Annotated in this window: 777 protein-coding genes, 11 tRNA genes and 8 pseudogenes (2 of these 796 cut by a window edge); 464 read left to right on the plus strand and 332 right to left on the minus strand. The window is 65.0% G+C overall.

Annotated elements, in window-relative coordinates; all coding sequences use genetic code 11:
* The 4 genes from S58_RS15055 to S58_RS15070 form a co-directional block, all read left to right on the plus strand.
* On the plus strand, window positions 1-4 hold the final stretch of the coding sequence (locus S58_RS15055; RefSeq protein WP_042340761.1) for a hypothetical protein. Its footprint begins 713 nt before the window's first position; only the last 4 of its 717 coding nucleotides appear in the window; the start codon falls outside the window, past its left edge; it ends in the stop codon at window positions 2-4.
* Between the two features lie 116 nt (window positions 5-120).
* Window positions 121-609, plus strand: coding sequence for a hypothetical protein (locus S58_RS15060; protein WP_015666194.1), 489 nt, complete (start codon window positions 121-123; stop codon window positions 607-609).
* 196 nt (window positions 610-805) lie between these two features.
* Complete coding sequence (locus tag S58_RS15065; RefSeq protein WP_015666195.1) at window positions 806-1,216, plus strand: DUF3775 domain-containing protein; 411 nt, start codon at window positions 806-808, stop codon at window positions 1,214-1,216.
* 143 nt (window positions 1,217-1,359) lie between these two features.
* Window positions 1,360-1,806, plus strand: a complete 447-nt coding sequence (locus tag S58_RS15070; protein ID WP_015666196.1) for a host attachment protein — start codon at window positions 1,360-1,362, stop codon at window positions 1,804-1,806.
* Between the two features lie 76 nt (window positions 1,807-1,882).
* Here the strand turns inward: S58_RS15070 and S58_RS15075 are convergent, their stop codons facing one another.
* Both S58_RS15075 and S58_RS15080 read right to left on the minus strand, forming a co-directional pair.
* Window positions 1,883-2,077, minus strand: coding sequence for a hypothetical protein (locus S58_RS15075; protein WP_015666197.1), 195 nt, complete (start codon window positions 2,075-2,077; stop codon window positions 1,883-1,885).
* Between the two features lie 162 nt (window positions 2,078-2,239).
* The gene (locus S58_RS15080) at window positions 2,240-2,425 is read right to left on the minus strand and encodes a hypothetical protein (RefSeq protein WP_015666198.1); all 186 of its coding nucleotides are present in this window, start codon (window positions 2,423-2,425) and stop codon (window positions 2,240-2,242) included.
* Between the two features lie 525 nt (window positions 2,426-2,950).
* On the opposite strand from S58_RS15080, the gene S58_RS15085 reads away from it, so the two are divergent.
* Window positions 2,951-3,190: a hypothetical protein gene (locus S58_RS15085; protein ID WP_042340762.1), complete on the plus strand. Its 240-nt coding sequence runs from the start codon at window positions 2,951-2,953 to the stop codon at window positions 3,188-3,190.
* 70 nt (window positions 3,191-3,260) lie between these two features.
* On the opposite strand, the gene S58_RS15090 is transcribed toward S58_RS15085, so the two are convergent.
* The 11 genes and pseudogenes from S58_RS15090 to S58_RS15135 form a co-directional block, all read right to left on the minus strand.
* Window positions 3,261-3,473, minus strand: a complete 213-nt coding sequence (locus S58_RS15090) for a hypothetical protein (protein ID WP_015666200.1) — start codon at window positions 3,471-3,473, stop codon at window positions 3,261-3,263.
* 123 nt (window positions 3,474-3,596) lie between these two features.
* Window positions 3,597-4,784, minus strand: a complete 1,188-nt coding sequence (locus S58_RS15095; protein ID WP_042339523.1) for an acyltransferase family protein — start codon at window positions 4,782-4,784, stop codon at window positions 3,597-3,599.
* Window positions 4,785-5,077: 293 nt separating this feature from the next.
* Complete coding sequence (locus S58_RS15100) at window positions 5,078-6,430, minus strand: ATP-binding protein (RefSeq protein WP_244440771.1); 1,353 nt, start codon at window positions 6,428-6,430, stop codon at window positions 5,078-5,080.
* Window positions 6,431-6,461: 31 nt separating this feature from the next.
* On the minus strand, window positions 6,462-7,115 hold the full coding sequence (locus S58_RS15105; protein ID WP_015666203.1) for a response regulator transcription factor: 654 nt from the start codon (window positions 7,113-7,115) through the stop codon (window positions 6,462-6,464).
* A 66-nt stretch (window positions 7,116-7,181) separates the two neighbouring features.
* The gene (ccmI, locus tag S58_RS15110) at window positions 7,182-8,498 is read right to left on the minus strand and encodes a c-type cytochrome biogenesis protein CcmI (protein WP_015666204.1); all 1,317 of its coding nucleotides are present in this window, start codon (window positions 8,496-8,498) and stop codon (window positions 7,182-7,184) included.
* Complete coding sequence (locus S58_RS15115) at window positions 8,498-9,010, minus strand: cytochrome c-type biogenesis protein (protein WP_015666205.1); 513 nt, start codon at window positions 9,008-9,010, stop codon at window positions 8,498-8,500. The genes ccmI and S58_RS15115 overlap by 1 nt, the downstream gene beginning before the upstream one ends.
* Window positions 9,007-9,543, minus strand: a complete 537-nt coding sequence (locus S58_RS15120; RefSeq protein WP_015666206.1) for a DsbE family thiol:disulfide interchange protein — start codon at window positions 9,541-9,543, stop codon at window positions 9,007-9,009. The genes S58_RS15115 and S58_RS15120 overlap by 4 nt, the downstream gene beginning before the upstream one ends.
* An 8-nt stretch (window positions 9,544-9,551) precedes the next feature.
* The gene (locus S58_RS15125; protein ID WP_015666207.1) at window positions 9,552-11,540 is read right to left on the minus strand and encodes a heme lyase CcmF/NrfE family subunit; all 1,989 of its coding nucleotides are present in this window, start codon (window positions 11,538-11,540) and stop codon (window positions 9,552-9,554) included.
* 302 nt (window positions 11,541-11,842) lie between these two features.
* A complete protein-coding gene (locus S58_RS15130; RefSeq protein ID WP_244440808.1) occupies window positions 11,843-12,910 on the minus strand; it encodes an ankyrin repeat domain-containing protein in 1,068 nt (355 codons plus the stop codon).
* A gap of 27 nt (window positions 12,911-12,937) precedes the next feature.
* A pseudogene (locus S58_RS39005) lies at window positions 12,938-13,348 on the minus strand (tetratricopeptide repeat protein); the annotation flags it as partial.
* On the minus strand, window positions 13,335-14,636 hold the full coding sequence (locus S58_RS15135) for an NAD(P)-binding domain-containing protein (protein WP_015666209.1): 1,302 nt from the start codon (window positions 14,634-14,636) through the stop codon (window positions 13,335-13,337). The gene S58_RS15135 and the pseudogene S58_RS39005, both read right to left, overlap by 14 nt.
* A 619-nt stretch (window positions 14,637-15,255) precedes the next feature.
* Here S58_RS15135 and S58_RS15140 point away from each other — a divergent pair.
* From S58_RS15140 to hemA (S58_RS15160), 5 genes are all read left to right on the plus strand, one after another.
* Window positions 15,256-15,870 carry a pyridine nucleotide-disulfide oxidoreductase gene (locus tag S58_RS15140; RefSeq protein ID WP_244440772.1) on the plus strand — a complete coding sequence of 205 codons (615 nt, stop codon included), beginning with the start codon at window positions 15,256-15,258 and terminating at the stop codon, window positions 15,868-15,870.
* A gap of 12 nt (window positions 15,871-15,882) precedes the next feature.
* Entirely contained in the window at window positions 15,883-17,241 is a 1,359-nt protein-coding gene (locus S58_RS15145) for a cytochrome c3 family protein (protein ID WP_015666211.1), read from the plus strand.
* Window positions 17,242-17,725: 484 nt separating this feature from the next.
* A complete protein-coding gene (locus S58_RS15150; RefSeq protein ID WP_015666212.1) occupies window positions 17,726-25,456 on the plus strand; it encodes a hypothetical protein in 7,731 nt (2,576 codons plus the stop codon).
* Window positions 25,456-28,716, plus strand: coding sequence for a hypothetical protein (locus S58_RS15155; protein ID WP_015666213.1), 3,261 nt, complete (start codon window positions 25,456-25,458; stop codon window positions 28,714-28,716). The genes S58_RS15150 and S58_RS15155 overlap by 1 nt, the downstream gene beginning before the upstream one ends.
* A 19-nt stretch (window positions 28,717-28,735) precedes the next feature.
* On the plus strand, window positions 28,736-30,013 hold the full coding sequence (hemA, locus tag S58_RS15160) for a 5-aminolevulinate synthase (protein ID WP_015666214.1): 1,278 nt from the start codon (window positions 28,736-28,738) through the stop codon (window positions 30,011-30,013).
* Window positions 30,014-30,324: 311 nt separating this feature from the next.
* Here hemA (S58_RS15160) and S58_RS15165 read toward each other — a convergent pair.
* Together S58_RS15165 and S58_RS15170 are read right to left on the minus strand one after the other, a co-directional pair.
* Window positions 30,325-30,401 (minus strand) — tRNA-Arg (locus S58_RS15165).
* Between the two features lie 130 nt (window positions 30,402-30,531).
* Window positions 30,532-30,795, minus strand: a complete 264-nt coding sequence (locus S58_RS15170; protein ID WP_015666215.1) for a hypothetical protein — start codon at window positions 30,793-30,795, stop codon at window positions 30,532-30,534.
* A 218-nt stretch (window positions 30,796-31,013) separates the two neighbouring features.
* Here S58_RS15170 and S58_RS15175 point away from each other — a divergent pair, with 218 nt between their 5' ends.
* A complete protein-coding gene (locus S58_RS15175) occupies window positions 31,014-31,457 on the plus strand; it encodes a hypothetical protein (RefSeq protein WP_015666216.1) in 444 nt (147 codons plus the stop codon).
* 228 nt (window positions 31,458-31,685) lie between these two features.
* On the opposite strand, the gene S58_RS15180 is transcribed toward S58_RS15175, so the two are convergent.
* Together S58_RS15180 and S58_RS15185 are read right to left on the minus strand one after the other, a co-directional pair.
* Entirely contained in the window at window positions 31,686-31,979 is a 294-nt protein-coding gene (locus tag S58_RS15180) for a hypothetical protein (RefSeq protein WP_015666217.1), read from the minus strand.
* Window positions 31,980-32,051: 72 nt separating this feature from the next.
* A complete protein-coding gene (locus S58_RS15185; RefSeq protein WP_083938594.1) occupies window positions 32,052-33,497 on the minus strand; it encodes a cryptochrome/photolyase family protein in 1,446 nt (481 codons plus the stop codon).
* Between the two features lie 125 nt (window positions 33,498-33,622).
* Here S58_RS15185 and S58_RS15190 point away from each other — a divergent pair, with 125 nt between their 5' ends.
* On the plus strand, window positions 33,623-35,326 hold the full coding sequence (locus S58_RS15190) for a methyl-accepting chemotaxis protein (protein ID WP_042340764.1): 1,704 nt from the start codon (window positions 33,623-33,625) through the stop codon (window positions 35,324-35,326).
* Between the two features lie 9 nt (window positions 35,327-35,335).
* On the opposite strand, the gene S58_RS15195 is transcribed toward S58_RS15190, so the two are convergent.
* From S58_RS15195 to S58_RS15215, 5 genes are all read right to left on the minus strand, one after another.
* Window positions 35,336-36,640, minus strand: coding sequence for a TRAP transporter large permease (locus S58_RS15195; RefSeq protein WP_015666220.1), 1,305 nt, complete (start codon window positions 36,638-36,640; stop codon window positions 35,336-35,338).
* 364 nt (window positions 36,641-37,004) lie between these two features.
* A complete protein-coding gene (locus S58_RS15200; RefSeq protein WP_042340765.1) occupies window positions 37,005-37,598 on the minus strand; it encodes a TRAP transporter small permease subunit in 594 nt (197 codons plus the stop codon).
* Between the two features lie 10 nt (window positions 37,599-37,608).
* Window positions 37,609-38,610 carry a TRAP transporter substrate-binding protein gene (locus S58_RS15205; RefSeq protein WP_015666222.1) on the minus strand — a complete coding sequence of 334 codons (1,002 nt, stop codon included), beginning with the start codon at window positions 38,608-38,610 and terminating at the stop codon, window positions 37,609-37,611.
* A 319-nt stretch (window positions 38,611-38,929) separates the two neighbouring features.
* Complete coding sequence (locus S58_RS15210; RefSeq protein ID WP_015666223.1) at window positions 38,930-40,585, minus strand: hydantoinase B/oxoprolinase family protein; 1,656 nt, start codon at window positions 40,583-40,585, stop codon at window positions 38,930-38,932.
* 2 nt (window positions 40,586-40,587) lie between these two features.
* Window positions 40,588-42,672 (minus strand): hydantoinase/oxoprolinase family protein, encoded by a 2,085-nt coding sequence (locus tag S58_RS15215; RefSeq protein WP_015666224.1) that lies wholly within the window; start codon window positions 42,670-42,672, stop codon window positions 40,588-40,590.
* 450 nt (window positions 42,673-43,122) lie between these two features.
* Between S58_RS15215 and S58_RS38145 the strand changes: the two genes are divergently transcribed.
* From S58_RS38145 to S58_RS15230, 4 genes are all read left to right on the plus strand, one after another.
* The gene (locus S58_RS38145; protein WP_160167598.1) at window positions 43,123-43,503 is read left to right on the plus strand and encodes a hypothetical protein; all 381 of its coding nucleotides are present in this window, start codon (window positions 43,123-43,125) and stop codon (window positions 43,501-43,503) included.
* A gap of 130 nt (window positions 43,504-43,633) precedes the next feature.
* Entirely contained in the window at window positions 43,634-44,140 is a 507-nt protein-coding gene (locus S58_RS15220) for a Spy/CpxP family protein refolding chaperone (protein ID WP_015666225.1), read from the plus strand.
* Between the two features lie 107 nt (window positions 44,141-44,247).
* Entirely contained in the window at window positions 44,248-46,215 is a 1,968-nt protein-coding gene (locus tag S58_RS15225; protein WP_015666226.1) for a DEAD/DEAH box helicase, read from the plus strand.
* Window positions 46,216-46,291: 76 nt separating this feature from the next.
* Window positions 46,292-46,693: a DUF2177 family protein gene (locus tag S58_RS15230; protein WP_015666227.1), complete on the plus strand. Its 402-nt coding sequence runs from the start codon at window positions 46,292-46,294 to the stop codon at window positions 46,691-46,693.
* Between the two features lie 108 nt (window positions 46,694-46,801).
* Here the strand turns inward: S58_RS15230 and S58_RS15235 are convergent, their stop codons facing one another.
* A complete protein-coding gene (locus S58_RS15235; RefSeq protein ID WP_015666228.1) occupies window positions 46,802-47,461 on the minus strand; it encodes a peroxiredoxin in 660 nt (219 codons plus the stop codon).
* A 362-nt stretch (window positions 47,462-47,823) separates the two neighbouring features.
* Here S58_RS15235 and S58_RS15240 point away from each other — a divergent pair, with 362 nt between their 5' ends.
* The gene (locus S58_RS15240; protein ID WP_015666229.1) at window positions 47,824-48,387 is read left to right on the plus strand and encodes a hypothetical protein; all 564 of its coding nucleotides are present in this window, start codon (window positions 47,824-47,826) and stop codon (window positions 48,385-48,387) included.
* Between the two features lie 71 nt (window positions 48,388-48,458).
* On the opposite strand, the gene S58_RS15245 is transcribed toward S58_RS15240, so the two are convergent.
* Entirely contained in the window at window positions 48,459-50,315 is a 1,857-nt protein-coding gene (locus S58_RS15245; protein WP_015666230.1) for an alkaline phosphatase family protein, read from the minus strand.
* A 200-nt stretch (window positions 50,316-50,515) separates the two neighbouring features.
* Between S58_RS15245 and S58_RS15250 the strand changes: the two genes are divergently transcribed.
* Window positions 50,516-51,010, plus strand: coding sequence for a YciE/YciF ferroxidase family protein (locus S58_RS15250; RefSeq protein WP_015666231.1), 495 nt, complete (start codon window positions 50,516-50,518; stop codon window positions 51,008-51,010).
* A 184-nt stretch (window positions 51,011-51,194) separates the two neighbouring features.
* Here S58_RS15250 and S58_RS15255 read toward each other — a convergent pair whose 3' ends face one another.
* The 9 genes from S58_RS15255 to S58_RS15295 all read right to left on the minus strand — a co-directional run bounded on the left by S58_RS15255 (window position 51,195) and on the right by S58_RS15295 (window position 63,193).
* Window positions 51,195-52,175 carry an alpha/beta hydrolase gene (locus tag S58_RS15255; RefSeq protein WP_015666232.1) on the minus strand — a complete coding sequence of 327 codons (981 nt, stop codon included), beginning with the start codon at window positions 52,173-52,175 and terminating at the stop codon, window positions 51,195-51,197.
* 210 nt (window positions 52,176-52,385) lie between these two features.
* A complete protein-coding gene (locus S58_RS15260) occupies window positions 52,386-53,291 on the minus strand; it encodes an AraC family transcriptional regulator (protein WP_042339533.1) in 906 nt (301 codons plus the stop codon).
* A 417-nt stretch (window positions 53,292-53,708) separates the two neighbouring features.
* Window positions 53,709-54,962 (minus strand): arsenic transporter, encoded by a 1,254-nt coding sequence (locus S58_RS15265; protein ID WP_015666234.1) that lies wholly within the window; start codon window positions 54,960-54,962, stop codon window positions 53,709-53,711.
* Between the two features lie 22 nt (window positions 54,963-54,984).
* Complete coding sequence (locus S58_RS15270) at window positions 54,985-56,259, minus strand: MFS transporter (RefSeq protein WP_015666235.1); 1,275 nt, start codon at window positions 56,257-56,259, stop codon at window positions 54,985-54,987.
* Between the two features lie 42 nt (window positions 56,260-56,301).
* A complete protein-coding gene (locus S58_RS15275) occupies window positions 56,302-56,949 on the minus strand; it encodes a hypothetical protein (RefSeq protein ID WP_015666236.1) in 648 nt (215 codons plus the stop codon).
* 48 nt (window positions 56,950-56,997) lie between these two features.
* Window positions 56,998-57,699, minus strand: a complete 702-nt coding sequence (locus S58_RS15280; RefSeq protein ID WP_015666237.1) for an OB-fold nucleic acid binding domain-containing protein — start codon at window positions 57,697-57,699, stop codon at window positions 56,998-57,000.
* 114 nt (window positions 57,700-57,813) lie between these two features.
* Window positions 57,814-59,172 (minus strand): sigma-54-dependent transcriptional regulator, encoded by a 1,359-nt coding sequence (locus S58_RS15285; RefSeq protein ID WP_015666238.1) that lies wholly within the window; start codon window positions 59,170-59,172, stop codon window positions 57,814-57,816.
* On the minus strand, window positions 59,157-60,605 hold the full coding sequence (locus S58_RS15290; protein WP_042339537.1) for a sensor histidine kinase: 1,449 nt from the start codon (window positions 60,603-60,605) through the stop codon (window positions 59,157-59,159). The genes S58_RS15285 and S58_RS15290 overlap by 16 nt, the downstream gene beginning before the upstream one ends.
* Before the next feature lie 122 nt (window positions 60,606-60,727).
* Window positions 60,728-63,193, minus strand: coding sequence for a PAS domain-containing hybrid sensor histidine kinase/response regulator (locus S58_RS15295; protein WP_015666240.1), 2,466 nt, complete (start codon window positions 63,191-63,193; stop codon window positions 60,728-60,730).
* Between the two features lie 245 nt (window positions 63,194-63,438).
* Between S58_RS15295 and S58_RS15300 the strand changes: the two genes are divergently transcribed.
* The 5 genes from S58_RS15300 (at window position 63,439) to S58_RS15320 (ending at window position 68,320) form a co-directional block, all read left to right on the plus strand.
* Window positions 63,439-64,566 carry a zinc-binding metallopeptidase family protein gene (locus S58_RS15300; RefSeq protein WP_015666241.1) on the plus strand — a complete coding sequence of 376 codons (1,128 nt, stop codon included), beginning with the start codon at window positions 63,439-63,441 and terminating at the stop codon, window positions 64,564-64,566.
* Between the two features lie 70 nt (window positions 64,567-64,636).
* Window positions 64,637-64,867 carry a hypothetical protein gene (locus S58_RS15305; protein WP_042339543.1) on the plus strand — a complete coding sequence of 77 codons (231 nt, stop codon included), beginning with the start codon at window positions 64,637-64,639 and terminating at the stop codon, window positions 64,865-64,867.
* A gap of 160 nt (window positions 64,868-65,027) precedes the next feature.
* On the plus strand, window positions 65,028-67,043 hold the full coding sequence (locus S58_RS15310) for an acetyl-CoA carboxylase biotin carboxylase subunit (RefSeq protein WP_015666243.1): 2,016 nt from the start codon (window positions 65,028-65,030) through the stop codon (window positions 67,041-67,043).
* Window positions 67,044-67,154: 111 nt separating this feature from the next.
* Entirely contained in the window at window positions 67,155-68,021 is an 867-nt protein-coding gene (locus S58_RS15315) for an isocitrate lyase/PEP mutase family protein (protein ID WP_042339548.1), read from the plus strand.
* Entirely contained in the window at window positions 68,018-68,320 is a 303-nt protein-coding gene (locus tag S58_RS15320; RefSeq protein WP_015666245.1) for an acylphosphatase, read from the plus strand. Before S58_RS15315 ends, S58_RS15320 begins: the two co-directional genes overlap by 4 nt.
* A gap of 22 nt (window positions 68,321-68,342) precedes the next feature.
* Here the strand turns inward: S58_RS15320 and S58_RS15325 are convergent, their stop codons facing one another.
* Window positions 68,343-69,152: a class I SAM-dependent methyltransferase gene (locus S58_RS15325; protein ID WP_015666246.1), complete on the minus strand. Its 810-nt coding sequence runs from the start codon at window positions 69,150-69,152 to the stop codon at window positions 68,343-68,345.
* 150 nt (window positions 69,153-69,302) lie between these two features.
* On the opposite strand from S58_RS15325, the gene S58_RS15330 reads away from it, so the two are divergent.
* The 3 genes from S58_RS15330 to S58_RS15340 are packed head-to-tail and all read left to right on the plus strand — an operon-like array spanning window position 69,303 to window position 71,981.
* A complete protein-coding gene (locus S58_RS15330; RefSeq protein WP_015666247.1) occupies window positions 69,303-69,872 on the plus strand; it encodes a GbsR/MarR family transcriptional regulator in 570 nt (189 codons plus the stop codon).
* Window positions 69,873-69,888: 16 nt separating this feature from the next.
* On the plus strand, window positions 69,889-70,548 hold the full coding sequence (locus S58_RS15335; protein ID WP_015666248.1) for a DUF4166 domain-containing protein: 660 nt from the start codon (window positions 69,889-69,891) through the stop codon (window positions 70,546-70,548).
* Window positions 70,545-71,981, plus strand: a complete 1,437-nt coding sequence (locus tag S58_RS15340) for a TIGR01777 family oxidoreductase (RefSeq protein ID WP_015666249.1) — start codon at window positions 70,545-70,547, stop codon at window positions 71,979-71,981. Before S58_RS15335 ends, S58_RS15340 begins: the two co-directional genes overlap by 4 nt.
* Before the next feature lie 18 nt (window positions 71,982-71,999).
* On the opposite strand, the gene S58_RS15345 is transcribed toward S58_RS15340, so the two are convergent.
* Both S58_RS15345 and S58_RS15350 read right to left on the minus strand, forming a co-directional pair.
* On the minus strand, window positions 72,000-73,043 hold the full coding sequence (locus S58_RS15345) for an AraC-like ligand-binding domain-containing protein (RefSeq protein WP_015666250.1): 1,044 nt from the start codon (window positions 73,041-73,043) through the stop codon (window positions 72,000-72,002).
* A gap of 59 nt (window positions 73,044-73,102) precedes the next feature.
* On the minus strand, window positions 73,103-73,960 hold the full coding sequence (locus tag S58_RS15350; RefSeq protein WP_015666251.1) for a LysR family transcriptional regulator: 858 nt from the start codon (window positions 73,958-73,960) through the stop codon (window positions 73,103-73,105).
* Between the two features lie 111 nt (window positions 73,961-74,071).
* Between S58_RS15350 and S58_RS15355 the strand changes: the two genes are divergently transcribed.
* Window positions 74,072-74,491 (plus strand): tautomerase family protein, encoded by a 420-nt coding sequence (locus S58_RS15355; protein ID WP_015666252.1) that lies wholly within the window; start codon window positions 74,072-74,074, stop codon window positions 74,489-74,491.
* Window positions 74,492-74,493: 2 nt separating this feature from the next.
* Here S58_RS15355 and lipB read toward each other — a convergent pair whose 3' ends face one another.
* A complete protein-coding gene (gene lipB, locus S58_RS15360; RefSeq protein ID WP_015666253.1) occupies window positions 74,494-75,216 on the minus strand; it encodes a lipoyl(octanoyl) transferase LipB in 723 nt (240 codons plus the stop codon).
* A gap of 20 nt (window positions 75,217-75,236) precedes the next feature.
* Here lipB and S58_RS15365 point away from each other — a divergent pair, with 20 nt between their 5' ends.
* Window positions 75,237-75,527: a FliM/FliN family flagellar motor switch protein gene (locus S58_RS15365; protein ID WP_377812007.1), complete on the plus strand. Its 291-nt coding sequence runs from the start codon at window positions 75,237-75,239 to the stop codon at window positions 75,525-75,527.
* A gap of 135 nt (window positions 75,528-75,662) precedes the next feature.
* Window positions 75,663-75,747: transfer RNA gene (locus S58_RS15370), tRNA-Leu, on the plus strand.
* A gap of 26 nt (window positions 75,748-75,773) precedes the next feature.
* On the opposite strand, the gene S58_RS15375 is transcribed toward S58_RS15370, so the two are convergent.
* Complete coding sequence (locus S58_RS15375; protein WP_015666255.1) at window positions 75,774-76,049, minus strand: phage integrase/recombinase; 276 nt, start codon at window positions 76,047-76,049, stop codon at window positions 75,774-75,776.
* Window positions 76,050-76,586: 537 nt separating this feature from the next.
* Between S58_RS15375 and S58_RS15380 the strand changes: the two genes are divergently transcribed.
* The 4 genes from S58_RS15380 to S58_RS15395 all read left to right on the plus strand — a co-directional run bounded on the left by S58_RS15380 (window position 76,587) and on the right by S58_RS15395 (window position 81,346).
* Entirely contained in the window at window positions 76,587-78,278 is a 1,692-nt protein-coding gene (locus S58_RS15380) for a PQQ-dependent methanol/ethanol family dehydrogenase (protein WP_015666256.1), read from the plus strand.
* A 149-nt stretch (window positions 78,279-78,427) separates the two neighbouring features.
* On the plus strand, window positions 78,428-79,636 hold the full coding sequence (locus S58_RS15385) for a c-type cytochrome (RefSeq protein WP_042339553.1): 1,209 nt from the start codon (window positions 78,428-78,430) through the stop codon (window positions 79,634-79,636).
* A gap of 71 nt (window positions 79,637-79,707) precedes the next feature.
* Window positions 79,708-80,397 carry a response regulator gene (locus S58_RS15390; RefSeq protein WP_015666258.1) on the plus strand — a complete coding sequence of 230 codons (690 nt, stop codon included), beginning with the start codon at window positions 79,708-79,710 and terminating at the stop codon, window positions 80,395-80,397.
* Window positions 80,398-80,605: 208 nt separating this feature from the next.
* Complete coding sequence (locus S58_RS15395; RefSeq protein ID WP_015666259.1) at window positions 80,606-81,346, plus strand: response regulator; 741 nt, start codon at window positions 80,606-80,608, stop codon at window positions 81,344-81,346.
* On the opposite strand, the gene S58_RS15400 is transcribed toward S58_RS15395, so the two are convergent.
* Both S58_RS15400 and S58_RS15405 read right to left on the minus strand, forming a co-directional pair.
* On the minus strand, window positions 81,300-82,652 hold the full coding sequence (locus tag S58_RS15400; protein ID WP_015666260.1) for an ATP-binding response regulator: 1,353 nt from the start codon (window positions 82,650-82,652) through the stop codon (window positions 81,300-81,302). The two genes, S58_RS15395 and S58_RS15400, sit on opposite strands and share 47 nt — an antisense overlap.
* Window positions 82,649-83,821: an FIST N-terminal domain-containing protein gene (locus S58_RS15405; RefSeq protein WP_015666261.1), complete on the minus strand. Its 1,173-nt coding sequence runs from the start codon at window positions 83,819-83,821 to the stop codon at window positions 82,649-82,651. Before S58_RS15405 ends, S58_RS15400 begins: the two co-directional genes overlap by 4 nt.
* A 217-nt stretch (window positions 83,822-84,038) precedes the next feature.
* Between S58_RS15405 and S58_RS15410 the strand changes: the two genes are divergently transcribed.
* Window positions 84,039-84,410: a c-type cytochrome gene (locus S58_RS15410; protein WP_015666262.1), complete on the plus strand. Its 372-nt coding sequence runs from the start codon at window positions 84,039-84,041 to the stop codon at window positions 84,408-84,410.
* A gap of 829 nt (window positions 84,411-85,239) precedes the next feature.
* On the opposite strand, the gene S58_RS15415 is transcribed toward S58_RS15410, so the two are convergent.
* The gene (locus tag S58_RS15415; RefSeq protein WP_042339556.1) at window positions 85,240-86,415 is read right to left on the minus strand and encodes a phosphatase PAP2 family protein; all 1,176 of its coding nucleotides are present in this window, start codon (window positions 86,413-86,415) and stop codon (window positions 85,240-85,242) included.
* A gap of 698 nt (window positions 86,416-87,113) precedes the next feature.
* Here S58_RS15415 and S58_RS15420 point away from each other — a divergent pair.
* The 4 genes from S58_RS15420 (at window position 87,114) to S58_RS15435 (ending at window position 92,382) form a co-directional block, all read left to right on the plus strand.
* Window positions 87,114-89,240, plus strand: a complete 2,127-nt coding sequence (locus S58_RS15420; RefSeq protein ID WP_015666266.1) for a type I secretion system permease/ATPase — start codon at window positions 87,114-87,116, stop codon at window positions 89,238-89,240.
* Complete coding sequence (locus S58_RS15425) at window positions 89,227-90,681, plus strand: HlyD family type I secretion periplasmic adaptor subunit (RefSeq protein ID WP_015666267.1); 1,455 nt, start codon at window positions 89,227-89,229, stop codon at window positions 90,679-90,681. Before S58_RS15420 ends, S58_RS15425 begins: the two co-directional genes overlap by 14 nt.
* 388 nt (window positions 90,682-91,069) lie before the next feature.
* Window positions 91,070-91,663, plus strand: coding sequence for a toxin-activating lysine-acyltransferase (locus S58_RS15430; protein ID WP_198409260.1), 594 nt, complete (start codon window positions 91,070-91,072; stop codon window positions 91,661-91,663).
* A gap of 203 nt (window positions 91,664-91,866) precedes the next feature.
* Window positions 91,867-92,382: a hypothetical protein gene (locus S58_RS15435; RefSeq protein WP_015666269.1), complete on the plus strand. Its 516-nt coding sequence runs from the start codon at window positions 91,867-91,869 to the stop codon at window positions 92,380-92,382.
* 1,304 nt (window positions 92,383-93,686) lie between these two features.
* Here the strand turns inward: S58_RS15435 and S58_RS37550 are convergent.
* Together S58_RS37550 and S58_RS37555 are read right to left on the minus strand one after the other, a co-directional pair.
* Window positions 93,687-94,139, minus strand: a complete 453-nt coding sequence (locus S58_RS37550) for a hypothetical protein (protein WP_144058320.1) — start codon at window positions 94,137-94,139, stop codon at window positions 93,687-93,689.
* 153 nt (window positions 94,140-94,292) lie between these two features.
* Window positions 94,293-94,811, minus strand: coding sequence for a hypothetical protein (locus S58_RS37555; RefSeq protein WP_144058321.1), 519 nt, complete (start codon window positions 94,809-94,811; stop codon window positions 94,293-94,295).
* A gap of 54 nt (window positions 94,812-94,865) precedes the next feature.
* Between S58_RS37555 and S58_RS38785 the strand changes: the two genes are divergently transcribed.
* Together S58_RS38785 and S58_RS36590 are read left to right on the plus strand one after the other, a co-directional pair.
* Window positions 94,866-124,319 (plus strand): tandem-95 repeat protein, encoded by a 29,454-nt coding sequence (locus tag S58_RS38785; RefSeq protein ID WP_144058322.1) that lies wholly within the window; start codon window positions 94,866-94,868, stop codon window positions 124,317-124,319.
* 201 nt (window positions 124,320-124,520) lie between these two features.
* Window positions 124,521-124,739, plus strand: a pseudogene (locus tag S58_RS36590) (transposase); the annotation flags it as partial.
* Between the two features lie 410 nt (window positions 124,740-125,149).
* Here the strand turns inward: S58_RS36590 and S58_RS15445 are convergent.
* Complete coding sequence (locus S58_RS15445; RefSeq protein ID WP_015666271.1) at window positions 125,150-130,285, minus strand: beta strand repeat-containing protein; 5,136 nt, start codon at window positions 130,283-130,285, stop codon at window positions 125,150-125,152.
* Window positions 130,286-130,873: 588 nt separating this feature from the next.
* On the opposite strand from S58_RS15445, the gene S58_RS15455 reads away from it, so the two are divergent.
* The 4 genes from S58_RS15455 (at window position 130,874) to S58_RS15470 (ending at window position 136,812) form a co-directional block, all read left to right on the plus strand.
* Window positions 130,874-133,447: a hybrid sensor histidine kinase/response regulator gene (locus S58_RS15455; protein ID WP_042339565.1), complete on the plus strand. Its 2,574-nt coding sequence runs from the start codon at window positions 130,874-130,876 to the stop codon at window positions 133,445-133,447.
* A gap of 1,329 nt (window positions 133,448-134,776) precedes the next feature.
* A complete protein-coding gene (locus tag S58_RS15460; protein WP_244440773.1) occupies window positions 134,777-135,103 on the plus strand; it encodes a helix-turn-helix domain-containing protein in 327 nt (108 codons plus the stop codon).
* A 165-nt stretch (window positions 135,104-135,268) separates the two neighbouring features.
* On the plus strand, window positions 135,269-136,240 hold the full coding sequence (locus tag S58_RS15465; protein WP_015666275.1) for a hypothetical protein: 972 nt from the start codon (window positions 135,269-135,271) through the stop codon (window positions 136,238-136,240).
* A gap of 215 nt (window positions 136,241-136,455) precedes the next feature.
* Window positions 136,456-136,812 (plus strand): hypothetical protein, encoded by a 357-nt coding sequence (locus S58_RS15470; protein ID WP_160167599.1) that lies wholly within the window; start codon window positions 136,456-136,458, stop codon window positions 136,810-136,812.
* A 460-nt stretch (window positions 136,813-137,272) separates the two neighbouring features.
* Here S58_RS15470 and S58_RS15475 read toward each other — a convergent pair whose 3' ends face one another.
* Window positions 137,273-138,178 carry a LysR family transcriptional regulator gene (locus S58_RS15475; RefSeq protein WP_042339569.1) on the minus strand — a complete coding sequence of 302 codons (906 nt, stop codon included), beginning with the start codon at window positions 138,176-138,178 and terminating at the stop codon, window positions 137,273-137,275.
* 89 nt (window positions 138,179-138,267) lie between these two features.
* Between S58_RS15475 and S58_RS15480 the strand changes: the two genes are divergently transcribed.
* Window positions 138,268-139,233 (plus strand): NAD-dependent epimerase/dehydratase family protein, encoded by a 966-nt coding sequence (locus S58_RS15480; RefSeq protein WP_015666278.1) that lies wholly within the window; start codon window positions 138,268-138,270, stop codon window positions 139,231-139,233.
* Between the two features lie 122 nt (window positions 139,234-139,355).
* Window positions 139,356-140,750, plus strand: a complete 1,395-nt coding sequence (locus S58_RS15485) for an alpha-amylase family protein (RefSeq protein ID WP_244440774.1) — start codon at window positions 139,356-139,358, stop codon at window positions 140,748-140,750.
* A 33-nt stretch (window positions 140,751-140,783) separates the two neighbouring features.
* On the opposite strand, the gene S58_RS15490 is transcribed toward S58_RS15485, so the two are convergent.
* A complete protein-coding gene (locus tag S58_RS15490; protein ID WP_015666280.1) occupies window positions 140,784-141,452 on the minus strand; it encodes a helix-turn-helix domain-containing protein in 669 nt (222 codons plus the stop codon).
* Window positions 141,453-141,660: 208 nt separating this feature from the next.
* Between S58_RS15490 and S58_RS15495 the strand changes: the two genes are divergently transcribed.
* The 4 genes from S58_RS15495 (at window position 141,661) to S58_RS15510 (ending at window position 145,437) form a co-directional block, all read left to right on the plus strand.
* Entirely contained in the window at window positions 141,661-143,157 is a 1,497-nt protein-coding gene (locus S58_RS15495) for an amidase (protein WP_015666281.1), read from the plus strand.
* A 37-nt stretch (window positions 143,158-143,194) separates the two neighbouring features.
* Window positions 143,195-143,545: a RidA family protein gene (locus S58_RS15500; protein WP_015666282.1), complete on the plus strand. Its 351-nt coding sequence runs from the start codon at window positions 143,195-143,197 to the stop codon at window positions 143,543-143,545.
* Window positions 143,546-143,561: 16 nt separating this feature from the next.
* Window positions 143,562-144,800: an NAD(P)/FAD-dependent oxidoreductase gene (locus S58_RS15505; protein ID WP_015666283.1), complete on the plus strand. Its 1,239-nt coding sequence runs from the start codon at window positions 143,562-143,564 to the stop codon at window positions 144,798-144,800.
* A 262-nt stretch (window positions 144,801-145,062) separates the two neighbouring features.
* Entirely contained in the window at window positions 145,063-145,437 is a 375-nt protein-coding gene (locus S58_RS15510) for a hypothetical protein (protein ID WP_015666284.1), read from the plus strand.
* Between the two features lie 58 nt (window positions 145,438-145,495).
* Here the strand turns inward: S58_RS15510 and S58_RS15515 are convergent, their stop codons facing one another.
* Both S58_RS15515 and S58_RS15520 read right to left on the minus strand, forming a co-directional pair.
* On the minus strand, window positions 145,496-146,734 hold the full coding sequence (locus tag S58_RS15515; RefSeq protein ID WP_042339573.1) for a polysaccharide deacetylase family protein: 1,239 nt from the start codon (window positions 146,732-146,734) through the stop codon (window positions 145,496-145,498).
* Between the two features lie 235 nt (window positions 146,735-146,969).
* Complete coding sequence (locus S58_RS15520; protein ID WP_015666286.1) at window positions 146,970-147,809, minus strand: polysaccharide deacetylase family protein; 840 nt, start codon at window positions 147,807-147,809, stop codon at window positions 146,970-146,972.
* 111 nt (window positions 147,810-147,920) lie between these two features.
* Here S58_RS15520 and mgtE point away from each other — a divergent pair, with 111 nt between their 5' ends.
* The 9 genes from mgtE to S58_RS15565 all read left to right on the plus strand — a co-directional run bounded on the left by mgtE (window position 147,921) and on the right by S58_RS15565 (window position 155,049).
* Window positions 147,921-149,339: a magnesium transporter gene (gene mgtE, locus S58_RS15525; protein WP_015666287.1), complete on the plus strand. Its 1,419-nt coding sequence runs from the start codon at window positions 147,921-147,923 to the stop codon at window positions 149,337-149,339.
* A gap of 84 nt (window positions 149,340-149,423) precedes the next feature.
* The gene (locus S58_RS15530) at window positions 149,424-149,714 is read left to right on the plus strand and encodes a helix-turn-helix domain-containing protein (protein ID WP_015666288.1); all 291 of its coding nucleotides are present in this window, start codon (window positions 149,424-149,426) and stop codon (window positions 149,712-149,714) included.
* Between the two features lie 76 nt (window positions 149,715-149,790).
* Window positions 149,791-150,609 carry an aldo/keto reductase gene (locus tag S58_RS15535; protein WP_015666289.1) on the plus strand — a complete coding sequence of 273 codons (819 nt, stop codon included), beginning with the start codon at window positions 149,791-149,793 and terminating at the stop codon, window positions 150,607-150,609.
* Between the two features lie 129 nt (window positions 150,610-150,738).
* On the plus strand, window positions 150,739-151,620 hold the full coding sequence (locus S58_RS15540; RefSeq protein ID WP_015666290.1) for a hypothetical protein: 882 nt from the start codon (window positions 150,739-150,741) through the stop codon (window positions 151,618-151,620).
* 122 nt (window positions 151,621-151,742) lie between these two features.
* Window positions 151,743-152,402 (plus strand): glutathione S-transferase family protein, encoded by a 660-nt coding sequence (locus tag S58_RS15545; RefSeq protein ID WP_015666291.1) that lies wholly within the window; start codon window positions 151,743-151,745, stop codon window positions 152,400-152,402.
* A 106-nt stretch (window positions 152,403-152,508) separates the two neighbouring features.
* Entirely contained in the window at window positions 152,509-152,877 is a 369-nt protein-coding gene (locus S58_RS15550) for a YidB family protein (RefSeq protein WP_015666292.1), read from the plus strand.
* A gap of 203 nt (window positions 152,878-153,080) precedes the next feature.
* Entirely contained in the window at window positions 153,081-153,272 is a 192-nt protein-coding gene (locus tag S58_RS15555; protein WP_015666293.1) for a hypothetical protein, read from the plus strand.
* Between the two features lie 325 nt (window positions 153,273-153,597).
* Window positions 153,598-154,584 (plus strand): hypothetical protein, encoded by a 987-nt coding sequence (locus tag S58_RS15560; RefSeq protein ID WP_042339576.1) that lies wholly within the window; start codon window positions 153,598-153,600, stop codon window positions 154,582-154,584.
* 24 nt (window positions 154,585-154,608) lie between these two features.
* Window positions 154,609-155,049: a DUF1489 family protein gene (locus S58_RS15565; protein WP_015666295.1), complete on the plus strand. Its 441-nt coding sequence runs from the start codon at window positions 154,609-154,611 to the stop codon at window positions 155,047-155,049.
* A gap of 285 nt (window positions 155,050-155,334) precedes the next feature.
* Here S58_RS15565 and panC read toward each other — a convergent pair whose 3' ends face one another.
* A complete protein-coding gene (panC, locus tag S58_RS15570; protein ID WP_015666296.1) occupies window positions 155,335-156,186 on the minus strand; it encodes a pantoate--beta-alanine ligase in 852 nt (283 codons plus the stop codon).
* 262 nt (window positions 156,187-156,448) lie between these two features.
* Here panC and S58_RS15575 point away from each other — a divergent pair, with 262 nt between their 5' ends.
* From S58_RS15575 to S58_RS15590, 4 genes are all read left to right on the plus strand, one after another.
* On the plus strand, window positions 156,449-157,372 hold the full coding sequence (locus S58_RS15575; RefSeq protein ID WP_015666297.1) for a division plane positioning ATPase MipZ: 924 nt from the start codon (window positions 156,449-156,451) through the stop codon (window positions 157,370-157,372).
* Window positions 157,373-157,893: 521 nt separating this feature from the next.
* Window positions 157,894-158,781 carry an alpha/beta fold hydrolase gene (locus S58_RS15580; RefSeq protein ID WP_015666298.1) on the plus strand — a complete coding sequence of 296 codons (888 nt, stop codon included), beginning with the start codon at window positions 157,894-157,896 and terminating at the stop codon, window positions 158,779-158,781.
* 149 nt (window positions 158,782-158,930) lie between these two features.
* A complete protein-coding gene (locus tag S58_RS15585; protein ID WP_015666299.1) occupies window positions 158,931-159,689 on the plus strand; it encodes a hypothetical protein in 759 nt (252 codons plus the stop codon).
* A gap of 111 nt (window positions 159,690-159,800) precedes the next feature.
* On the plus strand, window positions 159,801-160,517 hold the full coding sequence (locus S58_RS15590; RefSeq protein ID WP_015666300.1) for a DnaJ domain-containing protein: 717 nt from the start codon (window positions 159,801-159,803) through the stop codon (window positions 160,515-160,517).
* A 236-nt stretch (window positions 160,518-160,753) separates the two neighbouring features.
* Here the strand turns inward: S58_RS15590 and S58_RS15595 are convergent, their stop codons facing one another.
* Window positions 160,754-162,562 (minus strand): D-alanyl-D-alanine carboxypeptidase, encoded by a 1,809-nt coding sequence (locus S58_RS15595; protein ID WP_015666301.1) that lies wholly within the window; start codon window positions 162,560-162,562, stop codon window positions 160,754-160,756.
* 427 nt (window positions 162,563-162,989) lie between these two features.
* On the opposite strand from S58_RS15595, the gene S58_RS15600 reads away from it, so the two are divergent.
* The gene (locus S58_RS15600; protein ID WP_015666302.1) at window positions 162,990-163,331 is read left to right on the plus strand and encodes a phasin family protein; all 342 of its coding nucleotides are present in this window, start codon (window positions 162,990-162,992) and stop codon (window positions 163,329-163,331) included.
* Between the two features lie 105 nt (window positions 163,332-163,436).
* On the opposite strand, the gene S58_RS15605 is transcribed toward S58_RS15600, so the two are convergent.
* On the minus strand, window positions 163,437-165,209 hold the full coding sequence (locus S58_RS15605) for a TadE/TadG family type IV pilus assembly protein (protein WP_015666304.1): 1,773 nt from the start codon (window positions 165,207-165,209) through the stop codon (window positions 163,437-163,439).
* A gap of 454 nt (window positions 165,210-165,663) precedes the next feature.
* On the opposite strand from S58_RS15605, the gene clpS reads away from it, so the two are divergent.
* Window positions 165,664-165,996 carry an ATP-dependent Clp protease adapter ClpS gene (gene clpS, locus S58_RS15610; protein ID WP_008960690.1) on the plus strand — a complete coding sequence of 111 codons (333 nt, stop codon included), beginning with the start codon at window positions 165,664-165,666 and terminating at the stop codon, window positions 165,994-165,996.
* Between the two features lie 328 nt (window positions 165,997-166,324).
* A complete protein-coding gene (clpA, locus tag S58_RS15615) occupies window positions 166,325-168,715 on the plus strand; it encodes an ATP-dependent Clp protease ATP-binding subunit ClpA (RefSeq protein WP_015666305.1) in 2,391 nt (796 codons plus the stop codon).
* Between the two features lie 98 nt (window positions 168,716-168,813).
* Here clpA and S58_RS15620 read toward each other — a convergent pair whose 3' ends face one another.
* The 5 genes from S58_RS15620 to S58_RS15635 form a co-directional block, all read right to left on the minus strand.
* Window positions 168,814-169,575: a sulfite exporter TauE/SafE family protein gene (locus tag S58_RS15620; protein ID WP_015666306.1), complete on the minus strand. Its 762-nt coding sequence runs from the start codon at window positions 169,573-169,575 to the stop codon at window positions 168,814-168,816.
* A 10-nt stretch (window positions 169,576-169,585) separates the two neighbouring features.
* Window positions 169,586-171,010 (minus strand): MFS transporter, encoded by a 1,425-nt coding sequence (locus S58_RS15625; RefSeq protein ID WP_015666307.1) that lies wholly within the window; start codon window positions 171,008-171,010, stop codon window positions 169,586-169,588.
* A gap of 99 nt (window positions 171,011-171,109) precedes the next feature.
* Window positions 171,110-171,448: a c-type cytochrome gene (locus S58_RS15630; protein WP_015666308.1), complete on the minus strand. Its 339-nt coding sequence runs from the start codon at window positions 171,446-171,448 to the stop codon at window positions 171,110-171,112.
* Between the two features lie 25 nt (window positions 171,449-171,473).
* Window positions 171,474-171,635, minus strand: coding sequence for a hypothetical protein (locus S58_RS38600; RefSeq protein WP_015666309.1), 162 nt, complete (start codon window positions 171,633-171,635; stop codon window positions 171,474-171,476).
* A 54-nt stretch (window positions 171,636-171,689) separates the two neighbouring features.
* Window positions 171,690-172,646 carry an AraC-like ligand-binding domain-containing protein gene (locus S58_RS15635; RefSeq protein ID WP_015666310.1) on the minus strand — a complete coding sequence of 319 codons (957 nt, stop codon included), beginning with the start codon at window positions 172,644-172,646 and terminating at the stop codon, window positions 171,690-171,692.
* 186 nt (window positions 172,647-172,832) lie between these two features.
* Between S58_RS15635 and S58_RS15640 the strand changes: the two genes are divergently transcribed.
* Complete coding sequence (locus tag S58_RS15640; RefSeq protein ID WP_042339583.1) at window positions 172,833-173,846, plus strand: carbon-nitrogen hydrolase family protein; 1,014 nt, start codon at window positions 172,833-172,835, stop codon at window positions 173,844-173,846.
* A 15-nt stretch (window positions 173,847-173,861) separates the two neighbouring features.
* On the opposite strand, the gene S58_RS15645 is transcribed toward S58_RS15640, so the two are convergent.
* Together S58_RS15645 and S58_RS15650 are read right to left on the minus strand one after the other, a co-directional pair.
* On the minus strand, window positions 173,862-174,323 hold the full coding sequence (locus S58_RS15645; protein ID WP_015666312.1) for a PEGA domain-containing protein: 462 nt from the start codon (window positions 174,321-174,323) through the stop codon (window positions 173,862-173,864).
* A gap of 115 nt (window positions 174,324-174,438) precedes the next feature.
* Window positions 174,439-175,377 carry a glycine/sarcosine/betaine reductase selenoprotein B family protein gene (locus S58_RS15650; protein WP_015666313.1) on the minus strand — a complete coding sequence of 313 codons (939 nt, stop codon included), beginning with the start codon at window positions 175,375-175,377 and terminating at the stop codon, window positions 174,439-174,441.
* A 150-nt stretch (window positions 175,378-175,527) separates the two neighbouring features.
* Here S58_RS15650 and S58_RS15655 point away from each other — a divergent pair, with 150 nt between their 5' ends.
* From S58_RS15655 to nadC, 8 genes are all read left to right on the plus strand, one after another.
* Window positions 175,528-176,544 carry a lytic transglycosylase domain-containing protein gene (locus tag S58_RS15655; protein WP_015666314.1) on the plus strand — a complete coding sequence of 339 codons (1,017 nt, stop codon included), beginning with the start codon at window positions 175,528-175,530 and terminating at the stop codon, window positions 176,542-176,544.
* Between the two features lie 102 nt (window positions 176,545-176,646).
* Complete coding sequence (locus S58_RS15660; protein WP_015666315.1) at window positions 176,647-177,393, plus strand: AzlC family ABC transporter permease; 747 nt, start codon at window positions 176,647-176,649, stop codon at window positions 177,391-177,393.
* Window positions 177,390-177,734 carry an AzlD domain-containing protein gene (locus S58_RS15665; protein ID WP_015666316.1) on the plus strand — a complete coding sequence of 115 codons (345 nt, stop codon included), beginning with the start codon at window positions 177,390-177,392 and terminating at the stop codon, window positions 177,732-177,734. The genes S58_RS15660 and S58_RS15665 overlap by 4 nt, the downstream gene beginning before the upstream one ends.
* 68 nt (window positions 177,735-177,802) lie before the next feature.
* On the plus strand, window positions 177,803-178,288 hold the full coding sequence (gene tsaA, locus S58_RS15670; protein ID WP_015666317.1) for a tRNA (N6-threonylcarbamoyladenosine(37)-N6)-methyltransferase TrmO: 486 nt from the start codon (window positions 177,803-177,805) through the stop codon (window positions 178,286-178,288).
* Window positions 178,289-178,298: 10 nt separating this feature from the next.
* Window positions 178,299-179,255, plus strand: a complete 957-nt coding sequence (locus tag S58_RS15675; protein ID WP_015666318.1) for an NUDIX hydrolase — start codon at window positions 178,299-178,301, stop codon at window positions 179,253-179,255.
* A gap of 68 nt (window positions 179,256-179,323) precedes the next feature.
* On the plus strand, window positions 179,324-180,310 hold the full coding sequence (gene nadA, locus S58_RS15680) for a quinolinate synthase NadA (RefSeq protein ID WP_015666319.1): 987 nt from the start codon (window positions 179,324-179,326) through the stop codon (window positions 180,308-180,310).
* Window positions 180,307-181,860 carry an L-aspartate oxidase gene (locus S58_RS15685; RefSeq protein WP_015666320.1) on the plus strand — a complete coding sequence of 518 codons (1,554 nt, stop codon included), beginning with the start codon at window positions 180,307-180,309 and terminating at the stop codon, window positions 181,858-181,860. The genes nadA and S58_RS15685 overlap by 4 nt, the downstream gene beginning before the upstream one ends.
* Window positions 181,857-182,705: a carboxylating nicotinate-nucleotide diphosphorylase gene (nadC, locus tag S58_RS15690; protein WP_015666321.1), complete on the plus strand. Its 849-nt coding sequence runs from the start codon at window positions 181,857-181,859 to the stop codon at window positions 182,703-182,705. The genes S58_RS15685 and nadC overlap by 4 nt, the downstream gene beginning before the upstream one ends.
* On the opposite strand, the gene S58_RS15695 is transcribed toward nadC, so the two are convergent.
* From S58_RS15695 to S58_RS15710, 5 genes are read right to left on the minus strand one after another with little or no spacing between them, the layout of a single operon-like run.
* Window positions 182,706-183,131: an HIT family protein gene (locus S58_RS15695; protein ID WP_015666322.1), complete on the minus strand. Its 426-nt coding sequence runs from the start codon at window positions 183,129-183,131 to the stop codon at window positions 182,706-182,708.
* Between the two features lie 59 nt (window positions 183,132-183,190).
* Window positions 183,191-184,399 carry a GNAT family N-acetyltransferase gene (locus S58_RS15700; RefSeq protein WP_042340768.1) on the minus strand — a complete coding sequence of 403 codons (1,209 nt, stop codon included), beginning with the start codon at window positions 184,397-184,399 and terminating at the stop codon, window positions 183,191-183,193.
* On the minus strand, window positions 184,386-184,529 hold the full coding sequence (locus S58_RS38150) for a hypothetical protein (protein ID WP_160167600.1): 144 nt from the start codon (window positions 184,527-184,529) through the stop codon (window positions 184,386-184,388). Before S58_RS38150 ends, S58_RS15700 begins: the two co-directional genes overlap by 14 nt.
* Window positions 184,529-185,281: a glycerophosphodiester phosphodiesterase gene (locus S58_RS15705; RefSeq protein WP_015666324.1), complete on the minus strand. Its 753-nt coding sequence runs from the start codon at window positions 185,279-185,281 to the stop codon at window positions 184,529-184,531. The genes S58_RS38150 and S58_RS15705 overlap by 1 nt, the downstream gene beginning before the upstream one ends.
* A 30-nt stretch (window positions 185,282-185,311) precedes the next feature.
* On the minus strand, window positions 185,312-185,779 hold the full coding sequence (locus S58_RS15710; protein WP_015666325.1) for a RidA family protein: 468 nt from the start codon (window positions 185,777-185,779) through the stop codon (window positions 185,312-185,314).
* 220 nt (window positions 185,780-185,999) lie between these two features.
* On the opposite strand from S58_RS15710, the gene S58_RS15715 reads away from it, so the two are divergent.
* Entirely contained in the window at window positions 186,000-186,857 is an 858-nt protein-coding gene (locus S58_RS15715; RefSeq protein ID WP_015666326.1) for a cell envelope integrity EipB family protein, read from the plus strand.
* Window positions 186,858-186,865: 8 nt separating this feature from the next.
* Here the strand turns inward: S58_RS15715 and S58_RS15720 are convergent, their stop codons facing one another.
* Both S58_RS15720 and S58_RS15725 read right to left on the minus strand, forming a co-directional pair.
* The gene (locus tag S58_RS15720) at window positions 186,866-188,173 is read right to left on the minus strand and encodes a DNA polymerase IV (RefSeq protein ID WP_015666327.1); all 1,308 of its coding nucleotides are present in this window, start codon (window positions 188,171-188,173) and stop codon (window positions 186,866-186,868) included.
* Entirely contained in the window at window positions 188,170-188,469 is a 300-nt protein-coding gene (locus S58_RS15725) for a DUF3572 domain-containing protein (protein WP_015666328.1), read from the minus strand. The genes S58_RS15720 and S58_RS15725 overlap by 4 nt, the downstream gene beginning before the upstream one ends.
* Before the next feature lie 218 nt (window positions 188,470-188,687).
* Between S58_RS15725 and S58_RS15730 the strand changes: the two genes are divergently transcribed.
* The 4 genes from S58_RS15730 (at window position 188,688) to S58_RS15740 (ending at window position 191,974) form a co-directional block, all read left to right on the plus strand.
* A complete protein-coding gene (locus S58_RS15730; RefSeq protein ID WP_015666329.1) occupies window positions 188,688-189,053 on the plus strand; it encodes a response regulator in 366 nt (121 codons plus the stop codon).
* A gap of 12 nt (window positions 189,054-189,065) precedes the next feature.
* On the plus strand, window positions 189,066-190,487 hold the full coding sequence (locus S58_RS15735; protein ID WP_015666330.1) for a PleD family two-component system response regulator: 1,422 nt from the start codon (window positions 189,066-189,068) through the stop codon (window positions 190,485-190,487).
* Window positions 190,488-190,966: 479 nt separating this feature from the next.
* Entirely contained in the window at window positions 190,967-191,218 is a 252-nt protein-coding gene (locus S58_RS38155) for a hypothetical protein (protein WP_160167601.1), read from the plus strand.
* Between the two features lie 258 nt (window positions 191,219-191,476).
* Window positions 191,477-191,974: an RICIN domain-containing protein gene (locus S58_RS15740; protein ID WP_015666331.1), complete on the plus strand. Its 498-nt coding sequence runs from the start codon at window positions 191,477-191,479 to the stop codon at window positions 191,972-191,974.
* 183 nt (window positions 191,975-192,157) lie between these two features.
* Here S58_RS15740 and S58_RS15745 read toward each other — a convergent pair whose 3' ends face one another.
* Together S58_RS15745 and S58_RS15750 are read right to left on the minus strand one after the other, a co-directional pair.
* Window positions 192,158-192,721 (minus strand): cysteine hydrolase family protein, encoded by a 564-nt coding sequence (locus S58_RS15745; RefSeq protein ID WP_015666332.1) that lies wholly within the window; start codon window positions 192,719-192,721, stop codon window positions 192,158-192,160.
* A 273-nt stretch (window positions 192,722-192,994) separates the two neighbouring features.
* Window positions 192,995-193,579 carry a cytochrome P460 family protein gene (locus tag S58_RS15750; protein ID WP_015666333.1) on the minus strand — a complete coding sequence of 195 codons (585 nt, stop codon included), beginning with the start codon at window positions 193,577-193,579 and terminating at the stop codon, window positions 192,995-192,997.
* Between the two features lie 589 nt (window positions 193,580-194,168).
* Here S58_RS15750 and S58_RS15755 point away from each other — a divergent pair.
* The 4 genes from S58_RS15755 (at window position 194,169) to S58_RS15765 (ending at window position 195,989) form a co-directional block, all read left to right on the plus strand.
* On the plus strand, window positions 194,169-194,582 hold the full coding sequence (locus S58_RS15755) for a DUF1127 domain-containing protein (RefSeq protein WP_015666334.1): 414 nt from the start codon (window positions 194,169-194,171) through the stop codon (window positions 194,580-194,582).
* 75 nt (window positions 194,583-194,657) lie between these two features.
* Complete coding sequence (locus S58_RS37570; protein WP_144058326.1) at window positions 194,658-194,936, plus strand: hypothetical protein; 279 nt, start codon at window positions 194,658-194,660, stop codon at window positions 194,934-194,936.
* 174 nt (window positions 194,937-195,110) lie between these two features.
* Complete coding sequence (locus tag S58_RS15760; RefSeq protein ID WP_015666335.1) at window positions 195,111-195,518, plus strand: DUF1127 domain-containing protein; 408 nt, start codon at window positions 195,111-195,113, stop codon at window positions 195,516-195,518.
* Window positions 195,519-195,758: 240 nt separating this feature from the next.
* A complete protein-coding gene (locus S58_RS15765) occupies window positions 195,759-195,989 on the plus strand; it encodes a hypothetical protein (RefSeq protein ID WP_015666336.1) in 231 nt (76 codons plus the stop codon).
* Window positions 195,990-196,111: 122 nt separating this feature from the next.
* Here S58_RS15765 and S58_RS15770 read toward each other — a convergent pair whose 3' ends face one another.
* Window positions 196,112-197,485 carry a sensor histidine kinase gene (locus S58_RS15770; protein WP_015666337.1) on the minus strand — a complete coding sequence of 458 codons (1,374 nt, stop codon included), beginning with the start codon at window positions 197,483-197,485 and terminating at the stop codon, window positions 196,112-196,114.
* Entirely contained in the window at window positions 197,482-198,162 is a 681-nt protein-coding gene (locus S58_RS15775) for a response regulator transcription factor (RefSeq protein ID WP_015666338.1), read from the minus strand. The genes S58_RS15770 and S58_RS15775 overlap by 4 nt, the downstream gene beginning before the upstream one ends.
* A 342-nt stretch (window positions 198,163-198,504) precedes the next feature.
* Between S58_RS15775 and S58_RS15780 the strand changes: the two genes are divergently transcribed.
* Together S58_RS15780 and S58_RS15785 are read left to right on the plus strand one after the other, a co-directional pair.
* On the plus strand, window positions 198,505-199,401 hold the full coding sequence (locus tag S58_RS15780; protein WP_015666339.1) for a MipA/OmpV family protein: 897 nt from the start codon (window positions 198,505-198,507) through the stop codon (window positions 199,399-199,401).
* A gap of 8 nt (window positions 199,402-199,409) precedes the next feature.
* Complete coding sequence (locus tag S58_RS15785) at window positions 199,410-200,177, plus strand: hypothetical protein (RefSeq protein WP_015666340.1); 768 nt, start codon at window positions 199,410-199,412, stop codon at window positions 200,175-200,177.
* A gap of 140 nt (window positions 200,178-200,317) precedes the next feature.
* Here the strand turns inward: S58_RS15785 and S58_RS15790 are convergent, their stop codons facing one another.
* The 4 genes from S58_RS15790 to S58_RS15805 form a co-directional block, all read right to left on the minus strand.
* Complete coding sequence (locus S58_RS15790; protein ID WP_015666341.1) at window positions 200,318-201,670, minus strand: globin-coupled sensor protein; 1,353 nt, start codon at window positions 201,668-201,670, stop codon at window positions 200,318-200,320.
* Between the two features lie 255 nt (window positions 201,671-201,925).
* Window positions 201,926-202,093, minus strand: a complete 168-nt coding sequence (gene rpmG, locus S58_RS15795; protein WP_015666342.1) for a 50S ribosomal protein L33 — start codon at window positions 202,091-202,093, stop codon at window positions 201,926-201,928.
* A 119-nt stretch (window positions 202,094-202,212) separates the two neighbouring features.
* The gene (locus S58_RS15800; RefSeq protein WP_015666343.1) at window positions 202,213-203,538 is read right to left on the minus strand and encodes an LLM class flavin-dependent oxidoreductase; all 1,326 of its coding nucleotides are present in this window, start codon (window positions 203,536-203,538) and stop codon (window positions 202,213-202,215) included.
* Between the two features lie 365 nt (window positions 203,539-203,903).
* Entirely contained in the window at window positions 203,904-205,238 is a 1,335-nt protein-coding gene (locus S58_RS15805) for an amidohydrolase (protein WP_015666344.1), read from the minus strand.
* 185 nt (window positions 205,239-205,423) lie between these two features.
* Between S58_RS15805 and S58_RS15810 the strand changes: the two genes are divergently transcribed.
* Entirely contained in the window at window positions 205,424-205,807 is a 384-nt protein-coding gene (locus S58_RS15810; protein WP_015666345.1) for a RidA family protein, read from the plus strand.
* A 28-nt stretch (window positions 205,808-205,835) separates the two neighbouring features.
* Here S58_RS15810 and S58_RS15815 read toward each other — a convergent pair whose 3' ends face one another.
* Genes S58_RS15815 through topA form a run of 4 tightly spaced genes read right to left on the minus strand, consistent with a single transcriptional unit; the run spans window position 205,836 to window position 212,253 of the window.
* Entirely contained in the window at window positions 205,836-206,594 is a 759-nt protein-coding gene (locus S58_RS15815) for an NUDIX hydrolase (protein WP_015666346.1), read from the minus strand.
* 37 nt (window positions 206,595-206,631) lie between these two features.
* On the minus strand, window positions 206,632-207,087 hold the full coding sequence (locus S58_RS15820; RefSeq protein WP_042340770.1) for a DUF983 domain-containing protein: 456 nt from the start codon (window positions 207,085-207,087) through the stop codon (window positions 206,632-206,634).
* Window positions 207,084-209,471: a ribonuclease R gene (rnr, locus tag S58_RS15825; protein WP_015666348.1), complete on the minus strand. Its 2,388-nt coding sequence runs from the start codon at window positions 209,469-209,471 to the stop codon at window positions 207,084-207,086. The genes S58_RS15820 and rnr overlap by 4 nt, the downstream gene beginning before the upstream one ends.
* Before the next feature lie 4 nt (window positions 209,472-209,475).
* Entirely contained in the window at window positions 209,476-212,253 is a 2,778-nt protein-coding gene (topA, locus tag S58_RS15830; RefSeq protein ID WP_015666349.1) for a type I DNA topoisomerase, read from the minus strand.
* 214 nt (window positions 212,254-212,467) lie between these two features.
* On the opposite strand from topA, the gene S58_RS15835 reads away from it, so the two are divergent.
* Window positions 212,468-212,686: a hypothetical protein gene (locus tag S58_RS15835; protein ID WP_070099540.1), complete on the plus strand. Its 219-nt coding sequence runs from the start codon at window positions 212,468-212,470 to the stop codon at window positions 212,684-212,686.
* Window positions 212,687-212,701: 15 nt separating this feature from the next.
* On the opposite strand, the gene S58_RS15840 is transcribed toward S58_RS15835, so the two are convergent.
* A complete protein-coding gene (locus S58_RS15840; RefSeq protein WP_015666351.1) occupies window positions 212,702-213,145 on the minus strand; it encodes a winged helix-turn-helix transcriptional regulator in 444 nt (147 codons plus the stop codon).
* Window positions 213,146-213,287: 142 nt separating this feature from the next.
* On the opposite strand from S58_RS15840, the gene S58_RS15845 reads away from it, so the two are divergent.
* Window positions 213,288-214,061: a glucose 1-dehydrogenase gene (locus S58_RS15845; RefSeq protein ID WP_042339598.1), complete on the plus strand. Its 774-nt coding sequence runs from the start codon at window positions 213,288-213,290 to the stop codon at window positions 214,059-214,061.
* A gap of 80 nt (window positions 214,062-214,141) precedes the next feature.
* Here the strand turns inward: S58_RS15845 and S58_RS15850 are convergent, their stop codons facing one another.
* On the minus strand, window positions 214,142-214,753 hold the full coding sequence (locus S58_RS15850) for an FMN-dependent NADH-azoreductase (RefSeq protein ID WP_015666353.1): 612 nt from the start codon (window positions 214,751-214,753) through the stop codon (window positions 214,142-214,144).
* A 133-nt stretch (window positions 214,754-214,886) separates the two neighbouring features.
* On the opposite strand from S58_RS15850, the gene S58_RS15855 reads away from it, so the two are divergent.
* Window positions 214,887-215,249 carry a winged helix-turn-helix transcriptional regulator gene (locus S58_RS15855; protein ID WP_015666354.1) on the plus strand — a complete coding sequence of 121 codons (363 nt, stop codon included), beginning with the start codon at window positions 214,887-214,889 and terminating at the stop codon, window positions 215,247-215,249.
* 19 nt (window positions 215,250-215,268) lie between these two features.
* Here the strand turns inward: S58_RS15855 and dprA are convergent, their stop codons facing one another.
* The 5 genes from dprA to S58_RS15880 all read right to left on the minus strand — a co-directional run bounded on the left by dprA (window position 215,269) and on the right by S58_RS15880 (window position 220,912).
* On the minus strand, window positions 215,269-216,387 hold the full coding sequence (gene dprA, locus S58_RS15860; protein ID WP_015666355.1) for a DNA-processing protein DprA: 1,119 nt from the start codon (window positions 216,385-216,387) through the stop codon (window positions 215,269-215,271).
* Window positions 216,388-216,450: 63 nt separating this feature from the next.
* Complete coding sequence (locus S58_RS15865; RefSeq protein ID WP_015666356.1) at window positions 216,451-217,782, minus strand: patatin-like phospholipase family protein; 1,332 nt, start codon at window positions 217,780-217,782, stop codon at window positions 216,451-216,453.
* A 225-nt stretch (window positions 217,783-218,007) separates the two neighbouring features.
* On the minus strand, window positions 218,008-218,604 hold the full coding sequence (plsY, locus tag S58_RS15870; RefSeq protein ID WP_042340771.1) for a glycerol-3-phosphate 1-O-acyltransferase PlsY: 597 nt from the start codon (window positions 218,602-218,604) through the stop codon (window positions 218,008-218,010).
* A gap of 30 nt (window positions 218,605-218,634) precedes the next feature.
* A complete protein-coding gene (locus tag S58_RS15875) occupies window positions 218,635-219,936 on the minus strand; it encodes a dihydroorotase (protein WP_015666358.1) in 1,302 nt (433 codons plus the stop codon).
* 22 nt (window positions 219,937-219,958) lie between these two features.
* On the minus strand, window positions 219,959-220,912 hold the full coding sequence (locus S58_RS15880) for an aspartate carbamoyltransferase catalytic subunit (protein ID WP_042339600.1): 954 nt from the start codon (window positions 220,910-220,912) through the stop codon (window positions 219,959-219,961).
* Between S58_RS15880 and S58_RS15885 the strand changes: the two genes are divergently transcribed.
* From S58_RS15885 to S58_RS15895, 3 genes are read left to right on the plus strand one after another with little or no spacing between them, the layout of a single operon-like run.
* Window positions 220,833-221,777, plus strand: coding sequence for a M15 family metallopeptidase (locus S58_RS15885; RefSeq protein ID WP_015666360.1), 945 nt, complete (start codon window positions 220,833-220,835; stop codon window positions 221,775-221,777). The two genes, S58_RS15880 and S58_RS15885, sit on opposite strands and share 80 nt — an antisense overlap.
* A 22-nt stretch (window positions 221,778-221,799) precedes the next feature.
* Window positions 221,800-223,443: an acyl-CoA dehydrogenase family protein gene (locus S58_RS15890; protein WP_015666361.1), complete on the plus strand. Its 1,644-nt coding sequence runs from the start codon at window positions 221,800-221,802 to the stop codon at window positions 223,441-223,443.
* Entirely contained in the window at window positions 223,440-224,264 is an 825-nt protein-coding gene (locus tag S58_RS15895) for a CPBP family intramembrane glutamic endopeptidase (RefSeq protein WP_015666362.1), read from the plus strand. The genes S58_RS15890 and S58_RS15895 overlap by 4 nt, the downstream gene beginning before the upstream one ends.
* A gap of 8 nt (window positions 224,265-224,272) precedes the next feature.
* Here S58_RS15895 and S58_RS15900 read toward each other — a convergent pair whose 3' ends face one another.
* Window positions 224,273-225,196 (minus strand): AEC family transporter, encoded by a 924-nt coding sequence (locus tag S58_RS15900; RefSeq protein ID WP_015666363.1) that lies wholly within the window; start codon window positions 225,194-225,196, stop codon window positions 224,273-224,275.
* A gap of 4 nt (window positions 225,197-225,200) precedes the next feature.
* Window positions 225,201-225,686, minus strand: a complete 486-nt coding sequence (gene ruvX / locus S58_RS15905; protein ID WP_015666364.1) for a Holliday junction resolvase RuvX — start codon at window positions 225,684-225,686, stop codon at window positions 225,201-225,203.
* Window positions 225,687-225,856: 170 nt separating this feature from the next.
* Here ruvX and S58_RS15910 point away from each other — a divergent pair, with 170 nt between their 5' ends.
* Window positions 225,857-227,434 (plus strand): ATP-binding cassette domain-containing protein, encoded by a 1,578-nt coding sequence (locus S58_RS15910; RefSeq protein ID WP_015666365.1) that lies wholly within the window; start codon window positions 225,857-225,859, stop codon window positions 227,432-227,434.
* A gap of 36 nt (window positions 227,435-227,470) precedes the next feature.
* Here the strand turns inward: S58_RS15910 and S58_RS15915 are convergent, their stop codons facing one another.
* A complete protein-coding gene (locus S58_RS15915; protein ID WP_015666366.1) occupies window positions 227,471-228,406 on the minus strand; it encodes a cyclase family protein in 936 nt (311 codons plus the stop codon).
* 231 nt (window positions 228,407-228,637) lie between these two features.
* The gene (locus S58_RS15920; RefSeq protein ID WP_015666367.1) at window positions 228,638-229,528 is read right to left on the minus strand and encodes a LysR family transcriptional regulator; all 891 of its coding nucleotides are present in this window, start codon (window positions 229,526-229,528) and stop codon (window positions 228,638-228,640) included.
* A 105-nt stretch (window positions 229,529-229,633) separates the two neighbouring features.
* On the opposite strand from S58_RS15920, the gene S58_RS15925 reads away from it, so the two are divergent.
* The 9 genes from S58_RS15925 to S58_RS39010 all read left to right on the plus strand — a co-directional run bounded on the left by S58_RS15925 (window position 229,634) and on the right by S58_RS39010 (window position 238,769).
* On the plus strand, window positions 229,634-230,638 hold the full coding sequence (locus S58_RS15925) for an NAD(P)H-dependent flavin oxidoreductase (RefSeq protein WP_015666368.1): 1,005 nt from the start codon (window positions 229,634-229,636) through the stop codon (window positions 230,636-230,638).
* Between the two features lie 3 nt (window positions 230,639-230,641).
* Window positions 230,642-231,718 carry an NAD(P)H-dependent flavin oxidoreductase gene (locus tag S58_RS15930; RefSeq protein ID WP_015666369.1) on the plus strand — a complete coding sequence of 359 codons (1,077 nt, stop codon included), beginning with the start codon at window positions 230,642-230,644 and terminating at the stop codon, window positions 231,716-231,718.
* A 108-nt stretch (window positions 231,719-231,826) separates the two neighbouring features.
* Window positions 231,827-232,114 carry an Asp-tRNA(Asn)/Glu-tRNA(Gln) amidotransferase subunit GatC gene (gene gatC / locus S58_RS15935; RefSeq protein WP_015666370.1) on the plus strand — a complete coding sequence of 96 codons (288 nt, stop codon included), beginning with the start codon at window positions 231,827-231,829 and terminating at the stop codon, window positions 232,112-232,114.
* Window positions 232,115-232,173: 59 nt separating this feature from the next.
* On the plus strand, window positions 232,174-232,407 hold the full coding sequence (locus S58_RS15940) for a hypothetical protein (RefSeq protein WP_015666371.1): 234 nt from the start codon (window positions 232,174-232,176) through the stop codon (window positions 232,405-232,407).
* Window positions 232,404-233,879, plus strand: a complete 1,476-nt coding sequence (gene gatA, locus S58_RS15945; protein WP_015666372.1) for an Asp-tRNA(Asn)/Glu-tRNA(Gln) amidotransferase subunit GatA — start codon at window positions 232,404-232,406, stop codon at window positions 233,877-233,879. Before S58_RS15940 ends, gatA begins: the two co-directional genes overlap by 4 nt.
* Window positions 233,870-234,172, plus strand: coding sequence for a hypothetical protein (locus S58_RS15950; RefSeq protein WP_015666373.1), 303 nt, complete (start codon window positions 233,870-233,872; stop codon window positions 234,170-234,172). The genes gatA and S58_RS15950 overlap by 10 nt, the downstream gene beginning before the upstream one ends.
* Before the next feature lie 697 nt (window positions 234,173-234,869).
* Window positions 234,870-236,525, plus strand: coding sequence for an Asp-tRNA(Asn)/Glu-tRNA(Gln) amidotransferase subunit GatB (gene gatB, locus S58_RS15960; RefSeq protein ID WP_015666374.1), 1,656 nt, complete (start codon window positions 234,870-234,872; stop codon window positions 236,523-236,525).
* Between the two features lie 1,426 nt (window positions 236,526-237,951).
* Window positions 237,952-238,218 carry a hypothetical protein gene (locus S58_RS15965; RefSeq protein WP_015666376.1) on the plus strand — a complete coding sequence of 89 codons (267 nt, stop codon included), beginning with the start codon at window positions 237,952-237,954 and terminating at the stop codon, window positions 238,216-238,218.
* A 194-nt stretch (window positions 238,219-238,412) separates the two neighbouring features.
* Complete coding sequence (locus S58_RS39010) at window positions 238,413-238,769, plus strand: hypothetical protein (RefSeq protein WP_244440775.1); 357 nt, start codon at window positions 238,413-238,415, stop codon at window positions 238,767-238,769.
* Window positions 238,770-238,931: 162 nt separating this feature from the next.
* Here the strand turns inward: S58_RS39010 and S58_RS15975 are convergent.
* A tRNA-Ser gene (locus tag S58_RS15975) sits at window positions 238,932-239,025 on the minus strand.
* A 727-nt stretch (window positions 239,026-239,752) separates the two neighbouring features.
* Here S58_RS15975 and S58_RS15980 point away from each other — a divergent pair.
* Together S58_RS15980 and S58_RS15985 are read left to right on the plus strand one after the other, a co-directional pair.
* Window positions 239,753-241,318, plus strand: coding sequence for a porin (locus S58_RS15980; protein ID WP_015666378.1), 1,566 nt, complete (start codon window positions 239,753-239,755; stop codon window positions 241,316-241,318).
* An 867-nt stretch (window positions 241,319-242,185) separates the two neighbouring features.
* Window positions 242,186-243,217 carry an alpha/beta hydrolase family protein gene (locus S58_RS15985; RefSeq protein WP_244440776.1) on the plus strand — a complete coding sequence of 344 codons (1,032 nt, stop codon included), beginning with the start codon at window positions 242,186-242,188 and terminating at the stop codon, window positions 243,215-243,217.
* 135 nt (window positions 243,218-243,352) lie between these two features.
* Here the strand turns inward: S58_RS15985 and S58_RS15990 are convergent, their stop codons facing one another.
* Window positions 243,353-243,892 carry a MarR family winged helix-turn-helix transcriptional regulator gene (locus S58_RS15990; RefSeq protein ID WP_015666380.1) on the minus strand — a complete coding sequence of 180 codons (540 nt, stop codon included), beginning with the start codon at window positions 243,890-243,892 and terminating at the stop codon, window positions 243,353-243,355.
* Between the two features lie 382 nt (window positions 243,893-244,274).
* On the opposite strand from S58_RS15990, the gene S58_RS15995 reads away from it, so the two are divergent.
* Both S58_RS15995 and S58_RS16000 read left to right on the plus strand, forming a co-directional pair.
* The gene (locus tag S58_RS15995) at window positions 244,275-245,834 is read left to right on the plus strand and encodes a porin (RefSeq protein WP_015666381.1); all 1,560 of its coding nucleotides are present in this window, start codon (window positions 244,275-244,277) and stop codon (window positions 245,832-245,834) included.
* Window positions 245,835-246,541: 707 nt separating this feature from the next.
* Entirely contained in the window at window positions 246,542-248,107 is a 1,566-nt protein-coding gene (locus tag S58_RS16000; RefSeq protein ID WP_015666382.1) for a porin, read from the plus strand.
* 143 nt (window positions 248,108-248,250) lie between these two features.
* On the opposite strand, the gene S58_RS16005 is transcribed toward S58_RS16000, so the two are convergent.
* Window positions 248,251-250,503, minus strand: coding sequence for a lytic transglycosylase domain-containing protein (locus S58_RS16005; RefSeq protein ID WP_015666383.1), 2,253 nt, complete (start codon window positions 250,501-250,503; stop codon window positions 248,251-248,253).
* A 412-nt stretch (window positions 250,504-250,915) separates the two neighbouring features.
* Between S58_RS16005 and dapA the strand changes: the two genes are divergently transcribed.
* Genes dapA through S58_RS16025 form a run of 4 tightly spaced genes read left to right on the plus strand, consistent with a single transcriptional unit; the run spans window position 250,916 to window position 253,392 of the window.
* Window positions 250,916-251,806 carry a 4-hydroxy-tetrahydrodipicolinate synthase gene (gene dapA / locus S58_RS16010; protein WP_015666384.1) on the plus strand — a complete coding sequence of 297 codons (891 nt, stop codon included), beginning with the start codon at window positions 250,916-250,918 and terminating at the stop codon, window positions 251,804-251,806.
* A 52-nt stretch (window positions 251,807-251,858) separates the two neighbouring features.
* Window positions 251,859-252,275, plus strand: coding sequence for a large conductance mechanosensitive channel protein MscL (mscL, locus tag S58_RS16015; RefSeq protein ID WP_015666385.1), 417 nt, complete (start codon window positions 251,859-251,861; stop codon window positions 252,273-252,275).
* Window position 252,276: 1 nt separating this feature from the next.
* Window positions 252,277-252,750, plus strand: coding sequence for an SsrA-binding protein SmpB (gene smpB, locus S58_RS16020; RefSeq protein ID WP_015666386.1), 474 nt, complete (start codon window positions 252,277-252,279; stop codon window positions 252,748-252,750).
* Between the two features lie 60 nt (window positions 252,751-252,810).
* Entirely contained in the window at window positions 252,811-253,392 is a 582-nt protein-coding gene (locus S58_RS16025) for a peroxiredoxin (protein ID WP_015666387.1), read from the plus strand.
* 268 nt (window positions 253,393-253,660) lie between these two features.
* Here S58_RS16025 and S58_RS16030 read toward each other — a convergent pair whose 3' ends face one another.
* The gene (locus S58_RS16030; RefSeq protein ID WP_015666388.1) at window positions 253,661-254,365 is read right to left on the minus strand and encodes a uracil-DNA glycosylase; all 705 of its coding nucleotides are present in this window, start codon (window positions 254,363-254,365) and stop codon (window positions 253,661-253,663) included.
* Window positions 254,346-254,993 (minus strand): LabA-like NYN domain-containing protein, encoded by a 648-nt coding sequence (locus S58_RS16035; RefSeq protein WP_015666389.1) that lies wholly within the window; start codon window positions 254,991-254,993, stop codon window positions 254,346-254,348. The genes S58_RS16030 and S58_RS16035 overlap by 20 nt, the downstream gene beginning before the upstream one ends.
* Before the next feature lie 347 nt (window positions 254,994-255,340).
* Between S58_RS16035 and rpoZ the strand changes: the two genes are divergently transcribed.
* The 11 genes from rpoZ to S58_RS16090 all read left to right on the plus strand — a co-directional run bounded on the left by rpoZ (window position 255,341) and on the right by S58_RS16090 (window position 265,263).
* A complete protein-coding gene (gene rpoZ, locus S58_RS16040; protein ID WP_006612728.1) occupies window positions 255,341-255,733 on the plus strand; it encodes a DNA-directed RNA polymerase subunit omega in 393 nt (130 codons plus the stop codon).
* 168 nt (window positions 255,734-255,901) lie between these two features.
* Window positions 255,902-258,205, plus strand: coding sequence for a RelA/SpoT family protein (locus S58_RS16045; RefSeq protein WP_015666390.1), 2,304 nt, complete (start codon window positions 255,902-255,904; stop codon window positions 258,203-258,205).
* A gap of 81 nt (window positions 258,206-258,286) precedes the next feature.
* Window positions 258,287-259,063 carry a pyridoxine 5'-phosphate synthase gene (locus tag S58_RS16050; RefSeq protein WP_015666391.1) on the plus strand — a complete coding sequence of 259 codons (777 nt, stop codon included), beginning with the start codon at window positions 258,287-258,289 and terminating at the stop codon, window positions 259,061-259,063.
* 12 nt (window positions 259,064-259,075) lie between these two features.
* Window positions 259,076-259,495: a holo-ACP synthase gene (acpS, locus tag S58_RS16055; protein WP_015666392.1), complete on the plus strand. Its 420-nt coding sequence runs from the start codon at window positions 259,076-259,078 to the stop codon at window positions 259,493-259,495.
* 300 nt (window positions 259,496-259,795) lie between these two features.
* A complete protein-coding gene (lepB, locus tag S58_RS16060; protein WP_015666393.1) occupies window positions 259,796-260,557 on the plus strand; it encodes a signal peptidase I in 762 nt (253 codons plus the stop codon).
* Window positions 260,554-261,630, plus strand: coding sequence for a ribonuclease III (rnc, locus tag S58_RS16065; RefSeq protein ID WP_015666394.1), 1,077 nt, complete (start codon window positions 260,554-260,556; stop codon window positions 261,628-261,630). The genes lepB and rnc overlap by 4 nt, the downstream gene beginning before the upstream one ends.
* Window positions 261,620-262,546: a GTPase Era gene (gene era / locus S58_RS16070; RefSeq protein WP_015666395.1), complete on the plus strand. Its 927-nt coding sequence runs from the start codon at window positions 261,620-261,622 to the stop codon at window positions 262,544-262,546. Before rnc ends, era begins: the two co-directional genes overlap by 11 nt.
* A gap of 2 nt (window positions 262,547-262,548) precedes the next feature.
* Entirely contained in the window at window positions 262,549-262,929 is a 381-nt protein-coding gene (locus S58_RS16075; protein WP_015666396.1) for a hypothetical protein, read from the plus strand.
* Window positions 262,930-263,104: 175 nt separating this feature from the next.
* Window positions 263,105-263,851, plus strand: a complete 747-nt coding sequence (gene recO / locus S58_RS16080) for a DNA repair protein RecO (RefSeq protein WP_015666397.1) — start codon at window positions 263,105-263,107, stop codon at window positions 263,849-263,851.
* Window positions 263,852-263,872: 21 nt separating this feature from the next.
* Complete coding sequence (locus tag S58_RS16085) at window positions 263,873-264,856, plus strand: glutathione S-transferase family protein (RefSeq protein WP_015666398.1); 984 nt, start codon at window positions 263,873-263,875, stop codon at window positions 264,854-264,856.
* On the plus strand, window positions 264,853-265,263 hold the full coding sequence (locus S58_RS16090; RefSeq protein ID WP_015666399.1) for an ACT domain-containing protein: 411 nt from the start codon (window positions 264,853-264,855) through the stop codon (window positions 265,261-265,263). Before S58_RS16085 ends, S58_RS16090 begins: the two co-directional genes overlap by 4 nt.
* A gap of 29 nt (window positions 265,264-265,292) precedes the next feature.
* Here the strand turns inward: S58_RS16090 and S58_RS16095 are convergent, their stop codons facing one another.
* Complete coding sequence (locus S58_RS16095) at window positions 265,293-266,342, minus strand: LysR family transcriptional regulator (RefSeq protein ID WP_015666400.1); 1,050 nt, start codon at window positions 266,340-266,342, stop codon at window positions 265,293-265,295.
* A 154-nt stretch (window positions 266,343-266,496) separates the two neighbouring features.
* Between S58_RS16095 and S58_RS16100 the strand changes: the two genes are divergently transcribed.
* The 3 genes from S58_RS16100 (at window position 266,497) to S58_RS16110 (ending at window position 270,505) form a co-directional block, all read left to right on the plus strand.
* Window positions 266,497-268,158, plus strand: coding sequence for an acetolactate synthase large subunit (locus tag S58_RS16100; RefSeq protein WP_015666401.1), 1,662 nt, complete (start codon window positions 266,497-266,499; stop codon window positions 268,156-268,158).
* A gap of 1 nt (window position 268,159) precedes the next feature.
* On the plus strand, window positions 268,160-269,761 hold the full coding sequence (locus S58_RS16105) for an FAD-binding protein (RefSeq protein ID WP_015666402.1): 1,602 nt from the start codon (window positions 268,160-268,162) through the stop codon (window positions 269,759-269,761).
* A gap of 120 nt (window positions 269,762-269,881) precedes the next feature.
* Window positions 269,882-270,505: a glutathione S-transferase family protein gene (locus S58_RS16110; RefSeq protein WP_015666403.1), complete on the plus strand. Its 624-nt coding sequence runs from the start codon at window positions 269,882-269,884 to the stop codon at window positions 270,503-270,505.
* Between the two features lie 3 nt (window positions 270,506-270,508).
* Here S58_RS16110 and S58_RS16115 read toward each other — a convergent pair whose 3' ends face one another.
* From S58_RS16115 to S58_RS16150, 6 genes are all read right to left on the minus strand, one after another.
* Window positions 270,509-271,297 (minus strand): IclR family transcriptional regulator, encoded by a 789-nt coding sequence (locus S58_RS16115; RefSeq protein WP_015666404.1) that lies wholly within the window; start codon window positions 271,295-271,297, stop codon window positions 270,509-270,511.
* Between the two features lie 34 nt (window positions 271,298-271,331).
* Window positions 271,332-272,093: an SDR family NAD(P)-dependent oxidoreductase gene (locus tag S58_RS16120; protein WP_015666405.1), complete on the minus strand. Its 762-nt coding sequence runs from the start codon at window positions 272,091-272,093 to the stop codon at window positions 271,332-271,334.
* Complete coding sequence (locus tag S58_RS16125; RefSeq protein WP_015666406.1) at window positions 272,090-273,823, minus strand: FAD-dependent oxidoreductase; 1,734 nt, start codon at window positions 273,821-273,823, stop codon at window positions 272,090-272,092. The genes S58_RS16120 and S58_RS16125 overlap by 4 nt, the downstream gene beginning before the upstream one ends.
* A gap of 10 nt (window positions 273,824-273,833) precedes the next feature.
* Window positions 273,834-275,045 carry an ABC transporter substrate-binding protein gene (locus tag S58_RS16130; protein WP_015666407.1) on the minus strand — a complete coding sequence of 404 codons (1,212 nt, stop codon included), beginning with the start codon at window positions 275,043-275,045 and terminating at the stop codon, window positions 273,834-273,836.
* A gap of 228 nt (window positions 275,046-275,273) precedes the next feature.
* A complete protein-coding gene (locus tag S58_RS16135; RefSeq protein ID WP_015666408.1) occupies window positions 275,274-275,492 on the minus strand; it encodes a hypothetical protein in 219 nt (72 codons plus the stop codon).
* Window positions 275,493-276,271: 779 nt separating this feature from the next.
* Complete coding sequence (locus S58_RS16150; protein ID WP_015666410.1) at window positions 276,272-277,102, minus strand: alpha/beta fold hydrolase; 831 nt, start codon at window positions 277,100-277,102, stop codon at window positions 276,272-276,274.
* Window positions 277,103-277,497: 395 nt separating this feature from the next.
* On the opposite strand from S58_RS16150, the gene parC reads away from it, so the two are divergent.
* Window positions 277,498-279,750 carry a DNA topoisomerase IV subunit A gene (gene parC, locus S58_RS16155; RefSeq protein ID WP_015666412.1) on the plus strand — a complete coding sequence of 751 codons (2,253 nt, stop codon included), beginning with the start codon at window positions 277,498-277,500 and terminating at the stop codon, window positions 279,748-279,750.
* 269 nt (window positions 279,751-280,019) lie between these two features.
* On the plus strand, window positions 280,020-280,994 hold the full coding sequence (locus tag S58_RS16160; protein WP_042339619.1) for a cation diffusion facilitator family transporter: 975 nt from the start codon (window positions 280,020-280,022) through the stop codon (window positions 280,992-280,994).
* Window positions 280,995-281,005: 11 nt separating this feature from the next.
* Here the strand turns inward: S58_RS16160 and chrA are convergent, their stop codons facing one another.
* Window positions 281,006-282,397 (minus strand): chromate efflux transporter, encoded by a 1,392-nt coding sequence (gene chrA / locus S58_RS16165; protein WP_015666415.1) that lies wholly within the window; start codon window positions 282,395-282,397, stop codon window positions 281,006-281,008.
* The gene (locus S58_RS16170) at window positions 282,394-283,212 is read right to left on the minus strand and encodes a chromate resistance protein ChrB domain-containing protein (RefSeq protein WP_015666416.1); all 819 of its coding nucleotides are present in this window, start codon (window positions 283,210-283,212) and stop codon (window positions 282,394-282,396) included. Before S58_RS16170 ends, chrA begins: the two co-directional genes overlap by 4 nt.
* A 208-nt stretch (window positions 283,213-283,420) precedes the next feature.
* Here S58_RS16170 and dmeF point away from each other — a divergent pair, with 208 nt between their 5' ends.
* From dmeF to S58_RS16190, 4 genes are all read left to right on the plus strand, one after another.
* Window positions 283,421-284,416, plus strand: a complete 996-nt coding sequence (dmeF, locus tag S58_RS16175) for a CDF family Co(II)/Ni(II) efflux transporter DmeF (RefSeq protein ID WP_015666417.1) — start codon at window positions 283,421-283,423, stop codon at window positions 284,414-284,416.
* A gap of 36 nt (window positions 284,417-284,452) precedes the next feature.
* The gene (arsC, locus tag S58_RS16180; protein WP_015666418.1) at window positions 284,453-284,857 is read left to right on the plus strand and encodes an arsenate reductase (glutaredoxin); all 405 of its coding nucleotides are present in this window, start codon (window positions 284,453-284,455) and stop codon (window positions 284,855-284,857) included.
* Window positions 284,858-284,900: 43 nt separating this feature from the next.
* Window positions 284,901-286,175 (plus strand): adenylate/guanylate cyclase domain-containing protein, encoded by a 1,275-nt coding sequence (locus tag S58_RS16185; protein ID WP_015666419.1) that lies wholly within the window; start codon window positions 284,901-284,903, stop codon window positions 286,173-286,175.
* A 63-nt stretch (window positions 286,176-286,238) separates the two neighbouring features.
* Complete coding sequence (locus S58_RS16190) at window positions 286,239-286,673, plus strand: universal stress protein (protein ID WP_015666420.1); 435 nt, start codon at window positions 286,239-286,241, stop codon at window positions 286,671-286,673.
* On the opposite strand, the gene S58_RS16195 is transcribed toward S58_RS16190, so the two are convergent.
* Window positions 286,670-287,896 (minus strand): MFS transporter, encoded by a 1,227-nt coding sequence (locus S58_RS16195; protein WP_015666421.1) that lies wholly within the window; start codon window positions 287,894-287,896, stop codon window positions 286,670-286,672. The two genes, S58_RS16190 and S58_RS16195, sit on opposite strands and share 4 nt — an antisense overlap.
* 105 nt (window positions 287,897-288,001) lie before the next feature.
* The gene (locus S58_RS16200; protein WP_015666422.1) at window positions 288,002-288,793 is read right to left on the minus strand and encodes a class I SAM-dependent methyltransferase; all 792 of its coding nucleotides are present in this window, start codon (window positions 288,791-288,793) and stop codon (window positions 288,002-288,004) included.
* Between the two features lie 195 nt (window positions 288,794-288,988).
* On the opposite strand from S58_RS16200, the gene S58_RS16205 reads away from it, so the two are divergent.
* Window positions 288,989-290,371: an Nramp family divalent metal transporter gene (locus S58_RS16205; RefSeq protein WP_042339623.1), complete on the plus strand. Its 1,383-nt coding sequence runs from the start codon at window positions 288,989-288,991 to the stop codon at window positions 290,369-290,371.
* 77 nt (window positions 290,372-290,448) lie between these two features.
* Here S58_RS16205 and S58_RS16210 read toward each other — a convergent pair whose 3' ends face one another.
* From S58_RS16210 to hemB, 3 genes are all read right to left on the minus strand, one after another.
* Entirely contained in the window at window positions 290,449-291,225 is a 777-nt protein-coding gene (locus S58_RS16210) for an arginyltransferase (protein WP_015666424.1), read from the minus strand.
* 88 nt (window positions 291,226-291,313) lie between these two features.
* Window positions 291,314-291,859, minus strand: a complete 546-nt coding sequence (locus S58_RS16215) for an RDD family protein (RefSeq protein WP_377812441.1) — start codon at window positions 291,857-291,859, stop codon at window positions 291,314-291,316.
* Between the two features lie 209 nt (window positions 291,860-292,068).
* A complete protein-coding gene (gene hemB / locus S58_RS16220; protein ID WP_015666427.1) occupies window positions 292,069-293,130 on the minus strand; it encodes a porphobilinogen synthase in 1,062 nt (353 codons plus the stop codon).
* A gap of 219 nt (window positions 293,131-293,349) precedes the next feature.
* Between hemB and S58_RS16225 the strand changes: the two genes are divergently transcribed.
* From S58_RS16225 to S58_RS16285, 13 genes are all read left to right on the plus strand, one after another.
* Entirely contained in the window at window positions 293,350-293,817 is a 468-nt protein-coding gene (locus S58_RS16225) for a DUF6163 family protein (RefSeq protein WP_042339628.1), read from the plus strand.
* A 359-nt stretch (window positions 293,818-294,176) separates the two neighbouring features.
* A complete protein-coding gene (ldtR, locus tag S58_RS16230; protein WP_015666429.1) occupies window positions 294,177-294,689 on the plus strand; it encodes a transcriptional regulator LdtR in 513 nt (170 codons plus the stop codon).
* A 194-nt stretch (window positions 294,690-294,883) separates the two neighbouring features.
* Window positions 294,884-295,099, plus strand: coding sequence for a hypothetical protein (locus tag S58_RS16235; RefSeq protein ID WP_015666430.1), 216 nt, complete (start codon window positions 294,884-294,886; stop codon window positions 295,097-295,099).
* 26 nt (window positions 295,100-295,125) lie between these two features.
* Window positions 295,126-295,347 (plus strand): hypothetical protein, encoded by a 222-nt coding sequence (locus tag S58_RS16240; RefSeq protein WP_015666431.1) that lies wholly within the window; start codon window positions 295,126-295,128, stop codon window positions 295,345-295,347.
* Between the two features lie 107 nt (window positions 295,348-295,454).
* The gene (locus S58_RS16245; RefSeq protein WP_244440777.1) at window positions 295,455-295,901 is read left to right on the plus strand and encodes a hypothetical protein; all 447 of its coding nucleotides are present in this window, start codon (window positions 295,455-295,457) and stop codon (window positions 295,899-295,901) included.
* 194 nt (window positions 295,902-296,095) lie between these two features.
* Window positions 296,096-297,400, plus strand: a complete 1,305-nt coding sequence (gene glyA / locus S58_RS16250) for a serine hydroxymethyltransferase (protein WP_015666433.1) — start codon at window positions 296,096-296,098, stop codon at window positions 297,398-297,400.
* A gap of 14 nt (window positions 297,401-297,414) precedes the next feature.
* Complete coding sequence (gene nrdR, locus S58_RS16255) at window positions 297,415-297,900, plus strand: transcriptional regulator NrdR (RefSeq protein ID WP_006612773.1); 486 nt, start codon at window positions 297,415-297,417, stop codon at window positions 297,898-297,900.
* Window positions 297,897-299,048: a bifunctional diaminohydroxyphosphoribosylaminopyrimidine deaminase/5-amino-6-(5-phosphoribosylamino)uracil reductase RibD gene (ribD, locus tag S58_RS16260; RefSeq protein WP_015666434.1), complete on the plus strand. Its 1,152-nt coding sequence runs from the start codon at window positions 297,897-297,899 to the stop codon at window positions 299,046-299,048. Before nrdR ends, ribD begins: the two co-directional genes overlap by 4 nt.
* A complete protein-coding gene (locus tag S58_RS16265; protein WP_015666435.1) occupies window positions 299,048-299,656 on the plus strand; it encodes a riboflavin synthase in 609 nt (202 codons plus the stop codon). The genes ribD and S58_RS16265 overlap by 1 nt, the downstream gene beginning before the upstream one ends.
* Before the next feature lie 179 nt (window positions 299,657-299,835).
* The gene (gene ribH, locus S58_RS16270; protein WP_042339631.1) at window positions 299,836-300,327 is read left to right on the plus strand and encodes a 6,7-dimethyl-8-ribityllumazine synthase; all 492 of its coding nucleotides are present in this window, start codon (window positions 299,836-299,838) and stop codon (window positions 300,325-300,327) included.
* Window position 300,328: 1 nt separating this feature from the next.
* Window positions 300,329-300,838, plus strand: coding sequence for a transcription antitermination factor NusB (nusB, locus tag S58_RS16275; RefSeq protein ID WP_015666437.1), 510 nt, complete (start codon window positions 300,329-300,331; stop codon window positions 300,836-300,838).
* Between the two features lie 187 nt (window positions 300,839-301,025).
* The gene (thiL, locus tag S58_RS16280; RefSeq protein WP_015666438.1) at window positions 301,026-302,018 is read left to right on the plus strand and encodes a thiamine-phosphate kinase; all 993 of its coding nucleotides are present in this window, start codon (window positions 301,026-301,028) and stop codon (window positions 302,016-302,018) included.
* A 204-nt stretch (window positions 302,019-302,222) separates the two neighbouring features.
* On the plus strand, window positions 302,223-304,343 hold the full coding sequence (locus tag S58_RS16285; RefSeq protein ID WP_015666439.1) for a sodium-translocating pyrophosphatase: 2,121 nt from the start codon (window positions 302,223-302,225) through the stop codon (window positions 304,341-304,343).
* Between the two features lie 116 nt (window positions 304,344-304,459).
* On the opposite strand, the gene S58_RS16290 is transcribed toward S58_RS16285, so the two are convergent.
* From S58_RS16290 to S58_RS16305, 4 genes are all read right to left on the minus strand, one after another.
* On the minus strand, window positions 304,460-305,098 hold the full coding sequence (locus S58_RS16290) for a hypothetical protein (RefSeq protein ID WP_015666440.1): 639 nt from the start codon (window positions 305,096-305,098) through the stop codon (window positions 304,460-304,462).
* 140 nt (window positions 305,099-305,238) lie between these two features.
* Window positions 305,239-306,321 carry a DUF2336 domain-containing protein gene (locus S58_RS16295; protein WP_015666441.1) on the minus strand — a complete coding sequence of 361 codons (1,083 nt, stop codon included), beginning with the start codon at window positions 306,319-306,321 and terminating at the stop codon, window positions 305,239-305,241.
* A gap of 224 nt (window positions 306,322-306,545) precedes the next feature.
* Window positions 306,546-307,553, minus strand: a complete 1,008-nt coding sequence (locus S58_RS16300; protein WP_015666442.1) for a Bug family tripartite tricarboxylate transporter substrate binding protein — start codon at window positions 307,551-307,553, stop codon at window positions 306,546-306,548.
* Between the two features lie 157 nt (window positions 307,554-307,710).
* Complete coding sequence (locus S58_RS16305; RefSeq protein ID WP_042339636.1) at window positions 307,711-308,172, minus strand: outer membrane protein assembly factor BamE; 462 nt, start codon at window positions 308,170-308,172, stop codon at window positions 307,711-307,713.
* Between the two features lie 127 nt (window positions 308,173-308,299).
* Between S58_RS16305 and S58_RS16310 the strand changes: the two genes are divergently transcribed.
* The 9 genes from S58_RS16310 to S58_RS16345 all read left to right on the plus strand — a co-directional run bounded on the left by S58_RS16310 (window position 308,300) and on the right by S58_RS16345 (window position 314,818).
* On the plus strand, window positions 308,300-308,836 hold the full coding sequence (locus S58_RS16310) for a ubiquinol-cytochrome C chaperone family protein (protein ID WP_015666444.1): 537 nt from the start codon (window positions 308,300-308,302) through the stop codon (window positions 308,834-308,836).
* A 76-nt stretch (window positions 308,837-308,912) separates the two neighbouring features.
* Window positions 308,913-309,464, plus strand: a complete 552-nt coding sequence (locus tag S58_RS16315) for a YceD family protein (protein ID WP_015666445.1) — start codon at window positions 308,913-308,915, stop codon at window positions 309,462-309,464.
* A 318-nt stretch (window positions 309,465-309,782) separates the two neighbouring features.
* Entirely contained in the window at window positions 309,783-310,844 is a 1,062-nt protein-coding gene (gene plsX / locus S58_RS16320) for a phosphate acyltransferase PlsX (RefSeq protein WP_042339641.1), read from the plus strand.
* A complete protein-coding gene (locus S58_RS16325; RefSeq protein WP_015666447.1) occupies window positions 310,841-311,815 on the plus strand; it encodes a beta-ketoacyl-ACP synthase III in 975 nt (324 codons plus the stop codon). The genes plsX and S58_RS16325 overlap by 4 nt, the downstream gene beginning before the upstream one ends.
* Window positions 311,816-311,949: 134 nt before the next feature.
* Entirely contained in the window at window positions 311,950-312,303 is a 354-nt protein-coding gene (locus S58_RS16330; protein WP_015666448.1) for an integration host factor subunit alpha, read from the plus strand.
* 115 nt (window positions 312,304-312,418) lie between these two features.
* On the plus strand, window positions 312,419-312,979 hold the full coding sequence (locus S58_RS16335; protein WP_015666449.1) for a MerR family transcriptional regulator: 561 nt from the start codon (window positions 312,419-312,421) through the stop codon (window positions 312,977-312,979).
* A 224-nt stretch (window positions 312,980-313,203) separates the two neighbouring features.
* Window positions 313,204-313,281 (plus strand) — tRNA-Pro (locus tag S58_RS16340).
* Between the two features lie 258 nt (window positions 313,282-313,539).
* A complete protein-coding gene (locus S58_RS38605) occupies window positions 313,540-313,704 on the plus strand; it encodes a hypothetical protein (protein ID WP_015666450.1) in 165 nt (54 codons plus the stop codon).
* Window positions 313,705-313,942: 238 nt separating this feature from the next.
* Window positions 313,943-314,818, plus strand: coding sequence for a class I SAM-dependent methyltransferase (locus S58_RS16345; protein WP_015666451.1), 876 nt, complete (start codon window positions 313,943-313,945; stop codon window positions 314,816-314,818).
* 466 nt (window positions 314,819-315,284) lie between these two features.
* Here S58_RS16345 and S58_RS16350 read toward each other — a convergent pair whose 3' ends face one another.
* The 8 genes from S58_RS16350 to S58_RS38610 all read right to left on the minus strand — a co-directional run bounded on the left by S58_RS16350 (window position 315,285) and on the right by S58_RS38610 (window position 324,815).
* Window positions 315,285-316,844 (minus strand): oleate hydratase, encoded by a 1,560-nt coding sequence (locus tag S58_RS16350; RefSeq protein WP_015666452.1) that lies wholly within the window; start codon window positions 316,842-316,844, stop codon window positions 315,285-315,287.
* Between the two features lie 114 nt (window positions 316,845-316,958).
* Window positions 316,959-318,518 carry an oleate hydratase gene (locus S58_RS16355; protein WP_015666453.1) on the minus strand — a complete coding sequence of 520 codons (1,560 nt, stop codon included), beginning with the start codon at window positions 318,516-318,518 and terminating at the stop codon, window positions 316,959-316,961.
* 345 nt (window positions 318,519-318,863) lie between these two features.
* A complete protein-coding gene (locus S58_RS16360; protein ID WP_144058514.1) occupies window positions 318,864-320,339 on the minus strand; it encodes an ABC transporter ATP-binding protein in 1,476 nt (491 codons plus the stop codon).
* Window positions 320,340-320,389: 50 nt separating this feature from the next.
* Window positions 320,390-321,073, minus strand: coding sequence for a biuret amidohydrolase (gene biuH / locus S58_RS16365; RefSeq protein ID WP_015666455.1), 684 nt, complete (start codon window positions 321,071-321,073; stop codon window positions 320,390-320,392).
* Between the two features lie 14 nt (window positions 321,074-321,087).
* A complete protein-coding gene (locus S58_RS16370) occupies window positions 321,088-322,014 on the minus strand; it encodes an ABC transporter permease (RefSeq protein WP_015666456.1) in 927 nt (308 codons plus the stop codon).
* 3 nt (window positions 322,015-322,017) lie between these two features.
* Window positions 322,018-323,127: an ABC transporter permease gene (locus S58_RS16375; protein WP_015666457.1), complete on the minus strand. Its 1,110-nt coding sequence runs from the start codon at window positions 323,125-323,127 to the stop codon at window positions 322,018-322,020.
* Entirely contained in the window at window positions 323,124-324,233 is a 1,110-nt protein-coding gene (locus S58_RS16380; protein WP_015666458.1) for a BMP family ABC transporter substrate-binding protein, read from the minus strand. The genes S58_RS16375 and S58_RS16380 overlap by 4 nt, the downstream gene beginning before the upstream one ends.
* A 426-nt stretch (window positions 324,234-324,659) precedes the next feature.
* Window positions 324,660-324,815: a hypothetical protein gene (locus S58_RS38610; protein ID WP_015666459.1), complete on the minus strand. Its 156-nt coding sequence runs from the start codon at window positions 324,813-324,815 to the stop codon at window positions 324,660-324,662.
* Between the two features lie 224 nt (window positions 324,816-325,039).
* On the opposite strand from S58_RS38610, the gene S58_RS16385 reads away from it, so the two are divergent.
* Window positions 325,040-326,008 (plus strand): SDR family NAD(P)-dependent oxidoreductase, encoded by a 969-nt coding sequence (locus S58_RS16385; RefSeq protein ID WP_015666460.1) that lies wholly within the window; start codon window positions 325,040-325,042, stop codon window positions 326,006-326,008.
* 159 nt (window positions 326,009-326,167) lie between these two features.
* Entirely contained in the window at window positions 326,168-326,557 is a 390-nt protein-coding gene (locus S58_RS36600; RefSeq protein ID WP_244440809.1) for an endonuclease domain-containing protein, read from the plus strand.
* A 45-nt stretch (window positions 326,558-326,602) separates the two neighbouring features.
* Here the strand turns inward: S58_RS36600 and S58_RS16395 are convergent, their stop codons facing one another.
* The 3 genes from S58_RS16395 to S58_RS16405 form a co-directional block, all read right to left on the minus strand.
* Window positions 326,603-327,079, minus strand: a complete 477-nt coding sequence (locus S58_RS16395) for a GcrA family cell cycle regulator (RefSeq protein WP_015666462.1) — start codon at window positions 327,077-327,079, stop codon at window positions 326,603-326,605.
* Between the two features lie 83 nt (window positions 327,080-327,162).
* A complete protein-coding gene (locus S58_RS16400) occupies window positions 327,163-327,360 on the minus strand; it encodes a hypothetical protein (protein ID WP_006614936.1) in 198 nt (65 codons plus the stop codon).
* Between the two features lie 1,050 nt (window positions 327,361-328,410).
* Window positions 328,411-329,352, minus strand: a complete 942-nt coding sequence (locus tag S58_RS16405; RefSeq protein WP_015666463.1) for an acetamidase/formamidase family protein — start codon at window positions 329,350-329,352, stop codon at window positions 328,411-328,413.
* A 130-nt stretch (window positions 329,353-329,482) separates the two neighbouring features.
* On the opposite strand from S58_RS16405, the gene S58_RS16410 reads away from it, so the two are divergent.
* Window positions 329,483-330,271 carry a YdcF family protein gene (locus S58_RS16410; RefSeq protein ID WP_015666464.1) on the plus strand — a complete coding sequence of 263 codons (789 nt, stop codon included), beginning with the start codon at window positions 329,483-329,485 and terminating at the stop codon, window positions 330,269-330,271.
* Here the strand turns inward: S58_RS16410 and S58_RS16415 are convergent.
* On the minus strand, window positions 330,268-332,115 hold the full coding sequence (locus tag S58_RS16415; RefSeq protein WP_015666465.1) for a tetratricopeptide repeat protein: 1,848 nt from the start codon (window positions 332,113-332,115) through the stop codon (window positions 330,268-330,270). The two genes, S58_RS16410 and S58_RS16415, sit on opposite strands and share 4 nt — an antisense overlap.
* 201 nt (window positions 332,116-332,316) lie before the next feature.
* On the opposite strand from S58_RS16415, the gene S58_RS16420 reads away from it, so the two are divergent.
* The 3 genes from S58_RS16420 to S58_RS16430 all read left to right on the plus strand — a co-directional run bounded on the left by S58_RS16420 (window position 332,317) and on the right by S58_RS16430 (window position 335,625).
* Window positions 332,317-333,102, plus strand: a complete 786-nt coding sequence (locus S58_RS16420) for a DUF169 domain-containing protein (protein WP_015666466.1) — start codon at window positions 332,317-332,319, stop codon at window positions 333,100-333,102.
* 126 nt (window positions 333,103-333,228) lie between these two features.
* Window positions 333,229-334,407, plus strand: a complete 1,179-nt coding sequence (locus tag S58_RS16425; protein WP_015666467.1) for a saccharopine dehydrogenase family protein — start codon at window positions 333,229-333,231, stop codon at window positions 334,405-334,407.
* A 39-nt stretch (window positions 334,408-334,446) separates the two neighbouring features.
* A complete protein-coding gene (locus tag S58_RS16430) occupies window positions 334,447-335,625 on the plus strand; it encodes a saccharopine dehydrogenase family protein (RefSeq protein ID WP_015666468.1) in 1,179 nt (392 codons plus the stop codon).
* Here S58_RS16430 and S58_RS16435 read toward each other — a convergent pair.
* The 3 genes from S58_RS16435 to S58_RS16445 form a co-directional block, all read right to left on the minus strand.
* Window positions 335,609-336,895: an O-antigen ligase family protein gene (locus S58_RS16435; RefSeq protein WP_015666469.1), complete on the minus strand. Its 1,287-nt coding sequence runs from the start codon at window positions 336,893-336,895 to the stop codon at window positions 335,609-335,611. The two genes, S58_RS16430 and S58_RS16435, sit on opposite strands and share 17 nt — an antisense overlap.
* Before the next feature lie 87 nt (window positions 336,896-336,982).
* The gene (locus S58_RS16440) at window positions 336,983-338,512 is read right to left on the minus strand and encodes an undecaprenyl-phosphate glucose phosphotransferase (RefSeq protein WP_015666470.1); all 1,530 of its coding nucleotides are present in this window, start codon (window positions 338,510-338,512) and stop codon (window positions 336,983-336,985) included.
* A 153-nt stretch (window positions 338,513-338,665) separates the two neighbouring features.
* Entirely contained in the window at window positions 338,666-339,799 is a 1,134-nt protein-coding gene (locus S58_RS16445) for a glycosyltransferase family 4 protein (RefSeq protein ID WP_015666471.1), read from the minus strand.
* Window positions 339,800-340,149: 350 nt separating this feature from the next.
* Here S58_RS16445 and S58_RS16450 point away from each other — a divergent pair, with 350 nt between their 5' ends.
* A complete protein-coding gene (locus S58_RS16450; protein WP_042340775.1) occupies window positions 340,150-342,447 on the plus strand; it encodes a GumC family protein in 2,298 nt (765 codons plus the stop codon).
* Here the strand turns inward: S58_RS16450 and S58_RS16455 are convergent.
* On the minus strand, window positions 342,444-343,664 hold the full coding sequence (locus tag S58_RS16455; protein WP_015666473.1) for a GNAT family N-acetyltransferase: 1,221 nt from the start codon (window positions 343,662-343,664) through the stop codon (window positions 342,444-342,446). The genes S58_RS16450 and S58_RS16455 overlap by 4 nt on opposite strands.
* Before the next feature lie 278 nt (window positions 343,665-343,942).
* Here S58_RS16455 and S58_RS16460 point away from each other — a divergent pair, with 278 nt between their 5' ends.
* Window positions 343,943-345,004: a polysaccharide deacetylase family protein gene (locus S58_RS16460; RefSeq protein ID WP_015666474.1), complete on the plus strand. Its 1,062-nt coding sequence runs from the start codon at window positions 343,943-343,945 to the stop codon at window positions 345,002-345,004.
* Here the strand turns inward: S58_RS16460 and S58_RS16465 are convergent, their stop codons facing one another.
* Window positions 345,005-345,226, minus strand: coding sequence for a DUF2842 domain-containing protein (locus S58_RS16465; RefSeq protein ID WP_015666475.1), 222 nt, complete (start codon window positions 345,224-345,226; stop codon window positions 345,005-345,007).
* Window positions 345,227-345,328: 102 nt separating this feature from the next.
* Between S58_RS16465 and S58_RS16470 the strand changes: the two genes are divergently transcribed.
* The 3 genes and pseudogenes from S58_RS16470 to S58_RS16480 all read left to right on the plus strand — a co-directional run bounded on the left by S58_RS16470 (window position 345,329) and on the right by S58_RS16480 (window position 347,903).
* Window positions 345,329-346,408, plus strand: coding sequence for a COX15/CtaA family protein (locus S58_RS16470; RefSeq protein ID WP_015666476.1), 1,080 nt, complete (start codon window positions 345,329-345,331; stop codon window positions 346,406-346,408).
* Window positions 346,409-347,294: 886 nt separating this feature from the next.
* Window positions 347,295-347,567: pseudogene (locus S58_RS16475) on the plus strand (type II toxin-antitoxin system RelE/ParE family toxin); the annotation flags it as partial.
* Between the two features lie 12 nt (window positions 347,568-347,579).
* Window positions 347,580-347,903, plus strand: a complete 324-nt coding sequence (locus S58_RS16480) for a transcriptional regulator (RefSeq protein WP_015666479.1) — start codon at window positions 347,580-347,582, stop codon at window positions 347,901-347,903.
* An 838-nt stretch (window positions 347,904-348,741) separates the two neighbouring features.
* Here the strand turns inward: S58_RS16480 and S58_RS16490 are convergent.
* On the minus strand, window positions 348,742-349,077 hold the full coding sequence (locus S58_RS16490; protein WP_015666480.1) for a hypothetical protein: 336 nt from the start codon (window positions 349,075-349,077) through the stop codon (window positions 348,742-348,744).
* A 319-nt stretch (window positions 349,078-349,396) separates the two neighbouring features.
* On the opposite strand from S58_RS16490, the gene S58_RS16495 reads away from it, so the two are divergent.
* Window positions 349,397-349,591: a hypothetical protein gene (locus S58_RS16495; protein WP_015666481.1), complete on the plus strand. Its 195-nt coding sequence runs from the start codon at window positions 349,397-349,399 to the stop codon at window positions 349,589-349,591.
* Window positions 349,592-349,854: 263 nt separating this feature from the next.
* Here S58_RS16495 and S58_RS16500 read toward each other — a convergent pair whose 3' ends face one another.
* From S58_RS16500 to S58_RS16510, 3 genes are all read right to left on the minus strand, one after another.
* Window positions 349,855-351,138 carry an O-acetylhomoserine aminocarboxypropyltransferase gene (locus tag S58_RS16500; RefSeq protein WP_015666482.1) on the minus strand — a complete coding sequence of 428 codons (1,284 nt, stop codon included), beginning with the start codon at window positions 351,136-351,138 and terminating at the stop codon, window positions 349,855-349,857.
* A 223-nt stretch (window positions 351,139-351,361) separates the two neighbouring features.
* Entirely contained in the window at window positions 351,362-351,946 is a 585-nt protein-coding gene (locus tag S58_RS16505; RefSeq protein WP_015666483.1) for a CoA-binding protein, read from the minus strand.
* A gap of 254 nt (window positions 351,947-352,200) precedes the next feature.
* Window positions 352,201-353,022 carry an enoyl-CoA hydratase gene (locus S58_RS16510; protein ID WP_015666484.1) on the minus strand — a complete coding sequence of 274 codons (822 nt, stop codon included), beginning with the start codon at window positions 353,020-353,022 and terminating at the stop codon, window positions 352,201-352,203.
* An 84-nt stretch (window positions 353,023-353,106) separates the two neighbouring features.
* Here S58_RS16510 and S58_RS16515 point away from each other — a divergent pair, with 84 nt between their 5' ends.
* The 3 genes from S58_RS16515 (at window position 353,107) to rpsI (ending at window position 354,641) form a co-directional block, all read left to right on the plus strand.
* On the plus strand, window positions 353,107-353,535 hold the full coding sequence (locus S58_RS16515) for a PaaI family thioesterase (RefSeq protein ID WP_015666485.1): 429 nt from the start codon (window positions 353,107-353,109) through the stop codon (window positions 353,533-353,535).
* A 157-nt stretch (window positions 353,536-353,692) separates the two neighbouring features.
* Window positions 353,693-354,157 (plus strand): 50S ribosomal protein L13, encoded by a 465-nt coding sequence (gene rplM, locus S58_RS16520; protein WP_015666486.1) that lies wholly within the window; start codon window positions 353,693-353,695, stop codon window positions 354,155-354,157.
* A gap of 1 nt (window position 354,158) precedes the next feature.
* Window positions 354,159-354,641, plus strand: a complete 483-nt coding sequence (rpsI, locus tag S58_RS16525; RefSeq protein ID WP_006611043.1) for a 30S ribosomal protein S9 — start codon at window positions 354,159-354,161, stop codon at window positions 354,639-354,641.
* A gap of 91 nt (window positions 354,642-354,732) precedes the next feature.
* Here the strand turns inward: rpsI and S58_RS16530 are convergent, their stop codons facing one another.
* Window positions 354,733-356,817 carry a LamG-like jellyroll fold domain-containing protein gene (locus S58_RS16530; protein ID WP_015666487.1) on the minus strand — a complete coding sequence of 695 codons (2,085 nt, stop codon included), beginning with the start codon at window positions 356,815-356,817 and terminating at the stop codon, window positions 354,733-354,735.
* 388 nt (window positions 356,818-357,205) lie between these two features.
* Here S58_RS16530 and S58_RS16535 point away from each other — a divergent pair, with 388 nt between their 5' ends.
* From S58_RS16535 to S58_RS16545, 3 genes are all read left to right on the plus strand, one after another.
* Complete coding sequence (locus tag S58_RS16535) at window positions 357,206-358,429, plus strand: GGDEF domain-containing protein (RefSeq protein ID WP_015666488.1); 1,224 nt, start codon at window positions 357,206-357,208, stop codon at window positions 358,427-358,429.
* 85 nt (window positions 358,430-358,514) lie between these two features.
* Window positions 358,515-358,817 carry an antibiotic biosynthesis monooxygenase family protein gene (locus tag S58_RS16540; RefSeq protein ID WP_015666489.1) on the plus strand — a complete coding sequence of 101 codons (303 nt, stop codon included), beginning with the start codon at window positions 358,515-358,517 and terminating at the stop codon, window positions 358,815-358,817.
* A 37-nt stretch (window positions 358,818-358,854) separates the two neighbouring features.
* The gene (locus S58_RS16545; protein ID WP_015666490.1) at window positions 358,855-359,409 is read left to right on the plus strand and encodes an HD domain-containing protein; all 555 of its coding nucleotides are present in this window, start codon (window positions 358,855-358,857) and stop codon (window positions 359,407-359,409) included.
* On the opposite strand, the gene S58_RS16550 is transcribed toward S58_RS16545, so the two are convergent.
* Window positions 359,391-360,671, minus strand: a complete 1,281-nt coding sequence (locus tag S58_RS16550) for an MFS transporter (protein ID WP_015666491.1) — start codon at window positions 360,669-360,671, stop codon at window positions 359,391-359,393. The genes S58_RS16545 and S58_RS16550 overlap by 19 nt on opposite strands.
* 441 nt (window positions 360,672-361,112) lie before the next feature.
* Here S58_RS16550 and S58_RS16555 point away from each other — a divergent pair, with 441 nt between their 5' ends.
* Window positions 361,113-362,282: a M20 aminoacylase family protein gene (locus tag S58_RS16555; protein ID WP_015666492.1), complete on the plus strand. Its 1,170-nt coding sequence runs from the start codon at window positions 361,113-361,115 to the stop codon at window positions 362,280-362,282.
* Window positions 362,283-362,300: 18 nt separating this feature from the next.
* Here S58_RS16555 and S58_RS16560 read toward each other — a convergent pair whose 3' ends face one another.
* Window positions 362,301-363,449, minus strand: coding sequence for an AI-2E family transporter (locus S58_RS16560; RefSeq protein ID WP_015666493.1), 1,149 nt, complete (start codon window positions 363,447-363,449; stop codon window positions 362,301-362,303).
* A gap of 217 nt (window positions 363,450-363,666) precedes the next feature.
* Here S58_RS16560 and S58_RS16565 point away from each other — a divergent pair, with 217 nt between their 5' ends.
* The 4 genes from S58_RS16565 (at window position 363,667) to S58_RS16580 (ending at window position 367,051) form a co-directional block, all read left to right on the plus strand.
* The gene (locus S58_RS16565) at window positions 363,667-364,437 is read left to right on the plus strand and encodes a gamma-glutamyl-gamma-aminobutyrate hydrolase family protein (RefSeq protein WP_015666494.1); all 771 of its coding nucleotides are present in this window, start codon (window positions 363,667-363,669) and stop codon (window positions 364,435-364,437) included.
* An 82-nt stretch (window positions 364,438-364,519) separates the two neighbouring features.
* Window positions 364,520-365,128 carry a hypothetical protein gene (locus S58_RS16570; RefSeq protein ID WP_042339652.1) on the plus strand — a complete coding sequence of 203 codons (609 nt, stop codon included), beginning with the start codon at window positions 364,520-364,522 and terminating at the stop codon, window positions 365,126-365,128.
* 58 nt (window positions 365,129-365,186) lie between these two features.
* The gene (locus tag S58_RS16575) at window positions 365,187-366,344 is read left to right on the plus strand and encodes a lipase-like domain-containing protein (RefSeq protein WP_015666496.1); all 1,158 of its coding nucleotides are present in this window, start codon (window positions 365,187-365,189) and stop codon (window positions 366,342-366,344) included.
* A gap of 107 nt (window positions 366,345-366,451) precedes the next feature.
* A complete protein-coding gene (locus S58_RS16580) occupies window positions 366,452-367,051 on the plus strand; it encodes a hypothetical protein (protein ID WP_015666497.1) in 600 nt (199 codons plus the stop codon).
* 75 nt (window positions 367,052-367,126) lie between these two features.
* Here S58_RS16580 and glnA read toward each other — a convergent pair whose 3' ends face one another.
* Both glnA and S58_RS16590 read right to left on the minus strand, forming a co-directional pair.
* Window positions 367,127-368,536, minus strand: a complete 1,410-nt coding sequence (gene glnA / locus S58_RS16585; protein ID WP_015666498.1) for a type I glutamate--ammonia ligase — start codon at window positions 368,534-368,536, stop codon at window positions 367,127-367,129.
* A gap of 227 nt (window positions 368,537-368,763) precedes the next feature.
* Window positions 368,764-369,102, minus strand: coding sequence for a P-II family nitrogen regulator (locus tag S58_RS16590; RefSeq protein WP_009027873.1), 339 nt, complete (start codon window positions 369,100-369,102; stop codon window positions 368,764-368,766).
* A 532-nt stretch (window positions 369,103-369,634) separates the two neighbouring features.
* Between S58_RS16590 and S58_RS16595 the strand changes: the two genes are divergently transcribed.
* On the plus strand, window positions 369,635-371,134 hold the full coding sequence (locus S58_RS16595) for a bifunctional ADP-dependent NAD(P)H-hydrate dehydratase/NAD(P)H-hydrate epimerase (RefSeq protein ID WP_015666499.1): 1,500 nt from the start codon (window positions 369,635-369,637) through the stop codon (window positions 371,132-371,134).
* A gap of 157 nt (window positions 371,135-371,291) precedes the next feature.
* On the opposite strand, the gene S58_RS16600 is transcribed toward S58_RS16595, so the two are convergent.
* A complete protein-coding gene (locus S58_RS16600; RefSeq protein WP_015666500.1) occupies window positions 371,292-372,374 on the minus strand; it encodes an enolase C-terminal domain-like protein in 1,083 nt (360 codons plus the stop codon).
* Between the two features lie 27 nt (window positions 372,375-372,401).
* The gene (locus S58_RS16605) at window positions 372,402-373,712 is read right to left on the minus strand and encodes a multicopper oxidase domain-containing protein (RefSeq protein WP_042339659.1); all 1,311 of its coding nucleotides are present in this window, start codon (window positions 373,710-373,712) and stop codon (window positions 372,402-372,404) included.
* A gap of 173 nt (window positions 373,713-373,885) precedes the next feature.
* On the opposite strand from S58_RS16605, the gene S58_RS16610 reads away from it, so the two are divergent.
* The 7 genes from S58_RS16610 (at window position 373,886) to S58_RS16640 (ending at window position 381,470) form a co-directional block, all read left to right on the plus strand.
* Window positions 373,886-373,970 (plus strand) — tRNA-Leu (locus S58_RS16610).
* A 173-nt stretch (window positions 373,971-374,143) separates the two neighbouring features.
* Window positions 374,144-375,502, plus strand: coding sequence for a trigger factor (gene tig / locus S58_RS16615; protein WP_015666502.1), 1,359 nt, complete (start codon window positions 374,144-374,146; stop codon window positions 375,500-375,502).
* Window positions 375,503-375,793: 291 nt separating this feature from the next.
* Window positions 375,794-376,426 carry an ATP-dependent Clp protease proteolytic subunit gene (locus S58_RS16620; protein WP_015666503.1) on the plus strand — a complete coding sequence of 211 codons (633 nt, stop codon included), beginning with the start codon at window positions 375,794-375,796 and terminating at the stop codon, window positions 376,424-376,426.
* Window positions 376,427-376,862: 436 nt separating this feature from the next.
* A complete protein-coding gene (gene clpX, locus S58_RS16625; RefSeq protein WP_015666504.1) occupies window positions 376,863-378,137 on the plus strand; it encodes an ATP-dependent Clp protease ATP-binding subunit ClpX in 1,275 nt (424 codons plus the stop codon).
* A 328-nt stretch (window positions 378,138-378,465) separates the two neighbouring features.
* Complete coding sequence (lon, locus tag S58_RS16630; RefSeq protein ID WP_015666505.1) at window positions 378,466-380,889, plus strand: endopeptidase La; 2,424 nt, start codon at window positions 378,466-378,468, stop codon at window positions 380,887-380,889.
* A gap of 63 nt (window positions 380,890-380,952) precedes the next feature.
* Window positions 380,953-381,351: a GFA family protein gene (locus S58_RS16635; protein ID WP_015666506.1), complete on the plus strand. Its 399-nt coding sequence runs from the start codon at window positions 380,953-380,955 to the stop codon at window positions 381,349-381,351.
* A 42-nt stretch (window positions 381,352-381,393) separates the two neighbouring features.
* Window positions 381,394-381,470 (plus strand) — tRNA-Val (locus S58_RS16640).
* Between the two features lie 48 nt (window positions 381,471-381,518).
* Here S58_RS16640 and S58_RS16645 read toward each other — a convergent pair.
* Window positions 381,519-381,704, minus strand: a complete 186-nt coding sequence (locus tag S58_RS16645) for a hypothetical protein (protein ID WP_015666507.1) — start codon at window positions 381,702-381,704, stop codon at window positions 381,519-381,521.
* A 213-nt stretch (window positions 381,705-381,917) separates the two neighbouring features.
* On the opposite strand from S58_RS16645, the gene S58_RS16650 reads away from it, so the two are divergent.
* On the plus strand, window positions 381,918-382,403 hold the full coding sequence (locus S58_RS16650) for a Crp/Fnr family transcriptional regulator (RefSeq protein WP_015666508.1): 486 nt from the start codon (window positions 381,918-381,920) through the stop codon (window positions 382,401-382,403).
* Here S58_RS16650 and S58_RS16655 read toward each other — a convergent pair.
* A pseudogene (locus S58_RS16655) lies at window positions 382,342-383,167 on the minus strand (metallophosphoesterase family protein). The gene S58_RS16650 and the pseudogene S58_RS16655 sit on opposite strands and share 62 nt — an antisense overlap.
* A 209-nt stretch (window positions 383,168-383,376) precedes the next feature.
* Between S58_RS16655 and S58_RS16660 the strand changes: the two are divergent.
* Window positions 383,377-384,234, plus strand: a complete 858-nt coding sequence (locus tag S58_RS16660; protein ID WP_015666511.1) for a class I SAM-dependent methyltransferase — start codon at window positions 383,377-383,379, stop codon at window positions 384,232-384,234.
* Window positions 384,235-384,256: 22 nt separating this feature from the next.
* Here the strand turns inward: S58_RS16660 and pepT are convergent, their stop codons facing one another.
* Window positions 384,257-385,513: a peptidase T gene (pepT, locus tag S58_RS16665; RefSeq protein ID WP_015666512.1), complete on the minus strand. Its 1,257-nt coding sequence runs from the start codon at window positions 385,511-385,513 to the stop codon at window positions 384,257-384,259.
* A gap of 186 nt (window positions 385,514-385,699) precedes the next feature.
* Window positions 385,700-385,951 (minus strand): hypothetical protein, encoded by a 252-nt coding sequence (locus tag S58_RS16670; RefSeq protein ID WP_015666513.1) that lies wholly within the window; start codon window positions 385,949-385,951, stop codon window positions 385,700-385,702.
* A gap of 215 nt (window positions 385,952-386,166) precedes the next feature.
* On the opposite strand from S58_RS16670, the gene S58_RS16680 reads away from it, so the two are divergent.
* Window positions 386,167-386,243 (plus strand) — tRNA-Asp (locus S58_RS16680).
* 198 nt (window positions 386,244-386,441) lie between these two features.
* On the opposite strand, the gene S58_RS16685 is transcribed toward S58_RS16680, so the two are convergent.
* Window positions 386,442-386,639, minus strand: a complete 198-nt coding sequence (locus S58_RS16685; RefSeq protein ID WP_015666515.1) for a hypothetical protein — start codon at window positions 386,637-386,639, stop codon at window positions 386,442-386,444.
* 615 nt (window positions 386,640-387,254) lie between these two features.
* Between S58_RS16685 and S58_RS16690 the strand changes: the two genes are divergently transcribed.
* From S58_RS16690 to mtnK, 21 genes are all read left to right on the plus strand, one after another.
* Complete coding sequence (locus S58_RS16690) at window positions 387,255-387,620, plus strand: NADH-quinone oxidoreductase subunit A (protein WP_006611013.1); 366 nt, start codon at window positions 387,255-387,257, stop codon at window positions 387,618-387,620.
* Window positions 387,617-388,201: a NuoB/complex I 20 kDa subunit family protein gene (locus S58_RS16695; protein ID WP_173424458.1), complete on the plus strand. Its 585-nt coding sequence runs from the start codon at window positions 387,617-387,619 to the stop codon at window positions 388,199-388,201. Before S58_RS16690 ends, S58_RS16695 begins: the two co-directional genes overlap by 4 nt.
* Before the next feature lie 12 nt (window positions 388,202-388,213).
* Window positions 388,214-388,819, plus strand: a complete 606-nt coding sequence (locus tag S58_RS16700) for an NADH-quinone oxidoreductase subunit C (protein WP_015666517.1) — start codon at window positions 388,214-388,216, stop codon at window positions 388,817-388,819.
* Between the two features lie 14 nt (window positions 388,820-388,833).
* The gene (locus S58_RS16705) at window positions 388,834-390,030 is read left to right on the plus strand and encodes an NADH-quinone oxidoreductase subunit D (protein WP_015666518.1); all 1,197 of its coding nucleotides are present in this window, start codon (window positions 388,834-388,836) and stop codon (window positions 390,028-390,030) included.
* Window positions 390,030-390,989 (plus strand): FkbM family methyltransferase, encoded by a 960-nt coding sequence (locus S58_RS16710; protein WP_015666519.1) that lies wholly within the window; start codon window positions 390,030-390,032, stop codon window positions 390,987-390,989. The genes S58_RS16705 and S58_RS16710 overlap by 1 nt, the downstream gene beginning before the upstream one ends.
* A gap of 14 nt (window positions 390,990-391,003) precedes the next feature.
* Window positions 391,004-391,615: an NADH-quinone oxidoreductase subunit NuoE gene (gene nuoE, locus S58_RS16715; protein WP_015666520.1), complete on the plus strand. Its 612-nt coding sequence runs from the start codon at window positions 391,004-391,006 to the stop codon at window positions 391,613-391,615.
* Window positions 391,612-391,827, plus strand: a complete 216-nt coding sequence (locus S58_RS16720; RefSeq protein ID WP_015666521.1) for a hypothetical protein — start codon at window positions 391,612-391,614, stop codon at window positions 391,825-391,827. Before nuoE ends, S58_RS16720 begins: the two co-directional genes overlap by 4 nt.
* 18 nt (window positions 391,828-391,845) lie before the next feature.
* Window positions 391,846-393,171, plus strand: a complete 1,326-nt coding sequence (gene nuoF / locus S58_RS16725; RefSeq protein WP_015666522.1) for an NADH-quinone oxidoreductase subunit NuoF — start codon at window positions 391,846-391,848, stop codon at window positions 393,169-393,171.
* Window positions 393,172-393,274: 103 nt separating this feature from the next.
* The gene (nuoG, locus tag S58_RS16730; RefSeq protein ID WP_015666523.1) at window positions 393,275-395,344 is read left to right on the plus strand and encodes an NADH-quinone oxidoreductase subunit NuoG; all 2,070 of its coding nucleotides are present in this window, start codon (window positions 393,275-393,277) and stop codon (window positions 395,342-395,344) included.
* Between the two features lie 10 nt (window positions 395,345-395,354).
* Entirely contained in the window at window positions 395,355-396,425 is a 1,071-nt protein-coding gene (gene nuoH, locus S58_RS16735; RefSeq protein WP_015666524.1) for an NADH-quinone oxidoreductase subunit NuoH, read from the plus strand.
* A 7-nt stretch (window positions 396,426-396,432) separates the two neighbouring features.
* Window positions 396,433-396,921 (plus strand): NADH-quinone oxidoreductase subunit NuoI, encoded by a 489-nt coding sequence (gene nuoI, locus S58_RS16740; protein WP_006611003.1) that lies wholly within the window; start codon window positions 396,433-396,435, stop codon window positions 396,919-396,921.
* A gap of 9 nt (window positions 396,922-396,930) precedes the next feature.
* A complete protein-coding gene (locus tag S58_RS16745; protein ID WP_015666525.1) occupies window positions 396,931-397,569 on the plus strand; it encodes an NADH-quinone oxidoreductase subunit J in 639 nt (212 codons plus the stop codon).
* Entirely contained in the window at window positions 397,566-397,874 is a 309-nt protein-coding gene (nuoK, locus tag S58_RS16750) for an NADH-quinone oxidoreductase subunit NuoK (protein WP_006611001.1), read from the plus strand. Before S58_RS16745 ends, nuoK begins: the two co-directional genes overlap by 4 nt.
* 65 nt (window positions 397,875-397,939) lie before the next feature.
* The gene (gene nuoL / locus S58_RS16755) at window positions 397,940-400,015 is read left to right on the plus strand and encodes an NADH-quinone oxidoreductase subunit L (RefSeq protein ID WP_015666526.1); all 2,076 of its coding nucleotides are present in this window, start codon (window positions 397,940-397,942) and stop codon (window positions 400,013-400,015) included.
* On the plus strand, window positions 400,012-401,520 hold the full coding sequence (locus S58_RS16760) for an NADH-quinone oxidoreductase subunit M (RefSeq protein ID WP_015666527.1): 1,509 nt from the start codon (window positions 400,012-400,014) through the stop codon (window positions 401,518-401,520). The genes nuoL and S58_RS16760 overlap by 4 nt, the downstream gene beginning before the upstream one ends.
* A 25-nt stretch (window positions 401,521-401,545) precedes the next feature.
* On the plus strand, window positions 401,546-402,973 hold the full coding sequence (nuoN, locus tag S58_RS16765) for an NADH-quinone oxidoreductase subunit NuoN (protein WP_015666528.1): 1,428 nt from the start codon (window positions 401,546-401,548) through the stop codon (window positions 402,971-402,973).
* A complete protein-coding gene (locus tag S58_RS16770) occupies window positions 402,974-403,777 on the plus strand; it encodes a biotin--[acetyl-CoA-carboxylase] ligase (RefSeq protein ID WP_015666529.1) in 804 nt (267 codons plus the stop codon).
* The gene (locus tag S58_RS16775; protein WP_015666530.1) at window positions 403,778-405,448 is read left to right on the plus strand and encodes a ribonuclease J; all 1,671 of its coding nucleotides are present in this window, start codon (window positions 403,778-403,780) and stop codon (window positions 405,446-405,448) included.
* A 44-nt stretch (window positions 405,449-405,492) separates the two neighbouring features.
* A complete protein-coding gene (gene mce, locus S58_RS16780; RefSeq protein ID WP_015666531.1) occupies window positions 405,493-405,897 on the plus strand; it encodes a methylmalonyl-CoA epimerase in 405 nt (134 codons plus the stop codon).
* 12 nt (window positions 405,898-405,909) lie between these two features.
* On the plus strand, window positions 405,910-406,185 hold the full coding sequence (locus S58_RS16785; RefSeq protein WP_015666532.1) for a DUF1467 family protein: 276 nt from the start codon (window positions 405,910-405,912) through the stop codon (window positions 406,183-406,185).
* Window positions 406,186-406,283: 98 nt separating this feature from the next.
* Complete coding sequence (gene mtnK / locus S58_RS16790) at window positions 406,284-407,585, plus strand: S-methyl-5-thioribose kinase (RefSeq protein ID WP_015666533.1); 1,302 nt, start codon at window positions 406,284-406,286, stop codon at window positions 407,583-407,585.
* A 255-nt stretch (window positions 407,586-407,840) separates the two neighbouring features.
* Here mtnK and S58_RS16795 read toward each other — a convergent pair whose 3' ends face one another.
* The 3 genes from S58_RS16795 to S58_RS16805 are packed head-to-tail and all read right to left on the minus strand — an operon-like array spanning window position 407,841 to window position 411,449.
* Window positions 407,841-408,875: an ABC transporter permease gene (locus S58_RS16795; RefSeq protein ID WP_015666534.1), complete on the minus strand. Its 1,035-nt coding sequence runs from the start codon at window positions 408,873-408,875 to the stop codon at window positions 407,841-407,843.
* A 10-nt stretch (window positions 408,876-408,885) separates the two neighbouring features.
* A complete protein-coding gene (locus tag S58_RS16800) occupies window positions 408,886-410,391 on the minus strand; it encodes a sugar ABC transporter ATP-binding protein (RefSeq protein ID WP_015666535.1) in 1,506 nt (501 codons plus the stop codon).
* A gap of 11 nt (window positions 410,392-410,402) precedes the next feature.
* Window positions 410,403-411,449, minus strand: a complete 1,047-nt coding sequence (locus S58_RS16805; protein ID WP_015666536.1) for a sugar ABC transporter substrate-binding protein — start codon at window positions 411,447-411,449, stop codon at window positions 410,403-410,405.
* 219 nt (window positions 411,450-411,668) lie between these two features.
* On the opposite strand from S58_RS16805, the gene S58_RS16810 reads away from it, so the two are divergent.
* From S58_RS16810 to S58_RS16855, 10 genes are all read left to right on the plus strand, one after another.
* Window positions 411,669-412,514: a metallophosphoesterase family protein gene (locus S58_RS16810; protein ID WP_042339670.1), complete on the plus strand. Its 846-nt coding sequence runs from the start codon at window positions 411,669-411,671 to the stop codon at window positions 412,512-412,514.
* A 542-nt stretch (window positions 412,515-413,056) separates the two neighbouring features.
* A complete protein-coding gene (locus S58_RS16815; RefSeq protein WP_015666538.1) occupies window positions 413,057-413,419 on the plus strand; it encodes a DUF2946 family protein in 363 nt (120 codons plus the stop codon).
* 140 nt (window positions 413,420-413,559) lie between these two features.
* A complete protein-coding gene (locus tag S58_RS16820; RefSeq protein ID WP_015666539.1) occupies window positions 413,560-414,075 on the plus strand; it encodes a copper chaperone PCu(A)C in 516 nt (171 codons plus the stop codon).
* A gap of 31 nt (window positions 414,076-414,106) precedes the next feature.
* The gene (locus S58_RS16825) at window positions 414,107-414,577 is read left to right on the plus strand and encodes a DUF2946 family protein (RefSeq protein ID WP_244440778.1); all 471 of its coding nucleotides are present in this window, start codon (window positions 414,107-414,109) and stop codon (window positions 414,575-414,577) included.
* 95 nt (window positions 414,578-414,672) lie between these two features.
* A complete protein-coding gene (locus S58_RS16830) occupies window positions 414,673-417,060 on the plus strand; it encodes a TonB-dependent receptor family protein (protein WP_015666541.1) in 2,388 nt (795 codons plus the stop codon).
* 8 nt (window positions 417,061-417,068) lie between these two features.
* Window positions 417,069-418,295 carry a sialidase family protein gene (locus S58_RS16835; RefSeq protein ID WP_015666542.1) on the plus strand — a complete coding sequence of 409 codons (1,227 nt, stop codon included), beginning with the start codon at window positions 417,069-417,071 and terminating at the stop codon, window positions 418,293-418,295.
* On the plus strand, window positions 418,292-418,789 hold the full coding sequence (locus S58_RS16840; protein WP_015666543.1) for a TlpA family protein disulfide reductase: 498 nt from the start codon (window positions 418,292-418,294) through the stop codon (window positions 418,787-418,789). The genes S58_RS16835 and S58_RS16840 overlap by 4 nt, the downstream gene beginning before the upstream one ends.
* A 208-nt stretch (window positions 418,790-418,997) precedes the next feature.
* Complete coding sequence (proS, locus tag S58_RS16845; RefSeq protein ID WP_015666544.1) at window positions 418,998-420,332, plus strand: proline--tRNA ligase; 1,335 nt, start codon at window positions 418,998-419,000, stop codon at window positions 420,330-420,332.
* A 94-nt stretch (window positions 420,333-420,426) separates the two neighbouring features.
* Complete coding sequence (locus tag S58_RS16850) at window positions 420,427-421,707, plus strand: lipoprotein-releasing ABC transporter permease subunit (RefSeq protein ID WP_015666545.1); 1,281 nt, start codon at window positions 420,427-420,429, stop codon at window positions 421,705-421,707.
* Between the two features lie 7 nt (window positions 421,708-421,714).
* Complete coding sequence (locus S58_RS16855) at window positions 421,715-422,416, plus strand: ABC transporter ATP-binding protein (protein WP_015666546.1); 702 nt, start codon at window positions 421,715-421,717, stop codon at window positions 422,414-422,416.
* Between the two features lie 12 nt (window positions 422,417-422,428).
* Here the strand turns inward: S58_RS16855 and S58_RS16860 are convergent, their stop codons facing one another.
* Complete coding sequence (locus S58_RS16860) at window positions 422,429-423,508, minus strand: alcohol dehydrogenase catalytic domain-containing protein (RefSeq protein WP_015666547.1); 1,080 nt, start codon at window positions 423,506-423,508, stop codon at window positions 422,429-422,431.
* A 126-nt stretch (window positions 423,509-423,634) separates the two neighbouring features.
* Between S58_RS16860 and S58_RS16865 the strand changes: the two genes are divergently transcribed.
* Together S58_RS16865 and S58_RS16870 are read left to right on the plus strand one after the other, a co-directional pair.
* Window positions 423,635-424,405, plus strand: coding sequence for a helix-turn-helix transcriptional regulator (locus tag S58_RS16865; RefSeq protein ID WP_015666548.1), 771 nt, complete (start codon window positions 423,635-423,637; stop codon window positions 424,403-424,405).
* Between the two features lie 475 nt (window positions 424,406-424,880).
* Complete coding sequence (locus tag S58_RS16870) at window positions 424,881-425,666, plus strand: outer membrane protein (RefSeq protein ID WP_042339676.1); 786 nt, start codon at window positions 424,881-424,883, stop codon at window positions 425,664-425,666.
* Window positions 425,667-425,746: 80 nt separating this feature from the next.
* Here S58_RS16870 and S58_RS16875 read toward each other — a convergent pair whose 3' ends face one another.
* Window positions 425,747-426,082 carry a DUF3551 domain-containing protein gene (locus S58_RS16875; protein ID WP_015666550.1) on the minus strand — a complete coding sequence of 112 codons (336 nt, stop codon included), beginning with the start codon at window positions 426,080-426,082 and terminating at the stop codon, window positions 425,747-425,749.
* Between the two features lie 269 nt (window positions 426,083-426,351).
* Here S58_RS16875 and S58_RS16880 point away from each other — a divergent pair, with 269 nt between their 5' ends.
* The 20 genes from S58_RS16880 (at window position 426,352) to lpxB (ending at window position 451,765) form a co-directional block, all read left to right on the plus strand.
* Complete coding sequence (locus S58_RS16880) at window positions 426,352-427,065, plus strand: outer membrane protein (RefSeq protein WP_015666551.1); 714 nt, start codon at window positions 426,352-426,354, stop codon at window positions 427,063-427,065.
* 478 nt (window positions 427,066-427,543) lie between these two features.
* Window positions 427,544-431,071 carry a DNA polymerase III subunit alpha gene (gene dnaE, locus S58_RS16885; RefSeq protein ID WP_015666552.1) on the plus strand — a complete coding sequence of 1,176 codons (3,528 nt, stop codon included), beginning with the start codon at window positions 427,544-427,546 and terminating at the stop codon, window positions 431,069-431,071.
* Window positions 431,072-431,260: 189 nt separating this feature from the next.
* On the plus strand, window positions 431,261-433,600 hold the full coding sequence (locus S58_RS16890; RefSeq protein WP_015666553.1) for a caspase family protein: 2,340 nt from the start codon (window positions 431,261-431,263) through the stop codon (window positions 433,598-433,600).
* 129 nt (window positions 433,601-433,729) lie between these two features.
* Complete coding sequence (locus tag S58_RS16895; RefSeq protein ID WP_042339679.1) at window positions 433,730-435,076, plus strand: S1 family peptidase; 1,347 nt, start codon at window positions 433,730-433,732, stop codon at window positions 435,074-435,076.
* Window positions 435,073-436,035: an FHA domain-containing protein gene (locus S58_RS16900; protein ID WP_015666555.1), complete on the plus strand. Its 963-nt coding sequence runs from the start codon at window positions 435,073-435,075 to the stop codon at window positions 436,033-436,035. The genes S58_RS16895 and S58_RS16900 overlap by 4 nt, the downstream gene beginning before the upstream one ends.
* A gap of 291 nt (window positions 436,036-436,326) precedes the next feature.
* Window positions 436,327-436,599, plus strand: a complete 273-nt coding sequence (locus S58_RS16905) for a DUF2846 domain-containing protein (RefSeq protein ID WP_244440779.1) — start codon at window positions 436,327-436,329, stop codon at window positions 436,597-436,599.
* A 203-nt stretch (window positions 436,600-436,802) separates the two neighbouring features.
* Window positions 436,803-437,792: a 30S ribosomal protein S2 gene (locus S58_RS16910; protein ID WP_015666557.1), complete on the plus strand. Its 990-nt coding sequence runs from the start codon at window positions 436,803-436,805 to the stop codon at window positions 437,790-437,792.
* A 128-nt stretch (window positions 437,793-437,920) separates the two neighbouring features.
* Window positions 437,921-438,844 carry a translation elongation factor Ts gene (tsf, locus tag S58_RS16915; protein ID WP_015666558.1) on the plus strand — a complete coding sequence of 308 codons (924 nt, stop codon included), beginning with the start codon at window positions 437,921-437,923 and terminating at the stop codon, window positions 438,842-438,844.
* 75 nt (window positions 438,845-438,919) lie between these two features.
* Window positions 438,920-439,636 carry a UMP kinase gene (gene pyrH / locus S58_RS16920; protein ID WP_015666559.1) on the plus strand — a complete coding sequence of 239 codons (717 nt, stop codon included), beginning with the start codon at window positions 438,920-438,922 and terminating at the stop codon, window positions 439,634-439,636.
* 162 nt (window positions 439,637-439,798) lie between these two features.
* On the plus strand, window positions 439,799-440,362 hold the full coding sequence (gene frr / locus S58_RS16925) for a ribosome recycling factor (protein ID WP_015666560.1): 564 nt from the start codon (window positions 439,799-439,801) through the stop codon (window positions 440,360-440,362).
* 12 nt (window positions 440,363-440,374) lie between these two features.
* Entirely contained in the window at window positions 440,375-441,133 is a 759-nt protein-coding gene (locus tag S58_RS16930; RefSeq protein ID WP_015666561.1) for an isoprenyl transferase, read from the plus strand.
* Complete coding sequence (locus S58_RS16935) at window positions 441,130-442,017, plus strand: phosphatidate cytidylyltransferase (RefSeq protein WP_042339682.1); 888 nt, start codon at window positions 441,130-441,132, stop codon at window positions 442,015-442,017. Before S58_RS16930 ends, S58_RS16935 begins: the two co-directional genes overlap by 4 nt.
* 36 nt (window positions 442,018-442,053) lie before the next feature.
* Entirely contained in the window at window positions 442,054-443,277 is a 1,224-nt protein-coding gene (gene dxr, locus S58_RS16940; protein WP_015666563.1) for a 1-deoxy-D-xylulose-5-phosphate reductoisomerase, read from the plus strand.
* Window positions 443,278-443,316: 39 nt separating this feature from the next.
* Window positions 443,317-444,468 (plus strand): RIP metalloprotease RseP, encoded by a 1,152-nt coding sequence (rseP, locus tag S58_RS16945; protein WP_015666564.1) that lies wholly within the window; start codon window positions 443,317-443,319, stop codon window positions 444,466-444,468.
* 172 nt (window positions 444,469-444,640) lie between these two features.
* Window positions 444,641-447,199 (plus strand): outer membrane protein assembly factor BamA, encoded by a 2,559-nt coding sequence (gene bamA, locus S58_RS16950; protein WP_015666565.1) that lies wholly within the window; start codon window positions 444,641-444,643, stop codon window positions 447,197-447,199.
* A 151-nt stretch (window positions 447,200-447,350) separates the two neighbouring features.
* Entirely contained in the window at window positions 447,351-448,418 is a 1,068-nt protein-coding gene (gene lpxD / locus S58_RS16955) for a UDP-3-O-(3-hydroxymyristoyl)glucosamine N-acyltransferase (protein ID WP_015666566.1), read from the plus strand.
* Entirely contained in the window at window positions 448,418-448,876 is a 459-nt protein-coding gene (gene fabZ, locus S58_RS16960) for a 3-hydroxyacyl-ACP dehydratase FabZ (protein ID WP_015666567.1), read from the plus strand. The genes lpxD and fabZ overlap by 1 nt, the downstream gene beginning before the upstream one ends.
* A 26-nt stretch (window positions 448,877-448,902) precedes the next feature.
* Window positions 448,903-449,712: an acyl-ACP--UDP-N-acetylglucosamine O-acyltransferase gene (gene lpxA, locus S58_RS16965; RefSeq protein ID WP_015666568.1), complete on the plus strand. Its 810-nt coding sequence runs from the start codon at window positions 448,903-448,905 to the stop codon at window positions 449,710-449,712.
* 5 nt (window positions 449,713-449,717) lie between these two features.
* Entirely contained in the window at window positions 449,718-450,575 is an 858-nt protein-coding gene (locus S58_RS16970) for an LpxI family protein (RefSeq protein ID WP_015666569.1), read from the plus strand.
* Complete coding sequence (gene lpxB, locus S58_RS16975) at window positions 450,572-451,765, plus strand: lipid-A-disaccharide synthase (protein WP_015666570.1); 1,194 nt, start codon at window positions 450,572-450,574, stop codon at window positions 451,763-451,765. Before S58_RS16970 ends, lpxB begins: the two co-directional genes overlap by 4 nt.
* A 201-nt stretch (window positions 451,766-451,966) precedes the next feature.
* Here lpxB and S58_RS16980 read toward each other — a convergent pair whose 3' ends face one another.
* The 3 genes from S58_RS16980 to gltX form a co-directional block, all read right to left on the minus strand.
* Window positions 451,967-452,833, minus strand: a complete 867-nt coding sequence (locus S58_RS16980) for a dienelactone hydrolase family protein (RefSeq protein WP_244440780.1) — start codon at window positions 452,831-452,833, stop codon at window positions 451,967-451,969.
* Between the two features lie 249 nt (window positions 452,834-453,082).
* Window positions 453,083-454,387 (minus strand): citrate synthase, encoded by a 1,305-nt coding sequence (gene gltA / locus S58_RS16985; RefSeq protein WP_015666572.1) that lies wholly within the window; start codon window positions 454,385-454,387, stop codon window positions 453,083-453,085.
* A gap of 317 nt (window positions 454,388-454,704) precedes the next feature.
* Window positions 454,705-456,129 (minus strand): glutamate--tRNA ligase, encoded by a 1,425-nt coding sequence (gltX, locus tag S58_RS16990; RefSeq protein ID WP_042339686.1) that lies wholly within the window; start codon window positions 456,127-456,129, stop codon window positions 454,705-454,707.
* 136 nt (window positions 456,130-456,265) lie between these two features.
* Between gltX and S58_RS16995 the strand changes: the two genes are divergently transcribed.
* Complete coding sequence (locus S58_RS16995) at window positions 456,266-457,951, plus strand: glutamine--tRNA ligase/YqeY domain fusion protein (RefSeq protein ID WP_015666574.1); 1,686 nt, start codon at window positions 456,266-456,268, stop codon at window positions 457,949-457,951.
* Window positions 457,952-457,966: 15 nt separating this feature from the next.
* On the opposite strand, the gene S58_RS17000 is transcribed toward S58_RS16995, so the two are convergent.
* Window positions 457,967-458,179, minus strand: a complete 213-nt coding sequence (locus S58_RS17000; protein ID WP_015666575.1) for a hypothetical protein — start codon at window positions 458,177-458,179, stop codon at window positions 457,967-457,969.
* 141 nt (window positions 458,180-458,320) lie between these two features.
* On the opposite strand from S58_RS17000, the pseudogene S58_RS17005 reads away from it, so the two are divergent.
* The 3 genes and pseudogenes from S58_RS17005 to S58_RS35815 form a co-directional block, all read left to right on the plus strand.
* Window positions 458,321-459,550 (plus strand): annotated as a pseudogene (locus tag S58_RS17005) (ComEC/Rec2 family competence protein); the annotation flags it as partial.
* Between the two features lie 358 nt (window positions 459,551-459,908).
* Window positions 459,909-460,190: a hypothetical protein gene (locus tag S58_RS35810; RefSeq protein WP_160167602.1), complete on the plus strand. Its 282-nt coding sequence runs from the start codon at window positions 459,909-459,911 to the stop codon at window positions 460,188-460,190.
* On the plus strand, window positions 460,187-460,369 hold the full coding sequence (locus S58_RS35815; RefSeq protein WP_015666579.1) for a D-cysteine desulfhydrase: 183 nt from the start codon (window positions 460,187-460,189) through the stop codon (window positions 460,367-460,369). The genes S58_RS35810 and S58_RS35815 overlap by 4 nt, the downstream gene beginning before the upstream one ends.
* Window positions 460,370-460,442: 73 nt before the next feature.
* Here the strand turns inward: S58_RS35815 and S58_RS17015 are convergent, their stop codons facing one another.
* The 4 genes from S58_RS17015 to S58_RS17030 are packed head-to-tail and all read right to left on the minus strand — an operon-like array spanning window position 460,443 to window position 482,183.
* Window positions 460,443-461,120, minus strand: a complete 678-nt coding sequence (locus tag S58_RS17015; protein WP_160167603.1) for a hypothetical protein — start codon at window positions 461,118-461,120, stop codon at window positions 460,443-460,445.
* A complete protein-coding gene (locus S58_RS17020) occupies window positions 461,050-461,700 on the minus strand; it encodes a hypothetical protein (RefSeq protein ID WP_015666581.1) in 651 nt (216 codons plus the stop codon). The genes S58_RS17015 and S58_RS17020 overlap by 71 nt, the downstream gene beginning before the upstream one ends.
* Window positions 461,701-461,718: 18 nt before the next feature.
* Complete coding sequence (locus S58_RS17025; RefSeq protein WP_015666582.1) at window positions 461,719-469,824, minus strand: hypothetical protein; 8,106 nt, start codon at window positions 469,822-469,824, stop codon at window positions 461,719-461,721.
* Window positions 469,825-469,826: 2 nt separating this feature from the next.
* Window positions 469,827-482,183: a hypothetical protein gene (locus tag S58_RS17030; protein WP_015666583.1), complete on the minus strand. Its 12,357-nt coding sequence runs from the start codon at window positions 482,181-482,183 to the stop codon at window positions 469,827-469,829.
* A gap of 140 nt (window positions 482,184-482,323) precedes the next feature.
* Between S58_RS17030 and S58_RS17035 the strand changes: the two genes are divergently transcribed.
* Complete coding sequence (locus tag S58_RS17035) at window positions 482,324-484,156, plus strand: hypothetical protein (RefSeq protein WP_015666584.1); 1,833 nt, start codon at window positions 482,324-482,326, stop codon at window positions 484,154-484,156.
* Between the two features lie 226 nt (window positions 484,157-484,382).
* Here the strand turns inward: S58_RS17035 and S58_RS37585 are convergent, their stop codons facing one another.
* Window positions 484,383-486,068 carry an SIR2 family protein gene (locus tag S58_RS37585; RefSeq protein WP_144058333.1) on the minus strand — a complete coding sequence of 562 codons (1,686 nt, stop codon included), beginning with the start codon at window positions 486,066-486,068 and terminating at the stop codon, window positions 484,383-484,385.
* Window positions 486,069-487,483: 1,415 nt separating this feature from the next.
* On the opposite strand from S58_RS37585, the gene S58_RS17050 reads away from it, so the two are divergent.
* The 5 genes from S58_RS17050 to S58_RS37595 all read left to right on the plus strand — a co-directional run bounded on the left by S58_RS17050 (window position 487,484) and on the right by S58_RS37595 (window position 498,302).
* Window positions 487,484-488,446, plus strand: coding sequence for a lysozyme inhibitor LprI family protein (locus tag S58_RS17050; protein ID WP_015666587.1), 963 nt, complete (start codon window positions 487,484-487,486; stop codon window positions 488,444-488,446).
* 328 nt (window positions 488,447-488,774) lie between these two features.
* A complete protein-coding gene (locus tag S58_RS17055) occupies window positions 488,775-495,407 on the plus strand; it encodes an NACHT domain-containing protein (protein ID WP_015666588.1) in 6,633 nt (2,210 codons plus the stop codon).
* Window positions 495,408-496,175: 768 nt separating this feature from the next.
* Entirely contained in the window at window positions 496,176-496,355 is a 180-nt protein-coding gene (locus S58_RS37590) for a recombinase family protein (protein ID WP_144058335.1), read from the plus strand.
* A gap of 233 nt (window positions 496,356-496,588) precedes the next feature.
* The gene (locus tag S58_RS17060; RefSeq protein WP_144058336.1) at window positions 496,589-497,179 is read left to right on the plus strand and encodes a hypothetical protein; all 591 of its coding nucleotides are present in this window, start codon (window positions 496,589-496,591) and stop codon (window positions 497,177-497,179) included.
* Window positions 497,180-497,291: 112 nt separating this feature from the next.
* Window positions 497,292-498,302 carry a hypothetical protein gene (locus S58_RS37595; RefSeq protein WP_015666591.1) on the plus strand — a complete coding sequence of 337 codons (1,011 nt, stop codon included), beginning with the start codon at window positions 497,292-497,294 and terminating at the stop codon, window positions 498,300-498,302.
* 382 nt (window positions 498,303-498,684) lie between these two features.
* On the opposite strand, the gene S58_RS17070 is transcribed toward S58_RS37595, so the two are convergent.
* Window positions 498,685-499,746, minus strand: a complete 1,062-nt coding sequence (locus S58_RS17070) for a hypothetical protein (RefSeq protein ID WP_015666592.1) — start codon at window positions 499,744-499,746, stop codon at window positions 498,685-498,687.
* A gap of 1,235 nt (window positions 499,747-500,981) precedes the next feature.
* Between S58_RS17070 and S58_RS17075 the strand changes: the two genes are divergently transcribed.
* The 3 genes from S58_RS17075 (at window position 500,982) to S58_RS17085 (ending at window position 505,577) form a co-directional block, all read left to right on the plus strand.
* Window positions 500,982-502,997, plus strand: coding sequence for a ParB/RepB/Spo0J family partition protein (locus tag S58_RS17075; protein WP_015666593.1), 2,016 nt, complete (start codon window positions 500,982-500,984; stop codon window positions 502,995-502,997).
* Window positions 502,998-503,702: 705 nt separating this feature from the next.
* Complete coding sequence (locus S58_RS17080) at window positions 503,703-504,014, plus strand: DUF736 domain-containing protein (RefSeq protein WP_015666594.1); 312 nt, start codon at window positions 503,703-503,705, stop codon at window positions 504,012-504,014.
* Window positions 504,015-504,380: 366 nt separating this feature from the next.
* Window positions 504,381-505,577, plus strand: a complete 1,197-nt coding sequence (locus S58_RS17085) for a hypothetical protein (protein ID WP_015666595.1) — start codon at window positions 504,381-504,383, stop codon at window positions 505,575-505,577.
* 966 nt (window positions 505,578-506,543) lie between these two features.
* Here S58_RS17085 and mobF read toward each other — a convergent pair.
* The 5 genes from mobF to S58_RS17110 form a co-directional block, all read right to left on the minus strand.
* Entirely contained in the window at window positions 506,544-507,668 is a 1,125-nt protein-coding gene (mobF, locus tag S58_RS17090) for a MobF family relaxase (RefSeq protein WP_015666596.1), read from the minus strand.
* Between the two features lie 3 nt (window positions 507,669-507,671).
* On the minus strand, window positions 507,672-509,483 hold the full coding sequence (locus tag S58_RS17095) for a type IV secretion system DNA-binding domain-containing protein (protein ID WP_015666597.1): 1,812 nt from the start codon (window positions 509,481-509,483) through the stop codon (window positions 507,672-507,674).
* Window positions 509,480-509,635 (minus strand): hypothetical protein, encoded by a 156-nt coding sequence (locus tag S58_RS39015; protein WP_244440781.1) that lies wholly within the window; start codon window positions 509,633-509,635, stop codon window positions 509,480-509,482. The genes S58_RS17095 and S58_RS39015 overlap by 4 nt, the downstream gene beginning before the upstream one ends.
* Before the next feature lie 616 nt (window positions 509,636-510,251).
* Window positions 510,252-510,431, minus strand: coding sequence for a hypothetical protein (locus tag S58_RS17105; protein ID WP_015666599.1), 180 nt, complete (start codon window positions 510,429-510,431; stop codon window positions 510,252-510,254).
* A 51-nt stretch (window positions 510,432-510,482) separates the two neighbouring features.
* Window positions 510,483-510,962 (minus strand): hypothetical protein, encoded by a 480-nt coding sequence (locus S58_RS17110; protein WP_015666600.1) that lies wholly within the window; start codon window positions 510,960-510,962, stop codon window positions 510,483-510,485.
* 204 nt (window positions 510,963-511,166) lie between these two features.
* On the opposite strand from S58_RS17110, the gene S58_RS36625 reads away from it, so the two are divergent.
* Entirely contained in the window at window positions 511,167-511,424 is a 258-nt protein-coding gene (locus S58_RS36625; protein ID WP_083938615.1) for a helix-turn-helix domain-containing protein, read from the plus strand.
* 262 nt (window positions 511,425-511,686) lie between these two features.
* Here the strand turns inward: S58_RS36625 and S58_RS36630 are convergent.
* A pseudogene (locus tag S58_RS36630) lies at window positions 511,687-511,896 on the minus strand (integrase core domain-containing protein); the annotation flags it as partial.
* Window positions 511,897-512,098: 202 nt separating this feature from the next.
* On the opposite strand from S58_RS36630, the gene S58_RS17115 reads away from it, so the two are divergent.
* Window positions 512,099-512,692: a hypothetical protein gene (locus S58_RS17115; RefSeq protein ID WP_015666602.1), complete on the plus strand. Its 594-nt coding sequence runs from the start codon at window positions 512,099-512,101 to the stop codon at window positions 512,690-512,692.
* Window positions 512,693-512,761: 69 nt separating this feature from the next.
* Window positions 512,762-513,064, plus strand: a complete 303-nt coding sequence (locus tag S58_RS17120; protein WP_015666603.1) for a hypothetical protein — start codon at window positions 512,762-512,764, stop codon at window positions 513,062-513,064.
* 483 nt (window positions 513,065-513,547) lie between these two features.
* On the opposite strand, the gene S58_RS17125 is transcribed toward S58_RS17120, so the two are convergent.
* The 4 genes from S58_RS17125 to S58_RS17140 form a co-directional block, all read right to left on the minus strand.
* Window positions 513,548-515,647 carry an ATP-dependent helicase gene (locus S58_RS17125; protein WP_015666604.1) on the minus strand — a complete coding sequence of 700 codons (2,100 nt, stop codon included), beginning with the start codon at window positions 515,645-515,647 and terminating at the stop codon, window positions 513,548-513,550.
* A 572-nt stretch (window positions 515,648-516,219) separates the two neighbouring features.
* The gene (locus S58_RS17130; protein WP_015666605.1) at window positions 516,220-518,217 is read right to left on the minus strand and encodes a pentapeptide repeat-containing protein; all 1,998 of its coding nucleotides are present in this window, start codon (window positions 518,215-518,217) and stop codon (window positions 516,220-516,222) included.
* The gene (locus tag S58_RS17135; RefSeq protein ID WP_015666606.1) at window positions 518,217-520,241 is read right to left on the minus strand and encodes a trypsin-like serine peptidase; all 2,025 of its coding nucleotides are present in this window, start codon (window positions 520,239-520,241) and stop codon (window positions 518,217-518,219) included. The genes S58_RS17130 and S58_RS17135 overlap by 1 nt, the downstream gene beginning before the upstream one ends.
* Before the next feature lie 54 nt (window positions 520,242-520,295).
* Entirely contained in the window at window positions 520,296-521,858 is a 1,563-nt protein-coding gene (locus S58_RS17140; RefSeq protein ID WP_015666607.1) for a metallophosphoesterase family protein, read from the minus strand.
* A gap of 493 nt (window positions 521,859-522,351) precedes the next feature.
* Here S58_RS17140 and S58_RS17145 point away from each other — a divergent pair, with 493 nt between their 5' ends.
* The 3 genes from S58_RS17145 to S58_RS35820 all read left to right on the plus strand — a co-directional run bounded on the left by S58_RS17145 (window position 522,352) and on the right by S58_RS35820 (window position 527,130).
* Window positions 522,352-524,925: a DUF2235 domain-containing protein gene (locus S58_RS17145; protein WP_015666608.1), complete on the plus strand. Its 2,574-nt coding sequence runs from the start codon at window positions 522,352-522,354 to the stop codon at window positions 524,923-524,925.
* Window positions 524,926-525,211: 286 nt separating this feature from the next.
* On the plus strand, window positions 525,212-525,535 hold the full coding sequence (locus tag S58_RS17150) for a toxin-antitoxin system TumE family protein (protein WP_015666609.1): 324 nt from the start codon (window positions 525,212-525,214) through the stop codon (window positions 525,533-525,535).
* Window positions 525,532-527,130 carry an HVO_A0114 family putative DNA-binding protein gene (locus S58_RS35820; protein WP_015666610.1) on the plus strand — a complete coding sequence of 533 codons (1,599 nt, stop codon included), beginning with the start codon at window positions 525,532-525,534 and terminating at the stop codon, window positions 527,128-527,130. Before S58_RS17150 ends, S58_RS35820 begins: the two co-directional genes overlap by 4 nt.
* A 155-nt stretch (window positions 527,131-527,285) precedes the next feature.
* Here S58_RS35820 and S58_RS38300 read toward each other — a convergent pair whose 3' ends face one another.
* Window positions 527,286-527,555 carry a hypothetical protein gene (locus tag S58_RS38300; RefSeq protein ID WP_162472344.1) on the minus strand — a complete coding sequence of 90 codons (270 nt, stop codon included), beginning with the start codon at window positions 527,553-527,555 and terminating at the stop codon, window positions 527,286-527,288.
* Here S58_RS38300 and S58_RS39470 point away from each other — a divergent pair, their 5' ends adjacent.
* The 3 genes and pseudogenes from S58_RS39470 to S58_RS17165 form a co-directional block, all read left to right on the plus strand.
* Window positions 527,556-527,813 (plus strand): hypothetical protein, encoded by a 258-nt coding sequence (locus tag S58_RS39470; RefSeq protein WP_407637883.1) that lies wholly within the window; start codon window positions 527,556-527,558, stop codon window positions 527,811-527,813.
* On the plus strand, window positions 527,738-528,799 hold the full coding sequence (locus S58_RS17160; protein WP_377812438.1) for a tyrosine-type recombinase/integrase: 1,062 nt from the start codon (window positions 527,738-527,740) through the stop codon (window positions 528,797-528,799). Before S58_RS39470 ends, S58_RS17160 begins: the two co-directional genes overlap by 76 nt.
* A 38-nt stretch (window positions 528,800-528,837) precedes the next feature.
* A pseudogene (locus S58_RS17165) lies at window positions 528,838-529,908 on the plus strand (ComEC/Rec2 family competence protein); the annotation flags it as partial.
* Here the strand turns inward: S58_RS17165 and S58_RS17170 are convergent.
* From S58_RS17170 to S58_RS17190, 5 genes are all read right to left on the minus strand, one after another.
* Window positions 529,863-530,120 carry a hypothetical protein gene (locus S58_RS17170; RefSeq protein ID WP_042340783.1) on the minus strand — a complete coding sequence of 86 codons (258 nt, stop codon included), beginning with the start codon at window positions 530,118-530,120 and terminating at the stop codon, window positions 529,863-529,865. The pseudogene S58_RS17165 and the gene S58_RS17170 overlap by 46 nt on opposite strands.
* 266 nt (window positions 530,121-530,386) lie before the next feature.
* Complete coding sequence (locus S58_RS17175; RefSeq protein ID WP_015666614.1) at window positions 530,387-530,827, minus strand: hypothetical protein; 441 nt, start codon at window positions 530,825-530,827, stop codon at window positions 530,387-530,389.
* A gap of 337 nt (window positions 530,828-531,164) precedes the next feature.
* Entirely contained in the window at window positions 531,165-531,863 is a 699-nt protein-coding gene (gene lexA, locus S58_RS17180; protein ID WP_015666615.1) for a transcriptional repressor LexA, read from the minus strand.
* Window positions 531,864-532,084: 221 nt separating this feature from the next.
* Window positions 532,085-533,296, minus strand: a complete 1,212-nt coding sequence (locus S58_RS17185; protein ID WP_015666616.1) for a molybdopterin molybdotransferase MoeA — start codon at window positions 533,294-533,296, stop codon at window positions 532,085-532,087.
* A gap of 102 nt (window positions 533,297-533,398) precedes the next feature.
* Window positions 533,399-534,352, minus strand: a complete 954-nt coding sequence (locus S58_RS17190) for a LysR family transcriptional regulator (RefSeq protein ID WP_015666617.1) — start codon at window positions 534,350-534,352, stop codon at window positions 533,399-533,401.
* A gap of 82 nt (window positions 534,353-534,434) precedes the next feature.
* Between S58_RS17190 and S58_RS17195 the strand changes: the two genes are divergently transcribed.
* On the plus strand, window positions 534,435-535,367 hold the full coding sequence (locus tag S58_RS17195) for an MBL fold metallo-hydrolase (RefSeq protein WP_015666618.1): 933 nt from the start codon (window positions 534,435-534,437) through the stop codon (window positions 535,365-535,367).
* 6 nt (window positions 535,368-535,373) lie between these two features.
* Window positions 535,374-536,369: an alpha/beta hydrolase gene (locus tag S58_RS17200; RefSeq protein ID WP_015666619.1), complete on the plus strand. Its 996-nt coding sequence runs from the start codon at window positions 535,374-535,376 to the stop codon at window positions 536,367-536,369.
* A gap of 162 nt (window positions 536,370-536,531) precedes the next feature.
* Here the strand turns inward: S58_RS17200 and S58_RS17205 are convergent, their stop codons facing one another.
* On the minus strand, window positions 536,532-536,933 hold the full coding sequence (locus tag S58_RS17205) for a TfoX/Sxy family protein (RefSeq protein ID WP_015666620.1): 402 nt from the start codon (window positions 536,931-536,933) through the stop codon (window positions 536,532-536,534).
* 35 nt (window positions 536,934-536,968) lie between these two features.
* Here S58_RS17205 and S58_RS17210 point away from each other — a divergent pair, with 35 nt between their 5' ends.
* Together S58_RS17210 and S58_RS38160 are read left to right on the plus strand one after the other, a co-directional pair.
* The gene (locus tag S58_RS17210; protein WP_015666621.1) at window positions 536,969-537,598 is read left to right on the plus strand and encodes a 2-hydroxychromene-2-carboxylate isomerase; all 630 of its coding nucleotides are present in this window, start codon (window positions 536,969-536,971) and stop codon (window positions 537,596-537,598) included.
* A 172-nt stretch (window positions 537,599-537,770) separates the two neighbouring features.
* A complete protein-coding gene (locus tag S58_RS38160) occupies window positions 537,771-538,124 on the plus strand; it encodes a hypothetical protein (protein ID WP_015666622.1) in 354 nt (117 codons plus the stop codon).
* 389 nt (window positions 538,125-538,513) lie between these two features.
* Here S58_RS38160 and S58_RS17220 read toward each other — a convergent pair whose 3' ends face one another.
* Window positions 538,514-539,143 (minus strand): HAD family hydrolase, encoded by a 630-nt coding sequence (locus S58_RS17220; protein WP_015666623.1) that lies wholly within the window; start codon window positions 539,141-539,143, stop codon window positions 538,514-538,516.
* Window positions 539,144-539,188: 45 nt separating this feature from the next.
* Window positions 539,189-540,325, minus strand: a complete 1,137-nt coding sequence (locus S58_RS17225) for an alpha-hydroxy acid oxidase (protein ID WP_015666624.1) — start codon at window positions 540,323-540,325, stop codon at window positions 539,189-539,191.
* A gap of 505 nt (window positions 540,326-540,830) precedes the next feature.
* Here S58_RS17225 and S58_RS17230 point away from each other — a divergent pair.
* The gene (locus S58_RS17230) at window positions 540,831-542,165 is read left to right on the plus strand and encodes a S41 family peptidase (protein WP_042339710.1); all 1,335 of its coding nucleotides are present in this window, start codon (window positions 540,831-540,833) and stop codon (window positions 542,163-542,165) included.
* A gap of 254 nt (window positions 542,166-542,419) precedes the next feature.
* Here S58_RS17230 and S58_RS17235 read toward each other — a convergent pair whose 3' ends face one another.
* The 5 genes from S58_RS17235 to S58_RS17255 form a co-directional block, all read right to left on the minus strand.
* On the minus strand, window positions 542,420-545,143 hold the full coding sequence (locus tag S58_RS17235) for a bifunctional diguanylate cyclase/phosphodiesterase (protein WP_015666627.1): 2,724 nt from the start codon (window positions 545,141-545,143) through the stop codon (window positions 542,420-542,422).
* 148 nt (window positions 545,144-545,291) lie between these two features.
* Window positions 545,292-545,786 (minus strand): cyclic pyranopterin monophosphate synthase MoaC, encoded by a 495-nt coding sequence (moaC, locus tag S58_RS17240; RefSeq protein WP_015666628.1) that lies wholly within the window; start codon window positions 545,784-545,786, stop codon window positions 545,292-545,294.
* A 6-nt stretch (window positions 545,787-545,792) separates the two neighbouring features.
* Window positions 545,793-546,614: an indole-3-glycerol phosphate synthase TrpC gene (gene trpC, locus S58_RS17245; RefSeq protein WP_015666629.1), complete on the minus strand. Its 822-nt coding sequence runs from the start codon at window positions 546,612-546,614 to the stop codon at window positions 545,793-545,795.
* Between the two features lie 16 nt (window positions 546,615-546,630).
* On the minus strand, window positions 546,631-547,644 hold the full coding sequence (gene trpD / locus S58_RS17250; protein WP_015666630.1) for an anthranilate phosphoribosyltransferase: 1,014 nt from the start codon (window positions 547,642-547,644) through the stop codon (window positions 546,631-546,633).
* An 18-nt stretch (window positions 547,645-547,662) separates the two neighbouring features.
* On the minus strand, window positions 547,663-549,570 hold the full coding sequence (locus S58_RS17255; protein WP_015666631.1) for a peptidylprolyl isomerase: 1,908 nt from the start codon (window positions 549,568-549,570) through the stop codon (window positions 547,663-547,665).
* Window positions 549,571-549,792: 222 nt separating this feature from the next.
* Here S58_RS17255 and tpiA point away from each other — a divergent pair, with 222 nt between their 5' ends.
* The gene (tpiA, locus tag S58_RS17260) at window positions 549,793-550,548 is read left to right on the plus strand and encodes a triose-phosphate isomerase (RefSeq protein WP_015666632.1); all 756 of its coding nucleotides are present in this window, start codon (window positions 549,793-549,795) and stop codon (window positions 550,546-550,548) included.
* A 47-nt stretch (window positions 550,549-550,595) separates the two neighbouring features.
* Here the strand turns inward: tpiA and S58_RS17265 are convergent, their stop codons facing one another.
* Together S58_RS17265 and S58_RS17270 are read right to left on the minus strand one after the other, a co-directional pair.
* Window positions 550,596-551,123 (minus strand): GNAT family N-acetyltransferase, encoded by a 528-nt coding sequence (locus S58_RS17265; RefSeq protein ID WP_015666633.1) that lies wholly within the window; start codon window positions 551,121-551,123, stop codon window positions 550,596-550,598.
* Between the two features lie 2 nt (window positions 551,124-551,125).
* The gene (locus S58_RS17270; protein ID WP_015666634.1) at window positions 551,126-551,692 is read right to left on the minus strand and encodes a helix-turn-helix domain-containing protein; all 567 of its coding nucleotides are present in this window, start codon (window positions 551,690-551,692) and stop codon (window positions 551,126-551,128) included.
* 212 nt (window positions 551,693-551,904) lie between these two features.
* On the opposite strand from S58_RS17270, the gene secG reads away from it, so the two are divergent.
* Window positions 551,905-552,288, plus strand: a complete 384-nt coding sequence (secG, locus tag S58_RS17275; RefSeq protein WP_015666635.1) for a preprotein translocase subunit SecG — start codon at window positions 551,905-551,907, stop codon at window positions 552,286-552,288.
* 167 nt (window positions 552,289-552,455) lie between these two features.
* A complete protein-coding gene (locus S58_RS17280) occupies window positions 552,456-554,087 on the plus strand; it encodes a CTP synthase (protein WP_015666636.1) in 1,632 nt (543 codons plus the stop codon).
* A gap of 36 nt (window positions 554,088-554,123) precedes the next feature.
* Here the strand turns inward: S58_RS17280 and S58_RS17285 are convergent, their stop codons facing one another.
* The 3 genes from S58_RS17285 to S58_RS17295 all read right to left on the minus strand — a co-directional run bounded on the left by S58_RS17285 (window position 554,124) and on the right by S58_RS17295 (window position 556,943).
* Entirely contained in the window at window positions 554,124-554,792 is a 669-nt protein-coding gene (locus S58_RS17285) for a class I SAM-dependent methyltransferase (RefSeq protein ID WP_015666637.1), read from the minus strand.
* A 100-nt stretch (window positions 554,793-554,892) separates the two neighbouring features.
* Entirely contained in the window at window positions 554,893-556,272 is a 1,380-nt protein-coding gene (locus S58_RS17290) for a sensor histidine kinase (RefSeq protein WP_015666638.1), read from the minus strand.
* The gene (locus tag S58_RS17295) at window positions 556,269-556,943 is read right to left on the minus strand and encodes a response regulator (RefSeq protein WP_042339720.1); all 675 of its coding nucleotides are present in this window, start codon (window positions 556,941-556,943) and stop codon (window positions 556,269-556,271) included. Before S58_RS17295 ends, S58_RS17290 begins: the two co-directional genes overlap by 4 nt.
* Window positions 556,944-557,174: 231 nt before the next feature.
* On the opposite strand from S58_RS17295, the gene S58_RS17300 reads away from it, so the two are divergent.
* The 6 genes from S58_RS17300 to hsdR all read left to right on the plus strand — a co-directional run bounded on the left by S58_RS17300 (window position 557,175) and on the right by hsdR (window position 565,594).
* Complete coding sequence (locus tag S58_RS17300) at window positions 557,175-557,501, plus strand: NIPSNAP family protein (RefSeq protein ID WP_015666640.1); 327 nt, start codon at window positions 557,175-557,177, stop codon at window positions 557,499-557,501.
* A 117-nt stretch (window positions 557,502-557,618) separates the two neighbouring features.
* Window positions 557,619-558,482: a 3-deoxy-8-phosphooctulonate synthase gene (gene kdsA / locus S58_RS17305; protein WP_015666641.1), complete on the plus strand. Its 864-nt coding sequence runs from the start codon at window positions 557,619-557,621 to the stop codon at window positions 558,480-558,482.
* Window positions 558,482-559,696, plus strand: coding sequence for an MFS transporter (locus S58_RS17310; RefSeq protein WP_015666642.1), 1,215 nt, complete (start codon window positions 558,482-558,484; stop codon window positions 559,694-559,696). The genes kdsA and S58_RS17310 overlap by 1 nt, the downstream gene beginning before the upstream one ends.
* Before the next feature lie 890 nt (window positions 559,697-560,586).
* Window positions 560,587-562,038 carry a class I SAM-dependent DNA methyltransferase gene (locus S58_RS17315; RefSeq protein WP_015666643.1) on the plus strand — a complete coding sequence of 484 codons (1,452 nt, stop codon included), beginning with the start codon at window positions 560,587-560,589 and terminating at the stop codon, window positions 562,036-562,038.
* Window positions 562,035-563,276, plus strand: coding sequence for a restriction endonuclease subunit S (locus S58_RS17320; RefSeq protein WP_015666644.1), 1,242 nt, complete (start codon window positions 562,035-562,037; stop codon window positions 563,274-563,276). The genes S58_RS17315 and S58_RS17320 overlap by 4 nt, the downstream gene beginning before the upstream one ends.
* A complete protein-coding gene (hsdR, locus tag S58_RS17325; RefSeq protein ID WP_015666645.1) occupies window positions 563,273-565,594 on the plus strand; it encodes an EcoAI/FtnUII family type I restriction enzme subunit R in 2,322 nt (773 codons plus the stop codon). Before S58_RS17320 ends, hsdR begins: the two co-directional genes overlap by 4 nt.
* A 14-nt stretch (window positions 565,595-565,608) precedes the next feature.
* On the opposite strand, the gene queF is transcribed toward hsdR, so the two are convergent.
* Window positions 565,609-566,085, minus strand: coding sequence for a preQ(1) synthase (queF, locus tag S58_RS17330; RefSeq protein ID WP_015666646.1), 477 nt, complete (start codon window positions 566,083-566,085; stop codon window positions 565,609-565,611).
* Window positions 566,086-566,299: 214 nt separating this feature from the next.
* Here queF and eno point away from each other — a divergent pair, with 214 nt between their 5' ends.
* From eno to S58_RS17490, 32 genes are all read left to right on the plus strand, one after another.
* On the plus strand, window positions 566,300-567,583 hold the full coding sequence (gene eno / locus S58_RS17335) for a phosphopyruvate hydratase (protein WP_015666647.1): 1,284 nt from the start codon (window positions 566,300-566,302) through the stop codon (window positions 567,581-567,583).
* A gap of 34 nt (window positions 567,584-567,617) precedes the next feature.
* A complete protein-coding gene (locus S58_RS17340; protein ID WP_015666648.1) occupies window positions 567,618-568,757 on the plus strand; it encodes a zinc-binding dehydrogenase in 1,140 nt (379 codons plus the stop codon).
* Between the two features lie 120 nt (window positions 568,758-568,877).
* A complete protein-coding gene (locus S58_RS17345) occupies window positions 568,878-569,876 on the plus strand; it encodes an MBL fold metallo-hydrolase (protein ID WP_015666649.1) in 999 nt (332 codons plus the stop codon).
* 218 nt (window positions 569,877-570,094) lie between these two features.
* The gene (locus S58_RS17350) at window positions 570,095-571,264 is read left to right on the plus strand and encodes a serine hydrolase domain-containing protein (protein WP_015666650.1); all 1,170 of its coding nucleotides are present in this window, start codon (window positions 570,095-570,097) and stop codon (window positions 571,262-571,264) included.
* 132 nt (window positions 571,265-571,396) lie between these two features.
* Complete coding sequence (locus tag S58_RS17355; RefSeq protein ID WP_015666651.1) at window positions 571,397-571,954, plus strand: NADPH-dependent FMN reductase; 558 nt, start codon at window positions 571,397-571,399, stop codon at window positions 571,952-571,954.
* A gap of 140 nt (window positions 571,955-572,094) precedes the next feature.
* Window positions 572,095-572,886, plus strand: coding sequence for an aldolase (locus tag S58_RS17360; RefSeq protein ID WP_015666652.1), 792 nt, complete (start codon window positions 572,095-572,097; stop codon window positions 572,884-572,886).
* 26 nt (window positions 572,887-572,912) lie between these two features.
* Window positions 572,913-573,620 (plus strand): GNAT family N-acetyltransferase, encoded by a 708-nt coding sequence (locus S58_RS17365; RefSeq protein ID WP_015666653.1) that lies wholly within the window; start codon window positions 572,913-572,915, stop codon window positions 573,618-573,620.
* A gap of 83 nt (window positions 573,621-573,703) precedes the next feature.
* Entirely contained in the window at window positions 573,704-574,021 is a 318-nt protein-coding gene (locus S58_RS17370; protein ID WP_015666654.1) for an FtsB family cell division protein, read from the plus strand.
* A 218-nt stretch (window positions 574,022-574,239) separates the two neighbouring features.
* The gene (pdhA, locus tag S58_RS17375) at window positions 574,240-575,262 is read left to right on the plus strand and encodes a pyruvate dehydrogenase (acetyl-transferring) E1 component subunit alpha (protein ID WP_015666655.1); all 1,023 of its coding nucleotides are present in this window, start codon (window positions 574,240-574,242) and stop codon (window positions 575,260-575,262) included.
* A 32-nt stretch (window positions 575,263-575,294) separates the two neighbouring features.
* Window positions 575,295-576,692 carry a pyruvate dehydrogenase complex E1 component subunit beta gene (locus tag S58_RS17380; RefSeq protein WP_015666656.1) on the plus strand — a complete coding sequence of 466 codons (1,398 nt, stop codon included), beginning with the start codon at window positions 575,295-575,297 and terminating at the stop codon, window positions 576,690-576,692.
* Between the two features lie 18 nt (window positions 576,693-576,710).
* On the plus strand, window positions 576,711-577,016 hold the full coding sequence (locus S58_RS17385; protein ID WP_015666657.1) for a DUF5076 domain-containing protein: 306 nt from the start codon (window positions 576,711-576,713) through the stop codon (window positions 577,014-577,016).
* Between the two features lie 2 nt (window positions 577,017-577,018).
* Entirely contained in the window at window positions 577,019-578,371 is a 1,353-nt protein-coding gene (locus S58_RS17390) for a pyruvate dehydrogenase complex dihydrolipoamide acetyltransferase (RefSeq protein ID WP_015666658.1), read from the plus strand.
* Window positions 578,372-578,522: 151 nt separating this feature from the next.
* Window positions 578,523-579,944 carry a dihydrolipoyl dehydrogenase gene (gene lpdA, locus S58_RS17395; protein WP_015666659.1) on the plus strand — a complete coding sequence of 474 codons (1,422 nt, stop codon included), beginning with the start codon at window positions 578,523-578,525 and terminating at the stop codon, window positions 579,942-579,944.
* 136 nt (window positions 579,945-580,080) lie between these two features.
* Window positions 580,081-581,322: a threonine synthase gene (locus tag S58_RS17400; RefSeq protein ID WP_015666660.1), complete on the plus strand. Its 1,242-nt coding sequence runs from the start codon at window positions 580,081-580,083 to the stop codon at window positions 581,320-581,322.
* A 90-nt stretch (window positions 581,323-581,412) separates the two neighbouring features.
* Window positions 581,413-582,384, plus strand: coding sequence for a tripartite tricarboxylate transporter substrate binding protein BugD (locus tag S58_RS17405; protein ID WP_042339734.1), 972 nt, complete (start codon window positions 581,413-581,415; stop codon window positions 582,382-582,384).
* 234 nt (window positions 582,385-582,618) lie between these two features.
* On the plus strand, window positions 582,619-584,343 hold the full coding sequence (ilvD, locus tag S58_RS17410) for a dihydroxy-acid dehydratase (protein ID WP_015666662.1): 1,725 nt from the start codon (window positions 582,619-582,621) through the stop codon (window positions 584,341-584,343).
* Window positions 584,330-585,163 carry a tetratricopeptide repeat protein gene (locus S58_RS17415; protein ID WP_015666663.1) on the plus strand — a complete coding sequence of 278 codons (834 nt, stop codon included), beginning with the start codon at window positions 584,330-584,332 and terminating at the stop codon, window positions 585,161-585,163. The genes ilvD and S58_RS17415 overlap by 14 nt, the downstream gene beginning before the upstream one ends.
* A 48-nt stretch (window positions 585,164-585,211) precedes the next feature.
* The gene (locus S58_RS17420) at window positions 585,212-585,688 is read left to right on the plus strand and encodes a GNAT family N-acetyltransferase (RefSeq protein ID WP_015666664.1); all 477 of its coding nucleotides are present in this window, start codon (window positions 585,212-585,214) and stop codon (window positions 585,686-585,688) included.
* 197 nt (window positions 585,689-585,885) lie between these two features.
* Window positions 585,886-586,935 carry a substrate-binding domain-containing protein gene (locus S58_RS17425; protein ID WP_015666665.1) on the plus strand — a complete coding sequence of 350 codons (1,050 nt, stop codon included), beginning with the start codon at window positions 585,886-585,888 and terminating at the stop codon, window positions 586,933-586,935.
* A 100-nt stretch (window positions 586,936-587,035) separates the two neighbouring features.
* Window positions 587,036-588,274 carry an urea ABC transporter substrate-binding protein gene (locus S58_RS17430; RefSeq protein WP_042339740.1) on the plus strand — a complete coding sequence of 413 codons (1,239 nt, stop codon included), beginning with the start codon at window positions 587,036-587,038 and terminating at the stop codon, window positions 588,272-588,274.
* 64 nt (window positions 588,275-588,338) lie between these two features.
* Window positions 588,339-589,205 carry a branched-chain amino acid ABC transporter permease gene (locus S58_RS17435; RefSeq protein WP_015666668.1) on the plus strand — a complete coding sequence of 289 codons (867 nt, stop codon included), beginning with the start codon at window positions 588,339-588,341 and terminating at the stop codon, window positions 589,203-589,205.
* Window positions 589,205-590,260: a branched-chain amino acid ABC transporter permease gene (locus tag S58_RS17440; RefSeq protein WP_015666669.1), complete on the plus strand. Its 1,056-nt coding sequence runs from the start codon at window positions 589,205-589,207 to the stop codon at window positions 590,258-590,260. The genes S58_RS17435 and S58_RS17440 overlap by 1 nt, the downstream gene beginning before the upstream one ends.
* A 1-nt stretch (window position 590,261) precedes the next feature.
* Window positions 590,262-590,990 carry an ATP-binding cassette domain-containing protein gene (locus S58_RS17445; protein WP_015666670.1) on the plus strand — a complete coding sequence of 243 codons (729 nt, stop codon included), beginning with the start codon at window positions 590,262-590,264 and terminating at the stop codon, window positions 590,988-590,990.
* Window positions 590,987-591,688, plus strand: a complete 702-nt coding sequence (locus S58_RS17450) for an ABC transporter ATP-binding protein (protein WP_015666671.1) — start codon at window positions 590,987-590,989, stop codon at window positions 591,686-591,688. Before S58_RS17445 ends, S58_RS17450 begins: the two co-directional genes overlap by 4 nt.
* Window positions 591,689-591,774: 86 nt before the next feature.
* The gene (locus S58_RS17455) at window positions 591,775-593,289 is read left to right on the plus strand and encodes an amidase (RefSeq protein ID WP_015666672.1); all 1,515 of its coding nucleotides are present in this window, start codon (window positions 591,775-591,777) and stop codon (window positions 593,287-593,289) included.
* Window positions 593,289-593,591 (plus strand): putative quinol monooxygenase, encoded by a 303-nt coding sequence (locus S58_RS17460; RefSeq protein ID WP_015666673.1) that lies wholly within the window; start codon window positions 593,289-593,291, stop codon window positions 593,589-593,591. The genes S58_RS17455 and S58_RS17460 overlap by 1 nt, the downstream gene beginning before the upstream one ends.
* A 120-nt stretch (window positions 593,592-593,711) precedes the next feature.
* Window positions 593,712-594,161 (plus strand): urease accessory protein UreE, encoded by a 450-nt coding sequence (gene ureE, locus S58_RS17465; protein WP_015666674.1) that lies wholly within the window; start codon window positions 593,712-593,714, stop codon window positions 594,159-594,161.
* Window positions 594,154-594,831 carry an urease accessory protein UreF gene (locus tag S58_RS17470; protein ID WP_015666675.1) on the plus strand — a complete coding sequence of 226 codons (678 nt, stop codon included), beginning with the start codon at window positions 594,154-594,156 and terminating at the stop codon, window positions 594,829-594,831. The genes ureE and S58_RS17470 overlap by 8 nt, the downstream gene beginning before the upstream one ends.
* An 11-nt stretch (window positions 594,832-594,842) precedes the next feature.
* Window positions 594,843-595,541 (plus strand): urease subunit beta, encoded by a 699-nt coding sequence (ureB, locus tag S58_RS17475; protein WP_015666676.1) that lies wholly within the window; start codon window positions 594,843-594,845, stop codon window positions 595,539-595,541.
* A 3-nt stretch (window positions 595,542-595,544) separates the two neighbouring features.
* On the plus strand, window positions 595,545-597,251 hold the full coding sequence (ureC, locus tag S58_RS17480; protein ID WP_015666677.1) for an urease subunit alpha: 1,707 nt from the start codon (window positions 595,545-595,547) through the stop codon (window positions 597,249-597,251).
* Window positions 597,248-597,892, plus strand: a complete 645-nt coding sequence (gene ureG / locus S58_RS17485) for an urease accessory protein UreG (RefSeq protein ID WP_015666678.1) — start codon at window positions 597,248-597,250, stop codon at window positions 597,890-597,892. Before ureC ends, ureG begins: the two co-directional genes overlap by 4 nt.
* The gene (locus tag S58_RS17490; protein WP_015666679.1) at window positions 597,889-598,749 is read left to right on the plus strand and encodes an urease accessory protein UreD; all 861 of its coding nucleotides are present in this window, start codon (window positions 597,889-597,891) and stop codon (window positions 598,747-598,749) included. The genes ureG and S58_RS17490 overlap by 4 nt, the downstream gene beginning before the upstream one ends.
* Here S58_RS17490 and bla read toward each other — a convergent pair.
* Together bla and xth are read right to left on the minus strand one after the other, a co-directional pair.
* Entirely contained in the window at window positions 598,704-599,573 is an 870-nt protein-coding gene (gene bla / locus S58_RS17495; protein WP_015666680.1) for a class A beta-lactamase, read from the minus strand. The genes S58_RS17490 and bla overlap by 46 nt on opposite strands.
* Before the next feature lie 16 nt (window positions 599,574-599,589).
* Window positions 599,590-600,381, minus strand: a complete 792-nt coding sequence (gene xth, locus S58_RS17500; protein WP_015666681.1) for an exodeoxyribonuclease III — start codon at window positions 600,379-600,381, stop codon at window positions 599,590-599,592.
* 236 nt (window positions 600,382-600,617) lie between these two features.
* Here xth and S58_RS17505 point away from each other — a divergent pair, with 236 nt between their 5' ends.
* Complete coding sequence (locus tag S58_RS17505) at window positions 600,618-601,640, plus strand: aldo/keto reductase (protein WP_015666682.1); 1,023 nt, start codon at window positions 600,618-600,620, stop codon at window positions 601,638-601,640.
* Window positions 601,641-601,968: 328 nt separating this feature from the next.
* Here the strand turns inward: S58_RS17505 and S58_RS17510 are convergent, their stop codons facing one another.
* Together S58_RS17510 and styA are read right to left on the minus strand one after the other, a co-directional pair.
* Window positions 601,969-602,496, minus strand: coding sequence for a flavin reductase family protein (locus S58_RS17510; protein ID WP_015666683.1), 528 nt, complete (start codon window positions 602,494-602,496; stop codon window positions 601,969-601,971).
* 22 nt (window positions 602,497-602,518) lie between these two features.
* Entirely contained in the window at window positions 602,519-603,769 is a 1,251-nt protein-coding gene (gene styA / locus S58_RS17515; RefSeq protein WP_015666684.1) for a styrene monooxygenase subunit StyA, read from the minus strand.
* Between the two features lie 96 nt (window positions 603,770-603,865).
* Between styA and S58_RS17520 the strand changes: the two genes are divergently transcribed.
* The 3 genes from S58_RS17520 to S58_RS17530 all read left to right on the plus strand — a co-directional run bounded on the left by S58_RS17520 (window position 603,866) and on the right by S58_RS17530 (window position 606,550).
* Window positions 603,866-604,771: a LysR family transcriptional regulator gene (locus S58_RS17520; protein ID WP_015666685.1), complete on the plus strand. Its 906-nt coding sequence runs from the start codon at window positions 603,866-603,868 to the stop codon at window positions 604,769-604,771.
* 270 nt (window positions 604,772-605,041) lie between these two features.
* The gene (locus S58_RS17525; protein ID WP_015666686.1) at window positions 605,042-605,701 is read left to right on the plus strand and encodes a hypothetical protein; all 660 of its coding nucleotides are present in this window, start codon (window positions 605,042-605,044) and stop codon (window positions 605,699-605,701) included.
* A gap of 108 nt (window positions 605,702-605,809) precedes the next feature.
* On the plus strand, window positions 605,810-606,550 hold the full coding sequence (locus S58_RS17530; RefSeq protein ID WP_015666687.1) for a metallophosphoesterase family protein: 741 nt from the start codon (window positions 605,810-605,812) through the stop codon (window positions 606,548-606,550).
* 3 nt (window positions 606,551-606,553) lie between these two features.
* Here the strand turns inward: S58_RS17530 and S58_RS17535 are convergent, their stop codons facing one another.
* Window positions 606,554-607,150 carry a TetR/AcrR family transcriptional regulator gene (locus S58_RS17535; protein ID WP_015666688.1) on the minus strand — a complete coding sequence of 199 codons (597 nt, stop codon included), beginning with the start codon at window positions 607,148-607,150 and terminating at the stop codon, window positions 606,554-606,556.
* 114 nt (window positions 607,151-607,264) lie between these two features.
* Between S58_RS17535 and S58_RS17540 the strand changes: the two genes are divergently transcribed.
* Entirely contained in the window at window positions 607,265-608,080 is an 816-nt protein-coding gene (locus S58_RS17540) for an amidohydrolase family protein (protein WP_015666689.1), read from the plus strand.
* A 79-nt stretch (window positions 608,081-608,159) separates the two neighbouring features.
* Here the strand turns inward: S58_RS17540 and S58_RS39020 are convergent.
* A pseudogene (locus S58_RS39020) lies at window positions 608,160-608,447 on the minus strand (penicillin-binding protein); the annotation flags it as partial.
* 854 nt (window positions 608,448-609,301) lie between these two features.
* On the opposite strand from S58_RS39020, the gene S58_RS17550 reads away from it, so the two are divergent.
* Entirely contained in the window at window positions 609,302-611,617 is a 2,316-nt protein-coding gene (locus tag S58_RS17550; RefSeq protein WP_015666691.1) for a PAS domain-containing sensor histidine kinase, read from the plus strand.
* Between the two features lie 15 nt (window positions 611,618-611,632).
* Here the strand turns inward: S58_RS17550 and erpA are convergent, their stop codons facing one another.
* Window positions 611,633-611,974, minus strand: a complete 342-nt coding sequence (gene erpA / locus S58_RS17555) for an iron-sulfur cluster insertion protein ErpA (RefSeq protein ID WP_015666692.1) — start codon at window positions 611,972-611,974, stop codon at window positions 611,633-611,635.
* A gap of 125 nt (window positions 611,975-612,099) precedes the next feature.
* Between erpA and S58_RS17560 the strand changes: the two genes are divergently transcribed.
* The 12 genes from S58_RS17560 to surE all read left to right on the plus strand — a co-directional run bounded on the left by S58_RS17560 (window position 612,100) and on the right by surE (window position 624,508).
* Window positions 612,100-613,266, plus strand: coding sequence for a deoxyguanosinetriphosphate triphosphohydrolase (locus S58_RS17560; RefSeq protein ID WP_144058340.1), 1,167 nt, complete (start codon window positions 612,100-612,102; stop codon window positions 613,264-613,266).
* 8 nt (window positions 613,267-613,274) lie between these two features.
* Window positions 613,275-615,071, plus strand: coding sequence for an arginine--tRNA ligase (gene argS / locus S58_RS17565; RefSeq protein WP_015666694.1), 1,797 nt, complete (start codon window positions 613,275-613,277; stop codon window positions 615,069-615,071).
* A gap of 95 nt (window positions 615,072-615,166) precedes the next feature.
* Window positions 615,167-616,747, plus strand: coding sequence for an SPOR domain-containing protein (locus S58_RS17570; protein WP_042339749.1), 1,581 nt, complete (start codon window positions 615,167-615,169; stop codon window positions 616,745-616,747).
* A 42-nt stretch (window positions 616,748-616,789) separates the two neighbouring features.
* The gene (gene nagZ, locus S58_RS17575; RefSeq protein ID WP_015666696.1) at window positions 616,790-617,818 is read left to right on the plus strand and encodes a beta-N-acetylhexosaminidase; all 1,029 of its coding nucleotides are present in this window, start codon (window positions 616,790-616,792) and stop codon (window positions 617,816-617,818) included.
* The gene (locus tag S58_RS17580) at window positions 617,815-618,654 is read left to right on the plus strand and encodes a segregation and condensation protein A (protein WP_015666697.1); all 840 of its coding nucleotides are present in this window, start codon (window positions 617,815-617,817) and stop codon (window positions 618,652-618,654) included. Before nagZ ends, S58_RS17580 begins: the two co-directional genes overlap by 4 nt.
* Window positions 618,655-618,673: 19 nt before the next feature.
* Window positions 618,674-619,750 carry an SMC-Scp complex subunit ScpB gene (gene scpB / locus S58_RS17585; RefSeq protein WP_015666698.1) on the plus strand — a complete coding sequence of 359 codons (1,077 nt, stop codon included), beginning with the start codon at window positions 618,674-618,676 and terminating at the stop codon, window positions 619,748-619,750.
* 279 nt (window positions 619,751-620,029) lie between these two features.
* On the plus strand, window positions 620,030-620,263 hold the full coding sequence (locus S58_RS17590) for a twin-arginine translocase TatA/TatE family subunit (protein WP_006614346.1): 234 nt from the start codon (window positions 620,030-620,032) through the stop codon (window positions 620,261-620,263).
* 109 nt (window positions 620,264-620,372) lie between these two features.
* Window positions 620,373-620,900 carry a Sec-independent protein translocase protein TatB gene (gene tatB / locus S58_RS17595; protein ID WP_015666699.1) on the plus strand — a complete coding sequence of 176 codons (528 nt, stop codon included), beginning with the start codon at window positions 620,373-620,375 and terminating at the stop codon, window positions 620,898-620,900.
* Window positions 620,897-621,721, plus strand: a complete 825-nt coding sequence (gene tatC / locus S58_RS17600) for a twin-arginine translocase subunit TatC (RefSeq protein WP_015666700.1) — start codon at window positions 620,897-620,899, stop codon at window positions 621,719-621,721. The genes tatB and tatC overlap by 4 nt, the downstream gene beginning before the upstream one ends.
* A 129-nt stretch (window positions 621,722-621,850) precedes the next feature.
* The gene (serS, locus tag S58_RS17605; protein ID WP_015666701.1) at window positions 621,851-623,182 is read left to right on the plus strand and encodes a serine--tRNA ligase; all 1,332 of its coding nucleotides are present in this window, start codon (window positions 621,851-621,853) and stop codon (window positions 623,180-623,182) included.
* A 103-nt stretch (window positions 623,183-623,285) separates the two neighbouring features.
* A complete protein-coding gene (locus S58_RS17610) occupies window positions 623,286-623,642 on the plus strand; it encodes a hypothetical protein (protein WP_015666702.1) in 357 nt (118 codons plus the stop codon).
* A gap of 98 nt (window positions 623,643-623,740) precedes the next feature.
* Window positions 623,741-624,508 carry a 5'/3'-nucleotidase SurE gene (gene surE, locus S58_RS17615; protein WP_015666703.1) on the plus strand — a complete coding sequence of 256 codons (768 nt, stop codon included), beginning with the start codon at window positions 623,741-623,743 and terminating at the stop codon, window positions 624,506-624,508.
* A gap of 13 nt (window positions 624,509-624,521) precedes the next feature.
* Here the strand turns inward: surE and S58_RS17620 are convergent, their stop codons facing one another.
* A complete protein-coding gene (locus tag S58_RS17620; RefSeq protein ID WP_042339753.1) occupies window positions 624,522-624,905 on the minus strand; it encodes a response regulator in 384 nt (127 codons plus the stop codon).
* A 276-nt stretch (window positions 624,906-625,181) separates the two neighbouring features.
* On the opposite strand from S58_RS17620, the gene S58_RS17625 reads away from it, so the two are divergent.
* Together S58_RS17625 and S58_RS17630 are read left to right on the plus strand one after the other, a co-directional pair.
* Window positions 625,182-625,829, plus strand: a complete 648-nt coding sequence (locus S58_RS17625; protein ID WP_173424428.1) for a protein-L-isoaspartate(D-aspartate) O-methyltransferase — start codon at window positions 625,182-625,184, stop codon at window positions 625,827-625,829.
* A 107-nt stretch (window positions 625,830-625,936) separates the two neighbouring features.
* Window positions 625,937-627,397: a LysM peptidoglycan-binding domain-containing M23 family metallopeptidase gene (locus tag S58_RS17630; protein ID WP_015666706.1), complete on the plus strand. Its 1,461-nt coding sequence runs from the start codon at window positions 625,937-625,939 to the stop codon at window positions 627,395-627,397.
* 313 nt (window positions 627,398-627,710) lie between these two features.
* On the opposite strand, the gene S58_RS17635 is transcribed toward S58_RS17630, so the two are convergent.
* Window positions 627,711-628,631, minus strand: coding sequence for an ATP-binding protein (locus S58_RS17635; RefSeq protein ID WP_015666707.1), 921 nt, complete (start codon window positions 628,629-628,631; stop codon window positions 627,711-627,713).
* A gap of 289 nt (window positions 628,632-628,920) precedes the next feature.
* On the opposite strand from S58_RS17635, the gene yajC reads away from it, so the two are divergent.
* The 5 genes from yajC (at window position 628,921) to S58_RS17660 (ending at window position 633,306) form a co-directional block, all read left to right on the plus strand.
* Window positions 628,921-629,289 carry a preprotein translocase subunit YajC gene (gene yajC / locus S58_RS17640; RefSeq protein ID WP_015666708.1) on the plus strand — a complete coding sequence of 123 codons (369 nt, stop codon included), beginning with the start codon at window positions 628,921-628,923 and terminating at the stop codon, window positions 629,287-629,289.
* A gap of 88 nt (window positions 629,290-629,377) precedes the next feature.
* Window positions 629,378-630,979, plus strand: coding sequence for a protein translocase subunit SecD (gene secD, locus S58_RS17645; RefSeq protein WP_015666709.1), 1,602 nt, complete (start codon window positions 629,378-629,380; stop codon window positions 630,977-630,979).
* An 8-nt stretch (window positions 630,980-630,987) separates the two neighbouring features.
* On the plus strand, window positions 630,988-632,007 hold the full coding sequence (gene secF / locus S58_RS17650) for a protein translocase subunit SecF (RefSeq protein ID WP_015666710.1): 1,020 nt from the start codon (window positions 630,988-630,990) through the stop codon (window positions 632,005-632,007).
* Window positions 632,008-632,062: 55 nt separating this feature from the next.
* Entirely contained in the window at window positions 632,063-632,446 is a 384-nt protein-coding gene (locus S58_RS17655) for an Mth938-like domain-containing protein (protein WP_042339763.1), read from the plus strand.
* Window positions 632,443-633,306, plus strand: coding sequence for a phytoene/squalene synthase family protein (locus S58_RS17660; protein ID WP_015666712.1), 864 nt, complete (start codon window positions 632,443-632,445; stop codon window positions 633,304-633,306). The genes S58_RS17655 and S58_RS17660 overlap by 4 nt, the downstream gene beginning before the upstream one ends.
* Before the next feature lie 9 nt (window positions 633,307-633,315).
* Here the strand turns inward: S58_RS17660 and S58_RS17665 are convergent, their stop codons facing one another.
* The 5 genes from S58_RS17665 to S58_RS36665 all read right to left on the minus strand — a co-directional run bounded on the left by S58_RS17665 (window position 633,316) and on the right by S58_RS36665 (window position 638,062).
* Window positions 633,316-634,008, minus strand: coding sequence for a TauD/TfdA dioxygenase family protein (locus S58_RS17665; RefSeq protein ID WP_042340786.1), 693 nt, complete (start codon window positions 634,006-634,008; stop codon window positions 633,316-633,318).
* 244 nt (window positions 634,009-634,252) lie between these two features.
* Window positions 634,253-635,143 (minus strand): TauD/TfdA dioxygenase family protein, encoded by an 891-nt coding sequence (locus S58_RS17670; RefSeq protein ID WP_015666715.1) that lies wholly within the window; start codon window positions 635,141-635,143, stop codon window positions 634,253-634,255.
* A 68-nt stretch (window positions 635,144-635,211) separates the two neighbouring features.
* Window positions 635,212-636,312: a hypothetical protein gene (locus tag S58_RS17675; protein ID WP_015666716.1), complete on the minus strand. Its 1,101-nt coding sequence runs from the start codon at window positions 636,310-636,312 to the stop codon at window positions 635,212-635,214.
* A 7-nt stretch (window positions 636,313-636,319) separates the two neighbouring features.
* On the minus strand, window positions 636,320-637,753 hold the full coding sequence (gene trmFO, locus S58_RS17680; protein ID WP_015666717.1) for a methylenetetrahydrofolate--tRNA-(uracil(54)-C(5))-methyltransferase (FADH(2)-oxidizing) TrmFO: 1,434 nt from the start codon (window positions 637,751-637,753) through the stop codon (window positions 636,320-636,322).
* Between the two features lie 156 nt (window positions 637,754-637,909).
* Window positions 637,910-638,062: a DUF1127 domain-containing protein gene (locus tag S58_RS36665; protein ID WP_006614327.1), complete on the minus strand. Its 153-nt coding sequence runs from the start codon at window positions 638,060-638,062 to the stop codon at window positions 637,910-637,912.
* A gap of 474 nt (window positions 638,063-638,536) precedes the next feature.
* On the opposite strand from S58_RS36665, the gene S58_RS17685 reads away from it, so the two are divergent.
* The gene (locus tag S58_RS17685; protein ID WP_015666718.1) at window positions 638,537-638,803 is read left to right on the plus strand and encodes a hypothetical protein; all 267 of its coding nucleotides are present in this window, start codon (window positions 638,537-638,539) and stop codon (window positions 638,801-638,803) included.
* Between the two features lie 61 nt (window positions 638,804-638,864).
* Here S58_RS17685 and S58_RS17690 read toward each other — a convergent pair whose 3' ends face one another.
* Together S58_RS17690 and S58_RS17695 are read right to left on the minus strand one after the other, a co-directional pair.
* A complete protein-coding gene (locus S58_RS17690; protein ID WP_015666719.1) occupies window positions 638,865-639,686 on the minus strand; it encodes a lytic murein transglycosylase in 822 nt (273 codons plus the stop codon).
* Between the two features lie 207 nt (window positions 639,687-639,893).
* The gene (locus tag S58_RS17695; protein WP_015666720.1) at window positions 639,894-640,805 is read right to left on the minus strand and encodes a DUF2189 domain-containing protein; all 912 of its coding nucleotides are present in this window, start codon (window positions 640,803-640,805) and stop codon (window positions 639,894-639,896) included.
* Window positions 640,806-641,206: 401 nt separating this feature from the next.
* Here S58_RS17695 and S58_RS17700 point away from each other — a divergent pair, with 401 nt between their 5' ends.
* Window positions 641,207-641,614: a DUF3597 domain-containing protein gene (locus S58_RS17700; RefSeq protein WP_015666721.1), complete on the plus strand. Its 408-nt coding sequence runs from the start codon at window positions 641,207-641,209 to the stop codon at window positions 641,612-641,614.
* Between the two features lie 94 nt (window positions 641,615-641,708).
* On the opposite strand, the gene S58_RS36670 is transcribed toward S58_RS17700, so the two are convergent.
* The 3 genes from S58_RS36670 to S58_RS17710 all read right to left on the minus strand — a co-directional run bounded on the left by S58_RS36670 (window position 641,709) and on the right by S58_RS17710 (window position 642,825).
* The gene (locus tag S58_RS36670; RefSeq protein WP_015666722.1) at window positions 641,709-641,873 is read right to left on the minus strand and encodes a DUF1127 domain-containing protein; all 165 of its coding nucleotides are present in this window, start codon (window positions 641,871-641,873) and stop codon (window positions 641,709-641,711) included.
* A 116-nt stretch (window positions 641,874-641,989) separates the two neighbouring features.
* Window positions 641,990-642,262, minus strand: a complete 273-nt coding sequence (locus tag S58_RS17705) for a GNAT family N-acetyltransferase (RefSeq protein WP_015666723.1) — start codon at window positions 642,260-642,262, stop codon at window positions 641,990-641,992.
* A gap of 20 nt (window positions 642,263-642,282) precedes the next feature.
* Entirely contained in the window at window positions 642,283-642,825 is a 543-nt protein-coding gene (locus tag S58_RS17710; RefSeq protein WP_015666724.1) for a DUF3828 domain-containing protein, read from the minus strand.
* Window positions 642,826-643,117: 292 nt separating this feature from the next.
* Here S58_RS17710 and S58_RS17715 point away from each other — a divergent pair, with 292 nt between their 5' ends.
* The 4 genes from S58_RS17715 to S58_RS17730 all read left to right on the plus strand — a co-directional run bounded on the left by S58_RS17715 (window position 643,118) and on the right by S58_RS17730 (window position 647,452).
* Window positions 643,118-644,719, plus strand: a complete 1,602-nt coding sequence (locus S58_RS17715; protein ID WP_015666725.1) for an acyl-CoA synthetase — start codon at window positions 643,118-643,120, stop codon at window positions 644,717-644,719.
* Window positions 644,720-644,725: 6 nt separating this feature from the next.
* On the plus strand, window positions 644,726-645,583 hold the full coding sequence (locus S58_RS17720; protein ID WP_015666726.1) for a PCC domain-containing protein: 858 nt from the start codon (window positions 644,726-644,728) through the stop codon (window positions 645,581-645,583).
* 75 nt (window positions 645,584-645,658) lie between these two features.
* A complete protein-coding gene (locus tag S58_RS17725; protein WP_015666727.1) occupies window positions 645,659-646,423 on the plus strand; it encodes an AAA family ATPase in 765 nt (254 codons plus the stop codon).
* Between the two features lie 795 nt (window positions 646,424-647,218).
* Window positions 647,219-647,452, plus strand: coding sequence for a DUF2171 domain-containing protein (locus S58_RS17730; RefSeq protein ID WP_015666728.1), 234 nt, complete (start codon window positions 647,219-647,221; stop codon window positions 647,450-647,452).
* Between the two features lie 246 nt (window positions 647,453-647,698).
* Here the strand turns inward: S58_RS17730 and S58_RS17735 are convergent, their stop codons facing one another.
* Window positions 647,699-648,010: an ArsR/SmtB family transcription factor gene (locus S58_RS17735; RefSeq protein WP_015666729.1), complete on the minus strand. Its 312-nt coding sequence runs from the start codon at window positions 648,008-648,010 to the stop codon at window positions 647,699-647,701.
* 88 nt (window positions 648,011-648,098) lie between these two features.
* Here S58_RS17735 and S58_RS17740 point away from each other — a divergent pair, with 88 nt between their 5' ends.
* The 4 genes from S58_RS17740 to S58_RS17750 all read left to right on the plus strand — a co-directional run bounded on the left by S58_RS17740 (window position 648,099) and on the right by S58_RS17750 (window position 651,647).
* Window positions 648,099-648,851: an SDR family NAD(P)-dependent oxidoreductase gene (locus S58_RS17740; RefSeq protein WP_015666730.1), complete on the plus strand. Its 753-nt coding sequence runs from the start codon at window positions 648,099-648,101 to the stop codon at window positions 648,849-648,851.
* A gap of 443 nt (window positions 648,852-649,294) precedes the next feature.
* On the plus strand, window positions 649,295-650,836 hold the full coding sequence (locus S58_RS17745; RefSeq protein ID WP_015666731.1) for a hypothetical protein: 1,542 nt from the start codon (window positions 649,295-649,297) through the stop codon (window positions 650,834-650,836).
* Between the two features lie 187 nt (window positions 650,837-651,023).
* Window positions 651,024-651,152 (plus strand): hypothetical protein, encoded by a 129-nt coding sequence (locus tag S58_RS39330; protein ID WP_015666732.1) that lies wholly within the window; start codon window positions 651,024-651,026, stop codon window positions 651,150-651,152.
* Between the two features lie 180 nt (window positions 651,153-651,332).
* The gene (locus tag S58_RS17750; RefSeq protein ID WP_015666733.1) at window positions 651,333-651,647 is read left to right on the plus strand and encodes a hypothetical protein; all 315 of its coding nucleotides are present in this window, start codon (window positions 651,333-651,335) and stop codon (window positions 651,645-651,647) included.
* Between the two features lie 143 nt (window positions 651,648-651,790).
* On the opposite strand, the gene S58_RS39025 is transcribed toward S58_RS17750, so the two are convergent.
* The 4 genes from S58_RS39025 to S58_RS17760 form a co-directional block, all read right to left on the minus strand.
* The gene (locus S58_RS39025; RefSeq protein WP_015666734.1) at window positions 651,791-652,198 is read right to left on the minus strand and encodes a metallophosphoesterase family protein; all 408 of its coding nucleotides are present in this window, start codon (window positions 652,196-652,198) and stop codon (window positions 651,791-651,793) included.
* 42 nt (window positions 652,199-652,240) lie between these two features.
* Window positions 652,241-652,558 (minus strand): metallophosphoesterase, encoded by a 318-nt coding sequence (locus S58_RS39030; RefSeq protein ID WP_015666735.1) that lies wholly within the window; start codon window positions 652,556-652,558, stop codon window positions 652,241-652,243.
* Window positions 652,559-652,694: 136 nt separating this feature from the next.
* On the minus strand, window positions 652,695-653,438 hold the full coding sequence (locus S58_RS37605; protein ID WP_015666736.1) for a hypothetical protein: 744 nt from the start codon (window positions 653,436-653,438) through the stop codon (window positions 652,695-652,697).
* Window positions 653,439-653,556: 118 nt separating this feature from the next.
* Window positions 653,557-657,321, minus strand: a complete 3,765-nt coding sequence (locus S58_RS17760) for a vitamin B12-dependent ribonucleotide reductase (protein ID WP_015666737.1) — start codon at window positions 657,319-657,321, stop codon at window positions 653,557-653,559.
* Between the two features lie 814 nt (window positions 657,322-658,135).
* Here S58_RS17760 and S58_RS17765 point away from each other — a divergent pair.
* Window positions 658,136-659,029: a DMT family transporter gene (locus tag S58_RS17765; protein ID WP_015666738.1), complete on the plus strand. Its 894-nt coding sequence runs from the start codon at window positions 658,136-658,138 to the stop codon at window positions 659,027-659,029.
* Here the strand turns inward: S58_RS17765 and S58_RS17770 are convergent.
* The 4 genes from S58_RS17770 to S58_RS17780 all read right to left on the minus strand — a co-directional run bounded on the left by S58_RS17770 (window position 659,026) and on the right by S58_RS17780 (window position 664,958).
* Window positions 659,026-661,281: a CHASE3 domain-containing protein gene (locus tag S58_RS17770; RefSeq protein WP_015666739.1), complete on the minus strand. Its 2,256-nt coding sequence runs from the start codon at window positions 661,279-661,281 to the stop codon at window positions 659,026-659,028. The genes S58_RS17765 and S58_RS17770 overlap by 4 nt on opposite strands.
* Window positions 661,282-661,508: 227 nt before the next feature.
* The gene (locus S58_RS17775; RefSeq protein ID WP_015666740.1) at window positions 661,509-663,809 is read right to left on the minus strand and encodes a CHASE3 domain-containing protein; all 2,301 of its coding nucleotides are present in this window, start codon (window positions 663,807-663,809) and stop codon (window positions 661,509-661,511) included.
* A complete protein-coding gene (locus S58_RS37610) occupies window positions 663,806-664,027 on the minus strand; it encodes a hypothetical protein (protein ID WP_144058343.1) in 222 nt (73 codons plus the stop codon). Before S58_RS37610 ends, S58_RS17775 begins: the two co-directional genes overlap by 4 nt.
* Before the next feature lie 244 nt (window positions 664,028-664,271).
* Complete coding sequence (locus tag S58_RS17780) at window positions 664,272-664,958, minus strand: BA14K family protein (RefSeq protein WP_015666741.1); 687 nt, start codon at window positions 664,956-664,958, stop codon at window positions 664,272-664,274.
* 160 nt (window positions 664,959-665,118) lie between these two features.
* On the opposite strand from S58_RS17780, the gene S58_RS17785 reads away from it, so the two are divergent.
* A complete protein-coding gene (locus S58_RS17785; RefSeq protein ID WP_015666742.1) occupies window positions 665,119-665,529 on the plus strand; it encodes an NADH:ubiquinone oxidoreductase subunit NDUFA12 in 411 nt (136 codons plus the stop codon).
* 90 nt (window positions 665,530-665,619) lie between these two features.
* On the opposite strand, the gene S58_RS17790 is transcribed toward S58_RS17785, so the two are convergent.
* On the minus strand, window positions 665,620-666,318 hold the full coding sequence (locus S58_RS17790) for a DJ-1/PfpI family protein (RefSeq protein WP_042339778.1): 699 nt from the start codon (window positions 666,316-666,318) through the stop codon (window positions 665,620-665,622).
* Between the two features lie 114 nt (window positions 666,319-666,432).
* On the opposite strand from S58_RS17790, the gene S58_RS17795 reads away from it, so the two are divergent.
* The 5 genes from S58_RS17795 to S58_RS17815 all read left to right on the plus strand — a co-directional run bounded on the left by S58_RS17795 (window position 666,433) and on the right by S58_RS17815 (window position 670,568).
* The gene (locus S58_RS17795) at window positions 666,433-667,371 is read left to right on the plus strand and encodes a GlxA family transcriptional regulator (protein WP_042340788.1); all 939 of its coding nucleotides are present in this window, start codon (window positions 666,433-666,435) and stop codon (window positions 667,369-667,371) included.
* 38 nt (window positions 667,372-667,409) lie between these two features.
* Window positions 667,410-667,682 carry a hypothetical protein gene (locus tag S58_RS17800; RefSeq protein WP_015666745.1) on the plus strand — a complete coding sequence of 91 codons (273 nt, stop codon included), beginning with the start codon at window positions 667,410-667,412 and terminating at the stop codon, window positions 667,680-667,682.
* 161 nt (window positions 667,683-667,843) lie between these two features.
* Window positions 667,844-668,602 carry an SDR family NAD(P)-dependent oxidoreductase gene (locus tag S58_RS17805; RefSeq protein ID WP_042339781.1) on the plus strand — a complete coding sequence of 253 codons (759 nt, stop codon included), beginning with the start codon at window positions 667,844-667,846 and terminating at the stop codon, window positions 668,600-668,602.
* Window positions 668,603-668,617: 15 nt separating this feature from the next.
* A complete protein-coding gene (locus tag S58_RS17810) occupies window positions 668,618-669,868 on the plus strand; it encodes an NAD(P)/FAD-dependent oxidoreductase (protein ID WP_015666748.1) in 1,251 nt (416 codons plus the stop codon).
* Window positions 669,869-669,899: 31 nt separating this feature from the next.
* Window positions 669,900-670,568, plus strand: coding sequence for an amino acid ABC transporter permease (locus S58_RS17815; RefSeq protein ID WP_015666749.1), 669 nt, complete (start codon window positions 669,900-669,902; stop codon window positions 670,566-670,568).
* A gap of 124 nt (window positions 670,569-670,692) precedes the next feature.
* Here S58_RS17815 and S58_RS17820 read toward each other — a convergent pair whose 3' ends face one another.
* The 7 genes from S58_RS17820 to S58_RS17850 form a co-directional block, all read right to left on the minus strand.
* Entirely contained in the window at window positions 670,693-671,574 is an 882-nt protein-coding gene (locus S58_RS17820) for a transporter substrate-binding domain-containing protein (protein ID WP_015666750.1), read from the minus strand.
* A gap of 134 nt (window positions 671,575-671,708) precedes the next feature.
* Window positions 671,709-672,719: a hypothetical protein gene (locus tag S58_RS17825; protein WP_015666751.1), complete on the minus strand. Its 1,011-nt coding sequence runs from the start codon at window positions 672,717-672,719 to the stop codon at window positions 671,709-671,711.
* 129 nt (window positions 672,720-672,848) lie between these two features.
* Complete coding sequence (locus S58_RS17830) at window positions 672,849-673,913, minus strand: ketopantoate reductase family protein (RefSeq protein WP_015666752.1); 1,065 nt, start codon at window positions 673,911-673,913, stop codon at window positions 672,849-672,851.
* A 257-nt stretch (window positions 673,914-674,170) separates the two neighbouring features.
* Complete coding sequence (locus tag S58_RS17835; RefSeq protein ID WP_015666753.1) at window positions 674,171-674,782, minus strand: YitT family protein; 612 nt, start codon at window positions 674,780-674,782, stop codon at window positions 674,171-674,173.
* 22 nt (window positions 674,783-674,804) lie between these two features.
* On the minus strand, window positions 674,805-675,971 hold the full coding sequence (locus S58_RS17840) for an amino acid aminotransferase (RefSeq protein ID WP_015666754.1): 1,167 nt from the start codon (window positions 675,969-675,971) through the stop codon (window positions 674,805-674,807).
* 419 nt (window positions 675,972-676,390) lie between these two features.
* Entirely contained in the window at window positions 676,391-677,353 is a 963-nt protein-coding gene (locus S58_RS17845; RefSeq protein WP_015666755.1) for an alpha/beta hydrolase, read from the minus strand.
* Window positions 677,354-677,384: 31 nt separating this feature from the next.
* On the minus strand, window positions 677,385-678,158 hold the full coding sequence (locus S58_RS17850) for an SDR family NAD(P)-dependent oxidoreductase (protein WP_015666756.1): 774 nt from the start codon (window positions 678,156-678,158) through the stop codon (window positions 677,385-677,387).
* Window positions 678,159-678,406: 248 nt separating this feature from the next.
* Between S58_RS17850 and S58_RS17855 the strand changes: the two genes are divergently transcribed.
* Window positions 678,407-679,396 carry a DUF2155 domain-containing protein gene (locus tag S58_RS17855; protein WP_015666757.1) on the plus strand — a complete coding sequence of 330 codons (990 nt, stop codon included), beginning with the start codon at window positions 678,407-678,409 and terminating at the stop codon, window positions 679,394-679,396.
* Window positions 679,397-679,402: 6 nt separating this feature from the next.
* Here S58_RS17855 and aat read toward each other — a convergent pair whose 3' ends face one another.
* The 10 genes from aat to tcuA form a co-directional block, all read right to left on the minus strand.
* A complete protein-coding gene (aat, locus tag S58_RS17860) occupies window positions 679,403-680,083 on the minus strand; it encodes a leucyl/phenylalanyl-tRNA--protein transferase (RefSeq protein ID WP_015666758.1) in 681 nt (226 codons plus the stop codon).
* A 90-nt stretch (window positions 680,084-680,173) separates the two neighbouring features.
* Complete coding sequence (locus S58_RS17865) at window positions 680,174-681,262, minus strand: sensor histidine kinase (RefSeq protein ID WP_015666759.1); 1,089 nt, start codon at window positions 681,260-681,262, stop codon at window positions 680,174-680,176.
* Window positions 681,259-681,696 (minus strand): response regulator, encoded by a 438-nt coding sequence (locus tag S58_RS17870; protein ID WP_015666760.1) that lies wholly within the window; start codon window positions 681,694-681,696, stop codon window positions 681,259-681,261. Before S58_RS17870 ends, S58_RS17865 begins: the two co-directional genes overlap by 4 nt.
* On the minus strand, window positions 681,693-683,213 hold the full coding sequence (locus S58_RS17875; RefSeq protein ID WP_042339784.1) for a sensor histidine kinase: 1,521 nt from the start codon (window positions 683,211-683,213) through the stop codon (window positions 681,693-681,695). The genes S58_RS17870 and S58_RS17875 overlap by 4 nt, the downstream gene beginning before the upstream one ends.
* A gap of 117 nt (window positions 683,214-683,330) precedes the next feature.
* Window positions 683,331-684,680 carry an acetyl-CoA carboxylase biotin carboxylase subunit gene (accC, locus tag S58_RS17880; RefSeq protein WP_015666762.1) on the minus strand — a complete coding sequence of 450 codons (1,350 nt, stop codon included), beginning with the start codon at window positions 684,678-684,680 and terminating at the stop codon, window positions 683,331-683,333.
* An 83-nt stretch (window positions 684,681-684,763) separates the two neighbouring features.
* Window positions 684,764-685,240 carry an acetyl-CoA carboxylase biotin carboxyl carrier protein gene (gene accB, locus S58_RS17885; RefSeq protein ID WP_015666763.1) on the minus strand — a complete coding sequence of 159 codons (477 nt, stop codon included), beginning with the start codon at window positions 685,238-685,240 and terminating at the stop codon, window positions 684,764-684,766.
* Between the two features lie 42 nt (window positions 685,241-685,282).
* Window positions 685,283-685,774 carry a type II 3-dehydroquinate dehydratase gene (gene aroQ / locus S58_RS17890; RefSeq protein ID WP_042339789.1) on the minus strand — a complete coding sequence of 164 codons (492 nt, stop codon included), beginning with the start codon at window positions 685,772-685,774 and terminating at the stop codon, window positions 685,283-685,285.
* Window positions 685,775-686,029: 255 nt separating this feature from the next.
* Complete coding sequence (locus S58_RS17895) at window positions 686,030-686,689, minus strand: DUF1236 domain-containing protein (protein WP_015666765.1); 660 nt, start codon at window positions 686,687-686,689, stop codon at window positions 686,030-686,032.
* A gap of 192 nt (window positions 686,690-686,881) precedes the next feature.
* A complete protein-coding gene (gene tcuB, locus S58_RS17900) occupies window positions 686,882-688,000 on the minus strand; it encodes a tricarballylate utilization 4Fe-4S protein TcuB (protein ID WP_015666766.1) in 1,119 nt (372 codons plus the stop codon).
* Window positions 687,987-689,402 carry an FAD-dependent tricarballylate dehydrogenase TcuA gene (gene tcuA / locus S58_RS17905; RefSeq protein ID WP_015666767.1) on the minus strand — a complete coding sequence of 472 codons (1,416 nt, stop codon included), beginning with the start codon at window positions 689,400-689,402 and terminating at the stop codon, window positions 687,987-687,989. Before tcuA ends, tcuB begins: the two co-directional genes overlap by 14 nt.
* A gap of 213 nt (window positions 689,403-689,615) precedes the next feature.
* Here tcuA and S58_RS17910 point away from each other — a divergent pair, with 213 nt between their 5' ends.
* Window positions 689,616-690,287 carry a GntR family transcriptional regulator gene (locus S58_RS17910; RefSeq protein ID WP_015666768.1) on the plus strand — a complete coding sequence of 224 codons (672 nt, stop codon included), beginning with the start codon at window positions 689,616-689,618 and terminating at the stop codon, window positions 690,285-690,287.
* A gap of 120 nt (window positions 690,288-690,407) precedes the next feature.
* On the opposite strand, the gene S58_RS17915 is transcribed toward S58_RS17910, so the two are convergent.
* Both S58_RS17915 and S58_RS17920 read right to left on the minus strand, forming a co-directional pair.
* Entirely contained in the window at window positions 690,408-691,172 is a 765-nt protein-coding gene (locus tag S58_RS17915) for a DsbA family protein (protein WP_015666769.1), read from the minus strand.
* Window positions 691,173-691,271: 99 nt separating this feature from the next.
* Window positions 691,272-692,669 carry a M48 family metalloprotease gene (locus tag S58_RS17920; protein WP_015666770.1) on the minus strand — a complete coding sequence of 466 codons (1,398 nt, stop codon included), beginning with the start codon at window positions 692,667-692,669 and terminating at the stop codon, window positions 691,272-691,274.
* A 153-nt stretch (window positions 692,670-692,822) separates the two neighbouring features.
* On the opposite strand from S58_RS17920, the gene S58_RS17925 reads away from it, so the two are divergent.
* On the plus strand, window positions 692,823-694,022 hold the full coding sequence (locus tag S58_RS17925) for a pyridoxal phosphate-dependent aminotransferase (RefSeq protein ID WP_015666771.1): 1,200 nt from the start codon (window positions 692,823-692,825) through the stop codon (window positions 694,020-694,022).
* Window positions 694,023-694,145: 123 nt separating this feature from the next.
* Window positions 694,146-695,483 carry a C4-dicarboxylate transporter DctA gene (gene dctA / locus S58_RS17930; protein WP_015666772.1) on the plus strand — a complete coding sequence of 446 codons (1,338 nt, stop codon included), beginning with the start codon at window positions 694,146-694,148 and terminating at the stop codon, window positions 695,481-695,483.
* A gap of 122 nt (window positions 695,484-695,605) precedes the next feature.
* Here the strand turns inward: dctA and S58_RS17935 are convergent, their stop codons facing one another.
* On the minus strand, window positions 695,606-698,815 hold the full coding sequence (locus S58_RS17935) for an Rne/Rng family ribonuclease (protein WP_015666773.1): 3,210 nt from the start codon (window positions 698,813-698,815) through the stop codon (window positions 695,606-695,608).
* 804 nt (window positions 698,816-699,619) lie between these two features.
* On the opposite strand from S58_RS17935, the gene S58_RS17940 reads away from it, so the two are divergent.
* Entirely contained in the window at window positions 699,620-700,927 is a 1,308-nt protein-coding gene (locus S58_RS17940; RefSeq protein WP_042339798.1) for an N-acetylmuramoyl-L-alanine amidase, read from the plus strand.
* A 229-nt stretch (window positions 700,928-701,156) separates the two neighbouring features.
* Complete coding sequence (locus tag S58_RS17945) at window positions 701,157-703,664, plus strand: penicillin-binding protein 1A (protein ID WP_015666775.1); 2,508 nt, start codon at window positions 701,157-701,159, stop codon at window positions 703,662-703,664.
* A gap of 2 nt (window positions 703,665-703,666) precedes the next feature.
* On the opposite strand, the gene S58_RS38305 is transcribed toward S58_RS17945, so the two are convergent.
* Window positions 703,667-703,897, minus strand: a complete 231-nt coding sequence (locus S58_RS38305) for a hypothetical protein (protein WP_162472345.1) — start codon at window positions 703,895-703,897, stop codon at window positions 703,667-703,669.
* Here S58_RS38305 and prfB point away from each other — a divergent pair.
* The 3 genes from prfB (at window position 703,787) to S58_RS17965 (ending at window position 706,805) form a co-directional block, all read left to right on the plus strand.
* Window positions 703,787-704,921 (plus strand): peptide chain release factor 2 gene (gene prfB, locus S58_RS17955; protein WP_144058344.1). Its coding sequence is split into 2 segments (ribosomal slippage): window positions 703,787-703,855 and window positions 703,857-704,921, totalling 1,134 coding nucleotides; the frame shifts between segments, so codons are not numbered across the junction. The genes S58_RS38305 and prfB overlap by 111 nt on opposite strands.
* A 2-nt stretch (window positions 704,922-704,923) precedes the next feature.
* Window positions 704,924-705,805: an NAD(P)-dependent oxidoreductase gene (locus tag S58_RS17960; protein WP_015666777.1), complete on the plus strand. Its 882-nt coding sequence runs from the start codon at window positions 704,924-704,926 to the stop codon at window positions 705,803-705,805.
* Between the two features lie 112 nt (window positions 705,806-705,917).
* Window positions 705,918-706,805, plus strand: coding sequence for a DMT family transporter (locus S58_RS17965; protein WP_015666778.1), 888 nt, complete (start codon window positions 705,918-705,920; stop codon window positions 706,803-706,805).
* A gap of 20 nt (window positions 706,806-706,825) precedes the next feature.
* On the opposite strand, the gene upp is transcribed toward S58_RS17965, so the two are convergent.
* Together upp and S58_RS17975 are read right to left on the minus strand one after the other, a co-directional pair.
* Entirely contained in the window at window positions 706,826-707,461 is a 636-nt protein-coding gene (gene upp, locus S58_RS17970; protein ID WP_015666779.1) for a uracil phosphoribosyltransferase, read from the minus strand.
* 59 nt (window positions 707,462-707,520) lie between these two features.
* A complete protein-coding gene (locus S58_RS17975; RefSeq protein WP_015666780.1) occupies window positions 707,521-709,248 on the minus strand; it encodes a cation:proton antiporter in 1,728 nt (575 codons plus the stop codon).
* A 25-nt stretch (window positions 709,249-709,273) separates the two neighbouring features.
* Between S58_RS17975 and S58_RS17980 the strand changes: the two genes are divergently transcribed.
* A complete protein-coding gene (locus S58_RS17980; protein ID WP_244440597.1) occupies window positions 709,274-709,828 on the plus strand; it encodes a DUF3124 domain-containing protein in 555 nt (184 codons plus the stop codon).
* 12 nt (window positions 709,829-709,840) lie between these two features.
* On the opposite strand, the gene S58_RS17985 is transcribed toward S58_RS17980, so the two are convergent.
* The gene (locus S58_RS17985; RefSeq protein WP_015666782.1) at window positions 709,841-711,991 is read right to left on the minus strand and encodes a methyl-accepting chemotaxis protein; all 2,151 of its coding nucleotides are present in this window, start codon (window positions 711,989-711,991) and stop codon (window positions 709,841-709,843) included.
* Window positions 711,992-712,965: 974 nt separating this feature from the next.
* Between S58_RS17985 and S58_RS17995 the strand changes: the two genes are divergently transcribed.
* Window positions 712,966-714,168: a LysM peptidoglycan-binding domain-containing protein gene (locus S58_RS17995; RefSeq protein WP_015666784.1), complete on the plus strand. Its 1,203-nt coding sequence runs from the start codon at window positions 712,966-712,968 to the stop codon at window positions 714,166-714,168.
* A 559-nt stretch (window positions 714,169-714,727) separates the two neighbouring features.
* Here the strand turns inward: S58_RS17995 and S58_RS18000 are convergent.
* On the minus strand, window positions 714,728-715,774 hold the full coding sequence (locus S58_RS18000) for a DUF6602 domain-containing protein (RefSeq protein WP_015666785.1): 1,047 nt from the start codon (window positions 715,772-715,774) through the stop codon (window positions 714,728-714,730).
* A gap of 776 nt (window positions 715,775-716,550) precedes the next feature.
* On the opposite strand from S58_RS18000, the gene S58_RS18005 reads away from it, so the two are divergent.
* Window positions 716,551-717,213 carry a hypothetical protein gene (locus S58_RS18005; RefSeq protein WP_015666786.1) on the plus strand — a complete coding sequence of 221 codons (663 nt, stop codon included), beginning with the start codon at window positions 716,551-716,553 and terminating at the stop codon, window positions 717,211-717,213.
* Between the two features lie 671 nt (window positions 717,214-717,884).
* On the opposite strand, the gene S58_RS18010 is transcribed toward S58_RS18005, so the two are convergent.
* Window positions 717,885-719,321: an aminotransferase-like domain-containing protein gene (locus tag S58_RS18010; RefSeq protein ID WP_015666787.1), complete on the minus strand. Its 1,437-nt coding sequence runs from the start codon at window positions 719,319-719,321 to the stop codon at window positions 717,885-717,887.
* A gap of 114 nt (window positions 719,322-719,435) precedes the next feature.
* On the opposite strand from S58_RS18010, the gene S58_RS18015 reads away from it, so the two are divergent.
* Together S58_RS18015 and metC are read left to right on the plus strand one after the other, a co-directional pair.
* The gene (locus S58_RS18015; protein ID WP_042340790.1) at window positions 719,436-720,575 is read left to right on the plus strand and encodes a pyridoxal phosphate-dependent aminotransferase; all 1,140 of its coding nucleotides are present in this window, start codon (window positions 719,436-719,438) and stop codon (window positions 720,573-720,575) included.
* 81 nt (window positions 720,576-720,656) lie between these two features.
* Window positions 720,657-721,823: a cystathionine beta-lyase gene (metC, locus tag S58_RS18020; RefSeq protein ID WP_015666789.1), complete on the plus strand. Its 1,167-nt coding sequence runs from the start codon at window positions 720,657-720,659 to the stop codon at window positions 721,821-721,823.
* Window positions 721,824-721,893: 70 nt separating this feature from the next.
* Here the strand turns inward: metC and S58_RS18025 are convergent, their stop codons facing one another.
* From S58_RS18025 to S58_RS18040, 4 genes are all read right to left on the minus strand, one after another.
* Window positions 721,894-724,191, minus strand: a complete 2,298-nt coding sequence (locus S58_RS18025; protein ID WP_015666790.1) for a TonB-dependent receptor domain-containing protein — start codon at window positions 724,189-724,191, stop codon at window positions 721,894-721,896.
* A 179-nt stretch (window positions 724,192-724,370) separates the two neighbouring features.
* On the minus strand, window positions 724,371-724,772 hold the full coding sequence (locus tag S58_RS18030) for a hypothetical protein (protein WP_015666791.1): 402 nt from the start codon (window positions 724,770-724,772) through the stop codon (window positions 724,371-724,373).
* Window positions 724,773-724,875: 103 nt separating this feature from the next.
* Window positions 724,876-726,237 (minus strand): M23 family metallopeptidase, encoded by a 1,362-nt coding sequence (locus S58_RS18035; RefSeq protein WP_015666792.1) that lies wholly within the window; start codon window positions 726,235-726,237, stop codon window positions 724,876-724,878.
* Window positions 726,238-726,344: 107 nt separating this feature from the next.
* On the minus strand, window positions 726,345-727,025 hold the full coding sequence (locus S58_RS18040) for a peroxiredoxin (RefSeq protein ID WP_015666793.1): 681 nt from the start codon (window positions 727,023-727,025) through the stop codon (window positions 726,345-726,347).
* A gap of 492 nt (window positions 727,026-727,517) precedes the next feature.
* Between S58_RS18040 and S58_RS18050 the strand changes: the two genes are divergently transcribed.
* The gene (locus S58_RS18050) at window positions 727,518-731,195 is read left to right on the plus strand and encodes a YhdP family protein (RefSeq protein ID WP_015666794.1); all 3,678 of its coding nucleotides are present in this window, start codon (window positions 727,518-727,520) and stop codon (window positions 731,193-731,195) included.
* A gap of 47 nt (window positions 731,196-731,242) precedes the next feature.
* Here the strand turns inward: S58_RS18050 and S58_RS18055 are convergent, their stop codons facing one another.
* The 3 genes from S58_RS18055 to tyrS form a co-directional block, all read right to left on the minus strand.
* Window positions 731,243-732,940: a methyl-accepting chemotaxis protein gene (locus S58_RS18055; RefSeq protein WP_015666795.1), complete on the minus strand. Its 1,698-nt coding sequence runs from the start codon at window positions 732,938-732,940 to the stop codon at window positions 731,243-731,245.
* Window positions 732,941-733,086: 146 nt separating this feature from the next.
* Window positions 733,087-734,343: an MFS transporter gene (locus S58_RS18060; RefSeq protein ID WP_042340794.1), complete on the minus strand. Its 1,257-nt coding sequence runs from the start codon at window positions 734,341-734,343 to the stop codon at window positions 733,087-733,089.
* 56 nt (window positions 734,344-734,399) lie between these two features.
* Window positions 734,400-735,653 carry a tyrosine--tRNA ligase gene (gene tyrS / locus S58_RS18065; RefSeq protein ID WP_015666797.1) on the minus strand — a complete coding sequence of 418 codons (1,254 nt, stop codon included), beginning with the start codon at window positions 735,651-735,653 and terminating at the stop codon, window positions 734,400-734,402.
* 195 nt (window positions 735,654-735,848) lie between these two features.
* Between tyrS and S58_RS18070 the strand changes: the two genes are divergently transcribed.
* Both S58_RS18070 and S58_RS18075 read left to right on the plus strand, forming a co-directional pair.
* Window positions 735,849-736,952, plus strand: coding sequence for an anhydro-N-acetylmuramic acid kinase (locus tag S58_RS18070; protein WP_015666798.1), 1,104 nt, complete (start codon window positions 735,849-735,851; stop codon window positions 736,950-736,952).
* Between the two features lie 81 nt (window positions 736,953-737,033).
* On the plus strand, window positions 737,034-737,714 hold the full coding sequence (locus S58_RS18075) for a glutathione S-transferase family protein (protein ID WP_015666799.1): 681 nt from the start codon (window positions 737,034-737,036) through the stop codon (window positions 737,712-737,714).
* 341 nt (window positions 737,715-738,055) lie between these two features.
* Here the strand turns inward: S58_RS18075 and S58_RS18080 are convergent, their stop codons facing one another.
* Together S58_RS18080 and S58_RS18085 are read right to left on the minus strand one after the other, a co-directional pair.
* A complete protein-coding gene (locus S58_RS18080) occupies window positions 738,056-738,703 on the minus strand; it encodes an alpha/beta hydrolase (protein ID WP_015666800.1) in 648 nt (215 codons plus the stop codon).
* 320 nt (window positions 738,704-739,023) lie between these two features.
* The gene (locus tag S58_RS18085; protein ID WP_015666801.1) at window positions 739,024-739,872 is read right to left on the minus strand and encodes a LytTR family DNA-binding domain-containing protein; all 849 of its coding nucleotides are present in this window, start codon (window positions 739,870-739,872) and stop codon (window positions 739,024-739,026) included.
* A gap of 116 nt (window positions 739,873-739,988) precedes the next feature.
* Between S58_RS18085 and S58_RS18090 the strand changes: the two genes are divergently transcribed.
* From S58_RS18090 to S58_RS18125, 8 genes are all read left to right on the plus strand, one after another.
* Window positions 739,989-741,152 (plus strand): cysteine desulfurase family protein, encoded by a 1,164-nt coding sequence (locus S58_RS18090; protein ID WP_015666802.1) that lies wholly within the window; start codon window positions 739,989-739,991, stop codon window positions 741,150-741,152.
* An 84-nt stretch (window positions 741,153-741,236) separates the two neighbouring features.
* A complete protein-coding gene (gene sufB / locus S58_RS18095; RefSeq protein WP_015666803.1) occupies window positions 741,237-742,733 on the plus strand; it encodes a Fe-S cluster assembly protein SufB in 1,497 nt (498 codons plus the stop codon).
* Window positions 742,734-742,857: 124 nt separating this feature from the next.
* Window positions 742,858-743,610 carry a Fe-S cluster assembly ATPase SufC gene (gene sufC / locus S58_RS18100; protein WP_015666804.1) on the plus strand — a complete coding sequence of 251 codons (753 nt, stop codon included), beginning with the start codon at window positions 742,858-742,860 and terminating at the stop codon, window positions 743,608-743,610.
* Between the two features lie 22 nt (window positions 743,611-743,632).
* Window positions 743,633-744,955 (plus strand): Fe-S cluster assembly protein SufD, encoded by a 1,323-nt coding sequence (sufD, locus tag S58_RS18105; protein ID WP_015666805.1) that lies wholly within the window; start codon window positions 743,633-743,635, stop codon window positions 744,953-744,955.
* The gene (locus S58_RS18110) at window positions 744,952-746,199 is read left to right on the plus strand and encodes a cysteine desulfurase (RefSeq protein WP_015666806.1); all 1,248 of its coding nucleotides are present in this window, start codon (window positions 744,952-744,954) and stop codon (window positions 746,197-746,199) included. The genes sufD and S58_RS18110 overlap by 4 nt, the downstream gene beginning before the upstream one ends.
* Window positions 746,196-746,567 carry an SUF system Fe-S cluster assembly protein gene (locus S58_RS18115; protein ID WP_015666807.1) on the plus strand — a complete coding sequence of 124 codons (372 nt, stop codon included), beginning with the start codon at window positions 746,196-746,198 and terminating at the stop codon, window positions 746,565-746,567. The genes S58_RS18110 and S58_RS18115 overlap by 4 nt, the downstream gene beginning before the upstream one ends.
* A gap of 58 nt (window positions 746,568-746,625) precedes the next feature.
* Window positions 746,626-747,027: a HesB/IscA family protein gene (locus S58_RS18120; protein WP_015666808.1), complete on the plus strand. Its 402-nt coding sequence runs from the start codon at window positions 746,626-746,628 to the stop codon at window positions 747,025-747,027.
* 118 nt (window positions 747,028-747,145) lie between these two features.
* Entirely contained in the window at window positions 747,146-747,700 is a 555-nt protein-coding gene (locus S58_RS18125) for a TfoX/Sxy family protein (RefSeq protein ID WP_015666809.1), read from the plus strand.
* A 31-nt stretch (window positions 747,701-747,731) separates the two neighbouring features.
* Here S58_RS18125 and S58_RS18130 read toward each other — a convergent pair whose 3' ends face one another.
* Both S58_RS18130 and S58_RS18135 read right to left on the minus strand, forming a co-directional pair.
* The gene (locus tag S58_RS18130) at window positions 747,732-748,799 is read right to left on the minus strand and encodes a GGDEF domain-containing protein (protein WP_015666810.1); all 1,068 of its coding nucleotides are present in this window, start codon (window positions 748,797-748,799) and stop codon (window positions 747,732-747,734) included.
* A gap of 345 nt (window positions 748,800-749,144) precedes the next feature.
* Window positions 749,145-750,632 carry a DEAD/DEAH box helicase gene (locus S58_RS18135; protein WP_015666811.1) on the minus strand — a complete coding sequence of 496 codons (1,488 nt, stop codon included), beginning with the start codon at window positions 750,630-750,632 and terminating at the stop codon, window positions 749,145-749,147.
* A 499-nt stretch (window positions 750,633-751,131) separates the two neighbouring features.
* Between S58_RS18135 and S58_RS18140 the strand changes: the two genes are divergently transcribed.
* Window positions 751,132-752,616, plus strand: a complete 1,485-nt coding sequence (locus S58_RS18140; RefSeq protein ID WP_244440598.1) for a caspase family protein — start codon at window positions 751,132-751,134, stop codon at window positions 752,614-752,616.
* A 9-nt stretch (window positions 752,617-752,625) separates the two neighbouring features.
* Here S58_RS18140 and S58_RS18145 read toward each other — a convergent pair whose 3' ends face one another.
* From S58_RS18145 to parE, 4 genes are all read right to left on the minus strand, one after another.
* A complete protein-coding gene (locus tag S58_RS18145) occupies window positions 752,626-753,393 on the minus strand; it encodes an SDR family NAD(P)-dependent oxidoreductase (protein WP_015666813.1) in 768 nt (255 codons plus the stop codon).
* Window positions 753,394-753,420: 27 nt separating this feature from the next.
* Window positions 753,421-753,606 (minus strand): hypothetical protein, encoded by a 186-nt coding sequence (locus tag S58_RS18150; RefSeq protein WP_042340795.1) that lies wholly within the window; start codon window positions 753,604-753,606, stop codon window positions 753,421-753,423.
* Between the two features lie 192 nt (window positions 753,607-753,798).
* Window positions 753,799-754,578 carry an outer membrane protein gene (locus S58_RS18155; RefSeq protein WP_015666815.1) on the minus strand — a complete coding sequence of 260 codons (780 nt, stop codon included), beginning with the start codon at window positions 754,576-754,578 and terminating at the stop codon, window positions 753,799-753,801.
* Between the two features lie 239 nt (window positions 754,579-754,817).
* Window positions 754,818-756,881, minus strand: coding sequence for a DNA topoisomerase IV subunit B (gene parE / locus S58_RS18160; protein WP_015666816.1), 2,064 nt, complete (start codon window positions 756,879-756,881; stop codon window positions 754,818-754,820).
* Between the two features lie 270 nt (window positions 756,882-757,151).
* Here parE and S58_RS18165 point away from each other — a divergent pair, with 270 nt between their 5' ends.
* The 4 genes from S58_RS18165 to S58_RS18180 all read left to right on the plus strand — a co-directional run bounded on the left by S58_RS18165 (window position 757,152) and on the right by S58_RS18180 (window position 760,914).
* The gene (locus tag S58_RS18165; protein WP_015666817.1) at window positions 757,152-757,682 is read left to right on the plus strand and encodes a DedA family protein; all 531 of its coding nucleotides are present in this window, start codon (window positions 757,152-757,154) and stop codon (window positions 757,680-757,682) included.
* 232 nt (window positions 757,683-757,914) lie between these two features.
* Window positions 757,915-758,565, plus strand: coding sequence for an FMN-binding negative transcriptional regulator (locus tag S58_RS18170; protein WP_015666818.1), 651 nt, complete (start codon window positions 757,915-757,917; stop codon window positions 758,563-758,565).
* Between the two features lie 12 nt (window positions 758,566-758,577).
* Window positions 758,578-759,570, plus strand: coding sequence for an N-acetyl-gamma-glutamyl-phosphate reductase (gene argC, locus S58_RS18175; RefSeq protein ID WP_015666819.1), 993 nt, complete (start codon window positions 758,578-758,580; stop codon window positions 759,568-759,570).
* Window positions 759,571-759,687: 117 nt separating this feature from the next.
* Window positions 759,688-760,914, plus strand: coding sequence for a threonine ammonia-lyase (locus S58_RS18180; protein WP_015666820.1), 1,227 nt, complete (start codon window positions 759,688-759,690; stop codon window positions 760,912-760,914).
* 56 nt (window positions 760,915-760,970) lie between these two features.
* On the opposite strand, the gene S58_RS18185 is transcribed toward S58_RS18180, so the two are convergent.
* A complete protein-coding gene (locus tag S58_RS18185; protein ID WP_015666821.1) occupies window positions 760,971-761,729 on the minus strand; it encodes an SDR family NAD(P)-dependent oxidoreductase in 759 nt (252 codons plus the stop codon).
* Between the two features lie 166 nt (window positions 761,730-761,895).
* On the opposite strand from S58_RS18185, the gene S58_RS18190 reads away from it, so the two are divergent.
* Genes S58_RS18190 through S58_RS18215 form a run of 6 tightly spaced genes read left to right on the plus strand, consistent with a single transcriptional unit; the run spans window position 761,896 to window position 767,760 of the window.
* Window positions 761,896-763,155, plus strand: coding sequence for an extracellular solute-binding protein (locus S58_RS18190; protein WP_015666822.1), 1,260 nt, complete (start codon window positions 761,896-761,898; stop codon window positions 763,153-763,155).
* Between the two features lies 1 nt (window position 763,156).
* Entirely contained in the window at window positions 763,157-764,098 is a 942-nt protein-coding gene (locus tag S58_RS18195; protein WP_042339830.1) for a carbohydrate ABC transporter permease, read from the plus strand.
* Window positions 764,091-764,939, plus strand: coding sequence for a carbohydrate ABC transporter permease (locus S58_RS18200; protein WP_015666824.1), 849 nt, complete (start codon window positions 764,091-764,093; stop codon window positions 764,937-764,939). The genes S58_RS18195 and S58_RS18200 overlap by 8 nt, the downstream gene beginning before the upstream one ends.
* Before the next feature lie 22 nt (window positions 764,940-764,961).
* Entirely contained in the window at window positions 764,962-766,059 is a 1,098-nt protein-coding gene (locus tag S58_RS18205; protein WP_015666825.1) for a Gfo/Idh/MocA family protein, read from the plus strand.
* Window positions 766,060-766,069: 10 nt separating this feature from the next.
* Window positions 766,070-766,714 (plus strand): ThuA domain-containing protein, encoded by a 645-nt coding sequence (locus S58_RS18210; protein ID WP_015666826.1) that lies wholly within the window; start codon window positions 766,070-766,072, stop codon window positions 766,712-766,714.
* Window positions 766,711-767,760 (plus strand): LacI family DNA-binding transcriptional regulator, encoded by a 1,050-nt coding sequence (locus S58_RS18215; protein ID WP_015666827.1) that lies wholly within the window; start codon window positions 766,711-766,713, stop codon window positions 767,758-767,760. The genes S58_RS18210 and S58_RS18215 overlap by 4 nt, the downstream gene beginning before the upstream one ends.
* 9 nt (window positions 767,761-767,769) lie before the next feature.
* Here the strand turns inward: S58_RS18215 and S58_RS18220 are convergent, their stop codons facing one another.
* Both S58_RS18220 and S58_RS18225 read right to left on the minus strand, forming a co-directional pair.
* Complete coding sequence (locus tag S58_RS18220) at window positions 767,770-768,168, minus strand: MAPEG family protein (RefSeq protein WP_015666828.1); 399 nt, start codon at window positions 768,166-768,168, stop codon at window positions 767,770-767,772.
* Window positions 768,169-768,241: 73 nt separating this feature from the next.
* A complete protein-coding gene (locus S58_RS18225; protein WP_042340796.1) occupies window positions 768,242-770,047 on the minus strand; it encodes a PHA/PHB synthase family protein in 1,806 nt (601 codons plus the stop codon).
* A gap of 322 nt (window positions 770,048-770,369) precedes the next feature.
* On the opposite strand from S58_RS18225, the gene S58_RS18230 reads away from it, so the two are divergent.
* From S58_RS18230 to S58_RS18250, 5 genes are all read left to right on the plus strand, one after another.
* A complete protein-coding gene (locus S58_RS18230) occupies window positions 770,370-770,609 on the plus strand; it encodes a hypothetical protein (RefSeq protein ID WP_244440599.1) in 240 nt (79 codons plus the stop codon).
* A 204-nt stretch (window positions 770,610-770,813) separates the two neighbouring features.
* Window positions 770,814-772,034 carry an LL-diaminopimelate aminotransferase gene (locus S58_RS18235; protein WP_015666831.1) on the plus strand — a complete coding sequence of 407 codons (1,221 nt, stop codon included), beginning with the start codon at window positions 770,814-770,816 and terminating at the stop codon, window positions 772,032-772,034.
* A gap of 39 nt (window positions 772,035-772,073) precedes the next feature.
* Window positions 772,074-773,393 (plus strand): homoserine dehydrogenase, encoded by a 1,320-nt coding sequence (locus tag S58_RS18240; RefSeq protein ID WP_015666832.1) that lies wholly within the window; start codon window positions 772,074-772,076, stop codon window positions 773,391-773,393.
* Window positions 773,394-773,597: 204 nt separating this feature from the next.
* Window positions 773,598-774,599 (plus strand): class II fructose-bisphosphatase, encoded by a 1,002-nt coding sequence (gene glpX / locus S58_RS18245; protein WP_015666833.1) that lies wholly within the window; start codon window positions 773,598-773,600, stop codon window positions 774,597-774,599.
* Between the two features lie 15 nt (window positions 774,600-774,614).
* Window positions 774,615-775,334, plus strand: a complete 720-nt coding sequence (locus tag S58_RS18250) for a haloacid dehalogenase type II (RefSeq protein WP_015666834.1) — start codon at window positions 774,615-774,617, stop codon at window positions 775,332-775,334.
* Window positions 775,335-775,344: 10 nt separating this feature from the next.
* Here S58_RS18250 and S58_RS18255 read toward each other — a convergent pair whose 3' ends face one another.
* Window positions 775,345-776,430, minus strand: coding sequence for a methyl-accepting chemotaxis protein (locus S58_RS18255; protein WP_015666835.1), 1,086 nt, complete (start codon window positions 776,428-776,430; stop codon window positions 775,345-775,347).
* 310 nt (window positions 776,431-776,740) lie between these two features.
* On the opposite strand from S58_RS18255, the gene recJ reads away from it, so the two are divergent.
* The 4 genes from recJ (at window position 776,741) to S58_RS18275 (ending at window position 781,581) form a co-directional block, all read left to right on the plus strand.
* On the plus strand, window positions 776,741-778,582 hold the full coding sequence (gene recJ / locus S58_RS18260; RefSeq protein WP_015666836.1) for a single-stranded-DNA-specific exonuclease RecJ: 1,842 nt from the start codon (window positions 776,741-776,743) through the stop codon (window positions 778,580-778,582).
* 886 nt (window positions 778,583-779,468) lie between these two features.
* Window positions 779,469-780,458: a serine hydrolase domain-containing protein gene (locus S58_RS18265; RefSeq protein WP_244440600.1), complete on the plus strand. Its 990-nt coding sequence runs from the start codon at window positions 779,469-779,471 to the stop codon at window positions 780,456-780,458.
* Between the two features lie 107 nt (window positions 780,459-780,565).
* Window positions 780,566-781,006 (plus strand): 2'-5' RNA ligase family protein, encoded by a 441-nt coding sequence (locus S58_RS18270; RefSeq protein WP_244440601.1) that lies wholly within the window; start codon window positions 780,566-780,568, stop codon window positions 781,004-781,006.
* Window positions 781,007-781,191: 185 nt separating this feature from the next.
* Window positions 781,192-781,581, plus strand: coding sequence for a hypothetical protein (locus tag S58_RS18275; RefSeq protein ID WP_042339833.1), 390 nt, complete (start codon window positions 781,192-781,194; stop codon window positions 781,579-781,581).
* A gap of 55 nt (window positions 781,582-781,636) precedes the next feature.
* Here the strand turns inward: S58_RS18275 and S58_RS18280 are convergent, their stop codons facing one another.
* Window positions 781,637-782,038 carry a hypothetical protein gene (locus tag S58_RS18280; RefSeq protein ID WP_015666840.1) on the minus strand — a complete coding sequence of 134 codons (402 nt, stop codon included), beginning with the start codon at window positions 782,036-782,038 and terminating at the stop codon, window positions 781,637-781,639.
* Window positions 782,039-782,206: 168 nt separating this feature from the next.
* On the minus strand, window positions 782,207-783,541 hold the full coding sequence (locus tag S58_RS18285; RefSeq protein ID WP_015666841.1) for a hypothetical protein: 1,335 nt from the start codon (window positions 783,539-783,541) through the stop codon (window positions 782,207-782,209).
* 190 nt (window positions 783,542-783,731) lie between these two features.
* Between S58_RS18285 and S58_RS18290 the strand changes: the two genes are divergently transcribed.
* Window positions 783,732-784,547, plus strand: a complete 816-nt coding sequence (locus S58_RS18290; RefSeq protein ID WP_015666842.1) for an NYN domain-containing protein — start codon at window positions 783,732-783,734, stop codon at window positions 784,545-784,547.
* 225 nt (window positions 784,548-784,772) lie between these two features.
* On the opposite strand, the gene S58_RS18295 is transcribed toward S58_RS18290, so the two are convergent.
* A complete protein-coding gene (locus S58_RS18295) occupies window positions 784,773-786,005 on the minus strand; it encodes a lytic murein transglycosylase (protein ID WP_015666843.1) in 1,233 nt (410 codons plus the stop codon).
* A 48-nt stretch (window positions 786,006-786,053) separates the two neighbouring features.
* Window positions 786,054-786,593: a MarR family winged helix-turn-helix transcriptional regulator gene (locus S58_RS18300; protein ID WP_015666844.1), complete on the minus strand. Its 540-nt coding sequence runs from the start codon at window positions 786,591-786,593 to the stop codon at window positions 786,054-786,056.
* Between the two features lie 53 nt (window positions 786,594-786,646).
* On the opposite strand from S58_RS18300, the gene S58_RS18305 reads away from it, so the two are divergent.
* The gene (locus S58_RS18305) at window positions 786,647-787,117 is read left to right on the plus strand and encodes a carboxymuconolactone decarboxylase family protein (RefSeq protein WP_015666845.1); all 471 of its coding nucleotides are present in this window, start codon (window positions 786,647-786,649) and stop codon (window positions 787,115-787,117) included.
* A gap of 59 nt (window positions 787,118-787,176) precedes the next feature.
* Window positions 787,177-787,359, plus strand: coding sequence for a hypothetical protein (locus S58_RS18310; RefSeq protein WP_015666846.1), 183 nt, complete (start codon window positions 787,177-787,179; stop codon window positions 787,357-787,359).
* 294 nt (window positions 787,360-787,653) lie between these two features.
* On the opposite strand, the gene S58_RS18315 is transcribed toward S58_RS18310, so the two are convergent.
* From S58_RS18315 to efp, 3 genes are all read right to left on the minus strand, one after another.
* Window positions 787,654-787,917: a hypothetical protein gene (locus tag S58_RS18315; RefSeq protein ID WP_015666847.1), complete on the minus strand. Its 264-nt coding sequence runs from the start codon at window positions 787,915-787,917 to the stop codon at window positions 787,654-787,656.
* Window positions 787,918-787,991: 74 nt separating this feature from the next.
* A complete protein-coding gene (locus tag S58_RS18320; RefSeq protein ID WP_015666848.1) occupies window positions 787,992-789,623 on the minus strand; it encodes a M23 family metallopeptidase in 1,632 nt (543 codons plus the stop codon).
* A 51-nt stretch (window positions 789,624-789,674) separates the two neighbouring features.
* A complete protein-coding gene (efp, locus tag S58_RS18325; RefSeq protein ID WP_015666849.1) occupies window positions 789,675-790,241 on the minus strand; it encodes an elongation factor P in 567 nt (188 codons plus the stop codon).
* A gap of 138 nt (window positions 790,242-790,379) precedes the next feature.
* On the opposite strand from efp, the gene epmA reads away from it, so the two are divergent.
* The 4 genes from epmA (at window position 790,380) to S58_RS18345 (ending at window position 794,760) form a co-directional block, all read left to right on the plus strand.
* Entirely contained in the window at window positions 790,380-791,432 is a 1,053-nt protein-coding gene (epmA, locus tag S58_RS18330; protein ID WP_015666850.1) for an EF-P lysine aminoacylase EpmA, read from the plus strand.
* Window positions 791,429-792,523 (plus strand): lysine-2,3-aminomutase-like protein, encoded by a 1,095-nt coding sequence (locus S58_RS18335; RefSeq protein ID WP_015666851.1) that lies wholly within the window; start codon window positions 791,429-791,431, stop codon window positions 792,521-792,523. The genes epmA and S58_RS18335 overlap by 4 nt, the downstream gene beginning before the upstream one ends.
* A gap of 36 nt (window positions 792,524-792,559) precedes the next feature.
* A complete protein-coding gene (locus S58_RS18340) occupies window positions 792,560-792,817 on the plus strand; it encodes a hypothetical protein (protein WP_015666852.1) in 258 nt (85 codons plus the stop codon).
* Window positions 792,818-793,368: 551 nt separating this feature from the next.
* On the plus strand, window positions 793,369-794,760 hold the full coding sequence (locus tag S58_RS18345; RefSeq protein WP_015666853.1) for an NAD-dependent succinate-semialdehyde dehydrogenase: 1,392 nt from the start codon (window positions 793,369-793,371) through the stop codon (window positions 794,758-794,760).
* Between the two features lie 62 nt (window positions 794,761-794,822).
* Here the strand turns inward: S58_RS18345 and S58_RS18350 are convergent, their stop codons facing one another.
* From S58_RS18350 to S58_RS18360, 3 genes are all read right to left on the minus strand, one after another.
* Window positions 794,823-795,908 (minus strand): 3-deoxy-7-phosphoheptulonate synthase, encoded by a 1,086-nt coding sequence (locus S58_RS18350; RefSeq protein ID WP_015666854.1) that lies wholly within the window; start codon window positions 795,906-795,908, stop codon window positions 794,823-794,825.
* A 231-nt stretch (window positions 795,909-796,139) separates the two neighbouring features.
* Window positions 796,140-796,727, minus strand: a complete 588-nt coding sequence (locus tag S58_RS18355; protein ID WP_015666855.1) for an HdeD family acid-resistance protein — start codon at window positions 796,725-796,727, stop codon at window positions 796,140-796,142.
* Window positions 796,728-796,918: 191 nt separating this feature from the next.
* Entirely contained in the window at window positions 796,919-798,409 is a 1,491-nt protein-coding gene (locus S58_RS18360) for a M6 family metalloprotease domain-containing protein (protein ID WP_015666856.1), read from the minus strand.
* A gap of 76 nt (window positions 798,410-798,485) precedes the next feature.
* Between S58_RS18360 and S58_RS18365 the strand changes: the two genes are divergently transcribed.
* Complete coding sequence (locus S58_RS18365) at window positions 798,486-799,868, plus strand: hypothetical protein (protein ID WP_144058348.1); 1,383 nt, start codon at window positions 798,486-798,488, stop codon at window positions 799,866-799,868.
* A gap of 55 nt (window positions 799,869-799,923) precedes the next feature.
* Here the strand turns inward: S58_RS18365 and S58_RS18370 are convergent, their stop codons facing one another.
* On the minus strand, window positions 799,924-800,952 hold the full coding sequence (locus S58_RS18370) for a PrsW family glutamic-type intramembrane protease (protein ID WP_015666858.1): 1,029 nt from the start codon (window positions 800,950-800,952) through the stop codon (window positions 799,924-799,926).
* Window positions 800,953-801,768: 816 nt separating this feature from the next.
* On the opposite strand from S58_RS18370, the gene hemA (S58_RS18375) reads away from it, so the two are divergent.
* The 3 genes from hemA (S58_RS18375) to S58_RS18385 all read left to right on the plus strand — a co-directional run bounded on the left by hemA (S58_RS18375) (window position 801,769) and on the right by S58_RS18385 (window position 804,016).
* The gene (hemA, locus tag S58_RS18375) at window positions 801,769-802,998 is read left to right on the plus strand and encodes a 5-aminolevulinate synthase (protein ID WP_015666859.1); all 1,230 of its coding nucleotides are present in this window, start codon (window positions 801,769-801,771) and stop codon (window positions 802,996-802,998) included.
* Between the two features lie 147 nt (window positions 802,999-803,145).
* The gene (locus S58_RS18380; protein WP_015666860.1) at window positions 803,146-803,718 is read left to right on the plus strand and encodes a hemerythrin domain-containing protein; all 573 of its coding nucleotides are present in this window, start codon (window positions 803,146-803,148) and stop codon (window positions 803,716-803,718) included.
* Window positions 803,719-803,800: 82 nt separating this feature from the next.
* Entirely contained in the window at window positions 803,801-804,016 is a 216-nt protein-coding gene (locus S58_RS18385; protein WP_015666861.1) for a hypothetical protein, read from the plus strand.
* A gap of 290 nt (window positions 804,017-804,306) precedes the next feature.
* On the opposite strand, the gene S58_RS18390 is transcribed toward S58_RS18385, so the two are convergent.
* Complete coding sequence (locus tag S58_RS18390) at window positions 804,307-805,059, minus strand: hypothetical protein (protein WP_015666862.1); 753 nt, start codon at window positions 805,057-805,059, stop codon at window positions 804,307-804,309.
* A 202-nt stretch (window positions 805,060-805,261) separates the two neighbouring features.
* Between S58_RS18390 and S58_RS18395 the strand changes: the two genes are divergently transcribed.
* The 4 genes from S58_RS18395 to S58_RS18410 all read left to right on the plus strand — a co-directional run bounded on the left by S58_RS18395 (window position 805,262) and on the right by S58_RS18410 (window position 806,589).
* Window positions 805,262-805,594: a Rieske 2Fe-2S domain-containing protein gene (locus tag S58_RS18395; protein ID WP_015666863.1), complete on the plus strand. Its 333-nt coding sequence runs from the start codon at window positions 805,262-805,264 to the stop codon at window positions 805,592-805,594.
* A 215-nt stretch (window positions 805,595-805,809) separates the two neighbouring features.
* Window positions 805,810-805,884: transfer RNA gene (locus S58_RS18400), tRNA-Glu, on the plus strand.
* Between the two features lie 148 nt (window positions 805,885-806,032).
* Entirely contained in the window at window positions 806,033-806,290 is a 258-nt protein-coding gene (locus tag S58_RS18405) for a PilZ domain-containing protein (protein WP_015666864.1), read from the plus strand.
* A gap of 44 nt (window positions 806,291-806,334) precedes the next feature.
* On the plus strand, window positions 806,335-806,589 hold the full coding sequence (locus tag S58_RS18410) for a porin (RefSeq protein ID WP_015666865.1): 255 nt from the start codon (window positions 806,335-806,337) through the stop codon (window positions 806,587-806,589).
* A 9-nt stretch (window positions 806,590-806,598) separates the two neighbouring features.
* Here S58_RS18410 and S58_RS18415 read toward each other — a convergent pair whose 3' ends face one another.
* Window positions 806,599-807,240, minus strand: a complete 642-nt coding sequence (locus S58_RS18415) for a glutathione S-transferase family protein (protein ID WP_015666866.1) — start codon at window positions 807,238-807,240, stop codon at window positions 806,599-806,601.
* A 275-nt stretch (window positions 807,241-807,515) separates the two neighbouring features.
* Window positions 807,516-807,968: a VOC family protein gene (locus tag S58_RS18420; protein ID WP_015666867.1), complete on the minus strand. Its 453-nt coding sequence runs from the start codon at window positions 807,966-807,968 to the stop codon at window positions 807,516-807,518.
* 589 nt (window positions 807,969-808,557) lie between these two features.
* On the opposite strand from S58_RS18420, the gene S58_RS18425 reads away from it, so the two are divergent.
* Window positions 808,558-808,860: an HU family DNA-binding protein gene (locus tag S58_RS18425; RefSeq protein WP_015666868.1), complete on the plus strand. Its 303-nt coding sequence runs from the start codon at window positions 808,558-808,560 to the stop codon at window positions 808,858-808,860.
* Window positions 808,861-809,393: 533 nt separating this feature from the next.
* Here the strand turns inward: S58_RS18425 and S58_RS38620 are convergent.
* On the minus strand, window positions 809,394-809,531 hold the full coding sequence (locus S58_RS38620; RefSeq protein WP_173424430.1) for a hypothetical protein: 138 nt from the start codon (window positions 809,529-809,531) through the stop codon (window positions 809,394-809,396).
* A 130-nt stretch (window positions 809,532-809,661) separates the two neighbouring features.
* Here S58_RS38620 and S58_RS18430 point away from each other — a divergent pair, with 130 nt between their 5' ends.
* Complete coding sequence (locus S58_RS18430; protein WP_015666869.1) at window positions 809,662-809,946, plus strand: hypothetical protein; 285 nt, start codon at window positions 809,662-809,664, stop codon at window positions 809,944-809,946.
* Window positions 809,947-810,017: 71 nt separating this feature from the next.
* On the opposite strand, the gene S58_RS38625 is transcribed toward S58_RS18430, so the two are convergent.
* Window positions 810,018-810,182: a hypothetical protein gene (locus S58_RS38625; protein ID WP_015666870.1), complete on the minus strand. Its 165-nt coding sequence runs from the start codon at window positions 810,180-810,182 to the stop codon at window positions 810,018-810,020.
* A gap of 360 nt (window positions 810,183-810,542) precedes the next feature.
* Here S58_RS38625 and S58_RS18435 point away from each other — a divergent pair, with 360 nt between their 5' ends.
* From S58_RS18435 to S58_RS18445, 3 genes are all read left to right on the plus strand, one after another.
* Window positions 810,543-811,304, plus strand: coding sequence for an SIR2 family NAD-dependent protein deacylase (locus S58_RS18435; protein WP_015666871.1), 762 nt, complete (start codon window positions 810,543-810,545; stop codon window positions 811,302-811,304).
* Between the two features lie 200 nt (window positions 811,305-811,504).
* Window positions 811,505-812,158 carry a cold-shock protein gene (locus tag S58_RS18440; protein ID WP_015666872.1) on the plus strand — a complete coding sequence of 218 codons (654 nt, stop codon included), beginning with the start codon at window positions 811,505-811,507 and terminating at the stop codon, window positions 812,156-812,158.
* A 165-nt stretch (window positions 812,159-812,323) separates the two neighbouring features.
* Window positions 812,324-812,400 (plus strand) — tRNA-Pro (locus tag S58_RS18445).
* A gap of 344 nt (window positions 812,401-812,744) precedes the next feature.
* Here the strand turns inward: S58_RS18445 and S58_RS18450 are convergent.
* The 5 genes from S58_RS18450 to S58_RS18470 all read right to left on the minus strand — a co-directional run bounded on the left by S58_RS18450 (window position 812,745) and on the right by S58_RS18470 (window position 817,511).
* Window positions 812,745-813,437 (minus strand): ABC transporter ATP-binding protein, encoded by a 693-nt coding sequence (locus tag S58_RS18450; protein WP_015666874.1) that lies wholly within the window; start codon window positions 813,435-813,437, stop codon window positions 812,745-812,747.
* Window positions 813,434-814,669, minus strand: a complete 1,236-nt coding sequence (locus S58_RS18455; RefSeq protein WP_015666875.1) for an ABC transporter permease — start codon at window positions 814,667-814,669, stop codon at window positions 813,434-813,436. The genes S58_RS18450 and S58_RS18455 overlap by 4 nt, the downstream gene beginning before the upstream one ends.
* Window positions 814,666-815,751, minus strand: a complete 1,086-nt coding sequence (locus tag S58_RS18460; protein ID WP_015666876.1) for an efflux RND transporter periplasmic adaptor subunit — start codon at window positions 815,749-815,751, stop codon at window positions 814,666-814,668. The genes S58_RS18455 and S58_RS18460 overlap by 4 nt, the downstream gene beginning before the upstream one ends.
* A gap of 36 nt (window positions 815,752-815,787) precedes the next feature.
* Window positions 815,788-816,192: a hypothetical protein gene (locus S58_RS18465; protein ID WP_015666877.1), complete on the minus strand. Its 405-nt coding sequence runs from the start codon at window positions 816,190-816,192 to the stop codon at window positions 815,788-815,790.
* A gap of 149 nt (window positions 816,193-816,341) precedes the next feature.
* On the minus strand, window positions 816,342-817,511 hold the full coding sequence (locus tag S58_RS18470; RefSeq protein WP_015666878.1) for an OpgC domain-containing protein: 1,170 nt from the start codon (window positions 817,509-817,511) through the stop codon (window positions 816,342-816,344).
* Window positions 817,512-817,735: 224 nt separating this feature from the next.
* Between S58_RS18470 and S58_RS18475 the strand changes: the two genes are divergently transcribed.
* Window positions 817,736-818,041, plus strand: a complete 306-nt coding sequence (locus tag S58_RS18475) for an ETC complex I subunit (protein ID WP_015666879.1) — start codon at window positions 817,736-817,738, stop codon at window positions 818,039-818,041.
* A 64-nt stretch (window positions 818,042-818,105) separates the two neighbouring features.
* Here S58_RS18475 and S58_RS18480 read toward each other — a convergent pair whose 3' ends face one another.
* Both S58_RS18480 and S58_RS18485 read right to left on the minus strand, forming a co-directional pair.
* On the minus strand, window positions 818,106-818,594 hold the full coding sequence (locus tag S58_RS18480) for an Lrp/AsnC family transcriptional regulator (protein WP_015666880.1): 489 nt from the start codon (window positions 818,592-818,594) through the stop codon (window positions 818,106-818,108).
* Window positions 818,595-818,608: 14 nt separating this feature from the next.
* Window positions 818,609-819,253 (minus strand): TetR/AcrR family transcriptional regulator, encoded by a 645-nt coding sequence (locus S58_RS18485; RefSeq protein ID WP_015666881.1) that lies wholly within the window; start codon window positions 819,251-819,253, stop codon window positions 818,609-818,611.
* A gap of 326 nt (window positions 819,254-819,579) precedes the next feature.
* Here S58_RS18485 and S58_RS18490 point away from each other — a divergent pair, with 326 nt between their 5' ends.
* Genes S58_RS18490 through S58_RS18500 form a run of 3 tightly spaced genes read left to right on the plus strand, consistent with a single transcriptional unit; the run spans window position 819,580 to window position 824,133 of the window.
* Window positions 819,580-821,187 carry a carboxyl transferase domain-containing protein gene (locus S58_RS18490; RefSeq protein ID WP_015666882.1) on the plus strand — a complete coding sequence of 536 codons (1,608 nt, stop codon included), beginning with the start codon at window positions 819,580-819,582 and terminating at the stop codon, window positions 821,185-821,187.
* Window positions 821,188-821,189: 2 nt separating this feature from the next.
* Entirely contained in the window at window positions 821,190-823,196 is a 2,007-nt protein-coding gene (locus S58_RS18495; RefSeq protein WP_015666883.1) for an acetyl/propionyl/methylcrotonyl-CoA carboxylase subunit alpha, read from the plus strand.
* Between the two features lie 22 nt (window positions 823,197-823,218).
* Window positions 823,219-824,133, plus strand: a complete 915-nt coding sequence (locus tag S58_RS18500) for a hydroxymethylglutaryl-CoA lyase (RefSeq protein WP_015666884.1) — start codon at window positions 823,219-823,221, stop codon at window positions 824,131-824,133.
* A 55-nt stretch (window positions 824,134-824,188) separates the two neighbouring features.
* Here S58_RS18500 and S58_RS18505 read toward each other — a convergent pair whose 3' ends face one another.
* The 3 genes from S58_RS18505 to S58_RS18515 are packed head-to-tail and all read right to left on the minus strand — an operon-like array spanning window position 824,189 to window position 827,115.
* Window positions 824,189-825,547 (minus strand): TRAP transporter large permease, encoded by a 1,359-nt coding sequence (locus S58_RS18505; RefSeq protein WP_015666885.1) that lies wholly within the window; start codon window positions 825,545-825,547, stop codon window positions 824,189-824,191.
* Window positions 825,544-826,089, minus strand: coding sequence for a TRAP transporter small permease (locus tag S58_RS18510; protein ID WP_015666886.1), 546 nt, complete (start codon window positions 826,087-826,089; stop codon window positions 825,544-825,546). The genes S58_RS18505 and S58_RS18510 overlap by 4 nt, the downstream gene beginning before the upstream one ends.
* A 3-nt stretch (window positions 826,090-826,092) precedes the next feature.
* Window positions 826,093-827,115: a TRAP transporter substrate-binding protein gene (locus S58_RS18515; protein WP_015666887.1), complete on the minus strand. Its 1,023-nt coding sequence runs from the start codon at window positions 827,113-827,115 to the stop codon at window positions 826,093-826,095.
* A 361-nt stretch (window positions 827,116-827,476) separates the two neighbouring features.
* Here S58_RS18515 and S58_RS18520 point away from each other — a divergent pair, with 361 nt between their 5' ends.
* Window positions 827,477-827,716, plus strand: coding sequence for a pentapeptide MXKDX repeat protein (locus S58_RS18520; RefSeq protein ID WP_015666888.1), 240 nt, complete (start codon window positions 827,477-827,479; stop codon window positions 827,714-827,716).
* A 144-nt stretch (window positions 827,717-827,860) separates the two neighbouring features.
* On the opposite strand, the gene S58_RS18525 is transcribed toward S58_RS18520, so the two are convergent.
* A complete protein-coding gene (locus S58_RS18525) occupies window positions 827,861-828,214 on the minus strand; it encodes a DUF6481 family protein (RefSeq protein ID WP_015666889.1) in 354 nt (117 codons plus the stop codon).
* 326 nt (window positions 828,215-828,540) lie between these two features.
* Here S58_RS18525 and S58_RS18530 point away from each other — a divergent pair, with 326 nt between their 5' ends.
* The 5 genes from S58_RS18530 to S58_RS18545 all read left to right on the plus strand — a co-directional run bounded on the left by S58_RS18530 (window position 828,541) and on the right by S58_RS18545 (window position 830,976).
* Complete coding sequence (locus S58_RS18530) at window positions 828,541-828,792, plus strand: hypothetical protein (RefSeq protein WP_015666890.1); 252 nt, start codon at window positions 828,541-828,543, stop codon at window positions 828,790-828,792.
* A 12-nt stretch (window positions 828,793-828,804) separates the two neighbouring features.
* The gene (locus tag S58_RS38630) at window positions 828,805-828,981 is read left to right on the plus strand and encodes a hypothetical protein (protein ID WP_015666891.1); all 177 of its coding nucleotides are present in this window, start codon (window positions 828,805-828,807) and stop codon (window positions 828,979-828,981) included.
* A gap of 266 nt (window positions 828,982-829,247) precedes the next feature.
* Window positions 829,248-830,144: a hypothetical protein gene (locus S58_RS18535; protein ID WP_244440602.1), complete on the plus strand. Its 897-nt coding sequence runs from the start codon at window positions 829,248-829,250 to the stop codon at window positions 830,142-830,144.
* A gap of 201 nt (window positions 830,145-830,345) precedes the next feature.
* Window positions 830,346-830,732 (plus strand): NUDIX hydrolase, encoded by a 387-nt coding sequence (locus S58_RS18540; protein ID WP_015666893.1) that lies wholly within the window; start codon window positions 830,346-830,348, stop codon window positions 830,730-830,732.
* A 49-nt stretch (window positions 830,733-830,781) separates the two neighbouring features.
* Complete coding sequence (locus tag S58_RS18545) at window positions 830,782-830,976, plus strand: hypothetical protein (RefSeq protein WP_015666894.1); 195 nt, start codon at window positions 830,782-830,784, stop codon at window positions 830,974-830,976.
* 22 nt (window positions 830,977-830,998) lie between these two features.
* Here S58_RS18545 and S58_RS18550 read toward each other — a convergent pair whose 3' ends face one another.
* The 4 genes from S58_RS18550 to S58_RS18565 form a co-directional block, all read right to left on the minus strand.
* Entirely contained in the window at window positions 830,999-831,421 is a 423-nt protein-coding gene (locus S58_RS18550; RefSeq protein ID WP_015666895.1) for a group II truncated hemoglobin, read from the minus strand.
* A 139-nt stretch (window positions 831,422-831,560) separates the two neighbouring features.
* On the minus strand, window positions 831,561-831,974 hold the full coding sequence (locus tag S58_RS18555; RefSeq protein ID WP_015666896.1) for a response regulator: 414 nt from the start codon (window positions 831,972-831,974) through the stop codon (window positions 831,561-831,563).
* Between the two features lie 111 nt (window positions 831,975-832,085).
* Window positions 832,086-832,493: a hypothetical protein gene (locus S58_RS18560; protein WP_015666897.1), complete on the minus strand. Its 408-nt coding sequence runs from the start codon at window positions 832,491-832,493 to the stop codon at window positions 832,086-832,088.
* Window positions 832,494-832,653: 160 nt separating this feature from the next.
* A complete protein-coding gene (locus tag S58_RS18565; RefSeq protein WP_015666898.1) occupies window positions 832,654-834,129 on the minus strand; it encodes a helix-turn-helix domain-containing protein in 1,476 nt (491 codons plus the stop codon).
* 144 nt (window positions 834,130-834,273) lie between these two features.
* Here S58_RS18565 and S58_RS18570 point away from each other — a divergent pair, with 144 nt between their 5' ends.
* Complete coding sequence (locus S58_RS18570; protein ID WP_015666899.1) at window positions 834,274-835,911, plus strand: isocitrate lyase; 1,638 nt, start codon at window positions 834,274-834,276, stop codon at window positions 835,909-835,911.
* A 212-nt stretch (window positions 835,912-836,123) separates the two neighbouring features.
* Here the strand turns inward: S58_RS18570 and S58_RS18575 are convergent, their stop codons facing one another.
* Both S58_RS18575 and S58_RS38165 read right to left on the minus strand, forming a co-directional pair.
* Window positions 836,124-836,747, minus strand: a complete 624-nt coding sequence (locus tag S58_RS18575; RefSeq protein WP_015666900.1) for a LysE family translocator — start codon at window positions 836,745-836,747, stop codon at window positions 836,124-836,126.
* Between the two features lie 618 nt (window positions 836,748-837,365).
* The gene (locus S58_RS38165) at window positions 837,366-837,668 is read right to left on the minus strand and encodes a hypothetical protein (protein ID WP_042339851.1); all 303 of its coding nucleotides are present in this window, start codon (window positions 837,666-837,668) and stop codon (window positions 837,366-837,368) included.
* A gap of 261 nt (window positions 837,669-837,929) precedes the next feature.
* Between S58_RS38165 and S58_RS18585 the strand changes: the two genes are divergently transcribed.
* Entirely contained in the window at window positions 837,930-838,397 is a 468-nt protein-coding gene (locus S58_RS18585; protein WP_042340802.1) for a hypothetical protein, read from the plus strand.
* A 182-nt stretch (window positions 838,398-838,579) separates the two neighbouring features.
* Here the strand turns inward: S58_RS18585 and S58_RS18590 are convergent, their stop codons facing one another.
* Window positions 838,580-839,287: a hypothetical protein gene (locus S58_RS18590; protein WP_015666902.1), complete on the minus strand. Its 708-nt coding sequence runs from the start codon at window positions 839,285-839,287 to the stop codon at window positions 838,580-838,582.
* A 1,329-nt stretch (window positions 839,288-840,616) separates the two neighbouring features.
* Here S58_RS18590 and S58_RS18600 point away from each other — a divergent pair.
* On the plus strand, window positions 840,617-841,012 hold the full coding sequence (locus S58_RS18600; protein ID WP_015666903.1) for a hypothetical protein: 396 nt from the start codon (window positions 840,617-840,619) through the stop codon (window positions 841,010-841,012).
* A 161-nt stretch (window positions 841,013-841,173) separates the two neighbouring features.
* On the opposite strand, the gene S58_RS18605 is transcribed toward S58_RS18600, so the two are convergent.
* The 3 genes from S58_RS18605 to S58_RS18615 all read right to left on the minus strand — a co-directional run bounded on the left by S58_RS18605 (window position 841,174) and on the right by S58_RS18615 (window position 845,349).
* Window positions 841,174-841,249 (minus strand) — tRNA-Lys (locus S58_RS18605).
* Between the two features lie 479 nt (window positions 841,250-841,728).
* Complete coding sequence (locus S58_RS18610; RefSeq protein WP_015666904.1) at window positions 841,729-844,434, minus strand: glycosyltransferase; 2,706 nt, start codon at window positions 844,432-844,434, stop codon at window positions 841,729-841,731.
* A gap of 336 nt (window positions 844,435-844,770) precedes the next feature.
* The gene (locus S58_RS18615; RefSeq protein WP_042339857.1) at window positions 844,771-845,349 is read right to left on the minus strand and encodes a hypothetical protein; all 579 of its coding nucleotides are present in this window, start codon (window positions 845,347-845,349) and stop codon (window positions 844,771-844,773) included.
* A gap of 412 nt (window positions 845,350-845,761) precedes the next feature.
* Here S58_RS18615 and S58_RS18620 point away from each other — a divergent pair, with 412 nt between their 5' ends.
* On the plus strand, window positions 845,762-847,318 hold the full coding sequence (locus S58_RS18620) for a glycoside hydrolase family 17 protein (RefSeq protein ID WP_015666906.1): 1,557 nt from the start codon (window positions 845,762-845,764) through the stop codon (window positions 847,316-847,318).
* Here S58_RS18620 and S58_RS18625 read toward each other — a convergent pair.
* Both S58_RS18625 and S58_RS18630 read right to left on the minus strand, forming a co-directional pair.
* Complete coding sequence (locus S58_RS18625) at window positions 847,278-847,658, minus strand: hypothetical protein (protein ID WP_015666907.1); 381 nt, start codon at window positions 847,656-847,658, stop codon at window positions 847,278-847,280. The genes S58_RS18620 and S58_RS18625 overlap by 41 nt on opposite strands.
* A gap of 106 nt (window positions 847,659-847,764) precedes the next feature.
* Entirely contained in the window at window positions 847,765-849,165 is a 1,401-nt protein-coding gene (locus S58_RS18630; RefSeq protein ID WP_015666908.1) for a hypothetical protein, read from the minus strand.
* Between the two features lie 137 nt (window positions 849,166-849,302).
* On the opposite strand from S58_RS18630, the gene glmU reads away from it, so the two are divergent.
* Window positions 849,303-850,649, plus strand: a complete 1,347-nt coding sequence (gene glmU, locus S58_RS18635; RefSeq protein WP_015666909.1) for a bifunctional UDP-N-acetylglucosamine diphosphorylase/glucosamine-1-phosphate N-acetyltransferase GlmU — start codon at window positions 849,303-849,305, stop codon at window positions 850,647-850,649.
* A 22-nt stretch (window positions 850,650-850,671) separates the two neighbouring features.
* Complete coding sequence (locus S58_RS18640) at window positions 850,672-850,860, plus strand: hypothetical protein (protein WP_015666910.1); 189 nt, start codon at window positions 850,672-850,674, stop codon at window positions 850,858-850,860.
* A 10-nt stretch (window positions 850,861-850,870) separates the two neighbouring features.
* Here S58_RS18640 and S58_RS18645 read toward each other — a convergent pair whose 3' ends face one another.
* Window positions 850,871-851,098, minus strand: a complete 228-nt coding sequence (locus tag S58_RS18645) for a hypothetical protein (protein WP_015666911.1) — start codon at window positions 851,096-851,098, stop codon at window positions 850,871-850,873.
* Window positions 851,099-851,327: 229 nt separating this feature from the next.
* Between S58_RS18645 and glmS the strand changes: the two genes are divergently transcribed.
* From glmS to S58_RS18660, 3 genes are all read left to right on the plus strand, one after another.
* Entirely contained in the window at window positions 851,328-853,154 is a 1,827-nt protein-coding gene (glmS, locus tag S58_RS18650; RefSeq protein WP_015666912.1) for a glutamine--fructose-6-phosphate transaminase (isomerizing), read from the plus strand.
* Between the two features lie 245 nt (window positions 853,155-853,399).
* On the plus strand, window positions 853,400-854,014 hold the full coding sequence (locus S58_RS18655; protein ID WP_015666913.1) for a LysE family translocator: 615 nt from the start codon (window positions 853,400-853,402) through the stop codon (window positions 854,012-854,014).
* Window positions 854,015-854,183: 169 nt separating this feature from the next.
* Entirely contained in the window at window positions 854,184-854,981 is a 798-nt protein-coding gene (locus S58_RS18660) for a DUF502 domain-containing protein (RefSeq protein ID WP_015666914.1), read from the plus strand.
* Between the two features lie 95 nt (window positions 854,982-855,076).
* On the opposite strand, the gene S58_RS18665 is transcribed toward S58_RS18660, so the two are convergent.
* Window positions 855,077-855,451, minus strand: a complete 375-nt coding sequence (locus tag S58_RS18665; RefSeq protein WP_015666915.1) for a VOC family protein — start codon at window positions 855,449-855,451, stop codon at window positions 855,077-855,079.
* 275 nt (window positions 855,452-855,726) lie between these two features.
* Here S58_RS18665 and S58_RS18670 point away from each other — a divergent pair, with 275 nt between their 5' ends.
* On the plus strand, window positions 855,727-857,607 hold the full coding sequence (locus tag S58_RS18670; protein WP_015666916.1) for an autotransporter domain-containing protein: 1,881 nt from the start codon (window positions 855,727-855,729) through the stop codon (window positions 857,605-857,607).
* Between the two features lie 153 nt (window positions 857,608-857,760).
* Entirely contained in the window at window positions 857,761-858,615 is an 855-nt protein-coding gene (locus tag S58_RS18675; protein WP_015666917.1) for an NAD(P)-dependent oxidoreductase, read from the plus strand.
* Between the two features lie 100 nt (window positions 858,616-858,715).
* On the opposite strand, the gene S58_RS18680 is transcribed toward S58_RS18675, so the two are convergent.
* A complete protein-coding gene (locus S58_RS18680; protein WP_015666918.1) occupies window positions 858,716-859,090 on the minus strand; it encodes a bleomycin resistance protein in 375 nt (124 codons plus the stop codon).
* Between the two features lie 302 nt (window positions 859,091-859,392).
* A complete protein-coding gene (recG, locus tag S58_RS18685; protein ID WP_015666919.1) occupies window positions 859,393-861,495 on the minus strand; it encodes an ATP-dependent DNA helicase RecG in 2,103 nt (700 codons plus the stop codon).
* A 195-nt stretch (window positions 861,496-861,690) separates the two neighbouring features.
* Between recG and S58_RS18690 the strand changes: the two genes are divergently transcribed.
* Window positions 861,691-861,978, plus strand: coding sequence for a succinate dehydrogenase assembly factor 2 (locus S58_RS18690; protein WP_015666920.1), 288 nt, complete (start codon window positions 861,691-861,693; stop codon window positions 861,976-861,978).
* On the plus strand, window positions 861,978-865,493 hold the full coding sequence (mfd, locus tag S58_RS18695) for a transcription-repair coupling factor (RefSeq protein ID WP_015666921.1): 3,516 nt from the start codon (window positions 861,978-861,980) through the stop codon (window positions 865,491-865,493). Before S58_RS18690 ends, mfd begins: the two co-directional genes overlap by 1 nt.
* A gap of 344 nt (window positions 865,494-865,837) precedes the next feature.
* Here the strand turns inward: mfd and S58_RS18700 are convergent, their stop codons facing one another.
* The 3 genes from S58_RS18700 to S58_RS18710 form a co-directional block, all read right to left on the minus strand.
* Window positions 865,838-867,070, minus strand: a complete 1,233-nt coding sequence (locus S58_RS18700) for a PleD family two-component system response regulator (RefSeq protein ID WP_015666922.1) — start codon at window positions 867,068-867,070, stop codon at window positions 865,838-865,840.
* A 131-nt stretch (window positions 867,071-867,201) separates the two neighbouring features.
* Window positions 867,202-868,710 carry an AMP-binding protein gene (locus S58_RS18705; protein ID WP_042339862.1) on the minus strand — a complete coding sequence of 503 codons (1,509 nt, stop codon included), beginning with the start codon at window positions 868,708-868,710 and terminating at the stop codon, window positions 867,202-867,204.
* Between the two features lie 65 nt (window positions 868,711-868,775).
* Window positions 868,776-870,602 (minus strand): extracellular solute-binding protein, encoded by a 1,827-nt coding sequence (locus S58_RS18710; RefSeq protein ID WP_042339864.1) that lies wholly within the window; start codon window positions 870,600-870,602, stop codon window positions 868,776-868,778.
* Window positions 870,603-870,863: 261 nt separating this feature from the next.
* Here S58_RS18710 and S58_RS18715 point away from each other — a divergent pair, with 261 nt between their 5' ends.
* Complete coding sequence (locus tag S58_RS18715; RefSeq protein ID WP_015666925.1) at window positions 870,864-871,652, plus strand: invasion associated locus B family protein; 789 nt, start codon at window positions 870,864-870,866, stop codon at window positions 871,650-871,652.
* A 109-nt stretch (window positions 871,653-871,761) separates the two neighbouring features.
* Here the strand turns inward: S58_RS18715 and hspQ are convergent, their stop codons facing one another.
* Window positions 871,762-872,094: a heat shock protein HspQ gene (gene hspQ, locus S58_RS18720; protein ID WP_015666926.1), complete on the minus strand. Its 333-nt coding sequence runs from the start codon at window positions 872,092-872,094 to the stop codon at window positions 871,762-871,764.
* 131 nt (window positions 872,095-872,225) lie between these two features.
* Here hspQ and S58_RS18725 point away from each other — a divergent pair, with 131 nt between their 5' ends.
* Window positions 872,226-873,179 carry an AEC family transporter gene (locus S58_RS18725; RefSeq protein WP_015666927.1) on the plus strand — a complete coding sequence of 318 codons (954 nt, stop codon included), beginning with the start codon at window positions 872,226-872,228 and terminating at the stop codon, window positions 873,177-873,179.
* 7 nt (window positions 873,180-873,186) lie between these two features.
* On the opposite strand, the gene S58_RS18730 is transcribed toward S58_RS18725, so the two are convergent.
* On the minus strand, window positions 873,187-874,386 hold the full coding sequence (locus S58_RS18730; protein WP_015666928.1) for a UbiH/UbiF family hydroxylase: 1,200 nt from the start codon (window positions 874,384-874,386) through the stop codon (window positions 873,187-873,189).
* A 118-nt stretch (window positions 874,387-874,504) separates the two neighbouring features.
* On the opposite strand from S58_RS18730, the gene pcsA reads away from it, so the two are divergent.
* The 3 genes from pcsA (at window position 874,505) to S58_RS18745 (ending at window position 877,102) form a co-directional block, all read left to right on the plus strand.
* Window positions 874,505-875,239 carry a phosphatidylcholine synthase gene (gene pcsA, locus S58_RS18735; RefSeq protein WP_042339869.1) on the plus strand — a complete coding sequence of 245 codons (735 nt, stop codon included), beginning with the start codon at window positions 874,505-874,507 and terminating at the stop codon, window positions 875,237-875,239.
* Window positions 875,236-875,961 (plus strand): TerC family protein, encoded by a 726-nt coding sequence (locus S58_RS18740; RefSeq protein WP_015666930.1) that lies wholly within the window; start codon window positions 875,236-875,238, stop codon window positions 875,959-875,961. The genes pcsA and S58_RS18740 overlap by 4 nt, the downstream gene beginning before the upstream one ends.
* A gap of 166 nt (window positions 875,962-876,127) precedes the next feature.
* Window positions 876,128-877,102, plus strand: coding sequence for a quinone oxidoreductase family protein (locus tag S58_RS18745; RefSeq protein WP_015666931.1), 975 nt, complete (start codon window positions 876,128-876,130; stop codon window positions 877,100-877,102).
* 14 nt (window positions 877,103-877,116) lie between these two features.
* Here S58_RS18745 and S58_RS18750 read toward each other — a convergent pair whose 3' ends face one another.
* From S58_RS18750 to S58_RS18760, 3 genes are all read right to left on the minus strand, one after another.
* A complete protein-coding gene (locus tag S58_RS18750; protein WP_015666932.1) occupies window positions 877,117-877,869 on the minus strand; it encodes a YkgJ family cysteine cluster protein in 753 nt (250 codons plus the stop codon).
* A 121-nt stretch (window positions 877,870-877,990) separates the two neighbouring features.
* Entirely contained in the window at window positions 877,991-878,266 is a 276-nt protein-coding gene (locus S58_RS18755; protein ID WP_015666933.1) for a PWWP domain-containing protein, read from the minus strand.
* Between the two features lie 301 nt (window positions 878,267-878,567).
* Window positions 878,568-879,764, minus strand: coding sequence for an acetylornithine transaminase (locus tag S58_RS18760; protein WP_015666934.1), 1,197 nt, complete (start codon window positions 879,762-879,764; stop codon window positions 878,568-878,570).
* 407 nt (window positions 879,765-880,171) lie between these two features.
* On the opposite strand from S58_RS18760, the gene S58_RS18765 reads away from it, so the two are divergent.
* Window positions 880,172-881,299, plus strand: coding sequence for a DUF2336 domain-containing protein (locus tag S58_RS18765; protein WP_015666935.1), 1,128 nt, complete (start codon window positions 880,172-880,174; stop codon window positions 881,297-881,299).
* Window positions 881,300-881,311: 12 nt separating this feature from the next.
* Here S58_RS18765 and rimO read toward each other — a convergent pair whose 3' ends face one another.
* The gene (rimO, locus tag S58_RS18770) at window positions 881,312-882,637 is read right to left on the minus strand and encodes a 30S ribosomal protein S12 methylthiotransferase RimO (RefSeq protein WP_015666936.1); all 1,326 of its coding nucleotides are present in this window, start codon (window positions 882,635-882,637) and stop codon (window positions 881,312-881,314) included.
* 113 nt (window positions 882,638-882,750) lie between these two features.
* On the opposite strand from rimO, the gene S58_RS18775 reads away from it, so the two are divergent.
* The 5 genes from S58_RS18775 to S58_RS38635 all read left to right on the plus strand — a co-directional run bounded on the left by S58_RS18775 (window position 882,751) and on the right by S58_RS38635 (window position 888,549).
* On the plus strand, window positions 882,751-883,341 hold the full coding sequence (locus S58_RS18775; RefSeq protein ID WP_015666937.1) for an ANTAR domain-containing response regulator: 591 nt from the start codon (window positions 882,751-882,753) through the stop codon (window positions 883,339-883,341).
* Window positions 883,338-884,492 carry a CmpA/NrtA family ABC transporter substrate-binding protein gene (locus tag S58_RS18780; protein ID WP_015666938.1) on the plus strand — a complete coding sequence of 385 codons (1,155 nt, stop codon included), beginning with the start codon at window positions 883,338-883,340 and terminating at the stop codon, window positions 884,490-884,492. The genes S58_RS18775 and S58_RS18780 overlap by 4 nt, the downstream gene beginning before the upstream one ends.
* Window positions 884,493-884,835: 343 nt before the next feature.
* The gene (locus S58_RS18785) at window positions 884,836-886,626 is read left to right on the plus strand and encodes a NirA family protein (protein ID WP_015666939.1); all 1,791 of its coding nucleotides are present in this window, start codon (window positions 884,836-884,838) and stop codon (window positions 886,624-886,626) included.
* Window positions 886,623-888,236, plus strand: coding sequence for a sulfite reductase subunit alpha (locus S58_RS18790; protein ID WP_015666940.1), 1,614 nt, complete (start codon window positions 886,623-886,625; stop codon window positions 888,234-888,236). Before S58_RS18785 ends, S58_RS18790 begins: the two co-directional genes overlap by 4 nt.
* A gap of 160 nt (window positions 888,237-888,396) precedes the next feature.
* Window positions 888,397-888,549: a hypothetical protein gene (locus S58_RS38635; RefSeq protein ID WP_015666941.1), complete on the plus strand. Its 153-nt coding sequence runs from the start codon at window positions 888,397-888,399 to the stop codon at window positions 888,547-888,549.
* Here S58_RS38635 and S58_RS18795 read toward each other — a convergent pair.
* Genes S58_RS18795 through pxpB form a run of 3 tightly spaced genes read right to left on the minus strand, consistent with a single transcriptional unit; the run spans window position 888,515 to window position 891,136 of the window.
* Window positions 888,515-889,324 carry a LamB/YcsF family protein gene (locus S58_RS18795; RefSeq protein WP_015666942.1) on the minus strand — a complete coding sequence of 270 codons (810 nt, stop codon included), beginning with the start codon at window positions 889,322-889,324 and terminating at the stop codon, window positions 888,515-888,517. The genes S58_RS38635 and S58_RS18795 overlap by 35 nt on opposite strands.
* Before the next feature lie 49 nt (window positions 889,325-889,373).
* On the minus strand, window positions 889,374-890,408 hold the full coding sequence (locus S58_RS18800) for a 5-oxoprolinase subunit C family protein (protein ID WP_015666943.1): 1,035 nt from the start codon (window positions 890,406-890,408) through the stop codon (window positions 889,374-889,376).
* The gene (pxpB, locus tag S58_RS18805) at window positions 890,405-891,136 is read right to left on the minus strand and encodes a 5-oxoprolinase subunit PxpB (protein WP_015666944.1); all 732 of its coding nucleotides are present in this window, start codon (window positions 891,134-891,136) and stop codon (window positions 890,405-890,407) included. Before pxpB ends, S58_RS18800 begins: the two co-directional genes overlap by 4 nt.
* Before the next feature lie 246 nt (window positions 891,137-891,382).
* Here pxpB and S58_RS18810 point away from each other — a divergent pair, with 246 nt between their 5' ends.
* Together S58_RS18810 and S58_RS18815 are read left to right on the plus strand one after the other, a co-directional pair.
* Complete coding sequence (locus tag S58_RS18810) at window positions 891,383-892,081, plus strand: ribonuclease activity regulator RraA (protein ID WP_015666945.1); 699 nt, start codon at window positions 891,383-891,385, stop codon at window positions 892,079-892,081.
* A 51-nt stretch (window positions 892,082-892,132) separates the two neighbouring features.
* Window positions 892,133-892,540: a (R)-mandelonitrile lyase gene (locus S58_RS18815; protein ID WP_015666946.1), complete on the plus strand. Its 408-nt coding sequence runs from the start codon at window positions 892,133-892,135 to the stop codon at window positions 892,538-892,540.
* A 68-nt stretch (window positions 892,541-892,608) separates the two neighbouring features.
* Here the strand turns inward: S58_RS18815 and S58_RS18820 are convergent, their stop codons facing one another.
* Both S58_RS18820 and S58_RS18825 read right to left on the minus strand, forming a co-directional pair.
* On the minus strand, window positions 892,609-893,520 hold the full coding sequence (locus tag S58_RS18820; protein ID WP_015666947.1) for a DUF2147 domain-containing protein: 912 nt from the start codon (window positions 893,518-893,520) through the stop codon (window positions 892,609-892,611).
* Window positions 893,521-893,611: 91 nt separating this feature from the next.
* A complete protein-coding gene (locus S58_RS18825; protein ID WP_015666948.1) occupies window positions 893,612-894,088 on the minus strand; it encodes an Lrp/AsnC family transcriptional regulator in 477 nt (158 codons plus the stop codon).
* A gap of 148 nt (window positions 894,089-894,236) precedes the next feature.
* On the opposite strand from S58_RS18825, the gene S58_RS18830 reads away from it, so the two are divergent.
* Entirely contained in the window at window positions 894,237-895,256 is a 1,020-nt protein-coding gene (locus S58_RS18830) for a 1-aminocyclopropane-1-carboxylate deaminase (protein WP_015666949.1), read from the plus strand.
* 1,033 nt (window positions 895,257-896,289) lie between these two features.
* On the opposite strand, the gene S58_RS18835 is transcribed toward S58_RS18830, so the two are convergent.
* The 3 genes from S58_RS18835 to S58_RS18845 form a co-directional block, all read right to left on the minus strand.
* Window positions 896,290-896,937 carry a VOC family protein gene (locus S58_RS18835; protein WP_015666951.1) on the minus strand — a complete coding sequence of 216 codons (648 nt, stop codon included), beginning with the start codon at window positions 896,935-896,937 and terminating at the stop codon, window positions 896,290-896,292.
* Window positions 896,938-897,155: 218 nt separating this feature from the next.
* Window positions 897,156-897,836 carry an Ada metal-binding domain-containing protein gene (locus S58_RS39035; protein ID WP_015666952.1) on the minus strand — a complete coding sequence of 227 codons (681 nt, stop codon included), beginning with the start codon at window positions 897,834-897,836 and terminating at the stop codon, window positions 897,156-897,158.
* Between the two features lie 80 nt (window positions 897,837-897,916).
* Entirely contained in the window at window positions 897,917-898,708 is a 792-nt protein-coding gene (locus S58_RS18845) for a transporter substrate-binding domain-containing protein (protein ID WP_015666953.1), read from the minus strand.
* A gap of 98 nt (window positions 898,709-898,806) precedes the next feature.
* Between S58_RS18845 and S58_RS18850 the strand changes: the two genes are divergently transcribed.
* A complete protein-coding gene (locus S58_RS18850) occupies window positions 898,807-899,307 on the plus strand; it encodes a DUF1993 domain-containing protein (RefSeq protein ID WP_015666954.1) in 501 nt (166 codons plus the stop codon).
* Window positions 899,308-899,345: 38 nt separating this feature from the next.
* On the opposite strand, the gene S58_RS18855 is transcribed toward S58_RS18850, so the two are convergent.
* From S58_RS18855 to S58_RS18880, 6 genes are all read right to left on the minus strand, one after another.
* Window positions 899,346-899,726, minus strand: coding sequence for a hypothetical protein (locus S58_RS18855; protein WP_015666955.1), 381 nt, complete (start codon window positions 899,724-899,726; stop codon window positions 899,346-899,348).
* Between the two features lie 178 nt (window positions 899,727-899,904).
* Complete coding sequence (locus S58_RS18860) at window positions 899,905-900,903, minus strand: hydroxyacid dehydrogenase (RefSeq protein WP_015666956.1); 999 nt, start codon at window positions 900,901-900,903, stop codon at window positions 899,905-899,907.
* 29 nt (window positions 900,904-900,932) lie between these two features.
* A complete protein-coding gene (locus S58_RS18865) occupies window positions 900,933-902,033 on the minus strand; it encodes an ABC transporter ATP-binding protein (protein ID WP_015666957.1) in 1,101 nt (366 codons plus the stop codon).
* Between the two features lie 16 nt (window positions 902,034-902,049).
* Window positions 902,050-902,961: a carbohydrate ABC transporter permease gene (locus S58_RS18870; protein WP_015666958.1), complete on the minus strand. Its 912-nt coding sequence runs from the start codon at window positions 902,959-902,961 to the stop codon at window positions 902,050-902,052.
* The gene (locus S58_RS18875) at window positions 902,961-903,899 is read right to left on the minus strand and encodes a carbohydrate ABC transporter permease (protein ID WP_015666959.1); all 939 of its coding nucleotides are present in this window, start codon (window positions 903,897-903,899) and stop codon (window positions 902,961-902,963) included. The genes S58_RS18870 and S58_RS18875 overlap by 1 nt, the downstream gene beginning before the upstream one ends.
* A 124-nt stretch (window positions 903,900-904,023) precedes the next feature.
* Entirely contained in the window at window positions 904,024-905,364 is a 1,341-nt protein-coding gene (locus tag S58_RS18880) for an ABC transporter substrate-binding protein (protein ID WP_042339876.1), read from the minus strand.
* A gap of 409 nt (window positions 905,365-905,773) precedes the next feature.
* On the opposite strand from S58_RS18880, the gene S58_RS18885 reads away from it, so the two are divergent.
* Both S58_RS18885 and S58_RS18890 read left to right on the plus strand, forming a co-directional pair.
* Window positions 905,774-906,502: a Spy/CpxP family protein refolding chaperone gene (locus tag S58_RS18885; RefSeq protein ID WP_042339878.1), complete on the plus strand. Its 729-nt coding sequence runs from the start codon at window positions 905,774-905,776 to the stop codon at window positions 906,500-906,502.
* A 403-nt stretch (window positions 906,503-906,905) separates the two neighbouring features.
* Window positions 906,906-908,141 (plus strand): hypothetical protein, encoded by a 1,236-nt coding sequence (locus tag S58_RS18890; RefSeq protein ID WP_193788556.1) that lies wholly within the window; start codon window positions 906,906-906,908, stop codon window positions 908,139-908,141.
* Window positions 908,142-908,484: 343 nt separating this feature from the next.
* Here S58_RS18890 and S58_RS18895 read toward each other — a convergent pair.
* Window positions 908,485-908,574: transfer RNA gene (locus S58_RS18895), tRNA-Ser, on the minus strand.
* A 939-nt stretch (window positions 908,575-909,513) separates the two neighbouring features.
* Here S58_RS18895 and S58_RS18900 point away from each other — a divergent pair.
* Window positions 909,514-910,443, plus strand: coding sequence for a septal ring lytic transglycosylase RlpA family protein (locus S58_RS18900; RefSeq protein WP_083938627.1), 930 nt, complete (start codon window positions 909,514-909,516; stop codon window positions 910,441-910,443).
* Between the two features lie 109 nt (window positions 910,444-910,552).
* Here S58_RS18900 and S58_RS18905 read toward each other — a convergent pair whose 3' ends face one another.
* Window positions 910,553-916,051: an IPT/TIG domain-containing protein gene (locus tag S58_RS18905; RefSeq protein ID WP_015666964.1), complete on the minus strand. Its 5,499-nt coding sequence runs from the start codon at window positions 916,049-916,051 to the stop codon at window positions 910,553-910,555.
* Between the two features lie 816 nt (window positions 916,052-916,867).
* On the opposite strand from S58_RS18905, the gene S58_RS18910 reads away from it, so the two are divergent.
* From S58_RS18910 to S58_RS18925, 4 genes are all read left to right on the plus strand, one after another.
* Window positions 916,868-917,410, plus strand: a complete 543-nt coding sequence (locus tag S58_RS18910) for a phage tail protein (protein ID WP_015666965.1) — start codon at window positions 916,868-916,870, stop codon at window positions 917,408-917,410.
* Between the two features lie 117 nt (window positions 917,411-917,527).
* Window positions 917,528-918,055, plus strand: a complete 528-nt coding sequence (locus tag S58_RS18915; RefSeq protein ID WP_015666966.1) for a phage tail protein — start codon at window positions 917,528-917,530, stop codon at window positions 918,053-918,055.
* 47 nt (window positions 918,056-918,102) lie between these two features.
* Window positions 918,103-918,654, plus strand: coding sequence for a phage tail protein (locus S58_RS18920; RefSeq protein WP_015666967.1), 552 nt, complete (start codon window positions 918,103-918,105; stop codon window positions 918,652-918,654).
* A gap of 21 nt (window positions 918,655-918,675) precedes the next feature.
* Window positions 918,676-919,188 carry a GNAT family N-acetyltransferase gene (locus S58_RS18925; RefSeq protein ID WP_244440812.1) on the plus strand — a complete coding sequence of 171 codons (513 nt, stop codon included), beginning with the start codon at window positions 918,676-918,678 and terminating at the stop codon, window positions 919,186-919,188.
* Between the two features lie 21 nt (window positions 919,189-919,209).
* Here S58_RS18925 and S58_RS18930 read toward each other — a convergent pair whose 3' ends face one another.
* Window positions 919,210-920,166 (minus strand): alpha/beta fold hydrolase, encoded by a 957-nt coding sequence (locus S58_RS18930; protein WP_042340806.1) that lies wholly within the window; start codon window positions 920,164-920,166, stop codon window positions 919,210-919,212.
* A gap of 271 nt (window positions 920,167-920,437) precedes the next feature.
* Between S58_RS18930 and S58_RS18935 the strand changes: the two genes are divergently transcribed.
* The 3 genes in view from S58_RS18935 to S58_RS18945 are tightly spaced (at most 4 nt apart) and all read left to right on the plus strand, a layout consistent with a single transcriptional unit that may run on beyond the window.
* Window positions 920,438-921,592 (plus strand): D-alanyl-D-alanine carboxypeptidase family protein, encoded by a 1,155-nt coding sequence (locus S58_RS18935; protein WP_377812431.1) that lies wholly within the window; start codon window positions 920,438-920,440, stop codon window positions 921,590-921,592.
* A gap of 4 nt (window positions 921,593-921,596) precedes the next feature.
* Window positions 921,597-922,277 carry a dTMP kinase gene (gene tmk, locus S58_RS18940; protein WP_015666971.1) on the plus strand — a complete coding sequence of 227 codons (681 nt, stop codon included), beginning with the start codon at window positions 921,597-921,599 and terminating at the stop codon, window positions 922,275-922,277.
* A protein-coding gene (locus S58_RS18945) for a DNA polymerase III subunit delta' (RefSeq protein ID WP_015666972.1) crosses the window boundary here: on the plus strand, window positions 922,274-922,746 show its start. Its footprint extends 568 nt past the window's final position; the window shows 473 of its 1,041 coding nt (coding positions 1-473); it begins with the start codon at window positions 922,274-922,276; its stop codon lies beyond the right edge, outside the window. The genes tmk and S58_RS18945 overlap by 4 nt, the downstream gene beginning before the upstream one ends.

Consider the following 922,746-nt stretch of genomic DNA (forward strand, 5'->3'; position numbering starts at 1 on the left):
CTAATTATGTCGCGCTAGTTTCCGACGGTCTTTGAACCTGAGCGGTTTGACCGGGAACATACTGTCATGATCCTCCGTTAGGTGGATGGTCGGCGCAGGTGCCGACGGAGCGGTAAACTTATGCCCATTTTGCGTTACTTTCTTTTCGTCGGGGGAACCCTGCTCGCCCTGCTGGTCCTGGCTGACTCCGTGCTTCCCAGCGTACCGCTGCCTGCGAGCCTGACGTCTGCGTCGGACCTGCCTCCGGTGCGCATCCAGTCCACGCGCAAATGGCCCGAGCGGATCGTGATGGACACGTCGATCGCAACGCCGGCTCCAGTCAAGCTTGCGAAGGTGGAGCAGCCGGTGCGACCCGCGCCTGTGGCGGCCGCAGAGCCGGCCAAGAACAGTGCCCGCGATGCCTATGCGCAGATGACTGCCGCCGTCGACGCCAGCCAGAGCAGTGCAGTCGCCAAAGCCGGCGAGAAGCCTCACGTCACCAAACTTTCCGACACGGCCAAGCCTGTCGACGCCAAGAAGCGGAAGACCGCGAAAGTGCATCCTCCCGGAAAACCGATGCTTCTGGTCGCGCAGCAGCCGCATTTCGGCCTGTTCGATTCGACTTGGTAGCATCACGTCGTCGGCTGTTCCCTGCCGAGTGTGCTCCGCCTGAGGGTACCGCCCGTGGATGCGACGAACTGGGCGTGCCCGAGGTTTTGCGCCGCCAGACTGCCTTGATCTTGCGCAAAGTGCGCTCCCTCCGGAGCGCCTAGCGTCACCTCAATGGGGCCTGGACGCGTTGTCCGGGTACCCACGGAGACGCTGCATGACCACCACGCCCAACCTCTCGATCTCGCCGGAGAAGGTCGCCTTCGTGGTAACCAAGGCGCATCAGTATGAAATGGAAGCGGCCGAACCCGAGCTGCTGGCAGATCTGGCGGATGACGACTCGGCCCCGGGGACGGGTGGGCGCGGCGCGAATACCGATCGGTCCGAACTCGTCAGCTTCATCAGGGGCCTCAATGTCGACGAGCAGATTGACCTGGTCGCGCTGACCTGGCTCGGCCGGGGAGACGGCTCGCTTGAGAATTGGGACGAGCTTCGCGCGCAAGCCGCGCAGGCGCACAACAATCGCACGGCAACCTATCTGATCGAAACGCCGATGCTCGGCGATTATCTGGAGGAGGCGCTGTCGGAGTTCGGGCTCTCCCTGGAAGATTTCGAAGGCAACATCTAATGCGAACGCGCGGCTGGCATTGCATCTCGTGCAAAGGTCCATGCTTCCGCGCTGGATGGACGAATTGAAGTCTTCGCCAATCGATGGCGGGGCTCAAATCCGACCCTGGATCGGGGTCGCGAAGCGAAGATGGAGTAGGGCTCATGGACAAGATGAAGGTCGGGACCGGCGACTGGGTCGTCGTTTGCGATGGTCGCAAAGCGCTGATCCTCGAGAACATCGGCGACAGCATGTTTCCCAACCTGCATACGAAGGAGGTTCACGAGCATGAGAACGAGCGCACCAGCGCTCAAGGCGCCGACGCACCCGGGTCTGTACAGCAGTCGTTCGGTCAGGCGCGGAGTTCGGTAGAGCAGACCGATTGGCACGATCAGGCCGAAAGAGCCTTTCTCAAGCAGATCGCCGACCGCCTGCATCACGCCGTCCTGTCAGGCGAAACCAAAGCCGTGACGATGGTAGCGTCGCCGCGGGCGCTGGGAATGATCCGCGCCGACTATTCCGACGCGGTGCGCAAGGTGCTGCATGGCGAGGTTCACAAGGACCTGGTCAAGCTGCCGGTCTACGAAATCGAGAAGCAGCTGCTCGCCTGAGCAGTCTGCTCGACGCGCGCTGACACAGTCAGAAGATGCCGGGTCTCGCCGGCATTCGCTATAGGCGACAGCGTAATCAATGCGTGCTGTCGAGCGAGGGTACGGACTCCGGAGCGGCCGGTACCAGGCTTGCATCCGGATGCGTGGCGCCTTTTTCCACGATCTCGTATCCGCAATCTTCCAGCCAGGCGATGACACGGTCGGCCATGGCGTAATCCCAGGTGGGATAGGAGCGGGCGATGACTTGGCGCGGCGTGAGCTTGCGAGACATTCGTGATCCCTTATGACCTGATCTCGTGACGTTTAATGACGTTCGACGTCTGATGCTGCTGTTTGAACCCCAGAACGAGCGTCCGGTTCCTGGGACAACCGTGCGCCCGCGACTTTGCGGCTTCGAAATCTAACGCGTGCCTCGCGAGGCGAACGCTGTATTTCAGCAGGCGCTGATCATGGGCTCCAGCTGGTCCGCTGGTGACGCTGCGGCATCATGCTCCTGCTTCTTCTCCACGATCTCATATCCGCAATGATCGAGCCATGCGATCAGGCGGTCGGCCATGGCGTAGTCCCAGCTGGGATACGATCTGGCGATGACTTCGCGTGCCGTAAATTTTCGAGCCATGATGTTGACCTGTCGCTCCCTGAGTTCTCCATGAGCCGCTCGCGATCGGGCTGTTCATGGGGGCGCCGGCAGTCTGTGCTGCGGCGGTTGTCTTCTTTGCGTCGCCGATATTCCTCTGACCGCTTCGCCTCAATGTCTCCGAAGCTGTCGCTCGTTTGCGGTGGAAATCGGTTCTTTTCGTTACGTTTGATGTGAAGAGATGACTTTTGCCTTTCGGCGGTCCCCCGGCGTTCGCAGTCGTTCCCGAATATGGTGAAAATCTTCAGGCCGCGGTCGGCTTCATCATTTCGATGGCCGCCTGTGGCGTAGTCGTGCACACAGCAAGGCCGGCTTGTGGCTGGCGGCGCGATGTTTCGTCACAGGCAGACGACGATTGCTGAAAATGCGATCTTCACTTGGCCTCAGTCGGAGCGGCGTATTGCGCCTGAGGCTGGAACGGAGCGAGCCGTTCAAGGTTTTCAGCCGAGGGTGCAGCACCGTGTGCCGACGTTCGACGGCTGGCTCGGGCACGAATGGAGCGAAGCCATGAAGCTGGTGTTCTTGACCATTCTGCTGACGGGCCTCGTGGCGGAAGCCGAGGTTTCGGTTGCCAACGAGTCCTGCGGACCAGGATGCCACGTTGCCCCCAACGGCGGCTGCGTGGTCGACGGCTGGGAGGCGGGCGCACCGGTCTGGAACGAATGCCCCGCGGGCGCGCGGCCACGGCCGCCATGCGGCGCGGCATTCAAATGGAGCAGGCAGGCAAAGGCCTGCATCATCAGGTGAACGTCCGACACCTCGCCACACCCGTCCGTGACGCAGCGCTTCGAGGCCGCGAATTCACACGCACTCGAAGTCAGGTGAGCGACGGAGGGGCGGTTGTGGGAGAAACGGTTTCGATGTCCAGCGTGAACAGCCGTTGATCGTCGACGTTTTCCGAATGAGCCAGCACCTGCTCGAGCAACGCGATCACGGCCGTTGCCCGCGCCTGCTGGTTGGTATCATCGTAGCTCGTAGCGGCCAGGATCGAGCCGTTGGTTTCGCACTTCGCCTTGATCTGAACAATCATCGTCGCATCCCATGACGTGGTCGGATGCACGAGACTCGCGGCAATCTTGTTAAATTGGCGCAAAATGCTCTGGATAAATGCGCGGTATTAATGCACCGGATATCCTGAGTGGCGGGCGGTGCCTCAGCTCGCCCGGGCATGGATCACCTCGCGTGGTGCGCTGGAGCCGAAGGCACGCCGTATCCAGCTTCGCGCAGGGGCCTCGATGAGCATGTAGGTGACCCAGGCCGCGGCGGTTGCAATTGCGACGAACAGGCCGAGCCGAAGCCCGAATTCGAGGACACCGGGCTCGTCGGGCTTGCCGATCATCGCGAGCCGGATGAGGAAGGGATGCAGCAGGTAGATCGAATAGCTGCATTCGCCGCCGACGATGACGGCGCGCGACGACAGCCAGCGGGCATGGCCATAACGGCTCGCGGCCACGAAGACGATCGAAAACCCGGTGATCTCGATGAGACGCACGGCGACCTCGATCGAGAACGACCAGCCGGGCAGGCGGGGCTGCAGGAAGAGCAGCATGGGGGCGCAGGCCAGCGCAGCCAGCGACAGCCAGAACAGGACCGTCACGCATCTGCGCTCCGCCCGGTCGGGCTGCGCTTGCGCGCGATTCTGGTAGATCATGGCGGCAAAGCATCCGGCCAGGAACTGGGCCACATGCAGGTAGGGCGCGTAGTAGGTGAGCCATTGCATGCCGTTGTGCTGGAGGCTCGGCGCGAGCTCCCGCAGCACGGCGTCGCCGAAGGTGAAGAAAGCTGCGATCGTGAGCGCGAATGCCAGGATGTTCGCGACTGCGAGCCAGATCATCGTCGACAGCCGGACGACGCCGGCCAGCAGGAAGCAGACGAATGGAAACAGCAGGTAGAAGAACAGCTCGACGCTGATCGACCAGAGGTGCTGGAGCGACGGCACGACAGCCACCAGCATCGTGCCGTTCTGCACCGGAACCCAAGCCTGCGTCATGGTGAGAATGAAGCCGAGCGAGGGTGCGGGAAGCCCTCGCGCAATCATGAGGTAGGTGACGATCGCAAGGACCACCACGGCGTACATGGGATACAGCCGCGCGAAGCGCGCGATCGCGAATTCACGAAGCGCGGGGCCGACCTGCTGCGCCTGGAAGCGACCGGCATAATTGAGCCAGAGGACGAACCCGCTCAACACGAAAAACATCGTCATGCCGATGCTGCTGACCTGCGCGATCAGCTCCGCCGGCCAGCCGTGTGCCAATGATGGTGCGCCGTGTCCAATTGCAACCGTTGCGGCCGCAACGAAACGCAACCCGGTCAGCGAGCCGATGAAACGTTGATCATTCACGTCGAGATATTGTCCCCGCTTCGAAGCCGGATCAGGCTGCTTTCGTCGCGTCCGTTGTAGAAACGGTGGCAGCCGCAGGCAATCCCGCAATCATGCGACGTCTTGCGGAGGGGGCATTTCGGGCCGTTCTCCGCAGTCTATCGAGGTGGCTCGTTGACAAAGCAAGACCGTTCGAATGGCTGACTGGCGCGTTCGAATGGATCAGCGCTTCGCAGGTAACATATTGATTAATCTCCTAATTTATCTCTGCAGATTTTCCAGGGGAAGAAGCGAGGGCCGTCGAAGCCATGCTGCTACGATTCACTCGGAGCGATCTTCTTTCGGAGCGTGAGCTTCAGGGCGGCGCCTCCGATTCGGGAGTCATCGATCCACAATCGGCCATCGTAGAGGCTGGTCAGGTCGCGGGCGATGGCCAGGCCGAGCCCGGTGCCCGGCTTTGTTTCGTCGAGTCTGGTGCCCACGTCGAACACGCGCGCGCGCTGCTCGATTGGAATGCCGGGCCCGTCGTCCTCCACCGTGATCGACACCGTATTCTCGTCGAAATCCTCGATCGAGATCACGACGCGGTCGCGCGCCCATTTTGCCGCATTGTCGAGAAGATTCCCGATCAGCTCGGTGAGATCGTTGGTATCGCAGGCGACGACGACGTCGGTTGCCCCTTCGACTTCGAACCGCCGGTCATGCCCTGGGCCAAATCGCGAATAGGTATTGATGACGCTCCTCAATACGTCCGCCACGACCGAACACGCGCCCGCATTCGCGATTGCGGACGCCTTCGCGCGAGCTGTCTGGTAGTCGATCAGCAGCGCCATTCGAGCGCATTGCTCGGAGAGAATCCGAGCGTGGCTCTCCTGGCCGGATGCTCCCAGCCGCGTTGCTTCCTCGTCGAGGATGGCCAGGGGCGTCTTCAGCGCATGCGCAAAATTTCCGGCGAGCACGCGCGCGCGATCGACCATTGTGAGATTGGCCGTGATCATTCCGTTCAACTCGGTCACAAGCGGCATGATCTCCTCCGGCAGATCCTCCGGCAGGCGCATGGTCTTGCCGCTGCGCACGTCGACGATGGCGCGGCTCATGCGCTGGAGCGGCCGCAGACCGTAGACGACCTGAGCGTAGGCGGTGCCGACCATGGCGAGAGCCAAGATACCGAGCATCGCCATCAGCGTCAGATTGAGGTGCTGCATCTCGTCGCTGATCAGTCGCTCATCGGCGCCGATGCGGACCTCGACGGTTTGTCCGAGACGGGACGGCTCGCTGATGTTTCGGATCATGCGCATTGGCCCGGTCGGTCCCTCCACATTCGTAAGCACCGTGGAGGGGCTCGGGGAACCGTCGCGAATCTGGTCAGGCGTGAGTGAAAGAAAAAGATCATCGTCCAGCGAAGGCGAACGCGCGCTTTCGCCGTTCTGAAGAACGACCTGCCAATACATTCCGGAGCGGGCGGGAGAAAATCGCGGGTCGCTCAGATTGCGGGCGATGAATGGCCGCTGCGTTTGGTCGAGCTCCACGAGATCGACGAGCTCGCGGGCGTGATCCAGCAGGTCATGATCGAAGTGGGCTTCGACGACACGGCGAATGATGATCGAAAGCCCGAGCCCGCTGGCGAACAAGACGATCGAGATCCAGATCGCGGCGACCGCGATCATGCGGGCTCGGAAGTTGCGGCTGAGCATTTTTCTATCCGAATCGATACCCCATGCCTCTGATGGTGCGAATGCAATCGCGCCCGAGCTTTCTCCTGAGCCGGGCAATGTAGACTTCGACGGTATTGGAGTCGCGATGGTCGCTGCCCGGATAGATGTGGTCCAGCAGCTCGGTCTGCGACACGATATGATCGGCGCGGCGCATGAGAAGCTCGAGGACACGCAACTCGCTTGCGGTCAGATCGACGATCTCGCCATCCTTCTTGACCAAGCCAGCCGCCGCGTTGAACTCGATCTGCCGGAGTCGGAGCACGGCGTCCGGTCTGTTGGCAACCCGCCGGAGCAGCGATCTGACCCGCGCGACCAGCTCCTGCGCCTTGAAGGGCTTTTCGAGATAGTCGTCCGCACCTGCATTGAGTCCGTTGACGCGCTCGGCCCAGCCGCTGCGCGCGGACAGGATGAGCACCGGCAGCGTGTGTCCCGTATGACGCCAGCGTTGCAGGACGTCGAGACCCGAAAGGCACGGCAGGCCAAGATCGAGGACCGCAGCATCGTAGGGCTGGCTGTTTCCCAGCATCCAACCCTGCTTGCCATCGGTGGCGAGATCCGCCTCGAAGCCGGCGTCGGCCAGACTTTCCCGGATGCGCGCCGCGTAAACGGGCTCGTCCTCTATGAGCAGAATGCGCATGGCCGTTACTCCGGTTGCCGAACGGAACGGTTCCGACGATGCGGAGCCGCTGATCGGCCTCGAACGCTATGGATTGATCCCGAGCTGCTTGGCGGCGTCAGCTATCCGCGTGCGCTCCGGCACGTCCTCCGCGAAGACTGACAATGCGCGTTGCAGCGACTGCTTCGCCGCGTCCACCTCGCCCAGCACGACCCGCGAGCGGATCAGCTTGATCCAGCCTTCCGCGTCGCGCGGTGATTGTTCAAGCCGGCTCGCAAGGCTATCCACCATGCCCCGGATCATCAGGTTGCGGTCCTGTGCGGGCATGCTTTCGGCCTTCCGGATGTCCTCGGCGCGGGGGCCGCGCGGCTCCGCCGGCTCGGTCGCGGCCGTCTTGCCGGAGCGCAGGAGCTCCTGCATGCGCTCGGCGGACAGGTCGGGCTTGGCAGGCGAGGGCGAGCGGTCATCCTCTCCAAGCTCGCGACGAAGCGCACCAAGCCGCTGCTTGAGATCGGGCAGCCATGGCTCATTCGGATCGGCCTCCGAGACGATGGCCGTCCAGTCGGCCAGCGCACCGCGTTTGTCTCCCTCCTGTTCTTTCACCCCGCCGATGAAGAAGCGGGCCCGCGCATCCTTGGGGTCCAGCCTGAGGGCTTCGTCGAAATCCGCGCGGGCGTCAGGCGTGACGGTGCCATCTGCGGCCCGCACCAGCGCTTCGCCTCGCGCGCTGCGATATTCGGCCGAGCCCGGCCGCAGCTCCACGGCACGCGCATACGCTTGCGCCGCCTCGGAAAAGCGCTCGATGTTGAACAAGGACCAGCCCAGCAGCCGCCAGCCGTCGGGATCCCGAGGATTCCGCTCCAGTCGCGTCTGCACACGCTGGATCATCTCTTCGACCGGCGGCAGTCCGCTGCCCTGCTGCGGTCGGTCGCGACCGTCCTGGCTGGTCATCTGTTCCAACGACGCGATGGCCTGGTTGCCGGCGTCGGATCGCGCCTCGCCAACTGATTTGGCCGTCGTGCTGCTTACGGTCTGGCCCGGCCCGCCCGCAGGGACATCCGGGTTACCGATGAGCGCGTACAAAGCGACGGAGCCGAACACGACCATTCCCGTGACGACGGTGAGCGCAAATTTTCGCTCGGAGCTGGTGAGGGGGGGCGCCGGCGGTTGTTCTGCGGCGGCTGCGGCGAGGATGCGCCGTTTGATCTCGCTGGCCGCGTTCTCGCCATCCGATCTGTCGATCAGGCCACGTGCGGTGTCGTTCTCGATCTCACGGAGCTGGTCGTGGTGAACGGCAATTCCCTGAGCCGACGCCAACTGCCTCCGCTCGTAATTGCGGATGAACGGCGTCGATATGAGCACGGCGGCCACGGAAATCATCGCCGTCAGGATCAGCCACAGCATTATGAAAGGCTCCGTCGATCGAGGATGGCCTCGATGGCTTTGAGTTCGTCGTCATTGAGCGGAGCAACGTGTTCCGCCTCGGGCGCTGCTGCATTGGCCGCCGCCCGGCGCACATAGCGGCCGAAGGCGAGGATGGCGGTGAGCAGCGCGAGCAGTGGCCCGATCCACAGCGGGATCGTATTCCACTGCAACGGCGGCTTGAGCAGAACGAAATTGCCGTAGCGTGCGACCAGGAAGTCCACCGCCTGCCGGTCGCTGTCGCCAGCCTGCAGGCGGTCACGCAGCAGCACCCTCAGATCATGCGCCAATGGAGCGTTGGAGTCGTCGATGCTTTGATTTTGGCAGACGACGCAGCGGAGCTCCCGGCCCAGCGCGCGAGCGCGAGCCTCAAGTCCCTCATCCCGCAACATTTCGTCCGGAAGCACCGCACGGGACGGTGACAAACTCGCTGTCAGCGCCAGCGAGGCGACGAGCAGCGCTCCGGCCAGGCGCTTGATCCGCCGGTCGTTCATGACTCGCTCCTGAGTGCCTTCAGGAGCGGCTCGAAATCATCACGCCACACTTCCTCGGTCAGCGGGCCCGGATAGCGGAAGCGGATCCGCCCGGCCCGGTCGATCACGAAGGTCTCGGGAACACCGGTCACGCCGAGATCGATGCCGGTCCGGCCGGACTCGTCTGAGCCGACACGGGCATAGGGACTGCCATGCTTGGCAAGCCAGCGCTTGCCGTCGTTCCGTTCGTCCTTCCAGTTCAGCCCGTAGATCGGAATCGCGGAGCTCTCCGCGAGCTTGAGCAGCATCGGATGCTCGACGCGGCATCCGGGACACCAGGATGCGAACACGTTGAGCAGCAGGACGTCGCCCTGCAGGTCGGTATTGGCGAGACCGGCACCCTTGCCGTCGAGCGATGCGAGCTGGAAGCGCGGCGTCGGCTTGTCGATCAGGGTCGACGGCATTCGCCGTGGGTCGTTGGTCAGACTGAAGGCCAATCCAGCGGCCAGTGCGGCGAAGGCAACGACGGGTATGAGATAAGGAAGGCGCGGCATGTCTCGTCCTATTCAGCTGGAACGGCAATCGGCACAGCCTGCATTGCCCGTCGCGGTGCACCGATGCGAAATCTCCGATCGGCGAGCGAGATGAAGCCACCGCAAGCCATCATCAGCGCGCCGATCCAGACCAGCGGCACCAGGGGATGATAGTAGCAGCGCACCGCCCAGCCGCCCTTGTCGTCGGGATCGCCGAGCGTCACGTAGACGTTCCAGATCAGGTTGGTGCGAATACCCGCCGCGGTGGTCAGCTGCTGTCTGACGGGATAGAAGCGGCGCTCGCTGGAGAGTTGCGTAAACGGCTTGCCGTTCCGCGTGATGTCGAACGTACCTCGTTCGGCTTCGTAGTTGGGGCCCGGAAACTTTCCGATCGCGCGCAGCTTTATGTCGTAGCCCGCAAGCTGCAGGCTCTGCCCCGGCCGCAGCATCTCGACCTTTTCGCTGGCCCACGCAGTCATTCCGGTTATGCCGGCCACGGTGACACCCATACCCGCATGAGCCAGCACCAAGCCGTAGACCGCGAACGGAGTGGTGCGCGCGAGGTTGAGCGAGGTTGCCAGCGGCGTTGTGGTGCCGAGGCGCACGCGATGAGCAAGTATCATCAGCGAGCCGACGACGAGCCAGACGGCGATGCCGAAGAAGAACGCGACCAGGACATGGTGCCCGAACGTCGCGATCAGGATGGCGACGACGGCGAATACCGCCAGCCCGCCGGCGAGCCGAACTCGTTGCAGCGCCGCTGCGAGCAGATCGCGCTTCCATTTCAGGACCGGGCCAATCACCATGGCGAGCAGCAGCGGAACCATGATGGGAATGAACGTCATGTTGTAGTAGGGCGGCCCGACGGAGATTTTGTCGTTCCCCATCATGTCGACGAGCAGCGGATAGAACGTGCCGAGAAAGACCGTGGCCACCGCTGTCGTCAGCAGCACGTTGTTGAGCACGAGGCCGCTCTCGCGGCTGACGACTCCGAACAACGCACCGTGCTTCAGGCCTGGGGCCCGGACCGCATACAGCGTCAGCGCCCCGCCGGTTGCCACCAGGATCAGCGCCAGGATGAATGCGCCGCGCGATGGATCCTGTGCGAAGGCGTGAACGCTGGTGAGCACCCCGGACCTCACCAGGAAGGTCCCGATCAGGCTCAACGAGAACGTCACGATCCCGAGCAGAATCGTCCAGCTTTGGAGGGCGCTGCGACGCTCGACCACCAGGGCGGAATGCAGCAGCGCAGTCCCCGCGAGCCACGGCATGAAGGACGCGTTCTCGACGGGGTCCCAGAACCACCAGCCACCCCAACCGAGCGTGTAGTAGGCCCACGCGCTGCCGAGCGTGATTCCAATGGTGAGAAAGCACCATGCCGCCAGCACCCACGGTCGAACCCACCGGGCCCAGGCTGCATCGACCTTTCCCTCGATCAGCGCGGCAACCGAGAACGAGAACGCCATCGAGAAGCCGACGTAGCCCAGGTACAGAAACGGCGGATGAAAGGCGAGGCCGGGATCCTGCAGAATGGGATTGAGCCCATTGCCTTCAAGAGGCGCTTCGGTCAGTCGCGCGAACGGATTCGACGTCGAGACGATGAAGGCCAGAAAGCCGAGGCCGATCATGCCGTGCACGCCGAGCACGTTGCTCTGCAGCCGGTCGGGAAGGTTCGTTCCGAACAGCGCGACGGCCGCGCCGAACACCGAGAGAATCAGGACCCACAACAGCATGGATCCCTCATGGTTCCCCCAGACGCCGGAGACCTTGTAGAGCAGCGGCTTCAGCGTGTGCGAATTCGCTGCGACGACCTGGACTGAGAAGTCGGAGTGGACGAAGAGCGACGTCAAGCAGGCGAATGCGGTTGCGACGAAGAGAAACTGAGCCAGGGCAGCGTGACGAACGAAGCCGGCGATCACCGCGGATTGACGACGCAGCGCAGCGAATGGAACGATCGACTGCATCAGGGATACGAGAAGCGCGAGAATTAGTGCAAAGGATCCGGCCTCCGCTGTCATTTTGGCTCTCCGACCCGCAGCGAATATTCCTGCAGCTAACTATCAAGTGTCTGTGATGCGCCGACACTCAATGCGCCGAATGAGGCATCATTCGTACGGAATGATGATGATCCATCGACGCGCATCGAAGTGTAAATGCAACTCAATCGCATCGACTATTAAGATCGCGAAGATGATCGAGGGCGGCGATGGAGAGCGTTGTGTTGGTGGAGAATCGACGCGCTCGATCGTCCGCCGCGCAGTCGAACAGCCGATGCAGCATCATAGGTGCGATAGACAAGGAGCTGCGAGGAGGTCGTCTGCTATTCCAGAAGCTTGGCGAGGTCGTTGTGACCGCTGGCGATGGCGATGTCCGTGGCACGTTCATGCCGCTTGTTCTTCAATTGCTTCTCGGCGCCGGCGGCAAGCAGGTTCTGCGCGATGTCGATGTGCCCTTCATGGGCCGCCATCATCAACGCGCTCATGCCCTGACCGTTGCGCAGGTTCGGATCAGCCTTGCGCCGGAGTAGCTCAGCGACGACATCGGCAAGCCCGGCGCGTGCGGCAAGGATCAGGGCGGTATTTCCGCTTCCGGTCGCGCGTTTCGGATCGGCGCCGTGGTCCAGCAGAAGCAGCGCGGCCGCGGCGCTGCGGCCTTCGATGGCATTCAGCAATGGCGTCCTTCCGTCGAGGTCGGCGCGGTTGACGTCGGCGCCTGCGCGGATCAGTTGCTCGAGCGCGCGCGTATTGCCAGTGCTGGCCGCGTGCCAGAGGGCGGTGTGGCCTTGCCCATCGGCGGCGTTGAGATCCGACCTTTGAACGAGTTGCCGATCGAGCCCGCCATCGGTGCATGATGCGACTGCGATCATGAGCGGGGTCCGGCCGTCGGCCGGCGTTGGAAGGTTGCCCGAGGCGCCATCGAGCAGCGCGGCAATGGCGGCGCCATTGCAGCGGCCGAGGGCGATCAGCAGCGCGGTCGAGCCATCCGCTCGCGCCGCGGATGGGTCGGCGGACTTCGTCAGCAGCAATTTGACGACGTCCCCGTGGTCCTTGTCCGCTGCCAGCATCAACGGCGTGTCGCCGCGCCGGTTGCCGATGTTCGGGTTGGCTCCCGAGGCAAGCAGCAGCTCCACCAGCCGAAGATGCCCGGCGGCGGCGGCGATCGCCAGCGGCGTATCGCCGTCCTCGTTGACTGCGTTGACGTCGGCCTTTGCTGTGATCAACTGCCGCATCGGATCGAGCTGACCGCGCAGGGCCGCATCGATGATGGCCGGATGGCCATTTCGTATCGCGGCCTGCGCATCGAGCGTCGGGACAGGCTTGCGCATAGTCTCGCGCTCCACCTCTCGGGCGCGCGGGTGCGAGGCTCGGTTGGCGATGTCGGCCAGCAACTGCTCGGCGGGCTGATAGCCGGCCGCGGCCGATTTGCGCAGCCAATCCCGTGCCCGCTCGGGATCGGCCGACGTTCCTCGTCCTGCGAGCCACATCGCAGCGACATTGTATTGCGCTTTGGCGTGCCCCTTCTTCGCACTTGCCTCCATCCATTTGAACGCCAGCGTGTCGTCGGATCGGGTGCCGAGACCTGAGCGATAGAGCGATGCAAGCCGGTACTGCGCCTCTGGATCGCCGGCGATTGCGGCGCGCTCGAGCAGCTTCAGTGCCTCCTCGGGACGTCCGGCCCGGATTGCCGCATCCGCAGCCTGGCGCGCGCCGGATATTTCGGAGCTCGCGCCCGCCGGCGCATCGCCGGCCGGGGCGACCGACGGTAGGGCCGAGCCGAGGAGACAGATCAGCGGGATGATGACGTGAGAGGACTTATGCCGTGCCATACTTCGTCTCGACCTCGATACCCATGCTCTTCAGGAATCCGGTGGGCAGAATGCCGCCGACGCAGACAATGACGGCATCGTTTCGGATGGTGCTCGTGTCACCATCAGCATCGATGTCGACGTCGTCCTGGCCGATTCGTTTCACCGACGAATTGTAGATGACGCGGAGCCGTCCCGATCGAGTGGTGTCCTCCACCCGTTGGCGGTTCTTCAGTTTGGCGCGACTGAACGACTCGCTGCGATGAGACAGGGTCACCGTCGTTCCGGGTTCGTCCGCGATGGAGCACGCGGCTTCCAATGCGGCGTCGCCGCCGCCGACCACGAGCACATGCTGGCCGCGATATTGTTCGGGGTCGATCAGTCGATAGACGACCTTGGTCTGCTCTTCGCCCGGAACCTCCAGCTTGCGCGGCGTTCCGCGCCGCCCGATCGCCAAGAGGACTGAATGCGTTCTGTGGCTGCCGCGGTTCGTCCTGACATCAAATCGATCTCCGACACGCGTGACCGCTTCGACGCGCTCGCCGACGTTCACCCTGAGACGGGCTTTGCGCACGATGCTCATGAAGAAGGCGATCAGCTGTTCCTTGCTGAGCTCCCTGAAGTTGAACTTTCCCGCGAGCGGAAGCGTGAAGGGAGCGGTCATCACCAGTTTGCCGCGCGGGAAGTGCGCGACCGTGCCGCCGAGCGAGTCCTGTTCGAGGGTGACGAAACGCAGCCGATGCTGAAGACACGCGAGACTCGCCGAGAGACCGGCCGGACCGCAGCCGACGATCACGACGTCGAGCATGTCCGACTTGCCGACATTCTTGATCCTGCGGACGGAGTCGATCGCCTGGCGCCCTTGCTCGATAGCGTTGCGGACGAGGCCCATTCCTCCGAGCTCTCCCGCGATGAAGATGCCGGGCACGTTGGTCTGGAACGCCTCGTCCACGTTCGGAATGTCGATGCCGCGCGTCTCGGTGCCGAAAACCAGCGTGATGGCGTTCACAGGGCAGACCGCTTTGCAGGCGCCGTGCCCGATGCAGTGCGAGGGCTCGACGAGCGAAGCCTTGCCGCCGATCAGGCCGAGAATGTCGCCCTCCGGGCAAGCCCTGACACATGAGCCGCAGCCGATGCACAGGGCATGATCGATGATGGGATGGAGCGATGCCGGTTCGAGAAGACCGGCGTCCTTGGCGGCCGAGAGCTTCGCGACGCTCTTTATCTCTTTGCGTTTGCGTACGGCCATGTAGGTCGCCCAGACGCCGAGCATTGGGGCGGCGTAGACCATCAGGAGATTGAGCGCCATGTCCTCTCTCTCATCTTCTCTTACGAACTGGCGGCGGAGGAGAGCAGCCGCTGCAAGCCACGCAAGAAGTCCGGTCGCGTAGCTAGATGCAAACTCCTCTCAACAGATGACGACATAGAAATTCCTGATTGATCTGTAGACCTGCGGACAAAGATGAGATCGATCGTTGAACAGATGCCGTCGGCGGAAATATGGCTCGTACTGATCGCGGACTAATAACGTCGTTGTCGAATGACGCATGGAGCTATTGCAAGTGGTTATCAGGAAGCACTCTCTCGACTGAGATCCGGAGATCCGCGGGCGAGCCGGACATCCTCCGACCCGGTATCCGGGATTTGCAGGAAGCGTCGACGATATGAGCAGGGCAGCGGTCGCGCGCGCGAGTGGCAATCCTCTTCGAGGAACCCTTCCGGTCGTCATCACGGTCGTCGTCATCGGAGCGATCGGCACCGGGTGGCTGCAGAAGGAGGAAGAATATATTACGCCAGGATCGGGAACCGGGTACTGGCTCGGAATATACGGCAGCGTCGCGATGTTATCGTTGCTGGCCTATTCGATGCGCAAGCGCTTCAAGTCGCTGCGCGGGATGGGCTCGGTGCCGTTCTGGTTCAGGACGCACATGCTGCTGGGTGTCGTCGGTCCGGTGCTCATCCTGTTCCATGCAAATTTCAAGCTGGGAGCGCTCAACAGCAACGTCGCGTTCTTCGCCATGCTGATCGTTGCGATCAGCGGCGTGATCGGCCGGTACATCTACGGCAAGATCCACATGGGTCTCCATGGCGGAAGGGCGCGCGTCAAAGAGCTGCTCGTGGAGGCCGAGACGATGCGGACGGAGCTCGGTCAGGAGATGCAGGCCGCGTCGTTCGTGTCGCGCGAGTTGGCCACCTTCAGCAAGGGTCTCGACAAAAGGGTGCCGCGAACCGCGTTGGGCAGCCTGCGGACCGGGGCGATCATCGCCGCGCGCACGCGGCGGCTGCGTGTCAACGTGACTGCGGAAGCGCGCCGGCTCATTCGCGCCGAGGCGAAGCGGGCGCGATGGTCATGGTCCGAGCGGCGTCGCCGCGAGAAGCGGGTCGAAGAAGTCGTACGGCGGTATGCCGCTGCAGTGCGGAAGGCCGCCGAGCTGACATTCTTCGAGCGGCTGTTCTCGCTGTGGCACGTTCTCCATCTGCCGCTGTTTTTTCTCATGTTGCTGGCGGGTCTCGTTCATGTCTGGGCCGTCCACCATTATTGACGGAGCTTCGTGATGAGGTGGCGCCTTGCGGCAGTTATTGCCGTCATCATCGGTGTTGTGGCGCTGCCGGCCGGGCTTCGCGCGCAGACGTTGCTGGAAAAGCTGGTGATGCCGGGGCCGCTGGTCGAGAACCATGCCAAGCTCGAGAGCGAATGCGGAAAGTGCCATGAAGCCTTCACGCGGAAGGCGCAGTCGGGTCTCTGCCTCGATTGCCACAAGGAGATCGCAGTCGATCGCAGGCAGCATGAACGGCTGCATGGACGTGAGCAGGCGGCGCTGACCCAGGAGTGCAGGCAGTGTCACACCGATCACAAGGGACGTGGAACCGACATCGTTCAACTCGACAAGGAAACCTTCAATCACGACATGACGAACTACAGGCTGGTCGATTCGCACAAGAGTGTCCCTTGTGCTGGATGCCATGTCGCGAAGGTGAAGTTCCGCAACGCGCCATCGACCTGCTTCGAGTGTCACAAGGCGCTCGATCCGCATCGCGGCCGGCTCGGCGAGCGCTGCGACAACTGCCACACGGCGGTGAAATGGCGCGCGACCAAGGAATTCGACCATACGAAGACCCGGTTTCCCCTCGTTGGCGCGCACAAGTCGGTCGCTTGTGCAACGTGCCATTCCGGCCAGCAATACAAGGATCTGCAGACCTCGTGCGGTTCATGCCACCGTCTTCAGGACGTCCATGCCGGCCGCTTCGGCGACAAATGCGAGACGTGTCACGATCAGGAGAAGTGGAAGACGGTCCGCTTCAACCATGACAAGACCCGTTTCCCGTTGCGAAATGGGCATGCCAAGGTGAAGTGCGAGAGCTGCCATACCGGCGACCTCTACCGGGACAAGCTCGCGACGTCATGCGTCGCCTGTCACCGCAAGCAGGATCCTCATCAGGGCAAGCTCGGCGAACGCTGCGAGACGTGCCATAGCGATGCGGGCTGGCGGAAGAAGCTCTCCTTCGATCATGAGATTACGCGCTTTCCGTTGATAGGTCTGCACAGGTCGGTGCCCTGTGAGGAGTGCCACCGCACGCCGACCTACAAGAACACGCCGATGGCCTGTGAGAGCTGCCACAAGGATTTCCACCAGGGACGGCTCGGGGGACGGTGCGCGACTTGTCACAATCCGAACGGCTGGCGGCTGTGGCGCTTCGATCACGGGCGGCAGACACGGTTCCCGCTGGTTGGGGTCCACCAGACAATCACATGCGAAGCCTGTCATAAGGCCAAGTCGCCGACGGATCTGAAATTGCCGATGGATTGCTTCAGCTGCCATCGCAGCTCGGACGTGCACAACGGCACGTTTGGCCAGACGTGCGAGCGCTGCCATGTCGCAACGGGATGGCGCAACGTTCAGATCAGGAACTGATTCGACGGGCCGCTTTGATCGCACCCGATGTCCGATATCCTGGGGTCGAGCTGAGATGAGCTCGCATCAGCTGTGAACGTGCACGCAGAACAATGACTTGAGCGCTGCTCTGCGAGAACCTCGCGCGCGAAGGACGCCGTAATCCTTACGAGCCATTCAGCTTGAGTTCAGCTTGGCCCAGTTTTGGGCCAGCTTTGCGCGTCTCTGGAAGCCCTGTCGTAGGCGTACCATACGCTGCCTGATCGAGCTGATGACGTAGTCGCCGCTCGATCAACGTAGCGCTGGATGAAGGAGCAGGGGCGTTCGGAGTATTCGGTGGCTGGGGAGATATGCCGCCGAGCCGTACAGAAAATCTGCAAGAACTGACTGGGTTTGTCACGGCGATCGTCGATCAGCGAGGCCCTGGAGGTCTCTGATCGATGAGTCCGATCGCCGTTGCATGTCCGGATGGCGATCGAGTCGAGAGTGAAGATCGGAGTTTGAGTTGGGCAGCTGCTACAGCAAGCGGGGGCTGTTGGCGCGAGCATCGCACCGTCTGGTGCGGTGGCTGCTCGCTGGTGTGCTGCTCGCCTTCGCGTTTGCAGGGCAGGCTGCTGCGCAGAGCTCGTTCGACCATCTCTCGACCGGGTTTCCGCTGACTGGAAGTCATGTCGGCGTGGAGTGCTCGTCCTGCCACGTCGGCGGGCGGTTCAAGGGCACGCAGACGCAGTGCGCCAGTTGCCACAACGGCGCACAGACGGCGGGCATGTCGGTCAACCACCCGATGACCACGCGGCGATGTGAGAGCTGCCATCAGACCTCGACATGGAAGGACGTTCGCGCGATCGACCATACCCAGGCAAAGGCTTCGTGTACGACCTGCCACAACGGCGTCATGGCCCTGGGGAAGCCGAAGAACCACATCACGACGGCGGCGCAGTGCGATGTCTGTCACAGGTCGACCGCCAGCTTTCGCGTCAGGATGAAGATGGATCACGCCGGCATCGTCGCCGGGTGTGCGAATTGCCACGACGGCGCGACGGCGCGCGGCAAGTCGGGCAACCATCTTCAGACCAATCTGCCGTGCGAGTCCTGTCACACCAGCACCGCCAGCTTCGCTGGCGCGGGCTTCAAGCATGCGGCCACCGATACCAGCTGCGCGACCTGTCACAACGGCAAGACGGCGCTCGGGATGACCACGCCGCCGCACATTCCGACCGGCACCCTGCAGTGCTCGAACTGCCATACCAACACCGCGGCAAGCTTCACGTCCTACACGATGAACCACACGGCTGTGGCGACGGCGCGGTGCGACAGCTGCCACAACGGCTCGTTCACCGGCCAGGGCAGCAAGGGCGCGCTGGGCACGGCGTCGTACCCGAACCACGTCGCGACCGGCGGCGCCGACTGCGTCAGCTGTCATGCCAAGGCGGCGAGCGGCTTCACCAGCTGGGGCGGCGCGGCCTTCAAGCATGCGGCGACCGACACCAATTGTTCCTCGTGCCACAACGGCAAGACGGCGCTCGGCATGACCACGCCGCCGCACATCCCCGTGACAGGGATCCAGTGCTCGAATTGCCATAGCAACACGGCGGCGGCGTTCGACGTCTACACGATGAGCCATGCGGCAGTGAGCGCGAGCCGCTGCGACAGCTGCCACAACGGCGGCTACACCGACCAGGGCAACACCGGCGCACTCGGCACCAAGTCTTACCCGAACCACGTCGCCACCAACGGCCAGGACTGCATCACCTGCCACGCGACCGCGGCCAGCGGCGGCTTCAAGAGCTGGGGCGGCGCCGGCTACAAGCACGCCGCGACCGACACCAATTGCGCGACCTGCCACAACGGCAAGACCGCGCTGGGCATGACCACGCCGCCGCATATCCCGACCGGGACGCTGCAATGCTCGAACTGCCATACCAACACCGCGGCGAGCTTCACCACCTACACCATGAACCATGCCGCGGTAGCGACGGCACGCTGCGACAGTTGCCACAACGGCTCGTTCACCGGCCAAGGCACCAAGGGCGCGCTGGGCACGGCGTCGTATCCGAACCACGTCGCCACCGGCGGCGCCGACTGCGTCAGCTGCCATGCCAAGGCCGCGAGCGGCTTCACCAGCTGGGGCGGGGCTGCCTTCAAGCATGCCGCCACCGACACCAATTGCGCGACCTGCCACAACGGCAAGACGGCGCAGGGCATGACCACGCCGCCGCATATCCCGACCGGGACGCTGCAATGCTCGAACTGCCATAGCAACACCGCGGCGAGTTTCACCACCTACACCATGAACCATGCCGCGGTATCGACGGCGCGCTGTGACAGCTGCCACAACGGCTCCTTCACCGGCCAGGGCACCAAGGGCGCGATGGGCACCGCGTCCTACCCGAACCACGTTGCGACCGGCGGGGCGGACTGCGTCAGCTGCCACGCCAAGGCCGCGAGCGGCTTCACCAGCTGGGGCGGGGCTGCGTTCAAGCATGCCGCCACCGACACCAATTGCGCGACCTGCCACAACGGCAAGACGGCGCTGGGCATGACCACGCCGCCGCACATTCCGACCGGGGCGCTGCAATGCTCGAACTGCCATACCAACACCGCGGCAAGCTTCACGTCCTACACGATGAACCACGCTGCGGTAGCGACGGCGCGCTGTGACAGCTGCCACAATGGCTCGTTCACCGGCCAGGGCACCAAGGGCGCGATGGGCACCGCGTCCTACCCGAACCACGTCGCCACCGGCGGGGCGGACTGCGTCAGCTGCCACGCCAAGGCGGCCTCGGGCGGCTTCACCAGCTGGGGCGGGGCTGCCTTCAAGCATGCCGCCACCGACACCAATTGCGCGACCTGCCACAACGGCAAGACGGCGCAGGGCATGACCACGCCGCCGCACATTCCGACCGGGGCGCTGCAATGCTCGAACTGCCATACCAACACCGCGGCAAGCTTCACGTCCTACACGATGAACCACGCTGCGGTAGCGACGGCGCGCTGTGACAGCTGCCACAACGGCTCCTTCACCGGCCAGGGCACCAAGGGCGCGTTGGGCACCGCGTCCTACCCGAACCACGTCGCCACCGGTGGAGCCGACTGCGTCAGCTGCCACGCCAAGGCCGCGAGCGGCTTCACCAGCTGGGGCGGTGCGGCGTTCAAACATGCCGCAACCGACACCAACTGCGCGACCTGTCACAACGGCAAGTCGGCGCTGGGCATGACCACGCCGCCGCACATCCCGACCGGGACGCTGCAGTGCTCGAACTGCCATACCAACACCGCGGCGAGCTTCACCACCTACACCATGAACCACGCCGCGGTATCGACGGCGCGCTGCGACAGTTGCCACAACGGCTCGTTCACCGGCCAGGGCACCAAGGGTGCGCTGGGCACCGCGTCCTACCCGAACCACGTCGCCACCGGTGGAGCCGACTGCGTCAGCTGCCACGCCAAGGCCGCGAGCGGCGGCTTCATCAGCTGGGGCGGGGCTGCGTTCAAGCATGCCGCCACCGACACCAACTGCGCGACCTGTCACAACGGCAGGACCGCGCTGGGCATGACGACGCCGCCGCACATCCCGACCGGGACGCTGCAATGCTCGAACTGCCATACCAACACGGCAGCGAGCTTCACCACCTACACGATGAACCACGCGGCGGTAGCGACGGCGCGCTGTGACAGCTGCCACAATGGCTCGTTCACCGGCCAAGGCACTAAGGGTGCGATGGGTACGGCGTCGTACCCGAACCATGTTGCGACCGGCGGGGCGGACTGCGTCAGCTGCCACGCCAAGGCGGCCTCAGGCGGCTTCACCAGCTGGGGCGGGGCTGCCTTCAAGCATGCCGCCACCGACACCAATTGCGCGACCTGCCACAACGGCAAGACGGCGCAGGGCATGACCACGCCGCCGCATATCCCGACCGGGACGCTGCAGTGCTCGAACTGCCATACCAATACGGCGGCGAGCTTCACGACCTACACGATGAACCACGCGGCGGTAGCGACGGCGCGCTGTGACAGCTGCCACAATGGCTCGTTCACCGGCCAAGGCAGCAAGGGCGCGTTGGGTACGGCGTCGTACCCGAACCATGTTGCGACCGGCGGGGCGGACTGCGTCAGCTGCCACGCCAAGGCGGCCTCAGGCGGCTTCACCAGCTGGGGCGGGGCTGCCTTCAAGCATGCCGCCACCGACACCAATTGCGCGACCTGCCACAACGGCAAGACGGCGCAGGGCATGACCACGCCGCCGCATATCCCGACCGGCACGCTGCAGTGCTCGAACTGCCATGCCAACACCGCAGCGAGCTTCACCACCTACACCATGAACCACGCCGCGGTATCGACGGCACGCTGCGATAGCTGCCACAACGGCTCGTTCACCGGCCAAGGCACCAAGGGTGCGATGGGCACCGCGTCCTACCCGAATCACGTCGCCACCGGCGGAGCGGACTGCGTCAGCTGCCACGCCAAGGCCGCGAGCGGTGGTTTTACCAGCTGGGGCGGCGCTGCCTTCAAGCATGCCGCCACCGACACCAACTGCGCGACCTGCCATAACGGCAAGTCGGCGCAGGGCATGACCACGCCGCCGCACATCCCGACCGGCACGCTGCAGTGCTCGAACTGCCACAGCAACACCGCGGCGAGTTTCACCACCTACACCATGAACCATGCCGCGGTATCGACGGCGCGCTGTGACAGCTGCCACAACGGCTCCTTCACCGGCCAGGGCACCAAGGGCGCGATGGGCACCGCGTCCTACCCGAACCACGTTGCGACCGGCGGAGCGGACTGCGTCAGCTGCCACGCCAAGGCCGCGAGCGGCTTCACCAGCTGGGGCGGGGCTGCGTTCAAGCATGCCGCCACCGACACCAATTGCGCGACCTGCCACAACGGCAAGACGGCGCTGGGCATGACCACGCCGCCGCACATCCCGACTGGCGCGCTGCAATGCTCGAACTGCCACAGCAACACCGCGGCGAGTTTCACCACCTACACCATGAACCATGCCGCGGTATCGACGGCGCGCTGTGACAGCTGCCACAACGGCTCCTTCACCGGCCAGGGCACCAAGGGCGCGATGGGCACCGCGTCCTACCCGAACCACGTTGCGACCGGCGGAGCGGACTGCGTCAGCTGCCACGCCAAGGCCGCGAGCGGCTTCACCAGCTGGGGCGGGGCTGCGTTCAAGCATGCCGCCACCGACACCAATTGCGCGACCTGCCACAACGGCAAGACGGCGCTGGGCATGACCACGCCGCCGCACATTCCGACCGGGGCGCTGCAATGCTCGAACTGCCATACCAACACCGCGGCAAGCTTCACGTCCTACACGATGAACCACGCTGCGGTAGCGACGGCGCGCTGTGACAGCTGCCACAATGGCTCGTTCACCGGCCAGGGCACCAAGGGCGCGATGGGCACCGCGTCCTACCCGAACCACGTCGCCACCGGTGGAGCCGACTGCGTCAGCTGCCACGCCAAGGCCGCGAGCGGCTTCACCAGCTGGGGCGGTGCGGCGTTCAAACATGCCGCAACCGACACCAACTGCGCGACCTGTCACAACGGCAAGTCGGCGCAGGGCATGACCACGCCGCCGCATATCCCGACCGGCACGCTGCAGTGCTCGAACTGCCATACCAATACGGCGGCGAGCTTCACCACCTACACCATGAACCACGCTGCGGTAGCGACGGCGCGCTGTGACAGCTGCCACAACGGCTCGTTCACCGGCCAGGGCACCAAGGGTGCGCTGGGTACGGCGTCGTACCCGAACCATGTTGCGACCGGCGGGGCGGACTGTGTCAGTTGCCACGCCAAGGCCGCGAGCGGCGGCTTCACCAGCTGGGGCGGCGCGGCGTTCAAGCATGCCGCAACGGACACCAACTGCGCGACCTGCCATAACGGCAAGACGGCGCTGGGCATGACCACGCCGCCGCACATCCCGACCGGCACGCTGCAGTGCTCGAACTGCCATACCAATACGGCGGCGAGCTTCACCACCTACACCATGAACCACGCGGCGGTAGCGACGGCGCGCTGTGACAGCTGCCACAACGGCTCCTTCACCGGCCAGGGCACCAAGGGCGCGATGGGTACGGCGTCATTCCCGAATCACGTCGCCACCGGCGGGGCCGATTGCGTCAGCTGTCATAGCAAGGCCGCCAGTGGTGGCTATGTCAGCTGGGGCGGCGCCGCGTTCACCCACTCCGCGGCCAATACCAATTGCTCCACCTGCCACAACGGCTCGAGCGCCAAGGGCTTGACGACGCCGCCGCACATTCCGGTGACGGGCGTCCAGTGCTCGAATTGCCACAGCAACACGGCGGCGAGCTTTGCGACCTACACGATGAGCCATGCCGCCGTGCACGCCACGCGCTGCGACAGCTGTCACAACGGCTCGTATCGCGGCCAGGGCCGTAAGGGTGCGCAGGGGCCGGATCATAGCGCCAAGGCGCAGGATTGCGGCTGCTGCCACGTGCGCGCCGCCGCCAACTTCTCGACCTGGGACGACGACCCGCAGAAGCCGGCAGCCGGTTGCGCCACCACGGCCAGGTCGGTGGTTCCCGCTCAGGCTCCGGTCGTCAAGGCTGTGACGCCGGCCTCGACCGCCAACCGGACCATGACCGCGGCAACGGCAGCTGGTGCTGCAGCGGGTACGAGCGCTGCGCCGGCCACATCTCAGGCGCCAGCTGCGGCGGGTGCTGCGGCCAAGCCTGCGGCGACGAGCAGTTCGACTTTGTTGTTCAGCAGTAAGCCGCTGGCAAATACAGCTGGGACGTCGATGACCACCACAGCGGGGTCCGAAGCAGGGACGGCCACCGTTGCGCCGGGGTCCGCCAAACCCGACAGCTCAGCGACAGCTGCTGGCGCGGCGGCATCCGTGCAGCTGTCGCCGGGCACGTCGCCTCGAATGAGCTTGACGGCACCGCTTGCGCCGAACGATCCGCGCAGCAAGCTCTTGCCTCCGATCGATACGACCAGCACTGACACAGCTGAGGCTCAGAACGCAGGCCGGCTTCCGTCGCTGTTGCCGACTATCAATCCAAGGGCAGGGCTTGCAGGGTCGAGCGCCGGGGAAGCCGGCTCCAGATTCAGCCACTCGATGGCGCAGGGGCCGTGTGCATCGTGCCACAACGGAACGAGCGCGCCTGGCAAGCCGCCGAAGCACATTGCGACGGCTGCGCCGTGCGAGACCTGCCATAAGAGCACGACGACGTTCAGCGGAGCCCGCTTCAGCCACACCGGAGCGGCGGCAGCCTGCGCGAGCTGTCACAACGGCATGACTGCGACCGGCAAGCCGCAGAAGCACGTTGCGACGAACGCGCCGTGCGAGACCTGCCACAAGAGCACGACGACGTTCAGCGGAGCGCGCTTCAGTCACACCGCGACGACGGCGGCTTGTGCGAGCTGCCATAACGGCATGGCCGCGAGCGGCAAGCCGCAGAAGCACGTCGCGACCAATGCGCCGTGCGAGACCTGCCACAAGAGCACGACGACGTTCAGCGGAGCGCGCTTCAGTCACACCGCGACGACGGCGGCCTGTGCGAGCTGCCATAACGGCATGGCAGCGAGCGGCAAGCCGCAGAAGCACGTCGCGACCAACGCGCCATGCGAGACCTGCCACAAGAGCACGACGACGTTCAGCGGCGCCCGCTTCAGCCACTCCGGCACGATGGCGGCCTGCTCCAGCTGCCACAACGGATCATCGGCCGGCGGCAAGCCGCCGCGTCACGTGGTCACCAGCGCGCCATGCGAAAGCTGCCACAAGAACACCGTGTCGTTCTCGGGCGCGCGGATGGATCACACCAGCCTGACCGCGCCATGCGTCAGCTGTCACAATGGCTCGAATGCGACCGGCAAGTCGCCGAAGCACTTCGTGACCAACGTCCCCTGCGAGAGCTGCCACCGGACGGTCAGCTGGAGCTCGATCAACTACCGGCATATGTCGACGAGCTATCCGAATCACAGTGCCGCCATCGGCTGCACGGCCTGTCACAGCGGCAACTCGCAAGCCGTCTTGTTCAAGTTCGCGGCCTACAAGCCCGACTGCGCCGCCTGTCACGCCAGTGATTTCCGGCCGCAGCAGCACGCCAAGCTCGTGAAGCCGGCGCCGATGGACTACACCGTCGCCGAGCTCAAGGACTGCACCGGCGCGTGCCATATCTATGCTGACAAGTCGCAGACCACCATCGTCACCCGCCGCCAGCGGCAGCATCGGGTCAATGGAGGTGGCTGGTGATGCGCGGCCGCTCCGGACAAGTCGCGGCTGCGAGGTCGGCGGGATGGCGGATCAGTCTGCTGTCCGTCTTTCTTGCACTCCTGCTCGATGGCGGCTTCGGCGTCGCACCGGCCCAGCCGGTCATCGATCAGTTCGTCGCCGGCGCGAACGCCACCACGGTCGGAAACTGCAGCCTCCTGCGCGTCAATTTTCACGTCCGTGTCCGCTACACCGGGCATTTTCCGCTTGATCAGGGCAGCCAGCTCAGCGTCTCGCTGCAACTGGTGGATCGGGACGCCATCATGGCGCGGCGCCTGGTCAGGCGCGAAGGCGTGCGTGTCGACAATGCCCAGGGCTCCGGCATCCAGGACGTCTATCTGACGCTCGATCAGAACAGGGGACCGATCCTCGTCGTCCAGCTTGCCGGCGAGTTCGCCTACCAGATCGTGCAGTCCGGCAGCTTCGAGCAGGTGGCGATCGTGATTGCCCGAAAGGGCCCGGTGTCGGCTTGCAAGGTGAAAGCCCTGGTGCCGAACGTGGCCGCTCCGGATGCGCCGAAACCGGCTGCGGTCCCCGGCGCGGCGGCGTCGGTCCGCAACGACAACCGCACGATGCAGCAGCCGTCCGCAGCGGACATCCGGTTTGCGGAGGCCTCGATGGACGAGGCGCGCGCATCGATCAAGAAAGGCAATTTCAGCGCCGCGATCGATCTCTTGAGGAAGGTGCTGAAACTCCCTGAAAACGGCTCGAGCGCCGAGGCGCAGGAGCTGCTCGGCGTTGCGCGCCAGAAGGCCGGCCAGACCGCTGCCGCCCAGGCCGAATATGAGGACTATCTGCGCCGCTATCCGAGCGGCGAGGGTGCCGAGCGGGTGCGGCAGCGGCTCGCCGCACTCCTCACCGCAACCAGCAGCGCACCGGCGCGACCGCGCGACATGTCTCCTGCCACGTCCGACGGCGGAGACATGGGGATGGCGACGAAGGCGATAGGGCCGAACGGTGATACCCGCTGGACGATGTCGGGCAGCCTCTCGACGACCTTCATCACCAACGACACGACGAGCGCCGTCAAGGACAGGGCGCTTGCGCCGAACCCGAATGCCGATCCCGATGCCCACCGGGTTCACCAGAACACGCTGCTGACCAATTTCGACTACCTCGGAACGTCGGACAACGATCGCATCAGGACCAAGTTCAGGCTGGCCTTCACCCATGAGCGCCAGTTCGATACCGGAAACGACAAGTACGGCGTGTCGACCGCGCAGGTCGATTATACCCTGAAGGAAGCCGACGTGACGTTGCGGGTCGGACGGCAGTCCCGCAACACCGGCGGCGTCATCGGTCGTTTCGACGGCGCGGTGCTGAGCTGGCAGAAGAGCCCCGGGCTGCGCTTGAACGTGCTCGCGGGCTCGCCGAACTGGAGCCGCTTCGACGCGCCGTTCAAGGACGGCAAGACGCTCTACGGCGCAAGCATCGACTTCGGCAAGATCCTGGGTGGGCTCGAAACCACCGTCTACCTGATCTCGCAATACGACCGCAACATCGTCGACCGCCAGGCCATCGGCGCCGAATTCCGCTACTTCGACACCAACAAATCGCTGCTCGGCCTGATCGACTACGACACGCATTTCCGCGCGCTCAATGCCGCCGTGTTCTCCGGAACCTATACGTTCGAGGACAAGTCGGTCATCAACGCCTCCTTTGACTACCGAAGAGTTCCATTTCTCTCGACCTGGAATGCGTTGCAGGGGCAGCCGTTTCTCACGATCTACGACATGATGAAGTTCAATACCGCGGGCGAGATCAGGCAACTCGCGATCGACCGGACACCGACGTTCCAGTCGGCGATGGTGAGCTACTCGCGGCCTTTGAACGAGACCTGGCAGGTCGCCGCCGATGCCACGGTGACCAATCTGACCGGCACGCTGCCGTCCGGGGGCGTCGACGGCACGCCGGCGAGCGGTCTCGAATATTACCTGTCGGCTCAGCTGACCGGGAACGGCATCATCAAGCCAGGCGATCTGTTCATGGGCGCGCTGCGCTACGCGAGCCTGGCGGATTCGAAGTTCTACGTGCTCGATCTCGCCACGCGCTATCCGATCACGCCCGATCTCGCCATCAGCCCGCGGCTGCGCATGGGCTACAGGTCCGGGACGAAGACCGACCTGAAGGAGTACACGATCCTGCCGTCGCTGCTGGTCAGCTATCTCTGGTCGAAGGAGATCAGCATGGAAACGGAGATCGGCTATAGGTTCGTCGACAGCACGCTGGCCAACGTCAAGACGACGACCAAGGATCTGTTCGCGACCGTCACGTTGCGGCGCGACTTCAACGCCGACGGTGTCACCAAGTGCAGCGCCTCGATCGTCAGCTGCGCCTGGGCCAGGCCCGCAGCGTTGCAGGGCGGGCAGGGGGTGGGCTCGGGCGACATGCCGCTGCAGTCGCGCGCGTCGATTCCGCCGTCCTACATGCTGGAGACCGGTGTGCGCTACTGGTTCAGCTCGGGCCAGAATCGCTATCGTTATTTCGCCGACCAGGCCGCCACGCAACAAGTCTCCCGGCTCGCCTATGGCGGCATGACCGGGCACAGTGGCGAGATGTTCTTCAGGGTCGATGCGCTCGACGGACCCTTCACCAACATGTTCCTGAAGGGCTACATCGGAGCGGGCAAGATCAGCTCGGGCACGCTGGTCGACGAGGACTTCGCTCCGTTCGTCAATCCCTCGTCCAAGACCGTCAGCAGGATCGGCGGAGGGCTGCAATACGCGAACCTCGATGTGGGCTTCAATCTGCTGGAGACGGAGCGCTTCCGGCTTGGCGCCTTCGTCGGCTATCAGTATTGGGCGGAAACCGTCGACGCGCGAGGCTGCACCCAGGTGGGCGGCAATCCGGTGATCTGCAGTCCGGCGCTGGGCGCTGGCGTCAAGGTGGTGACCGAGCAGGACCGGTGGCACAGCGGACGGGCCGGAGTCTCACTCGACACGCGGCTGTCGGATCGGCTCAACTGGCAGGTGGAGGCCGCCTATGTCTGGACCTCGCAGAACGCGATCGACACGCACTATTTCACGTTCGGTCGCGATCCTGCTTCTGGACAAGGAAGCGGCTTCCAGACCGAGACCGTCCTGAACTATCAGCTGACCGACAATTTCCGCATCGGAATCGGTGGGCGCTGGTGGCATCTCAGCACCAATGCTGTCGACTCGTTCAATCAAGTCCTGAGATATACGACGGAGCGCTACGGCGTCTTCCTGCAGGGCTCCTACCAGTTCAATCGGGCAAAATAGTCGACCGGAGTGGTCCATCATGAACTACCAGATACGGCCATCCGGCCTTCTTCCCGAGTACGAGGCGATGTTCCGCGAGGCATTGGATCGGCTGCATCAGGAACGACGCTATCGTGTCTTTGCGGATCTCGAACGGCTGGCGGGCCGCTATCCCTACGCGATCTGGCATTCGGAGGAGGGCGAGCGCGAGGTCGTGATCTGGTGCTCGAACGACTATCTGGGCATGAGCCAACACCCGAAGGTCATCAGCGCCATGATCGATACCGCGTGGCGCATGGGCGCAGGTGCCGGCGGCACCCGCAACATCGCGGGGACGAACCACCCGCTCGTCGCCCTCGAGAGGGAGCTGGCGGATCTCCACGGCAAGGAGGCTGCGCTGGTGTTTACCTCGGGCTATGTTTCCAACGAGGCGGGGATATCGACCATCGCCAAGCTGCTGCCGCGGTGTCTGCTGCTGTCCGACGCCTTGAACCACAACTCCATGATCGAGGGGGTTCGCAAGGCCGGCGCCGAGAAGCAGATCTGGCAGCACAATGATACGGATCATCTCGAGCGTCTGCTGCGCGCAGCCGATCCCGAACGGCCGAAGCTGATCGTGTGCGAGAGCCTCTACTCCATGGACGGCGATATCGCGCCTCTGCATCGAATTTGCGATCTGGCCGAGCGCTACGGCGCGCTGACCTATGTCGACGAGGTGCACGCGGTCGGGATGTACGGCGCGCGCGGCGGCGGCATCGCGGAGCGCGATGGTGTGATGGAAAGGATCGACATTATCGAGGGCACGCTGGCAAAGGCCTATGGCTGCCTCGGCGGCTATCTTGCTGCCGGGGTGAACCTGGTCGATGCGGTGCGCTCCTACGCCCCCGGGTTCATCTTCACGACGGCATTGCCGCCGCCGGTCTGCGCAGCCGCGACCGCCGCGATCCGGCATCTGAAAGTCTCGACGGCAGAGCGCAGCCGGCATCAGGAACGTGCCGCGCGCCTGAAGTCCACCCTGATCGCCGCAGATATTCCGGTGATGCCGAGCGAGAGCCATATCGTGCCGGTGCATGTCGGCGATCCCGAGAAGTGCAGGGCGGCGTCGGACCTGCTGATGTCGGAGCACGGCATCTACATCCAGCCGATCAACTACCCCACGGTTCGGCGAGGAATGGAACGCCTACGCCTCACACCAACGCCGTATCACGACGACGCACTGATGGACCGGCTGGTCGATGCGATGGTCGAGGTGTGGGACAGACTCCACCTCCGCTTCCGCCGGGACAGTGACCTGTCGCGCGGGAACGAGACGCGATAGCGCTTCCAGCCAACGATTGGATCAGAAATCGGAGGTTCGGCCGGCGTGGGGGAAGGCGGTCGTGCTCCTGCTGACACGCCCCCGACTGATCGGATGTGGGCCCGCAAATTCCACGCGCAGGCGGACTTCGCCTGAAAAGCGTCGTGGCTGATGGCCGGAATTCGTGTCCTATGTAACGGCGGTCGGGCGAAGGTTGGCCAGCGGCGACGTGTGGTGACAAACGACGCTCCGCGAATCAATAAAGCTTTGAGATGAATAGGCTTTTCAGTGAAGTGAAAATCGATGATGGGTATGCTTGGTGGAGGTGGCCCTGGCGCGCTCGGAGAGATTCGAACTCCCGACCCTCGGAATCGAAATCCGATGCTCTATCCAGCTGAGCTACGAGCGCGTGCCGACGGACCAAATCTCCGTGCGACTCCGGATATCAGACTTGAACCGGCAAGGCCAGCCTTCGCAACGCATCAACCGCCAGCATGATTGCGAGCAGGAGAGGCGCGGGCAGGGGCCGTTCGGCGCCGTCAGAAGCACGGATGCCGGCGCCTGTCCTGGCCGATATAGGCGGACGAGCTCTGGTAGCAGTGATTGGTCGAGGGGCCGTCATAGAACGCAAAGGTGCCCGGCATCGGACCGGGGCCGTAATTGTGCAGAAAGCTGATCGCGTAGGGCAGCCCATGGTGATGGCGGTGATGGTGGCGATGGTGGATGCGTGCCTCCGACGCCGCCGGAGCCAAGGCCGCTGCGGCGACGATGAAAGCGGCGGCGAAGGATACGAGCTTGCTCATGTCTTTTCTCCGGAAATGACGCTAAGGCCAGCCATCTGGCCGGTGTTCTAACCCGACAGGGGCGGAAAGGGTGCGCGAAAGCGGCCGTCCTGTCAAAATTCTGGCCTTTTCGGCGTGCTTAACCAGTTTGTGGCAAGGTCCGTCCAATGCGCCGCGCATCGGGCTGCAGAGCCTTGCCGCGCCCTTGCCGAGATGAGACCCGGTTTCCCGTCCGATCCATGAACCGCCTGATCCCCTGCGTCGTGCTTTCCCTGGTCGCCGCGACACCGGCGCGTGCGGATCTGCACATCACGCGCGATCATGGCGGCTACATCGAAGAGTACAAGGCCAAGTACAAGCACATCCGGGAAACGCGTCAGCGCGTGATCATCGACGGCATCTGCAATTCCGCCTGCACGCTGGTGTTCGGCATCGTTCCGATCAACAAGATCTGCGTCACGCCGAAGGCAAGTCTCGGCTTCCATCAGGCCTATTACGACAAGGCGTTCACCTTCGGCATCAAGGTCACCAGCATCGAGGGGACGTCCGAGCTGATGTCCTATTATCCCGACACCGTGAAGGATTGGATCCGCCGCAATGGCGGGCTGACCACCGAGATGAAGCGGATCAAGAACGGCGCCGAGCTCTGGAAGATCGTCGATCCCTGTCCTGACTCCTGGTGACACGAATTGATCTCGAAGCAGGTGGTCACGGTTCGCTTCGCATCGCACCAATCCGGCTTGGCCTCCTCAGGATCTCGGCTTGTTCCCTCATGGCGTCACGTGGCGGGCAGATCGAACAACGCACGAAACAATCCAGCGCCAGATTGTCCCCACGACCGGGCACTGGATTGTTTCGCCGAGACCGTCAGTGAAGGCGATGGTCGGTCTTCAGTCCCGAACCAAGCGGGTTCAGCGCTTGGCCTTCTTCGTCTTCTTGGCGGCTTTCTTGGTGGCCTTCTTGGCCGTCTTCTTCGCAGCCTTCTTGGCAGCTTTCTTCACCGTCTTCTTGGCCGACTTCTTGGTCGCAACCTTCTTGGCCTTGGCAGCGGCCCGCCTGGGTGCAGCCTTCTTGGACGTCTTCTTCGCGGACTTCTTGGCGGCGCGCCTGGTCTTGGGCGCCGTCGTGGTCACCGGATCCTTCGGTGCTTCGGCCGGCATGGTCGTCGCGGTCACGGTAGGGTCAGAGAGAGGAGTGTCGTCCATATCGGGTCCCCCGATTTGTTGGAAACCCCATAACGATAGCTGGATTCTCTCTGCTGTCAAAGCGGACCCCAACTAATCACTTGTGCGCAAGCTCGCATAAGCGGCCAAAGCCCGCTCGCGCCCGTGCCTGTGCTCCACGATCGGCGCCGGATAGGAGCGCCCGAGCGCAACGCCGGCCTCGGCGAGTTCGAGCGGCTTGGCGGCCCAGGGCTGGTGGATCAGGCTCGCAGGAAGCCGCGCCAGCTCTGGAACCCAGCGCCGCACATAGGTGCCGTTGGAATCGAACTTCTCGCCCTGCAGCACGGGATTGAAGACGCGGAAATAGGGCGCAGCGTCGGCGCCGGAGCCGGCCACCCACTGCCAGCTCGCCGGATTGCTGCCGGGGTCGGCATCGACCAGCGTGTCCCAGAACCACTGTTCGCCAAGCCGCCAGTCGATCAGGAGATGCTTGACCAGCAGGGAGGCGGCGACCATGCGCACCCGGTTGTGCATGCTCCCGGTATGCCAGAGCTCGCGCATGCCGGCGTCGACGATCGGATAGCCGGTGCGCCCGCGCTGCCAGGCCTGCAGCGCTGCATCATTCTGCGCCCAGGGGAAAGCGTCGAAGGACGCCTGCAGGTTGCGGGTGGCGAGATCGGGATTGTTGTAAAGCAGATGGCGGCTGAACTCGCGCCAGCCCAGCTCGCTCAGAAATTTCTCGATCCCCCGTGCGAAGGCGGGGTGCTCCTCCGCCGCGAAACGTGCGGCGTGCCAGATCTGGCGCGGGCTGATTTCGCCGAACCGCAGATGCGGCGACATGCGCGAGGTTGCGTCGATGTCCGGCCGGTCGCGATCGGCGGCATAGCTGCGCACCGCGGTTTCAAGGAATTTGCCAAGGCGCTCCTGCGCCGCGCGCTCTCCGGCCTGCCACGTCGCGCGCAGGCCGCCCGCCCAATCGGGGCGGGTCGGCTCCAGCCCGAGCTCATCGATGGCAAGGCTCGCCACACCTGGGGGCGACGACAGCCTGGCTGGAATCGGCAGCGGCTTCGGCGGATCGCCCAAGGCGAGCACGCGCTTCCAGAACGGCGTGAACACACGCGGGCCGCGTCCCTCCTTGCCGCGCAACTCGGCCGGATCGACCAGCAGATCATCGGCAAACACACGTGACTTCACGTCGATCGCGTCGAGCGCAACCTCGACGTCCGCGGCAACGGCACGCGGTTCGGCCTGCGCGACATCGTTCCAGTAAACCGCGCCGGCGTTGGTCTCACGCGCCAGCGCACCGATCACCTTTGCCGCGGGGCCGCGGCGGATCACGAGCTCGACGCCGAGCGTGTGTAGTTCGCCTTGAAGTGCACGCAGCGATTGCGCGAGCCACCAGCGCGTGGCGCCGCCGAGCGAACGCAACGCAGGGCTTTCCTGATCGTACACGTAACTACAAACGATGGGAGTGCCCGACATCGCTGCGGTATACAACGCGGGGTGGTCAGATAGCCGCAGGCTCTCGCGAAACCATACGATGATGGGGGAAGACGACATATTCAGGTATCTTATTGCCGTTTTTGGTGGGGGTTCCGGTATTCTACGCTCCGGAAAATAACTGCTTCGAAACCAACTACGGGCACTTTGAGATTCAGTTGCAGTTCCCCTGGAAGGTTTATCTCGTGTCCGTCAAATTGAAGCTCGGCACCAAGGCGCTGATCGGCGCCGTTGTCGTGATCGCACTGAACACAGCTCTCGTGGTCGGCGCAGCGTACTGGTCGCTGTCCTCCGATTTCACCGACCGCGCCAAACGCGACATCGAAGGTAATCTGCGCACGTTTGCGCTGACGTTCAGCGAGACGTTCAAGGACGCCAAGGTCAGCGTGCAGAACGGCGTCGTCACGCGTATCGAGATTCCGGCAATCCCCGAGATCAAGGATCACGCGATCGTCGACCGCGCGGTGTCCTATGTCGGCGGCAGCGCCACGCTGTTCGTCGTCGACGGCAACGGCCAGTTCGTGCGCCGCTCCACCAACGTGAAGAAGGAGAATGGCGACCGCGCGGTGGGCACGCAGCTCGCCGCTGATCACCCGGCGCAGGCGCTGCTGCGTCGCGGCGAGGCCTATAAGGGACCGGCGACGCTGTTCGGCAAGCCGTTCATGACGGCGTATTTCCCCGTCACCGATGCCGCGAGCAAGGTGATCGGCATTCTCTATGTCGGCGTTCCCATGGCCGAGCTCGACGCCATGCTGTCGCAGGCGATGCAGACCATGATCGTCGCAGCCGCCATCGCCGCGATGCTCGTGCTCGGCCTCACTTTGCTGGTCGTGCGGCGCGTGACCAAGCCCTTGACCTCCGTGACGCAGGCGCTGACCGCCATCGCCGAGGGCCGCGAGGACGTCCAGATCAAGTCCGACGACCGTGGCGACGAGATCGGCGAGATCGCCCGCAGCCTGGTCGTGTTCCGCAGTGCCGCCAGCGAGCGGCGCCGGATGCGCGAGGAGCAGACGGCGTCCTTGGCCGCGGGGATCGAGCAGCGCAAGGCCGAGCTGCAGCGCTTCGTCGATTCCTTCCAGGCCAGCATCGGCGGCATCATCGAGAACGTCTTGACCTCGTCGGGTGAGTTCGAGCGCGAGGCGCGCCAGCTGACCCAGACGGCGCGCACGACCGCCGACCTGTCGGGACAGTCGGCCGGCGCTTCGGAAACCGCGTCCGAGCACGTCCGCACCGCGGCCGTTGCATCGGACGAGCTGTCCGGCTCGATCGCCGAGATCATCCGCCGCGTGCAGGAGTCCAACGCCATCGCCGCCGAGGCGGTCAACCAGGCGACCGCGACCGACCAGCGCATCAAGGAGCTGTCCGACGCCGGCAACCGCATCGGCGACGTCGTCAAGCTGATCACCTCGATCGCCGAGCAGACCAACCTGCTGGCGCTCAACGCCACCATCGAGGCCGCCCGCGCCGGCGATGCCGGCCGCGGCTTCGCGGTGGTCGCCCAGGAGGTCAAGACCTTGGCCGGCCAGACCGCCAAGGCGACCGAGGAGATCTCCAGCCAGATCGCCAACATGCAGACCGTGACGCAGGAATCGGTCGACGCCATCAAGGCGATCGGCTCGACCATCGAGCGCATCAACGGCATCGCCGCGTCGATCTCGGCTGCCGTCGAACAGCAGCGCGCCGCCACGCAGAACATCACCCAGAGCGTCCGCTCGGCGGCGACCGGCACCGCCGAGGTCGTCAACAACATCCGCAGCGCGGCGCGCGGGGCCGGCGAGACCGGCGAAAGCTCCAACCGGATGTTCGCCTCGGCCCAGGCGCTGTCCAGCGAGAGCCTGCGGCTGAAGGCCGAGGTGCAGAAGTTCCTCGACGGCATGCGCGCCGCCTGACATGGCGGCTCACCCGTAGAGCAATCGTGGCAGGATGGTCACGATGCCCGGGAACAGGGTGAGCAGCAGCACGAAGGCGATCATGATGGCGAGATAGGGGGCGGTCACGCGGGCGATGTAGCCCAGGCCGTCCTCCGTCAGGCCCTGGATCACGAACAGGTTGAAGCCGACCGGCGGCGTGATCTGGGCCATCTCGACGGCGAGCACCAGGAAGATTCCGAACCAGACCTTGTCAAAGCCGGCGCCCTTCACGATCGGGAGCACGATCGGTAGGGTCATCACGATCATCGAGAAGCCGTCGAGGAAGCAGCCGAGGATCAGGTAGAACACGATCAGCACGGCGATCAGCATCAACGGCGACAGGCCGAGGCCCTTCACGAAGGCGGCCACGGCTTGCGGAATGCCGAGGAACGCCGCGGCGTTGCCGAGGATAGACGCGCCGAGCACGATCAGCGCGATCATCGAGCAGGTGATGACCGAGCCGATCATCACGTCGCGCACGACCTGTCGCGACATTGCGCCCTGAAAATAGGCCACCAGCGCCGCGCCCAGCACGCCGACAGCTGCGGCTTCCGAGGGGGTGGCGAGGCCGCCATACATCGAGCCGAGCACGCAGGCGATCAGGAACAGGGCAGGCGCCAGGTCCTTCAGCGCGGCAAAGCGCTCGGCCCACGGCACCTGCGACAGCAGCGCTTCGGCCTTCGGCACCATTGCCGGTTTCAGCGTCGTGTGCAGCATCACCCAGCCCATGAAGGTGCCGGCCAGCAGCAGGCCCGGCAGCACGCCGGCGGTGAACAGCTTCAGGATCGAGACGTCGCCGAGCACGCCATAGATGATCATGATGTTCGACGGCGGAATCAGGAAGCCGAGCGTGCCGGCGCCGGCGAGCGAGCCGATCGCGATGTCGCGCGAATAGCCGCGGCGCAGCAGCTCGTTCAGCGACATCCGGCCGATGACCTGCGTGGTTGCCGCCGACGAGCCTGAGATGGCCGCGAAGATGGTGCAGCCGATGACGTTGACGTGCAGCAGGCGGCCGGGCAGCAGGCCGGCCCATGGCGCCAGGCCCTGGAACAGCGAGCGCGACAGCCGGGTGCGGAACAGCAACTCGCCCATCAGGATGAACAGCGGCAGCGCCAGCAGCTCCTGGGTGGTCAAGATGTTCCAGGCATATTGCGGAAGCAGCTTGTCCAGCGGGATCGAACGGAACATCGCCAGCAGCAGGGTCGCGGTGAAGGCAAGCGTGAGCCCGATCCACAGGCCACCGGCCAGCAGTGCGAACAGGATGACGAACAGGCTGATGACTTCGATGGTCATGGGGCGAGGGTGTCCGCGGTGAGGGGGGCGGGCGGGATGGGGCGGGCCGAGGAGGGGCCGGCCGAGCGGTCACCCGCTGAATGCTCGAGGTGGGTACACCTCGCGCGGCGAGCACGTCTCCACCTCGCCCCGCTTGCGGGGAGAGGTCGGATTGCATCGTTAGATGCAATCCGGTTGAGGGGGTACAGGTCTCTCCACGCACACTTCCCGTGCGTCTGCCCCTCACCCCACCCCTCTCCCCGCAAGAGCGGGGCGAGGGAGCGCACCGCATGCGAGGCGAGAACTCTCCTATTAGTTAGCAGACAACTACGAAGGTCGGCTGCCACCAGCGGCGAGATGATCGACTCGATGTACAATCGTCCCCTCATTCGACCGGCGACGCCTTCATCCGGTGATCCTCCAGCGGCAGGCCCAGCGCGGCCTGGATGGCGCGGGCGAGGAATTGCAGGGTCAGGAGCAGCATCCCGAAGGTGACGACGGCCTGCGGAAACCATAGCGGCGTGTCGCTCGAGGTCGAGACCTGGCCGCGGACGAACGATCCCCACGCGAACTTCGTCATCGCCCATGTGAGGAACGTCATGAAAGCGAAGCCGGCGGCCGCGGCCAGCACCTCCAGTGCGCGCTGCAGCGGGGCCGGCACGTTCTTCAGCAGTAGCACGACGCGGATGTGACCGCCGACCCGGAGCGTCATGGCGGCGCCGAAGGTGAACGAGGCCGCCATCAGGTAGGACGAGTATTCCCAGGCGATCGAGATCGTCGGCGGGAAGAACGGCAGCACGTTGGACAGCGCCCGTGTCGTGACCTCGGCGAGCATCAGGCCCGTCAAGGTCAGCAGGCAGCCGCCGCCGATCCAGCCGTCGAGCCGGCCGAGGCGATCGATGCCGTCGAGCAGGATGCGCAGCGGCGCTGGCGCTGCGGCGTTGAGACTCTGCTGTGCGGGGGGCGATACGCTCGCCACGGCGATACCCTCAGCCACGCTTCATCTCGGCGAGATAGGCTTTCACCGGCTGCTCGGCCGCCGGCACGCGCTTGATAAACGTCTCCAGAAGCGGGGCGGTCTTGCCGCGAATCTCCGTCATCATGGCGTCCGAGACCGGCACCACCTCCATGCCGCCTTCCTTCAGCCGGCTGAGGCTGTCGGCGTCGGCCTTGAGCGAGTTGGTCCAGAAGCCGGGCTCCATCTTCGCCGCGACCTCAGTGATCGTCTTCTGCTGCTCGGCGCTGAGTGCCTTCCAGGAATCGAGGTTGACGGTCAGCATCTGCGACGACCAGACGTGGTTGGTCGGATAGATGTATTTAAGGAACTCCCAGAACTTGCCGTCGACGCCCGACACCGCCGAGGTGGAGACGCCCGCGACCGCGCCCGAGGCCAACGCCGGGATCGTCTCGCCCCAGGGGATCATCACCGGCGCCATGCCGATCACGTTGAGCATGTCGACCGCGTTCTTGTCGGGCACCCGGATCTTGATGTTCTTCAGGCCCGCGACGTCGGCGACCTTGGCCTTGAGGTGCAGGTACTGCGTCGGCCACGGCACGATGTAGAGGATCTTCTGGTTGTTGCGCGCGGCGACCTTTTCGTATTCGGGCCGCACATATTTGTGCAGCACCTTGAGCTCGTCCATCGAGCTGCACAGGAACGGGATGCTCTCGACGCCCATGAATGGCTCGTCACCGACCTGCTGGATGTTGAGCACGTCGGCGAGCGGCACCAGGCCGTCGCGCACCGCGCGCAGATGCTCCGGGCCCTTGAAGCCGAGCTGGCCGCCGGCTTTCACCGTGATGACGACGGCACCATTGGTCTGCGTCTTGACCGCCTCGGCGAACGCCATCGCGTTCTGGGTGTGGAAATTGCCGTCGGGCCAGACAGTCGACATGTCCCAGTTGGTCGTCGCGGCGCGTGCCTTTGTCGGGACCTGGGTGCTGGCGAGCAGGGTGGCTGCACCTGCCGTGAACGTCCGTCGCGTGATCATGGGTGTCTCCGGTATTGTTGAAATGCGAGGGTCGGGATGTCGGTGTGTTGAATTGTTTCGTTGTGAGCTGGGCCTTGTTGTTAGTTGGATCCTTAGCGGGCGCCGCGACCGCGCTGCGCTCCCTCTCCCCGTTCTTCACGGGGAGAGGGTTGGGGTGAGGGGCAGACGCACGGGGAGTGTTCGTGGTGAGACCTGTACCCCCTCACCCGGATTGCATCTTCGATGCAATCCGACCTCTCCCCGCAAGCGGGGCGGGGTGGAGATCGCCGCGACAGCGCGGCTCAAATCAACATTGAGAGTGCAGGAGAGGATGATCATCTCACCGAGCCTGCCCATAGACCGCCGTAGCATTCTCCGCCGACACCAGACCGCTCTCGACATCGCTCCGCACCAGCTCTGCGGCGCGCTCCCTGGGATCGCCGATGCCCGCGCCGCCCGGTGTCAGCACCACCAGCCGGTCGTCCGGCGGTACGGTCTGGAAACCCTTTCCGCGCAGCTTCTGGCCGGACTTGAGCCCGACGTAGCCGGCCTGGCCATTGTGGCCGCCGTCGCGGCCGCGGGGTGGGTGGTCGATGCGGTCGAAGGCGGCGAGGATGTCGAACGGGGCGTCGACGCCGCTGCCGACCTCGATGATCTGGCCGAGGCCGCCGCGGGTGCGGCCGGGGCCGCCGGAATCCGGGCGCAGCTCCTTGCGCCAGAAGATCAGCGGCGTCTGCGTCTCGGCGATCTCCACCGGCGTGCCACGCACGCCTGAGGGATAGGCGGTCGCCGACAGTCCATCCTTGTCGTAGCGCGCGCCGGTGCCGCCGTTCGACGTCACCGCCATCGAGAACCCGTAATTGCCGCCAGCGCCCGAGCGGGTCTGGCCGCGGACGTTGAGATTCCACAGGCAGGAGGTGCCTTCCGCCGGCACGCGCTCGGGGATGATCTGGCGGAGGCAGCCGAATACGACGTCGGGCAGCATCTGCCCGATGACATGGCGCGAGGCGACCGGCGCCGGCTTCGGCGCATTCAGGATCGCGCCCGAGGGCGCCGAGACCGTGAGCGGCGACAGCGAACCGGCGTTGTTGGGGATGTCAGAGGCCACCACGCAGCCAAGCCCGAAAACCGTGTAGGCCGTGGTGTAGGACAGCGGCACGTTGATGCCGAACTTCGAGGCTTGCGAGGTGCCGTCGAAGTCGACGTGGATGCCGCTCTCCGAGATCGTCAGCGCAGCCTTGAGCGTCACCGGCGCATCATAGCCGTCGACGACCATCTCGTTGCGCCAGGTGCCCTTCGGCAGCTTGGCGATCTCGGCGAGAACGGCCTCGCGCGATCGGTCGCAGACATAGTCGCCGAGCTCATCCAGCGAGGCGATGCCGAACTCGGTCATCATCTCGACCAGGCGCTGGCAGCCGACATCGTTGCAGGCGGCGAGCGAATAGGTGTCGCCTTCGGTATCGACCGGCAGCCGGGTGTTGGCGCGGATCATCGCCATCAGCGTGTCGTTGACGACGCCCTGGTCGATCAGCTTCAGCATCGGGATGTACAGCCCCTCCATGAACACGTCGGTGCCATCAGGGCCGAAGCCAATGCCGCCGATGTCCATCAGATGGCTGGTGCACGAGAACAGGGCGACCGGCTGGCCGTCCTTGAAGCAGGGCGTGGTGACGACGAAGTCGTTGAGATGGCCGGTGCCCATCCAGGGATCGTTGGTGATGTAGGCATCGCCCGGCTTCATCGTATGAAGCGGGAAGTGCGTGATGAAGTGCTTCACCGACTCCGCCATCGAGTTGACATGGCCCGGCGTGCCGGTGACGGCCTGCGCCAGCATGCGTCCCTTCAAGTCGAACACGCCGGCGGAGAGGTCGCCGCATTCGCGCACGATCGGGCTGAAGGCTGTGCGCAATAGCACCTGCGCCTGCTCCTCGACCACGGCGATCAGCCGGTGCCACATGATCTGCAGGTCGATCAGGCTGGTTTGCGATGAGCTCATCGTTAGGCCGCCTTCCGTTCCATGACGATGCTGCCGGCACCGTCGATATGCGCATCGAAGCTGTTGGAGATGAAGGTCGAGGTCTCGTCCTCCGCGATGACAGCGGGTCCGGCAATCACAGCACCGGGCGCCATCTGCTCGCGGCGATACAGCGGGATGTCGATGAAGTGCCCGGCGCGGCCGTCGAAGAATTTGCGGTGGCCGGCGGCCTTGCCCTCGGGCTTGCGCGTTACTGCGGGGACGGCGGGCGGCTGGTGCGCGTCAGTCGTCGCCAGCACCGACCAGCTCAGCACCTCGATCGCGGCACCCGGGATCGGGCGCTCGAACAAAGCGGCGTAGCCGGCCTCGAAGGTTGTACGCAGGGCGGGCAGGTCGTCGGCGGTCAGAGGACGGTTGGGTAGTTCGACGCTGATCTCGTGGCCTTGGCCGACATAGCGCATGAAAGCGGCGCGGCGCTCGCGCACCGGTGCGCCGGCCGCACCTGGCTCGACCAGTGCGCGGGCCTCGTCCGCCATCTCCTGCAGCAAGCCGGAGACGAGCGCCGTGTCGAAATCATCCAGTCGCGCATGGCGGCTGCGCACCAGCTCATAGGCGATCGGCGCGGCGAGGAAGCCGACCGCCGAGCCGACGCCGGCATTGGACGGCACGATCACCCTGGACACGCCGATCTTCTCGGCGACCCGGGCGGCGTGCAGCGGCGCAGCGCCGCCGAACGCGATCAGCGTGTGCTGGCCGATCACGGCGCCGCGCTCGACGGCGTGGACGCGTGCTGCGCTCGCCATGTTCTCGCACACCACTTCATGCACGGCGTAGGCAGCTGTCTCCGCGTTCAAGCCGAGCGGCGCGCCGACGTCGCGGAGCAGAGCCTGCTTCGACAGTTCGGGATCGAGCTTGATGGTGCCCCCGGCAAAGGCATCCGGGTCGATCATGCCGAGCGCGACGTCGGAATCCGTCACCGCGGGACGCAGGCCGCCGCGGCCGTAGCAGGCAGGTCCCGGCTCGGAGGAGGCGCTTTCCGGTCCCACTGTGACGCGCTTCATCGCATCGATGCGCGCGATCGAGCCGCCGCCGGCGCCGATCTCGACCATCTCGATGACGGGGATGCGCACCGGCAGGCCTGAGCCTTTCAGGAAGCGCGCGGCGCGGTCGACCTCGAACACGCGCGAGCTCTCCGGCTCGAAGTTTTCGATCAGACAGATTTTTGCGGTGGTGCCGCCCATGTCGAACGACAGCACCTTGCGCTCGCCGAGCGTAGCTGCGATCTGGCCCGCGAAGATGGCGCCGCCGGCCGGGCCGGACTCGACGAGGCGCACCGGAAAGCGCCGCGCCGTCGCGATCGAGGTCACGCCGCCGCCTGAGGTGACCAGATAAATTGCGCCGCGGAACTGCTCGATCCTCAGCGCCTGCTCCATGCGCGCGAGATAGCTGTCCATCAGCGGCTGCACATAGGCGTTGGCGACCGCGGTCGAGGTGCGCTCATATTCCCGGATTTCGGGACAGACGGCCGAGGAGAGTGTGATCGAGACGCCTGGCATCTCCTCGGCCAGGATCTCGCCCGCCCGCCGCTCATGGGCGGGATTGGCGTAGGCGTGCAGGAATGCGATGGCGATGCTGGCGACATTCTGCGCGCGCAGCTGCGGCGCCAGCGCACGCACTGCCGCTTCGTCGAGCGGCAGTCTGGCGTCACCATGAGCATCGACGCGCTCGGGCGCGGTGAAGCGAAGGCTGCGCGGCACCAGCGGTTTCGGCTTGTCGATCGAGAGATCGTATTGGTCGTAGCGGCTCTCAGTTCCAATATCCAGAACATCGCGGAAGCCTTCCGTCGCGATCAGCGCCGTCCTGGCGCCGCGGCGCTCGATGATGGCGTTGGTCGCAAGCGTGGTGCCGTGGATGAAGACGTCGATGTCTGAGATGTGGGCCTTGGCGTCGGCAAGGATGAGGCGGGTGCCGTCCAGCACGGCCTGCTCCGGCTGCGTCGGCGTGGTCAGCAGCTTGCGCGTCCGGCGCTTACGGCCGATGTCGAGAACGATGTCGGTGAACGTGCCGCCGATATCGACGGCCAGCCGGACTTCGGCTCCTTCAAGCATTCCATGTCTCCGCAAGCGACGAATTGATGTGCGAGTTGAGCAAGTCCCATGCCATTGCGCCAGTGGAGAAGCAGTTTGCTGCTCTGCGTTTGGTGCGGCGCGGACTTGAAGTCGCGGTGGGGTGAGCGCTCAACCTTGCTGATCGTGGGCGATTGTTTGCTCCAGACATCGTCATGTTCATGCGCGTGAAGATGAGTATGAGACGGATGATCTTCTCCAAGCCGTCATTCCGGGGCGGCGCGAAGCGACGAGCCCGGAATCCATAAACACGATCGGGAGTATGGATTCCGGGCTCGCGCTCCGCGCGCCCCGGAATGACAGCGCGCATGTTGAGCGAGCGCTCCAAACATGACCTCGCGTTCCCGCGGCATGATTAGCCCGAGTTCTGCGGCCTCATTCACCCTCTCTCAAACGAGAGGGTGCAGGGAATGCCGGGTGAAGGCCTCACCCATGGCCCGCCTGCGAAAAAAATGCAGGCGGCAGGAACCACAGGTAAAGCCGATCACCGGCATTCCCTGCGCGATGGTCTTCACGCTTATACGCAGTCTCCCTGGTGCGCCGGGCTGTTTGGCCACCATGATCCGCGCGATGCGTCAGCATCGGCACGAACGTGACACCAGCTTCGGGGTGTCAGGACGCTGCGACTTCACGTCCGCAATCATGCCGGTCGTCTGCGCTGAAAAGCGCGTCCGGCATGGCTCGCGGCCACCGCATCCCGCACCGACGTTCGTGACGACGCGTACGTCCCTCTGCATGGGGCAGGACGACGCGGATCATACATTGTTTTCGAAAAAGCGAAATAGAAAACTTCGGCGAAATCGAAAAATCTGACCGTCACCGAACCGTCGCGTCAGGCTTCGTCTCCGGCAACCGGGAGCTCCATTGATCTTGCTCAAGCCGTGATGTCGCCGGCCGCTTAGGTTGCACGCATACAGCGATACCACAGCAAGGGAGTTTCGCCATGCGAGTCCAGATCCGTGCGCTCATGCTGGCCGCCGCCGTCGTGATGGCGGCCGCTTCGCCTTCGGCTGCCCAACCAGGCTCTGGTGGACCGGGCTGGGGCCCGGGCATGATGATGGGGCCGGGAATGATGGGCGGCCGAGGGTTCGGCTTTCTCTGCAATCCCCGCATGGCGGGCTTCGCCGAATGGCGCATGTCGCAGATCGAGGCGGCCATCAAGCCCACCGAGGCGCAGCGGGCGCGTCTCGACGAGCTGAAGGCGGCGTCGGCCAAGGCGGCCGAACTGATCACCAAGGACTGTCCGGCCACGCCGCCGGTCAAGGCCACCGACCGCCTTGCCCTGGTCGAGCAACGCCTCGATGCCATGCAGCAGGCGATCAAGACCGTACGGCCGGCGTTTCAGGCGCTCTACGATTCGCTCGATGACAAGCAGAAGGCGGCGATGGATGCCAGCGGGCCGCGCAATTGGGGCTGGCGCCACTGGCACTGGCCGTGGAGCGACGAATAGCGCGCAGCCGGGGGTGGGGAGCGCCGCGTTGATCGGGTGCGGGCGGGCATGGTGATTTCGCTCGGCATGGCGTAAAGCCATCCGAATCAAACGAGGTTTTCCGTCAATTGCCCTTTCCCGCGACACATCCGCCGCTCGCCCGCGCCCTGGCCGAGCGCAATTACGACAATCCAACGCCCGTTCAGCTTGCGGTGCTGGCGGACGACGCCGTTGATCGCGACCTCCTGGTTTCGGCCCAGACCGGCTCGGGCAAGACCGTGGCCTACGGGCTGGCGATGGCGAAAGACCTGCTGGGCGAGGCCGAGCGGTTCGAGCGGGCGGCTGCGCCGCTGGCGCTGATCGTGGCGCCGACGCGCGAGCTTGCCTTGCAGGTCCATCGCGAGCTCGCCTGGCTGTATCAACACGCGGGCGCGCGGGTCGTCTCCTGCGTCGGCGGCATGGATCCGCGCCGCGAGCAGCGCGAACTGGAGGCGGGCGCCCACATCGTGGTCGGCACCCCCGGGCGTCTCTGCGATCATCTGCGGCGCGGCCGCCTCGACATCTCGGAATTGAAGGCCGTGGTGCTCGACGAGGCCGACGAGATGCTCAATCTCGGCTTTCGCGAGGACATGGAGTTCATCCTCGAGACCACGCCGGAGACGCGCCGCACCCTGCTGTTCTCGGCGACCTTCCCGCGCGGCATCGTGGCGCTGGCCAAGGAATATCAGGACGACGCGTTCCGGATCGAGGTCGAGGGCGACGAAGGCGGGCATGCCGACATCGAGTACCGCGCCATCCGCATCGCGTCCGGAGATGTCGAGCACGCGGTCGTCAACGTGCTGCGCTTCTACGAATCTCCCAGCGCGATCGTGTTCTGCAACACGCGCGAGGCCGTGCGGCATCTGCAGGCGGCGCTGCTGGAGCGCGGCTTCTCGGTGGTCGCGCTGTCCGGTGAATTGACGCAGAACGAGCGAACGCTGGCGCTGCAGTCGCTGCGCGACGGGCGCTCGCGGGTCTGCGTGGCCACCGACGTGGCGGCGCGCGGCATCGACCTCGCCAAGCTCGATCTCGTCATTCATGCCGAACTGCCGAATGATCCGGAGGTGATGCAGCATCGCTCGGGCCGCACCGGCCGTGCGGGGCGCAAGGGCGTCAGCGTCCTGCTGGTGCCGCCGGCCCGGCGGCGGCGCGCGGAAGTGCTGTTGAACATGGCCGGCATCGATGCCGTCTGGGGCGCAACGCCGCAGGCCGAGGACATCCGCAAGCTCGATCAGGAGCGCATGCTGCAGGATCAGGTCTTCACCGAGGAGACGACACCGGAAGATCTGGCGCTCGCGCAGGCCCTGCTCGCGGAGCGCTCTCCCGAGGACATCGCCGCGGCCCTGGCGCGGCTCTATCGCGCCCGGCTGCCGTCGCCAGAGGACATTCTCGATCCAGGCCAGGACAACGGCCGCTCGCGCCCCGATCGCGGTCGCGACATCGTGAGGCCGGCGCGTGGCGACGATCGCCCGCCGGCTCCGCGAACGAAGACGGGCAAGCCGTCGGCACGCCACGGCATGGGCGAGCCCAGCGTCTGGTTCCGCGCGGCGATCGGACGCAAGAAGAATGCGGAGGCGCGCTGGCTGCTGCCGATGATCTGCCGCCGCGGCGGCATCGACAAGCACGACATCGGCGCCATCAAGATTTCCGAGACGACGACCGAGTTCGAAATCGCCGCGCGCGTTGCGGACGCCTTCGCCGCCAACATCCGCCGTCCCGACAAGGAGGATAACATCCGCATCGAGACGCTGTCGGGACCGCCATCGGGGCAGGGCGCACCGGAACGGCCGCGGCAGGACAAGCGGCCGCCGCGGCGCGAGGACAACGAGACCGCGTACCATCCGCTGCGACGTGATGAGCCGCGGGCCGGTAAGGACGCCAAGCCGCGCAGCAAGCCGCACCGCGACGGCCCGTCGAAATCCAGCCATGAGCCGGCCTTCGCGAAGAAAAACAAGCATCGCGACAAGTCCAGCCACACTGGACAGGCGTTCTCAGACAGATCCTCGCGGACGAAGGCGCCGGGCGGCAAGAAGGCCAAGACCAAGCGTCGCGGCTGATCTGCGCCTGGTTGATGCGAGGCAACCCGGGCCGGCCTGAAGCGTCGACCCGCGAACCAGGTCAGCGGAGCCGTGCATGAGCCGAACCGTCGTTCTTTATCTGGCGACCCTCGCCGTGCTGCTCGGGTTCGACATTCCTTTTCTCGCCATCGTCGCCAGAGGCTTCTTCCAGTCGCAGGTCGGCGACATGCTGGGCGAGGTCCGGCCGTTGCCGGCGATGCTGTTCTATCTGGTCTATGTCGCGGGCGTGCTGGTCTTCGTCAGCGGCCAGAGCGAGGCGACGTGGCGCTCCACTTTGCTGTATGGCGCGCTGTTCGGGCTGTTCTGCTACGCGACCTTCGAGCTGACCTCGCTCGCGATGCTCAAACAGTGGACCTGGGCGGTGGTCGCGCTGGACATCAGCTGGGGCGTGTTCGTCACCGCAGTCTCGGCCACGGTCGGACTGCTGATCGCAGACTGGGCGACGCCGCGGGGCTAGCCGATCATCATTACGGGAGGCGCAGAGCGCGAGGGCGGTATCTCAGGATCCCGGGTCCGCCTCGACGAGGCGTCCCGGGATGATGTCGGCAAACCTCGTTCGCTGGCGTTACTTCGGCTGCGGCACCACGCGCAGATAGGGCTTCGGCGCCTTCCAGCCGTTCGGATAGATCGTCTTGGCCTCGTCGTCGGACACCGAGCCGGCGATGATGACGTCCTCGCCCTGCGTCCAGTCGGCCGGCGTGGCGACGCGATGCTTGGCGGTGAGCTGCAGCGAGTCGATGACGCGGAGAATTTCCTGGAAGTTGCGGCCCGTGGTCATCGGGTAGACCAGGATCAGCTTGATCTTCTTGTCGGGCCCGATGATGAACACGTTGCGGACGGTCAGGTTGTCGGCCGCGCTGCGCTTGGCGGGATCGCCGGAGACGGCAGCCGGCAGCATGTCGTAGAGCTTGGAGACATTGTAGTCGGTGTCGCCGATCATCGGGTAGTTCGGCGCCGCGCCCTGCGTCTCACGAATGTCCTCCGCCCATTGCGCATGCTTGTCGACCGGGTCGACGGAGAGGCCCATCAGCTTGACGCCGCGCTTGTCGAATTCCGGCTTCAGCCGGGCGAGCGCACCGAGCTCGGTGGTGCAGACCGGGGTGAAATCCTTCGGGTGCGAGAACAGCAGCGCCCAGCTGTCGCCGATCCAGTCGTGGAATTTGATCTTGCCTTCGGTGGTCTGTGCCTCGAAGTCCGGGGCGGTGGAGCCGATTTGGAGAGCCATGCTAGTCCTCGTGTCATTGCAAACAGCGGATAAATTCTTCTAAGCACTATAGGAAATACCGCTCTCTATGGGAACGGGTTGACGGAAAAGAGAAAATAATTCCGCCAAAACTCACGCGCGCAACAACTTCTTTTGAGTTCCCGCGGTGCGACGAAACATCCGTGAGACTACCGGTTGCCCAGATTTCGCCATGTCTCGGTCGCAACACGCCGCCCCCTGACGCCCCGGCTTTGAACCGTGATCGAGGTCACTGCGGCAAATGGGCAACCGATACAAAAACCCACAAGGCCGTTTCGAACCGTTAACCACTCGTTCAGACGCGCGCCGACAAGGTGGGTCAACACAGCAACTGAGAAGAGAACATGGCTACCTCTGCACCAAAAACCATCGATGGTCTCGAGCCGTCCTGTTGTGAGACCGCTGCATCCGCGCTCGGCATCGTGCGCGACGGCGTGATCACGGGTGAAGGCCCGACCACTGCGGGACGCGTGCACTTTTCCCGCGTGCTCGATGCCGATGACGTCGCATGGTGCGCGCGCATCCTGACTGCCGCCGCGATCAACGACGCGCCGGTCAGCCGCGACGAGGCCGAGGCGCTGTTCGAGATCGACGCCGCCGCGACCGAGCGCAAGGACGACGGCCGCTTCGAGGATCTGCTCGCCAAGGCGGTCGCGCATCACACCGCCGCGGCGTCCGGCCTGCCGGTGCCGCCGCGCAGCGTCGCGCTGGCGCCGGAGACAGCGATCGAGAGCTGGGCGCCGGCCAATGCGCGCGGCGTTCGCACCGATGCGCTGGAATGGGTCGCCAAGCGCATGCGCGGCAAGCGCCAGAGCAACCGCGTCCTGCGGGCCATGGTCGCGACGATCGTCGGCGTCTCCGTGCTGCCGCTGGCGCAGCTGCCGTCGATGATCGACATCGGGATGTGAGCGCCTTGCGCCCATCCATCGGAGCGAATTCGAAGAGCGCGATGATGTCATCGCGCTCTTTTTGTTTCCGCCTACTTCGCGGCAGCCTTCTGTTTCGGCGCCTCGTCGTCCAGGCCGACGGTGCGGCCGGGGAAGCCGGCAGCGTCGAAATAGCGCTGCTGGCCTACGCGCTGCTGCTTCAGCACGGTGCGCAGGCCGCCGGCGGCCGGGTCTGATTTGACGACGTCGGACGAGGCCTTTGGCGTCGCGCCGTTCGGCATCGCCTCGGTCATGACGCGGCCGATCAACTTGCCTTTGGGAGCTACCTTGAGGTCGAGCAGCCTGGCCGCGGTGATGCCGACATCGGCATTGCTGACGGGCAGGGGATCGACGAAGCCCGCTTTGAAGTCCGGACCGATGGCCGCCATGAAGTTGTAGGTGTCGCCGCGGCCGAACGAGCCGTGCATGCCCTGACCCTGGCGCAGCACGGTGTCGGCGACCTCGACCTGGCAGTTGCTCGGCGCGTCGCAGCCGGGCGCGACATAGGAGCGGAAGTTGACCACGATCGCCGGGTGCGGCGTCACCGCCTTGCCGTCGAGGTTGACGACCGACAGCGGCAAGGTGCCGGGGATGTCGCCGAGCTTGTCGTCGACGAAGATGCCGGAAACGTAGTCCTGCGCCAGCAGCGCCTTGACGGTGCGGCGGGCGAGCTTCTTGTCGTTGTTGGGCAGATAGATCAGGTCGGAGCCGCCATTGGTGGCGACGACGAGATCGGGCTTGGTCGGGTCCTTGCCGAGCACGCCATTGCCGGCCTTCGGGTGCTTGCCGGCGGGCACGGCGGCGTTCTTGTCGTTGGGATCGAACAGCGGCAGGTCGAGCGCCTTGGCCAGATCGAGCGCCAGGAAGCCCATGGGCAGGAAGTCCTTCGGCGTGTCGTCATAGCTGACCTGGGCCGAGGAGCTGGTCTTGCTCTCCTTGGAGATGGTCGAGAAGCCGTGGTCGGCCTGGACCATGATGTTGGTCGATGCGGCCAGCCCGAGGTCGTCGAGCGCCTTTCGCAACGCCGCCAGGTTGTCGTCGGCGTTCTTGATGCCGGCCATCGAGGTCGGGCCGTTGATGCCCGGCGTGATGGTGTTGAGGCTGTCGCCGTGATTGTGCTGGCTGCCGTCGGGATCGCGCGACCAGAACACCAGCACGAACGGCTTGTTGCGCGCCTTGAACATCGGCAGCACCACCTTGGTGGCGACGTCGGCCATGTAGGCCTGCTGGGCGACGTTGGCGGAGGTCGTGCCCGGCGTCTTGGCGTCGCCGGCCTTGCCGTTGTCGCCGCGCGACGGTGTCGCGGTCGGCAGCCCGGCCTTGGTCAGGGCGTCCTTGATCTCGTCGGTGAGGGGCACGCCGGCTTTGCCGCCGGTGGAATCGTCGATCACGATCGAGGAGGTCGCGCCCGGCTTGCAGGGGCAGCCGGTGTGGTCGAACAGATAGGTCGGGCCGAGCTTGCCGATCGCCGCGGTCGAATAGCCGGCCTTGCGGGCGAGCTTCAGGATAGTGTCCTCGTTGAGGTAGTCGCCGTTGAAATGCTCGTCGATGTCGCCGAGCACGGCGTCGTTCTCGATGAAAGGCACGACGGTGTCGCCCGCGGGCACCGAAGTGTAGCCGGTGAAGATCGTGTTCGAGAACGTGCCGGTGTCGCCGAGATAATGGCCGGTCGCCATCGCCGAGCCGTTGGCCATGGTGAAGGTCGGGAACAGCGAGTGCGAATTCTTGAAGTTGACGCCCTTGTCGCGAACGCCGGCCATGGCTGGCGCCGTCTCCGGCGTCACCTTCAGCGACCGCAGGCCGTCGGGAATGAACAGGATCAGATTATGGGGGGTGGCGTTCTGCGCGAATGCAGCACCGGACGACAAGAGGGTCAGTCCAGCGCACAGCAGCACGAGCGGGCGGCGCATCGAAAACTCCTGAAAGCCATAAACGGAATCGCGGCGTGTTGCCGCAGGGACAGGTTTAGTTTTGCCGCGTGACGGTTTTGTTACAAGGGGCTCGAGCGAGAATGGCGGCCGTCCCGAATGAATTTGTGCCGTGGTAACCGAGGGCAGGAACCAGGGTGTGGCTTTCTGGTTGTCGGCTCACAACACTCAAGGAGCACACCATGCCTGCCGACAAGGACCTCAACGAACTCTTCCTCGATACCCTCAAGGACATCTACTACGCCGAGAAGCAGATCCTGAAGACCCTGCCGAAGATGGCCAAGGCCGCGCAGTCCGACAAGCTGCAGGCCGCCTTCCTCAAGCACCAGGACGAGACCGAAGGCCAGATCGAGCGCCTCGAGCAGATCTTCGAGATGCTCGGCAAGCCCGCGCGCGGCAAGAAGTGCGATGCGATCGAGGGCATCATCGACGAGGGCAAGGAGATCATGGACGAGTACAAGGGGACGCAGGCGCTCGACGCCGGTCTCTTGGCCGCTGCCCAAGCGGTGGAGCACTACGAGATGTCACGCTATGGCACGCTGAAGGCCTGGGCGCTCAAGCTCAACCTGCCCAAGGTCGCCAAGCTGCTCGACCAGACGCTGAATGAAGAGCGAAAGACCGACGAGACGCTGACCAAGATCGCTGAGACCGCGGTCAACTACGAGGCCGCGGCGTAAGTCCGGCTGCGCAGGCAGCTTGGGCAAAAGCTTCGGGTCCCGGCTCTGCGGTGCGTCACTTTGTGACGCACCGCGTGCTCGCAGAGTTCGGCACCGGTCGTTGCGCTCGGATCGAATTCACTTGGACGATCCCGCGCAACGCCGCCAGCACCGGAGCAAGCGCTGGCCGCGTGCCATGGGCTCGTCAGCGGGCGAGATGCCTGCGGATTCCATCGGCCGTCTGCCGGATCGCAGCTTCGGTTGAGGAGACGGTGCGCAGCGCGTTGAGCAGCACGAAATCGTGAATGGTGCCGTTGTAGCGCACGGCGTCGACGCTCACGCCGGCTTCCTTGAGCTTGCGGGCATAGGCCTCGCCCTCGTCGCGGAGCGGATCGTTCTCGGCCGTGATGACCAGCGCCGGCGGCAGGCCCTTGAGCTGATCGACGCTGGCGCGCAGGGGCGAGACATAGGGGTTGTCGCGGGCCTTGGCATCCGGCGCGTAGCGGTCCCAGCCATATTTCATGAACGCGCGCGGCAGGAAACGGTCCTCGCCGTACGCCCGATAGGAGGGGCTGTCTACGCTCGCATCAGTCGCGGGAATGAGAAGCACCTGATAGCTGATCTTCGGCCCGTTGCGGTCCTTTGCCATCAGGGTGAGAGCAGCGGTCATGTCGCCACCCACCGAATTGCCGGCCACGGCGATCCGGCTGCCATCGGCGCCGAGTTCGCCGGCATTGGCGGCGACCCATTCCAGCGCGGCATAGATCTCCTCGAGCTGCGTCGGATAGACGCCGGACGGCAACGGCGTGTATTCGACGAACACCCCGACCTGGGCGGAGCCGACGACCAGGTCGCGCAGCAGTCGCTTGTGATTGTCGAAGTTGCCGGCGATCCACACACCGCCATGGATGAAGAGCAGCACGCCCGGTCTGGCAGTCGCGTGCTCCGGCCTCATGATGTAGAGCTTGACCTCCCGGCCGTCCTTGCTGACGGTCCGCTTCGTTGTGGTCACGCCGGACATGTCGACCGGCGTCTGGTTCTGCAGCCCGCTCAGGATGTCCTGCGGCTTTGGCTGAGGCAGTTCCCAGAACGGGCTCGCATCTTTGTTGAGTTGCACCAAGAAGGCTCTGACCTGCGGATCGAGATCGGGATCGGTAGCGACGTTGGGCGCTGCGCTCACGGTCATGGTTGTGGCTCCAAGGATCAGAGATGATAGCAGAGTTGTCACACGCATCGGTTTTGCTCGGGCTTGCATTGAGCATGTGAGCGGTGTGTTCAGCGGTCCGCTCCCGCCAGAGCCTAGGCGAGTTGCTGCGGTGCAGGCTTTTGTGTTTTGCCTGCCGTGTTGAAAAAGGAGCAGCTTCTTGGCGTGCGGTCGCAGGACGTCTGAAACGTCTCAGATCGCATTGCTGAGACGCCAGGTCCCGGGCGGGACGCCGACGATCCTGCGGAAGGTGGCGGTGAAATGGCTCTGATCAGCGAAGCCGCAGGCCAGCGCGATGTCAGTGAGGCCTGCCTTGCCGCCGAGCAGATGGCGCTTCGCTGCTTCGATCCGTTGCAGGATCAGATATTGATGCGGCGGCAAGCCCGTCGATTGCTTGAATGCGCGAGCAAAATGCTTGGCGGTCAATCCCGTCAATGCAGCCAGATCGTCCAGACCAATGTCTTCCGACAAATGTTCGACGATGAACTCGTACGCCTGGCGCAAATGTCGCGGCGAGAGGCCGCCGGCGACCTGGGGCGCGGCAGCGGCGCGCGGCACCTGGTGCAATCGCAGCAGCCAATCGACCAGCAGAAGCGCACGGCCTTCCATCTCCAGCGACGTGGGGGGAATGATGGTGTCGAATGCGCGCCGGAGATAATCGAACGTCAGCCGATGCAAGGTCTTGTCCGGGATGAATGACAGATCGTCGCGCAGGCGGTCGCCGAGCGGGGGAGCGTTTTCCGCCGCTGCCGCCCTGTCGAGCAACCCGTCGGGCAGGAAGACCTGTCCGAACTTGATGCCACCGCGCGCCAGATACCGGGTCGGCGCGCCCCTGGGCTGAAGCGTGAATTCACGGCCGGGACCGCTGGTGCGGATCATCCGGCGGTTGTGATCCTCGACCGTCGCGCCGCGGAGACGCAGACCGATCACAGTCTCGGGAGCGATCGTCCAGGTGGATTCCTCGATGCCCATCGAGCAATCGTGCAGAAGCGCAGGCGCTATCCAGCGTTCGCGCGCCCCTTTGATCTGCACGATACCAACGCTGTTGCTCGCGAAAGCGAGAATATGCGGGTTCGCCGCTCTTGAGTCGTCAGCCATCGATGCACCCAGTCTCAGGCCTGCGCAGCGTTCGACCTCGGCCCGATATCATCGTGCCTTCTCCCTTGCGCAAGATCCGCCGTCACCGGCGGATCCGGTTTTGTCGGCGGACATATCATTCTGCATCTTATCAGAGCCGGATGTCAGGTCCGCACAACGTTGCGGAGCCTTGATCAAACCAGCAGTGTGCACGGGGTATTGGGAGATGCAGGAGGGGAGGTCGGACACGCCCTCACATTCGTTGCTGCCGATCTCGGCGCGGTCAGGTGTTCGAGCAGCGCAAAGGCCCGCCAAATGCTCGGCTGGTCGCCGCGACCTGATGACGAGGCGATTTTGGCGACGGCTCAGAGCATGCTCGAACGCAACTTGCTCTCCAGCAGCGTTGTCGGCCACTGACCCGTTCCGGCCAGCAATGCTTCACACCATCGTCGCCGCCAGCGCAGCCAGCAGCGCTGGCGGCGTGACGATGAGGCCCAGTTTCAGGAATTGCCAGGCGCTGACCTCGACCTTTTCGCGCCGCAATGCGGTCAGCCACAGGATGGTGGCGAGCGAGCCCGTCACCGAGATGTTGGGGCCGAGATCGACCCCGATCAAGATCGCCCTGATGACCTCGTGCGGCAGGTGATCGCTGGCGGCGACGGAGCCCGCGACGAGGCCGACCGGCAGATTGTTGGCGATGTTATCGGCGACCGCCGTGATCAGGCCCGCGGCCCAGGCGGTGCCGGCCGGTGAGCTGGTGACGCCCTGGTGCAGCCAGGCGCTGAGCTGGCCGATCGCGCCGGCGCGGCTCAAACCTTCCACCATCACGAACAGGCCGCCGACCAGCGGCAGCACGCCCCAGGACACGCCCTTGACCACCGGCCAAGGCGATTGTCGGCCGAGCAGCAGGATCGCCGCCGCCGTGACCACGCCGCAGACGAAGGTGGGCAGGCCGAGCTGGACGTCCAGCGCAGAGGCGGTCAGCAGCACGGCGGCGATGGCAATGATCCCGACCGCGGCGAGCCGGCCCTCGCGGCTGAGATGCGGCTTCTCGACGTCGGTGCGCAGCGTTTCCGCGCGCAAGGCGCGGCGCTGCGTGAGCCATAGCGCCACAAAGGTGAGGGCGATCGCGGCGATCGAGGGCAGGGTGAACTGGCGCAGCCACTCGGTCAGATGCGGCATGCGCGCGCCGAACACGACGAGATTGGCCGGGTTGGAGATCGGCAGCACGAAGCTCGCCGCATTGGCGATGAAGGCGCAGACGTAGAGATAGGGCAGCGGCGAAGCACCGGCCGCGCGGGTTGCGGCATAGACCGCCGGCGTCAGCACGATCGCGGTGGCGTCGTTGGAGAGCAGCACGGTGACCAGCGTGCCGACCGCATAGACCAGTAGGAATAAGAGCTGCGGAGAGCCGCGGGCATGCTCGACCGCGTAGGCCGCGAGATAGTCGAACAGGCCTTCACGGCGGGCGAGCTCGGCGATCAGCATCATGCCGATCAGGAACAGATAGACGTCGATGCCCTTGCGGATGCCGGCCAGCGCATCGGCCGTCGGCAGCAGGCCGAGCGCGACCAGCAGCACTGCGCCGGCGACGGCCCAGATCGCTTCGGGCAGGCGGAAGGGCCGGATGATGACGCCAGCGGTGGCGAGGATGATGATGGCGTAGGCGAGCCAGGTGGTGTGTGCGAGCATGATCAGGGATCGATAGAGGAAATCATTCGGCGGGGATAGCGGGCGAGGGCGCTGCGTTCGGATGCGCGGCCTCCGTCCCGCTGGTCTCGGGCAGCAGCAGCCAGCATACGATCACGGCAAGGGCGGCCGCCGCGCCCAGCGCGAGGAACGCGGCGCTGTAGCCGCCATGGACGACGACCAGGCCGGCCAGCGCGGTCGACAGCGCAGCACCGATGCTCTGCGCCGTGATGACCGCGCCCTGGGCAACGTTGAAGCGGCCGGTGCCCCGCATCAGGTCGGCGACGATGACGGGCATGATCGCGCCGAAGATGCCGGCGCCGACGCCGTCGAGCAGCTGCACGCCGACCAGCCAGGCCTTGTCGTCCGACAGCGTATAGAGCACCGCCCGCAACGGCAGGATCAGCAGCGCGGCCAGGAAGAAGCGCTTGTGGCCCCAGCGGTCGGCACGGGCCCCGACCAGCAGCGCCATCGGCACCATCACGAGCTGGGCTGCGGCGATGCAGGCCGACATCAGGCTGGTGCCGAGATTCTTGTCCTGTAGCGCCAGCTTCTGGCCGACCAGCGGCAACATGGCTGCGTTGGCCAGATGAAACAGCGCGACGCAGATCGCGAAGATCAGCAATGGGCGGCACGTCAGGAGAATGCCGAGGCCGGATGGGTGCTCGCTCCGCTGCGATGCGCCGCTTTCTGCCTGCTGCGGCAGGCCCCGCGCGGCGTCATGGTCGATGGCGCGCTCGGGGATGGCGAACACGCTGACGAGGCTGCCGACCGAGGTCACCGCCATCAGGTAGAACACCGCCGATGGGCCGAGCGCATAGGCGGCTGCGCCTGCGATCACGGCGCCGACCGCGTTGCCGGCATGGTTGAAGGTCTCGTTGCGGCCGACCCGCGCGGCGAACGCCCTGGCTCCGACGATGCCGAGCGACACCGCCGCGATCGCCGGCGCAAAGATCACGCCGGCCGCATTGGCGATGCTCTGCGAGATTGCGACCGGCCAGAAGCTCGTCATCAATGGTAGCAGCAGAGACGCCGCGGTGACGACGATCGCAGCTGTTATCATGACCAGGCGCTTTGCCCTGGTCGCGTCGACCAGGGCGCCGGCCGGGGTCTGCGCGACGATGCCTGCGATCGTCGCCAGCGACATCACCACGCCGATCGAGGCTTCGTCCCATTTCTGCTCGGTCAGCAGATAGATCGCGAGGTAGGGGCCGAGGCCGTCGCGCACGTCGGCCAGGAAGAAATTGGCGGCGTCGAGCGCGTGGCCCGCGCGGCGGCCGGTGATCTCGTCCTGTGACATGCGGTCGACCTCGGTCCCTCGTTGCGTCCTGGGCGCGTGCGATCACGCGTCGGCGTGATCGTGATCGTGCTTGGGCTTCGGCTTATGGCCGTGCTTGTGCTTCGGACCGTGCTCGTGTTTCGGGCCCGGCTTGCCACGCTTGAGCGGCGCGAGGGTTTTCAGGCTCTGACCTGCCTCGCGCGCATGGATGACCCGGCCGAAGCGCGTCTCGATGCCGTCGCCGCGCACGGCCAGCTTTGCGTCCGGCGCGAGCAGGTCGGCGACATCGGTGGCTTCCTTCGGACCGATCCGCACGACGGTGCCGTCGGCCAGCAGCGCGCCGCGTAGTTCACCCTTTGGGCCGAACAACGACAGCCGCACCGTGCCCTCGGCCTCCATCTTGTGGCGGTCGTGCTTGGGATGCTCGCGATCGTGATCCGGTCCGTGGTCGAGGATCTGCCGGCCGTTCGCCGTCACCGCGACGGCGGCGATCAACTCGGCGCCGCGCGGCTTGACGCCGTGCACGCCGACCGCATCGCCGGGCTTGATGTGACGCGTCAGGTCGGTCTCCATATGCGGCGGCGTATGGACGAGTACGTCCTTGTCGGCCGCGCGCATCACGAAGCCATCGACCTCGCCGTGGGGATTGAGCACGAAGCGTTCGAGCGTGCCTTTCACGACAGGCAGGCTCTCGGGATCGATCCAATGCATGTTCGTTTCCTGTGTCTCGTTAGTTCGGAATAATAAGAGTGATGACCGTCAGCCGCGCGGCGGCGGCGGCGGAGGCCCAAGCCGGTCGGGGCCGCCCTTTGGGCCACGCGGCGGCCGCGGACCGTCGATCTCGGTCATCTGGTCCGGCGAGGCACCGATCGCCCGGACGTCGACCAGCTTGCCGAGTGCAGTCTCGAGCAGGTCGCCGCGCACCGAGATCGTCTGTCCCGGGCGTAGTGCGTCGGCGAGGCGCTCGGCTTCGGGCGGCGGCAGGCGAAGCGAGGTGCCGTCGTCGAGCACCGCGCCATTGACCTCGCCGCGCTTGCCGTGCAGCAGCGTCGCAATGCGGCCGCTGACCGTCTGATCGGCGCCGCGCCGGCCGGGCCCGTCGGGCGGGCCGTTGTCGACCACGCTCTTGCCGGTTGCGATGTTGGTGATCTGGGTGGCGTCGACCAGCGGAAGCGCTCGGGCGCGCAAGCCACGGACCGAGACGCCATCACCTGGGCGTATCGCAAACACGACCTGCGCGGTCAGATGCGGCGGCAGCTTCACCTCGGTGCCGTCATTGAGGATCAGTCCGTCGACGTCGCCGCGCGGCGTCAGCGTGTATTGCTTGACGATCCCGCGCGTCTCCGGAAGCTGCGTGGAATCCCACGTCGCATCGGGCGGAGACAGTGGCGCCTGGGCGTGGGCGGCGTAGGCGCCCAATCCTGTTGTTGCGAGCACGAGCGCGGTCATGATCGGCTTCATCTTTCGCGTCATCCTGGAACTCCCTTCGGCAGGTGGTGACGCGATCTGTTTCGCAATGGCCGTGCCAGTTGCCTGATGATGATAGATCAATGGGTTGCATGAAGCAGGGGCGCGCTAGGCGTCGTCTTTGCCGACGGCGCGTGTCAGGTTTCCTGACGCGGGGTCCTCACCAAGCCCGTAGCGCTGCATCTTGGTGTAGAGCAGCTGCCGGTTGATGTTGAGCCGGCGCGCGGCTTCGGAGCGGTTGCCGGCGCAGGCGTCGAGTGCGCGTCGGATCATCCGTTCCTCCAGCCTTGCCACTGCCGTTGGCAGGTCGGTCGAGGGCTCCGCCGTGTTGTCGGGTCCCGTCGCGGTGATATCGATGTCGTCAGCATCGATCAGCGAGCCGCGGGTCAGCACGCAGGCGCGTTCGATCACGTTGCGCAGCTCGCGGACGTTGCCCGGCCACGGGGCACGAACCAGCTTGTCGGCGGCCGCCTCGCTCAGCCGTGGCCGCGGCCGGCCCTCCGAGGCCAGCGCGAGAAAATGGCTGGCCAGCGGCAGGATGTCCTGGGATCGCTCGCGCAGCGACGGCAGCTCGATCGGGATCACGTTCAGGCGGTAGTAGAGATCCTCGCGGAACGCGCCGCTGGCAACCAGCCTGGCGAGATCGCGATGCGTCGCGGCGACGACGCGGGCCGCAACCTTCACAGGCTTGCCGCCCACCGGCGTGATCACGCGCTCCTGCAGCGCGCGCAGGATCTTGGCCTGCATCGCGAGCGGCATGTCGCCGATCTCGTCGAGAAAGAGGGTGCCGCTGCCGGCGTCGCGAAACGCGCCTGACCGGTCCGAGGTCGCGCCGGTGAACGATCCCTTCACATGGCCGAACAGCTCGCTTTCGAGCAGATCCTGCGGAATTGCGGCGCAGTTCACGGCAACGAAGGGACTAGTGTTGCGCAGGCTATGGACATGGAGCGCGCGTGCCACCAGCTCCTTGCCGGTGCCGGTCTCGCCGCGGATCAGCACGGTCGCGTCGGCGTCGGCGGCAAGTCCGATGGTCTTCTGCACGCGGCGCATCGCCTCGCTGGTGCCGATCAGCCCGCTTTCATCAGGGCTGTGATGGTCCTGCTGCGGGTGCCGGCGCGGCGGCAACCGCGCGATCAGCTCGCGCAGCGCGTCGCGTCCGATCGGCTTGACCAGATGGTCGAAGGCGCCGAGGCGCATGGCCTGGATCGTGTTCTCCGGGCTCGCATACGCCGTCAGCACGATCACGGGCGGCGCATCGCCGTCGGCGCGCAGGCGGCGCAAGGTCTCGATGCCGTCGATCCCGGGCATGCGCAGATCGAGGAGGATGGCGTCGATAGCGCCCGACACCATGCCGATCGCCTCGCGGCCCGAGGCAGCCGTGAGCGCGTCGTGACCGAGATCGGTTATCGTTTCTGCGAGGCCGTCGCGCAGCGCGGCGTCGTCGTCGACGATCAGGATGGTTGCCATGGCAGGGAAATCTCGAAGCTGGAGCCGGTATGCGTGTGTCCGAGTTGCGCCTCGCCGTCATGGGCGCGCGCGATCTCGCGCACGATGGCAAGGCCGAGGCCGGTGCCGTCGGCGCGGGTGGTGACGAACGGCTCGAACAGGCAATGCTTGATGGTCTCGTCGATGCCGGGGCCGCTGTCCGTGACGCGAAACAACAGGCGTCCGGCGTCGATCTGGGCGGCGACGACGATCTCGCCGCCGTCGGGCGTATTCTGGATCGCGTTGAGGATCAGATTGTCGAGGGCGCGCTGCAACTGGGCCGGATCGAAGCAGGAGGCGTGCGGGGAGGCGGGGACGATGGTGCGAAGCTGGAGGCCGCGACGCGCGGCTAGCTCGCGATGCGGGTCGATCGTGGACTGCAGGAAGCTCGCGAGGTCGACGCCACGAGCCTTCGGTTGGCTGGCCTGCGTCATCGCGAGCAGGTCACGCAGCAGCGCATCGAGCCGTGCCACCTGCTGCAGGATCGCTTCGAGCGCGCTGTCCTTGCGCGCAGGGTCTGAGGAGGCGAGCGCGTTTTCGGCCTTCAGCCGCATCGCCGCGATCGGGTTGCGGATCTCGTGCGCCAGGTTGGCCGACAGCCGCCCGACCGCCGCCAGCCGTTCAGCGGCCGTGGCCCGGCTACGCTCCGCCGACAGGCGCTGGCCGGCGTCGTTGACGGCATCGACGAGGCGGTCGAGCTCGCGCGCGCCGGTGTGCGGCAGTTGCGGCAGATCGGCCTTGTCTGTCGGCTTGCTCAGCGCCGTCTCGATCATGGCGATGCGGCGTGACCACGACAGCAGGATCCAGGCGAGCCAGATCGCCGAGCCGAGCAGCGTCAGCGCCAGCACGACCAGGCCGATGAGCAGATGCGTGTAGGCCGGTCCCTCGGCGATGGCGGCACGCGTCATCGTCCACGCCGTGACGTTCTGGAGCGGTCCGCGCAACGGGCAGGCGTGAACGATCAGGCTCTGCGACCGGCCGGCATTGGCCGCCGTGGATGGCCGCCCGCTGCGTTGCGCGTCACCATTGACCTGCTGGATCACGCTGAGCTCAGCCGCCGGGAGGTCGGTCTTGGGACCGGTGCCTTCGTAGGTCGGGTACGCATAGGCCAGCGATCCGCTCTCGGCCTGCCAGATGCCGCCCTCGACGCCGGGCGCGCCGGACAGCGCCGAGCGGACCACGGGCAGCAGGTCCTGCTTGAGCTTGTCGTCGACCGGCGCGCCGCTCCAGCCGGAGACGAAGAACTGATAGCGGTCGGCGATGTCGCGACAAGCACGCACGACCAGATCCTGCGCACGGGCCACGCGGGCATCGGCCGACTGCTGAAACGACTCGACGAGAAGATAACCGGTCGCCGCGCCGGAAACTGCCAGCATGAGCCAGAGCGCCGACAGCCGCGAGCGAAGGGAGCGCATCGAATGTTCCGCAATGTCGTCAGAGGTCAGCGAGGATGCAGCGCAATGCGCGGGGCGGATCACCGCTCCTCATTCGCGGAACAGAACGCCTGATCAGCAATGTTGGTTCCGCCGCCGGGGGATCACCGCGGCAGCGGCGCCTTCTCGGCCATCGCCTTGCGCAGGATGCGCGACAGCGACTCCACCGAATAGGGCTTCTTGATCAGCTCGAAGCCGTGATGGGCGTTCTCCGCCAGCACGTGGCTGTAGCCGGACGTCAGCACCACCGGCAGGCCGGGATAGCGCTCGCGGATAATGCCGGCGAGCTCCAGGCCGTTGATGCCGGGCATGATGACGTCGGAGAAGACGAGGTCGACGGCGAACTCGTCGTTCGCCAGGATCGCCAGCGCATCGGCGCCGTTGGCGACGCGGCGCGTGACGTAGCCGAGGTCTTCGAGCAGCTCGGTCGAGAACTGACCGACCTCGTCATTGTCCTCGACCACCAGCACGCGATAGCCGCGGCCGATCGTGGCGGGCTCGATCCGCGTCAGGCCTGCGTCCGCGCTGGATTGCGGCGCCGGCACCTGCGGCAGATAGATCGTGAAGCTCGCGCCATGGCCGAGCCGGCTGTCGACGGCGATGTCGCCTTCGGATTGCTTGGCGAAGCCGAACGCCTGGCTCAGGCCGAGACCGGTGCCTTTGCCGACCTCCTTGGTCGTGAAGAACGGCTCGAAGATCGCGTTGAGATTCTGAGGGGCGATGCCGCCGCCGGTATCGGCGACTGAGATCGCGATGAAGGCGCCGGGCCGCACGCTCTGGCCGCGCAACGGCGGGATCGCCTCGGTGCTGCGGACGCTGATCGTCAGCCGTCCTTCGCCGTTCATCGCGTCGCGCGCATTGACGGCAAGGTTGATCAGCGCGGTCTGGAATTGCGCGACGTCGGCAAGCGTGAACAGTCTGGCATCGGTGACCGCGAGCTCGATCTGGATGCGGCTGCCGACCAGCGGACGGATCAGCTGCACGACGCTATCGACCTGCTCGCAGACGTTGAACACCTGCGGCGTCAGCGGTTGCCGCCGCGCGAACGCCAATAGTTGTGCCGTCAGCTTCGAGGCCCGCTCGACTGTCTCGGAGATCGCATCGACGTAGCGCCGGCGCCGCTCTTCGGGCAGGTCGCGGCGGCGCAGGAAGTCGGTGGCGGAGCGGATGATCGTGAGCAGATTGTTGAAGTCGTGGGCGACGCCGCCGGTGAGCTGGCCCACCGCTTCCATTTTCTGCGACTGCCGCAACAGCTCCTCGCCCTGGATCCGCTCGGTGACGTCGACGGCCTCGGCGACCGCCCCCGTGACCACATCGTGCTGGTCGAACAGAGGCCGCATCGAGAGTTCGAAATGGCGCTCGCCGCTGGCGAAATCGAGCCGCATCTCGTTGCGAAAGCTGTCGCCTTCGAGCACGTGGGCGAACGCCTTGCGCAGCATCTCGGTGATGCCCGGCGTATGGGTGAACCACGGCGCATCCCAGAGCGGCTGGCCGATGACGTCGATCTCGCCGGCGCGCATGCCGGCGACCGCGATGCGATTGGCATGCGTCACGCGGCCCTCGATGTCGAGAATGGCCTGATACTGATTGCTGGTGTCGAAGATCGCGCGCATGCGCGCTTCGTTGGCCTCGAGCTGGGCGGTGCGCTCCCTGATCCGCTCTTCCAGCGTCTCATTGATCCGGCGCAGCTCGATCTCGGCCTGCTTGGCCGCCGTGACGTCGTGGGCCACGCCGATGAACCCGCTGTGTCGGCCGTTCGCATCCCAGCGTGGCTGCGATTCCGAGCGCAGCCAGCGCCATTGCCCGTCGGCGCGGCGATAGCGCGCTTCGAGGAAGAACGGCTTCAGCGAACATTCTCCCGATTGCTGCTGCTCGAGGATGCGCGGCAGGTCCTCGGGATGCAGCGCCTTGCGCCAGTCGAAGGCGAGCGCCTCGTCATGAGGCACGCCGAGGAAATCGACATAGGCACGATTGATGAAGGAGCGGGTGCGGTCGAGTTTGGTGACCCAGATCGGCACCGGCGCGCTGTCGGCGATCAGGCGGAAGCGCTCCTCGCTTTCGCGCAGCTTCGCCTGCGCGAGCATCTGGTCGGTGACGTCGATATGCGCGCCGACCAGGCGGATCGCGCGGCCGTTCCAGTCGCGCTCGATGCGGGCGATGACGCGGATCCAGCGGATCTCGCCGTCGCTGGGCCTGATGATGCGGTATTCTGTCGTGTAGTCCTCTTGCTGGCTCTTGACCGCGGCGATGAAATCCTGCTCGGCCTTGGCGCGATCGTCGGGATGAACGCGATTGACCCAGTCTTCGTGCGTCTCGTGGACCGCCTCGGGCGGCAAGCCGTGAATGATCAGGTATTCGGGCGAACGGCGGTTGCGATAACCTTCGCGCAGGTCGACCTCGACGCCGCCGACGCGGGCAATACGCTGGATGCGCGCCAGTTCTGCTTCGCGCTCCTGCAGCGCCCGGTAGGCCTGATCGCGATCGCGCGCGATCTCCTCGATGTGCTGGCGCAATTCGGCCGCGGCGGCCTCCGGGACGACTTCATCTCTGGGCGCATCCGCGCTGTTCATGCTGACCTGCATTGGGTGGACGAGCGGTCACCCGAGAATTCCACCGCGGGTGTTCGGAAGCGTGGCGACATTGGGCTCAAGGGAAAGCAAAAGGTTCAAGGAAAGCAAACTGGCCAGAGATTGAGGCGGGCAGACGCCAGCATGACGAGAACGTCGGGGCAGATAAAAAGTTCCGCGCGCTCGGAACGGACTGTTACTGTCGTGCGTCGTCTGGCCCTGAACACCGCAACGCGTAGGTCAATACCGTGAAGCTCTTTGTCTGCCAGGCTTGCAAGAACATCCTGTATTTCGAGAATCGCAGCTGTGGACGCTGCGGCCATCAGCTTGCCTTCATGCCGGAGCGCCACACCCTTTCGGCAATCGAGCCGGCGGACGATGGCTTTCGGACGCTCGCGGACGGCAGGGCCGGGCGCTTCTTCTGCGCCAATGCCGAGTACGATGCCTGCAACTGGCTGCTCGAAATCGGCGAGACCGCAGGCTTCTGTCGTGCCTGCCATCACAACGGCACCATTCCCAATCTGTCGGACCCTGCGCAGCTCGCCGGCTGGCGCGAGTTGGAGGTGGCCAAGCACCGGCTGTTCTACTCGCTGATTCGGTGGAAGCTCCCCGTGAAAACACGGCTCGAGGATCCCGAGCATGGGCTGATCTTCAATTTCCTGGCCGACGATCCCGCCGGCCAGCAGAAGGTCCTCACCGGTCACGACAACGGCCTGATCACGATCGCGCTGGCCGAGGCCGACGATTTCGAGCGCGAGCGGCGCCGGCTACAGATGGACGAGCCGTACAGGACGCTGCTCGGCCATTTCCGTCACGAGGTCGGGCATTATTTCTGGGACGTGCTGGTCCGCGATGCCGGCAAGCTCGATCAATGCCGCGCCGTGTTCGGCGACGACTCGCAGGATTACGGCGAGGCGCTGAAGCGACATTACGATCAGGGTGCCCCTGCGAACTGGCAGGACAACTACGTCTCGGCCTACGCGACCACACATCCGTGGGAGGATTTTGCCGAGACCTGGGCGCACTATCTCCACATCGTGGACACGCTGGAGATGGCGTCCGAGTTCGGCATCGAGATTGACCCGCCGGCCGATCAGATCGGGGGACTCACGGCGCGCGTCACCTTCGATCCCTATGTGGCGGAGGATTTCGACGCCATCGTCAACGCCTGGCTGCCGTTCACCTTCGCGATGAACAGCGTGGCCCGGGCGATGGGCGCCCGCGCGCTATATCCGTTCATCCTGACCCCGCCGGTTATCGGCAAGCTCGGCTTCATCCACCAGCTGGTCCGGCAGGGCGGGCAGCAAAAATCCGCAACTCTGGCGCCCGAAAAGCCGCAGGCCGAGCCCCAGCAGGAAGAGGTCGGGGCGGCGTGATCCGCCTTGACTCGAGAGAACATAAAGTGAACATGGCGGTGTGACCGGAGCGAAGGACTGCCATCACGCCATGCCGTCTGAGCCGCAAGCCAAATCCGGTGCGAAGTCCGGTGCTCAAGCCGCGGACTGCGCGTTGGACGCCGCCATGGACGAAGCCATTGCCGCCTGCGGCGGCGATCTGCGTGCGACCATTCGCGCCCTTATTGTTGCAAACGATTATCTCGAAACCGAGGTCACCGAGCTGATGAAGGCGGTCTCGCGCGCCTATGCCCGCGGACGTTTCCACAGCTATTCCGGCTGACGGGAGAGCTGGTCTTTGGCATGCCTGCGAGATGCGCAGGGATCGCGCCGACAGTTCGGGTTGCGCGCGGCCGATTTTGCTATAGACGAACCGGTCAAGCTTGCGGCCTTTGCGCCTGCGCCGCCAGCGGGGAGCCCGCCCAAAGGTATCAAGAAAAAACATGTTCAAGACCATTCTGATCGCGAACCGCGGCGAGATCGCCTGCCGGGTCATCAAGACCGCCCGCCGCATGGGAATCAGGACCGTTGCGGTCTATTCGGAAGCCGATCGTGATGCGCTGCATGTCGAGATGGCCGACGATGCCGTGCTGATCGGGCCGCCTGCCGCCGCCGAGAGCTACCTCCTGATCGACCGTATCGTCGAGGCCTGCCGCAAGACCGGCGCCGAGGCGGTGCATCCGGGCTACGGCTTCCTGTCCGAGCGCGAGGCGTTTCCGCGGGCGCTGGCCGAGGCGGGCGTGGTCTTCATCGGTCCCAATCCCGGCGCGATCGCCGCGATGGGCGACAAGATCGAATCGAAGAAGGCGGCCGCCAAGGCCAATGTCTCCACCGTGCCCGGCTTCCTCGGCGTCATCGAGGACGCCAAGCACGCGGTGCGCATCGCCGACGAGATCGGCTATCCCGTGATGATCAAGGCCTCCGCCGGCGGCGGCGGCAAGGGCATGCGCATCGCGCATTCGACCGCCGAAGTGGCCGAGGGCTTCAATCTGGCCAAGGCCGAAGCCAAGGCCTCGTTCGGCGACGACCGCGTCTTCATCGAGAAGTTCATCGTCGATCCCCGCCACATCGAGATCCAGGTGCTCGGCGACAAGCATGGCAACGTGATCTATCTCGGCGAGCGCGAGTGCTCGATCCAGCGCCGCAACCAGAAGGTCATCGAGGAGGCGCCGTCGCCGCTGCTCGACGAGGAGACGCGGCGCAAGATGGGCGAGCAGGCGGTCGCGCTCGCCAAGGCCGTGAACTACGACTCCGCCGGCACGGTCGAGTTCGTCGCCGGCCAGGACAAGAGCTTCTATTTCCTGGAGATGAACACGCGCCTGCAGGTCGAGCATCCCGTGACCGAGCTCGTCACCGGCATCGATCTCGTCGAGCAGATGATCCGCGTCGCCGCCGGCGAGAAGCTCGCGCTGGCGCAGAAGGACGTCAGCCTGACCGGCTGGGCGGTCGAGTCGCGCGTCTATGCCGAGGATCCGTTCCGCAGCTTCCTGCCGTCGATCGGACGCCTCGTGAAGTATCGCCCGCCGGCCGAGAGCAAGACTGACGGCATCACGGTTCGCAACGACACCGGCGTGCAGGAGGGCGGCGAGATCTCGATCTACTACGATCCGATGATCGCCAAGCTCGTCACCCATGCGCCGTCGCGGGCGGCTGCGATCGAGGCGCAGTCGACCGCACTCGACGCGTTCTATGTCGACGGCATCCGCCACAACATCCCGTTCCTGTCGGCGCTGATGAACCATCCGCGCTGGCGCGAGGGTAGGCTGTCGACCGGCTTCATCGCCGAGGAATTTCCCAAGGGCTTTGCCGCGCGTGCGCCTGAAGGCGAGATCGCGCGCCGGCTCGCGGCGGTGGGCGCCGCGATCGATCACGTGCTCGGTGAGCGCAAGCGGCAGATCTCGCAGCAGATGATCGGCCGGCCCGTGACGCGGCAGGGCCGCCGTGCGGTGTGGCTTGGCCGCGACGAGATCCTGCTCGACATCATCAGGGAGAACGGCGCGATCACGGTCCGCTTCGTCGGCGCCGACGGCAAGGTCGGTGCGGCGCATCAGCTGGTGTCGGAGTGGAAGCCGGGCGATGCGGTCTGGCACGGCACCATCGACGGCGCTGCCCTTGCGGTACAGACGCGCCTCATTCCGAATGGTGTGCGGCTCGCGCATCAGGGCGTCGAGGCGCCGGTCTATGTCTACACAGAAGCCGAGGCGACCGCGGCGCGGCTGATGCCGGTGGTCACCGCCGGCGACAGCGGCAAGAAGCTGTTGTGCCCGATGCCCGGCCTCGTGGTCTCGATCGCCGTGACCGAAGGGCAGGAGGTCAAGGCCGGCGAGACGCTTGCCGTGGTCGAAGCCATGAAGATGCAGAACGTGCTCCGCGCCGAGCAGGACGGCACCGTGAAGAAGGTCCACGCGGCTGCTGGGGCGACGCTCGCGGTGGACGCGCTGATTCTGGAGTTCGCGTAGTAAGTCTAACCGCCGTCATTGCGAGCGCAGCGAAGCAATCCAGGGCTCGGCAGGAGACTCTGGATTGTTCGTCGCTTCGCTCCTCGCAATGACGGAGAGAGGTAGCGCGTGATGACGTTCCGTACTCGCCGAGAAGCGCTCCGCACTATCCTCGCCGGAGATCGCTGCATCCACCCGGGCTCGGTGTACGACGCGATCTCGATCCGGATCGCCGAGGATCTTGGCTTTCCGCTCGGCATGTTCGGCGGCTCGGCTGCCTCGCTTGCCGTGCTCGGCGATCCCGACATCGCGCTGATCACCTTGACCGAGTTGGCCGAGCAGATGCGGCGGATGTCGCGTGCGGCAGCGTTGCCGGTGCTGGTCGATGCAGATCACGGCTACGGCAACGCGATGAACGTGCGCCGCACGGTGCAGGAGTTGGAAGCGGCCGGCGCCGCCGGTCTCACCATCGAGGATACGCTGCTGCCGCAGGCCTTCGGCGAATCGAAGCCGCAGCTGATCTCGCTTGCTGAAGGTGTCGGCAAGGTGAAGGCCGCGCTCGACGGCCGGGGCGATCCCGCGCTGGTCATCCTGGGACGGACGGGTGCCCTCTCGATCACCTCGCTCGATGATGCGATTGCGCGGGCGAGGGCGTATGAGGCCTGCGGCGTCGACGGGCTGTTCTTCACCGGCATCACATCGCGCGATCAACTCGATTCGATTGCTGCCGCGACGACATTGCCGATCGTGCTTGGTGGCGCGCCCGAGGAGATGTCGGATCTCGTTTATCTCGCGTCGCGCCGCGTCCGCGTCGCGCTGCAGGGCCACGCACCGATCGCCGCAGCGACGCAGGCCGTCTATGAGACGCTGAAGGCGCTGCGCGACGGCGCCTCGCCGAAGCAGCTCAAGGGTCTGCCGTCGGCCGAGCTGACCGCGCGCGTGATGCGTGATAGCGATGTGAAGACACGCCTGCGCGCGTTTCTGGGGCTCGGATCATGACCGATCGCGCCATCGTCCACGTCACGGTCCGCGGCCGCGTCCAGGGCGTCGGCTATCGCGCCTGGGTCGAGGACCAGGCCATCCTCAACGGCCTCGACGGCTGGGTGCGCAACCGCAGCGACGGCAGCGTCGAAGCGCTGTTCGAAGGTCCTTCGGACGATGTCGCCGCCATGGTGGCGGCCTGCCGCATGGGACCGCCGTCGGCGCGCGTCGATGCCGTGACGGCAAACCCCGCGACATCAGATCAGCTCAAGCCGCGCCAGCCGGGCGGGACGTTCTCCGTGTTGCCGACGCTGTAGCGATACGACGCGAGACCGCCGGTCACCTCGCCGAGATCACCAGCGCCTGGATCCGGCCCTCGATCGGTCCACCGCCGAACCGGCGCGCCAGCGCGTCCGCAGCCGCCTGGGTCACGGCCGCGAGGCCGGGCGTGCCGCGCGCTTCGATCTCGCCGCGCATCGGCGTGCCCTGGCAGAATGCCGTGGCCGGGTCCTGCGGCGACGCCGCGCGGCTGCGATGCGTGACCGTCTCGATCGCGATATCCGTGAAGCCCGCTGCGATCAGATCGGCCTCGATCCGTCCGGAATCGTAATAGCCGTGCGGAGTCCGGGTGAAGAACTGCGGCGGGCTTTCGGGGAAGACCTGCTGCAGCGTCTCGTGCACCACGTGAGGGAAGTCGTTCTCCTCGATCCGGTCCCAGACGTTGAAGACGAAACGTCCTCCAGGCCTCAGCACACGGCGGGCCTCCGCATAACCCTTGACGCGATCGGGAAAGAACATCGCGCCGAACTGACATGCGACGGCATCGAAGCTCGCATCGGCAAAGGGCAGGGCCAGTGCATCGGCCTGCTGAAATGCGATGCGGCTCTCAGCAGCCAGATGCCTCTTCGCCTGTGCGAGCATCGGCTCGTTGAGGTCGGTGGCGGTGATCCGGACCTCCGGCGGCAGCTGCGCATGCAGGGCTCGCGTGACCACGCCGGTGCCCGCCGCCGTCTCCAGCACGTCGCGTGGCTGGTGAGCCGTGATGCGCCGCGCAAGGTCCTGCGCATACGGCACGAAGATCAAGGGGACCAACAGCTGATCGTAGATCTGCGGGATCGATCCGGTGAAGGCCTTGTCGGATGCCGTCATGGCTTGCTCCTGTTGCAGGTGGGGCAGGCGGGGATCAGGCGGTCTCGCCGCGCGCAAGATGTGCGCCGTCAACATCCGTCTTGCGGGCCGCCCGCCCGGTTCAAATACGGGGCTCTTGACATTCGCTCTCGGCGGTCTGATATTTCTGTCATGACAGAAATAAAAGGCACCAGGAAGCTTCCTCCCGCCGTCGAGCGCTTCATCCTCAATTGGGGCGACATGGGCGATCAGTGGGGTGTCAACCGCTCGGTGAGCCAGATCCACGGGCTGCTGTATCTCGCGGAGAAGCCGATGACGGCGGAGGACATCGCCGACACGCTCGGCATGGCGCGCTCCAACGTCTCGAACTCGCTGAAGGAGCTGCTCGCCTGGGACCTGATCCGGCGCGTGCCGATCCTCGGCGACCGCCGCGATCATTTCGAGGCCGAGACCGACATCTGGGAGGTGGCGCAGCGGATCGCGGCCGGCCGCAAGGAACGCGAGATCGATCCGGCGATCGCGGCGCTGCGCGCCTGCGTTGCGGAGGCGACCGGCGATCCCGCAATCAGCGTGGTCGCAGCCAAGCGTCTGAAAGACATGCTGGCCTTCACCGAGCTGGTCGACCGCTGGTACGTGCAGATGCTGAAGGTGCCGCGGCCACGTCTCGTCGCGCTGATCAAGCTCGGCGAGAAGATCGCAAATCTGCTGCCGTCGGGAAAGTCCAGATCCGGCAGCGCGTAGATGAGTGGAGGGCGTCATGGTGACCATGCGACATCTCGGACTTTCGACGCCCTCCAACGCCCGGCTTCATGATGATCACAGGTTTCGTGCGCTGCTGTCCGCCGAGGACTGGGGGCGACTGCCGGTGTCGATCTGGCGCCGCTTCTCCAAGCGCCTCGCCGATGGCGCCACCGTCGTCTATGTCGGCGAGGTCGATCAGGCCGAGACCAGCCGCGCCGGCTTCTGGTTCTCGCATCTGGCGCGGTTGATCGGCGGCCCGCTGCCGACGCGCGCCGACATCGGCGTGCCGATGATCGTCGCAGTGACGGAGGACGCAGCGAGCGGCGGCCAGATCTGGACGCGCATCTGCGGACGACCGCATGGCTTCCCGCAGGTGATCCATTCCGCCAAGCGCTTCGCCGGTCCCACGGGGCTCGAGGAATATCTCGGCTGGGGCCTCAGCATGAGCCTGCGCGTCGGCGTCGCCGATGGCGCGCTTCATTTCCATAGCGCCGGCTACACGTTCGACTTCGCCGGACGACGCTGGGCGCTGCCGGAATGGCTCACGCCCGGCGATCTCACCGTCACCCATTCCGATCTCGGCAGCGGCGCTTTTCGCTTCTCGCTCGAGATCGTCCATCCGCGCTTCGGGCGCATCATCCGTCAGAGCGCAATATTCCGGGAGTCCACACCATGACGCCGTTGCTCTGGTCCCTGATTGCGCTTCAGATCGTGATGGGCGTGTTCGACACCTTCTATCACCATGAGTTCACCGAGCGCCTGGCCTGGCGTCCGTCACAGCGGGGCGAGCTCAAGCTGCACGGTGTCCGCAACGTGCTCTATGCGCTGCTGTTCGTCGTGCTCGGCTGGTGCGAGGTGCATGGACTGTTCGCGATCCTTGTGCTCGCCGTGCTCGTAGCCGAGATCGGCATCACCTTGACCGATTTCGTCGAGGAGGATCTGACGCGCAAGCTGCCGCCGAGCGAACGCATCAATCACACGCTGCTCGCCATCAATTACGGCGCCATCCTGATGCTGCTGGTGCCGCTGCTGATCGACTGGGCGACGCGGCCTTCCGCGATCGTGCCGGCCTATGCCGGCGTGCTGAGCTGGATTGCTGCTGCCGCCGCGGTCGGGGCTGCGCTGTGCGGCCTGCGCGACTTCGCCGCGGCACGGCGCCTTGCGCGGATGTCGCAGCCGGATGCTGCCGCACTGGTCGGGGCGCTGCCGCCGGCGCAGACCATTCTCATCACCGGTGCGACCGGCTTCATTGGCGCGCGGCTGGCGGCTGGTCTCACCGCGGCCGGCCATCACGTCGTTGCCCTGGTGCGCGACCCGGCCAAGGCGGCCATGTTGCCGGCGCCGCTGACCATGATCACGAGTCTGGATCAGCTCGCCTCCGACACCCGCATCGACGCGATCGTCAATCTCGCGGGCGAGCCGATCGGCAACGCGCCGTGGACTGCGGCCAAGCGCGCGACGATCCTGCAATCCCGGCTGGCCACGACAGAGGCCGTCCTATCGCTGATTGCGCGGCTCGACCGCAAGCCGAAGGTGTTGGTCAACGGCTCGGCGATCGGCTGGTACGGCCTGTGGCAGGACCAGCCGCTGACCGAATCGGCTAAGTCGCATGCCTGCTTCAGCCATGACCTCTGCGAGGCGTGGGAGCAGGCGGCGCGTCGTGCCGAGGCCCATGGTGTGCGCGTCGCGCTGCTGCGCATCGGCCTCGTGGTCGGCCGCGACGGCGGCTTCCTGTCGCGCATGCTGACGCCGTTCGAGTTCGGCCTGGGTGGCCCGTTCGGCTCCGGCCTGCAATGGATGTCGTGGATCGAGTGCGACGATCTCGTCCGGCTGATCGCGCATGTGATCGCGACCGACGCCATCACCGGGCCGGTCAATGCGACGGCGCCGCTGCCGGTGCGCAATCTCGCCTTCGCCGCCGAGCTCGCGCGCTGCCTGCGCCGTCCGGCGCTGCTGCGCGTTCCCGCGGGCCTGCTGCGCCGGATCGGCGGCGACTTCGCCGAGGAGCTTCTACTCGGCGGCCAGCGCGTGGTGCCGAACAAGGCGCTGTCGAGCGGCTTCGTGTTCCGGCATCAGAGCCTGCGCAGCGCGCTGGAAGAGATCCTCTGAGCAGTCGTTCAATGCGCCCTACGATCTCTCGGCCCGCGCCATCGTCACCGACGGCAGCTCACCGAACGTGGCGCGGTAGTAGCGGGCGAAGTGTCCGGCATTGGCGAAGTTGCAGGCGGCGGCCGCCGCCGCCACGGTGACGGCCGGATCGCCGGAGCGCAGCATCTCGTGGGCGCGGCGCAGGCGCACGGATTTGGCAAACGCCATCGGCGAATAGCCGCGCACGCGCTCGAAGACGCGGAAGATCGAGCGCACGCTGACGCCGGCCTCGCGTGCGAGGCGCTCGATCGTGATCGGCTCGCGCCAATTGGCCTCGATATAGTCCTCGAGCCGCTTGACCAGGCCGAAATCCGGCATCGGCGCGGGATCGAGGAGCATGTCGCGCAAGCGATGCCGGCTGGCGCAGAGGAAGGCGACGTGGACCGCATCCTCGAGCTCGCGGTAGACCGCAGCCGGAAAGGCGGCATCCTGCTCGTTGAGTTGGGTCGTCAGGAAATCGAGCAGCCGCAGCAGGCTGCGGGCCTGGGGATCGGCGGCCGGAACGGCGGGATCGATCGCGTAATCGGCGCGTGGCTGCACGCCGACCAGCGCCGTCAGCCGCTGCCGCAGCACCTGCGGATCGAGCCGCAGCGTGAGCCGCCGATGACCACCCTGGCAGGCCATCTGCCAGGGGACTCCAGCCGGCGCCACGGCGAACTGCTGCTCGCTGACATCGGTCGCCTCGCCACGGGCGCAACTGACCGCGCGTCCCTTCATGGCGATCTGCACCCTCATGTAATCCGCCGCCCGGTGGTCGGAGACCATGTCGCAGGTCGTGGTGCCGAAAGCGAGGCCGATCGTCTCCAGCTCGATCAGGTTGACGATCGCCTCGAAGCGTTCGGCATGGCGAAAGTCGATGCGCTCGGCGCCGAGCCGGCGGCTCGCGAGGTCGCGCAGGACTTCGGCGTTGGAGGTTCGGATCAGAGCATAGCGGTGCAACGGCTCGAGGCCGATCGAGCCCGTCGTGGGGCCCGGCTTGGGTGAAGCGCCGACGATGTCGGCTGCGGTCAAGAGACGGTTCAAGCCGATGCTCCTGAGCTCTGGTCGTTAACATATGCTACATGAGGTTCCGTCGCCGTCAATTACTTCGGCGCCAATGCGCCTCGGAATGCTGCGGCCAATGTGCGCAACGCTGCGCGCTTGGCAGCGTCACCGACCTTGGCATGAAGGATGACCTTCGATCGTCCGAGCTTCGGCAGGCCGAGGCTCGGCCCGACATCGACGAGCCCGCTTGGCGCGATTCGCCGGGCTAGCGGCGCGATCGCGAGGCCGGCCTGCGCGGCGGCAACGACTGCCGCGACGCCGCCGCCGACGAAGGCCTCGAGGAAGGGCGACTTGGCCTTGTCGAGGGCGCGGACCGCGATCGCGCGCACGCCGCAAGGCGCCGCCAATGTCGCGAGCGGCAGCGGCCCGCCTGCAGGCGCGCGAAAGCGCGGGCTCGCGAACCAGCCGAATGCGTCCTCAGTCAAGGTCTCGCCGCCGCGACGGGAAGCCTCCTGCCGCACGATGACGGCATCGAGCTGGCCCGCATCATAGAGGTCGAGCAGGTCGCGCGAGAACCCGATGCCGACCGACAGCACGAGATCCGACGTGATGGCCTGGAGCTGTTGCAGCATCGGCACCAGCTCGGGGCCGGCGGCATGGTCGCTGATCCCCAGCGACAGCCGCGCGCGGATGCGGGTCGTTCCGGCGAGCGCGTGATCATGCGCGGCTACGAGCGCACGGGCATTCTCCAGGAAAGCCGCGCCATCCGCCGTCAGGCGGACCGCCCGCGGCGAGCGCTCCAGGAGGCGCTTTCCGAACGCGGCTTCCAGCCGCTGCAGCTTCAGGCTGACGGCGGCCTGCGTCGTGCCCAGCACCGCGGCTGACCGCGTGAAGCTCTGCAGCTCGGAGACCAGAAGGAAGGCACGGACCGCGGAAATGTCGAGGGTCTGCTTCATTACAGAATCTTATCACTGATATCTGTGGCGATAGCATACAGAAATGATGGGGAAAGCGCTAGGTTCTGGATCACCGGCGGCGCCGCCGCCATTCAACCGGAAGACTCCATCATGCCGCTCATCGCCATCACCTACGCCAGCCAGCGCCGCTCGCCGTCGCTGAAGAAGGAAATCGCCGACACCATCACCGATCTCACCGCGCGCATTCTGCGCAAGGATCCGAAGGTCACCGCCGTCATCGTCTCGGAAGCCGATGCGGCGAACTGGTTCGCCGGCGGCGCCTCGCTCGCCGAGCAGGGGCTCGCCAGCTATTGGATCGACGTCCATGTCAGCGACGGCACCAACACCAAGGACGAGAAGGCCGCCTATCTCGCGGCGGTGTTCGCGCGCATGGCCGAGCTGATCGGCCCGCTGCACAACGAGACCTATCTGCATGTCGACGAGGTCAAGGCGGATGCCTACGGATTGAGCCAGGAGCGCCGCTACGTCGCCGCGCAGCTCGGGGCATCACCGCAGCGGAGCGCCGCCTGAGCTCATGCGCGCTCCGGCAGCGCCGCCACGGTGGCGCCGAACACCCTTTCGAACGCCTGCCGGAGCGCGACGTCGACATCGGCCATGGTCACGGGCAGGCCGAGATCGACGAGGCTGGTGACGCCGTAGCGCGGGTCGGTGACGCCGCAGGGCACGATCGCCTCGAAGTGCGACAGGTCTGGCTCGACATTGATGGCGATGCCGTGGAAGGTCACCCAGCGCTTCAGCCGGACGCCGATCGCGGCGATCTTGTCCTCGAAGCCGGCGCCCTTGTCGGGCCGCCTGACCCAGACGCCGACGCGATCCTCGCGCCGCTCGCCACGCACGTTGAAGGCGTCGAGCGTGCGGATGATCGTCTCCTCCAGCGCCGCGACATAGGCGCGCACATCCGGCCGGCGCCGTTTCAGGTCGAGCATGACATAGGCCACGCGCTGGCCGGGGCCGTGATAGGTCACCTGGCCGCCGCGGCCGGTCGACAAGAACGGAAAGCGCGGGTCGCGCAGATCCTCAGGCCTGCCGGAGGTGCCGGAGGTGTAGACGGGCGGGTGCTCGAGCAGCCAGACCATCTCGGCGGCTTCGCCCGCGGCGATCGCGGCCGCGCGGGCCTCCATGAAGGCAGTCGCCGCTTCATAGTCGACCAGCGAATCGGAAATGCGCCACGCGACCGCGTTGCCGGGCGGGCCGGCGAAGGTGGTCAGGTCGAGGGTTTCGCGGCTGTTAACCATTGGCTAACCACAACATGGTGATGTCTCGGGTAACGGAATCCAGTGACTTTGGTGGTCCTGCAGTGTCAACCCTCGATAAAGTGACAGTCGACCTGATGGTCGTGCTCGGCACCTGTTCTATGCCCATCCATCAGGTTCTGCGCCTGTCCCGCGGGGCCATCATCGAGCTGGACGCCACCGAGGCCGACGACGTCAAGGTGCTGGCCAACAATCTGCCGATCGCCGACGGGGTGGTGCTGGTCGACCGCAACCGCATCGCGGTCGAGGTCAAGCACATGCTGCCGCGCTCGCCGACGCCGACATCCCGATAGCGCCCTCCGGCGACGCGAAAACCATCCACAATCCGGTATTTTAGGGCAGGGCGGGCCTTGTCCCTCCGAGATCGATTTGATACACGGGCGCCACTGATCCGGTCCCGCTTTTTTCCTGGTTCCGGTTTCTCCTTCGCGCTCGTGGCGGAATTGGTAGACGCGCTGCCTTGAGGTGGCAGTGAGTAAAATCGTGGGGGTTCGAGTCCCTCCGAGCGCACCATAAACCCACATTTTCCCTTGAAATCGTTACAGTTTTTTCCGGATGTTACCCGGGAATGACACCACTTCGTTCCCGGTCGCCGTTCCCGTCCTGTTTTCCGCGGCAGGCCGTAGAAAATCATCCAATGACTGGCCCAGGTCGAACGTGACCGTCTTGTCCATTCCACTGATGCCAAGCTTCTCGCGGTTGGCCTGGGCGATGTAGTGCGCCGGCATCTTCGGGTTGGTCCAGCCGAACATCGCCATCATCTGGCTCTCGGTGCACTCGGCATAGGCGGCCACTTCGGCGCGTGCCTTGCGCACGCCATGGCAGCTCTTCTTAGCCTCGCTTCAGGCGCTTTCCGGTGAGCACGCCAGGGCCGATGATTCCGGCGGCTCTTGCGGCTTCCGCCCTTATCCCTCGTTCTCCTTACCTGCTGCGTCGGTGCACCCTGTCTCTCCTGAGAGCTGATCGGGGCAGCGAAGCACCTTGGCTGGTCATGGCTTGATCTGACTCAAGGTCGGCTGCGCTCGACCACCTCAGCGCAACGTGGCCGGCCAATTTTCGTCCCTTAGGTTTGATGCCCATTCCTCGCGAGACCAGGAAAGACGGCGGGCAGCGTCCCCGCTCGCAGGTCGCGGAATTCCGATAAGCCGCTGAAAGGGCGATATAATCGGCTTTTAACCCCGATCCCCTCCGCCTACTACCTTCCGCCTATGAGAGCCGGGCAGGGCTGATGCTGTAATCGCTCCGGTGCTTGCACCGCGACTGCCCATCTGGGGGCCTCGCGTGCACGCGCCATACGAACACAACAAAGACATAGGCGGAGGGAACTGATGAATTTCACGAGCAGGAGATTCTTGGCTGGCATCTCGACGGTTGCCTTCCTCGTCGCCGGCACGCTAGGCGTCCGCGCCAACGAATCGGCGCGGAAGGCCGCCAGCGAGCCCGGCGCCTGGGCGATGGCCGGACACGACTACGGCAACACCCGGTTTAGCCCGCTCAAGGAGATTAGCACCGAGAACGCCGGCAAGCTGTCGCTGGTCTACTCGTTCTCGCTGGCCTCGCTGCGCTCGAACGAGGCCTCGCCGATCGTGATCGGCAACACGCTCTACGTCTCGACCTCGTGGGGCCCGAAATACGTCTATGCGCTGGACGCCGCGACCGGCGCACGCAAATGGACCTATGAGCCGGATATTCCGGACGACGTGCTGCAATACGCCTGCTGCGACGTCAACAACCGCGGCGTCACCTATGCCGACGGCAAGCTGTTCGTCGGCCGGCTCGACGGCAAGCTGACCGCGCTCGACGCCGTCACCGGCAAGGAGCTGTGGACGTCGAAGGTGGTCGACTACAAGCAGGGCTCGGTGATCACCTCGCCGCCGCTGGTCGTGCGCGACAAGGTCATCACCGGCTTCGGCGGCGGCGAGTATGGCGTGCGCGGCTCGCTGCAGGCCTTCGACATCAACTCCGGCAAGGCGCTGTGGCAGACCTACACAGTGCCCGCGCCGGGCGAGCCCGGTAGCGAGACCTGGAAGGGCGACACCGGCCTGCATGGCGGCGGCGCGGCCTGGCTGGTCGGCTCCTACGATCCGAAGACCGACACGGTCTATTGGGGCACCAGCAATCCCGGCCCCTGGAACACCGCCGTGCGCTCGACCGGCAACGGCGATTTCGGCAAGCTGACCAATCTCTACACCGCCTCCACGCTGGCGATCGATCCGAACAACGGCGCCATCAAATGGCACATCCAGGGCACGCCGGCGGATGCCTGGGACTACGACGGCGTCAACGAAGCTCTGCTGGCTGACCTGAAGATCGGCGGCGCAAGCGTTCCGACGCTGATGAAGGCCGACCGCAACGGCTTCTTCTTCGTCGCCAACCGCGAGACCGGCAAGGTGATCTCGGCCGAGAAATACGTCTTCGCCAATTGGGCGCAGAAGTGGGACATCGCGACGTCACGCGCGGTCGAGGACCCGGACAAGCGGCCGGGCCCGGGACATCCGGCCAAGGACATCTGCCCGAACCTGATCGGCGGCAAGAACTGGCAGCCGATGTCGTACAGCCCGGACACCGGCCTGGTCTACATCCCGGCCAACAATGTCTGCATGGACTGGTCGGTCGGCGACGTCTCGTACAAGCGCGGCGTGTTCTATCTCGGTGCGGAGTTCCCGACCAAGGAAGGCCCGGGCGGCTTCCTCGGTGAACTCGTTGCCTGGGATCCGGTCGCCAACAAGAAGGTCTGGTCGATCAAGGAAGACCTTCCGTTCAACGGCGGCACGCTCAGCACCGCAGGCGGCCTGGTGTTCTCCGGCAACCTGCACGGCGACTTCCGCGCGATCGACGCCAAGACCGGCAATATCCTGTGGAAGAAGAATCTCGGCTCCGGCATCGGCGCCGGTCCGGTGACCTACTCGGTCGACGGCAAGCAGTACGTTGCCGTCGTCGTCGGCCGCACCGCCTCGATCCCGGCGTTCCTGGGCGAGATCGGCAAGAAGATGACCAACGCGGCTCCCGAAGGCGGCGCCCTGTTCGTGTTCGCGGTCCAATAGCCGCAACGCTCACGACGGCTGCGCGTGTCTCCGCAAGCGGGACACGCGCACCGCCCAGCCAATCCGCATCAAGCGGAGGAAGACGGCCGGCCGCGAGGACCGAGCGGCGCCGTACAAACGTACAAACAAGACAAGACGAGGGATCGAGGATGCGCCCAAATCGCCGTCAGACTGGCTCGAATTGGCGGGCCGCCGCCGAACCATCAGCACGCGCGACGGCTCTCGTCGCCTTGATGGCCTCCACTCTGCTGGCCTCGTCGGCGGCGGGCCTCGCCAACGAGGCGGAGCCGCTGCGACTCTGCGCGGATCCGACCAACCTTCCGTTCTCGAGCGACAACCCGACGCAGCCGGGATTCTACCTCGAGGTCGGCCAGGCGCTGTCACGTGAGCTCGGCCGCCCGGTGACGTATGACTGGTACAAATCCTATTTCGGCAAGCGAACCGTGCGGGTGACGCTGCTCGGCAAGCAGTGCGACGCGATGATCGGCCTGCCGCTGTCGTCGGACTTCATGGGACCGGCAGTGATCTTCTCGAAGAAGATCGCGACCGAGACTTACGCGCTCGTCAGCCGCGGAACGCTGGTCGTCCACGGCATCGACGACCTGCGAGGCAAGCGCGTCGCGGTGCAGTACCAGACCACGCCGCAAAATCTGCTGGCCGGGCGCGACGACATCGAGAAGGTGACGGTGCTGACGCCGGACGAGGGCTTGGCGGCGCTGGCCCACGGCAAGGCCGACGCTGCCTTCGTCTGGGGACCGGTCGCCGGCTGGCTGAACAAGACGACCTACGAGAGCAGCTTCCGGATCCAGCCGGTCGAAGGCGACGGTCTGTCCTGGGATGCCGCGATCGGCTTCGCCAAGAACTCCACGCAGTTGCGCGATCAGGTCGACGCCGCGTTGCCGCAGCTCGCACCGCGAATCGCCGAGCTGGCCGCCAAATACGGGCTGCCGGGCGCGCCGCCGATCAGACTCGGCGCCGTGCGGTATCCGATCAAGCTGGCCTCGCTCACCGGCCCTGCCCAGCTTCTCCGTCAGCCGGACGCCGATGCCGTGATCACGGTTTCGGACTCGACTGCGAGCGCGCCAAAGACCGAGGCGGTGGCGCTGGGCAAAGAGATCTTCAACGGTACCTGCGCACATTGCCACGGCCCCGACGCCGTGCAGGCGGAACGGCGGATCGACCTGCGGCGGCTGCAGACGCGCTACGGCGAGGACATGCGCGACAAATTCTGGACTACCGTGCATGAAGGCCGTCCCTCGAAGGGCATGCCCGCCTGGAAGGAGGTCTTTACCGACGACCAGTTCGAGGGCATCTATTCATTCCTGCTGACCGTGCAGTCGTCCGAAACGGCCAATTGAAGGAGGCGGACACCGGCCGAAACGAACTGCCGGATCACCTGGTACGTGCTTGCGGCAAGTGAGAGTCGGACATGACGCGCTTTCTGATCATCGACGATCATCCGCTGTTTCGTGAAGCGCTCGGCAATGCGGTGCGTCTGGCGCATCCCGGCGCCGAGATCTTCGAGGCGCTGTCGATTGCCGATGCGCTCACCACCCTCGCGCTGGAGCCCGACATCGACCTGGCGTTGCTCGACCTGACGCTGCCCGATGCCGTGGGCTTCTCGGGATTCCAGCGACTTCGCGCCGCGCATCCGCGGCTTCCGGTCGCGATCGTCTCGAGTGACGAGGACCAGAACGTCGTGCGCGAGGCGCTTTCGCTCGGCGCGGCCGGCTATCTGCCGAAGTCGACCTCGAAGCGTGAGCTGACGTCCGCGATCGAGCGCGTGCTCAGCGGCTCGGTCTCGGTCCCCAAGGACTTCGTGCCCGTGGCGGAGCGCCACGGCAACGGCTCCTCCCGCGCGCTGCAGGCGCGCCTCGAGGAGCTCACCCCTCAACAGCTTCGCGTCCTCGACCTGATCAGGCGTGGCTATCAGAACCGGGAAATCGCCGGCGAGCTTCAGCTTGCGGAGTCGACCGTCAAAGCGCACATCACCGAGATCCTGAGAAAACTCCGCCTGTTCAGCCGCAACAAGGCCGTCATCGAGATCGGCAAGATCGCGCTGCCCGTTCCGGCGGACCGTCAAGGATCGCGCACCGCCTCGGGCAGAAAGCACTCGTAGCGGATTGTTGCGCCGCAAGACGCCGCGGCCACCGCAGGCGTCGCGACGTCGATGGCGTCTTGGTCGTTGATTGATGCCAACCAACGCGGTATCGCTGATGCTCCGGTCCTGACATTCATTCGAAGACGCAGCGTGCACGCTGGTTGAACGTCAGATCCGCGACGCTGAATAAACCCGACCTTCGATCCGGCCGAGAGGGGACAGGCACGTGGCTCGATTGCTCATCGTCGAGGACCATCCGCTGTTTCGCGAGGCGCTGGAGAGCGCGATCCGTGCCGCACTGGTTGATGCCGAGATCCGCGAGGCGATATCGATCGACATGGCCGTCGATCTTCTGTCATCGCCGGCGAGATTCGACCTGATCCTGCTCGATCTCTCGACACCCGGAACGACAGGACTCTCCGGCGTCATCCGTATCCGCAAGACCGCGCCGCGCATACCGATCCTGGTTGTTTCAGCGCATCGGGACCCGGGCCTCGTCGCCCATGTTATCGCGCTGGGCGTCTCCGGCTACATCTCGAAATCGACCTCGAAGCAGCAACTGGCCGACGCGATCAAGGCGGTGCTGCGCGGCGAGGTCCACGTCGAAGGCGGCGCTCCGTGTGCCAGCGCGCGCCGTGGCCGACTACCTGCTCACGATCTCCTGAAGCGTCTTCACGAGCTGACGCCGCAGCAGCTGCGCGTGCTCGACCTGATCCGCTGCGGGTTGCAGAACAAGCAGATCGCCTATGAGCTCGGGATCTGCGAGACGACGGTGAAGGTCCACGTCTCGGAGATCCTGCGAAAGCTCCGCGTCATGAGCCGGACCAAGGCCATCATCGAGATGGAAAAGATCGACTTCGTGAACCTGATGAGCGGGCCGCGCGCGCCGGCTCAGGCGCGAGCGAGCGGCGCCGACGCGCTCATGACAGCAGGAACGACAACAACGCGCGAAGCTCCGCGGGCCTGACCGGCTTGGTCAGGATCTCGAGCCCGTATTGGCTCGCTTCCCTGGCTGCGTCTTCGGAATAGTCGGCGGTCACGATCATGGCGGCAACATCTCGGCCGAAGAACTGCCTGATGTCCCGGATCGCGGCAAGCCCGCTCTCGTCGCCATCCAAGTGGAGATCTGCAATGATCGTCTCGGGGACCGCGCCGAGCGCGCTCAGGCGCTGCAGCGCGTCCTTCGATGACGCCGTGGCGACGACGTCGCAGCCCCATTTTTCCAGCAGGCTGACCATCGCGTCGGCGGTGGCCAGATCGTTTTCGATCAGCAGGATCTTGGCGCCTTCGAGCCCGCCATAATCGTGGTCGACGTGCTCGGCTGGATGCGGATCCGGCAGTACGGCGGCGGGGTCAGCCCGGTCGAGCGCGAGCTTGAAGGTAGATCCATGGCCGACGCGCGACGTCAGCCGGACCTCATGGTCCAATGCATTGGCGAAGCGACGGACGATCGACAGGCCGAGCCCGAAGCCGGCCTGGTCCTCGGCGCTCGGCTGGCCGCGCTGGAATTCGAGAAAGATCGCCTCCTGTTGCGGCCCGGGAATGCCCGGGCCGGTGTCGTAGACTTGGATGCGAACCCGGTCTGCCCCCGGTCCTCGCCGACATCCCATGACGACTCCGCCTCGCCGCGTGTAGCGCAGCGCGTTCGCGAGGAGATTCTGCAAGATCCGCCGCAGCATCATGGCATCCGAGATGACCGCGATCGAGCACGGACAAATGCGCAGGGACAAGCCGCGTTTGGCTGCGATCGGAGCGAATTCGCGTTCGAGCGGCTCGAACAGGCTCGAGAGCAGAAGGGGCCTCACGTCGGGGCGCAGGGCTCCGGCATCGAGCTTGGCGATCTCCAGCAGGGACCGCAGCAGATCCTCGAGCATCGCCAGCGAATGGTCGACCTGGCCGACCATGGCCGTTCCGCGATCGGACGAGACCTCGTCCGCCAACGTCGACAGCGTCAGCCGCGCCGCGTTGAGTGGCTGCAGCAGATCGTGGGTGACGGAGACTAGAACCGAGGATTTCAGGGAGCTAGCCGCTTCTGCCTGCTGCTTGGCGCGAAACAGGTCCTTGTTGGCGGTTTCGATCGAACGCAGCGCATCGCGCAACTGCCGCGTTCGCTCGCGCACCTGCTGATCGAGCGCGATCGCCGTTTCGAACAGCGAGAAAGCATTGAACTGCTGGTCCATCGAGCGTTCGACCCGGGACATCAGCGCGGCGTTGATCTTCCTGAGCTTGGCCGCCTCGCGCTGCAGGTCTTCCGGAGACCCGGCACCGGTCATTGCTGCGCCCCTGGACGCTTGCCGATCGCGACGCCCGTCAGCGTCTGATTGAAGTGCATCGAGCCGTACTGCTCGCCATAGGTATGGAAGCCGACGATCCGGCTGTCGCGATAGAGCTCGGACATTTCCCGCGCAAACTGATGCTGCTCGGCGTCGAGACGCCTGAGGATGCACTCGAAGCCGATGAAGATCGAGACCTCGCCGATGTCGTCGCGAACCTCGGCTAGCATCTCGCGGGCGGCCGCCACGGAGTTGCGCGACCTCGCCGCCGTCAGCACCATGCCTTCGTCGATCGCGCAGAAGAACCGGAGCGAGCCGTCCGGGTTAACGCGCTGAATCGAGCGCGCGAAATACGAGCCGCCGACGCGCACCAGGACCGGATGGGCTGCGAACAGGAACGGGTCGAGCTCGGAATCCGCGATGCCGACCGCGCGGCAATATTCCTCCGCCGCCGGCTCGGCATTGAGCTGCTTGACGATGCGCTGCTCGAGATCGGCCTCCGTCACCACCATCTTGGTCGAAGTCGGCTCGAAATTGTCGCACTTGAACAGTCGGAACGGCAATGACGTTCTGATCAGAATCAGCACCGCCATGTCCGTGTGCGCCTTGCCGTCGTGAAACACCCAGGTGCGCTCGAAGCGCAGGCCGTCGCCGGCCGAGCCGCCAACCAGGGGAATATTGTCGAGCGACGCATAGATCGCCGACATGATCGCCTCCTCGCGCTGGCACATGCCGTCGATCAGGACGAGCCCGAACACGCCGTCATCGTCGCGGGCGCCGTGCCGGGCCAGCTCCTGCTTCAACTGAACGCCGAGGCGCCGGCCTTCGTCGACGCGGAAGCCCGACAATCCGAAGATGGGCTGTGCGAACACGGTGAAATCATCGGCGGCAAAGCCGAGAGCGACGACGCTGTTGTCGTCCCAGCCATCGGGTGACAGCTCTCCAGCCGTCGTACAGCCATGCACGGGAACGTCTGCCAGACGGGTCGTCACCTCCGCCATGAACGTGTGTGGATCGTAGTGCGGCGACAGGAAGATCAGCACCATCGCCAGGCAATCGGCCGGCAGCTGGCTGCAGATGTCGGCCGCTGCGGCAGCCTCCGTCGCAGCCTTCGACTTTGCCGCAATCACGCCAGACGGACGCGCGGGCCGAGCATCGGCGTCTGCCATTGGGCACCTCCCTGAACGACACTTTGGACTTCGTGTCGGTGATCGTTCGTTTTTTTAGAAGATTAGGCCAGTTGAGCAGCAACGGCAACTATGCGGCTTGATCCAGGACAAGGACGGGGCCGGGCTGATCGTCCGATCATCTGTGCGGATCTGCTCACCGGCTTGGCCCAGGGGGCTGGCCCGCGCCCGCTCGGGATCGAAAAGGGAAAGATTTCGCATGTTCCGCCGCATCGCTCTTGTCGCCGTTCTAGCCAGCCTGTCACCGAGCGCCCTCGCGCTCGACGGAAATCCGGTCGCCGGGAAAAGCATCTTCCAGCGTATCTGCCAAAACTGCCACTCTGCCGAGATCGGCGTCAACAAGGTCGGTCCGAGCCTCTGGAACATCGTTGGACGGCAGCCAGCGGCTGTGCCGGACTACGCCTATTCGGAGAGCATGAAAAAGAACAATGCGCCTTGGACCGCAACGGCTCTGGATGCCTATATCGCCGATCCGCGCGGGGACGTTCACGGGGTCAAGATGTACTTCAAAGGATTAGCGGACGCGAAGGAGCGGGCCGACGTCGTCGCCTATCTGTCGACTCTGAGATAGCGCAGCCGGAGCTGCGGGCGATTTTGCCGACGCTGCTGGCCGCGCTTTTGGAAAAGGAGCCTCTCAGCGATTACGGTTGGCATCGTTGGCGCGCTGGCCCAGGGCATCATCGCTATGGTGATTTCGTGCTCGACTGGCCTCGTGCCGTATGCCGCTGAGGTCGCCTTTCCCTTCGTGATGCTGTTCACCCAAGCGTAGACCCAAAGCCGCCCATCTTGGTTCGTATGCGGCCGGGATCGAACACAGGGATTGGCGTGTTCATCAGCAAAGAGGTGGCTGGAGAACACGTTCTTCTTGCGCCCTTGATGCTGAAATGCACTTGAAGGCCGGACCATGCGCCTCAACACGCATTCCAACCGATCAAGCGGCTGCAGATGCGCACCTTTTCTCCGCCCTCCGAACGCACCACGAAACCTCATATCCAGAATCTTCAAGGATTTGAAATTAATACCATTTCTGAGCTGTTTGATGGTAGCCGAAGCGGTTGAACACCTTGGCGAGCGGGCTCCGCTGAGCCGACAATTCCCTCAAGACTGACGACATTGCTGTTGCGCGGTCGCAGCGCGACTTGCTCGAGGCCGCCAATCGCGAAAGGTGGGCGTCGCTGCTGGGCGGCGAAGGCTCGGCAGATAGCGCTCTCGCGGGCTATCAGGCGGCGCGCAAATCGGACGGCGGCGTTGGACCAAATCCTGCGCCGAATCGGCGCCATCAGCGACGTTCGCGCGCCGTCGAGACTGCCGTGCCCGGCGGCATCGAACAGCCCAAGGTCAAGATGACATCGGAAAATGCATACTCAACAGATCTGCAGAGTCAGGCCGCAGGGACGACATTAGTCGCCGGATTGCGTGCCAATGGCGGCCTGACCCATGCTGAACGCGAGTTGATCGCGCGACGCATCGCTTCGCCTTCCGGGTGACGCTGCCGACCATCGCGGAGATATCATTGCAACGGCAATCAGGGTCGCGACCAGCCACAAGACCACACCGCATGGAAGGTCGATTGCATAATGTCCGCCGATGGGCAATGTCGACGTGATAGCGAGGGCGTTCCAGCTCAATGAAATGGGGAGTAGCCATTTGAGGTGCCAGGTCGCGAATATGATCATCAGGGCAAGGCAGCAATGAAAGGAAGGAAAAGTCACAACGCCCTGCAGATTGGCGAATGACAGCAACGGGGAGACGTTGTTGCGGAAGTACTCCAACTTCAACAGGTGATACGTTCCCGCACCCGTCGGGAGATGCTCGAGCAAGCTGGCCGGATACTCGAAGAACGCGAAAGCGCCTTTCGCCGGCCAGATCACGGAGACGCTCGCACATACGATGATCGTCGTGGTGAACACGAACGTCAGTATCCATAACTGATCGAAACGGCGCATCACCGCCAGCAGCAAGGCCGCGCCGAACAGCAGAAGGAACGAACTCTCATAGGCGATCGACAGGAGATGAGACCACGAGGGGTGATCAGCCGCCCAAGCGATGACAGCCGGCAGGTCGACGCCCGCCGCTCGATCCCATTTTGCAAGCTCTGCGTCGATGAACGGCGCGTTGTTGCGCAGTCCGACAAGGCTGACGATGCCGGCTATTGCTCCCGACCACAACATTGCGGCAAGCGCCCCGCACAAGTTGCTCAAGATCGGCGACCGGCGCCATCGGCCGTAGACGATGTGAACGGCGAGGAGGAACCCCAGTATCGCGGATGCAGCCAAGAGGCTCGCAAGGTCAATGATGACCGCGGACCGCTGGATCAAAAAGATCGCAAAAGCGGTTGCGGCTACGCAGAGGACCCATACGCTTGCTTCCACAAGTCCGGTGGCGTGCCTTGCTTGGGACGGCCAGGCGCAAACCATCCGGGGCGAAGGTTGTAGACGACGAGACATGGAGCTTTCCGTCCGCGCTCCCGCGGTGGTCGGTCGATGCTTCTCCTCGATCCGCGCCATGGCGGATGACAAGAAGTGGCGGCGGCGAAAGAATTCCGGCAATAGGGCGCCTATGGCGGGCTCCATCATGGATGTCCGCTCCTGTGTCAGTCTGTTTCGAATTGTTTCCGTCGATCCGTACATACGTAAAAGGGACGGACAGAGGCAATCTCAACGTGTATTTTATTATGATACCGTGCCGGGATGCTTAATGATCTTCTACCGCGCTTTGCGAGATGCGCGTTGGGCCTCGTTCGGGCAACCCCGTTCGGAAAAGCCGCCATCACGTGGCGAGGAATTCGAGCAGTGTCGTAGCTTGGATGGAGAGACGGAGTCTTGATATGGACTGTCTCTGCGGCGCCGATGTTTGATCCAGGCTTTCAGAGATTGTCGAATATGCCAGTTGTTCCGGCGAGACCGGATGTGCATGCCGTAACGACTCGCAATGATCTGGTTCGCGATGATCGCCGGAAGCCTTGCGTGATAGGGGGCTGTGATGCCGTGCTTAACGGTGGGCAAGGTCAGGTGGGTGTCAAACAGCGGCAGTTGAATGAACTGGCCGAGCCGCGGGCCGATCTCTTCGTCGATCTTGCGCGCTGCCGGCCATGACGTGTCGCGGGGGGTCTCCAACGGACGGTCGTGATCCCCTGCGGATGAATGCACTCATGACGCGAACTGCTTGGGTATTTCGCGCGTTCAAAAATATCCTGGATGAAAACGTGGCAGATCTTGTCTAATCGTTTCCCGTGGTACATGAATCCTGTGCGACTTGAGGTAGTGCTGGGGCGATGGACGCGGGGCAGAGGGATACGGGGCTTGACTGCCTGACATTGCTGCTGCGGTTCCATCAGGTTGCCGTCGATCCGGCGCAGATTGCACATCAGCTTGCGGGAGAGCCGGTCGGCGTGACCGAGATGCTTCGCTGCGCCAAGCAGCTGAAGCTCAAGGCGCGTGCGGTCCGCCAGAGTTGGGACGGGCTTGCCAAGCTGCCGCTGCCGGCGATTGTGGCGCGGTCGGATGGCACGTTCGCCATATTGGGACAGGTCACCGCCGAGGCGGCGTTGATCCAGGACCCGCTGGTCCACCGGCCGCAGAGCCTCAAGCGCGCCGAGTTCGAATCCAATTGGACCGGCATGGTGGTGCTGATGGCGCGCCGCGCCTCGCTCACCGACCTCGCGCGGCGATTCGACATCACCTGGTTCCTGCAGGCGATGCACAAATATCGCCGGCTGCTCGGCGAGGTGCTGCTGGCCTCGTTCTTCCTGCAGCTGTTCGGCCTGGTTACGCCGCTGTTCTTCCAGGTCGTCACCGACAAGGTGCTGACGCATCGCGGCTACACCACGCTCGACGTGCTGGTGTTCGGACTCGTCACCGTCACCATCTTCGAGACCGTACTCGGGGGTCTTCGAACCTACGTCTTCTCCCACACCACCAACCGCATCGACGTCGAGCTCGGCGCGCGGCTGTTCCGGCATCTGGTGGCGCTGCCGATCGCCTATTTCGAGGCGCGGCGGGCGGGCGATTCGGTGGCGCGGGTGCGCGAGCTGGAGAACATCAGGAACTTCATCACCAGCTCGGCGCTGACCCTGGTGATCGACCTCGCCTTCACCTTCGTCTTCCTCGGGGTGATGTTCTACTATTCGCCGTTCCTCTCCTGGATCGTGGTCGGCTCGTTTCCGTTCTACATCGCGCTGTCGGCGGGCGTCACCCCGATCTTCAAGAAGCGGCTCGATGTCAAGTTCGATCGCGGCGCCGAGAACCAGGCCTTCCTGGTCGAGACCGTGACCGCGATCCAGACCTTGAAGGCGATGGCGATCGAGCCGCAGATGCAGCGGCGCTGGGAGGAGCAGCTCGCCGGCTATGTCGGCGCCAGCTTCGATGTGCTGTCGCTCGGCAACTGGGCGAGCCAGTCGGTGCAGTTCATCAGCAAGATCGTCACCGCGCTGACGCTGTATTTCGGCGCGCATCTGGTGATCGCGGGAGACTTGAGCGTCGGCGAACTGATCGCCTTCAACATGCTGGCCGGGCGGGTGGCGCAGCCGGTGCTGCGGCTGGCGCAGCTGTGGCAGGATTTTCATCAGGCGCGGCTGTCGGTGGCCCGGCTCGGCGACATTCTCAACACCACGCCGGAGCCGGCCTTCAATCCCGGCCGCGCGGCGCTGCCGCCGGTGCGCGGCGAGGTGGTGTTCGACCACGTGCATTTCCGCTATCGCGTCGACGGGCCCCTGGCGCTGCACGATGTCAGCCTGAAGGTGCCGGTAGGCCAAGTGGTCGGCATCGTCGGCCCCTCCGGCTCGGGCAAGTCGACGCTGACCAAGCTGATCCAGCGGCTCTACGTGCCGGAGAGTGGCCGCATCCTGATCGACGGCGTCGATCTCACGGTCGCCGACGTCACCTGGCTGCGGCGGCAGATCGGCGCGGTGCTGCAGGAGAACGTGCTGTTCAACCGCTCGATCCGCGACAACATCGCGCTCGCCGATCCCGGCATGGCGATGGAGCAGGTGATCCAGGCGGCCGAGCTCGCCGGCGCCCACGAGTTCATCCTCGGCCTGCCGGACGGCTACGACACCATGGTCGGCGAGCGCGGCGCCAGCCTCTCCGGCGGCCAGCGCCAGCGCATCGCGATTGCGCGGGCGCTGATCACCAATCCGCGCATTCTCATCTTCGACGAGGCGACCTCGGCGCTCGACTATGAGAGCGAGAACATCGTCCAGCGCAACATGCGCAAGATCTGCGCCGGGCGCACCGTGTTCATCATCGCGCACCGGCTGTCGGCCGTGCGCAATGCCGACCGCATCCTCACCATCGAGAACGGCCGCTTGGTCGAGGACGGCACCCATGACGAGCTGATCAAGCGGGCCGGGCGCTATGCCAGCTTGCACCAGATCCAGGCGGGGCTCCATGTCGTCGGCTGAGGCACAGAAGCAGGACAACGCGCCGATCTCGCTCGACGCGCGGCGGGGCCGCCGCAACGATGCGCGCGAGTTCCTGCCGGCGGCGCTGGAGATCGTGGAGACGCCAGCCTCGCCCGCGGGCCGGGCTGTCGCCGCCACCATCATGCTGTTCTTCGTCATCGCTATCGGCTGGTCGATCGCCGGCCATGTCGACATCATCGCCTCGGCGCAAGGCAAGATCGTGCCGACCGGGCGCACCAAGACGATCCAGCCGCTGGAGGCTGGCATCGTCGCCGCCATCCACGTCCAGGATGGCGACAAGGTCCGTGCCGGCGCCGTGCTGGTCGAGCTCGACCGCACCGTGACGGAGGCCGAGCGCCGCCGTGTGGCGCAGGGCCTGATGCAGGCGCGGCTGGATGTCGCAAGGCTCGGCGTGCTCCGCGGCAGTTTTGCCGATTTGAACGAGCTCCGGCCGTTGGCAGTGCCCGAGGGGGCCGCGCCCACCGACGTCGCGCGCACCCGGGCCGCCTTGCAGGCCCAGGCCGCCGAGCAGCTGTCGAAGCTCGCCTCCAACCTGCAGCAGATCGCGCAGAAGCGCGCCGAGGCGCAGTCGGTCGAGGCCGCGATCGCGAAGATCGATGCCACCCTGCCGTTCCTGCAGGAGACCGCCGACATCCGCCGCAACGCCAAGGAGATCCAGTACGGCAACCAGATCGCCTTCATCGATGCGCAGTCGCGGCTGATCGACCAGCAGAGCGAACGCATCGTGCAGACGCGGCGCCTCGTCGAGGTCGAAGCCGCGCGGCTGGCGCTGGAGCAGCAGCTGGCACAGACCCGCTCCGGTTTCGAGCGCCAGGTGCTGTCGGACCTCACCGATGCCGAGAAGAAGGCCGAGGAGCTGACGCAGGACCTCGTCAAGGCCGAGCGCAAGATCGCCGAGCAGGTGCTGCGCGCCCCGATCGACGGCACCGTGCAGCAGCTCGCGATGCACACCGTCGGCGGCGTCGTCACGCCGGCGCAACAACTGATGCTCATCGTGCCCGCCGACAGCCAGCTCGAAGCCGAGGCTATGATCTCCAACCGCGACATCGGCTTCGTCAATGTCGGTCAGCCGGCCGAGATCAAGATCGACACCTTCAACTTCACCCGCTACGGCCTCGTCCACGGCAAGGTGCAGAGCGTCTCCCAGGATTCCATCGTTCGCGAAAGGCCGGCGGACAAGCAGAATGGCGGCAAGGCCGGTGGTGCGCTGGCAGAAACCAGCGAGCCGGCCGGGCAGGAGTTCATCTACTCAGCTCGCGTCTCGCTGGAGGAGAAGCAGATGCAGGTCGAGGACAAGATGGTCGGGCTGGCGCCAGGGATGGCAGTGACAGTCGAAATCAAGACCGGCACGCGGCGGATCATCGAATACGTGATGTCGCCCTTGCTGCGCTACAAGCAGGAGAGTTTGCGCGAGAGGTGAGCGCGGGAGCGTTCGTGATGCGCGCGCGGCTAGATGTCGCACGCCGAGGCGTTCGTGCTCTGGGAAACAGTCGGTGCGCGCACGACCTCGTAGTAAAAATTTCAGCTGCGTCCGCGGTTTCGTCTTGAGGTTGTCAGCGAGTTAACGTTGTATGAATGCGGGGAAGGGAGCAGTGGGGCTGTTTCCGATCGGCGTCGACAGAGTGTCGAGCGGCTGCGCATTGCTTCTCGCGAGTGAGAAGCGCGACGCTTGCTCCTATAGGCGACCGGATCGTGTCACGACGGCGGATCGGCGAGCATGGTAGCTCGCAGTCAGTCCGACGGGCTCCTCCTCATGAAGGCGACACGCCCGTTGGGCGAATCGAAACGTGCGGGAGAACAGGTCTGTGGTGAACAACAATCAGAAGGTCGAACCGGCGTTGAAAGCGATCAATGGCGAGGCTGCCGCCCAGCCGTCGGCTGTGAAGGAGCGCGCGCTCGATCCGCATGTGCTGGCACAGATCGCTGCGTTCAAGATGAAGATCCAGGCCGGGGTCGGCGAGGTCGTGCTGGCGATGCTCAATCTGCCGCGCTATCGCAACCAGGCCCTCGCCGACATCATGCATCTCGTGGTCGAGCCGATGACGCGAGACCGCATCGCCATCGCCAAGGCCGGCGGCGAGGGCAAGGTCGAGGAGACTGCGGGAATCGCGATCTGGGCCAGCGTGTCCGACGAGGTCGACGCCAAGATCCGCGAGCAGATCCAGGCCCGCGTCTTCCCGATCCGCCTCAAGCCCGACGACTGGGCCAGCGGCGACACCCACTGGCTGCTCGACGTCATCGCCCCCTCGCAGAAGGTCGCCACCGCCGTGCTCGCGAACTTCAAGCAGGTCGTGAAAGACAAGCCGGTGCGGATTCATCCGATCGTGAGCCAGCTGGTCGATCCGGCGGTGCTGGAGAAGATGAAGGTGCGGCCGGTGGAGCGAAGCGCAAAAGGTCTTTGATTTCAGCTGCACAGCAATCTCGTGCACGATACCCTCTGCAACTCTCCGAAAGAGCTGCTAGCCAGCTCATAACATCAGTCAATTCGTGCAAGTGATCTCGCCCCAGAAATCGACAGATATAGACCAACGTAAAGCGACATTGGTGCCCGTAGTAAAATTCGACGTATCGATGCGTTATGAATCGGATCTTTTGGAGAGCCACGATGCGTCTTGCATTTCCTCGTATCAACAGTCTTGAGGCAGACGATGGCTCGGCTTCGATCAGTTATCTAACTGTCGACATGAATCGCGATACTGGTGGCTTGAAATACAATTTCACCTCCATGAAACCATTCGGAAAAATCGACATTCCCACGACGGTCGCTCTACTGACAAGTTCTAAAGCACGAGATCTGCTCCTTGCCGAGACCGGTTTCGATATATTTGACCAGGATTTGTCAGAGATAGAACGGCGCGTTCGGGAATATGCCGGCCAACACGGGCACACGTTTGAAGTCCGGACATTTCAGGTGCCTGCCACTGCGAACGAGCAAATGATCCGCGTCTTGAGAGATTCGTTCTGCGATCTGTTTTTGGAGTACTGGTCGGCATACCGAAATAGCAGCGGTGATCATACGGACGATTCGGCAGGTCGGTATCCCGACACGCTGCATTTTCGGCCGCAGAATCTGAATAGAAAATTTCACGTAACCCTTCATGCTAAGGGGGGGGCGGGCTGATGGCTGACATTCGGGACTACCCCAATCCGCTTCTGAAAGCATTCTCGGACGCGTTCGATTTAGGTATCGCCTTTGATGAAAAAACGGGCGCTCCGCTTCTCAATGAAGTTGGTCAGTTGATCTCGAACGGAAAGAAGATATCGTACGACGCGTTCAAGACATTCCTGGAAAATGCGCTTCTGGATGACAAGAATTTCTACCGTCTGATGGCGGACGGGAGCTTGGTCAAGCCGACTCTCAAAGTTTTCTATGACGGACAGACGAGCGGCGTCTACAACAGCGTGTTGGCAAACGATTTTGTTGAGCGTGCTGGCGCCTCCGCGGTTTCCATTGACCGAACAATAGTCGGTCAGTTTGTCTTCCGGTCGCAGATCGCGAATTTTATCGATGGGCCATATGACGGCTTGGCTCTCAATCAGAAAGTATCGAAGGCTTATGCTTCAATTCTTCCGGTCGAGAGTAACGTACTTTTCGTCCCAGAGCGGCTTGATCTTGTCCCGGATGGAGGATCTATCCTTAGGGATTTTGAGCTGCCTGAAGCTCTAAAGGTTTCGTCAGATTCCGCAACGTTCGACGGATTGACTAAGAAGCAGATTCTAGAGGCATCTCTCGGCGCGCCGGACGGTCTCGCAAAAAAGCTAGCCAACTTCAGTTCAGTTGCCGATGCGTATTACGATCTTTTCCGGCAGTTTGAGCCGCGGATCTATACATCTGGCGTTGTTGATCCAATTAACGGGAGGCGGATACTCGGGGGTCTTCTTGCGGAGCCGCTTTATTACGACAAGCTAGCTGGAACTAGCCTAAAGCTTGCTGCGCTTGATTCGGGCATGATTTCAGTAGGTAAAGTGCTGAAAGAATTTGCGGCGGGACAGCAAAGCTTCTGGAAGACGATGAGGTTGCTAGCTACTACCTCTTTCGACAAGATCGGTAGCAACCTGATCTCATTGTATGACGGATCCAATGCGGCTTTCGAAAAATCGCTGCAGACGCTTGCTCGGACGATATTGTTTGCCGCAGAAGCATCGGCGACGGTGATCGATCTTGCGGCGACGAGTGTGTCAGACACTTGGCGCAAAGCGCTTGAGATTGCATCCCAAGCAGTAGACGGTGCGCAGGCAGCTGGCGAGGCCCTCACCCGAGACCTTGCGCGCTGGCAGAATGCGTTCTTTGATGCGTTCTCGAATTATTTCGATGGGCTTCCTGAGCCGCTCGTTAAGGCGGGAAAGTCGATCCTTGGGTATTACAAGGCTGCATGGAATGATGTCGTCGGGCTAATCCATTATGATGGGAATCCTGCAAGGTACTCAATGAAATTGACCGGCTTCGCTGCCGGTACGCTGCTCGCGGTTCTTGATGGCGTTGCCGAGTACAAGAAGGCGGGTGGGTTCACGCGAGAGTTTTTTGCTTGGGCTGGGAAAACGGCTCTCATCACGGCGGCGGCGATTCCGGTCGTAGGCGGTCTTTCGACCCTCGCTATTTCGACTTCTCCTGTTTGGGGGACGGTCGGTGTCGTAGCCTTCATCGGCGCAGGCTTTTATTTGGGCGTTCGAGGTGTCGCTGCCAATCTCGTGGAGGCGTTTGCGGATCAGCCGGATTCGCTCATTTATAAGCGAGCCTCGGACGTTCTCGGCTACATGAAGAGCTTTGAAGGCGCCGCGGTATCGTACCTGAAGGAGGCTGTAAGCTTCTTTCCGACGACGACACAGGCCAAGGAGCTCCTGGCTGGCATTGGCAACATCGCGATCGATACATTTCAAGTTATTGGTGCCGGTGGTGTCGGCTATACCTATGATGAGAAGAAGGCTGCGCTATGGGGTTCTGACGACGCGGTCTTGCTCGGCGGCAAACAGGACGACTGGCTATTTCATTCCGGCTTTGGCTCGGCCTTCGGAGAAGGGGGAGACGATGTCCTAGTTGGGCTTTTTCCAAAAGTGCTTCGCGCCGGCGAAAAAGTGGGACCACTTCCTGCCCAAGGGCAGCCGGACACACGACAGGTCGCCAATGGGGAACTCACACTTAAACTTGACGGTGGTTCCGGAAATGATTGGGTTATCGTCGCCGGAGGTGAGAAGGCGACAACGGCTGGCGGCGTGGGCCGGGATTGGATCTACAACACGTCCAACGGCGGGATTATCTACGGCGATACGGTCGATGGGATCGATCCTGCAACCGGCCGGAAAGTTGAAGATACTGCTGCAAACTCGGACAACATCTGGTACTCGCCGAATACGGTCGTCATGGATGCGCAGCATCATGACGTTCTCAAATTCTATGGTCTGACGCTCACCGGGGGCAATGCCGAGGGCGGCATTGCTGGGCTCAACGCGTTCGGCGGCGTTGGTGCAGCCGTTGGCATGGCGAATTTCTACGCTTCGGTCGCTCAGGGCGGCGGAAAGTACGATCCGGCTAAGTCGATCTACTATGACCATCTATTCCCGTGGATGACATATGTATTACGGCCCAACGCGAACGGCGGGCTGGACATGTACATTACGAACCAGTTCGACCAGCTGTTCACGTCCGTTTTCGGCGGCACTGCGAGTGACGCCTACAAGGCGCAGCAAGCCTTGGATGCGCAGGGGATCCTCAAAGGTTGGATGAAGGTCAAGAACTTCGATCTCGTCGGCAGCTATATCGGTTTCCAGCAGGCGGAGCTCACGGGCCAAGGCACCTTCGGCATGGTGTTCAAGGCAGCGAATCCCATTGCCGATCTGATGACTCTCCTGGAGCCGCTACTCGGGATCTACGGCATTGCGATCGCCGCGCAGTATGGCGGCAATACGCTGATCGATCAGGCGGCCACCCTGGGTGCCGCCGTTGCCCGTTTCGCCGAGGGAATGAAGTGGGCCAAGGGCACCGATCCGCTCGTCATCGATCTCGACGGTGACGGCATCGAGACCACCGACATCGCCACCAGCCAGGTCTACTTCGACATCGATCGCGACCTGTTTGCCGAGCGCACGGGGTGGCTGAGCGGCGATGACGGCTTCCTGGTTCGCGACGTCAACGGCAATGGCCGGATCGACGACATTTCGGAGATGTTCGGCGGCGTCGGACAGTCGGGCTATGCCCAGCTCGCGCAGCTCGATTCCAATGGCGACGGCAAGATCACTGCGGCTGACATGCTGTGGTCGGATCTGCGGGTCTGGCAGGACCTCGACGGCGACGGCGTCACCGATGCGGGCGAACTGGAGAGCCTCGATGCGCTCGGCATCGTCAGCCTCGATCTCGGTGCCACCGCGGTCGATATCACGACGCCGCAGGGCGCGCACCTGACCGGCGTCGGCGACGTCACCTTCGCGACCGGAGCTGTCAGGCACATGTTCGATGCCATCCTGGCGTCGAACGACACCGATACCCGCTATGCCGGCGAGGCCGGCCGGGCGGCGTGGCAGCCGGCGGCGCTGCTCGACGTCAAGGGTTTTGGGCGGGTCACCAATCTCGCGGTCGCGACCGCGAACGACATTGCGCTCGGCGAGGTTGTCACCTCCACGGCGGCCGCCATGACGACGCCGAAGCTGCGCACGCTGGTCGCGCAGGTCGGCAGCGTGCTCGGCGCGTGGGGCGAAGCGTTGGAGCAGACGCGCGAGCTGACGCCGGTGCTCGTCGGCACCGATGCGAGTGGCAAGGCCGTGCTGCTCGATCGTGGCGTCTATGTCGAGGATGCGCAAGGAGGCTACTGGACGCTCGCCTCCGGTGCACCGGTGCGCGACGGGCAGGGCCAGCCGGTCCCGCGCGCCACCATGGAGGATGTGCTGGCGCAGGCCGCGGCCACTGGCGCGGCCTGGCGGCTGGAGCAGGCCTGGTCGCCGTCCGATCGCGACGCGGCGCCGGCCGACCGCGATCCCGCGCCCTATCTCACGCGCGTCGTCGACGGCCGCGCGGTTGTCCTCGACTACGGCATCAAGCAGGCCGACGGCAGCTGGCGGCTCGCCTCCGATCCTGCCACGCGCTACGCCAGCAAAGACGCCATCCTCGCGCTCGCTCACCCCGGCGGCACCGAGTGGCGGACCGAGGCCCTCGGCTTCAATCCCTACGCCCATTTGCCGGTCGATCGGATCGGCGTCCGCTTCACCGATGGCATCGCCGTGGACTACACGGTGAAGGTCACGGACCAGGACGGCACGTTCTATGTCTGGGCGCGCAATCTCGATCGCGCGCTGCAGCTCGAATGGAAGACCGGCGACAGCCGCGAGTTCAATCTGCGTAACTACGCGATCGATTTCGATACGCTCGACGAGGTGAACTCGACCGACGATTCCACCTACCGCGTCGAGATGCTGACGCCGGCGCAGTTCCACTTCGCGACCTCGCTCGGCGGCATCGATTTCCGTCCGGAAATGCTGACGGCGCAGTTCGACAATGCAACCGGGCACATCGCCTACGCGGTCGGCCCGGGCGGCAGCGCCAACCTGTCGACCGATCCGGCGCAATATGTCTCCGGCATTGCCTCCATGATCGGCATGCTGCAGCCGGTCATGAGCGAGTACATCGCGACCTCGCGCCGCTATGCGGTGCGGATCGCAATGCAGGGCGGGCTGAAGGACTTCTTCCGCGGCGTCACCTACGACCTCGCCTCGGACAGCTACAAGCCGACGACCAACCGCGAGCTCGCCCCGATGTTCGAGGCGATCTTCGCCGGGGCGCCGGCGAGCAATGCCAATGATGCTGTGTTCGACTATCTCGCCGAATGGCACGGCATCCTGGCGCAGGTCTATCCGGACTATCATCCGTCCGGAGAAGGCAACCTCGCCGGCAGCACGCTCGCCGTCGACCAGGCCTTCATCATGCAGATGATGCTGCCGGCGTTCGAGACCGTTGGCGTCGATCTCGACATCCGCGGCGTCGCACATGCGCTGGGGATCAGCGACCAGCGCATCATCACCCACGCGGCCGGCGACACCATCGTCAATGGCACCGATGCGGCCGACTATTTCTACATGACCGGGGGAAATCAGACCCTGCGCGGCGGCCAGGGCGCCGACTTCTATTTCGTCGGCCGCAACTCCGGCGACGATGTCATCGACGACAAGGACACCGGTGACGCCGACGAGCTGCGCTTCACGGACGTGCTGTCGACCGACGTCAGGGCGATCCGCGACGGCGAGGATCTCATCCTCGAGATCCGCGGCCGCACCAACACGATCCGGATCACCGACCAGTTCCTCGGCGAGAACAACGCCCTCCTGACCAACGGCAAGCGCGCGGATTCCGGCGTCAGCGCCATCGTCTTCGCCGACGGCGTCGCCTGGGACCGTTTCCGGATGTCGATGGAGGTGCTCGACCGCGACCGGGCGGCGGGCCAGTTCAACGACAGCCTGATGGGCTCGGGCTCGGCCGACATCCTCTGGGGCGGCAAGGGCAACGACTATATGAGCGGCGGCGCCGGCGGAGACATCTACGTCTTCCAGGCCGGCGATGGCCAGGACGTCATCGACGATCTCGGCAATTTCTCGTTCGGTCCGGTCAAGGCCGGCATCGACGTGCTCAGCTTCAAGGGCGGCATCACCGCCGACAAGCTGAGGCTGATCCGCGACGGCGAGAGCGCCAATCTGAAGATCGTCGTGCTCGATGACCAGGGCAATCCGACGGGCGACACGCTCGAGATCATCGGCCAGTTCGGCGGTGTCAGGACCGGGGTCGGCCTGTTCTCCGACGCGCTCGGCAGCAGCGACGGCCTCGACTACGTCGCGCCCAACCTGATCGAACGCTTCGTCTTCGACGACGGCTCCAGCCTCGACTTCACGCAGATCGTCGAGAAGGTGCTCGCCAACGCCAAGACCGCGAATGACGACGCGATCTACGGCATGCTGAATGCCAACACCCTCGATGGCGGCGCCGGCAACGACTTCCTGTCGGGCAGGGAGGGCGACGACACCTACGTCTTCGGCCGCGGCTATGGCCGCGACGTCATCATCGACAACGCAATTCCCGGACTGTTCGATCCGCCGCAGCACGACAAGCTGCAGTTCAGCGACCAGATCCGATGGACCGACCTCGACTTCCTGCGCGACGGCGACAGCGATACGCTGCGCATGCGCATCAAGGGCACGAGCGACGAGGTCGTGCTGCAGGACGTCCTGGCCACCATCCCGATCCTCGGCTTCACCAATTTCATCGAGGATATCCAGTTCGGCGACGGCACGACCTGGAGCGGCTTCAAGCTCGCCCAGCATTATATCGACGTCGCCAAGACCGCCGGCAACGACACGATCTACGGCTACGACGAGCTGTCGGATGCGATCGACGGGGGGGCAGGCGACGACCGGCTCGTCGGCTTCGGCGGCAACGACGTCTATACGGTCGCGCTCGGCGAAGGCAACGACACCATCCTCGACAGCTCTGGCAACGATCAGCTCGTTCTCGCCGGCATTGCCTCGACGGACGTCGACTTCTCCCGCACGGCGCTCGACCTGATCATCACGGTCCGCGTCACCGGCCAGCGCATCGTGCTGGAGAATCAGTACGTGCGCGACGGAGGACAGACCTATGCGGTCGAGAACCTGGTCTTCACCGATCGCACGGTCTCGTTCCTCGACGTCAATCCCGAGGATGTCGACCTCGTCGGGACCAATGGCGATGACACGATCACCGGCTCGGACTTCGCGGAAGTCCTCGACGGCCGCGCCGGCAACGATACGCTGACCGGCGGCGATGGCGGCGACACCTACAAATTCGACGCCGGCTACGGCCAGGACGTCATCGTCGACCGGCGTGTCCGCGCAAGCTGGCCCGACCGGCGCGGCGTGCGCGTGCCGGTCGACGATGTCGTGCAGTTCGGGGGCGGCATCACGCGGGACAACGTCGTCTTCACCAAGGACGGCAACGACCTCCTGATCTCGATCACCGGCCGCAGCGATACGCTGCGCATCCGCAACCAGTTCCGCGACGCCGAAGATGGCGTCGAGCTGTTCCGCTTCTACGACGGCTCGACCATCAGGATCTCGGATGTCGAGCAATTGCTGCAGATCGCGGGCGGCAACCGCGGCGACAACGTCATCACCGGCCTGCTCGAGCAGGAGAACGTGCTGGACGGACGCCAGGGCGACGACACCCTCTATGGCGGCAATCGCGCCGATACTTACGCCTTCTCGGCCGGCTACGGCTTCGACCGGATCGTCGAGCGCCCGGATTCGGCTGGCATCGTCGATCGCGTGGTGTTCGGTGCCTCCGTGCGCTTCGAGGACATCGTGGTCAGCCGCAACGGCAACGATCTCGTCATCGATCTCGGCAGCGGCCTCGACGTCCTGACGATCGTCAACGGCCTCTCGACCAATCGCGTCGAGCGGTTCGAGTTCGCCGACGGGCGGATTCTGTCCATCGAGTCGATCATCGACCGCATGCTGACCGGCAACGCCGGCGATGATCGTCTGGTCGGCTTCGACAATCGCGACGATACGCTGTCCGGCGGCGCCGGCCAGGATGCCCTCGAGGGTGGATTCGGCAACGACACCTACAAGTTCGGCATCGGTGACGGCAGCGACAGCATCTATGACGCCGGCGGCATCGACAAGGTGGTGTTCGGCGCAGGCATTTCCGCCGACCTGGTCAAGTTCCGCAATATCGATGGCGATCTGCTGATCACCATCGGCAATGGCACCGATCGCCTGGCCATTCTGTCGGGCTACAGCGCAAGGCCCGTGGAGAGCTTCGTCTTCGGCGATGGCACCACGCTGTCGATCGAGGACGTGCGCGGCCTCATTCGCGATGGTCTGTCGAACGCCGGCCAGGATCTCGTCGATCTGCGCGATCTGCCGGCGGGCAGCAATTTCGACGCCGGAGCCGGTCATGACCGCCTGATCCTGGCGCAGGATTCGCGCGTCAGCATCGGCGCAGGCGAAGGGATCGATAGCGTCGAGATGCCTTCCGGCGTGACCAGGGCGACGGTTGCGTTCACCGCCTACGCATCGAGCGATGCCGTCGTCAGGCTGGCTGCGATCGGCTCCAACGACCTCATCGTGTCGTTCTCGTCAGGCAGCCAGCTGATCGTTAGGGGGGCGCTCGGCAGTGGATCGCTTCCCAGCCTCGAATTCGCTGACGGCGTGGTCTGGGATGCGGCCGCGATCGTGCAGGCGGCGATCACCGCCCAGGCCAGCGTGGGCAACGACGTGATCGTCGGAAGCAGCCGCGCGGACGTGATCTCCGGCGGGACGGGCGACGACGCGCTGAGTGGCGGCGTGGGCAACGACACCTACAATTTCAGGCGCGGCGACGGCCGCGACGTGATCGACGACGGCGCCGGCAGCGACACGCTGCTGATCTCCGGCTACCGGCCGGACGAACTGCGCGTTTCTCAAATCGATCCGGCCCGCAACCAGCTGGTGCTGTCCTTCGCCGATTCGACCGACCAGATCGTGCTCCGCTACGATGGCGGCTGGAGTGGCGTCGATACCGTTCGCTTCAGCGACGGCACCTCGTTCACGCTCGACCAGCTCCGTGACATGGCGGCCGATACGGGCACTTGGCAGGACGACCTGATCGTCGGCTCGGCGCGCAGCGAGACGTTCAACGGCGGCACCGGCGATGACGTCATCATCGGCGGTGGCGGCGACGACGTCTACCAGTTCGGACGCGGCGACGGCCAGGATCGCATCGAGAGCAACGGATCGGCCGACGGCAAGGGCACGCTCGTCTTCGGCGCCGGCATTGCGCTCGAGGACGTCGTGGCGACGCGCGATGCCGACGGCAATCTCGTGCTGTCGATCACCGGCACCGACGACCGTGTCACCCTGGTCGATCCCGCCGGCGACATCGATCCAGTCATCGCCAGGATCGTCTTTGCCGACGGTCGCAACCTTAGCTATCGGGCGCTTGCTGCCGCGATCGAACCGACCGACCGTGACGATCATCTGATCGTGCCCGCCGATCTCGCCAACACCGGCATTGGCTCCGCCATCTCCGGAGGCCTCGGCAACGATCATCTCGAGGGCGGCCGCGGCGCCGACGTCATCACGGGCGGCAAAGGCGACGATCTGCTCGAAGGCGGCAGTGGCGCCGATACCTATTATTTCGAGCGTGGCGACGGGCAGGACACGATCTCTGATGTCGAGATCTCGGATGGCGCCAAGCTCGACAAGATCCGGTTTGGCGCCGGCATCCTGCCGGCCGACATCCGCTTCCTGTCGGTCGGTCCGACCGACCTCGTCATCGGCATTGCCGGCGGCGATGATCGTCTCACGCTGAGAGACATGTTCCGCGTGGGGAGCGGCTCGACCGATTACGGCATCGAGCAGTTCGAATTCGCCGACGGCACAGTCTGGCAATTGGCCGATGTCGTCGCGCATGCCGCGGCGTCGACGGCCACCGGGGCCGATGTGATCGACCTGGGGGCGCAGCTCGATATCGCCGTCACCCTGGACGGCGGGGCGGGCGATGATGTGCTCGCCGGCGGCGTCGGTGACACGACCTATGTGTTCGGCCGGGGCTACGGTCGAGACATCATCCGGGAGCCGGCCAATGCGCCCGGCTCCAACGACACCTTGCGGATCAACGCCGGCGTCGCCCCGAGCGACGTGGTGGTCGTTCGCAGCGGCAACGACATCGTGTTGCGGATCATCGCCAGCGATGACCGGCTGACGATCGTCGGCCAAGTCGATGCGAGCGCGCCGCCGATCGACCTCGTGCGCTTCAACGATGGAACGCAGTGGAATGCAGCGGCGCTGTTGGCTCGCGCGCTCGCGCCCGACGCGGCCGAGCGGATTCTGCATCCGAGCAATCCGTCGTCCGATCCGTTCGCCGCCCCAATCTTCGTGGGCGCGGGCTCGGGCACCGGCGTGACGCCAGCCTCTTCGACGATCGGCCTTGCGCGAATCGAGACAGTGTCATCGCCGGTCACCGGTCTTGCCGTCGTTGGCTCCGCCAGCAACCTCGGCAGCGGCACCTATCAATTGACCCCCGACGCCGGCAATAGGGTCGGTGCCGTCTGGGGTACCGTGGATCTCTCCAGCAACGTGGTCTGGACGACGAAGATGCTCTTCGGCGCCAACGAAGGCGGCGCCGACGGTCTCTCTTTTGCACTTCAGAACAAGAGCGCCGGCGAGATCACCGGATCGGGCGGCGGCGGCATGGGCGCGCTGGTCTCCGGCTCCTTTGGCCTCATTTTCGACACCTGGGGGCAGGCCACCGATTTCAGTCAGTTCGTCGTCAACGGCCAGACCGGCGACAACACTTTCGATGCGCGGCACGATTTCGCTCAGCTCGAGGACGCCCTCTGGCACGACGTCGTGATTACCTGGGACGCCGCGAGCAAGACCTTCAGCTACAGCGTCGACGGCACGGTGATCGGCAGCAAGACCTACGATGTCGTGAGCAGCCTGTTCGGCGGCGATGCCGAGGTCTGGTACGGCTTCGGCGCAGCGACCGGCGGCGCCAGCAATGATCAGCGCGTCCAGATCATTTCGGTGGCCAGCCGTGCCACTCTGGGCGCCGATCTGTCGACGGTCGGAACCGTCGACCAGATCGGATCAGGTCTGTTCGCGCGCGAGCTCGCGGGCGCGGCAGAGCGCAACACCTACAACGTCTTCGTCCCGCTTTCGCGCTGGGGCGACCGCGTCGATGTCGTTACCAATTTCAAGAGCGGCGACGTCGGCGATACGCTCAATATTGCCGTTGCGAATGGCTTGTCCGGCGCGCTGCTGGCACGGGCCGACGGGGCCGATACTCTGATCTACTTCGCGGAGCAGGGCGCGCAGAGCCTCGCCAATGCGCGGCTGCTGTTGCGTCTCAGCCATGTCCCGGTCACGAGCCTGACATCGGTGAATTTTGCAGGCGCGCCATTCACGGTGATCGCCAGCCAGACCTTGAGCGCCACTGGCGCAGCTCCGGTCCTGGGAGGCTGGGGCGACGACACGCTTCGCGGTGACGCGGCCGCCAACGTGCTGTCGGGCGGAGCCGGCAACGACACCGTGGCCGACGCGGGTGACGGCAACGATACGCTGACCGGAGGGACCGGCAACGATTGGCTGCGCGGCGGCGGCGGCAACGACACCTACGTGTTCAACCGCGGCGACGGCCAGGACACCATCAGCGACTGGAACTACGGCACCGATACGATCCAGTTCGGTGCCGGCATCGGCGTTGCAGATGTAGTGGTGACACAGGGCAATAGCGGCCAGGACCTCGTCATCACGATTGCGGGGACTGACGACAGGATCACGATCGATCGTGGTCTCAGCACCGAATACAATCGCATCGAGCAATTGCGCTTCGCGGACGGCAGCACGCTCAGCTACGCGCAAACGGTCGAGCGGTCGCTGACGCCCACCATCGGCAATGACACGTTCGCGGGTGACCAGTTCGCCAACACGATCTCGGGGGGCGTGGGCGACGATACGGTGACCGACGCCGGTGGCGGCGACGACATCCTGACCGGCGGGCCGGGCAATGACTGGCTGCGCGGCGGTGCCGGCAACGATACCTACGTGTTCAACCGCGGTGACGGCCAGGACATCATCAACGATCTCGGTTACGGCACCGATACGATCCAGCTCGGCGCCGGAATTACGCCTGCTGACGTGCTGGTGAGCCAGGGCAACAACGGCGAAGACCTCGTCATCGCGATCGCGGGAACCGACGACAGGATCACCGTCCAGCGCGGCGTCAGCACCGATTTCAACCGTATCGAGCAGCTGCGTTTCGCGGATGGCAGCACGCTCAGCTACGCGGAACTGCTCGCGCGCTCGTTGACGCCGACCGCGGGCAACGACGTGTTCGCAGGCGATCAGTTCGCCAACACCATCTCCGGCGGCGCCGGCAACGACACGATTCTGGATGGCCTGGATGGCGACGACACGCTGATCGGCGGCACCGGCAACGACTGGCTGCGCGGTGGCGGAGGCAACGACACCTATGTGTTCAACCGCGGCGACGGCCAGGATATCATCAGCGATTGGAGCTACGGCAACGATACGATCCAGTTCGGCGCCGGCATCGTCGCCGCTGATCTGTCCCTGACCCAGAGCAGCAACGGTGAGGATCTGATCATCGTGATTGCCGGGACGGAAGACCGCATCACGATTCAGGGGGAAATCACCAGGGATAATACCCGCATCGAGCAATTGCGCTTCGATGACGGCAGCACACTCAATTTCGCGGCCATGCAGGCGCTGGTCGCGGCCAACGACCGGAGCGGGGTGACCCTGCAGGGCGCGCAACTCGTCGGGACGGCGGGCAGCGACACTCTGACCGGCACGGCCGGCTCGGACACCATCGACGGCGGCGGATCCACGCAGTGGCGGCCGGTCGGTGACAATCTGCTCGTCAACGGCAGCTTCGAACAGCTTGCCGCAGATGCCAGCCCGCAGGCCTGGGGCTATTCGGCGACCACGTTACCCGGCTGGACCAGGATCAATAATACCCAGCCGGCGACGACGCTGGGCATCGAGCAGGTTGTCTCCGGCACCAACGGTGTTGCGGCCAGCAACGGCAATTACTGGCTCGATCTCGATGGGACGGGCGCCGGAGGCGGCGACAGCAACGTGCAGATTGCGCAGGACATCGCGGGTCTTACCCCAGGTGAAACGCTCCTGCTGCAATTCGACCACGCCAACCGCACATCGGGCAGCAGCGGCTCGTTCGACGTGCTGTGGAATGGAACCGTTGTCGCAAGCTTCAACAACACGGGGACCGCAATGGTGCGGTCCGGCGTGCTGGTGACCGCGGCAGCGGGCACCAACCAGCTCAGCTTCCGGGGCACCGGCTCCCAGGACGCCGCCGGCGCGTCGCTCGACAACGTCACTCTGCAACGGACGCAAGCCGTTGCGAGCTCGGCGATCGGCAACGACGTTCTGTCGGGCCTCGACGGCAACGACGTCATCGGGGGCGGCTCCGGCGACGATGCGATCTCAGGCGGCAACGGCAACGATACGCTGTCCGGCAATGGCGGCGACGACACCATCAACGGCGACGCCGGCAGTGACATCCTGATCGGCGGCAAGGGCGACGACACCCTCGTCGACAGCCAGGGCAACGATGTCTATCGTTTTGCAGCCGGTGACGGTCAGGACACGATCACCGATGCGTCCGGGACGGATCGGATCGAGTTCGGCGCCGGCATCGACCCGGCGAACGTAAGGGTAGCCCTGATCGGCAACACGTCGACGCTCGTCGTCACGTTCCGCAACAGCGATGACCGGATCACCATCACCAACGGCTCCGCGAGCGACGGCAGGGCGATCGAGACATTCACCTTCGCCGATGGCACCGTCTGGACGTTCGCCGACATCGCGGCGCGGTGGAAGACGCCCTCCGCGGGCGCCGACATCGTCCTTGGCACGACGAATGGAGAAACGCTCTCCGGCGGCGCCGGCAATGACAGCCTGGTCGCCGTTGGCGCGGCGACGCTGCTCGGCGAGTCCGGCGACGACGTCCTGACCGGAGCGAATGGCAACGATATCCTCGTCGGCGGCACCGGCAGCGATACGCTGCTCGGTGGGCTCGGTGACGACGTCTATCGCTGGGGCCGCGGCGACGGCAACGATACGCTCACCGACACTGGCGGCGTGGATCGCCTCGAGATCGGAGCCGGCGTTGCGCCCGGCGACATCAAGGTCACCGCGGTCGACGCGCGCAGCCTCGTCTTGCGGATTCGCGACACCGGCGAGGAGCTCAAGCTCACGGATGTGCTCGCGGCGTCCAGCAACGTCATCGAAACCATCGCGTTCGCTGACGGGACCGTCTGGACGATGAAGGAGCTGAGGGATCAGTCTTTCATCGGAGGGGACGGGGGCGACGTCATCACCGGCACGGACGAGGCCAACCGCCTCGACGGCGGGAGCGGCAACGATAATTTGTCGGGCCTGGGCGGCAACGATATCCTGCTGGGCGGCGAAGGCAACGACGTCCTGAGTGGCGGTATGGGAGACGACCGTCTCGTTGGCGGCCACGGCGACGATATGTTGTCGGGCGGCTTCGGTGCCGACACCTATACGTTCACGGCTGGTGACGGCTTTGACACGATTGCGGAGGGCGGCGATCAGGCCATCGATGCCTTGCAGATCGAAGGCTATGGTCTGTCGCAGATCCGCTTCGGCGCGGTCGGGCAGGACCTCGTGATCCGCTTCGCTGGCAGCGCGGACCGCATCATCGTGCACAATGGTCTGAGCAGCAACGTCAACGACCTGGTCGAAACCTTCGCGATCGTCGCCGACGGCATCACGCTGTCGCTCACTGACGTGCGCAGCCGCCTCGTCGAGGACGTTGCCGTCACCGGGAATTACCTGGTTGGCGGCGCCGCGGATGATGTGCTCACCGGCGGCGGCGGCGACGACTATCTCGCGGGCGGTGACGGAGCGGACATCCTTTCGGGCGGCGCCGGCAATGACCAGTTTGGCGACCTCTCAGCCGATGGTGCCGTCGACACGCTGACCGGTGGGGCCGGTCGCGACACCTATTACTATCTGCCGGTCCGCCAGGGTGCCGGGTCGATCGTTGCCGACGTCATCACCGACTTCGAGGCGGGCTCCAGCGGCGATGTGATCCGCCTGATGGCCAGCAATCCAAATCCGTTCGAAGGCGGCAGCATCTGGCTGGCGCAGGCGGGAAGCGACACGGTCGTGATGATGCGGGCCACGTCGGGGGCCGACCAGGTGCTGTTGCGCCTGCTGGGTGTCGACGCGACGAAGCTGACCTCCGCCAATTTCGACGGCGTTCCGATCGCCATCGACAACTCCATCCGCATCAATGACGACGGTGCAGGGAATGTTCTTCAGGGCAGCGCGCTGGACGATCGCATCTACGGCAATGGTGGTAACGACGTCATCCGCGGTTTCGGCGGCAACGACCGCCTGGCAGGCGGCGCCGACGATGACCTGATCGACGGTGGTCTCGGCAACGACCTCCTCGCCGGCCAGGAGGGCAACGACCAGATCATCGGCGGTGGCGGCAGCGATATCATGTCGGGCGGATCCGGCGACGATGTCATCACCGGCTACGGCGACGGCAGCTTCGCGACCGATCTCGACGTGTTCGAAGGCGGCGAGGGTGACGATCGCCTGTTGGGCGGCACCGGCGCTGATATCTACCGGTTCGCCCGCGGCGACGGCCGCGACAGCATCACCGACCTCGGCGGCAACGACCGGCTGGAATTCACGACCGGGATCGCGGTTGGCGACGTCAGCGTCATGCAGGTCGGGCGCGACGTCGAATTGCGCATCGGCAATGATGGTGGCCGCATCAAACTGACCGGCGCGCTCGACGGCGGCAGCGTCATCGAGACCATCGCCTTTGCCGATGGCACGACATGGACCTGGAGCGACGTCCTGACGCGATCCCTGCAGGGATCGAGCGCGGACGACACGCTCGCGGTGCCCGCGGACTTCCAGGCCCAGAACGTCACGCTGGAGGGCAAGGCCGGCAACGACGTCCTGCAGGGCAGTGCAGGGGCCGACACCCTGATCGGCGGCACGGGCGACGACACTCTTCAGGGAGCCGGTGGCGACGACGTCTATGTGTTCGCCCGTGGCGACGGCCAGGACGTGATCCTGGACACGGCCGGCACCAACACGCTGAGCTTTGCGGCCGGGATCCTGTCGACCGACGTGCGGCTCGTGCGCGGGGCCGTGAATATCGTGCTCGAGATCGCCGCGACCGGCGATCGTGTCGATCTCGGCTCGCCCGCGATGCCGGGCATGGGCGTGTCGCGTGTCACTTTCGCGGACGGAACGGTCTGGACCGAGGCGACCCTGATCGCGCTTGCGCGCACGGCGACCGATGGCGACGATGTCATCCGGGGCGACGATCTCGACAATGCGCTCGCCGGCGGCGCCGGCGACGATCTCCTCATCGGCAATGGCGGGGCGGACACGCTCGACGGCGGCGCAGGAAACGATCGCCTCGAGGGCGGAAGCGGCGATGACACGTACGTGTTCGCGGCCCATGGCGGTCACGACCGCATCGCCGATGGGGCCGGAAGCGACACGCTGCTGCTGGCCGCCGATATCGTGCCTGACGACATCAAGGTTGCCCAGAGCGAGGACGGGGCCGACTTCACGCTTATCGTCAAGTCGACCGGCGCCCGGATCACGATCGAGAACGCGCTGGGCGTTGGCGCGATCGAGACGATCCGCTTTGCCGACGGCACGGTCTGGGCAGTAGGCGACCTGATCGCGCGCGCACCGAGCTTCGCCGACGACGTGCTGACCGGCGATGCCGGCGCCAACGTCATGATCGGCGGTCTCGGGGATGACCATCTCTCGGGTGGTGCCGGCAACGACATCTACCGCTTTACCCGCGGCGATGGCAGCGACGTGATCAACGACAAGGCGTCGTCGACGGCTGATCGCCTGGAGATCAGCGGCTACACGGCCGCCGAGATCAGCTTCCACCGCGTGGCTGCCGACAGCAACGATGTGGCCATCCGCTTCGCCGGGACGACCGACCAGATCGTCATCGTCGATGCGCTCGGCGCCAATTTCGCCGGGATCGAAACGATTGCGCTTGCCGACGGAACGCAGTTCTCGGTCGCCGACATGCAGCTTGCGATCCTCGCAAGCCTGTCGACCGATGGGAACGACATCATCATCGGCACTTCGGGTAACGACACGCTGCTGGCCGGCAAGGGCAATGATCTCGTCCGCGGCGGCGATGGGAACGACACCTATCTGTACCGTCGCGGCGACGGCGACGACCGCATCGATGCGGTGGGCCAGGGCACCGACGTCCTCAAATTGACCGACTACAACGTTGGCGACGTCGTTTCCGCCGTCCGGGCCGGTCCCGACAGCAACGATCTCGTGCTCAGCTTCGCTGGTGCCGGCGATCGCGTGGTGCTGATCGACGCGCTCGGTGCGGCCAACAATCCCGCGTTCGGTCTGTCGGTGCGGTTCGCCGACGGCACGGTGTGGACCCGCGATGCGATGCGAGCCCGCGCGCTGTCCGACGTCGACGGCACCGGCAATGACAATGTCTATGGCTTCGACGGCGCCGACACGTTCGCGGCCCGGGCCGGCAACGACCTGCTCTCCGGCGCCGAAGCCGGAGACCTTTATCTGTTCGGACGCGGCGCCGGCAACGACACTGTCGTCGATTCCGGCAACGGCGGCACTGACCAGGTGCGGATTGCGGATTTCGCGTCCACGGAGGCGAGCGTCGAGCAGCTCTATCGCGGGTCGGACGCCATCGTCATCCGTTTCACCGGCAACACGGTCGACAGCCTGACTGTCTTCGGTGCGTTGTCTACCGACGCCAAGGGCATCGAGAGCTATGTCTTCGCCGACGGCGTGACCTGGACCAAGGAAACGCTGCGGCAGTTGCTGGGCAATCGGGCTCCGACCGCGGTCGGCGACGGGTTCTTCTCCGTCACCACCGGTGCCGAGCTCGTCATCAAGGCATCCGACCTGTTGCGCAACGATTTCGATGCCGACGGTGATGCGCTGACGATCGTCGGCGTCGATGCCGGCGGCAGCGGTGTGGCGACGATCGACGCCCAGGGTAACGTCCATTACACGGCGACGAACGGCTATTACGGCTCGGCGTCGATCAGCTACACGGTGTCCGACGGTCATAACGGGTTTGCCACGGCGTCGATCGATCTGAAGGTGCGCCCGGTCGCGACCGCCTATCCGGATTCCGGCTTCACCGTCGCGGAGGACGGCTCGCTGGTGGTCCGGGTCGAGCGCCTGCTCGCCAACGACCTCGATGGCGACCGCATGATCGTGGGTCAGGTGATCGGCGCGTTGAACGGGACCGTCGCGCTGGCGAGCGACGGCAACATCACCTTCACGCCGAACGCCAATTTCAACGGCAGCGCGGAGTTCACCTACGTCGCGAACACGCCGGAAGGCGGCCGCGCCGAGGCAAAGGTCACGATCCAGGTCACAACGGTCAACGATGCGCCGGTCGCGCATGACGACAACGTGGAGCCTACAGCCGAGGGCACGGCCTTCACGCTCGATCCGAGCACGCTGCTCGCCAACGACACGGATGTCGACGGCGATGGACTGACGATCCAGTCGGTGGTGTCCAATTCGGACGTCACTGTCACGCTCGGCAGCGACGGCCTGATCCATGTCACGCCGCGGGCCTATTTCTGGGGGCAGGCGTCGTTCGACTATGTGGTCGCCGACCCCAGCGGCGCGACCTCGACAGGCCGTGTAAATCTGACCGTCACGCCGGTCAACGATCCGCCGGAGCTCCACGACGACCGGTTCGAGGCGACGGATTCGGGCGAGCCGATCCGCGAGGACAATCCGATCGTCATCGGGGCCGATCGCCTGCTCGCGAACGACATCGAGCACGACGGCGAGACGATGACGATCACCGCCGTGCGCAACAGCCATGGCGGCAACGCGACCTTGCTGCAGAACGCCACCGTGCTGTTCACCCCGGAGGCCGATTTCAACGGCGATGCGTGGTTCGAGTATCAGGTGGACGACGGCCATGGCGGCACGTCGTGGGCGCGCGCCACGCTGGTCTATCAGCCGGTCAACGACCTGCCCAGCGCACGCGACGATCGCTATTCCGATCCCGCCCTGCCGATCCTGCGCGGCCTGGAAGACCACGCGATCGAAATTCCGATCATCGAGCTGCTCAAGAACGATTCCGATACCGAGGGGTTTGCGGTCCGTTTCGAGAGTGCCGGCAACGCCGTTCATGGCGATATTCAAGTCACGGATCACGGCACGATCATCTTTACGCCGGATGCCAATTTCTGGGGTGAGGCGACCTTCAGCTATCTCGTTTCCGACAATGAAGGTGCCGTCGACGGTGCCACCGTCCATCTGTGGTTCGACAACGTCGGCGACGCGCCGCCTGTCGCGCACCGCGACGTCATCTATGTGAACGAGGATGTCCCGATCGTCATCCCGATCGCGTCGTTGTTGGCCAATGATACGGATATCGACCGGGATCCACTACGTTTCCTCGGCTGGCGCCTGTCGACGCCACTCGACTCGCTGGTGTTCGGCGGCGATGCCGGTCAGAAGCTGAACGGCAAGCTGGAATACGATGCCGACGGCAATCTGGTGTTCACGCCGAACCGCGACGCGAGCCAGAGCTCCGGCTTCGTCTACGGAATCACGGACGACGCCGACGGCTCGGCAGAAGGCTATGTCGACATCGTCATCATTCCGGCCAATGACGATCCGACCGTCGGCCAGGACGAAGGCTTCGTGACCCCGCTCGACGCGCCGCTGGTGCTGCGCGTCAGCGACCTGCTCAAGAATGACTATGACATCGAGCAGGCCGATCACGACGGCGACGGCGTGATCGATGACGATCTCGACAATCCGAACCGGGCGCGTCCGAGATTTGTCGGCATCGACGGCGTCTACGACGCCGATGCGCTGGCCTCGGGCCAGCGTGTGTCGCGCGGCAGTGCGGAGGTGGTCGAGTGGAACGGCGAGACGTTCATCGTCGTGCACGTCCCGACCGGCTTTAGCGGCAATGTCGCGGTCGAATATCGGATCGCCGATGCCGATGGTGCCACCGACAGCGGCTTCGCGATGGCCTCGGTCGCCGACAGCTACAACGGCCTGCTGCGCGGTACGGCGAAGGCGGATTACCTCGTCGGGACCGATGGCGCGGATCTGATCCAGGCGCTCGGCGGCAACGACTTCGTCCTCGGCGGCGCGGGCAGCGATCGGATCGAGGCCGGCAGCGGTGATGATCAGATCGACGCCGGCAGCGGTGATGATTGGATCGACGGCGGCGATGGTGCCGACCGCATCACCGGCGGAGATGGTTATGACACCGTCAGCCTGGAGAACTCGGATTTCGGCGTGCGCGCCGATCTCGAGTCGCGCGTCGGCCAGGGCGGCTATGCGCAGGGCGATGTCTATATCGGCGTCGAGGCGCTGATTGGTTCGCAATTCGCCGATCAACTCGGCGGCGATGCCGGCGACAACCGCCTCGAAGGGCGCGATGGCAACGACCTGCTCGACGGACGTGACGGCAATGACGTCCTGCTGGGCGGAGGCGGTGACGACGTCCTGACCGGCGGGGCCGGCGCCGATGTGCTGGACGGCGGCACCGGCAACAACACGGCCGACTACAGCTTTGGCGCGACGGGCGTCTCGATCTCGCTCGCGGCCGGTGCCGCCCATGGCGGCGATGCCGAAGGCGACGTTCTGACCAACATCCAGAACCTGACCGGCACCGACGCCACCGACGTGCTCGAAGGCGATCGTCTCGCGAACGTCCTGTCGGGTGGACGTGGTGACGACATCCTGATCGGCAATGCCGGCGACGACATCCTGATCGGCGGTCGCGGCGCGGACCAACTGATCGGCGGCGAGGGCGTCGATACCGCCGACTACACGTTGTCGGCGGACGGGGTCATCGTCGACATGGCGAATGGCGCCGCCGGAGGCGGTGATGCGCTGGGTGATACATTCTCGGGCATCGAGATCGTTCAGGGCTCCTATCAGGACGATACGATCCGCGGCGATGGCGGCGACAACCGCATCCGCGGCGGTCGCGGCGCCGATCTGATCGATGGACGCGGCGGCTTCGACATCGCCGACTACAGCCGCGCCGACGAGGGCGTGGCGGTCAATCTGGCCACCGGGCTCGGCACGGCCGGCGAAGCGGACGGCGACCAGCTTATCTCCATCGAGATGCTGGTTGGTTCGGTGTGGGCCGACCGGTTCATCGGCAGCAGTGGTGATGACTGGTTCCAGGGGCTCCGTGGCGACGATCTCATCGCCGGCGGCGCCGGGTCCGACAGCTACGTGTTCGGCTTCGACGACGGCCAGGATGTCATCACCGAGCAGGGCCTCGAGTCCGATACGGACCGGCTGCTGCTGTCATCGCCGGTTGCGCCGAAGGACGTCTCGGTGATCCGCGAGGGCAACGACCTGCTGCTCGAGCTCGAGCGGCAGGACGGCTTCCTGATCGACACCGTGCGCGTCACCGATCACTTCCTCGGACGCCAGACCGGCCTCGAGGAGGTCGTCTTCACCGACGGCACGATCTGGACTCGCGAGCGGCTCGACGAGCTGCAGCGGCTCGGGCGGTTCAATGCTGCCGACGACATCGTTCGTCTCGGCGTCGAGGACGAGCCTGTCGTCATCGATCCGGCGACCCTGTTCGCCAACGATGCCGACCTCAGCCTGGCGAATCTCACGCTTGCCGGTGTCGGCGGTGCGATGAACGGCACCGTTCATGTCCGTGACGACGGCAAGATCGAATTCCAGGGAGCGCCGAACTTCAACGGCGATGCGTTCTTCTCCTACACGGTGCGCGACCAGTATGGTCGCGAATCCACCGCTCGGGTGGAGGTCGATCTCGCTCCCGTCAACGACGCGCCGACCGCCGTCGACGACGCGCTCGTCTATGGGGTCGAAGACCAGGTCCTGCGGATCCGGATCGATACTCTGCTCGCCAACGATTTCGATGTCGACGGCGAGACGGATCTCGAAGGACTGCACATCGTTGCGATCGCGCCGCTGGCCAATGCCGCAGGGGAGGCGATCGACAGCTACAAGGACGAGAATTATCAGTTCGCCGCGAGCAATGTGAGCGCGCGCCTGGACGGCGACTACATCGAGTTCAAGCTGCGTCCGGATTATTTCGGTGCGGCTGGATTCATCTACACGCTGGCGGACGCCAGCGGCGCGACCTCGACCGCCAAGGTCGAGATCTCGATCTCGCCCGTCAACGACGCGCCGCGCGGTCGGGACGTCTCTCGCTGGATCCGTCTTGGTCAGGACACGACCGTCACGGTGGCCGACCTCCTGGCGAATACCTACGACATCGAGGGTGACAGCTTCACCTTCTTCGGCCTCCATGGCGGTCCCGACAACAACCCCGCCAACAATGGCAGCGTCGTGTTCGATGCGGCCACCGGGACCATCACCTTCACCCCGGCGTCGCTCGGGGCCGCGAGCATCGAATACGACGTGATCGATGCGCGCGGAGCGGCCGCAACCCTGACCTACGACTTCAGGGTCCGGCCACTGAACGATCCGCCAAAGGCGTACAACGATTACGGGTTCAGGACGCTGGAGGATCAGACCCTCGTCATCAACCCCGCGGCGATGCTCGCCAACGACACCGACGAGAATGGCGACACGCTCGTGCTCGACGGCATCGCCCGGTTCGCCGATGGCGGCAAGGTGCGTCTGCGCGATGATGGCATGATCGAGTTCCGGCCGACCGCCGACTACAACGGCGCGGCCGGCTTCCAGTACACGATCAGTGACGGTCATGGCGGAACCTCGTCCGCCTACGTCGCGATCACCGTCCTACCGCGCAACGAATCTCCCGTCCTGACGAACGACAACGTCAGCGGTCTGGAAGACGGGCCATTGTTCGTCATTCCGGCCGAGGCGTTCGGCAACGACATCGATCCGGACGGCGACGTGCTGTTCTTCGAGCGATCGGGCGTGCTCGGCGTCATCGACCACCGCTACCTCTCGGCCGGCTTCCAGGTCAGCGCCGCGCTGGCGGATGGCTCCGCGCTGCCGTCCTGGCTGCAGTTCGATCCCGCCACGATGCGATTCACCGGATTCCCGCCAGCGGGCATGGATCCACTCGCAGTCGACGTGTGGCTGAGCGATCCGTCGAACGGACGGATCTACAACACGCGGTTCGCGCTGACGGCAGCCGAGGTGGCCGGCGGCTTCGACGCCACGCGCGACGTCCTGAATGGCTACGAGATCCGCTCCAACTTCAACGTCAGCTATGAATTCGATGCTGCCGATATCGATGCCGCAACGTCGGTCTCGGCGCATCTCGCCGACGGCTCGGCGCTCCCGGCCTGGCTCACCTTCAACGCCGCGACGTTGCAGTTCGCGGGAACGCCGCCTGCGGGCCAGATCGGCCCGATCGAGGTCCAACTGACGTTCTCGCGGCCGGCTCCGGGCGGCGGCAGTCCGCTTCTGTTTGCCGACCATATGACGCTCGATCCGGCGGCGTTGCCGGCCGGCGTCACCTATCACGGCCAGGTCGCGCTGTTCGACACCAAGGCTGGAACGGTCGCGTCATCGCTCATCGGCGGGCGTCCGTTGCCGGATTGGCTCGTGTTCGATGCGGCCACTCGCACGGTCAGCCTGAGCGGCTTTGCGCCGGATTCGGATGCGCAGCTTGCCCGTCTGCAGGTCGTGTTTACGCCCGCCGCGCGCGTGCTCCCGGACGGCACCTATGCGTCCAGCGATCGCGGCTTCACGCTGGAGTTCGTCGTCGATCCTCATGGCGATCTGGCGAGCCAGATCGCGTCGATCAACCACGCGCTCGAAGGCAATGACTATTTCGCCGCCCGAGGTCAGTTCGCGCTCGACCTGAGCGGATCGGGGACAGTCACGGCGACGCGCGAGAGCGGTGCGCCGCTGCCGAGCTGGCTGACATTCGATCCGGAAACGATGAGCTTCTCGGGCATGCCGCCGGCCAATTGGGTCGGCGCGGTGCCGGTGCGCCTCAACATCGCTGCCGGCAACGGTCATCCGGCGATGTCGATCCTCACCGACGTCGTCGTCGACGACACTTTCAAGGTCGTTCCGATCGCGGCGTCCACCATCCTTACGCCCGAGCAGATCAACCTCGTGGTGCCCCAGGACTTCAACGGCACGCTCGTGCTGACCTACGATGCCACCGACGAGAAGGGGGGGATCTCGGCCAAGCCGGCGCTGATCTTCTACGACGTCAAGCCGACGCGCGAGCGGCCCGATGCGGCTGCGGATGCCTTGACTGGACGCGAGGGACAGGCCACGCGTTTCGCGATCACAGATCTGCTGCGCAACGATTTCGACCGCGACCGCGATCCGCTGCGCATCCTTGCGCTGGGTCAGCCGGCCAGCGGCTCGCTGGTCATCGAGCTTGCCCATGTCGCCATCGTGCCGCCGGCCGATCTCGGCCAGCGCGACGGCGCGGTCTGGAGCGCCTCGCTTGCGGACGGCTCCGCGCTGCCGGCCTGGCTCACGCTCGATAGTGCCACGGGCGCATTGTCCGGCGACGTTCCGCTGGCTTTCGCCGCCAGCCTCGACATCCGCTTCACGCGGACGCTCCTAGGCGTCAGCGAGAGCGCCCTCCTGACCCGGCATTTCGACGGCAACGCCGGCGCCTATGCGCGCTATACGCCGGCAGATGCCTTCTCCGGCGACGACGGCTTCACCTATGTCGTGACCGACGATCGCGAGGGCAGCTCGACGGGATCCGTCGTCGTCCACGTCGCAGCGGTGAACGATCCGCCGACGGCAGTTGCCGATGCGGTCAGCGCCATCGAGGATACGCCGCTTCTGATCGATCCGCAGACGCTGCTTTCCAACGACTACGACGTCGATGGCAACCCGATCCGCTTCGTCGATGTCGCCGGTGCAACGCACAGCACGGTCAGCTTCGACGGTACTCATATCGTGTTCACGCCCGACCACAATTTCGAGGGCGTCGCATCGTTCGAGTACATCGTCACCGACGATACCGACGGATCGAGCGCGGGCAAGGTCCGCGTCAACGTGGCTTCGACCAACCGTGCGCCGATCGCGTTGGCCGATGTCTTTACGACCGACGAGGATACGCCGTTCACCTTCACGACGGCGGCCCTGCTCGGCAACGACAGCGACCCCGACGCCGACACGATCACGTTCCAGGCGCTGTCCCGCAGCGCCGATGGTGGGCGTGTCGTCGAGCTGCCGGACGGACGCTGGCAGTTCGTGCCGAACGAGAACATCAGCGGCGCGGTCAGCTTCAGCTACACGATCAGCGACGGCCGCAAGACGTCGACCGGCACCGTGACGTTCGACGTCGCCGCGGTGAATGACGCGCCGATCGCAAATCCGGACGGGGCAGGGACGGCCAACGACCCGCAGGGCGTGTTCAGGACGACGCAGGACCAGGCGTTGGTGATCGATCTAGCGGCGCTGATCGCCAACGACCGCGACGTCGAAGGCGACAGCTTCGAGGTCGTCGAGGTGTTCGATGGCGACCAGGGTTCGGTGGTCCGCGTCGGGTCGACCGCGGTCTTCACGCCGAACGCCGGCTATGTCGGCAATGCGGGGTTCCAGTACCGCGTGACCGACAGCCATGGGGCATCCAGCGTCGGCTTGGTGACGCTGCTGGTCGCGCCGAACGTGCCACTGCCGATCCCGGTGTCGGACACCGGTTTCGAGGTGCTCGAGGACGGCTTCATCGACATCGATCCCGCGGCCCTGATGGCAAACGATGTCGTGCCGGCTGGATCGTCTCTCACCTTCGTCGGGCTCGAGGGCGCCGAGCTGCTTGCGAACGGCAAGTATCGCGTTACGCCGGCCGCTGACTTCAACGGCGAACTCGTGCTGCGCTACACGATCAAGACCGAGCAGGATTTCGTCCTGTCGAGCACCGTCACGATCAACGTGCTGCCGGTTGCGGATGCGCCCGTCGCGCGGCCTGATACGCTCGACATGCGTGAGGATACGCCGCTGACGCTGTTTGCAAGCCAGCTGCTTGCCAATGACAGCGACGCCGACCATCAGGCCTTCGTGCTGACCCGGATCGGGGCGACCTCCGGCGTGACGGTAACCGATGTCGGTTTCGGCCAGCTCCAGATCACGCCAGATGCCGACTTCAACGGCGCGGCGTGGTTCGAGTACGAGATCCAGGACTCGACCGGCCTGTCGGCGACGACGCGGGTCAGCATCGAGGTCGCGGCGGTCAACGATGCGCCCGTGATCTCTGCCATCCCCGTGCTCAAAGGGGTGGAGGATCAACCCTTCAGCGCCATCCTGCCGGCCGGCTTCGTCACCGATGTCGATGGCGATGCGCTGCTGGTCGAAATCCGCAGCAAGGGCGGCGCGGCGTTGCCGTCATGGCTGCAATATGATCCGCAGACGCGGCTGCTCAGCGGCAATCCGCCAGCCAATTTCAACGGCACGGTCCAGCTCGAGATCGCCGCGTCAGACGGAACGGCGCAGACGATCCGGGAGCTGCTGCTGTCGGTCGCGCCGGTCAACGATGCGCCGGCGATCGTGGGCGCGATCGGCGATGTCGATATCGACGAGGACCAGTCGTTCTCGATTGCGCTGCCGACGGCCGCGTTCGCCGACGTCGATGGTGACGTTCTGACCTTCAGTGTCATCCGCGCCGATGGCTCGCCGCTGCCGTCGTGGATGTCTGTGTCCAACGGCCGTCTGGTCGGCACGCCGCCGGCCGACTTCAATGGCAGCATCGCGCTGTCGATCACCGCGAGCGATGGCTCGCTGTCGACCGCGAGCGGCTTCCGGCTGAACGTCCGGCCGGTCAACGATGCGCCGGTGCTGCTCCGGCCGCTCGCTGATCAGGCGGTTCGCGGAGGCGAGGCGCTCGTCATTGCGTTCGACCCGGCGGCGTTCGCCGACGCGGATGGCGACACGCTGACGTTTACGGCACGCCTGTCCGGCGGCGATCCGCTGCCATCCTGGCTCAGCTTCGATGGCACGCGCTTCACCGGCACGCCGCCGCAGGACCAGGCCGCGAGCTTCGACGTTGAGGTCACAGCCAGCGACGGGGCGCTGAGCGCGACCGACGTATTCCGGCTGACCATCACGTCGATGGATGACACGCCGGTGCTGGCGGTGCCACTGCCCGACGTATCCTCGTCCGAGGAGGCGCCGCTCTCGATCGCGATCCCGCCCGGCAGCTTCACCGATCCGAACGGCGACGCGCTGAGCTATTCGGCCACCCTGGCCGACGGCAGCGCGCTGCCGTCCTGGCTCGGCTTCGATGGGACCACTTTCACCGGCACGCCGCCGACGAATTTCAATGGCAGCCTGGATGTTCTCGTCACGGCGAGCGATGGCACGCGCATGGTGAGCGACGGCTTCCGTATCACCATCGCGCCGGTGAACGATGCGCCGGCGCTGGCGATGCCGCTGCCTGATGTCAGCGTGTCGGAGGATACTCCGGTCTCGATCACCATCTCTGCCGGCAGCTTTAAGGATGTCGATGGTGATGCGCTGGCCTGCACGGCGGCACTGGCGGATGGTGGTGCGCTGCCATCCTGGTTGAGCTTCGACGGTGTGACCTTCACCGGCACGCCGCCGGCGAACTACAATGGTGCGCTGGACATCAAGGTCACGGCCAGCGACGGGGCGCTGACGGCAAGCGACGTGTTCCGGCTGACCATCACGCCGGTCAACGATGCGCCCGTGCTGTCGGTGTCGCTGCCTGATGTCAGCTCGCCGGAGGATGCGGCGGTCTCCTTCTCGATCCCGGCGGGCAGCTTCACGGATGTCGATGGCGATCCGCTGGTCTACACGGCCTCGCTGGCGAACGGCGGTGCGCTGCCGTCCTGGCTCAGCTTCAACGGCACGACCTTTACCGGAACGCCACCGGCGAATTACAATGGTGCGATCAGCATCACGGTCACGGCCAGCGACGGCACCCTGTCGGTGAACGACACGTTCGAGTTGACGATTACCCCCGTCAATGACGCGCCGGTGCTGTCGGTTCCGTTGCCTGATGTCAGCTCGCCAGAGGATGCGGCGGTCTTCTTCACGATCCCGGCCGGCAGCTTCATTGATGTCGATGGCGATGCGCTGGTCTACACGGCGACACTGGCCAACGGCGGCGCGCTGCCGTCCTGGCTGGACTTCGATGGGACCCGGTTCACCGGTACGCCGCCGGCGAACTACAACGGCACGATCAGCATCAGGGTCACGGCCAGCGACGGCGTCTCGTCGGCGAACGATACGTTTGATCTCACCATCATTCCGGTGAACGATGCGCCGGTGCTATCTTTGCCGCTGCCCGACGTGAGCGTGCCGGAAGATACGCCGGTCTCGATCGCCGTGCCCGCCGGCAGCTTCATCGACGTCGACGGCAACGCCCTGGCGTATACGGCGACCTTGGCCAATGGCAGTGCGCTGCCGTCCTGGCTTAGCTTCAACGGGACGACCTTCACCGGCACGCCGCCGACAAATTTCAACGGTTCGCTGGACATCAAGGTCACGGCCAGCGACGGAGTGCTGTCGGTCAGCGACAGCTTTGTGTTGACCATCACGCCGGTGAACGATGCGCCGGTGCTGGCGGTGCTGCTGCCCGACGTCAGCTCGCCGGAGGATACGGCATTCAGCTTTACCATCCCCGCCGGCAGCTTCACCGACGTCGACGGCAACCTGCTCATCTATACCGCCACGCTGCCCGACGGCACGGCGCTGCCGTCCTGGCTGTCGCTGACCGGCAACCGGTTCGCAGGCACGCCGCCGCTCAACTTCAATGGCGCGATCGATGTCCGGGTGACGGCGAACGACGGGACATTGTCGGCCAGCGACGTGTTCCGGTTGACCGTCGTTCCGGTCAACGATGCCCCGGTCCTGGTCCGGCCACTCGAGGATCAGGTCCGGCGCGAGGGACGGCCCCTCGTCGTTGTTCTCGACAAGTCGGCTTTTGCCGATGTCGATGGCGACACGCTGACGTTCACTGCGAAACTGTCGAACGGCAGCGCGCTGCCGTCCTGGCTCAACTTCGACGGCACGCGCTTTACCGGGCAGCCGCCGCAGAATTTGGTCGGGTTCTTCGACATCGCGGTGACGACGACCGACGGGTCGCTGGCGGTCACCGATGTATTCCGGCTGACCCTCGCTCCGCGATCGTTGCAGGTGGCGCCGGTCGGAAACCTCTACCTTCTCGCCGACGAGAGCTTGAGCGGACCGCTGCTTCGCTACCAGGGCGTGGCCGTCACCTCGGGCCAGTTCGGCGCCGTTGCGCCGGTCAGCGTCAGCAAGGTCACGGGTGGCTACGATGTGCTGTGGAAGCACACGGACACCGGAACGTATGATGTGTGGTATGTCGACGGCAGCGGCAACTATCTGTCCTCGCTCACCCCGAGCGGAGGCCTGGCCGCCAGCAACCCGCTGATCCAGGACTTCGAGAAGCTCTTCAATCAGGACATCGATGGTAATGGCGGCATCGGAGCGAACGCCTCGACAATCGAGACAATAGGGGCGACGACCCTGGTGCGGGTCGGCGACAACTTCATCCTCGAGTCGAGTACAGGCGGATCGCCGAGCATCCTGAAGCTCTCCGGCACTGCGGCAAGTGCGAGCTATTACGCCGGCCAGGGCTGGAGCCTGATCGGCGCGGAAGCGGTCGCAGGCGGGTACGACGTGGCGTGGCGCAATCCCGGCACGGGCCAGATGACCATCTGGAACCTGGACAGCACCGGCAACTATGTCAGCACGCTGGCGACAGCGGCCCCAGCCAACGCCGTCATCCAGCAGTATGAGCCGGTGTTCCATCAGGACTTCAATGGCGACGGAACGATCGGCCCGGTCGGCACGACGATCGAGGCTTCCGGCACGACGAAGCTGGTGCAGGTCGGCGACAACTACGTCATGGCGTCTGTATCAGGTGATGAGGCGCACGAACTCATGTTCTCTGGTTCCGCGGCGAGCGCGAATTATTTCGCCGGCCAGGGCTGGAGCCTGATCGGTGCGGAAGCAGTGGCCGGGGGCTACCAGGTCGCGTGGCGCAATGCCGGCGCCGGCATCATGTCGATCTGGAGCGTCGATGCCAACGGCAACTATCTCAGCACTATCGCGGCACCTCCGCCCAACAACGCCGCAACCGAGCAGTACGAGCCTGTGTTCCGTCAGGACATCAACGGCGACGGAACGATCGGCCCGGTCGGCACGACGATCGAAGCTCTTGGAGCAACGAAGCTCGTGCAGGTCGGCGACAATTATGTGATCGCCTCTATCTCAGGTGACGTCGCTTGCGAGCTGATGTTCTCAAGTTCTGCGGCGAGCGTGAGCTATTTCGCCGGCCAGGGCTGGAGCATCGTCGGCGCAGAAGCAGTATCAGGGGGATATGATGTGGCGTGGCGAAATGCCGGCGCCGGCATCATGGCCATCTGGAGCGTCGACAGCAACGGCAATTATGTCAGCACCCTCGCGGCCGAAGCTCCCGGCAATGCCGCGATCCAGCAATATGAGCCGGTGTTCCATCAGGACTTCAATGGCAACGGGACCATCGGTCCGGTCGGCACAACCGTCGAAGCAGTGGGGACGGCGAAGCTCCTGCAGGTTGGCGACAACTTCGTCATGGTCTCCAACTCGGGCAGCGTCGCGCGGGAGCTCACGTTCTCGGGTTCTGCTGTCAGCGCAAGCTCGCTGGCCAGTGGGGGATGGGTCATTGTAGGTGCTGAAGCCGTCTCGGGTGGATACGGGGTGACGTGGCGAAATGCCGGTGCCGGCCAGATGGTCATCTGGAACGTTGATAGCAACGGCAACTACGTCGGCAATCTTGCGGTGGCGGCTCCGAGCAACGCCGCCATCGAGCAGTACGAGCCCTTGTTCCATCAAGATCTCAACGGCGATGGAACCGTCGGTCCCGTGGGCACCATCATCGAGGCTCTTGGAGCGACGAAGCTGGTGCAGGTGGGTGACAATTTCGTCGTCACCTCCAGTGCGGGCGATGTCGCGAGGGAACTCACATCCTCCGGGTCCGCGGTAAGCGCAAGCTCGTTCGGCAGCGGCGGGTGGGCCGCGATCGGCGCCGAAGCCGTGGCGGGCGGATACGCGGTCGCGTGGAGAAATGCCGGCGCCGGCACCGTGAACGTCTGGAACGTCGACAGCAACGGCAATTTCGCCGGCTCATTGGTATCCATGACGCCGGACAGCATCGCTCTGAAGTCCTACGAGACCATCTTCCGGCAGGATTTCAATGGCGACGGGGCGATCGGTGCGGCGGGGACGACGATCGAGGCGCAAGGGGCGACGAGCCTCGTCCAAGCAGGGGACAACGTCCTGATCAAGTCCGCCGCGACCGGCGTGACACAGGTGCTGCAGTTCTCTGGGGCTGCCGCAAGCCTCAGCTACTTCGCGGGGCAGGGCTGGGCGCTCGTTGGAGCCGAAGCCGTCGCCGGCGGCTACGACGTCGTGTGGAGGAATGCGAACGCCGGAGTCTATAATATCTGGAGCGTCGATGCGTCCGGGAACTACCAGGGAAACCTGTTGTCGCTGGCCACCCCGGCAGATCCGGTGCTGGAGACTTTCGAGAGCACGTTCCAGCAGGACGTGAACGGCGACGGACGGGTCGGACTGGACCCGGGCAAAGCTCTCTGGAGCGGTGATGCGATCCTGGCACAGTTTGGAAACGCGTATAGTCTCTATAGTATCACGCCCGGCGTCGTGAACCCGACGGCCATACCATTGCTCTACCAGGGCGCGGCAGTGACGGTCGGCAAGTTCGGCAGCAACATCGCTCCGATTGCCGTGGCTGCGGTGTCCGGAGGATACGACGTCGTCTGGAAGGACAGCAGCGCGAACACCTACGGCATCTGGTACGTCGATGGCGCTGGAAACTACGTCTCCGCGCTCAACGGCAACAGCTTCCTGCCGGCATCCAGTGCGGTGCTCAAATCGTTCGAGTTGCTGCTGCGGCTCGACTTCACGCAGGACGGACTTCTGGGAGAGCCGGGTTCGGTCGTTGAAGCGGCCAGCTATGCATATATCGCGCTCCCGCAGTTGGCTCAGCCGGCTGTCATCGATCCCGGAGCAGTCTTGGAGCTGGGTGGCGGCGGCTCGGGGGCCGTGACGTTCAAGGCCGCGTCGGGCACGTTGATCATCGATCATTCGGCCCAATTCACGGGCCAGATCTTCGGTTTCAGCGGCGATGGGACGTTGGCGCATTCCAACGCCATCGACCTGCGCGACGTGGACTTCGGGTCGGCGACCGAGGCGTTCAGCGGAAGCGCGACCAGTGGAATGCTGACCGTGAGCGACAGTATGGGTCACGTCGCGCGACTGTCGTTGATCGGGGATTACACGCATTCGGCGTTCAATCTGATGAGCGATGGCGGCGGCGGGACGTTGGTGGTCGACCCGCCGATCGACCGAGTGACCGGCCCCTCCGGCTCGACTGGAGGATCATTCGATGGAATGGCGCCTCAAGATGTCAGACTTGAAGGAACGCTTGCGCAGTTGATCCAGGCCATGGCGACCATGCCGACCGCGTCCGCGACGTTCGAAGATCCACTAGCCATCCAAAATTCCAACATTGCCACGGTCCAGCCGGGGCTGTCGGCAGTCTGGCATGGTCAGGCCTAGGAGGCGTGGGGACTTCGGACCTTCATTGACCCACGAGCCAATGAACGGTCGTGTCCCCGGGGCGTGGTGTAACCCGGCAGAGCAAAGCTGGCCGCCGCGCACATCAAATTGCGATGTAGCGGGGGACCGCTTTGCGGTGGTTACGGCGATTGCCCCGTGAGGGCCGGGTTGCGGATACCAACCCGAGTCGAGGAACTTTCGATGACCGACGAGATGACGAAGCTTCGTGCGCTCGTAGAGAAGGCCCCGAAGATCTGCTGCGCGAGATGATCGGCTTTGCCGCTGAGCGGCCGATGAAGATGGAGGTCGCAGGGGCTGACCGGAGCGGCCTGTGGAGAGAAGAGTGTCGAGCGTCTGGCCCAGCGCAATGGCCATCGTAAGTGGGCTTGGAAGACCATGGTCTCCGACGTCAGCTTCAAATTCGGCAACCGACCGGGTGAAGCGCTCCGCGCTCGACGACATCGAGCGGACGCATGGGTATCCGCCTGTTCGATCCCGGACACAGTCAGCCGAACGTGATGCCCAATGGTCGCTTGATCCCGGCTGATTGACGGTTGGAATGGGCATCTCGGCGGGCGCACCGCGACCGCTTGCATGCTGCTTGGCTCACTTTTGATGGATAGGCCCTGCTGGGTGCCTGCCGCCTCCCACGCTGATTTTTGGAACAGCGCCAGCCCGCCACTAGGGACACGTGTCACCATGTCTCATCTATAAGTGAGCGGCCGATGGTGCGAGAGGCGCAGGGCGCTCTGGCCGTGGCGAGCGCGATGGGAATCAGCGTGGGCCCCTCTGTGTCGTCGCTCGACCGGCAGACGCTGTGCCTGGCTTTGCTAGGCCACCGTCAACTGATGCTGGGCATGTTCGAAAATCGCCTGGATGACATTGCCTGCCATATTGTAATTCGAGAGCACCGCGACATCCGTCCAGGTCGCACCCGCGGCCGCGCCGTCAGTATCGACCTGGACCGTGACGTCGCTCGAGCCGGGCGCGCCGCGCACCACGCGCACGACATCCGCGACGTTGGAGCCGTTGCCGATGGCGGCATCGAGCAGGCCGGACAGGTCGATTGTATCGTCCGGCGAAAAGTCGAGGATCCGATCGAGATTGGAGGTGCCGCTTTCGGCGAATACGAACCGATCGTGGCCGTTGCCTCCGGTCAGCGTGTCGTTGCCGAGGCCGCCGATCAGGACATCATTGCCACCGGCGCCGTCCAGGCTGTCTGCGCCGCTGGTTCCGAACAGGATGTCGTCTCCGATCGTGCCGGTGCTGCTCTGGCCGCTCTTCTGGATCACCGAGACGGTCGCGGTGGACTGCGTGATGCCGTCGCTGACCGTGTAGGAAAACGACGTCACGTTCGGCTGCACCAGGATGTGGTCGCCGTTCAGCGATACGCCGGTGCCGGTGAGGCCGGTGATGCTGAGGACGTGGCCATCATCGGCATCGGTATCGTTGGCCAGCAGGATTGCAGTGGCGATCGACGCCGGGGCCCCGCTCAGGCCCTTGTAGCTGTCGACGCTGAGCTGCAGGTCGTAGGCTCCCTTCGAGGCCGAGTTGAAGGATCCGACCTGAACGTAATATGTGCCGTCCTGGGTGACGGAGTAGCTCAGATAGGAATCACGGGTGGTCGAGGAGCCGCCGCCACCGATGCTCGTCGAGCTCGAGTCGTCGTTGACTGCGATCTGGGTTCCGCCGCCGTTGTAGAGCCGGATGTAGCTGTCGAGCCCTCCCGTGCTGTTGTCGATATCCAGCGTCACGGTCTCGCCAGCCTTCAGGTCGATCTTGTAGTAGTCCTTGTCGCTGTTGCTGCTCAGCGCGCCGTGAATGGTGATCGACGGATCGGTCGCATCAGTGAGGTTGGCATTGGGCGCGATCACCAGCGCGGTGCGGTCGATCGCATTGGCGGTCGAGATAGCGCCGTTGCTCTCGGTCTCATTGAAGACCGGTGTGGCGGCAGCCGTGCCCGGTGCGGCGCCGCTGTAGCCGTTGATGATGATGGTGTCGTTGACCCCGACCGGCGCATCATTGGTGCCGTGCAGCGTCACGGTCACGTCCTGCGTGGCGTGGCCGCCATGGCCATCGTCGATGCTGACCGTGTAGGTCTGGGTCAGCGTCTGGTTGGCGGCGAGGAAGTGGATGGTGCTGTCGTCGACGCTGAAGCTCCAGTCCACGGTACCGCCAGTGCCGGTGCCGGTAGTGTCATGGGTCAGCGTCGGCGTGAAGGTGCCGTAATAGTGACTGCCGGCCGGCGTCGTGTACGACACCGCGTGAGTGTCGCTATGATCGGCGTCGCTGAAAGTGATGATGCCTCTGGTCGTCTCGGTGCCGGGTGTCACTTGCGCCGTCACCGAGACATCGTCCAGCACCCACCAGCCCTGGGTATCCCACATCGTCAGGCTCAGTGCCGAACTGGCGCCGGTCGCCATCACGTCGAAGCCGTAATGCGTGAAATTCCGATAGCCGCCGGACGGCGGGATATCGCCGAGCGCAAACACCGTCGCGCCGTTCCAGTTGACGGTCATGCCTTCGGACTGCACGCCGTTGTCGAAAGGATTCGAGGCCCAGAAACTGACGTGGTAGGTGATGCCCGCGACCGTCGCGAGCGTCTGGCTCAAGCTGTAGGTGCCGAGATAGGACCCCACCGAGGTCGTTCCGGTGTGCGGCTCGCTGATCGCGACGAACCCCGTGTTGGTCCAGCCGGAGAAGGGGGCGGTCGCCTCGAAGCCTCCATTGGTGATCCGCTCGGTGGCTGGCACCGTGGCGGCGAAATCCTCGATGATATCAGCCGTCTGGATCCCCGAAGTAATGACCGGACTGTTCTCGACGTTGATGATGACGGTCTTGCTGTCGCTGAGGGAGCCGCCGGCACCGCTATGTCCGTTGTCGCTGACGGAGATTGTTATCTTTGCCTGGCCGGTGAAGCCGGGGTCAGGCGTGAACACGGCATTCCCGAATAGTTGGTCGGGGCTGAGTGGGCCCGTGATGAGACCTCCTCCGACGATCGTAAGATTGCTCGACGGAAGATAGAGGGTGCCGTGGGTTACGCTGACGAATTGACCAACGATCTGGTCGCCGGAATCCACATCGGTGACCGAGATCGCATTGCTGCCCGAGAAAGTAAAACGGCCGCCCGCGGCGACAGTGACAACAGCCGGGGCATGGACCACCGGAGCGTCGTTGACAGCATTCACGGCGATGCTGAGGGTGCCGCTCCTGGGGCCCGACGGGCCGTCCACCGTGAAATCGACCGTATCGATCCCGTTGAAATCCTGCGCCGGCGTGTAGCTGTAACTGCCATCGGAATTGAAATGCACGGAGCCGCCATGCGTGGTGCTGAAGTCGCCGTTTGCCACATTCAAGCTTGCCGTCGGATCGGTGTTGGCGAGCACGCCATGGGTGGCATCCACCGTCAGTGCGGTATCTTCGTCAGTGGTCGCGTGGTCGCCAGCGGAGGGCGCGACGTCGATGACGATAAGCTGGCTGTCGAGCAGTGCGCCGCCGGCACCGGTGTGGCCGTTGTCGCTGCAAGCGATCGATATGAATGCCTGGCCGATGAAGCCGCTATCGGGCGTGAACACGGCATCCTTCAACAGGTCGAGGACGTCCATCAATGAGCCGGTGAAGGTCGCGCCTTGGGTCGGAATGGTAAGGTTCCCCGACGGAAGATAGAGGCTGCCGTGGGTGACGCTGAGGCCCAAACTGACGGCCCCCGCGCCGGCATCGACATCGGTCACCGTGATGGCAAAACTGTTGGCCAGCGTCAGCGACGTTCCGCTCGCGATTGTGATCGCGGTCGGAGCGTGGATCACCGGAGCGTCGTTGATCGCCTCGACGGTGATGGTCGCTGTGTCGGACTGTGCGGAGAAGGCGCTGGAGCCGTCGCGCGTGGAGGCATCGATCGTCAGCCCATGCTGGCCCGAGGTCTGGTCCCAGGCAACGAAGGAAAACGAGTCGAGGCCGCCATCATTGCCGTCCGGCACCATGCGGACCAGATCGGTCGGCGCCAGCAACAGCGCCGAGCCGGCCGAATAGGTGGCGAAATCACTCCATGTGCTGCCGCCATCGATCGAGAACTGCCAATGCCCATGGCTGGCAACCGCGCCGGTGATGGCGATGCCCGGAGCCGCACCCGCATCCGCATCGGTCACGTGGTTGGCCAGCAGGCTGGCGACGGTCGTGCCGGAGGGAGTGGTCTGGTCCTCGGTGATCCCCGGCAAGGCCGGAGCGGACGGCTGCAGCGCCGGCGCGTCGTTGGTTCCGGTGACGGTGATGCTGATGGTGCTGTCGGCCGTGCCGCCGTGGTGATCGTCGAGCGCGACCTTGTAGGTGAGGGTGAGGGTCTCGCCCGCGCCAAGATAGTCGAAAGTTGAGTCGGGAGCCGAGAACGTCCAGCCGACGCTGCCGCTGCTCGAGCCTGCCATCTTGGTCACGCTGTCGATGTGCAGGAATGATTGCAGATCGGCGGCGGTGACGCCGAGGCCGGACAGCGTGCCGCTGCTCGCCACGCCCGTCACGGCAGCCGTATGGCCGTCGCTGATGTCGACATCGGTGAAGGCCAGCTTGCCGGTGACCTGGTCCGGAATTGACGATCCCGTTGTGGCCCGCTGTTCGGTGACGTCGGACGACGAAGCGGCGGTGATCACCGGCGCGTCATTGCTGCCGGTGATGGTCATGGTCACCGTCTGCATGGCGCTGGCGGACTGGCTGTCTGTCACCGTCACCTGATAGGTCAGCACCAGGGTCTCGCCGGCGCCGAGGAAATCGAGGTCGGCATCCCCAAGGCCGAAGCTCCAGCCGATGCTGCCGGCTGCGCCAGGGCTGTCGGCGGTGATCACGGCGCTCAGCGCAGTTGCGGCATCGCTGAGCGTTGCTGCCGGAATTGCCTTGCCGCCCGACCATTGCGCGGCCCCCAGCGCGACATCCACCGTATGGCTGTCGGACAGATCGACATCGCTGAAGCCGAGCGTGCCGGCCGCCACATGACGCGCGCTCGACTGCGTTTGCCCGCTGTCTTCATGCAGCGCCAGCGCGGCACCGGTCGACATCACCGGCGCGTCGTTGCTGCCGAGCACGTCCAAGGTCAGTGTGGTGGTCGAGGTCTCACCCTGCGCGTCGCGCATCGTATAGGTGAAAACGTCGCTGCCATGGACACCTTGCGCCAGTGCTTGCGTCGCCGCATTGGCATTGTCGAGCGTGTAGGTCCAAGATCCCTGGGCATCGAGCACCAGGCTTCCATAGATGCCGGTCAGCGTCGTGCCGACTTGGCCTGTCACCGCTGCGGCCGTGCCGACGGCAACGCCAACCACCAGCTTGATATCACCAGGATCGAGGTCGACATCGTTGGCCAGCACATTGCCGCGAGCGATGCTGACGCCCGCAAACGGAGTGTTGCCGGGATGGACGCCGGCCTCGATCACCGCGCCCTGGTCGGCGACCGCAGTGGGGACGCGATTGACGCTGTGAGTTTCGCCCGAAGTGGTCGATCCCCGAGCCGCCTGCGCATCCGCTTCCAGCAGCGGCAGTGCCTGGCCGGTGGCCAGCGCATCGACCTGCGGCGGGGACGGCGCGAAGCCGCCGCCGACAGCGGGCGAGCCGTTGCCGGTCGCCGGCAGCACCGACTGGTCGGTGGTGACGGGGAACAATGCAGCGAAATCTATTCCTGAGACATCGCGATCCGGGCCGAGATGGATCGAAATAGCGGGGAGGGGTTGACCGTCCGGGCCGTAGAACGGGTCCAGCGTCACGGCCGCGCGGTTGTCGAACAGGATCACCAGGCGGTCGCCGGCATGCACGAGCGTGATGTTCTCGCCGGCGATGGCCGAGAAATCCAGCTGCACGCGTCCATCGAGATGGATCGTCAGCGCCTGGTCCCCCTGCGGCTTGTTCAGCCGGATCAGGCGGGGCGAGTGGCCGTCGAGACCTCGATGGATCGAGGGCTCGTTCTGGGCGACGACGACGCGAGCGTTCATTCCCTGCTCCTGCAGCCAACCAGATACCGTTGGTTAACGTATTATTAAACCTGACTGCACGACGCAACCTCAGGGTACCGCCACGACCGGCGCATGGTTAAGCTCTCGACCGCAGCGCCGCTTGCGGCGCGATATCGTGGCCTCTCGCCCGGGAGTGCCTGGCCGAAAATGATTCTCCGACGCGGAGGCCGGGGCGGGACCGGGGCCGTCGATCAATTCTTGAAATACGAATTGCCAGCCGATCTGCGCAGTCGGTTTTCGGAGCGGCGGAGCACGGTCGTCCGGAGCCTGAGCAGGTTCGGCAGGAGCGTCCGCGGGGAAAAATCAAGGGAGACCTTCAGCAAGCTCGCCGACTTCGATAGCTGCAAAGCCAAAGGCGTCGCGAGCGAGTGGCGGCACGCCCGGTCGCGGGCAGCACTGCCGTAGATGACACCTCTCGGCATGACGTGTTATCAATATACCGCGAATGCATCGCGAGGCTGCAGCCCCGGGGGATGCCGAGTTGGCAGCGCGTCGTGCGATGGCCGACGCTCCCGCGCCGATCAATTCACAATCAACCTGCTCGACCAAGTTCCAGAAAATCCGGCCATGTTGGATCAACTCAAAGCGACAGTCGACCGTCGGCGCGATCCGCGGCAGGGAGGCCTTGGCGGCCGGCTCGATCTCCGATCCGGCATGAACCGGCGCTGGACTCCCCGGATCATCGTCCTGAGTGGTCTTGTGCTGGCGCTGCTGTGCGATGCCTTCGTCGCGCACATGCTGTCCGTGAACTATCGCGAGACCTATCGGACGACCGAAGCCGCCAACGGCGATCTCGCGCGCGCGCTCGAAGAATACATGCTGCGCAACATCCAGGGCGTCGAGGTTCTGCTGAGCACGACCATCGATAGTCTCGCCCGGAATCCATCGCTGCTGACCCCTGGCAATCCGGCGCTGATCAATGAATTGCAGCAGCGGGTGGCGCCGTACCCTGTCGCAAACGCGATCGTCGTTCTCGATGCCGCGGGAAATCTGCTGGGTGACAGCCTGGGCAACGGGGGACCCGGCCGGGAAAGAAGCTTCGCCGATCGGGCTTACTACCAGGTGCAGCGCGATGACCCGGGTCGCGGTCTCTTCATCGACGTGCCGGTGGCCTCGCGCGTTCGTAGTAAGCTCGTCATCGCGGTGAGCCGCGCCTATCTGACGCCCGACGGACGTTTTGGCGGCGTCGTCTTCGTGCCTCTCGACTACGAGAATCTGCGGCAGTTCTTTCTGTCCCTGAACGTCGGGCAGCGTGGCACCGTGACGCTCTACCGCGACGACGGCACGATTCTGCTGCGAACGCCGAATGCCGACGAGTTTGCAGGGCGCGACGTCCGATCGAATCGCCTGTTCACGCGCCATCTTCCGCAAGCGCCGAGCGGAAGCTTCGAAGGCAGCGGAATGACGGACGGCACGTCGCGCAGCATCAGCTATCGCCGGGTCGCCGGCATGCCGCTGGTGGTGACCGTGGCGCGCGACCCGGTCGAATACCTGGCGGGCTGGAAGAACAATGCGCTGTACTACAGCGTGATCGCCGCCGGGCTCAACCTGCTGATCGTCGGATTCGGCCTCGGCCTGGCGCGGCAATGGCGGCTGCGCGAGGACTCCGAGCAGGCGCTGCGGGACAATTTCGAGCAGCATCAGCTGGTCACCGAGAACGTGCCCGCGCTGATCGTCCATGTCGGCGCCGATGGTTACATCCGTTATGCCAACCGGGTCGCGCGAGAATGGTATGCCCAGCCGTCCGCCGAAGCCAGCCGCAGGATCGACGATTACATCGATCCCTCGCGAGCTGCCGAGGTGAGGCGGAAGGTTGACGCCGCGCTGGCGGGCCGGACCGCCGCCGGCGAGGAGAAGGTGGCGTTTCCCGACGGCAGCGAACGCTGGTGCCAGACCATTCGGGTGCCGGATCGCGGCCAGGACGGCACGGTGCGCGGCTATTTCGTGCTGTCGGTCGACATCACCGAGCGCAAGCGCATCGAGGACGAACTGCGTCAGGCGCAGAAGATGGAAGCCATCGGACAGTTGGCCGGCGGCATTGCGCACGACTCCAACAACATGCTGGCAGCGACGCTCGGCAATCTCGATCTGCTGCTCGATGCCTTGCCCGCGACCGAGAGTTCGTCCCGCAGCCTGGTCGAACGGGCGATCGAGGCCGCGGAGCGGGTCGCCGATCTCAACCGCCGCCTGCTCGCCTTCGCCCGCAAGCAGACGCTGCGGCCGCAGATCACCGATGTGAATCAGCTCGTCAGTGGAATGACGACGATCCTGCAGCGGACGCTCGGTGAAACCATCGAGATCGAAGTCGCGCAGGACCCGATGCTGTGGCGCTGCCTGATCGATCCGACGGAATTGCAGAATGCGCTGCTCAATCTCGCCCTCAACGCGCGTGACGCGATGGCGGGCAGCGGGCGCCTGACGATCACGACCGCCAATGCCGTGCTCGACCAGCCGCTCGATGACGGCGACGAGCGCGTCACCCCCGGTGACTACGTGACGATCACGGTCTCCGACATGGGCGCAGGGATGCCGCCCGAAGTCGCGCGCCGCGCCTTCGAACCCTTCTTCACCACCAAGGAGTTCGGCAAGGGCAGCGGGCTTGGCCTCAGCATGGTCTATGGCTTCGCCCGGCAATCCGGAGGCACCGTGGTGATCGCGAGCCGCGTGGCGGAGGGGACGCGCGTCACGCTGTATCTGCCGAGCGCGGGACCGGGAGCGAGCGACCGGCCGCCTGCCGGCGCCGCGAGATTGTCGCGGCCGGAGACCGGCGAACGGATTCTGGTGGTGGAGGATAATCCGCTCGTTGGCGCCATGGCGTCCACCATGCTGTCCTCGATGGGGTACCGGCCGGTCGTCGTCACCAATCCGACCTCGGCGATCGCCGAATTGGAGCGGCCGGAGCCGATCGCGCTGCTGCTCACCGATATTCTCCTGCCCGGCGGCGTGACGGGCGTCGATCTCGCACGACAGGCGCGCCGCAGATGGCCGGAGCTGCCCATTCTCTTCATGTCCGGCTTCGCCGATCCCTCGCTGGTGCCCGACGAATTCCGCGCCACGACGACGCTGCTCGCCAAGCCGTTCCGTCTCGGGCAATTGTCCGAGGCCATCGTGTCGACCCTGGCCGGCACCAAGGTGAATTGAGTTCGCAGCCCGTGAGCCGGGGATGCGTCGCGGTTGCGTCGATGAGTGTCGGTCACGGGGACCCCCGGAAAATCAGTTGGCGCATCGCCGATCGTTGCGAGCTGCTGCGGCAGGCAGCGCACGTGCTTTCTCGATCTCGCGGCGCGCATGGCGTCCGAGGTTTGCCGGTCGGTCCGCCCTCGAAAGGCGAGGGCGCAGGGAATGCCGGGCGCTGGCCGCACCCATGGCCCGCCAGCTAACAAGAATGCTGGCGGCAGGAACCACAGGTTCAGCCGAGACATCCCGGCATTCCCCGCGCGATGGTTTTCACGGCTTATACGTCCTCTCCCCGGGGACCGGCTGTCTTGCCCCCGTCACCCGCGCAACGCGAAAGCGTTGTCGCGCGCTTGGCCTCAGCGTCGGGAGGCCAGGACCCTACGATTTCGCCGGCGCAACGGATTCGTTCGTCCGCATGATCAGGTCACGCTGCGAACCGCTACGCCCACCGCATCCCACCCCGCGTGTCGTGACGATCGCGAAACGCCCCTCGTGCCGAGGCGGGATGGCGACACTCAATCATATTTTCTGAAAAAAAGAAAGTAGAATCTTTGTCGCGCAACGACTGGACCGGGCGATGTCGTTGAGGCGACGGCCAAACTAAACTTGTCGGCGCAGGCGGCTTCGGTCCGGGATCGCTCGGAAAAGCCTGCGTTGCTTCGCCTCATGACGGAAGCCGAACGATGAGACCTGCCCGCGCTGGCAGACATCGAAGTCGCTGATGGGCCGTAGGACATTCGATCGTCTTCACCCTGCAGTACATAGCAGTTCGGGTCGTCCGCTTCGCGTCGTCTCCTTTGCTGACGGCTATACGCAGTTGCGCGAACAGATCGAATCGACATCGTTGATGCAGGCGCAAATTGGTGAGAGAGCCACCAGTTCGTTTTTTTTGCAGAGTTGAATGTCCTCGGAAGGAACTACACGGCGCGACTATCGCGTAAACGAAAGGCCGTTTGCAAATTGATGTTGCGCGCTTTCGAATGGCAAGCATGGTTTGAAATGCCGTATCTCGAATGTTGTCGGCGCTTGCTATTTGTCGAATTGATTCCGTCATTTTTCATATTTTTCTGAGATGCTACGCGCCGCGCTCCACCGATTGTTGCATGGTAGTCGTGTAGCAGGATACGAATTAGCTTTGGCCGCGTGGCCAGATGCACGACATCCGCATCGATGCCAATCCGGCAGGCGTCTTCCGAAAAGGGGCGAATCCGTTGCTCGGTTTCAAGAAAGGTGAATGACCTCAGTTGATCCGACGGAGATACGTCAAAAATGTCGACGCGAGGGGAGAGAATGATGGAGGCGATGCAGATTCGTGGAATCACAAAACAACACGCGCTGGCGCACGCTCTGGGAGTCAATGAAAGTACTATCACGCGCTGGAAGATCGACGGCCCGACCTCTGTCGAGAGTGCAATATTGCTATGCAAAGAGCTCGACATATCTCTGGATTGGTTCCTGAATGGAACAGGCGAAATCAATGCTCACAGGTCGCGCGTCGAGCACGTCATCGTAACGAGGGATAAGCTTCTGCTCTATTTTCAGAGAATTGAGGCGATGATGACAGATCATTCAAAATCGCTTCTGCTCGCATTTATCGATTCTATCCTCCCGGAAAATTGAAAGCTTGAACGGCTTGCGATCGGCGCAAGAACTATAGTCGCGGCTTGCGGGCGATGCAACCAAAAGAGGTATTAAAGACGTGGGAGTCTCTTAGGGTGTAGTTGCCTCCGAGGTTATCTCGGCTGGAGGCGAACTTGGGAAACCATTGGCCCAGAGGAGATCAATATGGCCACCTTGATTACGATCAACGTCATCAACAAGAGCCTCAATGCCCAGAACTTCTTCTTCTTCCAGCAGCCGGCAGTGTATTCGGGCGGACCGCAGGTCTACACGAATAGTCTCTATAGCCAGACGCTGCTGCCGAATGCCACGTCGGGCGCTGTGCTCACCTTTTCGATGATCCTGCAATACTACGCCGGCGCAGCGCAGCAGGTTCAGCCTCCGCAGGTCGGTCAACCCTCCGGGCAGTTGGCCGCCATCCAGCCCATCAATCTCACGCCGGCCAGTGGTGGTGCGCCCACCAACAACACGACGCAGATGACCGTGTCGCCCTCGCTCGGACTGTCGGTGCCTGTTTCGACGGCCGGTCCGCAGCCCGGGTCATTCCGTATCGTCACGCCGACTTTCAATCCTGTTCTTGCGCAATACAACGCCGGATCCGCGGTTCAGTCGGTCTCTGGAGCGATCACTCTTTCCAACTTCGTCACGGTTCAGCCGACCTCAAACCTCGACTGCCAGCCCGTCATCATTTTCTACGTCCAGACCGGGAACTATACGGCCGGCACCGTCATGAACTTCACGAGTTCATCGATCAATGCCGCAGTATGTGACGCGACACCCGGCTATACGACGTTCAACGTGACGTACAATGCCGATGGAACCTGGACTGTGAAGAACATGGCCTTGGCCAGGTTGGCCGACGGTCAGGTAGGTCTGGTCGAGAGATCCAGTGGGGGGACCTCGCTGATCGGGGCGGCCGGGCCCAACGCTGATGTCAAAAACGAGGCTGGCACTGCCGTCATTTCCACGGGTACGGCAGCGAATTTCAATTTGCCGGTGACGATCACGAACCTCAGCAACCCCGGCGCAATCCATCGCCTCAGTGAGTACCAGGTCGGTCCGACCGGCGGCCCGTATCGGGGCTCCATGTGCACCGCAATCGATGCGACCACGGCCACCGGCACCTTCTCGTCGTAAGCAAGGTTGGTGAGGGGCGAGGTGCCCGGGGAACCCGGGCATGGGTCCTTCACCGCATGAGCGGATTGCTGGGAGCGCCCGATGCGGAGCTTCCGGCAATCGGCAGCTCGCACCAATGAGCAGCATTCCACTACGTCCTTTGATGATCACATCGTTCACGAACAAGGAGAAATGTTATGTGTCGTACCGCCTCGATCCACATCGTTCGCCGCCAAGTGATCGCGACTTTGACCGGGCTTGGCCTGCTCGCAACGGGCGCCGACGCGGCCTTCGCCGTCGACCTGGCGTTCAGCCCCGATTGCAGGACGTTCTCGCAGATCAATGTTACACCGCCGAACACGGGGATAACGTTCCGGAAGAATCCGAACAGCACCACGACGCGCGCCGCCACAGCGACGGTGTTTCGAATTGGCGACGCGAGCAACATCATTATCCCTGCGGGCGGTGCGTCGTGCTTCTATGCCGTCGCGGGTAATGACAGCTATTGCTTTCTCGCTCGTAGCTCGTCCGACATCATCAACGTCAATGCGGTCGCCGGGACGAACACCGCGGCTGCGCCCGCGTGTCAGTGATGACTGCTGGCCGGGACGCCAGGCCCGCGTGCTTTACTGAATCGCGATGCAGCGTGAAGTACGAGGGATGCTCGTGCTTGATGGGCGATGCGGTCGGGCACCAAGACTGGATCGTAGTAGGGAACGACCCGCACGGCGGAGGCTGACGAGCGCGGGACCAACTCAACATGCGGTCGGTTTTGTCTTTCAAGAGACCAGACCGTCCGCGGTCCCATAGCTGTTCCATCCGATCCTCGGGTGCAGAGAACTTAGCGGATGTCGGGTTCGCAGTGAGCGGCAGAGGCTTGTGGCACGATATCGCTCGCACTCTGGCTGATTCCGCCAGTCGAACAAATTTCGAAAGGGGGTCGCGAACTGTCAGAAGGGGGCAGCAAGAAGATCCTGTCCAACGCGGCCCTTGACACTTGTTCTGAAGTTTCCGGCGGAGGACGCGGCGCAACTGGCAGCACGCGTGAATACCTTACGACTTGCCCTCGCTGACCCACCGCGTCAGCCCCTCCGCCAGCCCGTCGAACATGGCGCGGATCGGCGCCGAGTCCTTCTGGTCTTCGTGCACGGCCAGCCAGCAGTCGAGCTCGAAGGCGACGTGGTCGGCGAGAACGGGCAGGAGTGCCGGATTGCGGTTAGCCATGGCCTTCTGCATCCCGCCGATGCCAAGACCTGCTTCGATGGCCGTGACCTGCGCGACGTCGGAATCGACCCGATAGGAGAAGATCTCGCGCGAGATCGGCAGCTGTGCGCTCGCCACCGAGCGCGCGGAATGATCGTCGCGGTCGAAGCCGATGACGTGATGCGTGGCGAGCGCCTCGATCGTGTCCGGCAGGCCGAAGCGATCGATGTAGTCGCGATGCGCGTACAGCCCGAGCGGAATGCTGCCGAGGCGGCGCGCGACGAGGCCGTGCTGCTTCGGCCTCACCATCCGCACGGCGATATCGGCGTCACGCCGCAAGAGATCGTCGGTCCGGTTGTTGAGAACCAGCTCGATCACGATGTTCGGAAACCGCTTCCGGATATCGGAGAGGATCGGCGGCAGCACAAAGGTGCCGACGATCTCGCTCGCCGAGATCCTGACGACGCCGCGCGGCTGCGTCGCGTCGCCGCCGGTCTTGGCCGCGCGCACCAGCGCCGCGAACGCCGCCTCCATCGCCTCGGCATGCGGCACCAGCGCCAGCGCAGCCGCGGTCGGCAGCAGGCCGGTCTGGGAGCGGGTGAACAGCGCGACGCCGAGGCCTGCCTCCAGCTCGTCGATGTGGCGGCCGACGGTCGGCTGCGTCAGCCCGGTGGCCCGCGCCGCCGCGGACAGGCTGCCCCGCCTGATCACGGCCAGCAACGAGCGCAGCAGGCTCCAATCTGAAGGTTCCGTCATACGAAAACGTATAGCATCTCAAGAATGATCGGCAATTTTTGTTTTGAAGGAGAGGAGCCAGATTGCTGGAGACAGCAGGGAGATCGACCATGTCCAATGACCCGAAAGCTCCGACCGCCTTGATCCTCGGCCTCACCGGGGCGATCGGCGGCGCCATCGCCACGGCGCTGACGCGGCGCGGCTTCATCATCCGCACCCTGACCCGCCGGCCGCCAGCCGGGCGGCCGCCATTTGCCTTCCCGGTCGACTGGCGTGACGGCGACGCGCGCGATGCGGCGTCGGTGCTGGCCGCAGCCGAGGGCGCCAGCCTGATCGTTCACGGCGTCAATCCGCCGGGCTACGCGCGCTGGCGCGAGGACGCGCTGCCGATGCTCGCCAACACCATTGCTGCCGCTAGGGCGGTCGGCGCAACGATCGTGTTTCCGGGGAATGTCTACGTCTACTCATCAGCGTCGCCATCCGTAGTCAGCGAGACCACGCCGCGGCAGCCGACGACACGGAAGGGCCAGGTGCGGCTGGAGATGGAGGAGATGCTGGAGCAGGCCGCGCGCGAGCACGGCGTCCGGGTCATCGCGATCAGGGCGGGGGACTTCTTCGGTCCCGGCGTCGGCAATTCCTGGTTCGCACAGGCGCTGGCGAAGGGCGGCCGAGCAGCCAAGTCCGTGCAGAGCCTGACGCGGCCCGGCATCGGCCATGCCTGGGCGTTCGTGCCCGATCTCGCCGAAACCTTCGCGCGCCTGGTCGACATCAGCGCCGATCTGCCCGCCTGCACGATGCTGAATTTTGCGGGGCATTACGATGCGACCGGACACGACATGACGGACGCAGTCCGCCGCGTCATGGGCCGGCCCGACCTGCCGGTGAAGCCGTTCCCGTGGATTATCCTCTGGCTCGCCGCGCCGTTCGTCGGCTTCATGCGCGAGGCAATCGAGATGCGGTGGCTGTGGAAGCAGAGCCTTGCGCTGGATAAGGGCAGGCTCGTCGGCCTGCTCGGCGAGGAGCCGCATACGCCGCTCGAAGATGCGGTGAGGGCGGCGCTGGAGACGGCTCGTTGAACTAACCACTCTCGAGGAGATGGCCGCATCGCGCGAGTCTGAAGAGACTTTAATGCTGAGCTCCGGTCCTCCAATGCTACGACTCGATGACGGGGCTAGTCGCATCCGCACGAATATCGGGCGTGAGACGGACGTCGGACAAGGCACGGGCGATGATGGGCAGCTGGATCGAGCACGCAATTCTCTGGCACGTCTACCCGCTCGGATTTGTCGGCGCCGAGCGCGAGGCGCGGGCCCGTGATGGCGTCGTCCATCGCCTTGGCCATCTGACGTCCTGGCTCGACTACGCCGTCGATCTCGGCGTGTCGGGTCTCCTGCTCGGGCCGATTTTTGCGTCGTCGACGCACGGATACGACACGATCGATTATTTCCGGGTCGACCCGCGGCTGGGCGACGACGCAGATTTCGACGCATTCGTCAGTGCGGCACGGACGCGCGGCCTGCGCATCATTCTCGACGGCGTCTTCAACCATGTCGGCTCCGACTATCCGGCATTCCAGCGCGCGCTTGCCGGCGGTCCGGGATCACCGGAGGCGCACTGGTTCAAGTTGACCTGGCCGGCGGCCCGCTCCGCCGGAGAGTTGCCGGATTACGCGACGTTCGAAGGGCATCGTCATCTGGTGGCGTTGAACCATGATGATCCCGGCGTCGCCGATCACGTCGTCGCGGTGATGCGGCACTGGCTGAGCCGCGGCGTTTCCGGCTGGCGGCTCGACGCGGCCTATGCAGTCCCCAGGGCCTTCTGGTCGAAGGTCCTGCCGCGCGTCCGCGCCGACTTTCCCGAGGCGTATTTTGTTGGTGAGGTCATCCATGGCGATTATGCCGGCTTCGTCCGCGAAACCGGCATCGATGCCGTCACGCAATACGAGCTGTGGAAGGCGATCTGGAGCTCATTGAACGACGGCAATCTGTTCGAGCTGGCATGGGCCTTGAAGCGCCACGACGCCATGCTGGAGACGTTCGTTCCGCAGACCTTCATCGGCAATCACGACGTCACCCGCATCGCGAGCCAATTGCACGACGAGCGCCATCTTGCCCATGCACTCGTCGTCCTGATGACATCGGGCGGGACGCCCTCGATCTATGCCGGTGACGAGCAGCGCTTCCACGGCATCAAGGAGCATCGCGTCGGCGGCGACGATGCCATCCGCCCGGCGTTTCCCAAAAAGCCGGCGGATCTCGCCTTGTTCGGCTGGCCGACATATCGTCTCCACCAGCAACTCATCGGGCTGCGCCGACGGCACCCCTGGCTGCATCGCGCCCGCAGCCGCGTGATCACGATCAACCGCTCGGATCTGCTGCTCGAAACATCCTACGGAGCCGACCGGCTGTGGGTCGTCCTGAACCTCGCCGACGCGGGTATTGTCCGCACCATCGAGACGGAGGCGGACCGTCTTGCTGGCGATATCGAGCTCTCTCACAAGGGCGGCGCGACGGACGTCTCCGTTCCTCCGCACGGCTGGGGCATCCTCGGACGGCGCAATGAAGCAAGGGCGGCCGACGCCGACATGAGCTGAACTGACCGGCCACTCCGGTGGCGGCCCGTCAGCTCACTCCACCGCATCCTTCTTCGCGATCCGGTGCAGCTGCTCGAACAGATCCGCCTGCTCGCTCGTACACAGGCACACGCCCTGCGCCGACTCCGCGCTGCCGGCGTTGAGGTAGGCGTGGCCCATGGTGCTGTCGATGTAGATGCCGTCGCCTTCGTTGAGGATCTCGGGGGCGTAGAACTCGGTGTGGACGGCGATGGTGCCGCGGGTGACCAGGAAGTACTCCTCGCCGCTGTGGCGGAGCAGGGGGCCGAACTCGTCCAGGGTGCGCGCGCGCACCTCGGCGATCATCGGCACCATGCGCTTTCCGATCAGGTCCGTGCACTGATAGGTGTAGGTGTAGAACTTGGTGTTGACGATCTGGCCCTGGCCGGCGCGGCTGACGCTGCGGCGTGCGGTCACGGGACGTCCCGGCTCGGGTTGCGGCGTCGTCGGGCTGAACAGCTCGGCGATGTCCATCTGCAGGCCCGAGGTCAGCTGCAGCAGCTTGTCATAGGTCAGCGACATCAAGCCGTTTTCGACCTTGGACAGGGTCGACAGCGCCATGCCCGTCTTTTCCGCAACCTGTTTCAGCGTCAGTCCGCGCACCTGCCGCGCCGCCTTGAGACACTGGCCGAGCTGAGAGTGGGGGCCTTCGGAGGCGGGGGCGCTGACGGTGGTGTCGGTCACGAGGGTCTCCGGAAAATCCGTTAGCGGATCAGGTCGTCTGTCGGCGCCGCTAGTCCTCGGCAATCTCGCGCGAAATGCCTGTGTTTTCAATCAGGACGCCGGACACCTGAGCCTCATGCATGAAGCGCGGCGGAACAATGCGTTTTCAGATCGTGCATTGCTTTTCTTATATGCTAAATAGTTTTCTGAAACGGAAAGAGAAGTGCCCGTGGATTCGATTTGCGACAAGACGGCCGGCGAGCTGGTCAAGCTCCTGAAAACCAAGGCGATCTCGCCGGTCGGCCTGCTCGATTCGTGCCTTGCGCGGATCGCTGCGGTCAACCCGGCGGTCAATGCGGTCGTGACCCTGGACGAGGTGGGGGCGCGCGCGGCCGCCAAGGCCGCCGAGGCCGAGCTCGTCAGGGGCGAGGACAAGGGACCGCTGCACGGCCTGCCGGTCCTGATCAAGGACACGCAGGATACCGCCGGGATGCGCTCCACCTATGGCAGCCCGATCCTGGCCAACAATGTCCCCGCCGCCGATCAGGCTTCGGTGGCGCGGCTGCGCGCAGCCGGCGCGATCATTTTCGGCAAGACCAACACCCCGGAATGGGCGGCGGGCGGCAACACCCGCAATCCGGTGTTCGGCGCCACCGGCAATCCGTTCGATCCGATGCGCTCGGCGGCCGGCTCCTCCGGCGGCTCGGCGGTGGCGCTCGCCTGCGGCATGGCGCCGATGGCGTCGGGCTCCGACACCGGCGGCAGCTTGCGCAACCCGGCTGGCTTCTCCGGCATCGTCGGCATGCGGCCGTCCTATGGGCTGGTCGCCAGCGAGAAGCGGGCTCATGGCTGGTCGTGCCTGTCGACCGATGGGCCGATGGCGCGCAATGTCGGCGACACCGCGCTGATGTTGTCGGTGATGGCGAGCGACGATCCGCGCGATCCGCTCGCCTATACCTTGCCCGGCGAGGCGGTGCGCGGCGCGCCGGCGCGCTGGGCGACACCGCCTGATGTCGAGCTCGGCAAGCTCAAGCTGGCCTTCACGGAGGATTTCGGCTTCGCTCCGACCGAGGCGTTGATCCGCCGCGCCTTCCGCGCCCGCGTGGCGCGCATCGCGCCGCTGTTTGCCGATGCCAGCGAGGGCGCGCCGGATTGCGGCGGCGCCGACGAGACCTTCGCGGTGCTGCGCGCCTCGTTGTTCCTCACCCAGCACGGCAAGAATTTTCGCGAACGCCCTGAGATGCTCGGGCCGAACGTGCGCGCCAATGTCGAGGAGGGGTTGAGCTACAGCCTCGACGATTTTTCGCGCGCCTCCGCCAACCAGACCCGCATCTACCGCGCCTATCAGAGCTTCTTTGCGCAGCACGACGTGCTGATCAGCCCGACCATCACGCTCAGTCCGCGGCCATGGTCGGAGCTGTATCCGGCCGAGATCGACGGCGTGCCGACGCGATCCTACTTCCATTGGCTGGCGCTGGCCTATGCGGTGACGCTCGCCGGCCATCCCGCGCTCAGCCTGCCGCTCGGTCTCGACGAGAACGGTTTGCCGTTCGGGCTGCAGATCGTAGGTCCCCGTGGCGGCGATGCGCTGGTGCTCGGCGTCGCCGCAGCGCTGGAGGCGGCGTTCGCCGGTGATGCCGAGCTGCGCCGGCCGCAGCCTGATCTGGCGAAGCTCGCCACCCTGCCGCCGCTGTCGCAGACCCCTGGTTTCATGGCGTGGGATTGAAGCGTGCCGTCATGACCAACATATCCTGGAGATCCTGATGTCCGATTCCTCGTCATGGCCGTTCTCGCTGGTGCGCCGCGCCGGTGGTCTGGTGTTCTTGTCGGGCGAGATCCCGGTGGCCGATGACGGCACGATTCCGGAAGGGATCGCGGCGCAGACCGATCTGACGTTCAAGCTGATCGGCGAGACGCTGGCGGAGGAGGGCCTGTCGCTCGCCGACGTCGTGTCCTGCATGGTGCATCTCGCCGACAAGGCCGATTTCGCTGAATACAACGCGGCCTATCGCAAGCACTTCAAGGATCCGCTGCCGGTGCGCACCACGGTGCAGGCGCAGATGATTGCGGATGTGAAGATCGAGATCACGGTCGTCGCCGCGGCGCGGACCTGAAGCAGGAGTGATGACGATGCGAAGCGCAATCGTTCTCGGAGGCGGCATGGTCGGCGTCGGCACGGCTCTGCATCTGCAGAGCCGCGGCTGGTCGGTGGCGCTGGTCGACCGCAGGGAGCCGGGTCGCGAGACCAGCTACGGCAATGCCGGCATCATCCAGAGCGAGGCCGTCAGGCCGTATGCCATGCCCCACGACCTCGGTGGCATCCTCGACATTGCGCTGGCGCGTACCAACGACGTGCACTACAGCCTCGCGGCGCTGCCGTATCATATGCGGCCGCTGCTGCAATATTGGTGGAATTCGTTCCCCGAACGGCACGAGGTCCTGACCAAGACCTACGCCCAGCTGATCTCGCGCGCCGCGCCCGAGCACGAGCCTTTGATCACCGCCGCCGGCGCCGGCAATCTCGTCCGCCGCGACGGCTTTCGCGTGTTGCACCGGAATCAGGCGCAGTTCGACAAGGAGGCCAAGGATGCGGAAGCGGTCGGCAAGGCGTTCGGCGTCAAGTTCAAGCTGCTGAGTGCAGCCGAGCTCGCCAAGGCCGAGCCGGGCCTCAACGAGAGCGGCATCGGCGGCCTGCACTGGCAGGAGCCGTGGACGGTGTCGGACCCCGGCAGCCTGGTGACATCCTACGCCGAGCTGTTCGTGCGCCGTGGCGGCAAGTTGCTGCGCGGCGACGCGACCACGCTGTCGCAGGTGGGCAGCGGCTGGGCCGTCGTCACGGACGAGGGACGGATCGAGGCCGAGGCCGCCGTGGTCTCGCTCGGGCCGTGGTCGCCGACGTTCCTGAAGCGGTTCGGCTACGACATCCCGATGGTGCGCAAGCGCGGCTATCACCGTCACTACACCGGCGGTGCGCCGCTCGATCTGCCGCTGCGCGACGCTGCGTTCGGCTACCTGATGAACCCGATGGCCAAGGGGGTGCGCATCACCACCGGCGCGGAGCTGTCGGAGCCGGATGCCGAACTGACGCCGGTGCAGCTCGGCAAGGCGGAAGCGGCCGCACGCCAGCTGATCGACCTCGGCAAGCCGGTCGAGCCGGAGCCGTGGCTCGGCACGCGGCCCTGCATGCCCGACATGCTGCCGGTGGTCGGCGAGACCGCGCGGCACAAGGGCCTGTGGCTGCATTTCGGTCACGGCCATCAGGGCTTCACGCTGGGACCGGCGACGGGTCGCATCCTCGCCGAGCTGATGAGCGGCGAGGCGCCGAGCGTCGATGTTGCCGCCTGCGCGCCTGCACGCTTCGGGGCGTAGCGCCAGCGACATGTTCCGGCCACGCTCTCGCTGCCGCTGCAATTGAAGAGAGGCGGCGCGAGCGGCCTGCAATTGCAGGCTGAGAAATCGAGCTGGTTGTTTACCACGCGCGCGGCCATGAGGTGGCCGGCGGCGCAGCTTCACGAATTCGCAAGCCGGCTCACCTAAGGCTCTTGGCAAGGCCAGGACGCGGGGGGCGCGAAGCGCGGTCCGTGAGTTCTGCTGTCGACCGGTCATCCAGGGGCACCGGGGGGAAAACCAGATGAATTTCGCGAGCTTGATCTACCGCTTCTTCTCGAATTTCACTTTTCTTGCTGCGGTCTATCTCAGCCTGAACTACATCGAGAAGTATCAGAACCGTGCCGTGCTCGCGATCGTCATCCTGATCTATGCGGGCATGCGCGCCGTATCCGTGCTGCGCTCGTTCCACTTCTTCGGTCGCATCGAGAAGCTGGAATCGGATGTGCGGCGGCTCGCCGGCATGCTCGGCGATGGACCGGTCGGGCAGGTCATCAACAAGCAGACCATGAAGGACGTCGGCCAGTTGCGCCGGGATGGCGAGAAGAAGTCCTACATGGACCTGTTCTTCCTCGCGGCCGTCGTGATCTTCTGCGTCAGCAAGATCGTCGCCAACTGACCGGACGATGACGGCGACGCTCGGCGTCGCCATCGTCGGGCGCTTGGGGGCCCTGAGCTCAGCGCTTCCTGAGGCTGGCAAGGCGTACCGGGCGCTGGGCCGGCTTCGCCGCCACAGCTTTCGAGGCAGACACCTTCGAAGCGGACGCTTTCGAGGCGGACGCCTTCGGGGCGGAGCTCTCGGCGCGGGCCACCTGACGGTGCGGCGCAGAGAGCGGCGCGACCGGCGGCCAGGCGAACAGCTCGGCCGAGGGCGCCGGCAGCGATGGTGCCGTTGCCAGCCGCGAGCCGAGCGAGGGACGCGGCCATGCCGGCTTCCGCACGGCGGGTGTTGCGGGCGGCACATCGAGAATTCCGAAATCGTCGAGTTCCGCACGCGCGCGGGTGTCCGCGCCGGCGAGGTCGGCCGGCGTGATCGCGGGCCATTTGGCAACCGGCGTCTCGTCCGACGGGCGGTGCACCAGCCAGTCCTCGGGGTCGGTCGGCGTCGCCGGCCGGTCGGGCGTCGCCGCCACGACGTGCACGATCCGGTAGTTCTTGGCCTTCAGCTCGGCAAGGATCTTCGGCAGCGCCGCCACGGTGCGTGCGTGGATGTCGTGCAGCAGCAGGATGCCTTTGCCGCGCGCCTCCAGCCGCTTGATCGCGAGCTCATGGACCTTGGTGCCGGAGATACTGCGCCAGTCGTCGGCCAGGAAGTCCGCGCTCCAGAGCTGCAGGCCGAGCGTTGCCGCGTAGCTCTCCACGGCATCGCCGCGGAGCAGGCCGGGCACGCGGAAGAACGGCGACAGCGCGGACGGATCGGTCAACGCCGCCGTCGTCCAGCTGATGCCCTCGTCGACCTCCGGCTTGACCTGGTCGAGCGTCATCTTGTTGAAGCTCAGCGGATGGTTCTGGCTGTGGGTGCCGATGGTGTGGCCTGCGGCTGCGAGCTTCCGCACGCCTTCGGGATCGGCCTTGGCCTGGCGCCCGATCGTGAAGAACGTCGCCTTGACGCATTGGTCGGCGAGGATCTGCAGCACCTGATTGCTGTATTTCGGCAGCGGCCCGTCATCGAAGGTGATGACCACCTCGTGATCTTTGAGAGGCAGCGTCTCCTTGTACTGCATGGCGCCGATCCGCGGATGCTCGCGCGGGTCGACCACCAGCACGCGCGATGTGCCGAGCGCGTTGGGATGGCCGGGACAGTCGGCGGCCGATGCGCCTGATGGTGCCAAGCTCAAGGCAATTCCGGCGACGGTGCCCAGCAGCACTGCGAGCCATGTTGGCCGTCCGACGCAAGCAGACTTACGATCACGCATCACGCTGCTCGATTCCCTTCACCGGGCCGGGTCCTTCAGCCCGGCTCTTCGATGGTCCATGATAGGTCGCGGCCCTGCTGGCAAGCGCCCCCCGAGACATAGCAGGGATGTTGAGCCGTCGCGACATCACATCGTCCTGGGTTCCGGTTTGCCGGTAGCTGTTGCCGGATTGCAATCGGCTGGAATCGCCGACGCTGCGACAGTCAAATCGTAAACGGCAGCCCTGAACGGCGCATTAACCACCTTCATGCGGCTCAGCGGGCGCGGGGCTGCCGCTGTGCTGCTCAGCTTGCGGTTCCGCCGGCTGCTCGGACTTTGCCGGCACGATGTGGACGACGCGGTAGCCATTGTCCTTCAGGTAGCGCAGAAAGGCCGGCAGCATCGCCACCGTGCGGGGCTGTGGATCGTGCAGCAAGATGATGCCCTTGCGGGCTTGCTCCAGCCTGCGGATCAAGAGCTTCAGCGTCCCTTGCGGTGACATCGCAGTCCAATCGCTGGCCCAAAGATCGGCGCCGAAGACGGCGATGCCGCGCGATTGCAGCAGGTCGAGCGTCGCCGGCGTCGATTCGAAGTAGGGGAAGCGGAAGAACGGAGTCGACGGGATCGTCGTCTCGACGCCGTTGAGCGCTTTCTCGTCGGCGGCAATTCCGCGATCGATCTCTTCGATCGCCTGCTCCGGCGTGATGTGCGCGAGGTGCGCGTGCGTGAAACTGTGATGGCCGACCGTGTGGCCTTCGGCCGCGATCTTCCGCACCAGTTCCGCGCGGCCCGAAGCGGGTTGGCCGACCAGAAAGAACGTCGCGTGCACGCATTCCCTGGCGAGTGCCGCGAGCACCTTGTTGGTCATCGGCGGCGACGGACCATCGTCGAAGGTGAGCACCACCTCGCCGTCCTGCAGCGGCAGGGTATCCGGAAAGCTCTTCAGGCCGACGCGCGGATAGTTCTTCGGGTTCACGCTCAGCACGCGTGAGGTGCCGAGCGTGCCCTCGCGCGGGCATGCGGCGGGGGCGGCGATCGCGACGTCGGCCGCGAGCAGCGCGGCCGCGACGACGGCTGCGTTTACCCATCCCGTCATCGGTCGCAGATCTCGCATCTTTTCCCGTTGCGCTCGCGGTTGCCGATTATGTAATGCGTGAAAGCACAAATCAGACCATTTGCTCTGAATTGAGAGCTCGTGAGGCACGTCATGAACGAGACATTGGACGTTGCCCCCGCCGATGCAAGTCTACCCGATCGCGGGACGATGCGCACCGAGTCCGGCGAGATTCGCTCCGAATTCATCCAGACCATCACCGCGGCAATCGCCGCCGAGGACGAGGCGTTCCTGCGCGCCGAAGTCGCCGAGCTGCACGAGGCCGATCTCGGCGATCTGATCGCGGCGCTCGCGCCGGACGACCGCGTCAGGCTGGTGGAACTGACCGGCACCGACTTCGACTTTTCGGCGCTGAACGAGGTCGATGACGCGGTCCGCGAGGAGATCCTCGAAGAGCTGGAGCCGGCCACCGTCGCCGAGGGCGTCCGCGAGCTCGAATCCGACGATGCGGTCGAGCTGCTGGAGAGCCTCGACGAGGAGGACAAGGAGCAGATCCTCGAACATTTGCCGCCGTCGGAGCGCGACGTGCTCGCGCGCAGCCTCGACTATCCCGAGGGCTCGGCCGGCCGGCGCATGCAGAGCGAGTTCATCGCGGTTCCGCTCGCCTGGACGGTCGGCCAGGCGATCGACTACATGCGCGAGACGCCGGATCTGCCCGAGCGGTTCTATGAGATTTATGCGGTGGACGATGCGCGGCACTGGCAGGGGGCGGTCTCGCTCGATGCGCTGCTGCGCGCCCGCCGTCCGGTGCCGCTCGCCGACCTGATCGACGAGGATCGCCGCCGCGTCACCGTCACCGACGATCTGGCCGAAGTGGCGCGGCTGTTCGGCAAGTACAATCTGGTCGCTGCTCCCGTCGTCGATGCCGAGAACCGGCTGGCCGGCGTCATCACCATCGATGACGTCGTCGACGTGATCGAGGAGGAGGCCGACGAGGACTTCAAGGCGCTCGGCGGCGTGTCCGGCGACGAGGAACTGTCCGACAGCGTCTGGACCATCGCCAAGGGGCGCTTCAACTGGCTGCTGGTCAATCTCGCCACCGCCTTCCTGGCGTCGTCAGTGCTCGGCCTGTTCGAAGGCCAGCTGCAGCAGATGGTCGCGCTCGCCGTGCTCGCGCCGATCGTGGCCAGCCAGGGCGGCAATGCCGCGACGCAGACCATGACGGTCGCCGTGCGAGCGCTGGCGACGCGCGAGCTCGGACCGAACAATGCGATGCGCGTGGTGCTGCGCGAGGGGCTGGTGGGCCTCGTCAACGGGCTCGCCTTCGCCCTGATCACCGGCATCGCCGCGGTCGCCTGGTTCAAGATGCCGGGGCTCGGCATCGTGATCGGGCTCGCCATCATCTCCAACCTCGTGGCCGGCGCACTCGGCGGCATACTGATCCCGATGGTGCTCGAGCGGGTCCGGGCCGATCCCGCCGTGGCGTCCGGAACCTTCGTCACCACCGTGACCGACGTGGTTGGTTTCTTCTCGTTTCTGGGCATCGCGACGCTGTGGTTCGGCCTGAAATAAGATCGGTTGCTGAGGGACTTATATCGTTAATCCGGTCTTAACGCGGCTCGGCGACACTCCATCGCACGAGACGGAGCTGGAATCATGCAACGCTTGCGGCTGAAGGCGGACGGACGAATCGTGGAGCTGCGCGATGGCGGCGAGTTTCCGCTCGCGCCTACGACGGTTGAACCGGCTGCTCCGGTCGAGGTCCGCGATCTCCGGCGGCGGGTGCAGCTGACGCAGCAGGAATTCGCCGCCAAGCTCGGCGTGCCGGTCGAGACCATCCGCAATTGGGAGCAGGGCAAGCGCATGCCGCGCGGCCCGGCGCGCGCGCTGCTGACCGTGATCGCGCATGCGCCGGATACGGTGTTTGCGGCCTTAGCTAAGACTTAAGCCAAAAACCGGTCGTGCGTTGGCAACCGTACGCGTGTGCCTACATAATCCCTCACGCGGTCTGGAGGTCACGGCCATGCTGACGATCGAGGCCAACGGTGCCAGGATTCCAGCTTTGGGTCTGGGAACCTGGGAATTGCGCGGGCGCACCTGCGCCCGCATCGTCGAGCAGGCGCTCACCCTCGGCTATCGGCACATCGACACCGCCCAGGTCTATGAGAACGAGCAGGAGGTCGGCGAAGGCCTGCGCGCTTCCCACGTCAGGCGCAGCGAGGTGTTCCTGACCACCAAGGTGTGGACCACGCATTTCGCGCCGCATGATCTCGAACGCTCGACCAAGGAAAGCCTGGTCCGCCTGCGCGTCTCCGAGGTCGATCTGCTGCTGCTGCACTGGCCCAATCCGCACGTGCCGCTGACCGAGACGCTCGGCGCGCTGGCCCACGCCAAGACGCTTGGCCTGGCGCGCCATGTCGGCGTGTCCAACTTCACCGTCGCCTTGCTCGACGAGGCAGTGGCGGCGTCGCCGGAACCCCTGGTGTGCAACCAGGTCGAGTATCATCCTTATCTGGATCAGACCAAGGTCCGCGAGGCTTGCTCACAGCATGGCATCGCGATGGTCGCCTACAGCCCGATTGCCAAGGGCAAGATCAAGAACGACCCGACCTTGACGCGCATCGGTCAGGCCCATGGCAAGAGCCCGGCGCAGATCTGTCTGCGCTGGCTGGTGCAACAGAATGTCGTGGCGATTCCGCGCACATCGAAGATCGAACGGCTGTCCGAGAACCTGGACATCTTCGATTTCGAGCTGTCCGAGCAGGACATGGCCGACATCTTCGCCATGGGCAGCCCCGAGGGGCGGATGACCAACTTCGCCTTCGCGCCGAAATGGGATTGAGGGCGGCGCCCGCCGCCATGCTAGAGTGGCAGGGGCGGGCAGGTTGGCCCGCGCTCACCCCTGGCGATGATCGCCGCGACGGCGCGCGTATCGCATGTGCCAGGCCGCAGGCGGCGCAAACGAAGCAGCATGGAACGTTGGCAGTTCATACGTTGGGGCATCGCCGCGTCCGTGCTCGCGCATTTTCTGATCGTCGGTGGGGCCGTGGTCTCGACCTCGGTGCGCCCTTACGAGCTGCCCAAGTCCGACGAGATCGAAGTCAACATCGTCGACGAGCCGCAGAAGACGCCCGAGCCCGTCGCCACGCCATCGCCGTCGCCTTCGCCCGAACTGGCGCTGCCGCAGCCGGCGCCGAGCCCGTCGCCGGCAGCGGCCGCGCCGCCTCCTGTCCCCGAGCCGTCGCAGTCGCCGACGCGGGAGGCCAAGGAGCCGTCAAAGCCGCCACAGCCATCGCCGACTCCGTCGTCCAAAGCGGCGAAGGCCGCCGCCAAGTCTGAGGCCAACAAGACCGAGGCCAAGGAGGCAAAGTCGGCTGCCAAGCCGATGCCTCCGCCCGCGCCGGCTCCCACGCCGAGCTATGTCCCCCCCGAGCCGGACCTCACCGTGAAATACGGCGTCATGCTTGGTCTGCCCGGGCCGCTGGCGCCGCTGCCGCAGGCGAACGGTGCCCAGGACGAGAACGACTCGGGGCCCATCGCGACCACGAACCTCGCGGCCAATCTGGAGACCGCGCTACGGCAACGGGTGAGGAGCTGCGCGCGCCTGCCCGCCTCGCTGTCGCTGTCGGACAAGGTGCTCGTGAAGCTGCGCTTCGGGATGACCCGCGATGGCCGGCTGGCGACCGAGCCGGAGGTGAGAGAGGTCATCGCGGCCTCCAAAGCCGGGCCGCTCAAGGAAAGTGCAGTCGAGGCGTTGAACGCCTGCCAGCCTTATTCCATGCTGCCGCCGGAGCGCTATCGCGAATGGCAGGTCATCGAGATGTCGTTTACGCCGCAGGATTTCAGCCGCTGACGATCGTAGCGCGTCGCTGTCGACGCGGCGGCCGCTGATCCTGTATGCGTCGCCGACGACATGGGCGCCGATGGTAGACATCATCAGGCCGGCAGGCGCCTTGAACACGGAGACGGTGCGACATGACGCTGAAGCTGGTGATCGGCAACAAGAACTATTCCTCATGGTCGATGCGGCCGTGGCTGGCGTTGCGCGGCTGCGACATTGCCTTCGAGGAGATCGTGATCCCGCTCTACACCGATGATCCGGCCGACAAGGCGCGCATCCTGAGCCATTCGCCGGCCGGCAAGGTGCCGGTTCTGATCGACGGCGCGATCACGGTGTGGGACTCGCTCGCGATCATCGAATATCTCGCCGAGCGCTTCCCCGAGGCCGGGCTCTGGCCCGCTGATGCCGCTGCGCGCGCGCAAGCGCGGTCCGTCTCCGCCGAGATGCATTCCGGTTTCCAGGCCTTGCGCAACGAGTGCCCGATGAACCTGCATCGGCCGCTGCGGCCGGTGGAGTTGTCCGCGGATGCCAAGGCGAACATCGCCCGGGTCGAGGAGATCTGGCGCGATTGCCGGGCGCGCTACGGCGCCGGCGGTCCGTTCCTGTTCGGCCGCTTCGGTGGCGCGGACGCGATGTTCGCGCCCGTCGTGACGCGCCTCCACACCTTCGCGGTTCCGGTTGCGGCCGACACTCGGGCCTACATGGACACGATGATGGCGATGCCGGCCTTCGCGGAATGGGTGAAGGACGGCCTCGCGGAGACCTGGACCATCGACCGGGTCGAGAAGGTCTGATCAGGCGAGTTGGTAGAGGCGCGCGTCGACCTTGACGCCGCCTCGGGGGCGCGGTCCTCTGGCTGACTGAACGTCAGTCATAACGTCAGTCATGGAGCGAGCGACGATGGGCCTGTTCGATACTCTGCGCAACTCACCGGCGCTTCAGGGCGCCCTGGGGCAGCTCGAAGCTGCCGTACTGCCGGCGGTGCTCAGCGAGGTGCTCGGTCAGGGCGGGCAGGGCGGCCTGGGTGCCATCGTGGCGAAGCTGGAGCAGGCCGGCTTTGGTGCGCAGGTCAAATCCTGGCTCGGCAACGGCCAGAACCTGCCGATCTCGGCCGAACAGCTGCAGGAGGTGCTCGGGAGCGATGTCGTCAAGCAGCTCGCCGCGCGCTTCAACGTGCCGGTGGATCAGCTTTCGAAAATACTCGCCGAACAGCTGCCGCTGGCGGTGGATCACGCGAGCCCGGACGGCAAGCTGCCGCATTCCGCCTGAGGCAGCCGGCGCCGACGCTGCAGGGCCGCAATGTCCGTCTACGGTATCCCGCTGATACGGTTGCAGAATTGAGGATGTCCTATCTCGTGAGGCCGCTGGTCAGCGCCCGCGGCGGCGTGCTATAGGTGTGATATTAATAATGTCACGCCGGCCCGGGCAGCGGGACAAGAAGGCTCTTGCCGGCATGCGAGCAGGAGAGGGCGTTGAAACACAAGTTCAGCATTGGGACGACGGTCTATTTTACCGCGAGCAACGTTTCGCGACCGGCAGCCAGCGGCACCTATGAGGTCATCCGCCAGCTGCCGACGGACGGGGACGACTGCCAGTATCGCATCAAGAGCTCCACGGAAGCCTTTGAGCGGGTTGCCAGAGAGAGCCAATTGGCCTTGTCTTGAGGCTGCTGGGTCGTCGGATGGCTTGGCGCGTCGGCGGACGCGGCGGGTCGAACGGAGGAGGGGAGAAACGGCGGTGGCCACGGGGCTGAGAGCCGTGACCCCAGGTCTTACGAAGGCTCTTGCGAAGGCTGCGCGATCCCTCTGGGGATAGCGGGTAGCTCCACACCATCCTTGCCCGCAAGGGGCACGGAATCGTCGTATTGTCGTGGGGTGGGGCCGCAATGGATTGGGTTGATCATTTGAATTTGATGATCGTTTCACGGGCGTCCCATGTAGGGACGCCATTGGGGCCCTCGTGTCTGGCCCGCGTCAGGAATCAGCGCGCATGAATTCGACCTGGCCCTCGTCGTTCGACCAGCTCTTGAACTCGCCGTCGTTCCCAATGTGGCTCACTGTTGCCGCAGCGGGCTTCTTTGCCCTGATCGTCCTGATTACCCTGCTCCGGGCCGAGAAGTCGGTCGCCAACGGCGCTCTGACGGTGATCACCCTGCTTGCGGTCGGGATCGCGGTTGCCTCGATGATGCGCAGCCAGGACCCCTCACAGCGCGGCGGCAATGGCGATCCGGCGGCGACGGCCTCGGTCAGCTTCTCACCGCCGGCGCTCGCCTGCATCGATGACCTGGCCGGCGATCTGGTGCTGTCGAACTGCGAGAGAGGCCTGTTCGGGTCGGCTGAGATGACGGCCGCTGCGGTGAGCTATGCGGCGGGGATGCTGAGCCGGCTGTCCCAGGCGGGCGACATTGCCAGCGCCAACAAGGTGATGACCGCCGAGCTGCTGGCGCTGCGCCGGGCCGTGGAGCGCGATCGCTACGGATTGATGGCCTATGTGCTGCTCACGCGCGACCGCTGCACGCCGACCGATTGCGTGATGTTCCGCGCCGTCGGCGACCGTCAGCAACTGGTCAACAACATGGAGGGGCGGACCTATGAGGGGCTGGTGACGCGCTACGCCTCGCAGTGGAACGCACCGCCATCCGCTCAGAGCCAGCCGGCGGCCGGCACCTTCGCGGGGATGGCGCCGTCGGCGTCGGCACCGCCCGGCAAGCCGACAACAGCCGAATTTCCAAGCTCCGCCAACACCCCGCCGGTCAGCATCATGAACCCCGAGCCGACCGCCTCGACGCGCTCGGCGGCCGCTCCGAAGCCCCCGACCCAGCTCGCGCCCGCACCCGCCGCGCCGCCCACCGTCGCTGCCAGCCATGCCCAGGCTCCGGCCGCGGCCAAGAAGGCGGCGGCGCCGAAGCCGAAGCCCGCCGCGCCGGCGCAGCAGGCCACACCCGACGCCGCAGAGCCGGCCGCCAACAACGAATAGATTCCGCGGATTGAGCCGCCCATCATGCCTCTGCATCTGATCAAGCTGGCCGTCGGCTGCGAGTCGGTCAAAGAACTCAAGGAATGGATCGCCGAGCGCATGCTGACGGCGAAGAAGAAGGGCCTGCCGCAGCAACACGTCCATGTCACGCGGATGATGCCGAAACGGCTCGAGGACATCCTCGCCGGCGGCTCGCTGTACTGGGTGATTCGCGGCGAGGTCGCCGCGCGCGAGAAGATCGTCGGCATCGAGCCGTTCCGCGATGGCGATGGGATCGGGCGGTGCCGCATCATCATGCAGCCGAAGGTGATCGCGGTATCGCCGCGGCCGATGCGTCCGTTCCAGGGGTGGCGCTATCTGACGGCCGACGACGCCCCGGCCGATCTCGGCAAGTCCAGTGCCGCGAGCGTCGAGGCCATGCCTGAACCGCTGCGGCGCGAGCTGCGGGATCTCGGGTTGCTGTAGCTGCGCTTGGCGTCGCGCTCCTCTGAACTGATCCCGAGCTCTCTGTCATTCCGGGGCATTCGCGCGCAAAATGGCGGAGCCATTTTGAAGCAGCGCGAATGAGCCCGAATCCATAACCACAGGAAGATGACGGGTGGCGAGCTGCCAACCACCAGCGTGCCCTACGGGGCATCCTGGGTATGGGTTCCGGGCTCGCGCTGCGCGCGCCCCGGAACGACGCTGGGAGCGATTGCGCCGCCCCACGGAAGAGAGGCCAGAGCTCGGCGCCATCATCGGTCCGTCGGCTCACGCGGCGACGTTGTCGATCAGCCGCGTCGTTCCGATCTTGGCGGCGACGAGGATGCGCTTTGGCCCGGACTCGTTCGGGCCGAGTGGCGCCAGGGTCTCGGCGTGGCGCACCTCGAGATAATCCAATGCGAAGCCGGCCTCGGTGATCTCGGCGGCTCCTGCGCGGACTGCGGGCTTGATGTCGTCGCCGGCGCGCAGGCGTGTCGCCAGCTGCTTCAGCACACGGTGCAGCGTCGGAGCGGCGCGCCGTTCGTCCGCACTGAGATAGACATTGCGCGAGGACATCGCGAGGCCGTCGCGTTCGCGCACCGTACGGGAGCCGACGACGCGAACGCCGAGGTCGAGGTCGCGCGCCATCTGCGTGACCACGCGGAGCTGCTGATAATCCTTCTCGCCGAAGATCGCGACGTCGGGCCGGCATTGCGTGAACAGCTTGGCGACCACGGTCGCGACACCGCCGAAGAAATGCGGACGGAAGCGATCCTCCAACCCGGCGAGCGCCGCGCCTTCCGGCACGATCCGCGTCGCGAAGCCGTCCGGATACATCGCCTTCGCGTCGGGGTGCCAGATCAGATCGACGCGCTCGGCCGTCAGCTTTGCAACATCGTCCTTCCAGGTACGCGGGTAAGAGCCGAAATCTTCCGTCGGCGCGAACTGAGTCGGGTTGACGAAGATCGAGACCACCACCTTGTCGGCACGGCGCTTCGCCAGTCGAACGAGCGAGATGTGGCCTTCATGCAGCGCGCCCATGGTGGGCACGAGCGCGATGCTGGCCTTTCTCGCGCGCAAGCTGTCGAGCTCGCGGCGGAGGGCGGAGACGGTGCGGGCGATACGCGGGCTTCGTGACATTTTTGCTCGATCTCTCAGCGAAAAATCGCGGTTTCTCTGTTCGGCCTTGACGCTCTGGCGACCGCCTTTAACAAGGGCAGGGCAAAGCCGCTCAGCTGACTTGAATACGCCTGTTAGCACGCCTCCGCGTCAACTGCGGAGTTGGTAAACGCGCGCGTCAAGTAATAGCGGCGGATGCATCCCCGTGGGATTCACGATGATGATGCATTTTCCTTGACCGCAGACGACCGTGACTCGAAGATGATCGTAAGAGGTCGAAAACATGCTGGTGCAGACTAGCCAAGGACAATCGGGCTCGGCCCACGTGGTTGTGCTTGGAAACGAAAAGGGCGGGTCGGGCAAGTCGACCACCGCCCTGCACATTGCCGTGGCGCTTCTGAAGGCCGGCCAGCGCGTCGCCACCATCGACCTCGACTGCCGCCAGCAGAGCTTCACCCACTACATCAACAACCGCAGCGCCTGGGCGCGCCGCACCGGCCTGCGTCTCGAGCTGCCGACGCACTATTGCATCCAGCTCGGCCAGACCTTGCAGATCGACGAGAACGAGAACACCGAGTTCCAGCAGTTCATGGAAGCGGTGAGCGCGGTCGAGCGGACGTTCGACTTCATCGTCATCGATACGCCCGGCAACGACAGCTACCTGATGCGCCTGGCGCATTCGATGGCCGACACGCTGGTCACCCCGATCAACGACAGCTTCCTCGATTTCGACGTGCTGGGAACGGTCGATGCCGCAACCTATGCGGTGACCGGGGAGAGCCACTACGCCGAGATGGTGCGCGACGTCAGGCGCAAGCGCCGTCAGGTCGACGGGGCCATGACCGACTGGATCGTGGTCCGCAACCGCCTCTCCATGCTCGGTTCGCGCAACAAGCAGCTGGTCGCGGACGGGCTGAAGGACCTGTCGCTGCGGCTCGGCTTCCGCGCCATCGACGGCTTTGCCGAGCGCGTCGTCTATCGCGAGTTCTTTCCGCGCGGACTGACGGCCCTCGACGACATCGACGAGGCCACCTTGGGCACGCGCCCCAATCTCGGCCACGTCACGGCGCGTGAGGAAGTCACGAGCCTGCTGCGCCAGCTCAAGCTGCCGCTGGATGAGCGTGGCCGCCGTCGCGCCGCCAACCGCGCCGAGTGGTTCGCCCAGGTCGACAAGCCGCTCGACCTGCACGACATCATCAGCGCCTGAGCAGACATCGGAAGCGTCCGCCGACGTGACGCCGACGATTATAAGTCCTGATGACTAAGTCGCGATGACCATGCTCCACACTCGGTGTGCTGGTGATTGCAGCATTGTGGCGACGGCAAGGCGTTGCCTGAGACATCGTGCGCCTGAGACATCGTGCGCCTTGAACCTGCGCCGGCCCCTTCGCCAACAATCTGCTGCGACGATGGTGCTAAGCCCGGTCGGGGCGGCGCGGTCGAGATCGGCCTCATTGTTTCAAGTCAAAGGCAGAACAGGCCTTTTTCGCTAGATTACCGTCAAATTCATGACTGATTTGAACCTGACGTTCAGAGTTCAGGTCACATGGAAGGGGCGGCGCCGGCTTATGTTGCACAGCAACTAGGTGCGCCGCACAACGAACGGGCGAGGAATACACAACATTTAGTCTTCCCGTCACAGCGCCGTTACATATATTAAACAGAACCGGGTCACGAGAGTCATACAGGTTTCAAACTACCTTTGATTGTAGATCCCGAGGGACGAACATGAAGCGTGGAATAACCGTTCTTGTGTCTGTCAGCATCCTGGCGGCCGTCGGCTACTTCACTGCGAGCAAGTGGGCGATCCGGCACGAGACCATCAGGTTCCATGATGCTTCCCGCGACAACCGTCTGGTGGAAGTCGCCGTGGCGGTTCGGCGCGACAAGGAAATGCAGGCCGAAGCTGGTATGATCAAGCTGCCGGTCGCGATCCTCAATCATGGTAATACCGTCAAGTTCACCGAATATTCCTTCCTGGCCAACGTCCTCGCTGCGCGCGGCTACATGGCGGTCAGCATCCAGCATGACCTTCCGACCGATGCGCCGATGGTGACCAAGGTCGGCGAGCCCTATGTCGGCCGGCTGCCGCAGATTCAGCGCGGCGTCGCCAACATCCGCTTCGCCGTGGAGCAGATGCGCCAGCTGCAGCCGAATGCGGACTACGACCATCTGACGATGGTCGGCCATTCGATGGGTGGCGACATCTCGATGTATTTCGCCAAGCAGTACCCCGACGACGTCCGCAAGGTGGTGACGCTGGACAATCTGCGCGTTCCGTTCGTGACCGACGGCAAGTTCAAGATCCTGTCGTTCCGCTCCAAGGACCCGCATTTCAAGACCGACCCGGGCGTGATCCCGAGCGATGACGTCTGCGAAAAAGAAGGCATCACGGTCGTCAACACGGACTTCCAGCACAACGACATGCGCGACACGGGTCCGGACGATGCAAAGTCATCCATCCAGGCCATGCTCGACAAATTCCTGGCCGATAGCGACAGCGCCAGCGACATTGGCCCGGTTCAGACCAAGACCCCGCTGCTCGATCCGGGTCCGGTCGCGCCTTACGCGCCGGTCGGCAAGACGATGACGCCGGCCAAGCCGCTGACGCATTGATCCGGCGGGGCGGATTGGTCTGATCGCCGGCCTTCGCCTCGTCGCCCAAGGGGCGATTGCAGCTGTGACTTGGCGGGTGTCGCTGGGCCGCTCATTGCAGCTTGGACTTCGCCTGCCCACATCATGCGCGTCCGAGCAGGTGCGCGCCCATGGTCGACAGCCCATCCAAGCCCCGTTCAAGTCCCGTCACGTCGTCGGGCGACGATGTGCGCGACCAAAGGCTTCCCGATGCGGAGCGCTCGAGCGCCGACGCGATCGCCGCCTTCGTGGCGCAGGCCCGCGCCATGGCCCCGGCAGCTCAAGGGAGCAGGGGCCGTCTCGTCTTTGCGCTCGATGCGACCCTGAGCCGCCAGCCGACCTGGGATATGGCCTGCGCGCTGCAAGCCGACATGTTTCGCGAAGCCGCCGCGCTCGGCAGCCTCGACATCCGGCTGGTCTACTATCGGGGATTCAACGAATGCCGGGCCTCTGGCTGGATCTCCGACAGCGCTGAGCTCGCACGACTGATGGGCAAGATCGATTGCCGCGGCGGCCAGACCCAGATCGGCAAGGTTCTTGCCGAGGCGCGCCGCCACGCGACGGCGGCTGGCATTCGCGCGGTCGTCTTCGTGGGTGACGCGATGGAGGAGAAGGTCGACGAGCTCTGCGCGAAGGCGGGCGAGCTCGGGATGTTGAAGGTGCCGTTGTTCATGTTCCAGGAAGGCAACGATCCGGTGGCGGAGCAGACGTTTCGCGAGATGGCGCGACTGTCCGGAGGCGCCTGGTGCCGGTTCGATCCGGGGGCATCCGCGCAGTTGCGCGACCTGCTGCGCGCCGCGGCGGCCTACGCTGCAGGCGGTCGGGCAGCGCTGCTCCGGCTGGCCGGCTCCGAGGCGGGCGCCGCACTCCTGATCGGGCAGATGAGATGACGAGCGATCTCAGCCAACGTGAGCACCTGGCCCGATACGCCGGGTGTTGAGCCACGAGGCTCACGCGCAGTCGATCATGCTTTTTGTCCCGACACGCCCTATATTCGGGCCATGACACTGATCGCTGGCGCCGTCGCCGTCATCACCCTCTATCTGTTGCTGCAGATGTTCCGGAACGCGAATCCAGCGGCGCTGGCGCGTGCGATCAAGTTCGCCGGGGGCATCGGCTGTCTTGCGGTTGCGGCCTTCACCGGGCTCCGCGGCGAGCTGGTGGTCGCAATCCCGATCGGACTGTTCGGGGCAGGGCTGCTGGGCTGGTCGCCGGGCGGGCTGGGCAATGTCGGCAGCATCTTCGGTCTCGGCGGACAGCGATCGGCCGGTCCGAACTCGCGGGTGCGCTCGCCCTTGATCGAGATGATGCTCGACCATGACAGCGGCCAGGTCCAGGGCCGCTTCGTCGCCGGCACCCATGCCGGCCGGTCGCTCGACGAGTTCGACCTGCCGCAGCTCGCGGCGATCATGCCGAGCCTCGATGCCGAGAGCCTCGCGCTACTTGAAACTTATCTGGACCGCCGGTTTCCCGCTTGGCGTCAGCACGCGGAGCGCGATGCGGCAGGCGGGCAGCGCCGCACGGCGTCGAGCTCCAAAATGACGGAAGAGGAGGCCTATCAGATCCTTGGCCTGCAGCCTGGCGCGGGGCGCGACGAGATCGGGCGAGCTCACCGTGCGCTCATGAAGAAACTGCATCCCGACCAAGGGGGGTCGACGTACCTCGCCGCCCGGGTGAACGAGGCCAAGGATACTCTGCTTCGTACGCATCACGGCTAACTCCGGCAACGCCACCAACGCCACAAGATCGAACCCGCTTCCATCGCAGTCATGTCGACGCCTGCAGCTCCAGGCTTTGTCAGGCGCGATCGTTCGACATGGTGAAAAAGTTCTAGCGGCAAATCCTTGACGAGTGGTTTGCACCCGTGGCCGATGCGTCGTCGCGCGTGCCCACAAATGAAAAGGCCCGCGCCTGTGTCGCGCGGGCCTCATTCGGCGGGATGTCGTCGGAAGAGTTAGTTGTGCACGGTCATGCAGGAGATGTCGGCGCGCTTCAGCCTCTTGCAGACGGCCTCGGCCTGATCGCGATCCAGACCGGCGAAGCGGGCGCGGATCAGGGTCTTGTCGCCTTTCGAGACCGACTCGGTGAAGGGATCGGCCTTGCTCAACATGCCCTGCGCCTGGCTGCGTGCGGCCTCGATCCGCTTCTGGGCCTCGGCCTCGCTGTCGAGCGCGCCGACCTGGATGATCCAGCCGCTGCGGGCGACGGCGGAGCGGACCGGACTTTCCGGGGCGGAGCTTGCCGATGCGGGGCTTGCCGATGCGGGGCTTGCCGAGGCGAGCTGGGTCGGTGGCGGCGCCGGCTGTGCCGGAGGCGCAGCATAGGCCATCGCCTGCGACGATGCGGGCGGCAGGCTGGAGGCCGGCAGCACGCCGAGAATGCCGTTGCCGGTGCCATGGCCGGGCGGCTGCGGCGGCAGATCGGGCCGCGCAGCCTCGGCGCGGGCGATCGGCGGCGCCGGCTCAATCGCCTCGACGCGCTGGGCAAACGGCGCGGCGGCGGGAGCAGGGGCAACCGGCTGGGGAGCGGCAGTGGCGAGCTTGACGGCGCCAGCCTTGACCTGAACCGTCCTGACCTTGACCGGCTTCATCGGCTCGGTCGAGCCGGGGACGAGCGAGATCGGCTGGTTCTGGATCACGCCGGACGTCATCGGCGCGGGCTCGACCTTGGTCTCGATCTTGGCCTCCTTCGGCGCCGACGGCGGCAGCGCCGCGGTGGCTTCCGACAGCGCCGACATCATCTTGGCGGCGCGGCTCGGGGCCGGCGTCGCCTCGGGCGCAGCCGAGGCGAGCTGGACCGTTCCCTGGTCGGCGGTGTCGCCGCCGTCGGATCCGCCACGCTCGCCGATCGCCGCCACGGTGCGACGGGTGGCGCCCTTGTCGAGGTTCTCGGCGAGCAGGTTGCGCATGATGGCATCGCGCGAGCCGCCGCTGCGGCCCCCGAGCACGACGCCGACCAGATGACGGTTGCCGCGGCGGAGCGAGGTGACGATGTTGAAGCCGGATGCGCGGGTGTAGCCGGTCTTGATGCCGTCGATGCCCTCGACATTGCCGAGCAGGTGATTGTGGTTGCGGATCGATTGGCCGCGATAGTTGAACACCACGGTCGAGAAATAGCGGTAGTAGCGCGGGAAGCGGTCCTGGATCGCCCGGCCGAGGATCGACTGGTCGCGCGCCGTCGTAATCTGCTCGTCGGCGGGCAGGCCCGAGGCGTTGACATAGGTGGTGCGGCTCATGCCGAGCGAGCGCGCCTTGCGCGTCATCAGCTTGGCGAAGTCGTCCTCGTCGCCACCGATCGCTTCCGCGATGACCACGGCGGCGTCGTTGGCGGAACGGGTCACAAGACCCTTGATCGCATCCTCGACCCGGATGCTCTGTCCCGGGCGCAGGCCGAGCTTGGTCGGCGACTGTTCGGAGGCGTGCTCGGACACCGGCATCTCGGTGTCCAGCTTCATTTTGCCGGACTCCAGCCGCTCGAACAGCAGATACAGCGTCATGATCTTGGTGAGCGAGGCCGGGTGGCGCAATGCGTCGGGATTGGTCGCGGTCAGGGTCGCGCCCGAATTGCCGTCGACGACAATGGAGGAGAAGGCCGGGCTGTAGCTGCCCTCGTCATTGTGAGGCGAGTGGCGCGCGTGATGATGCCGATGGCGCCGACGCGCTTCCGCGCTGTCGACCGTAACCACTGCCGCCACGGTGAGGGTGAGTAGTCCGTAGACGCCAACCCGCACCAGGCGCGAGGAAGCCAAGTTTTTGCGAAGCATGAAATCCCCGTCCAATTTCTGACGTGATCACCGGCTTGTGAGGCGAAATTGTGCCGAACGTCCCCGTGATCGTGCCTGTCGGACCCCGGATCGCGCCCTGACGCAGTCGTGCATCGAAAGGCTCGAACTGAGGTTTTGTTAAGACGCTGTTTTAGAACAGCTTTACGGTTCGGCCGACGCTGGCCGGGACCATCGGAGAGGTTAGGACGGTCGAGTTGCCAAAGGATTAAAGAAACCTTGCGTCGATGGTCCGGATTTCTTTCGATCTGGCCCGACCTGAGCCGCCAAGGCGGGAACCGGTCGCAATGCCCGCGATGGTGCATTGCACAATATTGTTGATCTCTTTTGTGCGGTGCACTATAGTGGGACTGCGTCAGGGAGCCGGGGCCTCCCTGAGGGCGCTCAAAATCAGGGAAAGGAATGCCACGTGTTTAAGGTTGAAGACTTCCAGAACTACGGCAAAGAGCAGTTCGAGACCGCCGTGAACTCCGCCACGACCGTGCAGAACGGCCTCCATGCCATCGCCACCGCCTATGGCGACTACACCAAGAAGTCGTTCGAGGACACCAAGTCGTACGTCGAGAAGCTCTCCGGCGTGAAGTCGCTGGACAAGGTGCTCGAGGTTCAGACCGAGTACGCCAAGTCCGCCTACGAGACCTTCGTCGCCGATTCGCAGAAGATCGCGGGCCTGTATTCGGATCTCGCCAAGCAGGCGTTCAAGCCGCTCGAAGGCCTTGCTGCCAAGTTCACCCCGCCGGCCGCGCATTGATCTGCGCCACCGCGACATGACTGCAGAAGCCCGGCTCGCGCCGGGCTTTTTTGTTGATTGCATTCGTGTTGGATCGCAATGGCCGCGCAGCGAAGCCGCCGGCCGCTATTTGGCGACGCGCAACTTCGACAACGCCGTGCCGATCGAATTGAAGGTGGTCACGATCTGGCTCGAACTCGTCAGCATGTAGAACTTGTCCGGACTGCTGGCGCAGTTCTGCAGCACGGTCGAGGTCGGATCGGCAGGCGAGCTCGTGTTCACCTGGATCGTGTAGATCGTGTACATCGCGTTGCCCTTGGCATCCTTGGTGTTCTTCAGGTTCGAGCAGAGCAGGGCCTGGCGGGCATCGATCGGATTGCCCGAGGCCTGTGACGAGCCGTTGCCGTATTCCGGCCAGCGGTCCTCCGTGTTGAGGCCATCCGACAGCAGGATGATGACGCGGTTGTAGGTGGTGTTGGCGTCCTCCGCCGGCGCGCCCAGCACGCCGTTCGGGATCAGCGACTGTACCGCCCAGGCCATGCCGATGGCCTGATTGGTGCCGCCGGTCGGCTGCATGGCGTTGACCGCGCTCTTCAGCGTGCTCCAACTGTAGCTGAGCGGAACGATCTGCCCGAGCTTGGTCGAGGCGCTGCTGCTGCAGTACTGGGTGCTGTTCTCCATGTGCTGGTTGGCCGGGAACAACGTCGTCACGTCGGAGGTCGCGGGCGACACGGCATTCGCGTCATTGGGCTGGGTACGGTCGGCGACGCAGCCCGTCCATGTGCTCCTGGCGTTGGCGGCCCAGGTCTTGGTGTAGGTGTTCACCTTGCAGGTGTAACCGCTGGTGCCGGACGTGCCCGTGCAGGTGCAGCTTTCATTTCCGCCGTTGCTGCACCTGCAACTCGAGCCGGTGCAGTAGGTGACCACGGTCGCGGTCTTGGCGGTCGTCCAGCAGCCATTGTAATAGCTGTGCGAGGCTGAATCATAGCCCGGGCAGATCTGGCCGGCATTGGCGTCGCCGGTCTTCGGGATCGTCGACGTGCTCGAACTGCCGGTGGTCGGACCGCTGACGCATCCGAAATAGGAGAAGCCGTTGCCCGATGTGAACGGGCACGATGATCCCGGGCCGACCATGTCCCATTGCGATTGGGTGAACTTCGCGTTCGGGATTGCGGCCTGGTAGGTGCCGTTGTTGGGCTGAACCGTGGGCGGGTTCTGCCAGTCGGTCCAATCGAGCCAGTTCTGGGCGTAGTTGCTGTCGCCGACGTTGACGACCTTGGCGAACGGAACGACCGAGATGTAGACGTCGCCTGGGGTTTTCGCCAGCGCGCTGAGCTGATCGATCAGGCCGCCGCTGCCGGCGACCGCGTTCTGCAGCGCCGTCATCTTGCCGCTCGAGGCCATCGAGCCGGTATTGTCGAGCGCGAGCGCGACCCGCATCTTCACGTCACCCCAGGTCGTGGTCGCCTTGGTGCCGAAGTCCATGGTCGGAAAGCCCGCAATCTTCATGAATTGCGTGATGATCTGGCCGGAGGCGGCGAGCTGGATGTTGGACGCCGTGGAACTGGTCGAGGCGGTATAGCTGGCGGTCACGGTGACGTTCTGTGCATCAGAACTCGTGTAAAGCGCCTTGAAATAGGCCGACGCCTTGGTCGCGATGTCCGACGCGCTGATCGTCCCCTGGGCGAGGTCGCGTGACAGCATCAGCGCGGTCGAATCGAGCGCGCCCTGCATCGACGATTTCGCGGCATTGGCCCGGCTGTAATCGACGGCGGCACCGACGAAAGCCAGGATCGGGATGAGCGCGATGGCGAAGGTCACCGCGATATTGCCCCGGCGGTCGCCGGCGAAGCGTCGCACGGTACGGCGGCAGAGGCGGACGAGGGTCGCAGCGGTCATGGCGCTCACCAATGATGATTCCCGCGGCCATCTCGGCCGGGGTTCGTCAAGGGCGGGTGAATCGAAATATCAAAAAACGCAGCAAATACCGTAGCATGGCACCGCGTTCGCAACGGCGCGTGTTCCCTGTCAACGACCACTGAATGGGCTTTGTAAAATGCGATCGGTTTGATTAACCTTGCGTCTCATCGCCGGGGCAGGGAATCGGTCCTGCCGGAGCGTCCGTCCATCGTGGGGATGCGCTTGCGGCAAACCGGTCGCAGACCCATATTCCTGGTGTCGGTCCGACCGGACCGGTCGGCTGGGACAGGCGATCTGGAACGCAGGACCGGGTGGCGGAAGCGGCCCGGCAGGGGACAGGTCGGGGAAACCCTTTATTGGGGGTCCTCGCACAATATCTAACGCGTGCAAGATGTCGCAGCCAACTTCCAGAGTGAACCGATCCGCGCCTAGGATGAGCAATAACGACAACAAGTCCGGTGGCACCGGTGGCCCGGTCACGTCCGTGATCACCAAGGTCAAGCCGAAGACCAAGCGACCCAATCTCTATCGCGTCCTGATCCTGAACGACGATTACACGCCGATGGAGTTCGTCGTGCACGTGCTGGAGAAGTTCTTCAACAAGGACGTCGAGGCCGCGACCAAGATCATGCTCCACGTGCACCATCACGGCATCGGGGAGTGCGGCGTTTTCACCTACGAGATCGCCGAGACCAAGGTGACCCAGGTGATGGACTTCGCCCGCAAGCACCAGCATCCTTTGCAGTGTGTGATGGAGAAGAAATAACCGTGTTCCGCGGGGAGAGCCGCCCGGCCGCACGCTGACCCGCGGGAGCGTCGCATCCGTGTCGGACGCGAGCCGCCTGCGGCGGCTTTCGCCAGGAGAACTACGGCCATCACGGCCTCGAATCTCGGCCGCAAGCTGCCGCCGTTCGGTCGTCGCAGCCCGCCTTGCCACAATCGGAACGGGTTTTGCATTGACGATCGGGTGAACGCGTAATCGAGACGCTTGGCCGGTCTTTTGTCGCACTCGGTTATAACTATATTTGACAAAGGTTGTTGTTGCCTGACCGGGCGACGGCGATCATGATGCCAGGGGGCCACAGAGGACGCGCATGCCGACTTTTTCCCAAAGCCTTGAACAATCCCTGCATCGCGCGCTGGCGATTGCTAACGAGCGTCACCATCAATACGCGACACTGGAACACCTCCTGCTGTCCTTGATCGACGACTCCGATGCAGCGGCCGTGATGCGCGCATGCAGCGTCGACCTCGACAAGCTGCGCGGCAGCCTCGTCAATTATCTCGAAACCGAATTCGAAAACCTGGTCACGGACGGCAGCGACGACGCCAAACCGACCGCAGGCTTCCAGCGCGTGATCCAGCGCGCCGTGATCCACGTTCAGTCGTCGGGCCGCGAAGAGGTGACCGGCGCCAACGTGCTGATCGCGATCTTCGCCGAGCGCGAGAGCCACGCCGCGTACTTCCTGCAGGAGCAGGACATGACGCGTTACGACGCGGTCAACTACATCAGCCACGGTATCGCCAAGCGGCCCGGCGTGTCCGAGGCCCGCCCCGTGCGGGGCGTCGACGAAGAGACCGAGACCAAGGGCAGTGAGGACTCCAAGAAAAAGGGTGAGGCGCTGGAAACCTATTGCGTCAATCTCAACAAGAAGGCGCGGGACGGCAAGATCGATCCGGTGATCGGCCGTAACTCCGAGATCAACCGCGCGATCCAGGTGCTGTGCCGGCGGCAGAAGAACAACCCGCTGTTCGTCGGCGAAGCCGGCGTCGGCAAGACGGCGATCGCCGAAGGCCTCGCCAAGCGGATCGTCGACAGCGAGGTTCCCGAGGTGCTGTCGGCAGCGACGGTGTTCTCGCTCGACATGGGCACCTTGCTCGCCGGCACGCGCTATCGCGGCGACTTCGAGGAGCGGCTCAAGCAGGTCCTCAAGGAGCTCGAGGCGCATCCGAACGCGATCCTTTTCATCGACGAGATCCACACCGTGATCGGTGCCGGGGCGACGTCGGGTGGCGCCATGGACGCGTCCAACCTGCTGAAGCCGGCGCTGGCCTCGGGCTCGATCCGCTGCATGGGTTCGACGACCTACAAGGAGTATCGCCAGCATTTCGAGAAGGACCGCGCGCTGGTGCGCCGGTTCCAGAAGATCGACGTCAACGAGCCGTCGGTTGAGGATGCGATCGCGATCCTGAAGGGACTGAAGCCGTATTTCGAGGATTATCACCGGCTGAAATACACCAACGAGGCCATCGAGGCAGCGGTGCAGCTGTCGTCACGCTACATCCATGACCGCAAGCTGCCGGACAAGGCGATCGACGTGATCGACGAATCCGGCGCGGCGCAGATGCTGCTGGCCGAGAACAAGCGCAAGAAGACGATCGGCATCAAGGAGATCGAAACCACGATCGCCACGATGGCGCGGATTCCGCCGAAGAGCGTGTCGAAGGACGACGCCGAGGTGCTGAAGCATATCGAGCAGACCCTGAAGCGCGTCGTGTTCGGCCAGGACAAGGCGATCGATTCGCTGTCGGCCTCGATCAAGCTGGCCCGCGCCGGCCTGCGCGAGCCGGAGAAGCCGATCGGCTGCTATCTGTTCTCGGGTCCGACCGGCGTCGGCAAGACCGAGGTTGCCAAGCAACTGGCCTCGACCCTGGGCGTCGAGCTGCTGCGCTTCGACATGTCGGAGTACATGGAGCGGCACACCGTGTCGCGCCTGATCGGTGCACCTCCCGGCTATGTCGGCTTCGACCAGGGCGGCCTGCTCACCGATGGCGTCGACCAGCATCCGCATTGCGTGGTGCTGCTGGACGAGATCGAGAAGGCGCATCCGGATCTGTACAATGTGCTGCTGCAGATCATGGATCACGGCCGGCTCACCGACCACAACGGCAAGCAGGTCAACTTCCGCAACGTGATCCTGATCATGACCACGAATGCGGGCGCGGCGGATCTCGCCAAGCAGGCGTTCGGCTTCACCCGCTCGAAGCGGGAAGGCGACGACCACGAGGCGATCAACCGGCAGTTCGCGCCGGAATTCCGCAACCGTCTCGATGCGATCGTGTCGTTCGCGCACCTGTCGGTCGACGTGATCGGCATGGTGGTCGAGAAGTTCGTGCTGCAGCTCGAGGCCCAGCTGGCCGACCGCGAGGTCACGATCGAGCTGTCGGAGCCGGCCAAGGCCTGGCTGATCAGCCACGGCTATGACGAGCAGATGGGCGCGCGTCCGATGGGCCGCGTGATCCAGGAGCACATCAAGAAGCCGCTGGCCGACGAGGTGCTGTTCGGCAAGCTGAAGGGTGGCGGCCATGTCCGTGTCGTTCTCGTCAAGGACGAGTCCGGCGTCGACGAAAAGATCGGCTTCGAGTTCGTCGAGGGGCCGGTAATGCCGAAATCGGAAGTGCCGGCCGCGCGCAAGCGCAAGCCGAAATCCGGTGGCGGCGGTTCGAAGGGACCGGCGCCGAAGGGACCGCTGGTCAAGGCGTGAGCCTGGCGCCGACACGATCAATACGAAAGGCCGGCGGATCCGCCGGCCTTTCTTGTTTGAGTGTTTGAGTGCGAATCCTGAGCGCGAAGCTCCGGCGCTCAGGCCGGCTTGATGAAGAAGTAGACCGTCAGGCCGCAGCCGACCGCGATCACGAAGCGACGCACGTAAGCCGGCGGGATGACCCGGCCGAGCCGCGCGCCGACGAAGCCGCCGACCATGGCGGCCGCCATCATCGTCAGCGTCTCCAGCCAGTGCACGCGTCCTGAGAACGCGAAGATCACCGACGCCGTCGTGTTCATCAGCGCGGCCAGCCAGACCTTCAATCCGTTCATGGCGCGGATGTCGCGCATGCCGTAGAACACCAGGGCTGCCAGCATCAGGATGCCGATGCCGCCGCCGAAATAACCGCCGTAGATCGCGATCACGAACTGCACCGCCTGGATGGTCAGCGGGCCGAACCAGCGCGCGCCGTCCTTCGGCGTGAAACGCATCCCGAACGCGAACACCACGGTGGCGAACAGCAGCAGCCAGGGCACCAGGCGGCTGAACGCCGCCGACGGCGTCACCAGCAGCAACACCGCCCCTAACGTGCCGCCGATCAGGCTGATGATCGACAGCCTGACGAGATCGCGGCGCCATGGCGCTTTTGCATCGTTCAAGATCTCGCGCGACGCGAAGGCGCTGACGAACTGGCCGGGGCATAGCGCCACCGTGCTGGAGGCATTGGCGTCGATCGCCGGAATGCCGGCAGCCAGCAGCGTCGGAAACGTCAGGAACGCGCCGCCACCGGCCAGCGCATTGACGATCCCGGAGCCGAAGGCGGCGAGGGCGAGCAAGGCCAGCATCGTCCAGTCGATCATGGTTGTCAGCCTATTCGCCCTTCAGCCGCTGGCCTTCGTGGATCTGCACACGCTCCGCGCCGCGCGAGCCCGCGGGCGAGAGGCGAAGCATGCTCAGGAACGCGCCCACCAGGGCAAAACCGACGCCGGTCAGCAGCGACAGCCGCGTGCCGTCGGCCGGATCGATCGCCAGGAACATCGCGACCAGCGCCGCGCCCGTGGTCTGGCCCAGGAGCCGCGCGGTGCCGAGCATGCCGCTGGCGCCGCCGGCACGCTCACGCGGCGCAGCCGCGATCATGGTGCGGTTGTTCGGCGTCTGGAACAGGCCGAAGCCGCAGCCGGCCAGCGCCATCCGCCAGACGACGTCCCATGACGAGGGCTGCTGTGGCAGCAGCCCGAGCGCGCACAGGCCGGCCGCGAAGATCACCAGGCCGATGCCGCCGAGGAGACCGGCCGGCACGCGCTCGACCAGCCGGCCCGCAAGGGGCGCGGTCAGGCCGACGGCGATCGGCCAGGGCGTGATCAGGAGGCCCATCTGCACCGGCGAATAGCCGAAATGGCTTTCGAGATAGAAGGGGATCGCGACGAAGGCCAGCATCTGTCCGCAGAACGACGAGATCGAGGTCGCGATCGACAGCGCGAACACCGGGATGCGCAGCAGGTCGAGCGGCAGCAGCGGCGAGGCCATGTGGGTCTGGCGGTAGACCAGCCACACGCCCGCCACGATGGCGACGACGCATTCGATGGCGCAGGTCACCAGCGCCTCGCCATGGCCGAGGCTGTCGACGGCGGCGATGAGAAAGCCGAACGTCACCGCGCTCAGGGCGGCGCTCTGCCAGTCGAACATGTGCGGCGCGCGCGGCGTGTGCGGCAGAAACCGGTAGCCGAACGCGAAGGTGACGATGCCGAGCGGCACGTTGATCGCAAACAGCCACGGCCAGCTGCCGACGGCGAGGATGCCGGCGGCGATGGTCGGTCCGACCGCGGCCGAGACCGCAACCACCATCGCGTTGATGCCGATGCCGCGGCCGAGCAGCGCGTGCGGATAGGTGAAGCGCACCAGCGCGGAATTGACGCTGAGAATTCCCGCGGCGCCAAAGCCCTGCAGGATGCGGGCGAGCGTCAGCAGCAGCAGGCTGTCGGCGAGCGCGCAGAACGCCGAGGCGGCAGTGAACAGCACGAGGCCGGCAAGATAGACGCGGCGGTAGCCGATGATCTCGCCGAGCGAGGCCAAAGGCAGCAGCGAGATCGTGACCGCGAGCTGATAGCCGTTGACGATCCAGATCGAGAAGGCGGGGCTGGCATGGAGATCCCTGGCGATCGTCGGCAGCGCCACATTGGCGATCGCACCGTCGACCACGGCGAGAACGATGCCGAGTGCGATCGTCACGATCGCCCAGGTCCGCTGCGGCAGCGGCAGTCCGTCGGCGTGCATGACCGTGGTCATTGGCGTCATGGCGCGTGCTCCGGCCGCAGCCGGGCCGCGGACAAAGGTCGGAAACGGCCAACCATGGTGCAGCAGCCATGTTCCAAGCCGGCGGAGCGCGCCAACGCGTCAGCTCCGCTTGGGACGGACCTGGATGGCCTTGAGGTAATTGACCACGGCTTCCGCGTCGGGACGATCGAACTGGAAGCTCGGCATGTCCTTGTGAATGGTCGAGAGGCCGGTCTGCAGCCGCTGGGCAAAGTCTTCGTCGTAGAGTTTGCTGTCACCGAAGGTCCTGAACGGTGGCGCGTCGGGGTGCGGGCTGGCGCCGGTGGGACCTATCGCATGACATCGGCTGCAAAGGCTTTGCAAGAGCGCTTTTCCTCGCTTCTGCTCGCTATCCAGCGCATGGCTGGGGTTGGCGAGGGCGCACAGCAAAATCAGTCCCAGCCCAGTTCGCATCATCATGGCACAATCTCACCCGGGTCCCGGCCTACCAGCGGCCGGTTGTCTTCCCATAGGCGTAAAGCGCGATCAGGCCAATCGTCACCACCGTCGATGCGATCAGGATGATCCGGTCCCAGCGCGGCGGATCGTCGTCGTCGCGGTTCAATGTCAGCAGGGCGAACAAGGCCTTCATGGCAAAGCGGCGCATCATATCATCCAGGCGCAGCCGGGCAGCGCAAGCGGCCGGCGCGTTGCGGCGAGCTTAGCGCGTCACGGCGCTGCGCCGCCACTCGCGTGGTGACAGGCCGAACTGCTCGCGGAACACGCGGCCGAAATGCGAAAGGTCGTTGAAGCCCCAGGAAAAGGCGATCTCGCTGATCTGGCGATGCGCCAGCGCAAGCGAGCCGAGGTCGCGCCGGCATTGCTTGAGCCGCTCGGCGAGCACGTAGCGCTGGAACGATGTCTCCTGGTCCGAGAACAGGTCGTTGATGTAACGCGCCGACAGCCCGAACTCCCGGGCGACCTCGGGCAGCGAGAGGTCGGGATCGGACAGGCGCGTGCCGATATGGGCCTTGATGCGATAGAGCAGCGCGGCGCGGTGGCTGGACGCCGGCAAGGGCTGCGTGCGGAGCCGCTCCGCCAATGTCATGGCGAGCAGGTCGGCCGCCTGGTCGGACAATCGCTCGGCGTGCTCGGCGCCGATCTGATCGGCGCGCTCGCAGAGCTTGACGACGAAGTCATAGGCGAGGGGCTGAAGCGGACTGTCGGCGCCGAAGGTGATGGCCGTCACGGCTTCCGTCGGTCCGATCCTGCGCTGCAGCATCTCGCGCGGCAACTTGAACACGATCTGGCGGAAGGCCGCATCGAACTGCAGCTCATAAGGGCGGGTGGTGTCGTAGATCGCGAACTCGCCGGGCCGGATCACCGTGTCGCGGCCGTCCTGGACGACCCCGCCGATGCCTTCCCGCCCCAGCGCCACCAGCACGAAGTCCGCATCCGCTCGCGAGATGCGCTGACGTGTCCGGTGGACGCGCTGCCGGTCCGAGCTGACTTCCGAGCAGACCGCGCGGCCAAGAGCTGCATGCGTCACCGAGCCACGAAAGGCGGTGCCGAGATCGGACGCGCAGTCGAGCCCGACATAGACGTCGCAGACGATGTCCTGCCACAGCGCCAGACGGCGGTGGCCCGGGCTTCCATCCGTGGTGAACAGGATCGGCATCGGTCTCCCCCTGCACCCCTGTCGATTGGATCGTCGCCAATGCAGCAATTTCCGGGCCGGCCGAGGCCTCGATCGCCGCCGCAGTCGAGTTTTCGTTCCCTGCAAGACGAGCGTGAATGATCGCCGGCGTCAATAGTGGGGCGCGGTACGGCAGGGGGCCGCCGATGGCAGCAGGGAGAGCAGGCGATGGGAATGACACATCCGAAATACAAGGTGGCAGTGGTGCAGGCGGCGCCGGCCTGGCTCGACCTCGACGCCTCCGTTGCGAAGACGATCGGGCTGATCGAGGAGGCGGCCGACAAGGGCGCCAGGCTGATCGCGTTTCCCGAAGTGTTCATCCCCGGCTATCCCTGGCACATCTGGATGGACTCGCCGGCCTGGTGCATCGGCCGCGGCTTCGTGCAGCGCTATTTCGACAATTCGCTGGCCTATGACAGCTCGCAGGCCGAGGCGCTGCGCGCTGCGGTGCGCAAGGCCAGGCTCACCGCCGTGCTCGGCGTCTCCGAGCGCGATGGCGGCAGCCTCTACATCGCGCAATGGCTGATCGGGCCGGACGGCGAGACCATCGCCAAGCGCCGCAAGCTGCGGCCGACCCATGCCGAGCGCACCGTCTATGGCGAGGGCGACGGCAGTGATCTTGCCGTGCATGATCGCCCCGACATCGGGCGGATCGGCGCGCTGTGCTGCTGGGAGCATCTGCAGCCGCTGTCAAAATACGCGATGTACGCCCAGAACGAGCAGGTCCATGTCGCGGCCTGGCCGAGCTTCTCGCTGTACGATCCGTTCGCGCCCGCGCTCGGTGCCGAGGTCAACAATGCGGCCTCGCGGGTCTATGCGGTCGAGGGGTCGTGCTTCGTGCTGGCGCCGTGCGCCACCGTCTCGCAGGCAATGATCGACGAGTTGTGCGACCGCCCCGACAAGCACGCGCTGCTGCATGTCGGTGGCGGTCACGCCGCGATCTTCGGCCCCGACGGCTCTTCGCTCGCCGAGAAGCTGCCGCCCGAGCAGGAAGGCCTGCTGATCGCCGAGATCGACCTCGGCATGATCGGCATCGCCAAGAACGCCGCCGATCCGGCGGGGCACTATTCGCGCCCCGACGTGACGCGGCTGCTGCTCAACAAGAAGCCGTTCAGCCGGGTCGAACCATTCGCGCTGCCGGTCGATGCGGTCGCGGCAGGCGAAACGAATCCTGGCGGCTAGGCCCGCAAGCGGCCGCTAGGTCCCAGCCTCAGGCTGCGCTGGCGGTGGCGCCGCCCGGCGCGGCGGCCGCGGTGCCCGTGCCGCGGGCGCCATGCCGCGCGGCTGCAAGGTGACGATCACGGGGTTCGGCTTGTGGTCGGTCGCAGCGCCGGTCGCCGCGTCGACGCCCATGCCGATCAGACCGCCCGCAAGGAGGTTGCCGGCAAAGCCGGCCGCGCCCGCCGCAGGGATATCCTTGGTGAGGGTGATCGTCTGGCTTTCGTAGCCGGGCTTGTCGATCGTGACTGCGAGATCGGAATTGCGCTTGGCGACGAACGAGCAGGGTGTCGTGCAGGTCATCGGTGCTTCGAGACCGGAGATCGTGGCCTCGGCGCCTGACGGCGTGGACGCAACGCTGATCGTCTCGGTTGTACCCCGCGTCACGGACGCGCAACCACCCAACGTGGCGCACAACGCCACGAACGCTACAACTCTCATATGGTACTGCCCCCTTGGAACCCGGGGGAACTCAAGCTCAACTGGGACGGGAGAGCAAGCGCAATCAGCTTTTTCCGAAGCGTTTTCCGGTTGAGTTTCGCGCGAGTGTGGCTTTTTACACCTGCGTTTCGCGAACGCCGCGCGCGATCGCCTTCTGCGCATCGAACTCGGCACGCCGGCGCGCCAGCTCCTGCGGGGCGAGCAGGGCGGGATTGCTGTAGTCACGCTTCCAGCCGTGATCGTCGCTCCACTGCAAGGGAGACTGCACGGTCGTTCGTGCAGCAGGCGAACCTTCCAACACACGCAATGCGAGCTCCAGCGTGAACGCTTGCGAGTCCACGTCGTGCGGCTTGCCGGCGGAGTTGCCGAGCGGGAAGTCCGAAAACAGGAAGCGCGGCACAGCCGCGTGCTCGACAATGTCCTTGGCGCAGCCCATCACCACCGTGGCAATGCCGTTAGCTTCGAGATGCCGTGCCACCAGGCTGACGGTCTGGTGGCACACCGGGCAGTTCGGCACCAGCACGACTGCGTCGATCTCGTCAGCGCGGCAGCGCGCGAGAATCTCCGGCGCATCGGTCTCGATCGTGACGCGCTGGCTGCGATTGGTCGGCGCGCCGAAGAAGCGTGGACCGACCGCGCCGATGCGTCCTTCGCGCGCGAGCCGCATCAGTTGCGGCAGCGGAAACCACGTGCCGGGATCCTCGGCGCTGGTATGCGTGCGATCGTAGGCAATGTGCGAAATCCGCAGATCGTGCTGCGCCGACGTGTCGCCGTCATAGACACTGTAGAACTTGGCGCCGCCATTATAGGGCGCGCCGGGGCCTTGATCACCCTTCGCCTGGTCATAAGGCGCGGCCGTCGTGATGATGGTGACGCGGGACTGCGCGAGAGGCTTTTGCAGTGGCTGGAATGGCGCGGATGTGTAGTGTGCCCAGCGATAGGGCGTGTCATAGCCGATGGCGAGATAATAGTCGCGGGTTCTCGCCATGTAGGACACTGGCGTGTCGTTGTCCGGCGCGAAGCCGAGAGTGTCGTCGGTGGCAGGGGCCGTCATCCGAGTCGCGCTCCTGAAGTGATCTGGGATTGCTAGACGGGTCGCGCTCTGTGTCAAGGCGACGCGCGGTGGAACCTCGCACCCGCTATCGCTTTGTCAGTCGGCCAATTGGTTCGCCGGCGAAGTTGCCGGCCTTTTTTCGATGCTTCCATGCGCATTTTGATCTCGGTTGCCTTGCGTCCTCTCTGTGTCGGCTTGAGCCTCGCGCTCGCCACCATCACGTTCGCGCGCGCAGACCGGGAGAGCAGCCCATCGTTGCCGATCGAGTCGAACCCGCAGGGGCCGGCACAGAGCGGTGAGACCGGCAGCGATGGTCCGAACGATGCGGCTGAGAGCGCCAAGGACCAGGCGCCCGAGCCGAAGGAGAGCGGCACGCGTGAGGCGATCTGCCTGATGATCGAGTCGGCGGCCAAGGCCAATGATCTGCCGGTGGAATTTTTCGCCCGCGTGATCTGGCAGGAGAGCCGTTTCCAGAGCGATGCCGTCGGACCGGTCACGCGCAACGGCCAGCGCGCCCAGGGCATCGCGCAATTCATGCCGGGCACCGCGAGCGAGCGCGAGCTGCTCGACCCGTTCGATCCGGTACAGGCGCTGCCGAAATCGGCGCAGTTCCTGGCCGAGCTGCGCGAACAGTTCGGCAATCTCGGCCTGGCCGCCGCCGCCTACAATGCCGGGCCGCGCCGGGTACAGGACTGGCTCGCCGGCAAGGGGCAGATGCCCTGGGAGACCCGCAACTACGTCTCGGCGATCACCGGCTCGTCGATCGACGACTGGGCGGCGGCGGGGAAGGGCGGCAAGGCGCCGCCGAGCGCGCGGGCGACCTCGTGCCATCAACTGATGGCACTGCTGAAGCGGGCGCCGAACCCGTTCGTGACGCAGCTCGAGCAGCACGTCGCGCTGTCGGCCGCAAAACCCTGGGGCGTGCAGCTCGCCGCCGGCTTCGATCGCAACCGGGCGCTGTCGATGTATTCGCGCGCCATCAAGGGACTGGGCAGTGTGATCGGCGATCGCGACCCGAGCCTGCTGTCGTCGGTGATGCGCTCGCGCGGCAACCGTGCTTTCTATCAGGTGCGGATCGGCGCCGAGACGCGGCCCGAGGCCGACGCGCTCTGCAACCGCATTCGCCACGCCGGAGGCGCCTGCTTCGTGCTGCGCAACCGCGCCTGACCAAGGACGACTTGCGCCGGATGCAGACCCGCGCGCGCCTGACGGTGGTTGACGCGAGCAGCTTTCGCCAGCCTTATCGCGGTCCGTTCCGCTGGGCCGCCCGTGACACTTCCTCCGCTCGATTCTCCGCAATGGCATGGCTCGCTCAAGGCGTTCGGCTGGGGCTTGCGCGCGACGTCGGCGACCATCCTGTCGGTGGTGCTGTTCGTCACCTTCATCGGCATCGGTGCGCTCGCGCACGACACCCATTTCAGCATGCTCTGGGCGATCCTGAGCACGGTGCTGGTGTGGGCAGGTCCCGCCCAGATCATCCTGGTCTCGACGCTCGGCTCCGGCCAGACCATCCTGCAATCGGCGATCGCGGTCACCATGAGTGCGATCCGGCTGTTTCCGATGGTGGTGGCGGTGCTGCCGCTGATCCGCTCGCCACAGACCAAGCGGCGGCATCTGGTGTTGATCGCGCATTTCACCGCCGTGACCCTGTGGGTGGAATGCTATCGCTTCCTGCCACATGTGCCGCGTGAGCGCCGCATCGCCTTCGTGCACGGGCTCGGCACCGGCCTGATGGGGGTGGCGCTGGTGGCGACCATCATCGGCTATCTCCTCGCCGCCAACCTGTCGCAGACCTTCGGCGCCGCCGTGCTGCTGCTGACGCCGCTCGCCTTCCTGTTCTCGACCTTGCGCAACGCCAAGGAGCTTGCGGACGTGCTCGCGCTCGGCCTCGGACTCGTGCTCTATCCGGTCGCGGCACAGCTCAACAGCGGCGTCGACATCCTGGTCAGCGGCGTCGTCGCCGGAACCATTGCGTTCGGCGCCCACAAATGGCGCGAGCGGCAGGGGCAGGCATGAGCGACTTCATCGGCGATTGGCATGCGCTCGTCGTGCTGCTGGTGGCGGGCGTGATCCCCAACCAGATCTGGCGCCTGCTCGGACTGTGGTTCGGCAGCGGGCTCGACGAGGGCTCGGATCTGCTGATGTGGGTGAAGGCGGTGGCGACGGCGATCCTGGCCGGCGTCATCGCCCAGATCCTGGTGCAGCCGCCGGGCGCGCTCGCCAGCGTGCCCTGGGGCCTTCGCTATGGTGCCGTCGTCGCCGGCCTTGCCGCCTTCCTGGCGACGCGGCGCTCGATCTTTGCCGGCGTGGTCTGCGGCGAGGCCGTGATGCTGGCCGGCAAATGGTGGCTCGGCTGAGTTGCGCGACCGCAATTGCGGTGCGCGCCGGTTCGGATAGATTGCCGGGCAGACCAAGGATCTCCGAGATGACCACCGATACCGATCTCCGCCCGGGCGAAGTCGCCGTCGATGCGCCAAAGCCGCGCGACGCAACGCTGTATTTCATCGGCCGCATCCGCACGCCCTGGACCTCGCGGCTGGAGACGCCGCGGCAGGGCAGCTTCGAGGGGCCGGTGTGCCGGCTCGAGATCTTCGAGCCCTGGGTTCCGGCGCTGCAGGGCATCGACGCCTTCAGCCATCTCCAGGTGCTGTACTGGCTCAACCGGGCGCGCCGCGATCTCGTGCAGCAGAGCCCGCGGCATCATGACGGCGACACGCGCGGCACCTTCGCGCTGCGCTCGCCGGTGCGTCCCAATCCGATCGGCGTCTCGACCGTCCGCTTCGTCGCGCTGGAGGGCAGCACCGTGCTGGTGCGCGGCCTCGACTGTCTCGACGAGACCCCGCTGATCGATCTGAAGCCGGATCGCTGCGTGTTCACGCCGGGCGCGGGCGAGGACAACAAACAGGACTGACTGGATCCGGATGTCGAACGTGAACAAGCGGCCGCAGAAGACCGTGACGGCTCTGGATGCGATCACCGCGGACCTCGTCGCCGTGTTGGTGGCGGTGACAGATGGCGACCCCAGGATCATGACGATCGAGCACGCCGCGGCGTTGCCGAGCGGGCCGTTTCAGTTCGCGCATCGCTCGCTGCAGATGGGCCTGCGCGCCTGGGTCGAGGCCCAGACCGGTCATCCCCTCGGCTATGTCGAGCAACTCTATACCTTCGCGGATCGCGGCCGCAGCGGCGACCCCGACGCGCCGCACCGCATCTCCATCAGCTATCTCGGCCTCACGCGCGAGGAGGAGGGGCGTGAGGGCGCGGATGCACAGTGGTCGTCCTGGTACGACTACTTCCCGTGGGAGGATCATCGCGACGGGCCGCCGGCAATGCTGACAAAGATCATCGCGCCGAAGCTCAAGGCCTGGGCGCGATCTGCCGACGAGCCGGCGCTGCAGAAGACCAGGTGGCGGCGCGCCGCCATCACGTTCGGTCTCGATGGCCGCGAATGGAACGAGGAACTGACGCTGCAGCGTTATGAGCTGCTGTATGAGGCGGCGCTGATCCCTGAGAGCGTGCGTGAGAAGGGCGGCGAGCCGGCCGTGCCCGGCCGCGCCATGACCGGTGATCACCGCCGCATTCTCGCCACCGGCATCGCCCGGCTGCGCGCCAAGATCAAGTATCGGCCGGTCGTGTTCGAGCTGATGCTGGAAGAATTTACACTGCTGCAGCTGCAACGCTCCGTCGAGGCGTTGGCAGGCCGGCTGGTGCACAAGCAGAACTTCCGCCGCCTCATCGAGCAGCAGGAACTCGTTGAAGAAACAGGCGCAATGGCCGCTGACACGATCGGACGCCCGGCCAAGCTGTTCCGTTTCCGCCAGGGCGTGCTGGCCGAACGCGCCGTGATCGGAAGCAAGCTTCCGCTCTCGCGCTCTTGATCCGCCGCCCTTGACAAGACTTATGCTCAGGATAAGTATAAGCCATCTTATGCTCACGGAGAGTATAAATGGCCGAACCGTTGTCGCCTGCCGTCGCCTCGCATTCACCGCTCGCTGATCGTCTGAGCCGGGTGATCCCACCCCCGGAATGGGCGGTGTTCGAAGAGGATGTCGAGGCCATCCTCGACCTGAAGCGCCGGCGCAACGCGGTGGTGCTCGCGCACAACTATCAGACGCCCGAGATCTTCCACGGCGTGGCCGACATCGTCGGCGACAGCCTCTTGCTCGCCCGCGAAGCTACCAAGGTCGATGCCGAGGTGATCGTGCTGGCCGGCGTTCACTTCATGGCGGAGACGGCCAAGCTGCTCAATCCTGACAAGACGGTGCTGATCCCGGACCTCGAGGCCGGCTGCTCGCTCGCGGAGTCGATCACCGCTGACGACATCAGGCTGATGCGCGCGCGTCATCCCGGCGTGCCCGTGGTCGCCTATGTCAACACGTCGGTCGCGGTGAAGGCGGAGTCGGACATCTGCTGCACGTCGGGCAATGCGCGCGCCCTCGTCGAGTCGCTCGGCGTCGATCACGTCATCATGTTGCCGGATGAATATCTCGCGCTCAACATCGCAGCCCAGACCAAGGTGAGGATCACCGCCTGGAAGGGGCATTGCGAAGTGCATGAGCGCTTCAGCGCCGACGATGTCCGTACCCTGCGCGACAATCATCCCGGAGTCACCGTGCTCGCGCATCCGGAATGCCCGCCGGAGGTGGTGGCGGAGGCGGACTTCGCCGGCTCCACGGCGGCGATGGCGGACTATGTCGGCGCGAAGCGACCGGCGCGGGTGGTGCTGCTCACGGAATGCTCGATGAGCGACAATGTCGCGGTGCTGTACCCCGATATCGAATTCGTCCGCCCCTGCAATCTGTGTCCGCACATGAAGCGGATCACCTTGAAGAACATCCGTCATGCGCTTGAGACCAACACGCATGTGGTCACGATCGATCCCGCGATGGCTGATCGCGCGCGGCGCTCGGTGGAAAGGATGCTGGCGCTATGAGCACCGATCTCTCTGAACTCGCTGGCCGTCCGGTCATCATCGGCGGCGGCGCCGCGGGCCTGATGACGGCGCTTCATCTCGCGCCCGAACCCGTCGTGCTCTTGTCGAAGTCGCCGCTCGGCGCCGAGGCGTCGAGCATGTGGGCGCAGGGTGGGCTCGCCGCAGCCGTCGGTGACGATGATGACCCCGTGCTGCATCTGCAGGACACTCTCGCTGCCGGCGCGGGATTGTGCGACGAGGCCGCCGCGCGCCGCATCGTCGCGGCAGCGCCGGCCGCGGTCGAGCGTCTCGCGCAGCTTGGCGTCGCGTTCGATCGACGTGCGGATGGACGTTGGCGCCTGGGCCTGGAGGCCGCACACGGCCGCAAGCGGATCGTGCATGCGACCGGCGACGGCACCGGACGCGAGATCATGCGCGCGCTGATCGCGGCCGTCAGGCGTTGTGCGTCGGTGACCTTGCTTGAAGGCGTCGAGGCGCGCCGTTTGATTGTCGCTGACAATGCGATCCAGGGCGTGGTCGCGGTGCGCGGCGACGAGCCTCTGGTGCTCACGACCACGCGCGTCGTGATCGCGACCGGCGGCATCGGCGGGCTGTTCCTCGACAGCACCAATCCGTCCGGCTGCTTCGGCCAGGGTCTCGCCTTGGCAGCGCGAGCTGGCGCCGTGTTGTCCGATCTCGAATTCGTGCAGTTTCACCCCACCGCCTTCGACGGGCCGTCGCGGCCGCTGCCGCTTCTCACCGAGGCGATCCGCGGCGACGGCGCGGTCCTGATCGACGAGAGCGGCACGCGCTTCATGGCGGACGAGCCCGGTGCGGAGCTCGCGCCGCGAGACGTGGTTGCGCGGGCCGTGTGGCGGCGTCGCGCGCAGGGACACCGCGTGTTCCTCGATGCGCGCGACAGGCCGGGCAGGGATTTCGTCGCGCGCTATCCGGTGATCAGCGCCTTCTGCCGCATGGCCGGCATCGATCCGACCATAGATCCGATCCCGGTGCGGCCGGCCGTGCACTATCACATGGGCGGCATCGCCGTTGATGCGATGGGGCGCAGCACGGTCGATGGCCTCTGGGCCTGTGGCGAGGTCAGCCGCACCGGCCTGCACGGTGCCAACCGGCTCGCCAGCAATTCGCTGATGGAAGCCATCGTCTGCGCGCAATGGGTGGGCAAGAGCGTGGCCGGCACGCCGCATGGCCTGACCAAGCCGGGCCGGGTCGCAGAGCTTCCGCCTGCGTCCGATCCGTCCGCGGTGCGGCCGCTGCTGTCGCAGGCGCTCGGCGTGCTGCGCGAGCGCCCCACGATGGCAGCTGCCGTCCGTAGCCTTCTCCCGCTCGCGGAGGGGGCAGGGCCAGCGGCCGATCCGGCCATGGTCGGCCTGATGATGTCGGTTGCGGCCCACGCGCGCGAGGAAAGCCGCGGCGGGCATTTTCGTAGCGATTGTCCGGACACGCTGGCGCTCGCGCGGCCATCCAGCTTCACCCTGTCAGAGGCGATCGCCGTCGCCCGGGACATCGCCGCGACCCAGCTTCCGTCGTTCAGGAGCGCTCTGCCATGACCCTCAATCCGCTGCCGTCCTTGCTCTACGAACCGCTGGTGCGCGCGGCGCTACTCGAGGATCTCGGCCGCGCCGGCGACATCACCACGGATGCGATCGTCCCGCGCGAGCGGCACGCGTCCTTGAAGCTGCGGGCGCGCCAGCATGGCGTGATCGCCGGCCTCGATGTCGCGCGCTGCGCGTTTCAGACGGTCTCGCCGGACGTGCGCATGGAGATCACGCGGCCTGACGGCAGCGCCGTGGCACCGGGCGACATGATCGCGACCATCAGCGGCCCGGCACGGGCGTTGCTGACCGGCGAGCGCGTCGCGCTCAACTTCCTCTGCCACCTCAGCGGCGTCGCCAGTGCGACGGCGCTGCTGGTCGCGGCGGTGAAAGGCACCAGGGCGCAGATCGTCTGCACCCGCAAGACCACGCCTGGCCTGCGCGCGCTGGAGAAATATGCGGTGCGCGCGGGCGGAGGCGGCAATCATAGGTTCGGGCTCGATGATGCGGTTCTCATCAAGGACAACCACATCGCCATCGCCGGCGGCATCAAGGCTGCGATCGTCAGCGCGAAGGCTCATGCCGGCCATCTCGTGAAGATCGAGGTCGAGGTCGACACCCTGGCGCAGCTCGAGGAGGCGTTGGCGCTCGGCGTCGATGCGGTGCTGCTCGACAACATGACACCAGCGGAGCTGGAACGCGCCGTCGGCATCATCGGCGGCAAGGCCATTGCGGAAGCCTCCGGCCGGATCACCGTGGAGACCGCGCCCGCCATCGCCGCTGCCGGCGTCGACCTGATCTCCGTCGGTTGGATCACGCATTCGTCGGCGGCATTGGACATCGGGCTCGACGACGCCTGATCAGCCCTTGAGCGCCGCGATCAGCTTCGCGGCGTTCTCCTCCAGCACCTTCGGGTCTTCCTTGCGGCTCGCCGGCGGCAGCAGGGAATCGCCGTTGTGGCGCGGCATGATGTGGACGTGCAGGTGGAAGACCATCTGGCCGCCGGCATGCTCGTTGAACTGCTGCACGGTGATGCCGTCGGCGGCGAATGCGGTCTTGGCGGCGCGGGCGATGGTGCGCACGGCGCGGCCGACATGGAGGTAGTCCTCCTCGGTGATATCCAGGATGTTGCGGGCAGGGGCCTTCGGGATCACCAGCGTGTGCCCCGCTACGCGCGGCATGATGTCGAGGAAGGCCAGCACGTGGTCGTTCTCATAGACCTTGGCGCAGGGGAATTCGCCGCGCAGAATCTTTGCGAACGGGTTGTTGGGATCGTAGGCGGTCATGAGCAGTCCCTCGGCGGTTCCTCTTCGTGCGCCTTACTCTCACCGCGACGTGGCGGAGGTCAAGACGGCTCGTCCGCGCCTTTCCGGAACGGGCCAGATTCGGCCAGCTCACGGCCGGCCTCCTCGACATACGCGCGCTCGCGCTTGAGATAGTCGTCGATGGCGCGGCGCAGGCCGCGGTCGGCGATGTAGTGCGCTGAAAAAGTGGTCTGCGGCAGGTAGCCGCGCGCGATCTTGTGCTCGCCCTGCGCGCCGGCTTCGACCACCGCAAGCTTGTGCTGAATGGCGAAATCGATCGCCTGATAGTAGCAGACCTCGAAATGCAGGAACGGGTGATGCTCGATCGCACCCCAGTTGCGGCCGAACAGCGTATCCGAGCCGATGAAGTTGATGGCGCCGGCGATCCAGCGCCCGTCGCGCTTGGCCATGATCAGCAGCACGTCGTCAGCCATGCTCTCGCCGATCAGCGCGAAGAATTTTCGGGTCAGATAGGGCCGGCCCCATTTGCGCGAGCCCGTCTCCATGTAGAACGCGAAGAACGCGTCCCAGGCGTCCTCGGTGATGTCCTTGCCGGTCAGCCAGTGGATGGTGATGCCGGCGCCGAGCGCGTCGCGGCGCTCGCGCTTCATCGCCTTGCGATGGCGCGAATTGAGCGTCGCCAGGAAATCGTCGAAGGTCGAAAACCCCTGATTGTGCCAGTGGAACTGCTGGTCGGTCCGCTGCAGGAAACCCTGGGCTGCGAGCAGCTCCCACTCTGCTTCCCGGGCGAAGGTGACATGGACCGAGGAGGCCTGGCTGATCCCGCACAACGCCTTGAGCCCCTGGGCGAGGGCGTTTCCGATCACCTGAGGGTCCTGGTCGGCGCGGACCAGCAGCCGCGGTCCGGTTGCCGGCGTGAACGGCACGGAGGCCTGGAGCTTCGGATAGTAGCGCCCGCCGGCGCGCTCATAGGCGTCGGCCCAGCCGCGGTCGAAGACGTATTCGCCCTGCGAGTGCGATTTCAGATAGCAGGGCACGACGCCCAGGACTTCGTCGCCGATTTTCGCCACCAGATGGCGCGGCGCCCAGCCGGTGCGCATTGTGGCCGAGCCGGAGGCTTCCAAAGCCGCGAAAAAGGCGTGGGAGACGAACGGGTTGTAGGCACGGCCGCAGGCGGGAGATGAGCCGGGCGTCACGCGGCCGTCGGGATTGGCGCAGGCGTCCCATGCTGCAGCCGGGATGTCGCTGACCACGGGGACGGCTTCGAGCGTGATCTCAGGTGATGCCATCGAGTCCTTGAAAATCCAGTCCTTGAAAAGCGAGTCCTTGAACAACCAGACAAGCGGCGTCCCGGCGGCGACGCTCGAACGGCCCGCCCATCAAGATCGTGCATCGCAGCACCGAGTTCAAGGCCGGCATCACGTCTCCGGCGTAAACCCTTCGAAGATCATCTGATCCGCGTAGCGGGCCGCAGCGGCGCGCTGCTCGGGGGTCCGGACGGTCCAGGTCAGGAGCGGACAACCGAACACGTTGCGCGCGATCCAGGGCGCTGGCGCCGGCAGCTGCTCGACCCAATAGGCGACGAAATGCGGTTGGGTGCCGAGGCCGTGCTTCAGATGCAGCATGCTGTCGCGCTGTGGCTGGGTCAGCTTGGCCCAATAGCCGTCCTCGTAGCTGCGCTGGGCGACGATGCCGCGCGTCAGCGTCGGCATGGTCTGGCGCAGGGCACGGACCTGGTCCGGATCGAACGACATGCCGACCACCGGGCCGGAATAGGCAGCGAGCACCTCGGCCATGCGCCGGACCAGGCGATGATCGCCCTGGAACGTGCTCTTGACCTCGACCACCAGCGGCACGCGCCCGGCGATCAGGTTGCAGAGCTCATTGAGCGTCATCATCCGCTCGTCGGTCTGCTTGAAGCTGACAGCCTTCAGCTCGGCGGCGGTCTTCTCGATCAGCAGGCCGGAGCCCTCGGTGAGCCGGCCGAGCTCGTAATCGTGATGCACCATCGCCTCGCCATCAGCCGACAGCTGGATGTCGCATTCGATGGCGAAATTGCCGGCGATGGCGCCGCGCGCGGCGGCCGGCATGTTCTCGATGATGCCACGGCTTGCGTCGTGCAGGCCGCGATGGGCGACGGGGCGGGCCGTCAGCCAGTCAGGTGCGCGCATTCGCCCCGTCCATTCTCTTCCGCGTCAATCCTACTCGACCTCGAACACACCTTCGACTTCCACCGCGGCATCGGACGGCAGTGATGACACGCCGACGGTGGTGCGGGCGTGGCGGCCCTTGGCGCCGAACGCTGCGACCATCAGGTCGGACGCGCCGTTGAGCACCTTCGGTCCGTCGAGGAAATCAGGCGCCGAATTGACGAAGCCGCCGAGCCGGACCACGCGCACGACCTTGTCGAGGTCGCCGATCGCCGCCTTGACCTGGGCGATCAGGTTGATCGCGCAGCCCTTCGCCGCGGCGTAGCCTTCCTCGAGCGACACCGGGCCGCCGAGCTTGCCGGTTGCGATCATCTTGCCGTCGGCGCCGAGGCAGACCTGGCCCGACACGAACAGCAGGTTGCCGGTGCGCACGAACGGGACATAATTGGCCACCGGCGCCTTCGGGGCCGGCAATGTGATGCCCTGTGCCGTCAGATTCTGTTCAACCGTACCCGCCATCGGAAATCCCCGTTCTGTCGCCTGAATGCCGGTCCCGTGCCGGACCGCGGCCCTGTTTGGCGCAGTTGCCAGTGACATGCAAGCCGCGGCGGCCGCTCGGCACGCCCTGCGCAATGCACGCCCCTTGGCGTCCGGATCGCACGTTTCCGTGAGACAGCCGCAGTTGCGACGTAATGCAGCGGTCTTTAATGTGACGGTTTAACGGTCCCAGGGAAAACTCATGGCTCATTCGTTTCGACTGTCGGTTGGCGCGCTCGCTGTCGCGGCGATCACATTCGGTTCGGCAGAGGCCGGAGCCGCGACGCCGTTCCTGCCGCACCAGGCGCTGTATGAGCTGAGCCTGGTCAAGGCGCGCGGGTCGAGCCCGGTCAACAGCGCGCGCGGCCGCATCCTGTACAATTTCTCCGGCAACGCCTGCAACGGCTACACTTCGGATTTCCGCCAGGTCTCCGAGCTCGATCTCGGCGAGGGCAAGGTGACCCTGAGCGACCTGCGCTCGACCGCCTGGGAGGACGGTGCCGGCAAGAGCTATCGCTTCAAGATCGACTCGCGGATGAACGATCAGGCCTCCAGCCCGGTCGACGGCATGGCCGAGCGCACCGGCGATCACATCACCGTCAAGCTCAAGCAGCCCGAGGCCAAGACCTTCACGCTGGACGGGGCGACCGTGTTTCCGACCGAGCAGATCCAGCGCATCATTGCAGCAGCCCGCGAAGGCAAGTCGCTGCTCGAGCTGTCGGTCTATGACGGCTCGGACAATGGTGAGAAGGTCTACAACACGCTTACGGTGATCGGAGCGCCGGTACCGGGCGACAAGACCATCGCCAAGCCCGATGCCTCGACGGCGAGCGACGAAATGAAGACGATGACGCGCTGGCCGGTCACCGTCAGCTATTACGACCGCGACGCCAAGCGGACGGAAGGCGAGCAGACGCCTGTTTATGCGATGTCGTTCGAGCTGTACGAGAACGGCGTCTCGCGCGCGCTCGTGCTCGACTACAATGACTTCGTCATCGCCGGGTCGCTCGGCAAGTTCGACGTCAAGGACAGCAAGGACGTGAAGGCCTGCAACAACTGACGCGGGCGTCATTCCGACGTCTCCGGGCCGCCATAGGCGATGCCGCGGATGACCGCGGCCTGACCGAATTTCTTGCGCAAGGCGTCCATCGCGCGCTCGGCTGAGGCCGAGCGGCGGTCGAGCATGTCGGTGTCGGAGGCGTCCGAGCCCGGGCGCAGCGCGCTGACGCCGGCGCCCATCAGGCGGAACGCGGTGCCATCAGTTTCGCGCGCCAGCATCTCCTTGCAGATCGCAAAGATCTTGCCGGCGAGCTGCGTCGGTGCCGCGATCGACTGCGAGCGCGTGCGCTGGCGGAAATCCGCGGTCTTCAATTTCAACGTGATGGTCGAGCCGGCGAGCTCGCTGCTCTTGAGCCGCGACGACACCTTCTCCGACAGCCGCCACAGCGTCTTTTCCAACGTGGCGTAGTCGCGGATGTCGGTGTCGAAGGTGGTTTCGCTCGAGATCGTCTTGGCGCCGCGATCGGCCACCACCTTGCGATCGTCGATGCCGCGCGCCAGCCGCCACAGCCTGCGGCCGTCGCCGCCGAACTGTTTCATCAGCTCGATCTCGTCGGCGCGCTGCAGGTCGGCGATGGTGCGGAAGCCGTGGTTGGCCAGCCGCTGCTGGGTGGCCGGGCCGACGCCGAAGATGAAGCCGACCGGCTTGCCGGCCAGCATCGTCAACGCTTCCTCCTGGTCGAGCGCGGCGAAGCCGCGGGGCTTGTCGAGATCGGAGGCGATCTTGGCGAGGTACTTGTTGCAGGACAGCCCGACCGAGACGGTGATGCCGATGTCGCGCTCGACCTCGCGGGCGAACCGCGCCAGCACCTTCGCCGGGATCATGCCGTGGACCCGCTCGGTGCCGGAGAGGTCGAGGAATGCCTCGTCGATCGACAGCGGCTCGACCAGCGGCGTCAACGCCTGCATGGCCTGCCGCACCTCGCGGCCGACGCGGACATATTTGGCCATGTCGGGGGGAATCACCGCGGCCGAGGGACACAGCTCCAGCGCCTTGAACATCGGCATCGCCGAGCGCACGCCATAGGTGCGCGCGATGTAGCAGGCCGCCGACACCACGCCGCGCTTGCCGCCGCCGATGATCACGGGCCGGTCGGCGACCTCCGGATTGTCGCGTTTCTCGACCGTCGCGTAGAAGGCGTCGCAGTCGATATGGGCGAGCGTCAGCGCGGGCAGGGCGCGGTGTCTGACCAGCCGCGGCGAGCCGCAGGCAGAACAGCGGCGCGCGCCAAAATTTAAATCCGCCAGGCAGTCGCGGCAGAAGCAGGCCGGGCAGCCAGCGGCGCGCGACGCTTCCCCTGGCGCCGAAATGGTCACGGCACGTCGCGCTCCCACTGCCGGTCGCCCAATACCTGCCGTGCTGCCATGATATTGGTCGGATGTAACTTGGAGTGGGCGGCAAAAGCCTTTACCGTCTCGTCGTCGCGCAGCACGAAATCGAGTACGCTGGCCAGGAAATTCGGGTCGGCCGCCGAGGATCGCAGCGTCTCCGGCCCAATCCCGCTCTCGGCCAGGAAGCGGCCGAGCCGCTCCGGTTCCCCGGCGAGGAAGCCGAGGGCCTGAACTGCAACAATTTCAGCGACTTCGCGCGGATTTCGAACGGGCTTTTTCAACGGCGCATTTGCCTTTCCATTAACTTGTCGTCTCTACTTTGCGTGCATCATGCCCGAGTCTTCGAAGCGGGTTCAAGCAAGTGGAAACCATCTCGGGCGAAGATGGAATACCGACTTAACGGCTTTGAACGAATCTGGGTCTAGTTTGAATTAGATGAGTAGCGGTGGACAGGTGTCCGCCCGAGGGCAGGTTCGGTGTCAGTGATTCGGAGGGACGGATGGGTAAGACCGTCCTGATCGTGGAGGACAATGAGCTCAATATGAAGCTCTTTCGCGATCTGTTGGAAGCGCATGGGTATCAGACCTCCGGCACGTCCAGTGGTGTGGAGGCGCTCGACATCGTGCGCCGGACGCGCCCCGACCTGATCCTGATGGACATTCAGCTGCCCCAGGTGTCGGGCCTGGAGGTGACGCGCTGGATCAAGGACGACCCGGAATTGCGCGCTATTCCTGTGGTCGCGGTCACTGCCTTCGCCATGAAGGGCGACGAGGAGCGTATCCGCGAGGGGGGCTGCGAGGCCTATCTTTCGAAGCCGATCTCGGTCGGAAAATTCATTGAAACGGTACGACGTTTTATCGGCTGAGGAGTTTCTGCAGTGTCCGCGCGCATCCTGGTCGTCGACGACGTCCCTGCCAACGTCAAGCTGTTGGAGGCGCGGCTGTCGGCGGAATATTTCGACGTGCTGACCGCCTCGAATGGCGCCGAGGCGCTGCAGATCTGCCAGCGCGCCGAATGCGACATCATCCTGCTCGACGTCATGATGCCGGACATGGACGGGTTCGAGGTCTGCCGCCGGCTGAAGTCGAACCCGGCGACGCATTTCATCCCCGTGGTGATGGTGACGGCGCTCGACAGCCCGTCGGACCGCGTGCGCGGGCTGGAGGCCGGCGCCGACGACTTCCTGACCAAGCCAGTGTCCGACGTGGTGCTGATCGCACGCGTGCGGTCGCTGACGCGGCTGAAGATGATGACCGACGAGCTGCGCATGCGCGCGCTGACCTCGATCGAGATCGGCGTGCAGGCGCCCGAGCGCAACGCAGTCGCCGATAGCGGCAGGGGCGGACGGATTCTGCTGGTCGACGACCGGCCGTCGTCCTATGAGCGGCTCGGGCCGATGCTGGCGACCGAGCACTCCGTCGATGTCGAGACCAATCCCGCCGAGGCCGTGTTCAACGCCGCCGACGGCAATTACGACCTCGTCATCGTCTCGCTCGACCTGAACGACTTCGACGGCCTGCGGCTGTGCAGCCAGCTGCGCTCGCTGGAGCGCACCCGTCACGTGCCGATCCTGGCGATTGCGGAAGCCGAGAACAATTCGCGGCTGCTGCGGGGGCTCGAGATCGGCGTCAACGACTATCTCCTGCGCCCGGTCGACAAGAACGAGCTGCTGGCGCGCGCGCGCACCCAGATCCGCAAGCGCCGCTACACCGATCACCTGCGCGACAACGTGCAGAACTCGATCGAGATGGCGATCACCGACGCGCTCACGGGCCTGCATAACCGCCGCTACATGGAGACGCATCTGGCGACGCTCGCCGACCAGGCGGCGAGCCGCGGCAAGCCGCTGGCGCTGATGATGCTCGACATCGACTACTTCAAGTCGATCAACGACAATTACGGCCACGATGCCGGCGACGACGTGCTGCGCGAATTCGCCATGCGCGTGCGCAAGTCGATCCGCGGCATCGATCTCGCCTGCCGCTATGGCGGCGAGGAATTCGTGATCGTGATGCCCGAGACCGACCTGCATGTCGCCGGCATGGTCGCCGAGCGGCTGCGCCGCTCGGTCGCCAACGAGCCGTTCGCGGTCCACAAGGGCGAGAAGCGCATCGAGGTCACGGTCTCGATCGGCATCTCCACCCTGGAGCAGAAGGGCGAGCCGATCGCCGACGTCATGAAGCGCGCCGACAATGCGCTGTACCGCGCCAAGAACGAAGGCCGCAACCGGGCGGTGGCCATCGCGCCCGTGCATCAGCCGTCCTCCTTCCTGCCGCAAGCCGCCGGCCGCGGCCGCTGAGGGGCAGGGCGCCCTGACGTCCAACGACAGATGGCCATGAGGCTCCCCGCTGTCATCACCCGCGAAAGCGGGTGATCCAGTATTCCAGAGACTTCGTGGTTGACCGAGCCGCCGCGGCGTACTGGATCGTCCGCCTTCGCGGACGATGACAGTTGTGGGTGTCGCGTTCACCGTCTGCTTCATCAAGGCGAGCCGATCCGTCCTCGCGACGCAGATGCATCCGAGCTATGCCCATCAAAACCCTCTTCGAGAACAGAGGGCGCAGGGAAGGCCGGGTGCTGGCCGCACCCATGGTCCGCGTGCAACAAAAAGCACGCGGCAGAACCACAGGTACGAACCGGACATCCGGCCCTCCCTGCGCGATGGCTTTACGGCTTACTCCGTGCTCTCCCCGGGGACCGGCGTTCTTGCCCCCGTCATCAGCGCGCTTGTCGCAACGCCGACTTGGCATCAGCGTCGGGATGCCAGGACCACACGGCTTGACCGTGCGCATCGGATCGTTCGTCGGCGCGGATCAAACCACGCTGCAACCCGACACGCCCACCGCAGCCCACCTCCACGTTCGTGACGATCGCGATACGTCCCTCATGGCGAGGTGGGATGATCGGGAGATAGCATTAATTCCGAAAAAGAGAAATAGAAAAATTGCCGCGGGGAGAACCGATGAAAACGATCTGGTTGAAAGAGCTTGCGAATTTAGTTCTTCGGCGCAGGGCTTATCGGTTGGATGATCCGTGGGGCGGATCAGCGCAGCGCATCCGCCGCATGCATGGCTGTGAAACGGCGGATCGCGCAAGTTCTAACTAATCCACCCCTATGTGCTGCTCATCACGGTGCATGAACTCACATGCTGAAATCGATCCGCAAGGTTGACACGCAAAAGGACTATATATATTGTATAACAACCTATAATTGATAATGTAGGCTGCTCTTTAGCCATGCGAGACATGCTCACTAGAGACGAGTAACGACGGCCGGAGGACGAAACAATGGCTGTACGACCAGAGCCTGGACAGTACGTTATCTTCACCAAGCAAACGGAAAAGATGTGCATAGGGGTCGATAGCAGGAATGGTTTGGTCCTGCGGACCTACAGCAAGGCTCAGACGGACCTCATATGGAACGTCTGGCCGATACCGGGTAGCGACTCTTTCTATCTGCAACACAGCCATTTTGAAAACTGCGTGCGCTTCTCTGGAGGGGGAGTCCAACTCGCCATACAGCCACTTCAACCTCTGAACCATCAGTTCGTCCTGCATATTGACGCAACAGGCGACAACTATTGTGTCATCAATAATCACGATGGTTCCCAGGTATTCGACTGCAAGAGTGACGGGAAATCTGACGGAACGCTGATAATCAGCTATCCTTGGAACAAAGGAGATAATCAGGTGTGGAGATTGGCCGCTTCGATGGCCCTGCCGCGAGGCGTCCAGTTGATACATGAAGAGGTGGCCTCGGAACCTGAGGACCTGGAAGGTGGCTAAGGTGTAGCGCTCCAGCCGGCAAGTCTTCCGCTTATGGCTACCGGCTTGCGGTCTTCAGCAGGCATAATTGACCGTCCCGTAGGGCGGATGAGCGTTAGCGTGATCTGCCAACGATCAAAGCTCGTCATGATACGGCGGATAGCGCTCACGCTCATCCGCCCTGCGCCCTACGAGCTGACCCGCCTATGAGGGCCTCGCACCGAACATGACCTCGGCCGTTCTTGCGGTGCCGCCTTTGCGGCCGGGCGCCGTGTGAGAGCTCCAGTACAGGTTGGTGTGGGCGATGACCTGGCGGGGCGGCGGGGCGCCGAAGGAGGTGAGATCTTCGGTCGTGTGGGCATCGCTGACCAGCGTGGCGTCGTAGCCGCGGGTGATCGCGCCGTGCAGGGTGGAGCGGATGCACTGGTCGGTTTGCGCGCCTGTCACGACGAGCTGGCCGATCCCGCGAGCGGCGAGCTGCGCTTCGAGCTCGGTGCCCTCGAATGCGTCGGGGTAGCTCTTGTGCACGACGGGCTCGCCGGCGGCAGGCACGAGTTCGGGCACGAGCTCCCACTCCGGCGACCCCGAGAGCAGACCTCGATCATGATGCTGCACCCACATGACCGCCACACGCGCCCGCCGGGCGCGCTCGACAAGTGACGCGATGTTCGCCACGACCTTGTCGCGGTCGTATGCAGCAGCCAACACGCCGTTCTGCACGTCGATCACGAGCAGCGCGGTGTTCGGTCGATCAGCGAGTGTAACCATTGCCGACTCTAGGCTGAATGAGGGGACGGTTGGAGCGACGCTGCGGCCCGCCTCGTCGAGCTTGGCAATCAGGCCGTTGTGCTCACGATACTAGCAGGGGACCGCGCGACTCTGCGACATCTTTTGCCGCGACACCGAACAATGATGTGTGCCTGTGCTGAGTCAGTCCGTAGGGCGGATCAGCGCAGCGTCATCCGCCGCTCTTTGCACGATGGCGGATGACGCTAGCGCTGATCCGCCTTACTACGAACTGACGCCAATCTGCCGGCCAATTCACCTTTTGCCGTATTCTGTGAAAACGTAGTCTTTCGACTGCACCACGGTGTGACATGAGAAGCCGCATTTGGCGTCATTGGCCTGCGGCGGGGTGTCGGATTCCGTGGCCGGCGTGAACGTGCCGGCGGCGGCGTCGTAGTTGAACGCGGCCCATCCCCATCCGCCGCTGTCCGCAAACCGCTTGCTGTCCTTCACCATGAAGTCCACGTCGTGCAGAGTGCCGGGCACGGTCGTCTCCGGGAAGTACTGGTTCATCTTCGGCGTCCAATGGATCTTCGCCATCCTGGCGCCATCCGGAAAGGCCTTGCCGTTCTCGGGGACACCCGACGCGTAGGCCTCGATCATCGCCGGATTGGCGAGGATCACCGCGACCAGCTTCAGGTTGGGGCTCTGGCTGGTGGCAACGACCTGCCAGCCTTCGTAGCCCCTGAACTCGGCGAATGCGAGCCCGCCGGGGACCTTCAAACTGTATTTGTCCTGCTGCGCGACGGCGATGCCGCCGAGAACAAGAAGGACGATGGCGGCGAACGTGATCGCCACGGCGCGGAGAAATCGACGATCACGATGGGTCTGTTCCGACATGTCTCACCTCCCACTCTGGTTATGGTCGAGCCGCGACCCAATGTCGTTTCTGGGCAGCGTGCAGTCGATCGCCAAGTACACGGGATAGGGATAGATGCATCAGACGTGCCCTCGCTGCGTGATTTGAGAGGGCGAAGCGTAGCGACGGTCTCGTCACCGAAAGTGCCACGAGCTGGGCTGTGACCTAATCATTATGCGCCCAACGGCCAGATGACTCCAGTGGAAACCGCTGAAGCCCAGCGCAGCTGCTCAGCGCGGTGTGCTCCGACCGCTGTTCTACGAATGCGCGAAACCGCGAGGGCGGCAAAGCTGATCCACCCCGTCGTGCGGTCGGACTACACCTACTCGCCTCCAGGATGCACGCCTGCGACATATCGCTTGATGTGCCGTGCGTCCCGTGGTATGTACATGCCATGAGCAAATCGGTGCGCATCGTCAACTTCAATCACATGACCGGCTTCGGCTGGGCTGTGGAAGGAGTCGTGCGCTAGCAATTCGACGACACGATCTTCCACCAGGCCCCGCCGGCATCGGACGGGGCCTTTTGTTTGGCCTTTGCTCCCTGCCGGCACAACAGCAGGAGCGTAGGATGCCACCCCACCAGACGAATGCGACCATCGACACCGCGCGCCGTGACGCGCGGCTCGACGTCGATTTCTCCGTTGCATCGGTCAAAGACGCGATGAGCAGCGTACGGCCAGCAACGTCTCCCGATGCGTGCATGGCCGTGCGCCAAGACGCATCGTCGGAGAAGGACGCTGCCGGACCGCCGGCCACGCCGACCTGGTTGATCATCCGCCTGATCGGCCGTTGCTGGCGCGCCCTTCAGGAGCGGAATCGTCGCGAGAGCCTGCGAGCGAACCTCTACGAGCTCAGCGAACGCGAGCTCACGGATATCGGCATCACGCGGGCCGAGATCGAGCACATCGCCGCGCTGCAGACGCTCGACGGGTTGAAGGACGACCCGCGATATTTCGGGATCGTCTCCCGCACGATCATGTAGCCGTCGCTGAGCATGGTCATGAGGAAAGCGTGGCTCAGCGAATGATCCCGCAGCGACGACGTTCTGACTCGGCGGATGACGCTCACGCTCATCCGGCGCGGCAGCGCCGTCATTGCGAGCGTCAGCGAAGCAATCCAGAGTCCCGCACGCGACTCTGGATTGCTTCGCTTCGCTCGCAACGATGGCGGAGAGACCAGCGTCCTGCTCGAACAGCATTCTGGCAGCATTCTGTCGGAGTCGGGTGTGCGTGCAGATATCGGCGAGGGGCGAGTCTTGCGCATGGGTGCTCGATTGCGAGTGCAGGAACTACATGCCTTGATCTCGCGCCATCGTCATGGTACACGCAAACCATGATCAACGTCGTGCGCAACGCCAACCGCAAACATACGACCCGCCGTAGCCGGGCCGTGGGGGGAGTCGTGCGCTAGGTTTCGACGACACGATCATTCCACCAGGCCCCGCCGGCATCGGACGGGGCCTTTTGTTTGGCCTTTGCTCCTTGCCGGCACCACACAGCAGGAGCATCCGATGCCGCCCCAGACCCACCTCACTGCCGAGATCGCGCGCGGCGCCGCGCCTCTCGGTCTCGATCGTCCCATCGCCGCCGCGACCAACGCCGCGTGTGGCGTGCCAGCCGCGCCGCGACCAGCTGCATCCATCGCGGTGCTGCGCGACGCCGTGTCGGAAAAGGACGCCGCCGGGCCGCCGGGCGCGGCAGGGCCGGGCCTGTTCAGTCTGCTCGCGCAATATTGGCTCGCCTTTCAGGATGGCCGCCGGCTGCGCAGGATGCGCATCCATCTGCACGACCTGAGCGAGGCGCAACTCATGGATATCGGCCTGCCACGAGGCGACATCGAGCACATCGCCGCTCACCGTGCTCTGGAAAGGCTCAAGGACAACACGGTGCATCTCATGATGTCGCGCGGTGTAATGTAGTTGCGCGGGCAAGCCAGCGCCGGCGCTGTACAGCGCGGGTGGTCGTCGGTAGGGCGGCTCCGCGTGGTCTGCCGCGGCGACGGAGGAGAGATCGTGCGTCAGGCGTAGCGATCATTCCGCAGAGCGTGCGAGGGGGCCGTTCGTGCCTCCACGCAGCGTAGTTCGCCGCTTTTGGAGTTGGAGTTCCGCCGGAACTGCCCGGCGTGGCGGACGTTTGTCTGGGCCAAGGAGGAGCGCCCAATGAAGAAGCTGATGTTCGCGGTTGCCGTGTCGCTGTCCGTTCTGCCGTCATTCGCCCAAGCCCAGGGCCATATGGGTACGCCGCAGGAGCAGAAGGCCTGTGCCCCCGACGCCAAGCGGTTCTGTCGCAGTCAGCTCGGCGACGACTTCGGCGTCCAGAATTGCCTGACGCAGAATCGGGCCAAGCTGAGCAAGCGCTGCTCGGCGGTGTTCCAGAGTCATGGGATGTAGCCGAACGCGTAGCTCGCGGTGCGCGCGCGACGCCGGGGAGCTCTGATCACGAACTCCTCGGCGCCGCTTCGCATTCGGCGCCAGCATCGCTGCGCTGCTTTCAAGCCATCGGTTGCCGCCAATCAGGCCGTCTCGATGCTGCCTGGCTTGTCCTCATCCGACGCCTCAGCCGCAGCCTCTGCAAAGCGCAAGGTGGCGGTCGTCCCGCCGCCGGGCGTGGAGGTGATGACGAACGCGCCGCCATGAGCGGCCATGATCTCGTGGACGATCGACAGGCCGAGACCGGCGCCGCCTTGCGCGGCATTGCCGGTCTGGAATGGCTCGATCAGCCTGTGCTCGTAGTTCGGAGAGAATCCGGCGCCGTCATCGCTGATCGACACGCTGCCGCGGCCGAGCGTGGCCGTGACGCGTTTGGCGCCACCGGCGTGGATCAACGCATTGCCGACCAGATTGGCCAGCGCGCTGCGGATGGCGGCCTCCACGCCCTGCACGACGGTCCCTTCCGCCTCGGCCTGCTCCAGCGACAATTCGATGCCTGCATCCAGCGCCGACGGGCCGAAATCGGCCAGCGCGTCCCGCGCCACGTCCGCAAGATCGATCGGTCCTTTTTCGATGGCATGATTCTGCAGCCGCGCCAGGTCCAGCATGGCCGCGACCAGCGAGCTCAGCCGGCGCATGTCGCGCACCAGCGCGCTCCTCAATTGCGGCTCGGCGACATCCTCGATCCTGGCCCGCAGCAAGGTCAGTGGCGTCCGCAACTGATGGGCTGCATTGCCGAGGAAGCGGCGCTGCATCTTGATGTAGGCGTTGATCTCGTCGAAGGCGCGGTTCAAGGCCTCGACCAGCGGCTTGAGCTCGATCGGCACCTCGTCGAGGGCAATCGATCCCTGCGGCGCCGACGGGTCGATCGCCAGCGCGCGCCGCGTCACGCGTTCGATGCCTCGCGCCACGAAGCGCCCCGATAGCCAGGCCCCGAGAATCACCGTCGACGCGAAGGCGAGCGCCCCGAGAGACAGCGGAAAGGCATTGCGAGCCACAAAGGACAGCAGCATCTGGCCGAACCGGACCTGCGCCCCGCCGACCATCATCACCAGATCGGACGGGCCCCAATTGATGACGGCGAGGCAGAACGTCGCGTTCTGGTCCAGCGTGTTGAGGACCGAGAATCCGATCGGTCCGCCATAGGGCAGCGAGAACGGCAGCGCCGGCCTGTGGTCGCCGCCGAACTCGGTGATCAGCTTCTCGTAGGACACGACGTACCACAGCTTCGGGCTGAACGATTTCAGCTCCTCGACGCGGCGCGTGGAGCGGATGGTCAGCGCGTGGCCGGGATCAACCACCGCGGCGTCATAGAGGATGCCGGCGGCGACGCGGCACACGACGGGATCGTATTCGCGCAGCTGCGCTTGCCAGACGGTGATGGTGATGGTGGCGAGGAAGATGGCCGTTGCGGCAAGGCCGAGCGACAGCGTGAACGTCCGGGCGATCGACTTCATCGGCTCTGCGCCATTCGCAGCATGTAGCCGATGCCGCGCATGCTGCGGATCTCGACATTGCCGCCGAGCTCGAACAGCTTCTTGCGCAGCCGTGAGACCTGGGCTTCCAGCGTGTTGGATTCGATCTCGTCGTCGAAGCCGTAGATCTCCTCGATCAGGGCGGCGCGCGTGACGACGCGGTCGCGCCGCGTCAGCAATGCGCCGAGGATCAGCGCCTCGCGCCGGCGCAACAGGACCTTGTTGTCGGCGACGACGGCCTCGTTGCTGCCGAGATGCAGCTCGACATTGCCGAACGACAGGGATGGCTGCACCAGCAGCCGCGGCCGCCGCAGCACGGCCCGCACGCGGGCGATGAACTCGTCCGGCTCGAACGGCTTGCCGAGATAGTCGTCGGCGCCGCCGTTGAGACCTTCGATCACGTCTTCCTTGGAATCCTTGGCGGTCAGCATGATGATGGCCGGCCGCTCCGGCAACTGTCCGAGCGCGGTGAAGATCGCGAGCGCGTCGCCATCGGGCAGCATGCGATCGACGATCGCCAGATCATATTTGAAGCTCTTCAGCGCATGCTGCGCGTCCGACACCGATCCGACCGTATCGACCACACCGTGCAACTGCGCCAGCAGGCGACTGACATAGGCGCCGATCTGCGGTTCGTCTTCGATCACGAGGGAGCGCACAACCACCTTCCTTGCAGCAACCGGCCAATGAAGCCGCGGGGATCGTGACATTCCCTGTTTGGCCCGATTGTGGCGCTTCGGGCCAGGCAGACACATTCCCTTACGGCAGGCGGACCGGCCAGGGCAAGCGACGTCCAGATCGCGCAGCTTCTGCTTCTGCAGAAACAAAAGCCATCGGCGCTCGCGCGGGCAATGTTCGGGCAATGTTGGGCTGCGGGCCGATGGCGTCGTCGCTGAACGTTACGGGCGGGCAATCTTCGCGCAATGTTGCCCCGGCAATTGAGGGACACGAATCCACACCAACGGGCCTGACAAAGAGGCCCGCCGGCAAAGGTCCCTGCAATGAAGCATGCCATCGACGCCGCTCTTCGCTGTCCCGCGAGGCGCGCGCACCGAACTCTCTTCGCCGCAACGCTTGCGGCTCTCAGCCTGACGGCGACGGGCTTCGACCGCGCATCGGCCCAGACTGCATTCACCTTGCCGGCGCCACCATTCGAGTTGTCGCTGCTGCCGCCGGCGTCGGGCAACTGGACCGTCATGATCGGCGCCGAGGGGCGCTACAAGCCGGACTTCGATGGCGCGAAGCACAGCATGTTCAGTCCGATCCCGATCTTCTCCATCCGCCGCGCCGGATCGGCGGATCAGTTTCGCAGTCCGCGCGACAATGCGAGCATCGCCCTGATCGATTTCGGCAATCTGCGCGCGGGCCCCGCGGCCAAGTTCGTGCCGTCGCGAAAGGCCGGCAGCTATGCCGCGCTCAACGGTCTCGGCGACGTCAAGGCCGCGTACGAGCTCGGCGGCTTCATCGAGTATTTTCCCGTCGACTGGTTTCGCGTGCGCAACGAGACCCGCGGCGGCTTCGGCGGCCATCAGGGCGTCGTCTCCGACTTCTCGGCTGATTTCATCGTGCCGGTGACGCGGGCGATCACCGTGTCGGCCGGTCCGCGCTTCACCTGGGAAAGCGCGAAGGCCGTCTCGCCCTATTTCAACGTCGACACCGTCCAGGCGATGGCGACGGGGCTTCCGGTGTTCACCGCCAATGGCGGCGCGCATTCCGCCGGGGCCGGCCTGCAGGTGAAGTATCAGATCAATCCGCAATGGGAGGTGCATTCCTACATCGAATATGACCGGCTGCTCGGCGACGCCGCAAAGAGCCCGATCGTAACGGCGCGCGGATCAGTGAACCAGACCACGGTCGGCATCGGCGCGTCCTACGCTTTCGACTTCAAGATCCGGTAGGGAACGCCATGCGCTACGTCAGCCGATACGTTTGGATTGCAGCGAGCTTCCTGTTCTGGTGCGCCATCGCCATCCTTCTCGTCCTGAGCAGCCGCGCTGATGCATTGTTCGAAACGCGGGATCAAAAGCTCAGCGCGGTCAAGACCGTCGGTATCGTTTCGGCGGTCGGTGATCAGTTCATCCTGGCGAGGGCAGGGCTCACAGGTCTCGACAACAGCTCGCGCAACGTGCCGATCGCGTCCTGGCGACTCGATGAGCTGATCACGCAGGAGGTGGGGAAGGCGCTGAGCGTCCGCTTCCAGGTGCAGCCGGTCACCTATCCGCGCGCCGCCTTTGCGGCGATCCAGGACTCTGCGATCACGGCCGTCAATCTCGTTCGCGACGATCCGTTCAAGAAGCTGCTGCGGACCGAGCTGTCGCCGCAGGGACTCGACGCCTACATCGTCATCACCAGGGCCAAGGCGAATTTCGGCGGCAGCAACCGGAAGGTGGAAGGGGTAGGCCTGATCACCTACAGCACGGTTCTGGAATCCTTCAGCCTGCTCCACGCGCTGTACGAGATCAGGGTGTTCGATGGCAAAACGTTCGACATCATCGAGAAGCTGGCGGCCGGGCCGTCCGATGACGCATCGAGCGTTCGGCTCGCCGGCCCCAGCCTCGTGCTCGACGGCAATTTCGACGCGCCGGACGAGACGCTGCACCGGGCGATCGTCGATCTCCTCAGCCGCAGCCTTCCGGGCACGCTGAGCGATCTGCACCTGGCCGATCCGCGGTAGTTCAACGCGCCGGCGATCTCGAAATTGTTGAGAATGGATACGAGACGACAGCGAGATTCCGGGTTCAAGGCCTGCGGCCGTGCCCCGGAATGAGGGTGGCTGTGACGTCGTAAAGTGGACCGCGGAGTGATGGCCGACGATCAGGCGGCGCGGACCTTGCGCAGGAACTTGTCCAGCTCGTCCTTGAGGTGATCGCTCTCGCGCGACAGCGAGTGCGCGGAGGCCAGCACCTGGGAGGAGGCGGTGCCGGTGGCGTTGGCACCCTGGCTGACATCGCCGATATTGCCGGCCACGCGCGCGGTGCCGCCGGCGACCTCCTGCACGTTGCGCGAGATCTGGCCGGTGGCGGCGCCCTGCTGCTCGACGGCAGCGGCGATGCCGGCGGCGATTTCCGAGATCTGCTGGATGGTGCCGCCGATCTGCTTGATCGACGCGACCGACGACTGCGTCGCGCTCTGGATGCCCTCGATCTGCTGGCTGATCTCCTCGGTGGCCTTGGCGGTCTGCGACGCCAGCGCCTTGACCTCGGAGGCGACCACCGCGAAGCCGCGCCCGGCATCGCCAGCGCGCGCGGCCTCGATGGTCGCGTTCAGGGCGAGCAGGTTGGTCTGGGCGGCAATCGAGGTGATCAGCTTCAGCACGTCGCCGATGCGCTCGGCGGTGCGCGACAGCTCGCTGATGCCGACATCGGTCTGCTCGATCTGGCGGACGGCCTCCTTCGCAATGCTGGTCGATTCCCTGACCTGGCGGCCGATCTCGTGCACGGAGGAGGTCATCTCTTCGGCGGCGGAGGCGACCGACTGCACGTTGGCCGAGACCTGGCCCGAGGCCGAGGCCGCGCTGCTCGACAGCTGCTGGGTCTGCTCGGCGGTCTTGGTCAAAGTGTTGGCCGAGACCTCCAGCGTGCGCGCGTCGGCGTGGACCTTGTTGATGATCTGGCCGACAGTGGATTCGAACTCGTCGGCCATGCGCTGCATGGCGCCGTGCTGCTCGGTCTTGGCCGCGTCGAGATAGACCGAGATCGCCAGATCCATGTCGATCATCGCCGCCTTGGCGATCGCGGCCTGGAGAAAGGCCTTCTTCTCGCGCGCCGCCTGGCCGCCGAACCAGCCGTCCGAGACCTCGGTCTCGATCGCCTTCTGCAGGCCGGTGACGATCAGCGAGTAGCCCGCGATGTACCAGCGCGGCTCCAGCCCCATGCGGTTATGGGCGAGGCCGATCCGGGTCACGGACTTCACATAGGCGTCGTCGAACTTGGCGGTCGCCAGCGACATCCAATGATCGTGCTGGGCCTGCTTGGCGTGCCGCATCGCGGCCTGGCTGGAAAACATCTTGGCCAGATTCGGAACCTTGCCGACATGGGCATAGAACTTGTCGAGCAGGCCGGGCAGCACCTTGCCGATCAGGGGCCGCAGCTCCCGGAGAGCCTCTCGCGTCGCGTTGTCGATGCCAATGAAGTCGAGACGGGATTGCAGGGTGTGAAGTTCGGTCATCGCTGGTCCGCCCGTATCGATCACGCAAGGGAGAGGCCGCGCTGCAGCAGGGTGCCTCGTTACCCCGGGGTATACGGGTTTGGTTGATGGTTCCTTACGGGGGGAACTTGAATTTTCAGCGGTGCGGAGAATGTTACCGGGAAGGGGCGGGGGAGGGCGGCGAAGACAGCCCGCGTGCGACTTCTCGAGGCTGGTCGAGCGCAATAAAAAACGGGGCCGAAACGGCCCCGTCGAAGTCGATAGCAGACCGCGATCTTACTTGATCTTGGCTTCGCGGAATTCGACGTGCTTGCGCGCGACCGGGTCGTACTTCTTCTTGACCATCTTGTCGGTCATGGTGCGCGAATTCTTCTTGGCGACGTAATAGAAGCCGGTGTCGGCCGTCGACACGAGCTTGACCTTGATGGTGACCGCCTTGGCCATGTCTTGAACCTCTGGAATCGGGATCGGGGGTGGGCACCGGCCAAAGAGGGGGCGCCGTTGGCCGGCAACCTACCCAGCCAGCCCCCAAAGTCAAGGTTTCCGGGGCAGAATCTGAGCCTCTAAGCCGGGAAGAAGCGGTTTTTCGGCCGCGGCAGGCCCAGATTGTCGCGCAGGGTCGGCCCTTCATACTCGTTCCGGAAGATGCCGCGGCGCTGCAGCTCGGGAATCACCTTGTCGACGAAGTCGTCGAGCCCGGCCGGCAAATACGGGAACATGATGTTGAATCCGTCGGAGCCGCGGCTCACCAGCCAATCCTCCATCTGGTCGGCGATGGTTTTGGCGGTGCCGACGAAGGACAGCCCGCCATAGCCGCCGACCCGCTGCGCCAGCTGCCGCACGGTGAGCTTGTCGCGCGCGGCGACGTCGACGAGGCGCTGGCGGCCGCTCTTGGAGGCGTTGGTCTCGGGGATAGCAGGCAGCGGGCCGTCCGGATCGAAGCCGGATGCATCGGTGCCGAGGATGACCGAGAGCGAGGCGATGGCACTGTCGTAATGCACCTTGCTGTCGAGCAGCGCGCGCTTCTCCTTCGCTTCGTCGACGCTGTCGCCGACCACGACGAAGGCGCCGGGCAGGATCTTCAGATGCTCCGGATCGCGGCCGACCTTGTCCATGCGGCCCTTGATGTCGGCATAGAGCTTCTGCCCGTCGGCGAGGCTGCCGCCGCCGGTGAACACGGCCTCCGCGGTCTCGGCCGCGAGCTGCTTGCCGTCCTCGGAGGCGCCGGCCTGCACGATGACGGGCCAGCCCTGCACGGGACGGGCGATGTTCAGCGGTCCGCGGACCTTGAGATATTTGCCGTTGTGATCGAGCACGTGCATCTTGGCAGGATCGAAGAACAGACCCTGCTCGACGTCGCGCACGAACGCATCGTCGGCGAAGGAGTCCCAGAGACCGGTCACGACGTCGTAGAACTCCCGCGCACGCTTGTAGCGCTCGGCATGCTCCATGTGATCGTCGAGCCCGAAATTCAGCGCGGCATCCGGGTTGGACGTGGTCACGATATTCCAGCCGGCACGGCCGCCGGAGATATGGTCGAGCGAGGCGAAGCGGCGCGCGACGTGATAGGGCTCGTCGAAGGTCGTCGATCCCGTCGCGATCAGCCCGATGTTCTCGGTCACCGCGGACAGCGCCGACAGTAGCGTGAACGGCTCGAACGAGGTCACGGTGTGGCTGCGCTTCAGCGCATTGATCGGCATGTTCAGCACGGCGAGATGGTCCGCCATGAAGAAGGCGTCGAACTTGCCGGCCTCGAGCTTGCGGATCAGCTGCTTCAGATGCGCGAAATTGAAGTTTGCGTCCGGCCAGGCGCCGGGATAGCGCCACGCGCCGGTGTGGATCGAGACCGGGCGCATGAAGGCGCCGAGCTTGAGTTGACGTGGGGCCATGAGGGGGCGTCCGCGATGGTTTCTGTCTTGGGGAGATAGGAACTCGGCCCATGCCTGTCAGCAACCCGCCACAGAACACGATTTCGTTTTTGGTGGCGGAAGTAGCACGCTCATTCCGCGGTGAGCCAACGTAGGCAATGCAGACCACGATGTCGTCCCGGCGAACGCCGGGACCCATATCCCCAGGGAGGAGTTCGAGGCAGGCTGGTCATTGGCTTTTTGCGCATCACGTCCGCCGCAGGGTTGGGTCCCGGACAAGCCGCGTCGCGCTGGCGCGCGTCGCGGCTTGTCCGGGACGACACTTTTGGCGTTGCTAGGACAACCGTCTCATAGCGAGCTTCGCCAAGCCTTGCGTGATGAGACCGCTAATGCCCCTGCGCACGCTCGTCGAAGGCGGAGAGCACCGCGAGCGTCATCGCGGTGACGCCGGTCTCGATGGTCGGCTTCGGCACCGGCGCGAACAGGGGCGAGTGGTTGGACGGCAGCGGTGGACCGCCCTCGCGCGCGGCGGCGACGCGCTCGGGATCATAGACGCCGATATTGAAGAACATCGACGGCACGCCAGCCTTGACGTACTCCGAATAGTCCTCGCTCGCGGTGCCCGGCGGCGATGTCCTCAGGTGTTCGCCGAATGCCGCCTTCAGCACCGGCTGGGCGGCCGCGACCACCGCCGCGTCGTTCATGACCGCCTTGGCGCCTTCAGCGAGATCGATGTCGGGCGGCGCTGCGCCAGCCATCGCCGCCACGGCTTTCGCCGTCCGTTCGACGCCGGCCAGCATCTTGGCGCGGACCTCCGGCTTGAAGCTCCTGATCGTGCCGACCACGATCGCGTCGTCGGGGATGATGTTTCCTGCGGTGCCGCTGTGGATCGCACCGACAGTGACGACGCCGAATTCGGTCGGGTCCTTCTCACGGCTGATCACGCTTTGCACGTCGACGACGAAGCGCGCCGCCATCATCACCGGGTCGATGGTGGTGTGTGGCGCGGAGCCATGGCCGCCGCGGCCATGGAAACGGATGAAAAGGCCGTCCTGGTTGGACGAGCCGACGCCCACACGATACACGACGTCGCCATGGGCGAAGCCGCCGTCATGAAGCGCAAAGCCGGCATCGGGCTTAGGAAAGCGCGTGAACAGCCCATCGTTCAGCATCGCCTTGGCGCCCTCGACGGTCTCCTCGGCCGGCTGGCCGATGAACATCAGGGTGCCCTTCCATTTGTCCTTCATGGCGACGAGCGTCTTGGCCGTGCCGATCCAGCTCGCCATGTGGATGTCGTGGCCGCAACTATGCGCGACGAAGGTCTCGCGCCCGTTCCAATTCGCCTTGTCGTGGCTCGCGTAGGGCAGGCCGGTCTTCTCCTCCATCGGCAGCGCATCGAGTTCGGTGCGGACCATGATGGTCGGGCCCTCGCCATTGCGATAGAGCGCGACCAGGCCGGTCTTGCCGACCTTCTCTGTGACCTCGAAGCCGAGCGCGCGCATTTCTTCCGCGAGCTTCGCAGCGGTCCTGACCTCCTGGAAAGCCAGCTCGGGATGGGCGTGCAGATCCTTGTAGAGCACGTCGAGCGCGGGGTAGTCGCGTTCGAGCGCGGCTGCGATCGTGCCCTTCAGCGCGGGCACGTCGAGTTCGGCACGAGCCGGTGGCGAAGCGAGGGCGACCAGCGCGGCGGACGCAAACAGAAGGCCGAGAGACTGCTTCATGGATGGCTCCACAATGAATGCAGCCAATATAATACCTTTCAGCTCGCTGCGCCCAGCACGTCCTTGTGTATATAGGGCTGCCGCAACGACGGCACCTGCCTTCAGGTCGCGGCGGGGTGCGTTGCGACGATGCGCGCTTCGCACTCGGAGCTTCAGCCCATGACGTTTACCTGGGAGCATTCAACATGTCACAACCGCGGCTCAGCATCTCGTCCGGCTATCCTTTCGAGGACACTTATGGCTATGCGCGTGCAGTCCGTGTCGGCAACCAGGTCTTCGTTTCTGGAACGACTGCTCGTGGTGCTGATTTGGACTGCGATGCGTACGGCCAAGCGACGAGCGCGATCGGCATCCTCGCTGACGCTCTGCGGCAGGCCGGGGCAGACCTCCGGCACGTGGTGCGGACGGTCGTCTACGTGACTGATATGGCGGATATCGACGCCGTTGCCCGCGCGCATAGCGGCGCGTTCGGGTCGGTTCGTCCGGCGAGCACGCTCGTCAAGGTCGCAGGTCTTACGCCGGCGACGGCGCGCGTCGAGATCGAGGTGACCGCCATCGTTCACGACTGAACGCTGGTCCTTCCGCCGGCGTTCGCCCTCAGGCGCCCAGCACGTCCTTCTGCATCTTGCCGCCGTAGAAGTGGAAGAACGGCACAGGCGCATCATGGCGCAGCGGGCCGGTGGCGAGGCGGCGGTCGAGCTCGTTGAGCACGTTCTTGGTCATCGGATGCAGGTCGGCGAGCGGTTTCGAGCCGAGCTCGACCCAGACCAGCTCGACCAGCTCGGCGTCGGCGTGGACGACGCCGTCGACGCGGTGGGTGATGGCGGAGGCGTCGGCGGTGAAGAAGCGGGTGTCGAAGCGCTTGATACGGCCAGGCGGCGTGATCGCGCGGGCTATCAGATAGAGGCCGGAGGGATCCGGCAGCAGACCGGCTTCAGAAAATGGCGCCCACGGTCCGTCGAGCTTGGGGGCGGGGCCGTCGATCTTGCGTCCCAGGCAGAGGCCGGTTTCCTCGCAGGCCTCGCGGATCGCGGCAACCGCCAGCGACTTTGCGCGCGAGGCTGTCGTCTGCGGCTTGCCCTTGAACAGGTTGGCTTCGAGCTCGGCCGGCATCGACGCTGCGACGGGAATGCGGTGATCCGATTTGTCGACGCGGCCGCCCGGGAAGACGAACTTTCCGGGCATGAACACGACCTTGTCGTGGCGCTTGCCGACCAGCACCTTCGGCACGGTGCTGCTGCGGTCCACCAGGATCAGCGTCGCTGCATCCCGCGGCTTGGTATAGGGATGGTGATCCGCTTCCTTCTCGGCGGGCTTGCCCGTCGGCGCGCTGCTCGCCTGTGCCGTATCGCTCATGTCCTCCCCGCCTTTTCTTATTAGTTCGTCTGCTCGTTCACACCGGTGGAATGCCTTCCACCGGATTGTCGTCGAAGCCGTGCATGCGGAACGCCCATTGCAGCCCGACCACGGCGCCCTTGACCGGCTGCAGCAGAACCAGCGAGGCGATCAGCGTGACCGGCAGATAGATCGCGAGCTGCAGCGCCACCGGCGGCGCGTAGTTGGTCTCGACCGAGAGCACCAGCGGCACGATGATGTGGCCGACGATGACGATGACGAGATAGGCGGGAAGATCGTCGGCGCGGTGGCCGGAGAAGTCCTGGCCGCAGCGCTCGCAACCGTCGGCGACCTTCAGGAAGGCGCGGAACAGCTTGCCTTCGCCGCAGCGCGGGCAGCGGCCGCGCAGGCCGCGCTTCATGGCGGTCCACACGTCGCGCTTCTCGACCGCGCCGGCGTCACGCGTCCAAGTCTGTGGCAAGGTCTGTGGCAATGCGCGGGGCGTTGAACTCATGGCGTCCATGATCTGCCTTTCTTCGATGTGCCGGGCTTGCGTTTTGCCCCTGCCTTCTGGCTTTTCTTGCGGCTTTTGTCTTCGTGCTTCGGACGAGCCTCGGTCTTGGCCCGCTTGGATGTCTTGGTCTTGAAACTGCTCTTGGCCTTGAAGCCGGTTTTGGCCTTCGACCGGTCGCGGCGCGGATGGCGCGACACCAGCACGTCGGCCTGGGTCAGCAGCTCGAAGCGCAGCGCACCGGCCACGGGTTGAGCTTCTACCAGACGCACGTCGACGACGTCACCCAGCCGGTGCATGGCACCACTGCGCTGGCCGATCAGGGCGTGCCGGGTCTCGTCATAGTCGAAATATTCCGTGCCGAGGGTTCGAATCGGAACCAGGCCGTCGGCGCCGGTATCGTCGAGCTTGATGAAGAGGCCGGCGCGGGTGACGCCGGAGATGCGGCCCTGGAAGGTGGCGCCGACGCGGTCGGCGAGATGATGCGCGATCAGGCGGTCGGCGGTCTCGCGTTCGGCCTTCATCGCGCGACGCTCGGTGACCGAGATCTGCGCGGCGACTTCGGCGAGATGATCCGGCGTCTCGCTGTCGGGCAGGGCGCCGTCGCCGAGCCCCAGCGCACGCAGCAGCCCGCGATGCACGACGAGGTCGGCATAGCGGCGGATCGGCGAGGTGAAATGCGCGTAGCGGCGCAGATTGAGGCCGAAATGCCCGTAATTGTCCGTGGAGTATTCCGCCTGGGCCTGCGAGCGCAGCACGACCTCGTTGACGAGTTGCTCGTAATCCTGCCCGGCGACCAGCGTCAGCACACGGTTGAACAGCGATGGCCGGAGCGCGCCGGATTTGGCGAAGGGCACGTCGAGCGTCTTCAGGAATTCCTGCAGCGCGTGCACCTTTTCCACCGTCGGCTCGTCGTGGACGCGGTAGATCAGCGGCAGCGCCTTCTTCTCCAGCAACTCGGCCGCGGCGACGTTGGCCGAGATCATGAACTCCTCGATCAGCTTGTGGGCGTCGAGGCGCTCCGGGACGACGACGCGATCGACGGTGCCGTCTTTCTTGAGCAGGATCTTGCGCTCGGGGATGTCGAGGTCGAGCGGATCGCGCGCATCGCGGCCGCGCTTGGCGACCTCATAGGCCGCGTAGAGCGGCTTCAGAATCGGCTCGAGCAGGGGGCCAGTCACGTCGTCCGGCTTGCCGTCGATGGCGGCCTGCGCCTGTGCATAGGAGAGCTTGGCCGCCGAGCGCATCAGCACCCGATGGAACGAATGCGACCGCTTGCGACCGTCGGCGCCGATCACCATCCGCACGGCGAGCGCGCCCCGCGCTTCGCCCGGCACAAGAGAGCACAGATTGTTGGAGATGCGCTCGGGCAGCATCGGAACGACGCGGTCGGGGAAATAGACCGAGTTGCCGCGGATCAGCGCGTCGCGATCCAGCGCCGATCCCGGCCGCACGTAGTAGGCGACGTCGGCGATCGCGACATGGAGAATGAAGCCGCCGACATTGTTCGGATCGGGATCCGGCTCGGCATGAACGGCGTCGTCGTGATCCTTGGCATCGGGGGGATCGATCGTGACCAGGGGCAGCTCGCGCCAGTCCTCGCGGCCCTTCAGGTTCGCCGGCTGCGCGGCTTCGGCCTCCGCCACGGCCGCCGCGGAGAAATCCATCGGGATCTCGTGGGCGTGGATCGCGATCAGGCTGATCGCCTTCTCGGTCGCGACCGAGCCGTAGCGCTCCTTGACCCGACCGGCGGGCAGGCCGTAGCCGCGGCCGCGCAGCAGGTCGACGCTGATGAGATCGCCGTCCTTGGCGTCCCTGGTATCGCCAGGGGCGATCGAGAGCTCGCGTCCGGCCTGCTTCTTGTCGACGGGGATCAAGCGCCCGCCGCCATTGGGATTGCTCTTGAAGATGCCGAGGACGCGGTTGCGCGCCTGGTCGAGCACTTTCAGTACACGGCCGCGATAGGCGACGCCTTCGGCGTCCTCGACCGGCTCGACGCGGAGCAGGGCGCGATCACCGACGCCGGCGGTGGCGCCTGGCTTGGCGAGGCGAGAGGCATAGATGCGGATGCGCGGCGGCTCGGACTGCTCGGCCTCGTCCCATTCCGCGGGCTTGGCGATCAGTTCGCCGTCGCTGTCACGGCCGGTGATGTCGGCGACCAGCGTCGCCGGCAGCACTGCGGGCTCGATGATGGTCTTGCGGCCGCCCTTCTTGACGGTGCCGTCGGCGACGAGCTCACGCAGCAACTCTTTCAGGGCTGCGCGATCGGCATTCTTCAGGCCGAACTCGCGGGCAATGTCCTTGGTGCCAACCTTGCCCGGATTGGCGCGGATGAAGGCGACGATGGCCTCCCGCGGGGGGAAGCCGATGTCGCGCTTGTTGGTCATTTTCTCATCCGCGGGCCTTGCCGGCGCTCTTCTTGGCAGGCGGCTTTGCCGCAGGCTTCGCCGATGTCTTGGCGGCCTTGGCAACCGGCGCACGCGCCTTGCTGGTGGAGTCTGATTTCGGCTTGGCCGCGGCCTTCTTCGCGACGGCCTTCTTGGCAGGCTTCGGCGAGTCGTCGTCGCCGCCGGCCTTCGGCTTCGCGGCAGCCTTGCTCGGAGCCTTGGCCGGTTTCGCAGCCTTGTCCTTCGTAGCCTTGCCCTTCGCTGGCTTCTTGCCGCCACCCTTGGCGGCGCGCTCGTCGAGCAGGGCGATCGCCTCGGCCAGGGTGATCGTGTCCTTTTCCTTGTCGCCGGGAATGGTGGCGTTGACGCCGCCCGCGGTGACATAGGCGCCGTAGCGACCGGCCTTGACGGCGACGGCGCCGAGCGAAGGATGCTCACCCAAGGCCTTGCCGGGATCGGCACCAAAACGCTTGCTCGGACCCTTGGCGATCTTCTCGGCAATCAAGGTGACCGCGCGGTTGAGGCCGATGTCGAACACCTCGTCGCCGGCCTCCAGGCTCGCATAGGTCTTGTCGTGCTTCACGAACGGTCCGAAGCGGCCGAGCCCCGCCGTGATCGGCAGACCCGTCTCCGGATGCCGGCCGATCTCACGCGGCAGCGACAGCAGCTTCAGCGCCAGCTCGAGATCGACATCCGACGGTTGCGTGCCCTTGGGGATGCCGGCGCGCTTCGGCTTTTCGCCTTCGGCATAATCCTTCTGCTCGCCGAGCTGGATGTAGGGGCCGAAGCGGCCGGCCTTGACGGTCACGTCGCGTCCCGTGTCCGGATCCTGGCCGAGGATGCGATCGGCGGCGGCTTCGCTGTCGGCGGCGAGCGGGCGGGTGTAGCGGCACTCCGGATAGTTGGAGCAGCCGACGAAGGCGCCGAACTTGCCGGCCTTCAGGTTGAGCCGTCCAGTGCCGCAGGTCGGGCATTGCCGGACGTCGCCACCATCCTCGCGCGGCGGATAGATGTGCGGGCCGAGCATCTCGTCGAGCGAGTCGAGCACCTGCGCCACGCGCAGATCCTTGATGTCGTCGACGGCGCCGATGAAGCCGGTCCAGAAATCCTTCAGCACCTGCTGCCAGGCGATCTCGTTGTTGGAGATGCGGTCGAGCTGCTCCTCGAGATCGGCCGTGAAATCATATTCGACGTAGCGGCGGAAGAAGTTCTCCAGGAACGCGATCACGACGCGGCCCTTGTCCTCGCCGTGCAGCCGCTTCTTCTCCAGCTTCACATAGCCGCGGGCCTTGAGCACATCGAGGATCGAGGCATAGGTCGAGGGCCGGCCGATGCCGAGCTCCTCCATGCGCTTGACCAGCGACGCCTCCGAGAAGCGCGGCGGCGGCTCGGTGAAGTGCTGCGTGACCGCGAGGTTCTGGCGCTTGAGCGGATCGTTCGGGCTCATCTGCGGCAGCCGGCGGCTGTCCTCGTCCTCCTCGTCGTCGCGGCCTTCCTGGTAGAGCGCGAGGAAGCCGTCGAACTTGATGACCTGGCCGGTGGCGCGCAGCTCCAGGGTGCGGGCGCCCGCCTTGGCGATGATGTCGACCGTGGTGCGTTCGAGCTCGGCCGACTCCATCTGGCTCGCGATGGTGCGGGTCCAGATCAGCTCGTAGAGCTTGGCCTGGTCGTCATCGAGCCGCTTGCGCAACTCGGCCGGCTTGCGCGACAGGTCGGTCGGACGGATCGCCTCGTGCGCTTCCTGCGCGTTCTTGGCCTTGGCCTGGTACTGGCGCGGGCTGTCCGGCACGTATTTGTTGCCGTAGATCTCGCCGATCACCTTGCGCACCTGCGTGATCGCCTCGGGCGCGATCTGCACGCCGTCGGTTCGCATATAGGTGATGAGACCGGTGGTCTCGCCGCCGATGTCGATGCCTTCATAGAGACGCTGCGCGATGCGCATCGTATGCGCCGGTGCGAAGCCGAGCTTGCGGCTCGCTTCCTGCTGCAGCGTCGAGGTGGTGAAGGGGGCCTGCGGATTGCGCCGCGCCGGCTTGGCGTCGACGGTCGCGACCGTGTAGCTCGCCGCATTCAGCGCCTGCTTGAAGTCTTCGGCCTCGACGCCGGTGCCGATGTCGAGCCGCTGGATCTTCTTGCCGTCGGCGCCGACGAGACGCGCCTCGAAGGTGTCGCCACGCGGCGTCGCCAGGGTTGCAATCAGCGACCAGTATTCGCGCGGTACGAACTTCTCGATCTCGAGCTCGCGATCACAGACCAGCCGCAGCGCAACCGACTGCACGCGCCCCGCCGAGCGGGCGCCCGGCAGCTTGCGCCACAGGACGGGAGAGAGGGTGAAGCCCACGAGGTAATCGAGTGCGCGGCGCGCCATGTAGGCATCGACCAGCGCGCCATCGATCTGGCGCGGATGCTTCATCGCCTCCGAGACGGCCTGCTTGGTGATGGCGTTGAAGACGACGCGCTCGATCTTCTGATCCTTGAGCGCACGTTTCTCCTTCAACACCTCCAGCACGTGCCAGGAAATCGCCTCACCCTCGCGATCAGGGTCGGTGGCGAGAATCAGTCGGTCAGCACCCTTCAGCGATTTGGCGATGTCGTTGAGTCGGCCGGCCGCCTTGGGGTCCACTTCCCAGATCATCCGGAAATTCTCATCCGGATCGACGGAACCGTTCTTGGCCGGAAGGTCGCGGACATGACCGAAAGAGGCCAGAACCTCGTAGGAGGAGCCCAGATACTTATTGATCGTCTTGGCCTTCGCAGGCGACTCCACGATGACGATGTTCATGTATTTCCAATGACTTAGTGGAAGGATTGAAGCCGGTTTCGCGGGATTCGCGCCTGCCTCGTTGACCCGAACATGGGTGGTGAGGCGGTTCCTGTCAAATCGATGGATGTTGAAAGTCGATTGCGTTGACTCGGCGAAGTACCTATCAGGTTGTGAGGAGTGCTATTGGAACCGCGCTCTTTTTATGTTCGTTTCCGTCAAATACCCATGCTGGATGGATTTGTTGGCCAAGGCAGCGGACAAACACGATCCTGACGTTGAAGCGATGGTCGAGGACGCGGACGCCGCGGCGGCGCTCATCGCCGAGGTGACGACGAGCCTCTCCCATCTGGCCCAGCGGCATAACCTCGACATGCTCGACTACCTGCTGCGCATGGCCAATCTCGAGGCGGAGGAGCATCTCCGGTTGCGCAGCCGCCACAGGCTCTGCTGACGCGCGTCGTTCGGCTCATCGCGGCGCGAGGCTGGTCTCCTCGGGCGCCAGCGGCGTACCGTCGTCAGCATAAAGAACCAGCTTGCGGACCGGCCGGCGGTGGGCGCGATCGACCAGGACGGTCGCGATCTCCTCGGGATGCGCGTCGAATTCCTCGCTCCATTGCCGCAGCGCGACCAGGATCGGAAACAGGCCGCGGCCTTTCGCCGTCAGCACGTAGTCGCGATAGGAGCTGCCATCGGAGGCGGGCTCCGTGGCGAGGATGCCGCGATCGACCAGCGCTCGCAGCCGCACGGTAAGGATGTTCTTGGCCATCCCGAGGCTGCGCTGGAAGGCGCTGAAGCGGCGAACGCCGAGAAACGCGTCGCGGATGATGAGGAGCGACCACCAGTCGCCGATCGCATCCAGCGAACGTGCGATCGGGCAGGCGTCGCCTTCGAGGCTGGTGCGTTTGACCATTCACATCGTCCTTCATCCTCTCGCCCGGACGGTGGCGCGTGCCGGACATAGCGCGGCGATCACGGGCTTGTGTGGTTGCATTATAAAACCAATCCGCTATGTGGTCTACATAGTTTAATAATGCAACCATATGGAGACGGGTATGAGGCTTGCGAACAAGACGGCACTGATCACCGGCGGCAGCAGCGGCATCGGGCTCGCGACCGCCCGCCGCTTCGTAGCGGAGGGCGCCAAGGTCGCCATCACCGGGCGCGATGCCGGTCGGCTCGAAGCTGCGGCGCGTGATCTCGGGCCGAACGCGCTGGCTTTGGCCGCCGATGCGACCGACATCGGCGCGACCGAGGCCGCGGTTGCACGCGCTGCAGAGCGCTTCGGCAAGCTCGACATTTTGTTCGCCAATGCCGGCATTCCCGGTGCGACCCCGGCCGGCGCCACTAGGCTTGAGGTGTTCGAGCAGGTGATCCGTACCAATCTGACCGGCGTGTTCTTCACCGTTCAGGCGGCACTGCCTCATCTCAACGACGGCGCGTCGATCATCCTCAACGGCTCGGTGATCTCGGTGCTCGGCAATCCCGGTTATTCGGCCTATGCCGCCAGCAAGGCCGGGGTACGCGCGATGGCGCGGGTGCTGGCGTCAGAACTGTCGCCGCGCGGCATCCGCGTCAACGTGGTCGCGCCGGGCGCGATCCGGACGCCGATCTGGGGTGCCGCGATCGCGACGCCGGAAGCAGAGAAGGCGTTCGAGGCCAGGATTGCCGCGACGACACCACTCGGCCATATCGGTGAGCCCGAGCATATCGCGAGCACCGTGCTGTTCCTTGCGTCCGACGACGCGGCGCACATCCAGGGCCAGGAGCTGTTCGTCGATGGCGGCGCCACGAGCTCGCCGGCCGGCGCGCCGATCTATCGGGGCTAGGGCGTCGAAGACGCTCCGTGGTGTGGCCCGAGGCCCCACCACGGACCTAAGAAGGGTCGCGAACGGGCAGCCTCGCGATGTCAGGCAGCGAGGCCGCCGGCAGTCTGAAGGGCATTCGCCAGCGCCTGCTCGCGCTGCTCTGCGCCGATCTGGACGCCGTCGGCCGCGATGAATTCGAGATCCGTGACGCCGATGAAGCTGAAGACGCTGCGCAGATAGGTCTCCAGGTGTTCGAATGTCGCCATCGGCGTGTCCGCGCCGTAGTGGCCGCCGCGCGAAACGGCGATGATGACGCGCTTGCCGCCGGCCAGCCCCTGCGGGCCGTTCGGGCCATAGCTAAAGGTCTTGCCCCTGACGGCGATGCGGTCGATCCAGGCCTTCAGCTGGCTCGGGATCGAGAAGTTGTACATGGGGGCGCCGATCACGACGATATCGGCCGCAAGGAACTCCTCCAGCGCGGCCTGTCCGGCGGCGACCTCCGCCTTCACGGTGGGATCTTCGACCGGTGCACCGTAGGCAATGGCGACATGCGTTCCGGACAGATGTGACAGCGGCTCGGCTGCGACGTCCCGGTAGGTGACCTCCAGCCCGGGCGTGACCTGGCGGAAGCGGCCGACGATCGCGGCGGAGACCTGACGGCTGACGGAGTTCGGGCCGAGCACGCTGGAGTCGATGTGAAGGAGTTGGGTCATAGGTCAGTCACCTCAGTATTGGTTTGTAACTGGCGCACTATGAGTGACTGTGCTGTAACCCCACAAGAACGCACATTTTTGAAACCCGGTGACATCCGTGACACTTGCGAACAGCGATGATCCCGCCCCGGCGATGCAGCCGGATCACAATGATTGCCGCGGCGTCGCATCGATTCTAGCGCGCGTCGGCGACAAATGGAGCGTGTTCGTCATCATGATGCTGGGCGACGGCCCCAAGCGCTTCAACGAGCTCAAGCGTCTGGTCGGCGGCATCTCGCAGCGCATGCTGACGCTGACCTTGCGCGGTCTCGAGCGCGATGGGCTGGTGACGCGGACCGTGTTTCCGACCATTCCGCCGCGCGTCGATTATGAGCTCACCGACCTCGGGCGGGGATTGTCAGGGCCGGTCAAAGCGCTGGGTGAATGGGCGATGGCGCACCAAGACCAGATCGAGGACTCGCGGATGCGATTCGATCTACGGAATGACCGGCAGTGAGCGCGCGAGCATCGCACGCCTAGATCAGCGACACCATCCCGCCGCCATGGCGCTCCAGGCGGCCGGCCAGCTCGAGCTCGAGCAGCACCATGCGCAGCACAGCGGGCGACAGGCCGCTGATCCGGATCAGGTCGTCGATCGACACCGGGGTTGGGCCGAGCAGGGCGATGATCTGGTCGCGGTCGTGGCTCTCGGGATCGGGGGCGAACAATTCCTCGTCGGGCTCGCGCAGCGACAGTGGCAGCGGCCGTTCCATGATCGGGCCGACGGCCTGGATGATGTCGGCGGCTTCGGTGACCAGGGTGGCGCCCTGCTTGATCAGGTCGTTGGTCCCGGCCGAGCGCGGATCGAGCGGTGATCCCGGCACGGCGAAGACCTCGCGGCCCTGTTCGCCGGCCATCCGCGCGGTGATCAGCGAGCCCGAGCGATGCGCGGCTTCGACGACGACGACGCCGAGCGAGGCGCCTGATATCAGCCGGTTGCGACGGGGAAAGTCGCGGGCCCTCGGCTCGTGCCCGAGCGGCATTTCGGAGATGGCGGCGCCGCTGCCACCGACGATGGCGCCGAGCAGGTCGACATGCTCGGGCGGATAGATCCGGTCGTGGCCGCCGGCGAGCACCGCGACCGTGCCACTGGCGAGGCTCGCGCGATGCGCGGCCTGATCGATGCCGCGGGCCAGCCCGGAAATGACGACGAAGCCGGCATTGCCGAGCTCGTAGGCGAGCTGGCCGGAAAATTTCAGCCCGGCGGCCGAGGCGTTGCGCGAGCCGACGATGGCGATCGTCGGCCGCATCAATGTAGCCAGCGCGCCGCGCACGGCGAGCAGCGGGGGCGCATCCTCGCAGGTGGCGAGGCGAGGCGGATAGCCGTCCTCGTCCGGCGCCCGCAACTGGACGCCCTGCCGTCGGCAGGCTGCGAGTTCGGCCTCGGCTTCGTCGACCGTGCAGATCCGGCCCGCCCTGGCGGCGCCGCCGCGGCGTGCCAGATCCGGCAGACGGTCCAACGCGGCGCGCGCGGTGCCGAAATGGTCGAGCAGCGAGCGAAACGTCCGCGGTCCGACATTGTCGGAGCGGATCAGCCGCAGGCGGTCGCGCCGCTCTATCTCGCTCAGCTCGATGGTGTTGTTGATTGCGTCCACGCCAGTCCCCTCTACGCAGAGGACCAGAATGGAGCAACCGGGAGGCGCAGGGAAGAGGGCGCGCTACGTCAGCGCGGCGTCGCGCAAATCCTCCGCGGCGACGGCCGGCTGCTCGTCCTGGACGGTGAGCGTGGTGCCGGCCGGCGCTTCGCGCAGCCAGCGGTCGGCAGCGTCGCGCCCGCGCTGGTACAGCAGCTCGATGAATCCGCTGCCGAGGTCGGTCGCGTCGCGCTGAGCCAGGGCCTCGATCTCGTCTTCGGCCGCGAGCCGATGCACGCGTGGCGGATGCAGCCCGTCGCTGCGGGCCCATTCGAGCGCCGCGAGCTCGGCATTGAGGACGGCATTGCCGGCGATCTGGTCGAGCCGGCGATCGATCGCGGCCGACGACATGGGGACGTAGCCGTCGCGCGCGGGCGTGACCCGGACCACCAGCAGGTCCGCAGCGCTGGATTCGTGTGCGATCTGGATCAGCGGCGGGTTGGCGACGTGGCCGCCATCCCAATAGCTCTCATCCTCGATGTCGACGGCGGCGTGCAGCTGAGCAGGGCAGGTCGAGGCGAGCAGGACGTCCGCCGTGATCTCGGAGTTGCGGAAGATCTGCGGCAGGCCGTCGCGGACGCGGGTCGCCGAGATCAGCAGGCGCGGCGCGGCGGCGCTATGCATCGCATCGAAATCGATCGTCTCGGCGAGGATGTCGCGCAGCGGATCGAGGTCGAGCGGGTCGGCGCGCCCGCCACGCAGTCCCGACCCGAACGAGACGGCGCTGCTCGCCGGCGAATAGGCTCCAATCACCATCAGTGAGCGGAACGAAGCGTCCTCGGTCAGACGGGTCCAGAACAGCGCGAGCCGGTTGCGCGCTTCTTCACGGCCGCTTCTGGCAAGGCCGCTGGCGAGCAGGGCAGCGTTGACCGCGCCGGCGCTCGCACCGCTGATGGTGTCGAAATCGCAACCAGGCTCCTCCAGCAGGCGATCGAGCACGCCCCAGGTGAAGGCCGACAACGTCCCGCCGCCCTGCAGCGCCAGCGACAGCTTGCGCGGCGGCCACATCCGCGGCGGCGGCGGCAGGGTGGCGCTGGCGATCGTCTCGGCCAGCGATCGCTCCGGCGCTTCCGCCGGCTTGGGCTCGGCGGCCGCAGTCGCCCCGGTCACTGCGATGGGAGGTTCGATGGCGACCGTGCTTTCCAGCGGCGCGCTTGCCGAAGGCTCCAGCGCAGCGTTTGCGCTCTCGGGAGCCGGATCTTCGACCGTGGCTGCGCTGACGCTCGTTGCGGGCTCGCTCGCAGCGGGCGGTGAGGGGGCCGCGGCTTCGCTGCCGGAGCCGAACACATTGTCCGTCAGCCAGATCTGAGCGGCGGAGAGAAGGGCGCTGGCGCTGGAACGGACCGGGGTGGACATTTGCTGCGCCGGCTCCTCATCATTGCGATCGTCGCGCGTGGTCGACGAACCGCTCGAATTGGTCTTGCGTAATCAGAAGCCGGAATCATGACAGGCAATCATGATTCACGCCAGAGTCTGGCGTTGAGTTATTAGCTGATGAGGCGCCGGTGTTGCCGCGCTGCCGCTGCGAATACAGCGCGAACCTCACATTGTCCGTATTTGCTCCGTATTTGCCCGGAGTAATTACTTCTTCGCGCCGATTTTGCTCTCGGTGCCCGCCTGCAATCGCTTGATGTTTTCGCGATGCATGTAAATGAGCAACAGCGTGAGCAGAGCAAATAAGGCAGCGAGCGCGCTGTGGCCGAAAGCCCACAGCACGATCGGTGTCAGCACGCTCGCGACGAGTGCCGCGGCTGATGAGTAGCGGAGCGCGAACGCGGTTGCGAGCCAGACCAGGCAGAAGAAGATCGCGCCCGGCCAGAACAGACCGATCAGAATACCGATATAGACCGCGACACCCTTGCCGCCGCGGAATTTCAGCCACACTGGGAACAGATGCCCGAGGAACGCGCCGAGTCCGGCGACCATCGCGGCATTCGGGCCGCCGAGAGTGCCAGCGATGATGACGGCCGCGGTACCCTTGAGCGCATCGCCGAGAAGGGTTGCCGCGGCGAGCCCCTTGCGCCCGGTGCGCAGTACATTGGTGGCGCCGATGTTGCCGGAGCCGATGCTGCGCAGATCCTGCGTGCCGGCGAGCCGGGTCAGGATCAGCCCGAACGGGATCGACCCCAGGAGGTAGCCGATGATGAGGGCGACGGGCAGGAAGGCTTCGGAACCCATCATGCGACTCCTTCCGCGCTCTGGCGCGCGTCAGACATGTTCGAACACGGTGCGGCCGCCGACGATGGTGCGGACCACGCGTCCAGTGAAGCGGGCCTCGTCGAACGGCGTGTTCTTGCACAGCGATTTGAGGTCGGCCGGATCGAGAATCCAGGGCACGTCCGGATCGATCACGATGATGTCCGCCGGCGCGCCGGCGCGCAAGGTGCCGCCGGGCAGGCCGAGCAACTCCGCGGGCCGGGTCGACATGGCGCGGATCAGGGTGGTCCAGCTCAGCTCGCCATTGTGCACCAGCCGCAGCGCGGCCGGCAGCATGGTCTCGAGGCCGACCGCGCCGCTGGCGGCTTCCGCGAACGGCAGCCGCTTGACCTCGACGTCCTGCGGCGTGTGGTCGGACATGATGACGTCGATCAGGCCGGAGGCGAGTGCCTCGACCAGCGCGCGGCGGTCGACCTCGGTGCGCAGCGGCGGCGTCAGCTTCAGGAAGGTGCGGTAAGGGCCGATGTCGTTCTCATTGAGCGTCACATGGTTGATCGAGACCGACGCGCTCACCGTCAGGCCCGCGTCGCGCGCGCGCTTGAGAACGTCGAGCGAGTCGACCGAACTCAGCGCCGCCGCGTGGTAGCGGCCCTTGCTGAGTGCGACGAGACGCATGTCGCGCTCGAGCACGACAGCCTCGGCCGCCGGCGGAATGCCCTCCAGGCCGAGCCGCGAGGCGAACTCGCCCTCGTTCATGACACCTTCGCCGACAAGGTTCGGGTCCTCGGTGTGATGCACGATCAGGGCGTCGAAATCGCGCGCATAGGTCAGCGCGCGGCGCATCACCTGCGCGTTCATCACGCTGCTGTGGCCGTTGGAGAAGGCGACGGCGCCTGCCGCGCGCAGCAGCCCGATCTCGGTCATCTCCTCGCCGCGCAGGCCCTTGGTCAGCGCCGCCATCGGCTGGATGTTGACGATCGCGGTATCGCGGGCGCGGCGCAGCACGAAGTCGACGGTCGCCGAATTGTCGATGACGGGCTCGGTGCCGGGCTGGCAGATGATGGTGGTGATGCCGCCGGTGGCGGCGGCCTGGCTGGCGCTGGCAAAGGTCTCGCGATGGCCCAGACCCGGCTCGCCGACGAAGGCGCATATGTCGACCAGGCCGGGCGCCACGATCATGCCGGCGCAGTTGATGACATCGGTGCCCTCGGGAACACCGGCGGCGCCGATGCCGCGCTTGAGGTCACGGATCACGCCGTCGGCGATCAGCACGTCGCCGGGGCCGTCGAAGTCGCGCGAGGGGTCGATGACGCGCGCATTGGCGAGCAGGATCGGGCGGCGGTCGGTCAGCATGTGTTTCGTCCCGACTTCTGTATCAAGCGTTGGGCAGGTTGCGGGCCAGTGCTTCGAGCACGGCCATGCGCACGGCAACGCCCATTTCGACCTGTTCCCGGATCAGCGATTGTGCGCCATCGGCCACGATGGACTCGATCTCGACGCCGCGGTTCATCGGGCCGGGATGCATGACCAGCGCGTCGGGCTTGGCATAAGCGAGCTTCTTCTGGTCGAGCCCGAAATACTGGAAGTATTCCGACGAGGACGGCACGAACGAGCCGTTCATGCGCTCGCGCTGCAGCCGCAGCATCATCACGATGTCGGCGCCGTTCAACCCTTCGCGCATGTCGCGCGCGACCTCGACGCCCATGCGCTCGATGCCCGGCGGCAGCAAGGTGGAGGGCGCGACGACGCGGACGCGGGCGCCCATCGTATTCAGCAAGAGAATGTTGGAGCGCGCCACGCGCGAATGCAGCACGTCGCCGCAGATCGCGATCACCAGCCCCTCGATGCGGCCCTTGTTGCGGCGGATCGTCAGCGCATCCAGCAGCGCCTGGGTCGGATGCTCATGCGCGCCGTCGCCCGCATTGATCACCGAGCCGTCGACCTTGCGGGCCAGCAGCTCGACCGCGCCGGAGGCGTGGTGACGGACGACCAGGATGTCCGGATGCATCGCGTTGAGCGTGACCGCCGTGTCGATCAGGGTCTCGCCCTTCTTGATGGACGAGGACGACACCGACATGTTCATGACGTCGGCGCCGAGCCGCTTGCCGGCAAGCTCGAACGAGGACTGGGTCCGCGTCGAGGCCTCGAAGAACAGGTTGACCTGGGTGCGGCCGCGCAGCACCGTGCGCTTCTTGTCGACCTGACGATTCAGCTCGACATACTCCTCGGACAGGTCGAGGAGGCCGGTGATGTCGTGGGCGGAAAGGCCCTCGATTCCCAGCAAATGCCGGTGCCCGAGGACGAACGTCGATTTCGGAGAGGTTGCCATTAAAGCCAGAGCTATAGGGGCGGTTTCCCCGAGGGGCAAGGCCGAAAGCCCGGGTTCCGAGTTATCCCCCGTTCCGTCCCGGGGCTGCCGGAGACCTGCACGGTGGCGGTCGACCGCGGCTGGAAGCCTGCTTCGATGGGCCATCCTGCTGGTAGGCATCGTTCCGGCCTCGGCGGCTCCCCTGCCTGCCGATTTTGTCTACCTCCGCGACATCGATGCGACGATCCAACAGGACATCCGCTATGCCGGCAGCAACAATTTCGTCGGGCGGCCCCTGCCGGGCTACGAGGCGGCCGAGTGTATCGTGACGCGTGGCATCGCGCTGCGGCTGAAGGCTGCTCAGGCCCAGCTGCGGCCGCGCGGCCTGTCCTTGAAGATGCTGGACTGCTATCGGCCGGTGCGCGCCGTCGCGGAGATGCTGGCATGGTCGGAGGACGGGGTCGAAACCGCCGCCGGCCGTCGCTACACGCCTGGAGTTGCGAAGCGCGACCTATTTCGTCTCGGCTATATCGCCGTGCGTTCCGGCCATTCGACCGGCGCGGCCGTCGATCTGACGCTGGTCGAGCTCGCGGCCGACAATTCCGCTGACTTCGATCCGGCAAAGGACTACGCGGACTGCACGGCGCCGGCGGCGCTGCGCGCACCGGAGGGCAGCGTCGATATGGGAACCGGCTATGATTGTTCCGACCCGAAGGCTCATACCTCCGCGCAGGACCTGAGGCCCGAGCAGCGCCGTTGGCGGAGCGAACTGGTGGCCGTGATGGCGGCGCAAGGTTTTGTGAACTATGCCAGGGAGTGGTGGCACTTTTCGCTGCCGGGCGCTGGCGAGACCACTTATGTCTTTCGCATTCGGCCGCGCCGATGATCGATCTCACCAGGGCACGGCCATGACCCCATCTTCTTTTGCGACCCACGAGGTCTTCAACCAGTCGCCGCCGTTCGAGGACGTGAACCTGTTCACGGCCGACCGGCCGCTGATCGAGGCCGTCAAGGCGAATGGTGCAGCCGGTGCCGAGCAGGAGCTGGCGGCGTTCGGAGCGCTGTGGGGCTCGGCCGCCATGGCGGAGCAGGGCCGGCTCGCCAACGAGAATACGCCGAAGCTGCGCAGCTTTGACGCCAAGGGTTTTCGCCGCGACGTCGTCGAGTTTCATCCGGCCTATCATCAGATGATGGCGCGCTCGGTCGAGGCGGGGCTGCACAATTCGACCTGGACGCCGCAGGGCAGGCCCGCCGGCGGTAGCTCCGAGGTGGTCCGCGCCGCAAAATTTTACATGGCCTCGCAGGTCGAGAGCGGTCATCTGTGTCCGATCACGATGACGCGGGCGTCGGTTGCGGCACTGGCCCTGCAGCCTGACCTGCTGACGAAAGCGATGCCGGTCATTGCGACTGATGCCTACGACCCAGCGTTCGCGCCGTGGTGGGGCAAGCGCGGCATGACGCTCGGCATGGGCATGACCGAGAAGCAGGGTGGCACCGATGTGCGCGCCAATATGACAACAGCCGAGCGCACGTCCGACGGCTATCGCATCACCGGGCACAAATGGTTCATGTCGGCGCCGATGTGCGACGCCTTCCTGGTGCTGGCGCAGGCTGACGAAGGCCTGACCTGCTTCTTCATGCCGCGCTTTGCGCCCGACGGCTCGGTCAACGCGATCCAATTTCAACGTTTGAAGGACAAGCTCGGCAACCGCTCCAACGCGTCCTCTGAAGTGGAGTTCGTCGGCGCCTATGCCGAGCGGGTCGGCGAGGCGGGCAGGGGCATCAGCACCATCATCCAGATGGTGCAGCTGACGCGGCAGGATTGCGCGATCTCCTCAGCCGGCCTGATGCGCTCGGGGCTGGCGCATGCGCTCCATCATTCGCGCCATCGCAGCGTGTTTCAGAAGCATCTGGCCGACCAGCCCTTGATGCAGGCCGTGCTCGCCGACATGGCCCTCCATGTCGAAGCGACGGTGGCGCTGGTGATGCGGCTGTGCCGCGCGTTCGACCGCATACATGAGGATCCGATGGAAGCCGCCTACATGCGGCTGCTGACTCCGGCGATCAAATACTGGGTGTGCAAGAGCGCGCCGCCGTTCCTCTACGAGGCGATGGAGTGCCTCGGCGGTAACGGCTATGTCGAGGACGGCATTCTCGCGCGCCACTTCCGGGAGTCGCCGGTCAACGCGATCTGGGAGGGCTCGGGCAATGTGATGTGCCTCGACGTGCTGCGCGCGCTGTCGCGCGAGGCGGACGCGGCCACGGCGGTCCTGAAGACCCTGGCGGATGAAACGCGCGGTTTGCCCGGCGCGGCAGAATCCGGCGCCGCCATCAGCCAAGCGTTTCGCGGCGGCGACAGCGAGCGCATCGCGCGCCTCGCAGTCGAGAAGCTGGCGCTGCTCGCGGCGGCGGCCGCGCTCAACGCGGTCGCGCCCGATCAGGCCGAACTCTTCGCCGCCACCCGTCTCGCCGCTGTTCATCAGAGCATGTATGGCGCTATCGATCTCGATCCCACTGCAATTCGTGCCTTGCTGGAGCGTACCCTGCCTTGACCGACACTCCCGACGCCGCCGTCATGGATTCCCTCGATCCGCTCCAGCCGCCGCAGCAGGTCGCTCGGGCGCAGCATCAGCCGCGCACGCTCGGCTTCTGGCGGACGACGTTATGGGGTCTCCTCGTCATCGTCCTCTTCTTCGTCGGTCAACTGACGCCGATCGTCTATTTCCTGGTGCGTCATGACGGCTCGTTCAATGGCGCGGTTGAATTTCAAACGGCCATGGTCCAGGTCGCGAGCCGGTCGCTCACGGTCTCGCTGTCGGCGATCATGGGCGTGCCGGCGATCCTGCTACCGATCTACTTCGCCGTCCGCCACACCCGCATGTCCTTCGCCGACTATCTGGGCCTGCGTTGGACCACCTGGAAGAATTTTGCTTTCGGCGTGGTCGGGATGGTCGTGATTCTCGGATGCTGGGAGCTGGCTGCGCAGCTGACCGGACGCGGAGACACGTCGTCGAGCTTCATGGTGGATATCCTGAAGACCGCCAGAGGCGACGGCGTGGTCTGGCTGATGGTCATCGCCTTCTGCGTGGCGGCGCCGGTTTCGGAAGAGCTGATGGCGCGCGGCTTTCTCTATCGCGGCTGGTCGGACTCCTTCCTGCGGGTGCCCGGAGCCATCGTGCTGTCGTCACTGGTCTGGACCGTGCTGCATCTGCAGTACGACTGGTTCGCCCTGCTGAACGTGTTTTCGCTCGGCGTGTGGTTCGGCTATCTGCGCTATCGCACCCACTCCACCTATCTGACCATGGTGCTGCACGGCCTCAACAACCTCGCCGCCACGGTGCAGACGATGTGGCTCGCCAGCGGCCATTCCTGACCGGATCGTCAGCTCGCCCAGGCAATCGCGAGCGGCATGGTCAGCGCGGCGAGCACCGTCTGCAGCGAGATGATCTGCGCGAGCAGCGGCGCATCGCCGCCCATCTGCTTGGCCAGCACATAGGCGCTGGGCGAGGTCGGAACGGCGGCGCAGATCGCGACCACCACGAGGCTCGGGCCGCTGACGCCGAACCAACCCGCGAGCCCGATCGCGAGGATCGGCATCAGCACCAGCTTGAGCGCCACGCCGAGCGCGGCCGCCGGCCCCGCGCGCCGCAGGCCTTCGAAATGCAGACCCGCGCCGGTCACCAACAGGCCGATCGGCAGCGAGGCCTGTCCGAGCGCGTCGGCGGCATCGTGCCAGAGCTTTGGCAGCGGCACATGCGCCACGTTGAGCGCGAGCCCGACGACGCAGGCCCAGATCAGGGGATTGCGGATGATCGTGGCGACGATCTCGCGCATCGACCGGCGGTTCGGAGAGGCGTAGTGGGCAAGAACAGCAACGCTGAATACGTTGACCATCGGGATGATCGCGATCATTCCAACCGAGGCGGCCGCGAGGCCGCTGGGGCCAAACAGGCTGCCTGCCACGCTGAGCGCGACATAGGTCTGCCAGCGCGTGGCGCCCTGGAAGACCGAGGTGAAGGCGGGGCCATCGACGCCGGAGCGCGAAAGCAGCGGCCGCAGGGCGAGACAGAGCAGGGACATTGCGAGCGCCGCAAGGAACAGGGCGCCACCGACACCTGCGACCGGCACCTTGCCGAGGTCCGCCTTGACCAGACTCTGCACCAGCAGCGCCGGAAACAGCACATAGTAAGTGAGCCGCTCCAGCCCGTGCCATTGTGCATCGAGCCTGATGAGGCTGCGCCGGAGACCGAAGCCGATCACGATCAGCAGGAACACCGGTGCGAGCGCTGCGATGACCGGGGTCATGGGACTACTGGCCGGACCGGCGCAGCGTCGTCAGCCGGTCGAGCGCGCCCTGCAGGATGAAGATCGCCGCATGGGTGTCGATCACCTCGGCGCGCCTGGCCCGGCTGACATCCAGGCCGATCAGCTCGCGCTCGACCGCCGCCGTCGACAGCCGCTCGTCCCACAGCCCGATCGGCAGCGTCGTCAGGTTCGCGAGATTGCGCGCGAAAGCCCGTGTCGACTGCGCCCGCGGTCCCTCGCTGCCGTCCATGTTGATGGGCAGGCCGAGCACGAAGCCGACCACGTTGCGCTCGGCCGAGATCGCCAGCAGTCGCGCCGCATCGGCCTTGAAGGCCTTGCGCTGGATCGTCTCGACGCCGGTGGCGAGCCGGCGGTCGGGATCCGACACGGCGACGCCGATCGTCTTGGTGCCGAGGTCGAGGCCGACGAGCGCGCCGCGCTCGGGCCAGCGGCCTGCGGCCTCGATGAGAGGAAGGATGGGAGCGGGCATGGCCAGCCGCTTAGCATGGGCGCATCCGCGCGGCCAGCCAGCGTAGCGCATGGTTGCCGCGGCGCTGCGACCGTCCTATATCGTCGTTCGTACCGTGAAGAGGAGTGGTGCCGTGGATCGCAGGACCAACATTGCCCGCCGCTTTGTGTCCCCTGCCATCACGGTTGCTCATGCCCTCCTTTCTGACGCTCGACGCGGTCGCCGCAGCGACGCCTGACGGTCATCGTCTCTTCGACAATCTCTCGCTCTCTATCGGCGCCGAGCGCGTCGGCGTGGTCGGCCGCAACGGGTCCGGCAAGTCGACCTTGCTGCGGATCGCGGACGGCTCGTCGCAGCCTGCCTCGGGGACGGTGACGCGAAGCGGGACGTTTGGCCTGCTGGCGCAGCACTGGGATCCCGGGCTGCGTGTCGGCGAGGCGCTCGGCGTCGCCGGCGCCCTCGCGATCATCGACCGGATCGTCGCCGGAAAAGGCTCGGACGACGATCTCGCGCGCGCGGATTGGAGCCTGCCGGGCCGGATCGATGACGCGCTGATAGAGGCGGGGATGGGCTGCATCGCGCTCGATCGCGCGATGGATTCCTTCAGCGGCGGCGAGCGGACGCGGATCGGCGTCGCGCGGCTGCTGATCGAGGCGCCGGATCTGCTGCTGCTCGACGAGCCCACCAACAATCTCGATGCCGAGGGCCGCGCCGCGATCGGCCGGCTGATGCAGCGCTGGCGCGGCGGCATGCTGGTCGCCAGTCACGACCGCGCGCTGCTGGAGATGATGGACCGGATCGTCGAGCTGACCCCGGTCGGGGTGCACATCATCGGCGGCGGCTGGTCGATGTTCGCGCAGGCGCGCGATGCCGAGTTGGCGCGCGCAGCCGCTGCGCTGGACCGCGCCGATGCGCGCTTGCGCGAGGTCGGCCGCGACGTGCAGCGCCAGCGCGAAGCCAAGGCGCGCAAGGACAAGGCCGGCCGCGCCTTGGCCGCGCGCGGCTCGGCGCCGAAGCTTCTGCTTGGTGCGCGCGCCGAACGGGCCGAGAACACCGGCGGACGCTCGCAGCGAACGGCCCAGCGGATGATGGCCGAGGCCACCGCGGAGGCTGAAGAGGCTCGGCAGAACGTGGAGGTGCTCACGCCCTTGTCGATGGTCTTGCCGTCGACGGGGCTGGGCGCCGGTACGGAGTTGCTCGCCATGGAGGATGCGGTCGTCACCGCAGGCGAGCGGAGCTTCGGACCATGGACGCTTCATGTGCGGGGCCGGCAGCGGATCGCGATCGCCGGGCGCAACGGCGCCGGCAAAACGACATTGCTCAAGGCTGCGATCGGCGCGCTTCCGCTGGCCGGCGGAACGGTCCGGCGCGCCGAGGGACGGATCGCGCTGTTGGATCAGCACGTCGCGCTGCTGGATCGCAGCGACAGCATCATCGGCAATTTCCGTCGCCTCAATCCGGCGCTCGGCACGGAGGCGGCGCGTGCGGCCTGTGCGCGGTTCGCATTCCGCAATCGCGACGCGGAGCAGACGGTGGACACGCTCTCCGGCGGCGAGCGGCTGCGCGCGGGGCTCGCCTGTACGTTCGGCGGCGAGCAGCCGCCATGGCTTTTGCTGCTCGACGAGCCGACCAATCATCTCGACATCTCCGCCATCGAGATCCTGGAGCAGGCGCTGCGCGATTTCGACGGCGCGCTGCTCGTCGTCAGTCATGATCCGTCATTCCTCGCAGCGATCGGAGTAGCGCAGGAGTTCGTCGTGGAGGGCTGAGCGGGCATGCCATGCCCGCTCAGCAAGGCTCGAAGCTCAGCGGATCGCGATCGGGTTGATCATCCCTTGCACACCGCCGCGCCAGCGTGGCTGGCCGAGCACGAACAGGAACTCGTAGCCCTTGTCGGCGGCGAGCGCTGCGGTGTCCATGTTCTCCAGGATGTAGGTGCCGTTCATGGCGAGCAGGATCTGATGCACCTCGAACAGGTTCGGCGACTCGAACGGGATCGCCTCGACGGCCCAGTTGTCGGCGCCGATCGCGACCACGCCCTTCGACGTCAGATATCTGGCGCCTTCGACGCCGAGACCGGGCTCGCCGGCGCTGTAGCGTTTGTCGTCCTTGCCGACCAGGCCGAGCCAGCCGGTGTGGAAGATCACGATGTCGCCCTGTCGGATCTCGACGTTCTGCTTCTTGGCGGCCTCCTCGATCTCCTTGACGTTGAAGGCGGTGCCTTCCTTGACCACGTCGGTGTTGTAATAGGCGGCCATGTCGAGCAGCACGCCGCGCGCCACCAGCGGCGGCACCTTCTCGATGCCGAGCTTCTTCAAGCCGGTCGGGTCGGCGAAGTCGAGCAGCTTGTTGCCGTTGTAGTAGACGTGCTCGATCCCGAGATGGCCGAGGCCGTCGATCTGGCTGCCGATGCCGACCCAGCTGTCGATGATGTCGTCATTGTAGGTGGCCTTGTTGGGCCCGAGGCCGGGGATGCCAGCCTGTCCCGGCTGCACCACCGTGATCTTGAACGAGCGCGGCGGGTAGGCCGGCGTCTTGGAGTCGACGATCATGCCGAGCGGGTAGGTCTTGCCGGTCTTCACCAGCGAGGCGGCTTTGACCACGAGCTCCGGTGTCATGTAGTTGGCGGCGCCGATCTCGTCTGCCGGCCCCCATTTCGACTTGGTCCAGTCCTGAGCATTCGCCGTTCCGATTGCGCCCGCAAAGGCGATCGAACAGCACAACACGAACGCGTTGCGCATTGCATTTCCTCCGACATGTTGACGCTTGTTGGGTTTTCGCGCTGGCCAGCGCTGCATCCTAACGTAGTATCCGATCACCGGACAAAATCTTTTTCGGATGCGTGCGTCGCACCGCGCCCGAAAGTCGCATCGGCAAAAATGGCCGTAGTTTACGGCAGATAAAGGTCATTTCGCACCATGGAATTTGCAGTCAGCCAGCTCGGTTCGTTCACAATCCCTGGGTGAATCCACTCAAGCCGCGATGTCGCGATCCCGGCCGGCAAGTCCGTCCATGAAGGCCGAAAGTGCGCTGGTGCGATGCGCCGCGCGGCGATGGATGAAGAGCGTCTCGACCCGCGCATAGGAGGGCTCGAGCGTGTGCAGGCCGACGCTGCCGATCATCTCGTGCCGCGTCACCACCGCGCGCGGCAGCAGCGCGACGCCCATGCCGGCAGCGACGCAGCCGATCATGCCGTCGAGCGTACCGAGCTCGATGCGGGACGCGGCGGGCCAGCCGAAATCGTTGATGATCTGCTCCAGCCGCTGCCGGTAGGTGCAGCCGGCCCTGAACACCAGGGCGGTCGGACCGGAGCCGGCGGTGGCCGCGCGCAATGCAGCCAGGCTCTCGAAGCGCCGTGCCGTCACCAGCACCAGCTCCTCTTCGAAGGCGGTGACGCCGGCAAGCTCGGGATGATCGATCGGGCCGGCGACGAAGGCGCCGTCGAGCGTGCCATCGAGCACGCCGGCCACGAGATCAGCGGTCGGCGCCGTGCGCAGGCTCAATGCGACAGCCGGAAAACGCTGGTGAAAGTGGGCGAGCAGCGTCGGCAGGCGCACCGCGGCGGTAGTCTCCATCGAGCCGATCATCAAGGGCCCCTTGGGCTCGCCGTCGTCGCGCGCGGCGAGCAGCGCCTCGCGCGACAGCGCGGCCATGCGGTCAGCGTAGGGCAACAGGCGGAGCCCGGCGCCGGTCAGGGTCATGCCGCGGCTGTGCCGTTCGAACAGCATGGTGCCGATCTCGGCTTCCAGCGCCTTGATCCGTTGGGTCACGTTGGACTGCACCGTGTTGAGGGCTTCGGCGGCACGCGTGATGCCGCCGGTGCGCGCCACCACCGCGAAAGTCTGAAGGTCGCTCAGTTCCACGGCTGCTCTCCGTTTCGAATCTACGAATGCAGGGTTCTCAAGTATTCATTTTGAGAGAATGCTAGCGGCACCTAGAGTCGGGGTCCAGAGGCAAGGAGACGTTTGATGCCGTTGAGGACGCCGCTGACGGAAAAGCTCGGCATTGATCACCCGGTTCTGCTGGCGCCGATGGACGTCGTCGCCGATGCGCGGCTGGTGCGTGCGGTCAGCAGCGCCGGCGGATTCGGCATTCTCGGTGGCGGCTACGGCAACCGGACGTGGCTGGCACAGGAGACCGCGAAGTTCGGCGGTCTGCACGCGCCGTTCGGCATCGGCTTCATCACCTGGTCGCTCGCCAAGCAGCCGGAGCTGCTCGACATCGCGCTCGCCGCGAAGCCGGCAGCGGTGATGTTGTCGTTCGGTGATCCCGCGCGTTTTGCCCCGGCGATCAAATCAGCCGGCGCGCTCTTGATATGCCAGGTGCAGGATGAGGCGATGGCGGCGCAGGCGCTCGCGGCCGGCGCCGACATCCTGATCGCGCAAGGAACTGAGGCGGGTGGCCACGGGGCGTCGCGCACCACGCTCGACATCGTTGCTGCGATCGTCGATCTCGCCGCAGGCCGCGTGCCGCTGGTCGCTGCTGGCGGGATCGCGGACGGTCGCGGCCTTGCCGCGATGCTCACGCTCGGCGCCGATGGCGTGCTGCTCGGCACGCGCTTCTACGCCAGCGAGGAGGCCAACGGCGCCGGCGAGGCCAAGCGGCGCATCTGCGCGGCGCGCGCCGGCGAGACCGTGCGCGGCATCATCTTCGATCTCTCACGCAACAACGTCTGGCCGGCGCCGTTTACCGGCCGCTGCCTGATCAATGATCACGCGCGCCGCTGGATGGGACGCGAGGTCGAGCTGCTGCAGCAGGTTGCGGGCGTGTCGGCCGACTATATGAAGGCGCGGGCCGAGGGCAATTTCGATGTCGCAGCCGTCATCGCAGGCGAGGCGGTCGGTTTGATTCATGATATCCCGCCGGCGGGCGAGATCGTCGAACGCATTGTCGCCGAGGCCGAACAGATCTTGCAAGGGCGGCGCAACTCGTCGCGGCCGTTGCCGAATTCGATTGAAGAAGAAGTGAGGTGAACCATGTGGCCCGATCGCCGCTTTCTGGATCTCGTCAAGACCGAACATCCGATCGTGCTCGCCCCGATGGCTGGGGTGATGGATGCCGAACTCGTCATCGCCGTGGCGCAAGGGGGCGGCCTCGGCTCGCTGCCCTCCGCGATGCTGAGCGCGGACAAGGCGCGCGAGCAGGTCAACATCATCCGCCAGCGCGTGTCGGCGCCGCTCAACCTGAACTTCTTCTGCCACATCCCGGTCGAGGCCGATGCGGCGCGCGAGGCCGGCTGGAAGCAACGCCTTGGCGCCTACTATCAGGAGTATGGCGTGGATCCGGCGGCTCCGATCACCGCTGCCAACCGCGCCCCGTTCGATGCGGCGATGTGCGCGGTGGTCGAGGAACTGAAGCCGGAGATCGTAAGCTTCCATTTCGGCCTGCCTGAGCCGTCTCTGCTGGCGCGCGTGAAGGCGACCGGCGCGGTCGTGATGGCCTCAGCGACCGTGGTCCGCGAGGCAGTGTGGCTGGAGCAGAACGGCGCCGACGTCATCATCGCGCAGGGCGCCGAGGCGGGCGGCCATCGCGGCATGTTCCTGACCGACAAACTCGCCGAGCAGGTCGGCACGTTCGCGCTGGTGCCGCAGGTGGTCGATGCGGTTAACCTGCCGGTGGTTGCGGCCGGCGGTATCGCCGACGGCAGAGGCATCGCGGCGGCCTTCGCGCTCGGCGCCTCCGGCGTGCAGATCGGTAGCGCCTATCTGCGCTGTCCCGAATCCAAGGTCAGCGCTCCCGCGCGCGCTGCGCTCGCAGCGGCTGACGACGAATCGACCGTCATCACCAACGTCATGACAGGTCGGCTCGCCCGCGGCGTCGCCAACCGGGTCATGCGTGAGGTCGGTCCGATCTCGCCGGATGCGCCGGCGTTTCCGCATGCCGCGACCGCGCTAGGCCCGCTTAAGGCCGCGGCGGAGAAGCAGGGAAGGGTCGATTTTACCAATCTCTGGGCTGGGCAGGCGTTGCCGTTGGGACGCGCGGTGCCAGCGACCGAGCTGACGCGGACCCTGGCCGAACAGGCTTTGGCGCGCCTCGCGAAGATGGCGGGCTGACGCCTCGGGCAGGGCATTGCCCTGGGAAAGTCCAGAGGCTGCCGGTTGCGGCGCGAAAGCGGCCTCTGCTATAGGGCGGGTTCACCTTGTCCCGTGAGGCCCTATATAATGTCGGTCGATGCCGCCACCGTCCGCCGGATCGCGCAATTGGCGCGGATCGCTGTCACTGACGCCGAGGTCCCGCATCTGCAGGGCGAGCTCAATGCGATGCTGGCCTTCGTCGAGCAGCTCTCGGAGGTCAATGTCGAGGGCGTCGAACCGATGACCTCGGTGACCCCGATGGCGATGAAGAAGCGCCAGGACGTGGTCACGGACGGCGACATCGCCGACGACATCGTCAAGAACGCGCCGGCGACCGAGAACCACTTCTTCCTCGTGCCGAAGGTCGTGGAATAGCCCAGGTAGCCGTATGGCGCGCGCCATCTGCTCCTCAAACCGACAAGCGAGCCAACGCCATGTGCCTGCTCTGCGACGATGAAGCGGCCTACAAGGCCTATATGGATTATCTCGACGCGATGGAGCGGCAGGGCAAGGCCGCCGATCCGGACAAGGCCGTGAACGAGATCCTCGACCAGCTCGAGGCGTTCAACGCCAACAAGACTCCCCCCAAGAAGAACAAGTTCTTCGCCGACGACACCACCGACGACAAGACGCTCTCCCCATTCTTCTGCAGCCCGATCAACAAATGACCGATTTGACTTCGCTGACGCTCGCCGATGCCCGCCAGGGCCTCGCGGACAAGACCTTCACGTCGCTCGAGCTGACCGACGCCCATCTCAAGGCGATGGAAGAGGCGCGGGCGCTCAATGCCTTCGTGATGGAGACGCCGGAGAAGGCGCGCGATATGGCGCGCGACGCCGACGCCAAGATCACCAAGGGCGAGGGCGGGCCGCTGGCCGGCATTCCGCTGGGGATCAAGGACCTGTTCGCCACCAAGGACGTCCGCACCACCGCGTGCTCGAAGATCCTCGGCAATTTCGTGCCGACCTACGAGTCGACCGTGACCTCGCAGCTGTGGCGCGACGGCGCGGTCATGCTCGGCAAGCTCAACAATGACGAGTTCGCGATGGGCTCGTCCAACGAGACCTCGTGCTTCGGCCCGGTGGGCAACCCCTGGCGCCGCGAGGGCTCCAATACCACGCTGGTCCCGGGCGGCTCGTCCGGCGGCTCGGCGTCCGCCGTGGCGGCGCTGTTGTGCATGGGCGCGACCGCGACGGATACCGGCGGCTCGATCCGCCAGCCCGCCGCGTTCACGGCAACCGTCGGCATCAAGCCGACCTATGGCCGCTGCTCGCGCTGGGGTATCGTCGCCTTCGCTTCGTCGCTCGACCAGGCTGGCCCGATCGCGCGCACCACGCGTGACGCCGCGATCCTGCTGCGCTCGATGGCCGGCCACGACCCGAAGGATACGACCTCGGTCGATATTCCGGTGCCGGACTACGAGGCCGCGATCGGGAAGTCCCTGAAGGGCATGAAGATCGGCATCCCCAAGGAATATCGCCTCGACGGCATGCCGGCCGAGATCGAGAAGCTGTGGAGCGAAGGCCGCAAGTGGCTGGAGGCCGCAGGCGCTGAAACCGTCGAGGTGTCGTTGCCGCACACGAAGTATGCGCTGCCGGCCTATTACATCGTGGCGCCGGCGGAGGCGTCCTCGAACCTCGCCCGCTACGACGGCGTGCGATACGGCCTGCGCGTGCCGGGCAAGTCGATCGGCGAACTCTACGAGAACACCCGTGCCGAAGGTTTTGGGCCCGAGGTGCGGCGCCGCGTCATGATCGGCACCTATGTGCTCTCGGCCGGCTATTACGACGCCTATTACATCCGGGCGCAGAGGGTCCGTACCCTGATCAAGAAGGATTTCGAGGACTGCTTCGCCAAGGGCGTGAGCGCGATCCTGACGCCGGCGACGCCGTCGGCCGCCTTCGGCATCGGCGAGAAGGGCGGCGCCGATCCGGTGGAGATGTATCTCAACGACATCTTCACGGTGACCGTGAACATGGCGGGCCTGCCGGGCATCGCGGTGCCGGCCGGCAAGGACGCGCAGGGGCTGCCGCTCGGGCTGCAACTGATCGGACGTCCGTTCGACGAGGAGACGCTGTTCTCGCTCGGCGAGGTCATCGAGCAGGCGGCGGGACGCTTCACGCCCGTTCGGTGGTGGTGAGCTTACCCGACTTCAAGACGAGCCTCGCGGGCGCCGCGCCCGCGACCGGCCTTTCGCCCGTGCTGACGGGTCTGTGGTGGCTGGGCAAGGGCGACTGGGACCGGGCGCACGGGATCATTCAGGACGAGACCGGCCGCGACGCGGCCTGGGCGCACGCGCATCTGCATCGCGTCGAGGGCGATCTCGGCAATGCCGCCTATTGGTATCGCCAGGCCGGGCAGAAGGTCGCGACCGATGCGTTGGATATCGAATTCGAGCGGATCGTCTCCGCGCTTCTTGGATACAGAGAATAGCCTATGCCGTTTAGGACAAGGCTATTCTGTTGGTGCTAGGGGAATGCACATGACATTCGAAGTACGGCAAATTCTGGATGTAGGCGTAAGTCACCCGGTTGTGGCGCGGCTTGGGCCCCAGACCAGCGAACTCACGAATTGGCTGAGCATCTCCCAAGAGAAGAAGCTTGAGCTTTCGCACGTCTACGCGATCACACTTACCCAGCGGCTTATTGAGTGTCACAAGGTTCGCGACTCTCTAACCGAGAAAATGAACGAAAGCCTTGAAAGGCTGGGCGATAAGCAAAGTCAGCAAGCTCGCGAAGTTCCTCACGTTATTGGGCTCCAAAAGATCGTCGAAGGCTTCTTATACGAGGCCAAAGACTATCTTCGGGACTTGCTGAAGCTTTTTGAAATTCTCTATGACTGCAAACTTAAAGAGGCCAGCGCTTTCGCTGATTTGCAGGAAAACGGAGAGAGCAAGCTCTCCAAGTGGGCTTGCCTTAAGTTTGGCGATGAGCATCGTCTGACGAAACTCATTCGATCCGAAGAGAGTTGGACTTCCGAGCTTGTTCGCAAAAGGAATGCCATCGAGCATCCCGGAGAAAAGTCGGGAACTCTGAAGATTGAGAATATTCGATCGGCAGATCAAGTCGGACGCTATGTTCCTCCTACCTGGACGCGTACAGGGCAGCCGGACAGCAGTATCCTAGCGGATATGGACATCTACCTCGACAATATGCTGACCCTTGCAGAGGACCTGTTGGCGTCCGTTGTTTTGGAAGAGTTAGCGCCCAGAGGACTTACGATTCAAGAGATACCGGTCGAGCTGAGGGATCGGCAATGTCCAATTCGGCTCAAGGTTGTCTTGTGGGGGAACCTCCCGTTACCGCCGGGGAGCTCCAACCAAGGCAAGCTGATCAAGGGCGCCACCGGCGACTGGGAGGTCGTGATCGGCATGGAGATCCATGCCCAGGTGACCTCGAAATCAAAACTGTTCTCCGGCGCCTCGACCGCGTTCGGCGGCGACCCCAACAGCCACGTCTCGCTGGTCGATGTGGCGATGCCGGGCATGCTGCCGGTCATCAACGAGGAGTGCGTGCGCCAGGCCGTGCGCACCGGGCTCGGCCTGAACGCCAAGATCAACCTGCGCTCGGTGTTCGACCGCAAGAACTATTTCTATCCCGACCTGCCGCAGGGCTACCAGATCAGCCAGTACAAGGACCCGATCGTGGGCGAGGGCGAGGTCACGGTCGAGCTCGACGGCGGCAGGACCGCCACTGTCGGCATCGAGCGCCTGCACATCGAGCAGGATCCGGGGAAGATGCTGCACGACCAGTCGCCGTCGCTGTCCTATATCGACTTCAACCGCTGCGGCGTGGCGCTGATGGAGATCGTCTCCAAGCCTGATATCCGCGACGCCGAGCAGGCCAAGGCGTACGTGACCAAGCTGCGGTCGATCATGCGCTATCTCGGCACCTGCGACGGCGATATGGAAAAGGGATCGCTGCGCGCCGACGTCAACGTCTCCGTGCGCAAGCCGGGCGGGCCGCTCGGCACCCGCTGCGAGATCAAGAACATCAACTCCATCAGCTTCATCGGCCAGGCGGTCGAAGCCGAGGCGCGGCGCCAGATCGAGATCATCGAGGACGGCGGCGTGATCGAGCAGGAAACCCGCCGGTTCGATCCCGACAAGGGCGAGACGCGCTCGATGCGCTCCAAGGAGGAGGCGCACGACTACCGTTACTTCCCGGACCCGGACCTGTTGCCGCTCGAGTTCTCGCAGGCTTTCGTCGACGAGCTGAAGGCGGCGCTGCCGGAGCTGCCGGACCAGAAGACGGCGCGCTTCATCGCCGATCTCGGCCTCTCGCCCTACGACGCCTCGGTGCTGGTGGCCGAGCGCGAGAGCGCCGCGTTCTATGAAAGCGTGCTGGAGGCGCTGTCCGACCGCGGCCGGGACGGCAAGCTCGCCGCCAACTGGGTGATCAACGAGCTGTTCGGGCGGCTCAACAAGGAAGGCCGCGACATCGCGTCGTCTCCCGTCTCGGCCGCTCAGCTGGCCGCGATCGTCGCGCTGATCGGCGAGGGCACCATCTCCGGCAAGATCGCCAAGGACCTGTTCGAGATCGTCTGGAGCGAGGGCGGCGATCCGCGCGAGCTGGTGGAAAGTCGCGGCATGAAGCAGGTGACCGACCTCGGCGCGATCGAGAAGGTCGTCGACGAGATCATCGCGGCCAATCCGGACAAGGTCGCGCAGGCCATCGCGAAGCCGCAGCTGGTCGGCTGGTTCGTCGGTCAGGTGATGAAGTCGTCGGGCGGCAAAGCCAATCCGCAGGCGGTCAACGATCTCCTGAAGAGCAAGCTCGGCATCTGAAACGACGATCGCTCGTCCTCGTTCCAACGGCGCGCACATGGTGCGCGCCGTTTTCGTTTGCCCCTCGCGTTCCGCGAATCGCCGCACGCGATTCGCAGAAAAGCCACCTTTGGAGAGCGCTCGAACGTGCACGAGGCCGTGTGCAACGAAAATTTTTTCGTTGCCAATTTTTACGACTCAGAGTCCGCGCGTACCGCGCGACTTGCGACTCTGCACCTCGACAAGGCGCCGACGCCGTTTTCGACGCGCCGTATACTCGTTCAGAAAAATACTTGCAGCACAGGCTTTTTGCGCAATCTCGATTAGTAGCGCGCGCGGCCTTGTGCGGAGAGACGTTCGCGTTTTCGCGATCGATCGTCGTGCTGCTTCGCGCGTTTCGTCAGCCGCACGCGCGCGCGCCTGTCAACACTTCCTTAAGCCGGAAGCTGTTTTTTTTCACTCGTTGGTGTATCGATGAGGAGTGCAGTTCGATTCCCGAGTGCACGCATCGACTAAGCCATCTCACATCGGAGGGCAACATGGCCAAGAAAGCGAAGAAGGCGAAGAAGGCAGTGAAGAAGGTCGCGAAGACCGCGGCGAAGAAGACTGCCAAGAAGACCAAGAAGGTCGCCAAGAAGAAGTAACTCTCGCAGTCCGCTGCGAGATGAGTCCGGCAGCTGATGCCGGCACGTCGCTGGAACGTTAGGTCCGCTTGAGCTCCTCGAGAGCCGGGCAGATCTCCTGAAGCTCCATCGACGATAGAGGGTGTCGGCGAGACATCAGGTCAACGGTCGGATCGAACTCGAGAGCGGCTTCGCTCGCGGTGCGGTCCGGCAGAAGAAACGGGATTTCTTCGTTCGGTGCAGATCGCGCTTCCGGTCTGCAATCTCACGAGCGGCTCACGAGCCAGAGTGAGATCTGATCCTGACGTGTTCGCCGACGCCCTCGATCCTGGCCGCGTGCCCAATGGCCGCGTGCCCAATGGCCGCGTGCCTTTATGCCTCCTCCCATGACATGCATCTGATCCGGACGACGTCGCATCGGCTTGGCGACCGATCTCGCGGCCGTGAGCGCGCGCGTGATCGTGTCGGGATCGCGCGTCGTTGCGTGCCGGCCGTATCGATCGCCGCCCGCCGTAGCGCGCAACGGCTGGCGCCGGCGGCCTCATCGCGTTTCCGCGATGGTTAGAGGTTTGCCAAACAGAACGGTAAACCGCTCTTTGCCGCTTCAAAAATTCTCATCTGAATCAGGCATTTGGGCTTCAGCCCGGAAGATCGGGCGGTTTGCGTTCAGGCTTCCTTCAGCACGATGTTTAAACTGCCTTTCAAACTTGATCGGTCATCCTTCGCGCATAAGCCGTCAAACGGCACAGGGACTAACCAGGCGTTGAACAGTTGGACGGGGGCTGCGCTCGAGGAGAGCCGCCTCCCAGTGAAGGAGAGCGACGATGTTTCAGGGACAACTCAATTTCGATGATGTGACCACCGCGGAGCAGGGCGCCAATGGCGACGTGCTGTTCGAGCTCGGCATGCTCTATGCGAGCGGTCGCGACGGCGTGGTCGATCTGATCGCCGCGCACAAATGGTTCAATCTCGCTGCCCTGAAGGGGCGTGTCGATGCGATCGCGATGCGCCGCGAGATCGCGGAGCAGATGTCGGATGGCGACATCGCGGCTGCGCAGCGCGAGGCGCGTGCCTGGATGACGGCGCGCTGATCACGGAGTGCCGCGGGCACTTCTGTCTCGCGCCTCGTCGACGATGAAGGCGAGATCGGGCGCCGGTCCATAGCTGGAACGATACGGTCGTCGGTGGGCGATCTCGGACCCCATCATTTGCGCGCAAGCAAGCCTCGTCGCGCGCCGATAAATCCCCTATCTGTCGCATGTACGGAGACAGCGGGATCGATGGCATGAGGCAGGCGCAGCAGCGACGGGCGACGCAGCAGGAGCTGATCGACTGCCACGACTGCGGGAACGGCGTGTCCTTCAGTGCAGTGGCGTGTCCGCATTGCGGGTCCACCGAGCCCTCCGGGCCTGCCGTGCAGAGCCGGCGCGAGTTGCGGCGGTTGCGGATCGAGGCCACCAATGACCGGCGTCTCGTCATGGTCACCACGCTGTGCGCGGGCCTCGGCACCTTGTACGGCGGAGTCATGGGAGCAGGGGGCGCGGCGTCGCTGTGGGCGGCGCTCGGCTACGGCTTCGTCGGCGCCGTCATCGGCGTGCCCGCCGCGTTCGTCATCAACATCAGCCGCAGCCTGTTCGATTGAGCCGCGCGCGTCACGCCGGCCGAAGTCCGTTCCGATGCAGAGATGATTTGAAGAGCCGCCGCGGTGGAAGGTCAACCGTGTCCGCGGCCATCGAAGGCGGCCCGGCCACTCTAACGTCGCGCGAAGGGAGGGGGCCGCCATCGGCTGCGCCCAACGGGCGCCTGGCGGAGACGGAGGGATTCGAACCCTCGATAGGGCTTTACAACCCTATAACGGTTTAGCAAACCGCCGCCTTCAGCCACTCGGCCACGTCTCCAGCCCGGTCGGTATGCCCGACGACGCGCTGAGCCGCAAGCGGCAGATTGCGCGCCGATTTGAAATCCTCACAGACAAGCGCGGTGAAGCCCACCGGGCTCCACGCCAGGGCCCGGGCCGGAGGGGGCGCCGGGACACCCGAAGGTTTGCGGTCGTGTTCACCCCGGCTGGTCCTGGGGCGGGCCGGAAGCCACAAAGACGACGCCGCCCTGGTCCTCGATCGGGCCGGGCGGAGCTCGGTGAACGCCGCGCGGCTGTTCGCATCGAACCTCGTGCGAATCTCGTCCGGGTGATGTCCGAATTCGACGATCGCCCTGCCCGAGATGCGGCGGGTTCCGGTCGGCGAGTGTGTCCTGGCTTACGCACCTAAGATTGCGTTGTTACAAAACAATAACATAAACAGTAGCTTATCCGTTTCCGCAGAACCACGGTTCCGTGCTTTTTGTGCAACACCGCTCCAAAAAGGCGCCTGCTGGGCGCCGCAATGATGGTTCCTTTGTTGCGTGTGCAAAGGGCTTCGGTAATTCTGCCCTCACGACGAAGGGGGGCATCCCGACGTCGTCCCGTTTAGGTCGTTCGCTCAAGTCCCTCGCGTTCATGCGGGTGTGTCCGATAGCGCGAAGCGGCCGAGCGACGGGTCGAAGAGGGACCAGGGCAAACCTCGAGGGTGTCTCACACCTAGCGCAGGCGGATCCTTCCCTGACTGAGCAACTTGGAGGTTTAACACTATGAACATCATCAAGAGCCTCGTCCTGGGCTCGGCGGCAGCTCTCGTCGCCATGTCTGGGGCACAGGCAGCTGACCTTCCGATCAAGGCCAAGGCGGTCGAATACGTGAAGGTCTGCTCGCTCTACGGAGCCGGCTTCTACTACATCCCCGGCACCGACACCTGCATCAAGCTGGGCGGTTATCTGCGTGCTGAAACGTCGTTCGCCAGCAACGGCCAGTACAACAACGCCGTCAACGGCGTCTCCGGCGCGAACAACCGCCTGAGCAACTACTATTACAGCCGCGCCCGTCAGGACCTCAACATCGACACGCGCACCGCGACCGAGTATGGCGTGGTCCGCACCTACTTCGAGGCGACCTACACCTGGACCTCCGGCACCTACGGTGGAACCGGCTCGGCGACCGGCGGAACGGCCTATAGCTCGGCGATCGGCCTCAATGCGGCGGGTACGGCGACTGCTGGCGCGTCCAGCGTCAACCCGACGGATGGCGGTATCGCCGGCGGCGCGCTCGGCGTGTACTTTGCCTTCATCCAGTTCGCCGGCTTCACCATGGGTAAGGCCGTGTCGCAGTTCGATGCGCCCTGGACCGGCTATCCCGGCAACAACCTCGACGGCCTGTGGGGCGGCGGCAACACCACCACCGGTGTCAACCAGTTCACCTACACGGCGGACTTCGGCCAGGGCATCACCGCCGCGATCTCGGCGCAGGATGCGACCCAGAACTCCCAGACCAACCTCTGGAACGTCTCGGGCATCACCGCGGCCGGCATCATCGGCGGCGCTTACGGCTCCAACTCCTACGGTGGCAACGTTGCTCCGGACATCGTCGGCATGGTCCGTGTCGACCAAGCCTGGGGTCTGTTCCAGGCGTCGTTCGCGGCGCATGACAACCACACTGGCTACTACGGTGCTTCCGAGACCTCGGGTCATCCGTCGGACAAGTGGGGCTGGGCAGCTTCGCTGGCCTTGTCGATCAAGAACATCCCGACCGGCGCCGGCGACAGCATCAACATCCAGGGCGTCTACACCAACGGTGCGAGCCGCTACAACGAGGGGCAGCTCAACCCCACCACTTATGCGATGTACGGTGGTAGCAGCACTGCTGGCGTTTACGGCACGCTCGGCTTCGCTGGCGTCAGCGACGCGGTCTACGCGACGAACGGTGATCAGCAGTTGACCACCACCTACGGCTTCCGTGGTGCTTATACCCACAACTGGAGCCCGACCTGGAACTCGGCGATCTACGGTTCGTGGGCTGCCGTGAGCTACAACGGGACTGCCAAGGGCCTGATCTGCGGCAGCGCGGCGATGGGAGCGATCGCGGGTGCAGGCTTCACTTGCAACCCCGACTTCAACATCTCCACGCTGGGTTTGATCACCCGCTGGACTCCGGTCAAGAACCTGACCTTCTCGGCTGACGTGGCCTGGACGAACCTCGACCAGAAGTACTCCGGCAACATTGCCTACCCGGGTTCGGGCAGCATCGCGAAGCCGGCTGCGACCTACCAGCTCAAGGACCAGAACTCGGTGTCCTTGCTGGTCCGCGCTCAGCGCAACTTCTGATCCTCTGATCCCTAGGATTAGGTTTTACGCCCCCCGGCAGGCAACTGCCGGGGGTTTTCATTTGTCTTCGGGGGGCGAGCGCTCGGCTGTTTTGCCGGATGCCCGGCATCGATGCCGCCCAGCGTCTGAATGGGTGAGGTGAAGCCATGCCGTGCTCGAGCCGGGGTGAGGAAATACCTGTGCAGATTGCTTCTCAAGGCCGGTTCGAGATCTGAGCGAGCGCCTCATAATGGAATCGGGATGCATATAAGTGGTGTCTCAGTAGCGCGCGGCTCCCCTCTGTGCAGTTCCAGGGATCGTTCAAGCGAGCCAATTTCGCAGCCCGCACACGCGGGTGCTGCAGAAAAAATGCAACTAAAACAATTGATTATAAGAAAGTTGTCAGGGTTGGACGATTTGGTATTGAAATTAGATGAGTTGATAAGATAATTTTCTCAGCGTCGCTGCACAGGAATATGTGTGTACGGGCCGAATGATACCGTTCAACGTTAAGACCTCCGGAAACCCTCGACGATGCCCCGTCGGGGGTTTCTTCATTTCATGCGGAAGAAAACGTCCTTTGTTCCCAGGGGCGATGGCAAACCAGGCACCTCCGCGCTCCTGATGGGCCGGATATACAGCCAGCCCAGGCGCCGCGTGGCCGGTCATCCAGGATGACGGGCAAGCGTACGTCTCCCGATGTACGAAAACCTGCAAAAAAGTGTCGTGACGTGACTTGACCGTAAATTCGCGGATCATCACAGTCTGACGAACAGATGACGGACATGAAGCCGTTGCGGGTCGAGGAAGCGGTGCGAGATGAGGTCGGAAGGCATTCTGAAGGCGTTAGGACCGTGGTCTGAACGAGAAGAACTGTCCGACGCCTTGATGCGGCTGCTGGATACCACCCCGGAGGGCGGCGGAGAGTTCGCGGCGTGCCTGGCGGTCGTCCAGCGCATCTACAATGATGATGAAGCCTCCTGGTATCAGGAATGGACGCGATCTGCAGAAGTGATGCGGGAGGAGGCGTGCCTGCTGGCCGACGCAGGGTCGCTCGACGCCGGGCGCCGCAAATGGCTCCGCGCGATCAATTACTATGATGTGGCCGCATCTCCCTTCGGGGGCTGCGTGGTGCGCCAGCAAGCCGTTGCTTCGGGCATTCGCGCTTGTGCATTGGACTATCTCCGCCTCGGCGTTCCGCAAGGCGAGGTGGTCACGATCCCCTGGCGGCAGGACTATCCGCTCGAAGCCTACTTTCTGCCGGCCGATGGGAATGGCCCCGCGCCGACGGTGGTCTGCATCTGCGAGCCCGGCCGGCGCAAAGAGAAGTCCTTGCTGATGCTGGCCGGGTACGCCGCGGAGCGTGGCCTGTCCTTGTTGGTCGTCGACGTGCTTGGACCCGGCCCGGCCAGCCGGTTCGACGACATCGTCGGCAGTCGTGACCTGGAATCTGCCATCGGCAGCGTGATGGACTACGTTTGCGAGCGCGACGACGTCGATGACGACAGGATCGCGATTCTGGCCGACGATTGGAGTTCGTCCTTCGTGGCCCGCGGCATCGCGCTCGATCCGCGCTACGCGGCTGCCGTTTGCGACGCCGGCCTCTGGGACATTCATGAGCGTGTGTGCTTGTCGCGTCGGTTGAAGCCGGATGAGCGGGCCTGCCTGCCGAGCGCGAGTGATTGCCGCGTTGCGCGGCAGATCATGTGTCCGCTCCTGGTCGCACTCCCGGAGGTCGGATGGCTGCGTGCCGACATCGCCGCGCGCCTGGTCGCGCAGATGAAGCGCGATCATCTCGACATCACGCTCAAGATCTTCGCGAACCAGCAGGGAGGCGTTCCCGACGAAGCCCACGCCAACGGCTTCATCTTCGATTGGATTGCGTCGCGTCTCGCAGGCTCGCAGGAGATGCAGGGCTAGCAGCCAACCGGCGCCCAGGGCGAGCAGCGGCTGTTCTCTCCGCCAAAGCGATTGCCTGTCAGGGTCGTCGCGTCCGTCACGAGGGCAGGGGCGAAGGCAGCGGAATGGCAGGCATGAGGCTGTTGCGCCTCCTGATCAGACCCCCAGCGAGACTCGGGCGCTCGCCTTTTCGAAGCGCTCCTTGAGCGCGGCGAGCTTATCCGTGAAGGTGGACAGCTCGCGTGCGTCGAATTCCTCGAAAATGAAAGCGAAGATCTGTCCCTGATGCACTTCGAGCTCGGAAAAGAGCTCCGAGGTCTTGGCGGTCAGCGACATCCTGACGACGCGCGCGTCGTCAGGGGCGGGCCTGCGCTGCATGAAGCCCTTCTTCTCGAGCAGCTTGGATTGCGTGGTGACGAAGGATGGGTCGACGTGCAGCCGCTTGGCTGCCGCATTGACGGCGACCCCCTCGCCCTGATCGAGCTCCGAGATCGCCATCAGGATCATCCATTGCGGGCCGCTGATGCCGATTCGCTTCGCCCAGAAGTACCTCAACTCCTCAAGATGGACATTGATGGTGGCGATCTCCCTGGCGAACCGCAGAACGGCGTCGCGATTCTTTGGCAGGTGCTCGGTCATCTGCGGCTGCTCGGCCGATTCCACAGGTGCGGCGGACGTATTCTTGGAGGGCGCCATTGCTCAACAGTTCCAAATCGAAGTCCGACCCTAGTGAAAAAAAATCCATAGCAAAATCACTTATCTAGGAGGTAATCCGGATGTCCCCTTGCGTTGCACAATCGACTGCCTTGGTGTTGCCCTCAAGACACATTTCGGCTTCATTCAATTACCTGACTGCATAAACTATTTTGCTTACCGAATGAGCGAAGGCATAGTTCCTGGCGACGGTGGGGGGATTACTCGATCGTCCCGTGACAGGTGGTTCGCTTAAGTCCCTCGCGTGATGCGGGTGTGTCCGATGGCGCGAAGCGACTGGAGCGGTTTTTCGGGAGCGGAGGAAGCGGATCGTCCTGGGGGATCTTGATCCGGTTCTTCTCAAAAGAGCAACTTGGAGGTTTATATGAAGACGGTTAAGAGCCTTGTCCTCGGCTCGGCGGCGGCTCTGCTCGCTATGTCCGGGGCTCAGGCGGCCGACCTTCCGATCAAGGCCAAAGCGGTCGAGTATGTGAAGGTTTGCTCCCTGTATGGTGCGGGTTTCTACTACATCCCCGGCACCGACACCTGCATCAAGCTCGGCGGCTATCTGCGCGTCGAGGCCGGACTGGGCACCAACAGCCTGTACAACTATGCGACCGGCGCTCCGGCCGGCGCGCACAACCGCCTGAGCAACTACTACACCGCTCGCGCTCGTGAAGACCTGAACATCGACACGCGCACCGCGACCGAATACGGCGTCGTCCGCACCTTCTTCGATGCGACGTTCTCCTGGACCACGGGCGGCTACACCGGCACCGGCTCGGCGACGGGCGGCACTGCCTACAGCACCGCCATCGGCCTCAACGCCGCGGGCACGGCGACTGCCGGTGCGGCCAGCGTCAACCCGACGGACGGCGGCGTCGCCGGCGGTTCGCTCGGCGTGTACTACGCCTTCATCCAGTTCGCTGGCTTCACCATGGGTAAGGCCGTGTCGCAGTTCGACGCGCCCTGGCAGAACTATCCGGGCAACAACTACGACGGTCTGTGGGGCGGCGGCGGCACCGTTACCGGTGTGAACCAGTTCTCCTACACCGCCGATTTCGGCCAGGGCATCACTGCCACGGTTTCGGCTGAAGATGCGACCCAGTACTATCAGGCTGGCAATCTCAACCTGTCGGGTGGATCCGCAGCCGGCATGATCGGTGGCGCATACGGCACCAACAACATCGGTGGCACGCGCTCTCCGAACCTCGTTGGTATGCTGCGTGTTGACCAGGCCTGGGGCCTGTTCCAGTTGTCCGTCGCGGCGCATGACAATCACGTTGGCTACTACGGTGCCAGCGAGACCAGCGGCGCTCCGGCTGACAAGTGGGGTTGGGCGGTTCAGGCGGCCTTGTCGATCAAGAACATCCCGACTGGCCCCGGTGACACGATCAACATCCAGGGCGTCTACACCGACGGTGCGACGCGCTACAACGCTCAGAGCCTGGCACCCGTCAGCTACCAGATCTACGGTGGCAGCAACGTTGCCGGCGCTTATGGCAGCCTCGCCTTCGCGAACGCTCCGGATACGGTGTTCGTGACCGGCGGTGCGCAGGAGAGCGTGAAGACCTGGGGCTTCCGTGGTGCGTACACGCACAACTGGAACGCTGCCTGGAACACGGCGATCTACGGGTCGTACGCTCAGGTCAAGTACGGCACGGTCGGCACGGCGGCGATCTGCGCCAACGCGACGGCTTTGCTGGGTCTGGTCGGAACCTGCAACCCGAACTTCGACATCTCGACGATCGGCTTGATCACCCGCTGGACTCCGGTCAAGAACCTCACGTTCTCGGCCGACTTCGCCTACAGCATGCTCGACCAGAAGTATTCTGGAACGGTTGCTGCTCCGGCGAGCGCTGGCAATGCCAAGCCGGCCGGCATCTACGAGCTCAAGGATCAGAACAGCATGACCCTGCTGATCCGCGCTCAGCGCAACTGGTAACAGCGCGCTCATAGCGAGACTACGATCCCCGGCAGGCAACTGCCGGGGATCTTCTTTTGCGGCGTCGGCAGGCGCCGAGGCGAGCGTGTCGCCCTCGGCGTCGTCGCCAAAGCGTCTCGAAACACACCCGCGCAGGTCATTCCGCACGGCCAGCGTCTCCGGCAGACGCGCCGCGATCCGACTTCGATGCTGTGTGGCTTCATGACCGACCGATTCGAGGCATGCGTCTGCCGTCGATCGATCGGGTCTATTCTCCGACCGTCAGCTATCGAACTCCTGACCGGCAAAGCTCGCAAGCCAACGGTGGCAGGCGCGCGATCGCCCGTGAGAATCGGGAGACGTGTTGCGGAGACCAGGGCGGGGCGGCGTGCCTTTGATCGCGCGGCCTGCCACCGTCACGTCTGGCCCGCGTGCTGCGATTGTTGCTTCATTCCAGCCATGGTCTCGACACGGATCCAGCGCCGTGCGGCAGGCTCACACTCTATATGGGAGACGCAGCGCGCGCGGACGTGCCGCGCCGCCGTCACAAGCATGGTTCGGCCCGCCACGAGAATGGTCCGATAAAACACCAAAAGCGCCTCGCCATCGTTCCGACTGCAACGCTATGCGCGATCACTGTACAGCGGCCGGAGATGAGCTGACCCCGTGGGGGGCGGATGTTCGCTTCTGAGCCAGACCTGTCTGAAGTGAGTCATGTGGAGGTTAGTATGAAGACTGTGAAGAGCCTTGTTCTGGGCTCAGCGGCGGCTTTGCTCGCCATGAGTGGGGCTCAGGCAGCCGACCTTCCGATCAAAGCCAAGGCGATCGAGTATGTGAGGGTCTGTTCCATGTACGGGGCGGGGTTCTTCTACATCCCGGGTACGGACACCTGCATCAAGCTGGGGGGCTATCTGCGCGCCGAGGTCGGAATTGGGACCAACGCCCTGTTCCAGAACGCCACCAATGGTGTTGCCGGTGCACGAAATCGTCTCAGCAACTACTACACGACTCGCTCGCGCGCTGACTTCAACATCGACACCCGTACGGCGACCGAATACGGCGTCGTTCGCACGTTCTTCGATGCCGTCTTCCAATGGACCTCGGGCAGCTACACCGGCACCGGCTCAGCCACGGGTGCCACGGTCTACAGCAGCAACATCGCGCTGAACGCGGCAGGCAATGCGATTGCCGGCGCGACCACCGTCAATCCGTCCGACGGCGGCATCGCCGGTGGCGGGCTCGGTGTCTTCTATGCCTTCATCCAGTTTGCCGGCTTCACGATGGGTAAGGCCGTGTCGCAGTTCGACGCGCCCTGGAGCAACTATCCCGGCAACAACTTCGACGGTCTGACCGGCGGCGGCGGCTCCATCACCGGTGTCAATCAGTTCACCTACACCGCGGACTTCGGCTCCGGTATCACCGCGGCGATCTCGGCTCAGGATGCGACGCAGTACGGGCAGTCCCAGATCTGGAATACGACGGGACAGACTGCCGCCGGCGTGATCGGCGGCAACTATGGCACGTCGAATTTCGGCGGCAATGTTGCGCCCGACATCATCGGCATGGTGCGCGTCGACCAGGCGTGGGGCCTGTTCCAGGCCTCCTTTGCGGCTCACGACAATCACGCCAGCTTCTTCGGTGCGAATGAGACCACCGGTCATCCCGCCGACAAATGGGGCTTTGCCGGTCAGCTCGCTCTCTCGGTCAAGAACATCCCGACCGGGGCCGGCGACACCATCAACCTCCAGGGCGTCTACACCAACGGCGCCAGCCGCTACAATTTCCAGAGCCTCGCGCCGATCAACTACGCGATGTATGGCGGCAGCAACATGGCCGGCGCCTTTCAGAGCCTCGGCTTTGCCGGCGTGTCTGATTCGGTGTTCGCGACCGGCACCCAGCAGCAGCTGACGACGACCTACGGTGCCCGCGGCGCCTTCACCCACAATTGGGATCCGTTCTGGAACACGGCCGTCTACGGTTCGTGGAGCGCCGTCAGGTACAATGCCACGGCCAAGGGACTGATCTGCAACGGTGCTGGCATGATCGCGCTCGGCATCACCGGCGCCAACTGCAACCCGGACTTCAACATCTCGACCTTGGGTGTGATCACGCGCTGGACACCGGTCAAGAACCTGACCTTCTCGGCCGACGTTGCCTGGACCCGGCTCGACCAGAAGTTTGCGGGCGTAGCGAACGCGCCGGCTGCCGGTGCCGTCGCCAAGCCGGCGACCACCTATCAGCTGAAGGACCAGGACTCGGTCTCGCTGCTGCTGCGCGCTCAGCGCAACTGGTGACGAACCAGCGGGTGGCGAATAGGGAGTAGCGAATAGCGCTTGACGGACCAACCTCGGTTCGTCTCGCTACTCGCTACTCGCTACTCGCTACTCGCTACTCGCTACTCGCTACTCGCTACTCGCTACTCGCTACTCGCTACTCGCTACTCGACCACGGCGCCGCGGCGCAGATCGGCCTCGATCTGCAGCCGTGAGCCGCCGCCGAAGCGCGCGCGATAGACCTGCAGATTCTCCATCACGCGCTGCACGTAGTTGCGGGTCTCCGCGAACGGGATCAGCTCCACCCAGTCGACCGCGTCGACATTGGGATCGCGCGGATCGCCGTAGCGCTCGACCCACTTCCTGACGCTGCCGCGGCCGGCATTGTAGGCCGCAAACGTCATGATGTAGGAGCCACGGTAGTCCTCGAGCAGGCCGCCGAGCTCGGCGGCGCCGAGCTGGGCATTGTAGACGGGGTCCGTCTTCATCCGGTTCAGATCGAAGCCGACACCCGCGCGCTTGCAGACATAGCGGCCTGCATCCGGCGTCACCTGCATCAGACCATAGGCCTGCGCGGGCGAGACCACGGCCTGGTTGAAGGCACTCTCCTGGCGGGCGATCGAGAAGATCACGCTCTGCTCGACCTCGGGCCCGATCGACCGGAAGGCCGGAATTCCGTTGACGGGATAGGCGTAGTGATCGAACGGCAGTCCGCGATTGAGCGCGGCCTTGCCGACCAGCAGCATCGCGCGGGCGTCGCTGTTTCTTCCCGCGATCTCGGCGAGCCCCACCAGCACGTCCGGATCGCCATTGTCGCCCATGTCGGCGAACATCGGGATCGCCACCTCGCCTTCGTCGACGTCGTAGAGCAACTGGACTGCGCGCACCACTTCCAGCCGCTCGACGCCGCGTCCGCGGCCGGTCGGCGCGGCATTGAGGCCGAGCTGCGGCAGGCCGAGCTTGGCCCGCGCCAGCTGCCCGTAATAGCTCGTGGACTGCTCGGCCGCGGACGTAAAGGCCGCGCGCGCCTCCTGCATGTGGCCCATGGCTTCCGCTGCGCGGCCTTGCCAATAGCCAGCCCGCGCCAGGGTGGTCGGATTGACGCTGCCGACGCCGATGCGGGCGAAGTGCTGTGCGGCGGTCGCCGGGTCCTTCAGGAAACGCAGCGCGATCCAGCCGGCGGTGAATTCCTGCTCGGTCTTGTAGATGTCGCGGTTCGGCAGCGCCGCGTCGCGGGCGATCAGATAGGCGCTGCGGTACTCGCCGGTATCGATCATCTTGCGCGCCAGCAGGCGGCGCTCGATCCACCATTCGTCGAGATTGTGCAGCCGGCCGGGATCCTTGGGCGCATTCAGCATCAGCTGCGCCGCATCAGTGAATTTCTCGTCGCGGCGCAGCAGCTGGATGCGGCTGAAGATGTAGCCGGCATCGCCGTGGAGCTCGCGCGGCACGGCCTCGAGCAGGGCCTGGCTGTTCGAGGCCTTGCGGTAGGCCGCGATCCGCGCCTTGGCGAGCGCCACATGGCCCGAGCCGAGTCGCTTGGCGGCGCGCAATGCGGCCTCATGCTCGCTGCCATACAGCAGCGTGTCCATCCGCGCCTTGTGGTCGCCGCCGGAGAGCAGGGCGCCGAACTGGTCGAGAATGGTGTTCTCAGTGTCTTCCGACATGGCGTCGCTGCGCCAGGCCTCGCGCACCAGGCGCTCGGCGTTGGCGCGGTCGCCGCGATTGAGCATGACCCGGGCGAGCGCGAAGCGGCCCTTGGCCGACAGCGGCGATTCGTTCTCGAACCAGGACCACACGACGGCGTCGTCACGCTTGTCGTCCCACAGCGCGGCTTCCAGACGGCGGCGCAGGAAGCTCTGCGACGGCCAGCTCGGATTGGCCGTGATGAAGGCGCGGTAGCGCTCGACGGTGGCATTGTTGTTGTCGCTGCGCAGGATGACCCATTCCGCGAGCTTGCGGGCAACGGGGTCCGAGATCGCCTGTTCGACCTGGGTGGCGTCATCGGGCTTGCGCTTGCGGACGAGCTCGATCACGTTTTCGAGCGCGTCCTTGTCCGACTGCGAGGTCGATGCGGTCGACGCGACCGCGGCCGGAGCGATGGGCTTGCGGGAAGCCGGCAGCGCGGCGTGCTGGCGCGCCGGCAAGCTCGCTGCCGGGGCCGGCGTGATGTCCCGGGGGGCGACCCGCAGCGGCTCGCCGGTTGCCTTGATGCCGCTCTTGGCGTCGGATTTGGCCTCGGCCCGGGCGTCCACCTTGCTCCGGGCTTCAGTGGTCTCCTTGGGCGGGCTGTTCGGAACCACACCGCGCGCAATCGGCCGCGCCTTGGGCAGAGGAACCTTGTCCTTGGCGAGAGCGATGTCTCCAACAGCGAATCCGAGCGTCAGGCCGGCGGCCAGTGACACCGAGAGAGACATCGACAGGGCAGTCGATCGCAATGCGGTAGCGCGGGCTGGAAAGGGCACGGCGTTCCTTTGCGTGCGGATGGCTTCGATCCCCAACGAACTTGGTCTATCGAAAAGGTGAACAAATACTAAATGTACAGGGATGAGTTGCAACCTGCGCCAACACCGCGGCGAAATCACGACCGAAGGGCGGCGATGCGGCCACGCGGCGCGGGCGGACACCGTCTCCGGCACCCTCCTTGGGCGGGGCGGCCTCTCGTGCCGATGCAGGAAACGTCGCAGGATCGGCTGGTCCGGGCTGATTCGGTCGATTCGCCCGCCTGTTGAGAAGGCCGCCGAGACCAGGGCGGGCCTTCCGCCTTGTGTCCGGACCCGGTATGAAGTGCGCTGCGCTCAGGGGCAACACGCGTTGGGAGGGAGTTTCATGGCAGCCAAGACGAATTTCCGGGGCTCTTTCACCGCCTTGGTCACTCCCTTCAAGAATGGGGCGGTGGACGAGGCAGCCTTCCGCGGCCTCGTGAACTGGCAGATCGAGGAGGGGACGCATGGCCTGGTGCCGGTCGGCACCACCGGTGAGAGCCCGACTCTCAGCCATGACGAGCACAAGCAGGTCGTCGAGTGGTGCATCGCCGAGGCCAAAGGGCGGGTGCCCGTGATCGCGGGCGCCGGCTCGAATTCCACCAAGGAAGCGGTCGAGCTCGCTCAGCACGCCGAAAAGGCGGGCGCGGACGCCGTGCTGGTGGTGACGCCCTACTACAACAAGCCGACCCAGGAAGGCCTCTACCAGCACTTCAAGGCGATCAACGATGCCATCGGCATTCCGATCATCATCTACAACATCCCGCCGCGCTCGGTGATCGACATGTCCGTCGACACCATGAAGCGGCTGTTCGAATTGAAGAACATCGCCGGCGTGAAGGACGCCACCGCCAGCATGGTCAGGGTGTCGCAGCAGCGCGCGGCGATGGGCGAGGATTTCAACCAGCTGTCCGGCGAGGACGCCACGATCATCGGCTACATGGCGCATGGCGGCCACGGCTGCATCTCCGTCACGTCGAACGTCGCGCCGCGGCTGTGCTCGGAATTCCAGGCCGCCTGGCAGAAAGGCGATGTCGCGACCGCGCTGAAGATCCACGACAAGCTGATGCCGCTGCACACCAACCTGTTCATCGAGTCCAATCCGGCGCCCGTGAAATACGCGCTGTCGCTGCTCGGCAAGCTCGAGGAGAAGTTGCGGCTGCCGATGGTGCCGGTGTCGGAGCCGACCCGTGTCGCGGTCCGCGACGCCATGGTTCATGCCGGACTGATCAACTGAGCAACTTGGTTGAGCCTGAGAATTTTCTTGCAAGTCTGAGGGGGGTACAGACATGTTGAAGGAATTCCGCGAATTCGCCATGAAGGGCAACGTCGTCGACCTCGCAGTCGGCGTCATCATCGGCGCGGCCTTTGGGGCCATCGTCAACTCGCTGGTCGGCGACGTCATCATGCCGATCATCGGCGCGATCACCGGCGGTCTCGATTTCTCCAACTACTTCATCCCGCTCTCCAAGGCGGTTAGTGCAACCAATCTGGCGGATGCGAAGAAGCAGGGCGCGGTGCTGGCCTATGGCAGTTTCCTGACGCTCACGCTCAACTTCCTCATCGTCGCCTTCGTGCTGTTCATGATCATTCGCGGCATGAACCAGTTGAAGCGGAAGCAGGAGGCTGCGCCCGCGGCTCCGCCGAAGCCGACAGCCGAGGTCGAGCTTCTGACCGAAATCAGGGACCTCCTGAAGAAAGCCTGACGTGGCCGACAAGAATGAGCCCAAGATCACCGTCGCAGCGGAGAACCGCAAGGCGCGGTTCAATTACGCGATCGAGGACACCATCGAGGCCGGCATCGCGCTGACCGGCACCGAGGTGAAGTCGGTCCGCAGCGGCAAATCGACGATCGCGGAATCCTATGCGGATTCGCGCGACGGCGAGATTTGGCTGATCAACGCCAACATTCCCGAATACCTGCAGGCCAACCGCTTCAACCACGAGCCGAAGCGGCCGCGCAAGCTGCTGCTCCATCGCAAGCAGATCAACAAGCTGATGGGAGCCGTCGACCGCGAGGGCATGACGCTGATCCCGCTGAAGCTGTATTTCAACGAGCGCGGCCGCGCCAAGCTGCTGCTCGCCGTCGCCAAGGGCAAGAAGCTGCACGACAAGCGCGAGAGCGAGAAGAAGCGCGATTGGGGTCGCGAAAAGGGTCGGTTGCTGCGAGCGCGCGGCTGACGAGCCGTTGGTTTGCCGCGCCTCGCGTGGGCGCAACTGTCAGGTCAGGGGAGCGGTCCGATGAATCAGAAGAACCTGCTGGACGTCGACTGGAGCCAGATCCCCGCACCCACTGATGACGGCGCGGCCGATCACCTGCCGGGCATGACCATCCCGCCGGTCGGCCTGCGTGCCACCGACGACACGCTGGTCGTGCTGTCGGCTCTCCCCGGTCGCACCGTGGTGTTCGCCTATCCGCGGACCGGCGAGCCCGGCAAGGTGTCCCTGGTCGAGGATTGGGACATGATCCCGGGCGCGCGCGGCTGCACGCCGCAGACCTGCAGCTTCCGCGACCTGTTCGGCGAGCTGAAGGCTGCGGGCGCCGCGCATGTGTTCGGCCTGTCGACGCAGAGCAACGCCTACCAGATCGAGATGGCCTCGCGCCTGCATCTGCCATTCCCGGTGCTATCGGACGAGAAGCTCGAGCTGACCGACGCGCTGCGGCTGCCGACGATGGAAATCGCCGGGCTGACCATGATCAAGCGGCTGGCGCTGATCGTGGATGACGCCCGCATCACCCACGTCTTCTATCCGGTGTTTCCGCCGGACCGGAATGCAGGCGACGTGCTGGCGTGGCTGAAGGATCATCGCGTCGCCGCATGAGACGCGGTGCACATGAATGAGCCCTCTCCCCTTGCGGGAGAGGGCATGTTGGAAAGCGCGGCAAGCTCGCTTGGGTGAGGGGTATCTCTCCAGGAGTATCGCTAGTGGAGAGATACCCCTCACCCAACCGCGTGCGTGGATGGGGTGGAGATGCCCTCTCCCGCCTTGCGAAGCTCCGCTTCGCTTGGGGGAGAGGGCGCATTCATCGCCACCGTGCTTCTTTTTCTCCAAGCGCACCATCAGCCTGACGGTGGCCGCGAGGCGCGACCTAATCCAGATCCGCCTTCACCCGCGCGAACACGGCATGAAACATCTCGGTCGTGAGCACGCCGGTGTTCGTGTTGTAGCGCGAGCAGTGATAGCTGTCATACAGCCTGATCCCGCCGGCCTGATGCACGGCACCGTGAGCGAAGGGCGCCGCGACGGCGCGCAGGCCGAGCAGCTTCAGCAGCGTGTCATGCGAGATGCGGCCGAGCGCGACGATGCTGCGCAGGCGCGGCATCGCGGCGATGCTGGCGCCGAGGAAGTTGCGGCACTGGTTGATCTCGGCCGGCAGCGGCTTGTTCTGCGGCGGCACGCAGCGCACCGCATTGCTGATCCGGCAATCGACCAGTGTCAGCCCGTCGTCGGGCCGCGCTTCGAAGCGCCCGTTCGCAAATCCGTATTTTAGCAGCGTGCCGTAGAGCAGCTCGCCGGCGTAGTCGCCGGTGAACGGCCGCCCTGTGCGATTCGCGCCCTGCAATCCCGGCGCGAGTCCGACGATCAGCAGGCGCGCATCGGGATCACCGAACGACGGGACGGGCGCGTTGAACCATGACGGTTCGCGCGCCCGCTGGGTGGTGCGAAAATCGACGAGACGAGGGCACAGCGGACAGTCGCGATCGGGATCGGTCGGATGCGCTGCTGGTGGATGTCCGTCCGAATCAGACTTTCGCGGGCCGCTTGCGGCAGCCCTAGTCCTCGAATTCGTCATCGTTGGGAGTGGTCGTGGGCGTGCGTGCGGCAGGCGTTGTCGTCGAGCGCTGCAGGAATTGCGGTGAATGGTGGCGAGGCTCGCGCGGGGCAGGGCGCTCGGACGGGTCGCGGCCGAGCTTCGACTGCAGCTCGACGAGGTCGGTGAAGACGTCGGCCTGGCGGCGCAGCTCGTCGGCGATCATCGGCGGCTGGCTCGAAATCGTCGAGATCACGGTGACGCGAACGCCGCGGCGCTGCATCGCCTCGACCAGCGAGCGGAAGTCGCCGTCGCCCGAAAACAAGACCATCTGGTCGATGTGCTCGGCCAGCTCCATGGCATCGACGGCAAGCTCGATGTCCATGTTGCCTTTGACCTTGCGGCGTCCGCTGGCGTCGATGAACTCCTTGGTCGCCTTGGTGACGACCGTATAGCCATTGTAGTCCAGCCAGTCGATCAAGGGACGAATTGACGAGTATTCCTGATCCTCGATGATCGCCGTGTAATAGAATGCACGGAGCAGCGTGCCGCGGCTCTGAAATTCCTTGAGCAGGCGCTTGTAGTCGATGTCGAAGCCGAGAGTCTTGGCCGTCGCGTATAGGTTGGCGCCGTCAATGAAGAGCGCAATTTTGTTGGTCGAAGATGACATTCAGTGTCTCGCGTTCAGTTAGATTCTATTTTTGGCGCGACTCCATTCGGTCGCGCATTCCATTTCAAGATACTGCCAAGGCGTCGGCGGTCCATCTGGTGTGAGGTTACCGCAAACAGGAGTGATCGGGGCAACAAAGGCGCACTTGTGACGACGTAATGAAGCGTTTTCTTGTCCAAGGCCCGAATTCTACGGGTCCGGACGGAGCGCCAGTCAAGGTTGCCGGATTCGGTACTCCTTGCCCCTTACCGAAGCCTGACGCCAGTTTGGCCTTGCGAAAACCGGCCAGCCTCTATAACTAGCCCAGCATAATCAGCATATTAAGCACACAAAGGACCGGAGCGACAATGGCGCGCGTCACTGTGGAAGATTGTATCGATAAAGTCGACAACCGGTTCGACCTGGTCCTCCTGGCCGCGCATCGCGCGCGCATGATCTCGTCAGGATCACAACTTACAATTGATAGAGATAATGACAAGAATCCCGTTGTGGCACTCCGGGAAATTGCGGATTCGACCATTTCTCCCGAGGATCTGAAGGAAGAACTGGTGCATTCGCTGCAGAAGTTCGTCGAAGTTGACGAGCCGGAGCCTGACACGGTCCCGCTGATCGGCTCGGCCGGCGCCAGCGTCGATGCTGATGATACCGAGGTTGCGGTCGAGCGGATGACCGAAGAAGAGTTGCTGAAGGGCCTCGAAGGCCTCGCTCCGCCGGAAGAGCAGCCGGAAGAGGACGAGTAAGCGCGTTTCGCGATCTGTCCGAACTAAAATTAACTTGTGAGAATGTGAAGGCCCGGACCTCGTCCGGGCCTTTGCATTTGAACGTGATTTCGTGATTACCATAGGGCCGCTTCAATGGACCGTCCGTCGCCGGATTCGGTCTCAAGGATAAAGGTTTAGTCATTTTCCATGGTGGTTTCGGGCCACACTCCTCAGCAGATGCAGGCGGCGGCCGAATCGGCCGCGTTGGCGCCTCCGCCGCCGGCTGAGCGGCCGCGGCCGCAAAAGCCGCGCTCGCGCATGATGCGGCAGTACGACCTGGTGGAAAGGGTCCGCTCCTACAACCCCGATACGAACGAGGATCTGCTCAACCGCGCCTATGTCTATGCGATGAAGGCGCACGGGTCGCAGACCCGCGCCTCGGGCGACCCGTATTTCACCCATCCGCTCGAGGTGGCGGCCATTCTGACCGACCTCAAGCTCGACGATGCCACCATCGTCGCGGCGCTGCTGCACGACACGATCGAGGACACCGAGGCGACGCGCGCCGAGATCGACCGCTTCTTCGGGCCCGAGATCGGCGCCCTGGTCGAGGGACTCACCAAGCTGAAGCGGCTCGAGCTCGTCTCGCGCGAGGCCAAGCAGGCCGAGAATCTGCGCAAGCTGCTGCTGGCGATTGCCGACGACGTGCGTGTGCTCCTGGTCAAGCTCGCCGATCGCTTGCATAACATGCGTACGCTCGAATTCGTGCCCGAGGCGTCGCGCCGACGTATTGCCGAGGAAACGCTCGATATCTATGCGCCCCTGGCCGGCCGCATGGGCATGCAGGAGATGCGCGAGGAGCTCGAGGATCTCTCGTTCCGGACGCTCGATCCTCAGGCCTACAGCGTCGTCATGCAGCGGCTCGACGCGCTAGCGGATCGCAATCGCAATCTGATCGGCGAAATCGAGAGCCAGCTCGCGCGCAAGTTCCGCGATCACGGCCTGACCGCGCGCGTGTTCGGCCGCCGCAAGCGTCCGTTTTCGATCTGGACCAAGATGGAGCGGAAATCGATCGGGTTCGAGCAGCTCTCGGACATCTTCGGCTTCCGCGTCATCATGCCGGACCTCGAATCCTGCTATCGGGCGCTCGGTATCGTGCATACGACCTGGCCGGTCGTCCCCGGGCGCTTCAAGGACTACATCTCGACGCCCAAGCAGAACGATTATCGCTCGATACACACGACCGTGATCGGTCCCGGCAAGCAGCGCGTCGAGCTGCAGATCCGGACCGAGGAGATGGATCAAATCGCCGAGCTCGGAATCGCTGCTCACGCCTTCTACAAGGACGACATCGGCTCGCCGACCGAGTTGCTCAAGCGCGAATCGAACGCCTTCGCCTGGCTGCGGCACACCATCGGCATTCTCTCCGAAAGCGCCAATCCGGAGGAATTTCTCGAGCACACCAAGCTCGAGCTGTTTCACGATCAGGTGTTCTGCTTCACGCCCAAGGGCAAGCTGATCGCGCTGCCGCGCCACGCAAACGTGATCGACTTCGCCTATGCCGTGCATACCGACGTCGGCAACAGCGCGGTCGGCTGCAAGATCAACGGCAAGTTCGCGGCGCTGTCGTCGGAGCTGCAGAACGGCGACGAGGTCGAAGTGCTGACCTCGGATGCGCAGTCGGCGCCGCCGTCGGCGTGGGAGACGCTGGCCATCACCGGCAAGGCGCGGGCCGCGATCCGGCGCGCCACCCGCACCGCCGTGCGGGACCAATATGCCGGGCTTGGCCGGCGCATCGTCGAGCGCCTGTTCGAGCGCACCAAGCTCGAATATGCCGACGACAAGCTCAAGGGCGCGCTGCCGCGGCTGGCGCGGGCCTCGATCGAGGACGTGATGGCTGCGGTCGGTCGCGGCGAGATCAAGGCCTCCGACGTCGCGCGCGCGATGTATCCGGATTACAAAGAAGAGCGCGTCGTCCGCTATGGCGCCAAGAAGACGGCCGCGCCGGCAACTGCGACCAAGGCTGCAGCGCCGAGCGCGGAGCCGCCGCGCGGTCCGTTCGCGATTCCGATCAGTGGGTTGAATTCCGGCCTGCCGGTCAAGTTCGCGCCGAATGGCGGCGCCGTTCCCGGTGATCGCATCGTCGGCATCGTGACGCCGGGCGAGGGGATCACGATCTATCCGATCCAGTCGCCGGCGCTGAAGGACTTCGAGGACGAGCCGGAGCGCTGGCTCGACGTGCGCTGGGATGTCGACGAGACCTCGCCGCAGCGCTTTCCGGCGCGCATCCGCGTCGAGAACGTCAACGAGCCCGGCAGCCTCGCCCAGGTCGCGACCGTGATTGCCGAGCACGACGGCAACATCGACAACATCAGCATGAGCCGCCGCTCGCCCGATTTCACCGAGCTCACGATCGATCTCGAGGTCTACGACCTCAAGCATCTCTCGGCGATTATCAACCAGCTGCGCGCCAAGACCATCGTGGCCAGGGTCGACCGGGTGAATGGCTAATCTGCGGGGATCGCAGCGGCGTTCTGCCTCGGGATGCGCTAAACAAGCTGTCGTCTATTCGAAAGTCCTGCGAGCCGGCCCATGTCAGATCCATCGAAGTCACATCCTCCGAAGCTGCGCCTCGGCATCAATGTCGACCACGTCGCGACGCTGCGGAATGCGCGTGGTGGTCGCAACCCGGATCCGGTGCGCGCGGCGCTGCTCGCGATCGAAGCGGGCGCCGATGGCATCACCGCCCATCTGCGCGAGGACCGGCGGCATATCCGCGACGACGACATGGCGCGCCTGAAGGCGGAGATCTCCAAGCCGCTCAATTTCGAGATGGCGGCCACCGAGGAGATGGTGCGTCTTGCGCTCGCGACGCGGCCGCATGCCTGCTGCCTCGTGCCCGAGCGGCGCGAGGAGCTGACCACCGAGGGCGGTCTCGACGTCGTCGGCCAGCGTGACGCGCTGGCGCCCGCGATCACCCGGCTGAATGAAGCCGGCATCCGGGTGTCGCTGTTCATCGCCGCCGATCCCGCGCAGATCGAGATGGCCGCGCACCTGCGTGCGCCCGTGATCGAGATCCACACTGGCGGCTGGTGCGACGCCATCACCGACGGCCACCATGACAAGGCGGAAGCCGAGTGGCAGCGAATCGTGACCGGCGCCCGGCGGGCCTATGCGGCCGGGCTCGAAGTCCATGCCGGCCATGGGCTCGATTTTGCCACTGCCGAGCAGATCGCGGCCCTGCCGGAAATCGTCGAGCTCAACATCGGCTACTTCATGATGGGTGAGGCGCTGTTTGTCGGGCTGCCCGAATCGGTGCGGACCATGCGCGCCGCGATGGATCGCGGCCGCAGCCGGGCGAATGGTTAGGGGCACCGACGCATGATCATCGGCATCGGCTCCGATCTGATCGACATCCGCCGGGTGGGTGAGGTGATCGAGCGCCATGGCGAGCGCTTCCTGAACCGCATTTTCACCGAGGCCGAGCGCGCCAAGGCCGAGCGGCGGGCCAAGAACGAGAAGATGGTGGTCGCCACCTATGCCAAGCGATTCGCGGCCAAGGAGGCGTGCTCGAAGGCGCTCGGCACCGGAATCCGGCAAGGCGTGTGGTGGCGCGACATGGGCGTGGTCAATCTGCCGGGTGGCCGCCCGACCATGCAACTCACGGGAGGTGCAGCAGAACGGCTGAAGGCGCTGACCCCCGAAGGACACGAAGCTCGCATCGACTTGTCGATTACCGACGACTGGCCGCTTGCCCAGGCTTTCGTCATAATTTCGGCGGTGCGTCGCGAGACATCCTGAAGCGCCCGGGAACTCCGGCAGGAAAAACAAAAATGCAATCGATTCCAGCGAGTTATGTAGTTTTGATACGGCCCTTGATTGCGCGGCCCCGCGCAGTCGTCTAAAACCCGCTCGGATCGAAGCGGCTGCACCAGGGGCGGATTCTGGATCAAACCGGAGTTGGCCTTAACCACCAGAATCAGGACAGACTCCTTTAAGCCGCGGAACGATAGGTTGTCGCGGGCGGAGCGGTGTTCTGCATCGGCAGGCGAATCGTCGGACCATTCGCCAAGGACTTCGCCAAGGGACATTGAAAGAGCGATGAGCGTGACCTCCGGAACCAAGACTGAGAGCGGCCTCGGTGAAACCGTTCGCGTCGTCGTTCATGCCCTTCTGATCGCGCTCGTGATCCGAACCTTCCTGTTCCAGCCTTTCAACATCCCCTCGGGGTCGATGAAGGCGACGCTGCTGGTCGGCGACTATCTGTTCGTCTCGAAATATTCGTACGGCTACAGCCATTTCTCCATTCCGCAGTCGCCCAATTTGTTCGCCGGGCGCATCTTCGGCTCCGAGCCGAGGCGCGGCGACATCGTGGTGTTTCGGCTGCCGAAGGATACCGAGATCGACTACATCAAGCGCGTGATCGGTCTGCCCGGCGATCGCATCCAGATGCGCGACGGACTGCTCTACATCAATGATGTGCCGGTCCAGCGCGAACGGCTGCAGGATTTTGTCGGCGAGGATCCCTGCGGGACCGCCGATTCGATCGCACGCGTGAAGCGCTGGAAAGAGACGCTGCCGAACGGCGTCAGCTACGAGACGCTGGATTGCTTCGACCACGGACCTTACGACAATACGGACGTGTACAATGTGCCGCCCGGCAACTTCTTCATGATGGGCGACAACCGCGACAACTCGACTGACAGCCGCGTGCCGCTGGCGGTCGGCTACGTCCCGTTCGAGAACATCATCGGCCGTGCCCAGATGATCTTCTTCTCGATTGCCGAGGGTGAGCATGCCTGGATGTTCTGGCGCTGGCCGGTGTCGGTGCGCTGGAATCGGCTGTTCAAATTTGTCCGATGATCGACGACTCACCCGATATCCAGACGACGCAGGCCGCTGCAGCGAGCCCGCAACCCGGCACGGGCGCGCTCGAGGCCGCGCCGAAGGCCGTGTCGCGGCCGAAGCCTGAAATGAAGGCGGAGCCCAAGACGGAAGCCAAGGGTGAAGCCAAGACGGAAGCCAAGCTAGAAACCAAGGCAGAACCTAAGGCAGACCCGAAGCCCGAGACGAAGGCCGCCGGCGGCGGCCCATCGACGTCCGCTGCGGCGGAGGGCGGGCCGGACATCGCCGTGCTCGAGACCGATCCCGAGTCGACGTCGCGCAGCAAGTCCAAGGGCCGCCGTGCCAAGAGCGCAGGCACGGGTGCCACCAAGAGCGCCAAGGCCGCCGAGAAGGCTGCCAATGCCGCGATTGAGGCGCGAATCGGCCACCGCTTTGCCGATCCGTCGCTGCTCAGCACAGCATTCACCCATGTCTCGGCGCTGAAATCAGCCAAGAAGCGCGGCGACAGCTATCAGCGGCTCGAATTCCTCGGCGACCACGTCCTGGGCCTGATCGTCTCGGACATGCTGTACCGCTCGTTTCCCGGTGCGGACGAGGGCGAGCTGTCGAAGCGGCTCGCCGACCTCGTGCGCAAGGAGAGCTGCGCCGATGTCGCCAAGTCGCTCGGCCTGCTCGACGACATCAAGCTCGGCGCCGTCGGCGCGGGCGCCGGCGCACGGCTGCGCAAGTCGGTGCTGGGCGATGTCTGCGAGGCCGTGATCGGCGCGATTTTCCTGGACGGCGGCTATGCTGCCGCGGCGGGGTTCGTCGAGCGCAACTGGACCGAGCGCATGCGCAAGCCGCGGCGTCCGCTGCGCGATCCCAAGACGGTGCTGCAGGAATGGGCGCAGGGCAAGGGATTGCCGACCCCGGTCTATCGTGAGGTCGAGCGCACGGGTCCGCATCACGATCCGCAATTCCGCGTCGCCGTCGATCTCCCCGGGCTCGAGCCGGCCGAGGGTGTCGGCGGCTCGAAGCGGGCGGCAGAGAAAGTGGCGGCATCGGTGATGATCGAACGCGAAGGCGTCAGTGGCGGCAGCAATGACGGCTGAGCAACAGGCCGGGCGGGGGGCCGATACCCGCTGTGGATTCGTCGCGCTGATCGGCGCGCCCAACGTCGGCAAGTCGACCCTCGTCAATGCGCTGGTCGGATCCAAGGTCACGATCGTCTCGCGCAAGGTGCAGACCACGCGCGCACTGATCCGTGGCATCGTCATCGAAGGGGCCTCGCAGATCATCCTGGTCGATACGCCCGGCATCTTCTCGCCCAAGCGCCGGCTCGACCGCGCGATGGTGACGACGGCCTGGAGCGGCGCGCATGATGCCGATCTCGTCTGCGTGCTGCTCGACGCCAAGAAAGGCATCGACGACGAGGCGCAGGCCATCATCGACAAGGCGGCTGCGGTCGCGCACGAGAAGATCCTGGTGGTCAACAAGGTCGACCTGGTGCCGCGCGAGAAGCTGCTGGCGCTGGTCGCCGCCGCCAACGAGAAGCTGTCCTTCGCGCGCACCTTCATGATCTCGGCGATATCAGGCGACGGCGTCGACGATCTCAGGCGGGCGCTGGCGGAGATGGTGCCGCCCGGTCCGTTCCATTATCCCGAAGACCAGATGTCGGATGCGCCGATGCGGCACCTCGCGGCCGAGATCACCCGCGAGAAGATCTATTCGCATCTGCATCAGGAGCTGCCGTATCAGTCCACGGTCGAGACCGACAGCTGGACCGAGCGCAAGGACGGCTCGATCCGGATCGAGCAGACGATCTTCGTGGAGCGGGACAGCCAGCGCAAGATCGTGCTCGGCAAGGGCGGCGCCACGATCAAGTCGATCGGGGCGCAGTCGCGCAAGGAAATCGCCGAGATCACCGGCGTGCCGGTGCACCTGTTCCTGTTCGTCAAGGTGCGCGAGAACTGGGGTGACGATCCCGACCGCTACCGGGAGATGGGGCTCGAGTTCCCCAGGGAATGACGATGAGCGTGCCGCGCAACGTGTTGTGGTTCGAAGTCCTGCTCTACATCTCGCTGATGCTGGATGCGCTGTCGGTCGCCGTGTCGGACCGGACGCCGACCTTCGACATGACCGAGGACATGATCACGGCGCAGACCGTGCTCAATGGCGTCGTCATTCTGCTGCTGTTCTATTTCGTCTACCTGGCGGCGCAGCGGCGCAAGAACTGGCCGCGCTGGGTGCTGCTGGCGGCGCTGGTGCTGTCCGACATCTCGCTGGTGCAGGTCATCGGCCAGAAGGGCATGACGCTCGACGCCGGCATCGAGGTGATCTCCTGCGCGCTGACGATGATGGGGCTGTACTACTCCTTCACCGGCGATGCGCGCGGCTGGTTCAACGCGTGAGGCCGTCGCGTACGGTTCGGCTTGAAGCTGGAAACGTCGGCACACTGCCAATGAGCGAGGCGTGACTTCGCCCCCGGTGTTTGCGGAGGTATCGAGCGCAAGCTACGATACGCGACAAGCACGCGGAGCGCAGCTGCGTACAGCGTAAGCGAGAATCGTGGAGACCGCTCGCCCGATGGAATGGACCGACGACGGCATCGTGCTGGGCATTCGGCGGCATGGCGAATCCTCCGCCGTGCTCGAGCTGCTGACGCGCGAGCATGGCCGTCATCTCGGGCTCGTCCGTGGCGCCAGCGGCAAGCGGATGCGGCCTGTCCTGCAGCCCGGCAACACCGTGCGGGCGGTGTGGCGCGCGCGGCTTGACGAACACCTCGGCATGTACGCCATCGACGGGCTCACCTTGCGTGCGGCCGAGCTGATGTCCGCTTCGCACGGCGCCTACGGCGTGACCCATCTGGCGGCGCTGGCGCGGCTGCTGCCCGAGCGCGATCCGCACGAGGACATGTATCTCAGGCTCGAACATGCGCTCGATGATTTCGAGGATGCGGGCGGCGCCGCCGCCCACATCGTGCGCTTCGAACTCGCCATCCTGGCCGAACTCGGCTTCGGGCTCGATCTCGAATCCTGCGCCGCCACCGGCGAAATGACCGATCTCATCTACGTGTCGCCGAAGTCGGGCGGCGCGGTGTCGCGCACGGCCGGCGCGCCCTGGGCCGACCGGCTGCTGCCGCTGCCGCCGTTCCTGCGCGAGAGCGAGGAGGACCATGGCTGGTCCGATCAGGATCTCTTCGACGGCTTTCGTCTGACCGGCCTGTTCCTGTTGCGCCACGTGCTGGAGCCGCGCGGGCAGGGCCATTCGGATGCGCGCGAGGGCTTCATCAACGCGGTGACGCGGGCCAGGGCGCGGCTGGCGCGGGCGTAGCCCCGAGGAGAGAGAACCATCATGGGATTGCTCGTCGACGGCCAATGGCACGACGTCTGGTACGACACCGCGGCCTCCGGCGGCCGTTTCGTGCGCAAGGACTCGGCCTTCCGCAGCTTCGTCACCGCCGACGGAAGCCCGGGTCCGACCGGCTCAGGCGGCTTCAAGGCCGAACCCGGGCGCTATCATCTCTATGTCAGCCTTGCCTGCCCATGGGCGCACCGCACCCTGATCATGCGTACGCTGAAGGGGCTCGACGAGATGATCTCGGTGTCGGTCGTGCACTGGCTGATGCGCGAGCAGGGCTGGACGTTTGCCAACGGCCCGGGCGTCGTGCCCGATGGCCTCAACCACGCGCAGCTCCTGCACCAGGTCTATACCGCGGCGGATCCGCGTTACTCAGGCCGTGTCACCGTGCCGGTGCTGTGGGACAAGGCGCAGCGGACGATCGTCAACAACGAGTCGTCCGAGATCATCCGGATACTCAACTCGGCATTCGATGGCGTCGGCGCTGCGCCCGGCGACTACTATCCACATGCGCTGCGCGACGAGATCGACGCGATCAATGCCCGCGTCTACGACACGCTCAACAACGGCGTCTACAAAAGCGGCTTTGCGACCACGCAAGGTGCCTATGAAGAGGCGATCGCACCGCTGTTTGCGACCCTCGACTGGCTGGAGGACAGGCTTGCGACGCGCCGCTTCCTGCTCGGCGATGTCCTGACCGAAGCCGACGTCCGGCTGTTCACGACCTTGATCCGGTTCGACGCGGTCTATGTCGGCCATTTCAAGTGCAACATCCGCCGCATCGCCGACTATCCGCATCTTTCGGCTTACACGCGCGACCTCTACCAATGGCCGGGAATCGCCGCGACTGTGAATTTCGAGCACATCAAGCGGCACTATTACGAGAGCCATCGCACCATCAATCCGACCGGTATCGTGCCGGTCGGGCCGCAACAGGACTTCACCGCGCCGCATGGTCGCGAGCGCCTGGTCCCGTGACCGGCGAGCGCAACCTCGACACGTTGCTGCGCACGATGACGCCCGAGCTGCAGGACGGCGTCTTCGTGTTCTGCACGGTCGATGCGGACAGCGAAGTTCCTGCCGGGCTGAAACCATTGCTGCAGTTTCGGGAGCGCGAAGGTATCACCCTCATTGTCAGAGCCGAGGACGCTGAGCGGGCAGGGCTGCCTCATCAGTTCGCCTCACGCCTGATCACGCTGACCGTCCATTCCGCGCTGGACGCGGTCGGCTTCCTCGCCGCGGTCACGACGCATCTGGCCGCGGCCGGCATCAGCGTCAATGCGGTGTCGGCCTTTCACCACGACCACCTGTTCGTGCCCGAGCACAGCGCCGCAGAGGCGCTGCGGCTGCTGCAGGAGATGTCGCGCGTGCCGCGCGCGCGTTGATCGCGGCACGCTCGTTTGCGACGGTGAGGTCAGGCGCGTCCCTTGGCGGCGGGACGAGAGCGACGACGCGGTGCCGTGGCCGGCTTGGCGGGCGGCGAAGGCTTTTTTCCGCGGCGCATCGCGCCCGCAGCCGGGCGCCGCGGCGTGATCAAAATCCTCTCGGCCTCCGCGCGGACCATGTCCATCAGCATCGTGGCCGCAGGCGACAGGGTGCGCCCCTTCAGCCTGAGCATGCCGAACTGGGCCATCAACAGGTCGGAGGTGCGCGGCTCCTGCAGCTCGGTCACATTGAGCCGAACCAGCTGACCTGAGGCGAGCTCCTGGGTGAGCACGGCATCGCCAGCGAGAAGCACGATGTCGGAGCGGATCGCGACCTGTGTCAACAGGCTGACATTCTCGGATTCGAGCGTGACGGCGAAGCCGTTGCCGTCGGCTGACGCGATCAGCGCGTTCAGGCGCTTCCTGAAATCCAGGGGGATGATGACGGACGCGAAGCGCTGGCCGGCGAGCTCGCGCGCCGAGAGCTCGGACCGGCCGGCCAGCGGATGCGTCGGCCGGCAGTAGAAGTGTCCGGGCAGGCTGCCGAGCGGCTCGACCTCGAGGCTGTCGTCGGCGCGGATGTCCGAAATATGCGCCAGGAAGAAATCGAGCTTGCCCTGCTGCAGGACATCCATCAGCAGCCGCCAATTGTCCTGCACCAGCGTGACGCGGACCGAGGGATGCCGCGTAGAGAGCCGGGCCACGGCTTCGGGCAGCAGCGTCAGCCCCGTGAAGGCGCCGACGCCGACCGCGACCTCGCCCGCGTCTCCCGACCGCAGCATGCGCATTTCGCGGCCGAGGTCGGCGGCGCTGGAGAGTAGCGTCTGGGCGTGCGCCACCAGCCGCTCGCCGACCGGGGTGATCTCCACCGAGCGCGAGCTGCGGTCGAACAGCCGCATGCCTGCGGCATCCTCCAACGCCTGCAGGCTGCGGCTCAGCGCCGACTGCGTGACATGGGCGCGCTTGGCGGCCCTGGCGAAATGCCGCTCTTCGGCGAGATAGACCAGCTGCTGCAGCTGGCGCAGGGTCGGCGTTTCCATCGATGAGCCAAATGCATTGATTGGGCCATAACAATTCATTGGATTTCTTGGACGGTCAATCCCACAATGGCCGAAACACATCGGGGGAACGCCACGGCGAGGCCGATCGGATCGCGCCCATGCTCTGTCGCTCCCCGCGGCAATAGGCTCTCCGATGCCCAATGGCGCCCAAGCCCTGATACGGACCCTCGTCAACGCCGGCGTGCGGGTCTGCTTCACCAATCCCGGCACCTCCGAAATGCACTTCGTCGCGGCGCTGGATTCCGCATCCGAAATGCGCGCGGTGCTGTGCCTGTTCGAGGGCGTCGCCACCGGCGCCGCCGACGGCTATGCACGCATGACGGGCCGGCCTGCGGCGACCCTGCTGCATCTCGGATGCGGCCTCGGCAACGGCCTCGCCAACCTGCACAATGCACGCAAGGGCAAGGTGCCCGTCGTCAACATCGTCGGCGACCATGCCACCTATCACGTCAAATACGACGCGCAGCTGCAGTCCGATATCGAGACCGTCGCGCGCAACGTCTCGCCGGGCTTCGTCTGGACCTCCCAGGTGACCTCGGAGCTGTGCCGCGATGCTGTTGCGGCGGTGAAGGCGGCGCGCGCGCGGCCCGGGCAGGTGGCGACCTTGATCCTGCCCGCCGACGTGTCCTGGGGCGAGGGCGGGGTAGCGGAGCCTGCGCCTGACATCGCGCCGCCGCCAGCCGCTGACGACGCCGCCGTGCAAGCCGTCGCCGCGGCGATCAAGGCGGGCGGGCGCAGCGCGCTGCTGCTCGGCGGCATGGCGTTGCAGGACGAGGCGCTGTTCGCGGCCGCACGCATTGCCGCGGCTGCAGGCGTCAAGGTCTATGCCGAGACGTTCCCAACGAGGATGCAGCGCGGCGCCGGCCTGCCGACGATCGACCGCATCGCCTATCTCGCCGAGATGGCATCTATCCAGCTCAAGGAGATCGACACGCTGATCCTGGTCGACGCCAAGGCGCCGGTGTCGTTCTTCGCCTATCCCGGCAAGAAGAGCTATCTCCCGCACGACGATTGCACGGTACTGACCCTGTCGACGCCCGCGGAAGATGCGGCGGCGAGCCTCGCCAAGCTTGTGGCTGTGCTCGGGGCTGAGCACGCCGCGCCGACGCTGGCACCTGCGGAACGGCCGGGCCGTCCGCGCGGCAAGAAGCTCACCGCTGAGAAGGTCTGCAAGGCGATCGGCCATCTGTTGCCCGAGAATGCCATCCTGGTCGACGAGGCGATCAGCTCCGGCCTGATGCTGTCGAAGTTCACGTCCGGCGCGCCGCGCCACGACCTGATCACGCTGACCGGCGGCGCCATCGGACAGGGGCTGCCGAACGCGATCGGCGCCGCGATCGCCTGTCCGGACCGGCCGGTGCTGGCGCTGATCGGCGACGGCAGCTCGATGTATACGATCCAGTCGCTGTGGACGATCGCGCGCGAGCAGCTCAACGTCACCGCCGTGATCTTCAACAACGCCTCCTATTCAGTTCTCAATGTGGAATTGGAGCGGGTCGGCGCCGAGCGGATCGGACCGAAGGCGCGGGCGCAGCTCGACCTGCACGGGCCGGTCTTGAAGTTCGCGCAGATCGCCGACGGCATGGGTGTGCCGTCGACCCGCGCGACTACGCCGGACGAATTCACCGATGCGCTGGCGCGCGCGCTTGCCACGCCGGGGCCGCATCTGATCGAGGCCATGGTGCCGCCGGCGCTGAGCGGGCTCAAGCTGAAGCTGCTGCCGCATCTGTTGGGATCGCTCGATCGCATGCCGTTGTCGGTGGCGCGCATGCTCAAGCGCAAGATCGCGCCGTGACATGAGCACGACGCTGCAATCCGATGTCGTCATCGCCGGCGGCGGTCTCGCCGGCATCGTCACCGCGCTCGAGGCTCTCAGCGCCGGCAAGTCCGTGACCGTGATTGACCGGGACACGCCGGAGCGGTTCGGCGGGCTGGCGCTGTGGGCGTTCGGCGGCATGGCGCTGATCGGCACCCCGCTGCAGGCGCGCATGAAGATCCCGGATACGCCGGAGATCGCGCTGCGCGACTGGCTGCGCTTCGGCGAGCTTGATGAGGCCGATCAGTGGCCGCTGCAATGGGCGCGCTATTATGTCGAGCATTCGCGCAGCGAGGTCTACGACTGGCTGCTTACCCATGGCGTGACCTTCATGCCGGCGGTGAACTGGGTCGAGCGCGGCCTGCAGGGCAACGGCAATGCGCTGCCGCGCTACCACATCGTCTGGGGCACCTCGCAGCGGCTGACGCGCGTGATGATCGAAGCGATGCGTGCGGCCGACAGTGGCGGCAGGCTCACGGTGCTGTACCGTCACCGCGTCGTGAGCCTCGATAGCGCCGGCGGTGCCGTGTCGGGCGTGGTTGCCATCAATGAAGAAACCGACGCGGAGATCCGTATCGCGGCGCCGCTCGTGGTGCTGGCGATGGGCGGCATCAATGGCAGCCATGAGGAGGCGCGCGCCAACTGGGTCAAAGGCCGGCCACTGCCGGCGGCGATGCTCAACGGCGCGCATCCGTTTGCCGATGGCAGGCTGCATCATCACGCCGCCGAGGCGATGGGTGCGCAGATCACCCATGCCGGCGAGATGTGGAACTACGCCGCCGGCATCCCGCATCCGTTCCCGCATTTCGCAGGCCACGGCCTGTCGCTGGTGCCGTGCAAATCGGCGCTGTGGCTCGACCACAAGGGCGAGCGCATCGGACCGGAGCCGCTGGTGACCGGCTTTGACACCCACGATCTGTGTCAGCGCGTCGCGGCGCAGGAGAAGCCGTACACGTGGCACCTTCTGAACTGGCGCATCGCTGCCAAGGAGTTCGCGATCTCGGGCGCCGAGCACAATCCGCGCATCCGCGACCGGCAGATGCCGATGTTCCTGAAGGAGACGTTGCTCGGCAACCATCGCCTGGTCAGGCAGATGCAGCGCGAGAGCCGGCACTTCCTGGTCGACGAGACGCTGTCCGGCCTCGCCGCCAAGATGAACGCGCTCACCGGAACTGATGACGTCAAGCCGGAGGTGCTGCAGGCCACAGCTGATGCCTTCGACGCGAATTTCAAGCACGGCGACAAGCTCCACAATGACGACCAACTGCGCCGCATCCTGCATGCCCGGCAATGGGGCCCGGACAAGCTCCGCACCTGCAAGCCGGCGCCGCTGCAGATGCGCGGGGCAGGGCCGTATATCGCGATCCACATGCAGCTCATTACCCGCAAGAGCCTCGGCGGCCTGCAGACTGATCTGCACAGCCGTGTGCTCGATGCGGCGGGCGCGCCGATCAGCGGCCTCTATGCGGTCGGCGAAGCCGCCGGCTTCGGCGGCGGCGGCGCTTCGGGCAAGCGCTCGCTCGAAGGTACTTTTTTGCCCGGCTGCATCCTCACCGCCCGCGCGGCGGTGCGGGCGATGTGATCCTGCGGCCGACGTCGTCGGCCGCGCGGATCGGTGGAACCGTCGCGAAAATTTTCGCGAGTCATTGTCGATCTGGTGCCCGCCCGTTCGTCTTCAAGGCATAACGGATGGAGACCCGTCATGAAGATCTACTGGATCAAGGCCCAGGCCCCGCGCCGCGTGCTGGCGCTGGTCAAGCATCTCGGCGTGCAGGCCGAGTTCATCGACATCAGCCGCGGCCTGAAGACCCCGGAGTTTGCCGCGCTCAATCCCAACATGAAGGCGCCGGTGCTGCTCGATGGCGACACCGTGCTGTGGGAGTCCGCCGCCATCATGGCGCATCTCTGCGTCAGAGAGAGCTGCGACATGTGGCCGGCGCGGAACCCGCAAGAGCAAATCGAGGTGCTGCGTTGGCTGGCGTGGACCGACTGCCACTGGGCGCCCGCGGTCGGGCCGTTCTATTTCGAGCACATCGTGAAGAAGACGTTCGGGATCGGTGCGCCGGACCGCGCAGCGCTGGTCGCGAAGGTGTCGAACCTGAAGACGTTCGCCGCCGTGCTCGACGCGCATCTCAGGTCGCACAGCCATATCGCCTGCGACCGGCTCACGATCGCCGATTTCGCGGCCGCCTCGATGGCGACCGACTGGCGTGAGGCCGAAATGCCGATGGAGCCGTTTCCCAACATCGTGCGCTGGCTCGACGGCCTGATGCGCTTGCCGGCCTGGGCCGAGCCGTGGCCAGAAAAGCGTTCTGCCGCTGCCTGAGCCTTACGGCTGCACCGTGCCGTGGCCGAGCTGCTTGGAGATCTCGGCCGCGCAGGCGCGTAAGCGGGTCGCAAGCGGTGATTGCCAGCCGGCATCGAAGGTGCCGGCCGGGCCCATCGCGGTGATGACCAGCGCGACATGGCCGGCGTGGTCGAACACCGGTGCTGCGAACGCATTGACGCCGGGCAGGGGATCGCCGATGGCGCGAGCGAGACCCTGCGCGCGCACCTCGGCCAGCATCTCGGCCACCTTCGGACTCTTCGGCGCGCGCTTCGGATTGTAGCCGACGCCGAGATGATCAAGGCCGGATTCGAGCGCTGCCTTCACCGTTTTCGGCGGCAGGAACGCCGCGAACGCCCGGCCCGTCGCGGTCTCCAGCAGCGCCATGATCGAGCCGACGCGCATCACGATGTGCACGGCATGGCTCGGCTCCTCCAGCCGCACCACGGTCGGGCCGTTGGTGCCCCACACCGCGAGCGACACCGCGTGGTCGATGGCGCCGGCGAGTTCTGCAATCTTCGGCGTCGCGATCCTCACCGCCGACAGCCGGCGCAGGCTGATCAGGCCGAGCTCGAGTGCGAGCGGGCCGATCTCGTAACGGCCGGTGGTCGCGTCCTGCTCGATCAGGCCGATGCGCGAGAAGCTGACGAGATAGGGATGCGCCTTGGCCGGCGGCAGCCCGGCCTCGCGCGCGAGGTCGCGCAGCATCATCGGCTCGCCGCTGCGCGCCAGCGCCTGCAGCAGGGTGCCGCCGACCTCGATCGACTGGATGCCGCGGCTCTCTCTGCCCATATCTGCTAACGTCCTCCGCGTGTTCGGCCGCTGCCTACACCGCCAGGAAGCCGCCGTCGACCGGCAGCGTGACGCCGTTGACGTAGGAGGCCATGTCGGAGACCAGGAAGACCACCGGGCCAACGAGCTCCTCCGGCTGCCCGACGCGACCGAGCGGGGTGCGGCTCATGAAGCCGGCGAGCCGCTGCGGATCGTTGCGCGTGGACTCCGTCATCGCGGTCGCGATCACGCCGGGCGCGATGGCGTTGACGCGGATGCCGTCGGCGGCGAGTTCGCGCGCCAGCGCCTGGGTCAGCGACTTCACGCCGCCCTTGGACGGCGAATAGCCGAGCGTGTTGCTGATGCCGATGAAAGAGGCGACCGAGGCGATGTTGACGATCGTGCCGCGCGTCGCGCGCAAGGCGGCGAGAAAGGCGTAGGTGACGTTGAACACGCCGTTGAGATTGACGTCGATGACGCGCTGCCAGTTCTGCGCGGCGCGCGGGGAATCGATGTTTTCGCGGATGATGATGCCGGCATTGTTGACGAGAATGGAGATGGCGCCGACCTCCGTGCGCAGTTGTGCCGCCAGCGCCGCGCATCCGGCGGCGTCGGTGACATCCAGCCGATGCGCCCACGCCTTGCGGCCATGATCGCGGATCTCCGCCGCGCAGCGCTCGGCGCCGTCCAAGTCGATGTCGGTGATGACAACATCGGCGCCGCGGCCCGCGAGCCCGAGTGCGATCGCGCGGCCATTGCCGTGCGCGGCTCCCGTGACCAGCGCGAGCTTGCCGGCCAACATCTGATGGTCGCTCATGCGGCGCTCCTTTTGGCGGCACGTTCGGCGAGATGCCGGCCGGCAATGTAGCCGAAGGTCAGCGCTGGTCCGAGCGTAATGCCGGCGCCGGGATAGTTGCCGCCCATGATGCTCGCCATGTCGTTGCCGGCGGCATAGAGCCCCTCGATGGGCTGGCCCTGGGCATCGAGCGCGCGGGCGTGCTCGTCGGTGCGGACGCCGGCATAGGTGCCGAGATCGCCGATCACCATCTTGATCGCATAGAACGGCCCATCCTTGATCGGCGCAACGCACGGGTTCGGCCCGTGCAGCGCATCGCCTTGGTAGCGGTTGTAGGCGCGCGAGCCCTTGCCGAAGGTCGGATCCTGGCCCAGCGCAGCATCGGCGTTGAACGCGGCCACCGTTGCTTCCAGCGACATCGCATCAATCCCGGTCACGCGCGCGAGCTCGGCGAGCGTCGTGCCGCGCTTCAGATACCCGGTGCTGAGATGGTGGCCGAGCGGCATCGGGAAGGGCGGCACGCAGCCGAGGCCGTAGCGACGCAACGAGCGATGATCGGCGACCAGCCAGGCCGCGATCTCGCGGCCGGGCTTGGCCGCCTTGACCATCGCCTGCACGAAGTCGTGGTAGGAATTGCCTTCATTGGCGAAGCGCACGCCGTCGGCGGTCACCGCGATCACGCCCGGCTTGGCGCGGTCGATGAAGTGCGGCATCACGCCCTTGCTGCCGTCCTTGCGCGTGGTGACGGAGACCGGCACCCAGGCCGCCGCATGCGGCAAGCCATCCTCGACGCGGCCTCCAACGGCTTCCGCCAGCCGCAGGCCGTCGCCGGTGTTGCCGACGGGACCGGGCGACATATGCTCCTGGCCGGTCGGCGCATGCGGAAACATCGCCTTGCGCCGTTCAACGTCGTGCGGGAAGCCGCCGCACGCCAGCACCACGCCGAGCCTGGCATTCACTCTGATGCGACGCCCCTGGCGCGTCACCACGGCGCCGCGCACCGCGTCGTCATCACGGATCAGCTCCGCCACGGGCGACGACAGCCACAAGGGAATGCCGAGATCGAACGCCGACTTCGCAAGCCGTCCCGCCAGCGCATTCCCATTGGTGAGCGTCATGCCGCGGCCGTGGCGCAGCACGTCCAGCGCATGTTTCGACAGCCGCTTGGCGACGTAGAACGCCGAGGTCAGCGACTTGGTCGCGCGCATGAAATGGATGATCTCCTTGCCGGAGCCGAGCATCATGCCGAACACGGTGAGCTCGGGCAGGGGCTGCCCGAGATCCTTGATGTGATCACCAAGCTCGCGGCCGTCGAACGGCCGCGTCGCCATCGAGCGCCCGCCCTGCGTGCCGCCCGGCGCTTCCGCGTGATAGTCCGGGAAGGTCAGCGGCATGTCGAACTTCAGCGCGGTCTTGCCGGTGAAGAAGTCGACCGCCTCCGGGCCCTTGGTCAGGAAGGCGTCGACGCGCGCTGCATCGAACGAGTTGCCGGCCTCGTGGCGCAGATAGGTGCGCGCCAGCTCGGGGGGCTCGTCGATGCCCCAGGCCTTCGCAAGCGACGTGCCGGGAATCCACAGCCAGCCGCCGGAGCGCGCGGTGGTGCCGCCGAAGCGCGGCTCCTTCTCGGTGACGACGACCTTCAGCCCGGCATGGGCGGCGGTGACCGCGGCCGACAGCCCGGCCGCGCCGGAGCCGACCACCAGCACGTCGCACTCGACTGTATCGCCGTCCTGAGGCTCAGCTGCGCTCATGCGCGTGCTCCTACTTCTTGAACAGCGGGCACTTGGATTCCGAGACCGGGCGGAACGCATCCTCACCCTTCACGGTCTTGACGATCTCCAGATAGTCCCACGGCTCCTTGGATTCCGACGGCTTCTTGACGCGGGCGAGATACATGTCGCGGATGACGCGGCCGTCCTCGCGCAGCCTGCCGCCATGCACGAAGGTGTCCTCGATCGGCAGCTCCCGCATCTTGGCCATGACCGCCTTGGGATCGTCGGTGCCGGCGGCCTTGATGGCCTTGAGATAATGCAGCACCGAGCCGTAGACGCCGGTCTGGATCATCGTCGGCATCACCTTGGTGCGGGCGTAGAACTTCTTCGACCAGGCGCGGGTGGCGTCGTCCATCGCCCAGTACGACGCCGTGGTCATGTAGGTGCCCTGCGCAGCCTCGAGCCCGATCGCATGCACGTCGGTGTCGAACATCAGCAGGCCCACGAGCTTCTGGCCGCCCTTGACCAGGCCGAACTCGCCGGATTGCTTGATGGCATTGTCGGTGTCCTGGCCGGCATTGGCGAAGGCGACGACGTCGGCCTTCGAGCTCTGCGCCTGCAGCGCGAAGGACGAGAAGTCGGCGGTGTTGGTCGGATGTTTGACGCCGCCCAGGATGGTGCCGCCGAGCTCCTTGATCAAGCGCGTGGCGTCCTTTTCGAGCTGCTGGCCGAACGCATAATCCGCGGTGATGAAGTACCAGGACTTGCCACCCTGGCTGATCACCGCCGAGGTCGTGACCTTCGACAGCGCATAGGTGTCATAGGTGAAGTGCACGGTGTTGGGGCTGCACAGCTCGTCGGTCAACGAGCTCGCGCCGGGACCGGACAGCAGCGCGATCTTGTTGCGCTCGCGCACCATGTTGTGCACGGCAATCGCAATGCCGGAATTGGGGATGTCGACCACGGCGTCGACCTTGCCGTTGTCGAACCAGTCGCGGACGACCGTGGTGCCGACGTCGGTCTTCATCTGATGATCGGCGCTGATGATCTCGATCGGCTTGCCGAGCACGGTCGGGCCGAACTCCTCCACCGCCATCTTCGCCGCCTCGACCGAGCCAGGCCCGCTGTTGTCGCGCCCCCAGCTGGAAAGGTCGGTCAGCACGCCGATCCGCACCACGTCGTCTGAGACCTGGGCCGAGGCGTTGGTCGCGATGAATGATGTCGTTGCCAGGAACGCGCAGGCCAGCAGCTGCCGTCGCATGAAGATCCTCCCCGTTTGGTCCGCTCTGTCGGCGGTCATGGACGGGAGTTAGGCATTGACGAATTAATTTGTCAATTACGAATACACGGGGTGCAGCTCCGAACGCGCCGCAGCGGACAGCGGCTTCGGCACGCAGGCGGGATAGGCCCGGCCATGACGGGGATAGAGCTCACCAACAGCGGAGGTGTTCTTAATTTCGGCGGAAGGGTAAAGTTGTCGGTCTCCGTTCTACACTCGCGGCATGATCTGCAGTTCGAGCAGCGCGAGGCGCTGCATGACGGCGGGATCACGCTCGCCGGTCTTGGCGGCGCGCAACACGGATTCCGCGAGCAGGTTGACATGGGTCGAACTGACCGGCTCGGGCAGCGCCGCCACCGCGTCATCGAGCGCCTGAATCATCAGCGCGATGACGTCAGGCGCAAAGGCAGCGTCTGAAAAATCCTTCATGCAGAATTGTCCGCAGCAGGTGCTTCGGGGACATCGATCACGCGGCACATTGATAGTTCCCAACGCGCCACCTGCGGCAACGGTTCCGCCGCTCGCATTGTTCGGATATGCAGAATCAGCGTCCTGATATGCGCAGATTGCCCGTCGAGCCAATCTGCCGCAGGGGGGCGGCTTGTGTCGTCGGGCAAATCAGGTCGATGTTTCCGTCCATCCCGCCTCACTGATGAAAGGCGTTGCGCGCGATCGTCACGACACGCGAGGCGGGGATGCGATGGCCTGTTGGAGCGCAGCGCGCCTGTTGCGCGCGGACGAACGTCTCCGGCAGGACGACGAAATCGCAGCGTCCTGGCGCCCCGATGCTGGCGCCAAGTTCGAAAGCGATGCCTTGTGCATCGCGCGGACGACGGTGGCTAACGAGCCGGACACCGGGGAGACTGCGTATAAATCGTAAGCCCATCGCGCAGGGAGGGCCGGGTCGTCCGGCTGACCTGTGGTACCTGCCGCCTGCATTTTTTCCGCAGGCGGGCCACGGGCCTCAGTCGAGGTCCGGCCTTCCCTGCGCCCTCTGATTGGAGAGGGCGGATCGATATTGATAACTCGGGCGCAGATCGCGTCGCGAGGAGGCAGACACGCGTATGGTGGCGAGGAGTATGTCGCTCTCGGCCGTCATCGCCCGCGCAGGCGGACGATCCAGTACGTCGAGGCCCCCCGGCTTGATCATAGGCGCCAGTGGATACTGGATCGCCCGGTCAAGCCGCGCGATGACACCGAACTTGGAGCTATCCCTTGATGAACGCCAGCAGGTCCGCATTGATGACGTCGGCATGCGTCGTCGCCATGCCGTGTGGAAAGCCCGGATAGGTCTTCAGCGTGCCATGCTTCAGCAGCTTGATGCCGATGCGTGCGGAATCGTCGATCGGCACGATCTGGTCGTCCTCGCCATGCATCAGCAGCACCGGCACGTCGATCGCCTTGAGATCCTCTGTGAAGTCGGTCTCGGAGAACGCCTTGATGCAATCATAGTGCGCCTTGGTGCCGCCCATCATGCCCTGCCGCCACCAGTTGCGGATCACGCCTTCGGAAATCTTGGCGCCGGGCCGGTTGAAGCTGTAGAAGGGACCGCTGGCGACGTCGAGATAGAACTGCGCGCGGTTGGCGGCGAGAGCGGCGCGGAAGCCGTCGAACACCTCGATCGGCAGGCCGCCTGGGTTCTTGTCCGACTTCACCATGACCGGCGGGATCGCGCCGATCAGCACGGCCTTGGCGACGCGGCCCTTGCCGGCGCGTGCGACGTAATGAGCGGCCTCGCCGCCGCCGGTGGAATGGCCGACATGGATCGCGTCCTTGAGGTCGAGCTTTTCGACCAAGGCCGTCACATCAGCCGCGTAGGTGTCCATCTCGTTGCCGTTTTCGGTCTGGCTCGAGCGGCCATGGCCACGGCGGTCATGCGCGATGACGCGAAAGCCCTTGTCGAGGAAGAACAGCATCTGCGTGTCCCAATCATCGGACGACAGCGGCCAGCCATGATGAAAGACGATGGGCTGGCCCGAGCCCCAATCCTTGTAGAAGATCTGCGTGCCGTCCGATGTCGTCACGAATCCTGAGCTCATGGGGTGTCAGCCTTTCTCACTGGATGGGATCTGCCGCGTTCAAGGCGCGGTGCGATGGCGCAGCTCGCCGAACGGTTGTGCTGGCGAGGATGCGCGCGGCCACCTTAGCGGCGACGGTTGACGATCTCAGCAACACAGACTCGTGTGCGACATCGTTGCACCTGAAGAGACGCGCAGTGGCTGCCCGATTTGCGGGCATCACGACATGCGTCTGCTCGGAGCAGATCGCGTGAATGCCAGGCCTTATTGCGGTTCCCAGCCGGATTCCCGGCCTTTTCCTCGCGGAACCGGGCAGGGCCGTCATTGCGCCCCGGCGCATCATCGCATAAAGCCTGTTCCCAAATCGTTCACGCCAGCTCAGGTTCATGGGCTAACCCACTGAAAGCTCAACGCTAATGGGAAAATCACTGATTCCGCCGGAGCCGGCGGAGATTCACGAGGTGACGCTGCGGGACGCGCTGGAAGAGCGCTATCTCGCCTATGCGCTCTCGACCATCATGCATCGCGCGCTGCCCGACGCCCGCGACGGCCTCAAGCCCGTCCACCGGCGCATCCTCTACGGCATGCGGCTGCTGCGGCTCGACCCCGGCACGGCGTTCAAGAAGTCCGCCAAGATCGTCGGCGACGTGATGGGCTCGTTCCATCCGCATGGCGACCAGGCGATCTACGATGCGATGGTGCGCCTCGCGCAGGACTTTTCCTCGCGCTATCCGCTGGTCGACGGCCAGGGCAATTTCGGCAACATCGACGGCGATAACGCCGCGGCCTATCGCTACACCGAAGCGCGGATGACCGATGTCGCGCGTCTGCTGCTCGAAGGCATCGATGAGGACGGCGTCGAGTTCCGTCCGAACTATGATGGCCAGTCCAAAGAGCCGGTGGTGCTGCCGGGCGGCTTTCCGAACCTGCTCGCCAATGGCGCGCAGGGCATCGCGGTGGGCATGGCGACCTCGATCCCACCGCACAATGCCGCCGAACTCTGCGACGCCGCGCTGCATCTGATCGAGAAGCCCGACGCCAAGTCGCGCGCGCTGCTGCGCTGGGTGAAGGGACCTGATTTCCCGACCGGCGGCACCGTGATCGATTCCAAGGAACAGATCATCGAGGCCTACACCACCGGCCGCGGCTCGTTCCGCGTCCGTGCTAAGTGGAAGCAGGAAGAAGGCAACCGCGGCACCTGGATCGTCGTCATCACCGAGATCCCGTATCTCGTGCAGAAGTCGCGCCTGGTCGAGAAGATCGCCGAGCTGCTCAACGAGAAGAAGCTGCCGCTGGTGGGCGACGTCCGCGACGAATCCGCCGAGGATGTGCGGCTGGTGATCGAGCCGAAGTCCAAGAACGTCGATCCGGCGCTGATGATGGAGTCGCTGTTCCGGCTCACCGATCTCGAGAGCAAGATCCCGCTGAATTTGAACGTGCTGATCAAGGGCAAGATCCCCAAGGTGGTGGGCCTTGCCGAAGCCTTGCGCGAATGGCTCGATCATCTGCGCGACGTGCTGCTGCGGCGTTCGAACTACCGCAAGAAGCAGATCGAGAACCGGCTGGAGATCCTCGGCGGCTATCTGATCGCCTATCTCAACATCGACGAGGTGATCCGGATCATCCGCACCGAGGATGAGCCGAAGCCGGTGCTGATGAAGACCTTCAAGCTCACCGAGGTGCAGGCCGAGGCGATCCTCAACATGCGCCTGCGGAGCTTGCGCAAGCTCGAGGAAATGGAGATCCGCACCGAGGACAAGAACCTGCGCGGCGAGCTCAAGGGCATCAATGCGCTGCTCGGGTCCGAGGAGCTGCAGTGGGCGAAGGTCGGCGAGCAGGTCAAGACCGTGCGCGACCTGTTCGGGCCGAAGACGCCGCTCGGCAAGCGCCGCACCAATTTCGCCGATGCGCCCGAGCACGATCTCGCCGCCATCGAAGAGGCCTTCATCGAGCGCGAGCCGGTGACGGTCGTCGTCTCCGACAAGGGCTGGGTGCGCACCTTGAAGGGCCACGTCGCCGATTTGTCGAACCTGCAGTTCAAGACCGACGACCAGCTCGGGCAATCGTTCTTTGCCGAGAACACCTCGAAGGTGTTGCTGTTCGCCAGCAACGGCAAGTTCTACTCGCTCGACGTCGGCAAGCTGCCGGGCGGCCGTGGCCATGGCGAGCCGATCCGCATGTTCATCGATCTCGATCAGGACGCTTCGATCGTCTCGATGTTCGTCACCAAGGGTGAGCGCAAGTTCCTGGTGGCGGCCTCCGATGGCCAGGGTTTTGTCGTCAAGGAAGAGGATTGCGTCAGCAACACCCGCAAGGGCAAGCAGGTGCTCAACGTGACGGCGCCGGCCGAAGCGCGCGCGATCACCACTGTCCAAGGCGATCAGGTCGCTGTCATCGGCACCAACCACAAGATGGTGGTGTTCGGGCTCGACCAGGTGCCGGAGATGGCGCGCGGCCGCGGCGTGCGCCTGCAAAAATATACCAGCGCGCAGCTGTCCGACGTCACGACGTTCGAGCAGAAGCAGGGTCTCGCCTGGAAGGATTCCGCCGGTCGCGACCAGGGCCTGAGCTGGAAGGAACTGGCCGACTACCGCGGCAACCGCGCCGACGCTGGCCGCGTCGCGCAGGGCCTGCCGAAGTCGAACAAGTTCAACCGGCCGATCGAGTGAGGCGACCGAGCGTGAGATGCGTGAAGCGTTGACTTCGCACGACTGTTGGAAAAGGCATCGGCCGGACCCACAAATGAGGTCGTCGTCCCGGGCAAGCCTCGCGCGCGCAGCGCGTGGGGCGCCGACCCGGGACCCATAACCACAGGACGCGGGATGGGGCAATCTGGAACGACGCGCGTGCCAACCGATTGCCGCCGGTGGTTATGGGTCCCGGCGTTCGCCGGGACGACAGCTCACCTAATTGTCAGCACCGCCTCTTAGGTTGTCAGATGGCGCACTCACACCAGCATCACGACGACCACGACCATGATCATCCCCATGATCGCGCCCACTCTCATTCCCACGCGCACGGCCATGCTGGCCACAGCCATGCGCCGGCGAGCTTCGGCGCGGCGTTCGCGATCGGCGTCGGGCTCAACACCGTCTTCGTCGTCGCCGAGCTCGTGTTCGGCTATGCCGCGCATTCGCTGGCGCTGATCTCGGACGCCGTCCACAATCTGTCGGACGTGATGTCGCTGCTGCTGGCCTGGGGCGCGCTGTGGCTATCGGGGCGGCGGCCGACCGACCGCCACACCTACGGCTATCGCCGCGCCTCGATCCTGGCCGCGCTGATCAACGCCGGTCTCCTGCTGCTGGTGGTCGGCGGCATCGCCGTCGAAGCCTTCGATCGCCTGCGCAATCCGGGCGAGGTGGCCGGCATCACCGTGCTGTGGGTCGCAGCGCTCGGCATCGTCATCAACGGCGCCACCGCGCTGCTGTTCATGCGCGGCCGCGACACCGACCTCAACATCCGCGGCGCCTATCTGCACATGGCGGCCGATGCCGCGGTGTCGTTTGGCGTCGTCGTGGCGGCGCTGGTCACGATCTGGACCGGGTGGCTGTGGGTCGATCCGGTGGTCAGCCTCATCATCGCGCTCGTGGTGCTGCTCAGCGGCTGGGATCTCGCGCGCGACAGCGTCAACCTCGCGCTCGATGCCGTGCCGCGCGACATCGCGCTTCCCGAGGTGCGCGATTATCTCGCTGCGCTCGACGGCGTCAGCGAGGTGCACGATCTCCACATCTGGGCGATGAGCACCAACGAGACCGCGCTGACCGCGCATCTGGTGTGCCCCCGCGGGACCGACGACGCATTTCTGCATCACGTCTGCGCCGAACTGTCCTATCGCTTCAACATCCAGCACCCGACGCTGCAGGTCGAGACCGACGGCTGCGCCTGCAAGCTCGCCCCCGCCGACGTCGTGTGAGCCGCGATGCGTCAGCTCCAGCCGGCCAGCCTGAGCAGCACGCCGGCGGCGCAGGACGCCGCGAGCACCGTCAGCATGCCCTGCTTGAAGCGGATGATGGCCACCGCCGCGGCGACCGCGAGCACCAGTGCTGGACCATCGACGCTCGACAGCACCGGCGCGTCGAAATCCAGGCCGAAGCCGCTCACCGGAAAGGTCTGGTGAAACAGCGTATGCAGCGCGAACCAGATCGACAGGTTCAGGATCACGCCGACGACCGCGGCCGTGATCGCACCGAGCGCGCCGGCAAGGGCCTTGTTGCCGCGCAGTCGTTCGATGTAGGGCGCGCCGACGAAGATCCAGAGAAAGCACGGCGCAAACGTCACCCAGGTCGCGAGCAGGCCGCCGAGCGTGCCCGCGATCAGCGGCGAGAGCGATCCGGGATCGCGCGCGGCGGCGATGAAGCCGACGAATTGCAGCACCATGATCAGTGGGCCCGGCGTGGTCTCGGCCATGCCGAGACCGTCCAGCATCTCCTGCGGCTTCAGCCAGTGATAGTGCTCGACCGCCTGCTGCCCGACATAAGCGAGCACCGCATAGGCGCCCCCGAACGTCACCATCGCCATCTTGCTGAAGAACAGCGCGATCTGGCTGAACGTGTTGGCGGTCCCCAGCATCATCAGCAGCGCAATCACGGGGACCAGCCACAGCGCGAGCCAGACCAGCGCCGTGATCAGCGTTCGCTGCGCATTGGGCCTGGCATGGTCGGGCAGCACCTCGCCAAGCGCGCTGTCGCCGTCGCTATTGCCGCTGGATCCATGGCCCGCGGCGGCGAATTCGGTCCGGCCGGCACGCGCGCCGAGATAGCCGATCAGGCCGGCACCGATGATGATGATCGGGAAGGGCACCGCGAAGAAGAAGATCGCAATGAACGCGGCCGCGGCGATGCCGATCATGACATTGTTGCGCAGCGCGCGGCTGCCGACCCGCACCACCGCCTGGATCACGATCGCGAGTACCGCCGCCTTCAGCCCGAAGAACAGCGCCTCGACGAACCAGACATGGCCGAAGGCGACGTAGATCCAGCTCAACGCCATGATCGCGATGATGCCCGGCAGAATGAACAAGCCGCCGGCCATCAGGCCGCCGGCCGTCCGGTGCATCAGCCAGCCGATATAGGTTGCAAGCTGCTGTGCCTCGGGGCCGGGCAGCAGCATGCAGTAATTGAGCGCATGCAGGAAGCGGCTCTCCGAGACCCAGCGCTTCTCGTCGACGATGATGCGATGCATGACCGCGATCTGGCCGGCCGGTCCGCCGAAGGACAGCAGCGCCACGCGCAGCCAGACCTTGAACGCCTCGGTGAAACTGACGCCGTGGGCGGCGTCAGCTTCGGTGGAGCGGGTCGATGAGACCAGTTCGGTCATGGCTTCACCTTGTTGGTCGGCCAGTTGTGCGATTCACCGGTCGCGTCGCGGCACCAGCGATAGAACGCATCGTAGAGTGCAAGGCCAGCGTCGAGTTGAGCCAGGTCGTCATCGTAGATCCGGGACAGGCCCAAGGAGGCGGCGAGCAGCCCCGGCGCTTCCGGGCTTTGATCGAGCCGCGCGGTATCGGCCGCGCGCACGATGCCGGCGAGCCGCAGCAAGGCCGGCGTCGCCAGCGCGAACTCCTCGATCATCACGTCGAAGGTGCAGAGCTCGCCGCGGTGGCTCCAGAACGTGTTCTCGATGTCGAAAGGCGCGGCCCTGAAGCGCTCTCCGACCGCCACGACCTCGGATGGCGCGACGTAGAGGAACACGGCCTGCGGGTCGACGAAGCGCCGGATCAGCCAGGGACAGGCGATGCGGTCGACCTTCGGCCGGGCGCGAGTCACCCATACCGTCCGGCCCTCAGCATCGCGCGGCGGCAGCTTTGTCGTCGGGACCAGCGGCAGACCCGCTGCCTTCCAGGCTTCGAAGCCGCCCTCCAGCGTTTCCGCCGCCGCCTTGGCGATGCGCAGCCAGGCCGCTGCGCCTTGTGCCAGCTTGCCGCCTCGCATGCAGATCACGATCACGGAGCGTCCGGCGAATTCCTGGCCCCAGCCAGGAGCGTCCTCGGCGCGGCGTCGAATGGCGCCAGGCACGAGACGTGGATCGACGGCAACGTCTTCTTCAGTACGTACATCGATCAGGACCGGACACTCCGGCGTTCCGATCAGTCGGGAGAGCTTTTCAGGAGAAATTGATGCGAATGATGACATGATGCGTCCTCGTGTCAAAATGACGGGACGCGATACTTGGGCATGTCGCCTCGTGGGGAGATCGCGAGGTCCCCATGGGCAACATTACAGCGGAACCGGTTGCGCATGTCAATCGCCGCGAGGCGATCGCGGCCTGTGATAATATGGGTCCTGCGCTGCCGGGCGGCTGAACCGAAGCGGTCGCACGTCAATTCGAGGAGAACGGCCGATGCCGACACAAGCAGATCATTGGGCGCATGATCATGTCTTCCTGGGCGCCCAGCACGAGCGCAACGAGCGCCGCACCTGGTTCGTCGTCGGCCTGACCTTGGTGATGATGGCCGGCGAGATTGCCGCCGGCTCGCTGTTCGGGTCGATGGCGCTGCTTGCCGATGGCTGGCACATGGGCACGCATGCGGCGGCGCTGGGGATTGCCGGGCTCGCTTACCTGTTCGCCCGCCGGCACGCTCGCAATCCGTCGTTCACCTTCGGCACCGGCAAGTTCGGCGAGCTGGCCGCCTTCTCCAGCGCCATCATCCTGCTGATCATCGCCATCCAGGTGGCATACGAAAGCGCGGTTCGCCTGCTCAGCCCCGAGCCGATCGCCTATGGCGAGGCGATTGCGGTCGCCATCCTCGGACTTTTCGTGAACCTGGTCAGCGCCTGGCTGCTGGCCGGCTCCCACCAGCACCACCATCACGGCCATCATGATCACGCCGAGCATCATCATGATGATCACCATCATGATGATCACGGTGGTCATGACCATCATCAACACGATCACGGTCACCACCATCATCACGACAATAATCTGCGCGCGGCCTATCTGCACGTGCTGGCGGATGCGGCGACCTCGCTGCTGGCGATCGGCGCGCTTCTGATCGGCATGTATCTGGGCTGGAGCTGGGCCGACGCGGCCGTCGGCCTGATCGGCAGCGCCGTCATCGCCAGCTGGGCCTGTGGCTTGATCCGCGACGCCGGCGCGGTGCTGCTCGACGTCAATGCCGACCGGCGGCTGGAGGCCACGATCCGGGCGCGGCTGGAAGCGGGAGGAGACCGCGTCACCGACCTGCATCTCTGGCAGGTCGGTCCCGGTCATCGGGCCGTCGTGGTCTCGATCGTTTCCAACACACCGCTGGCGCCGGCGATGTACAAGCAGCGCCTGAGCGACCTGCGTGAGCTGAGCCATGTCACGGTGGAGGTGGAGCACGGCCTGCCTGTCTGATAATGGCTTCTCGCTTCACATGGATGGACTGCTCCGATGCCCGTAACGATCTATCACAATCCGGCCTGCGGCACCTCGCGCAACACGCTCGCGATGATCCGCGCCTCGGGCGAGGAGCCTGATGTCATCGAGTATCTGAAGACACCGCCCAGCCGCGAGCAGCTGATCGCGCTGATCAATGCGATGGGGGTCAAGGTGCGCGACCTGCTGCGTGAGAAGGGGACGCCCTATGCGGAGCTTGGGCTCGGCGATCCCAAATGGACCGACGACCAGCTGATCGAGGCGATGCTCGTGCATCCGATCCTGATCAACCGGCCGATCGTGGTGACCGGCAAGGGCGCACGGCTCTGCCGGCCCTCCGAGCTTGTGCTCGACCTGCTGGACCATCCCGTTGCGTCATTCACCAAGGAGGATGGTGAGGTGGTGAGCTCGCCCGCCTGATTTTTCCGAAGAAGCATAGTGTGACTCGTTGGTGAGTTGACCCATGGATACGGCGACCCGTCTGGAAGTGGCAAATTGGCTCGTCGCTCAGAGCCTGACCGGCATGCCGGAAAACGAGATCCTGCGCGGCTTCTGCAAGCGTTGCTGCGCGGCCGGGCTGGAATTGTCGCGAAGCCTTGCGATCATCGATACGCTGCATCCGATTTTCGAGGGGCGCGGCTTCCGCTGGAACGATGTCGACACGAACGAAGCCGACAGCTTCGAATATGGCTCAAGCAATGAAGGAGAGGCGGCACAGAATTGGCGGCGCTCGGTCTTCCATCACATGCTGGAGAATGGCGATGACGAGTTCAGCATTGACCTGATGGATTGCGCGCATCTGGATTTCCCGATCATCGAGGATCTCGTGGCGCAGGGGCATCGGCACTATCTCGCCTTCGTGCACCGGTTCGGCGAAGCCGGCACGCTCGGCCAGATGGATTGCTTCTATTCGAACTGGCTGACGCGACGTGACGGCGGCTTCACCGACACGCAGATCGGCGCATTGCGGGACCTGGTCCCGCTGCTCGCGCTGACGGTCAAGTCCGCGCAGCAGGTCGACATCGTGCGAACGCTGGGCCGGGTCTATCTCGGCCGCGATGCGTCGGAGCAGGTGCTGCGCGGCCGCATCTCCCGCGGTGTCACCGAGCGCATCAATGCCGTGCTGTGGTTCTCCGACCTGCGCAGCTCGACGGCGATCTCCGAGAGCATCTCGCCGGATGAGATCATTCCGCTGCTCAACGACTATGCGGAGGCCTCGATCGATGCGATCTATGAGGCTGGCGGGGACGTGCTGAAGCTGATCGGCGACGGCGTGCTCGCGATCTTCACTGGTGGCGACATGTCCGCAGCCCGGCATGCCGCGCTACGCGCCGAGCATCGGTTTCGCCTCAACATCAGCAAGCTCAATGCGCGGCGCGCCGGGGAGGGGCGGCCGGTGACGTCGGCCTATGTGGGCCTGCATGTCGGCGAGGTGTTCTACGGCAACATCGGCAGCGAGGATCGGCTCGACTTCACTGTGGTGGGGCCTGCCGTCAACGAGGTCAGCCGCATCGCCTCGATGTGCCGCTCGGTCGATCGGGAGCTGCTGGCCTCCTCGGAATTCTGCGCGGGGCTCGACGACGAAGGGCGCCGCTATCTCGTGTCGACCGGGCGCTACGCGTTGCGGGGCATCGGCCGCGCGCAGGATCTGTTCACGCTCGATCCGGAGATCGCGGCGAGTCCGTCGGCGACGAAGGCTTATGAGAACTTCCTCGCGGACGAGATGTCGCACCCTTGACCCACGTCAATGCCGTGACGAGGCGAGTCTGCCCAGCATCCTCTGCCGGGGAGATGAAAGCTCATGTACACGCATATCTTGCTACCAACCGACGGTTCCGATCTGTCGAAGGCTGCGATCAGGCATGGTATCGCGCTGGCCAAGGCGACCGGCGCCAAGGTCACCGCGCTGGTGGTGTCCACACCGCTCCACTCCCTGGTCGTCGATCCTCACGCGGCGACCAAGGCGCTGGAACAATACAAGATGCTCGTGGCGGATCAGACCGCGAAATATCTCGATCACGTGAAGGACGACGCGGAGCGCGCCGGCGTCGCCTGCGTCACGGTCTGCGTCGAGCACGACAAGCCCTATGAGGCGATCGTCGAAACTGCGCGAGACAAGAATTGCGATCTGGTGCTGATGGCCTCGCACGGCCTGCGCGGCGTTTCGGCGATCCTGGGCAGTGAGACCCTGAAGGTGCTGACGCATTCCACCGTGCCCATTCTCGTCTATCGCTAGGCGGGCTGTGGCTCCGGCTGGCGTGCGATCGCGACGGCCGGCGAGCTGAGGATCACCAGCGCCTGCAGGCCGAAAATGACGGCCGCAGCATAGAGGCACGCGTCGGCGCCGTAGCGACCGCCGAGGATGGCGCCGAGCAGCGAGCCCAGCGGGCGGGCGCCGTAGCTCAGGATGTTGATGGCCGAGACCCGCCCGAGCAGCCCGGCCGGCGTCACCGACTGCCGGAGCGTGGTGGTCGAGATCACCCAGAGGATCGGTCCGGCGCCGAGCAGGAAGAAGCTGACGGCCGCGAGGGCCGGGGAGGGGATCAGCGTCGTCAGCGCCATGACCAAAGCTGCGGCAAAGCCGGTGACGGGCCCGAGCCCGATCACGGTGCCGAACGGCAGCCGCCGCAGGATGCGGGTGGCAAGCAATGCGCCGCAGACCATGCCGACGCCGAACATCGACAACACCGTGCCAATGCCGCCGGCCGACAGGCCAAGCCGGTGCACCGCATAGGGCACGAAGACTGCGAGCAGCAGGAAGTGCGCGGTGTTGAAGATGAACTGCGTCATGAACACCGGCCGCAGCAGCGGATGTCGAAGCACGAACGTCGCGCCTTCACGGATATCGGCGAGCGGATGGCGGCGCGGGAGAGGCGCGCGGTCAGGCTCGGCGATGCCGGAGAGACAGATCGCGGCGATCAGCGACAGCGCCGCGGCGCAGCCGAAGGCCGGCGCGCCGCCGATCCAGCCGACCAGCATGCCGCCCACCGCAGGCCCACCGGCGAAGGCAATGGTGCGGGCCAGCTCGATCCGCGCATTTGCGGGCGCCAGTTGGGCCGGGGCGACCAGGCTCGGCACCAGCGCGGGTGCGGCGACGCTGAACACCACCGTGCCGCAGACGGCTGCAAATCCGAGCGCCGCCAGCAGCGGCAGCGTGAGCACGCCGCCGGCCAAGGCGATGAGGATCGCGAGCAGCGCCAGCGCGCGTAGCGTCTCTGCCAAGGCCATCAGCCGCCGTCGCTTCATGCGGTCGGCGAGCAGCCCGGCCGGAATGGCGAACAGCACGAATGGCGCCGTCAATGCGGTCTGCAGCAATCCGGTCTCGCCCTCGCCGACGCCGAGCGCGAGCACCGCGACGATCGGCGCGGCGGCAAGCGCGATCTGCTCGGCCGATTGTGCGGTGAGGTTCGACCAGGCGAGGCGCTGGAAGCTTGCGGGCAAAGCAGGCGAAGGAGGCATGTCGGGTACCTGATGTGATGATGCGGCCATCATCATCGTCGCAAAGGCCTGCTCGCGCCCACCCGCTTCCTGATCTCCCGCGTCGGCCCTCGCGCTGCGGACGGCCTATGCTGCGGTGGGAGCCTCGGCCAAGCCCCACTCCGGAGGCAGGGTGCGGAACGCCAGATGCGTGCCGGAATTCAGCGGCGCCGTCTTGAAGCCGAACTTGTGCCAGGCAAGCGCCAGCGCATGCTGGGTGTAGATCGAGATGTGGCCGTTGCGCGGTGCGACATACCACCAGGACATCCCCTGGCTGTCGAAGTCGTCCGGCTGCGTCAATGTCGAGTAGAACACGCCGCCCGGCTCGGCCACGCAGGCGGCCATCGCTCCGATCGTCGCCAGCGGATCGGGCACATGTTCGAGCGTCTCGAAGCAGGTCACGAGGTCGAACTTGCCGTCGGGATGGACCGCGTGCTCTGGCACCATCGGATCGTAGGTGACGGCCTCGGCAAAGCCGTGAGCGCGCAGGCTGGTGCAGAACACGTCGTTGCCGCCGCCAAAGTCGAGCACGCGCATGCCGGCTTTATGCGGCGCCCAGAAGCGGGCCACGGCCGCCGCATTGTCAGTAGGACGCTTGATTCGATAGTCTGGATCCACGGCCTCGTAGCCGTCGTTGTAGATGTGGGTCCTGAACTGCTCGATGCTCCAGTCTTCGAATGCGTCCGTGAACAGGAAGCCGCAGTCGGCGCAGCGGCGGTAGTAGATCGGCACGCCGGTCAGCGGCGCACGATGCGCATGCGCCGTCTGACAGGGACGGTTCATGTCGACCACGCCATAGAGGTTGGCAGGACCGTCACAGATCTTGCAGGGCACAGGCGCAGTCGTGATCGGCCGGAGACCGAGGGGGGTAGAGAGCATGCTGGATCCCATCAGGAGGGCAATGACGCCCGTGACTGCTGGCGCGCCGCATCGGGGCACGAATCGGCAGGCATGGACTGTCCCGATGATGGAGCGGTATAGGAATAATTCCAGCGCGGGCTGGCCGACCGCCTCAAAATTGCCTGCACTTGCAAATAAGTTGCATTAAAGGTCGGTTTCGTTCAGTGTAGCACCATGGACGCAAAATCGTCAGACCTTTCGCAACTGCATGCCATGGTTCCGCCGGCGGACCGCCCGGCGCGGGGTGGCTGGCGCGGTGAACGCGGCGACCCGTCTTTGGGCAACATGTTCGCCTCGGTGCGGACCAGCGCCAAGGGATCGCTTTGGCGAAAGCTGCTCGCCTTCCTCGGGCCCGGCTATCTGGTCGCCGTCGGCTACATGGACCCCGGCAACTGGGCGACCTCGCTCGCCGGCGGCTCCAAGTTCGGCTACGTGCTGCTGTCGGTTGCGTTGCTGTCCAATCTGATGGCCATCGTGCTGCAGTCGCTGTGCACCCGGCTCGGTGTCGCGACCGGCCGCGATCTGGCCCAGGCCTGCCGCGACTCCACCCCACGCTGGGTTTCCGTGCCGCTGTGGCTGTCGGCGGAAATCGCGATCACGGCCACCGATCTCGCGGAGGTCATCGGCACCGCGATCGGTCTCAGCCTGCTGTTCGGGCTTCCGCTGTCGATCGGCGTCTGCGTCACCGCGCTCGATGTCTTTCTGATCCTGGCGCTGCAGGCGTTCGGCTTCCGCTGGATCGAGGCCTTCGTGGTCGCGCTGCTCGGCATCATCGCGCTGTGCTTTGCGATCCAGATCGCCATGGCGCAGCCGGACTGGGCCGAGGTGGTCAAGGGCTTCGTGCCGAGCGGCCAGCTGATCGCCAATCCCGAGATGCTGTATCTGGCGCTCGGCATTCTCGGCGCCACCGTGATGCCGCACAATCTCTATCTCCATTCCGGGCTGGTGCAGACCCGCGGCTATGGCGACAGTCCGGAGGACAAGCGCGAGGCCATTTCGCTGTCCACGATCGATTCCACGATCGCGCTGTGCCTGGCGCTCACCATCAACGCCTCGATCCTGATCCTGGCGGCGGCGACGTTCCACAAGACCGGGCAACTCGACGTTGCCGAGCTCGACCAGGCGCATTCGTTCCTGGCGCCGCTGCTGGGATCGACGCTGGCGCCGACGCTGTTTGCGATTGCGCTGCTGTGCTGCGGCCTGAACTCCACGATCACCGCGACCTTGTCCGGGCAGATCGTGATGGAAGGATTTCTGCAGTGGCGGATCGCGCCCTGGCTGCGCCGCCTGATCACCCGCATGATCGCGATCGTGCCGGCCGTCGTCGTGACGATCTGGGCCGGCGAGAAGGCGACAGGGCAGCTTCTGATCCTCAGCCAGGTCGTGCTCAGCCTGCAGCTGCCATTCGCGATCGTGCCGCTGGTCCTGATCACGGCCAGCCGCGCCAAGATGGGGCAGTTCGTGGCGCCGCGCTGGCTGACCGCGATTGCCGGCCTGATCGCGGTCGCGATCATCGCCCTTAATGCGAAGCTGGTGTGGGACCTGGCGATGGGATGATGTGAGGCGAATAGGGAGTAGCGAATAGGGAAATCTTGCAGCTCTCCTCGCTACGCCTCATTCGCTATTCGCGCCTTCTACTCCTGCGGTTCCGGCGCGGTGTCGCCCTCGGCATCCACCCGCAGCCAGCCGGCCGCCGCCAGCCGCTGCTGCGGCAAATAGCGGCTCTTGTAGTCCATCTTCTTCGAGCCTTCGATCCAATAGCCGAGATAGACGTAAGGCAGTCCCTGGCGCCGCGCCCGCGCGATATGGTCGAGGATCATGAAGGTGCCGAGCGAGCGCGTGGTCTCGGCGGGATCGAAGAACGAATACACCATCGACAGCCCGTCGCTGAGCACGTCGGTCAGGGCGACCGCGACCAGCTCACCGCCCCGGGCGTTCGGACCGTTGCTCAGGTTGCGGCGGCGATACTCGATGATTCGCGTCTCGACATGGCTGTCCTCGACCATCATGGCGTAGTCGAGCACCGTCATGTCGGCCATGCCGCCAAGGCGATGGCGCTGATCGAGATAGCCGCGGAAGATCGAGTACTGCTCGGAGGTCGGCACGGCGCTGCGCTGCTCGCCGACCAGATCCGAATTGCGCGCCATCACCTTGCGGAAGTTGCGCGACGGCCGGAATTCGTTGGCGATCACACGGACCGACACGCAGGCGCGGCACTGGTCGCAGGCAGGACGATAGGCGATCGACTGGCTGCGGCGGAAGCCGCCATGGGTGAGGAGGTCGTTGAGATCGGTCGCCTTGTCCCCGACCAGATGCGTGAACACCTTGCGTTCCTGCCGCCCGGGCAGATACGGGCAAGGCGAGGGCGCGGTCAGGTAGAATTGCGGGGTGTCACGCGAATGCTGGGTCAAGGAACGTCGTGAGCCTCCGAGGCGATCATGAACAGAATTGCGCTCCGAAGGCGGCCGGTCAATCGCTTTTGATGCGCCACCTGATGTCTCACCACGTGCGAGCCGGTTCGACCAGCTGCGCGCGTGCCGACGTGTTGATCACGACGGTGCCGAGCACGAAATCGTGCAGCAGCCGGCGGCGTCCGTTGAACAGCCCGACCAGAAGAACCAGGGGCGACAGCGCCGACACCGAGATCCAGAAGCACACCGCATGCACGGCACCGAGCACAAAGTACCCGGGCGCGCCGTACCAGGTGCGGACCTCCAGATCCATCAGGCGCATGCCGATGGTGGCCGAGTTTGGCCCGCCGATGGTGGCGCCGTAGTAGACGATCGCCCAGATCACCGAGGCCGGTGATACCAGCCAGAACAGCGCCCAGCCGAGACCGAGCGTGACCACGCCGAACACGGCGATGAAGATCACCGCCAGGATCACCGGGACCGACAGCACCAGCAGATCGATCAGGAATGCAATCACGCGCCGCGTCAGCACGCCGCGAAACAGCTCCGGTTGCTGATAGGGATCGTAGGCGTGCGGCCGCATGCCAGCCCCGCTGCTGCTCCAGCCTCCGTCCCCTGAGCCCATAGACGCCATGGACATACCCTCCGAAATTGGCATCCAGGACATGGGAACCAGGCGGGCGCTTGCAAGGGGCGATCCCTGGACGGCCCGTGGCAAATTTCGGACGATTTCGCGCGTGATGTTTAGAACATGATGTTTAGAACTTGTGCGGCGGCGCTCGAGACGCTGCCTGGCATCGCCGGGATTTGTATCGCCGGCCGATGGCGTGGCGTCAGGTGCGCTTAGCGCTGCTGGCGCAGCCGCTCGGCCGCTTGCGGCGCGAAGTAGGTGAGGACGCCGTCGGCGCCGGCACGCTTGAAGGCGAGCAGGCTCTCCATCATGGCCCGCTCGCCATCGATCCAGCCATTGTTGGCGGCGGCCGCGATCATCGCGTATTCGCCCGACACCTGATAGGCGAAGGTCGGCATGCTGAACGTGTCCTTCACGCGCCTGACGACGTCGAGATAGGGCATGCCCGGCTTCACCATCACCATGTCGGCGCCCTCGGCGATGTCGAGCTCGACCTCGCGCAGCGCCTCGTCGGTGTTGGCGCTGTCCATCTGATAGGTGCGCTTGTCGCCGGTCAGCGTCTTGGCCGAGCCGATCGCGTCGCGGAACGGGCCGTAGAACGCGGAGGCATATTTGGCCGCGTAGGCCATGATCTGCACGTCGAGGAACCCCGACTGGTCGAGCGCCTGGCGAATGGCGCCGACGCGCCCGTCCATCATGTCGGAGGGCGCGATGATGTCGCAGCCGGCCTCCGCCTGGACCAGGGCCTGGCGCACCAGCACGGCGACCGTCTCGTCGTTGAGGATGCGGCCGTTCTGGATCAGGCCGTCATGACCGTGGCTGGTGAACGGGTCGAGTGCGACGTCGCAGAGCACGCCGATGTCGGGGAATTCCTTCTTGATCGCGCGCACCGCCTGGCAGACCAGGTTCTCCGGATTGCAGGCCTCGGAGCCGTGCTCGTCGCGCAGCGACGGCTCGGTATAGGGGAACAGCGCGATGCATGGGATGTCGAGCTTGGCGGCGCGCTCGGCGTCGCGCACGATCTCGTCCACGCTCAGCCGTTCCACGCCCGGCATCGACGCCACGGTGGTGCGGGTCCGATTGCCTTGCACGACGAAAAGAGGCCAGATCAGATCGTCCGTCGTCAGCACGTTCTCGCGCACCAGACGGCGCGCCCATTCGGCCTTGCGGTTGCGGCGGGGGCGGATGGTGAGGTCGAGAGCCGGCGGCGTCCCCGTGGTCGTGGTGCGCGCGATGTCGCGCATTTCGATCGGGCGCCCGAATTTGATGGCCATGGGGAGCTGGCTCCTTGCACCGGCCGGCGAGCCGGAGGATTTGATTTGTTGTAATTCCAACAATCTGTAGCACTTTGGCCCCGCGGCGTCACTTGACCTGACGCAAGCTGCCCAGTTGATTTCGCCGCGCCGCCCGGCCAAGAATCGCCATTCTCCTGGTCCTTGAGAAGTCTGCCATGAAGCCTGTGATGATGACCCGTCCAACCGGCCCGAGCCGCGATGCCTGAGATCCCCTCGGCACGAGACATGGCGCGCGACAACGCCGCCATGTCCATTGCGGCCATGTCCTCGGATCGGCAGGAGAGCGACGAGAACGTCTGGACGCGCCGGCTCGTGCTGTTCCTGCGGGTCATGGCCATGCTCTCGATCGCCAAGGGGCTCTACCATTGGGCCCAGGTGACCGGCTTCATTGGCGGCGAGGACGATGCGTTCGAGAACCAGGCGATGGCCTGGCAGGCGGCCACGGTCTATTTCGCCGTGATCGAGCTCGTCGCCGCGGTGGGCCTCTGGCTGGCGACGCCATGGGGCGCGGTGGTCTGGCTGACCACGGTGGTGTCGATGGCGGTCATCGAGCTGATGTTCCCGGGCATCTATGGCGGCAACCTGCTGGTGGTCGCCGGCGAGGCAATCATGCTCGCGGCCTATCTGGTGCTGGCCTGGATGTCGGCACGTGAGCGGCCACCGTAGATGGTGGATCGCATTCGTTGCCCGGTGTAAATGTTTTCAGCGGAATGCGGGTAATGTTTCGAACACCTTAAGAGCGCTTGCCACAGCTGTTACACAGACCTTAGCGGCGGGAACCCCAGCTGTTTTGGAATGCGACAACGGGCGAGACAGAGCGTGAACATCATGCCGCGACCGTCAACGGACTCTTGCAAAAGCCTCTGTAATTACTGAATTAAAAGAGGATTCACTCTCCGCGATTCATTCTCTCTTTATGCTCTTATTTAAGGCGATCTTCAAAGCGCGCCCCTTAAGCTCGTTTTATCAGACGGGACAAAAGTTTCGTCGAATAAGTCGACAAAAACGACGACAGGGGAAGTGTCATGATGAAAGCCGTTGCGACGGCCGTGGAGACTGCTGCGCCGGGCCAGGGCGGCACCGTCCAGTCGCTCTATCTGGAAGCTCTGACGCTGGTGGAGCGGCTGCATCGCCGCCTGCTCGACGTCATCAAGGACGAGTTCGACCGCCGTGGTCGTTCCGACATCAATTCGGTTCAGGCGCTGCTGCTCTATAACATCGGCGACAAGGAGCTGACCGCGGGCGAGTTGCGCACGCGCGGCTACTATCTCGGCTCCAACGTCTCCTACAATCTGAAGAAGCTGGTCGAGCTCGGCTTCCTCGATCACCAGCGCTCGCGCGTCGATCGCCGCTCGGTTCGCATCCGCCTGACCCCGCAGGGCCAGGAGATCCGCCGCATCGTCGACTCGCTGTATCAGAAGCACGTCAAGACCGTCGAGCAGGTCGGCGGCATCTCGGGCGAGGAGTTCTCGACCCTGAACAAGTCGCTGCATCGTCTCGAGCGCTTCTGGACCGACCAGATCCTGTATCGCCTCTGATACGCGTTGCTTCGGTTGAGCCGGCCTCCGATAACGGAGACCTAAGACCGGACAGCCGTTGATCGATGAGTTCGACCTTGCGTCGGCCCGTTCGGGCCGGCGCTTTTTCTTGTTCGTCTCGACAAAAGCACCCGGTCCGAATTGGAACCAATCGAGGGTTCCCGGTCTTATTTCCGCGGACCGGAGGTCGGACCATGCTGCACGATGCCGGAATGCAAGTCATGAACGTGGCGATGGTTGGGGATGCCTATGCCATCGCGTCCAACTATCTGCGTCTCTCCGGCGCGATGCCGGAGGAATACGCGCCGAACGAAAGACTCGTCGACATCATCGTGCAGCTGATTCACCGCGGAGAATTCAACAAGCTCAGGCTCGCCAACAAGGCGATCTCGATGTTCAAATCTGTCTGACGGCCTGACGTTCAAGAGGGGATGATATGGAAGCCATCATCGATCGCATCATGCACACCTACGACCTGCTGGCGAACCGCACCGCTGCGGCGAGCGGGGAGGCGCGCCGCAAGGTCAGCGCCTATATCCAGACCCTGTCCGAAGCGGGTGAGCGGGATCCGCATCGTCTGACCGTGTGCGGCCTGACCTATCTGCGTCAGCTCGACGGGCGCGTCGATCCGGTGAAGGCGGGCTACACCGGCCTCTGATGTTTTCGGCGCGAGATGACTCGCGCTTGGCGCTTGCCTCATATTACCGACAACCTGTATGAGACCGCTCGGTTTCATGCAGGTTGTTCGTTTTTGGGGGGCGGTCGATGTTTTGGATGTCACGCGCGGTGTTCGTGCCGCTACTGATGATCGCCACCTGCTCACAGAACGAAACTCCGGCGACCGACGCGGCAACACCTGTCGCTGCTCCGGTAATGGTGGAGAATCCGACCAAGATCGGGGAATGCGCGGAAAGGACGATCGCGTCCATTTCAACCCGTATGAACGACAAGCTGCCGTCCAAGCAGCCCAAGCCGGCCAAGGATGGCGGCAGCTTCGTGCAGTACACCAACAAGAACACCCAGGTGTCCTACGATTGGAGCGCCGCGCTTGCTCATTCGCGGGTCGGCGACCGCGTTCGGATGTGCCTCGTGTCGATCCCGAAGGATTGTCCTCCCGGCGACGACCGCGGCCGAGTCTACGAGACGACCAATCTAAGGACCAATGAGGCGTGGACCATGCCGGACGACCCGCACGCCTGCGGCGGGGCGTGAACGCCTGAATCCAGCCTTCCGCCCGCCGCCCGTCCACCATATCTGGCATAAACAACGTCCCAGACCCGCAACGGCTTGGACGATCCCTTGGCCTGCCGCCGCCCGTATGGTAAGGGCAGGGGTCTTTTCCGACCGCCTTCACTGAACCGACCGCCGGCCGCCTAAGGCCTTGCGGACGTGGAGATATTCCGCCGATGACCGCTTCCAGCGCCAAGCCCGCCTCGTCCGTCGATTCCTTTTTCTCCGCCACCCTGGCCGAAGCCGATCCCGAAATCGCTGCCGCCATCAAGGGGGAGCTCGGTCGGCAACGGCACGAAATCGAGCTGATCGCCTCGGAGAACATCGTCAGCCGGGCGGTCCTGGAGGCCCAGGGCTCGGTGATGACCAACAAATATGCCGAGGGCTATCCGGGCGCACGCTATTACGGCGGCTGCGAATGGGTCGACGTCGCCGAGAACCTTGCGATCGACCGCGCCAAGAAGCTGTTCGGCGCCAACTTCGCCAACGTGCAGCCGAACTCGGGCAGCCAGATGAACCAGGCGGTGTTCCTGGCGCTGCTGCAGCCGGGCGACACCTTCATGGGCCTCGATCTCGCCGCGGGTGGTCACCTGACCCACGGCTCGCCCGTCAACATGTCCGGCAAGTGGTTCAAGGCTTCGCACTATACGGTGCGGCGCGAGGACCAGCTGATCGACATGGATGCGGTCGCCAGGCAGGCGGAGCAGGTCAAGCCGAAGCTGATCATCGCCGGTGGCAGCGCCTATTCGCGCGCCTGGGACTTCAAGCGCTTCCGTGAGATCGCCGACAGCGTCGGCGCCTACTTCCTGGTCGACATGGCGCATTTCGCCGGTCTCGTCGCCGGTGGCGTGCATGCCTCGCCGGTGCCGTACGCGCACGTCACGACGACGACGACCCACAAGTCGCTGCGCGGCCCGCGCGGCGGCCTGATCCTGTGGAACGACGAGGCGCTGACCAAGAAGCTGAATTCGGCGATCTTCCCGGGCCTGCAGGGCGGTCCGCTGATGCACGTGATCGCGGCCAAGGCGGTAGCCTTCGCCGAGGCGCTGCGGCCGGAGTTCAAGACTTACGCGAAGAACATCGTCGAGAATGCGAAGGCGCTGGCGGAATCGCTGCGCGCCCAAGGCTTCGACATCGTCTCCGGCGGCACCGACAACCACCTGATGCTGGTCGACCTCAGGCCGAAGGGCTTGAAGGGCAACGCTTCGGAGAAGGCACTGGTTCGCGCTGGCATCACCTGCAACAAGAACGGCATTCCGTTCGACCCCGAGAAGCCGTTCGTCACCTCTGGCCTGCGGCTCGGCACGCCGGCGGCAACGACCCGCGGCTTCGGCGTCGCAGAATTCCAGCAGGTCGGCGGCCTCATTGCCGAGGTCCTGAACGCCATCGCCCAAGCGCCGGACGGCAGCGCGCCGCTGGTGGAAGCTGCGGTCAAGGAGAAGGTGAAGGCGCTGACCGACCGGTTCCCGATCTATCAGTAAGGCTTGAAGCCACAATGCGCTGCCCGAGCTGCAACAGCCTCGATACGCAGGTGAAGGACTCCCGCCCCACCGAGGATTCCTCGGTGATCCGCCGGCGGCGGGTCTGCGTCACCTGCAATTTCCGCTTCACGACCTTCGAGCGGGTGCAGCTGCGCGAACTGACCGTCATCAAGCGCAACGGCCGTCGCGTGCCATTCGACCGCGACAAGCTGATGCGCTCGGTGCAGATCTCGCTGCGCAAGCGCTCGGTCGATCCGGAGCGGGTCGAGAAGATGGTGTCGGCGATCGTGCGCGAGCTCGAGAGCGGCGGCGAGTCGGAGGTGTCCTCGGAGGCGATCGGCGAGATCGTGATGGAGCATCTGCGCGACCTCGACGACGTCGCCTATGTCCGCTTCGCCTCGGTCTATCGCAATTTCCGCGAGGCCAAGGACTTCGAGGCCGTGCTCGGCGAGCTCTCGGCCGAGGACGAGGCGCCGCGGCTGGCGCCGGTCCGCAAATGATCTTCCGGGTCCTGGTCGATCAGGTCGGCGAAAAGCTGAAGGCGCAGAAGGACGCCGACCGCCGCTTCATGCAGCTGGCGCTGACGCTCGGGCGCCGCGGCCTGGGGCGGACCTGGCCCAATCCCGCCGTCGGCGCCGTGGTCGTCAAGGACGGCATCATCGTCGGCCGCGGCTGGACGCAGCCGGGTGGACGCCCACACGCCGAGCCCGAAGCGCTCCAGCGCGCCGGCAACGCCGCGAAGGGCGCCACGCTGTATGTGACACTCGAGCCGTGCTCGCATTTCGGCAAATCGCCGCCCTGCGTCGATGCGGTCCTCGCGGCCGGCATCAGCCGGGTCGTCTCGGCCATCGAGGATCCCAATCCCGAGGTTGCGGGGCAGGGGCATGCCAAGCTCCGCGCCGCAGGCCTTCCGGTCGAGGTCGGCCTCTGCTCGGCGGACGCCAAGCGCGATCACGCCGGCCATTTTCGCCGCATCCGCGAGGGGCGGCCGCATGTGATCCTCAAGCTCGCGGTCTCGGCCGACGACAAGATCGCAGCCAGCGGCAACAAGCCGGTGGCCATTACCGGCGAAGCGGCGCGGACACGCGTGCATCTGCTGCGCGCCCAGAGCGATGCAATCCTGATCGGGGTGCGCACGGCGATTGCCGATGATCCGCTGCTGACTTGCCGGTTGCCCGGCATGGCGGCCCGCTCGCCGGTTCGCGTCGTGCTGGATCCGATGCTGCGGCTTCCCTCGGCGAGCCGTTTGATGCAGTCCGCGCGCACCACGCCGCTCTGGCTCGTCGCCTCCGAGATTGCCGAGCCGGCGACGGCGACCCGGCTGGGAGCCGCCGGGGCGCAGGTGATCCGCGTGCCGCCGCAGGCTGATCCTTCGGCGCTGGAGCCACCCGCGGTGCTCAGGTCACTGGCGGAGCGCGGCATCACCCGCTTGATGATCGAAGGCGGCAGCCGCGTCGCATCGTCTTTCCTGCAAAGCGGCCTGGTCGATGAAATCTGGCTCCTGCGCGGTCCCGGCGAGATCGGGTCCGACGGAATCGCTGCGCTGGACGCATTGCCGCTGACCGCAATCACGCAGTCGCCGGCCTATCGCGTTCGTGCTAGCGAAGCGCTCGATCAGGATACAATCACGATTTACGAGCGCGCCTAATGTTCACCGGCATCGTCACAGACATCGGCGAGATCGTCAGCCTGACGGCGCGCACCGAAGGCAAGCTGCACCGGCTGCGCATCGCCTGCAGCTACGGCCAGGCCGGAATCGCGGATGGCGCATCGATCGCCAACAACGGCGTCTGCCTCACGGTTGTGCAGTCGGGCATCGCTGACGGAAAGACCTGGTTCGAGGTCGACGCCGCCGCAGAGACGCTGGCGCTGACCACCGCCAAGCACTGGCGTGTCGGCACCAAGCTGAACCTGGAGCGGGCGCTGAAGATCGGCGACGAGCTCGGCGGCCACATCGTCTCCGGCCATGTCGATGGCATTGCGTCGATCGTCAGCCGCGAGAACCTGCCGGACATGGCGCGGTTCGTTTTCAAGACCACGCGCGAGCTGGCGCGCTTCATCGCCACCAAGGGCTCGATCACCCTCGACGGCGTGTCGCTGACGATCAACACCGTGGACGAGCTGACCTTCTCGGTCCTCATCATTCCGCATACGCTGTCGGTGACCACGCTATCGTCCTGGCAGGCGGGCAGCGAGGTCAATATCGAGGTCGACCTGATGGCACGCTACGCGGCGCGCCTCACGGAAATGAAGTAAGCTCCATCGGAGCTTTCAGTCTTGGCTTTGCAGGCCGTCGCGCCTACAAGGCCAGCCCTCATGGTGAGGACGCGCGGAAGCGCCGTCTCGAACCATGAGACGATTTCTTCTCACCCTTCGAGGTGCGGCCGAGCGGCCGCTTCTCAGGGTAAGACACCTGTGACAATGGAAACATGACCATGGCAGACGCACGGCGCGCGCCGCTCAAAGACCAGACCGACATCTCCGGCGCCAGGGCGCTGATCGTCGAAGCCCGCTTCTATGACGACCTTCAGGACGCGATGCTGGAGGGCGCCACGGCCGAGCTGAAGGCGGCCGGCGTTGCGTACGACGTGCTGACTGTCACTGGCTCCTTGGAGATTCCCGCCACGATCGCGATCGCGCTCGATGCTGCCGCCAAGAATGGCAAGCCGTATGATCTGGCGATCGCGCTCGGCTGCGTGATCCGCGGCGACACCATCCATTTCGAGATCGTCTCGCAGGAATCCTCGCGGGCGCTGATGGATCTGTCGGTGGCGCGCGGCCTGCCGCTCGGCAACGGTATCCTGACCGTCAACACCGAGGACCAGGCCTGGGCGCGGGCCCGCGTCTCCGAGATGAACAAGGGCGGCGATGCCGCGCGGGCGGCACTCGCCGTGCTCCGCATCAAACGCCGTTTGGCGCGAGGCTGACATGGCCGACAGCAGCAACAAGCCGTTCAAAGGTCCGGTCAGAGCGAATGATCGCAAGGCCAACAGGCGGGGCGCTGCGCGGCTCGCCGCCGTGCAGGCGCTCTACCAGATGGATATCGCCGGTGCCGGGATCAACGACGTCCTGGCCGAGTTCGAGAGCCATTGGCTCGGCACCGAGGTCGAGGGCGAGCAGTACCTGCCGGCCGAGGCCGCCTTCTTCCGCGACATCGTCTCCGGCGTGGTGCGCGACCAGACCAAGATCGATCCCGTGCTCGATACCGCCTTGGAGCGCGGCTGGCCGCTGCAGCGGATCGAGGCGATCCTGCGCGCGGTGCTGCGCGCCGGCGCCTATGAGCTGGAACGGCGCAAGGACATTCCGGCGCGGGTCGTGGTGTCCGAATATGTCGACATCGCCCACGCCTTCGTCGAGCGCGACGAGACCGGCATGGTCAATGCCGTGCTGGAGCAACTGGCGCGGCAGTACCGCGCCGACGAAATGGGGCCGAAATAGCGATGGGGGACGCCGGAGCACGATCGTTGCGAACCGGTGCGGTGCCAGCTTGCTCGCTCAACTGTCATCACCCGCGAAAGCGGGTGATCCAGTATTCCAGAGACGTCCGGGGGATACGGAGAGGCCGCGGCGTACTGGATCGCCCGGTCAAGCCGGGCGATGACAGCCGAGGGTGAGGGACGAGCCGATGACTCACGATCCCTCCGGCGAAGACTCTCTCATCGCCCGCTATTTCAAGCCGCTCGCAACCGACCCCGGCGCGTTTGGCCTGGTCGATGATGCCGCGATCATTCCGGCTGACGGCGACGACATCGTCGTCAAGACCGACGCCATCGTCGAAGGCGTCCATTATCTCCCCGACGATCCGCCCGACACGATCGCGCGCAAGGCGCTGCGGGTGAACCTGTCGGATCTCGCCGCCAAGGGCGCCGTGCCGGCCGGCTTCGTGCTTACGCTCGCGCTGCGGGAAAAGGACGAGGCCTGGCTTGCCGCGTTCGCCCGTGGCCTCGGTGAGGACGCCGCTGCCTTCGGCTGCCCGCTGCTCGGCGGCGACACGGTGTCGACCCCCGGTCCGGTGATGATCTCGATCGCAGCCTGGGGGCGCGTTCCCAAGGGCCGCATGGTGCATCGGTTCGGGGCGGACTCTGGCGACCGGGTGATGGTCACGGGAACGATCGGCGACGCAACGCTCGGCCTGCGCATGCTGACGGGCAGAGCGGAGGCGGCGGCCCTGGCCGACGATCCCGCCGCGCGGGAAATGCTGATCGGCCGCTACCGCGTGCCGCAGCCGCGCAATGCGCTGGCGGCAGCGGTGCGCGATTTCGCCAGCGCGTCGATGGACGTGTCCGATGGTCTCGCCGGCGATCTGGCCAAGCTGTGTGCCGCTTCCGGTGTGAGTGCCGACATCGAGCTGTCACATGTTCCAACCTCGCCTGCAGCAACCAGGCTGCTGTCCAGCGGCGCCACCTCGTGGGAAAGCTTGGTCTCCGGCGGCGACGACTACGAAATCCTTTGCACCGTTCCCGCAGCGCAATGCGAAGCATTCCGTGCTGCAGCCAACGCGGCGGACATTGCCGTCACCGATATCGGCGCCATTGTTGCCGGCACGAACACGCCGCGCTTCAGGGACGGGCAGGGGCGTCCCATCACGCTGAGGCGTTTGTCCTTCAGCCACTTCTGACACTTATTTGCAGTGCACAATGCGACCAAAGAAGCGTCTGAATTTGGAGCGGTTCAGGCGTCGCGGCGTTGCGTCATCATGGCGATTTTGGCAAGGTTCATAATGTTCGAGGCGGCTCCGCCCGGGGCGGCCTGACAAAGGGGGCGTGCGTCGCACCATCGCGGCGTGACGTAGTTAGAAAAAGCAAAGAGCCGAGGAAACTAAATGTCAGCTTTATGGGTGATCGTGCTCTGCGGAGCGCTGTCGATCGTCTATGCGATCTGGGCCACACAATCGGTGCTCAGCGCGGACGCCGGCAATGCGCGGATGCAGGAAATCGCGGCGGCCGTGCGTGAGGGCGCGCAGGCCTATCTCCGCCGCCAATATACGACGATCGGAATCGTCGGCGTCGTGATCTTCGCGCTTCTTGCGTATTTCCTCGGAACCCTGGTTGCGATCGGCTTTGCGATCGGCGCGATCCTCTCCGGTGCGGCCGGCTTCATCGGCATGAACGTGTCGGTGCGCGCCAACGTCCGCACCGCACAGGCTGCCATCACCTCACTGGCAGGCGGCCTCGAACTCGCCTTCAAGGCCGGCGCCATCACCGGCATGCTGGTGGCCGGCCTCGCGCTGCTCGGCGTGACCATCTACTTCGGCATCCTCACCGGCTTCATGAAGCTCGCGCCAGACAGCCGCACCGTGATCGATGCGCTGGTCGCGCTCGGCTTCGGCGCCTCGCTGATCTCGATCTTCGCCCGTCTCGGCGGCGGCATCTTCACGAAGGGCGCCGACGTCGGCGGTGACCTCGTCGGCAAGGTCGAAGCCGGCATTCCCGAGGACGATCCGCGCAATCCCGCGACCATCGCCGACAACGTCGGCGACAACGTCGGTGACTGCGCCGGCATGGCCGCCGACCTGTTCGAGACCTACGCCGTAACCGCGGTCGCCACCATGGTGCTGGCGGCGATCTTCTTCGCCAAGTCGTCGCTGCTGACCAACATGATGACCCTGCCGCTCGCCATCGGCGGCATCTGCATCATCACCTCGATCGCCGGCACCTTCTTCGTCAAGCTCGGCGCCAGCCAGTCCATCATGGGCGCGCTGTATAAGGGCCTGATCGCGACCGGCGTGCTGTCGCTCGGCGGTCTCGCGCTGGCGATCGCTTGGCTGATCGGCTTCGGCAAGCTCGACGGTGTCGACTACACCGGATCGGCGCTGTTCGTCTGCGGCGTGGTCGGCCTCGTCGTCACCGGGCTCATCATCTGGATCACCGAGTACTACACCGGCACCGACTTCCGTCCGGTGAAGTCCATTGCGGCGGCCTCGGTGACCGGTCACGGCACCAACGTGATCCAGGGCCTCGCGATCTCGATGGAATCGACCGCGCTGCCTGCTCTCGTCATCATCGCCGGCATCCTGGTCACCTACAGCCTGGCCGGCCTGTTCGGCATCGCCATCGCGACCACGACGATGCTGGCGCTCGCCGGCATGGTCGTCGCGCTCGACGCCTTCGGTCCGGTCACCGACAATGCCGGCGGCATTGCCGAGATGGCCGGCCTGCCGAAGGAGGTCCGCAAGTCGACCGACGCGCTGGACGCGGTCGGCAACACCACCAAGGCCGTCACCAAGGGCTACGCGATCGGCTCCGCCGGTCTCGGCGCCCTGGTGCTGTTCGCGGCCTATAACCAGGACCTGCAGTTCTTCATCGCCGACTCCGCGAATCATCCGTACTTCGCGGGGATCAAGCCGGACTTCTCACTGAACAACCCCTACGTCGTGGTCGGCCTGCTGTTCGGCGGCCTGCTGCCCTATCTGTTCGGCGCGATGGGCATGACCGCGGTCGGCCGCGCCGCCGGCGCGATCGTCGAGGAGGTGCGCCGGCAATTCCGCGAGAAGCCGGGCATCATGCAGGGCACCGACAAGCCTGACTACGGCAAGGCCGTTGACCTGCTGACCAAGGCGGCGATCAAGGAGATGATCATCCCATCGCTGCTGCCGGTGCTGTCGCCGATCGTCGTCTACTTCCTGATCTACGCGATCGCGGGCGGTGGTGCGGCCGGCAAGTCGGCGGCATTCTCCGCCGTCGGCGCCATGTTGCTCGGCGTCATCGTCACCGGCCTGTTCGTCGCGATCTCGATGACCTCCGGCGGCGGCGCCTGGGACAACGCCAAGAAGTACATCGAGGACGGCCACTACGGCGGCAAGGGCTCCGACGCCCACAAGGCGGCGGTCACCGGCGACACCGTCGGCGATCCCTACAAGGACACGGCGGGGCCGGCGGTGAACCCGATGATCAAGATCACCAACATCGTGGCCCTGCTGCTGCTGGCGATCCTGGCGCACTGAGCAACAGATACGGTCCAAACAATAAGCCCCGCGGTGCGAGCCGCGGGGTTTCATTTCATGCCCTTCTGGCTGGTCTTGGTTGTGCGCTGTGCGCGCGCGGCGGAAGCTGCGATCGGCTAGCGATCGTTCCAGTTCGGAGTCAGCGACGACCATTGCGGCGCTTCCCATATCGTCTGCCATGGCTCTTCCGAACCGCAATTGTCGCGGGACAGCTCGATGCGGATGATCGAGAAATCCGAGTTGATCCAGCGGTAGGTGTGACGAATGTTGGGTTGGCCGCATAGATCCGATGTCCCGACGGACTCCAGCAGCTTGCTCTCGGGATTCCAGGTGATGGCGCCGAGAGAGCTGGTCGTCGCGAACCCTGCCGGCCAGGAGACGACGGGGAATTGCAGCGCGCGCGGGTTTGTCAGCTGCGATAGGTCGTAGATCTGCTGCTGGTAGCCGAAACCGAAACACGTGACCTTGGCAAACCTCCGGCGATCGATCTTGAAGACATGAACCGGAACCTGGGCGATGACGTCCCGCCATCGACAGCCTGATTGTGTCGCGGCCGCCGCCAACTGCGTCGGCACCAGCGTCGGGTCTGCGATGTCGAACTCGGCTCGCCCCTGCGCGACATCGAACCATTGTCGATAGGCCTGTTTTCGCAGCTCGTCCGTATTCTGCTCCTGTCCGAGCAGGTTGCCGACCGACGAAAGCAGCCAGACGACAGCGAAAATTGAGGAGGCGAAGATGCTGAGGGGTCTTTGCATCTGCGGACAATAGCAGGGAACGGGCGAGCGAAGTGAGACCCGTCACAAGATCGGTCTGTCTGTCGTTGTCGCTCGTTCAGGCTACTCTCTGGAATACCCCCCGAGACGAAGCGTGTCGTCGGACGGCTTCAGCGAGCCCTTCACTCCGCCGCGCGCTGCCGCGTCCGATAGCTCTGCAGGATGCTCTGCGCTGTCCGCGGCTGCAGCTGCGAGAAGCTAGCCAGATGCTGGTCGAGCTGCGGACGTGTGCTGCCGCTGGCGTTGGCCTGCATGAACAGCAGCGTCGTCGTCGTGACCCAGGACAGATCGAGCGCCTTGGCGAGCACCAGCAACTGATCCGGCTGCTTGCGCACGAAGGCGCGCTCGACCAGGTCGAGCGGCAGCTTGCACATCAGCGCCATCGCCAGCGTGACCTTGTCGAAGTTGCCTTCCTTGGCGAAGCCGTGGAGCTGCCCTTCCTGGAGCTGGCCCGAAGCGTATAGCTGCTCGACATAGGTCTTGGCGTTGGCGAAATCGGCCGAGCGCGTCCGGGCCGCGGCCTGCAGACGGTCCGAGGCTTGCGCCACGGCGAGTTCGACGATCTCGGCGCGCGTCGCGTCGGCGCTGGCGAGTTGGTCGCGCACCGCGTCGGAGGCCTGGACGAACAGCCTGACCAGCACCTCGCGCGGACTGTCGGGCCGGCTCCAGAGCTTCAATGCCAGGCCGGGATCATCGGACGCCTTCGTCACCAGGCCGGAGAAACCGTGATCCGAGAAGCGCGCGCCGCCATTGTTGGCGGCGTTCGAAACCACGGCCTGATCGCCGCGATCGACCAGGACGTCGGTGATGGCTTCGCTCAGGATCCTTCGGGTGGAAATCGCGAGCAGATGCTCCTGGCTGCGGGTCTGCGCGGCCGCCACCAGGGTCTGCTCGTCGAGCCTGTCGCTCTGGCGCAGCACAGGCCCGGCGACAGCGATGGTCTCGTCGGCGGCGAGATGCCGGATCAGGCGCGGCGGCGCATCGGGCAGCACTGCGAGCCGGCTGCCGAGCTCGGCCCGCGCCGCGACGGCGACGTTGTCGAGCAGCTTCGACAGCACGTGGTCGAACAGATCGACGTGTTCTTCGTTGAACTTGCCCGAGCCGACGACGAACAGGTCGGTGACGCGCCCCAGAATTTCATCGCGCCGCGACACGTAGCGGCTGGCGAGGATGTCTTCGAGCTGAAGCAGGACGTTGTTGGGCAAGGCACGGGCTCATGCGATCGACATCGCGCCGTCTGCCCTTCGGAGGTCGTCGGACTCACCCTTTGCAGGGGGCAAGGCCCGACATCCGCCGACGGTATCTCATGACCAGATCAAAGACGCGCGGCCGCCATCTATCGCACCACCTCGCTTAAGGTGCCGTTACACCAGAACCCTATTCCGATACTGCGTCGAGGAACGGCGCCCGGTGGATCGGTGCGAGCGGGTCACTGCACGTCCATCTGCAGGCCTTCCTTCTGGATGATCGACGCGAATTTGGTGGTCTCGGACTGCACGAAGTCGCCGAATTGCTGCGGCGTGCCGTAGTCGGCCCGTGCGCCCATTCCGGCAATGGTCTTCCGCATGTCGTCGCGCTCCAGCATCGCCTTGATCTGCAGGTTGAGCGCGCTCGTGATCTCCGGCGGGCAGGCCTTGGGCAGGAACACGCCGAACCAGGACGAGACGTCGAACTTGGCAAGCTCCGCCGCGGTCTCGCGCATCGTCGGTAAGTCGGGCGCGTTGGCGCTGCGCTCCGGCGTCGTGACGCAGAGGCCGATCAGCTTGCCGTCCTGGACCTGCGGCAGCGACGGAAACAGATTGTCGAACAGGATCTGGATGTCGCCGGCGAGCGCGCCCTGCAGCGCAGGCCCGGCGCCGCGGAACGGGATGTGCGTCATCTTCAGGCCGGTGAGCTGCAGAAACCACGCGCCGGTCAGATGCGGACTTTGGCCGACGCCGGACGAGCCGTAGTTCAGCTTGTCGGGATTGGCCTTGAGATAGGCGATCAGCTCGGGGATCGACTTGATGCCGGTCGACGGATGCGCCGAGACGATGTTCGGGATGCGGATCATGTTGGACACCGCCTGCAGCTGATCCGGCTTGTAGGCGAGGTTGCGGAAGATCGAATAGGCGATCGCGTTGGGACCGGGATTGCCGATCAGGACCGTGTAGCCGTCGCCCTTGGTGCTGCGCGCGACTTCGGCTGTGCCGATGGTGCCGCCGCCGCCGGAGCGATTCTCGACCACCGCCGATTGCCCCCAGGCGGTCTGCAGATGCGCCGCGAGCAGCCGGCCCATCACGTCGGTGCTGCCGCCGGGCGCTGCGGGCACGATCAGCCTGACGGTTTCGGTCGGGCGCCAGTCGGCGAGACTCGTGCGCGGCAGAATGACGGCGGTCGATAGAGCTGCGGCTCCCGACAGCAGCCGGCGGCGCGACCACGCGGTGCGTTCAGCCAATGATTCCTCCCTGCTTTTGTTTTGCGGCAGGGTAGGGAAGGTTGCACCGCCAGAGCAAGCACGGGAATCGCAGGCGAGCTGCGCCAATCAGCGCAGTGGCCGGCTTTGTCCCGTGGCCCGGAACATCATATTCCGGGTTGCGGTGATCGGCTCTGGATCAGTTGAAGCTGAGCAGCTTGAACAGCGGCGTCAGGTAGCTGAGCTCCTGGCCGGAGGTCGGCGTGGTGCGGCTGACGAAGTCGAAGATCTTGCCGTCCTTCAGGCCGTAATTGGCGAGCCGGCGCACCTGGCGGTTCTTGTCGAAGTACACGGCGATGACGCGCTGATCGACCATCTTCTGGTTCATGAAGGCGACCGGGCGCTCGGCGCGCTGGGAGATGTAGTAGAACACCTCACCATCGAGCGTCGCGACCGTCGACGGTGTGCCCATCACGATCAGCACCTGGTCCTGGCTGGCCCCGATCGGGATCTGCTCGAGCGCGCCGGGCGGCAGGATGTAGCCCTTCTGGAACTGTTCGCCGGTGCAGGCCGCGAGCGCCAGGCATGTCAGCGCGATCGCGCCGGCGGTGCGCAGACGGGTGCTCAGGCCGCGGGAGAGCATGCGGGCAGTCGTTCGCATTGTCTGGGTCATCTTCTCAAAGATCGGATCCCGTCCCCTTGCGTCGGGCTGGGCGTTGACGTACCGGGCAAACTTGCGGATTGCAACATGCCCCCGAACAGGGTCGGGACTCAGCCGCGGATTTTTCATGCTCTGGCCATTCAACCATCTCAGGAAATCCCGACCGTCCCCGCGCGGGACCATCGAGCCGATCTATGGCATGATCGTGGCACAAACCAGAGAACCTTTGTTTTATAGGCACTTGAATGTCCCCGACACGGTCGATGGACGGCTCGATCTGCTGATTCTGCACCTCTGGCTGGTGCTGCGGCGGTTGCGCGGGGTGGGGTCGCAGCTGTCGCAGGCGCTGTTCGATCGCTTCTGCGACGACATGGACGACAATCTGCGCGAGATGGGCGTTGGCGACCTCACCGTGCCCAAGCGCATGCAGAAGTTCGGCGAGGCATTCTATGGCCGCACGGCGGCCTATGACCTCGCCTGGTCGGAGAGCGAGGCCCGGCTGGCGGAGGCGCTGCAGAAGAATATCTTGAATGGTGAGCGTCCGGACAGCGCGGCGGCCCTGGCCGCCTATGCGGCCCGGGTGACCGCAGACCTCGCCGCCATCGACGACAAGAGGCTGCTCGGCGCCAGCTGGAGCTTCCCGCGGCCGGATCAGCAGGACTAGCGATATGAGCAGAGACAGAGACACATCCCGCGAAACGGCGCGAGATCCTTCGAAGGACCCTTGGCGGGCGCCGCCCGTGATCGTGGCGCAGATCCCCGATGCCGGGCTGCATCGCGAGATCGAAGCCGATCTTGCAGCCCGCGACGCGATGGCCGTCCTCGCCGGTCTGCGCGAGGTGGTCTCGGCCCATGCCTCGTTCGACCTGGTTCAGAAGCGCGACGGCAAGGTGCATGTCGAGGGCCGGGTGCGAGCCCGGATCGGGCAGACCTGTGTCGTCACGCTCGATCCGATCGAGACCGAGATCGACGAACCGATCGACCAGATGTTTGCCCCGCCGGAGCAGATTCCGGAGCTTGCCGATCTGGTCGAGGACGACCCGAACAGCCAGGTCGAGACCGCCGATCCGCCGGAGCCGATCGTCAATGGCCAGATCGACCTCGGCCGGCTCGCCGCCGACGCGCTGTTCCTGGGGATCGATCCCTATCCGCGCAAGCCGGGCGCCGTGTTCGCGCCGCCCGCCGAGGCGGAAGACCCCAAGGACCATCCCTTTGCGGCGCTGAAGGCGCTGAAATCGGCAGATGCTGCAACGCCAGTCGGCGCCCGAGCGAAGAAAACGGGTGAGGATTGATGCCTGGATAGGCAGGCCGGAAGCGTTGCGATCCTGTCACAAAGGCTTCCGAATCCGCCTCAAGCTCCTGATTCCGTTGACGAAGACCGATCCGTTGCGCGCCGGCACAAGGCCGGTGGTTGCAAAATGGGTCCTGCCCGGGAGGTTGTTTCGACACGGAGAGACGCTATTGTCGCGCCGGGTCGGGGTGCGACGAACAGGCTCGGACGGCCTGCGGTCCGTCCAAGGGCCGCGCAGTGCCTCTGAACGACCGCCAACAAGGCCGAGCACGACACGGCCAAGACGAGATCAAGCTCGAGATCAGGTTTCCGGGACCCCATGCCTCAAAAGGTTCGAATCGCGCTGGACGCCATGGGCGGGGATTTCGGCGCGGCCGTCATCATCCCCGGTGCTGCGATCGCGCTCAGCCGCCATCCGGATGCGGAGTTTCTGCTGTTCGGCGACAGCGCCAAGATCGTCGCCGAGCTCGATCGGCATCCGCGGCTGAAGGCGGTCTCGCGCGTCATTCACACCGACGTCGCCGTCAGCAACGACGACAAGCCGAGCCAGGCGCTGCGTCGCGGCCGCAAGACCTCGTCGATGTGGCTCGCGCTCGAGGCGGTGAAGAAGGGTGAGGCCGACGTCGCGGTGTCCGCCGGCAACACCGGTGCACTGGTGGCGATGGCGCGCTTCTGCCTGCGCACCTTGGACGGGATCGACCGGCCGGCGCTGGCCGCGATCTGGCCGACCGCGCGCGGCGAATCGGTGGTGCTCGACCTCGGCGCCACGATCGGCGGCGATGCTCGCCACCTCGTCGCGCTGTCGGTGATGGGCGGCGCGCTGGCGAGCGTGCTGTTCAACAAGCCGAGGCCGACCGTCGGCCTGCTCAACATCGGCGTCGAGGAGATGAAGGGCCACGAGGAGATTCGCGAAGCGGCCGAGCAGCTGCGCGCGATGAACCTGCCGCAGCTCGACTATATCGGCTTCGTCGAGGGCGACGGCATCGGCAAGGGTGCGGCCGATGTGGTCGTGACCGAAGGCTTCAGCGGCAACATCGCGCTGAAGACGGCCGAGGGCACGGTCCGCCAGGTCACGGATTTCCTGCGCGGCGCAATCCAGGCCAGCCTTTTGGCCCGGGTCGGCTACCTGTTGGCGCGCGGCGCCTTTGCCGCCCTGCGGGCCCGGCTCGACCCGCGCAAATCCAATGGCAGCGTGGTGCTCGGGCTCAAGGGCATCGTGGTCAAGAGCCATGGCGGAACCGATGCCGAGGGCTTTGCCTCGGCGGTGCGGGTTGGCTATGAGATGGCCCGCTACGATCTCCTGACCAAGATCACTCAAACACTCAATCGCGACGGCGGCGCATTGGCGTCGGAACCGGTCGCCCAGGAGGCTGTCTCGTGACAATTCGTTCGGTCGTGCTCGGCTGTGGCTCCTATCTCCCGCAGCGGGTCGTGACCAATGCCGAGCTGGCAAGCCGCATCGAGACCTCAGACGATTGGATCGTTCAGCGCACCGGCATCCGTGAGCGCCATGTCGCAGCCGACGGCGAGTTCACTTCTCACCTTGCGATCAATGCCGCGCGCGCGGCGCTTGCCGCCGCCGACGTCGATCCGCAATCGATCGACCTGATCGTGCTGGGGACGTCGACCCCGGACAACACCTTCCCGGCGACTGCGGTGGCGGTGCAGAACGGACTCGGCATCCATCATGGCGCGGCGTTCGACCTGCAGGCGGTGTGCTCGGGGTTCGTCTTTGCACTCGCGACCGCCGACAATTTCCTGCGGAGCCGCTCGTTCAAGCGGGCGCTGGTGATCGGCGCCGAGACCTTCTCGCGCATCCTCGACTGGAACGACCGCACCACCTGCGTGCTTTTCGGCGACGGCGCCGGCGCGCTGATCCTGGACGCCCAGGAGCAGGGCGGCACCTCGTCCGACCGCGGCGTGCTGACCACGCATCTGCGCTCCGACGGGCGCCACAAGTCGAAGCTCTATGTCGATGGCGGCCCGTCCTCGACCCAGACCGTCGGCCATCTCCGGATGGAGGGCCGCGAGGTGTTCAAGCACGCCGTCGGCATGATCACCGACGTGATCGTCGACGCCTTCGATGCGACTGGAATGTCGGCCGAGACCATCGACTGGTTCGTGCCGCACCAGGCCAACAAGCGAATCATCGACGCCTCGGCGCACAAGCTGCACATCGCGCCGGAAAAGGTGGTGCTGACGGTCGATCGGCACGGAAATACCTCCGCCGCCTCGATCCCGCTGGCGCTCGACGTGGCCGTCAAGGACGGCCGCATCAAGAAGGGCGATGTCGTGCTGCTGGAGGCGATGGGCGGCGGCTTCACCTGGGGTTCGGCCCTGGTGCGCTGGTGAACCATTCCGCGGCACGAGATTGGACGTGGAGATTGGCGACGCGGCATGCAGTTCGGTTCACGCTGCTGTTGACCGTCGCCGCTTAACCTCTTAATTTCCGGAGCGAATTATTCGCCGGGAGTGTGGGGCAGGCGATGGCGGGAACCGGAAAGACAGTAACACGCGTCGATCTGTGCGAGGCGGTCTACCAGAAGGTGGGGCTGTCGCGGACGGAGTCGTCTGCGTTCGTCGAGCTGGTCTTGAAAGAGATCACCGACTGCCTGGAGCGTGGCGAGACGGTGAAACTGTCATCGTTCGGGTCGTTCATGGTGCGCAAGAAGGGTCAGCGCATCGGACGCAATCCCAAGACCGGCACCGAGGTGCCGATCTCGCCGCGGCGGGTCATGGTGTTCAAGCCGTCCGCGATCCTCAAGCAGCGGATCAACGGCCAGTCCGTTCAAAAGATGAATGGCGAGGCCAGCGCCGAATTCGGCGCCGAGACGGAATAGAGGCTCCGGGGGCGGCCCCGACCAGGGTGCGCGGCCTCGACCGCGTTCAGTTCGTCCAATGCGTTCAGCGTGATCTCCTAATCTCTTGTCAGCACGATCGAAGGGGAACGGGCATTTGGACAAGGCGCCGGACGCGTTTCGGACGATCAGCGAGGTCGCGCAGGAGCTCGACATCCCGCAGCACGTGCTGCGGTTCTGGGAGACCCGGTTCGCCCAGATCAAGCCGATGAAGCGAAGCGGGGGCCGGCGCTATTACCGGCCCGACGACGTCGACCTGCTCAAGGGCATCCGCCGCCTGCTCTACGGCGAAGGCTACACCATCAAGGGCGTGCAGCGGATCCTCAAGGAGCACGGCGTCAAGTCCGTCCAGGGGCTCGCCGACGCCTCCGCCGCGGTCTCGTTCGGCGCCATGGAGGAGACGCTCGGCCAGGCCCTCATGGAGGAGGAGCCGATCGGCGAGGCCGAGGTCGAATCGGAGGACGAGGAGGAGGCTTCCGACGAGGAGGGCATCGATTTCCGCTTCGTCGACACCGAGGATGACATCCTCGACACCTTCCGCGTCGGCCCGCCCGCCCGCGCCGGCATGAAACCGGAAGAGCGCGAAAAGCTCCAGGGCGTGCTCAAGGAGCTGCTCGACTGCCGAGCGCTGCTCGATCGGGCCATGAAGGAGCTGTGATCCGGGGGCCGTGTAGGGCGGTGCGCAGCTGACCATTCCAGTCTCATCTCCGTCCCGAAGGTTCCTCCCTCAATCTCCCATGGTCCTGCCGCGTCCTCGACCGACCGCCCGGACGATGGAGTTCGGCGCCTCCAAATGCTGCGCTGTCTTCTCGGTCCCACCCCCATGAAACCCGGCCGCCGCGCCTTGCATCGGGGCCGGATCACGGCTACAGGATCGGCCATCGGAGCGTGGCGCAGCCCGGTTAGCGCACTAGTCTGGGGGACTAGGGGTCGTGGGTTCGAATCCCGCCGCTCCGACCATTTTTCGAATTGCTGCAGTCCGGTGATCAGCCGCGAACAATTGGCTCGGCTTCTGCAGCCCTCGCTGAACTTGCGCTTGCCATTTCGTCGTGCTCGGAGGCCACGCTGTGCCTAGCCCGGCAGCCGAAATCCCTTCTATCTTGGAACTGTTGTCGAGCCGGGCTGCTTTATCTCCATCCCCAGCTGAGGCTCTGCCCGTAGGCGCTGGGGGCTGAGAGACCCGTTGCGCTCCGGCCTGCCTCGTCAGGGAGCGGTGCCATGCGCAAGTTCATCTATTTTCCATTGAAGATCGACGCTGAGAACACCGAGCGGGTCCACGAGGGCTTGAGGCAGGCTCTCGAGCTTCTCAGGCAGACCACGCCGGACACCTTTCTTGGTCGAAAGAGCTACGAGCCATACCCCAAGGAGGCCGAAGGGGACTGACGGCCGGCTGTCACCGCAGGCGGCGCCGTCGCCGGTGCATTCGAGGGCCGAGCTCGCGGCACGACCGGCTCGTTCGCAGCGCCGCTTGTCACCTTGCCCTGTTCGTCTGAGCCGTGTTTGCCGCTATCTTTTCAACGCGACGACCGCCGCCTAAACTCCCTTCATCAGGATCCCTGGCGCGATCGACCTGCGCCGGGAGTTGGTTTTTTTCATTATTGCAATCGTGCCGAGTTGCTCCATGGACGCCGCCGTCGCCGACACTTCCTTTGGCCATTTCGAAAACGCCGAGCAGATCGCCTTCTGGAACGGCGCGGGTGGGGCGCGCTGGGTCGCCCGGCGGGCGGAGCTCGATGCGATGCTGGCGCCGGTCCGGGACGCGCTGTTGGAGCATGCCGCGCTGGAGGTTGGCGAGCGGGTGCTCGACATCGGCTGCGGCTGCGGCGCGACCATGATCGCTGCTGCCGAGAAGGTCGGCCCTGGCGGCAGCGTGGTCGGCCTCGACGTTTCCGCGGCCATGCTGACCGCGGCCCATGAGCTTGCGCCGGCCGAGGCGCCGGTCAGCTTCGTCCAGGGCGATGCGATGGTGCATCACTTCAAGGCGGCGAGCGCCGATATCGTGATCTCGCGCCTCGGCGTGATGTATTTCGCCAATCCCGTCCGCGCCGTCCTCAACATCCGCAATGCGCTGCGCTCGGAAGGCCGCATCGCCTTCGCCTGCTGGGGTGAGTTGCGCGACAATCCGTGGGCATTGGAGCCGCTGCAGGCGGCCTATGATCACGTGCCCAAGCTGCCCGGATTGCGGCCGCATGCGCCGGACGATTTCGCGTTCGGTGCGGGAGAGTGGATCGAGAAGGTCATGACCGACGCAGGGGTGCGGCGGGTTCGGCTGGAGCGCTGCGACATGGCTCTGGACCTTGCCGCCGGCAACGGTCTCGAAGCGGCCGTGCAGACCGCGCTTGCGATCGGGCCTGTCGGCCGTGCCGTCTCTGGGCAGCCGTCCGAGGCGGTGGAGGCGGCGACGGCCGCGGTGAGGAAGGCGCTCGCGCGCTACGCGAAGGGGCAGGGCGTCACGGTTCCCGCTTCATTCTGGATCGTGACCGCCGTCGATCCATAGTCTGCCCCTGCAAAGAGCCGCCACTTTGGAGAGGTTCCAGTTCCCAGGCCGGAACCACGCTTTGCGCTGATGGTTAATCTCCGCAGGCGGTTTTCCCAGCACACCCTTGCATTGAACCTTTGCGCGCACGCGCGCACCAACCTGTTGTTCGGCTCCGGATATGAGTCGGTTCTTCAGGAAATTTTAGACGGGCGTCGGGGTTGAACCCGATGTGTTGTTCATTGTCGTTCAAGGAGGCGCGTATGGTCCTCAGGACTTTGAAAGTCTCGTTGTCCGTTTTTGCCGCTGCAACGTCGGTCGTGTCGCTGTTCGCCGTCAGCTGGGTTGGTCTCGCACTGCTCGGCTACTGATCAATTCACGCAATGATGCATAGAGGCGATCCACTTTTACGAGATGCGACGAACGCGCCCGGATCGAACGTGATCCGGGCGCGTTCGTTTTTGCATAAGCGCGCCGACGCCTCCGCTCAGGCGAATGCCTTCTCCACGGTCTCGATCAGCACGCGGAACGATTTGTCGTGGCGCGTGATCGGCGGAATGGCTCGATCGATGTTGAGCAGCTGATAGACCGCCATCTGTGCCGCACGGACTGAATATTCCACCGTGAACACGACGTCGTCGGGAATCTCGACGAACTGGCTGACGAAGGCGAGGTTCTTCGAATTCGCCGGCACCGGCAGCGGCCGGTCGCTGGTGTTGCGCGGCATGAACATGCTGGTGATGTAGGGCAGGCGGCAGGGTACGCAGGTCGCCTGGTCGAACACCGCGAGGTCGAAGTTGAGGTGGCCGCACAGCTCCTTGAGGATGTCGGCGCCGCCGCAATCGGCCATCGCCTTGCCGACGAAATTGCCGATGCGGTCGGGATGCAGCGCGTAGCCCCAGAACACCTTGATGTCGTCAGGCTGACCGGCGAAATGCGGCTGGTGATACAGCACGACCGACATCAGCCAGTTCGACTCGGTGAAGGTGACGAGCCCACCGGTGCCGGCGGCATTGCCGGTGAAGGCTTGCATGGCGTCGAAGAAGCGCGGATTGCGGCAGGTGACCGTGAACGACTCCCAGCACGATTCCGGGATCGATGAGTTGAACGCGGCGGGATTGCCGAATTCGGGGCGGCCCTTGGCGATCTTCTCCCACAGCGTCCAGCCCTGGCTGTCCTGCTTGGTGAGCCGCGGCGGCGGCGCATCCTGTGTGCCGAGGCTGGTCGCATCCGTCATCGAGCCGTTCTGCAGGAAGACGAGATCGTCGCTCGATAGCGCGACCGTCTCCGGCTTGCCGCTGCGATCCAGCGTCAGCCGCTTGACCACGTGCTTGCCAGCTTCGGTCGCGATCTCGATGTCGGTGACATCGACGCCGCCGGCGAAATTGACGCCATGGCCTTCGAGCCATTTGACGAGCGGCACGACGATCGCGTCGTACTGATTGAACACGGTGCGCTTGACGCCGGCGAGCGTCTCGATGCGCGGAAACTCGTTCATGAAGCGATGCAGATAGCGCTTGAACTCGACCGCGCTGTGCCACGGCTGGAACGCAAACGTCGTCTGCCACATGAACCAGAAATTCGTGGTGAAGAACGGCGGCGACAGCCAATCGGTGATGCGGGACTTGCCGAGCTTGTCCTCGGACGCCTCGGTCAACCTCACCAGCTCGAGCCGGTCCTGCATGGTGAAGCCCATGGTGGAGACGTCGACCTTGTGCCGGTTGCGGTCGACGAGGCGCGCCTGCGAATGCGCGACATTCACCTTGTTGAAGGCCAGCGTTTCATCGCGCACCGTGCGGCCGGGATCGGCGGCATCGGGGATGCTGGAGAGCAGGTCCCACGTGCACTCATAGTGATCTGTCGTCAGCATGCGGCCACCGCGCAGCGAATAGGAGCCGTCGGGCAGCCGCGCACCGTCGAGACTGCCGCCATAGGGCAGGTGCTTCTCGTAGATGGTGATGTCGCTTCCCGCGACGCCGCCGTCACGGATCAAGAACGCCGCGCCGGCCAATGCGCCGATGCCGCTGCCGATGAAATACGCCTTCATGATGGTTCACCCGGAACGTTGTTACGGTCCGGGGCTTAGCGGCGGCGCGGGTGGACGGAACTGATCCAGGTCAACTTGCGCCGGCGTGCGCCGATCACGATCTCGCGCGTTCGGTCAAGCGAACGATTTCACCACCGATTGCAGCAAAACCTTCAGCGATTTGTCATACGGCGTGACCGGCGGAATGGCGCGGTCGATCTTCAGCAGTTGATAGACCGCATGCATGGCCGCGCGTACCGAGTACTCGATCGTGAACACGGCATCCTCCGGCAGCTCGACGAACTGGCCGATGAAGGCGAGGTTCTTCGAGGTGAGCGGCACCGGCAGTGGCCGGTCGCCATAGCTGCGCGGCATGAACATGCTCATGATGTAGGGCATCCAGCACGGCACGCAGCTGGCGTCGTCGAACACCGACAGCGGCAAGCGCAGATGCCCGCACAGCTCCTTCAGGATCTCCGCGCCGCTGCATTCGGACATCGGCTTCGGCACGAAATTGCCGACGCGGTCGGGAAACAGCGCATAGCCCCAGAAGATCTGGATGGTCTGGGGCTGATCCGGAAAATACGGCTGCGTGTACAGCACGATCGACATGCGCCAGTTCGAATCGGTGAAGGTCACCAGTCCGCCGGTGCCGGCGACGTTGCCGCTGAACGTCTGCATCGCGTCGAAGAAGCGCGGATTGCGGCAGGTGACCGTGAATGACTCGAACGACGATTCAGGGATGCACGTATTGAAGATGGCGGGGTTGCCGAACTCGGGACGCCCAGTGGCGAGCTTCTCCCACAACGTCCAGCCATGACTGTCGGCCTTGGTGAGCTGCTTCGGCGGGCTGTCATGGCTGCCGAGGCTGGTCGCGTCGGTCATCGAGCCGGCCGTGTAGAACACGAGATCGTCGTCGCCAAGATCGATGCTGCGGCGGGCGCCGTCCTGCGCCAGCACGAGGCGCGTGGCGCGGTGCATGCCGTCGGTCGTCACGATCTCGATGTCCTCGACATCGGCGCCGCCGACGAAATTGACGCGGTGGCCCTCGAGCCAGCGCACCAGCGGCAGCACGATCGAGTCATACTGATTGTAGACCGAGCGCTTGACGCCGCCGAGCGTGTTCATCATCGGGAATTCGTTCATGAAGCGGCGCAGATAGCGCCGGAATTCGACCGCGCTGTGCCAGGTCTGGAACGCAAAGCTCGTCTGCCACATGTACCAGAAGTTGGTGGTGAAGAACGGCGGCGACAGCCAGTCCGAGATCAGCGAGTTGCCGAGCTTCTCCTCGGAGGTCTCGGTGAGCTTCGTCAGCTCGATCCGGTCCTGCATCGAGAAGCCCATGGTGGAGACGTCGACCTTGTGCCGGTTGCCATCGACCAGCCGCGCCTGGGCATGGGTGACGTGCAGCTTGTTGAAGGCTATGGTCTCCTGGAGAACGTTCTCCTTCGGATCGGTGTAGCTGGGAATGCTCGACAGCAGATCCCAGGTGCATTCGTATTGTTCTGTGGTGAGCATGCGGCCGCCGCGCATCGAATAGGAGCCGTCCGGCAGCCGCGCGGCGTCCAGACTGCCGCCATAGGGCAGGCGCTTCTCGAAGATGGTGATGTCCTCTCCGGGCACGCCGCCGTCCCGGACCATGAATGCTGCGCCTGAGAGCGAACCGATGCCGCCGCCGATGAAATAGGCCTTCATGATGTCGACCTGCTATTTAAAGGTTTGAAACGAAATAAGGAAATGCCGGCAGGCGCGGCGAATCACTGGCCGAACAAAAAGCCCGCCGAGGGCCATGTTACCGCAGCGGGTTAAATTAGTCCTCAACACGTTGAAGTCGTTTGTCCGGGTGCGGCTCAATGCCCCGCCATCTGCCGCGTGTCTGGTCTCTCCACCGTCATTGCGAGCGCAGCGACGCAATCCACGGCTCCGGTGGGACTCTGGATCGCTTCGCTGCGCTCGCGATGACGGGGAGAGAGTAGGCCATGCCACGAGCGGCGCGAGATGCCGGAGAGACCCGTCCTCCGCTAAGGATCGACGTCGCCCTCAATGCCCCGCCATGTGGCGGCCGATCACGGTGAGGTCGGCCTCGCCGGCGCGGGTCTCGTAGACCAGCTGGCCGTGGAACATCACGACCAGGCGGTCGGACAGCTCGAGCAGCTCGTCGAGATCCTCGCTGACCAAGAGCACCGCGGCGCCGCGGTTGCGGGCGGCCATGATCTCGGCGTGGATCTGCGCGACCGCGGCGAAGTCGAGACCGAAGCACGGATTGGCGGCGATCAGGACTTCGACGTCGTGGCCGAGCTCGCGCGCCAGCACGGCGCGCTGCACGTTGCCGCCCGAGAGCGCCGAGATCGGCGTATCCGGGGTGCGGGTCTTGATCTTGTAGCGGCCGATCTTGGTGGTGGCGTCCTGACGGAAAGCCGCCTTGTTCAGCCACCAGCCGCCGCGGGCGAAGGGCGCGCGGTCGAATTCGCGCAGCGCGATGTTGTCGGCGACGCTCATGCCGCCGACGCAGGCGTTCTTCAGCGGCTCCTCGGGCAGCAGCGACATCTTGTGGCGTCGCATCTCCTCCCGCGTGGCGGAGTAGGGCGCGCCGGAGACACGGATAGCGCCGCTCTCGGCCTCGCGCTGGCCGGCGAGCACCTCGACCAGCTGGCGCTGGCCGTTGCCGGAGACGCCGGCAATGCCGACGATCTCGCCGGCGCGCACGGTCAACGACAGGTCGTGCACCGCCATGGCGCCGGCATCATCGCGCGCGACCAGCTTCTCGACCTCGAGCCTGATCGTACCGGCCTTGCCGGTGCGGGCCGGCTGCACCGTGAGCTGCTCGGCGCCGATCATCATCCGCGCCATGTCGTCGGGGGTGAGCTCGGTGACCTTGCCGCGGCCGGCGAGCCTGCCGCGACGCAGGATGGTGACCTCGTCGGCGAACGCCATCACCTCGCGGAATTTGTGCGTGATCATCAGAATTGTCAGCTCGCCGGCCTCGACCATCTTGCGCAGCATGCCGAGCACCTCGTCGGCCTCGCCGGGCGTCAGCACCGAAGTCGGCTCGTCCAGGATCAGGAAGCGGCGCTTCAGATAGAGCTGCTTGAGGATCTCGCATTTCTGCCGCTCGCCGGCGGAGATGTCGGAGACCTTTGCATTGAGCGGCACGCGAAATGGCATGCGCGACAGGAACGCTTCCAGCTCCTGCTTCTCCTTGGCCCAGTTGACCACTGCGGGCACGTCGTCGCGCGCCAACACCAGGTTTTCCGCGACTGTCATGGCCGGCACCAGCGTGAAGTGCTGATAGACCATGCCGAGGCCGAGCGCGTGGGCATCCCGGGGATTGCTAATCGCGCGCTCGCGTTCGGCGATCAGCACGTCGCCCTCGGTCGGGCGGTAATAGCCCATGATGCATTTGACCAGGGTCGACTTGCCGGCGCCGTTCTCGCCGAGCAGCGCGTGGAACGAGCTGGGGCGGACCTTCAGCTCGACATCGTCCAGCGCGGTGAACGCGCCGAAGCGCATCGTCATCGCGATGGCCTCGACGCCGAATGCGCCGGAGGGCGTCGGATCGTCGCCGATCACGACAGCACCTCGATCAGCGCGGAGGAGGTCGCGACCGCGCCGAACACGCCGCCCTGCATCTTGATCATCTTCAGCGCGTGATCGTGATTGCCCTTGTCGGTGGCGCCGCAGCAGTCCGACAGCAGCACGCATTCGAAGCCGCGGTCGTTCGCCTCGCGCATCGTGGTGTGAACGCAGACGTCGGTGGTGATGCCCGTGAGCACGATGTTCTGGATGCCCTTGACGTGCAGGATCAGCTCCAGGTCGGTGGCGCAGAACGAGCCCTTGCCTGGCTTGTCGATGATGATCTCACCTGGCAGCGGCGCCAGCTCGGGGATGATCTCCCAGCCTGGCTCGCCGCGCACCAGGATGCGGCCGCACGGGCCGGGATCGCCGATGCCGGCGCCGATCTGCTGCGAGCGCCAGCGCTTGTTGGCGGGCAGGTCGGAGAGGTCGGTGCGGTGGCCCTCGCGGGTGTGGATGATGCAGAAGCCCTGCGCGCGCATCACCGTGAGCAGCTTCTTGATCGGTTCGATCGGCGCCCGCGTCAGCGAGAGGTCATATCCCATCTTGTCGACATAGCCGCCGACGCCGCAGAAATCGGTCTGCATGTCGATCACGATCAACGCGGTATTCTCCGGCCGCAGATCGCCGTTGTAGGGCCAGGCATAGGGCTCGGAGCGGATGGTGCGCGCGGTCATGGCGGACCTCTGGACTAGCGGGTGATGGACAGCTCGGCTGGCGCGCCGCTCAGGGTGCGCTTCGGCGAGCAGGTGATGATCATGATGAGCAGCGTCAGGATGTAGGGCGCGGCGTTGAACAGATGATAGCCCGAGGTGACGCCGACCGATTGCAGCGCTGGCCCCAGCGCCGCGGCGCCGCCGAAGGCGAGCGAGGCCCACAGGCACAGCATCGGGTCCCAGCGCGCGAAGATGACGAGCGCGACGGCCGTGATGCCTTGCCCTGACGACAGACCCTCGTTCCAGCTGCCGGGATAGAACAACGACAGGAATGAGCCGCCGATGCCGGCGAGGAAGCCGCCGGCCATGGTGGCGCGCAGCCGGATCATCAGCACCGAATGGCCCATCGCGCGCGCGGCATCCGCGCTCTCGCCGGCGGTGCGGATCAGCAGGCCCCAGCGCGTGGTCTTGAACGCCCATAGCAACAGCGGCGCCAGGATGACGCCGAGCAGGAACAGCACGTTGATGCGCAAGGCCGCGCGCACTTGAGGCACGTCGCTCCACCAGCCGAAATCGATCGCCGGCAGTCGCGCTGCCGTGGGCTCGATCAGGGGCTTGCCGAGGAAGAAGGCGAGGCCGGTACCGAACAACATCAGCGAGATTCCGACCGCCACGTCGTTGACGCGCGGCAGCGAGCAGATGCCGGCATGCAGGGCGCCAAGCAACGCGCCGGTCAGGCCGGCGGCGAGGACGCCGAGCCATGGCGATCCGGAGAGATAGGAGATGCCATAGGCGCTCATCGCGCCCATCACGAGCGTGCCCTCGAGGCCGAGATTGATGCGGCCGGAGCGCTCCGTGATGCATTCGCCGAGACTGACGAACAGGAACGGCGTGGAGACGCGGATGGCGCCGCCGAGCACCGCGAGCGGGACGGTCCAGAGCCCGATGTTGCCGTCAGCCATGCGTCACGACTTTCCCTTGAGGAAACCGATGCGGCCATACAGCGCATCGCTCGCCAGCACCGAGATGAAGATGATGCCCTGCAGCACCATCACCGAGGCGTCGGGCAGGCCGAGCCGGCGCTGCAGCAGTCCGCCCGAGGCGTTGATGCCGCCCAGCAGGATCGCGACCGGAATGATCGCCAGCGGATTCTGCCGCGCCAGGAACGCCACCAGGATGCCGGTGAAGCCATAGCCGACCGCGAGATTGGCATTGGTCCGGCCCTGCACCGCGGCGACCTCGACCATGCCGGCGAGCCCGGCGCACGCGCCGGCGAGGAAGCAGACGGTGAGGATCAATTTGCCGACAGAGAGGCCGACGATCTTGGCGGCGCGGATGTTGCCGCCGGCGACGCGCGCGGCGAAGCCGAAGGTGGTGTGATAGATCAGCACATACGACGCGATTGCCAGGACCAGGCCGAACACCAGCCCCCAATGCACGTCGGTGCCGGGAATGCTGCCGATCATGTTGGCGGCGCCGATCTCGCGTGTCGACGGCTTGTTCAGGCTCGCCGGATCGCGCATCGCGCCTTCGACGAGATGGTTGAGGATCGCGAGCGCGATGTAGACCAGCAGCAGGCTGGAGATGGTTTCGTTGACGCCGCGATACTGGCGCAAGCCGCCCGACAGCAGGATCCACAAGCCGCCTCCGGTCATGCCGGAGATCACCATCGCGACCTGGACCACCAGCGGCGGCAGGCCCTGCAGCGCGAGCGCCGCAGATGTCGCCGCGAGCGCGCCGATCAGCAGCGCGCCTTCGCCGCCGATGATCACCATGCCCAACTGCGCGGGCAGGGCGGTGCACAGCGCCGTCAGGATCAAGGGCGCCGCGCGGCTCAGCGTGTTCTGCCAGGAGAACCAGGTGCCGAACGCGCCGTAATACATGTACCAATAGAGATCGAGCGGGTTCTTGCCGAACAGCGCGACGAAGATGCCGAACAGGACGAGCGCGGCGACCAGCGCCGCACCCGGGATCAGGATGTACTCGATTTCAGCGCCATGGCGTTGCAGGAAGCCTGCATCGGCGGCCGGCGCGATGGCGGCCGCATCAATCGGATCGGCCGCCTCCGTGGTCATGACGTCGCTCCGATCACGCCCTCGACCAGATAGTCCATCTTCTCCAGCTCAGGATCCTTCTGGCCGCGCTCGGTGCCCGCGGTGATCACGGTATTGCCCTTGTTGTCCTTGATCGGGCCCTTGAAGATCGTGTAGCCGTCGCCGAGGAATTTGGCCTTGATCTCGTCGGCATGCTTGCGCGCGGCTTCAGAGACCGCCTCGCCATAGGCCGAGATCTTGACCACTTCCTCCTTGAGGCCACCGCGATAGAAGTTCGGGATGCTCTCGCCGGCCGCCAGCATCTTGACGAACTTCGGATACAGCGCCTCCCAATTCCATTCGGCGCCGGTCAGATAGGCCTTCGGCGCGAGCGGCGACTGGTTGACGTGATAGCCGGTGACGAAGGCGCCGCGGCGCGCCGCGTTCTCGACCATCGTCTTCGGACCGTCGACATGGCAGGTCAGCACGTCGACGCCCTGGTCGATCAGGCTGTTCGTCGCTTCGGCCTCCTTGACCGGCATCGACCAGTCGCCGGTAAAGATCACCTGCGTGGTGGCCTTGGGATTGGCGAGCTGTGCGCCGAGCGTGAAGGCGTTGATGTTGCGCAGCACCTGCGGGATCGGCTTGGCGGCGACGAAGCCGAGCTTGCCGCTCTTGCTGGTGTAGCCCGCAACGATGCCGGCGATGTACTGCGCCTCGTCGATATAGCCGAAATAGGAGCCGGCGTTCTTCGGGTCCTTCTCGCTCCACAGGCCGCCGCAGTGCTCGAAGCGCAGCTTCGGGTACTTGTTGGCCATCTTGATCATGTGCGGATTGTAGTAGCCGAACGAGGTCGGAAACAGCAGGGTGGCGCCGTCGAGATTGATCATCGACTCGATCGTCTTCTCGACCGCGTCGGTCTCCGGCACCTTCTCCTCTTCGATCACCTTCAGCCCGGGCAGCTTCTTCAGCGCCGCCGCGCCTTGCGCATGCGCCTGGTTGTAGCCGTAGTCGTCACGCGAGCCGACATAGATGAAGCCGATCGTCGTCTCGGCTGCGAAGGCCGGCCGCAGGCCGGCGGCCGCGCCGAGCGTCAGCGCCGCGCCACCCTGCAACAGATGCCGTCGTGAAATCCTGCCAAAGTCCATTGCTGAGCTCCCTGGGCGGGTCGACCTGCCCGCGCTGTGTCATCTCGGCTGCACCGGAACGGCGGAGCCTCGAAGGGGAGCTTTCGCAAGCTTTGTGCCAGGGCCGCGTGGGCCGGAACGAGCGGTAAGTTGCTGAAATCGCTTCGGCTTGTCATTGATCGTGGCTTAGGCAGAAGAGTCGATCCGCAGATTTCAGCCTATAAATTGATCAATCGACTTCAATTGTATGCAACGAGTTCGGACATTCGAGACCGGCGCGATGATGGGTTGGAGGTCAGACGCGGCGGCGCAGCCTTGTCCTCAAGCTCAAGGCGATCCTGATAGCAACGTCGCGCTGGGAGGGGCGCCGCGGTGAGCGCAATAATGTCCGCGCAGGCCGCGCGCCGATGGCGAGGCCTCTCATGCTGAGCCGCGGACGCGCCGCTCTCAGATCCCGAGCAGCCAGACGGCAACGATGGTGCCGATCACGGCGAGGCCGCTGATCGTCCAGCCCGTCACATAGGCGCCGTCGTCCGTTTCAGCCGGATCGACCATCGTGTCGCGCCAGCCTTCGTCCTGCCAGTGCCCCTGTTGGTACGCCATGCGAACCTCCTCGAGCCTGCCTCCCCATGGAATAAGTCGGACGCCCCCTTGGAAGGTTCAACCCCAAGCTGAAAACTTCATCGCGTGCGCTGCAATGCACATCCCCGACATCCCCTCTGGTCAGGCCCGCGAAACGCCCTAAGCTCGTGACGCGTTCCGCGAAGAGAACGAGGAAGTCGCCGGGGCGGCATGGCCGTCCCGCAGCAGGGAAGGAAGAGCGTCCGATGAAGGATTTCGCCGGCAGGATCGCCGTGATCACCGGGGGCGGCACGGGCATGGGCCGCGAACTCGCCCGCCAGCTCGTGGCCGAGGGCTGCAACGTCGCGATGTGCGACGTCTCGCTCGAGGCGATGGCCGAGACCAAGCGGCTGTGCGAGGCCGAGAAGCTGCCGCAGGGCCTGCGGGTCACCACCCATGTCGCCGACGTCTCGATCGAAGCGCAGCTGCAGCGCTTTCGCGACGAGCTCGCCGAGCAGCAGGCCACCGACAAGATCCATCTGCTGTTCAACAATGCCGGCATCGGCGGCGGCGGCAGCCTGTTCACCAACTCGCGCGAGCAGTGGGAGCGCACCTTCAACATCTGCTGGGGCGGCGTCTATCTCGGCGTCCGCACCTTCCTGCCGCTGCTGCTGAAGGCGGACGAGGCGCACATCGTCAACACCTCCAGCGTCAACGGCTTCTGGGCCTCGGTCGGGCTCGGCGTCTCGCACACGGCGTACAGCGCCGCGAAGTTCGCGGTGAAGGGATTTACGGAAGCGCTGATCAACGACCTCCGCCTCAACGCGCCGCACGTCAAATGCTCGGTGGTGATGCCCGGCCATATCGGCACCTCGATCGTGTCGAACTCGCGCAAGGTGCAGAGCGGCACCGAGTCCGACGAGCTCAGCGAGACCGAGATCGGTCTGGCGCGTCAGCGCATGAAGGGCATGGGCATCGACGTCGCCGCCATGAGCGACCAGGACATCCAGAACGCCGCCCGCGAGCGCGCCCGCAGCTTCCTCGAGGACGCCCCGACGTCAGCGGCGCAGGCGGCGAAGATCATCCTCGACGGCGTCAAGGCCGAGCAATGGCGCATCCTCGTCGGCGAGGACGCCAAGCTGCTGGACATGCGTGTAAGGCAGACGCCGGAGCAGGCGTATGAGCCGGAATTCTTCCAGCGGTTTGCACAAGAGGCAGGGTGGAAGCTGGGGTAGGGACTTGCTGTTCGTTGGAAAACAGCACCTTTCGCCACGCAGACGGTGAGCTCCCCTCCCCCTTGCGGGGAGGGGTCGGGGGTGGGGGTCCACGAGTCCCGCTGCCAATGACGAGATCAGACGGCCATGGATGACAGCCGACGATCATTCGCGCAACGAATGCGCGCCGAACCGACCGAAGCTGAACGGGTCCTTTGGCAACGCCTCCGCCACCACATCAAGCTCGCCGGTTCTCACTTCCGCCGGCAAGCGCAGATCGGACCCTTCATCGTCGATTTCGTCAGCCGCAAAGCGAAGCTCGTGATCGAAGTCGACGGCGGCCAGCATGATTGGCAGCAGGAGGAGGACGCTGCCCGCACCCGGCAGATCGAGGCTGCCGGCTATCGCGTTCTTCGCTTCTGGAACAACGATGTGCTTGGAAATATCGAAGGTGTGCTTCACGAAATTCAGTGCGCGTGGACCCCCACCCCCGACCCCTCCCCGCAAGGGGGAGGGGAGACGAGACCGCCGCGCCGTCCCCGCAGAACGCGGAGACCGGCCAAAGAGTGACGGCGCGGGAGCGGTCCTAGCTAGCGGCGCCGTCGTCGCTCTCTTCTACCTCGCCGACGCCACCCGATACGCCATCCGTGTGTGGCTCGGGCAATACGGCAAGCCGTCGATCGGCTTCGACCCGCAGAAGCAGAAATCGTCGGCGCCGGGGGTGGAGATCGGCCAGCGGCAGCGTTCCTTGGAGAGTTCGAACAGCGAGCAGCCGTTCTCGACCGTGCCGACCGGCTCCTCGACGATGATGGGCGGCGGATCGTTGGTGACCGCGCGCAGGATGCGGCGGCGCAGTTTTGGCACGGGGCGGCGTGCGCCATCCCGGGTGGTTTCGGCGCGGACCACGCGTCTGGAGTCGCCGCCATTGTCACGCGTCAGCGCCAGGCGGGAGATCTTGCCGATCACGGCATTGCGGCTGACGCCGAGCTCGGCGGCGATCTCGCGGCAGGTCAGCCCGGCCTCAAAGTGCTGCTTCAGGGCCTGGAGCCGTTCCTCGGTCCAGGTGGGTGATGTCTGTCGTTCGGCGGGCATTGTGTCGCTTCCAAGTTTGATCCGTCCTGGATCGTCCTGGCCGACGGCTGCACCAAAAACTGTCTCCGCTTGACGTGTCCCTGTTACGCCCGTCCGTTGTCACGGATCGACAGCAGCCCGTCCTTGATGGCGAGCCGGATGCCTTCTTCGATCAACGTTCTGCAGACACCCGGAACGCTGGTGCCGTGGGTTCCCTGTTTCACGAGCTTTTCGAGATAGCCGATGGTTGCCAGGGCTAGGGTTACGGGGATGCGGTCAGTCTCGGCTTTTTCCGTCGCCATGCCTAAAAGCTAGTCCGTAACGGGTGTACAGAAAAGTAACTTTTTAGACTCTATTAGGAATCCGGCTGGTTGTACAGCATGCTGGGGATAACTGGTTAAGATATTGGTTTTGAATGAAATCTGACGAATCGGGGCGGTCGTGACGGTGACTCTCCGCGCGTTCGGCGAGTCCGGGCCCGGATTGGTACGGTGCACGAGCCGGTGGAGCGGATTCGCGCCGCAACTGGCGGGGCGTGCCGCCGGGGTCGGCCAGGGATCGATCGACGTCCACCCGAGGGCTGATCGCGGTGCAGCTGGACTGGACGACGCCAAGGCGCGACGCCCTAGCGATCACGATTTCTAAAATCCAGAAAAAGAGCTTTCGCTTTTCCGGAAATCATGCTCTAGTGGCGGCATCCCGCCTCACTCGGTAGGGGCGTAGCGCGCGATCGTCACGACACGCGAGGCGGGGAGCGACGGCCGCGATGGAGCCGCAGCGTGTCCTTCAAGGATGCGCCGACGAACGGCTCGGCGCGGACGTGAAAGCGTGTGGTCCTGGCGCCCCGATGCTGGCGCCAAATCACGGGGTGATGATCCCCGCTGATGACGGTGGCTATCAAGCCGGACACCGGGGAGAGCGCGCCATAAGCGTGAAAACCGTCGCGCAGGGAAGGCCGGGTGTTCTCGGCTGCACCTGTGGTACCTGCCGCCTGCATTTTTTTAGCAGGCGGGCCGCAGGCGTCAGCCGACGCCTAGCCTTCCCTGCGCCCTCCGACTTGATGAGGGTGAGATGCTGCATCATGACTCGGGCAGGATATGCCGCGAGAACGTGGGAGCGTGGCTTGCGCGAGATGCCGACCACTCATTCAGATGTCATCGCCCGGCTTGACCGGGCGATCCAGTACGCCGCGGCGTCTCGATTCAATCATTGCGGCCTCGGGAATACTGGATCGCCCGGTCGCGCGGTGACGTTCGCCCATGGTTATGGATCCGGCGCCACGTGCGCGATTGCGCACGTAGCCGGGACGACAGCGGAGCGAGCCGCACTAGTGCGCCACACACCAAGTTCTCTCACCCGTGCACGACTGCCTTCGCGATCATGCAATGAATGCCCTTGGAGCCGTTGACGGTCTGGGTCACCCTGAGATCAGCGGCGAGGCTGCAGAGCGTGTAGGCGTCCTCGCGCGACAGATTGCGCTTCTCTCCGAGCAGCACGATCATGTCGCGCAGCGCGCGCACCACGCACTGGTCGAGGTCGGGATCCATCGCCATCGTCATGTAGTGGGTCGCCGTCTCGGCGCGCGGATAGTCGAACTTGAGGTCCTTGCGCACGGTGAGGCGGAAGCGGCCCCGCAGCGCGGTCTCGATCGCGGTGACGCAGACCTCGCCGTCGCCTTGGACGCCGTGGCCGTCGCCGCAGGAGAACAGCGCGCCCGGCACGAACACCGGCAGATACAGCTTGGCGCCGGCGCCGAGCTCCTTGTTGTCGAGATTGCCGCCCATTGCGCGCGGGATCAGCGAGGTGATGCGGCCCCAGGCCGGTGGCGGTGCGGTGCCCATCACGCCGAAGAACGGTGCCAGCGGCAGCTCCAGCCCCCATGGCAGTTGGCCCACCATCCGCTCCCTGTCGAGCGGGATGTTCAGCAGCCGGCTTTCGTGGAAATCGTCGGGCAGGGTGCCGGCCAGCGGCCGGATGAGATTGTAGCCCCAGTCCTGGCGCAGTTGCACGTCGAGGATGTCCACCTCGATGATGTCGCCGACCTCGGCGCCCCTGACCGCGATCGGCCCGGTGAGGATGTGGCCGGGGAGCATGCGCTCGCTCCGGGCATGAACCTCCAGCAATTCAGGAGGAACGTGGAATTTGGTGGCGTCGGGCACCACGTCCGGCCCGCCGCTGATGGTGTCGATCGTGACCTCGTCACCGCTATCGACCGTGAGCACCGGCTTCAGCCGGGATTCGAAGAAGCCCCAATGGCAGGTCTCTGGGCTCGCGTGCAGATGGTGATGGGTCATGGTCCTCTCATTCGTGCCGGTGCAGGGCCAAGCATAGCGCATCCGCGCGCCGCCGCAGAGGGATGGCGACGCATGGCGGCTGTCGTGTATGAGGGCGGCCGTGGCCATTCACCCCGCGCCGGAGCTCGGTATGTTTTTCGTCCTGTCGAAGACGCTCGGCCTGCTGGCGCTGCCGACCAATTTCATGATCGCGCTGGGGCTGCTCGGCGCCATCCTGATGCTGACCCGGTTCGCCGTGCTCGGCCGCAGGCTCGTAGTGTGTGCCATGCTGCTGCTGGCGATCGTGGGCCTGACGCCGCTCGGCAGCCTGATGCTCGCTCCGCTGGAGAGCCGGTTTCCGAAATGGGACCCGGCGAACGGCGCGCCGGACGGCATCATCGTGCTCGGCGGCCCGGTCGATTCCGATCTCTCCGTGATGTACGGCATGCCGGTGACGGTGGCGGGCGCCGACCGGGTGATCCAGGCAGCGGTGCTGGCGCGGCGCTATCCGAATGCGCGCATCCTGTTCACCGGCGGCAGCGCCAACCTGATCGCGACCGAGGCCAAGGAGGCCGACGTCGGCGCCGAAATCCTGCTCAGCCTAGGCGTGCCCAAGGAGCGGCTGCTGCTGGAGCGGCAGTCGCGCAACACCTACGAGAATGCGATCTTTTCCAAGGCAATGATCGCGCCGAAACCGGGCGAGCGCTGGCTCTTGGTGACCTCGGCCTATCACATGCCGCGCTCGGTCGGGCTGTTCCGCAAAGCCGGCTTTCCGGTCGAGCCCTATCCGGTGGACTGGCGCGTCGGCCGCGTGCTCGACTTCGACGGCATCTCGCTGCTCGGGCTGCGGCGCGCGGACATCGCCGTACGCGAATGGGTTGGACTGTTGGCCTACCGCCTGCGCGGCCGCACCGACGATCTGTTTCCCGGACCGGCCTAAGCGATTGTCTTGCTGAAGCCGGCCGCCTTTGCCGCAAGCTCGCCGCGTACGCGCGCGACGACAGGCTCGAAGCGGCCGCTCTCATCCTGCCGGAACAGGCGAGCGCTCGGATACCACGGGCTGTCGTCGCGATCCCTGAGCCAGCGCCAGTCGGCGAGATAAGGCAGCATGATCCAAGTCGGCCGTCCGAGCGTGGCGGCGAGATGCGCGACGCTGGTGCAGACGGTGACGACGACGTCGAGGCAGGAGATCAAGGCGGCGGTGTCGGCGAAGTCGGTCAGCTCGGCGCTGACGTCGCGGATGCGGCTCTGCTGCGCGAGCAGCGTCCTGTCCGCCGGCCGCAGCTCTTTTTGCAGGCTGAAGAAATCAGCCTCGACATCGAGCAGCGGCAGCAGGGTCGCAAGCGGCATCGAGCGGTTGCGGTCGTTGGCTTGGTGCGGGTTGCCGGACCAGACCAGCCCGACGCGCAGCCGGTCGTGCGGTCCGAGCCGCGCCTCCCAGGCCGCGATGCGATCGGCCGGCAGCGGCGGCAGATAGCTGGCAGGCGGGATGGTGTCGAGCGTGGTGCCGAAGGCGAGCGGCAGGCTCATCACCGGGCAGTGCATGTCGAAGGCCGGCCGCTGCAGGTCCGGCGCGAAGGCGAGGCACTGCGAGACGCCTTCGATGCCGGCCATCAGCGCTCGCAGCGGCTCGCGCACCACCAGGATCACCTTGGCGCCGCGCGCCGCGACCATGGGCAGATAGCGCGCGAACTGGATGTTGTCGCCAAAACCCTCGTCCTCCTCGATCAGGATGGTCTTGCCGGCGATGTCCTCCTTGCCGAGCCATTTCGGCTCGACGAAGCGCGGATAGTCGGGCGAGAAGTCCGGCATGTTCCAGCGCGCCTCGCGCCGGGCCCAGCCGGAAACGAAGTCACCGCATTGCAGCTCGATATGGGCGAGCTGCCAGGCCGCCTTGGCGTTGCCGGGCTCGATGGCGAGGATCTGCCGGTAGACGGCCGCCGCATCCGCGAAGCGCAGCAGCTGCAACAGTGCAAAGCCCTTGTTGAGCAACACCTCGACGAAGTCGGGGCGCAGCGCCAGCGCCCGGTCGAACCAGGGCAGCGCGTCGGCGCAGCGGCCAAGACACACGAACGCATCGCCGAGATTGTTGCAGGCCAGCGGATCGTCCGGCGTCAGCGCATGCACGCGCTCGGCATCTGCCAGATAGTCGTCGTAGCGCTTCAGCTCGCGGACGCATCTGGCGCGCATCTGCAGCGCCGGCACGTCGTCCGGCTGCCGCTCGAGACACGCCGAGAAGGCGCGGGCCGCCTCCTCGTAACGCTGCTGCTGGTGCAGCAGCAGGCCGCTCTGGAACGCGGCCTCGCGGTGCGCGGGGTCGATCGTCAGCGCGTGCTGGTAGCTCAGCAGCGCCTCGGCGCTGCGGTCGAGCGCCTGCAGCACGCCGCCGAGATGCTTCCACAATTCGGCATCATCAGGCTTGAGCTGGATCGCCTTGTCGAACACCGCGAACGCATCGTCGAGCCGGCCCATCTGCTTCAGGGTGAAGCCGAGGCTGGTGAGATAGTCGATCTTCGGCGTCTGACGGATCGCCTGCGACAGCCACGCCACCGCGTGGTCGTACTGCCCCGTTCGCAGCGCGACGATGCCCATCAGATACAGGCTGTCCGCATGGTTCGGATCCGCCGCCAGCGCCTGCTCGCAGCACATCTGGGCGTCGAGCAGACGGCCGCCGCCGAGGTGATGCAGGCCAGCCTCATAGAGCGCGGCCGGCGACAAGGCAGGCCCGCTACCCGGGCCGGCCGTCGCGCTCTTGGCGCCTTCCTTCCGGTCGCTGCGGCTCATCGCTGGATCCTGTCCGAGAATCCAAAATTCATAAGTGATTCCCGTGATATCGAGAAGGATCATGGTACGGCGTGCGAGCCGGGGCGGCGGAAGGGCTGGCCTCCCGGGCCGCGAGCGTCTAACAAGCGCCGCGAAGTCGAACCACGCCTCGCGAGGCCAGACACCGCAGGCTTCGACCGTGCGGCAAAGAGGGAGCGCCATATGCAGCAGACGAACGCCTCCGAACGGCTCGACCTAGCGGCGATGGTCGCCGACCTCAACGCTCTGCTGCGGTTGAAGACGACCGTCATCGGCATCAAAATGTTCGCCCGTGTCGAGGACATGGAGGCCGTGGAGAAGATCCGCCGCCCGAACGCCGTGCACACCACCGATCAGATCGTCAGCATGGCCTCGCGCCTCGGCTGGACCGTCGGCATCACCGGTGACGATTTGGTCGGGGCGCAATGCCGCGCTGTGATCGGGCTCGGCCCGCAGGACGACACCTGGCTGAAGGGTGAGAACTATGTCGGGGTCTGGCACGGCACGGCCGAGGATGCGCGCAAGCGCCAGGAGGCGCTCGATGTCGTGCCGTTCGGCCGCTACCAGGCGATGGCGGTGAGCCCGCTTTTGAGCGGGCGGCTCGATCCGCCGGACATCTGCCTCGTCTATGCGACGCCCGGGCAGATGATCATCCTGATCAACGGCCTGCAATATGTCGGCTACAAGAAGTTCGAATGGGGCGTCGTCGGCGAGACGGCGTGTGCGGATTCCTGGGGGCGGGCGCTGAAGACCGGCGAGCCGAGCCTGTCGCTGCCATGCTTCGCCGAGCGCCGCTATGGCGGCGTGCCGGACGAGGAAATGCTGATGGCGCTGAAGCCCGCCGATCTCGCCAAGGCGATCGCCGGCATGAAGCAGCTCGCCAAGAACGGCCTGCGCTATCCGATCGCGCCTTATGGCATCCAGAACGACGTGCGTGCGGGCATGAGCGTGTCGTATGGGAAGAAATGACATGTTCCGTCATTGCGAGCGAAGCGAAGCAATCCAGGGCTGTGGACGCGACTCTGGATTGCTTCGTCGCTTCGCTCCTCGCAATGACGGAGAATCAAAACTGCAGCGGATCGCTAGGAAACAAGAATGACGTCTTCCAAATTCGACCTCGTCGTCTACGGCGCCACCGGCTTCACCGGCAAGCTCGTCGCTGAGTATCTCACGACGCAATATCGCGGCGACGCGTCGCTGCGCTGGGCGATGGCCGGCCGCAGCCTGGACAAGCTCGCGGCCGTCCGTGACGAGATCGGCGCGCCCGCCGATACGCCGCTGATCGCAGCCGACGCCTCCGATCCCGCGTCACTGCAGGCGATGGTGGCGCAAACGAAGCTGGTGCTGACCACGGTCGGGCCGTATCAGCTCTATGGCAACGAACTCGTCGCCGCCTGCGCCGAAACCGGCACCGATTACGTCGATCTGTGCGGCGAGCCGGTGTGGATGCGGCAGATGATCGACAAGCATCAGGCGACCGCCGAGAAGAGCGGCGCGCGCATCGTGTTCTCCTGCGGCTTCGATTCCGTGCCGTTCGAGCTCGGCGTCTACTTCGTGCAGCAGCAGGCGAAGAAGGTGCTGGGCGCGCCGGCCGCCCGCGTGAAAGGTCGCGTCCGCGGCATGAGCGGGACGTTGTCGGGCGGCACCGCGGCGAGCGCCAAGGCGACGTTCGATGCGGTCGCCAAGGATCTGAGCCTCGTATCGATCCTCAAGGACTCGTTCGCCCTGACACCGGGGTTCAAAGGCCCGAAGCAGCCGTCCGGCAACAAGCCCGTCTATGAGGAGGATCTGCAGTCGTGGACCGCGCCGTTCATGATGGCGCTGATCAACACCCGCAACGTCCACCGCTCCAACCTGCTGATGGGTTTTCCGTACGGCCAGGACTTCGTCTATGACGAGATGGTGCTGACCGGTCCGGGCGAGAAGGGCGAGGCCAACGCCAAGAAGGTGATGGCCGCCAATGCCGAGAAGACCGGCCCGAACGCGCCGAAGCCCGGCGAGGGGCCCTCGAAGGAGGAGCGGGAGAACGGCTACTACAATCTTCTCTTTGTCGCGATCGCCCCCGACGGCCGCCAGGTCCGCGCGTCCGTGAAGGGCGACCGAGATCCCGGCTACGGCTCGACCTCGAAGATGATCAGCGAATGCGCCATCGGCCTGCTGCGCGATGGCGCCGGCGTGAAGGGCGGGTTCTGGACTCCGGGCGCGGCGCTCGGCGACAGCCTGATCAAGCGGCTGGTCGATCACGCCGGCCTGACGTTCACGGTGGAGGACTGAAAGCGGTGGAATTGATCCGCATTGGTCCCGGGAGCAAAGATGACGTCGGCTAAATTCGACATCGTCGTCTATGGGGCGACCGGATTCACCGGCCAACTCGTGGCCGAGTACCTCGCCACGCACGATCGCAGTGAAACCAGGCTGACCTGGGCGATGGCCGGACGCAGCCGCGACAAGCTCGCCAAGGTGCGTGATGCGATCGGAGCGCCGGCTGACCTGCCGCTGATCGTGGCCGATTCCAGCGATCCCCGCTCCATTCGCGCGATGGTCGATCAGGCTAGACTGGTGCTGACCACGGTCGGTCCCTATCAGCTCTACGGGACCGATGTGCTCACCGCCTGCGTGGCCGCGGGGACCGACTATGTCGATCTCTGCGGCGAGCCGCTGTGGATGCACCAGATGATCGAAAACTACCAAGCCCGGGCGGAGCACAGCGGCGCAAGAGTCCTGTTCTCGTGTGGCTTCGACTCGGTGCCGTTCGAGCTCGGCGTGCTGTTCGTTCAGGAGCAGGCGAAGCGGGTGGTCGGCGCGCCACAGGCGCGCGTGAAGGGCCGCATTCGCGGCATGAGCGGCTCGCTCTCGGGCGGTACTGCAGCGAGCGCCAAGGCGACAGCGGCGGCACTGACCGCCGATTTGAGCCTTGTGGCGATCATGAAGGACCCGTTCGCGCTGACGCCAGGCTTTAAGGGGCCGAAGCAGCCACCTGCCAACCGGCCGCTCTACGAGGAGGACTTCCAGTCCTGGACTGCGCCGTTTGCGATGGCGCTGGTCAACACGCGCAACGTCCATCGTGCCAACATGCTGATGGGGTTTCCCTACGGCCAGGACTTTGTCTACGACGAGATGGTGTTGACGGGCGATGGGGAGCAGGGCCAGGCCAACGCCAAATTGGTGATGGCGGCCAATGCCGAGAAGACCGGCCCGAATGCGCCCAGGGTCGGAGAGGGGCCCTCGAAGGAGATGCGGGACAACGGATATTTCGACCTGCTGTACGTCGCAGCGTCTCCCGACGGACGGCGCGTTCGCGCGTCGGTGAAGGGGGAGGGCGATCCCGGCTATGGCCTGACGGCGAAGATGATCAGCGAATGCGCCGTCGGCCTGCTGCGCGACGGCGCCGGCGTGAAGGGCGGGTTCTGGACTCCGGGCGCGGCGCTCGGCGACAGCCTGATCAAGCGGCTGGTCGATCACGCCGGCCTGACGTTCACGGTGGAGGACTAAGAGCGGTGGCGTGCGGGCCGATCGCTGCGGATCGGCTAGCCCCGGCCTGATGGGAGCGCGTGGCGGCGATCATGCCCCACATCGTGCCGAGCATCAGGAAGAAGTGCCGCCAATGATCGGTGTCGATGATGAAGCTTTCACCGACGGTGCCGAGGAAGGCTGCGAAGATCGCGATGTAGGTGCGCTGCCACGGCACGCGCACGAACAGATAGCGGAAGCCGAGAATGACGGTGGTGAACACAAGGGCGGGATAGCAGATGCCGGACAGCCAGCCGCCCGACATGAAGGCGTTCAGATAGGAGTTGTGGGTGTCCTCGGGGAAGTAGTTGTGGAACTGCAGCGGCCCGATTCCGAACGGCAGGTCGAGCGCCATGTCGGCGCCGAGGATGTGGCGGCCGAAGCGGCCGAACCGGCCTTCGTCGTAGCTCTGGTCGAAGCTCGCCCGCTGCTTGAACATGTCGGCGATGGAATCGATCGAGAGCAGAACGCCGATCAGGACGATGCCGGCAACCGCGGCCGCGAGCGTCATGACGATGATGCGGGAACGCTCGCGGGGCGAGCTGCTGGTGAGCACCATCAACGCCAGCATGAAGGCGGCCGTGAGGACCAATCCGCCCCAGGCGGCGCGCGAAAAGGCGAGCAGGATCGCGAGTGCCATCACGCCGAGCGCAAAGCCGGCGCGCAAGGTCGCGACGAAGCGGGCTGTGACGACGTTCTGCAGCGCGAGCAGCGCCGGCAGGACCAGGAATGCGCCGAGTACGTTCGGGTCCTTGAAGGTGCCCCGCGCACGGCCATACAAGGTCAGGAGATCGTAGCCGCCGGGCACCAGGTGGAAATAGCCGGCGACACCTGCGAGCCCGGCGATGGCGCCGCCCATCACCAGGCCGCGCCTGAGCATGTCGAGTCGCGCCGCGGTGTCTTCGGAAGTCACCATGGCCAGGAACATCGCCGTGAACGCCATGTACCAGGACGTGGCGATCCAGTTTGCGATCTTGGAATCGTCCAGCAACGGGATGGCGCTGAGCGTGTAGCCGAGATTGACCAGGAACAGGAGCAGCAGAAGCGGCAGGAAGACGAGGCGCAGGCGCAGGCCGGTTGCAATGAACACCGCCGCAGAGGCCAGCGTCACGATCTCGTAAGGGCTGGGCTCGATGAACACGATCGCGCCGGACGCGCCGACGAGCCACACCAGCGCGCGCTGCAGAGCGACCACGCCCGGAGGGGCGATCGGCCTCGACGTGAGCTCTCCGGCTGCCGCCGTATAGGTCATCGCGGACTCACACTCATACGCAACACGCGGCGGGATCGGCCTTGCACAGACGCGAAGCGGGCTTGCGCCCGATCCGGATCCCCGAAATCAATAGGCGTTCTCGCTCCGGGTCATCAGCGCCAGCGGCGTCCTGAGCAGGATGTAGAGATCGAACACCACGGACCAGTTCTCGATGTAATAGAGGTCGAACTCGACGCGCTTCTGGATCTTTTCCTGGTTGTCGATCTCGCCGCGCCAGCCGTTGATCTGCGCCCATCCGGTGATGCCGGGCTTGACGCGGTGGCGCGCAAAGTAGCCGTCGACGGCCTCGTCGAACATCCGGTTCTGCAGCTTGCCCTGCACCGCATGCGGCCGGGGGCCGACGAGCGACAAATTGCCCTTGAACACGACGTTGAACAGCTGCGGCAGCTCGTCAAGGCTGGTCTTGCGGATGAAGCGGCCGACGCGGGTGACGCGCGGATCGTTTTTCGTGACGACCTTGGAGGCGGTGGGGTCGGCCTGGTGATGATAGAGCGAGCGGAACTTGAAGACGTCGATGCGCTCATTGTTGAAGCCGAACCGCTTCTGCCGGAACAGCACCGGCCCCGGGCTGTCGAGCTTGATCGCGAGCGCGACCAGCGCCATCACCGGCAGGGCAAGCAGCAGGATCAGGCCGCCGACCAGCCGGTCGAACAGCAGCTTCATCACCTGGTCCCAATCGGTGATGGGGGCCTCGAACACGTCGAGCGTCGGCACCGCGCCGAGATAGGAATAGGAGCGGGGCCGGAAGCGAAGCTTGTTGGTGTGGGCCGAGAGCCGAATGTCGACCGGCAGAACCCAGAGCTTCTTCAGCATGTCGAGGATGCGCGTCTCCGCCGAAATCGGCAGCGCGAACAAGACGAGGTCGACGCGGGTGCGGCGGGCGAACTCGACGATGTCATCGACCTTGCCGAGCTTCGGGGCGCCTGCGCAGGTCTCGAGCGACCTGGAGTCATTGCGATCGTCGAACACGCCGAGGATTTCGATCTCGGAATCGTCCTGCTCCTTCAGCGCGCGTACCAGATCTTCGCCGCTCTGGTCGGCGCCGACGATGATCGTCCGGCGATCGAGACGCCCGTGCCTGGCCCAATTGCGGATCAGGTTGCGCAGCACGACGCGGCTCGCGATCAGCGCGCCGAGCCCGACGAAGAAGAAGGCGGCCAGCCAAAGGCGGGAGACTTCGCTGCCGATCTTGGCGAAGAAGGACAACCCGATGAACAGCAGGAAGACGAAGCAGTAGGAAGAGATCATCCGCGTCATCTGCCGCACCTGGGCGCGGAAGACCTGGATTTGATAGATGTCGGCCGCCTGGAAGCACACCACCGCGCTCACGGCCAGGCCGACGATGGCAACGAGATACTCCCAATGGAAACCGCTGAGCGGAACGACGTAACCGAAGTAGACGGCGCTGCCGACAACGCTCAGCAGCACGAAATCCGCGATGCGGACGATGCCGGCGAGGACTATCGGAGAGTAGGCGCGGTGAACCTTCTGATCGGCGACCTTCAGTGCCGCCGGCGACAGGCGGCGACGCCGTTCAACGGCCGGCTTGCCGGCCGCGGCGGTCGATGCGGCCGTGGCGGCGGCAGCATCCAGCATCGAGCGAGCGTTGATCGGTTCCACAGTCGTACAAGCCCGGATTATGTTTGTTAGTATTTGTGGTCATGTAAGCGCTGATAGCGCCGGGGGAAATTCCCCATCGGCGGGATTAGGGGCCAAATCGGAAGAAACGGTTAGCGATGGTGAATGGGGTCAGGTCTTGGTAAATGCTTCGCGGTAGCTGTCGAGCACGCCCTCGACCATCGCCTTCTGGGAAAAGTGCTGGAAGATGCGCTCGCGCAGCGCCCTGGCGCGAAGCTGTGCCGTGGCGGGGTCGTCCAGCGCGGCCGCGATGGCGTCAGCAAGCGCAGTCGCGTTGCCCGGCATGAACAGCGCCTCGGTATGCGGTCCGAAGATCTCGGGGATACCGCCGACCCTGGCTGCGATCATCGGGACCCCGGCAGCTCCAGCCTCGATCACGACATAAGGCATGGAGTCGCCGCGCGAGGGAACGACGAGCAGGCGCCCCCTGGAAAATCCGTCGCGGGCCTTCACATGCCCGATGAAACGCACCGAGGATGTCAGGCCGAGACGCTCGACTTGAGCCTTGAGGTGGCTCATCTCCTCGCCATCGCCGCCCAAGGTGAGCGTCAGCGGCCGGCCATTGGCGTGCAGTTGCGCCAGCGCATCGATCAGGAGATCGGCACCCTTGATGTGCCTGAACTCACCGACATAGCCGAGGTCGGTCTGATCGTTGGCGGGGGTGACGGGATCGAATTCACCGGCGGTCACGCCATTGAACACGCAATGCACCAGCCCCTGGGGGTGGCCGATCATGCGCACATAGGTATCGCGGGCAAAGGCGCTCTCGAACAGGAAGAGGTCGGTCCGGTTCATCAGCGCGCGTTCGAGCCGCCCGTAAAGCGCACCTTTCAGCGTGTTGCGTGGATAGTGCAGCGAGCCGCCGTGAGGCGTGTAGATGCGGATGGTCCCCGGATGGCGCGGAAGCATGCGGACGAACGCGCCAGCCTTGGCGCCATGGCCGTGCAGCACGTCGGGGCCGAGCTTGCGGGCGATCGCATGGAAGTGGCGGAGCGCCATGATGTCGGTGGGCCATGGCTCCCGATGAATCGCAACACGATGGACCCCGAGCTTCAAACGCGGTGCAACCAGCGCCAGCGCCGCATCGGCGCGTTCGCCGCCGGTCAGGCTGTCAGCAATGATGCCGACCTCGTGCCCACGATCGACCTGGCCGTTGGCAAGGTCGAGGATATGTCGAAAGATGCCGCCAACGGGGGCTCTGACCGCGTGAAGGATTTTCAGAGGCTTGTCCGGCGAGGGCGACATGTCAGATTCGCCCGCGCTGTCGGTTTGCACATGCTTTTGCCAGGCATCGCTGCGCGAGCTGATCTGACGACTGGCGGATAGAGGAAGCACGGGCGCCTCTCGTCCCTAATTCCTTTGATGGCTGCAGTCTGCATAAACGGCTGATGGTTAACAAAGCTTCACTCTTGGTCGCTTGAGAACAGCTCATCAGGACATTGTGACGTTTTGGCCCAAGCTCATCCTAACTAAGTTCGGCGACGATCATGATCGTTGCGGCTGCGGGCGGTTCGATTAACCCGCCAGCAACCTTAATGGAGTGTAATTGTACCACGTATGGTAGCGGCGTGGCGTAGGTCTCGCGGGAGTGGATGATGCGGTTGGCGTTCTGGCGTGCCGGCAAGAAGACGAAGGCTGACGAAGCCTCCGTCCGACCTGTGACGAGCGTGCCTTCTGCGGTGGAGACCGCACCGTCCGGCGATCTCGACATCCGGCTGGTCGGTCGCGCGCTGGCACGAAAGCGTGGCTTCATCCTCGTTCCGACACTGCTCGCACTGGCCCTGGCGGTCACCGCGGTCAACATGATCACACCGCGGTACAAGTCCGAGGCGCGGATTCTGATCGACGGCCGCGAGAACACGTTCCTGCGCCCGAGCAGCGAGCGCGCCGAGGAGCGGACGGCGCTCGATGCCGAGGCGGTCACGAGCCAGGTGCAGCTCGTGCTGTCGCGCGATCTGGCCCGCGACATCATCCGGAAGAACAAGCTCGGCGAGCTGCCGGAGTTCGATCCGGTCCTGCGCGGCGTATCGCCCGTGAAGTCGATCGCCGCGATGATGGGGCTGGTCAAGGATCCTCTCGCCATGTCGCCGGACGAGCGCGTCATGGACGCCTACTACGAGCGTCTGACCGTCTATGCCGTCGACAAGTCGCGCGTCCTCGTCGTCGAATTCCAGTCGCAGGATCCGGCGCTGGCCGCGCAGGTCGCCAACTCCATCGCCGACGGCTATCTGGTCGTTCAGCAGAACGCCCGCCAGGCGCAGGCAAGGTCGGCCAGCCAGTGGCTGGCGGGGGAGATCCAGAGCCTGCGCAAGAAGGTCGAGGAAGCGGAGTCGAGGGTCGAGGAGTTCCGTGCCAAGTCGAACTCGTTCATGGGAACCAACAACACCTCACTCTCCAATCAGCAGATGGGTGAGACCAGCACCCAGCTCAACAATGCACGCGGCTTGAAATCGGATGCCGAGACCAAGGCGCGGCTGATCCGGGAGATGCTGCAGAGCGGGCAGCCGATCGAGGCGTCCGAGGTGGTCAATTCCGAGCTGATGCGGCGGCTGTCCGAGCAGCGCGTCAATCTGCGCGCGCAGCTCGCGGAGCAGTCGTCCACGCTGCTCGACAACCATCCCCGCATCAAGGAGCTGAAGGCGCAACTGGCCGATCTCGACCGTCAGATCCGCGACGAAGCAGGCAAGATCTCGCGCTCGCTCGACAGCGATGCGCGGATCGCCGAAGGACGGGTGCAGATGCTGAGCCAGAGCCTGGACCAGGCCAAGAAGCAGGCCACGTCCACCAACGGTCAGGATGTGCAACTGCGGGCGCTGGAGCGCGAGGCCAAATCGCAGCGTGACCTGCTGGAATCCTATCTCGCCAAATACCGCGAGGCGAACACCCGCGAATCGCTGGATACGCCGCCAGCGGAAGGGCGGATCATCTCGCGGGCGGTGGTGTCCAATACGCCGGCGTATCCGAAGAAGCTGCCGATCGTGCTGATCGCGACGCTGGCGACCTTGATGCTGACCGCGGGCGTGGTCATCACCGGCGAGCTGCTCCGCCTCACGGCGCCGCGCGCGGCGAACCCGGCGCCGGCCATGGGCAACATGGCGGATGTCATGGTGCTTGCGGCGCGGGTGGAGCCGATGATCTCCGCGCGTCCGGTCCACACGACGGCCGCCGTTGCGCCACCTCCGACGCCGGCGCCGGTCGAGGCGGCGCGTGCGGCGCCCATTGAGCCGCCCGCGACGGCCATGCAGCCAGCCGAGGCGCCGGCGCTCGAGGCGGCCAAGCCGACGCCGCCATTGAGCGAGATCGAGCAGCTCGCAGCCGGCCTGCTCGCCGCAGGCGACGGCGCCCGCAAGATCACCGTGCTCGGCACGGCCGGCGGCGAGGCCGTCACGGTCACCGCGCTCTCCATCGCCCGCACCCTGGCCCGTGAGGCCCGCGTGGTGCTGGTCGACCTCGCCGGCAGCCCGCAGATGCTCGCAAGCCTCTCGGTCGATCCGGCCGCACCGGGCCTGATCGAACTGATGCTGGGCGAGGCATCCTTCTCTTCCATCATCACCAAGGACCAGGCCTCGCGGCTGCATCTGGTCAACGCCGGCCGTCCCGGCGCCGACCGCGGCCAATTGCAATCGCCGCGGCTCGCGCTCGCGATCGACGCGTTGCTGCGCGTCTACGATCACGTGCTGCTCGACGCCGGCAATGCCTCCGACCTGCCGGCCGAACTCCTGACCGCGGGCGCGCGCGCCGTCGTCGTGCCCGATCCCAACATGCCCGCCGAGGCGCGCAGCCAGATGAGCGAGCAGCTGCGCGAGGTTGGCTTTGGCGCCGTCACCATGCTGAAGGCGCCGGTCGAGAGTGCCAACCGCAATCAGCCAGGCGCGCGCGGGGTCGCCGCCTAATCGTCGTCCTTCGCGGCGCCCGTGCGTGGCTGCAGCGCGCCGCGCAGGCGCTGCGCGAGGCGAAACAGAGCAGGGCTGTGCTTGACGGCATGCTTGGCCCAGCCGACCGCCGCCATCATCGCCGCGGCCCCCCGTCCACGCGCGGTGAGCGGCACGAAGCTGTCGAAGATCGGCTCGTCGTCCTTGCAGAACATCCGCTTGTAGTCGTCCGAACCGATACCGAGATCGAGCGCGCGAAAATCCTTTTGCGCGTAATGATCGATGATCGAGCGCATCAGGATCAGTCCTGGACTCCAGCGCGCATTCTCCGACAGCGTGTAGGTGTTGAACATCATCGAGAAGCGGTTGCCGTCGGCGACGCCGGCGAACAGCGCGATGATCTCGTCATCGCAGCGCAGCGCGTGAATCTGGATGGCGCGATGGCCGCAGCCGAGCCTGGCCATGCAGGCGTGGCGCACGAAGGCTTCGATGCCTGGTTCAGCGAACACGTTCGGCAGCTTCTGCTCGGCCATCCGCACCGGCTTTGTCAGGAAGAACCAGTCGAGCAATTCGGCGATCTCGGCGTCGCTCTCCGCGACCAGGTAGCGATAGCCGGGCAGCGCCTGCAGCTTCTTTTCCTTGCTCTTCAGCCGCTTGCGAAATGAATTCGACAACAGCGCGGTCGGTGCGGCGCCCGGCGGCATCAACAGCACCGGGCAGTCGTTCACGGAGGGCTGGTGCGGCCATTGCGCGAACGGATTGGTGAGGTCACGCCAACGCCGCGGCTGCTGCGCCAGAGCGAGGACGTCGACGCTGCCATGGCCACGCAATCCCGCGAGCAGCGTGTCGAGATCGCCAGCGTTGGCGCGCGCGGCGAAGTCGCGATCCATCAGCGGCATGTTGAAGGTCGTGTGCTTGCCGCCCATGAAAGTCGCTATGCTGACTCCGAAGCTGTGCCGCAGCGTCAACGGCAGCAGCAAAAGCGGGCGCTGCTCGGCGTCACGGGCGACGACGATGAACGGCGTGGCATGCTCGCGCGCGCCGACGTCACGCTGCCACGCGCTCAGCAGGTCGAAGCGCTGGTAGGGCGTAGAGACATGTTCGGAGGCTTCGAGCGCGCGCCAGATCGGTTCGGCGGCGGCGAGATCCGACACGATGTCGACGCGTGCGAGCCCCGACGGCAGCCGCCGCGCAGGCGCCTGCGCCGTCCGGCTCTCGATCACGGCGGCCATGGTCATCGCGCAGCTCGCGTTGTCGTGGATATCGTCTTGGGATTTTGTTGCTTAGGGTCGGCAGACCCTCGCAAAGAAGTCTCAACAAAAGGTAATGGCAATGACATCGTCCCAAAACGGGAAAGGGATGAAGAAAGACCTGTCCAAATCGGCTCCGGCCACGCGATCTTAAGGCGCGATGATCTTAACATCCCATGGCGACGTGATCGCGCCATGGTCTGAAACCATCAGGTGGGCGCGGGCGGCTTGGTTTCAAGTGCATCTTTCGGAAGGGACGTAAGGATTTGTCGTCGGACAACAGGTGGCTGCGCAGTGCCCGGCTCGAGCTGGCTTACTTCAGCGGTCGCACGCTCACCGCCTCGCGCGCCACCGGCGGCGCCGGCGCCGTGCTGCGCTTCGAGCGGGTGCGGCCGCGGCGCAGCGGCGCGTTCCAGCCGCTGAAGCAGGCCGAGATCACGCCCGGCTTCCTCGACAAGGTGATCCGCGCGCTGAAGCGCTGGGGCTATGACATCGTCTCGCTCGACGAGGCCTGCGACCGCTCGGTCCGGCTGGCCCAGAGCCGCCGTTTCGCCTGCATCACCTTCGACGGCGCGGCGAAAGACCTGATCACGCATGGCTATCCCGTGCTCGCCCGCCATGGCGTGCCGTTCACGGTCTATGTGCCCTCGGCGTTTCCGGACGGGCTGGGCGAGGCCTGGTGGCTGGCGCTGGAGGCTGTGATCACGCGCGAGGCCCGCATCAGCCTCGTGATCGACCATCGCGAGCAGCGCTTCAACGTGTTCACGCCGGCCGAGAAATACGAGCTGTTCGCCTATCTCGCGGGCTGGCTGCGCAAGCTGCCTCCGGCCGAGCTGTCGGTGGCGATTCGCGATCTCTGCTCGCGCCATTCGGTCGACCTTGCCGCGCTGACGCGCGAGGCGTCGATGGACTGGGCCGACATCACCCGTCTTGCCGCCGATCCCAACGTCACGATCGGCAGCGCCACCGTGCATCATCATCTGCTCGCCAATCTCAGGGATGCCGAGGCGCAACGCGAGATCGCGATGGGCAAGGCGGTGCTGGAGACGGCGTTGCGGCGCCCGGTCCGGCACATGGCCTATCCGTTCGGCGATCGCGACAGCTTCCGCCGCAGCGACGTCGTGCTCGCGGAGCAGGCGGGCTTCGTCAGCGCGGCTTCCAGCATCGGCGGTGTCGTGCAGAGCGAGGGCCGCACCAACCTGCACATGCTGCCGCGGATCGCCTGGGACGGCCGCTCGCGCTCGCTGCGCGCCTTGAAGGTGCTGATGGCCGGTGTCACCTTGCCGCGCGAAAAATCTGCGCCGCTGGCCAAGCTCGATCTCGGTTGATCAGCTTTGCTGTCGCTCCGGGTCAGGGCGCAGCATCCAGCTCACGATCGGCATCGCCGGCAGCACCCAGCCGATGCCGACGACGACGTAATACACCGCCTGCAGCCAGCCGGAATTGGCGATCAGGGGGAATTGGGCCATCACCATGCCCATCATCGACCAGGCGAAGGCGAGCAGGAGCAGCGCGACGGCGCCGAGGAATTTGCGGGTGCGGATCGTCATGACGGGATTGTCAGCCTTGGCTGGGGGCGGCGCGGCTTGCGCGCGATTTCCCCGGGATTATAAGGGCCTGCCAGCCCCGGTTCAATCGAGCGCTCAACATCCATGACCACGGTTCCTCACCCAAGAGACCTCGCCGCGATCCGCATCTGGCTGCTCATCGTGGCCGGCCTGATCGCGCTGATGGTGCTGGTCGGCGGGGCGACGCGGCTGACCGAATCCGGGCTGTCGATCGTCGAATGGAAGCCGGTCACCGGCAGCCTGCCGCCGCTGTCGGAGCAGGCCTGGTCTGAGGCCTTCGAAGCCTACAAGACCATTCCGCAGTACCGGCAGATGAACGCCGGCATGAGCCTGCACGACTTCAAGACCATCTTCTGGTGGGAGTGGAGCCACCGGCTGCTCGGCCGCGTCATCGGCATGGTCTATCTGCTGCCGTTCCTGTGGTTCCTGTGGCGCGGCGCCGTATCCGGCCCGCTCGGCCGAAGGCTGTGGCTGATCTTCGGCCTCGGCGCGCTGCAGGGCGCGGTCGGCTGGTGGATGGTGGCCTCGGGCCTGACCGAGCGCACCGAAGTGTCGCAGGTCCGGCTGGCGACGCATCTGTCGCTGGCGCTTCTGATCTATGCCGCGATCGTCTGGACCCTGCGGCGGCTCGCGCCGCGCGAGGAGGCCGAGGTGCCGGCGCGGCTGCGGCTGATGGCCTGGGTGCTGGTCGGCGTCACCTTCGTGCAGCTCTATCTCGGTGCGCTGGTCGCGGGCCTGCGGGCAGGGCTCATCTACAACACGTGGCCTGAGATCGACGGCAGCCTGATCCCGAAGGCGGCCAATCTGTGGATCCAGTCGCCGTGGTGGATCAACCTGTTCGAGAACGATTTGACGGTGCAGTTCATGCATCGCATGACCGCCTACACGCTGCTGGCGCTGGCGGCGTGGCACGCCTTCGACGTGATGCGCGCGGGCGCCGGCCGCACTGTCGTGCGCGGCGCGCACCGGCTGCTCGCGGCCATCCTGGTGCAGGCGGTGCTCGGCATTCTGACCTTGCTCGCGCTGGTGCCGATCTCGCTGGCGCTGCTGCATCAGGGCACGGCCATCATCGTGCTGACCTTCGCCGTGCTGCAGGCCGAACGACTGTCGCCGCGGCGGGTCGTTGCGGTCGCGGTGCCGCAGGCGGCGGTGGCCGCGGGGTAGGCGGGGTAGGGCTTCTCCTTCGTCATTGCGAGGAGCGAAGCGACGAAGCAATCCAGAGTCCCGCCCACGACTCTGGATTGCTTCGCTTCGCTCGCAATGACGTGGAGGCATTGGTTTTCCGCCTCGCTTGACGTCATTTTGTGCGCCAATCTCCGCTGTCATCGCCCGGCTTGACCGGGCGATCCAGTATCCCAGAGACGGCTGTGAGTCCTCGATGGGCCGCGGCGTACTGGATCCCCGCCTTCGCGGGGATGACGACTGAGTGTGAGGTGCGATCATCGTCTTCCTCAGTCAAAGGACACAGGCTCTCATCCTCGCGCGCTGACAGCGCCGAGCCATGCCGGTCGTTTCGCCCTCGAAAAACGCGAGGGCGCGGGGAAGGCCGGATGCCTGGCCGGCACCCATGGCCCGCGTGCAACAAAAAGCGCACGCGGCGGTCACCACAGGTACGGCCTGGAACACCCGGCCTTCCCCGCGCGATGGTTTTAACGCTTATACGCGATCTCCCCGGGGACCGGGCTGTCTTGCCCCCGTCACCTCGCGCGATGCGTGAGCACCGGCACGAGACTTGGCGCCAGCATCGGGGCGCCAGGACCACGCGACTTCGCCGTCCATGACGGGCCGCTCGTCCGCGCAGACTTTCGTCCACGCACGGCCCACCACGTCCACCGCATTCCCAATCCCACGCAACTGGACGATCCGGAAGCGCCCCTCGGCTGGATAGGAACAGAAAGAGAACATAAACTGAGTTGGGCGGTTTGGCAAGACTATTTCCCGTGCTGCACCCAGCGGGGCGACAGGCGGGTTTTCTGTATTCAACTTTGGTAACGCATAGGGTACCAATGATTGGGTCCGGGAATATCTTGATGAGAACGGCGACAGTCCGTTTCGTCGCTGGTTTGACGCTCTCGATTCACGAGCTGCCGCCTTCGTCACGATTGCGATCAGCCGTGTTGCCGACGGCAACACCTCGAACGTGAAGGCGATCGGCGAGGGCGCGGCCGAAGTGCGGATTGATCGTGGACCGGGTTATCGGGTGTATTTCGGATGGCAGGGCAGGACGCTCGTGATCCTGCTGGGCGGCGGCACCAAACGGCGGCAACAGAACGATATCGAAGCCGCATTGAAACGATGGCGCGACTACAAAGCTCGCAGCTGATGGGAGCCGAGCATGGCTTTGACGAGGGACTTCCGAGAGACGGTGCAAGCGCGCGCGGAACGCGATCCGGCTTTTCGCGAAGCGATGTTCCAGGAGGCCGTAAGCGCTCTGCTGTGCGGAGAGGTCGATGACGGGCGCGCCGGCCTGCGTGCCTACATCAATGCAACAATTGGCTTTGACGCGTTGAGCAAGGCGCTCGGCCGACCGCCGAAGAGTCTGATGCGAATGTTTGGTCCTTCGGGCAACCCGACGGCCGAGAACCTGCTTGCTGTAATCAACGCGTTGCAGGCCGAGACGGGCGTGCAGCTCGAAGTGCGTGTAGCCGCTGCGGAGTGAGGGGCTTTCGATGAGGAGCGAGTATGACTTCTCGAATGCGGAGCGGGCCAAGTTCTTTCGCAAGGACGCGCGAATGATCCCGCCCGTGCATCTGGAGCCAGATATCCTGGATCACCTGGCCGGACTTGCCAGCGCTCGGGCGTGTCGCTGAGCGAATTGGTCAACACGCTCCTCAAGGAAGATATTGAGCGGATCGAGGCTGCGAAATAGCGCTTTGGGAGTTGTGCGGAGGGCCTCATGATGCCTTCCCGTCGTCGAGCTTTTCAAGGCGACTGGCTGGCGTGCGCGCCAACGAGACTCTGAAGAAGACTGCGGGGCTCTAGCGTTCGCTTAGAAAAGGAAAACGCACCTACGAGCAAAGGTCACGTTGCCTAGCCCTATGAGGAATTAGGCCAACGACTGATAGTCGGAAATGATCAGGGCATCAGCTTCGTTATAACCTAGCTTCTCCATCCAGATCTTCTTTGCTCGTTTTTCGAGGCCGGTCAACGAGACCGACCTACAGAACCAGAATGTCGCATTTCTTTTCCAAACGGGCACCCGCTTCTTGGTCAACCCGACGCAAAAGTAGAAAGATGCGGATGTGATGCTGAGCATCCCGGTTGGAATGATGATGGATTGAAGCGTAGGCGACATATCAATCCCTTTTTTCCTGATCCGACTCCTATCGAGTTAATCCAAGCCATTGTCCGGAGATGAATCAAGCGCTGGAGATTGGAGATCAGTGGCTTCGTCGCGCGCCGCCCGGCGTCTGGGCTATGCGCGAGCCCTTGTCTCGTTCAATACGTATCGGCCGCGGGGGCGCCCACATATTCTTGCCCGGCTGGATGAAATCTTCTCAGCAATACCCCGTCACGCCGCAGGCATAAGGCAGGCGGAACATGTAGCTCGTATAGCCGTCGCCGCCGTAATACGGGCCCTGGTAGTCGTAGGAGAAGGCGCGGCCGTAATAGCCGGGCAGTTCCTGGCGGCCGAGCAGGAGCGGGGTCGAGGGCAGCATCGGGGAGATCAGCGAGTCCTGGTCTTTCACCACGACAACCGCAGGCGGGGCTTTCACGGCGCGGCGGGCCTTGTAGTGGACGACCTTGTCGTGAACGGCGGGCAGGTCGGCTGCGAGCACGACGCCATTCGCCGCGATGGCTGCCAGCAGCATCATGATCACCAACGTTCGCATTCTGCTCTCCTTGCCTCTGTTGGACGGCTCGCGCGCTGCCGTTCGACCTCGGTGTCGATGGCTGCGCCGGAGCCGCCCGCGCGATTCCATGGCGGGCAGGATGGGCCTTTTATGGTTAACGAAAACCTTCCAGCCTCGGAACCCGGCTGCAATCACCCGTAGAAGGACGGGATTTTTCAGCTTTCGTTAAGTTCTGCTGGTGCAAGCTTACGGCCGCCGGCGATTTTGAAGGCTGGCTGACGCGAGCGGCCAATGCCCGCGTCCGGGGCGAAATCTCTGCTGCATTTCATCAGAGTCTCAGACCAGAAGGGTTTCGAGCATGTCGGTCATCGTGATGTCGGCGTCCGCACGTCAGAGGCTGCTGTCACGGACTGAATCGTCGCAACCACGTCTTGCCAATGCAGACGAGGACGCTGCACGTCGCCAGGCGCTGACGGTGCGCCGGTCGATCGCGACCGCCGAGTTTCCGCTGACGAGCTCCGCGCATGCGATGCTGCTGGCGGTGCTGAGATAGATGACGAGTTAACGAGGGCGCGGTCCGAGAAGCCGGCAACGGCCTGACCGTGGGACGAAGGAGAGCGCGGAAGGCCAGGGGGGCCGCCGCGCTCTCTTTGTTTGGACGTGCCGCTCTTGGTCTCTCGTCATGCCCGGGCTCGACCCGCCCGCCTGGCCGAAGAGATGGATGGCCGGGTCAAGCCCGGCCATGACGTGGAGAGAGCGATGCTCGCCTCTCGACCTGCCGGGCTCGCGGCGCGATCGGCAGGAAGGTCTCTCGGCCTACGCCCCCAGCGCCTGCTCGAGATCCGCGATCAGGTCTTCCTTGTCCTCGATGCCGACGGAGATGCGCACGATGTCGGGGCCGGCGCCGGCCTTGATCTTGGCGGCATCGTCGAGCTGGCTGTGGGTGGTCGAGGCCGGGTGGATCACCAGCGAGCGGGTGTCGCCGACATTGGCGAGATGCGAGAACAGCTTCAGGTTCGACACCAGCTTGACGCCCGCATCGTAGCCGCCCTTGAGCGAGAAGGTGAACACGGCACCGGCACCCTTCGGGCAGTATTTGCGCGCCAGCGTGTGATACTTGTCCTCGGGCAGGCCGGCATAGCTCACCGACGCGACGGCCGGATGCTTGTTGAGATAGTCGGCGACCGCCTTGGCGTTGTCGCAGTGCTTCTGCATGCGCAGCGGCAGCGTCTCGATGCCGGTGAGGATCAGGAAGGCGTTGAACGGCGACAGCGCGGGGCCGAGGTCGCGTAGGCCGAGCACACGGCAAGCAATGGCGAAGGCGAAATTGCCGAAGGTCTCGTGGATGCGAATGCCATGGTATTCCGGACGCGGCTGCGTCAGCATCGGATATTTGTCGCCGCTGCCGGCCCAGTCGAAGGTGCCGGCATCGACGATGATGCCGCCGATCGAGTTGCCGTGGCCGCCCAGGAACTTGGTCAGCGAGTGCAGCACGATGTCGGCGCCGTGGTCGATCGGGCGGATCAGGTAGGGCGAGGCCAAGGTGTTGTCGACGATCAAGGGCACGCCGGCCTTGCGCGCGACCTGGGCAATCGCCTCGATGTCGGTGATGCTGCCGCCGGGATTGGCGATGGACTCGATGAAGATCGCCTTGGTGCGCGGGCTGACCGCAGCCTCGAAGGTCGAGACATCATCGGTGTCGGCCCACACCACGTTCCAGCCAAAGCTCTTGAACGAATGCGTGAACTGGTTGATCGAGCCGCCATAGAGCTTTCGCGCGGCGATGAATTCGTCACCAGGGGACAGAAGCTGCTGCAAGGCCACGACCTGCGCGGCATGGCCCGAGGCGACCGCGAGCGCGGCGGTGCCGCCTTCGAGCGCGGCGACGCGCTCCTCCAGCACCGCGTTGGTCGGGTTGCCGATGCGGGTGTAGATGTTGCCGAACGCCTGCAGGCCGAACAGCGAGGCGGCATGATCGGCATCGTTGAACACGAACGACGTGGTTTGATAGATCGGCGTCGCCCGCGCGCCGGTGGTCGGGTCGGGCTGGGCGCCGGCGTGAATGGCGAGGGTGGCAAATCCCGGAGCACGTTCGGTCATGATGTTTCCTCTTGACTTGATCCCTCGCGCGGCGGCGCCGGCCGGCAGGGTGGATGATGGGAGACGGTGTCGACAGCGCGCATTTGTGCGCCTCCACGTCATCCCGGCGAAGGACATTTGCCACCGGCCAGGATGGCGTCAAGGTGGGCTGCGACAAACAATCGGATTTGAAATGCGTTGCTGTGTCGCGCCACTGAAGCGACACGTTCCTTTCGCAGATGCGTTACGTGGGATCGCTTCTGTCCTTTGCGGCGCGGTCGGCCGCTGTGGTGGCGCCGCCGCCGACGCTGGTGCGGTTGAGAGACAGTCGCATGCCCTGGGTCGGGATCGGCGCGCGCTTGGCGCTGATGGTGCGGGAGTTGACGCCCATCCAGGAGATCTCCGACGACAGCCGGCCGTATTCGATCTTGGGGCAACGGTTCATGACCACCTTCATCCCGGCGGCCTCGGCCTTCTCGGCCGCCGCATCATCACGTGCGCCGAGCTGCATCCAGATCACCTTCGGCAAGGGTGAGAGCTTCAGCGCCTCGTCGACCACGGGCATGATGTGCTGGGAGCTCCGGAAGATGTCGACCATGTCGAGCGGACGGCCGATGTCGGCGAGCGAGGCGACGAAGGGCCGGCCCATCAGGCTCTTGCCGACATGGCCGGGGTTCACAGGGATCATGTCATAGCCGCGCTGCACCAGATATTTGAACGCGAAGAAGCTCGGCCTGATCTCCGATGGCGAGGCGCCGACCATCGCGATCACCTTCACGCCGTTCAGGATGCTGCGGATGTAGTCGTCGGGATAGGTGTCGTGATTCATGGGCGTGCGCTTCTACTCGTTGTCGTCATTCCGGGGCGTGCGCAGCACGAGCCCGGAATCCATAACCACGATCGGGAGTATGGATTCTCAGATGCGCAATTGCGCATCATAGCTCGCCCTCTGGGTGCCCCGGAATGACGAAGTTAGTGAGACCGTCATTGCGAGGAGCGAAGCGACGAAGCAATCCAGGGGCTCGGGTGGGACTCTGGATTGCTTCGCTGCGCTCGCAATGACGGGGGAAAGTGCGGGGTAAACTACTCATCCCGCCACGTGGGCGTCCGCTTGTCGATGAAGGCGCCGATGCCTTCCTCTGCGTCGCGGGCGAGCATGTTCTGCGTCATCACCTCTGCCGCATAACGATAGGCGTCGGCAAGGTTCATTTCGGCCTGGCGGTAGAACGCCTCCTTGCCGAGCTTGACCGTGTAGGCGGATTTGAGCGCCACTTGTTGTGCCAGCGCAATCGCCTGATCGCGTTCCGTGCCGGCTGCGACCACGCGGTTGACGAGGCCGATGTCGCGGGCGCGGGCGGCCGGCACCGGCTCGCCGGTCAGCAGCATCTCCATCGCCTGCTTGCGGCTGATGTTGCGCGACAGCGCCACCATGGGCGTCGAGCAGAACAGGCCGATATCGACGCCGGGCGTAGCGAAGGCTGCCGCCTCGGAGGCCACGGCGAGATCGCAGCTCGCGACCAGTTGACAGCCGGCGGCCGTGGCGATGCCCTGCACGGAGGCGACGACGGGTTTGGGCAGCTGCACGATCGCCTGCATCATGGCGCTGCAGGCGTTCATCAGCTTGGCGAAGAAGGCGCGTCCGCGATCGGCATCGTTGCGACGCGCGGTGAGCTCCTTGAGGTCATGTCCGGCGCAGAACGCCGGGCCGTTCGCTGCAATCACCACGGCCCGCACGGCCTTGTCGGCACCGATCTCAGCCAGGGCCTGATGCAGCTCCGTGATCAGCGGCTCCGACAGCGAGTTGCGCTGCGCCGGCCGGTTAAGTGTCAGCACCGCGACGGGTCCCGCCATCTCGCGCAACAGGATCGGCGCATCGGCGGCATGGGCGAGGGCAGGAGCAGGCATTGCGGTTTCCGTTTGGCGATTTCCGTGTGGGCGCGTCGTTGCGGCTAATGTAACAGAAGGCAAGGCGACAGAGCAGGGGGAGACATGACAGCGAAGATGACACCAGCGGACATCGAAGCGTTCCTGCACGCGGAATTTCCGCAGGCGTTCCGGACCGGCGGCGACATTTCGATCGAGAGCGCCGACGGCAGGAGCTGCCGGATGCGCCAGCGCTTCAACGAGCGCATGTTGCGCCCCGGCGGCACGGTCTCCGGGCCGACCTTGATGGCGCTGGCCGATTTCGCGATGTACGTGGTGCTGCTGTCGGCGATCGGGCCGGTCGGGCTCGCCGTGACCACGAATCTCAACATCAACTTCCTGCGCAAGGGCGCGGCCGGCGCCGATGTGCTGGCCGAGGCACGGATCTTGAAGCTCGGCAAGCGGCTGGCGGTCGGCGAAGTCACGCTATTGTCAGGAGAATCGCCCGATCCGATCGCCCACGTCACGGCCACCTATTCCATTCCGAACGCGTGATGATTTCGAGGGTATTATTGCACCATATTTACAAGTCTCTGTTTTTACTGTATTAATTTCTCGTGGATGGCGTTGACGAATGCAGGCGGCTTCTCTAGAAGCTGCGACCAGTTCGGCGCGTCACCGCGCCGCAATCTCCCTTTCACGGAAATCTCTCATGAAAACCTTTTCGGCAAAGCCGGCCGAGGTCCAGAAGAAGTGGGTCGTGATCGACGCCAAGGGTCTGGTCGTCGGTCGTCTCGCCACGCTGGTCGCCATGCGGCTGCGCGGCAAGCACCTCCCGATCTACACGCCGCACGTCGACTGCGGCGACAACGTCATCATCGTCAATGCCGCGCACGCCGTGCTGACCGGCCGCAAGCGCGAGCAGAAGGTGTACTACAAGCACACCGGCTATGTCGGCCACGTCAAGGAGCGCACTGCGCGCCAGATCCTCGAGGGGCGCTTCCCCGAGCGCGTGATCGAAAAGGCTATCGAGCGCATGATCCCGCGCGGGCCGCTCGGCCGCGTGCAGATGGGTAACCTGCGTGTCTATGGCGGCCCCGATCACCCGCACGAGGCGCAGAGCCCCGAGAAGCTCGACATCGCGAAGTTGAACCGCAAGAACACGAGGGCCGCATAAGATGGCCGAAAGCATCCAGTCTCTCGATCAGCTGTCGCAGCTCAAGGGCGCCGTCACCGCGCCGGACGCTCCGAAGTATGAGAAGAAGGTCGACAAGTTCGGCCGCGCCTATGCCACCGGCAAGCGCAAGGACGCGGTCGCCCGCGTCTGGATCAAGCCGGGCTCCGGCAAGGTCACCGTCAACACCCGCGACATCGAAGTCTACTTCGCCCGTCCGGTGCTGCGCATGATGATCGAGCAGCCGATGGTCGTCGCCGCCCGCAAGGGGCAGTACGACGTGATCTGCACGGTCGCCGGCGGCGGTCTGTCCGGCCAGGCCGGCGCGGTCCGTCACGGCCTGTCCAAGGCGCTGACGAACTTCGAGCCGGAGCTGCGCAGCGTCCTCAAGAAGGGCGGCTTCCTGACCCGCGACTCGCGCGTCGTCGAGCGTAAGAAGTACGGCAAGGCCAAGGCCCGCCGCTCTTTCCAGTTCTCGAAGCGCTGATCTCCTGGGTTCGGTTACGGCCGGATCCATCAGCTTCACATACGTACGGGCGCCCTTGCGGGCGCCCGTTTTGTTTGTGACGTTGCGCGGATCAGGCGCTGGCGCGGCGCGCGGTCAGCCACTGGCTCGGCGCCAGCGGCTTCGACACCACGCGGACCTCGCCGATGCTGCCGATGAAGCCGTCGGACGGCGCGCGATCCCACCAGCCGCAGCCGAGCGCCCAGGGCTGGGACGCCGCCACGCTCGCGATGCCATTGCCGCCGATCACGCTGCGCACGACGGGCGCGCCCTCGATGTAGAGCACGGTGGAATTATCGGCGGGATCGTTGACGATGGCGAGGTGATACCAGGTGTCGAGCATGATCTCGCCGGACCAGTCGGTCTGCGGCTGCTTGGTCGAACTCGACGGCACGATCTCCCACTGCACTTCGCGCAAATTCGAGATCGCGAACAGGATCGGCGGCGATTCCGGATCACCGCCGGCATAACCCGGCAGCCAGCCGCGATTGCCGAAGCGGGTCAGGATGTTGCACCAGGCGTGGTCGGCGGCCTTCCAGTTCGGATCGATCTTGATGAAGGCCTCGACCGTGTAGCCGGATGCGAACGTCGCGGCGTTGATCGGCGCGTTGGCCGCGGTCGTGAACCAGCTGAAGCGGCCTGCACCCTGCTTGGTGGTGTTGAGGAACTGGACGCTGCCCGGCGCTGACGATAGGCGATGCTTGTCGGCGGTGAAGACGACGTCGGCGACCTGGGCGGCGCCCGCGAGCGAGGCGCGCTGCATCGGGTTCGCCGCGGTGAGGTCCGACAGCGCAGTGCCGGCCGCAACGGCCTTGCCGATCGCGTTAGTGTCGATCCGCCAATGCGCCACGGTCTCGGCGACAAGGGAATAGTCCTGCGCGTTCGCGGGCGGCACCACCACCGGCTCCGGCGCTTCGGTGTAGTTGGCGTAGAGATCCTGCTTGACGCGTGGCAGGATCGGCGTGCCGGCGAAGGCCGGCAGGTGACAGAAATTGGTGAAGCGCGAAAAGCGCCGGCGGAAGTCGATGTCGATGGAGAACTCGTGATTGTCCTCCGTCAGCCAGGCGCGGTCGAACTGCTTGAGGCTGTCCTTCGGCTTCTCGACCACCCAGGGCGAGAACGAGGCGACGTCGATCTTGTTGGCCGTGAAGTCGAACTCGTACAGCCGCATCAGGCCGTTGCCGCCCTGATAGGCCATCTGGTAGTCGACGACCATCTCGAACACGGGATTGTGGAAGTCGTTGACCTTCGTCAGCAGCGCGCCGCCATGGTAGTGGCCGTTCAGGGTCATGAAGATCTGGTCGTTGCTGCGGATCAGCTTCTCCCAGAGATACTGGCCGTAGGCGACCTCGAGCGGGCTCGTGCCTTCATTGGCGATGTTGAGCAGCTGGTGATTGGCCAGGATGACAGGAAACATCGGGTGGCGCGCGATCATGCTGCGCGCCCAGGCGATGGCGTCGTCCGAGGCGCGCCAGGACAGCGACAGCACCATGAAGCTGACGCCGCAGGCGTGGAACACATGCGCCTCGTGCCAGCCGCTCGGATGACGCTCCAGGAACGTGCGCTGCTTCGCGGCGCGGCTGGCCGGAAACCAGGACAAATACGGCTCGGACGTGCCGCGCTGCGCATCGGTGCCCGCGCTCTGGCTTGCCGCGCTCTCGAACTCCAGCGCCTGCAGCACGTCGTGATTGCCGGCCAGCACCGAATACGGCCGTCCGGCGTTCTCCAGCAGCTTCATCGCGGCGTCCGCAACCGCCCATTGCTGCGGATGCTTGGACTGGTCGACGACGTCGCCGAGATGGATCGTGAACGGGATGTGATACTTCGCGGCATTGTCGACGATGAACTGCGTCTGCGCCGGGTAGGGCGTGCTGCCATATTGGCGCTGATAGGCCTGGCCTTCTTCCGACGTCGCATAACGGGAGTAGAACTGCGTATCGGGGAGGACGGCGAGCGCGAAGCTGGTCGTGACGTGATGATGGTGAGGATGCATGCGCCAATGCGCGTGCGCGGCCTGGCCGGGCAGCAGGCTGGCGCCGAGGCCCAGCGCGGAAACCCCCATCGCGTTGCGCAGCAGCGTGCGTCGGTCCATGCCGTGGGCCGTCTCCGGTCCGCGCGCCACCTGCTTGTCGTTTGATGAATCGTCGTCGAAAGACATTCTCGTTCCCACCATGAGCGGCGGATCGCGCCGCGGCGGGAATGTGTTAGGGAGATATGATCTCAAATTTGAGAAGGTTTCTTTTCGTTTCCATGAGCCGTGCAGCAGAACCGGGAAGTCCTTGATTCAGCACCCACGGTCCGCAACTGTCGTTGGCATCGTTGGGGATTTTGCAATCAAAGCGGGCGCTGCCGTCGAGCACTTGCTCGTCTTTTTGATTCCTGTTTGCTGCACTTTACGCAGCAATTTGCCGACGAGTTGCGTCTAGCTTTTCGAGAAAAGTTGGTATCCCAGGCAAACCTCTTTCCAACAAACCGCCCGCTAGGTTGATCGTGACAAGGCTGCGCTAACCAAAGTTTCCGCGCCGCCACAGCAACCGAGGTGATGGATGGCGCTCGACAGCATGACCCTCGACATCGTAGCGACGATGGTCGCGGCGCTGCTTGGCGCCATGTTGCTCCATTTCGGCCGACAGGAGAACACGCCGGCGCTGCGCTGGTGGGGCGCGGCCTACATTCTCGGCGCCGTCGCGATCGCGCTGTGGACGCTGGTCGGCGAGCTCTATGGCGAGGTGGTGTCGCTGGTCCTGAGTTCGATCGGGCTGATCGCCACCGCCATGGTGTGGAATGCGGCCCGCGTGTTCCACGGCAAATCGCCCAGCGGGCCGGGGCTCGCGCTCGGCGCGACCGTCTGGATCGTGGGCGGCATGCTGATCGATCCCTCGGCGCAGGCACTGCGACTGACGATCGGCGCCGCGCTCGTCGTGATCTACGCAACGCTGACGGCCGCCGAGCTGTGGCAGGAGCGGCGGCGGACGCTGCACAAGCGCTGGCCGGCGCTGATCGTGCCGGTGATGCACGGCTTCGTCCTGATGCTCCCGATCCTGCTCGGCAACGTGCTGCGCGATTCCGATGGCGCATTCGCTGCGGCCTGGGTGACGATCTTCTCGATCGAGCTCGTGCTCTATGCCGTCGGCACCGTGTTCGTGATCTTCATGCTGGTGTCGGAGCGCATCGTCAGCGCCCACAAGCGCGCGGCGACCACCGATCCTCTCACCGGGCTGCTCAACCGGCGCGGCTTCGCCGATGCCTGTGCGCAGATGATCGATCGCGAGGCGCGCGAGCAGCGGCCGGTCAGCGTTCTGATCTTCGACATCGATCATTTCAAGTCGATCAACGACAGCTTCGGTCATGCCGAGGGCGACGAGGTCCTGAAGCTGTTTGCGAAGGTCGTGGTCGACAATCTGCGCCTCACCGATCTTTCGGGTCGGATCGGCGGCGAGGAGTTCGCAGCACTTTTGCCCTGCTCGATCGATGAGGCAATGGTCGCGGCCGAGCGTGTCCGTGAAGCATTCGCGGCCTCCGGCGTGGTGTGCGAGGACAAGCCGGTCGATACCACCGTCAGCATCGGCGTCGCCGGCGGGCCGGCCTGCACCGAGCTCGACGTGCTGCTCGCGGCCGCCGACACCGCGCTCTACAAGGCCAAGCGTTCGGGGCGTAACCGTGTCGAGGCGTCGGCCGAGCTGCCGCTGTCGCTGGACCGCTACCGCCGGCAGCGCGCAGCTGTCGCGATGCCGCGGGTTCAGCCGGAGCAGGCGGTCATTTCCAACTGAGTCCTTGGCCGGCAAGGCGCGGCTTTCTCTCGACTTCCGTCTGGGCTAGACACGGTCTCCAGACAACGAGGGAGGCCGACAGACCATGATCACGGAAATCGCCCAGATCGACGTCAAGCCGGGCACGGAGAAGGATTTCGAGGCCGCGGTGGCCAAGGCGCGCGCTGCCTTCGGACGCTCCAAGGGGTTTCACGGCTTCGAGCTGCACAAGTCGGTCGAGAAGCCGCAGCGCTACCGCCTGATGGTGAAATGGGAGACGCTGGAAAACCACACCGTGGATTTCCGCGGCTCGGAGAACTTCACCGAGTGGCGCGGCCTGGTCGGGCAGTATTTCGCCGCGCCTCCGGATGTCGAGCACACCGAGACTGTGCTGACCTCGGCCGGCTGAGACCGCGTGTGTCCGCTGCTCCGGACGGAACTCCAGCATGACGCATGACGATCTGGTCGAAGCCTACTCTGCACCGGGGCGGCACTACCACGATCTTCGCCACGTCCAGGATTGCCTCGGATGGCTCGATCGCGTCGCGGACCTCAGCGTCCGCGACCGTGAGATCCTGACCCTGGCGATCTGGTGGCACGATGTTGTCTATGATCCCACGCGGCCCGACAATGAAGAGCAGAGCGCGCTCCTCGCCGAGCGTCACGTCGTGGCCGGGCTGCGTGACGAGGTCGGACGCCTGATCCGGCTGACTCGGACGCACAATGTCGCGCCCGATGACCGGCTCGGTGCGCTGCTCGTCTCGATCGATCTCGCCATTCTCGGCGCCGACGAGGCCAGCTACGACGCCTATGCGGATGCGATCCGGCGCGAATATGCCCATGTGCCGGATGAGGCCTACCGCGCCGGGCGCGCCGCCGTGCTGGAGCGGTTCGCAAACCGGCCGGTGATCTATCCGGATGCGGATTTTGCTGCCGCGCTCGACCGGCAGGCGCGTGCGAATCTCGCGCGCGAGCTGCGAGCTCACGCTCTCCTGCGATAGACGGCCATGCCGAGCAGGCCGACCGCGGCGGCGAACATGATGTAGTAGACCGGCGCAGTCTTGTCGCCCGTGGTCTGCACCATCCAGGTGTTGATGAACGGCGCAAGGCCGCCGAACAGCATGACGCCGAAATTGTACATCAGCGATGCTCCCGTGGCGCGGACGCCGACGGGATAGATCTCGGTCATGAATGCCGGCACGGCGCCGCCGAGAACGCCGAGGATCAGGCCGACCGCCTGCAGCTGCCACAAATGGGCGGTGGTCGGCTCCGCCACCAGCTGCTTGAACAGCACGTAATAGAGGATCGGATAGAGCAGCAGCGCAGGCACGATGACTCCGCGGCGTCCGATTTTGTCCGAGAGCAGGCCCGATGCGAGACCGAGTGGCACATTGGCGAGGCTGACCGCAAGCAGCCCGAGCTGCGCATCGCTCAGTGGCAGTTTGAGTTCGCTCGCGGCATAGGCCGGCAGGAACACCCCGCCGACATAGTAGATCGCGGTGCCGGCTGCGATCAGTCCGAACGACGCCAGCAACTCGCGCGGATGCTTCGTGAAGAGCTGGCCGAGGGTGGTTTTTCTCGAGGGAGCCGCGCTGGCCGCCTTCTCGGTCAGATAGGCCTGGAATTCCGGCGATTCTTCGCATCTGCGGCGCAGATACCAGCCGACCGGTCCGATCAGGATTCCCAGGATGAACGGCACCCGCCAACCCCAACTGGCGAAATCCGCAGGCGACAGGGTCTTGCCGAGCATGACGGCCATCATCGCGCCGAGGGCGAAGGCGAGCGCTTGCGACACCGTTTGAAAGGCACCGTAGAAGCCCTTGCGGCCTTCAGGCGCGAACTCGATCAGCATGGCACTCGCCGAGCCGAATTCGCCGCCGGCAGAAAATCCCTGGATCAGGCGGGCGAGCAGCAGGAGAATAGGGGCGACGATGCCGACGGACGCATAGGTCGGAAGCACGCCGATCAGGCCGGTGCCGAAAGCCATCAGCGTGATCATCACGACGAGCGCCTTCTTGCGCCCGTAGCTGTCGGCGTAGAGGCCGAACACGAGCCCGCCGAGTGGCCGCGCGGCAAAGGCGATTCCGAAGATCGCGAAGGTGGAGAGCAGGGATGCCATCGGATCGTCGGCAGGAAAGAACAGCTTGCCGATGATGGCGGCGAACAGCCCGAACACGGTGAAGTCGAACCATTCGAGGGCATTGCCGATGGTCGAGGACATCACGACGCGACGGCGCATCGCGTCGCCGGACACGTGTTGCATGACTGACCTGTCCATCTATTCGAGGACGTCGTTGACCGGAGAGCGGCTGGGCTGCGGCCCAGCGAGACAGTTCCAATTTACGATGCCGAGAAGCGCTGTCCAGCCCGATGTCTGCGCGCCTGCTGCAAATCGGATGTGGGGCCTCGTGTCACGACGTCGCACAGAACCTCGGTGGCAAGCGCCACAGCCTTTTTGGTGCGTCCCGGATTGATACAGCCGTTGGATAGTGCGTGACCCGTTGCTGGGATGCAGCGCGCGCAACCTCGCATGAGCAGATGTGGCTTGTCTTTTGCCCGCGCTCCACGTGCAATGACGGGCGTCGCTCGTCGCCAGACGACGGCACTACGAGTCTCCCGCGATCCGGGCCTTGGTTTCGATCTTGCCGCGGGCTTAGCCGAAGCTCAGAAGCGCAGCCGCACGCTTCATCACCTGGGACAATTTATGCCGATCATCAACCGCGCCGCCGAGCTCGCCGAAGACGCCAAGGTCTGGCGCCGCGATTTCCACCAGCATCCCGAACTGCTCTACGAGGTGCATCGGACGGCGGCGCGCGTCGCCGAACTGCTGACCTCGTTCGGTGTCGACGAGGTCGTCACCGGCATCGGCCGGACCGGCGTCGTCGGCGTGATCCGCGGCCGCGAGCCGTCGCAACGGGTGATCGGCCTCCGCGCCGACATGGATGCGCTGCCGCTGCAGGAAGTCAGCGACATCCCGCACAAATCGACCATTCCAGGCAAGATGCACGCCTGCGGACATGACGGTCATACCGCGATGCTGCTGGGCGCTGCGCGCTATCTCGCCGAGACCCGCAACTTCGCCGGCACCGCCGTCGTCATTTTCCAGCCGGCCGAGGAAGGCGGGGCCGGCGGCCGTGCCATGGTCGATGACGGCATGATGGAGCGCTTCGGCATCGAGGAGGTCTACGGCCTGCACAATGCGCCGGGCCTCCCGCTCGGAACCGTCGCGACGCGCACCGGTGCCATCATGGCCGCGGCCGACACCTTCGAGGTGCGCCTGAAGGGTCTCGGCGGCCATGCCGCGCGGCCGAACAAATGCGTCGATCCGATCATCGCCGGCGCCCAGATCGTGACTGCGCTGCAGACGATCGTGGCGCGCAACGTCGATCCGGTCGAGAGCGCGGTGCTGTCGATCACGCGCTTCCATGCGGGGACCACGGCCGACAACATCATTCCGCAGACCGCTGTCATCGGTGGCACCGTGCGCACGCTCGACGAGGATATCCGCCGTTTGATGGACGAGCGCTTCAAGAGCGTCGTGACGGGGCTCGCCAACGGCATGGGTGTCGAGGTCGAGATCGACTACGAATGGGGCTATCCGGTCGTGATCAATCACGCCGAGCAGACCGCGTTCGCGGCGGACGTGGCGCGCAGCGTCGTCGGAAATGATCAGGTCAAGACCGACATGCCACCCCGGCTCGGCGGCGAGGATTTCGCCTACATGCTCCAGGTACGTCCCGGCGCGTTCGTGTTCATGGGCATCGGCGAGGGGGCCGGCGTGCATCACCCCGAATATGATTTCAACGACGAGGTGATTCCGCACGGCATCAGCTATTGGGCCAAGCTGGTCGAGACCGCGATGCCGGCCGGCTGAACAGCGAAAGGCTGACGCTCAGATCGCGGCCGCGGCGTCCTCGGTGTGGCGGTCGCTCTTGAAATAGTCGATCATGACCTTGGCGATCGCCATCAGCGGCAGCGCCAGGGTCAGGCCCCAGACGCCGAACACGATGCCGAGCAGGATCTGAAACGCGAACAGCGTCGCCGGCGGGATATCCAGGGCCTGGCGCTGGATCAGCGGCGTCAGCACGTAGCTTTCCATCGCGTGGACGCCGAGGAACAGCACGAAGGCAGAGACCGCCGCGACCCAGCCTGAGGCAAGGCTCGCCAGCACCACGATGACGCCCGCGATGATGGCGCCGACGGTCGGAATGAAGGCGAGCAGGCCGGCCTGGATGCCCAGGATGAACGAGCTCTGGACGCCGATGATGGCAAGCCCGATCCAGGTCACGAGAAACACTGCGAACATGGTCGTGATCTGGGCGATCAGCCAGCGCTCCAGCGTATAGCTGATGCGATCAACGATCACGGTTGCCTGGTCGCGGTACTTCGCCGGCGCCAGGAACAGCAACCCGCTGCGATAGACTGCGGGCTGCGCCGCGAAGGCCAGCCCCAGGAACAACACGATGAAGAAGTTGCCGACGGCGCTGACGGTGCCCAGCAGCAGCTTGAAGGTCTGGCTGACGATGGCGCCGCCGGAGGAGGCCAGCGCGCTCGGCGAGGGCAGGCCGCCCGGCAGGCCATGGGACGGGGCTTGCGTCGGCGTGGTCGAGCCGCCATCGGGGGCGGCGGTGGCCGTGTTGGCGGCGTTGAAATCGAAGAAGCTGGTGTCGATGCCGTTGCGGTCGAGGAAGCCTTTGATGTTGCCGAGCTGCGACTTGATCGTGTCGCTCAGCACCTTGGCCTGGTCCGCGATGGTGGTGCCGCCCAGGAAGACGATGCCGGCCAGCACGGCCGCGAGCGCAACGCAGACGATGGCAAGCCGCACCGGATGCGGCCAGGGCAGCACGCGGCCGAGCAGGCTGGTCATGGCATTGAGCGCGACGCCGAGCAGCATGCCGGAGAACAGCAGGAACAGCGCCGCAGCGTAATACCAGCTGAAGGCCAGCGCCGCCAGGAACAGGATCACCCCGATGCCGCCCACGGTAATGGCCCAGGCCAGGTCGCTGCGGGCCTGAAGGCGTGGGTCTGCGGGGGGGGGCATGAGGCGTCCTCTGTGCTGATCGGCCCTCCCACATTGGCGAAAACCGCTGGCGGATCAAGCGCAGGCTTCGGGGATCGTTTCACGGGCGGAAGCCGCGGGGTTGTCCGGAATTGGCATTGGGGACCCGCGCGGTCATATGTTGATCCGGCTTCGCGAGAGAGGCATGATTTGCAGAGGCATGATTTGTGCCTGCGGGAGAGAAACGGAAACGAGGGCCATGAAGCGTCCGGTGGTCGGCGTGATCGGCAACAGCCATCGCGTCGAGAACAGGTTCACCGTGCAGATGGTGGGCGAGCGTAATTTGAGCGCCGTGGCCGAGGTCGCGGGCGCGCTGCCGCTGATGTTTGCCGGCGTCCCCGAGATTACCGACATCGGCGCGCTGCTCGAAATCGTCGATGGCGTGGTGCTGACCGGGGCCCGCGCCAATGTGCACCCGACCCGTTTCAACACGGAGCCCAGCCTCAAGCACGAGCCCTACGACGTCCATCGCGACGAGGTGGCGCTGCGGCTCTCTGAAGCCTGCGTCGCCAGAGGCATCCCGCTGTTCGGCATCTGCCGCGGCCTGCAGGAGATGAACGTCGCCTTCGGCGGCTCGCTGCATCCGGAGATCCGCGAAATTCCCGGCCGCATGAACCATCGCATGCCCCGGCTGGAGAATGGCGAGATCCATCCCGATCCCACCGTCGTCTTCGCCGACCGCCACGAAGTGCGGCTGACGCCGGGCGGCGCCTTCGCCACGATCCTCGGCTGCGACGCCATCAAGGTCAATTCGCTGCACGGGCAGGGCATCCTCGAGCCCGGCGATCGCGTCGTCATCGAGGGTATCGCCGAGGATGGCACCATCGAAGCCATCCGCATCGCCGAGGCCCCGAGCTTTGCGCTCGGCGTGCAATGGCACGCCGAGTACGATCCGCAGCAGAACCCGATCAATCGGAAGCTGTTCGAGGCGTTCGGGGCGGCGGTGAAGAAGCGCCACCTGTCCTCCTGACGTCGGAGCTGAACCCAGGACGCGTCGAGGCAGACCAAGCTGCAGGACCACATCATCATGTCCTCGTCGCAAGGGTTCCTGGATGCGCCATGTCTTGATCGCTGCAGCTCTGGTGATGGCCTCTCCAGCTCTCGCCCAGAGCACACCGCCAGTCGAAGGGCCGATCACCTGTTCGCTGCCCGTCGCCGCCACGGACTCCCTGAAGAGCCTGAAGCAGCGCTATGGCAATGACGCCGTGGTGCAGGACCTGCCCGGCGCCGAGGGCGAAACGTCCAAGGGCCTCGTGCTGTTTCCGAAAGCCATGGACCGGCGCATCGAGATCGCGTTCATCGAAGACAAGATGAATGCTGTGTCAGGTCTGACCTTGCGTGATACGGCGAAGACCAGCCGCTGGAGCGTTGCCGGCATTTCGATCGGCGCCAGCCTCGCCGAAGTCCAGAAGGCCAACGGCAAGCCGTTCGTGGTGAGCGGCTTCGGCTGGGACTATGGCGGCTTCGTCACCGACTTCAAGAACGGCACGCTCGGACGCATTCTGCCGGGCGGCTGCTCGATCACGCTGCGCTTCGGCAAGGATGGAAATACGCCGAGGGCGTTGTCGGGCGATGGCGTGAAGGTGTCATCCGACAATCCGGCGCTGGTGAAGTTCGCGCCTGTCGTGACCGAGATCAGCGTCAATTTCGCCGCGAAGTGATGGCGATGGATCCTGCTTGAGCAGGAAAGCGTAGCAACTGCGCCGGGGAGGGTTGGCAATGAGTCTGAACCTGAAATCCCGCAAGATCATCTTCGTTCACGGCATCTTCGGCTGGGGCGAGAACGAGCTGCCGTTGTCCTATTGGGGCGACGCGCTCGCGCAGTTCGCAGGGTCTCGTTTCGAGGCGCATGAAGTGAAATGCGGACCGGTCAGCTCGTTTCACGATCGTGCCTGCGAAGTGTTCGCCCAGATCAAGGGTGGCGACTTTCAATATTGCGGGGCCGCGGGTGTGAGCAACGACCCGGCCAAACGCTCGGTCGTGGCGCGGAGCGAGAGGAGACAGGTTCCGCCTCAGCCGCTGTTGTCCGACTGGTCGGCAGACAACCCGGTCATTCTGGTCGGCCACAGCGCAGGAGCTCATACCTGTCTTGCCTTGCAGCAGCTGCTCGCCCGGGACTTCTTCGGAGTTGGATCGAGCGCCGATTGGATCGAGGCGGTGGTCTGCATCTCGGGCGTGCTGAACGGGTCGACCTTGACCTACATGTTCGGCTGCGACCCGGTCACGGGCAAGCTGGAGCAGAATCCCGGACGGCTGATCGACGCGGCGCTCGCGCTTGCCATGATGGTGTCGGGAGGTCCCACACCGGAGTTGTGGCTGGAGCAATGGGCGGACAGGACAGCCTTCGTGAGCGGTCAGGACAATCTCGCGTGCGATCTGACGCTGTCGGGCTGCCGCGCCGCGAACGCCGGCTTCTCCACCAACCCTACCACCTATTATTTCTCCCTTGTCACGAGCACGCCGGAGAACCGGTCGGTGCTCGGCATCGAACTGCCCGTTCGCTACATCGGGATCAACCCGCTGTTGCACGCCACCGCGATCTACCAGGCGGACAGGGACGACTTCTCAGCCGGGGCGCTTCCGCTGCCGAACTGGCACACGACCTCGCAGCTGCAGATCGAAGCATGGCGCGATAATGACGGCGCGGTGAGCGCGATATCGCAGTTTCTTCCCTTCACCCATCATCCGGAGCCGGTCGGTGGTGAAGGGTTTCTGTCCAGAGTCTCGATCGAGAAGGGCAAGTGGTACTTCGAGCGGATCGAAAACGTGGTCGGCAGATCGTTCGATCACCTCGACCCGGCGTTCGGCGCCAAAATAAAATTCGGCGCGGCTGCGGCGCAACGAGAGCTCTATCAGAAGCTCGCCGCGTTTCTTTGAGATGGGATGGAGCGGTGCCCGTTAAACAAGGTGCCTGCCGCAAGGCCGATCGGCGCGGATTCGCCACGGAGCGATGGTAAGCTGCTTGCGTTTGACCAGGGACCTGCATGCGCCACGCGATCGTTCTCTTGATGCTCCTCGCGGCACCGGGATCGGTGCAGGCGGCGCCGCCGGCTGACGGGCCGATCACCTGCACCGCGCCGGTGTCGGTCGAGGACTCCGCCAAGAGCCTGCTGCAGCGCTATGGCGATCAAGCGGTGCTCGACGACAAGCTATACACCGGTGTGGAGGACATCACCTATCAGGGCGTCGTGCTGTCGCCGAAGTCGCCGGAGTTGCGGATCGAGATCGGCTTTACCGACGAGACGATGCGCCGGGTCTCGCGCCTCACCTTGATCGACTCCACAACGAGCCATTGGAACGTTGCCGGCGTCACGCTCGGCTCGACCTTGGCCGAGGTGCAGAAGATCAACGGCAGGCCGTTTCTGATCCGCGAGTTCTTCACCGATGGCGGCGGCTTCGTCGTGGACTGGAAGGGCGGCGCACTCGGCCGTCCTTTGCCGGGCGGCTGCTTCCTTGAGGTTCGCTTCGGCAAGGGTAGGGACGATCGTGCGCCGGCCGCAGATCGGGTTTCATCCGACAAGGCCGAGGTGCGCAAATGGGGGCCGGTGGTCGAGCAGATCGTCGTCATATTTCCTGAAAAATAGGGGAAAGGCAGAGACCGCAAACAAAAGGCGCCCCGCGAGGGGCGCCTTCGTGATCCGCCGATCTGTGTCGGGCGATCAGCCCGAGTAGTACATGTCGAACTCGACCGGGTGCGGGGTCATTTCGAAGCGCTCGACCTCGGTCATCTTCAGCGCGATGTAGCTGTCGATGAAGTCGTCGTCGAACACGCCGCCGGCCTTGAGGAAGGCGCGGTCCTTGTCCAGGTTCTCGAGCGCCTCACGGAGCGAACCGCAGACGGTCGGGATCTGCTTCAGCTCTTCCTTCGGCAGGTCGTAGAGATCCTTGTCCATCGCCGGGCCCGGATCGAGCTTGTTCTTCACGCCGTCGAGGCCGGCCATCAGCATCGCGGCGAAGCCGAGATAGGGGTTGGCGAGCGGATCGGGGAAGCGGACCTCGACGCGCTTGGCCTTCGGCGAGGAGGTGTAGGGGATGCGGCACGAGGCCGAGCGGTTGCGCGCGGAGTAGGCGAGCAGCACCGGCGCCTCATAGCCCGGGACCAGACGCTTGTAGGAGTTGGTCGACGGGTTGGTGAAGGCGTTGATGGCCTTGGCGTGCTTGATGATGCCGGCGATGTAGGACAGGCAGGTCTCCGACAGGTCGGAATACTTGTTGCCCGCGAACACCGGCTTGCCGTCCTTCCAGATCGACTGGTGGACGTGCATGCCCGAGCCATTGTCGCCATACACCGGCTTCGGCATGAAGGTGGCGGTCTTGCCATAGATGTGCGCGACCTGGTGGATGCAGTACTTGTAGATCTGCATCTGGTCGGCCATCAGCGTCAGCGTGTCGAACTTCATGCCGAGCTCGTGCTGGGCAGAAGCGACCTCGTGATGGTGCTTCTCGACCTTGACGCCCATGCGCGCCATGGCGCCGAGCATCTCCGAGCGCATGTCCTGCACCGAGTCCTGCGGCGGGACCGGGAAGTAGCCGGCCTTGGTGCGGATGCGGTGGCCGAGATTGCCGCCCTCGTACTCGGTGTCGGAATTGGTCGGCAGCTCCGAGGAGTCGAGGCGGAAGCCGGTGTTGTAGGGCGAGGAGCTGTAGCGCACGTCGTCGAACACGAAGAATTCGGCTTCCGGGCCGACGAACACGCTGTCGCCCACGCCCATCGACTTCACCATCGCCTCGGCCTTCTTGGCGATACCGCGGGGGTCGCGGTTGTAGGGCTCGCCGGTGGTCGGCTCGAGCACGTCGCAGGTGATGATCATGGTCGTTTCGGCGAAGAACGGATCGATCGTCGCGGTGACCGGGTCGGGCATCAGGCACATGTCGGACTCGTTGATCGCTTTCCAGCCGGCGATCGAGGAGCCGTCGAACATCGTGCCTTCGGCGAAGATGTCTTCGTCGATCATGCTGACGTCGAAGGTCACGTGCTGCCACTTGCCGCGCGGGTCGGTGAAACGCAGGTCGACGTATTTGACGTCGTTGTCCTTGATTGCCTTCAAGACGTCTTTTGCGGTCTTCATGAATACCCCTCTTGGATTATAGCGTCACGGCCCGGCGCGCGGGACGGCGTCCGCGGGTCATGCTCCATAGCCTCGCCTGTGGTCCAAGACAATATCGGAAACGCCAAAACGGCCGCGTGCAAGCGCCTCGCAGAGGACGCCTGAGCTGCCGTCGGGGCTGCCTGCGCAGCAATTGTTCTCTCCGGGAGGCTTGGCGCGGGGTGCCGGTCCAAGCCTCGCGCGCCGAGCTAGATCGCGTCCAGCCCGGATTCCCCGGTTCTGATGCGGATGGCTTCCTCGATGTTGGAGACGAAGATCTTGCCGTCGCCGATGCGGCCGGTCTGGGCGGCGCGGCGGATCGCCTCGATCGCGCGCTCGACCAGGTCGTCGCCGATCACGATCTCGATCTTCACCTTGGGCAGGAAGTCGACGATGTATTCGGCGCCGCGATAGAGCTCCGCATGTCCCTTCTGGCGGCCGAAACCCTTGGCCTCGGTCACGGTAATGCCCTGAAGCCCCACCTCCTGAAGCGCCTCCTTCACCTCGTCGAGCTTGAACGGCTTGATGATGGCTTCGATCTTCTTCACTGAGCGCCTCCCGGGCATTCCGCTATAAAAAACAGGTGGGTCATCGTCAGGCTGCGCCAATGTGCAGGTCGTTCGATTGCTTCGTTACCGGGCCTGACACTCTCCGGCGGAGGCCCGGTGATTGACAGCCCGTCTTGCCCCGTGCCGAAGTGGCTCCACAAAAGCAGGGTCTATGCCAAGTCGTTAACGAGGCCAAATCGAGCGGATATCCGGGCCTTTCGAGCGGACCCAACGATTCCCCAAGGGAGTGCCCAGAATACCGAAGCCCGCGAATTAGGCAAACGGGTTACAAGTTGTGCAGATGTCGACGGGGCATCCGCGCGCTGGCCCAAATGCTCAGGGAAAAGGCGATCGTGATTGTTTGATCGGCCGTCGGAGGGCGCAAGCGCTCTTGGAACTTGCCGCCGGGCACGGCAATAGAGTGGCAGGATGCGGCGGTGCGCGCACCGGTTGGGGAATGACGGCGCACCGTGGCGGCCCACGGCGGAGATCGAGCAGCCGGCACGAGGCGGCTCCGGGGACATGAGCAGCAATGGAAGTGTTGACCACGAGCGAAATGGAACGTGCTGACCGGCTGACGATCGCGGCCGGCACGCCCGGCTTTTCGCTGATGCTGAGCGCCGGCCAGGCCGTGGCCGCAGCCGCGATGGACCTGGTCGAGGAGGGGCCGATCCTGGTGGTGTGCGGACCCGGCAACAATGGCGGCGACGGCTTCGTCGCGGCCGCCGAGCTCGCCGCGCAGGGCCGCGAGGTCTCAGTCATCCTGATGTGCGAGCGCGATGCGCTGCAGGGCGACGCCGCTTCCGCCGCCAGGGGCTGGAAATTCCCTGTGCTGCCGTTCACGCCACAGGCGATCGGCCGGCCGGCGCTGATCATCGATGCGCTGTTCGGGGCCGGTCTCAGCCGTCCCGTCACCGGCGAGCCGCATGACGTGATTGCCGCCATCAATGCCAATGGCGCCCCCGTCCTCGCGGTCGACCTGCCGAGCGGCATCAACGGCACCACGGCGGCGGTCATGGGCATCGCGGTGCGCGCGACCGAGACGGTGACCTTCTTCCGCAAGAAGCCGGCGCATCTGTTGCTGCCTGGCCGGCAGCATTGCGGGCAAGTCCGGCTCGCCGACATCGGCATCGATCCCCAGGTGCTCGGCGAGATCAAGCCGCAGGCGTTCGAGAACGAGCCCGAGCTCTGGCACAGCCGCTTTCCCGTGCCACGCATCGACGGCCACAAATATGCGCGCGGCCATGTGCTGGCGGTGTCCGGCGACATGACCGCGACGGGTGCCGCGCGCATGGCGGCGCGGGCGGCGCTGCGCGCCGGCGCCGGCCTCGTGACGCTGGCCTCGCCACGCGACGCGCTCATGGTCAACGCCACGGCGCTGACGGCCGTGATGGTGCGCGCTGCCGATACGGCCATCGAGTTCGGCGAGCTGCTCGGCGACAAGCGCTACAACACCTGCATCATCGGGCCCGGTGCGGGTGTCAACGAACGGACGCGCGACGTCGTCTTCACCGCGCTGTCGGCGCAGCGCCATCTGGTGCTGGATGCGGATGCGCTGACGAGCTTTGCGGATGCGCCGGCCCGGCTGTTCGAGCAGATCAGGGCATTGCCGGACGCGCAGGTCGTGCTGACGCCGCACGAGGGCGAATTCCCGCGGCTGTTCTCGGATCTGAGCAACAAGCATCCCGGCCGCTCCAAGCTGGAGCGCGTGCGTGACGCGGCCGCGCGCTGTGGCGCGGTCGTGCTTCTGAAGGGCGCCGACACCACGGTCGCCGCGCCGGACGGTCGCGCCGCGATCGCCGCCAACGCGCCGCCCTGGCTCGCCACCGCCGGCGCCGGCGACGTCCTCGCCGGCATCATCGCAGGGCTGCTGGCGCAAGGCGTCCCGGCGTTCGAGGCCGCCTGCATCGGCGTCTGGATGCATGGCGAGACCGGCTCCGAGGCGGGGCCCGGGCTGATCGCGGAGGATCTGACGGAGACGCTGCCTGCGGTGTTCCGGCGGCTGTATGACGGGTTCGGGATCGAGTATTGACGGCAAAGACTGTCATGCCCGCGAATGCGGGCATCCAGTACGCCGAGGCCCATCGATTCAATCACAGACGTCTCGGAGTACTGGATCGCCCGGTCAAGCCGGGCGATGACAGCTTGAGTGTGGTGATGCCGACGCGTCTCACTCAGTGCACCATTGCTCATGTGATCTGATACTTCGCCACTGCGCTCTCGTTCCAGGCGAGCCCGAGGCCCGGGCCACGCGCGGTCACCTTGCCGTCGATGACATCAAGCGGTTCGGCGAGGATGGCGCCGGCGAAGTCCAGCACCTCCAGCCAGTGCGCCGTCGGCGTCACCGCCAGCACGTGTGCGCTCGCTTCGGGCAGGATGTGGCTCGACATCGGGATCGAGGCGGCGTCGGCTTGGCCTGCGACGTTGAGCCAACCGGTGATGCCGCCGACCTTCATCAGATCGGGCATGATGAAGTCGGAGGCCCCGGCCGCGATCGCTTCCGCGAAGCCGCGCGGAAACCACCAGTTCTCGCCGGCCTGGATCGGAATCTCCGAGCGCTCGCGCACCCGGGCATGGCCGGAGAGATTTTCCTGCGGCACCGGCTCCTCGATCCAGGTCAGGTCGTAAATGGCAAGGCGGCTGATTCTGCGCGTGGCCTCCGTGGGATCGAGCGACTGGTTGAAGTCCAGCATCAGTGCCATGTCCGGGCCGAGCAGGGCGCGCAGGCCCTCGATCATCGCTTCGTCGGTCGCGAGGTCGCCGTGGCCGCCCTTGGTCTTGATGGCGCGGAAGCCGTGCTCGTTGCGCGCGGCGCGCAAGGTCCGCTCGTCCGCCTTGGCATCGAGCACGCCATAGCTGTCATAGGCAGGGATCGGCCGCACGCTGCCGCCGAGCAGCTCGACGACAGGCTTGCCCGCGATCTGTCCCAGCGCGTCCCAGAACGCCATGTCGAGGCCTGATACGGCCATGCCGACCAGGCCCTGCCAGCCGAGCAGGCGGAATTTGGCGTCCATGAGCTTCATCAGCTCGAACGGGACCAGCGCCTTGCCGGTGAGCTCGCGGCCGATCTCCTCGACCAGCAGCACCAGCGGCTTCAGCGCGAGCCTGGTGTAGGCGAAGAGGTAGGAGTGGCCGGTAACCCCCTGATCGGTCGTGACGTCGATCAAGACCAGCGGGCCGGAATCGATGATGCCGAAGGCGTTGCGCAAGGGGCGCTTCATGGGGGTCACGACGGCGCGCGCCTTGACGCCGATAATTGCGGCAGTGGTCATGGGTGTGATCCCTTCGGGTTCGTTTCCTCACCTGATCTCATACCATCGCAGCTGGCGCGGCGCCGCCCAGTTGGTGGCCATGCTCTCGATCAGGAACCGGCCGGCCGTCTCGGCCTGGAAGGCGACGCGCTGGGTTTGCCCGGCTTCCAGCGCCAGCGTGTCGAGCCAATATGGCTTCCAGCCGTCGTCGAGCCGGTCGAGCAGCCGGAACGGCTGGCCATGCAGATGGACCACGATGCTGCTGGCCGTCTTGTTGGCGAGCGCCAACACCACGACACGGCCGGCCTTGGCCTGGAAGGCGGCCGCGCTGGAGGCGGTGAACTGGGCGGGCGGACGCCAGTCGGGACCTTCGAGCGTCAGCTCGGCGCGAATGGCGGTCCGCAGGTCGAGCTTGTCGGGCAGTCCGTTCGAGGGCAGGGCGTCCGGCGGAGGCAGCGGGGCGGCGCGCAATGGCGGCTCGGTGGAGAGCGTCAGGCGGGCAATGGGCCGCGCCGCGGCGCCGTCATGCAGCAGCACCGGCAGCGTCGCCTTGGCGGCGGGCATGTCGATGAACACGTCGGTGCGGCCGCCCGGCGGCAGCACCACGGCGCCGTTGCGAGCCAGGAATGGCTCCGCCGGCTGGCTGTCGATCGCCATCACGCGGACGGCGTCGATGTCGGCGATTTTGATCGCGATCACAGCGCGCTGGCAGCCATTGATGAACCGCAGCCTGGCCCGCGCCTGCGCCCGCAGCGGGATGTCGGGCTGGAGCTGTCCGTTCACGGTGTAGAGCAGCTCGGCGTCCTTGGCATCCGTGCCGGGCGCCAGCGCCGTTCCATCGGCCTTGAGCCTGAAGTCCTCGACCAGGAAAACCTCGTCGCGGTCAGTGGTTACCCCCGCGGCCTCATCGACGATGAGAGGCAACGGCCGGATCGGAGCGGCGGCGCCGTCGGCGAGCAGGCGCAGATCGAGCAGGCCGGTGCCGGCCCTGGCCGCAGTGGCGGCAATGGCGGCGCGCCCACCGGGGCCGACCGGCGCCTGGACCAGCAGCGGAGCCGGCGCGACCACGCCGCGGCCGCTCAGCGCCACCGGTATGCCAAGCCCATTGGCCAGCGCCAGATCGACCAAGCTGCCGCGCGGCAGCCGCACGACCGGCGTGCGGGCCGCGAGCTGCCAGGCCGGGGACGGCGGACGGCCGGCGCCGAGCGCCAGAGATTCGCTCCGGGCATCCAAGGGAACGGACATTCGTTCGGCTGCCGGGGCCAAACGGGGAAAAGAGGAGACGCAGGCTGCGGCAAGGCCACCGAGCACGGCCCGGCGGCTGACCCCCGCGAAAGGATCGCTCATGCGACAAAACATTGCGGTGCGAGGGGGATGCGGATCATCTCGTTTTCCCTTATCTGTGCGGCGAGCTCGGCAGACCGGCCGGCCATGGCGCTGTCGAAGGCCCATTTTTTTGCTGCGGACGGTTTCGCGCGTGGTATAAGCCGCGCCGCCCGCGGCATCGCGGCCGGGCTATCGATGCAGCTCACGCGGGCGTGGCGGAACTGGTAGACGCGCTGGATTTAGGTTCCAGTGACGAAAGTTGTGGGGGTTCGAGTCCCTCCGCCCGCACCAAGCGCTGCTCTGGCGTTTGCCCCAAGTTTTACCGGCGAACCCGTTCTCTCGCAAAGAGAAAGCGGGGGATGCCGAGCCACCGGCGCAAGGCTCGTTGCCGCGCGTCGTCCACAATTGATGAAGGTGTGTTCGGATCGCAAGGGTCCGGACCGAAGCGGAAGAAGATTGACGCCATGCAGGTCACAGAAACCTTGTCCGAAGGCTTGAAGCACGAGTTCCAGATCAGCGTTCCCGCGGCCGATCTCGACGCCAAGGCGGGCGCCAAGCTGGTCGACCTGAAGGACAAGGTCCGCATCAACGGCTTCCGTCCCGGCAAGGTGCCGGTCGCCCATCTGAAGAAGATCTACGGCAAGTCGGTCATGGCCGAGACCATCGACCAGACCATCCGCGACACCAACACCCAGATCTTCACCGAGCGCGGCTTCCGTCTGGCGACCGAGCCGAAGGTGACGATGCCGACCGAGGAAGCCGAGGTCGAGAAGATCCTCAGTGGGCAGTCCGACCTGACCTACACCGTGGCCGTCGAGGTCGTGCCCGCGATCGCGCTCGCCGACTTCAAGACCTTCTCGGTCGAGAAGCCGGTCGCCGACATCACCGATGCCGACGTCGACGAGGCGATCAAGCGCCTGGCCGACGCCAATCGCAGCTACGCCGCCAAGGCCGACGGCGCGAAGGCCGAAAACGGCGATCGCGTGAAGGTGAACTTCAAGGGCACGATCGACGGCGTCGCCTTCGAGGGCGGCACCGGCGAGGGCATCGACGTCGTGATCGGCTCGAACACCTTCATCCCGGGCTTCGAGGACCAGCTGGTCGGCATCGGCGTCGGTGAGACCCGCACGCTCAAGGTGACGTTCCCGACCAACTATCTGAACAACGAGCTCGCCGGCAAGGCCGCCGAGTTCGAGACCACGGCGACCGCGATCGAGGCGCCCGAGGAGAAGGTCGTGGACGACGAGTTCGCCAAGACGCTCGGCCTCGAATCGCTCGAGAAGCTGAAGCAGCTGATGCGCGACCGTCTCGCCGGCGAGTTCAACCAAGCGACCCGCCAGCGCGTGAAGCGCGCGCTGCTCGACCGTCTCGACGAGACCCACAAGTTCGACGCGCCTCCCTCGCTGATCGACGAGGAGTTCAACCTGATGTGGAACTCGGTCAAGGCCGAGATGGATTCCAGCGGCAAGACCTTTGCCGACGAGAACACCACCGAGGACAAGGCGAAGGACGAGTACCGCACCATCGCCGACCGCCGCGTGCGCCTCGGCCTCGTGCTGTCGGAGATCGGCGAGAAGAACAAGATCACCGTGACCGACGACGAGGTCAGCCGCGCCGTGATCGAGCGCGCGCGCTCGATGCCCGGTCGCGAGAAGGAGGTCTGGGACTTCTATCGCAGCAACCCGCAGGCGCTCGCGCAGCTGCGCGCGCCGATCTACGAGGACAAGGTCGTCGACTTCATCCTCGAGCTCGCCAACGTGACCGAGAAGAAGGTCTCCAAGGACGAGCTGTTCAAGGATGACGACAGCGACAAGGCGGCCTGATCGGGCTGCCTCCTGCCGCGACCCAGCAGCCTCCGATTAAGGTTGACCGGCGAAAGCGCCGGTCGGCCCGGTGCCGGCGCTGGTCGGAGCGGCGGGAATCAGCTTGAACGGGGACAGCGGCCTTGCTCGCGACTGGTCCAGTCTCGCCGGTCTTGTCACCGGGAAATTGGTCCATATCTGTGGGCTCGGTCTTGAAGTTCTGCATCACGGGACGCCTGTCGCTGCTCTTTGAATGAGCCTCACCTGCGGCGGCCGGTTGTCTCAACTGCTCGTCCAACCCTTGGGTGATTCATGCGCGATCCCGTCGAAACCTATATGAACCTTGTGCCCATGGTGGTCGAGCAGACCAACCGCGGTGAGCGCGCCTACGACATTTTCTCGCGCCTCCTGAAGGAGCGCATCATCTTCGTGACCGGTCCGGTCGAAGACGGCATGTCGACCCTGACGGTCGCGCAGCTGCTGTTCCTGGAAGCCGAGAATCCGAAGAAGGAAATCTCGATGTACATCAACTCGCCGGGCGGGGTGGTGACGTCGGGTCTGGCGATCTACGACACGATGCAGTTCATTCGCCCGCCGGTGTCGACGCTGTGCACGGGCCAGGCGGCCTCGATGGGCTCGCTGCTGCTGTGCGCCGGCCACAAGGACATGCGCTTCTCGCTGCCGAACTCGCGCATCATGGTGCATCAGCCGTCCGGCGGCTTCCAGGGCCAGGCGACCGACATCATGCTGCACGCCCAGGAAATTCTGAACCTCAAGAAGCGGCTGAACGAGATCTACGTCAAGCACACCGGTCAGTCCTACAAGGCGATCGAGGATGCGCTGGAACGCGACAAATTCCTCACGGCGGAAGCCGCTGCCGAGTTCGGATTGATCGACAAGGTGATCGAGAAGCGGCCGGAAGATCCGTCGCAGACGGGCAAGTAACGAGGTGACGGCGAGGCTTGGTGTCCAAGCCTCGCGGCCACACGGCATCGACTTTGCCGGCTGAGCCGGCAGAGGTATTGAGGTGGGGTCCCAAAAGGGCCGCAACCCGGCCGTGCAACCGGCAAACAGGCGTGGCAAACACGCAACGTTCGATCGATTTCGCGTGTTCTTACCGTGTCAAGCCCCAAAATCACGGTAATGTCACGGTCTAGGGTATGTCCTCCGATTAGCGAATTCTTGATAGTCGGATGACAGCATGATTGGCTAGAGTGTCCAGTTATGGATCGTGGGGGATTCGCGCAGGTCGTGGGTGCACGGCGGGTGAAGAACAAGGTCTTAATTTTGGTACGAAATTTGCTCTTTCACCAGTTTGATCCGGCCCGTGCCGGATCGGAACGAACGAGCGGACAAGAGCGAACCGCGGACGGAGACAGGAATGAGTAAGGTCGGCACGAGCGACTCGAAGAACACGCTATATTGCTCGTTCTGCGGCAAGAGCCAGCACGAAGTCCGCAAACTGATCGCAGGTCCAACCGTCTTCATCTGCGACGAGTGCGTCGAACTCTGCATGGACATCATCCGCGAGGAGAACAAGTCCTCGCTGGTCAAGTCGCGCGACGGCATTCCCACCCCGAAGGAAATCTGCAAGGTCCTGGACGATTACGTCATCGGCCAGAACCATGCGAAAAAGGTGCTGTCGGTTGCCGTCCACAATCACTACAAGCGGCTGAACCACCAGACCAAGCACTCCGACGTCGAGCTCGCGAAGTCGAACATCCTGCTGATCGGTCCGACCGGCTCGGGCAAGACGCTGCTGGCGCAGACGCTGGCGCGCATTCTGGACGTGCCGTTCACGATGGCGGATGCGACGACCCTGACCGAGGCCGGCTATGTCGGTGAGGACGTCGAGAACATCATCCTGAAGCTGCTGCAGGCAGCCGACTACAATGTCGAGCGCGCGCAGCGTGGCATTGTCTACATCGACGAAATCGACAAGATCAGTCGCAAGTCGGACAATCCTTCGATCACCCGCGACGTGTCGGGCGAGGGTGTCCAGCAGGCGCTGCTCAAGATCATGGAAGGCACGGTTGCGTCCGTGCCGCCGCAGGGCGGCCGCAAGCACCCGCAGCAGGAGTTCCTGCAGGTCGACACCACCAACATCCTGTTCATCTGCGGTGGTGCGTTCTCCGGCCTCGAGAAGATCATCTCGGCGCGCGGCCGGTCGACCTCGATCGGTTTCGCGGCTCAGGTGCTGGCGCCGGAAGACCGTCGGACCGGCGAGATCTTCCGTCACGTCGAGCCCGAGGATCTGCTGAAGTACGGCCTGATCCCGGAATTCGTCGGCCGTCTGCCGGTCGTGGCGACGCTCGAGGATCTCGACGAGACCTCGCTGAAGAAGATCCTGACCGAGCCGAAGAACGCGCTGGTGAAGCAGTATCAGCGGCTGTTCGAGATGGAGAACATCGAGCTGACCTTCGCCGACGAGGCGCTGGGCGCAGTGGCCCGCAAGGCCATCGAGCGCAAGACCGGTGCACGCGGTCTGCGGTCGATCCTCGAAAGCATCCTGCTCGAGACGATGTTCGACCTGCCGGGCCTCGAAGGCGTCGAGGAAGTGGTCATCTCGCGCGAAGTGGTCGAGGGCACGGCCCGTCCGCTCTACATCTACGCCGATCGCTCCGATCGCGCAGTGGAAAGCAGCGCCAGCGCGTGATCCGCGCTGGTACGATAGACAGAAGACCTCGATTTCTAAAGTCGGCGATCGCTGCGGACTACGCGTCCGCAGCGTCGCACTGTTTCAGAGTCCCGCCGCGTAAAGCCATATTTGGCGGGTGTTTACCGATACTTGACACCCCCCGGCTCGATAGCCACCTAATGTCGCGTGGCGATACAAATCTCAATCCCGGGATTCGCCTCAACAAACGATCCGAAACAAGCGGGCGATATCGACGCGTCAGTGATGTCCGGATCAGATCGCACCTTGTGGCGGTTGCGCACGATGGCGGACTGCGTGCAAGGGGGCAAAACAAAAGGAACAGGCCATGACGACCCCCAAACCCCGGCCGACCATCGTTTACGGCGAGAGCCACGCCTATCCGGTTCTGCCGCTCCGCGACATCGTCGTCTTCCCGCACAACATCGTGCCCCTGTTCGTCGGCCGCGAGAAATCGATCCGCGCCCTTGAAGAGGTGATGAAGAACGACGCGCTGGTCATGCTGGCGACGCAGAAGAACGCGTCTGACGATGATCCTGCTCCGGACGCGATCTATGAGACCGGCACGCTGGCGAGCGTGCTGCAGCTTCTGAAGCTGCCCGACGGCACCGTGAAGGTGCTGGTCGAGGGCCTGGAGCGCGCGCGCGTCGAGAAGTACACCGATCGCGCCGACTACTACGAAGCCACTGCCGTCGCGCTCGAAGACACCGATGCGAAGTCGGTGGAGGCGGAAGCGCTCGGCCGCTCCGTCGTGTCGGATTTCGAAAGCTATGTGAAGCTGAACAAGAAGATCTCGGCCGAGGTCGTCGGCGTCGTTCAGTCGATCACCGATTTCGGCAAGCTGGCCGATACGGTCGCCTCGCACCTCGCCGTCAAGATCGCCGATCGCCAGGGCATCCTGGAGACGCTGTCCGTCACCACGCGCCTGGAGAAGGTGCTGGGCCTGATGGAGAGCGAGATCTCGGTGCTGCAGGTCGAGAAGCGCATCCGTTCGCGTGTCAAGCGCCAGATGGAGAAGACCCAGCGCGAGTACTACCTGAATGAGCAGATGAAGGCCATTCAGAAGGAGCTGGGTGACGAGGACGGCCGCGACGAGCTCGCCGATCTGGAAGAGCGCATCAACAAGACCAAGCTCTCCAAGGAAGCGCGCGAGAAGGCTCAGCACGAATTGAAGAAGCTGCGCCAGATGTCGCCGATGTCCGCGGAAGCGACCGTCGTGCGCAACTACCTGGATTGGCTGCTGTCGATTCCGTGGAACAAGAAGTCCAAGGTGAAGAAGGATCTGGAGGCCGCGCAGGCGGTTCTGGATGCGGATCACTATGGGCTGGAGAAGGTCAAGGACCGCATCGTCGAGTACCTGGCGGTGCAGTCGCGCGCCAACAAGCTGACCGGCCCGATCCTGTGCCTGGTCGGACCTCCCGGCGTCGGCAAGACCTCGCTCGGCAAGTCGATCGCGAAGGCCACGGGGCGCGAATTCGTTCGCGTGTCCTTGGGCGGCGTGCGCGACGAGGCGGAGATCCGCGGTCACCGCCGGACCTATATCGGTTCGATGCCCGGCAAGATCATCCAGTCGATGCGCAAGGCCAAGACCTCGAATCCTCTCTTCCTGCTGGACGAGATCGACAAGATGGGCTCGGACTTCCGGGGTGACCCGTCGTCGGCGCTGCTGGAGGTCCTCGACCCCGAGCAGAACACGACGTTCAACGATCACTATCTGGAGGTCGACTACGACCTGTCGAACGTGATGTTCATCACGACCGCGAATACGCTGAATATTCCCGGGCCGCTGATGGACCGCATGGAGATCATCCGCATCGCCGGCTACACCGAGACCGAAAAGCTCGAGATCGCCCGCAAGCACCTGATCCCCAGCGCGATCTCGAAGCACGGACTGGACTCGAAGGAGTGGTCGATCGACGACGATGCGCTGCTGCTCGTGATCCGGCGCTACACCCGCGAGGCGGGCGTGCGTAACCTGGAGCGTGAGATTTCGACACTGGCCCGCAAGGCCGTGAAGGAGCTCATGATGTCCAAGAAGAAGTCGGTGAAGATCACCGAGAAGACCGTCGAGGAATTCTTGGGTGTTCCGAAGTACCGCTACGGCGAGATCGAGAGCGATGACCAGATCGGCATCGTGACGGGTCTGGCGTGGACGGATGTTGGCGGCGAGCTGCTGACGATCGAAGGCGTCATGATGCCCGGCAAGGGCAAGATGACGGTGACGGGCAATCTGCGCGACGTCATGAAGGAATCGATCTCGGCGGCGGCCTCGTTCGTCCGGTCCAGGGCGATCAACTACGGCATCGAGCCGCCGTTGTTCGACCGGCGTGACATCCACGTCCACGTGCCGGAGGGGGCGACCCCGAAGGATGGCCCGTCGGCCGGCGTGGCGATGGCCACGACGATCATCTCGGTGATGACCGGCATTCCGGTTCGCCATGATGTCGCGATGACCGGCGAGATCACCTTGCGTGGTCGCGTGCTGCCGATCGGCGGTCTGAAGGAGAAGCTGCTGGCCGCCTCGCGCGGCGGCATCAAGACGGTGCTGATCCCCGAGGACAACGCCAAGGATCTCACGGAGATCTCCGATGCGATCAAGGGCGGCATGGAGATCATCCCGGTGGCTCGTCTCGACGACGTCGTCGCCCGGGCGCTGGTGCGCAAGCCGGTGCCGATCGTCTGGGAAGAGGATACGAAGGTGCCGGTGAAGGCCGATGGCGACGAAGCCGCCGGCGGCCTGACCGCCCACTGAAGCTCCGGACAGATCAAGGAAACGGCGCCTTCGGGCGCCGTTTTCGTTTGGGAGGAGAGCGCGATGCAGATCGATGGTGGCTGCCACTGCGGCCGTATCACCTACCAGGCGCAGATCGATCCCGACCGGGTCTCGATCTGCCACTGCACCGATTGCCAGACCCTGACCGGCTCCCCGTTTCGGGTGACAGTCATCTGTGCTGCTGAGGACGTGCGGCTGACTGCCGGTTCGCCGCGCCGATATACCAAGCTCGGCGACAACGGCCGGCCCCGTCACCAGCATTTCTGTAGCGACTGCGGAACGCCGCTGTTTTCGAGCGGCGAGGGCGGCGGGGATTGGGGCATTCGCTGGGGCAGCATTCGCCAGCGCGACCGCTTGTCCCCGCGCCGGCAGATCTGGTGCGGTTCCGCAGTTGGTTGGCTTGACCAGATAACCGGTCTGCCCGGACGTCCCGGCGATTGATCCAGAGGCGGGCAGGGGGTAAAGAAGCCCCCGCGCATATGCGGGCGGCTAGCTCAGCTGGTTAGAGCATCTCGTTTACACCGAGAGGGTCGGGAGTTCGAATCTCTCGCCGCCTACCATTCCCACCGTCGGGACGCAGCCTCGAACTGGTGCCGCTGCGGAAAGCTTCATTTCTCCAGGCTGATCGCGATCCTTTCAAGAAGCGCGTTGGTCCGTCGGGTTTCGTCGATCTGCCGCTCGTACAGCAGAGCGACTTTCTTGATCGATCCTCGGTGGCTGATCCAAAGCCACACGCCGATCAGAATCATGAACGGAAGCCAGGAGACAATCAGCTCCACCAGCCATCGTTGCATCACGACCGGCCCTCGTAATTCCGAGCTCTTTCTCAGGTAGTATGGGAGTTGCAGCGCAGCCTTGCATGGGCGCGTAGATGCGCTGGGTGGTCCATTTTCGACACGGTTTAAAATCCTTTTCAGTGGCCGTTGCGAAGCGCTTCGACGATTTCGCGTGGCGGTCGGCCGTCCTTACGCTAGGCTCAAGCTTGTTCAAACGTCGCGGACCAACCGATGACCGACTTCCTGCGTCACTGCACCGGCGGACATGAGCGCAAGATCGCGGCGGGTGAGAACCTGCTGGAGGAGGGCCACGGCACTGGGCATCTCTACATCCTGCTCGAAGGCCGGTTGGAGGTGATCAAGGCCGGCGCGACCGTCGCTCTCGTGTCGGAGCCGGGCGCGCTGTTCGGCGAGATGTCGCTGCTGCTGGAGCAGCCGCACACGGCGACCGTGCGCGCGGCGGCGGATTGCCGCATCTACGAGATCCTTGATGCGCGGCGTTTCCTGGCGGAAAATCCTGAAGCGACGCTGTCGATCGCGCGCATGCTGGCGCAGCGGCTCAATGTCGCCAACACCTATCTCGCCGACCTGAAGCGGCAATATGCCGGCCACGGCACCCATCTTTCTATGGTCGGAGAGGTGCTGCAGAGCATGATCAACCTGCCGCCGCAGCCGGTCTCGCCAGGAACGGATCTGGAATCCGATCCACGGCTCTGAGCCAGTCCGGCGCTGAAGTAACCGGCTGCGCCGGCCGCTGCAATGGGCTGGTGAGATCGATCCATTCGGCCTGTCCCGCCGCCAGCCAGAAGGCCTGCTGGGCATCACTGTCGAGCACGATGAAGGTCGGCGGCCGTCCCGGCTGCCGCCCGGTGTTGAACACCCAGGTCGCGCCAAGCCGGTCGAACCATGAGCCGTTCTGGATGAAGGGCGACTGGTGAACGTGACCCGAGATCACCATCGTCGGCTGATGGCGTGCGATGAGGCTTCCGAGCTCCGTGTCGCCAAAAAAGCGTTTGCCGCCCCATCACCGGCGAATTGGCGGGCGGTGCATGATGCAGCCAGATCCAGCGTGCAGCCTGTCTCGCTGCAGCGGCTTCGAGCTGGCGTTCGATGGCCGCCTTGACCAGCGGACCGTCCCACCATGGGCAGACCGACACCAGCGTGTCGTCGATCAGAAGGTCGTCGCCATCGGCGGCAATGCCGAGCTCACGGAGCGTTCTGATCCAGGCCGCGATCTTCTCGCCATCAGGGCTGCGATCCTCCAGATCGTGATTGCCCGAGCAGATCAGCACGCGCGTCTTGGCCGCGAGCAGCGCCAGGTACTTCTTGACCACGACGATCTGCGCGCGGATGTCGACGATCGAAGCGAGATCGAGCGCGTCCCCGGCGAATACGACCGCGTCGAAATGGCCGGCGGCTGCGACCAGCCAGTCGAACTGCGGCAGCGCGTAGTGAAGATCGGCAACGACGAGACAGCGCATGAGGCTCCTGACGGGGCTCGTCGAAGCAAGAGCGAGACCAGATTCCGCTTCCCGCTATCACATCTCAGCCGGCACCGGGCCAGCCTTTCGGCCGGCGGGAGCCTGTCCGAACCGTGGTGAGGCAAGTTATCGCGTGCTCGTGCCTTGACAGCGACGACCGCTGCGTGCGCGGATGCCGGCTCCGAGGATGACATCAGACAAGGCGCATCATGCAATTGCCTGCAGGAGACGATCGCAACGCCGACCAGATCGCGTACTGGAACGGCCCCGGCGGTCAGCGCTGGTCGGACCGGCAGGCGGCGCAGGACATCCTGCTCGCGCCGGTGTCGCAGATCCTGATCGACCGCATCGCGGCCAAGCCGGGCGACCGCATCCTCGACGTCGGCTGCGGCTGCGGCGGTCTGGCCATCGCGCTGGCGGCGCGGGTCGCGCCCGGTGGCCACGTGCTCGGGGTCGACATCTCCGCGCCGATGCTCGAACGCGCCCGCGCGGTGGCGCGGGCAGGTCTCCCCGTGGAGTTCGTGCTGGCCGATGCCACCGTGCATCCGTTCGCGCCGGCGAGTTTCGACCTGCTGGTCTCGCGGTTCGGCGTGATGTTCTTCGCAGACCCGGTGGCGTCGTTCGCCAACATGCGCCGCGCGTTGAAGCCGGGCGGTCGCGTGGTGTTCGCCTGCTGGCGGGAGCCTAAGGCCAACCCCTGGATGATCGCGCCGCTCCAGGCGGTCTATCGCCATGTGCCGAAGCTGCCGGAGATGGCGCCGGAGGATCCGGGCCCGTTCGCCTTTGCGTCCGAGGCGCGGGTGACGCGCATCCTGGGCGAGGCCGGCTTCAACGACGTCGCGCTCGAGGCCCACGCGCTGTCGCTCGACATTGCGCTCGGGAACGGGCTCGACGCCGCCGTGCAATCGGCTTTCGAGATCGGCCCCGCCAGCCGTGCGCTGGAAGGGCATCCCCCGGCCACCCGCGAAGCGGCGCGGCAATCGGTCCGCGACCTGCTGGCGCAGCATCTGGCCGGCGACAGCGTCCCGCTCGCGGGCTCGATCTGGCTGGTGACGGCGGGCGCCTGACGGCTCCGCCGGGCCCCACGCCTCAGGCGCGCTCCTCCCAGATCATTGCCAGGTGGACGATGGTCTGCACCGCCTTCTCCATGTCACGGACGCTGACCCATTCCAGGCGCGAGTGGAAGGCGTGCTCGCCGGCGAAGATGTTGGGGCAGGGCAGGCCCATGAACGACAGGCGCGAACCATCGGTGCCGCCGCGGATCGAGGTGCGCACCGGCGTCAGCCCGGCGCGTCGGATCGCGTCCTCGGCATAGGTCACGATCTCCGGATGGAGGTCGATGACCTCCTTCATGTTACGGTACTGCGCCTTGACCTGCATCTGGTAGCTGGAGCGCGGATAGTCCTTCATGACGTCCCGGACGATGTCTTCGAGCAGCGCCTCCTTCTGCCGCAAGCCCTGTTCGCTGAAATCGCGCACGATGAAATCGAGCCGGGCCTGCTCCAGCGTGCCGGACATCCCGACCGGATGCAGAAAGCCTTCCTTGCCCTCGGTCGTTTCCGGCGAGCAGGTGTCCTTGGGCAGTCGCTCCACGATGGCAGAGGCGATCTTGATCGCGTGCTCCATCTTGCCCTTGGCGAAACCGGGATGGGCGCTGACACCGGTGATGGTGATGGTGGCGCCGTCCGCAGAGAAGGTCTCGTCCTCGATATTCCCGGCGGTCTCGCCGTCCATGGTGTAGCCGTAGTCGGCGCCGAGCTTCTTCATGTCGACGCGGTCGACGCCGCGGCCGATCTCCTCGTCGGGCGTGAACAGGATCTTGATCGTGCCGTGCTTGATCTGCGGGTTGTTCACCAGGACCTGCGCGGCGTCCATGATCTCGGCGATGCCGGCCTTGTTGTCGGCGCCGAGCAATGTGGTGCCGTCCGAGGTGACGATGTCATTGCCGATCTGGTCGTTGAGCGCCGGATGCTCGGCCGGACGGATCACCTGTGCCGGATCGCCCGGCAGGACGATATCGCCGCCCTGGTAGTTGTGCACGATCTGCGGCTTCACGCCGGCGCCGGAGCAGTCCGGGGACGTATCCATGTGCGAGCAGAAGCAGATCACCGGCACCTTTTTATCGGTGGTCGCCGGGATGGTCGCATAGACATAGCCATGCTCGTCCAGATGAACATCCGCCAGCCCCATCGCCTGCAGCTCGGCGGCGAGCAGGCGGCCAAGATCCTTCTGCTTCATGGTCGAAGGGCAGGTTGGCGAGGTCGCGTCCGACTGGGTGTCGATCACGACATAGCGCAGGAAGCGCTCGGTCACGGAATGGGTGAAGCTGGGAAGACTGTCGGACATGGGCACCACAAGGAGGATGGAGGAGCATATTACCGCTGATTGGGGGAGTTAATATATCAGAGTGGGGCCGCCGATGGTGAGATTGGCGGATGGCGAGATTGGATAAGACGGCATCCGAGTCCCTCGGTGGTGTGAAGTGCAATTTTCGGCTGGCCCTGATGATGGGCACGGCTCGCCGCAGCCGCATTACGACCGGCCGCGCGACGGTGACCTGGGGGGAATCCCGAGCCCGACGATTCCGACCTTATCGTCCTCGCGCAGATGCCAGGCGATTCGTGCATCGGTCGCCAGGATCTCCTCTATCTGCTTCTCGGCAGCCCGTTGGCGGCGGCCAGACGCCTCGAAGTGACGGCGATCGGACGGCTCGCCCGTTTTGCCATGCCCGGCCTCCTGGCTGATGATTTTGCGGCTCACCGTGGCAGGGGCGGCCAGGCCCATGGCCGGCGGCCTCCCGAACGAAACGGCTGAAACCTCCACTTGGCTGATCGTGACGCAGACATTCGAGAGGGTCTCGGTCCTTCCAAGCCGGACGACCCCTGCCGGACCCTTTCTTCGGGGCTCGGCAAGGACTTCCCACAGCTACGGGTTCATTGTCCTTGACTTCGAAACATCGCCCCTTTAAGTCGCACTCCTCCGCGGGATTTCGCGATCACGCGGGAGTAGCTCAGTTGGTTAGAGCGCCGGCCTGTCACGCCGGAGGTCGCGGGTTCGAGCCCCGTCTCTCGCGCCATTTTCGATGGCTTAGCATTCAATTTGATCTGTCCGCGCCGGGCTCCTGGGCCGCGCTGCGACGTCTCCTGATCCCGATCGTCTCTCCCTGCTGCACCGCGTATCCCGTGACGATGATCATCGTCTGCGATCAGCCATTAGAAAAGGCCGCCGATAGGGCGGCCTGGCGCAACGGTTGGGATCGGCGGGGATGGTTGGCTCAGCGAACCATCGAGCCGTTGGAACTGGTCACGGCCACCGGCTTGCCGGCCTTCACGACGTGAGCGGCGGTCTGATCGTAGTCGACATTGGTGCGGGCCGCGATCCCGAAGGCGGTTACGGCGATGCCTGCGACAATGGCCACGATCACGATCTTGAGGTGGGTCGAACGATCTGCGGAATGGAGCGAGTGGTTCATGTCAGCCTCCCGGCGTCTCAGAGCGCCACTTTGTTGCCGGAATGTGTACCTCCGCTTTGTTTCGATCCCGTTTCTTCGTTTCCTCAAAATGGTTTCATTGGTTGCAGCGCTCATTGCAGCAATCGGGAGTATGCGCGCCGGGACATTCCGCCGGCATTGGGCGGCATGGCCATCGGCCCGCCGGTCCGGCTCCGGGCACCGGCCTCGAGCCGCCGGCGGTCTTGATTCGGCTGCGTCTCGCGACCATCTAGCTCGGTAGCGGAAGCGGACAGGGCCATAGCTCATTGGCGAGAGATCGATCGCCGCTCCGTCATCCGTCTTCGACCATCTCCGGCCTGCGCACAACGCCGTGCGTGCTCGCGCGATTGCTGACCACGTCAGCATCCGTGAAGGCCACGCGCGACACCGTATTGCTGCGGGTCTGCGATGCGAGAGGTGCGCGCGTGTTTCGGTGGCCGCCATTCCCTGTGTGTCCGGGTTTCCGCAATGTGGGGAGGGCTGTCGGGCGGAAGACGGCTTGTCTTGCGCGGCTTGGTGCGCTGCGCTAAGGCTTCGACCAATTCCAATGCAACGAGTCTGTGGTTTGCACCGAAACCGCAGAGGAAAGTGGCGCCGATGACCGGCATCCTCCAGAACTATCTCCCCCTCGTCGTGTTCATAGGTGTCGCAGCCATCATCGGGGTGGTGCTCCTGATCGCCCCCTTCGTGGTCGCCTACCAGCAGCCCGATCCCGAGAAGCTCTCCGCGTACGAATGCGGCTTCAACGCGTTCGACGACGCCCGCATGAAGTTCGACGTCCGCTTCTATCTGGTTGCCATCCTTTTCATCATCTTCGACCTCGAAGTCGCCTTCCTGTTCCCCTGGGCAGTCGCATTCGGCAAGCTCGGTGCGGCCGGCTTCTGGTCGATGCTGGTGTTCCTGGCCGTGCTGACGGTCGGGTTTGCCTACGAATGGAAGAAAGGCGCGCTTGAATGGGATTGAGCCCGACCACGTCCTCGACCGGGCCGGCGATCGCTCCGGCCCCGAAGGGCATTCTCGATCCCGCGACCGGCAGGCCGATCGGTGCCAACGACCCGTATTTCCTCGAGGTCAGGCACGAATTGTCGGACAAGGGATTTTTCGTTGCCACCGCTGACGATCTCATCACCTGGGCCCGGACCGGCTCGCTGATGTGGATGACGTTCGGCTTGGCCTGCTGCGCCGTCGAGATGATGCAGGTCTCGATGCCGCGCTACGACGTCGAGCGTTTCGGCTTCGCGCCACGCGCCTCGCCGCGGCAGTCCGACGTGATGATCGTCGCAGGCACCCTGACCAACAAGATGGCCCCGGCGCTGCGCAAGGTCTATGACCAGATGCCGGAGCCGCGCTACGTCATCTCGATGGGCTCCTGCGCCAATGGCGGCGGCTACTACCATTATTCCTATTCGGTGGTCCGTGGCTGCGATCGCATCGTTCCCATCGATATCTACGTGCCCGGCTGTCCGCCGACCGCCGAAGCGCTGCTGTACGGTGTTCTGCTGCTGCAGAAGAAGATCCGGCGCACCGGCACCATCGAACGCTGAAGGTTTTATCGCATGGACGACGGCAGGCTCGACGCCCTTGGGCAGACGATCGTGAGCGCGCTTCCGGGCGCGGCGATCGGGCATTCGGTTGCTTTCAATCAGCTCACGGTGAACGTGGAGCCCGGCCGGATCGTCGAGGTCGTGAAATATCTGCGTGACGACCCGGGCTGCCGGTTCATCAACTTCACCGACATCACGGCAGTGGACTATCCGGAGCGCGCCAAGCGCTTCGAGGTCGTCTACCACTTCCTGTCGCCGACCCTGAACACCCGCATCCGGCTCAAGGCGGAGGCCGACGAGACCACGCAGGTGCCGTCGATCATCGACGTGTTTCCCGGTGCCGACTGGTTCGAGCGCGAGGCCTATGACCTCTACGGCGTGATCTTCGTCGGCCATCCCGACATGCGCCGGCTCCTCACCGACTACGGCTTCGACGGCCATCCGCTGCGCAAGGACTTCCCGACCACCGGCTTCGTCGAGGTGCGCTACGACGACCAGGAGAAGCGGGTGATCTACGAGCCTGTGAGGCTCAACCAGGAATTCCGCAAGTTCGATTTCTTGTCGCCCTGGGAAGGCGCGGACTATCCGCTGCCGGGCGACGAGAAAGCGAACAAGTGAGTGGGAGCGCGAGCATGAACGAGCAGAGCCCCGCACTTCGCAACTTCACGATCAACTTTGGCCCGCAGCATCCAGCGGCGCACGGCGTGCTGCGCCTGGTGCTCGAGCTCGACGGCGAGGTGGTCGAGCGGGTCGATCCGCATATCGGCCTCCTGCATCGCGGCACCGAGAAGCTGATCGAGACCAAGACCTACCTGCAGGCGATTCCCTATTTCGATCGGCTCGACTACGTCGCGCCGATGAACCAGGAGCACGCCTTCTGCCTCGCGGCGGAGAAGCTGCTCGGCATCGAGGTGCCGCGCCGCGGCCAGCTGGTCCGCGTGCTCTATTGCGAGATCGGTCGTATCCTGTCGCATCTCCTCAACGTCACCACGCAGGCGATGGACGTTGGCGCGCTGACCCCGCCGCTGTGGGGCTTCGAGGAGCGCGAGAAGCTGATGGTGTTCTATGAGCGCGCCTCGGGCTCGCGCATGCACGCCGCCTTCTTCCGCATCGGCGGCGTGCACCAGGATCTGCCGCCAAAGCTGATCGACGACATCGACGCCTGGTGCGATCCGTTCCTCAAGGTGGTCGACGATCTCGACCGGCTGCTGACCGCCAACCGCATCTTCAAGCAGCGCAACGTCGATATCGGCGTCGTCACCCTGAAGCAGGCGTGGGAGTGGGGCTTCTCCGGCGTCATGGTTCGCGGCTCGGGTGCGGCCTGGGACCTGCGCAAGTCGCAGCCTTATGAATGCTATGCCGAGATGGATTTCGACATTCCGATCGGCAAGAACGGCGACTGCTACGACCGTTATCTGATCCGCATGGAAGAGATGCGCCAGTCCGTGCGCATCATGAAGCAGTGCATCCAAAAGCTGCGGGCGCCGGACGGGCAGGGCCCGGTCGTTGTCGCCGACAACAAGATCGCGCCGCCGCGTCGTGGCGAGATGAAGCGCTCGATGGAAGCGCTGATCCATCACTTCAAGCTCTACACCGAGGGCGTTCACGTCCCGGCCGGCGAGGTCTATGTCGCGGTCGAGGCCCCGAAGGGCGAGTTCGGCGTGTATCTCGTCGCCGATGGCAGCAACAAGCCCTATAAGTGCAAGATCCGCGCACCTGGCTTTGCGCATCTGCAGGCGATGGATTTCCTCTGCCGGGGCCACCTGCTGGCCGACGTCTCGGCCATTCTCGGCTCGCTCGACATCGTGTTCGGAGAGGTCGACCGCTGATGGGCCAAGCGCCGATCCAGTTCGATCGTGCTTCCGGAGCGCTCGAAGGAGCGAACCTCTGGGAGCGCACGGCTGCATTGGCGCTGTCGACCGGCTCGAAGATCTCGTCGCACTTCTCCCATCGTGGCTATAATCGCTGCGCCAATCTGCTGCGCCTGACGCTGCCGGAGCGCGACATCGCGGTGAAGCTCAATCCGGACGCCGTGTTCGAGTTTCCCTATGGCGACGGCTATTGGAGCAAGCTGCTCAACCGCGACTATCACTACGAGGACGAGCTCGAGCTGTTGTTCCTCGGCACGATCGATGTCGACTACACCTTCATCGATGGCGGCGCCAATTACGGCTACTGGTCGGTGCTGGTCTCCAGCGCCCCCTATGGGTCGCACAAGGCAATCGCGATCGAGCCGTCGTCGGCCAACTTTGCCAAACTCGCCAACAATGCAAGCATCAACGCCGGCCGCTTCGAGGTGATGAAGTGCGCCATCGGCGCCAGCCGCGGCATGGCTCATCTCACCGGCACCAAGCACGAGGCGTTCAGCATCGCCGGCGGCAATGCAGGCGGCGAGCAGGTGCCCGTGATGGCGCTCGATGACCTGATCGACGACGGCAAGGTCGAGGCCTCCGGCAAGTACCTGATCAAGCTCGACGTCGAGGGCGTCGAGATCGAGGCGATCAAGGGCGGTGCGCGGCTGCTTGCGGCCGACAGCATGATCCTGTGCGAGGAGCACGGCCAGGATCGCAACCATACGGTATCGCGCTACATCCTCGATGAAACGCCGATGCAGCTGATGGTCTATGACCCCACGAGCCGCCGCTTCGAGACGGTGACCGAGCTGTCGATCCTCGACCGCATCAAGGTGTCTGCCCACGTCGGCTATAACGTGTTCGGAACTGCAAGTGCCTTCTGGCAGAATCGCGTCGCAGCGCTCAATGCAGACGCCGCGCGCCGCATGCAATGAAAGACTGAAGAGCCATGTCCGTCCGCCGTCTTGCCCCGAAGGAAATCCAGCCCGCGAGCTTCACGTTCACGGATGAGAATCTCGCCTTTGCCAAGGCGCAGATCGCGAAATATCCGGAAGGTCGCCAGGCCTCGGCCGTCATCGCGATCCTTTGGCGCGCGCAGGAGCAGCACGAGGGCTGGGTGTCGGAAGCCGCGATCCGCGTCGTCGCCGACATGCTCGGCATGCCCTACATCCGCGTGCTCGAGGTCGCGACGTTCTACACCATGTTCCAGCTGCAGCCGGTCGGCAAGAAGGCGCATGTCCAGGTCTGCGGCACGACGCCGTGCCGGCTGCGCGGCGCCGAGGAGCTGATCGAGGTCTGCAAGCACCGCATTCATCACGATCCCTTCCATCTGTCGAAGGACGGCGACTTCAGCTGGGAAGAGGTCGAGTGCCTGGGCGCCTGCGTGAATGCGCCGATGGTGCAGGTCTGGAAGGATACCTACGAGGACCTGACGCCGGAAAGCTTCGGCAAGGTGCTCGACGGATTCGCGACCGGCAACCTGCCGACGCCCGGTCCGCAGAATGGCCGCCAGTTCTCTGCTCCGGCGGGTGGTCCGACCACGCTGAAGGAGAAGACATGAGCCGCAATCGCATCCGCGTTGCGGCCCTGACCCAAGAGGGCGCCGCGATGAAGAACTGGCGCTACGTGGCGCTGCATACGACCGCGGCCGCCGCTTTCATTTTCGTGCTGCAGCGGTTCGCGCTTCAAGCGACGCTGGAATCCAGTCTGCTGTGGGCGCTGGTGTTCGGCGGCTGTGCCGCCTTCATCGCCACCATGCAGTCGAACCGCTGATATCGAGGAAGCCGTCTGATGCTCGACGACAAGGACCGCATCTTCACCAACCTCTACGGCCTGCATGATTGGGGCCTCGAAGGCGCGCGCCGGCGCGGCAGCTGGGACGGCACCAAGGGGCTGATCGACAAGGGCCGCGACTGGATCATCAACGAGATGAAGGCGTCGGGCCTGCGCGGCCGCGGCGGCGCCGGCTTCCCGACCGGCCTGAAATGGTCGTTCATGCCGAAGGAATCGACCGACGGCCGGCCGAGCTATCTCGTCGTCAACGCCGACGAGTCCGAGCCCGGCACCTGCAAGGATCGCGAGATCATGCGGCACGATCCGCATCATCTCGTCGAAGGCTGCCTGCTCGCCAGCTTCGCGATGAATGCGCATGCCTGCTACATCTATGTGCGCGGCGAGTTCATCCGTGAGCGCGAGCGGCTGCAGGCGGCGATCGACCAGGCCTATGAGGCGAGGTTGGTCGGCAAGGACAACGTTCATGGCTGGCCGTTCGACATCTACGTCGCCCACGGCGCCGGCGCCTATATCTGCGGCGAGGAGACCGCGCTGCTCGAAAGCCTCGAGGGCAAGAAGGGCCAGCCGCGGTTGAAGCCGCCATTCCCGGCCAATGTCGGCCTCTATGGCTGCCCGACCACTGTTAACAACGTCGAGTCGATCGCGGTGGCGCCGACCATCCTGCGCCGGGGCGCGGCCTGGTTCGCTGGCATCGGCCGGCCGAACAATGTCGGCACCAAGCTGTTCTGTATCTCCGGTCACGTCGAGCGGCCCTGCAACGTCGAAGAGGCGATGGGCATCCCGTTCCGCGAGCTGATCGAGAAGCATTGCGGCGGCATCCGCGGCGGCTGGGACAATCTGAAGGCCGTCATTCCCGGCGGCTCGTCGGTGCGCATGGTGCCGGCGGATCAGATCATCGACACGCCGATGGATTTCGACAGCCTGTCCAAGCTGCGCTCGGGCTTGGGCACCGCGGCCGTGATCGTGATGGACAAGTCGACCGATCTGATCCGGGCGATCGCGCGCATCTCGTATTTCTACAAGCATGAGAGTTGCGGCCAGTGCACGCCGTGCCGCGAGGGCACCGGCTGGATGTGGCGCGTGCTGACCCGCATGGCCGAAGGCCGCGCACACAAGCGCGAGATCGACATGCTGCTCGAGGTCACCAAGCAGATCGAGGGGCACACGATCTGTGCGCTCGGAGACGCCGCGGCTTGGCCGATCCAGGGCCTGATCGCGCATTTCCGTCACGAGATCGAAGCGCGCATCGATCAGTATTCGCACAAGGCCGATGTCGACGATGTCGGCGTGCGCGATCCCGCGCACATGGTGGCGGCGGAGTAGGCGATGGCGGTCCGACCGGCCAGCAAGGTTTTCCTCCGCGCATGTCGCGCCCTCACGGTGCGCGACGGCGCGGTGGTCCGTGGTTTGAGAGAGATGTGAGGCAATGACCAAGATCATCATCGATGGCAAAGAGATCGATGTGCCGCCGGAGTACACGCTGCTGCAGGCGTGCGAGGCGGCCGGTGCCGAGATTCCGCGCTTCTGCTATCATGAGCGGCTGTCGATCGCCGGCAACTGCCGGATGTGCCTCGTCGAGGTGAAGGGCGGGCCGAAGCCGGTCGCGAGCTGCGCCTGGGGCGTGCGCGACTGCCGGCCCGGCCCGAAGGGCGAGCCGCCGGAGATTTCGACCCGGTCGCCGATGGTCAAGAAGGCGCGCGAAGGCGTGATGGAGTTCCTTCTGATCAACCATCCGCTGGACTGCCCGATCTGCGACCAGGGCGGCGAGTGCGACCTGCAGGACCAGGCGATGGGCTATGGTGTCGACACCAGCCGCTTCGCCGAGAACAAGCGCGCCGTCGAGGACAAATATCTCGGCGCGCTGGTCAAGACCTCGATGAACCGCTGCATCCAGTGCACCCGCTGCGTGCGCTTCTCGGCGGAAGTCTGCGGCGTGCCGGAAATGGGCGCGACCGGCCGCGGCGAGGACATGGAGATCACGACCTATCTCGAGCAGGCGCTGAGCTCGGAGCTGCAGGGCAATCTGGTCGACATCTGCCCGGTGGGCGCGCTGACCTCCAAGCCCTATGCCTTCGCGGCACGTCCGTGGGAGCTCGGCAAGACGCAGTCGATCGACGTGATGGACGGCGTGGGCTCGGCGATCCGCGTCGACACCCGCGGCCGCGAGGTGATGCGCATCCTGCCGCGCATCAACGACAGCGTGAACGAGGAGTGGATTTCGGACAAGACGCGGCATGTCGTCGATGGCCTGCGCACGCAGCGCCTCGACCGTCCCTATGTCCGCGAGGATGGCAAGCTGCGCCCGGCGTCCTGGCCGGAGGCTTTCAAGGCGATCGCGACCAAGCTGTCCCGAATCGACGGCAAGCGCATCGGCGCCATCGCCGGCGGTCTTGCCGCCGTGGAGGAAATGTTCGCGCTCAAGGAGCTGCTGGCCAAGCTCGGCTCGCCCAATGTCGCGGTGCAGGGCGGTGACAGCTTCGATGCCAGGCTCGGCCGGGCGTCCTATATCTTCAATCCGACCATCGCCGGCATCGAGCAGGCCGATGCGATCCTGATCATCGGCGCCAATCCGCGCAAGGAAGCCGCCGTGCTCAACGCCCGCATCCGCAAGCGCTGGCGCTCGGGCCAGCTCAAGGTCGGCGTGGTCGGTCCCAAGGTCGACCTGACCTATCCCTACGAGCACATCGGCGCAGGCACCGACTCGTTGAGCGACGTCGCTGCCGGCAAGCACTCCTTCGCGACCACATTCCGTAACGCCAAGAACCCGATCGTGCTGGTCGGCGCCGGCGCTGCCGCGCGTCATGATGGGGCGGCGCTGCTGTCGCTCGCGGCCAAGATCGCGATGGACGTGAACGCGGTGCGCGACGACTGGAACGGCTTCGCCGTGCTGCATGACACCGCCTCGCGGGTCGGCGCGCTCGACATCGGCTTCAACGGCACCGGTCTCACCGGCGCGCAGATGACGACCTTTGGCACGATGGACGTGATGTTCCTGCTCGGCGCCGACGAGGTCGAGGTGCCCGAGGGCGTGTTCACTGTCTACATCGGCACCCATGGCGACCGTGGTGCGCATCGCGCCGACGTGATCCTGCCGGGCGCTGCCTACACCGAGAAGTCCGGCCTCTACGTCAACACCGAGGGCCGGGTGCAGATGGCCGGCCGCGCCTCGTTTCCGCCGGGTGAGGCGCGCGAGGACTGGGCGATCATCCGCGCGCTGTCCGACGTGCTCGGCAGGAAGCTCGGCTACGACTCGCTGGCCGCTCTGCGCGCTGCGATCATCAAGGCCGTGCCGCATCTCGGCCGCATCGACCAGATCGAGGCCGGCAAGATCGCCGACATCAAGACGCTGGCGGGCAAGGGTGGTAGCCTGGAAAAGGCGCCGTTCAAGCCGCTGATCGACGACTTCTATCTCACCAACCCGATCGCGCGCGCATCGGCAGTCATGGCGGAATGCTCCCGCCTGGCCTCCGGCCGCGTGCTCGTGGCAGCGGAGTGAGCGTGACCTGATGGCTGATTTCTTCGCAAGCTCGTTCTGGACCGGCTTCCTCTGGCCGCTGATCATCATGGTCGCGGAGAGCGTGCTGCTGCTCGTCGTCCTCCTGGTGGCGATCGCCTACATCCTGCTCGCGGACCGCAAGATCTGGGCGGCGGTGCAGATCCGCCGCGGTCCCAACGTGGTCGGGCCCTGGGGCCTGTTCCAGTCGTTCGCCGACCTTTTGAAGTTCGTGCTCAAGGAGCCGATCATTCCGTCCGGCGCGAACAAGGGCGTGTTCCTGCTGGCACCGCTCGTCTCCTGCGTGCTGGCACTGGCGGCGTGGGCGGTGATCCCGACCAATCTGGGCTGGGCGATCGCCGACATCAATGTCGGCATCCTCTTCATCTTCGCGATCTCGTCGCTGTCGATCTACGGCATCATCATGGCCGGCTGGTCGTCGAACTCGAAGTACCCGTTCCTGGCGGCGCTGCGCTCGGCGGCGCAGATGGTGTCCTACGAGGTCTCGATCGGGTTCGTGATCATCACCGTGCTGCTGTGCGCCGGTACCCTGAACCTGTCGGCGGTGGTCGAGGCGCAGCATGCGCGCGGTCTTGCCAGCCTGATCGGGCTGCCGCAGCTGACGATCCTGAACTGGTACGTCTGGCCGCTGTTCCCGATGTTCGTGGTGTTCTACGTCTCGGCGCTGGCCGAGACCAATCGCCCGCCGTTCGATCTCGTCGAGGCGGAGTCCGAGCTTGTCGCCGGCTTCATGGTCGAATACGGCTCGACGCCATACCTGCTGTTCATGCTCGGCGAGTACGTTGCGATCACCACGATGTGCGCGCTGGCCACCATTCTCTTCCTTGGAGGCTGGTTGCCGCCGATCGACCTGCCGCCGTTCAACTGGGTGCCGGGCGTCATCTGGTTCTCGCTCAAGCTGTTCTTCATGTTCTTCCTGATCGCGATGGCGAAAGCGATCGTGCCGCGCTACCGCTACGACCAGTTGATGCGCCTGGGCTGGAAAGTGTTCCTGCCACTGTCGCTGGCCATGGTGGTGATCGTCGCGGGCGTGCTGCACTTCGCCGGCATCGCGCCGAAATGAGGCTGTCATGAACATCTCCGCCACCGCACGGTCGCTGCTGCTGCAGGAATTCGTATCGGCCTTCTTCCTGGCGATGCGCTATTTCTTCCAGCCCAAGCCGACCCTCAACTATCCGTTCGAGAAGGGTCCGATCTCGCCGCGCTTCCGCGGTGAGCACGCGTTGCGCCGCTACCCCAATGGCGAGGAGCGCTGCATCGCCTGCAAGCTGTGCGAGGCCGTCTGCCCGGCGCAGGCGATCACGATCGAGGCAGGTCCGCGCCGCAACGACGGTACCCGCCGCACGGTGCGCTACGACATCGACATGGTGAAGTGCATCTATTGCGGCCTGTGCCAGGAAGCCTGTCCGGTGGACGCCATCGTCGAGGGACCGAACTTCGAGTTCGCGACCGAGACCCGCGAGGAGCTCTACTATGACAAGGCCAAGCTGCTCGCGAACGGCGACCGCTGGGAGCGCGAGATATCCAAAGCCATCGCGCTCGACGCGCCGTACCGCTGAGGCCGTCCGATGATCCTTCCTGCGCTCTTCTTCTACCTGTTCGCGGCGGTCTGCGTGGCCTCGGCCGTGATGGTGATCGTCTCGAAGAACCCCGTTCATTCGGTGCTCTATCTGATCCTCGCCTTCGTCAACGCCTCCGGCCTGTTCGTGCTGATGGGTGCTGAATTCCTGGCGATGATCCTGGTCGTCGTCTATGTCGGCGCGGTCGCGGTGCTGTTCCTGTTCGTGATCATGATGCTCGACGTCGACTTCACCGAGTTGCGCGAGGGCTTCCTGCAATACATGCCGATCGGCCTCGTGATCGGAGGCATCTTCCTGTTTGAGCTCTTGCTGACCGTGTCCTATTGGGTCATCAACCCGACGACGCCGAAGGCGATCACGGCGGCGATCCCGACCAACGTCACCAACACCGAGGCGCTCGGCCTCGTGCTCTATACGAAATACATCCATTACTTCCAGCTGTCGGGCATGATCCTGCTGGTGGCGATGATCGGCGCGATCGTGCTGACGCTCCGCCACAAGGCCAGCGTCAAGCGCCAGGACATCAACGTCCAGAACGCGCGCACGCCGGAGATGGCGATGGCGGTCCGCAAGGTCGCGGTCGGGCAGGGACTGCAGGATACGGATGCGGCGGAGTGGGTGAAATGACCATCGGATTGGGACATTACCTCGCCGTTGCGGCGATGCTGTTCACGCTCGGCATCCTCGGCATCTTCCTGAACCGCAAGAACATCATCGTCATCCTGATGTCGGTCGAGCTGATCCTGCTGGCGGTCAACATCAACCTGGTCGCGTTCTCGACGTTCCTGGGCGACATCGTAGGCCAGGTGTTCGCGCTGCTGGTGCTGACGGTGGCGGCGGCGGAAGCCGCGATCGGTCTGGCCGTGCTGGTGGTCTACTTCCGCAACCGCGGCTCGATCGCGGTCGAAGACGTCAATCTGATGAAGGGCTAAGGGCGCATGATCCGCAACTGTGGGGGCCGGCTCGCCGGCAAGGTCATGCGTAAGGGAACGGGCAAATGATCCAGGCCATCGTCTTTCTGCCGCTGCTCGGCGCCATCCTGGCCGGCCTGATCGCGCTGCTCGGCGCGCATGCGCGCCATCCGAGCGGTGACGCGGTCGAGCATCACGATCACGGCGATCACCATGCCGCGCATGCGGACCATGCGCATGACGACCACGCCCATGGCGGTCACGACGATCATCATGTCGCGGAGCCGCCGGCCGCCGGCACCTGGGCCGCACAGATTATCACGACGGGGCTGCTGTTCGTGTCGGCCGCGCTGTCCTGGGCGATGCTGGTCAGCGTCGGCTTCATGCATCACGAAGCCGGGGTGAAGGAGCTGCTGCCCTGGATCAATTCCGGCGAGCTGCAGGTCTCCTGGGCGCTGCGCGTCGATACGCTGACGGCCGTCATGCTGGTCGTGGTGACGAGCGTGTCCTCGCTCGTGCATCTTTATTCGATCGGCTACATGGACGAGGATCCGAACCGTCCGCGCTTCTTTTCCTATCTCTCGCTGTTCACCTTCGCGATGCTGATGCTGGTGACTGCGAACAATCTGGTGCAGCTGTTCTTCGGCTGGGAAGGCGTCGGTCTGGCGAGCTATCTGCTGATCGGCTTCTGGTTCCAGAAGCCCTCGGCCAACGCCGCCGCCATCAAGGCCTTCGTCGTCAACCGCGTCGGCGATTTCGGCTTCGCGCTCGGCATCTTCGCGATCTTCCTGCTGACGAAGTCCACCGACTTCGAGACCATCTTCGCCGCCGCGCCAAGCATTGCCGGCAAGACGACCATCAACTTCCTCGGCTGGCATGCGGATGCGCTGACGTTGACCTGCCTGCTGCTGTTCATGGGCGCGATGGGCAAATCGGCGCAGTTCCTGCTGCACACCTGGCTGCCTGACGCGATGGAAGGTCCGACCCCGGTTTCGGCGCTGATCCACGCCGCGACCATGGTCACCGCCGGCGTGTTCATGGTCGCGCGCCTGTCCCCGCTGTTCGAGCTGGCCCCGAACGCGCAGGCCGTCGTGATGTTCTTCGGTGCCACGACCGCGTTCTTCGCCGCGACCGTCGGCCTCGTGCAGAACGACATCAAGCGTATCGTCGCCTATTCGACCTGCTCGCAGCTCGGCTACATGTTCGTGGCGATGGGAGCAGGGGCCTATTCGGTCGGCATGTTCCATCTGTTCACGCACGCCTTCTTCAAGGCGCTGCTGTTCTTGGGCTCCGGCTCGGTGATCTATGCGATGCATCACGAACAGGACATCCGCAACATGGGCGGCCTGTGGCGCAAGATCCCGTACACCTTCGCGGTGATGACGGTCGGCACCCTGGCGCTGACCGGCTTCCCGGGCTTCGCCGGCTTCTTCTCCAAGGATGCGATCATCGAGGCCGCCTATGCCGCGCACAACCCGTTCGCGACCTACGCCTACTTCCTGACGATCGCGGCGGCCGGCCTGACCTCGTTCTATTCCTGGCGCCTGGTCTGGAAGACCTTCTTCGGCACGCCGCATGACCAGCATCACTACGATGCTGCGCATGAGAGCCCGATCTGGATGCTGATCCCGATCGGCGTGCTCGCGGCTGGTTCGATCCTGGCGGGCTTCCCGTTCAAGGCCCTGTTCACCGATCCCCATGGTGTCGAGGCCTTCTTCGGCGAGTCGCTGAAGATGAACCCGCACATCCTGGAAGACATGGAGCACATGCCGTTCTGGCTGGGACAGCTGCCCTTCATCATGATGGTGCTCGGCTTCGCCGTGTCCTACGTCTTCTATGTCAGCCGTCCGTACATCCCGGAGGAACTGGCGAGCCAGCAGCCGCTGCTCTACAAGTTCCTGCTCAACAAGTGGTACTTCGACGAGCTGTATGATTTGATCTTCGTCCGTCCGGCGAAGTGGCTCGGCCGCTTCCTCTGGAAGAAGGGCGACGGCTTCGTCATCGACGGGTTCGGTCCGGACGGCGTCTCGGCGCGGGTGCTCGACATCACGCGCAACGTCGTCAAGATCCAGACCGGTTATCTCTATCATTATGCCTTTGCCATGCTGATCGGCGTTGCCGGCCTGATCACCTGGTTCATGTTCATGGGAGGCCAGCAATGACCACCTGGCCAATTCTCTCCGTCGTCACCTTCCTTCCCGTCGTTGGCGCGCTGCTGATCTACCTGGTGCGCGGCGATGACGAGGCTGCCCGGCGCAATGCACGCTGGATCGCGCTGTGGACCACGCTGATCACCTTCGCGGTGTCGGTGATCCTGGTGCTGCGCTTCGATCCCGGCCAGACCGACTTCCAGTTCGTCGAGAAGTCGAACTGGCTGGCTGCCGGCATCAGCTATCACATGGGCGTCGATGGCATCTCGCTGCCGTTCGTGATCCTGACCACCGCCTTGATGCCGTTCTGCATCGTGGCGAGCTGGAAGTCGGTCACCAACCGGCTGCGCGAATACATGATGGCGTTCCTGATCCTGGAAACGCTGATGGTCGGCACGTTCTCGGCGCTCGACCTCGTGCTGTTCTATCTGTTCTTCGAGGGCGGCCTGATCCCGATGTTCCTGATCATCGGCGTCTGGGGCGGCCCGCGCCGGGTCTACGCGTCCTTCAAGTTCTTCCTGTACACGCTGCTCGGCTCGGTCCTGATGCTGCTGGCCATCATGGCGCTGTACTGGAACGCCGGCACGACCGACATTCCGACCCTGATGCACACGGCGGTGCCGCGCTCGTTGCAGACCTGGGCCTGGCTTGCCTTCTTCGCGTCCTTCGCGGTGAAGATGCCGATGTGGCCGGTGCACACCTGGCTGCCGGATGCACATGTCGAGGCGCCGACCGCGGGCTCGGTGATCCTGGCCGCGATCCTGCTGAAGATGGGCGGTTACGGCTTCCTGCGCTTCTCGCTGCCGATGTTCCCGCTGGCCTCGCACGACTTCGCGCCGCTGGTCTTCACACTGTCGGCGATCGCAATCATCTACACCTCGCTGGTCGCGCTGATGCAGGAAGACATCAAGAAGCTCATTGCCTACTCGTCGGTGGCGCATATGGGCTTCGTGACGATGGGCATCTTCGCGGGCACCATGCAGGGCGTGGCCGGCGGCGTGTTCCAGATGATCTCGCACGGCATCGTCTCGGGTGCGCTGTTCCTCTGCGTCGGCATCGTCTACGACCGGATGCACACCCGCGAGATCGCGGCCTATGGCGGCCTCGTCAACCGGATGCCGGTCTACGCGCTGGTGTTCATGGTGTTCACCATGGCCAATGTCGGTCTGCCCGGCACCTCAGGCTTCGTCGGCGAGTTCATGACCCTGCTCGGCACCTTCAAGGTGTCGATCCCGACCGCGTTCTTCGCGACCTTTGGCGTCATCCTGTCGGCCTGCTATGCGCTGTGGCTCTACCGCAAGGTGGTGTTCGGCGCGCTGACCAAGCCGTCGCTCGCAAGCATCAAGGACCTGACCTTGCGTGAGGGCGTGATCCTGTTTCCGCTGGTGGCGCTGACCATCCTGTTCGGCGTCTATCCGAAGCCGATCCTCGACATGTCGGCGGCGTCGGTGCAGCAGCTCGTGACCAACTACAATACAGCCGTGACGGCCGTGAAGGCCGCCGCGCTGCTCCAATGAGACCCCAGAGGTCGGGACAAAGACGATGATCGAGAATCTTGGGGCTCAGCTTTGGGTGGTGCTGCCGGAGCTGCTGCTGGCGTTGGGCGCCATGGCGCTGCTGATGCTGGGCGCATTTCGCGGGCAGGGGACGACGGGGCTCGTCACTTGGCTCGCGGTCGTGCTGCTGATCGTGGTCGGCATCCTGGTGCTGAGGCAGCCGGGCGGGCAGGCGTTCGGCGGCAGCTTCATTTCTGACAGCTATGCGCGCTTCCTGAAGATTCTGGCGCTGATCGGCTCGATCGCCACCCTCGTGATGTCGACCGAGTTCTTGTCGTCGCCTGATCGGCGCATTTTCGAATACGCGATCCTGGTGCTGCTCTCGACGCTCGGCATGCTGGTGCTGATCTCGGCCGGTGACCTGATCACGCTCTATCTCGGCCTCGAGCTGATGTCGCTCGCGCTCTACGTGGTCGCGGCCAGCCATCGCGACAACGTCAAGTCGACCGAAGCCGGCCTGAAGTATTTCGTGCTCGGCGCGCTGTCCTCCGGCATGCTGCTCTACGGCGCCTCGCTGATCTACGGCTTCACCGGCACGGTGAGCTTTGCCGGGATCGCGGCGGCCACCAAGACAGGTAGCGTCGGCATCATCTTCGGCCTCGTGTTCCTGTTCGCCGGCATGTGCTTCAAGGTGTCGGCGGTGCCGTTCCACATGTGGACGCCGGACGTCTATGAAGGCGCGCCGACGCCGGTGACGGCGTTCTTCGCCTCCGCGCCAAAGGTCGCGGCGATCGCCGTGTTCGCGCGCGTGGCCCTGACCGCATTCCCCGGCATCACCTTCCAGTGGCAGCAGATCATCGTCTTCGTCTCGATCGCCTCGATGGCGCTGGGCTCGTTCGCGGCCATCGGGCAGACCAACATCAAGCGCCTGATGGCGTATTCCTCGATCGGCCATATGGGCTTTGCGCTGGTCGGCCTCGCCGCCGGCACGGTCGAGGGCGCGCAGGGCGTGCTGACCTACATCGCGATCTATGTCGCCATGACCTTGGGGTCGTTCGCGGTGATCATGGCGATCAAGCGCAATGGCCAGTCGTTCGAGAAGATCAGCGATTTCTCGGGGCTGTCGCGCACCAATCCGCTGCTCGCCTTCTTCTTCGCGATGCTGTTGTTCTCGCTGGCTGGCGTTCCGCCGCTCGCGGGCTTCTTCGCCAAATGGTACGTGTTCGTCGCGGCGATCAAGGGCGGGCTGTTCACGCTCTCGGTGATCGGTGTGCTGACCAGCGTGGTCGGCGCCTACTACTACCTGCTGATCGTCAAGACGATGTATTTCGACGAGCCGCTCGCCACGCTGGATCCGGTCCGGATCGAGCTGCGCACCGTGCTCGCGATCTCCGGCATCTTCAACATCCTGTTCTTCGCCTATCCGGGCCCGCTGGTCAGCGCGGCCGCGGCCGCGGCGAAGTCGCTGTTCTAGATGACGTTTGCGCTGGGGCCTCGTGCCGCGAAGGCCGGCTACGGGCTCGTCGCGTTCGATCAGGCCGGGTCGACCAATGCGGAGGCTCTTGCGTCCGCGCGCCGCGGCGATACCAGGCGGTCCTGGTTCGTCACATCGGAGCAGACGGCGGGGCGTGGGCGGCGCCAGCGGCCCTGGATCGCCCCGCGCGGCAATCTGGCCTCGAGCGTGCTGGAAGTGCTGAGCGTGGCTCCTGCAGTTGCGGCTACCCTCGGATTCGCCGCAGGCCTCGCCATCGAGACCGCGTTGCGCCAGGTAAGCCTCGAGGCTGCGCTGCGGTCGGGAGGCCGCGCGTCTTTCGCGCTGAAATGGCCGAATGACGTGCTGGCTGACGGGCGCAAGATCGTCGGCATGCTGCTCGAAGCGGAGCAGGTGGCGGGCGGGCTCGCCGTCGTCGCCGGCATCGGAACAAATGTGGTCGCGGCGCCGCCGGATATCCCGACACCGGCGGTCTCGTTGGCGGACCTGGGCGTCCAGGTGACGGCCGAGGATCTGTTCTCGGCGCTGTCCGATGCCTGGGTCGAATATTTCGGCATCTGGAATGAGGGACGGGGCTTCGGTGACATCCGCAAGCTCTGGCTGGAGCGGGCAGCAGGCCTCGGCCAGCCGGTCGCCATCAGGTCCGGACATGCTATCATCGAGGGGATTTTCGACACGATCGATGAACAGGGTTGTATGCTGGTGCGGACCGCGGAGGGACGATTGGAGCCGATCACGGCAGGCGATGTTCATTTCGGCTCGGTCGCCTCCCAAGGAGCGGTTTAGATGGCACGTCCCGACGAACTGACATTTGCTCCGCTCGGCGGCGTGGGCGAGATCGGCATGAACCTGTCGATCTACGGGCTCGGCAATCGCCATCAGCGCTCCTGGCTCGCGATCGATCTCGGCGTCTCCTTCGGCGACGAGGAGCATCTGCCGGGCATCGACCTGATCATGCCGGACGTCGCTTTCCTCGAGAAGCAACGCAACAATCTGGTCGGCCTGGTGCTGACGCATGCGCATGAAGACCATTTCGGCGCGATCATCGATCTGTGGCCGCGGCTGAAATGCCCGATCTACGCGACCAAGTTCAGCGCCGCGTTGTTCGAGGCCAAGTGCGAGGCCGAGCGGCTGCCGGCGAAGATTCCGGTCACCGTGATCCCCTCGGGCGGCCGCGTCGACATCGGCCCGTTCAACGTCGAATTCATTCCGGTCGCGCATTCGATTCCGGAATCGCATGCGCTGGCGATCCACACCGAGGTCGGCACCGTCCTGCACACCGGTGACTGGAAGATCGATCCGACGCCGGTGCTGGGAGCGCCGACCGATGAGAAGCGGCTGCGCGAGCTCGGCGATGCCGGGCTTCTCGCCTTGATCGGCGATTCCACCAACGCCGTGCGCGAAGGACGCTCGCCATCCGAGGCCGAGGTCGCCAAGACCATCACGACCCTGGTGAAGGAGGCGCGGGGCCGCGTCGCCGTCACCACCTTCGCCTCCAACGTCGCGCGCATTCGCGCCGTCGCGGAGGCTGCACGCGAAGCCGAGCGCGAGGTCGTCATCGTCGGCCGCGCCATGGAGCGTGTGGTGCAGGTCGCGCGCGAAACCGGGTATCTCGACGGCGTGCAGAATTTCCGTGGCATGGACCTCTACGGCCACTTCCCGGCGGACAAGGTGTTGGCGCTGTGCACCGGCAGCCAGGGCGAGGCGCGCGCCGCGCTGGCGCGTATCGCCAATGACGATCATCCGCTGGTCACGTTGAACAAGGGCGATACCGTCATCTTCTCGTCGCGCACCATCCCGGGCAACGAGAAGGCGGTCGGTGCCGTCATCAACGGGCTGGTGCAGCAGGGCATCGAGATCATCACCGACCGCAACCATCTCGTTCACGTCTCCGGCCATCCGCGCCGCGACGAGCTGCGCGACATGATCGCGTGGACGCGGCCGCAGCTTCTGATCCCGGTGCATGGCGAGGCGCTGCATCTGCACGAGCACGCCCGTCTCGCGCGCGCTTGCGGCGTGCCCAAGGTCATCACCTGCCGCAACGGCGATCTGGTCAAGCTCGGCCCCGGTGATCCCGGGATCATCGACCAGCTGCCGGCGGGGCGTCTCTACAAGGACGGGTCCATCGTCGAGGACTCGAAGTCGCGCGCTGTGGTCGAACGCCGCAAGATGGCCTTCGCCGGCTGCATCTTCGTGGCGCTCGCGATCACCGAGAAGGGCGAGCTCGCCGACGATCCCGAAGTCGACATGGTCGGCATCCCCGAGAAGAATGCGGCGGGCGAACCGATGGACGACATCGTGTTCGACGCCGTGGTGTCGACTTTCGAAGGGCTGCCGCGGGCGCGTCGGCGCGATCCGGATGCTGCGGCAGAATCGGTGCGGCGGGCGGTGCGCTCCGCCGTGAACGAGCAGTGGGGCAAGAAGCCGATCTGTCTCGTGCACGTCTTGGAAGTCTGACGCGGCCGATCGGACGGCAGCGCAGAACAGAACGGGAGGATGCAATGCTGGGCCGGCTCAATCACGTCGCCATCGCGGTCAAGGACGCCGAGAAGGCGGCCAGGATCTACGGTGCGGCTTTCGGCGCCGAGATCTCGCCAGCCGTCGCGCTGCCGGAGCACGGTGTGATCACCGTGTTCGTGACCCTGCCCAATACCAAGATCGAGTTCATCCAGCCGCTCGGTGAAGCCTCGCCGATCGCGAAGTTTCTGGAGCGCAATGCAGATGGCGGCATCCACCACGTCTGCTACGAGGTGGCCGACATCATCGCGTCGCGCGATACCCTGATCAAGGAAGGCGCCCGCGTGCTCGGTGACGGCCAGCCGAAGATCGGTGCTCACGGCAAGCCGGTGCTGTTCTTGCATCCGAAGGATTTTTCCGGCGCGCTCGTCGAGATCGAACAGGCCTGAGGCATCGGCGACATGGCCTACATCATCTCCACCTGGCTCGCGATCTACTTCGTGCTGTGGTGGGTCACGCTGTTCGTGACCCTGCCATTCGGCGTGCGCAGCCAGCACGAAACCGGCGGTGCCTCGCCGGGCACCGATCCCGGCGCGCCAACGATCAGCCTGATGGGCCGCCGCCTGATCTGGACGACGCTGCTATCGGCCGTGGTCTTCGGCCTGGGGCTCGCGGCGTATCAGGCCGGCTATCTCAGCATCGAGCGGCTGTCGCGCCTGATGGGAATTCCGTTCTAGTTCGCTTGCATCGCACAGCAAACCCGAAGCCGACGCACGGACGTGCGCCGGCTTTTTTGCTATAGGAGGTCAAAACAAGATTCATAGGGAGGTTGCGCATGACGACATCGGCCGCGGCTCGGCAGGGCACGCCAGCTGGCTATCGCATTCTGAACGAGGCAGATCTGCGCGACACTCTCGCGGCGACACCGGCTGTCGCTGAACGGCTCGGCGGTCCGGCCGATCGCTGGACCATCACGGAGGTCGGCGATGGCAACCTCAACCTCGTCTTCATCGTCAAGGGCGCGGCCGGCGGTCTCGCGGTCAAGCAGGCGCTGCCTTACGTGCGTCTGGTCGGCGAGAGCTGGCCGCTGCCGCTGTCACGGGCGCATTATGAACATCTGGCGCTCACGCAGCAGGGCCGGCTTGCGCCGGGGCTGGTGCCCGCCATCGTCCATCACGATCACGCGCTGGCGCTGACGGCGATGGAGCTACTCGAGCCCCACATCATCATGCGCAAGGGGCTGGTCGCGGGCACGGTCTATCCGGGTTTCGTCGGTCACATCACGACCTTCATGGCACGCACGCTGTTCTTCTCGTCGGACCTCGCGCTGCCCGCCGCCGAGAAGAAAGAGGCGATCGCGAGCTTCGCCGGCAATCATGCGCTGTGCAAGATCACCGAGGACCTGATCTTCACCGATCCCTACCGCGTCGCCGAGCAGAACCGCTGGACCTCGCCATGGCTCGATGCGACGGCCGCCGAGATCCGCGCCGATCTCGATCTGCACGTCGCGATCTCGCGGCTCAAGCTGAAATTCCTGTCGAGCGCGGAAGCCTTGATCCATGGCGATCTGCATACGGGATCGATCATGGTCACGGACACCGAGACCAAGGTGATTGATCCCGAATTCGCTTTCTATGGGCCGATGGGCTTCGACGTCGGCGCCGTCATCGCCAATCTGCTGATGGCGTATTTTGCGTCGGCCGGCCATGAGCGGGCACCGGGCGACCGGGCAGCGTTCGAGGGCTGGGTGTTGAGCACGGTTGATCGGGTGTGGACGGAGTTCGCGGATAAGTTCGTGGCGCTGTGGCGCGGCGAGGCCGCGGGGGATGCGTATCCAGTGTCGCTGTTCCCCGGCGAACCCGGCGCCGCACGGCTGGAGATCGAACGTCAGGCCTATATGGCCAGACTGTTCCAGGATGCCGTCGGCTTCACGGCGGCGAAGATCATCCGCCGCATCCTCGGCCTCGCGCACAACATCGATTTCGAGCTGATCGAGGACCCGAAGCAGCGTGCGACCTGCGAGGCGCGGTCGCTGCGGCTGGCACGAACGTTGATGCTGGAGACGGGCTCGTTCACGTCGATCGCGGCGGTGACGAAGGCTGCTCGCGAGTCGCGTCATTGGCAGCCGGAGTTTTGATAGACGCCTATCAATCCGCGTCATTGCGAGGAGCGAAGCGACGAAGCAATCCAGAGTCCCCCGCGCGGTCCTGGATTGCTTCGCTTCGCCGCTTCGCTCGCAATGACGGAGCGCGCCGCGCAAGCACGTCGCTTCGCTCGGGCAATAGCGCCGAAATACTTCGTAACCCGGATGAGCGGAGCGACATCCGGGTTCGCCGATAATGCGCGTTTGACCCCGGATGTCGCTCCGCTCATCCGGGCTACGATATCCTGCTCAATCGGCCGCCTTCGCCCGCAGCCTTTGCGCGTACACGTTGATCACCAGCGCGGCGAGCAGGATCAGGCCGCGGATCAGGATCTTCAGGAAGCTGTCGATGTTGACGTGGTCGAGGCCGTTGTTGAGCACGCCGAGCACGAACAGGCCGACAATGGTGTTGCCGATGCCGCCGCGGCCGCCGAACAGGCTGGTGCCGCCGACCACCACGGCCGCGATCGAGTCGAGCAAATAGGTGTCGAACTCGTTCTGCTGCGCGCTGCCGAAATGCGCCACGCCGAGCATGCCGCCGATGCCGGAGCAGACCGCGGAGATCACCATCACGCTGCCGAGGATGAGCTTGACGTTCAGGCCGGAATATTCCGCCGCCTCGCGGTTGCCGCCGACCATGTAGACGTAGCGGCCGAACCGCGTGTAGGTCAGCACGAGATGGCCGAGCAGCAGCATCAGCGCGGCGACGATCACGATCCATGGAATGCCGGCGACAGAGCTGGAACCGAGCGTCGTGATGATATCAGGCACTTTGTAGGCGATCTGGCCGCGCACCAGCATGGCCGAGACGCCGGCCGCGATCTGCATCATCGCCAAGGTCATGATGAAGGAGGGAATGCCGATCACGGTCAGGCCGAAGGCGTTGACCACGCCGAGCAAGGCGCACAGCGCCAGCGCGAGCAGGATGGCGGCCCAGCCCGGCATCGGAACGTTGGCGATGTTGACGTAGGACTCCTGCAAGGTGAAGTAGGCGACCGCGATGCCGGTGACGTTGGCGATGGCGGCGATCGACAGGTCGATCTCGGCGCACAGGATGACGAAGGTGAGGCCGACCGCGATGATGCCGGTCACCGACACCTGGGTCAGGATGTTGCCGACATTGTCGAGCGTCGCAAACGAGGGGCTCGCGATCGCGAAGAACGCGCTCAGGAAGATCAGCGTCAGGAACGGTGCGATGTTGCGCATCTGCGATCGCAGCAGCGAAGCGAGGCCGCCGGCGCGTCGCTGCGCCTCCGGCATCGGAACGGTCTCGCCATGCGCCATGGAAATCTCCCTACGCCGCCTCGAGCAGGCGGTCTTTGCTGATGGTCTCGCCGGCGAATTCGCGCACGACCTCGCCGCGCTTGAGCACGATGACGCGGTCGGCGAGCGACAGCACCGTCTCCGGCTCGGTCGAGAGCACGATCACCGCGATGCCCTGGTCGCGCAGCTGCCTGATGATGTGGATTACGTCGCTCTTGGCGCCGACATCCATGCCGCGGGTGGGCTCGCACAGCACCAGCAGCCGCGGCGGATGGCTGAGCCATTTGGCGAGCGCGACCTTCTGCTGGTTGCCGCCGGAAAGCAGGCCGAGGTCGATCTCGACATCGGCGGGGCGGATCTGGAGCTGCTCGACCTGGCGCTTCGCGAGCGCGCGCTCGCGGGCCGGCTTCAGCAGCACGGCATTGATGCGATCGAGGATGCTGATCGAGACGTTCTTGTAGACGGGCTCCTGCAGGAACAGCATGTCGCGCCGGCTTTCCGGCACGAAGGCGATGCCGACGCGGCGCGCATCCGCCGTGCTCTTGAACCGGTGGCGCTGGCCTGAGACACGCAATTCTCCAGCATCGGGAGCGAGCTTGCCGAACAGAATGCGCGCCAGCTCGAGCTGGCCGCAGCCCATGAAGCCGTAGATGCCGAGCACCTCGCCGGCATGCACCGCGAACGACACGCGCTTCAGGTTGCGCGCCAGCGACAGGCCGTCGGCCTCGACGACCACGGGCTTGCCGGCCGGTGAAGAGGGCAGGGTGATGTCGTGGGTGTAGCTGTCCTCGAGCGCGTCGCGGCCCTTGCCGATCATGGCCTCGATCAGTGCCGCCTTGCTGGTCTCGGCGGCGCGCGTTTCCATGACCTTGCGGCCGTTGCGGAACACGGTGACCTCGTCGGACACCAGCAGGATGTCCTCGATGAAGTGCGAGATGAAGATGATCCCGGTGCCTTGTTCGCGGAGCATGCGCAAGGTCGCGAACAGCCGTTCGACCTCGGGGGGCGACAGCGCCGAGGTCGGCTCGTCCAGGATGATGATGCGGGCGCCCGAGAACAGCACGCGCGCGATCTCGATCAGTTGCTGCAGCCCGATCGGGAGATCGCCGAGCCGGCTCATAGGATCGGCGTCGATGCCGAGTTTTTTCAGCTGCTCGGCAGCCTCGCGCGCCATGCGCCGCCACTGCACGATGCCCAGCGCGTTGGTCGGCTGTGTGCCGAGAAACACGTTCTCGGCCACCGTGAGATCCGGCGCGACGCTGAGCTCCTGATGCACCATGGCAATGCCGGCCGCGCGGGCGTCGCGCGTGGAGCGAAAATGAACCTCGCGGCCGTCGAGCAGGTAACGGCCGGAGAATCCGGTGTGCACGCCGGCGATGATCTTCATCAGCGTGCTCTTGCCGGCGCCGTTCTCCCCGACGAGACCATGGATCTCGCCGGGGCGAAGCGTGAAGTCGACGCCGCGCAACGCGGTGACGCCGCCGAACGACTTGGTGATGTCCTGCAATTCCAGAAGCGGCTGGCGGCTGTCCGACATGGGAGCTGACTTCAGATCAGGAAGTGATCCTCCATCCATTGCATGCCGGCCGCATTGGCCTTGGTCACGACGGGTCCGTCGGTGATGACATGCTTGGGGATGCCCTTGCCGCTCTTCTCGCCGGCGGTCACCGCTGCGACACCGGCGACGATCGCGCCGCCATGGATGCGGCAGGACGGATTGCGCACGGTCGCGAACATGCGGCCCTCGCTGACGGCCTGGATCGCCGGCGGCATGGCGTCGACGCCGCCGATCAGGATATTGGTGCGGTTGCGCGCCTTCATGATGTTGTAGGCGGCGAGCGCCATGTCGTCATTGTGGAAGAAGGCGGCGTCGATCTGCGGGTATTTCGTGAGATAGGTTTCCCACAGGCGGGCCGCCTTGGTGACGTCCCAATCCGCCGGCTGCGTGTCCAGCACCTCGATGTTCGGGAACTGCTTGATGACGGACTCGAAGCCCTTGGCGCGGCCCTGCGCTCCGGTATGGCCGAGCGCGCCCTGGGTCATGATGATCTTGCCCTTGCCGCCCATGGCCGTCGCCAGCGCCTGGGTCACGGACGCGCCCATGAACTCGTTGTCGGGGGCCAGGAACGAGTGCACGTTGATCTGATCGAGCGGCGCGATCAGCGTGTCCATGTCGATCACGGGAATGCCGGCATCGATCATCTTCTGGACCGGCTGCGTCAGGGTGCCGATGCCGAATGCCTGGATCGCGACGAAGTCCCATTTCTGCGAGGCCATGTTGTCGATCGCGGCGCGCTGCTTCACCGCGTCGAGCTGGCCGTCGAACCAGGTCACCTCGACATTGAGCAGCTTGCCCCACCATTCCGCGGCCTGCTTGCCCTGGGCGCACCAGGTCGCCTGCAGGCCCGCGTTGGAGAACGCCGCCTTCAACGGCTTTTCGGATCGGCCCATCTCGGCGGCCATCGCCGGATTGATGCCGAAGCCGGCGAGCAGGGCCGCCGCCGAGCCCGCGGCCGTCGCCGCCTGGAGAAGATCGCGCCTGGTCTTGGAGGCTTTCTTGGAGGTTTCCTTGGACGTTTTGTCAGTGCCGGACATCCCGTGCTCCCTGTCCCATTGTTGTCCGGCGGCGTCATTGATCGCGCCGCCGAGGTCAGCAGTGTTTCACAACCGTTTTGATCACGCTACAGGCGGATGTTGTGCGCTGCATACCGGCGGCTATCGCGCTGCACGCGCGATGTCAGAAAACCGTGATGCGTTCATGCTACGCGGCCACGCGACTCCTTCATTCGCACGGGGCACTTTCGGAGACGCGCTTTGACAACGACGCGGATTGCCGTCATCGGCGACATCCATCACGGCCGGGATACGCCGACGAAGCGTGGATCGATGGCGCTGTCGCTGCTCGAGCGCTTCGTCGAAGAGGTGAACGCGGCCAGCGTCGATGCCGTCATCGAACTCGGCGACCGGATTTCGGATGAGAGTTCCGCGCGCGATCGCGTGCTGGAACAGGAGGTTGCCGAGCGCTTCAACGAGCTGTCGGTTCCGCATCACCACGTGAGCGGAAATCATGACGTTGCGCTGCTGAGCCTGGCCGACAACGAGGCCATTCTCGACCGTCCGAGCGGATCGCGCACGCTCATCATCGGTGAGGTCAGATGCGTGTTCTGGCAACCGGACGTGACGCTCACGCGCGAGCGCGGGCTTGGTCTTTCACCTGGTGATCTCGATGATCTGGTCAGGATGCTCGCCGCCGATGATCGGCCGACCTTGCTCGTCAGTCATGTGCCGCTGTCGGGGCACGAGCAGACCGGCAACTATTATTTCGAAGCCAACCCGGGACACGCGACCTATGCCGAGATCGCCGAAATCCGCGCCGCCATTGCCGGCGCGCCGTGCCCGATCGTTGCACTGGCGGGTCATGTTCATTGGAATACGCTGACGACCGTCGACGCCACGCCGCACATCACGCTGCAATCCCTCACCGAGAGCTTCATCTCCGGCGATGCGGCCGAAGCGAGCGGCATGATCGAGGTCGATGCCGATGAACTGCGTTGGGTCGTGCGGGGGCGGGAGCCGGTTTCGATCGCACTGCCGTGGCGGAAAACGAAATCACGCTGGCGCGCACCGCTGCCATCATTCGTGGCCACAGGCTTGCATTGAGCGTAGGCCCGCGAAGCGCGCGTTCAGCCAGCGTTCATGGGGAGACGCATACCGTGTTCAGAGAGAATGTGCCGGCTCAAAAAAATAGAGCAGGGCAGCGGGCCCTGCTCGGAAATTGTGTCGACCCTTTAAATATCCCGCAAGTTCAGATTTGATCTTGTTAAGCGGGGTGACGCTGCTTGTTGCGCGCCAGGGCTCCTCCCGAGACTTGGACCACCAGACTTCCGCGAGCGTTAGCCTGAGGCCCAAATTCGTAGACGATCTTTTTGCGTTTGTCATCCTTTTCGGCAACGATTGTTCAAATTTCGCGCACTTCATGAAATGATCGGTAAGTGCTTGCAATTGAGAGGGTTTATTTTCGCCTTTTCCCGCCATGGGTGCTGAAATACCTTGCTCGTGGGAGACCTCCGGGCGCTGGTCGCTCCCCCATCGGCTTGTCCTTCATCAACGACCGCCGTCGAAATGTGCTGACTGTGCTCTGGGTGACCTCGACTCGGGGCCCACGCTCGGGCAAACATTTGCATTCATTTTGGCAGGCTTTGATGCGGCAGCGGCTGCAAGCGTTTCTTCCGATCATGCTGATCGCACTGATGGTGCAGATCCTGGCGCCGATCGGTGCTGCCTGGGCGTCTGCCATCGCTGCATCCGATCCGCTCCATGGCCCCGAGATCTGCCACAGCCAGCCTGGTTCCCAGCCTGCTGATGACGAATCGCGGAGCAAGCCCGGGGAATTCTGCGCACTGTGCTGCGCGGCGCCGGCAGCGGCGCTTGGTGGGCCCGAACTGTCCGCCGTCGCTGTTCCCCAACGCGAGGCCTGTGGCGTCGTCTGGCGCGCGAACACGCCAGACGCCCTTGTGAAGCGGGCGTTTTCCAACGCCCAGGCGAGAGCGCCCCCAGCGGCGTGATGTTTCGGCCGCTCAGCGGCATTCGTTTCCCAAAATCGCAGAACCACCATCCGCGTCGTCTGTCCTGCCACGTCCGGCGGATGGATTCATGCCAATGTTTCCGACAGGCGCATTTCGACGACCCTCAAAGGATGACCAACATGACGTTCCTCGGACGCTGTCTCATTGCACTCACTCTGCTGTCGGCGGCATCTCCCGCCGCTTTTGCCGCCGACGTGAAGGCCGGTGATCTCGTCATCAGCCAGCCATGGAGCCGCGCCACGCCGGGCGGGGCCAAGACCGGCGCTGGCTTTCTGACCATCGAGAACAAGGGCAGCGCTGCGGACCGGCTGGTGGCCGTCTCCGGCGACATCGCCGGCAGTATCGAAGTGCACGAGATGGCCGTCACCAACGGCGTCATGACGATGCGGCCGCTCGAGAAGGGGCTCACGATCGAGCCCGGCAAGACCGTCGCGCTGGCGCCCGGCGGCTATCATCTGATGCTGATGGAGCTGAAGAGCCCGCTGAAGCAGGGCGACAAGCTGCCGGTGACGCTGGAATTCGAGAAGGCTGGCAAGGTGGCCGTGACGCTCGAGGTGCAGGGCGTCGGCGCGAAGGGGCCGGGCGGCGAGGGCGGCAGCATGATGAAGCACGATCATTCGGGCTCGAAGATGTAGGTCGAAGACGCCGGGTGACGGGCTGGCCCCGATGAAACGACGGACACTCCGCGCAGCGCTGATGCCGGGCTCGCTTGCGAGCTCTCGGCCTGCGGCTGGGCGTGTCCGGCGTCCTGCAGTCAGCCTTCGTCAGAAGCTCGGTCGCTATCTGCCGCTCGCATTGCTCGTGGTGCTGCTGCAGGTGCTGGCGCCGGTGGCGGCGTCGGCCATGACGGCGGCCGCGATCGCGGCCGCCGATACACTCGGCGGCGCCGTGATCTGCCACGCCGAGACGGATGTTGCGCCCTCCGATCGCGATCCGGACCGCACGGCCTGCGGCCTCGATTGCGTGATGTGCTGCGTGCTCCAGGCGGCAGCAGCCCTCGATGCACCGCCGGCGCCGGCCTATGCGGCGCCCCTTCGGACCATCGCGCGCATCGATTGGATCGCGCGCGAATTTCAGCTCGTCCGCCTCGTCGCGTGGTCGCAGGCGCAACCCCGTGGACCTCCCTTTCTCTCCTGAGCAAGCAAGTCGTCATCGGCACCGCAACTGCGCACGCCGATCCGTTTTGAACCAGGGAAGACCGGCCATTGGAGCCGGCATTGGGGAAGTCAAACATGTTCCGTCGTCATGCCCTCGGTGGCGTGAGCGTGATCGCCATGGAGCTCGTGCTGTTGCAGCCGGCCACGATCGCGCTCGCCCAGACCGCGGGGGAGTTGCCGTCCGTCACCGTCGACGCACCGCGCGCCGCGACACCGCGAGCCGTGCGCAAGCCGGCCGTGCAGGCCACGGCGGTCAGAACCCGCGCACCGAAACCGGCCGCTGGGTCCGTGGCCAGCACGTCCGTGCAGGGAGGAGCCGTGTCCGACCGTGCCTCCGGCGCCAGCGACGCACGCAGCCAGCTCGGCCAGTCGCCGTCCGGCCAGACCGCGACGACGATCGACCGCAGCCGCTACGAGGACCGGCCCGCGTTTACCGTGAGCGACATTCTGCGCGAAAGTCCGGGCGTCTCGCTCAAGCAGGGCAACGGACCGCGCGATCTCGGCATCTCGATCCGCGGCTCCAATGCCCGCAACGGCTTCGGCATCCGCAACATCGCGCTGTTCGAGGACGGCTTTCCGGTCACCCAGCCCGACGGGCTGTCGCGCAGCGACCTGATCGATCCGCACGCTTATGGCGCTGTCGACGTGATCCGCGGGCCGTCCTCGGCGCTCTACGGCAACTACGCGACCGGAGGCGCGATCAATTTCCGCACCCGCCCGGGCGGCAGCATCGACGGCGCTGAGATCGGCAGCGAAGGCGGCAGCTTCGGCTATCTCAGCAACTACCTGACCTTCGGCAAGAAGGTCGGCAATTTCGAAGGCTCGCTGTTTGCCAGCGACGTCCGCGGCGACGGCTATCTCGGCAACAGCTGGTTCAACACCCAGACAGTGAACTTCCTCGGCACCTACAAGGCGACTCCGGACGACCGCTTCACGGTCAAGATCATCAACAACGACCTGTTCACGCGGCTGCCGATCCGGTCGTCGCTGAACCAGTACTATCAAAACCCCTATCAGCAGGGTTGTGCCACGTCGACGGCTGCAGCCGCCGGCTGCGGCACGGTCACGCTGTTCAACAACGGGTTCAACAACACGGCTGGAACGGACAAGGAGACGGCGCTGCAGGCCGGCCTTGGCCGCAACGACCGCCGCACCATCGTGGGCGGGCGCTGGGAGCACGATTTCGACAACAACACGACCTGGCGCAATCAGTTCGTGTTCGATGACCGCAACATCAGCCAGCCGACCGGCTCGACCAGCGCGGTTGGCGACTATCCATCCTACAACTACACCAGCGACATCACCAGGCGCGGCGAGATCTTCGGCCTGGAATCGACCAGCTTCTTCGGCGCCTTCTACAATACGCTCACCGCGTCCGGAGACACGTTCAACGTCATGCCGGGCGGCAACGGCACGCTCGGCCGCTTGTCGACCAACCTTCTGAGCGAGACGACGAATTTCGGCGTGCGGGCGCGCGAGGAGCTCAAGTTGACGTCGGCCTTGACCGCGGTGGCCGGTCTCGGCTGGGAGCGCACCCATCTTCGGGGCGTGAACACGGCAGGGGGGACCGGGACGACGCTCACGACCGCGGACCGGCAGTTCGACAATCTCGCGCCCGAGTTTGCGCTGCTCTACAAGGTGAACAGCGACTGGCTGGTGCGGGCGCGCGTCGCATCGGGATATGGCACGCCGCAGGTCTCGAACCTGTTTGTGCTCCCGAGCGGCACGGCCGGAAACAACACCAATCTCGCCTCGCAAAGCAATCTCGGCTACGATTTGGGCTTTGACTGGACTCCCAACAAGTCGTTCACCCTGAGCGCAACCGGCTTCTATGAGTTCTTCCGCAACGAGATCGTCAACCAGGCGACGCCGATTGTCGGCGTGACCTATGCCTTCAATGCCCCGCGCTCGGAGCATCGCGGGGTCGAGCTGGCCGCTGACTGGAAATTCCAGCCCGGCTGGCGCTTCACGGCCGCCTACACCTATCTCGACGAGATCTATACCGACTATACGGAGAACCTGACAAACGGCACGGTCTTCCGCTTCAACCGCGCCGGCAACAAGATCCCAGGGATTTCCCCGAATGAGCTGACGGCCCGGCTGGGGTATGATCACGCCAGCGGAAGGCTTGCAGGGCTGGGTGCCTTCGTCGAGGTCCAGTGGAAGGATTCCTTTTATATGGACAACGCGAACCTGCTGAAGGCGCCGGGCTATGAGCTGGTCAATTTAAACGTCCACTACAAGACCGACATCGCCTCCGAAACGTTCAAGACGCTCAACGTCTTCTTCGAGGTCCGCAACGTGTTCGACCGCACCTACATCGCATCGGCCAACAACATCTCGAACTCGGTCACGAGTGCGGGTGTTCAAAATCCTGCCAGTGTTCTGGCGAATACGACAGGCTCGATCTACGCCGGCTCGCCGCGCGCTTTCCTGGCGGGCATGAAGGTGGCATTCCGATGAGGACAGACATGACAAGGACTACACGGATCCGCAGTGGCTTGCTCGGACTGGCGATCGCGCTGCTCTCTCCGCTCGCCGTTCAAGCCCAGATGGCGCACCAGCACGGATCTGATGCGGCCTGCGAGGGCACGGAGCTCCGATGTGCGACCAAGGCGACGCCGTTCTTCGCCGAGGATGGCAAGCTCTGGCTGGCCTGGATGGCCGGAGGACGGGTGTCGGTGGCGAGCTCGACCGATGGCGGGAAGACATACTCCGCGGCCGTTCCGGTCACTGAACAGCAGCTCAATCTCGACTGGGGGCCCGACGCGAGGCCGAAACTGGTGGTCGATGGCAAGGGCGCGGTCGTGGTGGCGTTCTCTGTCTTTCGCGACCAGGCCTTCAACGGACAGGTGCTCTACACCCGGTCGGACGACGGCGGGAAAAGCTTCGCGACGCCCCGTCCGATCACGTCTGATAACGAGAGCCAGCGCTTCGAGGCGCTGGCGCTCGACCAGGATGGCACCGTCTTCGTCGCGTGGCTCGACAAGCGCAACCGCGTCCCGGCCAAGGCCGCGGGGCGTCCTTACGAAGGGGCGGGCCTGTTCTTCTCGTCGTCACGCGACGGCGGCGCCACCTACGCCGAAGCCACGCTGGCCCAGGACAACACCTGCGAATGCTGCAGGCTCGGCCTCGCTTTCGCAGGACCCGGACGTCCGGTCATCGTCTTCCGCAACATCTTCGAGGGCAGCGTGCGCGACCACGCCGTGGTCACGTTCAGCGACCTCGGCACGCCAGGCGAGATCTACCGCGTCAGCACCGACGATTGGCAGATCAAGGCCTGTCCGCATCAAGGGCCGAGCCTGGCCGTCGCGCCGAGCGGCACCTACCATGTCGCGTGGTTCACCAACGGCAAGGCTCGCAAAGGCCTGTTCTATGCGCATTCGCGCGATGGCGGACGCACGTTTTCGGAGCCGATGGCGATGGGCCAGGCCGACCGCAATCCGACGCGGCCCTATGTGCTCGTGACGTCGGACGCCACGACGCTCGCATGGAAGGAGTTCGACGGCGAGCGCACCACGGTCATGGTCATGCAGTCCAAGGATGACGGCGAGACGTGGTCGAAGCCGCGCGCCGTCGCCAGCACGGACAATGCCTCGGATCATCCGCTGCTCGTCGCCAATGGCCGGCAGGTGTTGCTGTCGTGGATGACGAAGGCGGGCGGCTATCGCTTGCAGGCGATCGGAGACGAGTCATGAAACGTGCATTGGCTGGCTTTGCAATCTTCGGCCTCGTCGCCTTGACGGCGTCGAGCACTGCGGCTCCGCCATCCTTGAAGCCGTTCGAGCGCGGCAGTTGGCGGGAGGTGCTGCGGGCCCATGCGGGTCGTCCGACCCTGATCCATTTCTGGGGTGTCACCTGCGGTCCCTGTAAGATCGAGCTGCCGCAACTCGGAAAGTTCATGGCGGACCATCCCGAGATCGACGTCGTGACCGTCAGCGCCGATCTCGTGCCCAATTTGAACGCTGCGACGCAGGCCATGCTCGACAAGGCCGGCCTCGCCGCGGCCGAGAACTTCATCTTCAACGACGATTATGTCGAACGCCTGCGGTTCGAGGTCGATCCCTCCTGGCAAGGCGACATCCCGCGCACGATGCTCGTGACCCGCGACGGCTCGGTCGCCACGATCGAAGGCAGCGCCGAGATCAGCGACCTCGACAAATGGTCCTCGGAGCAGCTGCGGCCGCATTAGGGCGGCCGAGGGCGAAGTTGGCCGTCCGCGAACGTCGCGGCCGGCGGCAAGAGGGCGGCGTTTTCCGTTCATCCTCCACTTCAGCGGAACCGGTAAATTGATTGGGAATCCGGCTGCTTAGCCGCTTTTTCTCAATCCCAGCCTTGTGTTTTGCCGCCTGATCCGGTTTGACTGCGCCAGCCCGAACCGAATCTCGAAGGCCTCGCCCATGCGTTTGTCGCGGTTTTTCCTGCCTATTTTGAAAGAAAATCCGAAGGAAGCCGAGATCGTCTCGCATCGGTTGATGCTGCGCGCCGGCATGCTGCGGCAGGAGGCGGCCGGCATCTATGCCTGGCTGCCGCTGGGCTTCAAGGTCCTGAAGAAGATCGAGCAGATCGTGCGCGAGGAGCAGAACCGCGCCGGCGCGCTGGAGCTGCTGATGCCGACCCTGCAGCTCGCCGACCTCTGGCGCGAAAGCGGCCGCTACGACGCCTATGGTCCGGAGATGCTGCGCATCAGCGACCGCCACAAGCGCGAGTTGCTGTACGGGCCGACCAACGAGGAAATGATCACGGAAATCTTCCGTGCCTACGTCAAGTCCTACCGCAACCTGCCGCTCAATCTCTATCATATCCAATGGAAATTCCGCGATGAGCAGCGTCCGCGCTTCGGCGTGATGCGCGGCCGCGAATTCCTGATGAAGGATGCCTATTCGTTCGATCTCGACGAGGCTGGCGCGCGGCGCGCCTACAACAGGATGTTCGTCGCCTACTTGCGGACGTTCGCGCGGATGGGTCTGAAGGGCATTCCGATGCGGGCCGAGACCGGTCCGATCGGCGGCGATCTCAGCCACGAGTTCATCGTGCTCGCCGAGACTGGCGAGTCCGGCGTGTATTGCGATCGCGATGTCCTCGACCTGCCGATCCCACAGGCCTCGGTCGACTATGAAGGCGACCTGACGCCGATCATCAAGCAGTGGACCTCGCTCTATGCGGCCACCGAGGACGTCCACGACGCGGCCCGTTTCGAGGCCGAGGTGCCGGCGGAGCGGCGGGTCCACACCCGGGGCATCGAGGTCGGCCAGATCTTCTATTTCGGCACCAAATATTCCGAGCCGATGAAGGCCCTGGTCGCCGGACCCGATGGGGCGGAAGTCACCGTTCACGGCGGTTCCTATGGCGTCGGCGTCTCGCGCCTGGCGGGAGCGATCATCGAGGCCTGTCACGACGATGCCGGCATCAAATGGCCGGAGGAGGTGGCGCCGTTCCGCGCCGTGATCCTCAACCTCAAACAGGGCGGCTCCGATACCGATGCCGCCTGCGAGCAGCTTTACCGCGATCTCCTCGCCAAGGGCGTCGACGTGCTCTATGACGACACCGAGCAGCGCGCCGGGGGCAAGTTCGCCACGGCGGACCTCATCGGCATCCCCTGGCAGATCATGGTCGGCCCCAAGAGCCTTGCTGAGGGCAAGGTCGAGGTGAAAACCCGCCACGATGGCGCGCGACAGATGATGTCGCCGGCCGACGTCGTGGCGCGGCTCGGCGTCGGACCATTGGTGGGCTGAACCGTTCGTTCGATCATCGGATTATCCACCGGGCTGCCTGTCCCCCTCAGGCCAATCCGGCCACAATCGGCCCGAATCATGGGATGATCGCGCAATGGACGAAGCCATGACCGAACCCGTGCAGACTGCCCCTTTCGCCCCCTTCGAGTGGATGCTGTCGGGCCGCTATCTGCGTGCCCGGCGCCGCGAGGGGTTCATCTCCGTCATCGCGGGATTCTCCTTCCTCGGCATCATGCTGGGCGTCGCCACCTTGATCATCGTGATGGCGGTCATGAACGGCTTCCGCAAGGAGCTGCTCGACAAGATCCTCGGTCTCAACGGGCATCTCCTCGTGCAGCCCCTGGAGTCGCCACTGACCGACTGGAAGGACGTCTCCGACCGGATCGCGCAGGTGCAGGGCATCCGGCTGGCGGCGCCCGTGGTCGATGGCCAGGGCCTGGGCTCATCGCCGTTCAACGCCTCGGGCGTGTTCATCCGAGGCATCCGCTCGCAGGACCTCACGAACCTGACGTCGATCGCCAAGAACATCAAGCAGGGCACGCTGGAAGGCTTCGACGAGGGCCAGGGTGTCGCCATCGGCCGGCGGCTCGCCGACCTGCTGTCGCTGCATGCCGGCGACAGCATCACGCTGGTCGCCCCGAAAGGCGCGGTGACGCCGATGGGCACGACGCCGCGCATCAAGCCCTACAAGGTCGCAGCCGTGTTCGAGATCGGCATGTCGGAATACGATTCCAGCTTCGTGTTCATGCCGCTCGCCGAAGCCCAGGCCTATTTCAACCGCAACAACGACGTCACCGCGATCGAGATCTTCACCAGCAATCCCGACAAGGTGGAGCAGTTTCGCAAGACGGTGACCGAGGCCGCGGGACGTCCGGTGTTCCTGGTCGACTGGCGCCAGCGCAATTCGACCTTCTTCAACGCGCTCCAGGTCGAGCGCAACGTGATGTTCCTGATCCTCACCCTCATCGTGCTGGTCGCTGCCCTCAACATCGTCTCGGGGCTGATCATGCTGGTGAAGGACAAGGGCCAGGACATCGCCGTGCTCCGAACCATGGGGGCGTCGCAGGGCGCGATCATGCGGATCTTCCTGATCACCGGCGCCTCGATCGGCGTGGTCGGCACGCTCACCGGCTTTGTCGTCGGCCTTTTGATATGCATGAACATCGAGACAATCCGGCTGTTTCTGTCGTGGCTGACCAACACCGATTTGTTCGATCCGACGCTCTACTTCCTGTCGAAGCTGCCGGCCGAGATCGATGCCGGTGAGACCAGCGCCGTCGTCATCATGGCCCTGACCCTGTCGTTTCTGGCCACGCTCTATCCCTCCTGGCGCGCCGCCCGATTAGACCCGGTCGAAGCGCTTCGCTACGAGTGAGGCGCTGATGGAAGAGCAGGGGGCAGAGGATGTACCGGTCGTTTATCTCCACGAGGTCAAGCGCCAGTACACGCAGGGCGAGAAGCAACTGATCATTCTGGACGGCGCCAAGCTCGCGCTGTGGCCCGGGCAGTCGGTGGCGCTGGTGGCGCCGTCGGGCTCAGGCAAGTCGACACTGCTGCACATCGCGGGCCTGCTGGAGAGCCCCGACGAAGGCGAGGTCTATGTCGGGGGCGTGCCGACCTCGCAGTTGACGGACATCGAGCGCACCCAGATGCGCCGGACCGACATCGGCTTCGTCTATCAGTCGCACCGGCTGCTGCCGGAGTTCACGGCGCTGGAGAACGTGATGCTGCCGCAGATGATCCGCGGCCTGAAGCGCTCGGAGACGGTGAAGCGGGCGAGCGAGATCCTGGCCTATCTCGGTCTTGGCGAGCGCATCAAGCATCGTCCGGCCGAACTGTCCGGCGGCGAGCAGCAGCGCGTCGCTATCGCGCGGGCCGTCGCCAACGCTCCGCGGGCGCTGCTGGCGGACGAGCCCACCGGCAATCTCGATCCTGCGACCGCCGATCATGTCTTCAACGCCCTGATGCAGCTCGTGAAGGCGACGCGGGTCGCGATGCTGATCGCGACCCACAACATGGAGCTGGCCGGCCGCATGGACCGGCGCGTCTCCATCGTCGCCGGCAAGGTCGTCGAGCTCGATTGAGTCTAGGCTCGGTCAGGGCCTGATCACCGTCAGCTTGAATGGGGCGCTGTTGGCAGCAGCATGCGCGACTGCGTCGTTGACGTGATCGAGGTCGAAGCAGGTCGCCTCGTACTGCCCGAGATCGAGCAGCCCGGCCCTGATCAGCCCAACGAGCTTGGTCGTTGCACTGGGTGGACACATCCAGACGCCGTGGATCGTGATGCAGTTGCGCATGATCCAGGGATAGGGCAGGTCGAGCCCGGCGCCGCCGAGCATGCCGACGCCGCCCATCAGCACCACGCGGCCGTACGGCCTGACGGTCATCATGGCTGAGCGCACCACGCTGGTCGCAACGGAGGGCGGCATGATATCGAGCACGCAGTCGATCCTTGCCGGCGAGGCGCGCTTCATCCGCTCGGTGTCCTCGTTCTCGTCGCCCGTGAGCCTGACCGGATGAACCCGGCTGCCGAACCTGCGCCGGAGCTCGGCCAGCATGGTCTCGTTGCGGCCGGGCGTGACGACGGCGCCTGCGCCCATGGCCAGCGCGACCGCCACCGCAGCGCTGCCGAACCTGCCGGTGGCGCCGCTGATCAGCACGGTCTCGCCGGCCTGAAGATTGGCGGCGAGGAAGCCGCCATAGGGCACCAGCAACGAACCCAGTGCGCACCACTGTGCGGCGTCATCAGCGTCGATGCTGCCGATCGGCTTGGCATTTTCCGTCGGCACGCGCATGCGCTGGGCGAACGAGCCGTGGCGGAAATGCTGCTGCAGCTTGAGCCCGCCCGGACCGCGCGCGCTCCACCCTTGCAGCGTGATGTCGGGGGCCAGATCATCATCCCGCGAGCGCACCGTCGGATCGCAGAACACCCAGTCGCCGATCGCAAGATGCGTTGCATCGGGACCGAGGGCGCTGACCCGGCCGATGCCTCCGGGCCCGGGGACGACGGGAAGCTCCAGCAGGTACTTCCGTTCGCCGCTGAACACCTCGTTCGCATAGGACAGCACGCCGGCTGCAACGATGTCGACGATGACCTCGCCGGTGCCGAGCACGGGATCCTCGATGTGCTCGATCTCGAGCGGCGATCCGAAACGTTTCAGTACGGCGGCCTTCATCATCTTTCTCCATCCGCGATAGCGATGGCCGAACCTGCCGGTGTAGGCTGGGCGCTGAAGGCCTGGTATTATCCTAGGATTAGAGAGGCCCAGGATACGGTCCGAAATCAGCGGAGAGAATGAGCCATGACGGATCCCCGACATGCGGAGTTCGGAAGTTTCCTGCGCTCGCGGCGTGAGAAGCTGACGCCGGACGCGGTTGGGCTCGCGGCCGGACGGCGGCGGCGTACTGCCGGGCTGCGCCGGGAAGAGGTGGCAGAACTCGCCGGCATCGGTGTCGACTGGTACATCCGCCTCGAGCAGGGCCGGACCGTGAAGCCGTCCAGTTCGACCATCGACGCGCTGGCGCGCGCCTTGCGCCTCAGCAGAACCGAGCATGCTCATCTCAAGGCGCTGGCGCGTGATCCCGCGCGCAAGCCGTTCGTGCGCGAACAGGTGCCGGTCGGGTTATGCGAGCTGGTGCAGAGCCTGAACCAGCCGGCCTACATCACCGGGCGACGATGGGACGTGCTGGCCTGGAATGCCGCAGCTGACGAGATCTTCGGTTTCTCGCGGCTTGCTGATGAGGACCGCAACACCCTGCTGCTCGTGCTTTGCAAGCCCGACGCGCGCCTTCTGTTCGGCACGCACTGGAAGCAGCTGGCGAGACGCATGGTCGCGCAGTTTCGTGCGACGCATGATCTGTGGGCCGGCGATCCCGCATTCGTGGATCTGATCGAACGGCTGCGAGATGGCAGCCGCGAGTTTCGGCAATGGTGGGCGGCCCACGACGTCGCCGGCCTGGCTGCTGGCGAGAAGCTGCTCGATCATCCAAGCAAGGGACATTTGACGCTGAAATATGCGACCTTCCAGGCCAACGATGATCCTGCGCTGAAGCTTGCGATCTACTACACGTGAGCGCCGCTGCCGTTGCGCGCGACATCGTGATCAGCATTATGTGAACGCGTTGCAAGCTGCGCGGACAGAGAACCACACATTCGTCCGTTTTGCGCATGATGATGCCAAGCATTCGCAAAGCACGTCGCAGTGCCCCAAAGAATTCCCGAAGAATTCAAGACTGCGACGCAACGAGGCTCATTCCGTGACGGAGGGTTTCTTCGTCACGATTTCGACGCCGCTCGTATTGTGGCGGACGATGGACGCCGGTCACGACTCCTCCACACATCTTATTAGTTGTTTGTTCATGTTGCGACCAAAGCCTTTGAAAACAGGCGTTTGCGAGCAATCCCATAAAAGCCGGAAACAATAGCTCTACTCTGTCCGATCAGTTGACGTCGATGCGCGGGTGCGGGGCATGAGCGCGTCGTCGTGCTGCATGTTTTCGTACGGAGTAGAGGGCTTGGGGACCTTGGGACAGAAGCTACGGAGTTCGATGATGAAAACGCTTTTCGGGGCAACGGCGGGGCTCGGCGCGGTTGTCGCGGCGACGTCCGCTTTCGCGGCTGATCTTCCAATGAAGAAGGGTCCCTACACCAAGGCTCCGCCTGCCGTCATGGCGACGGTGTACGATTGGAGCGGCTTCTACGTCGGTTTCAACGCCGGCGGCGGCTCCAGCCGGGACTGCTGGAATCTCATTTCGAACGCGGGCGTCGCGGTCAATCCGGCCGCGAATCGCGAAGGCTGCTCCGGCGGTGGCGGAGCGGCGGTCGGTGGCCAGGTCGGCTATCGCTATCAGATGGCGAACTGGGTGTTCGGCGTCGAGGCGCAGGGCGACTGGGCCGACTTCAAGGGCACCAATCGCAACCTGATTCTTCCCAATGTGAGCGACCGCTCGCGCACCAACGGCTTCGGCCTGTTCACCGGCCAGGTCGGCTATGCCTTCGACAACATTCTGGGCTACGTCAAAGGCGGTGCCGCGGTCGTCGGTGATCGCTATGACACCTTCAACACCACCACCAACGTGATGCTCGACCGCGCCAACACGACGCGTTGGGGAGGCACCATCGGTGCGGGTATCGAATACGGCTTTGCACCGAACTGGTCGGTCGGCGTCGAATACGATCACATCTTCCTTGGCAACAAGAACCTGAACTTCGTTGCCGCCGCCGGTGCGCCTGCGATGACCCATCGCATCAACCAGAACGTCGACATCGGGCTCGTGAAGCTGAACTACAAGTTCGGCCCGGGCTTCGGCCAGGGCTTCGGAATGATGCGTTGATAGAGCTTGTCTGAAGCAGGTTCGTCGAAGGCATCGCCTTCGACGAACGACATCGCAAGCGGGCGCGCAGGCGCGTCCGTTCAGTCCTCTTCGAACTCGAACAGGTTGGGCAGCGGAGCGAACGGATTCGGCGCCGGCGGGCGCGGCCTGATGCGCTGCCGGTGCGGATATGGATAAGGCGTCGCGCGCGGGTCGTTGCTGACACCCGCGAAATAGGGGTTGGCAACGCAATACAGCAGGCGTCCTGACGCGGTGGCCTGGCACTGGGCATAGGTGTCGAAGGTGCAGTTGCTCAGGCCGGGAAACTGATCGCCCTGCAGACAGAACGCATGCCTGACGCCGACGGCCTGAGCCGGGACGTGGGCTGCGACCACCAGGCCGGCTGCGGCCATGGCCGCAAGTAACACCTCACGCATAAACGATCTCCCCTTCATCCCATGATGACCAGAACGCGCGCGCAGCATGGCGAAGCGATGCGCGAAGGCCCGCTTGCGTGTGTAGTCGCTCGGTCCTCGATTGCAAGTCACAAAGTTCCATCAACACACTGTGATTGCAGATTAATTTCCCGACATGTCTCACGCCCTTTCAGACGCCATCTGTGACCGCGAGGCTACAGCAATTGTGGCGCAGATCGTTAAGAGGTGCGGCTGGCCTGGGGGCCAAATGAGACGAGACTGGACCTGTGATGAAGAAACTTCTGTTGACGACGACGGCGCTCGTGGTGCTGGCCTCGCCGGCGCTGGCCGCGGATCTCGCCGCGCGTCCCTACACGAAGGCACCGCCGCCGGTGATGGCTGCGATCTATGATTGGAGCGGCTTCTACATCGGTGTGAACGGCGGTGGCGGCTGGAGCCACAATACGTGGGATCTGGTCGGCGGCGGTCGCGAAGGTTCGCACGATTCGTCGGGCGGCACCGTCGGTGGCCAGGTCGGCTATCGCTGGCAGATGGGCCAGATCGTGTTCGGCGTCGAGGCGCAGGGCAACTGGGCCGACTTCTCCGGTGACAATGTGAGCGCGCTGTTCGCGACTCGCAACCGTACCAAGACCGATGCGTTCGGCCTGTTCACGGGCCAGGTCGGTTACGCCTGGAACAACGTGCTGCTCTACGCCAAGGGCGGTGCTGCCCTGACCAGCAACACCTACACGATCTCCAACGCGGCGACCGGCGCGTTCCTCGGCTCCAACGACAACACGCGCTGGGGCGGTGTGGTCGGTGCAGGCATCGAATACGGCTTCGCTCCGAACTGGTCGCTCGGCTTCGAGTACGACCATCTGTTCATGGATCGTCAGACCGTCAGCTTCGGCGCGCTCGGCTCCGACAGCATCAAGCAGGACGTCGATCTGTTCACCGCCCGCCTGAACTATCGCTTCGGCGGCCCGGTGGCGACGCGCTACTGATTCTCTCATCCGCATCGATCGGCGGAATTCGAAGCCCCGGCGCAGCCCTGCGCCGGGGCTTTTTTCATGGCTGAGGGGCGTCGATTAACCACGTGTCTCAGGGGGGACGCCATGCGTTCGCGAGCACGCTTGACCTGAGAACGAAAAAGGACATTGTTCTTCTTATGTTCTAGCTCAGGGAGGTCCCCATGCTGAAGGTTTTTCGTCGAAGAAGCCGCCGCACTGGCGTCGATCACGCTGTTCGTCGGGATGATCGCTCTATGGGCGCAAATCATTCCCCAGCTTTAGCTTTTCAGCCGGCGGCGCTGGGGAAAAGCCGGACAACGGGCGGCGAGCAGGCGAGGCTACCGGACTCGGGCGCGGATGATCCGATATCATGGCCAAGCGAGTCGGCGAGGGGCGGGGATGAATCGATCCCTGGCCGCCGATCAGCGTCACCGTGATCTCGGAAATTCCCTCAGGAAGTTGCAAGGCGAGCATGTCCAGCGCCGGATTTGTCCATCTCCACGTCCATTCCGCCTATTCGCTGCTGAAGGGCTCGATCAAGATCGCCAAGCTCGGCGAGCTCGCCAAGGCTGACCGGCAGCCCGCGCTGGCGTTGACCGACACCGACAATATGTTCGGCGGGCTGGAATTCTCCGACAAGATGGCGGGCTATGGCATCCAGCCGATCGTCGGCTGCGAGCTCGCGATCGACTTTGGCGATCTGGACCCGAACGCCCGCAATGGAGCTGCGGTCGCGCAGCCGTCGCGAATCGTCCTGCTGGCGGCGCGTGAGGAGGGCTATCGCCACCTGATGCGGTTGAATTCGCGGGCGTTCCTCGACACCCCGACGCATCAGGCGCCGCACATCAAGTTCGACTGGCTCACCGAAGGCGTCGATGGCGTGATCGCGCTCACGGGCGGGCCGGATGGGCCGATCTCGCTCGCGATCCAGCACGACATGGCTGCACTCGCGACGCAGCGCTGTGAGCGGCTGGCGAGCCTGTTCGGCGACCGTCTCTACATCGAGCTGCAGCGCCACGGTGTCGAGCGTGAGCGCCGCGTCGAAGGTGGCCTGATCGACATCGCCTACGGCAAGGGCTTGCCGCTGGTCGCGACCAACGAACCGTATTTCGCGACCGCCGACGACTACGAGGCGCATGACGCGCTGCTGTGCATCGCCGGCGGCCATCTGATCGCCGATACCGAGCGCGTGCAGCTGACTCCCGACCACCGCTTCAAGACCCGCGCCGAGATGGCGGTGCTGTTCGCCGACATTCCGGAGGCGCTCGCCTCGACGGTCGAGATCGCCGAGCGCTGCTCGTACCGGCCGCGGACGCGCAAGCCGATCCTGCCGTTTTTCACGGTCGGCGCGGGCAGCGGCGATGCCGTGGACGCGGCCAGCGCCGAGGCTGCCGAGCTGAAGCGGCAGGCCGAGGAGGGCCTCGAGCGGCGCCTGAAGGTGCACGGCATGGCGCCGGGCATGACCGAGGAGGACTATCAGAAGCGGCTCGCTTTCGAGCTCGACGTCATCATGCGCATGAAGTACGCGGGCTACTTCCTGATCGTGTCGGACTTCATCAAATGGGCCAAGGCGCACGGCATTCCGGTCGGGCCGGGCCGCGGCTCCGGCGCCGGCTCGCTGGTTGCATGGGTTTTGACCATCACCGACCTCGACCCGATGCGGTTCGCGCTGCTGTTCGAGCGCTTCCTCAATCCCGAGCGCGTGTCGATGCCGGACTTCGACATCGACTTCTGCCAGGACCGCCGCGGCGAGGTGATCTCCTACGTCCAGCAGCGCTACGGCCGCGACCAGGTGGCGCAGATCATCACCTTCGGTACCTTGCAGGCGCGCGGCGTGCTGCGCGACGTCGGCCGTGTGCTGCAGATGCCCTATGGCCAGGTCGACAAGCTCACCAAGCTGGTGCCGCAGAATCCGGCCGCGCCGGTGACGCTCGCCGCCGCCATCGAGGGCGAGCCGAAGCTGCAGGCGTTCCGCGACGAGGATCCGGTGGTGGCGCGCGCCTTCGACATCGCGATGCGCCTCGAGGGCCTGACACGGCACGCCTCGACCCATGCCGCCGGCATCGTGATCGGCGACCGGCCGCTCAGCGAGCTGGTGCCGATGTATCGCGATCCGAAATCCGACATGCCGGTCACCCAGTTCAACATGAAGTGGGTCGAGCCGGCCGGTCTCGTCAAATTCGACTTCCTCGGCCTGAAGACGCTGACGGTGCTCGATGTCGCGGTGAAGCTCTTGAAGCAGCGCGACGTGCATGTCGATCTGGCGACCCTGCCGATCGACGATGCGCCGAGCTACCAGATGCTGGCGCGCGGCGACGTGGTCGGCGTGTTCCAGGTTGAAAGTCAGGGCATGCGGCGGGCGCTGATCGACATGCGCCCGGACCGTTTCGAGGACATCATCGCGCTGGTCGCGCTGTATCGCCCCGGTCCGATGGCCAACATCCCGACCTATTGCGCCCGCAAGCACGGCGAGGAGGAAGCGGAATATCTGCACCCGATCCTGGAGCCGATCCTGAAGGAGACATTCGGCGTCATCATCTACCAGGAGCAGGTGATGCAGGTCGCGCAGCAGATGTCCGGCTATTCGCTCGGCGAAGCCGATCTGCTGCGCCGCGCCATGGGCAAGAAGATCCGCGCCGAGATGGACAAGCAGCGCGTCCGTTTCGTCGACGGTGCGACCAAGAACGGCGTGCCGAAGGACCAGGCCGACACCATCTTCGACCTGCTCGCCAAGTTCGCCGACTACGGCTTCAACAAGTCACACGCCGCGGCCTACGCGCTGGTGTCGTATCACACCGCCTACATGAAGGCGCACTACCCGGTGGAGTTCATCGCGGCGTCGATGACGCTCGATCTCAACAACACCGACAAGCTCTCGGAATTCCGCGCCGAGGCGCAGCGTCTGGGCATCAAGGTCGAGCCGCCGTCGATCAACCGCTCGGGCCCGACCTTCGAGGTCAGCGGCAACACCATCTTCTACGCGCTCGCTGCCCTGAAGGGCGTCGGTCCGCAGGCGATCGAGATGATCGTGGAGGCGCGCAGCAAGGGCGGTCCGTTCACCTCGCTCGCCGACTTCGCGAGCCGCGTCAGTCCGCGCGCGATCAACAAGCGCATCATCGAGACGCTGGCGGCAGCCGGCGCCTTCGACGGGCTCGACAAGAACCGCGCGCGCGTGTTCGCCGGCGCCGACGCCATCGTCGCAGCCTGCCAGCGGGCCAACGAGGCCGCCACGTCGGGCCAGAACGACATGTTCGGCAACGCCGCCGATGCGCCCGCGATCATCCTGCCGAACATCGAGAACTGGCTGCCGGCCGAGCGCCTGCGGCGCGAATACGACGCGATCGGCTTCTTCCTGTCGGGCCATCCGCTCGACGACTACGCCGCGGCGCTGAAGCGGCTGCGGGTGCAGAGCTGGGCGGAGTTCTCGCGCGCAGTGAAGACCGGCGCGACCGCCGGCAAGGTCGCAGCCACCGTGGTGTCGCGCATGGAACGCCGCACCAAGACCGGCAACAAGATGGGCATCATGGGCCTGTCGGATCCGACAGGGCATTTCGAGGCCGTGTTGTTCTCGGAAGGGCTGGCACAATACCGCGACGTGCTGGAGCCTGGGGCCGCGGTGCTGCTGCAGCTCGGCGCCGAGCTGCAGGGCGATGACGTCCGCGCGCGCGTGCTGCACGCCGAGCCGCTCGACGATGCCGCCGCCAAGACGCAGCGCGGCCTTCGCATCTTCCTGCGCGACACCAAGCCGCTCGACTCCATCGTCAGGCGCCTGCAGGGCCCGGAAGCGGCTGCGGCCAACGGCAATGGCGCCACGGCGAAAAGCGTCGCGCCGCCGCCGGCGCCTCGTTCCACCGCCGGTGAGGGGGAGGTGTCGCTGGTCATGATGCTCGACCTCGAGACCGAGGTCGAGATGAAGCTGCCCGGGCGCTTCAAGGTTTCGCCACAAATTGCAGGCGCCATCAAGGCGGTGACCGGCGTGGTCGACGTGCAGCAGCTGTAGTCGTCGGCGGTCGTATCCGGTGCGGCGGCCTTGGCTTGGCCGCTGTGCGGGAGCGAACCGACGGCGAAGGAACGAAAAAGCTGCGCGACGGCTATACGGACATGCCTCCGTTCAACCGCGGTTCAGCCATCCTGCCGCTGAATCCCGGGCAGGTGCCTTGTAAGATGCCTTGGAAGGGCTCGAACCGTCATGCGCTTGGCCAAGATCGTCTTCAATGTCTCGCTCTGCCTGCTCGCGCTGGCAGCTCCGTTGCGGTCTGCTGCAGCGCAGCAGCCGGCGCCCGAGAAGCGCATTGCGCTCGTCATCGGCAACGGCGCCTATGCCAAGGGCCCGCTGGCCACGGCCGCCAACGACGCCGGCCTGATCGCGCAGACGCTGCAGGCCGCAGGCTTCGACGTGGTCGGCGCCCGTGATCTCGATGGCGACACGCTGCGCAAGAGCTTTCGCGATTTCATTCACAAGGCGCAATCGTCCGACGGCAACACGGTCGCGATGGTCTATCTCGCCGGCTACGGCATGCAGCTCGCGGGCGAGAACTATTTCATTCCCGTCGATGCCAATCTCGGCAGCGACGTCGACATTCCGACCGAAGGGCTGCGCCTCAGCGACTATGTTCGCCAGCTCGCGGCGACGCCTCTGAAAGCCGGCGTGGTCGTGCTCGATGCGGCGCGCCAGCAGCCGTTCATCGCGAGCGGGCCGACGATCGCGGGTGGACTCGCGCTGGTCGAGCCCGACAACAACATGCTGATCGCCTTCAACGCGGCACCGGGCACGATCGCGCCGAACGAGACCGGCGCCTACGGCGTCTACGCGCGCTCGCTCGCCGAGATGATCCGCACCGGCGGCCTGTCGCTGCCGGAGGTGTTCGACCGCTTGCGGCTGCGCGTCAACGAGGAGACCAAGGGCGCCCAGGTGCCCTGGGATGCGCAGAAGGTCCAGGCCGCCTTCACCTTCTTCGAAAGGGCGCCGGATGCGCCGGCCCCGCAGGCAAGCCCAGAGCAGACGGCGGCGCTGCGCGCGCGGCCGATCCGCGACCTGCCGGTGCAGGAAGCCTATACCGCAGCGCTCGAGCGCGACACGCTGCAGGGCTATGAGGATTTCATCGCGGCCTATTCTGACGATCCGCTCGCACGACGCGTGCGGGCCATCGTTGCCGCCCGCCGTGAGGCGCTGACCTGGCGGCGGACGTATCGCACCGACAGCCCGGAAGCCTATTGGTCGTATCTGAAGCGCTACCCCTATGGGGCGCATGCCGAGGACGCGCGGCGGCGGCTGGCGATCCTGTCGGCACCGCCGGCACCGCCGCCGAGCTTTGCGATGATCGAGTACGACGTGCCGCCGCCGCCGCTCGACGAGGTCATCTATGTCGAACGCCCGGTGCTGCTGTTCTCGGATCCCGAGTTCGGCTTCGTGCCGCCACCGCCGCCGCCGATCTACCTGCTGCCGCCGCCACCGCCGGACTTCGTCGACCTGGCGCCGCCATTCGCGCCGGTCGGCATCTTCATCCTGCCGCAGCCGGTCTTCATTCCGATCCCGGTCTATGTCCGGCCGCCGGCGTTCGTGGCGCCGCCGCCGAACAACATCATCTACCAGAACATCCACAACACGACCGTCATCAACACCGTGATCAACCGCCCGGCGCCCACGGCGCCGCTTGCGACCGGCCCGGCGGCGGCAACGTCGCCGCCAACCGCGGTGGCGCCCGCTTTGCCGCCCGCGGTGATGCAGCGTGCAACGCTGATCCAGCAGGGCAAGGCGCCGGTGCCGGGCGCGCCCGCCGGTCTTGGAGGCGGTCCTGGAGGTGGTCCTGGAGGGCGTGGACCGTCGATCAACGTCGCCCCAGGTGCGCCTCTGACGCCGCCCGGCCGGCCGGGCCCGGCTGCGCCTGCCGCAAATGCCCTTCCGGTGCCCGGCCGCGGTGCGCCCCCGATCCCGCCATCCGCCAATGGCCCGACTTCGCGCGCGCCGCTGCTGGCCTCGCCCTCGCCGAGCCCGGCTCAGGCGCCGCCGCCAACCGGCACGCCGCCGTCACGGCAGACGCCCGCTGGCCTTCATGCGAACCGCACGCCGCCCGGCGCGCCCGCGGCGCCACCGACGCGGCCAGCGACGACGTCTTCGCGTCCGGTGCAGGCTGTCATCCCGCGCGGGCCGGAGCCGCGCGCGCGCGTCCAGCAGGCCGCGCCGCCGATCCAGCGGCCGCCGCCGCCGGTCGCTCGGCTCAGTCCGCCGCCATCAGCGCCACGACCGCCGGTCGCGCCCATGGTTCGCGCGGCTCCGGTCCGAGCCGCCCCGCCACCGCAGATGATGCGCCCCGCTGCGCCGCCGCCGATGGCGCGACCCGCGCCACCGCCACAAATGGCGCGACCGGCTCCGCCGCCACAGATGGCGCGTCCTGCGCCGCCGCCGATGGCCGCCATGCCACGGCCTGCGCCGCCACCTCAGATGGCAAGGCCCGCGGCGCCACCGCCGCGACCGGCTCCGGCGCCGGCCGCTGGCAAGAGATGTCCGCCAAACGTCCCGCATTGTTGAGCCATCGCGCGGAGGTTCGGCGGCGCAGCGGTTGCAACGTCGGCCTGTTTTCGATATTGGCCGGATCGCCGGATTGGTCGATCGTGGGCGCAGGACGTCGGCAGCCGACGACGTGTTGCGAGGGCATCAGTGATATCAGCGTTGGTTGGACCCGTGCGCGCGCTGTTGTGGCGAAGCGCAATCATGGCCGCCCTTTGCAGTGCCGTCATGACAGGCTACCCGTCGCAGGCTGGTGCACAGGCGCTGCCGGGCGCCGAGACCGTCTATGCATCGGCGCCGCCGCGCCTGCTTCAGATCCGTACCCTGGTTGCCGATGCCGGCCGCCAGACCTCGACCGGTTCGGGCTTTCTGGTTTCTGCTGACGGTCTGGCGATCACGAACTATCACGTGGTCTCCGATGCCGCGCTCGAGCCCAAGACCTACCGGCTCGAATATACCGGGGCCGACGGCACCCAAGGCGGCGTGACGCTGCTCGCCGTCGACCTGCCCAACGATCTCGCGCTCGTTCGCGTCGAGAAGCAGAACGCGCCGTTCTTCGGTTTCGACAAGACCGCGCTCGACGGCAGCCTGCCGAAGGGCGAGCGGCTCTATTCGCTCGGCAACCCGCTCGATCTCGGCTTCACGATCATCGAGGGCACGTATAACGGCCTCGTCGAGCACAGCTACAACGACCACATCCATTTCACCGGCGCGCTCAACCCCGGCATGAGCGGCGGACCGGCGGTCAATACGCAAGGGCAGGTGGTCGGGGTCAACGTCGCCACCCGGCGCGGCGGCCAGCTGATCAGCTTCCTGGTGCCGGCGCGCTTCGCTGCCGCGCTTTTGGCCCGCGGGCAGGATGCCAAGCCTGCGCCCGCAGATCTGCGCAAGGACGTCATCGCGCAGCTCACCAGCTGGCGCGGCGCGCTCTACAAATCCCTCGGGGACGAGGGATTTCGCGACCGCGTGTTCGGGTCGTATCAGGCGCCGGAAACGCGTGCGGCGTGGTTCGAATGCTGGGCCAGCACCAACGCCAGCGCATCGCCGAAGCCGCGCGCCAGCATCAACTCGACGAGCTGCAAGGCCGAGGCGGGCGTGTATGTCGCCTCCGACCTGAACACGGGGACGGTCGAGGTCAATCATTCCTACGCGAAGTCGATCGACCTCAATCAATTTCAGTTCGCGACCGTGCTGACCCAGCTCGCACAGCCGCGGCTCACCATGGGCGGCTCGTTCCGCAAATGGTACACGCCGCAGCACTGTCATGAGGATTTCGTCGGCCTTGCGCCGACGGCCGATCATCCGCCGCTGCGGGTCATGTGGTGCGCGCAAGGCTACCGCGAGTTCGACGGCCTCTATGACGTCGTGCTGGTTGCGGTCACGCAGGACCATGCCGACGAGGCGCTCGTCTCGCGGTTGAACCTGCAGGCGATCGCTTATGATGACGCGTTGCGCCTCGGCAAGAGCTTCCTCGAACGGCTGCAGGTCGCCCGATGATCTGGATCGAGATCCTCTCCAAGCATCGCGACGTGACCGGCCGCTTCCGCGTCGATGCGGCCGAGATCAGCATCGGCCGCGGCTACGACAACCACGTCGTGCTCGACGATCCCTATGTCGCCGCGCGCCACGTCCGCATCTTCCGTGACGGCGAGGGACGCCTCGTCGCCGAGGATCTCGGCAGCGCCAACGGCCTCTTTCTCGATCGGAGCAAGAGCCGGAAGCCGCAGCTCGTTCTCGACGGCGCACAGCCGATCCGGATCGGACAGACGCTGCTTCGTGTCCGCGACGCCGGTCATGCCGTCGAGCCGGAGCGGCTCGCGGGATCGGAACGCGGCGCGCTCCCCATCGTCGCCGCGATCGTGCTCGGCGCCGCTCTGCTGGCCATGAACGCGATCCTGGTCTGGTTTGCGCAGACCTCCGAGGCGCATCTGTCCGACTATCTCGTGCCGACCATCACCATGATCGGTGTCGTCGTCGCGTGGGTGGGCGTCTGGGCGCTGCTGGCCCGGCTGTTTTCCGGACGATCGCATTTTCTGCGGCATCTGCTGATCGCAGAGGCCGGGCTGGTGGTGTTCTGGATCTATAGCGAGTTCGCGCAGGTCGCCTCGTTCGCGCTGAACTGGACCGCGGTCTTCACCTACGGCTACGCCGTTTCCTGGATCGTCCTCGCGTTGATCTGCTTTCTGCATCTGCGCGCGGTCGGGCGCACCCACATGGTCGCCAAGGGCATCGTCGTCGCCGTCCTGCTCGTCGTCGCCATCGCCGTCCAGACCTTGCAGCGATCGGAAGCGTTCGCGAATTCCGGCCGCCCGAATATCAGCCATGTGCTGATGCCGCCGTCATTGCGCGTGGTCCCGCTGCGGGACGAGCAGGCATTCATCGAGGACATCACCGGGCTGAAGGCCCAGCTCGATGCCGATCGCGCCGAGCTGAAACCGGCCAGTGTGGAGCGCTGAGCACAGTTCCACTCTCTTTGCCGTCAGAGGTTGAAAGGTTCCGAGTTCCCGTCATAGCCTCGACCCCGGGATTTTACGGGGGGTGTGATGATGAACAGGCGGGCGCTTCTAGGGCTGGGCGCAGCATTCTTGGTATCGGGGTGCCTCACGGGAAAAGAAGGCACTGAATTTGCGGTCGTGTCGCAGAAGATCGGGGCGCCGCGGCCTGGCCACTCCCGAATCGTTATCATGAGCCTGAAGGACTCTTGGCTGGACCGAACCAGTTGCGACCCCAAGGTGGACGGTATCGCCTTGAACCGCCTGTTGCCCGGCACCTATGCCTATGTCGACCGCCCGGCCGGTCCCCACCACGTGGTCGCCACCCAGCTCCTGTTTCCGGGCGAATCCTACCTCGATTTCAATACCGAACCTGGTCGAACCTATTTCTTCTCGATCAGGCCCAGCGATCGGTCCAGGGCCATGCAGGGCGGGGGCATGGCGTTCGGTCTTGTGGGTATGGGCGTGATGGCCGCGGCCTCGTCGGGGGCCGACAACAAGGGGCCGGTCGACTTCGTTCCGCTCTAGGACAGTCAGGCCAGGGCGGTGATGGCCGAGCTTCTCCAGGCCGAATAGGCCCCATTTTCCTTGCGTTGCGCCAAAATCCGGCTATATACCGCGCCATCTCACACGGAAACTTGGCTCTCCTAGAGGGCGTCCGGTGGCAAGCCGGGCCATAACGGCCCGTTTTTGCTCACGCGTTTCCGGAGGAATCAACCGGAGAATATCCAATGGCGCTGCCCGATTTCACTATGCGCCAGCTGCTTGAAGCTGGCGTGCACTTTGGTCACCAGTCTCACCGCTGGAACCCGAAAATGGCCGATTTCATTTTCGGAGCCCGCAACAACATTCACATCATCGACCTCGCTCAGACCGTGCCGCTGCTGCACACGGCGCTGCAGGCCGTCAGCGACACCGTCGCCAAGGGCGGCCGCATCCTGTTCGTCGGCACCAAGCGCCAGGCCCAGGACAACGTGGCTGACGCTGCGAAGCGTTGCGCGCAGTATTTCGTCAATTCGCGCTGGCTCGGCGGCACGCTGACCAACTGGAAGACGATCTCGGCGTCGATCAAGCGCCTGCGTCATCTCGACGAAGTGCTGTCCTCGGGTGAAGCCAACTCCTACACCAAGAAGGAGCGGCTGACCCTGCAGCGCGAGCGCGACAAGCTCGACCGCTCGCTCGGCGGCATCAAGGACATGGGCGGTCTGCCCGACTTGATCTTCGTGATCGACACCAACAAGGAAGACATCGCGATCCAGGAGGCCCAGCGCCTCAACATCCCGGTCGCCGCGATCGTCGACACCAATTGCGATCCGAAGGGCATCACCTATGTCGTGCCGGGCAATGACGACGCCGGTCGCGCCATTTCGCTGTATTGCGACCTGATCGCACGCGCTGCCATTGACGGCATCTCGCGCGCCCAGGGCGAGCTCGGAATCGATGTCGGCGCCTCCGCGGCTCCGCTCGAGGAAGACCTTCCGGCCGCGTCCGCTTCGAAGTTCCAGGGGTTGCCGGGACCGCGCGGTACCGCCGACGATCTCAAGAAGCTCACCGGCGTGTCGGGGGCGATCGAGAAGAAGCTCAACGACCTCGGCGTCTTCCACTACTGGCAGCTCGCCGAGCTCAACCACGACACCGCGCACCAGATCGGCGAAGAAGTCGGTCTGCCGAGCCGGGCCGATGCCTGGGTCGCCCAGGCCAAGTCGCTCGCCGACGCGTAAGACGACACGACAGAATCTGGCCGGCGTCGCACGCCGGCCATCGCGACTAAGATAGGTAGTTCCTGGCAGCGGACGGCGACGAGCCATCCGCTGCGTCGCGCTTTGGACAGGCAAAAGGACGTTCAACGATGGCTAATATCACCGCAGCGATGGTGAAGGACCTGCGCGAGTCGACCGGCGCGGGCATGATGGATTGCAAGGCCGCGCTCACCGAGAATGGCGGCGACATGCAGGCCGCGCAGGATTGGCTGCGCAAGAAGGGCCTGTCCAAGGCCGCCAAGAAGGCCGGCCGTGTCGCAGCCGAGGGCCTGATCGGCGCGCTGACCTCGGGCAAGAAGGGCGTGGTCGTCGAGGTCAACTCCGAGACCGACTTCGTCGCGCGCAACGAGCACTTCCAGGGACTGGTCAAGATGATCGCCCAGGTCGCGCTCGACGTCGGCGCCGACGTGGAGAAGATCAAGGCCGCCAAGGTCGGCAGCATCACGGTCGAGGCCGCGATTGCCGATTCGATCGCGACCATCGGTGAGAACCAGACGCTGCGCCGCGCCGCTGCGCTCGAAGTGAGCGAAGGCGTCGTGTCGAGCTACGTCCATGGCGCCGTCATCGAGGGCGCGGGCAAGCTCGGCGTCATCGTCGCGCTTGAATCGCCCGGCAAGACCGACGAGCTCGCCGTGCTCGGCCGGCAGCTCGCAATGCATGTCGCAGCTGCCAACCCGCAGGCGATCGATGCGGCTGGTCTCGATCCGGAACTCGTCAAGCGCGAGAAGGACGTGCTCGCCGACAAGTATCGTCAGCAGGGCAAGCCGGAAAACGTGATCGAGAAGATCGTCGAGTCCGGCCTGAAGACCTACTACAAGGAAGTCACCCTGCTCGAGCAGGCCTTCATCCATGACAGCGGCAAGTCGGTCGCGCAGGCGCTGAAGGAAGCCGAAGGCAAGGTCGGCGGAGCGATCAAGGTCGCCGGTTTCGTCCGCTATGCCCTCGGTGAGGGCATCGAGAAGGAAGAGACCGACTTCGCCGCCGAAGTCGCCGCTGCGAGCGGCAAGAAGTAACGACTGAATGCAGTTCGATCCGGCGCATCATGCGTGCGCCGGATCTCAACGCGCGGGACAGGGACACATTGGCACATGGCTGAGCCGGTCTATCGTCGCGTCGTGATCAAGCTGTCCGGCGAGTATCTCGCTGGTCCTCATTCGTTCGGCATCGACCAGCCGACGGTCGACCGCATCGCCGACGATCTCATCGCAGTCCAGAAGCTTGGTGTCGAAGTCGCCGTCGTGGTTGGCGGCGGCAACATGGTGCGCGGCGTCGACGTGTCGTCGCAGGGTGTGTCGCGTTCGACCGGCGACACCATGGGCATGCTCGCCACCGTGATGAACTGCCTGGCCCTCGAAGCCGCAATCCAGCGCAAGGGCACTCCGGCGCAGGCGCTCTCGGCGTTCGTGATGCCGGAGGTCTGCAAGCTGTTCACGCGCGCTGCGGCGCACAAGTCGCTCGCCAAGGGGCGCATCGTGGTGCTCGGCGGCGGCACCGGCAATCCTTATTTCACGACCGATACCACGGCGGTCTTGCGGGCGGCCGAAATCGGCGCCCAGGCCGTGCTGAAGGCCACGAACGTCGACGGCGTCTACAGCGCCGATCCCAAGAAGGATCCGGCCGCCAAGCGCTTCGACCGGCTGACGCATTCGCAGGCCATCGAAGGCGGCTACAAGGTCATGGATGCGACCGCATTCGCCCTTGCCCGGGAAACGTCGCTGCCTATCATTGTTTTCTCGATTGCCGAACCGGGTTCGATCGGAGCGATATTGCAGGGCGAAGGGCGCGGCACCATCGTCGCCGGGTGAGCCGCGGTATCGTCGGTGGCCGGTGTTGGACCGGTCTCGAGCCTGCGGTAGAAGCGTAAGCGAGACAGGAATTCGCCCGGGGATCGTCGAGTCCGGCCGCCGGCCTTCCAAGGCCCGGCAAAGCCGGCCGCGGTGTCCCGGGGTTGCAGAAAGGAAAGCGTGATGACCACGGGCAATTTCGACCTCAACGAGTTGAAGCGCCGCATGCAGGGCGCGACCCAGGCGCTGAAGCACGAGCTCGGCGGCCTGCGCACCGGCCGGGCTTCGGCGTCGATGGTGGAGCCGGTCCAGGTCGAAGCCTATGGCTCGCACATGCCGCTCAACCAGGTCGCCACCGTCTCCGTGCCCGAGCCGCGTCTGCTGTCGGTGCAGGTGTGGGACCGCACGATGGTGAAGGCGGTCGAGAAGGCGATCGTCGATTCCAATCTCGGCCTGTCGCCGGCGACCGAAGGGCAGGTCATCCGGCTTCGGATTCCCGAGCTCAACCAGGAGCGCCGCAAGGAGCTGGTCAAGGTTGCGCACAAATATGCGGAAGCTGCGCGCGTTGCCGTCCGCCATGTCCGCCGCGACGGTCTCGACGCGGTGAAGAAGCTCGAAAAGAATCACGAGATCTCCGAGGACGATCAGGAGCGGTTTGCCGCCGACATCCAGAAGGCGACCGATAGTGTGATCTCGGAGGTCGATCAGTTGCTGGCGGCGAAGGAAAAGGAAATCCTCACCGTCTGAAGGATGCTTTTCATGTCCAATGCCGCGGCCCCGGTGACGGAGGCGCCGGACCGGTCCGACGGGCCGGCCCATGTTGCCATCATCATGGATGGCAACGGCCGCTGGGCTGCGGCGCGCGGTCTGCCGCGCGCGGAAGGGCACCGCCGCGGTGTCGAGGCGCTGCGCCGCGTAGTTCGCGCCTCGGACGAGCTCGGCATTCGCTATCTCACCATCTTCTCTTTCTCGTCCGAGAACTGGTCGCGTCCGGCGAGCGAGATCGGCGACCTGTTCGGCCTGCTGCGTCGCTTCATCCGCAACGATCTCGCCACCCTGCATCGCGACGGCGTGCGCGTGCGGGTGATCGGCGAGCGCGGCGGGCTCGAGCCCGACATTTGTGCGCTGCTGAGCGAAGCCGAGGAGCTGACCCGGGCCAACACCAAGCTGACGCTGGTGGTCGCCTTCAACTACGGCTCGCGCCAGGAGATTGCGCGCGCGGCACAGATTCTCGCGCGCGAGGTCGCCGAGGGACGGCGGGATCCGGCCTCGATCGATGCCGATGCGATCGGCGCTCACCTCGATGCGCCCGACATCCCAGATCCCGATCTGATCATCCGCACCAGCGGCGAGCAGCGGCTGTCGAACTTCCTGATGTGGCAGGCGGCGTATAGCGAGCTGGTGTTCGTGCCGATCCATTGGCCCGACTTCGACAAGGCCGCGCTGGAGGGCGCGATCGCCGAGTTCGGCCGGCGTGAACGCCGCTTCGGCGGCCTCGTGGCGAAAACCGCCTCGTGAGCAAACCGGACACCGCAGCCGTGGGAGACGCCAGCAACGCTGCGCAGCGCAATGACGCTGAGCAGCCCAAAAAAGCTGCGCCCAGCAATCTCCTGATGCGGATCGCGGCGGCGCTGGTGCTGGTGCCGCTGGCGCTCGGCGCGGCCTATGCCGGCGGTATGTTCTGGACCGCATTGGTCACGGTGGTCGCAGTCGGCCTCTATCTCGAATGGCTGATGGTGGTGGGCGAGGTCCGCACCGTCAGCGTCGGCACGGCGGGGGCGGTCGCCATCGCAGTTGCCGGCATCTGCTGCGCCTTCGGCCTGGTTGACTTCGCCGTCGTCGTGCTCGGGATCGGGCTTCTCGTTGTCGGAGGTCTCGCCGCGGGACGGCGTCTCTGGGTGGTCGCCGGATTCGTCTATGCCTCCGCTGCGGAGCTCGCTTCGGTGCTGGTACGTTTGGATGCGTCCGAAGGCTGGCATGCGCTGGTGCTGGCGTTGCTGGTCGTGTGGGCCAGTGACATCGGTGGCTATGTCGCCGGCCGCGGCATTGGTGGGCCAAAGCTTGCGCCGCGGATCAGCCCGAACAAAACCTGGGCCGGCGCGATCGGCGGCTTCGCCGCCAGCCTCGTCGCGGCAACCGGCTGGTCGCTGAGCGGCGCTGGCGGACTGCTGGCAATGCTGGCGCTGGCGGCTGGGCTGTCGGTCGTCTCCCAGCTCGGCGATCTCGCCGAGTCGGCAGTCAAGCGGCACTTCGGCGTCAAGGACTCCAGTCACATCATTCCCGGCCATGGCGGTCTGTTGGATCGCCTGGACGGCTATGTCGCAGCGATCGTGTTCGCGGCGATCGTGGGTTTGCTGCGCGGCGGCCTCGATGGTGTCGGCCGCGGTCTTCTGGTTTGGTGACCGGCGCACTCGCCGGTCGAGATTTTTGGTGAAAACATGAGCGCAGTGCCATTGCGGAACAACAAGGCAGGTCTCGCGGAGGTGCGCAGCATCACCGTGCTCGGCGCCACCGGCTCGATCGGCGATTCGACGATGGATCTGCTGCGCGGCGCGCCCGAGCGCTACCGCGTCGAGGCGCTGACCGGCAACAGCAACATCGAAGGGCTGGTCAAGCTCGCCCGCGAGTTCAGCCCGCGATTCGTGGCCGTCGCGGATCCGGCCGGGCTGCAACAGCTGCGTGATGCGCTGGCCGGCACCGGGATCGAATGCGGGGCCGGAGAGAGCGCCATCATCGAGGCGGCGGCGCGTCCGGCCGACTGGGTCATGGCGGCCGTATCCGGCGCGGCCGGCCTGAAGCCGGCGCTGGCCGCAGTCGATCGCGGTGCGACGGTGGCGCTCGCCAACAAGGAATGCCTGGTCTGTGCCGGCGATTTCTTCATGGAGCGCGCCGCGCAGGCCGGCGCCTGCATCCTGCCGGCCGATTCGGAGCACAATGCGCTGTTCCAGGCGTTGTCCTCGGGCAATCGCGAGGAGCTGGTGCGGGTGATCATCACCGCCTCCGGCGGTCCATTTCGAACCTGGGCCGCCGCCGACATCGAGCAGGCGACCCTGGCCCAGGCGCTCAAGCATCCGAACTGGAGCATGGGCCAGAAGATCACGATCGATTCGGCCTCGATGATGAACAAGGGCCTCGAGGTGATCGAGGCCTCCTATTTGTTCGCGCTGTCGCCTGACGAGATCGACGTGCTGGTGCATCCGCAGTCGATCGTCCACGGCATGGTCGAGTTCTCGGACCGGTCGGTCGTGGCTCAGCTCGGGGCCCCCGACATGCGCATCCCGATCGCCCATTGCCTGGGCTGGCCGGAGCGGATCAAGGGCCCGTCCGCGCGGTTGGACCTGGCCAAGATCGGCACACTCACTTTCGACGCGCCGGATTTCGAGCGGTTCCCCGGCTTGCGGCTGGCCTATGATTCGCTGCGCGCGGGCCATGGCGCGACGACGGTCTTCAATGCCGCGAACGAGGTGGCGGTGGCGGCCTTCATCGCCGGGCAGATCCGATTCGGCGCCATTGCCCGGCTGGTCGAGGCAACCCTCGAGAACTGGACGCGCTCAGGTAATTTGGCACCGCTCACGTCGGCGGACGACGCGATCGCCATTGACCATGACGCGCGAAAAAGGGCCGCGGGCCTCTTGCCTCAAATCGCCGCAAAAGCATCTTAGACGGTTGGATGGGCCGGCAGGCCCACGGGAAGGTCATCGATGTCCGAATTTTTCCACCATATCTTCAATACCTTGAGCAACGGCCTTCTCGGCTACATCGTCCCGTTCCTGTTCGTGCTGACGATCGTCGTGTTCTTCCACGAGCTCGGCCATTTCCTGATCGCGCGCTGGGCCGGCGTGAAGGTGTTGACGTTTTCGCTCGGATTTGGCCCAGAACTGATCGGTTTCAACGACCGGCACAACACCCGCTGGAAGATCTCCGCGGTTCCGCTCGGCGGCTATGTGAAGTTCTTCGGCGACGAATCCGAAGCCTCGACCCCGTCGGCCGAGGCGCTCGCCAAGATGACGGCCGAGGAACGCGCCGATAGCTTCCATCACAAGACCGTCGGTCAGCGCGCTGCGATCGTCGCGGCCGGCCCGATCGCCAATTTCATCCTCGCGGTCATCATCTTCGCCGGCATGGCGCTGTATTTCGGCAAGCCGAACACGACCCCCCGGGTCGATGCGGTGCAGCCGGACAGCGTCGCGGCGGCGGCCGGTTTCAAGGACGGCGACGTCATCGCGGCCATCGATGGCCGCGCGATCGAGACCTTCGCCGACATGCAGCGTGTCGTCTCCGTCAGCGCCGGTTCCGAGCTCTCGTTCCTGATCAAGCGGGATGGAGCGGAACTCACGCTGAAGGCGACGCCGGCGCTGAAGGAGGTCAAGGACCTGTTCGGCAACAGCCACCGGATCGGCGTGCTGGGCATCCAGTACAACGCCAAGCCGGACGAATCACGGTCGGTTCCGGTCGGGTTCCTCGAATCGATCAAGATAGGCTTCGAACAGGTCTGGTTCATCATCGCCACGACCTTCAAGTTCATCGCCTCGCTGTTCGCGGGGGCGGGCAGCGCCGGGGACGTCGGCGGTCCGATCCGAATCGCACAACTTTCCGGACAGGCGGCGAGCCTCGGCTTCCAGTTCGTCGTGCAGCTCTGTGCGACGCTTTCGGTGTCGATCGGGCTCCTGAACCTGTTCCCGGTTCCGCTGCTCGATGGCGGACATCTGTTGTTTTACGGGGTCGAAGCCGCCCGGGGCCGGCCATTGTCGGAGCGGGCGCAGGAAATGGGATTCCGGATCGGGCTGGGCCTGGTTTTGATGCTCATGGTGTTTGCGACCTATAACGACATCCTTCATCTGGCCGGGTCCTGAACGCGGCTTTTTGACGACGTGGCCGATAGGCAACGTTTTGAAACGAATTTGAAAATTCCGAGACATCCGGCGTTTGCCGTCGGGTCCAAATTGGCTACAAGCGAACGACAAATGGGAATCTGTCGGCTTCGTAGGGGTACGGAACCGGCATCGGAATAAGGGCGCTTAGCGCATGAACTTCGGATTGCGGGTGCGGGGGGGCTTGGCGGCCGCCTTTATCATGTTCGCCGTTCCGGTGGCTTTGCCACTGGCGAGCGTGGTTGTGACGTCGCCAGCTGCTGCTCAGACGGTCAACTCGATCGAGGTGGTCGGCAATCGCCGAGTCGAGCTGGAGACCATCCGCTCATATTTCAAGCCGGGTCCCGGCGGCACCCTGGACGCGGGCCGCATCGATGACGGTCTCAAGGCGCTGATCGAAACCGGCCTGTTCTCTGATGTGAAGATCAACCGTCAGGGCGGACGGCTGGTCGTGACCGTGGTCGAGAATCCGGTCATTGGCCGCGTCGCCTTCGAGGGCAACAAGAAGGTCAAGGACGAGCAGCTGCAGGCCGAGGTGCAGTCGAAGCCGCGCGGCACGCTGTCGAAGCCGATGGTGCAGTCCGATGCCCAGCGCATCGCCGAAATCTATCGCCGCTCCGGCCGTTACGACGTGCGCGTCACGCCGGAATTCATCGAGCAGCCGAACAACCGCGTCGACCTCATCTTCACGGTGCAGGAAGGCGCGAAGACCGGCGTGAAGTCGATCGAGTTCGTCGGCAACAATGCCTTCTCGTCCTATCGCCTCAAGGACGTCATCAAGACCCACGAGACCAACCTGCTGAGCTTCCTCGGTTCCGGCGACGTCTATGATCCGGACCGCGTCGAGGCTGATCGCGACCTCATCCGCCGCTTCTATCTGAAGAATGGCTATGCCGACGTTCAGGTGGTGGCCGCGCTGACCGAGTATGACCCGGAGCGCAAGGGCTTCCTCGTCACCTTCAAGATCGAGGAAGGCCAGCAGTACCGCGTCGGTACGGTCGACTTCCAGTCGTCCATTGCGACGCTCGACGCCAACTCGCTGCGCAATTACTCCCGCGTCAGCGTCGGCTCGCTCTACAACGTCGAGAACATCGAGAAGTCGGTCGAGGAGATGCAGATCGAGGCCTCGCGGCGCGGCTACGCGTTCGCAGTGGTTCGTCCGCGCGGTGACCGCAACTTCGAGGCCCACACGGTCTCGGTGGTGTTCGCCGTCGACGAGGGCCCGCGCACCTATATCGAGCGCATCAACATCCGCGGCAACACCCGCACCCGCGACTACGTCATCCGCCGCGAGTTCGACATCTCCGAGGGCGATGCCTACAACCGCGCCCTGGTGGATCGCGCCGAGCGCCGCCTCAAGAACCTCGACTTCTTCAAGGACGTGAAGATCACGACCGAGCCGGGCTCTTCGAGCGACCGCGTGGTCCTGGTCGTCAATCTCGAAGAGAAGTCGACCGGCGACTTCTCGATCTCCGGCGGCTACTCGACCACCGACGGTGCGCTGGCCGAGGTCTCGATCTCCGAGCGCAACTTCCTCGGCCGCGGCCTGTTCGCCAAGGCGTCGGTGACCTACGGCCAGTTCGCCCGCGGCTACTCGCTGTCCTTCGTCGAGCCCTACCTGCTCGACTATCGGGTGGCGCTCGGCCTCGACCTCTATCAGCGCCAGCAGCTCGCCAACAACTTCATCTCCTACGGCACCAAGACGCTCGGCTTCAGCCCGCGCCTCGGCTTCCAGCTGCGCGAGGACCTGTCCTTGCAGCTGCGCTACTCGATCTACCGCCAGGAGATCACGCTGCCGCAGACGCTGTCGAACTGTAACAACGGCGGTGGTGGCAGCCCGCTGCCCTTCAACCCGACGCCGGCCTTCATCAACGCCAACCCGGGCAATGGTGCGGCTCAGGCGATCTCGGCGGCGACCGGTGGTCTAGGGTGCTTCAGCGATGGCGAGGCCTCGCTCCCGGTCCGCCAGGAGCTGGCGAACGGTGCGACCTTGACCTCGGCGCTCGGCTACACGCTGAACTACAACACGCTCGACAACAACAAGAACCCGACCGACGGCCTGCTCATCGACTTCAAGCAGGACTTCGCGGGTGTTGGCGGCGACGTGTCGTACCTGAAGAGCGCGTTCGACGCGAAGTACTTCACCCCGCTGGTGTCGGACATCGTCAGCATCGTCCACCTCCAGGGCGGTATCCTGAACAAGATCGGCAACAACCAGCTGCGCATGCTGGACCACTTCCAGATGGGTCCGAACCTGGTTCGCGGTTTTGCTCCGAACGGCATTGGTCCGCGTGACATCAATCCGTTCGGCACCCAGGACGCGCTGGGCGGCACCAAGTACTGGGGCGCTTCGCTCGAACTGCAGATGCCGTTCTGGTTCCTGCCCAAGGAAGTGGGTCTGAAGGGCGCTGTCTATGCCGACGCCGGTGGCCTGTCGGGCTACCAGGGGCCGACGCAATGGGCCCTGACGGGTGAGACGAACGCTGCGAACTGTAGCAGGCCGACGCGCGCGACCGCGACTACCCCGGCCAGCCCCGGCACCTGTCTCGGCCTGCAGTTCGACGATAGCAGCAAGGTCCGCAGCTCGGTGGGTGTGGGTCTGGTGTGGGCGTCGCCGTTCGGTCCGCTGCGCTTCGACTATGCGATCCCGCTCACCAAGGGCACGTTCGACCGGACCCAGGAGTTCCGGTTCGGCGGCGGCACCTCGTTCTGAGCCTGAGACGATCGAATCCGGGTTGGCGTCGACCAACCCAGCCGGTGTAAGAGATGAGAGCTCGGTTCCGGGAGACTGGAGCCGGGCTCTGATGTTTTGTCCTGAGAGTGCATCTTCCTGAAAGTGCGAATCTTCCTGAAAGTACAAGGGAATGGCCCAGCCGACGTTTTTCCAATCCCCCCCTCCTACGACGCTGTCGGCGATCGCGGCGGCGGCGAACGCGGTGCTCGTCGACACCGCCCAGGGTGACAGGGTCATCAAGGGATTGGCTTCGCTCGACGAAGCCGGCCCGATGCATCTGGCGTTCTTCGACAACCTGAAATACGCCGATCAGCTGCAACGGACGAAGGCGGGCGCATGCCTCGTCAGTCCGCGCTTCGAAGCACGGGTGCCGGCGCATGTCGCGGTGCTCCGCGCGAACCAGCCGTTCCGCGCCTTCGTGCAGCTGGCGCGCGAGATGCACGCCGACGCGCTCCGTCCGCAACCCTGGTTCGGCGACGACGGCATCTCGCCGCAGGCGATCATCGATCAGACGGCGCGGCTGGAGGACGGTGTCATCGTCGAGCCGCTCGCCGTGATCGGTGCCCACGTTGAAATCGGATCCGGCACCGTCATCGGCGCCGGCGCGGTGATCGGGCCCCACGTCAAGATCGGCCGCGACTGCAATGTCGGCGCGCGCACCGTCATCCAATGCGCGCTGATCGGCAATGACGTGCTGATCCATCCCGCCTGCAGCATCGGCCAGGACGGCTACGGCTTCATCTTCTTCGGGCCCGGCGGCCATCTCAAGGTGCCGCAGACCGGGCGGGTGCTGATCCAGAACCATGTCGAGGTCGGTGCCGGAACGACCATCGATCGCGGTAGCCTGCGCGATACGGTGATCGGCGAGGGCACCAAAATCGACAATCAGGTCCAGATCGGCCACAATGTCACTATCGGACGGCATTGCCTGCTGGCGGCCCAGATCGGGCTGGCAGGGAGCCTCACGATCGGCGACAACGTCGCGCTTGGAGCGAAAGTCGGTATCAACAATCACCTCACGATCGGCGATGGTGCTCAGGTGACCGCGATGAGCGGCGTCAAGGACGACATTCCGCCGAACGGCCGGTGGGGCGGATTCTTCGCCAAGCCGACCAAGCAGTGGTTCCGCGAGATCGTCGCCGTGGAACGGCTGGTGCGTGATTCCCAGGCGACGAACAGGGACGAAGGGCGGGAGTGATGGACGAGTCACCCATCAGGTTTGCGGATATCGACATCAACGAGATCCTGAAGACGCTGCCGCACCGTTATCCGTTTCTGCTGATTGACCGCGTGAAGAACATCCGGGCCGACTATAGCGGCATCGGCGTCAAGAACGTCTCGATCGGCGAGCCCTGCTTTGCGGGCCACTTTCCGGAGCGGCCGGTCTATCCGGGCGTGCTGATGATCGAGGGCATGGCACAGACCGCGGGCGTGATCGGCATCAAGTCGGTCGAGGGCACGGAAAAGCCGCGCGCGGTGTATTTCCTCACCATCGACAAGTGCAAGTTCCGCAAGCCGGTGCTGCCGGGCCAGACCATCGAGTACCACATGCGCTCGATCGGCCGGCGCAAGACGATGTGGTGGTTTCACGGCGACGCCAAGGTCGACGGCGTGGTCGTCGCCGAAGCCGATGTCGGCGCGATGCTGACCGACTGACGTACGTGAAGAGTTGATTGCGTTTGATGAGCAAGATTGATCCCACCGCTCGCGTCGAGGACGGCGCCGTCATTGGCGAAGGCACCGTCGTCGGTCCCTACTGCATTATCGGCCCCAACGTGGTGATCGGGGCGAACTGCAAGCTGATCAGCCACGTCCAGATCATGGGTCACACCACGCTCGGCGATGACAACGTCATCTCGCCCTTCGTTGTGCTCGGCGGCGCCCCGCAGGATCTGAGCTATCGCGGCGAGCCGCACCGTCTGGTGATCGGCTCGGGCTGCACCTTCCGCGAAGGCGTGACGATGAACATCGGCACCACCAAGGGCGGCGGCCTCACCACGATCGGCAATGGCGGGTTCTTCATGAACAACGCCCATGTCGCCCATGACTGCGTCGTCGGCGACAACGTGATCTTCGCGACCTCGGCAACGCTCGGCGGTCACGTCGAAATCGGCGATTCCGTCTACATTGGCGGCCTGTCCGCGGTGCACCAGTTCACCCGCATCGGCCATGGCGTGATGGTCGGCGGCGTCTGCGGTGTGCGCGGCGACGTCATCCCGTATGGCCTCGTCAACGGCCAGTATGCCGCGCTCGAGGGCCTCAATGTCATCGGCATGAAGCGCCGCAAGTTCACCCGCGAGCGGCTCACGGCCGTGCGCGCGTTCTATCAGAAGCTGTTCCACGGTCCCGGCGTGTTCGCCGATCGCATGGCCGCCGTGCGTCCGCTTGCCGGAGAGGATCCCGCGATTGCCGAGATCCTGGCCTTCATCGACGGCGGCCGACACCGCGCGCTCTGTCTGCCGGAGATCGGCAGACCGACCGCAGAGGTTTGACCGTCATGGGCGCGCAGGCCGCCGAGAACGCTCCTCCGATCGGCCTGATCGCCGCGGGCGGCGTGCTGCCCTTCGCCGTCGCCGACGAGATCGTCGCACGCGGCCGGACGCCGGTGCTGTTCGCGCTGAAGGGCATCTGCGATCCGAAGCCACTGTCGCGTTTCCGGCATCACTGGATCGGCCTTGGCCAGCTCGGCAATGCCCTGAAGCTGCTGAAGGCCGAGGGCTGTCATGACCTCATGTTCATCGGCAATCTCGTCCGTCCGGCGGTGTCGGAGATCCGGATCGACTGGGGCACGCTGAAAGAGCTGCCGTATCTCTGGTCGGCGTTTCGCGGCGGCGACGATCATCTGCTGGTCGGCGTCGGCCGCATCTTCGAGCGCCACGGCTTCCATATGATCGGCGTCAAGGACGTCGCGCCCAATCTGCTCGTTCCCATGGGGCAGTTGACGCGGAGCCGGCCGAACGACCTGGTGAGCGGCGACATCGTCAAGGGGCTCGCCGTGCTGCGCGCGATGGCGCCGTTCGATGTCGGGCAGGCGGTCGTCGTGATCGACGGTCACGTCGTGGCGCTCGAGGACATCGAGGGCACCGACGGGCTGCTGGCCCGCGTGGCGCGCCTGCGCACCGATCGCCGCATCCGTGCGGCCGCCGGACGCGGCGTGCTGGTGAAGGCGCCGAAGGCCGGCCAGGATCTCCGCTACGACCTGCCGACCATCGGCCCCCGCACCGTCGAGGGCCTTGCTGCCGCAGGCCTCGCCGGCGTCGCCGTGGCCGCAGGCCTCACGCTGCTGGCCGATCCGCAGGAGACGGTGTCGGCCGCCGATCGTGCCGGTGTGTTCATCACGGGTGTCACTGCGTGACGCCGCGGCCGCCGGCGGGTCCGGTCATCCGCAGGATCTGCCTCGTCGCGACCGAAGAGTCCGGTGACCGCCTCGGCGCCAGCCTGATGAAGGTGCTGCGACAGCGGCTGGGCGACGGCGTCGCGTTCTCCGGCGTCGGCGGCCGCGGCATGACGCGCGAGGGGCTCGTCTCGATGTTTCCGATCGAGGAGCTCTCGATCGTCGGCTTCACCGCGGTGCTCCAGCAGCTACCGAAGATCCTGCGCCTGATCCGCGGCACGGCGGACGCGATCGTGTCAGCTCAGCCGGACGTGCTCGTCATCATCGACAGCCCGGACTTCACCCAGCGGGTGGCGAAGAAGGTTCATGCCTGCGACGCCGCGATTCCGATCGTGAACTACGTCGCGCCGACCGTGTGGGCCTGGCGTCCCGGCCGTGCGCGGGCGATGCGCTTCTATGTCGATCACGTGCTGGGGTTGTTGCCGTTCGAGCCGGAGGCGTTTCGCAGGCTCGGCGGCCCGCCCTGCACCTATGTCGGCCATCCCCTGATCGAGCAGCTTGCAACGCTCCGGCCGAATGCGGCCGAGCAGCAGCGCCGTGATGCCAAGCCGCCGGTCCTTCTCGTGCTGCCGGGAAGCCGGCGCAGCGAGGTCGCGCGTCACATCGCCATCTTCGGTGAGACGCTGGCGCGGTTGCGGGCGCAAAACGTCGCGTTCGAGGCCGTGGTGCCCACCACGCCGCATCTCGAAGCCGCGGTGAGGGCAGGGGTGGCGAACTGGCCGGTGACACCGCAGATCGTCACCGCCGAGGCCGAGAAGCGGGCCGCCTTCAGGAACGCCCATGCCGCGCTCGCCAAGTCCGGCACGGTCACGCTGGAGCTTGCGATTTCCGGCGTGCCGATGGTCACCGCCTATCGCGTCGGCGCGCTCGAGGCCTTCATCCTGCGGCGGATCGTCAATGTGCAGTCCGTGATCCTCGCCAATCTCGTGATCGGCGAGAACGTCATTCCGGAATTTCTGCAGGAGGCCTGCACGGCCGACAATCTCGCGCCGGCGCTCGTCGATCTCTTGAGCGACGGCCCGATCCGCGCGCGTCAAGTCGAGGCATTCAACCGCCTCGACGGCATCATGTCCACCGGCGCGGCCTCCCCGAGCGTGCGCGCCGCCGACGTCGTACTGGCGACCATGCGCAAGGGACGGCAGGGGAGCTAATCAGGTCGACGCCGACTTTACCCAGCCACGGCAGCTCGCCGGCTTTCGTCCAGAAGGGTGATCCAGTTCGTAGCCCGGATGAGCGCAGCGATATCCGGGGTCTCCCGCGGCAGCAGTGTTGAACCCGGATGTCGCTGCGCTCATCCGGGCTACGCGAATGGCTTCAGCAGCGCACGATGAAAAGACAGCCGACATCCTAACTCACCGTAACCGTTCAAGGAAGAAGCTGGCCGTTCGCGCCAGCGCGTCCGCGGACTCGGGCCGGGTCGCATCGAAGTCGAAGCCATGGCCCATGCCGGGATAGACGACCAGATTGGCCTCGTTGCCGAGCGCCTTCGCCCTGTCGAGCAGCGCTTTGCCGGATGACAGCGGCACGTTGTGATCGGCATCGCCGTGCAGCGCGAGCAGCGGCGGCAGGCGTGTCGGGCCAGCCTGATCCTCGCCGGCAATCCCGGCGTAGAACACGACCAATGCGTCGATCCGCCGATCTGACGCGGCTGAGGCAACCGCCAGGAAGCCGCCGTTGGAAAAGCCGAGGAGCCCGACCTTGCCCGAGAAGCTTTCGCGTCGAGCGACGAAGGAGACCACGTCGCGGATTCGCGCCGACCATTTCGGCAAGTGTGCGAAAAAATAGCTTTCCCGCGCGTGCTTATCGGCCGAGCGCATCGGGCCGATGTCGGCTGCGTCATAGTAGGAGACGAGGAGCGCATCGATGCCCTTGGCGGCCAACGCCTCGGCATAGCGGGTATACGCGGCGGCAAACCGCTCGATCCCCTGTGCGCCGTGGAGAAGGATCACGGCCGGTCGTTTTCCCTCGCCTCGGCCGGGAAACAGCGTGATCGTCGTGAGCGCGTCGGCTGCCGTGACGGTCAGATCCTGCGGTGCAGTTTCGGCGGCGCACGCGGCGGTCGCGCTTGCACACAACACGAGCATCACTGCCGCGCAAGCCGAACGCAGTGCCGGGATCAGTCTCGCCATGCTCGTATCGTGCTTGGCTGAACGCAATGGAAGCTGCGCCAGTGCTCTCGTTCCCGAAGCACGTGGACGCATCCCGGCATCCAACCGCAAAGAAAAAGGCCCGTCCAGCGTGTGCTGGACGGACCCATGATGATGATCTGATCGCTCGCGCGGATCAGTCGTAGCCCGGATGAGCGCAGCGATATCCGGGTTCTCCCGCGTCAGTGGTGTTGAACCCGGATGTCGCTGCGCTCATCCGGGCTACGCGAATGGCTCCGCCAGCGCATCAACCGACAAAGAAAAAGGCCCGTCCAGTACACTGGACGGGCCTTTCGATGATTTGATCGCTCGCGCGCCGGATCAGCCGCGCTTGTCCATCTCGACGTAGTTGCGGGTCGCGACGCCGGTGTAGAGCTGGCGCGGACGGCCGATCTTCTGCTGCGGGTCCTCGATCATCTCGCTCCACTGGCTGATCCAGCCGACGGTGCGGGCGACGGCGAACAGCACGGTGAACATCGAGACCGGGAAGCCCATCGCCTTCAAGGTGATGCCCGAGTAGAAGTCGACGTTCGGATAGAGCTTGCGGTCGATGAAGTACGGATCGCTGAGCGCGATCTTCTCGAGCTCCAGCGCGACCTTCAGCATCTGATCGTCGGCGTGGCCCGTCTCCTTGAGCACCGCGTGACACATCTTCTGCATGATCTTGGCGCGCGGATCGTAGTTCTTGTAGACGCGATGGCCGAAGCCCATCAGGCGCACGTCGCTGTTCTTGTCCTTCACCTTGGCGATGAATTCCGGAATCTTGTCGACGGTGCCGATCTCGGCCAGCATGTTGAGCGCGGCCTCGTTGGCGCCGCCATGCGCCGGACCCCACAGGCAGGCGATGCCGGCGGCGATGCAGGCGAACGGGTTGGCGCCGGAGGAGCCGGCGATGCGCACCGTCGAGGTCGAGGCGTTCTGCTCGTGGTCGGCGTGCAGGATGAAGATCTTGTCGAGCGCGTCGGCGAGCACCGGGTTCGGCTTGTACTCCTCGCACGGCACCGCGAAGCACATGTGCAGGAAGTTCTCGGTGAAGGTGAGCGCGTTCTTCGGATAAACGAAGGGCTGGCCGATGGTGTATTTGTAGGCCATCGCCGCCAAGGTCGGGATCTTCGCGATCATCCGCATCGAAGCGATCATGCGCTGCTTCGGATCGTTGATGTCGGTCGAGTCGTGATAGAAGGCGGCGAGCGCACCGACCGAAGCGACCATGACCGCCATCGGATGCGCGTCACGGCGGAAGCCCTGGAAGAACCGGGCCATCTGCTCGTGCACCATCGTGTGATGGGTCACGCGATGGTCGAAGTCGAGCTTCTGGGCCTTGGTCGGGAGCTCCCCATACAGCAGGAGATAGCAGGTCTCGAGGAAGTCGCCCTTCTCGGCGAGCTGCTCGATCGGGTAGCCGCGGTATTCCAGGACGCCGGCATCGCCGTCGATGTAGGTGATCTTGGACTGGCAGCTGCCGGTCGAGGTGAAGCCGGGGTCATAGGTGAACATCCCGGCCTGGGCGTAGAGCTTGCCGATGTCGATGACGTCGGGGCCCACCGTGCCGCTCAGGATCGGAAGATCGAAATTCTTGTTGCCGACGGTGAGGGTCGCGGTCTTGCTTGTGGAGTTTGCGTCCATCGTTTGTCCCCGATGCGATCGTTAGGCTTGGCCCTTGTTCTTTGTGAGAGATGGCAGGGCAGGTGGACTTTATCCAGTGCGGTGGCTTTGACATTCCTGTCAGTGTCGTCAGCGCCACTGTCGCTGCGAACACTTAAGCGAAGGTCAAATCCGAAACCGTACTGGAATCTTATACTTACTAGTGTCCTTCGGCTCCAACATCCGTCGACGAGCCCGCCGCCACGTGTTCTGAATGTCAAAAGCCGGGACACCCTTGAGTGCCGCGCAAATGCGTATCGTATTGCCCTGTGCGCTGCAAGATGGGGGTAAATGAGACCTTATGAGGTGGTCTGATCCTTGAGGCGGCCTAAAGATTCATCACGCCCCAGAATGGCCAGGACGTCGAAAATGCCAGGCGAGGTGGTCCGGCCGGTGAGCGCCGCGCGCAGCGGCTGCGCCACCGCACCCAGCTTGAGATTGTTGGCTTCGGCAAACGCACGCAGCGCGGCTTCCGTGGCCGGTCCGCTCCATGCCTCGACCGCGACCAGCGCCTCGTGCAGCCGCCCGATCAGTGCGCGGCTGTCGGGCGTCAATAGTGCGGCTGCCTTGGCGTCGATCGGGAGCGGCCGGTCGGCGAAGATGAAGGCGGCGCCGTCGATCAGCTCCAACAGCGTCTTGGCGCGCTCCTTGAGGCTCGGCATCGCCTGGGTGAGCTGCGCGCGCGTGGCGTCGTTGAGCTTGGCCTTCAACGCCGCGCCATTCGGCACGTAATTCAGCACGTCCTCGAACTGGCGCACCAGCGCCGCGTCGTCGGCGTGGCGGATGTAGTGGCCGTTGAGGTTCTCGAGCTTGGCGAAATCGAAGCGGGCCGCCGAGCGGCCGATCGCGGGCAGGTCGAAGGCTTTGATCATTTCCTCGGTCGAGAAGATCTCCTGGTCGCCGTGGCTCCAGCCGAGCCGCACCAGGTAATTTCGCAGTGCCGACGGCAGATATCCCATGGCGCGGTAGGCATCGACACCGAGCGCGCCATGGCGCTTCGACAGCTTCGAGCCGTCAGGCCCGTGAATCAACGGGATGTGCGACATCGACGGCACCGTCCAGCCCAGCGCATCGTAGATCTGCTTCTGGCGCGCGGCGTTGATCAGATGGTCGTCGCCGCGAATGACATGGGTCACGCCCATGTCGTGGTCGTCGACGACCACCGCCAGCATGTAGGTCGGATTGCCATCGCCTCGCAGCAGCACGAGGTCGTCGAGGTTCTCGTTCTGCCAGACCACGCGGCCCTGCACCTGGTCCTCGATCACGGTCTCGCCGGTCTGCGGCGCGCGCAGCCGGATCGTCGGCTTGACGCCGTCAGGCGCCTCCTTCGGATCGCGGTCGCGCCACAGGCCGTCATAGAGCCGGGTGCGGCCTTCCGCGCGCGCCTTCTCGCGCATGGCCGTCAATTCCTCGGCCGTAGCGTAGCAGCGATAGGCCATGCCGCTGGCGAGCAGCTGCTCGGCGACCTCGCGATGCCGTGACGCGCGGCTATATTGGTAGATGACGTCGCCGTCCCAATCGAGGCCCAGCCATTTCAGGCCGTCGAGGATGGCCTCGATCGCCGCCGTCGTCGACCGCTCGCGATCGGTGTCCTCGATTCTGAGCAGCATCTTGCCGCCGCGGCCGCGCGCATAGAGCCAGTTGAACAGGGCGGTCCGGGCGCCTCCGATGTGGAGGAAGCCGGTCGGGGAGGGGGCAAAGCGCGTGACGATCGGAGAGGTCATGGGCGGCAGCACGAAATCCAGGCAGGGGCTATGAAGGGCGGGGGGTGTATAGCAGGCCTATCGCATAACTAAAGCCTTCCTTGGGGGAAGCGGATTTGGCAGATAGGCTTCCAGATTCCGGAGCAGGATATTCTTGATGACCACGAACGACACGGCGGCGACGGCAGAGGCGGGGCGCGACTTCATCCGCGACATCGTCCAGGCCGATCTCGACAGCGGCAGGCACACGACCGTCGTCACCCGGTTCCCGCCGGAGCCGAACGGCTATCTGCATATCGGCCATGCCAAGTCGATCGGTCTCAACTTCGGGATCGCCCAGGAGTTCGGCGGCCGCTGCAACCTTCGCTTCGACGACACCAATCCGGCCAAGGAAGAGCAGGAATACATCGATTCCATCCAGGCCGACGTGCGCTGGCTCGGCTATGACTGGGGCGACAACCTGTTCTTCGCCTCGGACTATTTCGAGCGGCTGTACGATTGGGCGGAAGGCCTGATCAAGGCCGGGCTCGCTTATGTCGACGACCAGACGCAGGAGGAGATCCGGCTGGCTCGCGGCACCTTGACCGAGCCCGGCAAGAACAGCCCGTTCCGCGACCGCTCTGTGGAGGAGAATCTCGACCTGTTCCGGCGCATGAAGGCCGGCGAATTCGGCAACGGCGCGCGCGTGCTGCGGGCGAAGATCGATATGGCAGCCGGCAACATCAACCTGCGCGATCCCGTGCTGTACCGGATCCTGCACGCCCATCACCCGCGCACTGGCGATGCCTGGAAGATCTATCCGAGCTATGATTACGCGCATGGCCAGTCGGATGCGATCGAAGGCATCACCCATTCGATCTGCACGCTGGAATTCGAGGACCATCGGCCGCTCTACGACTGGTTCCTGGACAAGCTGCCGGTGCCGTCGCATCCGCACCAGTACGAATTCGCGCGCCTCAATCTGACCTACACGCTGCTGTCCAAGCGCGTGCTGACGCGTCTCGTGCAGGATGGTCACGTCTCCGGCTGGAACGATCCGCGCATGCCGACCATCGCGGGGTTGAAGCGGCGCGGCGTGCCGCCGGCGGCGGTGCGCGAGTTCATCAAGCGCATCGGCATCGCCAAGGCCAACAGCATCGTCGACGTCGGCATGCTCGAATTCTGCATTCGCGAGGAGCTGAACCGCACGTCGCAGCGCCGCATGGCGGTGTTGCGTCCGCTGAAGGTGGTGATCGAGAACTATCCGGAAGGCCAGGTCGAGCAGCTCGAGGCGATCAACCATCCGGATGATCCGTCCGCCGGCACGCGCAAAATCGCGTTCGGCCGCGAGCTCTATATCGAGCAGGACGACTTCATGGAGAACCCGCCGAAGAAGTTCTTCCGCCTGTCGCCCGGCAACGAGGTGCGGCTGCGCTACGCCTATTTCATCAAGTGCCGCGAGGTCATCAAGAACGATGTCGGCGAGATCGTCGAGCTTCGCTGCACCTATGATCCGGCGACCAAGGGCGGCAACGCGCCGGATGGACGCAAGGTCAAGGCGACGATGCACTGGCTGCAGGCGGCGCAGTCACTGAAAGCCGAAATCCGGATCTACAATCAGCTGTTCGCCAATCCGAGCCCGAACGCGGCCGACTTCACCGCCGATCTCAATCCGAACTCGCTGGAGGTGCTGACCGACGCGCGGATCGAGCCGGCGATCGCCGAGAGCAACTCGGACGCGCCGATGCAGTTCGAGCGCCAGGGCTACTTCGTCCGCGATCCGGATTCGACGCCGGACAAGCTCGTGTTCAACCGCACCATAGGCCTGCGCGACACGTTCGCGAAGGAGGTCGCGAAGGGATGACGCCGCTGCCCCAGCTCAGGTGATCGCATCGAGGCCGGCGTCCGTCAGCGTCGGCACGCCGTCGCTGACCTCGACGAGGCCGCGCTCGGCGAGCAGCGAGAGATCGTCGTCGGCAACGGGGGAGAGCGTGAGCCGCTGCGCCTTGATGTCTCGCAGCGTCCAGCGCAGGTGGATTGCCTTGTCGAGCGCGAGGTCGGCAAAGGGATCGTCATTGTCGTGGGCGTCCATACCCCGATAAGCGCGTGCGGTGCGAAAAGTTCCAATGTCGTTCCTCACGCAACGCTGTTGGATTCTCGTTTTGTTCCGCTAGTCGTATTCCCCGCAGTTTCGATAGCCTTCCTGCCCGTGAAGTAACGGGTGGTGTGGGCAATGGCGGAGCCGGTCGGGCCGCCAGGATGGCGTCGCGGGATCGCGGGCGTGATGGCTGATGTCTGGCCGCCGCGCGGCGCGCTCGCCGGTGGCTGGCCTGCGATCGGCTTCGACCTTTGGCCAGCCTTGGCCGCTCGGCTCAAGGGCTGGGCGCGGGAGGAGGCGGGCGCGGGGCGCTTGTTGCCCTGGGTGCCCGTCGCGTTCGGCTCGGGCATCGCGCTGTACTTCTCCGCCGATCACGAGCCCGTGCTGTGGGTGAGCGCCGCAACGGCGGTGCTGCTCTGTGTCGTCGCCCTGCTGATGCGGCGGCATCCGCTGTTTCCGGCCGGGGTCATGATCGCAGCCGCAGCGTCCGGCTTTGCCGTGGCGACGGTGAAGACGGCGCATGTGGCGCATCCGGTGCTGGCGCGACCGCTTTATTCGGTTTCGCTGTCCGGCTTCGTCGAAGCGCGCGACATCCGCGAGCGCAGCGACCGCATCGTGCTGCGCGTGACGGCGATGGAAAGCCAGCGCAACGCGATCACGCTGGCGCGCGTGAGGCTCGCGGTGCGCAAGGGCACCGCGCCTGACGTCGGCAGCTTCGTGCAGCTCAAGGCGCGGCTGTTGCCGCCGATGGCGCCGGTAAGGCCGGGCTCCTACGATTTTTCCCGCGACATGTTCTTCCAGGGCATCGGCGCCTCCGGCTTCGTCATGGGCGCGATCACGACGGTGACGCCGCCGCAGGCGGCCGGCTTCGGGTTGCATTATGCGGCGGCGATGCAGGGGCTGCGTGATGCGATCGACGCCCGCATCCGCGCCAGTCTCGACGGCGACGAGCGTGCCATCGCCACCGCGCTGCTGACCGGGCGGCGCGACGCCATCACGCCCGACGTCAACGACGCGATGTTCATCTCCGGCCTCGGCCATGTGCTGTCGATCTCGGGTTATCACATGGCGGTCGTCGCCGGCGTCGTGTTCTTTGCCGTGCGCGCGCTGCTCGCGCTTATTCCCGGCCTCACCGTGAGCCGTCCGATCAAGAAATGGGCCGCCGCGGCGGCGCTGGTGGCCGCCGCGTTCTATCTGCTGCTGTCGGGCGCGGAGGTCGCGACGCAGAGATCGTTTTTCATGACGGCGGTCGTGCTGATCGCCGTCATGGTCGACCGCCGCGCCGTCACCTTCCGCACGCTCGCGGTGGCGGCGATGATCGTGCTGATCGCGGCGCCCGAAGCGCTGGTGCATCCGAGCTTCCAGAACTTGAGCGCATCTTAGACCTAAGACCGACTTTCGCCGCGTATCCTATTGAAATAAATTGATTTTTTCCTCGCGCTGTTTCTCGCCCGGAGCACGAAAACCGAACAAAAACCCGTAAATTTCGGCATTTTCGGTCGAAAAGTCCCAGACTGAGTCCCAGACTCAGTTTCGCGTTCTCGACAGGTTCTCAGTGCGATGGCCCCCGCCTGAGGGGGAGGGGCGGGTGTTGTCACGTCTCAGCTGCCCCGGCAGGGCGGTTGATCGAGCAATGTTTCGTACACACGGATCCGCCTGCGCAGCTCCCCGACGGCGAAGAATCGGCGCCGTCTGCTATGCGACGACGATTGCCGAGATCGAGGTGCAGGCCGCGCAAGCGGGTTTTGCGCCATCCGCCATCGTCCACCGCACCGGCAGCGCCGGTACCCAGGCCGGCCTCGTCGCCGGCGCCGCGCTCGCATTGACGGACACTGCGATCGTTGGCATCGACATCGACGCCGAGCCTGCGCGGGTGCGCGCTGACATCGTGGCGCTGGCGCGCGCAGCGTCCGCGCTGCTCGATATTGCCTTTGACAAGACACAGGTGGAAGTCGTCGCCGGGCACGCGAGCCCGGCCTGCAGAATGCCGCACGAAGCCAGGTGATCCGTCTTGCAAGCCAGCTCGAGGCGCTGCAGCTCGATCCGGTTTACTCCGGCAAGGGCCTTGCCGGCCAGATCGCGCTGATCCGCGGCGGACGCTGGGGCAGCGGCGACAACGTCATCTTCCTGCACACCGGCGGCGCCCCGGCGCTGTTCGCCTATCAGAGCCTGCTCGGGATTTGAGTTATTCCTTGACGCACCGGCAAAGCGCAGCAGCGCGCTACGATGAGGTCAGGCTGGTCTGGATACGGCTGCGTCACTGACATGTGACGGTCGTGCCCGACTTCTTGCATTCGATGACGATGCTGCGGTTGACGTCATGGGTGGAATCATAGTCCGGGCGCTCATTGTATACTTTCTCACCGCAGCACTTGAAGGCTCTTGGCGTGTTGTACTTGTAGTAGACGGAAATCGTGCCGTTCAGGAGTTTTGCTCGCGAAATGCGTTCGTTGTCCTCGTCCCATTCCACGTCCTGAAACGTGCCGCTGGCGTAATCCCGGATATGGAAATTGGTCGGTGCGCGATCGACGCGGGCGAAGCAGGCGCCGTCCTTGTCCATGAGGGCAACCAGCTCGTCGGGATATCCAGTGTTGCGCATGGCGGCCTTTGCCTGGGCCAGGCGCGGGGCATAGCGGGGGTCTCCCTGGCAGAAGTCCGGTCCGCAGCCGCACGACTGACTGAAGGCGGCCTCCGGCCCGAGCCAGCAGACCGCCAGCGTCAGGATTGCGAGCATTGCGAAACGTGAACGCATCATCGACACCTCTTCAATTTTCCCGAGTTGCAATTCGATTTGAAAAACAAGCGAGCGGCCGGCTTGCTCGGCCACATCCCCGGCGGCGCGTTGGCGCTGCGACCGCGGTTCATCATTGAGCCGGCGCGGCCGATTCCGGGGGATGCGCCTGACCTTGGATCCGGAGAACAAAGCCGTTTTCACCGACGCGTCCATACCGGGCGAACAGCTGAACCACCGAGTTGTACTGATAGGATCGAATGTAGCTCCAGATCGCCTTGCGGGCCGCGTCCGAAAGATGGGCGACCTTGTCCTGCGGCTGGGGCTTTTCGCCGAGCAGGACGAGCCAGTACGAGAACAGGTCGCCAAAGCCTTCCTCGCTGACGATGTCGCTCTTGATCAGATACTCGATCCGCTCCAGCCAGATGAGAAAATCGTCGAAGGCAGTGCGGATCGCGACGTATTCGGGAGAAATCGGCTCCTTTGTCTCGGTCGGAGCGTCTTTCCAGTGGATCTTGAGGGCTTCGGGAATCTGGTGCACGTCGAATGTCTGGTTCGGCCGCGTGGGACTGGGCACCGACCCGTAATCCAGGACCTTCATGACGAAGCGAACACCGTCGTCCGAGAAAAACTGTTTGGTCTGATCGGTGGCCATGACGGCGCGCTCGCGCCGCCGCGTCAGGCTGGCTTGCTCGCTGTTCTTCCGGTACTGGTACAGGCCGAACGCTAGGCCGGCCGCGGTGACCGTCACGCCAAGTATCGAGACGACAATCGAATCCGCCATGTCCGCGATCCCTTCAGTTCAACTCTCGGATTTCTGAAAGTCGGTCTTGGCCGCCGGCAGCTGGCCGCCGCCGGTTCGATCCATCTTGACGAGAAATCCGAACGCGTGGTCGGGATCGGTGCCTGAGACGCCGTTGCTGACAAAGGGCCAGAGGAACAGTCCGCGCCGGCGCACATGGCCTGCGACGAGGTCACCCAGCAGGTCCGGAAACTCGATGGCCTGCGGCAGCGGCGCCGTTGCAAACAGCGCGGTGCCGACGGCCGCGTCCACGCGTTGCAGCGTCGCGAGCCCATAGGTGGACGCCGGCGGTGGCAACACAGGCTGGGCAATGATGCCGACATCGAGCGTCAGTTGTTGTTTGTCGTCGGCTACGTTGTTGACCGTCAGCCGAACGCGGTCGCCCGCCTTCAATTGCGCCGGCACGTCGGCGGCCGGGTTTTTCGGATCGGTGGGCTCCCGCAGCGCGGACAGCGGGATGGCGTAGGTTTCGTTTCCGTCCACGTTGTAGCGCGGGTCGCTACTGGCCGGTCTCGGGGCGGTTGCAGCGATTTGCAGTTGCCGCGGCGGCCCGCCATTGCCGGGGACGAGCTGGACGCTCAGCGCCCAGTTGCCTGCGGGCTTTTCAGGCTTGGTGCCGATCCCCTTCGCCCGCTTCCAGAACGCCAGAAAAATCGTCGACGCCGGATCATACTCGGCGCGATCGACCGCAAGCAGGTGAGGCACGTCGTCGATGCCGACACGGTTGTTGCGCGCAGGGCTGCCGAGCTCGCGATCATAGGCCGGATCGCCGAACGCCAGAGTGAACCTCTTGATCGGCAGCCAGCGTTGCCGGCTCGGGACATGAGGCAGGTCGAACACCAGAACAGGCGGCGGACCTGGGAGAAGCGATTGCGTGTTTCCTGTTTCGAGCGGCGTGACGCCGGCTGCGTCGATCGCCGGATCGCCATCATCAGCATGGCTCGGCGGCGTGCCGCGGAACGTGATCTGCACCGGCGTGTCCGCCGAGGAATCCCGCAGCGCCTGCGCCACTGCGACCTGCGCCGCGTCGCGCGCTGTGCCCTCGACGGTCAGGTCGATCAGCAAGCGCTTCGGAGTGGCACTGCTCGTTGGCTTCCCAGTGGCGTCGATCGTCTCGCCCCATGTCATCTGGGTGAACGCGACGACGACGTCGCCGACTCGCAGTTCGGCACGCGGACGCCGCGCCTCGATCGGTGTAGGTATTGGACCTTTGGGCTTCGGAGGAAGCACACCGATCCGGGCCAGCGCGACGTGGGCGGCCGGATCGGGCGCGGCCAAATCTCCCGGCACGGTAGCGACCAAGCGGATTTTGCCGTCCCAGTCGGCGGAAAGACGGCCTTGATCCGGATCCTGCACGCGGATCGTCACCGCATGCGGGCTGCGCGTGTCCGCCGTCAGGGTGCGATCGAAGCGGACGACTTGCGCGGGACCCTCGATAATCTTGAAGGTCTTGAGGTACTTCGCGCCATCGACCTCGTCCATCGACAGGTAGGTCTTGCGCCGGATCGCGGGGTCTGAAATTTCGGGAAGCGCGGACGATCGCGGCGCCCGGACCTGGCGCAGGGTCAGCGGACCGCGCCAGGCCGGGCGGCCGAACCGGCTAAAATCCTTGTCGAAGGGCACCATGAAGGACGTCAGCAGAACGCCCTCGAACTGCGTCAGCAGCGCGCCGGGCCGTTGCCCGGTGACGGTGGCTTCGATCGCGCCGGGAAGCATCGGCGCGAGGCCAGCCCTGTCGGCCGGATGACTGTTGTCCGGTAGCGGATTGCGCGCCTGATCAAATGCCGTCGCCATCGCGTCGATGGCCGGCGCCCGCGCGCGCGGCGGTGCAAGCACCGAAAGCCGGTCGGCCGGCGCCCGCAGGTTCTTCGCGGCGCGGCGCCGGAATGCAGTCCGTTGCCCGGCGGTGATGAAGGCGCTGTCGCGCATTTCCGCGGCATCGTTTGGCGAATAGCTGCCCTCGACCGTTCCCAGTGCGTTCGTGGCGATCGCGGTATTGCGGTCCCATGCGACCGCGGGCCAGGCCATGCCGCGTGTGCGTCCGGCCCAGGCCTGCCGTTCGTTGCGACGCACTTCTTCCTTGCCGAGGCTGGCATGCGCTTTCGCCGCATCTTCCGGGCGCGGGATCAGGGGCCAGCCCAGCGTCGGCGAGGCGTAGATGGTGTCCGAGAGTTTCCGCAGGACGTGTGGCCGCCGCTCCGCCATCAGCGCGAGCGCGGGCGGAGTAACCAGCCAGGAAACATGTGGCGGCGAGACCAGCGGCGATTGGGGATCGCGAATGGTCAAATAGCTGCTGTCGACGCTGGCCAGGATCAGGGCACGCGGATCCGCGCTCAGCCCGAATGCGCGCATCGACGCATCGGCGCGCTGCTTCCCGTCCATGACGATCTCGTTGCTGGTGGTATCGACCAGCGTGGCGGCCAGCGCGGCGGGAAGGATGTCGCTGTGAACCGAGCTCTCGTCGGTCACGATCAGCGTCACCGCCGGTGGAGCAGGGTCCAGCGGCGCCGCGTTCGCGGGCCATGCGGTCACGGCGAACCTGATCTCGCCCGCGGCGCGGATGCCGTCGAGCGGGACGGCGCGTGCCGTGACACAACTGATCCGCTGCGCAAAAGGCGCCGCCGCGGGACCGTCCAGGGTCTTGCCATACGCCTCCGCGACCGCGCCCAGCGCCAGCAGCGTGCGCGGAAACAGCGGCCGGTTGAGCGGCGGCGGGGCGGTGGGTTTCTGCACGAGCAGGACCTGATCGACAGCGACCATCGTGCGGGCCCTACCGCCGCCCACGATCGAGGACATCCGTGTCTCGAGCAGGCTCTGCGTTCCGTCCTGGGCCGCCAGCGAGCACGGTGGCGCGCCTTCCAGCGAGTGCGGCGTGCCGGCGGTCGCGTCATAGAGCGCAATGTTATAGACGAAATCGCTGCCGTCGCTCTGGGTTTGCGGACACGCTTTCAACGCGCCGAGCGCGGTCTCGCCATGCGGATCGCCCCCCGGCGCACTGCTCAGGGGCGCCCAGGGCAGGATCCATTGCGGGACCAGCACGACGCCCTTATTGGGTGTCTCCTGCGATGTCACCACTTCGGTCAGGGTCGCTCCGGTGAGGATGAGCGAGTCCGGTGCGGTCGTCCCCTTCAGCGCCTGCATGATGTATTCGACAGGAAAACCCGCATCCGCGAGTGCGCGACGCACTACGCCGGCGATGAGGATATCGGGGTCCGGGGCGGTTTCCTTGTAGCGCGCGAGGAAGGCATAGCGGTCGCGCACCGGATCCGGCGCCAGGTTAGCCGCAGCGACCAGCCGATGCATGTCGAACATGATCACTTCGTCGACCGAGGTCCAGGTCAGCGCCTGCTTCGCCGATGCGGCCGGCGCGCCGGGCCAGCCTCCCTTGGCCGGCGTCAGCGTGTGATCGACGACGGCGCGGAACGACCACGAGCGGTCGAGCACGATGGCGCCGCTGTCGACGACGAGGTGGTCCGTCGGCAGTTCGTGGGAGCAAAGCCGCGGCCGTACGTCGTGCGTGAGCAGCAGCTTCTCCATCGGATCGGCGCTGCCGCGCATGGTCAGCGTAGCCGTCCAGTCCCCCGCCACGGAGGAGTCCGCGTCGAAGGTGACGCGGCTCGGCCTGGCGTAGCCGACCGGCCACGAAATCGAACTGGTGCTCAGGTTATCCGCCTGGAAAGCGGCATCCAGCAGCAGTTGCGAGGTCCAGGTTACCGGATCACTGCTGCCGGTATGACGATGACGGATCGCGGTGATCCGCTGCGGAGATTTCGTTGCATCCGCGTCAAATGCGAATTCGACGAATGCCGAGCCGAGCGGCGGCGTCGGCCACGCAGGCCATTTCTGGCCTTCGCGGGCGTATCGCTTCGGGAACACCACGACGACGGCTCCGCGCAACGTCCCGTCAGGCAACGTAAAGCCGCGGAACAGTGCCGGCGCATTCTGGCCATCGACGGGAACGCTGATCCGGTCGCTGACGTCGAGCGTGAACAGCCCGGTTTCGTGATCGATCGACTCCGGGCCATTGACTGGGCGCGCGCCCAGCCCAAGCCATTGCAGCGTCCGGTCGGCAAAGTTGCGCTTGAACGCGGGCGGACTGTCCACCGCTTCGCGCAGCGGGACCGTGATATCGCCGTCGACAAGGTAAAGTGTCGGGCCGCCGTTCGGAGGCCAGACCAGTTGCATCTTCCTGAGGTTCAGGATGCCGCCTGGCGGCGGCTGGGCCGTGAACGTGGCGGTCAGACCTTGCGGGCTAAAGCCGGCCGTCGTGGTAGCGAGATTGCAGTCCTGTCCGAACAGCCGCACGCGAAGGCTCGCGGACGCGATGTCCGGCGTGGTGCCCTGGACGTCGCGCGTGAAGAAGAAATTGAAGCTCAGCCTTGTCGTCGATTTCGGCGAGGTCGCGTCGGATCCGTGATAAACGTCGACATCCGATATCAGCGAAACCGGCCCTGGCTTTTGCTCGGGCTTCGGATCCGTCTTTGCCGGTGGAACGAACGGGTCGGAGGTCGCGGTCGGATCCGAGAGATCCTTGAGCTCGATACGAACCATTTTCGTCAGCGCAAGGCTGTTGTCCGCCGTCAGACCCGGTCCGAACGTCAGGCGGACCAGATTGCCGCTGGCGTAAATCTTCTCCGCCGCGAACGGGGCAACGTCGTTGGGGTCGGAAGGCGGTGACTTGTATTGCACAGAAACCAGCAATTCGAACCGCAGCACGCTGCCATCCGCCGCGACATCGGCGCTGAGCAGCCGTAGCGGACGTGCGGCAAGCGGACCGGCGAGATCGAACTCGAACCGGCCGCGATCTGGCTGTGTCGGCCTTGTTTCCGGCGGGCCGAAGAAGCTCCATTCGTACAGCGTGCGTGCAACCCGGTTGCGATTGATCGCGGTCGGGTCGGGCCCTAATCCGGTTTCGAGACCTCCTGACGTGTCGAAGGTCAGCCCGCCGGCGTCTGGCTTGAGCGGCAGGTCGCGGAACCAGAACGAGCACCGCATGCTGCCGATGGCGACCTCGACCGGCTTTCGCAGCGTCGCCAGCACCAGCGTCTGGTCATCGGGCGCCGCGCGCAGCGCAACGGTGCGGCTGGTCTGGTGGGCCGCCGTCAGATCCGGCAGGAGCGCGAGCGACAGGCCGCGGGCGTCCTGCAAGTGATTTGGTGGGGGCGACGCCGGCGGGACCGGCGGCGGGAACGCGACCTGAAAGGAAGAGGCCGCGAAGCCCTTCACCTCGATCTGGTTCGGACCGGGCGCACCCGCAACCGTCAGCACATTTCCGGTTGCCGTGAAATGAGTGTCGGGCAGGCCGGCCAAGGCGGCCGGGCCATACTGCGTGACGCCACCAAGGAGATAGGCGCCGAGGTTGATATCGTCATGTGGCGCCGGGGGCAGGGCTTTGAAGCTGAACGGGACCTGCTGCCAGACATAAGGCTCCGCCAATCCGCGGACGACGCCGTCGGCGATGCCTGTGAGAGGATGCCAGAGTTCGACGACCTGTTTGTTGTCGGCGTTCTGAAATTCGCGGAACACGACGCGGTCGGCTTCGGTGCGCGCGCGCGCCAGCCTTCGCGCGTTCTCGAACCACACACCCGACAACCGTGCAAGATCGAGCGCTGTCGGTGGCGTATCGGTCCGGGGCGGGCTTGCCGGAATATCGGACGAGCCGCCCGGCGAATTCGCCGCGGTGGATGCAGGCACCTTCGGCTCCGGCGCCCTGGAATTTGCAAAGAGTTCGTCGAGTATCGGCAGATCGTAGCGCAGCGATACCCGCATCTCGCTGGAGGCCACCGCCGTCGTCGCATCGGCAGCGGGCGTAAACTCGATTCCCGGCAAGGTCAGCGACGCCAGCGCCACGCCTGCGCTTTCCTCCGGAGATGATGGAACAGGGTAGGGGCCGAAACCCGCGGCCCGCAACGGCGGCCAGGGCCAGCGCCAGCGGCCGTCGCCAAACGCGGTCGTCTGCATGGGCAGCGTTTCGATGATCGGAAGCCGCGCTTTGACGCTTGCTGTGTTGGCGACGAAGGTCAACGCCAGCGGCGCGGTCGGGCCGCCGATCACTTCGGTCGGGACCAGTTCGCGTGTCGCCGACGGACGCTTGGCGCTTTCGGCCGTGCGGGTCATCGATACCGACGAGACCAGGGCCAGGGTCGGGTGCGGCTGCCAGACCAGCAGGGGATCGGACACCGGTAGCGGCAGCGAGAAGCTGATCAAGCCGGGACCGCCCTCGGTGAAACCGGTCACCTTGACCTGCCAGTTGGTCGGACCGCTGACCCCGAATGAAATCGGCACGCTTGTAAGAGCCGCCGGACCCGCATCCAGCGGCGGCAGGATTTCGGTCGGCGAAGGACTGCCTTCGCCGGCCCACAACACGCCCTCGAGCGTGCCGGCGGCGGCTTTCACCGTGGCGGCAATGCTGCGTGGAAGAGTAGTGTCGAGCGGTTTCTTCCAGACGACGGTGATGGCGACGCTTTGGGCTGCGACGATTTCGAGGCCCGGCAGAGTCGGATTGTCGGCGCGCGCCGCGGTGCCGTCGGCGCCGATCGCCAGTCGAAGGAAACCGCGAAACGCCGAACCGGCGGCGAGCAGCTTGACCGGTGGTGGATCGTCCGGCCCGGGAGCCGGCGGAAGCGGCATCTGGACCCAGCCGCGTTCGAGCGCGATGAACGCATAAGGCGGCCGTGTGCCGGCAGCGATGGCGCCGGATGCCGACCAGACTTCGCCGAGACGTGCCGCGAGCGGCGCGGCGTCGACGATTCCGGAAAACGTCTTGACCTCGATCTTGTCCGGATTGAGCGCCGGCGGCGCGGCCTCGCTCCAGGTCAGCAGCACGGTAGGAGATGCCGCCGCAATCGCTTCCAGCGTGGCGGGCTGCCCGGCCAGCGAGGTGATGGTCAGCACGACGGGATCGCTACCGCGACGCGCGGACAGCACGGCTCTGTGCCCGGCAAGCTCGGCGACGCCAGGCTCGCCGCCGCCATAGTCCTCGCGCGTCAATAGCCGCACCGCCACCGCATCTTCGAGAATGCGAACCGACGGAACGAGATCCGCGCCAGGGATGGCCGTCGGGTTGTCGCACAGCCAAACCGGAGATACCGCGTCGCCCTTGATCTGGAGCGGCCAGGTCAGCCGCGGCACGGCGTCGGTGTTGACCTGCAGCGAAATACAGCCGCCTCGCTCGGCAAGATCGCGCGACATCCAGGTCAGGCCGGCTTTCAGTTTCGGCAGAGACGCCGAACCGGAAGGCGGCCGGCCTTCGTCGATCAGGTCAAGTTGCAAGCCACTCGTCCCGTCGCTGGTTTCGATCGGCACCAGCCGTACCCGCAACGGCAATCGATCGCTGGTGCCGGTCCCGGTCCCGGTCCCGAATGGATCGTGGACCAGCACCTCGAATTCAATGCCGTCAGGCGTCAGATCGAACGTAATGGCGTCGGAGGCTTTGGTGCCGACGATCGGCTTTGCGGTTTTCCGCCGCCGGATCAAAAGCCCGCCGAAGATTCGAACATAGTCGCCCGGCGTCGCCCATTCGATCGACAACAGCCTGGTCAGCGGGTAGCGCGGGTCGCCGGAGCTGTTTTTCGGTTCGGCGTCCAGCGCACAGACGACAGGAATTCGCCCGCGGGTGGCGCGAAGCCGGGGGGCTGCGAGTTCGAACAGGTTGCCGATCTTGGTAAAGCCTTCGGGCCGCGGCGGCCACGCCAATTTCGGCGCCACCCGCAAGTCGGAATAACGCGAAGGCGGGGGCGGCGCGGCAACGGCGGCAGGTGCGGCCGGCAACGGCGCCAGATCGGCGAGGGCAAACGGCGTGAACTGGGCCTTGCCGATTTTGACGAAGGGAGCCGAGGATGGATTTTTGCGGAAATCCACGGTGGTTGCCGCCAGCGCCAGCAACATCGGTTCCTGAAAGTTGACGCCGGCCTGGTCCTCGACGCCGACCTGATGGGCATGTGCGGACTGCAAGATCACGCGGATCGAATAGTTGCGCGGCGGCCGGTTGGCGCCGGCGTTGGGTTGCGCGCCGAGATCAAGCGAGGCCTGCCACACCGGATCGTTGGTGCCGTAATCCGGCCCGTCGATGTTGACCCGGCGAAACGCGGTCATGCGATCAGCCATCGCTATGCCCCTGCTCTCTGGATTGGATCAAGTTGCGGCACGCTGGTGCCACGGTAGACCTTGATGCGCGGCGATCGCCCGCTGCCGAAAATCTGGTCGGCAAGGCTACGGTCCACGAATTTGACCAGACCGGCCTTGTCCTCCTGCGGGTCGGGCGCGAGTTGACCGATCGCATCCATCATCTGCTTGCGCTCGCCATCGTCGGGCGGCTGGCGCAGCAACAGCGACCAGACCCGCAACCGTCCGAGCGCGCCGGCATCGACGTCCGCAAGCTTTGCGACGATGCTCGCGTCGGCCAGGGCATGACAGGGCAGGTGCATCTCCACCGCGTCGGCGACCTCGTCTTCGAGGGCGCCGAGATCGAAAATGGCGGTCGACGTGAAACGCAGAGCCTCGATTGCCGCGATGAGGTCGTTGATCTTGGTGGCGATGTTGGCCGCGGTGCGATCGACCGTGATCGGAATCGCGGCGACGACATCGAGGCACTCGGGCAGGGTCTTGGTGGTGGCGAGACGGTAGGCCGCCTTGGCGATGGAGCCGGATGGCGGCAGAACCGGCGGGTCGGCCGGCAACACCGTGTTGAGCGGCGCGTAGTTCGCGAACGGATTCTTCAATTCGTCGCACGCAGTCACGACGCGGCGCATTTCGGCGCAAATGGGCTCGCCGATCTTGGTCCTGAAATCCTTGGCGCTGTACCCCGTTTTCGGAACGATGGCGCGTACTCTTTGACGCTGCGCGACGCCACCGCCGGTGAGCGTCGGCCAGTTCCAGCCGCCGGACTCGCTCATGCTGACGTCGGGCGGCAGGGTCGATGGCGGCCATGGCAAGCCCGCGGCGAACTCGGCCGTGGTCAATTTCTTCGGCTGGGTTGCCGGCGGCGGCCATGAGGTGTTGGCCCAGAGATCGAGGAATTCCCAGATCGCCTTGGCTCCCGCAACGGCCCGGTAGTCCAGATAGACGGCGCGCCACGCAGCGACCGCGGCGACGAAAGCCGGCCATCCGGTGTTGACCGTGGGAACGTGAACTTCGAATGTCAGCGTGGTGGTTGGCGCGACCACCGGCCAGATTCCGGCGGCGCCGAACTCTTCCGGTGCGAGCAGAAATCCCCGCAACGGGTCGGTGCCGCCGCTCGTCGGATCCTTTGCGGCAATCGAGGGCGCGAATTTGTCCGACGGCAAGGTGGCATTCGGCTTCACCAGTACCGACGGGCTGAGCTTCCACCATGTCCCGCTGCCGGATTGCCGCGCAGGCGAGAGCAGCACCGACGACGACGGGCTGAATAACGGACCGACCAGGTTCATCCGATAACCCGAAGCCGTGACCGGCTTGCCCGGTTCCGGTCGTGTCACGGTTCGTTGCTGCCCGATGATGTCGATCTCGGCCGATGCGGCCGACAGTCCGGCATCATCGGTTGCGACCACGCCGATCTCATGTCGCGCGACCGGATCGGGCAGCATGAAGACGTCCGGAATGTTTCCTTGCAACCAGATTTTCCGCGAATCCTGCGGCATCGAATCGAACAGGCGGGCCAGCGGAAGGTCGAAGGTGACCCAGATTTCGGGGTTCGGACCGCTGCAGTGCCGGGCCACAGACCAGACCGGCGGCGGCGTGCTGACGAAGATGTCGTCGGGTTTTGCCGTGGCGCCGGGCTTCCATGGCAGCGCGAGTTCGTAGTGGCCTTCCTCGATGGTGGCGATGACCGGTTCGGAGACGACCACGCCGGCCGAGGCGAACGCCGCGACATGGGTACGGAAGAAGTAGGGTATGGCCTCGGTGCGCAGCGCGAGCGCGCCGCGCCAGCCGTCGGTGAAGCGGCCGGGGACGAGACCTGACTTGCCGTCCGGCGCCGGCACCTGCGCCAGGCCGCCGAACTCGTCGTCGCTCTCGATGAGCTGGAACGGGGCGGGGCGGCGGTCCCAGTCGCCGAACTTCTCGGTGGTGCTGCCCGATCCGAGGTCGTTGGCCCAGCACTGCATCGGAAATTCGCGCCAGAAGCCGTACGAGACGGTCTCGAACGACAGCGCGCCCTCGACGGTAACATTGGCCTCGGACAGCACTTCTTCCGGGTGCCGTGTGTACAGTAGCTCGAGAACCTTGCGCGGCGCGGGATCGGTCGCGGTGGCCGGCGGCAAAATCTCGACGCGCCGGGCTTCGATCAGCACCGGCGGCGCGAGCGGCTCGGTGCGCGGCAGCACCACGTCGAAGAAGCGCTGGCTCCAGTTCTCCTCGAACTTCCGTTGCACGTCGGCGCCGTCGGCCAGAATGTCGCTCCACGCGCCACCGAGGCGCGGGGGCTGCGGCGGAACATCGGGGTCGCTCGCATGCGTCAGCGCATCGGCGAACGCTTCATATCTTCCGAACGGCCGCACCGCATAGCGTTTCAGGCGCCGCTTGCGGTCGTCATGCGTGAACAGCACTTCCATCGTGCCGTCGCCCGCGACGCCGACGCGCCACGGATCCGGCCGGGTCACTTCGGCAATTGCGAAAAGCGGCATCGCTGAACGATCCGGCTGCGCGGCCGGTCCGTGGTTGAAGAAGCGCCTGGTCCATTCGGGGATCCGCGCCACCAGCGTCGGAACGTCGGTTGCATTCGGCCAGCCATCCGGCAGGCGACGCACCGCATAGATGCGGAAGCGTTCGATCGCGTCAATCAGCGACTGATGTCCGCCGGCCGCGGCCAGCGCGCCGTAGCGGCGTGCCGTCATGTCCGGGAAGCGGCCGAACGGCTGCACCTCGGGACCATCCGGCGAGGAGATTTCCTCGATCGTGGCGCCGGTGACCCACGTCGATCCGGCGGGCTGGCTGAATATCTGGGCGGCGTCGCCCGCGTTCACGGTGACGCGCACGATGGCGGCAACGGCTTTGGGTGCGAGCCGGCTGGCGTCGATGTCGAGCGTCTGCTGTTCGCCGACGCCGTCCAGCATCGCCGTGCGCAGCTCCGCGTTGCCGGTGCCGGCCTTGGAGACGAGCGTGACGACCGGAGGTTTCGCTAGTCCGGACGAAAGGTCGATCACCTCGGCGATGGCCACCAGTCCCGGTGCGGGATTGAGGCCGTTGAGATCGATGGTGATTTTCGGAGCGCCCGTGGGATCGGTCGGCTTGACGGCAAAGTAGGCGACGACCTTCTCGATCGGCTCGAAGCTGCCAGGCCTCTCATCGCCGTGATCCGTCCAGACCCTGGCGAATCTGTCGACGGTCGGACGCATGGCAATCTGCACCAGCGACAGCGCCTTGTCGCTGCGCAACGCCTCTACCTCGTCGGCTGCGACGCCGCTCATGCTGCCGTCGAACGACGCAAGCGACATGGTGCCGCCGGCATGGGTGATGATGTCGACGAACGGCGCGCCGATCCCGGCGATCGGATATCGCGGCAGGATCTCGGCGAACGCGCCTAGCAGGGTTTCCAGCGTCTCGGCCGGAGGCAGATAGTCGCGCGCTTCGGTGTCGTAGAGTTTGAGGCCTGCGGCGAGCCCGAGGCTGCGCAGGATGCTCCAGCCGTAGGGATCGCGCTGCACCGGCGTTTCATCGAACCAGCCCGCGATCTCCTTGGCGTTGATCTTGGGCGACTGCTCCAGAACCGGCTCATAGCGCCGATAGCGCGGCCCCGGCCTTGTCTGTGCCGCGACCGTGAACGGTTGCGGCGTGGAGGCGGGCGCACCTGGTGCGGTGCCGAGTTTGACGACCAGATTTGCGGGCGACAGCGCGCCGATGGCGGCAACCTGCTTGCCGTCCAGCTGCAATGTCAGCCGCTGGATCGCGCCCATGATCTGTTTGATAACATCGGTGCGGGAGACCGTGGTCTTTTCACGTGGCGGCTCGATCCGGAATTCGGCCGGCGACTCAACGGAAGCGAACCGGAAATCCCCGTCGAGTTGAAAGCCGAGTGCCGGCTTCGACACCGGCGCGGTCCAGTCGCGAAGATCGAACCAGACCGAAGCACCGATGGTATTCGCCGGATTCGACAACCAAGTCTCGATGGCTTGCCTGGCGGCGGCGTCCAGCACCAGTTGCGGATAGCGCAGAATGCGGTCCGGCAATGTGGCGTATCGTGCGCGGTCGATGACGTCGGCGAGCACCGGGTGCATTGCCGGATCGAGATCGATCTGCCAGTCGGCGCTGCCGAGCACGACGTCTGGCGCGCCGGACTTGAGCGCGGAGACGGTCAGGCGGGCGTTGCGGAACGGCAGCGGCAACTTGTCGTAGCCTGCGCGAATTTCCGGCTTGTTCGAATTCCAGACCAGGCTCTGGAAAAGTTCGCGCAACGATGCCGCGGTCCATCCGGCGGCATCGGCCGGCTTGAAGCCGTTTGAATTCTGGGTTTCTTCCGATCCGGTGCGGAGCACGCGGCGTATTTCACCATCCAGATGATCGGCCTTGTCGAAAGCACCGGTGATCTTGAGCGCGACGGCAATGCGTTCAGGCCGGCCGTTGGAGAGCAGTTCGGTCAACACCGGCTCGTCGACATTGAGCGCGAGCGAGCGGCGCAGGATGCGCTCCGGCCAGACTAGGAAGGATTCCGCCGGCGAATACCACGCGCCCTGCCTCGTGGCGGTCGACGCCAGGAGACGGCTTGTCTCGCTCGGATAGTGCGCCTCGATCTTGGCGAAATCGATGATCTCGGCCGGGTCGAGCCGCGCCAGCGAGGCGGGCAGGGCCTGCACGCGCGCCAGGTGGCTTGCCGGTGGATCGCGGGTAAAGATCAGCGCCAACGCCTTGCCGTCGGCAAAGGGAGGCTTGCCGGGGACCGGCTCGACGACCAGCTTGCGGTAGCCGCGCGCCCGCACGCAGAGTTTCAGGTCGAACGTCAGCGCATTCGCCGGATTGTCGACCTGGATCACGCGGATCTGGCCTTTCGCGGCGTCGCCGGAATCATCCAGGCTGTCGAGGTTGGCCACCTGATCGCCGCCGACCAGGATGGCATCCATCATGCCGTCGGCGACATGCACCCGCAGCGCGTTGCCGGGATTGGCGTCCACATTAGAACTGCTGAACAGGTAATGCATCGTCAGTGCAGTGGGTGCGCTGGTGGCGCCTTCGGCCTCGCCGGCAACGTCGAGTTCGAAGAGATCGTATCCGGCGAAGTACAACGCGTTGCGTTTGGCGCTGCGGTCCGTGGCCGGCGTCTCCGATGCGGCCGGCCTGGCGTTCCAGCGCACTTTCGTGCCGACGCGGCGCGCGGCATCGCGTAGCCGTACCACTGGTGGCGTGCCGGTCGAGCCGTCGCGCCAGCCGACCAGCTGCGCCAGTGTGGCATCCTTTTGCGGATGCAGGATCGTCACCCGGCCGGCCTCGCCATCGAGGTCCTCGGCCAGCAACGGCGCCGAGTCGATCTTGACCGGGTGCTCGAACACTTCCACGGGCGCCGCGACCGCCGGCAGATTGTCCGCCGAATTGTCCGGTGTAACCACGTCCGTCAGCGCGATCAGGATCGTCGTGTCCATCGGACACCACGGCGGCTCGTCGCCGTTGACCGTGGGGTTGAGCTGCGGCTGGATCGCAAAGCGAACGCCGATCGGCCCGTTGTCTAGCCTGTCCTGTGGCGTTCGCCGGGCGCCGATCGCCGCTCTGAAGCCGTCGAGGTCGTTGATCATGTAACCCGGCGTTGCCGGCGATGTCGCGGCCACGACCGCCGACGGGTCGTCGAAACTCGGCTCCTGGACCTTTTCCGCCGGGGTGCCGGGCGCCGTGGGCAGCAGGCCGTCGGTCAGGGTGATGACGAAATCCCGATCGGTGGGGCGCTTGGTGGCGAAATCGGCAGCCGACGGCCTTGCACGGGCGTCGCTGACCGCATCCGAGCCATAATGGCCGATCGGGATCGCCAATTCCTTGCGAACGCGCACCACGTAGACGCGCGGCGACTTCAGGTCCTTGCGCTTCTTCGGGTCGGCGGCCGGCAAGTCGCCGCCGTCGTCGATGCCGAGCGTAAACGCCGGCATAAGGGACGTTGTCGTGGTAACGTCGGCGACGACCTTTTCTTGGCTGCCGCGGTATTCAAAATGTAGCACCGCGCGGGCAACGCCCTTGCGCGCCGGTTCGGCCTTGGTGGTCTGCAGCACCAGCGGCGTCGGAGGTCCGTCGGTGCCGGCGGTGTCGACCGGCACCACGACGTAGCGCAGCATGCTCGGTGGCGGATCGGGAAGGTTCGCCGGCGGACCGGCGGGTGCATTGGCGGGAATGTTCGAGGGCGGCAGCAGCAAGCGGCGCAACTCGGCGGGAAGGTCGGACAGGTCGTCGACGAACTGCGCGTTGGGCCGAACGAAACGCCAGACGAAATTGGCGGTGACGGGGTCGCGCACCAGGCGCATCGGCCCGGCGGCCTTGGTCGTGATGCGCAACGGCTTGTACCGGCTGTCGAGGCTGTTCGCCGTCGTAACGATGCGTTCGATCCGATAGTGCTTCAGGTTGAATTCGGGATCGTGCCATACGCCGGCCGACGGGCCGAAGGCGGGCTCGAGGTCCCAGTCGAGGCGGATGCCGTTGGGGGTCGCTTCGATCACTGGATCGGCAAGCCGCGGCCCGCGCTCGCTGAACATCCGTTCCGGCGGATTGAAGAGATGGACATTGCCGTCGAGCGGCGTAATCGTGCTGTCGACCGCCTGCAGCTTGAAGGTCGCCTTGCGCGGATTGTCGTCTTTCAGCGGAAACAGCGCATCGATCTCGGTGCGGTCGATCCTGAAGGCGACGCCGAACGACCTGGCGTCGATGCCCTCCGTGGCGGGCTGATTCCATGCGGCCGGCGACGCGGCGAGATTGGCCGCGGAGTCGCAAAGCGAAGCCACCGCCGCCGAGCGCCGTTCCTCGATGTCGTTGGCGGCGCGCTCCTCGAGCCCGAGCGCAAGCTGGTCGCGCCCGGCCTCGGTCAGCACCTGCGCCGCGGCCTCGCGCGTGTCGGGAAGCCGCTCGGGGGCGGCGCTGATCCGTTTCGCCCAGGGTTCGCCAAGGCTCGTCGACTTCTGAGGTTTATCGCGCACGACGAAGCACTGGCTGAGGAAATTATCGAGCTTGATGCTGTCCTTCTTGTCCGCCGTGCGCGCGACGACGGCATCGAAATTGTATTGCAGCGGCAGCGGAGCAGTCGCGTTCACCGTTACGGTTTCGGTTCCGCCGGTCCATTTGAAGCGGTCGATCGAGAAGCCGGGCCCCGACTCCAGCGCGATCTGCAGCGCATTGGCGTTGGGGCCGTCGACGACGGCGCCGGTGGCGTCGGTTCGCTTGCCATACGGCGGCGGATAGAAACTGCCGAGCAACTGGCCATCGGTGCCGACGGTCGGAAGGACGCTGTTGTCCAGCCCGGTTTCGGTGTGATCCCGCGGCACGAACACCATGACGAACTGATCGTGGTCGCCGGCGACCGGGAACAGCATCGCCCAATAGGCGGTCGGTTGCAGATCCCGTCCCTGCGCGATCGGAAGAGCGCCCGGCAGCGGCGCGGTCACGGCCTCATGCTTGTCGAGCGCATTGTCGACGGCCTGATCGGCGTCGCCGGCCCGCGGTCCGCGCGGCAGTTCCGGCGCCGGCGGCGCGAGGCCCTTTTCGGCATCGGGCATGGCAACCGTAAGCCCGAGCTGCATGAAGCGTTCGACACGCGCGCGCGCCTCGTCGAGGCGGCCGGGATTAACCGCGAACGCGATGCCGAGCCGGATGTGACGGCCGAACGCCCCGACGCCGACCGAGGCCGAGCCGCGCGCGGCGATGCTGTTCGGCGTGGCGGCGGCCTCGAGCGCGATCGAAATCGTCAGCGAGACCGAGAAGCCGACCTCGAGATGGATGTCGGTGAAGCCGACGCTGAATTCGAGCCAAATCCTGACCTGCAGCGACAGCGAGATGTCGAAGGCGATCGAGCCGTAGAACAGCGTATCGCTGAATCGCTTGACCGAGATGTAGGCGATGAATTTCGCGGAGATCGAGAAGTCGGCGCGCGCCACCACGGAAGCGCCGAACGAGCGGCCGCCGACCTGACCGCCGAATTGCGCGTAACCGTTGGCGCGGAAGGCGATGCCGTACAGCATCGCGCCGTCCTCGATGCGGTTGATCAGCCCGCCCTGGCAGACGATCTGGAAGGCGCCGCCGCCCTGCTTTTCCTCGAAGGTGAAGCCGAGCTCGTAGGGCCAGCCGAATTCCTGGTGAAACAGCCCCGGACGGATATAGGTCGTCGCCGACCAGCGGATGCCCTTCATCGCCTTGACGAGCGGGGCGGGCAGTTTCGGATGGGTGCCGTCGACGTCGCCGGTTCCGTCGGCGATCAGGCGGCCGAGAAACTCCTTGCGCGGCACCGAAAGGTAGACATAGCCCCGCAGGGTCGGATTGTTGCGCCAGGAATCGTTGGCACTGGAATCATGCCAGTCGGCGTAGTTGCGCGCGATCCAGACCCGGGCGTTCAGGAAGAACGTGAAGTCGCTGCGCAGCGCGGCGACGATGTCGAACAGGATCGGGTTGGGCAGCTCCTTCTCGCCGTCGGCGTTGTATTCGCTCTCGCCCGATGCGCTCTCGATCGTGATCAGGCCGCGCAACGCCAGCGTGACACGGTTGCCTTCCGCCTCCGGCTCCCACGATCTCACCGAGGCCAGATTGCCCTGGTATTTCGAGATGTCGTCCAGGACCTTGATCAGGTCCTTGACGTTGGTCACCTGGTCGGCGCGGTTGAAGGCGGCGAGCGTGAAACGGTAGCCGAAGCCGAAGCCGACCTCGCGCAAATAGATCGGCCCGACCGGGGTCGGGATTTCAATCGAGAGGTCGTCGGCTTCGCCATAGAGGAAGAAGGCCTGGCGCAGATCGCCGCCCGGCTTTCGCAGTTCGAGGAAGCCCATCGAGGCGGACATCGCGCCCCAGCCCTTGATAGTCAGCTTGCCGGAGGCGAGGAAGCCGTGGACGGTGACGTCCTTGGGAAGCGCGCCGGGCGAATACAGGCTCGGGAGCGTATCATCGACGGTCATCGCCGTGCCTTCGATGGAGGCCGCGCCGCCGAAGCGGATTCCGAGCGTCAATCCGTCGAAGCGGATCTGCGGAAGCGACTGACCGGCCTTCGGCGGCGCAATCCACAATTCGTGAAAATCGATCCGCGGGCTCACGACGTCGCCGGCTTCGACGAAGTTGACCTGTCCGGAAATCGACAGCGCCGGCTTGCCGCCGAAGGCGGGCGAGGCCGGATGGAAGCCGATGCCGCGCAGTTCGAAATTGAACAGGTTGAAGAAGTTGAAGCGCTTGGCCGGCACCACGGCGACCTGGAAGCTGATCGCGCGCAGCAGCATCGACGCATCGCGGGCAAGCGGCGCCTTGTCGAGCGTGATGGTGATGCTGCCGAGGTACTTCAGCAGCCCGTCGGCAAACTCGCCCTCGCGCGGCTGGAATACCGCGGTCCCGGTCAGCGTGAAGTAGAAGTGGTAGCCGGCGCCTTCGCCGGTGAAATTCTGGAATTCGAGGCCGAGCGCCGTGATCGTCAGCACGAACCGCGTCGCGTGGCAGACGATCGGATCGTTGGCCTTGTCGAGCTTGGCCTCGGCGCTCTGCACGATCAGCGACCCGTCGCTGCCGCGCCCCATCGAGATCGAGATGGTGGCATTGGCTTCGCCCACCAGTTCAGGCGGCAGTTGCCCGGAGCCCTTGATCGAGAACGCCTGGATTTCGCTGTTCTTGATCGACAGGCCGCCGCCGTCGAAGCGGAACGGCATGTCGACGCCGGCGAGTTGGACCGGGGTGTCGCGGTCGACCTTGGCCGAAAGGTCGAGCCCGCTGCGCGACATTCCGAGTTCGTCGACGTGAAACACGATGCCGCGGCCGCCGCTCGCGACCTGGCCGTAGCTTAGGTCCAGCCGGACTTCGGGCGCCAGCGACAGCCGGACATCTCCATGCGAGAAATCCAGCCCGAAGAACGGAAACTTTCCGGTCGGCCAATGGATATCTCGGGGCGCAATGAGGACGATTTTGCCCGTGAGCCCCAGCAGATCGAAGCGCGTTTTGTCTTCTGTGTCTCCGCCGAAGATCCGGACCTTGTCACCGCCGGACAGGCGGACGCTGAAATTCGTCACGTCGACATTGACGTTGAGATCGAAATCGGCGCTGGTGTCCTTGAGCTTCAGCGTTACGCTGAGCGGCAGTTCGAACTGGCCGTTGCCTTTGTCGGTCGGTGCGGTCGGTGTCTTGTCGTTGATCTGGATATACTGGCCGAGCGTATCGAAAAATCTCGGCGTGCTCTGGTTGGTTGACTGCAGAAACGGCAACAGCCTCTTGGTCTGGGCCTCGATCGTTGCGGTGACAGTGTTCGTCCAATCGAGCGGCCCGTAGGTGAGCGCGCCGGAGATGCGCGTGACCTGCAGGCCGGCGGGCAGGCTGGTCCCCGCCGGCAGCGTGACCGGCGTCTGCTGGATCGCCGCCTTGCAGGCCTGCATGAATTGGACCTTGCCGCCGCTGAGGCGAATGAGCGCGATCGCCGTCTTGTCGGTCTTCAGATGGGCGGTGATCTGGATCAGCCTCTTGTCGACGAGCCGGTTGCCGTCGCCATCGGTATCCCTGACGGCTTCCACGCCGGCGTCGCGCGAGAGCCAGAGGTCGGTCCCCAGGATCGCGGGCGAATTCATCGGCGGCGCGGCCAGCAGCGCCACGTTCGGCGTACCGTCGAGATCGATGACGAGCATCGGTTGCCAATCCAGGGGAATGTCGAGGCTGAGCCCGAGTTCCTGGCCGGTGAAATGCTGGCCGGGCGGGCTGACCCATGCCGGTGAGATCACGATCTGGCGCAGCGCATAGGTGCGCGCGTCGAGCCGTACCTCCACGACCAGCGCGATCCCGGGGCCACTGCTGCCCAGAGACTTGATCGCATCGCACAGCATCCGCGTCAGTTTCGCCAGCACTTCGCCGACGGCTTCGGCAACGCCGAGCAGCGCGTGAGCGGCGGCGCCTACCTGCTGCGCCAGCCAGCGCACGGCCGCCGCCATCATGTCGGCGACACGGTCGAGCACCTTGAAGACATTGGACAGGTCCGGCACGTCCGGACCCTGGACGTGAAGCGCCGACAAGAAGCGGATCAGCGCCTGGGCAAGATCGGCTGCCTCCTGCGCCGCCAGCGCGACCAGCTTGACCGGGTAGGGCTCGACGATCTCCAGTACTGTCAATTGTCCCGACGTCGCACCGGTCGGGGTGTCGAAGGTCTGGGCATATTCGGCGTGGAAGGCGATCAGCAGCGCAGGATCGTTCTTGGCGCGGATCAGCACGCGCGGCAGTTTGAGGGTTGCGGTGACGCCGACCGCCGTCGGATGTTCGAGGTCGACCGGCGGAATCTGGATGTCCAGCCGGGACGCCGCCAGTTCGATCTTGAACGGCAGCGCATCAGGCTTTTCGATCACCGTCGCGGGCAGGTCGATGCCCGGGGACCCGGCGGGAGCGATGGTTCCCGCCAGCGTCAGTTTGCCAGCCGCGTCGAGCGTGATGCCGAAACCGTTGATGCTGGCAATGTCGGTCGGGTGGCCCCCGGCGGGGTCGATTTCGCACACCAGCGTCCCGTCGCCGCGTTCCGCGGCAGCGGTCGTGATCTCCAGCTGCTTCGTCGCGTTGATCGCCAGCTTCAGTTTGGGCGCCGTGGTCCACCTGACCCATATTGGCGATTTGCCGAGATTGATCTTCGGGATCGGCAGGTCGAACCGGAACAGGTTGAGCAGTTCGCTCAGATCCAGCGACGGCCAGTCCAGATGCGGCCACGGAATCTTCGGCCAGCGCAAATGAAGCGCGGGAAAGCGGGGCAGCGGATGCAGCGAAATCGAGGGCAGCAGATTGACCAGTTCATCGCGCGTCAGCGTGACCTCGAAGCCGAATTCGGCGTCCGCATTCGCGCCGCCCGCCAAGGTCGACACCGTTATCTGTCCGCTTCCAGCAAACGTCGCCGTCAGCAGCGCGGTGTCGTCGTGGCCGGGATTGAAAGCGGTGAGGTCGATCTTGAGGTGGGCCTCGAATTTTCCGCCACCCGCGACCGGCAGTCCGCTGATGCCGAAGAAGCCGGCCGCCGCAAGGTCGATCGAGACGTTGGCGAGCGCGCTCCGCAACGCGTCGCGCTCCGCCTCGGCGACCGCGGCCAACGCGAATGCGGCATCGTCTCTCAGCTTCTTGATATCTTGCTGGATCCCGCTCCAGGATTTGAGATTCCATGGATTGAGTGTGACGTCGGCATCCGCGATCAGAATCGATTCCCGCGGATGGTTGGCCGCCGTCGACGCATGGGACGGAATGACGACCGGATTGATCTTGATTCTGCCGCTGCCTTGCGGCGTGGTGACGAGAATCTCCTCGACCGTGAATGGATCGTTTGGAGTGAGACCCGCAATGGTCAGGGCGTTTGTTGCGCCCGCAAATAGAATAATGCTCGCCGCCATCCACGCCCCCGGTGTCGGCATTTGAGTTGGCGTGAATATGAGCCAACAATTTTAAGTTGTTTATTTTTATTCAATCATAAATGATGGCGCATTGCCAAGCTCGCCTTGAGGTTTTTTTCAGCTGCGCCGGGGGACGCATCATGGCCGATCAGGATTTGCTCTCGATCGTGTGGGGAGAAACATCGGGACTCGCCGCCAAGGATCGCAGTGATCAGACGCTCACGCGATTGCACGCCGTGGTCGCCAAGCTTGCCGCCGCGGCCAAGCGTCGCGGTCTGGACGGTGACCTCAAGCGGCAATTGGCGCCGCGCGCCGACGCCGCCGCCGCGATGGTCACTTACAACATGATGGTGTCGACCGTGAACGCGGTCGATACCAACGCCTTTATGCCTCCGGCCGAGTTGCCGGAGCGCGCGGTACTCTGGGAAATCAACGAGAGCGGCGTGCCGCCGCGCGACAATCTACCGCCGAAGTCGCTCGCCTGGATTTCCGACCCGGATGTAAAGCCCGGCGGCGACTTTGTTGCAGGCATCGGCGCGCAGGCGCGAACCTATCGGCTGTTCGAATCTGCAAAAGTCCCCACCGATTACGAATTGCCCTTTGCTTCCAGCTATACCGGTTCCGGCGTCGTCCCGTCGTCGGACGGACAACGCTGGTATCGAAAGCCGAGCTGGTGGATCGGCCTCTCCGGCGGAGTGCTGTTTTTTCTCGCGGCGTTCAGCCTACTGTGGACCGCGAGCAGTTTCAGCCAGGCCTATGATCTCCTGACCAACCGGCAGATCGAAAAGGGCCAGAAATTCTCAAGCTCGCTGCCTTTGCCGCCATGTCCCCCCGAAGGGGCCGCTGACCAGAAAACCTGCGAGACCCCGGGCGATGTCCTGAAAGACAAGAAGGGCAAGGCGCTGGATGACGCAAGGCAGCAGCGGGACAAGAAGCTGTACGACCTGTTTTCCGATCGGGGGCCCGCATGCGTTGACCAACTGACCAAATGGGCCGAGGCGACCAGACCGCCGGCCGATCCGAGGGGCGTTTCGGCGACCGACCGGCAGAAAAATCTCGACTGCCTCGCCATGCTCGGCGAAGCCGTCAAGTTTGCCGCGCAAAACCTCGTCATCAAGGCCGACACTTGGCCAGGGCACGTGGCCCAGTTCGTCGGGTGGTGGCTGTTCGGCTGGCACGTGCCGGTGGGCGGAACCCACGGCGTGTCGCTGGCCATGCCGGCAACGCTGATGATGCTCGGCGTCATTCTGGTGCTGGTCGGGCTCGGCAAGGGCGTCAACGGAACGCCGCTCGGCGCGCTGATCAGTCCGAACGGCCGGTACTCGCTGGCGCTGGCCCAGGTGACGTTCTGGACTGTTCTCGTCCTGACCAGCGTGATGGCGATTGCGATCTTCAACGGAGGTCTCGTCTCCGAAATGGCGCGCAATTTCCCCAAGGCGGTGGCCGATTTGCCTAACGCGGTCAAAAACGGATTCTTTCCAGAGATTCCGACGGGAATCTGGGGTGTACTGGGGATTTCGTTCGGCTCGACCGTGTTGTCCGCCTTGATCAAGTCGATCAAGGGCTCCGACGACTCCCTGGCGATCTCGGCCGACAATACGCGGCAGGTCGGCAGCGTCGGCATGTTCAAGGACAAGGTCACGGGATACGATCCGCGGCACCGTGCCTCGATTGCCGACTGGTTTCTCGGCGAAGACACCGACAACAAGGACAAGATCGACATCTCGCGCGTGCAGATGGTGCTGATCACGTCGGGCCTGCTGGTGACCTACGGAAACGCCATCTTCTCGGCGATCAACGATCTCACGCAGCAGGAAATCCTGCTCGCGATCCAGAGGGTCGATATCCTGATTGCCGCATTGCCGCCGGTCGGAACGTCGATGGCCGCCATGATGGCGGTTAGTCACGCCACTTATCTGGTGGCGAAAGCCGCATCCACGACGCCGAGCACGACACCGGAGAAACCAAAGTAGCCGCGCGCGCGGTCGCTTGAAGGAGGGCCAGTCTGATCCGCGACGGAGAGCACCCCACCTTGAGCGCTTTTCCTCACCGTGCACTACAGCGCCCAACGGAGGGAGGAAGCTGCTCAACCTAGGCTAGATTTCGATCATTGAGGTGCATATCCGCGCCGAGCGAAACAATCACCGTCTACGCCGCGCGGGGCTGAAGCTCAACTGAAAGCCTCTCGGCGTACGCCTCCTACTTCGCTCCCTCGGACCGCAGAATGCGGCGCTCCAGATTGCGCCGCCGGCGCTTCTGTTCAGCGGACACGGCCGCGGCCTGCTTCAAATAAGCCGCCTTTTCTTTTCCCTTCAATTTCTTCGCAAATTCCAGGATAGTATAATACCAGCTGTGATGCGCGGCTGTATCCGTCGGCTCAATCTCTGCAGCCCGGCGGTATTTCTCAAATGCCGCCTTATAGCTTTTGGGGGCGCCGGTGCTACGGGCGAGATCGGCAAGTGCGTGGCCCCAGCTCAAATAGACGCTGAAATAGTTTGGATTAGCCGCTCCCGCAGCTTGGAAATGCACCATCGACTTCTTAAACAGCACGAGGTCGTCCGTGATCCGCGCCAAATCATGTAATGCCTTGGCAAAATTATTGTGAACGATGTCGGGCGTCTGGGTGTGTCGGAGCGCCGCTTCGTAATGATAAAATGCTTCTCTCAGTATCCCATTGTCGCTGCGAGGATACTCTGCGCGCGCCAGATCCGCCAACGCATTCGCCAAATTGTTGTGGGCGTCTGAAAATTGAGGATCTATTGCCAGTGCAGCCCGATATTTGGCGACGGCGCGGTTGAGCAGCGCTTCCGCCGCCCTAGTCATCACTTCCATTGCGCCATCCCGGACTGCCATGGACAGGTCGAATAGGACATTGCCCCAATTGTAGAGGGCATCAGCTTCGGTGGCCTGAATTTTCGTAGCGATGGCGAAATGCTCAGCGGCTTTCCGATAAGCGTCACGATCATCGTCGATTTTCGCCGTTGAGTGCGCGCGATCGCCCAAAATCATTTGGGACCAGCCGTAAATCTCCCGTTCCCGCTCGGTTAGCCTCTTCAGCGACCGGCCCCTGAACAACGCGGCAACACGCTCATGCTCGCCTGCGAGGAAATAGTATTCGGCAGATAGGACCTGCTCTTGGCCGGCGATCAGGGCGTCGAGCTGGGGCCGAATGACGGCGGCGACGTCAAACCGGCTTTCGCGGAGCCCAGGCTCGTCGTCCAGATTGTTTCTCGGGGCTTTGTAGTCCTTCAGCATCTGAAACATAGATTTTAGATGCGAAAACGGCTGCGTTACGAAACGCGGGGGAAAGCATCCGAGCCTTTGAGCGAGCGTAACGAAGAAATCATCGGCATCCCAATCACCCAAGAAGTGCGTGCCGTGTCGGGGGGTGAGGAGCCGTTTGGAGACATGGGCGGGTGGCGTCTTTCCATGGCCTACCCAATAGAGCCCATACTCAAACGTCCGGACATTGGCCAGAAGATCAAAAACAGGATCGTTATCGCCACTATAACCGACCACAATCCAGATCCGGCCTTTGTGCGCATCCTCGAAAACAGGTTTCACATAGCGTCGATGTTTGTTCATCTCCTCACGTGTGTTGAGAAGCACAAAGCCATCACGCTGGCCATGGAGATGGAATATCGATTTTTCACTCACCTGATCAGGATTGAAAAGATGCGATGCGGCGAAGTCATAAACTGCCGGGAATGAGTTTATAAGTGAGCAGGCCCTGGAAACGAGAGGATCAAAATTGGTGGTAAGTACCCGATCGATAAAGTCGTGATCAATAAGTTGAGCGAGCGCGAGGTGGGCCCAATTGATTTTCGCATTATCGATGTATCCGCCAATAAGGTCGCGGCGGAGCCCCCGGTCGAGACTGGCCATGCAGCCAGGATAGTCTTTCGGGGTCGCACGCGCGTAGGCGGCAGGATATGTTGTCCTAATATGCTCGATCACGGCACTTGCCGACGGTATCCCCGCGCTGATCGAACAGCCGGCACCGAGTAGCACGGTGCATTCTCGCGTTGTGCCCGGTTTCGGCCGCAGCGCCTCAACAATGTCTTCTAACGTACGAGGAGGCGTTGGCATCAAACTATTCTCATGTTGGGATTGTGTGTACCACGACTCACGATCACCAGCGCTTCAAAAGGTTCGCCGACAACCCATCGCGCCGATAGAATGCAGGCCTCGACCCAGCAACCAGACCGTTATGAGCGGGCCGGCTTTCTCGAAGGTTTCGGATAACATTGACGTTTTTCGTGGCATTGCCTAACGATCTTCCACGTTCGTTCACGCTGTAGCGGTGGTCAATCGGTGGTTCGAACATGAAGAAAGGTGCTTATCGTTCTTTGGTCGATCAGGGTCCCAAACCGTCCTTTTGACCATCCAGGCGGGCTGGCCCGCAGTTCCCAGTGAGCTGATATCGGCGGAGACCGCCGATCCGTCGGCTTGGCGTTAAAAGCGCCCTGCGGCTATCCGAGGATTGTTCTTGAACCTTGAGACCGGACATCCCCGGCGCCGACCGGAAGGTCCGGGATTAGCCAATGCTCGCGCGGTGGGACAGTTAGGCTGCTGTGCGCCGCTGACTTGATGGCCCTTCGGGTTAGGTGTTCTGCGGAGCGTCGCTCTATCGAGAGACATCGGGTGAGGCTACCCTTCAGACCAATCAGATCTCAGAGCTTCCGCCGCGTCGGCCGCTGCTCGTCGCGGAGAGGTGGTGCCCAGCGCTCTCCCTGAGCGGTCCTGCGGCCTTCCGGCTCCGGTGGTGGACAGCCAGACCAAGCGGGTCTCGAAGAACCTGAGTCCCCAGGATCGCGTCCTGACCTAGGTCCGCCGAGCAGGGCCGAAAGGCATCACGGTCTCGGATATCTGCTTCGACCTCGGGAACCGGCTGAAGCGCCCGGTGGTGGACGACAGCGCGGCGACCATAGAGAGCGTCGCACTGGTGATCGTGGTCGAGTGTCGCACGGCATCGCGCGGTCGCATGGGCGTTCGGCTGTTCGATCCGCACTCGGTGAGCCCGCGGTGCTGCCGAATGGTCGGTTGGTCTGCAGGTGACACGAATCAGACACTACTCTCGCCGGGGTAATGTCAAGCAGCCAAATCACAATTTCCGACTTATCCAACGTGCATCTTGGAACCGCAGCGATTCGTTTTTGCGTACCGTCGCAAGTATCATGGTTTGAAGAGAGATTCGTCGAACGCGACAACTGCTGACCGCACTTCTGCATCTCGATCACGACTAAGAAACACAGCGCGCGCTCAGCCGAGCGCAAGTCCCAGCGAGGGAAATAATCAACGTGCCGAAGGTGGATTTTGGCGGGCAACTGGCTTCCCACGGCGACCTTAATGAAGGTCCTCAAATCTGCATCATGAGGCTTCGGCAGCTTAAGCTCATCGTGCAAGACTACGACAAAGGCGAACTTTGGCCGCTTGCGCTGGTAAACGTTGCAACCTGCTTGGAATGGTTTGCACGGTCGCTAGTAAAGCACTTGATCGACTATTCTGCGGAACGCATAAATCCGAACGCTCGGCTACTGAAAGACCTCAAGATCAACTACGGCCTAATTCTCCAGGCGCACGTCAATCATTTCTCGATTGGTGATATCGTCGCGATGAGCAGAAATTTTTCCTCCTTCGACGAAATCGAAGATACGTTGAACGACCTTACCAAAGAAGCTGCGCCATCAATACTAGCACGTGTCCAAAAATCCTGGACCGAACTGATGACGGATGCGTTCCGCAGGGGAGCGCTGTCGCGACGCACGATTGAAAAGCAGCTAAACGCGCTGTTCAAGAAGCGGAACGAACTGGTCCATGGTTCGCCGCGGCACTTGGCTTACGATGATCAACTCAATGCTCTGGTTTCGGAACGAGAATTGGTGCTGTTTATTCTCTGCTCAATTGAATACATGAGGCATGTGGTTTCTACGCTTGCGCGTTTCATTCCCGAACTAAGCGCCCGGACAACGCGCGACAATAACGTCAATCAACGTAGTCGGCTCCAAAATAGCGAAGAAGCGATCAAGAAACTGGAGCAAGCAATTGAGGCCCGTCTTGCAACAGATCCCACCTACCTAACTCACTTTCGAAGAGCGCAACACGCTTGGCGCACATGGCGAAACCGAGAAGCTGATTTTCAAACGACCGTCGTATGGGGGCCGGCCGGGAGTGGCCGCCCTGCAATATTCATGGGCTTCGAAACGAGCATGAGTATGGATAGGTTGCGAAGCTTGGAGGGCTATCTTCGTGAACTGGGCTAGCCTCGCCGCCATCGAGAGCCCGAGCTGGGAAAAGGCGGACGCCGCCACAAGCCATGCGGAAGAATCGTTGCCAGATTGTGAAGGAGTGTAACGGCGGCTGTTGGGGGCATCATGTATCCTACGTCAAGATTGCCGCTGGGGTGCCATGGCGCCGTCCCGATCACCGTTAGTGAGCCCGCGGTTCCGCCGAACTCGCAGGGCCAGATTATGAGAAATACTGGAGGGCATGCGGCTATGCTGGAATAAGTTGAGGCCCGCGGCTTTATGGAACTACCGCAGGCCAAAATCTGTATCTTGCCACTCAACGAAGAGATTACCTGAGAGCATCTTGCCAAAATCCGCAAAAAAGAAACCTACGCAGAAGAAGCCCGCCAAAAAGCAGCCGGCACGCTCGAAGCGAGTTGGCATTGATGCCATTGGCGCGTCAAAGGACGGTCATCAATTTCATGAAGCGTGGCTAGCAAGACGGTCCCTTGAACTCATTTTTTCGCGCGATGGGCTCTGCGGCATCACAGTTGAGGGCCTGTCGAAGGACATTGAAGATGGCGCACCGACCGAAGCGATAGAGATCGCCGACGCCACATTCTTCTATGGCGAGCAGCCCACATTCGCAAAAGCGACCCGCATCGATGTTACCCAATTCAAGTATTCGGTCGCGCGCGACCAGGCCCCTATGCGGTTTTCAGACGCGAAGAAGACCATAAAGAAGTTTGCAACCGCTGACGCAGGCTTCACGAGGAAGCACGGCGCCGCGCCTACACGCGCGAAGTTCCTCTATACGCTCTTCACCAACCGCCCAATCTCGGATGACCTTGCCGACGCGCTCGCAGCGGCCCGGTCCGGCAGCAAACCTCGGAGTAAGGGCGCGAAGGAACAGCACAAGCAGCTTTGTGGCGCGATCCCCTTCAAGGGCAAGTCACTGAGCGAGTTTCTGAAACGCCTTGAACTAGTGGGTGGCTCAGTCAATCTAGCCACGGTTGAAGGTGGCACAGCTAAGATCATCGCGGATTGGTCTGCGTCTACCGATCTCATGGCCCGAGCCCGCATCGGTGACCTGCGCAAACTTGTGCGCGACAAGAACGGTGCTGAAGGTCAGAGGAACAAGCTCATTGTAAAGGTCGATGTCCTCGCCGCGTTACTGCTCGATCACGAGGATGATCTCCTACCCACACCCGACGCATTTCCGGCGGTGGGCGAGGTCGTTGAACGCGTTCAGCTCACGGGCTTCCTTGCCGCAGTGGGATCACACGGACGGTGGCTCGTTCATGCAGAAGGCGGTATTGGAAAAACCGTATTTGTCCAGAGCTTAGCCGCGCAACTCGGATTAACCGACGAAGTCGTACTGTTTGATTGCTTCGGCGGCGGCGCTTATCGATCCACCATCGACGAACGCCACAGACCCGAGCGCGGCTTGATGCACATTGTAAACGAGTTGGCATGCCGCGGCTTGTGCGACCCAATCCTGCCTCGGTCGTCAGAGCCGAGCGAAGTGATCCGTCGCGCGATCACACGGTTTACTCAAGCCTTGGCGGCCTTGCGCAGGACTAGGCCAGCCGCACGTCTCATCATCATTATGGATGCCGCCGACAATGCTGCTGACGAAGCGAAGAAGCGAAGCCAACCCTCGTTCCCGAAAGAATTACTGGAAAGCCTGACACATCATCCCCCTATCGATGGGCTTATTGTAATCGCAACGGCGCGGCCCGAGCGGCGGGAACTGGCAATAGGGACAGCCGAATGCACTCCTTTTGCGATAGAGCCATTTACCTCCGAAGAGACCACCACCTTCGTTTTAGCACGGCGCCCCAAGGCAACGCCCGCCCAGATTTCCGCGCTTCGCAGCCGCTCTGACGGTAATCCGCGGGTTCTCGCTAGCTTGATCGAACCGGATCGTCCGTTAGCCGGTGAAAACGAGTCCACAGAGAAGGTGCTTCTCGATTCTCTGATCGAGGATAGGATCGAGCGCGCGATCAAGCTTGCCGATACCAAAGGGGCTAAATCAGGTGCAATCGACAGCTTCCTTTGCGCACTGGCGGTTCTCCCGCCCCCCGTTCCCGTTGACGAAATGGCCCTGGCATTCGGGCTTCTGAAGGAGGAGGCGTCGAGCCTCGCCGCCGACTTGGCACCGCTGCTTGAGCGTACCAAGCACGGCTTGATCTTTCGTGACGAACCGACCGAGACACTAGTCAAAAGCAAGTACGCATCTAAGCTCAACCTGATGGAGACCGTGGTCTCTCGATTGACCGATGCGCAAGACACATCGGTCTACGCGGCACGCGCTCTTCCAATGCTGCTCTCAGCGATGGATCGCGTCGATGATTTGCGAAAGCTGGCGTTCGATACACGCTTTCCGCCAGAACTCGATAGTGAGGTGCCGAAACGCGCGATCCGCCTGGTGCGCGTTAAAATGGCGCTTGGAGCGGCCGCCAAGGTAAGAGATTTCGACGCAACAACAGATCTCTTGGTCGAATTATCGGCACTGGCGCTCGTCAACCAGCGCGGCGATCGGTACCTTGCAAATAATCCTGATCTCGTTGTTGGGCTCGCCGATCCTGAATCCCTTCGTCGCCTGTTCGAGATGAAGCTCGGTTGGGTTGGTGAGCGTCACTCGCGGCTTGCGATTGCATACACGCTGGATCGCGATCTTGGCGCCGCCTACGGTCATGCGGTACGCGCTGAAGAGTGGATACGATGGTCCTACAATCAAGACGACGGAACGATGCGCACGCATCGGGCGGATGAGAGCGAGCATGTCGCGATCCCCTTCTATTTGACCGTCGATGGTCGACAGGAAGTGGCCGCACGGTATGTCGGGCAGTTCGACACCGATTTCGGCTACAAGCTGGCTGGCAGGTTGTTCTCGCTTCTCGGCATGGCCGATACCCTTGGTAAATATCCTGAATGGCCCGCCACCCTCGAACGCTTTGTCCGAAGTAAAGAGGCGCCACCAGCGCTACTTTCAGCCGTCCTCAGTTACGTTGGCAGTGATGCCGAAGCCACGCTCGTGTTGCGGCAACTTGCGGCACGGCAAGAGAAGCCGACCGATCCCCAGGCTTATGTTCCTCGCGAAGATGATTCGTTTCGCGCATCCTTATTGCGTTGCGCCCTGCGCGCCTGTGCTCTCGGCTTAGGTCCAGAAGCAAAGGCAATTCTCGAGCAGGCGTCGCCACGGCGCTACGATTTTTGGGGATTGTCGGACCCATGGCCGACGAATTACGTCTTGCCATGGACTCTTGCCGCTGCCGTTCAGGCGACGTTAGATGAACGCGACCTCACGCTATTTGATTGCCTACCCGCACAGCTCTGGCGCGTCGTTGAGGACCTTGATGTTCCGAAGGACGTTGAGGCCCAAGATAAGCTTCTTTTCGAGGCTCTGAAAGTCGATCCGCCCTACGAAGGCCGTGAACCCAAGCGCGAAGGTGCTGCGCCAAGCAAATCGCAGCTATCGTCATCAGACAGGCATCGTGTTTCTGACAGGGTTAAAGACCGTGTGCTGCCGGTGTTGCGTCTTGGTCACCGCGTCGTCTGCTTGCTGAAGGCAAGAACGCCTGTCGACAAGAAGGCCGCGACAATTGCTTTCTTTGCATCCTGGCGAGAGGCACAGGACGCCGTGAAAGCGAGTGCTTGGTCCCGACAGGAGCAACAGCGTTTTCTTGACGAACTCCATAGTACCTGCGCGCTGCACCTTCTCCCGTCTATCGCCGTGCTCGATCAGTCGACGGCCGCGTTGCTAGAGCAATGCGTGGAGCAAGCTGGATCTATATACGCGCACGTGCGGATCCGCTTTGTCGAACTACTATCCGCCAATCCGGAATGTCACGCATTCGCTGGACGCGCAGCGACCGCTGCGCTGAAGGTCATTGGCCTCGAAGATGAAGTGCAGCAGCGCGCTGGCTTGTTCGCGCGCCTCGCCCGGGCGCTCTTACCGGCGAACAAGGTCGAGGCGGGCTTTCTATTCAAGCGTGGCTTAACGCAACTTGATGCTATCGGGTCCGGCGACCATGACTTTATGAACGAGCTTCTTGGTTTCGCTGCGTCTGTACAGGATGGGCCAATTAATCCAGCGGCAGCTTTGCGTCTCGCTAAGATTTGCGAGTTGAACAACTACGATTCACACAAATTTCCGTGGCCTCTTGCCGGTAAGGCCTTCTCACGCATCTGGGGCACAAAATACCTTGCTCAGATCGCACGCTGGCATGATCGCGACAAGGTCGATCTTGAACTTACGTTGCCAGCAGCGCTCTCGTTTCTCCTGCGCGATCGAGTGCTTCCGCCTGCAGATTGCGTCCTGTTGTTAGGCCTGACTGAGCCTGTCGGGATGTGGGATTGGGGCTGGCGTGACCTGTTCGATTCGCTACTCACGACCACGACGGACGTTGCACTCTTTAACGAGGTGCTCAACCAACTGGAGCACGCCTTTCCAACCGGCTCCTATGGCCGCTATTTGAGGGAAATCCGCGAGGTCCTGCAAAAGCATCCGGAGGTGTCTTCAGCGCTTAGTCCTCGCCTCAATATGCTCGAAGCTGAGGAAAAGGCGCGGCGACAGGTAGATCGAACCTCGCGTTCGACCCCACTCGACGCCGAACACGTGGCTGAATCAGTTCGCCGCCAGCAGAAGGGCCAAGCCGAGATCGAGGCGGCAATCGCCGCGACCGACCCCCTCGACGTGGCAGCGCTTGAAGCACTGGTCGAGACGCTTGAAAAGCAGGAACGTGCGCTCGATGCGAAAGTCGTTGCATTCAAGGCACTTTGGCCGCGTATTGCCTATGCTGACCGCGAGAAGCACATCGAGGCAATCGCGCTAGCACGAAATCTCGAACTGTTTTCGAAGAATGAGCTATTGAAGGTTACAAAAGAGGCGTGGCAAGCGGATTCTCCGAGCGCTCTTGCCTCAATCGATAGCCTCGCCAAACGCCTCGTAAGCGCCCACGCGGAACAACTGATGTCCGCCGATTGGGGATTTAACTGGGAATTGAGCAAGCTCGCGGAACTTACCCGAGCCAGCCGAACCGATCTTGCAATCGATCTCGTCACCGAGGCCATCACGCGCGACCTTGAAGCCGCAGCGACGACGTGGCTGAATCTAGCTAGTCTTACTGCCGCTGCGGCTGATCCAGCGGTTCCAAAAGCGGCACTTGAACGACTGCTCGATGACGCAGCGGGACGTCTCGCCGACGAAGTCGGCGATGGGGTCTGGCGAAACGAGCTTGATCCCGGTGATGATCAGGAGGAGGTTGTCGCGGGGCTGATCTGGTTTTGCCTCGGGTCTCCTGAAGCGCTGTCACGATGGCGAGCGGCTCACGTCGTTCGCGCTTGCGCCCGCAACGGTCGCTGGCCGCTTATCGCGAAACTCTTTAGCAAACTGGGCACCGCCGGCGCGGGTGCATTTCAAGATCAGGAAATACCGTTCATGGCGCTGCACGCCAAGTTCTGGTTCCTACTGGCGATCGCCCGTATCGCGCTCGATTCTCCGAAAGATGTCGCAGTGTTTGTGGATCCGCTCGAAGCGATTGCGCTGAATGACTCATTCCCGCATGTGGGTCTTCGCCAGGTCGCGGCAACGATTTTGAAAACGTGTCTTGGAAATAGCGCAGACAGCGAAGCCAAAGCGATCTTGAAGCGGATTGCGTCGGTCCATGTATCCAAATACCCCAAACCGGAAAAGACGCAGCACGTACCGGGCAAACTCTGGCATCGCCCTGAAGATATGTCCAAGCCCGAGCCGCATTTTCATTTTGACTACGACTTCGAGAAATACAAAGTGGCGGGCTTAGGGCGCCTATTCGGGCTGCCTCAGTGGCAAACGGGAGACCGCTGCATAAGCTGGATTAGGAGGTTATCCCCGACGGCAACGTCCATGTACGACTACGCAGGCAGGCGGAAGCCGCACGATGATTATCGCGAGGGGACGAAGGACCAGTTCCATAGCTACGGTATGTATCTCGCGTGGCATGCTTTAGCGCTCACTGCTGGTGAACTGTTTCTTGAGCGGCCAGTTGCTCGAGTCGAGAGCTATGAAGATTCGTGGGACGATTTCCTTTCCAACTACCGTGTTACGCGACGCGATGGACTATGGCTTTCTGACGGTACCGATCGCTACCCAGCACGGGCGAGAGACGAACTTATTTTGGCGGCGGATAAAGAGAGGAGCCCGACCGACGATGAAGATATGCTCCTGAAACTTGCCGGAATTTACGACGAACGTAGGCTCCGCGCTGATTTCATCGCTTCTGGAAGCTGGAGTTCTCCAGACCACATTCGCGTTGAAATATCGACTGCGCTTGTTCCCGCCGATAAGGCCGATCGTGCCGCTGTGGCAGTCGGCACTTCTCCTGAATTTCACATGTACCTGCCGACGGCCCAGGCCTACGAAAATGAAGACGGGGACGAAGATGATAACTGTCGTCATCGTGATAGTGCCCCCTGCATTGAATGGATCAGTAGGCGCGAGGCTTATGCCAAGTTGGACGAGTACGACCTCTTTGGATCGCGCGCGTCTATTCAGCGCGACCGCCTCACTATGGCGTTCAATAAGGAATATGGCTTGGTGAGTAATGATCCCTGGTGGGCCACTTGGCGCGATCCGGGCGATGAGATTGTGTACACAGCCGAAGCGTGGGGCGTGCATCGAGGCGAAGGAAAGGGCGCTAGAGCCGAAGAAGGTGACGCGGTTACTTGCCGCACGGGATTCCTGCTGGAGGTACTCAAGAGAACCGGCTGCGATCTCCTTATGCTGATCAAGCTCGAATTGTTCATCGAGAGAAGCCGCTATTCGGAGGACGAAGGAGAGAGCAAGTTCGTCCACAGTTGGGTGACCGCAATTATCGACCAGAAAGGCATGGTAACGCTTATCAAGCCAACAGATTCCGATCGGGAAATCGTGGACAGTCTTCCTCACGAAGCTAAATATTCGCTCAGCAAGCGTTTCGCTGCGCTAGCTAAGCGCACGGATCATTGGTGATTGAACAATGTATCGCTCACCGGAGGCACGTGCAAAGGGCTCGCCTTCGAGCATTCGGACGATACGATCACTGCGGGCAAGATTGGCGAGTGAAGGTCAAAACCGCTTTCCCTCTTTGTGGCCTATAACTGCTTTGTGGAACGGTGTGGCGAGTCGAATGTCGGCCCGAGCGACGAAGCTGTTGACGCGGTAGCGAATATAGGAATTGCCACTCACATCAGTGCCGCCTCCCCGGGAGCCAAACAAGTGCGACGCGACCAACACGCAGTGGCGGCTACACATTCCGCCACCGCTTGGCCCAGAAGATCGGACGCCTTCCGCTCCACATCTACCTGATCCATCATGCCGTATGGGTGTCGTCCAAAGGAGAGCGCGTGGACGTGACGTATACACGCCGTAGATGTCCGGGACGGCCGATGGGCGAGCGGCTGCCCATCCGGGTTGCTTTTGAGGCGAACGGCGTCGGTCGCAGAAGCCACGACCTCGACATCCTAGTGACTCGAAGTCGACGGAGTCGAGCTGGTGGACGCCGGAACCGGCTGGTCAATCCCTCACAGCACAGGTCGCGGTGCTGAAGGGAGCCGGCTGCACCGAGAGCTTCCAAGAGAAGGTCTCCGGCGCGAAGTTCGATCGGAAGCGGGTGGCCCGTGTCATTGGCCGTCTCGGAGACGTTTGGTGACACGGTTTGATCGGTTGCTCTATCGACCCGCGATCTGCTCAATAGGCTCGGTGCGCTTGTCGACAAGAAAGCCCACTTTAAGTCGCTGCATGACCTATATGGGCGGACACCGCGATGACGGCATGGCCCGACTGATGTTGGTCGTGTCCGGCGGCGTCGCGGAGTTTGAACGGGAATTGATAAGCGGCCGCAGCCGCACCAGCGCCATCGCAGGCTTCCGCTGTCACCAACGTACGCCGCGGCCGAACGTGCCGAGACAGGCGTTGTGAAGTGGCTCGTAAGTCCGGCGATCTCGCCGAACTGCAGCGCAGCATTGCTGAGCTGACATTGCCGGATCGAGCGATCTACGCGTTTGGCGGGGCTGATAACGCGAGATTGCCGCCATCCAATGGGCACCAAACATGGGTTGCGACAGATTTGGGTTGCCTCGTCTTTTAGGTTGAGTTTTGATAAACCGTCAACTTGGAAAAATGGTATGCCCCTAATGTCTCAAGACGATCACGTGAGCGACAAACGACCAGAACTAGATCCAGAGTTCTTTGACATAATACTGCAGGCGCTTTCGGTGCTTTCTAGCGTCGCGACGGTCGCTTCGACGTGGATCATGCTCCGCGACCAGCGAACGGGCATCCCTCCGGCTGTGGGCCAAGTCGATTTTGTTAGGCAGCAGCTTAGACAAATGCGCCGAAACATAGAAGACACGTTCGACTCCGCAGAGTCGGTAATCCGAATACTTGAGGCAGCTCGCGCAAGATCTGTCCCGGGCACGTCCCTCTTGAATGAACAACCCCGTTTCGGTGCGGGGCTTAGACTGACAGTCGAAGAGATGGGCCAAGCTAATAACCTTCTGAATCAACTGGAAAGCGCGGCAATGCAGGTGCGTAATGCAGCGCGCAATATTACAGTAACGGTGGGATCGCAGCATATCTCGGACGCATCAGCTCGTTTTGACTCCGATGAGTTTAATCAACAACTCAACTCGATACTTTTCGAAAGCCGCACATTGGGAGAGGCCATGACCAAGCTCAGATTAGCCCAACAGCAGGCCGAAGATTTCGTTAGGGATCTCGAGCGTTCGCTCCGGACCAATTAATGAGGCTCTTCTAAGTTGAGAAGGGTCAACGGCTCGCCAAAGCTATCTTTCCCTTGACGCTCATCCCCGAGTCGCGTTTTTCATTGACCATTTTACCAGAGGGGACGGGCGGTTGACTGAGGGTAGAATAGCTATCGGAGCACTGATTTTATTTGCAGGTTGGCTTCTCATCGGACTCCCTTGGCTCGTAAATCCAGCGGAACGGGTACAGTTCTGGGAATTGAAGCCAACTAGTCAGGCCCGCTCTGAAACACCGCCGAGAGGCACTGCCGAGTCTCCATTTTTCGTTCAGGTGACACCCGCCCCAAAAAGTGCTGATGAGCAAAATCAAGAGGCCGCTGATCGAGAAGAAAAGAGAAGCTCTGACGTTTGGCTTGTGCGATGGACGGGCCTTCTTTTTGCAGCAACCGTCGGTCTGATCGCCGCCACCTGCGTGCTCGGGTGGTATGCCTATCGTCAGTCGAAGGATACGCAAGAATCGATTGCTTTGTCTCGGGACTCCGCCAGAGCCGCAAACCAATCCGCGATGGCCGCGGAAAAGGCTATAATTGCATCCAATCGCGCATGGATACGGATCGATGCGATCGGAGTTGGCGGTCAGCCCCTGCAGTTTTATGGAACGGGCCATCCTACCGGCGCTAGTATGAGCATCTCCTTCAAGTTCACAAACATAGGAAATGCTCCAGCTCTCTCGATAACACCCCACGCATGGCTCATTGCGGTGAAGGGTGGCGGTCCATTTCCGGCTGATGTGCTTGAAAGTAGATGCGCAGAAATCCGTCGACAACCCATTGGTCCTGGCTTTGCCACCCTGTTTCCCAATGAAAAGTTTCCAGAGGTTCTCGGGCTGGCACAGTGGGACCTCAATGTTAGTGTTAGCGCGGAAGACCTTGCCGAGGGTCTGGAGATCAGCAGCAGTAAGAATGCTGTCAAGTTGATCGTGATAGGATGCATTGATTACACATTCGCATCTGATTCCAGCACGCATCGCATGACTAGCTTCATGTTTGACGTCGTCCGCGGCGGACTGCCGACTCCCATCGACCCGTCCCTCGGATCTATTCCATCTGGTGACCTCCAGCTGTTCCTGTCCTCTATGGGCGGCCGCTCGATCGTCGAGTAATGGTCCAAGGCTACACTTCTTGCTGTTTGAGTCGCAGAATCTCACAATGTGTTGCCGGGTTGGAAAAGAAGCGGCTAGTGAAGAAGTCAAGGGGAGCGCGCGAGCGAAAGCAGCTCCACAGGCAAGTGCGCCAGCTGCAAGAGCTACAACGAACCGGATACCGAGATAAGCGGCTTAAGCCAAAACCCGGACGGCTGTGCGAAATAGTGCCTCGCGCACGGGGCACAAAATTGTAAATGCTTTGAGCACTCGGATGGGGCTGGCTGATTTTGAATACGTCACCTAGTGGACTTCAATGAGGCGCGCCGCTAGCACGCCAATGGACCAACAGGAGAAGTCGCGGCCTGCACCGAGATCGATAGTCCCGCGGGGGGATTGAACCTCAACCTTTGATCCGATCCAGATGCAACGAAATGTACTTAAAGAGCAGGTGATGGACTGCTTCAGTTGGAAGATGCGCTGTGGGCTGGCCATGCAATAGATTGTCGCGTACTTTTTTTAGAGTGCCGAACTCGCGAGCGTCGGCTTCCGCCGCGCCTGTATTGAGCAGGGATGCGATCAGCAAGAACTTGTCAGTCAGCCGGTACTTGTCGCTCATTACTTCATTGATGCGCCGAAAGATTGGTCTTGCCGCATCCGGCGCGCCAGTTTGCATTGCGTCGTGCCATAGGGAGTTGTATCTCTCCTTGAAAGTTACGTTGACAAAAATTTCAAGTGCAGACCATGCGGCCAGGAAACCTTGAAGTGAGTCTGTCGTCCGATCTATCGAAGTGACAGCTAAGCTGATTGGTCGCGCCAGATTCTCATAGTCGACAAGTCTTGGGATCCACTTCGTCGCGTTCGATAGAGCGGCAGCGCTCAGAGGAGAGCTGAGCGAAAGCCGCGCGGAGCCCATTTGCAAGCTGAAGGAATAAATGGGCTTCTTGCCATCTGCGCCGACCAAGTAAATGACCTCGCCGATGGGCTCGATCTGGTGGTCGGCGTCCGAGGGAATACTTAGCGTGATCGCCGTTAGGACAGCTTGAATCGATGGACGGAATATTTCTTTAATCGCTGACTTGTCGATCGCGTCGAAACATACAGCGAGCGTTTCAGTATCCTTGCGTATCTCAAAATTTGGCTCGGCAACATTCGTTTCGCCTTTAACAATCAGAAACATACCGCTGCCGATTTGATTTGCTCGATTGGTCCTCACGTTTTTGAGCTCGATAGCTAATCTCTCTTCAATTGTGTCCTGCTGAGCTAGGCTGGATAAAAGCCCATTTAAGACTTGGCTAGCAATTACCCTCGCTTGATCTATGTGTAGGAAAAACGGCTCGGGGTCAGTAGCTAAAGTTGCTACGATCTTTGGATCGTTCAGGCGTGCGAGCTCAAGGTTTGTAGCGCCGGACGCAAGCGTATTTATCCCATACAATTTCCATACGGCGAGATAGTGCGTGTTCATCATTTTGCTTTAAAAACACTAGAGCTGAGACTGCGCGCGATCACTAGCCGTCAAGATGCGGCGCGCTGAAAATCGCCAAACCGCGCTGGAGGGAAGCTATCACGGGCGGTCCGGCATGCAAGATTGAATGGAGACCGAGTGGGACCTCGTGACCCGAAATGGTCCTTGCCGCCTACGGGTCAAACTCGCAAAACTCAGGGTGAGCATAATGCATCCGCCTTCGGGTATATCGCGGCAACCCTGTCTCACGGACTCATTGATGCCGACTGGCGGGTCATGCTTCAAATCCCTATCCGCAGGGGGCCGAACCATACGCTACGAACTCTAACGAGGAATGGACTGCCACTAGGCCTATGTCCTAGGATTCTCTTGAACCGCCGCAAGAGCGTGGTGGCCGTGCCGCATCGATTCTTTGCAACAGCTGATCATGTCCTCCGGGTGAGAAACGAAAAACCGGACCTTTATGCAGCGGTTACCTGCACAAAGGCCCGGCCTCATCGTGCCATGTAGTTGAAACCGCATGGCCGTAAGGACCGTTTAGATCCTAAGGGAGAGGTTCGCTTTCCGTCCGGCGGCTCAAATTCTCAATTGTGGGAGCGGCTACTACTTCTTCTTCTTTGAAGTCTTTTTTGCCGCCTTCTTGGTGGCGGCCTTCGCGGTCTTCTTTGCCTTCTTCGCTTTCTTAGCCATGTGGTCCTCTGTAGAAACTAACTCAGTGAACATGCACACGCCGCGCATCGACGTGCACAACACCAACACGATATCACAGAAGCAAAATTGATACCAACGGGTCGTGAAGTCGCGCTCGATTCGCTCGCCGGGGGCAGTCGGTCCCGCGTCCCGCCTTCGGCGGCGCTATGCTGACGCTCCTTCGGCTGCCCTCTTAACCGGTCTCGCGACCCGCGAATGGTCTCCGCTGGCGCTCCGCCCATACGCTGTTGTTTCTCTGTTGAAGAGCTATGGGGCGCTGCCCCTCGCGCGCACCAGGGTAGAGCGCCGGCCAATGCCGGCGCCGACCCGAGCGGTCTCCCCGGTCTTCCGCGCTTTCTCACGTCCTGAATCTTCGCGGCCAGTCATGTGCTTGTGCAGACCCGCTCTTCGAGCGGCCCTTCAGGCGGGCGATCCCCCTCCACTCGGGTCGCCCTGGCACTTGCTACCCCGGGTCTCGCCGACTGGCAGGGGCGCAGGCGCGGAGTGTGCGCTGCGCCCATCAAGCGAGAGAAGGGAGATTGATCATGTCGGCCAATCACGTCGAAACCATTGTGGAGAGCGGGACGGAGGTTTTCATCCCACTCAACAAGCTCAAGAAGTCACCGAAGAACGCCCGCAAGACGCCGCACAGCGATGCGGCGATCGAGGCCCTGGCGGCAAGCATTGCCGCGAAGGGGATTCTACAAAATCTGGTTGTCGAGCCGGAGTTGGATCGAGAGGGGGCTGCGACGGGGTTCTATTTGGTGACCGTCGGCGAGGGCAGGCGGCTGGCCCAGCTCCTGCGCGTAAAGCGAAAGGAGATCAAGAAGACCGAGCCGATCCGCTGCATGATAGATACCGCAAACGATGCCCACGAAATCAGCCTGGACGAGAACGTCACCCGGGAGAACATGCATCCGGCCGACCAGTTCGCGGCGTTCAAGAGGCTCGCCGACGAACGGGGGTTTGGCGCGGAGGAGATCGCGGCCCGCTTTGGCGTGACCGCTCAAGTGGTGCGGCAGCGGCTGCGGTTGGGCGCAGTGTCCCCGAAGCTGATGCAGGTCTATCGCGATGGCGAATTGACCCTGGACCAGCTGATGGCCTTTGCGCTGACCGAGGACCACGCCCGGCAGGAGGCAGTATTCGAGCAGCTGTCCTACAGCCGCGATGCCAGCACTGTCCGCCGCATGCTCACCGAGACCCACGTGGCGGCAACCGACCGGCGAGCACGGTTTGTCGGGATCGAGGCCTATACGGAGGCGGGCGGCACGGTCCTGCGCGACCTTTTCACGGAGGATCGCGGCGGCTATCTCGAAGATGTGGCGCTGCTCGATCTACTGGTGACCGCAAAACTCGGCCGCGAGGCTGATACGGTGCGTGAGGCCGAGGGCTGGAAATGGACGGAAGCCCACTTCGATTTTCCGCATGCACATGGCATGCGGCGCGTCTACCCTCATGAGGTCGAGCTGTCGGCGGAGGATCAGGCAGCGTTGGAGGCGGCGCGGCACGAGGTTGACCAACTGTCCGAATGGCATCAGACGGTGGACGAAATCCCCGACCATGTGGATGTCCGCTTCTGCGAGCTGGAAGCCGAGATCGATCGGCTTGAGGCCAAACGGCAGGCCTACGATCCCGACGATGTCGCGCGGGGCGGCGCCTTCGTGATCCTTAATCACGATGGCAGCCTTCGGATCGAGCGCGGGTTTGTTCGCCCCGGCGACGAGAAGCCCAGGGCTGAGGCCGAGCCGGGGAGCGACGCGCAGGCGCCGGATGGAGATGGAGGCGCGGAGGGCGAAGCGGCGCCGGATGGCGACGGCGAGGAGGGTGATGCACCCGAGGAGGAGGATGACGACCGACCATTGTCCGATCTTCTCGTTCGCGACCTCACCGCACATCAGACCTTGGGGCTGCGCCTCAATTTGAGCGAACAGCCGGAGGCGGCGATCGTGGCTGTCACCCATGCGCTTGCGGCGCAAATCTTCTATCTCGGGGCAAATGCGCATGTCGTCGGCATCCAGCCGGTCAGAACAGATTTGGCCGCACATGCGGATGGGATCGAGGATACGCCGGCAGGAAAGGCCTGGGCGGATCGGCACGCCAATTGGGCCAGGCAGATGCCGCGGGACGTTGCGGCCCTCTGGAGCGTCGTGGTCGAACTCGACCACGATAGCCGCATGGCGCTGTTTGCGCATTGCGTCGCCTGGACCGTTAACGCCGTCAAATTGCCGTGGGAGCGGCGGCCCCGCGCGTTGGCGACGGCCAACCACCTTGCCGAAGCCGTCTCGCTGCACATGACCGGCTACTGGCGGCCGACGGTGCGCAGCTATCTCGGTCGCGTCACCAAGGCGCGCATTTTGGAGGCGGTTTGCGAAGGCGTGAGCAGCGAGGCCGCCGAGCGGATGGCGGGTATGAAGAAGGCCGAGATGGCGGAAGCCGCCGAACAGTTGCTGGCGCCGACCGACTGGTTGCCCTCCCTGCTGAGGACGGCCAAGCCGCAGGGAAGGGGCGAGACGCCGATTGAGGTGACAAGTCAGCAGATCTGTTCTCAGGCCGCCGAGTAATACCAGAACCGCGGCCGTTCGAACGGCGCGGTGCACATGCAACAAAACTTCGGCCGCGCGCCTGACCGGCGCGCGGCCGCTTCACTTCAAGCACAGCGGCAAAGGCCCATCAAAGCCCCACCATCACCGCAGACCTCGATCCATTCGAAAGACGCCGCCCGCTGTACGAGAGGCGACCGCGTCGAAGTCTTCGTTCTTCGACAACCAGCAAACGACCGCGCCAGCCGCTACGATCGTCCGGCGCTCGGAGGTTTCTAGATGGCGCCGAGTTGATCCTTCCAGCCGCATTTTCACCGCGGCGCCGCGAACGCGAAAGCAGCGGTCCAGCTTGTCGCTGGGATGCGCAGTTCTTGCCGTTGATGGTCTCAGTAGCGTACGACCGAGCGGGCCGTGTCCGTATGCTGTGTCGGTGGCGGTCGCCAGTGTTCTCTCCGTCAGCATGGTCATGACGCGTCCGACGCGGACCTCGAGTGGCTGATCAGGCCCGAGGGGCGGAAGGTCCTCGATCGCCTTCCCGCAACGGCTCGGCCAGCTTTTTTCCCCTGCCGCGAAGGGCGGCATTCCTCGCGGAAGTCAAAAAAGCCGGCCTTTCGCCGTCCTTCGCTATGCTGCGGGCCTCCGGGCTGCGGGCCGATCGCCCCCGGGCACAAGAGGCGCCATCGAGGCCGCGATGGGCGCGGCCCGACCAAACAGACGGAGATCGCCATGTCGACCATCGGCACTTTCACCGCATCGGACAACGGCTACACCGGTTCGATCAAGACGCTGACGCTGAACGTCAAGGCCAAGTTTGTCGCATCCGAGAAGGACCACGAGAAGGCGCCCGACTACCGCATCTTTGCCGGGAGCACCGAGTTCGGTGCGGCCTGGAAGAAGACCTCGCGCGACAGCGATCGCGAATATCTCTCGGTTAAGCTCGACGATCCAAGCTTCCCGGCGCCGCTCTACGCATCACTGGTGAAGATCGACGGCGATGACGGCTTCACGCTGATCTGGTCGCGCCGCGCCGGCGACTGACCAGCGCTGGATCATCGGCCCTGCCTTTTCGGAGGCGGGGCTTCTTTTGCGCTTCTTTCGCCGCTGTCCAGAAACGGAAAGAGCATTTCCTTTTGAAGAGATTGCTAATGGCTCCGCCCTCGCGCGGGCAAGGGTGAAGCACGAGACGTGCCGGCCGGCACGGTCTCCCCGGTCTTCCGCGCCTCTCATCTGATCTCAGCACTTTTGCATTGAAACGGCGCGTGCAGACGCGCGCGAACATCGCGCGCCCTTGTCAGGCGGGCGATACCCCTCCGCTCCCGGCCGCCCTTGCCCTTGCTACCCCAGGTCTCGCCGACGGGCAGGGTTGCAGCGCAGCGCTGCGCTTCAACCTGAAAGGAGATGACGATGAACGTGACAGTTTCTCAGCATGGCGGGCAAAAGGTTTCGGGCGGATTCCGGGTGGACATCTCGCGCGGCCAGCGCATTGGCCGGGTGTCGTCCGAGTGGTTTGCGCGCCCCGATGACGAGCGATATCTGAACCTGCCGGACCTCTATGACGCCGTGTGCAGCCGGGCAGAGTGCGTGCAGGCACGTACCGTCGAGAGCCGATCCATTCGCGTTGAGGCTGCCCGAGACAACGCCGAGCGGCTGGCCTTGATCGTTCCCGGTCGTGACGAACCGGTGGCGCCGACGCATTGGAGTTTTGGGCAATTGTGCACGCTGGTCGGTGCGCCCGCCGCTTATCTTCGGCAACTGCCAGCTTCCTTGTCGGCGATCAACCTGCAATATGGGCTCCTGTCGCACCGTGCCGAGCTGGTCAAGACGCTGGAAGCGGACAGCGGTCGGATCGAGCTTCGTGCCGTTACCGGACCGGACTACGGCCGCATCTGGGATCACGAGCTGGTGGCGGCCGTGATGCAGATTGCTGGCAACGGCACCGGCGACACGCGGTGGAAGGTGCCGGGCGTGCTCGACTGGTCGAGCATGACCCATAATCCCTTCGTTGACGTGACCAAGGACACCACTACGCTCTATGCCAGTGATCGCGACGTGTTCCTGTTTCTGGTCGATGATACCAACCCGATCGAAGCGGGACGGCTGCCGGACGGCTCGCCGGATGTCTATTTCCGGGGCTTCTATTGCTGGAACTCCGAGGTCGGCAGCAAGACCCTTGGCATTGCGAGCTTCTATCTGCGGGCCGTCTGCATGAACCGCAATCTCTGGGGCGTGGAGAATTTCGAGCAGATCACGATCCGGCATTCGAAGTTCGCTGCGCAGCGCTTTGCCCACGAGGCGGCACCAGCATTGACCAACTTCGCCAACTCCTCACCTGCGCCATTCGTTGCCGGTATCGCAGCCGCGCGGCAGCGGATTGTTGCTCGCACCGACGAGGACCGAGACAGCTTTCTGCGCAAGAATGGCTTTTCCAAAGCCGAGACATCGAAGGTCATCGAAGCAGTTCTTGGCGAGGAGAACCGCAAGCCGGAGAGCATCTTCGATTTCGTGCAGGGCATCACGGCTGTGGCGCGCAGCAAGGTGCATCAGGACGCAAGGCTTGAGCTCGAAGGCAAGGCCAAACGTTTGATGGAACGCGCGGTCTGAACGCGAGCTGCGCAGCCGTCTGCGCTTCCGATGTGCCGCGCCGCCGCTCCGGTCAACCGCAGCTGCGGCGCGGCCGCATGCACGCGGCCGGAGCTCGCCGGGCTCAGGCCCGGCTCGCGACAGCACAGAAATCCAACAATCGATCACAGGCACGACGTCCAAGCGGGCGGACGAGTTCGTCCGACCTCTTTGAATTGCGCTGGTCGCGCGATCTCGCAAGATCGTTAGAGGCCTGCGCCTTCAGCGCGGCAAGACATGGTCTACTACGTCGAGCTGCACAGTGCCGCTAAGCGCAGTCAGTCTGCAGCGGGACTGCCGATAGATCCTCATTGACGTGCGACCAAGGAAGGGGAATTCGGTGCCGTTCTTCTGCAAAGAAACGGCAGGGATTTTGCAGTTGGACCGCAGCTCATTGGCACCGCCGCGGTGGCCCGATTGACACTCACATCGCAAACTTGTGCGAATTGGCGGCTCAGGTGGGGCTGGTTCACAAGGCGCAAAGGGAAACAAGAAGCCAAGCCAAGGCTCAGAGAAGAGAAGGAAGAGATTTTTCACACCCTATGCACCTCCGGTGCTGACGCTTCGTGGGCCGTGTGCGGCTATCTCATTGGGGTGGAATTAAAAATTCGTGTTGATCGGGTGTTTACACAAGCGGGTCCGAGTGAATACTGAGGTCTTCCCGAACGATCGACAAATGATGGCTCGTCAATAGCTTGCCAGCGTTTGGGCGCGTATACGAACGAAATTTCCGGCCTCACTCTCGGTTCGCGATAAGTTTGCTTCGGTTTGGGATCGCGCAACACTGTCGGCTTTGCGATCTGATTTGAAGCCCGCAGGTCGTTTCCTGAGGGCTGCAGATCGATTGCTACCCGCGCAGCGCCTTTGTCAGCCGGCAATCCCGTTGCGCGATCTAGCGGTCGCTGCAGGTCGGGGAAGCATCGTCCAATTTGTCTTCCCGGCTCTCTGTCATTCCCGCTCGTACTCGCGGTAGCGGAGCTTGATCCTCACGCCAGACATGCCAGCCGGCTGATCCAGCGCGCGGAGGACCTGGCCGAGACGAGAGCCGAGTTGGGCGGCGCTGCGGTGCCGGGTTGGCTGACCTGCTGCCAAAGCTGCCGGCGGTGATGGTTGAGCGACCGGTGAGCGGCCTTGGCCTCTCCCTCCCGAGAGCTCCGCGTGAGAACGGCCGCTGGTCGTGACGTGCATGTGATCACGGCTCCTGCCGAGATCACAGCCCAGCGCCTTGGCCTCGGCTTGCCAATGGCTGGTGAGCTCGCTGAGCTTAGCATCTCGCTTGGGGCGGCGCGTGCGCAGGGTCGCCAGCTCCATGCCCTTGGGCGTACTGTAGCCATGGGCCTTCGCGGCTTCCTCAATGGCCTGGCGCCGCTTGGAGAAGGCGCGCTCAATATGGCGCGGGATGGCCGCCACTCGAAACGTGTCCTTCTGCCGCTCCAGTCGGAGGCCTTGTCGTTCGAGCTCGGAAGCAAGGGTTCGGCGGTAAGCGGCCCCGGCCTGCTTCTGCGCCTTGTAGAGCTCGCGGCTGACGATCGCGCCCCAGCTGCCGTCGCGCCGTGGGGCGAGGTTGAAGACGAAGGTGTGGGTGTGCAGCTGCGGGTCGGACTCGCGGCTGGTGTGATGATCGAATTGGGCCATCAGCAGCCCCGCGGTTTGCTCTCGGGTGGCGCCGGCCCGGCCTCGCCTGGCCCAGCCGGCGGTCGCTTCCAATTGAGTGGAAGCCGCCAGCACGGCCGACCGATGGGCCTGGGCGATCATCTGGCGCTCGGGAGCCTCGGAGAGCGCCCAGAGCACCGAGACCGATTTCGGCGCGCTGAAGGTCATGTCCCAGCCAGCCGCGTGCTCGCGGCCGCCGAGCTGCGCCAGCCGCTCGCCGGTCTTGGGATCGATTCCGCGTAGCGCAGCGTCGAACTCGGTTTGCGTCACCAGCCCGTCGAGGCTGAGCCGCTCGGCCCCTTTGCCGGCCCAGCGGCCGGGCGGCTCGCCGTCCCGGCTGTAGTAGTCGTCGCGCTGCAGGTGGCTGTAGTAGCGCGCAGCGGAAGCCGCGTTCCCGCGGGCTGAGATGGACGCCACCATGGCTCACTCCCGCCGCTTGAGGATTTGTGCCGCCAAGTCCTTCGTTAGGCGAGCTGATGGTGGCGTTGGAGTTGGACCGGCCTCTCCGCCGTCTTGTCGCGAGAGCCTCTTGTCAGAAAAGGGCCGGGTCCAATCCGCCGGCATGATAGGCTCCCGAAGTTGCCGCAGCTTGAGATAGGGCAGCTCCAGCTCGTAGACGTCCTCGCCAAGGCCGACGAGCAGGACTCGTACGCCGTCCTTGGTCGGGCCAAGACGGGAGCCGAGTTCTGATGCCGTGATCACCCGGCGCATCTCGCGTTGGGTGCTCTCGGTGACGCTGGTCTTGCCCCCGGTATGAGTTGAGCTCTTCGTTCTCCGCTCGACCTCCTGCTCGCCGATGAGGCGGCTGATGTCCTCAGCCGCTTCGCTGGCGTTGATGCGGGTGATGATCTTGGTGCCGGTCATGCCGAACCAAGACTTGGCCTGGTCCTGACCATAGACGGCGCGGATCTGGGCCGTGTCCTGAGCTCCGATCACGACCGCAACGCCCTTGGAGCGGCCAAGCTCGAGGAAGGTCGGAAACTGCTTGATTGGCGGCAGCTGCGGGAATTCGTCGAGGAACAGCCAGACTCGCCGCTCGCGGCTTTCGGCGAGGGTCGGGCTTCCCACCGCCGAGGCGAGCAGGCCGAGCATGCTGCCGATCCAGATCCGCGACAGCTCGGGATAGCCCGGGTCGTGCTGCAGGATCAGGGGGCGATACCGCGTTGGGTGATGCAGCCAGCTGCGAATCGAGAAGCGGCGGGCTGATGGATCAGACCAGGCCTCCGCCAGGACGGAGACGATGCGCATGTGGGTCTGGAAGGTGGTCAGGATGCTGAGAGTGGTCTTGCTGTCGGGCTGGTCGAGCAGTCGCAGCGCATTCGGGTTGTGAACCTTGGCGAAGCCGGCAAGCTTATCGACATCGGCGGTCACGACCCGTTCCAGATCACTCCAACTCCAATCCTTACCCCTGGTCGCCTGTAGATGGACAAGACAGGCGACGAAGACCTCCTGTGCCGCCTGCGACCACATCGGGTCGGAACTTGGTGGAATGAACCGGGCGGCAAGCTCGCGGGCGTCCTGCTTGATGCTGCAGTCGGCTGCTACGTCCCAGACCAGCGATCTCCGATCGTGGGGCGCGACGAGGAGCGGGTCCCCATCGGCTGGAAGCCCGCCCATCATGTCGCCTTTGGTGTCGAGCACCAGAAGGCCATCTCCGCGGGAGAATGCCTCGTTGATCAGGTGAAGCATGGTCTGAGTCTTGCCTCCGCCAACGCTGCCGACGATCAGGAAATGCCGCGCCTCCCGCTCACGGCCGAACGGCACAGACGGCATCAACTCAACACCCTTCCCATGTACTTGGCACTCCGCGGCGGCCGCGCGGGCGAACGCCTTCAATCCTTGGCGGCCGGTTTGCAGCCGTGCTCCGCGAAGAACCTTGAGCGAAACCGAATCCAGTCGAAGACTCAGCGCAAACCCGAACAGCGCCAATAAGCCCGCAAGACTGGCGCCGATGACGCTCCAGAAACGAAGCTCGAAGCCGGTTAGAGCTTGATATCGCGTGAACCACTCTCGGCAAGCCTGCCAAGAGACCTCGCCGGAGCGGTCTCCCAGCCAAGCCAAGCCACGCCCTCTGATGCAGACTTGGATGTCCGCCGGCTTGATTTCAGCGCTCCGGCCGTCTGCCAACGTAGCGCTCAGGGGCCAGACCTCGAATCCGAGATACGAGATGCTCGCCGCAACCGCGAAGCAGCCCATGGCAGCGAGAAAGCAAATGATCCGCAAACGCCGGGTCATGCTGCCCTCCCGGAGCCTTCGCCGGTCAGGGCCTTCAACAGCGCCTCGAACATCGCAAGCAGATCACGCGCTGCCTTGTCGGTCGATTCAACCCGCGCGTACGTTTCCTGGCTTTGCTGTTCAAGCGCGGCGATCCGACGCTCGATCCGCATCAACCGATCGGCGAGAGCCTTGTTGTCCCCGCCGGCAAGCCCGGTGCGGATCAGGTCGCGGGCGACGCCGGTGATGTTTGCCGAAAGCCTGTGAGCCCGCGCGCGGATTTGCTCGATCTCGCTCGCGGCGAGACGAATCGAGATTGGTCTTGTCTTACTTGTCATGAGATGGCGTCAACAGAGTTGCCGAGGCGATCGTTCATGAGTGCGGATAGGCCCGCTGCCCTACTAGTGCGTCCAGGAGACTTCAAGGCTAACGCTCACCCGAATGTCGGCAAACGCTAGAAGGGAGCGGAGCCCATCGGTGCACCCAATTGTCGCCCCTTAGCCAATCTCGCTCAAAAGTTGAAACGTACTTCAACCAATGAAAAGGCACATCGAACAATAGGATACAAAAGGGAGGTTCCTGGAAAAATCTCTACTCCGACGATCGTCGACCAGTAGTGGTCACTGTGCTTGAGAGTGACCATCACAGGTGTCGCACGATCTTTGCGCCGATCATTTTGGTAGGCTAGCTCACTATCAGAGGGGAGCGGTGACCGAAAGCGCCTCGTGGATACGCGACGCGCGTGATAGATTCAGTTTCTCATTTTCGGGAAGTTCAGCGACCGAACCATCAATTCTGTTCATCGAGATAGGGCTCGGACCGACTCCAGCTGCTCTTGATCTCGAATTCAACCGTACGGTCGATCATGCTTTGAACGATCGCCTTACAATCAACTTGGGCTAATCCAAGAACGCCGTATGCTACCAATTCATCTTCCAATATTGCGGCCATAATCGATACAACACTCATTCGCTTCGCTCCATCGTGTGTGGGCTATAGAAGCGCGACACGAATATGCACTCACTCGTCGATGTCTGAATCATGAAACGGCAATGCCACACCTGCTACCTCGCAGACTGCTTCTATCAGGGAGCGAACCGCTTTTGCTTCCCAATCGATTTGGTCAAGGTCTTCTTCCCAATACTGGGATAGAACATGGGCGGCGTGCCGCGCCTTTACGCCCAATCCCACGATCGTCGATGCTGGCGTTTGTATGATCTCCTGCTCGATCGGATAGAGACGCAGAAGAATCGTTTCCATTCGGCCTGTCGCGGCTTCATCAGGGGGGCGTTGCCCAAAAGAGAACTCCCCGTCGCGCTGTTCAGGTACCTCGCCAGCAGCCTGAATTCGATTGCGATGCAACGAATCGAGCGCCTCTAGCTCTGCGCATAACTCGGTGAATTGCTGTTCAAGCGCGAGGAGAGGAGCGTCTTCCGGCTGAGGTGCCAGAGGGTGAGCCGACAATTCGTCAGCGCTAGTCTTCCAGGAGTGGTTGATCATTGGCCACTCCGCACGCGCTTGGTCGCACGACCACTTGTCAGGATTGTGAACCGCATGGCGGCATGCTTCCGGGCGACGCGGATATCTGTGGGAGAGGCGCGCGCCAAGGTTTGCCCGCAGGGGGCTCGATGTTACGCTACTAGAGTAATCCAGAGTCCCTGACGTGTCAACACCTCAGGTGCAAAATTTTACCCTCGAGGCGTAATGTTGACCAGCGAACAAATCCGGGCAGCTCGCGCAATGCTGCGGATTGAACAGCGCGACCTAGCAGAGAAATCCGGCGTCTCGCTGGAAACGATCAAACGGATTGAACGAACTCCGGGCCCAATATCGGCGTACACCGGCACCGTAGACAAGCTGCGGCGGGCCTTGGAGCTAGCAGGAATAGAGTTCAGTAACGGCGGTCAGCCTGGCGTGCGCTTGACTTCGGCAGCAGCAAAGCAGGTCAATCGATCGGACTGAGAAACTGCGCCCATCTGTGCCTCGTAGCGCGGTTCAGCTGGTGGAGCACCAAGTTCACCGGCGCACGCCGGGAAGGTCAGCCTTTGATTGCGTGCACAAGCACCACATAACCTCGGTCAGCCATAATCCGCGACCGATGCTCGTGCCTTCCTGCCTTTTCTGCAATCGGCCGCCCGGGCCGGACACCAAGCCCGAACACATCCTGCTCGACGCGCTTGGTGGTCAGATGACGACCGGGCGGGTGTGACCTTGCCCCCAAGTTTTATCCAGATCTGAGTTCGTTCGGGCGGTTGGATGTGCCCATCCGGGCGGTGGTAGCGACGGGAGCTGGCGCGGAGCTCTCGACATGGCGCAGCGCCAGATCCCGACGCGGATTGCAGGTGGCGGCGAACTCGGATGGCGTCTTCCATCCGAGCTGGGAGTGCGGTCGAGCGTCGTTATAGTCGGCCTGCCAGCATCGGAGCGGAACGCGGATAGCTCGGTAAGCATCGGATTGACGCGCGTTCGGTCGATCACATCGACAAGCTTTCTCTCGCACATCGCCGCCTCGATCGGGATGCCGGAAGAGAAGCTGCGCGCGCAGATGGCGTCTGCCGCCAGCTCGATACCGAACAGCAGCCCAACACCATCCACTTTCCGTATTATTCGGCGACGTCGATCCCTTTCGGTCGGCGGTGAAGTCAGGCCTCGTCCTTTGGGCGACCAGCGTCGGAATCGACGAGGTGCAAGGCGAGCCGTACCATGCCCCCTGGCATTTTGTGACCAGCGGCGGCGAGGTCTTCTATCGGTCGAACACGAAACTCGATACGCGGCCCCTGGCGGTTCTGGGCGGGATCGTCCCGACCTACGGCCCGGTGTGCAATCTGATGCATGTGGAGAGTAACGCGGCTGGGTGCCTGGTCGGGCATCTCACGCTCTTCGATCTGGTCGCCTTTCAGGCCGTGCTCGCCGACGCAGGCGGCACGCCCGACCGCAAGATGACGCTGGTGTCGAATGCCGAAAAGCCAGAGATTTGGTCAACAACCGTCGGCGCCGATCTCCCGTCTGAATGGCTGGCTGCCCCGGAATACCGGCTCAACGACGCACGGGCACGCCTCACTGGTTTGATGTCGCACTGCACCAAGTCAGGAAAGTTTGCGGAGTTCGAGCGCATCATCTGGAGTGTGCTCGAGAGGAGCGGTCTGCGCGAAGGCGATCCGATTCCAGTCGAGTTGACCGACAAGATCAGCGACGAAATCGCGTATTCCTCTTGCCTTTGGCGGAAATAGCCAAGGAGCGCATCAGCGTCACAGCAACATCCCGATCCCGGCTCGCGGCCTACCGGTGTCCCACGATAGATGACGCTCCGCGCGCGTGATGACGCGGGTCGCCGCGGCATCTACGTAAAAATTAAGTCCTCAAACCAGAACGCCGGCAGTCAGGAGCGGCGCAAGCTAGCGAGCGCTGCGCACATGATTCTCGCCAACGAAAAGCGAGTCTATAGCCAATACCATGGCCAGCCGATTACCGCGATCAGGTGCGAAGTTCCGATGCCCGTGTTGCAGAAGATCGAGATGATCGTTTTGGTGGTGGTGACGCAGGTTACGCGGCTGATGAAGAGCGAAAAGACGATCGAGTGGAGCACGCCGATCATGAGATAGATTGTGAAGATGCCATAGGCGGCGATACCAAGGAGATCTGTGAACCGTAACCGCAAACGTGCAACAACTTCCGGCGCCGGCGGCCTAGCCGTTGGCCTTTGAGGCGAGGCATCGTCCGCGTGCTGCGGTTGGGGCTGCCGCTGCGGTTGTGGATTGACAGGTGGCGATGGGCGTGGCCGCGGCGCGGGAGCAACGGGCGGCTCCTTCGGACGCGGGCGCGGCGGCGGCGATGGGCGCACGATCGGCTCGGCCTTTGGCGGCACAGGGCGCGCGGGTTCGGCGACATCCTCCGGAATCTCGATGTCAGGAAAATCAGGCGGATCGATTGGAGCGGGTCGCGGCGGTGCGGGCCGAGGGGGCGGTGGCGCGGGAACGGCCTCGCACTTATGCGGCTCATTGTTTTCGAACGGCACCCACTGTCCGTGGGGCATCTGCCGCATGTTGATCCAGCGGCTGCAGCTTCGGCAGCGGCGGCTGTAAGAGCTAGCCATGCAGACCGGCCTGCGTGAGGAATGTACTGGCCGCCACGCGGGTTTTACAGGACGTCTTCAGATAACTGACGACCAGGTTCGAAGAGGCTCTCGTCAACGCAACATAGAAAAGGCGCCGTTCATCCTCGACGGGCGCGCGTTTGTGGGGAATGAGCCCTTCGTTGCAGCTGGTCAGGATTACGGTGTGCCATTGCAGCCCCTTGGCCTTGAAGTAGGTCGCCAGCGCGACGCCATCTTGCTCTTCGCCCGTCTTGGCCTCTTTTGCGCGCTTGAGGGCGTTGTCCACGGTGTCGACGAAAGCATCGACGCGGCCGCGGAAGCTAGCGGCCAATTCGTAGACTTCACCAAGGGGGACTTCGTTATCGATCACGTCCTCGAGGCTGCCGACCATGCCGCGAAGCCCCCGGAAATCCTTGGCAAGAATATCCAGCGTCTTGAAGAGTGTGGGCGCCTTCGCGACGTCCTGCATGACGGAGGCAAAACGGCTTTCCCGGAGCTTCGGCAGGAGGGTTAACACAGATCGACCTGCTAGTGCGTCAAAGAAAGAAGGCACGGCCTCGAAGGCCCTTTCGAGCCTCGCCAGGATCCGTTCATCAACGTACTGAAAATATGACCTTAGGCTCAGGACCGCGTCAGCCGGGTCCGGCTGCTGGTTCTTGCTGAGGGCCAGCTTTGCACGCAACACACCAAGCAGTTTCTCCAACTCATTGTTGTGCAGAATGTTGTCCTGTTCACGAACGTTGTAGGGAATGTCGCGGAGGATGAACTGCAACTGGATCGGCAGGCTCTGGGCGTTGGTGCGGTAGAGCACGGCGAAGTCAGAGAATTTGAGCTCCTTGTTGCGCCGGCGTACCCGTTCGATGGTCGTGGCGATCATCTTGGCTTCGGCAGTGGCCGTCGTTGACTCGATCACCTTGATGGAGGCATCGTCTAAACGGTGCGCGATAGGATTCTTCTCGACGCGCCATTGGTTATGGCGGATCAGTCGCGTAGCGTGGTCGACGATATTGCGGGGGCAGCGGTAGTTGCGTTTGAGCTCGAAGCTTTCGACCTGACGTCCGAGGTGTTTTTCGAGTTCGATGATGTAACGCGGCGTACAGCCCCGGAAGCCATAGATGGCCTGATCATCGTCCCCGGTGATGACCAGCCGCGCCCGCTGAGCGATCAGGGACACAAAATCGAAATCCAGCTCGTTGATATCCTGGAATTCGTCGACGATGATTTCGTCAAACTGGTGTTGGGCGAGTGAAAGGACGTTGGGGGACGAGTCCAGGCATTTGACGGCGCGGAGCTTCTGGTCATCAAAGTCCATGCGCCGCTCGCGCTGGAGCAGGCGTTCGTATTCCTTGAACATCCAGTAAACGGCCTGAATGACGAGTTTCTTTTCGTCGGAGGTTGATCCGGATTGGAAAAAGACCTCACCGGCTTTGCTGGTGAGCATGAAATCCGCGAATTTCTGCGGAACAGTCGCGCGCGGGTCGAAGAGGGCATTTTTCAAGAGGCCAAAAAATTCACTGTAGAAGCGGAATCGAAGAGAGGCTGGCAGGGCGTCGTGCCGCTTACGGCCCTCGTCTGTCGAGGCGAGGGTGTCCTTCAGCTCTTTGATCAATCGCCAGACACGAGGCGCTTCGATGATCTGCTTGTGCTCGGCGTGAAAATGGTCGCGCAAAATCTTGTAGCCGAACGCGTTCAACGTACTTATCTGGAAGTTCTGGTGCGGCGCGGAGAGGCCGGAAAGCTGCTCCGTGACCTTCTCCCGTAGGGCCCTGACGGCGGAGTTATCGAATGTCAGACAGAGGATGCGCTCGGGACGGGTACCCATTTTGGCGAGATGCAGCACCCTGTTGATGATGGTCTGGGTTTTTCCTGAGCCGGCCGGCGCGATCAGCCGAATGGTGTGATGGGGTGCATGGATGAGCGAGAGTTGGTCGGCATCCGCGGCAGGCTGGAAAGCTTTCAGTGCGGGCCCAGCATCAAGTTCGACCTCGCGCAGCCGTTGCTCGAGCTGACGTTCGAGCTCTTCGCGGACATCGAAGTCGGCGAACTCGTCGTCCAGCGACAGCGTGGGCCTGATGCGGGTTACCGTCCCCATGTGTCGGCTCCTGCAAGAACCAAAGTATCGATAGGCTTGGAAAAATAATAATTTAGAGCAACCCTGTGTTGTTTTTGCAAGGCAATCTGACAAGCGAAAGGATGCGGCAATGTCCGGAGGAAAATCGTTCCGGATGGTCGAAGCCCGTGGAGAGCTGATGATCCGCAAGGTGCAGAACAAGACCCCACATCTGAACCTGTGTGGGGCTCTCCTGTCGACGGCGGTATTGAAATGCTAGACCCGCTCACGTATTGAAGGACGCCCGCGACATCCCGCCGATTGCTTTAGCCCAAACACGCGTCCTCTCGAAAACGGAAATAAGCAAGTGAAGAGCGGGAAGGCGTGGACAAACACGCCTTCATCCGCAGATTGCATTCCTTGAAATTGTGTGTCATTATGGCGTTTTTGGAGGAATGGTCCCATGCGTGTCAAAGTCGCGCTTATCTGGATCGTTTTGGCGATCTCACTGGGTATCTTAGCTACCGTTTCATCACCCGTTTTTGTTGCTGACACCGCCCTGGCGGGGTGCGGGCAGCGGTGCTGATCGTCCCCCGAAGCTGCAGCATCTATGGTCAATCGTTCTCCATCGCGAGTTTCTTTTGCAGGGCCTCCTTAAAATCGTCGGTCATGATCCCAGCAAGCAGATAGAGTTCGTGGCTGGGGACGTAATTCAGTTCTCTAATCGCGCGATCCAGGTCTGCCATCGCCTGGCTGGTCAGAAGGCTCTTTTCTGGATCCGGCCGCCCCAGTGCATACACCGTCCGCGCGACAGCATATTTGAATAGAGAGGCGCCATAGGTTTCCAACCGGCGGTTCGACAGTTTTTCCAACGCGGCCTTCGCTTCGTCGATCTTGCCCTGTTGTAGGAAAATATAGGCGCGGGTGTCCAAGAGATTGTTGTAAGGGTCGACCGACAAGCTTTGAGCGGCGGTCGGCTCGCTGCGCAAGCTCTCATAGATCGCCGCCGCCTCTTCGCCGACCTTGGCCGCGGAGTCGAGGTCGATGCCGTAGATCGCATAGGTCCACGCCAGATCATTCAATCGAACTGCACGATCGATCGGCTTTTCGTCCGGCGGAGCCGTCAGGCTGCGGGCGACGTCGTCCTGGTAGGTTCTGGCCTGCCTCAGGGCCTCGCGCGGATAGTCTTTGGCTAACTGCTCGATCGTCTTGCGAGACCAGCCGAACGCGAGCCACCATGCGGTGCCGGTGAAATTCGGGGATCTTCCCATCAGTTTCACGTGCCAGAACGATGTCGAACGCAGGTCGGTATCCGAGAAATCGGCCTCGCTGAGGCGGGCTCTGTCGAATAGCGACCGATAGAGTTTGGCGTTGGCGAACGAGCTCGAGGTGATCACAGCGCCGTCAAAGCGCGCAAAGGATAGATCCGAGGCGACGAAGTTCACTCCGTTCAGCGTGGCCTGGCTGAAGGCCGAGTTCGATAGCACCGCGCGATCGAACACGACCCTATGCAGGGTGGAGTTGACGAAATCGCCGACAGCGAGCGGACGGCGCTGACTGTAGAGACCTGCGAGGTCGAGATCCCTCACCTCCCGGTTCTGCAGCGAGATCGGCAGGTTTTGGTCCGCCAGATCGTTGAGGTGGGCTTGTAGCGCGCCGTTGGGTGTGCGCGGCAGCGACAGCGCGATCTGTTCGTTCTGTAGATGCTGCAATCTGTCGGACCGCCACCAAGCCATGGCAAGCACGACACACGCAAGCAGCCCCGCGGTCAGAGCCATTCTCGCCCAGCGGTCGCGACGCCCTCGACCCAGACTTGCGGCGACATAGTCACTTTCCACGGCGTCGAGATCGCCGTAGTCAGCCAGCGCTCTCTTGGCGAGCAGCTCGGGCGCTAAATCTTTCGCCCGCCGGCCGTTGCTCTGCCAGAAATTCGCTCGCGCGGCGAATTTCTGTCGCTGGGCGATCCAATCCTGCAGGACCGGCCATTCCCGGGTCAAGGTATCGAAGCGCAAGGTAAGCCGTGAGGAGCCGCCGTAGTCGACCTGCGTGACTAGTCCGGTTTGGATCAGCACGTCGAGCACGGCTGCCACCCGATCGGGCGCGTCAAGCGTCGCCAGAGCTTTGCGCTCCACCACTGCCAAGGTGACGCCGCCGTCCTCCGGCCCCCGTTTCACCAAGCGCAGCAAAATTCGACGGGCGATCTCCCGTTCCGGCGCGCTGAAGCTGGCCAGAGTGATTTCCGCGTCGTGCACTGCCTGCTTGATGAGCGCTGAATCGAAGCCGCGAAGCGAGTTGCGACCGCCGACCCGACGCCGCGATGGCGACGTCCCCGACAGCGCATAGTATTTGGAGCTCCAGAAATCAATCAGCGCCTGTGCGCTCTTACGCTCGGCGGGGCTGTCCAGCACCGCGCCGGTTTCGGTCGCGCGAGCAATGAACTGGGCGATGTGTTCGATCTGCGACATCGCATTGTCCGGCAGTGCCTCGGCATCGGGCAAGCTGTCAATCAGCACGTCGCTCTCGTGCTGCAGTTGCTGCAACGAGACGAACGGCTCCTGCTGCGGCGTTTGAGGCGATCCCGAGACGTTCTCATCGTGCGCTGTCGACTGCATCAGCCTTGTCCTGCTGCTTGCGTGGGTTGCTGCCGAAGCTTGGTCAGAACGGTCAATGGCAGGCCGAACGGCACGATCCGGCGACACAGCCGGTTTAGCTCGTCATCGACGTCGATGAAGCGGTCGACGCAGGTCTTGTAGAAATCCACGAACTGATTATCGAGCTTCTCGGCGCTGGTGGCCAGCCTCGGCTCCGGCGGCGGCGTGTCGGCCATCCAGGGTTTCATCATCGCCGTGAGATCGGCCGCCCAAAGCTCGCTCGGGAAGGTTCCGCAGAGCCCGACAAGCTGATTCCTGAATAGCTTCCACGAGGTGAACTTGGCTTGCGGTTGATGTTTGGTGCGCTCGTTCCTGGCGGCCTCGAGCGCCGTATTTAGCTCCTGCCATTCGTCGTGTTCGGCGACCAGCCCCGACAGCCGCGCGCGCAGCCGTCCGACCGCGACATAGCCGTCCTTCAACCGTTGCAGCGCATCCGGCTGTAGGACGTCTCCAAGCTGTTGCTCGACCAGACGCATGGTGTCGCCGAGATTGTCCAGGCGGACGAACTTTGCGGTTTCTACCAGGTCACGGTTCAGCTCAGTTGCCGCAGACAGTGTCTGTTCCAGCCGATCGGGCACTCCGAACAGCTTGGAGTCGTCGACGGGGTCTTCGGCCTGGGGAAAGATCACGCTTTTCAAAATCGCGGCGCAATCATCCAGCTCCTGGATCCAGACCCGCTCGCGGTCGGCGGTCGGAAGCCCGGCGAGCTGTGACGTCGCGGTAGTAACCGCGGCATGCAGGAACCGGACGTGGTCGCGCACATAGCTGTTGACCGCTTCGCCGTCTTTCATGCGATTGACGGTTTCGCTGATCTGCTCAAATTTTTCCTGCACGTCATGCAGGCAGCTGTGCAGCTCCTTGTATTTCGCCAGGATGCTGATTTGCTGCCGGGTGCGCTCGAAATCCGCGCGATAGCTGCGGATAATCGATTGGAATTCCGCTCGGTCGCGCAGCACCGTGAGCTCGGTCAAAGCGATTCCGATGGTGTCGGCGAGGCAATCGTCGTGAGTGTCTTGGACCTGAGTATGGTCGTCGACGGGCTCCAAAGCATAGGGTGAGATATCGCTGGCGAACGCTTTGAGTTCGTTGGTCGGCCGCGCCGCCAACACGCCGCGCAGCAGCACGCCAATGGTGCCCGGTCCCTGCTGCTGCAGAATTTCCAGCAAGCCCGTTGCGTATTCGGTCAAGGATCGTGCCGCAGGCAGGCTGCGTTCAGCCTCGGCTCCGAGCGAGAACCGCACGACACGGCGCAGGCTGGTAAGATCGCTGGCGAATGCGACATCGAGCAGCGGCAGCAGCTTTTCGATCTGCGCGGGGGTGATGATGACGGTCTGCGCTGGTCCCGGCCGCAGACTCAAAATCGTTGGCGCCAGCGCAACGATGTCGGCGGCGCTGCAGGCGTAGAGCGTGCCGGCCGCGGAGGTGCCAGCCCGCATCAGTGCAAAGCGCATCAGTCCGACTACCGCTGCCCCGACGATCACCGGCGCGCCCGAGAGACCTTGTGGCGCAGCACCGGGCGCGGCAGCTTCCTGGCTGAACAACTGCAGCACCGGGCGATAGGGCACTTGTCCCTTGGGAAAGAAATTGGTGAGCTGGGCATTGGGATCGCGGATCTTGCCGCTCCAGACCATGCCGTCGACGAACTGAGTGTCCGGGTAGCCGAACGATGTGAACACGTCCCCGGGATAGGACAACTCGCGCAGGACAAGGGTGGGGCGGGTTGCCAGCGGCTTGGCGTCGACACAGCGAAGCAGCGCGCAATCAGCGTCCCGGTTGACGGCCTGCACCACGGCCTTGATCGGAGGATCGATGCCCGGAAAGTGCAGCTGGATCGCGCCCGGCGGGAAGCTTGGCGGGTCGTCATCGCGGTTGGCAACGACGTGAAGCGCCGTGGCCACGAGGTCGGGGGCGACGAGAAAGCCGGTGCCACGCACCTCGGCGCCGTCGATGGTGATCCGGGCGATGGAGTCGCGAAATTCATCCATGCGCTCACCCCGATACTCCGCGGACCGGTCTCCCTGCGCCCACCACGGGCGGGCTCACTGCGCACTCCGCGCAGTAAATGGCAGCAACTCCGCCGACGCCACCTTGCCGTCCGTTCCCACTTGCAAATGCACATAGGTCGGCGTGAAAACCGTGTAGGGCGAAAAATCGCCGGACTTCATGTGGTCGACGAAGGTTTCGAGGGCCGTCAGCGCCTCGCTCTCGGACCGGAATGTCTCGGCCGGAAATCGCAACACGTCGGCCCAGGTGCCGGAATTGAGATAAAGCCCGCCATTGGCGAGCGGCACCCGCTTGGCCAGGTGCGTGTGGCCAAACACGACGTAGCGGAAGCCGCCCTTCGCTGCGAGGTCCGTTGCGGCGTTGAGATATTCGGTGGCGGTTTCCTTGTCCTGATCGAACGCCTGGGTATTCTGCAAGGCTCGAATCGCCTCGAGCAGGGCCGGCAGTCGCGTAGTGTAGGGTTTCGAAGATCGCCCGAACAGCAAGGCGGCGAAGCCGAACACGCGACGCACCGTTTCCCCCGCGGAAATGTCGGTGCTGATCGCCGCCAGTGGATCGATGGCAGCGACCTGCGAGTCGATGTCGCGCAGAAAGGCGGCGGCATTCTCGCTTCCGAGTGCCGCGCTCAGGGTCAGCTTCAGCGCCTGCTCGGCATCCGCGCGCGGTGGCTGCTCTGCAGGACCGCCTGTGGCGATGTCGCCGCCAAGCCCTCCGCGATATGCCCCCGCGGCGAGATTGTCGCCCTCCAGCGCGCGCAACGGGCTATTGGCGCTGATATCGGATCCGAGCCGAGGCGTCACCGCATCGCGCAATCCGTGGCGGCGCGAGCGTGCGAGCAGCATCGCTACCTTGCCGATCTGAGCACGAAAGCCGGGCTCGAGCGCCAGCAGCATCGGCACTACCGCTTCGGTCTCGGGCTTCAACAGATCGATGAACGGATAGTCCACCTTGATAGGGTTTATCACAGTTGTGACCATATCGCTGCCGGGCGGCGGGCCGAACGCATAGTCCTCGGGGATCGGGAGCCGTCGCGACTGAAACGATCGCACGTGACGCAGCGCGTCGTAGTCGACTTGGTTCCAGGCGTCGTAGCGGTTTCCGTGCTCGATCAGCGCGTCTCCGACGATATACGCCTCGCCGTCGAACAAGAACTCGAAATCATGGTGCGCCTTCACCCCAAGGGCCGTCCGCAACGCATCACGGATCGCCGGCAAGCTCAGCTCAATGTCGTGATTGCCGAGTAGCACCGTCAACCGCCCACCGGCGTCGAGATACGCCGACAGAGCTTCAAATACCTGGCGGTCCCGCCGCACAATAGACTTGAACTTCTCGGCCGCGGCCTGCGGGTCCGCGGTAAACGAAGACCACGTAGCGGCGGCGGGCGGCGGTCGATCGCACTCCGCCAGAAAATCCACGGTATCACCGTTCAGCACGATTTCGCTGGGGCCGCTATCAGCGATGGCCGCGGTTCGCTCTGCTACGAACTGTGCAATCGCGTCGGCGCGCGTGCAGAGGCGGAATCCGCGCGCTCCCGCAGTCGGCGGATCCGGATAAGCTCCTCCCAGATGCAGGTCGGAAATGATGAAGACAGAGCGCAAGCGACGCGTCCTCAGTGCCAAATTACTGAGCGGTAACAATCAACTGAGTCTGCAATCCGGGGTGGTAAAGGTCAAGTGATAAACTGGTGGGAGGATACGATCGAGCCGACTCCTACCGATGAACCTTTTGCATGGCCAGCGCAACCTATCCAAATGTGCCTGGCGCGACCGGTGCGCCGGCATATCTGCTGATCGTGATAAGCGTTGACGATCGCGGCGCCCCCAGTCAGCAGGCCGACCTCAGTGCGCTTCCGGGCCGCGTTGGCGTCCGTTCAAGTTGGGCGCCACCGGCAAGCCAAGGTGCTGGTATCGGTCGCTCCTCCACTCCAGGCAATGTCCGGACTTTCACGCCTCTTGCAACTTTGAACTGTTCGTACGCATGATAGTATATGGTGATTTTTGATTGCGGGTCAAGGTAACTACTCACAGTGATAGAGCGGTGGTGCTGCTAGCAGCTTGTCAGTAGCTACCGTGACACAAGGTGGAGCATGGCATGCCCGATGGCGACGAGGCGCTTAGCAGCGCGCCAGAAAGCACGGAAGGCCTGCCGACGGGCCGCAAGATCGTGCTGTTCGTAGACGGTACCGGCAATGCATTCTCCACTCAGGAATCCAATATTTGGCGGCTCTATGAGGCGCTCGACCGCACTCAGACTGATCAAATTGCTTATTATATCAAAGGCGTTGGAACGGCCGGCTGGCGTCCCTGGGCGATACTCGACGGCGCCACTGGCATTGGGGTGCCGGGAAATGTCCGCACGTTGTATCGCTTCCTGTGCTGGAATTGGCGGCCGAGCGATCAGATATACATTTTTGGATTCAGCCGGGGCGCATTCACGGCCCGCACACTGGCGGCGCTGATCGCTAGCGAGGGCTTCGTTCCGGCCGAGATCGACGACACGCCGGTTTCGCACAAACAAATGCAGCGTTACGCCATGGCTGCTTGGCGCAATTACCGCAGCAAGACGATTCCGTGGACGCAGAGTTTGCCTACGATCTGGATCGCCCGCGCGGTGCGCGATATCGTCGTGCGAGTGCTTGGCGGCTTGCGGAAAGACCTTTCCTACGCGGAATTACGCTCCTGTATGGGGGCCGAACGCCGCGACGTGCGGATCGCGTTTATCGGACTTTTCGATACGGTCGAGGCGTTCGGTGTCCCGATCGAGGAACTGCGCGGCGCGATCGACTGGGCGATCTGGCCGATTTCGTTCCGCAACCGTGTTCTGTCCGACAAGGTCAGACGCGCCCGGCACGCGCTTTCGCTGGATGACGAACGTGCCACGTTTCAGCCGATCCGCTTCGACCGCAGCAAGGAGGTGGATCCTGCGCGGATCGTCGAGGTATGGTTCAGCGGGGTGCACTCCGATGTCGGAGGCGGCTACCCGGACGGCACGCTGTCTTACGTTCCGCTGGTCTGGATGACCGAACAGCTCGGGTCGGAGCTGCGCTTTCAACCCGGTCAGATCGAACGGTTCTGCGCCTATCAGTCGCCGCTCGGTCCGATGCATGATTCGCGCAGCGGCCCGGCGGTTCTATATCGCTACAGCCCCCGCGTGATCGGCGACGGCGAACAGGACGGCGGTCCGCCGGTGGTCGACCACAGCGTAGTCGAGCGTATGCAGCGAGGCTGCGACAACTATGCGCCGATCATGCTGCCAGCAAATGCCAAAGTGCTGATGCCGAGCGGCGAGGTCGTCGCCATGACCGACAGGCCGCAGCGCGCGGCGCTGAGGTTCAGCAAAGCCGCGCATCACGCCGAGGCGGCGGGTACTGCGGCGGCTATTGAAGCCGTCTCGACCATGCCGGCGCCCAATCAAGAAATGGCCGAGCAGGCGTGTGATACGGTCTTCTGGCGGCGCGTGGCGTATTTCGCGCTGCTGTGGTTGCTGGGCGCGATCGTCGCATGGCCGCTGATCGCCGAGAGCTTGGAGAAGCAGGCATTTGTTGGCCGGCCTTGGCTGTCGGCCATCTCCAACGGCATCAGCAGCGTCATCGCCTCGGCGGCCACCATGCTCGCGGCGATCGTTCCAAGTTATCTTACGCCCTGGCTCAACGCTGCGAGGACGCATCCGCTGACCACGATGCTGATCGTGCTGGGTGCGATTGCAGCTTGGCGGGCGGGTAGCTTCCTGCGCGACCGCATTCAGGAGCGAGCCCGGCTGGCCTGGAACCGGCCCGGCCGCAATGTCGCGGATCCGGGACGGTCTGGTGTGTTGCTCAGGATTGCGCGGTTCGTGCGCAAATCCGCCGCCGTGCGATCAATCTATTGGTTCGTCACCACCCTGGTCTTTCCCGGGCTGTTTCTGTTGCTGATTGCCTGCGTCGCGCTTGTGTGGGCCGGGCGCGGCTATTTCAATTGGCAAGCGGGAGCCGGTCGGCTCTGCCGCAGCGAGAGCTTCGCCAGCCCGAGCATTCCGGCAACTCCGATCACCGAAGCAGTCAGCGCCCGCCGTGGCTTCGACATCAAGTCTCTCTGCTGGTCCACCGGCCTTGCGGTCGAGAAAGGTCTTAAATATCGCATCTGGATCAGCATTCGAGAGCCCTGGTTCGACCGCACGATCATGTCGGGGGTGGGCGGATTCCAGATCTCCGATGTACGTCATCTGGCGGCGTTACCCATGCTTCGGAACTACGGGGCAAACTGGTTTCAACCGGTGTTGCGGATAGGGTCGCAGAGCTCAACTGAGCTGCCCCTCGTTGCGCTCAACGGCATGGCTGCGGATCGTCTGCCGCGCACGGCCCCCGACGGCACCGCACGTCCTATACACGTAGAGGACATCGACCATGTTCCGGCGGAGCTTGGCAACGCCCTGAAACAGCTGGGCTGGTTCAATCCGATCCCGCTCAGCGCGCTGCCAGCGGCACGCGAGATCTGGAAACAGCAGGATTTTGCCGAGACGATGGTGGCGGAATTCGTGGCACCGGACAGCGGCGAACTCTTCCTCTATGTCAACGACGCCGTGCAAATCTTCCCGATCGGCAAGCCTTTCGAGTTGTTTTACGACAACAACAGCGGTAGCGCGGATATACAGGTTCAAAGGCTACCCCTGCCGCCGCCACCGCAGTGAATTTCTAATGGGTTGTTCTCACAGATCGGTCGGAGCCCGATCGTCATTGGCCGAAAGGGGAGGCTGGCGTAGCGGGACTTTCCGGCGCTTGTTTGAGTATCCATCGCCGCCGGTTTGGGACACTGGAACTTCGTTCCGCGTCGTCGAAGGACCGGATAGCCTCACATTGACGATTAACCACGGGAAGTCCTTCCTTCAGGGAACTTCCGGCCGCCTTGAAGTATATCACAGGATGATATATGTTGGGTGATAGCCAATTGGCCGTCCTGATTGACCAAGCGGGCGTTTGGCAGATGCCGAATGGCTGGCAGTCGTCATCCGGGCGGAGTGGTGTGATATTACCACGGGGCAACCTCACGCATTGTCCTACGCGCTGATCCTGCAAGACGAGCGCAGACAACGGTTGTTGGGCTTCGACAATTCTCATGGTTTTGATGGAGCGGGCGATGACGATCCCTTTGACCACGAACACCGCTTTGGGTTGTTTGGGCAACGCTTCCGATATGAATTCAAGTCGCCCGCTGCGTTGTTGACCGACTTCTTTGAGCGCGTCGAACAGGCCTGCAAGATCAGAAATGTGCCTTTCGAGTTCGAGGAGAGGGATCCATGAGCAAGCTCATTTCAGGGCAAACGCTGCGAGACCGGCTCCTCGAGCGCGTGAAGAGCCCCCCCGCCATCCCCTCTGAGGCTTGGGTGCAAGTCCTTGCCGCTCCCGGCAATCGCGAGCTCCTGGGGCTCATTGCACAGCGGCATCCACAAAGCATTAGCGAACTGTCGGAGCTGGCAGGCCGGGCGCAACCCAATGTCAGCCGATCTTTGACTGCGCTCATCCAGGCCGGACTGGTCGAAGTCAAATCGCAAGGCCGTGCGTCCGTCCCGAGCCTGACCGCGCTTGGAGGCGAAAAGGCACGAGATTTCGGCTTGATCGAACTTGTTCGCGAACCGGAGATGACGCCGTCCGATGACGGCGTCACGTTGGACGCGCCGCGTCTGTCGATCTCCTTCGAAGGCAAGGAGACCGACAGCAATGCCATCCCCGGAGACCTGGTGTTGACAATCCCGCCACGGGCAAATCACGACTTGGTCGTCGCGAAACAAGGCGGGGACCTCAACACGATCGTCCTGCGCATACTCGATCAATGGTGGAGAATCCTCTACCGGCGTGACGCGCCCTATAAGGTAGGCGAATTCAGCGCCTTAGAAGCCCCGTCCACGCGACAGGTATTGTTTGCGGTTAGATCCATGGGCAATCGCATCGAACAGATCGTGCGCTGGGGCGGTGAGGGGCCGTCGGCCCAGGAGCAGCCCCCACAAACCGTCTCGCTCAGCACCTTCGAACAGAATCTGCTGAACGATGTTGTGCGGCCCACGGCGAAAGAACTGCGCAGCCGCAGCCGCTTCGATCGGCCGATCCAATCCAAACTCGCACGCCTGGAGGACACCCTGTCCTACGAGGAGGACTCGGCCTTTGCACGCACCGCCGGTTCGCTTGGAGAGTCTCCTTATGGCCTGACTGACACATGGGCGCAGAAGATCCGTGATCTCATCACTGAAATTCCCGACGAGGAATCGCGGTTGGATTTCTGCTCGGCGGTCTTGCGAGATGGAATTGAGGATGCGGAGGTTTGGACACATGCGGCGATCGCCAAACAAGGCGATCGAAACGTCATGCCCGAATTGCGAACGTTCTCGGATGTGCTTCGCGAGACGCCCTTAGAGTCCAACGCGCGCCCATATCAGCGCGGGACCAACATGGCGAAGAAGCTTCGCAGGCATCTTAACTGGACGTTAGAGACAAGGGTTGAAGACGTGGCCAAGCTGGCGGCGATCTTTGGTGCCAGGCAATTCGAACCAAGTCCGGTGGCTCCGGGCGCCCTGCGGGCTTTTCAGACTCAGACTAACAGTGCCCCCACGATCGTCGTTCAAACCGAAAACGCAGCTAACACCAAGTTCATTCTGGCAAGGGCGATTGGCGACTTTCTTGTCTTTCGAAGTAAGACGTCGTGCGTCGCCAATCTCTATACCGATCGGCAGGCGGTCGGGCGCGCTTTTGCGGCCGAGTTTATAGCTCCCGCCGAGAGCGTCGTTCGTATGATCGAAGAGGATGACCGATCGGTCGAGCGTATCGCAGATCACTATGGAGCCCCCCCGGAGGTCATCCGTCGTCAGTACGGCAACAATTACCGACGCTTTGTCGAGGCGTAACTCGTTCTACAATGAGCGGCACCGGCAAGCGATAAACCAAGCGGCGAGTGAAAAGGTGTCTGCCGCCGGCATGCGACTGTGTAGTGAAGATTGGCAATTCATAGCCGTACGCGGCGCGCAGCGAACCAACGCATCGATGTCGCAACCTTCACGGTTCACTCCGATGCGACCCGACGCCGAGCTGCATCCGCAATTCCGTGGCCTTCCCGCGCGCCAAAACCGCCGGCCGCAAGTTTCTTTACTCTCCACCACGACAGCTCGACTTTCCGGCTTCCGTTCTGCACTTGCTCGTTGCTTTTCGTTCGACGGATCTGCGTGCGGCGCCATTGCGCGACGCAAGGCGACGATGTTAGGCTTTGGGATGCGTCGTGAAATTGTTCGATCTGAAAGAAGCAGCGAAGCGGCTCGGTGTTTCTGTCGATCATGTGCGGGCGCTCGTCGATGATGGACGTTTGCGGTACGTCAACATCGGCCGCGGCAGGAAGCGCCCACGCTATCGCTTTGCCGACGCGGATTTGAACGAGTTCATTGAGGCTAACCGCGCGCGCGAGGTAGCTCCGTGTCCGTCTTCAGGGTCAAGAAAAGCCCGTATTACCAGTTCGACTTCGTGCTCCGTGGCCATCGGTTTTACGGCTCAACGGAATGCTCGGTCCGCAAAGAAGCCGCAAAAGTTGAAGCCGTAGAGCGGGCGAAGGCCAAGGAGCTGATCAAAGCAATAAAGCGCTCCAAGGCTTCATTGTTGATTGATGATGTCGCCGCCCGGCTCTGGAATGAGCAGGCTCAATACGATGCTGATCCCGAGGCCACAGAAACAAACTTCGCCCGGCTCGTCGACTATTTCGGCAAGTCTAGCTCGCTGACGGAGATTGACCACGCTGCAGCCAAAAAGATGGTCGCGTGGCGTCGTGGACATCGGATCAAGGGCCGGACGGATGCGCCCCTGATTTCCAATAGCACCGTCAATAGATCGAGCAGCAAGGTGCTGCAGCGGTTCTTCTCCTTCGCAAAGGCGGAGGGGGCACAGTTCGATCGCGAGCCCAAATGGAGGGAGCTTCTGCTGCCGGAGCCCGAGGAGCGGGTACGGGAGCTTCAGGAGGAAGAGGCGGTGGCCTTCGAGGAAGCCATGCGGACCGATTATGGGCCGTTTTTCGAGTTCGTCCGGGCGAGCGGCATGCGCCAGAAGGAGTGCATCACTTTGCGCTGGTCCGAGGTGAATTTTGCGACGCGCCAGATCGTTCGGCTTGGGAAGGGCGGGCGACGAGTGGTTTTTCCGATCACAGAGTCAATCCGGGAAATTTTGTTTCCACTTCAGGGGCAGCACCCCGACTATGTCTTCACATATGTTGCCGTTTATGGAAACAAGCGCTTGGCTAGAGTGCGCGGCGCGCGTTACCCGCTAACTATCACAGGAGCGAAGTCTGCGTGGCAGCGGATGCGCGCCAAGGCGGGCGTGAAGGACTTCCGTTTCCATGACTACCGGCACGACTTCGGCTCGAAGCTCCTGCGTCAGACCGGCAATCTCAAGCTCGTGCAGAAGGCCCTGAACCACCGCGACATCAAGAGCACGCTCCGCTACGCCCATGTCCTTGATGCCGATGTGGCCAGTGCGGTGGAAGCTGTCGCAAAGTCCCGGAAAAAGTCCCGGACGGCGGCTCGAAAGACGGGTTAACGCGCTGTTTATGCTGCCAGATTCTATTTTCGGCAACAAGCTTCCAGATGTCGTTCGCGGCGACGCTCGGCCTCGTCGCGCTGGTGCAGTTCGGCATGCCAAGACTGTTCGCGACGCCGGACTCATCGGCCGCGCAGCGCATCGCGCTGTGGGGCGGCCGTGAGCTGGCGATGCTGCTGCTGGCGTCACTGATCGCGGGGCTGGCGACCACGCCCTATGCGGCCTTCCACTTCCACCGCATCACGCCCTACGGCGTGCTGGCCAATCTCGCGGCGATGCCCGTGGTCTCGGCGCTGGTCATGCCCGCGGGTCTGCTTGGCCTGCTCGCCGCGCCCTTCGGCCTCGATGGTCCGCTCTGGTCGCTGATGGGCTGGGGCATCGACTGGATGATCCTGGTGACGCGCTGGGTGGCGGCGCTGCCCGGCGCGGTCGGGCGCATCGCCGCCTTCGGCATCGGCCCGCTGATCGCGGCCAGTCTCGGGCTTCTCCTGATCGGCCTGCTGCGGACGCCGCTGCGCTGGTCGGGCGCCGTCGTGCTGGTGGCGGCCACCATGTGGGCGGTCGCGACGCCGCTGCCGGACATCCTCGTTTCCGGCGACGGACGCGCCGTCGCCGTGCGTGGCCGCGATGGGCGGCTGCACGTGATGCGCACCGGCAAGGACGTGTTCGCCACCCGGGAATGGCTCGCGGCGGATGCCGACGCGCGCCTGCCGGCGGACTCGTCGCTCGGCGACGGCGTGTCCTGCGACGAGGCCGGTTGCGTGCTGGCGCTGGCCGACGGCCGTCTCGTCGCGATGGCACTGCGCGCCGATGCGCTGGCCGATGATTGCGCCCGCGCCACGCTGGTCGTGACCACGCGCGCCGCGCCATCGTCCTGCGCCGCCGCCGTCGTCGATCGCCAGCGCGTGCAGCGGCAGGGCGCCTTGATGTTGGTGCAGCAAGGCAAGGGCTTCGCGGTCACACCGGTCCGGACGAGCGCAACCGACCGCCCGTGGTGGCCGGCTCCTGCCGAGGCCGGCGACTTCGAGACGACACTGACGCCGCGCCCGCCGGCGTCGCGCGTTCAGGACGCGACACCGCCGGAGACGGAGCAGGGTGCGGAGGATTGAGCGCCGGGGAGTTCGAACGTGCCGAGATGATACTCGCTGCGATCCGCTCCATCGAACGGCGAGGCCACCTCGACCAGCGTGAACGAGGCGGCGGGATATCGCTGCCAGATCGCAACGTCATCGGCCGTGACCGTCAGCCATCCGAACGCAAGCATGTAGCGGCCGGGCTCGGTGAGCCGGCCGGCCTTGTTCCAATCGATCTTGTCGACCACGATGAGAAACACCCCCGGCACACACAATGCCGGCCGAGGGATGTCGTTCCTGCAAGACGTCGTTCTCGCGTGATGCGATGCCATCCAGTTAATTCGACTGCCAAGTCCGACTGCCAAGTCCGACTGCCAAGTCCGACTGCCAAGTCCGACTGCCAAGTCCGAGCGCGAGGACTTCGCGTCGGCCTGCGCAAAGTCTCTCACCGCGGATCTCGTACGAACAGGTCTCTCACCAACGACAGAGACGCAGACGTCCAACCTGCAGGCGCTCAGGTGATGCTGATGCGGCGTATCGGCGTGGTCTCGCTTGTCGGACTCTCCTCGGCCATGCCGGGGCGGCGCTCGCCTGGCTGCTTGCTCACCGGCAATTGCAGCACGGTGACGCGCTGGCCTTCGCAGAGCTGGGTCACCAGCACGTGGCGGCCGTCGGCGAACTCGATGGCGTCGTGATGGCGATCGGGGACGTGCTTCTCGATGGTGTTGAACTTGGCGACGCGCTCGCGGATCGTCCGGGTCCAGAGCCAGCGGCTGTCGTAGCGGACGTCCTCGGCGAAGGCGAGCTCGGTGCCGGGCAGCATGCAGACCGCGACGTTGGGCTCGCTTTCGAGAGCGAAGCCGCGGGTCGCGGTGCCGCGGAACGTCATCGAGATCAGCGTCTCGCCGACTTTGGCTGGGCGGGACGCAACGGCATGGAGGCTGTAGTCACACATCGGATCGCTCCTCGTTGAGAGATAGCCGACCCACGCTCCCCCCGGACAGGCGCAGGCCTCTATCAGAGTGGACATCGACGGTGATGTTAGCGCGCGCTTCACGGCAATTCTGCGCTGATCTGCACCGCGTGTGCCTGCGCGCGATCACAAGCGTTTGAGCATGCCGCGCTGCACATCATGAGGTGCATTCGCGTCAAATCGACGAAGCCAGCGCTGACATGCTGCTACGCTGCAATCCGCACAGGGCTGCAAACACCGCCGATCTGCAACGACGACAGCTCGGTCGTTGCCGCATACCGCGCACGCCCGTGGTGAGGCGCGCGCTCAGTCACTGCGGTCAGTACTTGCGATAGAGGCCGACCAGCTTGCCCTGGATCTTCACCCGGTTGGGCGGCAGGATGCGCACCTCATAGGCGGTATTGGCCGGCTCCAGCGCGATCGACGCGCCGCGGCGGCGGAAGCGCTTCAACGTCGCCTCCTCGTCGTCGATCAGCGCCACCACGATGTCGCCGGTGTCGGCGGTCTCGTTGCGCTGGATCAGCGCCATGTCGCCGTCGAGGATGCCGGCATCGACCATCGAATCGCCGCGCACCTCGAGCGCGTAGTGATCACCGGAGCCGAGCATGTCGGCCGGCACGCTGATCGTATGGCTGCGCGTCTGCAGCGCCTCGATCGGGGTACCCGCGGCGATGCGGCCCATCACCGGCACCGCGACCGGGCGCTCGCCATCGTCGAGCGCCGGCGTCGAGCTGCGCACCTTGCCGAGATTGCCCTCGATCACCGACGGCGTGAAGCCGCGGCGGTTGTTGGCGGCCTGCGACAGCTCGGGCAGCTTGATCACCTCGATCGCGCGGGCCCGGTTCGGCAGGCGGCGGATGAAGCCGCGTTCTTCCAGCGCGGTGATCAGGCGGTGAATGCCGGACTTCGAGCGCAGGTCGAGCGCATCCTTCATCTCGTCGAAGGACGGCGGCACGCCGGCTTCCTTGAGCCGTTCGTTGATGAACCGCAGAAGTTCGTACTGTTTGCGCGTCAGCATCTCGTCCTGGTCCCCAGTTTGTCGTCGTCCAAATCCGAGAGCTCCGAATCCGTGAAGAGATTCCGGGAGCGCAGGGCAATCGGACGATCGGTAATTCGCGGCGCCCGCAACATACTAAAAACAAATCATGAACGGACACTATCTGTTCGATGTGTGTTCCGCAATCCTAAAAATATGATGAATGGTCCGGGCTTTGCCGGGGGGAGCTGCTCGCTCGGCGCTCACTCGGGCAGGCGCAGGATCTCACACGGGCTGCCGGCGGGCGCCTTCGGCGCAAAGGCCGGCCGGATCACCAGAGCCTGCGACAGCGCGAGATTCCCGAGCAGCGACGAATCCTGCTGCGTCACCGGCGTTGCGATCAGCGCACCATCTGCGCGCTCATCGAGCCGGGCACGCAGATAGTCCTCGCGCGAGTCGTTGGGCCCGAGCTCGCGGCCGAGCAGGGCGGTCTCGCGCGGCATCCGAGCTTCGTCGCGGCCGAGCAGGCGCCGAATCAGCGGCACCAGGAACAGGATCGCGCAGACATAGGACGACACCGGATTGCCGGGCAGGCCGATCACCCTGACGCCGCCGAGTCGGCCGTGCATCATCGGCTTGCCCGGCCGCATCGCGATCTTCCAGAACGCCATCTCGACGCCCTCGGCCTCCAGCGCCTGCTTGACCAGGTCGTGATCGCCGACCGAGGCGCCGCCGGTGGTGACGAGGATGTCGGCCTGGGCCTCGCGCGCCCGGCGGATGCCGGCCACGGTGGCCTCCAGCGTGTCCGCGGCGATGCCGAGGTCGACCGGCGTGGCGCCTTCGCTGCGCACCAGCGCGCGCAGCGCATAGCCGTTGGAATAGACGATCTGGCCCGGCCCGGGCGTCGATCCCGGCATCACCAGCTCGTCCCCGGTGGCGAGCAGCGCCACCTTCGGCCGCCGCCGCACCGGCAGCACCGGATGATTCATGCTCGCGGCCAGCGACAAATCGCGGTCGCTGAGCCGGCGGCCCTGCTTGAGCAGCACCATGCCTTCGTGGAAGTCGACGCCGGCGGGACGGATATGCCGGCCCTTGATCGCTGCCTCGGTCATCACGACGTGGCTGCCGTCGGCGACCGTGTTCTCCTGGATGACGACCGTATCGGCGCCCGCCGGCACGACGCCGCCGGTGAAGATGCGCGCCGCCTCGCCGGCCCCCACGGTGCGGTGGAAGGGCCGCCCTGCCGCGACCTCGCCGATCACCTTCAGCCGCGCCTGCGCCTTGTCCGCATCGGCCGCGCGCACGGCATAGCCATCCATCGCCGACATCGCCTCGGGCGGCTGCGTCCGCAGCGCCGCGAGGTCGCGCGCCAGCACCCGGTGAAAAGCCTCGTCCAGCGCCACCAGCTCCTCGGCCAGCGGCTCGGCGCCGGCGAGAACCGCGGATAACGCATCGGACACCGGCATCAGGGCCATGGGAGTTCCTTCGGACGGAGGCGGGTGCGCCTCGCAGGAGTCGCGTTCTATCGAACGCGCACCGCGCGGCCAAGGGCCCCAGGCGAGACCCGCATCGCCTCGCTATTCGGCTGCGACGCGACAGGCAGCGCGCTCGGTCGCGTGCAGGATATCGGCGATCGTGTTTCGCAGCCAGACCGAGGCCGCATCACGATCGAGCTGCAGCGGCCAGACCATCGAAACCGCCGGCAGCCGCAGCTTCAACGGGGTGGGACAGAGCGTCAGCCCGAAGCGCGGCCCGTAGAGCCTCGCCATCCGAGTCGGGATCGTCGTGATCACCGGTGAGGCGGCCACGGTGGCGAGCACGCTCAGGAATTCCGAAGAGGCCGACACGACGTTGAGCTCCGTCTCGATCTCATCCAGCGCCGCCTCCAGGCAGCCCTGCAGGCTGTTTGTCAGCGTCACCAGCGCGTGCGGAAGCGACAGGTAGTCGGCCAGGCTGATCGGCGTCTTCAGCGCGATGTGCTTGGGATTGTAGACGCAGCTCAGCGCCTGCTCGAACAGGAACTGGGATCTGTGCCGCTGTGCGACCGCCTCGAAGCAGCCGACCGCGACATCCAGCGCACCCTCGTCGAGCAGCCGGTGCGCCTCGTTGCGCTCCGTCGGTCGGCTGAGAAGCCGCAAGCCGGGCGCCGAGCGGCGCAGCACCGCCGTGAGTTCGGGGATCAGCAGCAGCTCCACTTCGCTGGAAAATCCCAATCGGACGGTACGCTGCTCCGTCGCCGGGTCGAACTCCGGTGTGGCGTGCAACGCGGCCTGCATCTGTCCCAGCGCAGCACGAACCGGCCCGGCAAGCACCGCGGCGCGTGGCGTCGGCTGCATCACGGTGCCGACGCGGACGAACAGCTCATCCTGCAGCAGTACGCGAAGCGTCGACAGCGAATGGCTCATCGCCGGCTGCCCCACCTTGAGGCGCGCGGCGGCGCGCGTGACGCTGCGTTCCTGCATCAGCGCGTCGAACGCGACCAGCAGGTTGAGGTCGAAGGAGCGAAGATCGAAGTGGTCGATGGACTGCATGAGTTGGATCGATTTGAGGAATGTAAGACCTAGTCCTAGATCTCGACCCAGACAAGATCATCGTCGGATCGAGGCAGCAAGCATGCAAGACAGCACGACCCATCGCGTCGGGGACGCCACCATCACCAAGATCTTCGAGATCGGCCTCGATGCCGTCGAAGGTGAGTTTCTCTTCCCCAGCATCGACCCCGCCAGCATCGCGCGGGAGCGCGGCCGGTTTGGGCCTGGATCAGTCGATCCGCGGACCGGCGCGTTGCGCCTGAGCATCCATAGCTGGCTGGTGCAGACGCCGGAGCGAGTGGTCCTTATCGATACAGCGACAGGAAACGACAAGGAGCGGCCCGGCGCGGCAGTTCTGCATCGCTTGAACGAGCCGTTTCTCGATCGGCTGCGGGCCGCGGGCGTTGCCCCTGACGATGTCGACCTTGTCCTGATGACGCACCTGCACGCCGATCACGTCGGCTGGAATACCTCTCTCGCCGGTGACCGCTGGGTGCCGGTCTTTCCCAACGCCCTCCACGTCTTCTCCGGTCGCGAGCTCGCTTATCTCGCAGCATTGTCGGCTGGCGATGGTTCGGATGCCGCCATCAGAGATGCGGCCAGGCTGGGTCCCATGCTGCATCCGCCGTTGCCCGGGGTCTACGAAGATAGCGTGCGGCCGGTCGTCCAGGCAGGCTTGGCGCGGCAGGTCGTGGTGGACGGTTCGGAGGTCGCCGACGGCTTCCGCTTCCTGCCGAGCCCCGGTCACAGCATCGATCACGCCTGCATCAGCTTCACCTCGCGCGGTGAGCGCGCCTTGTTCTGGGGCGACGTGATGCATCATCCGTTGCAGGTCGCGCGTCCCGACTGGAACTCGGTCTACTGCGAATTTCCGCAGGCGGCGCTGACGTCACGCCGATGGGCGATGGAACATGCCGCGGAGACCGGCGCTCTCGTCTTCACGACCCACTTTGCCGAATCCTCGGCCGGCCGGATCAGCCGCGACGGCGACCGGTTCGCCTGGCAGTTCGTATGAGCTGACATGACCATGACCGCCAACGACTCGTCTTTTCCGCGCATCATCTCTGACAGCCGGTTGATCGCCGGCCCCGAGCCCGAGGTGCAGCTTCATCTCATCAACAAGCACCTTGCCGATATCGAGCGCTTCTCGGCGGAGCGCACGCTCGTGATGATGCATGGCGCAACGTTCTCGTCGGCAAGCCTGTTCGACGTCGCGGTCGCCGGCGCGTCCTTCATGGATGTCCTCGCGCAGGCCGGTTACGATGTCTGGGCGGTCGATGCGCGCGGCTATGGCGGCTCCAGCCGGCCGCCGGCGATGTCGCGTGCGCCGGAGGACGGTTCTCCGTTGGTCACCGCACGGACCGCCGTGGAGGATTTCAGCGCTGCGGTGGACTTCATCTGCCGGCATCGCGACGTCGTCAGCGTCAACGTGCTCGGCATGTCCTGGGGCGCGACCATTGCCGGGATGTTTGCAAGCGGAGCAAGCGCGAAAGTCGCAAAGCTGGTCCTGGTCACGCCGCTCTGGTTGTCCGACAGGCCGCTGCGCATCGATGCCGGCGGGCCGCTCGGCGCCTACCGGATCGTCAGCCCGCGCGCATTCGAAGCCGCATGGCGTGGCGCGGCCCCGGAGCATGCGCGACGCGAACTCATCCCGGACGGCTGGTTCGAAGCCTGGGAGAAGGTGACGCTCGCGACCGATCCGGGCTCGCCGCACGACGGAGCAATCCGCGCGCCGTCCGGCGCGGTTCAGGACGTGCGTGTGCATTGGACCGCCGGCGATCCGCTTTATGATCCGGATGACATCACCTGTCCGGCTCTGGTGCTGGCAGCGGAATGGGACGCCGACGTCCGTTTCGACATGGCGCACGATCTGTTCGCGCGCCTGGCGAGCGCACCCTACAAGCGCCTGGTCGAGGTCGGGCAGGGCACCCACATGATCCTGATGGAACGGAATCGGCGGCAGGCCTTCGATGCGGTGATCGGATTTCTCGACGAGCGCGCCCACCCGGCGAGTTGATGGTGCCTGCGTGTCGTCGATTTGCCGCGCGAGACGGCAGACGGCTTCCGCCTCCGGCAAAGAAAGTGATCGAGCACGGCTGAATGCGGGACGATGACGGGTTCACCTCGGCCTGCAATCTCGGTGGTGAGTCGCGCGCGGCCCGAGGCGATCCCGCGCGTGTCATCGGTCATGCTGTTTCCCCGGCCGAGTCTTTCGAGGAGCTCTCTTTCGAGGAGCGCTATTTCTCTTTGTCGCGACCCGTCGGGCCGCGGCCAGCGCCGCGCGCGCCCAGTTGGCGAACTCCTCGGGATCATCGAACAGCCGATCCGGCGCACGCCAGAAGGCGAGGTCGATCGAGGTGCCGTTCTTGATGTAGCTCAGGGGCGGATGCGACCGGGCTTCTGCGAACATCACGCGGTTGTCGTCGTCGACCCGAAAATACAGGGTATTGTCCGCGACCACGCCAAGCATTGCCCCGTCATGGAAGACGCCGGTCTTGCCGAACATGCGCCGTGTCGCAATCGGGCCGAGCGGCGCGAACTGCTCGCGCAGGAATTCGACATAGTCCGGAGTTGCCACCATGACGAGGGCCTGGACTGCAAAGGGGCAGGGCGAGAATGACCGCCAGAATTGAAACCTATTACGATTTCAGGTCGCCTTACGCTTACTTCGCCGACTATCGCGTCCGCAAAGGGAATCTCGGCTTTGCGGACGACGTCGAATGGGTCGGACGTCCGATCTTCATCGACGTCATCCTCAATCTGCAAAACGGTCGAGACCCGTGGGCGCCCTATGTCGACACGCTCATACCGCCAAAACGGGCCTACCTCATGGCTGACATTCGCCGCATGGCCGAGTTTTATGGGGCGCCTTGTCGGCCATCCTGGAAGTGCCCGGCGCGGCCGAACCAGGTCCCCGCGCTGTGTGTCGCATCCCTGCTTTCGGGACCAACGGAGAAGATCTTTCGAAGCGCGATCTTCGACGGACTGTGGCATGAGCAGAAAGACATTTCTCATCCTGCTGTCCTGCGGGAGCTCCTCAGCCGCGCCGGCGGCGATCCGGCCCTGCTGGAACAAGCCGGTGATCCGAGCGTCCACGACGCGCTGACCCAGCAAACTGTGCAAGCCTACCAAAGCGGCGTATTCGGAACGCCGACATTCGTCTGGAACGGCGAGATCTTTTTCGGCGCGGATCGCCTCGACGTCCTGGCCTGGAAGATCAATCGCGCTGCGAGGCAGCCGGCTTGACGCGAGGAGGCAATGCACCGAGGACCGGGCGCGGCGTGAAGCCGTGCAAAAAAGGGCTTCTAAAAATCAGAAAACATGCTATGTTGATTTGGTCCCGTGCTCGATAGGAGGGGCGCTTCGCGGTCGTCACGAACGTGGAGCGCGGGATGCGGTGGCCGCAGGATGTCGCAGCGTGCTCGGATGGCGCGCGGACGAACGGCATCTTGCGGACGTGAAGTCGCGTGGTCCTGGCATCCCGACGCTGATGCCAAGTTGGCGGGTGATGATGATCCTGCTGGCGACGGTGGCCAAAGAGCCGGAGCACCGGGGAGATCGCGAAATAAGCGTGAAAACCATCGCGCAGGGAATGCCGGATGTCGGCTGGACCTGTGGTGACTGCCGCCTGCTTTTTTTCTGCAGGCGGGCCATGGGTTGCGGCCTGCAGCCCGGCATTCCCTGCGCCCTCCGTTGGAGGAGGGTGGACGAGATCAGCATTACTCGGGCACGTCGTGCCGCGAGAACAATTTTGCATGATTGGACGCCGTGATTGTGAGCGCCGCAATTCAGAATTTCTCCGCGGGACCCTCGACTTTCCCTGCTTTGCTTGCAGTGACCGAGAAGGGGAGTTTCGTCGTTGCGCACTCCTCGTGATCCGCTCGTCGCGTCAACTTTTATGAGCTTTGATCTAGCGCCGCCCTCCGCTGTCGTCTCGGGCAAGTCCCGACGCCGCGCCAGCGGCGGCGGGGCGCCGACCCGGGATCCATGACCACAGGGAGAGGTTGTTACGCCGGATGCCGGACGCGTCTTGCTTTATCACTGCCCCCTGTCGTTATGGGTCCTGCGTTCGCAGGGACAACAGCGGAGGTTTCGGAGGGGCCGCAGGCCGATCCGCATTCTTGCGAGTGTGTCGGCCATGCTACTCGCGTTGAGGTGCGATCAGATGCCCAACGCCTCCAGCGCCATCGCCACATCGCCCGTCGAGCGCACCAGCACGGCCTTCAGCCCGCTGGCGAGGGCGCCATCGATGTTCTCGGTGAGATCGTCGAAGAACACGATGCGCTCGGCGGGCACGCCGATCGCCTGCACGACGTGGTCATACGCTTCGGCATCCGGTTTGCGCAGCCCGATCGACGACGACAGGAAGATCTCGCGGAAGTGACCGAGCAGGTCGGCATAAACAGGCGAGAAGTGCGCGATATGCGGCTGGTTGGTGTTGGAGAATGCGTAGAGCGGCAGGCTCTCGGCCGCGCGGGCGAGCAGCGCGGCGATGCCGGGCATCGGGCCGACGAAGATCGCATTCCAGCCTTCGAGGAACTGGGCGTCGCTGATGTCGATGCCGAGCCGGGTGCGCAGATGCGCGAAGAAGGCGGCGTCGGAGACCGTGCCGCGTTCGTGGCCGTGATAGATCTCGTCGCGCACGAAGCGCCCGGCGAGATGCTCCGGCGCGCAGCCGGCATGCGCGGCCCAGCGCGAGACGACCTGGACGAAATCGATGTCGATGACGACGCGGCCGAGATCGAACAGCAGCGCATCGGCCGCGCCGGGGCGGAGATCGGAAGGGAGCATCGCAACTCGCGTCTTGATCCGAGGGAAAGCCCTCGGAGGTCCTCCTCAGTAGCGGTACGGCTCGATGTCGACCAGCGGAAACGCGCTGAACACGCCCGGCATGTTGGTGGCGGTCGCCGGGTGCAGGTAGCTCGGATCGAGCTCGGCGAAGGAGGTGACGCCGAGCAGGCCGAGCGTGCGAATGACCTCGTCCTCCAGGAGCTCCAGCATGCGCAGGATGCCGTCCTCGCCGGCGGCGGCGAGCGCCCAGCATTGCAGCCGGCCGATGCCGACGAGGTCGGCGCCGGAGGCGATCGCCTTGACGATGTCGGTGCCGCGGCAGAAGCCGCCGTCGACCATGATCCTGGCGCGGCCCTTCACGGCCTGCACGATCTCCGGCAGCACATGCATGGCACCGCGGCCATGATCGAGCTGGCGGCCGCCATGATTGGACACATAGATCCAGTCGACGCCGTGATCGACCGCGATCTGTGCGTCCTCGGCGGTGGCGATGCCCTTGATGATCAGCGGCAGCTTGAACTTGTCCTTGATGAGCTTCACCGTGTGCCAGCTCAGCGCCTTCTGGTGGTCGCCGCCGGTGGCGCGCAACCGGCTCTCGCGCACGTAACGTTTGGCGATGTCGCGCTCGCGGCGGCTGTAATGGGCAGTGTCGACGGTCAGGCAGAATGCCGTGTAGCGATTGGCGACGGCGCGGCTGACATAGTCCTCGACGAAAGCGTCGTCGCCGCGGACATAGAGCTGGAAGATGCGCAGCGCATCAGGCGCTGCTTCTGCGGTCTTTTCCAGACCGGGCTCCGTCACCGAGCTCAGCATGTGCGCCGCGCCGAACCGACCGGCGCCGCGGGCGACGCTGGCGGCACCCGCCGGATCGAAGATCTCGAGCGCGCCGACGGGAGCCAGCACGACCGGGAGGCGCAGCCTGCGCCCGAACGTCTCGACCGAGGCATCAACCGTGGAGACGTCGCGCAGCACGCGCGGACGGAATGCGATCTCGTCGAGCGCCATCCGGTTCCGGCGCAGCGTGGTTTCGGTTTCCGTGCCGCCGACGATGTAGTCCCAGGCATTCTGGTTGAGCAGGGCGCGCGCCTTGCGGATGAACTCGTGCAGGTTCTGGAACTTCTCGTCGCTGGCGCCGAGCTCGACATTGCGCCACCCGGCCTCGATCGGGGTCTGTTGGTTCATGCCTGCCTCCCAGCACGCGTTATCATTTGTTATCCAACATCACCCATCGAACGGGCCATGCGCAAGCCATTCCGAACTGCGGCCCGCGCGGGAGCCGATTGCGCCCTGGTTTGCGCAGGATTGGCGCGGGGCGTAAGCGTGGGCGAGGCCGTGATTCGCGCCAGCGGACACGACTCGTTGAGTTGTGATCACCGTAGGCCCGTGAAAGACCGGAAAATTGCAACCACGCGGGGGGCGAGGCACGATCGCGATCTTGATTTCGGGCTTCGAACGTCCATTTCGGCCATAGCCCCGCCCGCCTCGGGCAGGCCTTTGGCGGGTCTCGGACGAACCTTGTGCGGGCCTCGGACAGGCCGTGTCCAGGTCTTGGGCAGGAACGTCCGCTGGAATATCGGCCTTGAAGAAACCGGAAATGTGGTGTGAGTTCGTAAGCCAATCCTGCCGGCGCCGCGTTCGGACAATGTAATCGGCCGGCCACCAAAACAAACGCTCGGGAAGCAAAGCAATGCGGAAAAACTGGCTGTTCTTGGCGGGCACGATGACCGGCATCGGACTGACCCTGATGGTCACGGGGCCCGATGGCGCGCAACTCGTTGCCCGGGCCAAGGCGGCGGCCGGCATGGCCGATACCTATTCGCAGCTCAATTTGTTCGGCGCCGTGTTCGAGCGTGTTCGCGCCGACTACGTCGAGAAGCCCAATGATCCCGCGCTGATCGAGGGCGCCATCAACGGCATGGTGTCCTCGCTCGATCCGCACTCGCGCTACATGAACGACAAGTCCTGGCGCGACATGCAGGAGACTACGTCCGGCGAATTCGGCGGACTGGGAATCGAGGTCACCATGGAGGATGGCCTCGTCAAGGTGGTCGCGCCGATCGACGATACGCCTGCGTCCAAGGCCGGCATCCTGTCCGGCGATCTCATCGCCAAGATCGATGGCGATGCCGTGCAGGGCCTGACGCTCGAACAGGCGGTCGCCAAGATGAAGGGCGGCGTCGATACCAAGACCAAGCTGACGATCGTCCGCAAGGGCAAGGACGCGCCGCTCGATGTCGTGCTGACGCGTGAGATCATCCGCGTGCGCCCGGTGCGCTATCACACCGAGGGCGGCGATATCGGCTACATCCGGATCACCTCGTTCAACGAGCAGACGACCGAGAGCCTGCGCAAGGCGATCGCCACCATCTCCCGGGATATTCCGCAGGAGAAGCTCGTCGGCTACGTGGTCGACCTGCGCAACAATCCCGGCGGCCTGCTCGACCAGGCGGTGTCGGTCTCGAGCACCTTCCTGCCGCGTGGCGAGGTGGTCTCGACCCGGGGACGCAATCCCGAGGAGACGCAGCGCTTCACCGCCCGCGGCGGCGATCTGACCAAAGGCAAGCCGCTCGTGGTGCTGATCAACGGCGGTTCGGCCTCGGCCTCCGAGATCGTGGCGGGCGCGCTGCATGATCACAAGCGCGCGACGCTGGTCGGAACCCGTTCGTTCGGCAAGGGCTCGGTGCAGACCATCATTCCGCTCGGCGCCGGCAACGGCGCGCTGGCGCTGACCACGGCGCGCTACTACACGCCGTCGGGCCGCTCGATCCAGGCGCAGGGCATCGGGCCGGACATCGAGGTCAAGCAGGACGTTCCGGACGAGCTGAAGGATCGCACCGACATCAAGGGTGAAGCTGGGATGCGCGGCCATCTGTCTGCCGCCGACGGCACCGAGCAGACCGGCTCGCAATCCTACGTTCCGCCGGACGAGAAGGACGACAAGGCCCTGCACGCGGCGTTCAACGTGCTGCGCGGCGTCACCGTCAATGCCGACGTCCGCGCCAAGGCGGCGGTGCCGAACTGAATTTCGGGAGCCGCAGAACCGCTGCGGCGTCGGTGGCCTTCAGACCCGACGGGGCGGCTTTGAAGCCGTCCCGTCGCGGTTTTTGACCAGTTGTGTACAGGCGAACACGGTTCGTGTCCGTCTGTGTCGATAATTCAGATTGCGCCGCACGCGTTCAAGCAGCGGACGGTGCGATCGGCAGATACGGTTTGGATTTGGCCTGTGAAAACGGCTCAAATTTCGACGGTATTTATCGGTTTCGGAACCGGCAGGCGTCAGGCCGCATCCGAACGCGGACCGCGTCCAAATGAGCTGGCGGTGCGGCCATCGGCGCGATGCGCGGCGAACAGGCCTCTCACTTCGGCCGCCGGCCTCGGAGGGCTGAACAGATAGCCCTGCATCTCCGAGCAGCCGAGCCGCTTCAGCACCTGGCGCTGCGCCTCGGTCTCGACGCCCTCCGCGGTCGTGGACATCTTACGGGTCGCGGCGATGTTGACGACGGCCTGCACGATGCTGGCCGACCCTTCGGACTCGGTGATGTCCTTGACGAAGCAGCGGTCGATCTTGATCTTGTCGAACGGAATCCGCTGCAGATAGCTCAGGCTGGAGTAGCCGGTGCCGAAATCGTCGAGCGCGATGCGGACGCCGAGTGCGCGCAGCTGGTGCAGGGTGTCGAGCGCATCGTCGTCGCGGATCAGCACGGCCTCGGTGATCTCGAGCTCCAGCCTGTGTGGCGACAGGCCGGAGGTCGCAAGCGTATTGGCGACCTTGAGCGCCAGGGTGCCGCTCTTGAACTGCACCGGCGAGACGTTGACGGCGAGCCGGATGTCGTCCGGCCAGGTCGCGGCTTCGGTGCAGGCGACGTGGAGGACGCGTTCGCCGAGCTGGTGGATGAGGCCGGTGTCCTCGGCGATCGGAATGAACTCGGCCGGCGAGACGTAGCCGCGGGTGGGATGCTTCCAGCGCACCAGCGCCTCGCAGCCGACGATGCGGTCGTCCTGCAGGCTCAGACAAGGCTGGTAGTACACTTCGAGCTGATCGTCGAGGATTGCCTGGCGCAGGTCGACCTCGAGCTGATGGCGGGCCTTGACCTGCGCATCCATCTCCGGCTCGAAGAAGCGCCAGGTGCGGCGGCCCGCGGCCTTGGCGGCGTACATCGCCAGATCGGCGTTCTTCATGATCTGGTCGAGATTGGTGCCGTGCTCGGGGATCATCGCCACGCCGATCGAGGCGTCTGCAGTGAGCTGATGGCCGAGACAGTCGCGCGGGGCGCGGATCGCGGTGAGGATATCCTCGATCAGCTGCTCGACGTCCTCGCGGTTGCGGATCGCAGTCTGGACCACTGCGAACTCGTCGCCGCCGAGGCGGGCGACGAAGCCCGATTTGCCGACGCAGGCGCTCAGGCTTGCCGCCACGGATTTCAACAGCTCGTCGCCGATGAGATGGCCGAGCGAATCGTTGACGCCCTTGAACTCGTCGATGTCGATGTAGTGCAGGGCGAGCCTGTGGCCGAGGGGGACGTTGCCGAGCTCCTCCTTGAGGCGCTCGTGGAACAGGGTACGGTTCGGCAGATCCGTCAGCGCGTCATAGTGCGCCAGATGCGTGATCTGCTCCTCGGAGCGTTTGCGCTCGGTAATGTCCTCATGGGTGGCGAGCCAGCCGCCACCGGCGATCGGCTCGTTGACGATCTGGATCCAGCGTCCGTCCGTGGTCTCGATGATCTGGGAGGTCTTGCGGCCGATGTCACGCAGCACCGCATCGGCATATTCGCTGTCGTCGCCGGCGAGCGAGCCGGAGGCTTTGCGATGAGCAATCAGCTCGCGGAAGGTGCAGCCGGGTTTCACGATGTCGGCCGAAAGCCCGTACATGTCGATGTAGCGCTGATTGCTGATCACCAGGCGTTCCGATGCATCGAACAGCAACAGGCCCTGGGTCATGTTGTTGACGGCCTTGTCGAGCCGTTCCTTCTCCAGGATCAAGCGCAGGTTGGACGCCTCGTGGTCCCGCAGCAGCCTGCGGACGACCACGTAGAGCATGGCGGCGATCAGGACGACCGATATGATTCCAACGCCAATCAGAAATCGCATCTGCTCGCGCCAGTCGGCGAGTGCTGCCGATCTCGTCGTCGTCGCGGTGACGATCAGCGGATAGCTCGTCAGACGGTGCGAGGCGCCGATCCGTTGCTCGCCATCGACGGGACTGCTGAAGATGCCAGTGGTGTTGCCGTCGTCCGCGAGGATCTGGCGGAAGATCGGCGCGTCGCGATAGTTCTGACCGATCATGCCCTGGTAGCGCGGGTGGCGTGCCAGCAGGGTGCCGTCGCGATGCATCATCGATATCGCGGCGTCAGGGCCGAGTGCGACGGACGCAAAGAACCGTTCGATATTGACCGGTTCGAGACCGCGGCTGATGACACCGAGGAATTCGCCGTGTGCACCGGTCAGCTTGAGGGCGATGACGGCAATCAGCGTCCCGGTGACGCGGCTCACGACCGGTTCGATCAGCATCTGCGGCGCCGCAGGATCGGACTTCAGGCGCTGAAAATAGGATCGATCCGCGATGCTGACCTTGGGCACCGGCCAGTTCGCAGCGGAATTGATCAGGTTGCCGTCGGAATCGAAGATACTGACGCTGCCGACATAGGACAGCGCGCTCAGCTTGCCCTTCAGCATGGCGTTGACTTGCGCCGTTCCCATCTGCTCGCGGAAGCGCGCGCTGTCGTCGATCCTGCTCTGCCGGACGTAGTCGGCGAGATCGCGCTGAATCGCGATCAGGTCTTCCATCTGCTGGTCGAAATGGCGTGCGAGCAGGAGAACGGTATTTTCCAGCTGTCGCGTCGCGCCGTCGAGCGCGCGCTGCCGAAAGCTGTCGGCCATGATCGTGGCGCCGATCGCGATGGCTGCAATCAGCGTGAGGCCTCCGCCTACGAGCCAGCGGATCGGGCTGCCATGGTCCGTCGAAGCTCTGATGGCGCGTGCTGCGCTGGCCTTTGTCGTCATCGGTCCCAAAACACGCTCGAATTAGCGTTCCGGGACGGACGTTGACGTCCTTCCCACCTCTATCGCTACAAGCCCGCGATGGAAGTGAGGTTAGCAAGTTGAGTTAGCGAACGCTTAATTTGAGGTTGTATTTGGTCTCCAGATACCATTACGCGCGATAATGTCCGGATTTTCCGCCGATCTTCTCCGTCAGGTGAATACCTTCGATGCGCACGCCGCGCTCGGCGGCCTTGATCATGTCGTAGATGGTCAGGCAGGCGACGGACACGGCGGTGAGCGCCTCCATCTCGACGCCGGTCGGCCCGGTCACCTTGACGGTCGCGCTCACGATGCAGCCGGGCAGGGCGGCGTCGGTCGCGATGTCGACGGTCACCTTGGACAGCGCCAGCGGATGGCACAGGGGAATGAGCTCGGACGTCCGCTTCGCAGCCATGATGCCGGCGATGCGGGCCGTGCCGAGCACGTCGCCCTTCTTGGCGTTGCCTGACACGATCAGCTCCAGCGTCGCCGGGCTCATCACGACACGGCCTTCGGCCGTGGCAGTCCGCTCTGTTGCATCCTTGTCCGAGACGTCGACCATGCGCGCTTCGCCGCGGGCATCGATGTGGGTGAGCGACGGTCCGTCAGGCGATCGGTCAGCCATGGCCGGCTACTCGGCCGCGCTTGCGGAAGAAGCCGCATCACGCGCGAGCAGGGCGCGCGTCGCCGCCGTCACATCGGCCTGCCGCATCAGGCTTTCGCCGACCAGGAAGGTCTGGATGTCGACGCGGGACAGCCGCGCGAGATCCGCCGGCGTGAAGATGCCGCTCTCACCGACCAGCAGGCGCTCCTTGGGCACCAGCGGCGCCAGCGCTTCGGAGGTGGCCAGCGTGGTCTCGAAGGTGCGCAGGTTGCGATTGTTGATGCCGATCATCGGCGAGCGCAGCTTCAGGGCGCGGTCGAGCTCGGCACGATCGTGGATCTCGATCAGCACGTCCATGCCGTGGGCGATGGCGGCAGCCTCGATGTCGGCAGCGGCTGCGTCATCGAGCGCGGCCATGATGATCAGGATGCAGTCGGCGCCATGCGCGCGGGCCTCGACCACCTGATAGGTGTCGAACATGAAATCCTTGCGCAGCACGGGCAGGGCGGTCGCGGCGCGTGCGGCGACCATGAAGTCCAGATGCCCCTGAAACGACGGCGTATCGGTCAGCACCGAAAGACAGGCGGCACCGCCGGCCTCATAGGCCTTGGCGAGAATGGGCGGATCGAAATCGGCGCGGATCAGGCCCTTCGACGGCGAGGCCTTCTTGACCTCGGCGATCAGCGCGTAGTCGCCGTTCGCGTGCTTGCGCCGGATCGCCGCGACGAAGCCGCGCGGCGCAGAGGCCTCGCGCGCTCGGGACTCGAGCTCCGCGAGCGGAGAGGCGCGCTTGGCGGCCGCGATCTCCTCGCGCTTATAGGCCTCGATCTTGGCCAGGATGTCGGACATGGCGCGCTCCGATAGATCAGCTGTTGGAGATTTCGATCAGCTGCTTCAGCCGCGCGGCGGCGGCACCGCTGTCGAGCGAGTCCCTGCCGATGGCGACGCCTTCCTTGAGCGTCTTGGCGCGGCCGGCAACGACCAGCGCCGCGGCGGCGTTGAGGAGGGCCACGTCGCGATAGGGGCTCGGCATGCCGTCCAGCACGCTCTGCAGCGCCACCGCGTTGGCCGCGGCGTCGCCGCCCTTCAGCCCGTCGCTTCCGCACAAACCGAGCCCGGCTTCCTCGGGCGAGATCTCGAAGGTTCGGATGTGGCCGTGGTCGAGCGCGGCGACGAAGGTCGGGCCGGTCAGGGTGATCTCGTCGAGACCATCGGAGCCGTGCACCACCCAGGCAGCCTCCGAGCCGAGGTTCTTCAACACCTGGGCCAGGGGCTCGACCCATTGGCGCGAGAACACGCCCACCATCTGGCGCTTGACACCCGCCGGGTTGGACAGCGGTCCGAGCAGATTGAAGATCGTGCGGGTGGCGAGCTCGACGCGGGTCGGGCCGACGTTCTTCATTGCCGGATGATGGGCCGGCGCGAACATGAAACCGATGCCGGCCTCGTGCACGCAGCGCCCGACCTGATCCGGCTTGAGATCGATCTTGACGCCCAGCGCGCCCAGCACGTCGGCTGCGCCGGAGCGCGAGGAGAGGGCGCGGTTGCCGTGCTTGGCGACGGGAATGCCGGCGCCTGCGACAATGAAGGAGGCACAGGTCGAGACGTTCACCGAGCCCGATCCGTCGCCGCCCGTGCCGACAATGTCGACCGCAGTCTCTGGTGCGTCTACCCGCAGCATCTTGGCCCGCATGACACTGACGGCGCCGGTGATCTCGTCCACCGTCTCGCCGCGCACGCGCAACGCCATCAACAGCGCGCCCATCTGCGACGGCGTGGCCTCGCCCGACATCATGCTGTCGAAGGCGGACGCGGCCTCCTCGCGTGACAGGGCCGCGCCGGTCGCGACCTTGCCAATGATCGACTTGAGATCGTTCATCGCCTCACTCAGCGTCCGTTACTGGTTGTTGCCCCCGACCACCTGCGCAACGGCGGCCTCGTTGATCGTCGTACCGATGTCCTTCTCGAGCTTCATGACATAGGCCGTGCCCTGCTCGTCGGCGAGCGCGCGCTGCAGCGAGTCCTTCAGCTTCTTGATGTCTTCGGACGCGAGATCGACCTTGGGATCGACGATGTCGGTCACGCGGAATACGATCCACTGCCGTCCACCCTCCGCTTCGGTCTGGCCGACGCCATCCTTGGCCGTGCGGAACGCCGCCGTGATCGCACCAGCGGGGACGCCGGGAACGGTCGCATCACGCTTGAACGCGCTGGCAGTCTCGACCTTGAGACCGAGCGCAGTCGCCTCATCGGCAAGCTTGCCGCCCTCGTTGAGCTTCTTGACCAGGTCGGTGGCCTTGGTGCGCAGTTTGGCCGCGACCTCGTCGTCGCGCCATTTGGCTGCGACCTGGTCCTTGACCTCGTCGAGGGTGCGGTCGCGTGGCGGGGTGATGCCGAGAACCTCGAACCAGACGTAGCCGCCGCGGAACGAGATCGGCTCGTTGTCGACGCCGACATCGCTGTTGAAGGCCTGCGCCACGACGTCGAGGCCGAGCGGGATGTTCGGCACCGGCTGGCCGTTCGGCTGCTTGCCGGACCTGTCGACCGCTTCGACCGCCACGGCATTGAGCCCGAGCTTCTTGGCGGCCTCGGCGACGCTGGCACCGCCGCCGCGCTCGTCTTCCATCTTGTCACGCAGCGTGGCGACCTGCGACTTGGCACGGTCGGCCGCGATCTCCTTCTTGATGTCGGCAGCGACGCTCTCATATTCCGGCTGCTGGCCCGGCTGGATCGCGCTGACCTTCACCAGTGCCACGTTGAACGCGCCCTTGACCGGCTGGCTGACCTCGCCGGTCGGCAGCGAGAACGCCATGTCACCGACGGCAGGATCGAGGATCGCCGATTTCGTGACCAGCCCGAGATCGAGGTCGGCCGGGTTGAGGTTGCGCTCCTTGGCGAGCTCGTCAAACGTGACTTCACCGGCTGCGATCCGCGCCCGCGCCGCCTGGGCTTCCTCCATGGTGGGGAAGGTCATCTGCTGGACCTGGCGCTTCTCCGGCGTGCCCATCAGCGCCTTGCGCTGGTCGAACAGCTTCCTGGCATCCTCGTCCGACACCGTGGTCCACTTGCCGATCTCCTCCGGCGTGACCAAGACAAACGAGATCTTGCGATATTCAGGCGCCTTGAACTGCGCTTTATGCTCGTCGAAATAGGACGCGAGAACTTCTGGCGAGGGCGCGTCGATGGTGCCGGCCTGCGCGGCGTCGAGCTTGATGTAGTCGACCGAGCGCTGCTCGTTCTGGAAGCGGCTCAGCGCATCGAGCATCGCGTTGGACGGCTCCAGCCCGGCGGCGATGGTGCCGGTGATCTGCCGCCGCAGCGACTGCCGACGCTGGTCGGCCAGATAGCGCTGCTCGGTGAAGCCGAAATTGCGGATGATGGCCTGGAAGCGCTGCGGGTCGAACGCGCCGTTCGGGCCCTTGAAGTTGGGGTCGCTGAGGATCACCCGCATGGTCTCGGCGTCGGATTGGCCAAGACCAAGACGGCGAGCCTGCTCGTCGAGGGCGGCCTCCGCGATCGTCTGCTGCAGCACCGAGCGATCGAGCCCGAACATCCTGGCCTGGTCCATGGTCAGCGGACGGCCGAGTTGGCGGCCGATCTGCTGCAGCCGGTCGGTGTAGATCTGGCGGAACTCGTTGATCGAGATCTCGGTACGTCCCACGGTTGCAGCCGTCGACTGCCCGAAGCCGCGGAAGATGTCGGCGATGCCCCAGACGCCGAAACTGACGATCAGCACGCCCATGACCACCGCCATGATGGTCTTGCCGAGCCAGTTTGATGAGGCCTTGCGTAATCCTCGAAGCATGGGTCCAATCTGTCTGCAGGAAAAGGGATGAACAGGACGCGCCTTGATGCAGATTCCGCAAAAGGGCGTCACCGATTTGAAACGGCTTATAAAGAGGCAACCGCCCGGTCGCAACCTCGGCTCTGAGGCGGATTGAAGCGGTGGGAAGGGCGTTCGCGCTCTGGTACTCCTCAAAGGGCTCTGCTAGCCGATGTCCGTCGCAACGTTTGCTGGAATCCCGCCATGACCGACCGCATCCGGCCCCTGATTGCCGGCAATTGGAAAATGAACGGCCTCAAGGCCTCGGCCGCCGAGTTCGAGGCGATGCTGGCGGGGGCCGCCGAGGTCACCGCGAAGGCTGATCTCCTGGTGTGCCCGCCGGCGACCCTGCTGGCAGGCTTTGCCGAGAAGGCGCGCGGTACGAAGGCCCTCGCGGTCGGTGCCCAGGATTGCCACGCCAAGGCGTCGGGCGCCCATACCGGCGACATCGCAGCGGAGATGCTGGCGGATGCCGGCGCGAGCGCCATCATCGTCGGCCATTCTGAGCGGCGCGCCGACCATGGCGAAAGCGATATCGTGGTGCACCAGAAGGCCGAAGCCGTGTGGCGCGCCGGACTGGTCGCCATCGTCTGCGTCGGCGAGACCCAGCAGCAGCGCGACGCCGGGCAGACCTTGGACATCCTGCGCGGCCAGTTGAACCTCAGTCTGCCGCAGGGGTCGCGGGCCGACAACCTCATCGTGGCCTATGAGCCGGTCTGGGCGATCGGCACTGGACTCACGCCGACCACCAGAGATGTCGAGCAGATCCATGCGTTTATCAGGCAATTGCTGATCGAGCGCTTCAACGGCGAGGGGGCGCGGATGCGCATCCTCTATGGTGGCTCGGTCAAGCCTTCCAACGCCGCCGAGCTGATGGCGGTCGCGAACGTCAACGGCGCACTCGTGGGCGGCGCCAGCCTCAAGGCGGGGGATTTTCTCGCAATTGCGAAAGGGTGTTGAAGGCGGTTGTTGAAAGACGGTCTGAGCAAAGCGTGCCAACGCGCGCTTCAGGCCGTCTCTCCGATCCGCTTCCAATAGATCTTCGTGCCGGTGAGGCCGCCATGCGGCTTCAAGGCGTAGTCCGGGATGATGCCGGTGAGCTGGAAGCCGAGGCCTTCATAGAGCTCTGAGGCGCCGCCATCGACGGCGGTATCGAGCACCAGCATCGTGCGCCCGTGCTGGCGGGCAAGGCCTTCCGCGGCACGCAGCAGTGCGGTGGCGACTCCCCGTTTGCGGTGGCTGACGCGCGTCATCATCTTCGCGATCTCGGCGCGATGCGGCTGGTTCGGCGGCAATTTCAGCAGCAACGTCACCGTGGCGATCACATCCTGGCCGTCATAGGCGCCGAGCACGATCCGCTCGCCCCGCTCGGCCGATGCAAGCGAGGCGTGCCAGAACTCGTCCGCGTCCTCCGGGGAGAGCGGATGCATGAAGCTGACCGAGCCGCCATTCGCCACCGTCTCGATCAGCATCGCGGTCAGCGCGGCCCGGATCGGAGGCGTGTCGGTCAGGGCTGCGATTCGAATCGGGGACATTCTCAACTCCGGGCAAGCGCCACGACGTAGACGCAGGGTGCGTCGGTCTCGTTGGCAAAGGTGGTGTCGATCGGCGGGCCGAAGCCGAGGCAGTCGCCGGGGCCGAGCACGTGGCGTTCCGCGCCTTCCGTGATGCTCAGTTGTCCGCTCTGTACCCAGACGAGCTGGCGGATGTGGATGTAGGAGGAGGCCGGCAAGGTCACGCTGCGCCGGGCGGGCATCTCGACGGTGACCAGCTCGATCGGGTGATCCGGCCTGAGAAAGACCTGGCGCCTGAGGTAACCGGTGTCGGGGTCGCGCCACACCGGCTGCCCGGCCGCTTTGGACAAGCGTTCCGACTGCGCTTCGGCGCGCAGCATCAGGCCGGCCAGCGTGAGATCGAAGGCACTCGCCAGCTTGACCAGCACGACCGCGGTTGGGCTGACCTCGGCGCGCTCGATCTTGCTGATCGTGGCCTTCGACACGCCAGAGCGTTCGGCGAGGTCGGCCAGGGACCAGCCACGGCTGTCCCGTTCCAGAAGCAGGCGTCGGGCGAGCCGTTGACTGAAATCGTCCACAATTAGATCCATTCGTCTCTAATAATAGAAATCGGATTGTCCGGCAAGTCCCGGCGCTGAACGTCGCGACGGGCGCTTGTGCGGAGTGTGGCTGCGATTATCTGCGGGGTGGCGTTGCCCGACATGATCGTGTAACACCGCGCAAATTTCCGAATAGCCCGCGAAGCCCTCGCGATCCCGACCTTCCGGTCGGGTCTGGCGAGGGCTTGTGACGGAAGGTCACCATGCAGACTGTCTTGATCGTCATTCACCTCATGATCGTCACCGTTCTGATCGGTGCGGTGCTGTTGCAGAAATCCGAGGGCGGCGGCCTTGGCATGGGCGGAGGCGCCGGCTTCATGTCGAGCCGCGGCACGGCCAACCTGCTGACGCGCACCACCGCGATCCTGGCGGTCGGCTTCTTCCTCACCAGCCTGGCGCTGACCTGGTTGGCCGGCTACGACCGCAAGCCGACATCGATTCTCGGCAACACGCCCGGTCAGACGCAGTCGGGCGGAGCGACCCCGGTGGCGCCGACCAGCGGCGGTGTGCTCGACCAGTTGAAGAAGGCCGACGAGCAGCAGGCTCCCGCGGCTCCGGCCGCGCCGCAGGCCCCGCAATCGCAATAAAGCGGGGAAGCCATGCAGGAAAGCAATTGGCTTCCTGCATCATGAGACGGTCTCAAGTCCCTGAGGCCATTCATATTTCGACGTCACCCACAGGCCCGCGACAACGTTGCGGGCTGCAAGCGATTCGTTTTGGCGAATCGAGCGCGCGGCATTAAAGGTAGGGTCCCATGGCGCGGTACATCTTCATCACCGGCGGCGTGGTTTCCTCGCTCGGAAAGGGTCTGGCTTCAGCCGCGTTAGGCGCGCTGCTGCAGGCCCGCGGCTACAAGGTTCGGCTTCGCAAGCTCGACCCCTATCTCAATCTCGATCCAGGCACGATGTCGCCGTATCAGCACGGCGAAGTGTTCGTGACCGACGACGGCGCCGAGACCGATCTCGATCTCGGCCATTACGAGCGCTTCACCGGGCGTCCTGCGACCAAGCAGGACAACATCACCACCGGTCGCATCTACCAGGACATCCTGACCAAGGAGCGCCGTGGCGATTATCTCGGCGCGACCATCCAGGTCGTCCCGCACGTCACCAACGCGATCAAGGATTTCGTCCTGTCCGGAAACGACGAGTACGATTTCGTGCTGGTCGAGATCGGCGGCACCGTTGGCGACATCGAAGGCCTGCCGTTCTTCGAGGCGATCCGGCAGCTCGGCAATGAGCTGCCGCGCCATCACGCGATCTACATTCATCTCACTCTGCTGCCGTACATCCCGAGCGCCGGCGAATTGAAGACCAAGCCGACGCAGCATTCGGTCAAGGAGCTGCGCTCGATCGGCATCCAGCCGGACATCCTGCTGTGCCGCACCGATCGCGAGATCCCGAAGGAGGAGCGGCGCAAGCTCGGCCTGTTTTGCAACGTGCGTGAAAGCGCCGTGATCGAGGCGCGCGACGTCGACAACATCTACGCCGTGCCCGAGGCCTATCATGCCGCCGGCCTCGACGACGAGGTGCTGGCTTCGTTCGGCATCGAGCCGCGCGTGCCGCCGGCGCTTTCGAGCTGGCACACGATCAACGAGCGCGTCCGCAATCCGGAAGGCGACGTCACGATCGCGATCGTCGGCAAGTACACCGGCATGAAGGATGCCTACAAGTCGCTGATCGAGGCGCTGTCGCATGGCGGCATCGCCAACAAGGTCCGCGTCAAGCTCGACTGGATCGAGAGCGAGGTGTTCGAGAACGAGGATCCCGCGCCGTTCCTCGAGCACGTCAACGGCATCCTGGTCCCCGGCGGCTTCGGCCAGCGCGGCGCCGAGGGCAAGATCCGCGCGGCGCAGTTCGCCCGGGAGCGCGACGTGCCGTATTTCGGCATCTGCTTCGGCATGCAGATGGCCGTGATCGAGGCGGCGCGCAACCTCGTCGGGATCACCGAGGCCAACTCGACCGAGTTCGGCCCGACCAAGGAGCCGTTGGTCGGTCTGATGACCGAATGGCTGCGCGGTAACGAGCTGGAGAAGCGCTCCAAGAGCGGCGACCTCGGTGGCACGATGCGGCTCGGCGCCTATCCTGCCGCACTCAAGCGCGGCAGCCGCGTGTCCGACGTCTATGGCGGCGCGACCGAGATTTCCGAGCGGCATCGCCACCGCTACGAGGTCAACACCGCCTATAAGGACCGGCTCGAGCAGCATGGCTTGAAGTTCTCCGGCCTGTCGCCCGACGGCGTGCTGCCGGAGATCGTGGAATACGAGGACCATCCCTGGTTCATCGGTGTCCAATTTCATCCCGAGCTGAAGTCGCGGCCCTTTGAACCTCACCCTCTCTTTGCGTCCTTCATCCAGGCCGCGATGGTGCAGAGCCGGCTGGTCTGAGCCGGCCCACGATACTGATGCCCCGACCGCGGCGGCTCAGGCAAGCGTGACGCACTCCTCGCTGGCGCGGTGCTCCTTCGCGGCGGGGGAGCCGTCCGCATCAACCGCCGGCGCGGCGTCGCGCGTCAGCAGCCTGTATTGCGGCCGTCGCGTCAGCCGGTAGACCGCGGCCGGCGGCACGTTGAGGAGCGCGCGATCCACCAGCGTGGCGCGCAGGCCGAGCCGGTCGAGGATCGGCCGCGGCACCGGGCAGCGCATCCCGTAGGTGAATTGATAGAAGGTGCCGCCGGGGCGCATATAGCTGAACGCGCCGCCGACGATCGAGATGATCTTGCGCGGCGACATGTTGAGCAGCGGCAGCCCGCTGATCACCGCGCCGACGGGCGTGCCCTGGTAGAGCTGCGCCGACCCCAATCGCGCCGCATCCATCCACAGCACGCGTGCGCCGGGAAAGCGAATCTGCAGCAGCCGCATGAAATCGGAGCCGTACTCGATCAAAGTGAGATCCCGCTGGCGCACGCCGCGCTTCAGCAGCTGGTAGGTGAAGGCGCCCGTTCCCGGACCCAGCTCCAGGACCGGGCCCGTGTCGGCGGTGATGTCCCGCGTGATCAGTTCGGCGAGCGCGGTGCCCGAGGGTGCGATGGCGCCGACGCGGCGCGGCGCCGCCATCCACGCCGTGAAGAACGAGAGGAAGTCGTGTGACATTGGCATTCCCAGCAATTTGTCATGGCGCCTCGGCTCGATCGCGAAGCGTGCTCGCTTTTTTGCGGGGGTTGCGTTGCGACAACATTGCGCGATTTGCGCGTCACTGCACGAACGGGGCCGGCGGTAGCGCCAGGCGGAAGCAGGCGCCGCCGTTCGACCGATCGAGCACGGCGACGTGCCCGCCGTGCAGCCTTGCGATCTCTCTGACCATGTTGAGGCCGAGGCCGGCGCCGCGATCGAGCGACGTCAGACGATAGAACGGATCGAAGATCCTGTTACGTTCGCTCGGAGGAATGCCGTCGCCGTCGTCGGTGACGTCGATCGTCGCGGCCGAGCCGATATGGATGGTGATGGTGCCGCGGCGGCCGCCATGCTGGATGGCGTTCTGCACCAGATTGGTCAGCGCGCGCTCGAGCGCGGCGCGGTCGCCGAGCGTTTCGGTGCGGTCGGACGCCGTATCGAGCGACAGCTCGTAGCCCGCGGCGATGGCAAGCGGCGCGAGGTCCGCCGCGACGGTCTGCGCCACCGCGACGAGATCGACGCGCACGAACGGATGACGGCATTGGTCGAAGCGCTGAATGTCGAGCAGCTGCTCGGCCAGCGTGGCAAGCCGCGCCGAATCTTCGAGCAGCCGAATTTTGTCGGGACCTGCCGGCAGCGATTCCAATCGCGTGTTGAGGATCGCGATCGGCGTGCGCAGCTCGTGCGCCGCATCGGCAACGAAGCGCTGGTGACGCGAATAGCCGTCATCGAGCCGCTTCAGCGCGTCGTTGACGGCGGTCACCAGCGGGGCGACTTCGAGCGGCAGGTGATCCGCGGACAGCCGGCTGCCGTGCTGCCGGAAATCGATCCGGCGGGCTTCCTCGGCCGTGGTGTCGATGCCGGCGAAGGCGCGCCTGATCACCATCGGCGTCGCGAAAAAGGTCACGGCGGCCATCAGCAACAGGCCGGGTAGGGTGACGGCGAAGAAGGTCAGGGAGGCCGCGAACAGCGCCCTGATGCCGGACAGGCGCCCCTGCGTGGCGGTGATGATCTGGACGTTGCCGATTTCGGTGTCGACGCGCTTCATGCGCGCCGGGGATTTGCGCGGATCGTCCTCGAACATCTGCCAGCCAAGCCGCGCCTGGCTGATATCGTCGAGCGCGCCGCCGATCTTCGTGAACGCGTCCGGCACCTTGCCTTCGGAGAGCGTTTGGCCCTGCCGGTCCCGCACGAGGAACCAGAGGTCGGGCGTTTCGTCGCGCAGCTGTTTCAGCTCCGCGGTCGGGCGCAGCGCCAGTCCGCCGTTGCCGTCACGTCCGAGTGACCCCCGCACGACATCCATCACGCGATCCTCGTCGCGTTCGAGGATCGGTAGCCCACCGGCCCACAGCGTGCCGACCACGAGCGCGATGACGGCGAACAGCAGTGCGGCCTGCAGCATCACCAGCCGCCAGGTCAATTTCGAGCGCAGGCAATAGTGATCGGCTGTGGCGCTCATGGCACCTGCTTCAGCAGGTAGCCGACGCCGCGGATGCTGTGGATCTCGACGCCGCCATCGGCATCGGCAAGCTTGCGCCGCAGCCGCGAGACGTGCGCATCCAGCGCGTTCGACTGGATCTCGTCGTCGAAATTGTAGACCGCTTCCTCCAGGGTCGCGCGCAGCACGGTGCGGCCCATGCGCCGCAGCAGCGTCTCCAGCACCAGGAGCTCGCGCCGCGGCAGCTCGAGCGGGCGGCCGTCGACGCTGGCCTCGCGATGAGCGCAATCGAACGCGACGCGGCCGGCCTTGATGATGTCGAGCTGCAGGCCGGCGGGGCGGCGCAGCACGGCGCGCAGCCGCGCCATCAGTTCCGCAACGGCGAACGGCTTTGCCAGATAGTCGTCGGCGCCCTTGTCGAGGCCGGCGATGCGGTCGGCAAGATCGCCGCGCGCGGTCAGCACGATGATCGGGACGCCATCGGCCTTGGCGCGCAGTTTCGGAATCAACGCCAGGCCGTCGCCGTCGGGAAGCTGGCGGTCGAGCAGGACCGCGCCGTGGACGTCGGCGCAGATCGCCTCCTCGGCCTCGGCCAGGCTCGGCACATGGTCGACCACCATGTCAAAGCCCTTCAGCGCCTGCGACAGCGCCGCCGCCATTTCGGCCTCGTCTTCCACCAGCAAGATCCGCATGTCCTCGATATCCCAGGTCCTGGAACGGCCGCGTCTCGTGTCGTCGAGCTCGAGTCCGATGCCGCATCGGGCATGCGTTCGGAAAGAGGGTTCTAGGGCCAATAACATTGCAGCAACATTGCGAGAATGGCCCGGCCGTGGGGAACAAGGGTGCCATGTTGTTGCCCCCTCAAGACATCCTGAAAACGGCTCGCTATAACCCGCAGCACAACAATCCGGGGAGGACCGCCAATGATCTACGAGAGCCGCATCTATCGCTGCATTCCCGGCCGGCTGCCGGCGCTGCTCAAGCGCTTCGAAAACACCACGCTGAAGCTCTGGGAGAAGCACGGCATCCGCCCGGTCGGCTTCTTCACCACCCTGATCGGCGAATCCAACCAGGACCTGACCTATTTCATCGCCTGGGAATCGCTCGCCGAGCGCGAGACCAAATGGACGGCGTTCATGACCAATCCGGACTGGATCGCCGCGCGTGCCAAGAGCGAGGAGGACGGCCAGATCGTCGCCAACATCACCAGCCAGTTCCTGGTGCCGACGGCGTTCTCGGCGTTGAAATAGAGCCCGGGGAGGGGCGGGGATGACCGGTCCCCGCAACCCTGCTATTCGCAGGCAAACGCCGGTTGATCCGGCAGCCGGCGCTGGGCCATGGTCGCGCGCTCTCATGAGGATGATGTCGTGAACGCTTCGATCTCTGCCGCACCGGTCGTCACGCTCGGCTCCGTCAAGTTTGGCAATCAGCTGCCGCTCGCGGTCATCGCCGGTCCCTGCCAGCTCGAGAGCCGGGCCCATGCGCTCGAGGTCGCCTCGGCGCTGAAGGAGATCGCGACGCGGCTGAACATCGGCCTCGTCTACAAGACCTCGTTCGACAAGGCCAACCGCAGCAGCGGCTCGGCCGCGCGCGGCCTCGGGCTTGCGCAGTCGCTGCCGATCTTCGCCGAGATCCGTTCCTCGTTCGGCCTGCCGGTGCTGACCGACGTCCACGACGCCAGCCAGTGCGCCGAGGTCGCGCAGGCGGTCGACATCCTGCAGATCCCGGCCTTCCTGTGCCGGCAGACCGATCTGCTGCTCGCGGCTGCCGCGACCGGCAAGGTCGTGAACGTCAAGAAGGGCCAGTTCCTGGCGCCCTGGGACATGGCGAATGTCGTCGCCAAGATCACGAGCGCCGGCAATCCCAACGTGCTGGTCACCGAGCGCGGCGTCTCGTTCGGCTACAACACCTTGGTCTCGGACATGCGGGCGCTGCCGATCATGGCGCGCACCACCGGCGCGCCGGTCGTCTTCGACGCCACGCATTCGGTGCAGCAGCCGGGCGGGAAGGGGACGTCGTCGGGCGGCGAGCGCGAGTTCGTGCCAGTGCTGGCACGCGCAGCGGTGGCCGTCGGCGTTGCCGGCGTGTTCATCGAGACGCATCCGGATCCCGATCATGCGCCCTCCGACGGACCGAACATGGTGCCGCTCGCGCAGTTCGAGGGTCTCTTGCGTACGCTGATGGCGTTCGATGCGCTCGCCAAGGGGCAGACGGCGGCCGCTCCGCGCTGATGCACCAGACCGTGGCAAAACCTTCGCAGCAGCGCTTTCCTCCCGCCGTCAACATCATCGCGCTGGCCGGCTTTTCGGCGGCGCTGTCGACGCGCGCGCTCGATCCGGTGCTGCCGCACGTCGCCGAGGATTTTTCGATCAGCATCACCACCGCGGCCGGCATCGCTGCCGGTTATGCGCTGATCTACGCCTTGATCCAGCCCGCGATCGGCGCCGCTGCCGACCTGTTCGGCAAGGCACGGCTGATGACGCTGTGCCTTGCGCTGCTCGGCGTCGCCAGCCTGCTCGGCGCGCTCGCCACCTCGTTTCCGCTGCTGTTCGCCTCGCGCATTCTCGCCGGCATCGCCTCGGGCGGCGTGTTTCCGGTGGCGCTCGGGCTGACCGCCGATCTCGTCGCGCCCGACAAGCGGCAGGTTGCGATCGGCCGCACGCTGGCCGGCTCGATGGCCGGCAACCTGCTCGGCGCCACCGCATCCGGCATCATCGGCGATTTCATCGGCTGGCGCGGCGTGCTCGCGATCCTCGGCGCGCTCGGGCTGATCGCCTCGTTCGCGGTCGCCGCCGGCTTTCGCGGCGCCAGCGTCACCCACGTGCCGACCACCGATCTTGCCGCGCTGCGCAAGGGCTACCGCACCATCTTCACCAATCCCAATTCGCGCTTCTGCTTCCCGGCGGTGTTCGTCGAAGGCTGCTGCGTGTTCGGGCTGTTTCCCTTCATCGCCTCGTTCCTGTTCGATCTCGGCGAAACCTCGCTGTCGATCGCCGGCATCGTCATCGCAGGCTTCGCGGTCGGCGGCCTGTTCTACACCTTCACGGTGTCGAACTTCCTGCCGCGGCTCGGCGTCAAGGGCATGATGATCACGGGCGCGAGCCTGGTTGGCCTGCAGCTCGCCGCGCTCGCCTTCGGCCCCGGCTGGAAGCTGCAGATCGGCTGCATGCTGCTGATGGGCTGGGGCTTCTACATGATCCACGGCTGCCTGCAGGTGTTCGCCAGCGAGCTGTCGATCGAGGCCCGTGCGACCGCGATGTCGCTGCACTCGTTCTTCTTCTTCATGGGTCAGACGGTCGGCCCGATCGCCTATGGCTTCGGCCTCGTCCATGGCGGCAAGCAGCCGACGCTGCTGATCGCCGCCGCGCTGATGGTCGTACTCGGCTTCGCCTGCGCCGCGCTGCTGCGGCAGCGTCCGCCGGCGGATGCGGCAACCACGTCGTGACCATCTCGGATGTGAGCCGGGAAACCCGTTCTCGACCTCGGTGCTGAGCTTGCGCGACTGGAGCATGTCGGTACCGGCACTTCCGTAGCTCGCAGACGCGATGCCGCCGTCCCGCGGCGCATCTTGCGTCCGAGTCTTGCTGCAGGACCGCCCTCGAAAGACAGAGGGCGCGGGGAATGCCGGGAGCTGGCCGCCCCCATGGCCCGCCAGCGAGAAAAAATGCTGGCGGCAGGAACCACAGGTTCAGCCGAGACATCCCGGCATTCCCCGCGCGATGGTTGGGCGGCTTATACGTACTCTCCCCGGGGACCGGGCTTTTTTGCCCCCGTGACCGGCGGACCATCATCACCGCCAGCGTAGCCTCAGCGTCGGGAGGCCAGGACCATACGACTTCGCCGGCGCATCAGGCTCGTTCGTCCGCATGAATGATCACGCTGCGACCCGACACGCCCACCGCATCCCGCCTCAACGTCCGTGACGACCGCGAAGCGCCCCTCCGATCGAGACGGGATGGCGATAGTCAATCATGGATTCTGATAAAGCGAAAGTAAAATCTTTCCGCAATGGGAGGCCAGGCAGGTGAGTCGCTTGAATCTACGGGCAATTTGAGTTTTTTAGCGCACGCTGTTCCGGTAGCGGTCGAGAGGGCATAGGCAGGAAGCAGCGGATGGCTCGCGTATTGGCACCAGCACTGGCGTGCAAGTGATTCGCCCGACGGGCGGACATTCTCGCGTTGCGAAGCTGACGTGCCTGTCGGCAGGCTGCGAATGCTCCGTCGCTGCTACCTTAACCTTTGGCAGCAACTGGATATTTTGCTAGTTCTGATTGCCGCCCTTGCGCCGTTCGGGGGGCGCCGGTCGGTCCGGGATGGAGGGGGAAGACGTAGTCTCATGTTCGAGCAGACATTTAAGAATATCGATGACGTCTTGTGGAAGGAAGCTGGCTGTGCGACGGAGCTGGATTACACCGAGCAGACATCGTGGATCCTCTTTCTGAAGTATCTCGACGATCTCGAGCGGGCTAACGAGCAGAAGGCCGAGCTTCACGGCAAGAAATTCACCTACATCATCGACAAGAAGCATCGCTGGTCGACCTGGGCTGCGCCCAAAAAGAAGGACGGCAGCTTCGATCACGACAACGCCAAGACCGGCGATGACCTGATCGACTTCGTCAACCGCGACCTGTTTCCCTATCTGCAGGGGTTCCGCACCCGGGCCGAGGGCTCCGATACGATCGAGTACAAGATCGGTGAGATCTTCAGCGAGATCAAGAACCGCTTCCAGAGCGGCTATTCCCTGCGCGACGCGCTGGAATTGATGGACAGCCTGAGCTTCGGCTCGCAGGACCAGAAGCACGAGCTGTCGCACATCTACGAAGCCAAGCTCAAGAACATGGGCAATGCCGGGCGCAACGGCGGCGAATACTACACACCGCGCCCGCTGATCCGCGCCATGATCCAGGTGATCAACCCGAAGATCGGCGAGCGCATTTATGACGGCGCCTGCGGCTCGGCCGGCTTCCTCTGCGAGGCGTTCGATTATCTCCGCGCCAAAGCGAGTTCGACCAAGGACATTAGGACGCTTCAGGAGAAGACTTTCTTCGGCAAGGAGAAGAAGAGCCTCGCCTACGTCATCGCCATCATGAACATGATCCTGCATGGCATCGAGGCGCCGAACGTCATTCATGCCAATACGCTGGCGGAGAACATCAGCGACATCCAGGACAAGGACCGCTTCGACGTGGTGCTGGCCAATCCGCCGTTCGGCGGCAAGGAGCGGCCGGAAATCCAGCAGAACTTTCCGATCAAGACCGGCGAAACTGCATTCCTGTTCCTCCAGCATTTCATCAAGTCGCTGAAGGCGGGCGGCCGCGCCGCCATCGTCATCAAGAACACGTTCTTGTCGAACTCCGACAATGCTTCGGTAGCGCTACGCAAGGAGCTTTTGGAGAACTGTAACTTGTTCACGGTGCTGGACATGCCCGGCGGCACCTTCCAGGGCGCCGGCGTCAAGACAGTGGTGCTGTTCTTCGAGAAGGGCGCGCCGACACGCAAAATCTGGTTCTACAAATGCGATCCCGGCCGCAATCTTGGGAAAACCAACCCGCTGAATGATGACGATCTGAAGGACTTCGTCGCTTTGCAGGCGAAGTTCAGAGACAGCGAGAATTCTTGGACAGTCGACGCTAAGAGCGTTGACCCGACGACCTTCGATCTCTCGGTGAAGAACCCGAACAAGGTCGAGGAAGCGGCGCTGCGTGATCCCAAGGACATCATTGCGGAGATGGCGGCGCTTGATGCGGAGAGTGCGGAAATTCTCGCGAGTATTGGGGCCATTCTATGAAGAAGGGTTGGGAGCAGATAAAGCTCGGTGAGGCATGCTCGCTGATTAGCAGGGGTATTGCGCCACGGTATATAGAATCAGGTGGCCTAGCTGTAATCAATCAAAAATGCGTACGTGATCACGAGATTTCGTATGAACTCTGCCGCCGTCACGATGCGGCTGCCAAAGCCGTTGACAAAGAGCGATATGTTCGGGTGGGTGACGTTCTTGTCAATTCGACTGGTACTGGAACGCTGGGACGTGTGGCTCAAGTGCGCAAGGAGCCCAAGGAGCCCACTACGGTGGATACCCACGTCACCATAGTGCGGCCTAAGCCGAACCGCTTCTACGCCGACTTCTTCGGCTATATGCTTATGAAAATCGAAGATGAAATTACGAAAAGTGGGGAGGGCGCGAGTGGGCAAACCGAATTGGCTCGAACGACGCTGCAGAGAAAATTCGACGTGTCATTCCCGACATCGCTCGCCGAACAACAGTGCATCGTCACCATTCTGGACGAAGCGTTTACCGGGCTGGCGACCGCAACCGCTAACGCTGAGAAGAATATTAGGAACGTGCGCGAGCTGTTTAACAGCTTCCTTTGTTTGATCTTTGGCAAGAAGCGAGAGGGATGGAAAGATAAATCACTGGATGAAGTGGCGATGCAATTTGGAAGGGGAAAGTCAAAGCATCGTCCACGGAATGATCCATCGCTTTACGGTGGAAAGTATCCCTTCATCCAAACGGGAGATGTCCGGAACGCGGATCGTTTGATTGTTGAGTACTCGCAGACCTATAACGAGAAAGGATTGAAACAAAGCAAGCTTTGGCCAAAAGGAACAATTTGCATTACGATCGCTGCGAATATTGCTGAAACTTGCATTCTCGGTTTCGATGCGTGCTTTCCGGATAGTGTTATCGGTATGGTTGTCGATCCGCACCAGACTAATAACAAGTTCGTCGAGTATCTCCTGCAGTTCTTCAAGGGTGTTCTACAGGCTCAAGGGAAAGGCAGCGCACAAGACAACATTAATCTTACTACGTTTGAAACCCAAAAATTCCCGTTTCCCTCAGTGGACGTTCAAAACGCACTGGTTGAAAGACTCGACGCCATGGCAGAGGAAGCACGTCGCCTTGAAGGGGTGTATCTGGCGAAGTTAGCAAGCATTGCGGAACTAAAGCAATCCCTCCTTCGAGAGGCGTTTTCCGGCAGACTGACTTCACCGCCAACTCGAGCTGTCAACGAGGCCGCCGAGTGAACGAGGCCGAGACTCGCGCCGAGCTGATCGATCCCGCGCTGCGGGATGCGGGTTGGGGCGTGGTCGCGGATAGCCGGACCCGGCGCGAGGAAATCTGCCCTGGACGCATTGAGGGCGGCGGTCGGCGGGGCAAGAAGCAGATTGCCGACTACGTTCTCACCTTTCGCAATCACAAGCTCGCTGTGATTGAGGCCAAGGCGGAGGACAAGGGGCCGACGGAGGGCGTCGGCCAGGCCAAGATTTATGCGGAGCGGTTGCAGGCGCGCTTTGCTTTTTCCACCAATGGCCGGCTCATCTATCAGATCGATAGGACGACCGGCCAGGAAGCCTACGTCGAGCGCTACCCGACGCCGGAGGAGCTCTGGGCCAGGGTATTCGAGACTCCGAACGCGTGGCGCGACCGCTTTGCCGCCGTGCCGTTCGAGGCGAGCGGCAAATGGGAAACCCGCTACTACCAGCACAACGCCATCGAAAACACGCTGGAAGCTATTGCCGCCGGCAAGCGGCGTATTCTGCTGACGCTGGCCACCGGCACGGGCAAGACCGCGATTGCCTTTCAGATCGCCTGGGCGCTGTTCCAGAGCCGCTGGAACCTGTCGCGCGAGCCGTTGCGCCGGCCTCGCATCCTGTTCCTCGCCGACCGCAACATTCTCGCCGACCAGGCGTATAATGCCTTCTCGGCCTTCGGCGAGGACGGCGCGCGGGCGCGCATCAAGCCGGACGAAATCCGCCAGCATGGCCGGGTGCCGAAGAATGCCTCGTTGTTCTTCACCATCTTCCAGACCTTCATGAGCGGCACCGCAGCGGATGGGCAGCCCGCGCCCTATTTCGGCGACTATCCGGCGGACTTTTTCGACTTCATCATCATCGACGAATGCCACCGCGGCGGCGCCAATGACGAGAGCAATTGGCGCGACATTCTCGACCACTTTTCCCCGGCGGTTCAGCTCGGCATGACCGCGACGCCACGGCGCACCGACAATGTCGACACCTACCGATATTTCGGCGAGCCGGTCTACGTCTATTCGCTGAAGGAGGGCATCAATGACGGCTTCCTGACGCCGTTCAAGGTTCAGCAGATCGCGACCACGCTCGACGACTACGTCTACACCCCCGACGACAAGATCGTCGAAGGCGAGATCGAGGAGGGCAGGCGCTATCGCGAGCCGCAGTTCAACCGCACCATCGAGATCGAGGAGCGGGAGCGCTATCGCGTCCGGCTGTTCATGGACCTGATCGACCAGAAGGAAAAGACGCTGGTGTTCTGTGCCACGCAGGCGCACGCCGCGCTGGTGCGCGATCTGATCAACCAGATCAAGACCTCGACTGACCCGAACTATTGCGTGCGGGTGACGGCCGAAGATGGAGCGCTCGGCGACCAGTGGCTACGCACGTTTCAGGACAACGAGAAAACCATCCCGACCATCCTGACCACGTCGCAGAAGCTGTCGACCGGGGTCGATGCGCGCAATGTCCGCAACATCGTGCTGATGCGGCCGATCAACTCGATGATCGAGTTCAAGCAGATCATCGGGCGCGGCACGCGGCTGTTCGACGGCAAGGACCATTTCACGATCTACGACTTTGTGAAGGCCTATGAGCACTTCAACGATCCGGAATGGGATGGCGAGCCGGAAGAGCGGGTTGATGCCAGACCGAAGACGCCGATCGATGAGCCCGAGCCAGGCTTCGACGAGGAAGCGCCCGGAGAGGAGAGCGAAGGCAGGACGCGACCGAAGCGGATCAAGATCAGGCTGGCCGACGGCAAGGAGCGCCAGATCCAGCACATGATGGCGACCACGTTCTGGGGGCCGGACGGCAAGCCGATTTCGGCGGCTCAGTTTGCGGAAAAGCTGTTCGGCGAATTGCCGCCGTTCTTCAAGAACGAGGACGAGCTGCGGCGCATCTGGAGCAGGCCGGACACGCGCAAGGCGCTGCTCGAAGGGCTGGCGGAAAAAGGCTTTGGCGCAGCGCAACTGGCCGAGATTGGTCGTATGATTCATGCTGAGAAGAGCGACGTCTTCGATGTCCTGGCCTATATCGCCTACGCGCTTGCGCCGATCACGCGCGAGGAACGAGTCGCGTCGCGGCGCAGCGACATCGCCGCCCGCTACGACGCCAAGTTGCAGGCATTCCTCGATTTCGTCCTGGAACAGTATGTCGGCCACGGCGTCGAGGAGCTGGACCAAGATAAGCTGGCACCGCTCGTGGAGCTGAAATATCGATCAATTGCCGACGCTGCCAGCGAATTGGGCGGTGTTGCGGTGATCCGTGATGCGTTCATCGGATTTCAGCGCTATCTCTACGAACTCGGGTAAGCCGGCGTTACGCTTCACCCCCGCCCGCGATACGGCGCCACGCCCTGGTCCGGCACCCACAGGCCCTTCGGCAGCTTGCCGGTCTGCCAGAACACGTCGATCGGGATGCCGCCGCGGGGATACCAGTAGCCGCCGATGCGGAGCCATTTCGGCTTGAGCTCGGCGGCGAGGCGCTTGCCGATGGCGACGGTGCAGTCCTCGTGGAAGGCGCCGTGGTTGCGGAAGCTCGCCAGGTAGAGCTTGAGCGACTTGGATTCGACCAGCCACGGGCCGGGCGCATAGTCGATCACGAGATGGGCGAAGTCCGGCTGGCCCGTCACCGGACACAGCGACGTGAACTCCGGCACCGTGAAGCGGGCCAGGTAATCGGTGTCCTTCTGCGGATTGGGCACGCGGTCGAGCCGGGCGGCTTCGGGGCTCTCGGGCCACGCCACCTCGCGGCCCAGTTGCAGGCCTGCTGATGTCTCGGATTTGCCGGGTCTTTTCGCCATGTCTCGGGTCGCGGATGGGAGGAGGCGCCCTCTTACCCAATCGGGGCGCCGGCGTCATCCGCTTCCTGATCTGGCCGCGACTTGATGGCAAGGCGGCCTGATTTAGTGCGACAGCAAGGCTCAATTTCGGCGCGACTCGGCCTTTTCGGCCTCCCGTCCCTGCGGTAGAAGCGGCGCAGCAACGCCCACCCGGAAAAGCCCGTAAGAGGACCTCATGACCGCCATCGTCGACATCATCGGCCGCGAAATCCTGGACAGCCGCGGCAATCCCACGGTCGAGGTCGACGTCGTGCTGGAGGACGGCTCGGTCGGCCGTGCCGCCGTGCCGTCCGGCGCCTCCACCGGCGCCCATGAGGCGGTCGAGCTGCGCGACGGCGACAAGCACCGCTATCTCGGCAAGGGCGTGCTGAAGGCGGTCGAGGCGATCAATGACGAGATCTACGAAGCCTTGAGCGACATGTCGGTGCAGGACCAGGTCCAGATCGACCAGATCCTGATCGAGCTCGACGGCACCGAGAACAAGAGCCGGATCGGCGCCAACGCCATCCTCGGCGTGTCGCTCGCCTGCGCCAAGGCCGCCGCCATCTCCTACGACATGCCGCTGTATCGCTATGTCGGCGGCACCTCGGCGCGCACTTTGCCGGTGCCGATGATGAACATCGTCAATGGCGGCGTCCACGCCGACAACCCGATCGACTTCCAGGAATTCATGATCATGCCGGTGGGCGCGCCGAGCTTTGCGGAAGCGCTGCGCTGCGGCTCGGAGATCTTCCACACGCTGAAGGCAGAACTGAAGAAGGCCGGGCACAACACCAATGTCGGCGATGAAGGCGGATTCGCGCCGAACCTGCCGTCGGCGGATGCCGCGCTCGACTTCGTCATGAGCGCGATCGGCAAGGCCGGCTACACCGCAGGCGAGGACGTGATGCTGGCGCTCGACTGCGCCGCCACCGAGTTCTTCAAGGACGGCAAGTATGTCTACGAGGGCGAGAACAAGTCGCGCTCGCGCTCGGAGCAGGCCAAGTATCTCGCCGACCTCGCCGCGCGCTATCCGATCTGCTCGATCGAGGACGGCATGTCGGAGGACGACATGGACGGCTGGAAGGAGCTGACCGACCTGATCGGCCACAAGTGCCAGCTCGTCGGCGACGACCTGTTCGTCACCAATGTCGATCGTCTGGCCGACGGCATCCGGAACGGCCGCGCCAACTCGATCCTGATCAAGGTCAACCAGATCGGCACGCTGACCGAGACGCTCGCCGCGGTCGAGATGGCCTACAAGGCGGGTTACACTGCCGTGATGTCGCACCGCTCCGGCGAGACTGAAGACTCGACGATCGCCGATCTTGCGGTCGCGACCAATTGCGGACAGATCAAGACCGGCTCGCTGGCGCGCGCCGACCGCACCGCCAAGTACAACCAGCTGCTGCGTATCGAGCAGGAGCTCGACGCGCAGGCCAGATATGCCGGCAGGGCGGCGCTGAAGGCGCTGGCCTGATCCTGAGATAAACAAAAAAAGAGGGGAGGCACGCATGGGTGTCGAGACAGGCCTGCAATTGCGGACGCTGATCAAGCGCAGCGGTGAGCTCGAGCTCTCGCTGGTCGACGTGCCGACCCCTGAGCCCGGGCCGGACGAGGTTGTCGTCCGCATCGAGGCGGCGCCGATCAATCCGTCGGATCTCGGCCTCCTCGTCGGCGCCGCTGATCTGTCCACCATGCAGGCGTCCGGCACCAAGGACCGGCCGGTGATCACGGCCAAGGTGCCGGAAGCAGGCATGCGGGCGATGGCCGCCCGCGTGGACGAGTCGATGCCGATCGGCAACGAGGGCGCCGGCGTCGTGGTCAAGACCGGGTCGTCGGACGCCGCCAAGGCGCTGATGGGGCGGACGGTCGCGGCGATCGGCGGTGCGATGTACAGCCAGTATCGCTGCCTCAAGGTCTCCGAGTGCCTGCCGTTGCCGGCGGGCACGACGCCGGCCGAGGGCGCCTCCTGCTTCGTCAATCCGCTGACCTCGCTCGGCATGACCGAGACGATGCGGCGCGAAGGCCATACCGCGCTGGTGCATACCGCGGCGGCGTCGAACCTCGGGCAGATGCTCAACAAGATCTGCCTCAAGGACGGCATTGCGCTCGTCAACATCGTGCGCAGTGCAGCCCAGGCGGAGATCCTGCGCGGCCTCGGCGCCAAATACGTGGTGGATTCGACCTCGCCGACCTTCATGGACGACCTGATCGCGGCGCTGGTCGAGACCGGCGCCACCATCGCCTTCGACGCGATCGGCGGTGGCAAGCTCGCCGGCCAGATCCTGAACGCGATGGAAGCCGCGATCAACAAGTCCGGCAAGCATCCCTACAGCCGCTACGGCTCCAACGTGCACAAGCAGGTCTACATCTACGGCGGCCTGGACACGCGCCCGACCGAGATCACCCGCGGCTTCGGCATGACCTGGAGCGTCGGCGGCTGGCTGCTGTTTCCGTTCCTGATGAAGATCGGCAAGGCGGATACCGAGCGGCTGCGCCAGCGCGTCGTCGACGAGCTCAAGACCACCTTCGCCAGCCACTACACCAAGGTGGTCTCGCTGACCGAGGCACTCGATCCGGCCAACCTCGCCGCGTACGCCAAACGGGCCACCGGCGAAAAATTCCTCATCGACCCCAACAAAGATAAGTGACCTAACGTCGCTCCCCGGACGTTGCGGTCAGGCTTGCGTTTGGCCTGCGGCCGGAGAAAATCCGCCCGTTTTGGTTCGGGGGGCGGTGTTGGCCGCTGATAGTTTGAGGAGAGCTCTGTCATGACCCAATTGGATCGGCGTCGATTTCTGGCTGGTGCGGCCCTCGCGGGGGCTGCCGGCACCTTGCCCTCGCTGGCCGGCGGCGAAGCACGCGCGGCGGTTGCACCCGCTGGTGCGCAGGCGCCCGGCTTCTACCGCTACAAGGTCGGCGACTACGAATGCACCTCGATCAATGACGGCGCGCGCACCTTCCCGATGCCGGACAAGTTCGTCGTCAACACGGCCAAGGACGATGCGCTCGCAGCCGCGGAAAGCGCCTACATGCCGAAGGGCATGATCACGATCCCCTTCAATCCGCAGCTGATCAACACCGGCTCGAAGCTGATCCTGATCGATGCCGGCAATGGCGTCGCCAACCTCGAGCCGAGCAAGGGCGCGGTCGGCCGCACCTTGCAGAACCTCGCGGCCGCCGGCGTCGACCCGAAGAGCATCGACATCGTCGTGCTTTCGCACATGCATGGCGACCACATCAACGGCATCAAGCTCGCCGACGGCTCGCTGGCGTTCCCGAACGCGGAGATCAAGGTGCCCGCCAAGGAATGGGAGTTCTGGGCGAGCGACGACAACGCCGCCAAGGCCGCATCGGAGCTGATGAAGGGCAACTTCGCGAACTTCAAGAAGGTGTTCGGCGGACTCGAGAGCAAGGTCACGCAATATGAGTGGGACAAGGAGGTCGCGCCGGGGATCACCGCGCTCGGCACGCCCGGTCACACGCCGGGTCATACGTCCTTCGCCGTCGCCTCCGGCAACGCCAAGGTCCTGATCCAGGCCGACGTCACCAACGTCCCCGAGCTGTTCCTGCGCAACCCGGATTGGCACGTGATGTTCGACACCGACGCCGAGATGGCGCAGGCGACGCGGCATAAATTCTACGACATGGCAGCGGCCGAGAAGGCCAAGGTGATCGGCTTCCACTTCTCGTTCCCGTCGATCGGCTATGTCGAGAAGGACGGCGCCAAGTACCGGCTGATCCCGGCGCCGTGGAATCCGGTGATCTAGGGATTTTCCGTCATTGCGAGCGAAGCGAAGCAATCCAGGGCTCGGTCGGGACTCTGGATTGCTTCGTCGCTTCGCTCCTCGCAATGACGGAGAGAGTTTTTCCCAGCGGGTCGCCTCCGGGCGGCCTGCTTGTTTTTTTGCATATGCGAAATGTCGGGCTTTCCGCCGCTCCCGCGAACGCCTATGTCGAGCATCTCCAGGATTCCGCAGGGCCTTGCATGTCGACCGATCTCCCTCCCTCCAGCGCTGATCTCTCCAACTGGCGCACCGCGCCGTTCAGCCGCTGGGCCTTCCATAACATCCGCGCGATCCTGCCGGTCGCCGACATCGAGAGCGCGCCGGGCAGCGCCTGGGCGCTGCCGGCAAGTCCGGACTCATTCGATGATTTCAGACTGCGGCTGCCCAAGGGCGGCACGCTCGATCTCGACGGCTTCCTGAAGGCGACAGCGACCGACGGGCTGCTGATCCTGCACGATGGCCGCATCGTGTTCGAATTCTATGATGGCGGCACCGACCGCGACACGCCGCACATCCTGATGTCCGCGACCAAGTCGATCACGGGCCTGATGGTGGGCATCCTGGCCGGCCGCGGTGAGCTCGATGTCGACGCCGAGGTCACGCGCTACGTGCCGGAAGTGGCGGCTACGGCCTATCAGGGTGCCACGATCCGGCAGCTCCTGGACATGCGTGCCGGCGTCGTGCTCGACGGTAGCGGCTTGCAGGCCTATGCCGATGCCAGCGGCTGGGAGCCGGTCGCACCCGGCACGACACCGAACCTGCACGGCTTCTACGAGACCATGCGCGCGCAGGCCACGCCGCATGGCGGCCCGTTCAGCTACGTCTCCGCGAATACCGATCTGCTCGGCTGGGTCATCGAGCGCGCCACCGGCCGCAGCTTCGCCAGCCTCGTCGGCACCTTGCTGTGGAAGCCGATGGGGGCGAGCGGCGAGACCTTCATCACGGTGGATCGCAGGGGCGCCCCGCGCTGCACCGGCGGCTTTTGCACCACCCTGCGGGATTTCGCCCGTCTGGGCCAGCTCGTGCTCTCAGGCGGCCGGCGCGGCTCGCAAACGATCATCCCCGAGGGCTGGCTCGACGACGTCAGGCACAATGGCGATGCGCAGGCGTGGCGCGACGGCCAATGGCGCGACAGTTTTGCCGCCATCAGCCGGAACATGCACTATCGCAGCGGCTGGTACGTCATTGACGACGCGCCGCAGCTGATGTTCGCGATGGGCATTCACGGCCAGAACCTGTTCGTCGATGCCGCCAACGGCATCGTGATCGCCAAGGTCTCGTCCTGGGCGCAGCCGGTCGACGGGCAATCGATCTGGCTTACGCATCAGGCGGTCGCCGAATTTGCCCGCTGCCTCAAAGCCACGGCTTGAGCTCGCCCGGAACATTGGAGCGTTTCTCGCGATGAAACGCTGAGTTTCGCGAGACGCTGTTTTCATGCACTTGCATGGTCTTGCCCATGTGTCTTAAGTGCCCCCTCACGTTCCCTTGCAAAGGATGCCCGCATGCCCGCCCCGTATTCCATCGTCGCCCTCGTCGGCAGTCTCCGCAAGGAGAGCTTCACCCTGAAGATCGCCAATGCACTCGCCAAGCTCGCGCCCGCGAGCCTGAGGATCGACGTCACCATGCTGAATGGCCTGTCGTTCTTCAACCAGGATCTCGAAGCCAATCCGCCGGCCGACTGGCTGGCGCTGCGCGACAAGCTGAAGGCCTCGAACGGCGTCCTCGTTCTGACGCCCGAATACAACCGCTCGATTCCCGGCGTGCTGAAGAACGCGATCGACGTCGCCTCGCGCCCGTATGGGCACAGTTCGTTCCTGGGCAAGCCGGTCGGCATCATTTCCAATTCGCCGAGCCCGCTCGGTGGCGTCGCCGCCGCCAAGCATCTGCAGAACATCATGCCGGGCATCTCCGGCCCGATCATGGGCCAGCCGGAGATCTATCTGAACCACGTCAGCGACGCATTCGGCGACAACGGTGAGCTGGTCAAGGACTCGCTCAAGGCCGTGCTGCAGCAATATCTCGAGGCCTTCGCGGTCTTCGTGGCCAAGCAGAACGGCTGAGATCGTCCGCCGCCCCGCGCGCGGAAATCGGGCGGGGCCAGATGTTTGCACAGCAGGGCAGGGCGTTGACGCGCCTTGCCCGATCGGTTTCAAGACGACGCCGGTCACCCGCGCAACGACGCGCGATCCAAGGACACATGATGGCCCATTCATTCACGTCAGCCAGCTCGCCGAAGCCGGGGCCGAACCAGCCGGATCTGGACTCCGAGGCGATCTGGCAGGCGCGGATCGATCTCGCCGCCTGCTTCCGGATGGCCGCGCGTCACGGGCTCGAGGAGGGCATCTGCAACCACTTCTCGGCCATGGTGCCCGGTTACGACGACCTCTTCATCGTCAATCCCTATGGCTACGCCTTTCGCGAGCTGACCGCGTCGCATCTCCTGGTGTGTGATTTCGACGGCAACGTCATTGCCGGCGACGGCCGCCCGGAGGCGACCGCGTTCTACATCCACGCCCGCATCCACAAGGCGCTGCCGCGCGCCAAGGTCGCGTTCCATACCCACATGCCCTATGCGACGGCGCTGTCCATGACCGAAGGCGACCCGCTGATCTTCGCCGGGCAGACCGCGCTGAAATTCTATGGCCGTACGGCCGTCGACGAAAACTACAATGGCCTGGCGCTGGACGAGCGGGAAGGCGATCGGATCGCCGGGGCGATCGGTGACGCCGACATCATCTTCATGAAACATCACGGCGTGATGGTTCTGGCGCCGACGATCGCCGAGGCCTGGGACGATCTGTATTATCTCGAGCGCGCCTGCCAGGTGCAGTGCCTGGCGCTGTCGACCAGCCGCAAGGTCGTCGCGGTTGAGCCGGCAATCGCGCAAGCCGCCGCTCGCCAGATGCGGGAGGGCGATGCGGAATCGGCTCGGTTGCACCTCGAGGCCGTCAAGCGCATGCTCGACTTGGAGGAGCCGATCTACCGGAGCTGAGGACTGATTGCCTGGAGACTGGTTCGATGCCGACATTGGATCTCTCTGCCGAACACCGTGCAGCGCTGGATCGCCCGGTCTGGTCGGCCTTGACCAGCGGGCACCGGGCGCTTGCAGAGGGCGCCGCGCATGCCCGTCGTTATCCGGCGGCGATTGCGCCATTTGCCGCCATGTCGGACGACAGCGACGCCGCGTGGTCGGAGCTCGCCGACCTCGCCAAGAAGGACGTGGTTGCGATCGTGACTCCCGCTCCTCCGGTCGACCTGCACGGCCTCGATGCCCGCTTCAGCGCCAGCGTCCGCCAGATGGTTGCGGTCGAGGCGGTGGACCCCGTTGGGGATGCCGTGATCGAGATGCTCGACCAGCGCGACATTCCGGCGATGCTGGAGCTGACCGCGCTGACCAAGCCGGGCCCGTTCCTGGCCAGGACCCATGAGCTCGGGCGCTACATCGGCATCCGCGACGGCCAGCGCCTGGCCGCCATGGCCGGGGAGCGCATGCGCCTCGACGGTTTCACGGAAATCAGCGCGGTCTGCGTCCATCCGGACTATCGCGGCCGCGGCTATGCCCAACGGCTCATCACCGACCTGATGACAGCCATCAGGGGCAGGGGCGAGACGCCGTTTCTCCACGTCATCGACGACAATCATGCGGCGATCGCGCTTTACGAGCGCCTCGGTTTCATGTCGCGAACCACCTTGTGTTTCACGGTGCTTCGTCCCTCCGATCGCTAGCCTCAGGTCATGGGAGCGTCGGAAGGAAGCCGCGCCGCGCAGGCTTAGCGAATCCTTAACCAAGCCGTCCCATCTTCCCGCCCATGGTCTCCCGCGCGCGGCTCAAATCCTTCCTGACGGGGCTCGCCCTCTACACGATGGCGGCGGCCATCATCGGCTATTTCGGCGTCAACGCCTACACCGGCCGCTACGGCCTGAATGCGCGCCAGGAGCTCGACCAGGAGATCATCGCGCTGACCTCCGAACTCGCCCGTCTCAAGCAGGAGCGGACGGAGGGCGAGAAGCGGGTGTCGCTGCTGCGCTCCGATCGGGTCGACCCGGACATGCTGGACGAGCGTGCGCGCTTCCAGCTCGGCTATGCCAACCCGCACGATTTGATCCGGATCAACCGGCCGCAGTGACCTGGCGACGTCGCGGCGGATAGCCCGACGTTGCACAGTTTTTGACGGGCGGGCGCGTCAAATTTCAAAAATCCTCGATATCGATGTTGAATATTTCGCGCTTCGTTGCAGTGCGGCAAAGCAATGCCGCGGCGGAAGAGGCGCGATGTCACGCAGTCCTTTTACGTCCCTTGGAGTTGAGCTAGAGAGAACTACTTTTTCTCTCATCCGGAATTGCCATGGCCGCACCCAAGAAGACCGCCGCAAAGGAACACGGGCAGGACAGAGACAGCGGCCCGCCGCCGGAATTCACCAGAGAACAGGAATTGGCTGCGCTGCGCGACATGCTGCTGATCCGTCGCTTTGAGGAGAAGGCGGGTCAGCTTTATGGCATGGGTGCGATCGGCGGCTTCTGCCATCTCTATATCGGCCAGGAGGCCGTGGTCGTCGGCATGCAGATGGCGCTCAAGCCGGGCGATCAGGTCATCACCGGCTATCGCGATCACGGCCACATGCTGGCGACCGGCATGGACGCCAAGGGCGTCATGGCCGAGCTGACGGGACGCCGCGGCGGCTACTCCAAGGGCAAGGGCGGCTCCATGCACATGTTCAGCATGGAGAAGAACTTCTTCGGCGGCCACGGCATCGTCGGCGCGCAGGTGTCGCTCGGCACGGGCCTCGCGCTCGCCAACCGCTATCGCGGCAACGACTCGGTCAGCATCGCCTATTTCGGCGACGGCGCGGCCAATCAGGGCCAGGTCTATGAGAGCTTCAACATGGCGGAGCTCTGGAAGCTGCCGGTGATCTACGTCATCGAGAACAACCGCTATGCGATGGGCACGGCGGTGTCGCGCGCCTCGGCGCAGACCGACTTCTCCAAGCGCGGCATCTCATTCAACATCCCGGGCGAGCAGGTCGACGGCATGGACGTCCGCGCCGTGAAGGCCGCCGGCGAGAAGGCGGTCGCCTGGTGCCGCGAGGGCAAGGGGCCCTACATTCTCGAGATGCAGACCTACCGCTATCGCGGTCACTCGATGTCGGACCCGGCCAAGTACCGCACCCGCGAGGAGGTCGAGAAGGTCCGTCACGACCAGGATCCGATCGAGCAGGTGCGCAACCGCCTGCTGGCCGCCAAGGTCAGCGAGCAGGATCTCAAGACGATCGATGCCGACGTGCGCAAGATCGTCAACGAGGCCGCCGATTTCGCCCAGGCCGATCCCGAGCCGGATGTCGCCGAGCTCTATACCGACGTCTACCGCTGAAGCGCGCGCAAGCTGTTTTCTCTGGAGCTGATATGCCTATTCAAGTTTTGATGCCTGCGCTGTCGCCCACGATGGAGAAGGGCAACCTCGCCAAATGGCTGAAGAAGGAAGGCGAGACGATCAAGTCCGGCGACGTGATCGCCGAGATCGAGACCGACAAGGCCACCATGGAAGTCGAGGCGACCGATGAGGGCACCCTCGGCAAGATCCTGATCCCCGAAGGCACCGCCGACGTCGCGGTCAACACGCCGATCGCGACCATTCTCGCCGACGGCGAGAGCGCCGCTGACCTTGGCAAGGCCGCGGCACCTGCCGCCGAGATGAAGGCCGCGCAGTCGGCGCCGCCGGCCGAGCCTGCCGCCGCGATGCCGGCCTCGCCGGCGCCAACCGGCGTCGCCGCGCCGCAGAGCGTGGCCGAGCCTGATCCTGAAGTGCCGGCCGGCACCGAGATGGTGACGCAGACCATCCGCGAGGCGCTGCGCGACGCCATGGCCGAGGAGATGCGCCGCGACGGCGACGTCTTCATCATGGGCGAGGAAGTCGCTGAATATCAGGGCGCCTACAAGGTGACCCAGGGCCTGCTGCAGGAGTTCGGTGCGCGCCGCGTCATGGACACGCCGATCACCGAGCATGGCTTCGCCGGCATCGGCGTTGGTGCTGCGATGGCCGGCCTCAAGCCGATCGTCGAATTCATGACCTTCAACTTCGCCATGCAGGCGATCGACCAGATCATCAACTCCGCGGCCAAGACCTTGTACATGTCCGGTGGCCAGATGGGCTGCTCGATCGTGTTCCGTGGTCCCAATGGCGCTGCCGCGCGTGTCGCCGCGCAGCATAGCCAGGACTATTCGTCCTGGTACTCGCACGTGCCGGGTCTGAAGGTGGTCGCGCCGTATTCTGCGGCCGATGCCAAGGGCCTGCTGAAGGCTGCGATCCGCGATCCGAATCCGGTGATCTTCCTCGAGAACGAGGTGCTCTACGGTCACTCCGGCGAGGTGCCGAAGCTCGACGACTACGTGATTCCGATCGGCAAGGCGCGCATCGCCCGATCAGGCAAGGACGTCACCATCATCTCCTGGTCGAACGGCATGACCTACGCGCTCAAGGCCGCCGACGAACTTGCCAAGGAGGGCATCGAGGCCGAGGTGATCGACCTGCGCACGCTGCGTCCGATGGACACCGAGACCATCATTGCGTCGGTCAAGAAGACCAGCCGCGCGGTCACGGTGGAAGAGGGCTGGGCGCAGAGCGGCGTCGGCGCCGAGATCGCCGCGCGCATCATGGAGCACGCCTTCGACTATCTCGATGCGCCGGTCGCGCGCGTCTCCGGCAAGGACGTGCCGATGCCCTACGCGGCGAACCTCGAGAAGCTCGCGCTGCCGTCGGTTGCGGAGGTCGTGCAGGCCGCCAAGTCCGTCTGCTACCGCTAAGACGCCGGGGAATCCGAGATGGCAGGACCCAAGGAGCAGCCGCTGCCGCCCGACGTGATCGGCCGCGAGGACGCCACCGAAGTGTTGCGCGCCTTCGTGCTCGATGGCGGGCTCTCGATCGCCTTCCAGCGCGCGTTCGAGGAGCCTGACGTGTGGGGGCTGCTCCTGGTCGACGTCGCCCGCCATGCTGCGCGCGCCTATGCGCGCGAGAGCGACTATTCCGAAGACGAAGCGCTGCAGCGTATCGTCGAGATGTTCGAAGCCGAGCTGGCTCGGCCGACCGATACGGGCACCACCAGCCCCAGGTCGAAACAAGGTCACTGATCATGCCGATCAACATTCTGATGCCCGCGCTGTCGCCGACGATGGAGAAGGGTAACCTTGCTCGTTGGCTCAAAAAGGAAGGCGACCAGGTCAAGTCCGGCGAGGTCATCGCCGAGATCGAGACCGACAAGGCCACGATGGAAGTCGAGGCGGTCGACGAGGGCACGCTCGCCAAGATCCTGGTGCCCGAAGGCACGCAGGACGTCCCGGTCAACGACGTGATCGCGGTGCTTGCGGGTGAGGGCGAGGACGTCAAGGCCGCCGGCAGCGCGCCCGCTGCACCGGCTCCCAAGCCCGAGGCCAAGCCCACGGCGTCGGCCGCTCCCGCTGCGGCAGCTGCACCGGCCGCGGCACCCGCGCCGAAGCCGGCCGCAGCTGCGGCTGCACCGGTGCCCGCCGCTGCTCCGCAGCTGAACGGCCAGACCCGCGTGTTCTCGTCACCGCTGGCGCGCCGTCTCGCGAGGGATGCCGGCATCGATCTCGGCCGCATCACGGGCACTGGTCCGCATGGCCGCGTCATCGCGCGCGACGTCGACGAGGCGAAGTCGGGCAAGGGCCTCAAGGCCGCGCCGTCGGCTGCTCCCGCTGCCGGCGCCCCCGCAGTGGCGCCCTCGATGTCCGACAAGCAGATCCTGGCGCTGTTCGAGCCCGGCTCCTACGACATCATCCCGCATGATGGCATGCGCCGCACCATCGCGCAGCGCCTGACCGCGGCGACGCAGACCGTCCCGCACTTCTACCTGACGATCGACTGCGACATCGGTAAGCTGCTTGCCGCCCGCGAGGAGATCAATGCGGCCGCTCCAAAGGACAAGGAGAAGAAGCCGCTCTACAAGCTCTCGGTCAACGACTTCGTCATCAAGGCGATGGCAGTGGCGCTGCAGCGGATCCCGAACTGCAACGTCAGCTGGACCGAAGGCGGCATGGTCAAGCACAAGCATTCCGACGTCGGCGTCGCGGTCGCCATGCCGGGCGGCCTGATCACGCCCATCATCCGCAAGGCCGAGACCAAGACGCTGTCGGCGATCTCGGGCGAGATGAAGGATTTTGCCGCGCGCGCCCGCTCGCGCAAGCTGAAGCCGGAGGAGTATCAGGGCGGCACCACGGCGGTGTCGAACCTCGGCATGTACGGCATCACGCACTTCACGGCGGTGATCAATCCGCCGCATGCGACGATCCTCGCGGTCGGCACCTCGGAGGAACGCCCCGTGGTGCGCAACGGCAAGATCGAGATCGCGAGCATGATGAGCGTGACCCTGTCGTGCGATCATCGCGCGATCGACGGCGCGCTCGGCGCCGAGCTGATCGGCGCCTTCAAGCAGCTGATCGAGAACCCCGTGATGATGATGGTGTGAGCCACGCAGCAACCGCATCCGTCGTCATTGCGAGCGCAGCGAAGCAATCCAGAGTCCCGCCGGAACCCTGGATTGCTTCGTCGCTGACGCTCCTCGCAATGACGGAGAGAGTTCGACTGACCCGGCTAACGATGAGAATGATTGCATAGCCATGGCCGACACATCCTTCGACGTCATCATCATCGGCTCCGGCCCGGGCGGCTACGTCACCGCAATCCGCGCGGCGCAGCTGGGCTTCAAGACCGCGATCATCGAGAAGTCCTATCTCGGCGGCATCTGCCTGAACTGGGGCTGCATCCCGACCAAGGCGCTGCTACGCTCGGCCGAGATCTATCACTATATGCAGCACGCCAAGGACTATGGCCTGTCGGCCGAGAAGATCTCCTACGATCCGAAGGCGGTGGTGCAGCGCTCGCGCGGCGTGTCGAAGCGGCTGAACGACGGCGTCGGCTTCCTGATGAAGAAGAACAAGGTCCAGGTGATCTGGGGCAAGGCCGCGATCGACGCGCCCGGCAAGATCACGGTGACCAAGTCCGACGTCGAGGCGCCGAAGGGGACGCTGGGCGAGGGCGTCTACCAGGCCAAGCATATCATCGTAGCGACCGGCGCGCGGCCGCGCGTGCTGCCGGGCCTCGAGCCCGACAAGAAGCTGGTCTGGACCTATTTCGAGGCGATGGTGCCGGACAAGATGCCGAAGTCGCTGCTGGTGGTCGGCTCCGGCGCGATCGGCATCGAGTTCGCGTCGTTCTTCCGCACCATGGGCTCCGAGGTGACGGTGGTCGAGGTGCTGCCGCAGATCCTGCCCGTCGAGGACGCCGAGATCGCCGGCATCGCCCGCAAGCAGCTGGAGAAGCAGGGCCTCAAGATCATGACCGGGGCCAAGGTCACCAAGCTGGACAAGAAGAGCGACAGCGTGGTCGCGACGATCGACGACGGCAAGGGCAAGACCGAGGCGGTCGAGTTCGAGCGCGTGATCTCGGCGGTCGGCGTGGTCGGCAACATCGAGAATCTCGGGCTCGAGAAATTGGGCGTGAAGACCGATCGCGGCTGTGTCGTCATCGACGGCTATGGCAAGACCAACGTGCCCGGCATCTACGCCATCGGCGACGTCGCCGGACCGCCGATGCTGGCGCACAAGGCCGAGCATGAGGGCGTGGTCTGCATCGAGGCGATCAAGGGCCTGCATCCGCACGCCATGGACAAGAACCTCATTCCAGGCTGCACCTATTGCCATCCGCAGGTGGCATCCGTGGGTCTCACCGAGGCCAAGGCGAAGGAGCAGGGCCGCGACATCCGGGTCGGCCGCTTCCCCTTCGTCGGCAACGGCAAGGCGATCGCGCTCGGCGAGGACCAGGGCCTGGTCAAGGTGATCTTCGACAAGAAGACGGGGCAGCTGATCGGCGCCCACATGGTCGGCGCCGAGGTCACCGAGCTGATCCAGGGTTATGTCGTGGCGATGAACCTCGAGACCACCGAGGAGGAGCTGATGCACACGGTCTTCCCGCATCCGACCTTGTCGGAGATGATGAAGGAAGCCGTGCTCGACGCTTACGGTCGCGTGCTGAACATGTGAGCTCCGTCGTCATTGCGAGGAGCGAAGCGACGAAGCAATCCAGGTGTCTTTCCGCGGATGCAGTTCTGGATTGCTTCGCTTCGCTCGCAATGACGCCGGAGCAAGATAGTTGCCTTAGCCCTGAAGGTCTGTTTCCGTGAAATCCAGCGACAACCTCACCATCGAACGCCCGACCTTTGTCACGCATCTCGAATGCGCGATGGAGGGCGATCATTATCCGGCGGACCAGATCCACAATCTCTCCAAGGCCGGCAAGCCGCTGCTGGTGCGCTACGATCTCGCTGGCGTGAAGCAGGCGCTCACGAAGGACGCGCTGGCGCAGCGGCCCGCCGACTTGTGGCGCTATCGCGAGCTGCTGCCGGTGCGCAAGTGCCAGGACATCGTCAGCCTCGGCGAGGTCATGACGCCGCTGATCGCGTTGCCCAAGCTCGGCAAGAAGCTCGGCGGCGGCGAGATCATCGTGAAAGACGAGGGACGGCTGCCGACCGGCTCGTTCAAGGCGCGCGGTCTGGTGATGGCGGTGTCGATGGGCAAGGCGCTCGGCATCAAGCACATGGCGATGCCGACCAATGGAAATGCAGGTGCTGCGCTCGCGGCCTACGCGACGTCCTGCGGCATCAAGACCACGATCTTCTGCCCGGCCGATACGCCGGAGGTCAACGTCAGCGAGATCGAGCTGCAGGGCGCGACCGTGTACCGCGTCAACGGCCTCATCGATGATTGCGGCAAGATCGTCGGCGAAGGCAAGGCCAAGGTCGGCTGGTTCGACACGTCGACCTTGAAGGAGCCGTATCGCATCGAGGGCAAGAAGACGATGGGGCTCGAGCTCGCCGAGCAGCTCGGCTGGGACGTGCCCGACGTCATCTTCTATCCGACCGGCGGCGGCACCGGCCTGATCGGCATGTGGAAGGCGTTCGACGAACTCGAGAAAATTGGGTTCATTGGATCAAAACGGCCGCGCATGGTCGCGGTGCAGGCCTCAGGCTGCGCGCCGATGGTGCGCGCGTTCGAAGCGGGCGTCGAGCATGCGACCCGCTGGGAGGATGCTCACACCATCGCGTCCGGCATCCGCGTGCCGCAGGCCGTCGGGGATTTTCTCATCCTGCGGGCGGTGCGCGAGAGCAAAGGTTTCGCCATTGCGGTCGATGACGAGAAGATTTCATCTGCGCTCACCGAAGTCGCGCGCGAGGAGGGGCTGCTGTTGTGCCCGGAAGGCGCGGCGACCTACGCCGCCTACAAGCAGAGCCTCGCCGACGGACGCGTGACGAAAAACGATCGCGTCATGCTGTTCAATTGCGCGACAGGACTTAAATATCCGCTGCCGCCGGTCACCCGCACGCTCGATCGTCACCAGCCGATCGATTTCGGGCAGTTCTAACTAACAACCAGCACCGCGGCCTCGGGTACGTGCTCCGGCGCAGACGCATTGGCGTCTGTCGCCGGGGCGTGCGACACAAGGGAGGACGTGATGCGACGAGCTCTTTGCGCCGTGCTGTTTGTGTGTCTTGCGCTGGTGCTGCCAGCGGGCGCCGACACCTATCCCTCGCGTCCGATCACGGTCATCGTGCCGTTCGCGGCCGGCGGGCCGTCGGATGCGATGATGCGGACCCTGGCCGAGCACATGAAGCAGACGCTCGGGCAGGCGGTGCTGGTCGAGAACGTGACCGGAGCGGGCGGCTCGATCGGCGTGGGGCGTGCGGTGCGCTCCAAGCCCGACGGCTACACCGTGAGCTTCGGCCATCTCGGCACCCATGTCGCCAACGGCGCGGTCTACCGGCTGGGCTACGATCTCGTCGCTGACCTCGAGCCGGTGGTGCTGCTGCCGAGCAATCCGATGATCATCGTCAGCAGGAACAACATTCCGGCCAAGTCGCTGGCCGAATTCCTGGCCTGGTTGAAAGCGCAGCCAGGCGCCGCGTCGGCGGGCACGGCCGGCAACGGTTCGGGCAGCCACATTGCCGGCCTGTATTTCGAGCAGGTCACCGGCATCAAGCTGCAATACGTGCCCTATCGCGGCACCGGGCCTGCGATGAACGATCTCATCGGCGGCCAGATCGATCTCATCGTCGACCAGACCTCGAATGCGATCAACCAGGTCCGCGCCGGCGCGATCCGCGCCTATGCCGTCACCGACGACAAGCGCCTCGACGGTGCCCCTGAGATTCCCACCACCGACGAGGCCGGCCTGCCCGGCTTCCATATGACGCTGTGGTCGGGGATGTGGCTGCCGAAGGGAACGGACCATGAGATCGTCGCCCGGCTGAACGCGGCCGCCGTCGCCGCGCTCGATGATCCGGGTGTGCAGAAGCAGTTGAAAAACCTGGGGTTGCAGCTTCCGCCGGCGGATCAGCTTGCCCCGGAGGCGCTCGGAACCCTGCAGAAGTCCGAGATCGCCAAATGGTGGCCGATGATCAAGGCGGCCGGTGTGTCTCCCGAGTAGGTGGCTTGGTATTCCAGTGTGCTGGTATGGTTGCGCCCAAGCCACGAATGTTGCGGGGCCGCCACAGTTTACGAAGTTTTGGTAACAATCTCGGGCGCTCCGCAACTGCGCCGCTTTTTGGCCACACGTGGTCGTGAAATACTTTGATCAGAATAGAACCAGTGCGTGCAAGGCTGCAGAAAATCCACCTCCAGGATTTTGGCGCCAGCAGAGCACCGGGAGGCCAGAACAGCGATGGACGCGAAGACCGACATCAAGCGCAGGCTGCCCAGCCGTCACGTGACGGAAGGGCCCGAGCGTGCGCCGCATCGGTCCTATCTCTACGCGATGGGCCTTACCACGGCCCAGATCCACCAGCCCTTCGTCGGCGTCGCCTCGTGCTGGAACGAGGCCGCGCCCTGCAACATCGCGCTGATGCGGCAGGCCCAGGCGGTCAAGAAGGGCGTGGCGCATGCCGGCGGCACGCCGCGCGAATTCTGCACCATCACCGTGACCGACGGCATCGCGATGGGCCATGACGGCATGCGCTCGTCGCTGCCGTCGCGCGAGGCGATCGCCGATTCGGTCGAGCTGACGATTCGCGGCCATTCCTACGATGCGCTGGTCGGCCTTGCCGGCTGCGACAAATCGCTGCCGGGCATGATGATGGCGATGGTCCGGCTCAACGTGCCCTCGATCTTCATCTATGGCGGCTCGATCCTGCCGGGCAATTTCCGCGGCCAGCAGGTCACGGTGCAGGACATGTTCGAGGCCGTGGGCAAGCATTCGGTCGGTGCGATGTCCGACGAGGATCTCGACGAGCTCGAGCGTGTCGCCTGTCCGTCGGCCGGCGCCTGCGGCGCCCAGTTCACGGCCAATACGATGGCGACCGTGTCCGAGGCGATCGGGCTGGCGCTGCCTTACTCGGCCGGCGCTCCCGCGCCCTACGAGATCCGTGACGCGTTCTGCATGACCGCCGGCGAGCAGGTCATGGATCTGATCGCCGCCAACATCCGGCCCCGCGACATCGTCACCCGGGCGTCGCTGGAGAATGCGGCGGCGGTCGTGGCGGCATCGGGCGGATCGACTAATGCTGCGCTGCATCTACCTGCGATTGCGCACGAGGCTGGTATCAAGTTCGACTTATTCGACGTCGCCGAAATCTTCAAAAAGACACCTTATATCGCGGATTTGAAGCCGGGTGGCCGCTATGTCGCCAAAGACATGTTCGAGGCTGGTGGCATTCCGCTCTTGATGAAGACGTTGCTCGACCATGGCTATTTGAACGGCGACTGCCTCACAGTCACCGGCCGGACGATCGCCGAAAACCTCAAAGGCGTGAAGTGGAATTCGCACCAGGACGTGGTGAGGCCGGCCGACCAGCCGATCACTGCAACCGGGGGTGTCGTCGGTCTGAAAGGCAATCTCGCGCCAGAGGGCGCGATCGTGAAAGTCGCGGGCATGTCGAACTTGAAATTCTCTGGGCCGGCCCGCTGCTTCGATCGGGAAGAGGATGCCTTTGAGGCCGTCCAGAAGCGCACCTACAAGGAAGGCGAAGTCATCGTCATTCGTTACGAGGGACCGCGCGGTGGTCCGGGCATGCGGGAAATGCTGCAGACCACGGCGGCGCTGACCGGGCAGGGCATGGGCGGCAAGATCGCGCTCGTCACCGATGGCCGGTTCTCGGGCGCGACCCGCGGCTTCTGCATCGGCCATATCGGACCGGAGGCGGCCATCGGCGGGCCGATCGCCCTGGTCGAGAATGGCGACATCATCGAAATCGACGCCGAGGCCGGTATCCTTAACGTCAAGTTGAGCGATGCCGAGCTGGCAACACGCAAGACCAAGTGGACGCCCCGTGAGACGCATCACACGTCAGGTGCACTTTGGAAATATGCCCAGCAGGTCGGGCCGGCCGTGGCGGGTGCCGTCACCCATCCAGGTGGTGCGCAAGAGAAGTATTGCTATGCGGACATCTGATCGGATCATTTTTGCATTGATGCTGGGGGTTGCCCCGCTGACATGGGCCGCGCCGTCGTTCGCGTTCGATGGCGCGCCGGTCAACCAGGAGCCGGCGATCCCCGTGGCTGGAGCCCAATCCGGCGCCGGTGCGCTGCGCAAGGCGGTGCCTGCGACGACGTCCTCGACGTCGCCGACGCAGTCCCTGACGGCGCTGCAATACGCGGCGGAGGAAGGTCATCCGGTTGCGCAATGGAAGCTCGGCCGGATGTATGCCGCCGGCGATGGGGTCGTGCGGGATGACATCCGCGCCTTCGACTATTTCAGCCGCATCGCTAATGCGCATGCCGAGGATAGCCCGTCGGCGCCGCAGGCGCAGATCGTGGCCAATGCCTTCGTGGCGCTCGGTCGCTATTATCTGAGCGGCATCCCGAACTCGAAGGTGAAGGCCGACCCGGATCGTGCGCGGGAGATGTTCTCCTACGCCGCGTCCTATTTCGGCAATGCCGATGCCCAGTACGATCTGGCGCGGATCTACCTGAAGACGGCGGATGCCTCGCGCGACGACTTCCGCTATGGCGCGCGCTGGCTCGGGCTCGCGGCCCAGAAGGGGCAGCATCAGGCCCAGGCGCTGCTCGGCCAGATGCTGTTCAACGGCGACCGGCTGCCGCGCCAGGCCGCGCGCGGTCTGATGTGGCTGACGCTGGCGCGCGACAGCGCCGGTCCGGACGAAGCCTGGATCAAGGAGAGCTACAACCGCGCCTTCGCCAAGGCGTCGGACGACGACCGTGCCTCGGCGCTGCAGATGCTCGAGAGCTGGGTCCAGGGCAAGCGCGAGTAAGCAGGAGCGGGATGCATCGCGTTCCCTCCGTTCAAGCGAGGGAGTGCGATGATCATCCGCGATGCCACGCCTGACGATGTCGAGGCGGCCTGCGCCGTGTTGCGCGCCTCGATTTCCGAATTGTGCGGGGACGATCACCGCGGGGATCCCGTGGTCCTCGGCCGCTGGCTCGCCAACAAGACAACGGAGAACGTCGCGGCCTGGGCCGATGGGCGAGGGCGCTCTCTGCTCGTCGCTGTCGAGGGGGACGCGATTCGGGCGGTCGGCGGACTCGCGCATCCCGGCGAGATCACCCTGAACTACGTGTCGCCCCAGGCGCGCTTTCGCGGAATCAGTTCGGCCCTCCTGGCGGAGCTCGAGTGCCGGGCGATGGCCTTGGGCGCCCGCGACGTCGCGCTGCTCAGCACCGAGACGGCGCACCGATTCTATCTCGCCCGCGGCTACACCGACGTCGGCATACCCGTCGGCAAGTTCGGCACCGCAGCCTCCTATCCGATGCGCAAGGTGTTTGGCGCGGTGCCCTGAGTCGCGGAGCCGCCGGCCATCACGGCCATGGCAGCTTCTGCCCAACGATTGAGCGATGACGAGCCGCTCTTTTGACCAGCCTCCGGTTCCCAGAGCGGAATCGATGATCTTTGGTACACAAACGACGCCGCGAACAAAAAATCGCACTTGGCACGATTCGTGAGTGCAACTCCTCTGCAACAGCAGAGGCGGTACGTTTGCGCAGCGTTCGGATCGGTCTGATCATTCCTCAGCGCGGCTCGGCAGGGTTGTGGGCGCCCTCCGCCGAAGCCTGTGGGCGGCTGGCCGTGACCGAGCTGAACCGGGCCGCAGGAATCCGCCGCAGGCATGTCGAACTGCTCGTCATCGATGCCGGCGCGACCGGCGCGAGCGCGGGGCGAGCGGCGCGCGATGCGGTCGATGAACTCGCCATCGACGGCCTCGTCGGCATGCTGCCGAGCTACGCGCGCGACCCGGTCGTGAAGGCCACGCGCGGCCGCGTGCCGTTCGTCTACACGCCCCAGTTCGAAGGCCTGCCGGCGAACAGCGACGTGATGACCACGGGCGAGACCGCGGACGAGTTGCTGGCGCCGGCCATCCAGTGGCTCTCGGAGGGTAAGCGCGCCCGGCGCTTCTTCCTCTGCGGCAACGACTACATCTGGCCGCGCTCGTCGCTGCAGATCGCAAGGCGGCTGATCGCGCGATTCGGCGGCACGGTCACCGGCGAGTGCTACGTGCCGGTCGGCGTGCACGATTTCGACGAGATGCTCGACCGCATCAAGACGACGCGCAGCGACGTGGTGCTGCCGGTCTTTCTCGGCTTCGACTGCATTGCCTTCAGCCGCGCCTTCTGCGCCGCCGGGCTCAGCCGCCATGTGCTGCGCTTCTCCTCGGCCTTCGACGAAACCATCGTCTACGGTCTCGACAGCAGCGAGACCGAGAACGTGTTCGTCGCCTCGAGCTACTTTGCCTCCATGCGGTCGCGCAACAATGGCGCATTCCTGGAACGTTACTACACCGCGTTCGGCGACAATCCACCGCCGGCGAACGGCTACGGCGAGTCCTGCTACGAAGGGATCCACGCGCTCGCCGCACTGATCGAGCGGGCCGAGAGCTTCGATGCGCGCGAGATCAGGCGCTTCTACGGACGCACGCTGCAGGGGCGCACCGCCCGCGGCCACGAGGCGCAGCCGGTGGTTGGCGGCCGCCACCCGATCCATCTCGCCGAGCTGGACGGCTACGACTTCGCGGTCGTGGCATCGCGCTGACGCGCAGGGCGCGTCTCAGAAATCGCTTGCCTTTTCAAATATTGTAATTTTAAACTTCATGCGGATCGTGAACCAGCATCATCAACCCATGGGGACCTTTATGACTCTCTCCCGACGTCGTTTCCTGCAACGCTCGGCCATCGCGACCTCGACCTTGATCGCGGCACCCGCCGTGCTGCGCTCGGGTGCGCTCGCGGCCGAGAACCCGATCACGGTCGGCAGCCTGCACGACCAGTCCGGCCCCATCGGCACCTCCGGCACGCCGATGGTCTATGCGCTGCAGTTGGCCGTGGACGAGATCAACGCCGCAGGCGGCCTGCTCGGACGTCCCTTGAAGGTGATGCACTACGACACCCAGTCCAACATCCAGATGTACTCGCAATACGCGCAGCAGCTGGCGGTGAAGGACAAGGTCGACGTCGTCCACGGCGGCATCACCTCGGCCTCGCGCGAGGCGATCCGTCCGACCTTCGACCGCTTCAAGGTGCTGTACTTCTACAATACGCTGTACGAAGGCGGCGTCTGCGACCGCAACACCTTCTGCACCGGCACGACGCCGGCGCAGACGGTGGAGAAGCTTGTGCCGAGCGCGATGAAGAAGTCCGGCAAGAAGGCCTACATCATCGCGGCCGACTACAATTACGGTCAGATCACCGCGAAGTGGATGACCAAATACTGCAAGGACAATGGCGGCGAGATCCTCTCGACCGACTTCTTCCCGCTCGACGTCACCAATTTCGGATCCACCATCTCGAAGATCCAGGCGGCCAAGCCCGACCTCATCCTATCGGCGCTGGTCGGCGGCAACCATACCGCGTTCTACCGGCAGTGGACCGCGGCCGGCATGAAGGGCAAGATCCCGATCGCCTCGACCACCTTCGGCCTGGTCAACGAGCCATCGACGCTCGATGCCGCCGAAAGCGACGCGGTGATCGGCGCCTACGGCTACTTCGAGGAACTGACCACCCAGGCCTCCAAGAGCTTCATCGAGAAGATCAAGAAGGCGCATCCGGATTCGCCTTACATCAGCGAGCTCGCCGCGTGCACCTATGAAGGCGTGATGCTCTGGGCCGAGGGCGTCAAGAAGGCGGGCAGCATCGACCGCATGAAGGTGATCGAAGCCCTCGAAAGCGGCCTCGTCTTCGACGGTCCGAGCGGCAAGGTGTCGCTGGACAAGCCGACCCATCACACCGTCCGCAACGCCTACCTCGCCGAGGTCAAGGATCGCAAATGGTCGGTGCTGGAGACCTACACCGACGCCAAGCCGGCGGACACGGCGAGTGTCTGCGACCTCGTCAAGAACCCTGCCGACACCAAGCAGTACATCATCAATCTCTGACGCGCTCCCGGGTCCCGCCGTCCGGCGGGGCCCGTTCATTGGACTGCCCTGAAAGATCTGATGCATGGCGATCTACGTCATCCTCGCGCTCGACGTTCTCAACGGAATCTCCTCGCTGTTCCTGCTGTGCCTGGGACTGGCGATCATCTTCGGCATGATGAAGATCATCAACCTCGCCCACGGCGAGTTCATCATGCTTGGCGCCTACGCGACGGTGATCTCGGCCAATGCCGGGGTGAACATCTGGATTGCGATGCTGATCGTCGCGCCGGTGTTCGTCGGCCTGGTCGGCCTCGTCATCGAGCGCTGCCTCATTCGTTTCCTCTACGGCCGGCTCGTCGACTCCATGCTGGCGACCTGGGGCCTCAGCCTTCTCATCATCGGCATCATCACCACGATCTACGGCAATACCCAGCAGGGCGTGCCGACGCCGCTCGGCGGCTTCTCGATCGGCTCCTACCAGTCGAGCTACTATACGCTGTTCCTGGCGGCCATGGCGATCGTGATGATGGCGATCGTCTATGGCGTGATGCAGTACACGCGCTTCGGCCTGATCGCCCGCGCCACGATGCAGAACCCGGCGATGGCCGCGACCCTCGGCGTCAATCCGGCGCGTGTCTACATGGCGACCTTCGCGCTCGGCGCTGCTGTCACCGGCCTCGCCGGCGGTCTTCTCGCGCCGGTGTCGGGTATCACGCCGGGCATGGGCGGCGCCTATGTGGCGAAAGCATTCATGACGGTGGTCGGCGGCGGCGCTGCGATCCTGTCCGGCACGATGTCGGCGGCGAGCCTGTTCGGCGCGGTCAACCAGATCGGCGCCTATTTCACCACGCCGGTTTATGGCGAGGTCATCGTCTTCACCACCGCGATCGTGCTGATCCGCTTGCTGCCGCAGGGCATCTCCGGGCGCTTCTTCAAGGGGAACCTGTGATGCCCAGGCACTATCGGCTCGCCGCGCAGGCAGTCGCGGTCATCCTCGCCATCATGGCGATTGCGATCATCCCGAGCGTCATCGAGCTGTTCGCGCTGATGCAGCTGACGCTGTTCGCCGCGATGGCCGTGCTGGCGCTGAGCCTCGCCTTCATCTGGGGCTTTGGCGGCATCCTGTCGTTCGGCCAGACCGCGTTCTTTGGGCTCGGCGGCTACGCCTACGCCATCGCCGCCATCAACTTCCAGGACTCCACGCCGGCGATCCTGCTCGCCATCGTGATCCCGGCGCTGTTCGCCGCTGTGCTCGGCTACTTCATCTTCTTCGGCCGCATCTCCGACGTCTATCTCGGCGTCATCACGCTGACCGTGACCCTGATCCTGTTCAACTCGGTCAACTCGACCTCGGGCGACGCCTACAAGATCGGCAAGGCGCTGCTCGGCGGCTTCAACGGCATGCCGGCCGTGCCGACCTTCAACATGCCGTTCGATCCGTCGACGGTGCTGTCGCCGGAGCAGTCGTGGTGGACCACCGGCTTCGCGCTGCTCGGCGTATTCCTGCTGCTGCGTCTCCTGCTGGCGCTGCCGGCAGGGCGGATCATCGTCGCGGTGCGCGAGAACGAGGTGCGCGCCTCGCTGCTCGGCTACGACCCGCGTCTCGTCAAGTGCCTGACCTTCATCCTCGGCGGCGCGATCGCCGGCCTCGCGGGCGCGCTCTACGTCAACTGGGGCGCGTTCGTCGGCCCGACCATCTTCAGCCTGTCGCTGTCGGCCGAGATCATCATCTGGATCACCGTCGGCGGCCTCGGCACCTTGCTCGGCCCCATCGTCGGCTGCGTGCTGATCGAATACATCGTCGCCTATATCGGCTCGCAGCAGGCGCTGAACTCCAATCTGGTGCTCGGCGCCGTGCTGCTGGTGTTCGTGCTGCTGCTGCCGAAGGGGCTGGTGCCGACGGCGCGCGATCTTCTGATGCGGCTGGTCCCGGAATCGAAGCCGAAGACCAACGGTCCCCCAGTGCAATCCGCGGCCGCGGCGCATCCTGCAGGAGCCGAGTGACATGGCGGACCTCGTTCCTCTGCTCAAGGCCGAGCACCTGACGATGCGGTTCGGCGGCGTCGTCGCCAATGACGACATCACTTTCACCCTGCAGGAGATGGAGCTGCGCTGCCTGATCGGCCCGAACGGCGCGGGAAAAAGCACGTTCTTCAAGACCCTGACCGGCCAGCTGGTGCCGACCTCGGGCAGCATCGCGTTCCGCGGCATGCCGATCGCGGGCAAGCTGTCGCACGAGATCGCGCGGATGGGGATCGGAATCAAGACGCAGGTGCCGAACGTCTTCAATGGCCTGTCGGTGCGCGAGAACATCTGGATGGCCGTGCGCCGCAAGGCGACGCCGCGCCAGCAGGGCCCCGCGGTCGACGCCGTGCTGGAGATGATCCGGCTGACCGACCACGCCGATAGCATCGTCGCGACCTTGTCGCACGGCCAACGGCAATGGGTCGAAATAGGCATGGTGCTCGCCGCCGAGCCGGAGCTGATCCTGCTCGACGAGCCTGCCGCAGGGATGACCGACGAGGAGACCTTCCACACCGCTGCGATCATCCGCGAGATCAACCAGAGCCGCGCGATCGTCGTGGTCGAGCACGACATGGAGTTCATCAAGCAGATCGCCAAGCGCGTGACCGTTTTCCACCAGGGCCGCGTGCTGGTCGAGGACACCGTCGACAAGGTGCTCGCCGACCAGCGTGTCCGTGACGTCTATCTCGGCAAGAAGGTGGCAGCATGAGCGCGCTCCTCGAGGTCAAGGGGCTCAAGTCCGGCTATGGCCGGATTCCGATCCTGTTCGGCGTCGACTTGACCGTGGCCGACGGCGAGTATCTCGGCATTCTCGGCCACAACGGCATGGGCAAGACCACGGCGCTGCGGACCTTGATGGGGCATCTGCCGACCACCGACGGGTCTGTCGTGTTTGCCGGCAAGACCATCACGCATCTCAAGCCGCACGAGCGCTCGCGGCTCGGCATTGGCCTGGTGCCGCAGGGACGCGAGATATTTCCGGATCTGTCGGTGCTGGAAAATCTGCGCATGGGCCTCGCATCCGCGCCCAAGGAGGACCGTGCGGTCATCGACATGGTGCTGCAGGATTTCCCGCGGCTCGTCCGGCTGCTCGATCGTCGCGGCGGCGCGTTGTCCGGCGGCGAGCAGCAATTGCTGGCGCTGGCGCGCTGCCTCTGCACCAAGCCGAAGCTGATCCTGCTGGACGAGCCGACCGAAGGCATCCAGCCGTCGATCATCGAGGAGATCATCGAGACCCTGCTGGCGCTGAAGTCGCGCTGGAAGATGTCCCTGATCGTGGTCGAGCAGAACCTTGAATTCATTACGTCGTTGTCGGACCGCATCCTGCACATCCAGAAGGGACGCATTACCGAGGAACTCGACCGTGAGACTCTCCTGGCCCGGGAAGGTCAGATGGTCCCGAGCTAGAGCCCGTACCGGCGCGCGAGCGCCGGCCCTTTGAACTGACAATTTGCTGTTTCTGCCCAGCTTGTCCTCACAAGAAAGGATGACTCATGTCCATCAAACGCCCGAATGCCGAGGAAGTCGCCGATCTCGCCGCCAGCCTGCACATGAACATGACGGTCGAGGAGGCCGCCGAATATCTCGCGCTGATGGGCGGGATGTTCGATCAGTACGACATCATCGATGAGCTGCCGAACCCGCTGCCGCCGGTGAAATATCCGCGCACGCCAGGCGCCAAGCCGCCGGCGAAGGAGAACAAGTACAACGCCTGGGCGATCAAGACCGAGGTGAAGGGGGCTGCGGGCGGCAAGCTCGCGGGCCGCACCGTCGTGCTCAAGGACAACGTCGCTCTCGCCGGCGTTCCCATGATGAACGGCTCGACCACCCTCGAAGGCTTCATCCCGGCCGCCGACGCCACCATCGTGTCCCGCATCCTCGATGCCGGCGGCACCATCGTCGGCAAGGCGGTGTGCGAGCATTTCTGCCTGTCCGGCGGCAGCCACACCTCCGATCCGGCGCCGGTGCACAACCCCTGGAAGATGGGCTATTCGGCCGGCGGCTCGTCCTCGGGCAGCGCCGCACTGGTGGCGGCCGGCGAGGTCGACATGTCTATCGGCGGCGACCAGGGCGGTTCGATCCGCATCCCCGCGTCCTATTGCGGCATCTACGGCATGAAGGCGACGCATGGTCTCGTGCCCTACACCGGCGTGATGCCGATCGAGTCGACGATCGACCACACCGGCCCGATGACGGCCAACGTCAAGGACAATGCGCTGCTGCTCGAAGTCCTGGCCGGCGCCGACGGCTTCGATCCGCGCCAATACGCCCCGAAGGTTTCGGCCTACACCGAGGCGCTCGGCAAGGGCGTCAAGGGCCTCAAGATCGGCGTGCTCAAGGAGGGCTTCAGCGCTCCGAACATGGAAGAGGGCGTCGTGTCCAAGGTCAAGGCCGGCGCTGAGCGCTTCGCCAAGATGGGCGCCTCGGTGTCGGAGGTCTCGATCCCCGAGCACATGCATGCGCTGGCGGCGTGGAATCCGATCACGCTCGAAGGTTTCCTGGTGCAGATGATGCTCGGCAACGGCATGGGTTTCAACTGGAAGGGCCTGTACGACGTCGGCCTGCTCGATGCGCATTCCGGCTGGCGCACCCGCGCCGACGATCTCTCCGTGACCTTGAAGCTGACCATGCTGGTCGGGCAGTGGGGCCTGGAGCACTATCGCGGCCGCTACTACGCCAAGTCGCGCAACATCGCGATCCAGGCCAAGGCCGCCTATGACGCCATGTTCGGCTCCTACGACCTCTTGCTGATGCCGACCTTGCCCTGCGTCGCCACGCCGATCCCGGCCAAGGACGCGCCGCTCGCCGAAGTCGTGCAGCGCGCCTTCGAGATGACGGCGACGACCAGCCCGTTCGACGTGACAGGTCATCCGGCGATGACCCTGCCGTGCGGACTCTCGGACGGCCTGCCGGTTGGCCTGATGCTGATCGGCAAGGACTACGCCGAGTCCACCATCTACCAGGCGGCGGCGGCGTTCGAGGCCGACGGCGACTGGAAAAAGTTCTGATGATCACCATCACCGCGGTCATCAGGGCCAAGCCGGGACATGAGGCCACGATGCGCGACGCTCTTGTCGCCGTCGCGGCCCATGTCGCGGCCAACGAGCCGGAGACGATCGGGTTCTTCATCTCGCAGAGCGAGACCGAGCCCGGTCTGTTCACGACCTATGAGCGCTTTACCGACCAGGCCGCGATGGATCGCCACAATACGTCGGCGCCAGTTGCGACCTTCTTCGGCATCGCCAAGCCGATCCTCGACGGCGAAGTCATTCTCGTGACCTCGCAGGAGGTCTCGGCGACGCTGCGGTAGGACGCTGAAAGAGGCAAGCAAGCCAACCGTCCTTCGAGACGCCCGCCTCTTGGCGGACGTCTCGAACCATGAGGCCCCAATTCGAACGACGAGCGCCGAGCAACAAGAGGAACCACGCCGATGCTCCGTCTGCACGGCATCATGGGACGAGCCGACGACAAGGCCTATGCCGGCCGCATCCACGCGCTAGAGCATCGCGGCGGCATCGAGCTGTTGTTCGTGCCGCCGGCCGATGCCGGACGCAAGCGTTTCCGCCTGACCACCGACCGCGGCACCGATTGCGCCGTCAGCCTCGATCGCGACGAGGAACTGGTCGACGGCGCGGTGCTGCATCTCGACACGGAACGCGCGATCATCGCCCGCTTCGGCGAGCAGCAGGTCCTGCGCCTCAAGGCGCACGACAATGCGAGCGCGCTGAAGCTGGGCTGGCACGCCGGCAATCTGCACTGGCGCGTCCGCTTCGAAGGCGATTGCCTCGTCGTGCTGCTCGACGCGCCCATCGAGAGCTATCGTGCGCGCATTCTACCGCTGCTCGAGTCCGGTGAGGTCGTGGAGCGTGGCGATGTTTGACCGGTCCGAGGCGCTCGCTCTGCTGCAACTCGGCGACAGCGCGTTTCCGGCCGGCGGCTTTGCATTCTCCTGGGGCATCGAGGGCCTCGCCGCCGACGGCCTGCTGTCCGGGCATGACGATCTCGACGATGTCATCGCCGATCATCTGGCCCAGCGCTGGGCGACGATGGATCGCATCCTGCTCCGGCGCGCCTGGCACGCCGACGATACCGCCGCGATGGCAGGCGTAGATCGCCTCGCCGAGGCCGCGACGCCGTCGGCCGAGATGCGCGAGGGCTCGCGGCGCGCGGGCAGGGCGCTGCTCGGCGTCTGGGTCAAGCTCACTGGTGCCTTGTCGATCGCCTATCGCGCGCGCGTCTCCGCCGATCCCAGGCTCGGCCATCTGCCGGTCGTGCAGGCGATCACCGGCCGTGATGCCGGCCTCGGCCTCGACGCCGCCGAGTTGGTGTCCGGCTGGACGCTGGTTACGGGCCTCGTCAGCGCTGCCGTGCGGCTCGGCTTGATCGGCCACATCGAGTCGCAGCGCAGCCTGGCGCGCGGCCGCGCGCTGCTCTCTGACGTCCTCACTGATACGCCCGACCACGACGCCATCCCGTCGAGCTTCACGCCCTTCATCGACATCGCAGTGTCGCGCGGTCCGCTGCGGCACGTGCGCATGTTCACGACCTGAGAGGCTGCGCCATGATGAACCTGTCGCCGACTGAGCTCGATCGTCTCGTGATCTTCAACGCCGCGCAGATGGCGCGGCGCAACCGCTCGCTCGGCATCAAGCTGAGCCATCCCGAGGCGGTGGCCTACATCACCGACGAGGTGATGACCGCGGCGCGACGCAATCTGCCTTATGCCGAGATCCGCGACATGGCCGGACGGCTGCTCACGACCGATGACGTCGAGCCCGGCGTCGCCCAGATGATCCCGATGCTCTATGTCGAGCTGATGTTCGCCGAGGGCACCAAGGTGATGGCGCTGTTCGAGCCGATCCAGCCGGCCGAAGGCGCAGTGCATGATGCGACCGTGGCCGGCGAGATCATCGAAGGCGCTGGCGATATCGAGATGTTCACCGCGCTGCCGGCTGTCAGCATCGACGTCGTCAACACCGGGGATCGCGACATCCAGGTGCGCAGCCATACCCATTTCTTCGAGGTCAACCGCGCGCTGCGCTTCGACCGCGCCGCGGCCTGGGGCATGAAGATCGATCGGCCCGCCGGGCTCGGGATGCGGTTCGAACCGGGGATCTTCAAATCGGTGCGGCTGGTGCCGATCATGGGCGATCGCATCGTGCGCGGCCAGGCCGGGCTGGTCAACGGCCCCCTCGATGCTCCCGGTGCGCGCGACGCCGCGCTGAAGCTCGCGCAGTCGCGCGGCTATCTCGGAGCGTAAGTCATGGCCACACTCACCCGCCGCGCCTATGCCGAACTGTACGGTCCGACCAAGGGCGATCTGATCCGGCTCGCCGACACCAGCCTGCTCGCCGAAATCGAGCACGACTACACGACCTATGGCCATGAGCTGCTGGTCGGTGCCGGCAAGAACATCCGCGACGGCGAGGCCGTCGCGGCGCACCGGACGTCGCAGCACAAGGCCCTCGACGTCGTCGTCAAGAATGCGACCATCGTCGACGCCGTGATCGGCATCGTGAAGGCCGACATCGGTATCCGCGACGGCCGCATCGTCGGGATCGGCAAGGCCGGCAACCCCGACATCATGCCGGACGTGCACCCGGACATGGTGGTCGGCCACACCACTGCGCCGATCGCCGGTGGTCCGTTCATCGTCACGGCGGGCGCGATCGAGAGCCACGCCCACCTGATCTCGCCGGAGCAGTCGGACCATGCGCTCGCCGGCGGCACCACGACGATGGTCGGCAACGGCTCGGGGCCGGTGTTCGACGTCGGTTCGGGCTCGGGGCCGAACTTCGGTCACTTCCTCAAATCGATCGAGTTCTCGCCGCTGAACTACGCGCTGTTCGGTCGCGGCGGCTCCAATCCGGAAGCGGTGGAGGAGGCGGTCGCAGCCGGCGGCATGTCGGTCAAGATCCACGAGGATTTTGGCGCGGCGCCTGATGTCATCGACAACACCCTGATCGCGGCCGACCGTAACGACTTCGCCGTCCATCTGCACACGGATTCGATCAACGAATACGGCTTCTGCGAGGACACGATGGCGGCGGTCGATGGCCGCACCATCCACATGTATCACGTCGAGGGCGCTGGCGGCGGCCACGCGCCGGACCTGCTCAAGGTCGTGTCCTGGCCCAACGTCATTCCATCCTCGACCAACCCGACCAATCCCTACACCTCCTATGGCATGGAGGAGGGCGTGCCGATGACGATGATCTGTCATCAGCTCAACTACAACGCCCCCGAAGACGTCATGTTCGGCGAGGCGCGGGTGCGCGCGCAGTCGATGGCCGCGGAGGACTTTCTGCACGACATGGGCGCGATCTCGATCTTCGGCACCGACACGCAAGGGATGGGACGGCTGGCCGAGAACGTCGCCAAATGCTGGCAGCTCGCCAGCGTGATGAAGGATCGCATCGGCCGGCTGCCGGAGGAGACGACAGATCGCGCCGACAATGAACGCATCAAGCGCTACATTGCCAAGCTTACGATCAACCCCGCTGTTGCCGTCGGCATCGATCATGTGGTCGGCTCGATCGAGGTCGGCAAGATGGCCGATCTGGTGTTGTGGCCACGCGCCTCTTTCGGGCTGAAGCCGTACATGGTGATCAAGAACGGCTTCCCGGTGTGGGCGGCGATGGGCGACGGCAATGGCAGCCTCGGTCTGTCGGAGCCGATGATCCAGAAGCGGATGTGGGGCGCGCTCGGCGCGGCGCCGCAGCGGCTCGGCTTCAACTTCATGTCGAAGCTCGCGGTCGACGCCGGCATCCGCGCCAGGCTCGGGCTCGGACGCGAGACGGTGCAGATCAAGAACGTCCGCCGGCTGCGCAAGACCGACATGGTCCGCAACGCCGCGATGCCGCATGTCGAGGTCGATCCGCAGACCTTCGAGGTGCGCGCCGACGGCAAGCTGTTGATGTGTCCGCCGGCCACGACCGTGCCGCTCGCCCGGAGGTTCATGCTGCGATGAGCCGTCTCGCTCTCACCCGTGCCGACGCCCCGATGACCGCCGCGCGCGTCGGCATCGGCGGGCCCGTCGGTTCCGGCAAGACCGCATTGGTCGAGCGTCTGATCCCGGCGCTGCAGGCGCGCGGCATCGACATCGCCGTCATCACCAATGATCTCGTCACGGCAGAGGATGCCGAGCGCGTCCGCCGCTCCGGCCTGATCGATCCGGAGAGGGTGTCGGCGGTGGAGGCGGGCGCCTGTCCGCACACCGTGATCCGCGAGGACCCGACGCTCAACATCGAGGCCGCCGACGAGTTGGAGCGGCGCTTTCCCGGCGTCGAGCTGATCCTGCTCGAGAGCGGCGGCGACAATCTCGCCTCGACCTTCTCCCGCGACCTCACCGACTTCTGGATGTTCGTGATCGACGTTGCCGGCGGCGACGACATCCCGCGCAAGCGCGGCCCCGGCGTGATCCGCGCCGATCTCCTCGTCATCAACAAGGTCGATCTCGCCCCTCATGTCGGCGTCGACCTTGCGCGCATGCAGCGCGAGGCCACGGAGGTGCGCGGCGGCCGGCCGGTGCTGTTGACCAACTGCCGGCGCGGCGAGGGCATCGAGGCGATCGTCGATCTCTTGGAGCGCGAGGTGCTGTTCCGCACGTGAGCGCTTCATCCCCAGAGCCGCCGCGCCTCGACCTCTCCTTCGTCCGCCGCGGCGGCCGCACCGTGATCGACCGGCGCTTGTTCGCCTGGCCGTTCGTGCTGACGCGCAGCTTCCACACGGACGTCGCGCGCCCGGATGTTCTCAGTGTGATCCTGCAGACCGGCAGCGGCGCCGTGCATGGCGAGGACCGGCTGGCGCAGCGCTTCACGCTGCATGTGGATGCGGCCGTTTCGATCACGACGCAGGGTGCGACGTCAGTGCATCGCGCCGAGCCCGGCGTGCGCGCCATGGAGCAGGTGCTGCTTCGTGTCGAGAGGGGCGCGTCGCTCGACTACAGACCGGAGCCCCGCATCCTGTTTCCCGATGCCGCCTTGTGCCAGGTGCTCGAATTGGACTGCGCGCAAGACGTCTCGGCGCTCGTCACGGACGCCTTCACGATGCACGACCCCAACGGGCTGGGCCGCCTGTTCCGCGAGCTCGACTCCACGCTGATCGTGCGCAGGTCTGGCGAGGAGCCGATGCTGATCGATCGCATGCACCTGCGCAATCCGGCGGCCGCTGCCTTCAAGGGCCACCGCGCCTTCGGCTCTGCTGTGCTGATGCGGCCGCAGAGGCAGGACCTCGCTGCGATCCGCCTGCGTCTCGCCGATGCACTCGCGTGCGTCGGCGGCCTGTATGCCGCGGCGAGCCTGCTGCCTGATAGCGCCGGTATCGGTGTTCGCCTTGCGGCCTGCGAGATGCAGCAGCTCCGCGCCGGCTTCGACGCGGTTGCGGCGGTCCATCGCGACATCGATCTCGGCGCGCGCGCAGCTCAAGCGCCGAGCGCGTCCGCCACGGCGCGGCCGACGGCGGCATGAACCGCGTTGCGCCTGTCGTCACCGGCCTTGGTCTCGGTCAGATAGCTCGTCACGATCACGGGTGCGCGCCCTGAAGGCCAGATCACGGCGACGTCGTTGGCGCTGCCGTGCTCGCCCGTACCGGTCTTGTCGCCGACGCGCCATTCTGCGGGCAAGCCCGCGCGCAGCCGGGCACCGCCGGTCTTGCAGGCGATCAGCCAGGCCGTCAGCTGATCGCGGGAGGCGGGCAACAGTGCATTGCCGGTCGTCAGCTTGGCCAGGGTCTGCGCCATCGCGGCTGGCGTCGTGGTGTCCCTCGGATCTCCCGGCACGCTTTCATTGAGCTCGGGCTCGATGCGGTCGAGCCGGGTGACGGCGTCGCCGAAGCCGCGGATCGCGCGGGTCAGGCCAGCCGGGCCGCCGAGCGTCGCCAGCAGCAGGTTCGCCGCCGTGTTGTCGCTGAGCGTCACGGCGGCGTCGCACAGCTCGCCGACCGACAGGCCGGACGTGCCGACATAGGCCTTGGTCACCGGTGCGTAGGACAGGATGTCTCCTTGCGCGATCGGAATCCGTCGCGCCAGCTGCTCGGTGCCGACATCGACCTTGCCGAGAATGGCAGCCGCCAGCAGTGCCTTGAAGGTGCTGCACATCGGGAACCGCTCGTCGAGCCGATGGCCGCTCAGCGCCCCGCTCGCGGTGTCGAGCAGCGCCACGCCGAGCCGGCCGCCGCTGTCGGCTTCGATGCCGGCGATGGTCGCCTGCAGGTCGGCGGCAACCGCCGGCTTCGCCACCAGCAGCGGCACGAATGCGAGCGGAAACAATTGCCGCCGTGTATAGATCGTCATGGGCCGTCCTTCGAATCTATGCCGTCTCGAGATCGAAATCGGCCCATACCGGCACGTGATCCGACGGCTTCTCCCAGGCCCTGACATAGCTGTCGACGCCGACCTCGACCAGCCGGTCGCTCGCCTGTGGCGACAACAACAGGTGGTCGATCCGGATCCCCATGTTCTTCTGCCAGGCGCCGGCCTGGTAGTCCCAGAACGTGTACTGCCCCGGCGCATCGTTGACCGCGCGCAGCGCGTCGGTGAGGCCGAGGCCGAGCAGCGACTGGAAGCTCTCGCGCGTCTCGGGCCGGAACAGCGCGTCGTCAACCCAGGCCTCCGGATTGGAGACGTCGGCGGCGGCCGGGATCACGTTGAAGTCGCCTGCGAGGATCAGCGGCTCCTCGGTCTTCAGCCGTTCACGCGCGTAGTCACGAAGTCGCGACATCCACTTGAGCTTATAGGGATATTTCTCGGTGTTCGCCGGATTGCCGTTGGGCAGATACAGGCAGGCGATGCGGACCACGCCGCTCTTGAGGCTGACCACGCCTTCGAGGAACCGGGCATGCACGTCCTCGGCATCGCCGGCGAGCCCGGACTTGGTCTCGTCGAACGGCAGCTTCGACAGCAGCGCGACGCCATTGAAAGTCTTCTGGCCGTGGGTGACGACGTTGTAGCCGAGCGCCTCGATCTCGAGCCGCGGGAAGGCATCGTCCGTGCACTTGATTTCCTGCAGGCAGACGATGTCCGGGGAACATTCCTTCAGCCAAGTCACGAGGTGCTCGATCCGTTGCCTGACCGAATTGACGTTCCAGGTGGCGATGCGCATGGGCTTAAGTTCCCGGGGCCTTCAGGAGAGATGGCCTCGGTTAGATCAAGCTGCGACCGCTCCGGCAAGACGGATCGCAGCCGGAATCACAGGACTCGCCTGGCAAACGCGAACGGTAACGCCTGCAAGTGCAACAATGCCATGCACGGTCCACCATGGTCGGGGACCGCGGGTCCGCGTATTCATCTGGCCGTCGCGAAGCCGGTCCAGGAGACCGCGAGACAGGGGAGAGAATGATGGAACATCGACGTCTCGGGCATTCGGGCCTTCGGGTGCCCGCGCTTGGCTTCGGTACCGCGACCTTTGGCGGCAGCAACGACTTCTTCAAAGCCTGGGGCGGGACCGACGTGGGTGGTGCGTCCAGGCTGATCGATGTCTGCCTCGATCACGGCCTCTCGATGTTCGACAGCGCCGACGTCTACTCGGACGGTCTTGCCGAGAGCATTCTCGGTGCGGCGATCAAGGGCAAGCGCAACCGCCTGTTAATCTCGACCAAGGCGACGTTCCCGAAAGGCGGTGGTCCGAACGACTACGGCTCGTCGCGCCAGCATCTCATCGCCGCCATCGACGGCTCGCTGCAGCGGCTCGGGGTCGATCACATCGACCTGTTCCAGCTGCATGGCCAGGACTACAACACGCCGGTCGAGGAGACGCTGTCGACGCTCGACCAGCTCGTGCGCGCCGGCAAGATCCGCTACATCGGCTGCTCGAATTTTTCGGGTTGGCACCTGATGAAGTCGCTGGCCGCCTCCGACCGCTACGGCACTTCGCGCCATGTCGCGCACCAGGCCTATTACTCGCTGCTGAACCGCGACTATGAGTGGGAGCTGATGCCGCTCGGCATCGACCAGGGCGTCGGCGCGGTGATCTGGAGCCCGCTCGGCTGGGGCAAGCTGACCGGCAAGATCCGCAGGGGACAGCCGGCCAAGCCCGGCACCCGCGCCCACGACATCGCCGGCACCGGACCGCATTTCGAGGAGGAGCGGCTCTATCGCGTCGTCGATGCGCTCGACGGAGTGGCCAAGGAGACCGGCAAGACCATTCCGCAGGTGGCGCTGAACTGGCTGCTGCAGCGCCCGACGGTCGCGACCATCATCGTCGGCGCCCGCAACGAGAGCCAGCTGATCGAGAACATCGGCGCGGTGGGTTGGAGCCTCACGGCGGAGCAAGTGGCCACGCTGGATGCCGCGAGCGACACGCCTGCGGCCTATCCGGTCTGGCATCAGCGCGGCTTCCCGATGCTGAACGAGCGGCGCTAGGCGCAGCATGAAACCGTGACAACTCTTGTGGATCACGGACCGCAGGAGATGCGCCTGCGGCGCCGACGCATTTGACGCCGTGGCCCGGTGGGCGCTAACATTATGCTTCGATCGTCACGTGGCCGCGCTTCGGTCATTCTGGAGCCGCCACAACGGGGGGCATCGACCCCGGACCGATCGGCGGTTGAGCCTCACGACTGTGCCGGACCCGCAGTCTTCAATGTGACGATGTTTGGCTCACTAAGTCGTCCCGGCGGACCGCATCGGATTCTAGCCAATGTGTAGGGTGGGCAAAGGCACGCAGCGCCGTGCCCACCGCGCCAAGCAATCAGACCGTCCATCCTTCCGCCGGATACGCCAGCGCATCGCCCGGCTTGATCTCCGCGCCCAGCCCATTGCGAAACCGGCTGGCATAGAATGCGAGTGGCAGCCCGTCCTGGTGCCGGCACCAGCGCACTTCGCCGATGAACAGCGTGTGGTCGGCGACCTCGATCGTGCTGACCACCTCGCAGCCGAATTGCGCGATCGCCTGCCGCAGCAGGAAGAAGCCGTCGCGCTCGTCGAGGCAAGGTGCGCCCTGCGCCAGCGGCGCTCCGGCAAAATGCCGGCAGATCGCAACGTCGTCTGCGCCGAGCACGTTGACCGCATAGCGCCGAGTCTCGCTCACCGCCTGCCAGGTGCGGCCGCGCTTCAGCGACACCAGCACCGTCGGCGGCTGCATCGAGACGGTGGTGAAGCTGTTGGCGGTCATGCCAACCGGCGCGCCGTCAGCATCGCTGCTGGTCACCACCGTGACGCCGGTGGAAAACCGCGACGCTGCCGCGCGAAAGCCGGCGGGATCGGCATGAGGGCTCATGTCAGCTGTTCCCAATACGGCCTCACGCCGCGAGCCTGGTCCTGTCATCGATCCAGGCGTGAATGCGACGGTCGCTCGCCAGCCTGTCCCACTGCCGTTCCGGGTAGTTGAAATTGTCGGTGAACTCATCGCATAGCGCGCGATTCTGCGCCATCGTGACAATCAGCCGGCCCATCGCCTCTGACGGTGGCTGTAGCATCAGGTTGGTCCAGCGCGCAGCCGCGAGCACGCGGTTTTCGCGGGCGCGATCCACCGTCTCGACGAAGCGGTCGTCGAATGCCACGGCCTCGGTGATCGCCTTGCCGAGCTCGAACGCGGCATAGGACGCCATGTTGGCGCCCTGGCCCATCATCGGATCGACCACCGAGTGAACGTCGCCGAGCGCGATCGCGAGCCTGCCGTCGTCGAAGCCGACCGAGGAACGCCGCACCGTCGGCACGACGGCGCCCTGCAGCAGGTCGAGCGGCTGCGCCAGGTCGAAGCGGTGCGTGTCGATACGGTCATAGGTGTGTGGATGGTGCGTCTCGAGCTTATCGAGCAGCGTCTGCCGGAACGCTGACGGATCATTGTCGTAGTTGAGCGAGACGAGCTCGGCGAGGTCACCGCCGGGAATGTTCTCCATCAGCAGCGCCGTCTTCATGCCGCCGAATGTCAAGGTCGGGATCACGATCATCTCGCCATGCCCCGGCGAAACCGACAGCGTGACGCCGCGCGGATCGCCGCCCTGGGGGCTGCCGTGATCGACGCCGTCATAGAGGCCGACACATAGCAGGCGCTGCGGCTGGTTGTAGGGCGACAGCTCCGGCCGGTGGCTGAACATGCGCCCGAGCGCGCCTTTGCCGGTCGACACCACCAGCAGGTCGAAGCGCGACACCAGCGCCGGGATGTCGTCGTCCTGGATGCTGGCATATTCGATCGCGCCGCCGCGATCCTCGAAATCCTTCATCAGCGCCGGCAAATAGATCCGGTAGTCGACGGCGCGGCTCGGCTGCTTGAAGGCGCCGCGGAACAGCAGGGGGCTGCCCGGGAAATTGAAGAAATGGTCGTGGTGGTGATAGACGAATTCAGGATCATCCCAGTGGTTCACGCCCAATTCGTTTTCGCGTGCGACCGTGACGCCGTGGTGAGCGACCGTGTTCATCAGCCGCGTTGCAGCATACTGCTCAGGCGCGCGGTCCGTCAGCACCGTGGCCTGGATGCCGTGCTTCTGCAGATACAGCGCCAGATGCAGCCCGCCGATGCCGGCGCCCACGATCCCAATCGATTTCTCCATGGTCTCCCCTCCCTTTGATTTTTTGAGAGGCTAGACCAGCCCGCCTCCTGACGTATACGGAATGGGAAGAATAAAACTCATTCCGGAGAGGAATGGATGGATCGGATCGACGCGCTGCAGACCTTCATTCGCGTGATGGAAGCCGGCAGCTTTACCCAGGCCGCCGCCGACCTCGGCCTGGGACAGCCGGCGATCACCAAGCGCATCGCGCTCTTGGAGGAGCAGTTCGGCTGCCGCCTGTTCGTCCGCACCACGCGCAAGCTGCGCCCGACCGCGGAAGCCGACCGAGTGCTGAAGCTAGCCAAGGACATCGTCACATTGTTCGAGAGCGCGGGCGTGCCGTCGCCGAAGCGCGTCGGCGCGCCCTCCGGCACCCTGCGGATGACGGTGCCGACCTCGTTCGGCCGCTATTTCTTCAGCGACATCTTCGCCGAATACGGCCGCCGCTATCCAGAGGTGCGGCTCGACATCCGCCTCACCGAGCAGTTTGTCGACCTCGTCGAGACCGGAACGGAGCTCGCCATCCGCATCGGTGTGCTCTCTTCGAGCTCGCTGGTGGCAAGGCGCGTCGGCACCGTGAAGCGGCTGCTGGTCGCTGCGCCTACGCTGCTCGCGCGGCACCGCGTGCCGCGCTTGCCCAACGATCTGCGCCAGCTGCCCTGCGTGACCTATTCGCGGCTGTCGCCGAAGAACGAATGGAGCTTCGAATCCGAGACCGGCCGCCACGTCGTCGGCATCACGCCGTCGCTGACCTGCGACGACGCCGACATCATGACCCTCGCCGCGCTGGCAGGCCTCGGCGCCGCCGTGCTGCCCGACTGGTGCGCCGTCGATCACATCGCCTCGGGCAAGCTCGTCCATCTGCTGCCCGACTACGACGTCCCGTCGCTGCCGCTCCACGTCGTCTATCCCGACCCGCAATGGATGTCCCACCGCGCCCGCCTGTTTCGCGACCTGATCATCGAGCGCGCGGATGTGTTCGCGATCGGGGCAATGGAATGAGGGAATCGTAGGGTGGGCAAAGGCGCGCAACGACGCGCCAGCGTCGTGAGCACCGTGCCCACCGGCGTCCCTCGCCGGCACCGGCGGTGGGCACGCGCCACCTGACGGCGGCGCTTTGCCCACCCTACGAACTCATCGCAATGAGATCGGTGAAAACTCTCATTAACGTTGAGCACGAACATCGCCTGCCGTCTCGTTGACGCATCGGCACGTCTACGCACAATCTCCGCGCGATTGCGAAAACACTCATATTGCAGGGGCAGGGGATCGATGGAGACCGCCGCAAAGCCAGGCATTCCGTTGTGGTTCAAGCTCGCCTACACGGCCTTCTGCGCTGTGCTGGTGCCGACCTATCTCATGGCCTACGGCCCGACCAACTTCCTATATTTCTGCGACGTCGCGCTGCTGACCACGCTGGCCGCGGTCTGGCTGGAAAACCCGCTTCTCGCGTCGGCGCCAGCCGTCGGCATCCTCCTGCCGCAGGCGTTGTGGGTGGTCGACTTCCTCGGCACCGCCGCCGGCGTGCCGCTGACCGGCATGACGGCCTACATGTTCGACGCCAAGCTGCCGCTGTTCACCCGCAGCCTGTCGTTCTTCCATTTCTGGCTGCCCTTCGTGCTGGCCTGGCTGGTGTGGCGGCTGGGTTATGACCGTCGCGCCTTTGCGGTGTGGACCGTGGGCGCCTGGGCGCTGCTGTCGGTGTGCTACTTCCTGATGCCGCCACCGCCCGCGACCAGCGACCTGCCGGTCAACATCAACTACGTGTTCGGACTGAGCGATGCCGTGGCGCAGAGCTTCATGCCGGGACCGGCGTGGTTCGCACTGCTGCTGATCGGGCTGCCGCTGGTGATCTTCTATCCGACGCACCGGCTGCTGCTGCGCTATGCGGGAGGCGCTCCGCTGCTGTCGGCCGTCTCCACGCGTTCTTGATCGGCGTGAATCCGTAGGATGGGCTTCGGCGGACACGTCGCTTCGCTCGCAATGACGAGGATGATAGGCTTGTCGAAGCAAACACGAGCCCGATGCGAGGAGACGACGATGCGGCTGGCTGTGATTTCCGACGTGCATGGCAATCTTCCGGCGCTGGAGGCCGTGCTGGCGGACATCGCGACGCGCGGCATCGACGCCACCGTCAATCTCGGCGACTGCGTCACCAGCCCGCTATGGCCGCAGGAAACCTTCGCCCTGCTGCAGTCGCTCGCGCTGCCGACGGTGCGCGGCAATCACGATCGCTGGATCGAGGAATGGCCCGAAGAAAAGCTCTCGCCGGCCGGCCGCTTCGCCCGCGCCGCGCTGACGGCCGAGCAGCGCCGTATGCTGCACGCGCTGCCGCCGCGGCTCACGCTGGAGCAGGGCATCCTCGCCGTCCACGGCACGCCCGACGACGACAGTAGCTGTCTTCTCGAAGAGATGCTCGACGACGGCCGCTACGTCCCGGCGCGCCGCGACGTGCTGGCCTCGCGTCTCGTCAATCTCGGCGGCGCCACCCTCGTGCTGTGCGGCCACAGCCACAGGCAGGCGGTGGTGCAGGTGCCGCGCGGCCCGCTGGTGGTCAATCCCGGCAGCGTCGGCTGCCCCGTGTTCGGCGACATCCCCGTCGCTGCCCAGCTCGAATATCGGTCGCCCCACGCGCGCTATGCCGTTCTGACGGAGCGGCGGGGACATTGGCAGGTGGAGCAGCTGGCACTGACCTATGACTGGGACCGTGCTGCGGCGCGCGCCGCAGGGAATGGCTTTCCGCATTGGGCCAGCGCGTACGCATCCGGCGCCGTGCTCTGATCGTCATCCGCCTTGCGCCTCGCCGTCGACGACGGCGCGGACGGCGCAGGCGATAAGATCCTGCAGATACACATCTGGCTTGCCCCGGCTGCGACCGGCCAGCCATGCCCTGCAGAACATCTGCGCCGGCCCGATGATCTGGCTGACCAGAACCTCGGGTGAGAGTGGGACGAGCGTGCCGCGCGCCAGGTTCGGCGCGTACCAGCACGCCAGACCGGCGCGGAACTGCTCATTGCTGGACGCCTGCTCGCCGCGGATTGCGGCCGTCTGGGCGCTTGGCGCGTGGACGAACATGAAGCGGGCCTGCGCGCGGTGGTCGACGACCCAGCGCATGTGCGCCGTCACCAATGCCGCGACCCCGTCGCGCGCTGAGAGATCTCCCGCAACCGCGCCCACCAGCGCGTCATGATAGGCGTCGAGCGCCGACAGGAATACGGCGCCGGCAACTGCATCCTTCGACGGAAAGGCATGGAAGAAGCTTCCGTTGGAGACGCCGGCGCGATCGCAGATCGCCGCGACGGTGGCCGCCTCATATCCGCTCTGGTCGAACTCCGTCAGCGCCGCGTCGACGATGCGCGCCCGGCTGGTCTTCCGCGACATCCGCTCCCGTCTCCTCTGTCGTCAGCGCGGTTTGCAGTTTGACAACATAGCTCGCCTCAATCTAGAGTAAAACTCTAGAGTAAAACTCTAAAATATTCTTCGGGAGACGCGCTGATGTCACGGATCGTCGATGCCTGGATGCAGCATCCAACCCCGCGCCACTCGGCCGATCCGATGTTTGCCTCGCTCCGGCGCTGGACGGCCAGGACGCCGCGCCCGGACGTCATCACCCCGGACATGACGATCGCGGCGATGGACGAGGGCGGGGTGGACGTGAGCCTCGCATCGGCGTGGTGCGCGCCGCATGGCTGGATGATCTCCAACGACGAGGTCGCAGCGGTGGCGAGCAGCCATCCCGGCCGCATCGTCGGCGTTGCCAGCGCCGATCTCGCCCGCCCGATGGAAGCGGTGCGCGAGCTCAGACGCGCGGTCCGCGAGCTCGGCTTCAAGGGCCTGCGAGTGCTGCCATGGCTGTGGGGCGTGCCGCCGACCGACCGGCGCTTCTATCCGCTGTTCGCCGAATGCATCGAGCTCGGCGTGCCCTTCTGCACGCAGGTCGGCCACACCGGGCCGTTGCGGCCGTCGGAGACGGGGCGGCCGATTCCCTACATCGACGAGGTGGCGCTGGACTTCCCCGAACTGGTCATCGTCGCCGGGCACATCGGCTATCCCTGGACGCAGGAGATGATCGCGGTCGCGACCAAGCACGAGAACGTCTACATCGACACGTCCGCCTACACCGCGAAGCGGTATCCGCCGGAGATCGTGCAGTACATGAGGACGAGCGGCCGACGGAAGGTCCTGTTCGGCACGAACTATCCGATGATCACGCCGGCCAAGGCCCTCGAGGGCCTTGATGAGTTCGGGCTCGATGCCGAGGCGCGCGACCTGTTTCTCGGCGGCAATGCTGCGCGCGTCTTCAAGCTCTGATCGGCGGCCGGTGGCAGGTAAGGGAAGGTCGAGCCGCCAGGCTGCGGTCGAACCGGGTCATGCCGTCCATTCTTGCCGGTCAGTAAAGTCCCCCAGTCCCCATCACGGCGCCGGGGTCCGCTGGACTTACGGGGGGAGACGGAGCGCGGTTCGGATCAGAGTCCCCCAGCGCTGAATAGCCATCCGGCGGGGCGGTGCCGGGTTTGAAAGGTTCGAGAATGACGCCACTCGTTTGCCCAGGGACGGCACGCATGCCGGTCTTCGAGTCGACGCGGACCAGCTTGATGCCAGCCGGCATCTTGAACGGCGTCGCCGGCTTGTCGGCGAGCGCGAGCTTCATGAAATCGCGTGCGACGGGAGCCGCGATGCGCGCCGCAGAGAATGGCTTTCCGCATTGGGCCAGCGCGTACGCATCCGGCGCCGTGCTGTGAAGCATCGGCTGATGCACGATACTGAAAGGAAGCTGCTCCCGCCCGTCGGGCAAATCGGCCCGTGTGGCATCGCTCGTTTGCAGGCGCCGACGGGTGCGGACGGGGCCAAATCGGCTGCGCCGAAAAACTCATTTCATGAATGCGTTCAAGCTGATTTGGGCTGTCCAGTCCCGCAGCGAAAAATATCACTGTTTCTAATTTACAGAAATCGTGGTTCTCTCCCTCCGTCCCGCCTCGGCACGAGGGGCGTATCGCGATCGTCATGACACGCGGGGTGGGATGCGGTGGGCGCGTTGGGTCGCAGCATGGCTTGATGTCGTGCGGACGAACGGCACGGGGCGCACGTCGAAAACGTATGGTCCTGGCATCTCGACGCTGATGCTACGCCGGTGGTGACGATGATCCGCCGGTCACGGGGGCAAGACAGCCGATCCCCGGGGAGAGTACGCATAAGACGTAAGGCCATCGCGCAGGGAATGCCGGGTTGACCGGCTGGACCTGTGGTTCCTGCCGCCTGCATTTTTTTCGCAGGCGGGCCATGGGTTGCGGCCAGCACCCGGCATTCCCTGCGCCCTCGACATCACGAGGGTGAACTCCACAATCACAGCTCGGGCAGATCATGCCGCGAGAACGACGACCTGCATGCGTGCTTTCTGTCGATGCGTCGAACACAGCGCAGCTGATTGGGGCGCTTCGTCCTCGTTCCGTAATTCTACGGGCGGGACAATTAACGCGCCTGAAGCTGCCGATCAGGCATGGCAGGGGATCACAAGGAAGGTTCTGCGCCCAAATGAATTGGCCTGGGGATCCCTCGCGCGCGAAGCGCACTGCCGGCGGCGGTCCGCTCGGCGCCTTCTTCCTCTGGATCGGTGGCTTCGGCGCCATCGAAGGCCTCGACGACGAGGCGCTGACGGAGCGCGACCGCCGCCGCATTCGGGCGCGGCAGATCGATGCCGTGGCACGGCTCGTCCCGGTGACCATCGGCATCAACTTCGCCAACGCGGCAATCATCCTCGGCGTGTTCTGGAATGTCGTCTCCAACGTCTTCCTGACCGCCTGGGGTTCGGCGATCGTGGTCGCCGGCGTCCTGGCGCTGCGCGGCTGGTGGCGTGCGCGCAAGTCGCGGCCGCAGGAGGCATCCGAACGCGCGATCCGCCGCATGACCCTGCAGGCCTTCTTTCTCGCCTGCATCTGGGGATCGCTGCCGCTGATCCTGATGCCGCAGATCGATCCGCATCTGCAGATCATCGTCGGCTCGCTGATGACCGGGATGATCTCGGGCGGCGCCTTCGCGATGTCGAGCGTGCCGCGGGCGGGTCTCGCCTACACCTGGACGCTGATGCTCGGCTCGGTCGGCTCGCTGTTTCTCTGCGGCGGCGCGACCTATCTGGTGCTCGTCGTCTTCCTGCTGCTCTACACCTCGTTCATGGTGCGTCACCTGGTGTCGCACGGCAATGTGTTCCTGGAGAACCTCAAGGCGCAGATCCGCCATGAACGCCAGAATGAGACGATCTCGCTGCTGCTCAAGGAATTTCAGGAGAACGCCTCGAGCTGGCTGTGGCAGACCGACGCCGAGGGCCGCCTGATCGACGCGCCGCAGCGCTTTGCCGACGTGGCGCAGCTGCCGCTCGATCAGCTCAAGGGCGAGCGGCTGATCGATACGCTGAAATATCTCTGCCCGACCGACACGGCGACGCTGAAGACGTTCGCCGATCGCATGGCGCAGCGGCTGTCGATCCCGGAGATCCTGATCCACGTGGTGGTGGCGGGAGGCGAGCGCCGCCGCTGGGCGCTGACCGCGCGGCCGGCGCGCGACTATGAGGGCAAGTTTGCGGGCTATCGCGGCTTCGGCCGCGACGTCACCGAGCGCTGGCGGGCCGAGCAGGCTGAAGCCGAGAGCAGGGCCAAGTCCGACTTCCTGGCGATGATGAGCCACGAGATCCGCACCCCGATGAACGGCGTGCTGGGCCTCGCCTCGACCCTGCTGGAGACCAAGCTCGACGACGAGCAGCGCCACGCGGTGATGACCATCCGCGAGTCCGGCGACAATCTTCAGCGCATCCTCAATGACATCCTCGATCTGTCCAAGCTCAACGCCGGCAAGCTCGAGTTCGAGACCGTCGACTTCTCGCCGGCGGCGCTGGTCGAGGCGGTGACGGCCATCATCGGCGTCAACGCCAAGTCGAAGACCCTGCTCGTCAATGCGGACATCGATCCGAAGCTGCCGCGGGCGCTCAAGGGCGACGTCGCGCGCATTCGCCAGGTGCTGATCAATCTCGCGTCCAACGCCGTCAAGTTCACCGAGCGCGGTGGCATCACCATCGCGGTCGCCTGCAGGGCGCGTGACGATCACAAGGCGACGATCGAGTGGCGCGTGTCCGACACCGGCATCGGCATTCCCGCCGACCGCGTCGGCAAGCTATTCACCGATTTCGCCCAGGCCGATGCGTCGATCAATCGCCGCTTCGGCGGCACCGGGCTTGGTCTTGCGATCTCCCGGCGCATCATCGAGCAGATGGGTGGCGCGATCGCGGTGTCCTCGGTGGCGGGCGAAGGTTCGACGTTCCGCTTCAGCCTGACCTTGCCGTGGAGCGACAAGCAGGTGTCCGATCAGCGCACCGACCGGGTCGGCGCCGGCGATCTCAAGGCAAGGATCGAAGCGCTCGGGCGACCGCTGCGCGTCCTGATCGCCGAGGACGACGCCACCAACCGCATGGTGGTGTCGAAGATGCTGCAGGAGTTCGCGGTCGACAAATGCATCGTGCCGGATGGCCTGCAGGCGGTGAAGGCGGCGGGCGAGCAGGAGTTCGACCTGGTGCTGATGGACGTCCGCATGCCCGAGATGGACGGCATCACCGCGACCCGGACCATCCGGGCCAAGGGCGGGCGGCTCGCCGAGCTGCCGATCATTGCGCTCACCGCCAATGCTTTCCCCGACGACATCAAGCAGTGCCGCGAGGCCGGCATGACCGACTTCCTGGCCAAGCCGCTGCGCAAGCCGGCCATGGTCGCGGCGATGCTGACGGCCATCGGAACGCCCGCCGCGAGCGTCGAGGCGCCGAGCCTCGCGCCGTCAGACAGCCCGGCGGCGACGGCGGAGGCCTGAGCCGGAGAAGGGGAGCTAGACCGAGAAGCTGGTGCCGCAGCCGCACGAGGCGGTGGCGTTGGGATTGTTGATCCGGAACGAGGCGCCCATCAGGTCGTCGACGAAATCGACCTCGGAGCCGGCCAGGAACGGCACCGAGGCCGGATCGACCAGCACGACCGCGTGGTCTCGCTCGATCACGAGATCGTCCTCGGCCTTGGCGCGGTCGATGTCGAACTTGTACTGGAAGCCGGAGCAGCCGCCGCCTTCCACCGAAATGCGCAGCATCGCGCCTCCGGTCTCCTTGCCGAGGATCTCCCCGATGCGGCGGGCGGCGCGTTCGCTGATGGTGACGGGGCCGGTCGAGGCATCGGTCATGGCAAAAGGTCTCCGCAAATCGCCCCCGGAAAGGGCGCGTCATGCCCTATTCATTTGGTCTCGGGCACTCCCCATAGTTAAGTGGGCACCGCCGAGGAATCAAATCTCAAAGGGAATAATCGTCCGTGTCGGTTGGAATGGCTGCCCCCCGTGCGCCCTTTTCCTGCGATCCCGATCGCAGCCGGGGCCGGCTGTTCGCCGAACCGCCATCGCGCACCCGCAGCCCCTTCCGCAGGGATTGCGACCGGGTGATCCATTCGACCGCGTTCCGCAGGCTGAAGCACAAGACCCAGGTGTTCGTCTTCCACGAAGGCGACCACTACCGCACCCGTCTGACCCATTCCTTGGAAGTCGCCCAGATCGCCCGGGCGCTGGCCCGCCAGCTCGGCCTCGACGAGGACCTGACGGAGACGCTGGCCTTGGCGCATGATCTCGGCCATCCGCCGTTCGGCCATGCCGGGGAGCGGGCGCTCAACCGCTGCATGGCGGACCATGGCGGCTTCGATCACAACGCCCAGACATTGCGCATCGTCACGTCCTTCGAGCAGCGCTACCCTGATTTCGACGGCCTCAATCTCACCTGGGAATCGCTCGAAGGCATCGTCAAGCACAACGGCCCCTTGCAGGCGCCGATTCCGCCGGGGATCGCCGAGTTCAATGCGCGGTTCGACCTGGAGTTGTGGAGCTACGCCTCGCTCGAGGCCCAGGTCGCGGCGCTCGCGGACGACATCGCCTACGACGCCCACGACATCGACGACGGCCTGCGCGCGGGCCTGTTCATGGTCGACGACCTCAAGGAGGTTCCGCTGCTCGCGGCGATGATCGCCGAGATCGACCGCCACTATCCCGGGCTCGACCCGATCCGGCGTGGCGCCGAGCTGGTGCGCGAGCTGATCTCGTATCTGATTGCGGCGGTGGCTGCCGAGGCCGAGCGCCGCATCGGGCAGGTGCAGCCGATGTCGCCTCACGACGTCAGGCGCCAAACCGGTCCGCTGGTGGCGTTCCCGGCTGACGCCGCCGGACACGAGGCCGCCATCAAGGCGTTTCTCTGGCAGCGGATGTACCGCCACGAACGGGTGATGCGGGTGATGCGCGACGCCGAGCGCATCGTGGCCGACCTGTTCGGCCGCTACCAGGAGGACGGTGCGACGCTGCCCGCCGGCTGGCTGGACGACTGCGAGGGAGACGGCGATCGCGCCCGCCGCATAGGCCACTTTATCGCCGGAATGACGGACCGTTTTGCCCTAACCGAGCACCACCGCCTTTTTGACTCGACTCCGGATTTGCGTTAGGCGGCGGCATGGTTGAACAAGCTTCCACCCCCTACCTTTTTGCCGACATGCTCGCGCGTGTCCACGCCATCTGCGCTGCGCTCGCTAAGCAGGGCGGCTGGCCCGAGGGCATCGATTTCTCGCGCGTGGTGGTCGAGCCGCCGCGCGATCCGAGCCATGGCGACATGGCCACCAACGCCGCGATGGTGCTCGCCAAGGAGGCGAAGGCCAAGCCGCGTGATCTCGCCGATGTGATCGCCGAGCGCCTGCGGGCCGATGAACTGGTGGCCAAGGTCGATGTCGCAGGTCCCGGCTTCATCAATCTGACCCTGCGGCCGTCGGTCTGGGCGCAAGCGCTCGGCACGATCCTGCGCGAAGGCGCTGCCTACGGTCGCGTCGCGCCGGTGGCCGGCGCGCCGAAGGTGAACGTCGAATACGTGTCGGCCAATCCGACCGGTCCGATGCATGTCGGCCATTGCCGCGGCGCCGTGTTCGGCGATGCGCTGTGCAGCCTGCTGCAGTTCGCCGGCCGTGACGTCACGCGCGAGTACTACATCAACGATGCTGGCGCCCAGGTCGACGTTCTCGCGCGCTCCGCCTTCCTCCGGTATCGTGAAGCGCTCGGCGAAGACATCGGCGCGATTCCGGACGGGCTGTATCCCGGCGACTATCTCAAGCCGGTCGGGCAGGCGCTGGTGGCCGAGCATGGCGACAAGCTCAAGGCCATGCCTGAGGCGGGGTGGCTGGGAATCGTGCGCGACAAGGCGATCACGATGATGATGGCCGAGATCAAGAATGATCTCGCCGCGCTGAACATCAGGCACGATGTCTTTTTCTCCGAGCGCTCGCTCATCCATCAGGGCAACAACAAGGTCGCGGAAACCATCGATTTCCTGCGCGCGCGGGGCGACGTCTATGAAGGCCGCCTGCCGCCGCCGAAGGGCGCGCCGCCCGAGGATTGGGAAGATCGCGAGCAGCTGCTGTTCCGCGCCACCGCCTATGGTGACGACGTCGATCGTCCACTGATCAAGTCGGACGGCAGCTACACCTACTTCGCTTCCGACATCGCCAACCACCGGCACAAGTTCGAGCGCGGCTTCGCTGACCTGATCGACGTATTCGGCGCCGATCATGGCGGCTACATCAAGCGCATGCAGGCTGCGGTGAAAGCGGTGACGGCCGCGCAGGCGGTGCTCGACGTCAAGGTCGTCCAGCTCGTGAAGCTGTTGCGCAACGGCGAGCCCGTGAAGATGTCGAAGCGCTCCGGCGACTTCGTCACTCTGCGGGAAGTTGTTGATGAAGTGGGGCGCGATGCGGTCCGTTTCATGATGCTCTACCGCAAGAACGACGCCGTGCTCGATTTCGACCTCGCCAAGGTGATCGAGCAGTCGCGCGACAATCCCGTGTTCTATGTCCAGTATGGTCACGCCAGAGGGCATTCGATCTTCCGCAATGCCCGGGAGAGCGTCCCGGACCTGCCGGAAGAGGAGGGGACGCGACTCGCTTATCTCGCCCAGGCGAACCTCGAAAAACTGTCCGACCCGGCCGAACACGACCTCTTGAAACGCCTTGCGCTCTACCCACGTACGGTAGAGAGCGCGGCGCTCGCGCATGAGCCGCACAGGATCGCCTTCTACCTGTATGAACTTGCAAGCGAATTTCACGCCCTCTGGACGCGGGGGCGGGATTTGCCCTATTTACGCTTCATTATCGATGATGATGCAGAATTGACCAAGGCGCGTTTGGCCATGGTTCAGGGCGTCGTCTCGGTACTGGCGTCGGGACTTGCGATCTTGGGCGTTAATGCTCCTGATGCAATGCGCTGATTGGGGGAAACACACGACTTCAGTTGGGGGCCTCAATCTGGCAGGGTCCGCCTTAGGACGCATATGCGGCTTACCCGCAGGGACGCTTCATCACGATGGCTGATCGTTACCAGGACAGACCCTTTCCCGCTGATGGTTTTGGCCGTGGTGGAAACCAGCAGGCCGATGCCGATCCGCTCGCGGAACTTGCCCGCCTGATCGGGCAGAACGATCCTTTCGCAGCATCAGGCCGGGCAACCCCGCAGCCTCAAGCGCGTCCAATGGCCCGCCCCGCAGCGCCCGCCCCGGAGCAGCCCCCCATCGGCATGGCGCCGCCCGGTCCCCCGACCTGGATGCAGCGTGCGCCGAATGCGCCGCAAGCGGCAGCCAATCCATTCGCCGACATCGGACGCGAGCCGCAGCAGCAGGCCGCGCCGCCTCCGGCCTACCCGGCCGGCTTTCAGGATCCGCGCGGCCGTGAGCCCGGATTTCCCGAGCAGGATTTCGATCGTCAGGACTTTGCGGCCGGCGCAGGCGCGCGGCAGCAGGGCTATCCCAACGCCGAGTTTGCCGACCAGCTGTCGAAGCTCGACTACAATGTCGGCGAGTCGCGCCACGGGTTTGCCGAGAACGACCGCGATTACGACCGCGGCAACGGCTTCGACGACAACGAGCAGGATTCCTCGCGCTACGACGATGCACTGTTCGGCCAGGTGGGATCCGGGCAGCAGGGCTTTCAGGGCGACGGCGACTTCCAGGACGGTCAGTACGGCTATCAGGACGGTTACGACGAAGGCGAGGAAGAGGAGCGGCCGCGCCGGCGCAGCGGCATGAGCACGGTGCTCGCGGTGCTGACCCTCGCAGTGGTCGGGACCGGCGGCGCCTATGGCTACAAGACCTATATCTCCTCCGGCCGCACCGGCGAGCCGCCGATCATCCGTGCCGACAACAGTCCCACCAAGATCATGGCCCAGCAGGATACGACGCCGAAGGTGCCGGATCGGCTGCTCGGCAACGACGGCGGCGAGAAGATGGTGTCCCGCGAGGAGACGCCGATGGATCTGAACACCCGCGGCGGCAATCCACGCGTGGTGTTTCCGCAGATGAGCCAGAATGGGGCTCCGCCGCCGGCCGGTGCTGGAGCGGCCCCGATGTCGCAGATGGCCAATGCCAACGGCATCCTGCCCAACTCCGATCCGCGGCCGATCAAGACGCTGTCCGTGACCGGCGGCAACCAGGCGGCGGCCGATCCCACTGCAGCGCCGCCGGCCAATCCGCCGCCGACCAAGCAGACGATGCAGAAGGGCCGCAAGTCCCCGGCGAATGCCAACGCCTCCGCGGCCGCCGAGACCCCGATGCCGCTGACGCCGCAGCCGGCGAATGCGCCCGCGCGCATCGCGGCCGCCGTGCCGGTGACCGAGCAGACCACCAGCACCGCCACCGGCGGCTATCTGGTGTCAATCTCGTCGCAGGCCAGCGAGGCCGAGGCGATGACGTCGTACAAGGCCGTGCAGGACAAATACGGCGCCGTGCTCAGCAAGTACGAGCCGATCATCAAGCGGATGGACCTGGGCGACAAGGGCGGTGTCAAGTACCGCGCGGCTGTCGGCCCCTTCGCGACGAAGGAAGAGGCCAACAAGATGTGCGGAACGTTGAAAACTGCCGGCGGACAGTGTTTCCCGTTTAGCAACAATTAAGGCTCGCTTGACCGACCTCGAGGCGGGGTCTATGCGGCCCGCATGACCATGCGGGCTTTCATTACCGGCATCTCCGGCCCTGACCTCACCGACGCCGAGCGCGCGTTCATCCGCGAGTTCAGGCCCTGGGGCTTCATCCTGTTCAAACGCAACGTCCAGTCACCTGCCCAAGTGACTGCACTGGTTCAGGAATTGCGAAATTGCGCCGGCCGCGCCGACGCCCCCGTCCTGATCGACCAGGAGGGCGGGCGGGTGCAGCGGCTGGGACCGCCGCATTGGCCGGCCTATCCCGCCGGCGTGGTGTTCGACCGCCTCTACGACCTTGATTCGTCCGCGGGCCTCCGCGCCGGCTGGCTCAGCGCCCGCCTGATCGCCGACGATCTCCACAAGCTCGGGATCACCGTGGATTGCCTGCCGCTGGCCGACGTGCCGATCGCCGGCGCCGATGCCGTGATCGGCGACCGCGCCTATGGCACGACGCCGGCCAAGGTGGCGGCGATCGCCCGGGCGGTCACGGAGGGACTGGAGCAGGGCGGCGTGCTGCCGGTGCTGAAGCACATTCCCGGCCACGGCCGCGCCACCGCCGACACCCATTTCCGGCTGCCGACCGTGGACACGCCCGAGGCGGAACTCGACGCCACGGATTTCGCCGCCTTCAAGCCGCTCGCGGACCTGCCGATGGCCATGACTGCACATGTTGTGTTTAGCGCCATCGACGCCGCCCATCCGGCCACGACATCTGCGACAATGATCCAGCGGGTGATTCGCGAACGGATCGGGTTCCAGGGCTTGTTGATGAGTGATGACGTTTCCATGAACGCACTGGCGGGATCGCTCGCCGAGCGCACGCGCGCGATTGTCGCGGCGGGTTGCGACATGGTTCTGCATTGCAATGGCAATCTCGACGAGATGCAGGCCGTCGCGGCCGAGACGCCGGAGCTTGCGGGGCAGGCTCTGATCCGCGCCGATCGGGCGCTTGCGGCGCGGAAGGCACCCACAAGCTTCGATCGCGGCGCTGCGCGCGCCGAGCTCGACGCCTTGATCAACCGGCTGGGACCCGCGAGCGCATGACCGCTGAAATTCTGTCGTTTGAAACCGGCCGTCCCACGACGGAGCTGGCCGAGGCCGAACCGGCGTTGGTGGTCGACGTCGAGGGCTATGAAGGCCCGCTCGACCTGCTGCTCGCGCTGGCGCGGCAGCAGAAGGTGGACCTCGCCAAGATCTCGATCCTGGCGCTGGCCGACCAGTACCTGCAGTTCATCGAAGCCGCGCGAAAAATCCGGCTCGAGCTTGCCGCCGACTACCTGGTCATGGCGGCGTGGCTCGCCTTCCTGAAGTCGCGCCTGCTGCTGCCTGAGCCGCCTGCGCAGGAAGGGCCGAGCGCCGAGGAGATGGCGACCGCGCTGGCCAACCGCCTCCGCCGGCTGGAGGCGATCCGCGAGGCTGCAAATCGTTTGATGAACCGGCCGCAGTTTCAGCGTGACGTGTTTCCGCGCGGCAATCCGGAAGGGATTGCCGAGATTCGCCGTCCCAAGTTCACGGCGACCTTGTTCGACCTGCTGTCGGCCTATGCGATCCAGCGCCAGGCACGCGTCGTCACGTCGGTGCACATGGCCAAGCGCACCGTGTGGTCGCTGGCCGAGGCGCGCGCCTCGCTCGAACGTCTCGTCGGCATGACAGAGGTGTCGGACGACTGGGGCTGCCTCGACGATTACCTTCTCGACTACGTCGTCGAGCCTGCCCAGAAGGCCACTGTCTTCGCATCGAGCTTTGCGGCCGTGCTGGAGCTGGTCCGCGAAGGCAAGCTCGAGCTGAACCAGAAGCAGGCGTTCGCGCCGCTGTATTTTCGTAAGCGTCCACCGATCCAGCCCGGCGCCATGGCTGCGCCGGACTTGACGGTTGAGTAACGAAGAAGGAGACCCTGCCATGGCAAGCTTGGCGGAACTGCGCATGGAAGAGCCCGACGAGATTGCAGCGATCGAGCCTGAGGTGCGCCCCGAAGAGTTGCGCATCCTCGAGGCTCTCCTGTTTGCCGCGGCCGAGCCGCTGGAGCAGGCTGCGCTTGCCAAGCGTATGCCTGATGGTGTCGACATCAAGGCCGCGCTGGCGCAACTGCAGGCGGAATACGCCAATCGCGGCGTCAACCTCGTGCGCGTTGCCAACAAATGGACGTTCCGCACGGCCGGGGATCTTGCCTGGCTGATGACGCGCGAGAGCACCGAGACGCGCAAGCTGTCGCGCGCGGCGATCGAGGTGCTGGCCATCGTCGCCTATCACCAGCCGGTGACGCGTGCCGAGGTCGAGGAGATTCGCGGCGTCGTCACCTCCAAGGGCACGTTGGATGTTCTGCTCGAGACCGGCTGGATCAAGCCGCGCGGCCGCCGCAAGACCCCGGGCCGACCTTTGACCTTCGGCACCACCGATGCCTTCCTGGCGCAGTTCAGCCTGGAAACCCTCGGTGATCTGCCTGGCCTGGAGGAGCTGAAGGGCACGGGCCTGTTGGATTCGCGGCTGCCCACCGGCTTCACCGTTCCGACCCCGTCCGACGATCCGACCCTGCGCGAGGACGAGGAGCCGCTGGATCCGGGCGATCTCGACCTGGCGCTTGCACCGGCCGTGGAGCCCGAGGCGGCAGAGGCCGCGGTCACCGAAGCCGAAGCGTCGGACACGGCGCAGGCCGAGACGGCCACGGGCGAGACGGCGGAGCTTGGAACGGCGGACGCCGAGACGGCCATTCTGGACGACGATGCCAGCCCGGAAGCCGTGGTCGGCGATCTGGACGTGTCGAACGCCGACGCTGAAGCCGAGATCACCGAAGTGAGCCTGACCGTCGAGGAGTTCGTCGCGGAGCAGGACGAGGAGACCGTCGCCGAGCTGGCGGATGTTGCGGCCGAGGCTGAAGCTCATGTCGAGGAAGAAGCTGAGGCGAAGGTCGAGGTCGACGCAGCTGACGACGAGGGCGACGTCGATACCGACGAGGACGGCTCGCCGCACCGGGACTAGCGGCCGCAGCCGTTAACACTCGCGTTATTCCGCAGGTTCGGCCGCGATTTGGCGGACCTTAAGTGCTTGTTTTTGGGGGCGCCCGCGCCTACCTTCCGGCCAGATTGGGCTATCCGCGCGCCGTTTTCGGCTGATGCCGCCGTGCGTTCGTGTTGCTGTTTCGCAATCGAATGCTAGAAGCGAAGTGTCGCGGGCAAGTCCATGGATATGGCGCGGTTTCGGCGGTAGCGTCGACGGGCAGTCGGGTGAAGGCTGCGCCGGTGTTTGGAGGGTTGCAGGATGGGTTCGCTTAGCATTTGGCACTGGATCGTGGTGATCGCGGTCGTCCTGCTGTTGTTCGGGCGCGGCAAGATCTCCGATCTGATGGGTGACGTCGCGCAGGGCATCAAGGCCTTCAAGAAGGGCATGCAGGACGACGACAAGGCGCCGGAGAAGACCGAGCCGGTCAAGTCGATCGATCACGGCGCGACGCCTTCGGCCACCCGCACGGATGTCGGCAGCAAAGCCGTTTGATCTGCGCGTGAAACGCGCGGGCGGCGCGCGCTCCCGCAAGGACGGAACCTGCTCGGGCGAGCCCGGGCAGGGCGGGATCACAGGCGTCGTCGCGTAGGCGGATTGTTACATGTTCGATATCGGCTGGAGTGAGCTGCTCGTCATTGGGGTCGTCGCACTGATTGCGATCGGTCCCAAGGAGCTTCCGGGCGTTCTGCGCATGGTTGGGCAGTGGATCGGCAAGGCCCGCCGGATGGCCTCGGAGTTCCAGGGCCAGTTCCAGGAAGCCATGCGCGAGGCCGAAATGGCCGACCTCAAGAAGAGCTTCGACGAGGTCAAGGAGGCCGCAAGCGGTTTCTCCCCCAGCGGCATGATGTCGTCGCTGCAGCGTGACGTCGACAAGGCACTCGACATCGAGGGGGTCGACAAGCCCGCAGAGCCGGTGGCGCCCGCGTCGGATGTGGCTGCTGCTTCGCCCGAGCTTCCCTTGATGACCCCCACCACGCCTGAACCGCCACGCGCCGAGACCTTCGCGGAAGCGGAAGCTCATCAAGCCGAAGCTCATGAAGTGGTGGGCGAGCCGTTGGCGATCGTGCGCGAGATCAAGCCTGAAGCGCCGGCCGAGGCTGAACGTCTGAAGGACGCCAAAGCGTCATGAGCGCCGAAGACATCGAGGCCAGCAAAGCCCCATTGATGGACCACCTGATCGAGCTGCGGTCGCGGTTGATCAAGGCGCTGCTTGGTTTTGGCCTGGCCTTCATCTTCTGCTTCTTCTTCGCCAAGCAGATCTACAACATCCTGGTGCTGCCGTTCGTCTGGGTCGCGGGGCCGGAGAACAGCAAGTTCATCTATACGCAGCTGCTCGAATATTTCGTCACGCAGCTCAAGCTCGCGATGTTCGGCGCCGGCTTCATCTCCTTTCCGATCATCGCGACGCAGATCTACAAGTTCGTGGCGCCCGGACTGTATCGCCACGAGCGCAATGCCTTTCTCCCTTATTTGATAGCGACCCCCGTCTTCTTCGTCCTCGGCGCGATGCTGGTCTATTTCGCCGTGTGGCCGATGATCGTGCGCTTCTCACTGGGTATGCAGCAGCTTGGCGGCCCCGAGACGGCGCAGATCGCCCTGATGCCCAAGGTCGGCGAATACCTGTCGCTGATGATGTCGCTGATCTTCGCGTTCGGCATCGCCTTCCAGCTTCCGGTGATCCTGACGCTGCTCGGCCGCATCGGCATCGTGACGTCGCAGATGCTGAAGGAGAAGCGGCGCTATTTCATCGTGGTCGCCTTCATCATCGCGGCCGTGCTGACGCCGCCGGACGTGCTGAGCCAGGCGTCGCTGGCGCTGCCGCTGCTGGCGCTGTACGAGGGCGCGATCATTGCGGTCGGCATCGTGGAGAAGCAGGCAGCCAAGGCCAAGTCCGGCTCGTCCGGTTCATCGTCTGGCTCGGGCGACCTGCCGGCCAATCCATCCGAGTAGGGCAGGTCCGCCCGCTCGGGCCGGGTGCAGGCCTAGCCTGTTCCCATCCGCTGGCATTCGCGGTAGTGCAAGCCGTCCCGCGCGACGGGGCGACTCGCCGAGATCCATCGTTCCCAGGACCGAACGACCATGCACGACATCAAATCGATCCGCGATAATCCGCAAGGTTTCGATGCGGCGCTGACGCGCCGGGGTCTGTCGCCCCAGTCGTCGCATCTGCTCGCCATTGACGAGCGGCGTCGTGCTGCGATCCTGGCCTCCGAGCAGGCGCAGGCCCGGCGCAACGCCGCCTCCAAAGAAATCGGCGAGGCCAAGAAGACCAAGGACGAGGCGCGCGCGTCGGCGCTGATGGAGGAGGTCGCCAAGCTCAAGACCACGATGCCCGAGCTCGAGGCGGCCGCGAAGCAGGCCGACGAGGAGCTGGCGCGCGAGCTCTCGGCGATTCCCAACCTGCCGCTTGACGAGGTGCCGGACGGCAAGGACGAGCACGACAATGTCGAGCGTCACGTGTTCGGCGCCAGGCGCAACTACGAATTCGCGCCGAAGCCGCATGACGATCTCGGTGCGGCTCTCGGCACCATGGATTTCGAATCGGCCGCCAAACTGTCGGGCGCGCGTTTCGTCGTTCTCAAGAAGGGACTGGCGCGGCTCGAGCGTGCGCTCGGGCAGTTCATGCTCGACCTGCATACGACGAAGCACGGCTACACCGAGATCAATCCGCCACTGCTGGTGCGCAACGAGGTCATGTTCGGCACGGGACAGTTGCCGAAGTTCGAGGACGATCAGTTCTGGGCCGTGAAGGGCGAGCTGATTGCGGAGCCGGATGAGCGGCTCAAGACCGAGCGGCTCGGACTCATTCCGACAGCAGAAGTCGCGCTGACCAATCTGGTGCGCGAATCGATCATCGACGACAAGGAACTGCCGATGCGGCTCACGGCGCTGACGCCGTGCTTCCGCGCCGAGGCCGGTGCGGCAGGGCGCGATACCCGCGGCATGATCCGGCAGCATCAGTTCACCAAGGTCGAGCTGGTGTCGATCACGACGCCGGAGACCAGCAAGGACGAGCATGAGCGCATGCTGGCCTGCGCCGAGGAGGTGCTGCGCCGGCTCGGTCTGCACTACCGTGTCATCACGCTGTGCACCGGCGACATGGGCTTCTCGTCGCAGAAGACCTACGACATCGAGGTCTGGATGCCTGGGCAGGGCGATGGTGGCGCGTTCCGCGAGATCTCCAGCTGTTCGGTCTGCGGCGACTTCCAGGCCCGCCGCATGGACGCGCGCTATCGTGGCAGCGACGGCAAGCCGCGTTTCGTCCACACCCTGAACGGCTCCGGCACCGCGGTCGGCCGTGCGCTGATCGCCGTCATGGAGACCTATCAGCAGGCCGACGGCTCGATTGCCGTTCCCGATGTACTGCAGCCCTATATGGGCGGCCTCAAGGTGGTGGCCGCGGAGCCATAGGCACGCGGCAAATCTGCAACCGGGCCGGTCACCGCCATTGCGCGGCGGCCGCAGGGTCGTATCCTCGGGTCTGTTCAGCAATCGCTTTTCAGACACCGTCATCATGGCCCTGCATCGGGATATTTTCTGGATCGGACGGCAATGGGCCGTCACCGGCTCCGGCATCCAGGCGGTCGATCAGCGCCTGAAGGGGGCGTATGACGTCGATCATGCGATGGTGTGGGACGATGGCCTGCTCGATTCCCGGCGCGATCAGGCTTGGTTCAACGCAGCCGATTTCGAAAAGGCGCTGACCGTTGCGCGGGCGCGGTTTCCCGCGATACCGCGTGCCGAGCCCGAACCGCCAGCCCCTGCCTGTCCGCCAGCGCCCGAAGCCGCTGCCGTATCGGCGGTCTCGCTGCAGCTTGCCACCCGAGGGCGCCTTGCCCGCTTCCTTCCGCAGTGGCGGGTCCGGCGTTGAACGGCTGAATCGGGCGCAGGGGTCGCAGGTTTGCCTCGGTGCTGCACAGCGGATAAGACACCCCGGCAATCGTTACGAACGGGATGGATAAGGTGGCCATGCGGATTCTCTGCACCAACGACGACGGAATCCACGCGCCGGGCCTCAAAGTGATCGAGGAGATCGCACGCGCGCTGTCCGACGATGTCTGGATCGTCGCTCCCGAACTCGATCAGAGCGGCGTGTCGCACTCGCTCTCCCTCAACGATCCGTTGCGGCTGCGCGAGGTCGGACCGCGGCATTTCGCGGTGCGCGGCACGCCGACCGACTGCGTCATCATGGGTGCCCGGCATATTCTCGGGGCGAAGCTGCCGGACGTGGTGCTGTCGGGCGTGAACAAGGGCCGTAACGTTGCTGAGGACGTGGTGTATTCCGGCACCATCGCCGGCGCGCTCGAGGGCACGATTCTCGGCCTGCCGTCGTTCGCGCTGTCACAGGAATTCAGCATCGCCACGCGCGACAAGCCGTCCTGGGACACCGCGCTCAAATTCGGGCCGCAGATCGTGCGCAAGGTGCTCGAGGCCGGGGTGCCGAAGAACACCGTGATCAACGTCAACTTCCCGTCCTGCGCCCCCGACGCGGTCAAGGGGATCGTGGTGACGCGCCAGGGCAAGCGAAATCTCGGCTTCCTGAAGGTCGATGAGCGCCGCGACGGTCGCGGCAATCCCTACTTCTGGATCGGCTTCGACCGCGCCGCGGCACTGGACGTGCCCGACGAGGGGACGGATCTTGCCGCTCTCGCGGCTCACTACGTGTCGGTGACCCCGCTGCGGCTCGACCGCACGGACGAGGCGTTTTCTGGAAAGCTCGGCGACATTCTTCGCTGAGGCAGGACGCTGCCTAGCCCTGCGTCTCGGCGCCACGTAGCGCGTGATCGATCGCGCGACTGAGGGTCTCGAGCTGGAAAGGCTTCTGCAGAGCCGGCCGGTCGCGATATTCCTCGGGCAGCCCGGACGAGCCATAGCCGGTTGCGAAGATGAAGGGACGGTTGCGGGCCTTGATCAGATCGGCGACCGGCGAGATGACCTTGCCGTTGACGTTCACGTCGAGGATGGCGACATCGAAATAGGTGCTCTCCGCCAGCCGCATCGCCTCGCCGATCTCGCCGGCTTCAGCCGCAACCGTGTAGCCGAGCTCCTCGAGCATGTCGGCCACCATCATCCTGATCATGACTTCATCTTCAACCAGAAACACAGAGCCGCGCGGCGGCCGCGGTGCAGTCATGCTGTCAGTCCTTGCGCATACCCGATTTGACGCTCGCAAATAACGGCCTATGGCGCAACGTCAACAACGTCGTCTTTGCATATCGTGGCCCTGCGGCGCAGGCAAATTTGTCCCTGAGGTGAACGAACTGGGCTCCACTTGGTTCCTCAAGAAGGAACACGTTTCGGTTCAGAGGCCCGTAAAGCCGCGTCCGTAGTTGCGGCAGGGCTGCGGAAAATCGGTGCGCAACGGCCGGGCGCCGTCTAAATTGCCGTGCAGCCAACAACCGACATTGCGATGCCCCCGACCGCTCCGCCCGAGAAGATGATGTTCCAGCTGACCCTGCGTCGGCGGGGCATCAGCGATCAAGCGGTCCTGCGGGCGATGGAGGAGGTTCCGCGGGAGGAGTTCGTGCTGCCGTCCGACCGCCCCGACGCCTATCGCGACAGCGCGATGGCGATTGCGTGCGGCCAGACCATCAGCCAACCCTTCGTCGTCGCCTACATGACCGAGCAGCTCAAGCTGCAGAAGACCCATCGCGTGCTCGAAATCGGGACCGGGTCGGGGTACCAGGCCGCGATCCTGTCCCGGCTGACCGCCAATGTCCTGACGGTGGAGCGCTTCCGCACCTTGGCCGACAAGGCCAGGGAGCGGCTGGAGAAGCTCAACTGCTTCAATGTCGAGGTCATGCTGGGCGATGGCTATGCGCTCCCTCCCGGTGCGGGCCAATTCGACCGCATCATCGTGACCGCGGCGATGGAGGAAATTCCCCAGAGCCTGCTCGACCGGCTGGAGCCGGACGGTATCCTGATCGCGCCGGTCGGGCCCCATCACGGGGTGCAGACGCTGGTCAGGGTCACGCGGACGGGGGATCGTTTCGACCGAAAGGAGCTCGTCGACGTGCGATTTGTGCCGGCAATTCCGGGGATTGCGCGCGAACTTTAAACGAGCGGATCAGCAAGCCCCACAACGCTTTATTCGCGGCTTAAGCGCTTATTTACCGCGGCTGTGTTTACTCGAATTCGTTGTTTGTTGCGTACGAGTGAGTAACCATGCCCGCCATTGTCGAGTTGCTTCGCTCGCGCCGCCTGCCGCACGCTGCGGCACTGGCGCTGATGTCATTCGGCGTTGCCGGCTGCAGCGGCGACATGTCGACGCGGCTGTCGCAGACGCAAAATCCGTTTTCGAACCCCTTTGCATCCGACTCGACAGGGTCGGTGCAGGCGCCGCCACCACGGCAGCACCAGCAATACAGCCAGCCATACACCCCGGCGCCCGCACCGGCACCGGCCTATTCGTCCTCGGCGCTGCCGCCCCCGGCGGTCGGGGCTCCGCAGTCCTATCCCTCCGGCGGCGGAGCCGGCGGCATGTCCGCGGGTGGACGCGGTGTAGCCTCCTATGCGCCGCCCGCTCCGGTCCCGGTCGCGGCGCCCCAGCAGACCTATGCACAGCCGGCGCATTCCTATGCTCCTCCAGCGCAGCCGCACCTCGAGACCACCGGCACGGTGCCGCCGCGCTCGGTCGCTGCGGCGCGTCCCGCCAGCGGCACCAAGATCATCGTCGGCACCAGCGATACGCTCGACATCATCGCCAAGCGCTATCGCGTGACGCCGGCTGAGATCCTGGCTGCCAACGGCTACAAGGGCCCGCGCGCGTTGTCGCCCGGCCAGCAGCTGATCATTCCGCATCCTGGGGCGGTTGCGGCCGCGCCAGCAGCGCAGCCCGTCGCGGCGCCGGTCGCCGCGGCGCCAATGGTCGCGCCGAAGCCGGTCGCGGTTGCCGCGCCGGCGACTCCCTCCACCGTGCATTTCGTCAATCGCGGCGACACGCTCGCCAGCATCGCGCGCCAGAACCACCTGACGGCGGCTGAACTCGCCCGCGCCAACAACATCGATCAGGCTTCGCCTCTGAAGCTCGGTGCCAGGTTGACCGTCCCTGGCAAGGTCGCAGCGGTGGCTGCGCCCGTGGCTCCGGTCGCAACCGTTCCCCAGGCGGTTGCGACCGTGCCTGCGCCGGCGCCGACGACGCGGGTGGCTGCTGCCGGTCCGGTCCAGAGCGTCCGCCTGGCACAGGCCAATCCGGCCCCCGAGAAGGAAGAGGAGCCGGCCCGGCCTGCCGAGACCACCAGCTCGCTGCCGACCTTCCGCTGGCCGGCGCGCGGCAAGGTGATCACGAGCTACGGCGCGAAGACCAACGGCAAGTCCAATGACGGCATCAACATCGCCGTGCCCGAGGGCACGCCAGTCAAGGCGGCCGAAGACGGTGTCGTCGCCTATGCCGGCAACGAGTTGAAGGGTTATGGCAATCTGGTCCTGGTGCGGCATTCCAACGGCTATGTCACCGCATATGCCCATGCGAGTGAGCTGATGGTGAAGCGCGGTGATCCGATCAAGCGCGGCCAGGTCATTGCCAAGTCGGGTCAATCGGGAGAGGTCGGATCGCCGCAGCTCCACTTCGAGATCCGCAAGGGATCGTCGCCGGTTGACCCGCTGCAATTCCTCAATGGGGCGTGAGGCCAGGATGGCTGCCGACGTCACACGCGGGGCTCGCCTTTGGCGAGCCTTTTGCGTTTCGAGATCGGATATCGCCACAAGCGTCATTGCGAGCGCGCCGCGAAGCAATCCAGGGCCGAGCAGGGACTCTGGATTGCTTCGCTGCGCTCGCAATGACGGAGGTTGGGGCAGGCCGCGTGCCAACAATTCCCCTGTCGTCGTCCGCGTAGGCGGACGATCCAGTAAACACCGCCCTCTCGAGTCTCACGATCGCCTCGACGTACTGGATGCCCCGCCTGCGCGGGGCATGACGCCGCTTGTGTGACAGGCGCTGTTACTTCGTGCTCAGCCGCACGCCGAGACGGCCTGCGAGATCCTGCGTGAACTGCCAGGCGACGCGGCCGGAGCGGGAGCCGCGCGTGGTCGACCATTCCAGCGCTTCGCGCTGCAGCTCGTCCGCGTCGACCGCAATGCCGAAATGGCTGCAATAGCCCCGGACCATCGCGAGATAGTCGTCCTGGCTGCAGCGGTGGAAGCCGAGCCACAGGCCGAAGCGATCGGACAAGGAGACCTTCTCCTCGACCGCCTCGCCCGGATTGATCGCCGTCGAGCGCTCGTTCTCGATCATGTCGCGGGCCAGCAGGTGGCGCCGGTTCGAGGTGGCGTAGAGAATGACGTTCTCGGGACGTCCCTCGATACCGCCTTCGAGCACGGCCTTGAGCGACTTGTACGACGCGTCATTGCCGTCGAACGACAGGTCGTCGCAGAACACGATGAAATGGAATGGCGCGGCGCGCAGGATGTCCATCAGCGCCGGCAGGCTTTCGATGTCCTCGCGGTGAATCTCGATCAGCTTCAACCGATCGGCCGGCTTGCGCGCGACGTTGATGCTGGCATGGGCGGCCTTCACCAGCGACGACTTGCCCATGCCGCGCGCGCCCCACAACAGGGCGTTGTTGGCGGGCAGGCCGTTGGCGAAGCGCTCGGTGTTCTCGATCAGGATGTCGCGCATCCGGTCGATGCCCTTGAGCAGATCGATCTCGACGCGGCTGACGCGCGGCACGGTCGAGAGCCTTCCGTCCGGATGCCACACGAATGCGTCGGCCGCATTCAGATCCAGCGCCGGCGCGGCGCTCGCATGAGTTGCGGCCAGATGGACGGCAATTGCTTCCAGCGCACGGGCGATCCGCTCGGGCGTGTCGTCGGAAACAGGGCCGGCGGGGCGTTTTGCCGCTGGCCTGGACGGCTTTTGCATTGCGGTTTTTCGGCCGTCGGCAAGAGGTCTGGAGGCGGTTTTGGCGGGGCTGCGGGACGGGGCTTTGGCTGGTTTTTTCGACATGCTGCAAGTTCCTGATGGGGCAGCCATATCGGGCCTCGCCCTCTGCCGCAAGCGGGGCGAAATGAAGGGGCCGGGCGCCTTGCTATTGGGACCGCGACCGCTATATTCCGCGCGAAATTCGCACAGAGGCCGGCCCGCGCCGAGAGCAGCGTGGTTCGCCGGCTATTTCCGTCTCACCGGGCACGGGCCCACGAGGATCGACCGCATGCTGTTTACCCCTGCCTATGCCCAGGCCGCCGGCGCTGGCGATACCAACAGCATGCTGATGTCGCTGCTGCCGTTCGCGCTGATCTTCGTGATCATGTATTTCCTGATCCTGCGGCCGCAGCAGAAGAAGGTCAAAGAGCACGCCGATCTGGTCAAGAACGTCCGCCGTGGCGACACGATCGTGACCCAGGGCGGCCTGGTCGGCAAGGTCACCAAGGTCGTCGACGACGATCAGGTCGAGTTCGAGATCGCCGACGGCATCCGCGTGCGGCAGATGCGCCAGATGATCACGGGCGTGCGCACCAAGGGCGAGCCGGCCAAGGCGGATTCGAAGGACGACAAGAAGGACGAGAAGGCCGCGAGCTGATCGCGGCCCGGCCGGCGCGATGCCGGACTTCGTCTGATCTGATGTTCTGATTTTCCGGGCCGGCTCCCGGCCCTTACGGACAAGCTCCATGTTGTATTTCACGCGGTGGAAGGCGCTGGGCATCATCCTCACGGCGCTCGTGGTCTGCCTGTGCGCGGTGCCCAACTTCTTCCCTGAAGCGACGGTCAAGACTTGGCCCGCCTGGGCGCAGCGTCATATCGTGCTCGGTCTCGATCTGCAGGGCGGCTCCTATCTGCTGCTCGAAGTCGATTCCAACTACGTCAAGAAGGAGCGGCTCGATGCGGTGCGCGACGACGCCCGCAAGGCGCTGCGCGATGCCAAGATCGGTTACACCGGGCTGGTCAGCCGAGCGGATGGTGTCGAGGTCCGGATCACCAAGGACACCGACGTTGGGACCGCGTTGTCCAAGCTGCGCGATCTGTCGCAGCCGCTCGGCGGCCTGCTGGGCTCCAGCGGCCAGCGCAGCCTCGAGGTCAGCGACGCCGGCGGCGGTCTGATCCGGTTGGCGATTCCGCAGGCCGCGATCACCGAGCGCATCCGACTGGCCATCGAGCAGTCGATCCAGATCGTCGAGCGCCGCATCAACGAGCTCGGCACCGTCGAGCCCGTGATCCAGCGCCAGGGCACCGACCGCATCCTGGTGCAGGTTCCCGGTCTGCAGGATCCGACGCAGCTGAAGGAGCTGCTCGGCAAGACGGCGAAGATGGAATTCCGCATGGTCGACACGACGGTGTCGCCCGAGCAGGCCCTGCAGGGGCGTGTGCCGCCGGACTCCGAGGTGCTGCAGAGCGCGACATCGCCCAACCAGCCCTATGTCGTGAAGAAGCAGGTGCTGGTCTCCGGCGGTGATCTGTCCGACGCGCAGACCGGTTTCGACCAGCGCACCAACGAGCCGATCGTCACCTTCCGCTTCAATTCGGCCGGCGCGCGCAAATTCGCGCAGGCCACCATCGAGAACGTCGGCCAGCCGTTTGCGATCGTGCTCGACAACAAGGTGATCTCGGCGCCCAGGATCAACGAGCCGATCACGGGCGGTTCGGGCCAGATCTCCGGCAGCTTCACGGTGCAGTCCGCCAACGAGCTTGCGATCCTGCTGCGCGCCGGTGCGCTGCCGGCACCGCTGACGGTGATCGAAGAGCGTACCGTCGGCCCGGGTCTCGGCGCCGATTCCATCGCCAAGGGCGAGCTCGCGTCTTATGTCGGCTCGATCCTGGTCATCGTGTTCATGCTGGTGACCTACCGGCTGTTCGGCGTGTTCGCCAATATCGCCGTGGTGGTCAACGTTGCGATGATCTTCGGTGTGCTGTCGCTCTTGAATGCGACGCTGACCTTGCCGGGCATCGCCGGCATCGTGCTGACGGTCGGCATCGCCGTGGACTCCAACGTGCTGATCTATGAGCGCATCCGCGAGGAGCTGCGCGGCGGCCGCAACGCGATCTCGGCGATCGATGCCGGCTTCAAGCGCGCGCTGGCGACGATTCTCGACTCCAACATCACCACCTTCATCGCTGCCGCCGTGCTGTTCTACATCGGCACCGGCCCGGTACGCGGCTTTGCCGTGACGCTCGGCATCGGCATCCTCACCACGGTCTTCACTGCCTTCACGCTGACCCGTCTGATCGTCGCGGCGTGGGTGCGGTGGAAGCGGCCGCAAAGCGTGCCAATCTAGGAGCTACTGTGACACACTGGGTTCTCATCGGGCTTGGCATCCTGATCGCGGTGCTGACGGTGGTCAGCGCGCTCGGCCTGCTGCCGTCGCTGCGCATCGTTCCCGACGACACGCATTTCGATTTCACGCAGTTCCGCCGCATCAGCTTTCCGATCTCCGCGGCGCTGTCGATCCTCGCGATCGTGCTGTTCTTCACCCATGGCCTGAATCTCGGCATCGACTTCCGCGGCGGCAGCCTGCTCGAGGTGCGGGCCAAGTCGGGCACCGCCGACATCGCGGCGATGCGCGGGACGCTGTCCACGCTCGGACTCGGCGAGATTCAGCTGCAGCAGTTCGGCGGACCTGAAGGCGTCCTCATTCGCGTTGCCGAGCAGCCCGGCGGCGACGCTGCGCAGCAGGAGGCGGCCAACAAGGTCAAGGCTGCGATCGGCGATTCCGTCGAATATCGCCGTGTGGAGGTCGTTGGACCCCGCGTCTCCGGTGAGTTCCTGGCGGTCGGCCTGCTCGGCCTGATGCTCGCGATCGTATCGATCCTGCTCTATCTCTGGTTCCGCTTCGAGTGGCAGTTCGCGCTCGGCGCCATGATCGCCAACGTCCACGACATCGTGCTGACGATCGGCTTCATGTCGATCAGCCAGGTGGATTTCGACCTCACCAGCATCGCGGCGCTGCTGACCATTCTTGGCTACTCGCTGAACGACACCGTGGTCATCTACGACCGTATCCGCGAGATGCTGCGGCGCTACAAGAAGATGCCGATGCCGCAGCTGCTCAACGAGTCGATCAACTCGACCCTGTCGCGCTCGATCATCACCCACGTCACGGTGACGCTGGCGCTGCTGGCGCTGCTGCTGTTCGGCGGTCCGGCGATCCACAGCTTCACGGCCGTGATGATGTTCGGCGTGGTGCTGGTCGGCACCTACACCTCGATCTTCATCGCGTCGCCGATCCTGATCTATCTCGGCGTGCACTCGGTCCGTGCCGAGGCGCAGGAGGAGAAGCCGGCGGCGAAGAAGAAAACGCCGTGATTCGAAGCAAGCCTGCCTTTGGATCATATCCGGAGGCAGCAAGTTGATCTCGGACATGGCCACTCCGAACGATACACCACACTTCCCGCGATCCGCGCCGATCGACGGCTACGGCAAGGGCGGATTCGCCTTTGCCGACATGTCGCATCGCGGCTCGCTGTTGTGCCTGCCCGATTCGATCTGGGCCTGGGACGTCACCGAGCCGAGCCAGATCGACCGCCATGCGCTGCAGCGCATCTTCGACGCAGCCAACAAGATCGACACGCTGATCATCGGCACCGGCACCGCAGTCTGGATTCCTCCTGCGCCGCTGCGTTCGGCACTGCGCAGCGTGAATGTCGTGCTCGACGCGATGCAGACCGGGCCGGCGATCCGCACCTACAACGTCATGATCGGCGAGCGGCGGCGGGTCGCAGCGGCGCTCATCGCCGTCCCATGAGCGTGGCGAGCCCCCAGAGCGACGCCGCGTTCTGTGCGGGCCTCGTTCGCGAGCATGATTTCGACCGCTACGCCTCGACGCTGTTCGTTGCGCCGGAGATCCGGCGTGCGTTGTTGTCGCTGTACGCGTTCAACGTCGAGGTGAGCCGGATTCGCGATCTCGTGTCGCAGCCGCTGCCGGGCGAGGTTCGCCAGCAATGGTGGCGTGACACGCTGACGGGACATGAACATGGCGGCGTGGAGGGCAATCCCGTTGCCGCCGAGTTGCTGTTGACCGTGCAGCGCTTCGGGCTTCCGATCGAGCGCCTGACGCGTCTGGTCGACGAGCACCAGTTCGACCTCTACAACGATCCGATGCCGACCATGGCCGCGCTGGACGGCTATCTCGGCGACACAAGCGGGGCGCTGTTCGCGCTCGCTGCGCAGGTCATCGCACCGCCTTTTGCCGACGCGGATCATCTGGCCCACCACGCCGGCATTGCGCAGGGGATCATGCAGGTGATCGCGTCACTGCCGCGGGATGCCGCGCACCGGCAACTCTATGTTCCGCTCGATCTCCTGGCGCGGCATGGCGTCAGCCAGGAGGAGATCTTCGCCGCAAAGGCAACGCCGGCGATCCTGGCCATGCTGACGGATTTGCGCGAGCAGGCCCGGCAGCATCTCGGTCACACCCTGGAGCTGGCGCGTGAGGCGCCACCGGCGCTACGACCGAGTTTACTTCCTCTCGCGCTCGTCCGTCGTGATCTGGCGCGGGGCGAGCGCCGCGCCGACGATCCGTTTCAGCCGCGGCCGCGCTCGCACCTTGCGACGCTATGGACGTTGTGGCGCGCTGCCAGAACAGCCGGCTTCCGCTCGCGTTGAGGCGCCCGCCTATGCGATCGGAAGCGCATTCCAGAGCGGCGGGCTGTGTCGGAGTGTCGGCATATCCGTCGGCTCTCGCCGGTGGATCGTGCAGCGGGTGTCCCACACGAGGAGATCACCGGCCCGGCAATTGTGAGCCCAGGTGAATTCAGGCCGCTCCGCGAGTTGCCAGAGATCGTCGAGCAATGCGTCCGATTCGTCCTGCTCGAGGCCGACAACGTAGGAATGTCGGCGTTGTCCGAGCGCCAGCATCGAGCGGCCCGTATCGGAGTGAAGGCCGACCAGCGGATGAACCGGGCCCGCGATGGTGGTGCGGCGGCCATCATCGGCGGTGTCGGTTGTCAGATAGCGAATTTTCAGGTGAGCGACCCGGCTGCGCAGCGCCGGCGACAGCGCGTCGTAGGCGGCGTAGAGGCTGCAGAAGGACATGCCGTCGCCGAGCATGGTGCCGGGGGACGTGTAGAGCAGATCGGCATGGCCGAAGCGGCGGCTGAAGGCGGCGATGTCGCGCTCGTTGAGACGCTGGCCGCGCACGATCAGGACCTGATGCTTGAGCAGCGCGCGCATGAAGGAGGCGAACGCCCAATCGTCGAAGGATCTGAGATCGACATTGCAGACCTCGGCACCAAGCGCCTTTCCTGTCGGGATGACCTGGATGAGGCTGCTTTCGGCGCTTCGAGCAACGTTGCTTCTGAGACTCACTTGCGTCATCTCCCGAGTTTCACCAACGCCTGCAAATCAACCATCGTAATTTGTCGGGGTTGTTTCGGCTCGGAGGCAATTCGCGGAAGGATCGCGGCACGATCTGCCGATTGTCGGCACACTCTGCCGCTCTGAGTCAGAAATTGGACGCTTCAAGGCGGCGCGCGAGGAAATATCGAGCAACCTGCAAATCAATCGCAAGCAGCGTGACGCTCGAGCAGGCGTTCGCCGGCGTTCAAGCGAATCAGCGCGGGCGATCTGTTCCCTTGATCTGGGTTCGATGCATGATTCGCCGCGCATGATCATCGAACGGATCACGCCGATGCATGGTCGAGCGATTGTCCCAGATGACGAGGTCGCCAACCTTCCAGACATGCTCCCAGGCGAATTCCGGACGCGCGACATAGGTCCACAATTCGTCCAGCAGCGCTTCCGATTCGGCGAGCTCGAGGCCGACGAGATATGCGTTGCGTCGGCGGCCGAGATAAAGCATCTGCCGGCCGGAGTCGGGATGCGTGCAGACCAGCGGATGGATTGCGCCAGGCGACGCGCGCGGATCATCGGTGGGCGTCACGCCCTGGCGCACGAAGCCGCCGCTGTTGTAGGTGCCGTCGTGCTTGATCTTCAGCTCTGCGACGCGGCGCTTCAAATCAGGGGGAAGTGCATCGTACACGGCGTACATGCTGCAGAACGACGTGTTGCCACCCACGGGGGGAATTTCCAAGGCATAGAGCGCGCTCGCGATCGGCGGCGTGTCGAGATACGACATGTCCGTGTGCCAGACGGCCTCTCCCGCCCCGAGGCTGCCGATCGCCTCGCCGTTCACCTTCACGTTCGAGACGATGTAGATCTCGGGCATGCCGTCGACGAAACGCCGGCCGGTCTCCTGCACCGGCGCCCAGTCGAGATCGCCGAAGCGGCGGCTGAAAGCGATCAGGTCCTGGTCCGACAAGCTCTGGCCGCGCACCAGCAGCACGGAATGGTCATGGAAGGCGCGGAGCAGGGCGGCGAATGTGGCGTCGTCCAGATGCTTGAGATCGACGTTGCGAATCTCGGCGCCGAGTTGCCGGCCGGTCGGGACGACCTCGATCTGGGATGAATGAGATGCTGTGGTTGCGCGGGTCTCGACGTCCATTGATGTCCTCCCAAAGGATATCGCGGCGTTCGCAGGATACATCCGGCGATTGACGAAGTCTCGTCCGCTCAGGCCGAAGGCAGCTTCAGGTCAGCTTCGAAATTGAATCGATCGCGCAGGTTCTTTCGCGAGTCGAGGATGTCCTTGAGGAACGCGCGATCGCTGTCGCTCGTGATCATCGGCTCGATCAGGTCGATCTGGTTCATGGCGACCAGCTGCAACAGCTCGGTGCGCGGCCTGCCGCTGGCGTCGCGCGGCAGTGCGTGGACGACCTGGATGTGTTCCGGCGGCTTGGGGCCTTTGGCTGACGCCAGTTCGCTTTGCAATTGAGCTTCAAGCGCAGAGCGCTCGGCTTCGATAAAGGCATAGAGACCCACGCCGGTCCTGCGATCGGCGAAGGCGACGATCGCGGCATCGCGCACCTCGGGGTTCTTGCGAATCATTTCCATCAGCACCGGCGCGTCGTTCACCAGGCGCCGCCCGCCGCCCTCGCGGTCGGTGAAATTGAAGATGCCGCGCGTAATCCCGCGATACACCTTCTTGCCGGTCATCAGCCAGATCCGCGCGAACAGCGACTTGCGCGCCAGGATCTTGCGCTCCTTCGGCGTCAACGCCTCGGGCGCATAGGTGCGCTTGTGCTTGAGCAGGTGGCGCAGATCCTCATAGGCCGCGATCCGGAACAGCCGGCTGCGGCTGGAGAAGCACGCCGCCAGCTGGAAGTCCGTCACGTAGCAATGGCCGTCATGGCCGACCAGCCAGTTCTGCTCCTTGGCGAGGTCGTTGTGCGTGATGCCGGCGCGATGCAGCCGGCGCATCATCTGCTTGGCCGAGCGGAAGTATTCGACGTTGTCGTGCGGCTTGGCCAGATGCAGCGCCACACCGTTGATGAAGCCGCGCACCAGCGCGCGGTCCCCGGCCCATAGCAGGTCGGGACCGGCGTTCAGCCCCTTGGCGCGCGTCAGAGCCGTGCGCTCGCGCGCGAACAAATGACGCGCCAGCACGAACGACCACCACGGCACCTCGTCGAGCCGGCGCAGCACCGCATCGACGGTGCCGTTCTGGCCGACGAAGCGGCCACGCTCGACGGTCGAGAACACGTCGCGCTTGAGCAGCACGCCTTCGCTCCAGCGCGCCGCCAGCAGGGCAGAGTCATTCTTCGGCAAGCTCATCGCACTCTCACGCAGCGGCCGCGACGCGCAGATGTTCGGCGATCCAGTGATCGAGATCCGCCAGCGCGCGGGCGCTCATCGCCTGCTTCTTGGCGACCGTCTTCTCGTTGCCCTTCAACCGCGTGCCATCGGGCTTTCGGGTCGGCGCCGCGGCCAGCGGCGGAAACAGGCCGAAATTGATGTTCATGGGCTGGAACGAGCGTGTCGCGCCGTCGATCGTTTCGATATGGCCGCCCGTGATGTGACCGAGCAGGGACCCGAGTGCCGTGGTCGACGGCGGCGGTGGCAAACTTGCGCCGCGACTCTCCGCGGCGGCGTAGAGCCCCGCAATCAGGCCGATGCTTGCGGACTCGACGTAGCCCTCGCATCCCGTCATCTGGCCGGCAAAGCGCAGCCGCGGCTGGGCGCGCAGGCGGAGTTGCGAATCGAGCAGTTTCGGCGAGTTGAGAAAGGTGTTGCGATGCAGGCCGCCGAGCCGCGCGAACTCCGCGTTTTCGAGGCCCGGGATGGTGCGGAAGATCTGCTGCTGCGGGCCATATTTCAGCTTCGTCTGAAAACCCACCATGTTGTAGAGCGTGCCGAGCTTGTTGTCCTGCCGCAGCTGCACGATCGCATAGGGCTTGACCGTCGGGGCATGCGGATTGGTCAGCCCCACCGGCTTCATCGGACCATGACGCAGCGTCTCGTGGCCACGCTCGGCCATCACCTCGACCGGCAGGCAGCCGTCGAAATAGGGCGTGTTGGTCTCCCACTCCTTGAACTCGGTCTTCTCGCCCGCGAGCAGTGCCGCGACGAAAGCGTCGTACTGCTCCCTCGTCATCGGACAGTTGATGTAGTCAGCGCCGGTGCCGCCGGGACCGACCTTGTCGTAGCGGGACTGGAACCAGGCCTTGGACATATCGATCGTGTCCTTGTGCACGATCGGCGCGATGGCGTCGAAGAAGGCGAGCGCGGTCTCGTCGGTCAGTTCCCGGATCGCTTCGGCCAGCGGCTGCGAGGTGAGGGGGCCGGTAGCGACGATAACGTTAGTCCATTCCGCTGGCGGCAGGCCTGAGATCTCGCCGCGGCGCAGCTCGATGCGCGGATGGCCTTCCAGAGCCGCGGCGACGGCCGCCGAGAAGCCGTCGCGATCGACGGCCAATGCACCACCGGCCGGCACCTGGTTGGCATCGGCGGCCCGCATGATCAGCGAGCCGAGCCGTCGCATTTCAGCATGCAGCAGGCCGACGGCGTTGTTGGCGGCGTCGTCCGAGCGGAACGAATTCGAGCAGACCAGCTCGGCTGGCGTGGCGGTCTGGTGAGCCTCGGTCATGCGCTCGGGCCGCATCTCATGCAGCACGACGTCGATGCCCGCCTCGGCAAGCTGCCAGGCGGCTTCAGACCCGGCGAGGCCCGCGCCAACCACGTGGACGGTATTGGAAGGTGATTTGGTCGCTGTCATCAGCGGGACAGGTAGCGCTTTTCCCGCGCGCTGCAAATGCGGCAGTGGGATTCAGCGTCAGAAACCGGGCGGGTGTGTCGCGCTGCGCGAGGACTTAGATGCGGCAACGCCCGCAACGAGGCGGGCGATGTCCGGTAGAGATCGGAAGAAGGCTGATCAGCCGTTGTAGTGACCGGCAGCAACGCGCGGAATGTCCGAACGGTCGAGACCGATGTCGGCAAGCTCGCGATCGCTGAGCTGCGACAGCTCGGCAACGTTGCGCTGATACTCACGGAACGCCTGGACCATGCGGATGAGCGAGAGCAACATGAAAATTCTCCTTTAGTTCGCGATTCAGTTCTTCGTGTGAACCTCATCGTTGAAATGAACATAGAAGAGATTGTTGCGATGCAGAAGCGCTGATGTTGCGATGCAGCTAAACCTCCGGCGCATAGCTTGAGTAACGCTTGAGTAAGAATCATGCAGCGGTGATCCGCCACGTGGCAATGGCCGAAAACCCCCGTATTCATGCGGGATTTCTATCATGCCTTGGCATTTTCCGATGGAGAGACCCCTCTCTCGACAGAGTGGAGAAGAACACGGAAACGAGAATCGGCCGCCTCCTGCAAGCATAGGTAAATTGATGTGAACATAAATTCATTGTTAGAAGTGCGGCCTCCCACCGGGCGTTCTCGATCACGGTCCGCTCGCAGGGATTTCATTCGTGATCTCCCGTGGATGTGCGACAAAGTGTCGCGGTGTCCGGCAATGATGCCGACGCCGTAGCACCAGCGAGGAAGAACAATGAAAATCAGATTGTTGGGGGCCGCGCTCATCACCGCGGCAATGGCCGCGTTCGGACCGGTCCAGGCGGCACGAATGCATGCTGCCGGCTGCAGCGGGGCCAATCTGGAAAAGACCGAGACGGCGATCGAGGCCATGGCCGACGGCGACGCCAGGTTTACGGCGCAGAAGGAGATTGCCGCGGCCCAGGACGCGTTGCTGAGCGGCAAGATGGGCGCCTGCAGCATGCACCTGACCAAGGCGATGCAGGCTGGGACGATCAAGTAGTCATATCGTTCGCATCATCGAACCACCGGCCGGTCGCGTCCCCGCGATCGGCCTTTCCATTCTAGGGCGCCCTCGCCAGCTGGGTCGCGAAGGTCGCGATGGTCCGCGCATAGACCTCGCTCTTGTTCCACTGCTGGATGACCGCAAAGTTCGGACCGCCAGGCTCCCAATCCTTGCCCTTCTGCCAGCCATATCCCTTCAGGTAGTTCGCGGTGGAGGCCAGCACGTCGGGCGCGCTGCGGATCAGGTCGCGCCGTCCATTGCCGTCGAAATCGACCGCGTATTTGATCCAGGACGAGGGCATGAACTGGGTCTGGCCGATCTCGCCGGCCCAGGCGCCGCGCATCTCGGCCGGCTGCAGATCGCCGCGGTCGACGATGCGCAACGCATCCAGCAACTCGCCGCGGAACTGCTCGGCGCGCCGGCAGTCAAAGGCCAAGGTCGCCAGCGCGCGGATGGTCGGGAACTTGCCGACATTGACGCCGAAATCTGTCTCCAGGCCCCAGATCGCGACCAGCACCTCGCCGGGCACGCCATAGGTCTGCTCGATCCGCGACAGTACCGAGCCATACTGCTTCAGCATGTTGGAGCCGCGGGTCAGTCGCGGCGGCACCATGCGGCCGGAAAACTCCTCGAAGGTCTGGCTGAAGACCTTCTGGCTGTGATCGCGGTTGAGCACGCTCTGGTCGGGCGATACGCCGGTAAGGGCGGCGCTGATCGCGTTCTGCGAGATCCCCTTGCCGGCGGCTTCGGTCTTGAACTCGGCGAGCCACGCGTCGAAATTTCCGCTTCCACAGGGAACGGCTGCGGGGGCTGGCGTGGAGAGTGTCAAAAGGGCGGCGACGCAGACAGAAGCGGCAACGGAGAGAACGCGAGCAATCATCGAAACACCTGGACGGCAATGGATTCAAAAAGCGTTGCTGGACGTGCTCCATGTCGGGCGTAACCGCGGCAGCAACAAGGCCTTTCGATCACGTTGGCGTCGGATTTCGTGACCGCCGCAGCGGCCGCCGACGACTCGCATCGCCGGTTTCTCGAGACGATCGCCGGCCCGTGGGCCGGCGGCAGTGAACACGTCGCGCGTCTGTCTTCACATCCGGTCACGCGAGCGCCACGGGAACAGGTTGGCCGGGAAATCGGCCGCGGGCTTGGATTCCCGCGGGGCCGGCGGCAGGATCGGCGCGGCGTCGGGATGGATCGCGATGGCCTCGCGATAGAGATGCCAGGTGGCGTGGCCGAGCACCGGGATCACGACGGCAAGCCCAAGAAAGAACGGGATTGTGCCGAGCACCAGAAGCACCGCGACGATGAGGCCCCAGGTGGCGACCGGGATCGGATTTTGTGCCACCACGCGCAGCGAGGTGACGACGGCTTCGAGTGCGCCGGCGTGACGGTCCAGCATCAGCGGAAACGACACGATGCTGAGGCACAGCGCCACCAACGCAAACACGAAGCCCGCGCCACAGCCGACCGCCATCAGCCACCAGCCTTGCGGCGTTGTGAACACGCGCTGCACGAAGTCGCCCGGGCTTGTCGCCCCGCCATAGCCGAACAGCGCCACGTAGATCGTTTGCGCCGTGGCGACCCAGGTGACGAACAGCGCGAGCAGCAATGTGCCGAGCCCGAGCATCGAGCCGAACGACGGCGAGCGCAGCACCTCGAACGCGTCCCAGGCACTGGCCGCCTCGCCGCGGTCACGCCGGCTGGAGAGCTCATAGAGCCCGAGTGCCGCGAACGGGCCGAGCAGGGCGAAGCCTGCGGCCAGCGGGAACAACAGCGGCAGCACCGCATAGCCGAACACGGCGCGCGCCAGCACCAGGCCGAGCACGGGATAGATCGCGCACAGCATGACCGCGTGGCTCGGAACCGCCTTGAAGTCGTCCCAGCCCAATCGCAGCGCGCGCATGAGGCTGGAAAAGTCGATCGTCCGGATCGTGATCTCGGCCGCGACCTCGTCGGCCGGCCGGACATGTGCCGCGGCATTGCTGTGGTAGGTGGCCATCGTCGTACGCTCCCTCATTGTTCATGGGGCGCTTCCCAACCACGCAGGCCGGGCTGCGCTTGTCGTCGGACGGATTCGCGGATGGCCAGACGCGATAAACCTCGGAACGGCATTCGCGAACGGAAGTGAAGAACATAATGACGATCGCGGCAGCGCCTACTCACGCCTCGGTGAGCGTTGTGAATGTCGCAGTGCATTAGAGCGGCGCCCCCGACCCACGAAGCTGAGCATTCCCTAGACAAAGTCATTCCGCCGTCATTCCGCCTTGGGTAAGCTTCACAATCGTCGCCATGTTCGCGTTGGCAGGCGACCGGGGAGCGGACAGGCTCTGAGGGGCCGCTCCGCAACGGAACGCCGCCGGCCGAGTTCTTCATTCGATCACTATCCATTGGGAGCCATTGATGAGCGTTTTCGGAAAGATCATGGGCGCGATTTTCGGCCATAGCGCCGAGGCTACGCCGGCCGGCGGCAGCACCCCCGCCGCGGGCGGTACCGCGCCGGCAGGCGGCACGGCTGCGGCTCCGACGGCCGCGCCGGCTGCTGCGCCGCAAAACGTCGACGTGGCTGCGATCGTCGACAAGGCCGCGGCCGCCAAGCACGAGAAGCTGGAGTGGCGGACCTCGATCGTCGACCTGATGAAGGCGCTCGACATCGATTCGAGCCTCGCCGCGCGCAAGGAGCTCGCCAAGGAGCTCGGCTACAGCGGCGACACCAACGATTCGGCCAGCATGAACGTGTGGCTGCACAAGCAGGTCATGAGCAAGCTCGCGGCCAATGGCGGCAAGCTGCCGCCGGAGATCAAGCACTGAGCGTGGGCCGCTCACGATCAAAAAGCGAAAGGCCCGCCATCGTGCGGGCCTTTTTGCCGTCTTTGATGACGTCTTGCGTGAGACTGTGAACGCCTCAGGCGTGCACGAAGCGGGCGCGTTCCCAGGCCTGCGCATACATCTGGTCGCGGTTGACGCCGATGTCGCGCAGCGTGCGATCGTCGAGCCGTTCGAGGCAGGCGAGTTGGGCGCGATAGTGAACGTAGCGCTTGAGAATGTCGAAAATGGCCGTGATGAACATGAGCCTCTCCCCATTGGTCTGGTTGCTTGTTCGGCGGGGGATTGCTCGTCCATCCGGGTAGCCATTGCGTTAAGGCGCGCGGTTCAATCGGTTCGCTCGGTAGTTCTACGGCCCCGTCAGGCCATGATGTCCCGGTTCTCCGGATGGTCGCGGAGGTAATCGGCGACGAAGCTGCAGCCTGCAATGACCCTGCGGCCATCGGCGCGGATCAGCGCCAGTGCGCCTTCCACGAGCTGCGAGCCGATGCCGCGGCCACGCAGCGGTAGCGGGGTCTCGGTATGGGTGATGATCACCCCCTGCGGCGTGGCGCGGTAATTGGCAAACGCGATGTTGCCGTCGATGTCGAGCTCGAAGCGGCTCCCGGCCTTGTTGTCGCGGACCTCAGTCATGCGTCTCTCTGCTTTCGTCTTTACTTTCGCTTGGGCTTCTCGGTGATTTTGAGGAACTCCACCAGCATCTGGCGGATCGACCAGGGCTTGCCATCGACCGCACCGCGGACGTCGTCGATCTTCCATTGGCCCGCTTCGCGCACGAGGTCATAACGGATGACGTTGTCGGCCTGTTCCTTGCGCTCGTCGCGATGGCCGGTGATGGCGACGGCGAGTGTGGCCTTGTCGGCCTCCTGCTTTTCCGGCGTCACTTTGAACGAGGCGACGTCGGGATCCTGCGAGTTGGTGATGGGATCGAAATCGACGGCGCCGACCTCGCCCTTCGGCGTGCGCGCGTCCATCCTGGCCCACTCGGCCGCCAGCGACTTCGACAGGTATCTTGCGCGCGCGGTCTTGCTCTCGATGACGAAGTTGCCGCCATCCTCGCCCTTGCCCTTGGCCACGCGGGTGTAGATCGCGGTCATGATCCCCACGGGATCATCGGAGGCGGCGGACTGCGCGCGAAGGGGCGACGCGGCGAGCGCGCCCGCGAGGCTCAGCAACAGGAGACGACGATCGATCATGGGGATCCTCAAATCAGATTCGGCGCGCGCGGTAGGCGGTAGAAAGAATCAGGATGAGCGAATGCGCCGCCGGCAGGGATTTGTCGCACGGCATCCGCATTCGTTCGAATGACGCGGTCGCATGGGTGCGACGAAGCCGTCGCATGGGAGCGATGGGCAGGCCGAGCTTGCGAGGGCGCGCAGGACCGCGATAAACAGGCATGGAGGTAACGGGCGGCTGAGATCGCTCGCGCATGGATCGAGGGGACGCTGTCATGGGTGACATCAGCTGCAGGCAGGCGAGGGCTCCTCAATGAGCGCTGCTCCCTTGCGCATGTCGCGGCGGGTGATGAATCTCGCGCATATTATGACGCAGAACGGCCGCCGGCTCGGCGACCGCATCGGGTTCGTCTGGGGCGAGCGATCGTGGACCTGGCGCGAGATCGACGCGATGGTCTCGGCGCTGGCGGCGGCGCTCGCCGAGCAGGGCATCGTCAAGGGCGACCGCATTCTGGTGCATTCCAAGAACTGCGAGGAGATGTTCGTCTCGATGTTCGCCGCGTTCCGGCTCGGCGCAATCTGGGTGCCGACCAATTTCCGCCTGATGCCGGACGAGGTCACCTATCTCGCGACCGCCTCGGGCGCAAAGGCGTTTCTCTGTCACGGCGATTTTCCTGAGCACGCCGCGGCGGTGACAACCGCCGACTTCACCTGGTGCATCGGCGAGAGCGGCAGCTTCGGCACGCGCTCTGTCGCTGAGGCGATGAAGGCGCATGCGGGGGTTGACGTCGCCAACGCGGATGTCGAGCATGACGATCCCTGCTGGTTCTTCTTCACCTCGGGCACCACCGGCCGCTCCAAGGCCGCGGTGCTGACGCATGGCCAGATGGCGTTCGTCATCACCAATCATCTCGCCGACCTGACGCCTGATACCACCGAGCACGACGCCTCGCTCGTGGTCGCGCCGCTGTCGCATGGCGCCGGCGTGCATCAGCTGATGCAGAGCGCGCGCGGTGCCAAGACCGTGCTGCTGCCGAGCGAGAAGTTCGACATCACCGAGGCCTTCCGACTCATTCAAGCGTATCGCGTCAGCAACCTGTTCACCGTGCCGACCATCCTGAAGATGATGGTGGAGCATCCCGCGGTCGAGCAGTTCGATCATTCCTCGCTGCGGCACGTGATCTATGCCGGCGCGCCGATGTATCGCGAAGACCAGAAGCGTGCGCTGGCGCGGCTCGGCAAGGTGATCGTGCAGTATTTCGGGCTCGGCGAGGTCACGGGCAACATCACGGTGTTGCCGGCCGCGGCGCATGAGGAGGAGGACGGCCCGCAGGCGCGAATTGGGACTTGCGGCTATGAGCGCACCGGCATGCAGGTCTCGATCCAAGACGATGGGGGACGCGAGCTGAAGCCGGGCGAGACCGGTGAGATCTGCGTCATCGGCCCGGCGGTGTTCGCCGGCTACTACGACAATCCCGAGGCCAATGCGAAGGCGTTCCGCGACGGCTGGTTCCGCACCGGCGATCTCGGCCACATGGACGCGCAGGGCTTCGTCTACATCACCGGCCGCGCCTCGGACATGTACATCTCCGGCGGCTCCAACATCTATCCGCGCGAGGTCGAGGAAAAGATCCTGACCCATCCCGACATCGGCGAGGTCGCCGTGCTCGGCGTGCCCGATCCGGTGTGGGGCGAAGTCGGGGTTGCCGTCTGCGTGCCGCGCGAAGGTGCTGTAACGCCGAGCGAGAGCGACATGGCCGGCTATCTCGCGACCAAGCTGCCGCGCTACAAGATGCCGAAGCGCTTCTTCTTCTGGGATGCCCTGCCGAAGTCCGGCTACGGTAAGATCCCCAAACGGCTGGTGCGCGATGAGCTCGAAGCGCGCGGCCTGCTCGATCTCACCAAGCAAGGCTGAGGCGTGATGCGATCCATCAAGCAGCCCGGCACGCCGATCGCTGAACGCATCCAATGGGTGGAGGCACGCGGACGCGCTTTCACGTTCATGCTGGAGCAGGGCTTGCCGCTGCTGGAGGCCGCGCGCCGCGGCTTTGCGGCCCAAGGCTTTGCCGGCGGCGTGCTCGACATCAGAGGCGGCGCGCTCGGCCCCTTCGCCTATGTGATGCCGGCGCTGTCGAAGACGCCGGATCATGCCGCGTTCTACAGCGACACCTATCGTCCGCCTGGCATCACGCGGCTGTCGACCGCGACGATGACGCTCGGCGTGCGCGACGGCGCGCCGTTCTTCCATTGCCATGCGCTGTGGACGGAGGAGGGCGGCCGCGCCGGCGGCGGGCACATCCTGCCGGAGGAGACCATCGTCGCCGAGCCGTTCGAGGTCGCCGCGTTCGGGCTCGATGGCGCGATCTTCACGGCAGAGCCGGACGTCGAGACCGGCTTCAAGCTGTTCGGCCCGGTGGTGGCCGCAAAGAGCGGCGCCACGACGGATCGCCGCGCCTTCGCGCTGCGGCTGCGGCCGAACCAGGATTTCGCCGGCTGCCTCGAGGCGTTCTGCCGTTCCCTTGATATCAGCAGCGCACGCATCCGCGGCGGCGTTGGCTCGACCATCGGCGCACGGTTCGAAGACGGCATCGTCGTCGAGCCGTTCGCGACCGAGCTAACCATCACTTCGGGAGCGATCGCGCCCGGCGCCGACGGCCTCGAAGCGGTGCTCGACGTCGCGCTGGTCGACTACACCGGCGCACTCGCCCAGGGCCGCCTCGTCCGCGGCGACAACCCGGTGCTGATGACGATGGAGCTGGTGCTGGAGGTCGTGGCGTAACGCGGTCGCGGCGGTGGCCGATGCGGCCGCGATGTGCGAGATGTCCCGCGATGTCACTGGAGTTGTGAAGGCGTCATGGCGAGGAAGCAACGCGAGATCCGGCTGCCGGCACCGTATCTGAAACGGCTGTGGCTCGATCCGGCCAAGATTGCCGATCGCGCCGCCTATCCGTTCTGCCTGCCGTTCCTGCAGGACGAATTCGAGCTGAGCTTCACGAGCGCGATCACCATTATCGTTGGCGAGAACGGCACCGGCAAGTCGACCCTGCTCGAAGGCATCGCGGCGCTGGCCGGCTATGACGAAGCCGGCGGCGGCAAGGGCTATAGGCCGGTCGATCATGGTCGTGCGGTCGAGCGCATGGGCGGTGCGCTCGGCGCCGCGTTCCGCGCGAGCTGGCTGCCCAGGATCACGCAGGGCTGGTTCTTCCGCGCTGAGAGTTTCTTTTCTATCGCGCGTTATCTCGACGAGGCTGCGTTGGACGTCGGCGGGCCACCGCCCGACTTCCTGTCGCATTCCCACGGCGAGGGTTTTTTGCGCTTCTTCGAGGAACGCTGCCAGCGCCAGGGCATCTACATCTTCGACGAGCCGGAATCGGCACTGTCGCCGGCGCGGCAGATCGAGTTCCTCAAGCTGATGCGGCGCATGGATGACTCCAGCCATTGCCAGGTGCTGATGGCGACGCATTCGCCGGTGCTGATGGCCTATCCCGGCGCGACGCTGCTGCGCCTGACGAAATACGGGTTGGAGCCGGTCCGTGTGCAGGACACCGATCATTTCAAGGCCATGCGCGAGTTCTGCAATGATCCGGATGGGTTCGTGCAGGCGGTGTTCGCGGAGTGAGGGGCTCTCGCTCGCCATGACAACAACAGCTGTCATCGCCCGGCTTGACCGGGCGATCCAGTATTCCAGAGGCCGTCATTGTTGACCGATGGGCCGCGGCGTATTGGATCGCCCGGTTCGCGCACGTTATCGCCGTCCCGCGGCGCATGTTGCGTCCGGGCTTTGCATCAATTCCCGGGCATTCCCCGCGCGATGGTTCTCACGCTTATCTCGCGCTCCCAGGTGCACCGGGCTTGTTGGCCACCGTCATCCGCGCGATGCGTGGGCATCGCCGCGAAGTTAGCGCCAGCGTCGGGGCGCCAGGACCACGCGTCTTCACGTCCGCAAGCTGCCGTTCGTCGGCGAGCCCGAAGGCCCGCTGCAGCACGCCCGCGGCCACCGCATCCCGGCGCGACGTCTCGTGACGATCGCGAAGCGCCCCTCTCGCGAGGCGGGATGGCGTCAGACAATCGCGAATTCCGAAAAATAGAAAGCGAATTATCTTTATCGAAAGGACTGGAGAGGCCAAATCAGCTTGATGATCTTGACGACATCGGCCGTTCGGCGCCGGCGATTTCGCCGCGCATGCCGCTGCCGTAGGGTGGGCAAAGCGACGCCGTGAGGCGGCGCGTGCCCACCATAAGCGCCGCTGGGTGGGGACGGTGGGCACGGCGCGTGCAAGAGCATGCCCGCTGGGATCGACCGTCGGCGCGCCTTTGCCCACCCTACGGCTCCGCCCGCACGGCCACGGTGCGGAACACATCTCCCGTCCGCCGGTTGATGCAGCTTCCACTTCAGCCACGGAGGACTCTCGCCATGCAGGACATCAGGGAACACATGGAGATCATCGGCGCCGACGGCGTGCATGTCGGCACCGTCGACCGCGTCGACGGCAACCGCATCAAGCTGACCAGGAAGGACAGCGGCGAGGGCAGCCACAAGGGCCATCACCATTTCATCGACAAGAGCCTCGTCGCCGAAGTTGAAGGCGACAAGGTACGGCTGTCGGCGGTGGGCGCCGTCGCGGTGACTATGGAGCAGGAGAAGTAATAGGGCCACCAATGCCTCCGTCATTGCGAGCGCAGCGAAGCAATCCAGGGCCCAGCAGGGACTCTGGATTGCTTCGCTGCGCCGCCGCGCTCGCAATGACGATGAATGATGACGTGGGCCCGAGACCGTAACCCGGATGAGCGAAGCGATATCCGGGCTCCCATGGCCACGGTGATGAACCCGGATATCGCTCTGCTCATCCGGCCTACAAGAGGGAGCGCCGCTGAGTCCGGGCCGTAAACGCGGTTACTCCGCGTATCCCAAGATCGTCTTCAACAATTTCGGGAACCGCGCGTTGAGGTCGGCCTCGCGCACGACGTTGCGGTGTTCGACGCCTTTTTTCGAGGTCTGGATCAGGCCGGCTTCGCGCAGGATCCGGAAATGGTTCGACAGCGTCGATTTCGCCATGCCGGGGCAGGGCGCGGCCTCGGTGCAGGACATGCAGTCGTTCTGCTGCATCAGGCTCTTGACGATGCGCAGCCGCATCGGGTCGGCGAGCGCTGCCAGCACGCCCGCCAACGTGATGTCCTCCCGCGACGGGTGAAAGAGTTGCGCCATGAAAAATCATATAGCGACGGACTTGCGCTCGTTCAATAGTTCACTAGTTCTGAACCATTGAACAGCGCCGCGGCGCAGGGAGAACAAGATGACGAAGAGGCTCGAAGGCAAGGTGGCGCTGGTGACCGGCGCATCCAAGGGGATCGGCGCCGAGATCGCCGCAAGACTTGCCGCGGAAGGCGCCGCAGTCGCCGTCAACTACAGTTCCAGCCGGGAGGGCGCCGACCGCGTCGTGGCCGTGATCACCGGCAAGGGCGGCAAGGCGGTCGCCGTGCACGGCAACCTCGCCAATCCCGGTGACGTCAAGACCGTCGTCGCCGAGACCGTGAAGGCGCTGGGACCGATCGACATCCTCGTCAACAATGCCGGCGTCTATGACTTCGCGCCGCTCGACGGCATCACGCCGGAGCACTTCCACCGGCAGTTCGACGTCAACGTGCTCGGCCTGCTCTTGGCCTCGCAGGAAGCCGCGCGGCATTTCAATCCCGCCGGCGGCAGCATCGTCAACATCTCCTCCGGCGTATCGACCCTGACGCCCCCGAACACCGCCGTGTACACCGCGACCAAGGCCGCGGTCGACGCCATCTCGTCGGTGCTGTCGAAGGAGCTGGCGCCGCGCAAGATCCGCGTCAACACCGTCAATCCCGGCATGATCGTGACCGAAGGCGTCGTCGCCGCCGGCCTGCACGAAGGCGACATGCGCAACTGGATCGAGACGACCACGCCGCTGGCGCGCGTCGGCAAGGCCGAGGAGATCGCCGCCGCCGTCGCGTTCTTTGCGTCGGAGGATGCGTCCTACGTCACCGGCGAAACGCTGCATGTGACCGGCGGCCTGCGCTGAGCGACGCCGCCGTTCGCCAGGGACGGGCGCCAATCCCGGCCCTGGCGAACGGAGAGTCGTTGCCCCCGCTATTTCCCCGTCATTGCGAGCGCAGCGAAGCAATCCAGGCTGTCTCCGCGGTGGGATTCTGGATTGCTTCGCTGCGCTCGCAATGACGACGAGGCGGTGATCGTAGCCCGGATGAGCGAAGCGATATCCGGGATCTTCACCGGCGCCAGTGATGAACCCGGATGTCGCTGCGCTCATCCGGGCTACGCGCTGCAATGACGATCTTAAGCAACTATAGGTTGATTAATTATCTGATCTAGGATCAAATCGGGCGTGCCGAATCCGCGATGCGGGCATCACGGACGAGATCAGCGTTTCCACCTGCCTCGGACACATGGCGTTTTGCCATGGCGCAGTCCTGGCCGGCTGAATTTCAAATCACCAAGGAGTTTCTCATGCGCATTGGCTTTGCATTGTCGACCATGTCTGTTGTTGCCGCGTCAGCGGCCCTCGGCTGGGGCTTGACCACGCCGCGCCCTGCGCGGGCGTTTCTGGAGGACATCTGCGTCCAGCGCGCCGGGGAGGGCCTGCGGAATTGCCTCGCGCCGGCGAGCGCCTGCAAGGATCCGACGGAGGCGCTCAACCGGGGCTGCCTGCTCGAGGCGGTGCAGTTCGCCGTCATCCCGCCCGGCCGCAGCATGGTCCATGCCGACTCGACCTATTTCATCGCCCAGGCGCTCGGCTATCGCGCCGACGTCGCCTATTGGATCGCCGCCTACAACGAGAACTCCGACTACGCGCAATATGCGCCGATCGATCAGTGCGGCGTGCAGGCGACATCGACCAATTCCGGCGCCAGCTACATCACCGCCAAGTTCAACGGTTTCCAGCGCACCAACAACACCACCGACGGACCGCTGTACCATTATCTGCTGAACTTCTCGCCGAACGGGCAGGGCACCGATGTGCATGGCGCCAGCGGGGTGCAGGCGGTGTATCCGTTCCATTATCCGCCGCCGGGCTATCCCATCACCATCGACAGCGTCTATCAGGGGACGCTGTACGACCTCAGGCAATGGGCCATGAAGCCCGATGACACCCCGGGCCTGTTGTGCACCGCCGGATACACCGTGCCGAACGGCTCCTCGAATTTCAGCGGCCCGAAATGCCTGGCGGGAGCCTCGATCAGCGGCAACGTGCCGCTCTTGGAAAACTACGCCATCGGGCCGGCCATCAACGTGACCTCGGGGCCGAAGATTCTCGACAACAGCAATGGCAACGTCGACTACACCCAGCTGAAGTCCTGGCTGGACGACAAGAGCAAGACCACCGGCGTGCTGTTCGACGATCCCAGGAAGCCGCCGGTGCCGGTGCAGATCGCCAGGATCGGACTCTATCTGCACTCGCTGCAGGATGCCTCCTCGCACGGCACCTTCTGCGGCGACGACGCGCCGTCGCCCCCGGGCGGCTCGGACGTCGGCAGCTACATGGCCATGAGCTCCGGCAGCATCAAGCTCAGCTTCGGCACCTATTGCGCCACCGGCCCGCATCTGGCGAGCCACGTCCAGGAGACCGGCACCGGCGACGTCAGCCTGCCGCTGCGCGACTACGTGGCGCTGAACAACACGGTCGACGAGCTGATCCTGTTCGGCAACAACGTGGCCAAGCCGCGCGGCTGGATCGTCAACCCCAGCCTGCTGCCGCCTGATGTCGTCGGGGCCAAGAGCGCCGCCGGCGACAGCGCCGCCGACCTGCAATCGCGCCTCGTCGGCCGCATCGTGCAGGGCCAGCAATGGTCCCGCGCCGAGGTCTACGCTTCCGGTGTCGTGACGCTACCGCTGCAGCGTACCGACGCCCAGGACCGCCTCAACACCATGAACGCCGCGCTCGGCGCCTATTCGAAGCGGTTGATGGCGGCCAACCCCAAGCTCACCCCGCTGCGCCCGATGCCGGGGAATTCGTTTGCTCCGGGCGATAAGTCGGTGTGTTTCAAATAGTCGGCTGTCAACGAACTGCGGTAGGGTGGGCAAAGCGCCGCCATCAGGCGGCGCGTGCCCACCATTGCCGCCTCCCGAGACGCGGTTGTCACGGTGCGACGCGGCGGCTGAGCCGCCGTGCCATTGTTTGGGACGGTGATAACGGCTAAACGCGCCGCATCGGACGAACCTGATCCCGGAGAGCACCATGGCCAACGAAAAAGGCCCGAACATCAAGAAGAAAGCCAAGTGCAAGAATTGCGAAGGCAAGGGCTTGGTCAAGAAGGGCGACAAGGTGTTGAAATGCCAGCGCTGCCACGGGACAGGACTGCGCTAGACCAAGGCGCGCGTGGCGCCGGCTCACGCGCGGGCGAAACGTCGATGATAACCGCCGATGAACGAGCCCGTACAGTAAAGTGCACTGTCGCCGTAATTCCGTCCGTAACTCACAGCGCGACGAGATCGTGCGGGCGCTGATCCCAAGTTACGTACGCTCATCATCTGACTGGAAGGTCGCATGGAACATGCCGTCATTGCGCACATCCCGCTGAGAGAAGGCTCCTTCGGGTCGGAGCGCGAATGCGCTGAAATCGCCGATCTGGCAGCTCGGCTTCAGCAGGCGATCGACCATCAAGGCGTGGGCGAGTTCGACGGCGATGAATTCGGCGGGGGACGCTGCGTGCTTTACATGTACGGTCCCGACGCGGATCGGCTGTTCGGTGTCATCGCTCCGATCTTGAAGGCTGCTCCCTCGGCGCGTGGCGGCTTTGTGGTCAAGCGATACGGGGATGCGAAAGACCCCGAAGCGGTCGAGGTCAGGGTCGATCTGTGATCGCCTGCGAACTGCCGTCGGATCGACGCAGGGGGGCGGTCACGGTCGCGCGGATCGCACCGCGTAGCCCGGATGAGCGTAGCGATATCCGGGTTTTCCGGCAACGCCAGTGATGAACCCGGATGTCGCTGCGCTCATCCGGGCTACGGGACCTCGACCACCAGCGCTGGATCGAAGGCCGGGTTCTCCCTTCCATAGCCGTGCGAATTGCAGATAACGCGGGTCGATCCGATCCGGTAGTCGGAGGGCGTGTGGATGTGGCCATGGACCCACAGCGCTGGCTGGGTGGCCAGGATCAGCGCTGACAGGTCGGAGACGTAGGCGGCGGTGACGCGGTCGTTGCGATAGCGCTCGGCGACCGAGCCCCAGTCGGGGGCGTGGTGGGTGACCACGATGGTCGGGCCGTCGTACGGCGTCTCCAGCAGGCCCGTCAGCCAGGTGCGTGAGGTTCGGTGCAGGCCGAGCGCCTCCTGCGGGCGGAAGCGCAGCCAGGGCTGCTTGCGCCAGGTGATGCGGCGATGGTCGTTCATTCGGTCGCGGCAGACGGCCATGGTGTGGACCTCGCTGCCGGCGCCAAAGATCGCATAGTCGGTTCACAGCGTGGCGCCCGCAAAGCGCACGCCCGCGAGCACGACCGCGTCGTTCTCCAAGAGATGCACCCCGAACCGCGCCGCCTCGGCCCGCGCCAGATTCAACTCCTCGGGGTAGGTGCGGTGATAATATTCATGGTTGCCCATCACCATGACGATGGGCACGTCCTCCGCCACGATCTCGCGCAGTCGCGCAAAGCCGTTCACCGCCCCCTCGCAGACATCGCCGGCGACGACCACCACATCGACCCCGGGCAGGGGCTCGATCGGCTTGATGTCGGCCATGTCGGCGTGGAGATCGGAGAAGATGTGGAGGTGCATGGGGGTGTGGACGGTGGCGCGCAGGGGCTCGCGGCGTAAGGCACGTTAGCGAGTCGTAACGCGCCGTTCGCGTCGTATGGTGAACTACGCTCGTCGAATCTGCCCTGCGCTTGCTACTAAGTTGGTGTGCTTGGGTCTAAGGCGATGACCAGCTTCTGGCGCACAAAATTCGAAACCACGCGCACGAAGGTGGGTCTATTCGTGTATCCTCAGTAGGTTTTGAGATTTGATCGACTTTCTCCCATTTCACAAACTCTATGCGGTGATCTACGGGATTGCTGAGTAACAGTCCTTTGTCGAAATGTCGTAGGGGAATTCTTAGAATACCCGTTGGCACATCCTTGATGCCGATAATGTACGGCTGCGAGTTTGTCCTTAAATCAAGGTCGGCTTTCGCGCGTTCGTATCCAAGAGTAAAAATGGCGGCAATAATTGGAACTCCAATTCGGAGTAGTTTTCGAAGCTCTACGACAGAAAGAGGAGCCAGCTCAACTTTTGGCACGAATCGATCAAACAGGATGATCCATAGATATCCAAGGCCAACTAAGTAAAAAAGCGGGAAACCGCTTGAAGTGAAGACAAAAATCGAAACCGGCCCGCCGACTAGGAAGAGTGGCGCGATCCATGACTTCCAGTTGTTGCGTTGAATTTTCGGCGGGTCTTCGAGTATGAATCTCCATGCCTGCCAGCCAAATATGGTTATGATGCCGATGGGCATCCACAGTATTGCATTAGTAAAATAGTCTGTTGCGGTTACAAAAGTTTGGAAAAAGCTTCCGACATAGGCGAAGTAGCCAAATTCATGGACGACGGACAGAAGTATCATCGCGGCAGAGAGAGCGGCGATCGATTTTGCAAAGTTTTCGAGCAGTTTCTCCATTGCTCTTCATGCTTTTAGATGAGGGTTCGATAGTCAGTCGAAAGGAGCCGATGGAAAATACCATCGGCTCCTCTGCTTTTATCAGCAGTGTATGGCTGGTGAGCCAATCAATAGTCCCTCACGAACACCCCGTCGTGCTTCCGCATGTATCACACTTCATACAAGTCCCGTTCCGGACCAGCGTGAAGTTCCCGCACTCCGAGCACATCTCGCCTTCGTAGCCCTTGGCTTTCGCCTCGGCGCGGCGTTCGGCCTTGGAGGCGACCTGGGTGTTCGCCGTGCCGGCCTTGCTCCACTGCAGCGCCTCGAGCTTCTCGGTGGGCGAGAGGTCATGCTGTGGCTCGTGCTTCAGGGCGACGGCGCCGTCGATGGCGTCGCCGGTGCGGGAGGAGGAGCGGGCGGTGGCACCGCTGCCGACCGACCCGGTCGACGAGGAGACCGACGACGCGCCGCTGCCCTGGGAGCCGCCGCGCATCACGACGAGATTATCGGTGCGGGAGCGGGTCAGGCCGCGCGAGACGTACTTCGCGGCCTGCTGGCTAGGTCCGTCCTCCGACGGCTTGCCTTCGTCGACGCCGCGGCCGAGCGCATCGAAATTGCTTTCGCTGGGGTCGACATGGGCGAGGTCGAAGCGCGACATGTAGCTGACGGCGAGCTCGCGGAACACGTAGTCGAGGATCGACGTCGCGTATTTGATCGAGTCGTTGCCCTGCACGGGGCCGGCCGGCTCGAAGCGGGTGAAGGTGAAGGCGTCGACATACTCCTCCAGCGGCACGCCGTATTGCAGGCCCAGCGACACCGCAATGGCGAAGTTGTTGATGAAGGAGCGTAGCGCGGCGCCCTCCTTGTGCATGTCGATGAAGATCTCGCCGAGGCGGCCGTCATCATATTCGCCGGTGCGCAAGTAGACCTTGTGGCCGCCGACGACCGCCTTCTGGGTGTAGCCCTTGCGGCGATCCGGCATCTTCTCGCGCTCGCGCATCACGACGATGCGCTCGACCAGCTTCTCGACGATCTTCTCCGAGACCTGGGCGGCACGCGCGGCCATCGGCTTCTCGTAGAAGGACTCGACCGCATCGTCCTCGTCCTCGTCGTCCGAGATGAGCTGCGAGTTGAGCGGCTGCGACAGTTTTGAGCCGTCGCGGTACAGCGCGTTGGCCTTCAGCGCGAGCTTCCAGGACAACAGATACGCCGCCTTGCAGTCCTCGACCGTGGCGTCGTTCGGCATGTTGATGGTCTTGGAGATCGCGCCCGAGATGAACGGCTGCGCCGCCGCCATCATGCGGATGTGGCTCTCGACCGAGAGATAGCGCTTGCCGATCTTGCCGCAGGGATTGGCGCAATCGAACACCGCGTAGTGCTCGGCCTTCAAATGCGGGGCACCCTCGACCGTCATCGCGCCGCAGATGTGCACGTTGGCGGCCTCGATCTCGCGCTTGCTGAAGCCGATGGCAGCGAGCAACTCGAAGGTCGGGGAGGCAAGCGCTTCCGCCGAGACGCCGAGCTGCTTGACGATGAAGTCCTCGCCCAGCGTCCACTTGTTGAACACGAACTTGATGTCGAACGCGGTCGGCAGCGCCTTCTCGACCTTGGCGATGGCCTCGTCCGTAAAACCCTTGGCCCGGAGCGTCGTGGCGTTGACGCCGGGGGCGTTGGACAGCGAGCCGTGACCGACCGCATAGGCCTCGATCTCGGCGATCTCGCTCTCGCGATAGCCGAGCACGCGGAGTGCTGCGGGCACGGCGCGGTTGATGATCTTGAAGTAGCCGCCGCCGGCCAGCTTCTTGAACTTCACCAGCGCGAAATCAGGCTCGATGCCGGTGGTGTCGCAATCCATGACCAGGCCGATGGTGCCGGTGGGGGCGACCACGGTGACCTGGGCGTTGCGATAGCCGTTGGTCTCGCCGAGCGCGAGCGCGTCGTCCCAGGCCTGGATGGCATGACTGACGAGCGAGACCTGCGGGCAGTGGGCGTGGTCGAGCGGCACGGGAGCCACCGCGAGCGCCTCATAGCCGGTCGCCTCGCCGCGCGCGGCACGGCGATGGTTCTTGATCACGCGCAGCATGTGCGCGGCGTTCTTCTTGTAGCCGGGGAAGGTGCCGAGCTCGCCCGCCATCTCCGCCGAGGTCTTGTAGGCGATGCCGGTCATGATGGCGGAGAGCGCGCCGCACAGCGCGCGGCCTTCCTTGGAGTCGTAGGGCAGACCCATGGTCATCAGCAGGCCGCCGATGTTGGCATAGCCGAGGCCGAGCGTGCGGAACTCATAGGAGAGTTCAGCAATCGCCTTCGACGGGAACTGCGCCATCAGCACGGAGATCTCGAGCACGACCGTCCAGAGCCGGCAGAGATGCTCGTAGGCGCCGACGTCGAAGTGCTTCGTGTCCGTGTCGTAGAAGGTCAGCAGGTTGGCCGAGGCCAGGTTGCACGCGGTGTCGTCAAGGAACATGTATTCCGAGCACGGATTGGACGCGCGGATGTCGCCGGACGCCTTGCAGGTGTGCCAGTCGTTCATCGTGGTGTTGAAGTGCAGGCCGGGATCGGCCGAGGCCCAGGCGGCGTGGCCGATCTTCTCCCAGAGGTCGCGCGCCTTCAGCGTCTTGACGACCTTCTTGTTGGTGCGGCCGATCAGATTCCAGTCGCTGTCGGTCTCGACCGCGCGCAGGAAGTCGTCCTTCAGCGACACCGAATTGTTGGAGTTCTGGCCGGAGACGGTCAGGTACGCTTCCGAATCCCAATCCGTGTCGTAGATCGGGAAGTCGATGTCCTTGTAGCCCTGCTTGGCGAACTGGATCACCCGCTTGATGTAGTTGTCGGGCACCAGCGCGCGGCGCGCGAGCTTGATCTCGCGGCGCAGCGCCGGGTTCTTCTCAGGATCGAAGCAGTCGTCGCCGGAGCCCTCGCAATTGACGCAGGCCTTCATCACGGCCTTCAAATGCTTCTGGTTGATCTTGGAGCCGGTGACGAGAGCGGCGACCTTCTGCTCCTCCTTCACCTTCCAGTCGATATAGGCCTCGATGTCCGGATGGTCGGCGTCGACCACGACCATCTTGGCGGCGCGGCGGGTGGTGCCGCCCGACTTGATCGCGCCGGCTGCGCGGTCGCCGATCTTGAGGAAGCTCATCAGGCCGGACGAGCGGCCGCCGCCGGACAGCCGCTCGCCTTCGCCGCGCAGCCGCGAGAAGTTGGAGCCGGTGCCGGAGCCGTACTTGAACAGACGCGCCTCGCGCACCCACAAATCCATGATGCCGCCCTCGTTGACGAGGTCGTCCTCGACGCCCTGGATGAAGCAGGCGTGCGGCTGCGGATGCTCGTAGGAGGATTTCGACTTGGTCAGCTTGCCGGTCTTGTAGTCGACGTAATAGTGGCCCTGGCCGGGGCCATCGATGCCATAGGCCCAGTGCAGCCCGGTGTTGAACCATTGCGGCGAGTTCGGCGCGACCATCTGCTTCGCCAGCATGATTCGGAGCTCGTCATAGAACGCCTGCGCGTCGTCTTCCGACGAGAAGTAGTTGCCCTTCCAGCCCCAATAGGTCCAGCAGCCGGCGAGACGGTCGAACACCTGCTTCGCCGAGCGCTCGCTGCCGTAGCGCTCATTCTCAGGGAGAGCTGCGAGCGCCTCGGTGTCCGGCACCGAGCGCCACAGCCAGGACGGCACGCTCTCTTCCTCAACCTTCTTCAGGCGTGCGGCGACGCCCGCTTTGCGGAAGTACTTCTGCGCCAGCACGTCGGAGGCGACCTGCGACCAGAACTGCGGCACCTCGACATTCTCGAGCCGGAACACCACGGAGCCATCCGGATTCTTGATCTCGGACGTGGTCAGGCGGAAGTCGATCCCTTGATAGGGTGACTGTCCTTCGGTGGTGTTGCGCCGTTCAATCCGCATCGCGAGCCCCAATTGTTCTTGCCGGACCGCGTTCACAGGCGGCCGGGATCATTGCATCCAAGGGCGGCGGCTTGCGAGTCCCATCCCCGGGACGCCCGTCTGCCGCCGCAGTTCAACCGGTTGCCCGGTCCGTCTCTGTTCAGCCTCGAAGCCGGAAGCTCTGCGCCGTTGTCCGGCGTCTCGCTCCGTCTTCTCGCCGGAGCGTGCAGCCCGTCCGCTGCCTGCTCCGGCTGTTTCTCAACGCGTCACCGTTGCCATTCCGCCCCGTCGTCCCTGCAGGGGAGCCCCCACATCTAGTGGGTTCCCGGTGGGAACGCGGCGGCGCGGCCTTTGCGCACAGGGCAGACGGCGACACACGCCCGCTGCCGTGGTGACGGCGGCGTGGTCGTCTTCGAACCCTCTCGAGGGAAGCGGCCGGCCAGACCCGAAACATGACTGTGCGCCGAACCGGGCCGGAAGCTAGGACGACTCCGCTCCCCCCGTCAAGAACTAGTGGGGGTTCTCTAACCAAACACTAAATATGGGGGAAAGTACGGGATAACCAGGGCGCATGCCGGTATCGTGACAGGCCTAACTATCGGCGAGTCCTCGCGGATTCGAAACCGAAAAAATTTGTCCCGGACGCCATCCACAGGGCTTCGTCCCGCTGTTCACAGGGGCGAATTTATTCGCCCGCGAACGACCTGTTTTGCTTGCATCGGCGGGACTCACGGCCGCTTACGGGGCGGCGCTGGGCAGGCATGCCCCACAATCCCTGGTGTGGCCGGGAAAACGCCGGCAAGCTTGCGCTCCAACAGACGGTGCCGGTGATTCCATGACAGACAAGCCAGGGGCCAGCGGGCGGATCACGCCTGCCGGGCTGATGTTCCTCGCCATCACCTCGCTCGGCTGGGGCTTCAACTGGCCGGTCACCAAGCACCTGGTCAGCGTGCTGCCGCCTTTGACGCTGCGCGGCACCACCGGCGTGGTCGGCGCGGCTCTGCTGGCGCTGCTGGCGATCCTCCGCAGCCAGAGCCTCAAGGTGCCATCAGAGGTCTGGCCGCGGCTCATCCTGGCCGGGATGCTCAACGTCACCGCCTGGATGGTGCTGATGGGGCTGGCGCTGCTGTGGTTGCCGGCCAGCGAGGCGGCGCTGATCGCCTACACGATGCCGGTGTGGGCCTCGCTGCTCGCCTGGCCGATCCTGGGCGAGCGGCCGACGCTGCTGCGCGTGCTCGCGCTGGTGCTGGCGTTTGGGGGACTGGCCGCGATCATGGGCAGCAACGGGCTCACCGCGAGCCGCGACAAGCTGCCGGGCATCCTGATGGTGCTGGGCGGCGCGTTCGGCTTTGCGCTCGGCACGGTGCTGGCCAAGAAGCTGCCGATCAAGCTGCCGCCGCTGACGGCGGCGGCCTGGCAGATCGGCATCGGCTGCGTGCCGATCGTGATCGTGGGCTTTGCCGTCGAGCACTCCGACTGGACCAGGCTCGATCAGTTCGACTGGGCGCTGATGTTCTATTCGACCGTGATCCAGTTCTGCGTCGCCTATGTCGCCTGGTTCGCGGCGCTGGCGCGGCTGCCGGCGTCGGTGGCGGCGATCGGCACCATGGCGGTGCCGGTGATCGGCGTGGTCGCCTCGGCGATGGCGCTGCACGAGCCGCTCGGAGCAGGGCAGGTCGCAGCGCTTGCCCTAACGCTCGGGGCGGTGGCGCTGGCGACGCGGGGCTAGGCCGATCCGAGCGCCACGGCTCGGCTGTCCAGCGCCCGCCGCACCATCTGGGCGAGTTCGGCGCGGCGATAGGGTTTTGTCAGCAGCAGCGCGTCGGCCAGCAGCTGTCCGTGCTCGGCGATGGCATTGTCGGTGTAGCCGGACGTGTAGAGCACGCGGATCCCCGGGCGCGCCGCCGTGACCGCCTCCGCAAGCTGGCTGCCGCTGACGCCGCCGGGCATGATGACGTCGGTGAAGAGGAGATCGACGGCCCGGTCCTGCGCGATGATCGTCTGCGCCTCCGCGCCATACGCGGCTGACAGCGTCGTGTAGCCGAGGCTCTGCAACTGCGAGAGCACGAAGTCCCGCACCAGCGGATCGTCCTCGACGACGAGGATGGTCTCGCTGCCGCGCGGCAACGCGGTGTCCTGCTCCGGCTCGATCGGCTGCACCGCTCGCGCCGCCGGCAGATAGAGCCGGATCGTCGTGCCCCGGTTCTCCTCGCTGTAGAGCTTGAGGTGGCCGCCGGACTGCTTGACGAAGCCATAGACCATGCTGAGCCCAAGACCGGATCCCTTGCCGGCTTCCTTGGTGGTGAAGAACGGCTCGAACACGCGGTCCTTCACGTCGGCCGGCATGCCGGCGCCGGTGTCGCTGACCGCGATCATGACGTAGCGGCCGGCCACCACCCCCGCATTGGCCGCGGCATAGGCGTCGTCGAGCGTGGTGCTCAGCGTCTCCAAGAGCAGCTTGCCGCCGTCCGGCATCGCGTCGCGGGCGTTGATGGCCATGTTGACCAGCGCGTTGGCGAGCTGCGCGGAATCGACATGCGCGATCAGATCCTCGCCGGCGAGAATGGTTTTGATCTCGACCTGCTCGCCGAGCGTCGGCCGCAGCAGCTTGGCGATGTCCTGCACCGTGGCGTTGACGTCGATGTCGCGCGGGCGCAGCGGCTGCTTGCGCGCGAACGCAAGAAGATGCCGGATCAGCTCGGTGCAGCGATCGGCCGCCTTGCCGATCAGCGCAGCGAGCTCGGCCGCCGCAGGCCTGTCCCGGACCGTGTCGATCATCACCTCGATCGACCCGGTGATGATCGTCAGCATGTTGTTGAAGTCGTGCGCGACGCCGCCGGTGAGCTGGCCGATGGCATCGAGCTTCTGCGCCTGCAACAGCTGCCGCTCGATCTCGTGCAGGTCGGTCACGTCGTAATACACCAGCGCAGCGCCGTTGATCGTTCCGAGCGACGTGCGCAGCGGTCGTCCGCTCACCATCAGGCGGAATTGCGGACGGCCGTCGGTCGGCTTGACCACGACCTCGCGGCGATCGAACGACAGCCCGCGCAAGGCGCGCGCGATCGGCAGATCCTCATCGTCGATGCGCGTGAGAGCGTCGCTTTCGTAGAAGTGGTTTGCCGCCAGCATCTCGGCGAAGGTCTTGCCCTCGCCGAAGAAATGGCCCGCCGCCTGGTTCGACAGCATGACCGTGCCTTCGGGATCGACCACCAGCACGCCCTCGGCCATGCTGTTGAAGGTGTTTTCGAGAATGGCCGAGGAGCGGCGCAGCTCGTCATAGGCCGTTGCAAGATCGCTGCGCTGCTGCAGCGCCTGGGCTTCCAGTGACGTCGCGGTTGCCTGAGACTGGTCGAGCGAGGTGCGCAGCGCCCGGTCCGACAGATAGGTGCGGCGGATCAGATGGAATGCAATCACCAGCAGCAGGCCGACACCGGCAAGATCGATCGCCAGCAGCCAGGATCCGGTCCGGTTGGAGGTTGCGGCGCGCAGCGCCAGCAGCTGTCGTTCCTGCTCGTCGAAGGCGTTGAGCGCTTCGTTGATCGTCGCCATCGCGACCGGACCGGCCGAGCTGGCGGCGAGAGCCTGCAGGCCGGCGCGATCGTGCGCGGCATACACGCGGATGAGTTCACCGGCGAGCGCGATGCGCCGCTGCACGACGTCCTCGATCGACCGCAGCCGCTCGCTCTGCTCGGGGTTGTCCTGGACGAGCTGCTGCAGATCGGCCCAGGCCGACGGAATCTGGCCGCTGGTCTCCTGAAACTCGGTGACGAACCGCTCGGTGCCCAACAATGCGAAACCGCGCGCGGCCGCTTCGGCCTGCCGCAGCAGCACGCGCAGCTCCGAAGACTTCTCCAGAACCCCCATCGTGCGCTCGACCAAGGCTGTATCGCTGCGCGCCTTGACGTCCAGCGCCGTCGAAGCTGCGCCGATCGCTAGCAGAATTCCAAGACCCAGCCTGACCACCACGCGACGGCGGATCATCGCAGGGTCCTGACAGCGCGGGGTGAGGTTGATCGATCAAACGGCATCGTGATTATGAATTGCTGATAAATTGCGAATTGTTCGATATTGCGCAAGCAGATAGGCCGATCTGGAAAATACAACCACTTGTAGACGCTGCGCAGTGTCCTGCCAATTGCCTGTCTCTGTTCCCTCCAGATTTGTTGACCGCGGGCACCACGATGATCCCTGCGGTTCGATATCGGCCATCAGGAGGAGTGCGCCCGGTGAGGCTGCTCGGCATCGATGGGAGCGGCCGCCTCGATTTCGAAGGGGCTGACCAAAGCGAGCCGTATCATCTGGGCCAGCTCGGACTTGCGATAGGGCTTGGTGAGCAGGAGGGCGGCCTGGTCGATGCGACCGTGCTCGACCATCGCATTGTCGGTGTAGCCGGAGGTGTACAGCACCTTGGTGCCGGGCCGCTGCCGCAGCGCCTCCTCGGCAAGCTCCTTGCCGTTGACCCCGCCGGGCATGATGACGTCGGTGAACAGCAGGTCGAAGGACTGGCCGGAGTCGATCTTGGCCAGCGCCTCGACGCCGGTGGACGCGGTGATGGTCTTGTAGCCCAGGCTCTGCAGCTGAGAGACGACGAAATCCTGCACCAGCGGATCATCCTCGACGATGAAGATCGTCTCCTCGCCGCGCGGCGGCGGCGGATCGGGCAGGGCAGGGCTCGCGGCCTGGCCCTTGGGCGCCGGGATGTAGAGGCGGATCGTCGTGCCCCGGCCTTCCTCGCTGTAGATCTTGATGTGGCCGCCGGACTGCTTGACGAAGCCGTAGACCATGCTGAGGCCGAGTCCCGACCCCTTGCCGGCTTCCTTCGTCGTGAAGAACGGCTCGAAGGCGCGGTCGCGAACTTCGGGGGACATGCCGGTGCCGGTGTCGCTGACGGCCACCATCACATAGGAGCCCGGTATCACTCCGGCGTTGGCCGCCGCGTAGGACTCATCGAGCACGACGCGGCGCGATTCCAGCAACAGCTTGCCGCCATTGGGCATCGCATCGCGGGCGTTGATGGCCATGTTGACCAGGGAATTGGCGAGCTGGGCCGAGTCGATATGCGCGATCAGCTCTTCCTCTTCGAGGATCGAATTGATCTCGATCTGCTCGCCGAGCGTCGGACGCAACAGCTTGGCGATGTCGAGGATGGTGCTGTTCACGTCGCTGTCGCGCGGATGCAGCGGCTGCTTCCGGGCGAACGCCAGCAGATGCCGGATCAGCTCAGTGCAGCGATCCGCGGCCTGACTGATCAGCGCCGCGGTGGCCGCGGCGGCCGGACGGTCCCTGACCTCTTCGGCGAGCGTCTCGATTGTGCCGGTGATGATCGTCAGCATGTTGTTGAAGTCGTGGGCGACGCCCCCGGTGAGCTTGCCGATGGCGTCCAGCTTCTGCGCCTGATGCAGCAGACGCTCGGTCTCGTGGGCCATCGTGATGTCGTGATAGACCATCGCCGCGCCGGTGATGCCGCCTGCAGCGTCGCGCAGCGGACGGCCGCTGATCATCAGGCGCAGCGTCTCGTCGCGATCGCTCAGCTCGACGATCAGCTCGCGCCGGTCGAACGTCTCACCGCGCAACGCCCGCGGCGTCGGCAGGTCATCCGGCGCGACCGGCGTCACGCCGTCGCTCTCATAGACGCGAAGCTTCGCCCGGACCTCGGACAGATTCCTGTCCGGGCGATATCCGAGCAGATGCTCGACGGCGGGGTTCGAGAACACGACGGTGTCGGCGGCATCGATCACGAGCACGCCTTCGGCCATGCTGTTGAACGTGCTCTGCAGGACCTCGGCGGAATGGCGCAGCTTCTCATGCGCCTCGACCAGGTCGATGTGCTGCTTCTCGGCCTTTTCGGCCAGCGAGACGGCTTCGGCCTCGGAGCGGAGCAGGGAGGCGCGCAGTTCCCGATCGTCCAGATAGGCGCGCCGGACGAGGTACCCGGCAATGATCAGCAGCAGTGCCAGCCCGCACAGGTCGATCGCGAGCAGCAGCGAGCCGGTGGCTTTCGATGTGGCCGACCGCTGCGCCAGCAACTGGCGCTGATCGGCGACGAAACGGTCGAGGTTGGCCGTGATCGCGCTCATCGTCGCCGGGCCTTCAGCGCGGCTGCCGAGCGCTTCGAGCCCGGCGCGGTCCGACGCCGCGCGCAGCCTGATCAACTCCGCGGAGATTTCGACCCTGCGGCCGATCAGCGCTGCAGTCTCGCCGAGAAGCTGCATCGGCATGGGACTGCCGGCCACGGCCTGCTGCAGATCGGCCACGGCCGGCGGAATCTTCCCGCTGACATCGTTGAACTCGGTGCGAAACTGCTCGGCGCTCGTCAGCACGAAGCCGCGCGAGCTGGCTTCGGCTTCGCGCAACAACAGGCGAAGGTCGGAGGTCTTTTGCAGGACGTTCAGCGACGAGGTCACCCAGGCCGCGTCCTGGCGCGACTTGATATCGAGCGCGGTGGAGGCCGCGCCGATCGCAAGCAAAGTTCCAAGACCGAGCCCCAGGGCGAGGCGCTGCTGAATCATCCGCGTTTCTCAATCATCGACATATCCGGTTGCTGACCGGTGGGATTGACCGTGCTGAGCCTCATGCACCCGAGTTCCAGCTCAGCTGCGTCGAAGGCTGTGATGATGTGTCGGCAAGGCGCGCCTCCTTGTTCGATTCTTCCGGCGCGTTCGAGAGCGGCTTGCGCAACGGTTGACGCGCGGCGATCTGCACTGCGCGGTGCGATCCAGGTGTCCATCAACAGATATCAACTACGCCTGGGTTGAAGATTTCGAAGCAGAATCACGATGATCGATATTGGACCGGAACGTGCAATACATCTGCACGTCGCGGGGCACAGATTTCAAAATTCGTTCAAAATCAGTCGGCAACGTGTCCGATCAGACACATGATAGACAACAATGCGGCGCTAACACGAACTAAAAGCGGCGAGGTACGTACCTCGCCGCTTCGTTGATCAGGTCTGGATGTACTGCGCGTTGTTACGGGCAGGGATGACGAAGGCCGTCGTAGCCCAGATAGGTACCCGAGGCCGGATCGTACGAGCGATAGCGTCGTGCGCAGTAGCTCGGGTCGACGCCCTCGGTTCCAACGACCGCGACGGGTGCGGAGTCATCATAGTAGGAGTAGTCGGAGTAGTAGTCGGGGCCGTAATAGTACGGATCATTGTCGTAGGCGTAGCTGCTGCCGAGGCCAATTCCGACGCCAACACCGACGCCCGGCCAGAAGCCGCCGCCGCGGTGATGGTGGCCACCACGCCAGCCGCCGCCACCATTCCAATTGCCGCCATTCCAGTTGCCGCCGCCGCCGGACCATCCGGGACGGCCGCCGCCAGTGTTCACCGCGACGTTGGCGCCAGCGCCCGGGCCTCGGCCGCCGAAGGCCGCGCCGCCGCCCACCGGTCCGCTGCTGGCGAGCCCGGGAGCGCTGCGCGAGAAGCCGCCGCCCCCCGGTCCAGCCGAGAAGCCGCGACCGCCGCCGCCGCCACCACCGATCGCCGCACCGCCGCCGGGGGCTCCACCGCGGCCACCTCCGCCGCCCATGGCGGCACCGCCACCGCCCGGACCGCCGTGGCCACCGGGGCCTTGTGCGAAGCTCGTCGTCGCTGCCGCGAGCGGCAGAATCAGCGCCACCGCCGCTGCGGCGCTCAATGTCTTCAGGTTGGTCATCGGATGTCGCTCCATGAGGGGAAAATGATCTAACCGCAGCCACGGTATGTCGTTCCCTGGGGCGAACCGATGCATGGGTCGCAGGCGAACGGGCAACACTGGACAAGTCGCGGGCGGGGTGGCATCAGAGCCGCAGCTTCACAACACCGGCTCTGAGCGCATGAAACAGTTCTTCCTCAAGCTCTTCACGTGGTGGAACGGCCAGACCTTCGGCACCCAGCTTTGGACTTGGCGTTTTGGCGAGCTGGTGGGGCAGGATGGCCAGGGCAACCGCTACTACCGCACGGCCGGCGGCAAGATCGATCCGGTCCTGAATTTCGAGCGCCGCTGGGTCATCTATAACGGCCTGGCTGAAGCCAGCCGTATTCCGGTGGAATGGCACGCCTGGATGCACCACACGGTCGACGTGCCCCCTACGCAGGACGGCTACAAGCCGCGCGAGTGGGAAAAGCCGCATCAGCCCAACCTGACCGGCACCGCGCTGGCCTATCGTCCGGCCGGCTCGACCCTGGCCAGCGGCCGTCGCCCGAAGGCGACCGGCGATTATCAGCCGTGGACGCCCGGCAGCTGATTCGATCACTGACGGGGTACGGATTTAGAAAAGGCCGTCCGGAGTTCCGGGCGGCCTTTATCTTTGTGGGAAAGCCCGAGCCGCTTGCCGCTAGGTTGCGCCGCCGTTGAGACTGGCTGCCGCGCGCTCCGCCAGTTCGACGCGCCGCTTTCGGAACGGCGCGATCCGCTCCAGCATGCGTGACAGAACCTCCGGCGGCGCCGTATCGGGGGAGCCTGCGGTGAACGGCGGCGCCGGGTTGTATTCGAGCCTGAGCTGAATGGCCTCCGCGGTCGCGCGGTCGACCAGCTGCGACACCAAGGTCAGTGCGAAGTCGATGCCGGCGGTGACCCCGCCGCCGGTGATGCGGTTGCGATCGATGCACACACGCTCGGTGCTGATGGTGGCGCCGAACAGCGGCAGGCACTCGCGCGCGCTCCAATGGGTCGCGGCGCGATAACCGTCGAGCAGGCCGGCGGCGCCGAGCGCGAGCGAGCCGGTACACACCGATGTGATGTACTTGGCGCCGGCAGCCTGGCGGCGGATGAAGTCGATGACTTCAGCGTCATTGAGGATGGCGTCGACGCCAAAGCCGCCGGGGATGCAGATCACGTCAGCCTGCGGACACTCGGCGAAGGTCGTGGTCGGCAGCAGCGTAAGGACCGAGTCGGTGGGGATCGGCTCGATCGTCTTCCACGCCAGATGCAGCGTCGCTCCGGGCACGCTGGAGAACACCTGCACCGGTCCGGTGAGGTCGAGCTGGGTGACGTGCGGGAACAGGACAAGAGCGATGGAAATCGGTTCGGCCATGGCGGCACTCGCGGCGATGATGGGTTGACGGGAGCCATCCTGCATGATCCGCTCGCCGTCTCATATGTCGAAGTTCCCTCGATTTCGGACACGACAGTTGCGGAGCCTCCCAGCATGATCGGCGTGCTCGTCTTCCCGGATTTCCAGCTGCTCGATGCCGCCGGGCCGATCTCGGTGTTCGAAATCGCCGCGCGTTATGCGAAGGGCGCGCCGCAGATCAAGGTGATCGCGGCGCAGCCGGGGCCGGTGCGTTCATCGTCCGGGGTGGAGATGCTGGCGCGCAAGTTCGGCCCCGTCGGGACCCTGACGACGCTGCTGATCGCCGGCGGTGACGGCGTCGAGGCGGCGAGCCGCAACGCATGCACGCTCAATTTCGTCGAGAAGGTCGCGCAGCGCGGCACCCGCATCGCCAGCGTCTGCTCCGGCGCGTTCGTGCTGGCCGAAGCGGGCCTGCTGGACGGCCGGCGCGTGACCACGCATTGGCAGCGCACGCGGCAGTTCCTGCGCGCCTATCCGAACGTGAAGCTGGAGCCGGACAGCATCTATGTCCGCGACGGCAATGTCTGGAGCTCTGCGGGGATCACCGCCGGCATCGATCTCGCGCTCGCCATGGTCGCCGAGGATCACGGCGAGGAGATCGCGCAGAAGACGGCGCGCCAGCTCGTGCTCTATCATCGCCGCAGCGGCGGCCAGTCACAGTTCTCCTCGCTATTGGAGCTGAAGGCGCCGAGCGGGCGCTTCGCCGACCTCCTGACCTGGGCGCGCGAGCATCTCGATGCGCCCTTGACGGTCGACGATCTCGCCGAGCGCGCCGGCATGAGCACGCGACATTTCACCCGAGCGTTCGTCGCCGAGACCGGCACTACGCCCTCCAAGGCGATCGAACGCCTCCGGCTCGAGGTGGCCCGCGATCGCGTGCAGGCCTCGCACCAGCCGATCGAGTTGGTCGCCGAGGCGACGGGTTTTCGCGATCCCGAGCGCATGCGCCGCGCCTTCATTCGCGCCTTCGGCCAGCCGCCGCAGGCGTTGCGGCGGTCCGCGAGGGCAGGATAGTCTCATCAGGGCGCTTCTAACGCCGAAGAGATCGCGTGATGGCCGGCAATTCCATGGGTCTGGGAGTTATCTTCCCATCTCCCTATGTGATCGAGATCTCCAAGCTGCGGCAGCAGCTCGATGAAGCGCATCTCGCCTGGGCCATCGAATGGAAGCGGCAACAGCAGGCGTTCGTGATCGAGAACATCCGCTTTGCGCATGATCCGCATTGGAACGCGCGCGTCTTCAGCCTGCAGGCGGCGCGCGATGGCAAGACCTGGGTCTGGAAGGCCACGCGCATCATCCTGACCTGCAGCGGACTGTCGGTCTGAGCAGAGCCTCGCTGAAACGGCGTTTGTGCCCCGCGCATGATTGCGCGTTATCGGCGCGGGCCTTGCGTTACGATCATCCGGGCATGCCGGTGCTATTGTTTGCATTCGGGGATGCGAGACCTATAGTTCGCTGCTCGAGCAGCATCTGCAGACCGGGGGTCATGCGCGTTTCAATCATTACCGGAAGCGGTGCCGGGATCGGTGCCGCCGTTGCGCGCCGCCTCGCCGGGCCGGGACAGGCTCTCATGCTGCACGGCCAGGGCGCTGATACGGCCGGGCTGGTGCGGCTCCAGGCGGTCGCGGAGACGTGCCGACAGGCCGGGGCCGATGTGGCTTTCCATTGCGGCGACCTCGCCACGGCAGGCAACGCGTCGGACCTCGTTGCCGCGGCGCGGAGAGCGTTCGGCCGCGTCGATGCGGTGGTGCATGCAGCGGGCTTTGCCGATCGCCGCGGCTTTCGCGACCTGCCGCGCGATGGGCTCGAGCGGTCGCTGGCGGTAATGCCGGCCGCGTTCCATGAGCTGGCCAGCGCAGCTCTGCCGGATCTTTTGCAAAGCGATGCCGCGCGCGTCGTCGCGATCTCGAGCTTCGTTGCGCATCGCTTCGTGCCGGGCGGCACGTTTCCAGCATCAGCAGCCGCCAAGGCGGCACTGGAGGCGCTGGTGAAATGTCTCGCCATCGAGCTTGCCGCAACCGGCGGCTCCGCCAACGTCGTCGTGCCCGGCTATACGCGCAAGGACGAGGGGCGGCTTGGCTCGCTCGATCCTGCGGCCTGGCAGAAGGCGGCGGCCGCCAACCCGCAAGGACGGCTGGCCGAGCCGGACGACATCGCCGCGACCGTGAGCTTCCTGTTGTCGCAGGAGGCCGGCCACATCACCGGCGCGGTGCTGCCGGTCGATGGCGGCTTGACCCTGATGTAACTGGATTGAGGATCGATGCAGAGCGTGACGCAGACGGCCGATGTGATCGTGCTGGGAGCCGGGATCGTCGGTGTCTCCTCGGCCTACGCGATCCGGGAGCGCGGCCTCTCGGTGGTGCTGGTCGACCGCAAGGCGCCGGGTGAGGAGACCTCCTACGGCAATGCCGGCATCCTCTCGTCGGGTTCGATCCTGCCGTTCAACAAGCCCTCGCTGTTTTCAGCGCTGCCGTCTTATCTCGGCAATCGCAGCGCGGCGTTGCGCTGGGATCCGTCATGGACGTTGCGCAACGTCGAATGGGTGCTGCGCTTCCTCGCCAATGCGGTGGAGTCTCGCGTCAGGCCACGCGCAACCGCGCTGCACGGCCTGATCGGCGCGTCGCTAAAGCTGCATCGCGACTGGATCGTCAGATCGGGCGAGCCGCAGCGCATTCGTGAGACGGGGTGGCTGAAGGCGTGGCGCAGCGATGCGCTCGCCGCCGCCAAGGCCGAGCAGGATTTCCTTGCGGAGTACGGCATCAAGAGCGAGCTGCTCGATCGGCAGGGGATCTCTGCGCTCGAGCCCAACATGCTGCCGGTCTACAAAGTGGGCCTGCTGCACAGCCAGACGGCCTCGGTCGACTCGCCCGGCAACGTGACGAAAGCCTATGCGCGGATGTTCGAGGGCGCGGGCGGCGTGCTGCGGCAGTCCGAGATCAGGGCCCTGCTGTCCGACGGCGACGGCTGGCGCGTGGTACTCGGCGATGGCGAGATCCGGGCCCGCCATGTCGTGGTCGCGCTCGGGCCGTGGTCGCCGGACATTCTCAGGCCGCTCGGCTATCGGGTGCCGATGGCGTTCGAGCGCGGCTACCATCAGGAGTTCACGCCGAACCCGGCGCGGACTTTGCTGCGACCGATCCACGATGCCGAAGGCAGCTTCCTGATGACGCCGATGGAGAACGGCGTGCGCGTCACCTCCGGCGTCGAGCTGACCGATCGCGACGCGCCCTCCAATTTCGCGCAGCTCGAACAGGTGGTGCCGCTGGCGCGCGGCGTGGTCGAATTCGGTGACGCCGTGGCCCAGCCCTGGCGCGGCGCGCGGCCGAGCCTGCCGGACTCGCTGCCGATGATCGGGCCGGCGCCGCGGCATTCCGGCCTGTGGCTTGCATTCGGCAACCAGCACATCGGCTTCACCACGGGGCCGGCCACGGGCGCGGCGATCGCCGCGATGATCGCAGGCGAGGCGCCGTCGTTCGACGCGTCGGCGTTCGCCCCGAGCCGGTATCTGTGATGGGCCGCGACCGCGCCACGCCGGAGCTGCGATGAACTACACCTGGGATTTCGCCATCCTCACCAAGTACAGCCATCTGTTCTGGGTGGGGCTGGGCTGGACCATGGCCTACACGCTCGGCACCATCCTGCTCGGCTCGATCATCGGGCTCTTGGTCGGCATCGTCAGGCTGCGCCACCTTGCCGTCGTCGACTGGCTGCTGATTGGCTATATCGAGCTGTTTCGCTGCACGCCGCTGCTGGTGCAGATCATCTGGTTCTACTACGCATTTCCGGTCGTGATCGGCGTCAACATCCCGGCGCATGTCGCCGCCGTCACCGTGCTGTCGCTCTATTGCGGGGCGTTCTACGCCGAGATCGTGCGCGGCAGCATCGAGAGCGTGCCGCGCGGCCAATGGGATGCAGCGCGGGCGCTGGGTTTGCGTCCCTGGCGGATGATGCGACTCGTGATCCTGCCGCAGGCGCTGAAGCCGATGCTCGCGCCTTACGTCAACCAGTCGGTGACGCAACTGAAGAACACCTCGCTGGTGTCCGTCATCGCGGTGCCAGATCTCGTCTACAACGCGACCTTGATCAACGCCGACACCTACCGCCCGCTCGAAGTCTATACCATCATCGCACTGATCTACTTCGCCATCCTATTTCCGGCGACCTTGCTGGGCCGGCGGTTCGAGCGCGGCATGACCTACGACAAGGCGTGAGGGGGCGCTTCAGATACTCCCGTCATTGCGAGCGAAGCGAAGCAATCCAGGGCGGCATACTGGGTCCTGGATTGCTTCGTCGCTGCGCTCCTCGCAATGACGGCGGAGTGTGTGGCGCAGTCCGTCAGATGCTCAGCTCGACCGGCACGTCCTCGGCCTTGACACCGGCAAGGCCGAGGCCCTTGACGAACCATTCGCGCATCTGCCCGATGCCGCGATTGTAGTCGATCCATACCGCGAGGAAGTCGCGCCAGCGCTTGTCGGCCTCGCGGCGCACGCCCATGCTGGAGGGGATCGCGACCGACGGCGACTGCAGGATCTTGTAGGTGCCGAGGTTGGGGTTCTTGGCGATCGCGGTGAGACCGAGGATCAGCGCGTTGACGACGACGTCGACGCGGCCCGATGCCATCTCCAGCATCACCTCGTCGCGCGACTTCAGCGACTTGATCGTCGCATTGGGCGCAAAGCGCCGCGCCACGGCTTCGTTCGCCGAGCCGACATCGACGGCGATCTTGACCTCGGGCTTGTTGATGTCGGCCCAGGTCTTCGCCTCCAGGCCCTTCTTCAGCATGGCGCCGAACGGATGCGGGAACACCGTGCCGCAGAAGTCGATGACCAGCGCCCGCTGCGGCGTCGGATTGAGCGCGAAGCCGAGATCGATCTTGCCGGCCTGCAGGTCGAGCACCGAATTGCCGTAGGTCGACTCGACATATTCGAGCTTCACGTCGAGCAGCTTGGCGATGTCGTTGGCCATCTCGATCGAGAAGCCCGACCAGGTGCCGGAGGCAAGATCCTTGTTGAAATAGGGCAGCTCACCCGGCAGCACGGCGATGCGCAGCACCTTGTTGGCGCGGACGCGGTCGAGCGTATTGTCGGCGGCCGCCTGCGCCGAGGCGGGCGACGTCGTCATGGCGGACGCGAGCGCGGCGCCGGAGCCGATCGCGAGCGCGTAGCGCAAGGCGTCACGGCGGTCTTCGGAAATTCTCTGATCGTCTGATGGGGTCACATAATCCTCCTGCACCAATCGGCGTGGAGCGTAGCGCCGGCCTCGTGCGCCGGCAACCGACATGTCGGCCTTGATAGCAAACGGCGGTGATGAGCTGTGATGTTGAAAGGGCGCGTTTGCGTTGCTGCGCTGCCTCATTCCGATGCAGGGCTGATCAAGCCGTGGTCGGTTTCGCCAGATGGAAGCGGCTTGCGCAGGCGCTCGGCGAACGGTCGCAACAGTTGCGGCGCAAGGTGAATCGGGAATTGGCTCATCGCGAAGTAGAGCCAGGTCGTGCCCGGGATCGCGCCTTCCGTCGCCGCCAGCATCAGTCCCATGTTGCGCAGCGAGACCATCATGCCCAGCGCCATCGCCCGTTCGCGGCCGACGCTGCGAAACAGCAGCATCGTGGTACCAAGCAGCAGGAAGAACACGGCGAAGGCAAGCACCGCCAGTCCCAACATGCGGAACGGGCTCGCGACCAAGTCGGCGAGAAAATGCGCCATGATGGCGGAAGCAAACACGAACAGGATGAGGATGTTGAAACCGTCGATCGGCGCGCGATGGCGGCGGATGGTGTCGATGCCGAAGGCGAGCCGGATCGCGGTGGCCGCAACCAATGCGCCCGCGAGGATGGCGGCGAGCTTCAGCCCGAGCGCCGCCGGGGACAGCGACAGCGTCTGTCCGAGGAAGACATAGGCGAACAGCGGCGCCGTCAGCGGCACCAGTGCGGTGGAGGTCACCAGCGTGATCAGCACCAGCGTCGCATCGAGCCCCATCAGTGCCGCGAGCGCGGGCGAGGCCATCATCGGCGACGCCGTCGCCTGCAGCATCAGCGCGAGATAAAGGTCGGGCAGGGCGGCATCGACGCCTGTGATGCGCGCGAGGCTGCCGACCAGCAAGGGCACGGCGATCGTGGTCCAGCCGGTCGCGGTCAGCACCAGAAGCGGGCGGCGCAGATGCGCGCGCAGCATCGCAACATCGACCCGCATGAACGAGATGCAGAGCAGCAGGAAGATCGCGTGCGTGACGTAGGGCCGCGTCAGCTCGCCAAGCGGCGGTACGGCAATCGCGGCGATCAGCACCGCGACGATCGCGCGCGTGCCCTGGTTGCCGAGCCAGCTCAGGACCTGCAGAGGAAAAGCGATAGGCCGGGCGGGCGGCATCGAGAGTCCGAACGATGTGAATCAAAGAACGCGCAAACCATGCGTTGGCCGCGCGTTCCTGCAAAGTCACATCTCGTTACCGAAGATGACGGCGCCCGGATTCGATCCAGGCGCCGATCGGAGCATAGGTTACTGCGCCGTGGAGCCGCCCAGCACGATCTTTTCGTTGAGCTTGAAATCGACGGTCTGCACGGTCTGGTCGATCTCGGGGTTGGGCATGCCGATCTGCTGCGCGATCAGCTTCACCAGCAGATCGACGCGCTCGATGAAGGGCGCGCCGGCGGCCACCGCGCGTGCGGCTGACGACGGCTTGAGCAGGCTCTCGGCCGCCTTGGCGTACTTCTCGAACGGCACCTGATCGCTCGGATCGGCGCCGAGCTTGCGCGCGATGGCGTCGACGTGCTCGTAGATCGATTTCGAGCGTGCGAGATCGCCGTGCACGGCATCGCGGATCGCCTGCGGCTCGGTCCGCGTGATGCAGCGGTAGTTGCCGGTCAGCAGCATCGACCATTTCGCCAGCGGCACGAACAGCGAGTCGAACACCTTCAGCTTGACCGGCACGTCATGGCCGTCGAGCGTGACCGCATCGATGTCGCGCTCCAGCTCGCGCAGCAGTTCGTTGTGCTTGGCATCCTCGAAGGCGGCGGCCTTGAAGTTGGTCGGCAGTCCGACATGCAGCACGTTGGCGGCTTCCTCCGGCGGACGGAAGGCCTGCGGATCCGGCGAGCAGAGCGTCACCAGGCCCGGCGTGAAGCGCTCCCACACCATGGCGTTGGTATAGGCCTCTTCGAGATTGCTGTCGGCCAGCGCCGGAATGCGCTTGAGGTAAGGCAGTGGCGGCATGTTCATGATCGAGAGGCACGGCAGCTTGGCCTCGGCGATCTTGACCATCAGCACGCGGATGGTGTGGTTGGTATATTGCGGCTCCTGCATCGCAAGGCCGACCAGATCATAGCGCGACAGGTCGACAGCGTCGGGTGTGGCGGCATCGAGCTTGCCGGGCAGGTCGCGCGAGAAGATGGAGCGATGGGTCGGCTCGTCGCGCAGCTTGATGCGGACTTCCGTGCCCTCGCGGTTGATGAGCTCGGCCGTCTTCTTGCGGCAGACCAGCGTCACGTTGTGGCCGGCCATCAACAGCTTGGTGGCCAGGAGGGAGCCGTAGGAGGCCCCGAGAATCAGAATGTTGCGTGCCATGCCTTGGTCGTCCCCAGGATGTTCGTTCGAGTTTATTTGCCGCGATCCAGTCGCTCTGAAGCTTACGTCGGACACCCTACAGGGTGGGCGAGAGTGGTAAAGCCGATGCTTCTGACGTCTGGTATGCCAGATGCCAGCATCCCACGGAACGGGCCGTCTGGCAAGGTGCGGCGCACGCCCCAGTCATCCATCGCGTGTCTCGGCAGAAAAGGTGGCTGAGCGGCAGGTGGGTCTTTACCGGGCGCAGCACCGGCGGCTCAGCTGAGTGCCATGTAGCGCCCGGGCTTGTGGTTGATCGCGATGATCACGTTGACGATCACGATACCCAGGATCGATAGCGCCAGCCGGTTGACCGGTATCACGAAGAACGCGGCGATCATGATGAGGAAATCCACCGCGAGCTGGAAATAGCCGGCACGGATCTTCCAGTGCTCCTGCAGATAGAGCGCGAGGATGTTGATGCCGCCGAGGCCGGTGCGATGGCGGAACAGCATCAGCAGTCCGGTGCCCGTGAGGCCTGCGCCGATCACGGTGGCATAGATCGGGTCGATGTGGCTGATGTCGATCCACGACGTCGTCAACCGCGAGAACACTGCGACCAGGCCGACCGCAACGAAGGTGCGGATCGTGAACGGCCAGCCCATGCGCCGGACAGCAAGGACATAGAAGGGCAGGTTGAGCAGGAAGAAGCTGAGTCCGAAGCCGTAGCCGCTGATGTAGCTCAGCAGCAGAGACAGGCCGGCGGTGCTGCCGACCAGCAGCACCGTCTTGCTGTAGATCAGCATGCCGAGCGACACGAACAGCGTGCCAAAGGTCAGCGCCATCGCATCTTCGTAGAGCTTATGTCGCTCCTGGACGATCTCGGTCACACGTCGATCCTTCCGAGATCGCTCACAACGCCTTGAAGAGGCCGGCGACGCGCGCGACATCGGCAAGCTTCAGGCCGGCGACGTTGATGCGGCCCGATGTCGGCATGTACACGCCGTGCTTCTCCCGCAACGCCATCACCTCGGCTGGTGAGAGCGGCAGCAGCGAGAACATGCCTTCCTGGACGCCGATCGCGATCGTGTTCGACCAGCGTCCGCCGAGCGCCTCGGCAAAGGAGCGGCGCAACGCGGCCAGGCGCGCACGCATCGAGTCGAGCTCCTTGCTCCAGTCCTGGTAGAGGTCCGGCGTGCCGAGGATCGTCTTCACGATCGCCGCGCCGTGGTCCGGCGGCATCGAGTAGCTGGTGCGGGCGATGGCGACGAGATTGGACCGCGCGGTCTCCGCGGCGGCCTGGGATGAGGCGACGGCGTAGAGCGCGCCGGTGCGCTCGCGATAGAGGCCGAAGGATTTCGAGCAGGACACCGCAACCAGCGCTTCGGGCACCGCCGCGATCATCGCACGCAGACCGGCGACGTCGCCTTCGAGGCCGGCGCCGAAACCCTGATAGGCGGAATCGATCAGCGGCACGAGCCCGCGCGCGGCGATGATGGCGGTGATGCGCTTCCAGTCCTCGGCGCGCAGCACGGCGCCGCTCGGATTGTGGCAGCAGGCGTGGATCAGGACGGCGTCGCCCGGCTGCGCGCGCTGCAGCGCTTCCAGCATGCTGTCGAGCAGGATGGTCTGCGACGTCACGTCGAAGAACGGATAGGTCTCGATCTCGAGACCTGCGGCCGCGAAGATGCCGGCGTGGTTGGGCCAGCTCGGCAGGCCGAGCCAGATCTTGCTGGTGCCGGCCTGGCGGATCAGATCGGCCGCGAGGCGCAGGGCGCCGGAGCCGCCGGGGGTCTGCACGCCAGCGGCATGGACCGGACAGGTGGAGCCGCCCACCATCGCCCACAACAGGTCGAGGAAGGCCTGGTCGCCTTCCGGCGCCACATAGGCCTTGCTGCTCTGGCTCTCCCAGATGCTGCGCTCGGCAGCCTTTACCGCGCGAAAGATCGGCGAATGGCCGGCCTCGTCGCGATAGACGCCGACGCCGAGATCGACCTTGTCGGTCCTCGGATCCGCTTTGAAGATGCCGATCAAAGCGAGGAGGGGATCATCGGGCTGGCGGCTCAAGCGTTCGAACATGGGAGCATTCCTGTAGGCTGGCAGCCCACGGGAAGGCCATCTGTCGTCCTCGTGGGCGATCGGACACTACCTTGGTTGCGTCGCAAAAACAGCGGGAATTGCACAATGCATGGCTCCGTCGCGTGAATGCGTAAAGCCGTCGCGCAGCAACGCCCGCAAAGCCGATCGTCACCTGCGCGAACAGCCGGACAACAAATGTCAGTGCTACGCTCTGGTCTAGGATCAGTCTCGTGAGACGGCTGACGGTGCCGATCTTCTTCGCCCGCATGACGGCAGCAAACCTTGCCATCGACTTTTCGCGATCGATCGCGGATAGGATTCTTGAAGTCGTCCACACGGGGCCGACGCCTTCTGGGCGCGCCGCGCCGCGCCGCGCCGACGCGCGGAGCGCACCATTTGAATGCGCTGGGCTGCTCCTGTCAGATGCCGCCGGGCCGATCGAGCTGCTTCAGCCAGGCGCCGATGTCGCGCGCGGCGACGTTGGCCTGGTCCAGCAGCTTGCCCATGGTGAAGAAGCCATGGAATTGGCCCGGGTGCGTCCGATGCGTCACCGGTACCCCGGCCTCGCGCAGGCGTCGGGCGTAGTCGTCGCCTTCGTCGCGCAGCGGGTCGGCGCCGGCGGTCAGCACATAAGCGGGCGGCAGGCCGGCCAGCGTCTCGGCTTTGGCGGGGGAAGCGCGCCAGTCGTGGATGTCGGCGGTGCTGTTGAGATAGTGGTCGCGAAACCAGCGGATCACCGAATGCGTCAGCAGCACGCTGGTCTCGGGCTCGCTGTGCGAGGGATGGCTCATCGTGAAGTCGGTCGCCGGATAGATCAGCACCTGGCCCGATAGTTTCGGTCTTTTGCCGTCCCGTGCCGACAGCGCAACGACGGCGGCGAGATTGCCGCCCGCGGAATCGCCGCCCACGCTGAGCCGCGACGTGTCGATGCCGAGCGCAGCGGCATTATCCGTTACCCATCGTGTTGCTGCGACCGCGTCATCGATCGCCGCGGGAAACTTGTGCTCCGGGGCGAGGCGATAGTCGACCGAGATCACGATGAGCTCGCCTTCATGGGCGAGCGTCCGGCAGACCACGTCGTGCGAGTCGAGATTGCCGATCACCCAGCCGCCACCATGGAAGAACACCAGCGCCGGCGCGAGACCAGCGGTCTGACGCAGCACCTTGGGCCGGTACAGCCGGGCAGGGATCGCGCCATGCGGGGCAGGGACGGCGAGCTCCTTCACTTCGGCAAGCTCCGGCGGCTCGGGATTGCTCACCGTGCGCGCGGCGAGATAGTAGTCCCGCGCCTCCGGCGGCGTCAGCGTTTCATAGGCGGGACGGCCGGCCTCCTGAAACGCCTTGTAGACGGCGGCGGCATCGGCATCGAGCTGGACGGGCATTGGCAACGGACCTGTTGAGTTTGAAGGACGTTCAAGCGGCGGTGCGGCCGCCGTCGACGGTGTAGGCGGCGCCGGAGACGTAGCTCGCATCGTCGGAGGCGAGGAAGGCGACGATCGATGCGACCTCCGACCCCTGGCCGAGACGGCGCGCGGGGACGCGGTCGACGATCTTGTCGCTTGGCACGTGTGCACCGCTGCGGCCTTCGATGATCGCGCTCAGCATGCGGCTGTCGATCAGCCCGGGACAGACGCAGTTCACGCGGACATCAGTGCCGGTGCATTCCCAGGCCGCGCTCTTGGTCAAGCCGATCACCGCGTGCTTGCTGGCGCTGTAGACTGCGATCTGCGGCGAGCCGATCAGGCCCGCAATCGAAGCGGTGTTGATGATGGAGCCGCGGTTCTGCTTCAGCATGACCGGCAGTACGTGCTTCAGGCCGAGGAAGACGCCGACGACGTTGACGTCGAGCACGCGCCGGAAGGCATCGAGCGGATAGTCGGTGATCGACTTGATCTCGCCTTCGACGCCGGCATTGTTGAAGAACACGTCGATGGTGCCGAAGCGCTCGCAGGCGCTGCGCACATAGGCTCGGACCTGGTCCTCATCGGTGACATCGGCGGCAATGGCCAGCGCCTCGGCGCTTGCGGGCAGATCAGCGATCGCGCTCTTCAGATCCGGCTCACGCCGGTCGATGGCCACGATGCGGGCGCCGCGCGCGGCCAGCAGCCGAATGGTCGCGGCGCCGATCACACCGGCCGCGCCGGTCACGACGGCCACTCTGCCGTCGAGACGAATCGAATCGGTCATTCGTTTCCTTCCCTTGCCGCCGCCGTTGCGGACGGCCGCGGCCTTGTCGCGCGTTGGTTTCGCGCTATCTCTTGATCATGCGACTATCTCATTGGATGGACCAGATGGCTACCTCGCGGTGCGCTGGTCGGTCGCCCTTCCCCCGCCGTATTCGGCATGTTAACGGGAGGGCTGATCGAGAGCGGCGGATGGGTCATGACGCGATTTGATTGTCCCGAACCCCGATTCGCCTGATAAAGCCGCGCGAGATGCACCGAACAATCGTCCTGACCGGTATCGCGGCGTTCCTGGCCGCCACATCCCTCGCGCTGGCCGTGCCCGCGCGCGCGCAGATCGGTACCATTTTCTCCGATCCAGTTCCGCGGCCCCCGGGCAACATTCCGCGTCGCGGAGAGCCGATGCCTCCGCCCGAGGAGGAGGAGGACATCCCGGAGCTGCCGCCGCAGGGGCGCGTGCTGCCGGCGCCGACCCGTCCGCCGCCAGGGCAGGGCGCCGCACTGCCGGGGCCGGTTCAGTCCCAGCCGCTGGCGCCGCCTCCGGGCACGACCGTGCTGCCCCAGAACAATCCGCCGGTTGCGGTCGCTCCGCCCCCTGGCCAGCCAGGAGCGGCGCCGGCCCCCGGCCAGCGTCCGCCGCAGCGTGGCGCACCTCAGAACGCCGCCGTTCCCCCGAACGGCCCGGTTCCGCAGACGCCGGCGACCTTGCAGCCGGGCGACGAGGTCGTGACCGAGCCACCGGCGCAGAAGATCGTGAACAAGAAGGCGAGCTTCTCCGGCCTGGACAAGATCACCGGCCGGATCATCAATTTCGACGAGGACATCGGCGAGACCGTGCAGTTCGGTGCGCTCCGGGTGAAGACGGACGCCTGCTACACCCGGCCGGCGACCGAAGCCGCGAATACCGATGCGTTCGTGCAGGTCGATGAGATCACCCTGCAGGGTGAGGTGAAGCGGATCTTCTCCGGCTGGATGTTCGCGGCAAGCCCGGGGCTCCATGGCGTCGAGCACCCGATCTACGATATCTGGCTGGTCGACTGCAAAGAGCCGCAGACCACGGTGGTGAGCGCAGCGCCCGACCAGAAGCCGGCGGCGCAGCAGCCTGCGCAAAAGCGTCCGCCGCAGCAGAAGCAGGCCGCGCCGCGGCCGCCGGCGTCGCCGCAGCAATACCAGACCCAGCAGGTGCAGCCGCCGCCTCCGCCGCCCCAGGCCGGCGGGCCGTTTGGCGGGGTGTTCAGATGACAGGTCTCAGCCGCGCTCGGCGATGATCGCGAGCGCGGTGGCTCCTGGGATCGGCCGGTCGACCGGGAGCCTGGCGAAATTCGCCGCCGGTCCCGCAATCGCCTTTTCGAGCAGAACGGTGTAGCGCCGGCGCGGGATCTCGACCGCGCCGAAGGTCTTGAGATGCTCGGTGACGTATTGGGTGTCGAGCAGCTCGAAACCGCCGGCAATCAGCCGCGCCACCAGATGCACGAGTGCGACCTTCGAGGCGTCGCGGGTGCGGTGGAACATGCTCTCGCCGAAGAAGGCCCGGCCCAGGCTGACGCCGTAGAGGCCGCCGACCAGCTCGCCGTCCTGCCAGCATTCGACGCTATGGCAATGGCCGAGTGCATGGAGGCCGCTATAGAGCTCGCGGATGCGGCGGTTGATCCAGGTGTCCTCGCGGCCGGGCTGCGGCTCGGCGCAGCCGTCCATCACCGCCTTGAAGGCCTGGTTCACGGTCACGATGAAGGCGTCGGACCGCACGGTCCGCGCGAGCCGCGACGCGACGCGGAAGCCGTTGAGCGGAATGACGCCGCGCAGCTCCGGCTCGACCCAGAACAAGGTGGGGTCGTCGGCGCTTTCGGCCATGGGAAAGATGCCGCAGGCATAGGCACGCAGCAGGACCTCGGGCGTGATTTCGGAGGCTGCGGAGTCGCGCGAATTCATCGGCGCAGCTTAGCAGGACGCCGGCCGGCGCGCGATGGGGCGTTGATAGGGATGGACGTCGAATGATGCCGCAGCCTTCGCGGCGGCATCTCAGCCGACGGCGGCGGCAACAGGCTTCGGAACATCCTTGGTCAGCCTGAAGCGGACCACGATCTTGGTGCCGGCATGGGTGGGATCGGGCTCCACCGTCGCATCGAGCTTGGTCGCCATGGCGCTGACGATGCGCTGGCCCATCCCGGTCGAGCGCGGGTCGCTGGTTGCGTTCAGGCCGACGCCATCGTCGGCGATCGATAGCACGATCTCGTCGCCGGCGAGCTTCAGCTCGACATGAATTGGGCCCGGCCCGTCGGGATAGGCGTATTTGACCGCGTTCATGACCAGCTCGTTGACGACGATGCCGATCGCGACCGCACGATCCGGATCGATCTCGACCGGCACCGCCTTCAGGGTCAGCCGCGACATCCGGTTGCCCTCGGCGGAGCGGCGGAGGTCGTCGAGCAGCGAGTCCAGATACTGGTTGAGCAGGACGCTCTTGAGATCCTGTGAGGTGTAGAGCCGGCGATGCACCTGCGCCACGGCGGCGACGCGGCCCATGGCGTTGGTCAGCGCGGCCTTGACGTCGTCCTGGGTGCTGGAATTGGCCTGCAGGTGCAACAGCGAGGCGATGATCTGCAGCGAATTGCCGACGCGGTGGTTGACCTCGCGCAGCAGCACCTCGCGCTCGGCGGCCAGCGCAGCGTAGCGGTCGCGCGACGCCCGCACTTCAGCTTCCGCCTCGTCGCGCGCCTTCTGCAGCCGCGACTGGCGCAGCGCGCCCTCCGCCGCCACCTGCAGCAGCGGGATGAACTCGCCCTGCACGTCCTTGACCAGATAGTCGGCGGCACCGGCCTTCAGCGCGGTCACGGCGATCTTGGAATCCTGGGAGGCGGTCACGAACACGACCGGGGGAGCGTCGGGGAGCGCCATGATGCGCTCCAGCGTCTCCAGCCCGTCCAGACCCGGCATGTGCTGGTCGAGCGCGACCACGTCGATGCCGCCGCGCTGCAGCCGCAGCAGTCCCGCGCTGCCGTCGGGCGCATGTTCCACGGTCAAGCCGAGCCGCTTCAGCCCGCGCTCGACCAGCCGCGCCAGCGCCGCGTCGTCGTCAATATAGAGCAGCGTGGGTGCGGCGGGGCTCATGCGGCGGGCGGAACCTGGATGACGGAGAAGAACAGGCCGAGCTGGCGAATGGCGTTGGCGAAACTATCGTAGTTCACGGGCTTGGTGATGTAGACGTTGCAGCCGAGCTCGTAGCAGCGCTTGATCTCCTGAGAGTCGTCGGTGGTGGTCAGAATCACCACCGGGGCGCTCTTCAGGAAGCTGTTCTGCTTGACCATCCTGAGGATGTCGATGCCGGTCATGTCCGGCAGGTTGAGATCCAGCAGGATCAGCAGGGCACGGCCCTTGTGTTCGAGACCGGTGCCGTCAGGTCCCAACAGATACTTCACGGCATCTGTACCGTTGGTGAACGGCATGATCTCGTTGTTGACGCCGGAGCGGCGGATGTTCCGCTCGATCAGGCGGGCGTGGCCTTCGTCGTCCTCGATCATGATGATCGTCACAGGCAGGGTCATCGGTCTGAGTTCCGGTTTGAGACGTTCCAGTTGATCGGGAGCGTGATGGTGAACGTGCTGCCCTGGTCGAGCTCCGACGCGACCGACATGGTTCCGCCGAGCCGGCGCACCAGCGCGCGCACATGCGCCAACCCGATTCCCTGGCCTGGACGGTCCTGGGTCCCGGCACGGCGGAACAGATCAAAGATACGCTGGTGATCCCGGGGATCAATCCCTCGGCCATTATCAGTGACCTCGAAGATCGCGAAACCGAGCTTGGTCCGGGCGCGAATGGCAATGTCGCCGGGCACGCCCGGCTTCATGTATTTGATCGCGTTGTCGATCAGATTGGAGAAGATCTGCTCCAGCGCCAGGCGGTCGCTGACGATGGCGGGCAGGGGCGCGACGCGAATTGTCGTATTCGCCTCGTCGGCCTGATGAGCCAGGGTCGAGACGATCTGCTCGATCAGTTCGCGCGTATCGATGCGGACAGGGACGAATTCGCGCCGGCCTTCGCGGGTCAGATTGAGGATGGCGGTGATGAGCCGGTCCATCTTGGCGATCGACGACTTGATGAAGCCCAGCGCCTCGGAGAAGTCTTCCGAAAGCTGCTTGTCGGCACCCTCGAGCTCCGGCTCGGTTCCTTCGGCCGGCGGCGGCGAGTCGGAGACGGCGCGTGCCAGCGCCGCGATCCGGCGGAAGATGTCGTTGCGCAGCTCGTCGAGTTCGCTGGTGAAGCCCATGATATTGACGAGCGGCGAGCGCAGATCGTGGCTGACGATGTAGGCGAAGCGCTGGATCTCCTCATTGGCTTCGCGCAGGTCGGCGGTGCGCTCGTCGACGGTCGTCTCCAAGTTCAGATTACTCTCGCGCAGCTGTGCCTCGGCCTCGTCGCGGGCGCGCGTGGAGCGGCGGACCAGAAGCACCGAGATGATGGCGAGCAGGACGACCAGTGCGGAGCCCGTCACGGTGACGATCGTTGCGAGTTGCTGGCTCGCATCGGCATTGGTGGTCCGCAACGCAAACAGGCGCTCTTCCTCAACCCGCATGGTTTCCGCCGCGGTGCGCATGTTGCTGCTGCTTTGCGTCGATCCGGCGTCCCGGACCAGGGCGATGGCGCCGGGCAGATCGGCGGATGCCACCAGCGCCTTCTCCCGGTCGAACTGCGACAAGCGCATCGCGATGACGGTGCGCAGCTTGGCGAGGTTCTCCACCTGCACGGGGTTGTCGGCGACGAGCGCTGCAAGCTTGTCGAGCACCGGGGGGATGGCGGCGACGGCGGCCTCGTGATCCCTGAGAAACTCTTCGCCTTGCGTGAGCAGATAGGCGCGAGCGCCGCTCTCGGCGCGACGCACTTCCAGCAGCAGCGCGTTGATCTGGTTCTCGGCCTCGATGGTGTGCACCACCCAGGCGCTGTCGCTGCGGGCCTTGTTGACCAGCAGCACCGACGCCGTGCTCACGACAACAAGCACGATAAATCCTGCTGACAACAGCAGGATCTGCCCCAGCGTGCGCCTCCGTCTGACCTCAGGCGCCACCGCTTACTCGCTCGTCGTTGAAGATCACTGCCCCCTGGCGGAATTGCTCCGACCCAACAGAACGCAGGTGCAGCCGGATAGTTCCGGCTCAGGCGCAGCTTTTTTGGCAGGCGCAGCTCAATCCGTCTTCTGGCCGGCCAGATACTGCTCGAGCCAGTGGATGTGGTAGTCGCCGTCGATGATGGCGGGCTCGCGGACCAGGGCCCTGAAAAGCGGCAACGTGGTCTCGATACCGTCGACCACCATCTCGTCCAGCGCACGCCGCAGCCGCATCAGGCACTCGACCCGGCTCTTGCCGTGCACGATCAGCTTGCCGACGAGGGAGTCGTAATAGGGCGGGATCACGTAGCCCTGGTACACGGCCGAGTCGATGCGGACGCCGAGGCCGCCGGGCGGGTGGTACTGCTGGATCTTGCCGGGCGAGGGCCGGAAGCTGACGGGGTTCTCCGCATTCACGCGGCACTCGATCGAGTGGCCGTTGATCACGACCGCGTCCTGGGTCATCGGCAGGTCGCCGCCGGCGGCGATGCGGATCTGCTCGAGCACCAGATCGATCCCGGTGATCATCTCGGTGACGGGATGCTCGACCTGGATGCGTGTGTTCATCTCGATGAAATAGAACTCGCCATCCTCGTAGAGGAATTCGACGGTGCCGACGCCGATATATTTCAGCTCCTGCATCGCCTTGGCGACGGTATTGCCGATCTTCGCCCGCGACGCCGCGTCGAGCACCGGGGAGGGGCCTTCCTCCCAGACCTTCTGGTGGCGGCGTTGCAGCGAGCAGTCGCGCTCGCCGAGATGGATGGCGCCGCCGCGGCCGTCGCCGAGCACCTGGATCTCGATGTGGCGTGGCTTCTGCAGGTACTTCTCGAGATAGACCGAGGCATCGCCGAACGCCGATTTGGCCTCGTTGGCCGCGGTGGTGAGCGCCAGCTGCAGGTCCGCCTCGGTGTGCGCGACCTTCATGCCGCGGCCACCGCCGCCGGCGGCGGCCTTGACCAGCACGGGAAAGCCGATCTCCTTGGCGATCGCCAGCGCGTCCTGGTCTGGCGTCACCGCGCCGTCGGAGCCCGGCACGACCGGAATCCCCAGGCGCTTGGCGGTTTTCTTGGCCTCGATCTTGTCGCCCATCAGGCGGATGTGCTCCGCCTTCGGCCCGATGAAATGCAGGTTATGGTCGCCGAGGATTTCGGCGAAGCGCGCGTTCTCGGACAGGAAGCCGTACCCGGGATGCACGGCGTCGGCGCCGGTGATCTCGCAGGCGGCGAGCAGGGCCGGGATGTTGAGGTAGCTGTCCTTCGACGGCGGCGGACCGATGCAGACGCTCTCGTCGGCGAGCCTCACATGCATCGCATCGGCGTCGGCGGTCGAATGCACCGCCACCGTGGAGATGCCGAGCTCCTTGCAGGCCCTGAGGATGCGAAGGGCGATTTCGCCGCGATTGGCGATGAGGATTTTGTCGAACATGGCGTCCTTCGAAGAATGGCGAATAGCGGATGGCGAGGAGGGAAGCAGCGCTCATTCGCTGCTCGCCATTCGCCACGCGCCCTCTATTCGATGATCACCAGCGGTTCGCCGAACTCGACCGGCTGGCCGTCCTCGACCAGGATCTGCGTCACGGTGCCGGCGCGCGGCGACGGAATCTGGTTCATCGTCTTCATGGCTTCGATGATCATCAGGGTCTGGCCGACCGAGACCTTGGAGCCGACCTCGACAAACGGCTTGGCGCCGGGTTCCGGGGCCCAATAGGCGGTGCCGACCATGGGCGAGGGAACGACGCCGGGATGCTTGGACAGATCGGCGCCCGCGGCCGCAGCCGCGACCACGGGAACGGCCGCCGCGGTTGCCGGGATGCCCGAGGCCACTGCGGCGGCAATGGTCACGTTGCGGGCGACGCGGACGCGCAGGCCCGCCCGCTCCAGCTCGATCTCGGTCAGGCTGGTTTCATCCAGCAGCGCGGCGAGCTCGCGAATGAGCTGGCTGTCTTCGGATGGGGCCGTGGTCTTGTCGTTGGGCTGGGACGCCATGATCGTGATCCAGAACGTTGTGTGACGTGGGGGCGAGGGACGTCAGGCTTGCGCCTTGATGTCGGTGTTCGGGTCGGTCGTGGCACCAATCTTCGCAGCGAGGCCGGTGATGGCGAGCCGATAGCCATCGATCCCAAAACCACAAATTGACGCAAACGCGGCCTTGGCGGTGAAAGAGTGGTGCCGGAAGCTCTCGCGGGCGTGAATGTTGCTGATATGCACCTCGACGGTGGGGATCTTCACCCCCATTAGCGCGTCATGCAGTGCAATTGAGGTATGGGAATACGCACCGGCATTGAGGATGATGCCGGCCACAGCCTTCGAACGGGCCTCGTGGATGAAGTCCACCAGAACACCTTCGTGGTTGGACTGCCGGCAATCGGCCGAAAGCCCGAAACGGCTCGCCGTCTCCACGCATAGACGCTCGACATCCGCCAGCGTGGCGTGGCCGTAGGTCTCCGGCTCACGGGTGCCCAGCAGATTGAGGTTGGGTCCATTGAGGACATAGATCGTCTTGTGCGCGTCGTCGGCCATTCCCATCCCGGCGGTGTGGCGGCGGTGGGCGGCGTTATAGGTAACAAAGCCGCTCAGGGGAAGCCTTTCGGCGCCGCGGGTGGGGATAGGGCAGCTTGCCCGTCACACGAAAAAACCGCCGCAAGCGGCGGAATTGGCTCGTTAACCAGATCCGGGTGCCCCGTGCACGCCTTGCGTGTGGTCCATTGGCACAAATCGCACAAAGGGGCAGGCATTGCTGCCCGCCCCTTTTCTCCTCACCTGCCTGGTCGGGGATCAGGTGTCGAGAACTGCGACGATCTCGTAGGAACGAGGATCGATGACGATGATCTGCTCACGAACGAGGATGAAGTCATATCCGCGCCATTCCGGATAGATGGTGACCACCTCGGCCGGAAGCGGGTGGAAGTGGACTTCGCGCGGCACCCGGGTGCCGACCGAGATGTTGAAGTTCACGTTGGTCACAGGCTCGACGCGCTGGCTGCGGATCACGGTGGAGATCTTGGTGCGCTGTTCGGTCGAGAGCTTGCCGGCGGCGCCAGCCTGTCCCGTGGTGGTCTGCGAGCGGTCGCTGCCGGTCTTGGTCTCTGCGGCGTTGGTATTGGTGCCGGTCTTGCTGTCGCGGCCTTCGGCCTTCATGTTCTTGGCGCCGCCCTTGCTGTCGGTCTCCGAGGTCGTGCTCTTCGGCCCCTTCATGCCGTCTTCAGCATGCTGATTCTTCGGAGCCATACCCGACTTCTGATCCGACTGGCTCGAGCGCGTCTCGGGCGCACCGCCCGGCGCAGCGCCTGGCGATGGCGCGGCACTGTCACGGTTCATCGTTGCGCCACCGGCAGCTCCGCCACCGGCCGCACCACCTGCTCCCTGAGCGTGGGCGAAGCCTGCGCCCGCTACCAGCGCGATCGCAGCAACTGAAACCATCAAACGATTGGTCATACTCTATCCTCCTCTATCATTGGCACTGCCCGCGCCGACAACGGCAGGAGGTTGGAGTCGTTCCGTGCGTCTCCGATCGTTCCAAAAAAATGTCGCAGATCGCGACTTTATGAATGGATGCTCAGGGTCGTGAACGTCACATGACGACGCTGTCGGAGCGCGTCACGCCTTCACGCAGCGGTCGCGCGGCAATCACGTCGACCGTGCTTCGAGCTCGGCGCTGTGGCGTTCCCGGGCGTAGCGGACGAGCGCCATGAATCGATAGAGGCCGTGTACGAACTTCCCATAAGGCATGGTGACAAACAGCGCGAAAACCGCACCGAGGTGCAGCGCCAGCAGCACGTCCATGGCGCGCGTCTCGCGTAGCAGGAGCAGGGCGAGACCGGTCGCGCCGGCCAGTACGAGCATGGCGAGGAACGCGACATCCATGCCGCGGCTGCCGCCGTCCATCATTGCCGGCTCGCGCTTGCGCTTCGCGGCATAGAGGCCGATTGGACCGATCACGATGCCGATACCCCCGAGCGTGCCGAGCACGACGGGGAGATCCCATAGCGGGTAGGGCGCTTCGCGCTGCAGCAGGTAGTGATAGAGCGTGGCAACGCTGGTCGATGCGAAGCAGAGCAGAAACCCGTAGAACGTGAGGTGGTGATAGAAGCGTCTGTTGTCGCTGGGACGCTCGTCCTCGTTGTAGCATCCGACGCCGCCACCATCGAGATAGCGCAGGCTTGCCGCGTCACGTATGGCGCGGAGAAGCGGACGGGGTTTGGCCAGCGTCGCGCTTGGCTCGCCGATGTCATTCCAGAAAGCGCGCGCACCCATGATGAAGGCGACGGCAGCCCACAGGAAAGCTGCACCGAACAGCAGCGCCATCGCGTTGTGCGGCATCAGCGCGTAGAACGACCCGGGGCCATGCCGGCTCTCGAGCCAGGTCGACGGCGCGTTGAACGCTGCAAGGCCGAGAATGAAAGCGGCGATGCTGAGCACGGTGATCACGGCGATCGCCAGCCCGTTGCGCCTGAACAGCGGTGCCAACGCGCGCGGCCAAGCGTAGTCGGCATAGCTCTCGTGCCGCACTCTGGCGAGCACGGCGGGGACGCGGACGTCGAATTCGTGCGGTGGCGAGAACTGGCAGTCGACGTAGCAGGCGCCGCAGGCATGGCAGAGATGGGCCAGATAGTTGAGGTCGCCGCCGGTGAAGGCCCGCCGCATCTCCATCGCTGGAAACACCGCGCAGAGGCCCTCGCAATAGCGACAGGAATTGCAGATCGTCATCAGGCGATCCGCCTCGGTCAACGCCTCACTGCGCTGCATGTCTTGCTGCTCCCGAGCCTGCAATGCGTCCGAACACGCTGCCGATCGTCATGCCAATGCCGGCGGCATAGCCGCGGCCGAGCACGTTGCCGGCCATGATCTCACCGGCGGCGTACATGTTCTGCGCCGGCCCGCCGGTTTTCATCATCATCCTGGCCTCGTGATCGACCCGGACGCCGAGATAGGTGAAGGTGATGCCGGGCCGCACCGGGTAAGCGTAGTAGGGGCCGGTCTCGATGCGCCGCGCCCAATGCGATTTCGGCGGCGTCAGGTTCTCGGTGCGGCAATTGTCGAGGATATCCGGGTTGAAATCTCCGTCGCGCACCGATGTATTGAACTTCGTCACGGTGGCCGACAGTCTCTCGGCATCGAGGCCAAGCTTGCCGGCAAGCTCGCCGATGCTGGCGGCCTCGATCGCCGGATAGAGCGACGGCATGAACAGGTTGGCCGATTTGGCGTCGAAGATGATGTAGGCGATCTGGTCCGGCTGGGCCGCGACCAGGCGTCCCCAGATCGCGTAGCGCTTCGGCCAGACGTCCTCGCCCTCGTCGTAGAAGCGTTCGCAGTTGGTGTTGACCACGATGCCGAACACGATGCAATCGAGCCTTGTAATGATGCCACCGTCATATTTCGGCGCCCGCGCATCGATCGCGACCGCATGGCACTGGGTTGGATCGCCGATGCTGTCGACGCCGCCGGCGAGCAGCAGATCCAGCACCGTGCCACGGTTGTTGGGCGTGCCGCGGATCAGGAAGTTGCGGGCGATCTCGCCCCAGCCCTCCACCAGCTTGTCGATGTTGGATTCGAAGCCGCCGGCGGCAGCGACCAGGGCGTTGCCGCGGACGCGCAGCCTGCCGTCGGGCTGCTGGACGATGGCTGCGCGAAAACGATCAGTGTCGATATCGAGCGCGACCACCTCCGCTTCGTAGATCACATCGACGCCGAGCCGTTCGGCCGTGAGATACAGCGCGTTGAGCATGGCGCGGCCGCCGCCGAGGAAGAATGAGTTGGTGCGGCCGAGGCTCAGCGTGCCGCCGAGCGAGGGCTGAAAGCGCACGCCTTGCTCGGCGATCCAGTCGAGCATGTCCTTGGACTCGCGGATCATCATGCGCGCGAGCTGCTCGTTGGTCTCGCCTTCGGTGACGCGCAGGAGATCGTCCCAGAATTCCTCTTCGGGGTAGGGGCCGCTCAAGGTCGCGGTCGCCGCGTCGTGGGCGCAGCGCATGTTGCGGGTGTGGCGCGTATTTCCGCCGCGATAGAACTTGGAGGCCGCTTCGAGCACGATCACGGAGGCGCCGGCGCGCCGCGCCGCGATGGCCGCGCAGAGCGCCGCATTGCCGCCGCCCACGACCACGACGTCGTAGGTGAGGGGATGGTCGGCGATGACGTGCTCAGGCGTCATGAGCGATCTCTCCTGCCATGGCGGTGCGACCGGCGCTCCGGGGCCGGGCTCTTGCTGCAAGCGCCCGCCCAGCCAGACAAGGGAAGGGCAAAGGAAGCCTAAGCAGCGTCCCGGGGCCCTCGCGTCGGTGAACTCAATTCTCGTATACTATTGTATACAATAATATGCAAGAGGTGTTGTCGCTGACAGCGGGGTTGTGAGACAGTGAACAGGATGTCCTCAGAAGCGCCCACGCTGACGATCGATCGCGACAACGTCTCTCTCGGGGAGGCGGTGTTCCGCGCACTGTGCCAGGCCTTGGAAAACGGGGTCTATCGTTCGGGCGACCGGCTGCGGGAGGACGAGGTCGCCCAGAAGCTGAGCGTCAGCCGCACCCCGGTCCGCGAGGCTTTTGGCAAGCTGGTGGCGAAGGGCTGGGTGCAACCGGCCGGCGGCCGCGGCCTCATCGTGCGCAGCCTCGACCAGAGCGAGATCCTCGAACTCTACGCAATGCGGGAGATCCTCGAAGGTGCAGCGGCGCGGCTTGCCGCGCAATATGCCGCGCCGGCCGAGATCGCGGCACTGCGCGACATCCACGCGCGCTTCGCGAACGGCATGAATGATGCGGCTGAGCTCGCGCGTTTGAACCGGCTGATGCACGGCGCGATCCAGCGCGCCGCCCGCAACCGTTATCTCGACGCGGCGCTGGCCGACATGCATGTGGCGATCGCCCTGTTGGGGACGACGACCTTCGCCGCCGAGGGACGCCCCACGAGCGCTGCCGCCGAGCATGGTGAGCTGATCGAGGCGATCGCGGCCCGGGACCCCGACCGTGCCGAATCCATTGCGCGGGCGCACATCCGCGAGGCGCTGCGGACGCGGCTCGGCATGAGGCTGACGGGATAGGCGGCGGCACAATCGAAGACGTGCGCTCGTCTTAGTTGAACGTCCCAGATCCAAAAGCAAAAGGCCGGCTGAACCAGCCGGCCTTCGTCCTGATCGCACGATGTCGCAGCGCGGGTCGGCTCAGCAGGTGGCCTTGCCGCAGCGGGCGGTGCTGATCTTCTCGCGCAGGCCCTCGACGCCGACGGCGCCGATCACGACCTGCTTGCCGATCACATAGCTCGGCGTGCCGTTCATGCCCATGTCCTCGGCGAGCTTGAAGTTCTCCTCGATGGTCGCCTTGGCTTCGGGGCTCGCCATGTCCTTCTCGAGGCGCGCCATGTCGAGCCCGAGATCCTTGGCTACTGCGAGCGCATGGGCCTTGTCCGCCTGACCACGGCCGCCTAGCAGCTTCTGGTGGAAGTCGAGGTACTTCTGCGGCGCCTGCATGCGGACGGCGACTGCCACCTGGGCTGCCTCGACCGAGCCCTGGCTGAGGACCGGGAATTCCTTGAGCACGACCTTCAGCTTCGGGTCGCTCTTCATCAGCTCCATCATGTCGTTCATCGCGCGCTTGCAGTAGCCGCAATTGTAATCGAAGAACTCGACGAAGGTGACGTCGCCATCCTTGTTGCCGAGCACCACGCCGCGCGGGGAGTTGAAGATCGTGTCGGCGTTCTTGGCGACGCTCGCCTCGTGCTTGGCCGTCTCAGCCGCCGTCTGACGCTTCTGCAGTTCGGCCATCGCCTCCTCGAGCACCTCGGGATGCGAGACCAGGTAGTTTCTGACGATGGTCTCGATCTCGCTCCGCTGGCTGTCGGAGATGCTCTCCGCCGACGCAACCTGGGGCGCGCCGCAGAGCGAAAGCGCGAGCAGCGCCGCGGGAAGGAGCGTACGGAATGACGGCATGAAGGAGGTCCTCTTGGTCAAAATGATCGGGTCCTTGTCGATGGCTGTGACCGGTATCCCAGTGATCCCGGCACGGATGATAGCAGTAATCTCTTCGGTCTACTGGCTCGAAATCGGCTTCGACGCGACGATGTCGTCGGCCTTCACCCAGCCGGGAGATCCGACGGCAAAACGGGTCTTTGCCCGCGATGCAAGCTCGCGCGCCGTCTTGTTGTCGCCGCGCAGAAAGGCTGCCTGGGCCGACGCCAGATCGGCCTCGGCATAGTCGCCCTTGCGGCCATAGGCCATCGCGAGCTGGGAATAACCGAGCGGGGCCTCGGATTCGCGCGCGACGGCCGCGCGCAGGATCGAGATCGCGTCGTCAGTGTAGGCTTTGTTTTCGGTCGCGACCAAGGCCTGGCCAAGTAACATCTCGATGAGCGGAGCGTTATTGGACAGCTGCACCGCCTTGCGCAGCGGCGCAATGGCTTCGGCCGGTCGGCCGCCCTCCAGCAGCGCCTGGCCGCGGACCTCGTAGAAATAGGCGTTGTTCGGCTGTGCCTGGATCAGGGCGTCGATCTGGCTCAGCGCGCTGCGGAGGTCGCCGTGGAGATAGGTGGAAATCGCCCTCGCATAGCGCGCCGGCAGGCTGTTGTCGGAGGCCGGATAGCGCCGGGCGACCGTATCCGGCCGTTCCATGAAGGCCGAGATCTTGGCCCTCGCCATGTCGTGGCGCAGCTGCAGCGCGGCATCGTCCTTCTTGTCCCAATAGGGCGACTGCCGCGCCAGCCCCTCCAGCGCCTCGACGCGATCGGCCGGCATCGGATGCGACTGCAGATAGGGGTCGGCGCCGCGGGCCGCGAACAGGCTCTCGCTCGTGAAGCGCTTGAAGGTCTCGTACATGCCCTTGGGCGACTGGCCGGTGGCGGTGAGGAATTTCACACCCGCGCGGTCGGCGTTCTCTTCCTGCTGCCGCTGATAGGACAGCAGCGAGCGGCGGATGACCTCGCCGGGGGCTGACAGCGTGGCGGCGCCGGCATTGGCCAAGCCGCTATTGCCGCCGCCGCGGGCGCCGACGGCAAGCGCGCCGGCGCCGAGAATGGTGGCGATGATCATCTGCGTCTGGGCGGTGGCGAGCTGCTGGCGCAGCTTGGCGAGGTGGCCGCCGGCGAGATGGCCGGTCTCATGCGCGAGAACGCCGATCAGCTGGTTCGGGTTCTCGGACTGCATGATCGCGCCGTAATTGACGAATATGCGGCGGCCGTCGGCGACGAATGCGTTGAACGACGCATCGTTGATGATGACCATCTGGATATTCTGCTTCTCGAGGCCCGCCGCGCGCAGGATCGGCCGCGTGTATTCACGCAGCAGCACCTCGGTCTCGGTGTCCCGCAGGATCGGCGGTCCCTTGCCCTGCTGCGCCGACGCGGAAGCGAGCGGCGCCAGCGCCATGGCCGCCGTGAGGGTTGCGGCAATCCCTCGAGACAATGTCTTGCGGAGCACGATGGGGAGCAACATCAGGCGATCTTTGCAATTGGCGCGGGGCTCGATACGGGCTATTGCCCACCAAACGGCGGAATGCGGCTCATCTGCGGCGAAAGATGCCCTCGGGGCACACGCCGACCCGTTCAGAGAGCGGGTCCGAACAGCCGGGGTCAATAGCAGATATCGATGGTGGATGCGACAGTGATACCGACATTGGAACAGCGGATCGCCGGTCTGACGGCGCCGTCCGCCCGCAGCAATGTTCCGCCGTTCATGGTGATGGACGTGATGGCTGCGGCCGAGCGGATCGAGGCCAATGGCGGCCAAGTCATCCACATGGAGGTCGGGCAGCCGGCCGCACCGGCTCCGCGAGCTGCGATTGCGGCCGCCCATACAGCGCTGGAGCAGGCGCGCATCGACTATACGTCTGCGCTCGGGATCTCGTCTCTCCGACAGCGAATCGCGCGACATTATCGTGAGACCTATGCTTGCGAGATCGATCCGGCGCGGATCGTGATTACCACCGGATCCTCGGCCGGGTTCATCCTGGCATTCCTGGCGATGTTCGAGCCCGGCGATCGCGTCGCGGTGACCGTGCCGGGCTATCCGCCGTACCGCCACATCCTGACGGCGCTGGGCTGCGAGCCTGTCCTGATCGAGACGACCGCCGAGAACCGCCATGCCCTGACCGGCGAGGCGCTGCTCGCGGCGCACCGCAAGACGCCGCTCAAAGGCGTGCTGGTGGCAAGTCCCGCCAATCCCACGGGGACCATGATGTCGCGCGAGGCGCTGGGTGGCGTCATCGCTGCCGCGCGCGATGCCGGCATCCGGTTCATGTCGGACGAGATCTATCACGGCCTCGACTACGCCTTTCCCGCCGTGACGGCGGCGCAGCTGTCGGATCAGGCGCTGATCATCAATTCGTTTTCCAAGTACTTCTGCATGACCGGCTGGCGGATCGGCTGGATGGTGGTGCCCGATGCGCTGGTTCGCCCGATCGAGCGTCTGCAGCAGAACCTCGCAATCTCGGTCCCGACCCTGTCACAGATCGCGGCGGAAGCAGCCTTCGACGGCCATGCCGAGATGGAAGCCATCAAGCACGGCTATCAGGAGAACCGCCGCATCCTGATCGAGGGCTTTCCGAGGGCGGGCCTGACCCGGTTTCTGCCCGCCGACGGCGCCTTCTACCTCTATGCCGACGTCTCCGATTTCACCAAGGACAGCTTCGACTTCGCCAAGCGCATGCTGGAGGAGACCCACGTCGCGGCCACGCCGGGCGTCGATTTCGACCCGATCCATGGCCGCAGCTTCGTGCGCTTTTCCTATGCGCGCTCGGCCGAGGACATGCAGGAAGCCGTGGCCCGGATCGCTCGCTGGCTCGGTTAGAGCAGGGCGCACGCCGTCCTTGCACCCTTCGTCGCCATTGACTCGGCCGCGACAATTTGCCTGAGGTGCGCCTCGCAAGGGCTGGGACACGAAGGCCCGATACATCGAAGATGGATGAGGCCAATGGCGGCAGCAACTGAGGCCGGGACGCGAGGCGTTCCGGCGCAAACGGGCAACAAGCCCTGGTACAGCGTTCTCTATGTCCAGGTTCTGATCGCGATCCTGATCGGTATCGTGGTCGGCTGGCTGTTTCCGAACCTGGCCACCAACGAATGGATCAAGGCGCTCGGCGACGGCTTCATCAAGCTGATCAAGATGGTGATCGCGCCGATCATCTTCTGCACCGTCGTATCGGGCATCGCCCATATCCAGAATGCGAGCAAGGTCGGCCGGGTCGGCGTCAAGGCGCTGGTCTATTTCGAGATCGTCTCGACCTTTGCCCTGATGCTCGGCCTGATCGTCGGCAATCTGGTTCCTATCGGCCACGGCCTCGCGGCCAAGCCGGATGCTGCGGCCGTCGCCAATTACGTCAAGCAGGCCGAGGCGCAGAAATCGGTCGATTTCGTCCTCAACATCATTCCGGACAGCGTCGTCGGCGCGCTCGCGCGCGGGGACATATTGCAGGTGCTGCTGTTCGCGATCCTGTTCGGCTTCGCGCTGATGGCATTGGGCGAGCGCGGCCACCGGCTTCGCGACGTGATCGACGACACCGCGCATGCGGTGTTCGGCGTCATCGCGATCGTCATGAAGGCGGCGCCCGTCGGTGCGTTCGGCGCCATGGCCTATACGATCGGCAAGTTCGGTCCGGCGGCCCTCGGCAACCTGATCGGCCTGATTGTGCTGTTCTACGTCACAGCGGGGCTGTTCGTCGTGATCGTGCTCGGGCTGATCGCGCGTTTCGTCGGCTTCAGCATCTTCAAGTTCATCGCCTACATCAAGGACGAGCTGCTGATCGTGCTCGGCACGAGCTCCTCGGAGAGCGCGCTGCCGCAGCTGATGGAGAAGCTGGAGCGGCTCGGCTGCTCCAAGCCGGTGGTCGGACTGGTGGTGCCGACCGGTTACTCCTTCAACCTCGATGGCACCAACATCTACATGACCCTGGCGACGCTGTTCATCGCACAGGCGCTGGGCGTGGAGCTGTCGTTGACCCAGCAGGTCACGATTCTCATCGTCGCCATGCTGACCTCGAAGGGCGCCAGCGGCGTGACCGGCGCCGGCTTCATCACGCTGGCCGCGACCCTCTCGGTCGTGAACCCGGCGCTGGTGCCGGGCATGGCGATCGTGTTCTCGATCGACAAGTTCATGAGCGAGGTGCGTGCACTCACCAACATCACCGGCAACGGCATCGCCGCGGTGTTCGTGTCGTGGTGGGAAGGCGAGCTCGACCACGATCTCCTGCAGAGGCGGCTCAATCAGCAGATCGATCCCTCCGACGTCGAGACGGCGGTCACGACCGGTTGAGCGCGACGCGGCGACCGCGCCGGACCTCGCAGACTACGAGCGTCGCAGACAAAGAAAACGCTCGGCTGTTTGGCCGGGCGTTTTGCATTGGGTTTCCCGAGGTGGGCGTCCTGACGGGCGTCTTACTGCCCGCCACCGAACCGCCGTGACCACCAGCCGGCCCGGCGTGGGGCCTCGGGGGTCGTGGACTCCGTGGCTGCCGGCTCGTTCGCGGCGGGCTCCGAGGCCGGAGCGGTCGCAATGCTCTCGGCAACGTTCACGGCAGGAATCGCGCTCTCCGGCCTGGGTTCGCTCAGGAAGCTGACCTTCTCGCGAACGGTCGAACGTCGCGGAGTCTTCTCGGACTCGGTCCTGGGGGTCTCGGTCTCCTGCACGACGGGGTCCGGCGCAGACGGCTGCTGCGCTGCTGCGGGCAGGGCGGCAGTCGCGATCGCCGCGGGCTCATCGGTCTCGGCCGCGGTGCGCACCGGCGTTGCATGCTCAGCCGGCTGTTCGTCATGGCGCTCGCCGCCATTGCCATCGAAATCAGCCACAGCGGCTTCTGCCTCCGAGGCCGACGTCGGCGCGAGCTCGTCGCCGATCGAAGCCGCCAGACCATCTTCCGCGCCACCGCGCCGCCGACGGCCACCGCGGCGTCCGCGCCGACGGGGACGTCGCTCACCGGACGGATCGGATGATTCGCCCGGCGCGAAAGCAGGCTGTTCCTCTGCCTCGTCGTCCTCAGCTTCGGCTTCCTCTGCCGGCTGTTCGGCAGCAAGCTCCGGTGCAGCAGCTGACGATCCCTCAGTGCCTTCCGGCAGCGCGTTCTCGCGCGCCTCGCCACGGCCGCGACGGCGCCGGCGGCGCTTGCGGCGGGCGCCATCGCGCTCGCCTTCGCTGGCTTCAGCGGTCTCCTCCGACAGCCCTTCGGTTTCCTCGGTCTCGACCTCGGATTCGGTCTCGACGTCGAACACCTCGTCCTCGTCATAGATCTCTTCGGCCACCAGCGGCGGCGCCGACGCCTGCGCCACGAGCAGCGCCTTGGCGGCTTCGAGCGTGTGCACCTGCTCGCCGCGATCGATGATGAAGGATTGCTGTCCGCTCACGGTCGGATCGGCGATGACGGCGAGCGAAACCTTGAAGCTGTTCTCGAGGTCGCGCAGATGGCCGCGCTTGTGGTTGAGCACGTAGAGCGCCACTTCGGTGCGGGTGCGGACCACGAGGTTGTGGGTCGCGCCCTTCATCAGCGTCTCTTCGAGGCTGCGCAGCAGCTGCAGCGCCACCGAAGACACCGAGCGCACGTGGCCGGTGCCGCCGCAATGCGCGCACGGCTCGGTCGAGCTTTCCAGCACGCTGGCGCGGATGCGCTGGCGCGACATCTCCAGCAGGCCGAAATGCGAGATGCGGCCGACCTGGATGCGTGCGCGATCTTGCCGCAGGCAGTCCGACAGCTTGCGTTCGACGGAGCGGTTGTTGCGCTTCTCGTCCATGTCGATGAAGTCGATGACGATCAGCCCGGCGAGGTCGCGCAGCCGGAGCTGGCGCGCCACTTCCTCGGCGGCCTCCATATTGGTCTTGAGCGCGGTGTCCTCGATGTGATGCTCGCGCGTGGCGCGGCCGGAGTTCACGTCGATCGAGACCAGCGCCTCGGTCTGATTGAGCACGATGTAGCCGCCCGAACGCAGCTGCACGGTCGGCGAGAACATCGCGTCGAGCTGGCTCTCGACGCCCATGCGCGAGAACAGCGGCTGGCCGTCGCGATACTGCTTCACCGCCCGGACGTTGGTCGGCATCAGCATCTTCATGAAGTCGTGCGCCTCGCGGTAACCGGCTTCGCCGGCCACCAGGATCTCGTCGATCTCCTTGTTGTAGAGGTCGCGCAGCGAGCGCTTGATCAGCGAGCCTTCCTCGTAGACCAGGGTCGGGGCCTGCGACTTCAAGGTCATGTCGCGGACCGTCTCCCACAGCCGCAGCAGATATTCGAAATCGCGCTTGATCTCGGGCTTGGTGCGGTTGGCGCCGGCGGTGCGCAGGATCACACCCATGCCCTCGGGCACGTCGAGGTCCTGCACCACTTCCTTCAGGCGCGAGCGGTCCTGCGCCGAGGTGATCTTGCGGCTGATGCCGCCGCCGCGGGCCGTATTCGGCATCAGCACGGCGTAGCGGCCGGCCAGCGACAGGTAGGTCGTCAGCGCTGCGCCCTTGTTGCCGCGCTCTTCCTTCACGACCTGGACCAGCATCACCTGACGGCGCTTGATGACCTCCTGGATCTTGTACTGGCGGCGCGGCCGGAAGGTGCGCTCCGGCACCTCCTCGAGCACGTCGTCGCCACCGACGGATTCGACGACCTCTTCCTCGATCTCATCGCCGTCGTCCTCGTCGTCCTCATGGTCGTCGGACGCGGCTTCGGCGCCGTTCTCATCACCGGGCACGATCGTGACGTCGCTGCTTTCACGCTCGCCCACGGGAGCGATGTCGGCGACGTCATCGTCGTGGTCGTGCTCGTCGTGATCATGCTCATCATGATCATGTTCGTCGTGATCATGTTCGTCGTGATCATGGTCCTCATGATCGTGCTCATCATGACCGTGGGTCTCATGGTCATGCTCGTCGTCATGGTCGTGTTCTGCGACTGCGGGTTCTGCCACCTCGGCAGCCGGGGCGTCGCTGGCCGGAGCGACTGCAGCCTCTGCAACTTCGCTGGCCGGCTGTTCCGCTGCCGCGCCGTGGCCAGCTACGGCATCATGATGCTCGTCCGCATGGTCGCGCGATTCGTCCGCCGCGCCCTGGGAGAGCTCGCTCGTCGTCTCGTGGCCGAGGGATTCGGCCGGTGCCTCGGAGAAGCCCTGCGCCTCGGCGTGATCGGCTGCGTCGGCATGCGGCTGATCGTAGGCGTGCTGCTCGTGGCCGGCGTCATGGCCCTCGGCATGAGCGGCCTGGTTGCCGTCGACGGCCTCGACGATCTCGCTCTGCACGCGCTCGCCGCTGCCGCGGCGCCGCGAGCTGCGGTGCCGGTTGCGCCGGCGATTGGAGCGGTTCTCGCTCTCTTCCTCGGCCTCGCGGTGCGCGCGCTCCTCGGCTTCGATCAGCGCCTGCCGGTCGGCGACCGGGATCTGGTAATAGTCGGGATGGATTTCGCTGAACGCCAGGAAGCCATGGCGATTGCCGCCATACTCGACGAAGGCGGCCTGTAGCGAGGGTTCAACGCGGGTGACCTTCGCCAGGTAGATGTTGCCCCGGAGTTGCTTGCGTTGGGCAGTTTCGAAATCAAATTCCTCGACGCGGTTGCCGCGGACGACAACGACCCGGGTCTCTTCCGGGTGGGTAGCATCGATCAACATCTTGTTGGGCATATTGGAACTCTTGGAGGCGACGGACGCGGTTAGCCGCGAGCGCGTGGCGCGCTGTCGGATGACGCGACGGTCCACCTGATTCGGGGGTGAGGGGAAGGCCTAAACGCAGCTGGTCGCGCCGTACCAACCCTGGTGCCGGCGGGGCGATCGGTCGAGCGGGGGTCTGGCCCCGCATCGGCGCGGATCGTCCGCTGGTCATGGTTGGCAACTCAGTCTGGCGCATCAAGCGTCGGCCCGTCTGGAATAAGTGGGCGGCAGCGGGTGCCGCCTTTGTCTCTTGCCGAAGGCCAGATTGCGCCGAAACGCTTGCCCTGGGATTAAATACCCACCCCGTCAGGAGTGTGGTATCAGGCTACGCCGTGTCTGGCCTGGTGCCCGGGCGGTCTTAGCGAGGAGGTGCCCAAGAACGGACGCCACTCGGCTCGTGACCGGCTCTCCGTTGCGGCCGCGCGGGATCGCGCAGGCTTGGTGGAGCGTCGGAAAGGCGCTGGAATCTCCGTAAAGATCGAGGAACCCGATCACGAAGCTTCCGGCGTTTCACCGGGAGGTTGAACGCGACACAACCGGCAGTAAGGAATAGCCTTCAGCACTTCGTACATACGAGGAATGGTCAGGCCGCGCAAGCGAAGCGTCGCGGAACCGCAACAATCGGTGGCCTTTAACGAAAATGACAAAATTAGGCGGTTAACCCTAGGAATGGTTGGGTTAAGACGGTCCCGCGGAGGCACGGAATTGGCAGCTGGCCGGGCAAATTACCTTTCTTACCTTTCTGCGCTGGGATGCGTGGCGCTGTGCGTCACGCAAATGTTATGCGCGCCCGTGCACGCCCAGAACGGTCCGATCGGCCAGGTGCCGCCTGCGGTCGTCGGCCCGGGTTTTCCGATTGCCTCCGATGCACGGCTCGCCGGTGATTCTCGCCAGACCCGTTTCGTGCTCGATCTCGACAAGACGGTGCCGTTTCGGGCGTTCCTGCTCAGCGAACCGTACCGCGTCGTCGTCGATCTGCCCCAGGTCAGCTTCCATCTGCCGACGGGGGCCGGAACCAGCGGCCGCGGATTGGTCAAGGCGTTTCGCTACGGGCTGGTGATGCCGGGTGGCTCCCGCATCGTGTTCGATCTCACCGGTCCGGCCCGAATCGCCAATTCCACCGTCCTCGATGCCGCCAATGGCCAGCCGCCGCGGCTGGTGCTGGAACTCGAGGAGATCGACGAGGCGACCTTCGCCCGCTCGGTGGGGATCGACAACCGTGCCCCCTCCAGGTCGGCCGATTCGACCGGGCAGGTCGCCGGTCCGGGAGGTGTTGCGCCCCCGGCCGTCAGGCCGCCGCCGACCACGGTCGCCATCGCCGCGCCCCCGTCCGGCGGGCCGCCGGACACTCGCCCTGTGATCGTGATCGACCCCGGCCACGGCGGCGTCGACTATGGCACCCAGGGCGGCGAGGTACCGGAGAAGAACCTCGTGCTCGCCTTCGGCCAGGCGCTGCGGGATCGGCTGGAACGGTCGGGGAAATTCCGTGTGGTCATGACCCGCGATGACGACACCTTCATCCCGCTCGGCGACCGCGTGCGCATCGCGCAGAAGCAGTCGGCGGCGCTGTTCGTGTCGATCCATGCCGATGCGCTGCCGCGGGGCGAGGGCGACGCCCAGGGTGCCACCATCTATACACTGGCGGACAAGGCGTCCGACGTCGAAGCGGAGCGGCTGGCGGAGGCGGAAAACCGCGCCGACCAGATCGGCGGCGTCAATCTGACCGAAGAGCCGGCTGACGTCGCTGATATCCTGTTCGACCTGGCCAGGCGGGAAACGCGCACATTTTCCAACAGGTTTGCGCGTCTGCTGATGAACGACATGAAGAGCGCGGTGCATATGCACAAGCGGCCGTTGAAATCGGCCGGATTCCGTGTGCTCAAGGCTCCGGACGTGCCATCGGTGCTGGTCGAGCTCGGCTATGTCTCGAACAAGGGCGACATGGGGAACCTGGTCTCCGACTCCTGGCGGTCGCGCACGGCGGACGCGATGGCGCGGGCGATCGACGCCTTTCTGGCCAAGCGGGTCGCCAATGCCGGCGGCGAGCGGCCGGAGAAGCCCGCGCCGGCACGGGCAAAGCCCTAGTTTGGCCACAGCAACATCCGTATAAACGTGCTGCGAGGCACCAGGAATCAGTGAGGATTCCATCTCGGCAGACTTGTGATAGGCTTGACCGCTGATAGGCTCGACCATGCGGTTCTCTGGCATGGGTCACGCGGCATTGCAGCCGACCGCGTGATTTTGACGGCAGCGTCTTCGAGGCGCGCCGCGTCCGGGCCGAGAGATGAACAAGAGTTGGAACGGATATTCGCCGATGCGCTTTATGGTGCGGTTTTTGGGCTTCCTGTTCGCGGCCGGTACCGTTGTGTTCCTCGTGGGTGTGGCCGCCGCGGCTGGCCTGATCTGGCATTTCTCCAAGGACCTGCCCGACTATTCCCAGCTGCAGGACTACGAGCCGCCGGTCATGACGCGCGTTCACGCCGTCGACGGTTCCCTGGTCGGTGAATATGCCCGGGAACGCCGGCTGTACCTGCCGATCCAGGCGGTTCCGAAGCTCGTGATCAATGCGTTCCTCGCCGCTGAGGACAAGAATTTCTACGAGCATGGCGGCATCGATTTCACCGGCATGGCCCGTGCCGCCGTGGTCTACGCCCAGAACTTCGGCTCGAACCGGCGTCCGCAGGGCGCCTCGACCATCACGCAGCAGGTCGCCAAGAACTTCCTGCTGACCAACGAGGTGTCGTTCGCCCGCAAGATCAAGGAAGCATTGCTAGCGATGCGCATCGAGCGCACCTATTCGAAGGACAAGATTCTCGAGCTGTATCTGAACGAGATCTATCTCGGATCCGGCGCCTACGGCATCGCCGCGGCCTCGCTGGTCTATTTCGACAAGTCGGTCAACGAGCTCACCGTGGCGGAGGCGTCCTATCTGGCGGCGCTGCCGAAGATGCCGGGCAGCCTGCATCCGATCCGCAACCGCGATCGCGCCATCGAGCGCCGCAACTACGTGGTCGATCGCCTGCTGGAGAACGGCTGGATCAAACAGGCCGATGCCGACAAGGCGCGCAAGGACCCGCTGACGATCGCGAGCCGCAACACCGGGGCTCACATCTTCGCGGGTGAATATTTCGCCGAGGAAGTGCGTCGCGACATCTTCGAGCGCTATGGCGAGAAGAAGCTCTACGAGGGCGGGCTGTCGGTGCGCACGACGCTCGACCCGAAGGTCCAGGTCATGGCGCGCAAGGCCATGGTCGCCGGGCTCGTGCGCTACGACCAGGAGCAGGGCTATCGCGGCGCTGTCTCCAAGCTCGACACGTCCGGAGACTGGGGCGTCAAGCTCGCCGACATCAAGTCGCTCTCCGACATCTCGCCGTGGCGGATGGCCGTGGTGCTCGAGACCAGCGACCAATCCGCCCGCATCGGCTTCCAGCCGCCGCGCGAGCTCGGCGGCGCCGTCAGCAAGGAGCGTCAGACCGGCCTGATCACGCTCGACGGCGTGAAATGGGCCCGCGCCGCGACCGGAAATGGCCGCGGCAAGGTGCCGACGTCGGTCGCCCAGGTGCTGCAGCCCGGCGACGTGATCTATGCCGATCCGCTGTTCAAGGAAGGCAATCCTGTCGAAGGCCAGTATCGGCTCGAGCAGCTGCCCGAAGTGTCCGGCGCGATGGTCGCGATGGATCCGAACACCGGGCGCGTGCTCGCGATGGTCGGCGGCTTCTCGTTCGACCAGAGCCAGTTCAACCGTGCCACGCAGGCCTACCGGCAGCCTGGATCGTCGTTCAAGCCGATCGTGTATTCGTCGGCGCTCGACAACGGCTATACGCCGTCGACTCAGGTCGTCGACGCGCCGATCGAGATCGACCAGGGGCAGGGCGGTCAGGTGTGGCGTCCGGAGAACTTCTCGAACGGCAAGTATCTCGGCCCGACGACGCTTCGCAACGCGCTGCGGCTGTCGTTGAACACCGTGACCGTGCGGCTGGCGCAGGACGTCGGCATGCCGCTGATCTCGGAATACGCCAAGCGGTTCGGCGTTTATGACGAGCTGCCGAATTACCTCTCTTACGCGCTCGGCGCGGGCGAGACCACGGCGATGCGCATGGTCACGGCCTATTCGATGATCGCCAATGGCGGCCGCCGGGTGAAGCCGACGCTGATAGATCGTATCCAGGACCGCTACGGTCACACCATCTTCAAGCATGATGCCCGCGAATGCCGCGGCTGCGAGGCACCGGACGGCTGGAAGAACCAGACCGAGCCGCAGCTCGTCGACCGCCGCGAGCAGGTGCTGGACACGATGACGGCCTACCAGATCACCTCGATGCTCGAGGGCGTGGTGCAGGCGGGTACGGCGACCGTGCTCAAGGAGGTCGGCAAGCCGATCGCCGGCAAGACCGGCACCACCAACGAGGCCAAGGATGCGTGGTTCGTCGGCTTCTCGCCGGACCTCGCGGTCGCGATCTACATGGGCTACGACAAGCCGCGGCCGCTCGGCAAAGGCAATGCTGCGACCGGCGGCCATCTGGCCGCGCCGATCGCGAAGGACTTCATGAAGCTGGCGCTGGCCGACAAGCCGGCCACGCCCTTCAAGATCCCGGCCGGCATCAAGCTGGTGCGCGTCGATTCCAAGACCGGCATGCGCGCGAGCCCAGGCGACGGCGGCCGCACGATCATGGAAGCGTTCAAGCCCGGCACGGCGCCCCCCGACAACTACTCGGTCATTGGCGTCGCCGATGCCGATGGGCGCATATCGCCATCCCAGAGCGGCGGCCAGCCTGACGCCGGCAGCTTCATCATCCGTCCCGGCACGGGAAGCCTCTATTAGGCTCAGGCCGGCGAAACTGGTGACGGCGCGGCGCGGGGTGATTGCGCTTTGCGCCGTGCGCCGCTACATCCCTGCCAGACCTGACGCTGCGGCGTTTTCAGCCGCAGCCTGAAGAGAGCGACATGCGCGCCGAAATCGAGAAAATCGTAGAAGAGATCAAGCAGTCGGTCGGGCTGCTGAGGAGGCATCTTTGACGTCGAGACATCGACGGCAAGGCTGGCGGAGCTGAACAAGCTCGCCGAAGATCCCAACCTCTGGAACGATCCCCAAAAAGCTCAGCGGCTGATGCAGGAGCGGACCTCGCTGGAGGATTCGCTGACCGGCATCGGCAAGGTCGAACGTGAGCTCAGCGACAATATCGAGATGATCGAGCTCGGCGAGGCCGAGAACGATTCCGGTGTGGTCACCGAGGCCGAGCATGCACTCAAGGAGCTGAAGAAGGAGGTCGCGCGGCGCGAGCTCGAGGCGCTGCTGTCGGGCGAGGCCGACAAGTTCGACACCTATCTCGAGGTTCACGCTGGTGCTGGCGGCACCGAGAGCCAGGACTGGGCGCAGATGCTGCTGCGCATGTACGCCCGCTGGGCCGAGAAGCACGGTTTCAAGATCGAGTATCTCGAAGAATCACTCGGCGAAGAGGCGGGCATCAAGTCGGCGACCATCCAGATCTCCGGGCATAACGCCTATGGCTGGCTGAAGACGGAAGCCGGCGTGCATCGCCTGGTCCGCATCTCGCCGTTCGATTCGAATGCCAGGCGCCACACCTCGTTCTCTTCGGTGCAGATCTTCCCGGTCATCGACGACAGCATCAAGATCGACATCAAGGAGTCCGACGTCCGCGTTGACACCATGCGCTCCGGTGGCGCCGGCGGCCAGCACGTCAACAAGACCGAATCGGCGGTGCGGCTGACGCACATCCCAACGGGCGTTGCCGTGGTCTGTCAGGCCGGCCGGTCGCAGCACAAGAACCGCGCCCAGGCCTGGGACATGCTGCGCGCACGTCTCTATGAGATCGAGCTGAAGAAGCGCGAGGAGAAGGCGGCGGCCGATCAGGCGGCCAAGACCGAGATCGGTTGGGGCCACCAGATCCGCTCCTACGTGCTGCAGCCGTATCAGATGGTGAAGGATCTGCGCACCGGCGTGCAGACGTCCGACACTTCGGGCGTACTCGACGGCGATCTCGACGAGTTCATGGCGGCGACCTTGGCGCAGCGCGCGTTCGGCACGACACCGGGTGCTGCGATCGAGGACGTGGATTGAGCGTGGCGCGCGTCGCCTTCATCGGGCTCGGGCGGATGGGCCACGGCATGGCCGGTCGTTACCTCGATGCTGGTTATTCCGTAGCAGTCTGGAATCGCAGCCGGGCCAAGGCCGATGATCTGATCGCGCGTGGGGCGCGCTGGTCGACCTCGCCGGCCGATGCGGCCATCGATGCCGACGCCGTCGTCACGATGGTGGCTGATGACGACGCCTCGCGCGCGGTTTGGCTCGGGCCGGATGGTGCCGCGGCCACCATGCGCGTCGGTACGATCGCGATCGAATGCTCGACCGTGTCGCGCGACCATGCGCTGCGGCTGTCGCGCGAGCTGAATGCGCGCGGTGTGATCTACCTCGACTGCCCGGTGACCGGGCTGCCCGACGCGGCCGCGAGCGGCAAGCTGACCTTGCTGGTCGGGGCCGACGCTGCCGATCTCGAACGGGCGCGGCCGTATCTCACGCCGATCGGTTCGACGATTCGCCATTTCGGGCCGGTGGGCGCGGGCACCGTCTACAAGCTGATCAACAACCTGCTTGGCGCGATGCAGATCGCGGGACTCGCGGAAGGGCTCGCGATCGCCGAGCAGGCCGGGCTCGACATGAACCTCGTGCTGGAGGCGATCCAGGGCGGCGTCGTAGCGAGCCCGCAGGTTCTGCGCCACGCACCGCGCATGATTGCGCGCAATTTCGCCGATGCAAGCTTCACCGCGGCGCTCCGTCACAAGGACGCAGCGTATACGCTGCAGCTCGCCGAGCAACTGCTTGGTGAGCGTCCTGTCATGGCCCAGGCGGCCGTCGATGCCTATGCGCGTGCGAAGGCCGCGATGCCGGACGAGGACGAAGGCCGCATGATCGAGCTGGTCTCGCGGCCGAAAGCCACGTCGTAGAGCTCCACATCTGCGCCGACGGAAAACGGGTGGACGGTGTCACGCTCCGTCTGCAACGTCCGTGCGGAAATCCAACGGCGGTTTGCGGCAAATGACATCCCCGAACGACAGGATGGACGCGCGGGATTGGTCGCTGCTCGGGCTGCTGTCGCTGCTCTGGAGCGGCTCGTTCATCTTCAACGGCCTGGCCTTGAAGGAGCTGCCGCCATTGACGCTGGTGCTGCTGCGCATCGTGCTGGCGGCCGCGATCCTGCTGCCGGTGCTGCGCTTGCGCGGGCTCGGCTTTCCCAAGGGGATTGCCGGCTGGCGTCCGTTCTTTGCCGTCGCGCTGTTCAACAATGTCGTGCCGTTCTGTCTGATCGTGATCGGCCAGACATTCATCACCTCCGGTCTCGCCTCCGTCCTCAACGCCACCACGCCGCTGTTCACGATTCTGGTGATGGCCTTGGCCGGGGAGGAAAGGCTGTCTGCACGGCGCACGGCCGGTCTGGTCGTGGGCCTCGTCGGCGTCGTGATCCTGCGAGGCGGCGCGTCGCTTGATGGCTACGGCGTTCTGTTCGGTCTTGGCGCATCGCTCAGCTATGGCGTCGCGGCGCTGCTGGTGCGCCGCCATCTTGCCCATTCCCCGCCGCTTGCGACCGCTACGTTCCAGCTCACGGCCTCGAGCGTGATGATGCTGGTCATCTCAAGTGTGGTCGACCAGCCCTGGCGCCTGCAGATGCCAGGATTGCAGACCTGGCTCGCAGTCATAAGCCTTGCGGCGCTGTCGACGGCGTTCGCCTACATCGTGTTCTTCCAGGTCCTGCGCCGCTCCGGCGCGACCAATGTGACCTTGGTGACGTTGCTGATCCCGCTGACGACGATCTTCCTCGGGTCGCTCGTGCTCGGCGAAAGCATCTCGTTGCGGGAGATCTATGGGGCGCTGGTGATCGGAAGTGCGCTGCTGGTGATCGACGGGCGCATCTTCAACGTCATTCGCTTTTCACCGCGACCGTCCTGACCGTCCCGCGAAGGGCGCAGCTACTTCGTGCCGAACATGCGGTCGCCAGCGTCGCCGAGACCGGGCACGATGTAGGCGTGATCATTGAGCCGCTCGTCGATCGCCGCGGTCCAGATCGGAATGTCCGGATGCTCCTTCTCGAACTGCGCGATTCCTTCCGGCGCGGCCAGCAGGCAGACGAAGCGGATGTCGCGCGCGCCGCGCGCCTTGAGCAGCTCGGCCGCGGCGCAGGCGGAGTTGCCGGTCGCCAGCATCGGATCCATCAGGATCACGGTGCGGTCGGTCAGGTCCTGCGGCGCCTTGAAATAATACTCGACCGCCTGCAGCGTTTTGGGATCGCGGTAGAGCCCGATATGGGCGATGCGCGCTGACGGCATCAGCGCCAGCATGCCGTCGAGGAAGCCGACGCCAGCGCGCAGGATCGGCGCCAGGGTCAGCTTTTTGCCGGCGATCTTCGGCGCCTTCATCGGCGCAATCGGCGTCTCGATGTCGACCAGCTCGAGCGGCAGGTCGCGCGTGACCTCATAGGCCAGCAGCATGCCGATCTCGTTCAGGAGCTCGCGGAAGCCCTTGGTCGAGCGGTCGCGCTCGCGCATCAGCGAGAGCTTGTGTTGCACCAGCGGGTGATCGACGACGTGAACTTGGCTGTTTGTCATGGCCCTGGCCTAACGGGATCTCGAGCTTCGTTTCATAGAGGTCGCAGGGCGAATGCGCATCACGGCAGCACCTCGCGGCGATCGGCGAGCATCGCCTCGGCCTCGCTGCGGCGTGCCGTCAAGAGACCGGCGCTTGCGTCCTGGATCAGGTTGAGCAGCACCTGTGCATCGCTGAGCCGCGGCACCGTCACGTAGTCGGCGCCGGCGTCGTAGAGGTCGTTGACGTCGGCGAGCAGGTCGGCGGTGGCGACGATCTTGGCGGTTGCATTGATGCTGCGGACATGGCGCACCAGCTTCTCGTTGTTGGCGCCCTTGAGCAGCGAATCCGGGATGCTCAGGATGATCAGCTCGGCCTGGCCGACCCCGGCGTGGACCAGCGTATCGACGTTGCTGATGTCGCCATAGGTCACCTGGATGCCGCGATCGGACAGGGTGCGGAATACGACGGGATTGAAATCGACCACGCCGATCTGCTCCAGCAGCGCCGGCTGGTTGCGCTCGATTTCGCTGAGCAGCGCACTGGCGGTGCGGAAAAAGCCCAGGAGCACGATCGGCCGTGCGGCGCCATGGCCGCCGTCGTGGCCGGCTTCGCCGTCCTTGCTGGCGTCGAGGTCGCGCAGGCCGGCGCGCTTCAACAGCGGAATGCTCCGGCGCACGATCGGATCGGAGCGCACGATGACGAAGGTCGAGAGCACCGCGAGCAGCACGAACGCAAAGGACGCTGCGCTCGACGTGCCCGCCTTGAGATGACCGGCGGCGGCGCCGGTCTGGATCACCACCAGCGAGAACTCGCTGATCTGGGCGAGGTTGAGCGCCGGCAGCAGGCTCGCGCGCAGGCCCTGCCGCATCATGTAGAGCGGCGTAAAGGTGGTCACGAGCCGGCTCGCCACCGTGAACAGCGCAATCACCAGCGCCAGCCCCACCACGGACAGCGTCGGGATCGGGATGGTCATGCCGAGCGCGACGAAGAACAGCGTGATGAAGAAATCGCGCAAGGTGGTGACCTTGGCGGTGACGTCGAGCGCGTAAGGAAAGGTGGAGAGCGAGACGCCGGCGATCAGGGAGCCCATTTCGCGCGACAAATGCAGCCGCTCGGCGATCTCGCCGATCAGGAAGCACCAGGCGAGCGCACCGAGCAGGATCAGCTCAGGGGTGCGCGCGATGCGGTGGAACAGCGTCGGCAGCACGTAGCGGCTGAGGAGGAGCGCGATTGCGACCAGCGCGCCGGCGCGGGCGAACGACAGCAGGATGACACCGACATGGAGATCGTCGAGGCTCGGCTGCACCGCCAGGAACAGGATTGCGAACACGTCCTGGAGAACCAGCACGCCGAGCGTGATGCGGCCGGGCAGGGTATCGAGCTCGCGCTTCTCGTACAGCACCTTGACGATGATGACGGTCGAGGACAGCGCACAGGCGACGCAGAGATAGAGCGCGTCATAGCTTTCCGCGCCCATCCGCATGCCGATCGCGACGAAAAACAGGATGCCGAGCGCAGCACCGCCGAGCAGTTGGACCCCGCCGGCGATCAGAATCACCGGACCGGCCCGGATGATCTTCTTGAGGTCGATCTCGAGCCCGATCATGAACAGCATGAAGATCAGGCCGAGCTCGGAGATCACCGAGATCGATTCCTGGGACTTGACCCAGCCGGTGCCGAAGGGGCCAATGGCGAAGCCCGCGACTAGATATGCGAGAATCGAGGGCTGGCGCCATCTATGCGCCGCCAGTCCAAGCACCCACGCAAACAGGATGCAGAGCGTGATATCGCCGATCAGTTCATGCATGAAGCAACCCCCGGGGCGGCAATTTATGTCGCGCCGCCGCGCAAGGAAACCCGCAATCTGTCACATCGGCACCGCCGTCCTCGCGCTGCTGCTCGGTGTCGTGGCCCATAGCCTGCAGGCCCAGGCTGCCGACGGCATCAGCACGACTTTCGCGGGCTCGCTGACCCCGGTTCCGGCGGAGGCGGCCTCGATCACCGGCGCGATCTATGTCCCCGTCTATTCCAGCGTCGCGATGACGCCCGGGAGGATCCAGGCCGACTTCTCGGTGACCTTGAGCATCCACAATGCGTCCGGGCAACGGCCGCTGATCATCCGGCGCATCGACTATTACGACACGGCCGGCGCGCTGGTCGAGGCTCACTTGCGCGAGCCCGTTGCGCTGAAGCCGTTTGCCACCATCGAGATCTTCGTGCCGACCAAGGATACGCGCGGCGGCACCGGCGCCAATTTCGTCGTCGACTGGGCGGCGACCGGTGAGATCGCCGAGCCCGTGGTCGAGGCGCTGATGGTCGGCGGCATCGGCGCCGGCCATTACGCCTTCATCAGCCAGGGCCGCCCGATCCGGCTGACCGGGCGGTGAACGGACGGCGGATCACGCCGCGCGCACGTTGCTCAGGAACCTGTTGACCTCCTGCCGCAGCCGGTCGCTCTCCTGCGACAGCGACTGCGCCGCCGACAGCACGCCGCCCGACGCGGAGCCGGTCTGCGAGGCGCCGCGCTGGACGTCGACGATGTTGGTATTGACCTCGTTCGTGCCGCGCGAGGCCTCCTGGATGTTGCGCGAGATTTCCTGCGTTGCCGCGCCCTGCTGCTCGACGGCGGCGGCGATGGTCGAGGAGATTTCCGCCAGCCGCTCGATCGTCGTGCTGATCTCCTTGATGGCCGTCACCGAATCCTGCGTCGCCGCCTGGATGCCCGAGATCTGCTGCGCGATCTCGCCGGTCGCCTTCGAGGTCTGCTCGGCAAGCGCCTTGACCTCGGATGCGACCACCGCGAAGCCGCGGCCGGCATCGCCGGCGCGGGCCGCCTCGATGGTGGCATTCAGCGCCAGCAGGTTGGTCTGGCCGGCGATGGTGTTGATGAGCTCGACGACGTCGCCGATCCGCGCCGCCGCCTTCGACAGCTCGTTGACGCGATCATTGGTGGTGCGGGCCTGGTCGACGGCGCCGGTGGCGATCCGCGCCGATTCCTGCACCTGCCGGCTGATCTCGGTCACCGACGAAGTCAGCTCCTCGGTGGCCGACGCCACCGACTGCACGTTCGTCGAGGCCTGTTCGGATGCTGCGGCCACGGTGGTGGCCAGCTCCTGCGAGCGCGTCGCGTTCGACGACAGCGTGCCGGCGGACGTCTCGAGCTGGGACGAGGCCGTCGAAACCGTCTGCACGATGCCGCCGATCGCGCCCTCGAACTCGCTGGCGAGCTTGCTCATCTCGGCCTTGCGCTTGATCTCGCCGGCACGCTGGACTGCCTTCACTTCCTCGCTGTTGAAGCGGACGATGGCTTGCACGGTCTGCAGGTTGCGCAGCGCCTCGCCGATCTCGTCGTCGCGCTCCACCGGAATGCGGTTGTCGAGCTTGCCCGCGGTGATGTTCTGCATCGCGTCGTTGAGGATCTTCATCGGCCGCAGCACCGCGCGGATGCTCTGCACGCTCAGCAAGGTGCCGATCCCAAGACCGGCCAGGATCATCACTGATACGAGCGCAAGCACGGCGTGGTACTGGCTTTCGGCGTCCTCGTGGAGCGCCTTGGCTTCCTTGACCTGGATCGCGACGAGCTTGTCGAGCTCATGCTTTGCGTCCACGAACAGATCGTGGCCTTTGGTCGCGATATGCTGGCTCGCTTCGTCGAACTTGCGCTGCTGGAGCATGGCCAGCGCCGGCCTGATGCCTTCCTCGAGATAGGCCTTGCGCCTGATCGCGTAGGCATCAGCCACGGCCTTCTCCTCCGGCGTCAGGTAGCTCGCCATGTAGTCGGCCCAGAGCTTCGATATTCTGGCACTGTTCTCGTCCACCACGGCACCGATGCCGTCGATGGACTTTCCAGCCTTGCCGTTTGCCGCCGCCGCCTGTTGCGACGACATGTTCTGCAGCGTGCGGTCGTTGATCTCGAACAGCTGCGAGAGCGGAATCGTGCGATCCTCGTACATCGACTTCATGCTGATGTTGCTGGCGCGGGTCGACAGCAGGCCGGCCGCGCCGATGGTCAGCATGAACACGGCCAGCAGCGCAACCAGGGTCGTCAGGCGCGCCCTCAGCGTTCCCGTGAAGAACGACAGCCGGTCGAACACCGAGCGGCGGCGGATGATGCCGGCGCTGATCGTATAGTCCTGAGCCTTGTTCTGGTTGAGAAGCCCATAGACCTTCTCGGCCTCGGCGCGCTGCTCGGCCGGGAGCTTGGTGCGGATCGACGTGTAACCCGTGATCTCGCCGTTCTCGCGAATGGGCGAGGCGCTCGCCTGCACCCAATAGAAGTCACCGTTCTTGCGACGGTTCTTGACCGCGCCGGCCCACGGTTTGCCTTGCTTCAGCGTGTCCCAGAGATTTGCGAACGCCGCCGGCGGCATGTCCGGGTGGCGGATGATGTTGTGCGGCTGGCCCATGAGCTCGTCGGGGGTAAAGCCCGCGGCATCGACGAACTGGTCGTTGAAATAGGTCAGCTTGCCCTTCAGATCCGTGCGCGAGACGATCAGCGTCTCGTCGGTGATCGGGTATTCGGTGTTCGTGATGGGCAGGTTTTTGCGCACGGTGTGAGCTCCAGCTGTCCCGCTCGAATACGGATATTGAATACGGCATCGGGACCAGCCCAACAGGCCGCGAAACGTTAAAGGTTGCGTAAAATCTAGGCACCGTAAGATTACGCGTTGTGCACCGTGGTTCTGATACCGGCGGGCGCTGTGCTGGTACCGAAGCATCTGATTAGACGTGCAGAAATGCGCCCCGCGGCGCGCCAGCGCTTTCGGCGGCGACCCTCGAGAAATGAGGGTGCAGGGAATGCCGGGTGAAGGCCTCACCCATGGCCCGCCTGCGTAAAAAATGCAGGCGGCAGGTACCACAGGTGCAGCCGATCAACCGGCATCCCCTGCGCGATAGTTTTACGGCTTATACGCGATCTCCCCGGGGACCGGGCTTTCTTGCCCCCGTCATCCGCGCCATGCGTTGGCACCGGCACGAACTTGACGCCAGCATCGGGGCGCCAGGACCACGCGACTTCACCGTCCGCAAGCCGCCATGCCCGTCGTGCATCGCAGCCCACGTCCACCGCATCCCGCCCCAACGTCCGTGACGACGCGTACGCCCCTCGCAACGAGGCGGGATGGGCGGATCATACATGAATTCTGGAAAAGCGAAAGAGGAAAGTTGTTGCAGGACTGGATCAAGTGATGCCGTTGAGTGCGCGGGCCAAATCGCTTGGACGCAGCGATTTGACGCGCGCGATGGTCGCGATGAGCTGTCCGCGCTTGTCAGATCTTTCTAGCCGCTCACGATCCCGCAGCCGCGAAACGCTGCGCCGGTTGTTGGCGTCTTTGATGCGGACGGCGCGGACGGCGTGTCGTGGCAGCAAGCCCGATGGCGAACGAGCCGGTTGGCGTGCTGGGCGCAGGTCCTCCGGTTGGGGCATCATGGCGTTCCGGCGCGCATGATGATATGAGCGGTCCCGACTATCCTGCTGCCGGAGCCGTCGTCTCCGTGTTCGCCACGACCAGGGACGAACCTAGGCATGACCATCGTGAGCGGCAAAGGATTGTTCTGGGCGGCTGGCGTCTTTGCGACGCTGGCGGCGGTTGTTCTGTTGATCGCCCTTGTGCCCGGCATCGATCTCGGCGGCTCGATCTTCAACCGCGGCCAGCCCACGATCAGCCAGGACGGGGCTGCGCGACCGAGCGGCGCGTCGGAGCAGGGCACGGCGGACAAGGCTGGTTCGACTCAAGCCACGGCTGCGCTCGCGACCGCACAGCAGCAGGCCAACAGTCTGGCCGCGCTGTTGGCGCCGGTCACGACGCCGGCTCCGGACGGCGATGGGCCGTCGTTCGACGTGGTCAACGTGGAGCCCTCGGGCGAGACCGTCGTTGCCGGCCGGGCTGCGCCCGGTGCGACCGTCGAGCTGCTGCGCAACGGCGAGCCGCATGACACGGTCGTTGCCGATCAATCAGGACAGTTCTCCATGGTTCCGCGCCCGCTGCCTGCCGGTGCCTCCGACCTGACCCTGCGGGCCCGGCGGCCGGACGGCCGCGAGCTGACATCCAAGCAGAGCGTCGCTGTCATGGTGGAGGCCGGCAAGCGGCCGCCGACCGTCGCGTTGCTGACGCCGGACCAGCCGACCCGCGTGCTGTCGAAGCCCGGTGCATCGTCGCCCCAGGCCGTTGCCATTGACGCGGTCGACATCGAGCCGAACGGACTTCTGCGCGTCAGCGGCCGCGCGCGGCCCGGCGCGACGGTGCGGCTCTATCTCAACGACCGCCTCGTCAGCTCGGCCATCGCCGGTGCCGACGGACGTCTCACCGCGACCATCAAGGATGTGGCCTGGTCAGCCAAGGACCGGCTGCGGCTCGATGAGGTGGATGCTGCATCCGGCACCGTTCTGGCCCGCGCGGAGGTGCCCTTGAATGGTCCTGACGATGCGACCACGGCATCAGTGGCGACACGCGCGGCGGCGGCCGGGCAGGGGACCGGCGCTGCCGGCCCCCGCACGCAGCTGGCAGCTGCGCCGGGCGCCGACCCGAAGGATATCGGCGCGCCGTCGGCCCGCGGCGGCGCAAAGACCTTCACCGTCTCGCGCGGCGACAGCCTCTGGCACATCAGCCGCCGTCTCCTCGGCGTCGGCACGCACTATGCCGTCATCTACCGGGCCAACCGCGAGCAGATCCGCAGCCCGGACCTGATCTATCCGGGCCAGGTCTTCGTGCTCCCCGCCAAGCGATAGGTGGCAGCTTCGGCTGGTTGATGGGCGAGGCAATCGCATTTGACCGGGATAGGGCGGTCGCGACGAACGAGCGCGCCAATTAGTTACTCGTCATGCCCGGGCTTGATCCGGGCATCCACGTCTTTCTTTCCGGGCTTTCCAAAGACGTGGATGGCAGGGTCAAGCCCGGCCATGACGGAGTGGAGAGATCTGGGCGTAAGCCTGAATTCTCATATGCGATCGCCGTGGGTTGATAGGGGAGGCTCCGTTGACTGTTCCGGCTGCAACAAGAGGCGGGGTCTCTTCGGACGAGGGCGCGCGTGCTTGCCTCATCGACATTGATGTGTTCGGCGGTCAATGTCCGCAGCGCACCTGATAGCGATCGAGCTCCGCATTGCAAAAAGATTTCGCGGTGGACCAACAACGCACCGCTCATCAGAGTCCGGGAATGTCCCTTAAGGGCGAATTCCGGACATGACAGGGCCGCCCGATCGTTTCGCGAATGACCCTCTGCCGATATTCGCTCGCCTGGCTAGCTGCGCAACTTCAGATCAGCAAACTTTCGCACCAGCCACTGCATTCACGCTGGAGGGTCTTTCGGTCCCGGCAAACAGATGACATCGGGAAGGTCGGACGTCGCCTTGCCTTTCAAATTCGTCTCTTCGCGCGATTCTGTGGGCGCCGTGGTCGTTTGAAAATCCGCGCACACTTCGTCTTCGTACCGTCGCAAATTTTCAGCGCGCCGCGCTGGATCAGTCTCGTGTGTAATCGATCCCAAATAGGACAGCGTCATCTGGGGCGGGTTTTGGAGAAAAAATCCTGGATGTCCACTGTGGGCCCGGAAATGCATCAAATGCGCTAGTAGGAAACGCAGAAAAAAATCGAGGCCCTCTTCCTTGATCGGCATCATGGCCACCGCAACATGAGCGCCTTCCGCGTGCGGACCGCCAAAGCCCTCGAATATCACCGGCCCCCACCCAATTTCCGCCTTCGCTGGCTTGGTAGCCAGCAGTATTACACCCTTGTCTAAGACGAAGACTATATCGATATGCCGCCCGAGCCCGTACTCGTGGACGTACGAATGATAGTGTTCAGAAAGCTTTTTAAGAGTGAGCGACGTCTCAAAAACAAAAAGACAGCAGAGCGTTTGAAGAGTGACCAAACGACTGCTGAATTCTGACGGAGGTGGAGTTTTCGAAGCGGATATTCCTACGGGCTTCGTCATAGGATCATTGCTCGATTTGGCCAGACCTTTGACCGAGCGCGCATTGTCAAATGCATCACGCATTTTCTCCTTGTCGAGACGCGACTTGACCTCGACGACAGCTGCCACGTTGTCGCTCGGTATGATCGCGGCCTTCTCTGATGCTCGATACACCGGGCAGTTCAGTGCGTCATAGACGATCACATCGATCTGCTTTGACATCCCTTTATGCGGATCGATGATGAACCCGCTGCCTACATCAAACCGTTTTGGCAAATGACCTTGTAAGAACCGACGAACAAGGTCTTCCGCTTCTCCTCCTTTTACGCCGCTGTGCAGTATGGTGGAACTCAGCTCCTCGAAATCGCTACGTAGCTTCTTCGCGGCTTGGGCAAATATCTCTTTTCGCGTTACCTGGGTCATTGTCTCGCCAGCCTCATGCCGTCACAATCGCTTGGATTGCAGCAATGGCCTCCCGCGGGGCGCCTGGATCCCGATAGAGGATGATCATGCAGCGGTAATTCGAGCACGGCTTCTCGTCAATCTCCCCACTCACCGGCCCCAGCCTGGACACCGGCTCTATCGCGCTGCCCCAGAGGGCCGCGCTTGGCCCGAGGGAGAAAGCCGTCGGACCTGCACCACGTCGGTTGTCCGACGTGGTGCCGACCAGATTTGCTCGGCAGCGCGTGGCCCAAAGCGATCCTAAACCGCTGGCAGAGAGCGCCGTCAGTCGGCCCCCGCCGCGCGTAGGGGCACGCTATAGACCTGCTGTATTCGGGGTAGCCTCTGTTCGAGTTGCCGACCGGCTAAGCGTCCCCAATATTTGGATTCCAACTCCAACGAGCAGAACCACTGCCGCGGCCACTATCGCGACGGCTTTTAAAGGGTGCTTGGCACCATCCTTAAGGCCCCATTCGACCTTCGATACTAGCCACGATAGCAAGCGTAGCTCGGATGAGCGCAGCGACATCCGGGGATTTTATTGCAGTAGTCCCGCATATCGCTACGCTCATGCGGGCTACTCGCTGACAACGTAAGTGACCTGCCTGCCCCGACGGTCTCCTTTCTGGGCGAATTGCGGCATGATGAGGCAGCCCGATCAAGTCGTGGATGCGCGCTCAAACGTCCTTCTTGATAGTAGTCAGAAAACGCCTAGTTATAACTCACACAATCTTACGCTAAGTGCAGTGGGAAACTTTATGTCCGAAGCTATCAAGGGAAACTTGGGTCCGGATCTCAAGTTCCGGCCCGTTGGGCCGCCTCAGCGCATCAGCGAGTGGTCCAAGTGGAACATGCTTCGTGTAATAGGTGGTTCTGCACTGGGCAAAGCCGCTATTGCATTTCCGGTCCTCGGCTATCTGATCCTCTTCAACGATTACGCAGTTGCCTATTTGAAGATACACTCTTCATTTTGTCTAGACTGCAGCGTGTCGCCCAGATTGTACGCCCTGTACATCGGTGGCTTCTTTATCGCTGTTGGATCATTAATCTACGCAATATTTTGTCCGCAAGTCGTCGATCGACACGCGAATGCTCATGACTTCTATGAGAACGAAAAAGACTATTATGACACGGCTGAACACAGGCGTTTTCTAATCAATCACATCATCGGGCTTGTTGTTAACAGCTACATTGCGCCTGAGTACATGTATCCTTGGCGATCCCCGGAGGAAATGATGAGCGAAACGGATCTCTCCGAACTCATGGGGCAACATTACTTCCTTCAGAATCGAACAAGCCGCCCGTTACGTATCATTATATTTTGGCTCTATATAGCGGGCTTTATTTGCCTTCTGATCCCGACCGTAATGACGTTTTATCAGGTCCTGAAGCGCGGCTTCTCGACATCATTCGGGCTATAGTGCACGCCTTCAAGTAGCATTCGGTCAGAGCCTATTGACCGCACGGAACGTCGATATTGGCAAGGAAGCGCTGAATTGCCACGGCGCGTAGGATGGGTTGAGTTCTTCGCGAAACCCATCATCTTCGCAACCATGATGGATCGGTATCGCCTCGGCTCCGCCCATCCTACGAGCCGCTGCTGGTATCGAGGCCGCGTGTCTCGGCTTGGTCCGTTTCGGGCTGAATGCGGACGCCGGTAACTCGGCCGCAAAGGTCTGCCTTGGGTCCGACCGGGCGGGCCGGCAGCAGATCAAGCTGCGTGCGCTTTGCTCCGAAAGCGGACGTGTCCTGAGTGCCAAGGTCACCCCAAGGGCCCGGACGCTCGGGAGGGTTCGAACCATTCAGATTGGCTGAGCAGACGACGAATTCGGTGGCGCGGTGATTTTGAATCCTTGAGGCTGCTCGAAATGAGAGACGTCGCGTTGGCGTCTTAGGAACACGAGCCAAATGATTGTTGCGAGTGCAGCGTGGAAATTGACGTTGAGTTGTGATGCCGCGGCAAGGGCGACTCGAACGTCAAATCCATTGCGCGAGGGCGGGAGATCGCCGCGCTGCTCTTGTGCGGCAACAAGGTGCAGGGCGCGCCGCCTGTTGGTGGGCCGTGGAGGCCTGCAGGCTCCCTCCTGGAGGATCACTGCAGCATCTCCCCCGCCATCTCGCCCAGCCGCTCCACGCTGCGCTCGAGCCGCGCGCTCCAGTCGTGGCTGCAGCTCAGCCGCAGGCAGTTGCGGTATTGTCCTGTCGCGGTGAACAGGCTGCCCGGCACGAAGCAGATGCGTTCGCGGATGGCGCGGGCGTAGAGCGCGTCGGTATCGAAGCCGTCGGGCATTTCCAGCCACAGCACGAAGCCGCCCGCGGGGGCTGTCATCCGCGTCGCCTGCGGAAAGCTGCGATCGACCACGCGGCGCATGCGGTCGATGTTGTCGGCGAACGCCTTGCGGATGCGGCGCAGATGGGCGTCGTAGCCGCCGGATTTGAGGAAGTCGGCCATCGCCTTCTGCGGCAGCGCTGCGCCGCTGAGCGACAGTGCGAATTTCGCGGCGAGGATCTGGTCGTGACGGCGGTTGGCGGCGAGCCAGCCGATGCGATAGCCCGGCGCGATGGTCTTGGAGAACGAGCTGCACAGGATGATGTCAGCCGTCGGACTGATCGCTGAGAACGGCCGCGGCCGGTCGTCGCCGAAGCTGATGTCGCCATAGATGTCGTCCTCGATCAGCGGCACGCCGTGGCGCGTCAGCACCGCGGCGATCTCGGCCTTGGTCGCGTCGTCGGTGCGGGTGCCCAGCGGGTTGTTGAAGCTCGATGCGAGCAGGCAGGCGGCGACGCGGCGCGCCGCGAGCGCCTTGTCGAGGGCTGCGACATCGACGCCGCGGACCGGGTCGGTCGGAAGCTCCAGCGCGCGCAGGCCGCGCGCCTCCAGCACCTGCAGCAGGCCGAAATAGGTCGGGGATTCGATGGCGACGGTGTCGCCGGGCCGGGTCGTGACACTCAGGGCCACGTTCAGCGCTTCGGTGCAGCCATTGGTGACGAGGATGCTGTCCGGCGGCACGGCATGCCCGAGCCGTAGCGCCCGTTCGGAGATCTGGCCGCGCAGCTCGGCGTCGCCATGCGGGTCGGCATAGACATTGTAGAGACGGCCATGCACGCGCGCGCAGCGCGCGAGATGGCGGTCCAGGCGGTCGGCGGCGAGCAGGGCGGCGCTCGGGACCGCGCATCCCAATGGCGCGTAGGACGGATCGGTCGCGTAGGCGAGCACGCTGAACACCGGATTGCTCACGGAGACCGGCGTGGCGCGCAGCGGCGGCTTCGATGCAGACGGCAAAGCGCGCTCATGGTGCGCCTGGGCGGCAATGTAGAACCCCGATTTTGGCCGCGCCTCCAGCACGCCGCGGTCTTCGAGCAGCCGATAGGCCTGCAGCACGGTCGACAGGCTGACCTTGTGCTGCAAAGCGAGCGCACGGACCGATGGCGCGCGCATGCCGGCCCGCAGCACGCCGCCATCGACCAGCGCCAGCATTTGCTGGGCTAGCGCCTGGTAGAGATGGGAGGCGGGTACGCGGCTGTCCATGCAGATCATCCAATCCGAAATCTGTTCCGGTTACAATTCGAATGTTCTGTATCTGTCATGGTGCTGGCGCCGGCTCTAGCCTCCGAGCATTCATCGCTCAGCGGAGCCGCCGTCATGCCTCAAATTCCCAGCCGCTTTCCACGCAACGACATCATCACGCTGACGTCGGCTGCCGTGCGCTTCGACCTCGCCGAAAGCCTTGGTCCCGATGTCAGGCTCGGCAGCCTGATCGATGACGGCTTCACGGCCGAGCTCCGGGATCTCGTGCTCGGCTACGGGACGACACCCGGCGACGCCGTGCTGCGCGGGCTGATCGGCGCGCGCCATGGCGTCAGCGCGGATGATGTCGTCACGACGGTCGGGGCCATGCAGGCGCTGTTCCTGATGGCGTTCGTCCTGGCCGGACCCGACACCGACGTTGTGATCGGACGTCCGGTGTTTCCCAATGCGCGCAGCGTGCTCACGGCGGTGCAGGTCAACATCGCGGAGATGCGGCTGGACTTCGACGACGGCTATCGTCTCGATGTCGATCGTCTGGGCGCGCTGCTGACGCCGCGAACCCGCCTGGTCAGTCTCGCCTCGCCGCAAAACCCGTCCGGCGTGGCGCTGACGGAGCAGGAGCTGCGCGGCGTGCTCGCGCGTATGGACCGTGCCTGCCCCGATGCGTTCCTGCTGATCGACGAGACCTATCGCGAGGCCGTCCATGGCGACGACCATGTCCGATCAAGCTTCGTAGGTCTCGACAGCCGCGTCGTGAGCTGCGCCTCGTTCTCCAAATGTCACGGCGCGCCCGGCATTCGCGAGGGATGGGTGATCACGCGTGACGCGGCGCTGCGCGAGCAGCTTGAGCTCGCCAAGTTCAATACGACCATCTCCAACTCGGTCGTCGATGAAGCCATCGCTGTCCGCATCCTGCAGAACCTCGACGGCATCATGGCCGGCCGGCGCCGGCATCTCGCCGCCGGGCTGGAGCTGACGGCGGCCTTCGTTGCGGCTCATGGCGATGCGATCGAATGGGTGCGGCCGGATGCCGGCGCGCTGTGCTGCGTCCGTCTCCGGCGCGGCGTGTTCGACGATCGCGCGGTGAGCCGCTTCTACGCCGAACTCGGTGCGCGCGAGGTGCGCGTCGGGCCCGGTCCATGGTTCGGTGAGGAGCCGCGCGTGTTCCGGCTCGGCTTCGGCGTGCTCACGCGTGGCGATCTCGAGCAGGCGCTCGACCGCGTGTCGCAGGCGTTGAGGCTGGCGGCCGCGTGATCTCGCCGCGTTGCGGTCCCGTCGCTCGCTGCGGCGGCGGGATTGCGTTAGGCTCGGCATTGCATCCTTCGAGAGGTTTCCATGCACGATCTCACCCGCTGCGTTCAGCCCCCCGCAGTGTCCCATGACGGCTTTTCATCGCTCGCCGTTCCGACCTATCGCGCCTCGACCATCGTCTATGATGATCCCTTGGCATTCGCGCAGCGGTCCGAGCGCGGCCTCGACGGCTACACTTACGGCCTGCACGGCACGCCGACCACGCGCACGCTGGAGGCACAGCTGACGGCGCTGCATGGCGGCGAGCGCACCGTGCTGGTGCCTTCCGGACAGGCTGCGGTCGCTATCACGATGCTTGCGGTGCTCAAGCCCGGTGACAAGGTGCTGATTCCGGACAATGTCTATCCGCCGGTGCGCAGCCTGTGCGCCGATTACCTCGCGCCGCGCGGCATCTCACATGAGGCCTATGATCCCCTGATCGGCGCCGGCATCGCCGACCTTATCGATTCCAATACGAAGCTGGTCTGGACGGAGTCGCCGGGCTCGGCGACCCTGGAGGTGCAGGACGTTCCAGCGATTGCGCGCGCCGCACGGGCGAGGGGCGTGCTCACCGGTTGCGACAACACCTGGGCCGGCCCGCTGCTGTTCAAGCCGCTGGCGCACGGCGTCGACTTCGCGATCGAAGCGCTGACCAAATATGTCGGCGGTCATTCGGACCTGCTGCTCGGCTCGATCACGGTGAGGGATCTCGCCTTGCGCAAGGCGCTCAAGGGCGCGCTGGGCGTGCTCGGCATCGGCGTCTCGCCGGACGAGGTGGCGCTGGCGCTGCGCGGCATCGAGACCATGGGCGTCCGCATGGCGCATAGTGGCCGGGTTGCGCGGGATTTCGCCGAGCGGCTGCAGCGCGCGCCGGCGGTCGCGCGCGTGCTGCATCCGGCGCTGCCGTCCTGTCCCGGTCACGAGATCTGGACGCGCGATTTCAGCGGCGCGAGCGCGGTGTTCAGCATCGTCATCAGGCCGGAGTTCAAAGAGCGCATTTATCCGGCGCTCGGACAGCTTCGCCTGTTCGCCATCGGTGCCTCCTGGGGCGGCACCCACAGCCTGATCGCGCCGATGGACGTTACCGCCGATCGCACGGTGCGCCCGTGGAATGCGGCGGAAGGCTTGGTGCGCCTCAGCATCGGCCTGGAAGAGCCGGGGGAGCTGTGGGAGGACCTGTCGCGCTTTCTCGCTGCGCTCCAAGCTGGTTGAGGTTCGGTCGTCGCAATCAAGACGATATCGTACCGGCCCGCAGCGCTCGAGCCGCGGGCCGGTACATTCGTCAGAAGCTCACGCTCAGCCGCGCATTCAGCGACCTGCCGGGGCCCTTGACCGCGTAGCCATAGGCCGCCGATGAGCCCATCATCGATACGACTTTGTTGTCGACCAGATCGGCGCCGCCGAGCGGCAGATAGTAAGTCCGGTTGAACAGATTGTCGACGCCGAGATCGAGCCGCACGTGCTGCCATTCATAGCCGGTGCGCAAATTGACCAGCGCGTAGGACGGCGTGGTCAGCTCGTTGTGGACCTGGCTCACGACGTCTTTCGATCCGACGAGCTGCAGCTCGACCGAATTGGTCCAGCCGCCGAGATGATGGTCGAGCGCGAGCTTCGCGTTGACCGGCATCATGTGATAGAGGTCGACGCCGTCGGTGCGGCGGCCCCTGACATAGCCGATCAGGCCGCGGATCTGGCCGTGGCCGTAGGTCAGATCGTCCCAGACCGTCAGGCGCCCCTCGACATTGACGCCGACCAGCGTCGCGTCGTGGTTGGCGAACTGCAGAGAGACGAAGCCGGTGTTCGCAGTCAGGTTGGCGGGATTGCTGGCGAGGCAGCTCGCCGTGCCGCAGCGGTCGACGTCGATGTAGTCCTGCACGTAGCTCGCATAGGGCGTCACCTTGACGTCCCATATTTTCTGCGCCGGATCGTGCCAGCCGGCGGTGAAGCTCACCGTGTGCGCCTTCTCCGGCTTGAGGTCGAGATTGCCGACATAGCCGTTGCCGTCGCCGAACCAGCCGATCATCTGCATCGCCATCGCATTGGTCGACCAGGCATAGCGCTCATACAGATTAGGCGAGCGCGTCTTGCGGGCGAAGCCGAGCTCGTACTGGCTGATCGCGTCGGGCTCGTAGCGCAGCAGCGCCGAACCATCGAGATGCACGTCGGTCCGGGCGCGATCGGCGGCGTTGAACGCTGCGGCATCGGCGCCGGACGTCATCGCGTTGTAGCCGGCGACGTTGCCGGTGTTCATCCGCACGATGTCGTTGCGCAGCCCGACGACCGACGTCCATTGCCGGTCCCAATGCCGCTCCCATTCGACGAAGGTGCCGACGCGGTCGCGCTGTCCGCCATTGATGTTGAGGAAGCTGTTCGGGCCCATCATCATCGAGCCGGCAACGGGACTCCACCAGTCGTCCAGCCGGTTGAGCGCGAGCTCGTTGCCGACGCGCAGCAGGTCACGGCCGGACACCGGCAGCGTCGCCTTGATGGCGTAGCCGCCGTCGATGCCTTTGGTGTCCATCGGCATCGAGGCGACCTTGTCGGGCGCGATGAAGCCCATCGTGTGCCGGATCTGATGCACGAAGGCGGAGGCCTCGATCATGCCCCAGTCGAACGTGCCTTCGTAGCGGCCGTTGGCGAACAGGCCGCGGTTGTAGACCATGTCCATGTATTGGTTCACATAGCCCTGATAGGGGATGAACTGGCCACCGACCTGGAACGTGAACAGGTTGCCGAAGCTCCGCTTGGAGATGCTGAGGGCGTGGTTCTGCGTCTCGTAGAGCGTCGACTTCACCGTCGAGCCGTCGCCGGCCTTGTAGTTGCCGGACCGAACCCAGCCGCCGCTGTAGGTCACGCTGGTGTCGCGGTTGGCCACGGTTGCGGTCGCGTCGACGCCGTAGGCGTTGCCATTGCTGCGGTAGAAGCTGGAGACGCGCGTGCTGGCGATCCAGCCGTCCGTCGCGGCGAAGGCGGGCGGCGCCGTGGTGACGTCGATGCGGCTGCCGATATAGTCGCCGCCGACCGAGACCGGGCCGATGCCGAGATAGGCGCGCATCTTCGCGATCATCGCCGGATTGACGAAGGACAGCGGCGGATTCATCTCGTTCGGGCAGGCCGGCGAGATCAGCATCGAGTTGATCGCGACCTGCAGCCGGTCGGCGCCGAAGCCGTTGATGGCGGGCAGGCTGGAGACGCCGCCGGCGCCCCAGCTCGCGCCGCCCGGCAGGTCGGCGACGAGGCCTGCCGAATCGCTCGCGGAGAGACCGCGATCGAAGCCAGCCTGCGCCGGCAGCGTGCGACTGGCGACAGCCGGAGCAGGGTCCTTCTGCGGCGTGGCGGCTTCGGTGGCGTGCGGTGCCGGCGCGTGAGCCTCGTGGCTTGCCGTCGGCCGCGGCCGTGGCTTGGCCGTGCGAGGACGCGCCGGATCGACCGTGACGGACGGGAGCCAGGCTGCTGGTCGTGCGATGGCGGAGCTCGCGGTGGGGCAGAGCAGCGCGGCCGCCGCGAGCAGAGCTGATGAGGTCAGGCTGGAGGACGCAGATGAAATGGGCCGTCGAGGGCCCGGTCGGAGGTTCGGCATGGTGAACTCTGAGGGAAAAGCTGCGCAGCTTCGTGCGCATGACAAGGGAGGCTGGGCGCGCGCGAGCGTCGCCCGGCGGGTGACGCCAGGATGATGCGCGCCATCATCCCGATCATCGCGCCGGTCGGCGCGGTTCGGCATGCGGCGGATCAGTTGTCTTGACTGCGGCCGAAGGCCGCTCAGGCCCGAGCGGGTGGCGCTCGCGCGCGGTGTGCCGCGTGGATGTCGGCGCTATCGACGCGCGGCGTGGCGGTCGGTTCGAAAGCGATGCCAAGCACGCGGCGGAGCATGACCGCGGGCACATCGGGTGGCGACAGCAGCGCAAAAGCCGGCGTCAAGCACAGCGGACAATGCGCGGCGGAAGCAGTCGCCGGCGCACCCGACGGCACCTCCGCGCGATCGGCGGAGCGTGTGCCGCCGTCGAGCTGCTCGTGACAGATCTCACCAAATGCGAAGGCAAAGCTCGGAGGCAGCCAGGCATTCAGGCCGACGGCCAACGTGACCTGCAGCGCCAGCACATAGGCCATCGCACAGGCGATCGCGCCCGTCAGATGCTTGCGGTGTGATGGAATGCGACGCACGGCCTTTGAATCCCCGCGGCATGATTAACATACCTGAGGAGCCGCACCAATCGAGATCGCTCGAGGCCGTCGTGGCGCGCCGGCGACGCGCGGCGGCGGTGTCTTAACCCGCGCTCAACCGCACGCCGGCGCGCAAGAACTTCTGCGGGTCGACGGCTTCGCCGTCGATGCGGGTCTCGTAGTGCAGATGCGGGCCGGTCGAGCGGCCGGTCGAACCGACCTCGCCGACGATGTCGCCGATCTTCACCTGCTGGCCGATCTTGACGTTGATCTCGGAGAGATGGCCGTAGCGGGTCGAGAGGCCGTTGCCGTGATCGACCTCGACCATGCGGCCATAGCCGCCGGCCCAGCCGGCGTTCACGACCTTGCCATTGGCGGTGACGCGGACGGGATCGCCGGTGGCAGCGCGGAAGTCGAGACCGGTGTGCATGGCGGGGCGGCCGAGGAACGGATCCGAGCGCACGCCGAAGCCGGAGGTGAACTCGACCTCGCCGATGACCGGCTTGCGATAGGGCACCAGCGACAGGGTGCGGTTCATCTTCTCGACCTGCGCCCGGGTGATGCTGATGCGGTAGAGCTGGCGCTCGAACGGGCCGGACTCGGCGCCGATCCTGACCGGCACGAACGGGCCACCCATCGCGCCCTTCGGTGTCGCCGCTTCGAGCTGGCCCATGTCGAGGCCGAGATCGGAGACCACGCCGCGCATCCGGCGCAGCTTCGATTCCAGCGTCTCTTCCGCTGAGGACAGCATCGCGATCTGCCGCGCCTCGACTTGATCAAGCGAGCGTGTCAGGCGGGTCAGCACGTTGTCGACACCGGCAAGCTTGGTGGAGGGATTCGGCTGCGCGTTGGCGATGACGGGGCTGCGCGATTCGAGCCGCGCTTCGCGGTCCGGCGGCGCGGTGAAGATCACGGTGTCGCTGATCGGCGATGGTTTCGGCGTGGCCGGCGCCGACGGCGCCTCGATCGCAGCGGGTCCGCGCGCCGGCAGGCGGATCGAGCCGGTCACGTCGGGCATGCTGCCGAGCGCGGTGGCGCGGCCCTCGAGCGCGGTCTGGCGCTTCAGGATCTGGTCGAGCTTCTGGTCGAACTGCTCCTGGTCGAGCAGCTGGCGGCTGGTGGCGCGGTCGACCTTGGCGCGCAGCTCAGCGATGCGATCCTCATAGGCGTATTGCATCTCGGCCTGGCGCGCGATCAGCCGCGTCAGCACGTCGTCACGGAACGCGAAATAGGTGCCGGTGGCTGCCGACCACAGGCCGAGCAGGCTGACGGTGCCGACCACGATCCAGAACACCACCGGGCCGATGCGGACCTGCTTGCCGGCATGCACCAGCGTGTAGTCGCTCGGCGAGGTGGCCGCGGCGGGCGCCGGATGGGTCGCGGGCGCGCGCCGATGATGGGCGTGCCCGCGGTCGTGAGAATGGTGCTGGGGATATTCGGCGTACTGGCCGGAACGATGCGACATCGGCACTCCCGCGCCGGCCGGAGCTCATCGTTTCCGGAAGGCGTCATTTACGGGAGGGATTTGACCTCTGCATGGTTAATTTTCCCCCAACGCCATGCGACGCATTCTCAGAGCCCGCGCGCCGCCGCCAGCACCGCATCGGCATGGCCGTCGACCTTGACGTTGCGCCACACCTTGGCGACTCGGCCGTCGGCGCCGATCAGCACGGTGCTCCTGATGATGCCGAGGAATTTGCGGCCATAGAGCGATTTCTCGCCCCAGGCGCCATAGGCCTCGAGCATTCCATGGGTCTCGTCCGAGATCAGCGGCACCGCGAGGTCATGCTTGTCGCGGAAATTGTCCTGCGCCTTGACCGAATCGGCTGACACGCCGAGCACCGCCGTGCCGGCGGCGGCGAAGTCCTTCGACAGGCGCGTGAAATCGATCGCCTCCTTGGTACAGCCGGGCGTGTTGGCCTTGGGATAGAAGAACAGCACGAGCTTCCGTCCGGCAAAGTCGGCGAGCGAGACGGTTGCGCCGCCATCGCGGGGCAGCTTGAAGGCGGGGGCCTTGGCGCCCTCGGCAAGCCCGGCTCCGCCCGACGCCGGCTTCGCGGCCTTTGCCACGCTGGCCTTGGTGGTCGCAGCCTTGGCCATCGCCGTCTTTGCAGTGGTCTTCTTGGCGGACTTCGTCGTTGTCTGGCTGGCGGTCTTTTTCGCGACCTTCTTGGCCGCGGCTGCAACCCGGTTCCCGGGGGCTGCCCCGTATGACGCCGGATTAGACGATTTCTTTCGTGATTCCTTTGACATACGCCTTCCTTTCGTCGCTTTCGGCGGCTCAAAAATGAAACTATCTCGGTTCTTGTCCGGTGTCCCGGGATTGGCCTGGTATCTGTGCTTCGCGGCGCGCAGGGGGACGACGCCTCTTGCGATGGTGTGAAATTCGTGGGTACCAGCACGCGTGAGTACCAGTTCAATGACGACTCTCGTACCGTCTCCGGATCAGAGGTTCCCGCCACATATTTCGACGGGCCGTGGGGAGGCGGTCTCCTGGCATCGGTGGGTGGGCAAACCCGCGGGCGCCGGGATATAGTGTCGGGGATTTTGCGCGTCGTCCGGTCCACCTCGGGGGACTAGGGACGGGCGGCTCGAGAGCGCGACGGGGATCGACGGGAAGCGGGGCCAATGCCGGCGAGCGAGGCGCGCGTACCCGTGAACGGGCGAGGCCACACCGGCGACCAACCTGGCCGAAGCCAAGTTGGCAGGAACGTATCTGACACCAGGGGCCAGCACCGAGAGGCAATGGCAAGACAGACATCACCCCACCGGCCCCATCTGCAAGCGGACACCCAGGGCCAACAGTGGGATGACGCCGATTGGGACGTGGCCGACCCGTCCGAAGATACAGCAGAGCACGACGAGGTGGCCGGACAACGCGCACGCCGCCTGCTGGCGCGGTCTGATTCGAGCGATCTCGGCGCGCGTCCGCGCAAGCCCGGCGGCCGGCTGCTGCGGCGAACCGTGGTCACGCTTGCGGTCCTGATGCTGATCACGGCCATCGGATTCGCAGGACTGTGGCTGCGGCTCGGCGCGGGTCCGATCAGCCTGGACCTGGCGACGCCGTGGCTCGCCGCGGCGATCGAGGACAATATCGGTCACGGCAACACGGTCGAGGTCGGCGGCACCCAGATCGAGCGGGCGGGCCGGATCCGGATTGCCGTGCGGATCCGCGACATCGTCGTGCGCGACCAGGAGAAGGCGATCGTCGCCAGTGCGCCGAAGGCCGAGGTGCGGCTGTCGGGCGCTGCGCTGCTGATGGGCCAACTGCGGGCCGAGAGCCTCAAGCTGGTCGATGCCGAGCTCGCGATCAGAATCACGCCGGACGGCACCGTCACGGTCTCCACCGGCGAAACCGCCAAGCCGCTGGCCACCGGCGTCGCCTCCAAGCGCGATGCCGGCCTGCCACCGACTTTCCCGCGGCCGGGCCAGGCGCCGACATCTGCCGCGCCCCAGGCCGCCGCGCCGCAAGCAGCGCCAGGCAGCTCCCCGACGGTGGCGCCCGTGGGCGCCCAGAACGGCCTCCTGGCCGGGCTCGACTGGCTCGACAGCCTCAGCCTGACAGGGCTCGACGGCCAGAACCTGAACGAGATCGGCCTGAAGAACGGCGTGCTGGTCGTCGACGATCAGCAGCGCGGCAACAAATGGACGTTCGAGAACATCAGCCTCAGCCTGCGCCGGCCCTCGGGCGGCGGCGTGGCGCTGAGCCTCGGCGAAGAGGGCGCCAAGCCCTGGCTGCTGCGAATCCTGGTCGGGCCACAGGCCAACGGCGTGCGCACGGTCGAGCTCAAGGCCGACAAGGTCTCGACCAGCAACATCCTGCTGGCGCTGCGGCTGAAAGATCTGACCTACATGGCGGACCTGCCGCTGACCGGGGACATCAAGGGCGAGCTCGGCCGCGACGGCCTGCCGACCTATCTGCGCGGCAAGATCAACATCGGTGCGGGCAACATCATCGACACCGATACGCCCGACTACCCGATGGCGATCGATTCCGCCGAGCTGAACATGGAGTGGGACGCCGGCCGCCGCGTGCTGGTCGCGCCGTTCAAGGTCATCTCAGGCGCCAACCGCGTCACGCTGAACGCCAATCTGGAGCCGCCGAACGATGGGGTGAACGACTGGCGGCTGAGCTTGAACGGCGGCACGATCCTGCTTGGCGCGATCGCGAACGAGGCGCCGCTGATCTTCAACCGCATCTCGATCAACTTTCGCTTCGACACTGAGGGCAAGCGCGTGCTGCTGACGCAGGCCGAGGTGTCGAATGGCGAGATCGGCGTCGCCGGCACCGGCAGCGTCGACTATGCCGGCGAGCCGCGGTTGAAGCTCGGCTTCGCCGCGACGCCGATGCCAGTGCTGGCGATGAAACGGATCTGGCCGGCGCTGATCGTGCCGGAGGTACGGGCCTGGATCATCGAGCGCATCGAGCGCGGCTCCGTGCAGCGGATCGACGTCGCGGTGAATTCGCCGACGCGCAATTTGCCGCGCAAGGGGCCGCCGATCCCGGACGACGGTCTCGACGTCAACATCGTCGGCACCAATGTGACCGTTCATCCCGTCGATGGCCTGCCATCGGTGCGCGATGCCGACGTCAAGGCGCATGTCACCGGCCGCACCGCGACCGTCACGATCGGGCAGGGCGTCGCCGACACCCCGGCCGGGCGCAAGCTCAACTTCTCTGACGTGGTGTTCGAGGTGCCGGACATGGCGCCGAAGCCGTCCCCGTCGCGGGTGCGCATGCGCGTCGACGGCCAGGTCGCGGCCGCCGCGGAGATTCTCGCCTCCGACCGGCTCAATGATCTGTCGTCGATGCCGATCGATCCCAACCAGACCAAGGGCACGTTCCAGGCCAGCGTCAATCTCGCGATGCCGGTCAAGGGCGAGCTGACCAAGGCCGATACCAACTACACGGTGACGGCGGATCTCAACGGCTTTGCCGCCGAGAAGCTGGTGATGAACCAGAAGCTCGAAGCCACTACGCTGAAGATCGTGGCCAACACGGCCGGCTATCAGGTCAAGGGCGACGTCAAGATCAACGGCCAGCCCGCCACGCTCGACTACCGCAAGCCGACCGAGGGCGACGCCGACATCAAGATGCAGGCGATCCTCGATGACGCCAGTCGCGCCCGGCTCGGCATGGATCTCGGCACCGCGATCACCGGCAACGTCCCGCTCAAGCTCAACGGCAAGATCGCGGGCTCCAGCGATCGCGACAGCCGGCTCGGCGTCGAGGCCGATCTCACGCAGCTGAAGCTCGACAACCTGCTGCCGGGGTGGGTGAAGAACCCGGGCAAGGCGGGCAAGGCGACCTTCAACGTGGTCGCCAAGCAGCAGTCGACGCGCTTCGAGGACATCAACATCGAGGGCGGCGGCGTCTCCATCAAGGGTTCGCTCGAGGTCGATCAGAACGGCGACCTGATGAACGCGAACTTCCCGACCTACTCGCCGTCGGAAGGCGACAAGACGCAGCTCAAGGCCGAGCGCGGCCAGGACGGCGTGCTGAAGCTGTCGATGCGCGGCGACGTGTTCGACGGCCGCGGTTTCCTGAAGTCGGCCATCTCGGGCACCAACAAGGACGCCGACAAGAACAAGGCGCGCTCGAACCTCGATTTCGACGCCGAGGTCAAGCTCGGCGCGGTCGCAGGCTTCAACGGCGAGGCGCTGCGCAGCGTCGACGTCAAGCTCTCGCGGCGTGGCGGCGCCTTCAAGAGCCTGAACCTCAGCGGCAAGGTCGGCCGCGATACGCCTGTCACCGCCGACATTCGCGTCGGCCGCGAGGCGCCCAGCTCGGATCCGCGCGCGCGCCGTCAGGGGCGCGAGGTGATCTTTCTGGTAACCAGCGATGCCGGCGCGCTGCTGCGCTTCGCCGATACCTACACCAAGATGGCGGGCGGCGATCTGGAGCTCGCGATGGAGCCGCCGACGGCCGATTCCAATCCCAAGGAAGGCCTGGCGATCGTTCGCAACTTCACGGTCAGGGGCGAGCAGGCGCTCGATCGCGCCGCCTCGGGCGCCACGCAGGGCGCCTCGCAAGGCATTGCCTTCACGATGCTGCGCGCCGAGTTCACCCGGCAGAACGGGCTGCTCTCGATCCGCGACGGGGTCGTCAAGGGGCCGACGCTCGGCCTCACCCTCGAAGGCAGCATCGACTACAACGTCAACCAGGTCCGGGCGTCGGGCACGATCGTGCCGTTGTACGGGCTGAACAACATGTTGAACCAGATCCCGATCGTCGGGCTGTTCCTGGGCGGCAGCAATGAGGGCCTGTTCGGCGTGACCTACGAGGTCGTCGGCACGCCGGGGCAGCCCGTGGTCCGCATCAATCCGATCTCGGCGATCCTGCCCGGCGTGACGCGAAAGATCATGGACTTCAACACCGGCAAGCAGCCTTATCCGGCGGGCGAGCTGCCGCCGAACAATTGAAGCTCGATGCCACGTCGGGCTTTCATCGCTATAGCCGACCGCAGCGGTTAGGCCGCTCTGACGCCCGCAAGGAAGGTGTCCACTTCACGGGTCAACTGCTCGGCCTGCCTGGAGAGGTTGCCGGCGGCGATCAGCACATGGCTCGCGGCGCTTCCGGTCTCATTGGCCGCGGTCGAGACGCCGCCGATATTGGCGGTGACCTCGTGGGTGGCCTGCGCCGTCTGCGTGACGTTGCGCGCGATCTCCGCAGTGGCCGTTCCCTGTTCCTCGATCGCCGACCCGATCGTGGCGGCGATCGCAGACACCTCCTCGATGGTCAAAGTGATGCCGTCGAGTGCGCCGACGGCCTCGCGGGTTGCGTTCTGGATCTGGGCGATGCGCTCGCCGATCTCCTGCGTCGCCTGGGCGGTCTGGCTGGCCAGGCTCTTCACCTCTGCCGCGACCACGGCGAAGCCACGCCCGGCCTCGCCGGCGCGCGCGGCCTCGATGGTGGCGTTGAGTGCCAGAAGGTTGGTCTGGCCCGCGATGCTGGAGATCAGCTCCGCCACATGCTCGATCTGCTTGGCGCCGTCGGCCAGGGCGCGAACGATGCCGTCGGTATGACGCGCGCTTTCGACGGCGCGTCCGGTGACCTCGGCGGATTGGGCGACCTGACGGCTGATCTCGGTGATCGACGACGACAATTCCTCTGCAGCGGTCGCGACCGTCTGCACCCGCGAGCCTGCCTCCGTCGCGGCAGAGCTCACGGCGGTCGCGCGCGCATTGGTGCTCTCCGCGGTACCGGTCATCGATTTTGCCGTGGCCTCGAGCTCTCCGGCGCCCGACGCCATCAAGCCGACGAGTTGGCCCACCGAGGCATCGAAGCGGTCGGCCATGGCAATCAGCGCGTCGCGCTTGTCCGACTCGCTGCGCTGCTTGGAGGCCGCTTGTTCCTGCTCCAGCATCCGCGCAGTGATCGCGGTCTTGCGCAGCACCTCCAGGGTCTCCGCCATGCGGCCGATTTCGTCACCGCGTTCGGTCTCGGCCACCGGCTGCTCGAGCCGCCCGCCGGCGATGTCCTGCATGCGGTCCTTCAGCCGGTGCAGCCCGCCGACCACGTTGTGAGAGATCAGGAAAGACAGGATGCCGAGCAGCACCAGGAGCGCGGCGCCGATGGCCGCAAGCCGTATCAGCAGGCCGTAGACGTCCGCCTCGATGTCATCGACATAGAGCCCGTAGCTCATGACGATGTTCCACGGTGCAAAGCTGCGGACGAAGACGACCTTCCGGAGCGGCTCGGTCTGGCCCGGCCGCGGATAGAGATAGGATGTCGTGCTGCCCTCGGGTTTCTGCTGCGCGGCCTTGATCTGTGCATCGGCGATCATGACGCCATTGGCGTCCCTGGTGCCGAGAATCTTGCCTTCGAGCTTCTCATTGGCGGCATTCAGAAGAAGCGCCGAATCGGACGCGTTGTAGGCGATCGGATATCCCTGGCCGTTGTTGAACGTCATTCGGCGCGCGAGATAGCGGAACTTGTTCTTGGCCTCGTCGACCGACATTTTTCCTGCCGCGACCTCCGTCTGCAGCGTTTCTGCGAGACCGTAGACGAGGTCGACCGCCGTATGCATCTGGGTGATGCGATCTTCCAGCATGCGCGCACGGCTCAACCAGCCAGAGACGGCGACGATCGCGACCACGGTCATGATCGCAAGGATCACCATGCTTGCGAGCTTGGTGCGGAACTTCATGCGGCTGAGCAGTGTCACGGTGCCCTCGTCATTCTTGTTGACGGAACAACTACCACGAAGCTGCTTACTAATCATGAATGCGTATTTTTCGAATGGCGTCCACTATGTGGACCGATCGAAATCAGTATGCGTCTGCACGTGTTGTACGAGCACTCCGAGCGAAGCTACGTGCGGAGTGCAGGAACCACCAGGAACGGGATCATGCCGATGATGACGCTGACCAGCGCGAGCAGGATCACCGCGTCATAGCCGTGCGTGAGGTCGTGGATGACGCCGCCGCTCCAGGAGCCGAGCGCGGATCCAAGCCCGCTGCCGATGGTGATGGTGCCGTAGATGGTGCCGAGCCGCTTGCCGCGGAAGATCTTCATCGCGGTCGCCGACAGCAGCGGCCCGCGCGAGCCGATCATGCTGCCGAAGCAGACGACGAAACCGGTCAGCAGAAAGATGTTGGGCCAGGCCTGCAGCGCCCATAGCATCAGGATGCCCGCGATCGACACCGCATAGGAGAACAGCACTGACGGCCGCCGACCGATCAGGCCGTCGAGCCAGGACACGCCGAGCATGCCGAACAGCAGCACGACGCCGGAGAAACCCCAGGCCGTCGCAGCCTGCAGCGGCGCAAAGCCGGCGTCGATCAGATAGGCGACCACCTGCGGCGCGATCGCGTACATGCCGACCGCGGTGAAGAAGAAGGTCGAGAACAGCGCCCAGAAGGCGTGATGGCGCAGCGCACGCGACAAGGTCCAGGCGTCGTCGGCGAGTTCATCGGCGAGCGGCTTGGTGACGTGGGGCGCGCCGGCCGCAAACAGCCGCCATGGCAGCAGCGCCAGCGGCACCAGCAGGACGAATGTCACGGCGCCGAACGACTGATAGGCGCTGCGCCAGCCGATGGCGTCGATCAGGATCTGCGAGCCCGGCAGCAGGATCAATACGCCAGCGCCGGTCGCCGAATAGATCACGGCCATCGCGGTCGGCAGCTTCTTGCCGAACCAGCGGCCGAGCAGGATCGAGTTGGGCACGTTGCCGATCAGCGCGATGCCGGTGCCGACGCACAGGCCGATGCTGATCTGGAATTGCCACAGCGCCTGCGCCTGCGCGGCCGCCGTGAACGCCGTGCCCAGCAGCAGCAGCCCGACCGCGTAGACGACGCGTGGTCCGGAATAGTCGAAGAGCCGCCCGATCAGCGGCGCGGCGAGGCCGCCGGCCAGCGCCGTGAGCGAATAGATCGAGACCACCTCGGCGCGGTCCCAGCCAAAACTGTCGGAGATCGGTTTGAGGAAGACGGTGAAGCTTTCGCCGAGCCCGCGGCCCAGCACCGACAGCGCAAAGCACAGGCCGAGCACCACCAGGGCCATGCGGGCTGGCGGTGCGGCAGGGGTTTCCTCGGCATGCGCAGGCTCTTGCGGCGCGCTGATCGTCATGGCCGCCAGGGAGCGCTCTTCGGCGCGCCCTGACAAGCAGGCAAAAGCGAATGCCCCTATGCAGGCTTGACCAGCACGTGGCGCTTCTTGCCGAGCGACAGCTTGATCACGCCCTCGCTGGTCAGCTCATTCGCGGTCAGCGCCATCTTCTCATCGGTCACCGCGACGTCGTTGACGCGCAGGCCGCCGCCCTTGATCTGGCGGCGCGCCTCGCCGTTGGAGGCGACGAGGCCCGCCTTGACGAAGGCGTTGAGCACGCCGAGGCCGGCGTCGAGTTCGCTCCTAGCGACCTCGATGGTCGGCAGGTTCTCGGCGATCGCGCCTTCCTCGAAGGTCCGACGCGCCGTCTCGGCCGCGGTGCGGGCGGCCTCTTCGCCATGCAGCAAGGTCGTTGCTGCATCCGCCAGCGCCTTCTTGGCCTCGTTGATCTCGGCTCCCTGCAGCGCGCCGAGCTTCTCGATCTCGGACAGCGGCAGCGTCGTGAACAGCTTCAGGAACTTGACGACGTCGGCGTCCTCGGTGTTGCGCCAGTACTGCCAGAACTCATACGGGCTGCACTGGTCGGCATTGAGCCAGATCGCGCCCTGCGCGGTCTTGCCCATCTTGGCGCCGGAGGCGGTCGTCAGCAGCGGCGTGGTCAGCGCGAACAGCTGCTCGGTGCCCATGCGGCGGCCGAGCTCGACGCCATTGACGATGTTGCCCCACTGGTCGGAGCCGCCCATCTGCAGCCGGCAGCCGGTGCGCCGCGAAAGCTCGACGAAGTCGTAGGCCTGGCAGACCATGTAGTTGAACTCGATGAAGCTCATCTCCTGCTCGCGCTCGAGCCGCAGCCGCACCGAGTCCATGGTCAGCATGCGGTTGACCGAGAAGTGCCGGCCGATGTCGCGCAGCATCTCGATCCAGTTCAGCTTGGTCAGCCACTCGGCATTGTCGAGCATGATGGCGTCGGTCGCGCCGTCGCCATAACGCAGCACCTTGGCGAACACGCCGCGGATCGAGGCCTTGTTGGCCTCAATCTCGTCGACCGTGCGCATCGCGCGGGTTTCGTCCTTGCCGGAGGGATCGCCGACCATGGTGGTGCCGCCGCCCATCAGGGTGATCGGCTTGTTCCCGGTCTGCTGCAGCCAATACAGCATCATCATGGTCAGGAAGTTGCCGATATGCAGCGAGCGTGCGGTGCAGTCATAGCCGACATAGGCGGTCGCCTGGCCCTTGGCGGCGAGCGCATCCAGGCCCTCGAAATCCGAGCACTGATGAATGAAGCCGCGGCTCTGCAGCACGTTCAGGAAATCAGACTTGAAGCCAGTCATTGTCGGGCTGCTCTGAGCATTTGTTTACGGTATTGCCCCCTTGTCGCGGTGCGGTGCAGGAGGGCACATGCCACGGATACGGGCGATGTGGCATTATAAGATGCGCCGGGCTTGTACAAGCAGGTGCAGGGCTCCCACGGGACCTCAAATCGGCCGTACTTGGCAAGCAGGGCAGGGTTTTCAGGTTCAGCTGCAATGATTCTGACCGCACTTGGCCTCATGAGTGGCACCTCGCTCGACGGGGTGGACCTGGCCCTGATCGAGACCGACGGGCGGCAGATCAGGACCCTCGGTCCCTCCGGTTACCGGCCGTACAGCGCGGCTGAACGCAGCCTGTTGCGCGAGGCTCTCGTGGATGCGGTGCAGATCGAGCGGCGCGAGGCGCGTCCCGGCCGGCTGCGCGAGGCCGAGCACGCGGTCACGGTGGCACACGCGGAAGCGATCGCGGCGTTCCTGGCGCAGAACCGGCTCAAGCCCGAGGACATCGACATCATCGGCTTTCATGGCCAGACGGTCCTGCACCGGCCGGAGCGGCGGCTGACCGTCCAGATCGGGGACGCCGGCGCGCTGGCCAAGGCGGTCCACATCCCGGTGATGCATGATTTTCGCGCCGCCGACGTCGATTTCGGCGGGCAGGGCGCGCCTTTCGTGCCGGTCTATCACCGCGCGCTGGCGCAGTCGCTGTCGCGTGAAGGGCCGATCGCCGTGGTCAATATCGGCGGCGTCTCCAACATCACCTATATCGACGGCGATGACGTGCTGATTGCCTGTGACACCGGTCCGGGCAATGCGCTGCTCGACGATTTCATGCACCGGACCACGGGCCAGGCATTCGATCAGGATGGCCGCGTGGCCGGGCAGGGCGCACCGGACGAGGCCTGGATTGCCAGCGCGCTGGCACTGCCGTTCTTTGCGTTGCCGCCGCCGAAATCGCTCGATCGCAACGACTTCGCCGCTTTGAAGCTCGGTGATGTCAAACCGGCGAACGGCGCGGCGACGTTGACGGCCTTCACGGCGGCGGCGATCGCCCGCATCGTCCCGCTGCTGCCGAAGCCGCCGGCGAGCTGGATCGTCTGCGGCGGCGGCGCCCGCAACCACACCATGATGCGGATGCTGCGGGAGCGCTTGGCGCCGGCGAGCGTCGAATCAGCGGATGCGCTGGGCTGGTCGGCCGATGCCATCGAGGCGCAGGCGTTCGGCTTCCTGGCGGTGCGCGGCATGAAGGGCCTGCCGCTGAGCTATCCCGCCACCACCGGCGTGCCTTTCCCGATGACCGGAGGCGTGATCGCACGTCCCTGATCCATGCAATTGCATGGATCTTGACAGTTCCATGCGAGTGCATCTAGTTTGATGCATCTGCATCAAACTGCCGAGGATGTCATGGCGCCTGTCCTGAAGCTGATCAGCCACAAGCTCTGCCCCTATGTGCAACGCGCCGTCATTGCGCTCAATGAAAAGGGCGTTGCCTTCGAGCGGATCGACATCGATCTCGCCGACAAGCCCGACTGGTTCCTGAAGATCTCGCCGCTCGGTAAGGTGCCGGTGCTGGTGGTGCCCACGGCTGACGGGGCTGAGGTGGCGCTGTTCGAGAGCAACGTGATCTGCGAGTACATCGAGGACACGCGGGCCGGCGCCAAGCTGCATCCGGAGGACGCGCTGCAGCGCGCCCAGCATCGCGCCTGGATGGAGTTCGGCTCGGCGATATCAGGCGATCTCTGGGGCCTGGAGACGACGCAAGACGCGGCGGTCTTCGCGTCCAAGCGCGAGGCGCTGACGGCGAAGTTCGCGCGCGTCGAGGAGGCGCTGGGCGACGGGCCGTATTTCGATGGCACGCGCTTCAGCCTGGTCGATGCCGTGTTCGCACCGATCTTCCGCTACTTCGATGTTTTTGATGCTTACGGTGATCTTGGCATCTTCGCCGCCACGCCGAAGGTGCGTGCCTGGCGCGATCAGCTCGCGCAGCGGCCGAGCGTGAAGACGGCAGTCAGCGCGGACTATCCGCAGCTGCTGCGCGCATTCCTCGCGCGGCATGACGCGTATTTGTTGAAGCAGGCGGCGTAGAAGGGCCGTTGGTCTCAGGCGCTCACGCTACTCGCGCTGTCATCGCCCGGCTTGACCGGGCGATCCAGTACGCCGAGACGCCGATGATCGCCCGAGAAGCCGCGGCGTACTGGATCACCCGCTTTCGCGGGTGATCCAGCGGAATATGTGGCTGCAGGCGATGCGCGCGGGAGAGCTTTCAATCGTAGGGTGGGCAAAGCCGCAGGCGTGCCCACCATTGTCCCCGAGTTCTCGAATGAAAATGGTGGGCACGGCGCATTGCGACGATCCGTGTGGATGGAGAGGCGATCGCGCCTTTGCCCACCCTACGGATCGCGGCCCTTGCGACACCACGCCCAGCCTCATCTCACATTGGCGAGACGCATGTCCAGATACGCCGTGATGGTTTCCATCAACGGCTCGAGCTTGCCGTCGAAGAAGTGGTTGGCGCCGGGAATGACCTGCTGGTCGATCACGATGCCCTTCTGCGTCTTCAGCTTGTCGACCAGCGTGTTGACGTCCTTGGGCGGCACGACCGCATCCTTCTCGCCATGGACGATCAGGCCCGAGGACGGGCAGGGCGCCAGGAACGAGAAGTCGTAGAGGTTGGCCGGCGGCGCGATCGAGATGAAGCCCTCGACCTCGGGGCGGCGCATCAGGAGCTGCATGCCGATCCAGGCGCCGAACGAGAAGCCGGCGACCCAGCAGGCGCGTGCTTCGGGGTTGATCGTCTGCGCCCAGTCGAGCGCGGACGCGGCATCCGACAGCTCACCGGTGCCGTGGTCGAACGAGCCCTGGCTGCGGCCGACGCCGCGAAAGTTGAAGCGCAGCACCGAGAAGCCGCGATGGGCGAAAGCGTAGTAGCACTGGTACACGATCTGATGGTTCATCGTGCCGTGGAACTGCGGATGCGGATGCAGGATCATCGCGATCGGCGCGTTCTTCTGCTTGGCCGGATGGTAACGGCCCTCGAGGCGGCCCGCCGGACCGTTGAAGATGACTTCAGGCATCAGAGAATCCTTGGCAGAGGGTCGACCACCTTCGTCCGTGCTTCATCTGGCGCCTCGCCGACGATATCAGCAGAAAAAGTGGTGATCGAGCGCCATCCGTTCGCTTGGACGGAGCGGCGCTGGCGTGACTGGAAGTTGGCCTTCTAGCATGGTGCGCGGGGCAAAAAGCAAGGATTTTCAACGCCCGGCGAGGCCGCTGCAACAGAGACGCTTGCCGTGCCGCCGATTCATTGGCGTAGCGGAGCGGCCGCCAAGTGTGACCCGAATGCGCCTGCAATTCGATGAAAATGCTGGTGTTTTCGTCTGCTGCTTGGACGGCTTCAGCGCGGAGCTACCGCCGGCTCCAGCTGTGCAACGGCGCTGCGATAGCGGCGACTGCCCTGCACCGATTGTCCGCCGTCGAACGTCAGGTCGAATTCGCCCGAGGGCAGAACCGAAAGCGCGGTGACCCGGGCCATGTTGACCAGTCGGCTGCGATGGATGCGGACTAGCGCGAAGCGGGCGAGCTCGGCCTCGGCGGCCGACAAGGTGCCGCGGATCAGATGCCGCCTGCCGTCGGCCATGGCGTATTCGACGTAGTTGCCGGCTGCGGCGACCCACAGAATATCGGCCGTGGAGATGCGGATGCGGTTCGCGCCGTCGCGCAGCCAGAGTGTGGCAGGGGCCGGAGGCTCGGATCGCGGTGCGGGCTCTCGGATGGTGCTCGCACGATAGCCGTCATACAGCCAGAGCGTGGCGCCGATGAGCAGCGCGGTCATGACGTCCTTGCGGAACTCGTACACGATGGTGGCGAGCGAGAGCTGGAAGTCGTAGGCGCCGCCTGCGGTCCACATCAGCAGCTTGCGCAGCATCACCATGCCGATGATGTGAAGCGCAGAGAAGATGATGACGGCGGCAATGGCGAGCGCGACGTGATGGACCGTGGCGGCCGGCGCCCGCCGGATCGATCGAACGGTTGCGACCAGCAGCGGCGCCAACAGGATGATGACGACAATGCTCGTCATTTCCCACAGCAGCTGCCTTTCCAGATCGGAGGCCGCGCCCCGCCGGACGGCATCGTGGGCGGCCGAGAGGGCGTTGACGACGCCGATGCCGAGCGAGAGCCCGGCCATTGTCGCGTAGAACATCCGATCATCCGGACGCAGCATCGAGCCGACGAGCTTGTTCATGGCACCGGACCCGCTATCTCCATCTCGCACCCGACGATACCACGCCGCGGGTCACGCATCATCATGGCGCAGACAAGCGATGGTCGTTCGTGGCGCCAATTGATAAGAACGGACCGATGGCCGACAGGATCTATCTCGACTGGAACGCGACGACCCCGCTGCGGCCGCAAGCGCGCGCAGCGATGATCGCCGCCATGGAACTGGTCGGCAATCCCTCGTCGGTTCACGCCGAAGGCCGCAAGGCGCGGCGGCTGACGGAGGATGCCCGCGAGGTGATCGCGCGCGGGCTTGGCACCGTCGCGCGCCGCGTCGTGTTCACCTCCGGCGGAACCGAGGCCAATGTGCTTGCCTTGAGCCCAGGGCTGCGCGCACCGGCCGGCACCGTCGAGCGGCTTCTGGTGTCGGCGGTCGAGCACGCCTCGGTGCTGGCCGGCGGCCGGTTCGCGCCATCAGCAGTGCAGACGATCCCTGTCACTCCCTCCGGCGTGGTCGATCTCGGCCGCCTGGAAGCTCTGCTGGCGGGCGGGCCGCCGGCGCTGGTGGCCGTGATGGCCGCCAACAACGAGACCGGGGTGCTTCAACCGGTTTCGAAAGTCGCTGAGATGGTGCACCAGGCGGGAAGCCTGCTGCACGTCGACGCGATCCAGGCATTTGGGAAAATACCACTCGATATCAAACAGATGGGCGCAGACCTTGTGACCATCTCTGCGCACAAGATCGGTGGACCCAAGGGCGTCGGCGCGCTGGTGCTGGGCGCCGGCGTGGAGGAGCCGATTCCGGTTCTGCGCGGCGGCGGCCAGGAGCGCGGCCGCCGGGCTGGAACCGAAAATGTGGCCGGAATTGCCGGATTTGGCGCCGCGGCCGGCGCTGCCCTGGCTGCGATCGACGTGGATCTGGTCCGGCTCACGGCGCTGCGCGACCGCCTGGAAGCAGGCCTCCGTCAGACCGCTGACGCGACGGTCTTTTCGTCCGATGCAGCGCGGCTGCCGAATACCACGCTGTTCACGGCCCCGGGGCTCAAGGCGGAGACCGCCGTGATCGGCTTCGATCTCGAAGGTATTGCGGTGTCATCCGGCTCGGCCTGCTCGTCCGGCAAGGTGCAGCCGTCGCACGTCCTGGAGGCGATGGGCGTTGGTTCCGCGGCAGCCCAGGGAGCGGTGCGCCTCAGTCTGGGCTGGTCCACGACGGAGGCGGACGTCGATCGCTGCCTGCAGGCTTGGCGAAAGCTGTCATTGACCCTACTTAAGGGAGGCGACGAAACAGCGCTTGAGCGATTCTAAGGGCGTGATTTCGTCGCCGAAACGTCGTAAGACGGTTCCAGAACGTGTCCACCGCGGTCCTTGAAACCGCGAGCGGAGGATTGAATGCCAGCCGTACAAGAGACGGTCGACCGCGTCAGGCGGATCGACGTCGACCAATATCGTTATGGGTTCGAGACCGTCATCGAATCCGAGAAGGCTCCGAAGGGGCTTTCGGAAGACACGATCCGCTACATCTCGGGCAAGAAGAACGAGCCCGCCTGGATGCTCGAATGGCGCCTGGAGGCCTATCGCCGCTGGCTGACCATGACCGAGCCGACCTGGGCGCGCGTCGACTACCCGAAGATCGACTTCCAGGATCTGTATTATTACTCGGCGCCGAAGCCGAAGAAGCAGCTCTCCTCGATCGACGAGATCGATCCGGAGATCCTGAAGACCTATGAGAAGCTCGGCATTCCCCTGCGCGAGGTCGCGCTGCTCGAAGGCGTCGAGCCGGTGCCGGGCGCCGGCAGTCCCGAGAGCCGCAAGATCGCGGTCGACGCCGTGTTCGATTCGGTGTCGGTGGCGACGACGTTCAAGGAGGAGCTGAAGAAGGCCGGCGTGATCTTCATGCCGATCTCGGAAGCCATCCGCGAGCATCCGGAGCTCGTGCAGAAGTATCTCGGCAGCGTGGTGCCGACCTCCGACAATTTCTATGCGACGTTGAACTCGGCTGTCTTCTCCGACGGCTCGTTCGTCTATATTCCGCCGGGCGTGCGCTGCCCGATGGAGCTGTCGACCTATTTCCGCATCAACGAGCGCAATACCGGCCAATTCGAGCGCACGCTGATCATCGCCGACAAGGGCGCCTATGTCAGCTACCTCGAAGGCTGCACGGCGCCGCAGCGCGACGAGAACCAGCTGCACGCCGCCGTGGTCGAGCTGGTCGCGCATGACGATGCCGAGATCAAGTATTCGACGGTGCAGAACTGGTATCCGGGCAATTCGGAAGGCAAGGGCGGCATCTACAATTTCGTCACCAAGCGTGGCGACTGCCGCGGCGCCCACTCCAAGATCTCCTGGACCCAGGTCGAAACGGGATCGGCGATCACCTGGAAATATCCGAGCTGCATTCTGCGCGGCGACAATTCCCGTGGCGAGTTCTACTCGATCGCGATCTCCAACGGCTACCAGCAGGTGGACTCGGGCACCAAGATGATCCATCTCGGCAAGAACACGACCAGCCGGATCATCTCCAAGGGCATTGCCGCAGGCCGCTCGCAGAACACCTATCGCGGTCTGGTGACGGCGCATCGCAAGGCGTCCAACGCGCGCAACTTCACCGCCTGCGATTCGTTGCTGATCGGCGACAAATGCGGCGCGCACACCGTCCCCTATATCGAGGCCAAGAATTCCTCGGCCACGTTCGAGCACGAGGCGACGACGTCCAAGATCTCCGAGGACGTGCTGTTCTATTGCATCCAGCGCGGTCTTTCGCAGGAGGAGGCGGTCGGGCTCGTCGTCAACGGCTTCGTCAAGGACGTGCTGCAGCAGCTGCCGATGGAGTTCGCGGTCGAGGCGCAGAAGCTGATCTCGATCAGCCTCGAAGGCTCGGTTGGGTAGGGCCTCATCCTGAGGAGGCCGCTAGGTGGCCTTCTCGAAGCATGATGTCAGCATGGTTGGCCTCGGTCCTTCGAGACGCGCCTGCGGCGCTCCTCAGGACGAGGAACAGACAGAAGAGAAAACAATGGCACTACTCGAAATCAAGAACCTCCAGGTCCGCGTCGAGGAGCGTGAGATTCTCCACGGCCTGACGCTGACGATCGACGCCGGCAAGGTGCACGCGATCATGGGGCCGAACGGCTCCGGCAAGTCGACGCTGAGCCACGTCATCGCCGGCAAGCCGGGCTACGAGGTCACCGGTGGCGAGATCCTGTTCAAGGGCGAGGACCTGTTGGCGATGGCGCCGGACGAGCGCGCCGCCAAGGGCGTGTTCCTGGCGTTCCAATATCCGGTCGAGATCCCCGGCGTCGCCACCATGACGTTCCTGCGCACGGCGCTCAACGCGCAGCGCAAGGCGCGCGGCGAGGAGGAGTATTCGACGCCGGATTTTCTCAGGAAGGTGCGCGAGATCTCCAAATCGCTCAGCATTCCGCAGGACATGCTCAAGCGCGGCGTCAATGTCGGCTTTTCCGGCGGCGAGAAGAAGCGCAACGAGGTGCTGCAGATGGCGCTGTTCCAGCCCTCGCTCTGCATCCTCGACGAGATGGATTCCGGCCTCGACATCGACGCGCTGCGCATCGCTGCTGACGGGGTCAACGCGCTGCGCTCGCCGGAGCGCTCGATGATCGTGATCACCCACTATCAGCGATTGCTGAACTACATCGTGCCCGACGTCGTTCACGTGATGTCGAAGGGCCGCGTCGTGAAGAGCGGCGGCAAGGAGCTTGCGCTCGAGCTGGAGGCGTCCGGTTACGCCCAGTTCGAGGACGCCGCCTGATCGCTCCGTGAATGGATCTGTGATGAACGTAGCTTTGGTCAAGAACGACACCGGCATAGCAGCGAGCAGCGTGTTTTCCGCCGCCGCCGGCCGGCTGCCTGGCACCGGCAAGGTGGCGGATATCCGGCGCGAGGCCTTCGCGGCCTTCGAGCGCACCGGGCTGCCGCACCGGCGCATCGAGGAATGGAAATACACCGATCTGCGCGCGCTCGTGCGCGAGGTGCTGCCGCTCGCAGGCCTGCCCGATGCGGCAGCCTTGTCGCGCGCCAGGGCTGCGGTCGCATCGGTCGCGATCGAGGGCGCGACGAAGCTGGTTCTGATCGACGGTGTGGTCGCCGCTGATCTGTCGGATCTCTCGGCGCTTCCGGCCGGTGTCACGGTGCGAACCCTGCGCGCGGTGCTGGACGACCAGTCCAATGATGCGCGTGGCGACCTGCTGCTGACCAAGGCTTCCGATCCGATGCTGTCGCTCAATGCGGCGCTCGCAACGGATGGTGTCGTCATCACCGTGGCTGATGGCGCGCAGCTGTCGGCCCCGCTGCAGCTCATCCACGTGGCGACGGCCGCAAAGTCTGCGCGCTATAGCCGCTCGCACCTCCGGGTCGGGCAGGGCGCTCGCGCGACCCTGGTCGAGAACTCGATCGCGGTCGATGGCGCTGCGGCCTACCAGGCCAATGATGCCGCGGTGATCTCCGTCGGCGACGATGCTGCGCTTTCCCACGTTCGCCTGATGCGCGACGCCACCGATGCGTTGAACGTTTCGTCCGAGCTGGTCACCGTCGGCGCCCGCTCGAAGCTCAGCCTGTTCAACATGACCAGCGGCGGCGCGGTGAGCCGGCTGCAGGTGTTCTTCACGATGGCTGGCGAAGGCAGCGAGCTGATCGTCAACGGCGTCAACCTGCTGCGCGACAAGCAGCACGGCGACCTGACGCTGGTGGTCGACCACGCGGTGCCCGGCTGCACCAGCCGCGAAAACTTCCGCGCGGTGCTCGACGATCGCGCGCATTCCGTGTTCCAGGGCCGCATCATCGTCCGCCCCCACGCACAGAAGACCGACGGCAAGATGATGACGCGGGCGCTGCTGCTGTCCGACGAGGCCGAATCCGACAGCAAGCCAGAGCTCGAGATCTTCGCCGACGACGTCTCCTGCGGCCATGGCGCGACCGCGGGCGCGCTCGACGACAGCCTGCTGTTCTATCTGCAGGCGCGCGGTCTGCCCGAGAAGCAGGCCCAGGCGCTGCTGGTCCAGGCCTTCGTCGGCGAGGCCATCGAAGCGATCGAGGACGACGGTTTGCGCGAGCGCGTCATCGCTTCCGCCCAGGACTGGCTGGAGACGCGCGCATGAGCACGCATCCGGCGGTCACCAACGGTTCCTACGACGTCGCCCGGATCCGAGAGGATTTTCCGGCGCTGGCGCTGCAGGTTTATGGCAAGCCGCTCGTCTATCTCGACAATGCCGCTTCAGCGCAGAAGCCGCGCGCGGTGCTCGACCGCATGACGCAAGCCTATACGAGCGAATACGCCAACGTGCATCGCGGCCTGCACTATCTCGCCAATGCCGCGACCGAAGCCTACGAGGGCGGCCGCGAGCGCGTGACGCGCTTCCTCAATGCGCGGCGTAGCGAGGAGATCATCTTCACCCGCAATGCCACCGAGGCGATCAACCTCGTGGCGTCGTCGTGGGGCGGGCCGAACATCGGCGAGGGCGACGAGATCGTGCTCTCGATCATGGAGCACCATTCCAACATCGTGCCCTGGCATTTCCTGCGCGAGCGCCAGGGTGCGGTGATCAAGTGGGCTCCGGTCGACGACGATGGCAACTTCCTGATCGACGAATTCGAGAAACTGCTGACACCGAAGACCAAGCTGGTCGCGATCACGCAGATGTCGAACATGCTCGGCACCCTCGTGCCGGTGAAGGAGGTCGTCCGGATCGCGCATGCGCGCGGAATTCCGGTGCTGGTCGACGGCAGCCAGGCCGCCGTGCATCTCGCCATCGACGTCCAGGACATCGATTGCGACTTCTACGTCTTCACCGGCCACAAGCTGTACGGGCCGACCGGGATCGGCGTGCTCTACGCCAAATACGACCATCTGGTCGCCATGCGCCCGTACAATGGCGGCGGCGAGATGATCCGCGAGGTCGCGCGCGACTGGGTCACCTATGGCAATCCGCCGCACAAGTTCGAAGCGGGCACGCCGATGATCGTGGAATCGGTCGGGCTGGGGGCTGCGATCGACTACGTCAATTCCATCGGCAAGGAGCGCATCGCCGCGCACGAGCACGATCTGGTCACCTATGCGCAAGAGCGGCTGCGCGAGATCAATTCGCTACGGCTGATCGGCACGGCCAAGGGCAAGGGTCCTGTGATCTCGTTCGAGATGAAGGGCGCACATGCCCACGACATCGCGACCGTGATCGATCGCCAGGGCGTCGCGGTACGGGCAGGCACGCATTGCGTGATGCCGCTTTTGGAGAGATTCAACGTCACGGCGACCTGCCGTGCCTCGTTTGGCATGTACAATACGAGGGAAGAAGTCGATCAGCTGGCACAGGCATTGATCAAGGCGCGGGATTTGTTTGCATGACCGACACGGCCGACGTCAAAACTCAGACCATCGAAACGCTTTCGGCGCTGCCGCCGGAAGAGACAGAGCGGTTGTCGAGCGAGATCATCGCGGCGCTTAAGACGGTGTTCGATCCGGAGATCCCGGCCGACATCTACGAGCTCGGCCTGATCTACAAGGTCGACATCAAGGACGATCGCAGCGTCGACGTGCTGATGACGCTGACGACGCCGAATTGCCCCGCCGCCGGCGAGCTGCCGACGATGGTGGAGAACGCGATCGCGAGCGTCCCGGGCGTCGGCATCGTCAATGTCAGCATCGTCTGGGAGCCGCAATGGACGCCGGACCGGATGAGCGACGAGGCGCGCCTCGTCTTGAACATGTGGTGAGACAAGTCGGCACGAAGTTTGAACAGTGAGGCGGAACGACACCCGCCGGGATGACACCATGACCAGCACGATGAATCCAGCAGCGCCCATCGCCAAGCCCAAGCCGCGGCCCCGTCCGCAGGTGATGCGGCTGACCGATGCGGCGGCCACGCGCATCCGCGAGCTGACTGATCGCGCCGGGTCCGAGATCATCGGACTGCGTGTCGGTGTCAAGAACGGCGGCTGCGCCGGGCAGTCCTACACGGTCGAATACGCGCATGATATCCGGCCGACCGACGAGATCGTCGAAGACAAGGGCGTCAAGATCCTGGTCGATCCCAAGGCAGTTCTGTTCCTGCTCGGCACCGAGATGGACTACCAGGCCGATAAGATGCAGGCTCAGTTCGTCTTCAACAATCCGAACCAGATCAGCGCCTGCGGCTGCGGCGAGTCGGTCCAGCTGAAGCCGGCCGAGGTCTGAGGGCCGGTCTTGCGTCAGGACCGCTCCGGGACATTGTTGCATTCCGGACATTGACATACGGCGTCCTCCCGACCGACAAATTCCGCCAGGCAAATGTTGGGGGCGGGAGCGCGTCGCGATGGATCGCGAATTCCTGATCGATCTGTTCGCCGGCTTCGGCCCGGTCACCATCCGGCGGATGTTCTCCGGCTTCGGCATCTCCGCCGACGGCATCAACTTCGCGCTGGCGCTGCGCAGCGGGCTCTATTTGCGTGCGGACGAAGCGAGCTTTGCCAGGTTCGAGGAGGCGGGATCCAAGCCGTTTTCCTATGAGACGCGGGCGCGGACGATGACCGTGCGCTCGTATTGGCAGGTGCCCGCGCATCTGTTCGACGACACGGACGAGTTCGCCACGTGGGCGAAGGACGCGTTCGCGGCAGCCCAGAGGGCGGCCCTCAGCAAGCGCCCCAAGAAGCGGGCAGCGTCGCTTGGTGCGAACGAGCCGGCGCCGGCCCGAGGGAAGAGGCGTCCGGCAGCGGCTAAAAAGACGACGACGAAGACGGCCGATAAGTCGAAGTCGAACAAGACACCAAAGTCGGCCAAGACGACCGGCAAGGCTGCTGCAGCCGCCCGAACCAGACGCGGCACGACGGCACCAAAGGCGTCGCGGACGCCGTCAAAGCGGCCGCGTTGAGGATGTGATCGTGGTTTGATGGGCTTTTGCGTCAGGCGACTTGGCCGCGCGTTGCTGCGGTGTATTCAGGGTCGCTCTCGCACACCACCTTGTTGCGGCCGCCCCGCTTGGCGGCATAGAGGCAGGCGTCGGCACGTTCGATCAGGGCATCGGTGTCGTCGCCGGCGCGGAGCATCGATACCCCGACTGATATGGTCACGCGGCCGAGGATCTCACCGGTCGACTTCTTCTTCAGCTCCTTTGCGGTGATGGCACAACGGATCTGATCGGCAACGGTCAGCGCTTGCCGCAGCGAGGTATTCGGCAGCACGACGGCGAATTCCTCGCCGCCATAGCGCGCGGCGATGTCCTGGCCCTTGATCGCATGTTTCAGCGTCATTCCGACCAGGCGCAGCACCTGGTCTCCGGTGAGGTGACCGTAGGAATCGTTGAACGACTTGAAATGGTCGATATCGAACATCAGCAGCGACAGCGGCTGGTCGGTTGCGAGCCCGGTCTGCACCGTCGTCTCGATCATCCGGTCGAAATATTTGCGGTTGCCGAGCCCGGTGAGCGGATCGGTCAGGCTCTCGGCGCGGATCGCTTCCAGGCTGTGTTGCAGTCCGCTGATCTCGTCCTTGGACAGCGACAGGCGCTCTTCGAGAACGCGGTTGGTCTCGCGCATTTCCTTGGTCGAACGGGCGAGCGCCTCGATGATGTCGACGAGTTGCTCGCGGCTGTTGGCCGAGGCGAGCATCCGGTCGGCGCCGGCAAGGCTTGCATCGTAGCTCGCGGTCCGGCCGAGAGCGTCCGTGATCATGTTCATCAGGTCGTCGATCTCTCCGACGACGCGCGATCCGACCTTGTCGATGCGGTCCGAGGTCTTGAGATGCGTGAGATAGGATTCGTAGAGCTGGTCGAGGTCGGACTGGGACAGCCTGCCGTTGCGCGACAGCGTTCCGTTGATGATCTCGTTCAGTTGCGCGTTGTAGCCCGTCGCATAGACGTACCAGATCTCGTAGTTGCGCGGATTGGCCGAGTGACGCAGCGTCTTGATCTGGCTGAGGGCTACCTCGGCGAAGGCTATGGTGCGTTCGTGTTCGTCAAGCACATTGACCACAACAGGTTCTCCCCAATCGCCCGCGTCGCCGTCGTCACAGCAATGAAATAAACAATGCCGGCCAAGCTAAAGGACGTTTGTGAACCAGGGGTAAATACGGCCGTAGAGTCACGGATAAGCGTCAAGCCGCGCTGACACGACAGTCGTCATTCATATGTTCAATGAGCTACATAAGATTCGGTTCGGCAGTCGCCGGCAGCGCGCATGTGCCTTGTTAGGAGCAGCTCCCACGTGACGGCTCAGCGCCGTCGAAAACTTAACTTATGTGAGACGAGCGCAGCAGCGGATCTTCGACGGCGCGAAGTTCCGGGCGATCATGTGTGGATCAGCCCGGAATCTCGATCCTCAGGGAAGTGGCGCGCGCACGGGACGGAGCAGGAAAGCCGGAAGATGCGAATGATCGGCGGGCTCGTTGTCATGGTCGCGCCGCGGCCGCCGCGATTCATTGCGTGGCTGGTCGCTACGCGGCTGCTCGTTGCGCGGCTGTTCCTTGCGGGCGCTCGGCGCAGCGGGCCGAGGAGACGTCGCCTGTGCGGCGCGCGGCGCTGCTGCGGCCGTTCGCGGCTCGCGCTCGCGCGGTGCTGTATCACGATCACGCTCACGCGGTGCCGCGTCGCGCTCCCGGGCCTTGCCGCGGCTGCCGCGGCGGGCAGCGTCACGCGGACGGCGCTCGCGGGTGTCTTCATCGCGCGACGTCTCTTGCACCTCGTAGTCGCCTTCGATCGTCGGAATGCCCTGTCCGATCAGCTTCTCGATCGCGACCATCGACTTCTGGTCGGCCGGACACACGATCGAGATTGCAGTTCCGGTACGGCCGGCGCGGCCGGTACGACCGATGCGATGAACGTAGTCGTCCGAATGATGCGGCACGTCGAAATTGAAGACGTGGCTGACTTCGGGAATGTCGAGGCCGCGTGCGGCGACGTCGGAGGCCACGAGCAGCGGCAGCTCGCCCTTGCGGAATTGATCGAGCGCGGCGGTGCGGGCCGACTGGTCCATGTCGCCGTGCAGCGCGCCGACGCTGAAGCCATGCTTCTGCAGCGACTTGTGAACGATGGCGACGTCGCGCTTGCGATTGCAGAAGATGATTGCGTTGTTGAGATCCTTGGCGTCCCGCAACAGCCTGCGCAGCACCTCGCGCTTCTGATGCGCCTCGCGTCCCGACGGCACCTGCATCTGGGTCACGGTGACGGCTGTCGTGGCCGGCTTGGATACTTCGACCTTCTGCGGATTGTGCAGGAAGGCTTCGGTGATGCGCCGGATTTCGGGCGGCATGGTTGCGGTGAAGAACAGGGTCTGGCGGGTGAAGGGGACCAGCTTGCAGATGCGCTCGATGTCGGGGATGAAGCCCATGTCGAGCATGCGGTCGGCTTCGTCGATGACCAGCAGCTCCACGCCGGTGAGCAGCAATCCGCCGCGTTCCGTATGATCGAGCAGCCGGCCTGGCGTGGCGATCAGCACGTCGACCCCGCGGGTCAGCTTGGCGTCCTGGTCGCCGAAGGAGACGCCGCCGATCAGCAGGGCGACGTTGAGCTTCTGGCCAGCGCCGTAGCGATCGAAATTCTCTTTGACCTGGGCCGCCAGCTCACGCGTCGGCTCCAGGATCAGGGTGCGCGGCATTCGTGCGCGGGCGCGGCCCTTTTCGAGGATGGTGAGCATCGGCAGGACGAAGGCGGCGGTCTTGCCGGTGCCGGTCTGGGCGATGCCGAGCACGTCGCGGCGCGCCAGCACGTGAGGAATCGCCTGTTCCTGAATGGGGGTCGGGATGGTGTAACCAGTGGCCGCAACTGCAGCCAACACCTTGTCGGACAAGCCGAGATTGGAAAAAGACATCGAGCCTCTATGTCACGCGCCGAAAGGCGACGGGGCCTCTATTCGACGCCGCCGTTAGGAATCGAGGGTAAAAGGCTGTGGTCGCGCTCAACCCCGAAACGGCGTGCTCTAAGGAAGCTGGGGGTTTCTGACTAACGCTGACCCGCGGTCAATCTCTCAGGAATCGGATGCTATCCGGCCGCGCTGCTGCGGAAGATAGGGGCGAATCCCGCAAAGTCAATGGAAGAGGGGGACGAAGTACCGAAAAAGCTTAATGTTTTTGCATTATTTGCAGGCAACCTGTCGTCGAGCTGTCGTATTCGGGTGCTCCGAAGGTCTCCGCGACTGCTCGCGGAAAGCGGTCCGGTCGAATTGTCGTCGGAATTGCGGCGTGTGTTCGGCGTCAGCCGGCTTCTCGCCACAGGCTGACAGACCTCGTGCATGAACCGGCAGGACCGGGCCGTCGACTATCGATGGCGAAGGTCTCGCGTGACGAGGGCAGGGACGAAGGATGAGATCGATGCGAACGTGGTTGGCGTGCGGGCTGGTGATGCTGGCAATGACTTTGTCGCCGGCTGCGCATGCCGAGAAGCGCGTCGCGCTCGTCGTCGGCAACAATGACTACCGCTACGTCCCGAAGCTGCAGAAGGCCGTCAACGACGCGCGCACGATGGGCGACACGCTGAAGCAGCTCGGCTTCAGCGTCATGGTCGCGGAGAATCTCAATCGCCAGCAGTTCAGCCAGACGCTGCTTGCCTTCGACAATGCGGTCGAGCCGGGCGACACCGCGTTCTTCTTCTATGCCGGCCACGGCTTCGAGATCGCGGGCCAGAATTTCCTGCTGCCGACCGACGTGCCGGCCGCGACGGAGGGGCAGGAGGAGCTGGTGCGCGACGCCTCGATTCTTGCCGACCGCGTCATCGAGCGGCTGCAGAACAAGAAGGCCCGCACCTCGATCCTGGTGTTCGATGCCTGCCGCAACAATCCGTTCGAGCGCTCCGGCACGCGCGCGGTGGCGGGCGCGGGCGGCCTCGCGCCAATGACGCAGCTGCCCGAAGGCGTGTTCTCGGTCTTCTCGGCGGGTCCGCGGCAGACCGCGCTGGACCGGCTGTCCAACGATGATGCCAATCCGAATTCCGTGTTCACGCGCACCTTTGCCAAGGAGCTGACGCAGCCCGGCGTCAATCTGGTGCAGGTCGCGCAGCGCACGCGGCGCGTCGTCAGCGAGCTGGCCGAGACCGTGCGTCACAAGCAGATTCCGGTCTATTTCGATCAGATGGTGGACGACGTGTTTCTCAATGGCGCCAAGGCGCCCGTTGCCGCCGACAAGCCTGCCGAGCCGCAGCAGAAGCTCGCAGCCTTGCCCCCGGTCTCCGCCCCGCGCATTCCTCCGGCCAACGAGACCTTGAACGCGCCGATCGCGATGTTCTCGCGCCACAATGGCGGCTGGACCGTCACCTTCTCGATCGCCGATCCGACGCTCGGCATCTCCTGGCGCATGGGCGACGCCGGCGACTATCGCGAGACCGGCTTCATGGATGTGCTCGATCCGCGGACGCGCAAGCGCATGCCCAATCCCTCGATCCAGCTGCCGGCGGACGCGCCGGCCGGCACCATCCAGGTTCGCTATGTCGACGCGGGTGGCGAGATGCAGGGGCCGTTTCCGATCCGATTCGAGCCGGAAGCTGCGCTGGTGCGTGACCAGCGCAAGATCCTCGACATGACCGCGACCAGCTGGCTGTCGTTCCGCGAGTTCAATGGCCTGCTGGTCTACTACACGCATTTGATGTCGTATCGCTGTGCGATCCGCGAGGTGCGCATCGGCATCGACACCGCCGTTCCGGACAAGGTGCTGAACATGCCCTCCTGCGACATGAAGGACCCGATCGCGATCCCGTCGAACGCGACGCCCTATCTGAAGCTGCCGCCGTCGACGCAGTTCATCTCGGTCGAGCTGACCTATCGCGACGGCAGCGTCTCGGAGATCAAGAGCTTTCGGCGCTGACGTGCAGCATCAAGCCGAGATCGAATAGCCGCCATCGACGGGAATCGCGGTACCCGTGACGAAGTCCGAGGCCGCCGAGCTCAGGAACGTGGCAATACCGGCGAAGTCGTCGATGCCGCCCCATCGTGCGGCGGGGGTGCGCGCCAGCACCCGGTCGTGCAGGCCATCGATCTGCTGACGGGCCGCCCGGGTGAGATCGGTGTCGATCCAGCCCGGCAGGATCGCATTGACCTGGATGTTGTCGGGCGCCCAGGCGCAGGCACAGGCGCGCGTATACTGCACGATCCCGCCTTTGCTGGCGGCATAGGCCGGAGCGAAGCTGGCGCCGAAGATCGACAGCATCGAGCCGATGTTGACGATCTTGCCGCCGCCTGCGGCTTTGAGGGCCGGGTAGGCGGCCTTCGAGCACAAGAAGGCGCTGGTGAGGTTTGTGTCGATCACCTGCTGCCACTCCTCGAGCTCGAGCAGATGAGGCGGCTTGCGGATGCTCATGCCGGCATTGTTGATGAGGATGTCGATTCGACCGAGGCTGCCGGCGACACGATCGACCATGGCTGCGACGTCGTCCTTGTTGCTGACGTCGGCCGTGACCGCGATCGCGCGGACACCGCGGCCGGCGAGATCGGCCACCGCCGCCTTCGACTTGGTCTCGTTGCGGCCGACCACGGCGATATCAGCGCCGGCATCGGCGAGCCCGCGCGCCATGCCGAGGCCAATTCCGCCATTGCCGCCAGTCACGATCGCAACCTTGCCGCTGAGGTCGAAACGGCTTGCCATGCGTCATCTCCAAATTGGTTCGAGGCGTCAGCAGGTGCCCTGCCAGATCATCACCAGGCCCAGCGCGCCCATGCCGACACCGTAGCCGGCCCATTGCAGCTGGTTGATCATGAAGCTCGTCCGCGGCCAGGCAACAACCCCGGTGCCCTGACCGACCCACAGCAGCCCAATGGCAAGCAGGAGCAGGCCACCGATCATCAAGAACCTCCGCATGGCCATTCCTCTCCCTGGTCGACCGGCTTCACGGCATCGGAGATGCCGCGAGCGTCTTTTTTGTGAAGTTTCGTGACCAGGAAGCTAGCGGCGGACAAGACGGATGGCCAGCGGATCCGAAGGCCAAAACAAAAAGCCCCGGATGATCCGGGGCTTTTCGCAGCAAGGTAGGGAATGCCGAGTGGGGACTGCTCAGTACTTGACCACCGGGCCGGTCCAGTTGAAGCGGTAGACCAGCGAGGTGCTGATGGTCTGCACCCAGGGCTTGAAGGTGACGGAGTCCGTGCTGAGAGCATTGGTGCCATCGAAGCGCACGGCAATATCGCTCTTGTTGTAGAAGGCGGTGCGATATTCCGTCTTCATGAACCAGCCCGGAGCCGAGATACCGAAGATGTTCAGGTTGTTCTCGACACCACCGCCGATGAACCAGCCATTGCGGTTGAAGGAGTCGGTGTGGAAGCCCGACGCTGCGCCGGTGAACACCGAGTTCAGAGTGGTGCCCGACCAGTGCGATCCGGTGTAACCACCGTTCACGTAGGACAGGACGTTCGGGGCAACCAGATAGCCGACGCGCACGCCAGCGGCCCAGCTGTCCTGCAGCTTGATGCGGCCGGTGAAGCCGGCGAACTGATCCTGGATGTCGCCGCGCAGGCTGCCGAACTGGCCATCGCCGAACACACCGACAACCCACGACGGATTGACCTGCCAGTCGTAACCAGCACCAACGGTACCGAACCAGCCGTCGCCACCGACGCGCTGATTGACCGTCGACGCGAAGCCGGTACGGTTGCTGTTCGAGTCAGCATCCCAGATGCCGCCACCAGCACCACCGAAGATGTAGAAGCCGGTCCAGCTCGGAGCCACCGGTGCCATCATCGGAGCCTTCGCGTAGGGACGCGCAGCCAGATCGGCAGCCGACGCTGCGCCCGTCATCACCACCACCGCGGTCGTAGCAAGCAAAAGCTTTTTCATATCCAATTCCCCAAGATCGACGTGGTCGCAAATGCCAGTTAGCGGCGGCGATTCCCTCGCCAGATGTGCCCGAACTATAGCCGATTGGTGCCCAAAAGCTGTTGCCGGTTGAGCACACCGGAGGGGAAAGTGCGGTGCGGAACACCGCGTATCTTTATAAGCGGCTGAAATGCAAAAAGAAAAGCAGGCCCACGCGAGTGCGTGGAACCTGCAATCGGGGCGTGAAATCGGGTCGAAAGCTAGACGTCGAGCAGCTCATCGCCCGCAAATTCCGCTTTCTCCGAAATAAAGGCGAAGCGCGCCTCCGCCTTGGTCCCCATCAGCCGCTCGACCGAGTCGGCGGTACCGTCGCGGTCGTCGGCCAGAAGGACCACCCGCAGCAGGGTGCGCTTGGCCGGATCCATGGTGGTTTCCTTCAGCTGCGCCGGCATCATTTCGCCCAGACCTTTGAAGCGGCCGATGTCGACCTTGGCGTTGGCATTGAATTCGCGCTTCAGGAGCTCGTCGCGATGGGCGTCGTCGCGGGCGTAGAACGTCTTGCTGCCATGGGTGAGCCGGTAGAGCGGCGGCACCGCGAGGTAGAGATGCCCCTCATCGATCAGCCGCGGCATCTGCCGGTAGAAGAAGGTGATGAGCAGCGAGGCGATGTGGGCGCCGTCGACGTCGGCGTCGGTCATGATGATGATGCGCTGGTAGCGCAGATCCTCTTCGCGATACGACGCGCTGGTGCCGGCGCCGATCGCCATCACGAGATCGGCGAGTTGGGCATTCGCCGTCAGCTTGTCCTTGCCGGCCGAGGCCACGTTGAGGATCTTGCCACGCAGCGGCAGCACCGCCTGCCTCTTGCGGTCGCGCGCCTGCTTGGCGCTGCCGCCTGCCGAATCGCCCTCGACGATGAACAGCTCGGAGCCTTCGGTGCCGGCGTCGGTGCAGTCGGCGAGCTTGCCAGGCAGGCGCAGCTTCTTGGTGGCGGTCTTGCGCGCCGTCTCCTTCTCCTGGCGGCGGCGGATGCGATCCTCGGCGCGCTCGATGACGAAGTCGAGCAGCCGATTGGCCTGTACCGGATTGCCCGAGAGCCAATGATCGAACGGGTCCTTGACGGCCTGCTCGACGATGCGCTGCGCCTCCGCGGTGGCGAGGCGGTCCTTGGTCTGACCTTGGAATTCCGGCTCGCGCACGAACACCGAGAGCATGATGGCGGCGCCTGCCATGATGTCCTCGGAGGTGATGTTGGTTGAACGCTTGCCCTGGCCGACGCGCTCGGCGTGGTCCTTCAGGCCGCGAAGCAGTGCGCTGCGGATGCCGGATTCGTGGGTGCCGCCGTCGGGCGTCGGAATCGTGTTGCAGTAGGACGACAGGAAGCCGTCGGCGTCAGCGGTCCACGCCACCGCCCATTCGCAGCCGCCGTGGCCGCCGGTGCGGCCGGACTTGCCGGCGAAGATGTCGGGATGGACCAGAGTGTCGGCGTGGATCGCCGCGGCCAGATAGTCCTTCAGGCCGCCGGGGAAGTGGAAGGTCGCCTCGGGCTCGACGTCCTCGATGCCCTTCAGCAGCGACGGATCGCACTTCCAGCGGATCTCGACGCCGCCGAACAGATAGGCCTTCGAGCGCGCCATCTTGAACAGGCGCTGCGGCTTGAACGTGGCCTTGCCGCCGAAAATGGTGGGGTCGGGCTGGAAGCGGATCCTGGTGCCGCGGCGGTTGGCGACCTTGCCGACTTCCTCGAGCTTGCCCTTGGGATGGCCGCGCTCGAAGATCATGCGGTAGAGCTTCTGGTTGCGTGCGACCTCGACCTCGAGCCGGGTCGACAGCGCGTTCACCACGGAGATGCCGACGCCGTGCAGGCCGCCCGAGGTCTCGTAGACCTTGGAATCGAACTTGCCGCCCGCGTGCAGCGTGCACATGATGATTTCGAGCGCCGACTTCTTCGGAAACTTCGGATGCGGATCGATCGGAATGCCGCGGCCGTTGTCGGTCACGGTGAGGAAGCCCTCGGCGTCGAGCTCGACCTCGATGAAGGTGGCATGGCCCGCCAGCGCCTCGTCCATCGAGTTGTCGATGACCTCGGCGAACAGATGATGCAGCGCCTTCTCGTCGGTGCCGCCGATATACATGCCGGGGCGGCGCCGCACCGGCTCCAGGCCCTCGAGGACCTCGATGTCGCGGGCGGTGTAGTCGCCCTCCGCACCCGCCGCTCGGGCGGACGGCTTGGCCGGAGCCTTGCCCTTGGCGGCGAACGCCGCCAAGGGGTCGGTGACGCCCTTGGCCTTGGCTTTTGCAGCTGATTTCAACGGCTTACCCATGGAATCTGATGTCGCGCTTGCGCAAGATGGAACGAATCGTTGAGCCTGACTATGCCATGGACCGGCATAAAACAATGACCCCGGAAACAATGACCCTGGCCGGAACGGGGCGTCTTCGACCGGTTCCTGCGGCTGGGCTGGCCCGTTCACGCGGCACAGCCGGTTGTTGTGACTTGAAGTCGGCCGGCTCCGTGGCGTACCAGTCTGCGCCAGGGAACCGCGAAGGCCTTCAAGCACTTAGGGCCACGGAGCAGGAAAGGCATCGAGCAGATGGAAGATTTTGGCCGCGCGGTAGCCGATTTCGTGCGCGACCATCAGGCCTGGGCTGCTCCGATCGTTCTGCTGCTCGCGTTCGGCGAATCGCTGGCCTTCATCTCGCTCCTGATTCCAGCCTGGGGCGCCCTGGTCGCCATCGGCGCCCTGATCGGCGCTACTGGGATCAGCTTCTGGCCGGTGTGGCTGGCCGGCGGTATTGGCGCCGCGCTGGGGGATTGGGTCTCCTACTGGTTTGGTTACCGCTACAAGGATCGCGTCGCCCAGATGTGGCCGTTGTCGCGCTATCCGGAGCTCCTGCCGCGCGGCGAGGCCTTCGTGCGTGACTGGGGCGTGCCGAGCATCTTCATCGGCCGGTTCTTCGGCCCGTTGCGCGCGTCGGTCCCGCTGGCCGCGGGCATCTTCGAGATGCCGTATATGGTGTTCCAGGTCGCCAATTTCGTCTCGGCGCTGGTGTGGTCGGCCGTGCTGCTGCTGTTCGGCGACGTGATCGGGCGGATCATCGAATGGCTGTGGCGCACGGTTTGACGCCCGCTGGCGAGCTGCGACCTTGACGCAGGAACCTGACGGCCTTATAGGCCTGCGCCCATGATCAACGTAGCGACCAACATGTTCGCCATTGAACGCCGCCGTACCCTCGCGGTGCGGGCGGTGATCTGCGTCTAGATCACAGCCCCTGCCGCCGGATCCGATCCCGCGGCAAACTTTCCCCTTGCAGCGCGATTGATCAGGCGGCTCCTTCGTCCAGCAGGAGTTTCCGATGTACACGCCACCGCCCTTCAAGCCCGACCGTGCCGCAAGCCTCGGCTTTGCGGACGCCCGCGGCTTCGGCACGGTCTGCGCGTGGGACGGGACGAAGCCGATCGCGTCCTTGGTGCCGTTTCATCTGGGTTCGCTGAACGACGGCACGCCGCAGGTCTTCTTCCATGTCGCCCGGGGCAATCCGCTGGCCAAGCTCGCCGACGGCAAGACGCCGTGGCTGCTCGCCGTCAACGGCGCCGATGCCTACGTGTCGGCCGACTGGTACGTGTCGCCTGACCAGGTGCCGACCTGGCTCTATCAGGCGGTGCATCTGACCGGTACGTCGCGGGTGCTCTCGGAGGCCGAGCTTGCACTGCAGGTGGACGCCGTCAGCGCCAAATTCGAGCAGTGGCTGCTGCCGAAGACCCCATGGACGTCCGATAAGATGGCTGCCGGCCGCCTCGAAGCCATGCGCAAGGCGATCGTCGGCATCGTGATGACGATCGACGACGTCGAAGGCAGCTTCAAGCTCAACCAGCACAAGTCCGAGGCCGACTACGCGGCGGTCGCGACCCGGCTCGGCGAGCAGCCCGACATCGGCTCGCAACAAATTTCCTCTCTCATGCGGCAGGCGCGGCCCCAGGCCTTTGCCGGCGAAACTCAGACTTAGAAGGAGCACGTCATGACCGTGATCGATAGCAATTCGCAGACGGCCCGTGCGACAGCGGGCACTGCGACGCGCTCCGTGTTCGTCGACGGCGGCTCGGGCACCACGGGCCTCGGCATTGCGGAGCGGCTGGCCCATCAGAGCGACGTGGTCGTCAAGACGATCGCCGAGGACAAGCGCAAGGATCCGGCCGCCAAGCGGGCGCTGATGGCGGAGGTCGATCTCGTCATCCTCTGCCTTCCTGATGACGCCGCCAAGGAGACGGTGGCCCTGATCGACGGCATGGGCCACGCCGCGCCCAAGGTGCTGGATGCATCCACGGCGTATCGGGTTGCGCCGGACTGGGCCTATGGCTTCCCCGAGCTCGCAGCCGACCAGTCCGACAAGGTCCGCAACGCGCGCAAGGTCTCCAATCCCGGCTGCTATCCGACCGGCGGCATCGCGCTGCTGCGGCCGCTGGTCGATGCCGGCCTGCTGCCGCAGGACTATCCGATCACCGTGAATGCGGTGAGCGGCTATTCCGGTGGCGGCAAGTCGATGATTGCGGCCTATGAGAACGGCACGGCTCCCAGCTTCGAGCTTTACGGTCTGGGCCTCGAGCACAAGCATCTGCCAGAGCTGCAACTGTATTCGCGGCTGACGCGGCGGCCGATCTTCATTCCCTCCGTGGGTAACTACCGGCAGGGCATGCTGGTTTCCGTGCCGCTGCAGCTCGATACGTTGCCGGGCAAACCTGATGGGGCAGATCTGCATGCGGCCCTGGCGAAGCATTATGCCGGCAGCAAATACGTCTCGGTGTTGCCGCTCGACGGCGCGGCGGCCAAGAGTGGCCGGCTCGAGCCGGAGGCGCTCAACGAGACCAACCAGCTCGAGCTCCATGTGTTCGCCAGCGACAAGCATCACCAGGCGGTGCTGGTGGCGCGGCTCGACAATCTCGGCAAGGGCGCCTCGGGCGCGGCCGTGCAGAACATGCGGCTGATGCTCGGGCTGCCCGATCTCGGCAGCTGAGATCGAACTGATTACTCCGGCCGCAGGAGCGGCCGGCTCGATCGGCAACATCATGCGACAGCCGGGGCTCCGCCGGCATCGCCGTGCAATGACGCACGCTGAGGAATGGGCAGACCCATGACCGCCACCGATTTGAATGCGCTGCCCGTCACCGTGAACGATGTGCGCGCTGCCGCGGAAACCATCAGCGGCGCGGTGCTCGCGACCGCCTGCAATCAGAGCCGCACGCTCGGCGAGATCTGCGGCTGCAACATCTGGCTGAAATTCGAGAACCTGCAGTTCACCTCCTCTTTCAAGGAGCGCGGCGCGCTGAACCGGCTGAATGCACTGTCCGCCGAGCAGCGGGGGCGCGGCGTGATCGCGATGTCCGCCGGCAACCACGCGCAGGGCGTGGCCTACAACGCGCGGCGGCTCGGCATACCCGCGACCATCGTGATGCCCGTGGGCACGCCGATGGTGAAGATCGAGAACACGCGGCGGCACGGTGCCGAGGTCATCATCTCCGGGGCCACCTTGGAAGAGGCGGGCGCGTTCGCCAGGGAGCACGGTGCAACGCATGGCATGACCATGATCCATCCCTACGACGATCCGCTGATCATCGCTGGGCAGGGCACGGTCGCGCTGGAGATGCTCGCGGCCGTGCCGGCGCTCGACACGCTCGTGGTGCCGATCGGCGGCGGCGGGCTGATCTCGGGCATGGCGGTGGCGGCGCGTGCGCTCAAGCCGGGTTTGCGGATCATCGGCGTTCAGGCCGAGCTCTACCCGTCGATGTACAATGCCGTCCGTGACGCTCAGCTGCCGATGCGCGGCGACACGCTGGCCGAGGGCATCGCAGTGAAGTCGCCGGGCCGGATCACGACCGACATCATCCGCCAGCTCATCGATGACATCCTGCTGGTCACCGAGCCGCAGATCGAGCGCGCGCTGGCGACGCTGATCTCGATCGAAAAGACGGTGGTCGAAGGCGCCGGCGCGGTCGGCCTAGCTGCGGTGCTTGCGCATCCCGGGCAGTTTGCCGGACGCAATGTCGGCCTGGTGCTGAGCGGCGGCAACATCGACACCCGCCTCATCGCCTCGGTGTTGACCCGTGAACTTGCCCGCGAGGGACGGCTGACACAGCTGTCGATCGACATCGTCGATCGCCCGGGACAACTCGCCGCCGTCTCGACCTTGCTTGCGGACGCCGGCGCCAACATCATCGAGGTGTCGCACCAGCGCACCTTCTCGGACCTGCCGGCGAAGGCGACGCTGCTGGAGCTGGTGATCGAGACGCGCGACCAGGCGCACCTCAACGACGTGATGGCAAAGCTGGTGGCTGCGAACTTCAAGGCGCGCTGCACCTGAGGGCATTGCGCGCCGTGGAAGCCGCTGCCCGGTGCGGCTACGACTCTCCGTGCGTCTCACACCCAGCCGCCGTCGACGATGTAGTGCTGAGAGGTGCAGGCCGAGGCCTCATCGGAGGCGAGGAAGACGGTGAACTTCGCCACCTCGTCGGGACTGAGCTTCCGCTTCAGGCATTGCCGCTTCATGAGCTCGACCTCGCCTTCCGGCGTCATCCACTTCTCGAGCTGACGTTCGGTCATGATCCATCCCGGCGCGATCGCATTCACGCGGATATTGTAGGGACCGTAGTCGCGCGCCAGGGAGCGGGTGAGGCCGATCACGGCTGATTTGCTGGCGGTGTAGGCGGCCATGCCGCCTTGTCCGGCGATCCATGAGATCGAGCCGAAATTGATGATGGCGCCGGCATTCGCGGCCTTCATGTCCGGCAAGACGGCTTGCGCAGCGAAGAACTGGTGCTTCAGATTGACCGCGATGCGGTCGTCCCAGAACTCCGGTGTCATCTCGTCGGTGCTGTGCCGTTCGTCATTGGCGGCGTTGTTGATGAGGATGTTGATGGCGCCATGCGCGTTGCGCGCCTCCACGACGCCGGCCTGCAAGGCGGCGATGTCGGTGAGGTCGACGCACTGGAAATGCGCGCCGAGACCTTGATCCGACAATTCGCGTTCCAGGTGTCGGCCCTCGTCGGCCTTGATGTCGAAGAACACGACATTCGATTGCTGCTGCGCGAAGCGCCGCACGATCGCAGCGCCGATTCCCGATGCGCCGCCGGTGACGAGAACCACCTTGCGGGCGAGATCGGAATAGGTGGCGGCCATGGGTATCCTCCCGACTTTTGTTTTCGTGGGGCGACGTGCCGCCCAACTTGCCTCGCGACCCTAGTCGCTCCGGAGGTGAGGTGCATAGGTCAGAATTTCAGTTGCGCACCTCAAAAAATGAGGACAGGATTACCGCAAACAGAAGAAGCCGGTTGGGAGGATTGTGATGAGACTGCTCGCGAAGCTGGGACTCGCCGCTGCCGCATGCCTGCTCTGGGCCAACGCCGCCGCCGCCGACACCACCGTCAAATGGCTGCATCTCGAGGTCAATCCGGCCCAGGTGAAGATCTGGGAGGAGGTCGCCCGCGCCTATGAGGCGTCGCATCCGGGCGTCAAGGTCGAGATGCAGTTCCTCGAGAACGAGGCCTACAAGGCCAAGCTGCCGACCATACTGCAATCCAAGGACCGGCCGAACATCATCTACAGCTGGGCCGGCGGCGTGTTGAAGGCGCAGATCGAGGCCGGCGTGCTTGAGGACATCACCAATCAGGTGAAGGGCTACAGCGACAACGTGACGCCGGCGGCGCTCGCCGCATTCACCGACAATGGCCATGTCTACGGCCTGCCAATCTCGCTGTCGCAGGTTGGCTTTGTCTGCAACAAGGAGCTGATGGCCAAGGCAAAGGTCGATCCGGCCGCCATCAAGAGCTGGGACGATCTGCTGGCGGCTGTGAAGGCCTTGAAAGCCGCGAATGTCACCCCGATCGTCGTCGGCGGCGCGGACAAATGGCCGCTGCACTTCTACTGGACGCATCTGGCGGTGCGCCTCGGCGGCAAGCCGGCCTTCGAGGCGGCGCTGCGCGGCGAGAATGGCGGCTTTGCGGGCGAGACCTTCGTCAAATCAGGCGAACTGTTCAAGCAGCTCGTCGATCTCCAGCCGTTCCAGAACGGCTTCCTCGGCTTCAAGAATCCGCAGGCGGTCGGCTATTTCGGTGACGGCAAGGCGGCCATGACGCTCGCGATCAGCTCCATCTACAATCTCCAGCGCGCGCTCGCCGCCGACAAGGTCGGATTGGGCGAGGACAAGATCTGCTGGTTCGATTTTCCCACCGTGGCCGGCGGCAAGGGCGAGCCGACGGATACGCTTGGGGGCATCACGGGCTGGCTGATCACCAAGGGCTCGCCGAAGGAAGCCGTCGACTTCCTGAAATATTTCCTCTCGAAGGAGGTGCAGACGCGGCTGGCGGCCGGCAACTTCATCATCCCGGTGGTGCAGGGCGCGGAGGCCGGCCTCAACAACGGCTTCATGAAGTTGATCGCGTCCAATCTGGCGAAGTCGAACTATCACCAGAATTTCTATGACCAGAGCCTCGGCCCTTCGGTCGGCCGCGTCGTCAACGACGTCTCCGCGGAGATCGCCGGCGGCAGCATGAGCCCGCAAGACGCCGCAAAGGCGATCGAGGCCGCGCGCAAGCAGGGCAACTGACGTGGCGCGCCCGATTGTAAGCTCAGCGGCGATGCATGTCGCGCGGCCGCCGCTGGCTGCCCAAGCCAGTCGTAGCCCGAGCTGGGACGGCCGCTTCACCGTCCTGATTCTGTTCCTGCCGCCGGCGCTGCTCCTGTTCACGCTGTTCGTGGTGCTGCCCATCGGCGAAGCCGCGTGGTACTCGGGTTTCAACTGGAACGGGTTCGGCAAGCCGACCAACTGGATCGGCTTCGACAACTATCGCTTCGTGCTGGAGACGCGCGCGTTCTGGCTGGCGCTGCGCAACAACGGCCTGATCATTGCGGTCTCGCTCTGCGTCCAGCTGCCGCTTGCGCTGACGCTGGCCCTGATGCTCGCAGAACGGTTTCGCGGCGCGGTGGCGCTCCGCATGCTGTTCTTCATGCCCTATATCCTGGCCGAGATCGCGACCGGGCTGATCTTCAGCTTCGTCTATGACGGCGATTACGGCCTCGTCGCCTCGATCTGGCGCAGCTTCGGCGCCGAGCCACCGCATCTCCTGGCCTCGACCGACACGGCGATGCTGGCGGTGCTGATCGTGATCGTCTGGAAGTATTTCGGCTTCCACATGATGCTGTTCATCGCCGCGCTGCAGAGCATCGACAAGAGCCTGATCGAGGCGGCGCGGATCGACGGCGCGACGCGGTTGCAGGGCCTGCGCCATATCGTCGTCCCCTTGCTCTATCCGACGATCCGGCTCTCCGTGTTCTTCGCCATCGTCGGCTCGCTGCAGCTGTTCGACCTGGTCATGCCGCTGACGCGCGGCGGGCCCGCCGACTCCTCGAACACGATGGTGAGCTTCCTCTACAACAACGGCATCTCGCGCATGCGGGTCGGTTACGGCAGCGCCATCGGCGTCATCCTGTTCGTGATCTGCGTGACCTTTGCCTTCACTTACAAGCGATGGTTCATGCGCGATGAGTAACGCGGAGACCACACCCAGGCCGTTCGATCCGGCCGTGCTGTTCAAGGCGGTGTTCCTCGCCATCGTCGCGATCTTCGTGCTGGTGCCGCTGTTCGCGACCCTGCTCGGGGGTTTCAAGTCGCTCGGCGAGTTGCGCGTCAATCCCTTTGGCCTGCCGCATCACTGGGAGTGGCAGAACTATGCCGACATCCTGTTCTCCGGTCGCTACTGGCAGCTGCTGCGCAACTCGCTGATCATCTCGACGCTCACTGTGACACTGACCCTGCTCGTCGCCTCGATGGCGGCCTTCACCTTTGCCCATGTTCGATTCTACGGCAGCTCGATGCTGCTGAGCTATCTGACGCTCGGCCTGCTGTTTCCCGCGGCGACCGCCGTGCTGCCGCTCTTCATCAGGGTGCGCGATCTCGGGCTGCTCGATACCTATTTCGGCGTCGCGCTGCCGCAGGTCGCCTTCAGCCTGGCCATGAGCGTGCTGCTGTTGCGGTGCTTCTTCAAGGACATTCCCTATGAGCTGCTCGAAGCGGCGCTCGTCGACGGCTGCAGCTATGTGAAATTCTTCCGCTACGTGACGCTGCCGCTATCGCGCCCGATCCTAGCGACAGTCGGGACCATCACCTTCGTCAACAGCTGGAACGCCTATCTGCTGCCGCTCGTGATGCTCAACACCGATGCGCTGTATCCATGGCCGCTCGGCATCATGGTCTATCAGGGCGAGTATTCATCCGAGTGGCATCTGATCCTCGCTTTCATCACCCTGACCATTCTGCCGACGATCATCCTCTTCCTCCTGGCGCAGAAGCACATCGTAGCCGGCCTCACGTCGGGCGCGGTCAAGGGATGAACTGGACCTCACGGAGATCACAATGAGAAAAGTAGGCATCGGTATCATCGGCTGTGGCGTCATCAGCACCGCCTATCTGAAGGCGGCCCAGCGCTTTCCCGTCCTGGACATCAAGGCGCTTGCCGACATGCGCAGCGACGCGGCCGAGCGCCAGGGCGCGGCTTTCAGCCTGCCTGCGATGCGGGTCGATCAATTGCTCAAGCGCGATGACGTCGAGATCGTCGTCAATCTCACGGTGCCGCTCGCCCATACCGATGTCAGCCTGGCGGTGCTGAATGCCGGCAAGCATGTCCACTCCGAGAAGCCGCTCGGCATCGACGTCGTGGAGGCGCGCAAGGTGATGGAGCTTGCCGCGCAAAAGAACCTCCGCGTCGGCTGCGCGCCGGACACCTTCCTGGGCGGTGGGCACCAGACCGCACGCAAGCTGATCGATGACGGTGCGATCGGCACGCCCGTGGCGGGCAGCGCCTTCTTCGGCTGCCCCGGCCATGAGCGCTGGCATCCGGCGCCGGGGTTCTATTATCTGCGCGGCGGCGGGCCGATGCTCGACATGGGTCCTTACTACATCACCGACCTCGTGCAGCTGCTCGGCCCTGTTGCGAGCGTGATGGGCTCGACCGCGCGCCCGAGATCCGAGCGGCTCGTCACCAGCCAGCCGATGAACGGCACCCTGATCCCGGTCGAGGTGCAGACCCATGTCGCGGGCACGCTCGAATTCGAGAGCGGCGCGGTGGTGTCGGTGACGATGAGCTTCGATGTGCCGAAGCACCGGCACGCGCCGATCGAGATCTATGGCGACAAGGGCAGCATGCTGGTGCCGGACCCGAACCGGTTCGGCGGCGAGGTGCAGGTGGCGAAGACAGGCGGCGAATGGGAAACCGTGCCGCTGACCCATGGCCATGTCGACGGCGAATTCCGCTCCATCGGCGTTGCCGACATGGCCACGGCGATCCTGAACGACCGGCCGCATCGTGCCAGCGGCGCGCTCGCGTTCCATGTGCTGGAAGTGATGGAGGCGTTCCAGACCTCCGCCAACGAAGGCCGCCGCGTCAGAATCGAGAGCCGCGTCGAGCGGCCGGCGATGCTGCCCGTTGGACGCGACACCGGACAGATCGACTGAGGACAGAACCATGCGCAAGGCAATGATTGTATGGGGCGGCTGGCCGGGACATGATCCTGATCTCTGTGCCTCGATGATCCGCGGCTGGCTCAAGGCGGAAGGCTTCGAGGTCCGGATCGAAACCACGACGGCGGCGTTCGCCGATCCCGCGATTTTCGATCTGTCGCTGATCATCCCGATCTATACGATGTCCAAGATCGAAAAGGCCGAAGCGCTCAACCTCTGCGCGGCGGTGAGCAGCGGCGTCGGGCTCGCTGGCCATCATGGCGGCATGTGCGACGCCTTCCGCGATTCGGTCGACTACCAATTTCTGTGCGGCGGACAATGGGTCGCGCACCCCGGCAACATCATCGATTACCGCGTCGACTTGACCAGGCCGGACGATCCCATCATGAAGGGCCTCAAGAGTTTCGAGCATCGGTCCGAGCAATACTACATGCATGTCGACCCGGCCAACGAGGTGTTGGCGACCACGACCTTCACCGGCGAGCACGCCCCCTGGATCGAGGGCGTGGTGATGCCGGTGGTCTGGAAGAAGCGTTATGGCACGGGCAGGGTATTCTACTCCTCCCTCGGCCACCGCGCCTACGAGCTCGACGTCCCGGAAATCCGGACGTTGATGACCCGCGGCATGTTATGGGCGGCGCGCGAGTGACGGCTGACACGACCCCGCTGCCGGCGCGCGCCACGCTCGAGGACGTCGCGCGGACGGCGGGTGTGTCGCTCGCCACCGTCGATCGCGTCATCAACCGGCGCGAGGGCGTGCGCGCCAAGACCATTGCGCGCGTCGAGGCCGCGGTCGCCAAGCTCGGCTACCGTGCCGACGTCGCGGCCGCACGGCTCGCGCGGGGACAGAGCTTTCGTTTCGCCTTCGTGCTGCCGACCGGCGGCAACAGCTTCATGACCGATCTGACCGAGCAGGTCCAGCGCACCGCGGAGTGGCTGGCCGGCCAGCGCGGCTTCATCGATATCCTGCATGTCGACGTGTTCGATCCGGATGTGCTGGCCGGCGCGCTGGAGAACCTGTCGCCGGCCTATCAGGGTGTCGCCGTCATCGCGCTCGATCATCCCAGGGTTCGCGCCGCGATCGATGAGCTCACCGCCCGCGGGGTTGCCGTGGTGACGCTCGTCTCGGACGCCCCGAGCTCGCGCCGGCTGCATTATGTCGGGATCGATAACCCGGCCGCGGGACGGACGGCGGCCACACTGATGGGGCGTTACCTTGGCGGCCGTGAAGGAACGGTGGCCGTGATCGCCGGGTCATTGTCGCTGCGCGATCACGCCGAGCGCCAGTTCGGCTTCAGCCAGATCCTGTCCAGCGAATATCCGAGCCTGCGCGCGCTGCCGACGCTCGAGGGCCGCGATAACAGCGAACTCACGCGGGAACTCACGGCAGCGCTGCTTGCTCAGCACGCGGATCTCCGCGGCATCTATTGCTGCGGCGCCGGCAACCGCGGCATCGCCGATGCGCTCGAGGCCTCCGGCCGCGCGCGCGAGGTCGTCTGGATCACCCATGAGCTGACCCAGTACACAAGGCGCTTCCTGGTCCGCGGCACGTGTGACGCCATCATCAACCAGGATCCCGGCCACGAGGCGCGGTCGGCGGCGCGCGTCCTGCTTGCGCACTGTTCCGGCGAGCCGACCAGCCCCGATCAGGAGCGCATCCGTATCGACATCTTCCTGCGGGACAATCTGCCGTAGCTGATCCGTCTACAGCCAGCCGAAGATTGCGACTGCCAGCACAGCCTGGGCCGCGAAGCCGACCACGAAGGCGAGCGTGCGGAACACGGGCAAGCCGATCGCGTAGACGATGACGTGGGCGATGCGCGACCAGAAATAGACGGCGCAGGCGAGCACGGTCCATTTGGTCGAGTAGTCGATCGCGTTGAGGATCAGCACCAGCGGCGCGAAGATGACGAGGTTCTCGACCGCGTTGTCATGCGCGAACATCAGCCGCGTCGCCCAGGGCGCGTGCGGCTTGTCGTTGCGCGTGGGATTGGCCATGGCACCGGACAGGCCGCGAATCTGGCAGCGGTTCAGGATGTAGGGAACCCACAACAGCCCGGTCAGAATGACCGTCAGCGTCAGCCAGAACAGTTCGCGCGTCATCGAGATCCCCTCAACTGATGTCCGTCCCGTCCCGGCGGGACGGAGCGGTTATAGTCAATCGCGGCAGATCGCGCTACGCACGGACGCGCACATAGGACCCCGGTGCGTCCTCGAGCGGTGGATAGGCTTCGGTGCCGACGCTGCGTGCGGGAACTTCTTCCGGGTCGAGCTGGCTGAGCCATTCGCGCCAGTCCGGCCACCACGAGCCCTTGTGCTCCTGCGCGCCCTTGATCCAGTCCTTCAGCGCGATGTCCTGGATCTGGTCGTTGGTCCAATATTGATACTTGCCGGCGGAGGGCGGGTTGACGACGCCGGCGATGTGGCCGGAACCCGAGAGCACATACTTCACCGGCCCGCCGAAGAACTGCGAGCCGTACAGCACGGAGTCGGCCGGCGCGATGTGGTCCTCGCGGGTGGCGAGATTATAGACCGGCACCTTGACCTTGGAGAGATCGAGCAGCGTGTTGTCGAGCACCATGGTGCCCGAGGTCAGCCGGTTCTCCAGGTAGCAGTTGCGCAGATAGTAGGAATGATTGGCCGCCGACATCCGCGTGGCGTCCGAATTCCAGTGCAGCAGGTCGAATGCCGACGGCGGCTGGCCCTTCAGGTAGTTGTTGACGACATAGGACCAGATCAGGTCGTTGGAGCGCAGCATGTTGAAGGCCATCGCCATCTTGCTGCCCTCGAGCACGCCCGAGGCCTGCATGTCGCGCTCAAGCGCCGAGATCTGGGTCTCGTCGACGAACACCAGGAGATCGCCGGCATGCGTGAAGTCCACCTGGGCCGCCAGAAAGGTCGCCGAGGTGACGCGCTGGCGGCGCTTGTCGGCAAGCCAGGCGAGCGTGGTCGCGAGCATGGTGCCGCCGACGCAATAGCCGAGCGTGTGCACTTTCATCTCGCCCGTCACCTTCTCGATGACGTCCATCGCGGTGAGCGGGCCTTCCTTCATGTAGTCCTCCCAGGTCTTGGCCCCGAGCTTCTTGTCGGGATTGACCCAGGAGATCACGAACACGGTGAGGCCCTGATCGACGCACCATTTGATGAAGGATTTCTCGGGGCGCAGATCGAGAATGTAGAACTTGTTGATCCACGGCGGCACGATCAGCAGCGGCGTGCGCAGCACGTTCTCCGTCGACGGCGCGTACTGGATCAGCTGCATCATGTCGTTCTGGAAGATGACCTTGCCGGGTGTCATCGCCATGTTGACGCCGACCTCGAGATTGCCCGGGTCGGACTGGCGGATCTTCAGCGAACCCTTGCCGGCCTCGATGTCCTCCGCCAGCATCTGCATGCCGCGCACCAGATTGTCGCCGCTCGATGCCAGGGTCTGCCGCAGCACCTCGGGATTGGTCAGCACGAAGTTCGACGGCGCCAGCGCATTGGTGATCTGATTGACGTAGAATTCGGCCTTCTTGCGCGTGTGCGGGTCGAGGCCTTCGGCATTGTGGACCAGGTCCTGCGCCCATTGCGTCGTCAGCAGATAGGCCTGCATCACGAAATCGAAGAACTGGTTGGATTTCCACTCCGGGTCGGCAAAACGCCGGTCGCGTGGTGACGGCGAAATCGCCGGCGGCGCCTCTTCGCCGGCGAGTCGTCGCGACGCCGAGCCCCACAGATCGAGATAGCCCTTCGCCATCTTGGTCTGGATGTCGCTGGCGCGATCCTTGTCCGAGAGCCAGTAGTCGGCCACCGCCGTGAACGATTTCACGACCTCGGCAAGCTCGGCCGGCGGCCGGTCCTGAACCTCGCCGGTCTCGCGTGGCTTCAGGTAGGCAGACAGCGCCTTGCCGCTGCTCTCCATGGCCTTCGCGATGTTCATCGCGAAAGCTTCCGCGTCGAATGTTTTTTCTGGATTGGCTTTGTTCTGAACGTCAGTCATGGCGATGGTCACACTATCGTGTCGGGAGCGTTTCGTCACCGCGCGAGATCAATAATCCGCGAGTTTGCAGTTAATTCGATTTCTGCGTGTTGCGTTGCGAAAAAATCTCTCGCTTCGGACACGTTGCACCGGTAGTCGGTCGAGATTCCTGTTCAACCCTGTAACGTTTCGAGTGACAATTGGTTGTGCTGCGGCAAAATGTGCCGCGTTGCGATTTTGGTTTGGTGGGGGATTGGCGGTTCGTGCAATCGGCGGGGACTTTGGCGTGACGCCAGTGGGGCAAAGCAGGAGAATGCGGACGCGAGCCGTTGCGGCGGGCGTGGTGCTTTGCACTTGCTTGTCGCTGTCCGGCTGCTCCAGCCCGATCGCCGACATGCCGTCGCTCGATGCCGAGGCCATCGTGCGGCCCAAGGAGCCGGGCGGCTATCTGCCCGTCAACGACGTTCCGCGCGTCCGCGAGACGCCGATCATCTCTCCGGAAGAGCGGGCCAAGATCGAAAAGGAGCTGACGGCCATGCGCGACCGCCAAGCGTCGGCCACGACTGGGCTCAAGGATCGCTGACCGGCCGGGCTGGATGACGTAATTTTCTGGCGCGGCGCGGCGTCCATGATAAAACATCGGAATCAACCGCACCCCAGCGTGTCGTCGCCAGCGCTGCCGCAAGGCTGTGCTAAGTCCATGTTCTAGCAGGGATTTCAGGGTGGCGGCGGCACAGCGCCAGCGATGCTGGCGATACCGCCCCAGGTTGCCGGAGCCGAGAGACCCATGGAAGATTTCTATCGCATCCGCCGTCTGCCGCCTTACGTGTTCGAGCAGGTCAACCGGGCCAAGGCGGCCGCGCGGAACGCCGGCGCCGACATCATCGATCTCGGCATGGGCAATCCGGATCTGCCGGCGCCGCCGCACGTGCTGGAGAAGCTCAAGGAAACGCTGGGCAAGCCACGCACCGACCGCTACTCGGCGTCGCGCGGCATCGTCGGTCTCCGCCGGGCGCAGGCGGCCTATTACGACCGTCGTTTCGGGGTAAAGCTCAATCCCGATACCCAGATCGTGGCGACGCTCGGCTCTAAGGAGGGCTTTGCCAACGTCGCTCAGGCGATCACCGCGCCGGGCGACGTCATTCTCTGTCCCAATCCGAGCTATCCGATTCATGCGTTCGGCTTCCTGATGGCCGGCGGCGTGATCCGGTCGGTGCCGTCGGAGCCGACGCCGCAGTTCTTCGAGGCGGCCGAGCGCGCGATCATTCACTCGATTCCGAAGCCGCTGGCGCTGATCGTATGCTATCCCAGCAATCCGACCGCCTATGTCGCGAGCCTCGACTTCTATCGCGATCTGGTCGCATTCGCGAAGAAGCACGAGATCCTGATCCTCTCGGACCTCGCGTATGCCGAGGTCTATTTCGACGACAAGAACCCGCCGCCGTCGGTGCTGCAGGTGCCCGGCGCGATGGACGTCGCGGTCGAGTTCACCTCGATGTCGAAGACCTATTCGATGGCGGGCTGGCGCATGGGTTTTGCCGTCGGCAATGAGCGCATCATTGCCGCACTTGCGCGCGTGAAGTCGTATCTCGACTATGGCGCGTTCACGCCGGTCCAGGTGGCAGCCACCGCGGCGCTCAACGGCCCCGACGACTGCATCCGCGAGATGCGCGACGTCTATCGCAAGCGCCGCGATACGCTGGTCGAGTCGTTTGGCCGGGCCGGCTGGGAGATCCCGTCGCCGGAGGCCTCGATGTTCGCCTGGGCGCCTCTGCCGGAGAAGTTCAAGACCCTCGGCAGCATGCAGTTCGCGACCCTGATGGTCGAGAAGTCCGGTGTCGCGGTGTCGCCGGGTGTCGGCTTCGGCGAGCATGGCGAAGGCTACGTCCGTATTGCGATGGTCGAGAACGAGCAGCGCATCCGGCAGGCCGCGCGCAACGTTCGCCGCTTCCTTGAAAGCGGCATCGAAACGTTGCACAACGTCGTTCCCATCGCCAACCGGCGCTGAGCCCTCCCGCACTTTCCTTTCGACAGGTTCTTTGATTCCATGGTTGCACCCCTGAGAGTGGGCATCGCGGGCCTCGGCACCGTGGGTGTCGAGGTCGTTCGTCTCATCGAGCGTCAGGGGCGCGTGCTCACCGAGCGGACGGGGCGCCCAGTGAAGGTCGTGGCCGTGACGGCGCGGTCGAAAGCGAAGAAGCGCGGCATCGATCTCTCGGGGATCACCTGGGCCAAGGACGCGCTGGCGCTGGCCAGCGATCCGGAGGTCGACTGCCTGGTCGAGCTCATGGGCGGCGCGGGCGATCCCGCGCTGTCGGCGATCGACACCGCGCTGAAGGCTGGCAAGTCGGTGGTGACGGCCAACAAGGCACTGATCGCCAAGCATGGCTTGAAGCTCGCCAAGGCGGCCGAGAAGCATGGCGGCGCACTGAATTTCGAGGCGGCCGTCTGCGCAGCCATCCCGGTGATCAAGACCTTGCGCGAGGGTCTCGCCGGCACCGGTATCAGCCGCGTCTATGGCATCCTCAACGGCACCTGCAACTACATCCTGACCCGGATGGAGCAGGAGGGGCTGTCGTTCGACGAGTGCCTGAAGGACGCCCAGCGCCTCGGCTATGCCGAAGCCGATCCGTCGTTCGACATCCATGGCCACGACACCGCGCAGAAGCTCGCGATCCTCGCGAGCCTGGCCTTCGGCACCCAGGTGGCCGAAAAATCCATCTATGTGGAAGGCATCTCTTCGATCGCCCCGGAAGATCTCAAGGCGGCAGCTGAGCTCGGCTACCGCGTCAAGCTGCTCGGCGTCGCCGTGCGCACCGCAAAGGGCATCGAGCAGCGGGTGCATCCAACGATGGTGCCGAAATCCTCGTCGATCGCCCAGGTGATGGGCGTCACCAACGCGGTCACGATCGACGGCGAGGGCATTCCACCGATCACGCTGGTGGGGCCGGGAGCAGGGGGCGCCGCGACGGCGTCCGCCGTCGTTGCCGACATCGCCGACGTCGCGCGCGGCATCCGTGCGGCACCGTTCGGGCGTCCGGTCGACAAGCTGCGGGCGACCGAGAAGGCGCCGATGGAGCGGCATGAGGGCGGCTACTACATCCGCCTGATGGCGCGCGACCATGCCGGGACCGCCGCGACCATCGCGACCCGGCTTGCCGAACAGAAGATCTCGATCGAATCGATCGTGCAGCGTCATCCAAACGGCAGCGAGCCGCCGAAGACTGCCGGCAAGTCCGCGCCGGTGCCGGTGATCCTGATCACCTACGCGACCCACGAGGACGCAGTGCATCGCGCCCTGCAGGCGGTGCAGCGCGACAAGGTCATCAGCGGCAAGCCGCAGGTCATCCGGATCGAGAAGAATTAGGGCAGGATGCTCAGGGAACCGTTTGTCTCTGCTCAAACAAACGCATGGCGTTTGCCCAAACTTCATGCTCAAACCGGGGGAGTCGACAGGCGGGAAACGGCCATCCGGGCCAGCTGTCTGATCGGTGCGCCGTCCGTGCTGGCGACGTTTGAGCGGTAGATTTTGATGGCGGGTGTCCGCCGTGACGTCTTGAGGAGTTGACCGATGTCGACGCAGATTTCTGTCCCGCAGCAATTGTTGCTCGAGCGCATCCTGACGCTGGAGCTGGTGCGCGTGACCGAGCGTGCGGCGGTGTCGGCGGCACGGCTGCGCGGCCATGGCCAGGAGAAGCCGGCCGACCAGGCGGCCGTGGACGCGATGCGTCGCGAGCTCAACAAGCTGCCGATCGAAGGCACGGTGGTGATCGGCGAGGGCGAGCGCGACGAGGCGCCGATGCTGTACATCGGCGAGAAGGTCGGCCTCAACGCCGGCCCGAAGGTCGACATCGCGGTCGATCCGCTCGAAGGCACCACCCTCTGCGCCAAGAACATGCCGGGCGCGATCGCCACCATGGCGATGGCCGATGGCGGCACGCTGCTGCATGCCCCCGACGTCTACATGCAGAAGATCGCAGTCGGCCCGGGCTACGCCAAGGGCGTGGTCGACATCGATGCGACCCCGGCCGACAATGTTCGCCGGCTGGCGAAGGCCAAGGGCGTCGAGCCCGGCGCGATCACGGTGCTGGTGCTCGACCGCCCGCGCCACGCCGACATCATCCAGGGCGTGCGCTCCACCGGCGCCGCGGTTCGCCTGATCACGGATGGCGACGTCGCCGGCGTCATTCACACCGCTACGCCTGAGGACACCGGTGTCGACATGTATATGGGTACCGGCGGCGCGCCGGAAGGCGTGCTGGCCGCGGTGGCGCTGCGCTGCATTGGCGGTCAGATGCAGTGCCGCCTGATCCTCGACACCGAGGAGAAGCGGGAGCGCGCGGCCAAGATGGGCGTCAACGATCCCAAGATGATTTACGGCATCGAGGACATGGCCCGCGGCGACTGCCTGTTCGCGGCCACCGGCGTCACCACCGGCTCGCTGCTCTCCGGCGTCAAGTTCCGCAAGGACGGCGTCATCGAGACCGAGACCGTCGTGATGCGCTCGGTCACCGGCACCGTGCGCTACATCCGCGCCGAGCATCGCCAGCTCGAGAAATTCCACCTCGACTGACGGCGGAATGCTGCCATGTCCGATCTGTCCGCGGTCAAGGCGCTGGTGTTCGACGTGTTCGGCACCGTGGTCGACTGGCGCACGAGTCTCATCAACGATTTCACCGCGTGGTCGAAGACCCGCGGCATCCAGGGTGATTGGACCGCGCTGGTCGATGGCTGGCGCGGGCTCTATGTCGGATCGATGGACGAGGTCCGCAGGCACCCTGAGCGCGGCTACGTCATCCTCGACGTGCTGCACCGGCGCTCGCTGGAGACGCTTGTCGCCCAGCTCGGAATCACCGGCCTGACCGAGGCCGATCTCGATCATCTCACCCGCGGCTGGCACCGGCTGCACCCGTGGGCCGACAGTGTCGCCGGGCTGACCCGGCTGAAGTCCAAATACATCATTGCGCCGCTCTCCAACGGCAATGTCGCGCTGCTCACCAACATGGCGAAGTTCGCCGGTCTCCCGTGGGACCTCGTGCTGTCAGCCGAACTGTTCGCGCACTACAAGCCCGATCCCGAGACCTATCTGGGCGCCGCGCGTCTCCTTGGTCTGGCGCCGGGCGAGGTCATGATGGTCGCCGCGCACAACAATGATCTTGAGGCCGCGCAACGCTACGGCCTGAAGACCGCCTTCGTCGCCCGCCCAACTGAATACGGGCCGCTGCAGAGCCGCGATTTCAACGCGACCGGCGCCTGGGACATCGTCGCCGACGATTTCGGCGGCATCGCTGATCGCCTGGGCTGCTGATCCTCCTGCCTCACGCGCCCGACATGATCACGCCGTACCAGCCGAGACCCTTATAGGTCTCGTAGCCAGGCGTAGCGTGGAAGGCGACCATGCGTCCCGACGCGTCCTGATAGAAACCGCTGTGCTTGCCGTCGAGCCTGAGCGACACCCGCTCGCTGAGAATCCCCTGGCCGTCGGACGAGGCAATCACGCGCAGATTGGAATCGACCAGCAGCACGCGCGCCTTGTCGCTCTCGCTGACGCGTACGCCCTGGACGATCGCGCGCGCCTGCGCCTCCCAGTCGAAATGGATCGCGAGCACGCCGAGCGGCTTGCCATGCGCCTTGCCGTCCTCGCGGACCGAGGCGCAATAGGTCGCGACCTGGGCGTTGCCGAGCAGCGGCTGGCACTCGACGTCGCCTGCGACGTAGTCGTCGCCGGAGCGAAGGCCGCGCGCCTCGCGAAACCATTTGGTGTCGGCGACGCTCTGGCCGATCACGTTGAAGCGGTCGGCGCGACCGTTAGCGATCACCTTGCCGCTGGGGTCGCACAGCCATAGATCGAGATACACCGTGTAGGCCGACAGGATCACCGCGAGCCGTTCGGAGACATGAGCGACGCGTGCGGCATCGGGCGCCGCCGCGCAATCGACCACGGCGGAATCGGTCGCCCACCAGCGCACGTCGCAGGTCCGCTCATAAAGATTGCGGTCGATCAGCTCGATCGCGTTCAGCGCCAGATCGACCATGCGTTCGCCGCGGGCCCGCTCCGTCATGCGCTCGATCGAGCTCTTGAGGTTGCCGGTGCGTGTCGTCAGCTGGCCTTCGAGCTCGCGGGCGATGGTCTCGACGAGCTGGCCGACGGCGCGGACCTCCTGGGCCACCACGGCGAAGCCCGCGCCTTGCGCGCCCACCCGTGAGCTCTCGATCAGCGCATTCAGCGCCAGCATCTTCATCTGGTTGGTGATCTGCTGGATCGACTTGGTCTTCTCGCAGGCGATCTGATTGACCTCGCCGGTGAGCCGCGCGATGAGCGCGGAGACGTCGGTTTCGTCCTCCTTGTGAGCCGCTTGTGGCGCGACCGAGGGCGAGGTCTTGAACTCAGGCGCGATCGGCATCGGCAATCAACTCCATGTAGCTGCGCCGCTCCGTGGACCCGGACTGCGCGAAAAAATCAGGCGTAATATTTGATTGAAATTGTACGAAGTTCGCCTAACGGCTGTTTAATGCACGCCCTTCGACACAGCTGCAATTTTAGGCAACTGCCTGTATAGGTCATGAGCTTCCCCCACTTTCCTGTGATTTCCCCGTTGTTCTGACCGGATTCCAGTGGGTTCCGTCGATGGAACCTGCTGGCTGGTCGGAGTTGCTATAGATTCGGCGGCGTCCGTTTCGAATCGCTGCGCTGCAAGCGAGGCTCCGCGCGCCATGGCACCATCCGCCCTTGCACTGCCCCTGAGCGCCCCGCCGGCGTTCCTCGGCGTGCGGCTTTCGCTGACCAATAAATTGTGGCGCGACCGCCTGGATGCGCGGGGCGCGGCGCGGGCGCTCGCCATCGTGCAGCGCCATCAGCTGCCGGAGATGCTGGCGCGGGTGCTCGCCGGGCGTGACGTCGGGATCGAGGAGGTCAACGACTTCCTCGACCCCACCATCCGCAAGATGATGCCGGATCCGTTCACGGTGACGCAGATGGAGGCGGCCGCCCAGCGCATCGCCGATGCCGCGATGAAGGGCGAGAAGGTCGCGATCTTCGGCGACTACGACGTCGACGGCGCGACGTCGGCGGCGCTGCTCGCCTGGCACCTGCGCCATTGCGGGCTCGATCCGCTGATCCACATTCCCGACCGCATCTTCGAAGGCTACGGGCCGAACGTCGAGGCCATCCGCGCGCTCGCGGCCAAGGGCGCGACTTTGCTCGTCACTGTCGACTGTGGCACCACCAGCCTCGAGCCGCTGGGGGAGGCGCGGCGGCTCGGCATGTCCGTGGTCGTGATCGACCACCATCAATGCGGCGAGGAGCTTCCGGAGGTTGACGCGCTGGTGAATCCGAACCGGCCCGACGATCTCTCCGGCCTCGGCTATCTCGCCGCCGTCGGGCTGACGCTGGTTACGCTGGTCGCGGTCAATCGCGAGCTGCGCGGCCGCGGCTTCTGGAGCAGCACCCGGCCTGAGCCGGATCTGCTCTCCATGCTGCATCACGTCGCGCTCGGCACCGTCGCCGACGTCGCGCCGCTGATCGCACTCAACCGCGCCTTCGTCGCCAAGGGCCTGATCGCGCTGCGCCGGCGCGACCATGTCGGGCACACCGCACTGATGGATGTGGCGCGCCTCAACGGTCCGCCGGAGGCCTGGCATCTCGGCTTCATGCTCGGGCCGCGCATCAATGCCGGCGGCCGCATCGGCCGCGCCGATCTCGGCGTGCGGCTGCTGCTGGAGAGCGACGTCTCGGAAGCCGCGCGCATCGCGGCCGAGCTCGACCGGCTCAACAGCGAGCGCCGCGTGATCGAGCAGCACGCCGAGGCGCAGGCGGAGGCCGAGGCGCTGGCCTCGCTCGGGCTGGAGGACAAGGGCGCCGTCATCGTCACCGCGTCGGAAGGCTGGCATCCTGGCGTCGTCGGCCTGGTCGCCTCGCGGCTGAAGGAAAAGTTTGCGCGTCCCGCCTTTGCGATCGCGCTCGAACCGGGCGGCATCGGCACCGGATCGGGCCGCTCCATCCCCGGCGTCGATCTCGGCAAGGCCGTGCGCCACGCGGTGGAGCAGGGCATCCTGATGAAGGGCGGCGGGCACGCGATGGCCGCCGGCGTCACCCTGCGCAAAGAGCGGCTGGCGGAGTTTCGCGCCTATCTGGAAAGCGCGCTCGCGGCTGACGTCGCCGATGCGCGCCACGTCAACGAGATCCTGATCGACGGCGCCATCAGCGCGCGTGCGGCAACGCCGGAGCTGGTCGCGACGCTCAATCGCGCCGGTCCCTTCGGCAGCGGCAATCCCGAGCCGATCGTGGCGCTGCCGTCGCATCAATTGGTCTATGCCGACGAGGTCGGGCAGGCGCATCTCAAGCTGCGCTTCAAGTCCGGCGACGGCGCCACCGTCAACGCCATCGCGTTCCGCTCCGTCGGCCAGAAGCTCGGCAATGCGCTGGTTCAGCATCGCGGCGACATCCTGCATGTCGCCGGCACCCTCACCGTCGACCGCTACCAGGGCGTCGAGCGCGTGCAGTTGCGCGTGCTGGATGTGGCCGTGCCGGACCATGGGCCGGCGACGATCAGGTAGCAGCCCAAACACGGATGTCGTCCCGGACAAGCCATGTCGACGCTTCGCGTCGGCATGGCGCCGATCCGGGACCCATATGCCGCAGCAGATGTTGTGAGAACGAGCTGGTCATTGACGCTTTTGCCTCGCACGGCTCCCTGTGGGTATGGATCCCGGGTCGGCGCCCCACGCGCTGCGCGCGGGGGGCTTGCCCGGGACGACAGCGGAATGTGTGGGACGCATCGCGGCTCGCATGACCGTTCGATCTCGCCGCGCATTCGCGCCCGAGTGATGCATCAACAAAGCCCTCATGGATGAAAGAGGGCGCAGGGAATGCCGGGTGAAGGCCTCACCCATGGCCCGCCTGCAAACAAAAGCAGGCGGCAGTGACCACAGGTAGGCCGATCAACCGGCATTCCCTGCGCGATGGTTTTCACGCTTATACGCGATCTCCCCGGTGTCCGGCTTGTTAGCCACCGTCGCCCTCGGGGGTCATCATCCCCCAAGAGCCTGGCGCCAGCATCGGGGCGCCAGGACCACGCGACTTCACGTCCGCAACTTGCCGTTCGTCCGCGCGCATGAAGCACGCTGCGACAAGATCGCGGCCACCGCATCCCGCCCTCCACGTTCATGACGATCGCGAAGCGCCCCTCTCATGAGGACGAGACAAGGATGTTATTTCCGATTTTCGGAAGAAAAGCAAGTGGAATTTTCCGGCCGGTCGGACGATTGCCGGCATCCGTCTGATGCTGCGGGTGAAATTGATGATCGTGCGCCGGTGCCCGTTGCGCACCGCGCGAGGCGCGGGGCTCGTGACCTCTGTACGGTCTGTCCGCCGTCCACTAGGCTCCCGACGTTGCGTTTTTCGACGAGCCGATTGAGAGTGTGCATGCGACGTCTGCCTGTGGTGTTCGGAGCGCTCTTGCTGGGGTCGTGTTGGGCGCTCGCCGAACCGGGCCGGCATTGGCAGGCGGCAGGGCCGGATGAAAAGCCCTGGTCTGGATCTATCGCCCGCGAGGTGCAGGAGTTCGCGGTCGAACAGAAGCCGACGGCGATCATGGTCGTCAGGGACGACGACATTGTTGCCTCATTCGGGGATCTTGGCGCGAAGGTCAATGTCCGGTCCGTCCGCAAGAGTCTGCTGAGCGCGTTGTATGGCATCGCCGTCGAAGACGGCCGGATCAACCTCGACAGCACGCTTGCCGCGCTCGAGATCGACGACGTTCCACCGGCCCTTTCGCCGGCCGAGAAGACCGCGACGGTTCTTCAGCTGCTCATGGCACGCTCCGGAGTCTATCATCTCGCGTCCTACGAGACAGGCCTGATGAAGCAGGGCCGGCCGGCGCGCGAGAGCCATCCACCGGGCAGCTTCTGGTATTACAACAATTGGGACTTCAACGCACTCGGCACGATCTACCGTCAGTCCGTCGACGACGTGTTTGCGAGCTTCGAGAAGCGGATCGGCCGGCCGGTCGGCATGGAGGATTTCTCGGCAGCAGACGGCGTGTACGTCAAGGAATCCTCCTCGTCGCATCCGGCCTACGTGTTTCGGATGAGTGCGCGAGACCTGGCGAGGTTTGGTCTGCTGTTCCTGAACGGCGGACGCTGGAACGGAGCGCAACTGATCCCCGCGCAATGGGTGACGGCATCGACCACCCGCGTTTCGGACGCCGAGCAGCCCGGACGGGGGTACGGCTATCTCTGGTGGACCTTCAGCAGCGCACGATCGGACATCAGCGGTTTTTTTGCTTCCGGTTACGGCGGACAGCTGATCGTGGTCGTGCCGTCCAAACGCCTGGTCCTGGTCGAACTGGTGGACCTTGCCGTAAACAAGCAAGGTATTCGCACGCAGCGTTTTCTCGATCTCGTCGACAAAATCAGCGCATCGGTCCCTTGAGCAAGACGGCGATGGCCATAGCGATCAACCTTCGATCCGATCATGCCTCTTCGGGCGAGATCGAGCGGCTGTGGGACCAGGTCGCGGTGTTCGAGGACTCCCCGTCGATGCGCGAGCTGGGCTACCGGCCTCATGTCACATTCGCGATCTATGATGCGCCCGAGGTCGATGTCGAGACGGCTTGGCGCGTCATGCGCGCGGCCGTTCAAGGCGACGCGGCGCTGCGGATCGCGTTCAATCGCGTGAGATGGTTCTCGCACCCTCATTGCGTGCTGTGGGCCGAACCTGAGATGAACCCGACGCTGTCCAGATGGCATGCATCGATCTCGGCAGCGATCGATCCGATGCTTTGCCGCCCTCACTATCGTCCGAGCGCGTGGGTGCCTCACTGCACGCTGGGCACGCGGATCTCGGACGATCGTCGTCAGGATGCGATGGCGTTTGCGCGCGCGTTCGTCGGCCGCTTTCACGTCGTGTTCGACGTTATTGATTGTGTCGTGTTTCCGCCCGTGCAGATCGTGGCGGAGCAAAGGCTGCCCAAGCCCTGATCATCAGCGCCGCCGCATCAGCGCGCTGAGATCAAAGTCGGGGGCATCTGTTCGACGGCGCCACAGCCGCGCGAAGGGGTGAAGCTTTGCACGCGCATCGCGCTTGCGGGACGATGCGCTGCCCGGCAAGCTGCCGCAGGGCTGGGGAAGGTTCGCGTGAGATGAAACGTGTTTCGTTAAAGTGCGTGGTCGTCGGCAGCGTCGTGGATATCCTGTCGACGAACCTCGCCATCTTCCCTGTCACGATCCTCGTCTTCATCTTCTCGGGACCGGCCGCGGCGGAGCTCGCGGCCTCCGATCCGCGCGCATTGATGGCGAGCAATCTCTTCAAGGCGTTGTCGTTCACGTTCGGCACCCTCAGCTCCGTGTTGGGCGGCTATGTGTCCGGGCGACTCGCCAAGCACGATCACATCTTGAATGGGGCTCTCTCGTCGATCCTGTGCATGGGGTTTGGCGTCTACGCGCTGCTCAGCGGTCGCGGAAGCCTCGTGGTGCAATTGGCGCTGTTCGCGTTGACCCCTCTGCTTGGCGCCGTCGGCGGATATCTGAGTGCACGCCGGAGCAAGCCGCAGTGACGGGCCCTGCAAGGGCGGCGCGGGAAGCGGCCCGGGCGGCGCGCCAAGATGAAGCTCAGCGCCAGGACGGCTTCGGCAGCTGATCCGGATTGAATTTCGGCGTCGACCGAAGAGCCTGGGGAGGCGCGACGTCGTCGGAGTCAGAGAACAGCAAAAGCGCCTCGAACGGGACGTCGGGAGCTTCCGCGGCATAGCCGGAGCATGTGACGGGCGTGCCTCGGCAGCAGCCTTCCAGGCTGAGCGTCAGCTCGTCGGGGCCGAACAGCGATGGCTGTCCCGGGGCGTGACGTTTCGTCTTGATGATGGCGGTAAACCGATCGCCATGCGCTTCGTAGCTGCCGGCATAGCTCAGCACGGTATCGCCGCCGCAGACCTTGCCGCCCACCAGCTCGACGATACCGGTTCCCTGGCCCTTGGGGGTCCTGAACCAGGCGGAATAGGTGCCTTCCTTCATCATCTGCCGTAGATCCCGTCGTTGGGTCGCGCGCATCGTTGTGCGACGCAAATTAAAGGAAGGTGAAAGCCACCATCCGAATCGGCACGGAACTCGGAAATTGTTCGTATGCAAACGATGAAGCGGGGGCTTCGGGCCGCTAGACTGGCTGCGGGCAGCGGTCGTCTCGGATCACTCAGCCTGATCGGGCGGAACCGCGCTGAGCCAGCCGTGCTCGACCCAATCGGCGGCCTCGCGTGCCCATCGGGTGACGGACGCGTCGTCGAGTGCGGCGTCGAACAGGTTCCAGCGATAGGCGTCGAACGCGTCGACGAAGGTGCAGCCCCACAGGTGCGGTCGCGTGCTTGCGATGGAGGCCTCGACCGGACCGCTCGAGGATCGCCAAGGCGGAATCGGAATGCCGCGCAGATGATCGGATGAGAGGTCCTGCTTGTAGAGTTGGGCAAGGCTTTCGAGCAGGTCGGCGCAGGCTGCCGCGTGATCGTAGCCGCCCGTCACATGCCCGAGCCAACGTGGCGCCAGCGCATCGATCGTGGGCGGCCCCTCCAGCGTCTGCACCAACGGCGAACTGATCCGACCGGCGGTGAAATGACAAAGGCCGTGGCAGGCGGCGGCGATCGCGATCATGAGGTGCGTCTGCAGGCGACTGTCGAACAGAATTTCGCGATCAGCTCGTCCGATCCATCCCGGACTCGTCTTGCGACCCATGACGTCCTGCCGTGTTGCGCGCAGGCTGTCCCAGTCGATGGCTGCGTTGACGTAGCTCGCGAGCTTCAACGTCGAGGGATCATCGACCAGGAGATTGGGCTGCCCGCGGATCCGGCTGTAGCGGTGCTCGAACAGCGGCAGGACGTCCGCGGCGCGTGCGCCCGCCTTGAGAGCCTCGCTGATCAGACACTCCTGGATGAGCGTCTCGAACGTGTAGAAGAACGCGATCGTGGTATCGACTATGAAGGCGGGAGAGTGATCGTCTCCTTCGCACCACGTCTGGCCGACGATGGCAAACGGGGTCAGCGCGTAGAGCGCTCGGTAATTGCGTCCGGGAATGCGTCCGTGCGGCAGACGTGCTAGGCCGGCGAGGATCGCCGCCAACCGGTTCGGATCACCGTTCCAGTGGCCGGCATGGCGGATCCACAGATCGGCACGATCCCGACGCGGCGGCGGGCCGAAACGCAGGCCGCTATAGCGGAACGGCAACTGCAGCGCGCAGCGAACGTGCCAATCGAAGTCGCCATCGGACATGCCGGCCATGGCGACCTTTTCCTCACTGTTGCGGCCGGGAGTCAGGCCGAGCGGCCAGCGCGCCGCCTCGTAGATCGCAACCTGCCGATCGAAGCGGAAATATTCAACGGGATCGACGAATTCCGACGACAGCCAGACCCGCACATTGTCATCGAACCGCGGCAGCGACGCATGCGGATGAGCCGGGCCGGGGGCTGCCGGGCCATCGGAACGATGTCGCGCCACGATCCGGACGTCGAACCGCTGATCGGATGATGAGGACATCGGCCGCTGCCTGATTTGAAGAGAGACGGCGCCAGCCTATCAGAATCGGGCAATGGATCTGAGTCGGGACCGCCACGTGAACGCGGCTGGCCATCGCCGTGGTAAACGATGTGCCTTCCGAGAAAGTTTGTCTGACGGGACCCAGCGAGCGTGATACGAACGAAACCAGATGCTTTTGAGAGATCAAGTCATGCCGTCCGAAGCCCGCTCGCCGCGTCTTGCCGTTCTGATCGATGCCGACAATGCCTCGGCCAAGATCGTGGACGGGCTGTTCGAGGAGATCGCCAAGATCGGCGAGGCCAGCGTGCGCCGGATCTATGGCGACTTCTCCAGCCCGCGCTCCAAGCCCTGGGCCGACACCTTGGCCAGGCACGCGATCGTGCCGCAGCAGCAGTTCGCCTACACGACCGGCAAGAACGCCTCAGACATCACGCTGGTGATCGACGCGATGGACCTGCTGCACAGCGGCCGCTTCGACGGCTTCTGCCTGGTGTCGTCCGACAGCGATTTCACGCGGCTTGCGGCGCGCATCCGCGAGCAGGGCATCGACGTGTTCGGCTTCGGCGAGCAGAAGACGCCGGAGAGCTTCCGACAGGCCTGCCGCAGGTTCATCTACACGGAGAATTTGCGCAACGATGCTGCAAGCAAGGATGCGGGTAGCGCAGCGGCGCCGAAGCCGCTGCTGCCGGTCACCGCGGCGACGCCGATGATCAAGAAGGTCATCACCCAGATGGAGAGCGAGGACGGCTGGGTCGCGCTCGGCGAGGTCGGGAAGCAGCTCTCCAACCTGGTGTCCGACTTCGACCCGCGGACCTATGGCTGCCGCAAGCTGAGCGATCTCGTGCGCAAGACCGGCGGCTTCGAGATCGAGGAGCAGTCCAAGGGCGGCGGCTCGGTGCGTATCCGCGTCAAGGCGGCGAGCCCGCCGCAGCCCAAGGCGACGGTCCCGCAGCCAAGAGCGAGGACGCCGAGGTCTGGACAGCGCGAGGCGGCAATCAAGGCGTAGTTCAGCCTGCTCGTCGAGAGTAGGGTGGGCAAAAAGCGGCCGCCGAAGGCGGCAGCGTGCCCACCGTTGGGTGGCATGCGCGGCGGCGAGATGGTGGGCACGGCGCCAGCGCGATCTGTCGTTGGGAGAGAGCAGTGCTGCGCCTTTGCCCATCCTCCCTTTCTTTGCCACAACGCAAGTCAGGCGATAGGAACGCGCGCTGTTTCGGCGCGACGACTGCGCTGCTCAGCCGCCCTGCCGCAGCTTCGCCAGCACCTTCAGCCCGCCATAGCCGTCAGCCGGCGCAATACCGGCTTTGGCCTGGAAGTCGCGGATCGCCTTCATGGTGTCGTTGCCGACGCGGCCGTCGGTGCCGCCGGTGTCGAAGCCGGCGGCGGTCAGGCGCTTCTGCATCTCCTGCACCTCGGCGAGCGTCAGCGCGCGTTCCGAGCCGGGGAAGGGTTGCAGGAAGGGCGGTGCGCCCAGGATGCGATCGCCGAGATGGCAGATCGCGAGCGCGTAGCTCATCGCCGGATTGTAGGACTTCACCGAGTAGAAATTTGGTCCGAGCAGGAAGGCGGGGCCGCCCTCGACCGGGATCCACAGCTGCGCTGAAGCGCTCGGCTGCGGGAACGGCTCGCCGTCGGCGCGGGTGATTCCGGCCGCTTGCCAGGTGGCATAGCTACGGCTGCCTGACATGTTGCCGGGCGCGCGCACCTCGTAGCCCCAATGCTCGCCGCGGTGATATTTGCCGCGGTTGACGAGATAGCGCGCGGTCGAGCCGAGCGCGTCGTCGGGCCGCCCGAACGGGTTGATCTTGCCGTCGCCGTCATAGTCGAAGCCGACATTGAGCCAGACTTCGGGCATCCATTGCGTGTGACCCATGGCCCCGGCCCAGGAGCCGCGCATCTCCTCCGGCGTGCTCCAGCCGCGGTCGACGATTTTCAGCGCGTTGGTGAGCTCGGTCTCCCAATAGGCCTTGCGGCGCGGCTCGTTCCAGGCGAGCGCGGCGAGTGCGGGAAACACCGGGCGCATGTGGTTCTGCTGCACCAAGGGATCGCCGAACGCGGACTCGACACCCCACAGTGCCAGCAAGGTGCCGCGCTCGACGCCAAAATCCTTCTCGATGCGCGCGAACAGCGCCTCGTTCTGCTTCAGCGCGATCTTGCCGTTGATGACGCGCCAGTCGGAGACGCGGCGGTTGACGTATTGCCAGAGCTGTTCCTTGAACTCCGGCTGGTTGCGCATTTCCTTGAACACGGTCATGTCCGGCTCGAGCCGCGCCATGACCCGGGTCCAGGTCGACTGCGAGATGCCCTTGGCGAGCGCGCGGGCACGAAAGCCGTCGCGCCAGGCCTCGAACTCGGCCGGCGCAGCCATTGCCGGGAGGGCAGGGACGAGCAGCGCGGCGGTGCCGAGGCCGGAGCGGAGCAGGGCGCGGCGGGTCAGGGAAGCGGGCTGTGAATCGGGCTGTGTCATGGCGGCCATTCTACCCGCTGCGGGGAGGGAACGGCAAAGCGGGAACTTTCACGCCTGATGGAGCTCGGCGGCGATCCGGGCGAGCCAGCGGCGGATGGTTGCGAGGTCCCGCCTGCTCAGGCCGCCGGTCAGCCGCCGCTCCAGCGCGGTGGCCTGGCGCCGCGCCTTGACGAGCAAAGCGAGGCCGTGGCGGGTCAGGTCCCACTGTAGCACCCGGCCATGCACGGGATGCGGCGTCCTGCGGATCGCACCGTCGCGCTCCAGATTGCCGATGATGACGTTGACGGTCTGCGGCGTCAGCAGGGCGACGCGGGCGAGGTCGGCACCGGACAGTCCCGGATAGGCCTTCAGCATCGTCAACACCACGAATTGCGGATGGGTCAGTCCGGTCGAGGTGAGCGCGCGGTCCAGCGACAGCCGCGCCGCGGCCTGCGCCTGGCGCAGCAGGTAGGCAAGGTAGCCGTCCTCGCCGCGCTTGCCCTCGCCCGGAGATGGTGGGCGGATCGGCCGCGCCGGTGGCTTTAACTTGCGCGGGGTGCGCGACGTCGTCGGCGCTCGCGAGGTCGTCAATGCCTTCGGCTTGCGCATGATATCAGAGCTCTGATAAGTTGACAGACATATGATAACACGAGAGACGCCACATGTCACATGCACGCAGCGAGTACAAGGACTTCAGGAGCCTGGCGCCGGAGCTCTATGACGCCATTCTTGCCGTCAGCCAGCAGGCAGCCAAGGCCGGGCTCGACAAGCAGCTGCTCGAGCTGATCAAGATCCGCGCGTCGCAGATCAACGGCTGTGCGTTCTGCGTGCAGCATCACGTGCTGCTGGCCGAGAAGCTCGGCGTCTCCGCCGACAAGATCAATCTCGTCGTGGCGTGGCGCGAGGCGCCGCAATTCTCGCCACGCGAGCGTGCGGCGCTGGCGTTCACCGAGGCGCTGACCACGCTGCAGGGGGGCGTCGACGACGAAGTCTATGCCGAGGCCCGGGCTGAATTCTCGGAGACGGAGCTGGTGTTCCTGACGTCGGCGGTCGGCGTGATCAATCTCTGGAATCGCTACGGCGTGGCCTTCCGCTGGACGCCGCCCGAGCGGCCGGCGCGCACAGCGCCTTGAGCTGCGGGGAACCGCAGCCGTGCCGAGCGGGTTATGCGTTAAAAGCAGAGGAGGCGCGCATGACCGGGACGAACGAACCGCTCAAGCCGGAGGATTTCCCGCTGGAGGCCGACAAGGAGCGCGTGCAACGCCAGGACGGCAAGCCGATCGCAACGACGAAGAACGAAGCGATGGCGCACGAGATTGCCGAGCGCCTCAATGCCGAGGAGCACCGGCGCGAAGAGGACAAGTGGTCGGCGTGACTCTTTCCCCGTGACGAACCGGGGTGAGCGTGCTGACATCAAGTGTGCGTGCTCGAATTCGTCCACACGGATCGCCAGGTTCGTTTCTTTGAGTTCGATTTGAACCAAGATAGTGCATCTTGCGCGGTGCACCTCGCCCCGCTTGCGGGGGCGCGAGCGAAGCTCGTCGTGCCCCCGTAAGAACGGGAGGCGAGGGAGCGCACCTTCGATGCCGGGCCATCTCTTGTCTCTCTGAGAGCTGCGGGAGACAGATGGCGGCTGCAATCAGCTCGAACTAATCAGCACGTCCCACGCTCAGAACGGATTGGCCGGCTGCGCGCGCTTGGGGCCTTCCGGCTTTGGCTCGACCGCAAGGCTGGGGTCGGTCGGCATCACGCGTGCCCCGGCGGCGCGGGCGACCTGGCCTGTGGTCGAGCGGCGCGCCTGTTCGGCGGATTTGATCTCGGGCGGATGCCAGCGGTCGCGCACCAGCATGGTGAGCGCACCGACGCATATGAGCGCGATCGCCGCTGACACCAGCGCCAGTCCGGTCCTGCGATGAGGCGTGCCTGTCGTCATCCGCGATCCTCCCTCCGACATCTAACCCGCAGCCTTGAGGGTCGGTTCCAGCAGGTCCGGCGGCCGCGCGGTGGTCAGTTGCGATCGCGCCCGGCGGCGGCGTCGGCGGCAGGCCCAAGCGGCGAGGATCCCTGCGGCGGCGTTCCGATGGTCCCGGTGGTCGCCGGGGGCGGCGTTGCCGCCATCTCAGAGCCGATCTCGCGGCCGCGGCCCCCGATCAGCCGCTCGTAAGCCGCGATCAGCGTCATATAGGGATTGACCCAGATCCAGCCGTCGCGCGTGAACAGCTGGACGTCGAAATGCAGATGGCGCGTGGTGCCGTTGGGATGGTCGAGATAGTTCGAAACCACGCCGATCGGCTCGCCCTCGCGAAGGCTGCGGCCGTTGAGCAGGCCGTCGGCATCCATCGCCGCGGGATTCATGTGCATGTAGCGGAAGCGGATGTGCTCGGTGCCGCTGTTGACCTGCACGGTGACGGCCTGTTGTTTGGTCGAGCGGATCACGACGCCGTCGCGCACCGCGAGCACCCGCTGCCGCCACGGGTCGCAGCCCTCGGTGCCGTCACGGCGCACCGGACAGGCGCCGGGCCTGAGATCCTGGCCCTGATGGCCGAAGCCGCTGGCGCACTGGCCGACATTGAAGTCACGTGCCTCGCAGAAATTGTCGCGCCAGGGATACTGGCTCCACGGCTGATCGAGCTTGTCGCTCGCGCGCCTGCGGCCGAACGATTGCGAGTGCACATAGGCCGGCGCGTCGAGCGGATAGCGGATCTGCGAATAGGCGGTGCGATCGGCGCGGCCGCTCTGGCCGCGCGCGCCTGAGTTGGCGACGATGTCACCGACCGGGCGATAGGTGAAGTCGGCGTCGAACGTCGGCGGCCGCTCAGCGGCGGTCGGGGCGATCTCAGGCGGGGTTCGCGACGGCAGGCCGCCGCCGATGCGCAGCGCTCGCAGAAAGCGCTCGGCGATCGGATAGGCCTCGCGGCAGGCGAGCCGGCGCGGCCGCGGCGCACTGTCGAGGCACTGGATCGAGACCACATAGGGCACGCCGAACCGCGTGAAGGCGTAGCGGACATAGCCCTCGCGGATGAAGCGGCGCAGATCGGGGTATTGCGCAGCGAGCGCCTTGACGGCGTCGCCCTTGCCATCAGCGGGATCGGCGACATCGTAGGTGACGAGCGATCCGGTGATCTGGATCTCGACCGGCTTGGCGAAGATGCGCGACGGCAGGCCGGAGGTCACGTCCGGCGCAAGCGAGAACACGGCGTCGTAGCCAGATGGGCCGGCGTCGAACAGGTCGGTCTGGAAGTCGGCCTGATAGCGCGGCAGGTCACGCGGCTCGATGGGGCCTTTGCGGCGCGCGACGAGATAGGTGGTGGTGTCGAACGGCAGCAAAACGGGGACCGGACTGCGTCCGATCCCCGTGAAGATGGCAGAGGTCACGCCGTTGAGCTGGACCAGCGCGGGTCTTCGTCGCGCATCGTCGGCTGGAATGCTGCGCCGGCGCGCTGACAGGGCGAAGTCGGCGGCGACCTCGGGCGCCGCGTTGAGCTCGGAGCGGAGCTGGTCCAGCGCCGCACGCCAATCGGCCCGGTTGACGGTGACGGCGGGCATCGCAAACCCATCCGCCGCGCGCCCCGTCGACGACGCGGCCAGCGTGATGATCGCCGCCAGGGCGGCGATGATGATGGTGACCCTTGCCCCCAACTCCCCCGCGCCCCCCGGCGTCAGATCATGCCGCTGCCCCGCCCATCAGCTTCAGTCCTTGGCGCGCTCGCAGTAGGAGCCGTCCTCGGTCATGACGACGATGCGGGTGCCGACCGTGATGTGCGCCGGCACGCCGGTCCGGACACCATTGGAGAGCACCGCCGGCTTGTACGACGACGACGCGGTCTGGCCCTTGGTGACCGGCTCGGTCTCGACCACTTCGAGCGTGACGCGCTGCGGCAGCGTGATCGACACCGGCACCACGTCGTGCATCGACAGCTTGACGGTCATATTTTCCTGGAGATAGGCCGCCTGATTGCCGACCACGTCCTTCGGCACCTGGACCTGGTCGTAGCTCTCCGGGTTCATGAAGTGGAAGCCGTCGGCATCCTCGTACAGGAAGGTGAAGTTGCGCTCTTCGATCGTCGCCTTCTCGACCTGGTCGGTGGTCTTGTAGCGCTCCGAGATCTTCACGCCGTCGCTGATTCGGCGCATCTCGATCTGGCTGACGGGCGTGCCCTTGCCGGGATGGATGTTCTCGGCGGTCACGACGACATAGAGCTTTCCATCTTGCTCAATGACGTTACCCTTGCGAATAGAGCTGGCGATGACTTTCAAAGCTGTTTTCCTGACACTGAAAGGGGGGCGCCGGACTGGGCCGGGGCGCCGCGCGACGCGGAATGCGGTTTCGGGCGGCAACATACTGATTTTGTCCGGGGTTGCCAGTCTTTTGCGGCCCGGGCAGGGGACCCTCTGATGTCCCGGGAGCCTGCGCCCTCGCCCTGGTGGTCGCCGCAGCGGCACGCCGATCTCAGGCCGTTCCTGAAGGCGCGGGCGGCCATCGTCCGTGCCTTGCGGGCCTGGTTCGAGGAGCAGGGCTTCACCGAGGTCGAAACCGGCATCCTGCAGCTGTCGCCGGGCAACGAGACCCACCTGCACGCGCCGCGGACGGAGCTGACCGACGCTGAGGGAACCCGGCATCGACGGTATCTAAGAACCTCTCCTGAATTCGCCTGCAAGAAGCTCCTGGCCGCCGGCGAGCGCCGCATCTTCGAATTCGCCCGGGTTTTCCGAGACCGCGAGCGCGGCGATCTGCACCTGCCGGAATTCACGATGCTGGAATGGTACCGGGCTGAGGCGCCCTATGACGCGATCATGGCCGATACGGTGGTGGTGATCGCCCATGCCGCGCAGGCGACCGGAATCCGGCAGTTCGGCTTCCGCGGCCGGACCGCCGATCCCTTCGCCGAGCCCGAGCTGCTGACCGTCGCCGCCGCCTTCGAGCGCCATGCCGGCATCGACCTGCTGGCGACCATTCGCGACAAGACGGGAGACCGCGACGGGCTGGCGGCCGTGGCCCACGGCAAGGTCAGGATCAGCGACGACGACACCTGGTCGGACCTGTTCAGCAAGCTCTTGGTCGAGCATGTCGAGCCGAAGCTCGGCAACGGGCGGGTGACCGTGCTGTATGAATATCCGGCGCCGGAAGCGGCGCTGGCGCGGGCCAAGGCCGGCGAGCCACGGGTGGCCGAACGGTTCGAGGTCTATGCCTGCGGCGTCGAGCTCGCCAACGGCTTCGGCGAGCTCACCGATGCCGCCGAGCAGCGCCGCCGCTTCGAGGACGAGATGGCGGAGAAGCAGCGGCGCTATGGCGAGCGCTACCCGCTCGACGAGGATTTCCTCGCCGCTGTGGCCGCGATGCCGCAGGCGAGCGGCGTGGCGCTCGGTTTCGACCGGCTGGTGATGCTGGCCGCCGGTGCCGTCAGGATCGATCAGGTGGTGTGGACGCCGCCGGCAGGTGAGCGATGAACAGGATCGAACGTCCCACGACGCTGCGAAGCGCCGCGGATCTGGTCGCACAAGGCCTCGCTGAGCCAAGCGAGCAGGCGGCACTCGAGCGCGTGGCGCAGCGCTATGCGGTCGCGGTGACGACCCACCTCGCCGACCTGATCGATACGAACGATCCCGACGATCCGATCGCGCGGCAATTCGTGCCCAGCCCGGACGAGCTGAAGGCAGCGCCCGGCGAGCGTGGCGATCCCATCGGCGATGACGCGCATGCACCAGTGCCGGGCATCGTGCACCGCTATCCCGATCGCGTGCTGCTCAAGCTCGTCCACGTCTGCGCCGTGTATTGCCGCTTCTGCTTCCGCCGCGAGATGGTGGGGCCGGGCAAGGACAACGCGCTGTCGGAGGAGGCTTATCGCGCGGCGCTCGCCTATATCCGAGGGCATGGCGAGATCTGGGAGGTGATCCTCACCGGTGGCGATCCGCTGATGCTGTCGCCGCGGCGGCTGAAGGAGGTCATGGCCGATCTCGCCGCCATCGATCACGTCAAGATCATCCGCCTCCACACGCGGCTGCCGGTCGCCGATCCCCACCGCATCACGCCGGCGCTGGTCGATGCGCTCAAGGTGCAGGGCGCGGCGACCTGGGTCGCGCTGCACGCCAATCATCCGCGCGAGCTCAGCGCAGAGGTGCGCACCGCCTGCGCGCGGCTGGTCGATGCCGGCATTCCCATGGTCAGCCAGTCGGTGCTGCTGCGCGGGGTCAACGACGATGCGGCGACCTTGGAAGCGCTGATGCGCGCCTTCGTCGAAACCCGCATCAAGCCGTATTATTTGCACCATGGCGACCTCGCGCCGGGCACCGCGCATCTGCGCACCAGCCTGGCGCACGGCCAGGAGCTGGTTCGATCGCTGCGCGGCCGCGTCTCCGGCCTGTGCCAGCCCGATTACGTGCTCGACATTCCCGGCGGCTACGGCAAGGCGCCAGTGGGTCCGCAATACCTCACTGCCAATGAATCTGTTGAGCAGGATCATGCCTCGGGTGCGCAAACGCGCTATCGTGTGATTGACTATTGCGGCGAGGTGCACCTCTATCCGCCCCCAGGCGAATGACGTGTCTCGCTGATTCCGCTGACACGGAGGAGCAACATGAAGAAATTTGCGATCGCAATGGGGCTCCTGATGCTCGTGGCCGATGGCGCTGCGCTGGCGCAGAGCGGCAGCTCGTCCTCCAGCAGCGCGGGATCGAAGGGCGGCATGTCCTCACAGGCGCCGGTCGGCCACCGCCAGGTGCGCCCGAGCGACCTGCCGAAGGCCGAGCAGGCCGAAGATAGTTCGATGAGCGGCGCCAGCAAGGAAGACCGCGAGCTCGACCGCAAGATCAAGAGCATCTGCCGCGGCTGCTGAGCAAGGACGGGTTTAGCCGGTCCGAGGCTCGCGTTCTGTTCGCAAGCTCTGCTGGCTGACGTTACGTCCAGAGCCTCCAGAACGCCGGCGTCCGTCAGGCTATGGGGACAAAGGGCACGACCGCAGCGTCGGGCAATCGCTTCGTCTCCTGCTCGCGGCACGGCTGCGGGCGTGCGCGCCGAACCGCACGCACGGACACCGCCATAGCTCCCTAAAACGTGACCCAGTCGCAACAGGCTGGTTGATTGGGATCAACGGGCGGGGCGCATTCAGGGCCTACCCGATGCACACGAGCCAGCGCCGGAAACGGATCTGATCTGGCAGCAAGCGCGGTGCGATCATGGCCTTCATTCCCTTTCGTTCTCGAAGCCTTCCGAACCGGTGAGAAGCCGTTGGCCATTCCGGCGTCGAGACGCGGCTGTCGATAGCGACGATTACAAGACGGCCCATCGCGACGCGCCGGTCGCGCTCGCTCCGGTGCCTGGATTTCGTCAGGCAACTGGCCGCAGCCCCAGTCCGAACATCAAAACCCAACGTGAACAGAGCGTAACATGTCATATGCAACGACTTATCCCTACACCGGCGAGGTCCTGGCGACCTTTCCCAGCGCGACCGATGCCGAGGTCGTCGCGGCCATCGATGCGGCGCATGCGGCCTTCCAGTCGTGGCGCGAGACCTCCTTCGCCGCGCGCGGCGCGATTCTGCAAAAGGCGGCAGACCTCCTGCGCGCCGACGTCGAGGGCTATGCAAAGCTCCTGACCCTTGAAATGGGCAAGCTGTTCACGGAGGCCAAGGCGGAGGTCGAGCTATCAGCCAAGATCTTCGAATATTACGTCCATCATGCAGAACGGCTGCTGCAGCCGCAAACACTGGAGGTGGCCGACCCGGCGGAAGGCGCGGCCATGATCGTGCACGATCCTCTCGGCATCATCCTCGCCATCGAGCCCTGGAATTTCCCCTACTACCAGATCGCCCGGATCATCGCTCCGCAGCTCTCCGCCGGCAACACCGTGCTTCTGAAACATGCCTCCAACGTGCCGCAGAGCGCCGCCGTGTTCGAGAAGCTCATGCGCGACGCCGGTCTGCCCAAGGGCGCCTTCACCAATCTCTATGCCACGCGCGCGCAGGTGGAGATGATCATCAGGGATCCCCGCGTTCACGGCGTGGCGCTCACGGGCTCCGAGGATGCAGGCGCAATCGTCGCATCCCAGGCGGGGATGGCGCTCAAGAAGTCGACGATGGAGCTCGGCGGCGCCGACGCCTTCGTCGTGCTGGCGGATGCCGACATGGAAAAGACCGTCAACTGGGCCGTGTTCGGCCGTCACTGGAATGGCGGGCAGGTCTGCGTGTCGTCCAAGCGCATGATCGTGGTCGATGCGGTCTATGATCAGTTCCTCGATCGCTATCGCGAGGGCGTGGCCGGCCTCGTTGCCGGCGATCCCTTCGATCCCAAGACGACGCTCGCCCCGCTATCCTCGCAGGGCGCCGCAGACGAGATCAGGGACAAGGTCCGCCGAGCCGTTGCCAATGGCGCCAAGGCCGAGCAGGTAGGCCCTCCGGTGCCGAACCACGGGGCCTTCGTGCAGCCGACCATCCTCACCGACATCGGCGAAGACAATCCGGCCCGTTACTGGGAATTCTTCGGTCCCATTTCCATGCTGTTCAGGGCCAAGGACGAGGCCGACGCGGTCCGCATCGCCAACGACTCGCCGTTCGGCCTTGGCGGTTCGGTCTTCACCACCGACGTCGCGCATGGAGTGGAGGTGGCGAAGAAGATCTCGACCGGCATGGTGTTCGTCAATCACCCGACCAAGGTCGAGGCCGACCTTCCCTTCGGCGGCGTTCGTCGCTCCGGCTATGGCCGGGAGCTGCTGGGCCTGGGATTGAAGGAGTTCGTCAACCACAAGCTCATCGACGTCGTCGATATCGACGCGCACTTCTGAGGCGTTGCAACGTCGTTCAAGTGAGCGGCGCGCATGGGCGCGCCGCTCTACGGGGACGAGCGTTATGCCGAGCGCTCGCGCACCGCGTCTTGCCGCGAGGCCCGCCGTGCAGCGACGGCGTCGGCGAGCTGCTCCAGCACCTCGACCGTCGTGTCCCAGCCGATACAGCCGTCGGTGATGCTCTGGCCGTAGGTCAGCGGCACGCCCGGCTTGACGTCCTGCCGTCCTGCCACGAGATGGCTCTCGATCATCACGCCCATGATGCGCTGCTCGCCATTGGCGAGCTGGCGCGCGATATCGGCGGCCACGAGCGGCTGGTTCTCCGGCTTCTTGCTCGAATTGGCGTGGCTGGTGTCGATCATCAGCCGCGCCGGCAGCCCGGATTTGATCAGCTCGGCCGAGGCCTGCTCGACATGAGCCGCGTCATAGTTCGGGCCGCTGCCGCCGCGCAGGATGATGTGGCAGTCCTCGTTGCCCGTGGTCGCCGCTATGCCCGAGCGGCCGCCCTTGGTCACCGCCATGAAATGATGCGGATGGGCCGCCGACTTCACCGCATCAGTGGCGATGCGGATGTTGCCGTCGGTGCCGTTCTTGAAGCCGACCGGGCAGGACAGGCCGGAGGCGAGCTCGCGGTGGATCTGGCTCTCGGTGGTGCGCGCGCCGATCGCGGCCCAGGCGACGAGGTCGGCGATGTATTGCGGCGTCGTCATGTCGAGGAATTCGCACCCCGCCGGCAAACCGAGATTGTTGACCGCCGACAGCACGTTGCGCGCCAGCCGCAGGCCCTTGTTGATGTCGAACGAATTGTCGAGATCGGGGTCGTTGATCAGGCCCTTCCAGCCGACGGTGGTGCGCGGCTTCTCGAAATAGACCCGCATCACGATCTCGAGCCGGTCGGCAAGGCGCTCCCGCAGGCTCGCGAGGCGGCCGGCGTAATCGACCGCGGCCGCGGGATCATGAATGGAGCAGGGGCCGACGATGACCAGCAGACGGTCGTCGCTGCCGTTCAGGATGGCGTGGATGGCGTTGCGCGCCGCCATCACGACACGGGTGGCCGTGAGGGTGCGCGGGATTTCACCCATCACCTCCACAGGCAGGCTCAATTCCTTGATTTCCTTGATACGAAGATCGTCTGTGGTGCTCAGCACGGCGGGCTCCTGCGTGTCTTGATGTGCACCTGCCGGCAATAAAAAAGCCGCCAGGTCTGGCGGCTTGTTCGGATAGCTTGCTTCAATGTGTCAGATTGAGCGCGATCCTCCCGCCGCCAGCGAGCTGTCGTAGGTAAAGTACCAATAATAGCTGGTGGCGGCGTTGATCATGGAAGCTCTATAGCGGCCGCGCGGCCGCTTGTCATCCCGAAAATGACAAGCTCCGCGGCGTCAGGCATTCCGCGCCGCCAGCGCCATGCCGATCATGGACATGCCGCCGAACAGCAGGTTGATGCCGACCAGGAGGCCAATCGCCCACATCGCCGTGCCCGGGAGCCCGGAAATGATGATGCCGGCGATCGCGATGTCGACGACGCCCGAGATCGCCAGCCACGACCAGCGTCCCGACAATTCGCGCCGGTGCTCCAGCGCGTACATGATGGTGGCGACACCCTCGGCGAGGAAATAGACGCCGATCACGATGGTCAGGGTCACCGTGCCCTGGATCGGCTGCGCCACCAGGATGAAGCCGGCAATGATCGCGAGCACGGCCGACAGCAGCGACCACCAGAAGCCGGGCATGCCGCGCGCCCAGAAGGTGAACGCGAGCCCGGCGATGCCCGAGATCAGGAACATCCAGCCGAGGAAGATGGTCACCGCGAGACTCGCAAGAGGCGTCAGGATCATCGCGAGCAGGCCGAGGACCGCGAGCAGGATGCCCTCGATCAAAAAGGCCTTCCAATGCGCGCGGACCGCCGCGCCCATTTCGGACTTGATGCGCTCGAGCTCGGGGGGGATCGTATCCTGAGGAAGGGTCATGGCGTCACTCCGGCAAGGTCACACGCTGCAAGGTCACACGCTGAATGCTGCGCTGCTTGCCCACGCACATGGTGAGGCAACGCAGTCCGGACAAGCGTGCAACGCGCGTTTCGTTGCATTTGCCGAGATTGCCCTCGGTCGCAGGCCTCGGTGCTTTCGCGAGAAAGCCTCCTGCGCAGCAAGCGAGGCCCTCATACGGAGAACGTGATCGTCGGTCCGGGCGCGCTGATGCTTCGGATCGTCAGATCGGATGCTGTGCCGTCCCACCAGTTGCTGTTCGGCCTGGTCGTCGACGAGAAGACGCCGCCTTCGCCGTAGAGGTCGCCGGGGTCGCCGTCATTGACACCCATTTCGAGGTCAGCGGAGCCGTCAGCCTGGATCAGCGAGCATTCGTAATGGGAGGCGGGTGTCATCGCTTCGTTACTGTTGTTGCCGGCCTCGTCGACCTTCCAGATCGCGAGCCCGACGCTGGGCAGGCTCGCGTCGCGACCGGAGCGTTCGCGGTTTTCCAGGATGAAATATTGGGTTCTGTTGCGGCGAAACAGGCCGAACTCGTTCTTGCCCGCCGGCAACTGGCAGCTTCCCCCGGCCGCGAGCGGCGTCACCTTGGAGGACCAGCCCGCCGCATGTTTGAGATAGGCTCCGACCTGGGTCGGGTTCTTGGGGTCGACATTGGCGCCCGCACACATCAGGCAGTATGAGCCGACGCCGCGCGATTCATTGCCGTAGTCGTAGAGGTCGGGAAAATCGCAGATCATGTGGCCGTTCTCGTGACAGAACGTGCCGAGCGTCAGCTCGGAGGACATGTCGGTGATCTGGTAGTCGTTGGCGAACTTGCCGGGCGCAAGCTGAATGGGGGCCTGCAGGTGGAACGAATGCGGCCATAATCCCTGTGACCAATTGTTGACCCGCGTTCCCGCATAAAAGACGTTGATCGCATAGATGAACTTCTGATCGTCTGCCGAGAGGCGGCTGAAGTCGAAGCCGTTGTTCATGTGATGCGCCAGCGCTTCGAGGATGAGCTCGCGTGCACGCATCGGGTACTGGACGCTTTCGTCGGTGTAGTATGTCCGCGGCTTGCTGGCCTTGAACCAGGGCGCAACGATGTTGGTGTAGGTGAGCTTGCCGTCGGACACGTCGAAGAAATAGTCGCGGACCGACCCGTTGTTGCCGAAACCCCGATAGCCCTGCTGATTGCAGAAGTTGTCGACTCCGCTCTGGGGGATGACGGCCTGCTCGTCGTCGAACTCGACGAGCAGGCAGAGGCCGACGAAGGTCCCGACCGTCTGCCGTTGTGGCGGAGCCGGCGTGGCGCCATTGACGGCGTCCGCCAGCATGCGCAGGCGATGTTGGTCGCGGCGGACCTGCCAACGCGATGGCGAGCGCGGAAGCCCCGGCGATACGTAGGCGCTGATCTGGTTGGGGGCGGGCGGCTTGAGACGCGGCTGAATTCCTGCCGAAAGGGGATTCATCGCGTCGGCGACGATTCCGCTCGGCGCAGGATGCTGCGTCACGTCCCTGCGGGCATATTCGAAATAGCCGGACGCCGGATTTCGCACGACGGTAAAACCGCTGGACGTGGTGAACGTCGCCTGGTGCTGATTGCCCGTGCCGTAGACCTTGAGCTTGGTGCCGTCAGGCTGCGTGAAGATGAATTCGCGATTTGCGAATGGCATCGACATTGCGGTCCTCCCAGATGCATTGCGGCGCTGGGCAAATCCATCACAGACTTTCCCTGATTACAACTGATAGTTGATTTTGCCGCATGCGGGCGGCACTATCCAGGCGCGTGAGAGACGCCGCGTACGCGTCAGGGAGGGGCCGGGGATGAGCGCAGATGCAGCAGATCCAACTGCCGAACTGAAACAAAAGACCACTCAGGCGACCGCCGAGGCGGAGTTTGCAAAAGCGGAAACCGAGCGCCTCAAGGCGGAGAAGGCGCTGGCCGACGCAAGGAAGGCCGTCGACCCGATCATCGAGGCAAGCAAGGCCGAGAAGGAGCGCCTTGAAGGTCAGAAGGCTGCGGTGGATGCGAAGAAGGCCCTGTTGGACAGCACCAAGAGCGCTGACCAGGCCGCGGCGCAGGCTGCGATCGGCACTGTCGCCGCCAGCGGCATCGCTGGAGACCTGACTCTCAAGCCCGATGCCGGCAAGGGCGAGGCCACGCTGCTGGCCGCGCGCGCGATCTGCAAGGCTGCCGCGGCCGTGGCCGCGGAAATCAACGACAAGGCGGCCGGGAAGTGCATCGTCATCCGGCAGGGCTTCGAGCAGTTCGTCAATTATCGTCAGTTCGTCCTGCAACGGACATTGCTCGAGCGCGTCTTTGCGGCTGCGAACAGGGAAGCGGCGCGGCTGCAGGCCGATGCCGATCGTGCCGTCGGCCAGACCAGACCGGCCGGCGCCGACGCCTTACCGGCGGCTGCCCCGATCCTGACGACCGCAGGTGTCGCGCTGGATGCCTTGGCCAAGCTCGGCAGCTACCTTTTGAGCAACGTCGAAGTTGGAACGATCGCGCTGTCGCCGGACGGCGATCAGCTGGTTGCAGCCGTCACTGAGGAGTTGCTGAAGAAGAACCTCGATGTCGTGCTCCCCAATCGCCGCCTTCCATCGACGGACGAACTCGGGGCGACGCTGAAAGTCGTGGAGGATCTTGTTGCACAGGCAGGTACGGCAGCGGATCGGCTCGCCGATACTGCGAAGACGACGGCTGACGCCGCCGCCAAGGAGTCTGACGATACCAGGAAGAAGGCCTTGCAGGCCGCAGCCAAGACCTATGAGGATGCTGCCGCAGTGCTGCGCAAGGCGATCACGAAGGCCGAGGAGTTCATCGCGTCGCTCGGCACGGCCGATGCGAAGGGTATCGTGCTGCTGAGCAAGATCGTGCAGGAAAAAGCGCAGTACGATCTGCTGTTGCAGAAGGATACATTGGTCTTGTCGCTCGACGTCCGCGCCAGCGTCGGAAGCTACTACACCCGGAAGAATCTCTGGAATTTCTTGAGTTCGTCGATCCCGTTCTTCGTCATGGGAGGCACGGTGATCACTTTCGATCTCAGCGATACGGCAGGCAAGGTGGTGGCGGCGGGTCTGGTTCCGGTCCACAGCGGTTTCGTCTCGGTCGACAGGGTCGGCGGCTACGTCTGATCCTCCGAGCACCGGGCAGTCACGGGGCGCGTCGACGTCCGGCGGCCATCCCAGCCTACGCCGTCGTCCGCATCCGGTTGCGGCCGAAAACGTAGATCGTCGTCGTGACGATCAACAGCGCGGTTCCGAGCAGGATGGCCGTAAGTCCCAGGGGGACCAGGACCCCGGCCACGTTGCGGTCGGGGTTGAGCAGCCAGTGCCGGACCGAGGTGAGGACGAAGCCGAGCCCGATGAAGCCGGCGGCGCCGCCGAGCAGCAGCAGCGCCCACATCCTGCGCAGCTGGCTCAGGCGGATGCGCGCGACCTCGGTGCGCGGCGCGTGGTGGTGGGCGACTTTCCGCACCAGGCGCACGGCAAGGCCGATCGAGGAAAACCCGATCAGCACGCTGGCCCCGCCGAGCCAAAGCCGCGCGGTCGGGTCGAGAGTGGAAGCGCGCTGCAGCATCAGCAGCGGATAATCGAACGCGGCATGCAGCACGACCGGCGCCGCCAGCACGAGCGCCCAGCTCGACATCCGTGCCCAGTCGCGATTGTGGCGGTTGGCGCCGAGCGCCGTTCCAGCACGGGCGATCGCGAGATAGGCGCCGGCGATGATCCCGAGCGCGCCGTGGAACGGCACCGTGAGCACGCTGCGCAGCACCGCCAGCGAGCGCCACATCTCGGCGTGCTGGACGAGATAAGCGAGGTTTTCGTAAGCCGCGAAGCCGAGCCCGACCGCCGCGCCATAGAACACCGTGTCCATGGCATTGCCGAGCTGCCGGCGCCGCGACGAGATCGCGGCGATGACGGCGATCTTGGCGATTTCTTCCGGCAGGGCGACGCTGAAGACGGCCCTCGCCAGCTGCGCCGCCCACGGATTTTCCAGCTGCAGCCCGACATGGTGGAACGGCGCCCTGACGATGCCGAGCAGCAGCACGCTGGCCGCTCCGAGCAGGAAGGCCGTCCAGATCTTCAGCGGCGGACCGGAATTGTCACCGGCTGCGACCACGAGCCAAAGGATGAGGAGCGCGGGCGCGATCGCGGCAGTGCCGATGACGGTCGGAATGGCTTCGAGCAGGTTCATTTGTGATGGCAGATAAGCCATGTTCTCCGATCATCCAATGCCGCAGGCGGCCGCGTTCTCCGCCCGTCGCGCATGCGGTGGATTTGACATCGGTCCATGGCCCGATAGCAAGATCGACGTGCGGGACGTGGCCGCCCGCCGCAACGGCCGTCAAGCCGTAGTCTCGCTCTACAGCCGGTAGGTTCAGCGGGTCCTGGTGGTTCTCGACCTGGTGCCGTCGCCGTCACGGACCTGCGAGTCCGGGCGGGGCTCGGCCGGCGTCGTCCAAGTGTCGGTTCGGGATGGTGTCGGCGCCTGGGCCGTCGTCGGCGTCTCCACGCAGCTCAATCGCGGCGTAGGATCGGCAACGCGCCGGCATTCCAGCCCTTCGGCGAAGGCCGCCTGGCTGACTGCGCACGCAACGACGACAAGCAGAACAACTTTCATGGTGCCCCTCGGTGGCGGGCTCAGGCGCCCGTGATGCTGGCCTCGACTCGATCTCGTCGAATGGCGCTGCCCTGCCATGTTTCGCCCCGAAAGTGCGCAATTGTTTGGCCAATCTCGCCGTCATTCAAAATTTCTGGCCAAAACGAACGTGCAGCCATGCCCGTATACCCGCCATGCGGGATATTGCTGCGAGTGCACGGGCGGAGACGTGCGGTCCACACGGCAGATCTGACCTGGATGGCCGTTCTCGCCATGGCGAGGGCCGCGTCGACAGCCATCGCTCCCTGCGCAGTTGCTCTGGATCAACGTATGGCTCGCCGAAGTGGGGTTTGGTCCAATCGCGAGAGAGCCTCCAAGGGCTCGCCGGAACCCTGGCTTAACGCCGCCGGGCAGGGGAAGGACGATCAGGTGATGAACTACGACAGCTATTTCGACCGCGCGCTCGACCAGTTGCACCAGGAACGCCGCTACCGCGTGTTCGCCGATCTCGAGCGGCTCGCCGGCCGGTTCCCGCGCGCGATCTGGCATTCGCCTGATGGTCCGAAGGACGTCGTGATCTGGTGCTCCAACGACTATCTCGGCATGGGCCAGCATCCGAAGGTGATCGGCGCCATGGTCGACGTGGCGGCACGCATGGGCACCGGCGCCGGCGGCACCCGCAACATCGCCGGCACCAACCACCCGCTGATCGAGCTCGAGCGCGAGCTCGCCGATCTCCACGGCAAGCAGGCGGCCCTGGTGTTCACCTCGGGCTATGTCTCCAACGAGACCGGCATCTCGACCATTGCCAAGCTGCTGCCGAACTGCCTGTTGCTGTCGGATGCGCTGAACCACAATTCCATGATCGAGGGCGTCCGCAAGGCCGGCACCGAAAAGCAGGTCTGGCGCCACAACGACCTCGATCATCTCGAACAGCTGCTGCGCGCGGCCGATCCGGACCGTCCGAAGCTGATCGTGTGCGAGAGCCTGTACTCGATGGACGGCGACGTCGCGCCCTTGCATCGCATCTGCGATCTCGCCGAGCGTTATGGTGCGCTGACCTATGTCGATGAGGTCCACGCCGTCGGCATGTACGGCCCGCGCGGCGGCGGCATCGCCGAGCGCGACGGCGTGATGGCCCGCATCGACATCCTCGAGGGCACGCTCGCGAAAGCCTTCGGCTGCCTCGGCGGCTACATCGCCGCGAATGCCAATCTGATCGACGCTGTCAGGTCCTACGCACCAGGCTTCATCTTCACCACGGCATTGCCGCCGCCGGTGTGCGCCGCCGCGACCGCAGCGATCCGCCACCTCAAGACCTCGCAATGGGAACGCGACCGCCACCAGGACCGCGCCGCGCGGCTGAAGGCGGTGCTGAACGCCTCCGGCCTGCCGGTGATGCCCTCCGACACCCATATCGTGCCGGTCCATGTCGGCGATGCCGAGAAGTGCAAGGCGGCCTCCGACCTGCTGCTGGCCGAGCACGGTATCTACATCCAGCCGATCAACTACCCAACCGTGCCGCGCGGCCTCGAGCGGCTGCGGATCACGCCGTCGCCGTACCATGATGACGGCCTGATCGATGCGCTGGCCGAGGCGCTGGTGGACGTCTGGGACCGGCTCGGCCTGTCCCGCGCGCCGCAGGCGCTGGCGGCGGAGTAGGGCCTCCGCGCGTCCCGCTGACCTGTCAGTTGGCCCTGTCAGTTTGATCTGCCGCAATGCCGCCCGCGGCGGCGCGGGCGTAGTCTCTTGTCATGAGGGAATTTGCCGGTTCGGCAGCACCCGGCCCGGCGCACAGGCGAGGCGGCCATGGCAAAGATCATCGAAGCGCTGTTGCAGGAGCACCAGAACCTCGAAAAGCTCCTTTCGGTGCTCGAACACGAGCTGGAGCTGTTCGATCACAATCGGCGGCCCGACTACGAGATTCTGCAGAGCATCATCGCCTATTTCGAGGACTATCCGCAGCGCTGTCATCATCCCAAGGAAGAGATGATCTTCGGCAAGCTGCGCGAGCGTGATCCCGCGGCAGCGGCGGCCTACGGCGATGTCGACGACGAGCACGAGACCGAGGCACAGCGGCTGCGCGGCTTTGCCGAGGCCGTCAACGCGGTATTGTCGGACCAGGAGATCCTGCGGGAAAGCTTCCACGCCGCCGTGCATCAGTTCATCGACAGCCAGCGCGAGCATCTGCGCAAGGAGGAGACACTGCTGTTTCCGGCAGCGTTGCGCACCCTGCACGCGGAGGACTGGGGTGATATCGACGCCCGCATGTCCGACCGGAAGGATCCGCTGTTCGACGGCGACGTCGCCGAGAAATTCCACAATCTGGAGCGCTCCATCCTGCGCTGGGAGCAGGAGGCCGAACAGGCGCGCGCCGGCTGATGTCAGTTTGTCCCAATTGCGCCCCATGGCCAAAAGACTATAGTTCCAGCCGGGGCGCAGGCACTCTTTGACGGAGTTGGCTATGATCGCTTTGACCAAAGGGTTCGTGCCGGTCCGAGATTCGCTGACCGCGAGCACGGTTGATGCGGCCGCCGCGCCGGCGCAGATCCCGATGTCGCAGCAGAACGTGCTTGGCGGCCACGGCTACGACATGCATCCGCAGGAGTTCGTACGCCTCTCGGGCTGTCAGGAGCTCAAGCTCCGGCGCGAGAAGAAGCGCGCCCTGCTGCTGAGCTGATCGCGACGCTGCCGCTCGATGGTTGCAAGACGTTGGCTCGATGAACGCGGCCCCGCACGCATGAAATCGTGCAGTTCGTGATCGTGGTCACTACGGTCCTTGCATTTTAACGTATCATTAACCAGGTCGCGCGACCCTTGGGGCTCCCAGGAATGCGACGGAACCGGACGGCCGGAGCCGGCAGTCGCGACAAAGGGCCGGCGGCGTAACGCCCGTCGGCCTTTTTTGTCGGCAGACGTTACCGGCGTCCTGCATCACTGCGATGAACGCGCGACCGAGCTACACGCGCCTCAGTTACGCCGGGCGAGCGAGCGCAGAAAACCCTGATATTCCTCGTTCAATTCCATATCGACGGCAGGCGCGAGCTTCAGCAGGACGTTGGCGATGAACGCCTGGTCGTTGCGCGGCTCTTCCAGCACCTCGCGCAGCACCGGCAAATTGTCCTCGATGTGATGCAGGAAGGCGACGCCTTTCTCGGCGGTCTCTGTCCAGCGCGCCCGCGTCCACTTGGCCAGCGGAAACATGATCTCATGGACGAAGTTGGATTTGCGCGCCTTCTCGAAAAAGCGGAGACCCGCGCTCCAATATTCCTTGGCGCGCAGGGGAGGGGGCGGCAGATCGCCTGTGAGCATCTTCTTGCCGGCCTGGCCGACGAAATCGTCGAGCGTGGTCGGCGCATCGATCGCGGCGCGGAAATGCCACAGCGCAAACGAGCCGGGAAAATCCTTGCCCATGCTGTCGAGCAGCGCGGTCTCGACCTTGTCGACCGCAGCCTTGTCGCCCTTCAGCGCCGCCGTCATGGCGAAGGCCGACAGCGCGTCGTTGCCGACCTCGTGGACGCCGCCATTGCGCAGCTGCGCCGCCGACAGAGCCGGCGTCTTGCCGTCGGCCGGCACGACGGCTTCGCCTGCACGCTGCGCCTTGATGAAGGCCGTGATCTCGAGCCATCCCATCAGGTTGGCGACGAAGGCGTCGGGATCGACATGCACGATTGCGAGATTGAGCGGCTCCTTGCGCGTCCTCAGCTCCGTCATGTCGGTCATGTCGCACTCCGTCTCACAAGCCCGCCAGCGCGCCGCTCGTTCTGTCGCTTTTGCGACAGCCCGACACGCTCAACGCGATCTCTGCAGCTGAGGCAGCAAGAAGGGTGCCATCGTCGTCGCGGGCCTGCGGCTCATTCGGCAACCGGAACGAGTCTTGCTCGTGGCTTCGTTACCGTCGCATCGAGCGAAGAAGGGCCCACGCATGTTCACCCGCGTCTGCAAGCTCGACACCATCGACGAAGGCGGCATGCGCCTGGTCATCGCCGACGCCCAGCTGATCATCCTCGCCTGGCCCGACGATGGTGGGCTCAAGGCGTTCCAGGGGCTCTGCCCGCACACGTCCGCGCCGATGGAGGAGGCCGGCTTCGACGGCCGCGTGCTCAGCTGCCCCGTGCACAACTGGACCTGGGACGCGCTGACCGGCATTCCCGTCCACCCGCCGGAAAGCGCGCTGGCCGAGTATCCGGTGAAGGTCGAGGGCGGGGTGGTCTACGTCGACACCGACGGGATTTCGCCGCTGTTTGCGGCGCGTTGAGCATGGCCGGGTGAGACCGGTAAACACGTCCACGGGCGGCTTGCCCGGGCGGGCAAACGCATCTATACGTTCGGCGCGCGCGGCACGGAATCATCCCGGTGGTTCAGCCGACCTCGCAGATGTCAGCTTTAACAAGCTGATTTGCTGAAGGTTTCGCCAAAAACGTGCAAGCGGCGATGGTGTTAGGGCGTCGGCCCGGTGTCATCGTGCGTATTGCTCCCTTCGTCTATCGGTTAGGACGCCACCCTTTCACGGTGGAGAGAGCGGTTCGATTCCGCTAGGGAGCGCCACATGCTTCACCGGTTTCTCAGCACCCTCGACTGACGTCTCACCTCCGGAGCAATCCACTGTTCCGGATGTGTTCATGCGGCTGTCTGGTCCGATCAACCGTCCATTAGGGTCCTTGCCGTACTGCAACGGGCGAGCAGGAGCAGGATGATGGCCGCGCCCAAGAAGCGGGAAACCCGTAAATCGATGAAACAGCCGGCGTGGATCACGCTGGAGGGCGGGTTCGCCGTGCGCCATTGCCTGGTGCAGGACATCTCCACGGCCGGCGCCAAGCTGACGCTGCAGGACGCGGCCGCGCTGCCCGCCACGATCCGCCTCGCCTTTGCCCGCGATGCGCGGACCGGGCGCCTCTGTCAGGTGGTCTGGCGCCGCGGCGCCTCGGTCGGCGTCAAGTTCATCGGCAAGTAGCGCGCGGCCGTCGCATTCCTGCGACCGACGCGCTAACAAGCGGCATGTCGAGATCCTTCATCCTGGGCACGATCGCGTGGCTGGCGCTCGGAAGCGTCGCCTTCGCCGGCTCGCCGGGGTCATCACTTCTGGCGCCGAAAGCCCCCGCAACCGATCGAGCCGCGCCGCCTCCAAGGGCCGTCAAGATCAATCCCTGCGCGTCCTACGGCCCCAACTTTGCGCGTGTCGAAGGGACCGATACCTGCGTCAAGATCGGCGGGGCCGTGCGCGTCGAGACGGGCACCTCAGCCGGCCGCTAGGCGCGGGGCTCATGACAGCGGCGGCGCGACGTGGCGGATGAAGGCGGGCCGCTGCGCAATCCGTCGATACCAGCCGAGCAGGTTGGGCAGCTCCGGCTTGACGACGCCTTCGACACCGAACCAGCGCCGCGCATAGGCGCCGAGCGCGATGTCCGCGAGCGTGAATCGTTCGGCCTCGACATAAAGGCGGGCCGCCAAATGCGCGTCCAGGATCCGCCACATCGCCGCGGCGTCATCGGCAGCCTTCTGCAGTGCAATCATGTCGCGTTGCTCCGGTGGCGTCCGAACGAGGCCCCAGAACAGGGGACGCTCGATCGGCTGCACCGTCGACAGTGTCCAGTCGAGCCAACGCTCGACTGCGGCGCGGTGACGCGGCATCGCTGGATACAGCGGCGTCTCGCCGCCATGAGCGAGGCACAGATAGCGCATGATGGCGTTGCTCTCCCACAGCACGAAATCACCATCGACCAGCGTCGGAATGCGGCCATTGGGATTCATGGCGAGATAGTCGGCCTCGCCGTTGCGGCCGAACTGCATGCCGGCGTCGATGCGCGCGAACGCGACGTCGAGCTCGGCAAGACACCACAGCACCTTCTGCACGTTCACTGAATTGGGGCGACCCCAGATCGTCAGCCTGTCGTTGGCGGGCACGGTTGCTCCTGCTCTCTGCGTCGCTGATTGATAGCGCAATTCACGCAAAAAGCCCCGCTTGCGGGCGGGGCTTTTCGGTTGAACGTGTCGTTCGCGGCGATCAGCGGCCGAAGAACAGCCACAGCAGAATGATCACGGGGATCGGCACGCCCAACAACCACAGTAGAATTCCTCGACCCATCTCGGCCTCCTCGTATGCTCTCGATTCGTCAATCGCAGCGACAACGCGAGGGGGGCCTCGATGTTCCGGCAGGATTCGCGAACGAAGTCGCGGCTCACCAATGCCCGGTGTTCGGCATCGACAGCCAGGGTTCGGCAGGCGCCTTCGGCTCGCCCTTCTGCAGCAGCTCGATCGAGTGCAGGTCGGGGGAGCGAACGAACGCCATGTTGCCGTCGCGCGGCGGCCGGTTGATGGTGATGCCGAGCTTCATCAGGCGATCGCAGGTGGCGTAGATGTCGTCGACCTCATAGGCGAGGTGGCCGAAGAAGCGGTCCTCGCCATAGGTCTCCTCGTCCCAATTGTAGGTGAGCTCGACCAGCGGGGCGCCGCGCGACGGCGGCTGGCTCTTCAGCAGGTGTTCATCTTCGGGTGCGCAAAGAAACAAGAGGGTAAAGCGCCCCTTGTCGTTGTCGATCCGGCGCACCTCCTTGAGGCCGAGCGCATCGGAATAGAATTTCAGCGCAGCGTCGAGATTGCGCACGCGCAGCATGGTGTGGAGATAACGCATCGTTTCTGTTCTCCCTGAACTTGAAGCGGATGTTCAACGGCCGCTTGTGGGCGTCGATCCATAGCAGCAAATCATTCTCCGGCGCATCAGGGCTTCACCATGCGCCAGTCTCGCCTCGCGAGGAATTGTCGTCGTCGGGCCAAGCTCCCGATCGCCTGCAGGAGGTTTCCCGGGCCCGCCAGATGCCCGCGAATCCCTATTTTGGCAGTGATTCGCGATGCCCTCGCGTGGGCGCGATGCGGCCGCATCAGTCATTTTCAGCGGATTTCGGCTGTCATGTGCGGCCAAAATCACGCATGAAAGTCGAAAATGCCTTGAAATATAGGGGAAAATGAATCACGTGATCGCTTCGACGTGCATCGCAGCTTGACTTCTCCGTGCTCCGTTGGAATTTTGGCGCCGCTGTGGGTGCTTCGGGGCCCCTTGAAATGCAGGAGAATCCCGAAAAAACGCGGGGTGATATACCACCAGACGACTCAAGTCACGGCTGTGCAATGCAGCCAGAAAGCCCCGACCCGTCTGCGCAGCAATGCGCTGATAGCCGCGCAGTCGTCTCGTCATTCATCCGTACCAATCCTAAGGAGATACGATGGCTACCCAACTTTCCAAGTCGCAACTGATCGAGAAGATTTCGACCACGACCGAGCTGTCCAAGCGTGACGTCAAGAACGTCATGGAGACGCTCACCGACGTCGGCCACAAGGAGCTGAAGAAGAACGGCGTGTTCCTGGTGCCGGGCTTCGCGAAGTTCGTCGTCGTCAAGAAGCCGGCCGTCAAGGCGCGCAAGGGCACCAACCCCTTCACCGGCGAAGAGATGATGTTCAAGGCCAAGCCGGCCCGCAAGATCGTGCGCGCTCGCCCGGTCAAGGCTGCCAAGGACGCGGTCGCCTGATCAGACGCTCAGCGTCGCTGATCGCGATTGGAGGCCCCCTGAAAAGGGGGCCTTTTTCTTGGGTGTTCTCTGCGGTGGTTCTCCCGCACCGGCTCATGACGGCGGCCCGCTGGAGCGAATCTGCAACGCATGGCGAACCGGCGCTGAACGACAGCAGCGCCAGCGCGACGGAATATCTTCGTCGCGTGGCGCTACCCTCGAAGACTGGGCCCTGAAATCCCCAGTACTGATGTGTCTTGGCGAGCCGCCGGAAGGTTCAATGGGATTTTGCGAGGATTCGTCGCCCCTGTGCACGCGGGCGTTCCTCGGCAAAGGACCTCTATTCCGCTGCGATTGCGCCTTCGATCAGAAGCGCAGTTGCTGGCTGGGATGGCCTTGGGCCAGTCCTGCGGATAAGCAGGCGCGTTTTGCGCAGCAAGCCATTGTTCGTGTGATCTGAAGTCCAATGGCCCGGACTGTGGATAGGCCGAGGATAGCCTGAGGATAACCTGTGGAAGCGGTCCGTCTGGCGGCTTGAAGGCCGGACCTCGCTCTCACACGTGATCGGTCCCATCACCGCAGCAGGCCTCCGGCGCAGTGCCGGCGGGCGCGGGTCCATGGTGACGGGAGGCGATCACGACGAAGCCGCCATAGCCGATGATGTTGAACAGAAGTTCCAGCCAGGATGCCATTGTCGATCCACCTCACGCTCTCGAACGTCCGACCGTCTCCTCTGTTCCCGCACTCCACTGCGGTGCCCAGGCTGAAACCAATGTGCGGGGGTCTGCGTTGTTTGGACGCATGCGAATTGGAGGTTCAATCATGAGAAAGACATTGGCCGTTCTGGCGACCGCGGGCGCCGTCGCCGCGACTGCTCTGGCAGCACCGGCGCCAGCACAGGCGCGCGGCATCGGTCCTGGTCTCGCATTCGGCCTCGCCGCCGGAGCATTGACCGCGGGCGCGATCGCAGCGTCGCATCCGTATTATTATGGTCCGGGCTACGGCTACTATGACTACGGCCCACGCTATGCCTATGGGCCGGGCCCGTACGCCTATTATGGCGGGCCGTACTATCATCGCTACCATCACTGGCGTCACCACTGGTAGGCACCAGTCGATCGAAGAAGAAGAGCCCGGACGGCATCGCCTCCGGGCTTTTCTTTCGGCCGCGCGCAGGGTTACTCCGCAGCCTCGCCGCGGTGCGCCTTCCTCCAGGCCTGGCTCGCATAGTCCTCACGCTCCTGCGCGAACCTCTCTTGTGTCGACTTGAATCGGGCAATCCTTGCCGCGATGTCGGCGCGCTCCTTGGCGCGCCGGTCGTCTTGCGCCTCGTTCTGTCCCACGGATCCTCTGCTCCGGTTGGTGTCCGGCGAGTCGTGCCATGAGACGCGTGACAAACTTCCTGGCGAATCGCTGGCGTGATGTGTCCGCGCGAATGAGGCGTGATTGCGGAAGTCTCGCCTGAGCAGACGCGGGGCGCGGGCTTAGCTGGGGAGAGCGGGCGAACGGGAGGGCGCACGCCATCTCGCGGTAGAAACCCACGGTCGAGACTCGCATCGCTTGCGGTCCGGCGCCGACGGTTCCGCGGTGTGGGGTGGCTCAACGACGCGGGCGCGGGTCGGCTCGACGCCGGGCTGGGTTCTCGCGAACATGCTATGAAGGGAGTCAATGATGCGACGTGTCGTGTCTTGGAGTCGCCGCCGATGATTGCAGCCGATCTGCAGGATGGCGTGAACCGCCTGGGTGACATGATCGCCGCCGCGCGCGTGATCGTGCCGTTCACGGGCGCGGGCATCTCGACGGAGGCTGGCATTCCGGATTTCCGTTCGCCCGGTGGGCTGTGGACCCGCAACCGGCCGATCCATTTCGAGGAATTCGTCGCCAGCCAGGACGCACGCGATGAGGCCTGGCGTCGGCGCTTCGCGATGCAGGAGACGTTTGCCGCGGCGCGGCCCGGCCGCGGTCACCGCGCGCTTGCCTCACTCTATCGCGCCGGCAAGATCCCGGCCGTGATCACGCAGAACATCGACAATCTGCATCAGGAGTCCGGCTTTGCCGCGGATCACGTCATCGAGTTGCACGGCAACACCACCTATGCGCGCTGCATCGGGTGTGGCCAACGCTACGAACTTGGCTGGGTGCAGGAGCGCTTTGCAGCCGATGGTGCTGCGCCGGATTGTCCGGCTTGCGCCGAGCCGGTGAAGACGGCGACCGTGTCTTTCGGTCAGGCGATGCCCGAGAATGAAATGCAACGCGCCACCGAGCTTGCGCAGCATTGCGATCTTTTCATCGCGATCGGCTCATCGCTGGTTGTATGGCCGGCGGCGGGCTTTCCATTGATGGCAAGGCAGGCGGGTGCACGTCTCGTCATCATCAACCGGGAACCGACGGATCAGGACGACGTTGCCGACCTTGTCGTCCACCAAGACATCGGTGAAGTACTCGGACCATTCGTCCGTAATTGAACGGAAATTGATGCATTTTTGTCGGCAAGTCTGTTCATATGCCTCACTGAATCCGATTTTTGTCTATGCGCGGCACGAGGGAATGTTATCTTTGATTCGAGAGATTCGCGTGACTCGTCGTGAGTATAGGTGATGAGGACGTGCATAAGGACGCCGTTGCAGGGGTGGCGGCTCACAATTCATCTGTGAGGTCCGGGGTTATGGGGTCGGACGGATTTGAGTCCAAGAAGCTTGGAGTACCGGTTGCTGGTGTAGCTACACCAAACCGGCTCGGGGCAGAATATCAGAGCGGCGTCGCGCGCGACTCGGCGATGGATGCGCTTGCAGGTCTCGGCGAAAACCTCGTCGAAATTGGCGGCGTCATCAAATGGTTCGATGCATCGAAGGGTTACGGCTTCATCGTTCCCGACAATGGCTGGCCGGACATTCTGCTGCACGTCACCGTGCTCAGGCGCGACGGCTACCAGACCGCGTATGAAGGTGCTCGGCTGGTGGTCGAGTGCGTCCAGCGCGCCAAGGGCTATCAGGCTTTCCGCATCGTCTCGATGGACGAGTCGACGGCGATCCATCCGGCGCAGATGCTGCCGCCGCGCACCCATGTGACGGTGACACCGACCAGCGGGCTGGAGCGGGCACAGGTCAAGTGGTTCAACCGGCTGCGCGGCTTCGGCTTCGTGACCTGTGGGGAAGGCAGCCCGGACATCTTCGTGCACATGGAGACCCTGCGCCGGTTCGGCATGACCGAGCTGCGTCCCGGCCAATGGGTGCTGGTCCGCTACGGGCCGGGCTCCAAGGGCATGATGGCGGCGGAAATCCACCCCGAGACGGGCTCGCCGGCACTGTCCTCGCACTGAGCGGACGCTTTCTGCGATCCACGGCATTTGACGGCCTCGGGGGCGTTTCCGGGGCCGTTTTCATTCGGGCTTTGGTCTCTCACCCGGCCCGGTTCGCGGTCTTGCTGCGAAGGCCGCGACCGTGTAGTGACGGGGCCTCCAGGACATCAGTCCTTTTGAAGATATCGGGGTATAGCGCAGCCTGGTAGCGCGGCAGTTTTGGGTACTGCAGGTCGTTGGTTCGAATCCAGCTGCCCCGACCATTTTCCCCCGCAGCGGGATGCCTTGCTCGCGCGCGGTCAGCAACCGGCACGACCTCCGCTCTCACGCTCACCCTGACACTCACGACGATAGCGAAAAGGACTGCGCCAGAAGCGGCGGCCGTCGCGCGGCACGCGCAAATCGCCAGTCGAGGCCCGGCACAAAAAAGTTCGGATGCTCCCGCAGCGGCAAAACCCGGGAGCATCCGAAGTGGTGCGGGTGAATCCGGGGAAGGAACATCCGCCAGTCCTCACATCACCGGAATCCAAATCTCGCGTCTTTGCGCTAAATCAAATCAACCGCTTTGTGGCTTGCCCCGGCCGGACCGCGAATGTGGCGACAACTCTCAGTGCGCCAGTTCGTCCTGCGCCAGCCGGCCGTCGATGATGTGGACGCGGCGTTGCATCTGAGCAGCGAGGTTGAGGTCGTGCGTGACCGCGACCACGGTCTTGCCGCGTAGCGTGACGAGATCGCGCAGGATGCCGAACACCTGCGCCGTCGCGGCGGTGTCGAGGCTGCCGGTCGGCTCGTCGGCGAGGATGACGGGCGGGTCGTTGGCGAGCGCGCGTGCGACGGCCACGCGCTGGCGCTGGCCGCCCGACAATTTGTCCGGCGTCTTGCGCAGATGGTCGGCGAGCCCGAGCGAAGCCAGCAGCTCTTCGGCGCGCTGTGTGATCGCGCGCGGCGACAGCCGACCCAGCGCGCGCATCGGCAGCGCCACGTTCTCGATGATCGAGAATTCCGGCAGAAGGAAATGAAACTGGAAGACGAAGCCGAGCCGCGACAGCCGCACCTCGGCGCGCTCGTCTTCGCTCATGACCGTGGTCGAGCGCCCGTCGATCAGCACGTCGCCCTCGCTCGGCAGATCGAGCAGGCCCAGCAGATAGAGCAGGGACGACTTGCCTGAGCCGGACGGGCCGGTGATGGCGATGAACTCGCGCGCATGGATCGCAAGATCGATGTCCGCGACCAGCGTCACCGGCACCTCGCCCGGCAAGACCTTCGTCACCTTGCGCGCCTCGATCAGCGGCGGGCTCACGTCGCGCCCCGGATGATGTCGACGGGATGCAGCCGCGCGGCGGCGCGGGCCGGAAAGTAGCCGGCGACGCCGCTCGAGATCAGTGCGACAGCGCCGGCGAGCAGATAATGCTTGAGCGCATACAGTACCGGCAGATGATTGTAGTCGGAGAACGGCGTCTTGAACTCGAGCGAGGCGAGCCCGCGGGTCAGGAGATAGCCGAGCACCCAGCCCAGGGCGGCGCCGGTCAGGCCGATGAACAGCGCCTCGATGATGAAGATGGCGCGGACCGTGCGGTCGCGGAAGCCGAGCGATTTGAGGATCGCGATGTCGCGGGTCTTCTCATGGGTGATGGTCGAGATGATGTTGTAGGTGCCGAAGCTCGCGACCAGCAGGATGGCGCCGACGATGGTGTACATCAGCACGTTGCGCAGCGTGATCGCCGACAAGAGGTCCTCCTGCGCCTCCTGCCAGGAGATCGCCTTGTAGCCGGTCTGCTCACCGATCCGCTCGCTGATCAGCCGCGCCTGCATCGGATCGTTGGTGCGGACACGGATCTCGTTGATGATGCCGGTCTGGCGCTCGAGGATCTGCGCGGTCCGCAGCAGCACGTAGCCGGTGGTCTCGTCGGTGCCGCGGAAGCCGGAATGGAAGGTGCCGGCGACTGTGGCGTTCATGCTCATGCCCTGGGCCGAGGCGAGCGTGATGTTGGAGTTCACCCGGGCGCCGATCTTGGCCGCGAGCCGGTCGCCGAGCAGGATCGCGTGCGAGGAGCGATAGAGCGAATTGAGCGTGCCCTGCCGCATGTGGCTTGCCAGCGTCGAGACCTGGCCCTCTGTGCGCGGGTCGATGCCGATGATCGCGACCGTCAGGTTGCGGCCTGCGAAGCGCAGTACGGCCTTGGATTGCACCGACGCCGTCAGCGCGCCCGGGATCCAGGCCTGCAGCGAGGCGATCGTCGCCATCGGGTTCTTGATGCCCGGGCGGCGGATGTTCGGGGTCAATCCGTGGAATTCCGCCGCGCCGTAGACTTGATCCGCCGGTTGCCGGCTCGGCTGGCGCAACTCGTCGGTGATCGAGATGTGCGGCAGCGCGTCGACGAGGGTGCGGATGAAGTCATCCTGGGACCCCTCCATCATCGCCGCCATCATCACCGAGAACGCCACCCCGGTCATGACGCCGGCGATCGCAACCAGCGTCTGGCGGGCGCGATGGCGCACATGGGTCCAGGCGATGGTCAGGACGAGGCTCATGGCGGCGACGTCTCAGGCTCGACCATGCGGATCCGCTCGCCGTCTTTGATGTCGGCGGTCGCGGGGGCTGCGACCAGTTCGCCCTCTCGCGCGCCGTCGAGGACCTCGACCGCCGCGGAGCCGCGGATGCCGATCCGCACTGCACGCCGATGCACCCGGCCGTCCTCGATCACCATCAGGCTGTTGCCGACGACGGCATTGGCGGGGACGAGCACGGCGTCGATCTTCTCTCGGCTGACGATGTTGGCCTCGACACTCATGCCGACGCGCAGCGGCGTGTCGTCGGGCAGGCCGATCCGCACGCGAAACGTCTTGGCGACGGGATCGCCCGCCGGTGTGATCTGCTTGACCGTGCCGGGCAGGGCCTGGTTGCCGAACGCGTCGGCGCGCAGCAGCGCCTTCTGGCCGACCTGGACGCGCGGAATGTCCTCCTCGTTGACGTCGGCCACGACCCACAGCGGCTTCTCCAGGCCGACGCGGTAGAGAATGGTGCCGGGGTCGACCATATCGCCGACCTCGCCGTCCTCCTTGAGCACGACGCCGTCCATCGGCGCGACCAGCTTGAAGTAGTCGAGGCGCTGGGTCTGTGCCGCGATCTGGGCGCGGATGCGGGCAAGGTCACTCTCGGAGCGCTGATAGGCCTGCGAAGTCGCCGCGCCGCGCGCCAGCAGCTGCGTCTGCCGCTCGAATTCGTGGCGCTGGAAGTCCTCTTGCGCGCGCAGATCGTTCAAGGTGGCCAGCGCCTCCTTGTCGTCGAGCCGCGCCAGCACGTCGCCGGCCTTGACCGGCTTGCCCTCGCAGCGGCAGCGCTCGACGATGCGGCCGCGCACCAGCGGCGTGCTGCGCGACCATGTCTCCGGCTCGACCGCGCCGGTCGCATAGACGATTTCGGCGGCCGTGCCGCGGGTGATGCGGGCGGTCGAGATCAGCGGTCCCCGCTGCCACCATGCGGCAAGCCCCGCCAGCGCGCCGAACACCAGGACGATCGAGAGCAGGCCGGACCATGGAAAACGACGCCGGCCGCGATCGACGGCCGGCGTGGCAGCATTGGCGTTGGATTGATCCGGCGTCAGCATGTCCATGGTCGAACGGACCCTGCGACGGGAGAACGGCTACACTTAGCCCGCAGTGCCCGTCGCCACGCGGGGTGGCGGCATCTTGAAGTGCTGCTTGGCATAGGCGACGATCTGGCGATCGGTCGGGTGATCGGCGGCCTCGACGGCGACGATGCGCTTTCCGATCGCAGGATGCTTCTCATGCAGGTGCTTGGCAAGCTCCGTCTTGGCGCTGGCCGGGCCGATGATCAGGATCTCGCCGGCATCCTCGAGCGCGTGCGTGACCTCCTCGAAAAAGTGCTTGTCGGGCGCCGCATGGCCGCTGCCGATCTCGTTGGCCTTGTGATGCAGATGCTTGGTCTGCAGATGCGGATGCAGCGTCAGCTCGTCGGCACCGGTCAGGCCGATATGGAACACTTTGGCCTCGCTGTGATCGAGCCACACGACGGCGTGGAAATGGGTCGGCATGATCTGGTCCTTGTCAGCAAATCGCCGCTTGTCGCGGCCTTGCGCGTTCGCCAGGGAACGCGCGCCACGGAAGGCGGCATCCTTTGTGATGCAAACCTTAGCGAGCCCCGATCGAGGCGAGCTTGATGCAGGTCAACCGACGCGCAGGCTCACGCCGCGCTCGTTGAGGCGCGAGCCTCCTTCGGCGCAGGGGGCTTCGGCAGCGGCTTGTCCTGTCGCTTCGACCAGGAGATGTAATAGGCCACGGTCGTCATGATCGCGATGCCGGCCGAGCTGACCAGGATCTGCGCCAGCAGCGAGCCCGAGCTCAGCATCAGGGTGAAGTGCCCGATGAACGACAGGAACACGCCGACGCAGAACACCGCCAGCGACTGCTGGCCGCAGACCACGAGAGGATCGAAGCCCTTCCATTCCAGCCCCGGCCATTCCTTCGGCACGAACCGGATGACCAGGATCACGATCACCACGAAATGCAGGAAGCGGTACGGCGCGAGATTCGTCTTGTCGTTGGGGTTGAAGGCCGAATAGAGCCAGTGCGGAAACAGCGATTCGAGCTCCGGAAAGCGGCCGGCCATCGTCATCACCAATGCGAGCACCATGTAGGCGATGCAGAAATAGAGTGTGGCCGGAGCCATGATGATGCCCATCGAGCGGCGGGCGCCGCCGAGCGCGCACCACGAGCCGAACACGAACAGCACCTGCCAGCAGTAGGGATTGAAGTACCAGGTGCCCGCCGGATAGGCGGCGAAATTCCAGCCCATCTGACGGGCGAGGAGCCAGAGCACGATCGAGGCGATCATCGTCAGGTCCGGCTGGCGCAGCATCATCCACAGCACCGGCGGGAAGAAGCCCATCAGCACGATGTAGAGCGGCAGCACGTCCAGATTGACCGGCTTGAACTTCAGGATCAGTCCCTGGGCCAGGGTATCGCTGGCATGATCGACGAGGCCGGCGACGTTGAACTCGTCGATGATCTCGGACACCCCGAACCGGGTCGCCAGATAGCTGATGGCGACGATATAGATGACGAACAGCACGATGTGGGCGACGTAGAGCTGCCACACCCGCTTGAACAGCCGGGTGGCGCCGACGATGAAGCCGCGATCGATCATCATGCGCGCATAGACGAACGAGGCGGTGTAGCCCGAAATGAACACGAACAGGTCGGCGGCGTCGCTGAAGCCGTAATTCCGGGTGGTGATCCAGTTCACGACGTTGTCGGGGATATGGTCGAGAAAGATCGCCCAGTTGGCGATTCCGCGAAACAGGTCGAGCCGAAGGTCGCGCCCCTTCTCGGGCAGCGTGGCATTGATTTTCATGGCTGCTTCAACGCACTGTTTTGAATGGAAAACGTTCGGGGAGCAGAAGGCGCCGCGACAGTCGACCGAGATTGTCACGGGACGGCAGAATGACTATACGGGGCACGATAGACGGTCACGTCCAGGATGGGAATCACCGTTCCGTGCTGTCGCTTGGCTGTAACCCATCCTGGCGGTTTCCGCCAAACGCATGACGACCGCTGTTTCGAGGGGCTCTTCCAGCCATGACCGCACGCATTTTCAAGCCGGCCAAGAACGCGATGCAATCGGGCAAGGCCAAGACCCGGGACTGGCAGCTGGACTATGAGCCGGAGCAACCCCGCGCGGTCGAGCCGCTGATGGGCTGGACGTCCTCCTCGGACATGAAGCAGCAGCTCACCTTGCGCTTCGACACCAAGGAAGAGGCGGTCGCCTATTGCGAGCGCAAGGGCATTCCGTACCAGGTGATCGAGCCGAAGGAGCCGGTGAAGCGGCAGATCGCCTACGCCGACAACTTCTCGTTCCGCCGCGGCGAGCCTTGGACGCACTGATCTGGACGCACTGATCTGGACGTACTGACCCGGACGCACTGACAGGGCGGCTGCGGCCGCCGTTCTAGCCCGCTCCACGCGGGCCGCCGGGAATCGGCAGCGGTGCATCCTTGGACAGGCCGAGCACCGGGAAGCTCCTGATGGCGCGGACGCCCGGCAGGGCGGCGAACTGCCGGAGCTGCCGGCTCATGCCCTCGACCCCGGTCGAGACGCATTTCAGCAGGAAGTCCGCATCTCCCGACAGCCGCCAGCATTGCTGGACCCAGGGCAGCGGCATGATGGCGGCTTCGAACGCCTCCAGCGCTGTCTGGTTCTGGCTCTCTAGCTGGATCGAAACGAACGAAACCACTTCATAGCCCAGGGCCCGTTCCTCGATCGTTGCGCGGATCGACTTGATCACACCGCTGCTGCGCAGCGCCCGCACGCGGCGCAGGCAGTTCGGATGCGAGATCCCCACCCGGTCGGCGAGCTCGTTGATGCGGATCCGGCCGTCGGCCTGGAGCTCTGCCAGGATGCGGTGGTCGATCTCGTCCAGCGCGGGGCTGCCAGCCATTGGTTCGGGCCCAATCAGCCGGAGTGAGGGGCAGCCCGGTCGCCGCCGGCCTGCGCAGCCTCAGCATTGCGCGGCATGACGCCGGAAAGGACAAGCTTTTCGTGCGCGGCGATGATCGCATCCTTGGTCAGCCGGCCGCCCGGACGATACCAGCTGCACAACCCGGTCAGCAGCGCGATGATGGCAAAGGTCGCGACCTGGACGTCGTCGACGTCGAACACGCCTTGCGCCACGCCGTCGCTCAGGATGTCCGCCAGCCGGCGTTCATAGCTGCCGCGGAGCGCGACCACCGCTTCATAGTTGCGGGGATCGAGGCTGCGCAGCTCCGAATTGGCGATGAAGACCTCGCGTTTCCGGGTCATGTGATAGCTGACGTGGAAGGCGACGAACGCCCGCAGCCTTTCGACCGGACCCTGCCTGTCGCGCAGCGCCAGTTCGAGCTCGCGCAGGAGGTCGTTGATGTGGTCCTGGATCAGCTCCGCCAGCAGCTCCTGCTTGGTGCTGATGTGGTTGTAGAGCGAGCCGGGCTGGATGCCGACCTCCGCGGCGAGCTGGCGCAGGCTCATCGCCTCATAGCCGTGCTGGAAGATCAGCCGCAGGCCGGCCTTGCGGATCGCCTCCATCGTCGTCGGACCATGGGATCCGATCGTGCGCGCCATTTCATCCTCACTGGACCGCCCGAGGGTGTCGAGCCGGCGAATCCGGCCCGATGGTGTCTGTTGTGGGTATGAACCCCGCTGTCGTCTCAACCATCTGCGGCCAGATCATCACTCTACAACAATCCGCTTGAGAATAGAATTTAAAAACGTATGATCGTTTAATTCGAGAGCGGCGGACGGCCATCAAAGGTCGCCGGGGCGGGCAGGGAGGACAGCATGCCGGCAAAGATGGTACACCCGCCCTCGCAGCGGCCCAGACGGCCGCGCGCGGTCTGACGCGTGCTCCCTCGGCTTCCCCCTCCAGCCCCGCAACGAAGACGCCGGTCATGACGCTTCACTCCACGATCGATCCATCGTCCTCCGATTTCGCCCGTAATGCCGACGCCATGCGCGCGCTGGTCGCCGACCTCAGGACAAGGCTGGGGCAGGTCGCCGAGGGTGGCGGCGAAGCCTCGCGCAAGCGGCATTTGTCGCGCGGCAAGATGCTGGCGCGGCAGCGCGTCGACCTGCTGCTCGACCCCGGAACGGCGTTCCTGGAGCTGTCCCCGCTGGCCGCGCACGGGCTCTATGGCGGCGATGTCCATTCGGCCAGCATCGTCACCGGCATCGGCCGCATCGCGGGGCGCGAATGCGTCGTCGTCGCCAATGACGCGACCATCAAGGGCGGCACGTATTACCCGATGACGGTGAAGAAGCACCTGCGCGCCCAGGACATCGCGCGGCAGAACAATCTGCCCTGTGTCTACATGGTCGACTCCGGCGGGGCGTTCCTGCCGCTGCAGGACGAGATCTTCCCCGACGAGCGGCATTTCGGCCGCATCTTCTACAACCAGGCGCAGATGTCGGCGCAGGGCATCCCGCAGATCGCGATCGTGATGGGCTCGTGCACGGCCGGCGGCGCCTATGTGCCGGCGATGTCGGACGAGAGCATCATCGTGCGCAATCAGGGCACCATCTTTCTCGGAGGACCGCCGCTGGTGAAGGCCGCGACCGGGGAGGTCGTCAGCGCCGAGGAGCTCGGTGGCGCCGACGTGCATTCGCGGCAATCTGGCGTGACCGATCACTACGCACAGAACGATGCGCACGCGATCGGAATCGCGCGCCGCATCGTCGGCACCCTGAAGCCTCCGGGCGCGCGCACCGTGCTCAACATGCGCGAGGTCCGCGCGCCGCGCTATGCGGCCGAGGAGATCTACGGCGTGGTGCCCGCCGACGGCCGCAAGCCATTCGACGTCCGCGACATCATCGCCCGCGTGGTCGACGGCTCGGAGTTCGACGAGTTCAAGAAGCTCTACGGCCAGACGCTGGTGTGCGGCTTCGCGCATGTCTGGGGCCATCCGGTCGGCATCATCGCCAACAACGGGATCCTGTTCAGCGAGAGCTCGCTGAAGGGCGCGCACTTCATCGAGCTGTGCTGCCAGCGCAACATTCCGCTGGTGTTCCTGCAGAACATCACCGGCTTCATGGTCGGCAAGAAATACGAGGCCGGCGGCATCGCGCGTGACGGCGCCAAGCTCGTGACGGCGGTTGCCACCGCCGCGGTGCCGAAATTCACGGTCGTGATCGGCGGCTCCTATGGCGCCGGCAATTACGGCATGTGCGGTCGCGCCTATGCGCCGCGCTTCCTGTGGATGTGGCCGAATGCGCGCATCTCGGTGATGGGGGGCGAGCAGGCGGCGATGGTGCTGAGCCAGGTCCGCCGCGACGGCATCGAAGCCAAGGGCGAGAGCTGGCCCACGGAAGAGGAAGAGAAATTCCGTGAGCCCATTCGTGCGCAGTACGAGGCGCAGGGCAATCCGTATTACGCGACGGCGCGGCTGTGGGACGACGGCGTGATTGATCCCGCCGATACCCGCCTCGTGCTCGGGCTCGGATTATCAGCCGCCGCCAATGCCCCGGTCGAGCCGACCAAGTTCGGCCTGTTCAGGATGTGATCATGGCTCGTCCCGGATTGTATCGTCGTTTCCGCAAGCTCCTGATCGCCAATCGCGGCGAGATTGCCGTGCGCGTGATCCGCACGGCGCGCGCCATGGGATTGAAGACCGTCGCGGTCTATTCCGAGGCGGACCGCAACGCGCTGCATGTCGCGCTCGCCGACGAGGCGGTGCTGCTCGGCCCCGCCCGCGCTCGCGATTCCTACCTCAACATCGAGCGGCTGATCGAGGCCGCGAGGCAGACAGGCGCCGAGGCGATTCATCCCGGCTATGGCTTCCTGTCCGAGAGCGCCGAATTCGCGCAGGCCTGTCTCGATGCAGGGCTGGTCTTCGTCGGACCCACAGCGGCGATGATCACCGCGATGGGGTCGAAGTCCGGCTCCAAATTCCTGATGGAGCAGGCGGGCGTGCCGCTGGTGCCCGGCTATCACGGCGAGGCGCAGGACGAAGCGACGCTCGCCGATGAAGCCGCGCGGATCGGCTTTCCCGTTCTGATCAAGGCCTCTGCCGGCGGTGGCGGCCGCGGCATGCGCGTGGTCAACGCAGCCGGCGACCTCACTGATGCCGTCACCAGTGCCAAGCGCGAGGCCAAGGCCGCGTTCGGCGACGACCGCGTGCTGATCGAGAAGTTCGTCCAGAACCCGCGCCACATCGAGGTGCAGATCGTCGGCGACAGCCACGGCAATCTGGTGTCGCTGTTCGAACGCGAATGCACCCTGCAGCGCCGGCACCAGAAGGTGATCGAGGAGGCGCCGTCGCCGACGCTCACGCCGGCGCAGCGCGAGACGGTGTGCGCGGCGGCGCGGCGCGCGGCCGGCGCCGTCAACTATGTCGGCGCGGGCACCATCGAATTCGTCTCCGACGGCCGCGATGTGTTCTTCATCGAGATGAACACACGCCTGCAGGTCGAGCATCCCGTCACCGAGCTGATCACAGGTGTTGACCTCGTCGAATGGCAGCTGCGCGTCGCGTTCGGCGAAGAGTTGCCGCTGAAGCAGGACCAGATCCGGCTCAATGGCCACGCCATCGAGGCCCGCGTCTATGCGGAAAATCCGGCGAAGAACTTCATGCCGTCGGTCGGAACCGTCAAGACCTGGCGGCTTCCTGCTGAAGCCGGCGGCCTGCGCATCGATGCCGGCTATCGCGAGGGCGATGCCGTCTCGCCCTATTACGACGCGATGCTCGCCAAGATGATTGCCTGGGCGCCGACGCGCGACGTCGCGATCGAGCGGCTCAACCGCAGCCTGGAGGACACGGACGTTCGTGGCATCGTCAGCAACATCCCGTTCCTGTCGGCGCTGCTGACGCATCCGGATGTCGCGGCGAACGCGATCGATACCGGCTTCATCGAACGCCATCTATCGCAACTGACGCAGTCAGGCGCAGCGGCAGGCGATGTCGAGCTGTGCGCAGCGGTCGCGGCCATACTCATCGACGAGCAGAAGGCGGCCGCGAAGGAGCAGGGATCGCCGTGGCGTGCCTCCGGCTGGATGCCGGTAGGCTTGCGCCAGCGCGTGTTCTCGCTCCGGCACGGCGCTGGAGCCGAGCCGCAGACCGTCACGCTGGCCTATGGTCCGGGCGTGCAGACCCTGTCTGTCGATGGTCGTGAGATGTCGTTCTCGATCGCGCTAACAGATGACGGCGGCTTCGACCTTGTGCGCGACGGTGTCAAATCCCATGTGGTGGCCGTCATCGAGGGCCACGAATTGTACCTTCGGACCCGCAACGGCCGGTTCGATCTGCACTGGATCGATCCGTTCGGCGGTGACGACGAGGAGCAGGCCGGCGAGGACAAGATCGTGGCGCCTTTGCCGGGAACCGTGGTGGCGCTGCTCGCGCAGGAGGGCGCCGTCCTGGAGAAGGGCGCGGCGATCCTGACGCTCGAAGTCATGAAGATGGAGCAGACCCTGCGGGCGCCGTTCGCTGGCCGGCTCAAGGCGATCAAGTGCAAGGTTGGCGACATCGTGCAGGAAGGCGTCGAATTGGCAGAGGTCGAACCCTCTGCCTGATCCTCGAACCAAAGAGGTCAGCATGAGCGAGAGCGTGCGCATCATCGAAATGGGCCCGCGCGACGGCCTGCAGAATGAGAAGACGCTGGTCAGCGTCGCCGATCGCATCGCCTTCGTCCGCGCATTGGTCGACGCCGGCCTGACCACGGTCGAGGTCGGCGCGTTCGTCTCGCCCAAGGCGATCCCGCAGATGGTGGGATCGGACGAGGTGATGCGCAGCGTCGCCGCGCTGCCCGGCGAATTCCATGTGCTGGTGCCCAACGTGAAGGGCTATGAGGCCGCACACGCCGCGGGCGCCAAGGTGATCTCGGTGTTCACCGCGGCCTCGGAGAGCTTCTCCCGCGCCAACATCAATTGCTCGATCGGCGAGTCGCTGGAGCGCTTCAAGCCGGTGATCGCCCATGCCAAGACCGACGGCATCAAGGTGCGCGGCTATGTTTCCTGCGCGTTGGGTTGCCCCTATGAAGGTGAGATCAAGCCGCAGGCGGTGGCCGACGTCGCGAAGGCGTTGTGGGACCTCGGCTGCTACGAGGTCTCGCTCGGCGACACGATTGGCGTCGGCACGCCGCTCAAGGCCAGGCAGATGCTGCGCGCGGTCGGCGGCGACGTGCCCGTCGCGCGTCTTGCCATGCATTTCCACGACACCTACGGCCAGGCACTGGCCAATCTCTACGCCGGCATGGAGGAGGGCGTCCGTGTCATCGACGCAGCCGCCGGCGGCCTCGGCGGCTGTCCGTTCGCGCCGGGCGCGACCGGCAATGTCGCAACGGAGGACGTCGTCTATATGCTCGAGGGAATGGGCGTCCGGACCGGCGTCGATATGGCGAAACTGCTGGCCGCCACCAACGAGATGAGCCGGCTGCTCGGCCGCCCGCCGGTCAGCCGTGTCGCCGCGGCGCTGAATGCAAGGGGCAGGCGAGTAGCGAATGGCGAGTAGCGAATGGGGCTGAGCCCTTCGCCGATCGCTATTCGCTACTCTCTATTCGCCATTTTCAGCGGCTGAGATCCGGCCCCATCACCAGATCCGGCAACCCGGTCGAGATCTGCGGCACGAAGCAGAGCAGCAGCACGGCGGCCATCATCAGCAGCACGAACGGCAGGGTGCCCCAGATCACCTCGCGCAGCGGGATGTCGGGCGCGACGTTCCTGATGACAAAGATGTTGAGACCCACCGGCGGGTGAATCAGCCCCATCTCCATGACAATCGTCATCACCACGCCGAACCAGATGATGTCGAAATTCGCGGCACGCAGCGGCGGCAGGATGATCGGCGCCGTCATCAGGATGATCGAGACCGGCGGCAGGAAGAAGCCGAGCACGATCACCATCAGCAGGATCGCGAACAGCAGTTCCCAGCGCGGCAGGTGCATCGCCACGATGGACTCCGCCACCGACTGCGAGATGTGCAGGTAGCTCATCACGTAGGAGTACAGCAGCGACATGCCGATGATCAGCATCAGCATGGTCGATTCGCGCAGCGTCGCCTTCATGATCGGCGCCAGATCGGCCGGGCTCCAGACGCGGTAGATGATCGCGATCAGCACCAGCGCGAGAATGCCGCCGAGACCGGCGGTTTCCGATGGCGTGGCGAGGCCGCCATACAGCGCGACCATGACGCCGGTCAGCAGCAGCACGAACGGGATCACGCGTGGCAGCACGGAGAAGCGCTGCGCCATCGTGAAATCGTCCTTGGTCAGGATGTCCGACCAGGTGCCCTCCTTCTCATAGACGGCTTTCGCGCGCGCATATTCCTGCCGGAAGCGCACCACCGAATAGACGCCGAACAAGGTCACCAGCAGCAGCCCAGGACCGATGCCCGCGAGAAACAACCGTCCCAGCGACTTCTCCGCCGCGATCGCGAACAGGATCATCGTGATCGATGGCGGCAGCAGGATGCCGAGCGTTCCGCCGGCGGCGATGATGCCGGCCGCGAAGCCGCCGGAATAGCCGCGCTTGCGCATCTCGGGAATGCCGGCCGAGCCGATCGCCGAGCAGGTCGCGGGTGATGATCCGGCCATCGCCGCGAACAGCGCGCAGGCGAACACGTTGGCCACGCCGAGACCGCCGGGAACGCGATGCAGCCAGGCATGCAGCGCGGAGTAGAGATCCTGTCCGGCGCGGGACCGGCCGATCGCGGCGCCCTTGAGGATGAACAGAGGAATCGACAGCAGCGTGATCGACGCCATCTCCTCATAGACGTTCTGTGTGACCGTATCGAGCGATGCGGCCGGCATGTAGATCGCCATGAAAACCACGGCAACGGCGCCGAGCGCGAAGGCGATCGGCATGCCCGCGAACATCGCAAACAGAGTCGCCAGCCCGTAGGAGAGCCCAATTCCGAAGACGCTCATCGCCGCGCTCCGGTCAGCGGCGCAATGATCTGCAGCAGCATCTGGATGCAGAGCAGGGTCATGCCCGCGGCCATCAGGCCATAGGGGATCGCAAGCGGCGGCGACCACATCGAATTGGAGACCTGGCCGTCTTCCCAGGCCTCGTGCGTGAGGGTCCAGGACTTCCAGGTGAAGAACGCACAGAACAAAAAGCTCGCGACGTCGACCAGCCAGAGCCGGATCCGGTTCGCCAGCGGCGACAGCAGGCCGACGAAGGCCTCGATGCTGACATGGCCGCGGTGCTCCTGCACGTAGGACGCGGTCATGAAGGTCGCGCCGACCAGCAGGAACACGGCCGCTTCGTCCTGCCAATAATTGGCGGCCTTGAACAGCGCGCGACCCGCCACGCTGTAGCTCAGGATGACGCAAGCCGCGATCAGCGCAATCGCGGCCAGCACGACGATGATGCTGTTGAGCAGCGAAACCACCCGCTGAAGCGGCGCCAGCGGTCCGCTGGCGCCGCTGGTCGGCGTGGCCTCGCTATCGGAGACGGGCGCGTGCATCAATCAGGCCGCGACGTCGGAAGCGAGCTTAAGCAGCTTGGCAGCAGTCGCGGTCTTGGCGCCATAGTCCTTCCAGGCGGTGTCGCGGGCGATGTCGCGCCACTTGTTGACGATCTCGGCGTCGAGCTCGGAGACCTTCGCGCCGGCCTTCTCGTAGACCTTGGCGACCTCGATGTCGTCATCCTGCGCGCCCTTGCGTCCGAACGCCTCCAGCTCGGCGCCGACCGCAAGGATGATGTCCTGCTGGTTCTTCGGCAGCTTGTCGAAGGTGGCCTTCGACATCATCAGCGGCTCGAGCATGAACCAGTAGGAGGCCTTGGCGCCGGAGGTCAGCGCCTTCGACACTTCCTCCAGGCGGAACGAGATCAGGCTGGTCGAGGAGGTGATGCCGGCATCGCAGGCGCCGGTCTGCATCGCGGTGTAGATTTCGTTCGAGGGAACCGAGAGCACAGAGGCCCCCGCGGTCTGCAGCACCATGTCCATCTCGCGCGAGCCGCCACGGACCTTCATGCCCTTGGCGTCGTCCGGGGTGACCAGCGGACGCGACCGGCTGGCGACGCCGCCCGCCTGCCAGACCCAGGACAGCAGAATGATGCCCTTGTCGGCGAGGAAGTCGGTCAGCGCCTTGCCGACCGGCTCGTTCTTCCAGCGCATGCCCTGGTCGTAGGTCGTGACCAGCCCTGGCATCAGCGCAATGTTGGTCTCCGGAACCTCGCCGCCGGCATAAGGCATCGGATAGAGGCTGATGTCGAGCGCGCCCTTCCGCATGGCCGAGAACTGCGCGACGGTCTTGATCAGCGACGAGTTCGGATAGATCTCGGCCGCGATCTCGCCGCCCGAACGTTTCGACACCTCTTCAGCGAAGACCCGGCAGAGCCGGTCGCGGAAGTCGCCCTTGTCGATGGTGCCTCCGGGAAACTGGTGGGAGATCTTCAGCGTGGTTGCGGCGTGCGCCGTTCCGGTTCCAAAACGCAGAATGGCGGGCGCAGCAAGCGCGGACGCAATGAGGTGGCGGCGTGAGAGCATGAGATTTCCCCTGGACAACTTCTGATTGGGTTCCCGATCCGGTTCGTGGCGTGCTTATACTAGCCGGTCTGCTGGAATGACCTCTAGCCGAACAATACAGTTCGTTCGAGGTCAAATGCATGGGAAGCGACATATTGCTGCGGCGCAAATGTCAGCCTGTGGATCCCTTGCGTAGGTTGTACTAGCATTCGCTTGCCGGGCAAAATTGTGTCGCCCTCGCAGAACGCAGCGCGTTCGCGTCAAATTTGATCGATCGAAAGATTTTCGTCCGCTGCCGTAACAACCGCCGTTATCGCAACGTCAACACGGAAGAGCGGCGCATTGACCGCCGTCCAACCCCGTCCTCGAAGGAGCGATCATCATGACCAATCGTAGCCGTCTCATCCTCAGCATCTCCGCCGCTGCTCTCGCCTTCAACGTGGCCGTCGCGCCGGTTGCCTTCGCGGAAGACAAGATGGGTAAGGACGATGCGATGAAGAAAGGCGCCATGTCCCACGACGGCATGAAGAAGGACACGATGGCGAAGGACGGCATGAAGAAGGACGATGCCATGTCCAAGGACGGGATGAAGAAGGACGACGGCATGATGAAGAAGAACTAAGCCGTCTTCCTTGTTTCTTTGTGCGATGGGACCAGCGCGAGCGATCATCGCGTCAATCCCATCGCCTCGCAATATCGCCATCCCATGCGACATCGTTGCGATGCCGCTCGTGACGACGCGCAAGTCTCAGTGCGGCGGTGCTGCTTACTTCTTCTTTCCGCGCGCCTTGCGCGCGGCATAGCGCGCGTCGCGCTTCGCCTTCTGCTCGGCTTCCATGTCGGCCAGGCGGGCGGCATGTTCTTCCGCCTCGCGTGCGAGCCGCGCAGCCTCGGCCGCCTTCGCCTCTTCATCGAGTCGCTTCTGCTCGGCCTTGGCGGCTTCGCGCTCCAATCGCTGCTGCTCGCGGCGGGCAGCGGCGGCTTCGCGCTCCTGCCGTCGCTTCGCGACCTCGGGATCGTCCGGTCCCGGCTGCGATTTGAATTTCTGCACGATGCTCTGGCGGGCCTGCTGTGCGGCCTTCTGCCGATCGGCAAATCCGGGTTCCTTGAATCCTCTCATGGAGACGTCGTCACTTCGCTATCTGGGGTGTTCGGTCAGGGTGTGGTTCGGTCAGGCTATATGCGCTCCGCCAGCAATGCTTCCACGGTATCGTGAACACGAGCGAAGGCCGACGCGAGGCTGTGTGTATAGGATCGCATGCGTCGATGACAAATGCTTTATCGCCACTCCTCCCCATCCGACGCAGCCGACGCTTGCATGGCGTGCGCCGATCGTTATGTAAGCACCCCCGTCATGCTGACGAAGGTCGGCCGGCTGTGAATTGCTTCACACCTCACGGGCACTGGCGCACCGCTCGGGTGCGACGTCCAATGGAGTTTACCGGCATGACCTCTGTGTTTCAGGGGCGCAAGCGCATGGCGCTCGTCCTCGCGCTTGTTGGTCTCGTGGTCAGCGCCTGCGTCATGAGCGCAGTCCTTGCCCGTTCTACCCCCGTTCCGGCCGGTGTGCTGGGGGCGGAATGGGAGTGCGGGCAGCTGTTCTGGGTCACGAGCTGCACGCGGATCGAACCCGTCACGCCGGCATCGCGCCACCACCAGGAGCCGCACGGCGAGGCGGCCGGTCTGCGGCCTGCCTAGGCGCGACACGGCATGGGCGGCAAGGACGAAGGCGGCGGACGGGGAGGCGCGATCGCGGCGCTGGTGTTCGCAGCCATCATGGTCGGCTTCGGCCTGTGGCTAGCCCACAGCCTGACAGCGGCGAGCAAGATGCAGGATTGCCTGATGTCGGGCCGCACCAACTGCAACGTCATTGCACCTGAGCGCTGACGGCGGCGTCGTCGAAGGCCGTATCGCCAGCCGCATCTAGCCGCCTCGGTTTGATCCAGGTGGCGGCGAATCAGCGGGCTTTTGGGGTATGCTGAACGCGACGAATGGACTTGGCCGCAAAATTGTCACCATTTTACCGGTTTGTCGCGGTGGGGTGTGGCCGAAATGTTCGGCGCACCATCCAGCCAGAGAAGAGAATCGGCAGACCACTGCGCTGGTCAGGCCAGCAGCATTGCAGATGGCAGGCGAGCGAGGGGTAGGCAGACATGACGTTGTTTCACCAAACCAGATCGTGGCTGCCGGCGTTGGCTCTCCTGGCCGGGGTCGCGCTGCCTGTCGCGGGACAGGCACAGGGACCGGGACCTGATCAGGCCGGCCCGGGGCATCCGCCGCAAAATCGTCCGCCGGGTGTCGTCCGTCAGCCACAGGCTGCGGGCGGACACCCTGGTGGTCCGCCCCAGGCGGCACAGGCCCCGCGGCAAGGCCCCATGCAGGGGCAGGCGGGACCGGGGCCAGCGCCACGCGTCGCGATGCCGCCCCAGGGGCATCCGCCAGCACCGGTGGCCCAGCAGGGACGGCCACCCGGGCCAGGCTATGGCAGAGGCCCCGCACCCGGCCCGGCCGCGGTGGGACGGGCCCCGGACATGCGCTATGCGCGCGGCGCGATCGCGACCCGCGACTATGGCGGACAGCATTATCGTGGTCGCGTCGGCTGGGAAGGCGGCCGCTGGCGCCACGAGGTTCATAACGGCCGGCCGGGCTGGTGGTGGGACGTCGGCGGGGTCTGGTATTATTATCCTGAGCAGATGGAAGGCCCGCCGACCTACGTCTCCGAGGACTATGCCGACGACGTGGTCTACGCACCGGCGACGGTCTACGAAGCGGCGCCTCCGCCGGTGGCCTATGAACCGGCCCCGCCGCCGTCCGATCCGGATCCCGGTGCGAGCGCGCTCGGTGGTGCGATTATCGGTGGCGTTCTCGGCGGCATCCTGACGGGCAAGGCCGGCGGCGCGGCCGCCGGGGCCGTGATCGGTGGCGCCACGGGAGCGATCGCAGGCGCAACGGCTGCGTCGCGGCCGGGCTATTATCTGTCGCAAGGCAATTGCTATTATCGCTATCCGTCGGGCGAGTACGTCGCCGTCGACCCGCGCTCCTGCTACTGAGCTCAGCCCGCGGGGCCGGGGCGCAGCGCAAATCGTGTCCCCAGCACCTGCGCATGATACCGCAGCGTCGGGGATCAACAGGCACCTCTTGCCGCTCAGGCGAGATCCGGCCCCGGACTCCGCAAAGCTCCGGGGCAGGACTCGGAACGAATCCTGATACGCTCTGCTTCATTGCTCGTCCGAGGTGGGAGTTCCTGAGCCATGACCAAGGCGTCCAAGCTGGTTGCCGCCAAGGGCGGAAAGGTTCTCCTGGTCCGGCGCCGCATCGACGGCCGCTGGATGTTTCCGGGCGGCCGTAAACAGGCACGGGAAACCGCAAAGGACTGTCTCAAGCGCGAGATCAGGGAGGAACTTCCGAAGCTCAAGCTCGGCCGTTTGCGGCTGTGGAAGGAAGTCACGGCCAAGAACAAGCGGTCGGGACGCAAGATGAGCGACGCGATCTTCATCGCCAAGCATGCCAAGGGACGGCTGGAGATCGGCGACAAGAAGGAGATCGATCGCGCGGTCTGGCAGAAACCCTACGGGCTCAGCCTGACGCCGACGTCGCGCTACATCCGCGACCAATTGTTTCCACGCAAGGCGGACTAGACTACCGGTAAACTTGGGAACATCTCGCAGGGTGGCGCGTTATCTCGTCATGACTTACGAGAGCACAGCCAAGCCGCCGCGCATTCTGACGCCCGAAGAGCGTCGAGCGCGCGACGCAACGCGCAAGGTCGAAGCAGATCAGGCCATGCGCGAACATCAAGAGGCTCAGCGGGCCTTCTATGCCAATCGTGAGAGGCTCCGGGCCGAACGTTTGGCCCGCGAAGCGGCGGACAAAGGCGATTGAACCCGGCAGGGTTCAATCCTAGTCAACCCTTGGGGCGCGTCCGGAACGCGTCGGCCATGCGCAAGAACGCCCGATCAAGCAATTCGTACATGTCGCCCGTGATGTCGCAATCGAACATCGCGCGGCGCATGCACGTCATCCATTCGTCGCGCTCTGCGTCGCCGATTGGATAGGGCCTGTGCGCCGACATGATGCAGCGATGCTCCGCGCGCTCGAAATAGAGCGGCGGCCCGCCGAGCCAGCCGCTGAGATACTCGAACAACAATTGCCTGATCGGACCGAGGTCGGCATCGTGCATGGCGCGGATTCGACTGGCGTCCGGCTCCTGGTCCATGATCGCGTAGAAGCGATCGGTGAGGCGTCGCACGCCGGCCTCGCCACCGATGAGTTGGTAGGGCGTGGCCTCGATCACGACGTCTTCGCTGGCTGGATTGGCTGCCGTCATCGCATCTCGTTTCCGTTCGTCGCCGCCAACCAATAGGCCACGGCCGCATATCGCCTTGATCTGAATCAAAGGCGAAATGACGTTCGTCGCCGCGCGGCGTGACCGCGCCGGCGTCGCTGCAGGAGAAGAGACGAATGCGCTAGCGGATGCTGGCCTTGACGAGGCGCTGCCGGTCGGTGTCGGCTGCGATCTGGCGCAGCGTCTGGCGCAGCAGCGCCAGATCGACCGGCTTGGAGAAGGGCGGGTAGACGTTGAGGCCAAGGATCTTGCCGGCCCGCACCGTGACGTCGCGGGTCTGGTCGTCGGAGCCGCTGATGATCAGCACCGGAACGCGGGACTTCAAGTCCGCCAGCAGCTGCAGCACCTCCGTGCCAGAGCGCTCGCCGAGATTCAGGTCGAGCGTGATGCACTCGAAGTTGCGCCGGCGCAGCACGTTCATGGCGCCGTCCACCGAGTTCACGCCGGTCGTCGCAAAGCCCGCCTGCACGGCGATCTTGCGCAGGATCGACAGATGAACATCGGCATCTTCGATCACGAGAAGTTCGTTCAGCATGGTCCCCGCGCGGCTCTGTGTCGACTTTTGATGGACGCGCGAAGCTTAAGAGGGGGTTTCTGATCGCCACGTAAACATTCGGTCCCGTAGGATTACGGCACGATCTGCACGCTATCCACCATTGCCCGGCAGCGCATTGGAGGAACCCGGCAGGTTCGTCATCTCAGCCGAATCGGCCGGTCGCGAGCGGCCGTTCGACTGGCGCCAGTGCTGCACGTGCAAAAGGATCCCGGCCACCAGCAGCGGCGCGACGGCGGCGATCGCCAGCAGAGGTGACAGCGGCTTGGGGGTGATCATCTCCATCGTCATCTCGCAGACCATCCAGATGGCGGCGGAGGCGAGCACGAAGTCGCGGGAGGGGATGCGGAGCCAGTACAGGAAGCCGGTGACGATCACGGCCGGCGCAATGATCGGGCCGATCATGTAGAAATTCATCTCGGGCGGCGTCAGCGCATCGAGAACCATCGATGCCAGCAGCCACAGGCTGAAGAACATCACAGCGCCGTCGACGTATCTCATGGAACACCTCCGCCGCGACATTTTGGCGCAATCTTTGTCCGGTTTATGGCTGTTCCGTCAAGGGCCATGAGCTTCCGGGTCGATTTGGAGCCGCTTTTTGCGGATTTTCGCCCCCGCCGAAGGACATCGACAAGCGTCGTGTTCCACTCGCGAGCCATTCTCAATCCGCCGAGAAGCCGAACGGCACGGATGACGTCCTGAAATCGTCGGGCAGGATCTCGCGGCCAATCGGCGGCGCCGAGCGGGCCGCGCATTTGGGCCGGTGGCAGACACGGCAGGCGACGCCGACCGGGGTCGGCGCGTCGGCATCGGGCCCGTGGCCGTCTCGGGTGTAGATCAATTGCCCTGCATGCTCGGCGGCGCAGCCGACCGCGATCGCGCGCTCGACGCGGATGGCGCCGAACGAGCCGCCGCCGGCGGTGACGGTGCGGGCGATCGAGAAGAAGCGCTGGCCGTCCGGCAGTTCGAGCCATTGCGTGACGATCTCGCGCGGCCGCTTGAAGATGCCGTGCACCGACCATAGCGGACAGGCGCCGCCGTGCCGCGCAAACGGAAATCCGGCGCCGTCGAGCAGTTTCGAGATGTTGCCGGCGGGATCGACGCGGATCAGGAAGAACGGGATCTTTTCCGCGCCCGGCCGCTGCAGGGTGGTGACGCGATGCGCCGTCTGTTCGAAGCTGGTGCCGAACTGGCGCGCCAGCGCCTCCAGATCGTAGCGCCGGGTCTCGACCGCCTTCGCAAAGCTCGAATACGGCATGATGATCGCAGCAGCGGCGTAAGCAGCAAGCGCGCGGCGCGCCAGCAGCTCGGCGCTCTTGTTGGCGAACTTGCCGTCCTCGAGCGCAGTGCCGATCTCGGCTTCCAGCTCGAGATAAGCGAGCTGCTTGGCGAGCTCGAAATCGAGGCTCGCAGTATCCAGCGAATCCTCGATCAGCACCTGCCGGCGATGCAGGTCGAGTCGCCGGACCGAGCCGAGCATCACGCTCGGCGGCATGAAGCGGACCTGGAGATTGTGCCGCACGCGCAGCCGCTCGATGAAGCCGCCGGGGCCTGGCGACCCCTGCGACGCGCCGTGCGTCGATGCCAGCGACGACGCTTGCGCGAGGCGCTCGGCGGCATCGTCGAGACTGGCAAAATTGTTGCGGCGCGCGGCGAGGAAGCGCCTGACGTCGGCGACCGGATCATTGGCGTCGATCATCTCCTGGCCCGGACGCGGCGCGCTGCCGGCAATTGCTGGCGCGCGCTGCTCGGCCAGCGCCAGCTGCTCCTCGCGATACGCCGTATAGAGCCGCAGGAAGGCCTCGGTCATGCCGGGGTAGCTGACGGCGAGGTCGCTGATTTCCAACCCGGGGATGTCGATGTCGGAGAACATCGGGTCCTTCAGGACCGAGTGCATCCGCGCGGTATGATCGGCACCGCCGTCGCCGGCCAGGTCTGCCAGGTCGATCTTGTAGGTTCGGGCCAGCCGCAGCAGCATGTCGGCTGTGACCGGCCTCTGGTTACGTTCCAACAGCGCCACGTAAGGTGCTGATATTTCGAGGTCCGCGGCCATGTCGGCTTGGGTCAGGCCGAGCTCGCGCCGGAGCCTGCGCAGGCGCGGGCCCATGAAGATCGATCGTGCCGTGGCGGTGGTCATGGCCAAATCCCGGTCTTGTAATCTCCTTACAACTATACACGAGATACTTGTAAAGTGTGACAAGTTTTCCGCGCAATGTCTGGTCCGCTGTCCCCGGGTGCTTACAACAGGTCTCAGGTTGTCCTTAACCAAGGGATCACGGACATGAACTTCCAACCGCGTGGACTGAACGACCAGGCTCTCCAGGGACCCTCGTCCTACCAGGCCGAGGTCGAGGCGGCGCGTGCGCTGCTCGAGACCAACCCGACCTGGAACGGCGTCACCGCCGAGGCCGTGGCGCGCATGCGCCTGCAGAACCGCTTCAAGACCGGTCTCGACGTTGCCCGCTACACCGCGTCCGTGATGCGCGCCGACATGGCCGCCTATGATGAGGACAGCACCAAGTACACCCAGTCGCTGGGCTGCTGGCACGGCTTCATCGCGCAGCAGAAGCTGATCTCGATCAAGAAGCATTTCGGCAAGACCGACCGCCGCTACCTCTATCTCTCCGGCTGGATGATCGCGGCGCTGCGCTCCGAGTTCGGCCCGCTGCCGGACCAGTCGATGCACGAGAAGACCTCGGTGCCCGCGCTGATCGAGGAGCTCTACACCTTCCTGCGCCAGGCTGATTCCCGCGAGCTCAACGACATCTTCCGCAGCCTCGACGCGGCCCGCAAGGCCGGCGACAAGGCGAAGGAAGCCGACATCATTGCCAAGATCGACGGCTTCCAGACTCACGTCGTTCCTGTCATCGCCGACATCGACGCCGGCTTCGGCAATGCCGAGGCGACCTATCTGCTCGCCAAGAAGATGATCGAGGCGGGCGCCTGCGCGCTGCAGATCGAGAACCAGGTCTCCGACGAGAAGCAGTGCGGCCATCAGGACGGCAAGGTCACCGTGCCGCATGACGTCTTCCTGGCCAAGATCCGCGCCTGCCGCCACGCCTTCCTGGAGCTCGGCGTCGAGGACGGCATCGTCGTCACCCGCACCGACTCGCTCGGCGCCGGCCTGACGCAGCAGATCGCCTTCTCCAGCCAGCCGGGCGATCTCGGCGACCAGTACAACAGCTTCCTCGACTGCGAGGAAGTGACGCCTGCGACCGCGCGCAGCGGCGACGTCATCATCAACCAGAACGGCAAGATGATGCGTCCGAAGCGGCTGCCCTCGAACCTCTACCAGTTCCGTCCCGGCACCGGTGAGGACCGCTGCGTGCTCGACTGCATCACCTCGCTGCAGAACGGCGCTGACCTGCTGTGGATCGAGACCGAGAAGCCGCATATCGAGCAGATCGCCAAGATGGTCGACCGCATCCGCAAGGTGATCCCGAACGCCAAGCTCGCCTACAACAACTCGCCGTCGTTCAACTGGACCCTCAACTTCCGTTGGCAGGTCTATGATGCGATGAAGGAAGCGGGCAAGGACGTCAGCAAGTACAACCGCGCCGAACTGATGAAGGCGGAGTATGACGACACCCCGCTGGCGAAGGAAGCCGACGAGCGCATCCGCACCTTCCAGGCGGACTCGGCCAAGCGCGCCGGCATCTTCCACCACCTGATCACGCTGCCGACCTACCACACGGCCGCGCTGTCGACCGACAACCTCGCCCGCGAGTATTTCGGCGAGCAGGGCATGCTGGGCTACGTCAAGAACGTCCAGCGCGCCGAGATCCGCCAGGGCATCGCCTGCGTCCGCCACCAGAACATGGCCGGCTCCGACATCGGCGACGACCACAAGGAATATTTTGCGGGCGAGAAGGCGCTGAAGGCCGGCGGCGCGCACAACACGATGAATCAGTTCGGCTGAGCTTGGCTGACTGAGGACTGACAGGGCCCGCCTGGAGCAACATTGCTCCAGGCGGGCTTTGCTTTTGTGCAGGCTCTCCGAAGCTCTACTCAATACCCCATCCTTGAGCGCGCTACTCATGGTCAATACGCAGCGCCAAAGTCGGACCTCACCCCTCATGGTGAGGAGCAAAAGCTGTATTCCCGTCGGCATGAAGCGCTGACTGGAGCCCCTCAGCGCTCGCTCAACGCCAGCCGCGCGCCTAGCAAAGCAAAACCGCCGGCGAAGGCGCGCCGCAGCCAGGTCATCACGCGGGGACGGCTGACGACGCGATCGCGCACGGCGGCGGCGAACAGCCCGTAGAGCACGAACACCACAAATGTCATCGCCATGAACGCCGCCGACAGCTCCAGCATCAGCGCCAACGGATGCGCCGCATCGGCCGCGATGAATTGCGGCAGGAAGGCGAGGAAGAAGATCGACAGCTTTGGATTGAGGATGTTGATCAGGAAGCCGGTCAGCACCACGCGCCAAGCCGACCGCGCATCCTGCTTTGTGTCGTCCTTGGCCTCGACCGAGAGCGCGCCGCGCTCGCCGAGCGTCTGCCAGGCCATGTAGAGAAGATACGCGACGCCGCAATATTTCAGCGCCGCAAACGCCAGCGCACTGGTGTGCAGCACGGCAGCAAGACCCACGATCGCGGCGAGCATCGCCGGAAGAATGCCGAGCGTGCAGCCGAACGCCGCGGCAATGCTCATACGCGACCCCTTCGTCAGCGCCACCGCGAGCGTGTAGAGCACGCCGGTGCCGGGCGAGGCCACCACGATCAGCGAGGTCAGCAGGAAGGCAGTGGACATCGGCGGGCTCCCAGGGTCGCGGCCGTTCAGGCGCAGGGCGGTCGGCGCATCTCAAATCGGCCTCCATCATTCCACGGCGCAGCGGCGGGCGATAGAAGGGAGCAAGACACGGGTCGGTGACGACCGGGCGCGCCGTCCTTTGCGTCGTCATAGAGGACGCACAGCGGATCATGCGGGCAGGGGACAGGGGACGTGTTCATCCGTCATCGCGACGCGCTTCGCGTCCGAGCTATTCAGTTCGTTTCGCCCTCATCAAACAGAGGGCGCGGGGAATGCCGGGCTGCAGGCCGCAACCCATGGCCCGCCTGCAGAAGAAAAAGCAGGCGGCAGTCACCACAGGTTCAGCCGACAACCGGCATTCCCCGCGCGATGGTCTTCACGCTTATACGCGATCTCCCCGGTGTCCGGCTTGATAGCCACCGTCGCCCTCGGGGCTCATCATCCCCCAGGACTTGGCGCCAGCTTCGGGGCGCCAGGACCACGCGATTTCACGTCCGCAAAGAGCCGTTCGTCCGCGCGCCTGAGCACGCTGCGACCCACCCGCGGCCACCGCTCCCCGCACCCAACGTCCGTGACGATCGCGAAACGCCCCTCTCGAGGAGCACGGGATGACTGCAGTCAACCATCGATTTCGGAAAAAGTGAAGCCAAATATTTTCGCGGGAGGGACTGGACAGGGATGATCGTCTTGAGCGGCCTGATGAAATGAGTTTTTCCGCGCATCCTCACTGCGCGCTACTGAAAAGCGCTGCGCCGTCGCGCCATGATCCAGGCTCTGCCCCATGAAGGCCCGCCGGCTCCTGCAACCGGTGCAGGTATCGAACGCGCCGCCCTGGCATTGATCGCGAGGAAGGTTGTGGCGGAGCAACGGCGTCATGTCGATGACCCCTGAAATCCCGGCGCTGGCGATCGTCTGACACATCCAATGTCACCGACCTAATTAGTGCCGGGGGACGACAGTGACTGTGTCCTGCCCGCAACGTCATCGGTTTTTGATAGTCGCTCTATTCCCCCCGAGGTTGCGGCTATTGTTCCCCAGATCGGCCCCTGCTACCGCTGGTCAACGAGCGTTGGGGATGCCGTGGGGGCTCAAATGAACTGTTTGCGTTGGCCGGCCGGCTGGCTGGCCATCCTTGGAGTGGCGTGTCTTGGCGGGTGTGCTGCGCCGCTTGCGGTCAACAATGTGACCGACATCAGGTCGACCACGGGCAGCCGAGGGATCGACGTCTACGAGCAGAAGCGCCGAACCGACGCAAGCGTGCCCGAGTTCGCGGGTGACCAGCTTGTGGAAGTACGGACGTTTCACAATCCCGGCGGGGGAGGCGAGGTCGAGATGGCCGGGGCCTCCTGCTCATTGGAAGCCAGCGGTTTCACGGCAACCATGACGAGTCCCGCGAAGGTGCGCGTGCCGCTCTATCGCGGACAGTCGAGCACGCTGGCCGTGACCTGCCAAAAGCCCGGCTATCAAAAGCGGATGATCACGGTCGCGCCTGTTGATGCGACGCGCCAGGCTCGTCTGGCCAGCGGCGTCAATGGCGGAATCCTTGGTGCGGTGATCGTGGCAGGCATCGATGCCGCCGCCGACAACACGAAGAACGACTGGCGCTATCCCGTCGCGAAGGTCGTGTTGGAGGCCGATGCCCCGCGCTAGGGAAGGGGCGGATCTTTCGTCATCGGCGGTGACGGCAGTTGCGGTGACACCGTCACCGTAACCGAGATCACTTGTGAAATGGGATTTCGTCTGCACGCGGTCCAAATGTGGAGGGCCTGCTGGCAGCGCCCATCGACGGGTCTCTCCTGGGCGTGACCGGCGGTCGCCGACCGGCGCATCGATCAGTGCCGGACTGTCCTGTGCTTCCGCTGATGTCGAACGGGACGCGCAACCGGCTGCGGTGGGGCGACGAAAAACTCATGAAAGTCGAAGCGCGGCAGCGCGATCTCATCCGGGCTGCCCACCGGGCGCTGGCCTGCTCGATCGGCGCGGCGATGATGACGCGGTCCGACGGCATGCGGTGAGGCCGTCGGCTCAGCGGCCGCCGTGAAGGCCGGAGCCATCGCGGGAAACACCGGCGCCATGAACGGGCGAGCGACGGCGGCAACCGCCGGCGATTCTACGTATTGACGGTATCCTTCTTCCCAATCCGACGTGATCGCGGACCGGGCCTCCTCGAGCGAGATCTGGCCGGCGCACATCAATCGGTAGAGACGATTTTCAAGCTTGTCCTTCGTCTCCGATCCCCAAGGCGCGATCCGCCGAAATGATTTCTGGTGCGGCTCGGGCCACAGATTGCAGGTCACGTCCTCGCTTTCGTCAGGGTTCGTGCAGGTGTTCACCCCGCCCAGCGAGAGCGGGATGAAGTGATCGACCTCGTAGCGGGCCCGGTCCTTGAACGGCACGCCATACGCCGCAAAGATCTCTTTCTTCTGCGCGGTGCTGACGCTGCGCCGCTCCGAGGTCGAATGAGAGCAGATGTATTTCGGCGTCAGGCGTGAGTCGATGGCGCCGCGCGTGAGCATCGGGTCGGGATAGGCGCCCGTCACCTGAGCGTTCGCCGCACCCGTCGATATCAGACACGCGAGGGCCCAAGAGAATGTCCGAGGGCATGCCCAGGAGAATGCCCGAGAGAATGCCCGAGAAAATGTCCATGAGAATGCGCGCATGTCACTCTCCTTTGGAGCGGCGGCGATCGCAGACGCGGGTTCAAGCGTCCGCGCCAAGCGAGATCACCCGCATCGGCAACCCAGGCGAACCAATACATGGTATCATCTTTTAGTTGTATCGCAAACATCGGCGGACTATGGCCGGCGGTGCGGCGCGAGCCTCCAGCGTCAGTCCAACCAGCCGCCGCTCTTGGCGTCGGAGCACGGATCATCCTGAACGTAACAAGGTACCGCCAATAGAGATCAGGGCGCTATTGAAGACGTGGCTGACGCGGGCAGGTCATCGCACCATACATGTGCGCGTGCGCGGAGTAGCGGGCATCGCGAGAGCGAGGAGGCGCATCGCTTGACGCAGGCCCGCTGCCAGTCGCGGGAAGGGCGTGCTGCTCACAGCCCGAAGCGGACGGTTCGCTGCCGCAGTTGCGGCGCAACAACATACAACCTTGTTTAAAGTGAAGCGGCATGGGATGCTTCAGCGCTTTTGTATCTATCAATAATTGGAGGCATTGACATGACAGCCAGGATAATTGCGTTTGCTACATTGCTCATCACCTGCTCCATCACCGCGGCACGAGCAGACGGCGAATGCGCAAAGATCACAATTGTCGAAGATAGACTTGCTTGTATCGAGAAGAAGGCGGACGCAGTGCCATCGACGGTTGCGAGCGCTCTAAGCGGAGTCAAGATAGAGCAGGCCGCACGTCCCAGCATCTGCTTGTATTTTACAGACCGCGGCCAAGCCGCGCTTTCAATATCCGATTGTAGTCACGGTCAGGAGCAGACTTTCAATATCCATAAGTAAACCGATTAGCTCGAACCCAATGTTTGCTGGCTAGCGCCCCGCAGAAGCCTACGGGGCAACTGTGCTGATATGCTTATGCGCCAATATCGCGATATAGCGACGGTCAATTGAATGCACCGTAATCTCAGTGATTAAAAGTTACGTGCTCGACCGGTTGAGCTACGCGCTCGCTTCCAAGGAAGCGATGTGGCGGCTTGGGCCGCACTGTCCGGATCGTCGCGAGATGCCGCGGGAACGTGCACTGCGGCGCGCCGTCTGTATTCCGCGTTCCTGAGGGCGGATGGAATGACGGCCGCGCCACCTGCGCTTGCTCATGACACTCCCCCGGGGAAACCCGCGCCAGGCTCCACCATGGGTATTGCCACGACCACAGGATTTCGGTTCATTGCTACCGGGGGAGAATGGCGATGCGTTGGCTTGGGGTAGTGGCGATCTGTGCCGTGTTGGGCGGCTGTGCGGCGTCGGCGCCGGAGGTGCGGGCGCGGCTCGGCCAGGAGTACGTCGGCAAGAACGTCGACACACTGGTGATGAAGTGGGGTCCGCCGACCAGCAGCTTCCGGATGAATAGCGGCCAGTCATCGTATGTCTGGCAACTCGCGACCGAGATGGGCGTCTCCATGGACAAGTACGGCAACGGCAGCGCGAGAACGTACGCCTGCAAGGTCAGCGTGGTCGCGTCCCCGACCGGAACCATTGAGCAGCTTAACACGGAGGACCCGAACGCCGGTGACGGCCTTCTCGGCGTGGTCGGAGCGTACGGCAGCATGTGCGGCGAGCGCCTCGGGATGAAGCCGCAGGGGTGAGGCGGGGCAACAGCGGTTTGCAGGGGCGCGGCCGATGGATCGGCACAGGCGCGGGCCCGGGGTTGACCGCCGACTCTTGGACCTGGCGTGGGGCCTGCGCCGCCTTTGGACGCCTGGACCTCGTCAGCGCCAACCGCGGCGCGGCGGCAGATTGAATTGTGTGGTGAGCGCGCCGGGACTCGAACCCGGGACCCCATGATTAAAAGTCACGTGCTCTACCGGCTGAGCTACGCGCTCGCTTCCAAGGAAGCGGTGTGACGGCTGACCGTCACTGTCCGGTTCGTCGGCAGGTCCCCATCAGAACGCTTGCGGCGTGGCTGTGGTTCACTGCGGGCTGCGGGAGCGGGGATCTAAACCCCTGACCCGTGGGCCGCATGCTGTCGTGCGGGCTGTGTAGGGGGTGGGTCCGTTCGGGTCAATAGGGCGGGCGGGTGAAACCACAGGGGCGGGCGGGAGTATGCCGCCCCAGCCGGGCCTCGTGGTTCTCAAGGCGATGCGAGAGCATCGCCTGAACGCGCCGCCTGTGGGCGACGCTGCTCACCATGAGGGGTGGTGAGTTTGGCCTGTCGTGAGGGCGATTGGTTCGTTGGTAAAGTCTCGGAACTCGGCGCAGATCTCTCGTGCCGCACGCTCCGCCCTCATCCTGAGGAGCCCGCCGGAGGCGGGCGTCTCGAAGGATGGCCGCAGGCACCGCCGTCAGCCTGCGCCCCCGGACCTCAGACCTTCTCCGCCACCTTCGTCGCTGCCGCGCTCAGCGGGGCCGGCTGCATGCCCGGGCCCGCCAGCTCCGGCACCCAGACCGGGCGGAGGCCGATCAGCTCGGCGGTGCGGACGGTGGTGTAGCGCCAGAATTCGAAGGAATTGATGCGGGACATTTCCAGCAGCGCGATCGCGACCGCGGAGAGGAACGGCAGGCTCTCCAGGATCAGGACGGCGGCGAAGATGTAGAGCTCCGTGATCGCCAGATGGTTGGTCGTGATCAGGATGGTGGCGCCGATCAGGAGCAGGGCGCCGATGACGGCCTCCCAGAACGCCTGGAACTCGATCGACATCCGAGAGAGACCGCCCTTGGACGTCCGGGCAAACGCAAGGTGCTCGGTGATCAGGCCCTGCGCCACGGCGCGGCTGACCGTCCATTGCACGGACATCGCGGCGACCATCGCGCCGAGCATCTGCCAGGGCCTCACCGCGACGCGGAGCCGGTAGAGGATCAGGAAGTGGGCGAGCGACACCACGAAGGCGGCGATGATCGGGATGGTCAGGATCTTGTCGGGGATGGCGATGCCGGCGAACGCCACGATCGGCACCCAGATCAGGTTGAGGATCGCGACGACGACGCCGAGGCTCTCGGCGCCGAGCCAGTTGAGCCAGCCGAGCGAGAATTCGCGCTTCTGGTCGGAGGTCAGCCGGCTGCGGCCCGGCAGAAAGCGCTGCCAGTGCTTCTTGACGATCTGGAAGCCGCCATAGGCCCAGCGATGGCGCTGCTTCTTGAACGCCTCGTAGGTGTCGGGCAGCAGGCCCGAGCCGTAGCGGGTGGCGGTGTAGTGGGTCTGCCAGCCCAGCTCCTGGATGGCGAGGCCGAGGTCGGTGTCCTCGCAGATCGTGTCGCTCGACCAGCCGCCGGCCATGTCCATCGCCGCGCGGCGGATCAGGCACATCGTGCCGTGCACGATGATCGCGTTCTCCTCGTTGCGCTGGACCATGCCGATGTCGAAGAAGCCGGCGTACTCGCCGTTCATGATGTAGTGCATCAGCGACAGGTGCTCGTCGCGATGCTCCTGCGGCGCCTGCACCAGGCCGACCGTGGGATCGGCGAAGGCGGGCACGAGGTCGGAGAGCCAGTCCGGCGTCACGACATAGTCGGCGTCGATGATGCCGATGATCTCGGCGTCGACGGCGGTGCGCTCCATCGCGATGCGCAAGGCGCCGGCCTTGAAGCCCTTGACCTTCTCGGCGTTGATGAACTTGAAGCGTTCGCCGAGCATGCGGCAGTGATCCTGGATCGGCTGCCAGAACGCCGGATCGGGCGTGTTGTTGATGATGCAGACGACCTCGTAGTTCGGGTAGTCGAGCCGCGCCAGCGCATCGAGCGTCTGCTTCATCATCTCGACCGGCTCGAAATAGGCCGGCACGTGGATCGAGACTTTTGGGCAATAGCCCTCCGGCGCCGCCGCGCGCTCTTGCGCGACCTTGTCGCGGGTGAGAAGCCGCCGCGGCTCGTGGCCGAAGGCGATCGCGGCGATCTCCTCGATGCGCGCCATTGCGATCAGGATCAGCGGCACCAGCAAGGTCAGGCCGAGGCTCAGCGCGAAGGTCGAGCCCCAGACGAAATAATGCACGTTCCAATAGGCGAAGACGTTGGAGACCCAGGCGCCGACGCCATGCGCCGTGATCGCCAGCACCATCGCCTGCAGCACGGTCGGCTGACGCAGCCGCACGATCGGCAGCGACAGCAGCACGCCGACGAGAAGGGCTGTTGTCGCGAGCTTCCAGTAGTCGGGATTCACGATCGGGCCGGTCCAGGCGAATTTGGCCTCGCGCGAGGCGTTGAGGACGCCCCAATACGGGCCGACGCCGCCCTCGAAATACTTCCAGGGCTGATCGATCGCCTCGACGATGTTGTATTCCATGCCGATCGAGGCGGCCTGGGCGAGGAAATTGCGGATGACCTTGGCCTGCCGGAACGGGCCCGGCACGGCGGGGCCGCGGCCGCCTTCGCTGCGGCTGTAGCCCTGGCTCGGCCAGCCGAACTCGGCGATCATGATGCGCTTGCCCCTGAACTGATCTTTCAGAAGCCGGTAGCGATCCACCGCCTGGTCGACGGCCTGCTCGTCGGTGAAGAATTCCCAGTAGGGCAGTACGTGCGCGGCAATGAAGTCGACATTGGCCGCGAGCTCGGGGTTGTCGCGCCAGGTGTTCCAGACGTCGCCGGTGGTCACGGGCACGTTGACCGATTTCTTGACCCGCTTGATCTTCTCGATCAGCTCATCGACCTTCTGGGTCGCCGTGAGGATGGTCTCGTTGCCGACCACGATGCCGATGACGTTGCTGTTGCGGCGGGCGAGGTTGATGGCCGCCTGGATCTCGCGCTCGTTGCGGTCGGGGTCCTTGTCGATCCAGACGCCCAGCGTCACCTTGAGGCCCGCCTCGGCGGCCAGCGGCGGCACGATCTCCATGCCACCGGTCGAGGAGTAGAGTCGGATCGCGCGCGTCAGCCGCGACAGCGTCCTCATGTCGGCGCGAATTCGTTCCGGCGAGGCAACGGTGCTGGCGTCGGGCGCCCCGGTCCCTTCGTGCGGATCGTAGGAGACGCTCTGCAGCAGGCCAGAGAAGTCGGGGGCCTGCTGCTTCTCCTCGAGCAGCGCCCAGAGGCCGGCGTGCACAGCGGTGACCAGGAGCAGAACGGCAACGACGGCACGCATGGGAGGGACAACCATTCCTAGGATCGAATGAGCGGCGAAACGGAGCGGTCCATGGCCGTTCCATATCGGATCTGCAATGCTGCCGGGAGCAGGTTCACGCGGGACGTTCGACGGCGAACGAAGAACGCTGCCGTACGCATGATATCGCCACCAAAGGCTGCGCTATCATCTGCTGTCCCAGCAAAGCCTCAGCATCATGAACAGCACCTGAACCGGGCGAGGTCGACCTGACGGCGAACACTCGATCCATCCTGCCACGCGATGAGAGCGCTGTCATGCCGGACGCCACGCACGGGCTATCCGCCGTGACCGCGTCCGTGCTGCCCCCTGCGCCGGCTACTTCGCCGGTGCCTGAGGGGAGGGCGACGCCTGGGGCGCGGGCTGCTGCGTCGGCGCGGGCGAGGCCGGCGGCGTCGATCCTGCCGGGGCTGCGGCCGGCGCAGGCGCGGCTGCAACCTGCGGCTTGGCGTCCGGATTCATCCAGCAGGCGTGAACGTGGTTGTTCAGCGAGTTCGGCACCTTCGGGTCGATCTGCGGAATGAACCGCGTCAGGCAGCGGAAGGCGGCCTGGACGTGGCCACCGGGGCAGCCGAAGCGGTCATAGAGATCGAGATGGCGGAAGGCGGTGTCGAGGTCGTCATTGTACATCAGCTGGACCACGCGGCGGCCGAGCCAGACGCATTCGGGGTTGCCGGCCGGCCCGCCGCTGAGCGCCTGGGCGGCCTCCGTGAACTCGTCGGCCTTGCGCTGGTTTTCCCGCGACACGTCGGCCGGGTTGGCCTGCGGCTTTTGGTCCTGGGGATGGTCGTTGCCGCTCTGGGCGAGGGCGCCGGGCACGCCGATGAGGCCCACGAGGGCCAGAAACGCAAGGAGGCGCAAAACCGAAAACTTGGACTGGAGCACGCGTCGACCCATAAATTCCCCGATTGTTGCCTTCATGCTGTCCCCTGACGGACGCAGTGTTGATGCCGATCAAATCAGCCCCGATTGCGGCGGGATGTTGATTCCGACTGTCGCATGCCGTTCCTAAAATGGCGTTCCTAACGGGCGCCTGAACGACGCCCGAAGCCGGAGGGCGATGGCCGGGTCAACCGGAGATTCCCAATGACCGGAATCTCGGATTTTGTCCAGCAATGCCCCAACTTTCTCGCGTCATCGTAAAAGCGGGCTTCGGACCGGGCGGGCCGCGGCCGGTGCCCTGACATCGCCTACTTGGCAGATCGCCGCCGACCGGGTAATCGACACCACCCTGCCTGGAGATACGGAACTGAAATCCCTTCGTACGCCGCTGGCGCTTCTGCTCATATCCCTGGGTATCATTGGTGCCATGTGGTGGTGGCTGGCCAAGCCGATCACGCTCGCGCGCGCGCCGATCGAGCTCGATTCCAAGGTCCAGTGCGTCTCCTACGCGCCGTTCCGCGGGCAGCAGAGCCCGCTGGATCCGACCACCCATATCGACGCCGAGCAGATCGAGCAGGACCTGGTGCAGCTCGCCAGGATCAGCGAATGCGTCCGCACCTATTCGATCGAGAACGGTCTCGACCAGGTGCCGGGAATCGCCTCCCGCGTTGGCATCAAGGTGATCCAGGGCATCTGGCTCGGCTCCAACAAGCTCAAGAACCAGCAGCAGATCGGCATCGCGGTCGACCTGATCAAGCGCTATCCGAACGTGATCACGGCCGTCGTGGTCGGCAACGAGGTGCTGCTGCGCGGCGAGATGACCACCGCCGATCTCGCCGCGACCATCCGCAGCGTCAAGGCGCAGGTCCAGGTTCCCGTGACCTATGCCGACGTCTGGGAGTTCTGGCTGCGCAACCGCGAGCTCTACGACATCGTCGATTTCGTCACCGTGCACATCCTGCCTTATTGGGAAGATATCCCGGTGCGCGCCAAGTTCGCGGCCTCGCATGTCGATACCATCCGCCAGCAGGTCGGCGTGGCGTTTCCCGGCAAGGAGATCCTGATCGGCGAGACCGGCTGGCCGAGCGAGGGCCGGATGCGCGAGGGCGCGCTGCCGTCGCGCGCCAACCAGGCGCGGGTGGTGTCGGAGATCCTCGGCCTCGCCAAGCGCGAGAATTTCCGCGTCAACCTGATCGAGGCCTATGATCAGCCCTGGAAGCGCAAGCTCGAGGGCACCGTCGGTGGCTATTGGGGCCTGATCAGCGACGACCAGCGGGCGTTGAAATATCCGCCGGGCGAGCCCGTCAGCAACTATCCGCTGTGGAAGCTGCAGATGGGCGGCGGCATGATCCTGTCCTTCGTCGTGTTCCTGGCCGGCTGGCTGACGGTGCGGCGCCGGCCCTGGCCGCCGCATCTTTCCGCCTGGATCGGGGTCGGGATTTCGGCGACCACCGCCGGCGTGCTGTTCGGCATGGCCGCGGACAAGATGTTCTACGAGAGCCTCGGCATCGGCGGCTGGCTGCAATGGGGCGGATTGCTCGCCGCCGGCGTGCTGGCGCCGATCCTGGCTGCCAACGCGGCGATGGCCGGTCGGCCGCTGCCGACCTTCCTCGACCTGCTCGGCCCGAATGACGGCCGCAAGCAGCTGAAGATCACCTATGTGCTGGGTCTGGTCCTGGTCGTGACGGTGCTGATCGCGGCGGAGACGGCGCTCGGCTTCGTGTTCGACCCGCGCTACCGCGATTTCCCGTTCGCGAGCCTGACCATGGCCGTGGTGCCGTTCGCGATCCTGCTCGGCAACCGTCCGGCGCAGGGCGCGCGCCCGATCGCCGAGGCCAGCTTTGCCGGCCTGCTCGCGATCTCCTCGGTCTTCGTCATCTACAACGAGGGCCGCGACAATTGGCAGGCGATGTGGACCTGCGCGATGTACCTGGTGCTGGCGTTCACGCTGTGGCGGGCGCGGGCCGTGCAAAGCCGAGGATGAGCAGGCCGATCGCCAGGCCCGACAGCACCACGTTGTAGAGCACGATGCCGACGCCGGCGGCGATCAGCCCGCCGGTCAACAGCACGATCGACGGCCGCATCACGTGCAGCACCGCGATCACCAGCGCCGTCGCCCCGAACACCGAATTCTTGAACAGCGTGGTCGCGACCGCCCGGCTCTTGCAGGCCAGCGTCTGCAGGCCGGCATCGCAGGTTAGCGCGACGCTCGACAGCTCGATCGCGAGATAGCGCAGATAAAGCGCATAGCCGACGGTGACGAAGCCGACGATCAGGAGCCATTGCACCTGATAGGGCGAGAGGCGGAACGGGATCTTTTTCATGCGCGGGACTATGCTGCGGAAAGCGCCTTCGGACAAGCCGCCAAGCGCGTTCGCGGACTGCTTTCACAATCCGCGGCAACCGTCTTTCGGAACGGGATGATTCGGCTCAGGAGCGGCGGAAGAACGACGACAGGGCCGACGGCTGCGGCTCGGGCTTGGGCGCCTCGGCGGCCGGGGGCGGAGCGGGGGGAGCCGCGGCCGGCGGCTCCTCACGTTTGCCGTGACGCTGCTGCTGGGCCTGCGGCTGAAAGCTGCGCCGGCGCTGCGTCGGGAACGGCTTCTGGGCCGCGGCGGCAGGAGCGGCGGGTTTGGCCGTCTCGGTTGCCTCGGGTTCTTCGCCGACCGCCAGGCGCTGGCCGTCATACACGGTGGTCTCACAGGTGTGCTGGGTCTCGGCCATGACCGCGCAGATCCTGGCGGCCGCCGCCGCATCGGTCAGCGGGCCGGCGCCCAATCGCAACTGCATGCCCGGGCCGTTCCGGCCCTCCTTCAGCATGATGATCGGCCGGAGCGAGGCGAGGTCGGTATTGGTCTTCACCAGGCCTCGCCACAGCGCCCGCAGGCCGCCGATGGAATTGGCTCCGCCGAGATCGACGGCGAACTCGGTCCTCTGCACCGCCGTGGCGGCGGCCTCGGTGCTCTCGGCCGGCCTGGCGCCCGCCGTGTCTGCGGGGTCGGCCTTGGCGAGCCTGTCGGCCTCGGCCGGCTTCGCGGCGGCTTCCATGGCCGGCTTGGAACCCCCGGCGGATGCTGCGGGCGCGGGGGAGGCTGACGGCGTCGGAGAGGAGGCCGCAGCGGACGGCAATGGCGACCCGCCGGAGGAGATCGTCGTAGGCGAGCTCTTGGACGCTTCCGGCCTGGCCTTGTCCGCGCTCGCCGCCGGAGTCGCGGTCGCGCCCGGCTGGCCGACACTGGTTCCAGGCGCTGCGCCCGGTGCGGGCATGAACGGCGACAGGTTGGCGAAGGCGGGCAAGGGACTTGGCGTCGCAGGACTCGGCGCGGCAGCGCTCGGCGTGGCGGGATTCGGTGCCGCCGCGACCGCCGCCTGCGAATCGACCGACGCGATCTGCGGAGGTACCGCCCTGCTGCCGGCGGCCGGATTCGCGGCGGCCTGGCTGCTCTGCTTGGCAAGCGCGCCGGTGACCGATTCCAGTCCCTGCTCGAGAACGGTCACGCGGGCATAGAGCCGATCGCGATCGGTGTTGAGGGTCTCGATCGCGGCGCCGAGCTGCCGTGCCTCGCCCTGCGTGTCCCGGGCCAGTGACTGCAGCAGTTGCGCCTGGCGTGACAGGTCGGCGGCGGAAATACGGTCCTTTCGCCATCCCTGCGCCGCCTGGCTGGCGAAAACCGCCAGTCCGACCGCGCCGACGGCGCCCACCCCCCACCAGCCGAGCCGCCACATCGCGCGGCGATCGAGCTCGTTCTCGTCGGCAAACAGTCCGGACAGTGTCGCGCCCGTCTTCTCCGCTCCATGCGCGCCGGCTGATTTGTGGGAGTCCTTAGCCATGAACCTGCCTTAATCGAATCACGAAGCGAACATTAACAGGAAAACCAGCATGGGTTTCAGCCGGCACAGTTTGCCCCGGCCAGAAAACGATTTATGACAGCGCCGACGTGTGCCGCTCCGTTGTTTCAGGATGTTTGATGACCGCTCGATCCAGTCTGACCATCGTGCTTGCGGCGGGCGAGGGCACGCGGATGCGCACCAGCGTGCCGAAGGTGCTGCATCCCATCGCCGGCGAATCATTGCTCGCGCACGTGCTGGCAGCGGCCCCGAAGGGGGCTGGGTCCAGCATTGCGATCGTGATCGGGCCGGAGCACGCCGCGGTCGAGAAAGAGGCCAGGCGCCTGCGTCCCGATGCGGACATTTTCGTCCAGCGCGAGCGGCTGGGGACGGCGCATGCCGTGCTCGCCGCGCGTCAGGCGATCGCGCGTGGCGCGGACGATCTGCTGGTCGTGTTCGGCGACACGCCGTTGATCACGGCCGAGACGTTTGCGCGGCTGCGGGCACCGTTGGCCAGGGGCGCAGCGCTCGCCGTGCTCGGCTTCCGTGCCGCGGATCCGACCGGCTATGGACGGCTGCTGCTGGATGGATCGAAGCTGGTGGCGATCCGCGAGCAGGCCGATGCGTCGGAGGCGGAGCGGGCGATCACGCTGTGCAATGCTGGCGTGATGGCGATGGACGGCCGTCGCGCGCTCGCGATCCTCGACAAGATCGGCAACGCCAACAGCAAGGGCGAATTCTATCTCGTCGACGCCGTGTCGATTGCGCGCGAGCAGGGGCTCGAGGCAGTCGTGATCGAGACGTCCGAGGACGAGGTGCGCGGCATCAACACCAAGGCGCAGCTCGCGCAAGCCGAAGCCGTGATGCAGAACCGGCTGCGCCGCGCAGCGATGGATGCCGGGGTGACGCTGATCGCGCCGGAGACCGTCTATCTCGCCGCCGACACCACGTTCGGCAGGGACGTCACGATCGAGCCGTTCGTCGTGATCGGCCCCGGCGTCTCGATCGGCGACGGCGCAATCGTGCATTCCTTCTCGCACATCGTGCAGTCCAAGCTCGGCCGCAACAGCCTGCTGGGCCCGTTCGCGCGGCTCAGGCCGGGCACGTCGCTCGGCGACGGCGCCAAGATCGGCAATTTCGTCGAGGCCAAGGCCGCGGTGCTGGAGGCGGGCGTCAAGGTCAACCACCTGTCCTACATCGGCGACGCCCATGTCGGCGCCAATTCCAACATCGGCGCGGGCACGATCACCTGCAACTATGATGGCTTCAACAAGCACAAGACGACGATCGGCGAGGGCGCCTTCATCGGCACCAACACCTCGCTGGTCGCGCCGATCAACATCGGCGCGCGCGCCTATATCGGTTCTGGCTCCGTGATCACGCGCGACGTGCCCGACGATGCGCTGGCGCTCGAGCGCAGCCCGCAGACCACGCGCGAAGGCGCGGCTGCGCGCTTCAGGAACGCAAAGTCACGCCACAAAAAATAGCCGCGAGCCGGAGCAGAGCAGCTTGGATTTCGGTCAACTGCTGTTCGATCTCGTCGGTGCGATTCTGGCTGCGATCGTGCGGCTGGGCACGTTTTCGGGGCGCGTCGTTTACGCCAGGCTCGGTATGACGCCGCCTGTGGAGATCATGTTGCTGACCGGACTCGGCGTATGGGCCCTGATCGGCGCGATCGCCTCTTGGGTCTTTCTATAGGCGCGCTGGCTCAGTCTTCGTCGTCCTGGAACTCGGCGAACATCGCGCGCGTCAGGCGCCAGCCGCGGCGGGGGGCGTGCTTGGCCTGCTCGTTGCCGCGGTGCTTGATCGGCAACGGCTTGAGCTCATGACTGAGGGTCGGTGGCGGCCAATGCGCCAGATGGCTCCCGGACGCCGGATGCGACAGGCTGAGCGAACTGGTTCCTTTGGGATCGGTTGGACGGCGGTAATAGGCCATGGGTCATCTCCGACGCGACAGTCTTGTGCGAAAGCGTTGACCGGACGTTAAGTTCGCTCCGAACCGACCTCCGTATCGAACCGGAGCTGCCTGCCTGTCGATGCGGTTAAGCCTTCCACTTAACCCTGTCGCAATCCGCAATAATTATTGAATCCTGAAAGCGCGCGGTTTTCGTTAAGACACTGCCACGCATTTGAATCTCTCTCGACGATTTTGGGGAACAGCGCTGATGTGCGGAATCATCGGGATCCTGGGACGCGGGCCGGTTGCCGAGCAACTTGTCGATTCCCTGAAGCGTCTCGAATATCGCGGCTATGATTCCGCTGGTGTCGCGACGCTCGAAGGCGATCACCTGGATCGGCGGCGCGCCGAGGGCAAGCTCAAGAACCTGGAGAAGCGGCTCGCACAGCAGCCCTTGAGCGGACACGCCGGCATCGGCCACACGCGCTGGGCCACCCACGGCAAGCCGACCGAGAGCAACGCGCATCCGCACGCAACTGATAATGTCGCGGTCGTGCACAACGGCATCATCGAGAATTTCCGTGAGCTGCGCGCGGAGCTCGAGAAGCAGGGCGCCAGGTTCGCGTCCGAGACCGACACCGAGACCGTCGTTCATCTCGTCAATTCCTATCTGCTGAAAGGCCATACGCCGCAGCAGGCGGTCGCTGCGTCCCTGCCGCAATTGAAGGGCGCGTTCGCGCTGGCGTTTCTGTTCAAGGGGCATGGCGACCTCTTGATCGGCGCCCGCAAGGGCTCGCCGCTGGCGATGGGCTATGGCGACGGCGAAATGTTCCTTGGCTCGGACGCGATCGCGCTGGCGCCGTTCACGGATACGATCAGCTATCTCGATGATGGCGACTGGGTCGAGATCACCCGCGGCTCCGGCGTGATCCATGACGTGTCGGGCGCGGTGGTGAAGCGGGACGTGCTGAAATCCGGCGCCTCGTCGTTCCTGGTCGACAAGGCCAACTATCGCCACTTCATGGCCAAGGAGATCCACGAGCAGCCGGAGGTCGTCGGCCACACCTTGGCGCGCTATGTCGACATGGGCACCGAGCGCGTGATGCTGCCGGCGCGGCTGCCGTTCGACTTCAACGACATCCAGCGCATCTCGATCACCGCCTGCGGCACTGCGAGCTATGCCGGCTTCGTCGCCAAATACTGGTTCGAGCGCTTCGCGCGCGTGCCGGTCGAGCTCGACGTCGCCTCGGAGTTCCGCTACCGCGAGGCGCCGTTGCGCAAGGGCGATCTCGCCATCTTCATCTCGCAGTCCGGTGAGACTGCCGACACCCTGGCTGCGCTGCGCTACGCGAAGTCGCAAGGCGCGCACACGCTCTCGGTCGTCAACGTGCCGACCTCGACGATCGCGCGCGAGAGCGAGATCGTGATGCCGACGCTCGCCGGTCCCGAGATCGGCGTTGCCTCGACCAAGGCCTTCACCTGCCAGCTGATGGTGCTGGCGGCGCTCGCGATCGCCGCCGGCCGCGGCCGTGGCGAATTGTCCGAGGCCGACGAAGCCAAGCTGGTGCACGGCCTGGTCGAAGTGCCGCGCCTGATCGCGGCGGCACTGACGACAGAACCGCAGATCGAGAAGCTCGCGCGTGAGATCGCCAAGTCGAAGGACGTGCTCTATCTCGGCCGGGGCACCTCCTATCCGCTGGCGCTGGAGGGCGCGCTGAAGCTGAAGGAGATTTCCTACATCCATGCCGAGGGCTATGCCGCCGGCGAGCTCAAGCACGGCCCGATCGCACTGATCGACGAGACCATGCCCGTCGTCGTCATCGCGCCGTATGATCGCGTGTTCGAGAAGACGGTCTCGAACATGCAGGAGGTCGCCGCGCGCGGCGGCAACATCATCCTGATGACGGACGCCAAGGGGGCCGAGGAGGCCACCGTGGAGTCCCTGGTCACGATCATCATGCCGGACATGGCCGCGACGTTCACGCCGATCGTCTACGCCATCCCGGTCCAGCTGCTGGCCTATCACACGGCCGTGGTGATGGGGACCGACGTCGACCAGCCGCGCAATCTCGCCAAATCGGTCACTGTGGAGTAGATGCGAGCGGCATCGCAGGCGATGCCGCTCGCGGCGCGGCCAGACGATGCTCTCGCATCGCCTCGAGAACCACGTGGGCATGAATTGCGACACGGCCCTCTGCACATTCGCTGTCATCCCGGCGAACGCCGGGATTCATAACCACCGCGCTTCATGGCTGGCAGTTCTGGCGGCTCCCAAACCACACCCGGGACGACGGCCGAGTTTGCCTGTACTGTCGCGCAACTGATCGACAGGGGATTCGGATGGCACTCGACACCTGGCTGCTGTTCTTCATCACGAGCATCGGGATCTCGCTGACTCCCGGGCCCAACGGCCTGCTCGCCCTGACTCACGGCGCGCTGCACGGTGGACGCAAGACGCTGTTCACGATCGCAGGCGGCCTGATCGGCTTCGTCCTGCTGATCGCCCTGTGCATGTTCGGCATCGGTGCGCTGGTCCAGGCGTCGATCACGTGGCTCGTGGTTCTGAAGTGGGTCGGCGGGCTGTATCTCGCCTGGCTCGGCATCAAGCTGTGGCGCTCGCCGCCGGTGGCGGTCGACATCGGCGGCGAAGGCACGACCGCCAGCGGCCATCAGCTGTTTCGCCAGGGCTTCCTGACCGCCGCGACCAATCCCAAATGCCTGCTCTTCTTCAGTGCGCTGTTGCCGCAATTCATCGACGTGCATCGCAGTCTGGCGGTTCAGTTCGCCGTCGTGGCCATCACTTACACGGTCACCGAGTTCGTCACCGAATGCGCCATCGCCAGCGCCGCCGCCCGTGTTCGTCCGTGGCTGGCGCGGGTGGGGCGACGCTTCAACCAGGCCTGTGGCGGCATCTTCGTGGCGATCGGTCTTGCCCTGCCGCTGCGGAGCGCATAGTCCAGAGGACGTCTGAGGGACCTTCTCGCGGCGGCCACGGCCCCGCCCAGGTGCCGACGGCCGGCCACAGGCCGCGGCAAAGCGCGCGGCTGTGTCGGAAAGTGGGCTTTTGCCCTTCAAAAATCTGCTAAGACCCTTAGCTGAGATCTGATCCGACCTGGAAGTCCGCATGAGTTCCCGCGACGACGTGCCGCCTGAGACCGATTCCTTGACCGAACCGCCGGTCGAAACGCCCCACCATGGGTTGATGTTTCGATTCCGCAACTATTTCCTGACGGGCCTCGTGGTCGCCGGCCCCGTCGCGATTACCCTGTACATCACCTGGTGGTTCGTCACCTGGGTGGACGGGCTGGTGCGTCCGTTCGTGCCGTTGGCCTACCGGCCTGAGACCTATCTTCCGTTCGGCGTGCCTGGCTCCGGGCTCATCGTGGCCGTCGTCGGGCTCACGCTGCTGGGCTTCCTGACGGCCAACCTGATCGGCCGCACCCTGGTCGACCTCGGCGAGCGGCTGCTCGGCCGCATCCCGGCGGTGCGCGCGATCTATCGCGGCCTCAAGCAGGTGTTCGAGACGCTGTTCTCGGGCAAGGGCTCCAGCCTGCGCCGCGTCGGCCTGGTCGAGTTTCCGTCGCCCGGCATGTGGTCGATCGTGCTGATCTCGCAGCCGCCGAGCACGGAGGTCGCGAGCCGGCTGCCCGGCGACGACGAGCAGATCTCCGTGTTCCTGCCCTGCGCCCCGAACCCGACCACCGGCTTCTTCTTCTATTTGCCGAAGAGCAAGATCATCGAAGTCGACATGAGCGCCGAGGATGCGGCGACCTTGATCATGTCCTGCGGTGTGGTGCAGCCGGGATCCGATCAGCAGAAGAAGGTCGCGGCGCTGGCCAACATGGCCAACACCGCACGCCTTGCGAACTCCCAGGCGCAACCGTCCCCAAGCCTGGAGCCGGAGCCCGCCAAGGTCGACTGATGCTCCGTCGCGACCACGCTCGTTGCGAGGCGAGGCCGCAGGCCTCGAACCGGGAATGACAGCATCGCTGTGATGTCACCTCGGCAAATGGCCGGCTAGCCTGCATCCTGCGGCACGAACACGCGCAGGCGATGTCCGTCGGGATCGCGGGCGACGAAGGTCGTGCCGAAATCCATCCGCGTCGGCGCCTGAAGGATGGTCAGGCCGCGGGCCTTCCAGTCGTCGTGAATGCGCTCGACCTCCGCGGCATCGGTGACCGTGAACGCGACCTCGCTGAAGCCTGCTGCACCGCTTGCGGCCGGCTCCACCGTGTGCCGCGACCACAGGCCCAGCATGACACCCTCGCGCAGCGGCAACATCGCGAAGGTCGGTGACTGCTCGATCACCGGGCGGCCAAGCAGGTCTGCGTAGAACGCCGCACTAGTCGGCGGGTTGTCGACATAGAGGATCAGGAAGCTGAACTCGGGCATCGTCGGTCTCCGGTAAGGGCGCCGGCAGCGGCGCTTCGCCGTAGGACTAACCGAGCCTCCTGCCAGATCCTGTCAGCATCGTTCGTCGCCGAGCGCTCCGCCTCATGTGCGGCGAGCGGGCCAGCGTGCGCCTGGCGGCCGCTTTGCGCTGCATGATGATGCGTGAAAGGCACAGCCATTGTCGTCGTCGTTTCTACAACCGACAGGCGGTGGTGTTTCAATCAGTCACCGTGGAAACATCGGGCAAACAAAAGTAAGGCGTTGGGGAGGCGCGTATGAGGCCTGTGAATCAGACGACGTTGTTGTGCGCGGTCGCGCTGTCGGGAGTGTGGCTGCAGCTGACAGGGCCCGCATCGGCCCAAACGACCTACACGCGCATCCAGGCCTTCGGCGACAGCTACGCCGACACGGGCAATCTCTGGACCTTCACCGGTGGCGCCGGCAAGCTGCCGCTCTATCCCACGGGACGCTTCAGCGGCGGCACCAATTTCGTCGACACCACCTCGACGCTGCTCGGCATTCCGCAGCTCAACTATGCGATTGGTGGTGCCCAGGCAGGCAACACCAACGTGGTCGCGCCCGGCATTCCCGGCTTCTTCCAGGAGTGGAGCGGACTGACGGGATTCTCCGGCAAGATCTCGTCGACCGATCTGGTCGAGATCTCGGTCGGCGGCAACGACGCTCGGGCCTATTACCGCGCCGGCGGCTCGCTCGCCGGCGCGCCGGTCGCTGCAGCCGTCACCGCGCAGCAGGCGATGGCTGGCATCAACGCGCTGGTCGGAGATGGCGCACGTACCATCGTGTTCACCGCCGGCGACGTCAGCACCTTGCCGGAGGCGGTTGGCAACGCCAATGCTCCGGCGGGCAAGGCCTACAGCACGACCTACAACAGCCTGATGCAATCGTCGCTTGCCGTCGTGGCGCGCTCCGGCGTGCGCGTCGAATATGTCGACACCGGGCTGGTCGGCACGCTGATCCAGGCCAATCCGTCGCGCTATGGCTTCACCAATGTCGGCGCCTGTCCGGTGGCCTGCATCGGCAATCCGGCGCTGCAGAACCAATACCTGTTCTATGTCGACGGCGTCCATCTGACCTCGCACGGCTTCGAGGTGCTGGGCCAGTACATCGTCAACCGTCTCAATGCGCCGCTGACCATCGCGCCGCAAGGCGAGGTGGCCTCGATCACGGCGATGGGGTTCGCCTCGACGCTGTTCGGCAAACTCGACCTGTTCCGGGAGACCACAGGCTTCGCGCCATCGACCATGAACTCGTTCGCCGCCGTGACCAAGGCGCCTTATGGCAAGGCCCCGCCGCTGGCGCCGGTCAGCCCGTGGTCGTTCTACATGCAGGGCAATGGCGGCCTCAGCGACCGCCAGGGCAATGCCGCCGCGAACGGCTTCAATCTCGACAGTATCGGCGGCACGATCGGCGTCGAGTACCGGCTGTCGGCGAACGCCATGATCGGCACCGCGTTCGACTACTCCAATCCGCGGGCGCGGCTGTTCAACAACACCGGTACCACGGATGCCAACTCCTATCAGATCGGCCTCTACGGCGCCTGGGCCAACAGCAACCTGTTTGCCCAAGGCCTCGCCACGATCGGCCATCAGGACTATCGCAACACGCGTCCCGGGATCGTCGATATCATCACCTCGAATCCCGGCGGCACGACCTTCGTTGCGGCGGGCAAGGCCGGCTATCTGTTCGATGCCGGCACGGCCAAGCTCGGGCCGATCGGCGGGCTGACCTATGCGCGGGCTCGCGTCGACGGTTTCACCGAGGCCGGCGATCCCGCGCTCACGCTCACGGTCGGCTCGCAGACCGCCGAGACCCTGATCGGCAGCATCGGCGTGCAACTGCGGACGCCGTTCCAGGTGCAGGGCGCCACCATCAACCCGTACCTGAACCTGACACTCGATGACGACATCATCGGCAATGGCCGCCTGATCCAGTACAGCGCGACGTCGGCGCCGGTCATCGTCAACAATTGGAGCGTCCCGAACGGCACCTCGCATGACGTCTATGGACGGATCAGCGCGGGCGTCGTGGCGCCGTTCTGGAGCAATGTGGCGCTGACGGCGAACGTCTCGCGCACCATCGGGCGGACCGGAGGCGACGACTTCTTCGGCAGTGGGGGGCTGAAGATCTCGTTCTGAGGTCGGCCGGGGCAGCAGACGTTCCGGGGGCGGCGTTGCTGCGGCGGCAAGGCGGGGGCAGTCCGGAAGGGCTGCCCCTCGCTTTTCGTGTCTTCAGTTTTGCCGGGGCGCGCGTAGTCTCCGAGGCTGCTGTCCGAATCGGAGTCCATCATCATGCCCCCCAGCATTGCCGTCATCGCGCCCGGCGCCATGGGCAGCGCGGTCGCTGCCCGCCTCGTCGAACACGGCTGCAAGGTGCTGACCTCGCTCGACGGACGTAGCGCGGCGACGCGGACGCGGGCGGCCGCGGCCGGCATGACGGCCGCGAGCGATGCCGAGATCGCCGGCGCCGACATCATCCTGTCGATCGTGCCGCCCGGCGAGGCGTTGGCGCTGGCCGAGCAGCTCGCGACGGTGATCAACCGCAACACCAAGAAGCCGGTCATCGTCGACTGCAACGCCGTCAACGTCGAGACCATCAGGAGGATCGCGGACATCGTGCTGTCGTCAGGCGCGCGCCTGGTCGACGCCGCCATCATCGGCCTGCCGCCGAAGCCTGGAACGTCCGGCCCCGCCTTCCATGTCAGCGGCGAAGCCGCCGCCGACGTCGCGGTGCTGGGCCAGCTCGGCCTCGATCTGCGCCTGATCGAAGGCCCGATCGGCGCGGCCTCGGCGCTGAAGATGTCCTATGCCGGCATCAACAAGGGATTGACCGGGCTCGGCGCCGCGATGGTATTGGCGGCGACGCGCGCCGGCGCGGCGGACGCGCTGCGCGATGAGCTCGCGTCGAGCGCGCCGCATATCCACGCGCGGCTCGGCAATGCGCTGCCGGACATGCTGCCCAAGGCCTATCGCTGGGTCGCCGAAATGCGCGAGATCGCCGGCTTCCTGGGGCCGGAGCATCCGGCGGCGATGATCTATGAGGGGTTCGCGCGGCTGTTCGAGCACCTCGCGGCCGATGTGCAGGGGCAGGGCACCGAGGCAGCGCAGATCGTGGCGTTCGCCGAGCGCTGCAGGGCGAAGAAGTGACGCCGGGTTTTCGACGCGCTATCGCAGGTGAAGCTGGCCGAGTTGCGGTTCAGCGGAGTTCGACAGCATCATCCGTCGAGTTCAGGAGCGCTTGATTCGTTCAGGCGGACGACCCGGTCCCGAATGTCAGTTGATTGCCGTCGAGATCGACAACGTCAAAGTCGCGCATGCCGTAGTCGTAGTTCTGCGGCGCCTGGATCACGTTGGCGCCGCGCGACACCAGCTCGGCATATACGCGGTCGACGTCCTTGACGAAGACGCAGATGCCGCCGTGGCCCGGCAGCCGCTTGGTGTTCTGAGCCGCGAGGAGGTGCAAGGCAACGTCGTCACGGCACAAGCACGCATAGGATATCGGGTTGCCATATTCGAAGGTGACGGCGAAGCCGAGCGCATCGCGGTAATGGCCGATGCTGTCGGCCATGTTGCTGACGACAAACACGGTTGCAACCCCTACCAGCGTCGGTTGATCTTCCATCCGGGCCTCCCGCTTCCGCTTGAGCCGCTTTGCCGCAGAGATTAGCAGAGATGTGTGCCTTTGGCCTGGCCTCTCTCGTGCGAGCTGCAGTCCGGGTGCAAGCGATCAGGGGACGAGCTGCCGCAATCGGCCAGTGCGATCGCGAAAGCTCGGGCGCTTCCTGCCGCGAGGCTGCCGATCCGTGCCTGCGAAGCTGTTGACCATGAGGGCGTGAGCGACCAAACGTCTTCATCGCGACGCCGATGCGACTCCTCCGAAGGGTCGTGCGCTGCCGGCCATGCCGATCCGGACCCCGCTTATGCTCACCCCGCCGTCAGCAGCGGGATCGCCTCGTCGCGTTCGTAGAGATAGAGCAGGCAGCGCAAGGCATCGCTCCGGGGGCCCTTCAGCTTGGGATCCTCTTTTAGGATCCGCAGCGCCTCGTCGCGGGCCTGGGTGATCAGCTGGGCATGCACCTCGGGGCGGGCGATGCGGTAGCCTGGCAGGCCGCTCTGGCGGATGCCGAGCACGTCGCCTTCGCCGCGCAGCTTGAGATCCTCCTCGGCGATGCGAAAGCCGTCGGTGGTCTCGCGGATCACTGCGAGCCGCGCCTTCGACATCTGCCCGAGCGGCTCGTGATAGAGCAGGATGCAGGTCGAGGCCTCCGAGCCGCGGCCGATGCGGCCGCGCAGCTGGTGCAGCTGCGCCAAGCCGAAGCGCTCGGCATTCTCGATCACCATGATGCTCGCTGCCGGCACGTCGACGCCCACCTCGACGACGGTGGTGGCCACCAGCAGCCGCAGCTCATGAGCCGCGAACCGGCCCATGACGTCGTCCTTCTCACTGCCTTTCATCTTGCCATGGACTAGCCCGACACGTTCGCCGAAGCGCTCACGCAGGCTCTCGAAGCGATCGGTGGCGTTGGTGAGATGATCGATGCCCTCGGCCTCGGATTCCTCGACCAGGGGGCAGATCCAGTACACCAGCTTGCCGGCATCGAGCGCACGGCCGACGGCGTCGATGACCTCGCCGAGCCTCGTATCGGCCACCGCACGCGTGTCGATCGGCTGGCGGCCGGCCGGCTTTTCACGCAGCTCGGAAATGTCCATGTCGCCAAAATACGTCAGGACCAGCGTGCGCGGGATCGGCGTCGCGGAGAGCACCAGCACGTCGACGGCGTCGCCCTTCGAGGTCAGCGCCAGCCGCTCGCGCACGCCGAAGCGATGCTGCTCGTCGACGATGGCGAGCGCGAGCGATTTGAACACGACGTCGTCCTGGATCAGCGCGTGGGTGCCGATGAGGACGTCGATCTCGCCAGCTTCCAGACGAGCCAGGATGTCGCGGCGCTCCTTGCCCTTCTCGCGCCCCGTGAGAATGGCCACGCTCATCCCGGCGCGCTCGGCGAGCGGCGTGATGGTCTTGGCATGCTGGCGCGCCAAGATCTCGGTCGGCGCCATCAGCGCGGCCTGCTTGCCGGCCTCGGCGACGGCAGCCGCCGCCAGCAGCGCCACCACCGTCTTGCCCGAGCCGACATCGCCCTGCAGCAGCCGCAGCATGCGGACCGGCTTTTCGAGATCGGCGGCTATCGCTTCGATCGCCTGGGCCTGTGAGTTCGTCAGCGCATAGGGCAGGGCATCGATGACCTTGCGGCGCAGATGGCCGTCGCCGGCATGGCGGTTGCCCGCGGGCCGGCGCAATTGCGCCCGGACCAGCGCCAGGGCCAATTGGCCGGCGAGCAATTCGTCGAAAGCGAGCCGCGACCAGAACCGGTTCTCGGGGAGGATGTCCGTCAGCTCCTGCGGCACATGCACCCGCGTCAGCGCCTCCCTCAAGGACGGGAAGTTGCAGCGGCTGAGCACCTCCGGGCTGATCCATTCCGGAATCTCCGGCAGCTTGGTCAGCGCCGCCGCGATCGCCCGCCGCAGCGAGCCCAGCGCGAGGCCTTCGGTCAGCGGATAGACCGGGTCGATCCCTGACAGCTTGGCAAAGGCCGCTTCGTCCAGGATCGGGTGGGGGTGCACGATCTGCGGGATGCCGTCATACATCTGGACGGTGCCGGAGACGTAGCGCTTGGCGCCCACCGGCAGGATCTTCTCGATGTAGTCGCCCTTGGGTCGGAAGAAGGTCAGCACGACGTCGCCGGTCTCGTCGCTGGCGTAAACCAGATAGGGCGCACGCGCATTGCGCGACGGGCGGTGGCGATCGACCGTCACCTCCAGCGTCACGACGGTTCCGACCTCGACGTCGCGCACCTTGGGCCGGTTGCGGCGGTCGATCACGCTGGCCGGCAGATGCAGCAGCAGGTCGACCAGACGCGGCGTCTCGCTGCAGCTGAGCAGATAGCGCAGCAGCTTGTCCTGCTTCGGCCCGACCCCGGAGAGGGTGGTGACCGGCGCGAACAGGGGATTGAGGACGCTAGGGCGCATGGATTGAACACTTAAAGCGGTTTGAGGGCCGGAATAGCCGTAACGGTCACGACATCCACCTCTTTTTTCATCGGTTTCAGGGGCACGGCATGCTGGTTCTGCGCCCGGGAGGGCTGACACAAGCCCCGCGCGCCGCTATATCGAACCGCGCCCGGCACCGTCCGGGCTTTCGGCGTTGTACTGCAGGATACCGCGATGACAGGGACCACCCGATCGAGCCAAGGCCTAGACGACCGCCGCAAGCGGCTGCTGTTCCGCTGCTGGCACCGCGGCACCCGCGAGATGGACCTGGTTCTCGGCCGCTTCGCCGACGCCGAGATCGGCACCCTGGCCGAGAATGAACTGGCCGAACTCGAGCAGCTCCTGGAAGTCCCGGACCCGGATTTCTATGCCGCGATCACCGGCGCCCGGCCGTTGCCGCCTGAGCAGACGCCGGCGCTGTTCGCGCGCATCAAGGCGTTCCGCGCGGTGGATGCCGATTGATGAAGAGCCCGGTCAAGTCGCCTGCCGAGCACCTCGCGCCGGGGCGCGCGCTGACGCTGGCCAACGTCGCAGAGGGCGCCGAAGGCCTCGTCGTCTCCGACCTCGCCCGCGCGATTGCCGCCAAGCCGAAGCCTCCGGCGGTGAGCCTCGCCGTCGTCTGCCGCGATGGCAATCGGATGCAGCAGCTGGCACGGGCGCTGGACTTCTTTGCTCCCGATCTGCCCGTGATGCAGTTCCCGGCCTGGGACTGCCAGCCTTACGACCGCGTCTCGCCGCATGGCGGCATCCTGGCCCAGCGCGTGACCACTTTGGCGCGGCTGTCGCGCCTCGCCGGCAGCGACAAGCCGCTGATCGTGCTGACCACCGTGAATGCCATCGTGCAGCGGGTGCCGTCGCGCGACACCATGGCGGGGCAGGCGCTGTCGGTCGCGCCCGGCCATGTCGTGCCGATGGACTCCGTCGTCGCCTGGCTCGAGCACAACGGCTACCACCGATCGTCGACCGTGCGTGAGAGCGGCGAATATGCCGTCCGCGGCGGCATCCTCGATCTGTTTCCGGCCGGCCTCGATCAGCCGGTCCGCTTCGACTTCTTCGGCGACAGCCTGGAATCGATCCGCACCTTCGACGCCGAGACCCAGCGCACCTTGCTCGACATGCGCTCGCTCGACCTGGTGCCGGTGTCCGAATTCCAGCTCGTCACCGACACCATCCGCCGCTTCCGCATGGGCTATGTCGCCGAGTTCGGCGCGCCCGAGCGCGACGACGCGCTGTACGAGGCGGTCAGCGAAGGCCGGCGCTATCCCGGCATGGAGCACTGGCTGCCGCTGTTCCACGACAAGATGGAGACCTTGTTCGACTACCTGCCGAACACGCCCGTCGTGATCGAGCCGCAGGGCGAGGACGCGGCACGCGAACGCTTCAAGCAGATCATCGACTACTACGACGCGCGCCGCGAGGCGATGGAGCATCCCGGCGGCGGCGCGATCTACAAGCCGCTGACGGTCGACCGGCTGTATCTGACGTCGTCCGAATGGGCTGAACGGCTGGCCACCGTGCCGCTGGCGCGGATGACGCAGTTCGCCGTGCCGGAAGGCACCGGTGTGGTGGACATCGGCGCGCGGCAGGGCCGCAGCTTTGCGCCCGAGCGCAACGATGCTGCGGTCAACGTGTTCGAGGCCGTGGTGGCGCATGTGCAGGCGCTGCAGTCGGTGCGCAAGAAGGTCGTGATCGCGCTGTGGAGCGAAGGCTCGCGCGACCGCATGGCCAGCATGTTGAAGGACCACAAGCTGATCCACGTCACCAGCGTCAACACCTGGCGCGTGGTGCAGGCGACGCCGCGCAACGAGACCATGCTCGCGCTGCTGGGTCTGGAGACCGGTTTCGAGACCGACCAGATCGCCGTCATCTCCGAGCAGGACATTCTCGGCGACCGCCTGGTGCGACCGCGCAAGGCGAGCCGCAAGCTCGACAACTTCATCTCCGAAGTGACAAGCCTCGCGGTCGGCGACATCGTCGTCCATGTCGATCACGGCATCGGCCGCTTCGTCGGCCTGCAGACGCTCGAAGTCGCCGGCGCGCCGCATGACTGTCTCGAGCTGCGCTATGCCGGTGAGACCAAGCTGTATCTGCCGGTCGAGAACATCGAGCTGCTGTCGCGCTACGGCTCTGACCAGACCAATGTCGAGCTCGACAGGCTCGGCGGCTCCGGCTGGCAGACCCGCAAGGCCAAGCTGAAGAACCGCATCCGCGAAATGGCCGGCGAGCTGATCAAGATCGCCGCCGAGCGCATGCTGCACGAGGCGCCGAAGCTGCCGGTGCAGGCCGGCCTCTATGACGAGTTCTGCGCGCGCTTCCCCTACGACGAGACCGAGGACCAGCTCGGCGCCATCCAGGCGACACTTGCCGATCTCGAAGCGGGACGGCCGATGGACCGGCTGGTCTGCGGCGACGTCGGCTTCGGCAAGACCGAGGTGGCGCTGCGCGCGGCCTTTGCGGTCGCGCTCGAAGGCAAGCAGGTGGCGGTCGTCGTGCCGACCACGCTTCTCGCCCGCCAGCACGCCAAGACCTTCACCGAGCGCTTCAAGGGTTTTCCGGTCAACGTCGCGCAGGCGTCGCGCCTTGTCTCGACCAAGGAGCTCAACCAGGTCAAGAAGGGCCTCACCGACGGCTCGGTCGACATCGTCGTCGGCACCCACGCGCTGCTCGGCAAAGCGATCAAGTTCCGCGACCTCGGCCTCGTCATCGTCGACGAGGAGCAACATTTCGGCGTCAGCCACAAGGAGCGGCTGAAGCAGTTGCGCGCGGAAGTCCACGTGCTGACGTTGTCGGCGACGCCGATCCCGCGCACGCTGCAACTTGCTTTGACGGGCGTGCGCGAGCTGTCGATCATCGCTTCTCCACCGGTCGACCGTCTGGCCGTGCGCACCTTCGTGGCGCCGCATGATCCGGTGATGATCCGCGAGGCCCTGCTGCGCGAGCGCTATCGCGGCGGCCAAGCGTTCTACGTCGTGCCGCGCATCGACGATCTCGCCGAGGTCAAGGAATTCCTCGACAAGACCGTGCCGGAAATGAAGGTCGCGGTCGCGCATGGCCAGATGGCGCCGACCGTGATCGAGGATATCATCTCGGCGTTCTACGACGGCAAGTTCGACATTCTGCTGTCGACGACGATCGTCGAGTCGGGCCTCGACATTCCCCGCGCCAACACGCTGATCGTGCACCGCGCCGACATGTTCGGCCTCGCCCAGCTCTATCAGCTGCGCGGCCGCGTCGGCCGCTCCAAGCTGCGCGCCTACGCGCTGTTCACCTTGCCGTCCACGCACAAGATCAGCCCGCAGGCCGAGAAGCGCCTGGGCGTGCTGCAGTCGCTGGAGACGCTTGGGGCGGGCTTCCAGCTCGCCAGCCACGATCTCGACATCCGCGGCGCCGGCAATCTCCTCGGCGACGAGCAGTCCGGCCACATCAAGGAGGTCGGCTTCGAGCTCTATCAGTCGATGCTGGAGGAGGCGATCGAGAACCTCAAGGCCGGCATCACCGAGCCGACCGTGGACCGCTGGTCGCCGCAGATCACCATCGGCATGCCCGTGCTGATTCCCGAGGACTACGTCTCCGATCTCTCGGTGCGGCTGTCGCTGTACCGAAGGCTCGCCGATCTCGAAACTGACGAGGAGATCGAGAACTTCGCCGCCGAACTGCGCGACCGCTTCGGCAAGCTTCCGGACGAGACGCGCTATCTGTTCAAGGTCGCCGCGATCAAGAACTACTGCCGGAGAGCCAATGTCGAGAAGGTCGATGCCGGCCCGAAGGGCGCCGTCATCGCCTTCCGCGACAACAGCTTCGCCTATCCGGACCGCCTCGTCGCCTTCATCAAACGCCACGGCCAGGCCGCCAAGGTTCGGCCCGACATGAAGGTCGTGTTCCTGCAGCTCTGGGAGACGCCAGAGGAGCGGCTCGCTGGCACGACGGATATTCTCAAGGAGCTGGCTGAGCTCGCTGAGAAGAAGAAGGCGGCGTAGTCAGCCGCCTGCTGGGCGTCACCGAAGCTGCCAGCCGAAATGCAAGGCAAGGCTGGCGATCAGGAAGACAGAAACGATCGCGACGACGCTGACCCAATCGGTCTCTTCGCGAGATTGCCGGTTTTGCATGACGCAACGCTCCGTGTCGTCAGATGCCCCCGATTCCAATCGGGATTGCACCAGACGAGTGGGGCAAATGCGCGATCTCAAAATGCACGTGTTTGGTTGAAATCATGACCTCAACCGTCATTGCGAGCGCAGCGAAGCAATCCAGAGTCCCATCGACGCTCCTGGATTGCTTCGCTGCGCTCGCAATGACGCGAGGACAGGTCGTTGCTTGAAACTCACGATGCCGCGCGCTGCGGCTCGCCGTAGACGCGGGCCAGCAGTGAACGCGCGCTGTCGCCGGGCTGCAGCGCTGCGACGGTGACGGCCGGCTCGGTGTGGGCGTCGCGCTTGCCGTGCGAGGTATGGCGCATCACGCTGGAGAGGCGCCGCGCGATGGCGTGGGCGGAGCGCAGGTCGGTTTCGGCGAATACGACGACGACGGAGCCGTTGTCCTCGTGGGTGCCGAAATCCATCCGCCGCATCAGGCGGCTGATGATGCGGGCGCCATCATACTGGGCGCGCGGATTGATCGGATCGAAGGCGAAGCGAGCGACCGCAAGGCTGCCGCCGTTCTTCTGGGCCTGGCTGACGGCGGTCGCGAAGTCGCGCGCGAATGCGTTGCGGGTCAGCAGGCCGGTCTGCGGATCGAGCATGCCGCCGGCCTCGATCGCGCGCAGGGTGCGATTGAGGCGGGCCTCGAACGCATGCTGCCGGATCAGGGGCAGGGCACTGGCGGCGATGCGCCGGGGATCGCCGGCAATGATCTCGAGATTGGCGAGTTCCTGCAGCGGCGCCGGCTGATTGGCGGTGACGACCACTGCGAGGTTGCGGAAGCGCGTGTCCTCGGCGAGCACGGCCAGGAAGGCATCGACCACGCGCGGGGAAAAACCTTCGCCCAACACGACGCCGTCGATGTCGCGGCTCGACAGATGCTTCGCCGCGGCCTCGATGCTCAGCGCTCCGACGACCGCCATCCGTTCGCCCAGCGCAACCGACAGCCCGGGAAGCGAGCCGCCGCGCCCGAGCAGCAGCACGGTCGCGTCATCGAGCGGGTCCGTGTCCGGCAGTGTCGCGCCGTCCGTCTTCTTCTCGTCGAGGCGGCGCAGCACCGTCATATGCAGGGTGCGGACGCGCAACGCGGCGCGCAGCCGCGCCAGCAGACGATCGGTGTTGTCGCTGCCATGCAGGGGAATGGCATGGTCGGGCAAGGCGGCGTCGCCCGGCGCGATGGCGATCAGCGGAACATACGGCTTGCGCGCCTGGACATGGCGCGAGACGGCGTGAAGGTCGTCAGCGTCGACGCCCTCCATGACGGCGAGCACCGCCGCGGGCTGGACCTTGGACATTGCACCCAGCGCGTCGGCCCAGCGGGCCTCGACGGAAGGGAGAATTTGCGCCGCCGCGAGAGCCGCAGTCAGCGAAGGCCGCGTTGAGGAGGAGACGATGAGAAGCGGGCCTTGTTGAGACATCCAGGAAACTCAGGATACGCTGACGATATCGCGCGATCCTAGGTCTCTGACGTTAACGCGCCGTCAACACTGTTCCGAGTGCGCGCGGTTCCACATCGTCCCTGTTCTGTATCCCGCCCGGGTCGGCAAGTTCAGCTGCTGGAACCGGCGCGATCGCGGAAGGCCTCGACCATCAGCGGGTTGAGCCCGAGCTCGGCCAGGGCTTCACGCGCGCGCGCGTTGTCCATCGCGCGGCCGGCGAGGCGATGACCGCTGAGCCGGTCGGGCAGCGCCGTCAGCAGCGCGCCCTGTCCCAGCCGCCGCGACCATTCGTGCAGATCCTGCGCGAGGAAGCGGTAGCCGCCCACGGCCATCACGCCCGCCGGTGGCGCCGTGATCGAGATCGTGTCCTGGGCGCGATCGAGGCGCACGGCGTATTCGGTGTCGACGTAGTCGCGCGGCGCTGCCGGCATCAGCGAGTCGCTCGGCGGCGCCGGCGGCGCATAGGCCGCGAGCACCACCATGGGTCCGCGCAGGCCGAGCGTGCCCTTGGGCGTGACCACGATCTCGCCGGCGATCGACGACCCCGGCTGTTCGCGCGGCGCACCCTGGCGCCCCGGCTTGACCGGACCGGGGCTGCCGTCCGCGGAGGTGCGGCGCACGGCGAACAGGCCTGCTTCGCCGAACAGATAGACGTCGGTCAGTTCAATGTCGCGCGTTTTCCAGGATGGGCTCGACGCCACCTGCTCGGGCGCGCGCCACAGTCCGAGGACGTAGCGCAGATTCGGCAGCCGGGACGCGAGGTCGCCCTCATCGAGACGCAAGGCGAGCTGCGCCGGGACGATCAAAGTATCGCAGGCGAGCTCGGCGAGCTGCTGCTCCAGCGCCTCGGCATCGAAGGGGTGGTGCAGCGCGAGAGTGCCGCCGGACAACAGCCAGGTCACGACCGAGGCGGCGAGACCGGCAAACGATGTCGGCACGAACGCCGACATCATGTTCACGCCCTGCGGCAGGTCGCTTTCGAGCGAGACCGCGAGCCCGCCGGCGATCAGGCTGAGATGGGTGCGCGGCACCGCACGAAAGCCGTCGGCAGTGACGTCGAACGAGACGATCGCGGCCTTGCGGCCGTCCGGCATCAGCCCCCGTGTCGAGCGCGACGGTTTGGCGATCGATTGATCGAGCGAGTACATGCCTTCGGGCAGATCGGCGCCGAAGCCGCAGACATGGCGGATCGAAAACGCTTCGGCCGCGGCGTTCATGGCGAGATCGGCATGGATCACGCCATCGATCTTCGACATCGTCACGATCGCCCGCGCGCTGGTGCGGTTGAGCGCCGCCACCAGCTCCGCCTGCCGCCACAGCAGCGGAAACACGGCTACCACCAGCCCGGCACGATGCGCGGCCAGCACCGTCAGCACGAACTCGATGGTGTTGGGCAATTGCACGGCGATGACGGAGTGCGCGGGCAGGCCGGCGTCGACGAAGTGCGCCGCCAGCGCCGAGATCACGCGATCGGCCTCCGCGTAGGTCAGGCGCAGCGGCGGCCGCCCGGTGATCCGCTGCTTGTTGATCGGATCGACCAGCGCAACCGCATCCGGCTTGCGCGCCAGGATGCGTTGAAACAACGCGTCGAGCGTCGGCGACGTATTGGCCTGATTCACCTGTTGCCCCGTACTTTCACGGACCCGGCCAAACAAATTCCCCTAAGACCAACTGCCCCGGTTGGTCATTTGGGTGCCGGCTCCGGCCGCTGCCACCAGCTCTCCGGGAGCGCTCCCGTCAAAGCTGTCCTCTTTGGCCGTTCTATACGATTCCACCGAGCGATCCATTCCTCGGCGGCATTGAGCACTGGAATAGCGTAGAACCCCGCCATCAGGGTACGGTCCAATGCGCGAACGGTCGAGATAAATTCTGCCCTGTCGCGGGCCCGCAACAGCGCAGTGATCATGGCATCGATGGCCGGGTCCCTGGCGCCCATGTAGTTTCGGGTTCCGGTCCGGTCGGCGGCCTCGCTGCCCCAGTAGAACGCCTGCTCGTTGCCGGGCGACAGCGACTGATCCCAGCGGTTCTGGATCATGTCGAACTCGAAGCTGAGCCGGCGCTGGTCGAACTGGACGGGATCGACCACCCGGACCGATGCGCTGATGCCGGCACGCTTGAGGCTGCCGGCATAGGCCAGCGCGATGCGCTCCTGATCGCGCGTCGTGACCAGGATTTCGAAGGCGAGCGGCGCTTGCGTCGTCTGCTGCCGCAACACCGTTCCATCGAGGCTGTAACCGGCCTCCGCCAGCAGATCGAGCGCCGCCTTCAGCGCCTTGCGGTCGCGGCCCGAGCCATCGGTGACCGGCAGGCGGTAGCTGCCGTCCATGATGTCGGCCGGGATCTGCGCGGCAAACGGCTTCAGCAGCTCACGCTCGGCTGCGTCGGCCGGACGTCCATAGGCCGACAGCTCGGAGCCGGCGAAGAAGCCGCCGCTGCGGCGGTACAGCCCGAAGAAGTAGTTGCGGTTGATCCACTCGAAATCGAACAGCAAGGTCAACGCCCGGCGCACCCTGACGTCGGCGAACGCCGCGCGACGGGTGTTGAACACCAGGAACTGCGACGGCTGCGGCATCCCCGAGATGGTGGCGTCGCGAATGACCTCGCCGTTGCGTGCGGCCGGGAAATCATAGCCGTCGTGCCAGCGCAGCGGCTCGGTCTCGACGCGGAAGTCGTAGAGCCCGCGTTTGAAGGCTTCGAACTGCCCGTTGGCTTCGCGGTAGAAGTCGAGCCTGACCTCGTCGAAGTTCCACAATCCCCGGTTGACCGGCAGGTCGCGTCCCCAATAATCCGGATTGCGGGTGAGGGTGACGCTGGATCCCGGGCGCACCGCGGTGACGCGATAGGGGCCCGAGCCGAGCGGAGACGCCATCGTCGTCTCCTCGAAACTCGCCACGTCGGTTGCGTGCTTCGACAGGATCGGCATCAGGCCCAGGATCAGCGGCAGCTCGCGATCCCCGGCGCCGCCGAAATCGAAGCGGATGGTGAGGGGATCGAGTACGTCGGCTTTGACCACCTTGCCGTAGAACTGCCGGTGATTGGGGCGGCCGTGGTCACGAAGCAGCGCGAGCGAGAACGCCACGTCCTCGGCCGTGACGGGCTGGCCGTCGGAGAAGCGGGCGCGCGGATCGATCCGGAAGGTGACGTAGGTCCTGTCGTCGTCGGTCTCGACGCTTCTTGCCAGCAGCCCGTAGAGCGTGAACGGTTCATCATTGCCGCGCGTCAGCAGGCTTTCCACCACATAGCTGCGAATTTGCTGCACTGCAGCGCCGCGCACGATGAACGGGTTCAGGCTGTCGAAGGTCCCAAGAAGCCCCCATACCAGCCGGCCGCCCTTAGGGGCATCCGGATTGACGTAGGCCATGTGGTCGAAGCTCGCCGGCAAGGCTGGGTTGCCGTGCATCGCGATTGCCGCAGTTTCGGCAGCGTTTGCAGCGGGAGTGTAGATCGGCTGCAACAATGCCAGGATCACGGCGCCCCATCCCATCGCCGAGCTCAACATGCGCTGCAGCATCAGGATCACGGCGCAAGCATTTGATTCGGAACGGGCCACGAAAGGCTTTTACCACAGGCCCGCGCGCGCTAGAGCGCGGCTTCGACATGGTCCCGCGGCATTGATCTTTCCGCGCACCGCGTTATGAAAGCGGGCGATTGGGTTCAGGCGGCAACGCCTGTCACTCAACCGCCTCATTTCCTGAGGAGACAGCCGCTTCAACGGCTTGGTGTGGCGCCTTTGGCGGTCTCGGGCGCTGCCGTTCAGAAAGGGTTTTCCGCAATGAATTTCCGTGACTTGGCCTCGTCGGTTGGGCCGCGTGGGCGGCTCGTCGCCCTGCTGGCTGTCACCGCGCTGGCCGTTTCCTTTGCTTCTGCTGCGCAAGCGCAGGCTCAGGCGCCCGGTGCGCCCAAGGCGAAAGCTCCGGCCGCCGCTCCCAAGCCTCCCGCTCCGGCTGCGCAGGCGCCTGTCAGTCCCGCCCCCGGCGGGCAGGCCCAGGCTCAGCCGGCGCCCGAGATGCCGCAGCTGATCTACGCGCCCTGGACCAAGTTCTGCCTGAAGGGGCAAGACGCCAACGCAAAGCAGGTCTGCTTCATCGGCAAGGACGGCCGCATCGAGTCCGGTCAGCCGGTGGTTGCAGCCGTCATCATCGAGCCCGAAGGCGAGCCGAAGAAGATCCTGCGCGTGACCTTGCCGCTCGGCATGCAGCTGCAGCCAGGCACCCGCATCGTGGTCGACAACAATCAGGCTCTGCAGAGCGGCTACGTCATCTGCTTCCAGAACGGCTGCATGTCGGACTACGAGGCGACGCCTGATTTCGTGGCCAGCCTGAAGAAGGGCCAGAACCTCTACGTCCAGGCCATCAACTCGAACGGAACGGCGTTGACGCTGCCGCTGCCGCTGCAGGAAGGCAACAGCAGCTTCGCCAAGGCCTATGACGGCCCGCCGACCGATCCGAAGGAGTTCGAGAAGACTCAGCAGAAGCTGCAGGAAGAGCTGCAGAAGCGCGCCGAGGAGCAACGCAAGAAGCTCGAGCAGACTCAGCCCGGCCAGCCGCAGGCGCCCAAGTAAGGTCGAGCCGACAAACAACAAAGGCGCTCCATTGGGGCGCCTTTTTTGTTTCAGGGGTCTGTTCGCGCGAAGGTCAGGCAGCGCTGCCGCAGGGGGCAGGCGAGCGCCGTCAGTTCAACAGCGGGTGGCGCGGGCGATAGCCGCCGGACTTGTCCTTGATGAAGATCTCGGCAACCTGAGAGTGTCGGATCGGCTCGCCGGACTCATCAGGCACGAGGTTCTGCTCGGAGACGTAGGCGACGTATTCGGATTCCGCGTTTTCGGCCAGCAGATGGTAGAACGGCTGGTCCTTGTGCGGCCGAACCTCCTCGGGAATCGAAAGCCACCACTCCTCGGTGTTGTTGAACTCCGGGTCGATGTCGAAGATCACGCCCCGGAACGAGAATACCCGATGCCGGACGATCTGGCCGATCTGAAACTTGGCAGTTCGCGCTTTGATCATCCTAGTCGAATAGACCAGGATTGCGGCCGATGCTAGTGCCCCAGGGGCGGATTTGATCCAGACACGACCGATTCGCGCCGCGTCGCAAGCCCCCGCGTTCCTGGCCCGCAACGGCTCATCCGCCGAGACCCATGATCGATATTCTCAATCTGGCCCTGCCATATTTCGGCGTCGTTTTCATAGGTTTCGCCTGCGGTAAATGGAAGAAGCTGCCCGAGGGCGGGCTGTCCTGGATGAACTTCTTCCTGCTCTACGTTTCGCTGCCGGCGCTGATGTTCAACCTCATCGCGCGCACGCCGTTTGCGGAGCTCCGCAACCCTCTGTTCCTGATTGCAACGACGCTCGCGACGATGCTCACATTCACCCTGGCGCTCGTGCTCGGCAAGGTGATCGGCCGGCTGTCGCTGCGCGAGGCGACCATGGCCGGTCTCGCCGGCGGTTATGGCAACATCGGCTATATGGGGCCAGGTCTGGCGCTGTCCGTGCTGGGCACCCAAGCCGCGGCGCCGACCGCGCTGATCTTCTGCTGCGACAGCATTTTCCTGTTCTCGATCGTTCCGCTCCTCATGGAACTCACCGAGCGCGATCACGCCTCGCTCGTGCATGCGCTGCGCACCGTGCTGCGTCAGATCCTGCAGAACCCGCTGATCATGGCGACGGTGGCCGGCATTCTCGCCGCGGCGTTCCAGTTCCATCCGCCGACCGTTCTCGATCGCACCCTGCAGTTCCTGCAGAACGCCGCCGCGCCGACCGCTCTGTTCGCCCTGGGCGTGACCGTGGCGTTGCGGCCGTTCGAGCGGCTGCCCTGGGAGGTGCCGGTGCTCACGGGGGTGAAGCTCGTGATCCACCCGCTGTTGTCGTTCGGGCTGATGCTGCTGTTCGGGCCGTTTGCCCAGCCGTGGGCCGCAACCGCGGTGCTGATGGCCGCGTTGCCGCCGGCACTCAATGTCTTCGTGATCGCGCGCCAGCATGACAGCTGGATCGAGCCGGCATCATCGGCGGTGCTGATCGGCACCTTCGCCTCGGTGGTCACGCTCACCACCGTGATGTGGCTGATCCAGAGCGGCCGCCTCGTCTTTCCGTGAGGCCTGGTCAGCCGGCCTTGCGGGCCGAGCGCCAAGACGGCGAGAGTCCCTCGCGCATGGCCAGCCGGCGCAGCGGTCCGATGCCGCCGATCAGATGCATGCCGACGGCGCGCAGCGACTGCATCGGCAGGAGATCGCTGAGAAGCGAGCGATTGGCGACGTCGATCATGAAGGTGCGGCTCAGGATGTCGGCGCGGCGCGCTGCGCCGTAGCGGGCGATCACCTGGGGCGCGCCGAGATCCTCGCCGGCCGCTTTCGCCTGGCGCACGGTTTCGGCGATGTCGACGCCGTCGCGCAGGCCGAGGTTCAGTCCCTGCGCGCCGATCGGCGGCACGACGTGCGCGGCTTCGCCGACCAGCGCGATCCGGTTCTGGGCGTAGCGCTGCGGCCGTTCGATCGCGAGCGGAAACAGATGGCGGCCGGGTTCGACATGAACGCGACCGAAGATCGAATGCGATTGCCGCTCGGCGGCGGCCGAGAGCGCGTCATCGTCGAGGCTGAAGAGCCGCTCGGCCTCCTTCGGCGCCGCCACCCAGACCACGCTGCAGCGATCGCCCGGCAGCGGCACGAACACGCAGGGTCCCTGCGGCGTGTGGAATTCCGTCGAGACGTTGTGGTGCGGCCGTGCGTGGGTGATGTTGAAGGTCAACGCCGCCTGCTGCAACGTGCGCCGGCTCACGCCGATGCCGGCGGCCTCGCGGCAGAGCGAATGACGGCCGTCGGCGCCGACCACGAGTTGCGCGGTCAGCACGCGGCCGGATGCGCTGGTGACCGTGACCGCATCGCCGCCGCTCTGGACGCTTTCGGCGTCCTCGGTGATCCGCACCAAGCCGTCGGTCTCCGCGGCGCGCCGTTCGAGCGCTTCGACCAGGGCCGCATTGGCGATGTTGTAGCCGAACAGGTCGAGCCCGATCTCGTCGGCGACGAAGCGCACTTCGGGGACGCGGATCAGGCGGCCGGTATCGTCGACCAGCCGCATCGCCTTCAAGCCGGCGGCGCGATCGCTGCACATCTGCCAGACGCCGAGATCGTCGAGGAAATCGACCGAGCCGCCGAGCAGGGCGGTGGTCCGGTTATCGGCATACGGCGCCTGGCGGGCGACCAGGGCCGTCCGGGCTCCGGTCTGTGACAGGGCGATGGCGGCCGCAAGCCCGGCGGGCCCGCCGCCGACGACGATGACATCGAAGCTGGCATCTGTGTTGCTCATGCGGGAACATTTGACGTTCCTGCAGGGCTTTTTCAAGGGCGATGCGCGTGCCTGCGCGGCGCATCGCCGCAACAGCTTATATGCAATTTCCGCCGATTCCTGATAGCACTGGCGCGGCATGGATCAGTTGAAACCAGATAGCGCAGTGTCGGCCACGCCGACCCACCGCGCCGCCGCGCTTTCGGTGCACGTCTTCACCGCGCTCGGTGCGGGCGTCGCGCTGCTGGCGATGCTCGAGGCGGTGCGCGAGCATTGGACGGCGATGTTCTGGTGGCTCGGCGTGGCGCTGATCATCGACGGCATCGACGGTCCGCTGGCGCGCTGGCTCGACGTCGTCCACGTGCAGCCGGACTGGTCGGGCGACGTGCTCGATCTCGTGGTGGACTTCACGACCTATGTATTCGTGCCGGCCTATGCCATCACAGCGAGCGGCATGCTGCTGCCATTGGCTGCCCCCGTGATCGGCGTCGGCATTGCGGTCACCGGCGCGCTGTATTTTGCCGACCGCCGCATGAAGAGCGACGACAACCATTTCCGCGGTTTTCCGGGCCTGTGGAACATCGCCGCGTTCTACCTGTTCCTGCTGCATCCGACGCCGCTGCTCGGCACGCTCGGCCTCGCGATCCTGATCGCGCTGACATTCGTCCCGTTTCACGTCATCCACCCGGTGCGTGTCGAACGGCTGCGCTGGCTGACGCTGCCGCTGGTCGCGCTCTGGGGCGTGCTGGTCATCGATGCGCTGGGGAAGAATTTCGCCGTGGGCCCGATCGTGACGGCGCTGTTGTGCGCGATCGGCCTCTACATCGTCGCGAGTGACTCCGCGATCCGCCTGTTGAGATCCTTGAAAGCATGATCGACCTCCTGACCAGTCCCGAAGCATGGGCCGCGCTGCTGACGCTGACCGCGCTCGAAATCGTTCTCGGCATCGACAACGTCATCTTCCTGTCGGTGATCACCTCGCGCATCCCGCAGCCGCAGGCCACGCGCGCGCGGCAGATCGGGCTGGCGCTGGCCTTGGTCTTCCGCATCCTGCTGCTCAGCGTCCTGGTCTGGCTGATCGGGCTGACGGAGCCGGTGTTCTCGATCCGCGGTCTCGGCTTCTCCTGGCGCGACCTCATCCTGATCGGCGGCGGCCTGTTCCTGATCGCCAAAGCGACGCATGAGATCCATGCCGAGGTCGAGGCCCGTGAGGGGGACGAGCCGCAGGGCGGCGGCGCGAACAAGTTCTTCTGGGTGATCCTGCAGATCATCGTCATCGATCTCGTGTTCTCGCTGGACTCGATCATCACCGCGATCGGCATGGCCCAGGATCTCGAGATCATGATCGCCGCGGTCATCATCGCGGTCATCATCATGTACGTGTCGTCGGGACCGGTCGCGCGGTTCGTGGCAAACCACCCGACCACCAAGATGCTGGCGCTCGCCTTCCTGGTGCTGATCGGCGTCGCGCTGGTCGCCGACGGCTTCGAGTTCCACATCCCGCGGGGCTACATCTACTTCGCAATCGTCTTCGCGCTGGCGGTCGAGGCCTTCAACGTGATGGCGTCGCGCAACCGGAGGAAGCGCAAGGCCTGACGGGCGCCGAGTTGACAACGCCGTCGTGATCGCCTTCGCTTTGGCCGGCAGCGCCGCTCAGCGGCGCCGCGGCCCGTTCGACGGGCCGGCTGTCCCATGAGAATCAGGTAATCGTCTAGGGTGGTTGGCCGGATTCTCGGATGCGGCCGATAGGGGAGATCGCGGGATGGCCAAGGCGGTGCGCGTGCACAAGGTGGGAGGCCCCGAGGCGCTCGTCTATGAGCCGGTCGATCTTGCCGCGCCTGGTCCCGGCGAGGTCCGCATCCGCCAGCATGCGATCGGGCTGAACTTCATCGACGTGTATTATCGCACCGGCCTGTACAAGGCGCCGGGCCTGCCGTTCATCGCCGGCAACGAGGCGGCCGGCGAGGTGATTGCGGTCGGTCCTGGCGTCACCAATTTCCATCCCGGCGACCGCGTCGCCTACTATGAGAACCTCGGCGGCTATGCCACCGAGCGCAACATCGGCTGGCAGCGCCTGGTCAAGCTGCCGGACCACATCACCTACGAGCAGGGCGCCGTGCTGATGCTCAAGGGGCTGACGGTATGGTATCTGCTGCACAAGACCTTCAAGGTCGAGCCGCATCACCGCGTGCTGATCCACGCCGCGGCCGGCGGCATCGGCCTGCTGGCCTGTCAATGGGCGCGGGCGCTCGGCGCGCATGTCATCGGCACCGTCGGGTCGAAGGCCAAAGCGGATCTCGCGCTCGCCAATGGCTGCGATCACGTCATCCTCTACAACGAGGAAGACTTCGTCGGCCGGGTCAAGCAGATCAGCCGCGGCGAATTGTGCGACGTGGTCTATGACGGCGTCGGCAAGTCGACCTTTCCCGGATCATTGTCGTGCCTGAAGCCGCGCGGCCTGTTCGTCAGCTTCGGCAACGCATCAGGTCCGGTGCCGCCGTTCTCGATTGCCGAGCTGAACAGCCATGGCTCGCTGTTTGCGACACGGCCGAAGCTGAACGACTACATCGGCAAGCGCTCCGAACTGCTGGAGGGCGCCGACACGCTGTTCTCCGCCATCATCAGCGGCAAGCTGCACGTCCCGATCAATCACGCCTATGCGCTCAAGGATGCGGCGAAAGCCCATGCCGATCTCGAGAGCCGCGCCACGACCGGAGCATCGATCCTGAAGCCGTAAGACGAGCCTTGCCTCTAGGCCTCGTCCCGGATCGTATCGGCATCAGCAGCTGCCCGGCTCCACAGCACCGCATCCGTCTGGGCTGCCGCCGCTGGCGCGATCCGCGCCGGCGCGAGGCTGTCCTGCCCGTCGCGCCAATTGCGCTCGCGCTCGGGATCATCGAGCGCCAGGGCAAGCCCGTGGTTGAGCTCATAGAGGTCGGAGGCAAGCCCCGCCTGGTCGAGGGCGGCTCTGAGCGCGTCCTGGACCAGGGCGCGCAGCGCGACGTGCGGCGCCGATAAGGGGACGTCGACGTCGCGCCCGGCCATGGCCAGGGCGCAGGCGCGCCGGTCGAACGAGGCATGCCCGCGACAGGCCAGCGGACGGGCCGGATGGATGATGCAGCCACCGCGGACGACGAACGGGCAGGGCTGGCGCAGCTTCATCCGCTCGGTCTCGTTCAAGCCGCGCGTCGCCCGGTTGGCGAGCTTGACCCGGCGCGACAGCGAACCCAGGGCCGTTGCCGGCATGCGCTCGTCGATCTGGCGAATGTAGCGCGCCAGCAGAAATATCTCCGGTGCGGTCGCCGTCACGCGCAGCGCGCAACAGGACGGGCAGCCTTTTGCGCAGGCAAGGGCCGGCAGATGCGCGGCCTGGGCCTCGATATTGGCTTCGAACAGATCGAACGCGCGGTCGGCGAGCGTCGCAGCGAAGTTTTGCGATGCCGTGCGGACCGCCAGCAGCGAGCTGAACACCCGCTTCAGTTCAGTGAAAGCCACGTCGCTCAATGCGGTCCTCCGATGCCCCAACGGTCAAAACGCCAGCGACCGCGGCGCACCCGGCGCACCGCGGTCGACAGCGGCAGGGCAGAGAGGACGCTCACTGCCACACCGAGCCCGGAAGCCGATGTCAGGCAATGCCCTTGAGGATCGCCTCGAAACAGGGACGGGGGATGCGGAAGAAGCCGCGGCCGCCGGCGAAGGTCTGATAGTGCGGACGGGCCATGTCGAGCAGGCGCTCATACCATTCATTGGCCGTCAGGCTGGCGGGCTTCTCGCCGATCGAGTTGATGTCCGAGTTCGGGAAGAAACGAACGTGAATCAGCACCTCTTCGGTGGCGGCCGGGGCGATGTGGCTCCCGCTGTCCTCGACCGGCAGCACCCGAGCCAGATTGTCTCTCGCCATTCTTGCATCTCCTTCTATCGTGCCGACCTCGTTGTCGGCGGATGGTCATCAGCTTGGTCCCGGCAAGCCGCTCTCCTCCGAGCTGATCACATCCCGTACAACGCTATATCCATAAGGATACAACGTAAGTCATCGGATCGCAGGTGTTTGGCCGGATCAGGATCGTTGTTCAGGGGGACGGCTGTCTTTGATCCAAGTCAAATGGCGGCGAGCCCGACCTTGATGTTTGTGCCTCATCTGCAGGCAGTCGTGAGGCAGGCTTCGTGTCTGTCACGGAGCCTGCGTCTTGAACGGCAGTCGATCAGGCGACGCAGCGCGCGGCGCCGACCTTGGTCAGGATCCCGTCCAGCGTGTCGATCATCGCTGCGATCTCATCGCGCGTCACGTTGAGGGCCGGCATGAAGCGCAGCGCATCCGGTCGCGGCGCATTCAGCAGCAGGCCGAGCTCGAAGGCATGGGCGACGATCGCCGGTGCGATCGGCCTGACGACGTCGAGCGCGAGCAGCAGGCCGCGACCGCGCACCTCGCCGAGGCCGTGTCGCGCCGAGATGCGTTGCAGCTCGCTTTCGAGATAGATCCCGTTGTCGGCGACGGCCTTGAGAAACTCCGGCTTCTCGATGATGTCGAGCACGGCAAGCCCGGCGGCGCACATCAGCGGATTGCCGTTGAAGGTGCCGCCCTGATCGCCATGCTCGAAGCAGGAGGCCTCGTCGGTCGCCAGCAGTGCGGCCAGCGGGACGCCGCCGCCGATGCCCTTGCCGAGCGTCATGATGTCCGGCAGGACGTCGGCATGCTCATAGCCGAACAGTTTTCCTGTCCGGCCCATGCCGGTCTGGATTTCGTCGACGATTAGCAGCAATCCATGCTTCGTGGTCAGCGTCTGCAATTGCTGCAGGAACTTGTCGGTCGCAGGCCACACGCCGGCCTCGCCCTGGATCGGCTCCAGCATGATCGCGACCGTGTTGTCGGAGATCAGCGCCTCGACCGACGCGACGTCGTTCAGGCGCGCCTTGGGAAAGCCCGGCACCTTCGGCTCGAATAGCGGCTCGAACGCCTTCTTGCCCGAAGCCGACATCGTCGCCAGCGTGCGGCCGTGAAAGCCACCCTCGAAGGTGATGATCTCATAGGCGCCGTTCTTGCGCAGCGCGCCGTATTTGCGCGCCAGCTTGATCGCGCCTTCGTTGGCCTCGGCGCCTGAGTTGGTGAAGAACACCTGATCGAAGCAGGAGCGGTCGGTGAGCGCCTTGGCCAGTTGCAGGCTGGTGTCGTTGAAATAGGCCGGGCTCGGCGTGATCAGCCGGGCAGCCTGGTCGCTGAGCGCCTTCGCAAGCTCCGCCGGCGCATGGCCGAGCGAGTTCACGGCCCAGCCCTGTATGAAGTCGAGATAGCGCTTGCCGCTGTCGTCCCACAGCCATGAGCCCTTGCCCTGCACGAACACGATGCGCGGACGCGCCGTGATCTCCATCAGAGCGTCATACGGATGGGGAGCGGTCAGCATGTTCTATCTCCTATGCGGGGGGGGGGGGAACGAAGGGCCGAAAAGCGAGAAGGCCGCTCCTTTGCGGGAGCGGCCTTCTCGAAAACCTGGAGCTGATGAGCTAGCTGATCAGCAACGTCTTCGGACATGGCACGCCCCGGCATCGTCACGGCGGTGACGACGGCAAACGGCGGCGCGGCGGTTGGTCCGGTTGAAGATCATGCGGCGGGCCATACAGGTAAATTGCGACCGATGTCAAGCGGACAGGCGTGCTGCGCGCCCCTCGAGCTGGCCGGGACGACAGCGATGGGTGCTGCCGCGGCGGCCCTGTATCCGGCGCAGAACTGTTTAGTTTTAATTTTACCAAACATTTAGTCGCGGCGTTTACCGTGCCTCGGACCTCAAAGAGCGAGCGCTCAGGACGAGCGATGTCGAAAGCCCAATTCACGATCGCCGACGAAGTGCAGGAGGCGATTGCCGCCGGCTCGGCCGACCGCTGCTCCGGCGTTGCCGAGCGGGTCGCATCCCTGTTCATTGCGTCGGCCGGCAGCCTGGACGTCGAGCAGCACGCCCTGTTCGCCGACGTTTTCGAGCGCCTGATCAACACCATCGAGCTGCGTGCGCTGGCCGATGTCGGCGCCCGCATTGCGCTCGCCGAACTTAGCGCCCAGCTGGCGCCGGTCCCGCAGGCCCCCGTGGGTGTGATCCGGCGGCTCGCACTTCACGATGAAATTTCCGTAGCGGGGCCGGTGCTCTCGGAATCGCCACGGCTGACCAACGAAGACCTGATCGAGATCGCCAAGACCCGGAGCGAGAAGCATCTGATCGCGATCGCCGGCCGCTGGTGGCTGCAGGAGATTGTGACCGATGCGCTGCTCGCGCGACGCTATCCGAGCGTGAGCCGGCAGTTGATGAAGAACCCGGGCGCGCGGGTATCGCCGGCGGGGTTTGCGGCCGTCGTTGCCCAGGCCGCGGGCGATGCAGAGCTCACGATCGCCGCCGGCATCAGGGCCGATCTTCCGGCGACTTTGCGCAGGACGTTGCTGGAGGGGGCCACCGAGGCGGTCAGGGCCAGATTGCTCGCGGCGGCGCCGCCGCACCTCTACGAGGAAATCCGCAGCGCAATCGCCGCGGCCGCGGCCGAAGCGGAGCAGGGCCTGTCGCGTTGCCGCGACTTCGGCAGCGCCAAGCTGGCGGTCGGACAGTTGAAGCAGACCGGCAGGCTGAACGAGACGCTGCTGCAGGATTTTGCCCGCCAGCGGCGCTATACGGAAACGATTGCCGCGATCGCCGAACTCGCCAAATGCAGCATCGAGCTGGTTCGGCCGCTGATGCAGAGCCTGCGGAGCGACGGCATCCTGGTGCCCTGCAAGGCCGCCGGGCTGAGCTGGACCACGGTCACGGCCATCCTCGATAGCCGGTTCGTCTCGGGCGCAACGAAGCCCGATGAGCTGATCAAACTCAAGAACCGGTATCTCGAGCTGACGCCGGACGAGGCGCAACGCCTGCTCAAGCTGTGGAGCTTGCGGACCGGCTCCCCGGCAAACGGGAATTGACCCGAGAGGCGATCAGAACCCTGCAACCGTGCCGTGCAGATCGTATTCGTCGGCGCGATCGATCTTGGCCGTGACAATCTCGCCGACGCGCAAAGGACGGCGGCTCGAGACGTAGACGGCCCCGTCGATATCGGGGGCGTCCGCCTTCGAGCGGCCCTTGGCAACGGTCGGCCCGGTCTCGTCGATGATGATCTGCTGACGGGTCCCGACCTTGCGCTTCAGCCTGCGCGCCGAAATTTTCTGCTGCCGCGCCATCAGGGCGTTCCAGCGCTCCTGCTTGATTTCGGCCGGCACCTGGTCGGGCAGGGCGTTCGACGTCGCGCCGGCGACGGGCTCATATTTGAAGCAGCCGAGCCGGTCGATCTCGGCTTCGTCAAGCCAATCCAGAAGATAGGCGAAATCTTCGTCGGTCTCGCCGGGGAAGCCGACGATGAAGGTCGAGCGCAACGCCAGGTCCGGGCAAACGGTCCGCCAAGCCTTGATCCGGTCCAGGGTCTTGTCCTGGGCGGCTGGCCGCCGCATCGCCTTGAGGACGTTGGGGCTGGCGTGCTGGAAGGGGATGTCGAGATAGGGCAGCACCCGGCCCTCGGCCATCAGTCCGATGACCTCGTCGACATGGGGGTAGGGATAGACGTAATGCAGTCGGACCCAGGCGCCGAGATCGCCGAGCTCGCGGGCGAGATCGAGGAAACGGGCCCTGACGCTGCGATCCTTCCACGTGCTCTCGGCATATTTCAGGTCCACCCCGTAGGCCGACGTATCCTGCGAAATGACCAGGAGCTCCTTCACGCCGGCCTCGACCAGGCGCTCGGCCTCGCGCAGGACGTCAGCCGCGGGCCGTGACACCAGATCGCCGCGGAGCTTCGGGATGATGCAGAAGGTGCAGCGGTTGTTGCAGCCTTCGGAAATCTTCAAGTAGGCGTAATGCCGGGGCGTCAGCTTGATGCCCTGAGGAGGAACCAGGTCGAGATGCGGATTGTGCACCGGCGGCAGCGCCCGATGGACAGCGTCCAGCACGCTCTCATACTGCTGAGGCCCGGTGATCGACAGCACGCCCGGATAGGCCTGTTCGATCTGCTCAGGCTCTGCGCCCATGCAGCCGGTCACGATCACCCTGCCGTTCTCGGCCACCGCCGAGCCGATCGCGGACAGCGATTCCTGCTTGGCGCTGTCCAGGAAGCCACAGGTGTTGACGATGACGACATCGGCGCCGTCATGCTTGCGGGCGAGCTCGTAGCCCTCGGCACGCAGCCGCGTGATGATGCGCTCGGAATCGACCAGCGCCTTGGGACATCCGAGCGAAACAAAGCTGATCTTGGGCGCGGAACCCTGCTGCATCTTGGAACTGCCTGATGGGATAAGCGTGAGCTAGTCCGAATTACTCAGAAAGACAAGGCTTTAAGGCGGTCACGTCCATGCTATGGATGAGGGCCCGGACACCCTGGTGATCGATGAGCGCCGAGCAATCGCCTAAAATCGTGATCGTCGACGAAAGCCCGATCCGCGCGGCCATCCTGGAGGAGGGCTTGCGGGAGGCGGGTTTTACCGGCGTGGTGCACGTCAGGGAAATGCAGGGCCTGCTGGCGCGGATCTATGCGCTCGACCCCGACGTCATCGTCATCGATCTGGAGAACCCCAGCCGCGACGTGCTGGAGCAGATGTTCCAGGTCAGCCGCGCGGTCCGCCGGCCGATCGCGATGTTCGTGGATCAGAGCGATGCGGCCTCGATCCAGGCCTCCGTGGAGGCCGGGGTGTCCGCCTACATCGTCGACGGCCTGAAGAAGGAACGGATCAAGCCGATCCTCGACCTCTGCATCTCCCGCTTCAATGCGTTCTCCAAGCTGCAGGACGAGCTCGAGCGCGCCAAATCGGCGCTGGAGGATCGCAAGGTCATCGACCGCGCCAAGGGCATTTTGATGAAGATGAAGGGCTTCACGGAAGAGGAAGCCTACGTTCTGTTGCGCTCCACGGCGATGCGCGAGAAGAAGAAGATCGGCGAGATCGCGCAGTCGATCCTGACCGCCTCGGAGATGCTGAAATGACCGGGCCGATTCGCATTGGCTTCATTCCGCTGGTCGATGCCGCAGCGCTCATCGTCGCCGTCGACAAGGGCTACACGGCCGCGGAAGGTCTCGACGTCACGCTCGTTCGCGAGGTGTCCTGGTCGAACGTGCGCGACAAGCTCAACATCGGGCTGTTCGATGCGGCGCATCTGCTGGCCCCCGTGGCCATTGCCTCCAGCCTCGGGATCGGCCACGTCAAGGTTCCGATCGTTGCGCCGTTCGCTCTCGGCGTAAACGGCAACGCGATCACGGTGACGCCGGCGCTGCACGCCGCCATCATGTCGAACCTCGAAGGCGACCGTTTCGATCCGATGGCGACAGCGCTGGCTCTGGCGCGCGTGGTCGCTGAACGCCGCAAAGCGGGCGCCGAGCCGCTCACCTTCGGCATGACCTTTCCGTTCTCGACCCACAACTACCAGCTCCGCTTCTGGATGGCCGCAGGCGGCGTCGATCCCGACGAGGACGTCCGGCTGGTGGTGCTGCCGCCGCCCTACATGGTCGACAGCATCGCCAATGGTCACGTCGATGCCTTCTGCGTCGGCGCGCCCTGGAATTCGATCGCGGTCGATCTCGGCATCGGCCACATCCTGCACTTCGTGTCGGATGTGCTGGTGCGTGCGGCCGAGAAGGTCCTCGCGGTCCGGCAAAGTTGGGCGGACAAGCACCCGGACGCGCTGGCGGCGTTGGTCCGCGCCTGCGCCCGCGCGGCCAATTTCATCGAGCAGAACCACGCGGAAGCGGCCCGGATCCTGGCGCAGCCTGAGCGGATCGGCGTAGATGCTGAGGTGCTCCAGCGCACGCTGAACGGCCGCCTGAAGATCTCGCCGGACGGTACCTTCCGCGAAAGCTCGCGCTATCTGCTGATCGGCCGCGACGGAGCGGTCCGACCGGAAAAGATCCAGGCCGCCTGGCTGTATGCGCAGATGGTCCGCTGGGGTCAGACGCCGCTCAGCAGTGAAGCCCTGGGCACGGCAATGGGCGTGTTCCGGCCGGACATCTACGATGCCGCACTCGGGACTGTCGGGCACGCCCAAGAGGGAGCCATCGGCGCGTTTGCCGGTCCGGCATTCGCGGCCGACGACGTGATAGGGCATCTGAAGGCCTTCAAGATCGGCCGCTGGAAGGCCTGATCCATTCGACCGATCAGGACTCGGGCATCCCGTACCCCCGACCATTTTTTGGGCGGAGTGCCCTCAATTCAGGGTTTGAGGGTGCGGCCACGCCTTCGCCGATTCGGGTAGGGCACTGTTTTTTCAAATATTTCTTGATCTTCGCGACTGGCACGCAACTTGAATGTTGCAGTGCAGTCAGCCGCCGCAGATGCCGCTGACTGCAATCCGTGTCGGATTCCGCAGCAACGAAGCTGGTCGGGCCGCTCGTCTGAATCAGGCCAATTCGGCCGTTCGGACGATGCGATCCTCATCCCATTCCCGAATGCCAATCGCCGTGGCCGCTGGAGCTTCGTCCGCCATCATGAAAATCGAATCCCTGTCAGTCGACTTCAACGACGAGCAGAAGCGCTATCTCGAGGGATTGGCCGCCGGCCTCAAGGTCAATCTGGGAGGCCGTGCTCAGAGCGCCGCAACGACCGCTGCGGAGCCGACCGGACCGGAGGCGATCCACCTCAAGGCACAGGACGCGGTGATCGCGTCGGGGCGCAAGCTCGCCGACCAGGAGAAGGTCAAGCGAGAGCTGCATCCGTTCGATGCTTATGAGCGTCTGAAGGAGCAGGCGCGCAGCAACGCTGCGCCGTCCGCCGCCGATAATTTCCGCTGGCGCTATTACGGCCTGTTCCACGTCGCGCCGGCGCAGGACTCCTATATGTGCCGCCTGCGGATTCCGAACGGCATCATGAAGCATTGGCAGCTCGCAGGTCTGGCCGATCTCACGGATCAGCTTTGTGGTCCCTACAGCCACGTCACGACGCGCGCCAATCTGCAGCTGCGCGAGATTCCGCCGAAGCATGCGGTCATGCTGCTGGAGGGGCTGTCTGATCTCGGCCTCACCGCGCGCGGCTCCGGCGCCGACAACATCCGCAACGTGACGGGGACACCGACCGCCGGCATCGATCCGCAGGAGCTGCTGGATACGCGCCCCTACGCGCGCGAATGGCACTTCCACATTCTCAACGACCGTTCGCTCTACGGCCTGCCGCGCAAGTTCAACGTCGCCTTCGATGGCGCCGGCTGCATCGCAGCGCTGGAAGACACCAACGACATCGCATTCTCGGCGGTCGAGGTGAAGGACGACTTCGGTGTTGCGCCGGGCGTATGGTTCAGGCTCGGCCTCGGAGGCATCACCGGCCACAAGGATTTCGCCAAGCCGACCGGCATCATCGTCGAGCCGGAGCACGCGACCGAGGTGGCCGACGCCATCGTGCGGCTGTTCATCGAGACCGGCGATCGCACCAACCGCCTGAAGGCGCGGCTCAAATACGTGCTCGACAGCATGGGCCACGACAAATTCATGGAAGCCGTCGAGGCAAAACTCGGCCGCAAGCTCGCCCGTGTTCCGGAAGAGGCGCTGCAGCCGCGCCCCGAATCCGATCGCATGGCCCATATCGGCGTGCACAAGCAGAAGCAGCAGGGGCTCAACTGGATCGGCGTGGCGCTGCCGCTGGGCAAGCTCACCACGGATCAGATGCGCGCGCTTGCCAAGATCGCGCAGGACCTCGGCGATGGCGAGATCCGGCTCACGGTCTGGCAGAATCTCCTGCTGTCGGGCGTGCGCGACGACAACGTCGCTCTCGCCTGCGCGGCGATCGAGCAGATCGGCCTATCAGTCAAGGCGTCCCACATCCGCGCCGGGCTGATCGCCTGCACCGGCAATGCCGGTTGCAAGTTCGCCGCATCGAACACCAAGCGGCACGCCGCCGAGATCGGCGACTGGTGCGAGAGCAGGGTGGCTGTCGACACACCGCTGAACATCCATTTGACCGGCTGCCATCATTCCTGTGCCCAGCACTACATCAGCGACATCGGCATGATCGGGGCGAAGGTGCCGGTCGGCGACGGCGACGACACCGTCGAAGGCTATCATCTGTTTGCCGGCGGCGGCTTCGGTCCGCAGGCCGATATCGGCCGCGAGGTCTATCGCGACCTCAAGGCGGAGGATGCACCGCAGACGATCGAGAAGCTGCTCAAAGCCTATCTCGCGCATCGCGCTGCGCCCGACGAGACCTTCCTGTCGTTTGCCCGTCGCCACGACGGCGGAGCCCTGCGCAAGCTCGCCGAAGCCCAGACCTCGTCCGAGGTATCAGCATGAACCAGATCACGCCCAGGTCGGACATCATGTCGAAAATCGAGATCATTCCCCAGACCGCACCGTTCTCCGAAGCGCAGCGCTCATGGCTCAACGGCTTCCTGGCCGGCGCGCTTGGCCTCGACGGATCGATGCCGTTGTCGGCGGCGCAGAACGGCGCCGTGCTCGGACCCGCAGGCGATGGCGACGACGGCGAGGCGCCGTGGCACGACCAGACCATGCCGATCGCGGAGCGCATGAAGCTGGCAGAGGGCCGTCCGATGCGCCGGCGCATGATGGCGGCGATGGCGCAGCAGGATTGCGGCCAGTGCGGCTATAATTGCAGCGACTACTCGGATGCCCTTGCCGATCGCAGTGAGAGCCGGTTGAACCTGTGTGTCCCCGGCGGCAAGGAAACCGCGCGGATGCTGAAGGCGCTGCATGAGGAGCTCGACAAGGCGCCGGCCGCCGCCAAACCCGCAGCAGCGACGCCGGCAACCGTGTCGGTCGTCGTCAGCGCGCCCGGGCGCTCGCGCGACAATCCGGTCGAGGCAACGTTCCTGTCGCGACGCCTGCTCAACAAGCCCGGCTCGGAGAAGGAGACCTGGCACGTCGAATTCGATCTCGGCGAAAGCGGGCTCGACTACGTCGTCGGGGATTCCTTCGGCATCTTCGCCAACAACGATCTCGGCCTCGTCGACCAGATCATCGCGCTGCTCGGCGCTTCGCACATGACGGAAGTGAACGGCAAGCCGTTGCGGCAATGCCTGCTGGAGGACGTCTCGCTGTCGCCGGCGCCGGACTCGCTGTTCGAGCTGATCTCCTTCATCACCGGCGGCGCCACGCGTGAGAAGGCGCGGCGGCTGGCCCAGGGTGAGGATCCGGATGGCGATGCAGCGACGCTCGACGTGATGGCGGTGCTGCAGAAATTCTCCGGCGTGCGCCCGCATCCCGAAGCCTTCGTCGAAGCGCTGGAGCCGCTGCAGCCGCGGCTCTATTCGATCTCGTCGTCGCACAACGCGACGCCTGGCAAATTGTCTTTGACCGTCGATTGCGTCCGCTACGTCATCGGCAAGCGTAAGCGGCTCGGTCTGGCCTCGACGTTCCTCGCCGAGCGCATCAATCCCGGCGACAAGCTCCGCGTCTATGTACAGAAGGCGCATGGCTTTGCGCTGCCGGCCGATCCGAAAACGCCGATCGTCATGGTCGGCCCCGGCACCGGCATCGCGCCGTTCCGCGCCTTCCTGCTCGATCGCAAGGCGACGGGCGCGCCCGGCAAGAACTGGCTGTTCTTCGGCCACCAGCGCAGCGATTGCGACTTCTTCTACGCCGATGAGCTCAGCGCCATGAAGACCGCAGGCCTGCTGACGCGGCTGTCGCTGGCGTGGTCGCGCGACGGCGACAAGAAGTTCTACGTCCAGGACCGCATGCGCGAGGTCGGCCGTGAGGTGTGGACTTGGCTTGCCGATGGCGCCCATCTCTACATCTGCGGCGACGCCAAGCGCATGGCCAAGGACGTCGAGCGTGCGCTGGTCGATATCGTCGCCCAGTTCGGCGCGCGGTCGACGGACGAGGCCGTCAGCTTCGTGGCCGATCTGAAGAAGAAGGGCCGGTTCCAGCTCGACGTCTACTGAGCGGGAACCCTTGCGGATAAAATTCTCGGCCGCGCCGACGGCCGAGAATTTTTTGGTTCCAGACGGACCCCAAACAGGGGGCTTGTCGTTATTTCCTCGGTTGCCTTGCGCCCGGCTGCGAGAACGCTTTTCTCATGGCCGGAACTTCAGGAGACCGGTCATGCGGACGATATCGACGCCCCTGCGACAGATGCCAGAAAACGCACGCGCCTTCAGCGAGCGGGGCACGACGGCGGCGCTGGTTGCATTGTACAGCGCGCTGGCGCTGATCGCTGCGATCACCCTGGGCATGCCGTCGACCCACCCGTTCTGATCACACTTGCCGTCTTGAACGGCGCGACCGTGATCCCGGCCGCGTCGAGCGCGTTGCGGACCTCGCGGGCGATCTCCACGGCACCGGCGGTATCGCCGTGGATACAGACAGTGTCGGTCCGCATCTTCATGATCTTGCCGGTCACCGAAATCACCGCGCCGTCCTGAACCATGCGCACGACGCGATCGGCAATCACCTTCGGGTCATGCAGCACCGCGCCAGGCTTGCTGCGCGACACCAGAAGCCCATCATCGCCATAGGCGCGGTCGGCAAACACCTCATGCGCCATCGACAGATTGGCCTTCTCACCAGCCGTCACCAGCTTGGAGTTGGCGAGCACGACGAAAATCAGGCTGGGATCGACGGCCTTGATCGCGCTCGCGATCGCGTTCGCCGTCATGTCGTCCTCACAGGCAACGTTGGACAGCGCACCATGCGCCTTCACATGCGTGACCTTGTGGCCGGCCGCGGTGGCGATCGCCTGCAGCGCGCCGATCTGGTAGGCGACGAGGTTCTCGATCTCGGACGATTTCATTCCCGGAACGGGCCTGCGGCCGAAGCCGTGCAGGTCGCGGTAGCCCGGATGCGCGCCGATGCTGACGCCCTTGGCTTTGGCCATCTCGACGGTCCTGCGCATGATGTCCGCGTCGCCGGCGTGGAAGCCGCAGGCGACGTTGACTGATGTCGCGAGCTCGATCATCGCGGCGTCATTGCCCATTTCCCACGGGCCGAAACTTTCTCCGAGGTCGCAGTTGAGATCGACGGTGCTGGTCATGTGATGGTCCGCGCGTTGATGGGTCCGAAGCAGGTTGGATGCGGTCAGGTTAATCCGGCGTCGCTCCGAGCCAAGTGGTGACGTCGGTTGCGCTCACGGCATGTCCCGCCACATTGGCCGTGAACAGCGCATCGATGTCGAACTCATTGCTGACGATCTCGCTGACTCGGCCTGGCAGGCTTTGCAGCAAATCCTTGTACCTGCGCAGCTCGGCCTGCGCCTCCGCCATTGTCACCGCCTTGAAGCGGAATGGCGTGCCGGCTTGCGTCTGCGCCAGCCGGCCGAAATCGGCCGTGATCACCGTGGCGATCTTCGGGTAGCCGCCGCTGGTGCCGCGGTCCGACATCAGCACGATCGGCGAACCGTTGCCGGGGACCTGGATGCTGCCGTCGACAGTGCCATCCGAGACGATGTTATGGCCGTGCAGATGACGAAGCGGCGGGCCTTCGAGGCGATAGCCCATGCGGTCGCTGGTGGCGGAGACCATCCAGTCGCTGCCGAGGAACAACGCTTTCATCTCTTCGCTGAACTCGTCGTCCTGCGGTCCCATGACGACGCGGATCGCACCGCCCGGCTTCGGCAGCTCGTTCCGCATGTCCGGCGCACCGCTGGCCGCTGCCACCTCGAACACGTCCCCGGCCTGCAGCGGGCGCGGGTAGGGGCTGCCAAGTCCGGCGCGGGCATTGACCGAGAGGCTGTTGAACATCGGCTCGCCGGCAATGCCGCCTTCAATGGCGAGATAGCTGAACGAGCCGCCCCGGGCAAAGCCGAGCGTCAGTTTTTCGCCCTCGGCCAGAGTGACCGACGTGTTGATGTCGACCTGCCGCTTAGCGACGTCGGCGGGCCGCGGTGCGCCAGACAACGCCACGCGAACCGCGCCGCCCTTGGCAACGAACGTCGCGCCGAACGGGCCGATCTCGATCGCAGCCGCCATCAACCCATTGCCGACCAGGCTATTCGCAGCCGCCAGCGACAGCTTGTCCATCGCACCCGACGGCGTCAGCCCATAGCGCTGCGCGCCGAACCGCCCGCCATCCTGAACCGAGCTGGCCGGACCGATGCTGGAAACGACGAGCGTTGTCATGCGGCGATCCGCTCGGCGATCAGCTCGCCGCCTTCGGCGGCGCGCTCCTGCTCGGCGAAGGTCTTCACGTCCACCGCAGTGAAGCTGACCTCGTCGCCCGGTTCGAGCAGAAAGGTCGGCGCGCGGTGCAGCTGAAACGTCCGCATCGCGGTGCGGCCGAGCAGGTGCCAGCCGCAGGGACCGGCAAGGCATTGGATGCCGGTCTGGATGCCGCCGATCGCGACGATGCCGGACGGCGTCAGCAGCCGCGGATTCTGCCGGCGCGACATCTGCAGCGAGGGATCCAGTCCCGACAGATAGGACCAGCCGGGCGTGAAGCCGATCATCGCGACGCGGTAGGTCGCGGCGATGTGGCGGGCGACGACCTCATCCGGCGTGAGAGCGAGCGCCTTGGCGACGTCCTCGAGATCGATGCCATGCTCTCCGCCATAGCAGACCGGGACCCGCCAGCGCCTGACCTCGCCGTCCGGCGCGAGCGTGCCAGCCGACAGCGCCAGCAGCCGCATGACGAGCGCATCGTGGTCGATCACGCTGGGATCATAGTGCACCAGCAGCGAGCGATAGGTCGGCACCGTCTCGGTGATGCCGCCGAGCGCAGCCGCCGCCAGCGCATGATCGAGCGCCAGGACGCGGCGATTGGCGGTCTCGTCGATGGTCCGGCTGAACTCGACGGTCACAGCGCTGTCGCCGCTGGGCAGGATGCGAGGAGATGGAAAAGGATCGGCCATGAGATCGGAGACGTTCTCGGGTGATGCTCCTGATCTAATCGTTTTTGGCCGCCGGTGGAATTGGGTCAGAGGCAAAATCTCTCGGAAATTCAATAAATTAATCGGATGTCTTGCGATAAGAAGAGGTTATCGGGCGCGCGCAACCCCGCATGCGTCCCGCGCACCCTGCGAGCCCTTGACGCGGCCTTCGTCGCTCGCAAGATGCGCCTGCTTTTCCGCCAGCCCTTTTGGAGCACCAGTCTCACGATGTCCCTGACACCCGAAGCCATCGCAACCCTGTCCCAGGTCACCACCGCGACCATCACCACGGTCCTGCTGAAGAAGGGGTTGCGCAATGTCTGGCTGCGCGGCGCGAAACCGCTGCGGCCGGGACAGAAGCGGCTGGTCGGTCCCGCCTTTACGCTCCGCTTCGTGCCGGCACGTGAAGATCTGGCGACGCCGGAATCCTGGTCGTCGCCGATCTCGACGCGCACCGCCATCGAGGCCATGCCTGAAGGCTGCATCGCCGTGGTCGATGCGATGGGCGTCAAGGACGCCGGCATCTTCGGCGACATTCTCTGCGCCCGCATGATGAAGCGCGGCGTCGCGGCGCTGATCACCGACGGCGTCGTGCGTGACCTCGAAGGCGTGCTCGGCACCGGCCTGCCGGTGTGGTGCGACGGCTACGCCGCGCCGCCGTCGGTCGCAGGGCTCACCTTCGTCGGCTGGGGCGAGGCGATCGGCTGCGGCGGCGTCGCCGTATTCCCGAACGACGTGGTCGTGGCCGACCAGGACGGCGCGGTGCTGATCCCGCAGGCCATGCTCGACCACGTGCTCGCCGAAGGTCCGGAGCAGGAGCGCATGGAAGCCTGGATCGTCGACGAGGTGAACAAGGGCGCGGTGCTGCCGGGCCTCTATCCCATGAACGCCGAGACCAAGGCGCGCTACGCCGCGTCGAAGAAGTAGCTCGCAGCCGGCACGACGACCAGACTTTCCAGATTCAAGAAAGGCAGACCAATGGTGGATGTTTATCTCGCGGGCTCGCGCCCGACACGCCGCGCGGCGGCCGAAAGCTTCACGGGCACGGTGTGGCAGGATCCGATCATCACGCCGCAGGCGCCGGCCCGTGTCGCCTCGGCGCGCGTGGCGTTCGAGCCGGGCGCGCGCACGGCGTGGCACACCCATCCGCTCGGCCAGACGCTCTACGTCATTCAGGGCGTCGGCCGGGTGCAGGCCAAGGGCGGGCCGGTGCGCGAGATCAAGGCCGGCGACGTCGTCTGGATTCCGCCGGGCGAGAAGCACTGGCATGGCGCCGCGCCGACCACCGGGATGGTCCACGTCGCGATGCATGAATCGCTGAACGGCGAGCACGTGACGTGGATGGAGCACGTCACCGACGAGGACTACGCGACGCCTGTCGGCTGATACCTGACTAAGAAGACGTTGAGCGCGCGGTCGCAAGGCCGCGCGCTTTTGTTTTGCAGGCGCAGCGCTCAGTTCACCCGCGTCCAGGTCTGGCCGCCGCAGAACATGCCGCCGAATGCGCAGCCCTGGACTTTCAAATTGTCGGCCCCCTTCAGCGCAATGGTCGAATCGTAGGTGCTGCCGCTGTTGGGATCGAAGATGCGGCCGCTCCACTTCTTCTCCTGGGCCTTCTCGCTCGGGCGCATGTCGATCAGGATCTGCTCGCCATTCTGGCTGGTCTTGGCGTCGACGGCGTAGCCGCAGAGATTGGTGCCGCATGGCTCGATGCGGATCTTGCCTTCCTTCTCCTCGGTCAGCCAGATGCCGACCGGCGAGTTCGGATCGCGGGGCGCGACGGCAGCCGTCGGAGGCGCTGCCGCGGTCGCAAGAGTGGCTGGCGTCTGCGCCGCGCGCGGCGGTGGGGGCTGCACGGCGAGAGAAGCGGCAGCCGGGGCAAGCGGAGCTGCAGCAACGGGAGCCGTGGCGGTCGTCGCTGCGGTGACCGGAGGCGCCGCCGGAGCAGCTGGCGCCGCCACCGGGGCGGCCGAAGCTGCCGGAGCGGGAGGCTGCACGGGGGCGGGAGGTGCGGCGGCCTGCACCGGCGCAGCCGGCACACTGGCGGGTGCGTCCGCAGTCGCAGCAGGGGCAGGGGTGGCGGTCGGAGCGGCCGGTGCTGGTGCGGCAGGAGCCGGCGTCACCGCGGCCTCGGCGGGCGCGGCAGCCGGCTGGTCCGTTGCCGATGGCGGCTTGCGCTGACCGTCCTGCTCGCGCTTGGCCTTCTTGGACTTCTTCTGGTCGGTGTTGTCGTAGACGCCGGGGATCTGCACGGTGCCGCGGTCGGGATCGATGCGGATGGTCTTGCCGCCATACTCGATGACGTATTGCGCCTGGGCGGCACTGCTTGCCAGCACCAAAGCCGCAACGGCCAACAGCCTCTTCATCAGGTTCTCCGCGATTCCGGTTGCTGATGTGAGCGAGCTCACGCGATGGTAAGTCGGCGGTGCGGCGACCTCGGTTCAATGCGGAACCTGCTCAGAAATCGAGCGGCGCATTGTCGACCACCTCCTTCATCACGAAGAAGGTGCGCGTCTGCCGCACGCCGGGCAGCGAGATCAGCTGGTCGCCGTGCATGCGGTTGAAGTCCTGCATGTCGCGGACGCGGATCTTGAGAAAGAAGTCGAAATCGCCGGCGACCAGATGGCAATCGAGCACGAATTTCAGCTTGCGGATCGCGGCCTCGAAGGTGCGGAAGCTCTCCGGTGTCGAGCGGTCGAGCACGACGCCGACCAGCACCAGCGCGCTGCGCTCGACCTTCTCCGGCGCGATCTGGGCGCGCACGCTTCTGATGTAGCCGTCCTCGAACAGGCGCTGGGTGCGGCGATGGCAGGTGGCCGGACTGACATGGACGGCGGCCGCGAGCTCGGCATTGCTCATCCGGCCGTCCTTCTGCAGCAGCTGCAGGATGCGGCGGTCGACGCGATCCAGATCGGTGTCGGAAGGTTCTTTCATCAAATCTGCCAGATGTGAGAGAAAATACCGCAAGTGAAGCTCAGGGCCGACGTAAGCACGAAAATCTGGGTCAATAAAGAGAGCACCTTTCTCGGCCTTTTTCGTATGTTTCGGCCGACCCACTTCATTTCAACCACGGAGAGACCCCGTGCTTCGGCTCGACAAATTCAAAAAGTATCCGCTGACCTTCGGCACCACCCCGATCGAGCATCTGCCGCGGCTCACCGCAGCCCTCGGTGGCAAGGTGCAGATCTACGCCAAGCGCGACGACTGCAATTCCGGCCTCGCGATGGGCGGCAACAAGCTGCGCAAGCTCGAATACATCGTCCCCGACGCGATCGAGTCCAATGCCGACACGCTGGTCTCGATCGGTGGCGTGCAGTCCAACCACACCCGCATGGTGGCGGCGACCGCCGCCAAGATCGGCATGAAGTGCGTGGTCGTGCAGGAAAGCTGGGTGCCGCACGAGGACGCCGTCTATGACCGCGTCGGCAACATCCTGATGACGCGCCTGATGGGCGCCGACAGCCGCATCGTCGAGGACGGCTTCGACATCGGCATCCGCAAGAGCTGGGAGAATGCGATCCAGTCGGTCAAGGATGCCGGCGGCAAGCCCTACGGCATTCCGGCCGGCGCCTCCGTGCACAAGTTCGGCGGTCTCGGCTATGTCGGCTTCGCCGAGGAGGTGAGGGCGCAGGAAGCCGAGATGGGCATCAAGTTCGACTACATCATCGTCTGCGTCGTCACCGGCTCGACCCAGGCCGGCATGATCGTCGGCTTCGCCGCCGACGGCCGCGCCGACCGCGTCATCGGCATCGACGCCTCCGGCACGCCGGAGCAGACCCGCACCCAGGTTCGGCAGATCGTCGACAACACCGCAGAGCTCGTCGAGCTCGGCCGCAAGGTGCGCGACGACGAGATCGTCATCATCAACGACTACGCCTATCCGGCCTACGGCGTGCCGAGCGCCGAGACCAACGAGGCCATTCGCCTCGCCGCCCGCACCGAGGCGATGATCACCGACCCGGTCTATGAAGGCAAGTCGATGCAGGGCATGATCGACCTGGTCAAGAAGGGCTACTTCCCGGAAGGCTCGAAGGTGCTCTACGCCCATCTCGGCGGTGCGCCCGCGATCAACGGCTACAGCTACACGTATCGCAACGGGTGAGATTCTTCGGCGAGGATTCCTGTCCGGCGGGTATTGCCGGACGCTCCAGCTGCGCATGATTGTTCTCCAGTGTCATCGCCCGGCTTGACCGGGCGATCCAGTATTCCGAGAACCTTGCCGTCGATCGAGAAGCCGCGGCGTACTGGATCGCCCGCCTGCGCGGGCGATGACGGCGGAAGACTGGGCAACGGCCTCGTGTCCTAACTACGAGTCATGACATCGCGTTCTCGCGACGCATGGCGTCCGAGTGATCCATCAGTCGAACCCTCTCAATCAGAAGAGGGCGCAGGGAATGCCGGGTGAGGGCCTCACCCATGGCCCGCCTGCGCAAAAAAATGCAGGCGGCAGGTACCACAGGTGCTGCCGATCAACCGGCATTCCCTGCGCGACGGTCTTAACGCTTATACGCAGTCTCCCTGGTGCACCGGGCTTGTTGGCCACCATCTCCACGCGAAGCGAAGCTTCGTCGTGAATTGACACCAGCATCGGGGTGTCAGGACCCTGCGACTTCACGTCCACAAGCTGCCGTTCGTCCGCGTGCAAGCACGCTTTCGGCATCTCGCGGCCATCGCCTCCCCACCTCGCGTGTCGTGACGATCGCGCGCAACGCCCCTCTTCGATGAGGCGGGATGGCGGCAGTCAACCATGAATTTCGGTAAAACGAAACAAGAATATTTTTCAGGCGAGGACTGGACAAGGGTCTTCGCATTGAGATCGCTGGCAAACATTGCGTTTTGGCGCTGGCCATTTGGGGCATTCTTGCAGGGCAGTCCCATAGACGCGTGAGATGCCTCCGATGTCCCATCAAACGTCGCAGTCGTCCGTCGTAAATCTGCTCCGAGCCGACAACGCACCGTTCATCAGAGTCCGCAAATGTCCCCTAAGGGCGGATAGCCGACATGACCGGGCGGTCAGATCAAGCCGTGAATAGGGGGAGACCGGCTCTGCCATCAGCCAGACGGCCACGGCTGCCCCTGACACCAAGCGGAACACCGCGAAGGCAGACCAACCGCCATCGTCGTGTCTGCGTTGCTCAGTCGGCAGGTCCCGCGAATAAAACGAGATTGCCGTCGGGATCAAGGACGACGAAGTTCTTGGCGCCCCAAGGCTCCTTCTTCAATCCCTGATGGAAGCTCACGCCAGCCGCTTGGAACTCCAAGAAGAGTTGCTTAATCTCCGCTGCGGTGCCGACAGTGATCGAGGCCGACAGAAGGTGTTCGCGCTGGCGAATATCCCCGACGAAGATCGGTTCGCAAACTAGTCGCATGCAAAGCCGGGCACGATCGCGCTTGACCATGCCGTAAAACGGCGGGTCCCCATAAACAAAGTCGACCGCAAACCCGAGCTTGGATGTAAAGAAGTCGCACGACGCCTTGACGTCGGCGACGTAGAGTTGGGCTTCTATGCCACTTAGGATGGCCGGCGTTGTTGCCTGCTTGATTTGAGTGTTCATGGCTAGGGCTCCTGCCTTGAGCGCCTGCCACCCTTCGAAACCCAATTGGCGTGCGACAAGCTCCTGCGCGTCGCCGAGCTTAAATGATGCCCCCAGCACCTGATGATCATCAAGGTGCCGAAAACGAGGCAGCGCAGCTCTAATCTCGGCAGCGACCGGATGATACCCGTCACGATGCCAACGCAGATATTGCTTGGCCTGCTTCTTGAGGTTTTCGAGGTTCGGCATGGGCGCAACTACGGGTTACTAAACGTAGGTGGGCATTGCCCCTTCGGCCTCGGCCGATGCGCCCTACTGCAACTGTGCTATAGTGCTCTGGCCGCCTGCGGATTGTCAACGGTGGGCATGTCTCTTGTCGGCACGAAACGTAAGTCCCGGAACGGAGCCGGTTATTTCCGAAGCTGGATCGGAAATCGGGCGGCGCATTTCTGCTCCGCCCGGGTGTTTCAGACGTCGACTTGTTCCGCCATTGCCAAGGCGTCCACTTCGATGCCCAGATATCTGACGGTGCTTTCGATCTTGGTGTGCCCGAGCAGAAGCTGGACCGCTCTGAGATTTCCCGTGCGCCGATAGATCAGGGTGGCTTTGGTGCGTCGCAGAGAGTGCGTCCCATATAGCCTCGGATCCAGCCCGACGCTGCCGATCCAATCGGATACCAGGCGCGCATATTGGCGGGTAGTAATGCTTTTTTGGGGACCACGGCGGCCTTGCATGGCGGCCTCTCCGCAACGCTGCTCGACAGCTGCATAGGGCCTTGCGGTCTGGTCGATGCTCGACAAGGGCGTTGCCCAGACCACGCTCGAGTTCAAGATCTCACTGCTGCGCGCGATCACGTCGAGTGCACCGGCTTCGATCAATGTCAGCGCGCGATCCACCGTGCTCTGTGTTCCCTTCCAGGCCGGACAGAACGGCGCGGTTTCGGGACGGCAACGCAGGCAAGGGCGATAGCCGGCCCCTTCGGCCGCTGCAACGCTTCGGTAGAAGTGGACGTTCCGCGCCAGCGGCGTGCGCACCCGACAGACCGGCCGGCAGTAGACGCCGGTCGTCTTGACGGCGACGAAGATGATGCCGTCGAGCGCCGGGTCTCGACGGCAGAAGGCTTGGTAGAGGGCAGCAGGATCGCGCATGGCTCACGATGTACCGCGATTGCCGGTGCACCGCGAGCCTGCGCCGATGGGGTCCGAAAATGACCGTCGCGCAGCCTGCCTCAATCAAACCAATTCTTGTAGATCGCCTGGTAGCTGCCGTTCTCGGTCGAGATGTGCAGCCACTGATCGACGAACGCCTTCAGCGCCACGTCGCGCTGCAGCCAGTAGGCTTTCTCCGAGAAGTCGAACGGCTTCTCCGGGTGCACGGCGCACAAGACACCGGGATGCAGCTTCTGCTGATAGCGCGTCTCGGAGGCGTCGGTCATCATCAGGTCGGCATCGCCCTTGGCAATCTCGTCGAAGATGGTGACGTTGTCGGTGTGGACGCGGATGTCGGCGGCCTTGATGTTGGCGCGGGCGAAGCGCTCGTTGGTGCCGCCGGGATTGACGACGACGCGGGTGCCTGGTTTGTCGATGTCGGACAGCGTCTGGTACTTCGCAGTGTCGGTGCAGCGGGCGATCGGAGTCTTGCCCTCGCGCATGATCGGCGTCGAGAAGAAGCCCTTCTTCTGGCGGTCGAGCGTGATCGACACGCCGCCCATGGCGACGTCGAATTTGTCGGCCTCGAAATCCTTCATCAGCTGCGGCCAGCTGGTCGGCACGAACTCGACCTTGACGCCCATCGCCTTGCCGAGCGACTCGGCCATGTCGACGTCGAAGCCGGAAAACTTGGCGGTGGCCTTGTCGAGATAGGTGAAGGGCTTGTAGTCGCCGGTCATGCCGACCCGAAGGCTGCCGCGCTGCACGATCTCGTCGAGGCGCGAGGCCGGCTCGGCGGCTGCGGGCACAGCAAGGCTGCAGACGAGAGCGAGCCCGGTCAGGACGGACAGCGGACGATCGAAGAACCCCATAGCGCATCACCCCCAGCTTGAGTTGGTTGGTCCCTTCTTATACGAGGCGGTGTCGCGGGACGAGAGGTAGCGGGGAGGGTCAAAGCTTGAGCATCTCGATGGTCGAGGCCTCGGTCGACGTTTTCGTGCCGTATCTCGGCAACCTCTCGGCACTGCTCGATAAGGCGGCGGCGTTTGCCGGAGATCGCCAGATCGACCCGGCCAGCCTGCTGCAGGCGCGGCTCGCGCCGGACATGTTCAACCTGATCCGGCAGGTCTGCGAGGCCAACCGCCACGCCGCCATCGCCTGCGCGCTGCTGGCAGGGCGCACGCCGCCTGTAGTTGCGGAAAGCGACACGGATATCGCGGGATTGAAGGCGAGGATCGCTGCGACCATCGACGTCGTGCAGAGCATGCCGCGCGAGGTGATCGAGGCGAGTGGCGACCGCGAGGTCGTTTTCACCTTCCGCAGCGGCGCGACGCGCGCGTTCCATGGCCGCTCAATGCTGCTGACGTTCAGCCTGCCGCAGTTCTTTTTCCATGTGACGACAGCCTATGACATCCTGCGTCACGCAGGCGTGCCGCTGGCGAAGCCTGACTATCTCAGGCTACCGCGATAGAGTGCGACTGTCGCCTGAGCTGGGTCTTCCGGGACCGCTCAAACGAACGGCGTCGCCGGGCCCTTGCCGGTCATCTCGTTCTTCAGGGCCTCGAAGCGCTCCACGGCTTCGCGGGCACGGGCATCGACCAGCTTGACGGCGGCTTCGGCGGTCATTGGACCGGTGCTGACGGCGATCGAGGTCGGCCCGACCGTCTCGTCGACGTAATAGCCATCGTCGCCGCGGCGCGCGGTCCAGCGGAAGCGGATCGCCGAAATGGGACCGGGGCCGACCTTGGTGTAGCCTTCGGCCTGATCGAACGCCACGACTGTTCCGCCGGCCTTCTTCGGCGCAGCCACCTTGTCGGCCGGCTTGGCCGCTTCGGGCTGATCCAGAATGCTCGCTATCGTTGCGAGCGCGTGCTCCGTCGCAACACTCATGACGACCCCTGTTCCCTACTGGCGCGCGTAAACGCCGGCGCCAATAGTCACAGTTGTAGCGGGATTTGGGCCAGATGCAAGAATGCGTTGAAATTGGGGCAGCGGAAGCGGTGGACGAATCGATGAGCTCGCCAGCGCCGGCAGCGGGGGCGCCCGCCAGCGTGCCAATGCAGTTTCCCTACAGCACGTCCTGATTGATCACGTTCTGCCGGATCGGATCGCCGTCGAGCACGCTGAGAATGTTGCGCGCGGTCTGCTCGCTCATGCGGTCGACCGCCTCGCGGGTGACGCCGGCGACATGCGGGGCCATGATCACGTTCGGCAGCGCATGCAGCGCGTGGCCGACCGGGGGCGGCTCCTGCTCGAACACGTCGAGGCCGGCGCCGGCCAGCCGGCCGGACACCAGCGCATCGTGCAGCGCGGCCTCGTCGATCAGGCCGCCGCGTGCGGTGTTGATCAGATAGGATGAAGGCTTCATCAGCCTGAGGCGTGCGGCATTGAACAGGCCGATGGTCTCCGGCGTCTTGGGACAGTGGATGCTGACGAAGTCGGCGCGCGGCAGCGCGGCGTCGAGGTTGGCGACCGGCTCGCAGCCGGCGGCGGTGATGTCGGCGGCGGGCTTGTAGGGATCGTAGACCAGCACCTGCATCTCCATGGCCAGGCAGCGCTTGGCGGTGCGGGTTCCGATGCGGCCGAAGCCGATGATCAGCACGGTCTTGCCGTAGAGGTCGAACGGCAGCACGCCGAGCCGCGAGCTCCAGGTGCCGTCCCTGACCATCGCATGCATCTCGTTGGCGCGCTTGGCCAGCGTCAGCATCATGAACAGGGCCTGCTCGGCGACCGACGGCGAGTTCGCGGTTCCCGCGACCATCAGCGGCACCTTGTGGCGGCTCAGCGCCGGCACGTCGACCGCATCGAAGCCGACGCCGATCCGGGTCACGACCTTCATGTCGCCGGCGGCGACGAGCTCCGGCTCGCCGAAGCGGGTGGCGCCGAGGGCCACGCCGTGCACGGGTGCATGAGAGGTCAGCAGCGCGGAGAAATCGGCCGCCGAGATCATGTTCGGGAATTCGATCATCTCGACGTCGTCGCGCGCCGCGAGCAGCGCGCGTCCCTTGGCCGAGAAGGATTCAGTGACGAGGATCTTGTTCTTGTTGCTTGCCGTCCGAGTGCTCATGTCCTGCCCTTGAAACTTCCTGGTGCTCGTCAGATCACGAGCCCGGTCGCTTCGTTTAGCAGGTGCATGTTGTTGAGGTCCATTGCCATGCGCAGGGGGCTGCCATCCCGCGCGCCGGCATTGGGGCTGACCCGCCCGCAGACCGGCGTCTCGTTCAGGGCGAAGTAGACCAGCGTCTCCATGCCCATCGGCTCGGTGACGTCGAGCAACGCCTCGAACGGCTCGATTCCAGGCTCCGCATGTGGCCTGGTTTCGGTGATGTGCTCCGGCCTGATGCCGAGCAGCAGCGGCTCATTCCGCGACACGGATTGATAGCGCGCGGCGCGCGCCGGCGGCAGCGGAAAGGCGATGCGGTCCGTGAGGCGAATGTGAAGCCGGCCTTCGGCCTCTTCGAGCCGGCACGGCACGAAGTTCATCGCGGGCGAGCCGATGAAGCCGGCGACGAACCGCGTCGCCGGATTGTGATACAGCTCGTTCGGCGTGCCGATCTGCTCGATGCGGCCCTTGTTCATGACCACGACCCGATCGGCCAGGGTCATGGCTTCGACCTGGTCGTGGGTGACGTAGACCGTGGTGGTGCGGACCTTCTGGTGCACCTTCTTGATCTCGATGCGCATCTGCACGCGCAGCTTGGCGTCGAGGTTGGACAGCGGTTCGTCGAACAGGAACACTTTTGGATTGCGCACGATCGCGCGGCCCATCGCGACGCGCTGGCGCTGGCCGCCGGAGAGCTGCTTCGGCTTGCGATCGACGAGGTCGGCGATGTCGAGCATGCGCGCGGCCTCCGCCACGCGGCTCTTGATCTCGGCCTTCGGATAATGCTTGAGGCGCAGCCCGAACGACATGTTCTCCGCCACGGTCATGTGTGGGTAGAGCGCGTAGTTCTGGAACACCATCGCGATGTCGCGATCCTTGGGCGGGACGTCGTTGACGACGTCGCCGCCGATCGTGATGTCACCGTCCGAGATGTCCTCCAGGCCTGCGATCATCCGCAGGGTCGTCGACTTGCCGCAGCCGGACGGGCCGACCAGCACGACAAACTCATGATCGGCGATGTCCAAGTCGATGCCCCTGACGGCCTCGACGTCGTCGTAGCGCTTCACGATCTTCCGCAAGCTCACTTCAGCCATGTGTGATCAACCCTCGTCAGCCCTTGGTCGCGCCGGCCGTGAGCCCGGCAATGTAGTAGTCCATCAGGAATGCGTAGATGATCAGCGGCGGCGCCGCGCCGAGCAGCGCGCCGGTCATGATCTGCCCCCAATTGAAGACGTCGCCCTTGATCAGGGTGGTGACGATGCCGACCGGCAGCACCAATTGGTCGGCCGAGGTCGTGAACACCAGCGGATACAGGAACTGCGCCCAGGAGACCGTGAAGGCGAAGATGGTCGCCGCGATCAGGCCGGGCAGGGCGACCGGAATGAAGATCCGCGTCAAGGTCTGCAGCCACGAGGCGCCGTCGATGATGGCCGCCTCGTCGAGCTCCTTCGGGATCGAGGCGAAATAGCCGATCATGATCCAGGTGCAGAACGGCACCGTGAGGGTCGGATAGATGAACAGCAGCACGTACCAGCGATTGATGAGCTGGATGCCGGTGACGTCGCCGATCAGCGCGAACATCTTGAACAGCGGGATGAACAGCAGACTGTCCGGAATGAGGTAGGTCAGGAACACGCCGGTCGCGAGCGTCGCCGAGCCCCAGAACTTCATGCGCGACAGCGCAAACGCCGCGGGGATGCTGATCAGCATGGTGATGATCACGACGATGATCGAGACCATGGCCGAGTTGAAGAAGAAGCGCAGGAACTGGTTCGATTTCAACAGTCCGACATAGTTCTCCAGGGTCGGATGGAATACCCACCACGGGTTGGTCGCGGCCGATATCTCCGCGCTGCCCTTCAGCGAAGTGATCAGCATGTAGAACGGCGGCACCAGCGAGAAGATCGCGAACAAGGTCAGGAAGAAATACGACCAGCGCAGCGCCCAGGCGCGGTCGCGGCTCATCGAGCCGTATTTCACATTGCGGGTCGGGCCGGCCTTGTCGACGGTGAGGGTGCTCATCAGGATTCGTTCCCCCGCTTGTTGACGTCGCGCAGGATGAAGATCGCGGCGACCGCCAGGATCGGCACCATGAACAACGAGACGCTGGCGCCGAGCGGAATGTCGCTGCCCTCGATGCCGACGCGGAACGCCCAGGTCGCGAAGATGTGCGTCTTGTCGAGCGGGCCGCCGGCGGTGAGGATGCGGACGATGTCGAAGTTCGCGAACGTCACGATCAGCGAGAACAGCGTCGTGATCGCGATGATGTTGCGCATCATCGGCAGCGTCACGTACCAGATCCGCTGCCACCAATTGGCGCCGTCGATGGCGGCCGCCTCGTAGAGCTGCTCGGGCACCGATTTCAGCGACGCCAGATACATGATCATGAAGAACGGCGCGCCGTACCAGACGTTGACCAGGATCACCGAGAACCGCGCCCAGGCGGCGTCGCCCGTCCACGGGATCGGGCCGATGCCGAAGGAGGCGAGCGTGTAGTTGAAGGCGCTGTAGGACGGGTCGAACAGCCACAGCCAGGCCAGGGTGCTCATCGCCGGCGGGATCACCCAGGGCACCAGCAGCATGCCGCGCCATTTGCGCTGGCCCTTGGCCGGGATGTTGTGGACGAAATGCGCGACGATGAAGCCGATCAGCGCCTTGAAGACGACGGCCGTGATCGCAAAGATGCAGGACTGCTTGACGACCAGCCAGAACGTGTCGCGCTTGAACAGGAACTCGAAATTGCCGAAGCCGACGAAGCGCTGCATCGACTTGTTCAGGGTCGCCAGATGCACCGAATAGATGCCGGGATAGACGACCAGGAACAGGATCAGAAGAATCAACGGCAGCGTCATCAGGAAGGCCGTCGTCGACTTGCGCCTCAGGGCTTTGCGAAGACCCTGGCGGCGGGCCGCAGCCCGCGGGCGTGGGACGGCGTTTTCACCGAATGCGGCATCAACCATGTAAGTGGGCTCCTCGTGATGGTCCCGGGCGGCTGCCGGGCCTCACTGGCTGAAGCAGGACACGACGCTGAGGGCAGCGGCCCGCCGCAGGGAGCGGGCCGCCATCTCTTCGAACAAGACCAGCTCAGCTGCGCAGGAAGCCTTCGCACTCGCCCTCTGCCCAGGCGAGGGTCTTTTCCATCGCCTCGCCTTGCGCGTGACGCAGGCACATCTTGGTCATGGTCGCCTGGAAGTAGATCTGCTGCGCGACCTTCGGCGGCGCCGGCGATGCCGCGATCGACAGTGTCTGGTGGTTGTAGGGATTGGGGTAGTGGAAGAGGGTGCCCTTGGGCGGGCCCTGCTCCTGCCAGACCTTGAGCGTGGTCAGCTTCTCGAATGCCGGCAAATCGTAGCCGCCGCTCGCCACCACCATCTTCTCGATCGATGACGGCTTGGACAGGTGCACCAGCAGGCTCTTCGCCGCCTCCTTGTTCTTCGAGAACGACCAGACGCTCCAGAAGTAGGGCAGGAACGGTGCAAAGCGGCCCTTCGGTCCGGCCGGGAAGCCGTGGGTCCAGCATTGCTCGGCGATCTGCGGCGCGTCGCGCTTGGCCACCGCCCAGGCGCTGGGCGGATTCATGATCATGGCGCCCTTGCCGGCGACCAGCCATTTGTTGTTCGAGGCGTCGTCCCATGCGCTGACATCCGGCGGCAGGAAGGCGATCAGGCGCTTGTAGTAGTCGACGGCCTGGCGGACCTCGTCGGTCTTGACGGTGAGGTTGCCCTTGGCGTCGATGAGCTGCGCGCCGAAGGCCTGGAAGAAGGCGCCAGCCGTGTCGACGCTGTCGGTGGTCTCGCCAAGCCCGATGCCGAAGGGGACGCCGGCCTTGTGGCAGGCTTCCGCTGCCTTGAGGAAGGTGTCGGTGGTCCAGTTATCGGCCTTTGGCGGGCCGCCGGCCGGATACATCTCCTGCACGTCGATGCCGGCGTGCTTCTTCATCAGATCGATGCGCGAGCAGGGGCCCTTGATCTGACTGCCGACGCAGGCCGGAACGCCCATCCATTTGCCATCGAGCACGCCGAGATACTTGACGGTGCCGTTGACCTCGCCGTTCTCCTTGATGATCGGCTCCATGATGTCGTTGACCGGCTCGAGCAGGTCGGAGTTGGAGTGACACCACCAGGTCGGCATCTGGAAGATGTCATGTCCGGACTTCGCCTGCGCTTCCGCGGCGATGGTCACGATGTTCTTGTTGCCCTGGCTGGTGATGTAGTCGATCTGGAGGTCGACCTTCTCCTTGGCCGCCCATTCCTTGCACAGCTCGGTCGAGGCATTGTTGGCGTCGGGAACCCAATGGTCCCAGAACCCGATCGAGAGCTTGCCGGCGGCATGGGCGCCGCGCACATAGGGTGCGGCAATCATGACCGCCGAAGTGGCAGCGGTCGCAGCAACGAATTGTCGGCGGTTCAGCTTCCTCCGTGACATGGCGTTCCCTCCCTGGTGAGCCAAGCATTCCATGGGTGCGAATCCGATTTGTTAGTTATTGCGTCGCGTCATGCGCGCATGGATTTCGCTTGGGTGCAATCAGAGCAGAATTGCGAGCGGCTGTCGAGAAAGCAGGTGAGGCGAAACTTAGAACTAATGGCGTGCACACTTCGTCGCAGGTTCCTCGACAGCCGCATCGCAGCGCTCGCCGCTGCAATGCGATGCGATGGGAGCAGCGCGTCTCATGCGGCGCCGAGATCGAAGCAGCCGGGCCACGTTCGATCCACTCGGCTCCGTGCGGCAGATGGACTTGCGCATTGCGGCGACGGTAGAATTGATGGGAATCACAGCCGTCATGACCTGACGTCGCTGCCAATCCGACAGACTGAGTTGCGCGGAGCCAGAACTGATGACGACGCCCCCTTCAGCCGTGCGATGCCGACGTGTCCGGTGCATCGCAACAGGAGCATTGCTGGTCTTGGGCGCCCTCGCGGGCCAGCCGCGTCAGGTTGACGCGCAGGGCCTGTTCAAGGGCGTCGAGCAGGGCGCGCGCGAAGGCAACAGGGCTGCCGGCCCGGTCGGCGGCGTGCTCGGAGGTGCGATCGGCGGCGTCGTCGGGGTCGTCACCGGCGTGACGGGGACGTTCACCGGCAATGCCGGCCAGCCGAGCGCGCAACCCGCGGCGCCGGCAGCCGACACCAAGAAGGCGCAGTCGTCGAAATCGGCGAAGACCAAGCTCGCGAAAGCCGCGCCGATGCTGACGCAGCCGGGCGTGCCGCAACTGACGGCAGAGCAGATCGTCAGCACGAGCGACGCCAATGTCGAGCGCCTGAAGAACGGACTGAACCTGACGGAGGAACAGGCGAAGATCTGGGGACCTTTCGCCAATGCCATGCACGCGCTTGGCCACAACGGCGCAGATCGCCTCAATCTGCGCATCGCGCGGGCGAAGCGCGATCCGCCCGATGACATCATCGAGCAGATGCGCAACGAGGCGCAGTTCCTGGTGGATCGCGCCGCCGACCAGCGCGCGGTCTCCGACGCCGCCGAGCCGCTCTACACCAGCCTGGACGACAAGCAGAAGCAGATCTTCATCGACGAGATGGTCCGCCTCAGCCGCGAACGCGGGCTGGACTAGCGCTGCGCAACCAGGAGTCCCGAGGGTTCGCCGAGAACGGCCGGCCAGGAGATCGTAGGGAACGATCGGAGCACGTTGCCGCGCCGGTATGCTGGTGAGCATGTTTCGGAATATGTACTCGTCAGATCAGCGCCACAATTCCGGCAAGCCGTCTCGTGCTGCGGCTTCAATGCATTTTGACGGGCGTTGCAATTGACCCGCAATGTGTGAATTGTGCCGGTGGGATTTTGCCTGCTGGCGGCCAGCCCAGCCATGATTCGCATTGGGCCAAGCGAGGGCCGGAAGACGTTTCAGCTCGTGTTGTGAGGGATGATTGTTGTCGAGAGTGCGGCGTTGGATTGAAGCTCGGATCAGTGAACGCAAGACCGGAGTCGCGGATCGCCTGGACGCGGACGCGGCACGCATGATTGATGCTCTTCAATCGGAGTTGAGATCCACCAGGGATGACGCCCAGCGGTACAAGCGGATCACCGAAGAGATGGGCGTGATCATGGGCCAGCTACGCGACGAGCGCGATCACCACCGCCTCGAATGCGAGGCCGCGTCCGCGGAGCTTCGCCGGCTGACGCGGCCAAGAGCCGTCGCTTCCAGCATTGGTTCGGCGAGCCGCGCGACCAACGGCCATGCCGGGCCCGCGCTGATGAAATCGCATGCATCCGCGCTGCGGGTGCTGTGCGTCGGCACAGGGCGTGACGGAACGACGTCTCTCACACGAATGATGCAGGACGTGTTCGACACCGAGGGCAACGGCGACGTGGCCGTGCACGAATGGGCGTCGAGCGAGCTGAACGAGCTGTTCTGCCAGCTCAAGGAGACGGGCGATCGCAGCTTCGAGGATCAGATCCGCCAGACGATCCTCAACTGTCCCCATGCCTGCGTGGTCGGCAACGGCTATGCGGCCATTCTGCCGGTCATCGCCGGGCTGCTCGGTGATCAGGTGACCCTGGTGCATCTGCGCCGCCGCGACCGCGCGGCCTGCATCGCGAGTCTGACCGAAAACGCCGAGGTGGCGCCGCAGAACCATTTCTACTACGCCGACTCGCCGGCCGCGCGGCGGAAGCGGCCGACCGCTTTCCATTTCGGGGAGATGTCGCGGGAGCAGTGGGCGGAGCTGTCGCAGGCCGACAGGTTCGGGTGGTACTACGACAAGACCCACGCCCTCATCGAAAGACACAAGAGCCTGTTTCCGAACACGCTCGCGGTCGACACGGAAGATCTCAGTGCCGACAGCGTGCGCGCCGCGCTGGCTCATGCGGCCGGCAGCACCGCGACGCCGCGCGCCTTCCATGTCAACCGCTTCGTCGATCTGCGCCACGTGCCTATCGATCGTCGCAGCTTCGTGCAGCGGCTGCTGGGCCAGCTCGACGTCCAGAAGCTTGCGCACGACGATCTCTATGGGTTGAGGCAGGTCCTCAACGAGATGATCTATCACCTGGCGCATTTCCCCGACACGGCGCCTGGCGCCCTCGATGAGCTGCGCTGGACGCTGCGGGAGATGCACCGCCTTCTCGACAGCCGCATCGGCGACATTCGCGAGCTGATGGAGCGTGTCGGTGCTGTCCCGGAAATGGCAGGTCTCGCCGATGACGAGGAACAGGACACTCCACGCCGGCGCAATGGATCACGCCTGAGCAATTGAGCCGATGAGGCCCGTGGCCCCGCCGGCTCAGCGCAGGCCGCCTTAGAGCATGCCGGCCAGAATGTTGGATGATCTATGCCCCAGGGCGGAGCCGGGCTCGTCCGGTCTGGCTGGCCAGTGTGTTCTGAGAGAAACGATCCTTTGCCCGCTCTTGATTATCCGACCGATGAGGTAAAACGCTTCTTTTCATAGCCTGCCGGTACCGCAGCGGACGATAGCTTCTCTGCTTGCAGGACTGATAGCCGGCGACGCGGGCCATGCCCGTGCGGTCGCTTAGGAAGGGCCTTGCCGGGGGCAGGGCACGCCAGGAACGCAGCCATCGAGGGCGCTCAAGCAAGGATGTTGGCGGAAGGGGTGGGATTCGAACCCACGGTACCCTTGCGGGCACGCCGGTTTTCAAGACCGGTGCCTTAAACCACTCGGCCACCCTTCCATCCGGCGTCGCGCCGGAAACAGCGACAATGCCACGCCATCACGATGCGCGGCATCGTCGCAACGACTGTTTAGGGTGCTAGCTTGTGGCTCGTCAACGGCGCTGCGCGCGGGCGCCGGGCTTATTCGTCACGAATCAAACGGCCTGAACCCAGAGCCGGAGCCCCGCCGACATCGCCAGTCGACAAGGGACTGCTTCAAGGGACTACTTTATCGGGAGCTGGCCCCAACGGACCGTCCCGGCCTCATCTCACCCGAAAGCAAGTGCGATCAGGCCCGAGCACAGAACTGCCGTGCTCACCGCTGCCAGGGCGAGGAAGCCGCCCGAAAGCATGTCTTGATGTTGCATCGACCACCCCCTGCGCTTCATCGTCCGTCCGAACCCCGCTTGGTCGTTCGAAATCGGCCTGCTCGCAAAAGTGGAGCTTCAAGTCTTGCTTGAAGCAGAAGGCTCGGCTGGCGAGCCTGCGAACTCAAGCTCGCGGAACTCAGGCTCGCGAGCGAACACCCTCAAATGCATGAGCAAGGAAGATCCCGGCGCCAACCAAGCCCATCACTGCTGTCATTGCTTCGATCATAGCGAACACACCCTGTTGCGCCCCGCGAGAAGGAAACGACGTGCAACCCCGCACAGTCAAAATGATTCAGGTCCCGGGAAATGAGAACACTCCTAAGTGAGGATTTCACGCAACATATGTGTCTAAAAAGGTGCACTCGCAACAAGGAGACGAAGAGCAGTGCACGCTCGGGCAGCTATCGCCCGGACCAACAACCGCTGGAAAGCTCCGGTTAACCACGGCGGGGCCCACCCCATTTCCGCCGTGTTCGGGTTGCGTTATCCTTGTGCATTGAGTTGCGGGGGACGCGACTCGGGGAAACCGGCACGTGTGAGCCTGATCGTATGGCTCGGCGGCAACCGGCGAAGTGGTATTTGGGGTCTATGGGGATTGGTCAAACAGATCCGGCCGAGAGAGCGGTGCGCAGCGCCGTCGCCGTTCTCGCCTGCCTGATGGTTGCGAACTGCGCCTCGTCGAACAAATTCGCCAGCAAGGTCGACCCGAAATATGGCGTGTCGTCGAGTCCGCGTGTCGTCGGCTTCGGCGAGCCGGTGCCGAAGGGCGGCGGCGTCTATCGAATCGGCAAGCCCTACACCGTCGCCGGGAAGACCTACGTTCCGGAAGAGGACGTGAACTACCGCGCCGAGGGCATGGCCTCCTGGTATGGCGACGACTTTCACGGCCGGCAGACCGCCAATGGCGAGGTGTTCGACATGACCTCGCTGACGGCGGCCCATCCGACCCTGCCTATGCCGAGCTATGCCCGCGTCACCAATCTCGCCAACGGCAAATCGCTGATCGTCCGCATCAATGATCGTGGCCCGTATCACGCCAACCGGCTGATCGACGTCTCCAACAAGGCGGCCGACCTGCTCGAGTTCAAGGGCACCGGCGTCGCGCGTGTCAGGGTCGAATATGTCGGCCGGGCACCGCTCGAAGGCTCCGACGACGTTCAGCTGATGGCCACGCTGCGCACCGGCATTCCGGCGCCGGCGCCGTCTTTGGTTCGCGTCGCCTCAGCCAAGCCGTTCGTGCCTGAAATGGGCGCGGGCCGACCGATTCGCGGCGAGATCCCGATGCCGGAGGGCCGTCCCTATACGCTGGGCAACACCTCCGCCGACATGGCTTCGATCGGTGCGACCTCGGAAATGTCGGCGTCCAGCCGGACGAGGGGACGCAGCCTCGAGAATCCGCGCGCCGTGTCCTATGATCAGGACGGGCGCTATGCAGCCCCCGCCAGCGCGGCCTCACGCGAGGCGTCTGATGGCGCCGATGAAGCCCGCGGCATCATGAGCGGCCGCGGCCTCTATTGAGCTCACCGTACTGTCGCCGCCGCCAAGCACGGCTTGTTCGAGAAGCACGGCTTGTTCGAGCGAACCGCCCCATGCCGGAGCGGTGTTGATTCCTGCGATCAGCAACGCACTACCGGGCAGAGAATGGCACACGCGCCCTGGCCGAGTAGGTCCAGACGCGGGTGGTGCTGCCAATGCCGCCGAGCTCGGCGCCGAGGCCAACGCTGGCTCCGCCCGACGTGCTGATGCCGAGACCGCCGGTGGCGCGGGCCGACCAGCCCTGCAGCAGCGGGGTCGAGGCCAGACCGGTGCCACTGTCGGTGAGCGTACTGGCATCCTGCTTGTTGAAATAGTAATCGCCATACATGCCGACGAACGGCGTCAGCACGATGCCGCTGTCGAACCAGGCCAAGGGGTAGGCGGCCCTCAAGCCACCCGAGGCGCGGCCGCTGGCGAAGTCATTGGTGCCCTGCCGGGTGCCGAGCGAATCGGTATACGCATTCTGGTGCTCCCACAGCGCGTAGACCTTGGCCGAAGGCTCGAGCAGGAAGCCGTAGGCCTTGTACATGCCCGTGAGGCCCGTCGACATCATCCAGCGCTGGCCATTGAAATTGCCCTGCGCAGTCCCGGCCGTGCCATTATAGCCGATGCCGGAATAGGCCACCGTCGCATCGTAGCGGAGTGTCGGCGACATCTTCCAGCCGAGATAGGCGCCCACCGTCCAGCCGTCTCCCTTGAGCTTCCCGTTGATGTCCTGCTCGGTGTAGCTGAAGGTCTCATAGCCGCCGAGCGCGCCAATGAGGAAGTTCGGTGCCGCCTTGTAGGTCACCCCCATCAGCGCGTTGAGCTGCTGGCCGTAGAGCGAGGACTGGCTTGCCTGGGTGACGCCGGCTGTGCTCATCGTGCCCCAACGGTCGATGCCAGTGCCGCGCACGTCGGCCCACAACAGCCATTGCTTGTCCTCATGCCATCTGGGCGCGGCCTTCTTCGGCGCCTGAGGGTCGATCGCCGCGAAGGCATTGTCGATCCGCGACCGACCTCGGCCGGATCTGCCGTCGGTCCCGAGGCTGCCACCGCGATCGGCGCCATAGGCGCTGCTGCCCGACCCGGCCGCTCCGGGGAGGGCCGCGACGTCGTCCTGGTCACGCGGGTCAGCCGAGAAGTTGAAGCGCATGCGGCCATTGCCGGGCGTCAGGAAAGCGCCGCCATCGTTGAAACCATCGGCGATGGCATCGTCGATCGCCCCGGAGATGGCCTGTCCCGAATTCTGCGCCACCATTTTGGTGACGTTGAGTTGAAGGGCGCGCAGCCTGACGCTGTCGAGCGGCACGTTCACCGTCTGCGCCAAGCCGGGCGAGGTGCTGGCCACGAAGCTGGGGCTGCCGCCATAACTTGCCGTGATCGTGTGGCTGCCGACCGCGAGCGCCGATGTCGTGAAGGTCGCAACGCCGCCGCTCAGCGCCGCCGTCCCGATCGACGTGCCGTTGTCGCTGAACGTGACCGTCCCTGTCGGCGTTCCGCCCGCCCCGGTGACCGTTGCCGTAAATGTCACGGCCTGACCGGCCTGACTCGGGTTCTGCGACGATGTCAGCGCCGTCTGCGTCGCCGCCGACAGATAGGCGAAACGGTCGACAGCTGAGGCAGCTGAAGTTTGTCCGCTGTTGGTGACGGTGACATCGACCGTACCGCTACCGGCCGGCGAGATGGCCGTGATGGAGGTCGCTGAATTGACGGTGTAGCTCGCAGCATTGACGGCGCCGAACTTCACGCCTCCCGCGCCAGTGGTGCCGGCGAATCCGGTGCCCGTGATGGTCACCGTTGTGCCGCCCGCCGCAGGCCCCGACGTCGGCGAGATCGAAGTCACAGTGGGCGCGCCGAAATAGGTGAACTGGTCGGCTGCCGAGGTCGCCGAGGTGCCTCCGGCGGTGGTGACCCTGACGTCGACGGTGCCGGTCCCCGCTGGCGAGGTCGCAGTGATCGAGGTCGCCGAGTTGACCGTGAAGCCGGTCGCCGGAGTCGCGCCGAAATTGACCGCCGTTGCTCCTGTGAATCCGGAGCCGGTGATGGTGACCGACGTGCCGCCGATCGCAGGTCCGGAGGTTGGTGCAATCGAGCTGACCGTCGGAGCTGCGGTATAGGTGAATTGATCCGCCGCCGAGGTTGCCGACGTGCCGCCCGCGGTGGTGACGCGGACGTCCACCGTGCCGGTGCCGGCCGGCGATGTCGCGGTGATCGAGGTCGCCGAATTGACCGTGAAGCCGGTCGCAGGCGTGGCGCCGAAATTCACCGCCGTGGCGCCGGTGAAGCCGGTGCCGGTGATGGTCACGGAGGTGCCTCCCGCCAAGGGCCCTGCGGTCGGCGCGATCGACGTCACCGTCGGGACCGGCGAATACGTGAACTGATCGGCGACTGACGTTGCCGAGGTGCCGTTCGGCGTGGTCACGCGAACATCGACCGCGCCGGTCCCCGCCGGTGAGGTGGCCGTGATCGAGGTGGCGGAATTGACGGTGAACCCGGTCGCAGGCGTTGCGCCGAAATTCACTGCAGTCGCCCCGGTGAAGCCGGTGCCGGTGATGGTCACCGAAGTACCGCCGGCGACAGGCCCGGATGTCGGCGAAATCGATGTCACGGTCGGCGGGCCGAGATAGGTGAATTGATCCGAGGCCGAAGTGGCCGAGGTGCCGCCGGAGGTGGTCACCCTGACGTCGACGGTGCCGGTGCCGGCGGGCGATGTCGCCGTGATCGAGGCGGCCGAATTGACCGTGAAGCCGGTCGCCGGCGTGGCACCGAAATTCACCGCGGTCGCTCCGGTGAAGTTCGTGCCGGTGATGGTCACAGAGGTGCCGCCGGCCACCGGCCCCGAGGTCGGCGAGATCGAGGTGACGGTCGGTGCAGGGATGTAGGTGAACTGGTCGGCTGCCGAGGTCGCCGAGGTGCCGCCCGCGGTGGTGACTCTGATGTCGACGGTGCCGGTGCCGGCGGGCGATGTCGCCGTGATCGAGGTGGCCGAATTGACCGTGAAGCCGGTTGCCGGCGTCGCGCCGAAATTGACCGCCGTGGCGCCGGAGAGATTCGTGCCGGTGATGGTCACGGAGGTGCCGCCAGCACCGGGCCCGGACGTCGGCGAGATCGATGTCACCGTCGGCGCGGCGACATAAGTGAACTGGTCGGCCGCCGAGGTGGCGGAGGTGCCGCCGACGGTCGTCACCGTCACGTCGACGGTGCCGGTGCCCGCGGGCGAGGTCGCCGTGATCTGCGTCGCTGAATTGACCGTGAAGCCGGTCGCCGGCGTCGCACCGAAGTTCACCGCAGTGGCGCCGCTCAGGTTCGTGCCGGTGATGACCACCGTCGTGCCGCCAGTCTGCGGACCCGCCGTCGGCGAGATCGATGTCACCGTTGGCGTCCCAATATAGCTGAACTGGTCGGCCGCAGAGGTGGCCGAGGTGCCGCCCGCAGTGGTGACCCTGACATCGACCGTCCCCGTGCCGGCCGGGGAGGTCGCCGTGATGGAGGTCGCCGAATTAACGGTGAACCCGGTCGCAGGCGTGGCGCCGAAATTCACGGCGGTCGCACCGGTGAAGTTCGTGCCGGTGATGGTGACCGTGGTGCCGCCGGCCACCGGCCCCGAGGTCGGCGAGATCGAGGTGACGGTCGGTGCAGGGATGTAGGTGAACTGGTCGGCAGCCGAGGTGGCCGAGGTGCCACCGGCGGTCGTGACGCGGACGTCGGGGGTGCCCGTTCCCGCTGGCGAAGTCGCGGTGATCTGTGTGGCCGAGTCGACCGTGAAGCCGGTCGCCGGCGTCGCGCCGAAATTCACCGCGGTCGCCCCGCTGAAGTTGGTGCCGGTGATGGTCACCGTGGTGCCGCCACCTCCTGGTCCCGATGTCGGCGAGATCGATGTCACCGTCGGTGCGGCCACGTAAGTGAATTGATCAGCTGCACTGGTTGCCGACGTTCCGCCGACCGTCGTCACGGTCACGTCGACCGTTCCTGTCCCGGCCGGCGAGGTTGCCGTGATCTGGGTGGCCGAGTTGACCGTGAAGCCGGTGGCAGGGGTGGCGCCGAAAGTCACCGCGGTGGCGCCGCTGAAGCCGGTGCCGGTGATGGTCACCGTGGTGCCGCCGGTGGTCGGGCCGGCCGTTGGCGAGATCGAGGTCACGGTCGGCGCGGCGACATAGGTAAATTGATCCGACGCCGAAGTGGCCGAGGTGCCGCCTATCGGAATCGTCACCTGGACATCGACCGTGCCGGTCCCAGCGGGTGAGGTCGCGGTGATCGACGTCGCCGAATTGACCGTGAAGCCGGTGGCAGGCGTAGCGCCGAAATTGACCGCGGTGGCGCCGGTGAAGTTCGTGCCGGTGATGGTCACCGTCGTGCCGCCGGCGACGGGACCCGTTGTCGGCGAGATCGAGGTGACTGTGGGGGCGGGGATGTAGGTGAACTGATCCGACGCCGAAGTGGCCGAGGTGCCGCCTATCGGAATCGTCACCCGGACATCGACCGTGCCGGTTCCAGCGGGCGAGGTCGCGGTGATCTGTGTGGCCGAGTTGACCGTGAAGCCGGTTGCAGGCGTAGCGCCGAAGTTGACCGCGGTCGCCCCGCTGAAGCCGGTGCCGGTGATCGTCACCGTGGTGCCGCCAGCACCCGGACCTGTCGTCGGCGAGATCGAGGTCACTGTCGGTGCAGCCACATAGGTGAATTGATCAGCGGCACTTGTGGCCGATGTTCCGCCCACAGTGGTGACGGTCACATCGACGGTGCCGGTCCCGGCCGGCGACGTCGCGGTGATCTGGGTGGCCGAGTTGACCGTGAAGCCGGTCGCAGACGTGGCGCCGAAATTGACCGCGGTCGCGCCGCTGAAGCCGGTGCCGGTAATGACGACAGATGTACCGCCGGAGCCGGCTCCCGACGTCGGTGCGATCGAGGATACCGTGGGCGCGGCCACATAGGTGTATTGATTCGCCGCCGCCACCTGGGATGTGGCGCCATTGGTGACCGTCACATTGACGGTGCCCGCCGACCCGGCCGGCGCGACCGCCGTGATCTGGGTGTTGGAGTTGACCACGTAGCTGGTCGCATTGTTCGAACCGAACTTCACGCCGCCGGCGCCCGTGGTCCCCGTGAATCCAGTGCCGGTGATGACGACCGAGTTGGTACCCGCGGTCGGGCCGGAATTCGGTGACAATGCAGTGACGGAGATGCTGGGAGTGACGTTCGTGAGCGAGATGGTCAGGCCACTATCGGTGGTGCCGAAGACGCCAGTGCCGACATCGGTCGTCGACGAATAGTTCAGAATGATCGTGTCGGACGTCGTCGGCGGCGCCGTCGTCATCGTCAGATTATAGGTGACGTAGTAGGCATTGCCGTTATTGGGATCGATCGTCTCGATCGGCGTGATCGTGTAGACGCCCCCATTCGAACCAGCGATCGATGCGGATGTGTCGGATCCGGCCCCCGTAATCGGAAAACCAGTATTGGTGTCGACTCCGCACGCATTGTACAGGCCGCTGTTGGCGATTCGATTGTATTGTGTGCCCGTTTTCGGCACGAGCGTCGCGCCGGGACCGGTGGCGCCATTGACGCTGAATGTGATCTGCGAGTTCAGCGCAATGCTCGTCGAAACCGTCAATGCGGACACTGCCGTGCAATTGGCAGCCCAGGCGTCACTTGCAGCAATGGATACGAGGCCCACGATTGCCGAGAGAACGGCGTAGCGCCGCGCGCCGGCTTTGCCGGGCCGGGAGGAAGAGGTTGCCGCACGGGAGGACGGGCGTGCCGGCGGTCTGTCCAGCGAGCAGCCGAAAGCGTCGGCGAATACGTCCCACATGGCACGCACCAGCATCCAGGTCCCGGCAACGCGATTCACGACGCCATCTCGCCGCAGAACCGTCGCGGTTATCGCATTCAGGTGCCCACGGCGCGACCACGCATGCGTCACGGCAGCTGCGAGACAGATCAACCGCATTGCCTGCGAAGCGACCGCGCTCAGCGCCGGAAGGCAACCTTGTCCGGTCCTGGTCGTGAAATTCACTACGCCCCCCCTCGCGGCGCGTCCTCAACGGGACGATGCCACTACAAAATCTTTGATCAAAAAATTCGACTGGTATCGCGGGTATCAGATCATTTGCGTGCATTAGGACGTGACCGCACGCTGCGAGCAAGCAGGCAGACGCTTGTTTCCGGCGAAACCCAGTCGGCACCGGCGTTTTTCGACTATCAGTTGCAGCTCGGCAACAGAGCATTGTGTAGTGGAAACACACGAGCGCCGCGCGGACGAGCGTGTAGACTCCCGCGGCAGCGAGATCGGCTTGACTGATCCCTGCCAGCCGGATAACAATCATTGAGCGAACGAGAAATTTCATACAACTTATTGCTCTCATCCCGTCCGCGCTGATATTGCGCCCTCAAGAATCGCAAAGCATTCGATCGGGGGCAGGGGAAACGCATGCCAGTCCAACCCTTTCTTGGGCAGATCATGCCCTTTGCAGGCTCGTTCGCCCCTCGTGGCTGGGCCTTCTGCAATGGCGCGCTGCTCGCGATCCAGCCCAACCAGGCGCTGTTCTCGCTGCTCGGCACGTATTACGGCGGTAACGGTGTAAGTACTTTCGGGCTTCCGGATCTTCGCGGCCGCGCGATCCTCGGCTCGACCGGAGGCGGCGGGGATTACCCGGCGGGAATGGTCAGCGGCGCAACGACCGTGACCCTCAACGCATCGCAAATCCCGGCTCACAACCATTTCATCCAGGTCTCGACGACCCAAGGCGCCGGTCGCGGTGCGCTACCGACAAACAACCTGTTCGCGACGAATACGATTCCGGCTGACAATCCTCGGAAGATCTTCGCCAATGCGGGCCAGGGCGAGGTGCCGCTGGCCTTGTCGACCAACCTCACCGATACCGGCGGCGGGCTGGCGCACAACAACATGCAGCCGTATCTCGTCATCAACTATCTGATCGCGACGCAGGGAACCTATCCGTCCCGGAGCTGACTCCTGACTGAGGTCTGGCGATGCCTCGATCGCCATGCCCTGAGCATAGAGTACAATTTCCCAGAGGGGCTGTAACCGCGTTGGTCGCGCCTCTCATCCCAACGAAAGGATCTCGGGATGTCAGACCAGTATCTCGGCGAGATCAGGCTGTTCGCTTTTCCGCGGGTGCCCGACGGGTGGCTGGCCTGCAGTGGACAATCGCTGCCGATCTCGCAGTATGACGCGCTCTACGCAATTCTCGGAACGACGTATGGCGGCGATGGCGTACAGACCTTCAACCTCCCTGATTTGCGCGGCCGCGTTCCGCTGGGGCAGGGGCAACCCCAGGGCGGGGCGACATACGTGCTGGGCGAGGTCGACGGCGAGGATGAGCATACGCTGATCCAGAACGAGATGCCGGCACACAGCCACAGCCTGCTCGGCTCGACGACCGCCGCCGATACGCAGACGCCCGGTACCGCCGTGCACCTGGCCACCGCCTCGACGGGCAATCTCTATGCGCCCGCGACAGGTGCGGCGCCGTACGAGGTCATGGCGCCCTGCGTGACGGTGGCGGGGCAGAGCGTGGGGCACAACAACATCATGCCGACCGTGGTCGGCAACTACTGCATCGCTATCGTCGGCGTTTTCCCCTCGCAGGGTTAGATATCGCGCTTCGATCCGTTTCATCGCGCATTGGCAGGAGAGACGACGTGTCAGATCCATATGTCGGCGAGATCCAGGCTTTCCCGTTCACCTTTGCGGCGGACGGATTCGGCGCTGGCGCCTGGCTGGCCTGCGCGGGGCAGGTGCTTCCGATCCAGCGGTACACGCTGCTGTTTGCCCTGATCGGCACCTTCTATGGCGGCAACGGCACGACCAATTTTCAGCTCCCCAATCTGAACGGGTGCATCACCAACAGCCAGGGTGATGGACCGGGATTGCAGCCACGCGTGCTCGGCGAGACGATCGGCGGCGCCACCGCGTTTCTGACGTCGGCCGAGCTGCCTGCGCACACCCATACCCTGCAGCTCGGAGGCAGAACCGCGGCCGATGCCGCCCCGGGGCCGGGCACCGGAGTGGGCATGGTGGCGATCGATCCGGCCTTCAACGGCTTCGTGGCGCCGCCCGCCACGACCACCTTCGCGCCCAACGCGGTGACCTTCAGCGGCCAGAGCATACCGCATGAGAACATGCAGCCGACCCAGGCGCTGATCTGGTGTATCGCCGTCAGCGGGGTTTTTCCGTCGTTCAACAACTCCTGACCGGACGGCGCGCGTTTGGCGGTGGCAGCAACGCGCATCGTGCTGCGTGACCCGCGCTTGCGGCTGCGGTGTGCCGAGGTTGAGGACGAGCCGTTCCTGCGCGATCTGTTCAAGGCCGTCAAAGGCGCACAGTTCGCTGCCGGCGGTCTTCCGTCTGCGATGCTCGATCTGGTTTTGGCACAGCAGTACCAGGCACAGACCGCGGGATACGCCGCCCAATTTCCCACGGCGCAATCGCTCCTCGTGCTGGAGGACGCCGCGCCGGTCGGCCGCCTTCTGCTCGACTGCCGTGCCGGGCGCTGGCACGTGGTCGACATCGCGCTGACGCCGGCCGTGCGCAATCGGGGTATCGGGCAGGGCGTGATGATGGGCGTCATTGCTGCGGCCCGGACGGAGGGCGCGCCAGCGGTAACGCTGACTATGTTGCGCACGAATGCAGGCGCCAGACGGTTCTACGGCCGGCTCGGCTTTACCGAGGCGAGTGCCGATTCAACCGCCTCGCATCTGACGATGCACATCGTGACCGGCGGTTGATCGAAGGGCGTCTCCTGCGCGTCACGCGTCGGAAGGAGCGACATCGTTCAGGAACGCGATCAGCGCCGCATTCACCTCATCAGCACATTCCTGCTGGATCCAATGCCCAGCGCCCTCGATGATCAGCTTGCGCGTGAGATTCGGCAGCACGCGCTCCATCTCCTGAACGCGCTTGGCGCCGATCAGTCCGGTCACGACCGCATCCTCGCTGCCGGCGATGAACAGCGCCGGTTGCCGGATCGGCGCATCCTGCCAGGGCGCGGTCAGCTCCCAGTTGCGATCGATATTGCGGTACCAGTTGAGGCCGCCGCGGAAACCGGAGGTCCGGTAGGCCGCGATGAAGTGTGCGAGGTCGGCCTCGCTCAGCCAGGGCGGCAGGGGAAGGTCAGGGTTCGCCTGGCCGAGGAATCCATTGTCGGGTGCGACGAACAGCGATTGCGGATCGGAGAAGCCGCGCGCCAGCATCGTGCGCATGGTCAGCATCACGTCGCGCTCGAACTCGGCTTCGGCGACGCCCGGCGTCTGAAAATACTGCCAGTAGAAGTTCTCGATGCCGCCGGCGCGGAGTGTGTCGAGCGGCCGGCCGCGGCCGCGGAACGGGGGCGGCACGCTCAGGCCCGCGACCGCCGTGAACACGTCCGGGCGGAACAGCGCCGCGTGCCAGGCCACCGGCGCGCCCCAGTCATGGCCGATGATCACGGCCTGGCGCTCGCCGAGCGCTCCGACCAGCCCCACCATGTCGCCGACGATGTCGAAGATCGTATAGGCGCCGATGTCGGCAGGCGCCTGCGAACCGCCGAAGCCGCGCATGTCGGGCGCCACGACCCGATAGCCCGCGGCGGCGAGTGCCGGAATCTGGTGCCGCCAGGAATAGGACAGTTCGGGCCAGCCGTGGCACAGCACCACGAGTGGTCCTTCGCCCTGCTGGCGCACGAACAGCTCGATCCCATTCGCCTTGACGATCCCAGTCGATGACACCGCTTCCACCCTCGATTTCTTGATTTTGATTGTCGGTCCCGATCGACGTATCGCACCACGTGCGGGGCCATGCAAATCACGGGACAGCGGCCGCACCCGCTGGACTGCCGAGTTGTTTGCGCACCGCCCAGCTGGTAGAATCCAAGCGCGTTCCAGAGCTTAGCCGATGGATTTCATGACCTTACCGTTCCGCCGCGCCGGTTTCACGTCCGGACGGACGACGCGCGCGCTCATAGCCCTCGCGGCCGTGGTCGCCGTCGGCTGGAGCGGCATGCTCTACGCTGCCAACCAGAGCGTCCAGGGGGCACGGAAGGAGGACGGTGGCTTCGATGGCGATGCGCCGACCGCGATCCTGGTCGAGGCCAATAGCGGCAGCGTGCTGTTCGAGAAGAACGCCGACGAGCTCCGCGCGCCCTCCAGCATGATGAAGCTGATGACGGCCGAGGTCGTGTTCAATGCCGTCAAGCAGGGCACGATCAAGCTCAACGACGAATACCGGATCAGCGAGAATGCCTGGCGCCGGGGCGGGGCGCCGGCCGGCGGCTCGACGATGTTTGCCGCGCTGAACAGCAAGGTGTCGGTCAGCGACCTCCTGTCCGGCGCGATCATCCAGAGTGGCAACGACGCCTGCATCGCGCTCGCCGAGGGCATGGCCGGCAACGAGAAGATCTTCGCGGCCGACTACATGACCAAGCGGGCGCGCGAGCTCGGGCTGACCAAATCGACCTTTGCGAATTCCAACGGGCTGCCCGACCCCGGCAACAAGATGACCGTCCGCGAGCTTTCGATGCTCGCCCGCCACATCATCCTGGATTTCCCCGAGTTCTATAAGATCTTCGGCGAGAAGGAATTCACCTGGAACAAGATCCGGCAGCAGAATCGCAATCCCTTGCTGAACGCGATGGAAGGCGCCGACGGGCTCAAGACCGGGTTTACCAAGGAGGGCGGCTACGGCATGGTCGGCTCGGCCGTGCAGAACGGCACGCGGCTGATCGTGGTCGTCAATGGGCTCGAGGACCCCGAGGACCGCGCCACGGAAGCCAAGAAGATGCTGGAATGGGGCTTCCGCAACTTCGAGACCCGCACTCTGTTTGCAGCGGATCAGCCGGTCGGCTACGCCAAGGTGTTCGGCGGCGAGAGCCGCTCGGTGAAGCTGTCGAGCCCGGTGCCGCTCAAGGTGATGGTGCAGAAGAACGGCGGCGACAAGCTGATCGCGCGCATCGTGTATAGCGGCCCGGTCAAGGCTCCGGTCGAGCCCGGGCAGAAGGTCGGGGTTGTCAGGGTCTGGCGCGGCCCCAATATCGCCATGGAGGCCCCCGTCTATGCTGCGGAGGCGGTGGGCAGGGGGTCCACGATGCGGCGCGCGATCGATGGGGCCAGCGAGCTCGTGATCGGGATGTTCCGCGCCGGAGCCGAGAAGCTCTAGAGACATGGCGGATTTAGCTTTGAAACGTGGTCCGGGCCGCGGTCGATTTGTCACCTTCGAGGGCGGCGAGGGCGCCGGAAAATCCACGCAGATCAAGCTGTTGGTGGATCGTCTGGAGAAGGAGGGTGTCCGCGTCGTCCTGACCCGTGAGCCCGGCGGCTCGCCGGGCGCCGAGATCATGCGCCACCTCGTGTTGTCCGGCATGGGCAAGCTGCTCGGTCCCGAGGCCGAGACGCTGCTGTTTGCGGCCGCCCGCGACGACCACGTGCGCAACGTGATTCTGCCGGCGCTGAACCAGGGCAGCTGGGTGCTGTGCGACCGCTTCTTCGATTCGACGCGGGCTTACCAGGGCAGCCAGGGCAAGGTCGCACCCGACGTGCTCAATGCGATGCAGCGGGTGACGATCGGCGATCTCAAGCCCGATCTGACCGTCATCCTGGACGTACCTGCCGATGTCGGGATGCAACGGGCGGCGGCCCGGCGTGGCGATGGCGCACCCGATCGCTTCGAGGGCGAGGACCTCAAGTTCCATCAGGGGCTGCGCGAGGCCTTCCGCAAGATCGCGGCTGACGATCCCAAGCGTTGTGTCCTGATCGACGCCACGGCGAGCGCCGATTCTGTCTCGCATATCGTCTGGGATGCGGTCCGCGAGCGCCTGTTCACGGCGGTGGCGGCAGCCTCATGAGCGCGCGCAAGGTCGAGCCCGAGATCGCGGTCCGTCATCCGCGCGAGACCAGCGCCTTGTTCGGGCATCACGAGGCCGAGGCCGCGCTGCTTTCGGCCTATCGCAGCGGGCGGATGGCGCATGCCTGGCTGATCGGCGGCCCCCAGGGCATTGGCAAGGCGACGCTGGCCTATCGCATGGCGCGCTTCGTGCTGGCGCACCGCGATCCCGCGTCCGCCACGGTCCGGGCTGCCAATTCACTCCATGTCGATCCGGACGACCATGTCGCGCGGCTGATCGCCTCCGAGGCGCATGGTGGTCTGCTGACCTTGGAGCGCTCCGCCAACGACAAGGGCGTGCTGCGCACGGTCATCACCGTCGACGAGACCCGCGAGACGATCTCCTTCTTCGGCTCCACCGCCGCCGTCGAGGGCTGGCGGGTGTGCATCGTCGACACTGTCGACGAGCTCAATCCCAACGCCGCCAACGC

The sequence above is a fragment of the Bradyrhizobium oligotrophicum S58 genome, assembly GCF_000344805.1.
Lineage (GTDB): Bacteria > Pseudomonadota > Alphaproteobacteria > Rhizobiales > Xanthobacteraceae > Bradyrhizobium > Bradyrhizobium oligotrophicum.

Excerpts from the sequence above, each read along its gene's own strand:
- S58_RS16595 (WP_015666499.1), top strand. The coding sequence starts at position 369,635 with ATGGAAGTGTTGACCACGAGCGAAATGGAACGTGCTGACCGGCTGACG.
- S58_RS16330 (WP_015666448.1), top strand. The coding sequence starts at position 311,950 with ATGGCGGGAACCGGAAAGACAGTAACACGCGTCGATCTGTGCGAGGCG.
- S58_RS15415 (WP_042339556.1), bottom strand. The coding sequence starts at position 86,415 with ATGATGGAGCCCGCCATAGGCGCCCTATTGCCGGAATTCTTTCGCCGC.
- S58_RS17785 (WP_015666742.1), top strand. The coding sequence starts at position 665,119 with ATGAAACAGTTCTTCCTCAAGCTCTTCACGTGGTGGAACGGCCAGACC.
- S58_RS16930 (WP_015666561.1), top strand. The coding sequence starts at position 440,375 with ATGTCCAATGCCGCGGCCCCGGTGACGGAGGCGCCGGACCGGTCCGAC.
- S58_RS38620 (WP_173424430.1), bottom strand. The coding sequence starts at position 809,531 with ATGGCATCCTGGCTGGAACTTCTGTTCAACATCATCGGCTATGGCGGC.
- S58_RS17690 (WP_015666719.1), bottom strand. The coding sequence starts at position 639,686 with ATGATTGCTCGCGTTCTCTCCGTTGCCGCTTCTGTCTGCGTCGCCGCC.
- S58_RS18815 (WP_015666946.1), top strand. The coding sequence starts at position 892,133 with ATGGTGGATGTTTATCTCGCGGGCTCGCGCCCGACACGCCGCGCGGCG.
- S58_RS15520 (WP_015666286.1), bottom strand. The coding sequence starts at position 147,809 with ATGACGGGATGGGTAAACGCAGCCGTCGTCGCGGCCGCGCTGCTCGCG.
- S58_RS18880 (WP_042339876.1), bottom strand. The coding sequence starts at position 905,364 with ATGTCACGGAGGAAGCTGAACCGCCGACAATTCGTTGCTGCGACCGCT.
- S58_RS17770 (WP_015666739.1), bottom strand. The coding sequence starts at position 661,281 with ATGATCCGCCGTCGCGTGGTGGTCAGGCTGGGTCTTGGAATTCTGCTA.
- S58_RS16565 (WP_015666494.1), top strand. The coding sequence starts at position 363,667 with ATGAAGCGTCCGGTGGTCGGCGTGATCGGCAACAGCCATCGCGTCGAG.
- S58_RS17530 (WP_015666687.1), top strand. The coding sequence starts at position 605,810 with ATGCGGCTGGCTGTGATTTCCGACGTGCATGGCAATCTTCCGGCGCTG.
- secG (WP_015666635.1), top strand. The coding sequence starts at position 551,905 with ATGCAGACTGTCTTGATCGTCATTCACCTCATGATCGTCACCGTTCTG.
- S58_RS18710 (WP_042339864.1), bottom strand. The coding sequence starts at position 870,602 with ATGCTGCAGCGCATGTTGAGCTCGGCGATGGGATGGGGCGCCGTGATC.
- S58_RS18810 (WP_015666945.1), top strand. The coding sequence starts at position 891,383 with ATGTCCCTGACACCCGAAGCCATCGCAACCCTGTCCCAGGTCACCACC.
- S58_RS15270 (WP_015666235.1), bottom strand. The coding sequence starts at position 56,259 with ATGTCACAGGACGAGATCACCGGCCGCCGCGCGGGCCACGCGCTCGAC.
- S58_RS16035 (WP_015666389.1), bottom strand. The coding sequence starts at position 254,993 with ATGTCATCTTCGACCAACAAAATTGCGCTCTTCATTGACGGCGCCAAC.
- S58_RS18315 (WP_015666847.1), bottom strand. The coding sequence starts at position 787,917 with ATGACGACAGGCACGCCTCATCGCAGGACCGGACTGGCGCTGGTGTCA.
- S58_RS17510 (WP_015666683.1), bottom strand. The coding sequence starts at position 602,496 with ATGAGCCCTCATGCCGATCCCGCCGGCTTTCGCGCGGCAGCGTCGCGG.
- S58_RS16375 (WP_015666457.1), bottom strand. The coding sequence starts at position 323,127 with ATGACCACGGAGGCGGCCGATCCGATTGATGCGGCCGCCATCGCGCCG.
- S58_RS17420 (WP_015666664.1), top strand. The coding sequence starts at position 585,212 with ATGATCATCCGCGATGCCACGCCTGACGATGTCGAGGCGGCCTGCGCC.
- S58_RS15205 (WP_015666222.1), bottom strand. The coding sequence starts at position 38,610 with ATGATCACGCGACGGACGTTCACGGCAGGTGCAGCCACCCTGCTCGCC.
- S58_RS17935 (WP_015666773.1), bottom strand. The coding sequence starts at position 698,815 with ATGCCCAACAAGATGTTGATCGATGCTACCCACCCGGAAGAGACCCGG.
- ribH (WP_042339631.1), top strand. The coding sequence starts at position 299,836 with ATGGCAGACGCACGGCGCGCGCCGCTCAAAGACCAGACCGACATCTCC.
- clpX (WP_015666504.1), top strand. The coding sequence starts at position 376,863 with ATGAGTAAGGTCGGCACGAGCGACTCGAAGAACACGCTATATTGCTCG.
- S58_RS18270 (WP_244440601.1), top strand. The coding sequence starts at position 780,566 with ATGCGCGAGCTGGGCTACCGGCCTCATGTCACATTCGCGATCTATGAT.
- S58_RS16570 (WP_042339652.1), top strand. The coding sequence starts at position 364,520 with ATGCGCCATGTCTTGATCGCTGCAGCTCTGGTGATGGCCTCTCCAGCT.
- trpD (WP_015666630.1), bottom strand. The coding sequence starts at position 547,644 with ATGAACGATCTCAAGTCGATCATTGGCAAGGTCGCGACCGGCGCGGCC.
- tpiA (WP_015666632.1), top strand. The coding sequence starts at position 549,793 with ATGACCGACCGCATCCGGCCCCTGATTGCCGGCAATTGGAAAATGAAC.
- S58_RS18865 (WP_015666957.1), bottom strand. The coding sequence starts at position 902,033 with ATGGCTGAAGTGAGCTTGCGGAAGATCGTGAAGCGCTACGACGACGTC.
- S58_RS18060 (WP_042340794.1), bottom strand. The coding sequence starts at position 734,343 with ATGACGATCAGCGCGCCGCAAGAGCCTGCGCATGCCGAGGAAACCCCT.
- ilvD (WP_015666662.1), top strand. The coding sequence starts at position 582,619 with ATGGACGCGAAGACCGACATCAAGCGCAGGCTGCCCAGCCGTCACGTG.
- S58_RS18740 (WP_015666930.1), top strand. The coding sequence starts at position 875,236 with ATGATCGACCTCCTGACCAGTCCCGAAGCATGGGCCGCGCTGCTGACG.
- S58_RS16685 (WP_015666515.1), bottom strand. The coding sequence starts at position 386,639 with ATGAACCACTCGCTCCATTCCGCAGATCGTTCGACCCACCTCAAGATC.
- S58_RS18570 (WP_015666899.1), top strand. The coding sequence starts at position 834,274 with ATGAACTTCCAACCGCGTGGACTGAACGACCAGGCTCTCCAGGGACCC.
- S58_RS15455 (WP_042339565.1), top strand. The coding sequence starts at position 130,874 with ATGTTGGATCAACTCAAAGCGACAGTCGACCGTCGGCGCGATCCGCGG.
- S58_RS15325 (WP_015666246.1), bottom strand. The coding sequence starts at position 69,152 with ATGACGGCATCCGACAAGGCCTTCACCGGATCGATCCCGCAGATCTAC.
- S58_RS15530 (WP_015666288.1), top strand. The coding sequence starts at position 149,424 with ATGCAACGCTTGCGGCTGAAGGCGGACGGACGAATCGTGGAGCTGCGC.
- glyA (WP_015666433.1), top strand. The coding sequence starts at position 296,096 with ATGACCGCTTCCAGCGCCAAGCCCGCCTCGTCCGTCGATTCCTTTTTC.
- S58_RS18935 (WP_377812431.1), top strand. The coding sequence starts at position 920,438 with ATGCTCTACGCTGCCAACCAGAGCGTCCAGGGGGCACGGAAGGAGGAC.
- S58_RS15355 (WP_015666252.1), top strand. The coding sequence starts at position 74,072 with ATGCCGCTCATCGCCATCACCTACGCCAGCCAGCGCCGCTCGCCGTCG.
- S58_RS15705 (WP_015666324.1), bottom strand. The coding sequence starts at position 185,281 with ATGCGCGCACCTGACTGGCTGACGGCCCGCCCCGTCGCCCATCGCGGC.
- S58_RS17740 (WP_015666730.1), top strand. The coding sequence starts at position 648,099 with ATGACGAAGAGGCTCGAAGGCAAGGTGGCGCTGGTGACCGGCGCATCC.
- S58_RS16890 (WP_015666553.1), top strand. The coding sequence starts at position 431,261 with ATGCGCTTGGCCAAGATCGTCTTCAATGTCTCGCTCTGCCTGCTCGCG.
- S58_RS17035 (WP_015666584.1), top strand. The coding sequence starts at position 482,324 with ATGGCCGATCAGGATTTGCTCTCGATCGTGTGGGGAGAAACATCGGGA.
- S58_RS37585 (WP_144058333.1), bottom strand. The coding sequence starts at position 486,068 with ATGGCCAGTCTCGACCGGGGGCTCCGCCGCGACCTTATTGGCGGATAC.
- tatC (WP_015666700.1), top strand. The coding sequence starts at position 620,897 with ATGAGCGCCGAAGACATCGAGGCCAGCAAAGCCCCATTGATGGACCAC.
- tcuA (WP_015666767.1), bottom strand. The coding sequence starts at position 689,402 with ATGACGCCTGAGCACGTCATCGCCGACCATCCCCTCACCTACGACGTC.
- S58_RS17340 (WP_015666648.1), top strand. The coding sequence starts at position 567,618 with ATGGGTGTCGAGACAGGCCTGCAATTGCGGACGCTGATCAAGCGCAGC.
- S58_RS15260 (WP_042339533.1), bottom strand. The coding sequence starts at position 53,291 with ATGGCTGACGACTCAAGAGCGGCGAACCCGCATATTCTCGCTTTCGCG.
- S58_RS18110 (WP_015666806.1), top strand. The coding sequence starts at position 744,952 with ATGAGCACGCATCCGGCGGTCACCAACGGTTCCTACGACGTCGCCCGG.
- S58_RS17190 (WP_015666617.1), bottom strand. The coding sequence starts at position 534,352 with ATGCAGTCCATCGACCACTTCGATCTTCGCTCCTTCGACCTCAACCTG.
- S58_RS17105 (WP_015666599.1), bottom strand. The coding sequence starts at position 510,431 with ATGAGTGTTGTATCGATTATGGCCGCAATATTGGAAGATGAATTGGTA.
- S58_RS17590 (WP_006614346.1), top strand. The coding sequence starts at position 620,030 with ATGGGTTCGCTTAGCATTTGGCACTGGATCGTGGTGATCGCGGTCGTC.
- S58_RS18420 (WP_015666867.1), bottom strand. The coding sequence starts at position 807,968 with ATGCGTTATCTCCACACCATGCTGCGCGTGCGCAATCTCGACGCTGCG.
- S58_RS18180 (WP_015666820.1), top strand. The coding sequence starts at position 759,688 with ATGACCGCCACCGATTTGAATGCGCTGCCCGTCACCGTGAACGATGTG.
- S58_RS18135 (WP_015666811.1), bottom strand. The coding sequence starts at position 750,632 with ATGTCTTTTTCCAATCTCGGCTTGTCCGACAAGGTGTTGGCTGCAGTT.
- S58_RS18620 (WP_015666906.1), top strand. The coding sequence starts at position 845,762 with ATGTGGTGGTGGCTGGCCAAGCCGATCACGCTCGCGCGCGCGCCGATC.
- S58_RS15215 (WP_015666224.1), bottom strand. The coding sequence starts at position 42,672 with ATGCTTGAAGGAGCCGAAGTCCGGCTGGCCGTCGATATCGGCGGCACG.
- S58_RS15745 (WP_015666332.1), bottom strand. The coding sequence starts at position 192,721 with ATGGTTACACTCGCTGATCGACCGAACACCGCGCTGCTCGTGATCGAC.
- S58_RS17280 (WP_015666636.1), top strand. The coding sequence starts at position 552,456 with ATGGCGCGGTACATCTTCATCACCGGCGGCGTGGTTTCCTCGCTCGGA.
- S58_RS17235 (WP_015666627.1), bottom strand. The coding sequence starts at position 545,143 with ATGACGACAAAGGCCAGCGCAGCACGCGCCATCAGAGCTTCGACGGAC.
- S58_RS16100 (WP_015666401.1), top strand. The coding sequence starts at position 266,497 with ATGCCCAATGGCGCCCAAGCCCTGATACGGACCCTCGTCAACGCCGGC.
- tcuB (WP_015666766.1), bottom strand. The coding sequence starts at position 688,000 with ATGCAGCGCAGTGAGGCGTTGACCGAGGCGGATCGCCTGATGACGATC.
- S58_RS17535 (WP_015666688.1), bottom strand. The coding sequence starts at position 607,150 with ATGTCGCGGAAGACCAGCCGGGCGCGCATCGTCGACGCGGCGCTGACG.
- S58_RS15770 (WP_015666337.1), bottom strand. The coding sequence starts at position 197,485 with ATGAAGTCGATCGCCCGGACGTTCACGCTGTCGCTCGGCCTTGCCGCA.
- S58_RS17390 (WP_015666658.1), top strand. The coding sequence starts at position 577,019 with ATGCCGATCAACATTCTGATGCCCGCGCTGTCGCCGACGATGGAGAAG.
- S58_RS17730 (WP_015666728.1), top strand. The coding sequence starts at position 647,219 with ATGCAGGACATCAGGGAACACATGGAGATCATCGGCGCCGACGGCGTG.
- S58_RS16620 (WP_015666503.1), top strand. The coding sequence starts at position 375,794 with ATGCGCGATCCCGTCGAAACCTATATGAACCTTGTGCCCATGGTGGTC.
- S58_RS18900 (WP_083938627.1), top strand. The coding sequence starts at position 909,514 with ATGGGGATTGGTCAAACAGATCCGGCCGAGAGAGCGGTGCGCAGCGCC.
- S58_RS17000 (WP_015666575.1), bottom strand. The coding sequence starts at position 458,179 with ATGGACGCCCACGACAATGACGATCCCTTTGCCGACCTCGCGCTCGAC.
- era (WP_015666395.1), top strand. The coding sequence starts at position 261,620 with ATGACGGCTGAGCAACAGGCCGGGCGGGGGGCCGATACCCGCTGTGGA.
- S58_RS16470 (WP_015666476.1), top strand. The coding sequence starts at position 345,329 with ATGACCACGGTTCCTCACCCAAGAGACCTCGCCGCGATCCGCATCTGG.
- S58_RS15340 (WP_015666249.1), top strand. The coding sequence starts at position 70,545 with ATGACGCCGTTGCTCTGGTCCCTGATTGCGCTTCAGATCGTGATGGGC.
- S58_RS15330 (WP_015666247.1), top strand. The coding sequence starts at position 69,303 with ATGACAGAAATAAAAGGCACCAGGAAGCTTCCTCCCGCCGTCGAGCGC.
- S58_RS16555 (WP_015666492.1), top strand. The coding sequence starts at position 361,113 with ATGCCGATCATCAACCGCGCCGCCGAGCTCGCCGAAGACGCCAAGGTC.
- S58_RS16700 (WP_015666517.1), top strand. The coding sequence starts at position 388,214 with ATGGACGACGGCAGGCTCGACGCCCTTGGGCAGACGATCGTGAGCGCG.
- S58_RS16075 (WP_015666396.1), top strand. The coding sequence starts at position 262,549 with ATGAGCGTGCCGCGCAACGTGTTGTGGTTCGAAGTCCTGCTCTACATC.
- S58_RS18145 (WP_015666813.1), bottom strand. The coding sequence starts at position 753,393 with ATGGCAAGCCGTTTCGACCTCAGCGGCAAGGTTGCGATCGTGACTGGC.
- S58_RS15085 (WP_042340762.1), top strand. The coding sequence starts at position 2,951 with ATGAAGCTGGTGTTCTTGACCATTCTGCTGACGGGCCTCGTGGCGGAA.
- gatA (WP_015666372.1), top strand. The coding sequence starts at position 232,404 with ATGACCGATTTGACTTCGCTGACGCTCGCCGATGCCCGCCAGGGCCTC.
- mobF (WP_015666596.1), bottom strand. The coding sequence starts at position 507,668 with ATGGTGGCGTCCATCTCAGCCCGCGGGAACGCGGCTTCCGCTGCGCGC.
- S58_RS15295 (WP_015666240.1), bottom strand. The coding sequence starts at position 63,193 with ATGAACAGCGCGGATGCGCCCAGAGATGAAGTCGTCCCGGAGGCCGCC.
- S58_RS15435 (WP_015666269.1), top strand. The coding sequence starts at position 91,867 with ATGCGTCTTGCATTTCCTCGTATCAACAGTCTTGAGGCAGACGATGGC.
- S58_RS36625 (WP_083938615.1), top strand. The coding sequence starts at position 511,167 with ATGTTGACCAGCGAACAAATCCGGGCAGCTCGCGCAATGCTGCGGATT.
- S58_RS17995 (WP_015666784.1), top strand. The coding sequence starts at position 712,966 with ATGACCATCGTGAGCGGCAAAGGATTGTTCTGGGCGGCTGGCGTCTTT.
- S58_RS18800 (WP_015666943.1), bottom strand. The coding sequence starts at position 890,408 with ATGACAACGCTCGTCGTTTCCAGCATCGGTCCGGCCAGCTCGGTTCAG.
- S58_RS15595 (WP_015666301.1), bottom strand. The coding sequence starts at position 162,562 with ATGCTTCGCAAAAACTTGGCTTCCTCGCGCCTGGTGCGGGTTGGCGTC.
- S58_RS17360 (WP_015666652.1), top strand. The coding sequence starts at position 572,095 with ATGGCCCATTCATTCACGTCAGCCAGCTCGCCGAAGCCGGGGCCGAAC.
- S58_RS15155 (WP_015666213.1), top strand. The coding sequence starts at position 25,456 with ATGCGCGGCCGCTCCGGACAAGTCGCGGCTGCGAGGTCGGCGGGATGG.
- S58_RS39330 (WP_015666732.1), top strand. The coding sequence starts at position 651,024 with ATGGCCAACGAAAAAGGCCCGAACATCAAGAAGAAAGCCAAGTGCAAG.
- serS (WP_015666701.1), top strand. The coding sequence starts at position 621,851 with ATGCACGACATCAAATCGATCCGCGATAATCCGCAAGGTTTCGATGCG.
- S58_RS15715 (WP_015666326.1), top strand. The coding sequence starts at position 186,000 with ATGGCTCATTCGTTTCGACTGTCGGTTGGCGCGCTCGCTGTCGCGGCG.
- S58_RS16455 (WP_015666473.1), bottom strand. The coding sequence starts at position 343,664 with ATGACCATGGCCGCCGTGATCGAGAGCCGGACGGCGCAGGCGCCTGCG.
- S58_RS15750 (WP_015666333.1), bottom strand. The coding sequence starts at position 193,579 with ATGTCGGAACAGACCCATCGTGATCGTCGATTTCTCCGCGCCGTGGCG.
- S58_RS16510 (WP_015666484.1), bottom strand. The coding sequence starts at position 353,022 with ATGCCTGCTCCTGCCCTCGCCCATGCCGCCGATGCGCCGATCCTGTTG.
- S58_RS15240 (WP_015666229.1), top strand. The coding sequence starts at position 47,824 with ATGGCTACCTCTGCACCAAAAACCATCGATGGTCTCGAGCCGTCCTGT.
- nusB (WP_015666437.1), top strand. The coding sequence starts at position 300,329 with ATGGCCGACAGCAGCAACAAGCCGTTCAAAGGTCCGGTCAGAGCGAAT.
- S58_RS15505 (WP_015666283.1), top strand. The coding sequence starts at position 143,562 with ATGCGAAGCGCAATCGTTCTCGGAGGCGGCATGGTCGGCGTCGGCACG.
- S58_RS16050 (WP_015666391.1), top strand. The coding sequence starts at position 258,287 with ATGTCAGATCCATCGAAGTCACATCCTCCGAAGCTGCGCCTCGGCATC.
- S58_RS15850 (WP_015666353.1), bottom strand. The coding sequence starts at position 214,753 with ATGACCCAACTCCTTCACATCGACTCCAGCGTGCTCGGCCCGAACTCC.
- S58_RS18575 (WP_015666900.1), bottom strand. The coding sequence starts at position 836,747 with ATGTCCACTGCCTTCCTGCTGACCTCGCTGATCGTGGTGGCCTCGCCC.
- S58_RS16245 (WP_244440777.1), top strand. The coding sequence starts at position 295,455 with ATGTTTTGGATGTCACGCGCGGTGTTCGTGCCGCTACTGATGATCGCC.
- S58_RS18075 (WP_015666799.1), top strand. The coding sequence starts at position 737,034 with ATGGCGCCTGTCCTGAAGCTGATCAGCCACAAGCTCTGCCCCTATGTG.
- S58_RS16395 (WP_015666462.1), bottom strand. The coding sequence starts at position 327,079 with ATGCCCGCCGAACGACAGACATCACCCACCTGGACCGAGGAACGGCTC.
- S58_RS18665 (WP_015666915.1), bottom strand. The coding sequence starts at position 855,451 with ATGCCCGAGTTCAGCTTCCTGATCCTCTATGTCGACAACCCGCCGACT.
- S58_RS15760 (WP_015666335.1), top strand. The coding sequence starts at position 195,111 with ATGCCGCCCCAGACCCACCTCACTGCCGAGATCGCGCGCGGCGCCGCG.
- lon (WP_015666505.1), top strand. The coding sequence starts at position 378,466 with ATGACGACCCCCAAACCCCGGCCGACCATCGTTTACGGCGAGAGCCAC.
- S58_RS15405 (WP_015666261.1), bottom strand. The coding sequence starts at position 83,821 with ATGGCAGACGCCGATGCTCGGCCCGCGCGTCCGTCTGGCGTGATTGCG.
- ribD (WP_015666434.1), top strand. The coding sequence starts at position 297,897 with ATGATCTTCCGGGTCCTGGTCGATCAGGTCGGCGAAAAGCTGAAGGCG.
- S58_RS17685 (WP_015666718.1), top strand. The coding sequence starts at position 638,537 with ATGAAAATCAGATTGTTGGGGGCCGCGCTCATCACCGCGGCAATGGCC.
- S58_RS17795 (WP_042340788.1), top strand. The coding sequence starts at position 666,433 with ATGATCGGCGTGCTCGTCTTCCCGGATTTCCAGCTGCTCGATGCCGCC.
- S58_RS16530 (WP_015666487.1), bottom strand. The coding sequence starts at position 356,817 with ATGTCTTTCGACGACGATTCATCAAACGACAAGCAGGTGGCGCGCGGA.
- S58_RS18655 (WP_015666913.1), top strand. The coding sequence starts at position 853,400 with ATGGCACTCGACACCTGGCTGCTGTTCTTCATCACGAGCATCGGGATC.
- S58_RS16865 (WP_015666548.1), top strand. The coding sequence starts at position 423,635 with ATGACGGATCCCCGACATGCGGAGTTCGGAAGTTTCCTGCGCTCGCGG.
- S58_RS17815 (WP_015666749.1), top strand. The coding sequence starts at position 669,900 with ATGAACTACACCTGGGATTTCGCCATCCTCACCAAGTACAGCCATCTG.
- ldtR (WP_015666429.1), top strand. The coding sequence starts at position 294,177 with ATGATGAAAGCCGTTGCGACGGCCGTGGAGACTGCTGCGCCGGGCCAG.
- trpC (WP_015666629.1), bottom strand. The coding sequence starts at position 546,614 with ATGTCCGACATCCTGGCCAAGATCGAGGCCTATAAGCGCGAGGAGATC.
- S58_RS16635 (WP_015666506.1), top strand. The coding sequence starts at position 380,953 with ATGCAGATCGATGGTGGCTGCCACTGCGGCCGTATCACCTACCAGGCG.
- S58_RS18520 (WP_015666888.1), top strand. The coding sequence starts at position 827,477 with ATGACCAATCGTAGCCGTCTCATCCTCAGCATCTCCGCCGCTGCTCTC.
- S58_RS18155 (WP_015666815.1), bottom strand. The coding sequence starts at position 754,578 with ATGAAAAAGCTTTTGCTTGCTACGACCGCGGTGGTGGTGATGACGGGC.
- S58_RS18875 (WP_015666959.1), bottom strand. The coding sequence starts at position 903,899 with ATGGTTGATGCCGCATTCGGTGAAAACGCCGTCCCACGCCCGCGGGCT.
- S58_RS15940 (WP_015666371.1), top strand. The coding sequence starts at position 232,174 with ATGTGCCTGCTCTGCGACGATGAAGCGGCCTACAAGGCCTATATGGAT.
- S58_RS18540 (WP_015666893.1), top strand. The coding sequence starts at position 830,346 with ATGACCAAGGCGTCCAAGCTGGTTGCCGCCAAGGGCGGAAAGGTTCTC.
- S58_RS17430 (WP_042339740.1), top strand. The coding sequence starts at position 587,036 with ATGACTCTCTCCCGACGTCGTTTCCTGCAACGCTCGGCCATCGCGACC.
- bla (WP_015666680.1), bottom strand. The coding sequence starts at position 599,573 with ATGACGATCTATACACGGCGGCAATTGTTTCCGCTCGCATTCGTGCCG.
- S58_RS17355 (WP_015666651.1), top strand. The coding sequence starts at position 571,397 with ATGCCCGCCCCGTATTCCATCGTCGCCCTCGTCGGCAGTCTCCGCAAG.
- S58_RS15635 (WP_015666310.1), bottom strand. The coding sequence starts at position 172,646 with ATGCCGATCCTGTTCACCACGGATGGAAGCCCGGGCCACCGCCGTCTG.
- lepB (WP_015666393.1), top strand. The coding sequence starts at position 259,796 with ATGAGCGTGACCTCCGGAACCAAGACTGAGAGCGGCCTCGGTGAAACC.
- S58_RS16290 (WP_015666440.1), bottom strand. The coding sequence starts at position 305,098 with ATGCAAAGACCCCTCAGCATCTTCGCCTCCTCAATTTTCGCTGTCGTC.
- S58_RS16385 (WP_015666460.1), top strand. The coding sequence starts at position 325,040 with ATGAAGGATTTCGCCGGCAGGATCGCCGTGATCACCGGGGGCGGCACG.
- S58_RS16380 (WP_015666458.1), bottom strand. The coding sequence starts at position 324,233 with ATGGACTTTGGCAGGATTTCACGACGGCATCTGTTGCAGGGTGGCGCG.
- S58_RS18405 (WP_015666864.1), top strand. The coding sequence starts at position 806,033 with ATGGCCGCGCCCAAGAAGCGGGAAACCCGTAAATCGATGAAACAGCCG.
- S58_RS16490 (WP_015666480.1), bottom strand. The coding sequence starts at position 349,077 with ATGCGAACGTTGGTGATCATGATGCTGCTGGCAGCCATCGCGGCGAAT.
- S58_RS17460 (WP_015666673.1), top strand. The coding sequence starts at position 593,289 with ATGATCACCATCACCGCGGTCATCAGGGCCAAGCCGGGACATGAGGCC.
- S58_RS18505 (WP_015666885.1), bottom strand. The coding sequence starts at position 825,547 with ATGAGCGTCTTCGGAATTGGGCTCTCCTACGGGCTGGCGACTCTGTTT.
- recO (WP_015666397.1), top strand. The coding sequence starts at position 263,105 with ATGGAATGGACCGACGACGGCATCGTGCTGGGCATTCGGCGGCATGGC.
- nuoL (WP_015666526.1), top strand. The coding sequence starts at position 397,940 with ATGATCCAGGCCATCGTCTTTCTGCCGCTGCTCGGCGCCATCCTGGCC.
- pdhA (WP_015666655.1), top strand. The coding sequence starts at position 574,240 with ATGGCCGCACCCAAGAAGACCGCCGCAAAGGAACACGGGCAGGACAGA.
- accB (WP_015666763.1), bottom strand. The coding sequence starts at position 685,240 with ATGGCGTCCCAGCCCAACGACAAGACCACGGCCCCATCCGAAGACAGC.
- S58_RS18565 (WP_015666898.1), bottom strand. The coding sequence starts at position 834,129 with ATGACCACCGCCACGGCACGATCGATCTTCATGGGCCCGCGCCTGCGC.
- S58_RS15740 (WP_015666331.1), top strand. The coding sequence starts at position 191,477 with ATGGCTGTACGACCAGAGCCTGGACAGTACGTTATCTTCACCAAGCAA.
- S58_RS18035 (WP_015666792.1), bottom strand. The coding sequence starts at position 726,237 with ATGTCGCATCGTTCCGGCCAGTACGCCGAATATCCCCAGCACCATTCT.
- S58_RS39030 (WP_015666735.1), bottom strand. The coding sequence starts at position 652,558 with ATGCACCTCCACATCTTCTCCGATCTCCACGCCGACATGGCCGACATC.
- S58_RS15875 (WP_015666358.1), bottom strand. The coding sequence starts at position 219,936 with ATGCTGACCGACCGCCGCCCGATCCTGCTCGCCAATGCGCGCGTCATC.
- S58_RS18335 (WP_015666851.1), top strand. The coding sequence starts at position 791,429 with ATGAACAGGATCGAACGTCCCACGACGCTGCGAAGCGCCGCGGATCTG.
- S58_RS15245 (WP_015666230.1), bottom strand. The coding sequence starts at position 50,315 with ATGCGCCGCCCGCTCGTGCTGCTGTGCGCTGGACTGACCCTCTTGTCG.
- S58_RS17805 (WP_042339781.1), top strand. The coding sequence starts at position 667,844 with ATGCGCGTTTCAATCATTACCGGAAGCGGTGCCGGGATCGGTGCCGCC.
- S58_RS16720 (WP_015666521.1), top strand. The coding sequence starts at position 391,612 with ATGAGCCGCAATCGCATCCGCGTTGCGGCCCTGACCCAAGAGGGCGCC.
- S58_RS15335 (WP_015666248.1), top strand. The coding sequence starts at position 69,889 with ATGGTGACCATGCGACATCTCGGACTTTCGACGCCCTCCAACGCCCGG.
- S58_RS15475 (WP_042339569.1), bottom strand. The coding sequence starts at position 138,178 with ATGACGGAACCTTCAGATTGGAGCCTGCTGCGCTCGTTGCTGGCCGTG.
- S58_RS17940 (WP_042339798.1), top strand. The coding sequence starts at position 699,620 with ATGTTATGCGCGCCCGTGCACGCCCAGAACGGTCCGATCGGCCAGGTG.
- S58_RS18510 (WP_015666886.1), bottom strand. The coding sequence starts at position 826,089 with ATGCACGCGCCCGTCTCCGATAGCGAGGCCACGCCGACCAGCGGCGCC.
- S58_RS16195 (WP_015666421.1), bottom strand. The coding sequence starts at position 287,896 with ATGCCTCCTTCGCCTGCTTTGCCCGCAAGCTTCCAGCGCCTCGCCTGG.
- S58_RS16605 (WP_042339659.1), bottom strand. The coding sequence starts at position 373,712 with ATGTTTTGTCGCATGAGCGATCCTTTCGCGGGGGTCAGCCGCCGGGCC.
- S58_RS15090 (WP_015666200.1), bottom strand. The coding sequence starts at position 3,473 with ATGATTGTTCAGATCAAGGCGAAGTGCGAAACCAACGGCTCGATCCTG.
- S58_RS15580 (WP_015666298.1), top strand. The coding sequence starts at position 157,894 with ATGAAGCGTGGAATAACCGTTCTTGTGTCTGTCAGCATCCTGGCGGCC.
- S58_RS18890 (WP_193788556.1), top strand. The coding sequence starts at position 906,906 with ATGATTGATGCTCTTCAATCGGAGTTGAGATCCACCAGGGATGACGCC.
- rseP (WP_015666564.1), top strand. The coding sequence starts at position 443,317 with ATGTCCGAATTTTTCCACCATATCTTCAATACCTTGAGCAACGGCCTT.
- S58_RS18090 (WP_015666802.1), top strand. The coding sequence starts at position 739,989 with ATGGCCGACAGGATCTATCTCGACTGGAACGCGACGACCCCGCTGCGG.
- pyrH (WP_015666559.1), top strand. The coding sequence starts at position 438,920 with ATGGCTGAGCCGGTCTATCGTCGCGTCGTGATCAAGCTGTCCGGCGAG.
- S58_RS18660 (WP_015666914.1), top strand. The coding sequence starts at position 854,184 with ATGAGTTCCCGCGACGACGTGCCGCCTGAGACCGATTCCTTGACCGAA.
- S58_RS16465 (WP_015666475.1), bottom strand. The coding sequence starts at position 345,226 with ATGACGATCCGCACCCGCAAATTCCTCGGCGCCGTCGCGCTGCTCCTG.
- S58_RS17440 (WP_015666669.1), top strand. The coding sequence starts at position 589,205 with ATGCCCAGGCACTATCGGCTCGCCGCGCAGGCAGTCGCGGTCATCCTC.
- S58_RS18390 (WP_015666862.1), bottom strand. The coding sequence starts at position 805,059 with ATGACCGACATGACGGAGCTGAGGACGCGCAAGGAGCCGCTCAATCTC.
- S58_RS15685 (WP_015666320.1), top strand. The coding sequence starts at position 180,307 with ATGAGCACCGATCTCTCTGAACTCGCTGGCCGTCCGGTCATCATCGGC.
- S58_RS17825 (WP_015666751.1), bottom strand. The coding sequence starts at position 672,719 with ATGCCGCCCGCCCGGCCTATCGCTTTTCCTCTGCAGGTCCTGAGCTGG.
- S58_RS16205 (WP_042339623.1), top strand. The coding sequence starts at position 288,989 with ATGGACGCAAAATCGTCAGACCTTTCGCAACTGCATGCCATGGTTCCG.
- S58_RS16190 (WP_015666420.1), top strand. The coding sequence starts at position 286,239 with ATGTACACGCATATCTTGCTACCAACCGACGGTTCCGATCTGTCGAAG.
- S58_RS15170 (WP_015666215.1), bottom strand. The coding sequence starts at position 30,795 with ATGAGCAAGCTCGTATCCTTCGCCGCCGCTTTCATCGTCGCCGCAGCG.
- S58_RS18235 (WP_015666831.1), top strand. The coding sequence starts at position 770,814 with ATGGAAGATTTCTATCGCATCCGCCGTCTGCCGCCTTACGTGTTCGAG.
- S58_RS17670 (WP_015666715.1), bottom strand. The coding sequence starts at position 635,143 with ATGGACGTCGAGACCCGCGCAACCACAGCATCTCATTCATCCCAGATC.
- S58_RS18165 (WP_015666817.1), top strand. The coding sequence starts at position 757,152 with ATGGAAGATTTTGGCCGCGCGGTAGCCGATTTCGTGCGCGACCATCAG.
- S58_RS17130 (WP_015666605.1), bottom strand. The coding sequence starts at position 518,217 with ATGCAGTCGACAGCGCACGATGAGAACGTCTCGGGATCGCCTCAAACG.
- S58_RS18190 (WP_015666822.1), top strand. The coding sequence starts at position 761,896 with ATGAGACTGCTCGCGAAGCTGGGACTCGCCGCTGCCGCATGCCTGCTC.
- arsC (WP_015666418.1), top strand. The coding sequence starts at position 284,453 with ATGCCCGTAACGATCTATCACAATCCGGCCTGCGGCACCTCGCGCAAC.
- S58_RS18645 (WP_015666911.1), bottom strand. The coding sequence starts at position 851,098 with ATGGCCTATTACCGCCGTCCAACCGATCCCAAAGGAACCAGTTCGCTC.
- S58_RS17980 (WP_244440597.1), top strand. The coding sequence starts at position 709,274 with ATGTCGCGCCGCCGCGCAAGGAAACCCGCAATCTGTCACATCGGCACC.
- S58_RS15065 (WP_015666195.1), top strand. The coding sequence starts at position 806 with ATGACCACCACGCCCAACCTCTCGATCTCGCCGGAGAAGGTCGCCTTC.
- S58_RS18005 (WP_015666786.1), top strand. The coding sequence starts at position 716,551 with ATGTCCGAAGCTATCAAGGGAAACTTGGGTCCGGATCTCAAGTTCCGG.
- S58_RS36670 (WP_015666722.1), bottom strand. The coding sequence starts at position 641,873 with ATGTTCATCACGGCCATTTTCGACATTCTCAAGCGCTACGTTCACTAT.
- S58_RS18870 (WP_015666958.1), bottom strand. The coding sequence starts at position 902,961 with ATGAGCACCCTCACCGTCGACAAGGCCGGCCCGACCCGCAATGTGAAA.
- S58_RS17855 (WP_015666757.1), top strand. The coding sequence starts at position 678,407 with ATGCACCGAACAATCGTCCTGACCGGTATCGCGGCGTTCCTGGCCGCC.
- glmS (WP_015666912.1), top strand. The coding sequence starts at position 851,328 with ATGTGCGGAATCATCGGGATCCTGGGACGCGGGCCGGTTGCCGAGCAA.
- nuoE (WP_015666520.1), top strand. The coding sequence starts at position 391,004 with ATGTCCGTCCGCCGTCTTGCCCCGAAGGAAATCCAGCCCGCGAGCTTC.
- S58_RS18080 (WP_015666800.1), bottom strand. The coding sequence starts at position 738,703 with ATGCCTGAAGTCATCTTCAACGGTCCGGCGGGCCGCCTCGAGGGCCGT.
- S58_RS18290 (WP_015666842.1), top strand. The coding sequence starts at position 783,732 with ATGCCGTCCGAAGCCCGCTCGCCGCGTCTTGCCGTTCTGATCGATGCC.
- S58_RS17945 (WP_015666775.1), top strand. The coding sequence starts at position 701,157 with ATGCGCTTTATGGTGCGGTTTTTGGGCTTCCTGTTCGCGGCCGGTACC.
- tatB (WP_015666699.1), top strand. The coding sequence starts at position 620,373 with ATGTTCGATATCGGCTGGAGTGAGCTGCTCGTCATTGGGGTCGTCGCA.
- S58_RS37605 (WP_015666736.1), bottom strand. The coding sequence starts at position 653,438 with ATGGAGAAACTGCTCGAAAACTTTGCAAAATCGATCGCCGCTCTCTCT.
- S58_RS18000 (WP_015666785.1), bottom strand. The coding sequence starts at position 715,774 with ATGACCCAGGTAACGCGAAAAGAGATATTTGCCCAAGCCGCGAAGAAG.
- S58_RS15100 (WP_244440771.1), bottom strand. The coding sequence starts at position 6,430 with ATGATCGCGGTCGCCGCGATCTGGATCTCGATCGTCTTGTTCGCCAGC.
- S58_RS18615 (WP_042339857.1), bottom strand. The coding sequence starts at position 845,349 with ATGGGTCGACGCGTGCTCCAGTCCAAGTTTTCGGTTTTGCGCCTCCTT.
- S58_RS18775 (WP_015666937.1), top strand. The coding sequence starts at position 882,751 with ATGAGCGCCGAGCAATCGCCTAAAATCGTGATCGTCGACGAAAGCCCG.
- S58_RS17540 (WP_015666689.1), top strand. The coding sequence starts at position 607,265 with ATGTCACGGATCGTCGATGCCTGGATGCAGCATCCAACCCCGCGCCAC.
- S58_RS15855 (WP_015666354.1), top strand. The coding sequence starts at position 214,887 with ATGCAGCCGGATCACAATGATTGCCGCGGCGTCGCATCGATTCTAGCG.
- S58_RS17030 (WP_015666583.1), bottom strand. The coding sequence starts at position 482,183 with ATGGCGGCGAGCATTATTCTATTTGCGGGCGCAACAAACGCCCTGACC.
- glpX (WP_015666833.1), top strand. The coding sequence starts at position 773,598 with ATGTCGACGCAGATTTCTGTCCCGCAGCAATTGTTGCTCGAGCGCATC.
- S58_RS18395 (WP_015666863.1), top strand. The coding sequence starts at position 805,262 with ATGTTCACCCGCGTCTGCAAGCTCGACACCATCGACGAAGGCGGCATG.
- S58_RS16650 (WP_015666508.1), top strand. The coding sequence starts at position 381,918 with ATGACCGACTTCCTGCGTCACTGCACCGGCGGACATGAGCGCAAGATC.
- S58_RS17365 (WP_015666653.1), top strand. The coding sequence starts at position 572,913 with ATGCCGACATTGGATCTCTCTGCCGAACACCGTGCAGCGCTGGATCGC.
- S58_RS15840 (WP_015666351.1), bottom strand. The coding sequence starts at position 213,145 with ATGGTCAAACGCACCAGCCTCGAAGGCGACGCCTGCCCGATCGCACGT.
- topA (WP_015666349.1), bottom strand. The coding sequence starts at position 212,253 with ATGAACATCGTCATCGTGGAGTCGCCTGCGAAGGCCAAGACGATCAAT.
- S58_RS17230 (WP_042339710.1), top strand. The coding sequence starts at position 540,831 with ATGCGGAAAAACTGGCTGTTCTTGGCGGGCACGATGACCGGCATCGGA.
- S58_RS18755 (WP_015666933.1), bottom strand. The coding sequence starts at position 878,266 with ATGGCGAGAGACAATCTGGCTCGGGTGCTGCCGGTCGAGGACAGCGGG.
- S58_RS38635 (WP_015666941.1), top strand. The coding sequence starts at position 888,397 with ATGCGGACGATATCGACGCCCCTGCGACAGATGCCAGAAAACGCACGC.
- S58_RS17295 (WP_042339720.1), bottom strand. The coding sequence starts at position 556,943 with ATGCGGATCTTGCTGGTGGAAGACGAGGCCGAAATGGCGGCGGCGCTG.
- S58_RS15805 (WP_015666344.1), bottom strand. The coding sequence starts at position 205,238 with ATGAAGCAGTCTCTCGGCCTTCTGTTTGCGTCCGCCGCGCTGGTCGCC.
- S58_RS15675 (WP_015666318.1), top strand. The coding sequence starts at position 178,299 with ATGTCGAACGTGAACAAGCGGCCGCAGAAGACCGTGACGGCTCTGGAT.
- S58_RS15315 (WP_042339548.1), top strand. The coding sequence starts at position 67,155 with ATGACGTTCCGTACTCGCCGAGAAGCGCTCCGCACTATCCTCGCCGGA.
- S58_RS16550 (WP_015666491.1), bottom strand. The coding sequence starts at position 360,671 with ATGCAACACGTGTCCGGCGACGCGATGCGCCGTCGCGTCGTGATGTCC.
- S58_RS15930 (WP_015666369.1), top strand. The coding sequence starts at position 230,642 with ATGTGGCCCGATCGCCGCTTTCTGGATCTCGTCAAGACCGAACATCCG.
- S58_RS16495 (WP_015666481.1), top strand. The coding sequence starts at position 349,397 with ATGTCGGTCATCGTGATGTCGGCGTCCGCACGTCAGAGGCTGCTGTCA.
- S58_RS17470 (WP_015666675.1), top strand. The coding sequence starts at position 594,154 with ATGTTTGACCGGTCCGAGGCGCTCGCTCTGCTGCAACTCGGCGACAGC.
- S58_RS38600 (WP_015666309.1), bottom strand. The coding sequence starts at position 171,635 with ATGCGCCGCTTTGCCATGAAGGCCTTGTTCGCCCTGCTGACATTGAAC.
- dxr (WP_015666563.1), top strand. The coding sequence starts at position 442,054 with ATGAGCGCAGTGCCATTGCGGAACAACAAGGCAGGTCTCGCGGAGGTG.
- S58_RS16160 (WP_042339619.1), top strand. The coding sequence starts at position 280,020 with ATGGCGCACTCACACCAGCATCACGACGACCACGACCATGATCATCCC.
- S58_RS18545 (WP_015666894.1), top strand. The coding sequence starts at position 830,782 with ATGACTTACGAGAGCACAGCCAAGCCGCCGCGCATTCTGACGCCCGAA.
- rimO (WP_015666936.1), bottom strand. The coding sequence starts at position 882,637 with ATGCAGCAGGGTTCCGCGCCCAAGATCAGCTTTGTTTCGCTCGGATGT.
- S58_RS16345 (WP_015666451.1), top strand. The coding sequence starts at position 313,943 with ATGGACGCCGCCGTCGCCGACACTTCCTTTGGCCATTTCGAAAACGCC.
- S58_RS17120 (WP_015666603.1), top strand. The coding sequence starts at position 512,762 with ATGACGCTCCGCGCGCGTGATGACGCGGGTCGCCGCGGCATCTACGTA.
- lexA (WP_015666615.1), bottom strand. The coding sequence starts at position 531,863 with ATGCTGACGCGCAAACAGTACGAACTTCTGCGGTTCATCAACGAACGG.
- S58_RS18385 (WP_015666861.1), top strand. The coding sequence starts at position 803,801 with ATGATCGCTTTGACCAAAGGGTTCGTGCCGGTCCGAGATTCGCTGACC.
- recJ (WP_015666836.1), top strand. The coding sequence starts at position 776,741 with ATGGCACCATCCGCCCTTGCACTGCCCCTGAGCGCCCCGCCGGCGTTC.
- queF (WP_015666646.1), bottom strand. The coding sequence starts at position 566,085 with ATGGCGAAAAGACCCGGCAAATCCGAGACATCAGCAGGCCTGCAACTG.
- S58_RS18380 (WP_015666860.1), top strand. The coding sequence starts at position 803,146 with ATGGCAAAGATCATCGAAGCGCTGTTGCAGGAGCACCAGAACCTCGAA.
- styA (WP_015666684.1), bottom strand. The coding sequence starts at position 603,769 with ATGGAGAAATCGATTGGGATCGTGGGCGCCGGCATCGGCGGGCTGCAT.
- S58_RS16480 (WP_015666479.1), top strand. The coding sequence starts at position 347,580 with ATGGCTTTGACGAGGGACTTCCGAGAGACGGTGCAAGCGCGCGCGGAA.
- nuoK (WP_006611001.1), top strand. The coding sequence starts at position 397,566 with ATGACCATCGGATTGGGACATTACCTCGCCGTTGCGGCGATGCTGTTC.
- nuoF (WP_015666522.1), top strand. The coding sequence starts at position 391,846 with ATGCTCGACGACAAGGACCGCATCTTCACCAACCTCTACGGCCTGCAT.
- S58_RS17790 (WP_042339778.1), bottom strand. The coding sequence starts at position 666,318 with ATGGCCGAACCGATTTCCATCGCTCTTGTCCTGTTCCCGCACGTCACC.
- S58_RS18465 (WP_015666877.1), bottom strand. The coding sequence starts at position 816,192 with ATGCCGACCCATTTCCACGCCGTCGTGTGGCTCGATCACAGCGAGGCC.
- S58_RS18535 (WP_244440602.1), top strand. The coding sequence starts at position 829,248 with ATGACGTTGTTTCACCAAACCAGATCGTGGCTGCCGGCGTTGGCTCTC.
- gatC (WP_015666370.1), top strand. The coding sequence starts at position 231,827 with ATGTCGGTCGATGCCGCCACCGTCCGCCGGATCGCGCAATTGGCGCGG.
- S58_RS16430 (WP_015666468.1), top strand. The coding sequence starts at position 334,447 with ATGACGTCGGCTAAATTCGACATCGTCGTCTATGGGGCGACCGGATTC.
- moaC (WP_015666628.1), bottom strand. The coding sequence starts at position 545,786 with ATGGCTGACCGATCGCCTGACGGACCGTCGCTCACCCACATCGATGCC.
- S58_RS17580 (WP_015666697.1), top strand. The coding sequence starts at position 617,815 with ATGACCGCTGAAATTCTGTCGTTTGAAACCGGCCGTCCCACGACGGAG.
- S58_RS17710 (WP_015666724.1), bottom strand. The coding sequence starts at position 642,825 with ATGATCGATCGTCGTCTCCTGTTGCTGAGCCTCGCGGGCGCGCTCGCC.
- sufC (WP_015666804.1), top strand. The coding sequence starts at position 742,858 with ATGGCACTACTCGAAATCAAGAACCTCCAGGTCCGCGTCGAGGAGCGT.
- S58_RS15545 (WP_015666291.1), top strand. The coding sequence starts at position 151,743 with ATGACGCTGAAGCTGGTGATCGGCAACAAGAACTATTCCTCATGGTCG.
- S58_RS17910 (WP_015666768.1), top strand. The coding sequence starts at position 689,616 with ATGTCCTCAGAAGCGCCCACGCTGACGATCGATCGCGACAACGTCTCT.
- S58_RS16805 (WP_015666536.1), bottom strand. The coding sequence starts at position 411,449 with ATGTCCGGCACTGACAAAACGTCCAAGGAAACCTCCAAGAAAGCCTCC.
- S58_RS17810 (WP_015666748.1), top strand. The coding sequence starts at position 668,618 with ATGCAGAGCGTGACGCAGACGGCCGATGTGATCGTGCTGGGAGCCGGG.
- S58_RS16505 (WP_015666483.1), bottom strand. The coding sequence starts at position 351,946 with ATGAATCACGACACCTATCCCGACGACTACATCCGCAGCATCCTGAAC.
- S58_RS15080 (WP_015666198.1), bottom strand. The coding sequence starts at position 2,425 with ATGGCTCGAAAATTTACGGCACGCGAAGTCATCGCCAGATCGTATCCC.
- S58_RS15560 (WP_042339576.1), top strand. The coding sequence starts at position 153,598 with ATGAATTCGACCTGGCCCTCGTCGTTCGACCAGCTCTTGAACTCGCCG.
- S58_RS17570 (WP_042339749.1), top strand. The coding sequence starts at position 615,167 with ATGGCTGATCGTTACCAGGACAGACCCTTTCCCGCTGATGGTTTTGGC.
- S58_RS17315 (WP_015666643.1), top strand. The coding sequence starts at position 560,587 with ATGTTCGAGCAGACATTTAAGAATATCGATGACGTCTTGTGGAAGGAA.
- S58_RS17525 (WP_015666686.1), top strand. The coding sequence starts at position 605,042 with ATGGAGACCGCCGCAAAGCCAGGCATTCCGTTGTGGTTCAAGCTCGCC.
- S58_RS15700 (WP_042340768.1), bottom strand. The coding sequence starts at position 184,399 with ATGGCATCACCTGAGATCACGCTCGAAGCCGTCCCCGTGGTCAGCGAC.
- S58_RS16545 (WP_015666490.1), top strand. The coding sequence starts at position 358,855 with ATGACGCATGACGATCTGGTCGAAGCCTACTCTGCACCGGGGCGGCAC.
- erpA (WP_015666692.1), bottom strand. The coding sequence starts at position 611,974 with ATGACCGATGCCTCGACCGGCCCCGTCACCATCAGCGAACGCGCCGCC.
- S58_RS15140 (WP_244440772.1), top strand. The coding sequence starts at position 15,256 with ATGCTGCTGGGTGTCGTCGGTCCGGTGCTCATCCTGTTCCATGCAAAT.
- S58_RS16600 (WP_015666500.1), bottom strand. The coding sequence starts at position 372,374 with ATGACCACTGCCGCAATTATCGGCGTCAAGGCGCGCGCCGTCGTGACC.
- S58_RS15985 (WP_244440776.1), top strand. The coding sequence starts at position 242,186 with ATGCGGCTGCTGGATACCACCCCGGAGGGCGGCGGAGAGTTCGCGGCG.
- dmeF (WP_015666417.1), top strand. The coding sequence starts at position 283,421 with ATGCCGACACAAGCAGATCATTGGGCGCATGATCATGTCTTCCTGGGC.
- S58_RS17720 (WP_015666726.1), top strand. The coding sequence starts at position 644,726 with ATGCGATCCATCAAGCAGCCCGGCACGCCGATCGCTGAACGCATCCAA.
- S58_RS15630 (WP_015666308.1), bottom strand. The coding sequence starts at position 171,448 with ATGATGATGCGAACTGGGCTGGGACTGATTTTGCTGTGCGCCCTCGCC.
- S58_RS17895 (WP_015666765.1), bottom strand. The coding sequence starts at position 686,689 with ATGACCAATCGTTTGATGGTTTCAGTTGCTGCGATCGCGCTGGTAGCG.
- S58_RS17435 (WP_015666668.1), top strand. The coding sequence starts at position 588,339 with ATGGCGATCTACGTCATCCTCGCGCTCGACGTTCTCAACGGAATCTCC.
- gatB (WP_015666374.1), top strand. The coding sequence starts at position 234,870 with ATGGACATCTACCTCGACAATATGCTGACCCTTGCAGAGGACCTGTTG.
- secD (WP_015666709.1), top strand. The coding sequence starts at position 629,378 with ATGTTGTATTTCACGCGGTGGAAGGCGCTGGGCATCATCCTCACGGCG.
- S58_RS16025 (WP_015666387.1), top strand. The coding sequence starts at position 252,811 with ATGAATCAGAAGAACCTGCTGGACGTCGACTGGAGCCAGATCCCCGCA.
- S58_RS18300 (WP_015666844.1), bottom strand. The coding sequence starts at position 786,593 with ATGCGCAAGCCGAAGGCATTGACGACCTCGCGAGCGCCGACGACGTCG.
- rpmG (WP_015666342.1), bottom strand. The coding sequence starts at position 202,093 with ATGGCCAAGGCGGTCACCATCAAGGTCAAGCTCGTGTCGACGGCCGAC.
- S58_RS38610 (WP_015666459.1), bottom strand. The coding sequence starts at position 324,815 with ATGGCGTACCAACAGGGGCACTGGCAGGACGAAGGCTGGCGCGACACG.
- S58_RS18170 (WP_015666818.1), top strand. The coding sequence starts at position 757,915 with ATGTACACGCCACCGCCCTTCAAGCCCGACCGTGCCGCAAGCCTCGGC.
- S58_RS18915 (WP_015666966.1), top strand. The coding sequence starts at position 917,528 with ATGTCAGACCAGTATCTCGGCGAGATCAGGCTGTTCGCTTTTCCGCGG.
- S58_RS17225 (WP_015666624.1), bottom strand. The coding sequence starts at position 540,325 with ATGAACCAACAGACCCCGATCGAGGCCGGGTGGCGCAATGTCGAGCTC.
- S58_RS15390 (WP_015666258.1), top strand. The coding sequence starts at position 79,708 with ATGACGCGCTTTCTGATCATCGACGATCATCCGCTGTTTCGTGAAGCG.
- yajC (WP_015666708.1), top strand. The coding sequence starts at position 628,921 with ATGCTGTTTACCCCTGCCTATGCCCAGGCCGCCGGCGCTGGCGATACC.
- S58_RS15845 (WP_042339598.1), top strand. The coding sequence starts at position 213,288 with ATGAGGCTTGCGAACAAGACGGCACTGATCACCGGCGGCAGCAGCGGC.
- S58_RS15785 (WP_015666340.1), top strand. The coding sequence starts at position 199,410 with ATGCGCTACGTCAGCCGATACGTTTGGATTGCAGCGAGCTTCCTGTTC.
- S58_RS15075 (WP_015666197.1), bottom strand. The coding sequence starts at position 2,077 with ATGTCTCGCAAGCTCACGCCGCGCCAAGTCATCGCCCGCTCCTATCCC.
- dapA (WP_015666384.1), top strand. The coding sequence starts at position 250,916 with ATGGCAGCCAAGACGAATTTCCGGGGCTCTTTCACCGCCTTGGTCACT.
- S58_RS17405 (WP_042339734.1), top strand. The coding sequence starts at position 581,413 with ATGCGACGAGCTCTTTGCGCCGTGCTGTTTGTGTGTCTTGCGCTGGTG.
- S58_RS15730 (WP_015666329.1), top strand. The coding sequence starts at position 188,688 with ATGGGTAAGACCGTCCTGATCGTGGAGGACAATGAGCTCAATATGAAG.
- S58_RS15605 (WP_015666304.1), bottom strand. The coding sequence starts at position 165,209 with ATGACCGCTGCGACCCTCGTCCGCCTCTGCCGCCGTACCGTGCGACGC.
- S58_RS18700 (WP_015666922.1), bottom strand. The coding sequence starts at position 867,070 with ATGTCTCAACAAGGCCCGCTTCTCATCGTCTCCTCCTCAACGCGGCCT.
- S58_RS15820 (WP_042340770.1), bottom strand. The coding sequence starts at position 207,087 with ATGAGTTCAACGCCCCGCGCATTGCCACAGACCTTGCCACAGACTTGG.
- tyrS (WP_015666797.1), bottom strand. The coding sequence starts at position 735,653 with ATGACTGGCTTCAAGTCTGATTTCCTGAACGTGCTGCAGAGCCGCGGC.
- S58_RS18765 (WP_015666935.1), top strand. The coding sequence starts at position 880,172 with ATGTCGAAAGCCCAATTCACGATCGCCGACGAAGTGCAGGAGGCGATT.
- S58_RS17310 (WP_015666642.1), top strand. The coding sequence starts at position 558,482 with ATGCACCAGACCGTGGCAAAACCTTCGCAGCAGCGCTTTCCTCCCGCC.
- S58_RS16105 (WP_015666402.1), top strand. The coding sequence starts at position 268,160 with ATGAGCACGACGCTGCAATCCGATGTCGTCATCGCCGGCGGCGGTCTC.
- S58_RS38300 (WP_162472344.1), bottom strand. The coding sequence starts at position 527,555 with ATGATCGACAGAAACACCGAGCCGCTTCGCTGCTTCTTTCAGATCGAA.
- S58_RS18780 (WP_015666938.1), top strand. The coding sequence starts at position 883,338 with ATGACCGGGCCGATTCGCATTGGCTTCATTCCGCTGGTCGATGCCGCA.
- xth (WP_015666681.1), bottom strand. The coding sequence starts at position 600,381 with ATGCGCATCGCCACCTGGAACGTCAATTCGGTCAGGCAACGGATCGAG.
- S58_RS18070 (WP_015666798.1), top strand. The coding sequence starts at position 735,849 with ATGATTCTGACCGCACTTGGCCTCATGAGTGGCACCTCGCTCGACGGG.
- aat (WP_015666758.1), bottom strand. The coding sequence starts at position 680,083 with ATGAATTCGCGCGACTCCGCAGCCTCCGAAATCACGCCCGAGGTCCTG.
- S58_RS18485 (WP_015666881.1), bottom strand. The coding sequence starts at position 819,253 with ATGGCGCGCACGATCGGATCCCATGGTCCGACGACGATGGAGGCGATC.
- S58_RS17550 (WP_015666691.1), top strand. The coding sequence starts at position 609,302 with ATGAATTGGCCTGGGGATCCCTCGCGCGCGAAGCGCACTGCCGGCGGC.
- S58_RS15255 (WP_015666232.1), bottom strand. The coding sequence starts at position 52,175 with ATGACCGTGAGCGCAGCGCCCAACGTCGCTACCGATCCCGATCTCGAT.
- S58_RS18680 (WP_015666918.1), bottom strand. The coding sequence starts at position 859,090 with ATGGAAGATCAACCGACGCTGGTAGGGGTTGCAACCGTGTTTGTCGTC.
- S58_RS16150 (WP_015666410.1), bottom strand. The coding sequence starts at position 277,102 with ATGAGCTCAGGATTCGTGACGACATCGGACGGCACGCAGATCTTCTAC.
- S58_RS36600 (WP_244440809.1), top strand. The coding sequence starts at position 326,168 with ATGCGCGCCGAACCGACCGAAGCTGAACGGGTCCTTTGGCAACGCCTC.
- S58_RS15145 (WP_015666211.1), top strand. The coding sequence starts at position 15,883 with ATGAGGTGGCGCCTTGCGGCAGTTATTGCCGTCATCATCGGTGTTGTG.
- S58_RS17450 (WP_015666671.1), top strand. The coding sequence starts at position 590,987 with ATGAGCGCGCTCCTCGAGGTCAAGGGGCTCAAGTCCGGCTATGGCCGG.
- S58_RS37555 (WP_144058321.1), bottom strand. The coding sequence starts at position 94,811 with ATGGTCATAGTAGATCGACTTAGCCGGATCGTACTTTCCGCCGCCCTG.
- S58_RS17965 (WP_015666778.1), top strand. The coding sequence starts at position 705,918 with ATGGACGCGCGGGATTGGTCGCTGCTCGGGCTGCTGTCGCTGCTCTGG.
- S58_RS16745 (WP_015666525.1), top strand. The coding sequence starts at position 396,931 with ATGATCCTTCCTGCGCTCTTCTTCTACCTGTTCGCGGCGGTCTGCGTG.
- S58_RS15070 (WP_015666196.1), top strand. The coding sequence starts at position 1,360 with ATGGACAAGATGAAGGTCGGGACCGGCGACTGGGTCGTCGTTTGCGAT.
- S58_RS17630 (WP_015666706.1), top strand. The coding sequence starts at position 625,937 with ATGCCCGCCATTGTCGAGTTGCTTCGCTCGCGCCGCCTGCCGCACGCT.
- S58_RS18460 (WP_015666876.1), bottom strand. The coding sequence starts at position 815,751 with ATGGACATGCTGACGCCGGATCAATCCAACGCCAATGCTGCCACGCCG.
- S58_RS16360 (WP_144058514.1), bottom strand. The coding sequence starts at position 320,339 with ATGACGATGCGCTTCGGCGCGTTCACCGCGCTGGACGATGTCGAGCTG.
- S58_RS18280 (WP_015666840.1), bottom strand. The coding sequence starts at position 782,038 with ATGATGAAGGAAGGCACCTATTCCGCCTGGTTCAGGACCCCCAAGGGC.
- S58_RS35820 (WP_015666610.1), top strand. The coding sequence starts at position 525,532 with ATGAGCAAGCTCATTTCAGGGCAAACGCTGCGAGACCGGCTCCTCGAG.
- S58_RS15995 (WP_015666381.1), top strand. The coding sequence starts at position 244,275 with ATGAAGACGGTTAAGAGCCTTGTCCTCGGCTCGGCGGCGGCTCTGCTC.
- eno (WP_015666647.1), top strand. The coding sequence starts at position 566,300 with ATGACCGCCATCGTCGACATCATCGGCCGCGAAATCCTGGACAGCCGC.
- S58_RS18040 (WP_015666793.1), bottom strand. The coding sequence starts at position 727,025 with ATGTCAAAGGAATCACGAAAGAAATCGTCTAATCCGGCGTCATACGGG.
- S58_RS18850 (WP_015666954.1), top strand. The coding sequence starts at position 898,807 with ATGGTCGAGGCCTCGGTCGACGTTTTCGTGCCGTATCTCGGCAACCTC.
- S58_RS17915 (WP_015666769.1), bottom strand. The coding sequence starts at position 691,172 with ATGCCGTCATTCCGTACGCTCCTTCCCGCGGCGCTGCTCGCGCTTTCG.
- S58_RS17920 (WP_015666770.1), bottom strand. The coding sequence starts at position 692,669 with ATGTTGCTCCCCATCGTGCTCCGCAAGACATTGTCTCGAGGGATTGCC.
- S58_RS18125 (WP_015666809.1), top strand. The coding sequence starts at position 747,146 with ATGGATCGCGAATTCCTGATCGATCTGTTCGCCGGCTTCGGCCCGGTC.
- S58_RS17715 (WP_015666725.1), top strand. The coding sequence starts at position 643,118 with ATGAGCGCTGCTCCCTTGCGCATGTCGCGGCGGGTGATGAATCTCGCG.
- mtnK (WP_015666533.1), top strand. The coding sequence starts at position 406,284 with ATGACGACATCGGCCGCGGCTCGGCAGGGCACGCCAGCTGGCTATCGC.
- S58_RS18560 (WP_015666897.1), bottom strand. The coding sequence starts at position 832,493 with ATGAGATACGTCGACGGCGCTGTGATGTTCTTCAGCCTGTGGCTGCTG.
- S58_RS18150 (WP_042340795.1), bottom strand. The coding sequence starts at position 753,606 with ATGCGGAGGTTCTTGATGATCGGTGGCCTGCTCCTGCTTGCCATTGGG.
- plsX (WP_042339641.1), top strand. The coding sequence starts at position 309,783 with ATGCCTCAAAAGGTTCGAATCGCGCTGGACGCCATGGGCGGGGATTTC.
- nrdR (WP_006612773.1), top strand. The coding sequence starts at position 297,415 with ATGCGCTGCCCGAGCTGCAACAGCCTCGATACGCAGGTGAAGGACTCC.
- S58_RS15365 (WP_377812007.1), top strand. The coding sequence starts at position 75,237 with ATGTCTCGGGTAACGGAATCCAGTGACTTTGGTGGTCCTGCAGTGTCA.
- S58_RS18440 (WP_015666872.1), top strand. The coding sequence starts at position 811,505 with ATGGGGTCGGACGGATTTGAGTCCAAGAAGCTTGGAGTACCGGTTGCT.
- S58_RS15480 (WP_015666278.1), top strand. The coding sequence starts at position 138,268 with ATGTCCAATGACCCGAAAGCTCCGACCGCCTTGATCCTCGGCCTCACC.
- S58_RS18475 (WP_015666879.1), top strand. The coding sequence starts at position 817,736 with ATGACCGCACGCATTTTCAAGCCGGCCAAGAACGCGATGCAATCGGGC.
- nuoH (WP_015666524.1), top strand. The coding sequence starts at position 395,355 with ATGGCTGATTTCTTCGCAAGCTCGTTCTGGACCGGCTTCCTCTGGCCG.
- S58_RS16405 (WP_015666463.1), bottom strand. The coding sequence starts at position 329,352 with ATGACCCATCACCATCTGCACGCGAGCCCAGAGACCTGCCATTGGGGC.
- nuoN (WP_015666528.1), top strand. The coding sequence starts at position 401,546 with ATGATCGAGAATCTTGGGGCTCAGCTTTGGGTGGTGCTGCCGGAGCTG.
- S58_RS18310 (WP_015666846.1), top strand. The coding sequence starts at position 787,177 with ATGACCGGGACGAACGAACCGCTCAAGCCGGAGGATTTCCCGCTGGAG.
- S58_RS18355 (WP_015666855.1), bottom strand. The coding sequence starts at position 796,727 with ATGACCCTTCCTCAGGATACGATCCCCCCCGAGCTCGAGCGCATCAAG.
- S58_RS15265 (WP_015666234.1), bottom strand. The coding sequence starts at position 54,962 with ATGCTCGCACACACCACCTGGCTCGCCTACGCCATCATCATCCTCGCC.
- S58_RS18500 (WP_015666884.1), top strand. The coding sequence starts at position 823,219 with ATGAGCGAGAGCGTGCGCATCATCGAAATGGGCCCGCGCGACGGCCTG.
- S58_RS15385 (WP_042339553.1), top strand. The coding sequence starts at position 78,428 with ATGCGCCCAAATCGCCGTCAGACTGGCTCGAATTGGCGGGCCGCCGCC.
- S58_RS17415 (WP_015666663.1), top strand. The coding sequence starts at position 584,330 with ATGCGGACATCTGATCGGATCATTTTTGCATTGATGCTGGGGGTTGCC.
- S58_RS16775 (WP_015666530.1), top strand. The coding sequence starts at position 403,778 with ATGGCACGTCCCGACGAACTGACATTTGCTCCGCTCGGCGGCGTGGGC.
- S58_RS17455 (WP_015666672.1), top strand. The coding sequence starts at position 591,775 with ATGTCCATCAAACGCCCGAATGCCGAGGAAGTCGCCGATCTCGCCGCC.
- S58_RS17220 (WP_015666623.1), bottom strand. The coding sequence starts at position 539,143 with ATGCTCCCTTCCGATCTCCGCCCCGGCGCGGCCGATGCGCTGCTGTTC.
- nadC (WP_015666321.1), top strand. The coding sequence starts at position 181,857 with ATGACCCTCAATCCGCTGCCGTCCTTGCTCTACGAACCGCTGGTGCGC.
- S58_RS15835 (WP_070099540.1), top strand. The coding sequence starts at position 212,468 with ATGGATTTGTTGGCCAAGGCAGCGGACAAACACGATCCTGACGTTGAA.
- S58_RS16005 (WP_015666383.1), bottom strand. The coding sequence starts at position 250,503 with ATGTCTCTCTCGGTGTCACTGGCCGCCGGCCTGACGCTCGGATTCGCT.
- S58_RS16085 (WP_015666398.1), top strand. The coding sequence starts at position 263,873 with ATGGGATTGCTCGTCGACGGCCAATGGCACGACGTCTGGTACGACACC.
- S58_RS37610 (WP_144058343.1), bottom strand. The coding sequence starts at position 664,027 with ATGGACACCTGGATCGCACCGCGCAGTGCAGATCGCCGCGCGTCAACC.
- S58_RS15665 (WP_015666316.1), top strand. The coding sequence starts at position 177,390 with ATGAGCGACTTCATCGGCGATTGGCATGCGCTCGTCGTGCTGCTGGTG.
- S58_RS15535 (WP_015666289.1), top strand. The coding sequence starts at position 149,791 with ATGCTGACGATCGAGGCCAACGGTGCCAGGATTCCAGCTTTGGGTCTG.
- S58_RS16130 (WP_015666407.1), bottom strand. The coding sequence starts at position 275,045 with ATGCGACGGCAGCTGCTGGCCTGCGCGTTCCTGGCAACGACATCATTC.
- S58_RS16000 (WP_015666382.1), top strand. The coding sequence starts at position 246,542 with ATGAAGACTGTGAAGAGCCTTGTTCTGGGCTCAGCGGCGGCTTTGCTC.
- mce (WP_015666531.1), top strand. The coding sequence starts at position 405,493 with ATGCTGGGCCGGCTCAATCACGTCGCCATCGCGGTCAAGGACGCCGAG.
- nadA (WP_015666319.1), top strand. The coding sequence starts at position 179,324 with ATGGCCGAACCGTTGTCGCCTGCCGTCGCCTCGCATTCACCGCTCGCT.
- S58_RS16795 (WP_015666534.1), bottom strand. The coding sequence starts at position 408,875 with ATGGCGCATGGCGAGACCGTTCCGATGCCGGAGGCGCAGCGACGCGCC.
- S58_RS16115 (WP_015666404.1), bottom strand. The coding sequence starts at position 271,297 with ATGGGCAGAGAGAGCCGCGGCATCCAGTCGATCGAGGTCGGCGGCACC.
- S58_RS15965 (WP_015666376.1), top strand. The coding sequence starts at position 237,952 with ATGTTTCAGGGACAACTCAATTTCGATGATGTGACCACCGCGGAGCAG.
- S58_RS15910 (WP_015666365.1), top strand. The coding sequence starts at position 225,857 with ATGCCCTCCTTTCTGACGCTCGACGCGGTCGCCGCAGCGACGCCTGAC.
- S58_RS16425 (WP_015666467.1), top strand. The coding sequence starts at position 333,229 with ATGACGTCTTCCAAATTCGACCTCGTCGTCTACGGCGCCACCGGCTTC.
- S58_RS15885 (WP_015666360.1), top strand. The coding sequence starts at position 220,833 with ATGTCGTGGGCGGAAAGGCCCTCGATTCCCAGCAAATGCCGGTGCCCG.
- S58_RS15815 (WP_015666346.1), bottom strand. The coding sequence starts at position 206,594 with ATGAGCGATACGGCACAGGCGAGCAGCGCGCCGACGGGCAAGCCCGCC.
- S58_RS18025 (WP_015666790.1), bottom strand. The coding sequence starts at position 724,191 with ATGCCGAACCTCCGACCGGGCCCTCGACGGCCCATTTCATCTGCGTCC.
- S58_RS17290 (WP_015666638.1), bottom strand. The coding sequence starts at position 556,272 with ATGAGCGCCACAGCCGATCACTATTGCCTGCGCTCGAAATTGACCTGG.
- S58_RS15060 (WP_015666194.1), top strand. The coding sequence starts at position 121 with ATGCCCATTTTGCGTTACTTTCTTTTCGTCGGGGGAACCCTGCTCGCC.
- S58_RS16645 (WP_015666507.1), bottom strand. The coding sequence starts at position 381,704 with ATGCAACGATGGCTGGTGGAGCTGATTGTCTCCTGGCTTCCGTTCATG.
- S58_RS18515 (WP_015666887.1), bottom strand. The coding sequence starts at position 827,115 with ATGCTCTCACGCCGCCACCTCATTGCGTCCGCGCTTGCTGCGCCCGCC.
- S58_RS18240 (WP_015666832.1), top strand. The coding sequence starts at position 772,074 with ATGGTTGCACCCCTGAGAGTGGGCATCGCGGGCCTCGGCACCGTGGGT.
- S58_RS18345 (WP_015666853.1), top strand. The coding sequence starts at position 793,369 with ATGTCATATGCAACGACTTATCCCTACACCGGCGAGGTCCTGGCGACC.
- S58_RS18085 (WP_015666801.1), bottom strand. The coding sequence starts at position 739,872 with ATGAACAAGCTCGTCGGCTCGATGCTGCGTCCGGATGATCGGATGTTC.
- glmU (WP_015666909.1), top strand. The coding sequence starts at position 849,303 with ATGACCGCTCGATCCAGTCTGACCATCGTGCTTGCGGCGGGCGAGGGC.
- S58_RS17205 (WP_015666620.1), bottom strand. The coding sequence starts at position 536,933 with ATGGTGGCAACTCCGGACTATGTCGAATTCCTGCGCGAGCAGTTCGCG.
- S58_RS39010 (WP_244440775.1), top strand. The coding sequence starts at position 238,413 with ATGAGGCAGGCGCAGCAGCGACGGGCGACGCAGCAGGAGCTGATCGAC.
- S58_RS16870 (WP_042339676.1), top strand. The coding sequence starts at position 424,881 with ATGATGAAAACGCTTTTCGGGGCAACGGCGGGGCTCGGCGCGGTTGTC.
- S58_RS38165 (WP_042339851.1), bottom strand. The coding sequence starts at position 837,668 with ATGTGTCAGACGATCGCCAGCGCCGGGATTTCAGGGGTCATCGACATG.
- S58_RS16910 (WP_015666557.1), top strand. The coding sequence starts at position 436,803 with ATGGCGCTGCCCGATTTCACTATGCGCCAGCTGCTTGAAGCTGGCGTG.
- S58_RS18120 (WP_015666808.1), top strand. The coding sequence starts at position 746,626 with ATGACCAGCACGATGAATCCAGCAGCGCCCATCGCCAAGCCCAAGCCG.
- S58_RS15305 (WP_042339543.1), top strand. The coding sequence starts at position 64,637 with ATGCCGTCTGAGCCGCAAGCCAAATCCGGTGCGAAGTCCGGTGCTCAA.
- S58_RS18140 (WP_244440598.1), top strand. The coding sequence starts at position 751,132 with ATGCGAACGTGGTTGGCGTGCGGGCTGGTGATGCTGGCAATGACTTTG.
- S58_RS17775 (WP_015666740.1), bottom strand. The coding sequence starts at position 663,809 with ATGATTCAGCAGCGCCTCGCCCTGGGGCTCGGTCTTGGAACTTTGCTT.
- S58_RS15400 (WP_015666260.1), bottom strand. The coding sequence starts at position 82,652 with ATGACCGGTGCCGGGTCTCCGGAAGACCTGCAGCGCGAGGCGGCCAAG.
- S58_RS16560 (WP_015666493.1), bottom strand. The coding sequence starts at position 363,449 with ATGCCCCCCCCCGCAGACCCACGCCTTCAGGCCCGCAGCGACCTGGCC.
- S58_RS16420 (WP_015666466.1), top strand. The coding sequence starts at position 332,317 with ATGCAGCAGACGAACGCCTCCGAACGGCTCGACCTAGCGGCGATGGTC.
- S58_RS17125 (WP_015666604.1), bottom strand. The coding sequence starts at position 515,647 with ATGGGGACGGTAACCCGCATCAGGCCCACGCTGTCGCTGGACGACGAG.
- aroQ (WP_042339789.1), bottom strand. The coding sequence starts at position 685,774 with ATGGCCGACGACGCGCACAAGACGATCTATGTCCTCAATGGACCCAAC.
- S58_RS15865 (WP_015666356.1), bottom strand. The coding sequence starts at position 217,782 with ATGTCCACCCCGGTCCGTTCCAGCGCCAGCGCCCTTCTCTCCGCCGCT.
- S58_RS16800 (WP_015666535.1), bottom strand. The coding sequence starts at position 410,391 with ATGTCGGACAGCCGCCAGCCGCTTCTGGAATTGCAGGACATCACCAAG.
- S58_RS15420 (WP_015666266.1), top strand. The coding sequence starts at position 87,114 with ATGGACGCGGGGCAGAGGGATACGGGGCTTGACTGCCTGACATTGCTG.
- S58_RS15185 (WP_083938594.1), bottom strand. The coding sequence starts at position 33,497 with ATGTCGTCTTCCCCCATCATCGTATGGTTTCGCGAGAGCCTGCGGCTA.
- S58_RS15640 (WP_042339583.1), top strand. The coding sequence starts at position 172,833 with ATGGGAATGACACATCCGAAATACAAGGTGGCAGTGGTGCAGGCGGCG.
- S58_RS17975 (WP_015666780.1), bottom strand. The coding sequence starts at position 709,248 with ATGCATGAACTGATCGGCGATATCACGCTCTGCATCCTGTTTGCGTGG.
- S58_RS18855 (WP_015666955.1), bottom strand. The coding sequence starts at position 899,726 with ATGAGTGTTGCGACGGAGCACGCGCTCGCAACGATAGCGAGCATTCTG.
- S58_RS16820 (WP_015666539.1), top strand. The coding sequence starts at position 413,560 with ATGACGTTCCTCGGACGCTGTCTCATTGCACTCACTCTGCTGTCGGCG.
- S58_RS16125 (WP_015666406.1), bottom strand. The coding sequence starts at position 273,823 with ATGAGCGCAGCTGAGCCTCAGGACGGCGATACAGTCGAGTGCGACGTG.
- S58_RS16970 (WP_015666569.1), top strand. The coding sequence starts at position 449,718 with ATGGGCGCGCAGGCCGCCGAGAACGCTCCTCCGATCGGCCTGATCGCC.
- S58_RS38145 (WP_160167598.1), top strand. The coding sequence starts at position 43,123 with ATGGCCCGCCTGCGAAAAAAATGCAGGCGGCAGGAACCACAGGTAAAG.
- S58_RS15810 (WP_015666345.1), top strand. The coding sequence starts at position 205,424 with ATGTCACAACCGCGGCTCAGCATCTCGTCCGGCTATCCTTTCGAGGAC.
- S58_RS15645 (WP_015666312.1), bottom strand. The coding sequence starts at position 174,323 with ATGAGAGTTGTAGCGTTCGTGGCGTTGTGCGCCACGTTGGGTGGTTGC.
- S58_RS18555 (WP_015666896.1), bottom strand. The coding sequence starts at position 831,974 with ATGCTGAACGAACTTCTCGTGATCGAAGATGCCGATGTTCATCTGTCG.
- S58_RS18910 (WP_015666965.1), top strand. The coding sequence starts at position 916,868 with ATGCCAGTCCAACCCTTTCTTGGGCAGATCATGCCCTTTGCAGGCTCG.
- S58_RS38605 (WP_015666450.1), top strand. The coding sequence starts at position 313,540 with ATGCGCAAGTTCATCTATTTTCCATTGAAGATCGACGCTGAGAACACC.
- S58_RS17255 (WP_015666631.1), bottom strand. The coding sequence starts at position 549,570 with ATGCTTCGAGGATTACGCAAGGCCTCATCAAACTGGCTCGGCAAGACC.
- S58_RS15565 (WP_015666295.1), top strand. The coding sequence starts at position 154,609 with ATGCCTCTGCATCTGATCAAGCTGGCCGTCGGCTGCGAGTCGGTCAAA.
- S58_RS39035 (WP_015666952.1), bottom strand. The coding sequence starts at position 897,836 with ATGCGCGATCCTGCTGCCCTCTACCAAGCCTTCTGCCGTCGAGACCCG.
- S58_RS17705 (WP_015666723.1), bottom strand. The coding sequence starts at position 642,262 with ATGACTGAGGTCCGCGACAACAAGGCCGGGAGCCGCTTCGAGCTCGAC.
- S58_RS38785 (WP_144058322.1), top strand. The coding sequence starts at position 94,866 with ATGTACATTACGAACCAGTTCGACCAGCTGTTCACGTCCGTTTTCGGC.
- S58_RS15880 (WP_042339600.1), bottom strand. The coding sequence starts at position 220,912 with ATGGCAACCTCTCCGAAATCGACGTTCGTCCTCGGGCACCGGCATTTG.
- hemA (WP_015666859.1), top strand. The coding sequence starts at position 801,769 with ATGAACTACGACAGCTATTTCGACCGCGCGCTCGACCAGTTGCACCAG.
- S58_RS17760 (WP_015666737.1), bottom strand. The coding sequence starts at position 657,321 with ATGCGGATTGAACGGCGCAACACCACCGAAGGACAGTCACCCTATCAA.
- surE (WP_015666703.1), top strand. The coding sequence starts at position 623,741 with ATGCGGATTCTCTGCACCAACGACGACGGAATCCACGCGCCGGGCCTC.
- S58_RS16785 (WP_015666532.1), top strand. The coding sequence starts at position 405,910 with ATGGCCTACATCATCTCCACCTGGCTCGCGATCTACTTCGTGCTGTGG.
- S58_RS17145 (WP_015666608.1), top strand. The coding sequence starts at position 522,352 with ATGCCCGATGGCGACGAGGCGCTTAGCAGCGCGCCAGAAAGCACGGAA.
- S58_RS18210 (WP_015666826.1), top strand. The coding sequence starts at position 766,070 with ATGCGCAAGGCAATGATTGTATGGGGCGGCTGGCCGGGACATGATCCT.
- S58_RS17735 (WP_015666729.1), bottom strand. The coding sequence starts at position 648,010 with ATGGCGCAACTCTTTCACCCGTCGCGGGAGGACATCACGTTGGCGGGC.
- S58_RS17725 (WP_015666727.1), top strand. The coding sequence starts at position 645,659 with ATGGCGAGGAAGCAACGCGAGATCCGGCTGCCGGCACCGTATCTGAAA.
- pxpB (WP_015666944.1), bottom strand. The coding sequence starts at position 891,136 with ATGGCCGATCCTTTTCCATCTCCTCGCATCCTGCCCAGCGGCGACAGC.
- S58_RS16045 (WP_015666390.1), top strand. The coding sequence starts at position 255,902 with ATGGTGGTTTCGGGCCACACTCCTCAGCAGATGCAGGCGGCGGCCGAA.
- nuoG (WP_015666523.1), top strand. The coding sequence starts at position 393,275 with ATGACCAAGATCATCATCGATGGCAAAGAGATCGATGTGCCGCCGGAG.
- S58_RS16880 (WP_015666551.1), top strand. The coding sequence starts at position 426,352 with ATGAAGAAACTTCTGTTGACGACGACGGCGCTCGTGGTGCTGGCCTCG.
- S58_RS18480 (WP_015666880.1), bottom strand. The coding sequence starts at position 818,594 with ATGGCTGGCAGCCCCGCGCTGGACGAGATCGACCACCGCATCCTGGCA.
- S58_RS18015 (WP_042340790.1), top strand. The coding sequence starts at position 719,436 with ATGCCTCAAATTCCCAGCCGCTTTCCACGCAACGACATCATCACGCTG.
- S58_RS39025 (WP_015666734.1), bottom strand. The coding sequence starts at position 652,198 with ATGGCCGTCTGCCGCGACCGAATGAACGACCATCGCCGCATCACCTGG.
- S58_RS15710 (WP_015666325.1), bottom strand. The coding sequence starts at position 185,779 with ATGGCGGGTACGGTTGAACAGAATCTGACGGCACAGGGCATCACATTG.
- scpB (WP_015666698.1), top strand. The coding sequence starts at position 618,674 with ATGGCAAGCTTGGCGGAACTGCGCATGGAAGAGCCCGACGAGATTGCA.
- S58_RS17200 (WP_015666619.1), top strand. The coding sequence starts at position 535,374 with ATGACCATGACCGCCAACGACTCGTCTTTTCCGCGCATCATCTCTGAC.
- S58_RS16835 (WP_015666542.1), top strand. The coding sequence starts at position 417,069 with ATGACAAGGACTACACGGATCCGCAGTGGCTTGCTCGGACTGGCGATC.
- S58_RS15425 (WP_015666267.1), top strand. The coding sequence starts at position 89,227 with ATGTCGTCGGCTGAGGCACAGAAGCAGGACAACGCGCCGATCTCGCTC.
- S58_RS17865 (WP_015666759.1), bottom strand. The coding sequence starts at position 681,262 with ATGAGCCCCGCCGCACCCACGCTGCTCTATATTGACGACGACGCGGCG.
- S58_RS18790 (WP_015666940.1), top strand. The coding sequence starts at position 886,623 with ATGAACCAGATCACGCCCAGGTCGGACATCATGTCGAAAATCGAGATC.
- S58_RS18255 (WP_015666835.1), bottom strand. The coding sequence starts at position 776,430 with ATGCCGATCGCGCCTGAGTTCAAGACCTCGCCCTCGGTCGCGCCACAA.
- S58_RS18690 (WP_015666920.1), top strand. The coding sequence starts at position 861,691 with ATGACAGGGACCACCCGATCGAGCCAAGGCCTAGACGACCGCCGCAAG.
- S58_RS16445 (WP_015666471.1), bottom strand. The coding sequence starts at position 339,799 with ATGTCGCCCTCGCCGGACAAGCCTCTGAAAATCCTTCACGCGGTCAGA.
- S58_RS16660 (WP_015666511.1), top strand. The coding sequence starts at position 383,377 with ATGCAATTGCCTGCAGGAGACGATCGCAACGCCGACCAGATCGCGTAC.
- S58_RS15915 (WP_015666366.1), bottom strand. The coding sequence starts at position 228,406 with ATGCGCAACGCGTTCGTGTTGTGCTGTTCGATCGCCTTTGCGGGCGCA.
- S58_RS16215 (WP_377812441.1), bottom strand. The coding sequence starts at position 291,859 with ATGGCGTCTATGGGCTCAGGGGACGGAGGCTGGAGCAGCAGCGGGGCT.
- S58_RS15445 (WP_015666271.1), bottom strand. The coding sequence starts at position 130,285 with ATGAACGCTCGCGTCGTCGTCGCCCAGAACGAGCCCTCGATCCATCGA.
- tmk (WP_015666971.1), top strand. The coding sequence starts at position 921,597 with ATGGCGGATTTAGCTTTGAAACGTGGTCCGGGCCGCGGTCGATTTGTC.
- nagZ (WP_015666696.1), top strand. The coding sequence starts at position 616,790 with ATGACCATGCGGGCTTTCATTACCGGCATCTCCGGCCCTGACCTCACC.
- S58_RS15180 (WP_015666217.1), bottom strand. The coding sequence starts at position 31,979 with ATGGACGACACTCCTCTCTCTGACCCTACCGTGACCGCGACGACCATG.
- hspQ (WP_015666926.1), bottom strand. The coding sequence starts at position 872,094 with ATGATCAAAGCGCGAACTGCCAAGTTTCAGATCGGCCAGATCGTCCGG.
- S58_RS16670 (WP_015666513.1), bottom strand. The coding sequence starts at position 385,951 with ATGGGCCTGGCCGCCCCTGCCACGGTGAGCCGCAAAATCATCAGCCAG.
- thiL (WP_015666438.1), top strand. The coding sequence starts at position 301,026 with ATGACTCACGATCCCTCCGGCGAAGACTCTCTCATCGCCCGCTATTTC.
- recG (WP_015666919.1), bottom strand. The coding sequence starts at position 861,495 with ATGCGCCCTAGCGTCCTCAATCCCCTGTTCGCGCCGGTCACCACCCTC.
- plsY (WP_042340771.1), bottom strand. The coding sequence starts at position 218,604 with ATGGGTTCCGAAGCCTTCCTGCCCGTCGCCCTCATCATCGGCTACCTC.
- S58_RS15650 (WP_015666313.1), bottom strand. The coding sequence starts at position 175,377 with ATGACGGCCCCTGCCACCGACGACACTCTCGGCTTCGCGCCGGACAAC.
- S58_RS17830 (WP_015666752.1), bottom strand. The coding sequence starts at position 673,913 with ATGGCACGCAACATTCTGATTCTCGGGGCCTCCTACGGCTCCCTCCTG.
- pcsA (WP_042339869.1), top strand. The coding sequence starts at position 874,505 with ATGGATCAGTTGAAACCAGATAGCGCAGTGTCGGCCACGCCGACCCAC.
- S58_RS16440 (WP_015666470.1), bottom strand. The coding sequence starts at position 338,512 with ATGCTGGATGCTGCCGCCGCCACGGCCGCATCGACCGCCGCGGCCGGC.
- tsaA (WP_015666317.1), top strand. The coding sequence starts at position 177,803 with ATGACCACCGATACCGATCTCCGCCCGGGCGAAGTCGCCGTCGATGCG.
- S58_RS17505 (WP_015666682.1), top strand. The coding sequence starts at position 600,618 with ATGGAACATCGACGTCTCGGGCATTCGGGCCTTCGGGTGCCCGCGCTT.
- S58_RS18185 (WP_015666821.1), bottom strand. The coding sequence starts at position 761,729 with ATGGCCGCCACCTATTCCGATCTCGCCCGCAAGGTGGTTCTCGTCACC.
- frr (WP_015666560.1), top strand. The coding sequence starts at position 439,799 with ATGACCACGGGCAATTTCGACCTCAACGAGTTGAAGCGCCGCATGCAG.
- S58_RS18630 (WP_015666908.1), bottom strand. The coding sequence starts at position 849,165 with ATGGCTAAGGACTCCCACAAATCAGCCGGCGCGCATGGAGCGGAGAAG.
- S58_RS15925 (WP_015666368.1), top strand. The coding sequence starts at position 229,634 with ATGCCGTTGAGGACGCCGCTGACGGAAAAGCTCGGCATTGATCACCCG.
- S58_RS16815 (WP_015666538.1), top strand. The coding sequence starts at position 413,057 with ATGCGGCAGCGGCTGCAAGCGTTTCTTCCGATCATGCTGATCGCACTG.
- S58_RS16120 (WP_015666405.1), bottom strand. The coding sequence starts at position 272,093 with ATGAGCGACCATCAGATGTTGGCCGGCAAGCTCGCGCTGGTCACGGGA.
- S58_RS16850 (WP_015666545.1), top strand. The coding sequence starts at position 420,427 with ATGGACGAAGCCATGACCGAACCCGTGCAGACTGCCCCTTTCGCCCCC.
- S58_RS17925 (WP_015666771.1), top strand. The coding sequence starts at position 692,823 with ATGGTGGATGCGACAGTGATACCGACATTGGAACAGCGGATCGCCGGT.
- S58_RS15105 (WP_015666203.1), bottom strand. The coding sequence starts at position 7,115 with ATGCGCATTCTGCTCATAGAGGACGAGCCCGTTTACGCGGCGCGCATC.
- sufB (WP_015666803.1), top strand. The coding sequence starts at position 741,237 with ATGCCAGCCGTACAAGAGACGGTCGACCGCGTCAGGCGGATCGACGTC.
- S58_RS17175 (WP_015666614.1), bottom strand. The coding sequence starts at position 530,827 with ATGTGTGACTACAGCCTCCATGCCGTTGCGTCCCGCCCAGCCAAAGTC.
- rnr (WP_015666348.1), bottom strand. The coding sequence starts at position 209,471 with ATGACCAACAAGCGCGACATCGGCTTCCCCCCGCGGGAGGCCATCGTC.
- S58_RS18430 (WP_015666869.1), top strand. The coding sequence starts at position 809,662 with ATGAGAAAGACATTGGCCGTTCTGGCGACCGCGGGCGCCGTCGCCGCG.
- S58_RS17070 (WP_015666592.1), bottom strand. The coding sequence starts at position 499,746 with ATGAACACGCACTATCTCGCCGTATGGAAATTGTATGGGATAAATACG.
- S58_RS15890 (WP_015666361.1), top strand. The coding sequence starts at position 221,800 with ATGACCCCATCTTCTTTTGCGACCCACGAGGTCTTCAACCAGTCGCCG.
- S58_RS18795 (WP_015666942.1), bottom strand. The coding sequence starts at position 889,324 with ATGACCAGCACCGTCGATCTCAACTGCGACCTCGGAGAAAGTTTCGGC.
- S58_RS17185 (WP_015666616.1), bottom strand. The coding sequence starts at position 533,296 with ATGGCCCTGATGCCGGTGTCCGATGCGTTATCCGCGGTTCTCGCCGGC.
- S58_RS17270 (WP_015666634.1), bottom strand. The coding sequence starts at position 551,692 with ATGGATCTAATTGTGGACGATTTCAGTCAACGGCTCGCCCGACGCCTG.
- S58_RS17660 (WP_015666712.1), top strand. The coding sequence starts at position 632,443 with ATGAGCGTGGCGAGCCCCCAGAGCGACGCCGCGTTCTGTGCGGGCCTC.
- ureG (WP_015666678.1), top strand. The coding sequence starts at position 597,248 with ATGAGCCGTCTCGCTCTCACCCGTGCCGACGCCCCGATGACCGCCGCG.
- S58_RS16705 (WP_015666518.1), top strand. The coding sequence starts at position 388,834 with ATGAACGAGCAGAGCCCCGCACTTCGCAACTTCACGATCAACTTTGGC.
- S58_RS18470 (WP_015666878.1), bottom strand. The coding sequence starts at position 817,511 with ATGAAAATCAATGCCACGCTGCCCGAGAAGGGGCGCGACCTTCGGCTC.
- S58_RS18600 (WP_015666903.1), top strand. The coding sequence starts at position 840,617 with ATGCGTTGGCTTGGGGTAGTGGCGATCTGTGCCGTGTTGGGCGGCTGT.
- S58_RS17780 (WP_015666741.1), bottom strand. The coding sequence starts at position 664,958 with ATGACCAACCTGAAGACATTGAGCGCCGCAGCGGCGGTGGCGCTGATT.
- S58_RS15510 (WP_015666284.1), top strand. The coding sequence starts at position 145,063 with ATGAATTTCGCGAGCTTGATCTACCGCTTCTTCTCGAATTTCACTTTT.
- S58_RS18610 (WP_015666904.1), bottom strand. The coding sequence starts at position 844,434 with ATGCGTGCCGTCGTTGCCGTTCTGCTCCTGGTCACCGCTGTGCACGCC.
- upp (WP_015666779.1), bottom strand. The coding sequence starts at position 707,461 with ATGACAAACAGCCAAGTTCACGTCGTCGATCACCCGCTGGTGCAACAC.
- S58_RS17620 (WP_042339753.1), bottom strand. The coding sequence starts at position 624,905 with ATGACTGCACCGCGGCCGCCGCGCGGCTCTGTGTTTCTGGTTGAAGAT.
- S58_RS18530 (WP_015666890.1), top strand. The coding sequence starts at position 828,541 with ATGACCTCTGTGTTTCAGGGGCGCAAGCGCATGGCGCTCGTCCTCGCG.
- dctA (WP_015666772.1), top strand. The coding sequence starts at position 694,146 with ATGGCGGCAGCAACTGAGGCCGGGACGCGAGGCGTTCCGGCGCAAACG.
- S58_RS18370 (WP_015666858.1), bottom strand. The coding sequence starts at position 800,952 with ATGGCTTATCTGCCATCACAAATGAACCTGCTCGAAGCCATTCCGACC.
- metC (WP_015666789.1), top strand. The coding sequence starts at position 720,657 with ATGCACGATCTCACCCGCTGCGTTCAGCCCCCCGCAGTGTCCCATGAC.
- S58_RS16350 (WP_015666452.1), bottom strand. The coding sequence starts at position 316,844 with ATGAAGGCGTATTTCATCGGCAGCGGCATCGGCGCATTGGCCGGCGCG.
- S58_RS17745 (WP_015666731.1), top strand. The coding sequence starts at position 649,295 with ATGCGCATTGGCTTTGCATTGTCGACCATGTCTGTTGTTGCCGCGTCA.
- S58_RS18785 (WP_015666939.1), top strand. The coding sequence starts at position 884,836 with ATGAAAATCGAATCCCTGTCAGTCGACTTCAACGACGAGCAGAAGCGC.
- S58_RS15195 (WP_015666220.1), bottom strand. The coding sequence starts at position 36,640 with ATGACCATCGAAGTCATCAGCCTGTTCGTCATCCTGTTCGCACTGCTG.
- sufD (WP_015666805.1), top strand. The coding sequence starts at position 743,633 with ATGAACGTAGCTTTGGTCAAGAACGACACCGGCATAGCAGCGAGCAGC.
- lipB (WP_015666253.1), bottom strand. The coding sequence starts at position 75,216 with ATGGTTAACAGCCGCGAAACCCTCGACCTGACCACCTTCGCCGGCCCG.
- S58_RS15575 (WP_015666297.1), top strand. The coding sequence starts at position 156,449 with ATGCTGGTGCAGACTAGCCAAGGACAATCGGGCTCGGCCCACGTGGTT.
- rpsI (WP_006611043.1), top strand. The coding sequence starts at position 354,159 with ATGGCCGAAAGCATCCAGTCTCTCGATCAGCTGTCGCAGCTCAAGGGC.
- S58_RS18360 (WP_015666856.1), bottom strand. The coding sequence starts at position 798,409 with ATGTCGATGCCATTCGCAAATCGCGAATTCATCTTCACGCAGCCTGAC.
- S58_RS16580 (WP_015666497.1), top strand. The coding sequence starts at position 366,452 with ATGCGCCACGCGATCGTTCTCTTGATGCTCCTCGCGGCACCGGGATCG.
- S58_RS15230 (WP_015666227.1), top strand. The coding sequence starts at position 46,292 with ATGAGCCGAACCGTCGTTCTTTATCTGGCGACCCTCGCCGTGCTGCTC.
- S58_RS36665 (WP_006614327.1), bottom strand. The coding sequence starts at position 638,062 with ATGTTGCTCTCGCTCATCCGCATGGTCCAGGCGTTCCGTGAGTATCAG.
- S58_RS17300 (WP_015666640.1), top strand. The coding sequence starts at position 557,175 with ATGATCTACGAGAGCCGCATCTATCGCTGCATTCCCGGCCGGCTGCCG.
- S58_RS16515 (WP_015666485.1), top strand. The coding sequence starts at position 353,107 with ATGACAGCGAAGATGACACCAGCGGACATCGAAGCGTTCCTGCACGCG.
- ureE (WP_015666674.1), top strand. The coding sequence starts at position 593,712 with ATGCTCCGTCTGCACGGCATCATGGGACGAGCCGACGACAAGGCCTAT.
- S58_RS16900 (WP_015666555.1), top strand. The coding sequence starts at position 435,073 with ATGATCTGGATCGAGATCCTCTCCAAGCATCGCGACGTGACCGGCCGC.
- S58_RS18115 (WP_015666807.1), top strand. The coding sequence starts at position 746,196 with ATGACCGACACGGCCGACGTCAAAACTCAGACCATCGAAACGCTTTCG.
- S58_RS15310 (WP_015666243.1), top strand. The coding sequence starts at position 65,028 with ATGTTCAAGACCATTCTGATCGCGAACCGCGGCGAGATCGCCTGCCGG.
- S58_RS16310 (WP_015666444.1), top strand. The coding sequence starts at position 308,300 with ATGCTCTGGCCATTCAACCATCTCAGGAAATCCCGACCGTCCCCGCGC.
- S58_RS15585 (WP_015666299.1), top strand. The coding sequence starts at position 158,931 with ATGGTCGACAGCCCATCCAAGCCCCGTTCAAGTCCCGTCACGTCGTCG.
- S58_RS17800 (WP_015666745.1), top strand. The coding sequence starts at position 667,410 with ATGGCCGGCAATTCCATGGGTCTGGGAGTTATCTTCCCATCTCCCTAT.
- S58_RS15780 (WP_015666339.1), top strand. The coding sequence starts at position 198,505 with ATGAAGCATGCCATCGACGCCGCTCTTCGCTGTCCCGCGAGGCGCGCG.
- hemB (WP_015666427.1), bottom strand. The coding sequence starts at position 293,130 with ATGGCCATCAAATTCGGGCGCCCGATCGAAATGCGCGACATCGCGCGC.
- S58_RS17870 (WP_015666760.1), bottom strand. The coding sequence starts at position 681,696 with ATGACCCTGCCTGTGACGATCATCATGATCGAGGACGACGAAGGCCAC.
- S58_RS16235 (WP_015666430.1), top strand. The coding sequence starts at position 294,884 with ATGCTGCACGATGCCGGAATGCAAGTCATGAACGTGGCGATGGTTGGG.
- S58_RS17840 (WP_015666754.1), bottom strand. The coding sequence starts at position 675,971 with ATGTTCGAACGCTTGAGCCGCCAGCCCGATGATCCCCTCCTCGCTTTG.
- acpS (WP_015666392.1), top strand. The coding sequence starts at position 259,076 with ATGATCATCGGCATCGGCTCCGATCTGATCGACATCCGCCGGGTGGGT.
- mscL (WP_015666385.1), top strand. The coding sequence starts at position 251,859 with ATGTTGAAGGAATTCCGCGAATTCGCCATGAAGGGCAACGTCGTCGAC.
- S58_RS15235 (WP_015666228.1), bottom strand. The coding sequence starts at position 47,461 with ATGGCTCTCCAAATCGGCTCCACCGCCCCGGACTTCGAGGCACAGACC.
- S58_RS16540 (WP_015666489.1), top strand. The coding sequence starts at position 358,515 with ATGATCACGGAAATCGCCCAGATCGACGTCAAGCCGGGCACGGAGAAG.
- rpoZ (WP_006612728.1), top strand. The coding sequence starts at position 255,341 with ATGGCGCGCGTCACTGTGGAAGATTGTATCGATAAAGTCGACAACCGG.
- S58_RS18340 (WP_015666852.1), top strand. The coding sequence starts at position 792,560 with ATGAAGAAATTTGCGATCGCAATGGGGCTCCTGATGCTCGTGGCCGAT.
- S58_RS16225 (WP_042339628.1), top strand. The coding sequence starts at position 293,350 with ATGCCTGAGATCCCCTCGGCACGAGACATGGCGCGCGACAACGCCGCC.
- S58_RS17380 (WP_015666656.1), top strand. The coding sequence starts at position 575,295 with ATGCCTATTCAAGTTTTGATGCCTGCGCTGTCGCCCACGATGGAGAAG.
- rplM (WP_015666486.1), top strand. The coding sequence starts at position 353,693 with ATGAAAACCTTTTCGGCAAAGCCGGCCGAGGTCCAGAAGAAGTGGGTC.
- S58_RS16535 (WP_015666488.1), top strand. The coding sequence starts at position 357,206 with ATGGCGCTCGACAGCATGACCCTCGACATCGTAGCGACGATGGTCGCG.
- ureC (WP_015666677.1), top strand. The coding sequence starts at position 595,545 with ATGGCCACACTCACCCGCCGCGCCTATGCCGAACTGTACGGTCCGACC.
- S58_RS18250 (WP_015666834.1), top strand. The coding sequence starts at position 774,615 with ATGTCCGATCTGTCCGCGGTCAAGGCGCTGGTGTTCGACGTGTTCGGC.
- S58_RS15210 (WP_015666223.1), bottom strand. The coding sequence starts at position 40,585 with ATGAGCTCATCGCAAACCAGCCTGATCGACCTGCAGATCATGTGGCAC.
- S58_RS16415 (WP_015666465.1), bottom strand. The coding sequence starts at position 332,115 with ATGAGCCGCAGCGACCGGAAGGAAGGCGCCAAGAGCGCGACGGCCGGC.
- S58_RS18050 (WP_015666794.1), top strand. The coding sequence starts at position 727,518 with ATGGCAAGACAGACATCACCCCACCGGCCCCATCTGCAAGCGGACACC.
- S58_RS18305 (WP_015666845.1), top strand. The coding sequence starts at position 786,647 with ATGTCACATGCACGCAGCGAGTACAAGGACTTCAGGAGCCTGGCGCCG.
- S58_RS38630 (WP_015666891.1), top strand. The coding sequence starts at position 828,805 with ATGGGCGGCAAGGACGAAGGCGGCGGACGGGGAGGCGCGATCGCGGCG.
- S58_RS17520 (WP_015666685.1), top strand. The coding sequence starts at position 603,866 with ATGGATCGGATCGACGCGCTGCAGACCTTCATTCGCGTGATGGAAGCC.
- S58_RS16410 (WP_015666464.1), top strand. The coding sequence starts at position 329,483 with ATGTTTTTCGTCCTGTCGAAGACGCTCGGCCTGCTGGCGCTGCCGACC.
- bamA (WP_015666565.1), top strand. The coding sequence starts at position 444,641 with ATGAACTTCGGATTGCGGGTGCGGGGGGGCTTGGCGGCCGCCTTTATC.
- S58_RS16370 (WP_015666456.1), bottom strand. The coding sequence starts at position 322,014 with ATGGCTGACGGCAACATCGGGCTCTGGACCGTCCCGCTCGCGGTGCTC.
- S58_RS17320 (WP_015666644.1), top strand. The coding sequence starts at position 562,035 with ATGAAGAAGGGTTGGGAGCAGATAAAGCTCGGTGAGGCATGCTCGCTG.
- hemA (WP_015666214.1), top strand. The coding sequence starts at position 28,736 with ATGAACTACCAGATACGGCCATCCGGCCTTCTTCCCGAGTACGAGGCG.
- S58_RS18745 (WP_015666931.1), top strand. The coding sequence starts at position 876,128 with ATGGCCAAGGCGGTGCGCGTGCACAAGGTGGGAGGCCCCGAGGCGCTC.
- glnA (WP_015666498.1), bottom strand. The coding sequence starts at position 368,536 with ATGAAGACCGCAAAAGACGTCTTGAAGGCAATCAAGGACAACGACGTC.
- S58_RS16305 (WP_042339636.1), bottom strand. The coding sequence starts at position 308,172 with ATGCGAACGACTGCCCGCATGCTCTCCCGCGGCCTGAGCACCCGTCTG.
- S58_RS15790 (WP_015666341.1), bottom strand. The coding sequence starts at position 201,670 with ATGACCGAACTTCACACCCTGCAATCCCGTCTCGACTTCATTGGCATC.
- S58_RS15550 (WP_015666292.1), top strand. The coding sequence starts at position 152,509 with ATGGGCCTGTTCGATACTCTGCGCAACTCACCGGCGCTTCAGGGCGCC.
- S58_RS15990 (WP_015666380.1), bottom strand. The coding sequence starts at position 243,892 with ATGGCGCCCTCCAAGAATACGTCCGCCGCACCTGTGGAATCGGCCGAG.
- parE (WP_015666816.1), bottom strand. The coding sequence starts at position 756,881 with ATGGGTAAGCCGTTGAAATCAGCTGCAAAAGCCAAGGCCAAGGGCGTC.
- gltA (WP_015666572.1), bottom strand. The coding sequence starts at position 454,387 with ATGGACGCAAACTCCACAAGCAAGACCGCGACCCTCACCGTCGGCAAC.
- S58_RS16200 (WP_015666422.1), bottom strand. The coding sequence starts at position 288,793 with ATGCTCTCTACCCCCCTCGGTCTCCGGCCGATCACGACTGCGCCTGTG.
- S58_RS18285 (WP_015666841.1), bottom strand. The coding sequence starts at position 783,541 with ATGTCCTCATCATCCGATCAGCGGTTCGACGTCCGGATCGTGGCGCGA.
- S58_RS17750 (WP_015666733.1), top strand. The coding sequence starts at position 651,333 with ATGGAACATGCCGTCATTGCGCACATCCCGCTGAGAGAAGGCTCCTTC.
- S58_RS17850 (WP_015666756.1), bottom strand. The coding sequence starts at position 678,158 with ATGACCGATTCGATTCGTCTCGACGGCAGAGTGGCCGTCGTGACCGGC.
- S58_RS18010 (WP_015666787.1), bottom strand. The coding sequence starts at position 719,321 with ATGGACAGCCGCGTACCCGCCTCCCATCTCTACCAGGCGCTAGCCCAG.
- S58_RS15125 (WP_015666207.1), bottom strand. The coding sequence starts at position 11,540 with ATGACAGCGGAGGCCGGATCCTTTGCACTAATTCTCGCGCTTCTCGTA.
- S58_RS17095 (WP_015666597.1), bottom strand. The coding sequence starts at position 509,483 with ATGACCCGGCGTTTGCGGATCATTTGCTTTCTCGCTGCCATGGGCTGC.
- lpxD (WP_015666566.1), top strand. The coding sequence starts at position 447,351 with ATGGCCCAGCCGACGTTTTTCCAATCCCCCCCTCCTACGACGCTGTCG.
- tig (WP_015666502.1), top strand. The coding sequence starts at position 374,144 with ATGCAGGTCACAGAAACCTTGTCCGAAGGCTTGAAGCACGAGTTCCAG.
- S58_RS16135 (WP_015666408.1), bottom strand. The coding sequence starts at position 275,492 with ATGAAGGATTTTTCAGACGCTGCCTTTGCGCCTGACGTCATCGCGCTG.
- S58_RS18725 (WP_015666927.1), top strand. The coding sequence starts at position 872,226 with ATGATCGATATTCTCAATCTGGCCCTGCCATATTTCGGCGTCGTTTTC.
- S58_RS15465 (WP_015666275.1), top strand. The coding sequence starts at position 135,269 with ATGGCCACCTTGATTACGATCAACGTCATCAACAAGAGCCTCAATGCC.
- S58_RS15320 (WP_015666245.1), top strand. The coding sequence starts at position 68,018 with ATGACCGATCGCGCCATCGTCCACGTCACGGTCCGCGGCCGCGTCCAG.
- gltX (WP_042339686.1), bottom strand. The coding sequence starts at position 456,129 with ATGACCTCTCCGATCGTCACGCGCTTTGCCCCCTCCCCGACCGGCTTC.
- S58_RS17610 (WP_015666702.1), top strand. The coding sequence starts at position 623,286 with ATGGCCCTGCATCGGGATATTTTCTGGATCGGACGGCAATGGGCCGTC.
- S58_RS17285 (WP_015666637.1), bottom strand. The coding sequence starts at position 554,792 with ATGTCACACGACTTCCTCTCGTTCTTCACGGCGTGGATGGCGGCGCCG.
- S58_RS18490 (WP_015666882.1), top strand. The coding sequence starts at position 819,580 with ATGACGCTTCACTCCACGATCGATCCATCGTCCTCCGATTTCGCCCGT.
- S58_RS17625 (WP_173424428.1), top strand. The coding sequence starts at position 625,182 with ATGCCCCCGACCGCTCCGCCCGAGAAGATGATGTTCCAGCTGACCCTG.
- S58_RS18715 (WP_015666925.1), top strand. The coding sequence starts at position 870,864 with ATGAATTTCCGTGACTTGGCCTCGTCGGTTGGGCCGCGTGGGCGGCTC.
- S58_RS15350 (WP_015666251.1), bottom strand. The coding sequence starts at position 73,960 with ATGAAGCAGACCCTCGACATTTCCGCGGTCCGTGCCTTCCTTCTGGTC.
- S58_RS15695 (WP_015666322.1), bottom strand. The coding sequence starts at position 183,131 with ATGACCGCCTACGATCCCAACAACCCGTTCGCAAAGATTCTGCGCGGC.
- biuH (WP_015666455.1), bottom strand. The coding sequence starts at position 321,073 with ATGACCGCGCGCACCATCCGCTCCGAGCCCTATGCCTGGCCCTACAAC.
- S58_RS17845 (WP_015666755.1), bottom strand. The coding sequence starts at position 677,353 with ATGCCCGTCCAGCTCGATGCCGATGCCGCCGCCGTCTACAAGGCGTTT.
- S58_RS17445 (WP_015666670.1), top strand. The coding sequence starts at position 590,262 with ATGGCGGACCTCGTTCCTCTGCTCAAGGCCGAGCACCTGACGATGCGG.
- S58_RS17345 (WP_015666649.1), top strand. The coding sequence starts at position 568,878 with ATGACCCAATTGGATCGGCGTCGATTTCTGGCTGGTGCGGCCCTCGCG.
- S58_RS15250 (WP_015666231.1), top strand. The coding sequence starts at position 50,516 with ATGCCTGCCGACAAGGACCTCAACGAACTCTTCCTCGATACCCTCAAG.
- S58_RS15980 (WP_015666378.1), top strand. The coding sequence starts at position 239,753 with ATGAACATCATCAAGAGCCTCGTCCTGGGCTCGGCGGCAGCTCTCGTC.
- S58_RS17765 (WP_015666738.1), top strand. The coding sequence starts at position 658,136 with ATGACAGACAAGCCAGGGGCCAGCGGGCGGATCACGCCTGCCGGGCTG.
- S58_RS16170 (WP_015666416.1), bottom strand. The coding sequence starts at position 283,212 with ATGTCATCATTCGCATCAATTTCTCCTGAAAAGCTCTCCCGACTGATC.
- S58_RS39015 (WP_244440781.1), bottom strand. The coding sequence starts at position 509,635 with ATGCGGATCGAGCGTCGGATCGCCGCGCTTGAACAGCAAAGCCAGGAA.
- S58_RS15900 (WP_015666363.1), bottom strand. The coding sequence starts at position 225,196 with ATGACCCCGGTCATCGCAGCGCTCGCACCGGTGTTCCTGCTGATCGTG.
- S58_RS18435 (WP_015666871.1), top strand. The coding sequence starts at position 810,543 with ATGATTGCAGCCGATCTGCAGGATGGCGTGAACCGCCTGGGTGACATG.
- ccmI (WP_015666204.1), bottom strand. The coding sequence starts at position 8,498 with ATGCTGTGGCTGATCCTGACGGCGATGATTTCCGTGGCCGCCGTGCTC.
- S58_RS17085 (WP_015666595.1), top strand. The coding sequence starts at position 504,381 with ATGAACGTGACAGTTTCTCAGCATGGCGGGCAAAAGGTTTCGGGCGGA.
- trmFO (WP_015666717.1), bottom strand. The coding sequence starts at position 637,753 with ATGACAGCGACCAAATCACCTTCCAATACCGTCCACGTGGTTGGCGCG.
- S58_RS16710 (WP_015666519.1), top strand. The coding sequence starts at position 390,030 with ATGGGCCAAGCGCCGATCCAGTTCGATCGTGCTTCCGGAGCGCTCGAA.
- S58_RS15135 (WP_015666209.1), bottom strand. The coding sequence starts at position 14,636 with ATGGCGCTCAATCTCCTGATGGTCTACGCCGCCCCAATGCTCGGCGTC.
- S58_RS18625 (WP_015666907.1), bottom strand. The coding sequence starts at position 847,658 with ATGAAAAAGATCCCGTTCCGCCTCTCGCCCTATCAGGTGCAATGGCTC.
- S58_RS15460 (WP_244440773.1), top strand. The coding sequence starts at position 134,777 with ATGGAGGCGATGCAGATTCGTGGAATCACAAAACAACACGCGCTGGCG.
- S58_RS17020 (WP_015666581.1), bottom strand. The coding sequence starts at position 461,700 with ATGGCGGATTCGATTGTCGTCTCGATACTTGGCGTGACGGTCACCGCG.
- S58_RS18845 (WP_015666953.1), bottom strand. The coding sequence starts at position 898,708 with ATGGGGTTCTTCGATCGTCCGCTGTCCGTCCTGACCGGGCTCGCTCTC.
- S58_RS16855 (WP_015666546.1), top strand. The coding sequence starts at position 421,715 with ATGGAAGAGCAGGGGGCAGAGGATGTACCGGTCGTTTATCTCCACGAG.
- S58_RS15800 (WP_015666343.1), bottom strand. The coding sequence starts at position 203,538 with ATGGCCCCACGTCAACTCAAGCTCGGCGCCTTCATGCGCCCGGTCTCG.
- S58_RS37570 (WP_144058326.1), top strand. The coding sequence starts at position 194,658 with ATGACGCTCACGCTCATCCGGCGCGGCAGCGCCGTCATTGCGAGCGTC.
- S58_RS18730 (WP_015666928.1), bottom strand. The coding sequence starts at position 874,386 with ATGAGCAACACAGATGCCAGCTTCGATGTCATCGTCGTCGGCGGCGGG.
- ruvX (WP_015666364.1), bottom strand. The coding sequence starts at position 225,686 with ATGCCCGCTCCCATCCTTCCTCTCATCGAGGCCGCAGGCCGCTGGCCC.
- lpxA (WP_015666568.1), top strand. The coding sequence starts at position 448,903 with ATGAGCAAGATTGATCCCACCGCTCGCGTCGAGGACGGCGCCGTCATT.
- S58_RS17210 (WP_015666621.1), top strand. The coding sequence starts at position 536,969 with ATGACCGCCAGAATTGAAACCTATTACGATTTCAGGTCGCCTTACGCT.
- S58_RS18495 (WP_015666883.1), top strand. The coding sequence starts at position 821,190 with ATGGCTCGTCCCGGATTGTATCGTCGTTTCCGCAAGCTCCTGATCGCC.
- argS (WP_015666694.1), top strand. The coding sequence starts at position 613,275 with ATGGTTGAACAAGCTTCCACCCCCTACCTTTTTGCCGACATGCTCGCG.
- S58_RS16240 (WP_015666431.1), top strand. The coding sequence starts at position 295,126 with ATGGAAGCCATCATCGATCGCATCATGCACACCTACGACCTGCTGGCG.
- dnaE (WP_015666552.1), top strand. The coding sequence starts at position 427,544 with ATGTCCAGCGCCGGATTTGTCCATCTCCACGTCCATTCCGCCTATTCG.
- S58_RS16265 (WP_015666435.1), top strand. The coding sequence starts at position 299,048 with ATGTTCACCGGCATCGTCACAGACATCGGCGAGATCGTCAGCCTGACG.
- S58_RS37590 (WP_144058335.1), top strand. The coding sequence starts at position 496,176 with ATGACCTATATGGGCGGACACCGCGATGACGGCATGGCCCGACTGATG.
- S58_RS18825 (WP_015666948.1), bottom strand. The coding sequence starts at position 894,088 with ATGAAAGAACCTTCCGACACCGATCTGGATCGCGTCGACCGCCGCATC.
- S58_RS18410 (WP_015666865.1), top strand. The coding sequence starts at position 806,335 with ATGTCGAGATCCTTCATCCTGGGCACGATCGCGTGGCTGGCGCTCGGA.
- pepT (WP_015666512.1), bottom strand. The coding sequence starts at position 385,513 with ATGTCCGACAGTCTTCCCAGCTTCACCCATTCCGTGACCGAGCGCTTC.
- S58_RS17655 (WP_042339763.1), top strand. The coding sequence starts at position 632,063 with ATGGCCACTCCGAACGATACACCACACTTCCCGCGATCCGCGCCGATC.
- chrA (WP_015666415.1), bottom strand. The coding sequence starts at position 282,397 with ATGACCGAACTGGTCTCATCGACCCGCTCCACCGAAGCTGACGCCGCC.
- S58_RS15765 (WP_015666336.1), top strand. The coding sequence starts at position 195,759 with ATGAAGAAGCTGATGTTCGCGGTTGCCGTGTCGCTGTCCGTTCTGCCG.
- mfd (WP_015666921.1), top strand. The coding sequence starts at position 861,978 with ATGAAGAGCCCGGTCAAGTCGCCTGCCGAGCACCTCGCGCCGGGGCGC.
- S58_RS18425 (WP_015666868.1), top strand. The coding sequence starts at position 808,558 with ATGGCTACCCAACTTTCCAAGTCGCAACTGATCGAGAAGATTTCGACC.
- S58_RS18675 (WP_015666917.1), top strand. The coding sequence starts at position 857,761 with ATGCCCCCCAGCATTGCCGTCATCGCGCCCGGCGCCATGGGCAGCGCG.
- S58_RS16400 (WP_006614936.1), bottom strand. The coding sequence starts at position 327,360 with ATGGCGACGGAAAAAGCCGAGACTGACCGCATCCCCGTAACCCTAGCC.
- S58_RS17110 (WP_015666600.1), bottom strand. The coding sequence starts at position 510,962 with ATGATCAACCACTCCTGGAAGACTAGCGCTGACGAATTGTCGGCTCAC.
- S58_RS15500 (WP_015666282.1), top strand. The coding sequence starts at position 143,195 with ATGTCCGATTCCTCGTCATGGCCGTTCTCGCTGGTGCGCCGCGCCGGT.
- S58_RS17700 (WP_015666721.1), top strand. The coding sequence starts at position 641,207 with ATGAGCGTTTTCGGAAAGATCATGGGCGCGATTTTCGGCCATAGCGCC.
- S58_RS16760 (WP_015666527.1), top strand. The coding sequence starts at position 400,012 with ATGACCACCTGGCCAATTCTCTCCGTCGTCACCTTCCTTCCCGTCGTT.
- S58_RS17370 (WP_015666654.1), top strand. The coding sequence starts at position 573,704 with ATGGTCTCCCGCGCGCGGCTCAAATCCTTCCTGACGGGGCTCGCCCTC.
- S58_RS16690 (WP_006611013.1), top strand. The coding sequence starts at position 387,255 with ATGACCGGCATCCTCCAGAACTATCTCCCCCTCGTCGTGTTCATAGGT.
- S58_RS16355 (WP_015666453.1), bottom strand. The coding sequence starts at position 318,518 with ATGAAGGCCTATTTCATCGGCGGCGGCATCGGTTCGCTCTCAGGCGCA.
- S58_RS18760 (WP_015666934.1), bottom strand. The coding sequence starts at position 879,764 with ATGCTGACCGCTCCCCATCCGTATGACGCTCTGATGGAGATCACGGCG.
- lpdA (WP_015666659.1), top strand. The coding sequence starts at position 578,523 with ATGGCCGACACATCCTTCGACGTCATCATCATCGGCTCCGGCCCGGGC.
- S58_RS15410 (WP_015666262.1), top strand. The coding sequence starts at position 84,039 with ATGTTCCGCCGCATCGCTCTTGTCGCCGTTCTAGCCAGCCTGTCACCG.
- epmA (WP_015666850.1), top strand. The coding sequence starts at position 790,380 with ATGTCCCGGGAGCCTGCGCCCTCGCCCTGGTGGTCGCCGCAGCGGCAC.
- S58_RS16185 (WP_015666419.1), top strand. The coding sequence starts at position 284,901 with ATGGATACGGCGACCCGTCTGGAAGTGGCAAATTGGCTCGTCGCTCAG.
- S58_RS16575 (WP_015666496.1), top strand. The coding sequence starts at position 365,187 with ATGAGTCTGAACCTGAAATCCCGCAAGATCATCTTCGTTCACGGCATC.
- S58_RS18820 (WP_015666947.1), bottom strand. The coding sequence starts at position 893,520 with ATGAAGAGGCTGTTGGCCGTTGCGGCTTTGGTGCTGGCAAGCAGTGCC.
- S58_RS15620 (WP_015666306.1), bottom strand. The coding sequence starts at position 169,575 with ATGATCGACTGGACGATGCTGGCCTTGCTCGCCCTCGCCGCCTTCGGC.
- S58_RS17195 (WP_015666618.1), top strand. The coding sequence starts at position 534,435 with ATGCAAGACAGCACGACCCATCGCGTCGGGGACGCCACCATCACCAAG.
- S58_RS17675 (WP_015666716.1), bottom strand. The coding sequence starts at position 636,312 with ATGAGCTTGCCGAAGAATGACTCTGCCCTGCTGGCGGCGCGCTGGAGC.
- S58_RS18550 (WP_015666895.1), bottom strand. The coding sequence starts at position 831,421 with ATGACGGCAGCCAATCCAGCCAGCGAAGACGTCGTGATCGAGGCCACG.
- S58_RS17025 (WP_015666582.1), bottom strand. The coding sequence starts at position 469,824 with ATGGCTGATCGCATGACCGCGTTTCGCCGGGTCAACATCGACGGGCCG.
- S58_RS15115 (WP_015666205.1), bottom strand. The coding sequence starts at position 9,010 with ATGAACGACCGGCGGATCAAGCGCCTGGCCGGAGCGCTGCTCGTCGCC.
- argC (WP_015666819.1), top strand. The coding sequence starts at position 758,578 with ATGACCGTGATCGATAGCAATTCGCAGACGGCCCGTGCGACAGCGGGC.
- S58_RS16030 (WP_015666388.1), bottom strand. The coding sequence starts at position 254,365 with ATGACGAATTCGAGGACTAGGGCTGCCGCAAGCGGCCCGCGAAAGTCT.
- S58_RS15285 (WP_015666238.1), bottom strand. The coding sequence starts at position 59,172 with ATGGCAACCATCCTGATCGTCGACGACGACGCCGCGCTGCGCGACGGC.
- S58_RS16860 (WP_015666547.1), bottom strand. The coding sequence starts at position 423,508 with ATGAAGGCCGCCGTACTGAAACGTTTCGGATCGCCGCTCGAGATCGAG.
- rnc (WP_015666394.1), top strand. The coding sequence starts at position 260,554 with ATGATCGACGACTCACCCGATATCCAGACGACGCAGGCCGCTGCAGCG.
- S58_RS15590 (WP_015666300.1), top strand. The coding sequence starts at position 159,801 with ATGACACTGATCGCTGGCGCCGTCGCCGTCATCACCCTCTATCTGTTG.
- S58_RS18860 (WP_015666956.1), bottom strand. The coding sequence starts at position 900,903 with ATGAGCACTCGGACGGCAAGCAACAAGAACAAGATCCTCGTCACTGAA.
- S58_RS16110 (WP_015666403.1), top strand. The coding sequence starts at position 269,882 with ATGAAGATCTACTGGATCAAGGCCCAGGCCCCGCGCCGCGTGCTGGCG.
- S58_RS18835 (WP_015666951.1), bottom strand. The coding sequence starts at position 896,937 with ATGCCGAACCTCGAAAACCTCAAGAAGCAGGCCAAGCAATATCTGCGT.
- S58_RS17635 (WP_015666707.1), bottom strand. The coding sequence starts at position 628,631 with ATGCAAAAGCCGTCCAGGCCAGCGGCAAAACGCCCCGCCGGCCCTGTT.
- S58_RS16995 (WP_015666574.1), top strand. The coding sequence starts at position 456,266 with ATGACCACGAACGACACGGCGGCGACGGCAGAGGCGGGGCGCGACTTC.
- S58_RS17080 (WP_015666594.1), top strand. The coding sequence starts at position 503,703 with ATGTCGACCATCGGCACTTTCACCGCATCGGACAACGGCTACACCGGT.
- S58_RS17385 (WP_015666657.1), top strand. The coding sequence starts at position 576,711 with ATGGCAGGACCCAAGGAGCAGCCGCTGCCGCCCGACGTGATCGGCCGC.
- S58_RS17265 (WP_015666633.1), bottom strand. The coding sequence starts at position 551,123 with ATGTCCCCGATTCGAATCGCAGCCCTGACCGACACGCCTCCGATCCGG.
- accC (WP_015666762.1), bottom strand. The coding sequence starts at position 684,680 with ATGTTCGACAAAATCCTCATCGCCAATCGCGGCGAAATCGCCCTTCGC.
- S58_RS16285 (WP_015666439.1), top strand. The coding sequence starts at position 302,223 with ATGTCAGCTTTATGGGTGATCGTGCTCTGCGGAGCGCTGTCGATCGTC.
- S58_RS18220 (WP_015666828.1), bottom strand. The coding sequence starts at position 768,168 with ATGACGCGCGAACTGTTCTGGCTGACGCTGACGGTCATTCTGACCGGG.
- S58_RS15540 (WP_015666290.1), top strand. The coding sequence starts at position 150,739 with ATGGAACGTTGGCAGTTCATACGTTGGGGCATCGCCGCGTCCGTGCTC.
- S58_RS16450 (WP_042340775.1), top strand. The coding sequence starts at position 340,150 with ATGCGGTTGGCGTTCTGGCGTGCCGGCAAGAAGACGAAGGCTGACGAA.
- S58_RS15655 (WP_015666314.1), top strand. The coding sequence starts at position 175,528 with ATGCGCATTTTGATCTCGGTTGCCTTGCGTCCTCTCTGTGTCGGCTTG.
- S58_RS15120 (WP_015666206.1), bottom strand. The coding sequence starts at position 9,543 with ATGCCGCGCCTTCCTTATCTCATACCCGTCGTTGCCTTCGCCGCACTG.
- S58_RS17350 (WP_015666650.1), top strand. The coding sequence starts at position 570,095 with ATGTCGACCGATCTCCCTCCCTCCAGCGCTGATCTCTCCAACTGGCGC.
- proS (WP_015666544.1), top strand. The coding sequence starts at position 418,998 with ATGCGTTTGTCGCGGTTTTTCCTGCCTATTTTGAAAGAAAATCCGAAG.
- clpA (WP_015666305.1), top strand. The coding sequence starts at position 166,325 with ATGCCGACTTTTTCCCAAAGCCTTGAACAATCCCTGCATCGCGCGCTG.
- ureB (WP_015666676.1), top strand. The coding sequence starts at position 594,843 with ATGATGAACCTGTCGCCGACTGAGCTCGATCGTCTCGTGATCTTCAAC.
- S58_RS16500 (WP_015666482.1), bottom strand. The coding sequence starts at position 351,138 with ATGACCGAACGTGCTCCGGGATTTGCCACCCTCGCCATTCACGCCGGC.
- S58_RS17695 (WP_015666720.1), bottom strand. The coding sequence starts at position 640,805 with ATGGCCACCTACCACAGCAATGCCGCGGCACATGTCCGGCCGGCCGAC.
- panC (WP_015666296.1), bottom strand. The coding sequence starts at position 156,186 with ATGTCACGAAGCCCGCGTATCGCCCGCACCGTCTCCGCCCTCCGCCGC.
- S58_RS16435 (WP_015666469.1), bottom strand. The coding sequence starts at position 336,895 with ATGACCTATACGGCGGCAGCCGGAGAGCTCACGTCGAGGCCGATCGCC.
- S58_RS15755 (WP_015666334.1), top strand. The coding sequence starts at position 194,169 with ATGCCACCCCACCAGACGAATGCGACCATCGACACCGCGCGCCGTGAC.
- S58_RS38150 (WP_160167600.1), bottom strand. The coding sequence starts at position 184,529 with ATGCCGGCCTTGAACTCGGTGCTGCGATGCACGATCTTGATGGGCGGG.
- S58_RS18885 (WP_042339878.1), top strand. The coding sequence starts at position 905,774 with ATGACGACGCCCCCTTCAGCCGTGCGATGCCGACGTGTCCGGTGCATC.
- mgtE (WP_015666287.1), top strand. The coding sequence starts at position 147,921 with ATGAACGAGACATTGGACGTTGCCCCCGCCGATGCAAGTCTACCCGAT.
- S58_RS16825 (WP_244440778.1), top strand. The coding sequence starts at position 414,107 with ATGAAACGACGGACACTCCGCGCAGCGCTGATGCCGGGCTCGCTTGCG.
- S58_RS18205 (WP_015666825.1), top strand. The coding sequence starts at position 764,962 with ATGAGAAAAGTAGGCATCGGTATCATCGGCTGTGGCGTCATCAGCACC.
- parC (WP_015666412.1), top strand. The coding sequence starts at position 277,498 with ATGGGAAAATCACTGATTCCGCCGGAGCCGGCGGAGATTCACGAGGTG.
- S58_RS15515 (WP_042339573.1), bottom strand. The coding sequence starts at position 146,734 with ATGCGTGATCGTAAGTCTGCTTGCGTCGGACGGCCAACATGGCTCGCA.
- S58_RS16830 (WP_015666541.1), top strand. The coding sequence starts at position 414,673 with ATGTTCCGTCGTCATGCCCTCGGTGGCGTGAGCGTGATCGCCATGGAG.
- S58_RS15280 (WP_015666237.1), bottom strand. The coding sequence starts at position 57,699 with ATGAAGCCGATCATGACCGCGCTCGTGCTCGCAACAACAGGATTGGGC.
- S58_RS18225 (WP_042340796.1), bottom strand. The coding sequence starts at position 770,047 with ATGACTGACGTTCAGAACAAAGCCAATCCAGAAAAAACATTCGACGCG.
- fabZ (WP_015666567.1), top strand. The coding sequence starts at position 448,418 with ATGGACGAGTCACCCATCAGGTTTGCGGATATCGACATCAACGAGATC.
- S58_RS15290 (WP_042339537.1), bottom strand. The coding sequence starts at position 60,605 with ATGCGCTCCCTTCGCTCGCGGCTGTCGGCGCTCTGGCTCATGCTGGCA.
- nuoI (WP_006611003.1), top strand. The coding sequence starts at position 396,433 with ATGAACATCTCCGCCACCGCACGGTCGCTGCTGCTGCAGGAATTCGTA.
- S58_RS18200 (WP_015666824.1), top strand. The coding sequence starts at position 764,091 with ATGAGTAACGCGGAGACCACACCCAGGCCGTTCGATCCGGCCGTGCTG.
- S58_RS18670 (WP_015666916.1), top strand. The coding sequence starts at position 855,727 with ATGAGGCCTGTGAATCAGACGACGTTGTTGTGCGCGGTCGCGCTGTCG.
- tsf (WP_015666558.1), top strand. The coding sequence starts at position 437,921 with ATGGCTAATATCACCGCAGCGATGGTGAAGGACCTGCGCGAGTCGACC.
- S58_RS15175 (WP_015666216.1), top strand. The coding sequence starts at position 31,014 with ATGAACCGCCTGATCCCCTGCGTCGTGCTTTCCCTGGTCGCCGCGACA.
- S58_RS16840 (WP_015666543.1), top strand. The coding sequence starts at position 418,292 with ATGAAACGTGCATTGGCTGGCTTTGCAATCTTCGGCCTCGTCGCCTTG.
- S58_RS15625 (WP_015666307.1), bottom strand. The coding sequence starts at position 171,010 with ATGACGCCAATGACCACGGTCATGCACGCCGACGGACTGCCGCTGCCG.
- S58_RS16095 (WP_015666400.1), bottom strand. The coding sequence starts at position 266,342 with ATGGAAACGCCGACCCTGCGCCAGCTGCAGCAGCTGGTCTATCTCGCC.
- clpS (WP_008960690.1), top strand. The coding sequence starts at position 165,664 with ATGAGCAATAACGACAACAAGTCCGGTGGCACCGGTGGCCCGGTCACG.
- S58_RS16770 (WP_015666529.1), top strand. The coding sequence starts at position 402,974 with ATGACGTTTGCGCTGGGGCCTCGTGCCGCGAAGGCCGGCTACGGGCTC.
- S58_RS15220 (WP_015666225.1), top strand. The coding sequence starts at position 43,634 with ATGCGAGTCCAGATCCGTGCGCTCATGCTGGCCGCCGCCGTCGTGATG.
- S58_RS18295 (WP_015666843.1), bottom strand. The coding sequence starts at position 786,005 with ATGACACAGCCCGATTCACAGCCCGCTTCCCTGACCCGCCGCGCCCTG.
- S58_RS15275 (WP_015666236.1), bottom strand. The coding sequence starts at position 56,949 with ATGCATTGGATCGATCCCGAGAGCCTGCCTGTCGTGAAAGGCACGCTC.
- S58_RS18455 (WP_015666875.1), bottom strand. The coding sequence starts at position 814,669 with ATGAGCCTCGTCCTGACCATCGCCTGGACCCATGTGCGCCATCGCGCC.
- S58_RS18525 (WP_015666889.1), bottom strand. The coding sequence starts at position 828,214 with ATGAGAGGATTCAAGGAACCCGGATTTGCCGATCGGCAGAAGGCCGCA.
- S58_RS17075 (WP_015666593.1), top strand. The coding sequence starts at position 500,982 with ATGTCGGCCAATCACGTCGAAACCATTGTGGAGAGCGGGACGGAGGTT.
- S58_RS16875 (WP_015666550.1), bottom strand. The coding sequence starts at position 426,082 with ATGCGTGAGGTGTTACTTGCGGCCATGGCCGCAGCCGGCCTGGTGGTC.
- S58_RS17135 (WP_015666606.1), bottom strand. The coding sequence starts at position 520,241 with ATGGATGAATTTCGCGACTCCATCGCCCGGATCACCATCGACGGCGCC.